Consider the following 912,598-nt stretch of genomic DNA (forward strand, 5'->3'; position numbering starts at 1 on the left):
CCGGTGGACATGCGATGACCGCGCCGGCCCTGCGGATTGCGGTCCTTGTGCCGTGCTTCAACGAGGAAGCCGCGGTCGCCACCGTCGTGTCCGACTTCCGCAAGGCGCTGCCGACCGCCGAGATATTTGTCTACGACAATAATTCCAAAGACCGCACCGTCGAAGTCGCGCGCGCGGCCGGCGCCAAGGTGCGCAGCGAGCGCCGCCAGGGCAAGGGCCACGTGGTGCGGCGCATGTTCGCCGACGTCGATGCCGACATCTATGTGCTGGTCGACGGCGACGCGACCTATGACGCACCGAGCGCGCCGCGCATGATCGACAGGCTGATCAACGAGCACCTCGACATGGTGGTCGGCTTTCGCATCGACCAGTCGGTCGCCGCCTATCGGCCCGGCCACCGCACCGGCAACTGGATGCTGACGACCTTCCTCTCGGCGGTGTTCGGCGAGGCGTTCAAGGACATCCTTTCCGGCTACCGCGTGTTCTCGCGCCGCTTCGTCAAATCCTTTCCCGTGCTGTCAGACGGTTTCGAGATCGAGACCGAACTCAGCGTGCACGCACTCGAACTGGCGCTGCCGGTGACGGAAGTCGAGACGCCTTATTATGCGCGGCCCGAGGGCTCGTTCAGCAAGCTCAATACCTGGCGCGACGGTTTCAAGATTCTCGGTACCATCCTCAAGCTGTATCGCTCGGAAAAGCCGCTGCGGTTCTTCACCGTCATCGGCATGTTCCTGATGCTGGTCTCGCTCGGTCTCGCGATCCCCGTGATCGTCACCTATGTGGAGCAAGGCCTGGTGCCACGGCTGCCGACCGCGGTGCTGTCGATGGGCCTGATGATCGTGGCGGTGCTGTCGGTCTCTTCGGGGCTGGTGCTGGATACCGTAACGCGCGGCCGCCGCGAGATGAAGCTGCTGGCCTACCTGTCCCAGCCGGCCGTCAAAACGGATTAAGGCAATACCGGGATTGCCGTTTCCGGCGATGGACCACGCCGCCGCCAGATGCTATCTCGCGCCCCATCATGAGCGAACTCGACGTCACCATTCTTGCCGAAACCCCTAAAGACGCCCAGGCGATCGAACGCCTGCACGAGCGCACCTTCGGTCCCGGCCGTTTCGTTCTGAGCGCCTACCGCCTGCGCGAGCATGTCGATCACCTGCTCGACCTCTCGTTCACGGCGCGGATCGGCACGTTGCTGGTCGGCTCGGTGCGGCAGTTGCCGATCTGCATCGGCGATACGCCGGCCCTGATGCTCGGGCCGTTGACGGTCGAGCCGCCGTTCCGCAGCCGCGGCGTCGGCCGCATGCTGCTCGACCGCTCGCTGCACGATGCCAGGGCCAAGGGCCATCGCCTCGTCATCCTGGTCGGCGACGAACCCTATTACAGCCGCGTCGGCTTCAAGGCCGTTCCGAAGGGGCGGGCGACCATGCCGGGTCCGGTCGATTACAGCCGGCTCCTGGTCGTGGAATTGGTCGAGGGCGCTTTCGAGGGCGTCTCCGGCGATATCCGGCCGGACTGGAGCAAGGCACGGTAGGCGCTGCGCATGGGCGCCGCCGACCTACTCGCTGTGTCTGCGTCCGCGAGACAGTTTCCTTCTCACGCCGGTCGTCTCTCCGGCAGGCCGGGTACCTCCCGAGGCCTGCTGCAACTCGTGGCGGAATTCGTCGCGCTTTTCGTGGATCGACGCGACCACCAGCCCCATCGCGACGCCGAGGCCGATCAGGGCTGCTTCCGATAACAGCAGGCTGGCCTCGATGGTCTCGGGCACCGCATCGGTAACGCCGATCTGATAAAGATGTCGCGCATGATCGGCGTCGCGGGCGCGCGACACGACCGGCATGTCCTGCCTGAGCGCACGAACCTGGGCTACGATTTCATCGATGCCCTTGGCCCCGCTGATGGTGACGATCACCGCCGCAGCCTCCATGAGGCCGCAGCTCTTCAAAAACTCCGGATTGGTCGCTTCCCCATAATAGACGGTGCGTCCCTGCCGGCGCTGCTCCGGCACGGCTGCGGCGTCATTGTCGACGGCAATGTATCGCAACTGGTGCCGATCGAGCATCGAGCAGACCACTTGCCCGACGCGGCCGTGCCCGACGACGATGGCATGGCCGGTGCTCGCGCTCGGTACAACGCTAAGCTCGGGGTCAAGCGGCTTGTCTTCCCGCACCATTGGCGCCAAGCGCCGCGCGACATGGGAAAGCGCGGGAATAAGCATCATGGTCAGCGACGTCAGCGCAACGGTGAAGCTCGACACCTTGGCATCGATCAGGCCGAGCGTTGTCGCCATGCCGATGCCGACGAAGGCAAACTCGCCACCCGGGCCGAGCAGCAGTCCGGTTTCGATGGAAGCGCGCCAGGAAACGCGAAACAGCCGGGCGAGCGCGATGAGGATGATCGCTTTCATGGCGACGAGCCCGATCGCGCCTCCGAGCAGCCAAACGGGATCGCGGGCAAGCTCACGGAAATCGATGTTCATCCCGACCGTAAAGAAGAACAGGCCGAGCAGGAGACCCTTGAAAGGATCGATGGCGGTCTCGATCGCCTTGCGGAATTCGGTTTCGGCCAGCAGCAGTCCGGCGACGAAGGCGCCAAGCGCCATGGAGAAGCCGGCCACGGCGGCGGCCACCCCGGTGGCGACGATCACGAACAGCGTGGTGGCCACGAACAGGTCGCTCATGCCCGCGGACGCGACCAGACGGAACAGCGGCCGCATCACCACCCGGCCGACGACGACGATGACGCCAAGCGCGATGGCGGCGTTGGCGAGCGCCAGTAGGAGAGCGCCGGCGACCGAACCGGACCCGCCGGCGCCGTAAATGGAGATGAACAGCAGCAACGGCGCCACCGCCAGATCCTGCGCCAGCAGAACCGCGAAACTAGCGCGGCCCGCGGTCGTGTTCAGCCGACCCTGCCTCGAAAGCACCTCGACCACGATGGCGGTCGACGACAGCGCCAGGCAGGCACCGATGATGAGCGACACCGGCGGCTTGCCGCCCGCCAGCGTCACGACGGCAGCGATTGCGGCTGCGGAGAGCGCGATCTGCAGGCTGCCCAATCCAAAAACCAGGCGCCGCATCGTCTTCAGCCGTTCATAGGATAGCTCCATGCCGATCAGGAACAGCAGGAACACGATGCCGAGTTCGGCAATGCCCGCGACGTTCTTGGCATCAACGACGCTGAACCAGTACAGCAGCGGGAACTGGCCGATGAACGAGCCAAGTCCCAGCGGACCGAGGACGGCGCCCGCTACCAGATAGCCAAGGACGGGATTGAAGCCGAACCGGTGCACCAGCGGAATGATGATGCCCGCCGTGCCGAGCAGGACAAGGACGTCGCTGTAGACGGGAATATTGATCGGCGAAGCCATCTATCCGGGTTCGTCAGCTCGCGTCGGGCAGGGAATATCCTGAACGGTGCGATATCCGAATCTGGCATCGACCCGTCATCCTGCCGACGTTAGCCGGTACCACCGGCTAACGCCACCCATCCACGCCTGCTTTAGAACTTCAGGTTGGCAAACGCCCGCACGCCAATGCCCGGCAGCAGGATCTCATCCTTGTTGAAGGACGCCGAGTTGCGGATGTTCTCGTTCAAGAGGTTGTTGCCGAGTAGCCCGACCGTCATTTCCCGCGCGCCGAACCAGGTGGGATCGAGCTTGGTTCTGTAGCTGACCTCCGCCTTCAGCAGATTATAACCGGCCGTCGGCGTCTCGCCGATCGGCGCGATGTCGTTCTGCGCGAACGCGTGCAGCAGGTTGATCCGCGTCAGCCAGTTGGCGTCGCGCCAGAACAGTCCGCCGCCGGCGCGCACCGGCGGGATCCGCGGCACGTTGGTGCCGTCATTGAAGGTCGCGCGCACGACGTCGAACTGGTTCTCGATGCCCCAGATGCCGCCGTTGAGGGTGCCGACGTCCAACTGGCTCTGGAACTCGGCGCCACGGAAGGTGGCGTCGCGTTGCGAGTAGATCGCCTGGTTCAGCTCGAGCGGGAAAGCCGGATCGGCGGGACCGACGCAGGCAACTTCCTCGCAGGTGTTGCCGGTGAGGCGGCGGTAAATGAAGCCATTGAACTTGGTGTAGTAGGCGGTTGCCTCGAACCGGAAGGGGCCGGTGGCGCGTCGCAGCCCGATCTCGATCGACTTGGCCGTCTCCAGGCTCAGATTGGGATTGCCGATGTCGAAGGTGACGGTTGCTTCATGCACCCCGCGCGAAAACAGTTCCGCCGGTTTGGGCGCCCGCTCGACATACTGAGCGGTGATGCTCGCAACCATTTCGCCTGGAAGGTCCTGGAGCAGTCCGATGCTCGCGCTCTTCGGCGTGAAGGTGAGATTGCGGGCTGTCAGCGGACCGATATCGGCGGGATTGGCATTGAGGTCGAACAACTCCGGAATGAATGCCGGCGTCGTTCCGCTCAGGTTGACATGCTCGATCCGGCCGGCGATCTGTGCCCTGGTCGTCTGGGTGAATTTGAGTTCGTTGAAGACGTAGCCGGCGACCCGGGTATTCTTGTTGGCGTCAAACAACCCGTTCAGCGGGCTGCCCGGATCGTCCGGGCTCGGCGCTGTCAGCTTCTGATGTCCGGCCTGCAGGCCGAAGGCGGTCGTGACGGCGGCAAAGCGCGCGTTGAACGGCGACATCTGCACCTCGACGCGCCCTTCCTGTTCCTTATTGGTAAAGCTCTGCCGTACGCCAAGGGATGCGAGGTCGGTGGGATCGGCGAGCGCGATCTCGCTGTGCTTGTAGTCGGTGGCGCCTGCCCAGAACCTGATGGCGTCGATCGCCGCCGCGTCCGGCCGGTATTCGCCTTTGGCGGTGAATTTGGTTTGGCGCGCGTCGATCCGGGACAGGTGATCGGACGGTTCGATGCCGGGAATGCGGTACACCGAATCGTTTTGCGCGATTGCGGCGCCGATGAATCCGCCGTGGAAGATGTAGGAGCCGCCGATCGATGCACCGGTCGACTGCATCGCCGAGTTCGGTTGCCGGCCGTTGACCGGGCGGGTTTGGTCGAACAGATACGGATAGCTCGGAATGCTGTAATCGCTGGCCTTGCGGCCATAGGCGTCGGCGTGCACAGCGAAATTGCCACCGCCGGCATCGATCAGGATGCCGCCATCGACCCCGCGGTCGACGGAACTGACGGCCGTTCGGGTTTCGACCGTGACGCAGGAAGGTGATCCGACGTTGGCGAGCGGCGCCTTCGCCGGCAGTCCGTAGCTCTGGAACGGGGTGGCCGCACAGGAGGGCAGGGCGTCCGGGATCCGGTTGTTGGTCGCGCTGACGACGCCGCCGATCGATGTCGATCCGTAGCGCAATGCCGCCGGACCACGGATGACTTCGACCTGGTTTATCGCCAGCGGATCGATCGGCACGAAATGATCTTCGCCGAGGTCGGAGGCGCCGCCGGCGTTGATGCCGTTCTCGAGGATGCCGACGCGATTGACGTCGAGGCCCCGGATGATCGGCCGGCTCGCCGCGCCCGGCGCGAAGGTGGAGCCGGTAATGCCGGGCTTCGAGAACAGGAGATCGCCAAGCTGGGCGGTGCCTTGGCGGCGGATCTCCTCGTTGGGCACCACGGTGACCGTGGCGAACTGATCGGTCACGACAGGCAGAATGCCCTGTTGAGGCGCGGCGGCGACCGGTGCGGCTGGCGGCTCCGGAGCGCGTTCGCGGTTCTGGCCGGGGGCCGCACGGGTAACGCGCGCCGGCGTTTGCGGGGGCGCTGGCTTGCGCCGCACGATCGGGCTCGGCGCCGTCACGGTGATTTCAGGCAGGGGCGTCGCCGCCGCATTCTGCGCCGCTGCTCCGTCGGCCATCGCGCACAGCAATAGCCCGCTTGCTCCACCGAGATGGAACGCTCGCTTCTTCAAAAATGTCATTGTCCCGATCCTGATTCCGTCGATGGGCGACGGATCGATTCCGATTTTCCCTCGGTGGGTCAGCCGCGTGGCGCGGCGCGCCCCTTGAGGCGTGTGTCAATCAATCGAGGTCAGGAGGTGGGTGGTGCGCGGGACTGGAATGCGGAATGGAGCGAGCCGAGATGCGCGAACCCGGCGTCGGTGCTCACGTGCAGGAGTTGGACCGCCTGCGGCAGTTCCAGCAGCGGCGGCGTGGCAAACACGAAGGTGTTCGCCAGCGAGAGAACGGCGCACATCGCGCAGTCGGAGCCGTGCCGGTCGGTATCCGGGGCGGGGGGCTGCTGCTGCGCGACTTCGGAGGGAACCTCTGCGGCCGTCAGCGTTGCAGCAATGTCGTCGCCCGCGTCGTTCAGCGCGGCCTGGACAGCCGGCGCAGCGTGGGCGATCTCCCCGTGGAAATGTCCGAACGACAACGCAAACTGGATCGCGAGCGCAAACAGCGCCAGCCGCGAGCCAGATTTGATGTTCGACCGAAACCACTTCATGCCGACAGGCGCCCCACATCGAAGGGCCGGAAGCCCTTCCGACCCCTTCGATGTTATAAAATAACATCAGGCATCGCCGGACCGGTCAACCTGGGCCAGTCTGCGTGGCGGCACAATCTGAACAGCCTGTGTGATTAGGGCAACGGTGGACACCTTCAGGCGGCGAGCGCGCGGTGCGTCAGCGCTCCCTTGCTCGGTCAAACGAATGCGCTTGGATGCTGTCTCGTCTGGCTGGCGGACGACACCGCGGGGGGACCGATAAGGGCCATCATCCCGGTTGGTCTGACGCCGATTTTCCTGGTTGACAGCCCTTCGACTTCGAATGTTATGTTATAATATAACATTTCGGAGCCCCCTCATGCCCCGCCACTCCCCAGTGGGACTCCGTCAACTCAACAGGCTCTTCGATCTCCATGCAAAAACTCCCCGTCACCGTCTTGTCCGGCTTCCTCGGGGCTGGAAAGACCACTTTGCTGAACCACGTGCTGAACAACCGCCAGGGCCTGAAGGTGGCGGTGATCGTGAACGACATGAGCGAGGTGAACATCGACGCCGACCTGGTGCGAGACGGCGGGGCGAACCTCTCAAGGACTGACGAAAAGCTGGTCGAAATGACCAACGGCTGCATCTGCTGCACGCTGCGCGACGATTTGTTGAAGGAAGTCCGCGCGCTCGCCGAGAGCGAGCGGTTCGACTACCTCCTGATTGAATCGACCGGTATTTCGGAGCCGCTTCCGGTCGCCGCGACGTTCGATTTCCGCACGGAAGAAGGCGACAGCCTCTCCGACGTGGCGGTGCTCGACACCATGGTGACGGTGGTCGACGCCGTAAACCTGCTGCGCGACTACGCCTCGTCCGATTTCATCAGGGATCGCGGCGAGTCCCTCGGTGCCGACGACAAGCGGACGATCGTGGATCTGCTGGTGGAGCAGATCGAATTCGCCGACGTCATTGTCTTGAACAAGATCAACGACACGGCCCCCGGCCAGCTGGACGCGGCGCGCAAGATCATCCGCGCGCTCAACCCGGTCGCCGATGTCGTTGAGACTGATTTCGCCAAGGCTCCCTTCGAGCGTATCCTTGACACCGGCCGCTTCGACTTCGCCCGGGCGCAGCAGCATCCGCTCTGGTTCAAGGAACTGTACGGTTTCGGCGATCACACGCCGGAGACCGAGCAGTATGGTGTCGGCAGTTTCGTCTACCGTGCGCGCCGACCGTTCGAGCCGGCGAAATTCCATCAGTTCCTGCGGGAAAGCTGGCCCGGCGTGATCCGTGCGAAAGGGCATTTCTGGATCGCCACGCGTCCACAATGGCTCGGCGAACTGAGCCAGGCGGGCGCCATCGTCCGTACCGAAGGTCTGGGGTTCTGGTGGGCCAACGTGCCTTCTGAACGCTGGCCGGACGATCCGGTCTGGCGGAAATCGCTGAAGAAGAACTGGAACGAACTTTATGGCGATCGCCGACAGGAGATCGTCTTCATCGGCACCGATATGGACGAGGACGCCATCAAGGCGCGCCTCGATGCATGTCTCGTCTCGGGCAAGCCGGGAATGCACGTCAAGGAATGGGCCGGGCTTGCCGACCCGTTTCCAAGATGGCTTCGCGCCGACGAGGCGGCCTAGACTTCCTCGCGGAAGGCGCAACGATCGACGCGGACCTTAGCGCCCCTCGCGCAGCCAGGTCGCCGCGAACGCGCCGAGCAACAGCAACAGCCCGACCAAGCCGGCGAACATCGGCAGCACGCCGACGCCCTTCACCACGCTGGCGTCGCGCATCTTCACGCCCATCCAGCCGTCGCCGTGGAAAATGCCGGAGGCGCGCACCGGCACCACGCGGGGCAGGTCGACGCTGGTGCCGTCGACCACGCGGCGGGCATCGCCGCCGGTCGCCTGCGCCAGCGGCTTCAGCAGCTCGGTGGTGGAGGTGACTTCGGAAAATTCCCGGGGATTGGTCGGTCCGACATTGATCAGCGCCTTCAGCGCGCCGTCGGTGGCCTGCCATAGCCCGAGTTCGTTGGCGGGAAGGGTGGAGCGCCAGGTGCCGGGCTCGCTAGCGGTCAGCTCAAGCTCCTTGGTAGCACCGCTCGGCGATGTCACCGTCACCGGCGGCACGTTGTCGGCCATAGTCTGGCGCAGCACCACGAGGTCCTTGCCCTGGATCTGCAGGCGCAGTGCTTCCTCGTCGAGCTCCGGCTGCTTCATCAGCCAGTGCGAGGTCCGCCGCAACAGGTCCAGATGCGGTCCGCCGCCCTCAAAGCCGCGCGCCCACAGCCAGATGTGGTCCGACAGCAGCAGCGCGACGCGGCCTTCGCCGAAGCGCGACAGCAGCAGCAGCGGCTTGCCGTCGGCGCCCGTCATCACGGGCGCGCCGATCGCGTTGCGCGTATCGACCGTGCGGAAGAACCGGCTCCAGCGCGGCGGCTCGCTGGCGGAGCCTTCGAGGCCGCGCGTCACCGGATGACGTTTACCGGCGTCGCTGATGTGCGCGTAGAACGGCTTTTCGGTGACGCCGACCGGTTCGGCCGGCAGCACCGTGTCGAGCGGTGTGCGCCAGATGCTGGTGGTGGAGGCGTAATCGGGGCCGGCCGATACCAGCACCGCGCCGCCGCCGCGGACATAGCGCGCGATGTTGTCGAAATAGGCGATCGGCAGCACGCCCTGGCGGGCGTAGCGGTCGAAGATGATCAGCTGGAATTCGTTGATCTTCTGCTGGAATAGTTCGCGCGTCGGAAACGCGATCAGCGACAATTCGTTGATCGGTGTGCCGTCCTGTTTCTCCGGCGGGCGCAAAATCGTGAAGTGCACGAGGTCGATGCTGGCGTCGGACTTCAACAGGTTGCGCCACGTGCGTTCACCGGAATGCGGCTCGCCGGACACCAGCAGCACGCGCAGCTTGTCGCGCACGCCTTCGATGGCAACGACAGCGCGGTTGTTGACCAGCGTCAGCTCGTTCTCGAGCGGCGAGGCCTCGATCTCGACGATATTTGCCCCGGCATGCTTGATATCGACCTCGACATTGGAGGTCTGTCCGCTGACGAGATTTCGCTCGCTGATCACCTCGCCGTCGCGGCGGATCACGATCCTGGCGCGCTGGCCGGAGACTCCCTGGTCGTCGAGCCGGTAGGTGATGGTCTGCGGCTGCCCCACGATGCCGAAGCGCGGCGCCGCCGTGATCGCGATGCGGCGGTCGCGCTCGTCCTTGCGCCCGGTGACGAGCGCATGCACCGGCGCCTGGAAACCGAGGGCGGCAGCGTTGGCGGGAATGTCGTGCACCCGGCCGTCGGTGATCAGGAACGCACCGGCCACGCGTTCGACCGGGACGTCCGACAGCGCCGAGGACAGCGCGCCGAACAGCTTCGTGCCGTCGGTTTCGCCGTCGGCCTGCCCGGCCTCGACGACGCGCACTTCCAGTCCCTTGATTTTCTTCAACGTGTCGACCAGCGCTTCCTGCGCCTTCGCCGCCTCCTGATTGCGTGTGCCGAAATTCTGGCTCGGGCTCTTGTCGATCACGACGGCGGCGACCGAGGACAGCGGTTCGCGGTCCTCGCGGGTGAAGGAGGGATTGGCGAGCGCGAGCAAAATCAAAGCCAGCGCGGCGACGCGCACGGCGGCCCCGCGCGCCCGTCCGAACAGCAGCACCGCCGCGATAACGACGATCGCGGCCAGCGCGATCCACAGCACGATGGTCGGGACGAGAGGGGTGAACGCGATGCCGTACTGCATGGCCTATTGCCCCAACCGTTCGATCAACGCCGGCGCGTGCACCTGGTCGGCCTTGTAGTTGCCGGTGAGCGTGTACATCACGATGTTGACGCCGGAGCGGAAGGCGAATTCGCGCTGGCGCGGTTCACCCGGCGTCAGCGGCAGCATCGGCTGCCCGTCCGGGCGGTGCGCCCAGGCGCCGGCCAGATCGTTCGAGGTGATGATGAGGGGCGAGACACCGTCACCGCCGCGCGCCGGGCGTGAGGCCGCATCGTCGTCCTCCTCGCGCGGCAGGGTTTCCACCCAGGTCTGGCCCGAGGTGAAGCGGCCGGGGAAGTCGCGCAGCAAATAAAACGTCTTGGTCAGCACGTGCTCGCGCGGCACCGGTTCCAGCTCGGGCACGTCGAGCGACGAAAGAATTTGCCGCAGCGTCTGCATGCCGGGCGTCTGTGCCGCGCCGTTTTCCCCGGGCGGCGCTTCGACCGCGTCGCGGGTGTCGAACAGCACGGTGCCGCCCTGTTTCATGTAGGCTTCGATCCGGTTGATGGCATCCTGCGGCGGTTTCGGCGCACCCGGCACCACCGGCCAGTAGATCAGCGGGAAGAACGCCAGTTCGTCGCGCGCGGGGTCGATACCGACGGGATCGCCGGCCTCCAATGCCGTGCGCTGCGCCAGGAACAGCGTCAGTCCGGCCATGCCGGCCTTGACGATGGAATCGACGTCGGCATTTCCGGTGACGACATAGGCGAGCCGCGTCTGCGAAACCGCCTTGATGGCGAACTCGTCGTTGCCTTGCTTGCCCTGATTATTGCCTTGCGCGCGCGCCGGCCAGGGCGTTATTGCGCCGGCCGCCAGAATCATGGCCAGCAGAACGGCCGCTGTCGCCGCGCGCCGTCGCCACAAGGCGGCCAGCCCAGCGCCCAGCACCGCGACCACGATCGCATCGAGCAGGAACAGCACCAGCGACGACGACAGCAGGATGCCGCGCAGATCGCGCGGTTCCGCATTCGTATAGGTGGCGCGCTGCGCGCGCAGCGCGGACGTCTCAAGTGGCGCGATGCGGTCGGCGGCGGCCAGCGTGTTGACCGCGATCGGGCCATCGGCCGGGCCGTAGAAGCCCGGCGGATGATCCAGCGTGGCGCGGTCGCGGTAGTCCGCCGGCATCGGCTTGGCGGTCGAGGGCGGCGGTCCGAACGCGCCAAAGCCGTCGAGGGTGCGCAGCGGCGCCACGGTCTCGACATTGGTGGTTTCGCTGGCGACGCCCGCGCCGGGCTTCGACGTATAGCCGGACATGTCGACGATCCGCCGTAGCATCTCGACGAAACTGCCGGACATCGGCAGGTCGGACCAGCGTGAGTCGGCGCCGACGTGGAACAGGCTGACGATGCCCTTGCCGCGATGCTCGCCGGTCACCAAGGGCGTGCCGTCTTCCAGCGAGGCCCAGGTCTTGGTGGCGAGTACCGCGTCCGGCTCGGCCAGCACCTGCCGGTTCACGGTGATGTCTTTCGGCACCGCGAGGCCCGCGAACGGACCGTCGGCGGCGAACGAAGCCAGGTGCTGTGGTTTTTCCCAGGTCAGGCTGCCGCCCAGGATGCGTCCGCCGCGGCGCAGCTTCACCGGCACCAAGTCGTCGTCGGCCTGCGCCAGCCGGGGACCGGCGAAACGCACCAGCACGCCGCCCTGTTCGATCCATGCGTTCAGCCGCTCGCGGATTTCCGGCGACAGCGTGCCGACATCGGCGAGCACGATCATCGGCAAACGTTGATCGAGGAACTGCGCAATCACCTGTTGCGCCGCGCCGCGGTCGCCGAGCCGGACGTCCGCGAATGGCGCCAGCGCGCGGGTCAGATAGAAGGTGGATGCCAGTAGCGGCTGGGCCGTGTCGCTGGTTGCACCGGTGACGACGCCCACCGCGCGCCGCCGCCATCGCTTGTCGAGCAGTTGCACCGCGCCGGCCGAGCGTTCGCCCGCGATTTCCAGCCGCGAGATGTCGTTGCGCAGTTCGACCGGCAGATCGAATGCCGCTTCGGCTTCGCGATCCTGCATGCCGAACGCGTAGCGTGCCTCGCCGATCGGCGCGCCCTTGGCGTCGATGGCGCGGACCACGCCGGCGGCGACGCCGGTGGTGGCGCGCAGTACCTTGACCGTCATCTTGGCCGCGGCGTTTTCGGCGGCGACCAGCGCCTGTGTTGGAACCGCGCCGCCTTCGAACAGCGTCAGCTTGCGCTCGCCGATGGTCTTGGCGAGAGTCTCGACGAATTCAGCGCCGCGCCCGGTATCGACGCCGTCCGACAGCCACGCGATCTCGGCATCGCCGGTGCTTTTCAGGAAGCGGTCGAGGGCAGCGAGCGTGTCGACGCGATCAACTGACCAGGGTTTTGGCGAGATCTGGCGCAGTGCCACCCGCGCGGTGCCGGCCGGCATCAGCGTGATGTCGCGCGTGGTCTCGGACAACGGAACCAGCGCGACGCCGCGGCGGTCGTTGTCCGCGTTGGCGATCAGCTCATCCGCGGCCTTGACCCGCGTGTCCCAGCTTGCCGCGGCACTCCAGCCGTCGTCGAGCAGGATCACCAACGGCGCATTGCTGCCGCCGACCCCGGTCTGCGGATTCCAGATCGGGCCCGCGGCGGCGAGGATGACGAGTGCGGCGGCGGCCAGCCGCAGCAGCGTCAGCCACCACGGCGTGCGCGACGGGGTTTCTTCCTTGGGGCGGATGTCGAACAGCAGCCGCGTCGGCGGGAACTCGATCCGCCGCGGCCGCGGCGGCATCACGCGCAGCAGCCACCACAGCACCGGCAAGCTCAGCAGGCCCAGAAGCAGCAGCGGTTGCGCGAAGGTGAGGGGGATCCCTGCGATCATGCGCTGCGCCCCGCCTTGACGGTCGAGCCGCCCGGGCCGCCCTTGGCCGCCATCATGCCCGAATGCAGGAACAGCAGCAGTTCGGCCGCCGAACGGCTGGTGGTGTGGGTCGAAAACAGCCAGTTGAGCTTGTTGGTTTCGCTGCGGATCTCGTCGCGATGCAGGGCGACCCGCGCGACATAGTCGCTGGCCCAGCTCTCGGCACGGCCGGCGGTGACGACGCCAAAGCCTTCCGGCTCGACAAATTCGACGCGGCCCGCATAGGGAAAGGTTTCTTCGGCGGGGTCGACGACCTGGATCAGCGAGCCATGGGCGCCGGAGGCCGAAAGCCCCGCGAGCATCAGCCTGATCTCGCTCATCGGCGACCACAGATCGGACAGCACGACGATTTCGGCCAGCGCCGACGGCACGAACGACGGCGGCAGGCTCGCGCGCGCCGCGTCGTCATGCAGCAGCGCCTGCGCCATCTTGTCGATCACGTTGCGGTTGGCGGTCGGGTTCATCAGGCCGGGAATGCCGACGCGTTCTCCGCCCGACACCAGCAGCTCGGCGAGCGCGAACGTCACGATCAGCCCGCGCTCCAGCTTGGAGTCGCGCGCGCCCTTGGAGGCGAACGCCATCGACAGCGAACGGTCGGGCCACAGCCACACGGTATGGGCGGCCTCCCACTCCTGTTCGCGGACATAGAGATGATCGTCGCGCGCCGAGCGGCGCCAGTCGACATTCTGCGACGGCTCGCCGGACACGAAGCGGCGATATTGCCAGAAGCTCTCGCCGGCCCCGGCGCGGCGCCGGCCATGCAGGCCATGGATGACGTTGGCGGCGATACGGCGGGCTTCGAGCACGAGACGAGGAAGCGAAGCGGCGAGCGTTCGGCTTTCGCCATCGGCACGTCGGATTGCTAGAATCTCCCTGGTCTCGTGGCTGGTCTCTGCGGCCATCAACCGATCCGCGTCTTCAATTGCTTGATCACGTCGGGAATGGTGCGACCTTCCGCGCGCGCCGAGAAGGTCAGCGCCATGCGGTGCTTGAGAATGGGTTCGGCGAGATCGAGCACGTCGTCGATCGAGGGCGCGAGGCGGCCGTCGAGCAGCGCGCGGGCGCGCACCGCCAGCATCAGCGACTGGCTGGCGCGGGGACCCGGTCCCCAGGCGATCAGCTTGTCGCCGCCATCGGGATCGGGGCGCGCGGCGCGCACCAGCGACAGGATCGCCTCGACGACGCTATCGCCGACCGGCAGCCGCCGCACCAGTCGCTGCGCCGCGATCAGGATTTCAGCGTTCATCGACGCCTTGGCGAGCGTCTCTTCGGCGCCGGTGGTCTCGAACAGGATGCGGCGTTCAGCGTCCCGATCGGGATAGTCGACGTCGATCTCCATCAGGAAGCGGTCGAGCTGCGCTTCGGGCAGCGGGTAGGTGCCTTCCTGCTCCAACGGGTTCTGCGTGGCGAGCACGTGGAACGGTTTCGGCAGGTCATGCCGCGCGCCTGCAACGGTGATGTGCTGTTCCTGCATGGCTTGCAGCAGCGCCGACTGGGTGCGCGGGCTGGCGCGGTTGATTTCGTCGGCCATCAGCAATTGCGCGAACACCGGGCCTGCGATGAAGCGGAACGACCGCTTGCCCGAATTGCTTTCGTCCAGCACCTCGGCGCCCAGAATGTCCGACGGCATCAGGTCCGGCGTGAACTGGATGCGCTTGGCGTCAAGCCCGAGCGTGACACCGAGCGTTTCGACCAACTTGGTCTTGGCGAGGCCGGGAACCCCGATCAGCAGCGCATGGCCGCCGGACAGGATCGTCACCAGGGTATTTTCAATCACCCGGTCCTGGCCGAAGATGACGGTGGAGATCGCTTCCTTTGCGGCGCGAATCTGGCCGGCGACCTGTTCGGCTGAACGAACGATCGCGTCCTCGAGTTTCTCGACACCGTCTGCGCTCGCCATCTGCTTCTCCTTGACCGCTCCATGACACCGCCGGTTGCGTCGTCATGCCAAGATCCTAGTGCTAAACCAGCCTCATGCTAAACCTGTGCAAAGGCCATGTATTCGTTGAATTAAACTATCCCCACATTATCGGCATTTCGGGGTATGAACGGCATCACGTTATGGCGACTTGATCCGCAATAATACGGAACAAATCGTCAGGAACACGTAGCGCGAGACTTGCACCAATCGTGCCAGATCGAGCCGCTGAGAGTCAGGGCAAACAATGGCGAAGCAAGGGCGAACCAGCAGCCAAGGTCTCGAAGGACTAACCGTCGCAGCACGGGAGGCCTCCGACGCTACGCCGGCCGGAAAAGGTCTGCCTCCCGTCCATCTGTGGAATCCACCGTTCTGCGGCGACCTCGACATGCGAATCGCCAGCGACGGCACCTGGTTCTATCTGGGTACGCCGATCGGTCGGCCGGCGCTGGTGCGGCTGTTCTCGACCATCCTCAAGCGCGAGGACGGCAAGCACTTTCTCGTGACCCCGGTCGAGAAGGTTGGCATTCGCGTCGACGACGCGCCGTTCCTCGCGGTCGAGATGCAAAAGGAGGCCGGCGATGGCGGTCGGCTCTTGCGCTTTCGCACCAATGTCGACGATTGGGTGCCGTGCGATGCCGGACACCGCCTGCGATTCGAGATGGCCGCCGATGGCGGGCTGACGCCTTACCTTCACGTTCGTGCCGATCTGTGGGCGAAGGTGACCCGCGCGCTCTATTACGATCTGGTTGACATGGGGGAAGAGCGGGTGGTCGATGGTCAGGCGATGTTCGGCATCGAGTCCGGCGGCGAGTTCTTTGCGATGGCGGATGCGAAGCAGGTGAGGGACGCAGTTTGAACGAGCCGATATTGAAAAAGATGGAGGCGGCTCCGATCAGCGCGACGGAGTTTTTCACGCGCAGCCAGGCGCGACTGAGTTTCGACGTGCCGCCTGGCCTGGTCGATCCCAATATCATTCCGAGAACCGGCGACTCCGGTAACGACCGCATGCTCGAGATCGTGGCGCAGGAGCAGCCAGTGCGACCGGCGGCGGTGCTGATCCCGGTGGTCGATCATCCCGAGCCGACCGTGTTGCTGACGCAGCGCTCGCCGCATCTGTCGAGCCACGCCGGCCAGATTTCCTTTCCCGGCGGCAAGATCGACGCAACCGATACTTCGCCGCTCGACGCGGCCCTTCGAGAGGCGGAGGAGGAAGTCGGCCTCAAGCGCGACTTCATCGAGCCGATCGGCTATCTCGATCTCTATGGCACCGCCTTCGGGTTTCGAATCCTGCCGACGGTGGCGCGGGTCAAGCCCGGCTTTGAGCTGACGATCAACGAGGGCGAGGTGGTCGACGCCTTCGAGGTGCCGCTGTCGTTCCTGATGAACCCGGAAAACCACCAGATCCATTCCAAGGAATTCCGCGGCATGGAGCGATCCTATTACGCCATGCCGTTCGCCGAGCGTTATATCTGGGGAGCGACGGCAGGTATCCTGCGCGTGCTGTATGAGCGGATTTATCTCGCATGATCCGTCCAGTTCTGACCGAAATCGGAATCTTCCTGATTCCGTTCGCAGCTTATGCGGTGTTTCTTCTCGCCACCCGCTCCGGCGTGCTGACGGCGTCGTCCTGGCCGGCGCATCTCGTCGCCAAGCTGGTGCTGGGATCGCTGCTGCTGGTCGTCATCAGCTTCGTCTTTCTCGCGCAATTTTCCGGCGCGCCGCCGGATTCGACCTACATTCCGGCGCATATCGAGAACGGCAGGCTGGTCGACGGAGTAGAGAAATGAGCGAGGCGCGCGTGCTGTCGGACGCGCCCTGGCTCAGTTCCGGTCCGGCCGCGCGCGTGCTCGCCCTGCTCAACGGCGATGGGGAGGAAGCCCGCGTCATCGGCGGCGCGGTGCGCAACGCGCTGCTGCATGTTCCCCTGGGCGACATCGACATCGCGACCACCGCGCTGCCCGACGAGGTCGTTCGCCGCGCCAGGGCGGCCGGCATCAAATGCGTACCGACCGGCATCGACCACGGTACGGTCACGCTGGTCGTCGAATCCCACCCGTTCGAGGTCACGACCCTGCGCGAGGATACCGAGACCTTCGGCCGCAAGGCTAAGGTGGCGTTCGGGCGCGACTGGGTGCGCGACGCGGAGCGGCGCGACTTCACCATCAATGGACTGTCGATCGATGCTGGCGGCGTCGTGCACGACCATGTCGGCGGACTCGCCGATATCGCGGCCAGGCGCGTGCGCTTCATCGGCGACCCCGGCCAGCGCATCGCCGAGGACTGTCTGCGCATCCTGCGCTTCTTCCGCATGCACGCCGCCTACGGCGAGGGTGAGCCCGACCGTGCCGGATACCTCGCCTGCATCGCCGGACGCGCCGGATTGTCGAGCCTTTCCGCCGAGCGCGTGCGCATGGAAATGCTGAAGTTGCTGGTTGCCGAGCGTGCCGCGGTTTCGGTGCAGGCGATGGCGGATGCCGGATTGCTGCAGTCGATCATCGGCGGCGTTGCGTATACCGGCGTGTTCACGGCGATGGTCGCGGTCGAACATGCGCTGACGCTGCCACCGAACGCGGTGCGGCGGCTCGCCGCGCTCGCCGTTGCCGTTACCGAGGACGCCAAGCGTGTTTCGGTGCGGCTTCGGCTTTCCAACGCGGAAACCAAGGCGCTGGACTCCATGGGCCATCGCTGGTGGCGGTTCGCCGGCAAGGACGAGGCCCGCGCGCGGCGGCTGCTCTATCGCTTGGGCGAGGATCCCTACCGCGACCGCCTGATGCTGGCATGGGCGCGGGCAGGGGGCACAGGCAACGGCGCCGTCCAATGGCGCGACCTCGCCACGCTGCCGCAGCGCTGGAGCGCGCCTAAATTTCCGCTGCGGGCGGCCGATTTCATTTCCCGCGGCATTGCCGAGGGGCCCGCGCTCGGCCATGTGCTGACGCTCGCCGAAGACGCCTGGATGGCCGCGGGTTTTCCGCTCGAAGCATCCGCGATTGCCTCAATCGCTGACCAGGCCGCCGCCCGCTTCACCCGCGATCATCGGCTGTGAACCTGCTGTCGGGTTTTGCCGACCTCTCGCTGATCCTCGATGCCGCCGTGATCGTCGGCGGCGCGTCATGATATCAGTGGCGCTGCGGCATTGATTTCGGGCGCAGAACGGGGTGAGGCCGGGTCCCATCCTACTTTGCATGGGGTTGTTTTACAGGTTTTTATCCACAGGGCTCAGCAACTCGGTCAGCGAGCGGATGATGCGGTCGGGCTTCACCGGGGAGTCCGCGGGCAAGCCGTCGCCATGGACGTCGATCCAGATCGCGTAGATGCCGAGCCGCTGCGGCGCCACGACCTCCCATTCCAGATTGTCGCCGATCATCCAGGTCTCGGAGGCGGTGACGCCGAGTGCCTGCATGGCGTGCAGATAGGCGCGCTCTTCCGGCTTGCCGAAGCCGTGCTCGCCCTCGATCTGGATGTGATCGAAACGGTCCGACAGCGCAAAGCGTTCGATCTTGGCGCGCTGCGAGCCCGCCGCGCCGTTGGTCACCAGCGCCAGCTTGACGCCGCGCGCCTTCAACTCGTCGATCGCGTCATGCGCGCCCGGAAACACGAACATTTCCTCTTCGCGGTAGGCCGTGAAGCGGTTGGCGAGCCGCACCGCGAGATCCTCTGATAACGCATGGCCGTCAGCGGCCAGCACGGCAAATCCGCCGGCGACGGTCAAGCGCCGCGCCTCGTCCAGCTTCATCCGCCATTCGGCGCCGGCGACCGACCAGAATTTGCGCGCCGAATCCAGCACTGCGGCCGCGACCTGCTGCGATGTGAACGGTCCGAACTCGGCGGCGAATTCCGCGGCGACGTTGTGCCAGGCGATCTCGGGACGGCCATAGGCCGACAGGATGGTGTCATCCATGTCGATGAGCATGGCACGGGGCAGTTGGGTCATCGTTTCGCGGCCATTTTGCTTTCAGCGCCGAGGCCAGCGAATATTCGCGGCCGATCGCCGCGAATATCAGATACTTTGCATGGGGTCCAATGCCCCGAAGGGCGTCGCCGGGCCTTAGGATGCGGGGCGACGCCGGAAATCACTCAGGACTTCTTCTTCTTGCCGTGGTCCTCGTCTTCTTCCTCTTCGTCGTCTTCATCTTCGTCTTCATCGTCCTCATCTTCCTCGTCGTCGTCCAGATCGAGTTCGGCGCTTTCGAGCACCACCAGTGGCAGCGTCTCGCGGAAGAGATCGCCTTCATTGCCCATCCAGACGCACACCGCCTTGCCGTCGTTGACTTCCTCCACGCAAAGCGGATGGCCGCCCGACTTCAGCATGACGACATCCCCAGGCTTCAAATCCATAGATCAGCTCCTTGACTACATGACACCGGTCCCAACCTAGCGACCGGTCATGACAACTGATCATGCGATCATGGCCACTTTACCTGCGGCGGCATCGACGAGAGGATCGAATCCACATTGCCGCCGGTTTTCAGCCCGAAGATTGTTCCGCGGTCATACAGCAGGTTGAATTCGACATAGCGCCCGCGCCGGATCAGTTGTTCCTCGCGGTCGGCGTCGGTCCAGGGAAGCGCAAAATTGCGCCGGACCAGCTCAGGATAGATTTTCAGGAAGGCCCGGCCGACATCCTGGGTGAAGGCGAGGTCTGCGTCCCAGTCGCCGGAATCGTGCCAGTCGTAGAAGATGCCGCCGATGCCGCGGGCTTCCTTGCGATGCGGCAGGTAAAAATATTCGTCGCACCACTTTTTGTACTTGTCGTAGTCGGCAACGCCGTTCGATCCGGTGCAGGCTTCCTTCATCGCCTGATGGAAGGCCAGCGTGTCCGGGTCCTCCTGGGTGCGACGCCGGTCCAGCACCGGCGTCAGGTCGGCACCGCCGCCGAACCATGCCTTGGTGGTGACAACGAAACGGGTGTTCATGTGCACGGCCGGCACGTGCGGGTTATGCATGTGCGCGATCAGCGAGATGCCCGACGCCCAGAAACGGGGATCGTCGGCCGCGCCCGGAATCTGCGCCCGGAATTCAGGCGCGAACTCGCCATGCACCGTGGAACAGTGCACGCCGACCTTCTCGAACAGCCGCCCGTGCATCATCGACATCACGCCGCCGCCGCCGGGCTTGCCGGTATGGTCGGTGCGTTCCCAGGGCGTGCGCACGAAGCGTCCGGCATCCCCCGGATAGAGCGCAGCCGGCGCATCGTCCTCCAGCCGCTCGAACGCAGCGCAGATGTCGTTGCGTAACGTTTCGAACCAGGCGCGTGCGCGCATCTTGCGGTCGTCGATCAGCGGCATGTCCATGGGGAATTCCCTTTCTCCCCGTCATTGCGAGGAGCGAAGCGACGAAGCAATCCATTTTTCCGCTTTGTGACGCGATGGATTGCTTCGCTTCGCTCGCAATGACGATCTACCCCTGCGGCCCGAAGTATGTGCAGCTCTCGCCGCAACTGTCCCTGAATACGCTGACGCGCGTGATCTTGCCGGCGTGCTGGACCCGCTCCCAGATGAACCGCGAAATGTTTTCCAGCGTCGGCGTGCCCAGCGCCTCGACCTTGTTGAGCAGCTTGTGGTCGAGCGTCAAGCGGACCTCTTCCATGCTGCGCTGGAGCAGGCCGAGATCGATCACCATGCCGGTTTGCGGATCGGGCGTGCCGCGCACGCTCACCTCGGCGCGAAACGAGTGGCCGTGGATTTCCTCGCTGGCCGCGCCGAAGGTCGTCCCTTTCAGCGAATGGGCGGCCTCGAAGCGAAACGATTTCGTCAGTTCCCACATCTTGAGTTTCTGGTTCCTATCTGATGCCGAGCGTCTTGTGTGTCTGCAGGCTGAGCCGCCATTGCGGATGGCGCAGGCAGTAGTCGACCGTGCGGGCGGTGTTTTCGATCGCGTCGGGCCCGTCCATCGGCTGCAGCGAAAACCGTTCGAAATCGAGCCCCGCGAAATCTTCCGGTACCGCTCCCGCCTGCGGATAGACCAGCTTCAACTCGTGGCCTCGGCGCACCACAAGCCCCGCGCCGGCTTTCGGGCTGACACAGACCCAGTCCATTCCGGCGGGCGGTTCGATCGTGCCATTTGTCTCGATGCCGATGGCAAAGCCGCGCGCATGCAGCGCGTCGATGAAGGGGGCATCAACCTGCAGCAGCGGTTCGCCGCCGGTCAGGACCACATAGCGGTTTGTGTTGTCGCCGGTCCATTGCCCGGCGATCACGTCGGCGAGTTCGTCGGCCGTGGCGTAGCGGCCGCCGAGCGTGCCGTCGGTGCCGACAAAGTCGGTATCGCAGAACCGGCAGGTGGCGGTCGCGCGATCCTGTTCGCGGCCGCTCCACAGGTTGCAGCCTGAAAAACGGCAAAACACCGCCGCGCGGCCGGCATGCGCGCCTTCGCCCTGCAAGGTCAGGAAGATCTCTTTGACCGCGTAGCTCACACCTTCTCCGTGAAACCGGTGCCGCCCGCCCCTGGGCGTTCCGTCTGCCGCAGCGCCTCGCCCAATGCCATGGCGGCTGCCATGGCCACATTGAGCGAGCGCAAATCCGGTCTGATCGGGATCGCCACCCGGGCGTCCGCCGCGGCGGCGACCTCGTCGGTTACCCCGGCGGATTCCCGCCCGAACAGCAGGATATCGTCCTGCCGGTAGCTGAAATCCAGATAGGAATCAGCCCCCTTGGTGGTGAACAGCACCAGCCGGAATCCGGCCTCGTTACGCCATTGTTCGAATTTTGACCATGAGTCGTGCCGGGTGAGGGCGACGTGATCGAGATAATCCATTCCCGCCCGACGGAAATGCCGATCCGAGATCGGAAATCCAGCCGGCTCGATGATATGGGCCGCCGCGCCCAAGCAAGCGCAGAGGCGCAGAATCGTCCCGGTGTTCTGGGGGATGTCGGGCTGGAACAGGGCGATGTGCATGGTGTCGGGCTGCGGAAAAGCGGGCGGCATGTATGGATTAAATCACGGCGCGGTACGGATTTAGTGCATTGCACGTTTGCCAGCCGATAGCGGGCTTGCGCTCTTACGGCAAGGGTGCCAATAGAACGATTCTGGACTGCTAGTTCCGCCGGGATTTGGGGGAAGGAACAGCGGTTTTTCTGCCGCCGCGGGGGCCGCGGGCGCCGGCAGCCACTTCAGGCCGCGTGTTCAACGTGTCCGGGGCGGTTGCGCCGGCTGCAGACAAGAAAGGGCTTGGAATCGTGACGACAGCGTCTTCGGCGGACCATCCGACACGCCGTGATTTCCTCTATGTTGCAACGGGATCCGTCGCCGCCGTCGGTGCGGCCTTCACGGTGTGGCCGCTGGTTTCCCAGATGAATCCGGACGCCTCGACGATCGCGGCCGGTGCGCCGATCGAGGTCGACCTGACGCCGATCGCCGAGGGGCAGGACATCAAGGTGTTCTGGCGCGGCAAGCCGATCTACATCAGCCACCGTACTAAGAAGCAGATCGAAGCGGCCCAGAACGTTGCGCTTGCGAGCCTGCCCGATCCGCAGCCCGACTCGGCGCGCGTCAAGGCGGGGCATGACCAATGGCTGGTCGTGATTGGTATCTGCACCCACCTCGGCTGTATCCCGATCGCCCATGAGGGCGCCTACGATGGCTTCTTCTGCCCTTGCCACGGCTCGGTCTACGACACCTCGGGCCGCATCCGTCAGGGACCTGCGCCGACCAATCTGCCGGTGCCGCCCTACACATTCGTTTCCGACACCAAAATCCAGATCGGCTAACGGCCCGGGCGCCAGCCCGGGATCCCTTAATCCGTCGCGTCGTTTACTTCCTCAGGATCGCATCAATGAGCGGACCATCCGATTTCCAGCCGACCAATCCCGCCTTGAAGTGGATCGAACGGCGCCTCCCGATTATGGGACTCATGCATTCCTCGTTCGTGGCGTACCCGACGCCGCGTAACCTGAACTACTTTTGGACCTTCGGCGCCATCCTCTCGATGATGCTGGGCGTGCAGATCCTGACCGGCGTGATCCTGGCGATGCACTACACGCCGCACGCCGATCTCGCCTTCAAGTCGGTCGAACTGATCGTCCGCGACGTCAACTACGGCTGGCTGCTGCGCAACATCCACGCCTGCGGCGCTTCGATGTTCTTCTTCGCCGTCTACATCCACATGTTCCGCGGACTCTATTACGGGTCGTACAAGGAGCCGCGCGAAGTGCTGTGGATCCTCGGCGTCATCATCTATCTCTTGATGATGGCGACCGGCTTCATGGGCTACGTGCTGCCGTGGGGCCAGATGAGCTTCTGGGGCGCCACCGTCATCACCAACCTGTTCTCGGCCGTGCCGTATTTCGGCGAGAGCATCGTGACGCTGCTGTGGGGCGGCTATTCGGTCGGTAATCCGACGCTGAACCGCTTTTTCTCGCTGCACTTTCTGCTGCCGTTCGTGATCGCCGGCGTGGTCGTGCTGCACGTCTGGGCGCTGCATGTCGCGGGCCAGAACAATCCGGCCGGCGTCGAGCCGAAGACCGCAAAGGACACCGTGCCTTTCACGCCGTATGCAACCATGAAGGATGCGTTCGGCGTCTCCTGCTTCCTGCTGTTCTTCGCCTGGTTCATTTTCTACATGCCGAACTATCTCGGCGATCCCGAGAACTACATCCCGGCCAACCCCGCTGTTACGCCCGCGCACATCGTGCCGGAATGGTATTACCTGCCGTTCTACGCGATCCTGCGTTCGATCCCGAACAAGCTTGCCGGCGTCGTCGCAATGTTCGGCGCGATCGTCGTCCTGGCGTTCCTGCCCTGGCTCGACAGCGCGAAGACGCGTTCGTCGAAGTACCGTCCGCTGGCCAAGCAGTTCTTCTGGATGTTCGTCGTGGTCTGCATCGGGCTCGGCTATCTCGGCGCCCAGCCGCCGGAAGGCATCTATGTGATCGTCGGCCGAATCCTCACGTTCCTCTACTTTGCGTACTTCCTCATCCTGCTGCCGGTGCTCTCCCGAATCGAGAAGCCGCGTCCGGTGCCGAATTCGATCGCCGACGACGTGCTGGCCAAGTCGGGCGGCAAGGCTGCGACGATGGTGTCGAGCGTGATTGCGCTGATGGTCGCCGGCGGCTTGCTGCTGGGCGGCGCCGAGAGCGCGCGCGCGGCGGAAGGCGGACCCAAGCCGCCCGGCGAGAAGTGGTCATTTGCAGGCCCCTTCGGCAAGTTCGACCGCGGCGCATTGCAGCGCGGCCTGAAGGTCTACAAGGAGGTCTGCGCGTCCTGTCACGGCCTGTCGTTCGTCGCCTTCCGCAATCTCGCCGAACCTGGCGGCCCCGGTTACTCGGTCGCCCAGGCCGCGGCCTTTGCCTCCGAATACAAGGTCAAGGACGGCCCGAACGACGCCGGTGATATGTTCGAGCGGCCGGGCCGGCCCGCTGACTATTTCCCGTCGCCGTTCCCGAACGAGCAGGCGGCGCGCGCGGCCAATGGCGGCGCCTATCCGCCGGATCTGTCGCTGATCAACAAGGCGCGCAGCTACGGCCGCGGCTTCCCGATGTTTCTGATCGACTTCTTCACGCAGTATCAGGAACAGGGCCCGGACTACGTGGCTGCGCTGCTGCAGGGCTATGAGGACAACGCGCCAGCCGGCTTTACGCTGCCGGAGGGCTCCTACTACAACAAGTATTTCCCCGGCCACGCCATCAAGATGCCGAAGCCGCTGAGCGACGGGCAGGTGACCTACGACGACGGTTCGCCGGCGACGGTGGCGCAATATGCCAAGGACGTCACCACGTTCCTGATGTGGACGGCGGAACCGCACATGGAGGCGCGCAAGGCGCTCGGCCTGCAGGTGTTCGTGTTCCTGATCCTGCTCACCATCCTGCTGTATTTCACCAAGAAGAAGGTCTGGGCCAACGCCCACTGATCACCTCTTGGTCGCACGTTTCGGAAAAGCCCCTGCGGGGGCTTTTTTGTTGCCCTGACCCGACATGCGCGCACGTATCGAGCGATTGCTTCCGAAACGCGCTGCGGACAAAATGCCAGCCAATCAGCCAGAAATCATACGGAGGAACCTCATGGGTACCAGCATCACCTTCAAGCGGCCGGACGGCAAGGATGCGGCCGGCTATCTCGCCAACGCCGCGCGCGGCAATGCGCCGGGCGTGGTCGTGATCCAGGAATGGTGGGGCCTGCAGGACCAGATCAAGGGCCTGTGCGACCGCTTCGCGGTGGCCGGCTTCGATGCGCTGGCGCCCGATCTCTACAAGGGCACGGTGGTGCCGTATCACGACACGGACGCGGCCGGCAAAGAGATGAACTCGCTGGATTTCATGGACGCCACCACGCAGACCGTGCGCGGCGCCGTGCAATACCTGTCGCGTAACGGCGCCAAGGTCGGGCTGACCGGCTTCTGCCTCGGCGGTGCGGTGACCATCATCGGCGCGGCCAAAATTCCGGAACTTGCCGCCGGCGTTGTGTTCTACGGCATTCCACCGGAGCAGGCGGCCAAGCCCGCGGACGTGATGATTCCGTTGCAGGCGCACTTCGCCAACAAGGACGACTGGTGCACGCCGCAGGTGGTCGACGCCTTCGAAAAGGGCATGAAGGCCGCCGGCAAGTCGCTCGAGATATTTCGCTATGACGCCGAGCACGCCTTCGTCAACGAGCAGCGGATGTCCGTGCACGACCGCCAGGCCGCCGAACTGGCCTGGGGCAGGGCGACGGATTTTTTCAAGAAGCATCTGGGCTGAACAGTCGTACTTGTTCGTCATTGCGAGCGAAGCGAAGCAATCCACCTTTCTTTGTGACGAGGTATGGATTGCTTCGTCGCCTCCGCCTTCGCTCTTCGAGCTACGGCGGACAAGTCGCTCCTCGCAATGACGACGGCGGGCTATGGTAGGTAAAATGAAAATCTTCTGCACGGGCGCGTCGGGCTATATCGGCGGATCGGTAGCGGCGCATCTCATCGCCGCCGGGCATCAGGTGAGCGGTTTGGTGCGCTCGCCAGACAAGGCCGAGGCGGTTCGTGCCCGCGGCATCGAGCCGGTGATGGGCACGCTCGATGACAGCGCCGTCCTCGCGCAGGCGGCGCGCACCGCCGACATCGTCGTCAATGCCGCGAGCGCCGACCACAAGGGCGCCGTCACAGCACTGCTCGACGCTCTTGCCGGCAGCGGAAAACTGTTCGTCCACACCTCGGGCTCCAGCATCGTCGGCACGCGCGCCAAGGGTGGGCGCTCCGATGCGGTGTTCGACGAGGACACGCCGATCACGCCGTCACCGGCGCGCGCGGCGCGGGTCGCGCTCAACGAGTTCATTCTCGCCTATCGCGACAAGGGCTGCCGCCCGGCCATCGTCTGTCCGAGCCTGATCTACGGCGACGGACTTGGGGCCAACCCCAACAGCGTGCAGATCCCGTTGCTAATCAAGCTCGCCAAAAAGCGCGGCAACGCGGCGCACGCCGGGCCCGGCGAGAACGTCTGGTCCAACGTGCACATCGACGACCTCGTGACGCTCTACGCGCTGGCGATCGAGAAGGCCCCGGCCGGCAGCTTCTATTTCGCCGAGAACGGCGAACTCTCGATGCGCGACGCCTGCGTCGCCATCAACCGCATGCTGGGTTTCGCGGGACCGCCCGCCGCGATGTCCATGACCGAAGCCGCCGCCGAATGGGGCGAGGGCACTACGGAAGACACCATGGCTTCCAACAGCCGCGTCCGCGCCAGACGCGCGCGGCAGCTTGGCTGGAAGCCGAACGCACGTGGGCTGATCGAGGAGATCGAGCAGGGGTGTTATCGTGAGATGCTTCGCTTTTGGCGGCCTCAATCGTGACGAGATAATTTGGCGGCGCTGTTCACATATCCGGTGGATCATCTTGGTCGTGAGTTCATCGGAGCGCATCTCGTCTGACACTAACGCCTGCGACTTGCTGAGATTGCGAGAATACGAAAGGATGCGCGTAGTGGTTGATATGCGAGACTCAAATGTTACGTCGCAAGATTCGGGATCTATTTTTGGGGGAGCTGATAACGCTCTATTTGAGGAGCGTTTGGCGGACACGACTCGATCTCAAAATCGTTCCAGATGGCATACAGGACGCGGCGAACTATGTTTGGCCGTGCATCTTCGCAACGTGGCATGGCCAAAACTACATGCTACCTTTTTTTCGAAGGGATGGAGATGATATCGATATATTAGTTTCTCGTCACAAGGACGGGGAGCTTATGGTTCGAGCTCTATCTCGATTCGGATTTGGCATTATACGTGGCTCTGGAAACAGACGCTGGGATCGTCGCGGCGGCACTGGCGCGGCTAGGGCCTTGCTTGGTTCACTAAGTCACGGTAGATCAGTAGCATTGACCGCGGACGTACCTACGATCAGGCGCAAAGCTGGGCCCGGGATAATCAAGCTCGCATTTCAATCCGGCCGACCAATTGTGCCTATGGCTGTCGCAACAAGCCGGCGTCGCATTCTGCCAAAGACATGGGATTTAACATCGCTTCCGTGTTTTTTCAGCAAAGTGGTGTTTGTGGTTGGTTTGCCGATCTATGTTACGTCGGACGGTTCCGCAGATGGCTGGGCAGCAAAGCGGGACGAACTTGAGCGCGAGTTGGACAAACTGAACTCGCAAGCAATCAAAATCGCAACGGCATACCGGAGGCAAATAGCCGAAGCATGAAGAACGAGTAGGCTGTCTCAGCGAGCCATACAGACCTGCCCTGAAATTGAAAATCACTTTCTCCGTCGATCTGACACGTTAGCGCAGCATCATCTACTCGATCTCAACTACCGCCTTTACTACCTCTCTTACGTCTTCAACAAAGTGCACCGTTGCATCTTGGAGGTATTGAGGGCGCAATTCCATGAAAGTTCGAGCTGATCTAATGTCACCGCCGTTCTTAGAGAGGTCATCAAGAAACTGATGTACATCAGTTTCAAGGTCGACTCGCTGTTCCTTCCATATATCCATTACCCTAACGATTTTTTGAGCTGCATCGGAAGTTAGTATCAATTTGCGCTCTGTCACATACGAAAGCAGGAAGCCATAGAGCTTCTGTTTGAAATCAAGGTCTACGATGTAATCTTCGAGATATGGAACCAGCGTTACTCCCTCTAGCCCGCGAGGATTTTGTGTTTCGAGCGCGTGTCCAATCTTTCTGGCCAATTCTCTTTCCAAGCCATCTGACGAGGGAACACGAGACTTCAGAACTTCGCGAAACTGAAGCCGCAGCTTCCGACGATTTTCATTTCGATATACGATAATGCATCCGATTAGGCCTGCGAAGACAGCTAACGTCGCGATGACGAACTCGAAATAATCCATCTGATTTCCGCTCATGGCAACGTTTTACGCGTTCTGGGCTGTGGCAGTTTTGCCCGCTTCGCCCGTGCGGCTCGACACTCATCAGAAACAAAACAGTGTTGTTGGAGATACGAAAAGATGCAGGTGCCAATCATGGAAGCGAGAGCAATATAGAAAAGCAATCGTGGTTTGTGCGCATTCTGAGGGGCATACGCCGCCTTAAAGTATTGCTGGACGCATATCATGGCCAAAGCGATGACAGCAAAGGAGGTAAGGAATGTCCATCTGCCGACACCGTTCCAACCATCAAGCCTGGTGAAGGAAAGTATTGTATTGGAAAATGCTGCAATTGCGATTACGAGACCGGCAAGTGCAAGGTCCGGAATTCCAAAATAGAAAGCGTCCAATTCGAAATTATCAGACAGATGCCAAAACACTGCCCAAAAATAGGGTAGTAGAGCGACAGCAGCTGAAGACCAAAATGCTCGCAATCTTTCACGTCTTAATTCGTCTTCTGTCATCGGTGGAAACGAAAATTGAATTAGATCAGGACCCATGGAGGCATCTCCTGAATGCAATCAAGGGTAGTTAATATAATTTGATGTAAACCTACAAGCGGAAAGAATGAGGAAGTGTTGCGATGCGGCGTTTGGGAGCGGCTGGCTTCATCGCAAATAGTATGGATAACGTGTTCGGGTCAGCATAAGTGCTGTGTCAGAGCAGGCCGCTCACCCTCCACGCACCCCATCCCACCACGCGCACGTCCCCGACATCAGCTTGTAATTCCCCTCCATCACCTGCACCGGCGCGCGCAGGCCTGACGCCGCGGCGCGCATCCGCATTTCGCGGGCGACGACGCGATCTTCCGGCGGCAGCCAGACGCGTTCGTGGCCCCACAGGCTTGGGCCGTCATGCATTTCGACCGGCTGCCAGGTCGCGGGATCGATCTCGCGGCCGCCCCAGCCGCACTCGATCATGAAGGACGACGGCGTCTTGGCGTAGAACGAGGTCATGAAATCGTTGGTGTGGCGGCCGAGCGTGACGCCGACGCGGCCTTCCTCCATCTGCGCGATGTCGTAGCACTGTCCGACATCGTCGAGCGAGAACAGCTCCACCATCAGGTGGTGCATGCCGTTCTTGCCGGTCTCGATCAGCGCGAGGCTGTGATGCCGCGCATTGACGTGGAAGAAATAGGCGCGGAACGGTTTTGTGATGTAGTCGGACAGCCCAAAGCCGAGCACGTCGACATAGAACGCCATCATCGGCTCGATGTTCTCGACCGTCAGCACGGCGTGTCCGAGCCCGAGCGGGCCGGTGCGGAAACCAGAGATCGATCGTCCCGGCGTGAACGGCGTGTCATCGATCTCGGCGCCGTAAAACGCCTCCAGCCGGTTGCCGGCCGGGTCGTGAAACGAGATCAGGCCGCGGACGCGCCTTGCATCGGCCAGCGTCTGCGGCTCCGCGGTAACCGCGACGCCGGCCTGTTCCAGCCGCGCCGCCAGCGCATCCAGCGCCGCAGCGTCGGCGACTTCCCAGCCGAAAAAGCGCGTACCGTTACCCAAAGCGCGGTCGATCACGATGCGCTGCTTGCGGTCGTCCATCCGGAACGCCAGCAGCGAATTGCCGCGCTCGACCGCCTGCAGCCCGACCAGCCCGGTCCCGAACTGCCGCCAATCCTCGAGGTTGTCGGCGCCGAAACCGGCATATCCCAGACCCAGTACTGCCATCGCCTGCCTCCTTCGATCTGCAATCTTCGCGCATGGGGAGCGCCGCTGCTTGCCCAAATCCTACGCAAGTTTTCAACTTTCCGACACCCCGGGAAACAGCCCGGACGGGGGATTCCGGTCGTTCCGCTCCCTTGACATCACCGGCTCCGGATGGTGTCTAGGCTGCCATGAACACCGTTTGCAGCCCCTCCCGACTGTGGTGGCGCACCTCTTAAACGAGGTGGCCGGTGCGATTTCATTTTTCAATCGTCGAAGGTCGCCATCGCAGTGCGACGGTTTCCTTCGTTTGTCCTGTGTGGCGCTCCCTGGCGAAGTTTCGTAAGAGGATCACATGAACAGGACCGCCTTCTCCCTGCCCGAGCACAGCGAATACCGCACCGGCGGCGGCCTCGCCATCTCGCGCGCCGTCGAGCAGTTCACCGGCGACGCCAAGCGCCTTGACGATTTGATCGAACTGCTGGACCGCCGCCGCGGCGTGGTGCTGTCGTCCGGCACCACCGTGCCGGGCCGCTACGAGAGCTTTGACCTCGGCTTTGCCGATCCGCCGCTGGTGCTGGAAACCGCCGGCGCGAATTTTTCGATCTCGGCGCTGAATGCGCGCGGCGAGGTGCTGATCGCTTTCCTCGGCGACGTGCTGCGCGAGCCCTGCGTCGTCATGTCGGAGAAAAGCCCGACGCGGCTGGCAGGCCATATCATTCGCGGCGAAGCTCCGGTCGAGGAAGACCAGCGCACCCGCCGCGCCAGCGTGATGTCGCTGGTGCGCGATCTCGTCGCCGCGTTGTCCGCCAATGACGATCCGCTGCTCGGCCTGTTCGGCGCCTTTGCCTACGACCTCGTGTTTCAGATCGAGGACCTCGTGCAGAAGCGCGCCCGCGAGAGCGACCAGCGCGACATCGTGCTGTACGTGCCCGATCGCCTGCTGGCCTATGACCGCGCCACCGGCCGCGGCGTGGTGCTGAGCTACGATTTTTCCTGGAAGGGAAACTCCACCAAATGCTTGCCGCGCGACACCGCCGAGAGCGTCTACGCCAGGACGCCGCGGCAGGGATTTGCCGATCATGGCCCCGGCGAATATCAGGCCACCGTCGAGGTGGCGCGCGCGGCGTTCGCGCGCGGCGATTTGTTCGAGGCGGTGCCCGGGCAATTGTTCGCCGAACCCTGCGAGCGTTCGCCGGCGGAAGTGTTCCAGCGGCTGTGTCGCATCAACCCGTCGCCGTATGGCGCGCTGATGAATCTCGGCGACGGCGAGTTTCTGGTCTCGGCCTCACCGGAAATGTTCGTGCGCTCCGACGGCAGGCGGGTCGAGACCTGCCCGATCTCCGGCACGATCGCCCGCGGTGTCGATGCGATCGGCGATGCCGAGCAGATCCGGCAATTGCTGAACTCGGAAAAGGACGAGTTCGAACTCAACATGTGCACCGACGTCGACCGCAACGACAAGGCACGCGTCTGCGTGCCCGGCACGATCAAGGTGCTGGCGCGGCGGCAGATCGAGACCTATTCAAAGCTGTTCCATACCGTCGATCATGTCGAAGGCATGCTGCGTCCAGGCTTCGATGCGCTCGACGCCTTCCTGACCCATGCCTGGGCGGTCACCGTGACCGGTGCGCCGAAACTGTGGGCGATGCAGTTCGTCGAGGACAATGAACGCTCGTCGCGGCGCTGGTATGCCGGCGCGATCGGGGCGGTGAATTTCGACGGCAGCATCAATACCGGGCTCACCATCCGCACCATCCGCATGAAGGATGGCCTGGCCGAAGTACGCGTCGGCGCCACCTGTCTGTTCGACTCGGATCCCGCGGCGGAAGACCGCGAGTGCCAGGTCAAGGCGGCGGCGCTGTTCCAGGCGCTGCGCGGCGATGCGCCGAAGCCGCTGTCGGCATTTGCGCCCGATGCCACCGGCTCCGGCCGCAAGGTGCTCTTGATCGACCACGACGACAGTTTTGTGCACATGCTGGCGGACTATTTCCGCCAGGTCGGCGCCACCGTCACCGTGGTACGGCATGTGCATGCGCAGGAGATGCTGAAGAAGAACTGGGACCTGCTGGTGCTGTCGCCGGGTCCGGGCCGGCCGGAGGATTTTGCGATTTCAAAAACTATCGCTACCGCGCTCGAACGAAAGCTGCCGATCTTCGGCGTCTGCCTCGGCGTGCAGGCGATCGGCGAATATTTCGGCGGCCAGCTTGGCCAGCTCACGCATCCGGCGCACGGGCGGCCGTCGCGGGTTCAGGTGCGCGGCGGGCGGCTGATGCAGAATTTGCCGAACGAGATCGTGATCGGCCGCTACCATTCCCTCTTCGTCGAGCGCGACAGCGTGCCTGATGTCCTCGAGGTCACCGCGACCACCGAGGACGGCGTGGCGATGGCGATCGAACACAAGACCCTGCCGGTCGGCGGCGTACAGTTTCACCCGGAATCGCTGATGTCGCTCGGCGGCGAGGTGGGATTGCGCATCGTCGAGAATGCGTTCCGGCTGAACGTGCGCGCCAATTGAGGATTGCGAGATACCGATGACATTCGATCTGAAGGCCACCGTCCGCACCATTCCGGACTATCCGAAAAAGGGCATCCTGTTCCGCGACATCACGACCTTGCTCGCAGACGCGCGCGCCTTCCGCCGCGCGGTCGACGAACTGGTGCAGCCCTGGGCCGGGTTGAAGATCGACAAGGTCGCCGGCATCGAGGCGCGCGGTTTCATCCTCGGCGGCGCGGTGGCGCATCAGGTCTCCGCCGGCTTCGTGCCGATCCGCAAGAAGGGCAAGCTGCCGCACACCACGGTCCGCATCGCCTATTCGCTGGAATACGGCCTCGATGAAATGGAAATGCATGTCGATGCGATCCAGCCCGGCGAGCGCGTCATCCTGGTCGACGATCTCATCGCCACCGGCGGCACTGCGGAAGGCGCGGTCAAGTTGCTGCGCCAGATCGGCGCCAACGTCGTCGCGGCCTGCTTCATCATCGACCTGCCGGACCTCGGCGGCGCCGACAAACTGCGCGCGATGGAAGTGCCGGTGCGCACGTTGATGGCGTTCGAGGGGCATTGAGCGGCTGCGCTCTTGTCCTCCCCCCTCAAGGGGCGGCTGAAGCAAGCGCGCGGTTGATGAATGGATCACTACACCGCCTCAGCATTCAATTTTGCCCGCCAATACACCGCGCGCTCCTTCAACAGCGCATCGCGGATATAGGCCGTCGTTTCCTCTTCCAGCCGCTCGCATTCCCCGAACTTAAGGCCATCCGGCCCGTGCGCAGTCCATGCCGCCTGCAGGGTGCGGCAGGTGTGGCTGCCCTGGCGCAGCGTGAACCAGATCCGGTTCTGGATCTTCTCGAGATTGGGGGTCTGGCCGACCCAGGCCTGGGAAGAGGCTTTGCAGCGGACGACGAAAACCCCTGCGAAGGTTTTCTGTTCCTTGTAGGCGGCAATCGCCGCTTTTCGGTCGGATGTCACGGGAGGCCTCGCCGGGTTGCGATCAGGCAGCGGCGATACCAAACCACACGCACGGCGTCAATATTATCCGGGTAATATTGTCTGCGATCGCTTATGGCCGATCGGCCAGCAAGCTGAACTCCAGCTCGCGAAAGGCGGTGTAGTTCTTGCGGATCCACTGGTGCAGTTCGGTCGATGAATCCCGCTCATTGCGCAAATAGTCGGTGAAGGAGAACGGCAGCCGGTCGACATAGGTCTTCAGGAACGAAGGCAGCGCCGTTATTCGCAGCACCCGCCCCAGGGCCATATCCTCGGGCAGTTCGCCCCGCACGATATATTCATTATCGATCGTGATCAGCGATTTCAGCGGGAGCTGCTCCCGCAGCATCGGATAGGCGCGCGCCGAGACGCGGTCGATATCGGCCACGAACAGGACGATCGGGGCGACGTGGCGCCGTGACGCCTCTTTCAGGAACCCGATCTGGCTGGTCATCTTGAAGAACTCGTCGAAGGCGTGAAAGCCGAGGTCGACCACCTTGGCGACGCCGTCATGGACGATCAGCCGGTCCATCAGCGCCATCTTGCCAAACGTGTCCATGATGTCGGCGGTCTCGGTCACCCGCGGCAGGTATTCGAGCAGCGACGGTTCCTTCAAATTGATGTCAAACGCGGAAACCGAGCCGTCCTTCAGCAGCAGGAATTCGCTCAGCAGGCGCGCGAGCAGCGTCTTGCCGACCATGGGCCGGGGCGAGCAGACTATATAGACGGGCGTGGCACTCATCGCCCGCTATATCAGAGGAAATTTTCTGCACTTCCAGCCCCCATTGTTGCGGGGCTGGGACTATTTTTCGCCGCCGCGAACGCCGGGCTTGGCGCCGACCAGGTCGGTCAGCTTGATGCGGTCGAACTCGCTCCAGACGTTGGCGAGCCAGTGCCGGACATAGCCGCGCAGCACGAACGAATAGTTCGCGGCCTCGTCGTCCTTGCCCTTGTTGGCGACGAATTTCAGGAACGGCACCGAGGAGACCTCGACCTGCTCATAGGCCATTTCGTTGAGTTTTGGGATGACGAGGTCGGTGGCATCCTTGATACGGTGAAAATAGGAGTTGTAGGTCGCCTGGTCCCACTGGAAGAACTGGGTGTCGTTGATGAAGTTCTTCACCAGGAAGTACTTGGCGCCCTGCATGAAGCCCGCGGTCTCGGCGATTTCGTCCAGCGAGGCGATCGAGGGGCCCAGTATATGGAATACGGCGAAAGTGATCTGCCCCGCCTTGGCCGCATCGAGAAAGCCGATGTCGCGCAATGAGGCCAGCGCCGGCGACAGCAGTCCGGCGCGGACGTCGATCACGGTGACCGAGGGGCTGGCCGCGTTCAGCGTATCGAAGATCTTCATCTGGTCCGCGGTCGTCGTCATGTCGACGATCTCGGTGATGTCCGGGTGAAAGCGCTTCAGCGTGCCGCGCGGCGATTCGGTGTCGAACGCCCGTGTCGGCACGTTGTTGGCGCTGAAGTAATCCAGCAGCGTTCGCGACACGGTGGTCTTGCCAACCCCGCCCTTGTCCGCGCCCACCACAATCACGACTGGCTTTGCCATGGAATTCCTTTGAACCGCGTCTTCCGGCCATCAAAACGGCCGGCAGGACTCATTGCCTGCTTTGGGCGCGAACATGGCAGAAACAGGGGATAATTCAATTCCTTAGACCGTCGCCGCCATGATTCATACGGAATTCGTTAATCCGCAAGGTTATTGGCGGCGGTCAGGCATGCCTGCCCCAAGGGCCTTTGGAAGGGCCTTTGGAAAGGCCTTGGGCCGTGGCTTGCGCCGGATCGGCACCGGTGCCTGGGATGCCAGCGGGTTCGCCGGGGTCACTCCATGGTCCGCGGGCCGGCGGTTGTTCAGTGGGCGCTTCCGCGAGCTCCGCGGAACCATCAGCGGTATCGGCCGGGAGGGCCAGCGGTCCGGGGTCATGGCCGCCGGCAAACTGCACCAGCGCCTTGACGCGGGCGTCGACCGACGGATGGGTCGCGAACAGGTCGGCAAATCCCTCGCGCGGATTGTCGATGCAGAGTTCCATGACCGCGGACGTCGCACCGGGAAGCTCGCCGCGGTTCTCGATCTTGCGCAGCGCCGTGATCATGGCGTCGGGATTCTTGGTCAGTTCGACCGAGCCGGCATCGGCCAGCAATTCGCGCGACCGCGACAGCGCCAGCTTGACGACCTGCGACAGCAGCCAGGCCAGCAGGATCAGCGCCACCGCGATGATGATCGCGATGATCGCCCCGCCGCCGCCCTTGCTGTCCCGGTCGGAGGACGAGGATGACGAGCGCGAGGACGATCCGCCGCCACCGGACGAATTCCACGACATATTGGTGAACATGCGGAAGAACAATTCGCCGAAAAAACCGACCACGCCGGCGATGATCACCGCGACCACCATCAGCTGCACGTCGCCGTTGCGGATGTGCGTCAGCTCGTGACCGAGCACGGCCTCGATCTCGGGATCGTCGAGTGCCCGCAAAAGGCCCGTCGTCACCGTGATGGAATATTGCTGGCGGTTGAGGCCGCTCGCGAATGCGTTCAGCGCCGGGCTGTCCATTACTTTGAGTTTCGGCATCGGGATGCCGCGCGAGATGCAGAGGTTTTCCAGCAGGTTATAGAGCCGCGGCTCCTGCTGCCGCGTCACGCTCTCGCCGCCGGTCACCGCGTCGATCATGTTCTGGTGGAAGAAATAGGCGATCACGATCCACACCGCGGCGGCGATGGTGGCCCAAGGAAACGCCGCGATCAGGTCGCGCTTGGCGCTCGTCAGGTAGAAATTGACAGATCTGCCGCCGTGCAAAAACACCTCGGCGACCAGCGCGCCGGCGAACACCAGAACATAGATCAGCAGAAACAGCCCGCCGAGCAGCAGCATCGAACGCGTCTTGTTCGATGCGATGTGCGTGTAGAGACCGTATGCGGCCATGACGGGCGGCTCTGCCGAATCTTCGACGCGTCAGAACTTCACGCTCGGCACGGTTTCGACTTCGGCGCGGCTGGCGCCGAGGTCGAAGAATTCCTTATGGGTGAAGCCGAACATGCCGGCGAACAGCGCGGCGGGCAGCTGCTGGATGCCGGTGTTGTATTCCTGGACGGCGTTGTTGAAGAAGCGCCGGCTGGCCGCGATCTTGTTTTCGAGATCGGAGAGTTCGCCGGCGAGTTGCTGGAAGTTGGCGTTGGCCTTGAGGTCCGGATAGGCCTCCGACAGCGCGATCAGCCGCCCGAGCGCGCCGGAGAGCTGGTTCTCGGCGGCGCCGACCTGCGCCGGCCCCTGCGCCGACATCGCGGAATTACGTGCCTTGATGACGTCGTCGAGCGTGCCGCGCTCATGGCTGGCGTAACCCTTCACGGTCTCGACCAAATTCGGGATCAGATCGTGGCGCTGCTTGAGTTGCACGTCGATGTCGGCAAACGCCTGGCTGACGCGCTGGCTGAGCGCGACCAGACGGTTATACGCGCCGAACGCGAACAGCACGATGATGACGATGACGCCGAGAACGATCCAGCCGGTCGACATGACGGACAACTCCTGAAGGGGGACGGAAAGGCAGGGAAACCAGACAAAAAGCAGGCAGGCGGAGCCCGCCCGCGATGTGGAGCCTGGCGTTAGTCGGAAGTAGGGCGGGATAAGTTCATCCGTTCTTGTCCCGCACGCGCAGCGGCGCTTCCTGCACCGCATCGCCCCACCGCCAGCGCCGGGCGGCGGCATAATCCGCTTTGGCGCGGCGCGGCACCTTCGTGATCGCGACGCCCTCCGGCATGCAGAGTTTTGCCGCTATTTCAACCTTGCTCACAGCCGGCTGCGCCAGCACCCGCGACGGGTGTGCGCCGACCGCTGCGCGCGTCAGTGCCACATAGCAGAACCTTTCGTCCTCGAACGGCAACTCTGCGCCCTTGACCTGCTTGTGCGCGCGCGAGCGCTGCAGACGTTGCGAAAAATGGCACCAGTCGGGCGGCTGCAGCGGGCATTTGCCGTCATGCGGGCAGGGCGCGGCGACATGGGCGCCCTTCGCGATCAACTGCTCACGGAGCGCGATGATGCGCCCATAGCCCGCCGGCGTGCCGGGCTCGACCACGAGCAGCGTGTCGCGGGTCTTCTGCCACATCAGTTCGGTGAGCGCGCGTCGCTCGCCGTCGCCGATCTCGCCGATCATGTAGCTCGCCACCACGAGGTCCGCCGCATCCGCTTTCGCCAGTGCCGCGCGGGCTTCTCCGCGTTCGTAGCCGACGTGGCGCAGCCGAAAGCTGTCGGCGACGAGGCCGAGGGCCAGCGTCCGCAAGGCGTCGTTGGCATCGAGCAGCGCAAAATCCTGTAGCGTAGGAAAAGCTTCGGCCGCCGCCCAAGTGGCCGTGCCCGGTCCGGCGCCGACGTCGAGCAAACTTTTCGGCGCAAACTGCGGCCTGATCTCGATCGTCGCGTTCAGGCTCGCCGTGACCGCGGCGTAGGTCGCGGGCATCCGCGCCAGCGCGTAGGCCAGCGCATCGGTTTCCGACCGGATGCCGCCGGAGCCACCGCCGTCGCGATAGGTCTTCGAGATCGACGCGGAGCGGCCGGCGGCGTCAGTGCGCGAAAAACCGCGCAGCTTGCCGTCGAGCGCGGCTTTCAGTTCGGCGGGGAGGTCGGGTGAGGTCATGGTGTGCCTCGAACCCTCTCCCCTTGTGGGAGAGGGTGGATCAATCGCGCAAAGCGCGATTGAGACGGGTGAGGGGTTCTCTCCGCGAGCACCCTAGCCGAAAGAACCCCTCATCCGGCGCTTCGCGCCACCTTCTCCCACAAGGGGAGAAGGAAGAAAAATCACGCCACGTTCTGATCCAGAATCTTCACCGCGTCGTCGAGGCCGACCGAGACCAGTTGCGAGACGCCGCGCTCGGCCATGGTGACGCCGAACAGCCGGTTCATCCGCGCCATCGTGATCGGGTTGTGGGTGATGATGATGAAGCGGGTTTCGGTCGACGAGGTCATCTCGTGCAGCAGGTTGCAGAACCGTTCCACGTTGTGGTCGTCGAGCGGCGCGTCGACCTCGTCCAGCACGCAGATCGGCGACGGGTTGGTGAGGAACACCGCAAAGATCAGCGCCAGCGCCGTCAGCGCCTGCTCGCCGCCTGACAGCAGCGACAGCGTCTGCGGCTTCTTGCCCGGCGGCTTGGCGATGATTTCGAGGCCGGCTTCCAGCGGATCGTCGCTCTCGATCAGGTGCAACGCCGCTTCACCGCCGCCGAACAGTTCGACGAACAGCCGCTTGAAGTGGTCGTTGACGGTCTCGAACGAGGTCAGCAGTCGCTCGCGGGCCTCCTTGTTGAGGCTCTGGATGCCCTGGCGCAGCCGCTTGATGGCTTCGACCAGGTCGTCGCGCTCGGTGGTCAGCGCGGTGTGCTGGGTTTCGACCTCGCGCAGTTCTTCCTCGGCGCGCAAATTGACGGCGCCGAGACGCTCGCGGTCGCGGCGCAGCTTTTCCAGGTTTTCCTCGATCTCGTTGAGCGGCGGCAGTTCGGCGCCCGGTTCGATCTCGGCGAGGGCTCCGACCGCTTGCGGCTCGACTTCGAGCATGTCGTGGATTTCGCGCTCGATGTCGGCCAGCCGGCGCCTGGTGCCTTCCATGCGCTCCTCGGCGCGGGCGCAGGCCTCGCGGGCGGAGGAGAGCGCTTCGAGCGAGGCCTTGGCCTCGCGGTCGGTCTCCGCCATCATGCTCTCGGCGGCGGCCAGTGCGTCGGCGGCAACGCGGCGGGCGCTTTCGGCCGATTCGATCTCGTTGATCAGCGACCGGCGCTTTTCGGCGAACAGCGCCGGCGCATCTTCCAGGTCGGCCCGCTCGGCCGTCACTTCGGTGATGCGCGCCTCGACGGTCGCGACCTGGGACGCCGCGCTCTCCCTTCGGTTCTGCCATTCGGTGCGTTCGGACGTGATCGCCTGCACGCGCCGGTCGGCCAGTTCCGCCTCGCGCGCCAGCGCCTGGGCTTCGGCCCGCACCTGGGCTGCGAAGCGGCGGTGGCCGTCGATCTCGGTGCGGACGGTCGAGAGTTTTGCCTCGGTCTCGTCGGTCGGCGCGAGTTCGGTCAGCGCGGCTTCGGCGCTCTCATGCGCGGCTTCGGCTTCGCTGCGATCGGCGGCGAGGCGGCTACGGGCTTCGGTCAGCGCGGATTTACGCGCGGCGTGGCGGCTGATCTCGCGCTCGGTCGTGGCATGGCGCTCGCGGGCGGCATCGGCCTCGCGCTGCGCCGCGCGCCAGGCTTCGCGGGCGGCGGATTCAGCTGCGGAAGCCATCTTCAGTTCGGCCTCGGCGTCTTCCAGCGCCCGGCGCTTGGCCGTCGCCTCCACGCGGGCCTGCTCCAGCTCCTGTTCGATGTCGACGAGGCGCGCGCGTTCGGCAAGCCGCCGTGCGGCGCCGGTCGGCGCATGCGCGGAGGCGACAAAACCGTCCCAGCGCCAGACGTCGCCTTCCAGCGACACCAGCCGCTGCCCGGTCTTCAATTGCGACACCAGTTCGGCGCCGCGCTCCTTCGCCACCACGCCGATCTGGGCCAGGCGGCGCGCCAGTTCGGGCGGCGCCTCGACATGGGCGGCGAGCGGATCGACGCCGGCCGGCAGTGTCGGATCCTCAAAACTGGCGCCGGCATTGGTCCAGCGCATCGGCGCGGACGGATCGATCGGTGCGTCGAGGTCGTCGCCGAGCACGGCGCCGATCGCCTTCTCATAGCCCTTGGCGACCGTGACGCCGTCGATGATCGGCGGCCACAGGTTCTTGGTTTCGGAGTTGACGAGTTTTGAGATGGTGCGCGCTTCGGTCTCCAGCCGCTGCACCCGCTTGTCGGCTTCGGTGAGCGGAGATCGGGAGGCTTCCAGCTTTTGCCGCGCGGCGACATGGCCGGTCTCGGCGGCCTGGGCGGCGGCCTCGGAGGCGGCCAGCGTTTCCTGCGCGGTCTCCATGGTGGCGGCGAGCGTGTCGAGGTCGCCGAGATGGCCGGTTTCCTCGCTCAGCTTCTGCTCGTCGGCCTGCACCTTGGCAATTTCCTGGTCGAGCCGGGCGAGGCGGTCGCGGTGGGTGCGGACGCCGCCTGCGAGCTGGGTGCGCTTCGCGGTGAGTTCGGCCAGCGCCGCGGTCAGTTCGCCGAACAGGCGCTCGGCCGCAGCCAGCGTCGCTTCCGCTTCCGACACGCGTTCATCCATGCCGGAGCGCTTTTCGACGCGCGACTTGATCTCTTCCTTTAATTCGGCGTCCTCGGTGTCGAGCCGCTGCAGCGCCACTTCGGCATCGGAGGCCTGCTGCTGCTCGCGCGCGATGTCGCCGGCGAACTGCTGCAGCCGCCGGTCGAGCTCGGCGACGCGCTCTTTGGCGCGCGCTTCCTCGCGGTCGAGCTGTTCGCGGGCGTTGGTCAGCCGCTGCAGACCGGCCGCGGCGCGGGCCTCGCCCTCGCGCAGCGCCGGCAGCTCGGAGGCGCGGATCGCCTGGATGCGCGCCGCCTCGGCCTGCTCGCGGGTGCGCTCGGCCATTTCGCGGACGTTGATGTCGTGGGTATGCCCGGCCTCGGCGACGTCGGCATTGGCGCCCAGCCAGCGCAGATGGAACAGCGTGGCTTCGGCCTTGCGCACCTTGGCGGCGACTTCGCGGAAGCGAATGGCCTGGCGCGCCTGCTTCTTCAACCCTTCCATCTGGCCGGACAATTGCCCGATCACGTCCTCGACGCGGGTGAGGTTGGTTTCCGCCGCCCGCAGCCGCAGTTCGGCTTCGTGGCGGCGGGCATGCAGACCGGCGACGCCGGCGGCGTCTTCCAGCACGCGGCGGCGCTGTTCAGGCTTCGCCTGGATGATCTCGCCGATCTTGCCCTGGTGGACCAGCGCCGGGGATCGCGCGCCGGTGGCGGCATCCGCAAACAGGATCTGCACGTCGCGGGCGCGCACGTCGCGGCCGTTGATGCGGTAGACCGAGCCGGCCTCGCGCTCGATCCGGCGGGAGATTTCCAGCACCTGGGCGTCATTGACGGCGGCCGGCGCCGAGCGATCGGAATTGTCGATCGTCATGGTCACTTCGGCGTGGTTGCGCGCCGGACGGTTGCCGGAACCGGCGAAGATCACCGCGTCCATGTCGGCGGCGCGCAGCGATTTGTGCGATGTTTCGCCCATCGCCCAGCGCAGCGCCTCGACCAGGTTCGACTTGCCGCAACCGTTCGGCCCGACGACGCCGGTAAGGCCGGGTTCGATCATGAAATCAGTGGCTTCAACGAACGACTTGAAACCGTGGAGGCGGAGGCGCGTGAGCTTCATGGAACACAGATCTCTGTTGGCCGGGCGCGAATCTTCCAGCCGCGACAATACCATGGAAGGCAGTGCCGGTACGGATGGACAGCCCCTTTGCGGCTCTAAACGAGCGGCGACAATGGCGAGGCCGGGGCCGGAGGGCAACGGGCCGAACCGGCTTTTCCCAAGGGATTTGAGGCGCTTGTGCGGCGTCTTTTGCTGGACTTATCGGCTCGAATGAATCCGCGAGGCGCCGAATCAGCTCTTCAGCATCGAATTGATGCGCTTGGCGAACTCTTCAAAGCTCTGCTCGCCCTTGAGCATCTCGCCGTTGACGAAGAAGGTCGGGGTCGACTGCACCTTCAGCACCTCGGCGGCGTATTTCTGATCGGCGGCGATCTTGTCGAGCAGGGCCTGGTCCTTCAGGCAGTCCTCGACCTGGGTCTGGGTGAGGCCGGCCTGCTTGCCGATCCGGGTCAGCGTCTCGGTGGTGTTCTTCGTCACCCAGGCTTCCTGCTGCTTGAACAAGAGGTCGATGACCGCGAAATATTTCGGGGCGTCGTCCTTGGCGATGCAGCGCGCCAGCATCGAGCCCGCCGCGGCCTTGATGTCGAGCGGGAATTCGCGGAACACGAAACGGATCTTGCCGGTGTCGATGAATTCCGTCTTGATCTTCGGAAACACCTTTTCGGTGAACGCCGCGCAGTGCGGGCAGGTCATCGAGGCGAATTCGGTGACGGTGACGGTCGCGTTCGCCGGCCCGATCGCCATGTCGGGCAGCGACACCGGCTTCGCCACGTCGGTGGCGGACTGCGCCAAGGCGTCCGCGATCAGCCGCAGCGGCGACAAGCCGGCGAGCAGACCGAGCCCGGTCAGCGAGAGAGCGGCGGTGAGTGCGCGGCGGGTGATCATCAAGGTCTGCTCCCGAATGGCGCGTTCACGCCCGAAAGAGAAGTGTCGAAACACGCCTTCGCTAGCTTGAAACGCCGGATGAGGCAATGGCCGCTTGCGGCGGGCGTGCGGCGCAAAAGGCTCAATTTCGCTTGATCGCGGCGCCGAGCCGGGCCAGCGCGGCGCGCAGTTCCTCGTCCTCGACCGCCGACAGCGTTTCGGCAACTTTTGCCACGGCCTTGGGGTCCGGCGCGCGGCCGCGCACGGGCGCCTTGCGGCGCGACAACGGCGCCTGCCGCAGCGCCAGCCGCCCGACCGCGCTCCAGCCGAAGAAGCGGTTGACCCGCTGCAAAATGACGTCGGAGGAGTGCTGGATCTCCAGCGCCGCCGGCCCCTCTACCCGCAGGATCAGCGTCGCCGGCTCCTGCGGCTGTCCTTGCACCGGCCGCGGCCATTGCATCTTCAGCGGCTCGGAATGGCGCGCGATCTCGGCCCCCGCGATGTCGGCCCAGCGCGTCACCAACTCGCGCGCTGCAAAGCCCTGCTTGGCGTAGGCCTCGGAGAACACGTCGTTGAGCAGGACGGACAGCGGTTTTGCCGAGATGCGGCCGGGTTTTGCCATGGTATGTCTTATACCCTTAGCTGCGGCCCGGGTCACGCCGCGCGCGGCCGTATCGTCTTCAGGTCCCGGTCGATCTCGCGCCGCCGCTGCATCAAGTCGTAGTCCATTTGCAGGCCCAGGAAGAAGCCCTCGGAAAGACCGAAATAGCGCGCCAGCCGGAGGTCGGTATCGGCCGTGATGTCCCGCTTGCCCAGGACGATTTCGTTGATGCGGCGCGGGGGCACATGAACGGCCCGCGCCAGCCCGTTCTGGCTCAGCCCCATCGGCTTGAGGAACTCCTCGAGCAGGATCTCGCCGGGATGCGGGTTGAATTTGGCCATGGCGTGTTTGTAGCACGTCGCAGTTGATCACAGAAGCCGACTGATGCCATCGCTGCATCTCAAGCTCCTCTGGAGAAATTCTCCACGTCCGTCTGAAGGACTTCTTCAAGCATCTCACCTCGATTTGTCCAATGTCGGCGACATGGCTGTGAACCCACTCACGAGCCTTCGCTCCGCCCGCTGACAGTTTGCCTGCGTGCGAAACATCGAATGACGGCAGCCCGCCGCTGACAACACAGGAGACGGATCCATGACCGCAAACAACTCGACGGCCACGCAGGTCAAGAACGGCGTCAACGTAGAGGCCCTGCTCGGCGCGCGCGAAGCGCTGGAGAAGGCGCCGGAGGCCGCGCAGTTCAAATGGCGCGCCAGTTGCGAATGGTTGAACGGCACGCACAGCCGCTCCACGATCGGAAAATTCTTCGGGCTCGGCGCCGAACAGTCGCGCGACACGACGTTCACCGTCGAGGCGGACCATCCCAAGGTTTTTGCGTCCGAGGACCATGCGCCGACGCCGGTCGAACTGGTTCTGTCCGGCCTGGCGAGCTGCCTGACCGCCGGCGTTGCCGCGATCGCCCAGCGCCGCGGCATCCAGCTTCATTCGGTCAAGGCGACGCTCGAGGCCGACATGGACATTCAAGGCATTCTCGGCATCGACGATGACGTGCGCAACGGTTTTGGCGCCATCCGCGTCCACTTCGACATCCGTGCCGATGCCGACGAAGACGACATCAAGGCGTTGGTGGCGCAATCGCAGAAGCGCTCCGCGGTCTTCGACATCATCACCAATCCGACTGCCGTCTTCGTCACGGTCAACTGATCGCGAGCGGGAGCGAGTGTCGTGAGATCAGCGACCGCGATCATCATCGGTGCCGGCCATTCCGGCCTCGCCATGAGCTGGCATCTGACAGCCCGTTCGATCGACCATGTGGTCCTCGAACGCGGCGAGATCGCCCATTCATGGCGAACGGAGCGGTGGGACTCGCTACGCCTGCTGACGCCGAACTGGCAAAGCCGGCTGCCGGGCCATGGCTATGCCGGCGCGGACCGGGACGGCTTCATGACCATGCCGGAGGTCGTGCACTTCCTGCAGCGCTATGCCGAAGTTTCGCGCGCACCCGTCATACCGGGTGTGCGCGTTACACGGGTGAGGCAGGATGCGGAGGGCTACGAACTCTCGACCAGCCAGGGTGGATGGCGCTGCCGCCAACTGGTGATCGCGAGCGGGGCGTGCAATCTCGCTTCGGTCCCGTCGCTGAGCGCCGGCCTGCCCACCAAAGTGGCCAGCCTGACGCCCATGCAGTACCGGCGTCCCGACCTGTTGCCGGATGGCGGGGTCATGATCGTGGGCGCCTCCGCGAGCGGCGTCCAGCTCGCCCGTGAGATCCAGGCCGCCGGTCGTCGCGTCGTGCTTTCCGTGGGCGAGCATGTCCGGATGCCGCGAACCTATCGTGGCCGGGACATCCAATGGTGGATGGATGCCATCGGTGCGATGGATCTCCGATACGACGCCGCGGAGAACATCGAGAGGGCGCGGCGGCTGCCGTCGCCGCAACTCGTCGGAACGCCCGAGCGCGCGACGGTCGACCTCAACAGCCTGCGTCAGGCCGGCGTCGAACTCGTGGGCCGGCTCGCCGGGCTTCGTGATGGCAAGGCGCAATTCTCCGGCTCGCTGGCCAATGTCTGTGCTCTGGCCGACCTGAAGATGAACCGATTGCTGGCCGCCATCGATGCGTGGGTGACCGCAAGCGGACTCGAACAACGGTTCGCGGCCCCCCATCGCCCCGCACCGACCGTGGTGGGCGCCGGGACGAAGCTGAGCCTGGACCTGATCGCGGAAGGCATCGCCACGGTGATCTGGGCGACCGGTTATCGGCCGGATTATTCCTGGCTCGACGTGCCGGTGCTCGACCGCCACGGACGTATCAGGCACGACGGCGGCGTTGTGGCCGCCCCAGGTCTGTACGTGATGGGCCTGCCGTTCATGCGCCGGCGCAAATCATCCTTCATCGACGGCGCCGCGGGGGACGCCGCGGACCTCGCGGCGCATCTGCACCAGAGCCTTGATCGTGCTGCGGCGTGAAAGGCCAAGGCGATGACGCAAATCATCGGTGCACAGCATAAAGCGGTGCGCGGGATCGGCGCATGGGTGGCCGGTCATCGTGGCACGCTGGTCGTCGTTGCCGCGACCCTTGTCGTCGCCATGGGATTCGGCGGGCTGGGATTGATCACGGTGTTCATGGGGCCGATGGAGGCCGAACTCGGTTGGTCACGGTCGGACACCAGCCTGGCCTATGCCTTCTCCACGGCGGGAATGGCGATCGGGGGCTTGTGGTGGGGACGGCTGTCCGATCGCGTGGACGTGCGGCTGCTGCTCGCGATGGGTGCCGCCGGCATGGTCGGATCGTTGCTGGCGATGTCCGCGCTGCGTTCGCTGCCGCTGTTTTACCTCGCTCACCTGGTCTACGGGGGGCTGGGCTTTTCCGTGCTGTACGCACCTCTGGTGTCGACGAGCGGGGAGTGGTTTCCGGAGCGGCGCGGGCTGGTGATGGGCATCGTCACCGCGGGCGGTGCCGCCGGGCAGGGCCTGTTGCCGTTCTTCGCCAGCCTCGCCATCAAGGCGTTCGGCTGGCGATGGGCGTTTGTCGAAGTCGGCTGCGCGATGCTGGTCGCGCTCGCGCTCACCTTGCCGTGGCTGCGATGGCCGCAGGGGTTTCGGCCGCCCGCAGGCATCGTCGCCGATGCGCCCGCCACGTCGCGGGCCGAAACCACCACGGTGGCGATGCTGGCGGCCGCCGCCTTCTTTTGCTGCATGTGCATGGGCGTGCCGGTGGTGCACCTGGCGGGCTTTGTCAGCGCGGTCTGCGGCTCGGTGAGCGCCGGCGCTACCAGCATGGTCGTCGCGATGATGTCGGGCGCGGTCGGCCGCGTCTTTTTCGGTTCGATTGCCGACCGGATCGGCGCTCTGAAGGCCTATGCTGCCGCATCGTTTGTGCAGACTATCTGCGTGGTGGCCTTTCCGGCGCTCCAGGAAGGATGGTCCCTGATGGCGCTTTCGGCTCTGTTCGGACTGGGTTTTGCCGGCAACATGACGTGCCTGTCGCTGTGCGTGCGCGACGCCGTCCCGGCCAGCCGGTTTGGCGGGGCGATCGGGGTGGTCATGATGGTCGCGTGGGCGGGAATGGCGGCCGGCGGTTATGCCGGTGGCGTGCTCTTCGACCTGTCGCTGAGCTACACGCCGTCGTTTGTGGTGGCAGGCGCGGCCGGTGTGCTGAACCTTGCGGTTCTGGCGGCCCTTCAGCGTTTGAGGGGCGCCGATCGCCGGTCGGCGGAACCCGATGGATACGTCGCAGGAAATGGCCTCGTGCGATAGACGGCGCTCCATCTTCCAGGCTTGGCAATTGCGGTCTTCCAATCCTAAAATGGCGCATGCACTCCATCGTCGCGACACAGAAGCCGGCCGCCGCCGACGGCGCCCCGCGCCCCGCGCTGCTGCTCGACTGGTACGACCGCCATCGCCGAAGCCTGCCGTGGCGGCCGCCGGCGGGCGAGCGGGCCGATCCTTACCGGGTCTGGCTCTCCGAGATCATGCTGCAGCAGACCGGCGTCAAAACGGTCGGGCCGTATTTCCTGAAATTTCTGGCGCGCTGGCCGGATGTCACAGCGCTCGGCCGCGCCTCGCAGGATGACGTGCTGCGGATGTGGGCCGGGCTCGGCTATTATTCGCGGGCGCGCAATCTGCATGCCTGCGCGGTCGCCGTGCTGCGCGACCATGGCGGGGTGTTTCCCGATACCGAGGAAGGCCTGCGCCAACTGCCGGGGATCGGCCCCTACACGGCGGCCGCCATCGGCGCGATCGCGTTCGATCTCAGGACCATGCCGGTCGACGGCAATATCGAGCGCGTGACGTCGCGGCTCTACGCAGTCGAGGAGCCGCTGCCGCAGGCCAAGCCGCGGATCCAGGAACTCGCCGCGACGCTGCTGGGCGAGTCTCGCGCCGGCGACAGTGCGCAGGCCTTGATGGACCTCGGCTCCTCGATCTGCACGCCGAAGAAGCCGGCCTGCGCGCTGTGTCCGCTGAACGAGGACTGCGCGGCGCGGGCACGCGGCGATCAGGAGACGTTTCCGCGCAAGGCGCCGAAAAAGACCGGCGCGCTGCGCCGCGGCGCGGCCTTCATCGTCACGCGCGGCGACGAACTGCTGGTTCGCACGCGCCCCGAAAAGGGCCTGCTTGGCGGCATGACTGAAGTGCCGGGTTCGGACTGGGTTTCGCGACAGGAAGACAAGGCGGCGCTAAGCCAGGCGCCCGTGCTGAAGAACGTAACGCGCTGGCACCGCAAGGCGGGCGTCGTCACCCACGTGTTCACGCATTTTCCGCTCGAACTCGTGGTCTATACGGCAAGCGTGCCTGCGCGCACGCGGGCGCCGGAGGGCATGCGCTGGGTGCCGGTGGCGACGCTGGCCGACGAGGCGCTGCCGAATGTGATGCGCAAGGCGATCGCGCACGGGCTCGGGGAATGAGCTATGGCCCCTGCCGGCCCGCCGCCCGCGGCGCTTACCGCGCGAACTGCACGATCGGCGGCTTGGCGTTGAGCCCTTCGACCTGGAAGCCGGCGACGCGCTTGTAGTTGGTGGCGATGTCTTCCAGCTCCTTGAGCGACAGCACGTCGGTGACGACGTCGTAGCCGTCGGGCGCGCGTTCCTCGACCATCTGCATGACCTGCTCGGGCCCGTTGCGGCGGTTGAGCATCACGAGGTCCGTGGTGGCAGGCCGCCGCTCGGCTTCATAGGCGAGCAGGGCGGCGTTGGTCGCCCCCTTTGCCAAAATTTCGCGGGTGATGACGCGCGCATCCAGAATGGCCTGCGAGGCGCCGTTGGAGCCGATCGGGTACATCGGGTGCGCGGCGTCGCCCATCAGCGTGACGCGGCCGAACGTCCATTGCGGGATCGGATCGCGGTCGACCAGCGGGTATTCGTAGGCGTGCGAACAATTCTCGATCAGGCCGGGCACGTCGAGCCAGTCGAATTTCCAGTCCTTGAACCAGGGCAGGAACTCTTCGAGCTTTGCGGAGCGGTTATAATCCTCGCGCCGCCATTGATAGGTCGGCGGCATGTGCCGCTCGGCCACCCAGTTGATCCTGAACTTGCCGGCGCTGTCGGCCTGTTTGGAAATCGGGTAGCAGACGAATTTCAAGATCTCGTGGCCGGCCATGATCATGGTGCGGCCGGACAGGAAGGCGTCGCTGTCGGTGACGCCGCGCCAGAGAATCCGCCCGTTCCAGATCGGTGGGCCTTCTTTCGGATAGAGCTTTTCGCGCACCGCCGAATGAATGCCGTCGGCCGCGATCAACAGCGCACCGTCGTGGGCGTCTTGCGATTTTCCGGTCGCCTTGTCGATGAATTCGGCGCGCACGCCGTTCTCCGTCTCGCTCCAGCCGGTGAGATGGTGGCTGGTGAGAATGTTCTCGCGTCCCAGCCGTTCGATCGCGGCGTCGAGCAGGATCTGCTGCAGCGTCCCGCGATGGATCGAGAATTGCGGCCATTTGTAGCCAGCCTCGATGCCGCGTGGCTCGCTCCAGATCGGCTTGCCGTGCTTGGAGAAATAGGCGAGTTCCTTGGTGCGGACGCCGTGCGCATCGAGTGCGTCATGCAGGCCGAGCTCGATCAGTTCGCGCACCGCATGCGGCAGCACGTTGATGCCGACGCCGAGCGGCCGCAGCTCGGGCACGCTTTCGAACACCCGGACCGGTACGCCGATCTGGTGCAGGCTGAGGGCCAGCGTCAGCCCGCCGATACCGCCACCCGCGATGAGAACCGTCATGTTACGCCCCTGTTACTTCCCGCGCGTCATGGCACGAGAGGCGGCAAGGGGGCAACTGCGAAGGCGGCGGGAATTGCGTCGGCAGTTGTGCCGGCCTGGTACGCTGCAACGCTGCGGAGATGGACGTCGGACAGACGGGCGGCTAACCTCCGGTTCCCACCGAAAGGATCGCCATGTTCAAGCTTTATTACGCCCCCGGCACGATTGCGCTGGCTTCGCTGATTGCCCTGGAAGAGGCCGGCGCCGCTTACACGGCGGAGCGGCTCGATTTCAAGAACAGCCAGCAGACCACCCCGGAATATCTGGCGATCAATCCGAAGGGGCGGGTGCCGGCGCTGGTGACCGATCGCGGCACCCTGACCGAGACGCCGGCGATCCTCGGCTACATCGCGCAGGGTTTTCCTCAGGCCAGGCTGATGCCGGAAGAACCGTTTGCGGCGGCGCAGGCGCAGTCCTTCAACAGCTATCTCTGCTCCACGGTACACATCAATCATGCGCACAAGATGCGCGGCTATCGCTGGGCGGTCGAGGAGTCCTCGTTCGCCGACATGAAGCGCAAGGTGCCCGAAACGATGGCCGCTTGCTTTGCGCTGATCGAGCGCGAGATGCTGAAGGGGCCGTGGGTGATGGGCGAGCAATACACGATCTGCGATCCCTATCTCTACGCCATCGAGCTCTGGCTCGATGGCGACGGCGTCGATCTCAAGACGCTGCCCAAGGTGGCGGCGCACCACCAGCGGATGTTGGAGCGGCCCGCTGTGCAAAAGGTGCTGGCTGAAGTGAAGCGTTGACATCGCAGAGATTGAGAACCGTAGCCCGCATGAGCGCAGCGATATGCGGGACCGGCGTCCGCGGCATCCCGCATATCGCTGCGCTCATGCGGGCTACATCTCCTTCTCACGCTCTACGATTTTGATTTCCCCCGCTCCATCTCGCGGCCGATGCCGAGCATGATGTTGCGCAGCCAGATCGAGCCCGGGTCCATCTGGGCGCGGGTCGGGTAGAACAGATACTGCTCGTCGACCCCGGGATCGAGCGGCGGCGCGATCGTCGTCAGCGACAATTGTTTCGACAGCGCCGCGATCAGGCGGCGCGGCACGAAGGCGACGAGGTCGGTGCGCGCGGTCACGTGCAGCGCCTCGATATAGCCGGGAACGACCAGCGCGATCCGCCGCTCGATGCCCGCAGGCCGCAGCCACATGTCGATCAAATCCTCGCTCTGTCCGCGGATCACCACCGCGACATGGCGCGCCTCGAGAAAGGCCTCGATCCGTCTCAACCCTGCGCCGGCCGGGTGACCCTGCCGGACCGCCAGCGCATCGCGGTCGGTGTAAAGCCGCTGCCGGTGAAAGCCGGTAAAGGCGTTGCCGATCGAGATCACCATGTCGATGGTGCGGGCGAATTCCGCCGTGAAGATCGCGGGCCCCCGCCACGGCACCACGTCGATCCGGACGTTCGGCGCCAGTCTTGTGATCTTTTCCATCAGCCGCGGCATCAGCAATTCGACCGCGAGATCCGGCATCATCAGCCGAAACTGGCGTTCGCTGCTGGCGGCGTCGAAATCGTCGGGGATGAACAGCGATCGCACCTGGTCGAGCGTTTGCGCCAGCGGCGCGCGCAAGGCCTGCGCCCGCGGTGTCAGCTCCATCCGCGCCCCGGTCCGCACCAGCAGGGGATCGCCGACTAGGTCGCGCAGCCGCTGCAGGGCGTGGCTCGTCGCCGGCTGGGACAGCCCGATCCGCACCGCGGCGCGGCTGACGTTGGCTTCGCGCAGCAGGGCGTCGAGCGCGACCAAGAGGTTGAGATCGAGCGAATTCAAATTCATGCAGTGAATATATATCATATTCACTATCGATTGGAAGAATGACAGGCGGCGCGCGATGGTCCCGGCATCATCACAGGAGAAGCCGCCATGAGCGCAGCCGCGAACAAGAAACTGGTTCAGCAGGTCTATACGGATTCCGCCAACCGCAGCGGGACAACGTTCCTCGACAACCTCGCCGAGGACGCCACCTGGGTCGTCACCGGGCAATATTCCTGGTCGCACGAATTCAAGGGCCGTGACGCCATCAACAACGGCCTGATGGGTCATTTCCGCTCGTTCTTCGCCGCGCGGCCGCGCACCGTGGCGTTCAACTTCATCGCGGAAGGCGACTACGTCGTCGTCGAGGCGCGCGGCGACAATGTCACGAAGTCAGGCGAGCGCTATGACAACCAGTATTGCATGGTCTGGCGGATCGAGGACGGCAGGATCAAGCAGATCAAGGAATATTGCGATTCCGCGCTGGTCGAGCGCGTGCTGGGGAAGTTTCCCGAAGAGCGGAAGATGACGGCGGCGGTTTGAGACGTTCTCAGACAGAAGCCCACATGAGCGAAGCGACATGCGGGGTCGGTGGTCCCGCATGTCGCTCCGCTCATGCGGGCCACGATAAAACGCAAACTTCACCCGCCCCTCAAGGGCGGGTGAAGCAGATTCAGGCCGCCTTGATGCCGAGATGCTTGAACATGTTGCTGCGGGCTTCGTCGTCCATCTCGGCCTTGAATTTGAAATTGTCCTTCAGCGCGATCGCCTTGGCCGCCGCCGGACGGGCCGAAACCTCGTCGACCAGTCGCTTGACGTTGGGATATTTCGCGACCGCTTCCTCGCCCATCACGAACGCGGCCATCCGTGCCCAACCCCACAAGGCCATGTCGACGATGGTGTAGGTGTCGCCCACCATGTATTTGCGGCCGGCGAGGTGGTCGTTGAGCACCGCGTAATGGCGATGCGCCTCGAACTGGTAGCGGTTATGCGCATAGTCGTGATTCTGGTCCTTTGGCGCAAAGTGCTTGAAGTGCACCGCCTGTCCGGAATACGGGCCGATGCCCGTTGCCACGAACATCAGCCAGGACAGCATCTGCGCGCGATTTTGCGGCGTGTTGGCCGGCAGGAACTTGCCGGTCTTTTCGGCGAGGTAGAGCAGGATGGCGTTGCTGTCGAAAACCTTGACGCCGTCATCGTCGATCGCCGGCACCTTGGCGTTCGGATTGACGGCGAGATATTCCGGCTTGAACTGGTCGCCCTTGCGGGTGTCGACGGCGACCGGCTCATAGGCGATGCCGGCTTCCTCGAGGAAGAGGGCGACCTTGGTCGGGTTGGGCGAACCGTTGAAATAGAATTTGAGCATGTCTGGATTTCTCCCCCATGGGCTGCTTGCAGGACAGCTTCGCGCGGCGGGCGGCGTCATTGCCGCCCCATGGAACGTCCATGCTCAAATTTTGCGGGTTGCGCAAGCGACCAGTGTGTGACCGGGCCGGTGTCCGGGTGGCCGAGACCAGCGACGCCGGCTGTTACGACAGCGCCAGCCCGCCGATGCCGGTGACCGCAAGGCCGATTCCAGCGGCGATCATGATAGCCGCAAAACGCCTTTCCGAACGCAGTGCCGTCCGCTGCCCATTGCGTTCTGTTCCCCGGGCATAACCATGGACGATGATCTGCTCGCTGAAGGTGCCGTTGGCGTCGAGAATATCGGTGAGGCCGGCGCTGGCCACCAGAATGCCGAGGATGATCAGTCCGGCCGGACCGAGCAGGCTCAACAGCAGCATGGGAAACAGGCCGATCAGGAAGATCGGGAGCAGCGGCAGCACAATGAACGACTCGGAGCTTCGCGTGCGCATGGCGGTGACCTCAGGGGAACGCGGAGTAGAAGTATGCCTGAAAATCGGGGCGACAAGGCGGAAAAGCCAACCGTGCAACTCGCAGGGCTCCCATGCTGGTTGCCCGCCGAGGTTGCAGAGACAATAGGCACCGCCACATTTTGCGTCAGTTGACCTGCCCCTAATAGGCAGGTGCAGTGCTCAGGTGCGCTCGCTGACCGGCGCGGATGTACGACAGGCGGCGCCCGCAAGGGAAGTCAAGTTGCGATTGCCGCAACTCGGAGGAGCCATGCAGCGAGTCTCGGGCGTCCCTGGGTGGGTCGTCGCAGGAATATTGATGGCGGCATTGAATGTGCCGGTGTCCGCCCCCGGTCAGCAGGCGGCAGCCCGGCCGCCCTTGGCGGTGCCTGGTGCCTTGGCGCCGGATTCGCCGCCACGCGCAAGTTCGACGCTGGAGCGCTATTTCGCGAGTCTGCACCAGGATTTCGTCCAGCTCGACGCCGATCTCGACGGAATGATCACGCAGCGCGATGTCGATCTTCACGTCCTGATGGAGACCGTCGTTTCGCGCACTTTCGCTCTGCAGTTTGTTATGGGCTACGATCTCGATGGAGATGGCGCGGTGACGGAAGACGAAATCCGTCGGGCCATGAAATACCGGCTGAGATCGGCGCCGAACGATCCGGAAGCAAAGATCAGCGATACCGTTCGATCGACGATGGCGCTGGATACCGACGGCGACGGCAAGGTCAGCGCCTCCGAAGCGGGTAAGTTCACATACCCTGATATGAAGAGAGATTTGGGGTTTCCCGAACTGCCAGCGTGTGCGCGCCGAATATTAATGCTGGAATCCCGCACGAAGGGAGAAATCGCATGGAGCGATTACGAGGCCGCGGGCGAAAAACTTTTCCGCAGGATCGACACCGACAAGGACGGCAAGATCTCGCGGAGGGAACTCGACGATTGTCGCGGTGGGCCTTAGCCCGCCGCCATCTCGGAACGGATTTCCGCCGCAGTCGCCGGTCAGGGCGTGGCGCTCTCGTTCCGGACGAATGGCAGCAGTGGAGGCGCCGTTAGAATGGCGCTGGTGTCGAGCCGCATTGTGCCGCCGCTCTTGAAGCCTGCGCCGGACGATCCCTTACATGGTGGCACCGATCTGCGCCTTGCCAATTTGTCGGCTAGGTCGATGTCGCCTTCAGAATCGTAGATGGCGTCGTCCGGCTTTATGCCGAGAATGTCCGCGAAGGCGTCGGAGTGCGCGCGGTGATAGATCCCGCCTCCGGTCCCCGCGAATTGGACGCGGCTGGCTTCGACGCCGGCAATTCCGGTCTGGCTGTCTTCCAGCACGGTCAACCGCTCGATGCAGGATGCCGCGCCGGTGAAGACGAACACGCGCGGATCCTGATTGCGCAGCACGATATCGAGCGCGCCGAAATCTTCGGGGACTCGGATTTCGACCGCCCGCGCCGGCCGGGGCAACAGCACCTTTGTCTCCCGGCCGCCGTTGAAGTCGACAATGAACACCCGTCGCGCCGGATTGTCGGTGCTGCGCCAGATCGGCTTGACATTGTCGGCACAGACTTGAAGCCATTGGCCGGCAAAGCCGAGATTCGCGCATTTGTCCGCCGGGATGGTGCTGTTGGCACAGCCCTCCATCAGCGCCTCGCGGTACCGCAGCAACCGCGTCACCTTTTCACACCAGTGCGTCCCCTTCCTGACAGTCATGTTGGTCGATGTCGCGGGCGTGGACGCCAGGCGTTTCATGGTGGTGCGAAATGCCGGATCGGGCGGGGCGGCTGCGATCAGGTCGAGCGCGCGCCTTGTATCCTCGGGCCGGCCCGTCGTGCTGAGGCCCTCGACCATCTCGCGCAGGGCTTCGATGTTCAGGGCGAATGGCGGTATGATGGCGAGTTCGTCGATGCCAAGGGCAGAGAGGACAAACGCGCCCGGTTCGGGGGCGGCAACGTCCGGGCCGCTCACAACGGCACGCCGCGGGGTTGGCCGCGGAACCAGGGACGGACCGACCAGCCAGTGGAAACGCATTTCAGGAAAGGCGACGAATTCATCGTAGGCGACAAGCTGTTCAGTATCGCCGGCGCGCAGTGCCAGCTCATACGTCCAGACTGCCTCGGTTTTATAATCCTTCCGATTTGTCGTCCACGAATGCGGCGCGACTCCGGCCTGCGTGTACAGGATCAAGCCGTCGCTGGGTGCGCTTTCGACGGGAACGGCGGTCGCGCAACTTCGCCATCCCGTCGGCACGATCATTTCGTCGCGCTCGCTACGGTCTTTCGCACAAGTGTCACGAGGGCCAACTTCCATCCGCCAGATTTTCTGAGGCCGGGAATTCGAACCCTTGACGGCGTAGACGTCGAACAGCCCGGTCTCGGCGAGGAAATACACGAACGGTTCCAGCCGGTTGCCCGGGCTGCGGACGATCAGAACGCGAGGGCGGTCAGCCGCAGTGACTTTCACGCGCGGCCATGATGCAATTTCCGTCGTTCGGTTTGCCACGGTCTGTTTGGTTTGCAGCCATTGGGCGCCATAATAGCCCGGCATCAATAGCCCACCCGCCAGCAGCAACCATCCGGACGGTTCGTTACGGACGAGCTTCCGACATCCGAAAATGAAGGCGACTAGGCTTAGCGCGCAGAGGAGCAGCCAGCGCACCAAGACAAACAAGATCATTTCAAAGGTAATGGGCATGGCGGAGCTAGCCTAACAAACGCCGTTGAAGTTTCACGGCGTGTCCAGGCAATGACGCAACTTAGGGTAAATAAAGTTGCAAGCCGCGGCCTTCAGCCCGCCGCCATCTCCGAACGGATTTCCGCCCGCAATTCGTCGATCAGCTTGAGGCCGTTCTTGGTCTCGACATGCCAGAACGTCCAGCCGTTGCAGGCGGGCGCGCCCTGGGCCACCGCGCCGATGCGGTGGATCGAGCCGACCTTGTCGCCGAGCATGATGGCGCCGTCGGCGCGAACCAGCGCGCCGTGGCGCTTCTTGGAATCGACCAGTTTGGTGCCGGGCGGGATCATGCCGCGCTCGATCAGTTCGGAGAACGCCACGCGGGGCGCTTCGCGCGCGGTCATGAACGGCGCCAGCGTCGCCTCGGGCAGCGGTTCCACCGCGGCGATGCGCGCTTCCGCCGCAGCCGCATAGGTCCTGTCGCGCTCGAAGCCGATGTAGCGGCGGCCGAGACGTTTTGCCACGGCCCCGGTGGTGCCGGTGCCGTTGAAGGGATCGATCACGAGATCGCCGGGTTTCGACGACGACAGCAGCACGCGCGCCAAAAGGCCTTCGGGCTTCTGGGTCGGGTGCACTTTCTTGCCGTCCTCGCCCTTGAGGCGCTCTTCGCCGGTGCAAAGCGGGATCAGCCAGTCGGAACGCGCCTGCACGTCCTCGTTGGCGGCCTTCAGGGCTTCGTAATTGAACGTGTATCCCTTGGCCTTCTCGTCGCGCGCCGCCCAGATCATGGTTTCATGGGCATTGGTGAAGCGGCGGCCGCGGAAATTCGGCATCGGATTGGTCTTGCGCCAGACGATGTCGTTGAGGACCCAGAAGCCGAGGTCCTGCATGATCGAACCGACGCGGAAAATATTGTGGTAGGAGCCGATCACCCACAACGTCGCCGACGGTTTCATGATGCGGCGGCAGGCGAGCAGCCAGGCGCGGGTGAAATCGTCATAGGCGGCGAAGGATGAGAACTTGTCCCAGTCGTTATTGACGGCATCGACATGGGATTCGTCGGGGCGTTTCAGTTCGCCCTTCAGCTGCAGGTTATACGGCGGATCTGCAAACACCAGATCGACCGAACCGGCCGGAAGCTTCGACATCTCGGCGACGCAATCGCCAATGACGATGCGAGCGTTCGACTCGGATTCAAATTTAGTGCGGGGCGCCCTTACGGACGCCCCGCGACGCGACACTACCATGACTCAATTACTCTGACTCAGGCGACGCTGTCGGCGACGCGGGACTAAAACAACCGACTGCCCGTACAGTGAATGGGCAAAGTAAAAATCGACTTAATCGGTAGAGTTGCTGAGAAGAGATTGCCGAGGAAACGTCGAAAGGTGTCCGCTCTAGGCAAATATTGCCGGGCAGGATATTGATTAATGGAATGGAAATTTTACGTGATTGCTGCGTTGGGTATTTGAGCCAACAGCCCGGGGACGAGGACACACCGCCATGCGCTACGATGATTTCCGCCGCAGCGACAGTATCGATGACCGTCGCGACGATAGCGGTGGTGGCGGAGGCGGCGGATTTGGCCTGCCGATGGGTGGCGGCGGGCTCGGCATCGGCACCATCATCGTGCTTGGCCTCGTCGGCTATGCCTTCGGCATCGATCCGCGCATCTTGATCGGCGGCGCCGAAATTCTCACCGGCGGCAACCAGGCGCCGAGCTACCAGACCGATCGCCGCTCGGGGCCGGCCAAGACCGGCGCGCCGAAAGATGAAGTCGGCAGCATGATTGCGGGTATCCTCGGCGAGATCGACGATCGCTGGAGCGAGATCTTTCAGGCAAGCGGCCAGAATTACACCGGGCCGCGCATCGTGCTGTTTCGCAACGCCACCAATGGCGGCCGTTGCGGCATGGCGCAGTCGGCGATGGGGCCGTTCTATTGCCCGCCGGACAAGCAGATCTTTCTCGACACCGCTTTCTTCCGTGAAGTCGAAACGCGCTTCAAGGGGTGTTCGGGCAGTTCCTGCAAGTTCACGACGGCCTACATCATCGCGCATGAGGCGGGGCACCACATCCAGAACTTGCTCGGCATCCTGCCCCGCGTGCAGCGGCTGCAGCAGCAGGCGGGCAGCAAGGCGGAAGCCAATGCGCTGCAGGTCAAGGTCGAGTTGCAGGCTGATTGTCTTTCCGGCGTCTGGGTCAACCGCGAAGAGAAGAAGCGTCCGGGCTTCGTCGAAGAGGGAGACATCGATGCGGCGTTGCGGACGGCGACCGCGATCGGTGACGATACGTTGCAGCGTCAGTCGACGGGCAGGGTGGTGCCGGACAGTTTTACGCACGGCTCTGCGGCACAGCGCAAGCAGTGGTTCATGACCGGCTACAAGCAGGGTACGGTGCAGGCCTGCAACACGTTTGCGCAAGGCGCGCTATAGCTGGGTGGAGAAGTAATGATCGTCATGGCCGGGCAAAAGCGCGAAGCGCGTCTTTTCGCCAGACATTCCGGCTATCCACGTCTTTACTTGAATGAGAGATTGAAGACGTGGATGCCCGGGACAGGCCCGGGCATGACGAGAAGAAGAAAGTCATGTCGTCCATCGATGAATCCAAACAATTCGTGCCGCTGAACATCGCGGTGCTCACCGTCTCCGACACCCGCTCGCTGGCCGATGACAAGTCCGGCACCACGCTGGCGGACCGACTGAGTGCGGCCGGTCACCACCTGGCCGCGCGCGAAATCGTCACCGACGACGTCGAGGCCATCCGCGCCGTCGTCAGGCGCTGGATCGCGGATGAGGGGGTTGATGCCATCATCACCACCGGCGGCACCGGCTTCACCGGACGCGACGTGACGCCGGAGGCGATCGAGCCCCTGTTCGAAAAGCGGATGGACGGATTTTCGATCGCCTTCCACATGCTGAGCCATGCCAAGATCGGCACCTCGACGGTGCAGAGCCGCGCTACCGCAGGTGTCGCGGGCGCGACCTTCATCTTCTGCCTGCCGGGATCCCCGGGCGCCTGCAAGGATGCTTGGGATGGTATCCTCAACGCCCAGCTCGACTACCGCACGCGGCCCTGCAATTTCGTCGAGATCATGCCGCGGCTCGATGAGCATCTGCGGCGGCCTAAAGCCCAAGGCGCCTCAGCCTGACCAGCCGCGCGGCGATCGTGCCGCGCCGGCTTCACAACTCGAGTTCCCAGGTTTCGCCGATCAGGTCCTGGCCAAAACTGCGGTGCGGCTCGGTGGCGACCTGCCGGAAGCCCGCTTTCTGATAGATGCTGCGCGCGGCGAGCAGGATGCTCTGGGTCCACAGCGTGATCTTGCGATAGCCGCAGGCTCTTGCGAACGCGATGCATTCTCCGACCAGCCGGTGGCCGAGCCGCTGGCCGCGTCCGGCCGGGTCGATCAGCAGCAACCGCAGTTTTGCGACGTCGTCGCTGTGCCGCACCAGAAAGATCGAGCCGACCTGCGTCCCGTCGATCTCGGCGATCCAGCAGCGCTCGCGCGACGCGTCGAACGAGGCGAGGAATTTTGCCGTGATCTCGGCAACCAGCCCCTCGAACGAGGAATCGAAACCGTATTCTCGGGCGTAAAGCGCGCCGTGGCTCTGCACCACCCATCCCATGTCGCCGGGGCGCGGCTCGCGCAGCACAGCAGTCCGTGCCACGGCACCGCCATCGAGCAGCCGCCGGATGTCGGCCATGGAATCGATCAGCCGCGCCTTGCCGCCGGGCGGCAGCCCTTCCAGCATCGCCGCGATATGATCATTCGTGCTGCGGTCGAGTTTTGCGAAGGCTTGCCGTCCCTTGGCGGTCAAAGCGAGGCGGTACTGCCGGCGGTCGGTCGGCAGCGGTTCGCGGCTGATGAAGCCGGCTTCATCAAAACCCTGCACGATGCGGCTGAGATAGCCGGCATCGAGCCCCAGTTCGGCACCGATTTCCTTGGCCGAGAGGTTTTCGCGATGGGCGAGTTCGTAGAGGACCCGCGCTTCGCTCAGCGAGAACGGGCCTTCCAGAAGCTGCTGATCGAGCACGCCGAGCCTGCGGGTGTAGAAACGGTTGAAGGCGCGGACGGCCGCGATATCAGGTTTGGGATCTGAATCGGACATGGCGCTTCCTCAATATTTATATTTGCCATTCTCAAAGATATAGTTGCTTTTGGCAAGTATTATCTCATGGAAGGCAATTTGCGAAGCGCGCCAAGGCCTTCGCTACTGTGCATGGGGTTGTTTTCGATGTTTTGGTTGGGGCCTGCGGCGCCCTTAGGCGACGACCATGATCCGGCTGCGCAACTGCGTGCGCGCCGAACGGCCGAGCTGGCGCAGCAGCCGCGTCTCGGAGCGTCGCGAATCCGGCCGGTAGCCGCCGAGCCGTTCATAATGATCGCGGGCGATCAGCAGCCCCTGTTCCGCCGACGGTCCGGCAATCATGCGGGCCACGAACTTGATGCCGTCGCGCAGCCGCGTGTCGGAATAGGGTGAGCGGGCGTAGCGGAAGACGCCGGCGCGCGGCCGGCCGCTGTTCGATACATTCTGGATAAACTGCGTGGTCTCCTCGATCCAGCCATGGTCGAGCACCGCGCCGGCGTGCAGGAACATCAGCCAGGGCGAGCGCGCCGCCCGCGCGCCGGTGGCCAGCGCCGCGGCGCGTGTGCCGTCGAAGGCCAGGAAGCGGCAGCCGGCGACGTCGGCCACGCGTTCGATCACGCCATTGCCGGCCCGGTCCACCAACAGCACCTCGCGGATGATCCCGGCTGCCGCTCCCGGCACCAGCGCCGCCAGCGTCGCGACCGCGGGCTGCTCGACACCTTCGGTTGGAATGATCACGCTCAACATGAATAAGGCTTCGGTGGCTCAAAGGATGTAAAACGCTGCACCGTTATCACCTTGTCACATTTAAAGCAGCGGTCGCGCCTGCGGTTTTTTGCGGCACATGATGAAAGCACCGTTCTGACCATTGCGCGCCGTGCGCCAGTTGCCGAAGATGTTCTTGATTTGTTCCTTTGGCGTGCTATGTTGGCTTCATGAGCCGAGCATCCTCCCATGCCCTCAAGCCCCCGCCGGTCACGGCGCCCTCCGAACCGGCGGGGGCGACACCTTTTCCCGAACTTGCCGTCGCCATTGAAGGCAAACGAAAGCGCGGCCGCGGCGCGCAATCCAACGCCAGCGGCCGGTTCGAGGCCGAGGCGCGGGTCGCCTTCGACGACGGCTGGCAGAGCCTGGACGACCTGCCGCCGTTCAAAACCACCGTGTCGCTCGACACCTCGCGCAAGGTCATCACCCGCAACGACTCGCCCGACATCGGCTTCGATCGTTCGATCAATCCCTATCGCGGCTGTGAGCACGGTTGCGTCTACTGTTTCGCGCGGCCGACGCACGCGTTTCTCGGATTGTCGCCCGGGCTCGATTTTGAAACCAAGCTGCAGATCAAGCCGGACGCGCCGGAACTGCTGGAGAAGGAACTGGCCGCCTCCGGCTACGAGCCGCGGATGATCGCGATCGGCACCAACACCGATCCCTACCAGCCGATCGAGCGCGAGCACAAAATCATGCGGGGGATTCTCGAGGTGCTGGAGCGGGCCGGCCATCCGGTCGGCATTGTCACCAAATCGGCGCTGGTGACCCGCGACATCGATATCCTGGCGCGGATGGCAAAGCGGAATCTGGCCAAGGTCGCCATCTCAGTGACGACGCTCGATCCCAAGCTCGCACGCACCATGGAGCCGCGCGCCTCGACGCCGTCCAAGCGGCTGGAGGCGTTGAAGCAGTTGTCGGAAGCCGGAATTCCCGCGACGGTCATGGTCGCGCCGGTGATTCCCGCGCTGAACGATTCCGAGATCGAGCGCATCCTCGATGCCGCCGCCCATGCTGGCGTCAAGGAGGCCAGCTATGTGCTGCTGCGGCTGCCGCTGGAAGTGCGCGACCTGTTTCGCGAGTGGCTGATGGCGAACTATCCCGACCGCTACCGCCACGTCTTCACCCTGATCCGCGACATGCGCGGTGGTCGCGACTACGATTCGCAATGGGGCACGCGCATGAAGGGCACCGGCCCGATGGCCTGGATGATCGGCCGCCGATTCGAGATCGCCTGCGAAAGGCTCGGTCTCAATAAGCGCCGCCTGAAGCTGACGACCGATCATTTCGTCAAGCCGAAGCGCAGCGGACAGCAACTGAGTTTGTTTTAGGGCCGAGCGCCGCCGGATTGAATAGCGGGAATTGCGACAGGTTTCCGGTTGCGCCCGGCCGCGCGCTTTCGCACGATCCCGCCCATGATTCGGGACAAGTCCGCCAACAAGAAAGCCGGCAAGGCGCCGGCCAGGCCGCCCAAGGGCATCATCGCGGTTGCGCCGCCGAGCTTTCGTCGCGAGCGGGCGCTGATCAAGCGCGGCGTATGGCCGGTGGCCGGTTGCGACGAGGCCGGGCGCGGTCCGTTGGCGGGTCCGGTGGTGGCCGCCGCCGTCGTGCTCGATCCAAAACGGATCCCGAAAGGCATCGACGATTCCAAGCGGCTGACGGCCGAGCGCCGCGAGGAATTGTTCGAGGAGATCTGCGCGACGTCGTCCTTTGCGGTCGCCTTTGCCTCGCCGGCGCGGATCGATCGCGACAATATTCTGCGTGCTTCGCTGTGGGCGCTGGCGCGCGCGGTTCGCGCGTTGCCTGAGATGCCGCAGCATGTCTTCGTCGACGGCCGCGACAAGATCGACGCGCCCTGCGACTGCGATGCCGTGATCGGCGGCGACGGCATCGTGATGTCGATTGCGGCGGCCTCGATCATCGCAAAAGTGACGCGCGACCGCTTGATGAGCGCGTTGGCGCTGGATTGCCCGGGCTACGGTTTTGAAAGCCACAAGGGCTACGCCGTTCCGGAACATCGCGAGGCGCTGGACCGCCTGGGTCCGAGCATGTACCACCGCCGGTTTTTCGCGCCGGTCGTGGCGGCGCGGCGAAAGCATTATCCCGAGACGGTGGCAGAGACGGTCGAACCCGATCTCTTTACCGTCGATAGCGAAATCAATTCAGGCATTCCGGCCACAATCTGAGGCGGTTGCCTCGGCGGCGCGTGCGCTCTATCAAACGTCGTTGGGGACAGGGCTGCTCGGCCCGGCATTCGGACGTTTCATGCGCTTCACCTCGCTGGTTGTCGAACTGATCCGCGCGCGGCCGCGGTTGGTGGTCTGGATTGTCGTGCTGATCCAGGCCGCGTTGTGGCTGGTCCTGCCGATGCTGCTCTACCGCAGCCCGCCCGGCGACGTGGCGACCGTGCTGGCCTACGGCCGGGAGTATCAGGTCGGCACCTGGTTCGGTCCACCGCTAGCGTACTGGCTTGCCGACATCGCCTTCCGCTCCGCCGGCAACACCATGTTCGGCGTCTATCTGCTGGCGCAGGTCTGCGCGGTGGCCACCTTCTGGATCTATTATCAACTGGCGCGCGCGATCGTCGGCGGGCAGCAGGCGGTGCTGGCCGTGCTGCTCTCGATGACGGTGGTGGCGTTCAGTTCGCCCGGCGTCGAGTTCGGCCCGCTGGTGCTGGCGCGCCCGCTTTGGGCGCTGCTGTTGCTGCATTCCTGGCAATTGATCGGACAGCATCGCCGCAACGCGTGGTTCGCCTGGTCGATCGAGGCGGGGCTGTTGCTGCTGACGACATCGGCGGCGCCGCTGTTGCTGCTGCTGCTCGCCGGATTTGCTGCCGCCACAGAGCGCGGACGCCGCGTGCTGACGTCGCTCGATCCGTTATATGCGTTGCTCGTGATCGTCGTTCTGGTGCTGCCCTATCTGATCTGGCTCATCCGCGCCGACGCGTTCGCGATGCCGGCATGGCCCGCGATATCCGATCTCGGCGCGCGCGCCACGCAATGGGGCTGGCTGCTGGGCGGTCTCGTGCTGGCGGCATCCGCCATCCTGCTGCTGGCGCTGCTCAACGCCGGCTGGTTCGCTCGCAGCGCTTCGGACGCGCCGATCATCTACCGCCCGCCGGTCGATCCGCTGGCGCGCGACTTCGTCTATTTCTTCGCGCTGGTTCCAGCTGTACTCGGAAGTCTCATCTCGGGCATTTTCAACTTCGACCGCATCGTGGGCGGGGCGGGCGTCGCCTTGCTGATGACGGGACTGGCCGTGGTGGTCGCGACCGGCGACCTGATCTATCTGCGGCGTCAGCGCCTGCTCAGGACGGTATGGGCGGCGGCAGTGGTCGCGCCTGCGGTGGTGACCGTTGCGGCGATCGTGTTCCTGCCCTGGACCGGATCGAACGAAGTGGCCACTTCGCTGCCGGCGAAATCGATCGCGCAATTCTTCGGCGAGAGCTACGAGCGCCGCACCAATCAGCGGCTGCGCGCGGTGGCCGGCGATCCGCAACTGGCAAGTTTCGTCGCGATGAGCCGCGGGCGACCGCATCTGTTGCTCGACGCCACCCCGGAACGGACGCCGTGGCTGTCGGTCGCGAAATTCAACGAGACCGGCGGCGTGGTGGTTTGGCGCGCCTCCGACACATCTGGCGCGCCGCCGCCCGAAATCGTGCAGCGCTTCCCGGGCCTCGTGCCGGAAGTGCCGCGCGCCTTCGAGTGGCTGATCAACGGCCGCCAGCCGCTGCTGCGCATCGGCTGGGCCATCGTGCGGCCGAAGGCGCCTTAGCCGAATTTCGAGGTTGCTACGAAGCCGTCTGCTCCAGCGCCTTCGCGATCGCGCGCAGGTCCTGCCACGTCATCCGCTTGTACGATGGCGACCGCAGCAGATACGCCGGATGGAACGTCGCGATGGCGCGAATGGTGCGGGTGCCGGTGTCGTAGTCGAACCATTTGCCGCGCGTCTTCATGATGCCGTCGCGGGTCGACAGCAGGGTTTGGGTCGAGGGATTGCCGAGCGTCACCAGCACGTCCGGATTCACGAGTTCGATCTGCCGCTGGATGAACGGCAGGCAGATCTGCGTCTCCTGCGGCGTCGGCGTGCGGTTGCCGGGCGGCCGCCACGGAATCACGTTGGCGATGTAGGCTTTGCTGCGGTCGAGGCCGATGGCGGCGATCATGCGGTCGAGCAGCTTGCCGGAACGTCCGACAAAGGGCAGCCCCTCGATGTCCTCGTCGCGCCCCGGCGCTTCGCCGACGAACATGATGCGGGCCTGTGGATTGCCGTCGGAAAACACAAGACGCGTCGCCGTGTTCTTCAGCGCGCAACCATCGAATTGTTCCAGCAGCGCGCGCAGTTCTTCCAGTGTCGGCGCCGTTCGCGCCGCCTCACGCGCCATCGCGATGGCGGCTTCCGGCGGCGGCGCTATTTCGCTCCGCGGAACTGCCGGCGCCGCGGTGGGAGCTTCCCGCAGCTGGCGGGGTGGCGCCGTGTCGCGGACCGGAGCGGGGATTGCCGGAGCATCGGGTTCGCTCAGCCGATCGGCCGGCTCTTCGGCCAATGCGCAATCGACCCCGGCCTCCAGATAAAAAGCCAGTAATTGCCTGACATTAGGTGCGGGCTCGCCGATCAAATCCATTATGCCAATCTAATATGGATCGCGCCGGCTTGAAACGGTCGCGCATCGCATTTCCATGGTTGTCCTCTCGCTAAAAATCGGAAACAACGAGCCTTTAGAGCCGTTCTCAATCGGGCTGAGATCACATCATGAGTGCAGAAGAACTTCCTCCCCGCGAATCCATGGAATTCGATGTCGTGATCGTCGGCGCCGGGCCGTCCGGCCTGGCTGCGGCGATCCGGCTGAAGCAGCTCAATGCCGATCTCAGCATCGTCGTGGTGGAGAAGGGTTCCGAGGTCGGCGCGCATATTCTTTCGGGCGCGGTGATCGATCCGGTTTCGCTCGACCAGTTGATCCCGGATTGGCGTGACGACGCCGATTGCCCGCTGAAGACCCAGGTCAAGGATGACCGCTTCTACTGGACCACGGCGACCAGCGCGATCCGGCTGCCGAACTTCGCGATGCCGCCGCTGATGGACAACCATCATTGCTATATCGGCTCGCTTGGCGATGTCTGCCGCTGGCTGGGGCCGAAGGCAGAGGCGCTCGGCGTCGAAATCTACCCGGGTTTTGCCGCCGCTGAAGTGCTGTACGACGACAGCGGTGCGGTCCGCGGCATCGCGACCGGCGACATGGGCGTCGGCAGGGACGGCAAGCCGAAGGATTCCTTCACCCGTGGCATGGAACTGCTCGGCAAATACACGCTGTTCGCCGAAGGCGCGCGCGGCAGCCTGAGCAAGCAGCTGATCGCGAAATACTCCCTCGATGCCAAGAGTGAGCCATCAAAGTTCGGCATCGGCCTGAAGGAAGTGTGGGAGATCGATCCCGCCAAGCACCAGAAGGGCCTGATCCAGCATTCGTTCGGGTGGCCGCTGAACAATTCGACCGGCGGCGGCTCGTTCCTCTACCATTACGACGACAACAAGGTAGCGGTCGGTTTCGTCGTGCATCTCAACTACGACGATCCGTACCTGTCGCCGTTCGATGAATTCCAGCGCTTCAAGACCCATCCGTCCATTCGCACCGTGTTCGAAGGCGGCAAGCGGATTTCCTATGGCGCGCGCGCGATTACCGAGGGCGGCTATCAGTCGGTGCCGCGCCTGAGTTTCCCGGGCGGCGCGCTGATCGGCTGCGCGGCGGGTTTCGTCAACGTGCCGCGCATCAAGGGCGTGCACAACGCGATGGGCAGCGGCATGCTGGCGGCCGAACATGTCGCGACCGCGCTCGGCGCCGGCCGCGCCAATGACGAACTGAGCGAATACGAGGACGCCTGGCGGGATTCCGCCGTGGGCAAAGACCTGCATCGGGTCCGCAACGTCAAGCCGCTGTGGTCGAAGTTCGGCACCATCATCGGCGTGGCGCTCGGCGGCTTCGACATGTGGTGCAATACGCTAGGTTTCTCGCTGTTCGGTACGCAGTCCCACGCCAAGCCCGACCGCAAGACGCTTGATGCGGCAAAGACGCACACGCCGATCGCCTATCCCAAGCCGGACGGCAAGCTGACCTTCGACAAGCTGTCCTCGGTGTTCCTCTCCAACACCAACCATGAGGAGGACCAGCCGATCCATCTCAAGGTCGCCGATATGAACCTGCAGAAGACGTCCGAGCACGACGTCTATGCCGGCCCGTCCAACCGCTATTGCCCGGCCGGCGTCTATGAATGGGTCGAGGAAGCCACAGGCCCGCGCTTCCAGATCAACGCCCAGAACTGCGTCCACTGCAAGACCTGCGACGTGAAGGACCCGAACGGCAATATCACCTGGGTTCCACCGGAGGGCGGCGGCGGCCCCAACTATCAGGGGATGTGAGAGGCGGCCGGATTGACCACGATTGCGTGAGGTGGAGGAGGGCGATACCTCCTCTGGCCACGATACGGCCATAGTAAAAGCGTTTCCGGGTTGTGCTGGCTAAATCGGAGCCCCCAAGGGCCCTAATCTGCCAATCGATTCGCCAACCCCTATCCTTGCGGTTGAGGGCCAAAAGCGGCATTGTCGCTGCCCGAGATGCGCCGCTTGGGTTTGCATTCGAGACCGATCGTAACGATCCCGCTATACATCTTGGAGCTAGGCGAACCGTGATGCTTTCCACTCGCATGAATCGTTGGGCCTTCGCCGCAATCACCCTCACCGCACTGGCCGCGTCCCCTGCGGTTTTGGCCCAGACCCCCGACCACACCGGCGACAATGCCGCGCAATTCCCCAGTAAGGCCGACCTGAAATCGTTGACGACGTCGGGCAGCTATCTGGCCGCACGCCACGCCAGCGTCGAACGCGACGCGGCGGCGGCTGCGGCGTTCTATCGCTCCGCGCTGCGCACCGATCCGAAGAACAACGAACTTCTGGACCGTGCGTTCATCTCCTCGCTGGCGGATGGCGATATCGACGAAGCGGTCAAGCTCGCCGATCGCATCCTGACCATGGACAAAGCCAACCGCGTCGCGCGGCTGGTGGTGGGGGTTCGCGACCTCAAGCAGAAGAAATATCCGACCGCGCAGCTCAACATCAACCAGTCGATCCGCGGGCCGATCACTGACCTGGTGGCGACGCTGCTGTCGGGCTGGGCGAGCTACGGAGCGGGCGACGCCAAGGCGGCTGTCGCTACCATCGACAAGCTGACCGGGCCTGAATGGTATCCGATCTTCAAGGATCTCCACACCGGCATGATCCTCGAGACGTCGGGCAAGGAAAAGGAAGCCGGCACGCGGTTCGAGCGCGCCCACAAGCTCGACGATTCGATGCTGCGCGTCTCCGACGCCTATGCGCGCTGGTTGTCGCGCAACAAGGACGGCGCGGCGGCGACCGGCATTTACGAAGCGTTCGACAAGAAGTTGCCGCGGCATCCGTTGGTGCTGGAGGGGCTGCGCGACACCAGGGCCGGCAAGAAACTGCCGCCGCTGGTCGATTCCGCGCAGGCTGGCGCGGCCGAGGCGCTGTACGGCATCGGCGCCACGCTGACCCGCCGCGGCGGCGAGGATCTGGCGCTGGTCTATCTGCAACTGGCGCTCTATCTGCAGCCCAATCATCCGCTGGCGCTGCTGTCGCTCGCCGACCTCTATGAATCGGTCAAGAAGCCGCAGATGGCGATCAAGGTCTATGAGCGCATGCCGGCCAGTTCGCCGCTCAAGCGCAACGCGCAGATCCAGCTTGCCACCAATCTCGACGCCGCCGACCGCAGCGACGAGGCGATCAAGATCCTGAAGGGCGTCACCGCCGAAGCGCCGAAGGATATCGAGGCGATCATGGCGCTCGGCAATATCGAGCGCGGCCGCAAGAAGTTCAGCGATTGCGCTACCACCTACACGCAGGCGATCGAAGCGAATCCCGGCGTCACCGACAAGAACACCTGGGTCACCTATTATTATCGCGGCATTTGCCTCGAACGTTCCAAGCAGTGGAGCAAGGCCGAGGTCGACATGCGCAAGGCGCTGGAACTGCAGCCCGAGCAGCCGCATGTGCTGAACTATCTCGGCTATTCCTGGATCGACCAGGGCGTCAACCTCGACGAAGGCATGAAGATGATCCGCCGCGCGGTCGATCAGCGCCCCGACGATGGCTACATCGTGGACTCGCTGGGCTGGGCGTTCTACCGGATCGGCAACTTCGAGGACGCAGTAAAGAATCTCGAGCGCGCGATCGATCTCAAGCCCGAAGACCCCACCATCAACGACCATCTCGGCGACGCCTATTGGCGCGTCGGGCGGACGCTGGAAGCCAAATTCCAGTGGGCTCACGCCCGTGACCTGAAGCCCGAGCCGGAGGAATTGCCGAAGATCGAAGCCAAGATCGCCAACGGCCTGCCAGAAGATACCTCCTCCGCGGCTTCCGCCGACAAGAAGAAAGAAGACGGCAAGGGTGGCTGAGGTTCGGGCTGGCTGAGGCTGGGAATGCAGGGGCTGTTCGGCAATGCCGGTATTGAGTGATGAAGCTCGCGCCAAGGTCAATTTGACCTTGCGCGTCAATGGCCGGCGCACCGACGGCTATCATGATCTCGAAAGCGTGGTGGCGTTCGCCGACTGCGCCGACCGGCTGACGCTGACGCCGGGTTCCGATCTCGATCTGAAGATGCTGGGGCCGCTGGCTGATGCTTGCGGCGATACGTCCGACAATCTGGTGCTCAAGGCCGCGCGTCTGTTGGCCGAGCGCGTGCCCGGCATGAAAGCCGGCAGCTTCACGCTCGACAAGGCCTTGCCGGTCGCGGCCGGGATCGGCGGCGGTTCGGCCGACGCCGCGGCGGCGTTGCGGCTGCTCGCGCAGTTGAACGGGCTGGCGCTCGACGATGTCAGCATCATCGAGGTGGCGAAACTGACCGGTGCCGACGTTCCGGTGTGCGTCAACTCGCACAGCTGCGTCATGACCGGCGTCGGCGAAGCGCTGCAACCGCTCACCTTGCCGAAAATGCCCTGCGTGATGGTCAACCCGGGCGTACCCGTCGCGACCAAGGACGTCTTTGCCGCACTGGGCCTGCGTAACGGCGAATTGCGCGTCGGTGTCACCGACGTGCTGTTACAGGACCGCTGGCCCGACGGGCAGGCATCGCTCGAGGACTGGGTGGAGGCGCTCGCCGCCAGCTCCAACGATCTGGAAACGCCGGCCCTGCGCGTCCAGCCAGTGATCGGCGAGGTCATCGCCGCGCTCAACGCCACCAACGGCGCCTGGCTGGCGCGGATGTCCGGATCGGGCGCGACCTGTTTTGCGATCTATGAGAACACCGCCGAGGCGGGCCGAGCGGCGGCAAAACTCCGGCGCGATCACCCCCGATGGTGGGTCCATGCGGGGACTTTGAGCTGAAGCTTTTGTGGGATGGGTTGAGCTCTTCGCGAAACCCATCATCGCTCCGCACAAGGATTCGATGGGTTTCGGGAAGAGCTCAACCCGTCCTACAAACCGTGCGCTTCAATGCGACCTTGCCAGACAGAACGCCACGACCTGTTCCAGCGCGGTCTTCATCGGCGAAGACGGGAACAGCGCCAGTGCGTCGACGGCCATCGCGCCGTAATGCTGGGCGCGGCTGATCGTGTCTTCGAGCGCGCGGTGCTTGGTCATCAACCCGATGGCGTGATCGAGGTCGCTGTCGCCGATCTCGCCGCGCTCCAGCGCCTTGACCCAGAATTTTCGCTCAGAGTCATTGCCGCGGCGGAACGCCAGCACCACCGGCAGCGTGATCTTGCCCTCGCGGAAATCGTCGCCGATGTTCTTGCCGAGTTTGGCGGCCTTGCCACCATAATCCAGCACGTCGTCGACGAGCTGGAACGCGATGCCGAGATTCATGCCGACCGAGCGGCACGCGGTCTGCTCGGCCTTCGGCCGGTTGGCGATCACGGGTCCGACCTCGCAGGCCGCGGCGAACAGCTCGGCGGTCTTGCCGCGGATGACGGCGAGGTATTCGTCCTCGGTGGTCGCGGTGTTCTTGGCCGCCGCAAGCTGCATCACTTCGCCTTCGGCGATGGTGGCGGCCGCGGAGGAGAGGATATCGAGCGCGCGCAGCGAGCCGACCTCGACCATCATGCGAAACGCCTGGCCGAGCAGAAAGTCGCCGACCAGCACGCTGGCCTCGTTGCCCCACAGCATCCGCGCCGACAGCTTGCCGCGGCGCAGTTCGCTCTCATCGACCACGTCGTCATGCAGCAGCGTCGCCGTATGCATGAATTCGACGGAAGCCGCGAGCTTGATATGGCCGTCGCCGGAATAGCCGGTGAGGTTGGCCATCGCCAGCGTCAGCATCGGGCGCAGACGCTTGCCGCCCGACGAGATCAGGTGGTTGGCGACTTCCGGGATCATGGTGACTTCCGACCCCGTCCGCGACAGGATCGTGGCGTTGACCCGCTCCATGTCCGCGGCGACGAGCCCGACCAGCGCATCAATCGAGGCGTTCGACGGGCTTTCGAAGGGTACAATAACCGCCACACGGGTCTCCAATTTTGGTCAATTCGCAGTATCCTTGTTCTACAATAGAAAGTGCAGACTAAGGCGGCAAGGGCAGGTAGCGGGGTTGACAGGCCCGGTGCGGTTGCCGCACCCGAACCGGACAGGAGCGTGACTTGCGGGAATTGGTCAGGACCAACGATATCGTGCTGGTTTCCGCGGTCGGCGCGCTGCTCGACGGCGCCAATATCCATCACCTGGTGCTCGACCAGAACATGAGCGTCATCGAAGGGTCGCTCGGCATCCTGCCGCGCCGTATCCTGGTTCATGACGACGACAGTCGCGCGGCGCGGCAGTTGCTGGCCGATGCAGGGCTGGCCCACGAATTGCGGCCCGATGAGTGATCCCGTCCTCGAACTCACCGAGGACGCGTTTCTCGGCGGGCAATTGCGCGTGCGGCAATTCAAATCGGGGCATCGCGCCGGGCATGATGCGGTGCTGCTGGCGGCGGCGACCGCGGCCCGCCCGGGCGACCGCGTGGCCGATCTCGGCGCCGGCGCCGGTATCGCCGGCCTGGCGGTTGCGAGGCGTGTGGCCGCCATCGATCTGGTGCTGGTCGAGATCGATGCGCCACTGGCGAACCTCGCACGCGCCAATGCGGGGGCGAACGCGATTCACGCCGACGTGATCGTACTCGATGTGGAGGCGGATGCCGCAGCCTTCGCCGCGGCGGGGCTTGGTCCCGACAGCGTCGATGGGGTGCTGATGAACCCGCCGTTCAACGATCCGGCGCGGCATCGCGCCTCGCCAGACGTCGCGCGCGGGACCGCGCACATGGCGACCGAGACGACGCTGGCAAAATGGATTCGCGCGGCGCGGCGCATGCTCAGATCCAAGGGGGTGCTGACCCTGATCTGGCGCGCCGATGGCGTAGCCGAGGTGCTGGCCGCGCTCGATCACGGTTTCGGGAGCCTGCATATCCTGCCGGTCCACGGCGATGCGCAACGTCCCGCCAACCGTATCCTGGTGCGCGCCACCAAGGGTGGGCGGTCGCCGACACAAATCCATCCCGCCCTGCTGCTCAATGATGAGTCAGGTGCGCCGAATAAAAGGGTGCAGGAGATTTTGGCCGGGAACGGAAGCTTGCCGCTCGCAAAGCCCTAGAAAGACGGCTCGTGCGGCAAGTTCCAGTCGCAAGATGTCCATGCCGGGGACGCTACTGCGGAAGCGTCTCTGACTGTTGTTTGGGCGCGGAAGTGAAGTGAATCGCCGCCAGAAGGCTGCCGATGAGCATTATCAGCAGATAGATTTTCATGTCAGTCTCCGCTGCGCCATTGCAGCCGTAACGTCTGCGATGCAAAAGGCGTTCCTGCCCTTTGCAATGACAGTGGCGTGATAAAGAATGGTTAATCCGAGGTAACGGTATGAGTGAACAATTAAGTGATCGAGCAGCTTTGCCGAACCTCTTCGACCGGATGAAGCAACTCATTCCGGCAAAATTCCGGCGGAACGCCGCAGTCGTGCCGGTGGTGCGGCTGTCCGGTGTCATCGGTGCGGTGACGCCGCTGCGACCGGGTCTGACGCTGGCCGGCATCGCCAAGACACTCGAACGTGCCTTCGCCACACGGCATGCCAAGGCGGTGGCACTGGTGATCAATTCGCCCGGCGGCTCGCCGGTGCAATCGCGGCAGATCTATCTGCGGATCAGGCAGCTGGCTGAAGAAAAGAAACTGCCGGTGCTGGTGTTCGTGGAGGACGTGGCGGCGTCCGGCGGCTACATGATCGCCTGCGCCGGCGACGAAATTTTTTGTGATCCGTCCTCGATCCTGGGGTCGATCGGCGTGGTTGGCGGCAGCTTCGGCTTTGTCGAGCTGATCAAGCGGATCGGCGTCGAGCGGCGGCTTTATACGGCGGGCGAGCACAAGGCGACGCTGGATCCGTTCCTGCCCGAAGATCCCGACGACGTGGCGCGTTTGAAGGCGCTTCAGCGCGAGATCCACGCCATCTTCATCGCGCTGGTCAAGAACAGCCGCGGCGCTCGCCTCAAGGGAAAAGAAGACGATTTGTTCACCGGCGAGTACTGGGCGGGGGAGAGGTCGGTGTCGCTCGGCCTTGCGGACAAGATCGGTGACATCCGCTCGACGCTGCGCGAGCGATATGGTGAGAAGGTGCTGACCCCCGTCATCGCCCCCGCTAGCGGGATGCTCTCCGGGCTGCTGGGCCGCCGGTCACCGGGGGCGGGCGCGCTGGCTGCCCTCGACGGGTTCGGGGGCTTGCCGGACGACTTGATTTCGGCGCTGGAAACACGGGCGATTTGGGCCAAATTCGGGTTCTAGAGCCCGCGGGCTCTAGATTCCTTGTTTGACGCGTTTTCTTGATGCGAACCGGTACCCACTTCGCTCGAAAACGCTACAGCAAATCAAGAACTGGTCAGCCGGCCGCGCCATTTAGTCCCAAAAGCGGAATTGCGGCGCAGCCCGGCTTGGGCGAGAATGCGCGTCATTGGGGGCTGAACGTGAACGACAAGGATCGACCGATGCCGCCGCTGATCGCATTCGCGGGAGCCCTGGGCGGGCTAGCCGTGTTCCGATGGGCCTACAAGACCGCTGTCCGCATCAATGCGGAATTGGAAGAGGCGCGCCTGGCGCGCGTCGCCGAGGTCCAGACAGGCGAGATTCCGACGCTACGCCGTGACCCGGTCACCGGGGCGTATCGCCCGGGCTAGAACAAGCCGTTTAGCAACCCATTCGGGCGGTGCCATGCCACCGGCACCGCCTTGATTCCCTGCCCACGCGCCGATACGGTCCCGCGCTCTTAAATCCCCCTCGCGAGACCGATTCTGCCGATGGACGCTCTTCCTGCCCACATGCGCCCGGAACGTTCGTTCCAGGGTTTTATCCTGGCTTTGCAACGGTTCTGGGCGGAGCAGGGCTGTGTGATCCTGCAGCCCTACGACATGGAAATGGGCGCCGGCACCTTCCATCCTGCGACGACGCTGCGGGCGCTCGGCCCCAAGCGCTGGAACGCGGCCTACGTGCAGCCTTCGCGGCGGCCCAAGGACGGACGCTACGGCGAGAACCCCAACCGGCTGCAGCACTATTACCAGTTCCAGGTGATCATGAAGCCGTCGCCGCCGAACCTTCAGGACCTGTACCTGAAGTCGCTGGCCGCGATCGGCATCGATTCCAGCCTGCACGACATCCGCTTCGTCGAGGACGATTGGGAAAGCCCGACGCTCGGCGCGTGGGGGCTCGGCTGGGAATGCTGGTGCGACGGCATGGAAGTCAGCCAGTTCACCTATTTCCAGCAGGTCGCGGGCGTCGAATGCGCGCCGGTCGCCGGCGAACTCACCTATGGGCTCGAGCGTCTGGCGATGTATGTGCAGGGCGTCGACCGCGTCTACGATCTCAATTTCAACGGCCGCGACGGCGCCGACAAGGTCACCTATGGCGACGTGTTCCTGCAGGCCGAGCAGGAATATTCGAGGCATAATTTCGAACACTCCGATTCCGACATGCTGTTCAAGCAGTTCGTGATGGCGGAAGAGGCCTGCAAGAAATATCTCGAAGCCGGCTGGAAGGATGGCAAGCATGAGGCGCACCTGATGGCGCTGCCTGCCTACGACCAGTGCATCAAGGCCAGCCACGTCTTCAACCTGCTCGATGCCCGCGGCGTGATCTCGGTCACCGAAAGACAAAGCTACATCGGGCGCGTCCGCGAACTGGCAAAGGCCTGCGGCGATGCCTGGGTTCACACCGAAGCGGGCAGGGCGGTCTGATGCCTGATCTTCTGTTAGAGCTGTTCTCCGAAGAAATCCCCGCGCGCATGCAGGCCAAGGCGGCGGACGATCTGCGCCGCATGGTCACCGACAAGCTCGTGGCCGAAGGCCTGGTCTATGAGGGCGCAAAAGCGTTCGCGACGCCGCGGCGGCTGGCGCTCACCGTTCACGGCATTCCGGCGCGGCAGCCTGATCTCAAGACCGAACGTCGCGGGCCGAAAATGGGCGCGCCCGATGCGGCCGTGCAAGGATTCCTGAAGGCGACTGGCCTCAAATCGCTCGATGAAGCCAAGATTCAAAAAGACCCGAAGGGCGATTTCTACATCGCCCTGATCGAAAAGCCCGGCAGCGCCGCGGTCGACGTGATCGCCGAGTTGTTGCCGGTCATTATCCGCACTTTCCCCTGGCCGAAATCGATGCGCTGGGGCGAGCGTTCGGCCAAGTCCGGCTCGTTGTCCTGGGTGCGGCCCTTGCATTCGATCATCGCGACTTTCGGCATCGAGACCGAAGAGCCAGATGTCGTGAAATTTTCCGTCGATGGCATCGAGGCCGGGCAAACCACCTACGGCCACCGCTTCATGGCGCCGGCGGCGATCTCCGTGCGCCGGTTCGAGGATTACGAGGCCAAGCTGAAGGCCGCCAAGGTCGTGCTCGACCCCCAGGCGCGCAAGGACATCATCCTCGCCGACGCCAAGCAATTGGCGTTCGCGCAAGGCTTTGAGCTGGTCGAGGACCAGGTTCTGCTGGACGAGGTCGCCGGCCTCGTCGAGTGGCCGGTCGCGCTGATGGGATCGTTCGACGCGGAATATCTTTCGATCCCGGACGAGGTGATTCGCGCCACCATTAGAAACAATCAAAAGTGTTTTGTGGTGCGCGACCCCAAGACCGGAAAGCTTGCCAACAAGTTCATCCTCACCGCCAATATTGAGGCGACCGATGGCGGCAAGGTGATCGTGGCCGGCAACGAGCGCGTGATCCGCGCCCGACTGTCGGACGCAAAATTTTTCTATGAGACCGACCTGAAGACGAAGCTGGAAGCGCGGCTGCCGAAATTCGAGCAGATCGTGTTTCACGAAAAGCTCGGTACCCAGGCCGAACGGATCATGCGCATCGAGCGGCTGGCGGCCGAGATCGCGCCCTTGGTCGGCGCCGATGTCGAAAAGGCCAAACGCGCCGCGCATCTGGCGAAAGCCGATCTCGTCACCGAAGTGGTCGGCGAATTCCCCGAATTGCAGGGCCTGATGGGGAAATATTACGCGCTGGCGCAGCATGAAGACGCCTCCGTCGCCGCCGCGAGCGAAGAGCATTACAAGCCGCAAGGGCCCGCCGATCGCGTGCCGACCGATCCGGTGAGCGTCGCGGTCGCGCTGGCCGACAAGATCGATACGCTGGTGGGCTTCTGGGCGATCGATGAGAAGCCGACGGGGAGCAAAGATCCGTATGCGCTACGGCGTGCGGCGCTGGGGGTCATCAGGCTGATCGTCGAGAATACGCTCCGGCTGCCAATTCTGAACGTCGCGAAGTCAGCCATGGCTGGCTTGTCCACAAAGGGCGACGTTCAGAAATTGCCGTTCGATCTTCTCGCCTTCTTCGCCGACCGCCTGAAGGTGCAACTCCGCGACCAGGGCGCGCGTCACGATCTCGTGGATGCGGTGTTTTCACTTGGCGGCCAGGATGATCTGCTGTTGGTTGTGCGCCGCGTCGAAGCGCTCGGCAAGTTCCTCGATATGGATGACGGCAAGAACCTGCTTGCAGGGACCAAGCGGGCGAGTAACATCCTCTCGATCGAGGAGAAGAAGGACAAGCGCACGTTCGACAGCGCGCCGGATGCCGGGCTCTACAAGTTGCCGGAGGAGAAGGCGCTGGCTGCCGCGATCGATCAGGTCAAGCAGGAGGCGGCTGCCGCCGTACGACAGGAAGACTTCGCTACGGCGATGAGTGCGATGGCAAAGCTGCGTCCGGCGGTCGATGCGTTCTTCGACAAGGTCAAGGTTAATGACGATGAACCCGGCGTGCGCGAGAACCGACTAAAGCTCCTGAATGAGATTCGCGCGGCGACCCGCGCGGTGGCGGATTTTTCGAAGATCGAAGGCTAGAACATGGACCCTCAGACGCTCGCCGCTTACGACCAGGGTGCGGCGGCGTTCGCGAAGGACTGGCTCGGTCAGCCGTCGCCCGTCGACCTGCAGGAAATCGTCGAACGGTTTTTTGTGCGTGGCGGCAATTCGGCCGATATCGGTTGCGGCTGCGGCCGCGAGGTGGCCTGGCTGCACGCGAACGGTTTTTCGGCGGTCGGATTTGATGCTTCCGAAGGCCTGCTCAGCGAGGCGCGCCGGCGCTACCCGTCGCTGAAGTTTGCGCAGGCCGAATTGCCGGAGCTTGCCGATGTCGGCACCTTCGATAACGTGTTGTGCGAAACCGTGATCATGCATCTCGACCACGAGCAGATCGCGGCGTCGGTCCGCCGCCTGCTCGATATCGTCAAGCCGAGCGGCATCCTCTATCTGAGCTGGCGCGTCACCGAGGGCGCCGATGAACGCGACGCGCAGGGACGGCTCTACGCCGCATTCGATCCGGCAGAGGTGCTGGCGGAATTGAAGGGCACCACGGTGCTGCTCGACGAAGAGGCGGTCAGCGCCTCGTCGGGAAAGAAGATCCACCGGATGGTGGTGAAGAAGCCGGGACTGGAAATCAGGGAATAAACAAGACCCCGCCCGGAGGGGACGCCGGGCGGGGCTTGAGGTCCGGTCGTATCTCGCGCACATCCGCTTGCGCGGCGCCCGGACCAATCGTTCAGGCTACTGAGGTCGTTTAATCGACCACCTGAACGATCCGACGGGAGCGCGGTTCGACCAATATCGTCCGGCCATTCACCACCGTGTAGCGATAGGGCGTCGCGCCGTAGGTCTGGGGTACGTCGTAATAGGTCACGCCGGCATCCGGCAGCACGCCGCCGACCACCACGCGCTCGGAAATGGTGAAGTTCGGGACGCGCTCACGCACGATGTATTCCCGAAAAGCCGGCCGCTGATCGGCGGCGATGCCTTCATGCTCGCCGACGACGACGGCGTTGCCGCCGGCAACACCGGTGGTGATCGTCGTTTGCGCCTGAGCCGCGATCGGGGCAGCCAGCGCGCCGGCGACCGCTGCGATGGCAAGTAGTTTGTTCCGCATGTTGAACTCCTTGGCGAGAAGAGAGGCGCCGGCGCTCGCCAGCACGTAGATGCGGAGGCAATTCATCGCCGGCGGCTTCGTTCCGGAAAAGCCCGGCCTCATACGCGGCAATTCCGGGGAATTATTGCGGAAGCATGGAACCCGTAAAAGCGGGAAGCGTCTTGCTATTCCAAGCCCGCGCCAGCGGCTAAGTTGCGGCCCTCGATTCGATCCCCTTCACCAGTCGGAGTTCTCAATGACCATCACCGCTGCGCATATTTCCCCGATCGTCGCCCTGATCGCGGGAGTCCTGATCCTGATCATGCCGCGGTTTTTGAGTTTCATCGTCGCCATCTACTTGATCGTCGTCGGGTTGGCCGGCCTCGGCGTGTTCAAGATGTTGAAGTTCTAAAGCGGGACAGGGGGCTTTCGCGGCTTGCGCGGAACCCCTCAAAATGGTGTAAGGCGCGCAATCTTCTCACCTTTTTCAGATAGCTGGAATCCATGGCCAAAGCCGTCGCGAAGTCCAAGAAGGCTGCAGCGAAAGCCGCAGTGAAATCCGCAGCGAAATCAAAGCCATCGGCCCGATCCAAGGCGGTTACCGCGGCCCCTTCCGCCCGCAAGGCGCTGAAGAAGGCTCCGGCCAAGCCGACGCCCAAGCCGGCACCCAAGGCCGTGGCCAAGAAGGCCCCGGTCCGCAAGCCGGAGGTCGAGACGGTAAAGGCCGGCAAGTGGGTCTATACGTTCGGGGACGGCAAGGCCGAGGGCAAAGCGGGCCTGCGCGATCTGCTGGGCGGCAAGGGCGCCAACCTCGCCGAAATGGCCAATCTGGGCCTGCCTGTGCCTCCGGGCTTCACGATTCCGACCTCGGTCTGCACATACTTCTATGCGCATGAGAAAACCTATCCGACCGCGCTGAAGGCGCAGGTCGAGAAGGCGCTCGACTATGTCGGCAAGCTGGCCGGCAAGGCGTTCGGCGATTCCAAAAATCCGCTGCTGGTCTCGGTTCGCTCCGGCGGCCGCGCCTCGATGCCGGGCATGATGGACACCGTGCTCAATCTCGGCCTCAACGACAAAACCGTCGAAGCGCTGGCCGAGCTCTCCGGCGACCGCCGTTTCGCCTATGACAGCTATCGCCGCTTCATTACGATGTATTCGGACGTGGTGCTCGGATTCGAGCACCATCACTTCGAGGACATCCTCGACACCTTCAAGGATGGCCAGGGCTATACGCTCGACACCGACTTGACCGGCGACGACTGGGTCGAACTGGTCGGCAAGTACAAGGAAGCCGTGTCGCGCGAGACCGGCAAGGATTTTCCGCAGGATCCGCACGAGCAGTTGTGGGGCGCGATCGGTGCGGTGTTCTCATCCTGGATGAATGCGCGTGCGGTGACCTACCGCCGCCTGCACGACATCCCGGAATCCTGGGGCACCGCCGTCAACGTGCAGGCCATGGTGTTCGGCAACATGGGCGAAACCTCGGCAACCGGCGTGGCGTTCACCCGCAATCCCTCCACCGGCGAGAGCAAGCTCTACGGCGAATTCCTGATCAACGCGCAGGGCGAGGACGTGGTGGCGGGCATTCGCACGCCGCAGGACATCACCGAGGAAGCGCGCCAGGAATCCGGCTCCGACAAGGCCTCGATGGAAAGCGCGATGCCCGAGGCATTCAACGAGCTGACGCGCATCTATACGATGCTCGAAAAGCACTACCGCGACATGCAGGACATGGAGTTCACGGTCGAGCAGGGCAAGCTGTGGATGCTGCAGACCCGCGGCGGCAAGCGCACGGCAAAAGCCGCGCTGCGCATCGCGGTCGAACTCGCCAATGAAGGCCTGATCTCGAAGAAAGACGCCGTGATGCGGATCGATCCGGCTTCACTGGATCAATTGCTGCATCCGACCATCGACCCCGCCGCCAAGCGCGACGTGATCGCGACCGGCCTGCCGGCCTCGCCCGGTGCCGCATCGGGCGAGATCGTGTTCTCGTCGGATGAAGCCGCCAAGCTGCAGGCCGATGGCCGTGCCGTCATTCTGGTGCGGATCGAAACCAGCCCGGAAGACATTCACGGCATGCATGCCGCCGAAGGCATTTTGACCACCCGCGGCGGCATGACCTCGCACGCCGCCGTGGTGGCGCGCGGTATGGGCAAGCCCTGCGTCTCCGGCTGCGGCGCCATTCGCGTCGACTACGGCCGCGGCACCATGAGCATCGGTTCGCGCACCTTCAAGACCGGCGACGTCATCACCATCGACGGTTCGCTCGGCCAGGTGCTGGCCGGCCGGATGCCGATGATCGAGCCGAAGCTGTCGGGCGAGTTCGGCACGCTGATGGGGTGGGCCGACGAGGTCCGCAAGCTCGGCGTCCGCGTCAACGGCGACACGCCCGACGATGCCCGCACCGCGGTCAAGTTCGGAGCCGAGGGCATCGGGCTGTGCCGCACCGAGCACATGTTCTTCGAGGAAACCCGCATCCGAACCGTGCGCGAAATGATCCTGTCCGAAGATGAGCAGTCGCGCCGCGCGGCGCTGTCGAAACTGCTGCCGATGCAGCGCGCCGACTTCGTCGAGCTGTTCGAGATCATGAAGGGCCTGCCGGTCACCATCCGCCTGCTCGATCCGCCGCTGCACGAGTTCCTGCCGCACACCCAGGCCGAGATCGAGGAAGTCGCGCGCGCGATGAACACCGATCCGCGCAAGCTTGCCGATCGCGCCCGCGACCTCGCCGAATTCAACCCGATGCTCGGCTTCCGCGGCTGCCGCCTCGCCATTGCCTATCCCGAGATCGCCGAGATGCAGGCGCGCGCGATCTTCGAGGCGGCGGTCGAAGCCGAGAAGCGCACCGGCAAGGCCGTCGGCCTCGAAGTGATGGTGCCGCTGATCGCGACCAAGGCGGAGTTCGACCTGGTGAAGGCCCGCATCGACGCCACAGCGCAGTCGGTGATGAAGGAAACCGGCAAGAAGCTGGCCTATCAGGTCGGCACCATGATCGAACTGCCGCGCGCCTGCCTGATGGCCGGCGACATCGCAGAGACCGCCGAGTTCTTCTCGTTCGGCACCAACGACCTGACGCAGACGACCTACGGCATCAGCCGCGACGATGCGGCAAGTTTCCTCGGCACCTATGTCAGCAAGGGAATCTTGGCAATCGATCCGTTCATCTCGGTCGACCGTGACGGCGTCGGCGAACTCGTGAAGATCGGCGTCGAGCGCGGCCGCAAGACCCGGCCTGATCTCAAGGTCGGTATCTGCGGCGAGCATGGCGGTGATCCCGCGTCGGTGGCGTTCTGCCACGAGATCGGGCTCGATTACGTTTCGTGCTCGCCGTACCGCGTGCCGATCGCGCGTCTCGCGGCAGCGCAAGCCTCGCTCGGAAAGAAGATCGAGAATCAGGCGTAGGTTTGAGCGCTCGCGATCCATGGATACGAGGATGCCCGGGCTTGCCCCGGGCATTTTCTTTTTTGGCCACCGCAAGAGCGAAGTTGACGATGGAGCGAGCCCGACGCAATCGCGGTTCCGGTGGTCCGACGATCAGAAATATTCTTCACCATTCTCGTTGACGGGATATTTACCACTTTGATCGCGTGCCTGTTTACCAACACTTCTCATGCGATCCGCGATCACTGCACGATCGCTTGCGTGTAACACGCAGGCCACGCCGATTAACTCCCCGGCAACCTAAATTCGATACCAACAAAATAGATCGAATTGCACGGATGTACTGAGGTTCGATCGTGTAAGCGTTGCGTGAGCGTACAATGTTTGTGTTGCGTAACCAGCCGAAGGGCGCGCGGTTCGCGCTCTTCGGCATCGGTCTTTGCGTCTTCGCATTGATGCCGACCGAGATCGGATATCAGGATATCGCTTCGCTGCTGGCGCGCCAGCCCGGCGTCGCCGAGCGCTGGCATAAGCGGGTGTTCGCCTCGGCCGGAACCATCCAGGTCGCAACTTACTCTTTCGGCCGCCCGATCGGGACGTCCTCGCCGCAGACCGCGACCTACCGCCTCGCCAGCCTCGACAATCAGGGCATCGACATCACGGGATCGGTGACGCGCAATCCGCTGATCGCCGCGCCACCGCGTTATCACGCCGCAGATTTTCCCAAGGTCGACCGCACACTGAAGGGCGACCGCCTAGTCGTGTCGCCGCCCTCGACGGAAACCGCTGTTCCCATCGGACGACCGCCGACGACCGAGGATCCCGCAACGTCGAATTCGTCGGTCAAGGGCGCCAAGACCGCCGAACAGGCGCCCGCCGACGCGCGTGCGCCGCTTGATCCCGAATTGCAGGCCGCACTGAGCGCGCCGCCCCTCGAGCAATTCGATGCGTCGCAAGGAACCAGGCCGCAGGATGTTCTCAAAACCGCGCCGGAGACGCGTGAGGCCGCCGAAAAGCCCGCGCCGCAGCGCGACGGCCTTTCCTTCAAGACCTCGAGTTTGTTTTTTGGTTCGTCACTCGGTTCGCCGGAGAACATCGAGCGCTGGCAGCCGGGCGAAGAGCCCGTCATCGTGATGCCGGACACGGCACCCGATCCCGAGATGAAGGTGATGGCCTCGCTGCCGGTCGATGCCGACGCTCCGGTGCGGGCCGGCGAGATGGGCGAGAGCGTCGCGCCGAAGGGCGAGGTCAATTCCGACAACCAGCGCGCCAAGACGCCCGCCGAGCGTCTCGGCCTGTTCGACGACAGATCGCGCGCCAAGTCGGAGAAGTGCCTGGCCGAAGCCGTCTATTTCGAAGCCCGCGGCGAGGCGGTGCGGGGCCAGATGGCGGTGGCGCAGGTGGTGCTGAACCGCGCCTTCTCCGGCAAATATCCGGAAACCGTGTGCGGCGTGGTCTACCAGAACAAGCATCGCCATCTGGCCTGCCAGTTCACCTTCGCCTGCGACAACAACAAGGACGTCATTCGCGAACCCGAGATGTGGGAGCGCGCGCGCAAGATCGCGAAGGCGATGCTCGACGGCCAGATCTGGCTGCCGGAAGTCGACAAGTCGACGCACTACCACGCCTATTGGGTGCGGCCGTCCTGGGTCAATGAAATGAAGCGGATGTACAAGACCGGCGTGCACACCTTTTACCGGCCGCGCGCCTGGGGTAACGGCAGCGACGCCCCGAGCTGGGGCACCGCCGCCGAGACCGCTGCGGTCTCCGCCAAACTCGCCGAAGCCGCGCAGAGCTCGGCCGAGCAGGTGAGCGCGAAAAGGTAACGGCGTCGGTCACTGCTCTCCGCTCTCTCCGTCATTCCGGGGCGCGCCCCTTGGCGCGAGCCCGGAATCCATCTCTCCACGTCACTGGCGGCCCGATGGATTCCGGGTTCTCGCTGCGCGAGCCCCGGAATGACCGGTGGGTGGAACGTCGCGACAGTTGCCACTCTCGTCATTCCGGGCGCGCCCCTTGGCACGAGCCCGGAATCCACCTCCCAACGTCATCTGCGGCCCGATGGATTCCGGGTTCTCGCTACGCGAGCCCCGGAATGACGGGGAGGGTCGTCGAGCGCAAGTGCCAATCCCTTCGCAGATTGCCCTCATTGCCCTCGCTGATTTTGCAAGGCTGCCTTGCAGTGAAAAATAATTCCACCACGGCTCTTGGGCTTTTCATGCAATTGCATTAACTCACCGTAACATTTTGCTCGGTCGACTCCGGGCGCCGATCGATTTGGGGGAAAACCATGGCGGCAACGAGCGGCGACATCAGCCCAACTTCCGGACCGGGCCTTACCTGGCGAACACCGCTGGTGATCATCATCTGCGGTTGCCTGATTGCGCTGCTGAGCTTCGGGCCGCGCTCGACCCTCGGCTTCTTCGTCCAGCCGATGAGCCGCGAATTCGCCTGGGGCCGCGACGTGTTCGGTCTCGCGCTGGCGCTACAGAATCTGCTGTGGGGGCTCGGCCAGCCGGTGGCCGGCGCCATCGCCGACCGCTTCGGCATTTTGCGCGTGATGATCGTCGGCGCGCTGCTCTATGCCGGTGGTCTCTTCCTGATGCGCTATTCCACCACGCCGCTGTCGCTCGATCTCGGCGCGGGCGTGCTGATCGGATTCGGCCTGTCAGGCTGTTCGTTCAACCTGGTGCTGTCGGCGTTCAGCAAGCTGCTGCCGCCGGAGAAGCGCGGCCTTGCGCTCGGCGCCGGCACTGCGGCCGGCTCGTTCGGACAGTTTCTGTTCGCGCCGTTCGGAGTCGCGATGATCGACAATTTCGGCTGGCAGGCCGCGCTCACCGTGTTTGCCTTGCTGATGCTGTTGATCGTGCCGTTGTCGCTGGCGATCGCGACGCCGTCATCGACGGCGCCGGCCGCGAACGCGCCTGCCGCAGACCAACAGTCGTTCAAAACGGCGCTGGCGGAGGCGTTCGGTCATCGCTCCTATGTGCTGCTGGTGGCGGGCTTCTTCACCTGCGGTTTCCAGCTCGCGTTCATCACCGTGCATCTGCCGGCCTATCTCGCCGATCGCGGCGTTACGGCACAGACCGGCGGCTGGGTCGTCGCCGCCATCGGACTGTTCAACATCATCGGCTCGCTTAGCGTCGGCGTGCTGCAGAACAAGTTTCCCAAGCGCTATATCCTGTCGGCGCTGTATCTGACCCGCGCGCTGTCGATCCTGGCGTTTATCTCGTTTCCGATCACCACCTTCTCGGCGATTGTGTTCGGCGCGGTCACAGGCCTCTCCTGGCTATCGACGGTGCCGCCGACCTCGGCGCTGGTGGCGTTGATGTTCGGCACCCGCTGGTTCGCCACGTTGTACGGCTTCGCCTTCGTCAGCCATCAGGTCGGCGGCTTCCTCGGCGTCTGGCTTGGCGGCGTGGTGTTCGAGCAGTTCGGCTCCTATACGCCGATCTGGTGGCTCTCCATCATGTTCGGCGTGCTGTCGGCGCTGATCAACCTGCCGATCGTCGAGCAGCCGGTCGCGCGCCCGGTTGCGCAACCCGCCTGATGCGGTAAACACTTTCCGGATAACAGTCCGGGGAGTTTGCCGTGGGAACGTTCAAGGCGATCAGGATCGACAAGGCGGAGAAGGGCACCACCGCCGCGCTGACGCAATTCGACGAAGCCGAGCTGATGGAGGGCGACGTCACCGTCGCCGTCGAATGGTCGACGTTGAACTACAAGGATGGCCTGGCCGTCACCGGCAAGGCTCCGGTGGTGCGGCGTTTCCCGATGATCGCCGGCATCGATTTCGCCGGCACCGTCAAAGAGTCCTCGCATCCGGACTGGAAGGCCGGCGACAAGGTCGTCTGCAACGGCTGGGGCATGGGCGAAACCCATCTCGGGGCCTATGCGGAAAAAGCGCGCGTCAAGGGCGACTGGCTGGTGCGGCTGCCCGACAACATCTCGACCCGTGAGGCGATGGCGATCGGCACCGCCGGATATACCGCGATGCTGTCGGTGCTGGCGCTGGAAAAGCACGGCCTGACGCCCGCGAGCGGCCCTGTGGTGGTTACCGGCGCCGCCGGCGGCGTCGGTTCGGTGGCCACTGCCGTGCTCTCGAAACTCGGCTATCACGTCATTGCATCCACCGGGCGGATGTCGGAGGCGGACTATCTGAAGGGCCTCGGCGCTGCCGAGGTCATCGACCGCGCCGAGCTCGCAGGGCCCGCCAAGCCGCTTGCTAAAGAGCGCTGGGCGGGTGGCGTCGACAGCGTCGGGTCGACCACGCTCGCGAATCTGCTGTCGATGACGAAATATGGCGGGGCGATCGCCGCCTGCGGCCTGGCCGCCGGCATGGATCTGCCGTCCTCGGTCGCCCCTTTTATTTTGCGCGGGGTGTGCCTTCTGGGCATCGATTCCGTGATGTGTCCTTTGGCCCAGCGAAAGCTTGCCTGGAACCGGCTTGCCAGCGATCTGGATAGAGGTAAACTAGCTGAAATCACTCAGGAAATTAACCTTGATCAGGTTGTCGGCGCCGGCGCGCAGATTTTGGCTGGTCAGGTTCGCGGTCGAATCGTGGTAAAAATTCTCTAACGGCGTTCAGACTTTACCAACCAACCTGCTCCAATGTTGCCACGGTTGGTATGGTAAGCACGGGGTAAAGGCGGGCGCCCGCGCTCTTTAGTAAGTTGGAGTAGCTGCATGCTTGCGCGTTTGATTTTGGGGGCCTTCACGGCAGCCGCGATGATCGTTCCTGCAATGGCCGGGAGCATGAATGCCGACGAGGCGCGCAGGTTCGTGAACGGCAAGGTTTTCGCCTTCACCTGCTTTGACGGCACCCGCGGCGCTGGTCGCATCCTCGACGATCTCGGTGCCACCGGTTCGATCCAGTTCAGCGGCTCGGGCCCGATCCGTCATGTGCGGCTGCCCGGCAATACGCTGCAGATCCGCGGTCAGTCCGTTTGCGCCTCGATCAAGGGCCTGCCGTTCGAACCGTGCTTCAATCTCGACAAGCGTGACGACCGCTCGTTCCGCGGCTCCGTCTCGGGCATGGGCTTCGCCTATTGCGATTTCCGCCATCAGGGCGCGTCGCAGATGCTGATGGCGCGCTCGGTGGCGCGGCCGCGCTCGCTGCATCGCCAGGAGCCGGCACGTACGGCGTCCGACGTGCGAGCCGAAGTCGCGGCGCGGGTCGAAGTCCCCGCCGTCGATAGCGCCAAGCTCGAGCCGGTGAAATCCGCGCCGAAGGCCGAGCAGTCAGAGCCGGCGAAGGCCGAGGGTGCGGCAGAGTTGCGCCGCTCGACGGATTGAACGACATCGGTGGGCTAGCCTGCTCGCCGGCGATTGCTGATGCCCCTGACATGAATCCGCGCGCGGCTCACCGGTCGCGGCAATGGCGTTGCACCATTTTCCTTGTCCGGTCACGCCCGGCCGTAGTGATACGGCCTGCCTCGTTCACATCCCGGTAGCTAGTCTCATTCCATTGGTGCCGACAGAAGACCGGGAGGCGGTCCAACCGATGAGTAGCAATCATGCCGCTGTATTTTTTTCGGATCAGCCACGGCCGGTATGCCGGGGCATCCGATCAGGGCGCTGAATTCGAAAGCCGCGAGGCGGCCTGGTCCGAGATGACCAAGGTCTGCGGCAATCTGCTCGGCAGTCTTGCGCGAAGCCTGAAACAGAACGCCGAATGGCAGATGGAATTGCTGGACGAAGCCAGGAGGCCGGTTTTCCGCATTCGTCTTGTCGCCGAATCCGTCGGCTAGCCAAGCCAGCACGCATTCCGTCCGTAGTTGTACGGGGCGCAGTATTAACGGTCGTTTGCAACCTGCTGCTTACGGTTACCGAGTATTCCCGGCGCGTCAACGATGACGGTGATCCAGATCGGTCGGCGGCGCCATACTCCAATATTTGAGAGAACTCGCCATGTCCGCACTTTCGATCCGCGCCAAGGTCATCGCCGTGATAGCATTCCTGCTGATCGCGATGTCGGGCATGGGCCTGCTCGCGATCCGCAGCATGCAGGCAATCAACGCCCATACGGTGGAAATCGCCTCCAGCTGGCTTCCGAGCGTCCGGGTGCTCGGCGATCTGCGCACGGACATCAATCTGTTCCGCATCGCGCTGCGCGCCCATGTGATGGCGGAAACGCTCGAGGCGAAGGCCGCCAACGACAAGCGGCTGGCGGGCATCCTCGAAAGGATCGCGAAGGATCGCAAGGCTTACGAACAGCTGATCAACTCTGCCGAAGAGCGCTCCATCTATCAGAACTGGTCGACCGCCTGGGACAAATATATCGCCGGCGTTCAGGACGTCATCGTGCTGTCGCGCGGCAGCATCGGGCGAATTCCGACCGAAGCGAGCGAAGCCATCTCCAAAAAGGTCGCGGTCATCGCCGCCGAATCCGATGCCATCCTCGAGAAGGGAATCAATCTCAACAATGCGGGCGCCGAAACCGCGACGCGGCAGGCGGCCGAGGGCTACAATTCTGCATTCTGGCTGGTGCTGAGCATTGTCGCTGCGTGCGTCATCGGCGGCATCGGCGTCGGGATCTATCTGGTGCGCGACCTCTCCAACGGCATTGCTGCCATCGTCAAGCCGATGCAGGCTTTGGGAAGCGGCGACCTTTCCGCCGAAGTGACGCGCCGCGGCGAGAAGACCGAAATCGGCGCCATGGCGGATGCCTTGCAGGTGTTCAAGGATGCGCTGATCGCCAAGAAGGCTGCCGATGAGGCTGCCGCCGTTGATGCGGAAGCCAAGATCGAGCGCGGCCGCCGGGTCGATGGCATTACGCGCGACTTCGAAGCTATGATTGGCGAGATCGTCGAAACCGTGTCGTCGGCCTCGACCGAACTGGAGGCTTCTGCGGGCACGCTGACCGCGACGGCCGAGCGCGCGCAGGAACTGACCACCACCGTCGCCTCGGCCTCGGAAGAAGCTTCGACCAATGTGCAGTCGGTCGCTTCCGCGACAGAGGAGATGGCATCCTCCGTCAACGAGATCAGCCGGCAGGTGCAGGAATCCGCGCGGATGGCCAGCGAGGCCGTGGAGCAGGCCTCGCGGACCAACGATCGGGTCGGCGAATTGTCGAAAGCCGCTGCCCGCATCGGCGACGTGATCGAACTCATCAACAACATCGCGGGCCAGACCAATTTGCTGGCACTCAACGCCACCATCGAGGCGGCGCGTGCCGGTGAGGCCGGCCGCGGCTTCGCGGTCGTTGCCTCGGAAGTGAAGGCGCTGGCGGAACAGACCGCCAAGGCCACCGGCGAGATCGGGCAACAGATCACTGGCATCCAGGCTGCGACCCAGGACTCGGTCGGCGCCATCCAGGAAATCTCCGGCACCATCGGAAAGCTTGCCGAGATTTCCTCCGCGATTGCCGCCGCCGTGGAAGAACAGGGCGCGGCGACGCAGGAAATCTCCCGCAACGTGCAGCAGGCCGCGCAGGGCACGCAGATGGTCTCCGCCAACATCACCGACGTGCAGCGCGGCGCGACCGAAACTGAGACGGCTTCATCCCATGTCCTTTCGGCAGCGCAGTCTCTGTCGAGCGACAGCAACCGTCTCAAGAACGAGGTCGCCAAATTCCTCGAGTCGGTGCGCGCCGCCTGAGTGCTTAGCCTCCCGCGGGCGCGGCCGGCGCAGCCGCCGCCTGCCTGCGGAACAGGATGCGCTGGTACAGCCAGCCGATCGCCACCAGCACCAGGCCGAGGCCCATGAACGACAGCGCGCGATAGACGCCCGTGAGTGTCGACATGTCGATCAGGAAGGCTTTCAGGATCGTCAGTGCGATCACGACCGCTGACGCCAGCCGGGCGCGCTGCGAGTTGAACAGAATGCCGACGCCGAGCAGGACGACACCGAACGCCAGATACGCAATCGAGTAGGTGTATTGCTCCGCGCCGGTGGTCGGCCCGCGCGCAATGACCGGGCCGTGATACAATCGCCTGATCTCGAATGTCACGTAGGCGAGCGCGAGGACGAGCGCCGCCGCCGCGATCGTATTGGCGTAGGCGACCGGGCGGCGTCCGGCGACGGCATAGGACAACAGCAGCGCCAGCACGGCCGGCAGGGCATAGCCGAGCAGCAGCAAATTGATGACGAGGCCTCCGATATCGATCCATCGCAGCATCGGGTTTTCCAGCAGCAGCAGCCCGGCCACCGTCGCGAGGCCGGCAAAGGCCGTCAGCAGGATCGCGCCGGCATTGTGAATCACGCTGCCGGTGCGGATGCGCAGGCGTTCCAGTCCGATCGCCATGGCGAGCGTGGCGCAGACCTGCAGCGCCACCTCGGTCAAGTCGGCGCTGGCGCGATAGACGTCGCCCTGGTTGACGGCGTGCCGGATTTCCATGAACGCCAGCAGCACCGTGAACAGGATCGCGGCGGCCTCCACCGTCCGCAGCGGCGCGTCGTCGCCGCCGCGGCGCAGCAGGATGCTGCCGCCCCAGAACGCCGCCGCCGGAATGCCGTAGCCCCACAACAGCCAGTTGAAGATCGGCGTGGCGCCGACGGCGTCACCTGCGATGCGCGGCTCGTAGCCGATGCGCAGCACCACGATGCCGGCGAGCACGGAAGCGAGCACGCGCAGGAAAGCGATCGGCCGCTGCGTCGATATCCAGGCGGTGCCCGCCGACATCAGCGCCAGCGCGATCGTCAGCCAGCCCTTTTCCAGCGCGAAGGTCAGCGCCAGCGCCAATGCTGCGAGCGTGCCGGTCGCAAACAGCGCGATCGACGCCTGCAGCCCCGGACGGTCCTCGCGTTTCGACAGGATCTCGGTTGCGGCGGCGAAGGCTGCGGCGAGCACGACCGCGACGATGGCGAACGGAATCGAGCGGTCGAGATGCGCGATGCGGGCATAGAGCGCGACCAGCAGCGCCAACGGCGTGAACACGCCTGCAGCCGACCAGATCACCGGAATGACCGGGCCCGCGAAGCGGCCTTGCGCCAAAAATCCGGCCATGCCGAAGCCTGCGGCGAAGATCGCGGCCGATATCAGATGCAGCGAAACCGATCCATCGGTGGCGTTCGGTCCGATGCCTTGCAGCGGGCCGCCGGGCAGCACCAGCATGTCCGGATTGGCGCGCACGGCCCATTCGGCGAACACCACAAAGACGAGCGCCGCGGCGGCCCCGACCGCGCCGGCAGCGGCATCGCTGCGCCAGGCGACCACGAGGCTGCCGGCCACCAGCAGGCCGAACACGATCATCGCGGTGTCGGCATGAAAACTGTTGAGCACGATCAGGGTCGCGCCAAGCAGATAAGCGGCAAGCGAGCCCGACGAGACCGGCTCGATCTCGCCTTCGTCGGCGGGCGGGCCGAACATGAAGCCGCATACCACCAGCAGCGCCGCGAGAATGAATCCGGCCAGCACGTGGAACGCGTGCGGGGCCACCATCGACGGGCCGCATTGCAGGCACGGGAAGGTCCACAGCAGCGCAAAGGCGATCGTTGTGACCGCGAGCCAGCGCCACAGCCTGATGCGTGCCAGACCAAAGGCGGCCGCGGTGACGATCGCAAGATAGATGTAGAGCGCCCAGAAGTCCGGCTTGCCGGACGAGACCAGGACCGGGGTTGCGAACGCGCCGACGACGCCGAGACCGGCCAGCGCCGGCCCATGCAGCAGCGCAGCGGCCAGCGTGCCCATCGCCACCAGGCCGAGCAATACGAATGCGGTCGCCGGCACCAGAAAACCGTACAGCGCATAGGCCGCATAGACCGTCGCAAACGCGACCGCCGTTCCGGCCGCGGTCAGGATGGCGGGGATATTGGCGATCGGCGTCGCTTCAATGGTGGAGATGCTCTCCTTGCGGCGAGTCCATTCGCCTGCCAGCAGCAACGCGAGCGCGAACACGCCGCCAAGCATCACGCGTACGCCGGGGCCGATCAGGCCCGCCTCGATCGAATAGCGCACCATGAAGAAGCCGCCGAGCGCCAGCGTCAGCCCGCCGACCCACACCACCCAGCGCGTGCCGATGGTTTCCTCAAAACCGCGTTCGCGCGCCGGTACGGGGGGTGGTGGCGGCGACACCGGGTCTTCCGCGGCCTGTCCGGAAGTCTCGGGCGCCGCAACAGGTGCGACCGGCTCTGCGTCGGGAATGATCGGCGGCGGTGTCGGTATGGCCGTGGTCGAGGCCGGCGGTAGGGTCCGTTCGAACGCTTCGAACGGCGTCAGCGGGGGAGGCATGGCCGCAGCCGCGGTCGCCGGTGCGGCCTGGAACGCCTCCAGGCGCTTGCGCAACTCCGTCACCTCGTTCATGGCCTTTCGCGCGACGACCAGGGCAACGATCGCGATCGCGATCGCGAAGAAAACGAAGGGGTCTTCGAACATCTGGCCTCCAGGCGGGCGCATCAAAGCGGCAACCGGCCACGTCCGCAGCCCGGTTGCAATCCTCTGTGCAGGTTTGTGCGCTAAAAGTTCAAATCAGGCCCGCGAGGTCAATGTCGCGGGCGTTGCAGAAATGTGTATGGCATTTTCGTGCCATGCTTTCAGGTGCTTACGGCCGCTACTCCAGATCGAGCTGGAACGGCCGGCCTTCGATCGTCATGGTGCCGGGGCCCATTTCGTCCAGCGCCCGCAGCATCCGTCCCTCGCGCCCCAGCGCCTTGTCGGCAAGGCTCACGATCAGCCGGTTGGGAGATGCGATCGGCGAGCGGGCGCGGATCTGCCGGGCGATTTCGATCTCGTCGCGGTGCGGGTTGAGCAGGCAGGCGGCGGCAAAGGCGCTCGCGGTCGAGCGGCTGATCCCGGCATAGCAGTGCACCACCATTGGTGCGCTGCGGTCCCAGCCGCGGACGAAATTCAGCACCCGCTCGATATGATGATCGGCAGGTGCCGTGAAGCCGTCCATCTGCTCGGTGATGTCGTCCATCGACACCCTCAGGTGATTGGCTTCGAGCACTGAAACCGGGCGCTGCACCTGATCGACATTCGCCATCACGGTAAGGATGTGGCTGGCGCCGGTAACCCTGACGGTCTCGGGAAGTGCGGCGAGCGAACAGACGTGAAGCATGATGATCCTTCGAAGCGTTTCCCGGGAAGGCGCTGATTGATCGCGATTATAGGCCCGCCATCGAGGCGGCGAAAGCAGGTTCGCGCCAGCCGATCAACCGAGCAATAGCTTGAATCGCGCCAAAAACTGCTTTTCGGCGCGGGCCGCGGTCCACGGCGTCAGATAATCGCGCACCGTGGGTTCGGGCAGGCCCGGGTCGCGGCCGAACAGGCGCCTGGCTTCGGATTCCGAAAATCCGGCAAGATGAGTGGCTTCGAGATAGGCCGCGCCGCGATCTGCCGCCTTGATCGCCTTGGTGATGTCGTCCGCCAGAACCGGCGGCAGGCCGAAGCGGATATGGATCGCCGCCAGCAGGCGCTTTTCCACCACCTTGTAGTCGCCGCCGAGCACTGCCTTGAACGGCGAGATCATGTCGCCGATGACGTATTCCGGCGCGTCGTGCAGCAGTGCCCCGAGACGAAAGCGGACGTCGACGCGCGGCATCTGCTCGCGCATCACGGTTTCCACCAGCAGCGTGTGCTGCGCCACGGAGAAGATATGCGCGCCGCTGGTCTGTCCGTTCCAGCGCGCCACGCGCGCCAGGCCATGGGCGATGTCGGCGATCTCGATATCGAGCGGCGAGGGGTCGAGCAAATCGAGCCGCCGCCCCGACAGCATCCGCTGCCAGGCGCGGTCCGCGCCGTGGGACGATTTGCTTGCCGCTTTCCGTGCCGTCATTTGGCTTTGAGGCGCGGCTTGCGAAGTTTGCCGCTGCAACTCTCGTGGCAGAAGCAGGTCACCAGATGGTCGTTGACCATGCCCGTGGCCTGCATGAAGGCGTAGACGATGGTCGGGCCGACGAACTTGAATCCGCGCGCGCCGAGCTCCTTTGAAATCTTGATCGAGACCGGCGTCGAAGCCGGCACGCTGGCCGTGGTCTTGAACTGGTTGACCTTTGGCTTTCCGTCGACGAAGTCCCAAAGAAACTGAGAGAAACCAGGACCTTCCTCCATGATCTTGAGATAGCCCTTGGCGCTGTTGACGGCGCCTTCGATCTTGGAACGGTTGCGCACGATGCCGGCGTCGTTCATCAGCGCATGGACTTTTTTCTCGCTGTAGCGGGCGATCTTCTCCGGCTGAAAATCGTCGAAGGCTTTGCGAAAATTGTCGCGCTTGCGCAGGATCGTGATCCACGACAATCCGGCCTGGAAGCCGTCGAGGATCAGCTTCTCAAACAGCGCCCGATCGTCATATTCCGGCACGCCCCATTCGGTGTCGTGGTAGGCCATGTAGAACGGGTCTTCGCCGGGCCATGGGCACCGCATCTTGCCGTCGGGGTGCAGGCGCGCGGATTTGCTCATTGAAATTCGCTCATCGGAACCGGCTCATGCGACGGTCTGCTTCGGTGGCGTCCGAACCTCGTTCGGGTCCGCCAGATGCATCGCAAGGCCGCCTGCCGTCAACGCCAAACCGGCGTCGAGGGCGTCGGCGACGCGATCGATGCGGACCAGCGCGAGCCCCCTGCCGCCGGCGGTCGACCCCATGGTGCCGACCTGCTTGTCGCCGGCCTGAACCGGGATGCCGGTTTCCGGCGAGAAGTCGTCCAGCACCACCCGCACGATCCGTGTGCGCGCGGTGCCGCGATGCTGCATCCGCGACACCACTTCCTGGCCGACATAGCAACCCTTGTCGAAGTCCACGCCGTGCAGGCGGTCCATGTTGGCTTCATGCGGAAACGCATCGCTGTACATGAAATCGAGCCCGCCGCGCGGCACGCCGGTGGCGATGCGGTGCGCTTCGTAGGCGTCGCTCTCCACCAGTTCGGCGCCGATCAAATCGGCCACCTTGTGCGTAAGATCCTCGGGCGCGAGGATACGCCAGCCCAACGCCTCGTGGCGCGGATCGGCAAAGGCGAGATCCGGCTTCACCGCCGGTTCGCCGTCCCATACCGCCACCACACCCATATCGGCGGAGATGTTCTCCACCGCGACCTTGGCGCGCAGCTTGTAGAAACCGAGCTTGTCGGCAAGGCTCTGTGCCAGCGGGAGCGGCGCATCGATCAGGAAACCGCCGCCATGGCCAGCGGGGGCTTCGGTGATCAGAAAGTCCACCGTGATCTTGCCCTGCGGCGTCAGCAGTGCGCCGAACCGGCCAAGGCCTGGCTGCAGCAGCGTGACGTCTGTGGTGATGAGGCCGTTGAGGAAGTCGCGGGCATCCTCTCCGCTGACCTTGATCACGCCCCGGTCTGGAAGAAATGCAGCTTTCATCGACAAAATAGGCCCCTTTTGGCGTTTTCCTGAAGTTCCTGGGGAAACGCAGGTGACAGGTACCCCATACGAAGTTAAGGCGCTAATGTGCGGCCAACAAGCCCCGCGACAGCCCTGAAGCCGCCGCTCAAGGAGCGATGAATCAGCGATGAATCAACGATTCGATACCATTCTAAAATCCGGCACCGTGGTCAATCAGGACGGCGAGGGCGTCCGCGACATCGGCATCTCCAATGGCCGGATCGCCGCGGTCGGCGGGCTCGGTCAGGCCTCCGCCGGCGAGACCATCGACTGCAAGGGTCTGCATATTCTGCCCGGCGTGATCGACACGCAGGTGCATTTCCGCGAGCCCGGCCTGACGCAAAAGGAAGACCTCGAGACCGGCTCGCGCAGCGCCGTGATGGGCGGCGTCACCGCCGTGTTCGAGATGCCGAACACCAACCCGCTGACGATCACGGAGGAGACGTTCACCGCCAAGATCAAGGCCGGCCGCCATCGCATGCATTGCGATTTCGCGTTCTTCATCGGCGGCACGCGCGAGAACGTTCAGGATCTGCCTGAACTCGAACGCGCGCCGGGCTGCGCCGGCGTGAAAGTGTTCATCGGTTCATCCACGGGGTCGCTGCTGGTCGAGGACGACGAAAGCCTGCGCCGCATCTTCCAGGTGATCCGCCGCCGCGCCGCCTTTCATGCCGAGGACGAATACCGTCTCAACGAACGCAAATCGCACCGGATCGAGGGCGACCCGCGCTCGCATCCGGTGTGGCGCGACGAAGACACCGCGCTGATCGCGACGCAGCGGCTGGTCAAGCTGGCCCGCGAGACCGGCAAGCGCATCCATGTGCTGCACATCACGACCAAGCAGGAGATCGAATACCTGCGCGATCACAAGGACGTCGCGTCCTGCGAGGCGACGCCGCATCACCTGACGCTGGTCGCGCCCGAATGCTACGAACGGCTCGGCACGCTGGCGCAGATGAACCCGCCGGTGCGCTCGGCCGATCACCGGGCGGGCATCTGGTACGGCATCGAGCAGGGCATCATCGACGTGCTCGGCTCCGACCACGCGCCGCATACGCTGGAGGAAAAGGCCAAGACCTATCCGGCCTCGCCCTCGGGGATGACCGGCGTGCAGACGCTGGTGCCGCTGATGCTCGATCACGTCAACGCCGGGCGGCTGTCGCTGGCGCGCTTCGTCGATCTCACCTCTGCCGGCCCGGCGCGGCTCTATAACATCGCCTGCAAGGGCCGCATCGCCGCGGGCTACGACGCCGACTTGACCATCGTTGACCTCAAGCGCAGCGAGACCATCACCAACCAATGGGTGGCCTCGAAGGCGGGCTGGACGCCCTACGACGGCGTGCGCGTCACCGGCTGGCCGGTCGGCACCTTCGTGCGCGGCCGCCGCGTGATGTGGCAGGGTGAGGTGATGACGCCGTCGACCGGCGAGCCGGTGCGGTTTCTGGAGACGATGAAGGCGTAGGGCTACTGGTTCTGCCCCACGCGACTGTCGTCACCCGCCCGGCGAGTGACCCAGTATTCCAGAGACGACAGTGATTGAACCGAGAGGCCGCGGCGTACTGAGTCGCACGGTCAAGCCGGGCGATGACAGCTTGGGGGATGACGCGAGCTACTACTGCTTCGCCAGCTTCAACGAAAACTCGCCGTTGCGAATGCGCGCGGAAAGACCTTCCGCGAATTTCGCCACCGCGTCCTCGCCATAGGTCGAGACCAGTTCGGCCAGTGCGGTGAACAGGCTCGCCTGCGCCAGGCAATCGCCATCGACGCCCTCGTGGCGGGCGTCGGCCCAGGCTTCGCTCAGGTAACTCAGTGCGGTCTGCTTCTGGTCGAGGTCGGGAAGCGGGTCGCGGGCGATCGGCGAAGGGGCTGGGCGGCTCATGAAACTCAACGAAATTGGCGCGCGAACCGGGGCGGAACGCGCTTTAGCGCGACAAGCTCTAGCATGCGGCGCGGACCCGCCTAGGCCACATCTTTAAAAAGGGTTAACGCGCTGCCCGAATTTCAGGCGGCCAGTGCCGGCTCGGCCATTTCAGGAGACGCAGCCCAAAATCGCGGCCGGAGTCGCGCAGACATGCTGCGCGCCGGCTTCCAGCAACTCGTCCCGGCTGCCGTAGCCGTACAGCACGCCGATGCGCTGCATGCCGTTGTTTTTCGCGCCGACCATGTCGTGGCTGCGGTCGCCGATCATCAGGGTCTTGGCCGGATCGACGGCGGCTTGCTTCAGTGCGTATTCGAGCAGATGCGTTTTCTCGACGCGCGTCCCGTCGAGTTCGGCGCCGAAAACGTGCTCGAAGTGACCGCGCAGGCCGAAATGATCGATGATGCGGTCGGCAAAAACATGCGCCTTGCTGGTGGCGACGAACAGCCGGTGACCGGACGAGCGGAGCGTGGTCAGCACCTCGCCAATGCCGTCGTAGACGCGGTTTTCATAAAGGCCGATGTCGGAAAACCGCTCCCGATACAGCGTCACCGCACGGTCGGCGGCCGGCTCGCCGAGCATCTTCACAAAGCTCGAGCGCAGCGGCGGGCCGATGCACCAGGTCAGTTCTTCCTCGCTCGGGATGGTCTGGTGATCGAGTCGTTGCAGCGCATACTGGATCGAACGAGTGATGCCCGGCTTGGGGTCGGTAAGCGTCCCATCGAGGTCGAAATAGATCGCGTCCAAAGCCATTGCCCTAGTTTGCGTAGCGCGCGGTCAGGTCACGCGAGATCTTAGACCCTTCCTCGATATAGCGGCGGATCGCGACCGACGCCGCAGGCGTGCAGGTGCGGTAGGTTTGTTGAAAACCGTTATAGCCGCGGTTGAAGCCCGCGATCATGCGGGTGCGGCGGTCGCCGGAGGGGGTTTCGGCGTCGATCAGCGCCTGCATTTCGTTGCGCCATTTCGCGCCTTCGTTGGAACCGCAGATGCCGCGGAGATAGTGCAGGGTGCCAAGGATCTCAGCCAGCCGCTGCAGGTCGCCGTCGAACGGCGCGGCGGCATCCTGGGCCCGGGCGGGGGCCAGATGGCAGGCCGAAAGCAGGATGAGGGCGGCGAGGGCAGACTTCAGCATTTGAGGCCGATATGCCCCCTCCATACGCCCGAGGCAAGGTGCGTGGTCCGATACTGGCCGTCTAAACCAGCTTCCGAGCGGCTTCGATGACCTCCATGAGACCGCCGGTGACCTTGAGGTCGCCGAGTTCATGTGGTGCCAGCCATTTGAAATCGTCATGCTCGTCGTTCAGGACCGGTTCCGCGGCCGTCCAGCGCGCCGCGAATGACATGATCACATAGTGCCCGTCGCCGCCGGTGGCCGGCAGCACCTCCCGCCAGCCGGCCAGCCCCAGAATCTCGATTCTCAGGCCGGTTTCCTCGTCGACCTCGCGGTGGAGCGCCGATTGCAGCGATTCGCCGAATTCGACGCGGCCGCCGGGAAAGGAATAAAAGCCCTTGCCGGGCGAGCGGGCGCGGCGGACCAGCAACACCTTGCCGTCACGGAAGATCGCGCCGCTGACGGCGAGCTGGGGGCGGGTCGGCGGTGCAGGGAAGGACAAGGGAAAATCCGGTAAGCGGGAGCCTTGCCGGGATGATGCCCGATCGGTTCGCGCAGGTCTAATCCCGCAGCTAGCTCGACATGGCGGCTTCGACGTCGCCCTCGACGCTACCCTCGACGCTGCCGTTGATGACACCACCGGCCAGCGCCACCAGCGGCTTGACCCAGGCGGTGGCCTGCTCGGCCAGCGTGGCGCGGGTCTTGTCCTGCTGCGCCTCGCGCATGGCGTTGCCGACCGCCGTCAGGATCGAGGTCATGGTGGCCGTCAGGTTGTCGAAATTGGCGCGGATTTTCGGATCGGCGCACTCATAGGCCTCGATCGCGAGGTCGCGGGCCTTGAAGTTGGAGGCCCAGAAATGCTCGGCGTAGGACAGCGGGGTCCAGGTGAGGAAATCCTCCGCGCATTCCGGCATGTCCGGAACCATTTCGAGCAGCATGATGGCTTCGTTGAAATGATTCAGGTAGTCGGTGGCGAGCCCGGTGCGGGGATTGATGTTGGCCGCGCGCAATTGCTCCGCACGCGCCTCGTCAATGCGGCCGGTCGACGGTGGTATGGATTGATCGGATCGCACTTGTGTGGCGGCCATGGAGGTCATCCGTCTCACTGTTAGCACGTGGGGTTAACACTGGTTGAACGGAAGCTTATCTAGGCCAGATAATGTGCGGACGTTTTGTAATTACCTCACCGCCTGAAGCGCTACGGCAAATATTCGGCTACCGCGAGCAGCCGAATTTCCCGCCGCGGTATAATGTTGCGCCGACGCAGCCCGTGCCGGTCGTCATTCTGGAAAATGGCGGGCGTCATTTCCGGCTGATGCGGTGGGGACTGATTCCATCTTGGGTGAAGGAACCCCGTAGTTTTACGCTCCTGATCAATGCGCGTTCAGAGACGATCCGCGAAAAGCCGGCGTTCAAGAACGCCATCAGGCGACGGCGCTGCCTGATACCGGCGGACGGCTATTACGAATGGCAGGACGCCGGCGGACGAAAGCGGCCGTTCTTCATTCACCGTCGCGACGGCCGCCCGGTGGGCTTTGCCGCGCTGGCGGAAACCTGGATGGGGCCGAACGGCGAGGAAACCGACAGTGTTGCCATCATCACCGCGGCGGCCAGCCGCGACCTCGCCATGCTGCACCACCGCGTGCCGGTGACGATTGCGCCCGAGGAATTCGAGCGCTGGCTCGACGTCCGCCTCGATAACGCCGACGACATCATGCCGCTGTTGCGCGGACCGGCCGAGGGCGAGTTCGCCTGGCACGAGATTTCCACACGCGTCAACCGCGTCGTCAATGACGACGCGCAACTCCTGCTGCCGATCACCGACGAAGAGCGCGCGGCGGAGGAGCCGAAGCCGGCGAAGAAAGCCGCGCCGCGCAAGGCAACGGCGTCGGAGGATGACGGGCAGGGCTCGTTGTTTTGAGGATCCACGATGTAGATTTGTAGATTCCATGGGGCGGTGAGCGTGGCCTTTCCGATAGGTTTGGGTTTGCACACTCGAACCATCGGAGAAGTCAGATGCAAGCATCGACCGCAGTCACGCCCACCGCGGACCATATTGGCACAATTTTCGTTTCGATCGAACTAAGTCAGAAGACCTGGCTGGTGACGCTGCACAGCCCGGTTCGTGACCGGATCTCCCGCCACAAGCTCGAGGGAGGCAATCAGGTCGAGTTGCTTGCCCTGATCGAGAAGATCAGGGCGCGGGCGGCCGAGAAGCTGGGGTCTGTGCCGCGCGTCGTGAGCTGCTACGAGGCCGGCTATGATGGCTTTTGGCTGCACCGGCTGCTGCTGACGGCAGGCATCACGAACTACGTCTTTGATCCCGCCAGCATTGCCGTGGACCAGCGGTCGCGGCGGGCGAAGACGGACCGGATCGACGGCGAGTTGATGCTGCGGACCTTGATGGCCTATCTGCGGGGCGAGCCACGGGTGGTCCGCATCGTCCGCGTCCCGAGCGTGGAAGCCGAGGATGCCCGGCGTGCGAGCCGGGAGCGGGATCGTCTGGTCAAGGAACAGACGGCCCATACCAACCGGATCAAGGCGCTGATGCGTCTGTCGGGCATGGCGGTCGGCAACCCGCGCCGACGGGACTGGCTCAGCTTTCTGGAGCAGCAGCGGGATTGGGAGGGGCAGCCGTTGCCGCCTCATTCGTTGGCCGAAGTGAAGCGCGAACACGCGCGCCTGACCATGGTACGCGAGCAGATTGCGGCGTTGGAACAGGTACAGACTGCACAGGCCTGTCCCGTTCCTCCTCCGATGGCGGAGCGGCGATCAAGCCTGCAGCGGCTCAAGGCGCTCGGCCCGGCCTTCACCGCGACGCTGGTGAACGAACTGTTCTACAAGGACTTCCGCAACCGGCGCGAGGTCGCCAGCTACTGCGGATTGGTGCCGAGCCCCTGGAAGAGCGGCGGCATCGACCGCGAGCAAGGCATCAGCAAGGCTGGCAACCCGCGGGCGCGCAACAAGGCGATCGAGCTGGCCTGGCTGTGGCTTCGCCATCAGTCGGACAGCGCGCTCAGCCGCTGGTTCCGCACCCGCACCGCCAATGCCGGCAAGCGCGCCAAACGCGTCGCCATCGTCGCCCTGGCGCGCAAGCTGATCGTGGCGCTGTGGCGCTACCTCACCACGGGCCTCATTCCGGAGCAGGCAATCATGAAGGCATAAACCAACACCTCGCCGCGCCCGTGCGGGGATGGATGATGACCGTGCCATCCTAGGGCTTCAAACGTCGTTTTGTAGATGGGTCTCATCCTAGCCAGGCTTCCTTGCCGCAAGCATGCGGAAGGTGGGTCCGGATCTAACGATCCGACCGGATATGAGGTGATGCAGTGAGCTGCAGAAATCTTCGGAAGCCAATCCTCGCCCGGAGCCCGGTCGGCGCGCTGCGCTACGCATGGCTCCACGCGCCGCCCTACCACCGTCAAACCCCTAACCCAAACCAGGAGAACAGCCTTGACTCTCAAATCCCCATATGAGGGTGGGCAAAGCGCAGCGTGCCCACCATTGCTCAGCTTGCTCGTTGGTAGATGGTGGGCACGTCGCTTCGCTCCTTTGCCCACCCTACGGAATCTTCACCGAAAGACATGCAGCGCGGCGTGTTGCAGCAGCATGATGGTCTTCGCATCGACGATGCGGCCATCGGATATCATCGCCAGCGCAGTTTCGATCGACAGCTCCAGCACCTCGATGTCCTCGCCTTCCTCGGCGAGGCCGCCGCCGCTGCCGACGCGCATCGCGGGCTCGTACTCGGCGACGAAAAAATGCAGCTTCTCAGTGACGGCGCCGGGGCTCATGAAAGCCTCGAACACTTTTCGCACGTCGTGCAGCCGGTAGCCGATTTCCTCTTCCGCTTCGGCGCGAATCCGCTTCTCGGGTGTTTCGTCGTCGAGCATGCCGGCGGCGGCCTCGATCAGCAGATCGTCATGGCCGGCGAGGAAGGCCGGCAGGCGGAACTGCCGCGTCAGCACGACGGTACGGCCGGCGAGATTGTACGGCAGCAGCGCCGCGGCATGGCCGCGGTCGAACACTTCGCGCTTCTGGGTCTGCCATTCGCCGTCGCTGCGCCGATAGTCGAACACGACCTCGTTCAACTGGTAGTGCCGGTCGGAGAGCACGGTGGTGTTCGTGATGCGGACGCGATCGGAGATGCTCATCGAATACCCTTCGCCGTCACGGCGTCGGCTCGCGGCCATCGAGCCATTTGGCGAACACGATCGTCTGGGCTTCGGCGTAGCCGATCGACTGGTAGAACGCGCCGGCGTGAGCGTTCTCGCGCCGGACCAGTAATTGCAGCTTGGCGATGCCGGCCGCGCGCAGCCAATCCTCGGCTGCGTTCATGATGGCGCGGCCAAAACCTTTCCCGCGACGATCGGGATCGGTGGCGACATAATAGACCCAGCCGCGATGGCCGTCATGGCCGACCATCACGGTCGCGACGATCGTATCGGCGTCGCGGCCGACCAGGATCGTGGAGTTCGGCCGGCGGCGGGCGAGTGCAATATCGCTCGCCGGATCGTTCCACGGCCGCGTCAGGCCGCAGGCCTGCCATAACGCGATCACATCGGCCACATCCGCTTCCGCGATCTCGGCTATGGCGAGGGCCGGGATCGTCTTCGCCGCCGATGCCGTCACAGCACCTTGCCCGGGTTCATGATCCCTGCCGGATCGAGCATCGCCTTGATGCCGCGCATCAGTTCGATCGCGACCTTGTCTTTCACGTCGGGCAGTTCGTCGCGCTTGAGCACGCCGATGCCGTGCTCGGCTGAAATCGAACCGCCCAGCCGCAACACGATCGCGAATACCACCTCGTTGACCTCGTGCCAGCGCGACATGAAATCGGCGGTGTTGCCGCCGACCGGCTGGCTGACGTTGTAATGAATGTTGCCGTCGCCGAGATGGCCGAACGGAACCGGCCGCGAACCCGGGATCAGCTTCACCACCGCCGCGTTGGCTTCCGCGATGAACTCCGGCACCGCGGCGACCGGCACCGAGATGTCGTGCTTGATTGATCCGCCTTCCGGCTTCTGCGCCGCCGACATTTCGTCGCGCAATTTCCAGAAGCCGGCGCGCTGCGAAAGGTTCGCTGCGATCACGGCGTCGTCGACGATGCCTTCCTCCATGCCCTTGGCGAGAATCGATTCCAGCGCGGCGCGGGCGTCGTCGCGCGACGACGACAATTCCATCAGCACGTACCAGGGATGCTTGGTCGTCAGCGGATCGCGGATGTCGATGCCGTGGCGCAGGCTGAAATCGACGGCGATGTCGGCCAGCAGTTCGAAGCTGGTCAGGCTGCCGGCCGCCTCGTTCTGCGAGATCGACAGCAGTTTCAGCGCCTCCGCCGGCGATTTGAGGCCGACATAGGCGGTCTCCACCGCGCGCGGTTTTGGAAACAGTTTCAGCGTCGCCGCCGTGATGATGCCGAGCGTGCCTTCGGCGCCGATGAAGAGGTTGCGCAGGTCGTAGCCGGTATTGTCCTTTTTCAGCTTCGACAATCCGTTCAGGATGCGGCCGTCCGCCAGCACCACTTCCAGCCCGAGCGCCATTTCGCGCGCGACGCCGTAGGCCACGGCCGCGGTGCCGCCGGCATTGGTGGAGAGATTGCCGCCGATGGTGCAGCTTCCTTCCGCGCCGAGCGACAGCGGAAACAGCCGGTCGACCTCGGCCGCGCGCGCTTGCGCGATCTGCAGCACCACGCCGGCCTCGCAGGTCATGGTGTTGGAAGCCGCATCGATCTCGCGGATCTTGTCGAGCCGCCGCAGCGAGACGACCACCTCGCCATGATGCGGTGTTTGCCCGCCGACCAGGCCGGTGTTGCCGCCCTGCGGCACCAGCGCGATTCGGTTTGCGCTGGCGAGCTTGCATATCTCGGAGACTTCGGCGGTCGATCCCGGCCGCAATACCAGCGGCGACCGGCCGTGGAACAGGTCGCGTTCCTCGGTCACGTAGGGCGCGATATCGGCGGCATCGGTCACCGCATATTTGTCGCCGACGATGGCGCGAAACTTTGCGATCAGATCGGCGGGAAGCGGGGGCAGGGAGGCCGGTTTGGCGCCTTGGATATTCATTTTCTTCTCTTTCGTTCCCGCCCGCTCATTCGCGCTCCACGGCGGCGCGGCGTAGCCGGTCGTTGATGGCTTCACCCAGACCTTCGCCCGGAACGGGCATCACCGCGATGGCGTTCACACCCTTGCCGTCGAGCGCCCGAAGATGGCCGAACAAATTGGCGGCGGCCTCGTCGAGATCGCCACGCTCCGACAGATTCATCACCGCAGCGGCGGCGTCAATTCCCGAAATTGCTCCGAGGCCAAAGGCGAGCAATGCCTCGCCGGGCTCGACCCGTTCCGCGTTGAGGCGCACACGGGCGCGTGGCGCATAGTGCGAAGCCAGCATGCCGGGCGCCAGCGGTTGGCCACCGCCGCCGTCGGCCTCGGCGGGTGCTTGCCGCAGCGCGCGGCCGAGCACGCGCTCGATCTCCGCGCGCGGCAGGCCGCCGGGCCGCAGCAGCATCGGCGCGCCGAAGCAGCCGACGATGGTGGATTCGACGCCGACGGCGACCGGCCCGCCATCGACGATCAGGTCGATCCGCCCCGCAAGGTCGCTCTCGACATGGGCTGCCGTGGTCGGCGAGACGTGGCCCGAAAGATTGGCCGACGGCGCCACCACGGGGCCGCCGAAGGCGCGCAAAATCTCGCGCGCCACCGGATGCGCGGGGATCCGGATCGCGACAGTGTCGAGGCCGGCGGTGGCGAGGTCGGCGACCGCGCAATCCTCCGCCTTCGGCAGCACCAGCGTCAGCGGACCCGGCCAGAACGCCTCGGCGAGCGCAGTCGCCGCCGCGTCGAAGCGGGCGATCCTGCGGGCCGCCGTGAGGTCGCCGACATGGGCGATCAGCGGATTGAAGGCCGGCCGGCCCTTGGCGCGGTAGATGCCGGTGACCGCCGCCGGATTGGCCGCGTCGGCGCCGAGGCCATAGACGGTCTCGGTCGGGAACGCGACCAGCCCGCCCGCCGCCAGCACCCGCGCTGCCGCCGCCACGGCAGCCTCGCCAGCGGGCAAAATCCGGGTTTTCGGGCCGACATTCACTGTGATTAATTTCCTCAAATCGGCTGCTTGCGGTGACCGACACCCAAGGCTATAAGCCGCGTTCCAAGTCGGAGTGTGGCTCAGCCCGGTAGAGCACTGCGTTCGGGACGCAGGGGTCGCAGGTTCGAATCCTGCCACTCCGACCATGAATTTCCTGCGCTTTTCGTCTTCTTTCACGATAGGCGGCCAAGTCAACCCCGCGATCAACCCCAGATACGATGTTCTTGCTTTTGGTCGTGATGGCGGCGGCCGCCTCGCGCGAGAACGCGGGGTGGTGGTGGCCACAGGCATCAGGCAACACCTCGACCGGCATCTCAAGAAAAATGACTGAGGCAGGTTCCTGACGAATCAGCGCCTGACCGTCCGCCTTGCCGCCCGTTTCTTGGGTGGCGGTGACGGCCTCGCACCGGCCGGTGCCGCCTTGGTCTTCGGCTGGATCCGCAGCCCGTCGATGAACACATCGAGCAGCCGCAGGGCCGTCGCCTGCCAGCCGGGCTGATCGTGCACGTAGCACATGCCGATGAGCGCCCGCAGCAGGTCCTCCGGGCTGATATCGGCGCGGATCTCGCGGGCGGCGACCGCGCGGTCGAGCAACAGGCCGACGGCCTTGGTCAGCCGATCGAGCGAAAACGCGTACAATTCGGACTGGTTCTGCACGGCGAGCGCCAGCGCCGCCAGCATGCCCTTCTTGGTGGCGACGAATTCGACATTGGAATGCAGCCAGCGGCGCAGCGCCTGCACCGGATCCTTTGCTGCCTTCAGCTGCTCCGCCAGATCGCCGAGCTGCTCCACCTCGCGCCGGTACACCGCCTCGAACAATGCCTCGCGGGTCGGGAAGTGCCGGTAGAGCGTACCAATGCCGACACCGGCGCGTTTTGCCACGGCTTCGAGGCTCGCGTCCGATCCGCCGGCGCTGAACACGGCCTTTGCCGCCTCGAGCACGCGCTCGCGATTGCGCACGGCGTCGGCGCGGGGCTTCCTGACGTTGTCGGCCTGATCGTCCATGTCCCGCAATGTAGATCACGATCCGGTTAGATTGAACCCGCTCATGGCTGCATCGCGTTGTTTGCACATGCCGTTTTGACGGATTCTGAAATCTTTTGGGCGCCCCTTGTTAAACGGAGGATGCCTCCGTATATCCGCCCCACTGCCGGCTCGGCATGTCGTCGAGCCGCGTGAGATCGATGGCGGCCACTGCGGTGGCGCGCTGCGATCACCCATGACCCTATCTGACCGGAGCCTGCATGACTCACTCCATCAGCCTCACCGTGAACGGTGCGCGGCGCGAGATCGAATTGAACGATCCGCGCGTCACGCTGCTCGATCTCCTGCGTGAGCGCCTGCAACTCACCGGAACCAAGAAAGGATGCGACCGCGGCCAATGCGGCGCCTGCACCATTCTCGTCGATGGCAAGCGGATCAACGCCTGCCTCGCGCTTGCGATCAGCCATGACGGCGCCGAGATCGTCACCATCGAAGGCATCGCGCGCGGCGACCAGCTGCATCCCGTGCAGGCCGCCTTCATCGCCTGTGATGGCTTCCAGTGCGGTTTCTGCACGCCGGGCCAGATCATGAGCGCGATCGGCCTGATGTGCGAAGGGCAGGCCGGGTGCGATCCGGAACGGATTCGCGAAGGCATGAGCGGCAATCTCTGCCGCTGCGGCGCCTATGCCGGCATCGTCGACGCCGTGCTGGAAGCGCAGGCCAGCCAGACCAACGACAACCAGAGGCGCTCCGCATGAAGATGTTCGATTACGTGAGGTCCGCAACGCTGGCGGAGGCTATTGCGGCCGCCGCCCAGCCGGGCGCAGCCTATCTCGCCGCCGGCACCAATCTGCTCGACCTGATGAAGGGCGGCGTCAGCCGGCCGGATCGTCTGGTTGACATCACCCATCTTCCTGGGCTCGACCGCGTCGAGCATTTGCCCGACGGCGGTGTCCGCATCGGCGCGCTGGTCGGCAATGCGGGGCTTGCGCACGACACCGATTTCGCAAAAGCCTATCCGGCGGTGGCCGAAGCCCTGCTGTCGGGAGCCTCCGCGCAGTTGCGCAATGCGGCGACCGTCGGCGGCAATCTGCTGCAGCGGACGCGCTGTGCCTATTTCTATGATACCGCCAGCCGCTGCAACAAGCGCGAAACGGGCAGCGGCTGCGATGCGCGCGGTGGCGAAAATCGCCTGCACGCGGTGCTCGGCTGGAGCGAGAGCTGTATCGCCACGCATCCGTCAGATTTTGGCGTGCCGCTGGTTGCGCTCGATGCCGTCGTCGAGATCGAAGGCAGAAGCGGCCGTCGCGAGCTGCCGCTTGAGGAACTGCACCGCCTGCCGGGCGATACGCCGGAGCGGGATACGGTGCTCGAGCCCGGTGATCTGATCGTGGCGGTGCGGCTGCCGCCGGCGGCGCGGAGCTTCGCCGCGCATGCGCGCTATATCAAGGTGCGCGAGCGCACCTCCTATGCGTTCGCCATGGTGTCGGCCGCGGCGGCGCTGCAGATCGACAACGGCAGCATCGTTGAAGCGCGGCTGGCGCTTGGCGGTGTCGCCGCAAAGCCATGGCGCGCCCGCGCGGCGGAGCAGGTGCTGAAAGGCGCCGCGCCCGAGGCGGCGAATTTCCGCGAGGCCGCGCAGGCGGCGCTCGCCGATGCGAATCCGTCCGGCGACAATGCCTTCAAGATCGAGCTGGCGCGCCGCGTGATTGCGCGCGCGCTGAGCCTTGCCGCAACCGGGACGCCCGCGCGCATGCCCGCGCTGCCGGCGTCGCCCTTCGCATCCCAATCCGGAGTCTTGCATGCTTGAGATCAATCCGACCCAGACGCCTGCCCACATGCGGCATGGTTCGAGCATCGGCCAGCCGCTGACGCGCCGTGACGGCATTTTGAAAGTGAAGGGACTGGCTGCTTACGCCGCCGATCACCATCCGCCGGGCATGCTGTTCGCGGTGACTGCCGTCGCCAGCATCGCGCGGGGCCGCGTGACGTCGCTCGATGTGGCGGCGGCGAAGGCGCATCCGGGCGTGGTCGACGTCATGACGACCGCACACAAGCCGCCGCTTGCGATCGATCCCGACATCAAGACCAATCCGTTCGTGTTCCGGATGGAGGTGTTGCAGAGCGACGAGGTGCGCTATGCCAACCAGCCCATCGCGGTGGTGATCGCCGAGACGCTGGAGGCTGCCACCGAAGGCGCGGCCTTGCTGGCGCCGCGCTACGCAACGCTTCCGGCCCGCGTCGGCCTTGACGCCGGGGAGACTTTCGTGCCGCCGGTCGTCGGCGTCGGCAGTCCGACGGAGAATGTACACGGCGATATCGAAGCCGGCCTTGCCGCGGCCGCGAAGACCGTCGAGGCGGTCTATGAGACGCCGCCGCAATATCACAACGCGATGGAGCCGCACGCGATCGTCGCGGCCTGGGACGGCGACAAGCTCACGATCGACACGCCGAGCCAGGCCATGGTGATGGCGCGCGCGCGGGTCGCCGAACTGTTCGGCATCGCGCCGGAGAATATCCTGATCCGCAGCCCGTTCCTCGGCGGCGGCTTCGGCTCGAAAGGATTTTTGACCGGCCCGCAGATCCTCGGCGTGATGGCGGCGAGGCTGGTCGGCAAGCCGGTCAAGCTCGTGCTTCGGCGCGAGCAGATGTACGGCCCGGTCGGCCATCGCGCGCCGACGCGGCAACGGCTGCGGATGGGTGTCGACGTTGACGGTCGTCTCACTGCAATCGACCACCATGCCAGGACGGTATCGAGCAGCTATGATGACTTTTATGAGCCTGCGGCTGGCGCCTCGCACACCCTCTACGCCAGCCCTGCGATCCGCACCACGCATGACGCCGTCCGCGTCGATACCGGCACGCCGTTGTTCATGCGCGCGCCGGGCGAGGCGACCGGATCGATCGCGCTGGAGAGCATGCTCGACGAGATGGCCCTGGCTTGCGGCGTCGATCCACTCGCATTCCGCCTGAAGAATTATGCCGAAGTCGAGCCGATCACCGCCAAGCCGTTCTCGTCGAAGGCGCTGCGTCTCTGTTACGAGCAGGGCGCGGCGCGCTTTGGCTGGGCCAATCGTCCGCTTGCGCCCCGGCAAATGCGCGATGATGACGGGCTTCTGATCGGCTGGGGCCTCGGCACCGCAACATTTCCGGCGATGATGTTCCAGGCCGAGGCGCGCGCGGCGATCCGCCGCGACGGCACCGGCGTGATGGAGAGCGGCGCGCATGACATGGGGCAGGGGGCCTGGACGGCGCTCGCCCAGATCGCGGCCGACGGTCTCGGCCTCGATCTCGACCGCGTCGATTTCAGGTCGGGCACATCCGATCTTCCGGATGCCGGCATCGCCGGCGGTTCCGCGCACACCGCCACTGCGGGCAACGCGATCCACAATGCCGGTGCGGCTGTGATCGCAAAGCTCGCCGATCTTGCAACCAGTGACGAGCGCTCACCGCTGTTCGGCGCCGGCAATGCCGGCGTGATCGCGCGCGACGGAAAACTTGTCCGCCGCGACGATGAGAGCCGCAGCGAGTCCTATCCCGACATTCTCGCGCGAGCCGGCCTCGCCGAGATCGAGGCGCGCGGCACGGGGGTGCCGAATCCCGCGGCGCAGGCGGAGTATGCGATGCATGCCCACGGCGCGGTCTTTGCCGAGGTCAAGGTCGATCCCGAGCTTGGTCAGATCCGCGTCACCCGCATGGTCGGTGCCTTCGCAGCGGGACGGATCATCAATCCGCAACTGGTGCGGAGCCAGCTCTACGGCGGCATGATCTGGGGCATGTCGTTTGCGCTGCATGAGGAAGCCATCACCGACCGTCGCAGCGGCAGGATCATGAATGCCAATCTCGGCGAGTACCACATCCCGGTGAATGCGGACGTGCCCAGCCTCGACGTGCTGACGGTAGAGGAGCATGATCCCCACGTTAACGCGCTCGGCATCAAGGGCGTCGGCGAGATCGGCATCACCGGCAGCGCCGGCGCGGTGGCGAATGCCGTCTGGCACGCGACCGGCGTGCGAGTCCGCCGCTTCCCGGTTCGGATCGAAGAACTGCTGACGCCGCTGTAGCGACAGAACTGCACTCTCGCTCCCGCTTGCGGGGGCGAGGGCGGTTCGAACTTGCGGCGTTGTGAGGCATGGAACGCGTGCTGGCGCGCGATATCAGGCGCTATCGCGTCTCAGAATATAGACGTCCATGATCCAGCCGATCCTCTCGCGCGCCTGACCACGGGCCTCGAGGATTCGTGGGGCTGTCTCCAGGAGAGGACCAGAAAGCGTCATCTCTTCCGCCATACCGACATAGGCCCCCCACCAGATCGTAATGCCTGCGGGGTCCAGGTGCTGGAATGCACAATCGCCATCGAGCATCACCACCAACGTATCGACGCTGGCGGGCCAGCCGGTGTCGCGCAATGCGCGGCCGGTTGTGACGAGAAACGGCGCGCCGATATCGGTGAGGGGGATCGCATGGGACGCGGCCAGGGCATGGATCGAGGTGATGCCTGGAATCACCCGGACGCTCGGTGCGGGCTGCAAGCGCGAGGCAATGCGCAGCGTGCTGTCGTAGAGCGTCGGATCGCCCCAAACCAGCAACGCCACCGACCCGTCGCCGGAGACCTCGGATCGAATGGTATCGGACCAGACCTCGGCAATGGCGTCGTGCCAGTCATCGACGCCGCAGCGATAATCCGCGTTGGTCCGATCACGAAGCGGCAGGTCGAATTCCACGATCCGCGTGGCGGGATTTGTCACGACTTCGGCGCAGATCGAACGGCGGAGGTTGGCGAGATCAGCCTTGTCCGCGCCCTTGCGCGGAATCAGAACGAGGTCGGCGGAATTGAGCGCCCGGATCGCTTGCAGCGTCAGATGCTCGGGGTTGCCGGTGCCGATGCCCACCAGAAGGAGCTCGATCATCTGCCTCCAATTGAAGACGCGGCCGACATCGCGGCCGCGCTCCGGTTCTCACGATGCAGATCAGGCCGCGTGATAAAGCCGTTGCGTCACCAGTGGCGAGCCGCGCAGTGCATGCAGCGACTTGGCGGCGGCGAGGATCGCAAGATCGGCCAGCGGCTCGATCAGAACGACCGCCATGTAGGCTGCGCCAAAACCTGCGACCGAGGACAGGTTCGCAGCCGTGAGACCGGCGCCATAGATCGCCCAGAACGCCACCCAGGCCACGACGCCGCCTTGATAAGCGGTCGAGAGCGTCAGCGCCTGGCTGTATTTCAGGTCGATATAGGCGGTGCCGGGCGCAATCACGCGGCCGGCCAGCGCGTGAATCGCGAACAGCGGAACCAGCAGCGTCGTGACGTTCATGCCATATTGCGGCAGGTCGGTCGGCGAGAAGAACAAGCCCTGGATCAGCAGGCCCAGCGCCAGCCCGATCGCCGAAGGCGCAGCGCCCAGGATCAGGAACAATGTCGAGCCCAGAATAAAGTGCACTTCGGATACGCCGACCGGAAAATGCGGCATCACTTCGAAGAAGATGAAAACGCAGACGGTTGCGACCGCGCTGCGCAGGAGCAGCGACACCGGGCCCTTTTCGCCGATGGACCGGACGACGGCTCTCAGGGCAACGGCGCCTGCCGCTGCGGCCGTCGCGTAACTCAGTACGATCTTGCTGCTGTCGACGAGACCGGGTTCGATATGCATGAAGTCCTCCGTGCCGTCTTCCCCGACGGCAGTTGGTTAAGCGAGGTAGTTCGGGTGCAACGTGCACCTGACGGCAGGTCTCCTGACTTGCGGGTTGTCGCCGCTCCGGACCTTCCCAGCCCGAGATGGACCAGTGGCATTTCCCGGGGCGGCTCGCCGCTTACAGTTGCGGGGGCAGTCGCGGATTTGGCGCCTGATGGCTGCGCCTCACCGCATTCCCTCTTGTCGCCTCGGCGTTTCGGCCGAGATGAACCGTCGTCGCTAGCGTTGTCACCGGCCTCCGGCCAAGTCAAGGGCGGCCCGCTGCTAGTGCGCCGTACAGGATCACGGCGGGGGCGCTGCTGCTCTCGGTCGCCATCAGGTCGGCCAGTTTGGTCACCGTCGTGCGCGTCAGTTGCTGGTCGGGATGGCTGACAGATTCGGCCAGCATGGCCGGCGTGTTTCCCGGCAAACCCGCCGCGATCAGCCGTCGCGCAAGTTCAGGAAAGGTGCGCTTGCCCATGAAGACGGCGGTTGTGGCCGACGGATCCGCCAGCGCCGCAAAATCCAGTTCTTCGGGAAGTGCACCTGTCACGTCATGGCCGGTCACGAATTGCACGCGCCGCGACAACAGCCGCCGGGTCAGCGGCATGCCGGCCGCGGCCGCCGCGGCACAGGCCGAGGTGACGCCGGGAATGATTTCATAGCCGATGCCGGCCACCGACAGCGCCTCGATTTCCTCTTCCAAGCGGCCGAAAACTCCAGCGTCACCGGACTTCAACCGCACCACCTTCGCATGCGTCTTCGCATAATCGACCAGGAGGCGGCTGACATGCTGCTGGCGCGGCGAGACGCGGCCGGCGCGCTTGCCGACGCTCACCAGATCGGCCCCGGTGCGGACATGGGCGAGAATGGGGCCGGATGAGAGGTCGTCGAACAGCACGGCGTCGGCGGCCTGCAACCGCGCCACCGCCTTCAGCGTCAGAAGTTCGGGATCGCCGGGACCGGACGAGACAAACGAGACAAAGCCGGTCATGTCGCCTCCGCGATCAGATGAAAGAACGAACCGGTGGCGCGGCCGCCGCCGTCGAAATTCCTGGTTGATCCGGTTTCCGGCACGGCGGCGCCGGAGGCATCGACGACCTGCGCGAGCGGCGCGTCGTTATGTTCGAGGATGCTGGCATAGTGGAATTCATGCCCGCGCAACCGGGCGCCGGCGCCGTAACCGGGAATCGGCGAGGCCAATCGCGCGAGGCGATAGCCGAGATGCATGCGCCGCTTCTCGAACGAGGTGGTGAGCTTGAAAAGTCCTGCCATTTCGTGCCGCACGCCCGAGGCGTCGATCAGGCCTTCGCCCATCGCCATGTAGCCCCCGCATTCGCCATGCACCGGCCGGGTCTCGGCGAAATTCTGGAGTTCCGAACGGAATCGGGAAGCGGCGGCCAGTCGTCCGGCGTGTAACTCCGGATAGCCGCCCGGTAGCCAGCAGGCATCGGCCGATGCGTCCGGCGCTTGGTCCGCCAACGGCGAGAACGGCAGAATTTCCGCGCCCGCCGCGCGCCATCCCGCCAGCAAATGCGGGTAGATGAAGGAGAACGCGGTGTCGCGCGCGAGCGCGATCCGGTTGCCCGGCGGAGAGATGTCTTGGAGTCCGACGGAGTTCGCCGTTGGCGTCTGCGCCGCGATCGCGCGCAGCGCCGCCAGGTCCACATGCGCGGCGATGAAATCGGCCATCTCGGTCAACGTCTGCGCAAGGCGAGGTTGCTCCTCGGCCTGCACGAGGCCGAGGTGGCGCTCAGGCAACGCCACCGATGGCCGCCGCGGCAACGCGCCGAGCACGCGGATGCCGGCTGCTTCCATGCCGGCGCGCGCCAGCGCCTCGTGGCGCGGGCTCGCCACGCGATTGAGCACGACCCCCGCGAGCGCGACGTCTCTTCGCAGCGTCGCAAAGCCGAGCGCGACCGCCGCCGCCGATTGTGCCTGGCCGGACACGTCGAGCACCAGTACCACGGGCCAGCCCGCCAGCGCTGCGATGTCGGCGCTGGCGCCGGTTCCGGTCTCGCCGCGCGACGCTACGCCGTCGAACAGTCCCATCGAGCCCTCGGCCAGCACCAGGTCGGCGCCGTCCGCCGCCTGCATCGAGGCGAAAAGCTGCGCCGGCTGCATCGCCCAGCTGTCGAGGTTGAGCGAAGCGCGCCCGGACGCCGCGGCATGGAACGCCGGGTCGATGTAGTCGGGGCCGCACTTGAACGGCTGCACGGAAATTCCCTGCGCGCGAAACGCCGCCAGCAGGCCCAGCATCAAGGTGGTCTTGCCCGTCCCCGACGCGGGCGCGGAAATGACGAGGCCAGGCGGGATCACGCGCCCTCCGGAAAACGTGGATCGATGCCGACGGGACGAAAGCGGCGGTCGTAGTCGCCGGCATAAAGCCGGCTTTCGTCGAAATCCTGCGCGCCGATGGCGCGCCCAACCAGAATCAGCGCGGTGCGCTCCATGATGCCGGCCACGGCAGCGTCGAGTGTTGCGAGCGTTGCGATGACGATGCGCTGGTCGGGCCAGCTCGCGCGCCAGACGACGGCGACGGGACAGTCGGCGCCGTAATGCGGCGTGAGTTCTGAAACGACCTTGTCCAGCACGTGCACGGACAGATGGATCGCCAGCGTCGCGCCGGTGGCGGCAAAGGCCGCGAGGGTTTCGCGCTCCGGCACCGCCGAGGCGCGGCCCGAGGTGCGCGTCAGCACCACCGACTGCGCCACGCCGGGCAACGTGAGTTCGGCGCCGAGGGCCGCGGCCGCTGCGGCAAAGGACGGCACCCCGGGCGTGACGTCATAGGGAATGTTCAGCGCGCGCAGCCGGCGCAACTGCTCGCCCATTGCCGACCAGACCGACAAATCGCCGGAATGCAGCCGCGCCACGTCATGCCCCGCGGCGTGGGCGGCTGCGATCTCCGCGATGATCGTGTCGAGCGACATCGGCGCGGTGTCGACGATCTTGGCGCCGGCCGGGCAGTGGCTCAGCAGCGCCTTCGGCACCAGCGATCCGGCAAAAAGGCACACCGGCGACGACGCAATCAGGTCGCGGCCGCGCAGCGTGATGAGATCAGGCGCACCGGGACCGGCGCCGATGAAATGCACCGTCATGGACCGTCTCCTTCCGCGATCGCCGCCGTCGCCATCCCGTCGGCCGACACGGCGCGGGGGCCGAGCAGCCGTGCCGCGGGCCCGGCGGCTGCCAGCGCGGCGGCCTCGGCAAGGCTGCCGATGCCGAAACGGGCGGCGACCCGCTCCGACCAGGTTTCGGTTTCAACCGCTGCCAGCGCGCCCGGTGCGATCGCCCGGATCGGCAGGCGCAATTCCGCGGCGAGCGCGACCAGAGCCTTCGCTTCAGCTTTACCGGCGGCGGTAGCCAGCGCGATCACGCCGTCGGCCCCGCCGGCCGATGTCAGCGCGCTGCGCAGCGAGTCGATACCGGCCGCTTCACGAAAACCGATGCCGGCAACTTTCATCGCACCACGCTCCACTGCACCAGCGGACGCGAGGGTACCCAGCCGCGCATGTTTCCCAAGGGGCGTGCCTGCGCCAGCTCGATGCGTAGCAGTTCGCCGCCGTGACGGCTTTGCCCTGCCAGCAGCAGCGCTTCGGTTTCCAGCGTCACTGCGTTGATCACCAGCCGCGTTCCCACAGGGATCATCGCCCACAGCGCATCGAACAGCGCCTGCGCGTGGCCGCCGCCGACGAAGACCGCATTCGGCGGCGGCAGTTGTGCGAGGGCTACCGGAGCCTTGCCTTCCACAACGGTGAGGGCATGCGCGACGCCGAACGCTGCCGCATTGGTTCGAATGTTGGCAGCGCGATCGGATCGCGTCTCGATCGCAAACGCACGGCCGCCGGCGAGGCACCATTCCACCGAGATCGATCCGGATCCCGCGCCGATGTCCCACAAGATTTCGCCCGGCCGCGGCGCCAGCGCCGACAGCGTCAGCGCCCGCGTCGGCCGCCTGGTGATCTGCCCATCATGGACGAAGGCATCGTCCGGCAACCCGGATGTTCGCGGCAGCCCCGCGGCGCCTGCCGCCGACATCGCGACCGCGACCGGGGCGGCGACCTCGGCGAACGCATAGTCCGCAGCCCGTATCGTACGAATTCGTTCGCCGGGGCCGCCCAGCGATTCCATCACGCACAGCGATGAAGCGCCAAATCCTTGCTTGGTCAGCCATGCCGCCAGATCGCGGGCTGCGTGGCCGTCACGGAGCAGACAGATCGCCCGACGCGACGGCGCCATATACGGCAGCAATGTTTCGAACGGTGCGGCGTGGAGGCCGAGGCAGGCGACGTCTTCGAGCCGCCAGCCCAGCCTTGCTGCGGCGAGCGAAAAGGTGGAAGCCGCGGGAAAGGCGATCCATTCGCCGGGCGCCAGGTGCGCGGCGAGGCTGCCGCCCGCACCGTACCAGAACGGATCGCCCGACGCCAGGACGGCGACCTTTCGGCCACGGCATTCCAGCACCGGGTCGACCGAAAACGGGACGGGCCAAGGGCGGCTGCGCGCCTCGACCTCGGCAAGTCGGAGGTGGCGCGGCCCGCCAAAGACGACCTCCGCTTTCGCCAGCGCATCTCGACTTGATGGCGACAAACCCGTAAGGCCATCCTCGCCGATGCCGATGATCGAAAGCCAGGGGGCGGCCGCCGAGCGAACCGGGGAGTCAGACATGATGCGCGTCCTTCTCCTCGGCGGCACGACGGAAGCCAGCCTGATCGGCCGCGAGCTTGCGACGGCCGGCATTGCGGGCGTCTACTCCTATGCCGGTCGGACCGCGACGCCGGTGGCGCAACCCTTGCGGACGCGGGTCGGCGGCTTTGGCGGCGTCGACGGGCTCGCCGAATATCTGCGGCACGAAGAGATTACCCACGTGATCGACGCGACGCATCCGTTCGCCGGCCAGATCAGCCGAAACGCCGTCGATGCTTGCGCGAAAACCAACACGCCGTTGATTGCATATCTGCGCGAGCCATGGGTGGAAGGACCCGGCGACAAATGGCAGCGTGTCGCGACGCTCGCGGACGCGGCGGCCGCATTGCCGGATCATCCCGCGCGAATTTTCCTCGCCATCGGCAGGCAACATCTCGCGCCGTTCGCGGCGCAGCCGCGGCACTTCTATTTGCTGCGGCTGGTCGATGCGCCCGTGGCACTGCCGCTGCCGGACGCCGAGATCGTGCTGGCGCGCGGGCCATTCACGATCGAGGGCGATCTTGCGCTGCTGCGCGATCATCGCATCACGCATATCGTCGCCAGAAATGCCGGCGGCGAAGGGGCAAAAGCCAAGCTCGATGCCGCGCGAATGCTCGGGCTGCCGGTCATCATGATTGACCGGCCCGGCCTGCCAGCGCGCAGGACGGCGCAGAACGTAGGCGAGATCATGCGCTGGCTCACTCAATCGGCGTGCCTCGGCGTGTAGATGTAACGTCCGACGCGGCGGGTCGCGGAATTGCCGAGCAGCACGACGGTGCGCATGTCGGCCATTTCCGCCTGCGCTTCGGCCAGCGTCACCGTCTCGATGCGTTCCTCGGGCGTCGTCACGGCGTGCGCAAAGGTGATCAGCCGACCGGAACCGCAGGCCTCGCGCAGGATCTCTAGCGTGCGAGCGAATTGATGCGGGCGTGCGGCCGAGCGCGGATTGTAGAACGCCATCGCAAAGTCGGCTTCCGCGGCGAGCCGAAGCCGCCGCTCCACCAGCGCCCAGGGTTTGAGATTGTCGCTTAAGTTGATCGCACAAAAATCATGGCCGAGCGGTGCGCCGGCGCGGGCGGCGGCGGCCAGCATCGCGGTGATGCCGGGCAGCACGCGAATGTCGAGATGGTGCAACGCGGGCAATTTTTCCAGCGCTTCGAACACGGCTGACGCCATCGCGAACACGCCGGGGTCGCCTGAAGATACGATCACCACGCGCCGCCCGGCGGCGGCCAGCTCAAGCGCGTCGTTCGCCCGTTGCAACTCGGCGCGGTTGTCGGAGGTGTGCAACGTCAGGCCCTCGCGCGGCGCCACGCGTGCGACATAGGGAATATAGCCGACGACGTCGGTTGCAGCGGCCAACGCCGCGGCGACCTCCGGGGTCATGAGCGCGGAATCCCCGGGGCCGAGGCCCGCGACCACCAGCGAGCCGGTCATTCCTCCAGCTCCGGGCGGCGGCCGTGGCCGTGGACCAGGATGGTTGCGAAGTAGGGGCATTCGCCGGTTTCGCTTTCGGCGAGCCGCATCACGCGCTGGCCCGGCATGGTGCCGCGCTCGACCAGCCACGCGTCATCAAGCCTGCCTGCGCGCTCGAGCGCGCGGCGCACTTTCGGCAGATGGCGCCCGGTCTTCATCACGACCAGCGCGTCGGCACTTTGCATGTGGCGCAGCAGGTCATCTTCCGGCAGCGTGCCCATCAGCACGGCAAGGACATCGTCGCCCCAGGTGATCGGAATTCCGGTTGCGTTCCAGCAGCCGGTCATGCCGTTGATGCCAGGCACGATCTCGGTCTCGACGCGGCCTTGCAGCCGGGTTTGCAGATGCATGAACGAGCCGTAGAACAGCGGGTCACCCTCGCAGAGCACGACGACATCGTTCGTCGTGGCGAGATCCGCAAGCCGGCCCGCCCAGTCGTCGTAGAATGATGCCAGCAACTGATTGTATTCGGCGCTGCCGAACGGCAGTTCGGTCGTGACCGGATACTCCATCGGATATTCCCTCACCTCCGGCGCCAGCATGCCCTCGACGATGCGGCGCGCCTGACCGCGCCGGCCGGCCTTGCGGAAATACGCGACATGGCGAGCGGCGCGGATCAGCCGGTCTGACCGGACGCTGATCAGGTCGGGATCGCCGGGGCCAAGGCCGGTGCAGATGATCTTGCCCAAGATCTATTCCTTCCGGCTGGCGAGCGCGTTGACGGCGGCGACGGTGATCGCGGACCCGCCGAGCCGACCCGCGACAATCAGCGATGGCGCCGGCGGCGCATCGATCAACGCCGCCTTCGATTCAGCGGCGCCGACGAAGCCCACCGGGCAGCCAATGATCGCTGCCGGGCGCGGGCAGGTGCCGTCTTCCAGCATGTTGAGCAAGTGAAACAAGGCGGTCGGCGCGTTGCCGATCGCGACGATGGCGCCCTTTAGATGCGGCCGCCACAGTTCGATCGCCGCAGCCGAGCGCGTATTGCCGAGCTTGAGCGCCAATTCGGGCACGGCAGCATCATGCAGCGTGCAAATCACTTCGTTGTTGGCCGGCAGCCGCGGGCGTGTGATGCCCTCGCTCACCATGCGCGCGTCGCACAGGATCGGCGCGCCGGCTTCCAGTGCCGCGCGTGCTGCCAATGCCATGCCGGGTGAAAAGCGGACGTGCTGCTCCAGCCCGACCATCCCGGCGGCATGGATCATGCGAACCACCACGATTTCTTCTTCCGCGGTGAAGCGGCCGAGATCGGCTTCCGCCCGGATCGTGGCGAAGGATTTGCGGTAGATCGCGGCGCCGTCGGTTTCATAGGCGTGCGGCATCACAGCGCCTCGCGCAGGATGGCGGGGTGGGCGGCGAGACGCTCGGCCGTCATTCCCCGGTGCAATGGCAGGTCCCGCGCGTGGCCATCGCGGATCAGGTCAAAACCTTCGGCGTGCGCCGTCAGCGTGAAGGCCGCGGGGCGTGGATGTGCGCAGCCCTTCGCGCAGCCAGATACGTGGAGGATCGCGCCATCGGGCAGATGAGGCGCCAGCGCGCTTGCCAGCGCGCGGGTCGGCTGGGCGGCCTGCAGGCATCCGGGTGCACCGGTGCAGGCCATCACGCGCAGCATCGGATCGTGCGGGCGCGTGATCAGGCCGGGCAGATCGGGCATGGCGCCGATATCTTCGATCAACAGCATCCGCCACGGCGTCACGCGCAGCGCGCCATGTTCCGAAAGCGCGTCGAGCAGCTCGGCCGGCACCTGGCCGAACGCGAAACCGACCATCACGCCTTGGGCGACTGGACCCGGCTCGGGAGAGAACGATGCCGCCGATGGGGCAGGGACTTCGCTGAAGATTTCCGGCAGCGCTGCGCCGCGCGCCAGATGCGCCGCCATTCGGCCGCGCTCGCCGGCAACCCCACCCGATCGTATAAACCAGTCGGCCAGCGCCAGCATGGTGCTGACAGCGTTTGCCGCCGATACGCGCGCAGCCTTCGCGGCGCCATCGGCGCGGCAGATCAATCCGCCATTGGCGTCGCGCTCGAGCCGGATGTCAGCCGACACGTGAGTCAGAACCGGCCGCGGTCCGCAATCGACGGCAAAGCCGAATTTGGCCGGCAGCTGCGGGGTGTCCGGTGCGGTCAGTGATTTCGCCAGTGCCGTCGCCAGTTCGACGCTGCCGTCGTTCGCCGACCAGAACGGCGACAGCACGATGTTGCGGCGTTCCTCGGCCTCGGGGTTGTCGTCGATCAGCCCCAAGGCATCGAGGCCCTCGATCAGCGGCACATGGCTCCGTTCGGTGACGCCACGCAGGTGAATGTTCGCGCGCGAGGAGAGATCGATCACGCCATTGCCGTGGGTGCGCGCGAGGCGTGCGATCTCGCGGGCCTGCTGCGGGGTCAGTCGCCCGCCGGGCGGACGCACGCGAATAACCCAGCCGTCGCCCGACGGCATCGGGCGCAACGCGCCTGGACACCAGCCCTGGATGACGGGTTCAGCCATCGGCGGCTCCCAATTGCATCGCAATCGAGTTGCGCCGGGTCGACCACAGGCCGGCTTCACGCAGCGCGGCGAACCGCGCGCGCATCGCAGCGAGCGCCGCCGGATTCGCGCGCGCCATGAAATCCACCAGGTCAGACCGGCCCAGGGTCGCGTCGTAATAGAGGTCGAACAGATGGTGGGGGACGTCGCGGGTCAGGTGCGCGAAGGCGGCGAGGTTATCGAGCGTCATGGTGAGTTCGGCGGCGCCGCGAAAGCCGTGACGCATCATGCCGCTGGCCCAGGCCGGATTGGCGGCGCGGGCGCGGACTACGCGGGCGATTTCTTCCGGCAGGGTACGCGATCGCGGCGCATCGGGCCGCGTCGTGTCGAGGTGATAGAGTGGGGGGGCTTTGCCGCCCAGCCGCGCGACGGCGGCGGCAAAGCCGCCTTCATGGGTTGCGTAGTCGGATGCCAGCAGCAGATCGCTCTCGGCGAGATCCTGCACATGGGCAAAGCCATCGGCCGCGAGCACGCGGGTTTCCAGCGCGGCGCGATCCCGGTGACTGTTTCCCTGCGCGTCGATCGCCCATTCCGATCCGGCGAGCCAGGCTTCGCCCAGCGTGGCGCGGCCCTCGGCGCTGTAGTCTTCAAGTGCGGCGCCCATAGCCAGACCGTAAAGTCCGGGTCGTGGCCCGAACACGCGCGGCGACAGCGTCGCATAGGGATTGCCGTCGTCGGGTTCGCCGTCGCCAGCCAGCGCCATGGCGCCGGCCTCGAACAATTGCGGCAGATTTGGAAACACGTCGCGAAACAGGCCGGATACCCGCAACGTCACGTCGATGCGCGGCCGTCCCAGCAATGCCATCGGCACCACCTCGATGCCGCTGACCCGTTCGGACCTGGCGTCCCAGCGCGGCGCGAGACCGGCCAGATGCAGCGCCATCGCAAATTCCTCGCCCGCGGTCCGCATCGTCGCCGAACCCCAGAGATCGATCACCAGCGATCGCGGCCAGTCGCCATGATCCTGCAAATGACGGCGCAGCAATTCCTCGGCGAGTTTGACGCCTTGCGCATGGGCCGAGCGCGACGGCACCGCGCGCGGATCCACCGAGAACATGTTGCGTCCGGTCGGCAGCACGTCCGATCGGCCACGCGCCGGTGAACCGGACGGTCCCGCGGCGACCAGCCGCCCGGCGAGTGCTGTGAGCAGGCCTTCGCGCTCGCCGGCGCCTTGCCCGTAGACATGAAGGCCATCGCCGAACTGGCTCGCCTTGATGTCGCATACAAAGCGGTCGATCCGCGTGATCGCTTCGGCCGCCGTTGAGGTCCCGGTGAGACCAAGGTCCCGCTCGACGCCCGCGGATTGCGCCTCGGCGCGGATCGTGGCGGCCAGCCGGACGCGGCGCGCGGGGTCCAGTCCATCCGCCGTCGAATACTCGTCGAGCAATTGCTCCAGCCGCAGCAGGCCTGCAGGGATCGCACTGGCGATTTGCGGCGGCGGCAGATGTCCCAACGTCACGGCGCCGATCCGGCGTTTGGCCTGCGCGGATTCGCCGGGGTCGTTGACGATGAAGGGGTAGATCACCGGCAGTCCTGCCGTCAGCGCTTCCGGCCAGCAGTTTTCCGACAGGGCGACCGATTTTCCCGGCAGCCATTCCAGCGTGCCATGCGCCCCGATATGCACCAGCGCGTCGACCTGTTGCGCGCGCAGCCAGAGATAAAAAGCGACATAGCCATGCGGCGGCGTGCGCGCGAGGTCATGGTAGTCGGCATCACGCGACGACACGTCGCCGCGTTCGGGCTGCAGTGCAACCAGCGCATGGCCGCGATGGAGCGCGGCGAAATGGAATGCGCCGTCGCGCACCGAGGGATCGGCTTCCGGCTCGCCCCAGGCGGCGGCCAGCGCGGTTTGCAACGGCTCGGGAAGGCGGGCAAGCGCGGTGCGATACGCATCCACCGGCCAGGCCCGCATTTGCGATGACAGTTCCGACGTCAGCGGCAGGCCTTCGCTGACCGAATAACCGTCGCTGGCGAGATCGGACAAAATTGATTCAGCCGAAGCCAGCGCATCGAGCCCTACCGCGTGCGCCATCTGGTCCGCACGTCCGGGATAGGTCGAGAGCACGAGCGCCAGCTTGCGTGACGGCGCCGGCGTCGAAGCCAGCCGATGCCAGCCGGCCACGCGATCGGCGACCGCTTCGATACGCGCGCTGTCGGCGCGATGGACGAAGCGGGAATACTGCAGATCCGCATCGCGCTTGCCCGGCGATTTGAAGCTGGTGACGCCGGCAAAGATGCGCCCGTCGAGTTCTGGCAGCACCACATGCATGGCAAGGTCGGCGGCAGACAATCCGCGCTCCGATGCAGCCCAGTCGCGTTTGCGCGCCGTCGACAGCGCGACCTGAAACACCGGGCAGCCTGATACATCGAGCGGCGATGTGCCGTCATTGCCGCGCGCGGAGAAGGCGGTGGCGTTGACGATGGCGGCGGGGGCCCGTTTGCGAAGCGCGTCGCGTGTCCATTCGCTGGCGCCGGGCGCTTTCAGCGAGGGCACGAACAGTCCGATCGCCCCGAACCCGCGCGACTGGAACGCGTCGATCAGCGCATCGACCGGTCCGGTATCGGCCGCGGTCAGATAGGAACGATAGAAGGTTACGACGATCAGCGCGCCGCCGGATGACGCCGGTTCGGTGACGACACCACGTGCGGGATCGTACCAGCCGTAATCGGGAATGATTTTTTCGCCTTGCACCGGACCGGCATAGAGCCCGGCGGCCAGCGCCAATTGTGCGAGAGCAGCCTGCGCCGCCACCGCGCCGCCGGCATCGCAAAGCGCGGAAAGCCGCCGCAAGGTCGAGACCGGCAGGGTCGAGAATGCGTCGAGCCGGATGTCTTCACGCCCGTCGCCCGGCAGCACCGCGAGGGCGATGCCCCGCTGTCGCGCGAGATCGCCCACCTGGTTGAGGCCGTAGGGCCAGTAGCTTTCGCCGCCGATCAGGCGGATCAGGATCCCCCTGGCGTCTGAAAGCGTCGCGTCAATGTAAGTGTCGACCGACATCGGATGGCGCAGCGCGACCAGATTGGCCAGTCGTAGCGTCGGCAATGTGCCGTTGGCGCGATGCCAGCCGGCCGCGAACGCGCCGAGATCGCTGTCGGAAAACGACAAAGCGACCAGATCCGCAGGCGTCTGCCCGAGATCGTAGGCGGTCGCCGTCTCGTCGAGCGCGCAACTGTCGCGGTAGCCGCCATGCATGCCCGGTCAGACCCCCAGCGTTGCCTCGATGGCAGCGCGATCGATGTGGCGGCGTTCGGCAATGACGACGAGTTGCGACGTCCGGGGCGTGTCGCCCCACGGCCGATCGAACTGGCTGCGCACCCGTTCGCCGACGGCCTGCACCAGCAGCCGCATCGGCTTGCCCTTGACGGCGACATAGCCCTTCACGCGCAAAATATTCTGTTCGCGCGCGAGCCGGCGGATGGATTCGGCCAGCACGTCCGGATCAACCGTCTCCGGCAGGCTGACCGAGACGCTGTCGAAATCATCATGCTCGTGATCGTCCTCGCCGTCGTGATGCGAGGGGCGGGCGGCGATATCGTTTTCGGCGGCGCTGTTGAGACCGAGGATGATTCGGGGATCGATGATGCCATCCGTCATCGCCAGCATCGGCACTGCGCGCGGCGATTCCGCCGAGATGATCGAACGCGCGGCGGCCAGACCGGCGTCGCCGGCGAGATCGGCCTTCGACAACAGCACGATGTCGGCGCAGGCCACCTGGTCCTCGAACACTTCCGACAGCGGCGTCTCATGGTCGATGCTGTCGTCGGAAGCGCGCTGCGCGGCGATCGCATCGGGGTCGGGCGCAAAGCGTCCTGCCGCCACCGCTTCGGCATCGGCGAGCGTGATCACGCCGTCGACCGTGATGCGCGAGCGGATCGCGGGCCAGTCGAACGCCTTCAACAGCGGTTTTGGCAGCGCCAGTCCGGAGGTCTCGATCAGGATGTGATCGGGCCGCTGCGGCATCGCCATCAGCGCCTCGATCGTCGGGATGAAATCGTCGGCCACCGTGCAGCAGATACAGCCGTTGGCGAGCTCGACGATATTCTCGACCGGGCAGTTTTCGTCGGCGCAGGATTTCAGGATATCGCCGTCGACGCCGAGCGTGCCGAACTCGTTGACGAGAATCGCCAGCCGCTTGCCGCCGGGATTACGCATCAGATGACGGATCAGCGTGGTTTTTCCGGAACCGAGAAAACCGGTGATCACGGTGACGGGTGTTTTGGCGAGATCGTTCATGCCAGCACCATCGGCGGAATGCGGGCAAGGCTTTGTTTGCGGAAGATTGTCGGGCGTTCGCGCCAGGGCACGAGGCCGTCGGGCGCGTTCGCATAGGCGGCGGCGCCGGACAGAATTTCGGGTGCGTCGTTTTCCGACAGCCTGCCGTAGACGTAGGACCAGCGGCCCGGCGCGCTCAGTGCAACCGAGCATCCCTGCGAGCAGGCGGAAAGACATTCCACCGGCACGATCTGCACCGCCTCGGGCGCGCCGGCCGCTATCAGCGCGGCGTGCAGCCGTGCGCCCGGACAGGCCGCGCCATCGGGCACCGTTTCTCCGGCTTTGCAGGTGATGCAGACATGCAGCGAAACGCTCATCATCTTGTCCCATGCTTTCATACGAAAGGGCAGGACAGGAGGCGGCGCGACCGAATGAACGGATAGCGCATCCAACCGGCCGCGGAACACCCCGTCCGCCCGTTCAGTCAGTGCGCTGGCAGGTCTCCCGGCTTGCGGATTCAGGGTTTCCCCAACGGTCACTCCACCTTCCCAGCGTTATCGCCAGTGGCCTGGAGTGACCTAATCCGGTCACGGTCGCGGGGGCGGCTGCGCTTCGGGGTTTCCCCTATCGCATTCCCTCTTCGCCTGTCATAGACAGGAACCAACGCTGCTTCACATGCGGAATAATCAGCTTCCTTGTCAAGCAACAGAATGTGCCATGACCCAAGACGCCGAGCAGACCGAAGACGACCGCCATGCCGCCAGAATGGCCAAGAAGAAGGTCGCGCGTGACAAGATCATGGCCACCAAGCAGGGCGAGAAGGGCCTGATCATCGTCCATACCGGCGCCGGCAAGGGCAAGTCGTCTTCCGGTTTCGGCATGATCCTGCGGTGCATCGCCCATGGCATGCCCTCGGCCGTGGTGCAGTTCATCAAGGGCGCCTGGGACACCGGCGAGCGCCGTCTGATCGACGGCCATTTCGCTCAGCTTTGCCAGTTCTACGCCATGGGCGAAGGCTTTACCTGGGAAACCCAGGATCGCGCCCGCGACATTGCCGCCGCCCGGGCCGGTTGGGAGAAGGCCAAGGAACTGATCCGAAACCCGGACATTCGGCTGGTGCTGCTCGACGAAATCAACATCGCGCTGCGCTACGACTATCTCGACGTCGCAGAGATCGTGACCTTTTTGCAGGAAGAGAAGCCGCCGCTCACACACGTGGTTTTGACCGGCCGCAATGCCAAGGAAGAACTCATGGGGATTGCCGACCTCGTCACCGAGATGACGCTGGTCAAGCATCCGTTCCGGTCCGGCATCAAGGCCCAGCCGGGCGTCGAGTTCTGATCCCATGCGCGCGCTGATGATCCAGGGCGCGGGCTCCAATGTGGGCAAGTCGCTGCTGGTGGCAGGGCTGTGCCGCGCCGCGAGAATACGCGGTCTCAAGGTCGCGCCCTTCAAGCCGCAGAACATGTCCAACAACGCGGCGGTCACGGCGGACGGCGGCGAGATCGGGCGCGCGCAGGCGCTGCAGGCGCTGGCCTGCGGGATCGAGCCGCACACCGACATGAATCCGATCCTGCTCAAGCCGGAAAGCGAGATGGGCTCGCAGGTGATCGTGCAGGGACGCCGGCTGACGGCGGTGCGGGCGCGCGAATATTCGGCGCTGAAGCCGAAACTCATGGCGCCGGTGCTGGAAAGTTTTGATCGCCTGAAGCGCGCTGTCGATCTTGTCATCGTCGAGGGCGCCGGAAGTCCGGCTGAAGTCAACCTGCGTCCCCGCGACATCGCCAATATGGGTTTTGCGCGGGCGGCCAACGTGCCCGTGGTGCTGGCGGGCGATATCGAGCGGGGCGGGGTGATCGCGCAGATCGTCGGGACGCAAGTGGTGATCGATCCCGCGGATGCTGCGATGATCGAGGGATTCGTGATCAACAAGTTCCGCGGCGATGTCAGATTGTTCGACGATGGCTACACGTTCATCGCCGAGCGAACCAGATGGCGTGGGTTCGGCGTGCTGCCGTTCTTTCCGGACGCGGCGCGGCTGCCGGCGGAGGACGCGCTCGATCTGCCGCGCGGCGGCGGCGCCGGCGGCTTTCGCGTCGCCGCGCTGCAGTTTTCCCGGATCGCCAATTTCGACGATCTCGATCCGCTGTCGCAGGAACCCGGCGTCAGCCTCACCATGGTGCGCCAGGGCGAAGCGATTCCCGGCGATACCGATCTGGTGATTTTGCCGGGATCGAAATCAACCCGCGGCGATCTGGATTTTCTGCGCGCGCAGGGTTGGGACATCGATCTTGCCGCACATGTCCGCCGCGGCGGTCATGTGCTCGGCATCTGCGGCGGCTATCAGATGCTGGGCCAAACCATCAGCGACCCCGACGGAATCGAGGGCCCGGCCGGCGACACCGTCGGTCTCGGCCTGCTGAAGGTCGACACCGTCATGACCGCGGACAAGCGCCTGACACGTACCGAAGCCACGCACGCGGCATCCGGCGCGCCGATCAGGGGATACGAGATCCACATCGGCCAGACATCAGGCGAAGCGCGCGCGCGTCCATTTGCGCATGTGGCAGGCGAACCTGAAGGCGCGGTCTCGGCCAACGGCCGTGTGATGGGCAGCTACCTCCACGGCATGTTCTCCGGCGACAGCTTTCGCCAGGCGTTTCTCAAGCAACTCGGCGCGGCGCCATCCGCCACATCCTACGCCGCCGGTGTCGAGGAAACGCTGGATCGGCTGGCCGGGCATCTCGAGGCGCATCTGGACGTCGACGGCTTGCTGGGTGTGGCTCGCTGACGAGTTGCCGTGGCTTGCGGCGATTGGGATCGGTTCACCTGCACAGCGTTGCGGATGGCGTTCAATTCACCGCACGTCCCATTCGGTCGGAAAATTCTCCTGCCAGCCGGCGCGATGCAGCAGCGGCGTATCATCCATGAACGCGGCATGACCCAAACACAGATAAGCCGATAGTTCCCAGCCCTCCGGCACGTCGAGCAGGCGCTCGATCGCGCGGGGATCGAGGATCGAGACCATGCCGACGCCGATATTTTCGGCGCGCGCTGCGAGCCAGAGCGTGTGGATTGCCATCGCCGTCGACTGCCGCAGCGTTTCCGGCTGCGTGCGGCGGCCGAGGCCGTGGCCCTCGGCCGGATCGATCAGCGTAAACACGGCAAGCTGTACCGGCGCGGCGTCGAGGCCGGCGAGTTTCAAGCGCAGATATTCCCGGTGCTGTTCGTCCTTGTAGTCGGTGGCGGCTGCGGCATTGCAGAGATTGAAATTGGCGCGCACGCCGGCGCGCAAGGCGGGATCGTTGATGCGGACGACACGCCACGGTCTGGCGTTTCCGACCGACGGCGCGCAGTCCATGGCGTGACGCAGCCGATCGAGCACGTCTTCATCAATCGGTGTGGTCCGGAAATGACGCACGTCGCGGCGCCAGCGGAAAATCCGCGCCAATGTCTCCGAGTCGGCTGTGGTGAACTCCATCGGTTCAGTCCCGCAACGCCGCAGCCAGCCGATCCCATTCCGTCGGTTGCCCGGGCAGGCCAAGCCTGAGCCAGCGATCGGAATAAGGGAACATGCGCGTCCAGATTTGGTGTTGGGCCAATTTTTCTCGCGCGGCCAATGCGTTTGGCGTGTCGTATAGCCGGAACAGGTCGGTTCCTCCCACACATTTCCAGTTGGCTGATTGCGCGAGGCGATCGAGGTGCGCGGCATCGGCGCGCAGCCGCGCCACGGTGGCCTCGGCCCAGGAACGATCCGACAATGCCGCCGTGCCGACGGCGATGGCCGGGCCGGACACCGGCCACGGGCCGGCTATTTCGGCAAGCGCAGCGACGTCGGTTTTCGAACCGAGGATGAACCCCAGTCGCACGCCGGCGAGGCCGTAGAACTTTCCGAACGAGCGCAGCACGACCAGCCGCCCTTGTCCGGCCCTGGGAGCCAGCGAAAGATCGGGCCAGGCGTCGGCGAAGCTCTCGTCGACCACCAGCCTTTCGACTCGCGTCGTCAATCGCAGCAGATCTTCCGGCGCATGCTTGCGACCATCGGGATTGTTGGGGTTGACCACAACCGCGAGATCGGCGCCTTCGAGTGCGGCAAGCGTCGCCACCTCGTCGACCTGCCAGCCGGCGTTGCGAAACGCGGCGCTGTGTTCGTTGTAAGTGGGGGTCAGGATGCGCGCGCGTGCCGGCGCAGAAAGTCGCGGGATCATCTGGATCGCCGCCTGCGCGCCGGCGACCGCGAGGATCGGCGCTTGCGACTGATAGGCCCCACCGGCGGCCGTCAGCAGACGCGCCGTCGCCGCAACGGTCGGGAGCGCGGTCCACACCTCCTGCGGCAACGACGGCAGCGGATAGGGCACGCGATTGATGCCGGTGGACAGGTCGATCCAGTCCGTACCGCCGACGCGCGCCTGCGCCGTGTCGATATCGCCGCCGTGGTCGCGAATTTGGTCCTCCTGTCGGGTCGTCAGAGCAGCGCGAGAAGCGCAAGCCCCGCGGCCAGCACAAGCATGGCCCGGCGATAAAGCGCAAGGGCGCGGTTCAAATCTGCGGCTGAAGGATCGGGGGCTTCGCCGTTCAGCCAGGGTTCCTGCGCGAGCTGACCTCCGTAGATGCGGGGGCCGGACAGCCGAACACCGAGTGCACCGGCCATCGCGGCTTCCGGCCAGCCGGCGTTGGGTGAACGGTGATGGTGCGCATCGCGCCACATTGTCGCCAGCGCCAGGCGAGGGCGAACGGAAACGATCGCGAACAACAACCCCGTCAGCCGCGCCGGAATCAGGTTCGCGACATCATCGATACGCGCCGCCGCCCAGCCGAAAGCTTCATGCCTTGGGGTGCGATGGCCGATCATGGAGTCCAGCGTGTTGATCGCCTTGTAGGCCGCAATGCCCGGAAGACCGAGGATTGCGCCCCAGAACAGCGGTGCCACGATTCCATCGGAGGTGTTTTCGGCGAGGCTCTCGGTCGCAGCCCTCGCGATGCCGGCCGCATCGAGCTGCGACGGATCGCGTCCGACGATCATGGCGACCGCCTGTCGTGCCGCCGGCAGATCGCCCGACATCAACGGCCGCGCCACGGCATCGACATGGTCGTGCATCGAGCGCGCGGCGACAAGCGGCCAGGCCAAAATTGCGGTGAGGACCAAGCCCGGCCATCCGCCGGGCAACATGGCCGCACAGGCCCAGCCCACGCCCGCCGCAAGCGTGATGATGGCAATTGCCACACCGATTCCAGCGCCGCGCCGCATGGCGGCGGTGCCGTCCGCGCGGTTGAAGGTCTGGTCCAGCACGGCCGTCAGCGCCCCGATCCATGTGACGGGATGCCCGATCCGGGCGTGGATCGCCGATGGCCAGCCGAGGACTGCGTCGGTCGCCAATGCGAGCAGCATGATGCCGGCTCCGCCCATTGTTTTACGCATCTCCGTTGCAGCTATCGGGTTTATTGGCGAAGCGACGCCTGCTGACAAGCCCACGCGATCGAACACGCATCCGGTGCAGTCTCGCGTTGGATGCGCGCGCAGATACGATTGACTCCGCGGATCAACTGTTCTTAGTCTCGCCGCGACGGTTCCCCTTCGGGGATCAAAAGGGAATGCGGTGAGGGCAGTTCTTTGAACAACGGTTCTTTGAACGAGGTCTCGATTCCGCGGCTGCCCCCGCAACTGTAAGCGGCGAGCCTTTCGTCAATTGCCACTGGGATCAAACCCGGGAAGGCGACGGAAGGCAGCGACCCGCGAGCCAGGAGACCTGCCGCCGGTCGTGGTCACACGCGAGCACATTGGGCGGGGTGTCCTGATGGTAGCCGAACCTTGGCCCGGCAAGCGGGCTGCGGGGAGACTTCGTTCGCGGTGACGTGCCACGTTAGCCGCGAGTCGAACTATGAACTCCGTCTCCCGCCGTGCGTCGCAACGCACCTTTTTTTTGTATTCTATTGCTCTCTCCTCCATTCTCTGGCCGCTCGACGCGTGGACGCAGAGCACGCCGCAAGCGAGCCGGACGCTCGATCCGGTCGTCGTGACGACGCCGACGCGCACGGTCACCGCGCACCAGTCCAGCAGCAGCGCGAGTGCCGGCCGTTCAACCCGTGGCGGCAGGAAGCGCACGGCGGCGGCGACACCATCGACAATTGTTCCGACCGCACCGGCCGCGCCCCCGCTGACGTTGAACCAGACGGCAGGCAGCGGCAGCCGTCTCAACCTGACGCGGCTGCAGACGCCGGCCAGCGTTGAAATCATCAACGCCGAGACCATGGCCGAACGCGGCCAGCACAGCGTGATCGCCGCCGTCACCCAGAACGCGACCGGCTTCACCGCCAGTCCCGCGCCCGGCAATGGCGGGCTCTCCTTCAACACCCGCGGCTTCACCGGCAATTCGACGGTGATGACGCTCTACGACGGCACGCGGCTTTATGTCGGCGCGGGCACCCTGACGTTCCCGTTCGACACCTGGTCGGCGCAACGCATCGAAGTGCTGCGCGGGCCGGCGTCGGTGATGTACGGCGAGGGGGCCGTCGGGGGCGCGATCAATGTGATCTCGAAGATGCCACTCACCGTCCAGCGCAACGAGGCGGAAGTGTCTGTCGACAGCAACATGACCAAACGACTCGCGGTCGACAGCGGCGGCCCGATCAACAAGGACGTCGCCTATCGCGTGACCGCCATCGGCAACATGTCGGATGGTTGGGTCGATCGCGACAAGACGTCCAACGCTGCGGTCTCTGCCGCGGTTCGCGTGCAGGCCTCGGAGACGCTGGCATGGACGCTGTCCACCGATTACGGCGATCGCAGTCCGTCGCGCTATTTCGGCACGCCGTTGATCAACGGGCGGCTCGACGAGTCCCTGCGGTTCAAGAACTACAATGTCGGCGACAGCAGCATCCGCTACCGCGACAGCTGGAATCAGCTGAAGACAGAATGGCAGGTCAGCGACAGCATCACGGTCCACAATGCGCTGTACTACCTGAACAGCCAGCGTCACTGGCGCAATGTCGAAAGCTACGCCTGGAACAAGACCACGGGCCTGATCGACCGCAGTTCCTATATCGAGATATTTCACAACCAGCAGCAGATCGGCAACCGGATGGACGCGACCTTTCGCGGCCATGTGCTGGGGATGAAGAACGAGTTCGTTGCAGGTTTCGACGTCAACCGGATCGATTTCACCCACACGAACAACTCGCCCTATAGCGGCGCCTCGTCGGTCAATCCCTATTCGTTCGATCCCGGCGTGTTTCTGAGCCCGATCCCCACCGTCCCGTCCTTCAGCACCGTCACCAGCCAGTATGCCGTGTTCGCCGAGGACCGGCTGTCGGTGACCGATCAGCTATCGCTGGTCTTCGGCGTGCGCCAGGACCAGCCGGTCGTCAACCGCACCGACCTGATCACGCCGGCAAACGGTTTTGAAAAGTCGTTCTCGGCGACGAGCTGGCGCGCCGGCGCGGTGTATAATCTGGTCAAGGATATCGCGCTGTACGGACAATATTCGACGGCGGTCGATCCGGTCGGCAGTCTGATCACGCTGGCGACCACGCAGAAGGATTTTCAGCTATCCACCGGCAAGCAGGCCGAGGTCGGGATCAAGCAATCGTTCTGGCAGGGCCGCGGCGAGTGGACGTTCGCTGGCTATCACATCGTGAAGAACAACCTGCTGGCACGCGATCCCAGCAATCCGGCGTTGACCCAGCAGATCGGCCAGCAATCGTCGCGCGGCGTCGAAGCGTCGATCGGGCTGGTGCTCGATCATGGCTGGCGCATCGACGCCAACACGGCCTGGCTGCGCGCAAAATACGATGACTTCGTCCAGTCGGTGAATGGCGCTGCCGTCAATTTCGCCGGCAACGTTCCCGTCAATGTCCCGCAGCAGGTATCGAATGTTTGGCTGACCTGGGCATTCGCGCCGCAATGGTCCGTCAATGGCGGCGTTCAGATCGTCGGCCGAACCTTCGCCGACAACGCCAACACGCTGGCGCGTCCAGCCTATACCGTGGTCAATGGCGGGTTGCAGTGGAAGCCGGATGCGAAGACCACCATGGCCCTGCGGGTCTACAACCTGTTCGACACGGTCTATGCCACATCCGGCAACACCACGCAGTGGCTGCTGGGCATGCCGCGCACGGCCGAGCTCTCTCTCAACGTCAGGTTCTGACGATGCGGCGGACCATGCGACGGGCGCGGCGATGGCTCTATGTCGTCCATCGCTGGATCGGCATCGGCACCTGCGTGCTGTTTGCGATATGGTTCCTCTCCGGCCTCGTCATGATGTATGTGGCGTTTCCGCAGTTCACCGATGCCGAGCGCTGGGCGGCACTGCCGCCGATCGCATGGGACAAGATGCAACTGACCCCGAATCGGGCGATGGAAGTCGCAGGCTTCACGCACTATCCACGTGATCTGCGGCTCGCGATGCTGAACGACGAGCCGGTATACCGGTTGCTCGGCTGGGATGGCGCGCGCAAGACCGTATCGGCGGCCGATGGCCGCGTCATCGACCGCATCACGCCCGAGCAGGCGGTGGCGGCCGCCCGGCTTTATCCCAACGCCGTGAATCCTGAGATCATCGAGACGGTGGAGCGCGATCAATGGAGCGTCACCGCGCGCTTCGACCCGTTGCGGCCGCTCTACCTGATTTCGCTCGCAGACCCCGGCGGGACGCAACTCTACGTCTCCTCGCGCACCGGCGAGATCGCGCTCGACACCACGCGGACGGAGCGGATCTGGAACTGGCTCGGATCGATCCCGCATTGGATCTATCCGACGATCCTGCGCAAGGACGGCGCGACCTGGCGACAGGTGGTGCTTTGGATTTCCGGCATCTGCATGGTGGCGGCCGTCACCGGGTTCTGGGTCGGCATTTTGCGGCTGCGGTTGCGTCGCCGCTACCGAGGCGGTGCGGTCACGCCGTATCGTGGCTGGATGGCCTGGCATCACATTGCCGGACTGATCGGCGGTGTCTTCGTCGTGACCTGGATGTTCAGCGGCTGGCTGTCGCTCAATCCCGGCGATTTCCTTGCCGGGCGCGGAATGGCGCGCGAGATGGCGGTGCGCTATGGCGGCAGCGAGGCTCCGCACATGCCTGCCGGGTTTCTGTCAGGGCCGAAGCCGGACGGACCTGCCGCCGTCGAGGCTCGTTTCGTCTGGCTCGGAGGCAAGCCGCTCGTGGCACTGACCGGCCGCGACGGCGGACGTTGCACGCTCGATCCGGAAACGGGCATCGTAACTCAGGTGCCGGAAGAACGGATTTTCGAAGCCGCGCGGCGACTAATGCCAGACGATATCATGACGATGCGGCTGCGGCTGGACCAGCCCGACGCCTACTGGTATTCGCACCACCAGCAACGGCAGCTGCCGGTGCTGCGGGCGGGTTTTGACGACGCCGCGCACAGCTGGTTTCATATTGATCCCGTGACCGGCGATATTCTGGGGCGCACCGACGACAGCCGCCGGACCTACCGCTGGCTGTTCAATGCGCTGCACAGTCTTGATTTCGCGCTGCTGCTTGGCTACCGCCCGGCATGGGATGCCGTGGTGTGGTTGCTTTCGCTGCTGGGATTGATCGTCTCGCTGAGTGGCGTTGTGATCGGCTGGCGGCGTCTGCAGCGATAGGATCACCCGTCAGGCGGCTGTTGTCTTTCAGGCGTCAATGGTTTCTGCTTCGAGAAGAACAAGAGGGGCCATGGGCAGAACAGTTCTCGTGACGGGCGGCGCGCGTTCGGGCAAGAGCGCGATCGCCGAGGCGCGCGCACTCAGCTTTGCACCCCGCGCTATCTACATCGCCACGGCCGAGGCGCGCGATGGCGAAATGGCGGCACGGATCGCGGCGCATCAGGCGCGGCGCGGAGACAACTGGCGCACCCATGCCGAGCCGCTCGATCTGACCGGCGCGCTGGCGGTAACCGACGGGCAGGGGCCGCGCCTGGTCGATTGCCTGACGTTGTGGCTGACCAACGTGATGCTGGGCGGCCACGACTGGCAGGCCGCCGGCCGCGCGCTGGTTGCAGCGCTTCCCGCGCAGACCGATCCGGTGATCCTGGTCACCAACGAGGTCGGCGCCGGCATCGTGCCGGAGAATGCGTTGGCGCGAGAATTTCGCGACGCCGCGGGTATTCTCAACCAGTGGATCGCCGCCGTGGCCGACGAAGTGACGCTGGCGGTGGCAGGGCTTCCTCTAAAGGTGAAATGAACCCCATGTGCCTCTCATCCGACCCGTTCTGGAAAACGCCGTCCATTCAACCGCCGGGCCAAACGCTTGAGGCTTCCTTGCGCGCGCGTATCGAACGCAAGGCCAAACCGCCGGGTTCCCGCGGCTCATGGCGGTGGCCTGGCGTTTTTCCGATGCATGCCATCGCGGCACTTGTGGCTGTGCCCCTGACCATGGCGCCCGCATCGGCGCAGGTCGCCCCGCTTGAGGCCGAACTGCGCGCCTATGGCGGGCTGCATGCCGCCGCGGCCCGGGGCGATGTCGCCGATATCGAAGCGCGGATCGCGGTCGGCGACAACAAGGAGGCGGTTGATGCGCGTCGTCGCACGCCCCTGCATGTCGCGGTCTACCAAAAGCGGCACGAAGCGGCGCGCGCGCTGATGCGGCTCGGCGCCGATCCGAACCAGCTCGAAATCGACCGCTATGACATCATCACCATCGCCGCGGTCGCCAATGACGTGCCGATGCTCAAGATCGCGCTGGAAGGCGGCGGTAACCCGAAGGCGGTCACCAGCGTCTACGATGGCACGGCGCTGATCGCGGCGGCGCATCTCGGCCACGCCGAGATCGTGCGGACGCTGATCGCCGCCGGTGCGCCGCTCGATCACGTCAACAATCTGAAATGGACCGCGCTGATCGAATCGATCGTGCTCGGCGACGGCGGCGGCAACCACACCGAAACCCTGCGTGCGCTGGTCGAGGCCGGCGCCAACGTCAATATTCCCGATGGCAACGGCGCGACGCCGCTCGCGCTCGCGCGCAGCCGCGGCTACCGCGACATGGTTGCGATCCTGGAGAAGGCCGGGGCCAAGTAGCGGCGAGATCAGAGGCGTGCAGCGCCGTCGGCATCGCCGGTGCAAAACCTGTTCGCTGCGCGCGGCGCTTCTTCCATTAGCGCTTCCTCTGCGATCTGGACTTCGAACCAGCCCAGCTCGGCCAGTTCGCGGGCCTTCTTTTCGGCGGCCTCGCGGCTTGTTCGCTTCAGGACGATGCGGCTGGTGCCGTCGCGGGCAAAAATCGAATAGGGCATTCGAAATTCCTATTCTTGCAATGAAAGCGGGAGAAAGAGGCCGCAGGCATTTTCGCACCGCGGCCTCTTAGGGATCAACTGGTTGGTTATGAAACGTCCGATCCGCCGGCAATGCGAAGATACTGCGCCACGCGGCCGGGATACTGGAGTCATAATTTCTGTTCCAGCGCAGGAACAGCGACAGTGTTGCGGCCGAGAGACATTTTTCCAGTTCGCTGCGATGCCTTGTTGAGATCGGAACACAGTGGTGACGCGCCCGCTAGCTTTATCGCGCGAGCCGCGCCAGTCCGTTCCAGTCGAAGGTAATCCCATGCCCGGGCCGCAGCGGCGCCAGCGCCATGCCCTGATCGAGCACGAGCGGGTGCTCGATATAGCGATCCAGCCCAAAGCCGTGCGCCTCGAGGTAGGAACGGTTGGAGCAGGCAGCGAGCAGGTGAACCGTGATGTCGTGCGCGCCGTGGCTGGTGACCGGCAGGTTGAAGGCTTCGGCGAGCCGCGCGACCTTCATGAAGCCGGTGACGCCGCCGCAATCGGTAACGTCGGGCTCCGGATAGGACACCGCGCCGGCCGCGATGTAGTTCTTGAATTCCCACAGCGTGCGTAAATTCTCACCGGCCGCGATCGGCACGCCGCCGGCCGCCATGATGCGGACATGGCCGGCGATGTCGTCGGGAATGATCGGCTCTTCCAGCCAGGTGAGGTCGAACGGCTGCAGGGCGCGCGCGGCGCGGATGGCTTCCTCGACCGTCCATTTCATGTTGGCATCGGCCATCAGCGGAAAGCCGTCGCCGAGATGTTTCCGCATCGCCTGCACCCGCGCGACGTCGGCGGCGAGATCCGGCCGGCCCACCTTCATCTTGATGGCGCGAAAGCCCTTGGCGAGATTGTCGTCGGTTTGCCTCAGCAATGCCTCGACGGAAAGATCGAGGTCGATGCCGCCGGCATAGCAGGGTACGCGGGCGTTGAAGCCGCCGAGCAGACGAAACAGCGGGAGATTGGCGCGCCGCGCCTTCAGGTCCCACAAGGCGATATCGAGCGCCGAGAGCGCCAGCACCGGCGGCCCGCCGCGCCCGCCATAATGCAGGGCCCACCACACATGGTTCCAGATCGCCTCGGTGTCGTCGGCCTCCCGGCCTTCGATCAGCTCGGGGATCTCGCGCCGGAGGATATCGGCGATCGCACCGCCATTGCGGCCCACGGTGTAGGTGTAGCCGGTGCCTTCCGCCCCGTCGGCATCGCGAATGCGGCATGTCACCAGTTCAAAGGCCGCGATTTCGCCATGCGTGCTGTCGGAGAGGGTGACTGTCAGCGGGATGCGAAAAAGCCCGCTCTCGACTGTCTTGATCGTCGCCATTGATTTCCACCCGAATTTTCTTGGCGCGCAGATTAGGGCTCCCGGTCGGCCGGGGAAAGGCCATCGCCCGCGGGGCAGCCGGTCAGATTCCGGCCGTCAATCCCAACCGGCCGATGCCCGGAAGTTTCAGCGCGGGGCGACGAATGTCGAGCCCCAGCACCGCGCCCAGGAAATTGATCTCCAGGCCTTCGACCCATCCGATGGTAAGGCCGAGGTAGCCTCCCGCAGAAGCGTAGGCGCCGGTGCCTGACGGCGTCAGGCCGAACCACTCGCCGCGATAGGGAAAGTCCTTGCCGATCGCGGTCGGCGGCAGCACGGTCTTGAGTTCGGGAACCGCATCCAGCACGGCCTGCACAAACGTATTGGAGTTCGGCCCCGGCCACGCGTTGTAGTCGCCGTAGGCGCGGAACTTGTAGTTCTCGACGACATGGCGGATCTTTGGAATCAGACGGTTCGCTTCCGGACCGTCGACGGCGGCGATGGTCTCGGGGACGGCGCCAAACCAGCGCGCGTCGGCTGCAAACCCATTGGTGCGAATGGGTTCGCCCCAGGCGGTATAATCATAACGCGTATACGTCGAAGCGTTGGCTTCCTTGACGACGATCCAGGTGTGGATGGCGAATATCGCCTTCCATCGCACCGTGCGCGCGCCGTACACCCGGATGATCGCCTCTGTATGCTGCGACGGCAGCGGCAACAGGCCCGCGCTGGAACGGTCGGCCGTCTGCCAGTTGCCCCGGGATTCCCCCAGCCAGTAGCGCCCAGCGGACAGGCCGATCGGGAAAAGCATCAATGCCAGGAAGATCGCAGCGGATTTCAGCAAGGGCCAAACGCATGAATGAGGTATGACAGTGCTGATATAGGCCGCGTCGTCGCCGGCGCCAGAGCCGGACTGTCGCCTTGTTGCCGCCCCATAGCGCCGCGATAGCAGGCCGCGTGATGGCGTATCGGAGCGACGGCAAAATGCGGGTATTTCGGCGGGTATTTGCGGTGGGGCTCATCGTGACGACCCTGCTTGCGAGCGTCGCTACGTCTCTCGGGCAGTCCAATTCGCAGGACATGCTGACGCTGATGCGCCGCATCACGGGGCTGGCGCAGGAGGGGCGCTACGGCGAAGCCGTCGGCCTGGCGCGCAAGCTGGCGACGGATGCCGAGCGCGCATCCGGTCCGCAATCGCCCTTGACGGCCATGACCCTCATCGTCCTTGGCCAGGCGCTGCAGGCCCAGGGCGAAGCCACTGAAGCCGAAAAGGTTCTGCGACGGGCGCTTGCGATCCGCGAGAAGACGCTCGGCGCCGATCACCCCGACGTTGCCGCTGTTCTCGCCACGCTCGGCCAGATCGCGCTCGGCCAGAACCGGTTGAAGGACGCCGAACGCGATATGCTGCGCGCGATCGCCATCGATGAAAAAGCCCTCGGTCCCGACCACCTGACCACGGCGCTGGCGCGCATGCCGCTCGGCAATCTCCGTCACCGCCAGCTGCGGGAGGAAGAGGCGCTCGACATCTACAGCCGCGCGCTGGACGCTTTCAGGAAGTCGCCGGGGCAGGCGGATATGATGATCCCGGTCGCCCTCAGCAACATCGCGGAGATCCACCGGACGCAAGGCCGGCTGCAACTCGCCGAGGAGCGGTTTCTGGAAGCGCTCGGCCTGCAGGAAAAACAACATGGCCGCGACAGCGTCTATGTCGCGGCCACGCTGAACAATCTTGGAGAACTGCGACGCCAGCAGGGGAAGCTGCAGGAGGCCGAGCAGTTGTCGCGGCGCACGCTGGCCATCCGGGAAAAAGCGCTTGGACCCGATCATGCCGATGTCGCCGCCAGCCTCAACAACCTCGCGCTCGTGTTCACGCGCCAAGGCCGGATCACGGAAGCCGAAGGCCTGCTGCTTCGCGCGCTGACGATCCAGGAAAAGGCATTCGGGCCGGATCACCCGAATATCGCGATCGCCCTGAACAATCTCGCCGACGCAAGTGCTCGCGCGGACCGCAAGAAGGAAGCGGAGGCGCTGTTTCGCAAATCGCTGGCCATTCGCGAAAAAAGCCTCGGTCCGAACCACCTCGATGTCGCGGTCTCGCTCGACAATCTCGTGGTGTTGATCGGCGACGATAACCGCGCCAGCGAAGCGGAAAGCCTGGCGCGCCGCTCGCTGGCCATCCGCGAGCAGGCGCTCGGCAAGCTTCACCCGATGGTGGCGAGCAGCCTCAATAATCTGGCCGTTGTGCTGGACAGCACCGGGAGGGCCGGCGAAGCCGAACCGTTGCTGAAACGCGCATTGGAGGTTCGCCTGAGCGCGCTTGGCGAAGCGCATCCGGACGTCGCCAACAGCTTGAATAATCTCGGCGCCCACTATCTGGATTCGAAGGAATGGCAGCCGGCGTATGATGCGTTCGTCCGGGCGTCGGCCATTCTGCTCGGCCGCGGCAGCGCGGAGGCCGGCGAGGGACAGTCGGCCGATCTCAAGGCCTACGGCGCGACCAACCCATTCCCGGGATCGATCGTCGCTGCCTTTCAGCTCGCGGAGTCCGATAGCCGGAATGCCGCTGCGTTGCGGGCGCGCGCGTTCGAGGCCGCGCAATGGACCGGCGACGAACAGGCGGCAAAGGCGATAGCGGGGATGTCGGCGCGGGTTGCTGCCGGTAGCGGCGATCTGCCGGCGCGCGTTCGCGCGCGGCAGGATCTTGGCGAGCAGGCGCTGGCCGTCGACAAGCAACTCATCGCTTTGATGTCGCAGTCGAATGCCGCGCGCAATCCGCCCACGGAGCAGGCGCTTCGGACAAAGGCGTCCGATATCGCAAACCGGATCGGCGAGCTCGATCGTTCGATCGCGACGCAATTTCCCGACTATGCCGGGCTCGTCACCAGGAACCCGGTTTCGATTGAAGAGGCTCAGAAGCGGCTAGGCCCGAATGAGGCGCTGCTGCTGTTTACGACGACGGCGCGCTTCACCTTTGTCTGGACGATCACGCGCACTGACGTCCGCTGGCACGCCGCACCGATCGGCGCCAAGCAACTGGCGGAGACGGTCAACATTCTGCGCTGCGGCCTCGATGGGGAGGCGTGGTTGGACCGGGATCGCGCCTGCGCCGAAAAACTCGGCCGCGACCGTGCGCCTTCCGGCGCCGATCCATTGCCGTTCGATCTGGAGCGGGCGTCCGGCCTCTATCAGGCGCTGCTCGCGCCGGTCGAGAAGGAGATCGACGGCAAGGAATTGATCCTCGTCCCATCGGGCCCGCTGGCCACGCTGCCGTTCCAGGTTCTGCTGACTGAAAAGCCTGCGCCAGAGGGCGATCTCACCAAGGCGCCGTGGCTGGTCAAACGTTTTGCGACGACCGTGCTGCCATCGGTTTCCAGCCTCAAGGCGCTGCGTCAGGTCGCACAGCGCAGCAAGGCGCCGAAGCCGTTCGCAGGCTTTGGCAATCCGCTGTTGAGCGGAAATGCCAAAAGCACGTTCGATACCGAGCGCGCTGCGCAGGCCCGGCTTCGTCAGAGCTGTGGTGGAAGTGCGGAGCCGCGAATGAGCGAAGTTGTCCAGCGCGGGCGGCGTTCGATCGAGAGGCTTACGGGCGGCACCGCCGATATCGAGCAGCTCAAGCATCTCGCGCCATTGCCTGAAACCGCCCTCGAATTGTGCATGGTCTCTAATAGTTTTACGCCAGCCAGGGGCGATGTCTATCTCGGCAAGGACGCGAGCGAAACCACCATCAAATCGCTGAGCGACAGCGGCCGTCTCAATCAATACCGCATGCTTCATTTTGCGACGCATGGGGCGCTGTCGGGGCAGGTGCGCGGCTCGATCGAGCCTGGGCTGGTGATGACGCCGCCGGCCGCCGCTACGCCCGCCGATGACGGCTATCTCTCTTCATCTGAGATTTCGCAGCTCAAGCTCAATGCCGACTGGGTGGTGCTGTCGGCCTGCAACACGGCCGGCGGCGATGCGGCGAACTCCGAAGCCTTTTCCGGCCTCGCACGGGCGTTCTTCTATGCCGGTTCGCGCGCGCTGCTGGTGTCGCATTGGCCGGTCAATTCGGACGCCGCGGTCTACATTACTACCGGGGCCATCGGCGCCATGGCGTCACAATCCGGTATCGGTCCGGCCGAGGCGCTGCGCCGCTCGATCGCGGCGCTTGCGGCCAAGGGGGGCGCGAACGCCCATCCCAGCGCCTGGGCGCCGTTCGTGCTGGTCGGAAACGGCAGCCCGTCCTGATGACAATTTGAGCGATGGGTTGCTGCCATTGACGCCGCCGGGCAGGGATACAACATAACCCTGTACCGTCGGTTGAGAGTATGATCCGGAAAAGTGGAGCCCGGTTTTCCGAAAAGATCAGGCTCAAACAAAGACATGAGATCATGATGTGATGTCGTCAAATCGCGTCATGATCGAGGTCACGGCCCAGGAGCTTCAAGAATGGATGCGCCCACCCTCGATGCCGACGCTGCGCATCGTGACAACGACCTCGTGCACTGGCTGACCAATGGCACGCGCGACGAGCGTTTCATCGACAATATCTTCGCCGAACTGTGCATCCGGCTGCAGCAGGCGGGTATCCCCATCAAGCGGGCGTCGCTTCATCTGTTGATCCATCACCCGCAATGGCTCGGCGCGAGGATCTTGTGGGAGGACGGGATGCGCGAGGCCGAGATCGCGCGGGTCGACTACGACGTCGGGGAGCGCTCCGAATATATCGGCAGTCCAGCCAACGAGATTCATGAGGGCGCGACCGAGGTGCGCGAGAATCTCGAACGCGATCCTGCGACGGGCCGCAAGCACGCGGTGTTTGACGAGATGCGGGCGAAGGGCCTGACCGACTACGTGGCTTGGCCGCTGTACCACACCCTCGGCAAGCGTCATCTCGTCACCTTCGCGACCGACCGGCCCGGCGGTTTCGAGGAGGAGCATATCGCCACGCTGTCAAACCTGTTGCCGGTTCTCGCGCTGGTCAGCGAAATCCGCATGAAGAACCGGTTGGCGCGAACGCTGCTCGAAACCTATGTCGGCTCCCATGCCAGCGAACTTATCCTGGCCGGCGCCACCCGGCGCGGCAGCGGCACGACGGTGCGCGCCGCCATCATGATCTGTGACCTGCGCGGCTTCACCGCGATTTCCGACAACTGGCCGCGCGACGACGTCATCGATCTCCTCAACGGCTATTTCGATGCGATGTCGGAGCCGATCGCGCGGCACGGCGGCGAAATCCTGAAATTCATTGGCGACGGCCTGCTCGCGATTTTTCCGCTCAGCGAACCGCAGGCTTGTGCGAACCTGCTGCGTGCCGTGACGGAGGCCCGTCAGGCCATGACGGCGCTGAACGAAAGCAACGGCGACACCGGCCGCGCACCGCTGAATTACGGCATCGGCGTCCATGTCGGCGACGTCATGTACGGCAATATCGGATCGCGCGCCCGGCTCGATTTCACGGTGATCGGTCCAGCCGTCAACATGGCGTCGCGCCTCGAGGCGCTCACCAAGCAGTTGGGAAAACCGGTGCTGCTGTCCCGCGCCTTCGCCGACTCCGTCGGCAGCGAGTTTGCGCTCGAGCGCGTCGGCGAATATCCGGTCCGCGGCTTCAACGATCCGATCGAGCTGTTCGCCTATAACGGCTGAAAATCTCAGGCGCTCCGCTCGGGAAGATCGCCGAGCAGATTAGACAGCTTGACGGCGAGCTTGCGAAGCCTCGCGTTTTCTTCGAGCAGCACCGGAATGTTGTCGGCTGCCTGCGGCGCTTCGTCGTCGCGAAGTCCGTCGACTTCGTCGAGCAGGGGCGACAGGGCAATGAGAAGTTCGTCGACCGGCGGCGGCGCCAGGATGGTTTCGCGCGCGCTGTTGTCTTCACGCAGCTGCACGACGTTGTCTGCCTGTTCGACATTACGATGCGTATCACGGCGGGCCTGGCTGTCGTGCGGCTTGTATTCGATACTCATGACACATTCCTGTTCACAAGGTGGCCCGGGCGTTGGTTCGGAGAACATTCCTCCATTGAGTCGACGGCAAATTTGCGTCGGAAAAGAAACCGAGGTGAGGCTCGGCCAAAAGGTCACACACCGCGGGAGTCACACGGCAGATCGAATTGGGCCAAATTTTTGACGTATCGCGAACCATTCTGGCGTCCGCGCGGCTGGGGAGCGTGCAAAGTTATTTAGGGGCGTATCGATGACGGATTTCCTGACCAATGCGGATCATTGGCGCAAGCGCGCAGAACAGACGCGGGCATTAGCCGCGAATGCCGTCAAGGACCAGGGGCGGCTGCTCAAGGTGGCGGAAGAGTACGACCGGCTGGCCGCGCACGCCGAACAGCGGCGGATGGCCGCGGTACCGGCCCGCTCCTACGCGCCGGCAAGCGCTGGCGAGTAGATTCTTCGCCACAGAAGCCGTCGACAAACCGGTGTGTTCCGCGCCAATCGTGGCGCGGTCATGCCGTCATGGGCCCAGCGATGCGCCGCCAACCCCAGATGTGTGACCCGTAAAACACAACCCCGAGGCAACGTTCAAAGCATTGTGATCATGCGATTGCCTGTGAATCAACGAATCGCCTAGACCGTTGGCGGGGCTGGGAAGCGGAGAGTGAGTATGAGAGTCGCTTCCTTAGAAAGTGTACTGACGGCGGCTACGCTGGTACTGGCCATCGTCATCGTTCTGTGGGGAATCAAGATTTTCCACGGTGTGTGAGCAGGACGAGCTGCGTCGAGCAGAGACCTCCGTTCAAGAAGGGGCTCGCGACAAAGGCATCACTTCCGCGGCGGCGGAGGCCTTTTCATTTTCAGTTACCGACGCATCGTTCGCCGGAGGCTTTGGCCTTTTCGGCGCGTACCGAGTTTGGTTTACGGCCTGCCGTCAGTTCGGCGCAGGCCGCAAGAGGCATTGGTTTCAGATCCGGCATGCACGTTGGCTATTATTTGATGATCGCAGCGCTCCTTCTCATGGGGCTTGAGGTTCTTTACGCACTTTACCAGCTGGCCACGTTTCTCTAGCGCCCTCGCTGGAATCGTAACCGGGTCTAGATTGTTGTTTTGACGCGTTTTCCTGACGCGAAGGGACGCCTGCTCAGCGGCACGCTTCACTCGAAAGCGCCACAAAGCGCACGCGCGGGCTGTGGCGCCGATCAAGGATTTCTCAAGGTTTGCCGCAATCACGCCGCTTTGGCGCCGGGGTCGCTGCCGCACGCTTCCAATTTTAGTCGCAAAATTGCCCGCCGACTCACCCCATTCTCCGCGCGCGACAACGCGACTGGGGGCTCGTTACGCATTTCAAAATTGGAGTATCATCATGCGAGTAGACCATCCGCAGCTAAATAAGCGAGACCGACGCGCAGAACCCTCATTTTGGGTACAGGAACCGACCGACGACGCTTTTTCACTGCTTGAGAATGCCCTGCGGGGCGACGAGCCCGCCCTTCGCCGCCACGAACCGACCGACGAAGCCCACTCGCTGATCGAAGAGAACGCCCGGCTCCGGGAGCTGCTGTCCCAGCTCTCTGACATCATTCGCAAAAACGGCGTTCACGCGAGATAATGCGACGATCCAATTTCGGCCCCGCCCCGGCAAGAACGGTTTAACCGCAGCCGCGGCGGGGCCGCCGTATTTGATGCCTTATTTCACGACGCCGTGTCGCCCGGCATGCGGCGATGGTCTACGCGGAATGTGCCGCGTTTCACGCCAGATGACACGCCACGAAATGTCCGTCGCTGCCTTGTTTCAACTCGGGCGCGGTTTCACGGCAGCGCGGCTCGGCGATCGGGCAGCGGGTGTGGAAGTGACAGCCGCGCGGCGGGTTCATCGGGCTCGGCACGTCGCCCTGCAGGCGGATACGCTTGCGCTTCGCCCTCGGGTCCGGCACCGGCACGGCCGATAGCAGCGCCTGGGTGTAGGGATGCTGCGGGCGACGATACAGGTCGCTCGCGCTGGCGAGTTCGACGATGCGCCCGAGATACATCACCGCCACGCGGTCGGAGATATGCTCGACCACCGAGAGGTCGTGGGCGACGAACAGATAGGTCAGGTTCAGTTCGGCCTGCAAATCTTCCAGCAGATTGATGACCTGCGCCTGGATCGACACGTCGAGCGCGGAGACCGGCTCGTCGCACACGATGAATTTCGGTTCCACCGCGAGCGCGCGCGCGATCACGATGCGCTGGCGTTGGCCGCCCGAGAACTCATGCGGATAGCGGCGCATGTGCTCGGCCTTGAGCCCGACCTTGACCAGCAGGCTCGCCACGCGATCATCGCGCTCGCTTGCTGAAGAAGTGAGCGCGTGGATGGTAAAGGCTTCGCCGAGGATCGCGCCGACGGTCATGCGCGGATTGAGCGAGGCGAACGGGTCCTGAAACACGATCTGCATGTCGCGCCGCATGGCGCGCAGGTCGCCGCCGGACAGGCCAAGCATGTCGCGGCCGTCAAACATGATCTCGCCGTCGCTGGGTTCGACCAGCCGCAGCACGCAGCGCGCCGTGGTGGACTTTCCGCATCCGGACTCGCCGACCAGCCCGAGCGTCTCGCCGCGATCGACCGCAAACGACACGCCGTCGACGGCGTGCACGCGTCCGACCTCGCGTGACAGCAAGCCGCCCTTGACGGCAAAATGCTTCTTCAGCCCGGTAACCTTCAGCAGGGGTTCGCTCATGCGTGCGCTCCCTGCGTCTCGCCGAGGTGGCAGGCCATGCGATGGCCCGGTGCGACCTCGCGCAGCAGCGGTTCTTCTTCCGCGCAGCGCGCGAAGGCAAATCGGCAGCGCGGCGCGAAGCGGCAGCCGGGCGCGGGGTTGATCAGGATCGGCACCGAGCCGCCGATCGCTTCCAGCCGGGTCTTCTGCGCGCTGTCGAGGTCGATGCGCGGGATCGAACGGATCAGGCCCTGCGTGTAAGGATGGCTCGGGTTTGCGAACAGGCTGTCGACATCGGCCTCTTCGACCACCTTGCCGGCATACATGACGACGACGCGCTGCGCGGTCTCCGCCACCACGCCCATCGCATGCGTGATCAGCATCACCGCCATGCCGAAGCGATCCTTCATGTCCTGCAAGAGATCGAGGATCTGCGCCTGGATGGTGACGTCGAGCGCGGTGGTCGGTTCGTCGGCGATCACGAGCTTTGGCTTGCAGGCCAGCGCCATCGCGATCATGACGCGCTGGCGCATGCCGCCGGAGAACTGGTGTGGATAATCGTGCACGCGGCCGGCGGCATTCGGAATCTGCACCAGCTTGAACATCTCCACGGTGCGGGCAAGTGCCTCCTTGTGCGAGAGGCCCTCATGGCGACGCAGGACTTCGGCGACCTGCTCGCCGACCGAAAGCACCGGGTTGAGCGACGTCATCGGCTCCTGGAAAATGAACCCGATCTGCTTGGCCCTGATATCGTCCAGTTCGTGGCTGCTGAGCGGCACCAGGTCGCGGCCCTCGAACAGGATTTCGCCTGCGACGATGCGGCCGGGCGGCATCGCGATCAGTTTCAGGATCGACATCGCCGTGACGGTCTTGCCGCAGCCGGATTCCCCGACCACGCACAGCGTCTCGCCCTTGTTGAGCGAGATATCGACGCCGTCGACCGCCTGCAGCATGCCGTCGTCGGTGGAGAAGTGGGTCTTCAGGCCCTTGATCTCGAGCAGCGGCGCCATATCAGATCACCCGCCGCGCATCGAGCGCGTCGCGCATGCCGTCGCCGATGAAATTGATGGCGACGACGGCGACGAAGATCGCGCCGCCCGGAAAAAGCGCCCAATGCGCGGCGATGTCGAGAAAGTCCTTGGCGTCGAACAACAGCCGGCCCCAGGTCGGGGTGTCGGGCGGGAAGCCGAGGCCGAGGAACGACAGGGTCGACTCCGCGATGATGGCAGCCGCGACGTCGATGGTGCCGGCGATGATCACCGGCCCCAGCGCGTTGGGCAGGATATGGCGCACCACCTGCCGCAGCGGACTGGCGCCGAGCGCGCGGGCGGCCTCGACAAATTCCTTTTCGCGCAGCGAGAGGAATTGGGCACGCACCAGGCGAGCCACCGGCATCCAGCGCAGGCCGCCGATCACGAGCACGATCAGGATGAAGATGCCGCCCTCGGGCCCGAACACCGCCTTCAGCCCGTCGCGAAACAGGTAGATCAGCAGCAGCAGCAGCGGCAGTTGCGGCAGCGAGAGGAACAGATCGGTCAGCCACATCAGGCCATGCCCGAGCGCGCCGCGCGACATGCCGGCGAGCGCACCGATCAGCGTGCCGATGATGACGGCGACGGCCATCGCGGCGAGGCCAACCGCGAGCGAGATGCGCCCGCCATAGATCATGCGGGCGAGGATGTCCTGGCCGAGATCGTCGGTGCCGAAGGGGTGGGCCAGCGAGGGGCCTTCGAGGCGGGCGTTGAAGTCGATGTCATTGATGCTGACGCGCCAGACGAAGGGGCCGAACACGACGGCCAGCATCAGGACCAGCAGCAGCACCGCGCTGACCACGGCCATCTTATGCCGGCGATAGCGCCGCCAGGTCTCGCGCCAGGGCGACCAGGCCGGCCGCCGCTCAGCGGAGGGAGATGCGAGGGTCAAGCCAGCCATAAAGTACATCCGCGATGAGATTGAAAAGCACGACGAGACAGGCGAAGACGAAAGTCACCGCCATCACCACCGGCGTGTCGTTGGAGAGGATGGAGGAGATCAAGAGCGAGCCGATGCCCGGAATGCGGAAGATCTGCTCGGTGACGATGGCGCCGCCGAACACCGCCGGCATCTGCAGCGCCACCAGCGTGACCACCGGGATCAGCGCGTTGCGCATCGCATGCTTGATGATCACCCGGGGCTGCCCGAGGCCTTTGGCGCGGGCCGTGGTGACGTAATCCAGACGGATCACGTCCAGCATCGCCGAACGCACGAAGCGGGTCATTGAGGCCGCCTGAAACAAACCGAGCACCATCACCGGCATGATGGCCTGCCGAACCTGTTCGACCACCCAGCGGAATCCGGTCGCCTTGATGTCTGACGTGTAGACGAACGGCAGCCAGTCGAGCGTGATCGAAAACAGCAAAATGAACAGCAGGCCGGTGAAGAAGGTCGGCAGCGAAAAGCCGATGAAGGCGAGCGTGTTGGCGACCTGGTCGAAGATCGAGTAGGGCCGGGTCGCGGCGAAGACGCCGACCGGGATCGCGATGCACAGCGCCAATATTTGCGCCGAGCCGATGATATAGAGCGTCGCCGGCAGGCGCTGCAGGATCAGCGTGTCGACGTTCATCCGGCTGACAAAGGAAAATCCCCAGTCGCCGTGCAGCATGGCCGTGATCCAGTGCAGGTAACGCAGGTAGATCGGGTCGTCGAGGCCGAACTTGGCGCGAAGCGAGGCGGCGACTTCGGGCGGCACGTTCGGATTGGTCGCGAGTTCGCTGAAGGGATCGCCGGGCGCCAGCGCCAGCACGATGAACAGCACCAGCGAGATGCCGAGCAGGCTCGGCACCGCGATCAGCAGACGACGCAGCACATACTGGCTCATGAGGGAAAAATCCCGTCAGCGATCAGCCCGTCGCCTCCCGGTACCAGTCGAACAGATTGTCGGTCTCGTTGGCCCAGCCGCTGACTACCGGACGCAAGGTGTTGGCGCAGGCTTCCACTTTCAGGCGGTGCATCACCGGGATGAAGACGACATCCTGCATCATGATTTCGTTGGCCTTGATGTAGAGCGCGGCCCGCTTGACCGCATCCGTTTCGCCCTCGGCCGCATCGACCGCCGCGTCGAAATCCTTGTTGACCCAGCGCGGGAAATTGACGCCCTGCCATTTGTTCTCTTTCGTAGCGACATTTCGCGAATGAAAGCGGCGCATCAGTTGGGAAGGATCCGGCTGACTCATCGGGATCTGGAACATTTCGAGGTCGGCGTAGAATTTGGCGTAGGTGTCGGGGTTGGCGACATCGGAGGAGAAGAACACCGAAGCGACCACCGATTTCAGCTCGACATCGATGCCGGCCTTCTGGCAGGCCTGCTTGACGATGGCCTGGGTCTTCTGCCGCGGGCCGTTGATCGCGGTCTGGTACAGCAGCTTCAGCTTCTTGCCGTCCTTTTCGCGGATGCCGTCCGCCCCCGCTTTCCAGCCTGCATCCTCGAGCAGCTTGGACGCCTTCTCGACGCTGAATTCCCAAGTGGTGTTTTTGGAAACAAACTTCTCAGGGCCGTTGAGGAAGTTGGACGTGACGCGTCCGGCGCGGCCGTAGATCACCTTCTTGACGGCCTCGCGGTCGACCAGCATGGCGAGCGCCTTGCGCACCGCCGGGTCGGACAGCAGCGGATGCTTGGTCTTGATCGAGGAGCGTTCGCCGTCGATCTCGGTATTGGGATCGGTGAAGTTCAGCGCGATGAATTCGGTGTCGCCGCCGACGGCATAGATGGTCTTGCCCTTGCCGCCCTTTTCCAGCCGCAGCAGGATGTCGTCCTCGACCTGGATGTTCCAGCCGAAATCATATTCGCCGGTCTGGATGACGGCGCGCGCGGCCGAAACCGCGTCGCCGCCGCCCTTCATCTCGAGCGTGTCGAAATAGGGGCGGTTCGGCATGTGGTAGTCGGGATTGAGCTCGCCGCGGATGATGTCGCCCGGCTTGAACTCGACGAATTTGTAAGGGCCGGTGCCGACGGGCGCGAGGTTGTTCGGCGCCTCACGGGACTTGGCGCCCTTGTATTCCGCGAACAGATGTTTCGGGATGATGCTGCCGGGCGCGCCGACAAAGGCGTCGGCCCAGAACGGCGTCGGCTTCGTGAAGGTGATCTTGACCGTGAGGTCGTCGATCTTCTCGACGGTGATGTTGCGGTGGACGCCGATGGTCACGGTCGCGGTGGCGGGATCGCGGGCGTATTCCCAGTTGAACACCACGTCATCTGCGTTGAACGGTTTGCCGTCGTGCCATTTGACGCCGGGCTTGAGCTTCCACGTCACGGACATGCCATCGGCGGCCAGGCCACCGTTCTGCAGCGAGGGAATCTCGGCGGCCAGAACCAGCTTCATATTGCCGTCCGGATCCCAGCAGGCGAGCGGCTCGTAGAACAGGCGCGAGCCGTCCTGGTCCTTGGTGCCGGTGGCAAAATGCGGGTTGAGCAGCGTCGGTCCCTGCCACCACAACAGTTTCAGCGCGCCGCCGCCGCCGCGCTTGGTCGGCTTGTAGGCCGAGGGGCTCTCAGCCATGGCGACGCCACCGACCGCCAGAATCTGCGTCGCCATCGGCGCGGTGAGACCGAACGCCAGCATCCGTTGAACGAAGCCGCGACGGTCCATGCGGCCGTCCTTCACCTCGTCGATCATGGTTCGCAGTTCGTGGTCCAGCATCGTCGTCCCCATTTGTTCTGGTGTTTGTGATGCGCCGCCGGGCGGCAGCATGGGTATGTTTCTTCGGTAAGATGGCACACCAAATACCCCGGAGGTCAACGTCTGGCTGTTGGCATCCGGTGGTACGGGGGTGGGTTTTGATTTTTTCTTGGGCAGAAAGTGGCGGCGGCGCTTATCGCTTCGGCAATGCAGCGGTTCCGACGCGGCAAAACCGCGCGGAATCGCACTTTGCACTGCAAAAAATTTCGTCAGGCGGCCGGGTCGTCCTGGATCAGATCCGCGACATGTCCAGCGGCGGCGCGACGCCATCCGGGAGCGGACTAATATAAGGTGTCCGGCTGGTGCGCTTCTTGAGGTCGGCCTGGGCGGCGGCGATCAGCTCCGGTTCGGTCAGCGCCCGGACGCCGAGGCCGGCCATCGCCTTCGCCGCCTGCACCATGGCCTTGTGGGCGTGCGGGCTCTTGCCCTGCGCCACCACCTGCCAGGTGTGAAAGGGCGTGCCGATCGCAACTGTCGGGGCATGGACCTGTACGGTCGGCACCACCCAGCTGACGTCGCCGACGTCGGTCGAGCCGATCTGCGGGTTGCGCTTGGCATCGAGCGGCACGATGAAATCGGCCAGCGGCCGGTCGGTCGGGTCCATGCCGATCGAATAGTAGACGGTCTCGATATCCTTGTCGGTCAGCGTGGACTGGATCTGCTTTGCGAAATCCTTGTCGGTGTCGTCGAAATGCGGCGGGCCGAGGTCTTCCATGATGCCGTGCAGCGCCTGCTCGAGCGGCGTGTTCGGCAGGATGTTGGAGACGGCGGAAATGATCTTCATCTCCACGCTCGTTTCGGTCATCAGCGCCGCGCCCTGCGCGATCTTGTGGACGCGCCCCACCAGCTCGTTCATGCCGGGCAGGTCACGGGCGCGGATCGAATAGCGCACCCGCGCATGGGCCTGCACCACGTTGGGGGCGATGCCGCCGGCGTCGAGCAGGGCGTAATGGACGCGGGCGTCGCTCGGCATGTGTTCGCGCATGTAGTTGACGCCGACATTCATCAGCTCCACCGCATCCAGCGCGCTGCGGCCGAGATGCGGCGAGGCGGCGGCGTGCGAGGTGCGTCCGGTAAAGATGAAGTCGGCGCGCGTGTTGGCGAGCGACGGCGTCACCACGACTTCCCAGAAACTCGACGGGTGCCAGGTGATCGCGATGTCGGCATCTTCGAAGGCGCCCGATCGCACCATGAAGGCCTTTGCCGCGCCGCCTTCTTCCGCGGGGCAGCCGTAATAGCGCACGCGGCCGGGCATCTTGTGTTCGGCGAGCCAGTCCTTCACGGCGGTGGCCGCCAGCAGCGCAGCCGAGCCGAGCAGATTGTGGCCGCAGCCATGGCCGTGGCCGCCGGCTTCCAGCGGGCGAGGCTCGGCGACGCCGGCCTCTTGGCTGAGACCGGGCAGCGCGTCATATTCGCCGAGGAAGGCGATCACGGGCCCGCCTTCGCCCCATTCGCCCATCAGCGCGGTGGGGATGCCTGCAACCTGCTCGGTGATGCGGAAACCCTGATGCTGCAACTCGGCCAGATGTTCGGCGCAGGAGCGCGCCTCGGTATAGCAGACCTCGGGCATCGCCCAGACCCGGTCGGCCAGTTCGACGAAGCGCGGCTTGATCGTATCGATGCCACGCCAGATGTTGCTGCGGTTATCCATCTTCCGGTTTCCAGTTTTTCAAACGCGAAGGGGCGCAATTGTTATCAGCTTCGCCAAATGGTGCCAGCGCGGACGAGGCGATCTGCCATGCCGGTCATGGCTTGAAGCCATGCGGCTGGAACAACCGGCCTTTCTCCACCACCAGCACCACGCCGAGCGCGGCCAGCGAGCAGAGCAGAAAACCGGTGGCGAACGGCACCAGCGTGCCGTCGAAATCCTGGCCGATGGTGGCGCCGATGCCTATCCCGAGCAGCGTGGTGATCGAGCCGTACAGCGAGGCGGCGGTGCCGGCGATATGGCCCTGCGGCTCCATCGCGAGTGCGGTAAAGTTCGAGATCATCAGCCCGAAGGCGAACATCAACAATACCGACAGCACCATGAATAGCGGCAGCGGCAGCACCTGCAGCCTCGCCGCCGCCAGCATGATCGCCGCGATGACCACGTAGCCGATCAGCGCGGTATGGGAGATCACGCGCATGCCGAGGCGGCCGACGAGCCGGGAATTCACGAAGCCCGCGATGGCGGTGCCGACGGCGACGCCGGCAAACGCGAGCGGAAAATAGTGCCCGAGCTGATAGATGCCGTTGAACACCTGCTGTGCGATGAAGATGTAGGCAAACAGCGAGCCCAGCACGCCGCCGGCCACCAGCGCGTAGCCCAGCGTCTGGCGGTGCGTTATGGTCTGGCGAAACGCATCCAGCACCTGGCCGGCGGCAAGCGACCGGCGATTGGCCGGCGCCAGCGTCTCCGGCATGCGCAGCGCACTCCAGATCAGCGTCACCACGCCATACAGCATCAGCACGACGAAAATGCCGCGCCACTGCGCCAGCAGCAGCACGGCCTGGCCGAACGCGGGTGCGACGATCGGCACCGCAATGAAGATCATCATCGCCAGCGAGATCACGCTCGCCATGCGCCGCCCGGCATAGCAGTCGCGCACGATCGAGGTGGCGATCACCCGCGTGGCCGAGGTGCAGACGCCCTGCAGGGCGCGGGCCAGCAGCAGCGTCTCGAAGGAGGGCGCGGCGATCGCGAGCAGGCTGGCGATGCAATAGACGGTCATGCCGCCGAGCAGGATCGGCCGCCGCCCGAACCGGTCGGACAGCGGGCCCATCACGAACTGGCCGAGGCCGAAGCCGACCAGGAAGATCGACAACACCATCTGCGGCCGGTTGGCGGACGTGACGTCGAAGGCGGCCGCGATGTTCGGCAGCGCCGGCAGCATGATGTCCATCGCAAGCGGATTGAGCGCCATGATGGACGCAATCACGATCACGAATTCGGTGAAGCTCATCGGGCGGTGGCCGGAAGCGGCCACGGCGTTGGCGCCGGTATCGGACAAACTGAAAACCCTCTTGTGGGGAGTACCTTATCGATCTTATTGCATCGCACAATCCGCTTTTTGGGAATGGCTGCCCGTCCGCGAGCGGGTCCTGGAACGCCTTACGCAGGCTCGGAGCCAAAGCCGTTGTTCTGATCGGCCGCTTGCTCTATCCCCTAATCGTCAGGCAGCGCACTGCCTTCGAATGGAGCTATCGTGTCGGGACAGATCTTGAAGATCGGCACGCGCAAGAGCGCGATGGCGCTGGCGCAGACCGAAGCGATCGCGCGGATGCTGCGCGCGGCCGATGGCGCGCTCGATGTCGAGATCGTCAAGTTCGAAACCCGCGGCGACCAGGACCAGACCAGCAAGCTGCTGCGCCATGGCGGCAAGGGCGGCGCCTTCGTTGCCGAAATCCGCGAAGCGATGCGCCGCGGCGAATTGCAGGCGGCGATGCATTCGCTGAAGGACGTGCCCGGCAACGAGGAGACGCCCGGCCTGATCCTCGCGGCATTGCTGCCGCGCGACGCCGCCAACGACGCGCTGGTGCTGCGGCCCGGCGTTTCGCTCGACCAGTTTCGGGCTTCCAGGGGCAAGGGTTTCAAGATCGGCACCAACGCGGTGCGCCGCGCCGCCTATCTGCGTCGGCTGTTTCCCGATGCTGAGGTGATCCACTTCCGCGGTGCAGCCGACACGCGCGTGGCAAAACTCGATCGCGGCGACAAGCAGCGGCTGCCCGGCGGCGGCGAGGTGGGGCCGGCGGATGCGCTGGTGATGGCGCGCTCGGGGCTTGAGCGGATCGGGATGGCGTCACGCATCGTCCATGATTTTTCAGTGCGCGAAATGCTGCCGGCGGTGGGGCAGGGCATCGTCGCGGTGGAATGCGTCGAGAACGACTGGCTGACGCGTGCGCGGCTGGCGAAGATCGACGATGCGTCGTCGCGGCTTTGCGCCGAGGCCGAGCGCGAGGTGCTGTGGGTGCTGAACGGCCACTGCAACTCCCCGATCGCCGGCCACGCGACGCTCTCAGGCAACGAGATGGCGCTGACCGCCTCGGTGCTCGACGAAGCCGGTGGCGGTTTCATCGAGGTATCGCGGCAGGGCGCGGCGGATCGTCCGCGCGAACTGGGCCGTGCGGTGGGGCTGGAGTTGCTCGACAAAGGAGCGGCGGAGATTATTGCGCGGACGCGGCCGGACGAGCATTAGCGTCACTAGTTCGCGTTCGCGCTCAGCTCCGAAATGCGCCGGTCGGCGCGGCGCAGCCGCCGGCAGAGTTCGCGGTTGATGTTCTGCAGCACCAGCACATAGGCGTGGATGTCGGACTTGTAGCAGTCGTAGAGGCATCGGGCCGTGAGTTCGTACAATACGGTGTCGCTCTCCGCGACCACTGTGGCCGAGCGGTTCTGCATTTCGATCAGGGTCATCTCACCGAAGAAATCGCCGGGTCCGAGATCCGTCATCCGGATCGAGCGCCCGGATTCGCCGAGCTTGCTCACGACGAGCTGGCCTGCATGGACAACGAACATCGAGCGTCCCGCTTCGCCTTCGGCGACGATGGTCGTGCCGGCGTCAAAGCGCCGTTCCACCAGCATCGAGACCAGCAGATCGAGGCTGGCGTCCGACAGGCCGCCGAAGAACGGCGTGGCTAGCAAAAATGCTTTCAGATCGGGTGAGCTGACAGCCATCGAGGCAATATACCCTCGCTTCCGGCCGCGGCAAGTTCGGAACTCTGGTTGCCACTCAGTCGATGGACCCGTGATATCCACGGAGCTGAGACGTGTTCACTGCAAAATGTCATGTTTCAGGTGCGTGACGTGACGCCGAATCAGGCCGCCAGGTCCTGCAACAGCAGCGACGAGCCGCGAATCAGTACCTTGCGTCCCTTCGCGGTGATGGCGGGCATGTCGTCGTGGACCACGGCTAATCCGAGCGCGACCAGGCCGTCGATCGCAAAGCGGCCCAGCCGCGGCAGTTTGGCTGCCGGCGTCCGCAACGCTTTCAATGCTTCCCACTGGGATGGCGTCAGGTCGTAGTCGAATTCTTCGTTCATGGTGCCTCGGCATTCTTGCGGCACGTGCCACACTTCTGGTGGCGCGTGATATCGGCCGCACGTGAAATTCGTGCGACCGTAACGAGTCGGTATCGCGACGCGCGACGATGCGCAGTCACATCATCGTGTGTCTTGAATCGATTGAATGTGTCGAATCGCACAGTTGGCCGATTAAAAACGCCGGCACAAGCTTGCGTGAGCACGGGCCTTATAAAGGCCGCCCAACCGCCGAGAGGGTTAAAAGCAAGCGACTAATCGAAGGTAAAGATCGGGGGTCGTAGAAACACGTGTTCCCGACCCATCCCACGTTCTCATCCCCGCCTTACGCTCGCGCCGCCGTCCACCGGCAGCGTCACGCCGGTGATGAAACTTGCTTCATCTGACGCCAAAAACAACGCCGCATTGGCGACGTCCCAGCCGGTGCCCATCTTCTTGCGTAGCGGCACTTTGGCGTCGCGCTCGGCCTCGACTTCGGCGCGGCTCTTCTTGAACTCGCGCGCCCGGGTGTCGACCGCCATCGGGGTGTTCATCAGGCCAGGCAGGATGACGTTGGCGCGGATGCCGTATTGCGCGTTCTGGTAGGCGAGCTGTTCGGTGAAGGCGATCATCGCCGACTTGGTCGCCTTGTAAGCCACATAGGGATAGGTGGTGATCGCGGCCATCGAGGAGATGTTGATGATCGCGCCGCTGCCTTGTGCCCGCATGACCGGGATGACGTGCTTGGCCGCCAGCACGCAGCTCTTTAAGTTGATCGCCACGCAGCGGTCGAAGGCTTCCTCCGTGATATCGAGCAGTTCGGCATCGCCGCCGGACAGGCTGACGCCGACATTATTATGCAGGATGTCGATGCGGCCCCAGCGGCCTTTCGCATCCTCGACCATCGCCTTCAGCTCGGCATTTTTGGTGACGTCGGCCTTGAATGCCGCTGCGGTGCCGTCCTTGGCGGCGATCAAATCGACCGTCTCCTGGGCGGAGGCCAGATTGTGATCGACGCACAGCACTTTGGCGCCTTCGCGCGCAAAGGTCAGCGCAGTGGCGCGGCCGTTGCCGATGCCCTCGCCGGGGCTTTGTCCGGCGCCGACGACGATGGCGACACGATCTTTCAGGCGCATTTCATTCCACTCCCGGGATCGGGTACTGCTGCAGTACCTCTTTGTAATAGGGTTCGTTGTCCATTTTCATCGTCGCCAGCACGCGGACGACGGCGCAGTAGAAGGCGATGGTGAGCACCAGGTCGACCATCAGCTCGTCGGAAAGTTCCTGCTTGATCTCGGCGAAGGTCGCCTCCGACATCGCAAGCTCCCGCACCATCTCGCGGGCGCCGCGCAGGATCGCCTTCGCCAGCGGCTCGAGCGTCGAGGGCTTGCCCTCGGTCTCGGCCATCATCCCCTCAATATCCTCGTCGGTGACGCCGAACTCCCGGCCGATCTTCACATGGTGGGTGAACTCGTATTCGGATTTTTCCATCCAGCCGACCTGGAGGATGGCGAGCTCCCGCAAGCGCGGGTCGAGCTTGCTCTGGAAGCGGATGTAGCCGCCGATGCCGTTGAAGGCGCGCGCCATGTCGGGCGAGTTCACCAGGAGCTTGTGCAAATTGGTGTTGCGCTTGAGCATGTCGCGGTATTCGGGGGCGACCTGATCGGCTTCGAGATAGGGCAGGCGGGCCATTTTCTTGTTGTCCTTGTTGGCGATAGCGCATGAAGTTTAGCTAGCCGTAGAGCGCCTTATGCTCCTGCTCGTAATTGGCGTAGGAGTCCTTCAGGCTGGCCATGTTGAGCAGCATGGTTGCGACCGGCGTGTCGTCCTTTGCGAATACCGTCGTGCGCATCCACGCGCTTTCGGTACGGCGGCTGCCGCTCAGCGACACGACCTCGCGCTCGGTGGTGTAGGTTTCGCCCGGGAACAGCGGCCCGCGCAGCAGGCGGATTTCCTGATCGGCGAACAGCCCGACCGCCGGTCCGCGGATCGGCAGCCTGTCCTCGCGCGCGCGGTATTGAAACAGCACGCTCAGCATCTCCATCGGGATGATCGCGCGGCCCCAGGGGTTCAGCTCCTGCGAATAATACGCCGAGGGCTCGGTAATGACCTTCAGCTTCTCGGCCAGCGAAAACGGGTAGAGATCGCCCATGTGCTGGTCGAAATCCATTTTCACCGTCTGGCGCGGCGTCTTCATGCCGACCTTGAGGTCGGCGAGAATGACGGGGTCGGTGAGCGGCTTCAATTCGCCGAGCCGTCGGCTCAACGCAGTTTCCGTGACGTCGCCGACGGAAGCCGTGCCGCGCAAAATCTCGGTGCCGTCGCGCCTGGTCATGCCGATCGCGCAAATCCTCTCGCCCGGCTTCGGCAATTCGAACCAGGCCTGCACCTCCTCGCCCTCGAAAACGGGGTTGCGGTAGTGCGCCGAGAGGCATCCGGTCTCGAACCAGGCCCGGCCCCAGATCCGCTCGCCCAGCGGGGCGAACTGGCTGAAATGGGTCGGGCCTTCGATGGTGCCGCCCTGAAAGCCGAGCTTTTGCGCCGTCGCATCGTCGTGGATCGAGGCGTGGGAGTCGTAGACCTGCGCGTGCAGCATCTGCTTCGGGCTACGCCACGGGCCCACCAGCAAATTGTCGCGCTCCGATAGCTCGGTCGTGAACGCCGGCTCCGTCATCCCTGGTGTCTCCCTTTGCAACGCAGCGTTTCAAAGAAGACGGAATTCGGCAAGAGCGATCCACAGGGGAGGAGTTATGTCCTGCCGCCATGAATTCGCGCTGGGCACGCATGGCAAAACCGGTGCATTCTGGTCACAATTAGACCGGTTCAAATCACCGGCGGAATATGCGACGGGGAGCGGATTAATGGCGTTGATGGAAGTTGGGCTGGACGACAAATATCGTCTGGATGCGAAACGCATATTCCTCTCCGGTACGCAGGCGCTGGTCCGATTGCCCATGTTGCAGCGCGAACGCGACCGTGCCGCGGGGCTCAACACCGCAGGTTTCATCTCCGGCTACCGCGGCTCGCCGCTCGGCATGTACGACCACGCGCTGTGGCGCGCCAAAAGCTTCCTCAAGCAGCACGACATCGAGTTCGCGCCCGGCCTCAACGAGGATCTGGCTGCGACCGCCGTGTGGGGCAGCCAGCAGGTCGGCATGTTTCCCGGCGCCAAGGTCGATGGCGTGTTCGGCATCTGGTACGGCAAGGGCCCCGGCGTCGACCGCTCCCTCGACGCGCTCAAGCACGCCAACTCGGCCGGCACCTCGCCGAATGGCGGCGTCATCGCGCTGGCCGGCGACGACCATGGCTGCCAGTCCTCGACGCTGGCGCACCAGAGCGAGCAGGTGTTCGCCGCCGCCTTGATGCCGGTGGTCAACCCGGCGACGCTGCAGGATTATCTCGATCTCGGCATTCTGGGTTTTGCGTTGTCGCGCTACGCGAGCTGCTGGGTCGGCTTCAAGGCGATTTCCGAAACCGTGGAAAGCTCGGCCTCGATCGTCAGCGATCCCGATCGCATCAAAATCGTCATACCCGGCGATTTCGAGATGCCGCCGGGGGGGCTGTCGATCCGCTGGCCGGATCCGCCGATGGAGGCCGAGCGGCGGCTGCACGGGCCGAAGATGCAGGCGGTGGCGGCATTCGCGCGCGCCAACCGTTTTGACCGCATCGTGCTGGATTCGAAGCCGGCGCGGCTCGGCATCATGGCGACCGGAAAAGCCTATCTCGATCTTCGGCAGGCGCTGGTCGACCTCGGCATTACCGATGCCGAGGCGCAGGCGCTGGGACTGCGCATCTACAAGGTCGCGCTGACCTGGCCGCTGGAGGAGTCCGGGGCAAAAGCGTTCGCCGAAGGCCTGCAGGACGTGCTGGTGGTCGAGGAGAAGCGCGGCTTCATCGAGGACCAGCTGCTGCGCATACTCTACAATGTCGATGCCTCGCGGCGGCCCTCGGTGGTCGGCAAGCGCGACGAGACCGGCGCCATGCTGCTGCCGAGCGAGGGCGAACTGACGCCCACGATGGTCGCGGCGGCCGTGGTGGCGCGGCTGCGCCGGCTCGGCCATCGCAGCCCGGCGCTGGAGCAGAGGCTGGCCAAACTCGAGGCGTTCGACCGGCCGGCGGAGGGCACGGCCGCCGCCAAACTGCAGCGCACGCCGTATTTCTGCTCGGGCTGCCCGCACAACACTTCGACCAAGATTCCCGAGGGCAGCCGAGCCATGGCCGGCATCGGCTGCCATGGCATGGCGCTGTCGGTGCCGAACCGCCGGACGCAAACCATCTCGCACATGGGCGCCGAGGGCGTCAGCTGGATCGGGCAGGCGCCGTTCACCAGTGAAGCCCACGTGTTCCAGAATCTGGGCGATGGCACCTACACCCATTCCGGCCTGCTCGCGATCCGCGCCGCGGCGGCCTCCGGCGTCAGCATCACCTACAAGATCCTTTATAATGACGCGGTGGCGATGACCGGCGGCCAGCCGGCCGAGGGCGGCCTGACGGTATCGCAGATCGCGCACCAGGTTTCAGCGGAAGGCGCCAAACGCCTCGTCATCGTCTCCGACGAGCCGGAGAAATATCCCAGCAATTACTTCCCTTCAGGGGTAACCGTTCATCATCGCCGCGAACTCGACGCGGTGCAGCGGGAGCTGCGCGAGGTCAAGGGCCTCACGGTGCTGATCTACGACCAGACCTGCGCCGCGGAGAAGCGCCGCCGCCGCAAGCGCGGGCTGTTTCCGGATCCGGACAAGCGCATCTTCATCAACGAGCGCGTCTGCGAGGGCTGCGGCGACTGCTCGGTGGTGTCCAACTGCGTTTCGGTACAGCCGCTGGAGACCGAGTTCGGTCGCAAGCGGCGGATCGACCAGTCGAACTGCAACAAGGACTTTTCCTGCATTGAGGGCTTTTGCCCGAGCTTTGTCAGCGTGCATGGCGCCAAGCTGCGCAAGGCCGATCGCGCGGCCGCCGATCCAAAGGCGCTGTTCGCCGACCTGCCGATGCCGGCCATCCCGGCACTCGACGGCGCCTACAACATCCTCGTCACCGGGATCGGTGGCACCGGCGTCATCACCATCGGCGCGCTGCTCGGCATGGCCGCCCATGTCGACGGCCGGGCCTGCTCGACGCTGGACTTCACGGGCCTGTCGCAGAAGAACGGCGCGGTCATGAGCCATGTCCGCATCGCGCCCTCGTCGGATGATCTCGCCAATGTCCGCATCGGACCCGGCAGCGCCAATCTCATCCTCGGCTGCGACATCGTCGTGGCCACCAGCGTCACGGCGCTGAGCCGGGCCGAACGCGGCGTGACCCGCGCCGTCGTCAATGCCGACCTGCTGCCGACCGCGAGCTTCGTGATCGATCCGGACATCGATTTCCAGGCCGGCACGATGCGGGACGCGCTCAACGAGGCGGTCAGCGCCACCGATCTCGATATCCTCGACGCCAACGGGCTCGCCACCGCGCTGATGGGCGACAGCATCGCCACCAACTCGTTCATGCTCGGTTTTGCGTTCCAGCGCGGTGCGATCCCGCTGTCGCTGGAGGCGATCATGAAGGCGATCGAGCTCAATGGCGCGGCCATCGAAATGAACAAGCTCGCCTTCTCCTGGGGCCGGCTCGCCGCTCACGACCTGCAGCGCGTCGTCACGGCGGCCCGCTTCAAGAACTCGGGAGCGGCGCCGGCCAAGCGGACGCTCGACGAGAGCATCGCGTTCCGTTCCAAATTCTTGACCGACTATCAGGACGAGGCCTATTCCAAGCGTTACCTGGCCGAAGTCGAGCGCGTTCGCGTGGCGGAAGCCAAGGGGTCGCCGGGGTCCCATGAGCTCACCGAGGCCTTTGCAAAAGGCCTGTTCAAGCTGATGGCCTACAAGGACGAATATGAAGTCGCCCGGCTTTATTCGGACGGGGAGTTCGGCAAGGCGCTGAAGGAACAGTTCGACGGTGACCCGAACGTCAAGGTCAGCCTCGCGCCGCCGCTGTTGGCGAAGCGGGACAAGGTGACCGGCCATTTGCGCAAGCGCGAGTTCGGCCCCTGGATCTTTCGCGCCTTCGAACTGCTGACGCGACTCAAGTTCCTGCGTGGAACGGCGTTCGATCCGTTCGGCTACACGGCCGAGCGGCGGATGGAGCGCGCGTTGCCGGGCGAATATGGCGCCATGATCTTTCGCCATCTCGATCGGGCGAAGCCGCAGGACTGGCCGCGGCTGGTGGCGCTGGCGAAATCAGCGGAACTGGTGCGCGGCTACGGCCACATCAAGGACGTCAACGTCGCCAAATTCCGCGCCGAATGCGCACGGCTGGAAGCATCGATCGGCCAGCCGGTGGCGCAGGCGGCTGAATAGGTCGTGTTCACTCGGCTTGGAAGTTTTCCACAGCCGGGGCTCACCCTTCGCTAACCTTGCGGCAGGGAATGGCTGGAATTATCCGGCCGGCTTCCTACATGATGGCCGGGCATTCATCTTTCAGTTGATTTCAGGAGGCCGACGATGGGCCTGAAAAACGCTATTTCTGCAGCGCTTTGCACAGGGCTCCTGATATCGGGCGGCGCCGCGCTGGCGGATGAATATCGCGCCAGCCAGTTCCTCGGCCTCGATCTGTCCCAGGCCGTGCTCTCACCTAAACGGCTCGGCCCGGAGACGCAGTTCGCGCCCGTGCGCATCGAGGCGCGGAGCGACAGCCGGCCGGTGAAGACGGAACGCGTGGTGGTGGCGAAGGAAGCCGCGCCCCAGCCGCAGACCGCGGAGGAGCGTGTCGAGAAACCGCGCGCCGCAAAACCGCGTGTCGCCGCCCGCACCAGGCTGGCGCGACCCCGCAGCAACCCGCTCGACGCCCAGGCACGCGACACACGGATCCAGACCTGGCCGTGTAAGTCGGGTGCCATCTGCGGCTGGCAACGGTGATCTCGATTGACGACCTCCTGCGAGTGCGCCCTCTACGTCGACGAGAGATTTTGTAGGTACTAAAATACCCTTTTTGCACTTTTTGGTTGCCCCTGTTGCGGTTCCACTACAGCGCCCTTCCGGGAACTCGGGCATTGTGTGTCGGAACATGGCTGAATTCTTGAAGGGCGGGGCAAGATGAAGACAATCGCAGCTGCGGCATCGATTTTCCTGGCGGGCTCACTCGGCGCCTTCGCGGCGGACATGCCGGCCCGCTACACCAAGGCCCCTGCGGCAGCGGCGGTGTACAACTGGACCGGCTTCTACGTCGGCGGCAATGTCGGATACGGCTGGGGCCGTTCGGATCTGCGCACGACGCTTGACCAAAACAGCAGCTGGGCGGGCGAAGGCGCCGCGTTCCAGAATCAATTCATCGCCATCAGCAACAACCGGCTCGATCCGGCCGGCGTCGTCGGCGGTCTGCAGGCTGGCTATAATTGGCAGAACGGGGCCGGGGTTTTCGGCATCGAGGCCGACATCAATGGCTCGGATCTCAGGCAGCGCGTGGTGTATACGGCCGCCAATCCGCCCACCACCCGCACGTTCAACGAAAGCATCAAGAACGACTGGTTCATGACCGTGCGTGGACGCGCCGGTGTGGCGTTCAATACGACGCTGCTCTACGCCACCGGCGGTCTTGCGGTCGGCAACGTCAGTGGAAGCTGGGATCTGACCTCGGCAAACGGTTATGCGAAGACCGGCTCGGCCAACGAGACCCGAGTTGGATGGACGGTCGGCGCGGGTGTCGAGCATGCGTTCGCGCCAAGATGGACGGTCAAGCTCGAATATCTCTACACCGATCTCGGCTCGATCAACTATACGTCGGCTTACGTGCCCGGCAGCACCTTCGCGCCTCCGGGCGCCAACTATGTCGAACGCATTTCCCAGGACTTCACCTTCCATACCGTCAGGGCCGGTGTGAACTACAGGTTCTGAGGTTCGGGCGACGCGCACCAAGCGGCACTCCAGCCGCGCCAAATGCCTGCACGGCGATGATGCGCTCGCGCGTCATCCACCTGTCGTAAAACCTTCGGCCTACATTCAAATTGCTCGGGCACACCGTCGTCATGATTCGACGAGGGTGCTTCGATGCCGATTGCGATACGCGGCGGTCAGGCTGTTAACCGGCGCCAATGGCTGGTCCGCTCCGCCGCGACGTGCGCGGTCGCCGGTCTTGGCAGCCTCGCCAGACCCTACCTCAGCCGCGCCGCCGATCGTCCGCTGATCACGAGCGGCATCCAGTCCGGCGACGTTTCGGCCGACTCCGCCGTGATCTGGGCCCGCGCCGACCGCGCCGCGCGCATGCAGGTCGAGTGTTCGGCCGACGAAGCTTTCAAGACGATTATTGGCTCGGCAACCGGCGACGCCCTGCCGAACAGCGACTTCACCGCAAAAGTTATGCTTCACGATCTGCCGGCCGGGCAGGACATCTTCTATCGCGTGCGGTTCGAAAGTGGCGACGGCATCGCCGGCGAGATCCAGCGCGGCCATTTCCGCACCGCGCCCAGTGCGCGCGGCAACCTGTCCTTCGCCTGGTCGGGCGATACCGCGGGGCAGGGCTGGGGCATCGACGAAAATCGTGGCGGGATGCGGACTTACCGCACCATGCTCGACAACCGTCCTGACTTCTTCATCCATTGCGGCGACCACATCTATGCGGATTGTCCGGTGGAGCGGGAATTGAAGCTGCCCAATGGCGAGGTTTGGCGGAACATCATCACCGAAGAGAAATCGGTGGAAGCGCACACCCTCAACCAGTTCCGCGGCAACTACAAATACAACTGGCTCGACCGAAATTTCCGCGCCTTCCATGCCGCCGTGCCGATGTTCGCGCAATGGGACGATCACGAGGTCACCAACGACTGGGCGCCGGGCGGCACCGCCGACGAAACCGGCTATGCCGAGGACGGCAGCTCGCTGCTGGTGGCGCGGGCGCGCCGCGCGTTCCACGAATTCATGCCGATGCGCGCGGTGCCCGCCCGGGACGGCCGGATCTATCGCAAGATCGCCTACGGCCCGCTGCTCGACATCTTCATGCTGGACATGCGCAGCTACCGCGATTCCAGCTTCAACAAGCGCGACGACCACAGCGAGGCCTGCATCCTCGGTGCGGCGCAACTGGCCTGGCTTAAGCGCGAACTGGTGGCGTCCGATGCGACCTGGAAGGTGATCGCCGCCGACATGCCGATCGGCCTGTTCAGCGAGGACGGCATTGCGCTCGGCGACGGCCCGCCGGAGCGGCGCGAGCATGAGATCGCCGATCTATTGTCGTTCATGAAACGCGCCGGCATCCGCAACACGGTGTGGCTGACCGCCGACATGCACTACACGGCGGCGCACCATTACGATCCGAACCGCGCGGCCTTCCAGGATTTCGAACCGTTCTGGGAATTCGTCAGTGGCCCCCTGCATGCGGGCACCTGGGCGCCGGCCCCGCTCGACAATACGTTCGGGCCAAAGGCGATGTTCCAGAAGGGCTGCGACGGCGAAAACCTCGCGCCCTGTTACGGCATGCAGTTCTTCGGCCGCGTCGACATCGACGGCAGGACCGAAGTGATGACCGTGACGCTGAAGGACGTCGACAACCGCGACCTCTGGTCGGTCGATATCGAGCCGCGCCAGGATGCGCGGCCCGGCCGGATCATGGCGCAGCATATCTGAGAGGGGCAGAATCCGCAGATATTGTAGCCCACATGAGCTCTTGCGATATGCGGGTCGGTGAAAGAGCGGCCCCCGCATGTCGCAAACGCTCATGCGGGCTACATCAGCGCCGAACCGCAGGGTGGCTTCAGGACCTCGCCACGAGATAACCGATCGCCACTATCAGCACAGAAATCGTCAAGACCACGCCGAGTACGGCGGCGATGATCGCCGGCAGTTGGTGGGCATCCAGCCATCGTTGCAAAGCCTTGACCATCGCTCCCCCTGACCTGATGCTGACTAAGCCGCAGCTTGTACGCAGAGCATTTCAATAGCGATCAATTTCGCCCAGTGAAATAGCCGGCGCATGGGTCTTTCGTCGCGGGCCTGCTGCGCCGGAACGCCCGCACGGCCTTGCCGAAGCACGGCCGTTGTGCAAATCCCGGTCCGGGCCGGCTTGCGGGTCATTCTTTTCCGCTCGCCGGAATTCGGGTTTCCACTACACACCGGCGCGGCGCCAGTCCATACTGGATCGCATCCAAGGGAGGTCTTTCAAAATGCGTGAAGCTGTTATCGTTTCCTATGCACGTACCGGGCTGGCGAAGTCCGGCCGCGGCGGATTCAACATCACTCCGCCGATGTCGTTGGCGAGCCACGCCATCAAGCACGCCGTGGAGCGCGCGGGCGTCGACAAGGACTATGTCGAGGATTGCTATCTAGGCAACTGCGCGCATGGCGCCCCGAACATCGGCCGCCAGGCCGCGCTGCTCGCCGGCCTGCCGAAGTCGACCGGCGGCGTGTCGGTGAACCGCTTCTGCTCGTCGGGCCTGCAGACCATCGCGATGGCCGCCAACTCGATCCGCTCTGATGGTGCCGACTGCATCGTCGCCGGCGGCGTCGAGAGCATCTCGATCCCGGGCGGCGGTTCGCCGAAGGAATCGATCGATCCTGAACTGCTCAAGGTCGCGCCCGATATCTTCATGGCGATGATCGACACCGCCGATATCGTCGCCGAGCGCTACAAGGTCAGCCGCGAATACCAGGACGAATACTCGCTGGAATCGCAGCGCCGCATGGCGGCCGCCCAGCAGGCCAACAAGTTCAAGGACGAAATCGTCCCGATGAAGACCAAGATGAAGGTGGTCGACAAGGCGACGAAAGCGGAGAGCATCGTCGACTACGTGGTCGACCGCGACGAGTGCAACCGCCCCGAGACGACGCTTGAAGGCCTGGCCAAGCTCGAGCCGGTCAAGGGCGCCGGCAAATACGTCACCGCCGGTAACGCCAGCCAGCTCTCGGACGGCGCCGCTGCCGTGGTGCTGATGGAAGCCAAGGACGCCGAGAAGCGTGGCCTCAACCCGATGGGCCGCTTCGTGGCCTGGGCCGCCGCTGGCTGCGAGCCGGACGAGATGGGCATCGGCCCGATCTACGCCGTGCCGAAGCTGTTGAAGCGCCACGGCCTGAAGATCGACGACATCGATCTCTGGGAACTCAACGAAGCCTTTGCCAGCCAGTGTCTCTATTCGCGCGACAAGCTCGGGATCGATCCGGAGAAGTACAATGTCAACGGCGGCTCGATTGCCATCGGCCATCCCTTCGGCATGACCGGCGCGCGTCTCACCGGCCACATCCTGCAGGAAGGCCGCCGGCGCAAGGCCAAGTGGGGCGTCGTCACGATGTGCATCGGCGGCGGCCAGGGCGGCGCGGGCCTGTTCGAGATCTACAGCTGACGTCCGCGCCTCTCGCGCTACGTCGACGGCAACAAGACAAAGAAAATGGCTCCGCGAGGAGCCATTTTCCGTTGAGGCGTGATGTCTCAGTAGCGGCGCTTCTTGATGATCACGACCTTGTTGCGATGGCCATGGCCGCGGTGCCATCCGCGATGCGATCGGTAGTGGGCACGCGCGCCGTGATGGTGGTGGTGACCCGCATGATGACCGCCGCGTTTGATCACGACGGTTTGCGCGTCCGCGACCGACGGGGCCGCGAAGATGAGCGCGCCGAGTGCGACGATAGCCAATGCAAACTTCTTCATTCCATTCTCCTCAAATGACCGAGAATGAAACATCACATCGCCGCGAACGTTCCCCCGGGATTTGAAGAGAATTCTGAACGCCTGTTCAGATGCGTCCGACGCGCGGAGGCCATTCGACCTTCGGATTGTTCTTGCCGGGTGGCTCGACGACGCCAGCTTCCCACGATCGGTTGAGCCCTTCGCGAAACCCATCACCGCGGTGCAAGAACTTGATGGGTTTCGCGAATGGCTTAACCCATCCTGTACCTTTCTGGCGTTCGGCCCACCAAACGCCGGCTGCTCTCGCGTGGGCCGCTGCACCCTCTGCTTGCGCAACGCCCGAACCCGGCGCATCATTGCCGCATAAAAAATCATATCGGGGGGAGTGTTGCGATGACCGGGTTTTCACGCCGTGATTTTCTGCTGGCAACGGGGTCGGCGGCCGTGGCCGCCGCATCCGGCCCGGCCCATGCCGCGATGGGGCCGAACGACAAGTTCGACCTCGTCATCAAGGGCGGCGACGTGCTGGACCCGAGCCAGCAGCTTAGGGGCAAACGCGACATCGGCATCCGCTGGGGCGTGATCGAGGCCGTCGAGAGCGAGATCCCGGCCGCCCGGGCCGCGAAAAGCATCGACGCATCCGGCAAGCTGGTCACCCCGGGCCTGATCGACCTGCACTCGCACGTCTACCCCTATGGCTCGGCGATCGGCATTCCCGCCGACGAACTGGTGCAGGCGCAGGCCACCACCACCGTGGTGTCGGCGGGCGATGCCGGCGTCAACAACATTGCGGCGCTGCGCCGCTATATCGTAGCGCAATCGCGAGCGCGGATTTACGCCTTCATCCACATCGCCAACAATGGGCTGTCGGGCTTCCCGGTCGCCGAGCTCTACAATATCGACTACGCGCAGATGGACGCCTGCGCGATGGCGCTGGCGGAAAACCCGGATTTCCTGCTCGGCGTCAAGGTTCGGATGTCGGAGAACGTCATCGCCAAGCATGGGCTAGAGCCGTTGAAGCGCGCCATCAAGGCCTGCGAAATGTGCGGCTGGCCGGCCAAGATGATGGTGCATATCGGCGGCGTCGAGACCAAGGAGTTGATGTCGGAAATTCTCGATTTGCTGCGGCCGGGCGACGTGCTGACGCACGCCTATTCCGGCGCGCCCAACATCGCCGGCGTCTTCACCAACATCGTGCAGGACGGCAAGCTGCTGCCGGCGGCGCTGTCCGCCAAGCAGCGCGGCGTGATGTTCGATGTCGGCCACGGCGGGGGCAGTTTTGATTTCACGGTGGCGGAAGTGGCGATCGCCGGCGGCTGCGGGCCGGATACGATTTCCTCCGACATCCACGTCTTCTCCGGCAATTCGCCGGGCATGCCGTATCTGCCGAACGTGATGAGCAAGTTCATCCCGCTCGGATATACGGTGGAGCAGGTGGTCGCGATGGCAACCTCCGCGCCGGCAAAAATCATCAACCGCGTGCCGAAAGTCGGCACGCTGCAGATCGGCGCGCCCGGCGACGTCGCGATCATGGAATTGGTCGAGGGCCAGACCTCGTTCGTCGACACCCGCAACAACAGGCGCGAGGGCAAGCTGCTGCTCAAGCCTGTTCAGACCGTGATCAACGGGGTGCCATTCGGCCGGCCATATCAGGCGCCGTTCGCGGTGCGGTGAAGGGGAAATTTGATCCCGGCCAAGCCGGGATCAAAAGCGCCCCATCCAGATGGTTCTGTCAGAGGCGTCATCGTCGAGTTTTACGCGTCCATACCCTCGCCTTGACCAAAACCGGATGGCGCGTGTATTCGCGCTGTTGATGCCGACATGCGTCGCCCCGACTCCCTGTTGTGAGGCGAGAGCCATCCATTCCGAGAAAAGCATCGTTCCCACGCCGCGTTCCTGAATTCTATCCAACAGATTCAGATGTAGATGAGCAGGATAGAGCTCGACAACCTGTTCAGGGGCACGTTGCGGGTGATGGATCGCGTATGCGCGGCGCTGGTCCGCTGACCATTCGCTCGCAGGTCTCGAAGCAGGATCGGCGTACTGCCGGCGAAGCCTCGGCCACCATTCAGCCTCGAGCCTCGTCTGCCAATTCGCGGTGTTCGGCGTACCAACGGCGAACCCGGCGACGCCCTCGTCGTCTTCAACGACAAGCGCCAGCCGCGGTTCGAGAAGGGCATAAGGTGCGGAATAGATGTGACCGATCAGCTTGCGATCCTCATAGAGGTGAGAAGCGTCCCTGCCTTCGTGGCCGGTTGCAAGGGAGATCGCATAAAGCGCTTCAAGGTCGGCAGGTCTAAAGGTTCTGATGACGAGCACAGAACTTCTCCGCTCCGCGAAACTTTGAGACCGAATAGCATGCGCGAACAGGATTTGCGACGGGCGGCCACTTGCAGACGCGACTTTCGGTTCTTCGCCGCAAGCAGCATGACAACGGGACGAGACCCGGCGCGCGGCTACACCCGGGTCCGGACCATCGGAAGAAGCCGCAGGAAGCTGACGGCGCTTCCGAGCGCGCCAAGCGCCGCGCCGATCCAGATCGCGGCCCAGATGCCATGGTCGGGCGAGAATGACAGGCAGACGGCAACGATGGCTGCGCCGACCGACTGGCCGAACAGGCGCGAAGCCGCAAGGATGCCGCTGGCGCCACCGCTTCTGTCCGCTGGCGCGCTACTCATGATCGCCTTCATGTTGGGCGTTTGAAAGAATCCGAAGCCGATGCCGCACAGGATCAGGCGCCAGCCGATTTCGACCGGAGACGGTGACGCCGGCAGGAATGCCAGCGCGGCGATGCCGATCCCGACGAGAAGAAGTCCACCGCCGCCCAGCAATCCCGGCTGAACGCGATCGCCGAGCGGTGCGGCGATCAGCGTCATGACGGCCAGGGTCACCGGCCAGGGCGTGATCAGATATCCGGCTTCGATCTGGCTGTAGCCGAACTTGAACTGAAAGAGGAACGGCAGCATGACGAAGATCAGTCCCTGAATGGCGAAGGCGCAGATCGACGTCGCCGACGATAGCGCGAACAGGGGAATGCGAAACAGGTCGATCGCCAGAATGGGGGCGGCGTGTCCCGCTTCGCGCCGGTGCAGGCCGTAGCCGCAAGCGGCGGCCAGGGCGAGGGCGAGTACGATCGGAGGCCAACTGGCGCGATGCGCAATGCCCGCAATGCCGAACATCAGGCCGGCGAACATGCCGGCGCAGAAAAGCGCCGACAGGCGGTCGAAGTGACGGACGTTGCGCGGCGTTGGCGGCAAGTCGCGGCTGGCGAAGGCAAACGACAGAAGCGCGAGAGGGACGTTCATCAGGAACAGCCAGCGCCAGTTCGAGACGGAAAGGATGGCGGACGCTGCCGTGGGACCGACTGAAAAGGCGATTCCGACAACCAACGCGTAGACGCCGAGCCCGCGCCCCAAACGCGTTGGCGGGTAGAGGGTGCGTATCAGCGCCGGCGTGGTCGCGGAGACGGCGGCGGTGCCGGCGCCGAGCAGGGCCCGTGACAGGGCGATCGTGAACAGTGAGTTGGATAGGCCGGCCGCAAGGGAGCCGATAGCGAAGGCGATCAGCCCGCCGAAAAAGATGCGGCGATGGCCGTAAATCTCGCCAAGCGCCGCAAGCGGCAAGAGCGCTGCGACCACCGCGAGGTAATAGACGTTGATGATCCAGATCGTGCCGGCGGGGCTGGCGCCAATCCCGACCGCGATGGCCGGCAGGGCGGTGCTGGTCAGCGAAATATCGAGGGTGACGATCGCGACGCCCATTTGTACCGCCAGGACGGCGGGCAGCGAAATTTTGGTCGGTGTCATGGTGCCTGTGATCACAAAGCTCCGCGTCAGCTTACGCCAAGAAATGGTTTTGGTGCGGGCCGCGAAGCGGAGGCAACAATGATTGCGGGCTCGTCAAGACCGGGCGTCACATCCTTGCTCAGAATAAAATCATGACTTTGGGTGGTGGATACATGTAGTCTAATCGACAGGCCTAGTCGTCGCGCAGGTACATCCAACGAGGTGCCGCATGCGATTCTTGCTCGCGCTATCGATCACGCTGTTGGTGTTCGGTTCGGCTTTGGCTGGTCCAATGCCATCAGACAAGGCCGAGGCCATCCGGGCCATCGGGCCGGTCATCAATCCGACTGAAACGGCCAAGCTGTATGCGCCGCTGCACGCGAAGGAACCTTATGACAACGTGACGGTGGTGCGGGATCTCAAATATGGCCCGCATCAGCGAAACCTCATCGACGTCTTTCATGCAGCTGCCCCGCCGAGTCGACCGGTTTTGATCTTTGTGCATGGCGGTGGATATCAGAGAGGCGACAGGCGGATCGGCACAGGACCATACCATGACAATCTGATGTTATGGGCATCGAAGAACGGCTTTGTCGGTGTGAACATGACCTATCGTCTGGCGCCGGACCACAGCTGGCCGGCCGCGGCTGACGACGTGGCGGCCGCAGTCGCATGGACGAGGGAGAAGATTCGGGACTTCGGGGGCGATCCCGACCGGATTTTTCTGATGGGACATTCGGCGGGGGCGGCGCACGTCGGCAGCTATATTGCGCGCACGGCCACGCCTGCAATTGTCGGCGCGATCCTCGTATCGGGAACTTTCGACCTTCGTCCCCAAATTGAGGTCGCCGGGCAAAAATCCTACTTCGGTGACAATACCGAATTGTGGCCGGAACGCTCATCCATCAAGGGACTGGCAGACTCGTCGCTGCCCTTACTGGTCGCGCATGCGGAAATAGACGTTCCCTATTACATCGACCAGGCGGAAACCTTGAAGGCCGCGCGATGCGCCAGGCAGAACTGTCCGGCCTTCGTGGTCCTGAAAGACCACAGCCACATGTCGGAAATCTACTCGGTGAACACCGGTGACACGACGCTGACCGATGAGGTACTTGCGTTCGTAGCAAAGGTGACGCCACGGAAGTAGACATGCTTCATGGTCTTTGCCAGCGCCAGCTTAGCAGCGATCAACACGGGACCATGGGATCGATGCGGCGAACGCAGTCAGCTTCAATCCATATGGAGTGCATGTAGCTCGCTTCACCGACGGCTTCACCGACGTGCAATTCCAGAAATCCGCATTCGTTGATGCCCTCGACAGGAAAGACGCGACCCACGCAAGCTTCGAACAGCGCCTGTGTCCCCATTCCGGACGGGAGCGATGCAGGCACCGCAACCACCTCGACCGGGTCTCCAATCTTCATGGCGTGGCTTACCTTTGTGGCTTCCTGGCAGGCGCTGTGAGGAACCTGCCGCTTCGCCCGCATATCCCCGATAATATCGGCAACTACCGCGCCCATCACCAGCGCACCGCCGGCGAGCACGCGCAGCGTGGGAACGTCACCAAATCCCACCCAGATCCAGAACGGCATCAGCGGCGTCTCCAACGTCGAGATCAGCGCCGCCTGGCCTGATAGCAGCAGACGCGAGCCGAGGAAGAACAGGGTGAGGCCGAGCGCCACCTGGAAGCAGCCGAACATCGCGAGAATCAGCAGGTCGAAACCGCTGACCGCCGTGATTCCGTGGGCGAAGGGAAGGCTGATGGCGCTGCCCAAAAAATTCGATAGCGCGGCGGCGGCGATCATCGGAGTGTTGCGGTGCCGCCGCACCGTGACGGTCATGGCCGCGATCGCCAGCGCCATGAAGCAGGCGAGGGCAACGCCTAAAATGTCGGCGCCGCCGCGGGCGCCGCCGACGATGATGACGACGCCGACAAGTGCTGCCACGCTCGCCAGCATGGTTCGCCGGTGGGGAATCTCCTTCAGCCATATCCAGGCCAGCGCTGCCGCGAGGAACGGGCCGGTCGCGATGATGATCGCGACATTCGAGACGTCGGTGAGCTGCAGCGCGGGGATGAAGGCGATCATCGCCAGCGTCGAGAACGACGCCACCAGCCAGCCGTTGACGTCGAACCGGATCAGATCCCGCAGGCTGGCGCGGCCCTGTAAAAACACCATCAGGCCCGTGATCATGATTCCGGCGAACAGCCCGCGCCAGAACAGGATGGTACAGGAATCGTAAGCGAGCAGCCGCGTGAAGAACGGCGCGGTGCTCCAGAACACGGCGGCGGCGACGACCAGCGCAATGCCGAGACGATGCTGGGAGCGCGCCTCGGTCATCTCGTGCTCACGCGGAAACGAGGCCGACGTTCTTGCCGAGCAGCTTGGCCACGAGAGACGCGGGATCGTCGGGGATGGCATCGCCGCGCCAGGCCACGTGCTGGTCCGTTCGCGCCACGACGAGCTTGCGGGCGCCGGGCGGCTGGGCCTCAGCGGCGGCGACGTCGACCACCGCGAACGGCACGCCGCTGGCGGTCATCGCCTCCGCCAGCGGGGCGATCGAGACGTCCGGATCGTAGCGCAGCAGGGTGTAGCCCGGCCCGAGCGCATCATAGACCGGCCGACCGTCGGCGAGCTTTGCGAACGGCAGCCGGCAGCCTGGCGTCGACGACGGCGTGAAATCCGCCATCGTAAAACCCGGCTGCGCGGCGCCGTCATAGGCAATGATCGGGGAGCGGTCGTAGAAGTAACCGAAGTTGAGGCCGGCGCAGCAATATTGCTGCACGTTCAGATCATAGGCGGCCTGTCCCACCTGCTGCCGCACGGCGTCGCCTTCGGGCCCCGGCTGCTCGATCGCCTCGGGAACGGTACGGCGCTGGCTCAGCACCTTGCCCGCCATGTCCATCGCAAAGCGCGACACCTGCTCGGTGATCGGCAGCCGCTCGGCTTCATAGGCATCGAGGATCTTGATATCGGCCCATCCTTGCAGATGGGCGGACAACAGCCAGGCGAGGTTGGTGGCGTCGGCAATGCCGGCATTCATGCCGTAGCCGGCATAGGGCATCCACAGATGCGCGGCGTCGCCGCAGATGAAGGCGCGGCCCTTGCGAAACCGGTCGGCGACCAGCCGGCGGCCGACCCAGTCTTCCTCGCTGAGGATCTCGTAATCGAAATCGGGGCCGACGCCGAGGATGGCGCGGATCGAGGCGTCGCGGTCGACGGACTCGAAGGTCTCGTCTTCCTTGTTGAGGTGATTGTGGATCAGCCAGTTCTCGCGGCCGTCGATTGCCACCATCGTGCCGCAGCGCCGCGGGTTGAGCGACAGCGTCATCCACGCCGGCCTCTCCATCATGGCGAGCAACGCGGGGGCGCGAATATAGGTCGACTGCACGCGCTGGATGATCGGCGTCCCCTGCAGATTGGCGTCGATCGCCTTGCGCACCAGCGAACGTGCCCCGTCGCAGCCGACGATGAAGTCGGCGCGGATCTGCGACGTCGTATGGCTGTCGAGGTTGCGGATGGTGGCAAGGATGCCGTCAGCATCTTCGCGGAACTCCTCGAACGCGGTGCGGTTCAGGATCTGCAGCCCGTCGATGGCGGCGGCGTGCGCGAACAGCACCGGTTCCATGTAGATCTGGTTGATGCGGTGCGGCGGCTCGGCCGTCGGCCAATCGGTGTCCGGGCCGTCGACGGCGGTGTAGCGATCGCGGCGGCATGGAATCGGAATGCGCGAGAGCTCGATGCCGGTTGCGGTGGTGCGATAGGAGCAATCGTTCGGATAGTCGGCGGGCAGCCCGGCGTCGCGCAATTTTTGCGCGAGGCCTAGCCGGCGGAAAATCTCCATCGAGCGTGCCGAGACGTGGTTGCATTTCACGCTCGGCGGTCGCCGGGGGCGCGGGTTTCCACCACGGTGACGGATATTCCCCGCGAGGCAAGGTCCATCGCGAGCGTCAGGCCGACCGGACCGGCCCCCACCACCAGAACACGGGTCTTCACCTGATCGCTCGCGGCCTTGTCGCTTGCCGCGCTGGGACGATCATGCATAACTGACAGTCACAAAAAAAATCATTGGGGGGAGACCTGCATGTTTCCGTCGGTCTGGCGAGCCTTGGCCGGGGCCCTTGTTGCTTCGTTGTCGTTCTCGGCGGTCGACACAGCAAACGCATATCCCGATCAACCAATCAAGATCATCGTGACGTTTCCGCCCGGCGGGAGCGCCGATATCGTGATCCGCGCGTTGCAGCCCGTGGTATCGGAAACGCTGCGCCAGCCGATCGTCATCGAGAACAGGGCGGGTGCGGGCGGCAATATCGGGATCGGGGCCGTGGCGCAGGCCGCGCCCGACGGCTACACGCTCGGCGTCGCCGCGGCCGGCGTGCTGACCGTCAATCCCCACCTCAATCGCGCGGCGATGGCGTTCGATCCGGTCAAGGACCTGGCGCCGGTGACGATGCTGGCCGAGATTCCGTTCGTGCTGGTGGCGTCGCAGCAGTCGGGCATTGCGTCGGTCGCGGACCTGATTGCAAAAGCCAAGGCGCAACCGCAGGGCCTGTCGATCGGGCATGGCGGCAACGGCACCGCGATGCACCTGACATCGGCCCTGTTCAATCAAAGGGCGGGTGTCGGACTTCAACTGATCGCCTATCGCGGCACCGCGCCGGCCGCCGTCGACGTTCTCGCCGGCCACATCCCGTTCGCCGTGCTGGATATCCCGGCGTCCAAGCAATTGATCAGCGACGGCAAGTTGAAGGCGCTCGGCGTCTCCGCCGCCAAGCGCGTGGTGTTCCTGCCCGACGTTCCTGCGCTGGCGGAGCAGGGCCTCAAGGAATTCGAATCGGTCGGCTGGTTCGGCCTGGTCGTGCCCGCAGGCACACCGCCCGACATCATCGCCACGTTGAACGCGGCCTTCGTGAAGGCGTTGAGCGATCCGGCCGCGATCGAAAAAATACGGCTGCTCGGCGCCGAACCGTCGCCGTCGTCGCCGGAGGGCTTTGCCAAATTCATCCAGAGCGAAAGCGCAAAATGGGGCAAGCTGATCGCCGAGACCGGGATCAAGGCCGAATAAGGTCCATGTTCCGGGAAAGCCTCTAGCAAGGCCATTTGATCCCGGTCAATGACGCCGTCCTTTCGCTTCGCGATCATCGCGGACGAGAGGATTGAGCGTGCCACACAGCGAAACCTTGTCCGATTCCCAAGCGCGTTCACGCCGTCCGGCGGGCCCGGTCCTGCGCGACGCGGACGGAAGGCTGCCTCATGAGAGCGAGTTCCTGAGGCAACTCGGCATCCGCGTCCGCGAAATGCGCGCCTGCCGTGGCATGTCGCGCCGCGAACTCGCCCGCCTGTCCGGGCTTTCCGAACGCTTCGTGGCGCAGATCGAGGCCGGCAAGGGCAACGTTTCGATCGTGCGGCTGTTGCGCATCGCGATGGTGTTTCGCGGCGAGGCACCGGCTGCCTGACCGGCCGCGGAGGGAGCTGTGCCATGGGAGAGCTTGTTCTGGCGGCCAAGGTCAGCCATGTGCCATCCCTGATGCTGTCGGAAGTTGCGGGCAGCCCGCTGAAGGCCGCCCGTGAAGGCGCCGTGCAGGCGCTGCGCGAACTTGGTCGTCGTGCCCGGGAACGCCGGGTCTCGACCTTCGTGGTGTTCGACACCCACTGGCTCTCCAATTTCGGCTACCACATCAACGCCAATCCGCATCATCGCGGGGCCTTCACCAGCCATGAAGCCCCGCAGATGATTCAGGATCTGCGTTACGACTTGCCGGGCGACCCCGCGCTTGCCGAAGCCATTGCCGGGGAAGCGGCAGGCGCGGGGCTTGGCGTCATGGCGCACAGGGTCGCGAGCCTCGGGCTCGAATACGGCACCATCGTGCCGATGCATTACATGAACGAAGACGGCTGGGCCAAGGTGGTCTCGGTCGCAACCCCGCTGTTCACGTCGCTGGAGGAGAGCCGCATCCTGGGCGAGGCGACGCGCCGGGCCGTTGCGCGTTCAGGCGAACGGGTGGCGATCCTCGCCAGCGGATCGCTGTCGCACCGGCTGTGGCCCAACAAGCAGCTCGGGCCGGAGGCGTGGACTTCGGTCGCCAGCGAATTCAACCGCCAGGTCGATCTGCGCGTGCTCGAGCTCTGGCAGCAGCGCCGCTACCGCGAATTCGTCGCCATGCTTCCGGACTATGCGGTCAAATGCAACGGCGAGGGCGGCATGGCCGATACCGTCATGCTGTTCGCAGCGCTCGGCTGGGACGACTTCAACGGCGCAGCCGAGCAGCTCTGCGACTACTTTCCGTCCAGCGGCAGCGGCCAGGTCAATGTCGAGTTTCACGTCGGCGGGTGACCTGAAATCCCGAGGTCACCCGGCCCCGCGGCCTCACGCCTTGCCGCGCTTCTCCACGTTCGCAATCCGCTCCGGCACGCCGAACTCCTTGCGGCAGACTTCGGCGAGCAGGGCGACGCCCTCGCGGATCTGCTCATGCGAGGGGCTGGCAAAGCACAGCCGCAGGCGGCTGCCGGAGTAAGCCTTGTCGGTGGACCATTCCGGCCCGGGATTGATCGCGACGCCGGCGGCGAGTGCGGCCTGATAGAGTTTCAGCGTGTCGACATTGTCCGGCAGCTTCACCCACAGGAAGATGCCGCCCTTGGGATCCTCGAATTCGGCGGCCGTGCCGAACTGCTCGTTGAGCGCTTCCATCAGCGTGTCGAGCTTGGCGCGCAGGCCTCGCGTCAGCTTCGGCACATGGGTGGCAAAATGCGGCGCGCAATACTCCGCCAGCACCATCTGTTCCAACGCGCCGCTCCCCGCATCGGTCTTCAGCGCCAGCATCCGCGACATCATTTCCCAGGGGGCGACGATGAAGCCGACGCGCAGCGCCGGCGCAATCGATTTCGAGAACGAGCCGATATGGATGACGCCGCCATGCGGGCTCATGGCGTAGATCGCAGGCGGGCGCTCGCCTTTCCAGATCAAATCGGCATAGCAATCGTCCTCGAAAATCGGCACGCCGTATTCTTTCGACAGCTTCAGCATCTCCGCGCGCCGCGTTTCCGGCATGATCGACCCGGTGGGGTTCTGCACGGTGGGGATGGTGTAGATGTATTTCGGCGTGATGCCGCGGCTCTTGTGCTCGGCGAGAACAGCCGCCAGCGCGTCCATCCGCATGCCGTCGTCATCGAGGGGAATGCCGACCGCCTTGACGCCGAGCCGCGTCAGCCGGTTCAGCGCGCCCTGGTAGGTCTCCTGTTCGACCAGCACGGTGTCGCCGCGCGCCAGCAGCGTCTGGTTGATGAGATCGAGCGCCTGCAGCGAGCCCGAGACGATCATGATGTCGTCGGCGCCGCAGGAGATCCCGGCGTCGCGCTTGAGTTTGGTGGCGAGGAATTCGCGCAAGGGACGATAGCCCTGCGGGCCGCTGGCGAGGCCGTAGGTCGCGAGCGTCCTGCCCTCGCGCTTCAGCACGGCGTTGACCGCCTCGATCAGGCCGTCGACCGGAACCTGGTCGGGATCGTTGTTGCCGCCGACAAAGCTGTATTTGGCAAGCCCGGTCCACCGCGCGGCCGGGGCCGGCAATCCGGCGGGCAGCAACGGTGCAAAATCGAAGGGGGTTGCGGTGGACATGGACATTCACTCCCGTTTTGTTTTTCGTTGAGAAGGCCGCGGGCCTTCCTGTCGTGGTGCGGTCTAGTTCTTGATAACCCGGATCGGCCGCCCCTGGCTGATGAAGGCATAATGCCCGGGGCCGACGCTGCCGACCATCAGTGCCTCGACGGCGGGTTCCGCGATCTCGCCGGCGGCCGCCCAGTCGATCACGAAATTGGCCCCTGTGCCGCCGCGCACGTCGCTCGCTGGAATGAAGACCTCGATGGTTGCAAAGGGTTTCAGCGCCACCGGCGATTTGAGGTAGCTTTCCACCATCTTGCCTGATGTGTCGAAATAGGCGACCCGCTTCAGCACCAGCGGCCGGGTCTCGGACGCGTTGTGGACGCTCAACGTCACCGAGAAGTCCGCCCGCAGCTTGCCCTGGCTCATCAAGACGCTGGAATAGACCGGCACGTAGAACGCGCCGGACACCGCGAGGGTTTCCGTTGGGACCGCGGTGAGGGAGGCGGCGAAATTCTGTTCGACGGTCCCGCCCTGCGCGTGGGCGGCGGGGCTCGAAAGGATCGACAGCACGGCCAGAATCGCTACAAAGGCCCCCAATCCAAAAGCCCCTGATCTATGGCTGTGACACATTGCTTGTTTGACCCCCGTAGCTGGACCTCTAGGCTGGGGCAGGGGCAGAAACGGACCTATGCACGAACTTATTCGCGATATCACGCTCTGTATCCTGTTCGCCTGGGTGCTCGGCCTGCTGGCGCATTTCTCCCGGCAGCCGCTGATCCTGGCCTACCTTATCGCCGGGTTCTTCATTGGTCCATTCGGCATGGGCTGGGTCAAGTCCCAGGAGTCGATCAACGTCATCTCCGAACTCGGCCTGATCTTCATGCTGTTCATGATCGGGCTGGAGATCGACCTCAAGAAGATCGTGCGCGCCGGCAAGGTCATCCTGTTCGCCGCCGGCGGGCAGTTGATCGGCGGCGTCGTGCTCGGGCTGCTCTTCTTCATCGCCATCGGGATGTCGATGGGCGGCGGCAAGTTCGACGCGCTGTATCTCTGCGTCGCCTGCGCGCTGTCGAGCACGGTGATCATCGTAAAAGTGCTGTACGAGAAGCGCGAGCTCGACACGCTGCCCGGGCGCATCACGCTCGGCGTGCTGGTGCTGCAGGACATCTTTGCCATCCTGTTCCTGGCGGTGCAGCCGAGCCTCGATAACCTGCAAGTGAGCGTGATCCTGCTCTCGATCGCGCGGGTCGGCGCGCTGGTGGCGACCGCCCTCATCCTGAGCCGCTACGTGCTGCCCTGGCTGTTCCACCAGATCGCGCGCCGGCCGGAACTGATTTTGCTGGGGGCACTGGCCTGGTGCTTTTTGATCGGCGAGATCGCCGAGCGGCTGCATCTGTCGCGCGAGATGGGCTCGCTGGTGGCCGGCGTGTCGCTGTCGACCTTCCCCTATGCGCTCGACGTCACCGCCAAGGTGACGACGCTGCGGGATTTCTTCATCACGCTGTTCTTCGTCTCGCTCGGCATGACGATCCCGATTCCGAACGGGTCGGTGATCGGGCTGGCGCTGATGATCGCAGCCTTCACGGTGGTCAGCCGCGTGGTGACCACGTTCACGCCGCTTTATCTGATGAAGCAGGGGCTGCGCGCCAGTCTGCTGCCGGCGATCAACCTGGCGCAGATTTCGGAGTTCTCGCTGGTCGTGATCCAGACCGGCGTAGCCGCGCACCATATCAGCGCCGAAACCTCGAGTGCTGCGTCATTCGCCTTCGTGGTGCTGGCGGTGCTGAGCACCTTCATCATGGGCCGCAGCGACCAGGTCACCCGCGCCTTGATCGGCCCCTTGAAGCGGATCGGCCTGCGCGATCTCGACCAGACCCAGGACGCCGAGGGTCACGAGGGAGGGCACGGCGAGGCGCGGCGCATCGTCATCCTCGGCTTCTTCCGCGCCGCCAGCGCGCTGTTGAGCGAGATCGAGCGCCGCCGGCCGGACGTGCTCGAACAGATCACCGTGATCGACTTCAACCCGCTGGTGTTCCGCACGCTCACCGACCGCGGCATGCACGTGGTCTATGGCGACATCAGCAATGTCGACACGCTGGTGCATGCCGGCGTCGGCAAGTCCGAACTGATCATCCTCAGCATCCCGGATTCGCTGCTGAAGGGCGCCGACAACGAAAAGCTGGTCCGCCACGTCCGTTCGCTCAACCCGACCGCTAAGATCGTCGCCACCGCGGAAATTCTGGCCAATGTCGGCGACCTCTACGAAGCCGGCGCCGACTACGTCACCGTCACACGCCTCAGCGACGCCGAAGAACTCTACAAGGTGATCGAGGCCGCCCAGGCCGGGCTGCTCGGAGACAAGCGCGCCGAAACCGACGCGCTTCTCAGCGAGCGCCGCGAGGTGCTGCCGTAGGGCCTTAGGCTATCATCTGCACCTGCTGGTTTGAGGTGCACGATCGATCCTCGAATGCCGTCATGTCCGGGCTTGTCCCGGGCATCGACTGCTTAAAGGATCGCGGCCAGGAAGGACGTGGATGGCCGGGACCTGCGGATTGGCGCTGGCGCAGTCGATTGAGTCCGGCTAATGCACTGCTGTAGACAGCGAGATGTTGGGAAAATGGCCGATACCATCCAGGAAGTTCTGCAAGCCTTTGCCCGGGGTGAAATGGTCGTCGTCACCGATGACGATGATCGGGAGGGCGAGGGCGATCTGATCGTCGCGGCGTCGTTCTGCACGGCGGAGAAGATGGCGTTCATCATCCGCCACACCTCCGGCATCGTCTGCGCGCCGATCACCACCGACGACGCCCGCCGGCTGCGGCTCGATCCGATGGTGGCGCATAACGAGTCCAACCATACGACGGCCTTCACGGTCTCGATCGACTACAAGCCCGACGGCGGCACCGGCATTTCGGCGGAGGAGCGCGCCTCCTGCTGCCGCGCGCTCGCCAATCCCAACGCCGGCGCCAATGATTTCGCCCGGCCCGGGCACATCTTTCCGCTGATCGCCCGCGACGGCGGCGTGTTGCTGCGTTCCGGCCATACCGAGGCGGCGGTCGATCTGTGCAAGCTGTCGGGGCTGCCGCCGGTCGGCGTCATCTCCGAATTGATGAACGACGACGGCACCGTGATGAAGGGCGAGCAGGTCGCGCGGTTCGCCGCTACCCACAAGCTCAAGCACGTCACGATCGCTGACATGATCGCTTATCGCCAGGCGCGCGAAAAGCTGATCGAGCGGGTCGCGACCTTTACCACCGACAGCCCGATCGGCCCGCTGCAGGGCTATGCCTATCGTTCGCCATTCGACGAGATCGCGCATGCCGCTTTCGTCTATGGTGACATCGGCGACGGCAAGAATGTGCTGACGCGGCTGCACAAGCCGAACATCGTCAAGGACATTTTCACCGGCCCGGCGCGCATGCAGGTCGTGCTGAGCCATTTCCAGAAGGCCGGCCGCGGCGTGCTGGTCTATCTGCGCGACGGCGCGGCCGGGGTTCCGGTCCAGCCGGTCGGCGAACAGAAGTCAGCGGAGGCCGATCGCAACCGGCAATGGCGCGAAGTCGGCGTCGGCGCGCAGATCCTGCGCGATCTCGGCATCACCTCGATCGTCAACCTCACATCCTCGGTGCACGACTACAAGGGATTGTCCGGTTTCGGCATCGAGATCGTCTCCAACGAAAAGCTGGATTGATGAGGTTGTCGTTCCAGGATGGTGCGAACGCCGCAGCGGGGAATGGCACCGCGAAAGATTTGCGCTTCTGCCGATAGCGCACTATTTTGGCCACCGACAATTTCCACGAGGACAGTGAAAGGAATCTTCATGAGCGTACGCCCACAAGCCAAGGACAAGCCGGCGGCGGCGGCGTTCCAGTGGGACGATCCGTTCCTGCTTGACGAGCAGCTCACCGAAGACGAGCGCATGATCCGCGACACCGCGCGCGCCTATGCGCAGGACAAGCTGCTGCCGCGCGTGATCAAGGCCTATCTCGAAGAAAAGACCGACCGCGAAATCTTCAACGAGATGGGCGAACTCGGCCTGATCGGCGTCACGCTGCCGGAGGAATATGGCTGCGCCAATGCCAGCTACGTCGCCTACGGCCTGGTGGCGCGCGAGATCGAGCGGGTCGATTCAGGCTATCGCTCGATGAACTCGGTGCAGTCGTCGCTGGTGATGTATCCGATCTATGCCTATGGCGACGAGAACCAGCGCAAGAAATACCTGCCCAAGCTCGCCACCGGCGAGTGGGTCGGCTGCTTCGGCCTGACCGAACCGGATGCCGGCTCCGATCCCAATGGCATGAAGACCCGCGCCGAGAAGGTCGCCGACGGCTACAAGCTGACCGGCAGCAAGATGTGGATTTCCAATGCGCCGATCGCCGACGTCTTCGTGGTCTGGGCAAAATCCGCCGCGCATGACAACCAGATCCGCGGTTTCATTCTCGAAAAGGGCATGAAGGGCCTGTCGGCGCCGAAGATCGGCGGCAAGCTGTCGTTGCGCGCTTCCGTCACCGGCGAGATCGTGATGGACGGCGTGGTGGTGCCGGAGGAGGCGCTGCTGCCCAACGTATCCGGCCTGAAGGGCCCGTTCGGCTGCCTCAACCGCGCCCGCTACGGCATTTCCTGGGGCGTGATGGGCGCCGCGGAAGATTGCATGCACCGCGCCCGGCAATACACCCTCGACCGCAAGCAGTTCGGCCGGCCGCTGGCGGCGACGCAACTGGTGCAGAAGAAACTCGCCGACATGGAGACCGAAATCGCGCTCGGTCTGCAGGGCTCGTTGCGCGTCGGTCGCCTGATGGACGAGGGTAAGATGGCCCCCGAAATGATCTCGGTCATGAAGCGCAACAATTGCGGCAAGGCGCTCGACATCGCCCGCGTGTCGCGCGACATGCACGGCGGCAACGGCATCCAGATCGAATACCATGTGATGCGCCACACCGCGAATTTGGAAACCGTGAACACCTATGAAGGCACCCACGACGTTCACGCCCTGATTTTGGGCCGGGCGATCACGGGTATTCAGGCGTTTTCGTAGGGAGGCAATGCCGTCGCGTTCGGCGTGACATAACCCCAGTTTTCGTCATGGCCGGGCTTGTCCCGGCCATCCACGTCTTGGGGCTCGCAAGAAAGACGTGGATGCCCGGGACAAGCCCGGGCATGACGACATCAACGAGAAACCGCAAAACCGGACATCCCATGGCCGACAACGAAGACATCCCGTTCAACCGCGATTTCCTGCTCAAGCCCGGTGTCGTCGATGAAGTCCGCCCCGGCGTGCGGCGCGTCCTGTGCAACAATCCGAGCCCGTTCACCTTCACCGGCACGGTCAGCTACATCGTAGGCCAGGGCAACGTCGCGATCATCGATCCCGGGCCCGACGACGAGGCGCACGCCAAGGCGCTGCTCGAGGCGGTGCGCGGCGAGACCGTGACGCATATCCTGGTCACCCATACCCACCGCGACCACTCGCCGAACACCGCGCGGATCAAGGCCGCCACCGGCGCGCCGGTTTACGCCGAGGGCCCGCATCGCGCCTCCCGGCCGCGCTTCGAGAGCGAAAAGCACAATCCGGAATCCGGCGCCGACCGCGACTTCAGGCCCGATATCGAAGTGAAGAACGGCGACGTCATCGAAGGGCAGGGCTTTGCACTGGAGGCGGTCGCGACCCCAGGCCACACCGCCAACCACCTGGCGTTCGCCTGGGGCGAGCGGAAGATCAACTTCGTCGGCGATCACGTGATGGGCTGGTCGACCTCGATCGTGGCGCCGCCGGATGGATCGATGATCGACTACATGGCCTCGCTCGACCGGCTGGAGGCCCGCGCTGAAGATCTGTACTTCTCAGGCCATGGCCCGGAAATTCCGGATGCTCAGCGTTATGTCCGCTTCCTTGCCCGGCACCGCAGGGCGCGCGAAGCCTCCATCCTGCACCGCCTTGCCAAGGGCGAAGCCGATATTCCCACGATGGTGCGCGCGATCTATATCGGCCTCGACCCGCGGCTGACCGGCGCGGCCGGCTATTCCGTACTGGCGCATCTGGAAGATCTGGTCGCGCGCGGCATCGTGGCGACGGAGGGCGATCCGGTGATCGGGGGAACGTATCGGATGGTGTAAAGGCGAATGGCGAATAGGGAGTAGCGAATAGGGCAAGGCTGCTTTGATACTACTCGCTACTCGCCCTCTCACTTCTTCGTGCTTTTCGCCTGCGCTTTCGCCGGCGTCTGCGGCTTCTTCTGCGCCGGCTTGGCGTTGTCGACCGCTGAATTGATGTCCTCGATCAGCTTGGTGACGCGGGCGGCGTTGCTGCCGAGGTCGCTTTCGAAATAGCGCGAGGAAGAGCGGATATCGACGCGGGATTCCTCGCCGTCGGGGGTGATGCGGATCGAGATGTCCTCGCGGAATCCCATGATCGGCGTCCGCGCCACCGCCTCGATGCGGCCGATACGGCGCGGCGGTTGCGGCGGCCGCTCGTCGATGACGAGCCATTTGCGCTTGGTGACAAGCGCCAGTGTCACCTCATAGGCCCGCTGCGGCGGCGCTTCGAGTTCCACCGTCTCAATATCGGGATAGGCGATGCGCTGTTGCTCGGCCGAATACAGCCCGGCATACACTGCAGAGTTGGTGCCCTCGCCGCTGCGCAACCGCGCCAGCGCCTCGAAACGCGGCGGATCGATCGGATCGGTGGTGATGTCGTAGATTTTCGGCAGCTTGCGGTATTGCAGGGCGAGGTAGGCGGGGTAGGCGAGCAGCACCGCGTTTATCAGGAACGCCAGCAGGATCCGCCCCATGCCGCGTGAGCCGTTCTGCCAGATCGCGGCAAAGGCGGCGAGGCCGACCAGCATCGACAGCACGGCGCAGCCGAGTGCGCCGAAAAAGGTCGCCAGCGCCGGTTTCATCTCCAGGAAGCCGAAGCGGACGATCAGGATCGAGACCACCACCGCGACCACGGCAAAAATGGCAAGGTTGCGCGACCAGGTGGCGAGGCTGGACACGGGCTCCGACTGGTAGGGAGCGGAAAACCTTCGGGCCATCGCACAATCTGCCGGGTTGGAGTCGGTCTGACCGGGCGGACGGCCGGGCTGCCACTCCAACGCTTGAGATCACGGCAAGGCGCGAATTTCAAGGTTTTGCACGCGACTATCCGGCGAACGGTGCGCTTCCGGCAACCTTCCCGGTTAACCATCCCTGTAAATTGATTATTAGTTGTAGATTGAAGTTGTTCCAACTTTCGTCTAGCTGTTGCCGCCGCGTTGTCGTATTTGCCGCTAGATGGGACTGTCCTGCACGGACACGGCGTGCTGCAACCAACAGGGAAACGGCGGGTGGTAGCCGGAAGCGCTGCAGAATGATCTCGACTTCCGGCCCTTGGTGTCGGCGGAGTGCAAGAGCGCGGTTGCGCTTCTCCGAAATTCAAGGGATCATATGGCGCCAACGGCATACGTCCGCGGGGTGACGGAAAGCCCCATCAGGGCGAGTGTTCAGTAATGAGTGATGCAAAGCACGAAAAACAGCTCGGCCCGAACGATCCCGAATATTACGCGCCGCGCGAATTGAGGGATCGGTTGAGCGGCGAAAAGCCGAGTCCGACGTTGGCGCCCAACGACGGTTGGCGACCGCGTGCGACGACCGAAGGGCCGCCCTTGCAGCCGCTCAGCAAACCTGCGCGCCGTCAGGATTCCGAAATTTTCACGAAGGCCGTCGCCCAGGCGATGCAGGAGGCCAGAGACATGGCGCCGGTCGAGGCGCCGTCCGTGCTTCGCGACCTGTCCGGGCGCCGCGCCTTGTTTCAGCAGATTATCCGCTTCTCGATCGCGGTGGCGATTGCGGCAACCATCGCCACGCTTCTCGTGATGGCCATTCCATCTTCGCAACGTTCGCCGGGGCAGGACAGCGCATCGCTGACCGCCGCCTGGCAGTCGGTAAAATCCTCAGTCGCCCCGGCGCCGCAACCGGCGCCCCCGCCGCGGCGCACCGCGACGCTGGCGGTGCAGGACGGCAGCGGCTTCACCAACGATCCGGTGCCGCTCGGCATCCATGTCGGCGCGCCGCCGCCCGACGCCTTCGTATCGATCAGCGGACTGACGGCCGGTTCACGCTTGACGTCGGGCCGGCGTGTCGGCGGCGGCGAGTGGCGCGTGTCGGCGACGGAGATTTCCGGCGTCTCGGTCATTCCGCCCGAGGGCTTCACCGGCCAGATGCTGGTGACGGCGGAATTGCGCGACGCGACCGGCGCGGCGATCACCGGGAGTTCGACACGGTTGACTTGGCAGGCTGCGCCCAATGTCGCACCCAGCCTTGCCACGGTCGCGCCAAGGGCGGTCATGCCGGCGCCGGCGCCAGCCGTCGCGGCGCCGCCCGTTGTCGCGCCGCCGCCGGTGGCAGCCGTGCCGCCGGTCGCTGTGGCGGCCGCCGTGCCAGCAGCGATCCCCGCACAGCCGCAGTCCGATACCGTGCGCAGCCTCGATCCGCGGGAAATCGCCGCCCTGATCAGAAGGGGACAGGATCTGCTCGCCAGCGGTGACGTGCAGTCGGCGCGGTTGTTGCTGATGCGCGGCGCCGAGGCGCGGGATGGGCGCGCGGCGCTGTTGGTCGGCACCACCTACGATCCGGCGCTGCTTCGCCAGATCGGCGCCGATGGACCGTTGGCCGACCCCGCGCAGGCCCGCATCTGGTATCAGAGGGCCAAGGAGTGGGGCGAACCCGACGCCCAGCGCAAGCTGGAGGCGCTGGCCCTTTCACGCTGATTTCAACGGGCGCCTCGCAGGCGCCCGTCATTTTTTTAAGCCCGGAGTATTTCCAAATTTTTTTAAGTACGGAGTATTTCCATGACGATGCGATTCGCCACCCGTATGGCGTTCCGCTGCGCGTTGGTGCTGTTGTGCGCGACGCCGGCTTTTGCCCAGGGTAACCCGCAGGGCAACTCGCAAGGCACCCCGAAGAGCACCAGGGGCGAGATCGATCCGGCCACGGTGAGCGACGGGCTGAAGGCCATCTTCAGCTATTCCACCGGCAACAAGACCACGCGCGATAAGCTCAACGCCAACACCATCACCGTCATGACGGGCACGATCGGCGGCACCTACGTGCAGTTCGGGGCCGACCTCGCCTCGGTGCTCGACGAAGGCGACCAGATCCGCGTGCTGCCGATCGTCGGCCGCGGCTCGGTGCAGAGCATCGCCGATATTCTTTTCCTCAAGGGCGTCGATCTCGGCATCATGCGGGCCGACACGCTCGATTACCTGGAACGGAAGGGCTACACCGGCAACATCCGCGGCCAGTTCGCCTATATCACCAAGCTCTACAACGAGGAGATGCACGTCGTCGCGAAGACGTCGATCAAGAGCCTTGCCGACCTGAACGGCAAGCGCGTCGCGGTCGACCTGCCGAACGGCGGAACGTTCGTTACCGCGATCACGATCTTCGAGCGGCTGGGCATCAAGCCGTCCTACGCCTTCATCGAGCAGCGCGTCGCCTATGAGAAGCTCAAGAGCGGCGAGCTGGATGCGGTGGTAGCGGTGCAGGGAAGCCCTTCCAAGGCCGTCAGCATGGTGAAGGGGGACAATCTGCACCTGGTGCCGATCCCCTTCAGCGGGCCGCTGCAGGGCGACTACCTGCCGTCCGAGCTCCGGGCGGAAGACTATCCCTCGCTGATCCCGCCCGGCGGCCGTATCGACACCGTCTCGGTGCCTGCGATCCTCGCCGCCTACAACTGGTCGCCGAAGAGCGAGCGCTACGGCAAGGTCGAGCATTTCGTGAAGATATTCTTCGACCGCCTGAAATCGCTGCAGCAGCCGCCGTTCCATCCGAAATGGAAGGAAGTGGTACTGAGCGCGCCGCTGAAGGGATGGACGCGCTTTCCGGCCGCGCAGGAATGGCTCGACCGCAACGCCACCGTCGCCTCCGACACCCGCCAGCGTTTCGAGCAGTTCATGGGCGCGCAGGCCCGCGAAACCGGCGGCCAGGACATCCGGGCCGAGGACGACACGGCGCTCTATCAGCAGTTCCTGAAGTGGAAGGAAAGCCAGCCGGGTGGCCGGCGGTAGGCTTGATGCGATCCATCCGGGGTCGTGACGGCGATCCGATTTCTACTTTGCATGGGGTTGTTTTCGATATTTTGTTTTTGGACGTGAAAAAGGCCGCCTCCCTCGCCCGGAAGGCGGCCTTTTTTGATCGGGTGCGGGCCTGGGCTCAGGCGGCGGCGTTCGGGAAGCGGTAGCTCTTGAACTGCTCGCGCAGGGCCGTTTTCAGGATCTTGCCGGTCGCGGTGTGGGGGATGCCGTCGACGAAGGCGACGTCGTCGGGCATCCACCATTTGGCGATCTTGCCGTCCATGAATTTCAGGATGTCCTCGCGGCTCGCCTTCTGGTCCTGCTTGAGCTGGATGATCAGCAGCGGCCGCTCGTCCCATTTCGGATGATAGACGCCGATCACGGCGGCTTCGGCGACCGCGGGGTGGCCGACGGCGAGGTTTTCCAGGTCGATCGACGAAATCCACTCGCCGCCCGACTTGATGACGTCCTTGGAGCGGTCGGTGATCCGCATGTAGCCGTGGGCATCGATGGTCGCGACGTCGCCGGTGTCGAAGAAGCCTTCATCGTCGAGGATGTTGCTGTCGACCTTGAAATAGGCTTTCGCGACCGCCGGGCCGGCGACCTTGAGGCGGCCAAAAGTCTTGCCGTCCCACGGCAGCTCCTTGCCGGAATCGTCGGTGATCTTCATCTCCACGCCGAACGGCGGATAGCCCTGGGTCTGCAGGATGTCGAGCCGTTCCTCGCCGGTGAGTTCGGCGAACGGCGGCTTCAGCGCCGCGACGGTACCGATCGGGCTCATCTCGGTCATGCCCCAGGCGTGGCGCACGCGAATGCCCATGTCGACGAACGACTTGATCATCGAGCGCGGCATTGCCGAGCCGCCGCACACCACGCTTTTCAGGTGCGGCAGCTTCAGATTGCCTGCTGACATGTGGTTGAGCAGCATCAGCCACACGGTCGGCACGCCGGCCGTATGCGTGACCTTCTCGGTGTCGAGCAGTTCATAGACCGAGGCGCCGTCGAGCTTGGCGCCGGGCATCACGAGCTTGGTGCCCATCGAGGGCGCGGAGAAGGCGATGCCCCAGCTGTTGGCATGGAACAATGGCACCACCGGCAGCATTGTCTCGGACGCGCTGGTACCGAGCGCGTCGACATTGTTGGCCATCAGGCCGTGCAGCACGTTGGAGCGGTGCGAATACAATACGCCCTTTGGATCGCCTGTCGTGCCCGATGTGTAGCACATCGCGGCCGCGGTGTTTTCGTCGAAGTCCTTCCACTTGAATTTGCCGTCGGCCTCCGCGATCCAGTCCTCATAGGCGACCGCGTTCTTCAGCGTGGTCTGCGGCATGTGGGCCTTGTCGGTCAGCACGATGTAGCGCTCGACGCTGGGCAGGCTGGCGGCGATCTTTTCCAGGATCGGCAGGAAGGTGATGTCGGTCATCACGATGCGGTCCTGCGCATGATTGATGATCCAGGCGATCTGGTCGGGGAACAGCCGCGGGTTCACCGTGTGGCAGATCGCGCCGATCCCCATGATGCCGTACCAGGCTTCGAGGTGGCGCCAGGTGTTCCAGGCAATTGTGGCGACGCGGTCGCCGAGCTTGATGCCTTCGCGATCCAGCCGTTGCGATACTTTCAGCGCGCGTGCATGAATTTCGGCGTAATTGGTGCGATGAATGGGGCCTTCAACGGAGCGCGTGACGACCTCTTGCGTGCCGTGATACTTCGCCGCGTGTTCGATAATCCGGTGGCACAGCAAAGGCCAGTCTTGCATCAATCCGAGCATACGCACTTCCCTCCGATAGCTTGTTTCGTTATCGCGCAACCCGCCGATGGTACGGGCGGATCGGGCGTTGGGTTTATGGAATTGACATGAACTCTAGCGCGCAGAACGCAAGCCGAAAATGGGCTTATAGTGCGTTTCGCCGCACCGAAGCGGCAATGGTTACCGCTGTCGCGATGGCGCTGCTGCTTGGCATGCCAGGCGACCTGGCGATGGCGGAGAAGGCGTCCCGGGCCCCCTGGGACGATTTGCTGAAGGTCGGGTCGCCGCGCGAGCGGGGCACGGCTCGGCATGCGACGGTGCCGCTGCCAAAACCGCGCCCGGCCGAGGCCCCGTCCGCCGAGCGCGATGAGCCGGACAAGGAGGAGCAGGCGAACGGCAAGCCCGAGAAGGCCGCGCCCGCGCCGCCCGAACCATCGGCCTGTCGGCTGGCGCTGACTGAGGCCATCGCGATTGCACCCAGTATCCCCGACATCAAGGGCGAGGGCGGCTGTGGCGGCGAGGATCTGGTGCGCCTGGAGGCGATCGTGCTGCCGGACAAGCGGCGGGTTTCGGTGAAGCCGGCGGCCATCCTGCGCTGCAAGATGGCGTCCGCGCTGGCCGAGTGGATCCGCGGCGATATCGCGCCGCTGGCCGAGCGGCTCGGCAGCACCGTCTCCGATCTCGACAATTTCGACTCGTTCGAGTGCCGCGGCCGCAACCGCATCGTCGGGGCCAAACTGTCGGAACACGGCCGCGCCAATGCGCTGGACGTTCGCGCCATCAAGTTCGCCGACGGCAGCCTTGTCTCGCTGACCGACCGCACCGTGCCGCGCGGCATTCGCGAGAGCGTGCTGCGTTCGGCCTGCACCCGGTTCTCGACGGTGCTGGGCCCGGGTTCGGATGGCTACCACGAGGACCACATCCATCTCGACCTGACGGAACGGCGCAGCAACTACCGGATCTGCCAGTGGGACGTCTGGGACGCGATGCCGCAGAAACCGCCGTTCCTGCCGGCGGAACGGCCCGACGAAGCGCCGCCGCGCGAAATCGCCGCCAAGCCGGACGATGCCGGGCAGAACGCGAAGCCGGATGCCGAACCGGAGGCCGGGAAAGCGAACCTCGAGACGACGGAAGAGGCCGAGCCGCCGAAAGAGGAAAAACCCGAAAAGAAAAAGCGCCGGCAAAACCGGCGCTGATCTTATTCCGTAGCGTAACCGGCGGCGGTTACTGCGGCGTCGGGCCGCTTTGTCCGCCGCCCTGCAGCGCCATCTTGGAATTGTACGGCGAGTCGCCCTGCTTGGGTTCGAGCACCACGACTACGGTGCCCTGCTTGACGCGGCCGTAGAGGTCTATGACGTCCTCGTTGGTCATGCGGATGCAGCCCGACGAGATCGAGGCGCCGATATATTCCGGCTGGTTGGTGCCGTGGATGCGAAACAGGGTGTCCTTGTTGCCCTGGTACAAATAGAGCGCACGGGCGCCGAGCGGGTTGTCGACGCCGCCGGGCACCGAGGCCGGCAGGCCTTCGATACGCTTGTGAATATCGGCGGTGGGCGTCCATTTCGGCCACTCGGCCATGTTTCCGACCTTGGCGATGCCGGAAAACGCCAGGGCTTCCTCGCCGACGGTGACGCCGTAACGGATCGCCTTGCCGCCGTCCTGCACCAGATAGAGGTAGTGGTTGTCGGAATCGACGACGATGGTGCCGGGCTGTTCCTTGCGGTGGTAATCGACGATGGCGCGGCGGAACGGCTCGGCGGGCTTCACGGCGGCGTAGCGCGCCTTGGCGAGCTGGGCCTTGTCGTTCGGCTTGAGGTTGGCTTCAGGGGCGGCCTGATAGGTCGTTGCCGGCATGCAACCGGACAACGCAAAACCGGCGGCGAGCAGCCCCAGGATGACTTTCAGCGACGACATGGCACACTTCCAATCGAAAATCTGGCGTTCACGCAACAATGTTGCGTCATAAACGCGACGATTCCATTAAGCGCAGTATCCGCAAAAACCGCCGATCATGCCAGCATTTGCACGCCTGTTTCGCGCTGCGGAAGTGTAGCTGTGGCTTTTATGCCGCAAATTTTGCGACTTAGGGTTGATTCATGGGCGGGCAATACGCCAAGGCCGAAATGCAGCCGTTTGGCAGCCGCTCCGCAGCCACAAATGTGGATGGCGCAGTAGCGGGCCGGTCATGAAGCGCTTGCCAGAATCGGGTTTAGTGCCGCTGGTGCTACCGACGTTTTCAAGCGGGGCGGCAACCTTTTGGCGCCCGAATGGGCCCGCCGAGACCGGTCGTCGCCTTTAGTTCCGGAGTTGCCCATGTTTTCGGTTTTTGTTCCTTCCGAATCTGCCCTCAAGAAGCTTCCAGCCACGGATCCGGCGGGGCTTCCGGACAACGCAGTCTGGATAGACCTGCTGAACCCGACGCTGGATGAGGATCGCGCGGTGGAGCGGCTGGCCGGCATCGCGGTGCCGACCCGGGAGGACATGCAGGAAATCGAGATTTCCAGCCGGCTCTATATCGAGAACAGCGCCCGCTACATGACGGCGACGCTGATGTGCCAATCCGACACCGACATGCCCAAGACCACGCCCGTCACCTTCATCCTGGCCGGCCACCGCCTGGTCACGGTGCGCTACGACGAGCCAAAGCCGTTTGCCCTTGTCGAGCACAAGCTGGCGCGCTCGTGCATGCCCGGGATATCGGGCGAAATGGTGCTGATGGAACTGCTGGACGCGGTGATCGATCGCTGCGCCGACATCCTGGAGCGCGCCGGCGCCGAGGTCGATCAGGTCTCCCACGACATCTTCGAACCGGAAAGCGCGCGCCATGGCCAAGCCAAGCGCTATTCCCAGATCCTGATCTCGATCGGGCGGAAGGGCGACCTGGTGTCGAAGATCCGCGAAAGTCTGGTCTCGATCGGTCGCGTCGTCACCTTCCTGTCGGCGGTGGTGGAAGGCGTCAAATGGTCCAAGGACATGCGCGAGCAGCTCAAGACCATGCAGCGCGACGTGGGCTCTCTGACCGACCACGCCTCCTATCTCTCCAACAAGATCACCTTCACGCTGGATGCGATGCTCGGCGTCGTCAATCTCGAGCAGAACAACATCATCAAGCTGTTCTCGGTGATGGCCGTTGTCCTGATGCCGCCGACACTGATCGCATCGATCTACGGCATGAATTTCAAGATGATGCCGGAGCTCGAATGGGCGCACGGTTATCCGATGGCGCTCGGCATGATGCTGCTGGCAGCCGTGCTGCCTTATTTCCTCTTCAAGTGGAAGAAGTGGCTGTAAGACAGCTGCGCCGTTGCGGTTTCGACGCGACAAGATCGACTCAACTTCACCGCTAAAATTTGAGCGGTGCGCTGAACGAATGGTCGAAACTTCTCTGCGATAGATTGTTCTCAGGCCGCGAGGAACCCATGGTTGAGAAACTCATAATGTCGCCACGCAACGTCATCGATCTTGCAAGCTATCAGCAGGTTCGCGGCGCAGGCGCGGCGCAGGCGTTCTCGGCGCGGCTGTGCCGGCACTGCGGTGCCGCGCTGGCGGACGGCGAGAACGAGGACGAGTGTTCGAGCACGTTCAATCTCGATGCGGCGTCAATTCTGCGCGCGAAGCAACGGAAATTTTACGCCGAGTGAACGTGCCTTCACCATCACAGACCTCATCCCCGGAAGCGCGCTCTTGCGCGTCTCGGAGGATGGGCCACGCGGTGCATGGTTCGAGACGGCGGTGGCGCGCCGCCTCACCATGAGGGTTTGATGGTGGCGATCGCGCCGCTTGCCGACTAAACGTGCTGGCCGCCGTTGATGTGAATCTCGGCGCCGTTCACGTACGAACTGGTTTCCGTGCACAGCACGTAGATGATCTTCGCCACCTCGTCCGGCGTGCCGAGCCGGTGCATCGGAATCTGCTGCTCGACGATCTTCTCGGTGCCGGGAGAGAGGATCGAAGTGTCGATCTCGCCCGGTGCGATCGAATTGACGCGAACGCCGACGCGGCCGAAGTCGGATGCCATTTCCCGGGTGAGCGACGCAAGCGCGGCCTTCGAGGTCGCGTAGGCCGCGCCCGCGAAGGGGTGGACGCGCGAGCCTGCGATCGAGGTGACGTTCACCACCGCGCCCTTGGCCTGTTTCAGTTCCTCGATCAGGCCGCGCGCGATCATGACCGGCGCGAAAAAGTTGACGTGGAAGACATGACTCCAGGTTTCGATGTCGGTGTCCATTGTGCCGAGCCGGCCGCCGTCCGGCGCCTTCGGCGAGATCGCGGCGTTGTTGACCAGCGCATGCAGTTCGTCGTTTTCCAGCCGTTTGCGGATCTCCGAAATCGCGCGCACGGTGTCGTCGTGGTTGCCGAGGTCGACCTCGATGTGATCCTCAGGTCCCGCGCCCCACGGGCAGACTTCCGGAAAGGCATGCCGCGAACAGGTGATGACGCGCCAGCCGGCGGAGGAAAACCGGATCGCAGTGGCGTGGCCGATGCCACGGCTGGCGCCGGTCAGGAGCAGCGTGCGCCGCGGCGCATTGGATGAAGCAGGCATACAGGTCTCTCGGTTTTCGTCATGGCCGGGCTCGTCCCGGGCATCCACGTCTTGGTTCGTTGTGCGGAAAGGAAGTCGTGGATGGCCGGGTCAAGCCCGGCCATGACGATCCAATCAGGGATAGAGCCGCACCTTGCTCCACGCCTGAGCCGGCACATCGCGGCGAAATTCGATGCGGTCGTGCAGGCGGAACGGGCGGTCGTGCCAGAATTCGAAACGCTGCGGCGCGATACGCCAGCCGCTCCAGCCTTCCGGGCGCGGCACGTCGCCGATCACGTGCCTGGCGGCGACCAGCGCGATCGCCTGTTCGAAGGCAAACCGGCTCTCCAGCGGCTGTGACTGTTTGCTGGCCCAGGCGCCGATCTGCGCCTGCTTCGGCCGCGTGGCGAAATAGGCGTCGGCTTCCTCTGATGTCACCGGCGACACGTTGCCACGAATTCGGACCTGACGGCGCAGCGACTTCCAGTGAAATAGTAAAGCCGCCTTAGGATTTGCGGCAAGTTCGCGGCCTTTCTGGCTGGCGACGTGGCTATAGAACACGAAACCATCCGCTTCATAGCCCTTCATCAGCACCATCCGGACGTCCGGGAGGCCGTCCGGGTCGACGGTGGCCAGCGCCATCGCGTTCGGATCGTTCGGTTCGGACTTCACGGCTTCCGCAAACCACTCGGCGAACAGCGCAAACGGTTCCTCGGCCGCAGTAAAATCACCCGATGTTAACGGTGCCGGGTGTTTGATGGAGATCGTGTCCGTCATCTCAGGAGCCTCGTTTGCGTACCCTCGCGTCACAGAACGCGCTGCAGCCCGGTTTCGGGCTCGCCCTATATAGGGTATGGGGACGCGTTGGCCTATCGGCGATCGCGCCGGGCGGCGCGGCGATGACGTTGATTTTGATAGGTCTCAGCTCGGGCGGTTGCAGCCTGGCGCGTCCGGATGCCTACGCCAAGATGCAGCCCGCCGACGTCACCGGTTCGCTGGCCAGGCAGGCCGCCACCGCGCCGGTGCCGACCGAGAGCGATCTGGCCTTTGCGCGCACCGCGGCCTCCGATGTGCTGACCAAGGGCGACAAGGATTCGAGCCAGCCATGGGAAAATCCGGAGACCGGCGCGCGCGGTTCGGTGACGCCGCTGTCCCGGGCCTATTCGGCGGAAGACGGGCGCACCTGCCGGGATTTCCTGGCGAGCTACGTCAACGGCCGCGCGGAGAGCTGGCTGCAGGGCGCAGCGTGCAAGGCGGGTCATGGCCGCTGGGAAATCCAGACGATCAAGCCCTGGACCCGCGGATAAAGACTCAAAAAGGTTTTAAGAAAGGCGTCGAGGTAGTTGCAAAAATGCAACTGGCTCCCCAGATGAAGCCAAAGCGGGCAAATTGCCCTAAGCTCAACAATCGAATTCCCGTGAAGGAGAACTGACGGATGCGCGACCCCTATGAGGTCTTGGGGGTGCCGCGGGGCGCCAGCGCTGCGGCAATCAAGAGTGCCTATCGCAAGCTCGCCAAGAAGCATCATCCCGACAGCAACAACAACGATCCGAAAGCCGCGGAACGTTTTTCCGAGATCAATTCCGCCAACGAGATCATCGGCGACGAGGATAAGCGCAAACAATTCGACCGCGGCGAGATCGACGCGGAGGGCAAGCCGCGCTTCCAGGGTTTCCCCGGCGGCGACCCGCGCGGTCGCGCGGGTGGACCGGGCGGATTCGAGTCGTACGGCTTCCGCACCGGCGGCGCGGGCGGTGCGGGCTTTGAGGAAATCCTCAACAGCATGTTCGGCGGCGCAGCCCGGGGCGGACGTCCGGGCGGAGGCCGGACCTTTGAGTTCGACACCGGCGGGATCGGCCTCGATCTCGACCTGAACGTCGCCATGACGGTATCGCTGGAGGAGGCAGTCAAGGGCGGCGAGAAGCGGGTCCGGCTGCCGAACGGCAAGGAGCTCAACGTCAAGATTCCGGCGGGCGTGGTCGGCGGCCAGCAGATCCGGCTGAAGGGGCAGGGCGAAAGCGCGCCGGGCCACCGGCCGGGCGATCTTCTGATCACGGTCAGCATCGCGCCGCATCCCTTCTTCAAGATCGACGGCAGCGACCTGCGGCTCGATCTGCCGATTTCGCTGTATGAGGCGGTGCTGGGCGGCAAGGTCCGGGTGCCGACGCTCGGCAGCGCGGTGGAACTGTCGATCCCGAAAAACACCTCGAGCGGCCGCACCTTTCGGCTCAAGGGCAAAGGCTTGCCCAAGGCTGGCGGGATCGGCGACTTGTTCGTCATTACCCGAATTATTCTCCCCGATGGGAACGACGCCGAGCTTGAGGCATTGATGGAAAAGTGGCGCAGCGGCCACCCATATAACCCGCGCAGCGATTTCGGCTGAACCTCGATGATTCGGTCGTGATTCGCGGCGCGAAAAGGCCTGTCTAACGCTCTACGGCCGCTAGAAACTCTTCCCGAAATGAATCGGTCTTCTTCCTGGAAACAAAAGGTTTTCTGGAAAAGGGGCGGCCTCGAAAGGGGGACCAGCGCGGTACCAAACCCCGATCGAGGCCGCTTGCGCCGATCGGCGGATCGAGCGCTGCTCATTTTCGCGTGATCACCCGGTGCTTTAATGAGACGGACCAGTGTTTTGATTCCAGATTTTCGATGTCAGAATTGGGACAAGAAGGGCTGGCGTTGCCTGGCCGCCACGTTCTGGCCGGAAGTCCGGATGGTTGGGCGCAATCCGGCAACACTTGATCCGGTCGCGCTGATCCAACGTTTATCGACGTATCACCCGGCTCCGGATTTCAGCCCTTTTTGTCCATCTGGTCGTAGACCGCCTGGGCGATCTGGGTCAGCCGACCCCGGTCCGCGCTGGTGGACACCACGGCATAAACGACGCCGTTATCAGCCCAGAACAGCGTGCTCTCGTTGCCTTCCTTCGCGAATCGCATCTGCGTCGCCTCGGCGTCCGATTTTGCGGTGTAGATCGTGAAGCGTTCGCCGGAGGCGCTCTCATACATCATGAAGGATGCCGGCCCTCCGGAGCCCGGCAACAGCCGCCCGCCGACCAGCTTCAACCCGGCATCTGCCAATTCCGGCGCGCGCACGACCCAGCCGCAGCGCTTGGTCAGCCATTGTTGCAAGTGATTGCGTTCACTACCCGGCACCTCGACAGGATGGCGCACTTCCACCACGTATAGCCGGTGCGCTTCGATCGCGTGCACCGTGAGGTTTTGGAACGGGGAGGGTCCTGCCGTTGCGCCGCGCGCCATCCAACCGAGGCCGCCGCCCATGATGAATGCCGCCAGCGTAGCCGCGACCGCGCCATATACCCATTTGCGCGGCTGCCGCACCAGCCGCTCGATTTCGAGCCGCTTCGGCACGGCCTCGTCGAGCACCGAGTCGTATCTGGCATGCAGCGCTTCGGCCATCGCGCGCCACGACTGCACCCGCGCGTCGTCGTCGGGATGCGAGGCAAGCCACGCCTCGACATCGCCGCGGCGTTCCGCCGGCAGCTCATTGTCGACGTAAGCGTGCAACTCGTCTTCGGTGACGGGAATGTGGGGATCGGTCATTGTCGTCGTCTCTGTCCATTCCAGATCTGTCTGTTCCAAGTCTGTCGGTGCATCGCGCTCGTCATTCGCATCTTCATTTCACCCGCCGCAGCGCCGTGCGTTCGCCCTCGAGCGAAGCCTTGACGTGCGCGCGTGCGCGGGCAAGCCTGGACATTACGGTTCCGATCGGAACGCCCTGGATGTCGGCGACTTCGCGGTAGCTCAGCCCTTCCAGCATCACGAGCAGCAGCACCGAACGCTGTTCTTCCACCAGTGTCGCCAGCGCGCGGGCGATATCGCGGCCTTCGGCCTCGGTGCCGCTGGCGTCGGGATTGTTGTCGAGCAGCGGCATGAACTGCGGCCGCCGCGCCAGCGACCGCCGCCGGTTCTTGTTCAGATTGGTCAGGATCGTATAGAGCCAGCTCCTGACGTCGCCGCCGAGAAACAGCTTTTCCGAACGCAGCGCGCGCACCAGCGTGTCTTGAACCAGATCGTCGGCGATGTCGGCGTCGCGCGCGAGCGCCCGTGCATAGCGGCGCAGCGCCGGTATCATGGCTTCGACACTTTGACGAAACGCGCTCATCGGCACCCTGTGGCAAAGGTTGCAAGAGTTATGAGGGCGCGAACGCCTTACGTATCATAACACCCAATCGGAGCATCTATTCCAGCCATGGAAGCAATCGGAAACAGCGTTAACCGGGCGGCGGATTTTGGCTCGACCGCGTGGAAGTGCTGGTGTACCTCCAACGCCGATGAAGTTGGGAATAGTCTGACCGTCGATGTCTGCGCCCGTGATCTACTACATCCGCCATGGCGAGACGTCATGGAATGCGCAGGGCAGGCTGCAAGGCACGCAGGATATTGCGCTGAACGATCTAGGCCGCCGGCAGGCCGCGCATGCGGGCGATGTCCTCGCCGATCTGCTCAAGCGCGATGGCCGCGACAAGGCTACGCTGCCGTTCGTCGCAAGCCCGCTGCAGCGGGCACGGGCCACGATGGAATTGGTGCGCGGCGCGCTGAAACTGCCGGTGGCAGCCTATGGCCTCGACGATCGGCTGCGCGAGATCGGTTACGGCGTCTGGGAGGGCTCGACGCTGGCCGAGATGCAGGCGGCTGACCCTGTCCTGTATGCCAAGCGGCTGACCGCGAAATGGACGATGGCGCCGGAAGGCGGCGAGACCTATGCCGACGTGCAGCAGCGCATGCGCGACTGGTATGATTCCGTCAGTCACGACACGGTCGCCGTAGCCCATGGCGGCACCGCGCGGGCGCTGATGGTGGCGCTCGGCATCGAGACGCCCGCCAGCGCCGCCGACCTGCCGATCGAGCAGGGCGCGGTTTACGTGTTCGGGGACGGCAGGCTGAAGAAGTATAGTTAAAGGCACCGGTGGCAGGGGCTGTCATTCCGGGGCTATGCGCAGCATAGAACCCGGAATCTCGGGATTCCCCGGTGCAATTGCACCCCCGAGGTTCGGTCCTGCGGACCGCCGGGGCCTGACGGCCTCCAGGTTTGACCGCTGCGCGACGCCGCGTTACGACACGCCATGTCCCACAACACCTTCGGCCACCTGTTCCGCGTCACCACCTTCGGCGAAAGCCACGGGGTCGCGATCGGCTGCGTGGTTGATGGCTGCCCGCCGCTGATCCCGCTGACTGCGGAAGACATCCAGCACGATCTCGACCGCCGCCGTCCCGGCCAGTCGCGCTTCACCACCCAGCGCCAGGAACCGGATGCGGTAAAAATCCTGTCCGGCGTGATGGCGCATCCCGAAACCGGCGCGCAGGTGACGACGGGCACGCCGATTGCGCTTCTGATCGAGAACACCGACCAGCGCTCCAAGGACTATTCGGAAATCAAGGACAAGTTTCGCCCGGGCCACGCCGACTTCACCTATGAGGCCAAATATGGCCTGCGCGATTACCGCGGCGGCGGACGTTCCTCGGCGCGCGAGACGGCCACGCGCGTCGCGGCCGGCGCCATCGCGCGAAAAATCCTGCCCGAGGTAAAGGTGCGCGGCGCGCTGGTGCAGATGGGCCCGCACAAGATCGATCGCGCGAAGTGGGACTGGGACGAGATCGCGCGCAATCCGTTCTTCTGTCCGGACAAGGACAAGGCCGCGTTCTTCGAGCAGTATCTCGACGGCATCCGCAAGAGCGGCTCCTCGATCGGCGCCGTGATTGAAGTGGTCGCCGAAGGCGTGCCGCCCGGCCTCGGCGCGCCGATCTACGCCAAGCTCGACGGCGAGTTGGCGGCGGCGATGATGAGCATCAATGCCGTGAAAGGCGTCGAGATCGGCGCAGGCTTCGGTGCCGCCGAATTGTCCGGCGAGGAAAACGCCGACGAGATGCGTACCGGCAACAACGGCACGCGGTTTTTGTCCAACAACGCCGGCGGCGTGCTCGGCGGCATCTCCACCGGCCAGCCGGTGGTGGTGCGCTTTGCGGTGAAGCCGACCTCGTCGATCCTGTCGCCGCGCCAGACGGTGGACCGATCCGGCGCCGACACCGACATCATGACCAAAGGCCGCCACGACCCCTGCGTCGGCATCCGCGCGGTACCGGTCGGCGAGGCGATGATGGCCTGCGTGCTGGCCGATCATCTCCTGCGCCATCGCGGGCAGGTTGGCGGGTAATTCCGTCCCCTGTCACGTCTGCATCGCGTCCGCGATCTTCTCCGCCGTCATCAGCACCGGGAAGTTGGTGTTGGCGCACGGCACCACGGGGAAGATCGAGGCGTCGACGACGCGCAAGCCCTGCACGCCCTTGACTCGCCCTTGCGTATCGACGACCGCCATCGGATCGTCGGCGCGCCCCATCCGGCATGAGCACGAGGCGTGCCATACGCCGATCGCGGCCTTGCGCACGAAGGCTTCGAGCGCGTCGTCGTCGGTCATGACCTGCTCGAACGTAAAACCTTCCACGACGAAATTGTCGATCATGTAGTGGCGCAGCGCCGCAGGCCCGTCCATCAGCCTGGCGGCGATGGCGGTGAGGATCTTGTTCTTGGTATTGACCACGCCGATCTTGCGCACCCGGTCGGAATAGGCCGCCGGGAACGGCTTGTCGGTCACCGCCTTGAGCGGTGCGCTCATCTGCAGGCCCGCCATCTTGCGAAAGCCGCTCATCAGCCGGTCGAGATCGCGTTTGTCGGACAGCAGGTTGAACTCGACGATCGGCTCTTCGCGCGGGTCGCGCGAGGCGAGCTTGACCTGGCCGGTCTCCGAATAGGTCTTGTTGACGAAGGTGAGCAGCGAGCCGATCTGCTCGCCGACCGCATGCCAGGCCGATTTGGTAATGACGACGACGAACATGTCGCCGGCGGGGATACCCGGAAGCCCCGAGGAGTAGCGCAGTCCCATCTGCATATGGCGCCTGGTGTGTTCGTTCATGCGCGCGCCGCGACGGACATAGGAGGACAGCGAGATCGAGGGATGGTCCATCAGGCGCTGGCCGACGCCGGCGAGGCCCGCCAGTACCGGGATCCCTAAGTCGCGGAGATGGCCGACGGGGCCGATGCCCGCGCGCAGCAAATGCGCGGGCGAATGGATGGCCCCGGACGAGAGGATGATCTCGCGCCCTCTGAATTCCTGCTCGCGGCCATCAACCAGCGCCTTGACGCCGACGCATTGCGTGCCCTCGAACAGCAGCTCCTTCACCTGCGTGTTGGTCGAAATCGTCAAATTGGCGCGCTGGCGCGTCGCGCGGTCGAGATAGCCCATCGCGGCCGAGACGCGCTGCTCGTCCTGGTTGGAATGCGTCACCGGAAAATAGCCGTCGACGAATTCGCCGTTCTGATCGGGCAGGAACTTGAAGCCGGCCAGCTTGCAGGCCTCCGCCATCGCCTGGCTGTGTTTTGTCCAGTGTTCCTGCGGAATCCGGCGCACGGGGATGCGGCCTTCCTTGCCGTGATAGGGCCCGTCGAAATCGAGGTCGCGCTCGACCTTCTTGAAGAAAGGCAGCACGTCGTCCCAGCTCCAGCCGGCGGCGCCGCGCGATTCCCACTCGTTGTAATCCGTCGGCGCGCCGCGGTTGGCCATCTGGCCGTTGATCGAGGACCCGCCACCCAGCACGCGCGCCTGCTCGTACTTGCGCAAGGGCGGCCTGGCTTCGTCCGGATTGTTGTGGCTGACGACCTGGGTGGTGACCTTGAGTTCGGTCCAGTGGAAGCGCGGATCGAAATACGCCGTTCCCGGATAGCTGTCGCGGATCTCTGTGGGTTCGTTGCCTGGCGGTGTGTCCTGGCCGGCTTCGCAGAGCAGGACTTTATTGGCGCTTTTGGCGGAGAGACGGTGGGCCATGACGGAGCCGGCCGACCCGCCGCCGACGATGATGTAGTCGTACACTGTGACGTTTCCTCTTGCTTTTGTATCGTTACGCTAGCGCAGCTCCGCGGTCAGGTCACGCCACCTGTCGTGGTAGCGTGCGCTTGACCTTTCATGGGGTTGCACGGCAAATACCGGCGTCATGGATGCATCGAAACTGCGGGCGCTGACCGACTGGCTGATCGACGGCGGCAGATCCGCGGCCAGCCCGAGCCGGTTCATGGCGGAATGCTGCGAACGGATGGTCGCGGCCGGCCTGCCGCTCTGGCGTATCGGCGTTTTCGTCCGCACGCTGCATCCCGAGATCTACGGGCGCAATTTTATCTGGAAGCCGGGCGCCGAAGTCCAGATCGGCTCGGTGGACTACCACATCCTGGAGTCGCCGGATTTTCTCACCAGTCCGCTGAAGATCGCCTTCGAGCAGGGCCTGGAGGTCCGCGCCCGGACCGGCGACCCGCAAAACGGCCGCTTTCCGATCGTCGATGAGCTTCGCGCCGAAGGCGTGACCGACTATATCGCGTTGCCGCTGCCCTTCATCGCCGGCACGATCAATGCCTCGAGCTGGACCACCAGGCAGCCCGGCGGGTTCACCGATGATCAACTGGCGGCGCTGCGGAGCCTGGTCAGGCCGCTGGCGCGGGTGATCGAGATCATCAGCCTGAACCGGATGGCCGCCAGCCTTCTGGATACCTATGTCGGCAACAGCGCCGGCGAGCGCATCATGGGCGGGCAGATCAGGCGCGGCCACACCGAGACGATGAATGCCGCGATCTGGCTGTCCGATTTGCGCGGCTTCACCGCGTTGTCCGACCGGCTGCCGGCCGAGACCATCGTCGACATTCTGAACCACTATTTCGATTGCCAGGTCACCGCGATCAAGAAGCATGGCGGCGAGGTCTTGAAATATATGGGCGACGGGCTGCTCGCGGTGTTTCCGATCGACGAATATGTCGGCGATGAGCGGCAAGTCTGCTCGCATGTGCTCGAGGCCGCCCATGAATCCCGCGCCAGCGTCGCCGATCTGCAATACCCGATCGGCGACGCCGTCGAACGGTTCCGCTTCGGCGTTGCCCTGCATGTCGGGCGGATTCTCTACGGCAATATCGGCGGCGGCAACCGGCTCGACTTCACCTGCATCGGGCCTTCGGTGAATCTCGCGGCGCGGCTGGAGAAGATCGCGAGCCGGCTCGGCCGCACGGTCGTGGCGTCGGAAGGCTTTGCCGGCATCTGCGGCGGCGGCTGGAGCGATCTCGGCGAGTTTCCTGTCGCCGGCTTTTCAAAGGCGGCGAGGGTCTACGGCCTGGCCGACGAAAAATCGGCGGCTTGAAGCCTCGCGCAGCGGGATCAAGCGGAGCGCAATCCGGGCACGGGAAAACTATTCCTCCGGCTCGGTCGTGAACAGCAGCGGGTAGCCCTTGGCGCGACCGGCGTCGGTCGCGCGGGTCGCTTTGGTCTCGGCGACGTCCTTGGTGAACACGGCGACGACGCAGACGCCGCGGCGATGCGCCGTGATCATCACCTTGTGGGCCTGGTCCTCGGTCATGCGGAATTCGGCCTTCAGCACCGTGACCACGAATTCGCGCGGCGTGAAATCGTCATTGACCAGGATGACCTTGTGCAGGCGCGGCCGCTCGACCTTGGTCGCGACCTTGGTTTTCGGCTTGGTGGTGGTATCGGCCATTGACTGTCCCGAAGCGAGCGAACTCCGACGGGTGCAGCGCTCAATTGGCGCGGCAATCCGTCAGTCGCTGCGCCATGCTCTGATCGCCGCGGCCGACGGCCGCCTCGATCAGTTTACAGGCTCCGGCCCGGTCCTGAAACTGGGCGTTTGCTGAGAGTTTGAGCGCAATCAGCGCCGCCATCGCGCCGGGCTCGTCGAGTTCCACGGCCTGCACGGCGTCGTACAGCACGCGCTTGGGGCCGTTCACGCGCATGTCGGGAAATTCCGCGAGCAGCCGCACCACAAGCAGGCGGGCGTCGAGATCCCAGGCGCTGGCGCGGTCGATCTGGGTTACCGCCTTCTGAACGTCGCGCGGCACCAGCTTTCCTTCGAGGGTGAGCCGGCCGAGCATGCCCTCGGCCATCCAGCTGTCGGACGTACCTTTCAACAGCGACAGCGCGCGCTTCGGATCGGCCGGGCCGCCTTCGCCGGCGATCAGCATTTCGGCCAGCGGAACGATGGCGCCGCCGGGATCGGAGCGGCGGGCCTCTTCGAGCAGGGTGCGGGCGCGTACCGGATCGTCTTTCCGGATTGCCAGCGCCAATACCCGCCTCGCGCCGAACTGGTATGGCTGCCCCGGCGCATTCAATCCTTCCAGAACGCCGAGGCCACGGGTCCGCTCGTCCGGCTTGTCCGACGCGGCCAGCAGGCGGCCTAGCGTCAGCATGCTGCCTTTGCTGGCGTCTTTCGCGACGACACGTTCGGACCAGATTCGCGCGGCCGCGGGATCGCGCTTGAGGATGTCTCCGTCCTCAAGCTGGCGGATCAGCATCTGCATGGCGAAGAGGTGGCCGAGTTCGGCCGCCTTGCGCAGCGCCTGGCCCGCCTCGTCGCGCGTGACCAGTGGCACATGGTCGAGGTCGCCGCGCTCCCACGACCTGTGGTGTTCGTAGATCTGATGATAAGCCTCGGCGCTGCCCTGTGCCGCGGCCTCGCGCAGCAGGGTGATCGCTTCCGTCTTCTGCGCATGGGGCAGGTTGCGCGCGTAGGCGGTCTTGAGGTCGGCGTTCCCAGGGTCAGCCTCGAACGCCATTTTGCAGCTTTCGCGCCGCATGTCCCACCGGCGGCGCCTTGCGTCGTCGTCGATATGCTCCCTCGGCTCCTTGAATAGTTGCCCGCATAATTCGACGGCATTCTCCGCCGTCAGAACGGGCAATGGCTTGGTGGCCTCGGAAAGCGCAGTGGCGGACTGCGTCGGAAGCCACAATGCCACCACGAAGCCGAAGGCGAGCAGGCCGGTCGCGAGGACGACTGCGCGCATCAGCGGCGGCAGACCATCATTCGCGGGAATTTTTTCAGGCACAACCATGTTCGAACGAATGCGACCCTCGTGGCCGTCGACGGTCATTTGTCGCGCCGCGCACCGCAACCGTTCAATCTGAACCCGGTACCGGCGTGGAACCCTCCGGCCTGTGGACGGAGCACGCTCCTAACCCGAATGTGAAGCGCAGACGATTTCATCGCTTTGCGGCAACCATTTTGCATGTCACCATCACTGACGTTCGACGGGAGGGCCGCATGCGCTGGTATGTCTCGATCGGGATCGTGCTTGTAACCGGAGTGCTCGCCGGCGGCGATGTGGCGAGTGTTGCCGCGCCGAACCGGCCGGGCCAGCAGATGAGCGCCGATGGCCGCCATGCTGCGGCGAGGGACGCCGACCCCACGGTGGATGTCGAACTCGTGCTGGCCGTGGATGTTTCCTATTCGATGGATCTCGACGAACTGGCGCTGCAGCGGGAAGGTTATGCGCAGGCGATCGTTTCCAAGGAGTTTCTGCAGGCGTTGAAGAACGGTCCGCACGGCAGGATCGCGATCACCTATTTCGAATGGGCGGCCTCCACCGACCAGAAGATCGTCATCCCCTGGCGCGTGATTGACGGGCCGGAGACGGCCGATGCCGTCGCCAATGAGATCGCCAGGACGCCGATCCGGCGCGCCTCGCGCACCTCGATCTCGGGGGCGATCAACTTCGCCATGCCGCTGTTCGATGAGAACCCGCACCGTGGCATCCGGCGGGTGATCGATATTTCCGGCGACGGCCCCAACAACAACGGCGCACCGGTCGTCATCGCGCGCGATGCCGCAGTGGAGAAGGGCGTCATCATCAACGGCCTGCCGATCATGGTCAAGGAGCCGTCCTATTCCACGATGGATATCGACAATCTCGATCTCTATTACGAGGACTGCGTGATCGGCGGCCCCGGCTCGTTCGTCGTGACCATCAAGGAACGCGACAAGTTCAAGGAAGCGATCCGCACCAAGCTGCTGCTCGAGATCGCCGGCCGTACCCCCGAGCGCCCGGTCGTTCCCGCCGCCGGCCGCGAGTCGCGCGTCAACTGCATGATCGGCGAGAAGATCTGGCAGGACCGGTGGGGAAGGTAAACCTCTTCGCCCGCCCTTTGAGGGGGCGGGTGAAGGACTTCGCTCATCGCCTGAACCGCGCTACCAGTTCCACATGCGGCGTGTGGCGGAACTGGTCGACGGGCGTCACCCCGTCGATCTTGTAGCCGCCGCCCATCAATATCTTCGCATCGCGCGCGAATGTCGTGACGTTGCAGGACACCGCGACCACCACAGGCACCTTGCTCGCCGCCAGCTGCGTCGCCTGCGCCTGTGCGCCCTGCCGCGGGGGATCGAACACGACCGTGTCGTAGTCGCGCAATTCCTGCGGCATCAGCGGGCGGCGAAACAGGTCGCGCGGCTCGGCGTGGACCGGCTTTAATCCTGGCGTGGTGGTCGCAGCCTTCTGCAGGGCGGTGACCGCACCGGCGTCGCTGTCGAAGGCGTTGACCTTTGCTTTCGCCGCCAGCCGCAACGCGAAGGGGCCGACGCCGCAGAACAGGTCGGCAATCTGTTTGGCGCGCTTGCAATGTTCCGAGACCAGCGCCGCCAACGTTTCCTCGCCGGCGACCGTGGCCTGCAGGAACGAGCCGGGCGGCAGCGTGACTTTTGCGGTGCCCATGGCGACGACCGGCGGGGTTCGCATCAAGACCAGTTCGCCATGGCGCGTCAGCCGCGCCAGCCTGTGCTGTTCGGCGATGTGCGACAGCCGCGTGATCAGGGCGGTCGACAACGGCCCGGATCCACGTACATCGATGTCCAGTCCGCTATCGGTTGCCGTGACCTGGATGTCCAGCGGCTTGCCGATCGAAATCAGCGGCTCGGCGAGCGCCCAGGCCACCTCGATCGCACCATTCAGATGTGGGTCGAGGATCGGGCAGCGGTCGATCGGAACGATGTCGTGGGCTCCTGCCGCCGCATAGCCGACCTTGAGCACCTCGTGCGTGCCCATCCGCGCGTGCAGCGTGATGCGCCTTCGGCCTGCGCCATGGGCATCGACGAGCGGCGCGACGTCGCAATCAATGCCCGCCTGCGCCAGCGTCGCCACCACCAGATCGCGTTTCCAGGCGGCGTAGGGGACGGCGTCCCAATGCTGGATCGCGCAGCCGCCGCAGACGCCGAAATGCGGGCAGAACGGCGCGATCCGCTCTGCGCTTGCGACCTCGACCTTGAGCAATCGCCGGCGGTCGGGATGACGACCCGGGACCGGGCCGGCCTCGATCGTTTCGCCGGCCAGCGTATACGGCACATAGAGGTTGCCGCCATCAGCGAGAACAACGCCGTCGCCGTGGTGGCCGACATGGTCGATCGCGAGGTGCTCAATTTCAGCCACGGCGCGCGCCCATGAAGAACTCGATATTGCCGTCGCCGCCGGTGATCGGCGATGGAAACACCTGGATATCGGTGCAGCCGAGCGAGGCCGCGAAGGCCTGGACGTCGTCGCAGATCTCCTGATGCACCATCGCGTTGCGGATGATGCCGTGCTTGGAATGCTTTCGTTCCGCCTCGAACTGCGGCTTGATCAGCGCGAGCAGATGCATCGGCGCGGCGGCCAGCGACAGCGCCACCGGCAGTACGGCCTTCAGGGAAATGAAGCTAACGTCGATGACGACGATATCGGGGCGGGCAGGCAGCCGCTTGCCCTCGAAGTTGCGGATATCGGTTTCCTCCATCGACACGATTCGCGGATGATCGTGCAGCGAGGCATGCAACTGGCTGCGTCCGACATCGACGGCGAACACCAGGCTCGCGCCGTTCTGCAGCAGCACCTCGGTGAAGCCACCGGTGGAGGCGCCGACGTCGAGGCAGACATGGCCTTCGATCTCGATCGGATACAGCTCCAGCGCGCCGGCGAGCTTGACGCCGCCGCGCGAGACATAGGGGTGCGCCGGCTGCGCCGACAGTTCGGCATCGGCGGCGATCATCTCGGAGGGTTTCAATACGGGACGGCCGCCGGCAATCACGCCGCCGGCATCGATCGCCGCGCGGGCGCGGGCGCGGCTTTCGAACAGGCCGCGCTCGACCAGCAGCACGTCCGCGCGCTTGCGGGCCATCGTCTTGCTGTCGCTGTCGTGGTTCAAGGTCAGTCCGATTTGCCAGTGGCGCGATCCGCCGCGAGCGCGACGCAGGCCTCGAACGAGGCGAGATCGTGCCAGATATCAGTAGGCCGCTGCCGCGGCATCACCAGTTCAGCACCATGCAGTTCGAGGCTGTGGATCATCATGAGATTATCAGTCAGGCCAAAATTCTCCACCGCCAGTCCTTCACCATCGATCAAATGGCCGGTAGCGGCTTTCGTTACCGCAAAGGACCGCGCGACTCTTTCGGTGTAGAGGGCCGGGTCGTTGCTATAGGCGAAGCAGAGCTTGCCGCGGCCGGCCATGTAGCCGAGTTCATAGACGGTGCCTGCGTCGGCACTGGGGCCGCGAAACGGCGTCAGGTTGGCGATGATCGCATCCGCCGAATCCATCATCGCCTCATTGCCCTTGAAGATCGCGAGCGAGGCATCGGGGGAAGTGAGGTCGATCGCGTTATCGAGCGGGTAGAGACCGATCAGTCCGTGGCGTTCGCAGATCGCGGCCTTGCGGCGGCCGATTTCGACGGCATCCGGCAGGAATACATCGGGACCTGCCAGATAGATCTTCATGGGATGACCGGCGAAAGGGCCTGCGCTTCGGTTCCGAGGGTGTCGGAACCGAAGCGACTTGAGCCTCAGGCGAGCTTGACCGACTCGGTCTTGTAGTCCTTGCCGAGCGCATCGAACACCTTGGCGACGATGCCCTTGGCGTCGAGTCCGGCGCGGGCATACATCGCGCTCGGCGAGTCGTGGTCGAGGAACTCGTCCGGCAGGATCATCGCGCGCATGCGCAGCCCGCCGTCGAGCATGCCATTGTCGGACAGCGTCTGCATGACGTGCGAGCCGAAGCCGCCGATCGATCCTTCCTCGATGGTCAGCAGCACCTCGTGATCGCGCGCCAGCTTGAGGAGGAGATCGACGTCGAGCGGCTTCATGAAGCGCGCATCGGCGATCGTGGTGGAAAGGCCGTGGGCGGCGAGTTCGTCGGCGGCCTTTTCGCATTCGGCCAGACGCGTGCCGAAGGAGAACAGGGCGACCTTGTTGCCCTGGCGGATGATGCGGCCCTTGCCGATCTCGAGAGGGATGCCGACCTCGGGCATTTCGACGCCGCGGCCTTCGCCGCGCGGATAGCGCACCGCGCTCGGACGGTCGTTGATCGCGACCTGCGTGGCTACCATGTGCACCAGCTCGGCCTCGTCGGACGCCGCCATGATGACGAAATTCGGCAGGCAGCCGAGATAGGCGTTGTCGAACGAACCGGCATGCGTCGCGCCGTCGGCGCCGACGAGGCCGGCGCGGTCGATGGCGAAACGCACCGGCAGGCTCTGGATCGCGACGTCATGGACCACCTGGTCGTAGCCGCGCTGCAGGAAGGTCGAGTAGATCGCGCAGAACGGCTTGTAGCCTTCGGTGGCGAGACCGGCGGCGAACGTCACCGCGTGCTGTTCGGCAATGCCGACGTCGAAGGTGCGGTCGGGGAACGCCTTGTTGAAGATGTCGACGCCGGTGCCCGACGGCATCGCCGCGGTGATGGCGACGATCTTGTCGTCCTTCTCGGCTTCCTTGACCAGGCTCTGGCCGAACACGTTCTGATAGGCCGGCGCATTCGGCTTGGCCTTGGCCTGTGTTCCGGTGGCGACGTCGAACTTGACGACGGCGTGGTATTTGTCGGCGGAAGCTTCCGCCGGGCCGTAGCCCTTGCCCTTCTGGGTGACGACGTGGACCAGGATCGGGCCGGTCTCCATGTCGCGGACATTCTTCAGCACCGGAAGCAGATGGTCGAGGTTGTGGCCGTCGATCGGACCGACGTAATAGAAGCCGAGTTCTTCGAACAGCGTGCCGCCGTCCATCATGAAACCGCGGGAATATTCCTCGACGCGGTTGGCGCGGTTGGCGAGGATCTTTGGCAGGCGCTTGTTGATCTGCTTCGCCGCATCGCGCAGCGTGCGGTAGGTTTTGCCGGAGTAGAGGCGGGACAGGTACGCGCTCATCGCGCCGACCGGCGGCGCAATCGACATGTCGTTGTCGTTGAGGATCACGATCAGGCGCGAGTTCATGGCGCCGGCATTGTTCATGGCCTCATAGGCCATGCCTGCCGACATCGAACCGTCACCGATCACGGCGATGATGTTGTTCTTTCCACCCGAGAGGTCGCGGGCTACCGCCATGCCGAGGCCGGCGGAGATCGAGGTCGAGGAATGCGCGGCGCCGAACGGATCGTAATCGCTCTCCGTGCGCTTGGTGAAGCCGGAGAGGCCCCCGGCGGTGCGCAGGGTGCGGATGCGGTCGCGGCGGCCGGTCAGGATCTTGTGCGGGTAGGCCTGGTGACCGACGTCCCAGATCAGGCGGTCTCGCGGCGTGTCGAAGATGTAATGGATCGCGGTGGTCAGTTCCACGACGCCGAGGCCGGCGCCGAAGTGACCGCCGGTTACCGACACGGCGTCGATGGTTTCCTGGCGAAGTTCGTCCGCGACCTGACGTACCTGCTCGACCTTGAGCTTGCGCAGATCATCGGGCGTGCGGATCGTATCGAGAAGCGGCGTCTTACTGAATGTGGTCACTGCGATATTCCAATTTTTCATGTCAGGGCGAAACAACCTGACGCGAGACGGGAAGCGCGTTAACCGCGCCGCGAAAATCCAGATCCACCTGCCACCCAGGCAGGCCGGCACCTGATTTGAAGCCTAGATGCACTCCGGCTTAAACCATGTGATATGCATCACTTTAGTAGCTTCGAAACCCTTCCCGGTTCAGTTTCTTTAGCTATTTGAAGCGCTTGCTATTGTCGAAAGCCGCCAAGCAGGCTGCTCTCCCCAGCCCATAGAAACCCAGCTTTACACCAAAGCAGCCGCCAAAGCCAACCCGGGGCACCGATTCGGTTCCATGGGGAAATTGGAAAAAGTGCCGATATTTCAACCGATACGGCGGGCGGTTGGTTCCAATTTGGTTAAATCGGCGGCATTTTTCGCCGCAGCCGTGGCCGACTCGATACTTTTCCATGCCCGTTCGCGGGCACTGGAATCCCCGGTTGCGACATCAAGCGCGGCGTCGGGGAGAGCCATGCGGGCACTGAGCGGGACCGGTCCGCACACAATCATGAAGAAGTCGTAGGCGTTGGGCCGTTCGTTGGCCATCACGAACTGGAAATGCACGCGGAAGAACTGCCAGCGGAATTTCTCGTAATGTTCGGGCCGGATCACGTCGCGGAATCGTACCGGCACGATGGTTGGATTGCGCCTGGCAGCGCCGACGTCGATGCCGTGGCTCGCGATCGGATCGAACTGGTAGAAATTCATCACGTCCTTGCGGGCCTGGCAGTCGATCCAGTCGATCGAGGGCTCGACCGCCAGCATGCGCAGATGCTCGCGAAACTCCTTCGACGCAGCGTGATAGCCGACGATCGGGAAATTGCCGCCGATCGTCAGCAGCACGATCCGCGGGCCGTGGCGACCGAGCGCGGGATCGAGCTTCAGCGCGCGCGCCAGCATTTCCGTGGACAAGAACGACCCGGAGCTATGGCCGACGATGACGATCTCTTCGGCGTCGGTGCTTTTGGCCGTCTTGACCAGATGCTGCGCGAAACGGTCGATGCGCTGGTCCCAGTCGGGGCGCTCGCGGTGCGAGAACTCCCAAGTCCAGATCGTATCGCTCAGGAGATAGAGCACGTAGGTGGCGTTTTCGGTGTATTTCAGCACGATGCCGAGCAGGGCCACGAACAGCGCGACAGCAATGGCGATGCTGAAGACGTTGGGAATGCCGAGCGCATTCAACCCCTTCTCGAACACGAAGGCTGTGGCACCGGCCCCGGCAGCCTCCAGCAACAGCATCAAGTGCGGATAGGTGATGAAGGTCGCAAACCGCCAGTTGGCCTTTCCGAAGCGGCCGATCGTGCCCGAGAACACCAGGCGCCAATAGATCCATACCGCGTTGAGCACCGTGCGCCAGGTCGGCGACGCCAGATCCTGCTGGATGAAGTCCTCGAATCGGAGGAAATCGTACGCGGTGCGGGTCTGCCAGTCGTCCGCCTTGGTATCGATGGTCCAGGAAGCAATCTCGTCGTCGGGGGCGACCTTGGGGCGGCTGATGGTGGCCTGAAGCTGGTACAGCCGGCCGAACTTGCGCAGTTCAGTTCGGAACATGCGGTAATATTGCGCCAATCCGCGCGGATCGTAGCCCTGAATATAGATGATATGGCGGTGCTGGACGCGCACGTAAGTCCCCGAATTCTGGGCCGACTATAACAGGCTGGGCAGGGCGCCAACAAAAAATCGAGAACGAAATCGGTTCGCCCGGCTCTTCGGCCCGTTGGGTCCACCGATTTGCCTGTCTCGGGTGAGTCGGGTGCGACCGACATTCCACCCCTCGGTATCACTGCACGTCGAGCGGCTCGGTTCCGGTGACGTGGCCTGTGGCGTCGGTGGTGATCTTGTCGACGCGGGCTTCGGCCTGCCGCAAGAGTTCTTCGCAGCGCCGCTTCAGCGCCTCGCCGCGCTCATAGATCGTGACCGATTCCTCGAGCGGCACCTTGCCGTCCTCGAGCCGCTTCACGATCGATTCGAGCTCCTCGATCGCGCGCTCAAAGGAGAGTTTCTTGACGTCGCCTTGGGTATTTTCGGCCATATCGGGTTCCCGGATGCGCCCCTAAGGGCGCAGAATCAAACGACATTTTGTGGGGCTAGTGTGGCGGGGATTCAGGCGCCCATCAACGTGGTGACGTGCGCGGCAACCGATTCCTTCAGCCCCTGCAGGTCGTAGCCGCCCTCCAGCACCGAGACAACCCGTCCACCTGCGCTGGTCTCGGCCTGGTCCATCAGCTTGCGCGTCACCCAGGCGAAATCCTCAGCCTTGAGATTGAGGGAGGCGAGGGGGTCGCGGTAATGCGCGTCGAAGCCGGCGGAGATGATGACCAGCTCCGGCGCGAACTTCTGCAATTGCGGCAGGATCAGGTTGTCGAATGCGGCGCGGAATTTGGCGCCGCCGTCCTCGGACGCCATCGGCGCATTGACGATGGTGTCGTGCTCGCCGCGCTCGCCGCTGGCGCCGGTGCCGGGAAAGAGCGGCATCTGGTGTGTCGAGCAGTACATCACGGTCGGATCGTGCCAGAAGATATCCTGCGTGCCGTTGCCGTGATGGACGTCGAAATCGATGATCGCCGCGCGGCCGATGCCGTATTTGCGCTGGGCGTGTCGGGCGGCGATCGCGACATTGTCGAAGAAGCAGAAGCCCATCGGCTTCGACACCTCCGCATGGTGACCGGGCGGCCGCACTGCGACGAACGCATTCTGGTGCGCACCCGACATCACGGCATCGGTCGCCGCCACCGCGCCACCGACGCCACGCATCACCGCTTCCCAGGTGCCCGGCGACATCGAGGTGTCGCCGTCGATGTAGATCATACCGCTCTGCGGGGCGATATGGCGGAGCTCGCCGACATAATGCTCGCCATGGCACAGCGTGACGGAATCGAGGCTGCCCTCCGGCGCCTCGCCGCGGGTCAGCGGCTTGAAGCGGTCTTCGCCCAGCACCTCGGCCACCGCGCGCAGCCGATCGGGGCGCTCGGGATGCCCGGGAGGCGTGACATGGTCGAGACAGGCGGTATGCGTCAGAAGCAGCGTCATGCAAAATCCTGGCATTGAGGCGCGCCGGCAGGGAGAAGCTAATCTAGGCGCTTAGTGGCCGCTCGGAAAGGCCCACAGCGTCAAGCTCAGTTGACCCGGATAATGCGCTCGGCGGCTCCCGGGCTGACCGGGCTGTTTGCCCCAAAATAGACATGCAGCGCGTCGACGTCGTAGACGCCGATCCGCGGCGCAGTTCCCTGGGTGAGCACGGTAAAGCCGTCGCCGCCGACGAACAGGAAATTGTTGATGGTGACGCGATAGTGCGCGGCAGGGTCGATCGGCTGGCCGTTCAGCGACATCCGCTCGGCGATGACGCGTTCGCCGTCGGGCTTCGATCCGTCCCACACATAACTGAAGCCCTTCGACACCTGCAGGATCCTTGGCCGCTTCGGATCGAGCCATTGCTGCTCCAGCATGTCCTTGATCTGTTTTCCGCTCAGCGTGATCGTCACCAGCTGGTTGCGGAACGGCTGGCTGGCGAACAGGTCGCCATAGGTCACCGCGCCGTCCTCCCGGCGAGTGACGTCGGCGCGCACGCCGCCCGGATTGGTGAAGGCGATCACCGCGCCGCCTTTGGCCTCGGCGCTGGTCGCTGCGAGCTGCGCGTCGGCGATGATATCGCCGAGCGAGCTTTCGCCCGCAAGGTTCGGCATGCGCGATAGTGTCGCCGTGATTGCGCCCGCCGGGCGGTTGGCGATCGGCGCGGCGAGCCGGTCGTAGGACTCGATCAGCGCGGTCTGCGCGGCGTCCTTCGCCAACGTTGCGGTACGAACGATGTTGTTGTCCGCCTTGGCGCTGACGATGTCGCGCGTGACGGGATCGAGCTTGAGATCGATCGCGGTGACGAGCGTGCCGTATTTGTCGCCCGAGGTCACGAGACGACCGTCGATCTCGCAGACATAGGCGCGATGGGTGTGGCCGGTCACCACGACGTCCACGGCGCGATCGAAATTTTTCACGATATCGACGATCGGCCCCGAAATGCCGGGGCAGTCATTGTAGTCCCCGGGCGAGAAGCCGCCCTCATGGATCAGAACGACGATGGCCTCGACGCCGCGGGCTTTCAGTTCCGGGATCAAGGCATTCACCGTGTCGGCTTCGTCGCGGAATTCGAGGCCGGCGATTCCGACCGGCGAGACGAGGTTCGGTGTGCCCTTCAAGGTCAGGCCGATGAAGCCGACCGGGATGCCGTCGAACTCACGGATCTCGTAAGGCGGAAACACGGTCTTGCCGCTGCCTTTCTCGAACGTGGAGGCAGCCAGATAGCGGAATTTTGCGCCGATGAAGGGGTGAGGGCCCTGACAATGATCAACCGGATGGCAGCCGCCGTTCTGCATGCGCAGGAGCTCATCCTTGCCCTCGTCGAATTCGTGGTTGCCGACGGCCGAGATGTTCAGGCCCATCATCGACAGCGCCTCGATCGTCGGCTCGTCATGGAACATCGCCGAGAGAAACGGGCTGGCGCCGATCAGGTCGCCGGCCGCGACGAAGATCGTATTCTTGTGTCCCTCGCGAAGCTGGCCGACCAGCGTCGCCATGTGCTCGGCGCCGCCGGCAGGGACGGTGATCTTTTTGGCTTTGTCTTCGGGATCGGTGATCGCGATCCCGCCCGGCGGCGGGCGCAGGTAACCGTGGAAATCGTTGATCGCGAGCATGCGCAGGTCGACGGGTGAGGGCGTCTGCGCGCGCGATGACGCGGCGAACGCCAGCACGATCGCCAGCGCTACAAAAACAGAACGAAAGGGGATGCTCATGGTTTTGATTTCGCAGCCAGGTGTTTCAACGTCATTGCGAGGAGCGCAGCGACGACGCAATCCATTTCTTGATGCGGCGCGATGGATTGCTTTACTGCGCTCGCAATGACGGCGGTTAGTATCGTACTATCGTAGCCCGCATGAGCGCAGCGACATGCGGGACCGGCGGAGTTGAAAACCCCGGATGTCGCTGCGCTCATCCGGGCTACTTAACGGCAAGTCGTTGATATTTGATGCCTGCCATCACAGGTAATCCACTGTTTGTCCCTGTTCGGCATATCCATAGATGCGGAATCCATCGTCGGTTTCCTCTCCGGGTAGATGAATTCTCTTTATCGCGATCCTGATGCGTTCTCGATGCTCAAGATCGTCAGCGAAGATGTCGACCTGAATGATGTCCTCATATCCGCCGTTTCGAAAATGATAATACCATTCGCGATCAGGAGCCGAGCGATAACCATTTTGGCAAAGTGTACTCCAGCGCGGCGCGGGGTCGGTATTGTACATCGCGAGCCGCAGTTCGTTCCACTTCGTGTCGTTCATTACCGGGTGATGCACGGCACTCACTCGTTCCAGGTATGGTAGCCCGCATGAGCGCAGCGATGCGGGACTGGCGGGAGTTGAAAACCCGGGTCGCTGCGCTGATCCGGGCTACGCTTGCTCTCATGACGGTGACATAGCAGCTTGACGGTTTCGCGTCATTGCCTGCGACAAACGCGAAGCGGTTTGTGCAAGAGAGCGGCGGCTTCGTAGGGTAGGCAAAGCCACCGGGTCGCGCTAATGCGCGCCCGATGACACGCTCCGCGTGCCCACCAACAGGCGGCAACGGGGCCGCTGGCCAATCATCCGGCCACATCCTACATGATCAGGCAAGAGACGAAACTGTCGCGCCCACCGGGGCGACCACGAGGATAACGCAATGCAGCTAGGCGGAATTCATCATCTGACCGCGGTCTCGGCAAGACCGCGGGACAATCTGGCTTTCTATACCGGCCTGCTCGGCATGCGGCTGGTCAAGAAGACCGTGAACCAGGACGACGTCAGCGCCTATCATCTGTTCTATGCCGACGGCAAAGCCAATCCCGGCACCGATCTCACCTTCTTCGATTTCCCGGCGGCGCCGGAGCAGCGCGGCACCAATTCGATCTCGCGCACGGGCCTGCGCGTCGCGGGCGAGAAGTCGCTGGGCTACTGGCGGGATCGCCTGAAAAAGGCCGGCATCGCGGCCCGCGATGTCGTCGAGGTCGATGGCCGCCTCACGCTGCCGTTCGAGGACGGCGAGGGGCAGCGGCTGGTGCTGGTCGACGATGGGGCTGTGGGCACGGCCTCGCCATGGGAGCGCAGCCCCGTTCCGGTGGAGCACCAGATCCGCGGGCTCGGCCCGATCGTGCTGACCGTGCACGATCTGTCGCGCACCGCCGCCGTGCTGACCGAGGTGATGAACATGCGCCGCGTGCGCGACTATGCCGCCCATGGCGCGCAGATTCATGTATTCGCAATGGGTGAGGCGGGGGCGGAAAGCCATCCCGCGGCCGAACTGCACGTGCTCGAAGACAAGGAGTCGCCCGTCGCGCGGCAGGGCGCCGGCGGCGTCCATCACGTCGCATTTCGCACACCCGATGAAGCGCAGTATCACGCCTGGACGCAGCGCCTGAACGAGTTGCGCGTGCCGAACAGCGGCGAGGTCGACCGCTTCTATTTCCGCAGCCTGTATTTCCGCGAACCCAACGGCATTCTGTTCGAGATCGCCACCGACGGCCCCGGCTTCGCGACCGACGAACCGATGGAAACGCTGGGCGAAAAACTGGCGCTGCCGCCGTTCCTCGAGCCGCGCCGGGCGGCGATCGAGGCAGGGCTCAAGCCGATTGGGTAGGTTTAGATGACCGCAGCCGTTGCCCTCCCGGAACCTGACGCCGTGAACTTCGTAACGGACGGCGCGGTGCGTGTCCACGCAGCGCTCGACGCGTCGGATTTGCGCAGGCTCGAGGATGCAGTCGCGAATCTGCCGCCGGATCAAGCCGGCATCAGGCTGCACGGGATTCCTGCGCTTCAGCCGTTTCTTGCCGCATCAGGAGCGATCTCGAAGGTGGCGGCCTCGGCCCTTGGCGAAGCCGCCCGACCGGTCAGGGCCATCCTCTTCGACAAGACTGCTTCCACAAACTGGGGACTTCCCTGGCATCAGGATCGAACGATCGTGGTCACCCGGCGGGTAGAGGTCGAGGGTTTCGGCCCGTGGACCGTCAAAAGCGGCCTGCTTCACGTGGCGCCGCCGTTTGATCTGCTGGCCCGCATGGTGACGCTTCGCGTTCATTTAGATGCGGTGCCGGAGACCAACGCGCCGCTCCTGATCGCACCGGGATCGCATCGGCTTGGACAAATTCCGGAAGGCGAGGTGAAATCGGTTGTTCAACGATGCGGGACCGCTACTTGCCTTGCTGATGCCGGAGACATCTGGCTTTACTCGACGCCGATTCTTCACTGCTCCGAGGCCGCCCGCGATGCGTCTCACCGGCGCGTTCTGCAAGTCGACTTCGCCGCCTGCGATCTGCCGGGCGGGCTGACGTGGCTCGGCGTGTGAAGCCGTAGATTCGCAGGACGGGTAGGGCGCAGCGAAACCCGTCAGCCCTTGCACGGGGGAAGAAGGTGCCGTTCGCGCTCCACCCCTCAAACCGATCGGCAACCGCCTGCAATCGATCGCGATCCTGTTCGGGACTACGACGCGGAAGCGATTCGCCCCGGCGCTGCCCGGCCGAACTGGCGAAGGTGCCCGGCGGGACGGGGAGCGAGCGGCCGGCCGTGCCTGCTGCTCCCCTTGTTCAGTTCGCGCAGATCCATCGGTTCAACGCGGATGTTGAAGAGCTCGTCGCGTGAGCGAGGCCGAGCGGCACCGAGCGCAATCCGGGTCGCGTGCAGGGCCCAACCGATGGCGCGGCGGTTCTCGTCGCTGTCGATCCCCGCTATCGCGCACGTTCGCGAAAGTGCGATCAGCGCATGGCCCGCCTGGGCGACGTTGAAGCCGAGAAGCCTCATCAGGATACGGACGGACGGCTCGCTTTCGCCGATCGCAAGCAGGCGTGTGCCGAGATTATAGAACGCAGCCAGCGCCCCGCGAAGGTTGCGCACGGCCTGCTCATGCTCGTGGATAGCCTGCGAAGTGGTCGCCAGTTCCCTTGGCCTGGGTAGCGCGAACTTCCGGAAGAGCATCGTCCGCTCGAGCGCCATGCGCCGAAGACGCAGCGCGCTTCGTATCGGTTGGCCGATTTGGTCGACGAAAAAGTGGCCCAGGAAGACGCTGGCAAACGCCGCCAATGGGTAGACATACCAATGCATGCCGCGCCCTGATCCAATCCGGGGTTTCAGCTTCAGATTTGCAATGTGGCTTGCCGGCCCAATCAACCCTAACAGTTCGTTAGCCTCAAGTGGAATCGCAGTTTCGCCGTCTGTGGGCCGCAAATGTAGTTAACGGCGGTAACTGACCGATGCGGGTTTCTTCGTGCCTGGAGCGCAATCGTGGTTACGGCGATGGGCGCCTCGACCGCTCCGATCTACAAATGCTTGCCCGCGTTGACCGCGAACTGCGCTTCGAACGCCCGCCTGTAGGCGGGACGCGCTTCGCCGCGAGCGAGATAGGCGGCAAGGTTCGGATACTTCTCCAGCAGGCCCGACGATCGTATCCGCAGCAGCACCGACGCCATCATCAAGTCGCCCGCGCTGAACGCGCCATCGAGCCAGTCGGCGTTGCCGAGGTGAGCGGAAAGCTGGCCGAGCCGCACCGCGATGCGATCCTCGATCAGCGACAGCAGTTCCGCACGCCAGGGTTTGCCGCCTTCCAGAAAGATGGCGGCTTCCCGCTCCAACTCCGGCGGCTCCACCGTGTTGAGTGCGGCAAACATCCATGCGATCGCGCGCGCCCGGGCATTGTCGTCGGCCGGCAGCAGCCCCGCATGGTGGGTGGCGATGTGGAGCACGATCGCGCCGGTCTCGAACAGCACGAGATCGCCTTCCTGATAGGTCGGGATCTGTCCGAACGGATGCAGCGCCAGATGCGCGGCTTGCTTCATCGCGTCGAACGATACGAGCCGGACCTGGTAGGCAAGACCTGCTTCCTCGAGCGCCCAGCGCACGCGCGTATCCCGCGCCAATCCCTTGCCGCCGTCGGGCGATTTTTCAAAGGCGGTGATGGTGATGGTCATCGTGCCTCTCCTCTCTCACCGAGATCATCGGCTGAGAGACGGGCAGGCTGCAAGGCGCCTCGCAACGAGATTTTTTATACTGGCCTGGGAACTTCGACCGGAACTGCACGACGCTACAACCGCGTGATCTTCACGCCGGCAACGGTCAAATGAAAGAGATCGACTCCGGCGGGCGGCGCCTTACGCTTCGCTTTTGGGCGTGTATTTTCCGAGCACGCATTTGTAGCGCTGCAGGCGCCATTCGCGATACGGGCCCTTGGCGAGCCAGTCGGCGATTCCGATCTGCGCGTTGACGGCGCAGGCGCTCATGGTGATGCCGGACTGGTCGCTGGTGGTGACGACCTTTTCGAGACAAAGCTGGCTGTTGCAGAGAACAGCGACGAGTGTGACGAGCATGGCGACCTTCGTTGATAAGGAAATCCAATTCGTTCAGCCAATGCAGGGTTTATGCCAACATCGGTAACCGCCGTTTTTTTGGACGCCCCTTACGCAAACTGCCTTGCGCGCATGCAATCGCTTCCATCTCCGTGCATTTGCGTCTGGCGATGCCAGTGAGTGCACACTGCTTTGAGAGTAGGGGTGGGAACGGATGATTCGCAAAGCGTAGTACTACGGGAGCGTGCTGGAATGGCTACCACTGTCTTAACACTGTCACAGGGCCTGTAAGCCAAATCGCGCACCTCGATAGACCGCAAGCAATCCATCGCAGCTTTCAACCGGCTGGTTGATGGGGCTGATCCGCCTTCGCTCGGGGCGTGGCGCAGCGCCCCACCCATATTTCGAGCGGTTCCCGCTCATCCCGGAACGCATTCCGGGCTCAATCGTGGCATCGCGATGCGCGGGTTGCGCCTTTCGCGTTCATGACGGTTCCCTTCCTCGTGCAGGATGAGGCATTCGTGCAACAACGTCGTTCGATCTTTCGCAAGGCGCATCGTTGGGCAACGAGAAGCAAGCGCATGGCGGTATAATCGCATCGACGAATCCGAAGAGGAGTTTTCGATGTCTAAGTTTGCGATTGGCGAGCAGGTCGAAAATGTTGCCAACGGCCGCGAGTCGGGCACGATTGTTGCCGTGTTTCCGACCGTAGACGGAAGCTTTCGATATGCTGTCGACACTGAAGGCTACGGCGCGCTGCAGTTCTTCGCAGAAGAGAAGTTGGCTCCCGCTTTGACGAGCGAGGGGGTCACATGAATGGCCGAGCAACCAAGCAGGCGACATCCGCCGCCGCGCTGCCGGAGGACAGCAGCGATGCCGTGCGCATCAGGCATCAGCTAGACGCCTGGGCGAATGCCGCACATCGCACGCCTAGGCTGGTGACGATGGGGGGCGATGAGCCTGACGCCGGACCACCCGGCAAGACGCCGCCGGCTGCGAAGAAGCGCACCCGGTCTGCCGCGGCGGCGGCACGCCCCAAGGCACCCCGGGCGACCAAGGCCGCAGAGGCCAAGATCGCTGACGCCAAGATCGCCGACGTCATGACTACGGACGTCACGGCAACGGATGTCGCCGTACCGGAGGCTGACAAGGCAAATCTCGAGCCGCAACCGCCGATCGCGCCGCTGGAGCCAGAAGCGGCTATTGCAGCGCCGGCAATGCCGGAGCCAGTCACCGCCGTGCCGGACCGCGCCCTCGCCAGCCGCGCCTTTGCGCTCGTGGCCGCCCTCGCGCTGGCGGCGGTAGCTGCCTATTTTTCGGTCGCGGGCATGGCCGAGATATTTCCCGGCGATCCCGTCGCGGTGATGGTGCTTGCCGGCACCATGGAGGCCGGCAAGCTCGTGATCGCGGGATGGCTGGCCGCGCATTGGCGGCGGACCAACTGGAAAATGCGTACGGTCCTGGTGACGCTGGTCGCCGGCCTCGCGCTGATCAACGCCGCCGGCGTGTTCGGCAAGCTGGTCGAGGCACATGTCAGCGTGGCGGCGACGTCGCGTTCCGGCGTCACCGAGCGCATCGAGGCGCTCGACGCGCGCGTCAAGGCGCAATCGGCCGTGGTTGCCGACCTCGACAGCCGCATTGCGCAGATCGATCGGGCGGTGGACGAATCGACGCGGCTCGGCCGGGTAACACGGGCGATCAACATCGCCACGCAACAGCGCGTGACGCGCGATGGGCTGGATTCACAGCGGCAGGCCGCTACGGCGACGCTAGTCGGCCTGCAGGCACAGCGCGCGGCGCTGACCGGCGAGCGTTCGCGTATCGAAGCGTCCGCGGGGCCGATCCAATACCTGGCCATGATGGCCGGCGTGTCGTCCGAGGTCGCAGTTCGCTGGCTGATCTTGCTGATGGTGCTCTGCTGCGATCCGGCGGCGATCGCCCTGACGGTCGCAGCGGCTGGCGTGCGGGCTCGCGACTCCAGATGAGCGCTTGCTGATGGCTGCGTTAACGACGGATCAATCGTCGGACCGCACGCCATCAGCAACGACTTTGCTGAATCCGTCATTCGGTGTATAAACGTTTCCCATGAGTTGGGATGCGAAAGACGTAGCACTGCTCAAAGAGCTCTGGGCCGCCGGACATAGCGCCGGTGAGATCGCAGGCAGGCTTGGCTACAGCCGCAATGCCGTGAGCGCCAAGCTGAAGCGGATGGGCCACAAGCGTGGTCACAAGCCGCCAACCGCCAACCCCAGGATCGTAGCCGTGCGAACGAGGAAGCAGGCGTTGGCTGCAGCCTGCGCCCGGCCGGTGGATCGGGTGGTGTCGAGGTCGAAGAAGCCGAACAAAGCCGCGGCGAAGTCGGCACCGGCACCGGCCAGAGAACTCACCAAGCGCGAGCTTTACGCCATGCTGGCTAATGCGGTCAGGAACACCGCTTGAGGTGTCTCGCGGGCCGGCGCCGATGAAACATTGATCTGCTGCTGACGGGAGCGGAGACGGCGCGAATTTTCAGGCCTTCAGAGAGGCGCGCCGTTACCGGCTACATCGTCCGGCCTTTCGACAGTTTTGCGGTCTTGGACAGTTTTGCGGTCTTGGCCGGCTTCGCCTTTGCCTTGCTGCGGTCGTCCCGCGTGGCGACCCGGACGACCTTCTTCTTGGTCGCGGCTTCCGCCTCCTGCGTCTTCGCGCTGCCGCGGCGGGAGACGTATTCCTGGCCGTCGATCGGCCCTACATGCGGCGGATCACGATGGAGATAGGGGCGGCCGATGCCAAAATCCTTGCCGCGCTCGTCGACCCACTTCCAGAGCTTGTCGGTCGAAACCCATCGCTGGGCACGGCTGTTGCCCTTCACGCTGACGATGTCAGCCGCAAGCCCCTTGCCATAGCCGCCACGCAGGCTGCCGCCATGGTAGGAGCGATTACCCGCGGCCTTCAGGCCGGTGGCGATCCCTTGGCGATAGTCGTCACGGAACGCGCTGGTGATGCCCGGCTGCAGTCCGGCCTGTTCGGCGGCGTAGAGCATATAGAAGAGCTTCAGCTTGAAGCCCCGGTCCATGCCGCCGATGACATAGTCCATCATCGACATGCCGACCCGGTCCGCTGCCTTCGGGTCCTTCCACGCGAACTCCTCATCGACGCGCTTGGTGAAAGTCCTGGTAACGGTCACCATCTTGCCCTTGCGCTTGATCTGCACCTTCCGCCGTTCGTGCACCTTGATGGCGTCGATCTTCGGCGCGCGCTCGTACAGCGCCCACAGATAGCGGTCGATGCAGGTTTCCGCGACCAGGCATTCCTCGTTGATTTCGAGGGTGCCGATTGTTTGCGGGGCGTTGTCGAGATCGAGTTCGGGGTCAGGCGTGTTGATGGTTGCGACTTCGACAGATGGGGCATCGGCCGGCACCGCCTGGGCGGAATCGGTCAGCGCAATCTCGAACAGCGATATCGGCTCATAGCGATACGCGTCCGCTGCCGCCGTGAACGCCTTGTCCAGCCGAGATAGGGCGGCGGGCGCGATATCGACGTCGCCAATGGAAGCACTCGCCAGCGCGATGACCTGCGAAATCTTCGTGCGCTCCGCGCGCGCGTGAGCAGACGAATCGTGGCGTTCCACGATCGGCTTCGCTGCGGCGTTCTCGGTCGAGGCCGTGCGGGTGTTTCCGCTCAAGGCCGAACCGAGGCCGGACCAGGCGAGCGCGCAGCTTGCGAGCGCCACGCCAGCCAGTGCGTTGATGCGGCGCTGCGCCTTCGTTTCCAATCGCCATGGGTCCATGATCCGGCCTCCCAAGGCTCCGCATGAGCCTGAATCCAATAGCCAAGCACGCGACAGCGCGCATTGTTCGGATTGCGGATTGAATGCGCAACGTTTGGAGGCTGCCGCGTCAGCCCTTTTTCGAGGGGTGTTGCCTCAATGCCACGCGCTGCAGCATGGAACTCGCTGTTCCATTTTGTGATGTGCGGTATTGGCTTCTTTGCGGGTGACCTGGAACCTACTTCCGGAGATCCTTGAATGCGTCATCGAGACGATCGAGCGCCTCGTTGAGAATCGGACGCGGCGTGGCGAAGTTGAAGCGAAGCCAGGTTGCGCCGCCGGGCCCGAATTGCTCACCAGGGCTGACGTAGATGCGCGCCCGGTCCTTAATTCTTGCCGCGACGTTTTCGGCCGGCAAGCCGGTGCCGGAAAAATCGACCCAGGCCAGATAGGTTGCATCGAGCCGCATGGACCGAGCGCCTGGTGCTGCGCGTTCGATCCGGGTGCTGAAGATATCGTGGCTGCCGGTGAGATAGGCTAGCAGCGCATCGAGCCAGGCGTCGCCGGTTCGCCACGCCGCTTCGGTGGCGATCATGCCGAAAGCGTTATAGGAGGAGAGGCCGCTCGCCGCGATCCGCGCGTCGATTTTCTGTTTCAACAGCGGATTCGACGTGAAGCATGCGCCGACATGCGCGCCGGCGAGATTGAAGGTTTTTGTAGCGGCGACGCAGGTGATCAGGCGATCGGCGATCTCGGGCGCGGCCGACAGTGTCGGCGTATGTTTTGCGCCTCCCAGCAGCAGGTCGCAGTGGATTTCGTCGGACACCAGGATCAGGTTGCGTTCTGCGCAGAACGTGGCGAGCGCGCGGATCTCCTCGACCGACCACACGGTCCCTCCCGGATTGTGCGGGCTGCAGAAGAACACGATTTTTGTGCGCGGTGTGAGTTGCGTGGCAAGCGCATCGAGGTCCATCATGTAACGGCCCTGACGCAGCGACAGTTGCGCGTCCAGAATGCGCCGTTCATTGGCTAGAATGATCTTTCGGAACGCGTGATAGGCCGGCGGGAAGACTACGACCTCATCGCCGGGCTCGGTGACGGCTTGAAGGATCAGGCCCAGTGCCGAGACCACGCCGGGCGTGGGGCTCACCCAGGCCGGGTCGATCGACAGGCCGTGCCGGCGCGCCATCCATCCGGCGAGTGCGTTCGCCCAGCTTCCGGTATCGGCGTAATAGCCGTGGACGGCACGGGTAACGAGGGCGGTCAGTTCTTCCGTGACGCCAGGAGGGGCCGCGAAATCCATGTCGGCGACCCACATCGGGATCGCATCCGCTGCCGTTATCCCTGAAAGCTTGGCCATCATGTCCCACTTCGACGCGTGCGTGCCGCGGCGGTCAATTACGCGATCGAAATCAAACATCGGGACAGTGGCTCCTGTAGTAGTGGGGGGCGTTTCAGGGCGGGTTGGATAAGCTCAGGACAGCACGAAACGCACTATCCCAGCAATACGTGGTCCGCCCCGTTCACGGCTTCCGCGCCGTCGGTCACCGTCTTCTCCAGCGATCCCGCCTGCACCGAAATGTTTTCGGCAAAGAACCGCGCCACCGCCACGTAGCGCTGTGAGTCGCCGCCGTCGCCATGGTTCTTGGCGGCCAGCGCTTCGCCGGCCAGCATGCAGCCGCCGAGCGTCGCGCCGAACAGCCGCAAATAGGGTGTGGCGCCCGCAAGCGCGTCGTTCGGAGCAGAGGTCACGCGCTCCAGCAGCCATTTGCTGGCGCGCTCCAGCGAGCCCAGCGCGTCGCGCAATTTGGCGCCTGTCATGCCGAATGCCGGATCATTAGAGGCTTCGACCTGCTTGACGATGCCGCCGAGTTCGTCGAGCAGGGCCCAGACCGAAGCGCCGCCATTCGCCGCGAGTTTGCGCGTCACGAGGTCGATCGACTGGATGCCGTTGGTGCCCTCATAGATTGTGGTGATGCGCGCGTCACGGTAATGCTGCGCGGCGCCGGTCTCCTCGATGAAGCCCATGCCGCCGTGAACCTGCACGCCGAGATAGCTCACCTCGTTGCCGATATCGGTGGAGAATGCCTTTGCGATCGGCGTCAGCAGCGCGCCGCGCGCGGCGGCGTCGGCGCGCACCTTCGGATCCTTGGCGCGCACGGAGACGTCGAGCGCGACGGCCGTGGCGTAGCAGATCGAGCGCGCGGCGGCCGTCATGCTGCGCATCTGCAGCAGCATGCGCTTGACGTCGGGATGCACGATGATGGGATCGAGCCCGTCGCCCCTTTTGCCGAGGGCGCGGCCCTGGCGTCGCTCCTGGGCGAAGGCCAGCGCCTGCTGGTAGGCGCGGTCGGCGATGCCGACGCCTTCGAGGCCGACGCCGAGGCGGGCCTGGTTCATCATCGTGAACATGCATTGCATGCCGCGATTTTCCTCGCCGATCAGGTAGCCGATCGCGCCGCCCTTGTCGCCCATGGTCATGGTGCAGGTGGGGGAGGCGTGCATGCCGAGCTTGTGCTCGACGCCGGAGGGATGGATGTCGTTGCGCGCGCCGAGCGAGCCGTCGGCATTGACCAGGAATTTCGGAATGAGAAAGAGCGAGATGCCCTTGGTGCCCGCAGGCGCGTCGGGCAGGCGGGCCAGCACGAAATGCACGATGTTATCGGTCATGTCGTGGTCGCCATAGGTGATGAAGATTTTTGTGCCCGTGATGCGATAGGTGCCATCTTCCGCGCGCTCGGCGCGGGTGCGTAGCGCGCCCACATCGGAGCCCGCCTGCGGCTCCGTCAGCTGCATGGTGCCCGTCCATTCGCCGGAGACCAGCTTTTCCAGGTAGATCTTCTTCAGTTCCTCGCTGCCATGGGCATCGAGCGCCTCGATGGCGGAAAGCGTCAGCAGCGGGCAGAGGCCGAACGCGATGTTCGAGGCGCTCCAGATTTCGGTGCAGGCGGCGTTGATCGCCATCGGGAGGCCCTGGCCGCCGAAGCCTTCCGGGCCCGACACCGCGTTCCACCCGGCGGCGATCCAGCGCTGATAGGCGTCCGGCCAGCCCGGCGCGGTCGTCACCTTGTTGTCTTCGAGCTTGATGCCGTGCTCGTCGCCGACACGATTGAGCGGGGCCAGCACGTCGCCGGCGAATTTGCCGGCTTCCTCCAGCACGGCCGCGGTGATGTCGCCGTCGAAATCGCCATAATGACCGGCCTTCACGGCCGCCTGCAGCCCGGCGCCGTGGTTGAGTGCGAGCAGGATGTCGGAAATCGGCGCGCGGTAAGTCATGACGAAATCTCGCTTTGACGGGGACGGGGCGGTCCGTATTCCCACGAAACCGGAGCTGCCTCAACACTCTCTTGGGCGCTACGGGCGCCCGCGCCCGCGGGCAAACGGGGCCGGAAGCCGCGCGCCAGCGCGCGTATAATAAGGTGTCACACCTTGGACCCGGATTTCGGACGAAATTTCCGGTTTCCAGCCAGTTGAAATGGCCTGTTACCCTCTATAGACCGGGCACTGTCCGAACCGGTTCGCAAGGGCGCGTCGCGCGCGTCCCGGTTCAGCCTGTTGGGGCGTAGCCAAGCGGTAAGGCAGCGGATTTTGATTCCGCCATTCGGAGGTTCGATCCCTCCCGCCCCAGCCAGTTCAACCTCATGGATTTGCTAGAGAAAACGGTTTGTGCTCGTGCGTTTTTGAGCGCATTTGGAAATTTATTCGCCCCGTCATTTGGAAATTCTGTGCTGCTTTCGTTTTCCGCCGAAGATGACCAGGATGCGGCGCCGGTTGCGCGAGTCTCGGCGCTCGGTCGCCCGGCTGGTCTGATGGTGATTTCTGATCGGGGTAGTGCGAGCGCCCCAGCACGCGATCGGTGCGCGTTGGCGCGATGGTTTCCAGCGATCGCGCAAATGATGCGGTTGGGCTGGTACCGCGCCGTGCATGTCAAGAATATCGACATGCAAAGAATGCGCACGTTGTTGACCAACCGGAAGCTGCTCAAGCGCAAACTGATTGATCTCGAGAACCATGTTCGCAGCGCGGGCTTGCCAAACTCGATGAGCGAGGGGGCTTTGCTGAGTGCCGGTATCGCTGGCGATCGAACTTCGGCGACGCTCGCAGCGCTCGATCTCGGATTCTTTCCCGGCCAGATGCCACGCGCACGATAGGATGCTGTCATGGCCTTGTTCGACATGGCGATGCAGCCGTTGCGATACGACGGCATAGTTTATTTCGGCATGCGCGAGTTGATATCAGGGCAATCTTGGAAGAGTACCTCTCTCGCTACCACTCTATCCCACACTCGTATGACCCGGTTGGGGTAAGCGGTTTCGCCCAGCAGGGCATTTAGCCGACCTGCTATTCCGACAGATACGCCGCCTGGGCGCTCTGGGTCGCGGAACACGGTGACCGTTTCGACCAAATCTCTGATGGCTTCGCGGCCTCTGCATCGCCGGCTTTGGCACCTTTGGCTAACGCCTTCTCAAGACGTTCCAGTTGCTCTTCATATCGCTTGAGGATGGTCGGGTGCAGCGCGACGTCTTTCGGCGCCGGCGGTTCATGCGTTAGCTCTTCAGGGATTCGAGTTCGCTCAGCGGCCAAGGCCGTAGAATGCGGACCGAGTACGGCCGGATCGCCATGCCCTTTTGCGATCGCATTTACCGGCCTGTCGAGCACCATTCCTGCCAGTGCTGGCGCTGTCGCTCACCGCGCAAGACGGCCGGCTGGGGGACTTTTCTGCTTGTCGTCACGACGGCAGCGGTTGTCCTCGCAGTGACGCTGATCTTTCTGGGATAACCCTTGTTCGCCTCACTCGTCTGTAAGGCTTCCCGACAAGCGGGGCTGATGTGAGCCGGCTGGGACACCGAGAGTTGCCCAGCCGGATCCGCCGGCATCGGCGGGAAGGGTTTCCCGCAGCGCTTGATTCCGGAAAATATGCGCTTTCGCGATCATGTTGGCGCTCACAGGCGCCGTCAGGAACAGGAACAGCGTGATCAGGACTTCGTGGATGCCGGCGGCCTCATGCAGGAGGACGAAATAGAGGATCGATGCAATGAGCAACGAGCCAACGCCGAGTGTCGTCGCCTTGGTCGGGCCATGGAGCCGCCGCATGGTATCCGGCAGCTTGGCGAGCCCCCAGGACCCGGTAAACAGGAATACGCCCCCGATCACGATGAAGAAAGCGCTCGCTGATTCCGCAAATACTTCCATCGCTGTCACTCGATCACGTTGCCGCGCAGCAGAAACTTGCAGAACGCGACGGTCGAGACGAAGCCGACCATGGCGAACAGCAGTGCAGCTTCGAAATACATCGTGGTTCCGAACATGATCCCGGCCAAAACAATGAGGCCGATTGCGTTGATCACCATCGTATCGAGCGCAAGAATGCGGTCGGGCGCGTCCGGCCCTGCAATCAGGCGGTAGACATTCAGCACCAGGGATACCGAAATGGCGATCAGCGTGAAGCTGCAAGCGGCGGCGATCATGCGAATATCCTCATCAGGCGGCGCTCATATCGAGATTTGATGGTGGCTACGGTCCCGGCGGGGTCCGACGTTTCAAGGCAGTGAACCAGCAGCGATCGCCGGTCGGCGCTGAGGTCGGCGCTCAACGTCCCCGGCGTCATTGTTATGGTCCCGGCCAGTGTTGCGATTGCCTCAGGGCTTTCCAGCGCGAGGGGCACGATGACGAATTGCGATCGCAAACTGTCGCCGCGACGAAACAGCACGAGGTAGGCGACTTGCACATTGGAGACGATAATGTCCCAGAGGACGACAGCGAGATAATCGACGATCGCCAGCGGGTTGCGGACTTTCAACCGCTCCGGCCAGTAGGGGCTGGTAAAACTGGCGATGACGAACCCGATCAGCATTCCGGAGATGACGGCTTGCCAGGAGAAGTCGTTGACCAGCAGCACCCACACCAGCGTAAGGACGCCGATCAGAAACGGATGGAGCAGCAGCACGCGCATGGCCTATTCTCCCGTGTGGTTGGCGGCCGCTATGGGCCGCAATACCGCGGCGATGTAGCGGTGCGGCGACAGCAACTGCTCCGCGGTGGCGGTCATGTCGGCCATCACCGGGCCGGCGAACACGCTCAACGCCGTAACCGTCGCGATCATGGCGCCGATCACGAAGATGGGCATGATCGGAACAGCCCGCGGCGTTGACGTCTCGGTCGCCGGGGAACGGTTCCAGAATATCTGCATGCCGGTGCGCGCGAAACCGAGGATCAGCAGCAGGCTGGTGATCAGGATTGCCGGCCATACGGTAGCGGCGATGAAGGCCTCACGCGCGGCATCGAGGATCAGGAGCTTGCCGAAGAACCCCGCGAGCGGCGGCATGCCGATCGTGGCAATCGCAAGCAGGAAGAAAAATCCGGCAAAGACGTTTGCGTATTGCGGAAACCATGCGAACGCCGCGCGACTGCCTTTCTCGGGCGCGAGAAGGCCGCCAAGCAGAAACAGTCCCGCACTGGCGACGGTGCTCTGCACGGCGTAATAAAGCGCGGCCGCAAGACCGGCGCTGCCCAGGCCAACGGCGATCAGCAGCGTTCCCATCGAAGCGATCAGCGAGTAGCAGACCAGGTCAAGCACGCGACGGCTTGCGAGCACGCCGATGGTGCCGAGAGCGAGGGTCAGTATCCCCGCCGGCAGAACCCAAGGTGTCGCGACATCGGCGAGCGGGCCGGCGCCGGCGCCGAAGATCAGCGTGTAGACACGGATGATGGAATAGATCCCCACCTTGCTCATGATGGCGAACAGCGCGGCGGCGGGCGGCGACGTGGAGCCATAGGCCGGCGGCAACCACCAGTGCAGCGGCACCATCGCGGACTTGATCGAAAACACGGTCAGCAGCAGCAGGGCGCCGGCCGTGAGCAGCGCCTGATTGCCGGTTGCGACCTGCGGCACCTTCTCGGCGAGGTCCGCCATGTTGAGCGTGCCGGTGACCGAATAGATCGTTCCCACGGCAAACAGGAAAACCGTGGAACCGATCAGGTTGATCGCAATGTAGTGGAAGCCGGCCTTCATCCGATGGGCACCGCCGCCATGCAGCATCAAGCCATAGGAGGCAATCAGCAGCACTTCGAAGAAGACGAAAAGGTTGAACAGGTCGCCGGTGAGAAAAGCGCCGTTGATGCCGAGCAACTGAAACTGGAACAGGGCGTGGAAATGGCGTCCACGCTTGTCCCACTCGTCGATGGCGGCGAGCACGACACCGAAGGCGAGCAGCCCGGCGAGCAGCAGCATCGTGGCGGCCAGCCGGTCCAGGACCAGAACGATGCCGAACGGCGCAGGCCAGTTACCGAGCAGATAGATGCGCGGCTCGCCGTCGCCGGCGACGATATAGAATCCGATCACGACAACCAGCTGAATGGCGGTTGCCGCGACCGACACGATGCGTTGGGAGAACAGGCTGCGACGCATGACCAGCACCAGCAGCGCCGCCGTCATGGCCGGCACGACCAGGGGTACGATGAGCCAGGGATTGGTCATCACAGCACCTCGTCGCGAAGGATGTCCGGCGACTTCTCGTCGGTTCGGACGTCGAGCGACACGCCATCGTCGCCGGTTTCGAGAAAGGCGCGCAGTGACAACACGACGATCAGGGCTGTCATGCCAAAGGTGATCACGATGGCGGTCAGGACGAGCGCCTGCGGCAACGGATCGGCGTATCCGCCGGCATAGACGCCGACGATCGGCGGCCGGTCGATGGTGAGCCGGCCCATCACGAACAGGAACACGTTCACCGCATAGGACAGGAAGCAGAGGCCGATCACCACCGGAAAGGTTCGCCGCAGCAGAATGAGATACAGGCCGGCCGCCGTCAGCGCACCGATCCCGCTCGCCAGCAGAAATTCCATACTCATCAAACGCGCGCCTCCGCCCGGTTTGACGCTTCCTCGGCGCGCTCCTCCACCCGAGACAGGGTCGCAAGCGACAGGAGGCAGGTGCCTACCACCGTGAAGAAAACGCCGACGTCGAATGCCATCGCGGAGGCCAGCTCCACTTCGCCGAATATCGGCAGATGGAAGTATCCGAACGTGCTGGTGAGGAAAGGGCGATCGAAGAGAAGCGAGGCAATGCCGGTTGCGCCGGCGATCATCACGCCGCCGCCGATCATCGCATGGGCGTCGAACCGGGCGCGGCGATGCGCCCATGTGTAGCCGCTCGCCATATATTGCACGAGGAAGGCGACCGCGACGATGAGGCCGGCAATGAATCCGCCCCCCGGCATGTTGTGTCCCCGCAGGAGAATGTAAATTCCGACCATCAGCGAGAGCGGAAGCAGGACGCGGGCGACCACCGCGAGCATCAGCGGATGCGGATCGCGCGACTGCGGATCGAAACGCACGCGCGCAAGGCGGCGTCCGGCAGCGCCATGCATGGCCGAGTCGAGCAGGGCGAAAATCGCCAGCGCAGCGATCGCCAGCACGATGATTTCACCGAACGTATCGTAACCGCGGAAGTCGACCAGTATCACATTGACCACATTGGTGCCGCCACCGCCCGGTTTCGACTGTTCGATGTGATAGCCGGAAATCGTCTCGAAGCTGCGGGTCATTGCGGCATAGGCAAGGGCGCCGATGCCGAGCCCACCAAGTATCGCCAGCCCGCCGGCACCGAGCTTGTTCCGCAGCGGCATCTCATCGGGTGTTGTGCGCGGCAACAGGTTGATCGCGAGCAGCAGCAGGATGGTGGTCACCACCTCGACCGCGATCTGGGTGAGGGCAAGATCCGGCGCGGAGAATTGCAGGAATGCGAGCGATACCACGAGTCCGACAATGCTGGTGACGATCAACGCGGTCAGCCGGTCGTAGTGCCGCCTGATGATCAGACCACAGGCGACCAGCAAGACAAGCCAAGCGGTCACGGCCGGCAGTGTCGCCGCCAGCGTCACGCGATCCCCCGCGAGCGGAGCGCGGGCTGCGGCCAGGTATCCGGTCAGCGCCAGCACGCCGATTGTCCCGACGATGACGCCGAGATAGCGCGGCAGACTTCCATTGTCGATGCGGCCGAGGATAATGCGCGACGCCCGGATCATTCCCGCCACCGATGCGATGAACATGGTCATCGCCTCCGGCCGGGGTATCGCCAGTCGTGCACGATTGGCGGCGGGGTAGACCCCCAGCATGGCGAGGCCGCCGACAAGGGCGATCACGCTCATGCCCAACGCCGGTGTCAGGCCGTGCCACAAGGCCAGATGATAGCCGGGCAGGGCGCCGCCCGTCGCCGCCCGCGCGGTCTGCTCGACAATCGATCCGGCGAATGTCGCCGGCATCACGCCGATGGCGATCACCGGAACGATCAGCACGGCGACCGGCAGCCACATGCCGAACGGCGGGTCGTGGGGACGGTGTGGATAGTCGTCGCGCTTTGGGCCGAGAAAGACGCAGAAAACGAGCCGGGCGGAATAAGCCGCCGACAGCAGGGCTCCGGCGGTGGCGAACAGCGGAACGAGCCAGGTCTGGCCGGCGATGACCGTGTGCGCGGCCTCCTCCAGCATCATCTCCTTCGAGAGGAATCCGTTCAGCAGGGGCAATCCGGCCATCGACGCCGCGGCGAGGATGGCGAGCCCCGAGGTGATCGGCATGAGGTGGCGCAAGCCGCCGAGCCTGCGTATGTCGCGCGTGCCGGCTTCATGATCGACGATACCGGCGGACATGAACAATGCCGCCTTGAATGTTGCGTGATTGAGGATGTGGAAGATGGCTGCGACCAGTGCCATGCGGGTGCCGAAGCCGAGCAGCATCGTCAGCAGGCCGAGATGGCTCACGGTAGAGAAGGCGAGCAGCGCCTTGAGGTCATCCTTGAACAGCGCGATCCACGCCGCGATGACCATGGTGACGAGGCCGGTCAGCGAAACGATCAGGAACCACTCCTGCGTGCCGGACAGGACCGGCCAAAGACGGGCGAGCAGGAAGATGCCGGCCTTCACCATCGTTGCCGAATGCAGATAGGCGGACACCGGCGTCGGAGCGGCCATGGCATGCGGCAACCAGAAGTGAAAAGGAAACTGCGCGGACTTGGTGAATGCGCCCAGCAGGATCAGCAGCAGCATCGGCAGATAGAGCGAGGAGGCCCTGATCGTCTCGCCGCGCGTCAAAATGTCGCTCAATTGAAAGCTGCCGGCACTATGGCCAAGCAGCAGCATCCCGCCCATCAGCGCCAGCCCGCCGCTTCCGGTGACCAGCAATGCCATGAGCGCCCCCGTGCGCGAGGCGGGCAGGTGATACCAATAACCGATCAACAGGAATGACGTGAGGCTGGTCAGTTCCCAGAACACCACCAGGAGCAGGATATTGTCGCTCAGAACAATACCGACCATTGAGCCCTGAAAGAGCAGCAGATAGCAGAAGAAACGCCCCATGGGATCGCTGCGATCCAGATAGAAGCGCGCATACAGGATGATCAGAAGGCCGATCGCCAGGATCAGCGTCGCAAAGAACAGCCCGAGTCCATCAACGAAAAACGACAGCGAGAGGCCCAGCTGTGGCAGCCATGGGACGTCGGTTCGGGGAATGCCGCCTGAATAGACCGTCGAAGCCTCGGTGAGAAGAATGAGGAGTGCGAGTCCGGTGACGGCGGCTGCCGTTGCCGTGCAGACATTCCGTCCGGCCCGTATGGCGAGCGGTGGAACCATCGCGCCGAAAAACGGGAGAAGGATGACAAGCGCAAGCTTCATTCACGACACGCATGTTGGCTTGAGGGAGTGCGAGGATGCTCGTTGGACATCCTTCTCAGCAGATTATGCTACTCAAAGCCAGTACCAACGGGTCATGGAGCCGCAGCGAATGCCTGAGTGAAGATAATCCGTTGGCCCGACCCGTTGAGCTGCGATTTCGGTTCCGCGCGACAGCTACAGGTTCGACGGTTCGCTACGGTTGGCGGCCGGTTACTCCATCCATGGGCGCTGAACACTCGACTACTTTCGCCGTTGCTTTAACAGACCTTGCAGTATTCGATCCGCAGATTTGCCGAACGGCGGGCGAAGCAGACTTGTCAAAGACAGGCGCGACTGGACGAAAACGGTTCTCTCGTTCGAGAACGCCCGAAAGCCAGCCTCGCCGTGGTATCGACCCGAGCCGGACTGTCCGACGCCCCCGAAGGGCAACTGAGGGACGGCTGCATGGACGACTGTATCGTTGACGGATATGGCCCCGGACGCCGTCGAAGCGGCCATCTTTTCGAAAGATTCACCGATGTCGCCGAACCAGTAGATGGCGAGCGGCTCAGGCAGATTGCGGACGATGCGGAGCGCTTCGTCAAGACTTTCGTATCCCAAGACAGGAAGCAGCGGGCCAAAAATTTCCTCCCGCATGATCACGGAATCTAAAGTGGGATTGATAACCAAAGCGGGCCGGTAACGGGGCGCCGAAACGGGCCAAGGCAAGAGCGGCTCGATCACATGGTCGGCTTCGAGAGACCGCAGCCTGGCAATGGCACCGTCCGTCAGGATGGCGGAGTAGTCCCTCGTCTCACGGCCGGGGTGCAGTTTTTGTGCCGCATCGCGGGCGAGAGATACGAACTCGACCATCCGTTCCGCCGGCACGAGAACGTAATCCGGCGCAACGCAGGTCTGCCCACCGTTCAGAAGCTTTCCGGACACGATCCTGGTTACAGCGAGATTCAAATCGGCACTTCGGTCCACGACGACAGGGCTCTTTCCGCCAAGTTCCAAAACGACCGGCGTCAGATTGGTCGCTGCGGCGGCGGCAATCTCCACGCCGACGGAGTGCGAACCGGTAAACAGAATCATGTCCAAGGGAAGCCGCGCGATCCGCGCCGCGACGGCGGCATCACCCGTAAAGACCCGAACGATCGTCGGATCGATTGTTTTGGAAATATGGTCTTCCAGCAATTCGGCCGTGCGGGGAGTGCGTTCCGAAGGCTTCACGATGGCTCTGCAACCGGCGGAAATCGCGCTGACCAAGGGAAGAAGGACAAGCTGAACCGGATAATTGCTCGGGCCGATGATGCCGGCGACGCCCCGGGGCTGACGAACGACTTGGGCCTTCGCCGGCCAAAAAGGCCAGGTCAGGCCGATCCGTTCGGGCCGGGTCCACTTTGGGAGCTTTCGGATCGCCAGGTCGATCGCGGACACCACGACCGATATCTCGGTGAGCAATGTCTCATGGCGCGACCGATAGCGGAAGTCGGCTGAAACGGCCGTTGCGTAGGCTTCGGCCCTGTCCAGCAGCGACGAGCGCAACGTTCCGAGGATTTCCATCCGATCGGCGATCGTCAGTCCGCCCGAAATCCTATGCGCGGCCTTCAGCGATTCGTAGCCGTCTTCTACCGATGTGGACCGATGAGAAGCGTCCATAAAGATCTCACATCCGCGGTCGGTAGACACGGCCGCGCCAAACGACGGTTCGGCCCGCCAGGTAACCCACTAAAGCATTCCACTGTATCGCGAGCGTCGCAAGAACGCCCAACGGCATCACGATCACCGCAGACGCAGGCTCTTCGCATTTGATGGCCTGCATCATTCTGGAGAAGATCAACAGCACCACGGAAATCAACAAGAACCGGGCGCCCCAATCAGCCGGCGCCAGCCAGGCGAAGGGAGCCAACACGAAAGGCGCTACGAGACCGCCACCGAGCAGCAGCGTCCAGACGGGAAGGGCGACCGGCCTGGCCATACCTTCGGTGGCGTTCTTTCCGAAGCCCAGCCACAGATCCCGGGCGTTCGAATACATGCGGCAACTCGCGATCCCGGTCGCGTCGACGAGATCGGTGGGAAAGCCATTTCGCCGGAAGTTTGCCGCCAGCCTCATGCCGTCATGCATCGCGTTCGCGATGCCGGCATGGCCTCCCGCGGCCAGATAGGACGACCTGCGCACCATGATCAACTGACCGCACGCGGCGGCAAGCGAGGGGTCGGTGCTCCGCCGCCTCATGAGGGCCACCGGCAGGTAGAAATAGATCAAGGTGTTGATCATGGGAATAACGGCCAGATCGGCAAACGTTCTGATTTCCTGCCGGGGTACGCCGCTGACGAAATCCATCGTTTGCCGAGGAATAAGGCGCGATACGGCGTCTGGTGCGAGCCGGACGTCGCTATCCAGAAAAAGCATGAAGGGGCGCGCGGTCATGGTCGACAGCACGTGACAGGCGTGCGTCTTTCCCTTCCACCCGGTAGGCAAAGCAGGGGCACGCTCAAGACGCAATCTCGGGTCGCTCTCAGCGATTTTCAGGACTATCTCGGCTGTCGCGTCGGTGGACCCATCATCCAGGACGATGACTTCGACGTCCACATCTTTGCTCGCGAGCGCCGCTTCGACGCAAGCGCGGATCGTTGCTTCCTCGTTACGGGCGGGAATCAGTATCGCGACTTCAGGCGTGCCGCTGCCCTTGGCCGGCGGTCGAACGAGGATGAAGTTGAATAGCCCCATCAGCGCCGGAAGCAGGGTAAGCATCGCTACGATGGCGAATAGGATCGTCATGCCGAGCCCGGGTCATGTCCCGGCCGAAAGTCCCGGCCGCGTGCGAACGCCAGCAGTCGTCGCCATGCATCGTAGACTGCGTTGATCTGGCTTCTACCCTCGATCAGAGTCTCAAACTGCGAATGATCACGACCGATCGAGCCGGCACGAAGCTCGTTCATGGTTTGGTCAAGGCGCTCCTCGAGAAGCGCCAGCCGTTGCTGTTTCGAAAGAGCGGCGATCGAGCTTGCCGATATCGGCTGGCCAAAGGAAATAAGCAGCTCAGGTTGCTTTTCAATCCAGAACGTCGTTTCGACGGCGAGGGGGAGGAAGATCACGTCGGGCGCCAAATCCGCCAGGTGCGCAAGTCCAGGGCTCAGTTGCAGAGGCCGTTCTCGAACATCGGCAAACCGGCCTTGCGCCGCGACGAACATCATTGACCCTGGATCTCGAAGAACGGTTCTGCTCGTTTCGATGAAGTCGACCGCACCTTGCGACGAGTCGCGAGCCACGCCGAAAGCGCCCAACCGCGCGAGAATCGCGTACTGTTCCAGCATCTTCGCATCTATCGGAGCGAAGGCTCTGAAGTTTTCGAACAGTCGACGCGCGAGTACGACGTAAAGCACGCCATCCCACCATGATGGGTGGTTCGCGTAGACGACGAGCCTGGTCGCCGCGACTTGAGGCAAGTTGCCGGCGCGTAAAACGCGCAGCGCATGGAAATCCCGCTTGAGCGTGCGTTCGAAAATGTAGCCGAAGAAGGCAAGCGCGGTTTTGGAACGCCGGGCGACGACGTGATTGGCCTCATCTCGAGCCGCCAGTCTTCTGGCACTTTCACGACGCAAGCTTTTCTTTCCTCATATCGGCGTCGAGCGCATCAGCGGCAATCCAGCCCGACATCATGACCATCGGCATCCCTGGCCCGGGATGCGCCGCTCCGCCAGCGAGGTAAAGTCCCTCGATATGCCTGCTTCTGTTTCCCGGCTTGAACGCACCGGTGAACTTTCCGTGGCTCGCCAGTCCGTAGATAGCTCCGTTCAGCACCTTGTAGCGATCATGTATGTCCTGCGGCGTCAGGTGGCGTTCGAATACGATCCTGTCTTCAAGGTCCGGCAGAAGCGCCGTACGCTTCAATTTGTCGATGATCTTTTGCCGATAGGCGGGAAACATCTTCGACCAATCGTGATGATCGCGAAGATAGGGCGTGTGAACCAGAACATACAGGGCTTCGCCTCCCTCCGGAGCGACCGAGGGGTCGCTTCCAGACGGCGCGGCCAGGTAGCAAGTCGGGTCGGGAGCCGGCTCGCCACGACGGTAGATCCAATCGAACTCCTCTTCGGCGTCATCCGAAAAGATGAAGTCGTGATGCAGCAAGTGCTCGTAACGCTTGGACAGTCCCAGATAGAGCACGACGCCGGAACAGGCCGGTTCGAAGCCGGCTTTGCGATAGTGAGCACCGGCACTGCCGCCCACGAGTTCGGAATAGGTGCGCATCGAGTCCATGTTGGAGATAACAGCCGAGGCGAGGATCTTTCGACCATCGAGGAGCTCCACACCGACTGCTTTTCCCTCATCGATGATGAGCTTCTTGACTTCTGTCCGGTCGCGGTACACGGCGCCGTGTCTTTCGCCGAGAGCCTTTAGCGCTTCGGCGACAGCCCTCGTGCCCCCGATCGGATACCACACGCCGCCGCTTGTCTGCATGTGGGCGATCGAACACAACACTGCCGGCGAAAGGAACGGGGAAGACCCGACGTACTGGGTGAAGTGGTCCAGCATTTGCGCGACCCGCTCATCCGGCACCATCCCCCGGATCGTGCCGGCTACCGAGCGCCCCATGCGCAGCGAGAGCACGTCTCGAAATGTCGCAGGATTCATGTTCTCCTTGATGTTCATCGTATCGCGGATGTCCTCGATCGATTTCCAGAAGAAGAACCGTTCCGAAATGTCATGAAGATGGGCCGAAGTCCGAAGGAACTTGCGGTAACCGTCCGCCATTCCGGTGCGACCGGAAAATCGTTCCGCCGAATTCGCCATCGTCTCCGTGTCTTCGACCAGATCGATGCTCTCGCCGGAGCCGAAGAAGCAGCGCCATTGCGGGTCCAAACGCTTGAGTTCCAGTCGGTCCTCCAAGCGCTCTCCTGCTTCCGCGAATATCCGCCTGAGCACCGCAGGAACGGTCAGGATCGTCGGACCCATGTCGAAGCGGAAGCCCGCTTCCTGCAGTACCGCGGCCTTGCCACCGAGCCAGTCGTTCTTTTCCAACAAAGTCACCGCGTACCCGCGCGTGGCCGCTACTGCGGCCGCCGCCAGACCGCCGAGTCCGCTGCCGATGACCAGGACCGACTTGTCGCCGAGCTGAGTGGTCGTGTTCAGTGTCATGGTGTAACCTCGCGGCTTGCGGTCACGGCAGCCTGAGCGGATATTGCATCGGCGCTTCCCGCCGTTCGCGATCTTTTCCATCTCGAGAGGACCAGATCGGACGTGATGCGCGCACCCTCGTAAATCACCGGCAAGCCCGACCCCGGATGGGTGCCACCACCAACGAGGTACACACCCTCGACGTCCTCCATTTCATTGTGCGGACGGAAATACAGCATCTGATCGAGCCCGTGGGCGAGGTTGAATGTGGCTCCGCGGAAAATGGACAATTGGTCGCGCCAGTCGTCGGGCGTAAACATGCGCTCGCTCCTGATGCGGCTGCGCAAATCGGTCAGACCGAAAGCCTCCAACCTTTGCAGGACGAGTTCGCGGAACGGGCCGGCTTCCTTCTGCCAATCGACCTTGCCGCAATGCCCGACTGGAGCCAACACATACAATGAGGAATTTCCGTTAGGAGCGAATGTCGGATCGGTCCGCGATGGATTGGCGACGTAGATCGATGGCCGTGTCGGTACGATGTCGGCCGCTTCGATTTCGGCGATGTTCTCTTCGTAGCAATCCGAAAGGAAGATGTTGTGATGGTCGATGTCGTAGGAGCCTTCGATGCCGAGATAAAGCATGAACGTCGAGCAGGAATACTTCATGCCGTCAATACGGCGATCCGACCATTTGCGCCTCAGTGGGGCCGGAATCAGAGTGGTCGCGGCTTGCGCAAAATCCGCGTTGATGATGCACGCGTCCACGGGATGGCGTCCCGAAGCCGACGTCACGCCGACCGCGCGCTTACCCTCGAACTCGATGCTTCGGACAGGATCGGCCAGACGGATTTCCGCCCCCAAGTCGCGCGCAGCGCGGGCCATGCCTTCGCTTACCGCACCGCAGCCGCCAACAGGATGCCAGATCCCGAATTCAAATTCGAGAAAAGATAGAAACGTAAACAAGTTCGGGCATCGGAAAGGCGACATCCCCAGATATTTCGTCTGGAACGAGAAGGCGAGGCGAACCCGCGGATCACTGAAATACCGCTTAAGCTCCTCGTCAACGGATGTCATGGGAACGATATGGCGTAGCGCACTCAACACACTCGGAGCCAGATAATCGAGCAAACTCAGAAAAGGGCGCTCGAGCACCGGCGTGAAGTCTGCAAGCTTACGTCGATTCTTTTCGATGAATGCGCGGATCCGCTTCGCGTCATCCTTGTTCAACTTCGCGATTTCGGCTTCCAGCTTGTCCAGTTGGCCCGAGACCCGGACTTCCGGACCGCCCTCGAATATCAACCGATAGCCGGGCTCTATCCTTTTCAGTTCGACGTAATCCTGAAGCCTCAAGCCGCAGCGTTCGAAGACGCGCTCCAGGATCTGCGGGTAGAGAAAGAAGGTGGGTCCCAGGTCGAACGGAAACTCGTCGACCGAGATTGTCTTGGTCCTGCCACCGACAATGGCGTCTTTCTCGAAAACCGTGACTTTGGCACCGGTTGCCGCCAGCAACATGGCAGCCGCCAAGCCGCCCGGCCCCGCTCCGACAATCGCTGCGGATCTGCCGACCGCTTCCCTGATCATGAACCCCCGCTGGCCTGCCAATATCGACCGGCCTGCTGGAAATCCTTCCAAAGGCCGTGTTAGTAACGATGGAAACAGAGGTCTGGATCATGCGCTTTGGTAAGAATTTTCGGTCGGGCCTTCTTGCAAGCCCTTTGGTGTTTTGGATCGCCTGTGCGAATGCCGGTTCCGTTACGGTGACCGTGTCGGGCGTGGTTCCCAACGGCACCATGATCATGGCGGCGGTCTGTACTACCGAGCTTGAGCCGTCCTCGTGCGGAACGGGTGAGCGCAAGGCCGCGGCGTCCTCGACGTTGCGGTTTGTGTTCGAGGGCCTTGCCCCCGGGAAATACGCCATCGCAGCGTATCAGGACCTCAATGGGAACGGGAACCTGGACAGGTCCAAACTCGGACTTCCGCTCGAGCCATTTGGTTTCAGCAACGAGGCAGGCCGCAGCGCACGTCCGTCATTCAACGCTGCGTCGTTTTCGCTGGGCGAGGGACGCAAGGAGATAAACGTCAGGCTGCGGCCCATATCGCGTCAAAACGCCCCGGCGGATTGACGACGGCGAGCGATGTCGAAGGCGATGGCGAGGACCATGCCGACGGCGCCGCCGATCAGCAGAACCGTCCAGCAAACTGCCAATTGAAGCGAAGACGCGCCCAGCCGGGTCGAGGTTTCCATCGCCTCGATCATCCAGGCGTTCGGCGTCGCCCAGCCGGCGGTCTGTAGCCAAGGAGGCATCAGGTAGCGTGGAACCATGCTGCCGCCGAGCGCCGACACCAGCAGGACGACGAAGGTCGTCGCGTTTTCGGCTTGCTTTCGGGTTCTGCATGCCGAGACCAGGGCCAAGCCGATCGCCGCCGCAGCGCCCGCGCAGACGAAGGCGGAAATAAGCCAAACTTGCAGGCGCGACGGATCAAACGATGCGCCAAACACCAAAAGTGCCGACACGTAAACGAGGCAGGTCTGCACCACGCCCTGCGCGGCAAGAAACGCCCATTTTCCCAGCATCAGCTTCGTCGTACCGATACGGTCCGGTCGAAGGCGTTCGGCAAGACCGCCGCTGCGCTCGTCAATCAGCATCAAGGCGGCGTGGGCGGAGGAGAAAAGCATGAACACCGCCACCACCGCCCCCGCATAATACAGGACGTTTGCATTACCTCCCACGACGGAAGCGCTTTGGCGTTCGATCACGTTCGCGAAGGAGAAGCCACTACCGGCCTTTTCGGCCGCCTGCTTTTCGAAAGCCTCGTTGAGAAAGTCGCGTTCGTCCTTGCCGATGGCCCCCGAAGCCTCGACGTCAGCCAGAATGCGGGACAAAACGACGTCCGGAAGGCCTTGGTTCAGATATCTCTGGATTTGCCCGATGGCGATGGAAGCTGCGAGCGGACGCGTAGCGCTTTCTACCACGACTATCGGCGTCGGTGCTTCGCCCGGCCGGGCCCGCAGGTCGGACTGGACGATGATGCCGACGTCCACCGCGCCACGTCCGACGGCGTCCATCAACGAACGGCCGTCGCTTCCGTCGTACGCGACCATGCGCATTTCGGGGGCGTCGTTCAGCGCGTTCAGAAGCCGCTTCGTCGTTTCCGTGCGCGCAATGTCGACGATCCCGACCTTCAGCTTCAATTCTTTGCCTGTGGCTCCGGCGAATATCATCGCGAGTACGAGAAAAAGCACGGCCGGAAGCACGAACGTCATGAACATGGCCGCGCGATCCCGCAGCGTCGCCAGACCCATTACCCAAGCGGCAGCCAGCATCATGGTTCGTTACGTCCCTGGGACATGCTTACGATATACATCTCTCAAGGAGGGCGAACGGATACGAATTTCACGTTCAGTGAGCCGTAGTTCCTTCAAAAGCGCCCCCAGTCGATCGACAAGATTGGTCTCCACCCGCGTATGCATCGTCCACAGGTTTCCAGAAGATTGTGCGAGTCCGGATGACTCCAACGAACGGCGCTGCGCGGGATCAGGTTGTGCGGCCAAATCAACTTCGACAAATTTTTCTGAAGCAAACGCGTGCTCGACTGCTTCATCCAGCGGAGCGTCGACGATCAGACGGCCTCCGACCAATAGTCCGATCCGGTCGGCGATGGCCTCGCCGAATTCGAAATCGTGCGTCACGACGATAGAGCCCGTTCCGGTCGCTCGCAACTGCATCAGCAGCCCAATCAAGGCCTCCCGGCCAACCGCGTCGAGACCGGCGCTCGGCTCATCGAGAGCAAGCATGGCAGGGCTTTTCATGAGAGAAACCGCAATATCCACTCGTCTTCTGAAACCGCCGGACAAGCGGTCAACCCGTGTATCGGAGATTTCAGAGCAACCAATCGACTTTAAGACATCCGTCGCTCGTCGGCCGGCGAGATCACGCGCCAATCCGGCCATCATGGCCAAAGCGATGCAATTTTCGCGGGCCGTCATGAACGGGTAAAGCGCCGTTTCCTGAGGAACCAGTTCGACGTTTGGTCCGACCTCCCTTCCGTCCGCGTTCAGAATTTTGCCCGTCCGAGGCGCCAATTTTCCCGTCAGCACGCGCAATAACGACGACTTTCCAGCGGCGTTTGGACCTAAAAGAACATATATCTCGCCGCATCTAATCCCGAGGTTGACTTCGCGAATGACAACAGACGGCCCGTAGCCTGCAGATACGCCACTCAGCCTTAACAGTGAGCGATCAGGTCTAGATTCCACTGACTCGGTCCGCACGACTATTTGTCTCCAAGCTGATTTGTGTCCGAGTAATGGTCAAACGATTCAACGATGGAGGGGCCGTTTTGGATCACTCGATATCTTCGCCACAGCTTATTTGATGGCTAATGGCTGACACCTGTCCCTATAGGACGCTCCTCCGGAGCGTCGTTGGCGATCAAGCGACCCGCTTTATGATCCAGTCGCCACAGAAGCGCGTTATGCACGTAATTGGACGGCCGCCAACGAACAATATACAGAGGATATCGTGCAGACTTGTTGCCCGAAGTGCAAAACAATCGTGAGGACGACCGACGGAAAGTCTTGGACCATCATGAACCAGAGCTGCTCAGATCTGGCAGGAACTCCAGAAAGTCATCGGCCCGAATACTGCCCGACGCTTGCGTACGTTTTCCAAGCCGATGTCGAGCTACCCGGCCTAAAAAGAGCCGCTCGCAAATCTGACTCGGAGCTAACTAGGTCGTTACTCATGAATCGATAGGTTCACGGGGGCTCGTTAGATCTCCACTTTTCCTTATCGCTCGCCTGCCAGAGCAGGATGGTGTTGCTTTAGATGCTCACCTATAATGAGCAGATGAAAATGCTGGTGTTTGGTTTCGGCTATACGGCGTCGCATATCTCGTCGCTTCTACGGCGCAAAGGATACGAGGTTGTCGCAACCGTTCGCACGCGTGCTAAGGCCGACGATCTGGATCAAGCGGGCGTCAAAGCGCGGGTATATTCTTCCGACCATGCAGATGCGCAAATTCTGGAGGATATCAGGTCGAGCGACGCTATCCTGATCTCGGTACCGCCGAATGAACATGGCGATCCGGTTCTCAGGTCGTTCGCGGGCCAAATCGCCCAGGTACAGAATCTGCGCTGGCTGGGCTATCTTTCCACGGTCGGAGTCTATGGCGACCACGCCGGCAATTGGGTCGACGAGAAGACGCCGACCACGACCGAGAACGGCCGCCTGCGAGACCGGATCACCGCCGAGAAAGAGTGGCTCGCCTTGGGCGCTCACGTCTTTCGGCTTTCAGGCATTTACGGTCCTGGGCGAAACCAGCTCGTTCAACTGGCAGCAGGAACGGCGCGCCGCATCGTGAAGCCCAACCAGGTATTCAACCGCATTCATGTCGCGGATATCGCTTCCGTTATCGAAGCCTCGCTGACGAAGTCGCGGCCGGGCGGCATCTATAACGTCACCGACAACGAGCCGGCTCCGCCACAGGTTGTCGTGGAATTCGCGGCGAGGCTATGCGGACTGGCACCTCCTCCGGAAATTCCCTTTGAAAGTGCCGAACTCTCGCCGATGGCGCGCAGCTTCTACAGCCACAACCGGCGAGTTCGAAATGACTTCATTCGCGAAGAGCTTGGCGTCACCCTTAGCTACCCATCTTATCGCGAAGGGCTAGCAGCACTAAGAGCAGAAGGAGAGGGGCCAAGCGGACAAGTTCGGCCAGAATAATGTACCCCAGATTTAAAGGGCGCATCGAAGCGGGCCCGAAGGGGCCGCCAAGCGGCCCAACCGCTAGGCGAAAGGCAAGCGCCGGGCCATCCGCCATGGTCCCCCTAGATACTCCCAAAGCAGCAGACCCGTGACGGCGCCAGCGCTTTCTTCGAAGCCGTTCTCTATCGTTCGGTAGAGTTCCTTTGCAGCTTCAGCCGGAACCCTGTTTTGGATCGTCACGTGCGGCCGCCAGCCTTGGCTGTCTTGTTTGGAAAATTCGCCGCTCATGGCTTGGCGTGCCGCGGTCCGCAGCCGCCCAAGCTCGGGCGACTGGATCCGGATCGAGACGCCCGAGCCCAGCAGGATGGGCGTACTCAGCAGGATGGGTACTGGTCCGTCTGGCAACTCACAATCGTCCAGTCGGGCCGTCTGCGCCGGCGACAGCTGGTGAAACATCGTAAGGTGCGCCGGCAGCAGGTTCCGCTCCGGAGGAAAGTGTTGCTGCCGTAGCGTGTCGAGCCAGGTAAAACTCTCGGGATCTAGTTCAGCCGTCAGAATGTAAGTCGTTTCCACGAGGATGTCTCAGATTGGCGGGTCGAATTGCGGATCTTCCCCATCGACTACCAGCGGCGAAGAGAGGGATACACCTAGAAGCCGGAGCGGCTTTCGCGCCGGCATCTCGCTATTTGGCACCGATATCGCCAGCCCTTCGTGGTCGCCCCGGCGAGTGACCGGGGCGGGACCGACTTGCCGCGCGTGATCATCTCGAAGTCGTCAAATTTTCTCTCCAGCATGACGGTCCTGCCTCGCGAACCCTGAATTTGGAGCGCCGCCAAACATTGTCGATCAGCGGTTCAGCCGGCTCGAGGCTCGGGTTCATCAGGACGAGCTTGGAAATTGATCTCTGATCGCTGCCTCACGGCTCTACCTTCACGCCTTTCCAAAACGCTACGCGGCCGGCAATGTTTTTCGCCGCCGGTTTCGGATCGGCATAGTACCAGGCTGCATCCCGATTCCGTTCGCCATCGACGACCACGCTGTAATACTGCGCAACGCCCTTCCACGGACAACTCGATTTATGATCGCTCGGCTCGATAAAATCGCTTCGGACATCCTCTATCGGGAAATAGTGATTGCCTTCCACGATCTCGGTTCGATTGGATTCGGCGATGACTTTTCCGTTCCATAGGGCTTTGACCACTTGTCGCTCCACATTTTAATCGGTTTTATGATCAGGACGATCCGGGGACCATCTCTATGATCCTCCGCGAGTAAAGCGGCCGAACAGACTGGATAAGATCGGTCGCACTGGCAGAAATAAACGGTAGGCGATCTCGAGCATCATCATAATTCCGGGCAGCGCCGCCAGGCGCGCCGCCCACTTCCACCTCGGCAAAGTGCTCCAAACAGCCACAAAGGCCGCCGCTCCCGACAACAACAATCCATCATGGCCGCGAACGTGAAACCGCTTCATCGCTTGCTCTTTGGTCAGATCCCCGGCGAGCTTCTCCTCGGATATCGACACATCACGGAAGCAGATGTTGTCGGCGCCGGTCTGCTTGCGATAGTGATTGATCTCGGCCTGGCAGAGCGGACACCCTCCATCGTAGTACACGGTCAAAGATTGTGTTTCAGATTGCACGCAAAGCCTCAATTCGACCGGATGCCAGCCCGCTCGCGGCGAGTTCGCCAGATCGGGTTCAAGATCGGGAAGCCGCGTAAGCGGGTGTATCCCTCATTGAATACGCTCCGGCCGTCGGTTTGGATCACCCGCTCCAGAACATAGCAGCTTTGATTTGAAATGATTTGTCGATCGTGGGCCTGCCAAAACGATCGACGCCAGATCTGACCGCCGATCCGTCGAAAGCGAGGGTCGCTCACCAACTCTTGAAGTTAACCCCACTGCAAGGATAGTTCGTCGCTGGATGGCCTGTGACCGTCCCGAACGACTTCCTGGTTTGCTTTTAAGGAGGTTTGTGCGCTAACGGTGCCGATGTCCCAGAATCCAGATACCGGTTTTCCCCAGGGCGGTATTGCCGTTGTGTTTGGCGCGAGCGGCGGAATCGGAAGCGCTTTGGTCGAACGGCTGCAGGCAGGCCAAAAATTCAGGCACGTGGTCGGTTTTAGCCGGGTCAGCACGCCGGCGATAGATCTTCTGAGTGAGGCGACCCTCAAGGAAGCCGCTTACTCTGCCGCATCGAAAGGCGAGATAAGGCTTGTCTTGGATGCGACCGGCTTTCTGCACGACGATGTGCATCGACCGGAGAAGAGCTGGCGGGAGCTCCAGCCTGCCCAGATGGCCCGGTCCTTTGCATTGAATGCAATTGGCCCTGCGGTGATCATGAAACACGTGCTCCCGCTATTGCCGCGCAACGGCAAGTCGGTGTTCGCGACCTTGTCGGCCAAGCTCGGTAGTATCGGCGAGAACAAGATGGGAGGCTGGTATAGCTATCGGGCCTCGAAGGCTGCGCTGAACCAGTTGGTCCGAACGGCTGCGGTCGAACTCGGCCGTCGCCATCCCGACTCGATCTGCGTGGCGCTTCATCCGGGCACCGTCGACACCGGGCTGACGTCTCCCTTCAACACGGCCGGCCTTGACGTCCAATCTCCGTATGCCGCAGCTGACCGACTTCTAGCGGTCATTGATTGCCTGGGCCGCGGGGACTCCGGCTGCTTCCTGGATTACCGCGGAGAGCGCATTCCTTGGTGAGGTAGTAGTGACGCCCGGGCTACAAAATTTCATTAGGATTGATCCAAGTTCGATCCTGCTTCGTATCTCTCACAAGAATCACGCGAAGGAATGGGCATCCGACGCCAATCCGCTTGTCCATTTTATCGCGCGCGCAGCGTGTGATGCTCGGGTGCGTCGGTCTTTTAAGGCATGGACCATCCCGCATTTGATGGGCGGACATTGTGAATTCATACGAGGCGGCTCAATCGGATGCTTCGAACGTACCCTCGGCCGCTGCCTGGCTGGGGGGCTTCGGCGTTATACCATTCATTGTCCTTTCGCTTGCGAAGACGTTCGCAAGCGATGTTCTGAATGCGCGATTGTCATTCGCGCTGTTGGCATATGGCGCAATAATCCTGTCATTCCTGGGTGGCATTCACTGGGGCCTTGCGATCGCGTCTCCCCAAATCGATAACACCCTGTGGCGCCGGATGACCTTGAGTATTCTGCCTTCGCTCGTGGCCTGGGTGGCGCTAGTAACGCCGTCAAGCGCCGGCTTCCTTATCCTTGCGGGCGCACTTGTCGCGATGCTGTTGGTGGACATCCAGGCGTCCCGTGTGCGGGAAGCCCCGGCTTGGTATCCGAAGCTCAGATGGCCGCTGTCATGTGGCGCAGTCGCATCACTTATCCTGGGGATGTTTTCGTAGTACCGCTGGGAAATACGGACGTCATTTGGCTTTGAATAGACGTTGATCGCCGTGGCGGTCCCCCTCAGCGAGGGCAACGATCATTAGCGAGGAATCGGTCGCTTTCTTGGTAGCGGAACGCGCGCCGTAAAAATCAGCTGATCGGTGCTGGCCGACGCTTGCGCGAGCGGTGCTCGCCTGAGAATTTCCTGGGCGACTTCCAGGTAGGCTATTGCTGCTTTTTCATTTTCAATGAGATGTTTTCCGGCGGCTTTGGAATTCGCTGAGTCAGGACTACTCAAAGAGAGGCGGCTGGCATACGGCTGGTGATCGACTGCGATGGAAGCCATCGGCGGGCCAAGCAAATAGGTGATGCATCCGGCCACGGCGGCGGAGGTCAAAATTGCCGAAATAACAAGGTGCCAGCCGATCATCTGTCGGGCTTCGAGCTCAATTTTAAGGATTGCAGCTTTTTCCCGGCGTTCGTCGTTGCCAGGAAACATCAACAAAAGCCGAATCAGCACGCCGTACTCGAATCTCTTTGACTGTGCAGCACGCACCGGCTTTTTACTAGGCCATTGCTTTGAGCTCACATTTCAACGCCCGGGCTGACCCATGCTTTTTGAAGTGGTCGCAGCGCTTCTTGTCGTACTCAGCCTGGGCATTTTGGTCGCCCATGCGCTCGACGCGTATCGGTCATGAGACGAAATGGAGTTTCCGCGCTCGGCCTGACGCTCAACTACACTTCCGTAGTTCTACGTATAAGCCGTTTCGCCAAGTGGATTGCAGTAGCAGGCCTCTGCCCTCTGCTGCGGCGGGCCTCCTAGCTGAACGTGTTCGTTTTCGCGCATCCCTATTACGTCGGCGCCAAGGCGGGACTCGAAAATTACTACCTTACCAAGCTGATCGGCAATCCACTCGACACCACCGTGATGCTCGCCAACCTGATGTTTCCGGACGGCTCGACGAATTGCCGGACCTGAAGATCGTGATGGCGCATGGCGGTGGCTTCATTCCCTACCAGATCGGGCGGCTGGTTCACGGGCATTCGGTGCGCAGCGAGGCCAATGGCATGAGCAAATCCTCTCCGAAGGACCTGCTGAAGCGTATCTATTTCGATAGCCTCGTTTTCGATCCCCAGGCGCTGCGCTATCCGATCGATCTCGTCGGCGCCGATCATGTCTGCATTGGGACCGATGCGGCGGCCTGGTGTCGCGCGGCGGCGAACGCCCGATCGTGCATGCGGACCCCTTGCGTAACGGCAGGCCGTTCGGCTCCGCGGGCTGATCGAATAATTGTCCGACCGTCAGGCCCAACGCTCACTGCTTTCGACAGAGCGTCCGACGGTGCTACGAGCGTCGGATAACTTCGTTGGCTCCAACAATCAGATTGTGTTGCGAGCTAACGACCAAGTCGGAGATGAGTAAATTGATATCGCTATAGTTTGCCGGTGCACCTACGCTAGCGCGCACGTCCAGCAGCGCGCGGCGGATCCAGGTCTTTATGGTGCTGACCGGCACGCCGTACTGTTCGGAAAGCCGATGTCGGCTTTCCCCATGGATGTATGCCGCAATCACGAGTTGGCGCCGTAGGGGCCCCAGTGCTTGCAAGGCGAAACAAATGCTACGCTGTAGTCTGATAGTCTCGCTTTCGCTTTCCCGGATTTCGATGGTCTCGAGCGCCGTGGGGCTGTCAGCGGGGAAATTCAACATTGCCGAATGGTCGGAATGAATCTCGCGCGCCGGCTTTCGCGCGACATCGATCGCGAGATTCTTGGCGATCGTTGTCATCCAGTTCATGGGCGAACCGAGCGATGAACGGTATGCAGCGGCGTTCAGCCAGATGCGAACATAGGCTTCCTGAAGTATTTCTTCCGCCAGGTGCCTGCGCTTGACGATCAGCAGCACCGTGGAAAACAGCTTGCGCTTGGTCGCAGAGTAAAGTTTTTCAAAGGCGGCTTCGTCCTTCCGGGACATCCGCAGCAGGAGCAGTTGGAGTTGGGTTGGATGGGATCGTGCTGCGAGCATACCGTCTGTTCGCTTTCGTCGTCGTTCGGTGCATCTGCGAAAATGGGCGCGATCGGCTGACGCTAGGCTCTCCGATGTTGCCCGGACTGTCAATCAAAGTTTACACAAAGTAATTGTGACACTTTACGTTTACGGCCAACTCAGGAAATATTCCGACAATCAATCACTTGTATCGATTGATGGCGCCGTGCCGACGTCGAATGGCTTCCCAGGAACAAAGAGGTCGTGTCCAGATTGTCATGCGAGTTGGACAACCTGGAGGATCAGATGCAAGGCGACAACCCAATCAGCTGGCTGATGTTTTTCACCCTGGCGGCAACGACGTTCGGCATTGCCGGCTCGTTCATCTACTTTCTGCGTTCCCGCACCAACAGGGAGATCGCTTCCGAAGCCCTTGAAGGAAACGGTTCACGTGTTGGAGCGACACCGAATGGTGCTGGCCCCGAACTGATCGCAGTTACGGTCGTTGCGCTTGCCGTGATGGGACTGTTGACGACGGGCTATGCCCGGAAGTCGACCGTGGAGACGGCTGCTGTACCGACACCGGTCGGTCAGACGACGGGAATGTCGCAGGGTATGGCGCAGCCGGCTGGTTCATCCAATCAGCCCAAACTCTACCAGCCGGCCAATCCCGCGCCGGACACCCGCTCACCACCGACGTCATCCGATACTGGCGTTGGCAATCAAAACGGCTCCACCGGCGAGCCAAAGTAAGACATCTCTCGCCACGACTTGATCGTTACAGAGATCGCACAACGTCGCAGCGCGGACCGCAGAGGCCCATATCACCTTGGATGGAACTCTGCGGTTTACCATCCACGCGTTCTGGCGCCGCCCTTGAACGGCCCAACGATGTGCGAGCTGATCCATCCGCCGTAGAAATCGCCTTCCTGCGGTTGCACGCGTTCGTCATCCACCCAGCACTGATCGACGCGGGACGCATAGAACGCCAAATAGCCAGCGATGTCGGCGAATGCCGCGGATGGCGTCGGGTAGCTCCACGCCGCATTTTCGGCCACCCGGCCGTCGACGTCGAGCGACCAGTATCTCGCGTGCCCCTTGAATTCGCACCACGAACCTCCGGGCGCGCCCTGCAGATACTGCTGCGCGATATCGTCGGGCGGAATGTAGTAGACCGGCGGATGGCTGGTCTCCAGCACCCGATAGCCGGACGTCGTGTCGGCGATCGTTTGATCGCAAAAGATCACGCGCAGGCGCGCGCCGACTTTCTCCAGTCGCGGCGGGCGGGGGTAATCCCAGACCGATTCCTGCCCGGGCGCCGGTTCGGTGCGCTTGTGCTCCAACATATCCGCAAGCTCCGCTATTTCACCGCACGATCATTGGAAACGTCACGCCGATCCCCCATGCGAAGACGGCGGCGTTAGCGAGCGCGCCCGGCAGCGGGTGGCGCGTCGCCGCGTAACTCCATCGGCTTATCAACCCGAACGCCATGAACAGGAGCAGGATCGCGGGCACGATGATGACAAGGAAGAAAAGCTTCATTGGATTGAGCGCTACGGCAATCGCGAGCGACAGAAGGAAGCAGAATTTTGTCGCGGTATATGCGCCGCGCCGGGCGTGCTTGCCGCGTGTCAGCCATTCGTCGGCCACGAAGTAGGGGAGGGTGCCGCAGGCGATCGCGGCGATGAGAGGAAGCCGAGCGGGAATCGGTAGAAACGAAAAGACATAGGTGTCGATGATGAAACCAAAAGCGACGATGTTGTAGGCGGAAACTGCGACTGCTGCGATCGCGATGCGTTTCCAGGATACTGGCATCGCACCGGGCGATAGATCACTGTGCAAATACAATAGTGCTATGCCCGTCAGTACGCCATACAGCAGAAAGTGAAGTGTGAGATAGTCACCGAGCAGGATCGACAGGAAGTCCGTCGGCATTTTCCAGAGCATCAGCGGCGTCAGCAGCGCTGGCGTGACCGCAGCGATCAGAAGCGGTTTCCAGCCGAGACCGGCGCCGGCGGGCATCGGGCTCGCGGCTGGCAACAGTGACGACAGCGGCCAAGCCAATGTGATCATGCCGAGAAACACCAGCGCCAGCCAGCGCCCTCGGTTGTCGATAAAGCCTTCGCCTTGCTTGCCCAGCGCGGCATTGAGCCAGCGCAGCGTCTCTACCATGGTATCATGGCTGTAGAGCACGCCGATATGCTCGACGCCGCGCGCCAGCGCCAGTTTTCGTGCCGTGCCATCTAGAAAGTCACCATACGTCTCGCCGGCGCTGGCCGTTCCGCCGGCGGTGAGATTGACGATGCGCAGGCCTTCATTGCGGAGCATCGCAGGTTCGAGTGCGCCGACGACAACGAGCAGATTGCGGGGGCTGGTCGCGGTCACCACCGGCGAAAACACAGATACTGCGACCGTTGCCGCGACATCCGGATTCGCCTGCGCAAATCGTACGACAATGTCGGAAGCCATCGAATGCCCGAGTGCCGCAAGGCGGCCATCGCTCCCCGGTAGCTTTCGGGCCGCCGCCGCGACATCGGTCAATTCTGCCAGCAATGCGGCGGTGATCGTCTTGCCTTCCGTCACGTCGCCGCGCATTGGAGTCGGGTTACGGCCGTGACCGAGAAAATCGAACGTCAAGGCCATGTAGCCATTGCGCGCCAGCGTTTCCGCGAACGGCTGCATCAATTGCTGCGATCCGGCAAAGCCGTGCGCGATCAAGACAACGGGAGCGGGGGCTGTGGATTGCGGCCTGAATATCGTTACCGGGGTTTCGCCGACGGTATTCCGTGTTACGCTTAGGCCGGCGGTGCCCAGATGTAACTGGTACAGCCCGATCAAGATCGCCGTTGCTGCAACCAGTCCGATGAAGAGCTTCATCAGGTCTCACCGGCAATGTGCTTCTTGCGGATGCTGCGGACCGTCCACCATATCGAAAGCGCTGCGATCGGAACGAATAGGGCGGTCGCGACGCTGGGCTCGACCTGAAGTCGGCCGCTGTCGTACGCCGCCTTGGCGAGATATCCGAACAGGCTGACTACGTAATAGGTGATCGCCGCCACCGAGAGTCCTTCGACCGTTGTCTGCAGGCGCAGCTGCATCCGCGTCCGTGCATTCATCGACTTCAAGAGTTCCTGGTTTTGCTGCTCCAGCTCGACGTCGACGCGGGTGCGCAGCAGATTGGCGGCGCGTGCGAGCTTGAGCGAGAGGCTGGATTGGCGCGCCTCGGTGGTGACGCAGGTGCGTAACGCCGGCTTCATCCGGCGGGCAAGAAATGATGACCAGGTCGGTAGGCCAGCGACTTTTCGTTCGCCGATGGTCTGAAGCCGTTGCGCGACGATTTCTTCGTAGGCCCGGCTGGCGCCGAAGCGAAATACGCTGGCCGCTGCGCCGGCCTCCACCTCGGCGGCCAACGCGGTCAATTCATCTAGCAGTTTGTGATTGGCGGCGAGATCGCCGGCCTGGCGCATCTGTTCGGTGACCTCGACGAGACGCCGCTCCGAGGCCGCGATCGAGGGCGATAGCCGCTGCGCTTCGGGCAGGCCGAGCAGGGCCAGCGTGCGATAGGTCTCAAGCTCGATGACCCGCTGAACCAGTGCGCCGGCGCGTTCCGGCGACATCGTGCGGTTGGCGACCAGGATACGGACAAAGCCGGAAGGCCCGGGCCGAAAGTCCGTTGCGTAGATCGCGGCACCATCGGAGTTCTCGGCAACAGCAAGGCTGGCGCTGTCGAACAGGCGGTCCGGCGCCGTGCGCTTCGGGTCCTCCGCGAGCAGATGAAGATCGATTGCCACCAACAAAGGCCCGGGCTGTGGCACCAGCCGCATGGGCAACGCCAACGCCGCCGCATCTGGATGGAATGGCATGGCGGTCGGATCGGCCGGGATTTCCCAGGTGTAGGTGGTAAACTCGGAATGCTGCTCCCATCGCAACACCGTGGTGCCGAACGGGACGCGATAATGTTTTTCGGCAGGTGACGGTGCCTGGAGGCCTCGTGATGTGCAGAATGCGTTCAGGTTGGCGCGGTCGTGCTGGGCCCGTGTCCCGGACGTATCGAAGGCAAAATGCACAATTCGCGACGGCACCGAAATCGGCGTGAACGGTCGGGCATGAACTTCACCAAGCACGGCGGCGCGCAGCGGATGTGGCGTCAGCCGAACAGCCTCACCATCACCTATCAAGACATCCGAGCTCATCGCGATTTTGACCACTGGAAGAATGAAGGAAACTGTTTCGAGGCATCGTCGGTTACGATTACCACTCCTCCGAGCCCCGTCGAAGCCAAAACCAGCCTGGCATGATCCTGCAAAAAAATCCCGTCGGCCGTGAAACGTTTTGAACTTCGCGCGTATATTAATTGCCGCAGTCCATGCCTGCTGCTGCGTTTGCACCGCACGCGCGTTCGTTTGCATTCCGGCGCTGGCTGGTCTTAATCTCGGCCTGCTTCGTGGATCGGAGCGCGATTGCGGAACGGAGTCGGGTGGTGGCAGTCTCAATGCGGACAGGCACGCGCAGGAGCACCATGGTCAGCGCGCGCACCAGGCACGGGCCATGAAGGGGTAGCATGGCAACCGCCTTTCCATTTTCAGCCATCGTCGGCCAGGATGAGATGAAACTTGCCCTGCTGGTTGCCGCGGTCGATCCCAAGGTCGGCGGCGTGCTGGCCTTTGGAGATCGCGGTTCGGGAAAATCCACGGCGGTGCGCGCGCTGGCGGCATTGCTGCCCAAGATGAAGATCGTAACCGGCTGCCGCTACAATTGCGATCCAGATCTACCGACGGATTTTTGCGAAGAATGCCGGGCCCGTGCTGCCAAGGGCGCGCTGAAATCGACGCAAGTGCCGGTGCCGGTTGTCGACCTGCCGCTTGGCGCGACCGAGGACCGCGTTGTCGGCGCGCTCGATCTGGAACGGGCGCTGGCGCATGGGGAGAAGGCATTCGAGCCGGGATTGCTGGCCCGCGCGCACCGCGGGTTCCTGTACATCGATGAAGCCAACCTGCTGGAAGATCATCTGGTCGATCTTCTGCTCGATGTGGCTGCGTCCGGCGAAAACATCGTCGAGCGCGAAGGCCTGAGTATCCGGCATCCGGCGCGTTTCGTGCTGGTCGGCACCGGCAATCCCGAGGAAGGGGAATTGCGCCCGCAACTGCTGGACCGCTTCGGCATGTCGGTCGAGGTGAAGACGCCGAACGACCTTCCCAGCCGCATCGAGGTGGTACGTCGCCGCGACGAATTCGAAAGCGATACCGCCGCGTTCACCGCGAGGTGGGCCAAGGAAGAGACGAAGCTGCGCAAGCGGATCACGTCGGCGCGCGAGCGCCTGCCGCTGGTCGCCGTACCAGACGCATCGCTGGAGCGTGCAGCCAGGCTTTGCATGGCCCTCGGTACTGACGGTCTGCGCGGGGAATTGACGCTGATGCGTGCCGCGCGCGCGCTGGCGGCACTCGAAGGCAAACAGGCCGTCGGCGACGAGCATTTGCGTCGCGTCGCGCCGGCGGCCTTGCGTCACCGCCTACGGCGCAATCCGCTCGATGATGCCGGTTCCAGCGTGCGGGTCGACCGCGCCATCGCGGAAGTCTTGGGATGACCGCCGCGCCCGCCTGGTCCGATGCGGTGACCGCGGCGCAATTGTTCGCGATCGATCCGGTCGGCATCGGCGGCGTTCTGGTGCGATCGCGCGCCGGTCCGGTTCGAGACCGCTGGATGACGATCTTGCGCGCGGCATTGCCGACCGCCCGGCTGCTGAAACATCTACCGCTGCATATTGCCGATGGACGCCTGCTCGGCGGCCTGGACCTCCATGCGACGTTGCTGGCGGGGCGTCCCGTTGCCGAACGCGGGCTGCTCGCGGAGGCGGATGGCGGCGTCCTCATGGTAGCCATGGCGGAACGGCTGCCGTCCGCCGCGGCGGTGCATATCACCGCAGCGATGGATGCACGGGAGACGATCGTGGAACGCGACGGGCTTTCGTTGCGGATGCCCGCTCGATTCGGCGTGATTGCGCTGGACGAGGGGCTCGACGACGAATTTGCGCCGGGATCGCTCGGCGACCGCCTCGGATTTCATATCGACCTGAACGACATTCCGATCCGGGAGGCCGATGATTTCGCAATCGATCGCGGGGACATCCTGGCGGCTGTCGATCGGCTGTCGCTGTTGAAGACCAGCGCAGAACAGGTCGAGGCGATGTGCAACGCGGCTGCCGCGCTCGGAATCGCCTCGCTCCGCGCGCCGATGCTGGCGCTACGCGCGGCCTGCGCGAGTGCTGCGCTCTCTGCGCATGATGCCGTGGATCAGGAGGATATTGCGCGTGCGGCGCGGCTGGTGCTGGCGCCGCGCGCGCTGGTGTTTCCGCAGGAACAGGCGCCAGATCCGGAGCAACCGCCCGAGCAGCGACCGTCGGAGTCCGCCGATGACGACAAGGCTGATACGGACAATCCCGATATTGACCGGGCTCTCGATGAAGTCATCCTTGCCGCGGTCCAGGCCGCGCTTCCGCCCGATGTGCTTGCAGCGTTGGGTGGGTCTTCGATGCAACCGCGCGGTCGCTCGCAAGGCAAAGCCGGCGCGCTGCAGAAATCCAGCAAACGCGGCCGCCCCGCCGGTGTGTCGCGCGGCGAGTTGCGGGGCGGCGCCAAGCTCAATGTCATCGAGACCTTGCGCGCTGCGACGCCATGGCAGCCGTTACGGCGACGCGAGGCTGCCGCATCTGGCGAGCGATCCTGGCCCCGCATTCTGATCCGAAAGGATGACTTCCGCATTTCTCGGTTCAGGCAGCGTACCGAGACCACCACGATTTTCGTGGTCGACGCGTCCGGTTCCGCGGCGTTGCACCGGCTGGCGGAGGCCAAGGGTGCGGTCGAGCTATTGCTGGCGGATTGCTACATCCGGCGCGACCAGGTGGCGCTGATCGCGTTTCGCGGCAGCGCCGCCGAATTGCTGTTGCCGCCGACCCGTTCGCTGGCGCGCGCCAAGCGTAGTCTCGCGGGGTTGCCCGGCGGCGGCGGTACACCGCTTGCGGCGGGGTTGGATGCGGCATTCGCGCTGTCGGACTCCATCCGGCGCAAAGGACAGACGCCGACAGTCATCGTCTTGACCGATGGGCGCGCCAACATCGCCCGCGACGGCGGGCAGGGACGGCCAAAAGCGGAGGAAGACGCGATCAGCGCCGCCCGGCAACTGCGTGCAGCCGGTATTGCCGCCGTGCTGGTCGATACGTCGCCCCGGCCGGGTATTTCCGGAGAAACCTTCGCCCGCGAAATGGGCGCGCGCTATCTGCCGCTGCCGCATGCCGACGCCACCACATTGTCCAAAGCAGTTCTGGCAAGCGTAGGCTAACGCTATCCCGGATGCGCTCGCACGCGTTTCACCATCTGCTCGACATGCGCGATCGTGATCGCCGCGTCGAAGTTGAACAAGTATGGTTGTCAGTCCTGACACACTGCTGATAGGGTCTTGGCGACGGCGAGATGCGGCCTGGTCCAAACAAGGAGATGTGCGATGAGCGCAGCCGCCCCCGCGATCAGTCCGGCAGTCCTGCGCGGCGCGGATGATTTACCTGCGCCGGTGTCCGGCCAGCGCCATGAAATTGGCAGCGCTGTTGGCCGGCTCACCTATTATTCGGCGGGTCCGGATATCCCGGGCAAGTTTCCGCCGCTGCTCCTGATTCACAGCATCAATGCCGCCGGCTCCGCTTACGAAATCAAGCCGCTCTACGAGCATTATCGTCGCAGCCGGACTGTCTATGCGCTGGAACTTCCGGGATTCGGACACTCGCAGCGGGGCGCGCGCGAATACTCGGTACGAATGATGACCGATGCAGTCTTGATTGCGGTCAGGGAAATCCAGGAAGTTCACGGCCGCGGCCCGATCGACGCCTTGGCCGTGTCGCTGTCGTGCGAGTTTCTCGCCCGGGCGGTGACCGAGACGCCACTCGCCTTCCGAAGCGCGGCACTCGTCAGTCCCACCGGCTTCCGAAGCCGCGACAAGGATAGCAGATGGAGGAACGGCACACGGGGGATGCCGTGGCTGCATGGGTTCTTTGAGTTCCCATTGTGGAGCGAAGGCCTGTTCCGGCTGCTCACCAGCCGCACCATCATTCGCTATTTCCTGAATAAGACCTGGGGGTCGCGCAATATCGACGAAGGCCTGCTGGAATATGACTACCTGACCACGCACCAGCCAGGCGCCCAACACGCGCCGTATTACTTCGTGTCCGGATTTCTGTTCAGCGAGGACATCACCCGAATCTATCACTCGCTGACACTGCCGGTGTGGATGAGCCACGGCGTTCGCGGCGATTTTGTCGACTATTCCAACAAGGTCCAGGTCGAAGGCCGCGCCAACTGGACCATCCGGGTATTCCAAACCGGCGCGATGCCGCATTTCGAAGCCGAGGCCGAGTTCATCACGGCCTATGATGCTTTCCTTGCCGGCGTGCCGTCGGCGTCGCCGGCATAAAGCGTCACTGTGTCCGGCCTCGTCTGGAGCAAGGATGGTGCGGACTGGCCCAACCGGGATTTCAGCAGCTTTGTCGAAGCCGCCGGAATCCGTTGGCATGTGCAAAGAATGGGTGAGGGGCCACCGCTGCTGTTGATTCATGGCACCGGCGCCGCGACCCATTCCTGGCGCGGGTTGCTGCCGCTGCTGGCGGAACATTTCTCGGTTGTTGCGCCGGATCTTCCCGGACACGGCTTTACGCAATCGCCGCCGGCGGACCGGTTGTCGCTCCCGGGCATGGCGACGGACCTCGGCGGGTTGCTCCGCAAGCTGGAAGTGAGGCCGGAGGTTGCGGTCGGTCATTCCGCGGGGGCCGCGATCCTGGCGCGCATGTGTCTCGCCGGCCGCATGTCGCCGCGCTTGCTGGTCGCCTTGAACGGAGCCTTCATGCCGTTCGGCGGCGTCGCCACCCATTTTTTCTCGCCGCTGGCGAAGTTGCTCGTGGTGAATCCGCTGGTGCCGCGCGTGTTCGCCTGGCAGGCATCCCATGCCGGGGCAGTCGAGCGGTTGATTGCCAATACCGGTTCGACGATCGATCAAGAGGGGGTTGCGCTCTATCGCAAGCTCGTTCGCAATCCCACGCATGTCGCCGCCGCACTGCGGATGATGGCGAACTGGAAACTCGAGCCGCTATTGCACGATCTGCCGCGTCTCGCGCCGGCGCTGGTGCTGGTGACTGCGGTGAACGACCGATCGATATCGCCTGTCGTCGCGCAGCAGGTTCGCGAGATTCTTCCCAACGCAGTGATCGAGCGATTGCCCGGCCTCGGCCATCTCGCGCACGAGGAGCAGCCGCAACTGATCGCAGATCTCGTCGAGAGATACGCGCGCGCGACTGCTGCCGAACAGGTGCGGCAATAATGTAAATGAGAGTGTACAATTATAGGCTAGGAAACTGTCAAGAAATAATTACAGTGGGCCTATGCTGGATTCAACATACGCCCGACCGCCGCGCCAAGTTCCTCTGCATCGCCCGCCGCATGCGGTGGTGATCGGCAGCGGCTTCGGCGGTTTGGCCGCGGCTATCAGGCTTGGTGCGAAAGGCTACCGGGTCACCGTCCTGGAAAAGCTCGATGCGCCCGGCGGCCGCGCCTACGTCTACCGGCAGGACGGCTTCACCTTCGATGCAGGGCCGACCATCGTCACCGCACCGTTTCTGTTCGAGGAATTGTGGAAGCTGTGCGGACGAAAAATGTCCGACGACGTGACGCTGGTGCCGGTGTCGCCATTTTATCGAATCCGCTTTCAGGACGCGTCGCATTTCGACTATTCCGGCGACCGGGATGCGATGCGTCGCGAAATCGCGCGGTTCTCCCCCGGCGATGTCGAAGGCTACGACGCCTACATGAAGGCCAGCGAGGAGATCTTCAAGGTCGGCTTCGAGCGGCTCGGCGACGTGCCGTTCAGCCAATGGACCGATATGGTCAAAATCGCGCCTGAGATGATCCGGCTATCGAGCTATCGGAGCGTCTTCAGCCTGGTGTCGAAATTCTTTCGCGATACCCGGCTGCGGATCGTGTTCAGCTTCCATCCACTCCTGATCGGCGGCAATCCCTTCACGGCGAGTTCGATCTATTGCTTGATCGCATTTCTGGAGCGGCGCTGGGGCGTGCACTTCGCGCTTGGCGGAACCGGGCGGCTGGTCGAAGGTCTGGTCAAGCTGATCGAGGGGCAGGGTGGCAGGCTCCGTTGCAATCGGGAGGTCTGCGAGATCATGGTGCAGAACGGCACCGCGCGGGGCGTGCGCCTCGCTTCTGGCGAAATCATCGACGCCGATCTCGTGGTGTCCAACGCGGACTCCGCATGGACCTACCGGCATCTGCTGCCGTCGTCCGCACGTTCGCGCTGGACCGACCGGCGTATCGAGCGCGCAAGCTATTCGATGAGTCTGTTCGTCTGGTACTTCGGCACGCGCCGCAAGTACAACGACGTGCCGCACCACACCATTCTGCTCGGCCCGCGCTACAAGCGACTGTTGACCGACATTTTCGAGCGCAAGGTCCTCGCCGATGATTTCAGCCTGTATCTGCATCGGCCGACGGCAACGGATACCTCGCTCGCTCCCGAGGGCAGCGACGCGTTCTATGTGCTGTCGCCGGTTCCGCATCTGCAGAGCGGCACGGACTGGAGTGAAGCGGCCGAGCGGTACCGTAGCGCGATTGCACACGAACTTTCCAGCACCATGCTGCCCGACCTGGAAAACCAGATCGTCAGTTCGCGCATGTTGACGCCGCAGGACTTTCAGGACCGATTGTGCTCGTTCCGCGGCGCCGCCTTCGGGCTGGAGCCAATCCTGACGCAGAGCGCTTGGTTTCGTCCGCACAACAAAAGCGAAGATATCGCAAACCTGTATCTGGTAGGCGCCGGCACCCATCCCGGCGCGGGCCTGCCCGGCGTGCTCTCTTCCGCGCGCGTTCTCGATTCCCTTGTCCCCGACGCCCAGATTTTACAGCGCCTAGACCCGGTGACCGCATGACCAATTCGCTCGATTCCGCCGACATGGCCGCGTGCCACGCATTGCTCAAGGGTGGTTCGCGGACGTTTCATGCGGCCTCGAAGGTGTTGCCCCGAAGGGTCAGCGATCCCGCCATTGCGCTCTATGCGTTTTGTCGGCTGGCGGATGATGCGGTCGATCTCGGCGACGAACGCATGACCGCCGTCGAGCGACTGAAGGAACGGCTCGATCGCGCCTATGGCGGCCAGCCGATGGATTTTGCCGGCGATCGCGCATTCGCCGACGTCGTTGCGCGATTTTCGATCCCGCGTGAAATACCGGAAGCGCTGCTCGAGGGATTGGCGTGGGACGCCGAGGGGCGCCGTTACGAGACGCTGCCGGAGCTATTCGCCTATGCCGCACGCGTCGCTGGCACGGTCGGGGCCATGATGACACTGGTGATGGGTCAGCGTACGCCTGAAATTGTCGCACGGGCCTGCGACCTGGGTGTCGCCATGCAGTTGACTAATATCGCCCGCGACGTCGGGGAGGATGCGCGCGCCGGCCGGCTCTATCTGCCGCTGGCGTGGTTGCGGGACGCCGGCATCGATCCCGAAGCCTGGCTGGCCAGGCCTGAGTTTACCGGCGAAATCTCGGCTATCGTTCAGCGATTGCTCGATACCGCCGATGCCCTTTATGGCCGCGCCACGCTTGGCATCAGGAACCTGCCGCGGACCTGTCGGCCCGGCATCTATGCCGCGCGGGCGCTCTACGCGGAGATTGGCCGGGAGCTCGAGCGCGGTGGGCTCGATTCGGTTTCACGGCGCGCCGTGGTCTCGACCGATCGCAAGCTCAAGGTGCTGTTGCGGACGCTTTTGTTGTTCAGGACCGAATGGGCACCGGCAAGGAAGCTTGCGCCAATGGCTCAACTTGATGAGACGCGCTTCCTGATCGAGGCCGTGGCGATGACGCCGCTGCGCCATCACACGCCGGAGGTCAAATCGAAGCCGATCGAGGACCGGGTGGTCTGGGTCATCGATCTGTTCGCCCGACTGGAGCAGCGGGACCGGTTGCAGCGTGCGGCGTCCGTCCGATAGGTGACGATGGCGATGTCCGACTCGGTCACGATCGGCGATGACACCAATGCCCTCGCGGAAAGTCACCGCGCGCGGGCGAAGCTCTGGTTCGAGTCCCTGCGTGACCGGATCTGTGCCGAGGTCGAGGCGCTGGAGCGCGAGGCGCCGGCCGAACTGTTTCCTGGGGCACCGGCTGCGTTCGTTTACAAGCCGTGGACGCGCGCCACCGGCAGCGGTGGCGGGACCGGCGGCTTCCTCAGTGGAGGCAGGCTGTTTGAGAAGATCGGCATTCACACCTCCTCGGCCAACGGGAAGCTGACGCCGGAGATGGCCAAAACGTTGCCCGGCGACGGCGTGCAACTTGATTACGTCTCCACCAGCATCAGCCTGATCATGCATCCACGCAGTCCGCGGGTGCCGACGGTCCACATGAACACGCGGTTCCTCTCGACTGCGCAGGGCTGGTTTGGCGGTGGCGCCGATCTCACGCCGATGCTGCCGGAGCAGCGTACCGAGAATGCGCCGGACACCATGACGTTTCACGACGCCATGAAGCGCGCCTGCGATGCCCATGACCCCACCTATTACGGCAAGTTCAAACCGTGGGCAGATACCTACTTCTTCCTTCCGCATCGCGGCCAGGCGCGCGGCGTCGGCGGAATCTTTTACGATCATCTCAATACGGGCGATTTCGAGAAGGACTTTGCTTTCACGCGCGACGTCGGCCTCGCATTGCTGGACGTATATCCGCGGATCGTGCGGAAGCGGATGATGGAGCCGTGGACGGAGGCCGAACGGGCGCAGCAACTCGCCTGCCGCGGGCTCTATGTCGAGTTCAATCTGCTTTACGACCGCGGAACGATGTTCGGGCTTCAGACCGGAGGCAACATCGAAACCATCCTGAGTTCGATGCCGCCGGTGGTCACTTGGACATAGAATTCCAGGTGCGGGAGAGGGCACGCCATGGACGACTATCTCGGATTTATCGAGTTTTTCGTCGTGGCAATGTTCGTCATGGCCTGGGGTGTGCTTGAACTGGTCGGAAAGCGGCTCGACAAGAAGAAGGAAGCCGAGCGGGCAAAGCAGGAAAATGCCACCCCGCCATCCTAGAGCGTTTTCAAGCGAAGTGGAAACCGGTTCGCGGGAAGAAAACGCGTCAGGACACGAATCTGGAGCCCGTGCCGATTCAATCGAAAAGGGGCTCCAGAGCGCGCCTTGCTATCGCAGCGCCCGTGGCATCCGGAACGGCAGCATCGCCTGCACAATCGGCATCGTGAAGCGATCGAGCGACAGGCTTTCGTGCATCAACATCACGGGTTCATCCAGCAGCCTGGCGGAAATGACCGACCGCGCATAGAACGGCGCGTCTTCCAGCGTTCTTAGAACGCTCGGGGCATCCTCGCTGCGGACCTCGCGCCCGACCCGCCAGCCCGTGCGGTTGAGCGTCTGAAGGACCGGCGGTTCAAACGTCTGCATGCGGCCTTGCGGATCGAAGGTCATCGCGAGATCGATACGTCGGCCGTCTCGCTGTCGCGCCTCGTACAGGATAGCCGCACCATCACGCGTCGCGCCGCGAGACCACTGCCAGTCGGAAAACCCGCTTTCGAGCGGCGCATCACCCCGGTTCATATCGAGATAGCCGTCGCCCTGCCAGCGCAGATGCGGTTGCTCGAGTTCGACGTGCACCCGTGCGCAGGGCGCAATCGGCCACCAGCAATGATGGCCGCTCTCGTTCAGCGTAAATTCCTGCTGTGTGATGGCGGTGGGAACGACGCGTATGGTGCCACGCAAGCGCCGCGGGATCGGAACCGCAATCTCGTCGATGCGAATGACCAAAGAGTTGCCGTCCCATGAAAGACTGCTCGGACCCAGGGTGAACTTGTTGGAAGCGCGCGAGACGGCGTCACGCGGCCGCTCGGTCATCGCCCATCGATTGCCGCTCTTGGAGTACACCGCAACATTGATGGCGCAATGGTTCAGCGGATCAGCCGGGCAGTTGCGCCGCGCAAAGGCGTAATAGGGTGAGAACACGCTGCCGATGAACGCGATGATGGTGATGCCATTTTGTCCGTCGTCGCTCAGCGCATCGACATACCACCACGCATAGCCGTTCGGCGGAACGATTTTGGAGAAGTCAGGTCCGCGAGCAGGCTGGCTGCAGCCGACCGGCCCGCCAACGCCGCCATCGGCACTCCCGGACCGGGATGCGTGCTGCCTCCCGCCAGATAGAGTCCCGGGATCTTTGTCCGGACTCCCGGCCGCTGGAAGGAGGCGGTCCATCCGTGCGAGTTGCGGCCGTACAGGGCGCCGCCCGTCGCCGGGAACATCCGGTTGAAATCCGCGGGCGTCGTCACCTGCATCGCGTTCGCCGGCTGCCGGATCTGAAGGCCGCATCGCCCCAGCAAGCCAAATGTCCGCTGCGCGCATTGTTCTACCTCCGCTGCATTGTAAGTATGCCGGTCGCCATTGGCAGGTGCGTTGACGAGGATCAGCAGTCTTTCCGCACCGGTCGCGATGGTGTCCTCGTCGTCGCGATCCTGCGCGCAGACATAGACCGTAGGTTCATTTGGCGGGACGCCACGCGCAAAAATGTCGTCGAACTCGGCGGCATAATCGCCCGAGAAGAAGACGTTATGCCGGCGCAGCGGGAAGCCGCCCGTCTCGGCGAGCAGGCTCCAAGTCATGGCGGACAGCGAGCGGGCAGGGGATGGGACTGCCACGGCTGCATGGCGGACCGGCACGCCGAACAGCCCGGTGGCAACGGCGCCGACATCCGCATTCAGGATGACGGCATCCGCCGCAATGCGTTCGCCGCTAGCAAGCCTCACACCATTGACGCGTCCGCAGGAGATAAGAACTTCGTTGACCTCCTGGCCCAGGCGAATCGTTGCGCCCAACGACGTTGCGCCATCCGCCAGTGCTTTCGCCAGCGCGTGCATGCCACCATCGATGCTCCAGACGCCTTCGCGCTCGACATGCGCCACCAGCATCAAGGTCGCGGGCGCCAGATAGGGGGATGACCCGCAATAGGTGGCGTAGCGCCCGAACAGTTGCTGCAGTCGTGGATCGGCAAAGTACCGCCCGAGCGCCGACCACATCGAGGAGAACGGCTTGATGTGCGGCAGTCGCAGCAATCCGCGAAAGCCGTCGGCGCCGATCAGTCCGCCCATGCTTGGCTGTGCGGCGCGCAGGAACGGCTTTTCGAGAATGTCATAGATGCGTTTGGTGTCCCGGCAGAATGCGCGATAGCCATCCGCTTCGACGGCCCCTGCAAAATCCCCGATCGCGTCGATGGTTCGTTCTTCACTGGCAAACAAATCCAGCCGGGTGTGCTCGTCCCAGGCGTGCCTGGCCAGAACGTCCAGCGGGCGGAGGCAAACTTGATCGGCGAAGTTCTTGCCGGCTGCGGCGAACAGCTCTTCGAACACCCAGCGCATCGTGAACACGGTCGGGCCGCTGTCGATCAGTGAAGGGCCAATCGCGACTTGCCGCATCTTGCCGCCGAACGACGTGCTGCGTTCGACAACCGTGACGTCGAGCCCGCGCGCTGCGAGTGCGAACGCGGAAACCAGACCCGCCACGCCCGCACCGACGATAACGACACGATCTTTGGGCATGCTCACGCCGGGTCCGCGTTGCTGATTGACAAGTGTCCATATTTATTTACAGTTGGAGTGACAAGTCAAATTGACTATTCCTTTGTGTCCAGCACAGGAGCCTGCGATGAGCGTCAGCAACAGGATCGAACAGGCCCTCAACGACGCAATCGGCCGGGCGGAGGTTCCGGGTTGTCCCCCGCGGCTCGCGGCGGCGATGCGGTATGCAGTATTTCCCGGCGGCGCGCGGGTCCGGCCCCGGCTTTGTCACAGTGTTGCGGCGGCTTGCGGCGAAGATCATCCGGCCGCGACGGAAGCCGCGGGGGCTGCGCTCGAGCTGCTGCATTGCGCCTCGCTCGTACATGATGATCTGCCGTGCTTCGACGCTGCCGAGACGCGTCGCGGTCGTCCATCGGTTCACAAGGCCTTTGGCGAACCGCTGGCGGTCCTCACGGGCGATGCGCTGATCGTTCTCGCGTTCCAGACGCTGGCGCGTGTTAACTGCGCACCGGAGCGGCTGGCGCCCCTGACCTTGACGATCGCCCAATCGGTCGGCGTGCCCTCGGGTATCGTCGCGGGCCAGGCTTGGGAGTGCGAATCGCAGATCGATCTCGTGCGCTATCACCGCTCCAAGACCGGCGCACTGTTCGCGGCCGCGACCGTGGCCGGCGCCGCATCTGCCGGCGCCGACGCCGAGCCGTGGCGGATGGTTGGTGAGAAGCTTGGCGAAGCCTATCAGGTCGCTGACGACATTCGCGATGCTGCCTCCGATGAAGTGGAGATCGGCAAGCCGGTCGGCCGCGATCTCGTGCTGGGGCGTCCGAGCGCGGTGATCGAGCTCGGCCTCGATGGCGCGCTCTACAGGTTGCATGACCTGGTGCGTGGCGCCATCGATGCGATGCCGCCGTGCCCCAATGGCGCCGAACTCCGCTCGCTGATGCTCTCTGAGGCCAAGCGTCTGGTGCCGGCCAAGCTTGCGCAGTTTGCTGCGTAGTCGGCATGGCGACGATCGCGCATCGCGGGGTCGCCGATGAAGGGACAGATGCCCGACGCGGGGAGGAGGCCGAGCGGCCGGCGGCGCCCGAAGCACAAGCTGCCCCGCGGTTGTCCCTGCAGGACAGGCTGCTTGGTCTGCGTGACAGGATTCTTGCCAATCAGGGTTTCCAGCGGTTTGCAGGCACTTTCGCGCTGACGCGGCCGATCGCACGGCGGCGCGCCAGCGCCCTCTTCGATCTTTGCGCCGGCTTCGTGTATTCGCAAATCCTGCTCGCCTGTGTCCGCTTGAAACTGTTTGATCACCTGTCGGGCGGGCCGCTAAGCGCTGCGGAATTGTCGTCACGGCTGCCGCTGCCTTCAGATGCGACCGTGCTGCTGCTTGACGCCGCAGTGTCGCTGCAACTGCTGCAGCGCCGCAGTGATGCCCGCTATGGCCTAGGTTCACTTGGCGCGGCCTTGCTCGGCAATCCAGGCGTCATCGCGATGATAGAACATCATGCGATGCTGTATGGCGACCTGAAAGATCCCGTCGCGCTGCTTCGTGGCGATGTCGGGGCGGGTCAGCTTGCGGCTTACTGGCCTTATGCCGGCAACCGGAAGGCCGCCAATCTTTCGCATCAAGCAGTCGCGCCTTACACCGCGCTGATGGCGGCGTCGCAGCCGATGATTTCGCAGCAGGTGCTGTCGGCCTATTCGTTTCGCGGACACCGCTGCCTGCTCGATATCGGTGGCGGCGATGGCTCCTTCATTGCCGAGGTCGCGGCGCAAACGCCAAAACTGCGCTGCGTGCTGTTCGATTTGCCGGCGGTTGCCGATCAGGCGAGCGAGCGGTTTCGTTCCGTTGGACTGTCCTCGCGCGCGGTTGCGATCGGCGGCAGTTTCCTGACCGATCGACTGCCCGAGGGGGCCGACATCGTGTCCCTGGTTCGGGTAATCCACGACCACGACGATGCAGATGTCATGACTTTGCTTCGGGCGATCCGCCGCACCTTGCCGGTCGACGGAACATTGCTGATTGCCGAGCCGCTGTCGGGCGTCCGCGGCGCCGAGCCGATCGGCGACGCCTATTTCGCTTTCTATTTGCTGGCGATGGGCAGCGGCCGGCCCCGAACCTTTGCGCGATTGCAGGAAATGCTCGCCGAGTCCGGCTTTGCCGATATCGCGTTGCGGCCGGCGGCGATGCCGATGCTGGCCAATGTCATCACGGCCAGAGCGCGTCAAGAAATCTGTTAATCCAACTTGACAGATCAGTCTGTCAGGATAGCATGACAGTCGAGAAGTAATTTCAGCTTCCCGTCGAAGATCGGAGTGGCGATGGATACCATCGCGGTGGTCCTGAGGCAGCCGGAGCAGATCGAGCTTGACCGGCTTGCTTTGACTCCCCCGACCCCCGACGACGTGGTCGTCGATGTCGATTGGAGCGGCGTCAGCACCGGGACTGAAAGGTTGCTGTGGTCGGGACGGATGCCTCCGTTTCCGGGAATGGGATACCCGCTGGTGCCCGGCTACGAGTCGGTGGGCCACGTGATCGAAGCCGGATCCGCCACCGATCTGCGCTCCGGCCAGCAGGTTTTCGTCCCCGGTGCGAAATGTTTTGGCGAGGTCCGTGGACTATTCGGCGCCTCGGCCTCGCGCCTCGTGGTACCGGCAAAGCGTGTGGTGCCGCTCGATGAGAGTCTCGGCGAGCGCGGAATTCTGTTGGCGCTGGCGGCGACGGCCTACCACGCCATCGCGGCGCGCGGCGCGTCGGCGCCGGACTGCATTGTCGGTCACGGCGTGCTGGGTCGGCTGCTGGCGCGCATCTCGATCGCGATGCGAAACGATCCACCGACCGTATGGGAGAAGAATCCGGCGCGTGCCGGTGGCGCCATCAATTACGGCGTCATCGATCCCGAGCATGACGTACGGCGCGACTACAAGAGCATCTACGACGTCAGCGGCGATGCCGGCCTTCTCGACTCGCTGATCGGCAGAATAGCGCCGGGCGGCGAGATCGTACTGGCGGGCTTCTACAGCGAGAGACTGTCCTTTTCGTTCCCGCCCGCGTTCATGCGAGAGGCACGGATTCGCGTTGCCGCCGAATGGCAACCGTCCGACCTCGTTGCGATCAAGGCATTGATAGGGTCCGGACGACTTTCGTTCGAAGGGCTGATTACACACCACCACGACGCCCGGGATGCCTCGAACGCCTATCGCATCGCGTTCGAAGACTCGGCGTGTCTGAAAATGGTCCTGAACTGGAGTTCGCTCTCATGAATGTCGTGCCTCAAATCAGCATGAAGGACGCTCTGCGTGCAGAGGCGGCGATTGAACCGGATGTACCGGTGACGACGCCAGTCACCAAAGAAACCCAGATCATCGCGATCTATGGCAAGGGCGGCATCGGCAAAAGTTTTACGCTCGCCAACCTGTCTTACATGATGGCGCAGCAGGGCAAGAAGGTGTTGTTGATCGGTTGCGATCCCAAGAGCGACACCACGTCGCTGCTGTTTGGCGGGCGCGCCTGCCCGACCATCATCGAAACCTCGTCCAGGAAGAAACTCGCCGGCGAGGAAGTGAAGATCGGTGACGTCTGCTTCAAGCGCGACGGCGTGTTCGCCATGGAGCTTGGCGGCCCTGAAGTCGGCCGCGGCTGCGGTGGCCGTGGCATCATTCACGGCTTCGAGCTCTTGGAAAAACTTGGCTTCCACGAATGGGGGTTCGACTACGTCCTGCTGGATTTCCTGGGTGATGTGGTCTGCGGCGGTTTCGGCCTGCCGATTGCGCGCGACATGTGCCAGAAGGTCATCGTCGTCGGTTCGAACGATCTGCAGTCGCTTTACGTGGCCAACAATGTCTGCTCGGCGGTGGAATATTTCCGCAAGCTCGGCGGCAATGTCGGCGTTGCTGGCATGGTCATCAACAAGGACGACGGCACCGGCGAGGCGGCGGCGTTCGCGCAGGCTGTCGGCATTCCCGTTCTCGCGGCAATCCCGGCCGACGACGACATCCGCAAGAAGAGCGCCAACTACGAGATCATCGGCCTGCCGGGCGGGCAGTGGAGTTCGCTGTTCGAGGAGCTCGCGAAGAATGTCGGCCTCGCGCCGCCGGTCCGACCGGCGCCGCTGACGCAGGATGGCCTGCTCGGCCTGTTCAAGGGTGAAGTGGTCGGTCGTGGCGTCGTGCTGGATCCCGCAACCATGGAAGACATGTGCGGCAAATCCGTCATCAGCAAGCCGTCCCTCGAAGTCGTCTACGACGCAGCGTGAGAGCAGTCATGATGCGGAGCGCGACATGAACGTCATCCTGCCCCGATATGCCGGCGCGATAGCTGAGTCTGTCGTGGGCGATCCTGTCGAGGTCAACGTCGCCGCGGACGCCACCGCGACGGATGATGTTGTCGCTTCTCCCGCGATCAACGTCGCGGCGACGAAGGCCGACGGGCTGGGCTGTCATGCCGGTGCTGCTGAACTGAAGACAGCCGCCAGCGCAGCGGGAAAGAGCGAGATTCTCGATCGCTACGCGGCGGATTATCCCAAAGGACCGCACGACCAGCCGCAAAGCATGTGTCCGGCGTTCGGTTCGCTGCGGGTTGGCCTGCGCATGCGCCGCACCGCGACGATCCTCTCGGGCTCGGCCTGCTGCGTGTATGGCCTGACGTTCACTTCGCATTTCTACGGCGCACGGCGCACCGTGGGTTACGTCCCCTTCAACTCGGAAACGCTGGTCACCGGTAAGCTGTTCGAGGACATCCGCGAAGCCGTCTTCAAGCTGGCGGACCCTGCGCTCTATGACACCATCATCATCACCAATCTCTGTGTGCCGACGGCTTCCGGCGTGCCGCTCGATCTGTTGCCCAATGAGATCAACGGCGTGCGGATCATTGGGATCGATGTGCCGGGCTTCGGTGTGCCGACCCATGCCGAAGCCAAGGACGTGCTTGCGGCAGCGATGCTCGAATATGCCCGCAAGGAAGTCGAGCAGGGTCCGGTGCAGGCGCCCCGCGGCGGCAAGAGCGATCGGCCAACGGTTGCACTCGTAGGCGAGATGTTCCCCGCCGATCCCGTCGGCATCGGCATGATGCTGGAGCCGCTGGGCCTGGCCGCCGGGCCCGTGGTGCCGACGCGCGAGTGGCGTGAGTTGTATGCGGCGCTGGATTGTTCGGTGGTCGCCGCGATCCATCCTTTCTACACCGCGAGCTTCCGCCAGTTCGATCTGGCCGGTCGCAAGATCATAGGCTCCGCGCCGGTCGGCCATGACGGCACGGAGGCATGGCTCGAAGCGATTGGTACCGCCTGCAACATCGCCCGCGACAAGATCGACGCCGCCAAGAACCGTTTCCTGCCGATGATCAAGGCGGCCCTGGCGGCGAAGCCGGTCAATGCCCGTATCACGGTCTCCGGCTATGAAGGCTCCGAGCTGCTGGTGGCGCGGCTGCTGATCGAGAGCGGCGCTCACGTGCCGTATGTCGGCACGGCGTGCCCGAGAACGCAATGGTCGGCCCCGGATCGGGAATGGCTGGAAGCCAGGGGCACGCGCGTCCAGTACCGCGCATCGCTGGAGATGGATCTGGCCGCGGTCGGCGAGTTCAAGCCGGATCTTGCGATCGGCACCACGCCCGTCGTGCAGAAAGCCAAGCAGCTCGCGATTCCGGCGCTCTATTTCACCAATCTGATTTCGGCGCGGCCGCTGTTCGGCGTCGCCGGCGCCGGATCGCTAGCGCAGGTCGTCAACGCCGCGCTCGCCAATCAACACCGCTTCGACGAGATGAAAGAGTTTTTCGGCGACGTTGGCGAAGGCCACGCCGCGGGTGTCTGGGAAGACACGCCAAGGGAAAACGTCGCCTTCCGGGAGAAATACAGAAAGCAGATCGAAGCCCAGGCCAGGAAACGCAAAGCCGAGGAGATGATCTGATGCTGGTCCTCGACCATGATCGCGCGGGTGGCTATTGGGGCGCGGTCTATGCCTTCACCGCCGTCAAGGGCATGCAGGTCATCATCGACGGCCCGGTCGGCTGCGAGAATCTGCCGGTCACCTCGGTGCTGCATTATACCGACGCGTTGCCGCCGCATGAATTGCCGATCGTGGTCACCGGTCTCGGCGAGGAAGAACTCGGCCAGACCGGAACCGAAGGCGCCATGAAGCGCGCGCACCGCGTGCTCGACCCGTATCTGCCCGCGGTCGTGGTCACCGGATCGATCGCCGAGATGATCGGCGGCGGCGTCACGCCGGAGGGCACCAATATCAAGCGCTTCCTGCCGCGCACCATCGACGAGGACCAGTGGCAGAGCGCCGATCGCGCCATCGTCTGGCTGTGGAAGGAATACGGCGTCAAGAAGATCCCGGAGCGAAAGCCGCGCGCCGAGGGCGTCAAGCCGCGGGTCAATATCATCGGGCCGATCTACGGCACGTTCAACATGCCGTCCGACCTTGCCGAGATTCGACGGCTGATCGAGGGGATCGGTGCCGAAATCAACATGGTGTTTCCGCTGGGCAGCCACCTTGCGGATATCCCAAAGCTCATCAATGCCGACGTCAACGTCTGCATGTACCGGGAATTCGGCCGGATGCTGTGCGAGGCGCTGGAGCGGCCGTACCTGCAGGCGCCGATCGGCCTGCATTCGACCACCAAATTCCTGCGCAAGCTCGGCGAACTGCTGGGTCTCGACCCCGAGCCGTTCATCGAGCGCGAAAAGCACACCACGATCAAGCCGCTGTGGGACCTCTGGCGCTCGGTCACCCAGGATTTCTTCGGCACGGCGAGCTTCGCCATCGTTGCCAACGAGACATATGCGCGTGGCGTCAGAAATTTCCTCGAAACCGAGATGGGGCTGCCCTGCACGTTCGCCTTTGCGCGCAAGGCGGGCGTCAAGCCTGACAATGATGCGGTGCGATCTGCGGTGCGCGAGAAGCCGCCACTCATCCTTTTCGGCAGCTACAACGAGCGCATGTATCTCGCCGAAAGCGGCGGGCGGGCGATCTATGTGCCGGCATCATTCCCCGGCGCGGTGATCCGCCGCCATACCGGCACGCCCTTCATGGGGTATTCCGGCGCGACCTATCTCGTTCAGGAAGTCTGCAACGCGCTGTTCGATGCGCTGTTCAACATTCTTCCGCTGGCAGCCGATCTCGATCGGGTCGATCCAACTCCGGCGCGGCTGCACGAGGAGATTCTCTGGAGCGACGAGGCAAAGGCGCTGCTCGACGAGGTGCTCGAGGCGCATCCCGTTCTGGTGCGCATCTCCGCAGCCAAGCGCCTGCGCGATGCCGCAGAGAGCGGTGCGCGTCGGGCAGGCGAAGACCGGGTTACCACGGAAATAGTGGCGAAAGCGCGCGCCGCATTGATGGATGGACAACCCGCATGAGAATGATCGAGGCCAATCTCTTTCCAGCGATCCCCTATTTGCACGTGCAGCAGCACGATCGGGAGGTGACGTCGATGTCCGATTATGTCCACACGGGCCGTCGCTCGAGAATGTTAGCCGAGCACCGGACCATCGAGTACCGGTTGATTTTCGGCGCCTGCTTCCTGTTTTCGCTTGGCGGGGCGATCTTCAAGCGGCTGACGCCGCGGCGCAAGGGCACAGCCTCCGGCGAAGCCCGCGTTGGAAATTCGATTCTCAAGGAAGCCAGCAGCGCCGCCAGCGTTTGGGTGGCTTCGTCGTTCATGGGTTTGTAGTCCGGTTTCGTCCGGCGATGCCGGACGGAAAGCTGCCGTATCTCAGACGATCCGGCATTCGCTGTCGCCCACGCTCGGGCGGCGAACGGCCGCAAGGCCATTACTAGGAGGATACCAAATGAAGGACGGTTCCATATCGGGGCTATCCGAAGCTGAAGCCAAGGAATTCCACACGATATTCATGACGAGTTTCTTTCTCTTCACGGCTGTCGCGGTGGTTGCCCACATCCTCGCCTGGATGTGGCGTCCCTGGTTGCCGGGCCCCGGCGGCTACAAGACGGCGATGGATAGCATCCAGCACTTCGCCAGCGTCTCCCTCTCGTACCTGACATAAGGAGAGGCAACATGTGGCGAATTTGGCTTCTGTTCGATCCGCGGCGTGCACTGGTCGCGCTCTTCACGTTCCTGTTCGGACTGGCGATCGTGATCCACTTCATCCTGCTGTCGACCGACCGGTTCAACTGGTTGGAAGGGCCCCGCAAGGCCAAGGCGGCAGAGATCACTCTGCCGTACACACCACCAAGCATGCCGTCCTGATGGCATGAAGAAATGCGTACCGGAACGGACGAGGCAGGAACGAACAGCCAGTCTCGTCCGCTTCCGGTAGCGACCCGAGATGATGGCTAGGCTGGTTTTCGCACGCGGAGGAACGAACGATGGCAATGCTCAGCTTTGAAAGAAAATACCGCGTTCGCGGCGGAACGCTGATCGGCGGCGACCTGTTCGATTTCTGGGTCGGCCCGTTCTACGTCGGGTTCTTCGGCGTGACGACCCTATTCTTCTCATTCGTCGGCATCGCGATGATCCTCTGGAGCGCCGCGCTCGGCCCGACCTGGAACCTCTGGCAGATCAGCATCAATCCGCCGGATGTAAAATACGGATTATCATTCGCTCCGCTGCAGGAAGGCGGCATCTGGCAGATCGTCACTATCTGCGCGACCGGCGCCTTTGTCTCGTGGGCGCTTCGCGAGGTCGAGATCTGCCGGAAACTCGGGATTGGCTATCACGTGCCGTTCGCTTTCGGCTTTGCCATCTTAGCCTATGTCACGTTGGTCGTGGTCCGGCCGGTGCTGATGGGATCGTGGAGCTACGGGTTTCCTTACGGCATCATCACTCATCTCGATTGGGTGTCGAACACCGGCTACCAGTACGGCAACTTTCATTACAATCCCGCGCACATGATCGCCATCACGTTCTTCTTCACGACGTGCCTGGCGCTGGCCCTGCACGGCGGCCTCATCCTGTCATCGACCAATCCCGACAAGGGAGAAGCGGTTAAGACGCCCGAGCATGAGAATACCATTTTCCGCGACCTGATCGGCTACTCCGTCGGCACTCTCGGAATTCACCGCGTCGGTCTGTTCATCGCGCTATCCGCCGTGTTCTTCAGCGCGGTCTGCATGGTGATCAGCGGGCCGCTATGGGCGGAAGGCGAGGCTTGGTCGGAATGGTGGAACTGGTGGCGCAATCTTCCGATCTGGTCCTCCAATTAACTCCGGTTATCAGAAAGAGTCGTGAGCCATGGCCCAATATCAAAACTTCTTCACGCAGGTGCAGGTGCGCAGCACCATCTATCCCGGGATTCCGATTCAACCGGGCATATGGGTTCGAACCAGCGAGGGCCAGTTCAACTACTGGCTCGGAAAGATCGGCGATGCCCAGGTCGGCCCGTTCTATCTCGGCTTCCTCGGATTGGCGTCGATCGCATGCGGCATCGTCGCGATCGAGATCATCGGCCTCAATATGCTGGCGTCGGTGAACTGGAATCCGATCGAGTTCGTCCGGCAATTGCCCTGGCTGTCGCTCGATCCGCCAAAGCCTGAATATGGCATCAGTTTCCCGCCGCTGCAGGAGGGCGGCTGGTGGCTGATGGCCGGGTTCTTCCTGACCACCTCGATCCTGCTGTGGTGGGCGCGGACATACCGCAGGGCCCGGGCGCTTGGCATGGGGACGCATGTGGCGTGGGCGTTCGCCTCGGCGATCTGGCTCTATCTGGTCCTGGGCTTCATCCGCCCGCTGTTGATGGGGCAATTCAGCGAAGCCGTTCCGTTCGGAATTTTTCCACATCTCGACTGGACCAACAACTTCTCCATCACCCACGGAAACCTGTTCTACAATCCGTTCCACATGCTCTCGATCGCATTCCTCTACGGCTCGGCGCTGCTATTCGCGATGCACGGCGCCACGATCCTGGCCGTCAGCCGCTATGGCGGCGAGCGCGAGATCGAGCAGATCGTCGATCGCGGCACGGCACTGGAACGGGCCGCGTTGTTCTGGCGCTGGACCATGGGGTTCAACGCAACGGCAGAATCGATTCATCGCTGGGCCTGGTGGTTTGCTGTCCTATGCCCGCTAACCGGCGGCATCGGCATCCTTTTGTCCGGTACGGTCGTCGACAACTGGTTTGACTGGGGCGTCAAGCACGGTCTGGCGATGCCGCGATAGCACGACAAGCCAACGTTCAGACGCGCGCCGGCTCGGCGCGCGCAAGCTTCCATCGTCTTGCCGGCTCAGCAAACCTATTTGTGTCCGGGTAAAGCGGCGGACTGCCATGTCAAACTCGGTGCGTCCGCTAACAAGCATAGCCGGGTTGGAGGAACGCTGAGGTGAAGGATCACTGGTTGGTGGAGGATATTTGCCCTGGTGCAAGTGTTCAAATCTCCGAAGGAGTCGCTGGGGGACCTCGGCGCATTGTCGGTCGCAAACCTGATTGCGGCTGCGACCGACGTGGCTGTCGTCGTCGACAGCCACGGAGTCATTCGCGATGTCGCCTTCAACAGGGACGAGCTGTCGCTCGAACTGGACGCGCAGGGCAGGTGGATGGGCTCAAAGCTCTCGGAGACAGTGACTTTGGAGACGCGTGGGAAGGTCGGAGAGCTGCTGCACGAGGCGGCCATACGGAAAGCGTCGAGCTGGCGCCAGGTCAATCATCCGTCGGCCGGTGGGGACGACATCCCCGTGCTTTATTCAGCCATCAACATCGGACGAAAGGACCGCTTCGTCGTGGTGGGGCGCGACCTTCGCCCGCTGGCGGCAATGCAGCAGCGGCTGATCAACGCGCAGCAATCGATGGAACGCGACTATGCCAAGTTGCGGCATGCCGAAACCCGCTATCGGCTGCTGTTCCAGGTCTCGTCGGAAGCGGTCATGGTCGTTGACGCCGCCAGCAGCAGGATCGTCGATGCCAACCCGGCCACGCTTGTGCTGTTCGACGAGAGCGCCCCGGAGCTGCTGAAATCGGAGCTTTCCGGCCATTTCGACCCAACGGGCGCAGAGCAGGTTCGAACCCTTCTCGGGGATGTCCGCGCCACGGGTCGCGACGGCAGCACCCGTGTTCATCTCGCGAAGGGGAACCGGGAATGCATCGTCACCGCATCGCTGTTTAGGCAGGAACACGCGTCGCTGTTTCTGGTTCGCTTATCTTCGGGTGCGACGCCGCCGGAAGACGGCGCTCTCAGGGCGACATCGATGCTGCTGCAATATTTCGATGCTGCACCGGATGGGTTGGTCATCACGGAGTTCGACGGCCGTATTGTCAGGGCGAACCCGGCCTTTGTTGAAATGGCGCAGCTCGGCAACACGGAGCAGGCACGCGGTGAGCTGCTTGATCGCTGGCTCGGCCGAGCCGGGGTCGATTTCGGCGTCGCATTCGCCAATCTGCGCCAAAACCGTTCGATCAAGTTGTTTTCGACCGCGCTGCGTGGCGAGTATGGGGCGACCGCGGATGTCGAAGTCTCTGCGGTTTTACTCGCCGACAGCTCCCAAAAGCAAGGGTTCGGCTTCGCCATCAGAAATGTAGAGAAGCGATTGTCGGCGTCATCGTCTTCGGTGCGAGAGCTGCCGCGCTCGGTCGCGCAACTCACCGAATTGATCGGCCGGGTTCCGCTGCGCGATCTGGTGCGCGAGGCCACCGACGTGATTGAGAAACTGTCGATCGAGGCCGCGCTGGAACTGACCGGCGACAATCGCGCGTCGGCAGCAGAAATGCTCGGCCTCAGCCGGCAGAGCCTTTACGTCAAACTGCGTCGGTTCGGGCTCGCCGAGCATGCCGCGGATGGGGAGAGCGATGATGAATAGCGCCGTCGCCGAGCGTCCGTCGCCGTTGGTTGTTCTGGAGCTGTTGAAGCCGATCACCTGGTTTCCGCCGATGTGGGCGTTGGGGTGCGGCGTCGTTTCGTCCGGCGTTTCGCCCGGACAGCGCTGGCCGTTGATCGCGGCTGCTGTCTTGCTTGCGGGGCCGATGGTGTGCGGTACCAGCCAGGCCGTGAACGACTGGTATGATCGGCATGTCGATGCCATCAACGAGCCAAATCGCCCGATTCCGTCGGGGCGCATTCCGGGACGCTGGGGACTCTATATCGCAATCGTCTGGACGGCCCTGTCGTTGCTGTTGGCGACGACCCTCGGCACCTGGGGATTTGTCGCGGCCATCGTCGGCCTGGTGCTGGCATGGGCCTACAGCGCGCCGCCGATCCGGCTGAAGCAGAACGGTTGGTGGGGCAACGCCGCTTGCGGGCTCTGTTATGAAGGCTTGCCCTGGTTCACCGGCGCCGCCGTGATGGGCGCTTCGATGCCGGACTGGCGCATCGTCGTGATCGCGCTGCTCTACAGCATCGGCGCCCACGGCATCATGACGCTGAATGATTTCAAGTCGGTCGAAGGCGACCGGCGGATGGGGATCGATTCGCTCCCGGTGCTGCTTGGTGTCGGCCGTGCCGCACGGTTTGCCTGCCTGGTGATGGCGGTGCCGCAGGTTGCTGTCGTCGGGCTGCTCCTGGCATGGCAGCTGCCGCTCTACGCGGCGGCCGTCGGCGCCTTGCTGATCGGACAATTGTTCCTGATGGCCCATTTCCTGAAAAGCCCTCGCGAGCGGGCGCCCTGGTACAACGGGACCGGAATCAGTTGTTACGTGACCGGCATGCTCATCAGCGCGTTTGCGCTGGCAGCGATCCAGGCGGGGTAGGTCAACATGAACAATCCCGTTCTCTCCTGGTTTGGTATCGTTCGCCTTGGCCTCGTTCAGACCGGGCTCGGCGCCATCGTCGTTCTGACCACTTCGACGCTCAACAGGGTGATGGTGGTCGAACTCGCGATGCCTGCGATCCTGCCCGGCGCGCTGGTCGCCATTCATTATGCGCTTCAGGTGTTGCGCCCCGCCTGGGGCCATGGCTCAGATCTCGGCGCGCGACGGACGCCATGGATCGTCGGCGGCATGGCCGTTCTCGCAACCGGCGGCTTGATGGCCGCGGTGGCTACGGCGTGGATGACCACGCATCCGCTATTCGGGATCGCGCTTGCGGTGGCCGCATTCGGTCTGATCGGTGTCGGTGTCGGTGCTGCAGGTACGTCGCTGCTGGTGCTGCTCGCCAAGCGCACCGACGACAATCGCCGCGCGGCGGCGGCGACGATCGTCTGGGTCATGATGATCGCCGGCTTCATTGTGACGACCGGTGTCGCCGGTCATTTGCTTGATCCGTTCTCGCCTGCGAGGCTCATCGCCGTCTCTGGATCGGTATCTGTCGCGGCGATGGTTCTCACGCTGGTTGGTGTCTGGGGCGTCGAAGGAAATGCGGTAGCCGCGGCTCAACCTCGACTGATGGACCTGCCACGCCGGTCCTCATTCCGCGAAGCGTTTATCGAAGTCTGGACCGAACCGAAGTCGCGGCGGTTTGCGATCTTTGTCTTTGTCTCGATGCTGGCTTACAGCGCGCAGGATCTGATCCTCGAGCCGTTCGCCGGTGCGGTATTTGGCTTCACGCCAGGCGAGACGACGAAACTTTCGGGCATTCAGCATGGCGGAACGCTGATCGGCATGGCGCTGGTGCCGCTGGTCGGCGCCATTTATCCCCGTGCTCGCGGAAATCTGCAGGTCTGGACCGTCGGCGGTTGTCTTGCCTCCGCGATCGCGCTGCTGTGCCTCACCGCTGCCGCCCTTATCGGGCCAGCCTGGCCGATTCGCGAGAATGTCTTCATGCTTGGCGTGACCAATGGTGCCTACGCGGTCGCGGCGATCGGCTCGATGATGGCGCTGGTGGGAGCGGGCGGCGAGAAGCGCGAAGGCGTGCGCATGGGCCTTTGGGGCGCTGCCCAGGCCTTTGCGTTCGGAATCGGCGGCTTTCTCGGGACGCTCGCCAGCGACATCGCGCGCTATCTGCTGACCTCGCCGACGCTGTCCTACGCCGTGGTCTTTGCATCTGAAGCCGGGATGTTCGTCGTTTCGGCATGCATGGCGGTTTGGATTCATCGGGCGCCGGCAAGAAGCGCGATGCGACAAGGTTCGGCTGGCGACATGCGTGCAGCAGCCATCGCGGGAGGAGCGAGATGATGAGTATTTCGGAGATCTTCGATGTGGTGGTTGTGGGCGGGGGTCCGTCGGGCGCAACAGCGGCGCACGACCTTGCCAACCTCGGGCGGACCGTCTTGCTGCTCGACCGCGCCGGGCGCATCAAGCCGTGCGGCGGCGCTATTCCGCCACGGTTGATCCGCGATTTCGATATTCCCGACCATCTGCTGGTCGCCCGCGTCAATTCGGCGCGAATGGTTTCGCCGTCGAACAAGCAGGTGGACATGCCGATCGACGGCGGCTTTGTCGGCATGGTCGATCGCGATGAATTCGACGAATGGTTGCGCGAGCGTGCCGCGGCGGCCGGCGCCAAGCGACGAACCGGTCTGTTCAAGCGTTTCGAACGCGACGAAGCCGGCAAGACCATCGTGTATTACGAGGAACGTGCGGCCGACGGCTCGATGGTTGAAAAAGCCGTTCGCGCTCGTGCGTTGATTGGCGCGGATGGAGCCTTGTCGGCTGTGGCGCGGCAATGCCTGCCCGGCGCCGATCGGTTGCCGTATGTCTTCGCCTATCATGAGATTGTTCGGTCGCCGCCGGCGGGATCGAGCTTCGACGGCACGCGTTGCGATGTCTATTACCGCGGTTCGGTATCGCCGGATTTCTACGGCTGGGTATTCCCCCATGGCGACACCGTCAGCGTCGGTACCGGCTCCGCGCGCAAGGGATTTTCGCTACGCGATTCCGTCGGCGGTTTGCGGGACGCTGCAGGCCTTGAAAACGCCGAAACCATCCGCCGCGAGGGCGCACCGATTCCACTGCATCCGTTGCCGCGGTGGGACGACGGTCACAGCGTTCTGCTGGCCGGCGATGCCGCGGGTGTGGTGGCGCCGGCTTCAGGCGAGGGCATCTACTATGCCATGATCGGCGGTCGGTTGTCGGCGGAAGCGGTCGATCAGTTCCTGGAGACCGGCGACGCAAAGGCGCTTCGCGTCGCGCGAAAGCGCTTCATGCGCATGCACGGCGTCGTATTCTGGATCCTCGGCGTGATGCAGTGGTATTGGTATTCCAACGACCGCCGCCGCGAGCGCTTCGTCAGCATTTGCCGCGACCGTGACGTGCAGAAGCTGACCTGGGATGCCTACATGAACAAGGAACTGGTCCGCGCCAAGCCTGTCGCCCATGTCAGGATCTTCTTCAAGAACCTTGCCCACATGACCGGACTGGCGTCTGCGTAATGGTCCCGCGTGCCAGTTTCTGGAAGCCCGTGCTGGTTGCAGCCTCGGTCGCAATCTTCATCGCGGTGCTTGGCGGAACGCTGACAGACACAGGCCCATGGTATCAAGACCTCCGCAAGCCCCCGTGGCAACCGCCGGACTGGCTGTTCGGTCCGGCATGGACGGTAATCTTTGCGCTGGCGACAGCGTCCGCAGTTTATGCTTGGCGCAATGCGGATAGCCGCGCGCAACGCGAACGGGTGATTGCCCTCTTTGCCCTGAACGGGTTTCTCAACGTGCTCTGGAGCACGTTGTTTTTTGCGCTGAAACGGCCGGACTGGGCGTTGATCGAGGTCGGGCTTCTCTGGCTGTCGATCCTTCTGCCGATCATCGTGTTCTGGCGCTTTGCCAGGCCAGCCAGCCTCTATCTGGTGCCATATCTGTTGTGGGTGTCGTTCGCCGCGTTCCTCAATCTGACGGTCGTCCGTCTCAACGCGCCGTTCGCGTAACGGGTGAGGGCGGGTTGTCTGTAACGGGTGGCCATGTGATCCTCGGGCATGGCTGACCTGTTTGCGAGTGGACGCCTCGTTGATCTCATCCTGGTGCTGGTCGTGCTCGAGGCCGCGGTCCTGCTGTTGTATTGGGCTCGCGTCCGGCGGGGCATCGCGCCGCTGGACCTGCTCCCCAATCTATGCGCGGGCGCGTTTCTTCTGCTGGCGCTGCGCGTAACGCTTGCCGGCGGCGGCTGGATGATGGCCAGCCTTTGCCTTTCGGCCGCCGGATTGGCGCATCTAACCGACGTCTACCGCCGGTGGCTAAAATAGCCGGTCGGGCAGCCTCATGCCCGCAGCTATTTCTTGTCGGAAAATTTGTCGATGTAGGCGATCACGTCCTTGCGCTGCTGTTCGTCCGCGAGTTTGAACGCCATCTTGGTCGAACCGGTCGCCAGATCCGCCTTGCCCTTCTCAGTCAGGAACTTCTTCAGGAAGCCGTTGGGATCCGGCAGATACTGCATGATCAGTTCGTTGGTCCAGACCAGCCCGTTCTCACCCGCCGCCTTGTTGAGCGGGGAATAGGCGAACCCGGGTGCAGTGCCGGATTGCCTGCCGATAATCCCGGTCAGCGCAGGTCCAACCAGATTCTTGGCGTCGGGACCGATGCGATGACAGGTCATGCACTGCTTGAACACCTGCTCTCCCTTGGTAGCGTCCTGCGCGGACGCCGTACCGATTGGAAGGGCTACGGCTGCCGCGATCATGGCTACGACGGTAAGTTTGACCTGCACATTTCTCTCCCTGAGCCTTTTGTTGGAATTTCCTTGTTAAGATATCCTTACATTCAGAAAGATCAAATGATGTTGACACCCCCTGACAGTGTTTTGAGCGAAATCAAACAGATTTGCAGTGCCATGTGCTAGGGTGGATATGATGGCCGGAAAGCCGTAGGATGGGTCCCCACAGTGGTGTAAAGAATATTTTACACCTAAAGCCTTCAAAATTAAGGAGTTTCTTGACTCTGAAGCGAGATTCTGTGCATCCCTAGAGAGCCAGCGCTTCGTTCGTGCCGCCAGTGTCAGGTGAAATTGGCACATCATGTGCTTTGGTTTGACTGTCGTTGCTTGGACCGCTGTTCCCGCTTCGCTAGAAAATGATCGGCAGATAAAGATCATGGCCGCACTACCGACCGTACAGCCAGACATTACGCTTCTGCTGGACATGGAAGGCGTTATCCGGGAGGCGACACTGTCGCCATCGATGAGCAGCGAGAGCGTCGATGGCTGGCTGGGTCGTCCGTGGGTCGAAGTCGCCGGCGAAATGGGCGGCGACAAGGTCAAGCGCATGGTCGACGACGCCCGCGTCAGCGGGATCTCGGCTTTCCGCCAGATCAACCAGCGCTTTCCGAGCGGTCTCGAAATTCCGATGGAATACACGACGGTCCTGCTGGGCGGTCGTGCTGGCATGCTCGCGATCGGAAAGAATCTGCAGGCGGTCGCCGAGTTGCAGTCGCGGTTGATCGCGGCACAGCAGACGATGGAGCGCGACTACTGGAAGCTCCGCGAAATCGAGACGCGTTATCGGCTGGTGTTCGATGCCTCGAACGAAGCCGTCATGATCGTATCGGCGGCCAATCTGCGGATCGTCGAAGCCAACCGCACCGCCGTCGAGGCGCTGAATTCCTCGCGCCGCCGTAATGAAGATCTGGCCGGCCGTGAATTGCTGCATGACGTGGCGGCGGAGGACCGCGACGCGGTTCGCGAGATGCTGGCGCGTATTCGCGAGCGCGGCAAGGCATTGAGTATTCTCGTTCATCTCGGGGCCGAAGCAAGGCCATGGATGTTGCGCGGATCGCTGATGGCCGCGGAGCCGGGCCATGTATTTCTGCTGCAATTCACCCCGGCAAACAGCCCGTCCGCACCGGTGGAAAAGGGTGGGCATTCAACCGTCGAGGAGTTGATCGATCATCTGCCCGACGGTTTCGTCGCGCTCGATGATGCCGGCATTATTCGTCACGCCAACCAGGCGTTTCTCGATCTGGTGCAACTCGGCTCAAAGGGATCTGCGCTCGGGGAGTCGCTCGGACGCTGGCTCTGGCAGCCGGGCGCGGATCTGAGTGCGCTGCTTTCCAATATCCAGCGGCACAAGACGGTCCGGCTGTTCACCACATCGATCCGCGGCGAGCTCGGGACGGAGACCGAAGTCGAGATTTCGGCCGGCTCCGGGGAAGAACTGGGCGAGATCGGCGTGTTGCTTCGCAACGTGTCCCGTCGCCTGCCGTCGGGCAACGAGAGCGACTTCCTGCGCACGGCGCTGGGCTCGATGAGCGAACAGATCGGAAAATCGTCGCTGCGCAGTCTGGTCAAGAACACCGTCAGTATCGTCGAACAGCACTATGTGAAGCAGGCGCTGGAGCTTGCGGGCGGGAACCGGACAGCGACGGCTGAACTACTGGGATTGAGCCGGCAGAGCCTTTATGCCAAGCTCAATCGTTACGGCCTCGAAGACAAGGGGTCGGACGCTGAGGAAACCCCAGAGGCCTGAATTGGCGCTGCATTCGCTCGCTACCCCCGCGTTCGGAACGGCCGATCTTTCGAACTGCGAACGGGAGGAGATTCATCTCGCGGGCTCGATTCAGCCCCACGGCGCCTTGTTGGTCGTCAGTGAACCCGATCATCGTGTCATCCAGGCCAGCGCCAACGCGGCCGAATTTCTCAATCTGAAGCAGGTCATCGGCGTGTCGCTCGCCGACCTCGATGGCGATCTGCTGGTTTGCATCCTTCCCCATCTCGACCCGACGTCGCAGGGAATGCCGATCGCGGTGCGTTGCCGGATCGGAAGTCCCAGCGCGCAGTTCGATGGCCTGCTGCATCGGCCGCCCGCCGGAGGGCTGGTGATCGAACTGGAGCGCGCGGGGCCATCGGTCGATCTATCCCGGCAGATTGCGAACGCGCTTGAGAAAATCCGTACGGCATCGTCGCTTCGCGGGCTGTGCGAAGAAGCGGCAACCCTGTTTCAGGACCGTACCGGCTACGACCGGGTCATGGTCTATCGGTTCGACGACGAAGGGCACGGCGAGGTGTTCTCGGAGCGCCGTAAGCCCGAGCTCGAGGCGTATTTGGGCAATCGCTATCCTGCGACCGATATCCCGCAGATGGCGCGGCGGCTCTACGAACGTACGCGAGTACGGGTGCTGGTCGATGTGAACTACGAGCCCGTTCCGCTGCAGCCGAGGTTGTCGCCGATAACGGGGCAGGATCTCGACATGTCTCTCTGTTTCCTGCGCAGCATGTCGCCAATTCATCTGCAGTACCTGAAAAACATGGGCGTGGGCGCCACCCTGGTCATCTCGCTTGTGGTCGGCGGAAAGTTGTGGGGCCTCGTCGCCTGCCACCATTACGAACCGCGCTTTATCCATTTCGAATTGCGGGCGGTTTGCGAGCTGCTTGCTGAAGCGATCGCGACACGCATCGCGGCGCTCGAAAGCTTTGCGCAGAGTCAGTCCGAAATCTTCGTGCAGCGGCTCGAGCAGCGAATGATCGAGGCGATGTCACGCGAAGGCGACTGGCGGGGGGCAATCTTCGATAGCTCGCAATCTATTCTTCAGCCGCTGGGGGCGAGCGGAAGTGCCTTGATCTACGAGGGCCAGATCATCTCGACCGGAGAAGTCCCGGGAACGCAGGAGATCAGGGAAATCGGAGCCTGGCTGGACACGCGCCGCGATCTGTCCGTGGTGGCGACGGCCTCGCTCGGACTGGATCTTCCCCAGTTCGCCGGGATCACCAAGGTCGCGAGCGGGATCGCGGTGACGCCGATTTCCAGCAATCCGGGCGAGTATCTGATCTGGTTTCGTCCGGAGCGCATCCGCACTGTGACCTGGGGCGGCGATCCGCTCAAGCCGTTCGTGATCGGTGACAACCCTTCCGATCTGTCGCCGCGACGATCTTTTGCGCAATGGCATCAGCAGGTGGAGGGCACGTCCGAGCCGTGGACGCCGGCCGATATTGCCGCGGCTCGCCTGATCGGCCAGTCGGTGGCCGATATCGTGCTGCAATTCCGGGCGGTCCGCACGCTCATCGCCCAGGATCAGCTCGAACAGTTCAGTCGCCATGTGCGGGTATCCGAGCAACCGGTGATCATCGCCGATATCGACGGCAAGATCCTGCTGATGAACGAGGCATTCAAGGCGTTGCTGCCGCCGGATCATGGCGGGGTCGATCGCCTGCACGGACTAGCTGGGGCATTTCAGCAATCGGAGCGGTTTCTCGAGTATGTGGCGGACCTGATTGGCCATCATCGGGCATGGCGCGGCGAATTGCTGCTGCGCAGCGAAGGCAACCGGGAAAAGCCGCTGATGGTAAGGGCCGATCCGGTGCAGCCATCGCGGGACCGGGTGCTCGGATTCGTACTGATCTTTTCCGACATCACCGATCGCAAGGCCGCCGAGATCGCGCGCAGCCGTTTCCAGGAAGGCATCATCCAGAGCAATCGGATCAACAGCGTCCGGCTCGATTCCAAGACCGATCTCGTCTACCAGAACCTGTTGTCCTCGGTGATCGAGAATGCCCAGCTCGCGGCGCTCGAGATCACCTACGGCGTGGAGACAAGCCGCATTGCCGAAATGCTCGAGAGCGTCCGCAATTCGACACTGCGTACCGCGGAAGTGCTGGAGCATTTGATCTGGCATGCGTCGCGGACGTCGGGTGCAAACAAGCCGGATAGATAGCTGCCAGCTGCTCAAGGCGCCTTATGGCCCTGTCACTGCCGCGATCGGGCCCGACGACAACATGGCCTTGACGGCGCACGACACGTCGATATTGAGCGAGAATGCAATCGCACCCTCTTCGATCACCATCTGCGCGTCGGCAGCCAGGGTTCCGGCGTGATCGAGCGCCTGACGATAGTCAGCCTTGAGGGCTTCCAGGTCCGGAAAACGCGAAAAATCATAGAACGAGAGTTCCGAAGGCTTAAGGTCCAGCGAACGGGTCAGCAACCGTTGCAAAATCTGGCCGCCACTGAGGTCGCCGAGATAGCGGGTGTAGGCATGTGCGATCAACCGCATGCCGTCACCCTCGGCCGCCTTGACGATTCGTCTGGCGTAAAAGTCTCCTGCGGAAAGCAGGGGAATGCCTTGGCTCCAATGAGCGCCGCACAGCGCCACCAGGTCGGCTTCGATCGCCGCGGCGCGATCCAGCCTGTAGTCGACGAGCCTGCCGAGGGCAGGGGAGCCGCGGTGACGCGCGAGGCCTTGCTCCATCGCCTGATAGGCCGGAAGCAGATTGCGCAACAGGAGAACATACCCCTCGCGGGTGGCTTCACCCCGCAACAAATCGCGCACAATGCCGGTTCGTTCGGCTTCGACATGGAGTGTCTTGGTACGGAGATAAAGCGCGGTGACGATGGGCGGCGAGGGGATGTCCGCCGTCGCAACTGTCATCCCCTTGGTCCCCACGGTCGGCTTCGAAGGAAAGCTTCGTCGCGTCAACTTGCGCCGCCCTTGCGTTCCAAGGTCAGTCACTTCTGGCTCTTCATCTGTTCGATCAGTCCATGGGCCTGTTGCGGCGCCGTGGACGCATCTGCCGACATCATATCCGCTCCCATCGAGGCTACAAGGTCGGGATGGGCGATGACCATCGGCCCACCGATGATGATGCCGACGTGCCGGTTGCGTGAGTCGCGTCGGATGTCGTGGATATCCTTTTTCAGTTCGTCGAGCCGGCGGTCGCTGCTGACGGAGAAGCCAACGATGTCGAACCAGTGGTTCTGCACAAGGGATGTAAGTTCCTGGTGCGACGAGAAGGGTCCGGTGCACAAATTCCAGCCGGCGCGCCGGAAGAATTCAGCCACCATCGATAGTCCAAAGCTGTGCTGTTCGCCCGGAATAATTGTCAGAAGCACGGATTCGCCAGCGTGAAACGCGTTTGACTCGTCGGTGAAGCGGTCGCCGAGGCGGCGCATGATGAGCTGAAGCCGGCCGACGCCCAGCGTCACGTTCGCGAAATCTGCCGCGTCCGATTCCCAGAGCGTGCCGAGTTGCCGCGCCGCGGGCGCCAGCAGTTCGAGAAAGATCGACTCGACCGAAATGCCCTTTGCCAACAAGGCGTCGACATGGGCGGACGCGGCACCATCATCGTTCCCGAGGGTCATCGCGGCGAACTGCTCGATGGCGGTCGGAAGCCGTTCGGCCGCCTCTGCACTCTTTGGTGCCGGCGCACGGCGAAGTGCGAGGACGATCTTCGGAACGATCTGGGTCTTGATGGTCTGGACCACGTGGATCGGCTGCAGTGTCGGCCGAAACCGCCAGATCGGTGCCGGAATTCGTTGTCGAAGGGATTTGGGATGACGCGTCGGGGCGGTGTCGGTAGCGCTGCCGGCTGAGAAGGATTGCTCGTTCACATCGGTCATTTTTGACTCCCCCCGAACATTAAGTCTCCGCTCCGCAAAACCGTCAAGTTTAATTTACGTATGGTTTAGTTGACAGTTCTCGGAACGAAGTTTAGCCTTCTTGTCATCAAGTCCGCACATAGGGAGTGGCGCGGTGCAGCTTCGAGCAGCTTCAAAGCAGGAATTTCCCCAATACGGCGAACGATCGCCGGCAGATGCTCGCGTTTCCCAATCGGTATCGCATCACCGTGATGGGAAGCTGTCAAACAATCTTTACAGTTTGGTTGAGGAAACCGTCGCTGCGCCTGCGAACGAAATTTCGAAGGCTGTCACCGGCAAATTCCCGGTCCGCTCGTCTGCACAACCACTTAAGGCGCTGTACACGCCCGAGCAGCGAATTCGCCGCGACGCAACAAAGTGGACCTTGGTGCAGGGAATTTTGGCGCCGGTCCAGTTCGTCGTCTTCCTGGTGAGCACGGCGCTTGTGATCCGTTATCTCGCCACGGGCGACGGATTCGGCGTCGCGACGGCCTCGGTCGTGCTCAAGACTCTGTTGCTTTACGCGATCATGATCACCGGCTCGATCTGGGAGCGGGAAGTCTTTGGCTGCTACCTGTTTGCGCCGGCATTCTTCTGGGAAGACGTTTTCAGCTTCCTCGTGCTGGCGCTGCACACGGCTTATTTGGTGGCGCTGTTCGCAGGGATTGGCGATCCGCGCCAGCAGATGTTGTTGGCGCTGGCGGCCTACGCGACCTACTTCATCAACGCCACGCAATTCGTATTGAAGCTGCGCGCCGCGCGCCGCGATGAGCGGCTGGCGTTGGCAGATGCTCCCTCCATTTCCGGGAGCGCGGCATGAACGCGCATGTGCATGGATGTGCGGCGGACAGCGAAGTCGCGTCCCATCCGGTTCGCCGCGAGAGCGGCCAGCGCGAAGTGTTCTGCGGGTTGACCGGCATCGTCTGGCTGCATCGCAAGATCCAGGACGCCTTCTTCCTGGTGGTGGGCTCGCGCACCTGCGCACATCTGATCCAGTCCGCGGCCGGCGTGATGATCTTCGCTGAGCCGCGCTTCGCGACCGCGATCATGGAAGAAAAGGATCTTGCCGGGCTCACCGACGCCAATGATGAACTCGACAGGATCGTGACGCAGTTGATTGCGCGAAGGCCTGACATCCGCCTGTTGTTTCTGGTCGGTTCATGTCCCTCCGAGGTGATCAAGCTCGATCTGTCGCGCGCCGCGTTGCGGCTGTCGCAGAAATTCTCGCCGGCGGTGCGCATTCTCAATTACTCGGGCAGCGGAATCGAGACAACATTCACGCAAGGCGAGGATGCCTGTCTCGCCTCGCTCGTTCCGGCGCTCCCCCCGAGCGGAACGGGCGAGGATCGGTTGGTTATCGTGGGATCACTGGCCGATGTGGTCGAGGATCAGTTCGTCCGGTTGTTCGAAGCGCTTGGCATCGGTCAGGTGCAGTTCCTGCCGCCGCGCAAGTCCACCGCACTTCCTGCCGTGGGGCCGAACACCAAGTTCCTCCTGGCGCAACCATTTCTCGCCGATACCGCGCGCGCCCTGGAAGACCGTGGCGCCCAGCGATTGGCCGCGCCATTTCCGTTGGGCGTCGAGGGCACCACCGCATGGCTTTGCGCGGCGACCGATACCTTCGGCGTCGATCCGGTGCTGTTCGAGACGGTGACGCATCCCTATCGCGCGCGGGCGGAACGGGCGCTGATGCGCTATCGGGATCAATTGGCAGGGCGTCGCGTTTTCCTGTTTCCGGACTCCCAACTCGAAATTCCGCTGGCGCGATTCCTGTCGCGCGAATTGTCGATGCAGTTGGTCGAGGTGGGTACACCCTACCTGCATCGCGAGCATCTTGCCGAAGAACTCAAGCTGCTGCCGGTCGGCGTTGCACTGACCGAAGGGCAGGACGTCGACCTGCAACTCGATCGGTGTCGTTCGGCGCGCCCCGATCTCGTCGTGTGCGGCCTCGGGCTCGCCAATCCGCTGGAGGCCGAAGGCCTGACCACCAAGTGGTCGATCGAACTCGTGTTCACGCCGATCCAGGGCTACGAGCAGGCCGCCGATCTCGCGGAACTGTTTGCACGCCCGCTCGTGCGCCGCGCGAAACTGGTGGCCTGACCATGCAGCTGACGGTGTGGACATATGAAGGACCTCCCCATGTCGGCGCAATGCGCGTCGCCACGGGTATGGAAGGGCTGCACTACGTCCTTCACGCGCCGCAGGGCGACACCTATGCGGATCTGCTGTTCACGATGATCGAACGCCGCGACCGGCGTCCGCCCGTGACCTATACGACATTCTCGGCGCGGGATCTCGGCGGCGACACCGCTGAGCTGTTCAAGACCGCGGCCCGGAACGCCTATGACCGGTTCCAGCCGCAGGCGATGATCGTCGGCGCCTCCTGTACGGGATCGCTGATCCAGGACGACCCCGGCGGTCTGGCGCGCGCGCTCGATCTTCCCATTCCGATCGTGGCCGTTGATCTTCCCGCGTATCAGCGCAAGGAAAATTGGGGCGCGGCCGAGACGTTCTATCAGCTCGTGCGTGCGCTGGCCGGGCCTTCGGCGCCAGCCCCAGGCACAAGGCGCGCCGAGCGAGCCACGGGCGCGCGACCCTGTTGCAATTTACTGGGTCCCACCGCGCTCGGTTTCCGTCACCGCGACGATATCGCCGAGATCACCCTGCTGCTGGCAAAACTCGGCATCGATGTGAATGTTACGGCTCCGATGGGGGCTACGCCCGCGGACATCGCGAGGCTCGGCGACGCCGACTTCAACGTGGTGCTCTACCCCGAGATAGCCGGGCAGGCGGCGTCCTGGCTACAACGCACGTTCGGTCAGCCGTTTACCAAGGCGATTCCGATTGGCGTATCGGCGACCCGCGAGTTTGTCGAAGAGGTGGCAAGGCTTGCCGGGGTCGATGCATCAGGTGTGCTCGCGACTTGCTCGACGCGGTTGCCCTGGTACTCGCGCTCGGTCGATTCGACCTATCTCACCGGCAAGCGCGTTTTCATCTTTGGCGATGCCACCCATGCCGTGGCCGCCGCCCGCATCGCCTCCGACGAACTCGGCTTCAAGGTCGTCGGGCTCGGCACCTACAGCCGCGAATTCGGCCGTGAAATCCGCGAGGCCGCAAAGCGCTACGACGTCGAGCCGCTGATCACCGACGATTACCTCGAGGTGGAGGCCAAGGTCGCGGAGCTGCAGCCCGAACTGGTGCTGGGCACGCAGATGGAGCGTCATATCGCCAAGCGCCTCGGGGTGCCCTGCGCGGTGATCTCGGCCCCGGTGCATGTGCAGGATTTTCCGGCCCGCTACGCTCCGCAAATGGGTTTCGAGGGCGCCAACGTGATCTTCGACACCTGGGTGCATCCACTGATGATGGGCCTGGAAGAGCATCTGCTGGCGATGTTCAAGGATGATTTTGAATTCGCGGATGGGGCCGTGCCGTCGCATCTGGGGGCGGGGCACGCCGCGCCGGCGGATGAGGCGCAAGCCGCGCCCGTTGCAGCTGCTGCCATGGTTTCCGACATCGCCGTGATCTGGGCGGCGGACGCGGAGAAAGAGCTTCGCAAAATTCCATTCTTCGTTCGCGGCAAGGCGCGCCGCAACACCGAACGCTTCGCCAATGAAAACGGGTTGGCCACCATAACCATTGAGACGCTTTACGATGCCAAAGCGCACTACGCCCGCTGACACGACGCCGATCAGGGTCGTCATCGTGACCATGGATGGTCATCTGTCCCGCGCGGCTTCGCGGGCGCAAGCGCGCTTGAAGGGAAATTTTCCTGGGTTGTCGCTCGTCGTTCATTCTGCGGACGAATGGGGCACCGACGACGTGGCGCTCGACCGCTGCAGGGACGACATCGCCCGCGGCGACATCGTCATCGCCACGATGCTGTTCCTCGACGATCACGTTCGCGCCGTGATGCCTGCGCTGGCCGCTCGCCGCGACCATTGCGACGCCATGGTCTGCTGCATGTCGGCGGCCGAGGTCGTGAAGCTGACGCGGGTCGGCAAGTTCGACATGAGCGGGGAGGCGCTGGGCGCCATTGCCTGGCTGAAGAAGCTGCGCGGCAATCGCAAGGGTAGCCCCGGCGGCAAGGGCGAAATGAAGATGCTGCGGCAGTTGCCAAAACTGCTGCGCTTCATTCCCGGCACCGCGCAGGACATGCGGGCCTACTTCCTGACCTTGCAATACTGGCTGGCGGGGTCCGAGCAGAACATCGCCAACATGATCCGCCTGCTGGTGGACCGATACGCCGATGGCCCGCGCCGCCGCCTGCGTGGGGCCGTCAAGGCCGAGCCTCCGGTCGACTACGCCGATATCGGTGTTTACCATCCGCGCCTCAAAGGCCGCATTGCCGAGACAGCCGATTGCTTGCCGGACGTGCCGGGTGAACGCGGCACCGTCGGTATCCTCCTGCTGCGTTCGTATCTGCTGGCCGGAAATTCCGGTCATTATGACGGCGTGATCTCGGCGTTCGAGGCGAAAGGGCTGCGGGTGATCCCGGCTTTCGCCAGCGGCCTCGATCAGCGGCCGGCGATCGAACGCTTTTTCATGAAGGACGGCCGCAGCGCGGTCGATGCGGTGGTTTCGCTGACCGGCTTCTCTCTGGTCGGCGGCCCCGCCTACAATGATTCCAAAGCGGCCGAGGAAATTCTCGCCAAGCTGGACGTGCCCTATCTGTCGGCACACCCCGTGGAATTCCAGACGCTCGAACAATGGGGCGCTTCGGATCGCGGCCTGATGCCGGTGGAGAGCACCATCATGGTGGCGATCCCGGAACTCGATGGCGCCGCGGGTCCGATGGTCTATGGCGGTCGCTCCGACGGGGCAGGCATGCCGTGCACGGGGTGCGACCGTTCGTGCACGTTCTCCCGCTCCGAGGTCGCCGGCGAAATGCAAGTCTGCAGTGAGCGCGCGGAGATGCTGGCCTCGCGCACCGCGCGCCTGGTCGCCATGCGCCGCGCCGAGCGGCGGGATCGCAAGGTCGCGATCGTTCTGTTCAATTTTCCGCCGAATGCTGGCAATACCGGCACCGCCGCCTTCCTGTCGGTCTTCGAATCCCTGCATCGCACCCTCTCCGCGATGAAACGGGAGGGCTATCAGGTCGATCTGCCTGCTGATGTCGACGCGCTGCGCGAGCGGATCGTGGTGGGCAACGCGGCCCGCTTCGGCGCCGATGCCAATGTCCACACCCGAATCCCGGCCGGCGATCACGTCCGCGGCGAAAAATGGCTGCGCCAGATCGAGGCGCAATGGGGACCCGCGCCGGGCAAGCAGCAGAGCGACGGCAGCTCGATCTTCGTGCTCGGTGAGCGCTTCGGCAATGTCTTCGTCGGCGTCCAGCCTGCCTTTGGCTACGAAGGCGATCCGATGCGGCTGCTGTTCGAGAAGGGTTTTGCGCCGACGCATGCCTTCTCGGCATTCTATCGCTGGATGCGTGAGGATTTTGGCGCCGATGCTGTGCTGCATTTCGGCACCCATGGCGCCCTCGAATTCATGCCCGGCAAGCAGACTGGACTGTCCGCTGCGTGCTGGCCCGACCGCATGATCGGCGATCTGCCCAATCTTTATTTGTATGCCTCGAACAATCCCTCCGAAGGCACCATTGCAAAACGGCGGTCGGCGGCGACGTTGATCAGCTATCTCACCCCGCCGGTCGCCCATGCCGGGCTCTACAAGGGTCTGGTCGAGCTGAAAGCATCGATCGAGCGCTGGCGCGGCCTGCCGCCGGACGGTGATGTCGAGCGCGTTGGCCTGGCGACGCTGATTCAGGCGCAGGCCAGCACGTTGGAGCTAGCGGTGGCGGACCCCATCTGGGCTGATCCCGCGCGCGAGATCGGCAAGCTGTCGGCGGCGGTGCTGGAGCTTGAATATACGCTGATCCCGCATGGTCTCCATGTGGTCGGCGAGGCCCCGTCGGCGGAGCAACGCGTCGAGATGCTGCAGGCGGTTGCGGACGCATCGCACGGTGCTCGTCCCGACAAATCGATCCTCGAGGCGCTGGTGAGGGGCGAAACACCCGAAGCGTTGGCCGCCAAGGAGGAAGTATCGCTTCCGCTCTACAAGGAGCTCGCGGGCATCGATCGTATCCTGCAGCAGGATCACGAGATCCCAAGCATCCTGCATGCGCTTGACGGCAAGTTCGTCCGTCCCGCGCCGGGTGGGGATCTCTTGCGGACGCCGGCGATCCTGCCGACCGGCCGCAACCTCCATGGATTCGATCCGTTCCGCATTCCCAGCACCTTTGCGGTTCAGGACGGCGCGCAGCAGGCGCAGCGGTTGATCGACAAGCACGTCGGCGAAGGACACGGAATACCGGAGTCGGTGGCGATCGTGCTGTGGGGCACCGACAATCTCAAGAACGAGGGCGCGCCGATTGGCCAAGCCCTTGCGCTGCTCGGCGCCAGGCCCCGCTTCGACGGCTACGGCCGTTTGACCGGCGCGGAACTGCTGCCGCTCGAGCAGCTTAACCGGCCGCGGATTGACGTGATCGTCACCATGTCCGGTATCTTCCGCGACCTGCTGCCGCTTCAGATCAAACTGCTGGCCGAAGCCTGCTTCCTGGCGGCTTCCGCGGATGAACCTGTTGAACGGAACTTCGTTCGCAAGCACGCGCTCGCTTTCCAGGCCGCGAACAATTGCGACCTCGAAATCGCATCGTTGCGTGTGTTCGGCAACGCCGACGGCGCCTACGGCTCCAACGTCAACCATCTGGTCGAGAACGGCCGCTGGGAAGACGAGGACGAACTTGCGGAAACCTATACGCGCCGCAAGAGCTTTGCTTACGGCCTCAAGGGCCAGCCCGTGCAGCAGACGGCGTTACTGAAGAACGCGCTCGCCACCGTCGATCTCGCCTACCAGAACCTCGACTCGGTCGAACTCGGCGTCACCACCGTCGATCATTATTTCGATACGCTCGGCGGCATCAGCCGCGCTGTTCGCATGGCCAAGGGCGGCCAGTCGGCGCCGGTCTATATCGGCGACCAGACCCGTGGCGCCGGCACCGTCCGCACTTTGTCCGAGCAGGTATCGCTGGAAACCCGTACCCGGATGCTCAATCCGAAATGGTACGAGGGCATGCTCAAGCACGGTTACGAGGGCGTGCGCCAGATCGAAGAGCACGTCACCAACACCATGGGCTGGTCGGCGACGACGGGCGAGGTGGCGCCCTGGGTATACCGGCAGCTCACCGAGACGTTCATGCTCGATCCTGCGATGCGCGAGCGGCTGGCATCGCTCAATCCGGTGGCTTCGGCCAAGGTCGCGAACCGGCTGATCGAGGCGCACGAACGCAAATACTGGTCGCCCGATCCGGAAATGCTCGATGTCCTGCGCAGGGCAGGCGAAGAGCTCGAAGACCGCCTCGAAGGCGTGGGAGTTGCCGCATGAACATCCAGAGTCCTCCATCTGCGCTCGAAGGACATTTGAAGCTGAAAAGTCTCTCGCGTTGCGGCGACGGCGAAGGCAGCGTCCAGGTCCAGCTCGATCCCAAGGTCAAGATCGGCACCGCAAAAGTATTCTCGGTCTACGGCAAGGGCGGCATCGGCAAGAGCACGACGTCGTCGAACCTGTCGGTCGCCTTCTCGAAGCTCGGCAAGCGCGTGCTGCAGATCGGCTGCGATCCCAAGCATGACTCGACCTTCACGCTGACCAAGCGCCTGGTCCCGACCGTCATCGACGTGCTCGAATCGGTGAACTTCCATGCCGAGGAACTGCGGCCGGAAGATTTCGTGTTCGAGGGCTACAACGGCGTGATGTGCCTCGAGGCCGGGGGCCCGCCTGCTGGGACCGGCTGCGGCGGCTACGTCGTCGGACAGACGGTGAAGCTGCTCAAGGAGCATCACCTGCTCGAAGATACCGACGTGGTGATCTTCGATGTGCTCGGCGACGTCGTTTGCGGCGGCTTTGCCGCACCCTTGCAGCATTCGGACCGGGCGCTGATCGTCGCGGCCAATGATTTCGACTCGATCTTCGCGATGAACCGCATCGTCGCGGCCATCGAAGCCAAATCGAAGAATTACGGCGTGCGGCTCGGCGGCGTGATCGCCAACCGCAGCAAGGATACCGACCAGATCGACCGCTACAACGAGCAGGCCGGGTTGAGGCGGGTCGCGCATTTCCCCGACCTCGATGTCATCCGCAAAAGTCGCCTGAAGAAATCGACGCTGTTCGAGATGGACGAGACGCCGGAATTGAAGGCGGTGACGGACGAATATATGCGGCTCGCTGCCGAGCTGTGGGCAGGGACCATCGAGCCGCTGCCGGGAAAATCGCTGAAGGATCGTGAAATCTTCGATCTGTTGGGGTTCGACTGATGACCATCGCAACCTATCTCGAACGGCGCGGCGAGCTTAAAACCTATTTCGACCGTACGGCGGTCGATGCCTGGGCCAAGCTGACCTCGGACGCGCCCGTCGGTCGCATCAGGGCGACGGTGCGCGCCGGGCGCGACGAGATGCGCAACACGCTGCTGTCGTGGCTGCCCCAGAACATGAGCGGTGCGCGGATGCTCGATGCCGGATGCGGCACCGGCGCGCTGTCGATCGAAGTAGCGCGGCGCGGTGCGCGCGTGGTCGCGATCGACCTGTCGCCGACGCTGGTTTCGGTCGCGCGGGAGCGCCTTCCGTCGGATCTGGATGCCTCAGCGATCGACTTCAAGTCCGGCGACATGCTCGATCCAAAGCTGGGAAAATTCGATTTCGTGGTGGCGATGGACTCGCTGATCCATTACCGGCCGGCGGATACGTGCCGGATCATGGCGGAGCTGGCCGGGCGCACCAATGATGCGCTGCTGATGACGTTTGCCCCGAAAACTCCGGCTCTGGCGCTCATGCACGCCGCCGGCCGGCTTTTTCCGCGCGGCGATCGGGCGCCCGCGATCGAACCTGTCGCCGAACAGAAATTGCGGCGGCTGCTGATGGCCGATGAGGGGCTGGAGCGCTGGCAGATCGGCCGCAGTCACCGTGTCGCCAGCGGTTTCTACACGTCGCAGGCATTGGAGATGATTCCCCGATGACCCGGATTTCGACGACATTGGCAAAGGGCTGGATGCGTCTCGGAACGCGTTTCCTTCCCTTTGCGGACGCCGCCACCAACGAGCTCCCGCTCGGACGGTTGCTGCGGCTGTCGTTGTTCCAGGTCTCGACCGGCATCTCCATCGTGCTGCTCAACGGAACGCTCAACCGCGTGATGATCGTTGAACTCGGCGTATCGACTTTGCTGGTTTCGCTGATGGTGTCGATCCCGTTGGTGTTCGCGCCGTTCCGCGTGCTGATCGGATTCAAGTCCGACCAACATCGCTCGGTGTTGGGCTGGCGGCGCGTTCCCTATATCTGGATGGGAACGCTGCTGCAGTTCGGCGGTTTTGCGATCCTGCCGTTCGCGCTGTTGGTATTGTCCGGCACCGGCGAATACCCGGCCGTCTACGGACAATTCGGGGCGGCGCTGGCGTTCCTGCTGGTCGGCGCGGGCATGCATACGATCCAGACGGCTGGTCTGGCGCTGGCCACCGATATTGCGCCGGAGGACGCGCGGCCGCGCGTGGTCGCGTTCCTCTATGTGATGCTGTTGATCGGAATGGTGGGCAGTGCGCTGATCTTCAGCGAACTGCTGCGCAATTTCGACGAAATCCGGCTGATACAGATCATCCAGGGCGTCGCGGTCACGCAGATGCTGCTCAACATCGCAGCGCTCTGGAAACAGGAGGCGCGTAATCCCTCGCTGACCTCGGCGGCGCGCGAGCGGCCACAGTTCCAACAATCCTGGGCCAGATTCCGCAAATCCGGCGGATCGGTTCGTGTCCTCGTCGCGCTGGCGCTGGGGACTTCGGCGTTCTCGATGCAGGACATTCTGCTGGAGCCGTATGGCGCCGAAATCCTGAAACTCAGCGTCGGCCAGACCACCGCGCTCACGGCCTTCTTCGCGCTTGGGACACTCGCGGGCTTCGGGCTGGCGGCGAGGACGCTCGGACGCAACGCCGATCCTTATCGGATTGCGGGATTCGGCGCGGTCGCCGGCATCTTCGCTTTCGCAGCGGTCATCTTCGCGGCACCCTTGGGCTCGGTGCTGCTGTTCCGGATCGGCACCGGCCTGATCGGGTTTGGCGGCGGGCTATTCGCGGCGGGGACACTGACCGCGGCGATGGCGCTGGCGCGCGACGGCGAGAGTGGATTGGCGCTTGGCACATGGGGCGCCGTGCAGGCGACCGCGGCCGGCGGGGGCATTGCGCTGGGCGGCGGCGTACGAGACGCCGTGTCGTCGCTGGCGTCGAGCGGCGCGCTCGGCCGAGCGCTGACCGATCCGTCGACGGGATACAGCGTCGTCTACCACATCGAGATTGCTCTGCTGTTCGCCACGCTGGTTGCGATCGGCCCGCTCGTGCGCACGGCACGAACGCGCTTTCCGCAACCGTCGTCAAAGTTCGGTCTCGCTGAATTTCCTAGTTAGCCAACTAGAGGGAGGTTTCTCATGCAATCCGGCGCCTATCTGGACCTGGCACAGGTCACGCTCTACGTCTTCTGGATTTTCTTTGCCGGCCTGATCTTCTACCTTCGCCGCGAAGACAAGCGCGAAGGCTATCCGCTCGACTCCGACGGAATCGGCCGCGGCGTGGTTCAGGGCTTCCCGAGGATGCCCGAGCCCAAGAGTTACCTGCTGCGGACCGGTCATGTCGCGACGCTCCCGAACCACAAGAACGACCGCCGCGACGTGGCCCTGGCGCCGATCGCGGTGTGGCCGGGCGCGCCGGCGGAGCCCACCGGCAATCCAATGCTCGACGGTGTTGGGCCCGGCTCCTATGCCGACCGCGAGGACATTCCCGAACTCACCATGGAAGACATCCCCTGCATCGTTCCGCTGCGGCTGGCCGAAGGCACGTATCTGGAACCGCGCGATCCCGATCCACGTGGCATGCAGGTGCTTGGTGCGGACAGTGAGGTGGGCGGGGTGGTCACCGACGTCTGGGTCGACCGCGCCGAGGCCCTGATCCGCTATCTCGAAGTCGAGGTCACGACACCTCAAGGTGCACGGCGTGTGCTGCTGCCGCAGCCGTTCGCCAAGATCGATCGCAATCGCCGCCGGGTCCGGGTCGACGCCATTCTCGGCAGCCAGTTCGCCGCCGTGCCGGCCACCAAGAGTCTCGATCAGGTGACCAAGCTCGAGGAAGACAAGATTGTTGGCTATTACGGCGCCGGCACCCTCTACGCGACACCGGCACGACAGGAGCCGCTGCTGTGAAACAGGACCATCAGCAGTTCAGGAATGCGCCGTTTAAGGAACTGCCGGCGCCATTGCCCGCCGGCGAGCGCGTCATCTGGCAGGGCAAGCCCACCTTCAAGGGACTGGCGCTGCGGTCGTTCCACATCCGCGAGGTGGCCATCTATTTTGGCCTGCTGGTGGCATGGCGACTGTGGTCGAACTGGTCGCACGGCGTGCCGCCGGCTGATACCGCGATCTCCGCGCTATGGCTGGTCGTTCCGGCCACGAGCGCCATCGCGGTGCTTGCGGCTCTGGCGTGGCTGTTTCGGCGCGCGGCCTGCTACACCATCACCAGCAAGCGGGTGCTGTTCCAGTTCGGCGTCGCGCTGCCGATGACGATGAACATCCCGCTCTCCAGGATCGCGAACGCGGCCCTGAAAAGCTACCGCGACGGCAGCGGCGACATCCCGCTGCGGGTTTCGGATGACAAGCGCGTCTCGTACCTGCTGCTTTGGCCGCACATCCGTCCGTGGGGGCTGCGGGCGCCGGAGCCGATGTTGAGTTCGATACCGGATGCAGCAGGCGTCGCAGCGAAGCTGGCGGAAGCGCTGGCGGGACAACCACTCCCGTCCGCGATCTCGCTGACGCAATCCGGCGCATCCGGTTTCGAACCCGATGCCCTCCCGCATTCCACCGTGGCAGCCTGAAACGGAGACAACGCATGAGCCAGGCCATTCACGAGCCGGTCGTTCCCAAAGGTGGCGTCCTAGCCGCGGCGGCGCTGATCCTGTTCGCCCTTGCATCCGTCACGACCGTGCGGTTGAGCGGCGTCGGCGAAGTTCGCATGACGCTGCCGGCGGCCCTCGAAAGCCGCGACTTGCGGTTCGAGGACGGCAAGAACGGCGCGGTGCTGGTGTACGACGCCAGTAACGGGCAACTCGTCGACACCCTGGCGCCCGGCAGCAACGGCTTCATCCGCGTGGTGCTGCGCGGGCTGGCGCGGGAGCGCAAGCTCGGCGACATCGGCTCGCAGCCGCCGTTCCGGCTGACCCGGTTCGTCAACGGCCAGATTACGCTGACCGACACCTCGAGCGGCAAGCAGATCGATCTCGATGCCTTTGGCTCGGCCAATACCGAGGCCTTTGCGCGGTTGATGAAACTGCGGGGGGGCGCGACATGACCATGACCTGGACCGGTTCGCGCAAATCGTTCGACGTGCCCTGCACGGTCGAGATCGAGCAAACCTCGGAGACATTGCACGCCCATGTCATTCTCGATGGCGACATCGACATCAAGCCGGGCGATCAAGTCAGGGTGCATGACGCGCCGACCGGTGTCGAATTCGGCCAGCGCCTCGTCGTGCGCCGCACCGCCACGGTGGTCCGCGGCGGCTGGCTCGACAGGCTGCGCGCGCGGATCGAAGGCTATCTCGAATTGACCGAACTCTACGAAGTCAGCTTCTCGGACGGGAGGGCATCATGATCCCCATGGAAGGCGGAACACAAGGCAGCCTGCACACGCGCCCGGCGATCAAGGGCAGCAACGAAAGCCTCGAAAAGGCGCGCGAGGATACAATCCTCAGCCCGCGCTTCTACACCACCGATTTCGAGGCGATGGATCGCCTCGATGTCAGCCTGGTGCGATCCGAATGGAACGCGGTCATCAGGGAACTGCGCGCGGATCACAACAAGGCGCATTTCGTCAAGACGGACGAATTCAAGAACGATCTTGAGTCGCTGCCGCCCGAGTTGCGCAAGGAGTTCAAGGATTTCCTGGTCAGCTCGCTCACCGCCGAATTCTCCGGCTGCGTGCTCTATGCGGAGATCAAGAAGCGGATCAAGAACAAGGATATCCAGGAGCTGTTCAGCTTCATGAGCCGCGACGAGGCCCGCCATGCCGGCTTCATCAACGAGATTCTGAAGGATCACGGCATTGGCGTCGACCTGAGCTTTCTGACCAAGGTGAAGAAGTATACTTACTTCCGGCCCAAGTTCATTTTCTACGCGACGTATCTTTCGGAGAAGATCGGCTACGCCCGCTACATCACCATCTACCGGCAGATGGAGCGGCATCCCGAGCGCCAGTTCCATCCGATCTTCCGCTGGTTCGAACTGTGGTGCAATGACGAGTTCCGCCACGGCGAGGCCTTTGCGCTTCTGATGCGTGCCGATCCCTCGCTGCTGCGCGGGGTCAACAAGCTGTGGATCCGGTTTTTCCTGCTGGCGGTATTCGCCACCATGTATGTGCGCGATCATATGCGGCCGGCGTTCCACGAGGCGCTGGGGATGCACCCGACCGACTACGACATGCGGGTATTCCGCATCACGTCGGAAATTTCCAAGCAGGTATTTCCGGTGACGCTGAATCTCGACGATCCGCGCTTCCTCGCCGGTCTCGAACGCTTGCGGCTGATTTCCGAGGCGATCGCCGATGCGCGCGAGAAGGGCGGCCTGTTGTCGAAGGTGAAGCGCGCGGTTCTGGCGGGCAGGGCGGCGCTGACATTCGCGAGGCTGTTCCTGTTGCCGGTGAAGCCGAATGCGCTGCCGCGCGAAATCTGCTTGCAACCGGCATGGTGAGGAGAGGGCGTTGATAGCGTCATACACGGTCCCACCCATCTATGCTGCGTTCGTATGGTGGTTCAGCACCGGGGCCGTGCTTTTGCTGGTGGGGCGTTCGGGACGCTTTGAAGGGCTGCGGGCGTTGCTGGCAGCAGGGCTGCTCGCCGGATCGCTTGGCGGCCTGGCGCTGACGGCCGGCGATACCAGCATTGGCGGCGCCTATACCGCCTTCACCTGCACCATCCTGCTGTGGGGCGCGCAGGAGATCGCCTTTCTCGCAGGCTGGCTGACGGGGCCGCGGCCGTTGGCCTGTCCGGCTGGCGTGACCGGCTGGAAGCGGCTGAGCTACGCCTTGCAGGCCATCCTGTATCATGAGTTCGCGCTGCTGGCCTGCGGTGCCGCGGTCGCCGCACTGACCTGGAGCGGGCCCAACCAGGTCGGGCTCTGGACCTTCGCGGCGCTCTGGGTGCTCCGGCAGAGCGCCAAGATCAACCTCTTCCTCGGCGTTCCCGTCACCAATGACGAACTCATGCCGGATGCCGTGCGATTCCTGAAGAGCTTCTTCGCCCGCAAGCCGGTCAGTGCCTTCTTTCCGGCCTCTGTTACGCTTGCGACCGCCGTTCTCGTCATCCTGATCCAGCGCATCGTCGAAGTGGCGGCAACGCCGTTCGATATCGTTGGACTGACGCTGGTTTCCACCCTGTTTGCGCTCGGCGTTGTCGAGCATTGGTTCATGCTGCTGCCGCTGCCGGCGATCACGCTGTGGGGCTGGGGCATACGCTCAGGTTTGCCGCCGGAGGACACCACCATGGAACAGGAACGCGACACCAAGATCACCAATGCTCCACCCAATCTCGTCGTGCTTGCGAACGTGCGCCCCGACGCGGCGCCTCCGAGACCGGCGCAAGCGGCCTGCGCACGTCAGCGGCTGGAGGACCAGTTCCGTCAGAGTTTCCGTGAGCAACACGCAAGGGATGGCCTGACGACGGCTCTCAACATCAGTACCGAGCCGGCGGCAACGATCAATGGGAGGACGCCATGAACTACGAAGCCTATTTTCGCCGGCAACTTGAAGGTCTTCATCGCGAAGGACGCTATCGCGTGTTCGCCGATCTGGAGCGCAAGGCGGGTGCTTTTCCCCGCGCCAGGCATCACCACCCCGATGGCGCCGGCGAGGTCACCGTGTGGTGTTCGAACGACTATCTCGGCATGGGCCAGCATCCGCAGGTGCTGAAAGCGATGCACGAGGCGCTCGACAGTTGCGGCGCCGGCGCCGGCGGCACCCGCAACATCGCCGGGACCAATCACTATCACGTGCTGCTGGAGCAGGAACTCGCCAGCCTGCACGGCAAGGAAGCCGCGCTGTTGTTCACCTCAGGCTACGTCTCCAACATGGCTGCGATCAGCACGCTGGCGTCGCGGATGCCGGGCTGCACGATCCTGTCGGATGAACTCAACCATGCCTCGATGATCGAGGGCATCAGGCACAGCCGCAGCCCGACGCGCATCTTCGCCCATAACGATCCGCGCGACCTCGAGCGAAAGCTGAGCGATCTCGACCCGCATGCTCCGAAGCTGGTGGCGTTCGAGTCCGTCTATTCGATGGATGGCGACATCGCGCCGATCGCCGAGCTGTGCGACGTCGCCGACGCCCACAACGCCATGACCTATCTCGACGAGGTGCACGGCGTCGGTCTCTATGGCCCGAACGGCGGCGGCATTGCCGACCGGGAGGGGGTGAGCCATCGCCTGACCGTGATCGAAGGCACGCTGGCGAAGGCGTTCGGGGTCATTGGGGGCTATGTCGCGGCATCGAGCACGATCTGCGATTTCATCCGCAGTTTCGCCTCCGGTTTCATCTTCACCACCTCGCTGCCACCAGCGGTCGCCGCGGGGGCGCTGACCAGTATCCGGCATCTGAAGGCGAGCTCGGCCGAACGTGAACGGCACCAGGATCGCGTGGCGCGGCTGCGGCGGCGGCTCGACGAGAGCGGCGTCGCGCATCTGGATAATCCGAGCCACATCGTCCCGGTGATGGTCTGCGACCCGGTGCTGTGCAAGCAGATCAGCGATGTCCTGATCGACCGCTACGGCATCTATGTGCAGCCAATCAACTATCCGACCGTGCCGCGCGGCACCGAGCGGCTGCGGATCACCCCGTCGCCGCATCACACCGATGCGGATATCGAGCATCTGGTGCAGGCTTTGGTCGAGATCTGGGCCGAGGTCGGACTGGCCAAAGCGGCTTGAGAATGCCGTTTGAGCCTTGGCGGCGCGGCCGCGCCTTCAGCGCTTTCCGCGCGCCGATGGGCGGGTGAGCCGGACCCTGCCGCGGGTTCGCGGCAGGAACTGCGCACCGCGTGCGCCAAGGAAGTCCAGCATCGCTCGCGCCGGTGGCAGCAGGATCTTGTCCTTGCGGGAAAGCACGAACCATTGCCGGACCACGGGAAGTCCGACCACATCGAGCGTCACCAGCCGTCGCTCGTCGAGTTCGGTGGCCACCGTATGCGCGGAAATGAACGCGATCCCAAGGCCGGCGATCACCGCCTGCTTGATGGTTTCGTTGCTGCTCATCGCCATGCCGATCCTGGGGCGGAGGCGCGCCGTTTCGAACAATTGCTCCATCAGGCCGCGCGTGCCCGACCCTGGCTCGCGCATCAGGAAGGTCTCTTCAGCCAGGTCGGCGAGCGCAATGCGGGATTTTCGCGCCAGGCGATGGCCGGTCGGCGCGATGATGACGTGGGGATGATCGCCGATCAGGCGAACGTCCATATCGATGTCGGCCGGTGGGCGGCCCATGATCGCGAAATCGAGGTCGTATCCGCGCAGCGCGGTGCCGATCTCCTGCCGGTTGCCGATCGAAAGCGTGACATTGACATTCGGGTGCAGCCTGGAAAATCCGGAGATCATGAACGGCACGAAGTATTTCGCGGTGCTGACGGCGCCGATCGAAATGCGCCCGGCGGTCTTGCCCGCCATCATCTCCAGCGAGGTCTCGCAGTCCGTAATCGCCGCCTCGATGCGTTCGGAAAGCGCCAGCACCTCGCGCCCCGCATCGGTCAGAAGCATTCCGTCGCCGGTGCGCTGAATCAGCGGCAAGCCCGCCAGGCCCTGCAAATTGCGGATCTGCAGCGTGACGGCCGGCTGCGTCAGATGCAGCCGCTTGGCGGCCGCGGTTACCGATCGGTCGCTGTGAACGGCCGCCAGCGCGCGAAGCTGGCGAATGGTCAGTTCTCTCAGAAACCGGCTTGCCATCGGCGCTACCTTTATAAGGAAAACTTTGCCTGAACCAAAGATAAGAAAATTTCCCTAATTTGGCAAACTGCGATGAGATACGGCGCGGACTGCCAGCCGGCAAGAAGCGTTGCAATGCCCCGAGAGAGGGCGCGGACAGGGGAGCGGCCATGGACGAACGCGTGACGTTGCGTTCGCATCTCGATCGTTCGGTGCAGGACACGCCGAACGGCCCCGCAGTCGCCGCCGTGATCGAGGCGTTGGCGACGGCGTCGATCGGCCTTGCCGACCTGATCGCCGATGGGCCGCTGGCCGGCATCACCGGACGGCATAGCGGGATCAATCCCGACGGCGATCTGCAGAAGGATATCGACGTTGCCGCCGACGAGATGATGCGCCATGCGCTAGGTACCGCGCCGGTTGCCGCCGTGCTGTCCGAGGAAGCGGAACTGCCCGAGGTTTTCGACGCCGCCGCGCCGCTGTGTGTTGCGATCGATCCGCTCGACGGATCGGCCAATCTCGAAAACAATATCTCGGTCGGGACGATCTTTTCGATCCGGCCGAGCGGCCACGACATCGTATCCACCTTCTTCGAACCCGGCACGGCGCAATGCGCCGCGGGGTTTGTGGTGTACGGGCCGCAGACCACGCTGGTGCTGGCGCTGAACGGGAGCGTCGACATCTTCATTCTCGATCGGCGCGTCCGGGAATTTCTGATGACCGCGCGCGGTGTCAGGATCGCGCCGGATACGCCGGAGTTCGCGATCAATGCATCGAACAGGCGGCACTGGCACGGCCCGGTTCGCGCCTATATCGACGAATGCCTTGCAGGCACCAACGGCAACGGTGGCGCCGACTTCAACATGCGCTGGATCGGCTCGCTCGTCGCGGAATCACTGCGCATTCTCGTCCGTGGCGGCGTTTTTCTTTACCCGGCCGATGCCCGACCCGGATATCGCGAGGGACGGTTGCGGCTGCTCTACGAAGCTCATCCGATGGCGCTGGTGATGGAATGGGCGGGCGGGTCCGCAACCACCGGGCGCCGGCGGATCTTGGAAATGTCGGCAAGGACCCCGCACCAGCGCGTGCCGTTGATCATGGGGTCGGCATATGGCGTTCGCGATGTCGCGGCAATCCATGAAGGCATCGAGCCAATGTTCGACAACAGCGATGCGCCGTTGTTCGCGCGGCGCGGCCTGTTTCGCTGAAGGGATCGCACCAATGTCCCGCAGCTATCCCATCATATCGATCACCGGCTCCTCCGGAGCCGGCACGACGTCGGTAAAGAAGACGTTCGAGAACATTTTCCGCCGCGAAAAGGTCGCGGCGGCCTACGTCGAGGGCGATGCCTTCCATCGCTACAACCGCGCCGAGATGCGCACGAAAATGGCCGAGGAGGCCGTGCGCGGCAACAGGCACTTCAGCCATTTCAGTCCCGAAACCAATCTGTTCGAAGCGCTCGAGAAACTGTTTCGGGACTACGGCGAATCCGGCACCGGCACCACGCGACACTACGTTCACGACGACCAGGAAGCCAAATTGTACGGCGCCGATCCCGGGACTTTCACCGAATGGACCTCGTTGCCGGAGAAATCCGATCTGCTGTTCTACGAGGGCCTGCATGGTGCTGTCGTGACCGAAAAAGTGAATATTGCGCAGCATGCCGACCTCAAGATCGGCGTCGTCCCGGTCATCAATCTGGAGTGGATTCAGAAGCTGCATCGCGACCGCAGCGACCGTGGCTACACCGCGGAAGCCGTTACCGATACGATCCTGCGGCGGATGCCGGACTACGTGCACTACATCTGTCCGCAATTCGCCGAGACAGACATCAACTTCCAGCGCGTGCCGACGGTCGATACCTCGAATCCATTCATCGCGCGCTGGATTCCGACGCCGGACGAATCGATGGTGGTGATCCGGCTGAAGAATCCGCGCGGGATCGACTTCCCATATTTGCTGTCGATGATTCCGAACAGCTTCATGTCACGCGCCAATTCGATCGTGATTCACGGATCGAAGCTCGATCTGGCGATGCAACTCATTCTCACCCCGCTGATCCTGCAACTGATGGAACGCAAGAGGCGCACGGTATGACCGCTCCAGCTCTCGCCTGCATTGCCGGCCGCACGGGTGTTTCGCATGCAGAAATGGCCAATGCGATCCGATTTCTGGCGATCGACGCCGTGGAGAAAGCCAAATCCGGACATCCGGGAATGCCGATGGGCATGGCCGATGTCGCCACCGTGCTGTTCTCGCGCTTCCTCAAATTCGATCCCGCCGACCCGGCATGGCCCGATCGCGATCGTTTCGTGCTGTCGGCCGGTCACGGCTCGATGCTGCTCTACGCGTTGCTGTACCTGACGGGTTACGAAGGTTTGACGTTGGAGGAGATCAAGTCCTTCAGGCAGTGGGGATCGAAAACCCCGGGGCATCCCGAATACGGCCATACGCCGGGCGTCGAGACGACCACCGGGCCGTTGGGGCAGGGGCTCGCTACCGCCGTCGGCATGGCGCTGGCCGAGCGATTGATGAATGCGAGGTTCGGCAACGATTTCGTCGATCACTACACGTATGTGATCGCAGGTGACGGCTGCCTGATGGAAGGCCTGAGTCACGAGGCGATCTCGTTGGCCGGGCATCTCGGTCTCAATCGCCTGATCGTCCTGTTTGATGATAACGAAATTTCGATCGATGGTGCAACCTCGCTGTCGTGTTCGGATGACCAACTCGCGCGCTTCAAGGCCTCGGGGTGGTCGGCGAGCCGGATCGATGGCCACGATCCCGAAGCGATCGCAGCTGCGATCGAGCAGGCGCGACGCAGCGACCGGCCGTCATTGATCGTCTGCCGCACGATGATCGGTTTCGGAGCGCCGAACCGTCAGGGCAGCGAGAAGGCCCATGGAGCGCCGCTCGGTGCCGATGAAGTAACCAAGACCCGTGCCGCGCTGGACTGGTCCTACGAGCCGTTCCGGATTCCGGAGTCCGTTCTCAAGCAATGGCGCAAGATCGGTGAGCGCGGGCATGCGGTCCGCCGAAGCTGGGTCGAGCGAGCCAGGCAATTAAATCCGGCCGCACGTTCGCCGTTCCACGATGCGCTGAACCGAAACCTGCCTTTCGGCTATGCCGAGGCCATGACCGATATCCGCGATCGCTTTGCGGCCGACAAGCCCAGTATCGCGACGCGGCAGGCGTCTCAGCTGGTGATCGACACGATTGCCGAGGTCTTGCCAAACTTACTGGGGGGCTCGGCCGATCTTACGCATTCCAACCTGACGCGCGCCAAGACTCACCGGCCGGTGAATGCCGCGGCCTTTGACGGCAGCTACATCCATTACGGCGTACGCGAGCACGCCATGGCTGCCGCGATGAACGGTATCGCGCTGCATGGCGGCTTTATCCCCTACGGTGGTACATTTCTAGCCTTCGCAGATTACAGCCGGCCCGCGATCAGGCTGGCGGCGCTGATGGGCATCCGCGTCGTCCATGTGATGACACATGATTCCATCGGACTGGGCGAGGACGGCCCAACCCATCAGCCGGTCGAGCATCTGGCGTCGCTGCGGGCCATTCCCAATTTGCTGGTGTTTCGTCCCGGTGACGCCGTCGAAACCGCAGAAGCCTGGGACTGCGCGCTGCGGGCACAGGCAAGCCCGTCGGTGCTGTGCCTGTCGCGACAGGCGATGCCGACGTTTCGTGAAAGTGGCGGCATCATCAATTTGGTGGCGCTGGGGGCGTACGTGATCGTCGAGCCGGAGGGCGGTCGCGACGTCACCCTGATGGCTACGGGCTCGGAAGTGTCGATAGCGCTCAAGGCGGCAAAGCTGCTTGAGAGCGCCGGCGTCCGCGCCGCGGTCGTTTCGGCGCCGTGCTTCGATCTGTTTCGTCAGCAGTCGCGGGAATACCGGGCCAGCGTGCTCGGACGGGTTCCACGGATAGGCGTCGAGGCCGCGGTCGAGGGCGAATGGGCGCGCTGGCTTGGCGACAGCGGCGAATTCGTCGGCATGACCGGCTTCGGCGCATCCGCCCCGGCCGAAGTGTTGTACCGCGAATTCGGCATCACCGAGGAGGCCGTCGCGAGGGCCGCGATGAATTGCCTGGTTCGATCGAAGGTAGCGGCAATTCATTCATGATGTCCCCGTGGAATTGAGAGGAACCGCGATGCCACGAATTACCCTGAGGCAGTTGCTGGATCACGCCGCCGAGCATGGCTACGGCGTGCCGGCCTTCAACATCAACAACATGGAGCAGGGGCTGGCGATCATGGAGGCGGCGGCCGCCGTCGATGCGCCGGTCATCATTCAGGCCTCGCGCGGCGCGCGCGCCTATGCCAACGACATCATGCTGTCGAAGATGATCGATGCGCTGGAGCAAATGTACCCGCAGATTCCGCTCTGCATGCATCAGGACCACGGCAACGAGGAGGCAACCTGCGCCACCGCGCTCCAGCACGGTTTCACCTCGGTCATGATGGATGGCTCGCTGAAGGCGGACGCCAAGACGGCCGCGGACTATGACTACAATGTCGACATCACCAGGCGTGTGGTCGAGATGGCGCACTGGATCGGCGCCTCGGTGGAAGGTGAACTCGGCGTGCTCGGATCGCTTGAGCACGGGGGCGGAGAACAGGAGGACGGCCACGGCGTCGAAGGCAAGGTCAGCCATGATCAGTTGCTGACCGATCCGGACCAGGCCGTAGACTTCGTTCGGGCCACCAAGGTCGACGCGCTGGCGATCGCGATGGGCACCTCGCACGGTGCCTACAAGTTCTCACGTAAGCCCGATGGCGACATTCTCGCCATGAAGGTGGTCGAGGAAATCCATCGCCGGTTGCCGAACACGCATCTGGTGATGCACGGGTCATCCTCGGTACCGCAGGCGCTACAGGATTTGTTCAATCAGTCCGGCGGCGAGATGCCGCAGACCTGGGGGGTGCCGGTCGAGGAGATCGCGCGCGGCATCCGGCACGGCGTTCGCAAGGTCAATATCGACACTGATTGCCGGCTGGCGATGACCGCGGCGTTCCGCAAGGTCGCAAGCCAGACCAAGAGCGAATTCGATCCGCGCAAGTTCCTCAAGCCCGCGATGGATGCGATGCGCGATCTGTGCCGCGAACGCTTTGAGCAGTTCGGCACCGCAGGCCATGCCGCGAAGATCAAGGTGCTCCCGCTGTCGGAGATGGCCAAACGCTATCGCACAGGGGCACTCGATCCAGGTATCGGCGACATCGCCGTAGCCGCCGAATAGCCAACGTTCATTTTCCGGGTAGGCCGGTCAACGCTCAAGGAGATTGCCATGAATGAACAATCGATGACCGTCCGCGGCAAGGACCGCTACAAGTCCGGCGTGATGGAATACAAGAAGATGGGCTATTGGGAGCCGGACTACGAACCCAAGGACACCGATATCATCGCGCTGTTCCGTGTCACGCCGCAGGACGGTGTCGATCCGATCGAGGCGTCGGCCGCCGTGGCCGGCGAATCCTCGACCGCCACATGGACTGTGGTGTGGACCGATCGTCTGACGGCCGCGGAAAAGTACCGCGCCAAATGCTATCGCGTCGATCCCGTGCCAAATTCGCCGGGGCAGTATTTTGCCTATATCGCCTACGACCTCGACCTGTTCGAACCGGGCTCGATCGCCAACCTCACGGCCTCGATCATCGGCAACGTGTTCGGCTTCAAGCCGCTGAAGGCGCTGCGGCTGGAAGACATGCGGCTACCCATTGCCTATGTGAAGACCTTCCAGGGTCCCGCGACCGGCATCGTGGTGGAGCGCGAACGGCTCGACAAGTTCGGCCGGCCGCTGCTCGGCGCCACCGTGAAACCGAAGCTCGGCCTGTCCGGCCGCAATTATGGCCGCGTTGTCTACGAAGCGCTGAAGGGCGGGCTCGATTTCTGCAAGGACGACGAAAACATCAACTCCCAGCCCTTCATGCATTGGCGCGATCGCTTTCTCTATTGCATGGAGGCGGTCAACCGCGCGCAGGCGGCGACCGGCGAGGTGAAGGGCACGTATCTCAACGTCACCGCCGCGACGATGGAAGACATGTATGAGCGCGCCGATTTCGCCAGGGAGCTCGGCTCGGTCATCATCATGATCGATCTGGTGATCGGCTACACGGCGATCCAGTCGATGGCAAAGTGGGCGCGCCGCAACGACATGATCCTGCATCTGCATCGCGCCGGACACTCTACATATACGCGGCAGCGGCTGCATGGCGTCTCGTTTCGCGTCATCGCCAAGTGGATGCGCCTCGCCGGCGTCGACCACATCCATGCCGGGACCGTCGTCGGCAAGCTCGAAGGCGATCCTGCGACGACCCGCGGCTATTACGACATCTGCCGTCAGGACTTCAATCCGATGAAACTCGAGCATGGTGTGTTCTTCGACCAGCCGTGGGCGAGCCTCAACCAGATGATGCCGGTGGCGTCGGGCGGCATTCATGCCGGTCAGATGCATCAACTGCTCGACCATCTCGGCGAGGACGTCGTGCTGCAATTCGGCGGCGGAACGATCGGTCATCCCAAGGGCATCCAGGCCGGGGCCACCGCAAACCGCGTCGCGCTCGAGGCCATGATCCTGGCGCGCAACGAGGGGCGCGATTACGTCCACGAGGGTCCGGAAATTCTCGCCAAGGCCGCCCAAACCTGCACGCCGCTGCGCGACGCGCTGGAGGTCTGGAAGGACATCACCTTCAATTACGAGTCCACGGACTCGCCCGATTTCGTTCCGACCGCCACGCCGGCGATGTGAGGAGAAGCAACATGCGAGTCACCCAGGGATGTTTTTCGTTTCTCCCCGATCTCACCGACGAGCAGATCACGGCGCAGGTGCAGTACTGCCTCAACAACGGCTGGGCCGTGAACCTCGAGTTCACCGACGATCCTCACCCGCGAAACACCTATTGGGAGATGTGGGGACTGCCGATGTTCGATCTTCGCGATGCCGCAGGCGTGCTGATGGAGCTGAACGAGTGCCGCAAGGTGTACGGTGACCGCTACATCCGAATGTCTGCGTTCGATTCCAGCCATGGCTGGGAGTCGGTTCGATTGTCCTTCATCGTCAACCGGCCGAAGGACGAACCCGGCTTCCGGCTCGAACGGCATGAGGTCGGCGGCCGCAACATCCGCTACACCACGAAATCCTACGCGGCCGATCGTCCCGAGGGCGGACGCTACGGTGGCAAATGAGCGCGGTAGCGGCATCGGCTGCGGCGGCTGAGACGCCGCCACCTGAACAGGTGGACCTGCGCCGCGAATTCAACGAGGTCGGCATCGGCGAGGTGCTCGATCAGCTCGATCGTGAGCTGATCGGCCTGAAACCGGTCAAGACCCGCATCCGCGAAATCGCCTCGCTGCTGTTGATCGAGCGCATTCGCAAGCGCATGAACCTGACGTCCGATGTCCCGACGTTGCATATGTCCTTTACCGGCAATCCCGGTACGGGAAAGACCACTGTCGCGTTGCGGATGGCCAACATTCTCCACAAGCTCGGCTTCGTGCGCCGTGGCCATGTCGTTTCGGTGACCCGCGATGAACTGGTTGGGCAGTATATCGGTCACACCGCGCCCAAGACGAAAGAGATCCTGAAGAAGGCAATGGGCGGCGTGCTTTTCATCGATGAGGCATACTACCTGTATCGGCCGGACAACGAACGCGACTACGGCCAGGAAGCCATCGAGATCTTGCTACAGGTGATGGAATCGCAGCGCGAGGACCTGGTGGTGATTCTCGCCGGGTACGGCGACCGCATGGACAAGTTCTTCAGCAGCAATCCGGGCTTCCGCTCCCGCATCGCCCACCACATCGATTTTCCGGATTATGCCGAGGAGGAACTGCTGGCTATCGCGGAGCTGATGCTGCGAGACATGAACTACAGATTCAGTCCTGACGCGCGCGACGCCTTCATTCGCTACATCGCGCTGCGCAAGACCCAGCCGCTGTTCTCGAACGCGCGCTCGATCCGCAACGCACTCGACCGCATGCGGCTGCGCCAGGCCAACCGCCTCGTCGCCGATCTCGATCGCGAGCTGACAGCGGACGATATCATGTCGTTGGAGGCGTCGGATGTGCTGGCCAGCAGGGTGTTCTCGAAATAATGAACTGCACGGATTCACCGAACGTGATATTGTTTGCTGTCCATGAACGAACCAGCATTAGAAAGCGATGAAAAGCGTTCTCAGAAGGTTGCGAACACCATCGAGTCGTCCGTAGGCGGCGGTAGCGTCGATGTCGCCCTGCCGACAGACCGCACGACAATGCAGCATTGCACAGAATGGCTGAAGCGGCAGGGGGCGACCGACACTTCCTATGCGTTCGTGCCGCATAACTCTGCCAAGTACGGCGCGCGGCCGGCGGAGCAAAGCTCCTGGTGGATCGACTATGGCAATTTCCAACGGGGCGTCGGCGCACTCGGCGGAGGCAATGTCGACATCAACGCCGGCGGCGATCTCGATAATCTGACGGTTGCGATGCCGACCAACGGCCGCGTGCGCGGCGGACGAACCGTCGCGGAACAGAAGACCCTTGAAGTGCGCAATGGCGGCGCCCTGACGGTCGAGGCGGGCGGTGCCGTCCGTGCCGGCTACTATTATCTCGGGCGCGGCGCGGGTACGATCGAGGCCGGTGAATTCGCGGTTGGGCGCGAGGTGAGGGTGACGAGCGGGTCGCAGGTCACGACCTATCCGATTGCGCCGATCCTCTCGCTGGGGGATGCCACGCTGGACGTGCGTACGGCCGGCGATCTGCGGTTGCAGACATTCCTCGACCCGCTGCTCGTCAGCAGCGGCGATCCCTACGCTCCCAACTTCATAAGCAGCCACACCGAGCGCACCGCGCTCAGCCCTCGCCTCGACAGGCGGCGACGTCATTCTGGTCAGTCAGGTCACTTACCTGTCGAAGGATGCGGATCTAACATCAGGCAATTCTACGGGCGCTGCTATCCGTTTTATCAATAGCTTCGCCGGTAACGTCTACCCGTCGAAGCTGCGCATCGCCGCGCTCAACGGCTCGGTGATGAACGAGACCCATTACAGCAGCGCGACAGGCTCGATGGTGACGCTCTACACGATGCCGAGCATGAACCCGGAACTGCGGATCGTCGCGGCCAAGGGCGTCTTGCCCGGCTCGATTGTCATGAGCCGCGCCAATCCGGCGATGATCCCGTCGCCATTCGAGCCGATCGCAGGAACGCAAACGATGCCCGTCAATATCGGCGAGCAGAGCGCTGGGGTTCTGGGCGGGCTTTTGACGAACAACATGACCGTGCCTGCCTCCAACATCGCAGGGCACGCGCTGCACCTCTACAACCTGCGCAATCCGGCGCATCTGCCAAACGTGAACGACGAAGAGCCGAGCCGCATCTACGCCCTGAACGGCTCGATTACCGGCTCGGTCGTGCGTTCGTCCGGCTCATTCATCACGTCCAGCATCACGGCCAACGAGCCGACCTGGTTCCGGGCCGGGACGGATATCCGCAACATCGATTACGCGCTGCGCAACATCCGTCCGACCGACGTCTCGGTGATCGAGGCCGGTAACGACATCATCGGCGGACCAGTTCAGGGCTCCGTCACCGTGCAAGGCCCGGGCGCGCTGCTCGTCAGCCCGCCGATACTGTCCCTCATGAGCGTCGGCAATCGGACCTTTGATGCGAACAACTGTCCGGTGGACTATTCGCAGGTCAACGGTCTGCCGAGCCAGAACGCAGCGATCACCGTGATGGCGGGGTTGAAGGGCAAGCAGCCATCCTATGAGGCCTTCCTCGCGGGCTATCTCGATCCGGCGAATGTCGGCTCGATGCCGGACTATCTCGTCCTTACGCCCGCCGAAGCCGCCCTGCCGGATCCAGCGACGCTCATACCGGGGGTCAAGATGACCTCGGTGATCGGCGATTCCGCTGTGCCGCTGTGCCGCTGTACCTGGCGAATGAATACCGGTTGGTCAAAGGTGGCTATGACGAGGTCAAGTTGGTGTCCTTTGTGGCGTGCTAGACCGGCCACACATTGACGGCGGACAAGGCCCTCGAAGCCTACAGGCAGCTGCGGGCGGAGAGGCAGCAAGCTTTCCTGTTCGCCGGGACTTGGAAGATGACGCGAACAGGCGTCGCGGCCTTCATCGCCGACGTTACCGGCGCGGCGCTGTCGCCACTCGATGCCTGGTCCCGGTTCCAGACGCTCACGCAACGCACGCAGGGGTCCTTCACGCAAGAGCGCTTCCTGCGCCAGGTCTATATGCAGGAGTTGCGCGAGGCGGGGGCCGACCAGAACGAGCCCGGCGTCAATGGCCTTCCGCGCAACGGTGGCTACAACCGTGGCTATGCGGCGATCGACAGCCTGTTCCCCGGCAAGGACTGGAAGGGCGACGTGACGATCGGCAACGCGCTGTTCCGCACCATGGCCGGCGGCGATATCGAGGTGCTGACGCCGGGTGGCGGCCTGCAGGTGGCGGCGTTGAGCATCGACCCTCATCCAGGTTACGGTCTGGTCACGCTCGGCTATGGCAACATCAACATCTTCGCTCGTAACAACGTCGTCTGAGCCGCTCGCGCATCCTGACATTCGCCGGCGGTGATGAGACGATCTGGTCGACGCTGGGCGACATCGATGCCGGGCGCGGCGCCAAGACGACCCGCGTGGTGTCGGCGCCGGAGATTCAGACCGACGGCGACACAGTGACGAAAGTGCTGGAGAAAGCCGACATATCCGGCAGCGGCATCGGCACCATCGTCGGCTTTGCCGGCGTCGAGGAGGGCGACGTCAACCTGATCGCGCCGCAGGGCACGGTGAACGCGGGCGATGCCGGCGTGCGGGTCAGCGGCAATCTCAATATTGCGGCGCTCTTCGTGCTGAACGCCAACAATTTCCAGTTCTCCGGTGAAGTCAAAGGTCTACCGCCGAAGGAGAGCTCGCTGACGGCCCTGAAAATCGATACCGGCGATGCAAGCCAGAAAGCCGCAACCGATGCGGCAAAGGACGCAACGCAATCCGGTAAATCCCAGCAGGCCTTGATCATCATCGTCGAGGTACTCGGCTTCGGCAGTGGCGACTCACCGGTCAATCAAGAAGAGCCACAGCCGCGCCGTGGCGGTGTGAATGAGCAACGGAGTCAAAATCCGGAGAGCGCCTACCAGGTTATCGGCGCCGGCCAAATGACGGCGGAGGAGGCGAGGCAGGTCATCGCCGAGCGCCGCGGCGGTGCCGGCCAGCAGTGAATGGCGCAAGGACAGCGTGGATGGGGCTCGACTGCCACGGATGAGAGCGATCTCACGCTCGTTCCGTCGCAACCGCGCGCCATCAATGACGGCGCGCAGCTCGCGCATCCAGCACGCTTTTCTGCTAACGCTCAAGTAATCGACCGACGAGAAGCGATGGCGATCAGCGGTCGATCCCGTGGAGAGGTCTGCTGGCTGGCCGCTAGTCTGGTTCAGTTGTCTTCAGGAGCTGCGCGACTTCCATCAGCTTTCGGCGCAGGCGTTCGTCGGCGATACCGAAGTAGAGTTCGAGGAGCTGACGCGACTCCCGCTTGGTGACGAGTTCACTCCAATCTGCAGTCTCCAAGGCTTGCTTCGACAAGGCTTGCTTCGACAGGGCCTGCTTGGATGAGGCTTGCTTCGATTCGGCGGATGGCCGCCTCTTGCCTTCCAGCTCGTCGAAGAACCACGTGATCGGGACTGCGAGTTGCGTGGCGATTCCGTAGAGCCTTGATGCGCTGATCCTGGTTTCGCCGGCCTCGTATTTTTGAATGAGCTGAGACGTCAGGCCGATGCGCCGCGCCAGGTCGTCCTGGCTCAGGCCGAGCAGGTTGCGCCTGAGACGCAACCGCTTTCCCACATGCTCATCGACATGCGTCGGCTTCTTCGAAGAAACACGCATTTTATCGCCACGCCTGGCCGGCGCACGGGGTTTCGATTTCTTCTCGGAAGGCTCAGAAGGCATCAATCACCTTGGTTGAATTCCAGTTCGGTACAATCAACTGTTTGGATGAAAATGGCATATCAACTCATGGACGGCAATATCAACTACAATTATGTCATGCAGGTTACAAGTGTGCGGATTATTACGCTCAATCACACGATGTGATAGCAGCGGAACATATACTCCATGCGTGAACCTCTTCCGAGTTCGGGACGCCTGCCTGCCCACCTCAAGGTCAAGCACGGTCCCGTGGACCTGCTTGGACGGTTCTTTCTGTGGGCCGACACTGCCGCGAGGGATCGTGGGGTTACATTGTCATTTGGCACGTTGCAGGAACTGATCGACGCCAACAGGAGTAACTCCGATAGCTGGCGTCCACTCGTTCCCATATTTGACGAGAAGCTGGGCGGCGTTACGCCGGAAACGGCGTTCGTCCTGATCGGCCGGAACAAGCTTGGGGAGATCGTGGCAACGCAAGCGGCGCGGTTCTATGACTGGCCGTCGACCTGTCTTAAGGAAGAGGCCAGTTCGATGCGGATGTTCTACGCCGATCCTGAAGCCGCGCTCGCGCGGGGAGATCGTTGCGAAGTCGCCACACCGGTTGCCGAAACAATTACCGGGCGCGTCGTCTATTCCGGCGGCGTCTGGTTTCGGCCTGATTTCAGAGGTAGGGATCTGGCAACGATCCTGCCGCGAATTTCCCGCGCATACGCGTTCACACGCTGGAATAGCAATTTCACGATCGGCGTGATGGCCGATGCCGTCGTCGCGGGCGGCGTGGCAGAACGGGTCGGATACGCCAATCTCGTGCATAGCTGCATCGAGCTTGTGGCGTCGCCGCTCGGCCAGATTCGTCTCGCGCTGGGCTGGATGCAACCTGACGAACTCCTCGCAGATCTCGCTGCGATAATGGATCGCGCCAACGTGCCGGTCGCCGGAGCTGGCCGCATTGCTGAAAACGTCCCTCACTGATGCCGCCAGAAGCCCGGCGTGAACAACCCGATGTCACATCGAAAGTTCTTCGATAGCCAGGCGATCCGAGGCGAATTTCTGTTCCCTGAAGTCAATGACCGAGGCGCCAAGAAAGCAGGCTCCTCCGTGCTTCTTGCATGTGAACGGCACGATAAGACGCCGATAGCGAAGGTGGATCCGATCGTTCCGGTGTGGCCGTCTGATTGTGGCGTCCACCTCATCCAGGCGCGGTTGCCATGTCTCCGCGACACGGCGGTAAATTCCTTGCACCCATAGGCCGTAATCGTAGTCCGGTGTTTCTTCGATCGGCAGGCCTCGCGCGTTCTTCTGCCAGGTCTCGCCGAAGATCTCGAAGCCGGAGCCGACATCGGTAATGGTCAGGCGCTCGTTCACGGGCTCGACGAGTATGAAGCGGGCGCGCAGCGACTCGGGCAGCAAGCTGGCCAGCGTCGTTGAATCGTAGGCCTGCCTCGAATCGATCCATCGCGCAAATAGCGACGAAAGCGCCTCGTCGGAGTTCGCATGCATGTCGAGCGGCTGCTCTATGCTTGTGAGCACCGGGAAAATCGGCTGATAGTTCGTGGTAACCTGCTCGGCAATGTAGGCGATCGTCTGCGCCAGACTCGGAAACATTTTCTCGGCAAACTGGTCCGGGTGGGAAATCACCGTGCGTTCGATCCCCATGTCAGCGAGGAAATAAAGGGCGGCGGCGACGCTTGCCTGCGAAGCCGTTTCGGGCTGAAACCGGATGCGCGCAGCGTTGGGTGCGATTTTCGTTACAGCCACGAAGCCGAGATTTCCGATCAGATAGGTCAGGGAATCGAAGTCGGGAATTGAGCAGTGTAACAGGCTTCGCAGGACCGGGGATCGCGCGTCCCATGCGTGACCGCGGTCGTCCATAACGATAGTTTGCATGCGACCCCTCACAGTCAACCCGGAGCAAAGTCGTCCATCAAGCGTTTATTGTTTGGCAGAGTAGCGTCATCTTAGCCACACTTGCTCGACGGCACATCAAAATTCCATCGACGACTGACTTCACGCTCTGGTGACGGCGTTTCCGCTGTCGCGTTAGGCCGCCGCAGCCGATGCATTCTTCGAATGCGAGAGATGGAAAACGAATCCCTCACTGGTTGTGCAAGAATTAATAAAAAAGTCGATGCGCGGCGGAAGGTCCGCATCTCAACGCCTCCTTGTTGAAATCAACCAAAGTTAGATATTTTCGTATGCCAACTAGAATTAGATATTGACGTCATGTAGCGATTTATGACAACTTTTGGTGGTTGCCAACGCTGTTGATGCGGACAGAAACTCGAGGAGTTGGGCATGCAATCGCCAGAACAATCAGTCGTCGTCAAAGAACGATCTCACCACGCCGCTTCGCGCGCAGTGGACAAGCTGCGTAATCAGATAGCCTGCAATCACGATCTCGCTTTCCTGATGGAAGCCCACGACGGTCTGTCGGGCGCCATCGCCGAGCGGGCCGGGTTCAAGGGGCTCTGGGCGTCCGGCCTTTCCATTTCTTGTTCGCTCGGCTACCGCGACGCCAATGAAGCCTCCTGGACCGAACTCGTCGATGTCGTCGAGCGCATGGTGGACTCGACCGATCTTCCGGTGCTTGTCGACGGCGATAGCGGCTTCGGCAATTTCAACAATGCACGCCTTCTCGCGCGCAAGCTGCAGCAGCGGGGCGCTGCAGGTGTCGCACTGGAAGACAAGGGTTTTCCCAAGATGAATTCGTTCGTCGGCGATCGGCATCCGTTGGCCGATACCGACGAATTCTCCGGCCGGCTGCGTGCCGTAAAAGACACGGTCGGCGATGATCTGTTGCTCATCGCGCGGATCGAGGCGCTGATCGCCGGCCACGGAATGGACGAGGCGCTCGCGCGCGCCCATGCCTATGCCGATGCAGGAGCCGACGCCATCCTGATCCATTCGCGCAAGAGCGTGGCGGACGAAATTCTCGATTTCGCCGCCGCCTGGCAGAACCGGCTTCCTGTCGTGATCGTCCCCACCAAATACTATCGAACGCCCGTTTCCGCCTATCGCGAAGCCGGTATCTCGACAGTGATCTGGGCCAACCATTCGATGCGCGCGGCCATCGCCGGGATGAGTGACATTTGCGGCCGCATTCTTGCCGAGGAAAGCATCGCCGGCATCGAAGGTGACGTCGCTACGCTCGACGAAGTGTTTGGGCTGTTGCGGTACGGTGAACTCGCTGCCGCGGAGGAGCGATACTTGCCGACGCACAATGGAAATGGTCACGCGAAGGCGTGATCGTCACGCCCTCCATACAAGAGCATCCCGATAGAAACGTTCCCAACCAGGAGATCATGCCATGCTTCAATCGACACTCGCTGCGTCAATCCCAAATCAGCTGCCTGAACCCGACATCGCGCAGGTGATCCGATGGCGCGATAGTTCCTATGCGGCCGACCTTTATATCGCGGCGGTCTCGTGGCTTGATCTATTCACCTATCTCGATGCGACCCCTACCACCGAAGCAGAGCTGCGCCTGCATTTTCAGATCAAGGAGCGGCCGACACGAACGATGATCAGGCTCTTCGAGTCCTGGGGGCTGCTCGCCAACGTCGATGGCAAGCTTCTCGTTACGGCGTCCGCGCGGCGGTACCTGAGCCGCAGCTCGAGCGAGAACGTTTCCTCCTACATTGCCACCATGAAGTACAAATCGTCGGTCCGGGAGATCTACGACGTATTGCGCAAAGGGGCGCCTGACACGTGGCACGTCGAGCGTGGCGACACGACCAACTGGGACGCGCTCATGCAAACGGACGATTTCGCCGATCTGAATACGCAAGGCATGGAGGAGCGCGGGCGGATTTTTGCTCCCGATCTGGCGCGCCTGCTCGATTGCGCGCATGACACGGCCGTTCTGGATGTGGGGGGTGGATCCGGGGTCTATTCAGCGCACCTGATCAACCGGTATCCCAATCTGTCGGCGACGATATTCGAGCGTCCCCCGGTCGACCAACTTGCCATGCAATGCCTTGCCGAACGTAAGCTGACCGAGCCGAGAGCGCGGGTGATTGCCGGGGATATGTTTGTCGATCCGTTTCCGCAGACCGCTTCTCTTCACCTCTATTCGCATGTCCTTCACAATTGGGGACCGGAAAAGGTGCAGCTGTTGCTGGAAAAATCCTATCAAAGTTTGCTGCCCGGCGGCCGGGTGGCGGTTTACAGCTGCCACCCCGACGACCGCGGCGGGCGTTCTGCACCGGTCGCGGAGGCGGAATATTCGGTGCTGCTGACGACCGGCTATGAGGGCTGCTGCTACAGTTTCGAAGACATGCGCTCCCTGATGGAAGGCGCGGGCTTTGCACACGTCGACTATCGCAAGTCGATCTGCAACCGGAGCCTCATCACGGCGCGAAAGCTCGCCGGCAACCCCAACTGAACGAGAACTACATACAGGCAGCATCGCTGGTCGAAAGCGTCCTGCCCGATCCTGCTGCCGTCGATGCCGACGGCAGCAAACGCTGCGCCTTGTCTGGCGCTGGAAGCACAATATTGCCTTCGGGGAGAAGCTGAAATGACCATGTCGACATCGACACTCCTGAGTCTTCTGAAACAGCAGAAATATGGTTTTTTTTCCGGGGTGCCTTGCTCAAATTTCGCCGATCTTTTCCAGCAGGTATCCTTGGACAACGATATCGCATCGGTCCCGGCGGCGAGCGAGGGCAGCGCGTTGTCATTCGCCGTCGGCGCGGCACTGGCGGGACGACGAAGCGTCGTGGCCCTGCAGAATTCCGGGCTGGGAAACATCATCAATCCGCTGACATCGCTGGTCCAGATCAACTGTATTCCGACGCTGCTTCTGATTTCCGTGCGGGGACATACCGACGAAGCCGAGGACGAGCCGCAGCATCGCATCATGGGTGCAAATACCCATGCATTGCTCGATCAATTGGCAATTCCGTGGAGCGAGTTCGACGGGACGCCGCAGGGGTTCATGGCGGCCCTCCTGAAGGCCGAAGAGGCATTCGGGCGATCGGTCTCGTTTGCGGTCCTGGTCCGGAAAGGTCAGCTGTCGGCGGGCCTCGGCGTCGTTGGCGACCGCGAACTGCAAGTGGACGGCTATCCACTCAGCGTCGGAAGTGCTCTGGAGATCGTTAGCGAAGCCCTGCGAACTAGCGATCTCGTTGTTTCAACGACCGGGTTCATTTCCCGCGAGCTATTTCGCGTGAGCGACCGTCCGGAGAATTTCTACATGCAGGGATCGTTGGGCCATTGCAGCGCGGTCGCTGCAGGCGTCGCGCTCGCGCATCCATCGCGCCGCGTGGTTGCGCTGGATGGCGACGGCGCCGTGCTGATGCATATGGGCGTGTTGTCCACAATCGGCTACGCTGCTCCCCGGAATTTCCTGCATATCGTGCTCGATAACGAAGGTTACGTTTCAACCGGGAAGCAGGAATCCACCTCGGTGACCTCGTCGCTGGAAGCCGTTGCCGCAGCCTGTGGATACCGCGCGGTCAGCCGGTGCGTAACCAAAGCCGAATTGGATGACGCTGTTGCGCGAAGCTTGGCGAGCGAAGGGCCGCACTTCCTGTTGTGCAAGGTCAATCAATCCCATTCGCGTTCGCTTCCCCGGGTTACGTCCCAGCATACCCCAGAGGAGAACAAGCGCGCGTTCCAGATCGCAGTAAGCCGGCCCTCGGGCGGCGATCTGCAGGCGGTGCCGGCAGGAGCGGTCCGGTGAAGACGTCAGCGGTCAATGTGATCGGGCTTCTTTGCCTTTCGTTCGTCGTCGTCATCTGGGGCACAAATTGGCTTGTGATCAAGGATGCCCTGCATTCTTCGCCGCCGCTGTTGTTTACCGGCATCCGTTTGCTGGGCGGCGCCATCGCGATCGGAGCTGCGCGGCTGTGCCTTGGATACCGGCTCCGGCTCGGTTGTGACGGGAAGGGCAGGCTGGTTGCGGTGGGTCTACTGCAGATGGCTGGAGGCCTCGGCCTTAGCCTGGCGGGCTTGCAGTATCTCGACGTGGGCACCAGCGCCCTGATTTTCTATACGATGCCGCTGTGGCTCGTTGTGATTGAATGGGCGATCGACCGGCAGAAGCAATCGCTGCTCGATGTTATCGCGCTGACCTGTGGCATGCTTGGTCTCGGGCTGCTGGCCTCGGGTGCTGCGCCGGTGGCGACATCCCATGGGATCCTGGGCGTCGCATTGCTTTCGATGGCGGCGTTCAGCTGGGCGCTCGGAACATGGGTCCACAAACGCGCTCCCGGCGACGGCGACGTGTGGAGCCGGACCATCTTTCAGTTGGCGACCTCGGGCGTCGTCGTCATCGTTGCTTCGCTGCTGCTGGAACGTCGGCTTGAGTGGACGCAATTGCCAATTCTGGCCTGGCCTATTGCATTCAACTGCATCGTAGCGACTGGGTTGGCGTTCGTCGCCTGGTATCGCGCGCTCAGTTCCGTTTCCACGCAGATCGCATCCCAGAGCCTCGTGCTGATCCCGGTCGTCGCACTGGTTGCGGCCGCCGTGTTGCAACAGCAGGCTCCAACGGCCCGCGTCTTGCTCGCCTGTGTCCTCATCATCGTCGGTGTCACCATCGCGATCTGGCATGCTGGCCAAAGGACCCGATCGCTGTGAGTGTCTGCGCGCCCGGAAACCTGAGATCGGAACAGAACACTGCGTGGAGCCCGGCGATGCTGGATTCGACCCCTCCATTTCATCCAATGAAGATCGCTGGAGCGGATGTCTTTGCGGATTCGAGGATCGACGTTCGCAATCCGTTTACTGGTGAGGTCATCGCCGCAGTGCCGCAGGCGCGTCCCGATCAAGTTCGGCGCGCCTTCGCGATCGCCCGGGGATTTCGTTCCAGGCTCACAAGGCGTGAACGGGCGCGGATCCTGTTCGCTACAGCCCAGGCAATCGAAGCAAACCGGGATCAGCTCGCGCATCTCATCACGTCGGAGAGCGGGCTATGCCTGAAAGACTCGCTGCATGAAACGGCGCGGGCCAGGGATGTCTGGTCATTCGCATCGCAGGCCGTGCTCCAGGACGATGGTGCGATGTACGCGGGCGATATCGGGGGGAGCGCGCAGAGCAGGCGCATCTTCGCAACCAGGACGCCGCTCCTTGGCGTCATTTCGGCGATTACCCCCTTCAATCATCCCCTGAACCTCGTCAGCCACAAGCTCGCTCCGGCGATTGCGACAAACAACAGGGTCGTGCTTAAGCCGGCCGAGGCGACCCCTTTGACCGCGCTTGCGCTTGCCGAACTGCTTTATGAGGCGGGACTGCCGCCGGAAATGTTGTCGGTGGTCACTGGTGAACCGCGTTCGCTCGGAGACGCGATGATCAATGACCCGGACATCGACCTGGTGACGTTTACGGGATCGGTGGGTGCCGGAAAGAAGATTGCCGAGCGGGTGGGATACAGAAGGCTGGTGCTCGAGCTTGGCGGGAATGATCCCCTGATCGTCATGGGCGACGCCGATCTCGACCGCGCAGCCCGATTGGCGGTGCAGGGCGCGACGAAAAATTCCGGACAACGCTGTACCGCCGTCAAGCGGGTTTTGGTCATCGAGGATGTCGCCGATCGCTTTGCCGAAGCGACTCTCTCTCTGATGAAGCGTCTCAAGACCGGAGATCCGATGGATCCCGACACGGATGTGGGGACGGTTATCAACGCGAGGGCGGCGTCGACCATTGCCGGACGCGTCAAAGCCGCAATTGAAGGCGGCGCCCGCCTGCTGCTCGGCAATACGCCCAAAGGCGCGCTTTACCCGCCAACGATGCTCGACCATGTTGCGGCCGATTGCGAGCTGGTGCGTGAAGAGACCTTTGGTCCTGTCCTGCCGATCATTCGCTGCCCGGATGACGTCGAACAGATTATCTCCATGGCGAATTCGACGGCCTTCGGTCTCTCGGCCGGATTGTGCACCAACAGACTCGACACCATCACCCGCTTTGTCGATGGCCTCGACGTCGGCTGCGTCAATGTGTGGGAGGTTCCGGGATATCGGACCGAGCTGACGCCGTTCGGCGGCATCAAGGATTCCGGCCTCGGCCACAAAGAGGGCGTGCTGGAGGCCATGAAGTGCTTCACCAATATCAAAACCTATTCGCTGCCGTCGTGAAGCAAACCTCAATCCAGCAGTTTGGATGCGGCCGCTTCATCGGTGACCAGCACTTGGGCAAATCCAGCCAACAGGCCGGCGCGAATAATCGGAACCTTGTGCTCGCCGCCGGCGGCGAGAATCCGATGTCTGATCTGAAGCACGTGGTCGATCGGCGGATGGATCGTCCGCTGCACCAGCGGATGGTGAAGCGGCTTGCCTGACGAATCGAGGTAGTGACCGCAAATATCCCCGACCGCGCCGGCTTTCAGCAGCGAGGTCCAGCTTTCGCGGGAAATGACGTCGTATTCGAGCGCCTTTGATTGTTCGGAGAGGTCGATCGCGCTCAACAAGGCGACGTCGAGGGAGGGCACCATGGCGAGCACCGATCGAACCGGCTCGCTCGCGATCAGGATATCCCTCAGCTCGGCAGTCTCGGCGTACATCGGCGCGGTCAGATAATAGCATCGCGCGCCGAGCGCCCGGGCAATCATGGTTGCATTGTCATACGGATTGATCGGCGCGCTTTCGGCCAGCCCTCCGGTCAACAGCACCACGCGGGTGCCGTCGCCAGATCGCTGCGGCAGGTTTTGAGCCGCGGCATTGATGGTGCCGCCCCAGGTGATTCCCAGTGAACCCGACGGCGGAAGGCACTCGGCGACGTATCGTGCGGCGGCGGCGCCGATGAAAGAACGCACCTCGGTGCTGCCCATCGGGACCGGGACCACGATCGCGTGACGCAGACTAAATTTGTGGATGAGCGCTTCTTCAAGCTCGGTGCGTTGGCCCGCCGGATCGGCAATCGTGATTTGAACGAAGCCGCTTTCCCGGGCGTCACCGAGGATCCGGTTGACGCGCTTGCGGGTCATCTTCAGCCGCTGCGCGATCGCATCCTGCGTTTGGCCCTCTCTGAAATAGTACCAGCAGATTTTGGCCACCAAGGCGGCGTCGGCCCGGCCATCGCCGGTTTCGCCTTCGTTTAGTGCCATTTGCGGGCCTCGAATCAGCACACCCGATCCTCCGATCAGCTTCAGGAATGCGCTGTTTGCCCGTTTCCAGGTCCGAATGGCAAATCTTCATGCTTGTCCACAAGCGTCCAAATGTACCTTCGATGTCACAAATGTGTTACGTGGTGCCTCTATCAGTCCGCCGAGCTTGGAAACAGGAGAAAACCCGTGCGTCGGCTGATCATCGCGTCACTACTGCTATGCGGAGGGGCAACGCCCTCCCTCGCGCAATTTTCCGACAACAAGATCATCATCGGTGTGATGGGCGATCAAAGCGGCGTTGTCGCCGATGTCGGCGGGCCCGGATCGATCCTGGCGGCCCGGATGGCGGTCGAGGATTCGGGCGGAAACGCCAGCGGCGTCCCCATCGAGATCATCACGGCCGACCATCAGAACAAGCCCGACGTGGCGTCGGCGATTGCCCGTGAATGGTTCGACCGGCGCGGCGTCGACGTTATCGCCGACCTGCCGCATTCCGGCGTGGTCTTCGGGTTGATGGCGATTGCCAACGAGAAAAAGCGTTCCCTGATGATATCGGGCGCCGCCAGCGTGGAGATCACCGGGGGGCGCTGCTCGCCGTTTGCCACTCACTGGACGGATGACACCTACGCGCTGGCGCGCGGGACCGGTGTCGCCCTGATGCAGCAGGACCTGAAGTCCTGGTATTTTCTCACGGCTGACTATGCTTTCGGCCACGATCTCGAAAAGGACGCCGCGCGCGTCGTCGAGGAACGTGGAGGCAAGGTAGCCGGAAGCGCCCGCCACCCGTTGAGCACGGCCGATTTCTCCGCACTGCTGCTGCGCGCGAAATCCTCGCAGGCGCAGGTCGTTGCACTGGCGAGTGCCGGTGCCGACACTGTCAACGCCATCAAGCAGGCCGGCCAGTTCGGGATCATGCGCGGCGGCCAGCGCGTCGCGGCGCTCCACGCCTTCGTTACCGACATCAATAGCGTTGGCCTTGAAGCGGCGCAGGGCCTGATCATCACCACCGGCTTCTACTGGAACGATACCGATGGGACTCGTTCCTTCGCAGAGCGCTTTTTCAAGGCCCATGGCCGCATGCCTACCCGTGAGCAGGCCGGCGTCTATACCAGCGTGCGGCACTACATCAAGGCTGCCGGTGCAGCGAAGACTGACGATGCAGCTGTCGTGAACACGGAGATGCGAAAGCTGCCCGTCGATAAATTCGGCCGGCAGGTCCGTATCCAGGAAAACGGCCGTGTCATCTACGATCTCGGTGTCTATCGGGTGAAGCCCCCGGCCGAGAGCAAGGCGCCGTGGGACTATTACGAGCGCATCGCCACGGTCCAGGCTGACACCGCCTTTCGCTCGCTCGATACCGCGGGCTGCGCCGCTCCGGGCGTTCGATGACAATGCTTCTTCTTGATCGTCCAGGGCGGGCGGCCGCGCCGATTGCTTCGGCCGCTCGAAAATACGACGTCGCAACATCGCTGCTGACCGCCCGTGACCTGAAGGTTCGCTTCGGTGATTTCGAGGCGCTTCGCGGCGTCTCGATTGATCTCGACGCCAGGTCGATCCATGCGGTGATCGGGCCGAACGGGGCCGGCAAGACCACGCTATTCAACGTGATCAGCGGCTTTACAAAGCCAACCGCCGGCCATGTTCGTCTCAACGGTGCGGATGTGACCGGGGCGGCACCGAACCGCCTTGCACGGCTCGGACTCGCCCGCTCGTTTCAGATATGCTCGATTTTCCCGAATCTCTCCGTTGCCGATAATGTCCGCACCGCACTGGCGCTGGACGTGCGCGGCCTGCAGCTGCTGCGCGGCCGTTCGCGGCGGGACGAAACCGAAGCAAGGGTCCGGCACCTTCTCGATCAAGGCGGGCTGACGGACGAGAGCGAACGGCGGGCCGCCGATCTGTCCTATGGTCGCCGGCGACTGCTTGAGATCGTTACGACGATCGCGATCGCGCCGAAATTCCTGCTGCTCGACGAGCCGACCGCGGGTCTGGCCCGCGAAGACATCGCACCCGTCGCAGCCCTGATCAAGACGGTTGCTGCTGGCTGTGGCGTCCTTCTCGTCGAGCACAATCTGCAGGTCGTGAAAAGCCTGGCGGCGAAGGTCACGGTGCTCGCGGAAGGCTCGGTCCTCTGCGAGGGCAGCTATGACGGAGTCGCGCGCGACCCGCGCGTGATCAGCGCCTATATCGGGGCCGAGCGTGGTGCCTGATGCGATTTCGCTGCGCCTCTCGCATGTCCAGGCGTGGTATGGCGACTCCCAGGCGCTGTTCGGCGTCAGCTTCGCGGTGCGAAGGGGCGAGGTGACCTGTCTGGTCGGTCGCAATGGCGCCGGCAAGACCACCGTGCTTCGCGCCATCATGGGTCTGCTGCCGCGACAAACCGGCAGCATTGTCCTGTCCGGGCGCGAAGCCAGCGGCATGCGCCCTTATGAGCGCACCCGGTTCGGCATCGGCTATTGTCCCGAGGAGCGGGCGATCTTCTCCAGCCTGACCGTGGAGGAGAATCTTGCGCTTCCTCCGGCCGTTTGCGCCGCGGGCATGGCCAGGGCCGATATCTTCACGCTGTTCCCCAATCTTCGTACCAGGGGACGCCACTACGGCGACCAGCTCAGCGGCGGCGAGCAGCAAATGCTCGCCATCGCCCGGATCCTGCGCACGGGCGCGCAGACGCTTCTTCTGGACGAACCCACCGAGGGGTTGGCACCGGTGGTCGTCAGGCAGATCGAGCAGGTGCTGATCGAACTCAAGCGCCGCGGCTACACGATCCTGCTTGTGGAACAGAATCTCGACTTCGTCCTGCATCTCGCAGACCGGGTGGTGGCGATCGAAAACGGTGCTGTTGTGGACGACCTCCAAACCCGCGGCGACGAGCACGTCAAGGCTCGGCTTCTCGAACGTATGGCGCTGTGATTCCCGCATGATGGACCTCATCCTCGGCTACCTGACGATAGGCCTCGTCAACGGCTCGTTCTACGCGCTGCTCAGTCTCGGACTGGCGCTGATCTTCGGCCTTCTCAACATCCTCAACATGACGCATGGCGTGCTCTACATGATGGGCGCCTTTGCTGCATGGGCCGGTTCGCGATACCTCGGATTGGGCTATTTCGGAGGGCTGGTTTTTGCGCCGGTCTGCGTAGCTCTTTTCGGCATGATGCTCGAACGCTTGTTGTTGCGTCGAACCTACGGCCTCGATCCGCTGTACGGATTCATGCTGACGTTCGGCGCGGCGATGGTCGTTCAGGGAGGTTTCCAGGCCTATTTCGGTTCGACCGGACTACCCTACGCCGCGCCGGATTGGCTATCCGGCGGGCTGGATCTTGGCTTCCTGTATTTTCCGGCCTATCGGCTTTGGGTCGTCGCCGTAGCGCTGGTCGTATGCGTGATCGTATGGATCGCGATTGCGCGCACGCGGCTTGGCTCGGTCCTGCGCGCCTCGTCCGAAAATGCAGCAACGGCTGAGGCGCTCGGCGTCGGCGTGCCTCATGTTTTCGCTGCCACTTTTGCCCTCGGCGCCGCCTTGGCGGGATTGGCAGGCGCGCTGGCGGCGCCGATCTACCAGGTCTCACCGCTGATGGGCTCGGACATCCTGCTCGTCGTGTTTGCAATCATCGTCATCGGCGGCATGGGTTCGATCGGCGGAACCATCGTCTCGAGCTACGCGCTCGCGATGATCGAAAGCCTGACGCAAGCGCTGGTCCCGCAGGCGGCAAGCTTCATCGTCTTCGCCTTCATGTGCCTCGTGCTGTTGCTGCGGCCGCAGGGGTTGTTTGGCATTTCGGTGGTCCGATCCCATGAATTCCTGGCGGCGCGGCTGCCATGGATCGAGCCCGCAGATAAGGCAACCGCCGCCAAACGCCTGACCGGCATGGTGCCGGTGCTGGCCGCCGTCGTCGCGCTATTCGCGCTGCCGATGCTGCTTTATCCCGTCTATCTGATGAAGATCTTCTGCTTCACCATCTTCGCCGCTTCATTCAATTTCCTGCTGGGCTATGCCGGCATCATGTCCTTTGGTCAGGCGGCGCTATTCGGCACGGCGGCCTATTTCACAGCGCATGCGGCAAGGGAGTGGGCGTTGCCGCCGGAAGCCGCGATCGGCGTCGGGATAGCGGCGGCGCTCGTTCTGGGGCTCGTCATGGGCATCTTTGCGATCAGGCGCCGGGGCATCTATCAGGCGATGATCACGCTGGCGATCGCGCAGATGGTCTATTTCGTCTATGTGCAGGCCAGCTTCACCCATGGCGAGGATGGCATTCAGTCAGTTCCCCGCGGCATGTTGCTGGGGTTGATTGACCTTCGCAACGACACCAACGTTTACTGGCTCTGCGCCGCAGCCATGCTCGGCGTGCTGTTCGGCCTTCGCCGTCTGATCAATTCCCCGTTCGGGATGATGCTGATCGCGATTCGCGATAATGAACGCCGGGCCCTGTCGCTGGGGCACAATGTCGACGCCTACAAGCTCGCTGCATTCGGCGTCGCGGCGCTCTGCGCCGGCGTCGCCGGCGCCATGAGTGCCGTCGTGTTCCAGTTGGCCACCTTGTCCGGCGTGCATTGGCATCTTTCAGGCGAAGCCGTGCTGATGGCGTTGATCGGTGGCATCGGCACATTTGCCGGGCCGCTCGTCGGCGCCACCGTGCTGGTGACGATGCAGCATTTTCTGTCGCCCTTCGGTGCCTGGATCGTGGCAATTCAGGGCGTCGTCTTTGTTCTTTGCGTCCTGCTGTTTCGCGATGGCTTGTTGCCGCATGCCCAGGCGCTCGCCGCAAGCCTTCGCAGTTGCGTAACGCGCAGGCCCGCGCGGACCACGGAGGCCGTCTCCCCATGAACGTGATATCAGGTGCCCTGGAGCTTGCTCTGTACAGCAAGCCATTGACCGAATTGCCGGCCCGCACCATCGTCAGGGCGATCCGCGATCGTCGGCTGACGGCGGCATCGGTGATGGAAGCCTGCCTGGAGCGCATTGCCGCGCGCGAACCCGAGGTGAAGGCCTGGAGTTTCCTCGATGCCGATCTGGCGCGCGAACGCGCGTGGCAGGCGGACAAGTGGCAGGCCGCGGGATTTCCACTCACCCCGCTGCATGGCTTGCCGGTCGGCGTAAAGGACGTGTTCGATACCAGCGACATGCCGTCCGAATACGGCAGCGCAAGTTTGCGTGGACGCAGGCCAACCGAAGACGCTGATGCGGTAAGCGTGCTGCTCGGAGCCGGGGCGCTCATCATCGGCAAGACCAGCACGTCCGAATTCGGGATGTATCATCCCAGTCCGACCCATAACCCTTTGGACCTGTCGCGCTCGCCCGGCGTGTCGTCGGCGGGATCTGCGGCGGCGGTGGTCGACAACATGGTTCCGCTAGCGCTCGGCACGCAGCACACGGCATCCACGACGCTGCCGGCGTCCTTCTGCGGCGCGTTTGCGTTCAAACCATCGTTCGGCTTCACGAGCATGCGGGGATCCAATGTGCTCGTGCCGCGCATGGCGCATATCGGCCTGTTGGCCCGGTCGGTCGATGACCTCGCGCTGTTTGCCGGAGCCTTCGATGGTCGGCTCGGCGAGCTCGAGGCAATCCCGCATCCGCCGAGGCTCGGTCTGGTCTGCGGGCCGGGCTGGGAGATGGCAAGTGATGCTGCACGGGAGGCCCTCGATCGCCTGGTTGCCGGATTGCCTGCGACAGTGGCCGCCGTCGAACTGCCTTCTGACTTCGACAGGGCGATCGAGATCGTGCACGGCCTTCTGAACGCACATCTGGCGTATCGCTTCGGCCTCTCGCCGCCGGAAACGTTCCGCAATTTCTGCGCGCCGCTGCAGCAAGGCATCATCGCCGGCCGCGAATTGAGCGCTATGGATTATCTCAAACTCGAGGCTATGGCCGACCGCCTATCGGCTCACGCTGCGCGGTTGTTTCTCGATCATGATGTCTTGATCACGCTCTCCGCGCCGGGGGAAGCCACACGTCTTGAAGACGGCCCGGGCTCGGGCGTCATGTCCATGCCCTGGAGCCTGTGCGGACTGCCGACCATGTCGCTGCCGCTGCTGCGCGGCGCGAACGGCCTGCCGATCGGCGTTCAACTCATTGGCCGGCGGGGCGGCGACCGCAACCTCCTGCGCGTAGCGGCGTGGTTTACCGATGCAACAATAATCCTCAAACATGTGTCTTCCCATGAACAAGCTTGATCGAACATTGACCGATGCTGCGTCCCGTCGCGCGGAGGAACCCCTCGTAAGCGTCAACGGACGCACCTATGCGTGGCCAAAACATCCGACCGTGGTCATCTGTTTCGACGGCTGCGATCCCGCCTATCTCGAGGCTGCCAGCGCGGTCGGGGCAATTCCTGCCATCGACCGGATGCGGCGCGAGGGCTTTGCCGCCTCCGCGCTCGCAGCCATGCCGACATTCACCAACCCCAATAATGTGTCCATCGTCTGCGGTGTATCGCCCGCGGTTCACGGTGTCTCCGGCAATTTCTATCTCGACCGTGACACGGGTGCGGAAATCATGATGGTGGATGCCACCCCGGTGCGCGCACCGACCATTCTGTCGGCATTTTCGCAAGGGGGGGCCAGGGTCGCCGCCGTCACCGCAAAGGACAAGCTGCGCAAGGCGCTGGGGCAGGGACTCGACGGCATCGCTTTCTCTGCCGAGAAGGCCGATGAGGCGACCGACGCGGAGAACGGAATTTCCGAGATCGGGGCGTTGGTAGGACGGGGAGCACCGGATCAGTATTCCGCGGATCTTTCCTTGTTCGTGCTCGATTCCGGAATTCGCCTGCTCGAAACCTGCCGGCCGGATCTCATGTATCTGTCGCTTTCCGATTATGTGCAGCACAAGCATGCACCCGCTGCGCCCGAAGCGATCGCGTTCATGCGCGCGGTGGATGAACGGCTGGCAAGGATGATCGCGCTCGGCGCCCGCCTCGGAATTGTTGCCGACCATGGCATGAGCGACATGGCCCAACCGGACGGGGAGCCGAACGTCGTCTATCTCGGCGACCTGCTCGATGCGGCTTTCGGTCCGGGCGCTGCCCGCGTGATCTGCCCGATCACCGATCCCTTCGTACGCCACCATGGCGCCCTGGGCGGCTTTGTTCGTGTTCACCTGCAGCAAACGGAGCCATCTGTCGCGGAGGTGTTGCAGTTCATTCAGAAGATCCCGGGAGTCGGGATGGCGGCAACTCGCGAGGAAGCCTGCCTGCGTTTCGAACTGCCTGAAGATCGCGAAGGTGACATCGCCGTGGTGGCGCGATCGGGCGTCGCCCTCGGCGCCCATGCGAGCGACCACGATATCTCGCAGCTATCGGGAGAGCGGCTGCGCTCTCACGGCGGGTTCGCCGAGCAGGTGGTGCCGTTCATCCTCTCGCACCCGCTCAAGGCCGGACGGGTTGAAGGCGGGGCAGGAAGGCCGCTCCGCAACTACGATATTTTTTCGGTCCTGCTCAATGAAGTGAAAGCCTGACCATGCCTCGTGCTATACTTGTCATCCTCGATGGTCTGCGCCGTGATCTCGTCACGCCGGAGACCACGCCCCGTCTTGCCGCCTTTGCCGCGCGCTCCGAACAGTTCGCTGCCCATCGCACGGTGTTTCCCTCCTGCACGCGGGTGGTCTCGGCGAGCTTGGCGACCGGTTGTTATCCGGCGCGCCACGGCCTGCAAGGCAATACGATGGCGCTCATGGAAGACGGGCGCCTGGTTCGCCACGATGCAGGCCGTCCCGATTTCCTTCAGCATAAGCGGCGCGTCACCGGTCGCTCGCTGGCCGTGCCGACCCTGGCGGAGCGGTTGACGGGTAGCGGCGGCGCCATCATCTTCAGCAACGTTTCGCCGGGAGCGGCCTACGCGCACGATCCGGACGGGTTTGGTCGGGTCTATCATCGTGCAGGATCATTCGGCCGCGACCGGGTGCCGCTTCCCGAGGACGAGCAACTTCGCGTCACGCTGGATGTCGAAGGCGACCGGGCGATGACCGAGCGCTTCATCCGCGAAGCAATACTGCCCGAGGCCAATCCGCCTGCGCTTGCGGTCCTGTGGCTGGGCGAGCCGGACGCCACGCAGCACGCCTTGCCCATGGGCTCGCCAGGTCATCTTGCGGTGTTGGCGGAGGCCGACGGCAATGCCGGACGCGTCATGGATGCCGTAGGGACGCTCGACGACAAGGACGATGTTCTGCTGCTGATAGGATCGGATCATGGCCACCAGACGGTTACCGGCGTCGTCGACATCGATGAAGAACTCGTCGCCGCCGGATTGAAGGAAAGCCTCGAATCGACCGACGTGGTTGTCGCCTCGAACGGCACTTCGGCCTTGCTGTACGTCCATCCTGACTTCGGTGCCCGTACGTCGCTGGTCGGCGACTTCCTGGCCAATCAGGCATGGGCGGAGACCGTCTTTGACGGTAGCGGGCTGGCGTCGGTCGGGCAAAGGCGGGACCACGGCCTCGCTTTCGCGGTCTCGATGCGCGCGAGCAACGAACCCAACGCCTACGGCGTGGTCGGTACCAGCCTCGTCGCGGAGCGCGCCGGCAACAAGGCGGATGTTCTTGGTAGCGGCCAGCACGGTGGCCTGGGTGCAGGGGAGCAGTCGCCCTTCCTGATGATCGACGGTGCGGGCTTTTGCCCTGGCGCTGCGAGGCAGGAGCCCTCCTGCATCACTGACATTGCGCCGACCATTCTCGCGCATCTCGGGCTTCCCGCGTCCGGAATGGATGGGCGTCCGCTGCAGGCCGCGCCGGGAGGCCGCAATGGCTGAGATCGAACTGCGCCGCATCGAGAAGAGCTACGGCGAAACCGCCGTTGTGAGGGACGTGTCGCTGAGCATTCGCAGCGGCGAGTTTCTGACCCTGGTCGGCCCCTCCGGATGCGGAAAGTCGACCTTGTTGCGGATCATTGCCGGGCTTGAGGCGCAGGATAGCGGCGAGGTCGTGGTGGCTGGCCGCTGCGTGGACGACAAGCGTCCCAAGGAGCGCGATGTCGCCATGGTGTTCCAGTCTTATGCGCTCTATCCGCATCTGAGCGTGTTCGACAATCTGGCTTTGCCACTGCGGACGCGGCGTCTGAGCTTTGCGCAACGGCTGCCATTTGTCGGCCGCGCATTGCCGGGACGCAACGGCGTGGAAACGACGATCCGCGCTGAGGTCGAGCAGGCAGCTTCCATGCTCGACATCGCCCATCTGCTACACCGCAAGCCGGGCCAGCTATCCGGCGGCCAGCGCCAGCGTGTCGCGCTGGGCCGCGCGATGGTGCGGCATCCCGCGGTGTTTTTGATGGACGAGCCGCTGTCCAACCTCGACGCCAAGTTGCGGGTGCAGATGCGCGCCGAAATCACCGCACTGCATCGCCGTCTGGGCGTGACCTTCGTCTACGTCACCCACGATCAGGCGGAGGCGATGACGATGTCGGACCGCGTCGCCGTGATGACATCGGGCGAACTGCTTCAGGTCGACAAGCCGGAGCAGCTCTATCGCGACCCACAGGAACTCCGGGTAGCCGAGATGATCGGCAGCCCGAAGATCAATGTGGTCTCTTGCGCCGATTGGACCTCTCTCGGTGCGTCACTTCCGCCAGGTGTTCATGACGACACGGCGCACCTTGCGTTTCGTCCAGAGGCCATCGGGATAACCGCACCCGGGGATCGAAGGCTCAATGGCGTCGTCGCCAGCATCGAGAATCTCGGCTCAGATATATTTGTGAACGTGGCGCTTGGCGATGACCGCGGCACCGTCGTCGTGCGCACCCACCCGGAGTGGCCGCGTCCCGAACCGGGCCGTCCGGTCGGCCTTCAACTCGAGCCGGCGTGCTTGCTGCAATTCGACAGCGCCGGGATGCGACTGCGCCGGGCCGAGCAGGTGGAGGCCGCGGCGTGACAACTCTCGATCGGGGTTGCGCACGCAGCATCGTTGCGAAACCCGGCTTTGCCAGGCAATCGGGCGAGCATGGCGTTGGCTGGCTCGCCGTATCGCCCGCATTGCTGCTCCTGATCGGCTTGCTGTTCGGCCCGGTGGCGGCCGTGGTGCTTTTTTCCCTGACGGACTGGCAACTGGGGTCATCTACCTTCAATTTCATCGGTATCGCGAATTTCAGGACGCTGTTCGCGGATCCCATTTTCTGGAAGGCATTGACCAATACGCTGGTTTACGCGGCCATCGTGGTGCCGGGCACGGTGCTGCTCGGCCTTATGGTGGCCCTGCTCATTGAAGCCAGTCCCGGCCTGCGTGGCTTCTACCGCGCCGCGCACTTCCTTCCCGTGATGTCGACGATGTCGGCCATGGCGATCGTATGGGGCTCCATGCTGCATCCGACCATCGGCCTCGTGAACCGCGCTCTGGGCGCGATTGGGATATCGGGAGTGAATTGGCTCCGCGACGAGCGTACGGCGTTACTCGCCTTGGCTCTTATCGGCATATGGCAAGGCCTCGGCTTTGCGATGGTGCTGTTCGTATCCGGCCTCAAGGCCGTTCCGCAGCAACTCTACGACGCAGCCGCCGTCGACGGCGCCGACGGCATTCTGGACCGCCTACGCTTCGTGACGCTGCCGATGCTGGGACCGATCACGATGTTCGTCGTCATCCTGACGGCGAAACGATCCTTCGAGGTATTCGACAGCGTTCGCGTCCTGACCCAGGGCGGGCCGAACTACGCATCCGATGTGCTGCTGCATCGGCTCTACACCGAGAGCTTCGATTTCCTGCGCATGGGGTATGGCGCGGCGCTTACCGTGGTCTATCTCGCCATCATCGTGCTGCTCACGCTGACACAGGCGAGACTCCTCGAGCGGCGGGTTCATTATTCATGATCGCCCGCGTTCGATATCGGCGATTTGCCGGCCGGGCCGCCCGGCATGCCGTTCTGATGCTCACCGCGGCGTTTGCGCTGCTGCCGTTCGTCTGGATGGTGAGCCTCTCGCTCAAACCGCCGGAAGAGATATTCCAGCCTGATTTCCATCTTTGGCCGACGGCCTTTCACGGTATCGAGAACTACCGCACCGCGTTGACGGCGGCGCCGATGTTCCGCTTCCTGCTGAACGGGCTGCTCGTGTGCGCGGCGATCTTTGCGCTGCAGCTGCTGGTCTGCATTCCGTGTGCCTATGCGCTCGCGAAGCTGCGCTTTCACGGCAGGGACACGTTGTTCTCGGCGGTGCTTATCGCGCTGCTGCTGCCGGCCCAGGCGCTCGCCATTCCGCACTTCGTTTTGCTGCACCTGTTCGGGCTTCTGGACACCTACGCCGCGCTGATCCTGCCGTGGGCGATCTCTACTTTCGGCGTCTTCCTGCTGCGCCAGTTCTTTCGATCCATACCCGACGAGATCATTCATGCAGCCCGGCTCGACGGACTTGGCGAGTTCGAGATCATCTGGCGCATCATGATCCCCATGACGGTCCCGGCGTTAGCCGCCTTTGGCATCTTCTCGGTCGTAGCCCATTGGAACGACCTGTTCTGGCCGCTAATCGCGGTGCGCAGCGCGGAGATTTCGACGCCTGCGCTCGGCATCCTGTTGTTCCGCGACGATGAGGCCGGGCAGTTCCTCGGGCCGCTGATGGCCGGTGCCGTGATCATCGTGGCTCCGCTCCTTCTCGCATTCCTGATCGCGCAGCGCCGGTTCATTGACGGCCTCGCCGTAACGACCATTAAGTAACCCAAAATGGAGATCGTCCGTGCTTGATCAAATCATATCGCGGCTGGGTTTGGCGCTTGCCGGCGCTGCCCTGATGGCCATCAGCGTGACCACCGCGCGCGCGGAAGTCACGCTCGACGTGCTCTACACCACTCCAGGTACCTTCAATGCGCTGCATCAGGAATTGGCCAGGCGCTTCACCGAAGCGAACCCGGAAATCAAGGTGAAATTCCGCAATCCGGCCGCGAGCTACGAGGAAGCCGCGCAGCAGATCCTGCGCGACCAGATCACCGGCCGCTTGCCCGATGTGGCGTTCAATGGGATCAACCAGATCGGCCTGTTCGTTGATCGAGGACTGGGTGCGCCGCTGGATGGGTTTGTCGCCAGAGATGGCGGGCTCGCCGAACTCGGCTATTACCCGACGCTTGCAGAACTCGGAAAGCACAAGGGCAAGCTCTACGGGCTGCCATTCGCCGTCTCGACCCCGGTGCTCTACGTCAATGCCGATCTGCTGGCCAAAGCCGGCAGCGATGTATCCGCTCTTCCGAAAACGTGGCCAGAGCTGCTGGCTCTCGGTAAGAACGTCGAGGTGAAGGCGGGCACCGGCACGACCGGCCTCTACTATCAGTGGGAGCAAACCGGAAACTGGCTGTTTCAGTCGCTGGTGACAAGCAAGGGCGGCCGTATTCTCAAGCCTGACGGGTGCAGCATCGCCTTCGACGACGCAAACGGCATGTGGGCGCTGAAGACGCTGGAAGGCTTTGGCAAGTCGGGCATGCCGAATCTCGGCCTCGGTCAAGCCCGGCAGTCATTCGTCGCCGGCAATATTGCGATCCTGGCGGACTCTACGTCCTATGTGGCGGCAGCCGAGCGGCAGATCGGCGGCCGATTCCAGTTCAAGACCGTTGCCTTTCCGCTTGCCGCCACCGAAGGGCGTCTTCCCGCAGGAGGCAATGTCGCCATGGTCTTCTCGAAGGATGCCGAACGCCAAAGGGCTGCCTGGCAATATGTAAAGTTCGTCACCGGGCCGGTCGGCCAGACCGCGATGGTCAATTTGACCGGATATATGCCCGGCAACGAGATCGCCGTGAAGACGCCGGACCTGCTGGGCGCCTTCTATGCAAAGGCCCCGAACCATGTGACCAGCATCCAGCAACTGCCGGTGCTGACGGAATGGACATCCTTTCCGGGCGACAATTCGCTGAAGATTATCGAGGTGATAAAGCACCACGTCGAAGGCCTGGTGACGGGCAAGCGTACGGCGGAGCAGGTCATGCCCGAGGTGGTTCGAGATGTCTCCAGCCTTCTTCCAAAGTGCGGTGGCTGACGCATTCTCCAGCCAGGAGGGTGCCGCTTCGCCTCGAGAAACGGCCTCAGACGACAATATGGAGCGCTGTTCCGATTCAGTCGGACGGAAAGGGCGCCAGTCAGCCCAGGTTTGCCCCCGCGAAAGCCTGATAGGCGCGCCGTTGGGACCAGTGTCTTCCAGGCGCGAACTCCGTGCTGATGGCCCAGCGAGGAATCAGATTTCTGGACCTTTCATCATCGCTACTTGGACAGGCCTGGTTTCGGACTGGCCACTGAGGAGCAGAACGAGCCCAGCAGTGACGATTGCGATGCCGATCCACTCGATGCCTGCTGGAATCTCCCCAAGTACCGGTATCGCCAACAGCGTTGCGCTTGCCGGTACCGCCGCAGCCAGCCCAGCCGAGGGCGTCGGCCCGAGAACCCTCGCAGAGATCGAGAACAGGATGACCGCCAGGAAACCGGGTCCCAAGCCCTGGAAGGCGGCCTGAAGCAGCACCGTGGACCATGCCGCATCGTGGATGGTGGAGGGGAGAAAGAAAAACCAGATCGGCAGGAAAAGGATTGCGTTCGGAAGGCTGACCATGGCCAGAGCCTGGCGCGGTTCGACTTGCCAGTGCTTCACGCCCAGAAAATAAATCGAAAGCACAGCCGATGCCGCGAGGAAGAGCGCGATGGCCGTCACCACGCTGCTGCCGCCTGTGCGCAGGCCCGGAAGGCCGATCAGAACCGCGCCGACCACGAGGGTGAGAACGGCCATGAGTTGCCGCCGGGACGGAATCTGCCGCGCGAAAAAGAAGCCCATCAGGATGGTGAAAATGGGTAGCGTACCGTTAGCGAACACTCCCCCGTAGGCGGCCGACGAATTCTTCAATCCGAAATACATCAAAACGCTATATAGCGCGCCGGGGCCAAAGACCGACATTGACAGCGTTGCGTGCAGCGGCAGATGGCGCGGCCACCAGGCCATCGCGAACGGAACAATCAGGGTGCCGGCGACCATGAATCGAAGGGCCGTCACATCGAAGGGGGTCAGGCCGGATTGCACGCCGGCCCTCGAGAAGACAAGAAAGCCCGACCAGATGCAGAAAACGCCGGCTGCGCTCAGCAGCCCCAGGATCCGCTCGTTGGATTTGGTCGCAAGAGTCAAGGCGGTGTCCAACTTCCCGGGATTTGCCCGTGCATCTCGGCTCAATTATCGGCTGGAAGAGCGTCGCAAGGCAAATCCGGAATTGATATCGGGAAGCCCCATACTCCTGCCGGGGGCGTCGTGCGCCCGCGCCGGGTTGCTACGCCGGTGGACGCGTCTGCCGCGAACGCAGCAGCCGTACGTGCGGCGCTCTGCGACTGATCGAGCTATCGGGGCACAAGCACAAGAGCGAGACCCGGGAACAGCAACAGGATCAGAACGGCCAGCATATACACGCCGACGAAGGGCATTACGCCGCTGAAAACGTCCGTGATGGGCCCGGGCGTGCGGCGCATACCCTGCAGGACATACATGACGGTCCCGTCCGGCGGGCTGATCATGGCGATCTCGATCAGCATGGTAACGATGACGCCGAACCAGATCGGGTCATAGCCGAGGCTCTTCACCACCGGAAACACCACCGGAATCGTCGTGATGATCATGGAGAAACCCTCCATGAAGGTGCCCAGCGCGAGATAGAACCCGATGATGACCAGCATGATCGCCCAGGCCGGCAGCGGCAGCACGCTGACAATTTCCGCCAGCGATTGCGGCACCCGCAATTGCGTCATGATGAAGTTCAGCATGTAGGCGCCGAACAGGATCAGGCCGAGCATCGAGGTATTGCGCGCGGTCGCTTCTGCCGACTCGTTCAGCAGCTTGAAACTGAGTTTGCGGGCGATGAATGCAAACACGAGCGACGCGACCACGCCGAGCGCGGCGGCTTCGGTCGGCGTCGCGATTCCGCCATAGATCGTCCCGAGCACGATCAGGATCAATAGCGCCGTCGGCATGAGGTCGATGATGCTTCGCCATCGTTCCTGCGCGGTAATCGGTGGCAGCGTTTCGTTGGTCGGCGTACGCAGGCCGTGGATGACGATGACGACAAAGAACAGCGCGCAGACGAGCACACTTGGCACGATCGCGGCGATATACATCTTGCCGACCGACGTCTCTGTCATTAGCCCGTAGACGATGAAAGTGATGCCGGGCGGTATCAAGTTGCCCAGCGCGCCGCCGGCGGCCAGCGATCCCAAAACCATGCGCTGGCTGTAGGCCTTTTTCTCGAAGTAGGGCAAGGCGACCGAGCCCATGGTGGCCGCCGTTGCCACGCTCGACCCCGAAATCGCGGAGAACACCGCGCAGGCTGCGATGTTCGTATGCAACAGACCGCCCGGCCAGCGGCGCATCCAGACATTGAGCGCGCGATAGAGTTGTTCTGACAGACCCGATCGCAACAGGATCTCGCCCATCAGCAGGAACAGCGGTACGGCCACCAGCACGAAGCTCGATGACGGCGCCCAGATCACCTGGCCCAGGAACAGCCAGAACGGCCGGTCGGAGAACATGAACCCGGACAGCAACGCCAGCGCGCCAAGCACCACCGAGATATACACGCCCGATCCGAAGAACACGAGGAACAGGCCGACCAGCATCATGATCTCGCCGATCGGAAGCGCCGCCGCGCCCTGGCTGGCCGCAAAAATGGCGAGGCCGAGCATGACGAGCAGGAAGATGATGGCAATCACGGTTACGCGTCCCTTCCATCGGCGCTTCGGGCAGGGGCTAGGCCGACCGCCTCCAGCGCTTCCTGCGTCTCTTCCTGATATCCGCGGGGCCCCAACAGCTTGTCGATCTCGGCGGCGTCGCCAGCAATCAACAGACACACGATTTCCAGCAGCAGCACGACCGCAAACACCGCAAGCATCGTGACGCCGATCGCCCACAGGCCCTGCGGCAGGACGAGCGGTATTGCCAGCGCACTGGTGTCCTTGGCGTTGAACAGCATGCTTTCGCCGACAAGCTGCCATGCGCACCAAGCGAGAAACAGCGACAAGGCGGTCAAAAGCACCAGGGCGAATGCGTGAAGATACTGACGAATGCCGATCGGCAGGCGATTGACCAGCACGTCGATCCGAATGTGGGAGCGCGTCGCCAGCGCATGGGCGAGCCCCCAGGCCAGGCCGAACGCCAGCATGTAGCTGGTGATCTCGGTGGTGGCGCTTGAGGAGAAGCCGCCGAAGTTTCGGCAAATGACATCGATGGTGATGAACGCAGCGCAGAAGATGAAATTCCAGCCCGCCACGTAGTTCATTAACGCCGCGATTGCGGTCGCGGCTTTTCGTAGGGTGCGTGGAATTTCCATTCCACGCGTGGCTATGCGGGATCCACGTTCGTTCGCGGCATCTGTCATCGCATCGGGTTCTCCGCCTTTGCTGGTCGTCAGTTCGCGGTGAGTTTCACTCCCGTAATCGGTGCGATGACGTCATTGTAGATCGTGCCGCAGCGCGCGCCGCAGCGTTTCACCCATCCGGGGATGACGGTGATTTCCACGATCTTCTTCAAGGTCGCCTTGTCTTCCTCGGTCGCCTCCACGACCTTCATCGCCTTTTCCTTGACGAGCGTATGGATCTTGCAGCCTTCCGCCTTTCCGGCGTTGCAGTCGAGCCCGTCCTGGGTGGCCTCGGCGCCGAGCTTCCACTGCGCCGTCTCAACCTCCTTCATCGTTGCGGAGATCATGTCACGTGTCGGCTGGTCGAGCTTGTTCCACCAGTTCGTATTGACATAGTAGGCCGCCACCGCCCATCCGACCGACAGGTTGTAGATGCTGGTCGTCACCTCGTACCACTTCGCCGCATTGCCCGAACCAGTACCTGTCACGGCGCAATCGGCGACACCGCGTTCGAGCGCGCTGTAGACTTCGGGGAAACCGATCGATACCGGCTGGGCGCCGACGGCGGTAACGACGTCATTGAGCGAGGCGCCGAAGGTCCGGATCTTTCGGCCCTTGAGATCGGCAAGGCTGGAGACCGGCTGGCGGCACCAGAACACTTGCGCCGGGAAAGGATATATCGCGACGATCTGGCTGCCGAACTTTTCCAGTTCCTTGTTGGCCAGGGGGACGAGTGCGATCGCGGCTTTTCGCGCCTGTTCGATGTCGGGGTGCAGGCCGGCGAGATCGACGCCGTCGAGGAACGGCACGTCGCCGGAAACGGTCGAGAGCGGCGCCGCGCCGATGTCGACTTGCCCGGCGCGGATGAGACGCAGCACTTCGGGGCCATTGAGCCCCATCTCCGGCCAGGCCGAAAGCTTGACGTCGATCTGCCCGTTCGATTTGGCCTTCAGTCCGTCGCGCAGCAGCGGCTGATCGACTTTGGTGAACTGCGGCTGTGTACCGAAGGGCTGGGTCACGATCGTGATCGTCATCTTCTGTTGCGCGTCGGCGGTTGCGACCGTCCCAAGCCAGCACGCAGCAATGGCTGTTAGCACCCGATGGCATGGCGTCATCACAAACATCTCCTCTGATCCCGGGACGGGCTTTGCGTGAGCTTCTGCGTGAGTTTGTTGCAATATTCGCACCAACCGGCCACCGGCTTCCTCTCGCGCTGCGAGGGCCAGTCATGCACGCGCTAATGCTCGCAAACTGGGCAATGAGCCCGGCAGAACGCCTTGATCACGTGCTGGCGTCGCGATCCGATCTGTGTAGGATCGCAGATGCAGTCTACGGTCTATCGGGATTGGGGAAGTTCTAGTGGCGTTGATCGAAGTGGCGCCGGTCAGGATCGGTGTCGATATCGGCGGCACATTCACTGACCTGCAGATTTATGATGCCCGCACGGGCGCGATCGTCAGCTACAAGACGCCGACGACGCCGGAGGATCCTTCCATCGGTCTGATGACCGGAATCAAGGAGGCGGCGGCCCGCTACAATTTCACGCTTCCCGATGTGGGCTTCCTGCTTCACGGAACGACGATCGCCACTAATGCGATCCTGGAACGCAAGCTCCCCAAGTCGGTGCTCGTGACCACGGCCGGTTTTGAGGATGTGCTCGAGATCGGCCGCCACGTCCGGCGCGAAGTCTATGCCCTCAGTCCGCAGCAACCGCCGACGCTCATCCCGCGCGACTGTCGCGTCGGCGTCGCCGAAAGAATATTGGCGAATGGCCGTGTCGAGGTGCCGCTGACGCCTGAGGCGCTGGAAAATCTCGCTGCCGCGATCGACAGGATCGACCCGGTCAGCGTCGCCGTCTGTCTGATGAATTCCTACCTCAACCCGCAGCACGAACAGGCGATCGCCGAATATCTTGCTAATACGAGGCCCGCGCTGAAAGTGTCCTGCGCGAGCGCTTTGAGCGCGGAGATCCGCGAATACGAGCGCACCTCGACCACCGTGCTCAACGCGGTTCTGATCCCGGTCATTGCGGGATATCTCGACAAGCTCTCGCACCGCATGGAGACGGAAGGTTTCCGGCCGCGGTTGCTGCTGGTGCAATCGAATGGCGGTGTTTGCGCCGCCAGGACCGCGGCGCTGGAGCCGGTACGGCTGCTGCTCTCGGGGCCGTCGGGCGGCAGCGCGGCCTGTGCGCTGCTGAGCAAGGTCCTTGGCGAGGACAATCTGATTGGCGTCGACATGGGCGGCACCAGTTTCGACGTTTCGGTCGTGCGCAACGGCCGCGTCAATGTCGTGATGCAGGGCGAGGTTGACCGCATGCCGGTCCGCATTCCCATGGTCGAAATCCGCGCCATCGGCGCCGGTGGCGGCTCGCTCGCAAAAGTGCAGCGGGGCCAGCGGCTGACGGTCGGGCCTGAGAGCGCCGGCTCCACTCCGGGCCCCGCCTGCTATGGTCGCGGCGGGACCGGGGCGACGGTGACGGATGCGAATGTCACGCTCGGCCGCATCGACGGCGAGAAGTTTTTGGGCGGCGGGATGCGCCTCGACGGTAAGGCGGCACGCGGCGTGATCGATGCCGAGGTCGCCGGGCCCCTCAGTCTCGCGACCGAGCCCGCGGCGGAGGGGTTGCTCGCCGTGGTCAATGCCAATCTCGGCGCCGCGATCCGCTTGTCGCTGTTCGAGAAGGGCGTCGATCCCCGCGAATTCACCATGATCGCGTTCGGCGGCGCCGCCGGTCTGCACGCGCTCGAGGTGGCTGACGAAACGGGGATCCGGCGCGTCGTATTCCCGGAGAACGCCAGCACGCTTTCGGCTTACGGCATTCTTCATTCGGACCTGACTCATGACCTCGTCCGCTCGCGCGTGCTCGATGCGACGGCTGAAAAGCTCGGCGCGATCACGCCGCTGCTCGAAAGCCTTGTTGCCGATGCGCGGACGAGGCTCGATGCCGACGCGATCCCCGAGAACGACCGTCACATCGAACTCTCGGCCGACATGCACTACAAGGGGCAGGCGTTCGAGCTGACGGTACCGCTGCGCTCCCTCGAGCTCGACGAGGCGGCGCTGGCTTTGCTGATCTCCGATTTTCACGATCTTCATCGTCAATATTTCTCCTATTCGAATCCGGGCTCGCCCGTCGAGATCGTGTCGCTGCGCGCGTCGGCGATTGGGCGCTTGCCCAAGCCTGTTGCGAAGGGAGCGGATGCGCGCGACGGCGGCAAGCCGGTTGGCAAGCGACGGATCTGGCTTTCCGGAGGTTGGCGGGATGTCGCAGTGTGGAATCGCGCCGACGTGTTTCTGGGTGCGGCAATCGAAGGGCCGGCCGTTATCGAGGAGGCCTATACCAGCGTGCTCCTCATGGAGGGATGGAGTTGCCAGCGTGACAAGAGCGGCCACCTCGTGGCGAGGAGGCAAGGATGAGCGTGAGCGCAGACGTCGATATTTCACCGATCGAACTCGAGATCATATACAACGCCCTGACCGCCGCTGCGGCGGAGATGGATGTTACCATCTGGCGCACTAGCCGCTCGACCATCGTTCGGGAGTTGCTCGACTACTCGACCGCGATCTTCGATCGCGATGGATGGAACGTGGCGCAGGCGGCGCGCATTCCGAGCCATCTGAATTCGATGAGCTACTTCCTCACCGAGATCCTGGCCCGTCACATTCCACCCGAGAACTGGGGACCTGGCGACGTCGTCATTTCGAACGATCCGTACTGCGGCGGCCAGCATCTGCCCGATATCGTCGCCTACAAGGCAGTGTTTCGCAACGGCCGGCGCATCGGGTTCGTCGGCGCGTTGTGTCATCATCTCGACGTCGGCGGTTCCTCGCCGGGCAGTTACGGCTCGAGCGCGACGGAGATCTTTCAGGAAGGCTTGCGAATTCCGCCGGTGAAGATCGTCGAAGACGGCAAGCTCAATGAGCCGATCCGGGCCATCATCCTGCAGAATGTTCGTCAGCCGGACATCCTGTGGGGCGACCTGCAGTCGCAACTCGCCTCGCTTGACATCGGCGCGGCAAGCCTCGAGCGGCTTGCCGCAAAGCTCGGAGAGGTGCGTTTCGAAACAGCCACCCGCCAGTTGCTCGATCGCTCCGAAGCGGCCATGCGGGCCGTGATCGGCCGCATTCCCGACGGCACCTACGAATTCGAGGATCATGTCGACGACGACGGGATTTCGGATACGCCGATCCGTATTCATGCGAGGCTGACGGTCGCAGGCGACGAACTCACGGTCGATCTCTCCGGCTGCAGTCCGCAGGTGATGGGTCCGAGCAACGCGACGCTGTCGTCGACCTGCTCGACGGTGTTTTATGCGCTGATCGCCTCGGCCGACGTGCCCATCGCGGCGAATGCGGGATGCTATCGTCCGGTCAAGATCGTTGCGCCGCCTGGCCTGTGCGTGAGCGCGGCCGTGCCGGCGCCTGTCGTGCATCGGATCGCCATCGGTCACCGCCTGGCTACGGTGCTGTTCGGCGCACTGCATCAGGCGGTGCCGGAACGCATGCCGGCGGCCTATTATGCGGTGTCCTATGTCGTGACGCTACAGACCATCGACCCGGAGCTTGGCCGCCGCGTTCTCGTCGAGATCGAGGTGGGCGGGATCGGCGCGCTGCCGGTTTCCGACGGCGCGTCGGCGTTGTCGTTTGGCATGCATAACAACTCGAACATTCCGATGGAGATGATCGAAAGCGACATGCCGGTGACGTTCATGGGCTATGGATTGCTGACCGACACTGGTGGTCCCGGCCAATGGCGCGGAGGGCTCGGCCTGTGGCGCGAATGGCGGATCGATTGCCTGATGGCGCAGCTTTCGACCAATCTCGATCGTTTCAAGTTTCGTCCGTTTGGACTGGCGGGCGGCGGGTCCGCGGCGCCAAGCGCGCTGTATCTGATCCGCGACGGCCAGAGGCAGGTGTTGCGCTCAAAAGTCACCAACATGATGGTGAAGCGCGGGGACATCATCCGGCTCGAAACGTCCGGCGGCGGCGGCTTTGGTGAACCACGTTTGCGGGCGCGGGAGCTTGTCGAGCGCGACATCAGGCTCGGCTATGTCAGCGCTGCGGCCGCAAGGGAGAGTTACGGGCAGGGCGGCTGAGTAGTCGACATGCAGCCCGTACGGATCGAGGCGCTTGTCGACAAATGTCCCAAGCCGCGGTATCTCCGCGTTAATTCCCGCGCGTAGTCAATTGCACACGCGGGATATGAAGATCGCCCGCCGTTCAAGTGAACAAGATGCGGACAGTCACCGCTCAGCATCTGTGCAAATTCACATTAGAGCGCCTTATTCTTTCAATGAGAACTTCTCATTTCTTGCCGGCTCCCCTCGCTGTTAGCGTTCCTGCCAATTGAGATGAACGCAACCGCCATCGGATTGTTTGCAGGGGAGTTGGATATGGGCAGGGATACCGACAAATCAGGCAAGAGAAGCGTTGCGAAAGGGCATCTGCCCTCTCGCCGACAGGTGCTGAAGGGAGCCGCGGCGGTCGCCGGGGCTGCCGCCGGTTCGAGTGTGATCGGTGCGCCCGTGATCTGGGCGCAGGAGATCAAGGACATTGAGCTTCGGCATGTCGGCGTATCCTATTCCGTGGTGAAGGCGATCGGCGACCAGGCTGCCAAGGATCTCGGCTTCAAGGTCACGATGCAGAACCTCGACACGTCTGCCGCGATCAATCGCTTCATCACCCAGCCGAACAGCGTAGATATCCCGGATCTCGAGGGCTGGCAGGCAAAACTCGCCGCCAAGCGCGGCGTCATCCAGGGCATCAACATCAAGAAGGTCAAGGAGTTCGACAACTTCCTGCCGATCTTCACCAAGGGCGAGCTCGACGGGCACAAGATTCCGCGTCAGGGCATCTCGCCCTATGAAGCGATGTACATCAAGGACGCGAATGCGACCGATCTGCATGATGGCGTCACCGATTGGGCGACATTCTTGCCACAAGTCTACAACGCCGATTCGATCGGCTACCGGCCCGATCTGGTCGATCATCCCGTCACCGAATGGAAGGATCTGCTCAATCCCAAATACAAGGGCAAGGCTGCGATCCTCGACGTGCCGGCGATCGGTATCATGGATGCTGCGCTCTGCTTCGAGAGCGCCGACCTGATCAAGTACGGCAACAAAGGCAACATGACCACGAAGGAGATCGACTTCACCATCGAGAAGCTGATCGAGCTCAAGAAGTCAGGTCACTTCCGCGCCACCTGGACCACCTTCGATCAGTCGGTGCAGTTGATGGCGGCGGGCGAGGTCGTGATCCAGTCGATGTGGTCGCCGGCCGTCGCAGCCGTGCGCGTCAAGCAGATCCCGTGCGTCTATGCGCCCGTCAACAAGAAGGGTGACAAGGAAGGTTATCGCGGCTGGTGCAACGGCCTCGGCCTGATGAAGCATCTCAGCGGCAAGAAGCTGGATGCGGCCTACGAATACATCAACTGGTACTATTCGGGATGGCAGGGGGCCTTTGTCAGCCGCTACGGCTATTACAGCCCGGTTCCGTCGACGGCGAAGAAGCAGATGACGCCGACCGAATGGGCGTTCTGGTACGAAGGCAAGCCGGCGCCGGAAGAGATCAAGGACCCGTACGGCGTTCCGATGGAAAAGGCCGGCACCGTCCGCGACGGCGGCTCCTTCCTGGAGCGCGTCAAGAACATCTCGTGCTGGAACACGCTGATGGACGAGGCCGCCTACATGAACAAGCGCTGGAACGACTTCAAGGTCGCCTGATGCTTGCGTAGCGCAAGCCCGGGACGCTCGCCGTCCCGGGCGCTTCATTCGATGATTTGGCGTGCGTGGATTTGAAAAGCGGATGGAAAGCAAAGCCAAGGGAGGCGGGAGCAACGCAGGTTGGCTGCTGATCCTCCCCCTCATCCTCATTCTGGTGCCGTTCTTTATCGTGCCGATCATCGGCGTGGTCGCCGCCAGTTTCGTGCAGAGCGACGGCTTCGGCGGTATCATTCCGAGTTTCACGCTCGAGAATTACAAGGGGGTCTTCACCTCCGGGCTGACCTACCAGCTGTATTGGGCGACCTTGAAATTCTCGGTGTTTGCCTGGTTCTTTTCGCTGCTGATCGGGTTCTGGATCGCCTATTTCCTCGTGTTCCATGTTCGTAACCCGCTGCTGGCGCTCGGGCTTTTCCTGATCTGCACGGTGCCGTTCTGGACCTCGAACATCATCCGCATGATTTCGTGGATACCGCTGCTCGGCAAAGAAGGGCTGATCAACAGCGCGCTGCTCAAGACCCATGTCATCGACCAGCCGCTCGAGGTGCTGCTGTTCTCGGGCCTCGCGGTCGTGATCGCCTATGTCCACCAGCTGACGATCTTCATGATCGTGCCGATCTTCAATTCGATGGCCCGGATCGACAAGCGCACCATCGAGGCGGCGCGTGACGCCGGTGCCTCGCGCTTCGAGATCGTTCGCTTCATCGTATTGCCGCTTTGCAAGACCGGCATTGCCCTCGGGTCGATCTTTGTCGTCTCGATCGTGATGGGTGATTTCTTTGTCGTGAAGGTGATGTCCGGCGGCGGCTCGGCCTCGGTGGTCGGGGCGTTCTATGAAGACATCGGCGTGCTGCAGTATCCGACTGCGGCCGCCAGCGCCACCATCCTGACGGTCATCGTGTTGCTGCTCGTCGTGGCGATCCTGCGCACCGTCGACATTCGCAAGGAGCTGACGCGGTGACCGACGATCCGACCGCTGACGCCGACCTGGGGACGAAACGGCCTCGGCGTGCGTTGGCGCCGAGCCGGGGCGGCCGTCCCTGGACGTTCTACGTGCTGGCGACGCTGTTCACCCTGTACGTCATTGCGCTCTATGGACCGATGGTCTGCATCTATATCCTGTCGTTTCAGGATGTGCGCGGCGGCCTGGTGTTTCCGATGCGGGGAACATCGCTGCACTGGTTCGTCGATCTCTTCACCCAGGTGCGCACCGGCGACGTCAAGGGCGCGTTCAGCCGCTCGATCCGGCTTGCGGTCGTCGTGACCGTCATCACCGTCGTGGTTTCCTTCATGTCGGGCCTCGCGTTCCGCAAGCGCTTCGCGGGCGACAGCGTGGTGTTCTATCTGATGATCGGCAGCCTGGTCGCGCCCGGCCTGGTGCTCGGCATCGGCGTCGGCCTGATCTGCAATGTGCTCGGCATCGAGACCAACTGGTACTCTACCGCGCTCGGCGCGCAATTGTCCTGGACGCTGCCGTTCGGCGTGCTGGTGATGTTCGCCGTGATGTCTCGCCTCAACAACGCCTGGGAAGAGGCGGCACGGGATCTCGGCGCCAGCGCCTGGCAAACGACATTCCTCGTGATCATCCCGATTCTGGCGCCGGGCCTTGTCGCGGTCGCCCTGTTCGGTTTCACGCTGTCCTACGACGAATTCACCCGCAGCCTGCTGACCGCAGGGTCGCTCAACACGCTTCCGCTTGAAATCTGGAGCATGACGCTGAACGTGACCTCGCCGTCGCTATATGCGCTCGGCACGGTAACGACCCTGATTTCGTTCGCCATCATCGGCATCTGCCTCGGCACCATCGCCCGAATCCAGAAACGGCGCGCGGTCGGGCCGGCGGCACACTAGGGAATCAACCGGGCTATGGATGTCGAGAACGGAAGCATCGAGCTGGCGGGCATCGTCAAAAGCTATGACGGCGCCACCCGGGTCGTTGACGGCGTCAATTTGAGGATTCCCGACCGTGCCTATTGCTGCTTCCTCGGCCCGTCAGGCTGCGGCAAGACGACGATCCTGCGCATGATCGCGGGTCATGAGGACCCGACCCATGGCGAGATACTGATCGGTGGCAAGGACGTCGTTGGCCTTGCGCCCGTCGAGCGGCGCACTGCGATGATGTTTCAGTCCTACGCGCTGTTTCCCCATCTGAACGTCCGCGAGAACATCGCTTTCGCCTTGCGCGTGCGCGGCGTAGGATCGCAAGAGCGGCGCAAGGCGGCCGATGCCATGATCGAAAAGGTCAGGTTGACGGAGTTGGCCGACCGGTTGCCGGCGCAGCTTTCGGGCGGCCAGCAGCAGCGCGTCGCACTGGCGCGAGCCGCTATCACCGGCCCGAAGGTGTTGTTGCTGGATGAGCCGCTGTCGGCGCTCGACGAGCAATTGAGGGTGCAGATGCGGCAGGAACTCAGCCGTATGCAGCGTGATCTCGGGATCACCTTCATTCACGTGACTCACACCCAACTCGAGGCGATCGCGATCGCCGACATCGTCGTGGTGATGGAAAAGGGCAAGATCAAGCAGGCCGGCCCGGCCCGCGACGTCTATGACCGCCCGCAGGACCGCTACGTCGCCGAGTTTCTTGGCGGTCAGAACGTGCTCACGGGGCGGATCGAGCGGATCGAAGGCAATCGTGCGATCATCGCGTCGCCGGAGATGCGCGACGTCGTGGTGCCGCTCGGCGTCCGCCGGACGGTATCGGCCGGGGATCGCGTGGATTTTGCGGTACGTCGCGACGACGTCGACCTGACGAGGCCCGAGAGAAGTACCGACGGAGAACGCGCCAAGGTTCCGAGCCGGGTTCGCGCCATCGAATACCAGGGCAACTTCGTCAAGGTCATCCTGGACAAGATCGGCGACGATGAACTGATCGCCTATGTGCCGGACCGTGTGTTCTATCGTGACCCATTCTCTGTCGGAGACGTGGTGATCGCCGGATGGGAAACGGACAAGACCAGGATGCTCGCTTGAAACAGGCGGCCGATCGAACGATGCAACAGGAGGGACGCGCATGAATGTCGAGATGACGGTCAACGGGAAGACAGTGAAGGCGGATACTTCGCCGTCACTGCTGCTGTCCGATTTTCTTCGCGAGAATCTCAATCTTACCGGCACCCATGTCGGCTGCGACACCTCGCAATGCGGCGCCTGTGTGGTCCATATCGACGGCGTCTCGATGAAGAGCTGCACGCTGCTGGCGGTCACTGTTGACGGCAAGTCGGTCACGACCATCGAAGGTCTCGCTAGGACCGCCAATGCCGATCTGCATCCAATGCAGCTGGCTTTCCATCACAATCACGGTTTGCAGTGCGGATTCTGCACCCCCGGCATGATCATGAGCGCGGTCGATTTCGCCAAGCGGACACCGAACCCGACGGAGGGCGATGTTCGGCACTGGCTCGAAGGCAATATCTGCCGTTGCACCGGCTACCAGAACATCGTCGCGGCTGTGCTCGCCGGCGCCGCCGCCATGCAAGCTCAGGCAGGAGGCTGACCATGAATGTTCATACAGGCATAGGCGCCTCGATCCTGCGCAAGGAAGACCGCCGGTTCATCACCGGCAAGGGCAACTACGTCGCCGACATCAAGCGGCCGGATATGGTGATGGGCGTATTCCTGCGCTCGCCGCACGCGCACGCGCTGATCAAGGGCATTGATATCAAGGTTGCCGCCGCACTGCCCGGCGTCGCCGCAATCTTCACAGGCGCGGATCTCGCCGCGGACAAGGTCGGCGGTCTGCCCTGCGCGTGGGGCGTCAGCAATGCCGACGGCAAGCCGATGAAGGAGCCGCCGCGTTCGGCGATGGCGGTCGACAAGGTGCGATGCGTCGGCGACGCGGTGGCGTTCGTGATCGCCGACACGGTCGAACAGGCGCGCGAAGCCGCGGACGCGATCGAGGTCGACTACGAGGTGCTGCCGGCCGTGGTCGGCGTGCTCGACGCCATACGCCCCGGCGCTGCCGCCGTGTTCGACGATATCCCCGACAATACCTGCTTCGACTGGGAGTGCGGCGACGCCAAGGCGACGGCGGCGGCGTTCAAGAATGCGGCGCATGTCGCCAAGATCAGCCTGGTGAACAATCGCCTGGTCGGCAATCCGATGGAGCCGCGCGCGGCAGTGGCCGAATACGATGCCGGCCGCGACCATTACACGATGTGGACCACGAGCCAGTTTCCGCATGTGGTGAAGGTGCTGATGGGCAACTTCGTGCTGAACATCCCGCAGCACAAATTGCGCATCGTGGCGCCCGACGTCGGCGGCGGCTTTGGCGTGAAGCAATTCCTGTACGCCGAGGAAATCATCACCACCTGGGCCTCGCGCAAGGTGGGTCGTCCGGTGAAATGGGTCAACGAACGCAGCGAGGGCTTCCTGTCGGACGCCCATGGGCGCGATCATGTCAGCGAAGCGGAACTGGCGCTCGACGAAACCGGCAAGTTTCTCGGCCTGAAGGTACGCACCGTCGCCAACATGGGCGGCTATTTGTCGACGTTCGGCCCGAACATCCCGACCAACCTCTACGGATTGCTGCTGGCCGGTGTCTACACCACGCCTGCGATCCATTGTGAAGTCAAAGGCGTGTTCACCAACACCGTGCCGGTCGATGCCTATCGCGGTGCGGGCCGTCCCGAGGCGACCTTCCTGCTCGAGCGTCTCGTCGACGTCGCGGCCAGCGAGATGAAGATCGACAAGGCTGAAATCCGGCGCAAGAACATGATCGACGCGTCTCAGTACCCCTATCAGACGCCGGTGATCGTGAAATACGACAGCGGTGACCCTAAGGCCTGCCTCGAAAAGGCGCTCGAGGATTCCGACTGGGGCGGCTTTGCCAAACGCAAGGAAGAATCCAAGGCGCGCGGCAAGCTGCGCGGCATCGGTCTGTGCACCTACGTGGAAGCGTGCGGCCTGGCCCCGTCACGTATTGTCCAGTCGCTCGGTGCCCGCGCCGGCATCTTCGAAAGCGCCACGGTGCGGGTCCATGTCACCGGCGACGTTACGGTGCTGATCGGAACCCACAATCACGGTCAGGGTCACGAGACCACCTTTGCGCAGATCGTTTCGGAAAAATTGTCCATTCCGGCCGACAAGATCGAGATCGTGTTCGGCGACACAGACAGGGTGCAGTTCGGATTGGGCACTTATGGCTCGAGATCGTTGGCGGTGGGTGGCACGGCGCTCGCCAAGGCCACCGACAAGATCATCGCCAAGGGGGCCAAGATTGCCGCGCATATGCTCGAGGCGGGCGAGGGCGACATCGTCTTCGAGAACGGATCGTTCGCCGTCCAGGGTACCGACCGTTCGAAATCGTTCGGCGACGTGGTCGGCGCGGCTTACGGCCTGGTGAATTTCCCGGTCGATGTGCTGGAGCCGGGGATGGAAGCCCAGGCATTCTATGATCCGGTGAACTTCACCTATCCCGGTGGTGCCCACATTGCCGAGGTCGAGATTGATCCGGAATGCGGCTCGGTCGATCTGGTATCCTATATCGCGGTGGATGATATCGGCACGGTGATCAACCCGATGATCGTGGCGGGGCAATTGCACGGCGGCATCGCGCAGGGGGTCGGTCAGGCGCTGTTCGAGAACTGCGTCTATGACGAGACATCCGGCCAGATGCTCTCGGCGTCGTTCATGGACTATTGCATGCCGCGCGCCGACAACATGCCCAACATGGAAATCGTCACGCTGTCGACGCTGTGTACGCATACGAGCTTCGGCGTCAAAGGCTGCGGCGAAGTCGGCACCATCGGGTCGCCTGCGACTGTGATCAATGCCGTGGTCGATGCGCTGTCGCATCTCGGCGTCAGTCATGTCGACATGCCGGCCACGCCAAGCCGGATCTGGCGCATCATCCACAATAGCGCCAATCAGCTGCGCGCAGCGGAATAGGAGCCGGCGATGAAGGACTTTTCGTACTACAAGCCATCCACCGTCTCCGAGGCCGTCGCCCTGCTGGCGGCGAGCGGTGAGAACCGCCCCCTTTCCGGCGGCATGACGCTGCTGCCGACCATGAAGATGCGGCTCGCGTCGCCGACGGCGATCGTCGATCTGGCTGCGCTGCCCGGACTGACCGGGATCACGGTCGGCGGCGGCAGCGTGACCATCGGGGCGATGACGACGCATGCCGAGGTCGCGGCGTCGGCGGAGATCAAGGCTGCAATCCCCGCGCTTGCCGCGCTCGCCGGCCTGATCGGCGATCCTCAGGTTCGGCATCGCGGCACCATCGGCGGATCGATGGCCAACGCCGACCCTTCAGCAGACTATCCGGCCGCGGCGGTGGGACTCGGCGCGACGATCGTCACGGATCGTCGCGAGATTGCCGCCGACGGCTTTTTCACGGCGATGTTTCAGACGGCGCTCGAACCCGACGAGATCATCCTGGCTGTCCGATTTCCGATTCCCGATGCGGCCGGCTATGCCAAGTTCAAGAGCCAGGCATCGCGCTACGCGCTGGTTGGCGTCTTCGTGGCGCGGTTCGGCGGCGCCGTACGCGTCGCGATTACCGGGGCCGGGCCGGTGGTCTTTCGATCCGGGGATATCGAGGATGCGCTGGCGGCCAATTTTTCACCCGATGCTCTGGCGCGGATTTCGATCGCGCCCTCGGGGTTGAATTCCGACATCCATGCCGACAGCGAGTATCGCGCCCATCTGGTGGTGGTGATGGCGCGCCGAGCTGTCGGGCAGGCACTGGGCCACAAGCCGGTATGACGCGGTAACGGGCGGGATGGTGCACAACGAGGCGGCAGGCGGAGATGGTGCTTTATTCGGCCGCCGCCGGAAGCGCGGGCCGCGTCGCGGCTTTTGCCGTTTCTGCGGCGAACTCAAGGCGGCTGGAGTCCGAACCTAGATAGCTCTCGAGATAATTATACAGCGCATCGATGGCCGCGAGGTTGCGGCCTGCTGCCCGGTACAGCAGCAGATCGACCGGTGGCAAGGCGGGAAACCCCTCATTTGCGCCGATTTCGCGCAGGCCGGGGGTCAATGCGCTACGGCCGAGCACGGTCACTGCCATGCCTGCGAGCGCGGCCGCCTGCAATCCGACGGCGCTGGCGCTGACACAGGTGATCTTCCAGTTGCGCCCGATCCGCTCCAGCTTGTCGATCGCATGTTCCCGGTAGATGTTGCCGGCCGGCAGCAATGCCAACGGCACCGGATCGACCCAATGCGCGTCGGAATCAGCGCCGACCATCCAGATCAACTGCTCCTGGCCGACCACTTTGCCGCCGGAGAAGCCCTCCATCTTGGTGACCAGTGCAAGATCGATCTCGCCGCGACGGACCAGTCCCACCAGCGGCGTCGACAATTCGCAGCGCAGCTCGACCTGCACTTTTGGAAACGCCTTGCGAAATCGGCTTAGAATCGCCGGCAAAACGAAGGCGGCGTAGAGATCCGGCGTGCCCAGGACCACCGTCCCCTCGACATCCGCCGCGGCCAGCCGTTGCAGCATCTCGTCGTGGAGCCGGAGTATGGATTTTGCGTAGGAAAGCACGAGGTCGCCGTCGTCGGTGAGAAGCTGGCGGCGGCCTTCGTGGCGCAACAGCGTCGTGTCGATCAGTTCTTCCAGCCGCTGCAACTGCAGCGTGATCGCGGGCTGGGTTCGCCCAAGCTGCCGGGCGGTAACGGTGATGCTGCCGGTCTGAACCACCGACACGAATGACCTCAGCATACGAATATCGAGGCTTATCAATGGCATATCCAAGCGCCTCCCTAGCTGGAGGCAATGCAGTTCTTGTGCCATTGGAATCAGGTCGCGGCGTTCGGGTGCCGGCGTGGATAGAAACCCTCAGTCCGCGCGATACACGTCGAGGGGAATCCCTTCCATCCGCGCCTTGATCTGTAGCGATGTGTACAGCGAAAAATGTCGCGCCTGCTGCAGATTGCCGCCCTGGAACCAGAGCGCTTCCTGCTTCGTCGGCTTCCACATGTTGCGCAACTCGCCTTCCCAGGGCCCGGGGTCCTTTGCGGTATCGGAGCCGAGGCCCCAGCACAGACCGACCTTTTCGGCGACATCAGGCGAGATCAACTGCGCCGCCCAGTCGTTCATCGGTCCGTAGCCCGTCGCATAGACGATGAGGTCCGCGGGCAGGGTGGTGCCGTCGGCCATGACTACGGAGTCTTCAGTGAGATGACTGATCTGCACGCCGGACTTTAGCTTGATGTGGCCCTCGATGATCAGGTCGGAGGCGCCGACATCGATGTAGTAGCCGGCCCCGCGCCGCGCATACATCAAACCGATGCCGCTTTCGTCTTCGCCGAACGTCAGCATGAACCCTGTCGCGCGGAGCCGCTCGTAGAACGCGGCGTCCTCCTGCCTGATGCGATCGAATACAGCTTTCGCGAATTGTGGGAGGATGCGGTAGGGGATCGAGGCTGCGATCAGGTCCGCGCGGTCGGCGTCGATGCCGGCAGCCAACGCCGCTTCCGAATACAGCGGCCTTCCGTGACGCTCCAGCGCTTCGGCCTTCACCACCAGTGTCGGCGAACGCTGGATCATCGTCACGTCAGCGCCGTGCTCCCAGAGATCAGCCGCGATGTCGTGCGCGGAATTGTTGGCGCCGATGACGACGCATCGCTTGCCGGCATAGGGCGCACCGTCCCGATGCTCGCTCGAATGATGCGCCATGCCACGGAAGCGATTTTGCCCCTCGAATACCGGCCGGTTCGGAACTCCCGACATGCCGGTGGCCAGAACCAGTTGCGAGGGATTCAGCGTGATGGTCTGGCCTTCGCGTTCGACCTCGACGGTCCAGCGCTTTGAGGCGTCGTCGAATGCAGCCCGCTTGCAGGTCGTCGCGCTCCAGATGTCCAGCTCCATGATGGAGGCGTAGGCTTCCAGCCAGTCGCCCATCTTGTCCTTGGGCGTGTAGATCGGCCAGTGTTCCGGAAACGGCAGATACGGCATGTGGTCGTACCAGACGGGATCGTGCAGGCAGAGCGACTTGTAGCGCCGTCGCCAGCCGTCGCCCGGCCGCTGCAAAGCGTCGACGATCAAGGTCGGCACGTTCAACTGCTTCAATCGTGCCGCCAGCGCGAGGCCGCCCTGGCCGCCGCCGACGATCAGGCAATAGGGCTGCCGTGACACGCCGAGTTCGGCCTTCTCATCGTTGCGTCCGTCAAGCCAGCTTCGCCGTCCTCCTTTCACGACGTTGTGCGTGGTGCCGGCGATCCGTGTCGGCCCGCGCTTCGGCTCGTAGCCCTTCAATTCGCGCAGCGTGGTGAAGAACGTCCAGCAGCGTCCATCCTTCAGTCGCAAATGACCTTTGCCGCGCCCGACCGCGGTCTCGAAGCTGAACCAGGCGCCGGCGGTGTCGCCCGGCTGATCGACCTGCTCGATATGCCATTTGTCCGGCCTCACGTCGTCCAGACGCTCCGACAGCATATTCCAGATGCGCTCGCGGCCTTCCAGCGTGACGATATTCCAGGTGAAGGCCAGAAAATCCCGCCAGTAGCATTCATCCGCGAACAGCGCCTGAAGCCGGGCCTTGTCGCGCGCGGCAAGCGCCGCGTGGAAATCCGCGAGCCAGAGCGCGGTTTGTTGATCTGACGGCATGACCTGCTTCACTTTCTCAACTGGAATATATGATATATGACAAAACGAAAGGCCGCGACAAGTGTCGTGCGCCGCGACCGCGTATTGAGTAGACAACGATTGTTATCGCGCGGGCTTCGGGCCCGCTCAACCACCGGCTCGCGCGGGGCGACGGCAGCATTCGGGATCGGCAGATGGCTTTGAAGGGTTTTGTTTCGAGCAGTCGCGAGAATCTGGCGTCGCGTACCTATGGCCAGCTGCGCGAGGCCTTGATGGCCGGTCGGTTCTGGCCCGGCCAGCGCTTGCGCATCCGGGAGCTTTCCGAGGCGATGGGCGTGAGCGATACGCCGGTGCGCGAAGCCATCATGCAGCTGGTTCGCGAGGGCGGGCTCGAGATGCGCTCGGGGCAGTCCATCACCGTGACGCGGCTGTCGTTGACGCGCTACCGCGAACTGCGCGAGATCCGCCTGCTGCTCGAGGGACTGGCGACGGAAAAAGCCGTGCCGCTGTTGACCAGCGCCGACCTCAAACAGCTCAAAAAACTGCATGATGCGCTGGTCAAGGCCGAAAAGGATGGCGACTCCGAGTCCGCCACGCTGACCAATTTCAATTTCCATTTTCTGATCTATCGCGCCTCGCAAGCCGAGGATCTGGTCTCCATCCTGGAAACGATCTGGCTTCGCAACGGCCCCCTGCTGAAATTCCTCTATCCGCACGCCCGACCGACCTATCCGGGGCGTCATCAGCATCTGGTGCTGATGGACGCGCTGCAGGAGCGCAATGCCGTCGCGGCGCGCCAGGCGATCCAGGATGACATTCTCGAAGGCGGCGCGCTGCTCGTAAAATTGCTGTTGCAGATCGAGAAGGGGCAGGCCGTCGTCAAGGAGGATGCCGACGGCAACATGCGCCTGGAATTTCTGACGACGGCGGCAGGATAGGGGCCATGCAGGGCCGCCTTGCCGGCATTCGCTGATTTCCGGTGACATTCATGATATATGATATATCCTGGTAGCTGATACCGGCTTTTGGCTGGGGCGTGGATCCCCTTCGCCGTGAAAGCCGGAATGTGTCGCAAGGATTCGCTGCAAGCCTTATTCCGGGATAACGTCATGACCACAGGCACCATTGATCCAGCCTCGAAGACCTATCTGCCGGACCTTAACAGCGCGGCGATGGTGCCCGGACTGTCCGGCAAGGTCGACCTGCGACGCGATAGCTGGGGTATCCCGCATGTCCGCGCGGCCTCACATCTCGATGCCTTCACCGGGCTCGGCTTTGCCCATGCGCAGGACCGGCTCTGGCAGATGGAAGCGCTGTTGCGCCGTGGCACCGGGCGCTACGCGCAATGGGTTGGAAAATCGGCGTTGGCCGGCGATGTGCTGGCCCGGCAGCTCGACACCGCGGGCGCCTCGCAACGCGATTTCGCGCTGCTCCACAACGACACCCGGGCGATGCTCGAAGCCTATGCGCGCGGCGTCAACGCCTTTATCGGGCAGGGCGCATGGCCGGCGGAATACGCCATTCTCGGCACCAGGCCGGCAGCCTGGGAGCCTTGGCATTCGATCGCAGTGATGCGCCAGATCGGATTCCTGATGGGGTCGGTGTGGTGGAAGCTGTGGCGCGCGGCAGCGCTGCCCATCGTCGGCGCAGAGCAGGTATCGAAGCTGCGTTTCGATGATGGCGGCGACGATATGCTGTGCATTCCGCCGGGCGCCGAGGGCACGCGCTATCTCGCAGCACTCGCCGATCTGAAGCCGGGTCTCGAAGCGCTGCTCGGCAGCCAGGACCAACAGGAAGCCGAAGTCGCCGGCGGCAGCAACAACTGGGCGCTCGGACCGCAGCGAACCGCAACGGGGCGGCCGCTGCTGGCCGGCGACCCGCACCGCGTCCTGGAAATGCCGAGCATGTACGCGCAGGCCCATCTCGCCTGCGACGATTTTGACGTCATCGGTCTCACTGTTCCCGGCGCGCCCGGGTTTCCGAATTTCGGTCATAACGGCAAGGTGGCGTGGTGCGTCACCCACGCCTTCGTCGACATTCATGACCTCTATATCGAGCGCTTCGACGCAGCGGTCGAGAACACCAGCTTCAAGGGCGGCTGGAAGCCGGTCAAACACCGCGCGGAAACCATTGCGGTGCGCGGCGAAAATGCAGTCAGCATCGACGTCGTCGAAACCATGCACGGTCCGGTCATCGCGGGCGATCCCGCTGGTGGCACTGGCCTCGTGCTGCGCTCGATGCAGTTCGCCGAGCCGGACACGTCGTTCGACTGCACGCTGCCGGTGTTGCGGTCCTCAACGGTCGAGGAATTGTACGATGCCGGCCGCGAATGGGGCCTGATGGATCACAACCTCGTCGCCGTCGATACGACCGGCCGTATCGGCAACCGCGTGCGCGCAAAGGTGCCGGTCCGCCCGCGCTCCAATGGCTGGCTGCCGGTGCCGGGCTGGACCGGCGAGCATGAATGGAGCGGCCTGATCCCGTTCGAGAAAATGCCGTGCACCATCGATCCAGCCGAGCAGGCCATCGTCACCGCCAACAACCGCGTGATGGAAAACGGCGAAATCTATTTTGGCACCGACAGCATGCCGCCGCATCGCGCGCGCCGCATCTGGCAGCGCCTCGCCAGACTGTCGAAGGCGACGGTGGAGGACATGGCGTCGATCCACCGCGATACCGTCAGCGTTATCGCGCTCGAATTCCGCGACCGGATTCGCCATGTTGCGGTTGATGGCGCGGCCGCGACGTTGCGCGACCGCATCGTCGACTGGAACGGCGACATGAATGCGGGGTCCAAGGCAGCGGTTGCCTATGTCGCGTTGCGCACCGCGCTGACCAAGCTTGTTGCGGACAAGAGCGGCGTGCGTGCGGTGGCCGACAGTCCCTACACCAAAATTCCGCCCGGCATTTTCGGCGAGAGCCAGATCTGGTGGACAGTACCGCAACTGCTGCGCGCCGGCGACACCGCCTTGGTGGCGGGTGCCACCTGGGACGAATTGCTCGCGCAGGCGCTGGCCGAGGCCGCCAGGGATTGTCCGTCGGAAGACTGGGCCACCGTGCACCGGCCAGTCCTGCGCCATCCGCTATCGTCGGCCTTTCCGGAGTATGCACCGCTGCTCGACAAGCCTTGCGGACCGCTCGGTGGCGACAATGATACGCCGTTCGCCACCGGCTACATCGCGCGGCTCGGCATGCGCGCCACCTATGCCGCCCTGTCGCGCTACGTGTTCGACGTCGGCGCCTGGGAGAATTGCCAGTGGATCGTGTTTCACGGCGCGTCCGGCCACACCGGCAGCCCGACCTATGACAACCAGAATGCGACCTGGGCCGCCGGCAAGATGGTGCCGATGCTGTATGCGTGGGACAAGATCGAGGCTTCCACCACTTCGCATCAGCAGTTGCTGCCGTCGTGATCGCGGCGGAAGGCCGCGAAGTCGGCGCTTGTTATCCATAATATATCATATATCCTTCGCACCAAGCGGCCCTTGAACGGGAGAGTTGATGACCACTGTGCTTGGCCCCATCGATCAAAGCCTGCGTGATCGCGCCAATCTGGTCGTGCCCGGCGGCATGTATGGCCACATGCGGGCCGGCGGCCTGCCTGAGGGATATCCGCAGTTCTTCGAGCGCGGCCAAGGGTGTCACGTCTGGGATGTCGACGGGCGCAAATATCTCGACTTCATGTGCAGCTGGGGACCTGTCGTGCTCGGCCATCGCCATCCCGCCGTCGACGCGGCGGCGCGGCGGCAGATGGAGCAGGGCGACTGTCTGAACGGCCCCTCCGAACGCATGGTCGAACTGGCCGAGCGCCTCGTCGGCCTGGTGACACATGCCGACTGGGCGCTGTTCTCCAAGAACGGCACCGATGCGACCACGACCTGCGTGACGCTGGCGCGGGGCGCCACCGGCAAGCGCAAGGTGCTGCTGGCGAATGGCGCCTATCACGGCGCTGTTCCGTGGTGCTCGCCGTATCCCTATGGCGTGATGTCCGAGGATCGCGCGCATATCCTGTATTTCGATTACAATGATGTCGCGAGCCTTGAAGCCGCCGTGGATCGCGCCGGCAACGACCTGGCGGCGATCGTCGTGTCGGCGTTCCGCCATGACTATGGCAAGCACCAGGAATTACCGGACCCGGCGTTCGCGGCGCGTGCCCGCGCGCTGTGCGACGCCAATGATGCTGCGCTAATTCTCGATGACGTCCGCGCCGGCTTTCGGCTCACGCTGCATGGCAGCTGGGACCAGATCGGTGTGCAGCCCGACCTCAGCGCCTGGAGCAAGGCCATCGCCAACGGTTACGCGCTGGCGGCCGTGATGGGCAACAACCGGTTTCGCGATGCCGCGGCGCAGCTTTACGCCACCGGCTCGTTCTGGTGCGGCGCGACCTCCATGGCGGCCGCGCTTGCGACCATTGACGTGCTGCAGGCCGAGAACGGCCCGGAGCAGATGCGGCGGATGGGCCAGCGGCTGCGCGACGGCATCGCCGAGCAGGCGCGGCGCTATAACCTCGGTGTGCGGCAAAGCGGCCCGCCGCAGATGCCCACGATCCTGTTTGAGGATGACGCTGACTATGCCCGCGGCTCGCGCTTCGTGCAGGAGACATTGAGCCGCGGCGTCTACATGCATCCAAAACACAACATGTTTCTCTCCCTCGCCCACACCGCGGCCGATATCGATTTCGCGCTTTCGGTGACGGACGAGGCTTTCAAGATTGTTGCGAGGCTTTGACATTCAGGCGCCGCGCTTATTTGGCGGCGAACCAGTAGGAGTACAGCGAATGAGCCGGTGCGTTGCAAGACGGGGCGTTGTCCTGGCGCTGAGCCTGATCATCGGATTGTCATTCGCCGCAAACGGCAGCGTTGAGGCGCAGCAGCCCAGGAAGGGTGGCACGCTGGTCTATGCCAGCGTGTCCGGGCCGGGCACGCTCGATCCCTACATGGCATCGAGCGCCGTCGAACTCGAGGTGATCCACAATCTGTTCGAAAGCCTCGTCACGCTCGACGCCAGGAACGCCACCCGTCCGATGCTGGCGGCGAAGGCCGCAGCTTCGGAGGATTTCAAGACCTATACGTTCGAGCTGCGCAAGGGCGTCAAATTCCACAACGGCCAGGAAATGACGTCGGCTGACGTCAAGGCCTCGTTCGAGCGCTACCGGCGCATCAGCCCCGCCGCCAAGAATTATGAAGCAATCGATCATTTCGAGACGCCAGATCCCTACAGCTTCGTCATCGCGCTCAAAGAGCCCAATGTCGTGCTGCTCGACACCCTGAAGTCGCCGATCTATCCGCTGATGATCCTGCCGGCGTCACAGAAGGACAAGCCGGCCCGCGATATCGAGGTGATCGGCACCGGCCCCTACAAATTCGGCGAATGGGTCAAGGACAGCCATCTCGTCATCGTCAGGTTCGACGATTACGTGGCCGATACCGGCGCGCCGGGCCGCGACGGCTATGGCGGCCGTAAAACCGTGTATCTCGACGCCGTCCGCTATCGCTTCATGCCGGAGGCGACGACCCGGATCGCGGCGCTGCAGAACGGCGAGGCACAGCTGATTTCCTCCATTCCCAGCGAGCTCAGCGCCCGCGTCACCCAGCGCAAGGACCTTGCCATCCGTGAAGTGTTTCCGGTGCTCGGCAGCTACATCATCGTCAATTCGCAGAAGGGGCTGACCGCCAATGTGCTGATCCGGCAGGCCATCGCCGCGGCGATCAACGTCGATGAGATCATCGAAGGTGCCGGTGGCCTCAACAAACGTAATCCGTGGATGTCGTTTCCCGGCACGCCGTATTATCTCGGCGAGACCGCGCCGACGCCCTGGTACGACATCAAGGATCCGGCCAGGGCCAAGGAACTCCTGAAGCAGGCCGGCTACAAGAACGAGAAGATTATCATTGAGACCAACAGCAATTATCAGTGGATGCGCTCCACCATGCTGATCGTCGCCGAGCAGCTCAAGGCGGCCGGCATGGCCGTCGATGTCCAGATCACCGACTGGACCACCAACGCAGCGCATATGCAGCAAGGCACCGGCGACTGGAACCTTTCCACGACCGCATTCGGGCCCGATCACATTCTGGGGCCGCAGCAGTGGCGGCCGATGATCTACACTTTCCCGCACATCGTCGGAAACGAGGCGCTCGACAAGGCCTACGGCGAGTTCTTCGTAGCCCCAACGCTGGAGGCGCGCCGGGCCAGCTGGCTCAAGATCCAGAAGGAAGTGCTCGGCGGCGCCTATCTGATCAAGATAGCCGACACCGGCCGGCTCAGCGGCTATTCCAAGAAGCTTCAGGGCCAGAACGACTATGCCGGCGTGCTGCAGCTGTGGGACTTGTGGCTTGAGTGATCGACACATTGCCGTGCAGAGGAGGCAGCTCTGATACGCATCGTGGCCGTGAAGTTCCTGCAGGCGGTGCCGGTGGTCGTGATCATCTCGATCTTGGCATTCCTGCTGCTCAGCCTGCTGCCTGGCGATCCGGCCGTCATCATCGCCGGCGAGCAGGCATCGCCCGCCGCGATCGAACAGGTGCGCAAGCAGCTCGGCCTGGATCGTCCGTTTCTCGAACAGCTCACGATCTGGCTGCTCAATCTGGCGCAGGGCAATTTCGGCTCGTCGCTGATCCTGCACCAGAGCGTGCTTTCGGCGGTGGTGGAACGGCTGCCGGTGACGCTGTCGCTTGCCGCGCTGTCGATCTCCTTCACGATACCCGTCGGCGTGCTGCTGGGATCGGTCGCCGCCTATTTCCGGCGAACCTGGATCGACTCACTTGTCATGACGACGGCGCTGCTCGGGGTGTCGATCCCGGCATTCTGGATCGCCATCCTCGGCGTGATCCTGTTCAGCGTGCAGCTCGGCTGGGTGCCGTCGAGCGGCTTTGTGCCGATTTCGCAAGGCGCCGGGCCGTGGTTCGCCTCGATCGCGCTGCCGGCGCTGATCCTGTCGCTGTTCCAGATCGGCTTCCTGTCCCGCATGACCCGCTCGGCGATGCTCGACGTGCTCGGCCAGGATTACATCCGGACCGCGCGCGCCAAGGGCCTCAGCGAGTGGCGGACCGTCGGCAAGCACGCCCTGCGCAACGCGCTGATCCTGATCATCACCGCGACAGGCATTTTGCTGAGCGCCGCGATCGGCGGCTCTGTGATCATCGAGCAGGTGTTCGCGTTGCCCGGGATTGGGCGCATGGTGGTGCAGGCGATCCTGGCGCGCGATTATCCGCTGGTGCAGGGGACGATGCTGATCCTCGGCTTCACCTTCGTGATGATCAACCTGACCGTCGATATCCTTTACACCCTGGCCGATCCGCGGGTGCGTCATGACTGATGTCGGACTGGGATCGCTGGCGACGGCTTCTGCGATCGTGGCTCCGCGCGGCCACAATACGCTGCGCCGCCTGTTGCGCCATCGCTCCTTCATGATCGGCTTCTCGGTGATCCTGCTGTTGACGCTGGCCGCCGTGCTGGCGCCGCTGATCTCGCCGGTCGATCCCTCCGCAATGCGGGTACGCTTGCGTTTCCGGCCGCCGTCGTCGCAATTTTTCTTCGGCACCGACATGTTCGGCCGCGACATTTTTACCCGCGTGCTCTACGGCGCACGGGTATCGCTGTTCGTCGGCATCTCGGTCTGCGTGATCTCCGGACTGTGTAGCGCCATCATCGGCGTGATCGCCGCGCAATTTCGCAGGCTCGACGGCGCGATCATGCGGCTGATGGACGCGCTGATGTCATTTCCTGCCATCCTGCTCGCGCTGGGCATCGCCGCCGCGCTGGGGCCCCGCGTGTCCAGCGTCATCATTGCGCTGACGGTTGCTTACATCCCCGCAGGCGTCCGCATCGTCCGCGCGGCGGCGCTGACGGTGCGTGAGATGGATTTCGTGCATGCCGCGCAGGTTTCGGGCGCGTCCTCGCTGCGGATCGTGGTGCGGCACATCCTGCCGAATTGTTTTGCTCCGCTGCTGGTGCATCTGACCTTCATCTTTGCCTATGCGATGCTGGCGGAAGCGGCGCTCAGCTTTCTCGGCGTCGGCATTCAGCCTCCGATCGCGAGCTGGGGCAATATCATCGCCGAGGGCCGCGACTACGCCACGGAAGCCTGGTGGGTGATGTTGTTTCCGGGCGTCGCCATCAGCCTTGCCGCATTGAGCCTCAATCTGCTCGGCGACGCGCTGGGCGACCTGCTCGACCCGCGCCAGAAGGGGGGCGATTGATGTTGACCGCGCCGCTTCTCGCTATCAGCAATTTGACCGTTCAGTTCCGCGTGGATAGCGGCTGGGTGACGGCGATCGATGATGTCTCGCTGGACGTGGATGCAGGCGATTGTGTCGGCGTTGTCGGCGAATCCGGCAGCGGCAAGAGTGTCACGGCGCTCTCGATTCTGGGACTGCACGCGCGCGCCACCACGCGGATATCGAGCGGGACGATCCTGTATCAGGGGCAGGACCTGCTGCGTGCGCGCGCGTCGGCGATGCGGCGGATTCGCGGCAGCGAGATCGCCATGATCTTCCAGGACCCGATGTCGTCGCTCAATCCGGTGCTGACCATCGCCGACCAGATTTCGGAGACGTTGCGCCAGCACCAGGGCCTCACAGGAGAGGCCGCGCGAAAACGTGTGGTCGAATTGCTCGGCCTGGTGCGGATTCCCGACGCCTCGCGCCGCGCCGACGACTATCCGCATCGGCTGTCCGGCGGCATGCGGCAGCGGGTGATGATCGCGATGGCGATCGCCTGCAAGCCGCGGCTCTTGATTGCCGACGAGCCGACCACCGCGCTCGACGTCACCATTCAGGCGCAGATCCTCGAACTGCTGCGCGACCTCCGCAAGGAGCTGAGCATGTCCGTCATGCTGATCTCCCACGATCTCGGTGTGATCGCCGAATTCGCCCAGCGCGTCGTCGTGATGTATGCCGGTCGGGTGGTCGAGGATGCGCCGGTGGCGCAGCTGTTCCGGCGCCCTGTGCATCCGTACACCATGGGGCTGATATCAGCGGTGCCGAAGCTGGACAGCGATGCGCCGCGGCTTGCCACCATTCCCGGCCGAATCCCGTCGCCGCAGGAGGTCATCCCGGGCTGCCGATTCAGCCCGCGCTGCGCGCTGGTGCAGGACAGCTGCCTGGACCAGCAACCATCGATGCAACTGGCCGGCGATCGCCAGTCGGCCCGCTGTCCGCCGCGTCTTCTCGCACTGGGCGCGCGCCATGGTTGACCAGCCCCAGCCCATCGTCGAAGTCCGCGACCTCTGCAAGACCTTCGCCGTCAAGCATGCCGGCGGCGTCTCGACGCTTCACGCCCTGAGCGGCGTCAATTTCGATATCATGCGCGGCGAAACGCTGGGGTTGGTCGGCGAGTCCGGTTCGGGAAAGACAACGGCAGGACGGATTCTGGTCGGGTTGATCCCGGCGACAAGCGGGGCGGTCAGCCTGTTCGGTCACAGCATCACCGGACCGGATGGCAAAGCTCAACTCGCTTCCGTGCGGTCGCGGCTGCAGTTCGTGTTTCAGGATCCTTATGCGTCGCTCAACCCTCGAATGCGGATCGGCAACGCCATAGCCGAGCCGCTCGACATCGCCGGCACGCATTCGCGCAAGGATCGCAACGATCGGGTCGCGGAATTGCTCGAACTGGTGGGGCTGCCGAGGAACAGCGTCGAGCGTTATCCGCATGAATTCTCCGGTGGCCAGCGGCAGCGTATCGTGATTGCGCGGGCGCTAGCGCTTAATCCGGATTTCGTCGTGTGCGACGAGCCGGTATCGGCACTGGACGTCTCGATGCAGGCGCAGATCGTCAATCTGCTGCTCGACCTGCAGGACCGGATCGGGCTGAGCTATCTGTTCATCGCGCACGACCTGGCGGTGGTGCGCGCGGTCTCAACCCGCGTGGCCGTGATGTATGCCGGCGCCATCGTCGAGACAGCGCCGAAGTCACAGATCTATTCCGACCCGCAGCATCCTTACTCGAGGGCCCTGCTCGATGCCGTGCCGCGCGCCGATCCGGATTTTGTTCGTCATTCCGTCGTGGCGGGCGAAGTGCCGAGCCTGCTCGATCCGCCGCGGGGCTGCCGTTTCCACCCGCGCTGCGCGTTCGCGATGGACCGATGCCGGGTTGATGTGCCGGAGCTGAAAGCGTCCGGCACGGATCGCCAGGTCGCCTGTCATCTATTCGCGGGGTAAAGAAGCCAATTATCGCAAAACCGTTCGAAACCCTCCACCGTGTTGCGCGTACCACTACGGGTAGCCGCGAACCGGAAGTATTCGAGCGTGAACAAAGCGTCCAACGTCGATCGCTTGCGCGACAAGATCAGAACCCTTCGTGGGAAAGCCGGCGAACTTCCCGACGGCGACGAGCGGGACGACCTGCTGCGCAAGGCAGAAGAGGACGAAATTTCACTGCGCTTGATCGAGTGGATCACTTCCCCGGGGGAAATTTCTCCCCCTGAAGGCCTTATTCCCATCAAAAAACATCGGCTGCGCCGGGAGTAAGCTGGCTCACTCGTTCATGACGGAACGAATACAGTTGCGCAGTTCGTCGACCGCCGTGGCAATGCGATGCGCGCCGGCCGCCATCAATCGATCCGTTTCGTGGTAACCCCAGGCGACGCCGATCGAACGGAGGCCGGCGGCCCGCGCCATCTCCATGTCAAACGTCGTGTCGCCGATGAAGATCGTATCGCTGGGCGTTGCCCCGATCGCCGCCATCGCCTGGAGGAGCATGCCGGGGTGCGGCTTTGAGGGCGCCGTGTCGGCGGCCTGAATAGTTCGAAAATGGCCATCCCATCGCAGCTCTTCCAGAGCAGGAGCCACTGTGTCGGTCCTGTGTCCGGTCGCAAGACCCAAAACGGTATCCGGACTGGAACTCAGCTCGAGTAAGAGATCGCCTACGCCATCGAACGGCCGTTCGGCAAAGCCAGCGTCGGCTCGCAATCGCGGCAGCAGCAGATCGTAGGCCCTGACCATCTCTGATATCGGCGCCGTCGGGCCGGCCAGCTCCGTCAGGATGACGTTAAGTGATTTCCCGACCAGCGCCAGACTGGTGGCCGGCGGCGGGGCGGGCAACTGGAATTCGGCAAAGACGATACGATGGCTCTCCAGGATGAGGGAGCGGCTGTCGACCAACGTGCCGTCGAAATCAAAGATGATCAGCTTCAAGGGTTCTCTCGGCGTGATGTTATCGGTGCAGGCACGAATATATCCGTACCAGTTCGCGCGCCTGCACCGGAACGGCAAGCGCGGAATCCCTGCTTTTCGTTGCTGTCTCGCACGATAGCCAGAAGTAATTCCCGGCGGGATCGATGACGAGCCGGTTCGGCGCGAAGTTTGAAAGAATGATCGATAGATAAGGAACGGTCGAAAACCACGACAGCGCGGCGAGCGCTGGCCGGATCCGTTCGGCCGAGACGAAACGAGGATCGCCGAGCCTGGGATCAGATTGATCGCTCATCGCCAGACCGGCCACGGCATCGCGATAATCGACCCAGGAGGCGACGAACTTCCCGGTCTCAACCAGATGAATCGTGGTCACCACCATAAACATCGAGGCGAGGGCGCATAACGCACGCTCACGTCGCGAGATCAGGCTGTGCCCAAGGCTCGCCAGCTCAAGGTCAATTTCTTCCCTGATCATGGCGGTGATTGCCGCCATAGCGCCGAGCAGCGGAATGGCAAGGACCAGCGCGGTTCGCAGATAATAGCGGCTGTCCGCATGCAGCGAATGATCAAAATGCAGCCAGTAGATGGTCAGTGCCCCGAGCAGGAGCCCAAGCGCGACAATGCACGCCTGTCGTGGAAGCCATTTTGAGATAAGCATGAAGCTCGCGCCGTAGGCGATCACAGCTGCCAGCAGGACCAGAACGATCCTCACCTCGAAAATCGCGGGATCGAAGAAATTCAGGGCGGCCCGCAGGAATGCGTCGGCGTAATAGTCATCGGGAGGAGCGAAAATCTTCGCCGCCGCAGCCAGTGCCACGATGACCATCAGGCTGGCGACCGCGCGAACAAAAGCTGCACTCCGTAACCCGCGCAGCGCCAGCGTAGCCGTAATGGTCGCGAGCAACACCAGGCCTCCTTCGTGGGTGAAGGCCAGCAGGAGCGATGTAGCAAATACCAGCAAGGCACCGGCGACGGTCGGCTTCGCATAATGGCTCAGCGCCAGCGCCGGCCAGAATATCGCGTGCGCGAGCCACATTTCTGTTGGAAAGCCGAAGATCAGCGGGCAGAGCAGGGCTGTCGATCCGCACGCATAGACAAAGATGATGCGGCCGGGGGAACGGTCGGCCGCGTAAGTTGCAGCCAACCCGATCAATGGCGAGATATAGAACAGAAGACCGTATGCGATGATTCCGGCCGAGGGATTGCCCGTCATCCAAACGAGCGCCTCCGCCGGCAGCAGCGTCAACAGGAACACCGACATTCGGCCGGAGACATTGTGCCAATGAAAGGCCCAGACATCCCGGACTGCGACCGCGTACGAAAACATCGCGCCGTCGCCATAGAGCTGGAGCCGGAACAGCAGCGCGGCGACAGGAAACGCTACGGCCCAGCCGAGGCCTCCGCCAATGACCAGAAGCCGGAACGAATGGTCATCGAGACGCAGCGCCTGGTCGGCCATCTCAATGACTCTTCATACCGGGCGTGATGCCGTTCAGCATCGGCGGAGAGATCGCAGTTTCATGACGTCTCGCCTGCAGGAGATTTCAGGGTGGCGAATTTATGTCCGGAGCGTGCGGCCTTCGTCGTCAGATAGTGCCTGTTGTGGGAATTCACCGCCGTTTCCAGCGGAACGCGGGCGAGGATTTCGATACCGCCTTTCTTGAGACCATCGAGTTTTGCCGGATTGTTGGTCATCAGGAGGATCCGGGTGCATTCGAGGGTTCGGAGCATCGTCGCAGCGATCTGGTAGTTGCGCTCATCGTCTTCGAAACCCAGCATCGTGTTGGCGTCGCGCGTATCGAGTCCGGTGTCCTGCAATCGATAGGCCCGCATCTTGTTCGCAAGACCGATGCCGCGCCCTTCCTGGGCGAGGTACAGGACGATGCCGCCACCGAGGCTCTCCAGTCGTGTCAGCGCGAGCCGGAGCTGGTCGCCACAGTCGCACCGCTGCGAGCCGAACACGTCGCCCGTCAGGCATGCCGAATGCAGACGAACCGGGACCGGTTCGGCGAAGTCAGGCTTGCCGACGATGATGGCGACCTGGTCGATACCGAGCGCGTCGCGGAACACGACAAAGCGGGCCGCCGAGCCCGACACAAGGGGAATCGTGGCGTCGCTCGCAACCACTAATGCGTCCCCGTGACGTGCCGCGAAGCGATCGACCGCGTCGGCTTCGACGCTGACTATCGTTCGCGTCACTTGTTCGGGAACGGTTTTCAGATTGGCCGCCACAACCGCCGGCAGGCCGCGGCTGAGCTTGACGAGCCGGATCGCTGCCCGAGCGGCACGGCCGGCGGCCACGGCTTTCAGGGCAGCGTGGGTCTTGCGGTCGTCACCGGCGGCGGCAAGTGCGAAGATTTCGCTCGCACGGGTCTCTGCGGAGAGCGGCAATGCGATCGGAGCGGCTGCCTCAATTCCGATGGCGCACGCCCGCTGCTGTGTTAGTATCAGGTGCAGAGCGTTCGGGCCGCACAGCCCTGCAAATTCGCGCAGCCGCTGGTCGTCGAGGTCCTCCACCGGCAAAGCGAACAGGATCTCACCGGGGGCGTCGAAGCGAACCGGTCTCCGCGTGTGGAGTTCGTTAAGGGCACGGCTGACCGCGAGGTATTCCTCGTTGCCGAACAACGCGGAACTTGCTTGGGAATGCGCGGCGCTCATTTACAGGATTCTCCAATACCGGGCGCGTTCGTGGAACACCGAAGGTCCGCAATCATTCCGTCATAAATCATATGGATTTTTAGGATCGAGTGACCGATAGTGGCATCAATAACGTGCGAGAACCGTATTTTGAATCCTGCTGTACAGCTTGGCAATTTCCTCACCTGTGAATTTGCGTCTTCCGATGAGTGGGAGAGCTTTGTCGATCGTTTTCGTAAAGGACAGCAACCTCTGCCGCAAGCCTGGGCCGATCTATTCGGCCCGTTGTGCGGCGGGATGGTGGACGATCTCGTGGTCATCGGGCAGATCGGCCAGTCGCTCGACGGCCGGGTCGCGACCGCGACGGGTCATTCGAAATACATCAACTGCCCGGCCGGCATTGAGCATCTGCACCGGCTGCGTGCGCTGGTCGACGTCGTCGTCGTCGGCGTTGGAACGGCGCTGGCCGACGATCCGCAACTGACAGTCAGGCAAGTCGCCGGCCCACAGCCCGCGCGTGCCGTGATCGATCCGAAGGGGCGCCTGGGAGCGGATGCAAAGCTGTTCGCCGACGATGGTGTTCGCCGCCTGCTGATCACGGTGGAAGGCTCCGCGGCTGCGCCGCCGCCGGGGGTCGAGGTCATCATTTTGACCGAAGAAGACGGAAACTTTGCACCTTCCGCCATCGTCGCGGCGCTGGCCCGCGCGGGGATGCGCCGGATTCTGGTCGAGGGCGGCGCCGATACCGTGTCCCGCTTTATCGCGGCGCGATGTCTCGATCGGTTGCACGTCACCGTCGCGCCCGTCATGCTTGGCGCAGGAGGTCCCGGTATCGCGCTGCCGCCACTCGATCGGGCCGATGAGGCCCGCCGTATGCAGGTCCGCGTGCACAAGATCGAGGACGATGTTTTGTTCGATTGTGATCTGTCCGATCAGCGGATCGTCATCGGCACTGCAAAAAAGTCGACATGACCGACGCGCATCGTTGAAGCGCTCAAATCGACGTTCTCGTTACGTCTAGCCAGCCAATCGTCAATGTCGCGATGCGGCAGCGCTTCGATCTCTCTTGCGGCTTGAGCCCATCCGGACAGCAATGCGCGCTGCATCTCGTGATCGGCCGTTCCGATCTGCCAATCCGAGCGGCCCTGGATGACCGAATAGCCGGCCGCCTCGAACCTGGAAATGGCCGCGGCGGCGGCCGAGGGGCCGAGCGCTGGTCCAAAGCCCTTGTCGGTACGCTGGTGCGCATTGACCGCCGAAATGATGATTTCGTCGAGCGGGTCGGATGGGAAGAAGTCGGTGCGTCCGTCGTAAGTCAAGGCTGCGTAAAACGGCAGCGCGCGCGAGGCGATGTGGCGGACAAGGCGATCCAACCATGTTTCGGAGACCAGATCGAGCAGTGCAGAGGTCGTCACCAGGTGCTTTGTGCTGTCGAGCACCGCTTCGAAATTGCCGCCAAGATCGAGCGACACGGCATTCAGCCTGACATCGCTGTCGTCATTTCCGCCGCATGCCAACGCCAGCAGATGTGGATCGTTGTCGACGAGATCCCAGTGCTGTCGTGCCTGCAGATGCGGGCCAATGGCACGGACGGTAGAGCCTGCACCGCAGGCCAGATCGACCACGTTGAGGGAGTCGCGCGACCTGAACCGATCGGCCACCGCGCCGAGCACCACCGGATTGCGCGCCCGCAGATCATGACTTTCCCGCAAGGCCAGCCATTCGGGAGAGAAGCCGCTCATGACAGTTTCTCCAGTGCGGCGGCGAAGATCGCCGCGGACTGCCGCCAGGTGGGTAACGTCCCCGCCGATGCCCACGCGCCGTCCGCGAACCTCCGCCGCAACTCGGCGTCAGCGATCAATTGACGCAGGGCCGCGCTCAGTTCAGCTGCGTCTCCGGGGGAAACCAGCAGGCCCGCCGCTGGCGGGACCGTATCGGGAATGGCTCCAGCCTTGGTCCCGATCACGGGCAAGCCGCGAGACAGTGCCTCGCTGTAAGCCATGCCATATCCCTCGAAACGGGAAGCGAGGACGAACACGTCCGCCTCGTCATAGAGCGCCGTGAGGCGTTCGGAGGACACCTCGCCAACCACCGCGATGCGGCCCGAAAGCCCATATTCCGATATGCAGGCCAAAAGCCGTGCCGCTTCGCTCGGATCGCGGGTGAGATCGCCGGCAATCGTCAGCCGCCACGGAAGTTCAGCCAATGTCGCCAGCGCGGCAACGAGCACGTCGAATCCTTTCCGGGGCGTGACGGCGCCGACGGCGAGCAAATGCGGCGTGCCGTCCCGGCTTCCCCGCGCGCGCGGCGCCGGATCGCTGCCGGGCCTGGCGACGGTGATGCGCCCGGCCGGTACTTCATAACCAGAAGCGACGAGTTTTGCCGTCGCAGGGCTGGTCACCACGACTGCGCGCACCGACGCGAGCGCTGCCCGCTCGCTGCGATGCAAGGCGTCGGCGCGTTCGGCCGACAGCCCCCATTCCAGCGCGAGCGGATGATGCACCAGCCCGAGCAACGGATGGCGGCCTGCAACGTCCGCCGCGACATCCGGCAACACTCCCAAAGCCAGGCCGTCGATCACGATCGGCTGGCCGTCAGGTATCTTCAGCAGGAGCGATCGCGCAGCGGATCGCGTTGCCTCGTCAGGCGAAGGAAATCCGTCGCCGATGTCGAGGCATTCGACGTCCCAGCCCAGTTGCCGGAGTTCGGCCATGATCCTCTTGTCATACGCATAGCCGCCGGTCGGCGTATCGAGGCTGCCCGGCACCGCGAAGACGACGCGCTTCACCACAAGGGCGCTTCGTACTGTGCGCGCGCGACGTGCGATTCGGACAGCGTGATGCGCAGCGCCTTGAGTTCGCGGCCGGGACGGCCAAGTTCGCCGGCGCGCGCGGGCTTCGCCAGGCCGTCGAAGATGTATTTGGACAGGAATTCCGTCGTCGTGTTCTTGCCCTTGAATTCCGGCACTTCGTCGAGATTTTGATAATTGAGCGGCCCAAGCACCGCCTTGAGCGCCTCATGCGCGCGGCCGATATCGATCACGATCGCATTGTCGTCGAGGGTCTCGGCGATGAAGGCGGCATCGATCACGAATGTGGCGCCATGCATCTTCTGTGCGGGTCCAAAGACGGCGCCCTTGAAGGAATGGGCGATCATGATGTGATCGCGAACTTCTACGGTGAACACGGCGGCTCCTTAAGGGTAGGTGATGGGTTGGCAGAGTACACCGCTGCCGGCCTCGAGAACATTCGGCAAGCGCGCGGGCAGATCGCGAAAGGCAACAGGGGGCGCCAGCAAGGCATCGAGCCTGGGATCGCCCAGCAGCGCGATTGCGGCGGCAAGCCGGCGGCCGTATGTCCAGCGCGGACGATGCGATGGCGCGATGCGTCCGACCTGGCTCGATATCAGCCGAAGCCGGCGGCTGTGGAACGGCCCGCCAAGCATTGCCGTCACCGGCGCATCGCCATACCAGCTCATTTCCAACACCGTCGCTTCGTCGCCGGCCAGTTCGAGCGCCGTCCGCAATCCATCGGGCGATCCGCTGGCGTGAACGACGAGATCGCAGTCGGCTTTGGCGTTTGCGGGCTCTGCAAAGCCAACCCCGAGTTGGCCTGCTAATTCCGCCCGGCTGCCGTTGATGTCGATGAGCGTGACATCCGTTCCGGGAATCCGCCCGCACAGATAGGCGACGAGGGCGCCGACCACGCCGGCTCCGACCACCGCGATGCGGTCGGCCGGACCTGGCGCGGCGTCCCACACGCCGTTCAGCGCCGTTTCCATGTTGGCCGCCAGCACCGCACGCAATGGCGGAACAGCCTCCGGGAGCACAACGACCGCGTCGGAAGGGATGTTGAACGCGGTCTGGTGCGGATGGAGCGCAAAGACGGTCTTGCCGCGCAAGACATCGCTGCCGTTCTCGATCTGTCCGACCGCGGCGTAGCCATATTTGACCGGAAACGGGAAATCGCCGGCCATGAACGGCGCGCGCATCCGCTGGAATTCGCCCGGGGGGATGCGGCCGTCAAAGACCAGCGATTCCGTGCCGCGGCTGATGGCGCTGAAAAGGGCTTTTACACGCACTTCGCCGGCACCGGGCGGCGGGGTCAGTTCCTCGCGGAGTTCGACCTGTCTGGGACCACGATACCACAAAGCCGAGGTCGTCGTAGCGCCGGCGCTGACAGCCATTTTCTTCGATCTCGGACTGGAATTCATGACGGCAGGACGTGTTATAGACAATACTCTGCACCGCCCGTGGGCGAATGAGAAGCCGTAACCTGATCTGCTGCCGGTAGCCCGCCCCGCCATGATTCAAGCCAACGCCGCCGACAACAGAATGTTCGCCAGGCGGGCGGTTTTTGCCGCCCTGTTCTCGATTACCATCGCTGCATCGCTATGGCTTGCTGCGGTCGCCTTGGCGCCCGGTGGATTTGGCGTCCTTGATCTTGCCGCGCTTGTCCTGTTTGCCATCACCTTGCCCTGGATGGCCGCCGGGTTCGCGAATGCCGTGATCGGTTTCATCATCATGCGCTTTTCCGCCGATCCGGTCGCGGCAGTTCTGCCTGCGGCCGGAATGATCGGCGATGAACAGCCCGTGACGGCGTCGACGGCCATCCTGCTGTGTATGCGCAACGAATTGCCGCGGCGTATCATCCGCAATCTCGAGACGATGCTCGAGGGACTCCACGATTCCGGCTATGGAGAGCAGTTCCATCTCTACCTCCTCAGCGATACCAGCGATGCCCATCTTGCGGCGAGCGAAGAGGCGCTGTTTTCGGAGCTGATTGGGCGCTGGCGCGACCGGATCGCGATCGACTACCGCCGCCGCACGGTGAATACCGGCTTCAAGGCCGGCAATGTCCGCGAGTTTTGCGAACGCTGGGGCAGCCGCCACGAATTCGCCGTCACGCTCGATGCTGACAGTTTTATGTCGGCGGACGCCATCATCCGCCTGGTGCGGATCATGCAGGTCGATCCCAGGCTCGGCATTTTGCAGGGCCTGATCGTGGGGCTGCCGTCGACGAGCCTGTTCGCCCGAATCTTCCAGTTCGGCATGCGGCTCGGCATGCGCTCCTACACCATCGGAAGCGCGTGGTGGCAGTCCGATTGCGGGCCCTATTGGGGACACAACGCCATCCTGCGGCTCGAGCCGTTCATGAAGCACTGCCAGCTCCCGGTGCTGTCCGGGAGCGGCGAGGCGGAGCGGCATATCCTCAGCCACGACCAGATCGAGGCCGCGCTGATGCGCGCGGCAGGCTATCATGTGCGCGTCCTGCCGCGCGAGGATCTCGGCTGGGAGGAAAATCCGCCGACGCTGCTGGAGTTCATGCGCCGCGACCTGCGCTGGTGCCAGGGCAACATGCAGTACTGGCGGTTTCTGTTGCTGCCAACACTCCGGCCGGTTAGCCGCTATCAGCTCGTGCTCGCGATCCTGATGTTCATCGGTTCGCCGGCCTGGATCGGCTTGCTGGTCCTCGCCACGATCGCGCTCGCAACGAGTGATGATCCCGCCACGATCATGCGCGCCGATGCCGGCGGCGCGTTGCTGATCTGGGTGCTCGTGATGTGGTTCTCGCCGAAGATTGCGGGCGCGCTCGACGTCCTGCTGGCGCGGCAGGAGCGGCGCGCGTTCGGCGGCGCGGGCAGATTCTCCGTCAACTTCGTCATCGAGACGATCTACTCCATCATCCTGTGCCCGATCCTCTGGATCAGTCACACGATCTTTCTGTTCGGACTGCTGTTCAATCGCGAGATTGGCTGGATGGGCCAGGTTCGTGACGATCATGCGGTGCCGTTACCCCTGGCATTGCAGGATCTCTGGCCGCAGACATTGGTCGGATGCGCATCGCTCGGCCTTGTACTCGCGAATCAGCCATGGGCGCTGCCGTACGTTCTGCTGCTTGCCGGCGGCCCGGCTTTGTCGGTCCCCTTCGCGATGGTGACCGCCTGGCCTGCGATCGGCGAACTGGCCGCGCGTGTCGGCATCGGCCGGATTCCGGAGGAGACGGTCACACCTGAGGATCTGCTTGAACTGGCGTTGCCCGCGATCAAGTCGGAGAGCCCGCCGCCTCTGACCAACTCGGTCTAGCCGATGTTCGGCGCCATCAGGACCGCGCGAGCCACCTTCCGGTCATTTCGCATTTATTACGGAGACCGGAAGCGGGCAGCGGCGATGGACCGGTTCTATCGCCAGTTCGTCCGCCCCGGCGATCTCGTATTCGACGTCGGCGCACATGTCGGCGATCGCGTTGCCTCGTTCCAGCGGATCGGCGCGCGCGTCCTCGCGGTTGAGCCGCAGCCGGCCATGGTGCGGGCGCTCCGGCTGCTCTATGGCCGCAGCAGATCGGTGACCATCGAGGCGCTGGCGGTGGGCCGTGAGCCGGGCAGGGCGCGCATGCTGATCAACGTCGATAACCCGACGGTGTCGTCGATTTCTCCGGCTTTCGTCAAAGCCGCCGATGGCGCGCCGGGCTGGGAAACCCAGCGCTGGAGCGAGACCGCGGAGATCGAAGTCACCACGCTGGATGCCTTGGTCGCCGGGCATGGCGTTCCCGCCTTCATCAAGCTCGACGTGGAAGGCTTTGAGGCGGAGGCCTTGTCGGGCCTGTCGCAGCCAGTGCCTGCGCTGTCGTTTGAATTCACCACCATCCAGCGCGACGTCGGGCTTGCCTGCATCGAGCGATGTGCGGCATTGGGCTACGCGCGTTTCAACGCGGCGCTTGGCGAGAGCCAGGCGCTGATCGGCGACTGGATGAGTGCGCCGGACGTCGCCCGTTGGCTGACTGAGCTGCCGCAGACGGCGAATTCCGGAGACATCTATGCCGTCGCGGACTGAACGACCATCGCTACAGCCCCGCGCTGTGATGATCTCCGTCGCCGTGCTGCTCGCCGCGGGCTTCGGCCTGACGCTGCTGATCTTCTATCCCGGTGTCATGACTTACGACGCCAAGTTCGTGTACGAGGACATCGCCAAGGGCACGATGGGCGACTGGCAGTCGCCGGTCATGGTCTGGCTGTGGGGCGTGATCGATCCGATCGCTCCCGGTCCCGGCAGCATGTTCCTTCTCATTGCGACGACCTACTGGGCGGGCTTTGGCATGCTGTCGCTCGCGCTCGCTTCCCGCGGCAAGACCGTCGCGCTGCTGCTGCCGCTGCTGGCGATGACGCCGCCGGCTCTTGCCTTTGCCGGCATCATCTGGCGGGACGTTCTGCTGGCGACGTGCTGGCTGCTCGCCGCAACAGTCGCCTTCGCGGTATCTGAACGCCAGTCCCCGATCAGGCCGGCCGGGCAAGGGCTGGCGCTGGTGTTGTTGATATCAGGGGTGCTGCTGAGGCCGAACGCGCTGCTGGCTGCGCCGATCCTCGCGGCCTACATCGTCTGGCTGTCGCGTGTGTCACTGCGCAGGACTGCCATCCTCTATGTCCCCGCCATGATTGGCCTGTTCGGTACCGTGCAACTTGCCTACTACGGCATGCTGGACGCCAAGCGACAGCATCCGCTGCAAACGATCATGATCTTCGATCTCGGCGGTATCAGCCACTTTGCGAAGCAGAACCAGTTCCCCGTCGCGTGGAGCGAGTCCGAGAGCGCGATGCTGCTCAACGGCTGCTATCAGCCGACGATGTGGGATATTTATTGGCGGCTCAAGCCGTGTGATTTCGTCATGCGCAAGGTCGAGCGCGAAACGGGCTTGTTCGGCACACCGGCGATACCGAGCGCTTGGCTAACGGCGGTGCTCCATCATCCGGTCGCCTACCTGCAGCATCGCTCGGCCTTCATGTGGAACTTTCTCGCCGCCGACAATCTGGGAATGTGGACGGCCGACGTTGAACACCCGATGGAGAGGGTCTACGCCGATCGCGCGGCCTTTAACGCCCTGGTCGCGGCGCACGATGCCATCAAGCCGACGCCCTTTCTCCGCGCGGGATTCTGGCTTCTGGCCTGTATCGTCATCTGTGGCTGGAGCTGGAGGCGAAGCGGCCCGCGCGAAGCGTCCTTTGCGCTGGCCGTCTGCGGTTCGGCGACGGTCTATGTCGCGAGCTTCTATGCCCTCGGCGTGGCGTCCGACTTCCGCTATGGCTATTGGGCGGTGCTGGCCGCGATCGCGGGCGGCATCGTCGCGTCGTCCGGCGAAGCGAGGACAAACGAGCCAGAGGGTTAAAGCCGCCTATTTCTTCGGTTCAGCCGACGCGCTCCAGGCCTTGTAGTCGCCGTCGGAAACGTCAGACAGTTTCTTGACGAACGCCGCGATCGACCAGATCTCATCGTCCTTGGCGCCGGCCTGCTCAAAGCTCGGCATTCCCGTCATGTTGATGCCGTTCTTGATCACCCAGAACAGTTGCGCGGGCGAAAGATCCCCCGCGACCTTCTTCAGGTCCGGCGGGTAGGGATGCAGCCCTTCCGAATATTTTTGCCACATGACGCCCGGCGCGCCGTGGCAGTTCGCGCAGCCGAAACTGGCGTAAGCCTTGGCGCCGGCCTGGACCATGGCGGCGTCGCCAAATGACGCCGGTGGGCTGTCATTGGCGTGGCGATTGATCGACGCGGTCCGCACCCGCGTCAGGGCCCATGTGACGGCGGCCGGGTCTTCGTTGGTTCCCGCCACACTGTAGTACCCGCCGAAGAAGAAAACCCCCATTCCGATGCCGGCCACGATCGCCAGGGCACCGATTGCCGCAAGGAAACGCATGCAAGTCTCCGCTCGTGTTTGGCGCCCGAAGCCTAATGGTGGCCCAGTTCGGGAATAACCAACCGCTCGAAAGGTTGCATAGGATAGGATGACACAAGCAAATTTTACCCGGCGCTTTGCGATCGAACTTCAATGATGGACGATACCAAGGGCGATAATCATCAGGTGCGCGGAACCGGGGTCGTGCGCATGCTCAGCATGCTCCGTTACAGCAGGGCCGCGGCATTCTGCCTCGTGCTGTCGCTGCATGCGGGCGCGGTGATCCTCATGCTCATGACCGAAATCAGCATCTTGGGCATGGCCGTTTTCCTCATCGTCTGGACCATGCTCAACGGCTTTTGGCTGATGCTGCTGCGACGGCCGGTCGTGGCGGCGCTGATCTCGCTCGAAGTCCTGATCGTGCTGACACTGCTGTCGCGCTTCAAGTTCGACAAACTCTGGATGACGATCGACTTCCTCGATGTGATGATCGTGGATCGCGACACGACGGCATTTTTGTTCGAGGTGTTTCCCGCTCTGCGCTGGTGGATTGTTCTCGCGGCGATAGCGACGGCCGTTGCTATTGTCATTGGCTGGCGGCTCGACCGGCATCGCGTGAGTCTCCAGCCCGGTCTTGCCGCGTTCGCTGTATCGAGCGCGATGCTGGTTGCGGTGTCGCTGTTCTGGCCGACCGGCCTCAACGAAGATTTCGAGGGCCGAAGCTACGTCTCGAAATTTGCCCGCACAGGCGTAGAGACGATTCACGAACTCTCTTTGCGCGGATATCTTGCGGCGGCTGCGCGCGCGAGCGAGCAGGTGCTGCCAGACGAGTCCGCCTGTCAGCCGGCACGCAAGCCCCCACACATCATTCTGCTGCATGATGAATCCAGTTTTGACATCACCATCGCGACCGGCGTCAACGTGCCGGCCGGGTATCAGGAACATTTCCGCTCTTTCGACGGCAGGATGCGCAAGCTTCTCGTGGAGGGTGTCGGAGGACCGAGCTGGTTTACCGAATTCAACGTGCTTACAGGCCTCTCGGTTCGATCATTCGGCCGGTTTGCGACAGCTGTCACGCGGATGGCCCCCGGGCACGTCTATCGAGGTTTGCCCCGCGTACTGCAGCAATGCGGATATGAGACTTTTAGTCTCTACCCGTTCTACGGTTCGTTTCTGGGCTCCCGCGCGTTTCAGACGACAACCGGCATCGCGCACTATCTCGACATGAAGGATCTGGGGACGCGCGCCTTCGAGGCCGACAGTTTCTACTATGATCGTGCAATCGATCTTGTCAGGCGGGCGCGCGGCGAGGCGCCGCTGTTTCTGTATGTGTATACGGTGGCCAATCATTTTCCGTGGGACGAGCGGCTGCGCGCCAACCTCACGCCGGATTGGCACGACCTCGGCAACGCGCCCGACGTGGAAGAGTATGTCCGTCGGCAGGCGATATCAGCGGAGGAATATCGGGCCTTCCTGAAAAGGCTTGCGCTGGAATTTCCAGCAGAAGCCTTCCTCATCCTCCGCTACGGCGATCATCAGCCTCAGTTCGGCCCGCGCCTGATCGATCCGTCGCTCGGCAAGGCAGAACTTGCGAAGCGAGCGAAGGCTCTGGATCAGCGCTATCTGACGACATACTATGCGCTCGACACGGTGAACTTTACGCCGGTCGATATCGGGCCGGCGCTCGATCTGCTTGATGCGCCGTACCTGCCCTTGGTCGCGCTGCAGGCGGCTGGAATTCCGCTTCGCGCAGATTTCGCGGAACAGAAGGTGATCCTGCAACGGTGCGGCGGGCTGTTTTACGGTTGTGAAGGAGGGGAACAGGCCCGCCGCCTGAACCGGCTTTTGATCGATGCCGGACTGATCAAGGGGCTGTAAGGGAGCCTGTGCTTACGGGCGCCTGCAACGCGGAAACACCGGCAAAGAACAAAGCCGCTCCATCATCGCTCCTTGCGGAAATAGGCTTCCATTCGCTGGGTTGAAAAAGCAAATCGCTTCCATTGCTCCGGCGGCCGGAAACGACGACATTTGTCCTGCAAGTCAACAGATTGGCCGCGCAATGGACCGCTTGAGATACGAGCCGTTTGGCGAGCGCCTGGCGCCCGAAGGGGACGCGGGACCGCGCTCCCGCACGTCAAGATATCTGTTGTGGACCGGCACGGGCCTGTTCTGGTCGCTGGTGGCGGCCATTGTGCTCGCCCGCGCGGCCTTCTTCGAGCCGGGCGTCTTTGACGAGTTCACCCGCGTCGCGTCGCTCGTCAAGGCAGCGATCTTTTAGGCCAACTCCGCAACGCGCTTGTCCTGCCAGATCAGCCGCTCGAACGCGGTGGCCGCTGGAATCTCCATTCGGCCCGGCGCCGTCAATTGCCACAGCGTGCGTTCGATCTGCAGGTCGCGGATCGGCACCACCTTGAGCCGGCCGAGCGTCACTTGATCGGCAATCGTGGCGCTGGAGACGATCGCGACGCCGAGGCCGGCGGCTACCGCCTGCTTGATCGCCTCGGTGCTGCCGATTTCCAGCGTGCGATGGGGTTCGATGCCTGCGGCAAGCAGCGCCTGCGCCACCACCTCGCGCGATCCTGACCCGGGCTCGCGCACGATCAGGACCTCATCGCACAGCGCCGCGCTTGTGATCCCGCGCTCCGCCGCCGCAAACCGATGCTGCGGATCGACGATCAGGCTCATCGCGTCGGCTCGCCAGGCATGACTTTCGAGTTCGTCGTCCTCGACCGGTCCCTCGACCAGTGCGACCTCGATATCATGCGCCAGCATCAGGTCGGCGATGTCCCTGGTGTTGGCGATGACGAGGTGGAGGTCGATCCCGGGATAGTTTCGATGAAACGTCCCGAGATAGTCCGATATCATGTAGGTCGCGATCGTGGTGGATGCGCCGATGCGCAGCGATCCGCTGTCGAGACTGCGCAAGGACAATAACTCGTCCTCCGCCGCGCGCTCCGCTGCGAACAGCGTCTCTGCGTGCCGCACCAGCGCTTTTCCCTCTCGCGTCGGGCGCACGCCTTTCGGCGACCGGTCGAGCAGGCGGCAGCCGACCTGAAGCTCGAAATCCCGGACCCCCTTGGAGATCGCGGGCTGGCTGATATGGAGCGCCTCGGCTGCGCGCGAAAAGCTCCCGGTTCTCACCACGGTCGTGAACAGGCGCAGCAGATGCAGGTTTAAGGACATAACTTCCCTTTATCGGGCCAGATCGAAAACATATTACCTAACTATCGCGTTATGGCGCATAAATCGTTCTATCTGCAGGGGGATTTTGTGCCGTCAGACGAAGAATCTTCCGCATCCGGCCGCGGACGGGCGCCTTGGGCGGCCCGTCTCGCGTCGCTCATTCCCGGAGTCCTGCTCTGCATCATGGTCGCCGGCGTCTCGGCCGGCTTCGAAGCCGCGGAACGGCGTCTGTTTGAACACCCCTATGTGGAAGCGCTGGTGCTGGCGATCCTGCTCGGCATGGCCGTGCGCAGCTTCTGGAATCCCCCCGAGCGCTGGCAGGCCGGCATCGCCTTCAGTGCCAAGCAACTGCTTGAAGTCGCAGTGATGCTGCTCGGGGCATCGATCAGCTTTGCCGCGGTCGCGGCGTCCGGCGCGGCCCTGCTTGGCGCGATTGCCGCGACCGTCATCGCAACCCTGGCACTCAGCTTCGGCATCAGCCGCATGCTCGGCCTGCCGACACGGCTGTCGATCCTGATCGCCTGCGGCAACTCCATCTGCGGCAATTCGGCGATTGCCGCGGTAGCACCTGTCATCGGCGCCAGCCGCGATGAAATCGCGTCCTCGATCTCGTTTACGGCGATTCTCGGCGTGGTGATGGTGCTGGGGTTGCCGCTGCTCATCCCGCTGTTGCAGCTGTCCGCGACGCAATACGGCATTCTTGCGGGACTAACCGTCTACGCCGTCCCGCAGGTGCTTGCCGCCACCGTGCCGGCGGGATTGGTGAGTACGCAGATCGGCACGCTGGTGAAACTGATGCGCGTATTGATGCTGGGGCCGATCGTGGTGGGATTTTCCCTCTTGGCCCCGCGCCTGAATGGAGGCGCGCGGGGCACGCAAACGGCCGGTTTCTTCCGGCTCGTGCCATGGTTCATCCTCGGCTTTCTCGCGCTTTCAGCGCTGCGCTCGCTCGAGGTCGTGCCGGTCACGGTTGTCGGCCCGCTGACGGAAATCACCGGCTTTCTCACGGTGGTGTCGATGGCGGCGCTGGGGCTTGGCGTCGACGTGCGGGTTCTCGCCAATGTCGGCGGCAGGGTGACTGCGGCCGTGACGTTGTCGCTGATGCTCCTGCTTGCGATCAGCATTGGCCTGATACACCTGTTCCATTGACGTCGGCGGATCACCGGACGACTTGGTCATTCCAGCTTGAAGCCGATCCGCCTCACGTAGGCGCCGAAATCCGCGCGCTCCGGCTGCGCATATTGCCGCGCCTTGTCCTCCGACCAGCCATAGGTTTCAGACAGGCCGAATTGTTTGACACCGCGTTGCGCCGCATAGGGCTGCGCTTCTTCGCGGCGCCTGTCATAGGCCGCGATGGCCTCATCGAGGCCGTCTTCCTGAAAGGCGTTTCGATGCACCGTCACCGACAGCGGCAGTCGCATGCTGATTGTCGGCGCCTCGGCCGGATATCCCACGGCGAGGCCGGCGACCGGGAAAACATAATCGGGCAGTTTCAGGAGTTGTGACAACTTGGCGGAATGATTGCGCACCGCGCTGATCGGACAGACCCCGAGACCTTCAGCCTCGGCAGCGATCACGAACGCGGACAGGGCGATCCCCGCATCGACGGCGGGGTTGAAGAAGGCGTCGAGGTGATCGTTAACGAAAGGTCTTTCGCGCAATGCGTGGATTCGGCGTTGCCTTCGATTGTTGCCGCAGAAGATGAGGAGGCTCGGAATGTCCGTCGTCCACTTCTGGCCCAGCGGCCCGTCCGCCAGCATCGCGCCGATCTCAGACTTGAGGCCGGGTGCGTCGACAATGATGATGTCGCGCTGTTGCAGGTCGCTCTTGGTCGGGGCGCTCAGCGCCAGCGCACATAGCCGCCGCAGGGTCGGATATGGAACGGCATCTGGCCGGAATTTTCGTACCGAGCCGCGCGCCGCCAGTTGCTTCAGGACGGACGGACCATCGTCGCCAAATTCCACATCCGCGGCATCGGGGCCGAAGCGATCGACAAACGGGGTTCTTGAATCGGACATCTCGAAAGTCTCCAGGGCGTTGCTGCTTCATGTCAGGTTCGCGCAAACAAGCAAAGCTGGGAAGGGGTATGCTGCGCCGCAGACCTTGCAAAATATTCGGTTGCGTTTTGGTGCGCTTCGGAGCCGAATGATCGAAAACCACGATGCGTCCGTCGGGAGGATAATTCCATGGATATGAACCTGTCGCCCGAGCAACAGAAGCTCCGCAGCGCCGCGCGCGAACTTGCTGAATCCCAATTCGCTGCCAAAGCCGCCGAGATCGACCGCACCGAAGCCTATCCTTTCGACAACGTCGCGGCGCTGAAGGCCGCGGGCTTCATGGGGTACACGATCCCGACATCCTATGGCGGCAGGGGAGGAAGCTATTTCGAGGCTGCCCTGATCATCGAGGAAATGGCGCGGGTATGCGGCGCAACGGGACGCATCACCGTCGAGGCCAACATGGGCGCGATCTCCGCGGTCATGCAGTACGGCACCGAGAAGCAGAAGCGGCTCGGTGCCGAACTCGTGCTTTCCGGAGACAAGCCTGCGATCTGCATCACCGAGCCGGAAGCGGGATCGGCGGCGACCGAGATGACGACGCGCGCCGACAAGCACGGCAACACCTATGTCATCCGCGGCAGGAAGCACTGGATCACGGGCGGCGGGGTCTCAAAACTCCATCTGATCTTCGCCCGCGTCTTCGACGAGCGCGGCCACGAGCAAGGGATCGGCGGCTTCCTCGCGGTCCGGGGTGCGCCCGGTCTGGTGATCGGAAAGCGCGAGCCTGCCATGGGCCTGCGCGGCATTCCCGAGACCGAGATCATCTTCGAGAACCTGGAAATATCAGAGGACATGCTGGTGCTGCCGCCGCGCGGCTTGCGGCGCGGTTTTGCCGACCTGATCGACGCCTATAACAGCCAGCGGGTGGGTGCCGGAACGGTCGCGCTCGGGCTGGCGCAGGGCGCTTACGAAAAGGCCCTGGCCTTCGTGAAGGAGCGAAAGCAGTTCGGGCGGCCGATCGCCGAATTCCAGGGCCTGCAATGGATGCTGGCCGACATGGCGGTGGCGCTCAACGCCGCGCGGCTGTCACTGCATCAAGCCGCGCTCAGCGCCAATCCGTTTCCGGATCCGCTTTTGGCGGCGCAGGCCAAGATCATCGCGTCCGAAACCGCCAACACGGTCACCAACCAGGCGCTCCAGCTGTTCGGCGCCAGGGGTTACTCGCGGGATTACCCGCTCGAACGCATGGTCCGGGATGCCCGCATGTTCACGATTGCCGGCGGTACGGCACAGGTGCTGCGGACATTGGTGGCGTCGAGAATTCTCGACACCAAGATTCCGCAGACCCGCAACGGGTACATGGAGGCGGTCCAGGCGCCGTTGCTCGCGGCAAAGTAGCTTTGCCGCGGATCACACCGCGCGGCTATGCGTGGCGGTGGAATGCGCGAGATGGGCATCGAATGCCGATGCGACACTGCGCACCAGGAATTCCGCGCCGTCGCGGATCGAAAGCCGGTCTTCGATCAGTGTCACCGCGCCGTCGGCGATCAGGCTGTCGATCCGCGTCCGGTCGACGATCGCGGAACGATGGTCCCGGCCGTGGGCGCGCGAAACCCCGGGCAGGTCGACAGCCAGATCGCACATGATCCGCTCGATGATATCGGCACGGAAGCGGTCCTCCGTCGTGAAGGCATATCCCTTGGCGGTGGCGAGCCGGTCCTCGGCGATGCGCGTGAGATAATCGCGCGTCGAAACCACGTTTTGCACGAATCCCTGCGGCATGCGGCCGATGGCGCTGGCGCCGAGGCCAATCAGCGCGTCGGCGGAATCGTCGGTATAGCCCTGAAAGTTACGCTTCAGCCGGCCGTCCTGCCGCGCAATCGCGAGGCTATCGCCGGGCAGAGCGAAATGATCGAGGCCGATGCGGACGTAGCCGGCGTCCACCAGGGCTTCTGCGATGGTCTCGGACTGCCGATGCCGCTCGATGCTGTGGGGCAGGGCGTCCTCGGTGATCTTGCGTTGGTGCTTCTTGAACGAGGGAACGTGGGCATAGCCGAACACCGAAAAGCGGTCCGGCCGGAGTTCGACGCATTTGGCGACGGTGTCGAGGCACGACTCCACCGTCTGCAGTGGCAGCCCGTAGAGCAGGTCGAAATTGATCCGGTTGACGCCCGCCCGGCGCAAACGTTCGACCGAAAGCGCGGTCTGTTCAAAACTCTGCATCCGGTTGATGGCGCGCTGCACGGCCGGGTCGAAACTCTGGATGCCCAGGCTGGCGCGGTTGACGCCGCAATAGCCGAGCGCGTCGACCATCGGCTCCGTCAGCGTCCGCGGGTCGATCTCGACCGCGATTTCAGCATCGGGAATGACGAAGAACGAATAGCGCAGCGCGCCGACGAGGTCGACGAACGTCTCGGGTAGCATGACCGTCGGCGTCCCGCCGCCGAAGTGGACGTGAGAAACCGGCAGGCGCTGGCCAATCGTCTCGGCGACAAGACGTGCTTCGGTACGCAGGCCCGCCGCGTAGGTCGCGATCGGATCGTCGCGCTTGGTGATCGAGGTATGACATCCGCAGTACCAGCACATCGACCGGCAGAACGGCACGTGCAAATAGATCGAGGCCGGCTGTTGTTTGGGCACCGCCTTCAGCCACTTCCGATACTGCTCTTCGCCGATGGCAGGCGAAAAATGCGGGGCCGTGGGATAGCTGGTATAGCGCGGCAGCCTGTCCTGCCCGTAGGATTGCGCCAGGTCCGATCGCATCTGCTGTTCTCCTTCCACCTCCCGATTCAATACCGGACCCGGACGAAGGGAACTTTGAGCTGGCTCAACCCGCCGGTAATCGCCGGCGCGGCTAGCTCCGCCGCAGCAGGTTTGTCACGTTCCGGAGGGCGGATGTAGCGACCGATCGGGCGGGGTCGGCGACGAGCCTGAAGCCCAGATTGGCCGGGGGGATGCCGGCCGCGCAGCCGCCGGAGCGCGGGTCGCGGATGAAGTCGGTCATGTAGGCACGGTGAGCGCCCTCCACGACGCGGACGCCGCAATTGGTGTTGGTGATCTGTTCGCGCTTGCCGTCGAGCGAAACGCGCAGGAAGCAGCTGTTCGTCCACTCCCAGACGTTGCCGGCGAGGTCATCCAGTCCGTTGCTGTTGGTGCCGAAGGTACCGCCGGGCTGGGCGGCAACCGCGGCCGGCCGGGAGCGAGCGGATTCGACCTCGTAGCGGGCGATCCAGGCCTGCGCCGGATCGGAGGGGTCGACGAGCGGCAGCGCCTCGTCACGCGCCTTTTCAGCCGCCGCAAATATCCACTCCTCGTCGGTCGGCAGGCGATAGGCAATGCCCGTTTTACGCGACTGCCACGCAGCATAGGCCGTGGCATCGTGCCAACTGACGCCGACGATGGGAACGTTCTGTGGGCCTGCGGCAGCCGCGACACGCGGGCAGGCGCCCTCGTCGATGCAGCGGACGTATTCGGCGGCCGTGACCTGCCGCTTCATGACGAGGACATCGCCTGGAAGGCGCAGGTTGCGCAGCGGGCCTTCGACGGGTCGGCCATCTCGCGAGAAATCACCGGCGGTCCGATAGCTGAAGGAAGAGGACGCGCGGAGCAAGGCTCCATCCTGGTCGCGGGGAGGTGTGGGCGCCAGCGCTGTCGCCAGGATCGGGGCGGCGAGCGCGCCCGCGAGCATCGCGATCTTGATTTTTATCAGGACGAGCACGGCTTGCCTCCTCTCGGTGCGACGGCCCACCGGGATAAACCGTGGGCCGTCCTTTTTGCTCCACCTAGCGGGTGATGACCGCCGGTGGAACGGCGCCGACCTTATCAGGCGGGATCGGGCCGGGAGGGGTGACCTGTTTCATCAGATCGTCGTTCCACTTGCCCTCTACCTTGATGTGGGCGGCGGCGCCCAGCTCGAGCGCCTCGATCAGGTTGTGGTTGACGTAGGCGTAGATGCCGGGTTCGCGGAAAGTGTAGAGGGCCGCACCGGCCGAACCGCCGCGAATGAACCAGGTCTCAAGGTCTTTCTGCGGCGGGTTGCTGAACTTGCCGGCCTCCCAAACGTAGTCGCCGTGCCCGCCGATCAGATGGGGCCGGGTGTCGCGGTTGGCCTGCGAATGCACCAGCATCACGGTCTCGCCGACCTTCGCGGTCATCGCGTTCTTGCCGGTGAGCGATCCGACGCTTCCGTTGAACACCACGTGCGTGGGAATCAGCTTGCGCATGACCTCGGTCGTGTCGGCAAAGGATTCGCCGACGGTTTCATAGGTCTTGTACTTGCCGTTCTCGTCCTTCGGCACATAAAGGTCGTTCTCGCCGATGTAGTAGATCTTGTCGTAGTGCAGCGCCTTGCCTTCGGCATCCTTCAGGCCATCGCGCGGCAATACCATCACGGTGCCGTGCATGCCGGAGACGACGTGCCAGGCGATCATGCCCTCCGGCGCGCAGTGATAGACGAAGACGCCGGGCCGCGTGGCTTTCCAGCGCAGCACAACCTGTTCGCCGGGATTGACGTGGGTCAACGCGCCGCCACCGAGCGCGCCGGTCGCCGAATGCAGGTCGATGTTGTGCGGCATGCTGTTGGTCGCGGGGTTCACCAGCGTGAGCTCCATGTAGTCGCCCTCGTGGACTACCATCATCGGACCAGGCATCGATCCATCGAACGTCATCGCATGGAATTTCGTGCCCGCCGCATCGATGACGACTTCCTTCTCCTGGATCGTCAATTTGAATTCGACGATCTTCGGGCCGGACTTGGCCGCCTGCTCGTGGGCATGGACGAAGGGCGGGGCGACCAGTTCGACTTTCTGGCGCGGCAGTTTCAGATCGTCCGCTGCTCCCGCTACCGCCGGTGCGTTCATCATCAGCGCCGCGACGGCGGCACCCATTAAAGCAGTCCTTCTCGTCAGCATGATGCGCTCCATCGCTTCTTGTTTACCAATTCGATGGAGCAAGAATGCGCGATGTGGCGGCAAATCTCTTTGCGCTGGAACAAGGAAGGGCGCGTTATCAATCAGGCGGAGAGGTTCGGTAGTTTGCGCGAGCGCAAAGACAGGGCGAAGGCATTGGCCTGGGGTGTCTACTTGCGTGCCTTCGCGGCTTCGCCTTCGGCGAGATCATAAAGCCGGTGCGCGTCGCGCAGCACGATTCGCTGCCGGCCTCCTTCCACCAGTCCCTGCTGCTCCCACGCGCTGAGAATCCGGCTGACGGTATGCAATGTCGTTCCCGTCATCTCGGCGACGTCCTGCCGGCTGATCGGAAAATCGATCTCGACGCCGGCATCGACTTTCTTGCCGGCCTGCTTGGCCAGTCGCAGCAACGCATGCGCCACGCGTTGCTCGACCTGTTCGTTCGACATCTCCAGCACGCGGGCCTGGGTGTCTTGCAGGCGGCTGCCGACGGTATGGAGCGCGCTCGAGGCCAGCGTCGGATATTTGGCGATCAGGCGATTCCAGGAAGACGACGGCCAAGCCAGTGCGACGCTATCGACGGCGGCGACTGCTGTTGCCGGATAATGCGCCAGGTTCATCGCTGGCGCGACGCCGAACAGTTCGCCGGCCGAAACGTAGCGGACCACGGATTGCTGCCCCTGCGACGTGGTCTTCTCGACGCGAAGATGGCCGTGCAGCAGAAGATAGAAGCGGTCGGCTTCCATGCCCTGATCGAAGACCGCGGTGCCCTTCGGGTATCGAATCGAGCGCGCTTCCCGCAAGAGTTCGTCCTGTTCGGCCGGCGCAAGGCCAGCGAACATCGGCAGGTTTGCGACCAACGAACGGTCGACCGCGGCCATCGATACACCCCGTTCCAATCTGCGGCGGATGATATCCGCGGCCGAAGCGGCCCTCAACGACCGTCCGGGACATCTCTTAGCCCAGATTTCTGGCGCGAGGTTGCGCTGGCGCAATACTTGACAGGATCGCCGGCGCCTTCGGTTCGCAGGTCGGCAAGGCCAAGCAGGTCGATGTTGTTCCGCATAATGCGGGTGCCAGGCAGGGCGATCATTGTTTCGGATCAAACACGCCGCCGAACCATGGTGCAGTTTGCGCCCCGACAAAGAGCGGCGGACGGATCGGCCTAGGATTGCGACGAATGAACGAGGATCGCTCATGGCGACGATGCAGAAATTGAGGGCCTATCGGGGACCGGCGCTGTTCTCCCACGGTTTTCGGCCGTTCTTCCTGTTCGGCGCCGTCTATGCCGGCGCCATGGTTCCGCTGTGGCTTGCGACATTCGCCGGCGATGTCTCGCTGCCGACCGCCTTCACGCCGCGAGACTGGCACGCGCACGAAATGCTGTTCGGCTATGTAGCCGCGGTGATCGCCGGCTTTCTTCTGACGGCGGTGCCGAACTGGACCGGCCGGCTTCCGATCCAGGGCGGCCCGCTCGCGGTCCTGTTCGCCGCCTGGCTTGCCGGGAGACTGGCCGTCACGTTCTCCGGCTCGATCGGCTGGCAGCTCGCGCTGGCGATCGACGCCGCCTTTCTGTTGCTGCTGACCGCCGCGGCCGCGCGCGAAATCGTCGCCGGGCGCAAGTGGAACAACCTGACAGTGGTCGGCATCATCTCGCTGCTCGCCGCCACCAACATCGCGTTTCATGTCGAGGCGCATTTTGGCGGTGCGGACTATTCCACGCGTCTTGGCGTCGGCCTCGTGGTCACGCTGGTTTGTCTGATCGGCGGACGGATCGTGCCGAGCTTTACGCGAAACTGGCTGGCGCGCCGCGAACCTGGACGGCTGCCCGTTCCGTTCAACCGCTTCGATGCGGTCGCGATGGTCGCGGGCGTCTGCGCCATGATCGCATGGGCGATCGCGCCTTCAGGCCGTTGGGTCGCGGGCGCGCTTGGTGTTGGCGGTCTGCTCCATCTCGTCCGTCTGGCGCGCTGGGCCGGTTATCGGACCATGTCCGACCGGCTCGTGCTGATCCTTCATGTGGCGTACGCCTTCGTGCCGGCCGGCTTCCTGCTGGCGGCGCTGTCGGCGCTGGACCTTGTCGCCCCGAGCGCGGGGATCCATGCCTGGACCGGCGGCGCGGTCGGTTCGATGACGATCGCCGTAATGACCCGCGCCACGCTAGGCCACAGCGGCCAGGCGCTCTCGGCGTCCATAGCCACGCAACTTGTCTACGCATCCATCGTCGTCGCCGCGCTGGCGCGGGTCTGCGCGGCGCTGGAGCCGGCTCATTCGATCCCGCTGCTGACGATCGCAGGCGCCGCATGGACGGGGGCGTTTCTGGGTTTCGCGCTCCTCTACGCGCCGCTGCTGTGCGGCGCGCGCAAGGTCTAAGGGGGCAGAATGATCGGCGCCAGCATATCGCGATGGACGATGAGCTACTTCGCGGCGGCGCTCGCGTGGTTGTTCGTCGCGCTGGCGCTGATGGTGGCGGGCCTCGGTTATCCGGTGGCGCATCTCGCTTCGCCAGATACGCTCGTGGTGGTCCACGTGGTCTGCATCGGCTGGCTCAGCATCGCGATGTGCGGCGCGCTGTTCCAGTTCGTACCGGTGCTGGTGGCAAAGCCGCTGTTTGCGGAGCAGTGGGCCCTGCCGGCGCTCGGCCTCTTGACCGCCGGGCTCGTCGCACTGCTCGCGGGCTTTCTCGGGTTGGGCGGCCGGCTTCCCGCCTGGCTCTGGCTGCTTCCGCTGGGCGCGGTGCTGCTCGTCGCCGGATTCGGGCTGGTCGTCGTCGATCTCGGCCTGACGGCATGGCTGCGGCCAGCGGGCCCGGTCCGCTTCGTCCTGGCAGGGCTTGCCTCGCTGTGCGCCACCGTAGCCTTCGGTGCGATATTTGCGTTGGCGCATGCGGGGTGGGGAGGATCGATCGGCGAAAAGCTCTTGGCGTCCGGCGTGCCGCTGCACGCGATCGCCGGGCTCGGCGGCTGGCTTACCTTGACGGCGATGGGGGTGAGCTACCGGCTGCTGTCCATGTTCATGCTCTCGCCCGATGTCGACGATCGCAAGAGCAACATGACATTGGTGGCCGGCGCGCTCGCCATTGCGGTTGCGGTCGCCGGCGGCGTGTTCGCGATCTGGCTGACGGCCGGATTGAACGTCGTGTTGCCGGTCACGGGCGCTTTCGGCCTGGCGGCGATCGCTCTCTACGGACGCGACGTGATCGAGATCTTCGGCACCCGCCAGCGGCGGCAGCTCGAGCTCAACACGCGGATGGCGGTGCTGTCCTTTGCCAGCCTCGCAGGCGCGGCGCTGCTCGGCTTGGCGCTGATCCTGACCGGCGATTTCGTCGACCATCTCGGCGCCTTCGCCTTTCTCGCCATCTTCGGCTGGCTGTCGGGCCTCGTGCTCGCGCAACTTTACAAGATCGTGGCATTCCTGACCTGGCTCGAAACCTATGGTCCCGTGATGGGGCGGGTTCCGACTCCTCGCGTTCAGGATCTCGTTTCCGAGACGCGGGCATCGAAGTGGTTCGTGATCTACCACGTCGCCGTCTGGTTCGGCACGGTGACGTTGCTGGCTGGCCATCCCTCGGCATTCCGCGCGGCCGCGGCGATGATGGTCGTCGGCCTCGTCGGCATCGCGCGGGAAGTGATCCGTATCAGGCGTCTTGCAGATGTCGCGCGCCCGCTGCGCTTTCCGGACGGCGCATGCGCGCCGCATCTGCTGTGTGCCAGGAACTGAACGTGAAGCGGAAGGAAAAGGAATGACCGAATACATCGATGTCGACGTGCGTCCCATCCTGCGCGCAGGTGGCGAGCCGTTCTCGGTCATCATGGCTGCGCTCGCACGGCTCGAAGCCGGGCAGGGGCTTCGGCTCTACGTCCCCTTCAAGCCCGTTCCGCTGTTCGCCGTCATGGCGGATAGGGGATTTGCACATTCCGAGCAGGCGCTCGATGCCGGGGAATGGGAGGTGCTGTTCACCCCGACGGGAGCAAAACCGACTGCATCTGCCCCCGGCAAGGCGGCGTTCGACGCCTGGCCGGAACCGAGCGTCAGGCTCGACAACCGCGACCTCGATCCTCCGGAGCCGATGGTGCGCATTCTCGGCGCCGCCGAAAAACTGGCGCCGGGCGCAACCCTGTCGGCCCTGCTGCGACGCGAGCCCGTCTTCCTGTTTCCGCAACTGGAAAAACGCGGCTATCGTTGGCTCGGCGGCTTCTCGCCGGACGGGGCCACTTACGAACTGACCGTCAGGGCGCCGTCATGACGGACACGCTCGTCGACCGCATCCGGAATGCGCTGCGCGTCGTGATCGATCCCGAGCTTGGTCACAACATCGTCGATCTCGGCTTCGTCTATCATATCTCGGTCGATGCTGGCGCCGCACGCATCATCATGACCGCGACCACCCCGGGATGCCCGGCCATCCGCTTCCTCAAGGAGGGCGTCGCGAATGCCGCGGCGCGGGTGCCGGGCGTCCGTGACGTCGACGTCGTGATGACGTTCGATCCGCCCTGGGCGCCGGCGCGCATCGAGCCGATCGTGCGGGCTTCGCTCGGCTTCGCCGCCGTCAACTAGCAGGCTGTATGGCTGGCCCGCTGAACACGGCGTGCGGTCGCCTTTGCGCGAGTGCACCGGCAAGCGTATAAGCTATCCCATTCGCCGGGCGTCCGGCCATTTCACGAGATCGTGCATGAAGCTTCGCCAGGTTCTGTTCTTGTGTACGGGAAATTACTATCGAAGCCGCTTCGCGGAAGAGATGTTCAATCACGAAGCGCGCATTGCAGGGCTGAACTGGCGGGCGTCTTCACGGGGTCTCGCCACGGAGCCATCGCCTGATAACGTCGGTGCGATCTCGACATTTGCGCTCCAGGCACTGAACGACCGCAGCATCTCGCCAGCCGAGCGGTTTCCGGTCGTCTGCACGATCGACGATCTGGAGGCGGCCGATCGCGTCATTGCACTGAAGGAGGCCGAGCATCGCCTCTTTCTCGCGCAGAGGTTTCCAGAGTGGGAGAACAGAACGTCATATTGGCATGTCGACGACATCGATGTGGCCGAGCCGGCCGATGCGATCGCAAAGATCGATCAGCTCGTCCGTGAACTGATCAAAGACTGTCAGGACGACAATCGGTAAAGCAGGTCGGCTGAGCTCGCCGGGCTTGGGGCTGGAACCTATTCGCGCGCGAGCTGTTCTCAATGATTAGCGCGAGGAGACCCCCCGACCATGCGTATCGTGACATCTGCGGCATTGCTGAGCCTGCTTCTGATCTCAAACGTCTCGGCCCAAACTGTTGCGGCCCCTCCGTCCGATGCAAGGGTTTCCGCCGGCGGCGTCGCGCCCGAGCCCGGCAGCCCATTGAACCCGCAATCTTACGGTGGGGTGGCCAAAGAAGCCGCTGACGGCTCGACCAAAATGGTGCCTGCCGTGCCATGCAGCACCGCGGCTCGTGAGACCGACGGGACCAGCACCTGCATCGGCCTCAGCGGTCCGGCGCATCGCAGCCGCGGACCCGACGCGCCCTCGGACACGACCGTCGGGCGAGCGCGCTGAGTTTGGCCTGCCGCGCGAACGCTCAGCCTTCGCGGGCAGTTGCATCGTCCTTTCGAAGAACGATCGCCGGCATCTGCCCGTAGCGTCCGCAGTAAGATGGCGCGATCTGTTGCAGCGCGTAGACACCTTCGAGGAAGAGCTTCCCGGTCCAGCGATCGCTGACATAGGAGCGCATGAAGGGATTGCCGATCACGCGAAATGGCTCGATCTGATAGCGAAACGGCCAGTCCTGCGTCTCGAACCATTGCAGCGAATGCGGAAAATGGCTCGGCGTCGAGACGACAGCAGACGGCTTGTCACTTTCATCGGGTTTGATTCGCCCGGCAAACATTCGGACCAACCGCTCCAGACGCCATTGCAGCGGCGTATCGCGCCACCAGTACACGATGACGGCAACCCCGCCGGGCTTCAGAACGCGCCAGAGTTCCTTGAAGACGGCGGCCTGCTGGTCCGCCGGGATCTGGTAAATCACGTGGTTGCAGGTGACGGCATCGACGGATCCTGTCTGGATCGGCAGGCTTGTGAGGTCCGCCTGAAGATACACCCCGCGCGTCCCCAGCTTGCTGCGCGCCACCCGCAGCGCATCGGCGGAGAGGTCGACACAGACTCGCTGGTCGAAATGCGTACCGAATTCCAGATATTCATCGTGCGCGATCGGTCCGCTACCCGCGTCGAGGAGAAAGCGTCCGCCGTGGCGGAAGTGGGTGTTGAGCCTTCGGATGCATTTGCGGGAGAAAGCGAGCGGTACCTTCCGTGTGTCCATGAACGCGCGGGTGTCGCCAAACAGGCCGTCGGCGGCGCGCTTCCAGCCTTCCTTTTCATAGAAGCTGCGCGTTTGGCTTGGGTTCGATTGGTCGTCCAGGAAATGTGCGATATCGTCGATCACGGGATAGGACGAAGCCCCGTCCGCCGAGATGAGTTGCGCGCCGTCCCATTTCAGGGTGGACTTGGTCTGAGGACAGCGCAGGATTTCTATTGGAAACGGCAATCGTTTCTCCGGTGCGCGCCGCTTCTTGAGAGAAGCGCGCGGCGAATTCCTTCTGGTCAATGTCGCTTCAGCAAATATATGAATTCGTTTCAGTTTTTGAGGTTCGAGTCAAACGCGAGGCCCTGAGATTGATGTGCGATCTCGTGAGGCATTAAGACGCATCTATCCGTTATTAACGACGCTGCAATTTCTTTGTTCCGATAGGGCCACCAGCCACTTCCGCACGGGTTGTTCGAGCATTCGCCACGAGGCGAGAGCTAGCACGATGGTCGCAGCAAGGTCGGCCAGCATGGTCCATGAGCGGTGAGAATGGACCGGGTAACCGAGATCATTTGCCAATTCCGACAGATTGATCAACGGATGAAAAAGGTATGCGGCATAGCTGATGATGCCCAATTGCCGGATGGGATAAAGATCAAGAAGCCTGGTGAAGCGCCCATTCTGCAGTTGATAGATTTGCACCAGCAGCAGCCCGTTGAGCACGCACGTCGATCGCGCGAAGTGAATCCAGGCCGCGGTCGAACTGAACAACACGGGCATCGCGAGGATGAGCGCCAGCGTGACCACGAGAGGTCCGTCTCCTCTCAGGAGCCGGGGCAGGGGGCGGTCTGCCCACAGCCCGGCCAGACCGCCGATGGCCATCAAGCCGAAGTTGACGAGGGAGTCGGTGTCGAATCTCGCGTCTGAAGCCCCCGTGAACAGCAAGTAGGCATGTGCCGCCAGACTGGCGCCGATGATCGACAAGCATACGACATGCAATCGGCGCAGCGGGCAGACCAGCGCGAGCGGAGCAAACAGAAGATAGAATTGCTCCTCGACGGCCAGACTCCACAAGTGTCCCAGCCGCGTCTCCCAGCCATGCAGCCCGATATAGATATTCGACAAGTATAGCCAGTTGGACAACTGGCGCGCGGCGCTGCCGGTTTCGACCAGATTCCAGAGGCCCGCCACCGTCACGACGGCGAGGAACACGTAGTATACCGGAAAAATTCGCGCGGTTCGCCTGGCGTAAAACCGGGCGAGGCTGGAGCGGAAACTGCTTTCCCCGGCGTCGATTCCTCCGCGCGCGTCAGCCAATATCCGCGTGATCAGGAAGCCGCTGAGCACGAAGAATATCCAGACGCCGGCCGTCCCGTATCGATCGCGGACCGGCGAGGGAGCTTTGTGGCTGATGAAGACGAGCAGAAACGCCAGAGCCCTGAGGCCATCGAAACCGCGGATGCGAGCGCTTTTCACCGCGTACGGAACTGTACTGCTCGACAAGTCCTAGTTCCGCAACTGAGTATCAGCCAGGCGAAATTCCTTCTGCAATTGTTTAACGGTGCGGGAGAGTGTCTCTTCGACGATCCGCCTGTCGGCCTTTCCAAATTTCACGCCGCGAACGCCCCAGTTCGGATCGCGGTATTGTTTCGGCTTCTTGTGATGAACGATCACCCCGACAAAGCTGCCACATCCCGGCGCCGTCTTTCTGATCGTCTCGGTGATCGTCAATTCCAGTTCTGCAGAGGTGATCTGCGCGCGCTGGTCCCTGCGCCACCACGTTTTCTTGGAAAGCTCTGCCTCCTGCGAGGGGACAGTTTCGAGGGCGATTTGTGCGGGAGCTTTGGAGGGGCTGGGCTCGGTGCTGGGCTTGGGGCTTGCCTTGAGAGAGGCCGTGTAACGCGTGAGCTTGCGCAGCCTCCTCCATACCTTCGCGGCAGTGAACAGGGCGTTTCGTGATGCAACCGAAACGGCACTGTGACCAGCGGCGTCCTTGGTCACGTCATGCAAAATGAGCGAAAGCAACCCGGCCCAACACGCTGCAATCAAAATCCAGACTAACATTGCACCACCGCAGGTGGAGAAAAACATCGGCAATGGCTGATGTTTCCGTAACCTGACGACACGCGCAAGCGATTTTTGCCGTATCGCGGACCGGTCAGGTTAACCATTTCGCGAGCTGTTCCGGAGCGAAGTGGCTGTGTTCGAACTCATGCTCCCGGGCGGGGCAATCCGGACCGTCGTTCCCCGGCGCCCGATCGATCTTAACTGCGTTCGGATACTCCCGTTGCATACGCCCCCTGGCGCGCTAGAAGTGGCTGATTGGAAGATAGTCATATTGCGAACGCTCGCCCTTTGCCTCTGCAGGGGAACTTTTGGGAGTTTCCATTGGTAGAGAAAAGCATGGGGGCGCGCGCGGTGTCGCTGCCGCGTTCGCGGGACGGCTGGTACCTGCCCATCGGGCTTTCGCTGATGGCGCTCGGAATTGCCCTGATGGGGCGGAAAATCTATCTGGACCCGACCTGGCCGGTGGGGACCGACATCTCCGTCTACCTTTCAGCGCTCAAGAATATCGCGGCTGGATTGCATCCATACGGCGATGTACATGCGCATCCGTTCGCTTATCCACCCTTGTTTGCCGAGCTTCTTACGCTGCTGTTTCCGTTCTTCTCCGACGGAAAATGGTGGGCGGTGTGGTCGGCACTCACATTCGTTCAGCTCATCGCAACCCTCATCATCATGATGCGAGGTTTTGGCGAGAAGCTGTCCTGGGGTGCCGTCGCGCTGATTTGCGGCGTGATCTCGGTCAGTCATCTCACGCGGAGCGAGGTGTTTCACGGCCAGGCGGACTTCACCATCTTGCTTCTCCTCGTTCTCGGCCTGCGCTTCTCCACCTCGCAGCGGCCGTTTGCCACCGCCGTCGCGTGGTCGATCATGATGAACATCAAGCCGTTCCTCGGCATCGTGGTTGTCCATCAGCTGGTGACGCGCAGATACAAGGAAGCGGTGTATACGCTGATCGCGGGCGGCTCGATCTTCGCGCTCAGTTTCGCTCTGTTCGGCACCGAGGCGATCGATGCATTCCTGAAGTGGCGCGCGAGCGCCGCATGGTACACATCGGTTCCGGAGATTGCGCGGTTCGACAATCAGGCCTTCTATGCGTTCTTTGCGCGAGTTTGCAACGCGACCGAGTACGGCGTTCCCCTCGCCAATTGCCAGGGCGCGGTGCCGTTTCTTATGATCCCGGTTTTTGCCGTGGCATTGGTAGCGCTCGTTCTCACCGCCCGATCGGTGATCATGCTGTCGCGTGCAAATTGCCTCAAGCCGGTACATGAGATGCTGGCAGCCGGCATCGTGATCGCCGCGATCATGGCGTGCGGTCCGACATACTATGGCAACTACATCTATCTGCTACTTCCCGGGGCGCTGGGCGCGTACTTGATGGCGTCGAATGGCCGGGATCGAGCGGGATGGCTTGTCGCAACCGCGATCTGGTGTGTGGCGCTCTATTCGCTGGCGCTCCCGATCAGCATCCGTCTGACAGACACCTACCGCTGGTCGCAGCTGCACGGCCTCGGTCATCTGGCGGGCATTCAAAACGGAACCGTCGCCATGATTTGTGCCGTCGTTTCGAGCGCTTTGCTCTACAGGTCCGCCAGCCGCCAAGCCCGGCGCGGCGTCGCGACGGGCTAGGTTCTCGCGTGCGGGGGCAGGGCGATAGTCCTCTGCTGGCGCATCCTGATGGCCTCAAATGGCCCTGAAATGGCTTCCGGAAGTTGTGGGGACGGTTTTGCTTACAAGTGGCGGGCTCGCCGCCCGAGACCCTCGGCGGGCGCCGCCGCTTGTTCAAGCCGATTTTGGTATTTAGATACCATCGCTGGACTTGTCTGAACAGAGCGGGCGGCGGGCCGATGCTTCGAAGTGGGCGATCGGAACGCTGCGGCGAAGGGGGCGGCACGGACGAACCGGCATTTACGTCAACCCCAGCCCGGTCGCGGGGGGCACCTTCCGTTCCTTGATCACGTCGGGTGGGTGGGCTACGATTTTATCAGTTTAGTTCCTGTGTTCGCTTGGCAAAACCGTTTTGCGTTTCTCAGATTTTGCAGGCGCGAGGTTGTTGATGGCGTCGGAATCGGAAAATTCGGTGAGTGTGGAACTTGGTGAGTTGCTTAAGCTGCTCAATGCGCTTGATGCGCAAGACAGCCGTCCACTCGAGAACTTCGCGACACTGGAACGTCTTCTCGCTGCAGGAAAGGCCGGTTCCGCCGATCCGTCTTCCGATCATCATCAGTTCGATGACGATCAATCCGGTGTCGAAACTCAATCCCGTATCGAACCAGACGTCGATGGCGGGATCCCATATGCGGGCGAACCGTCCTCCAGCGAGGCGCTGATTGCACAACGCCCGGAGCAGCGAGAAGACGAAAGGCCCGAAGCCGAGATTGAAAACAGGCTTGCGGTGCACATTATCCAAGGCTTGCGTAAGAGCATAATGGATCGGACTTCCTAGGCGGGTCGTCCGAGTGGAATCTGGTTTTCCCTCGCGACAAGCGCGGAGATCATGCTCAAACACAAGATGCGATCATGACGCGAAGTGCATCACGATTTAAAATGAAAGTCGCTGGCCGTCTGTGAAGTCGTCACCCGCGCGCCGACCCCGGGCTACTTTTCCTTCCGGAGCAGACACGTCACGCGTCCCATCGTCGCCACGCGCTGCTGCCCGGCAACCGGAACCTCCATTTCGGCTTTGATGGCATCAGCCGCCTTCTTGCAAAGGTGCTCGGATGCGAAGGAATCGATGAGCAGAGTGTTGGGCGGAGTCGGGCTTCCTGACACCACCCATTGCAAGGAAACGAAGAGAACCCATTCCATTCAGCGCTCCACATCCGGTGCTGGCCGCAGGTTAAGAGAGAGGGGCAGGCAGGTCCTCGCACGGGACTTAAAGTCGCGACAGGAACCGGTCGCGTCGGCCTCGCGATCCTGCTAATCTTGTGAACCTGACCTTGGGGTTATCATGAAAACAACTATTGTCATTTTATTCCTGCTGGCCGGCGCCGGCTCGGCGCTGGGCCAATCCGGCGTTTCCACCCAACGAGACATGTACGGCAATCTGGTTCGCGACGGTGGCAGCTATTCGTCTCGTGGCGTCAACCAGGGACCGCAAAACATTGGTCAGGTGAGAAGCATGCCGACGCAACCTGCGACCGCAAACGTCGGCAGAGTCAGAGCACAGGGCAAATAGCGTCGTCGTTGGTCCTTGAACGCCCGGGACGACGTCTCACCACCACCAGATCATCTCTCGCTCGGGCGCTCCGCAGACGATGGACTTGCGACGTTTCGGCCCCTGCGGCGTGTCGACAACGATCGTCTTGATGCAGCCGGGGTGGACAGCCAGGTCATAATGGAACGGCACATCGGCAAACTGACCACGCAACGGGCACAGATAAGCGAGATCCGGGCCGCAACGTGTGAGCGGGTATTGCCGACCCTGGGCCGGGGCGGGGGCAAATGCGCCCGCGAGCATTAAGGCGATTCCGGCGAGCGCGATCCTGGTTGCGTGCGGCATACCCTGTCCTTCTCCAAAAACGACGACTATTCTATCCGTGAATACAATAGACTGTAACTGAAGTTCTCGCCAAGCGGTTGAGGCAACCGAATGGAGCGGCTTCCCCAACAGCCTCCGTTCGCCTGTATCGGTCAAACAATACGCGGGCAATTTCGGGAACGGCTCTGTTGCTGAAGTAATTGCATTTGTTATTGTTTTTCGCGAAGGGCAGTTATGCGGTCATGACGGGCGAGCTCCCGAAGGTCGAGCAGGACCAGGCGCCTGTGCCCTATGCGCAGGAGATCGAATACGCCCTGACGCTGCAGCGAATGATCAATGCGGTGAATCAGGATCCCGCACAGATGCGAATGGCGATCTACGGTCTCGCCCGCGCCCGCATGGATGCCGATACGGCGCGGCTCGATACGTCCGAGCGCGAGCGCCTTCTGAATTCGCTCGAAACAGCCATAACGGGCGTCGAGAACTTCTCGCAGCGCCGCGGCGGCATCGAAAGGCTTTCACCACCATCCCCGGATTTCGACACAGGCCAGCCGCGCCACGGTCCCACGGCCGTGTCCCGCTTCGAACCGATCGATGCCAGATCGCGGGATTTTCTCGTTCCGAACGAGGCCTACCCGACCTCCGAGATTCAAGTTGTTGAGGTTCGCAGTTCCTCCCGGGTGCCCCTGGTTCTGTCCACGGTTGCGGTCCTGTTCACAGGCGCCGCGCTTGGCCTGAGCTATTACCACGAGCCGCTCGCTCGGCTGTCTGGACAGGCTGGACTTTCCGCGAGGCCCGGCGAGGTGCGCGATGTTGCGCCGCCCCCGGCGAGCGAAGCGCCGGCCCCCGCAGCACCCAAGCCCCCCGGTCTGCCGAAGCCAGGCAATTACGGTGTCTACGCCCTCAATGGCGACACGCTGAGTGAGCTTTCGCTGGTGATGGAGCGGGCACCGGATAAGCGGATTGCGATGTCGACGCCGATCGGCGAGCCGAGTCGCACCAGGATCGCCGACGGCAGGGTCAGATTTATTCTGTTCAGGCGTGACCTCGTCGGCAATGCGCCCGAACGAATCGATGTCAGGGTCGTCGCCCGCGTCGTCCGCGCTTTGAAATTCGATTCGAAGGGCAAGCCGAATTTCACATCGGTTCCGGACTCGTGGAACATTCGCAACATCTCGCACGAGTTGAGGGTGCGCCCCGTTCCGGAAAATCCCGAGATGCTGCTCGTTCAGTCCGAGAATCCTGATTTCGAACTGTCTCCCGGGCGCTACGTTCTCGTGTTGAAAGACCAGCCTTATGATTTCACGGTGGAAGGTAAAATAACCGACGCGGCGCAATGTCTCGAGCGGACGGATGCGATGAACGGCTCGTTCTATTCGGAGTGCCAAAAGCCCTGATCTCTCGGCGAATCAGAGCGTGGACCACAGTCTATTTCTCGAGAAATACGTACGCGCCGCCACCCCTGCGAAGTAGCCGACCTGCAGGAGGGCTTCTCCGGTCATGATGTTCAGGAGCGTGCCAAAAAAGCCGAAGCCCGCGTCGATCGAATAAACGATTGCCGCGATCAAAACCAGTCCCACCAGTAGCATCAGTGCTCTGAAACGGAGCGTCAGCCCAACCACAAATCCCACTACGCAGAGACCGACGGCGGTATATCCAAGCATACCGGTGTCCTCTTCTCGACAGGTCGCTATTTTCGGGTCGCCGCGCGGAAGAAACGCCTAAAACTGTTCCCGCGAGTATCTTTTGCTCGCCTTCGTGCTCAAAACGCAGACCCAACAACACAACGAATCAGCAGGTAGAATCGATCATGCCACGTTTGCAAAATCGGCTGCCACATTGCATCGGGCATTTGCCGGCCCGCTCGATCCCGGACTGAAGGCGGCTCGGACTTGCGATCCGGCAAGGTTATTGGCGGCGAAAAAATGTCGCCCATACTTCGAAGAACATGTGTTTACCCAAGGGCGAACACGTGAAACTGAACCAGTTCATGGGGCTAAATTTTGCGCTTGGAGCCCTGTGGCTCAATTGCAACGGGTGTTGCAAAACGCCTGTTGGCAGGCCGTTGACCTCTTTGATGCAGGGAGGTCGCGCTATAGGGTTCCTGCGGATAGGGATGCGATTGCCGTTTCCGGCCGATTGGTGTCGGAAAAGCCGCCAACGGCGGCTCGAAGATTGCACAATAAAAGGCCGGATTAGAGCATCATGACTACCGCGAATTTTGTTGAAGCGCTGGTCCGGTCCGCCGATCGCAGGCGATTCCTTCCGGCCACGCCGTCCGGCCGTTTGTCGTTTAGGGCGCTCCGTTCCGGCCTTGCCGTCATGGCCATTGGAGCCTTGTTGTCGGCCTGCGCGGCGTTGCCCGCCACCGGGCCCAAGAGCGACGCTATTCAAGCCTCTGCAACTGCAGGTTTGAGGTCGACCACCGCTTTGCCTTATGCACTGGTCGACGTCAGCGCGGATACGATCGGCTTCTTGTCCCAACCGAATCTGATCACCTTCCAGGGCCAATTTCCCGACAAGCGGCCCAAGCCGGAGCAGGTCGCTGGTGTTGGTGACGTGTTGAACGTCTCGATCTTCGAAGCCGCTCCCGGCGGTCTCTTCACGCCGGCGACCGCCGCAGGCGCGCGTCCCGGCAACTTCGTCGATCTGCCGGCGCAAGCGATTGATCAGAAGGGCAACATCTACGTTCCCTATGCCGGCGAGATTCCGTCTGCCGGTCGTACGCTGCCGGACATTCAGCAGGCTATCGTGGCGAGGCTGCGCAATCGCGCCATCGAGCCTCAGGTCGTCGTCAGCCTGAACCAGCAGCACTCCAGCGTGGTCAGCGTTCTGGGCGACGTCAACACGCCCGGCGTGCTTGCGCTCAACAGCGTTGGCGAGCGACTGCTCGCGCTCGTGGCGCGCGCCGGCGGTCCGAAATACGAAGCGATCGAAAGCTACGTGACGCTGCAACGCGACGGCCGGAAGGTGAAGGTGAACCTCGCCCGCGTCGTGCACGATCCGCGCGAGAATATCTTCATCCGGCCGAACGACGTCATTTTCCTTACCCGAGAATCGCCGTCATTCACGGCGCTCGGAGCGCTGAACCAGAACGTCTTCGGCTTCAACTCGGAAATCCCGTTCGACACCGAGACCTTGACGCTGGCGCAGGCCATCGGAAAGGCGGGCGGATTGAACGACAACCAGTCCGATCCGGCCGAGGTGTTCGTCTATCGCTATCAGAGCAGGGATCTCCTGCAGAAGATGGGCGTCGACACCACCAGGTTCACCTACGATCGGATACCGACGATCTATCACATCAATCTGCGCGATCCCTCGGGCTACCTGCTGGCGGCCGGCTTCCAGATGCAGACCAAGGACGTGATGTTCGTGGCCAACGCCAAGGTGGTCGACTACTACAAGCTCCTGACGCTGATCAACAATACCGCGTCGACGGTAGGGAATACTGCGGCTACGGCCACCGCCGTGAATACGGCCGTCAAGACGAGGTGGTAGGCACAGGTCCTACCGCGCAAGCGGCGTGATGACGCGCATCCAGCGATTTGCGGGTGCGACTGAGAGGCTCAGGTCGATCCAGCTGTGGGCAACCGCCTCCGTGCTGGCCTTGGCGCCGTTGTTCTTCGGCTCGGTCGATCAATTCTGGGTTTCAGTCTGGATCGTCGTGCTGTCGATCACGACGATCCTCGGTGTGTCCGTCTCCCTCAATATTGTTCAGGCCCGGATCGTGTGGGCCTTCTTGAGCGTATGCCTGCTCTACGCAATCGTTGCGGCGATCCAGGTCGTTCCGCAGTCGCTTGCGAGCCTGGACGATCCGATCTGGCAGCGGGCAAACGGCGTCCTTGGCACGCATGTAGCGCCCCGAATCTCCAGCACGGCCGAAATTCCGTCCTTGGCGATCGGGCATTTCCTGCTGACGGTAACGGCTTTCCTGAGCGGCTTTTTCGTGGGTACCTCCCAACGCGGCGTCAGCCGCGTCATTTTCGCGGCCAGAACGGCCATACTGATCTATGCGCTGTATGGTTTGGCGGCGCTGGCTATCACGCCGAACCTGCTGTTGTGGGCCCCCAAGGTCGCGTATCGCGGCAGCCTCACCGGGACCTTCGTCAACAAGAACACCGCTGCAGCCTTCTTCGGCTGCGGGGCGATTCTCTGGTCGTGCTGGACTTACTCGGCCCTGCAATCGATCGAGAAGTCTTCATTTCGGGTATTGCTGCTCAACTCGCTCAATGAGCGGGCCGCGATCAGCCTCATACTCCGGGCGTCCGCCGCGCTTACCTGTTTCTTTGCGCTGCTGCTGACCAACTCGCGCGGAGGCTTGATCTCGTCGTCGGTTGGTTTGCTGGTTGCGCTGGGCGTTCTGGAGATCAACAGGTTCAGGCGCCGAACCGGCTACGCAATTGTCCTGGGCATCGGCGCGCTGATTGCCGTTGCGCTCTGGCTCACGCAAATGGGCCGGATCGCAAGCGAAGGTGTCATCGACGACGGACGATGGCAGGTCTACGGACTTGTGGCCGAAGCGATCGGACGCCGACCCTGGCTTGGCACCGGGGCGGGCAGCTTCGAAATACTGTTTCCGTCGCTTCGCACCGCGGATCTCAGTAGCTGGGGTGTTTGGGATTACGCACATTCCACGATCTTGGAGATCGCCCTCGAGATGGGGCTCCCGGTTGCGGGAATCGTCGCGCTGGCCGCGCTGGCTTCGATTTTCGTTTTGGTGCGACGCGCGCCCAAGGCGGATCAGCGCCATCGGGTATCGCTTGCCGCGATCACCGGCATCGCCGTGTTGACGTACCTTCATTCGTTGATCGACTTTTCCCTCCAGATACCGGGCTACTCCATTCCCTTTGGTATTCTGATTGGCTGCGGTTTGGCAGATGCCGCGGCTGATCGTTCCAGCCGCAGGAGAAAGCCGTCCGCAGCAGCGGGGCAGGATGGCTCAACGGCCGTCGAGGCGGCAGGTGAGCTGAGCGCGAAAGTGTGAGTCTATCCAGCGCGCCAGAGCGCTATCTATCAGCCGAGCGGATCTTCCGATCGACCTGCGACAGCACCAGCGTACGCGGCATGATCTCGAACCAATATCGGGCGTCGCTGCTCGACTGTATTTTCACCCACTGATATTTGGTGAACTGCCACGGCACGATCGTCTCGGAGAGATTGTCGAGCACCAGATTGCCCTTGTTCGTGGCGACGACCAGGACGAGGTGGCCGATGCCCGACGAGGTTTTCACGACGGCCAACCGCACCGCTTTGGTCGGAAAGCCCTTCTGCACCAGTTCGTGACGCTTGGTTACGGCGTAGTCATTGCAGTCGCCGGAGACGGGAGAAATCGTCCACCCTCCGTCGGCAATTGCGTCGTTCTTGGCTACGGGCATGATCGATAGGTTCACGTCGCGATTGACGCGATGCATCGTTTCGAGGGTCTCTGCCGTGAGTTCGACCGTCGTAATCTCGGTCGGGTCCGACTTGCAGTCGGCCGGGTAACGCAGACAAAACCGTACGTGCTGAAACGGCGAAAGCGTCGGCGATGCCTCGGTAATCGGCATCACGACGCTGGTTTCGATCAGCGAACGGCCTTGTGCAGGGGCGAGCAAGAGCAGCAAGACGATCGAGGAAAGCGAAATTGCGGAAGCGCTTCGCGCCATGATACAGCCACCCCAGAAAATGATGGTGCTGCACGGCGCCCCATCGACCGGTGAAGTGTGTCATCACGAGGTTAAGTCTTCATTCCCACGCAAAGTTAACGGCTATTTACGTTCTTTCGTAAAATGAACCCTGGAGCGACGGCGGAGTCATCTTGCGCCTGCGCCCAGCGGGCACGCTCTTCGACAGATCGCCGATAACGGCATCTTGCTCGCGATCGGCGCGGCGCACAAGGCGTTGCGTTGCCGTCCAAGCCGCGGCGGTGAGGCTCTAGAATGCCGACCAGAGATGTTTGACGGAGCCGGCCAGCGATCGCAAGAACCCGATCACCTCCCATTCCGGCAGGCCGAACCAGACGGCCATCACGGGACACGATCAACGCGATGAGAAGCCCGATTCGGCCTTGCTGATGACCGTTCATTGGCTCGACCAGTCATGATGCTTCAAAATGCATCATGATCTAGCCGCCGTCACCTAGCCTAGCAATCTCAAGCCCGGAGGAGCGTAAACGACATCGGTCGCTTCACGGGTAAATGCCTGGGAGCCATTGGCTGGATCGCCATGGTTGCTTCCGCCGAGGGGATCCGAGCCCGCGCGGCATCGTTGCACTGGTTAAAAAGCCGTCTCGGACAACAACGAAGGCACTGTCACGATGAGGATCTTGACGTCGAGAGCAATCGACCAGTTCTGTGCGTAAAATGCATCGCAGGCCACGCGCTTGTCATATGTCGTCGTGCTTCGGCCGCTGACCTGCCACAAGCCGGTGATACCGGGTCGGCAAGCGAGATAAGCACCCACTGAGGCTGCATAACGCTCCAGCTCTTCGTCCGTGATCGGGCGCGGTCCTACGATGCTCATGTCGCCCTTGAGGACGTTGAACAACTGCGGCAGCTCGTCCAGGCTGGACTTGCGAAGGATGGCGCCGATGGGGGTGATGCGAGGGTCCCGCCGCAGCTTCCGGGTTTCGGCCCACTCTCTGGCCGCCGCAGGATCGGACTCAAGCAGATGATGGAGGCGCTCCGGCGCATCGACCAGCATCGTGCGGAATTTCAGGCAATCGAAGTGCTTGTTGTTGAAGCCGACTCTGCGATGACGAAACAGCGCAGGCCCTGGCGACGTCATGACCGTCAGAAGGTAGCATATCACCAGCAGCGGAGCGAGGAGGATGATTCCCGACAATGCCAACACGATGTCGACAATCCGCTTTGGCATATATCCAATAGGCTCGGACCGATCCCTTCGCGCGATCTCGAACTCATTGAGGTCAGCCAGCCCGCCCATCTCGGTACTCCAAAAACTAACATTTAAAATGCGCCCGGCTTTTTCTTTTTTTTATTCCGCGGGATTTTTATTCTTCTTTAACCCACTTTATGGAGGAGCCGCGATCAAGGCAAGCTCGGTTTTTTGAAAAGCGCTCGTTAAGCTGAATTTCATGTGGTTAGGCGGCGGTTTGTAAGGTTTGGGAATATCGGCGCGCCGTTAACGCTAACGCCGTCGGCGCTCGTAGAGCGCCGGCGGCGCTAGCGAGAAAACCCGACTAAGCCATTTAATGTATTGAAGTTTAAACAGGCGCGCGGGGCGCGACTTTGTCCGCGGGCGCAAATCCCGCCGCGTCGATTCTATTTCGAGCCTTGCACAGCGACGAAATCGCCGGGCTGACGGTACTCCTCGTTACCCACAAACATTTCGAAGCCGCGATCGGTTGCCACGATATCCCCTTGGCGCAAGGTGGGGTCGCGCCTGGCGCGGTCGATCGCTTCCTTCTTCAGATCGTCCGCCGAGAAAGAGTCTGCCTTCCGGCTGCGCGCGGTTGCGACGAAGTCATCGGTCCGACGACGCGCCTGGTCTACCCGCTGGCGCCACTCTTCTTGCGAGAGGTTCGAGTCAGCCGACTCCTGTGCCGGGCAACGGGCAGGGGCTGCGAGAAGGCAGATGAGAAGCAGAGCTGCGACAGGAGCATTCATCGTTCGCCACCATGACAGGCCAAGTCGCCCGCCCCATCGGAGCCAGCAATAGACGCACCGGATTGACCAGGCAAGACCGGGAAAATTATGAAAATTTCTTCAGGGCGGCCGCGAAGGCTTCTTTTTCCTTGGCGCTGAGCTGATCGATGCTGGCTTGCAGTAAGGTTCGCACGGCCGGCGGCGCGCTGAGATAGGCGCGCACCGGCATTTCCGTAAAACGCTTGCGCACCAGATGTTGAAACTCCGCCAGGATGCGCTCTCGCAACGGTTCCGGGGCGGACAGGATCACCGGGACCGCGGCGGTCAAACGGCGGCCGGCGATCCATGCTTCGTACGGCGAGGTCTCGTAGGACATGTTCAAGAGATCGAACGCGTTCTCGTCGACCTGTCCGCGACCTGTGTGCAGGCCAAACAGCACCAGCCAGACAAGCGAATCGCGCGGGTTGCAGCTGAGCGCCTGCCGGGCGCGGTCTTCGAGCGAGCGGCCACGCCGGTCAAATTCCTGAACGGCGCCCGATTGCAGGGCGGCATACGCCAGCGGAATTTCCAGCAGCAGGAGCGCGCGCTGGGCATGCACGTCGCAGCCGCGCAGGTGCTGCGCCGCTATTCCATCCAGCGTGGCGGCCGAGGTCGCCGGGCTGAACGTTTCGAATTTCAGGAGGTGGGTCCCGATATCCCGAAACATGTCGGAGGCCGCGCCACGCTTGGCGTTCAGACCTGCCCAGGCCAGCCCCGCGCAGCTGACGACGACGATCAGGCCGATGCGGGCGAGCTTGCCGAAAAAGGGTTCGGGCTTCGAGCGTGTTGGGACGCGAAGGCTAGAGCCCGGCATGGCCGACCGGATCACACCGTTTCGCTGTGCGGCTTCTCGTCGCTGTAGTAGCCGTAGCTGCGATCCGAATAGCCCTCGAAGCGCCGCATGACAGCTTCGTCCGCCTTGTTGAGAACGGCGCCGAGCAGACGCTCCGACACGATCGACGAGGTGCCGATGGCCTTGACCACTTCGTCGGTGGAAGTTGCGCCCCATTCGACGACCAGCAGGAACGCCTCGAACAGGTGCGCGGTGGCCTTGACGTCCACGACCGGCAGGATGGGCGGCAGGTCGATCAGGACATAGTCATAAGAGCTCTTCGCCGACTTCAACAGCGCCTTCATCGCCGGCGAACTCAGGATATCCGAGCTGTTGGACGGCTTGATGCGCGTTGCCGACGGCAGGAAATCGAACTTGTGTTTCGAGTCGGTGATGACCAGGTCGTCAAACGGCGTCTGATTGGCCACCACGTCGAGCAGGCCCGGCGCATCCGCGTAGCCGAGCATCTTGCTCAAGGACGGATTTCGCAGGTCGGCGTCGATCAGCAGCGTACGATTGCCGCTCCGTGCCAGGAAATCGGCGAGGCTTGCGGCAACCGTCGTCTTTCCTTCGCCGGGAAGCGCCGAGATCATGCCGACGATCTTGCCGCCCTTGGGATGCAGATCGACGGCCACCTTCAGGTAGCGCAACGCTTCGGCGGTCGCAGAGAAGGGGGGCGCTCCCGAAATCTGCCGGAACGCGGCAGCGCTGGCTATGGATGCGCCCTTTCCGAGCTGCGGCCGCTTCTTGGAAAGCGCCGGGAAGACGGCCAGGCAGCTGGTCCCAAGCAGCTCTTCCAGCTGCGCACGGGTGTGAATCTGCCGGCTCATCCGTTCACGGGCGATCGCCAGCGCAATACCCAGGCTCAGACCGCAGAGCGTAGACAGCGCCAGGGTGAAGCTCTTCTTGGGCGAACTCGCCCCGGAGGGCGCCGAGGCGTAGGTGACGACGCGCGCCTCGGTGGACGGGAACGACTGCTGCTGGACCGACTGGGTGAACCGCGACAGGAACGTTTCATAGATGTTGCGGTAGGTGTTCGATGCCGTTTCGAGTTCGCGCAACCGCACCTGCGACTGCCGCGTCGAACCGGACTGCTGGAACACTTCGTTCATGCGCCGTTCGATCGCTTCTTCCTGCGCCTTCGCAATCTGGACCTCGCTCTTGTAGCTTTCGGCGATGCGGGTGATTTCGTCCCAGATCGCGCGCTGCAGGGCGGCCATTTCGGCTCGGAGATTTCGGGCGGCCTGGTGATCCGCCCCGTAACGGGCGCGCCACTCCGACTCCTTGTTCTGGTCCTCGAGGAATTGCTGGCGAAGTTTTGTGATGACCGGATTGCTCAGCGCGTCGGTAACGACCGGGTCGGGGATGTTGAGGCTTTCCTTGCTGGGATCCGGCCGCAAGGCGAGCACGTGGGTAATACGATCCAGCTTGGCCTTGGCCTGGCTGGTTTCCGCCCGCGCCTTGGCCAACGCTATGCCGAGCTGATCCAGTTCCACTTCACTGGCCAGTTTGCCGTCGACGCCGATGATGATGCCGTTCTGCGATTTGAAGTCCTGCACTTCCTTGAAGGCGTCGCTGGCCTGTTTGCGCAGTTCGCCGATCCGCTGCTCGAGCCAGATGCTGGCGCGGCGGGTGGCTTCGAACTTCGCCTCCAACTGATCCTCGATATAGGCATCGGCGAAGGCGTTGGCGATTCTCGCGGCCTTCTGGGGGTCGAGGGAGGTGTAGGAAATCTGCTCGATGTAGCTGCGCCCGAGGCGGGTGACCCTCAGGTTGGCCCTGAGCTGGGCAATCACACCGCGCAAGATTTCCTCGCTCGAAGGCTCAGGGGTCGGAGCGGCTGACCAGATCAACGAAAAGATGCGCTGTTTGAGGCTCTCGCCGGAGCCGACGAATTCGGGATCTGAAACCAGCTGCAGCCGCTTGGCGACGACGCCCGCGACCTTTTCCGACTTGGTCGTTTCGATTTCACTTTCGACCGACGCATCCTCGACGATGCGGTTCTCCGTCGCGAGCTCCGACTGCGAGAAGCTCACCCGCTTGGTATCGATGATCATGTCGGTCTGGGCGGTATACTTGCGCGGCGTGAGCGCGAGGTAGGCTATTCCCATGATGACGGCCAGAGCCGTGACCAGCGCGACCAGCCGCCATTGCCGGGTTACAAAATCGCGAATCTGCAGGAGCGAAAGCCCCGCGGCATGGGGCGGGGCAATCGAGGCGGCATAACGCGGAAATTGGCCAGACACGTTCATCGGTGGTCCTTGAACTCGATCCGCGATACTTAACGTGTCGGACTGACCGGATCAGCCGCAGTCGTGGTGCCGGCGTCAGGTGTATCCGCCGTGATGATGATGGTGCCCGACGTGATCTGGACCACGGCCGACCTGCCGCCACCGCCCGGATTGAATGTCCTGCTCGCGGCCCTGTTCGGATTGACGATGACGACGCTGCCCGCGTTGCCGGTGGCCGTATTCGCCGCCGCGATGGTGGCCGACGTCGACATGTCGCCCGCCACTGCGGCAAAAGAAGACTGGAACTGGCTGTTCTCGAAGCTCGCCACGGCCTGCTGGATCTGCAGCGCGGCCTGTTGGTCGATGGTGCTGCACGCGACGGCGGCCTGAGCGAGGCCGGCGGCAATCGCCGTACGGAAGCGGGGTGTCGTGCCCTGAGCCAGATTGACCAGGTCGGGCGCTAGGTCCGCAGACGTTCCTGCGAGTTCGCGCACGCGGGCCTCGATCGCGCGGGTATCGGAGTTCGGCGCGACAAGCGCACCCGGATTTGCCTTGAATTCCGCAATCGACTCGGGCGTGGCCGGCGGAGCAACGCAGGGCGCGGCCCATGCAAAGCTGACGCAAGACGCCAGGACAATCTGCGAGAACAGGACCTTCGCTACACAACCATGACGCATTTTACACCCCAGCCTGAACAGCCATTAATATTCTAGAGAAATCCATCTCTTAGGGTATCGCATGGCCGTAATAGGTTCAACTGAACAGGATTGGTAAGGTTGACGGTTAAGTCCTTGTCCGAGTGATAACCTAAGTCAATCGATTGAAAATGCTTGGATTTACGGTCGAGCATTAAATATCTGTCGAATTTGTCGTTATCTTCTCGGCGAATGCGACCGGATGGCACAGGTTCTAAGGCAGGTCATGTCTATATGTGCTTGGTAACTTTCCCATTTATCCTCACGAAGGTGCGTTAGGAATGCGAGCCTCCCTGGAGGGCGCCGAACAACTGATGGTACAGGGGCGTCGTCCTTTGCTACCGGCCGGAGTGCGGATCTACGCGTTCGGGGACGTCCACGGGCGGCTCGACCTGCTCGATGAACTGCTGGGCAAGGTCGACGCCGATCTGGCCGGCCATCCCGTGGCCAGGGCCATTTTCGTGTTTCTTGGCGACTACATCGACCGCGGCAATCATTCGCGCGAGACGATCGATCGATTGATCGAACGCCACGAGATGGGCGAGCATGTTTTCCTGAAAGGAAACCATGAGCAGATCGCGCTCAAATGTTTGAGCGATCCCGGCCTGTTCGATCGATGGCTGCGTCTCGGCGGGACCGAAACGCTGGCCTCCTATGGGATCGAAGTGGGCAGCAAGATCAGAATCGCCGAATTACAGGCCGCTTTTCACAGGGCGTTGCCGCAAACCCACATCAAGTTCTTCCGCGCCCTGCGGCCGTCATTTGAATGTGGAGATTTTTTCTTCGCCCATGCCGGCGTAAAGCCGCGCGTCGCGCTGGCGCGCCAGGCGGAAAAGGACCTGCTTTGGATTCGCGAGGCATTTCTGACGTCGAACGCGGATTTCGGCAAGACGATCATCCATGGTCATACGCCCGGTTACGAAATCGAGGTTAGGCCAAACCGCATCAATATCGACACAGGCGCCTATGCAACGGGCAGATTGACGTGCCTCGTGATGGAAGGCTCGTCACTGTCTTTCATCGATACGCTGCCGTCCTGATCCGATCGGAAGCCCACATCGCCTCAGCCGGAATCCTTCGGGCGAAAGCAGGAAACGGTCCTCGCGGAATTCCTGGCAGGACCGTGCCGCTTGTTCCTGTCGCCTGTTTTACGCCGGCGTTTCCATTAGCGTTAACAAACTAAAGGTATCGAACGCGTGCGGCATCTATTCTATTTCTCGGTGGCTCACCACAACGGCGACGTGGCGACCCACAGCGCATTGATTCGACACGCATTACATTTTTCAAATGGGGCAGATTCCTGAAGATCGCCTACCTCGTTCACGATCTTTCGGACCCTGCCGTTCACCGACGCGTCAGGATGCTGAAGGCTGGCGGCGCGCAGGTCAAAATTGCCGGGTTTACCCGGGTTGCCGTGCCGCCGACGCACATTGAAGGATGCGAGGCCGCAAGCCTCGGCCGGACCAAGGACGGGCATCTGCTGGCGCGGGTAGGGTCGGTCGCGATGGCGGCGGCGCGGCTGAAGCGGCTGGGAGACGTCCTGGATGGCTGTCAGGTGGTGCTGGCGAGAAATCTCGAAATGCTGTTGTTGGCGAGCATGGCGCGGAAGCGATATGCCGCGAATGCCGCGCTGGTGTTCGAATGTCTCGACATTCATCGTCTGCTGTTGCGCGACAACTTGCCGGGCCGTCTTTTGCGCGCGATGGAAAGCAGCCTCGTCAACGGCGTTGATCTGATCGTGACGAGTTCGCCTCGCTTCGTCTCCGAATATTTCAAGCCGCGCAATCTGGCCGCGCCAATCAGGATCATCGAGAACAAGGTTCTGCTTCCGGATTTCGGCAACGTCGATCCCGAGCGGTCCGCGCGCCGAAACGGCCCGCCCTGGAAAATCGGCTGGTTCGGAATGCTGAGGTGCCAGCGAAGCTTTGACATCCTGGCCTCGGTGGCCCGCCAGTGCGGCGGCAACCTGGAAGTCGTGATCGCCGGTCGTCCTTCCCCGAACGAGTTTCCCGACTTCGAGGGGCTCGTGGCCCGCGCGCCCCACGTCACCTTTGCCGGGCCGTATCGTTTCGACGAGTTGCCTGCACTCTATCACCGTGTGCATTTTTGCTGGGCCGTCGACTATTTCGAAAAAGGTTTGAACTCGTCGTGGCTGCTGCCCAACCGGATCTACGAGAGCGCGTTTTTTGGCGCCGTGCCGATTGCGGCTGAAGGCGTCGAAACCGCACGCTGGCTGGCGGACAAGCATATCGGCCTCACCTTGAACGGCGATCCCGAAGCGGCGCTCCGCGCCATTGTCACGTCCATGACCAGTGAATATCATCAACAATTGTCCGACGCGCTGAAGAGTATCCCGACGGCAGAACTGGCTGACACGGCGAGCAGTTGTCGTCAGTTGATCGAAGATCTCGCGAAGCTCAACATCTCCAGCCGACAGAGACCGTGACACATGCCGATCGCTTCTGAGGAACTCGCGAGCTTGCCGTCGTCTGCCGTCGTCGTCATTCCTTGTCTGAACGAGGAAGATTACATTCAAGGCGTGTTGGATCATTTCGCGGGGGAGCCCGAGCATATTGTTCGAAAGATCGTGGTTGCGGATGGCGGAAGCGCCGATCGAACGATTGAAATTGTCGAGGCGTGTTCCCGGCGCGATGGCCGGATCGTTCTCCTCAACAATGTCAGGCGGATTCAGAGCAGCGGGATCAACAGGGCTGTCGAGCAGTATGGCGATCTGGCTCCGTTCATCATCCGGGTCGATGCGCATGCCGATTATCCCGCAGGCTTTTGTGGAACATTGCTCGCTGCCCAGCAGATGACTGGCGCCGACTCGGTCGTTGTCAGCATGACCGCCAGGGGCGTGTCGTGTTTCCAGAAGGCCGCGGCCGCGGCGCAGAATTCCAGGCTGGGCAACGGAGGCTCGGCGCACCGCAGGTCCGCGGAAGGGCGGTTTGTGGATCATGGCCATCACGCCCTGATGAAGGTGAATGCCTTTCGCTCCGTTGGAGGGTACGACGAAGCCTTCTCGCATAACGAGGATGCCGAGCTCGACTTCCGGCTGACCGCGGCCGGATATCGCATCTATCTGTGTCCTGGCGCCGACATCGGCTATTACCCGAGGACGAGCCTTGCCGCTCTGTTTCGCCAATATCGAAATTTTGGCAGGGGGCGGGCCATGACCATTCTGAAGCACCGGATGAAACCCAAGCTGCGGCAGGCGATTCCCGTGATGGTCGGCCCGGCCGTTGCGCTTTCGGCTATGGGTTTTGTCGCACCGGTGCTTGCGATCCCCGCCGGGCTGTGGGCTGCCGCCAGTTTGTTCTATGGCGTGCTTCTGGGCTTCAGCAACAAGGATGGGTGTGAATGCGGCTCAGGGGTGGCCGCAATGGCCATGCATCTCGGGTTTTCGGTCGGGTTTATTTCCCACCTCGTCACTCGAAAAACTGCCGGCGCTCCTTCGGCACGACGCAGCGCGCACGCTGACATAGGCTGAAATGGACGCGGCATGGCCGAGGTGAAAAGCGGCGGAGAGGCGATCGTCGAAGTCAGCGTGATTATCGCAAATCACAACGGCGAGAAGTTCATCGCCGATGCTGTTCGCTCCGCATGCCGTCAAACGCTTCGCAACATCGAGATCATCGTTTCGGACGACGCGTCGACGGACACCAGCGTCAAAATCGTTGAAGGCCTGATGGCCGAGGATTGCCGCATTCGTCTCGTCAGGTCGGATGTCAACGGCGGGCCGGCGGCGGCGCGCAATCGGGCGCTCGATATTGCTCGAGGTGAGTGGATCAGCATCCTCGACGGCGACGACCTGATGCACCCGGGACGGCTTCAATCGATCATCGATCAAGCCAGCAAGAGTGGAGCGGACATCGCAGCCGACGACCTGCTTCTGTTCGACGCCGGCCGGCAGGCATCTCCGCAGACGTTGTTCTCGGGGCGGTGGGCCAAAAGCCCGCAATGGGTCTCACCCGAAGAATATGTGCGGACCAACAATCCATACGGCACGGGACCGGCACTGGGTTATCTCAAACCGGTAATCCGAAGCTCGGTCATCGCGCAGCACAAGCTCCGCTATGACGAGCGGCTGACCATCGCGGAAGACTACGACTTCATTTTTCGCTTGCTGATGGCCGGAGCGAAATTTCTCACGCTGCCGCAGATCGGCTATTTCTATCGCAGGCACAGCGGATCGGTATCGCACCGCCTGAGTTCCGACGCCCTGCAGCGGATCGCGGACGCCGAAGCGGGCTGGGAAAAGCGATGGCCGCAAGCCTCGTTGCAGGGCGCGCTTCGCGCCCGGGAGCGCTCCATCCGGCGGGCGATCACGTTCGACAGGCTGGTCTTGCAGATCAAGGCCGGGCAGATGGCGGCCGCGGTGCGGACCGCAATGGCCGATCCCGCGGCCGCATTGCTGCTCCATATGCCGGCCTGGCAGTTCATCAAGAGGCTGGGTCGAACGCGCGACAAAACGACGAGCGAAGGCCGCCGCCAAATCTGCATCCTCACCCGTCAACGCATCGTTGGGCGGACCAACGGAAGCTCCCGCTACCTGCTGGATATCGCCGCCTATCTGGCAGAGCAGGGGGCCGGCGTGCACCTCGTTGTTCCCTCACCAATCACCATGGGCCGATTGCCGTTCCTGAAGCTTTCCGATGACATGGCGTTCTTCAGCTCAATCAGGTTTCGCGGCACGGTTCGTGTCGGCCGCTACATCGTCGCCTGCGATCCCCGGATCGGGGTGAAAAGCGCGCTGGGGGTCGTGGATCGGCTGTTGTATCGCAAAGGCGTGACGGCGCGCCTCATGTTCAGCCCGGCGCCCTACGCGATTTCACAGCCGCTAACCCGGAAAGACCAGCTGTTCATCGCGCAGGCCGCACCGTCCGTCGGCGACGTGCTGATCGCGGACTATTGCTTCCTGACCGACGCGTTTCCTTACGCCCTGAGGCCGGACGCGCGGCGACTGGTGATCATGCATGATCTGTTTTCGAGCCGCTCGTCCCAGTTCGACAGCCTGAATGCATCCGACTCGGTTGCATCGATTTTGCTGGCCGAGGAAGTGCAGATGCTGGCCGCAGCCGATACCATCGTGGCCATCCAGCGCGATGAGGCGGAGGTGCTCCGGGGAAAATTGCCTGGGCATGAAATCTTGGTCGCCCCGATCGCAGCGCTGCCGGTGAAGCAGCCCCAGCCCGGCGGCGCCGATACGGTGCTATTCGTCGGCAGCTCGGCAGCGCCAAATGTTGACGGCATAAAATGGTTCATCGACGCCTGCTGGCCGTCCATCCGCCAGCAGCGGCCCGACGCAGCGCTCAATATTGCCGGCAGTGTTTGCAGCGGGCTGGCGCGGGTGCCTGACGGGGTGAGGCTGCTGAACGTCGTGGACGATCTGGACGATCTCTATGCGGAGGCCGCGGTCGTCATTTCGCCGCTGCGGGCCGGATCGGGCCTGAAGATCAAATTGATCGAAGCCCTGTCAAAGGGAAAGGCGGTCGTTGCGACGACGACGACGTTGCAAGGCGTCGCTGATATCATGAACGGTTGCGCGGCGATCAGTGACAACGCGCCTGACTTCGCCGCTGACGTCGTCAAGTTGCTGGCGGATGACAAGTTGCGGTCGGAACTGGGTGCCAGAGGACTTTCAGTCATTTCAAGACATTTTGCGCCGGACAGCGCCTACGGCGGCATTTCAGCCGCCGCCGGACAAATCGCCGGTCCAGGGATTGAGTTCCATGCTTCGCGGGTATGAAGTGCGCCGGCATGGTTTCAGTCTGGTGCGGGAGTAAATTGATGCGAAAGGCGATCCGGGCGCTCGCGCTCTTGGCGGTGGTCACGGCATTTTCACAGATGCCGGTTTGTTATGATGCCCGCGCTGAACAAATGGCGATCGAGACGCTCTCCAGCGCGCAGAAGGATTTCGTCTTCGAGGTGCGCAAGGGGCAGAGCAGCAGGCTCCTCAAGGGTTTTGACGCGCGTGCCGGCCAGAAAATCCGTCTCGTCGGATTTGGCGCGCTCAGCCTCGATCAACTTCGGGCCGAACTCAAGATCGAGGCTGGAGGTGCATTGCTGGATATCGGCAATGGGCAGCAACTTACGATCGCCGGAGCCAACGCGGATGTTGTTTCCGCGATCCAGATCCAGCTCGACCGGTCGCAATATTCGCAGACCTTCGCCGATGATTTCGATGCGCTCAGCCTGGACCTCGAAGACGGGCAGTCGAAGGGCGTGTGGCGAACCAATTTTGGCTACGGCGGCGTTCACAGCCGAACGTTGCCCAATAACGGCGAACTGCAGGTCTACAGCGATCGCCAGTTTGCCGGAACAGGCACGAAGAGCCTGAATATCGATCCGTTCAGGCTCGCGGACGGCAAGCTCGAAATCGTCGCGGAGCCGCTGAAAGAGGATTTGCGCCAGTTTACCTGGGGCCGCTCCTATACCTCAGGCCTGCTGACCACCAAGGCCTCGTTTTCGCAGAGGTACGGGTTGTTCGAGATCAGGGCAAAGATGCCCAAGGGCAAAGGCCTCTGGCCCGCGTTCTGGCTGTTGCCGGAGAACCGCGCCTGGCCGCCGGAAATCGACGTCCTGGAGGTTCTCGGCGACAATACGAAGAAGCTCTATGTCGCCTGGCATAGCAATGTGGGCGACAAGCACACCGGTGAGGCAAAGCCGATCGACGTCCCCGATATGTCGGAGGATTTCCATACCTATTCCGTGGTGTGGGAGAAGGATACGCTTTTATGGTACTTCGACGACGTGCAGGTCGCGAGTAAATCCACTCCTGAAGACTTTCATCTGCCGATGTACATGCTGATCAACCTCGCGGTGGGAGGCAACTGGCCCGGCTCGCCGGACAAGACGACGCCATTTCCAGCCAAGTACACCATCGATTGGGTCCGGGCCTATGCACGAAAAGACGCCAAGTAAAGCCTGCGTGGATGTGCTGATCGCGGTCTGGAACGACGCACGCACGATCGAAAGGGCGGTGCGTTCGGCGTTATCCGACACCCTCGTCAACCATGTCATCGTGATCGACGATGGCTCGACGGACGACACGGCCTCGGTCGTCGGTTCGATGCAGGATCAGGCTGGAGGCCGGCTGATCTTTCGCCGGTTGGAGCAGAATGGCGGGCCGGCCGTGGCGCGCAACCGCGGGCTGGATTCGTCGACGGCACCCTGGGTCGCCATCCTCGATGGCGACGACTATTTTCTGCCCAACCGGATGCAGGCGCTGCTGGATGCTTCGGAAGGGGCCGATTTCGTTGCCGACGATCAGGTTCAGATCAAGGAAGACGGCGGCGACACCGAATTCCTGATCGGGCACAGCGCCACGATGACCGTCGACCTGGCGACGTTCGTGACCGAAAATCTCAGTAAGGGGCCACGGCCGCGCAAGGAGTACGGCTTCCTCAAGCCGATCATGCGCAGGTCATTCCTGGACTCGCACCAGTTGCGCTATGACGAACGTCTGCGCCTGGGAGAAGACTTTGCGCTCTATACCAGGGCGCTGGCCGCGGGCGCGGTTTTCAGGGTTATTCCCGAGCGGACCTATGCGTCGATCGTTCGGTCCGGCTCGATCAGCGGTCATCACTCGAAGGCGGACTTGGAGCGCCTGCGCGAGAGCAGCAGGTCCTTGGGGGAGTTGCCGCGCCTCACTGAGCGGGAGAAGGCGCTGCTTCGGATGCACTATGAAGCCATCGATGCCCGCATCCAGTGGCTCAATGTCATCGACGCGGTGAAATGCCGGAGCATCGCGGACTTCCTGCCGCCGTTCTTCGTCAGATGGACGACGTCGGTCTATCTCGCAGCCCGGCTCTGGGAGCAGGTCGTTCTGCGCAGCAGGAAATCGCTGGGGCTCGCCGGCAGTCAGCCGCATTGACGGCGTTTCCCCGGCGTGCTGCTCGCTCAACGTGCTTGAGGGAAGGATTCTGCCTGAGCCAAAGGGCCGGATCGTGCGCGATCGGCGTAGTAATATGCCGATATGAAAATGAGCGATGTCAGGTTGAACTGGTTGAACAGTTCGACCTCACCGATGGTTCGCAGCAGGATCAGCGTGACGAACCCGACGAAGTAGCAGCTCTCCGGTCCGGGGTCGCGAAGCGCCCATCTCCAGACGTTAAAAACCACGATGATCACCGTCATGGCGGCGATGAATATTCCGATCAGTCCCAGTTGGACGCCGACTTCCAGCCAGAGATCGTGAAAATGAAATCCGGCGTGACCATGGATGAAGAACATTTCCCAGAAGCGTATCGCTTCCGGGTTGCCTGCCACCCAGAACGCCTGAAGTCCGACGCCGCCCCAGGGGTAATCTGAAATGATACCGGCGGCGCGCGACCAAAGCACCGTGCGTCCGGTGAGGCTGCTATCCTTGCCGATCGACGACAGGAACGTGTCGAACAAATGGTCGATCGACAGGAACGCGATGCCCAGCGTGACCAGCGCGGCAACGATGCCGAGCCAGAGCAGAACTACGCGCGCCTGGGCTTGCAGCCCGCGCGACAGGAAGACCGCAATGGAGCCGCCAACTGCCATAAAGCCGGTCAGCAGGGCTCCCTCCGAGCGCGCCGAAAGCAGCATGTAGGGGGCGCTCAGCAGGGCCGCGAGCGCAATGGCTCTGGCGTATTTCGGCTGGTTGCGGTCGAGCAGCACCCATACGCTGGACAGCATCGCCATCGCCAGTTGAAGCCCGAGACTGTTCTTGGCGCCGAAGATGCCGGGTATGAACAAGCTCGCAACGATCGAGGAAAGTTGCGCGTACATCAGCCCGGCGATGAACGTCCGGGCAGGGAGTCCCTGCGCGAACATGATCGCGGCGAGTACGGTGATCCCGATCTGAGGCGCCGCGCGCGCCGATACCATCGGCTCCAGCGACCACAGGACGGAGAGTGCCCCGAACACCACCATCGCCCAGGGAACGAAATTCCAGGTGATCGCCGCAACGACGCGGCGCGGGAAGAGGGCGCAGTGAGCCAGAACGGTTCCCAGGAAGATAATCGCGGGTATCGTGGGTACGGATTGAATGAACGCAAGCGACACGGCGCAGCCGAGCCACAACAACCACGTGGCGTTGTGCCCCCAGCTGGCTTCGTGCGGGCTTGAGTCGATGGTCGCAGAGATCATGGTCCGAGGATCTCGGTCATTGTCATAGCGAACGGTTTCGGCGCTTGGCGGTTCATTTCCAGATGCTCAGTGGATGACGGATCGCAGGTCCGTGCGTCCGGATCAAGTATTCGACCGGTCTCTTTGGCCGAGAAGCCGCCGATTCTCCATTCCTCATCAGCGACCGTCAAGAGAGGAAAGCCACCGGTGCCGCTTCCATCACCGCTTGCGCCAGACCAAAAGACCGGACATCGCATAGTTCCACACCACGCCCATCAGCGCGCCGGCGGCGCCAGCCACCCACCAGGTCGGCTCGTGGTCGTAGACCGCGAACGCGACGCCCACATTGGCAAGCAGGCCGACGCTGCACACGAAGTAAAAGGCCAAAAGTCCGCGGAGAACCGCAAAACCTTTCAGCCGCTGATCGCGATAGGTGAGAAAATTGTTCAGGATGAAGTTCGTGGTCATGGCGACGAACGCGCCGCAGGCTTGCGCTTCCGCAAAGGGCAGGTTCAACAGTTTGAGCGTGACAAACAGCGTGGCGAGGTGAACGGCAAGGCCGGTCGAACCGACCAGGGCGAACAGGAGGAAGCGCAGCGATACCGCGTCATTGGTCAGCTTCGCCAGCACCAGCCCGAGGAAATCGAGCGCCACCATGGAATCGAGCTTGCTCTCGCCATGCAGGCGCGAGCCGAAGCGGTAGGGTATTTCCACGGTACGAAGCACGCCGCGGGCGGTGGCGATGATATCGAGCAGGATCTTGAAACCTTGGGTCGAGAGCTGGGGCGCCAGCTCTTCGAAGCGGTCGCGGCGCATCATGAAGAAGCCGCTCATCGGATCGGAGACGCTGACCTGCAGCAGGCGCCTGGCGATCCCGGTTGCAAGCAGGCTGAAGCCGGCGCGCTGCTTGTCGAAACTATCCGCGCTGCCGCCCTCGACATAGCGGCTGCCGACGGCAAGTTCGGCCTGTCCGTCTCTCAGCGCGGCGAGCATCTTCGGCAGTTGCGTCTCGTCATGCTGCAGGTCCGCATCCATCACGGCCACGAAGGGTGAGCTCGATGCCAGGATGCCTTCGATGCAGGCCCCTGACAGCCCGCGGCGGCCGATCCGCCTGATGCCGCGGACCCGCGCATCCCTTGCGGCGAGATCGCGCACGACGTCAGAGGTGCCATCCGGCGAATTGTCGTCGACGAATATGACTTCCCAATCAATGCCGGTCAGCGCGTGCCCGAGCTTGTCGAACAGTTTGGTGACGTTCACGCGTTCGTTGAACGTGGGCACGATGACCGAAAGCAAAGGGATGTACGGCGCGGCTTCGGTGCGCGCCTTGAAATCAATCTGGGGAGCTGAAATGCTGTATTCGTTCATTGAATCGAGAATATTCGAGAGCGGCACGGCGGGCCAGCCTCGTCCAATTTCAGAGTTAAATGTCAACTCGCGTTAATGCTGGCGCGAGCGATCGCAAGCAGTCGTTAACCCTCATATCGGGGAAGAGTGATGAAGCGGGCCTGCGTCACGGCTTGCCGGCGTGCTTCGCTTCCAGGATGGCAGTCGTTCCGAAGCCATTGCGTCAATGAGGGCGAGCGGTTGCGGGGTATCTTCTGTTTCACCTCGTCCATCCCGATCGGGGCGCCCCGTTCCTGGAGATCAGCCTGCGAAGCGCGAATTTGCCGCGCAGCGATCGGGCTTTTTTGCTGGTCAACACGCTCGGGAACGTTAGGCTTAATATGAGGCGGTTGACGGGACGACGAAGTATTTAGGCGCTTTTCTGGCTAAGACATAATTCACTTATCATCGGGGTCGATTGCGACGATCATGCTCCGTCGCCGGCCAGGATGTGACGGTTGGTTAAAGGAACAATGGGAATTGCAGATCGGCTCAGGCCGCGTGAACGGCTCGCCAAGGCGCGGATGTACTGCGAGAGGCAGTTGATTGCATCGTTCGGTGCCCATCACGCGAAGCCGAACGGCCGCCTGCTTTGCTATCACTCGGTCGGACAGCCGGATCTCGGCGTCAACGATTGCTCGCCGGCGCGGTTTCGTCGGCATATCGAACTCGCTAAGCAGCTTGGATTTCGATTCGTGCCTGCGTCCCGGATTGCGGGCGGGGAGGGAACGTCCCGCGATCTTGCTGTTACTTTCGACGACGGCTGGAAGAGCGTCCTCACCGTGGCCGCGCCGATTCTTGCAGAGCACGACATTCCGTCCACCTTGTTCGTTGCAACCGGCCTGATCGAGAGTTCTTCAGAATGGCATCGGCCACGCATGCTAGACTGGGAAGAGCTCGCCCGGCTTCCGGCAATGGGTATCGAGATTGGCAGCCATTCCATCACGCATCCGGACTTCGGGAAAATCGACACGCCCAAGGCGGTCGAGGAGTTGAACGGGTCGCGCGAGGTGCTGAAATCGCGGCTCGGGATTAACCCTGATTGCTTCGCCATTCCGCTCGGGCAGTCGAGGAACTGGACCGCCGACGCTCACGCCGCCGCCGGCGAAGCCGGCTACAAATACGTATACGCCCAGGCGGAAAATACCCGGCCGCCCGGTACCATCGCGCGGACGTTCGTTACCTGGATGGACGACGATCGGATCTTTACCGCATTATTAAACGGGGCTTTCGATAACTGGGAGGAGTGGTATTAAGTCTCGTCATGACAGAAGCAAAGCGGGTCTCGGTGGTGGTCCCCACCCGCGACCGCCCGGAACTGCTGCGGGAAGGCCTCAAGAGCATTCGTGCTCTCGAGAATAGCGGCTTGCGCTTCGAGATCATCGTCGGAGACAACGGAACGTTGCCGGCCACGCGCGAGGCTGCGGAAGCATTCGGCGCCGTTTACCTGCATACAGCCACGTCCGGAGCCGCCGCCGCCCGCAACATTGCCATGGCCGCCGCGACGTCCGATTACATCGCCTTCCTGGACGATGACGACGTCTGGACCTCACATCATATCCATGGCCACCTTGCCGTGCTGGATGCCAGTCCGGATCTGGACATGGTGCTGGGCCAGATCGTCAACACCGATCCGCAACGTCGTCCGATCTTCGGTCCCTGGCCGGAGCATTTGCCTGCGGAGAGAAATGACCTTCTCAGGTTCATGATGAGCGGATACTTCCCGCAAATCGGCGCCACGGTGGTGCGGGCCCGGGTTCGCGAGACCGTCGGGTTTTTCAACGAGGATTTCATCGGCAGCCAGGATTGGGACTGGCAATTGAGGATCGCCCGCAAGCACGGCGTCGGATTCGTCAGGCAGCCATGCGTCCTGTTTTCCCAGCGGGAGACCGGTTCGTACGATAGCCTGCAGCTGCGACGTGCACGGTTCACCAGGCGGGTTTTCTGGAAGAACGCCCTTCCCGAATGGCGCGTGTGGGCTTCGCCCATCGCCTTTGCGAAATCGTATTTCGGCGTGACCGCTCACTATTTCTTCTACTTCTCGGAGACCGCGCTCGACCACGCCAACAAGGGCGAACGCCTGGCTGCGATCTGTGCCATCTGGCGCGCGTTCCTGCTGTTTCCGTCGCGCGCGCTGCGGAAGCTGCTCTCGGATAGCCCGTTGAGGGACGCCCTGGCCGTTACGTTGGGGCGCACGAAGGCCGGCAGGTCGTGAACAGGCACGAATCCAATCGCCGAATTCTGAACACCGATCATCTCAACCGGGATATCGGCCAGCGTGCCGCACGCGGGAGCATCATCGCGGTCGCGGCGCAGCCGATCCGGATGCTGATCCAGTTCTTCATCACCGCGGTCATGGCGCGCCTGCTCGAGCCGGACGCGTTCGGCCTCGTGGCGATGGCGGCGGCGGTGACCGGCTTCGTCGCGCTGTTCTCCGAACTGGGCCTGACGTCCGCGACGGTCCAGCGTGGCCAGATCGACCAGGACATGGTGAGCGGGCTGTTTTTCATAGGCTTTGGAATCAGCCTCGTGCTGGTGCCGATCGTCTGCGCCTTCGCGCCGATAGCGGTCTGGTTCTTCAACGATTCGCGCGTCTCCGGGCTGATCATGGTGATGTCGCTGTCGTTCCCGCTCGCAGCACTCGGCTCGCAGCACACCGCGCTGTTGCTGCGTTCGATGCGCTGGATGACGCTGCAATGGACCGGGCTCGTGGGGCATGCGGCGGGCGGGGTGGCCGGGATCCTCGTGGCGTGGAAGACGGACCTTGGCTATTGGTCGCTCGCGGTCACGGCCCTCGTCGCACAGATCGTCACGCTGGCGCTGATCTGGACGACGTGTCCGTGGCGGCCCAGCCTGGTTTCCGACTGGCGCGGTGCGCGGAGCGGTCTCCACTTCGGCGCCTATCTGGCCGGCTTCAGCGTCGTCAACTTCTTTCACCGGCAACTGGACAACATCATCGTCGGCTGGCGGTTTGGCGCCACCGAGCTCGGCTTCTACTCGCGCGGCTATCAGTTGATGCTGCTGCCGCTCAACCTTTTCAACGGGCCGCTCAGTGCGGCGATCGAGCCGTCGTTGAGCCGGTTGCAGAATGAGCCGGAGCGTTGGCGCCAGGCGTTTCTGGATGCCCTGGGGCTACTGATGTTCCTCGGCGCCGGAACGGCGGCTTGCCTGATCGCGGTCTCCGATCCCTTGATCGCCATCGTTTACGGTCCGGGCTGGGATAAAGCCGCCACCATCTTCCAATGGCTGGCGGTATCGCTGTTTGCCGGGATACCGATGAACGCTTCGGGATGGATCTATATTTCCCTCGGGAAAACCCGCCGGATGTTCATCTGGAGTCTGATCTTCGTACCCATCGTCGGTCTGGGCTTTCTGCTGGCTATTCCGTATGGCGTGGTCGGAATAGCGGCCTCCTATGCCATCACGATGAATTTGCTGCTGCTCCCTTGCTTTGCGTTCGCAACCAGGGGGAGTCCGGTGAGCTTCATCGACGCCATCAAGGTCATCCTGCCGTTGGCCGCGTGCGGCGTGGTTGCCGCCATGGCCGGCGTTTCCGTATCAGATCCCGCCCGCCACCACTTCGTGCAACTGCTGCTGGGAAGCCTGGTTTCGGGGAGCGTTTTCGTGGTGCTGGCAGGCTGCGTGATCATGAAGGCCAACGTCTATCGCGAAATCCGCAGCCGCATCGTGGTGCTGTCGCGTGGTCTCGCGGCGGAGCTGAAATCGAGATCGATCCCGCTGCTCGCGCGCCTGCGAGCAAACAGGAAGTGAACGTCATGGCTTGATGGTGCGCTTCAGCCATTCAGGCAGCAGGAGCCGAAGCGTCGGGGCCCAACCGGCAACTTCGTCCTCCCTGCGCATCCGCCGCAACTGCGCGATGCGTTGACGAAGGGGCAGGGCGCCCATGTAGATCATCTTGATCTCAGGCAGATTCGGCTCGGCGCCGACGATCTCTTGATGGATATCGTCAGGTGAGCCAAGGCCGGGCCGCTCCACGAAGTTCGGGGCAGCCGCGCGGCTCGGTCGTGCCGGAAGGCTTTTGACGCGCTCGAGCGCGGCCTCGAGGCTTGAACACCATCCCGGGGGGACGTGAAGCCGCTCGATCGCCTCACGCGTAGCTTCACCCTTCTCGGCGCGAAAAGCTTCATCGACGACCAGCCGCTCGAGCATCGCGTCGTATTCGTCGGCCGTCCTGGCGACCAGGCTCGTCCCGACAAGGCCGACGTGGTTGATGCCGAAGATCCTGGCCGCGTCCGGCAAGGTGAAGATGGTGACGGCCGGCAAGCCATATCCTGCCGCCTCCATCATCGAGGTGGACGAAACGAACGGATACGAGTCGACATAGATATCCGCAGCTTCGAAATAGCGCTTGGGATCAGGTACCTCGGACAGGCCCGTGATGCGGCCGCCGACGCGGGCCTTGGCGGCTTTCCAGTCGTCTGGCTCGCCGGAGCCGACCACGACCAGTTGCGCTTGAGGGCACTTTTCCAGCAGCTTGACGTGGCGGTCGGCGAAGCTCAGCCCGTCGATGGACCGGTACTTCGGCCTTCGCGCGACGGAAAGCAGCAGAACCGAATCCGGTTGCAGACCGAGAGCCGCCTTGGCCTCGGCGCGGGACTGCACGCGCGTCGTCGGCGCCACGATCGTCGGCAGCAGGAAATTGCGCTCGACCTCGACCCCGCGGCGGGCGATCGAGATATCGGTGGCGGCGTCGCGGAGGTTGAGGACGAGATCGGCAACGCTGGTGCCGAGCCAGAACAAATGATCGGCGTGATTGAGGAACAGCACCGGCGGCAGCCCGCTCTCGTCGGCGAACGCCAGCACCGGTATGACGTCCTCGCAGTGGATGTGCAGGATGATCACGTCATGGCCGATCCCGATCTGCCGCAGTTTTCGAACCCAGTCGAACCGGCTGCCGATGGACCGGTTGAGCTGGTAAAGCTCGCCGCCGCTGCGCTTGATCGCGTCCGTGAGATGTTCGGGGACCTCGCCGCGGTGCTGGGTGAGCACCAGCGAACTGGTTCGTTCGCTGTCCGCGTCCATCCAGCGGCTGATCATGCGCGTCAGGCCGCCGACGGAGGAGAGCTCGCTCCCGACATGGAGCACCTTCTTGAACGCGCCTGTTCTGCTCCGCTTCGCGGTCTTGTCGCCCGGGGCGATCTGGCGGCCGATCGCGTTCAGGATCGCTTCGAGGCGGGGACTGTTGAATATTCCGCAATGGGTATGCGTGGCGATCGTGGAGGCGATGGCGGCATAAAACGCCGCCATTTCCAGCTCACCTTTGGCGTAGGCGCTGGCCGCGCGGTCGACCTCGGCCTCGAACCGGGCAAAGTTCGACAAGATTCGCTCCGAGGCGGACGGCGTGATTGCCGCGCCATCGGCGTCCGGTTCAGCATTCCTCACATGGCTCGTCATCGATTATCCAGGTCACTTATCCAAGTCACTACTGGGCCGCGACCGCACCGATCTGCGCGAGAACCGCGGATTTGAGCTCCTTCACCACCGTGTCCTGCTCCTGCTCGGTCATCTGGGGATAGAGCGGGAGGATGACGCAATGATCCTGCGCGGCCTCGGAATGCTTCAGCGATGCGTGGCGGCTTCCCGCATAACAGGCTTCGCGATGCGCGCACATGATGCCGCGACGGGTGGCGATCTTGGCGTCCAGCATGGCCTGCATCACCGCGCGCTGGTCGAGGCGGTCGGGCAGCTTGACGCTGTAGCTCTGGAAATTGCTGCGTGCCCACTCCGGCTCGTACGGCGTGACGATGCCGAGATTATCCTGCAGCAGCTTGGTATAGCGCGCCGCCAGGCGCCGGCGGGCGGCGATGATCTCCGGCATCCGCTTCAGCTGCTCGCGTCCCACGGCCGCCTGGATGTCGGTCATGCGATAATTGTAGCCGACTTCGGGGTGGCTCTCGAAGATCACCTGCGGGGAGGCGTGCCGCACCGTGTCCGGAACGCTCATGCCGTGCTGCCGCAACAGCCGGAACCGGGCATCCCATTTCGGGTTGTCGGTCGTCAACATGCCGCCGTCGCCCGTGCTCATCACCTTCCGGGGATGGAAGGAGAAGCACACGATGTCGCCGATCGGCCGGCCGATCTTCTGCCATTGCCCGTTGATCGAGATCTCGCTGCCGATCGCGCAGGCGGCGTCCTCGACGACGCGAAGATCGTGCTTGCGCGCTATTTCCATCACCGAATTCATGTCGCACGGCATGCCCATCTGGTGCACGACCAGGATCGCGCGCGTGCGGGGCGTGATCGCCGCCTCGATGGCGGCGGGATCGATGTTGTAGGTCGCCGGGTCGACGTCGACGAATACAGGCACCGCATCGCAGTACCTGATGACATTCGCGGTGGCGATATAGGAATGGCTGACCGTGATCACTTCATCGTTCGGCTTGATGCCGATCGCCATCAGCGCCAGATGAAGCGCGGTGGTGCAGTTCGAAGCGGCGCAGGCATGTTTGGCGCCGACGAACTCGGCGAATTCCCGCTCGAAGGCCGCCACTTCCGGACCCTGCGTGATCCAGCCGCTGAGGATGACGCGGGCAGCCGCGTCGGCCTCCCGCTGGTCCATGACCGGTTTGATGATCGGGATCATTGGATGTTGTGCCTGTTCTCACGCCACCATGCGACCAGACGCTGCAACCCTTCCTGCAAGTCGACCGTCGCCTTGAAACCGAGCATGTCCTCGGCCTTGGCGATATCGGCAAGCCGGCGCGAAACCGGGTTGACCTTGCGTTCGGGGCCGTATTCCGGCGCCAGATTGGACCCCATCACGCGAAGCAATGCCGCGGCAAGTTCGTTGAGGCTGGTCTCGGTGCCGCTCGCGACGTTGAAGACCTCGTCGCTGATGTCGGACTGCAGCGCCAACACATTGGCGCGTGCGATGTCATCGATGTAGACGAAGTCCATCGTCGTGCTGCCGTCACCCAGGATCAGCGGCGGCTCGCCCGATGCGATCCGGTCCATCCAGCGGATCAGGACCTCGGTGTATTTGCCGTGCAGGTCCATCCGGGGGCCGTACACGTTGAAATAACGCAGCGCGACGTAGGGCAGGCCGTACATGTCGTTGAAGGAGCGCAGCAGCCCTTCCAGCATGATCTTGCTGGCGCCGTACCAGGTCCGGTTGTTGTAGGGGTGATGGTCTTCCGCCGTCGGGAACGTATCTGCCAGCCCGTAGATCGAGGCGGAGGAGGCGGTCACGACTTTCTTGACGTTGGCGGCCTGCGCGGCTTCGAGCACGTTGTAGCTGCCGACGCACATCACTTCGAGCGCTTCGCGAGGCTCGGCGGCGCAGGCGGTGATGCGCAGCGTGGCCATGTGGATGACGGCATCCATGCCCTGCGTCACCTCGTTGAGACGCTTGATGTCCCGGATGTCGCCCTCCACCAGTTCGACGCGTGGATCGCGCAGCGCCGCCTCGACGTTCGAGGTCGAACCGCGAACCAGATTGTCGAAGATGACGATCTTGGCGGGGTCGTGTTCGCGCAGCAAAAGGTCGATGGTCGTCGATCCGATCAGACCGCATCCACCGGTGACGAGTATTTTTGAGTCACGGATTTTCATGATCCGCTTGTCTCCAAATTAGCGCGTGGGAACCAACTGCTTTGCCGTTTCCAGCACCGCGGCGACGACTTCATCTTGCTGAACCGTGTTGAGTTCAGGATACATCGGCAGCGAAAGAACCTCATCGGAGGCTTTTTCCGAATGCGGGAAATCGCCGCGTTTCCACCTTGCGTCCGAATAGGCCTGCTGCAGGTGAACCGGGATCGGGTAGTGGATGCCGGTCTGGACGCCCTTGGCCGTCAGTTCCTGCTGCCATCGCGCCCGTTCCGGGCTGCGGACCGCATAGACGTGATAGACGTGGCGGCAGCCTTCGGACTGCCGGGGCGTTTGGATCCCACTGCCGGCAAAGGCCTTGTCGTAATAGCGGGCCGCGGCCCGGCGGGCTTCGGTCCACGCCTCGATGTGGCGCATCTTGACGCGCAGCACGGCGCCCTGGATACCCTCCATGCGGAAGTTATAGCCCTTCATCACGTGATGATATTTCTGCTCCGCGCCCCAGTCCCGCAGCATCCGGATGCGCTTGGCGTAATCGGGATTGTCCGTCGTCACCATGCCGGCTTCGCCATAGGCGCCGAGGTTCTTGCCGGGATAGAAACTGAAGCACGCCATGTCGCCGAGGCTGCCGACGCGACGACCCTTGTATTCGGCGCCGTGCGCCTGGGCCGCATCCTCGATCACGATCAAGCCGCGCCGCCGCGCGATCTCGACGATGGGATCCATGTCGGCCGGCTGGCCGTACAGATGAACCGGAATGATAGCACGGGTTTTCGAAGTGATCGCCGCTTCGATCTTGGCCGGGTCCATGTTGAACGTCTGCGGGTCGATGTCCACGTAGACCGGCGTGGCGCCGGTGTAGTGGATCGCCGCGGCAGTCGCCACGAACGTGAAGGGGACGGTGATGACCTCGTCACCCGGGCCGATGCCCGCCGCCAGCAGAGCGAGATGCAGGGCGCTGGTGCCCGAGTTGACGCCCATCGCTTCCCTGGCGCCGCCATACGCTGCGAATTCCTTCTCGAGCGCCGCAACCTCGCTGCCCAACGTAAACTGGCAGCTGTCGAGGACGCCCTGAATGGCGACGGCAATCTCGTCTTTGATGCTGGCGTACTGCGCCTTCAGATCAACGAACGGAATCACTGAAATTTTCCCTTGCGCTGGATGTGGACGGTTTCGCCGCGACCCCGCATCGAGCTGGTGGCGGCTTCCACCAGTTCGACGACGCGAAGCCCCATGTGACCGTCGGTCATCGGAGGTTGAGATTTTTCGATGCAGTCGACGAAATGTTCGACGGCGACGCGAAGCGCTTCACCTTCGTTGAGCTTTGGCGCCCACATGTCCCCGGTACGATAGCCGACCCGCATTTCGTAGATCTTCTTGGGGTCGTCGGTGAAACTGACCCCCTTGTCGTAGACCTTGATCTTTTCGCTCGGCTCGAGGTCGTCGTACGTGATCATCTTGTTGCTTCCGCCCAGCAAGATCTGCCGCACCTTTACCGGTGCCAGCCAGCTGACGTTGATGTGGGCAATCGTGCCGCTGTCATAGAACATCGTGATGTAGGCCAGGTTCTCCGGCGTTCCCGGGAAGTGATTGATGCCGGCGGCAGACACGGCGTTGGGATGTTCCTTCAACAGATGATCCAGAATCGAGAAGTCATGGACTCCCAGATCCGCGATGACATTTACGTCGTGCTGAAACAGACCAAGGTTCACCCGGCTGCTGTCGTAATACAGGATTTTTCCGAGTTCGCCGCTGGACACGATCTCCTGCATCTTGCGAACGGCGCCGGTGTAAACAAAGGTATGATCCACGAAAAGGATCAGCTTGCGCTTCTCCGCCTCCTCCAGGAGCTGGCGCGCCTGCAACGACGTTTCCGTCATCGGCTTTTCGAGCCAGAGATGCTTGCCGGCCTTCAGCACCGCCATGCCCAGTTCGAAATGGGTGCTGACCGGCGTGGCGATGGCGATCGCATCGATCGAGGGATCGCGGATCAGGTCCTGATAGTCGGCGGTGGTCGTCACCGCGGGAAAGCGGCGCTGGACCAGCGCAAGTTTTTCAGGGGATGAATCTGCGACCGCGGTGAGCTTGACGCGGGAGACCTCCGCAAGATTTCGAACGAGGTTGGGACCCCAATATCCGTAACCGATAACGCCTACGTTGATCACTAGCTTCTGAGCCTCTCGTAGCCGAGCTGATTTAAAGAATGCGTTTCTGTAAATTGTCTTCGTCGCTGGATCGGCAGGTCGATAATATCCCCAGCCGGTGAATTGTCATTTCTCCGCTAGGATGCGTTTGCCTTGGCGGAGTCCGCGCCGTGCCGCGTGTCTCCGACGATTTTAGCAGGCACGCCGGCCACGATCGCGTAATCGGGCACGTCCTTGGTCACGACGGCGCCGGCGCCGACCAGCGCCGATGCGCCGATCGTCAGGCCCGGCAGAATCGTGGCGTTCGAGCCGATCGAGGCGCCGCGCTTCACTTTGGTGAATTCGAGCTTCCAGTCTTCTTCGGTCATGGGAGAGCCGTCCGGATTGGTCGCCCGCGGCAATCGATCGTTGGTGAACATCACGCCGTGGCCAATGAAGACTTCGTCTTCAATAACGACTCCCTCGCAGATAAAACTGTGGGATGAGATCTTGCAGCGCGCGCCGATCGAGGCGTTTTTCTGGATTTCCACAAAGGACCCGACACGGCTGTCGTCCCCAATCGAGCAACCGTAAAGATTCACTTGATCCGGATGATAGATCTTGACGTTGGTTCCCAGTTTACTGGTGTCTGATATTGGCATACGAATTTTCTTTCTGACCGGGACGAGATGCGTGCCCGGAGCACCAAAGCTCGGCAAGTGATAGCATTTATCTCAAGTGCCGTAAGCCCGACCCCTGGTGAAATATCGTTTTCGAGCGGTCTAGTTCTTCCGAAGGTTAAGGTCGCGCAAGCTCCGCTTTCGCCAGTTGCTGTCGAAGCTTGCTGGTGAAACGCGGCCCGTTATCGTTAACGGTGGACACCACCACATTCTCCCGGCAACGCCGCTGCATTAACCAGGAATTTGTGTATGACTGATGCCCGGTTGGCGCGGACAACGCGAGCCAGCCGGTGAACCCGACAGATGTATGCGCAGGCCACGAGCAGCCTGCGCCAAGTCTACCGGCATACTTGATGATATTAATCTCACTTCGATCGTTGCCCGCTCTGTCCCCGAGTTGTCGTCAATGAACAAGCTATCGGCGAGTCTCCGCAGCATTTCTCCGTCGCTGTGGCAGTACCTGAAGTACAAGCAGTATATGTGGTCGAAGGACTCCGAGCGCGAGATCCATTTCGTCGAGAGATACATCAGCGCCGATCGGGCCGCGGTCGACATCGGTGTTCACCTCGGGTTTTATACGCGGCACTTCACCAGGTTTGCGAAGTCGGTCATTGGCTTCGAAGCCAATCCGGCCAGCGCAAGGTTTGCCCAAAGCGTCTTCGGAAATTCCGTCCGAATAGAATGGAGCGCGCTATCTTCCGACTCGGGTTCTGCGACATTACGAATACCGGTCACGATGGGAGACGTTGCGGCGTTGGGCACCATTTCCGACGTGAACGCGCTTGGCGGGCATGAATTCACCGAAGTCGTTGTCCCCAAGAAGCGATTGGACGACTTCGATCTGCCGCCGATCGGATTCATCAAGATCGACGTCGAAGGCCATGAAGAGTCGGTACTCCATGGCGCCGAGGGGATTGTCGAGCGGGATCGCCCGAATTTCATGATCGAGATCGAGGAACGCCATAACCCCGGCGCGATTGAACGCACCGCTGCGTGGTTCAAAGACAAGGGCTACAAGGGACAGTACTTCGACGGCGCCGAGATGCGCCCGATCGATGGATTCCGCCATGCTGAGCTGCAGTCGGGCAAACCCGGGCAGCCCTACATCAATAACTTCTTTTTCGTGCCTTGAGCGGATTCGTCATGTTCGCGGGAAGGAACGGGAATGCCAACAGGCGTTGTTAGGGTGTTTCATCGCTCCAAAGGGTATGGCTTCATTCGTTCCGAAACGGGCGGGGAAGACATTTTCGTTCATCGCAGGGCGCTCGAGGCTGCCGGCATCAATTACCTGCGAAAAGGCCACAGGGTCAGCTTCGATCAGGCCAATGATTTGGGCAGGCCGTTTGCGACCAATCTGCGACTGGAAACAAAGCGGCAGGTCAACGGAGCTTCGGTTGGCTTGCAGGATGCGGAGATCGAGCATGCCGAACTGGTTGTCGAACAGCCAGACAAGCCCGTTCGAAAGCCGATCGCGCGCGTGGAGCTTGAGCAATCGCTGGCGGATGCGGTTCGCAGCGTCGCTCCCGAATGCCAGGCCCTTGTCGGGGTGATCATCGAACGCGTGGTTTCTAAAGCGCCGGACGGGTCCAATTGGGCGGTGAAAGGCGTGCGGTACGGCCGGGCCGATCGCGACCGATGCGAAGCCGCGTTGGGTGTGTGCCTTCGTGAAAAGCAACTCGAATACGTGCTGTCGGACGAGCCCGACGTGAGCTAGTGGGCAAGATCGGCGCAACAAGGGAGCGCACCGTGTCGGCGCAGCAGGTCGTGGGGGTCTATCGCTGTCGTTGCAGCCGGTATCTGCGAACCGTTTGCGCGCCAGAAGTCCCCACGCAATTCACGACATAGTGACGTCAGGCCTTGACCTCGGAGCCGCTGATGCTGCGACTAAGTAGAAGGGGACGCCGTTTGGCATCTCACTTGCTTTGATAGCTTTGGGTTGGGCAGGCAATTTCAATATGACACGGCGACATATCATTTTAGGTCGGGACAAGGGACATCTTGAAGCAGAACGGGACAGGTGGCTCTCCGAGCACCCTGATTTCGAGTTGCTTCGGGAGCATCCGCCAAAAACCGAACACGGCTTGCTCGCCCGGATTGGCGGAAATGTTCCGCAGGTTTCGATTGAGCTCGAATATACCTATCGTCCGCGAGTGGTTTGATTCAGCGCTATTTAATTTCAGCGGCCGGGATTTTATTTCAGCGGCGGTGTAGCCGGTAGAAGAAGGTAGCCATCAAGGCTGCACCCAATACCGCTGCCCCCAATAGCGCATTCATACGAATGTCTTCGCCCAACAGGCCGGCATAGTCATGCAGGGCATAGCGAAGCATGGCCGCAACCAGGATCGCGGCCAAGACAATCCAGAGCACACTTCGTAGCCGAAAATCTCTCGGATCCGGCATGGAACGTTCCCCAAAAAACAAACGTTAACATCCGCTTGGCGGGTTCACAACCCTTCGCCGAGGGAGCCGTAACCCTTTGTTAATTCTTGCTGAAATAGGATTGGTTTTCACTGCGTCGCACCATCTTGCGTTGCAAGAAGGGAACAGGGGCACATGATGTTGCTGAGTGTGGCCTGCCTGACCGGCCTGTTTTTCGGCCTCCGCTACAAGTTCGTAGCCCTCATTCCCCTGACCGCTGCGGTCGTGCTGGCGCGGGTTGTCGTGGGGTCGTTTGAAGGGCAGGCGGCATTATCGATTACGCTGGACGCTATCTTGTTGGCATTCGTCCTTCAGGCCGGCTACGTGATCGGCGTGATCTGCTGTGATCTTTTCAGCCAGCTCCCGTCTCGTTCGATGGCGGCGCCTTCCAAGCGAGGCTAGGGACCCGCGCCGACCCGCGGCCCGGCTTGCACGCGGAAGCAATTTCGGCATGCGAACGGTCGGCACTCTCTGATTTTTCTGTTTTCACGCCTTTTGGTCAGGCCGGCTGGCTCTGGCCTCGTTCCAGTTGCGGATCGATTGGTCGCAAGCCGCGGACATCCCGGCGGGCGCGGAGGCGACGCGAACGGGCGCGAATTCGAAGCGCGAACTCGGCCTCCCGAACCGCCATGCGGAGTTGCAGGACCTCCGCATAAGTTTTTGCAATTTCGACGGGAATCAACCTGACCTCAACCAGCATTCTAACTTGAACCACAACCCCGATGGTCAAACCGGGTCACGGCGTAATGGTTCAACCTGCAACGACAGGCGGGGGCAACGCCATACAAAGGGGCTTGATTGGTCCGTCAGTCCTTGCCGTGCCAATGCACGGGCAAGCCGCCATGGCCGAGTCGCACCAATGGTGGCGCGCGGCCCGGATCGGTCGCACGGCTCAGCGCTCGTCAGCTCGACGGCGGCTGTTCATCCGCCGTGCTGGCCGGTTCCAAAGCGGACATTGCGGCGGCCTTCAGGCGCACCGGATCGCGCTCGCCATCGCCGGCCACTTTCAACAGCATGGCCGCGACCGAGCGAAGCTGCTCCTCGGTTGCCGGTGCGCCCGAGGAGGCCTCGGCGCTTTCCAGCGCCATCGACAGCAGTTCGATCGTTTGCTGGCTGAACGAAGGACCGCCGAACCGGCCATGGTCCAGATCCTCGATCATCCGCCGTGCTTTCAGCCGCAGCGAGGCTCGCTCGGCCTCGAGGCCTGTTGCGGAATTCGGTGCAGTTTCAGGCGACGCCTCGCGCTTGGGCTCGGGCGCAGCATCCCCGCCCGCTTGCATGCGCTTTTCAGGCACAAGCAGTTCAAGCGCAAATTTCAAGGTATCCCGAAATCTCATCTTGATGCTGCCCGGTTGTCACCTCGGCATATGCAGCGAGCCCAAGCGCTCGCATGGTCGCCATTATTACAAAAAAAATCCGAATCGTTTAACAATCCAGCCTTCCGGTTTTTCGAAAAAATGCAACGTTGTTGCCCGGGGCGGCCGTTTGTTTGGCTGTATTAAGACTTCCGCCGACGATCCCGGCGGCCTGCCGGTGCTGTGCAGCACCCGGCCCGCGCAAGGAGACGAGAGATGGCCCTCGCTTTCAAGGTTCGCTCCGCGGAGCGCGATGCGCAGACCGACAGCGAACGACTCGGCGCGATTTCGGCCGCCGTCGACGCCGCTGTCGCTGCGATTTGTAAGGAACGCGACGCGCTGCGTGCGCGGGTCGATGCGGCGCGCGACCAGGCGTCCTTTGCCACCGGCACCGATTACGATGAATATTTGACGCGCGAAGCCAAGGATGCCGCAAGGATCAAGTCATACGAGCAGCAAATGACGAGCGGCGAACAACGCACGCAGGAACTCGAGCGTCAGCTCGCCGGACTTTCCGCCATTCAGGAAGTTTTCGGCCGACATTTCGCCGGCAAGGTGCGGTAGGAACCGTCTGCCGCCGGAACCGGCAAATGAATTGTTAATTCCTGTTCAAAACCCGGAACTATGCCTGCTCCGATTGCCGGATGTTCAACCGCGATCGCAGGTGCAAATAGGCCGGCCGGGTGGTCAGCCCCAGGAAATAGCCGACCTGAACGGCGACGATGGGAAGGAACACGGCGGCCATGCTGCTCAGCAAGCCATGGCCGTTGGACCAGGAAGTTAAGACGTAGGCGCCGGCGCCCAGCACCGACAGCGGCAGCAGCGCCAGAATATTGAAGTGAAGGCCCACAAAGATGCCGGCGCCGCAGGCAATGAGAGGCAGCATGTGTTACGCACTCCACGATTATTTATAAAGGTGCATTCAAAGTTGATTAAATGTTGCCTCGCATTCCCCCCGAGGATATGGTCGCCGGCATTAACGGCGAGTTACATAAGCCTGTGAAGGTTTCTCGGATTTGCGGCCTCTAGCCAGTGGTTCAGGCGGTTGGCACTGCGCGGGCATTTTTTCATGTCGATTGGAGCGGATATTGGCGACGAGGTAAGCCCGATCGATAAGTCCGCCCCCGGTCCCGCTCGTTTCTCCAGCAACGCCGTTCCCTATCTCCTGTCGACTGCAGATGCCTTTGTGATTCTGCTGTCGAGTATCGTTGGCGGCATCGGCTACCAGCTGTCCGCCGGCTATCCTGCGCCGAACATTCTCCCGTATTGCGCCGTCGGGTTGCTGGCCAGCTTCATTCATATCCTGCGCATGAGCGGCAGCGGCTATTACGATTTCCCGGACAGCGCCAAGCCGCGCGTCGAGATCGCGGAAATACTGATCTGCTGGTTTACGACGGGGCTGCTGCTCGCGTTCTTTGCGTTTCTGCTCAAGATCGGCGTCGACTATTCGCGCGGCGCCTTCGTGGTGTTCTATTTCGTTGCGCCCGTGGGCCTGCTCGCCGTCAGGAAAGGCGCCAAGCTGGCGCTGGCGGCGGCCGTTTCGCGCGGTGTGATCGGCCGGCGGGACATCGTGCTGATCGGCGATGCCGGTGAGATCGCCGCGATGGAGCCGCGCGACCTGCTGGTCTTCTTCGGCACGTCCGAAGTCACCCGGTTCATTCTCGGCACGGAAGACGATCCCGCAAAACGCGATGCGACCGACGTCAACGTCATCAACTCCGCCGCCAACTTCGTCAGGCGCAACAATTGCCGGGAAGTTCTGCTGGCGATGCCCTGGGAGGATGCGCCCCGGCTGGAGTTCATCCGCGAGCACGTCAAGTCGCTTCCGGTCGCGGTGCGGCTGTTACCCGACGTCAGGGTCCGGACGTTGTCGAATTATGCTTCGTCGGCGCGCCAGCGCGTCCTCGCCATCGAAATCCAGCGCGCGCCGCTCAGTGCCGCGGAACGTTTCGTCAAGCGCGTGATGGACCTCGTCATCGCGAGTGTGGCGCTGGTGTTCTTCCTGCCGATCATGGCGCTCACGGCGATCGCCATCAAGCTCGACAGCCGCGGCCCGGTCATCTTCCGCCAGTTCCGAAAAGGATTTAATGGCAAGCAGTTCATGATGTTCAAATTCCGCACCATGACCGTGCAGGAAAACGGGGCCGCCGTGGTGCAGGCCACCCGGGACGATCCGCGGGTGACATCGATCGGGCGGCTGTTGCGCTCGGCAAGCATCGATGAACTGCCGCAGCTGTTCAACGTTCTCAAGGGCGATATGTCCCTGATCGGTCCACGCCCGCATGCGCTGGCCCATGACCATTATTTCGAGACGGTGCTGAGCGCCTACGCTTTCCGGCATCACGTCAAGCCCGGCATGACGGGGTGGGCGCAATGCAACGGCGCGCGCGGGGGGACGCCGACGATCGAGCACATCTCCGAGCGCGTGAAGCTCGACCTCTGGTACATCAACAACTGGAGTCTGTGGCTCGACATCCACATCCTGATCAAGACCTTTTTCGAGGTGCTTCGTAAGCGCAACGCTTACTGAACGTGCCGAAGCTGCGATCGGCTAGATGATCGACATCATTCAATCCTTGGTTGCGAAGAATCGCCCTATTTGCGGGGACCGGCGCTCGACGGCTTCGGCGAACTCCCGCAATTTACCGTGCTGATCACGATTTGAGAGATATTTGAAAGACTTAGGTTTTTCGCTCCGCAAAACGTTTGTTTGCGGAGATCTGTTGCCGAATTTACTATTTTGCTGGAAAGGGCCGTTACTGGACTTATAGTTTGTTACGAATCGCGGTGGTCAAAGACGGGATGAACAAGAAGCCCAATTTCGATGGAATGTCGGTCGACGAGTTATGGCAGCTCCACGAGGAGCTCAGTCAGGTCTTGTCGGTTCGGCTGACATCGGAAAAGCGAGAACTTGAAAAGCGCTTGGCGCAGCTTCGGCGCGAGAAAGAGATGCGCCAGTCCGAAGCCGCGGATGCCCGAAGCGCCCCGCGCGAGCGCCGGAAGTACCCGCGAGTTTTCCCGAAATACCAGAATCCCGATGAGCCGTCCGAAACCTGGTCGGGCCGCGGCAAGCAGCCCCGCTGGTTGACCGCAGCCCTCAAGACCGGTCACAAGATCGAGGAATTCGTGATTGGCAAGCCGGACGCCGGCAGCGACAATCCTCGCCGCCGCCGCGCCTAGGCGTGCTTCTGCCGCCGCCAACGCTCAGCAATCGGAGATATCGATGAAACTCGCGCTCTGTGCAGTATGGTCCCTGCTGCTGATCGGCTCCGCCGCTGCGGGTCAAACCAATTTCTCGGCCGGCAAGTTGCGGCTGGCGGATGCGGCCAGCGACGCCTGTCTGGCCAGCTGCGCCAGCCAGAACGATTCCTGCAAGCGCGTCTGTCCGACCACGCTCGGCGCTCCCTGCCAGAGCGCATGCGACAGCCAGGCGCAGACCTGCCGGCAGGGCTGCCGGAAATAACGGCGATCGCGTCTGCTGCAAGGACGTATTCGCGATTATCTCGCACGCTGCCGGTAAAACGCAGCTTCGGCATCCCAGGCCGCTGTTTCGCTCCAGCCCAGATCCGCTCCGTCGACCCTGTCGGTGTTGATGCGGACCATCGGCTCGCCGAATTCCTCCTGCTGCAGCAAATTGACGGGGCAGGCGACGGCGAGGCGGGACGACATTTCAGTGGCGAAGCGTTGCGCGAACGCGCCCTGGCTCTCGACATAGAAGCTCGGATTGAGTTTTGCGATGCCGTTCTGCGCGGGCACGCGCTCGGCAAAGGCCGCATAGGCCTTCGCCAGCAGGTCGACATGAATATTGTCGCGTACGTAGAGCGGGGTCCGCACCGCCGGGACCTCGCCCTTGAACCACGAACGGATCAGATAGTTGCAGAACCGCGGCTCCTCGAACGGCCCGATCGGGTTTGCGATGACGAACTTCCCGAGGTTGAAATGCATGGTTTCGCTGAGGAAGCGATAATGCTGCCAGGTGAGGCCCTTCGACAATCCATAGGGTGAAAAGGCCCTGAGCGGCGCATCGCCCGCGCCTTCGTCCTGTTCGAACACCGAGCCGGTGAGGACGACGCCCTTCAGGCCATTGGCCAGCATCTTCCTCAGCACCGCGACGAGGTTTTTCGTGTTGTCGGCGACGGCGCCGATGACGTCGAAGTCCGGGCTGCGGTAGTCGCCGGTCTGCGCCGCATGCTGGCACAGCAAATCCCATGAGCCCGTCCCCGCGAGATCGAGAAAACGGTCCGAGCCGAACGGGCAATCCTCGACGACTTCGGCCACGCGGCGAAGTTCGGTCACGCGCTCGCCGCGCAGGCCCGAATATTCGCGGCCCCTGAGCGGGGCAACGACCGCATGGCCGTTCGCGGCAAGGCTGCGCGCGAACCACAGACCGGTAAACGAGCTGCCGCCGGTCAGAAGGATTCTCACGTCAGCCCCCGCAAGCGCTCGATGCCGTGGAACTCAGGATCGAAATCCGGCCAACCGGCGTCCTTGGGCGAAACCTCGGCGGGCTGCCGCGGCCACTCGATGCCGAAGCGTGGATCATCATAGCGCAGGCCGCGCTCCTGTTCGGGCGCGTAGAACGCATTCACCAGGTAGAACGCCTCGGTGTCGTCGGCGAGCGTCATGATGCCGTGCGCAAACCCCTGCGGCACGAAAATCATCCGGCGGTTTTCGGCGGTGAGTTCGACGCCGAACCATTTGCCGAACGTCGGCGAATCCGGTCGCAGGTCGACGATCGCGTCATAGAGGGCGCCGCGGATACAGCGCACCACCTTGATCTCGGCGGCCGGCGCCAGCTGATAGTGCATGCCGCGCAGGGTGCCGGCTTTTGCACTGAGCGAGTTGTTGATCTGGACGACCGACATCGGCACGCCGGCCGCCTCGAATTCCTTCTGGCAGAAGAAGCGCGCGAAAAACCCGCGGTCGTCGCCGCGCTTTTCGAGTTCGATCGTGTAGGCGCCATGCAGCGGCGTCGGATGAAACTTCACGATGTCGGCCTTTCGAAGCTTACTGCCAGCGAAGGTCGGACGACAGCCGGCCGACCGCAATGTGATCCTTGAGCGTCTTGAGCCGCATCAGCGAAGAGGTGCGAAATCCCTTGTCCGAAAATCCCATGCCCCTCAGTCCGGCCGAGAGGTTGCGCACGGACTGGGCGAGCGGCACGGCGGGAAGATGCGCGGGCGCCAGTTCGGCAAACAGCGAGAAATCGACCTGATAGGAACGCAGGTCCGGCGGTGCGGCGGTATTGATGCTGACCTTGGTGCCGGGCAGTTCGTCGGCGACGACGCTGGCCAGATCGCGGACCTGATAATTGCCCTGGTTGCTGCCGGCGTTCACCACGAGAACCCGTCCGCCCTGTGCGGCGTCGCGTCCGATCGCCCATTCGATCGCCCGCGCCATGTCGGCCACGTCGATCAGCGGCCGCCACGGCGTGCCGTCGCTGAGCACGGTAATCTCGCCGGTGGCGAGCGCGCCCGCGACGAAGTCGTTCAGGACGAGGTCGAGCCGCAGCCGGTCCGACATGCCGCACGCGGTGGCAAACCTCAGGCAGGTGACCGTCATTTCGCCGGCGTTGCTGGCACGCAGCGCGTTTTCCATCGCGACCTTGGAGCGCGCATAGGCGGTGAGGGGATTGAGCGTATCGCTCTCGCGCTTGGGGCGGCCTTCGGCGGCGCCGTAGATGCTGCAGCTGGAAGCGAACACGAAACGGCCGACGCCGCGCTGCTCCGCCATCTGCGCCAGCGCCACGCTGGCCTTTTCGTTGATCGCCTCGGTGACGCCTTCGAATTCCTTGCCCATCGGGTCGTTGGAGATCGCCGCCAGATGGACGACGACATCGACGCCGTCGAGCAGCTCCGGCGGGAAGTCCCTGATGTCGCCGAAATGCACGCGATCGAGCAGCGACTCCGGCATTCTGGCCGCGCCGGTCAGATTGTGGGCAAAGAAGGCGGTATCGAAGCCGATCAATTCTGCGTCGGGAAATTTCTGCCGCAGGTGGCGCGTGAGGATCGGGCCGACATAACCCATCGAACCCGTAATGAGAATGCGCATAGAGTCTTTCTTCGTTACCATTTTTTCCAGGGGGCCTTGTTGGTCGACCACAGATCTTCCAGATACCGCTTGTCGCGCAGCGTATCCATCGGGTGCCAGAAGCCGTCATGGAGGAACACGCTGAGCTGGCCGTCGGTTGCCAGCTTGGTCATCGGCTCCTTTTCCCAGACGGTCGCGTCGCCCTCGATGTAGTCGCCGACCTTGGGCGACAGCACGAAGAAGCCGCCGTTGATCCAGTTGCCGTCGCCGCGCGGCTTTTCCTGAAAGCCGGTGACGCGGCTGCCCTGGTGGTTGATGGCGCCGAAGCGGCCGGGGGGCTGTGTGCCGGTCACGGTAGCCAGCCGCCCTTCGCGGCGATGGAAGGCGATGCTTTCGGTGATGTCGATATCGCCGACGCCGTCGCCATAGGTCAGGCAGAAGGCGTCGTCATCGCCGATATAGGGCAGGATTCGCTTGATGCGGCCGCCGATCATGGTGTCTTCGCCGGTGTCGATCAGCGTCACCCGCCACGGCTCGGCGTGCTTCTCCAGCACCTCCATCCGGTTTTCGCGGAGGTCGAACGTAACGTTCGACTGATGCAGGAAATAGTTCGAAAAATATTCCTTGATCACGTAGCCCTTGTAGCCGAGGCAAATGATGAAGTCGTTGATGCCGTGGCTGGAGTACATCTTCATGATGTGCCAGAGGATCGGCTTGCCGCCGATCTCGATCATCGGCTTGGGACGAACGTCGGTTTCCTCGGCAAACCGGGTTCCAAGGCCGCCGGCCAGCAATACTGCGCGCATTAATTCGCCATTCAATGAGATTAATAACTTTCCGGGCATTTCCTACATGAAATGTCGCCGCCGCGCGAGGCCGCGACGTCATTTCGTGACGAAATGACGGCTTGATTTCTCCGGCCGTTTTGGGGTTCCCACTTGAGGATCGGCGCACGAACGGCGACGGCGGTCCGCTTTCGTGCGCGCGTTGAGGTTGCGCGGACCGGTAAGGTTGACGGGTTAGCTTAATGCACGGCTTTGATTGAGCCGGGCAGGGCCGAAGCTATGATGTCGCATGAAGCGAAATCGCCCGCATCGAAAGGTTGTGATCAAGCGCAGGTTGCGGCTTCAGCCTGAAGACCTCGCACGACGATATCGCGAGGTCTGCGAGCTCCGGCGCAGGCTCGAGGTTGTCGCAGCCGAAGCGGCTTCCCTTCGTCCCCGAAAAATTGAGGTCTGAGCGCGTCGTCGCATCCATCGGCGCGCCGTATATTTAATGCCGGAGTTGAGTGCGATGCGCCGTCATAACCTGTCTCAAGTCACATCGCTCAATCCGGAGCGGACATGGGCGGACACCTGGCATCTCTGGACGGTCATGATGCCGAGGCGTTCGATCACGGGCCGGCTGCTATGGGGCAAGGTGTGGCGCCGGCACGACGGCCGACGCTGGATCTACAAAAAGTTCGTCGAGTATGAGTCCGACGACCCTGGCTAGTGATTGATGGCCTGAGCCGCCTTGCTGGACGTACCACTGCGCCGTTCCGAGCGAAACGCCAGCGCGACGCCGATGGCGAGGACGGTCAGGGTCGCCAGCAGGCTCGCCGGCGCGGTGCAGTTGATGCACGTCCCGACGATCGAGAATGTCTCCCCCGCGGGAGCCGAAACGAGGTTCATCATACGCTTGCCCTGACCTTTCAGGCCCGGGTGTGGGCCGGAATTAATATAGCAGCCTCTCCAGATCCGGCCAACTCGCGCATCGGCCTGGATCGGGCTTATCCCGGCGATACCGGGGGCCAAATTGACGGTCCGAACGGTCCTGTCGCCTTTGCGCTCCTTCCCGCCGCAAGCTCTTGCCGTGACATCCGATTTGGCGCCCGCCGGCAAACCGGGCCGATTTACTGTCGATTAACTATGATGTTTTACCAATTATTTACGCGCCAAAAGCCGTCGACGGCGCGAAGTTGTTGGGGGTTTTCCGTTGTTGCCTTCTCGTAGCCTTGCCACGAGATTAGCCGCCTGTGGGGCGGCTATGCTCGTTGTGTCGGGCTGCACCACCACTCCCATCGCAACGCCTTTGACCACGGCGTCGCGGCCCAGGCTGGCTGCTGGACAGCCGGTCTCGCTCGAGCAGACCTATGCCTATGACGGCGGCCCCACGGGCGCCGTGCCGCTGCCGTCGCCGTCATCGCCCGCGGTGGCCGTCATGGATGGCGGCAATGGCAGCATGATCGGCGGGACGTCGCAGCGGAAGGTCGCCGGCGGCGACGGCAGCGTGGTTCTCAATCTGGCGAGCGTTCCACTCCAGCAGGCCGCCAAGACCGTTCTCGGCGACATGATCGGCGTGAACTACGTCGTCGATCCGCGCGTCGACGGCGTGATTTCCGTGCAGACGACGCGTCCGGTCAGCAAGGCCGAGGCGCTGGAGATGTTCCAGACCGCGCTGAAGCCGATCGGCGCGGTGCTGGTGCAGAACCGCGGCACCTACCAGATTGCGCCGGCCGACCAGTCCGCCACCGGCGTGATCGCGACCGGCAATGGCCCGGCCGAAAGCGCCATGGCCGGCAACGGCATTCGCGTGGTCTCCCTGAAATATGTTTCCGCGACCGAAGTCGCGCGCGTGCTGGAGCCGATGGTGCCGAAAGGCGCGATCGTGCAGGCCGACGACGCCCGCAACATTCTCGCGCTCAAGGGCTCGCCGGCCGAGATCGAAGGCATTCTGGATTCGATTTCGGTGTTCGACGTCGACGTCATGAAGGGCATGTCGTTCGCCGTGGTCCCGGTGAAGACCGCGCAGCCGGAAAAGATGGTCGATGAATTGAAGGCGATCTTCGCTTCGGAAAAGGAAGGACCGCTGAAGGGCCGCGTCAGGTTCATCGCCAACACCAGGCTCAGCGCGATCCTGGTCGTGACGTCGCAGCCGAGCTATCTGCCGCGTGCGCAGACCTGGATCAGGCGGCTCGACGCCAAGGCGGTCGGCTCCGAGCGGCAGCTTCACGTCTATCAGGTGCAGAACCGGCCCGTGGCCGAACTGGCCAGCGTGCTGCAGTCGATGTTCTCGAATGAAATGAAGGTAGTGAAGCAGCCGACGCGCAGCGTTTCGCCGCGATCGCGGCAGGCGGGCTTCTCGGCAAGCACGGCGAGACCGCTTGGCTCGGCGGGCGCGACGCCGGATATCGATCAGGGCGGCGCACCCGGGCTCCGTGGCGGCGTCGGCATCGGCGCCGGCAACGATCTGCAAAGCCTGCAGCGTGCGTTGAACAACGAGCCGGACGCGCTGACGCCGGATGCGATCGACCCGGCCTCGTCGTCCTCGCCGTCGAACACGGCGGGCGGCGAACCGCCGCTCAAGATCGTGGCCGACGAAACCAAGAACTCGCTGCTCATCATGGCCAATGACCGGGACTACGAGCGCGTGCTTCGCGTCATCCAGGGCCTCGATGTCGTCGCCAGCCAGGTCCTGATCGAAGCGGTCATTGCGGAAGTCACGCTCAACGACAACCTGCAATATGGCGTGCAGTGGGCCTTGCAGAAGGACCGCACGCCGACCGCCTCGTTCACCAACGCCCTGAAGGGCGGCGTCGGGCAGGTTTTCCCGGGCTTCAATTATGCGGTCAACGCGGCAAGCATCGCCGCGACGCTCAGCGCACTGAATGCATTGACGCGCGTCAACGTCATCTCGACGCCTTCGCTGATGGTGCTGGACAACAAGACGGCGAGGCTGCAGATCGGCGACCAGGTGCCGATCACCACGCAGACCGCGACCAGCGTGGTGACGGCGCAAACCGCCATCGTCAATTCGATCACCATGCAGGACACCGGCGTGATCCTGTCGGTGACGCCGCGCATCAACGAAAGCGGCCGGGTGCAGCTCGAGATCGAGCAGGAGGTCAGCGCCGTGGCGAAGACCACGTCGTCGGGAATCGATTCGCCGACGATCCAGCAGCGGCGCGTGAAGACCACCGTCGTCGTCAATGACGGCGAGGTACTGGCGCTCGGCGGCATGATCCAGGAGCAGGCCGACAAGACCAGCAACCAGATTCCGTTGCTCGGCGACATCCCCGGGCTCGGTGCCGCGTTCTCCAACCGCGAAGACAAGGTCAAGAAGACCGAGCTCGTCATCCTGATCACGCCGAAGGTGGTCCGCGACGGCACCGAAAGCCGCCTCGTGACGGAAGAGTACCGGCGCAAGATGCATGTCTACATGCCGCACACGACCTCGCGCGAGCGGTCGCCGGCCAATACCGCGCAACGGATGATTTCCCAGTGAAACGCCGAGCCATCCGTTGGAGAAATCTCTGGCTGGTGCCGGCCATCGCCGGTTCGCTGGCGGGCTGCGTGACCTATGCCGGCCCGGTCGAGCCGCCGCCGCCCTATGCGATCCTGCCGGTCGATGAATCCATGAACTGCAACGGCATTGCCGCGTCCTTCCGCTACGCGGCGCGGCGCGCCGCCCGGCTGGAATACTGGCTGGCGGTGGGGCCGCTGTCGGGCTACGGCTACGAACGCTATCCGCTCGATGCGCCCAAGCAGCTGATCGACGAGCGCAGGCGGCTCGACGCGCTGTCCGATCTGCAGCGCACCAAGGGCTGCACCGTGTTCGAGCCGGGTCCCGCCGTCGTCGAGGAACGGATGAAGCTGGAAAGCTCGGTCCGCCCGCCGCCTCCGCCGGAGGCCGCCGTGCCGCCGATGCCGCCGCCGGTCGTGCTGAATTCGAAGGGGTAGGGCGTTGCCATGAACGGAACGGCGCAACGTGCGTGCGAAGCCTCCTCCGAGGTCCAAGGTCGGAGGCCGTAACCGTTCCCTATGCCTTCTTCTCCAGCTCGAACACCAGCGAGTGCTTCTTCGGATCGCGGAACAGGAAGGTAACGTTCTTCTTGACGGCGGGATCCTTCTTCAACTCGGCGATGGCCTCCTTTAGCGTCTTCACCGTGGTCTTGCCGATCTTCGGCAGCTTGCCCTTCGCGTCCTTCTCGTAGAGCATCGCGCCATTGGTGAAGGCCATGGTGAACTTGCGGTCCTTCTTCGCTTCGGCGGCGTACAGGGCCAGCACCGGCGGATCGGGGTTCTGGTCCTTGCCGTTGGCGGAGAACACATAGGTGTCGGCGGTCACCGCCGCGACGAATTCTTTCGGGTTGTTGCCGATCGCACCGTGATGCGGCACCTTCAGGATGTCGACGTGCAGCTTGCCGCCCTTCGCCTCCTTGGTCTTGATCAGCCCGGACAGCACGTGATCTCCGCGCTGGTCGCCGGTCAGCAGGATCTTGCGGCCGAACACCTCGATCAGCATCACGATCGAGGAGAGGTTCGCCACCGCCTGATCGGGCTTGAACTTCACCTCGCCGCCGGTCGCCGACGGTTCGGGCGCGGCTTTTTTCGTCGCTTTCTTCTTCTTCTTGACGTCGGCGAGCCAGTCCTTCTTGAGCTTCTCCAGCGCTTTCTTGTCCGGATTGGTGATCGTCACCGTCGCGGGTGCAAAACCCTTCGGCAACTGGCCGACAGCCACGAGTTGCCCCGGCGCACCCTTGTTGATGGTGGCCCCCGATGCCTTCGCGAATGCGGTGACATGTTCGCCTTGCGACACCGACAGCGACTCGACCACCGCATCGTCGATGCTGACGCCATCCATCAGCTTCGAGAAGGAGTTGAACCACAGCGTCTTGGCTTCCACCTTGTCGCCGTCATCGGCGCACTGGCCATCGCCCGAAAGGCAGCCATACAGCCGCTCGATGCCGGCGATGTGGTCGTCGTCGATGTGCGTGCACATCACAAGGTCGAGCGCCAGCGTCGGCTGGCCGGAACGAATGTCCTCGCTCTTCGGCTTTGCGTCGCGCTCGGCCTTGATCTCCAGCAGGCGGGGAATGACGCGGTCCTCATAGGGAACGTATTTCTCACCGTCCTCGTTGTTGGCGGATTTCGGACCGGCATCGACCAGGATGATCCGCTGAAAGCCACTGTTGCCCTGGTAGCGGACGAGAATGGAGTCGCCATGCGCCGCGTCGATCGCTTCGAAAATCACCATGTGTCACCCCCGTTTGATGCCGTGACCTGCCGTCAGAGTGATTGCAGCGCTCGCAACGCATCCACGAGCCCCGCGCCCTGGAAGCTGCGCTCGCGGCCGAGATCGGTCGCCGTCCGTATCAGCACCTCCTTGATCCGCTTCGGGTGGCCGATGAGTTCGCGATGACGCGCCATCAGCAGCGCGCAGACGCCGGACACGTGCGGAGCCGCCATCGAGGTGCCGTCCTTGACCAGCATCGTGTTTCCCGGTGCGGTCGAGCGGATCTTCTCGCCCGGCGCCACCAGGTCCGGTTTCATGCGCCCGTCGCCGGTCGGGCCGCGGCTGGAGAAATAGCTCACGCCATAGGTGTGCGGGTCGTTGCGATGGGTGGCGCCCACGGTGATCACATCCTCAGCATTGCCGGGATCGGTGATGCTGATGGCACGGTAGCCGGTGCCGAGCGTTTCCTTCTTCTCCTTCTTGTCGAAGCCCGAATTGCCGGCTGCCGCCACCACCACAGTTCCGTTGGCGGACAGGCGGTTGCAGGCCTCGCAGATCGGCGTGCGGCCGCAGGCATGCGCGTCCACTACATGCGCGGTCGCCAGCGACAGGTTCACGCCATGGATGACCGGGCGTTCGGGGTCGCGATTGATCCACGAGATATAGTCGATCGCGGCAAGGATGGTGAATTCGTCATTCTCCGCGTCATCGTCGAACACCCGCAGGTCATAGAGCTGGATGTCAGGGCACACGCCCACGAACGGCGTCGTGTCGCCGGGAACACCCTTCGGCAGGTCGCCACCGAGAAGGCCCGCGACGTGGGTGCCGTGCGGATCCTTGGGCGCCTTGGCGTCGGTCGGCTTGAGGCGGATCAACGGCTCGATCAGCGTCCAGTCGAGCTCGCGTCCGTTGACGTTGCGGCGGCGAAGCGAATCCAGCGTCGTCTGGATGCGGAGGATCTTCTGCTGACGCGACAGGTCGCTCTCCCACGGGATTTTCGCGATCAGTGCGGCCGCGTCGAAGTCCTCGGCCAACAGATCGCGCAGGCGCGTGAAATCGAGCGTGCGGATGACCCGGCTCTTCATGCTTTCGGGCGCTCCGGGCTTGGGCAGGAAGGCGTCATGCGTTGCGTCGATGCCGGTGTCCACTACGGCCCAGGTCAGGTCCCTGGTGCTGATTGAAAACAGGGTGATAGCGGCGTCGGCCTTCACGGTCTGGCTCGAGAGTCGCGCCGGTGACTTCAGCGTTCCGTGCAAGGATACGTTCGCCGGCGGAGCGGCTTGTGCGCGAACCACCCGGTTGCGATGAATGGCCCAGATCAGGCTTTGCGCCTTCAGGGCGACGGCATCGCTCGGCGTTCGGTGGACTGCCGCGCGTTTGCCGATCCTGGACCAGAAGGTGCGCCGCGCCAGCGCGCTGTAGCTCTTCCAGAGCGGATTGAGCTTGGCGATGGTGGCGTCCGGCGTTGCCACCTCGCGCTGTCGCCTGTCATCGGGGTCCTCGTCGTCAACCTCCGATGCCGGTGCCAGCAGGGCGACAATGTCACGAATCTTGTCGTTCGCGTTTGCGGCCTCTCTGACGTCGCCGATGTAACTGGTCACGGCGCTGAGCGCGACGAAGCGTAGATACTCGGTATCGTCGAATTCCAGCAATGCGTCTTTGACGCTCTTCTTCTGTTTTGTGAGCAGCATGTCTCCGAGCCTGGTCGGATCGCGATATTTCTCGTCGACACAGGTCCACCAATAGGTCTTCGGGATCAGATAAGTGAGCATCTCCTCGAAGGTGACGTCGATCGCCACCGCGCGGGTGGTCGCGGCCACCCGGTGCGGGCGCAGCAGCCTTTCCGATGCGTCGCGGCTTTTCAGCGGCTCCTGACCCCGCGGGCGGTTGAGGATCGACCTGCGGATGCCTTCGGCGAGCAAGCCGCCGCCCCCCGCAGGCGTGCCGTCCTCGGCGGAGGTATCCTTCGGCACAACCAGCAGCGATACTCTGGTCTTCTCGAGGTCGCCGCGGCCCGCAAGCTTCAGGAAGCGGATCCAGACGTCGGGTTGAACCGGGCTGTCCTGGGTGAAGCGCCCCATGCCGAACGTCTCGAACACGAGTCGGCGAATTTCGTCGTCGGTCAGGAACTGATCGTTGGGCAAAGGCATGTCGCAGCCCGTATGAAAAAATCAACTGACGGCGAGTGGACCAGTCCGCTCGCCAAATAATGCGGCAATGAGACAACACTTGCCATAATTATGCAACTGATGATTGAATGAAAAGGATGGCCAGTCCGCAGCGACGCTTGCCCGGCGACGACGCTATCCAGGGACACGCCCGTGCGCGTTCCGACGACGTTGTCTCCGGGGGCGAGGGTGGTGCAGGGGCCGGACGGTCGAAACGGGGCATCGTATGTTGGGTGCATTACGACTCGGGCAGGCTGCGATCTGCGTGCTAATCTTGCTGGCGTTCGTCGTGGCGCCGGCGCATTCGCAGGAGAACAAGCCGGTGGACGTCGCGCCCGGCGGTGTCGTCATCCTCAAGCGCGAACTCGCGGGAAGCGTCACAAATGAAACCGCGGCGCGCGGGGGGATCGTCACCAAGACGTCGTCCGGTGCGCCGCCGCAAACGACGCTGATCTACATGCCACCAGCCGGCGCGCGAGAACTGGACGATATCGTCACCTACACGCTGAATGGCGTGGCGCAACCTCAGATCACGGTCAACGTGCGCCCGCTGGCGCCGACGCTCGATAGTGGGAAGCTTTACGACGCCTCGTTCAAGGCCCTGTTCGTGTTGTTCGTCTTGGCCGTGCTGGTTGAAAGCGGGTTGGCGCTGCTGTTTCGCTGGCGGCCGTTCCTCGACTACTTCGACTCCCGCAGCATGAATGCGCTGGTGGCGTTCCTGTTCTCGCTTCTGCTGGTACGGCTCTTCAATCTCGACATCTCCAGCCAGCTGATCAGCGTTTACACCGACAGCTCCTATACCTTCGACAGTTGGAAGGGTTGGCCCGGATCCCTCCTTACGGCGATGATAATCGCCGGCGGCAGCGCGGGCGTGAACCGGATCTTCCAGAATTTCGGCTTTCGTCCGACCAGTTCGCAGGAACAGCCGAAAAAGCCGGAGCTGGTCAAGACCGAGGCTTGGATCGCCGTTACGCTCTTGCGCGATAAGTCCAAGGGCAGCGTCGTCGTGCTAATCAACGATCAGGCCGTCGGAGCAATTTCCGGTTCGTCTCCCCGATATCGCTTTCTGCAGTACTTCGTCCGCAACAAGGGCAGGTTTCCGCAAACGGGCGGCTACTCGGTTCTCGCGGGCGCAGAGCATGAGATAACCGTCGAGGACGCCAACAATAAGCAGTTGAGCGCCAAGTGGGGGCCCTACAAGGTCGGCTCGCGCGCTATCATCGATGTCGAGTTGACGCTTTGAAATTCCCGCCCGTTACGTTGCTTTGGTCACGTCAGCGAATAGAGCTGTTACACATGGCCGGTCGACGAAGCCCTGTCGGCCTAACCCGAACGGACGTCCTGTACGCATCGCGCCACTGGGTTTCGCGTTGAGGTAAAAAAATACCTTCGACCTGTATATTCCGGCGTCCGCGACGGCCCCATCCTCATATGGGAATTTGAGAGTCAAGGCTGTTCTCCTGGTTTGGGTTAGGGGTTTGACGGTGGTAGGGCGGCGCGTGGAGCCATGCGTAGCGCAGCGCGCCGACCGGGCTCCGGGCGAGGATTGGCTTCCGAAGATTTCTGCAGCTCACTGCATCACCTCATATCCGGTCGGATCGTTAGATCCGGACCCACCTTCCGCATGCTTGCGGCAAGGAAGCCTGGCTAGGATGAGACCCATCTACAAAACGACGTTTGAAGCCCTAGATGGCACGGTCATCATCCATCCCCGCACGGGCGCGGCGAGGTGTTGGTTTATGCCTTCATGATTGCCTGCTCCGGAATGAGGCCCGTGGTGAGGTAGCGCCACAGCGCCACGATCAGCTTGCGCGCCAGGGCGACGATGGCGACGCGTTTGGCGCGCTTGCCGGCATTGGCGGTGCGGGTGCGGAACCAGCGGCTGAGCGCGCTGTCCGACTGATGGCGAAGCCACAGCCAGGCCAGCTCGATCGCCTTGTTGCGCGCCCGCGGGTTGCCAGCCTTGCTGATGCCTTGCTCGCGGTCGATGCCGCCGCTCTTCCAGGGGCTCGGCACCAATCCGCAGTAGCTGGCGACCTCGCGCCGGTTGCGGAAGTCCTTGTAGAACAGTTCGTTCACCAGCGTCGCGGTGAAGGCCGGGCCGAGCGCCTTGAGCCGCTGCAGGCTTGATCGCCGCTCCGCCATCGGAGGAGGAACGGGACAGGCCTGTGCAGTCTGTACCTGTTCCAACGCCGCAATCTGCTCGCGTACCATGGTCAGGCGCGCGTGTTCGCGCTTCACTTCGGCCAACGAATGAGGCGGCAACGGCTGCCCCTCCCAATCCCGCTGCTGCTCCAGAAAGCTGAGCCAGTCCCGTCGGCGCGGGTTGCCGACCGCCATGCCCGACAGACGCATCAGCGCCTTGATCCGGTTGGTATGGGCCGTCTGTTCCTTGACCAGACGATCCCGCTCCCGGCTCGCACGCCGGGCATCCTCGGCTTCCACGCTCGGGACGCGGACGATGCGGACCACCCGTGGCTCGCCCCGCAGATAGGCCATCAAGGTCCGCAGCATCAACTCGCCGTCGATCCGGTCCGTCTTCGCCCGCCGCGACCGCTGGTCCACGGCAATGCTGGCGGGATCAAAGACGTAGTTCGTGATGCCTGCCGTCAGCAGCAGCCGGTGCAGCCAAAAGCCATCATAGCCGTCCTCGTAGCAGCTCACGACGCGCGGCACAGACCCCAGCTTCTCGGCCGCCCGCGCCCTGATCTTCTCGATCAGGGCAAGCAACTCGACCTGATTGCCTCCCTCGAGCTTGTGGCGGGAGATCCGGTCACGAACCGGGCTGTGCAGCGTCACCAGCCAGGTCTTCTGACTTAGTTCGATCGAAACGAAAATTGTGCCAATATGGTCCGCGGTGGGCGTGACTGCGGTCGATGCTTGCATCTGACTTCTCCGATGGTTCGAGTGTGCAAACCCAAACCTATCGGAAAGGCCACGCTCACCGCCCCATGGAATCTACTTTGCATGGGGTTGTTTTCGATATTTGTGTCGGAAGCAATATCAGCTTGCCGCCGCTTGGCGAACCTGCAGGCAGGCGCGCAGCGCCGCTCGGGGCGGGTCCTGCCGCAGGCCCGATGGATCGATATCCCCGCGCCGCCACTCGCGAATGACGTAGGGCAGCCCGTTGCCGCCCTCCAGCGAGACCAGTGCCTCGCGGATGAAGCGCGTGCCGTCCGGGCTATCGATATCGGCGCGGATCGTCATGCTGCCGCCTGCGGGCACGCCCCGCTTGGTGGCGTTCGGCTTCGGCTCGAAATTGAGCAGCCGGCGCATGGAAGGAGAGGCGGCTTCCATGTCGGGCTCCGGCTTCCCGGATCGAACCGTGACGTGGCGAAGCGCCGCCCGGAACAGCCGCGGCGGCATGCCGTCGACCTGGTCCAGTTCCATGATGGTGGTGAAGCGTGCTGCGGCGGCCGGTGTGCCTTGTGTCTTCGGTTTGCGGAAGTCGACGATCTGCGCGGCGAGGCGGGTGCCTTGCGACGGATCGCCGGCGAGCGCGGTGAACAGGCGTGTCAGCGCGGCCGGGCTCGCCGTGTTGAGGTCGACCTTGCCGGTCTCTTCCTCGACCGTGATGGTGGCGCGTTCGCCGCCGGGCAGGCGGCAGCGCAACGGGAAGTTAACGGCCTGTTCGGGCGTCGCGGTCAGCGCCGCCGATATCGCCAGGTTGACGGCGCTCTCCGCCGCCATTTCGGCCGCGGTCACGGAGGCATAGTTGGACGAGGTCTTGGTGCGGTAGCGCGCGCCGACGATGACGGCCATGCCAAGCAGCGTAATCAGGCCCAGGGTCCAGATTACGGCGACCAGCGCGAAGCCTGACTGGCGGTTGTCGGCGCCGGGCAGGGGCGCTCCGTCCGGCCGGTCAACGGCTGGACACCGGTCCGTTCGTGCCTTTGGCCGCTGTGCCACGTCGATATGCCTTCCCGGCGTCCTTGGCGGATGTTTACGCGGCAATGGCAAACAAAGCGTCAAAGCTTTGGTTAATAAAATCCTCCTAAGATTGCGCCGACGCAGATCCCGCGAAACCATCGAGCGCGCGAATGGCATTCGATATCCAGCAATTGTTGCGCCCGGCCGCGCCGCAAGGAGCGACGTTGCCGAAGCCGAGCGATGCCGGCTTCGCGCAGGCGTTTTCGGACCTGCTGCTCGGCAAGGATCTGATTGATCCGGCCGCGATCGGCCGGGCCCGGCGCGCGGCTGACGCGGCCTCCGAGCGTTTCGATCTCGTGCTGGTCAAGCTCGGCCTGATTTCCGAGGCTGACCTCTGTTTGGCTTACGCCACCTATTGCGGCCTGCCGCCGATCGAGGCGGCGGATTTGCCCGCGCGCCCTGTGCTGGCGGACCGCTTGCAGCTTTCCTTCCTCAAGACCAACCGGATCCTGCCGATCTCGTTTGACGGCAGGCGCCTCGTGATCGCGACCGCCGATCCTTTCGCCGACGAGCCTGCGAAGGCCATCAGCTACATGCTCGACGTCCGCGTCGACCTTGCCGTGATCGCGCCGGCGGAAATCGAGCGGGCGTTGCGCACGCTGTATCAGGACGCGGTGTCCGAGCCGCAATCCGAGGAATCCGACAGTCTCGCGCTCGCGGGCAGTGACGCCAGCGAGTTCGACGTCGAACGGTTGCGCGACATCGCCAACGAAGCCCCCGTCATCCGGCTGGTGAATCAGATCATCTCAAGGGCCGTCGAGCGTGGCGCATCCGACGTGCATATCGAACCCGGCCGCGATGCGGTCGCGGTTCGCTACCGCATCGACGGTTTCTTGCAGCAGGAACGGCTGGTGCCCGCGACGCTGCGGGCGGCGCTGACGACGCGCATGAAGATCATGGCCAAGCTCGACATTGCCGAGCGGCGGTTGCCGCAGGACGGCCGCATCAAGACCGTGGTTCGCGGCGTCGAGATCGATATCCGCGTCTCCACGCTGCCGACGGTGTTCGGCGAAAGCGTCGTGTTGCGAATTCTCGACCGCACGCGCGTCGAACTCGACTTCACCAAACTGGGTCTCGACGGGGGGACGCAAGCAAGCCTGCAGCGGCTGATGGCGCTTCCGAACGGCATCATTCTGGTCACCGGCCCGACCGGCAGCGGCAAGACCACGACGCTCTACACGGCCTTGAAGGACCTCAACCGGCCCGAACTGAAACTGTTCACCGTCGAAGACCCGATCGAGTATCAGCTCTCCGGGATCAACCAGATCCAGGTCCAGCCGCAGATCGGCCTCGACTTTCCGATGGCGCTGCGATCGATCCTGCGCCAGGACCCTGACATCGTCATGATCGGCGAAATCCGCGACCTGGAGACCGCGCGGATCGCGATCCAGGCGGCGCTGACCGGCCATCTGGTGTTCTCGACCCTGCATACCAACAGCGCGATTGCCGCGATCACGCGCCTGATCGACATCGGGCTGGAACGCTACCTGCTCGCATCCACGATCGCGGGCGTGATGGCGCAGCGCCTGGTCAGAAAGCTGTGCTCCGTATGCGCGCGACCGCACAGCGCCGGCGAGCGCGCCCATGGCAAGCTCAAGATGGCGATCGCGGGCCATCCTGCGATCGACTGGTCGAATAGCCGCGGGCCGGTCGGCTGCGAAGCCTGCGGCCATACCGGCTATAGCGGCCGCACCACGATCTCTGAATTGCTGGTTGTCGACGACGATATCCGCGAAACGATCGGCCGACGAAGCCAGGACCAGCGTGCGATCGAGCAGATCGCGCGCCAGTCAGGCTTCCACACGCTGTACGAGGATGGCCTGCTCAAGGTCGGGGCCGGCGAGACGTCGCTCGACGAAGTCCTTCGCGTCACCCGCGCGTCCTGAAGGGAGCACGGTCCTTGGCAGTTTTTCAATACAAGGCCTACACGGCGCGCGGCGCGGTTACCGCGGGAACGATCGTTGCCGAAGGTCTCGAGGCCGCGATCGACGCGCTCTACGGTTCGGGGCTGACGCCGTTCGAGACGTATGGCGTGGCCGACCCGGTGACCGTGCGGTCGGGCCAGGAATTGGCCTCGCCGCGGCAAGCCGAGACGTCGATCTGGAAGCGCGAGCTCGTTCAATCGAGCCGCTTCAGCCTGAAGGAGCTGACGGCCTTCACGGTCGAACTGGCGTCGCTGACCAATTCCGGGCTGACGCTCGATGCCGCCTTCCGGATCATCGCAGGACCGGGCGCATCGGCCAAAACCGTTCGCCTTGCCGAAGGACTTCTCAAGGACGTGCTGGCCGGGTTGCAGCTCTCCGAGGCGATGGCGCAGCGCGCCGACGTGTTTCCGTCGGACTACCGGGCGATCCTGGCCGCCGGCGAGGCCGGAGGCGTTACCGGGCAGGTGCTGACCCAGATTGCCGAATTGCTCGGACGCCGGCTCGAGATCCGCAACAAGATCGCGTCGGCGCTCGTCTACCCGATGATCCTGATCGCGATGTCGCTGGTCTCGGTCGTCGTCATCGTGTTCGTGCTGATACCCAGCATTTCGCCGATCTTCGTCGATGCCGGCCTTCCGCTTCCAGGCATTCTGCATTTCTTCGAGGAAGTTCAGGAAAACTGGCTGATGGTGCTGCTGGCCACAGGTCTTTGCGGCGCTGCCGGCTTTGCACTGTGGGGCAAGGCCAGGCAAAATTTGGACGTCATGCTGGGCGCCGACCGCCTGAAATGCGCGTTGCCGGTGATCGGTCCGCTGATTCGAAACCGCGAGGCCGGCGGTTTTGCGCGGGCGCTCGGCACGCTGCTGGTGGCCAGGGTGCCCTTGATGTCGGCGATGCAGACCGCGCGCGCGCTGGTTACCAACCGCTATTTGAATGCGCTCTATGAGCGCGCCATCAGGCGGGTTCCGGAAGGCACGCCGCTGCATCGCGCGTTCGACGGCGACGGCCTGTTGCCGCCGGCATCGCTGCGCCTCGTCGCGGTCGGAGAAGAGTCCGGCCAGCTCGGTCCAAAACTCATCCAGGTCGCCGGCGTGATCGAGGCCGATTTGCAGCGGCGCATTGAGCGGATGGTCGGCCTGTTGACGCCGGCCCTGACGCTCGTCATCGGCGGCAGCATCGGCGGGCTCATCATGCATGTGATGAGCGCGGTGCTGTCGATCAACAATCTCGCCTTCCAATGAAGTGCCCCGCACGATCGTCGGCCGGGTTCACGCTGGCCGAATTGCTGGTCGTCATCGGCATCATCGCGCTGGTTCTGGCGGGCACGCTGTCGGCCAAACCGAAGGCGGTCGCCACGCGCGTCGCCGTCACGGCCCGATCCGTCGCCGCAACGCTTCAACTGGCTCGCGCACAGGCGATGTCGAGCAACGCCGAAACGCTGTTCCGGATCGACCTGGAGAAAGGCCGCTTCGGCCTGCCGAATGCCATGCACGCGCTGCCGCGCGGAATGGTCGCCGCGGTGGTGGTCGCCGAGACCGAGCGCGCCGGCGACCGCGGTGGCATCCGATTTTACCCCGACGGCCAGTCCTCCGGCGGCGAGATCGCCCTGATGCTGGAAGGACGGTCGGCGCGCATCGCGGTCAACTGGCTGACCGGCGAACCGCGGCTCATGCCATGAGGCGTGTGCGATCCAGGCGAGGGTCAATCCGGCGCGGCGAGCGCGGATTCGCGCTGATCGAAATCCTGGTCGCCTTCGTCATTCTGGCGCTGGGACTCGGCGCGATACTGACCGGCGTGGTGGTCGCGATGCGTTCTGACGCGCGCACCCAGATCAGTCGTACCGCGCTCAGGGTCGCGCACTCGCGCCTGGAGGCCGCCGGCATCACCGAGGCGCTCGCGCCGGGCACTCGCGAAGGCGTCATCGCGAACAAGTTCCGCTGGCGGCAGACCGTCACCGAACTTCGTCCCGCCACCGACGCGCGCGGGCCGCAAGGCGTCGCCCGGCCGGCCCCGGCCGGCAACGCGTTGCGGTCGTACTGGGTTGAAGTCGCGGTTGAGGCGCCGGACGGCACCGCCACGAGGCTCGCGGCGTTGAAGCTTGCGCCGGAGGCCAAGCCATGACGCGCATGGTTCGCAGCCGGCTGATCGCACGCGTCGCCGCTCGCCGGAGCGGCGAGCAGGGGCTGACGATGATCGAGCTGCTGCTGTCGCTTGCGATCCTCGCGATCCTCACCGGTTTTCTTGCCGGCGGATTAGCGATGGCCCGGCAAGCGTTTGCCACCGATCGCGCAGGTGAGATTGCAGGCGAGACAAGTGCTGCGATCCAGACCGTCGCAGCCCTGGTGGGATCGGCACTCCCGGTTCGACCGGAGACGTCAGGCCCAAAGGACGCCACGCGCACAAAGGAGCCGAGCGGATTCGACGGTCGCAGCGAGGCGGTCGCCTTCGTGGGCCTGAGCGAGGGACGGTCGCTGCGCGGCGGGCCGCACAGGATCGTGCTGCGGCGGAGCGGCAGCGACCTCGTCGCCGATTTTACCCCGTTCGACCGGGCGCGCGCGAAGGACAGTCCGGAGCCGGACGCCACCCGGGTCGTGGTGCTCAGCGGCGTCCGCGACATCCGCATCGGATATTTCGGCACCCTCGATCCCAAGGTGAAACCGGCCTGGCGCGCCGACTGGCCTCGCGCCGAGCGGCTGCCGGACCTGGTTTCGATCCGGATCGAATTCGAGGACGCGCGGCGCAACGAGCCCGCCGCCATCGTGGCGTTGCGCCAGGGCTGAGGCGCGGTTCCGGAGATGGAAATATCGTGCTGAAATCCAACGATGAAATGCAATTGAAGCAGGCTCTCAAGTGCGCCGGAAACGTCACGCCGCCGGCCTGCGGCCGCTCGTTACCCTTCGTAAAGAATTAGTAAATAGGCTCTCCCGCATTCGAATCGATTGCCGCGATCCGAGAAGTGACGATCATGCCTGTCGCCGACCTGCCAGCCCGTGCCGGTGGCCTCCACGTCCTCACGGCGTGGGGCAGGGACTTTGCGCGATGGTGGCTGTCGGGCTTGCGCGACGCCGCGCCGGCGCGCTGGCGCGAATGGGCCGAGGGCGAGGCACGGCCGCAGGTGACGCTCTGGGGAGACGGCGACTGCGTCGTTTGCCGCCTGGTGTCCGCCAAGGGCCCGACGGAAACCCGGTTTGCGTTGCCGCTCTTCAACGCCGCCACGCTCGATTTATGGCTCGTCATGCAGGGCGTGACGCGGGAGGCGACCACCATCGCACCCGTGATTTCGCGCGAGTTGTTCTTCCTGCGCGAGTTGAGTGTGCCCAAGGCGGCCTTCGGCGCGCTGCCCAAAATTCTCGACCAGGAGATCGTGCGGCGAACGCCATTCCAGCTTTCGGAGATATGGCACGCAGCGACCTCTGTTGGGCCGGAATCAGGCGGCGTCGTGCCGATGTGCCACTGGATCGTCCGGCGCGATCGAGTCGAGGCGGCGCTGTCGGGGCTCGGTCTGGCGTCGCAGGATGTCGACTGTCTGGCGGTCGCGGATGCCGGCGGCGAAGCCGTTCCTGTCATCGCCTTCCGCGCCGTCAGCGACGAGGACCCGGCGTGGGCGCTGCGGGCGGTCCGGCTGCTGGCAGCTGCCGCGCTCGGCGCCGTGCTGCTGGGCCTCGTCGTCTTCGAATGGCGCCAGGCCGGCGTTGCCGCCGCGCTGGAGACGGCCGTTGCCGAGGCCCGGCAGGCCGCTCAAAGCGGCCGGGATGGCCTTGATCCCGCGGCGCGCCTGTTCGCGATGAAGGCTGACGTTGGCGTTTTGGCCGTGTGGGATGAACTGTCGCGGATATTGCCCGAGCATACCTTTCTGACCGAGACCCGCATCGCCGACGGCGCCGTGACAATATCGGGTTTTTCGGCGGATGCCGCGCGGCTCGTTCGCGTCATCGACCAGTCGCCGCTGTTTTCGGGTGCTTCGCTGACATCCGCGATCACGCCGGACGCGAACGAGCGCAAGGATCGCTTCAGCATGGTGTTCAGGCTGCGTGGCGCGCGCACGACGCCCGCACGCTCCCGGGTCGCGCCATGATCCAGAATCTGAAACTGGCGCGCGGAACGCCGTTCATGGCCTTCAACGCCGCCGCCCTGTTCTTTGTCGTCGTCTTCTTTCTGGCGCCGATCATGGGGCACTTTGCCGATCGGGGAGAAGAGATTTCGGACCATGCGGCGCAGCTCGCGCATTTCCACAACGTCGCGCGCGCGGCCAAGAAGTCGGTCGGCAGCGCCGGGAAATCCGGCGATCCCTTCCTGCCCGGCAACGAAGAACGCGTCGCCAGCGCCGATCTGCAGGCCAGCCTGAAGTCGATGGCGACGAATGCCGGCGTCAATCTGCTCGCGATCCGGGGCTTGCAGGGCGGGCGATCCCAGCCGTTGCACATGGTCGCCGTGAGCATGGAGCTGGAAGGGCCGCTAAAGGCGGTGCGCGACATGATCTCGACGATCGAGAACCAGACGCCGCTGCTGTTTGTCCCGACCGTCGCGTTCCGAAGCCTGGCGGATGGTGACGACAGTGCGATCCGCGCGGAACTCAGGGTCCAGGGCGCCATCCGCGGCGGTGCGCAGTCCGGGCGCGAGCAGGCGATGGATGGTCAACAAGCGAGGCCCGGATCGGCCCCGGCAGGGCGGGCGCCATGACCTCCCTGGCGCAAATAGTTCAGCTTCGGCTGTCGGGCCTCGCAGGTTCGCCGCGGCAATTCGCAGCCGCCGGGCTTGCCGCCATGCTCGGCCGGAGCGATCTGCCGGGTCGGAGCGAGCTGACTTCGCTGCGGCCTGCAACGCGGGTTCTCATCGTGGGACTGGCGGGCTGGATCGCGCTGGCCGGCGCGATGACGCTGGGCGCGGTGATTTCGCTTGAGGTTTCCACGGTGACCGCCCCGGCCAGGTTCGGCACGAGCGGAGCGGCGGCCAAGAGCTCAGGCGCACGCGCAGCCGCAGGCTATGAGAACATCGTGCAACGCCCGCTGTTTTCGCGGAACCGGCAGGTCGTCGTCGCGCCCGAACCGGTCGCGCTGGCGCCACCTCCGCCGGTGGTGGCAACGCTGGACCCGGGCATGACCCTCAAAGGGGTGTTCATGAGCGAGGGGGTAGCGAAGGCGTTCCTGATCACGGCGCAAAGCCCGCTGGGCAGCTGGGTGGAACTCAACGGTCAGGTCGGCGGCTGGCGCGTTACCGCGGTGACCCCCGATCACGTCATGCTGGAGGGGCAGGGCGAGAAGCTCACGCTGCCGCTGCACGCGAGCGGGAGATGATACGCGCGCTGCGCAGGACCGGTGACCGCACCGGTCGTTTTCTGAGCGAAGCGCTGACCGGACGACCGGCCGGGCGGCCGTATGTGGTCGTGGCATGGGGCCTGGTCGCCGGCGCGATCTGGTTCGCCATCGGTCTCGCGGACGACCCCGGCTGGCCGCTGCCCGCACTCGCGGCCTGCTACCTCGGCGTTTGGCTGGCCGCTGTTTGCGCTATTGACGCCCGCTACGGGATCATTCCGGACAGCATGGTGCTGGCGCTGGCCGCCGGCGGCGCGTTGTACGCCTGGCTGTGGGGGACGGGAGATTTTTGGTGGCGCGGGCTGGAGGCAGCCTTGATCTTTGCCGCCGTGTCGCTGTTCCGTGCCATCTATCGCTGGCTGCGCGGCCATGACGGCCTGGGTTTTGGCGACGTCAAGTTCGTGGCGGCGGGCACGCTTTGGGTCGGGGCGGACGGTATTCCGGCCGTGCTGTTGATCGCGGTGGTGTCAGCCCTGGTCAGCTTGCTGATCCTGCGCGCGCAGGGGCATGAACTGCACGGCAAGCAGGCGATCTCGTTCGGGCCGCATCTGGCGATCGGACTGTGGTGGGTGTGGGTCTTGGGACCGCAGCCGATCTAAACTTGGCGGCGCTTGGGGACGTGTCGCACGGGCACGCAAAAAAGCCGCCCGAAGGCGGCCTTTCGCTTCCACCGACCTGGATGACTTCACGCGGTGATCGCGGCCGGTCGTGATTTCCGGCGATAAGCCATGAAGCCTATGCCGGCGAAGCCAAGGATCAGCATCGCCCAGGTCGACGGCTCGGGAATGGCATTGACCTGGATCGAGACGCCGCCCAGGAGCGCGTCTTCCGAACTGAAAAGCTTCAGGTCGAAGGTGTAGATGCCGGACACATTGGGGTTGAAATTGATCGGGCCGCCCAGAAAAGCAAAGCCCAGGTTTTCGCTGTTCTGATCGAATGACCCACCGGTTGGCTTATTGTCCGATATTTGCGTCGGATCGAACGCCAAGCTCCCCCCGGGACCGGTAATCGTCAGTAGCGAATAAGTATCCTCGTACGAGCCTGGATTCACCGAGAACTCGAAATTCCACAGTGCCCTGCCGGGCGGCGTGCTGCCCGTTGGTGCAAAATAAACATTTCCTGTCGGCGTGATCGGTCCGACAAATCGAATCGAGGCACGCAAGCCAAGTTCGACCCCATTGGCGCCGGTGTCGACGGCAAAATGGCCGTTGCTGGTGCCGGCCCCTTGGTACCATCCCGACGCCAGGCTCTGATCGAACGTGACGACGGCCGCCGCTGGACTGACAAGAGAAGTCAATGCAAGCGCGGCTCCGAGACCAATCAAACCAAACGATAAAATCCGCATATTTCATCCCCAGAATCAATTTGGTTGAATTCTCAATAGAGTCATTATTTCCGGTTTAGTCAATCTGCGGTTGGGAATAACCGTTCTTTGCACGCGATATTATTTGGGATCGTCCTGGGCAGGTCCGCCGCGCGAACGGCGATTTTGCTCCGCGCCCGGCCAGATTAAATCCGGCGCGTTATTTTCAGGATGGCTTGTCCTTTGCCGACCGTAACCACTGGACCGCCTTCGCAATGGCGATGCCGGCTGCGCCACCCGCCATTTTCTCCAGCGCATCGATCCAGGTGCCGTGACGATCGGGCGTCATGGTCTGCATGATCTCCAGCATGGCGGCAGCACCCAGGACGATGATGCAAACGAGAATCGGGCGTTTCGGATAAGCAATGCCGAACAGGGCACCAAGGAAAGCAAACGCGATGATGTGCTCGAAATGGGCATAGGTCTGCATTGCCGGCCGCATCAGATATGGGGCGAGCTTGAAGTAGATTGCATAGACAAACCCGACATGCGTCAGCGTGGCATAGGCGATCGCGATGACCGCGACCCACGCCGCTACGACGGCGATGCGGTTGGGGCGTCTCTTCACTTTGAGGTTTTGCATTGGTCCGGAACTTCTTTCCAGGCACAGAATTCTCAACCTTACCTCGTCCGGGCAAGGCCAAGGCATTTCCCGCCCACGGGCCGCAGTAAACTTTGCGCTAAGGGAAACGATCGATTGCGGGTCGGTCGCTTAGTCGGAGTCCAACGGATTTTCACTAGAATTGCCCGAAGATGAATTGACGATACGGGTGGCCCAGTGTTTACGGAACGGCGAAAGAGCGAACGTCGCTCCTGTCACGGAGCGGCAAAGATTCAGTTGGGCGCCGGCTCGCTGCCGCGCGATTGCACGATCACGGATATCTCCGAGGGCGGTGTCCGGGTGATCGTCGAGAATCTCGACGTGCCCGCGGAGTTTACGCTGATCCTTTCGACAGGCCGTCCCCGGCTGTGCCGACTGGCCTGGCGCATCGGATGCGAATTCGGTGCTCAGTTTGTCGACCACATGGCCTCCACGCCGTCTCGAGATTCCGCTCCGCAGGGCAGTGCGAGGACACCGGAATATGCGTAAGGCGTATTCAGTCCTGTTGGCGCTCTCCCTGAGTTTCACGATCGTTCCGGATATCGTGGCCGCCGGCAGCACGCCTGTCATCGACCCGGGATTTCGCGGGATTGGCTATCCGGGCGGATATGGCTATGCACGTCTGTACGGTCATCCATTCGACGATGGTTACGACCATCCGTTCGGCTACGGAGAGTATGCGCAGTACGGTCCATGGGTCTATCCCGGCGATGCTGCCTGCTATGCTTTGCGCCGGGTGTGGACCGGCAGGGGCTGGCGGCAAAGAGCCGTTCGGATCTGCATTCCGTAACGCGGCGAATCCGAGAATGGCCTATTTGGATGTTGGCGGCGCCGCGGCGGCGTCCTTGCGCCACGGCCAGGTCGAAAGGATACGCTCGGCGTCGGCTTCGAGAAGTTTTCGTTTGGCGATGACTTCTTCCTTGACGAGCCGAAGGTCTTCGTCCTGATAGAAGAAATTGGCGCAGCGCGAATTGTAATCGGTGGCGAGCGCGTTATAGGCCCTGACATCTTCGGGCGCCCGGACCCGCTGCTTGACCACACGCAGTCGTTCTTCCTGAAAATGACAGTAGCGAACATATTCGCGCGTAAAGCGTTGGCCATTGCCTGCCGGGGGAAGCAGTTCGGGCTCCGCGTTTGCTTGCGGCGGATTCGATGCCGAGGCGACGAAGGATGCCGCTTTGGGACCGAAAGTCCAATATGCGCCCAGAAGCCCGAGCACAGCGAGCAGCGCCGCAGCCGCCGCTGTGGCCTTTTTCAAATGGCGAAAACCGCGGCTTCCTGCGGACGCCGTCAGATGCGGGTTCGGATCGACTTCGGTTGAAGCGTCGCGCTGTATTTTGCGAACGATTTCTCCGATCTTGGTGAGCCGCGCGGATGTGTCCGGAATCGACTGAAAAGCGTCGAGTGCGGGATCCAGAACCTGTTGAACCGCGAGATACTGGCGCTGGTTGATCAATGCGCCAAGCAGGCCAAATACGCGATCAGGGACGACGTTCATCTCCGGCGGACTAGAGCCCTGATGCGCGTCGAGCAGCAACATTGGCTGGCAAAGCGAAGCCCATCGCTGCAGCGCGGCCGCCAACCCCTCGATCGAGGTCGCATCGGTCGGTCGCTGGTCCATCGTTTGGCAGGCCTGGTCGACCTGCTGTTCGGCCCTGGAGCGCATCTCTTCGACGGCGCGCCGGTAGGCTGCCAGCAGGACGCCAAGCGTTCGAATGAGCGGTGGATCGCGGGTTGCGAGAATCGCGCGGGTCGCCCCCGCCAGCGGTTCCGCAGCGCTTTCGACCGGATCGTAGGCGTCGATGACGGCAACGCAATGGGCGTGAAGCAGATCGTCCAAGCCCTGCTCTACGCTTGCCACGGGGAGCGGGGGCCAACTGGCCCGACGCCGGAGCAACTGCAGAGACTGTTGGATTTCCGCGGCGTCGATGCAGGTGTGCGCGTCAATCAAGGCAAGCAGTAATTCGCCGGAGGCGCCGCGTCGCGCCGCGTAGCGCGCAATGAAATTGGCCATCGGAAGCGGCGCGAACTGCTCTGACGTCTGCGATATCTCTTCGTCGGAGGCGCTAGCAGGAAGTTCGGCGTAAAACAGATCGACGTGCTCCGGCGTGCTGCCGAAGGGATAGGCGAGCTCGCAAGGCAGGCGGCGCACCGGGTCGAGAAGACTGGCATGGGCTTCCGCCAGGGTTGTCTCCGGCGCTAAACCCCTTTGTCGTGCCAGCGTCAGAGCGGCCTCGATTTCCCAGGAGGTTGCGCCGGGATCGATTCGCAGGAAGCGAAAGGGATGGGTCGACGGACCGGATGCGGAGAGCGGGGATTGATTGGCTGAATCGGTGGCCATATCCGGATTACTCGACCTGTCTTTCGGGCACACGGTCCCAGGCTTCGATCAAATCCTTCGTCGGGGGCTATGAATAACCCTGAAGCGGGGTTTGCAAATCATGAGGTCAAGGCCGGATTCTTGACGTCGGTCACCTTGAAACCCTTGAGAAATACGCTGTGCCGGATTGAATCGGAAAGGTGCTGTGGCGGTGTGGTGTCGTCCTTTCCGGTCAGTAGAATCCGTAACCTCCACAGCGACAGGCCTGCGATTCTGGCCATGTCGACCATGGCGGCGTAGAGCGCGCCATGGTTCTTCAGAAAGTGACGCCTGCGCGCTTCCAGCAGGTAGGGCGGCAAGCGCTTGGGCTTGCTGTTCACGCCGGTCGATTGGCCGACGAGGTGGACCACGCGGCTCGCCGGAATGTACCAGCTCGGCCAACCCCGCTTCTTGGCATTGAGGCAGTAATCGATGTCGTCGAAATAGGTGAAAAAGCCCTCGTCGAGCAATCCCGTCGCTTCCATCGCTTCGCGCCGGATGATCATGCTGGCGCCGGCAACCCAATCGGTCTCGAAAGCATGATCGACGACGGGGGGAGCCACCACCCAGCGACTGAGCAGCTTGCTGACCAATCCGAGTTTCAGGCTGCCCTCGAACTCGCTCAGCGGTGACTGAAAGCGGAACGCGGATCGCTGCGGCGTTCCGTCGGGATCCTCGAGGCGACTGCCGCCGATGCCGACTTCTGGATTGTTGTCCATGAAGTCGACCAGCGCCTTGAATGCGTTCGGCCGCACGATCGTATCGGAATTGAGCAGCAGGAAATAGTCGGGCTTGTCCGCCGATTGCAGGGCGGGCCGCAGGACCGCATTGTTGCCGCCGGTGAATCCCAGATTTACGTGGAGCGCCGTCAGCGTGCACCAGCCTGCCCAGCCATTGTCGTCGATGGCGCGTTGAATCCGTTCGGCGGAGCCATCGCCGGACCCGTTTTCGCAGATCGCGACATGCATGCCGGGGACGCTCGCGATCTCGTTCGCGACTGAATGCAGGCAGTCGATCGCCAGCTGGGTGACGCGATAGTTGACGATGACGACGAGCAATTTCACGCGGGCAGACCGGGTTGCTTTGACGGCAAGCTTTATTATTGCCGAGCAGAAAAGGAAAGGCCGCCTCGAGGCGGCCTATCAGCTACGATTGGTTTGGAGCGTAAGCCTAGCAAAAGGCGGGCTTCGACTTTCGACGATACGCCAGCAAACCGATTCCAGCAAAGCCCAGCAGCATCATCGCCCAGGTCGTGGGTTCCGGAACAGCGGTGACAGTGAAATTCACCACGAGATCGTCGTAGTCGCCGTCCGCTTGCCTGCCGCCATCGTCGAAAGCGATGATGCCGGAAGTGCCGCTCAGCGCACCCAGTTTGTTGTCCTTGTCGTAGAACGAAATGAAGAAATTCGGCACGCTGCCGGTCGGCGCTGATGGATTGGAGCCGTTGGTCACCGACGGAGAGTTTTGATTGGCACCGAACGCGAAATTGAGCAGGCCTGCCAATGCAATGGTTTCGCTGGCCTTATCATCGTATTCACTTCCACCAATCCCGGTCGTGAACGTGAGGTTGCCGAGAACGAAGAACGTGTTGGTATCGCCGGCCTCGGCGCCACGATAGGCGTATTCGACCTTCACCGGGCCATTGGCGAACAGTTGAGCGCCGAAGTAGCCGAACACGCTTCCGATGACTTCGTTCTGGGATGCGGAGCCGTCCGAGGGCAGAGACCCCGTGGTGCCGCCAACCGCTGTGACGATGGAAGCCTTGGCCGGTCCCATGAGGGCGATCACCGCGGCCACGGCGAAGCCGATCCGTCTTAGCATTCCGTACTGGCCGACCATGAACGCCACTCCTGACGCAACAACGCTGAAGACGCCGCTGACCGAATAAGTTAAACGCCAATTAAAGCAATGGATATTCGCTCGTCAACGAAGAAATGTGGTTAATTAACCGATCTCAGGTTGATGGGGGATGGGTTTTTTTGCATCCGGCGCATCCGGTCGATCAGCAGATAAATCACCGGTGTCGTATAAAGCGTCAGGATCTGTGACACAAACAGCCCGCCGATGATGGTGATGCCGAGCGGCCGGCGCAGTTCAGTTCCCGGGCCGGTGGCGAGGACGAGCGGAATGCCGGCAAACAGCGCCGCCATGGTCGTCATCAAGATCGGGCGGAAGCGGGCGCGGCAGGCCTCGAAGATCGCGTCCGCCGACGACAGGCCGCGATGGCGCTCGGCATCAAGCGCGAAATCGACCATCATGATGCCGTTCTTCTTGACGATGCCGATCAACAGGATGATGCCGACAAACGCGATCACGGTCAGCGGCGTACTGGTCACCTGCAGTGCCAGCAGGGCGCCGAGCCCGGCCGACGGCAGGGTTGAGATGATCGTGATCGGGTGCGCGAGACTCTCATAGAGTACCCCGAGCACGATATACATCGCCACCAGCGCGCCCAGGATCAGCAGCGGCTGCCGTCCGCTGGTCTTGTTGAAATCGCCGGCATTGCCGTCAAAACTGCCGCGGATGCCTTCCGGCATGTGCAGTTCCTCGACCGCGCGCTGGATGCGCGAGATTGCGCGTTCCAGGGGGACATCGGGAACGAGGTTGAACGACACCGTTACCGATGGGATCGACTGGGTGTGGTTGATCGCCAGCGATGCCAGGCCGCGGTCGTAGCGCGCGACGGCGGAGAGCGGCACCTGCGTATCGTTGGCGCCGGCGACAAAGATGCGTTCCAGGTTGGAGGGATCGGCCTGGAACTTGGGGTCGATCTCCAGCACCACCATGTACTGGTTGCGCTGGGTGTAGACGATCGAGATCTGCCGCTGCGCGAAGGCGTTGTTCAGGGCGTCATCGATGTCCTTGACGCGGACGCCGAGCGTGGCGGCGGCAGTGCGGTCGATCGTCAGCGCAAGCTGCAGCCCGGCGGCATCGCGGTCGGTGGAAATGTCGGTAATGCCCTCGACCGTCTCCATGCGCTTGGCGACGATGGGGGCCCACTTCCTGAGCAGGTCGATGTCGACGCTGGAAACCGTGTACTGATAGTCCGAGCTGCTTTGACGTCCGCCGGCCCGAACGTCCTGCGCCGCAAACATATAGAGCCGTACGCCCGGCATGGTTTCCAGCTTCTTGCGCAGGCGGTCGATGACGAGCTGGGTGCTCAGCCCCGCGCGCGCCGCGGGCGGCTTGAGGCTGATGAAGAACAACCCGCGATTCGCCGTCATGGTGCCGAGGATCGATCCGACCCCCGCGACCGCGTCGTCCGCTTCGACGACGTCCGCGAGCTGCTGCTGAAACCTGATCATGGACTGGAACGAGGTGTCGGACGAACTTTGCGAGGCGCCGACGATGAGGCCGCTGTCGTCGATCGGGAAATAGCCTTTCGGGATATTGATGTAGAGCGTCACCGTCAGCGCGATGGTGGCAAAGAACACCAGCAGCGTCAGGTACGGAAAGCCCAGCACGCCGCGCAGCGTCCAGGCGTAGAGGTCGACGATGCGCGACAGCGTGCCCTCGACCACGCGGTCCAACCAGGTCGCGCGGTCCGAGGTGGCTTGCTTGATGTAGTGCGCGCAGATCATCGGCGTAACGGTGAGCGAGACCACCGTCGACACCAGGATGGCGAAGGTCAGCGTCAGCGAGAACTCGCGCAGCAGGCGCCCGACGATGCCGTCCATGAAGATCAGCGGCGTGAACGCCGCGATCAGGGACAGGCTGATCGACAGCACCGTGAAGCCGATCTGCCTGGCGCCCTCCAGCGCGGCCGGGTAGGGCGCCATGCCCTGTTCGAGTTTGCGGTGCATGTTCTCGATCATGACGATGGCGTCGTCGACCACGAAGCCAACCGAGATCGCCAGCGCCATCAGCGACAGATTGTCGATCGAGAAGCCGGCCAGCCACATCCCGGCACAGGTGCCGGCCAGCGCCAGCGGCACCGAGACGCCGGCCGCGATGGTCGGCGTCAGCCGCCGCAGGAACAAGAACACCACCAGCATGACCAGGAAGGCGGTCGCCAGCAGCGTATACTGCATGTCGAGCACGCTGGCCCGGATGGTGTTGGTGCGGTCGACCAGCGTCGAAATCTCGAGCCCGGCCGGCAGCCAGCGGCTGAGCTGAGGCAGCAGGGCTTTCACGCGATCGACGGTGTCGATCACGTTGGCGTCGCCCTGCTTGGTGATCTGGATCAGCACCGCGGGCTGCTTGTTGAACCAGGCGATCGAACGGCTGTTGCGGACGGAATCCTCGACCTCGGCGACATCGGCGAGGCGGACGAAATTGCCGCTCGAGCTCTTGATGATGATGTCGCGGAATTCGGCCGCGCTGCGCATCTGCTTGTTGGTCGAGATCGTCTCGCTCTGGCGGCCGCTGTTGAAGATGCCGACCGGCCCCAGCGGATTGGCGCTGACGATGGCGAGCCGCACGTCGTCGGTGGCGATCCCGGCGTTCGACAGCGCGACCGGGTTGAGCGCGATCCGCACCGCCGGCTGGTCGGCGCCGGAGACGGTGACCTCGCCGACACCCGGCACCTGCGAGATGCGCTGGGCGATCACGGTATCGGCGGCGTCATACATCGCGCTGGTCGTCAGCGTCTTGGAGGTCAGCGCCAGCACGAACATCGGTGTCGACGAGGGGTTGGCCTTGCGGAAGCGCGGCAGCGACGGCAGGTCGGTCGGCAGGTCGACCAGCGAGGCGTTGATCGCGGCCTGCACGTCACGCGCCGCGCGGTCGATGTTGCGCCCGATCGCGAACTGCAGGTGAATGCTGGTCGAGCCGAGCGAACTGGTTGAGGTGATCTGCTCGATGCCGGCGATCTGTCCGAGCCGCCGCTCCAGCGGCGCGGCAACCGTTGCCGCCATCACGGCGGGATCCGCGCCCGGGCGGTTGGCGAACACCCGGATCATCGGAAAATCGACATTGGGCACCGCCGACACCGGCAGGAACGCATAGGCGACGATGCCGACCAGGAACAGCCCGACCGCCAGCAGCGTGGTGCCGACCGGCCGGCGGATGAAGGGCTCGGAGATCGAGGCCACGGCTGCTTCCCTGGTGCGTCAGTCCAGGGGGAGATTACACCGGCTGGAGGAATGCGCCTAAAGCCGGGCACCTGCGGCGGATCGGAGCAGAGGCGGCCGGATAGGTGTCGTTCAGATGGTCCGCAGCAGGGGTATCGTCCGCAGCCGCTCCGCGATGGCGGGGTCCGGCGTCAGGACGATCCATCCCGACCTTGCCCCGGTTTCCTGCTCTGATGGCGTCGCGGGATAGAAGGCGTGGTAGGCGGGCAAGTTCGATCTTTCGACGTAATCCAGCGTCAGGGCCCGGTCTGGCCCGTAATCATCATAATGATAGCCGTTATCGTCGCGAACCTGGAAGTCGTCGATCACGATCACCGAATTGGGGTGATGGGTGAAGATGATCTGCAACTCCTCGCGCAACGGCAGACTGTTTTCCCAATGCGCGTCCAGATAGAACAGCACGCGATCGTTGATGTTGGCGTCCGCGAGTCGACTTCTTAGGAAGGGGACTGAGGAACCCAGGTGAATCGCGACGTTGGGGAACCTGGACAATCTCGCCTTGGAGAACGCAAAGACGCGTTCATCGGTCTCGACGGTTTCCACCGGCAGTCCGAACTGGGCGAACCATTCGGTGGTCGTGCCGCGGTATGTTCCGGTCTCGATGATGCGGGCGATTTCCGCGGCGAAAATCATCTGCCGCACCGCTTCGAGCCGTGAGGTCTGCCCGTTCATCGCAAAGCCCCATGGATAGAATTTGCGATGGTCGCGGGATTTGTGATCGGCGATCCCGATCAGTGTCCGTATGTTCTTGCGAAGGTTTTGCATTCGATCAGGCCCCGTTGCGGACGGCATTGCACGAATCGGCGGATTTGCCCACCCGGCCGGCGCCTTTACGGCGGATCGTTTAAATCGAGCAATATATGGCGCGCGCGGCGGCTTCGATATTCGAATTAAATGATGGTTTGATTCGGCCCGGTGCACGGCTTCTGCGCGAATCACCCGGGATCGAACGGCGCGTGCGAGCCTTGTTGCAGGCTTTGCAACTTCGATGCGCAACCGACGGCTGAACGGCTTTACGCCGGTTTTTCAAGGGATTTCAGTGTCTGCACGGCAACGGGCAGTGATTTAAGTTGGTTCCGTGGCAATTATTTGTTGACCTTTCGGCGGATGTGGCGATATCTCGGTAAATATCAGATTAAGCGGCACGCACAGGGGATTCTATGATGTTGAAGAAGGTTTTGGGGATCGTCGTATCCGCAGTCATTTTGTCATCCAGCGCCGCAAGCGCCGCGATCATCACCAACGGCGGTTTCGAAACGGGGAACTTCTCCGGCTGGACGGTCAACACCGGCGCCCCCACACCGTACAATCAGGTTGTGATTGGCTACAATCAGCCCACTGGCTATCCGACGGGCGCCTTCGGCGAGCCGATTCCGCCGGCCCCCGGCGGCGGCAATTACGGTGCCTACTTCGTGTCGGACACGAGCGTCCAGTCGATTTCGCAGTCGATCAGCCTGCTCGCCGGCACGAGCTACTATGTGAGCTTCGATATCTACTCACCGAAGAATGGACAGAACAACCCGTTCGACGCCCTGCTTCAATCGTCGACCGACGGCAACCTCTCGCCGATCTTCACCGCCAAGACCCTTGGTACGGGCTGGGTGCACTACTCCGCCGAATTCGTTGCCAGCGCGGGGCCGTACGCGTTCAGCCTCAACTACACCCCGCTCGGCACCACGGGTGCGGATTTCGTGGTCGACAACATCAACGTCGCGGCCGTTCCCGAGCCTGCAACCTGGGCGATGATGATCCTGGGCTTCGCCGGCATCGGCTTCGTGGCCTATCGCCGCAGGTCGGCGCCGACGGCTTTCCGTTTGGCTTGATCGCTCGCTCCCTCCAATGTCGCATAGGCCGCCGCAAGGCGGCCTATTTTTTTGGCGCGGGGTGTTCAGCGTGCAGGCACGACGCTCCGATCGGCCGGACTGTGCGGGCAGAGCTGCGCTCGCATGCCTTGCCGATGCAGCGCAATGCTCGCTGCCGTTGCTGGTAGTGTGGGCGCGGCGAATACGGCGTGGATAGTGCGGATGGCGCCTGCAAAGTCGATGGCCGGAGCGTGCGTCGTTGGCGTTGTCCGGAACGCCGGCGCCTTCGAAAATGCGTGCTCCGGCAAAGGGTTGGCGCCCGAGGACGGGACGGAGCGGCGGCCTCCGGAGGCTGTCAAACGTCGCCGATGGCTTGATGGAATGAACGCAATTCGCCGCCGCCGGTTTACCTCAATTTGACGCTCGTCCGATGTGTGCCATGGCGTGAAACCTTTTGGTGACCGTGATCCCCGAGGGTCATGCGCAACAATCCGCAAGCGAAACCAACGCGGGGGGCATCACAATGGTTAAGGCGATCGAAAGTGGACAGGCGAAGCAAGGCGGCAGCGGCCGGATGGCGCGCCATCGCAGGCGAAAGGACGCCGGCTATACGCTGCTCGAACTGCTGGTCGTGATGGGCATCCTGGCGGTGCTGACCGCGATCGCGACGCCGCAGCTGATGGGTTATTTCGGCAAGGCCAAGACCCAGTCGGTGCAACTCCAGATCGAGAATATCGGCACCGCGCTGGAACTCTATTACATGGAGAACGGCAACTACCCGAGCGCGAGCGCGGGCCTGAAGGCGCTGGTCGAGGCGTCGCCGGAGGCGCCGCGCTGGAACGGCCCTTACCTGAAGAAGGCGAAGAACCTGCTCGATCCCTGGGGCCGGCCGTACCAGTACGCCATCGCCGAGGGCCAGTACGAGGTCTATTCGCTCGGCCCCACCGGCAAGGCCAGATCGGCGAGCGCGGGCCCCGGCATTCCCGGGCAGATGACAGCCGAATTAAATGGTTCCCGATAAGTGACGGACTAGCGCCGATGACGCGGCCCGCGGTAAAATGACGGCGGTCGCGTGATCAATCGTGTTCGAATTCAAACCCAACCGATGATTGGACCTGACTGATGGCGACAATGGACCGTAGAACATTTCTGCAAGGCGTCAGCGTCGCGTCCCTGACATCGATGCTGCCGGCTGCCGCGATGGCCGGCCCGGTGCCGCTGGCGGCGCCGAGTGTTGCTTCGACCACTCCGTCGCTCCGATCAGTTATCAACATCGGGTTCGTTTCTGGGGGCGGCAACGAATATCGCTTCATCGATCATTTCCTGCTCGCCGAACAGTTCGGTCCTTTTGGCACCGCGTGGAGCACCGGCACCCCCTGGACCCAATCTGTCGGACCCAATGGCTATCCCAACGTCAGCCTCACGGTTGCCGACAACAGGCCGTTTGGTGGTGGGGTTCGGATTCCGGCCTCCTTTCAATACGGACAGCCTGGAAGCGGCCAGTTCTACGTGCTTCGCTGGAAGGGCAACGGCGAGGTCCGATTGATGCTGCAATCCGGCTCCTGGACCTACGACGCCGGCAAGAGCAAGAACGCGACGCCAGTATCGTCGGATCGCTGGAGAACGACGTCAGGTGCCGATAGCTATGTTGTGCTGAGTTTCACCGGTCCCGCGCAGCTGTTTCCATTAATGGTTCTGTCGACCGACCCGGGCAAAACGGGAGCGCGGCTTTCGAATTTGCAGTTTTATCGCCTTGAGGACGAAGCCGATCTGTTGTCCGGCAAGATCTTCCGCACGCCCTACAAGCGCTCCCTCGTCGACCTGTGTCCCAGCGCCATACGTTTCATGGACTGGGTTGGCGGCAACAACAGCAAGCTGACCAGATTTGAAAGCCGCACCCGTCCGGATTATGCAGTCTACGGAGGCGCCAGCAACTGGGTGGCATCGCCGCCATATGGCGAGACGACCGGAACCAACCAATACGCGCTTGCGGCCGTTGCCGGCACGCCTTCGGCGCCGTTGCAAGGCGAGATTGTCACCTGTCGCATCGGGTCCGGGATGGTTCGATCCGGGTCCAAGAACATTACATCAGTAAGCAACTCCAAACCTGGTCGTGTCACGGCGCCCGCCCACGGCTTCGCCAACGGCGACGTGGTCGTCCATCAATTCGCCGCCGGAGTCATGCCGAAGCTGCATCTTCTGCCCTGCACAGTCACTGTGATCGATGCAGACAACTATTTGATCGGCGTCGATACGACGACCTTCGGATCGTTTTCGGGATCGGCCAAGGCAAACCAGTTTATCACGTTGAACGTCGGCGGCCGGGGTGCCTATCCCGTGACGTTCCCGATCCCGACGGCATTCGCATCGAACTTCGGCAATGCCTATTTGGCCAAGGGCGATTACAAGACGTTCCTGTTCGACAAGACCATCGCTGCACAGAGCGACGGCGCGGGAAACCTGATTTATGGCGCGTGGATATTCAACGATTTGGGCGCCAATAACGGTCACGCAGGCGGCGTGCCGCTGGAGATCTGCACGGCGCTCGTCAACGAGGTGAACGCGATGAAGCCGGCCCGCCCGGTCGGCATGTGGATGAACATCCCGCATCTCGGCCTCTGCTCGATGGATCCGGATTACTCGGTGCAGTCGAGCTGGGGAATTCAGGCTGTCAATACGGTGTTGAATGGCGCCAATGGTTACCCGGGATTGGCTTCTCCGGCACAATTACTGATCGAATACAGCAATGAGACCTGGAATTCCGGGGGATCGGGGTTCTCGCAGACCTACTATCTGGCCTATCGCGGCTACCTGCGTTGGCCGACCTCGGGACAAGCGGACTACGCGAGCATGTCGGCATTCCGCTCGATGATCAATGTCGAGGATATAAAGAAGTCGGCCTACAACAATCCCAGGCTACGGTTTGTCCTTGCAGGGCAAGGGACGCTCGGCGTCTCTGGACTAAATCAGATACGAATCGACGGTTCAAGCCATTGTCTTAAAGATGCACTCAACGTCTGGGGCCCGACGATCTCTCCAATGGCCCACCACGACTATTTCGCATTCGCAGGGTATTTTCTGCCGTCCACCGCGTTCGATTCTGCAAACCTGTCGGATCTAACTGCCAAGTGGGTTGCGGCCAAAGGTAATTCGGCTGCGCAGGAGGCAATCTGTGCAACGTATGTGAACGGAATCGTCAGTCCCGCGTTAGGCGGGAACGAAACGGTAGACCGATATCGTTTGGCACTATTGCCGTCGTATGTTTCAAAGATGAAGACCATCGGGAAGTCCGTCATCATGTACGAAGGCGGATGGGATCGCGATATTCAGCCCATCAGCGCTGGGGGCCAAGTAACTGGTACTTTACCGTACGCGAGTGGGGCAATAGACGGCAGCAGCAATATCATTTCGGAAGTGAAAGCGGCCTATGCTGCGGCACTCCAGCCAGGCTGCTTTGTGGTTGGATATGGCATTCCGCCAGACACAACGGTTATCTCGATCTCAGGATCGTCTATTGTGCTTTCAAATAGGACGACGCAAAAGCTTCCGATCGCTCAGTTCATCGCCTTTGCGCCGCAGCAGATGTTCTTGCTGGCGGTGAAACGCAGTCAGGCTTGGGCGACGGCAATGCTGTCCTGCCTGAACCAGTTCGGGGGAGGTTCAGGTATGCCCGCGGAATATGTGCAGAGCGGATTGCGCTGGGGGCACTGCTTTCCAAGTTCCTATGGACTCGGGAACAGTGAGTGGAGCGACCTCGACCTGTCGTGGCAACAGCAAGCCTCACGAAACAAAGCCTTAATTTGAGTCTGCCTGCAACACCGTTAGGCTCTCCCACGTCGATCTGTAGTGAGGAGCACGTGATGTCTCTCGATACTGCACCATTGCTGACGCAGTGGTTCCCTGCACCGCATTATTTCTTAGGATGCAAACAGAGACGGTGAGATAAAAGCCACATCGAAGCGCCGAATGCGCGGGCCGCGCGAAAGCGGGTCTTCCGATTGGTCGTAGAATCCGAAAAGCCGGTATCCGTGACGGTGCAGATGATCGGATAGCGCGTCCAGTGCCGTGTGGTAACTGCTGTCTGGATCGAGTGCAACCTCTGCCTTGACTATCCCGATCGAATGCGACGACAACATTCTTACGGCTCCTGCAAGGACTGAAATTTCATATCCCTCGGTATCGATCTTCATAATATCGATGGCATCTAGGGAGTTGTTCGTGCAGAAGCCGTCGACTGTGTCTATCTGGACTTCTTCGTGATAAGGCAGCAACTGGTTCGATGATATTCTAGCCATCGATGGATGCACCGGATCCATCGCCAAACTTAGTTTTCCAGGCTTCTCGCCTAAGCCAAGGTGCAACATCTTTACGCGAGAAGCGCCGACAAGATTGGCTTTCATCTTCTCAAAATTCGAAGAGCTCGGCTCAAATGCATAGATTGTTGATCGCGGAAACTGGTCGAAAAATTCGAGTGCGGTAATGCCGATGTGTGCCCCGACGTCAAAGATGACCTGAGCATCCATTCCGAGGCGAGATCTCACATCATCAATGAAACTTGCGCCAATCGAACTGACTGCGCGCCGTCTCGCGTTTCTAACCGCCCGGCCGATCGCTGAACGGGTTTCCGCAGGTATAAGGTATCTAATTAATTTCACGTTTCATCCGGCCGGTGGTCTGGTCACTTATGAAATTGCTTGTAGGCGCCGCTTAAGCGCAACTGCTAAAAGCTCAGCTGGACGAGAGTATTGATTTGTTTGGCTCATTATCAATCCTATTCCATAGGTCCTTCTATGGAAATCCTTTTGCAATCGCGGCTTGATACGCCAGCTCGATCTTTCCTGCGTTCAGCATTGGATCTAAGCGCTTGACGCTAGAATCTTTGGCTGCCGAGCCAAGTCGAGAAAGCAGTTCGTGTTGCGTCAACAGCCGTTCGCAGCCTTCTGCGAGTGAGGCAACGTCCTCTGATTTGAACAGGAGGCCGGTCACGTTGTCTGAGATCAATTCAGGAATCCCACCCGTTGATGACGCGATGATTGGGCATCCCAAAATCATTGCTTCTGCGACAGCATAAGAGAACATTTCGAATCGAGACGCCACAATCGTGAACAGATGTTGCTTTCTTAGACGGATCAATTCTTCTGAATTGACCAAGCCGAGGTAGTCTATCCTTGAGCGGCTTTCCGGGAGATACTTTTCTACAAACTGTTCGAAGGAATGAGAGACTTCTCCATCTGCGATCTTCCTTTCCGGGCCGACAAATGTCAGACGGAGCCTTGGGTGCTTCCTCGCCAGTCTTTGAAACGCTTTGAGTACCAAATCTGCCCCTTTTAAAAGATCGAAACGCCCGACGAATAGGATGCGGTCCTTGTCGCAAGCCGAAAGACACCATTCTGATCCGTCAGGGAGTGATCCCACGGGATTTGGTATCACTCTCGCGTCGTTGAGTGCCATTCCATAGTGGCGTCGGACGCCATCTAACCCGGCCATCGAGGGAGAGGTGACGACGGACGCTTGAGAAATGCCCAAACCTTCACGCTGGACTCGGCTGTCAAAACTGGCGTGCGACTTCGCGTCAAAAGTGCCCGTCAAAAACCACGGGCCGTGCAGCCGCACGACAACAGGAACAATGCGCGCGGATGAAAGAGCTGCACTCCAGCCAAACGACTCTTCTATCTCCAGAACATCGATGCCAACATCGCTCTTGAGCTTCTGGAGCGCCGCTATCAATCTGTACTCGGTCAGATCGTTTTGAGCATGGCTGCGAAGTTTCGATCGGATCTGCCAGAATAGTCCTGGACTGAACTCCGATAGATTAACGGTGTAGCGATCATCTGTCGGGCCGCTTATTTGGTGCGTGAGAACGTACACCTCGTGACCAAGTTGCCGTAAGGCGGGCGCGATTTGAGATGCGTAAGTAATGATGCCGTTGGCAGCGCCACCTTGAGGCCGTGAGGGAACAAAAAGGGCGATTTTCATTGGCTTTCAGAACAACAGCAGTTGTCGCAGATCAGGCAGCGTATAAGGGCCAATAAGGTACGTGGCGATTTTGCCTGCCGCAAGTCCCAAGATTAGCGCAGGGAGCCACCTCAATTCTTTATAGGCGATGATCCATCGCTTTTGGTAGCCGAGGACTAGAATGGCAATCGACGGAATGGCCTTGCTAGCAACTCCTCCGAATATCGCGCCAATAGGTCCAGTCAGCCAGTATCCAATCATCATACAAACAACCAGTGAAGCTGCCTGCAACACGGAAATCCAGGCCACTACATGCGCTTCGCCGATCGCAGCAAACGCTCCTCTTATGAGCAGAAATGGATAGAGGACCAAGCTTATGCTCAAAGCGCGCAGCATCTGGCTCGCATCGTGATAGCGCGAGTCGTACAGGAAGTGGATGATGAGATCTGCCGCAGCAAAGAGAAACCCGCCTGATGCTGCCGAAGTTATTTCGATTGGAAATCGGAAGCGATAGTAGCGATCCGAGACATTCGCAGGCTCTTTCCGTGCCACTTCGCCTAGCACCGGCAATGCCATCATGCCGTTGAGCCGCTCAAGCAGGTTCTCGATGGCATCCTTCAACGTTCTTGCCACGTAGTAGAGTCCTAGCATGGGGCCAGGAAGCAGAATGCCCAAAATGATGAAATCGCTTTGCGTTCCAATGAAGGTTGCAAAGGATGAAACATTGATCCATTTGCCGAAAGAGACAATCTCATTGACGTGATCACTCTCGTAGGAGAGCCGCATTCGTGGTCCAGGTATGATCGAATGTGAGAGAATGACCCTGAGGACTCCTGCTAGTAAAGTTCCGCCCACGATAGCCCACACGCTGGGGTTGAAGTATGCCCAGGTAATCATCACTGGGATCGGCGCCAGCTTCGAGGTCAGGTCAAGAATAAAGATTGGCCGGAAGTTGAGGCGACGGACGCTGAGCGATATCGATGCAGATTCAATCCCGTTGAGGACGATCCCGAAACCCAGAACGATGGTAATGATCGAGAACTGGGAGCCAGCGTAGACACTTTCCTGTGGTAAGAACTGTCGTACGCTTGGAAAGATCAGCACTGAGCAGATTGCTATCAATACGATCCAGAGTACCCCGCCACGAACGGCTTGAAACGTCCATGTGGAACGAAGGAAATGTTCGTCCTCTCCCCGTGGGCTTCGTATGATGACCGCTCTGACGCCAAAATCACTGACGAGCTGCAGGCCGACAATCAGCGCCGTGGCGGCGGCGACCGTTCCAAAGGCTTCTGGAACGAGGAGTCGCGTCATGATCAGACTGGATAGAAATCTCGTTGTTATTTCGGCCGCGTAGGACGCTAAGGTCCATGTGCCGGCGCGAATGACCCGTTCGCGGAGCGTCATTTCGTCAGCGTCGTCTGGTTGGCTTGCGTCATGAGTAGCGCGGCTTATTTTTCCGACATGTCCGGTGAATCTCGTAGCGAACGTATTCCGCCTGCGGCGGCAAGGTCGTTACCAAATTGCGGACGAATTGATGTTTGGTGTCGTGAACCGTTTGATGAATTCCGTACAAAACTTGGACGGCCGGTACCTCGCTCTGATAAGCCTAGAAGCGCTCCCGCCATCAGCCAAGTGAGAGGTAGGAGGCCCGCATTAGGTAGCAGATCGACAACGTTGATTGCCAGAAGTAGCGTGAGTGTTGCAATGTAGAGCTGAACGTTTGGTTCTGCCGTTTTGTAAGTCCGCGCGCTACGGAGAACGCACAGACTGAGCAAGCCAAATTCGGCGAGAAATCCTACAAATCCGAACTGTCCGAGATCGATGATCCAACGACCGTCGGTAACGCTGAGATCCTTTCCGGTTTCTGGATCGTAAATGCGGCTTCGTCCAAACCGTCCCCAGCCGAACATCGGTCGTTCGAGCGCACGCGCAAGCAACTGGTCTTCATTGTCCAATCTGAACTGCAGCGAGTCTGCGCGCTCTGTGTCGATAGAACGAGCGAGTTGTACGATCGCAGTCGTCGGCATCAAGCCAAGAAATCGCAACATCGGGTATCCCAGAGAAATCACAACCAGGATGCAGGCCACCGTCATCAATGTTCTCGAGCGAGCAAAAAGGATCAAGATGGATCCAAAGCTAGCGTAGATGAGCGCGCCGAGACTCTTGCAGACAAGCAACACGGCCCCGAGGTAGATCGTCACTACCGACCAGGGTGGCGTCGCGGGATTGCGCGTTCGCCAAAGTGCTGCTGCGGATAGCAAACTCGCCATCAGAAAGAACGCCGCAAGGAGACCGTGCCCCATGAAGGCCATCGGACGGAATCCACCTTCCCTCAATGTCTGTACGAATTCCGACGGGTAATACCCGTAAACCCAGAAATGCAATTGTGGGCTGAACCGTATCTCGAAAAGAAGAAGAAGCGAATAAAGCCCGCCTGACACAGCGAGTGCCTGAAGCATAGCGTGCAGGTCGTCTTCCGATCTTAGAAATTTTCGACCTAAGAAAAACGGAATCAGAAAAACTAGCGCTGCCTGGGCAGCGGAAAGGGCATCGTAGAGACCCACCCCGGGTAAGAATCGATATCCGATGATGATATTGTCGCCGTTAAATTGGGACGTAACCACCGGCCCCAAAACGTACATTAGGAGGAAAATCTCGACCAAACCAAACCTTGTTGGTGTCGATGTCCGCTTCTTGGGCGGAAAAAAGATGCATGCGGCGAGCGCGCTAAAGCCGACGATCGATGGCTTGTCGATCGCGGGAATCATGGAGAGCTTGATTCCAGTTCCCGCCGGGAGAAAGAGTTGGCCGGAAATCACGCTCCATATCAATCCGCGACCAAGAGTCTTGGATCGAGCAACGATGACAAGCGTGATAATTGGCCAAGACAACAGCGCGATGAGCGCGGCGAGGCTCTGTGGTCCATCCAGTTGCAAGTAAGATCCTCAATAAGCCATCTTCCAAAGTGACTCCGGGCACCGCTCTCTGTTATCGTCTGACTTAATACAAGATTGCTCGTCTCTTGAAATCATCAGCCCGTCTCTGTCGAGCGACCCTAAGCATTCTCTTGTATAGTCGGTCCGGCAAAGAAGCGTTTGCTGTAAGCGGAATGTATTTTTCGATCAGCTCTCGGCGATCGTTAGGCAGCTTCGCGAGGTACGTTTTTGCCCAATGCAGTCCTTCACGGTAGAAGGAGTGGTGGTAATGCAGAATCTTCACTTCTGACATGGGAAGGATGTCTGCGTTGTCTTTGGAGAGCGTGTTGATGTTGAAGTTCAGTCTGGGGTCGAACTGAGAATGCCGTAGGCCAAGCTTCTGGACAGCGAGAGAGATGGAAACTTGATCCTGATGATAAACCCCCGCCTCTCGCGATCCTATGCTGTTTGTGAGCAGTTTCCTAATTATATCGTAGTGAACGGAGCCGAGCCTTGTCTCCGTGGCATAGGAATAGATCCCGGTCTGCCAGTAGGCTCGGATACGTCGTCCCTCTGGGAACGAATTGATCTCTGGAAAGCTACCGAAGTCGATTCCGATCAGATCACATAGCTTCAGCCAGTAGGGTGCGTTCTTGTCTGATCCGTCTGACCCAAGGTATCCCTCGCCAGCACGGGCAATGAACTGGGTGCCTTGAGCTGGACAGAGGTCGTCGAGCGACTGCAGCACCACCATGTCGCCATCCATCCAGGTAATATTAGATGTGGACACGCGACCTTCGAGTTGCGACATGACGCAGCTTTTGTTGGCGTTATTCCACCAGGCGAGTTCCAAATTGAAACGGCCGTCAATAAACTCGACCTGAAGGCGTTTGAACTCTTGCAAGGTTCGAGAGGCGATCTTCGGTCCTCGTCGGGGCTTCACAGCGATGATATCCGTTTTGGCATACGGTCCGCCAAAGGCACGAATAGATTCGGCGAGCATCAAGACTTCCGCTTCCAGCGGTCCGGATTCGACGCACGTCACGATTGTAGTATTTGTCATTCTTGTTGCTATCTTTTCGTGAGAAACGATTCAATCTAGGGAAATTGCTTAGACAGGAACACACTGCTCCAATCGTTGATATGCCTGCGGTCGCGAAAAAGCTTCGAGAGCATTCGGTCGACCGCAGCAGGATAGCTGAAGGATCGGTCGAAGAATTGACCGGAGAGAGCGTCGGTCGCGGATCGCAGTTGTTCGTACCGGGACGAATCGGTCGCAAGCCGTCCAAGCTGCTCCGCATAGCTATCCCTGTTGTTCGTCTCGGCCTCCGCGATTGCTGGGCCTAGCACGTCCAGTGCATTGGTGACCCGGCTGGCAACGATAGGAAGCCGGGTGATGACGGCCTCTGCGCAGACCTGTGGCATTCCTTCCGGGAACGCGCCCGTCGTAGGCACGATAACCGCGTGACAGGACGAATATAATTTCAGTAGCTCCTCGCGCTTCAGGTGGCCGTGCGTGATGATTCTGCTTTCCAGCCCTTTCCGGCGGATCATGTCGCGCAACAGAGCGAGTGCTGGCCCTTCGCCGCAGACATGGAAGATGATTGGAGTTGAGCATTTGGTTGCCAGGATTTCCGATATCTCAACGAGGTCGAGCACTCCCTTGCTGACCTCGGCGCGGCCGACGAACGCAACCTGGAACGGTCCACCTTGGTATCCCGGTGCAACGAAGAATCCGTCGCGGTTGAACTGGCATCGATACTGGAAGAACGGAATTCGCTGACGCGCTTCGGAAAGAACCTGCCTTTCGCACTCCGGAGACACGCCGATCGCGCCGGCGGCGAACCATCGAAAAAACTGTGCGTTGAGCCACCGAACGACGCGGCCCGACAGCCCGGTTGGCGGAAAGCCCTGCGGCCAAAGGACGTTGTGCAGGTTTACGACCACCGGAATGCCGATCAGCCTGAAGATTGACAGAGCAAAGTAGTGCGATGTGCTGGAATCGATGAACGCGACGTCGGCGCGAAAGCGCCGCGCGCGGTAGGCCAGGTAGAGGGCGTATCGAAGTTGGAGCAGGTGGAAGCCGAGTCCGGAATGCGGGCTTTGCCGGTTCGATTTTTGCCGGTTCTCGGCCTGGATCGGTCCATCCTGAACGGTGTCGGCGCGCGGGTGGGAAGAGATGGCGAGCAGGGGGGTCGCCACAGCTTTGCAGTAGTTGAATAGCTGCTCGGAGAAGGCGAGGCTCGTCGTCGCTGCGGCCCCCCGGAGCAGGCTTTCGCGATGCGCTCCGACGATGTCGCCTGGTCCCAAGGCCGCGAAAATTCGGACTGGCCGGAGATTACTTTGCTGTCGTTGCAAGATCAAAACCCGCGATCGTTATGTTAAAAGTTGCCTTCCAGGCGGATGCGCCCCTTCATGGTCTCGTGCTGGCGGGCTCGGACCTCTCATTTGTACTCGATGATTTTCGTTTTCATTCCCGTGCGTGCATCGACTGCAAATTTCATCTGCCCGAAGGCCTCGGCAAACCGTGCCAGCACCTCAAAGAACGCGAGCTTCACCCGGTCACTTCCCGCGCCCGGCTGCCGCGGGATACGGCGCAGCAGCTGCACCGGATAGATCAGCAATATTGCAAGACCGGGCGGACCTAACAACACGGTGCCGGCGCAAGCGAGCAGGGGAATTCCAATGCCCCAGATCAGCGCCCGCCGGCTCTCCCAAACCCACAGCCGTTCCGGCGGTGCGCCATGGACATGGCGCCCCATCGCAAAGGCGTAGCCGCTGCGAACGTTGCGGCGCCACCATTGGCCGAGCCGCGTCATCGCGGCGTCATGCAGCGTCATTTCCTCATCGATCCGCCAGATCGACCATCCGGCCGCGCGCAGCCGCACGCACAGTTCCGGTTCTTCGCCGGCGATGAAGTCCTCGCGGTAGCCGCCGACGCCATGCAGCGCGGCGGCCCGCATCATCACGTCGCCGCCGCAGGACCGTACTGGCCCGGGCGGTACATTCCATTCCGCATCGCAGATCCGATTGTAAATCGAGTGCTCGGGATGACGCTCGCGCCGCCGGCCGAAAGTGGCGCAAGCCTCGGGGTGTCGATCGAGGAACGCCATGGCACGCCCGGGCCAGTGCCGCATCAGTTCGCAATCGCCGTCGACAAATTGCACGTACGCCAGATCGGGCCGCAGTTCCATCAGCCGGCGAAAGCCGGCATTGCGTGCCCGCGCGGCGGTGAAGCCGTTCTTCAGGTCCAGTTCGACGACGTCGACACCGCGGCTCTTCGCCCAGGCGACCGAGCCGTCGGTCGAGCCGGAATCGACATACACGATGGCGTCGGCGCCCGGCGCGGAGGTCAGGCATTGCTGGAGGCGCTCGCCTTCATTGCGGCCGATCGCCACCACGCCGTAAGGGGAGGGCGTTTCAGCCGGCGTCACGGGTGGGACCTGCTTCCGATGGCTGGCGGCGCGGCTTGACGATGGCGGGCACGCCGATCGCGATGCTGTTTTCCGGAACATCCTCGATCACGACCGCGTTGGCGCCGATGATCGAATTGTCGCCGATCCGGATCGGACCCAGCACCTTGGCGCCCGCACCGATGTCGACATTGTTTCCGATCACGGGCGCGGCCGGCTCCTCGACCCGCCGCAGCCCGACGACCACGCCGTTGCGGATCCGGCAATTGTCGCCGAAGCGGGCATAGCCGCTGACGATGATGCCGCCGAAATGATCGATGACGAAGTTGCGGCCCACGGTCGCTTCGCAGGGCAGCTCGATGCCGGTGACGATCTGAATGATCTTGTAGAGCACCTTGTAGATCAGCGACAACAGCTTCCGCAGCAGGGCCGGGCGCACGCCGTAGCGCCAGCGGCCGAACCGATAGATCACCATGGCCCAAAAGCCCTGCGCGCCGGCGTCGCGGCCATGGGCGTTGAAATCGGCTCGGATATTTTCAAACATTTCGATGCGGTTCCGCCGGCCGGCTTCCGGCTGTGGGTTTGCTGTGCTGGTTCAATGCGGCCCGCCGCTGATCAGCCCATGGCGCCAGAGTTCGTCGCGCGTCGATCGGATGGCGGAAATAAACGGCAGGCGTCCGAACCCGGTGGGCTTTCCGAGCGAACTTTCAGAACCGCGCTGGATCGATAGCCGGGGAGACGATATCAGGAATTTGAGGTCCGGGTTTTGTTGTCGAAACAACGTGAACGCTCCGTCGATATACATCCTGCCGCCCAGCGGGTGTCCGGCCGGCCGCTCGGTTACGGACTCGAGAAATCGCGCGAGCCTGGCAATGGCTCTGACCCTCACGGCGTAACAGTGAGCCCAGTAGAATGCACCTGAATAGGCGACAAAGCCATTCTCGGCGGGCGGAGGATGCCGCAGGGAATGGCCAAGATAGAGGATGTCCCAGTCGAGCGTCCGGATGGTCTCGGCGATTTCGGATCCGCGGGAGCCGATCGCCGTTCTGAAGATGGCGTCATCTTCCAGCACCAGGACCGATTCCAGGCCGTCGGCTTCCGCCCTGCGAATGATATCGAGATGGCTGAGGAAGTTTCCGTAGACGCCCCGCGACGGAAATCCGTTGGCATCCTCCGGCTTCGGTGCGTCCGGAATATTGGCCCGCTCGATCGGAAAGCCAAATCGTGACAGTTCCTGGCGGAGAGACTCATACCTGTCGCGGCGTTCTGCCAGGTGAATGATCTCGACGCGGCTGAAGGCTTCAAAGATCGATTTGGCCATGATCAGGCGCTGCTCCCCGTCGCGAGATTGGTTGCGGATCTGGCCCAGGCCGGATGCGCTCCGCGTCGGTTGAACAATTTATAGTTGTACTTCATGTTTATGCAACCGAATACCAATAAACGTCCCACGAAACGAGAAATTCATCAACCCGCCGAACGACTTCACCCCCGTCACCCCGTTCGGCTGTCCGGCCGCGCGGTGAATGCCCGTCGCCACCCCATACGCCGCGACGTCGGCAATCACCACCGCGTTCGCCCCGATCCGCGCATGCGCCCCGATCCGGACCGGCCCCAGGATTTTGGCCCCGGCGCCGATATCGACGTGCCCGCCAATCTCCGGAACCCCGCCATGGCCGCGGCTGCCAAGGGTGACCTGGTGGAAAATCAGGCAATTCACCCCGATCCTGGCGTCCGGATGAATGACGATGCCGTTGGGGTGGGGAACCAGCAGCCCGCCGCCGATCTGACAGGTCAACGGGATCTCCGCCCCCGTCACCACGCTCCAGAAGCGATGGCGCAGCGCGATGAACTTGCAGCACAGCGTCCCCAAGACGCCGCCACGCGCCCGCCAGACCTGGTAGCGGCGAACCGTCCGCAACAGCTTGCGGCCCGGATCCCAGAATTGCCGGGGGCGTTCCCGACTCCAGTCGGGAACCTCGGCGCTGATCTGTCCGATAGCCTGATCCACTACGCATTCCCTGTCCCGGAACGAACCCCAATAGCGGAGGGCCGGGTTCGTGGGAAGAAGGCCTGCAATTAATCACGTATATTAAATCGATTTCGCCAACCGGGATTTCGTAGTAGATCGCTTACCTCTCGCTAATCATTCGGCGGGGATCGCCCGTGGTGTCCGGGGGCGGAACGTCGAAGTTCGTGGGGCTTTCATGTTGAAGACGTTGCGTGCTCCGCCGGCCTCGTCCGACTTCGCCGGACCAACCGCCGACCCGCGATCGGAATGCGTCACTTCGGCTGACCTTTCCCGCAACGTCTATGGCCTGCTCGGCATTCCCGTGGACGCGCTCGATTTTCCCTCGCTGCTACAGGCGATGGAACTCGCGAGGAATGCCGGCGCGCCGTTCCTGATTTCGACGCCCAACGTCAATTTCCTCGTCAGGAGCCAGATCAGCGGCCCGTTCCGGGAATCCATGTTGCAGAGCGATCTGTGCCTCGCCGACGGCATGCCGCTGATCTGGCTCGCCAAGCTGCTGCGCATTCCGATCCGTGAAAGAATCGCCGGCAGCGACCTGTTTGGCCGGCTCAAATCGGCCAATGCGGCCGGCAGCCGGCTGCGGGTGTTCCTGCTGGGTGGCGCCGAAGGGCTGGCGGCGGCGGTTGGCGCCAAGCTGAACGCCGAAAGGAGCGGGCTGGAATGCGTTGGCGAACTCAATCCGGGTTTTGGCACCATTGAAGAAATGAGTTCGCCCGACATTATCGATCAAATAAATGCGAGTGGCGCGGATTTAATCGCGGTATTTTTCGGCGCGGAGAAGGCGCAGGCCTGGTTGCTGCGCAACCACTGGCAGCTGCGCCCGCCTATTCGTGCCCAGTTCGGGGCCACCATCAATTTCGAGGCCGGGACCGTCCGGCGCGCGCCGCCGATGCTCCGCAGCACCGGGTTTGAATGGCTGTGGCGTATCAAGGAAGAGCCCTATCTCTGGCGTCGCTATTGGAGCGACGGCAAGGCCTTGCTCGCACTGCTGGCGACTTCCGTGCTGCCGTTAATGCTGAGCGCGCGCGGTCTGCGAAGCCTGCAAGAACTCTCGATCGTACGACGCGAAGATCACGCTTCCGTGACGATCGCCCTGGTCGGGGCCGCGGTGGCCACGCATGCCGACGGCGCGATCGAACAACTTCGGGACGCGCTGGATAGCGACAAAAGGTTGATCATCGACGTTTCCAATACGCAGTACATCGATGCGAGGTTTTTCGGCTTGTTCCTGATGGTGCGAAAGCAATTGGCCGGTCGTGGACAGGAACTGCTCTTTACCGGCGCGACCGCCCGTCTGCGGCGGATATTCCGCCTCAACAGATTTGAATTCCTCCTGTCACCTGAAGTGTGATAGCGGAGAAAATACCATCATTACCCGGCCGAGGTCGGCCGTGCGACATTCATTCAGGGTCAAATATGAAGCAGCCAGCCGGTCAGATTTCGCACGTTCGCCGCGGACATGTTCGCCGCGGACTTGCGCTCCTGTTCGTGATGTTTGTCGCGGGTTGCGGATCCCCGGAGGAGCGCGCGCAAGGTTACTATGAGAGCGGAATGGCTCTTATCGAAAAGAAGGACGACCTCGAGGCGCGCAAGGAGTTGCTCAAGGCCGTGAAGTACAAGAGCGACAAAGTCGAAGTCTGGCGGGCGCTCGCCGGGATCGATGAACGAACCAAGGCAACGTCGCTTTTCCTGGATTTGCGTCGCATCGTCGAACTGGATCCTAACGATCTGAATGCGCGATTGAAACTTGCGCGAATGATGGTCGGCGGTGGGGCCGCCGAGGCCGCGCTTCGCGTTGTCGATGCCGCGAACGAGGGCGACAAGCCGAACGCGGAGCTTCATGCGCTGCGGGCCATCATTCTGCTGCGAACAAACGACAATGCCGGGGCGGTCCGCGAAGCGCAGCGCGCCTATGAGATCGATGCGACCAACGTCGACGCGATCTCGTTGCTTGCCTCGAAAAAGGTTGCCGATGGCGATCTGGATGGCGCCTTGAAACTTCTGGATACGGTGCCAGCCGCGTCCAGGGATGAAACGCGCATTACGTTGCAGAAGATCGATGCGTATACGCGCAAGAAGGACCTGGCGAAGGCCGAAGAACTGTTGCGCAAGCTGATCGAGCAAAATCCTCAGGAAGGAGCATACCGCGCCCAGCTCCTGCAGCTTCTCCTCGGACAACGGAAGTTCGTCGAGGCCGAGAAGGAATTTCGGGCGAGGGCCGAAGCCAACCCGGCTGACAGCAAGATCGGTCTCGACCTGGTTCGTTTCCTGATTGCCACGAAGGGGGCTGATGCCGGCAGGGCCGAGTTGGAAGCGCGGATCAAGGCCGGCGGCAATGATTTCGACTACCAGATCGCGTTGGCCGAGCTGGATGTTGGGCAGAACCGGGCGGGCGCCGCCGTGCAGGCTCTGCAGAAGTTGATCGAAACTGCTGCCACCCCCGACAAGAAGCTCGCCGCCCAGGTCAAGCTTGCGGAGGTCCATATCGCAAAGAATGACAGGGCGGCTGCCGAGCCCTTGATCGCGGATGTACTCTCGAAAGACCGCCGAAACAGCGGCGCACTGCGGCTGCGCGCCGCCCTGAGCGTGGATAAAGGGCAGTTCGACAGCGCCATTTCCGATTTGCGTGAGGCGCTCAATGACCAGCCGAAGTCAGTTGAATTGCTGTCGCTGATGGCAGTGGCGTATGAACGCAGCGGAAAGGCCGAGTTGGCCGACCGTCAATACGCCGATGCGTTGAAATCATCCAACGCTAATCCCGATGTCGTTCTCCGATACGTCGCGTTCTTGCAGCGCAAGGGCGAGTTGGCTCGTGCCGAAGAGATTCTGACGGATGCGGCCAATCGCAATTCCGGCAATCTCCAGATCTGGTCGTCGCTTGCGCAGATCAAGTTGAGCCGGCAGAACTGGTCGGGCGCCCTGGCGATCGCGGACGCGATCGGGCGGGTCGATCAGGGCCGGGTGGTTGCGGAGCAGATTCGCGCCGCAGCGCTCGCCGGCCAGAACAAGATCGACGAAAGCGTCGCGGCGCTGGAGGCCGCGCACAAGGCGGGGCCCGACGCACCGCAGCCTGCGCTTGCGCTTGCCTCGGCCTATTTGAAGCAGGGCAAGCCGGACAAGGCATCAGCCCTGCTGCAGACTATCAGCGACAAATTCCCGTCCAATGCGCAGCTTCTGGTTTTTCTTGGACAGGCCAAATTGGCGGAAAAGAAAAACGATGAGGCGTTGCGGAGCTTCAAGAAGGCCGTCGAGCAGCAACCCAAGGAGCCGGCGGGTTACAATGCGCTGAACGAATTTTACGTGCAGAGCAAGAATTACGATGCGGCCGACAAGATACTGAAGGCCGGACTTGCGGAGTTGCCGGGCAATGTAGCGTTTCGTCTCTCGCTGGCCGGCCTGCAGATCACGCGGGGAAATAACGACGCGGCAATATCCCAGTACGAAGCCATTCTGCAGGACCAGCCGAATTCCCTCGTTGCGATCAACAATCTCGTCAGCTTGCTATTGGATAACCGGAGCGACAAGCCGAGCTTGGAGCGTGCGTTCGAACTGTCAGACAAGCTCAAGGGCTCCAACGTACCGCAGTTTCAGGATACGTTGGGATGGGCTCAGTACAAGCGTGGCGATGTCAAGGGAGCGATCACCACGCTCGAGGCGGCTGCGGCGGCGATGGCGAGCCTCTCGGCGGTTCACTATCACCTCGGCATGAGCTACGCGGCTGACGGACAAACCCAAAAGGCGGCGGAGCGCTTCAAGACCGCATTTTCGCTGGAGCCGGAAGGAACGCCGCTCAAGAACAGCATTCGTTCCGTGATGAAATGAAGCGCGAGTTTTCGTCTCCAGGCGAAGGCCCAGGCTTTTGCCTGGCGATGCTGCTCAATCGATGACTGAACCAGCCTGACGACGTGGGGAAAGTCCCTACCTGTGCTAATTCCCCGACGGCAGCACCGTCCAGTTGTGCGTGGCGACGAACATCAGGCTGTGGGAGTCCGCGGGGCCGGTACCGGAAACGGTTGGTGTGCCAGTAACCGGATCAATGATCGTGGCGCCTCCGGTGCTCGCAAACCGATGCAGGTATCGGTAGGTGAGCGACGTCAGCCATTCGCGGGTCAGATTGTAGCTATAGGTCGCCGACGCCGAAGCGAAATCCGTCGTTGTGCTCGAGATCTGCCGGTTGGCGCTCGTCGAGAAGGAAAGTGTGGAGCGGGAGTTGAGGTTGTGGATGAGCGATGCCGTGATCGAATCCCGCTTAAACAAAGAGCCGACAATGCTCGGTCCAACCGATTTGCTGACGGTGAGGGACAACGTCGTGCTTTTCAGCATGCGATAAGTCAGGACGGCGTCGCCAATCCAGTCGGCTGCTGTGCTTGACACGGGTATGGCGGATGTCACGCCTCCGAATGTAGAACTCGAAACCCCTCGATCCGTCACGATATAGACCGCGCCCGCGTTGGCGCGAAAGGAAAGCAGCGGCGACAAAGTGGCGTCGAACCCGGCCTGCTCGCGAAAAATCTGCACCTGCGTGTTGAACGTGTTGCCGTATTCGAGCAGTTGATATTCGGAGGACAGGTTGATCGCTGTCACCGAATTCAGCGAACGCCGCCAATTGCCTCGTGCAAGTGTATCCGTAAACGGCAAGCCGCCGCTCGACGGCTCGTAGGTGGTGCGGGTGGACGTGGCCAACAGCGAGACCGTATCGATAGCGGTGATCGAACGGTCGATTCCGCCCGATGCGGTAAGCCGATTGATAAAGCCCGAGACTGGTAAGGTAACGCCGAGTTCGTTGAGCAGTGCGAGCGAGGTGCTCTGTTGTCGCCAACTCGCCTCGACATACTCCCTGTCGAATTTGTTCTTTTCCTGAACCTCGTACCGCGTCTTGAATCCATAGTTCAAGAATTCCGACGCGGTTCCGGCGGCGCCCGGACCCCAATATTTTCTGTAGGTGCCGTCGGCGACGACATTGAACTTACTGGTCGGCGTGCGCGCCTGTGCGTCCGCATTGAGTGTCGTGTACGATCCCACCGAACCCGCAGGCGAGTTGCGCAGGTATTGGTTGCTGTTCAGTTCGACGGTTTCGGTCTCGCTGGCCTTTATCGACCAGTCAAACGCAAAGGCCACGGACGGCGCCATGGCAAAGCACACCGAGACTGCTACGGCAGCTCTCTTCACGTTGCTTCTCGCCCCGCCGTCAGACCTCACTCAAACAAACGCCGTTCCGGAACCATAATCACATCGCCGGCCCGCAGGGTGATGTTACCCTCCAGGTCGTTACCGGCTTCGTAAGCGCGGTAGTTGAACATGAAAATCGTCTCATCGCCGCCGGGGCCCTTTCGCCGCACCTGGATACGGTTCTTCGCGGCAAAAGGTCCGATGCCGCCAGCAAGGGCGATCGCCTGCATCAAGGTCGTTTTCTGCCTGACGACATAGGAGCCCGGCTTCACGATCTCACCGGTGATGAAAATCTTCGGCTTGAGGTCGTCCTCGGGAATCTCCTTGGGAGCGGCCAGGACAGCAACCGTAACGTCCAGATTATCGTCCTTGTAGTTGTTCTTCAGCCTGCTCTTGAGAATATTCTCAAGAGCCAGTGGGGTCAGCCCTCGTGCCCGGATATGGCCTGCCAAAGGAAACGCGATCTCGCCCGAGGGGTCGACGACCACCGTCCGGTCAAGCTTGGGATCCTGCAGGACCGAAATGCTCAGGCTGTCGCCCGATTTCAAAGGCTGCGCTTTTGCCACCCCCGGGGCCAGAAAGGCCACGCACAGCAGTGCCAGCAAGATTCGCATGTCCATATCCCCTTAAAGCCCGCAAACGAAACACATTTAAGCCAGCATGTGGGGATTTTTTCCCACCCATGCAGCCATCATTTAGCCATGGGGGAAGCTAATTGAATACAAGGGCTTAGGGAACCCGCGAGAATTTTTTAACGGGAAAAATACTATACTGTTGCTTATCCGCAATAACATCCCGAACGATGCCGTCCGAAATCACCCGTTGGTCGTTCGCAAAGCCATAAACCAGCGCAGTATCGCACAGGACGTTAATCATTCGCGGGATTCCGCCGCTCGCGGACGAGATCAGCGCGCAGGCTTCCTGGGTGAACAGGGGGCGGCGGGCACCCACTGCCTGAAGCCTGAACGCGATATAGTTGGCCACTTCGCGGTCATCGAGCGGGCGAAGGTGGAAGTCGGAAGAGATTCGCTGCGCGAACTGGTGCAGGCCAGGCTCCAGCAACAGATCGCGGAGCTGCGGCTGTCCAACCAGAATCAGCTGCAGGATCTGGAACTTGTCCGCGTTAATGTTTGAAATCATGCGCAAATGTTCGAGCGCTGCCGGCTCCAGATTCTGCGCCTCGTCGATGATGAGTATGGTTCGTCTTCCATTGGCGAATTGACCATATAGAAAATCTTGCAACTTCTTGAAAAGAATAGGATAGTCCCCGTCGAACGATTGGCCGAGCGACATCAGGATCCACTGCAGCAATTCCTGCCGGCCCTGCGGGGAATTCGAGATCAGGCCGATGGTGATCGCCGGGCTGACCTTCTTGAGCAGATGCCGTACCAGGGTGGTCTTGCCGGAGCCTATTTCACCTGTAATGACGGTGAAGCCGGCGTTGTTCATGACGCCGAACTCCAGCATCGTGAACGCCATCGAATGCATTTTGCCCCAGTAGATCAGGTCGGGGTCGGGGAGTATTGAAAAAGGTTTCTCCCGCAGCTGATAAAATGCCTCGTACATTGAACTTCCTTAGCCCGGCTACAGACGCTTATAGCGTACTTCGAAGGATTGACCCGCTTCCCTCAACGCATTTCTTTGATCTACGTAAATTCGACAAGGCAGTTGCCGGCGGAACCTCGATTAAGATTGAAGTTTGAAAGGCCAGACCTGACCAACTATTCATTAAATCCCGGCAAGATCGATGCTAGATTGCAGACGGTAGCAAGGCGCCACCGCTCATTTCGCAGTACAATCAGCCTAGCAGGCTCGCGAACATACGCTCGGACGATACATGCTGCAAAAGGTTGAATTTGAGGACGATTTCCAGCCTCTGCAAGAGGACCGCAGCTATCTGTTGCAGCCTGCTTTCTATTGGGAAGTGATCCAGCGGCGCTGGGTCTATTTCATGTTGCCTTTCGTCACGATCCTTGCCGCGGGCGCCGCGGCGGCTGTGCTGTGGCCTCCGACCTATCTTTCCGAGGGGCGGATCCTTGTTCAATCGCAGCAGATACCGTCCGAACTGGTGCGGCCCACGGTCACCAGCGCTGCGCAGGAGCGTATTCAAGTCATCCAGCAGCGGACGATGACGCGGGACAATCTGATCGCGATCGCCGACAAGTTCAGATTGTTCCCGGACAAGCGTACGTTGATGTCGCCGACCGAGATCGTTGCGGAGGTCAAGAAGCACACCAAAATCGCTCCGGTCGACCTTCAAATCGACTTCAAGCAGCGGACGCGCGCTGAGAATCCCACCATCGTCTTTTCGGTCGGGTTCGAATACAGCAATGCTGCAATTGCCGCTCAGGTCGCCAACGAGTTGATGACGCGGATCCTGAACGAGGATCTTCGCGATCGGACCAGCCGTGCCACTGACACGACGAAGTTCCTGGGGCGGGAAGTACAGAGACTGCAGGCCGAGAACTCCGCGCTCGATGCGAAGATCGCACAACTGCGTATCACACAAGGCAGGCCGGCGTCGTCGAACGGCGCTGACCAGTCGACGTCGACGCTTACCCAGCTCAAGTCCGAACTGATCCAGAAGGGCGCGCTCTACTCGGAGCGGCATCCTTTGATCCAGTCGCTGAAGAAGCAGATCGAAGCGTTGGAGAAGGTCGCGGCTGCGCCGGTCGCCACCAATGACGCCGCGACCGTTGCCAGCCTCGAGGTGATGGTCGCCCAACAAGAGAGTCTGCAAAAGAGCCTCGACGCTGCGTCAGCCAAATTGGCGGCGGCACGGCTTGGCGAAAATCTTGAAAAGGACCAGCAGTCGGAGAAACTCGAGATCATCGAGCAGCCGACGGCTCCTCAAGATCCGGTCAAGCCCAACCGGCTGAAAGTCCTTGCGATGGCTTTCGCCGCCGCGCTCTTTGGCGGCGCGGGGCTGGCAGTGCTGATGGAACTGTTGGACAAGGGAATCCGCCGGAGCAACGATCTATTGTCTGTTGTCGACGGCCAGTTGATCATTTCAATCCCCTACATCAGCACAGCTGCTGAAACGCGGACGAGGAGGCGACGGATACTGGTCGGTCTGGGGGCCATCGCGCTGGTTGCGGTGGGACTGCTGGTGGTCGTCTACCTTTTCCTTCCACCACTTGACCTGATGATCGCCAAGGCCAAGGTGGGGCTGTTTCGATGATTCGCGGAGACGCGCAGTGGATCCCATAAAGCAGGCTGTCGAACTCGCGCGGGCGGCGGAGGGAGTTCACCGCCCGGCGACGTTGGGCGGTTCTCCGCTGGCCGCCGAAGGACCATCGCAGCGCTCAGCCGAATCGCCGTTCCAGGAAGTCCGCCTCAGGCCAGACCATCTCGAAGCCCATCGAATCGTTGCTCATGGCACATCAAGTCCGAACGGGCGCTACTACGACATGCTGCGCACCCAGGTGCTGCAGGAGATGGACAAAAAGAGCTGGCAGTTTCTGGCCGTGACTTCGCCGACCGCGGGGTGCGGAAAAACGGTGACTTCCTGCAATCTCGCGCTGAGCATTTCCCGTCTGCCGCAGCGGTCGGTCCTGTTGGTGGATCTTGATTTGCGCAGGCCCACGGTCGGAAAATACCTGGGCCTCGGCGACAATGGTGGCGTCCTCAGCGTGCTGGAAGGACGGGCCCCACTTTCTTCCGCGGTTGTGCAGGCCAACATCGGCCCGAATGGCATTCTGGTGCTGCCCGGATCGGTCTCGGCTAACTCCTCGGAATGGATGGCCTCTCAGACGATGGGGGCGCTGCTCCAGACCATCAAGCGGGACTTCCGGTCGCGCATCGTCATCTTTGACCTTCCGCCGATGCTGCTCGGCGACGACGTGATTTCAATCTTGCCCCGGATCGACGCGACCTTGCTCGTCGCCGGCATCGGCAGCACATCCGTGGCCGACGTCAAGGAGTGCCAGAAGCACCTTCGGCGCAGTCCGGTGGTGCGTGTCGTCGTCAACAAGGCCACCGAGAGCGTCGGATCGTATTACGGCTACTATTAGCAGCCTCTAAAAGCGCCGATCTGCCGGCAGGAACGCTGCGATTTCCGCCGCCGGCACGAAATATTTTGCAATGTCGCGGGTTTCCGATTTTCCGGTATCGGGGCGGGTTTGCGACTGCGATATCTTTCGGCTCATTATTCCCAGGAGACATTTGCGTTTGACATCAAAAACCCCCGATCCGGAATTGCCCGTGCGGGCTACGTCGGCGATCACCGTACTGAACTTGTTGCGGGTTCCTGCCGGGAGTCGATCGGGCGCCAGGATGTGGGAGCGCACCGCAGACCCCGGCACAATGGTCACGACCTCCTGTCCCGGTCTGGGCGGCTCGGTGCAGATCGAGTTTCGGCGAAGGCGCAAGCGTACCGGAAGAAGCGTTTCCTCAACGGATAGCAGGGTGAGATCGGTTCCCTCCAAACTGCCTTCCTTGACGACATGCGTGGGGTATTCGAATCCCGCAATTGCGATCTTCGGTCGTGTCAGCCAGGTGCGGCCTGCGACGTGCGCTGCCGTAATGAAGAGGCCTTTTCCGAGATAAATGCCGGATCCGGGTCCCCAGCTCTGCATTGGCGTTTGATGGATGCTCACCGCATAGGGCAGCAGCGTGTCGTCAGCGCTTTGTGCGCAAGCCGGCTGCCACATTATCGCCAGAGCAAGCGCAACCCTAAAGGCGGGCGTCCGTACCGAATTCGTAACAAATCGGGCCAATGCCAACATCACCTGCCGGTTTGCAAGCTCGTCTGCCAGCTTCAACCCGCGCCGGTAAAGAATTTGAGCTCCTGCGGCGGGATGGCGGCGAGCAGATCACGGATGAATTGATCCTGCAGCTTGAACGATACGTCCTTCGGCAGACCGACGGTGGAGACCCGGATCAGCGCGCCGTCGGGAATGATCCCGCGCAGGCCATATTTCAGCCGGCTGAGCTGATGATCGACGACGCCATTGGCGATGTCGTTACCGATCCGCAGCCAGTAGGTGACCGGCTCGAAGCGCGACTCTCTCGCCGCAATCAATCTGGTCATCTTGATGGGCTGGGAGCCGTTGCGATAATTGATCGCGGCTTCGGCCTTGTCCGAGATCCGGAAGCCGTTGGCTGTGTAGCAGATCTCCGGGCGGTGTGATTTCAGCCGATAGTTCTGCACCGGACCGTAGGCGACCATCAGCATGACGATGTTGCCGTGTCCGTCGGAATAACCCCGGCCGACCTCCTGGCTGTAGATCTTTCCGGCGAACGGATCGGGCTGGACATACGCATCCGGATCGGCCGGCCGAACCGGGCTGATTTCGGGAACCAGCGTCCATGTTCCGAACTGCCGGGGAATGACGGTTTCAAGACTGGGGGAAGCCGCGGTGCGGGCCATCAACTGACGGGGCGCCAATACGGTCGCGAGCACGGCGCACCCAACGATGGCGATGCATGCCAATATGATATGAATTCGAGGGTATTTCACTGAGGCCACGCACAATCTGCGAGAGTTAATTGCATCGGCTGTTTCAAGCAGGATATACGTCCAACGGGCTGTTTGCAGTCAAAAGATAGAGATAATTGGCGGCCTTGCAAAATTAACATAAATAGCGGAAATGACAGTAAAAAAGCGGGTTGGCAGCTCGACCCGGACCGGCCGGCCGGCTAGGCATTTCGGGCAGCAAGGCGCGGCCAGCCCGTTGTATACGCTTCTCAGCCCATTGGATGCACGGAGTTCCCAGATGAAGGGTATGTCCATCAAGATCATCCGGCTTGCTCTTCTGCTGGCTTGCGGTGGGGTCGCCTTGGCGGGGTGCGGGAAGAAAGAGCAGGCGGCGGCCACCAAAGGGCAGGTCGTTGCGCGTGTCGGCGATGAAGTCGTGACCATCCAGGATCTCGAGAACGAATTTCGGTGGGCGAACGTGACGCCCGACAAGCAGAAGGATCCCGAAATCGTCAAGCGCGTGCTGGGCGACTTGGTCGTGCGCAAGTATCTGCTCCGCCAGGCCATGGCGGCGAAGCTCGATCGTGAGCCGGGCGTGCTGCTGGACATCCTGAGGTCGCGCGAACAGATTCTCGAGAACGCCTATCTGCAACGAACGGCGGCGGCCAAGGCGCCGGGCAAGGCAGACGTCGACAAGTACATGGCCAACAACCCTGCGAAATTCGCCGCGGGAAAACTGCTCAGCGTCGAACAGATCGCATTCCCGTTCGGGCCGACGACCCAGTCCTTCATCGAAGCCAACAAGGACGCGAAGTCGCTCGACGAAATCGACCAGAAGCTCACCGAGGCTGGTATCCCTCATGGCCGGCAAATGGGCGCACTGAACAGCGGCGATTTGCCGCCGGAGTTTTACGGCTTGATCGAAGCCAAGAAGGTGGACGACGTGTTCTTCGTGCGATCTGGTCCGAACGGCGTGTTCTTCAAGGTCAAGGGTGAAGAGCGGCGTCCGCTCGAAGGCGAGGCTGCGGCCAACCTGGCCCGGCAGTTGATGCGCGCGGACGCGATCAAGGCCGAGCAGGGGCTTGCGGCCTATTCTGCAAGCCTCGAAGCGAAGTACGAAGGCGACTACGCCAAGATCATGCAGCCGGGAGACGGCAAGAAAAACTGAGCGCAGGCCGCGCTGCCGCAACAAGGTTTCTCAAGCCATATCGACATGAAATGACGACGCTTTTTGATGTGTTGACCGTTACCTGCTTTGTTGCGCTGGTGATCGCGTTTTTCCTGTTCACCGCGCGCGACAATCGAACCTTGCTGCACTTCATGCTGGCCGCCATCGTATTCGCCGTCGCCAACCAGGTCGGCAACGCCGGGTCGTTCTACCTAGCGCTGATCCTGATACTCGCTGGCGCCGGTTACGCGGTTTTGATGGCGCGGCGATGAATGGCTTGTTCCATTCGATGCTATCGGTAAGCTGGGATTGTAACCTGTTGGTTTTTGAATGACATATTCGCAAGCAATGCCATCGGCGAAGGCGGGTTTCCTCGTCCCTTTTCTGTGGCCGGCGCTGCTTGGCGCCTCGGTCATCGCTGCCTACGCCCAGACCGTACTCGGTCTCATCGATGGGCCCTGGCAGACCGAACAGGAAGGGCACGGTCCGCTCATCATCGCGGCCTCGCTCTGGCTGACCTGGCAATCGCGCGAAAAATTGCGGGCCGTCGAAATTTCTCCGGCTCCCATCATGGGATGGATCGCTCTCCTCGGCGGCCTGGTCATCCTCTATCTGGCCAGGATCCAGCAGGGGCTGGTCACCTTCGAAACGTTTTCCGTGATCCCCGTCATCATCGGATGTGTGCTGATCTCGGCCGGTTGGCCGACGTTGCGCGTCCTCGCGTTTCCGATCGGTTTCCTGATCTTTGCCGTGCCGATGCCAGACTGGCTGGTCGATGCCCTCACGGTCCCGCTGAAGGTATTCATTTCGAACGTCGTGACCAATGTGCTCTATGCGACGGGTTATCCGGTTGCCCAGAACGGCGTCATGATCATGATCGGAACCTATCAGCTCCTGGTAAAGGACGCCTGTTCCGGAATGAATTCGATTTTTGCATTGTCCGCGATCGGCGTTTTCTACGCCTATGCGTTTCGTTGGCAGGAGAAAATCCGCAGCCTCTTGCTCCTCGCGGCGATCATACCGATCACGATCATCGCTAATTTCTTTCGCGTCTTCGCGTTGGTCCTGATCGCCTATTACCTCGGGCCGGACATGCTCGATGGCATTCTGCACGACCTGACCGGCATCGGCCTTTTCGTGGTCGCGGTTGTTCTGATGTTCCTGTTTGATGTCTTTCTGGGCCTTTGTTTTGCGCTGGTGCGCCGTGTCCGAAAGCCCGCAGCGCCGGCGACGGCGGCCTGAGAATTTTTCGGGAGTCCTGTGGCGGGGCGCTTAGCGGTGCAGCCCGTCCGGCAAGCGATTGGACCAAGCCGAAATAAATGCCGGCGGTGCGGCAAAGTAATCCCAATTATGACTTAATTTCTTTTCGGTAGCCGCACGTTTCCGCTAATATCGCAACAGCGAATCAGTGCCGCGTTCGTTCTTCACACAATAAAAATCGGAACCCTTCATGTTTATGAAGACGAGCGCTGCTGCGTTGGCGGTGACACTCTTGGTTGCTGGCGCTGGGAACGCGGGCGCTGCCGCGGTTTTCTACACGGACTTTACTTCGTGGAACGGAGCGGTGTCGGGCTTCACAAGCCTTGCAATTCCTGAACCGGTGCCAAACGTCGTCGACCCGGATAGTCCGCCTAATCTAATATCTGGATTCCAGTACTTCGGAACGGGAAACGCTTCGGTCAACTACGGTGGGGTGACTTTTTCAACCTCAGCCCTGCTAGGCGACGGTAACTTCTTCAACGTTGGGCCAACCTATTCAGGATCCAATGGTCCGTTGCCGGTTTTGTCTTCGCAGGGCCAGAGCACAGACTTGTTGGCGAATATCCTGATTACGCTCGCGGCCCCGGTGAAGAGCTTCGCGTTGAATTTCGATACGTTCTTCGGATCCAACGTAACGTTCACGCTCTCCAATGGCGAGACGTCAACGCTCGGTAGCGGGGCAAATGCGTATGATCTGAAGGGCTTTTTTGGCGTCGTCGACAACAATCCGTTCAATACGATTTTGCTGACATCGTCAGATACTGCGTTGAACATCAACGAACTCAAATTCGGCGCGTCGGTGTCTGCCATCCCGGAGCCCGCAACATGGGTCATGCTGGTGCTTGGCTTCTTCGGAATTGGCGTTTACGGCGCTCGATGGTCAGCGCGCCGCGTCGCAGCCGCCTGAACGCGCGCGATACTGCCGGCGTCGCGCTAGAAACAGCGCCGTCCCCGACTGTCGTGCATCACATAGTCCGTTCCGGGCGGCGGATAGTGCAGCTGCCCGCACGCGCCGGAATTGACCGGATAACCGATGATGTCGAGCTTACGGTCCAGCCTGTTCGGCGAGGCGGTCTGGTCGCTGCTGCCGCGTCCGTAATACTGCCCGCTGTATTGTCCGCTGAACCGCCCGCCATACTGGCCTGCGTACTGTCCGCCGTATCGGCCGCTGTACTGCATGTTGACCTGGCTGACGGCCGGCTCAATCGCGCCGATAGCGATCACAGCGGCTAGTAGAGAAGTCGATGTCCTCATCTGGACTCCTTGAAGCATGAGGTCTGGCGCAGCCGGGCTGCCGGCCGATCTAACTACCCGGCCTGGCTTCAATCAGCGCAGCGAGTTTAGCCGCTTCCTTGTTCGCATCATGACGTTGCAAAACACGTTGGCGGGCATCCTCGCCCATTCGTGTGATGGCAGCCGGCGCAGCGCCGAGACATTCCGCCATCGCCGCGGCCAAACCCTCGACGTCGCCGGCGGCAACCAGCCAGCCGTGCTTGCCATGTTCGACCAGTTCGGGGATGCCGGCGACGAATGTCGTAATGACGGGCCGGCGCAGCGCCATGGCTTCCATGAGGACGACCGGAAGTCCCTCGGCGAAGCTCGGCAATACCAGCGCCCGCGCGGCGAGGAGTTCGTTGCGAACCTCGTCGCTGCTGATCCAGCCGGTTATTCGCACGACGGCCGCGAGGCCGTATTTTGCGATGAGCGTCTCGATCTCGCCGCGCATTTCGCCATCGCCGGCGAGCACCAGCTCGAACGTTATCCCGCGCTCGGTCAGCAGCCGGGCCGCCTCGATCAGGAGCAGCTGCCCCTTCTGTTCACAAAGCCGGCCCACGCAAACCAGTCGTCGTTGATCACCCGCGGTGATTTCAGCGCCGGGTTCATGGAAGGCCGGCTCAAGCCCGCAATGCACCACGGCAATCTTGGGCCAATGAACGTGCGAGACATAGCGATAGAGCTGGCTCCGACCGAATGAACTGACGGCGACGACGAAGCGCGCGCGCCGAATTTTTTCCGGCAAGGCGATGAACTTCGGCTTGTCGAATTCTTCAGGGCCGTGCGCGGTAAAGCTCCAGGGCGGCCCGCCCAATTCGCCGACCAGCATCGCGACTTCGGCAGAGTTGGTTCCGAAATGAGCGTGCAGGTGCTGCACCTTTTCGTGGCGCAGCCACAGGGCCACCTGGCAGGCTTCAAGGAGATAAATCAAATGAACGGGGAGGGGGCGTTCAGCGCCCCGGCCAACCCCCAACGTCAGGACAATCGCGCGATACAGGCCGGCGGGATTGCTTGCCAGAATGCGCAGGAACGCGACGAGGAGCGGCGTGGCGCCGCCGCGCAGAACGTAGCGCGTCCGCGTCTGCTCCAGCCGATCTTCCGTGCCGCGCGGCACGTCCGTCCACCCGCGCACCGATATGCGCAGGATCTCGTGCCCCAGGCGCTCGAGCGCCAGGATTTCGCGCCGAATGAAGCTGTGGCTGATCGCCGGATAGTGGTTAACCAGATAGGCGATCTTCATAAAGCGTGCCGTGCCTGACTTACATCCGGAAGCAGGCCAAGATGCATTCGGCCCTTTGTTCCATTTCATCGTGCCGAAATATAGTGGTAATCAACGGGGAAACGCGATATTCCTGCCCGGCCTTCATCGCATTTTTGCAAGAGCGTTAAGTCGAACGTTTCGAGATCGGTATTTGTGAAATGTTGATCTTGGTCGCGATGGCCGGGTTGCTCAGTGTTCCCGTAGCGGTCCTCTTGGTTGAAGTCATTGCGGCGCTCAAGGCGCCGAGGTTGCAGCCTTTCGAGATCCAGGAATCCGAAGTCCAGGAATCGAACGCCGGGAAGCAGGTCGTGGTCATCGTTCCCGCGCACAATGAGAGCTCAGGGCTCGTTCCGACGCTGCAGGATATCAAGGCGCAACTGGGGGTCCGGGACCGCCTGATCGTCGTGGCCGACAATTGTACCGACGATACCCCAGCGGTGGCGGCCGCATCGGGCGCCGAGGTTATCGCGCGCGACGACCCCGAAAGAATAGGCAAGGGGTTCGCGATGGGGTGGGGCATAACCCATCTCAGGCAGGATCCGCCGGACTTCGTTCTTTTCGTCGATGCCGATTGCAGGCTCGGCGATGACTTCATCGGAAGACTGAAGCAGGTCTGTCAGGGGCTTCAACGGCCGGTACAGGCGCTGTTCGTGATGCAAAGCCCCGATGATTCGCCCGTCAATCACAGCTTCGCCGAGTTTGCCTGGCTTCTCAAAAACCAGGTCCGCCCTCTCGGACTGAGAAACCTTCATTGTCCTGTCCAGTTGATGGGGACAGGCATGATGTTTCCCTGGAATGCGATCAATTCCGTTTCGCTGGAGAGCAGTCATCTCGTGGAGGATTTGAAACTGGGGCTCGATCTGGCGGCAGCAGGCCAGCCTCCCTACTTTTTTCCGTTCGTGAAAGTGACCAGCGTATTCCCGACGAGCGCCAAGGGGACAGAGAGTCAGCGTTTGCGCTGGGTGCAAGGTCATCTCGCGACCATCGGCAAATTTGTTCCGCGACTGCTCGCCACAGGTTTGATGCGCCGTGACGTGAACGTCGTCGTGCTGGCGCTCGATCTGCTGGTGCCGCCGCTCTCCCTTCTCGCGCTTTTGATCGTCGCAACGTTGGCCCTGACGTCGCTGGTTGCGCTGCTTGGCGGGCCCTGGCTGCCCAGCCTGATCGCAGGCGGTAACCTCGTCGGATTCATTTTATGTATCCTTCTGGCCTGGTCTAGATTTGGACGGCAGGTTTTTCCCGCACGGGAGGTATTATCGGCTGGATCATTTGCTCTGAGGAAAATTGGTCTTTACCGCCGGATGCTGACGGGCGGAGCGGCGTCGCAATGGATCCGGACCGACCGGTCAACGCCCAACTAGCGATCTGGCGACGCGTTTTTGCGCGACGGCCTGAGATGAGTCACGCAAGCGTTATCGAACTCCCATAAGAAGCATGCCGACCAAGGTCAGTCGGGTGGTCCGGCCAAATTGTCCTGGTTGGCTGGCACATCGCTTGCTTGATTTTTTCAGGCAGTAGGAAGGGGCTACCTATGAAAGCGCGGAGCCGCATTACCACCGATATTCTGCCGAAACCGAAGAAGGCGAAGAAGGCGAAGAAGCCGAAAAAGGTTTTGAAGAAGGCCGCCGTTGCAAGCATTGCGGAACAGTATCTGGAATTGCGACGCCTCCGCGAGCGTCTGTCCGAGGCGGAAGCGCGTCAAAGTTTGCAATGACTGCAATGACAAAGTTCGGTTATGAGCTGGCTTCTCCGCTCTATCTGACGGCAATCGGCATCACGATGGTCGGTTGCCTGTGGGCGATCTTTGTCGGCGTGGAGTGGCTGCTCGGGGCTTAGCGACGATGCCGCGCTGATGTCGTCAGCGTGAATGCCCTATCCAATTGATCCCCTAGCCGCTGATCGGCGACGTCACAATTTCAGCCGAGCCCACGACGCGGACGGGAGAAAATCAGATTTTTCGACGTCGGCTTCGTTGCCGACCGCTGCAGCCCGGGGCGGTGCTTCGGCCGGCCTGCGGTGGCACGCGCAATTAACCTAGGCCTCGACCGCGACTCGCGGCGTATGGGGTTCTGCAACACCGGGAACTCGGATTAAATAATAATTTCTCCGTCCACATTTAAAATATTGAAATTGGTTGACTCGCTAAAGGTCGGCCACTACGTTGGCCTAATCTTAAAAACCAGTAAATTTTGGAGGGCCATGGTTATGAAGCGAGCGAGCGCATTGTTTGGATTGGCAGCCGCTGCTGCGATTTTGGCTTCGACTGGCGCAAGCGCAGCTGTGGTGAACGTGACCGTGGGCGGCAACACCGTCGTCGGTGCAGGTCAGTTCTCTTCCTTGGCTGCAACCACCTACGATTTCAATGCCGGCCCATCGCCGTTCACCAATACCACCCCTGTTGGGAACCTGCTTTATACGGGTTCCACCTCCGGACAAAACGCCAATCCGTTTGGCGACGATACCCAATATGTTTCTGTCGGCACGAGCGCTACGCCGCAAAGTGCGACCCTCCTGGTTTCGAGCTTTGCCAACTACGTCGGTCTTTATTGGGGATCGATCGATACCTACAACAACATTCTGATTACGTACGCGGACAGCACTTTTGACAGTGTCAATTCGAATCTGTACGGCCTCTTGACCCCGTCCAATGGCGATCAGGGCCTGAACGGCAGCAAGTACGTCAACATCTTCACGGATAAGGCTATCGCAAGCATCACCTTCTCATCGACGAACAAGGCATTCGAGTTCGACAACGTCTCGATCGCTGCGGTTCCCGAGCCCTCGACCTGGGCGATGATGATCCTGGGCTTTCTCGGTGTCGGCTTCGTTGCCTACCGCCGCAAATCAGGAATGGTTTTGCGAGTCGCCTGATCTCGGATTGGCATGACAGAGTTTGGAAAAGCCGCCATTAAGGCGGCTTTTTTGTTAAGATGCAGCTGTCGTATCCTCCTGCATCAGAATGCCATGTGGAAAGCCGTCTTCCTGTTATGCGCCTCGATTCCAAGCACCCCGGCTCACGCCGAGGAGCGCGGCCGCATCAGGCGACCGCCGCCCTCCCAGGCTGAAGCCGAACGTCTTGCGTCCGAAATGGCCTTGAACGACGGCTTGCTCGAAAGGGGCGACATCGTGGTCACCGATCGGGGGTTCTTCGTCTTCCGCGGTCTCGCCCCGGATGGATCAACCGGCGAGTTCACGCAGGTGCCTAATCCGGTCATTCCCACCAAGCCAGCACGGTAACAATCCGCTCTTCCGTGGGCTGAGGTCGAAGGCGTAGTGCTCCTTGTTAAATCTTGCGTAAGAACAAGGCTCCGCTAAAGCAAAAAGGGCCAACCGAAACAGGTGGCCCTTCGCGAAGTCACGAGCATTGACTGCTATCGTCAGTTCGCCGCGAGAGCGCGTTGCGTGCGGCGCCGCCGATGAACCAGGAAGCCGAGCCCGGCAAATCCCAGAATCATCATGGCCCAGGTCGAAGGTTCGGGAACTGGCGAACTCATGGTAAGCGTGCCCGTCAGCGGATCGATGTCCCTTGGATTTAAAACCGAGGTCGTGAGCAGGACGTCATGGATATCGAGGTTGAAAGTACCGCCGCCGAAATTGAAATCCTGCGGGTTGAAATCAATATAAACCAGCCCGCCTATCGCGGTGATGACGCCGGTAACCAGTGCGATTGGGTTAATCGTGGTCGAGATAGGGGAGCCGAAGCTCACCTCCAGCTTCAACGTGTCGCCCAGAAAAGCGTACGGGTTGAACAGGCCGGTGTTGCGCAACGAGAAGCTTCCCAATGAAATTTCGGTCGCCACATTCGGGGCCGGCAGCGAGAATTGCGCATTATCCAGGCCCGTAAACTTCAGATTGTGGCTGGTCGACGTGAGCGCCGGGGTACAGGATGCCCCGAAACACCCGTTGGTGTCATAGTCCACAAGGGCTGCATGTGATGCCGTGGAACCCATGATCAACGCGAAAGCGGCAGCGTGCAGGATCGGAATTAATTTCATCTATCCCCCGAAAATCCAATAAAAAGAGCCGCGTCGAATCACGCTCACCCTCGCCATTTTTAAATAGTACTCGGTTTGACGCGAGGTCAATGCACGCAGGCGCGCCTCCCTCCGTCTTCTCTCGAAGTGTGGTTTAGTTGCCATAAGAACGGAACTGGTGTGATGTCGCTTCATACCCAAAGCGGCGTCTGCGGCGGGATATCGTCGTCATTCATGGTCATTGCGGCCAGATGCTACAACACTTTCTAATGAAATTAAATGTCGCTTGAAATTTAATTTTCGCTGCTATTATTGTGTCGCGCGATCAGCGTTGATGCATGGAATTCTCGATCGTGGAAAACCCTGGCTTGCGCAGAACGCGCTCTTGTCAGGTTCGTTCTGGCCGGAGCATGCATGTGCGGATCGTTAGACCTGCTGCGACGGTTAGGGTTAAATACGCTCCATCGTTGCGCTATCGGCAGGATCTAGAATTTATGCGTTCGCGAGGTGGCCCAAGCCTCGTGAGGGAGGCCTTTCGAGATATGTTTTCAATCGTTCATTGTTCAATTTTTGAAGTTCGGAACATGAGTATTGAGACGAATATCGCCTCGATGGAGGGGCAAACTTTCAAGCCGACCTGCGGGCAATGCGGCAGTTTGACTGTTGCGTTGCCGGTCGAAGCCAGCCCCGATCCGTGTTCCATCCTGAAGTGTGGTCGGTGCGGATCGCCACGAGGAACCTTGCAATCCTTACGCGACACGTCCGTCCAGGGCGGACCGATATTGGGGGTCGCCTAATTCTGTCGGCCGGTGCCAACACCGCCTGATACTTCTTGGGTCTGAACCGGAGTGGACTGGGCAGTAGAACTTGTTGTCGAGCCCAAAAAACGCATGCAGAAGGCCTAGTCAGCATCCAACCGCGCAGGTAGGATTCGGGTGCGGTATTTTGAGCTTTATCCAAGCGATCTCGTCCAGGCGACATTTGCGCCGCACGAGGGGGAGAAGAGATATGCGATCGATCTACGCGTCCGTACTGACGGTCGGCCTCCTGATTGCTTCCCAAGCCGGTGCAGCGCCGCTGCTAAGTCATAGTCAGCCGGTCCCGGATTCGGTTGTTACAGCCGCGAAGGTCATTTGCGACGAGGCGGGCAATTGCTACCGGCCGCATCGGCGGCGACCCGTCGCCCGCTGGGTCTATGGCGACAACAATTTCAACGGTCCGTATGTCGGACCCGGCAATTATGGCAACCCGCGGTATCGTTACAGCTGGTGGCCCTGGTACTGATTCGTGAGCCGGCCCCAACGTCGCGCCGGCCTGTCGAGGCATCTCCGAGACGTTTCCCCGCTCCATGCACGAACTCAGCGCAACGCGTGTTGCGTTTGACGCGGCACGCTCTTGCGGATGCTGTCTTAGTCGTCTGGTGATTGAATGGCGTTACGCGGTCCATCACTGACCTCCAGCGCAGTCGTTCCAAAAAATCCTCGCGAGACCGGCTGAGCATCAATACGGGGCGTAGGTGCACCACCAGCGGCGGCAAACAGCTAAAGCCCATGACGCGCTGTCAAAGATGATCAGTCGCGCGGAGAAATCACAAGCTCAAGGAACGCCATTCTTTCCAGAGCCACAGGATTTCTTTCACCTTCCTGGGCAGAGCGAAGAATGGTTTCAGCTATCGACTGAACATGAGCCGAATTGACCGGATGAGGAAGCCGACGATGTCATCGAGTGGCAACTCCCGGCCAACGACAGCGCGCACCAGTTGGAGGCTGTTTCGCTCCGAAAAGATGAGCAACGCCCGTCCCGAGAACGCCCCGGCGAAGTCTTGCCGGACGGCGACCAACCTCGGATTGTCCGGCTTGGCTACCAGTAGGGCTGCTGCGGCGCTGGTCAGGATTTCGACGGACGGAACTGACAGCAGGACTCGTTTTGAACCATCTGAGGTAGGCTGTTGGTGGCTTTTGCCATTGCAATATTCGACAGTTCGGCCAGCGCATCCCGCTCAAGCTCGCTAAGGGGTACAAACGGATCGGACGGCATCTAATCTGGTCCAACTATTGCCCGGACGGTGAAGCGATCGCCTAAAGCCTTTTTAGTACGACAGCTGTGCCCTCGACGCCGCTTTCCCAATTTGGGACCCGCGCGACGGGCGTCGTTTTGCCTTGTATCGGCATATGAAGAGTGCGTAGTTTAGCGGTCAAATATTTCCATTTTCATGCCAAATCCACTGGCAAACCCAACAGGTTCCGATGCGGAAAAGGTCTGCCACGACCGGACACCCCAAGGCACGTTCCCGGCAGGCGAGCGAGAGGGAAAGAGCACCGTCATCGGGAGCCGGGGTGCTCGACGGGGGCGAGCCAGTCGTCTCCAAAAATCTCGCGGCCAGTGGCCCGAGAACCCTGATGAAGACTTCCGAACTAGGGGCAGGCAAGCGGGATGCGCGTCGCCTCGTGCCGCAGTCAGCTTCGAAACCAACAGCGCCTTCGATGCGCCGCGGCAAGCCCGCGCCAACCAAGATATCGGGCAACCGGCAACAGAAAATCGAAGAGCGGATCGCTGCAGCAACGGAGGAACTCGCGGCGGGACTGACCGAGGCAGCCTCGGCCGCCGAGGAGCTGCGCCGTTCGATGGAGCAGATCGCCAGCGGCGCGGAGGAAGCTGCCAGTGCGGCCCAGGAAACCCTGGCGGTGGCCACCAACACGGCAGCGACGCTCGTTCAAGCGCGCAATCGCGCCGAAGGGGCGCGTCGGCGAACCGAGGCTGTCGAATCGCTGCTGCTCGAGACGTCGAGCCAGATTGGAACGTGGGCCGGCAATATCAAGCACAATGGAGAGCGTCAGGCCGGCACCGTGGACATCATGGCGCAGCTAAGCAGCCAGGCGGCGAGCATCGGCGATGTCACCAAGACCGTCAGTCACGTTTCCGATCAGACCAACTTGCTCGCGCTGAATGCCGCGATCGAGGCTGCGCGTGCCGGCGACCATGGTCGCGGTTTTGCGGTCGTCGCCGACGAAGTCCGCGCACTGGCAGAAACCTCGGAAAAGAGCGCGCAGGACGTGCAAAGCCTCGCGGCGCAAATCGAATCGCAAGTAGGGTCGATGGCGTCGATCATCAAGACGGCGGCTGCGGCAGCAACCGGGGAGGCGCAAAAGAGCCAGACCGTGATTCTGGCCCTGGGCGAGCTTCGCAGGGAAGTCGGCGCTTTGGCCGAAGGCAGCCAATCCATTGCCGTGGCGACACTGGAAGCTGAATCGGCCGCTCGCGAAGCGCAGAAGGGCGCAGAGATTATCTCTGCTGCCGCCGAAGAACAGGCTGCCGCGGCGGCGGAAGCGCTCCGCAGCGTCGAGCAGCAGGCTGGCGTACTCGACGAGAGCCAGGTCGCATCCCGTTCCCTGTCCGTGCTTGCGACCGACCTCAAGATGTCTTCGACCAGCGCCGATCAGCTTGCCTCGGCGGCCGAGCAGCTTTCCACCGCCGTTCAGGAAATGTCGGGATCGGCCGCCCAGATCATGACAGCGGTCGATCAGATCAGCCGCGGAGCGCAACAGCAGGCCGCGGCCACCGAGCAAGCCAGTGCTGCGATGAGCCAGGTCGAAAAGACCGCCCTGTCGTTCCGCGAGAGTGCAGTCGCATCAATGGAGCGCACGCAGCGGATGGACGCCATGCTCGGCGAATGCCGCCTGCACATCGCCGACTTGTCGCAAGGTGTCGCGCGATCGATCGATACGACGCGTCAGAGCCTCGATATGATTGCCGGACTTGAAAACATGAGTGCTGCTATCGACAAGATTGTTGATGGGATCAGCATGGTTTCGATCCAGACCAACATGTTGGCTGTCAACGGCTCGGTGGAAGCCGCGCGAGCTGGTGAGTTCGGCAAGGGGTTTGCCGTCGTATCAAAGGACATCCGCAGCCTCGCGCGCGACTCCAGTGAGAACGCCGCGCGCATCAAGGAAACGGTTCGCGCGATCCAGGGCCAGGTCGCGGCTGTGCGTCGCGAGTTGGAGCGCGTGATCGGTAGCGCCGAGACGGAAAACCAGAAGGCCGATGCGGTGCTCGCCGGCTTCGAGATCGTGCAAAAGGACGTCGCCCAGATTGCCGCCGGCAACGAGCAGATCGGGACCAGCGCCGAGGCCATCCTCGCTTCGATGAAGGACGTCGGTCAAAGTGCGCGCCAGGTCGCCTCGGTGGCCGAGGAAGCCGCCGGCGCGTCAGCGCAGGCCGCCGCCGCTGCCAAACAGCAGGCGAGGGGAACGGAAGATCTCGCTGCGGCTATCGAGGAGATCGCCTCGCTCGCCCAAACCATTCAGCTTCGCAATGGCTAGCAGACGGGAACAGACCCGGAAGAAGGCCGATCTGTCGACCGACAGTACCACGTTCGTCACGCCGAATGCTGACGCGCTACTCGAAGATCTCCTCGTGTTCCAGCTTGCGGGGGAGCTCTTTGGTCTGCGCCTTGACGTCGTTGCAGAAATTATCCGGCCACCGGTTCTTGCCCATATGCCCCTCGTGCCGCCGAGCCTGCTCGGACTGGCCAATCTTCGCGGCGTGGTGCTGCCGGTGGTGAGCGTGCGCGCTCTGCGGAAACTGCCGGACATCGCAGCCGACAAATCGACGCGCGTGATCGTCGTGCGCGGCGATAACCCGGTCGGGTTTGTCGTTGACGGCATCCAAGGTCTGTCGGCCGTTGCCACGGAGCGCCTTGAACGGGACCCTCCGGGCGTTCATCCCGATAGTTCCGTCGTGCTGGACGGTGCCATCAAAGGCGCTGAAGGCCAGAGCCCGATAAAACTGCTGGATCCCGCGCGTGTTTTGCAAGGACAGTTTGTTCGGCTCGGTGTTTCTTCGACGCCGGCCGAAGTCCAGAGTGCGCTCGCCAAAAGTCCGTCAACCGGGACGCCAGCAAAGGCGCTGATCTCGCTATTGAGTTTCTGCCTCGGTGACCAGGAATATGCGTTGCCGATCGACCGCGTGCGGGAGATCATTCCGCTGCCGGCTCACATCTCGGAATTGCCTCGTCCGGAAACCGCCGTGCTGGGGGTGGTGACGCTGCGGGACAGCCTGCTGCCGCTGGTGTCGCTGCGGACATTGCTGGGCCTGCCGATCGGCGATCAACAGGGGCCGCGCGGCAAGGTCGTGGTCATGTCGATCGGCGAAGGCATGGTCGGAATTGTGATTGATGCAACGCGCGAAATTCTTCGGCTCGATCCCGACCTGATCGATCCGGCGCCGACGTTGCTGACCCGCGGGGACGGGGATGCGGAGATTACGTCGATTTGTCGGCTCGACGGCGGACGTCGATTGGTCGCGTTGCTGTCGCCGGACCGGTTGTTTCGGTCGGAGCTTGTTCAGCGTATCCTGAGCGAGCAGGGGGCCAGTGATCCCGGGTTGCAACCGGAAACGGACACTATGGCAGACGAGCAATTCATCATCTTCCGGCTGGGCGATCAGGACTACGGCATTCCCATTGCCGCGGTAAGCGAGATCGCCCGCCCGCCCGAGCAGATCACCCGGTTGCCGAAATCTCCCGCGTTCATCGACGGGGTGATGAACTTGCGCGGCAGCGTCGTGCCGATCGTGGATCTGCGGCGTCGTTTTGATTTGAACAATAGGGAGCAGCTCGGTTCCTGTCGCATTCTGATAGTGGCGATCGGCGGGGTGACCGCGGGATTCCTTGTCGACAGCGTCTTTAAGATTTTGAAAGTACCGAGCGACGCCATTTGCCCGGCGCCAGAACTTTCGCCCGAGCAGATGCGGTTGATCTCGCGCCTGGTCAATCTTGAGGCCAGCGGGCAATTGATCCTGCTGGTCGATCCCGCACAGTTGCTCGATCAGGTCGAGGCCGACCTTCTGGCGGAGTTCGCCCATTCCAAGCTCGATGCACCCGCGACGGTTCCGTGATCCGGCTCCTGATCGCTGACGACTCGGCCCTGATGCGGAAGCTGCTCGAAGGCATCTTCGCCGCAGAAGGTGATTTCGACATCCGCACGGCGCGTGACGGCAACGAAGCCCTCGAACTTGTTCGCACTTTCGATCCGCAGGTCGTGACGCTCGATGTGCAGATGCCCGGCATGGACGGCTTGACGTGCCTTAGCCGTATCATGATCGAGGCGCCGCGGCCGGTCGTGATGATTTCCTCGCTGACAGCGGACGGCGCGGAAGCGACGCTAGAAGCGATCGAACTCGGCGCGGTCGATTTCATCGCCAAGCCGGGCGGCGCGGTTTCACTGGAAATCGATCGCTTGCGACCCCTGCTGGTGGAAAAAGTACGCGCCGCATCCAGCGCCCGGATCCGGCGCACCCTGCGGCTGACTGAACGCGTTCGTCATCAAATGAGCGGTTCCGGGCTGGCCTCGCGTCCCCCCGCCAGCCGCGCCTTGTCACCATCGAGCGCGAAGACCACGAAAGCCGCGATGAAACGCGGGAGTGCAGTGCCCCCTGGACTCGTGCTGGTTGGTACCTCGACCGGCGGCCCGGCGGCGCTCGATACCGTGCTGCCGCAACTGCCGGCGGACTTCCCTTGGCCGGTTCTCGTCGCCCAGCATTTGCCTGCGAGTTTTACCGGTCCCTTTGCCAGACGACTTGACCGGGAATGCCATCTCGACGTCGTCGAGGTCAACAAGCCGATGCCCCTGAGGCCCGGTACCATCTACATCGGAAAGGGCGATGCCGACGTCATGGTCGCGCCTCGGGTGTCCGGCGTCATCGCGATGCCGGTGCCGGCCAAGGCCAGCTATGTATGGCATCCGAGCGTGGAACGCATGGTGGCCAGTGCGCTTGATCATCTCGAAGCCTCTCGCCTGGTCGGGGTCATGATGACCGGAATGGGCAATGATGGCGCCGAGGCGATGAAACGCCTGCGGATGACCGGAGGGCGTACCATCGCTGAAGCCGAGTCGAGCGCCATCGTCTGGGGCATGCCGGGTGAACTGGTAAAGAACGGTGGTGCCGAAAAGGTGCGACCGCTGGAAGACATTGCCGAAACGATCATTGAAATGGTGAATTCCTGTGCCGCTGATTAGAGGCAAAAACAGCGGAGCAAGCAGCGAGAGTTCTGGCTCGCCGCAGGCCGCGTTGGACAGTCCGGATGCGGATAGCCGCTGGATGGCGGCTCGGGCGTTCGCGGGGCAGGCCGACGCGGTGCCGGCGCTGGCCGCGGCTCTCGCCCGAGAGCCCATCCCGCGCGTGCGCGAAGCCATCATGACCGCGCTGATCCGCATCGGCAATCCCGCTAGCATCGATGTCCTGTTGCCATACCTGCGGTCGCAGGACGCGGGGGTGCGGGCGGCGGCGATCGAGGCGTTGCAGGCGTTGCCCGAAGCTATCGCTCCGTTCATGCCACCATTATTGAGCGACGGCGATTCCGATGTGCGCCTGCTTGCAACCGAACTCGCGCGCAACATGGAGGCCTCCCAGGCCACCCGCCTGCTTTGCGAATTGATCGAGCATGAGCCCCACCCCAACGTCTGCGCGGCCGCGATTGATGTCCTGACCGAGGTTGGAACACTGGAAGCGCTTCCGACGCTGGAGCGGTGTGCGGCGCGCTTTGCTGCGACGCCTTTTCTGCCGTTCGCGATTTCGGTGGCGATGAGCCGCATATCGGGCGAAAAGAGCTAGTCCCGATGGACGATTCAAAGGGAGGATCGTCGCGCGCTGTCCATATTTCGTCGGAACAAGTCCAGCGCTTCTGCGAATTCCTCTACCGTCGTACCGGCATGTCGTTCGCCGAGAGCAAGCGATATTTCATCGATCGGCGCCTTGAGGACCGCATCGCAGCAACCGGCTCATCGTCGTTTCAGGAATATTTCTCGTTGCTGAGAACCGATGCCGATCAGGAGATCGAGCATCTGATCAATTCCTTCACAGTGAACGAAACCTATTTCTACCGCGAAGAACACCAGCTTCGCTGTATGACCGCGAGCCTGCTGGACGACATTGTCAGCCGAAGGGAGCCAGGGGCCACGTTACGGATCTGGTCGATCCCGTGTTCGACGGGGGAGGAACCTTATTCCATCGCACTCTGGCTGATGGAAAACTGGCCGCAGGTGGACAACTACAATATCGAGATCGTCGGGTCGGATATCGATACCCGTGCGCTCAGGGCTGCCGCTGAAGGTATATATGGCGATCGCGCGCTGATGCGGTTATCCCGTGACATCATCGGGCGCTATTTCACGTCGGTTACCGGCGGCAACCATCAGATTGACGAGGGGCTGAGGAACTCCATCGAGTTCACGCAGGCCAATCTGATCGATACCAAGGACATGATGCAGTATCGCGATTTCGATCTCATCTTCTGCCGCAACGTTCTGATATATTTCGACGACGCGTCGCGCCGGCTCGCTGCTGAGAATCTCTATGACTGCTTGCGGCCGGGCGGCTACATCTGTCTCGGTCATTCGGAGAGCATGAGCCGGATCTCCCCGCTGTTTCGCGTATCCCGTTTTCCCGACGCAATCGTCTATCAAAGGCCGGAGGCAGATCATGGCTGACACGGCAACACCGGCCAAAGCGAAGGTTCTGGTGGTCGATGATTCCTCGCTGGTACGGCTGTACTATAGGTCTGCGCTGGAGATCGCGGGCTTCGAAGTCAAGCAGGCGATCAATGGCATCGAGGCGATGGAGAAGGTGTTGTCAGAACCATTCGATCTGGTGATCGTCGACGTCAATATGCCACGCATGGACGGCTTCACGTTCTTGCGGTCGCTGCGATCCGCCGCCACGGCTGACGTAGCAACGCTGCCGGCGTTGATGATTTCGACCGAGTCGGGAGAGCAGGACATCGCGGAAGCCAGACTTGCGGGTGCGAATTTCTACCTCGTGAAGCCGGTAGCGGAGACCGAACTGGTCCGGCATGTGCGTGCTCTGACGGGAGACGCGCGGTGAGCGCCCTGGAGGACCAATTCATCGCCGAAGCGCGCGAGCTTATCGGGCAGGCGACGGATAATCTTATCGCGCTGGAGCGCGACGGCATGTCGCCCGACCGGATCGATAGCGTTTTTCGTGCGTTTCACACGCTCAAGGGATCCGCTGGCGTCGTCGAGCTACCGGCCATGAGCCTTGTGCTCCATGCCGCCGAGGATCTGCTGGACAACGTGCGGCATGGCACGCTCGCAGCCGGGGCTGAGATGGTCGATGCGGCGCTCGCCTGCCTCGATCAGGTATCGCGCTGGGTAGACAACTTTGAAGCCGCCGGAGCTTTGCCGTCACAGGCTGGCGAAGACAGCCGCGCGATGGCGCAACGATTGCGGTCGTTTCTGCCACGAAGTGGTGATCAGCCAACGTCCCCAGCATCAGATTCTCCGAAGGAAAAAGAGCAGGGGTCGCTGCCTGAATGGGTCTCGCGCATGATTGCAGCGGAGCGCGATACGACCTCATCGCTAATGCCGAAGGGCCCAATGGCAGCCACGGCTATCTCATATGAACCTTTTGTTGGCTGCTTTTACAATGGCGATGATCCGGTGCAGCTGATGAGGCAGGTGCCAGGCCTGCTGGCGCTGCAGATCGAGCCGCGCGAACCTTTCGGCCCGCTTGCGGACATCGACCCCTATGCCTGCAATCTGCGCTTGCGTGCCGTTTCGAGCGGCAGCCGAGATGAAATCGCCGCACTGTTTCGGCTGGTGCCGGATCAGGTTGAGATCATCAGCATTCCGTCAGAAGCGCTTCCTGCAGCAGAGGTGCCCCCCGGATCCGGCCACCAACCGCTGATCTGCAAAGTCATCGAGGCGCAGTGCGACCTGCTGCGCATACCCGATCGCGCAGACGAATTGGCGGGATGCATGGGTGCGGCGGCGCGTGTGGCTGAAAATGCCCTGCGCCACGGCCGGCGGCCGGATTTAGCCGACACCGTCAAGCATGCCGGCGCTCTGGCGTTGGCGCAGCGGGATGCCGGACCTTTGTTGTCTGCGCTTGAAAAGGCAGTTGCCGCCTTTGCCTCTACCCCATCGACGATGGCGGTCGACGGCGGAACCCAGGCAGCATCCGAAAGACCGGCCGATCGCGTGCTCCGCGTCAGCGAGGCGAAAATCGAGGCCCTCGTCAATTTGGCGGGTGAACTCGTGGTGGCAAGAAACGCGCTGTCTTATTCGGTCGGCCAAGCCGAGCGGGAGCTCGATAGCGGCGAAGTCGCCAGGTCCATCCAGCGCGACCGTGACGCGATCGATCGTCTGGTGACTGAGCTGCATGGCTCGGTCCTGCAGTTGCGGATGGTGCCTTTCTCCCAATTGTTTGGATCTTTTCCTCGGCTGGTGCGCGATCTCGCCAGGCAACTCGACAAGAAGGTTGCTCTTGTTACGAGTGGTGAGACCACGGAGGCCGACAAGACTATTATCGATCGTCTTTTCGAACCCATGGTGCATCTGGTGCGCAATGCCCTCGATCACGGTATCGAAGACCCCGGGCAACGGCGCGCGGCGGGGAAATCAGAGGCTGCGAAAATCTCGATTTCAGCATCCCGGAGCGGAGACCGCCTGCTGGTGGAGGTCGCGGACGACGGCCGCGGTATCGATCCCTCGGTGGTGCGGCGGAAGGCGTCCGAAAGGCAGATATTGCCGCCCGATCAACTGGCCGACCTGACCGACGAAGCGGCCGTCGATCTGGTTTTCTCGGCCGGATTTTCGACCGCATCAACCGTATCGGATATTTCGGGCCGGGGCTTCGGAATGGATGTGGTCCGCACCGCGATTGAACAGATCGGAGGCAGGGTTTCGCTGCAGAGCAAAGTCGGTATCGGCACCACGGTTCGGCTTGAGCTGCCAATGACGATTGCGATGTCCCGGATCATGGTGGTTGAGTCCGGCGGACAGTCGTTCGGCATTGCCATGGAAGCGGTGTCCGAAACGGTGCGCGTGGCGCCCGACCGGGTAAACACGATCAAGAACAACGACGCATTCGTCTTGCGGGATCGCGTGGTGCCCATCATTTCTCTGGCCGAGCTGATGAAATTGCCCGGACGAAAGCGGGACGCCGCCGAGCCGAGACTTTTGGTGGTCATGGAGGCCGCTGGCAGGATGGCAGCTCTCGAGATCGATGCGGTCCGTGACCGGCTGGACGTCGTGCTCAAGCCGATGCAGGGGCTGCTGGCCGGGGCGCGCGGCTATGCCGGGACGACGCTACTCGGTAATGGGCAGGTTCTGCTGGTGCTGGACGTAAAGGAGATTTTGCCTTGACCATCCGCCGTGGCGACGATGATATCGTCATCCTCGAAGGCGTGTGCGCCGTGGAGGATGCCGAGACAATGTTGCAGATGCTCCAGGCAACGCCAGACGCGTTGGTCAATTGGACACAATGTCGCCAACTCCATACGGCCGTTCTCCAGGTCATCATGGCCTCGGGCAGTGCGCCGATTGGGCCTTGCGCTGACGTCTGGGTACAGCAATGGCTGGCGCCAAAACTGCCCCAAAAAGGGACGGCAGGATAAAAATCCGAGGGGCCTGCTTTATTGGAACCATTCGCCCGATCCGGCCATTTACCCCCTTGCGGCAGAAGGTTAGAGCTATGGGATACCGCCTTTAACCCGGGACCCGACAGGTCTGACGTTTAGCCATAGAAATCTGGAAAATGCACAAAGTCTTGATTGTTGATGACAGCAAGCTTGCCCGCATGGTGATGGCGAGCGCATTCCGTCGTATCCGGCCGGACTGGACGCTGGTCGAAACCAGCAATGCCGATGAGGCGCTGGCCGCTGTTTCCGGAGACGCCGTTGACGTTGCCCTGATCGATTTCAACATGCCGGGGATCGATGGCCTGGAGCTTGTTGCAAATATCCGCAAAACCCATCCAAACATGCCGGTCGCCGTCGTCTCGGCGAACGTCCAGAATGAAATCATAGGACGCGCGCGGGAATTGAATGCGGGCTTTATTCCAAAGCCCTTGACCGACGAAAGCCTCGCCGCGTTTCTCTCCGGCGCCGCGCTTCGGCTCAAGAAATCTCCGACATGACCGAAGACGCGAGCCAACTCACCGAAATCGAACAGGATGCGCTGGCTGAAATCGCCAATATGGGGGTCAGCCGCGCCGCGAGCAGTCTCCGCCTCCTGGTTGGGGAGGAGATCCTGCTTTCGGTGCCTTCCGTCAAGATCGTAACGCGCCAGGCGGCGTCGAAACTGGTCGAGCGCGAGAACGCGAAGAAACTCGTGGCCGTGCAGCAGACTTTCGAAGGGCCGTTTGCCGGCAAGGCGCTTTTGATCTTTCCGGAGGCGCAAAGTCTGGAGCTGGTTCGCTCGATCGTCGGCGACCAGCATACGTTGGAGGATGTGATCGATCTGGAGCAAGAGGCGCTCGCTGAAACCGGTAATATCATTTTGAACGGATGCCTCGCGACGATCGCGAATGTCTTGAACCGGACGATGCGGATGTCGCTGCCCTCCATCGTTCGAGGTGACGGAGCGACCTTGTTCGAGGTGCAAGCGCCGGCGTCGGGAGAACAGTTCGTGCTATTTCTCTATATCGATTTTAACATCAAGGCGCGGAATGTGCGCGGCTTTATTGCTCTTCTTTTGGATCTGCATTCCATCGCCGCGCTAAAGACGATCGTGAACGACTTTATCGAGGCCATTGAAAAGCAACCATCCGGTCATGCTGGATAACCTGTCCGATCCTGTATTCAGTCTCGTTTTCGACACCGTCGACATTGGTCTCGTCGTGGTCGACATCGACGGATGCGTTTTCGGCTGGAATGCCTGGATGGCCCGCGTCACGCGACGGCCCTCGCAGGAAGTGATCGGGAAATCGCTGTATGACATCTTTCCTGATGTACGTAACACCCGCTTGCCCGGCGTCATTGAGGATGCATTTCAGGTAGGAAGCTCCAGCATCCTGACCCACACGCTGAATGCGTTGCTGCCCTTGCAAGGCGAAGGCGGGGAGCCGATCCTTCATAATATCGTCGTGCGTCCTGTATTCTCAGAGCGTGCAAATTACTGCCTCTTGCAGATTACTGACGTCACGGTAGCCGTCACACGGGAGCGGGTGCTGCGGGAGCGTCAGAACGCCCGGTACCACGCGATCGTCGATTCAGCGCCTGACGCGATCATCACGATCGACGACAACCGCGTCATTCAGTGGGTCAACGGCGCAGTCGACCATGTTCTGGGGTATGGACACGCCGAGTTGCTCGGGAAACCGCTCGACATTCTGTTGCAGACGGGCAATCAGTTGGCTTCCGTGCTCGCAAAAAGTTCGGTCGATGAGAAAAGCGATGCTGCCATATCGGTTATCGGCCGGTACAAGAACGGTAAATTTGGAAACTTCGAGATATCGCTTGGACACTGGCGGGCAGACCAACGTGATTTCGTAACAACGATCTGGCGCGACGTCACGGAACGGGCGGCAGCCGATGCCGCCCTGCGCGATGCACGCGACGCCTTGCAACGAAGTCACGATGAACTGGAAAGCCGGGTCGAGGAGCGGACACGCGAGCGCGAGATCGCGCTGAGGCAGCTTCATGAATCCCAGAAGATGGAGAGCATTGGACAATTGACAGGCGGGGTCGCGCACGACTTCAACAACCTGCTGGCTGTCATATTGGGAAGCCTGAGCCTGCTGAAGAAAGCAGTTCCGGAAGAGCCGCGGATATCGCGACTGCTGGATCGGGCCATCCAGGGCGCCGAGCGCGGTGCTACCCTGACCACGCGACTGCTGGCGTTTGCGCGACGGCAGGAACTGAAAGTCGAATTCGTCACTCTCCAGAGACTGATCCCAGAAATGCTGGACTTCCTGCGGCATTCCGTTGGTCCAAACATCGAGATTCGCGCGGAAGTGTCACCGGAGGTGGGCGCCATTGAGGTTGATGCAAACCAACTCGAACTGGCTTTGATCAATCTTGCCGTTAATGCGCGGGACGCGATGCCGCAGGGAGGCTCCCTGACGATTGCTTGCCACAACGAGGCAAGCGGGAAGAGTATCGGGTTATCAAGGGATCCCTTCGTCTGCATCACCGTTACCGACACTGGTGAAGGCATGAGCGAAGCCACGCTGGCCCGCGCCCAGGAGCCGTTCTTTACGACAAAAGGCATCGGCAAAGGCACCGGCCTTGGGCTTTCGATGGTCCATGGATTTACCGCGCAATCCGGCGGGACGATGCGTATCAAAAGTCAGCCGGGGAAAGGGACGTCGGTCACGATATGGCTGCCGCAAGCAAAGGAGGGCAGCAGGGTGGCGGAGGTGGACATACCACTCGCGCAACCGAAAGAAGCGCGCAGCCTCCGGGTGCTGCTGGTCGATGACGACATCCTGGTGAGCATGGGGGCGGCCGACATGCTGCTCGATCTCGGTCACAGCGTGACGGAAGCTCAATCGGGACTACAAGCACTCAAATTGCTGGAAAGCGACGCTCCGTTCGACGTCGTCGTTACTGACTACGCCATGCCGGGGATGAACGGTTTCGAACTCGCCCAGCGGATCAAGGCGCGCAACCCCAAACTACCTATCATTCTCGCTACCGGATACGCGGAACTGCCGCCCGAACGGTCGATTGAGTTCGTGCATTTGTCCAAACCCTACACGTCAAAAGACTTGGCAGCCGCGCTGGAGAAGGCGGCGACATAACCGAGAGGTGCGACGGCGGCGAGTCGTTTCGACGAGCCGCCCCGGTTGCCAGCACTACTCTCATGCTGCAAGTCGGATAGGTTCACATGCCGTGAGCCGGATCTTGCCGGCGGGTGTGAACCGGAAATGCGTCCTCACGGGGCGGCCGTCGTAATCGCGATAGTCGAGCAAAACGCCGCCCCCTTCCGGCATCAATGCGTCGATTGCGAATGCCTCGCTCCCGGCTGTGGCGAGCCGTGGCCGCCAGTAAAGCTCCACTTCGGAACGGCCAGTGAAGTTGCCGCCTTCACAACATTCGACGGTAGCTTCTTCATCGTAGAGGTCGAGCAGCTCTTCCAATCGGCGTTGCTTGCAGGCGTCTATCCAATCAACAATGATACCGATCGCGTCAAACCGACCATTTGCATTCACCATACGTTGTCCTCCCAGGGCGCTGCTAGTAATGGCAACGGGATGAACGCGTTGTGAACCGGATGTTCAGAGACGGTTGATGTTGCGAGTTTCGAAACTGGAACAGCTTCGGAAGAAGGCAGTGCTCCGGTGGCGTACGTTGTGGGCGACGTCTCGCGCGATGTTCGTCTTGTCGCTGTGGCCATCGGAGATGGGCGCGCAGGCGGCGGTAGCGATCAACAAGTATTTTCTGCGCCGCGAGGGATTTTGCGATTGAAGCTTCTCAGCTCCTGAGATTGCCCACGAGTTCTTTGCCGCCTGCGCAACGTTATCCAGTCCATGATGCATACGCTGCGGGTCACCTTGAGTTGATTGGCCCGACACCTTCGTGTCACAGGCATCGGCTACACGGCTGAGGCAGCCTAAAGGACCCCAAGATGCCGCATATCACCCCAACCCTCGCACCCGAACTAGTCACCACTATGCGTTGGGCTTTGGATGCGGCCTCTGACCGCGTACCAATGAACTCACGCACGCCTGCGACCAAGGCCAAGATGGCTCAGCGTATCGTCAGGTCGGCGCGCGAAGGCATCACGGACGCACACCAGCTCGTGGCGGCGGCGGTAACTGAGGGCGAAGTGCCAGCGCTTTAGCCCGCACGTTCGTGTTCTCGGCAAAGTTCAGTTCGGCTCGCAGGTGTCGATTGGTGCCACGTGGCAGCTAGTCGGCTACTTGCCCCTAGAGCGCGTTTTCTGAGCCAATCCCCGTTCATTGCCAGAGATCAATGATCCATCTTGTCCCAAGGGCAGACCGTCGCGGCTGAAGTCGCCAGCGAGATCACCGAGTGAGCTGGGCTCAGTCGCAAAAAAGCTGCCGCGACCGGAGAAAAGGAACCCCCACGTCTACGTTCAGATCGATCCGTCCGCGGCAGCCGCACAAAGTTGTCGACTTCCGATCTTGACAGGTAGAGGGTCATTTCTCACCACTCGGATCGGCTTTGCATGACCACCCCCTGGTGGCAGACATGTGTTATCTATCAAATCTACCCGCGGTCTTTTCAGGACACCAACGACGACGGCATCGGTGACCTCAGAGGCATTGCGCGGCGGCTCGATTATCTTGTCGGCCTTGGCGTCGATGCGATCTGGATATCTCCGATTTACCCGTCGCCGATGGTCGATTTTGGCTATGACATTGCCGATTATTGCGACGTCGATCCGCGCTTTGGTGACCTGGCAGATTTCGACGACCTGCTTATTCAGGCCCATCGGCGCGGCCTGAAGGTCCTGCTCGACTTTGTGCCCAACCACTCTTCCGACCAGCATCCATGGTTCGCCGAGAGCCGTGCTTCGCGCGAAAGCCAAAAGAGGGACTGGTACATCTGGCGCGATCCCGCGCCTGGCGGTGGTCCGCCGAATAACTGGATCAGCGATTTCGGTGGCTCAGCGTGGCAATGGGACGAGGCCACCGGACAATATTACTATCACGCTTTCCTGAGGGAGCAGCCGGATCTCAACTGGCGTCATCCGGCCGTGCGGGCGGCGATGTATGACGTAATGCGTTTCTGGTTCGATCGCGGCGTCGATGGTTTCCGCATCGACGTGCTGTGGCACATGGTAAAGGCGGCGGACTTCCCTGACAATCCGCCCAACCCGGCCTATCGTCTCGGCATGGGCGAGATGCATCGCCTGCTTCAACGCCATTCGACAGACCAGCCGGAGGTGCACGAGATCGCCGCCGAGATGCGTGAAATTGCCGACTCTTATGGCGCCAAAGGACAGGGCGCGCGGGTTCTGATTGGCGAGATCTACCTGCCGGTCGATCGGCTGATGCATTATTACGGCGGTGAACGCGCGGAGATGCATCTGCCATTCAATTTCCAGCTGATCGATACGCCATGGGAGGCGCGCGTCCTGGCGGCTGCCATCGCCAACTATGAGGCGGTGCTACCGCCGGGGGCATGGCCAAACTGGGTACTCGGCAACCATGACCGGCCACGCGTTGCCGCCAGGCTCGGGCAGGCTCAGGCCCGCATCGCGGCGGTGTTGTTGCTGACGCTCCGCGGCACGCCCACGCTCTATTATGGCGACGAACTGGGTTTGACCGATGTCGTGATCGTATCTTCGGACGTGCGTGACCCGCGCGAGTTGCGTGAGCCCGGGCTGGCGTTGGGCCGCGATCCCGTGCGCACGCCGATGCCGTGGGATGTCAGCGAAAATGCCGGTTTCAGCGCGGTCAGGCCGTGGCTGCCGCTCCATGCCGACTGGTCAACGCGCAACGTGACACGGATGGCCGAAGACCCTCAATCCATCCTGGCACTTTATCGTCGCTTGCTTGCGCTCCGGCGCAAATACCTGGCCTTGTCGATCGGGGGTTTTGTTCTGTTGGATGTCCAAGACGACATACTTGTTTACGAGCGCCGGCACGCGGCGGAGCGGTTGGTGGTGGCCCTCAACCTTGGAGAACGGCCACACCGGCTTCAATTGCCGGAATGGGCGCGCGACAGCCGGTTGCTGCTGTCCACTGCCGAGGATGCAGCGCTGGCCGAAGACGGCGCCCTCCTGCTAGGGTCAAATGAAGCTGTCGTGCTCGAAGCCCGCTGCGGAGAAGGATGATCCCTTGCGCATCGCCATGCTGGCGCCGATCTCCTGGCGTACGCCTCCGCGCCATTACGGCCCCTGGGAGCAGGTGACGAGTCTCCTGACCGAGGCCTTGGTCGCGCGCGGCGTCGACGTCACCTTGTTCGCTACAATGGATAGCCGGACGGCCGGCAAGCTCGATGCCATCTGCCCGGCGCCATACTCCGAGGATCCCGCGATCGACGCAAAAGTGTGGGAGATGCTCCACGTCGCCCATGTCTTCGAGCAGGCCGGCAAGTTTGACCTCATTCATAACCAGGCCGATTTCGTACCGCTGGCCTTTTCGCGGTTGGTCGGAACCCCTGTCGTGACGACGATCCACGGCTTCTCTTCGGTGCGCATTCTTCCCGCCTACAAGGCCTATGAAAATCGCGTCCACTACGTTGCAATCAGCGAGGCTGATCGCCATCCGGACTTGCGCTATGCTGCAACGATCCACCACGGTATTCCGCTCGAGGACTTTCCGTTCGACCCGCAGGGCAGCGAGGATCTGCTTTTCTTCGGCCGCATTCATCCAGACAAGGGGGCGGCCGAAGCGATCACGGCCGCACATCGATCGGGGCGGAGATTGATCATGGCCGGCATCGTCCAGGACCAGAACTATCACAATGAGCAGGTAGCGCCCGCCCTCGGCGACGGAGCCGTGGTGTATCTTGGCCCGGTTGGCGGGGCTGAGCGCGGAAAGACCCTGGGCGCCGCACGCGCGCTGCTCCACCTGATCAATTTCGACGAGCCGTTCGGTCTATCGGTGGTGGAAGCGCTGGCCTGCGGAACTCCCGTCATCGCCTGTAACCGGGGATCAATGCCCGAGTTGATAGAGGATGGAGTGACCGGATTTCTGGTGGACAGCCCTGATGCGGCAGTCGATGCGATCAATCGCATCGACGAAATCGATCGCGCGGCTTGCCGTGCGGCGGTATCGGCACGCTTCACGGTAGATCGCATGGCCGATCGATATTTGGCCTTGTACCAATCAATCCTCAGTTAAAAGACAGACGCTTGAAAGAAACCGACGTGCGGGTCGATTAAAACCGTGCCCAAGCGCGGAGGCGTTGATCTGGTTTCGGCTCTCGATCCCCGCTATTGGCGCAAAGAAGTCAATGAGGGATGCCGATGGGCTGGGAAACTTTTGCGCCAGTCCCCAAGTCAAGCGTGTTCAGTGACAAAATGCGTGCGACGACGGGCGTCGGCAGCATAGGCGACCAGGCTTTCGTGGCGGGAGGGCATGAACGCCGTTCAAAAACATTTGAATATATGTGTGTATGACGCAAGTCAGCCGTGCAGAGGTTGATTTGGATCAAGACCACGGCACGGCGGGGCCCACATTGTTCGTCGAGGGCGCGCCGTGAATCTGGAAACACTGGTCGATCTTGCGGGTGGAGCCGTCTTGCTTTCTGCGGGCGGGCTGTTGATTGGAATGGCCTTCGGAGGATTTGCTCAGGTGAGCAAATTCTGTCTGCGTTCTGCGGTGATCGAATTTTCGCAAGGCGCGCTCGGTTCGAAGGTGGCGATCTGGCTGTTGACCTTTGCTGCCGCCGTCGCGACAGCCCAGGCGCTCATCGCGTTCGGCTTGCTCGATGTTTCGGAAGCCAGGCAGCTTGCCGCGCGCGGCAGCCTGTCCGGCAGTATCATTGGCGGCTTGATGTTTGGCGCTGGAATGATCCTGGCCCGCGGTTGTGCGAGCCGGCTTCTGGTTCTGTCGGCGACTGGAAATCTGCGTGCGCTAATATCCGGTCTCGTGCTGACCGTCGTGGCACAAGCCTCATTGCGTGGCGTTCTGTCACCTGCAAGGGAAATGCTTTCGGAATTGTGGACGGTGCAAGGAGGCTCATCGCGCAATCTGCTGTCGTTGGTGAGCGCCGGACCTCAGCTGGGGCTGTGGCTTGGTCTGTTGTGGCTTGCTTGCGGGCTCGTGCTCGCGCGGCGGGCCCGCATCGGCTATCGCATCGGAGCAAGCGCCATCGGCGTTGGATTGATGGTCGCTGCAGGCTGGCAGTTTACCTATGTCGTATCGCAGTTTTCGTTTTCACCCGTCCAGGTCAAGAGTATCAGCTTCACTGGCCCGTCGGCGGACGCGCTGATGGGCTTGATAAATTCCACATCTGTGCCGTTGGGGTTCGACACCGGCCTGGTACCTGGCGTGTTTGCGGGCTCGCTGCTTGCCGCATTGATGACGGGGGACTGGAAGGTGCAGGGATTTCAAGACGGTCCCGGCATGTGGCGCTATCTGATCGGGGCGACGTTGATGGGCTTTGGCGGCATGCTTGCCGGCGGCTGCGCCGTCGGCGCCGGCGTGACAGGAGGGGCCATCTTTGCCTTGACGGCCTGGATAGCGCTCGCCGCCATGTGGGCCGGGGCTATCGCGACACATCTCGTCCTCGACGGGAAGGTCGCCCGTTCGGAGCTGGCCGGACCGTCGGTCGATAGCGGATCAACGGCCACTGAAATGGATGACCGTCAACGATCGTTCTTGCTGCGCAGACAAGCTTAGCTCCATTGAATGGTGGTGCTTGCGCAATCGTCGACAGGAAGGGCGATGACCCTTCGTAAGCCGGGAACAGCCGCGGGGAATATCTGTCCGTGCTCAGCCGGTTGGCCAGCGGACTATTTATAGTTGAAGTGGCGAGCGAGGTGAAGGCGCTCGCGACGCAGACGGCAAAGGCCACAGACGAGATTGGCCAGCAGGTCTCCGTCATTCAGCAGGAGACAAGGCAGGCGGTCGATGCCATCCAGGTCATCTGCGCCACGATCTCGGAGGTCAGCGAGATCTCCGCTTCGATCGCGAATTCCGTCTCAGAGCAAGGTTCGGCAACGCAGGAGATCGCTCGCAGCGTACAGCGGCGGCGGCAGGCACCGACCGGGTGACCAATGATATTTCGGCGGGTGACCGCGGCCGTATCCGATGCCGGTACCGCAGCCAAACAGGTCGTGATGTCGGCAGAGCAGGTCGCGAACCAGGCGGAGGTGCTGCGTCGCAAGGTCCGCCAGTTCTTGATGACGATCCGGGCCGCATGACAAGGCGGCCGTGACGCCGTCACTCCAATGGCTGCTTTCGGCTGCGCAGGCTGGCCCAACGGCGTTGGATGATCTCGCTCACGGAATCATCGACCAGCAGGGCGATGCCCAATCGTGAACCCAGAACCATGCCGCCGACGGCGAAGGGCCATGACAGCGCCAGCATCGAACCGGCGGTGATGCCCTGACCGATAGTGCAGCCGCCGGCCAGGATGCCGCCAATTCCCATCAATGCCGCGCCCACCAGATGGCGCCGCATCTCGTGATCGTCATCGAATGCCTCCCATCGCAGCTCGGCGGATCGCCACGCCGCCAGCCACGAACCGGCCACGACACCGAATACGCTGCCGACGCCGAAATCGGCGAAGCTCGAAGCGTTCAGCACGCCCGCATACAGCGCCTTGCCGATGGTGGAGACGAAGGTCAGGCTTTGCGGTCGTATCGCAACGTCAAACTCATCCCCCAATGAATTCGTGACGACCCAGCCCGCGACCACCAGGACGCCGAGCGCGATGCCCGCGGACAGCAACCGCGGCGCACGCCGCAATCGCGGATCTCCGAGCGCAATCAGGCAAAGCCCTGCGCCCACCGCGATGGCGAGACCGGGGCGGACGTCGAAGCCAAACGCGTGCGAGGTGAGCGAGGCCATGTCGGACGCGATACCATCGGGCATTCCGATCGAAAGACGCTCCAGCGCATCGATGCGGACGCTGGCCAGGACGCCGCGCAGCGCCGCATAGGCGGTCGCGCCCAGGACCAGGATCACGATCAGACTGCGCAGGTCACCGGTGCCGAGACGAACCAGCGAGCCAAATCCGCAGGTGCCAACCATGGCCATGCCGATCCCGAAGAACAGGCTACCAAGCAGGATGGCAACGATCGGCAGGCTCGGCAAGGTATAGGTTGTCAGCTCGGGGCGAAGGACGCCGCTGATGACCAGCGATTGCGTCCCGAGGATTGCAATGCCGAGTGCCAGACCGAAAATCCGGAGGCGTCGGCTGTCGCCGCCCATCAGTGCATCCTCGATGGCGCCAAACGAACAAAGTCTGGCATGGCGGACGGCGAAGCCGGCGGCTGCGCCGATGGCAAAGCCGCCAAGCCCCGGCATCCACGCCGCCAGGCTTTGCATGGGTTCTCCCTGAATTCTGGTTGCTCGTTCGGCCAGTTATGTTTTCTGGTCCGCTGTGACCGGCGCGCAGAAGATATTGTAGATGACAGAAATCACCTGGCGCACATCATCATTGGCCAAGCTGTAGTAGATGGTCTTGCCGTCGCGTCGGGTATCGACCATGCCGTCATAGCGAAGCCGCGCGAGTTGTTGGGACACCGCCGACTGCCGCAATGACAGAATGTTCTCCAGTTCCGTGACCGATCGTTCACGCTCCGCAAGCAGGCACAGCAGCAGCAGGCGATTCTCGTGGGATACCGCCTTGAGGAAATTGCTGGCCTTGCGCGCCTTGCGCATCAACTGATCGAGCTCGGGCGAATACTCCGCGCCATCGCGCAGTTCGGTTTCAAGTTCGGTCGAGAGGATCGAGGACATTGCGATCAGATTCTTTCAAAATGCGAAACCAGAACGGTCAGGTCCGGTTCGTGCCCGGACGGGGCGTTGTAATCTTGCCAGCAAGGGCACCGAGCAAACCCCAGAATGCATCGTCGTTGATATAGCCGGTGATGCGACCGATTTCCCGGCCGTTGTCCACGACGACGAAAGTCGGCGTGAAGCGCACCGGCGATGCGAGGGTAATCCCGCCGGCAGCCTGGGTATCCACGTTGACGCGGCGTAGCGGAAGCACTCTGGCTTCGGCGGTCTTGTCGTAAACGGGACCGATCTCGCGGTCCCAGCGTTGGCACCAGACGCAGCCATCGCGCTCAAACATCAGAAGTTCGGAAGCCTGCGCCGCGACCGGCCAAAGCGGGGCCGACACCAGCAGAATCAGGGCGAGCAGCGATGTTTGTTGAAGCTTCCCCAAGGACATGCCATACATATATACGAATTCGCATGTGTCTACCAGAGCCGGAAGCGCCGTGATTTCCAATATTTCACTGATGGGGGCGCTGGGGGCGGGACTGCTGTCTTTCCTGTCGCCGTGCGTTCTGCCCCTGGTGCCGCCCTACCTGTGCTTCCTGGCAGGCGTGAGCCTTGAGGATCTCAAGCAGGAAGATTCACCGCGCGCTTTCCGTCCGAATTGGCATGTGGTCGCGCTGTCGTGTGCCTTCGTGCTTGGCTTCTCCACTGTGTTTGTTGCGCTTGGCGCGTCGGCGTCGCTGATCGGCAGGACGGTGAGCGAACATTTCGACACGCTAGGCATGATCGCCGGCGTGGTGATCGTGATCCTCGGCCTGCACTTCCTCGGCCTGTTCAGGATCGGTGTGCTGTTTCGCGAGCTCCGCTTTCAGAGCGTCACCAGGCCGGCAGGCTATTTCGGCGCTTACCTGGTCGGCCTCGCCTTTGCGTTTGGGTGGACGCCTTGCGCGGGTCCTGTATTGGCGGCGATCCTGATCGTGGCAGGTGGCGAGGCGTCGGCCGCTCGCGGCACGTTGCTGCTCGGTACCTATGCGCTCGGCATCGGCATCCCCTTTTTGCTGGCGTCGCTGTTCTCGGGGCAGTTCATCAGATTGGTGGGGCGCATGCGCAACTACATGGGCGGGATCGAGAAGATCATCGGGGCCGGACTGGTCCTGACCGGGGTTCTGTTCCTGACAGGTGGCATGCCGCGTATCGCCGGCTGGTTGTTGGAGACTTTTCCAGCATTCGGCGCGGTTGGATGAAGGGGAGGCACCCATGCTGACAAGACGACAAGCCGTCGCTGCCGTTGGCCTCAGTGCGTTAGGTCTTCGTGCCTCGCCGGCAGCTGCCAAGCCAACGCTCGGTGAGGACGGGCTGTACCAGATGGACTGGTATCTGGAGAGCTTCCTCGATCTGCCCGAGGATCTTGCCGGCGCAACCGCAAAGGGCAAGCGGTTCGCGATCCTGTGGGGGCTCAAGGGATGTCCCGCCTGCAAGCGGATGCACGAGGTGCATTTGCTGGACCCTCGAATCGAGGCCTATATCCGCGACAATTTCGAGATACTGCACCTCAACCATATCGGTGCGCGCACGGTGACCGATTTCGACGGGCGAAAGCTCGGCGAGAAGGCGTTCGGCGAGAGCTATGCTGTACGCTTCACGCCGACGATCCAGTTCTTCCCCGAGAATACCACGGGCCTCGCGTCGTTGGGCGGGCAGGCGAGGGAAGTCGCGCGCATGCCGGGCCTGCTTGAGCCGACCGCGTTTCTGGCAATGTTTCGCTACGTGCGCGAGAAAGGCTACGAGACGACGCCGTTTCCTGAGTGGCTGAAGAAGCAGGTTTGAGGCAGGGCGCTGGATCGGGGATTTTCTAGAAATCCAGCTTGTCGCGAATGGCCGCGATGCCGGCCTTGGCGCAGGCTTCGTCGGCATCACCGCCGGGTGCCCCGGAGACGCCGATGGCGCCGACCATTGAACCGGCCGCTTCAACTACATTGCCGCCGCCGACGATCACGACCCCCGGCAGGTTGCGGATGCCGGCCTGCGGCATTCCCGGCTGGGTGATGGAGATCAGCTCCATCGTGTTGGTGCGGAAGCTTGCAGCTGTCCAGGCTTTGCCGGCAGCGGTGGCCGGCGTATGTGGGCCGGCCAGACGATCGCGCAGCACCACCTGGGTGATGCCGAAGCGATCGACCACCGCGACGGCGACCTGAAATCCGAGCTTTCGGCATTCGGCGAGCGATGCGCGGCCAAGATCGAGCGCCAGCTCCGGGCTCAGCGATTTGTAGGTGATGATCGAGTCCTGCGCGCGGACCGGAGTCGAGAGCAGGACTCCGGCTGCTAGCGCAGCCAGCACTGCGCGAGAGGCCCGGCCTCGCGCAACCGAGGCTTCAATTTTGCAGCGCCTGATTACCTTACGCATTTTCATGTCAGCCTATTTGTTGACCGGCGATTCCGGATCGAACAGAAACGCCACGATATCCTTGATCTGCTGCTCGCTCAGGACCTTGTTGGCGCCGAACCGCGGCATGTTCGAACATGCCACGACGGCCTGCGAGTCGTAGATTTTTGCGAAAGCGTTCTTGGCTTCCGCCGGATCGAACTTTCGGTCCTTGCCGTAGGACGTCAGGCTGGGGCCAAGCGTGCCGTAGCTTACCTCGGCTTTTTCCATCTGGTGGCAGGCGTAGCAATTCCCGCCGCTGATGGTCTTGTCATCATCGGAGAATTGGCCGCCGCGGCCGTTATTGGCGATCTTCTGGCCTTCTTTCCAGTTGCCAAGCCATTTGCCGTCAGCCGGGAACACCACCTTCGCCAGTTCGCGCGCGACGATCTTGTCGGCCTCGGCGGAGGGGACGTCGTTGCGGTAGAGATTGCAGGTCGCGAGCGTGTCGTCAGGCTTGATGCGCGACTGCCATTCCGGCGGAGCCTTTCCAAACGTCGCTTGCAGATACGTCTCGACCAGGGCGGGGTCGACCTTCGTCGTTGTGGCCTGGGCGTTTGCCGTCAACGGAAAGCCCGCGATGACGCCGGCGGTCAGGACGAACGCGGCAAATCTTGAAGTCGTGTGCATGATGCGTCCCCCTTCAGCGCTTGATCGACGGGACTGCGATCTCGCCGCCCATCGCCTGTTTCTGCAGAAAAACGGTGAGCGCCGTGATGGTGTCGGAACCATATTCCGGGACAGGCCAGCGCTGCTGCCGATAGCAGTCCCACAGCCGGTGCTGCATGGTGCGCAGCGCACCCTGCGAAACGCGATAGGTCGGCCACGTTCCCATGGTTTCCTGCGGCTGCTTGCCGGGCTTTGAAAAATCCGGAAGTCCCTGCAGCCGGATGCGCTTGCCCTCGTCGGCGTGACAGGTGGCGCAAGAGAAATCCATCACGCCGCCGCGCCGGTAGAACAGTGCCTCGCCGACCGCGGCCATTTCCTGTTCCTTGGGATGCTTGAGCTGGACGTCGATCTTCATGCCGCTGGACTTGTTGGCGATGAAGGCCACGAGGTCTTCCATGTCGGAGGCTTTGCCCGGGCCGGAAAAGCGGCGGGCGACGACGTCCTTGGTGTCCAGGCCCTGGACGTTCTGCATGCACCACAGAAGCCGCTGCTCAAGGTCCATGACCCTGCCGGAATCTGCAAAAAAGCGCGGCAATTGGGCGAACGCGCCTTCGAGCTTGCCCGCGCCGAGCCCGAGATCGCAGCCTTCGAGCGAGACATTCTTGCTGCCACGCTTCTCGCCCCACAGAATTTCGCCGCGGTCGACCGCGAGAAATCCAGGATTTGAGAACGGGTCGGAGATCATCGCGCGATAGCGCTCGATTTCCTTCTCGCTGGCGTCTTGGGCGCGGGCGGCAATGTTCAATGGTAAGAGCAGGATAACGGCTGCGGCAGCCGCGGCTTTGGCCAGTCTCATTTATTCGGTTCTCCCTCCACAAGACCGTCTTTGCGGTCCTTAAAGCGTCACCGGGATCAATCCGGCATCTTTACATTCAAAAAAAACAATATAATGATATTTGCAGATGATGATAGATCAAACCTGAAGACGTCAAGATATACTTATCGACAGGGATGCGTAAGAAATCCCGCGGGAGGACGTAGAATGAAACTGAAAGCAGTCGCAAAGACCCGCCGTGAAGCACTGGCGCTTGCGGGTATCGCCGGACTGGCCGCGTTGATCGCGCCCAGAATCTCGCTGGCCGACGAGCAGGCCGTTGCCGCCGAAATCAAAAAGCTCTACGGCGACAAGAAGATCGAGAGCGGCAAGATCAAGCTCGACGTGCCGGAAATCGCCGAGAACGGCCTTGTGGTGCCGGTGACCGTCGATGTCGAAAGCCCCATGACCGAGCAGGATTACGTCAAGGCGGTTCATATCTTCGCGGACGGCAATCCGCTTCCCGGGATCGTCAGCTACAAGTTCACGCCGGCCTGCGGAAAAGCATCCGCCTCGACGCGCATGCGCCTCGCGCAGACCCAGAACATCGTCTGCATCGCGGAGATGTCGAACGGCAATCTTCACATGGCCAAGGCCAGTGTGAAGGTCACGATCGGCGGCTGCGGCGGCTGATCGGAACAGCCTTCGACAAGAAACAACAGGCGAGGAATTTTCAAATGGCCAACACACCCACCCCGCGCGTTCGCCTTCCAGCCCAGGCGAAGTCCGGCGAACTGATCGAGATCAAGACTCTCATTTCACACGAGATGGAGTCGGGGCAGCGCAAGGATGCCGCAGGAAAGATCATTCCGCGCAAGATCATCAACAAGTTCATCGCTGCGTTCAACGGCAAGGTCGTGTTCGAAGCTGAATGGAATCCGGCTATCTCCGCTAATCCCTATCAGTCCTTTTTCTACAAGGCGGTCGAAAGCGGTGAGTTCACCTTCACTTGGAAGGATGACGACGGCTCGGACTATGTCGCAAAGAACAAGCTGACGGTGGCTTGAGAATGCACGGCGCGGGCCACCATAGGCTTCGCAAGCGCTGACATTTCCGAAAAGACGCCCCTTCGTTGCGAAGGGGATCGAAAGGCAGATCGATGATCTCGAGGCGGGAGTTCCTGCAGGCGACGGCGGCTGCGTCGGCGCTGACGGTCGGAAGCGGCATGGGCGGGCTTGGGCGCGTCGCGGCCCAGCAGCGCCTGACCCAGGCCGACATCACGCGCTTCGATCCGCTCGGCACGGTTACCATTCTGCACGTGACCGATATTCACGCACAACTGATGCCGCTGTATTTCCGCGAGCCATCGGTCAATCTCGGCGTCGGCGAGGTCAAGGGATTGCCGCCGCATATCTCGGACGCCGAGTTTCGGAAATACTTCAACATCGCAACTGGATCCGCAGACGCATTCGCGCTGACGTCGGATGATTTCGTTTCGCTCGCCCGCAACTACGGGCGCATGGGCGGCATGGATCGCATCGCTACGCTGACAGGTGCCGTGCGCGCCGAACGCGGCGATGATAAGGTGCTGTTGCTCGATGGCGGTGACACCTGGCAGGGAAGCTGGACTTCCTTGCAGACCAAGGCCCAGGACATGGTTGATGTCATGTCGGCGCTGAAGGTCGATGCGATGGTCGGCCATTGGGAATTCACCTACGGCGCCGAGCGCGTCAAGGAGATCACAGACAAGGCGCCGTTTGCGTTTCTGGCGCAAAACGTCCGCGACAATGAGTGGCAGGAGCCGGTTTTTGAACCGCGAAAGATGTTCGAGCGCGGCGGCGCGAAGATCGCCGTGATCGGTCAGGCGTTGCCGCGCACCGCGGTGGCCAATCCGCGGTGGATGTTTCCAAAGTGGGAGTTTGGCATCCGCGAGGAGGACATGCAGAAGCAGGTCGACGAATCCCGCGCCGAGGGCGCGTCGATCGTCGTGCTGCTGTCGCATAATGGCTTCGACGTCGATCGAAAGCTCGCGAGCCGCGTCAAGGGCCTCGACGTCATCTTGACCGCCCATACCCATGACGCGATGCCGGGGCTGATCCGCGTCGGCGACACGGCGCTGGTGGCCTCGGGTTCACACGGCAAGTTCGTCTCGCGCCTCGATATCGAGGTAAAGGACAAAAAGGTGTCCGGCATCCGGTTCAAGCTGATGCCGGTGTTCTCGGACGCGATCAAACCCGATCCGGGCATGGCAGCGCTGATCGAAAAGGTGAGGTCCCCGTTTGCAAAGGATCTGGCGCGAACGATCGGCAAGACTGAATCGCTGCTTTACCGCCGCGGCAATTTCAACGGCACGTTTGATGACCTGATCTGCAACGCCATGCTGTCCGAACGGGACGCCGAGATCGCGCTGTCGCCAGGATTCCGTTGGGGCGGAACGCTGATTCCCGGCGACGCGATTACCTGGGAGCACGTCACCAATGCGACCGCGATCACCTACCCAAACTGTTATCGCAACCAGATGACCGGCGCGCAGTTGAAGGAAGTTCTCGAAGACATCGCCGACAATATCTTCCATCGCGATCCCTATTTCCAGGGCGGTGGCGACATGGTCCGGATCGGCGGAATGGGCTACGCCATCGATGTCTCCAAGCCGATGGGATCGCGAATCTCGGACCTGACGCACCTGAAATCGGGCAAGCCGATCGAGGCCGCCAAGACCTATACCGTCTCGGGCTGGGCCAGCATCAACGAGAACACGCAAGGTCCGCCAATCTGGGATGTCGTCGCGGCCCATGTCGCCAAGCTTGGCGCCGTGACCGTTCAGCCGAATACCGCGGTGAAGGTCACGGGAGCCTGACGATGGCGGTCAGCGCAGTCAATCGCGATGAACATATTCACGTATTAAGATAAACAGGAGGGATGCCGCATGAGTGATAGATCATCGGCGGATATTCTCGATCGTCGCCGCTTCCTCGGCGGGGCAGGTCTTGCAGGAGCCAGCGTTGCGCTCGGCGCAATGCCTTCAGTTGCAGGCGAAACCGCCAAACCCGATCCACTGATCACCGAGGTACAGGATTGGTCGCGCTATCTTGGCGACGGCGTCGACAAGCGACCCTATGGTTCGCCGTCCAAGTTCGAAAAGAACGTGGTCCGGCGCGACGTACCGTGGCTGACGGCTTCGGCCGAATCGTCGGTCAATTTCACGCCGTTGCATGAGCTGGACGGGATCATCACGCCGTCGGGATTGTGCTTTGAGCGTCACCATAGCGGTATCGCCGAGATCAATCCGGCGGATCACCGTCTGATGATCAACGGTCTTGTCGACAAGCCGCTGGTGTTCACGATGGAGGATATCAAGCGGATGCCACGCGTGAACAGGATTCACTTCCTGGAATGCGCGGCGAATTCCGGCATGGAATGGCGCGGCGCCCAGCTCAACGGCTGCCAGTTCACCCACGGCATGATTCACAACGTCCTCTATACCGGCGTGCCGCTCAGGGTGCTGCTCGAGGAGGCAGGCCTCAAACCGAGCGCGAAATGGCTGATGCTCGAAGGCGCCGATGCGGCCGGCATGAACCGTTCGCTGCCGATCAAGAAAGCCATGGACGACGTCGTTCTGGCGTTCGCGATGAACGGCGAAGCGCTGCGTCCCGAACAGGGCTATCCCTTGCGCGCCGTAATTCCGGGCTGGGAAGGCAATCTCTGGGTGAAATGGCTGCGCCGCATCGAGGCGGGCGACCAGCCATGGCAGACTCGCGAGGAAACTTCGAAATATACCGATCTGCTGGCCGACGGCCGCTCGCGCAAACATACCTTCGTCATGGACGCAAAGTCCGTGGTGACGAATCCGTCGCCGCAAGCGCCGCTGCGGCAGAAGGGTCGCAACGTCCTCAGCGGTGTTGCTTGGTCCGGCCGCGGCACCGTCAAGCGGGTGGACGTGTCCTTGGACGGCGGACGAAACTGGCAGACCGCACGTATCGACGGGCCGGTCTTGGATAAATCGATGGTGCGCTTCTACGTCGATTTCGACTGGAACGGTCAGGAACTGATGATCCAGTCGAGGGCAATGGATTCGACCGGCTATGTGCAGCCGTCGAAAGAAGAGTTGCGCAAGGTCAGGGGCGTCAATTCGATCTATCACAATAACGGTATCCAGACCTGGCTGGTACGTTCGGGCGGGGAGACTGAAAATGTCGAGATTGGCTGATGCCGCTTTCCTCGTCGTCCTCTGCAGTTTCGCAAGCGGTGTGCTGATGGCGGAAGGATCGGCCCAGCAGGTTGCTGGGCGTGAGCCGGCCAAAGTTGCAACCCAACTTGGTCTTGGGCGACCTGCGCTACCGGAGGAGATCAAGGCCTGGGATATCGACGTTCGACCCGATGGCAGGGGCCTTCCGGTCGGAAAGGGAACAGCAAAGCAAGGCGATGAGATCTTTCAGGCGCAATGTGCTTCCTGTCACGGCGAATTCGGGCAGGGCGTCGGGCGCTGGCCTGTGCTGGCCGGTGGCGCCGGCACTCTGAAGGCGGACCGGCCGGACAAGACGGTCGGATCATTCTGGCCGGATCTATCGACGGTGTTCGACTATATCCAGCGCGCGATGCCCTACGGCAATGCGCGGTCGCTTTCAAGTGACGAGATCTATGCCTTGACCGCCTATATCCTGACGATGAACGACGTCATCAAGGATGAAAATTTCGAACTCAACGAAAAGAATTTTGCCTCGATCAAGATGCCGAATGCCGCGGCGTTCTATGATGATGATCGCGAGATCGCGGAGAAGCAGTTCTGGAACAAGGAGCCGTGCATGAAAAACTGCCGGCCGGCGTCGCCTAAGGTAACTGGTCGGGCGATTTCGGTGGACGTGACGCCCGACAGCAAGGCCGGACCGAAGGTGGATTGACGCATTGTGGTTGTCCGCCGGTGGCCACTCTTCCAACCGGCTCGGCGCGGTCGATCAAGGCAAGCGCAGGACATAGCCCGGGATCAGTAGCGCACCGAAATCACATTGGTGGTATGAAGCACCGGTTCGCAGATCAGGATCGGCCCGTAACGATAGACGTGCCGTCGGAAGAACGGCTCCCAGTTCGGGGCCGGATAGATGGCAGTCGGACGCGGGCCGGGCTCGCTGCAGGCGCCCACATTCACCGCATACGCGCCGCCAGCATGCCGCAGATGCCGGGCTTCCGCGGAGCTGGTGGCGGTTACTGCGGTCGCGCCCAGAATGAGAGAGGCAGTCAAAATCGGCTTGATGCGTTTCATGAATCTCGATCCCCAGATCGGCTGATAGTGCAGGAATACCAGGTAACACGTCAACTGCGGTTCGTCGGATAACGCTTCACGACGCGGTGCGGGTAAGCCGCCCCGGGCACGACGGTTGAGCACCGGATATTATGCCGTTAGAAGTGGAAGCTGCGCAGTTGCCCCACCAATTTGCCGTGTTGAGACCATCATTACGCCATGAGTGCGCCCGGAACAAACGATTTAAGCGACAAAGTATTTTAACCGGTTGAGTTGTTGCGATGAGACACTTGTGGGCGGTTCTTCTCATTTCGGCTGCGACGCTACCGGTCTGGTTGGGCATGACCGGCACCGTGGTTGCCCAGTCGGCGGACTCCCAGCCTCGTGCTGTCGATGACGGACCGCCCCCCGGCGCCTGTACTCCGATCGGTGTGACCGCTTCCGGCGATATTGTTTTCCCGATGACCTGCAGGGATTTCATCGAGCGGCACAAGGCTGCCGACCGTGCCGCCAGTGCGGCAGAGACGAAGGCGGCCGCACCCGAAGCCAGCAAGGTTCCTGACGCGACCGAGACGGCCAAGGCGCCCGCTTCACCGGAAGCCGGCAAGGCCAAAATCGCAGCCGAGTCCAGCAAGGCTCTCACCACTGGGGAAGCCAGCAGGGCTTCAGCCGCGGCCGATGTCGGCGCGCCGACCGCCGTTGAGGCAAGCAAGGCACCAACAGCGCCCGATTCCGGTCAAGCAGAAGAGAAAGACACCAAGCTCGCTCCGGTAAAAGCTGCGGGGGATGAATCAGACCGGCCCGCAATCAAGCAGGCCGCAGTTGCGCCGCCCGAGAGCGCCGATCCCGTCAAGTCCTCGGCCGACCCCGCTACCACGGCGGCATTGGATAAACGCGCCAAGGGTCGAAACCGCGTCGCCGGTGCGCCTAATTGTACCAGATTCCGAACCTACAACGCCGCGAGCGGAACCTATCGCGATTTCAACGGACAGCGCCGGCCGTGCCCCTGAGCGGTTGATCCCCCATCTCGCGTGGCGCTTCCTTTTTCTTTTCGGACCTCGTGCCCAGCGTTTGACGCCACCAGCGTGAAATGCTGCAATGCAGCCATTGCAGTGCAGGCGTGATGATGACCGAGATTGTAGATCGCATTTTGAGCGCGTCCGGGCACAGGGATTTGGACGCGCAATCTCGGGCAAAGATCATACGCTATTTGGAAACGCTGAGGTCGGCGGGGAATCGCGACGAACAACAGTTGACGGTCTTTGGTCTCGCGTATCTCGATCAGCTCTTCAATCCAGATCCGCGCTATAGCGGCTGCTAGCCTACGTAAATGAGTGGCGTTGACGCGCGATCGTCAACTTCTGACTTGAAGAGCAAAGGTCGAGCCGCTTAGCTCCTCGCTCTCTTCCCCGTGGGAGCTGCGCATGACCGCTGACATCAATCCCTATCGCATTTCGATCGGCGACGACGTGCTCGACGATCTCAAATCGCGGCTGCGCAACACGCGCTGGCCGGAAGCCGAACTGGTTGGGGACTGGAGCCAGGGCGCACCGCTGAAATGGATCCAGGACATTTGCCGCTATTGGGCGGAAGAATACGACTGGCGGGCGCGCGAGGCGCGGCTCAATCGATTCGCGCAGTTCACCACCGAGATCGACGGGCTCGACATGCATTTCCTGCACGTCCGCTCGAAGCATCCGAACGCGATGCCGCTGATCATCACGCATGGTTGGCCGGGTTCGGTGGTCGAGTTTCACAAGGTGATCGAGCCTTTGACTGATCCGACGGCGCATGGCGGCAACGCGGCCGATGCGTTTCACGTGGTCTGCCCGTCGCTGCCGGGCTTTGGCTTCTCCGCGAAACCGAAGACGACCGGCTGGGGCGTCGAGCGTATCGCGTCAAGCTGGATGGTCTTGATGGATCGCCTCGGCTATCCGCGCTATGGCGCGCAGGGCGGCGATTGGGGATCGGCGGTCACTACCGCGATCGGTGTGCTGGATGCCCAACATTGTGCCGGGATTCACATCACGCTGGCGATGTCGGCGCGACCCAATGTCCAAGGGCAGCCGACAGCGGAGGAGGCGCGGGCGCTGCAGGGAATCGAGCATTATGCCGAATGGGATTCCGGCTATTCCAAGCAGCAATCCACCCGGCCGCAAACGCTCGGATATGCGCTGACTGATTCGCCGAGCGGGCAGGCGGCGTGGATTCTGGAAAAATTCTGGGCGTGGACCGATTGCGATGGGCATCCGGAAAACATCCTGGGTCGCGACGAGCTGCTCGACAACGTCATGCTCTATTGGGTGACGGCAACCGCCGCCTCGTCGGCCCGCCTGTACTGGGAAAGCTTTGGACCCAAGCGGCGGACGCCGTTCGAGGTAAAGATACCGACCGGCGTCGCCGTCTTCCCCAAGGAGATCGTTACGCCCGTGCGGAAATGGATGGAAGCGAGCTACACGAATATCCGGCACTGGCGCGAAATGCCGAAGGGCGGTCACTTCGCGGCTTTCGAACAGCCGGACCTGTTCGTCCAGGAAGTGCGCGAGTTCTTCCGGACGCTGCGCTAGCCGCCTGTTTCCTGATCAGCTGGATCGAAAGTAGCCTAATTTTCGCGCATAGCGCTTGCGTCCCAAGCGCGAGAAGCACCGGTAAGGGCCTGTTCGGGCGGCATGTTTGTTGCATTTCTCAGATTCAAAAGAGGAGTGCTTGATGACATCTGCGATCCGCCGACGTGAATTCATTGCCGGGCTTGGTGCCGGTATCGGGGCTGGATTGTTCGCCAGTCCGGCCATCGTTCGGGCTCAGGAAACGATTGTCATCCGGGCCGGTGCGCTGAAGTTGATCCACTCGATTGCTCCCTATTTCTACGACCAGTTCGTGCCGGCGGGCTACAAGATCGAGGTGCTGCCGTTCGAAACGCCGACCGAGTGCAAGAACGCCGTCGTGACCAAGTCAGTCGATTTCGGCGCGTTCGGCATCGCCGCGGCACTGCTCGGCGCCGCGGCCGGTGAACCGGTCGTGGTCATCGCCTCGACCTGCAACCGTGGCATGGCGATTATCGCCAAGAAGGATGCAGGGATCGCCGCGATCAAGGATCTCAAAGGCAAGCGGGTCGCGGTGTTCCCGGGAACGACACAAGAGGTGTTCTTCCTGGAGCGGCTGCGCATGGAAGGCATGACGATCAAGGATGTCGAGCCGGTGCGCGTTTCCTTCAGCGAAATGCACATCGCACTGTCCCGCGGCGACATCGATGCGTATGTCGGCGCCGAGCCCGGCCCCGGCGTGTCGCTGTCGAGCGGCGTCGGTTCGCTGGTCGAATATCCCTATTCGACGGCGATGGGATCGCTGAACATGGTGTTCGGCACGCATCGCGACGTGATTGCACAGAAGCCTGGCCTTGTCCGCGCGATGCTCGGTATCCATCAGAGAGCGACCGATTTTGCGGCGACCAACAAGGACGCCATGGTCGCAATGGCATCCAGCAAGCTCGGCCAGAAAAAGGAGGCGATCGAGGCTTCGGTGCCGAATGTCGAACTGACGTGGAAGCTCGAAGCCAAGCAGATCGAGCAATCGAAAATCTACGCCGACCATATGCTGGCGCTGAAGCAGATCAAGCGCCTGCCGGATTTTGCGACCTTCATCGACACGAGTTTCGTCGATGCGGTGAAGCCGACCTGACCGTGACCACGCTCGCGGCCGATAGCGAAGATAGCGCGGTCGGCGCACGCAAGGCGTCCTGGGTCACTACATGGTGGCCGCGCCTGCGGCCCTTGCTGCTGGCAATTGCGTTTCCTGCCGCCATGCTGGCGATCTGGCATTTTGCGACGGTCAATCGCCCCGGGAGCCTGATTCCGCCACCGTACGAAGTCTGGCTCGAACTCTGGGATCTCGCGTTCGGCGGGATCAATGACGACGCCTACAGCAAGACCTTGCATATTCATTTGCTCGCCTCCGTCAGCCGCGTCTATGGAGGGTTTGCGCTGGCGCTGATGGTCGCGCTACCGCTCGGGATGCTGATCGGGCGCGTACCGCTGGTCCGGCAGCTGCTTGATCCGACCATCCAGATCTTGCGGCCGGTGCCGGTGACGGCCTGGCTGCCGCTGGCGATGATCATCTTCGGCCTTGGTCCTCGCTCGGCGTTCTTTCTGGTGTTCCTTGGCGCGTTCTATCCGATCCTGGTCAACACCATTTTCGGCGTGCGTTCGGTCGAGCCGCGGCTGTTCGAGGCGGCATCGATGCTCGGCTGCACGGAGTCAGCGCAGTTTTTTCGCGTCGTGCTGCCCGCGGCGCTGCCTTCGATCTTCACCGGCATGCGGCTTGGACTGGGTTTTGCGTGGGTCGTGATCGTCGTCGGCGAGATGACCGGCGTGCAGACGGGACTGGGCGCGATCATCATGGAAGCGCGCCAGCTCTCGCGCACCGAGATCGTGATTTCGGGCATGATCGTCATCGGTGCGTTCGGTTTCCTGTCCGACCAACTGGTGATGCTGATTGGGCGGCGCCTTCTGGCATGGAGTCCATCGCATGGCTGAAGCCCCGATCCCGATCCTCGAGATGAGGAACGTCGGCAAGACCTACGCGCAGAGCGGCCGCGCGATCGAGGCGCTGCGCGGCGCCAATCTGCGCGTGAAGAAAGGCGAGTTCATCTGCCTGATCGGCGCTTCGGGCTGCGGAAAATCCACGCTGTTGCGGATGGCGGCGGGGTTCGAGGCGGCCACGCATGGCGATAATCTCATGTGGGGAATGCCGATATCTGGGCCGGGCCCGAGCCGCGGCATGGTGTTTCAGGACTACGGGCTGTTTCCGTGGCTCAACGTCCGGGACAATGTCGGCTTCGGCCCGAAGTCGAGGGGGCGCACCAGGGCCGAAATTCGCGAGACGACCGACCGGTTCATTGAACTCGTCGGATTGCAGAATTTTGCCGATGTCTATCCGCACCAGCTCTCCGGCGGCATGAAGCAGCGCGTCGCGATCGCGCGCGTGCTTGCCAACGACGCCGAGGTCGTGCTGATGGACGAACCGTTCGGTGCGCTGGATGCCATGACGCGTGAGCGCCTGCAGGACGAACTGGTCGATATCTGGTCGCGAACCGGCCTGACTGTCATCTTCGTCACCCACTCGATCGAGGAGGCGATCTTCCTGGCCGATCGGGTCGTGGTGATGTCGCCGGGGCCCGGCCGTATCGATAACGAATACCGGATCGACCTGTCGCGGCCGCGCGATATCGCAAGCCCGGAATTCAACGAATGGCGACGGCTGCTTTCGTCGCAACTGCATAGTCACCACGGGCGCAAGACCGGCTGATCCGCCGGCGGTGCTTCGGATATCAGGCGAGAACGGCCTTGAGCAAGGCGTTGTCGATCACCGGCAGCACGGCGAAGGCGGCGCCTGCGATGAAGTGATGCGCTGTCAGTTCCGGTAAGAGGGATCGGCGCGGTCGAGTTTGCGCAGCAGCGCCGGCCAGGCGAGGTCGCCGTTGCGGGCGCTGCGGCCTGGTTTCGGCTGCATGCGTTGATATGTATCTTCGAGGATGTCTTGCGGCGGATAGATCAGCTTGGTGTTGCAGGACAGTGCCATGACCTGCACCTGGCAGGCGCGCTCGAGCCGGAACAGCACGTTGAACGCCGCCGGCACCGTGCGGCCGACGACGAGCAGGCCGTGGTTGCGAAGGATCATCGCTTCATGGTCGCCGAGGTCTTTCACCAACCGCTCGCGCTCGTCGACATTGTCGGCGATGCCTTCGAAATCGTGGTAGGCGATATGGAAAAACCGCATCGAGGTTTGCGCCAACGGGAGCAGGCCGCATTCCATCGCCGATACGGCCATGCCGGCCGGCGTGTGCGTATGCGCGACGCAGTCCATGTCGTGCTTGGCCATGTGGATCGCGCTGTGAATGACGAAGCCGGCGACGTTGACGTCATAGTCCGACGCGTTGAACAGCGTGTTGCCGTCGACATCGATCTTGATCAAGCTGGAAGCGTCGATCTCCTCGTAGAGCATCCCGTAGGGATTGATCAGGAACTGGTCGGTCGTTCCCGGCACCCGGCAGGAGATGTGGTTGGCGACCATCTCGGTCATGCCGTACATTGCCGTGAGACGGTAGCAGGCCGCGAGATCGACCCGCGCCCGCCATTCTTCCGGGCTGACCTGTTCGCGGACCGATTTGACGGCCTTGACGGCAGGCGAACTGACGGGCGGATTCATGGCGTTTCTCCACGGTTGGATTATTGGCCGGGACGGGGCCGGATCATTGGTCGGCAGGATAGCGGCAAAATTCGCTGCACGGCAAGGCAAGCACCGCCGGCGTTATTGCAGGTCTGGCGGCTCAAATTCGAATGCGCCGCCGATCCCGACGATGCGCTGGCGCTGCTTTTCGGAAGCGGAAATCGAAATGATCACGGTGGAGACGCCGAAGCGGCTGCTTACGTTTGTCTGAGCAGCTGCGGCGATTGCCGCGGGCCCTGCGTCAATCGCCCTGGCTGCCGTGCCGACGCATGTCTTCGATCCAGCGCGCGCGTTTCTTGTCGTCGGCAAAGGTGAGGCCGTATAGGCTTTCACGGACCGGTTTGATTCCGGCGAAGCTCAGCATGCTGCGCTCGAAGCTGCGCACCCCGAAGGCGCCGAAGTACCAGCGATAGAGCATCACCGGCATCCCCATGGTCACCACGACGCGAGCCGAACGACCGGCGAGCAGGCGTTTCGGAAACCGCTTTTCCCGGTACTCCATGGTGAAGCCTGGCCGAAAGATATGCTCGAGAAAGCCCTTGAACAGCGCCGGCATGGTTCCGTGCCAGAGCGGAAAGAGAAATACCCAGTGCTCCGCCCATCGCATGTCATCGCGGGGCTGCACCAGGCTCGGCGGCAACTCGCCGGTCTCGAAATCCGACTGCGTGCGCAGGAAGGTGAAATCCAGCTTTGCTGCCTCGATGCGTCGTACTTCATGTCCCGCCGAAGTCGCGGCTTCAGCGTAGGCCTCAGCCATCGCGTTCAACAGGTGATGGCCGGCCGCATCCGGATGGCCCTGGATGATTGCAATTCGCTTCGTCATGTGTCGTCCGGGTTCAGGCAGGGTGACAGGCCCACTCGTGCAACGTAACGAATGAATGCCGCCGTTGATGCAAGACTACTGCGAAGTATGCGCAGTAATTACGTTTCGGACTTTGACAGGGGTCAAAAGGCGGTCGTTTGCTCCGCGGCACGGCTACAAAGCTGCTCCGTCATTGAACAGTCAGCACGCCTTGTGACGGCTGCCGAGCGCCGTTGCGATCGACGCTGGATTCCTGATGCGCTCGATCGGCGTGTCGATACGATCCGCCCAGAACAACCATCCGAGCTCGACGCCGTGAGCTTGCTCGAACCTCGCGCGGTGTTTTGGTCCTCAACAACGAATGGGCCCCGGTGCATGAAAGCATCGCGGGGCCCTACATCTTCGTTATAGGCGAAGGAGGTCTGGCAAAAACCAGTATGGTCTCAGGATCCGACAGCGCGTGGCCTTTGCGCTCCAGTCCCGCTCTATGTTCGAATTGTTGAAAGCGCGATGAGGTCAGCAGCTGCTTACGACCTCGACCGCACCCGGACCCTGCGATGAGCAAGGTCACCAGTCTGATCCGGTGGCGTCATGCTCCTCCTCAAGAGGTTGGCCGACGGACTTTCGTCCGCACCTGCTGCGTGCCGCCTTGATCGTATGATCGGGGGCGTCAATGCCTGCGAAGCAGGGAGCCGAAGCTCCGTGACTCCATCAGGTGCAGCGTGCAAATGCTGCGGCAGATACAGGCCGGTGTCAAGCTTTCCCGATGGCAGTAGTACTACGACGGTTCCGGGGAACCAATGTCAGGCCACCGTCTGGCGGTAATCGCGCAAATCGGGATCGTGGGTCATCGCCCAGTAATCCACGAATCGCCACGGCATCGCCGAGAATACGCGGCCCAGCCCGTTGCGGTAGTAGGTTGTCATACCGGGATGCGTCCAGATCAGTTGTTGATGCTCGGCATCCACTTTACGAATGTACTCATCGTGGGCTTCCGGGCGAACGTCGATGACTGCGATATCACGCTCCATCATTTCGACGAGGCAGGCCGAGATGTAACGGCTCTGGCATTCGGATTGAAAGATCACGCTGCCGCCATGCGCGGGGCCTGAATTGGGACCGAGCATCACGAAGAAATTCGGGAAGTCCGGCACGGTGAGGCCGAGATAGGCCGTCGGGTTATCATTGGCCCACGCCGCCTTGAGATTCTTTCCATTACGCCCGCTGATGTTGAGGCGCGCGGCCATCTCGGTGACCTTGAAGCCGGTGGAGACCACGATCGCATCGGCCGGTCGCAGCGTGCCGTCCGAGGTCACAATGCCGTCCTTTGCGAAATGGTCGATCCTGTCCGTGACCAGTTCGACATTCGGCTTCGTCAGTGTCTTGAACCAGTTGTTGTCCAGCAGGATGCGCTTGCCGTAGGGCGGATAGGTCGGCACGCATTTTTCGATCAGGTCGGGGCGGTCTTTCAATTCGGACTGGATGAAGTTCGTCAGCTCTTCGCGATGCCGGTCATTGCCCTTGTTGACCGCGCGATCGGGGTGCGGCCATGCCGGGTCCTTGCGCAGGAACGGCAGCAGGCCATCGCCGTAGCGCCAGAACATGTTGAAGCGATACCACTGCACATAAAATGGCAGATGCGCGAGCAGCCATTGCGCCCCCTCGGTGATCGGATCGGAGTAGCCCGCCACGGGGCGCGCCCACTGCGCGGTGCGCTGATAGACGGTGACCGACGCGACGCGGTCCGCGATCGACGGCACCAGTTGCATCGCGGTCGCGCCGGTGCCGATGACGGCAACATGCTTGCCGTCGAGATTGATGTCGTCTGACCACAGCGCCGAGTGCAGTGTCAGGCCTTTGTAATCTTCCTCGCCCTTGAAGTGCGCGGGAGCGGGATCGTTGAGTTGGCCAATGGCGCTGACCAGCGTGGTCGACTCAAACGTCTCCTCGCCATCGGGGGTCTTCAAGGTCGATATCCAGCGCCGCTTGTTCTCATCCCAGCGCGACGATGTCAGTTCGGTATTGAGGCGGAGATGCGCTCGGATATCGTATTCGAGCGCAACCTTCTTGAGATAATCCAGCAGTTCCTGACGCTGGGCGAAATAGCGTGTCCATGGATTGCGCGCGCCGAACGAGAAGGAATAGGAATGGTTCGGGGTATCGACGCCGCATCCGGGGTAGCGGTTCATATACCAGGTGCCGCCGAGTTCGGCGTTCTTTTCGACGATGGTGTAGGGGATGCCGAGGCGGCCGAGGGTTACGCCCAGCGCGATGGCGCAGACGCCGGCGCCGACGATCAGCACGTGCTGATGCGCAAGCTTATCGGCCTCTGGCGGCTTGCTCCAACGCGTTTCGCGGGGCACGAAGCCCATCTCCTCGCGCATCAACGGCGCGTATTCCGGCGCGACGTTCTCGCCGAGCGTCGCGCGCATCATCCTCAGCATCATATCGTTGCCGGGGTCGGTGATGACCGGCTTTGGCTTCCCGCTGGCGAACAGTTTCAGCACGGCGGCGCGGATTTCGGCCTGGATTTCCGGCGGCACGCCGGCTTGCGGATCCGGGATCAGGCGGATATCCCGCTTCGGCTTGTAAGGCGCTTCCAGCCAGCGTTCGTCGCCGGTCATATGGACCAGCACCATCAGCAGCACGCGTATGTCGCCCTCGGCGATCGCGGACGACAGGTCGAGTTTCTTGCGCGGCACTTCGATGTTCATCCCGATGTCCTCGCTACACGCCGGGTGCTTCGCGCAGGCCGCCATAGGCGGCCCAGGTGGTGCCCGCGATATATCCGGCGTCTACCGGGAGGTTGATCCCGGTCACACCGCTGCTCATCGGCGACAGCAGCCACGCGATCGCCTGCGCGACCTCGATCGGCTCCACCAGCCGGTTCATGGCGGTCGGGCTTTCGAGCAACTTCCTGTTCAACGCACCTGACGCAATGCCGGCCTCCAGCATCGCGGTGCGCGTGAAGCCGGGCGAAACCGCGTTGACGCGGACGCCAGTGCGGCCCCATTCGGCGGCCAGCGTCTGGGTGATCTGGATGACGCCAGCCTTTGCGGCGGTGTAGGCGTGGATGGGCCCCGACGTCATGCCGGCGACGGAGGCGACATTGACGATCGCGCCGTGTCGGCGTTCGGCCATTTTCACGCCGACGGTGCGCGCGACCAGGAAGGTCCCGCGGAGGTCGATGTTGACCTCGCGATCCCACTGATCCATCCGCACGCGCTCGATGGGATGCATCTTGCCGAAGACGCCGGCGGCGTTGACCAGGTCGGTGATCGGGCCGTGCACAGCCTCGATGTCGGCGACGCCGTTGACGACGGCGCTTTCATTGGCGACATCTAGTGGGGCGGGCCACAAGATGGCCTGAGTGCCGGTCAACGGCTCCGGTGCGATGTCCGCTATCACGACGCGTTGGCCCCGTCCGGCGAGAAGCGTCGCGGTAGCAGCGCCAATGCCACGGCTGCCGCCGGTGACGAGAACAATACCCTCAGCGGTCATGGCTGTTTCCTTTCAGGAATGAACAGCCCGCGCGAGACGAGCTACCGGTTTGCGTTTCCATTCCCCATCCCTGAAATCCTCCCGACTACACTCCGCGGCAGCGAGGCGATGATCAAGGCTTATCTCGCCCTGCCGCGGCAGCCAATAGCACCGTCACGGTTCTGGCCGAGCAGAGCATGCATTTTTGCCTTGGCCTTGCGAGCCACGCGACGGTTATCGACAAGGGCCAGATCGTCTACACATCCGGGATCGAAGAGCTGAAAGCCAGCGAAAACATTCGTCAGCGCCGTCTCGCGCTGTAGCTTTCGGCCCGATCCGGGAGAAGACATGGCTATCGCACCCAAGCTATCGCCAACGCATGAGGCGCCGTATCGCGGCCTGCGCGTGCTGGATTTCGGGCAGGGCATCGCCTCGCCCTATTGCGCTATGCTGCTCGCCGTGTACGGGGCTGACGTCGTCAAGATCGAGCCGCCTGAGGGGGACTGGTCGCGTTTTCTCGGCACGACCTATGGCAACCATACCACGCTGTCGGCGGTCTATAACCGCGGCAAGCGCAGTCTCTGCCTCGACATGAAGCACAAGGACGGGATCGCCATCGCCCGGCGGCTGGCGCGGGAGTGCGATGTCCTGATCGAAGGTTTTCGGCCCGGCGTGGCTGCGCGGCTCGGTATTGGCTACGAGGAACTGTCGCGCGAAAATCCCGCCCTGATCTATCTGTCAGTCAGCGCGTTCGGGCAGAGCGGGCCCTATTCAAAACGGCCGGGCTCGGACTCGGTAGCGCAAGCCTTCTCCGGATTTGTCTCGATCAATGTCGGCAATGACGGCACCCCGCATCGGGCCGGCACCACAATCTCCGACGTCGTCACCGGGGTCTATGCCTTCCAGGCCATTGCAACGACGCTGTTCGCACGTGCAACCGTCGGCACCGGGCGCTGGATCGACGTCAATCTCTGCCAGTCGACGTCGGCGTTGCTTGGCCACAAGGTGGCCGAGCACATCCTCGAGGGGGGCGCGCCGCGCGCCCTCAATGTGCCGGCGGGCTCGTACCAGACGGCCGACGGCTGGATGATGGTCACGCTGGTGAACGAGCCGCAATACAAGCGACTATGTGCCGCGATCGGCCGTGACGATCTCGCCAGTGACCCGCGTTTTGCGGATTTTGCACGACGGGCAGACGCGGTGGATGCGCTGATCCCGCAGTTGCGCGAGGTGTTCCTGACACGGCCGACGGATGCCTGGCTCGCCCGTCTGCATGCCGCCGATCTCATTGCAGAACGGATTCTCAATTCCGGAGAATGGCTGCGCAATGCCCATGTCGAAGCGACACGGGCGGCGGTGTGCCAGCAGACGCCGGGGGTGGGGCCGGTATACTCCCCGAGAACGCCCGGCATTGCGAGCTTCTCGGAGGATGATCTGAGCCCGGCGCCCGACATCGGGCAGGACAGTTACGAGGTGCTGCTACAGGCAGGCTTCGAGCGCGGCGCCGTCGACAATCTGGTCAAGGCCGGCGCGGTGCGACAGGCCAAGGGAGAGAGCAGGGGAGACACGGCATGAGTATCGATCTCGTTCGCTATTCCGTTTCGGACAACATTGCCGAGATCATGCTGGACCGCTCACCGGTCAATGCGCTCAGCATGGACCTGATCGATGCGCTGCTGGCGGCGCTAGCGAAGGCCAGGGATGACGAGGCTGTGCGCGCCGTCATCATCGGCAGCGCCCACAAGGTGTTTTGCGCCGGGCTCGATCTGGACATCGTCAGAGGCAAGCCGGGGATCGAGACCAAGAAGTTTCTCGAGCAATTGTATTTCGCGCTTAACGATACCCAGTATCGCATGGGCAAGCCGACCATCGCCGCGGTCGACGGCGCGGTGCGGGCCGGCGGCATGACGATTGCGATCTCCTGCGACATGATCATCGCCGGTGATGCCTGCACCTTTGGCTATCCGGAAATCGATGTCGGGCTGATCCCGGCCATTCATTTCGTGCAATTGCCGAGGCTAGTCGGCAAGCACCAGGCGTTCGGGCCGCTATTCCTGGGTGAACCGTTCGATGCCGCGACCGCCTTTCGCATGGGCCTGCTCAGCGAAATTGTGCCGAAGGGCACGGCGCTCGATCGGGCGCGGGAAATCGCGAGGAAGCTTGCCGCCAAGTCCTCCATCGTGATGAAGATCGGACGCGACGCCTTCATGCGCGCGGTCGATGCCGACTTCCGCCGGTCGGTCGAAAATGCCGCCGAGAGTTTTGCGCTTGTTGCGACGACGGAAGATTGTCAGGAAGGCCTGAATGCGTTCGTTGAAAAGCGGACACCAAACTACAGGGGACGCTGATGGCGGGATTGTACTTCGAGGAATTCGAGGTCGGCCGGGAATTTCACCATGAATTTTCCAGGACCGTGACCGAGATGGACAACACCATGTTCAGCCTGCTGACCATGAACCCGCAGCCGTTGCATATCGATGCACATTTCGCCGAGAATACCGAGTTCGGCCAGCGGCTGTTCAACAGTCTCTATACGCTCGGTATCATGATCGGCATGAGCGTTTACGATACCACGCTCGGCACCACGATCGGCAATCTGGGCATGACCGATGTGAAATTCCCAAAACCGGTGTTTCACGGCGATACGCTGAAAGCGCACACCAAGATCATCTCCAAGCGCGCCAGCAAGTCGCGGCCGACCCAGGGCATTGTTGAGTTCGAGCACACGATGACCAATCAGCGCGGCGAAGTGGTAGCAAGCTGCCGCCGGACCGGGTTGATGCACTGCAAGCCAAAGGCGTGACGCCATGAGATCGTTCCTTTTCGTGCCCGGCGACAGCCAGCGCAAGTTCGAAAACGCCAAGAAGACCGCAGCCGACGCGCTGATCCTCGACCTTGAGGACTCGATCGCGCCGGATGAAAAGGTCGGCGCGCGGCGCACGGTTCGCGAAATGCTCGACGCAAGGAATCCGAGCCAGAAGTATTACATTCGCGTCAACGCGCTAGATACGGATATGACGCTCGGCGACCTCGCGGCCGTCATGCCGGGCCGGCCCGATGGGATCGTGCTGCCGAAATGCGCCGGCGCCGCCGATGTGAACAAGCTTTCGCTGTATCTCGATGCCTTCGAGGCGGCTGCCGGGATTGAGCACGGCGCGACACGCATCGTGACGGTGGCGACGGAGACCGCGAGGGCCGTCCTCAAGCTGCTCGATTTCGAAAACATGAGCCCGCGGCTCTGGGGCATGATGTGGGGCGCCGAGGACCTCGCGGCCTCGCTCGGTGCATCGCGAAACCGGACGGGCGGGCGCTACCACGGTCCGTTCCTGCTGGCGCGCGATCTCTGCCTGATCAGCGCCGCGGCAGCCGGCGTGGTCGCCATCGACACCATCGCCACGGACATCAACGATCTCGACGGACTCCGGGAAGAGGCGATCGCCGCGCGGCAGGATGGTTTCCTCGCCAAGGCGGTGATCCATCCCAAGCACGTCGACGTCGTCAACGCCGCCTTCATGCCGACGGACGAGGAAATCGCCTGGTCGGAAAAAGTGGTCAAGGCCTTCAACGACAATCCGACATCCGGCGTCGTGAAGATCGACGGCAAGATGATCGACAAGCCGCATTTGCGTGCGGCGGAGAAGATTTTGGCGCTGCGAGGGCGGTAGAGGGCCGGCGGTTCCGGACTGGATTGACTTTGTAGCTGGGTCGGCTGCAAATACCGGGGAACATCAGGTTTTGAGGAAGGTACCATGGTTGACGCGCTGATTATCGATGCATGCAGGACCCCACGCGGTATCGGCAAGGCCGGCAAGGGTGCCTTGTCGGGTATTCATCCGCAGCAGCTCGGTGCTGCGGTGTTGCGCGCGCTGGCCGAGCGCACCGGTATCAATACCGCTGACGTCGATGACATTGTCTGGGGTACCAGCTCGCAACGCGCCCAGCAGAGCGGCGATCTCGGGCGGATGTCGGCGCTCGACGCCGGCTATGACGTTCGAGCCAGTGCGGTGACGCTGGACCGGTTTTGCGGGTCCGGCATCACAAGCGTCAACATGGCGGCAAACTCGATCATGGCGGGCTCCGAGGATCTTGTGATTGCCGGCGGCACCGAGATGATGTCGATGGATGGGCGCCGCGGGGAGGGGCCGTTCATGATGGATAACGGCAATCTTCGCCTGCGTGCAAAACATCCGCAATCGCATCAAGGCGTCTGCGCCGATGCGGTGGCGACGCTGGAAGGCATTACGCGACAGGATGTCGATCAACTCGGCCTCGAAAGCCAGAGGCGTGCGGCGGCGGCGATCAAGGGCGGACATTTCGACAAGAGCCTCGTGCCTGTTTATCGCGAGGATGGCAGCCTTGCGCTGGATAGGGAGGAATATCCACGGCCGCAGACGACCATGGAAGGACTGGCCGGATTGAAGGCGGCTTTCCCGGCAATCGCGGACTATGCGCTCGACGACCAGGGCACGACCTACCGAAAGCTCATCCTGGACAAGTATCCTGATCTCGACATCAACTTCGTGCACCATGCCGGTAATTCGTCCGGCGTGGTCGACGGGTCTGCCGCGATTCTGCTGGCGTCTCCAAGTTACGCAAAGGCCCATGGGCTGAAGCCGCGCGCCCGCGTGGTTGCGATGGCGAATATGGGGGACTCACCGACCCTGATGCTGAACGCACCGGTGCCGGCCGCCCGCAAGGTGCTGGCCAAGGCGGGGCTCACGCTCGATGATATCGATCTGTTCGAGATCAACGAGGCATTTGCGGTCGTCGCCGAAAAATTCATCCGCGATCTCAAGCTCGACCGCGACAAGGTCAACGTCAATGGCGGCTCGATCGCGCTTGGCCATCCGATCGGGGCGACGGGCTCGATCCTGATCGGGACCGTGCTGGACGAACTGGAGCGCCGCGATCTCAAACGTGGACTGGTAACGATGTGCGCCGCTGGCGGCATGGCGCCGGCTATTATCATCGAGCGCGTCTGACGGCGCGGTCGTCAGGCCGCCGGGAACTGCAATTCGAACATTATGCCTTCGTTGGTCGGCACGAGCCGAATTGATCCGCCGTGACTCGTCATCACGGCCTGGACAATGGAGAGGCCCATGCCCGTGCCGCCGGTGTCGCGGCGCGTGGTGAAGAACGCATCGAAGATCTTTTCCCGGTTCGGTGCGGATATCGGATCACCGTCATTGGTGACGGTCATCTTGATGGAAGTGTCTGCCGCAACGGCTTCGAGCCGCACGCTTTTTGCGTTATGGCGAATGGCGTTGTCAGTCAGGTGCGACAAGACGATCAGGGCCTTTTCACCGGACATGCCGATCGAGCGATCGAGGCACCCCGTCGCATCTATAGTCCTCGTCGGAAAGCGGCTCTTCAGCCCGCCTATCACCTGCGACAGTTCGGTATGTTCGTTCTGCGGTGCGGTTTCTGCGCGTGCCAGCTCCCGCAACCGCTGGGTCATCGCTTCCAGGCGTCCGGTGTCACCCAGAATGTTCGAGATGAAATTCTTTTGCTCCATCCGGGTGAGCGTGTCCGATTTGCTTTGCAAAGAGTCCAGCAACAGTTCAGCCGCGCCCTTGATCGATGTCAGCGGCGACTTCAGTTCATGGGTAAGGTGCGAGGAGAAGGTAGCGATGTAATCGGACCGACGCGACAGTTGTTCCGCCATATCGAGGAAGCTGTGCGACAACAGGGCCAGCTCGCGTGTCCCGTAGTGGGCAAGCGGGCGAAACGCGTCACGGTCGCCACGGCTGATGCGGGCGGCGCGATCGACCAGCTCGCGCATCGGTCGCGTGATGGTTCGAGAAAAAACCAGACCGATGACGATGGTGGCGAAAACGACGGCCAGCGCCGCCAGGATGAACTTGCCGCGCTCCTGATAGAGATGATCGAAGATGTTGCTTGGCGTTCTCGAGGTGTAGATGACGCCGCCGACGCGGTTGTTGACGATCACCGGCATCGCCGAAAATACGTGGACGCCAACGCCGCGGCTGATCGAATAGATCGGCGGCGGCGGCTTGTCCGGCTTTCGAATTCGCAGGACCGCCCGATATTGACCTCGCAGCGCCGTCGCTACTTCCTCGATGTGAGCGAGCGACTGGCCGACTTCGTCGCGGCCGGCAATCACGACGCCGCGGGAATCAAGGATGCGGAAGCCGGCCAGCGTGACTTTCTGCGTGTCCAGGATGATCGGCATCAGCCGGGTGCCGATCTCTGCGTAGGCGGACGAGGCGGGTGCATTCGCGGGAAGGGCGTTCGGACGCCGACGTAGCAGGTCTCCGCCGGCGGCAAGATCGAGCGCGGGCCGGATCGGTGTCAACTGGTCGTCGCGATCCGGGCGCGCCTCGGGCGGAATTTCAACGCCGAGGACGAGGCCGTCGCCGAGGCGGGCTTCTACTTCCCGCGCATAGACCGCAGCCAGCACCCGGCTTTGCGCGATCAGTTCGGCCTGGGTCTGGTGAATGAGCTGATTGTCGTAGAGGCGAAAGAAGAACAGTCCGACCAGTGGCAGTGTCGCCGCGGTGGCCAGCGCGGTGAAAATGACCTGTCCAACGGATGGTCGCCACTTTTCGCCCGGACGTCGTATCATGCCAGCGGCTCGCATCGGCCAAGCTTGAAGCCGACGCCGTGAATGGTTTCGATGACATTGTCGCAATTCGCGGCAGACAGCTTTGCCCGGATATTGCGAATGTGGCTGTCGATCGTGCGATCCGACACCTGGATGTTGAGCTGATAGGCGGCGTTCATGATCTGCTCCCGGCTGAAGACGAGCGTCGGCCGCGTCAGAAATGCCCGCAGGATTCCGAATTCGATGGCGGTGAAACGAAGTGGGGTGCCGGCAAACTCGGCGGTATGCTGCTCGGGATCGAGCGACAGCTTGCCTTGCGAGAGCGCGGCCTGGGCTGATCTTCCATTCGTTACGCGCGCGGCTGTGCGGCGCAGGATGACGTTGACGCGGGCGACGAGTTCGCGCGGACTGAAGGGTTTTGTGACGTAATCGTCGCCGCCGATTTCGAGGCCCAGCACGCGATCGATCTCATCGTCGCGCGCAGAGAGGAACAGAATCGGCACGTCCGAGGACTTTCTGATTTCGCGGCAGACGTCGAGGCCGTCGAATTCCGGCATGCCGATATCCAGAATGATCAGATCCGGCCGGTCGGCGGCGAACCGCGTCAATGCTTCCTTGCCGTCGCGCGCTTCGAAGACGGTCATACCGGCCTTCTTCAGCGCAACCCGGATGACCTCGCGGATGTGCAGGTCGTCGTCAACGATCAGAATACGGTGCGTCAAACGTCTCTCCTGGCGCTACTGGCGGTGGTCGATCTAGCCTGCGGACGTAGTTTTCGGTTGGGCACCCAGGGCGCGCTGGAGGCGCCAGCTCCGAAAACCCCAGGCGCGCCATGAAGCCATCTGCTTCACTTGTTGTTCTACAAGGCAACCACGGCGGGAAACAAGGGCAGGATCGAAGCCACGAAGGACAATCGCCCGGTCTATGGCTGGCAGCGCCTGCGGGCCGAGCGAAAATAGATAGTTCAAATCGATCCATACACCTTTGCCGTTGGCCTCGCGGCTGTGGCTGACGTTGTAGTCGGCGATGATGGCGGCGAAATTGACCAGCGAGCAGACGTAAAGCGTTGCCGTCAAGGTCAGAAGATTGGCGCGGATCAGCCAGTCATTCGAACGATTCAGAGCGATGCGGGCAACGATGAGCAGCAGCCCCAACACGACCAGCACCATCCAGACGAAAGCGGCAATGCGCCACCAGGTCAGCAGGTAGGTTTGAACATAGAGATCGAGCCGCAGAATGGATGACACCACGAGCAATACATTCTGTGCGACCCATACATAGACCAGCGGTCTGATCACCCTGGATCGTTCGGCTGGTCCGCCCGGCCTCATGGCGGCCAGAACAAAACCTGCAGCGAGGAGCGCCGTGATGATGAGGGGATAGGCGCCGCGGTGCGCATCGGTCGCATAGCTGATATCGGGAGGAAGCTCCGTGTTGCCCCAGAGATAGATGATCTCCAGGACGGTTTGAACCGCAAACAGAAGATTGAACAGCACCAACGAACGCAGGATCGCGGCTACACCGAAGAAGCCTGCCTGGCGGATCGCCGTCTCCGGCTCCTGCGTGCGCGCGTCCGCGGAGTTCATCAAAGCCCCGGCCAGCGCGGTCATATCAACGAGGGTCCTGTCTATCGAACGCTCGGGCTTGCTGCGCCATTGAATATGGATGAAGGGCCAGGCCACGGACAACGCCGCTACCCAAAACAACGATCGACTTAGACTGAGATGAGAGCTTGCATCATCGGGAGTGACAAGCCGGATCCATTTCTCGATCAGCGGATTGGCCGACGCGAACAGGAAAGTGAAGACGCAACCGAGAACGAGTGGGACGATCCATATCGCGATGGTTGCTGCCGCCGCCGATCGATCGAACATGGCCGGGACGTCCCGTAAGAACCTGAACGGGCCGAATACGTAGAGGTCGCGAAGCGCCAACGCGCGTTGTCCGAGCGTTTCAAATGGACGGTTGCCCGCAACTTGGAGGCATATTCCAAACGTCATTATGATGAAGAGCAGCGAGCTGAAATTGAGTTCTTCGATAGCTGGCATCAACCCGAGCAACAAGAGGATGCCGACCGGCAACGCCTGTCTGTTCCGAAACGTAGCGAAATTGACGAGCAGGGAGCCACTGGCCAACGCGAGTGAAAAGATAACTGCGGAGATTCCAATTGATTCGCCGTAGAATAACCAGTCGGCGAGTGCCGCGAGTGCGATCACTATCGCCGGCTTGATCGGCATAGCGCTTTGCTGAACAGTGCTGGCGTCCGAAGCAGGCGTGATGAGGTCGGCCATCCTTGTGTCACCTGTCGGGAGAGAAAAATGGCGAACCAGATTCGCCGAGGGATATTCGCAGAGCCACCAACCGTCGTTAGCCAGCCGTGTAGGAATAGTCATTCGATAACCACTGCTGATTTGCAGGACGGACTATCGGGTGTTGTCGTGCATTTGCGTGGAGCATGTCTGCAAGAGTTCAGTATTTTTATGCAGTTTCCGTGCAGTCGCGCTTATGCGCTCGCACCAGCTCGGCAAGTTTGATACGGGCAATCGTCTCGCTCGATTTCCCCGCACATGCGGCTTTCCATGGTCATGCAAATCCTCAAGCGCCTCGGTTTCATCCTGGTCTGGCTCGCTGGGGCCGCCTTCGTTTTCGCTGCAGCCAACAAGAACAACCCCTATCTGATTTCTCTGCGTGGGCCGGGTAACGTCGTTCTTGTCGCTGCGAGCATCATTGCCGTGGTCATTCTCATCCGCCGCGGCCACTGGAAGGGAGGTGTTGCGGGGAGGGCGCTGATCCTGTTGTGGTGCCTGCCATCCCCGATGATGCTTGGTGCGCATGCGGTGTTTGAGTGGCGCAAGCACAGTGTCCTGCAGACCGACACCACGCAGGCGCGGTGGCTTGGGCCGCATTTCGTGGTCGGATACTCTTCATTTTCCGAGGTAGCGGTTCTGGCCGAGAAAGGCCTGATTGGTGGCGTCTACATCACCAAACACAACATCGCGCGATCGTCGCCGGCGGGGTTGAAAGAAGAGCTCTCGGCGCTGCAGGAAATGCGACGGACGGCCGGCCTGGCGCCGCTGATCGTCGCGGCCGACCAGGAAGGCGGCATTGTTTCGCATCTGGCGCCGCCCTTGACCAGGCTGCCGGCGCTGTCGACCCTCGCTGGCCTGATGCCGGATGCGCGCGCCGAAAAGGCAGCTGCGTTCGGACATACGCATGGAAAGGAACTGGCCGCGCTCGGTGTCAACCTCAACCTGGCGCCGGTGCTTGACTTGCGACCCGAACCGAGGCGTAACCGGTTCGACTTCAACACGCTGATCGGGCAACGCGCCATTTCCGATGATCCGCTTGTCGTCGCCGACATCGCGCGGGCCTATGTGAGCGGGCTCGAGGCCTCAGGTGTCGGCGCGGCGGTCAAGCACTTTCCAGGGCTCGGGCGGGTAAGAACCGACACCCATCATTTCAGTGCCGCTCTCGACACGCCAGCGGACGAGCTTGAGGGGGCCGACTGGATACCCTTCAGAAAAGTACTCGCTGGTTCCAATGCACAGCTGATGATCGGTCATGTGACGCTCACATCCGTCGATCCCGATCGTCCGGCGTCGCACTCCAAAAGGGTCGTCGACGGCATTGTTCGCAAGAAATGGAATTATCAAGGCATCGTCATGACCGACGATCTTGTGATGGGTGCGATCTATCAACGCAATGTCTGTAACGCCGTGATTGAGGCGCTAAATGCCGGTGTCGATTTGCTGCTGGTCGCTTTCGACGGCGCGCAGTTCTATCGCATATTTGCTTGCGCAGCCGCGGCGGCGTCAGAAGGAAGGCTCGACGCGGCCATGTTGCGTAGCAGTGAGGTACGTTTGAAGGCGAGGTTTCCCGTGGACTGATGGCCACGTGCCTGGGTGTGATTGTCGTGAGCTATTTGGCGAACCGGCGCTCCTCGGGCAGGGCTGTTATTAGTTGGGATCGAAATGCGGGCTTGTGATCCTGTCGTTTCGACCACGCTACGTAATAGGCGACGCCAGTCATGAGCAAAACCCCGCCGAAGCTGACCAGGACCTGCATGGCAAGTGTGTCCGGGCCATTGATCAGAACAAGATGCGCGGCGAACGAGAGAAACACGCCGGCGCAGAAGGCCGCCAGCCATTCATGGCCGCATTTGATGACCGGTTGCAACGCCGGCCATCGAAAGCCAAACCAATTCCGTGGGACCATATGGGTGAACAAGAAAGCCAACGCGAGAAAGTGAAGCACCCGGAGTGGGGCGAGGTTTTCCCTGTCATTGGGACCGACAATATCGCGCAGGAGGTCCGGGACGAGGGCTGCTTGCGGAAATTTGCCCGCCACCGTCACTGCCAGGGCGAGCGACAGGTAGAGCCACGCCGCTGCGCGCAGCGCTGCGAATGTCTGAAGCTTGTCTACGACGCGCGTGAGATGAGGGCGGCTCAACGCAAGCCAGGCGCCGAGCACAAACAGGAGCTGCCAGCAGAACGGGTTGAGATACCAGTGGCCATCAGGAAACGCTGACAGGTTCCAGTCGAACTGGCGGGCCGCGAAGTAAAGACCGATCGAAGCTGCCATGGTTACATTTGGCCGGCGAACCATGCCGAGTAGGACGAACGGAAAGACCGCCATCAGCACGATAAACAATTGCAGCACATCGAGGTTCAGCGGCTTGGCCCGAAGCAGAAGGCCGTGAATCAGCGTCCGGATCGTGTGATCGACTATACCCGTGACATTGAATTCGCTGATCAGCGCAGGCGCGGCGGACTGGCGGGCGACATAACCGATCAGATTTATATAGATTACGAATAGAACGATATAGGCGGCGTAAATCTGCCATAATCGCCTGAAGATCCGCGTTGCCGTCACGATGAAGCCGCGCTCGAGCATCATCCTTCCATAAAGGATGGCGGCTGTGTAACCGCCGACGAACATGAACAGGTCGATAGCCCCGCTGAACCCGAAATTGCGCATGGTCAGCAGGCTGACTGCATTATGCGGCACGTGATCGAGGAATAGAAACCAGGTTGCGATACCGAGCAGGAGGTACAGTCGGAGATCGCCGTCGCGCGCAGCGATCTCATTCTTCATTGATGAATGCATTACGAGTTTAATTGCTTTGCAAGTCGGAGGTATCGAACCGCGAATCTAGCGCGATGGTCCGCTCGGCCGGAATAGACTCTACGTGAAGAACAATTAAGTAATCTCTTGGCGGTTAAAGCCCGCCCTGCAATCACAATGTTTTGAGGGAATAGGGCCGAATGTGATCAAGCGCGTTCGTGCTTGCGAAGATCGCGAATGTGATCGAACTGGTCGGCTTGTAGATCTAGGCCCGCGGCGGCGACCTCGGGCAGGGCCGCCTCGCCGAGAATTTCGGCCGTTATATCTTCGACCGAGCAACCCGCGATTTCATGGATGAAGCTGATGTTCTTATACTCACCCGACGCGATTCGGGAGATCACTTCGCGCCTTGTGACTTCAGGGTCCACGATGGCCTCGCGACCGCGGCGGCCATAGTCGATCATCACGACGAAATACTGCATGCTAGCAATCTGGCCCCTTATCGCGCAATTGGCAGCGCCCTGATAGCGATTATTTCTGAAAAACAGAAATTAGTCAACCAATGATTCGGAAAAACAGAATTTGTTGGGTGAAGGGCCCCCGCAAAATCGATCGATCCGGACATGGCTACCTTTCCGGCGCGCGGCCGCCGCCCGACCTCGTCGCCCTGCGGGCCCGGGCCGCCGCCTTGTTACGCAATCGCTCGATCTGGCCCCTCGGCAGGGTGACGCAGATTTCTCCGATCCACTCTAGCTTGACGCCGGTGATCGGCTTGGCGTTGAAGCTCGTGAGGTTGACCGAGGTCGGAGATTTACCCCGTTCGATCGTCTTCAGGTAGCGTTCGCCGGTCTTCAAGCGCACAGCGGCTTCCTCGCCATAAAAGCTCGATAGCGGATGGCGTTGCTCGCGATAGACCACGATAATATCGCCATTCTCATATTTCGGCAGCATGGAATCGCCGGATACCTCAAAGGCGATCGTTTCCTCCGCGATCGGAAAGGGCAGTTCGACCTCTCCGAGGCCTTCCGGCGGCACCTGTTCGTGTTCGGGCTCGATCGAGGCGCCGGCGCCGACGCGCCCCATGATCGGCACCGAGTTCAGTTCCAGATATTCGATGATCGGCGCGATCTCGGACGCCTTGATCAGGCGTATTCCGGACAGGATCTCGGATACCGCCCCGGCACGGACGCCCATCGCCGTCGCCAGCCCACCTTTGGTCTTGCCCGGCTTCTCCAGCCCCCGTTCGATCAATCTGATGTCGAGCATACTCAAACCTTTCCGAATCGCATGAACAGGATAGCAGTTCCGATTATCCGAAATCAACCTTGACTTTTATTTCGGAATATCCGAAACTGGAGATCGGCGTCGGGCGGCGTTGACATGAGCAAGGAGAACAAATGGAACAGTCTAACTGGGCGCCCGAGCATTCGGACGCGCTGCGGGAGCTTATTGCCAAGGGGATGAGCTTTGCCGAGGCGGCGCGGACCATCAACTCGCGATTCCATACATCTTACACCCGCAGCGCGGCGCTCGGACGCGCCCGGCGCCTGGGACTGGGCGCGGACGATCGACAGCAGCCGTCGATGCCGACGAGGCCAGCTGAGCTGCACCAGATCGCCGAGCGCCGTTCCCTCAATTCCATGCCGGTCGGGCTTCTCTGGCCGATCCCGGTATTCAAGGATGTCGTTCCAGTCAAATTGCGTTGCGTCGACATCGAACCACGGCATCTCTCCCTGAGCGAACTGGAGCGCGGCGATTGCCGCTACCCGTATGGCGGCGATGAAGAGAACGAGGCGATCACCTTCTGCGGGCATCCGCGGCGCCCGGGTTCAAGTTATTGCAGCCCGCATTTTCATTTGAGCCGTGATCCGATCGAGCCTGACGGACGTCATTTCACGGCTGCTCGCGGAGACGAGACAGAGAAGACCACCGTCAACTGCGAGGCCGACAGGCTGAGGCGGCTGCCGCGGCGGCATCGGATCGCGCATCTGCGTGCGCTGATCGGGCTCCAACCGGAGGGGAGCGGCCGTCGAGACGATTTATCGGGATTGCTGCGTGACGAGATGGCGGGCGCATCGATCGACTAAGTTTCCGCTTGGAATCGAATTCAGCTGTTTGAAGGAGCTCATCAGATGCCGAGAGCAAAACGTCGGAAGCCGCACAATCCCGCATTGGCGCGCGATCGGAGATGCCACGATTTGTTACGCCACGCCGAAGTCGCAACCGTCGAAGTGGACAATCCGCTGGCGCTTGATCCGGGCGAGAAGATCGTTGCCCTGCGTTCAGTTCGCAACGATCCGCTGGCCCGCCTGCACTCGCACCGCCAGATCGATGAAGCGCAGTATCAGGCCGGGCGGGCGTTCCAGAGTGACTGGGAAAAGGCCGAGCGCGGACCGCGCGCGGTCGACCCGGCCCGGGAATATGTCGATGGTGGGCAGAGCCGCGAGCCGATCACCGAGGGGCAGCGCAAGGCCGTGTTACGGTTGAACCGCGTCGAACGAGAGCTCGGCGCTGACGGCTCGGCGCTGGTGCACGACGTATTGGTGCAGGGAATGACCATGGAGCAGGTGGGGCAGCGGAGGGGCCTGTGCAGCAAACGCTGGAGCGATTATTTTTCGAGGCGCTTCCGCGAATGCCTGGACCGGTTGGCGATATTGTACGGTTTTGCGACGGGGCAGCCCGTCATTGTCAAAACCTTCTCGCGGTGAACCGCAGAGGCCCCCGACAGCCTCCCGGCCTCGTCAACGCGACTCATTTCAGTCCAGCCCGGCGAAAGCCCTCGAGATAGTGCTCGCGATCTTCATCGTGCTTCCATGGTAGTTGCGTCGCGATCCAGGCGAGCGAGATGTTCGGCTGGGTTCGACGTAACTCGTCAAGCGCGCTCCTGGCCAGGTCGGTCTGACCAGACATGCCGGCAGCGACTGTCAGCACCCGATAGGCGCCGGTGAGGTCGCCACGTTGGCGGGTCGCTTCTCGCGCCAGTGCTATCGCCTCCTGATAGTTCCTTCCGATGAACTGCGCGTACGCGGCAACGCCGTAGTAGATCGCGGATGAGGGGTCGCGCGGGCTCTGGCGGATCGCGCGCTGAGTTGTTGCAAAGGCATCCAGCCAGCGGCTGCCATAGCAAAGCGCCAGCGCATAGTACCCCTGTGCGAGCGAGAAGTTCGGGTTGAGCTGCAGCGCCAGTTCGAACTCAGCCAACGCACGATCGAGCCGGCGCGTGGCGAAATACACGCTAGCCAAAGCGGTGTGGGCCCAGGCGTCGTCGTTGTCGGCGGCAATCGCCGCCAGTGCCGCCTGCTCGGCGACGGGCGCCGCGGTTGCAATATCGGTCCAGCCCAGATGCACGCCAAACATCTGGTTGGTCGCGAACAGGGCCAGCGCCTGGCCGTAGTTCGGATCAATCGCAATAGCGCGTTCGAGCAACGCCTGTGCGGTAAGGCTATCGGTCCGAGTCACTCGCCAGTGATGCGACAGCGCCCGCATCACCAGATCCCAGGCGTCCACGCTGTTGGGAGGCTTGCGGCGGCTGCGGAAGTTCTCGGCAGCGTAAATCTGCGGCTCGATGGCCGCGACGATGGCGTCGGTGATTTCGTCCTGCACGGCAAATACGTCGGTCAACCTGCGGTCGTAGTGCTCTGCCCAGATGTGGCTGCCAGTCGCGGTGTCGTTGAGCTGGGCGGTGATGCGGACGCGATCGCCGCTTCTTCTCACGCTGCCTTCGACCACGTACCGCACCCCGAGTTCGGCAGAAACCTGCCGCATATGCACCGCCTTGCCCTTATAGGTAAATGACGAGTTGCGGGCGATCACGAAGAACCAGCGCAGCTTCGACAACGCGGTGATGATGTCTTCGCTGATGCCGTCGGAGAAATACTCCTGTTCGCGGTCGTCGCTCATATTGTCGAAAGGCAATACGGCGATTGCGGGCCGGTCAGGCAGCGCCAGCGCCGAATGCGGCTGCTCGGCCTCGACCAAGGGACTGGCCTGCGTATCGTATGGCGCGTTGACGGCGCCAACAAAGCGAATTCCCTTGCGTGGGATGGTGCGGATGAGGCGCTGCTCCTTGCCGCTGTCGCCGACCGCGTTTCGCGCGGCGTTGATCCGGCTGTCAAGCGTCGAATCCGAGACGATCCGGCCACCCCATACCAGCGCAATCAGGTCGTCCCGTGTGAGCACGCGATCGCGGTGTTTCAGCAGGTGAACCAGCAAATCGAATACCTGCGGCTGCACGGCGACCAGATCGCCGTCACGGCGCAGCTCGCGACGATCGGTGTCGAGGATGTGTCTATCGAAGTTGAATTTCACTTGTCCCATCGCATATTTTCTCAAGAAATAATCAAGTTCGCCTCATGAAGAGATCAAGCGTCAGGCAAAGACCTGTCGCCATTCTACGTGCACCTCTGCCAAACCGGGAGTTGCACTTCCATTTCCGGTAGCGGAGCTAGTTCATGACTGAAATCCATGTCATCGGCCCGGCGATGCCGGACCGTCGGTTGCCAAGATTCACCTCATTTCTTTTTGGTGGTGTGGTCTATCTCACATTTCTGTTCACGATTCTGTACGCCGTCGGGTTCGTATCGGGTCTTGTTGTCCCGAAGTCGATCGATACCGGCGCGGAATCGGGAATGATCGAGGCAATCGTCGTCAATCTCGTGCTAATGTCGTTACTTGCGATCGAACATAGCGCGATGACACAGAAGTCGTTCAGACACTGGTGGCCGCGATTTATTCCAGGGTTCGCTGCGCGCGGCACCCATGTGCTGTGCGCAAGTCTGTCGCTGGTTCTGCTGTTTTGGCAATGGCGGCCGATGCCGGCGGTCATCTGGCACATCCATGATCCGGAAATGGCGATGTTGATCGCAACACTATCCTTCGTCGCTTGGGTTGCCGTCTTCACGAGCGCGGTTCTGATCGAACAATCCAAACTGTTTGAGCTTCATCATGTCCCCAGTCACCGCGCGGACCGACAAATGCCGGCGGCCGCTTTCCGAGCGACGGGCCACTACCGGCTTTTCCGCCAGCCGATCTATCCAGGTTTTTTGATCGCGCTCTGGGCGGCCCCGATGATGAGCGTCGGGCGTCTGCTGCTCGCAACAATGGCAACGGTCTACGTCTTCATCGCCATCATGCTGGAAGACCGTGACGTCATGAACTCGTTCGATGAGGGGTAGCGCCATTATCGGGAGCGCGTCTTGCCGGCCCGACGGCGTAAGCCAGACTGATCACTTCTGAATTGTCTGAAAGGAGATAGAAGAGCGATGAAACATACTGGAAGCTGTTTTTGTGGAGCGGTCGAGGTTCAGGTCACCGGTGCGCCGGAAGGAATGGGTTATTGCCATTGCCGCTCTTGCCGCTCCTGGTCGGGCGGACCGGTGAACGCGTTCACCCTGTGGAAGCCGGATGCGGTGCGGATCACTGCAGGAGCGCAGCATGTAGCGACGTTCGAGAAGACGCCGATGAGCCAGCGCAAATACTGTGCGGAGTGCGGCGGACACCTGATGACTAATCATCCGACGCTTGGGCTGGTCGACGTCTTTGCCGCAACCCTGCCGACGCTTTCCTTTACACCGGGCGTGCACGTCAACTACTCCGAGACGGTGCTGCCGATGCGCGACGGGTTGCCCAAACTGAAGGATTTCCCTGCCGAGCTTGGCGGTTCGGGCGAGATGATCGCCGAGTAGGTCAGGGGCCTCCCGAAAGAGGGGGGCGGGACGCGCATTTCGCGGTGTTTGCTATCGATCAAACGTTGCTCGCCTCGTTGACAGACCGAGACGAGTGGCGTCCCTTTGGGTGTGGCCTTGCACCAGATTTTGGAGGTAAGGACCTGTCCGGTGCCAATCGCGCCGTCCTGAGAGCTATGTCGGCGGCAGGTCCCGCCCTGCAAAATCGGGGTTTGGCGTCACCCCTATGGTTCCGGTAAGAAGGCCTTGAACTCGCGGCGAAAATCCATCGTTTCGCCGGGTAGAATAACAAGGGGAAATGCCGGAGATGACCGCCAAGCCGCAATTGCCGGAGCGAACGCCGCGCGCAAGGGGAGAGCCGACTGCCCTAGATGGTCTGCTGGTTGTCGATTTCACCCGCGTCGTCGCCGGCCCGGCCTGCACGCAGACGCTGGCGGATTTCGGCGCCGAAGTGATCAAGATCGAAAACCCCGACGGGGGCGACGATACCCGTCACTACGAGCATGCGGAAATCGGCGGCGAGAGCGCAGCTTTCCTCAGCCTCAATCGCAACAAGCGTGGCATGGCGCTCGATTTCACCAATCCGGCGGCGCTTGAAGTCGCGCGCGAACTGATCGCGAAAGCAGATGTCGTGGTGGAGAATTTCTCCGGCGGCGTGATGAAGAAATACGGTCTAGACTACGCTTCGGTCGCGGCGACTAATCCGCGGCTGATCTATTGCTCGATCTCTGCCTATGGCCGCAAGGGTGAGTTCGCCTTGCGTCCCGGGTTTGATCCGATCACGCAGGCCGAAAGCGGCTTCATGTCGCTGAACGGATTCCCGGACGGCGAGCCGGTGCGAACCGGTCCGCCGATCGTTGACTTGGCGACGGGCATGTCGGCGTGCAACGCGATCCTGCTGGCGCTGATCGCCCGCGACCGGCTCGGCCGCGGCCAGCAGGTCGAGGTAGCGCTGATCGATACCGCCGTAGCGATGACCGCATTCTACGGTATGGCCTATCTGGTCAGCGGCGTGAATCCTGGCCGCTTCGGAAATTCGCCGAATGGTTCGCCCACCGTAGGGCTTTATCAGGCTTCCGACGGACCGCTTTACATGGCCTGCGCCAATGACCGCCTGTATCGCCGGCTGGTGACCGACGTGCTCGACCGGCCTGACCTGGTCACGGATCCCGAATTTGCGCATCGAAAAAATCGAACGGCCAACAAGGAAAAGTTGCGCGCCATCATCGCGGGTATCTTTGCCAGCAACAGCCTCGAGCATTGGATGGCCAAGATGAAGAAGGCCAACATACCGGTCGGCCATCTGCGCACGGTCGAGGAAGGTTTCAATGCGCCCGAAGTGCGCGGTCGCCATCGTCTGAGCCAGATTCCGCACCCCACTGCAGGCGCCGTCCCCAATATCGAAACACCGCTGCATATGAGCTTGACGCCGACCATCGATCCGGTGGCGGCGCCGCTGCTCGGCCAACATACCAGCGAGGTGCTCCGAAAGACCCTCGGCTACGACGAGCGTCGTATCGCAGATCTGGCCGAGGCGGGTGCTTTCGGAAGGCCTGGCAATACGGCTTGAGCGGCACCGGGCGGGTTCGATTGGGTTTGCAAACGAATGGCATTCCCGCGTTTGCGCGAGGCTTAACGTTTTCAAAGCGGTAGCTTTTTCCGTTTGTCTACGGTTAAGGTGCCGGCAAAAGGGGAGAGAAGCACCATGAACGACGGGACGCCCGGCCGGCAGGCGAGGAATGTCGAACTCGGCGCCAGCGGCGAAGAATTCCAGAACCTTCATGAATTTGTCCGAAAGGCCCGCGCGCGGCTCAACCAGAACGCATGGGACTATGTCGTCGGCGCCGCGGAAACCGAGACCACCATGCGCCGTAACCGCATGGCGCTCGACGAGATTGCGTTCCGGCCACGGGTACTGCGGAACGTCGCGAAGGTCGACGCCTCGACCGAGGTATTCGGCCGCCGTTTGCGCCTGCCGGTCATGATTGCGCCAGTCGGCGCGCTCGAGATTTTCGATCCGGACTCAGGCGCCGCCGTCGCGCGCGGTGCGGCACAGTTCGGCGCAGCTCACATGCTGAGCTCGGTATCTGAGCCGGGGCTCGAGGCCACGGCCAAGGCGGCGCCCGATGCGCTGCGTATCTACCAGCTCTATGTCCGCGGTGACGACGCTTTTGTCGAAGACACGGTCAGCCGCTCGATCGATAACGGCTATACCGCCTTTTGCCTCACGGTCGATACCGCGCACTACAGTCGCCGCGAGCGGGATATCGCCAAGCGGTATGTCCGAGAAAGCCGCATCCGGGCCACCGGCGGCGACTTCCAGAAGGGGCTGGATTGGCGGACAGTAAAACTGATCAAGGACAAGTATAAAATTCCGTTGGTGATCAAAGGAATTGCGACCGCGGAAGATGCTGCCATCGCGCTCGATCATGGCGTGGACTGGATCTATGTGTCGAACCATGGCGGACGTCAGCTCGATCATGGCCGCGGCTCGATGCATGTGCTGCCGGAAATCGTCGACGCCGTGGCCGGCCGCGCCAGGATCATGGTCGACGGTTCCTTTTGCCGTGGCACCGACATCGTGAAGGCGATCGCTTCGGGGGCCGATATGGTCGGCATCGGCCGCCTGCAATGCTGGGCGCTTGCTGCCGGGGGCGAAGCCGGCATCGTGCGAATGCTGGAGCTGTTGGAAGACGAGGTCATCCGCTGTCTCGGGCTGCTCGGCGTCACCCGTTTTGCCGAGCTCGACAAGTCCTATCTGCACGCGGCGACCGCGACCAACCTTCCCAGCGTGTTCAGCGCATTCCCGCTGCTGGATATCGAGCCCTATCGCTATTAAGAAAGGCGCTCGACCGGTTTTCGCTCGAAGCCTGCGCTGGCATTCCCCGAATTGGCGCTCGTCCAGGAACCCGACGGGCGCCTCCTTCTTATCAGCGGCGCCAAGGACAGCGCGCCGCCAACACGAGAGCAGTCTCTCATGGGCAAGTAGTCGCAAGCGGATGGCAGAAGATCCTTTCGCCCCGTTCAGTCTCGAGAAGGCGATCAGCCTTCGCTGGACGTTGCGCGATATTCAAGCTCGCCGGCTCAAAATGTCGCCGGTCAGCGATGAAGATTTGAGGACGTTGAAGGACCTCGGCCTGCTCGAAGCCCGCGACGAAGGACTCGTGCTCACTCAGGCCGGGATCGCGATGTTGAACGGCGCATAGTCAGCGCGCCTTCAGAAAACTCTCGCCGGACTCGCAAGGCGCGCAGCGATAGGTCAACACGTCATAATTTTGATCGCGGGGCTCGATCGTTGCCAGGCGCATCTGTGCGCCGCATTTCATGCAAGGCATTTCTATGCTGGTTTGAAAACGTGTACAGGTCGGTGTCGGTCGAAACGCTTGCAGCATCCTATCCCCTTGTCCCGAAGAGAGACTAAAACCAGAGACGCAACGCCACCGACAATCGATCTCAATCGCGAATCACTATGCCACACCGCCGCCACGATTGGAATCAGTTCCGCGCCTGGAGCTACGGCGCACCGATAAGAAATTATTCCTCTTGCGCTGGTTGAGATCGGGTCGTTGTCCGACGACGGCCGCGATCGAAGTTCGTTGGGTTCGGCTCAATCCGGCGCAGACGCAGCCGGAAATTGTGCTAATCTGCTGCCGTGGATATTGGAGAGGCGACCATGACGGAACCGAAACTCGAAGTCCCGGCCGAACTGCGGGAATTGGCGGAGAAAACCATCGATCAGGCAGAAAAGGCGTTCGGCATGTTCTTCGATGCCGCAGGAAAATCCATGACGTCGATGCCCGGCGCGGGAACGGAAATTTCGAAGCAGGCGCTGTCGTTCACCGAGCAAAACATGAAGGCTGCGTTCGAGCATGCCCGCAAGCTGGTGCACGCGACCGACCTTCAGGAAGCGATGCAGATCCAGTCGGAATTCCTGCGCAGCCAGTTCACCAATGCCGGCGAGCACATGCGTCAGATTACCGGCGGCGTCATGTCCGCCGCAAAAGATTCGACCAAAGGCAAGCTTTGAAGGCTCGTTAGCAGCAGCGTCCGATTGCACCCCGAGCAGGACAGCGACGAACAGGCTGCTGCGGGGTGCTGCGCGGGTAATCGCGCTAACGCTCATGGTGGAAAGGGGCATCCCCGACTGCTCCGGCGCTCGGCGTTGTTAGAGACCCGGCGGGCCGACATTACGCTGTCGGATGTTTTGTCCAGAACGCTACCGCAGTGGGCCGACTGCTGGGAACTTTCCTGGCTGCAGAACTTTAGTTTCGAGGTAAGATCAACGTGGATTACTTGGTATGGCGAAGGATTTGGCAAGAGATCGAGCGGGTCGGACTGGTGGCACGCCGCTGAAAGTTGCGATCGCGGTGGCCGTTCTGGGCGTTATGGGCATGCTGATCGTCGACCATGGGCCATGGAACAAGCCGAAGATGCAGCCGGCGTCAATGGCCAGTTACGGTTCGACCGGCGAAGCTGCGCGGGCGGCCGGCGCCAAGGTCTTGCCGACCGAACCCAAGCTGCAGGTGGAGCCCGAGCCGCCCATGCCGAAGCCCGTTCATTCCGTTAATCCGGCTCCGCAGTGAGGGCGAGCTTGACGTGTCGGGCAAATCAGTTGCACATTGATGTTATCGTAGAAATCGCTGCCCGCGCCGCAAAACGGTTGCGGGCGTTTTAGTTTTAAGGGCTGGTTTTAGTTCGCGAGGTTGTTCACTCGCGATTTCAGTTTCCCGAAACCGCCTCATCGAATTTCTGCAATTTTTGCGAACTCGAAAACAGTTTGACATGTCGGGCAAATCACCGGCATAAGGCCATCATCGCAAAAACTGCAAGGCCCGCACGGAGAAATCCGCGGCGGGCTTTTTGTTTTGAAATTCTCGAATCGGACGGCGGCCGCCGATCGACGCCGCAACTCCCAACGCCTCCCGCCCGGGGCGTCGCGAGCGCGCTGCCGTCCGAGCTTTTTCTCACACAATTGGCCGGCGCGCGCGAACGCGCCGGCTTGCGGCGCGGATCGTCATCGCCGCACGCGGCCCCGACGGGATAAGGTTCGCGCCCCAAATGATCCGCGCCCGCATCGCGCGATCATGCCGCACATTTTATTTTGCGAGATGCCGATGACCGCTTACCTGATATCGCTCGCGCTCATCGGTCTCGTCGTCATCGCAGTATCCGAGGAGGTCTCGTGAGCGCCGAAATCATTCAGTTCATCCCGCGTCCCGGACGCGACGACGCACCAACGGATTTTCCAACGATTGCTTTCCGCTATGCAACTCGGGATACCGTAGTCGTTCATGCGGATATCGCCTCAAACCCCGTTGCTGAAACGGATGGGCAGGAATCCTAGCGTGGCCAAAGCTCTCGCCGAAATTCGCTCTCTCGCACGCAGCCACACACGCACTGCAATCCGAGTTCTTGTCGGCATCATGCGATGCAAGGACGCCACGCCTGCCGCCCGCGTCTCGGCCGCCAACGCCATCCTCGATCGCGGCTGGGGCAAGGCCACGCAGCCGTTCGAAAACGGCAGCGCTGGTCCGCTTGAGCTGGTCCATCGGATCGAGCGGGTGATTGTTCATCCGGAGGACATAAGGAGCCAGGTTGAGATGGAAATGCCTGTCGCTTCCGAAGATGATCGCTGAATAGGAATAGGTCATTGGCCATCCTGAAAATTCCGACAGCGAAGGTGTTCGAGCCGCTGCTTGCGCCTGGTCGTTACAAGGGGGTTTACGGCGGCCGCGGTTCTGGTAAATCGCATTTCTTCGGTGAGATGCTGGTCGAGACCTGCCAGGCCGAGCGCGGCACGCTGGCGGTCTGTATCCGCGAGGCGCAGCGGACGCTGGCGCAATCCTCGAAGCGGCTGATCGAGAGCAAGATCGCCTCGCTCGGCGTCGGCCGCGGCTTCAAGCTGTTCAACGACAAGATCGAAACGCCTGGAGACGGGCTGATCATCTTTCGGGGAATGCAGGATGACGCCGGAAAGTACCGGCTGATGATGAAGGCCAGGGATCTTGCGGCGGCAAAGCCGCTACCGCCTGTGGTGCGGCCCGGTGTTGCGCGCTCGCAAGCGGAACGGCAGCATGCGGACTTGCGAACGCTCAGCGCCAAACTTTCGAGCTCGGGCGATATCAAGGATGCGGTTGCGCTCTATAACGCACGGAAATCTGGCAGACGCTGAGAACGTTGCTTGGATAAAGGAGGCAGCAGACCTGCACAAAAAATCCTGCAAATCTCCATAGAAGGTCTGGACGTTGTTCACGCATAATCCCAGCGACATCAGCAAAGTTGATGTTTCCGGGACCGAGGGCCAGCATGAAGAAAATCATTCGCGCGAAAAATATATTTATTGCTCTGGCCCTTTTGCTGGTCTTCTGGATGACTCAATTCGCCTATCGCACGAACAATTTTTGCGAGCCGGGAGATCATCCCATTCAGTCAGAGGCGGACGCGATTGCCGTCGCAAAAAGGAAGATCGTCAAACATAGCTTCTTTAGTTCGGATAGCTTCGGTAGCGCCCCGGATTTTATTGACGCCGTCGAGCGAACGGAAAATTGCTGTCGAGCAATTCGGTCTCGAAACATTCTGGGTTTGACTTTTTTGGGATGTCTATCTGAGAGCTAGAATAAGGCCCAGCGCCAGTCTGTATCCGGGGATGCCAACCGACTTTCTCAGCCATAGTGCCCTCGTCGCGATGTCGAACTGCGGTTTGATTTCCACTTCACATTCTTACAAAGATGCAAACTAAGGTAAAACGTTATGGCCGGAAATGAAGCCAAGCTGAAAAATGGTGGTCGATGGACTGCGCAACAGTTTCTTGATCACTATTTCAAACCAACTGCGTCGGGCACCCCGGTTCCGGTTGCTGGGCGGCCCGCGCCGGTCGCGGTGAACATGCCGTGGTACATGAGCGAAGGGCCGGGAAGATATTATCATCCAGGCATGTTTCCTATCATCAATAATTTCGTTGAGCGCCGGAGTCTTGCTTCAGGGAGGTATGATCTTTGGGAATTGGCGCCGTTGCACGAACGCGACCCCTCGGTCAAAGCAGGAATTACTCATTATTTCACCGATACCGGCTCTGAAGACTACAAGACTCGCGCGCTGGTGTTCGGTGACGAGAGCGCCAGAATCCCTGGTCACGTCGTCGTTAGTCCAACTGGAACCAAGACATTCGAGCGAGTGGAAATCAGGCCGGCCGAGCTTTACTGCTGATCCGCCTCCCGCAATCACAGAGCATCTTCAATATGTGGATCAAACGAGTGTTGCTCAGGCTTCGGCCTGCAGCGCCAGCGCGGTACCACCGGTCGGTCCCCCTCAGAATGCAAATCCGCCGCCAAGCGACATAGCCGGTTGGATAGCTTCGATGGCAGGTGTCGATCCCACAAACCCGACGCAGCCGCAACAAAGCGCGGTGTGGGCGTCAGGCGGCAATCCGATATCGCAAAAGCTGCTGCTGCCGTGGGTCTTCGTCGGTCCGCGGTAGTCGCGACAGTCCTTTGCTTCGCGGTCAAATATCTTCCCGCGCTCGCTGCGCAGCAGTTGTCCGCGCGGTTTTACGGCTGCATCCGTCGGCCGCCGTCTTTCAAATTCATGCGCTGCCATCCTGAAGACTGGTAGCGCGATTCTCGAGGAGCTTCATCAATGCCGGACGATCGCGACTTTATCGAGCGTGCCAACACTGTGGCTGAAAAACTCCATGGCGCGCCGATGACGACTGAGGAGATTGCCGCCAACTTCGCACTATTTGGGTTGCAGAAGCGCGTGGCAGCCCTCGAGCAGTTCGACGGCGAGCTGCGCGGCGATATTGATTCCAGTCCGCATGCCCTGCGCCGGCGCGTGCAATTGATGTCGTTGCGCAAGAAGATGGGCGGCCTCCACGAGGCGCTGCGCAAGGCCAGGCGTTAGCCCGCTCGCATGCGTTCGACGAAAAACCCCGTCCTCGTCGCACTGGCGCAGGCGCGGATGCGCGCTGCGCCGATGTTCGTGCGATGGTGCGAGCTGAACGGCCTGTCGCCATGTCCCGCGGCGCCGGCGCATGTCGTGCGCTTCGTCGCGGACTGCGCGCCGCTCGGCATCGAGCTGCTCTGGCCGGCGATCCAGGACATATCGAGGCTCCATGCCTCGGTCGGCCTCGCCGATCCGACCCTCGGCGGCCTAGTGGCTGAAGCGATCGCGGATCTCGCTGGAATAGATCCGCCGCGCTCCTGGCCGGGCGATCACAAGCAGCGCTTCAAATCGCTGCCCTATGACCTCCAGGTTTATGTCGCGAGCCACGAGGCACAGCGAGAAAAGGCGCTACGGCGGGCGCAGAACGAGGCGGCCAACGCGAGGCGGGAGTTGGCAGCATACCCGAAAAGTGACGCCCGTCCGAATGAGGAAAGCAAATCAGATGAAAATACCGCGCACACCAACTCTTGAAGAGCGCATCAGAATGGTCAGGGCCGATATCGATGCAATCATCGACGCGCGGGTTCATGCAGTGGCGAAGGAAAGTCCCGGCGTTCCATCCGGCGTCGTCCGCAATCTCCTGACGGCGCGGGCACCAGCCTGTCCCTGTGCGCAGTACCTCGGGCTGAACACCAAGGCATAGTCGGCGGCTGGCCGGAACCGGAGGATTCTAAAATGACTCTCTATAAGTGGTCACAAACGGCGGCGAGCAATGCGACAGCAGACTCATCGATCAACTGGCAGGAGGGCCAGGCGCCGTCCAGCGTGAACGATTCGGGGCGCGCAATGATGGCCTCAATCGCCAAGCACCGCGACGATATTGCGGGCGCGATCGTCACGGGCGGGACCGCGACCGCGTACACGGTCACGTCCTACGAGGCGTTCGATGCGCTCGTCCGTCTCAACGGACAGATCATCGCGTTCACGCCGCACGCGACGAATGGTGGAGCAACGACACTGAACGTGGACTCCCTCGGAGCCAAGCCGTTGCGATCAGCGCCGTCGACGGAACTGCTCGCCGGGACACTGATTCAAGGGACGCCGTATCTGGCGCTCTATGACCAGTCCGACGCAGCGTTCTATCTACACGGGTTCTATGGCAACCCATACAATGTGCCGCTCGCAGCCGGAATCGACTATTGGGGACCAACAACGCCGAATAGTGCATTCGCGTTTCCGACAGGGCAAGCGATTTCGCGCACGGCCTACGGCGCATTGTTTGCGTTGATTGGAACTACTTATGGGACCGGAGATGGTTCGACTACATTCAATCTGCCGGACAAGACTGGTCGGGTGTCTGCAATGAGAGAGAGTTCAGCAGTGCGGCTGACGTCAAGCCACTTCGGCGAAAATTCAAGTAGTCTTGGTGCTGTCGGCGGCTCGGAAGGCCATACGCTGACCGCCGCGCAGCTTGCATCGCACTCACACGCCAATACGCTGACGGACCCGGGACACGCTCATCTCTCGAATTTTGTTTTGGGCGGCTCGACTGGCGGCGCGGGCACGGGTACGGCGGTGAACATTAGCAGCTCCACGGCTGGAAATATCTTTTCGAGTACAACTGGAATCGCGATCACCAACGCTTCGGCCGGCAACGGAAACCCACACAATAATGTCCAGCCAACAATTGTGTGCAACTACATCATTCGCATTATCTAGTGCAGCTTCCGAACAGAGTTTCGACAGGGCCGACGCACAGATCTGGCGTAATGCGCGGCATCCATAACATCATTGCCGCGCACATCAGCACTACTAGCACCAGCAGTCTGTAATCGCTCTTGCTCATTTCAAGAGCCTATCACCTGATCCCCTAGAGGAGCCAACCCTTGATAGAAACGAACGCGCTTACGGCGGCGAATGCGAGGCGCTGGCAAAATGCCAAGCTGACTCGAAATTGCGCGCGGGTTGCCCGCCACTTAGTCACCCAAAATGCCAAGGCCAGATACCGGGCCGTCTCCACCAAAACCGGCGTGCCATGGGCCGTGATTGCCGTCATCCACCAACGCGAGTGCTCGCAGGATTGGACCGGATCGCTGGCGCAAGGCGATCCCTGGAACAGGGTATCCGTACATGTCCCTGCTGGCCGGGGCCCATTTCGATCCTGGGAAGAAGCCGCGATAGACGCGCTCGTAAACTGCGCCCCGTACGCTGCGCGCAACAAGGACTGGAGCATCGGCGGGACGCTGACGATGCTCGAGCAGTATAACGGGCTTGGCTATGCCGCGCGCGGGAGACCGTCGCCTTACATCTGGTCCGGCACGGATCAGTACAGGTCAGGAAAGTATGTACGCGACGGGGTCTACGATCCCGACGTCGTCGATAGCCAGCCTGGTTGCGCTGGCCTGCTGATGGCGATGATGGCGCTGGATCCCACCATCACGTTCACCGGTGCAACGATCGCGCCACCCATTTCGGTCAAGCCGACACCGGCCGCAAAGCCTGCGGCACCATCCATTGCCAATCCGGCGAAAGGCTCCATCGGCGCGTTCATAGCCAACATCTTAAACGCCGTTTTCAGGAGAAAATCATGATCATCGCATGGAATGAGGTCAAGGCTTGGTTCAAGGACTCAGTGACGATCCTCTGGGCACGTCTCCAGTATGTTGTCGGCATCGTCGGTGCAGGCCTGATCGGGGCGTTCTCGGGATACGACTTCACGCAGCTGTCAAGCATGGATGTCAAGTCGGCGTTCAAGATGCTGGCCTTTGCAGCGTTGGCCGGCGTGATTACCGAAATATGCCGCCGCCGGACGCTCTGACATGAAGACCGCTGCTGCCCTGCTGATGCGGACGGCCGTGCTTGCCGGCGCATGCGTGATCTGGACGGCGAGCCGGCTCGAACTGGTCCGTACCGGAGTGTTCGGTGCCGAAGCGCTGGCGGCCTTATTCGCGGCGTGAATGACGCTGGAGATGCGCAAATGTGGATGACCATCATCAGTTTCATCGGCGGTCCCGTCATTAAGGGACTAATCGATGGCTACAAAGCCAAACTGGCAGCCGGCAACACGTCGGAAAAGATCGCGAGCGAAACGGCATCCGCCGAGATTGCGGCGCAGGTCTCCGAAGTCAGCGCTATCATGCAGTATCGGATTGCAGAGATCGGTCACTGGTATGAGCCGGACAAGCTCATGGGATATTTCGTGGCGGTCTATTTTGGCAAGTTGCTGATCTGGGACAAGGTGCTTGGCCTCGGCACAACCGATCCGCTCGCGGGCTTCGCGGCGATCACGTCGAACCTCGTCGTATCGTTCTATTTCGCCAAGCGCGGTTTTGAGAATGTCGCACGGATCATCAAGCGATGACAGAAGAGCAGGCGGCGGACGTCAGGGCCATCGTTGTCGAGACATTGGCCGAACAGCAGAGGATCCGTCATGACGATATCGATGCCGTGGTTCTCAAGGCGGTTGCGACGACACTGACGTCTTTCGGAATCGAAGAGGAAGATCGGAAAGAACTTCGCGCCGACTTTCAGCACTTGCGACGCTGGCGCCGAAGCGTCGAGCAAGCGCAGAGCTATACGTTCAAGGCGGTCATCACGGTGATCGTAACCGGTTTCGTCGGGGCCGTATGGCTCGGCATCAAGGCGACGCTGGGTCGATGATCCATGGCGCGAAGAATGCAGATGGCAAACAAGAAGCCCAACCCAGCAGCTTATCGAATTCGCGAGGTTGACGGGAATGACGACGATATTGCAGACGCGTTATCGGAGCTTCATGAGCTGACGTTCCTCGGCGCGGCCCCTGTTCCCGAATTTGATCAAGGGCATTGGTGGATTGCCTCTCGCGAAACCACCCCGGTCGCCTTTGCCGGCATCGTTCCTTCCACTCATTTTGCCAATGCGGGCTATTTTTGTCGCGTTGGCGTGCTGGGGCAGCATTGCGGTCACGGGCTTCAATTGCGCATGATGCGGGTCATTGAGGCTCGTGCTCGCCTGAACGGATGGTGTTCGATCATCTCGGATACCACGGACAATATGCACTCGGCCAACAACTTCATTCGCGCGGGCTATCACTTGTTCAGCCCGATCAATCCCTGGGCTTGGCCGAATACGCTTTATTGGCGCAAAGACATGAAATAGCGCGTTATCCGACGGGCACCGGTGAATCGCCTAACCGCCCGTTGGCTGCGAAGCCGCCGTGTTTTCTGTTTGGGGGGCCGGTTTCCTGCCGAGTAGCCATGCTTCCCACGCGCCTTGATCATTGCCGGTCAGCCGGTAGACTGGCAAAGCTTGGACGGCGCGAAACGAACGGGGCAGGCGAGGAAACATATGGCTGGAGGCGGCGGGAAGCCGGGGGCTGGTTCGTCCGCGGGGCCGGGCACGGACAGCTATGCCGCCATGGTTGAGCGCGCCAAGGGCCTGATTCCGGAGTTGCGTGACCGTGCTCCAAGGACGGAAGAGCTTCGACGCTTGCCGCCGGAGACCGAGCGTGCTTTGCATGAGTCCGGCCTTTTCCGGATCGTCCAACCTAGGCGCGTCGGAGGTAGCGAGCTCGATTATGTCGCCTTGGTCGATTGCGCCGATGCGCTAGGCCAGGCTGACGCTTCTGTTGCGTGGAATTTTGCCAATCTTGCCAGCCACCACTGGATGCTGGGAATGTTTGACCGCCACGCCCAGGATGCCGTCTGGAACGCAAATGCCGACGCGTTGATCGCATCGTCCTTCATCTTTCCGGCCGGCCGGGCAAGAAAGGCGGATGGTGGATATGTCTTGCGCGGTCACTGGCCGTTCTCTTCCGGTGTCGAGTCCTGCGAATGGAATATGCTCGCCGGCGTCGTATCGTCGGATGACGAAGCTGACGGCATCGAGTACCGGATATTCCTGCTCAACAGGAGCGATTACCGGATCAACGACACCTGGAATGCGACGGGATTGTGCGGTACCGGATCTAACGACGTGTGGGTCGAAGATACCTTTGTTGCAGAAAAAATGACCGTTTCTGTCAGCGAACTGACGGGGGGGCCGACGCCGGGAAGCGAGGTCAACCCGAATGCGCTGTACGCGCTGCCGGTATTTTCCCTCTTTCCCTATGTATTGTCGGGCGTCGGGTTAGGTAATGCGCAAGCTTGTCTGAACGACTACGTCGAGTTCGCGCGGCATCGGGCCTCAACCTATAATCGTGCAAAGGTGAGCGACCTGCAGACCACCCAGATCAAGATCGCGGAGGCTTCCGCCAAGATCGATGCAGCACGCCTCGTCATGCGCACGAACTGCATCGAAGCCATGGACGATGCAAGGCGTGGCCGCGTTCCCGACCTTGCGGGCAAGACGAAGTTGCGGCGGGACGGGGCCTTTTCGGTAAATCTTTGCACCGAAGCGGTATCGCTGTTGTTCGCAGCAAGCGGCGCGCGCAGCCTGTTCACGTCAGGCGCGCTGCAGCGGCAGTTCCGCGATGCCCACGCCGTGAATTCGCACCTCGCCTTCAATTTCGATGCGGCGGGAACCAACTACGGACGCGTCGCGCTCGACCTGCCGTCCGAAAATCTGACGCTCTGAGGATTGGCGGATGTCCGACGCACCAAAACATCCGGCCGACCCGGCCAATGAGTTTGCCAGCGACAATTCGACGATCGACCCGCGCGACTTTCGCAACGCGCTGGGAACGTTTGCCACGGGCGTCACCATCGTCACGGCAATGTCGGCAGACGGCAGGCCCTACGGCGTGACCTGCAACTCCTTTGCCTCGGTGTCGCTGAACCCGCCATTGGTCTTGTGGAGCCTCGGGATGTTCTCGCAGGGGCTCACGACCTTTCAGAATGCCAGCCACTTCACTGTCAATGTCCTTGGGGCGTCCCAGCAAGCTCTGGCCTCGCAATTTGCAAAATCGTCGGATGACAAGTTCGCCGGCGTAAGCTGGACGCCGGGACTCGGCAACGCGCCGGTGTTGGCGGATAGCGTGGCGAGCTTCCAGTGCCGAGCAGCCAATCGCTATTATGGCGGCGATCACATCATCTTCCTCGGCGCTGTCGAAGCTTATGTCTATAATCGGCAGGAACCTTTGCTGTTCGCGCGGGGCGGCTTTGGCCGATTTGTCGCCGCAGAAGACAAAGGATCCTGATATGCACATCGCCCAAGCTTGCAAGCGATGCTGCGATTGCGCCGCAACTTCAGCTCTTTGACATCTCCGCGCGATACCAGTCACCGATCTCGCTCGCGGTCATGAGTGCGACGCCATCATGACCGAGCACGTAGTCGAGCAGCGCTTCCAGATACTTGATGCGATGTGGCACGCCCGTGATGTAGGGATGGACCGATATCGCCATGATCCGCGCGTTCGATGCCCCCTCCAGATATAGCCGGTCGAACTGATCGGTGCAACGTTGCAGGAATTGCTCGGAAGGCAGGTGCTGCAGTGCGTGGATGACGATATCGTTGGTTTCGACCGAATAGGGGATTGTGGTGATGGTTCCGTGCGGTGTCGCAATGTCCTGCGGCAGATCGTCGATCACCCAGTCGGCGACATATTCGATGCCGTTGAGGCGGAGCAGATCAAGAGTTTCGTCGGTCTCGGTGAGGCCAGGACTTTCCCACGACCGCGGCGGTTTTCCTATGAATTCCGATATCGTCTCGACAGAGCGCTTGATGGCATCCGCCTGGTTCTCGACCTTGTGCATCGGCCCTTGCACGAAGCCGTGGCCCATGAACTCGAACCCGGCTTCGCGTGCTGCCGACGCCACGCGCGGATAGGTGTTGCAGACGTTGGCGTTGATCGCCAGGGTCACCGGCATCTTGCGATCGGTCAACGCCTTGAATTGCCGCCAGAAGCCGGCGCGCATTCCGTATTCGTGCCATGACCAGTTAGGCACGTCGGGCAAGAGGGGTTGCCCCATCGGTGGGCTCAGCACCGTGCGTGGCATAGCATGTTCGATCCGCCATTCCTCGACATTGAGGATGACCCATACGGCGAGCTTCTTGCCGCCCGGGAGTGTCAGCTTCGGCCGGTCGACCTGTGCCAGATAGGGGATGCGATCGCTCAGTATCACGGTGGGCTTTCCTGTCCAGATGGGTTATTCGACGGCCTTGGCAGTGCTGCATGACCGCGTGTTCACGCGGGGCATCACTTTCTCGGCCGTCAGGATCATGGACCGGCGTCCGAGTTCGCGATCCTTCCAATCCTTGCCGGCGTAGAGCAGCGTGCCGAACGGACCGGTTTCTTCCTGAAACGCCAGCAGTTGATCGGCGACGCTCTCGGGCGTGCCGTGAATGATCAGCTTTTCGCAGATCGATTCCAGCGTTACCTCGTCGTCCGGCTGATCGCGCCGCGTCTTGAACAATTCGATACGGCCGCTTCGCTTCAGCTTGGTGAATAGCGAGCGATAGTAATAAACATAAGGTCCGTTTGGGTCGGTGGCGTACGCCTTTGCTGTTGCCGCGTCCTTGGCGACGAATATGCTCTTGGCGACACGCCAGTTTGCCGTGTCCGCCGACCTGCCGGCACGCTCGCATCCCTCGACATATTTTGGCCAGTGGCTCTTCACCCACGCCGGCATCAGGAAGTTTGCCGAGATTGGGTCCCAGCCGCGCGCGGCGGCCTCCGTCACGCCTTTGGAAAACGGCGCCACTGCGGTGACCACGATCGGGGGATGTGGCCGTTGCAGGGGCTTCGGAACAAAACCCTGGCCGATGTCTTCCATCAGGGTTTTCTGAACCGATATGTTCCAGAACTGGCCCTGCAGATTATAGGGCGGCTCGTTAGCCCAGATATGAAGCACCTGATTTATGGCTTCCAGGAACATCGCATTCCTGTCCGCATCGAGATTGCCGAACACTTCCGCATCCGACAGCAGGCCACCGGGGCTGATTCCGAAAATGAGCCGCCCGTCGAGCATGTGATCGAGCATCGCTATTGCGGCTGCGACCGCCGCCGGGTGAGCGTTCGGCATGTTGACGGTACCAGTGCCAAGCTTGATCTGCTTGGTTGCCGCCGCGAGCCAGGCGACGAAAGCGATGCAGGAAGTGATATTTTCCGCCCTGTCGGTGACGTGCTCGCCCACATAGGCTTCCGTGAAGCCGAGTTCATCAGCCAGCAGAAAAGCCTCCCGATCCTCCTTGAGCGAAAGCCGCCAATCCTTGTTGAGGGGATGGATCGGCATCGTAAAGAATCCAAGATTCATAGTCTGCTCTTCCCACAGGCGGCTTTGGTTGGCCCCGAACGTGCGTCGTTCAATGCATGAAAAAAAGCTCAAAGTCGATAAGATCCACCCGATAACAAACTTGACCTTTGTCGATCCCGACCCTCTAATCCAGCAAAACTGCGGATATTTGGCCGGGGAGGTCACGCCGAAATGAAAGCCTCGGCTTTCGCCTACGCCCGCGCAACCAGCGTCGCAAACGCGCTGGAATTGCTGACAGCGCATGGAGACAAGGCCAGGGTGCTGTCGGGTGGCCAGAGCCTTCTGCCGGCGATGAATCTGCGTTTGATATCCCCTGAACTCATTATCGACATTGGCGAGTTGGCCGAGTTGCGCGGGGTGGCGGTGAAGGAAGGGGTCCTCACCATCGGCGCGCTGACGCGTCACGTCGATCTCCTGAAATCTTCGGAAATTGCAGCCCATGCTCCCTTGCTGACCGAAGCGGTCGCCCATGTCGCGCATCCAGCGATCCGCAACCGCGGCACCATCGGGGGAAGCCTGGCGCACGCTGACCCAGCTTCCGAACTGCCGGCCTGCATGCTTACGCTTGAGGCTATTCTCATCGCTCGCGGGCCGGGTGGCGAGCGGCGGATTCCGGCGGCCAAGTTCTTCACGGGAATCTATGAAACAGCGCTTGGACCGCAGGAATTGTTGGTCGCAATTGAGCTGCCGGTGAGTCCAGGAAGTGCGACGCACTTCTTTCATGAGTTTGCCCGCCGACATGGCGACTACGCGATTGTCGGTCTCGCGGCGCAGGCCGTCGTCAGGGACGGGCGGTTCGCCGATCTTCGCCTTGGTTTCTTTGCGGTCGGCGATCGGCCATTGCTGGCTGGCGCTGCCGGCAAGCTGGTCGATGTTGCCATTACGTCTGGGGTACTGTCTGGGGCGTTATCCGCATTGGATGAAGAGCTCGATCCCCTGGAGGATCAACAGGCGACGCCCGCGATGCGCCGGCATCTGGCGAAGGTCCTGTTGGCGCGTTGCGTATCCGCGCTGCTTGGTCGCCCCGATCTTCTTTCGGGAGCAACAGCGTGACGACTGCGGTTGCAATCTCGTTTGTCGTCAATGGCGAGCACATTGAAGCGAGTGTACTGCCGCGTCTGAACCTGGCGGATTTTCTCCGTGAGTATCTTAAGTTGACCGGTACGCATGTCGGTTGCGAACACGGGGTGTGTGGCGCATGCACGGTCCGCGTCAATGGCGATATCGTCCGTTCCTGCCTGCTGCTTGCGGTACAGGCGCACAATGCGACGGTTGAGACGATCGAGGGGGTCTCCGACAGCGGCGAGATTGCCGATTTGCAGTCTGCATTCCGGGACCGTAACGCGCTGCAATGCGGCTTCTGTACGCCAGGAATGCTGATGGCGGCACAGGATCTGTTGAAGCAATCGCTGAGTCCGAACCGACAACAGATCCGCGAACATCTTTCCGGCAACTATTGCCGCTGTACCGGCTATCAGGCCATCGTGGATGCCATCGAGACCACAGTGCGGACGCGCGCCGGACGCTTGCCATGACATCGGCCCAGGAGAATCCTGAAACGCTTTCTGCGCTGGATCGTCCGAATTCCTATATCGGCAAAACTGTGCCGCGGCCGAACCTCGACAGGCTAATGCAGGGGCGGGGGCTGTATGTTAGCGACATTGAGCTGCCGCGCATGGCACATGTCGTATTCCTGCGCTCGCCGCATGCGCACGCGAAGATCAAGGGCATCGACGCTTCGGCGGCGAAGCAGATGCAGGGCGTGATCGCTGTCGTTTCGGGGGAAGAACTCTCGAAAATCATCACGCCGTGGGTTGGCGTGCTCTCGCATTTGAAGGGTCTCAAATCTGCACCGCAAAGTGCCTTAGCGGTCGATCGCGTGTGCTGGCAAGGCGAAGCGGTCGCGGCTGTGGTGGCGAGCAGTCGCGCTCAGGCCGAGGATGCTGCCGAGCTCGTCGAGGTTGAATATGAAGAACTCGACGCAGTTACGGACATGCGCACTGCGCTCGATTCAGCAACAGTTGTGATCCATCCGTCTCTCTGCGATAATTTGGCTTTTGAGCGCAATCACGATGCCGGCGCCGTCGATCAGGCCTTTGCGGAAGCGGATGAGGTGGTGGAGGCAGATTTTGTTTTCGGACGACACACCGGCGTGACGCTCGAGCCACGTTCCGTGGTGGCCGATTGGAACGCCACAGAATCAAGGCTGACCATCTATCAGGGTACGCAAGCGCCGCATATGGTGCAGAACATTGCGGCGCTTCATCTTGGTTTGACGGAATCGCAGGTTCGCGTGGTCTGCAAGGATGTCGGCGGTTCTTTCGGCATCAAGGTTCACATCTATGCCGACGAGATGGCGACTTATGCGCTGTCCAAGCTGTTGCGGCGTCCGGTTAAATTCGTCGCCGACCGCGTCGAGAGCTTCAATACCGACATCCATGCCCGCGACCACCGCTGCAAAGGAAAGATCGGCGTCAGGCGTGACGGCACCATCACCGCATTCGAGATCGACGATCTTACGGGTATCGGGCCCTATTCGATGTACCCACGCACCAGCGCAATCGAGGCCAACCAGGTCGTCAATCTCGTCGGCGGCCCGTATCTGACCAAAAATTATCGTGCCCGGGCCCGCGTCGTGTTCCAGAACAAGAACGTGACGTGCCAGTACCGCGCCGTTGGCCATCCGATCGCCTGCTCGGTGACGGAAGGCCTGGTTGACCTGGCGGCCATGAAGATCGGCATGGACCCGGTCGAGATCCGCCGCCGCAATCTGATTGCCGATGACGCTTATCCCTGTGCTTCGCCGTCGGGCCTGCGCTTTGAGCAATTGTCGCACCATGCGGCGCTCGCCAAACTCATTAGAATGATGGACTACGAAGCGTTGCGCGCCGATCAGGCGGCCTTGCGGGCCAAGAACATCCATCGCGGCATCGGCATCGCCAGCTTCATCGAGGTTACCAATCCCAGCGCGGCGTTTTATGGCGTTGGCGGCGCGAAGATATCCTCGCAGGATGGCGTTGCGGTGCGGCTCGACGCGCAAGGCTCAGTGATTTGCCAAACAAGCATCACCGAACAGGGACAGGGATCGGAATCGCTCACCGCGCAGATCGTCGGGAGCGTGCTTGGTGTCTCGATGGATCGCGTCCGCGTGATCCTGGGCGATACTGATAATACGCCGTATGGCGGCGGCACCTGGGCCTCGCGGGGCGCCGGCATCGGTGGCGAGGCCGCGCTTCAAGCTGCCAAAGCACTGCGCAAGAACATCCTCGACGTCGCGGCCGCTGTTCTGCAATCGACGCCAGGGGAACTCGACATTGTCAACAATGGCATCGTTAGTGCCGTCGATGGTACACCGCGGATCGATTTGAACGAGCTGGCGCGCATCGTCTATTTTCGTCCCGATACGCTGCCGCCGGGCATTCAGCCCGAGTTCATGGCTACCAGGCACTTTGTCCCGCGCGAATACCCCTTTGCCTTCACCAATGGCGTTCAGGCCTCCTGGCTGGAGGTCGATACCGATACGGGCTTTGTGAAGCTGCTGAAGCATTGGGTCGTAGAGGATTGCGGCACCATCATCAATCCTCAACTGGTCGACGAACAGATCAGGGGAGGCGTGGTGCAGGGCCTTGGGGCCGCGCTGTTCGAGAAATGCGTGTATGACGAACGCGGCCAACTTACCAACGCCAATTTGGCCGATTATCTGGTTCCGATGTCCGGGGAGATGCCCGACATCGATGTCGGACATGTGGTTTCGCCGACGCTGGAATCGGAACTGGGCGCGAAGGGCGCGGGCGAGGCCGGCACGGCTGGTGCGGCAGCGGCCGTGACCAATGCGGTCAATGACGCGCTCCGGCCGTTTGGGACGGTCATCACGGAAATCCCATTGACGCCGCAGGTCATCCTGGCCGCTCTGGGGCGGATATAGTGCGACGGCAACCAGATTGATCAGGAATAACGAGGAGTCATATGGACCAAGCCCAGCGCGCGATGCAGACCGAATCCAACGAAGTCCTCTATGAGGTAGCCGATCATATCGCGGTCATCACGCTCAACGCTCCCGAGCGCATGAACACGATTTCAGGGCCGATGCTGAACGATCTCACGCGGCTGCTGATCAGGGCCAACGAGGATCGCGACGTTCGCTGCGTCATCCTCACAGGCAATGGGCGCGCCTTCTGCGCAGGTCTGGATTTGCGCAAGGAGCGCAGCGGTGACGGTCTCAGTTCGGCTTCGTCAGCGACTTCGCTGGACCTGCGCAACACGCCGCCGACCGTTCTGCAGGCCATGGACAAGCCGACGATTTGCGCCGTGAATGGCGGAGCCGCCGGCTACGGCATGGATACGGCGCTCGGTTGCGATATTCGCATCATGGCAGAATCAGCCAAGCTGGCGGCGGCTTTCGTCAAGCGCGGCGTGGTGCCGGAGTCCGGCGGCACCTGGTTTCTGCCGCGCATGATCGGCTGGGCCAAGGCATCCGAACTGATTTTCACCGGCCGCACGCTCTCGGCGCGAGAATCTCTCGAATGGGGTCTTGCCAACGAGGTGGTGCCGGACGCCGGCCTGATGGGCCGGGCGCGCGAGGTGGCGCGGGAGATCGCGGTCAATGCCCCCTTGGCGGTGCAGGCCGCCAAGCGCATGATGCGAATGGGACTCAACGAAACATTTCCCGATCACGTGCACCACGTCTATCTGCAGCTGCTGCCGCTGTTCAAGACCCAGGACATGCACGAAGGCATCAAGGCATTCATGGAAAAACGGGAGCCGAAGTTCGAAGGGCGCTGATGGCCGTTCGCACTACTCAGCGGCCACATCCGAAATCGCGCTTGCTTGCCGGTTGGTAACCACCACCTTGATCGCATCCTCGATGCGCTCGCGGGCGTAATGTAGCGCCGTCGGCAGGTCGGCCAACGAAAACGTGTGGTATGGATTTTCGTGGCGTCGAAGCGCTTCTCGGCCATCAGCGCCATGGCACGGCGGGTAGCGCTGCGGCCTTCGCCCCGAATTCCGTAGACGTAGATATTGTTCTTCACGAGATGCGCGAGATCCATCGTGACCGGATCGTGCGGAAACGCGGCGAGGCAGATCTTTCCCCCGCGACTGGTCATGAGAATGGCCTGATCGATCGTAGCTTCGGAGCCGGCGCACTCGACCACATAGTCTGCGCCGATGCCTCCCGTGAGCTGCTTTACGACCTCAACGGCATCCTCGTCGTTGATATTGATGACGCGATCGGCGCCGAGTTGCCGGCCGATCGCCAGTCTTCCGTTGCGTGTCCCGGTCAGGATGACCGGCCTGGCGCCGAGCGCCTTGGCAACGGCCACCGCGAGTAGCCCGATCGGCCCAGGTCCGATCACCACAACGCTCTCGCCGGCAACCAATCCCCCCCAACTCTGTCAATCCATACATTGAGGTCCCCGCGGTGACGACCAACGTCGCCTCGGCGTCGCTCATGGTGTCGGGCACCCGCGCGAGCGTGTTGATATGATTCACGGCGTATTCGGCAAATCCGCCGTCGGTCGTAAATCCGTTTGCGCGATGGCCCTTCTCCGGCTTCCCGTAGTTCAGGCATGACGTGTACATGCCTTGGCGGCAGCGCTTGCACTGTCCGCAGCCGGCGTGGATCTCCACGCTGATCCTCTCCCCAATGCTGAATTCGTCGACCTCGGGCCCGACGGCTGCGACCGTGCCCATACATTCGTGGCCCGGCGTGAAATTCCTGTTGAAGGGGAGGCCGGCCTCAATGCTGGCCGGCGATCCCGAATGAATGATTTCGAGATCGGTGGCACAGATCGCAACCGCGTCGATCCGTATCAGCACTTCCGCGCGTGAAGGGATAGGCATCGGCTTCTCGCACAGCAAGAGCTGGTCCGGATCACCGGGTACCCAGGCCGTCATCCGGTCGGGAAGCGGGAGGTCGGGCGAGGTCCTGACACCTGGAGGTTGGTACATGGTTCTCTCCTCTTGCGCTGGATGCTAGCCGAAAATCGCGATCCGGTGAAACTGCCGGATGTGGCCAGCCTGACGTCGGTCAGGTTTGCTGCACAGCAAAACGCTCTGTCGCAAAACCTTCATACGCGGCCTATACTTGCACACCGGTTGGCGATGAGATCGTCGATTGCCGCCTAAGCCGGAGCACCCCATGAAGACCATCCGTTTTGTATTTGCCTTGCTTGTGGTGTCGTTGATCGCGCCCTGGCAGTCCGCCAAAGCGGCTGACGTCATCTGTTACAATTGCCCGCCGGAATGGGCGGATTGGGCGTCGATGCTCAAGGCGATCAAGGCCGATCTCAACTACGACATTCCGCACGACAACAAGAACTCGGGCCAGGCGCTGGCGCAGATCCTAGCCGAGAAAAGCAATCCGGTCGGCGATATCGGCTATTTCGGCGTGACCTTTGGCATGAAGGCCAAAGCGCAGGATGCGCTTGAGCCCTACAAGCCGGCGAAGTGGGACCAGGTCCCCGCCGGTCTGAAGGATGCCGACGGCTACTGGACCACGATTCACTCCGGTACGCTCGGACTGTTCGTCAACAAGGACGCGCTCGGCGGTAAACCGGTGCCGGCCTGCTGGAAGGACCTGCTGAAGCCCGACTACAAGGGGATGGTCGGTTACCTGGACCCATCCTCGGCGGCGGTCGGTTATGTCGGCGCCGTAGCGATCAACCTCGCGCTCGGCGGCTCCCAAGCAAACTTCGACCCCGCGATCAATTTCTTCAAGGACCTCCGCAAGAACGATCCGATCGTTCCCAAGCAGACGTCCTATGCCCGCGTCGTCTCCGGCGAGATGCCAATCCTGCTGGATTACGACTTCAACGCCTATCGTGCAAAATACTCGGAAAAGGGAAGTTTTGAATTCGTGATCCCCTGCGAGGGATCGGTGGTGTTTCCCTACGTCGTCGGCCTCGTCAAGAACGCGCCCGACAAGGACAAGGCCAAGAAGGTGCTGGACTATCTGCTTTCGGACAAGGGGCAGGCGATCTGGACCAACGCCTATCTCCGCCCGGCGCGCCCGATCGATCTGCCGGAGACTGTGAAGAAGAAATTCCTGCCCGACAGCGACTATGCGCGCGCAAAGAACGTCGACTGGGGACAGATGGAAAACGTGCAAAAAGGCTTTGTCGATCGCTATCTCGCCGAGGTGCGCTGAGGCAATATGGCGTACGTACAGAGCGTTTTCGAGCGAAGTGGTTCCCGGTTCGCGTGAAGAAAATCCGTCAGATCAACAGAGCTGCGTTTTTAGTTTGTTAAAGCGCAGCTCCGGGGCGCCATCTTCTGATGTCACACAGGTCGTTCGTCTGGTTATGCCTGCTGCCGCTTGCAGTAGTGACGGCGGCATTTTTCCTGTTGCCGATGGTGCGGCTCGTTGTGACCGGAGCGGAGGGACCGCAGGGCTTGGCGGGCTATCTGGCAATCCTGATCGAGCCGCGCTATCGCGCGACCCTCATCAACACCGTGCTGCTCGCAGCCGCGACCACTATCGTGACGCTCATTGTGGCGACGATCGCCGGCATGTTCCTGCAGCGGCATCGGTTCCCTGGCCGCGCCGTCCTGATTGCGATGCTGACTTTCCCACTGGCATTTCCCGGTGTCGTGGTCGGGTTCATGATCATTCTGCTGGCCGGGCGACAGGGCCTGATCGGCGATTTCTCCAACCGGCTGTTCGGCGAGAAGCTGGTCTTTGCCTATTCGATCTACGGCCTGTTTCTCGGCTATCTCTATTTCTCCATCCCGCGCGTCATCCTCACTATCATGGCCGCGGTGCAGAAGCTCGATGTCGGCCTAGAAGAAGCCGCGCGCTCGCTCGGGGCGGGCCCGTGGGCAGTGCAGCGCGATGTCGTGCTGCCGGCACTGGCGCCGGCGTTTGTTGCCTCCGGCGCGATCGCGTTCGCGACCGCGATGGGGGCGTTCGGCACCGCGTTTACGCTGGCGACGAACATCGATGTGCTGCCGATGCTGATCTATACCGAGTTCACGCTGGCAGCGAATTTCTCGATCTCGGCGGCGCTGTCGGTCGGGCTCGGTATCATCACCTGGTTCATCCTTGCGCTTGCCCGCTCCTTCAGCGGAAGCGCCGTCGCCGCGGCCGGATGAGGCCATGCGCGATCGCCTGATCTTCACCAGCCAGTTCATCTTCACCCTGCTCGTCGCCGGATTTCTGGTGGTGCCTGCGATCCTGTCGATCTCTGCCGGCGTCACGGTGAACTACTTTCGCGGCATCCAGTCCGGCATCACCCTGCAATGGGTCGTGCAGGTGTGGCAGCTCTATGCCGGTACCATCCTGCTGTCGTTCGTCGTCGCTTTTGCGACGCTCGCGGTAACACTCGTTGTCGGTGTGCCGGCCGCTTATGCCTTGCACGTGCGGGGCGGCCGCTTTTCGCGGATCGTCGAGGAGATCATCACTCTGCCCCTGGCGGTTCCTGGCCTCGCCATTGCGCTGGCGTTGCTCCTGACTTACGGCGGTTTCGGTGATTTTCGCCGCTCCTGGTTATTCATCCTCGTCGGCCATGTCATCTTCACCATGCCCTTCATGGTGCGATCGGTCATGGCCGTGTTCGCGACCGTTGACATCAAGACGCTGGACGAGGGCGCGGCGTCGCTCGGCGCATCGCCGTGGCGGCGTTTTCGCGATGTGATCGTGCCCAACGCGCTGCCCGGCATTTTGGCGGGCAGCCTGATGGTGGTGACGCTGTCGCTCGGTGAATTCAACCTGACCTGGATGCTGCACACGCCATTGACCAAGACGTTGCCGATCGGCCTCGCCGATAGTTATGCCTCGATGCGCCTGGAGGTGGCCTCGGCCTATACGTTGATCTTCTTCGTGATGATCATTCCGCTGCTGGTTGCCATGCAATTGTTTGCCGAGAAGGGACAGAAGAGATGAATGCACAGGCCGGACACGGCGCATCGGTGCATATCGAGGCCTGCGGCAAGACCTTTGCGGACGGAACGCGCGCGCTCGAACCAGCAACGCTGGACATCGCCCGCGGCGAGACGCTGGTGCTGCTTGGCCCCTCCGGCTGCGGCAAGACCACCATGCTGCGCATCATCGCGGGGCTCGAGTTGCCGGACGCCGGTGGCAAGGTGCTTTTCGACGGCAAGGACATGACGGCGGTGCCGATCGAGCGTCGCAACGTCGGCATGGTGTTCCAGTCCTACGCGCTTTTTCCCAACATGACCGTCTCGGACAATATCGGCTATGGCCTGAAGATACGTGGGATGCCGGCGAAGGAGCGGGCGGCGCGCGTCGCCGAACTGGTGGCGCTGACCAATATCTCAGGTCTTGAAAATCGCCGCATCGACCAGCTGTCGGGCGGCCAGCGGCAGCGCGTCGCGCTCGCCCGCGCGGTTGCGATCCGGCCAGGCATCCTGCTCCTCGATGAGCCGCTGACCGCGCTCGACGCCGCGCTGCGTGACCGTCTGCGCGGCGAACTGAACCGCCTGCTGCGTGCGCTGGGCATCACCACGATTTACGTCACCCACGATCAGTCCGAGGCCATGGAGCTCGGCGATCGTGTGGTCGTCATGCAGAAGGGGGCGATTGCCCAGATCGGCACGCCGCGCGAGATCTATTTTACACCGCGAAATCGCTTCGTGGCCGAATTCATTGGCGCTGCGAATATCGTCGAGGCCCCTGTCGAGGGCGGCAACCTGGTGTTGCCGGGCGGGCGGCAGCCGATTCACGGCGATATGGACATGCCGGCCGCGGTTGCGATGATCCGCCCCGAAACCATCCGCGTGACGGCGTCCGAAAATGCGCCGCTTTCGGGCATCATCGACAGCGTCAGCTTCGTTGGTGACAGGCAACGGCTGGTCGTCAATGGTGCGTCCAACAAGTTGCTCACCATCGATGCGCCGAATACGGTTCACGTCACGCCCGGGGAACGGATCGGATTGTCAATTTCGCCGGACGCCATACGCTTGTTGCCGCCCGAGAACTGAGAAGGTCGATGTCGCCAAAACCAGTCCATATTGCCCAGATTTCCGATCTGCACATCAAGCCGCCGGGATCGCTTGCCTATGGCAGGGTCGATACCGCCAAGGCGCTGGAACGCTGCGTTGCGGCGCTGAACGAATTCGATCCTACGCCGGATTTCGTGGTGATATCGGGCGATCTGGCGGACACGCCGACGTCAGAGGAATATCAATACCTCATGCGGCTGCTGGCGCCACTCAAGCTTCCGTTTGCCGGTATCCCCGGCAATCACGACTCGCGCGAGCTGATGCGGGCCGCGTTTCCCTCCGCTTGCTATGCTTTTGCATTTGGGGCGCTCAACCAGAGAGTCGAGGTCGCCGGCCTCGATCTGCTGTTGCTGGATTCAAGCGTCTACCGCAACCCGCACGGTGAGCTCGACGGGCCGACGCTGCAGTGGCTCGACGAGACGCTGGCTGCATCGCCGGACCGCCCGGCGCTCTTGTTCTTGCATCATCCGCCATTCAAGGCGGGGATCTGGCACATGGATCGGCAGAATCTCCTCAACGCAGCGGACCTCGCGCCCATCGTGCGCCGCCATCCCCGCGTGCAATTGATCGCGACGGGGCACATCCATCGCGCCACCCTGACGATGTTTGCGGGCGTGCCGACGACAATCTGCCCGGCTCCGAACCATGCCGTCGATCTCGACCTCGTCGAACGGCTTCCGCCTTCCTTCAGGATCGAGCCGCCCGCCTTCCACCTCCACGCCTGGTTTCCGGGCGAGGGATATGGCACCGTCGTAACCCATCAGGTGCCCATCGGGAGTTTTGACGGCCCGCATCCGTTTTTCGCGGCTGATGGAAAGCTGTTGTGAGATGAAGGCAAGCCCCCTCGTGTCCCGGACGCGCTGAGCGCTCCGATCTGTCGCCAATGTCTTCGAGATTTTGTGTTCAGGCCCTGCGGAGCGGGGGCGAAAAGGCCACTTCGGCTGCGTCCCGGTCGAGATTCGGCGGGCCGCATTGCCATCCGGGGCGCGGAAGGGCAATCATTCCCCAAATGATTGCGGCCCAAGGGAGAAACTCCAAATGCGAATGCTTTATTGGCTGTTTCCGGCGCTCGCGCTGCTCTCGAGCTACCCGGCGGTCGCACAAGGGACCTATGCGGACCGGCCGATCAAGATGATCGTGCCGCTGGCAGCGGCGAGCGCCGTCGATGTCGCGGCGCGGATCGTTACCCAGAAAATGGCTGACAATATGGGTCAGCAATTCGTGATTCTGAACCAGCCCGGCGCGTCGGGGATGATCGGGGCGGAGGCCGTCGCCCGCGCCGAACCGGACGGCTATACGATCGGCGGGTTCAACGACAGCATCATGACAATGGTGCCCAACCTTCAGTCTAGAATGCGCTGGGACATTCTAAAGGACTTCGAGCCGGTGTCGCTGGTGGCGACGGTGGAGTGGGGGCTGATTGTCAACAATCAGAGCAGCTTCAGGAGCGCGGCGGACCTGATCGCGGCCGCCAAGGCGGCGCCCGGCAAGATAGACTACGGCTCGGGGGGGCCGGGAAGCCCGCAGCATCTGGCGATGGCGATGTTCGCGTCCGCTGCCGGCATCTCGCTGACGCACGTGCCCTACAAGGGCGCCACGCAGGCTGCCACGGACATCGCCTCCGGCCAGATCCCCGTCGGCTTCCAGGGTCTCGGGACGGTGGCTGCAATGGTGCGCGGCGGCCAGCTGAGGCTGATCGGTGTAACCACCGAAAAGAGGTTGCCGCAATTCCCAGATGTGCCGACGGTCTCGGAGTCCGGTCTGCCCGGCTTCTTCTTCAACTCATGGTTCGCAATTCTGGCGCCGGCCGGCACCCCGAAGCACATCATTGTCCGCCTGAATGCCGAGGCGGTGAAGGCGGTCGGCGATCCCGAGGTGCGGCGCAAGCTTGAAGAGCTGGGCTTTGCGGTGCGCGGCAGTTCAGCAGAAGATCTGCGCGCCATGACGCGCGATCAACTCGCCAAATACGAGCGCGTGATCCGGGAAACGGGCATCGCCAAGGAGTAGCCGCAGGGCGCATGGCGTCGCCGATCGGCATCGTGATCGGGGCTCGCTGTCCCCCCCGGGTGGGCACGCGTCGCGCCGCAGACCACCTCCAGCGCCCTGACCGCCGCGGAAGCGGGGCTGATCTGCATTCGCCAGTTGCATGACATGCCGTTTGGTATGAGAAACTTGGTTGTGCTTAGATGAGTTGCCTTCCGATTCCCCTCACTCAGAGACCACGCCGACGCATGGCCTGCCTTAGCACGCCCACAATCCTCGACAGACGACGTAAAGGCTTGTTCGTCCATGAACTTTCGCTAGTCTGAATAAGTGGATGGAGGAAGCCGAGGGTGTCTTGCCAGGTCTGTTCGTCGACGCTGAGAGCTGGCGACCTGTTCTGCTCTGCATGCGGCGCGGTTGTCCCCAACAATCCGTCTAGACCGCCCGTATCTGAAGCGCGGGGCCGTATTGCGGGCGAGCGGAAATTCCTTACCGTGCTCTGCTCCGACCTGCAGCGCTCGACCGATCTGATTTCGGACCTCGATCCCGAAGAAGCGATCTCGCGGCTCGAGCCGGCCCTGATCGCGATGCGGACCGCCGTTCGCCGCAACCGCGGGATCGTCAGCAAGGAGGGCGGTGACGGACTGATTGCGCTGTTTGGCGCTCCGCACGCGGACGACAACCACGCCGTGATGGCCTGTCACGCGGCCATAGAGGTCGTGAGGCGGATCAAGCTGCTGGAAGATCCACGTCTTCACGTCCGGATCGGTCTTCACTCCGGCTATGTTGTCGCGCATGTCATCGAAGCCGATTTCTCTTCCATCTATGAAGCAGGCGGACCGGCGGTCCACCTGGTAAAGCGGATCGAAAGCGCGGCGCAGGCCGGACAGATCCTGGCATCGGAGTCGAGCCAGACACTGGCGACCGGAATCGTAACGTTTAATCCCTTGCCGCCGAAACGGTTGGAGGGATTCCCCGCCCCGGTGCCCTGTTACGAGGTCGTCGGAATCAGTGGGATGAGCCGCTGGCGCGCCCGCTCGATGGCCGGTCTTTCGTCCTTTGTCGGCCGCAACGAGCAGATTTCGCAGTTGGAGCGCGCGGCGCAGGCCATCGGCCCTTCCGGGAAGATCGCCGCCGTGGTGGGAACGGCCGGAATAGGAAAATCCCGTGTGGTCCATGAACTCGTGGACACCCTCCGGCAACGTGACTGGCAAGTCATCGAGGCCGAGTGCAATCCGCTCGAACAGTCGGTCCCGTATGCGTTGGTGAAAAGGCTTGTTCAAAACGCGCTCCAGGCGGGCGGTCTTCCCCTCGCGGACTACCTCGAGCCCGTCAGCGAATCCACGCTGGCACACAGCGAACTTTGGCCCGTGGCACTGAATTCCGTTCTCGACCAACTGGTCGGGGATCCGCGCTGGCGCGACCTCGAGCCGTTGCTGCGACGGCGCGTCATCATCGATGCTGTTCGCAATGTGCTGGATCGGTTGGTCTCGTCGCGGCCTACGGTGTTGTTGCTGGAGGATTTGCACTGGATCGATGGCCAGAGCGAGACGGTCATCGAAGCGCTGATGTCGCTTGCGGCTAGCCGGCCGCTGCTGGTGCTGCTGACCTGGCGGACCGAGTATACGCCGAACTGGCTTGAGGATCTCGATGTATTGCGAATCTGGCTTCGGTCGCTCGACGCGGCCGCGGCCAATGCACTGCTCGACAGCCTGCTCGGCACGGCTGCCGGTATCGATGCGCTCAAGGCCCGTATCCTCCGACATACCGGACAAATCCCGCTCTTTATCGAGGAGGTCGTCCGGCAGCTCATCGATCGCCGCGCCACCGGCGGCGCCGACGTATCTTGGGACATGCTCGAAATCCCTCCCACCGTTCAGGGCGTGATCGCGTCGCGCATCGATCGTTTGCCGAAAGAAGACAAGGCGCTGCTGCAGCTTGCGTCTGTTCTCGGGCCAAGGATATCGCCAAGCCTGCTTGCTGCGGTGACGGGGATGCCGGTGGCGCAGCTGCAAAGCCGGCTCTGGTCGCTGGAGATCCTCGATTTTCTCGAGGAGGCCCGCTCGGTCGCATCGGTCGAGTATGTCTTTGCCCATGATCTCATTCGCGAGGTTGCCTACGAGTCGATCCTCCGCTCACAGCGGGAAGTGCTGCACCGCCGGATTCTGACGGCTCTGGAAATGACATCAGTCGGGCGGGAGGAAGATGTCGCGGAAGCGCTTTGCCATCATGCGGTCAAGGCCCAGGACTGGGCAAAGGCCGACCGCTATGCCCATCTCGCCGCGAGGAAGGCATTTGCGAGATCGGCGTTCCGGGACGCCACGGAATATTTCAAGATTGCGATGGACGCGGTGGACAAGCAGCCGGAATCGACGGCGCGCGAGCAACGGGCGATCGACCTTCGCATCGAAGCGCGGCTGGCGTTCGTGTCGTTCGGAAGCATCGAGGAATGGTTTGGTCTCGGTCAGGACGGCGAGGCGCGCTCCAAACAGATCGGCGATGAGGGCAGGCGGCTTGCTTCAATCGCGATGCGGGCGGCGGCGCTCAATTTCTACGGAACGCCCTATGAAGCGATCGCGGTGGCGGAAGAAGCGGTTGCCCTGGCCAACCGGTTGCATGACGGGCGCTGGCTCGGCTTTGTCGAATACGGCCTTGGCCAGTCCTATTTTCTCGCCGGGCGATTTCGGGACGCAGGGCGGCATCTCGCCAAGGCGGTCGCGCTGCTCACGAGCGCGCCGGAAAACGTTCCGCCGGGAACGACGGGATCCAGCCTCCTGGTGCTCTGCTACATGATGAGCGCCATGGTTCATGCCTGGATGGGCGAATTCGATCAGGCCGAGCGCTTCTCCGAGGAAGCGGGCATCCTGGCCGAAACGACCGACCGTTCCTACGATACGATCGCTGCAGACTATGGCCGCGGCATCGTGCAGATGTTGCGCGGCGATCTTGACGAGGCCGAGGCTGCTCTCGATCAGGCGTTTCGCGTTTCGCGCGAAAGCGAGGCGCGCCTGTTTCGGCCTCTGATCATGAGTGCGCTTGGAAACGTCTACTCGCAGCAGGAGCGCGCCGAACTCGCGACCGAGATCCTGCTGCAGGCCAAGGACGAGGCCGACAAGATTGGTCATGAAACCAGCAAGGTGGCGGTCCCGGCCTATCTCGGCGCGGCCTATGGTCAGCTTGGCGATGTCCAGCACGGGCTGGCGCTCCTGCGTGCCTGCCAGGCCAGCGCGAGACAGAAGGGGTATGCGGGCATCGAGGCGCTCGCGATGAGCGCCGAGGCAAATATTCTTGCGACCCAGGGAGGACACATGCTGGAAGAGGCGATGGCCTCCCTGCAGCGGACCATCGAATTCACGGCAAGGCTCGAAGCCTTGCCGCTGCTGGGTGCGGCCAAGGGAGTGCGGGCCCGGCTGCTGGCGGCCTCGGGGCGAACGGACGAGGCGAGGGAGGAGCTGATCCAGGCCATCACACTGTTCGACCAATCAAAAATGACTGTACATCTCCAGCGTGCTAAAGCGGACCTCTCCAAGTTTTCCGATATTTGACATAATATGGCCACGTTATGGCCACAGGCGATTAGCGCCGTTATTCAGGGGGAAGCAGGAAATGGGCGGATTAAGTTATAGTGGAAAATTTGAAGAGCGCATCAATGAGTTGTATAGCGCGAAGAATATCGGCAAAACCGCAAAGAAATTCAAAGAGTACGAGAAGAAGAACGGCCCTTATGCGTTCGGGAAGTTCACGAAGGTTCTGGTGCCGAAGAAGGAAGACTGGGCTGACGAATCGGGCTCTACCGGCGGCCACGACCGGTGGGAAAAGCACTCCGGCGCCATTCCCAAGGCGATCCGCGACAAGATCACCGAGGTCATTTCAACCAACCTGAGGTCGGCCAAGCCGATGCCGCTGGTGCTGAAGGTCGGCGAGAACGTCGATGGGACGCATGATCTCAAGGTTCGGCTCTTTGCCCATAACGGCCAGATGCATATTGGACTCCACATGCTTTGTCCGAATTCGTCGCTGAAATAACTTTCCGGCGACGCAAATCAGATTGGCCGGCAGGATCTCCAGATCGTGCGGGCTTTTCTCTGTCGGCCGGCCATCGGGTTTCGGCAGGACGGAGAGGCCCGATTCTGCCCTTATGGCAGGCAATGGCGCTTTTTTCCGCCGTCAATTCGACGTGCCCGGTGCTTTCCGGTTGAAAAGCCGTTCCGCGTTGACTACGCAAGGGCTTGGAGTCCCGCGTTCCCTGGAGTTTGACTGGCGTGCCCCAACAAAGGACGGGTGATTCTCAGGGGTTCTCGAGCAGCAAGCTGTCGGTCTTGCGCAAGCATCCGATTTTTGCCGATCTTGAGCCGGAGGCTTTCGAGCAGCTCTGCCGCTACGCCAAGCACTCCACCCTGAAACGGGGAACCACGCTGTTCTCCAAGGGTGATCCCGGCAACAGCCTGTACGCGGTGATCTCAGGCACGGTGAAGATGAGTATTTCATCACCGGACGGCCGCAATGCGATCCTCAATATCGTTGGCCCCGGGGAGATCTTCGGCGAGATTGCGCTGCTCGATGGACAGCCCCGCTCGACCGACGCCATCGCCAACAGCACGTGCGAACTCTTCGTCATCGACCGGCGCGAATTCATCCCCTTTGTGAGGGCCCAGCCGGCGCTGGCCATGAAATTCATCGAGCTGCTTTGCGAGCGGTTGCGATCAACCAGCGATCAGGTCGAACAGATCATCCTCCAGAATCTGCCGGGACGGCTGGCCAGTGCGCTGCTTCGCCTGTCGGAAAAGCACAGCTCTGAGCTGCAGGGCCGGACCATCGCGATCACGCAGCAGGAGATCAGCGAGATGGTCGGCATGACCCGCGAGAGCATCAACAAGCAATTGCGCGCCTGGGCCGGCCGCGATTTGGTGCGCCTCGAGCACGGTGCGATCGTCGTGCTGAATGCCGAGGTGCTTCGTGATATGGCCGAGGCGGGGTCCGGTCACGACGGCGAATGACCGGCAGGCGCGCCAAAGCCAGGACGGGCCGGGATCACGGACCGGCGGGCACGGGATTGGCGCCACGTTCGATCGTGAATTCCATGTCGATCAGGCCCCGCGAGTGATTCAGGTCCGATTGCGACATCAGCAAGGTTAGATCCTTGCCCTTGAGGGATGCCAGCACCTCGGACAGCCGTTCCGACAGCGCCGGTGCGATGCCTTCGAACGGCTCGTCGAGCAGCAGGCATTTGGTGCCGACGGCCAGCGCGCGACCGAGCGCGACCAGCTTTTGCTGTCCGCCGCTCAGCAACAACGCCTTGCGCTGGCGCATCTCGGTCAGTTCGCCGATCATCTCATAGACAAACTCGAGCCGGGCCTTGCGGTCGAGATGTTTTGCGACCCATAGCGGCAGCATGATATTCTCCTCGACCGTCAGCTGGGGCACCAGGCAGCGGTCTTCCGGCATGTAGCCGATGCCGAGTGCGGCGCGCGCATGGCGCGGACGGGACGCCAGGTCGCTGCCTTCGAACTGCACCTTGCCCTTGACTGGCGTGAGATGTCCCATGATCGAACGCATCAGCGTGGTCTTGCCCGCGCCGTTGCGCCCGACCAGGCTGACCATGGCGCCCTTTGCGATGTGCATCGTGAAGCCGCGCAACGCCGGCATCGACTGGATTTCGACGACGAGATTGTCGATCGCGAGTAACGGCGCCGCATCGGTCATCGCGCGCCTCCGGTGACGTAGCGGCGGACTTCCTGATTGTTCAGGACGTCGGCAGGTACCCCATCGGCCAATATTCGTCCCTGGTAGAATGCCACGACGCGATCGGCGTAGCGGCTGACGATTTCCATGTCGTGCTCGACGAAGACGATGGTCGCAGCGTCAGGTGCGACGGCGTGGATTACGCGATCCATGGTTCTGAATTTTTCTTCGGCCGACACGCCGGAGGTCGGCTCGTCGAGCAACAACAGTTTTGGACGGCGCACCAGCGCCATGGCGATGTCGATCAGCTTGCGGACGCCGCCCGCAAGCTCCGAGATCGGGCGGTCGGCCTGATCGGCAAGGCCGAAGCGTTCCAGCAACTCGACTGCGGTGCCGCGACGGCCCTGAGCCTCCGCCGGCGCCCGAAGCGACATTCGTGTGCCGGTGCCGGAAATCGCCACGGCGAGATTTTCGGCGGCGGTGAGTTCGACGAACAGCTGTGGAATCTGGAACGAGCGCGAGATGCCCAGCCGGGCGGTACTTCGCGGCGAACGCCGGCCGATGTCGACTCCATCGAGCAGGATGGTGCCCTTGTCGGGCTTGAGATAGCCGGTCACCATGTTGACGAAGGTGGTCTTGCCGGCGCCGTTGGCGCCGATCAGGCTGATCTTCTGACCCGCCGGAATATCAATTGTGAGCGCATCGGCGGCCACCACCGCGCCGAAGCGTTTCTCAAGTTTGCGTACGGAAAGAACCGGGTTCACGACGCGGCTCCTCCGGCGGGGGAAACGTCAGCCGCGACGCGCCGCTTCCGACGATCCTTGATCCAGAGCGAGCCGATGCCGCGCGGCAGAAACAGGATGACGCCCAGCAGGAATATGCCGAGCACCAGCTGCCAGGTGTTGGGCAGATAGAGATTGGAAAACGAGCGGACCAGCTCCAGCGCCATGGAGGCGACGAAGACGGCGGCGACGCTCTGGTTGCCGGCCAGCACCGCCACGAAGACGAATTCGCCCGATGTTGTCCAGTAGGCAAATTGCGGATCGATATGCCGCTGCGCCATCAGGGCAAACGCGCCGCTGGCGCCGGCAAAGACCGCGGCGATCGCGAAGTTGATCGATATGATCCGGTTGGCCGAGAGGCCGAGATATTCGACGCGCAGGTTGTTTTCGCGCACCGCCAAACTGGCCAGGCCGAATTCGGACCGGAACAGGATGGTCGCAGCGATGCCGGCAAATCCGGTCACGATGACCGAGACGGCATACAGCATGAAGTCGGCCTCGCGCGGATCGGTGAAGCTCATGCCGAACAGGCTTGGCCGTCCGACGTTGAACCCGTCGGAGCCGCCCAGCGCAGTCGTTTTCACCAGTACGCCGTAAAACACCATCGACAGCGCCAATGTCAGCATGCCGAAGAAAATCCCGCTGTAGCGCGCGATCAACGGCCCGATGACGAGGCCGAGCAGGCCGCCGCAGGCGGCGCCGACGATCACCTGCGCCACGGCATCGGTGAGACCCCAGGCGTTGGCGATCAGCGCCACGCCATAGCCGCCAGCCGCGAAGAACAGGCCCTGGCCAAACGAGACGTTGCCGGTGCGCGCCAGCACGACGATGCCGAGCGAGATCAGCGCATTGGAAGCGGCCACCGTCGCCAGCGACAGGGTCCAGGTCGGCAGTACGCGTCCGAACAGCGTCACCGCGACGACCAGCGCGATCATGATCAGGGGATGCAGATCTTTCCTTGTCAAAGGTCTTTCCTCATCAGATCCGCCTTGCCATCTCGCGCTTGAACAGGCCCTCGGGGCGGAACATCAGCACTGCCGCCATGATCAGATAGATCATGAACAGCTCGGCCTGCGGCATCAGGTGCACCGACGCCGCGCGCGCCAGCCCGACCAGAAGGGCGCCGACCGCCGCGCCCTCGACGCTGCCCAGCCCTCCGATCACGACGATCGCAAAACTCAGGATGATGACGTCGGAGCTCAGCCCCGGCTGCATCGATATTTTCGGCGCGGTCAGGGCGCCGGCGAGGGCGGCGAGCAGCACCCCGAACGCGAAGGCAATCGCGTAGACGCGGTTGACGCGTACGCCCATGCTGACACTCATTTCCTCGTTATGGATGACGGCGAGCACGATCTTGCCGATCACGGTGCGATTAAGGCCGAACCAGATCGCGAAGCCGATCGCGGCCGAGATCGGTATCAGCACCAGGTCGTAACCGACATAGTAGAGCCCGGCGAATTCGAGATTGCCGAACAGCTCATAGGGCTGCGTCGCATAGATTGGATTGACGCCCCAGATCAGCTTGGTGACGTCCTCCATGATCAGGAATACGGCGTAGGTCACCAGCAGCAGCACCACTTCGTCGCGGCCGTAGAACATCTTCAGGAGGCCGCGCTCCAGCAACCATCCGACCGCGGATGCGATCAGCGCCACCGCGAGCAGCATCGCGACGAAGCCGACGCTTGGGGGGAGGCCGCGCGCGGCGATCATGGTCACGACGGTCGCCGCGATATACGCGCCCAGCGCATAAAAGCTGCCATGGGCGATGTTGAGGATCTTCAAGACGCCAAACACCAGCGTGAGCCCGAGGGCGACGACAAACAGCCACGACGCCTGGATCAGGCCGTCGAGAACGATCGTCAAAAAGAAATTCATGGCGGCGGCGTCACGCAGGTCGTCGGTGGACAGAAAAAGGCGGCGCGAATCCGGTCACGCGCCGCCATGGGTTCGTCAGATGCCCATGCCTAGTCGCACTTGGCGCCCTGCATGCCGCCCTTGATCCAGTCGATCGCCTTCACGCCCGGCGGCGGGTTGACGCATTCGGCGGCAAAATACTGGATGTCGACGAGGTCGACCCGCTTCAGGTCCGGATTGTACTTGGTGCGGCTGAAGGCGATCGGCTGAATCGCCTGATGGCCGTCGGCGAGCTTCATCTGGATCAGGCCGCCGGGCGACGGCCACTCCAGCCCGGTCATGGCCGCGACCATTTCATCGGTCGACGGCTTCTTGCCGCCGTTCTTGGCCATGGCCTTCTCGACCGCGGCCTTCAATCCGAGGATGGACTGCGTCGCGCGGTAGGCGGCCTGAACCGGATAGACGCCGTTGGCGGCTTCGTACCCCTTGAACAGCCAGTCGTTCAGCGGCGATTTCTGCGACATCAGGCCGTAGGCGCCGCGGGCGCCGATGATGGTGCCGTCGGGCATCTTGTCGCCGAGCGGCGGCAGCACGTGATCAGCGGCGCTGAATACGAGCTGGCTGCGCTTCGGCAAGCCACGGGGCGCCGATTGCAGGACGAAAGCCTGCAAATCGCCGCCCCACAGGCTGGAATAGACCACGTCGGAGCCGGCCCCCACCAGCGCGGAAATTTCGGTGCCGTATTGGCCAGCGCCGAATTTCGGCAGCAGGTCCGTCTGCAGCTTGACGCCGGGATAAAGCTGTTCGGCGGCGGCGATGAAGTCGGCCCGGCTGTCCTGGCCCCAGGCGTAATCCTGGTTGATCGCCGAAAGCGTCGTCATCTTGATGTTCTTGGCCTTCATGTACCGGATGAGGCCGACATTATCCATCGTGGCATGGGCGGCGGTGCGGAACACGTAGTTGTATTTGGCGTCCTCGAAAATGCGCGGTGTGCCGCAATCCATCAGCACCAGCATCTTCTTCAGTTCTTCCGCGATCGGTGCGACGGCAAGGCAGTCGCCGGAGCCGATATAGCCGAGCACGACATCGACATTGTCGCGCTGGTAGAGATTGCGCAGTTCCTGCACCTGCTTAGTGGCGCCGCCGTTCTCATCGATGATGACCGGCTCGACCTTGATGCCGCCGAAGCCGACCTTCTCATAGGGCGCGGGGGCGGCACCCTTGTTCAACTGATCGATGACGAACTGCGCGCCGTTGCGCGCGGGGACGCCAAAGCTGTCCGCCGCCGGGCCGGAAAGAAAGGTCACGATGCCGAGCTTGAAAGTTTCCTGTGCAGCTGCCGGAGCCACCAGCGCGAACGATGCCGCGACGGATGCAAGAATGGCAGCACGGTTAGCCCGCCGAAAACGGTTCATGATTTCCTCCCTCCGATGCCGGCGGTTGTTCCCGCCCGATTATCCGCGCCGCTTTTAGCCAGCGTCGGCCTCACTGACCAGAGCTTAGGGAAGCTTTGACGGCCCGTCCATACGCGGGCCTGGGAGGGGAAGGGGCGTGGCAGCGGCGTGATGCCGCTCCACTCACATGTCGAACACGGCAACCGCGCGGATCGGCGAGGCCGTCCCGCCGCGCCACTTCATCGGCAGGCCGATGAAGGTGAACGGGCCGCTTCCAAGCAGCGCTTCGAGATTGCACAGGCTCTCGATATGGGTGATGTCGAGGTCGAGACAGGCCTTGTGCACGAGGGCATTGACCTTGCCTTCCGGTCCCGGCCGCATCGAATCGATGCCGAAATGCACGACGCCCTGCTGCGCCAGCCATTCGGTGCCAGCGACGTTCACGCCGGAATTGTCGCTCGAATATTCCTTGCGGGGGAATGTTCGCTCATGGTGACCGGTACATAGCAGGACGGTGCCACCCTTCGGCACCGGCGTACCGGCCTTTGCCGCCGCCGCTTCCAGATCGGCAGGCCCAATCTCGGCGCGCGGCGCAATATGGCGCAGATCGATGCAGATGCCCGGCACGATGCATTTTTCCAGCGGATACTGGTCAATCGAAATGCCGCCCGGTCCGAAATGCCGGGGCGCGTCGATATGGGTGCCGGCATGGTCCACCATGGAGATGAACATCGATGCCAGCCCGTGCACATTGCCGGACTCGGCAAAGGATTCTTCGTGGGTCTTCCAGACCCCATGCATGACCGGCGGGTGGCCGGGATAGCTCGGGGTGCGGTGATAGAGCTCTCTCGAGAGGTCGACGATCTTCACGCGGTATCTCCTCCGCCCGCGAAAGGCGGCGCCTTTGCTAGAACCCGAATGCCCTCGGCAGCGCGAGCGACAGCCACGGCACATAGGTCACGATCATCAGCACCGTAAACATCACGTAATAGAATGGCCAGATGCCGCGCATCACTTCGTCGACCGACACCTTGCCGATGGCGCAGCCGACGAACAGCGTGGTTCCGACCGGCGGCGTCAACAGGCCGATGCCGAGATTGAGCAGCATGACGATGCCGAAATGTACGGGATCGATGCCAAAGCTCTTTACGACGGGCAGCAGGATCGGCGTGCAGATCAGCAACAGAGGCGCGAGATCGAGCGCGGTTCCCAGCACCAGCAGCATGATGTTCAGCCACATCAGCAGCACGTATTTGTTGCTGGAGATGGCGACAAAGAACTCGGTCATCTTGGCCGGCATCTGCATCAGCGCGGCGACATAACCGAAGCACGATGCGGTGGCGACCAGCGTCAGCACCATCGCCACCGTCTGCAGCGTCTTGTAGACGAGCAGTGGCAATTCGGACCATTTGTAGTCGCGATAGATGAACATGGTGACGAAGAACGCCCAGACGCACGCGACGGCGCCGGCCTCGATCGGCGTGAACACGCCGGTGAGGATGCCGCCGAGCACGATCACCAGCGTCACGATCCCCCATACGGCGTCGCCGAGCATCTTGACCGCCTGTTTGATCGGGACCGGTTCGCCCTTGGGGTGCTTGTCGCGATAGGCGTAGAACAGGCAGAGCAGCATCAGCGAGAAGCCCAGCAGCAACCCGGGAACCACGCCGGCCAGGAACAGGCTCGTGATCGAGACCACGCCGCCGGTCGCCAGCGAATAGATCACCGAGTTGTGGCTCGGCGGAATGATGATCGCCTGCAGCGAGGCGCTGATCGTCACGTTGGTTGCGAACACCCGCGGATAACCTTTTTCGGCCATCTGGGGAATCATCACCGAGCCGATCGCGGAGGTGTCCGCAACCGACGATCCGGAGATGCCGCTCATGATCGTGGTCGCGAGAATGTTGACCTGCGAGAGGCCGCCGCGCATGCGCGTGAAGCCGACGACGACGGCGGCAAAATCGACCAGTCGCCGCGCCATGCCGCCTTCGGCCATGATGGCGCCGGCCAGCACGAAGAACGGGATGGTCAGCATCGAGACCTTGCCGACGCCGCTGGCGAATTGCTGCATCACCGCGCCGACCGGCAGGTCGATCCACAGTGCGCCGACCAGCGCGGACAGTGCCAGCGCATAGGCGATCGGCATACCGATCGCAAAGAACAAGCACATGCTGAGAAGCAGGACCGCAATATCCATGGCTGTTTACTCGACCGGTACGTGGGCGTCTGCGCCGTCACGCGGCGGCGGACCGATGGTCAGGCGTTCGACGACGAACAGCAGCATCATGGCGCCGCTGATCACGATGGGCAGGTAAGTGATGCCGACCGACAGCCACGGAAATTCGTCGACCGAATTGTCCCAGGTGGTGTGAACCAGCCGCATGCCCCAAACCACCATGAAGATCGCGATCACGCCCATCAACACTTCGCTTAGGAAGAGGGAGGCGCGGCGCAGGGGCGGCGGCAGCAGGTCGGTACCGACCGTCATGTTCATGTGGATGCGCTGACGATAGCAGTTGGCCGAGCCGATGAAGGTGATGGCCACAGTCAACAGCACGGCCATCGGCTCTGGCCATGACGATGCGCTATTCAGGACATAGCGGGTATAGACGGCCCACGGAATCACCGCCGAGACCAGCACCAGCGCCACGCAGGCGATCCCGGCGCCGGTCCAGTAGACCGCATCGTTCACACGCCGGAAAATTCCGGCCGCAGAATTGGACATTTTGACCTCAGGAAATGCGCTTCAATCGCCTCGGCAGGCGCGGATGCGGGTGCCCGGAACGGAGTCCGGCCACCCGCTGAGTTGGCGCGCGGCGCGCTAGTTCACCGCCTCGATGCGCTTGACCATCGCGGCATATTTCGCGCCGTATTTGTCCCAGACCGGCTTGACGGCTTCCTGGAACGGCTTCTTGTCGATCTCGGTGATGATCTCGGTGCCGGAGGCCTTCATCTTCTCGATCGCGGCGTTCTCCGCCTCGTACCAGAGCACGCGCTGCTCCTGCTGGGCCTCCTTGGCCACTTTCTTGACCAGCGTCTGATCGTCCGGCGTCAACTTTTGCCAGGAGATGCGCGAAAACACGAGCAGCTCCGGAATGATCAGGTGCTCGGTCATCGTAAAGTACTTGGCGACCTGGTTGTGGTTCTGCGCGACGAACGACGGTGGATTGTTCTCGGCGCCGTCGACCACGCCGGTCTGCATCGAGCTGAACACCTGGTCGAAGCCCAGCGCGACACCATTGCCGCCCAGCGCGTTCATGGTGTCGACGAACAGCGGATTACCCATCATGCGGACCTTGAGGCCCTTGAGGTCGGCGATGGTCCGGATCGGCCGCTTGTTGTTGTAGACGTTGCGCGAGCCTGCGTTCATCCAGCACAGCGCGATCAGGCCGGTCTTTTCGGTGTTGGAGATCTTGGCCAGCAGCTCGTCGCCGATCTCGCCGTCGATCACCTTCTCCATGTGTTTTGAGTTGCGGAACACGAACGGCATGTTGAAGACATTGACGTCGTCGACGACCGGGCCGACCGCGCCGACCGAAATGCGCGCGATCTGCAGCGCGCCGAGCTGGGCCTGCTCGATCATCTCCTTTTCGCCGCCGAGCTGCATCGACGGGAACATCTGGATCGTCAGCCGGCCGTTGGTGGCGGCTTCCAGCTTCTTGCCCATGCGGACGACGGCCTCGACCGTCGGATAGCCCAGCGGATGAACGTCGGAAGCCTTCAGCACCATTTTCGTCTGCGCAAGGGCGGATGACAGTGGCGCTGTGGTCGCCATCGTGGCGCCAAGCCCGGCGCTCAACTTGATGAAGTCGCGGCGTTTCATGGTATTCCCTCCCAAGGTTGTTTATCGTTTTATGGACTTCCGAACTCTAGTCTCGCTCTTCGAAGTACTCCGGATTGATGTGCTGCGTTGCCGAGATGTTTTCGAGCAGGCTCGCGAGATGGATCTCCATCGCCCGCCTTGCGCCTTCCGCGTCATGTGCCTCGATCGCGTCGAGCACGGCCGCGTGCTCGACGATCACTTTTGCGATTCGCCCGCGTTGGGGCAAGGTGAGCCGGCGATAGCGGTCGACATGGACTTTTACCTGCTGGATATATTTCCAGATGCCCGGATAGCCGGCGACCTCAGCGACTTCAGCATGAAACGCCTCGTCGGCCTGATGGAACGCGTCGCTGTCGCCGGCCACACTGGCCTCGCGCTGGCGTTCCAGGATCGACTGCAGCGACAATATCTGGCTCGACGTCGCGCGTTCGGCGGCGAGCCGCGCCGTGGTCTCCTCCAGCGCCTTGCGGATGATGATGGCCTCGGGCAGCGCCGCCACCGGAATACGCGCGACGAAGATGCCGGACTGCGGATAGATCTCCAGCAGGCCTTCATCCGATAATTTGAGAATGGCCTCGCGCACGGGCGTGCGGCTCACGCCGTAGGCGAGGGCGATCGTCGCTTCCGAGATCGCCTCGCCGGGGCGGCGCTGCAGCGACACCAGTTCGCTGCGAAGATCGGAATAGATTCTTGACGCCGTCGTCGCCGTGCGCGGCCTGCCGTTGCGGCGCGGGCCGGCGGCCATTCGGCGAACCTTCGGTTCGGCCTTCTTCGATGCGCGGACAGGCATGACGTTTCCCCGATTGATATATTAGTATATGAATCTGTCTTGGCAATCGGAAATCAACCCGTGCGAGTGGATTGCGCCGCGCGCGCGGCGGTTCATCCAATCGTTGGAGTCTGCGTCGGCCTAGTGGCCGCTGACGAAGCCGGCGCGCCTGCGCTGTTGCTGCTGTCCCGCGCCGGTCAGCAAGGCGATCAGATCCCGCGCCTGCTGCGGATGGGCGGCGGCGGCCGCGACGCCTGCCGTGTAGGTGGTTGCGAGTTCGCAACCCGGAGGCAGAGCACCGGAAAGGGTCACGGCGGCGGTGGAGATGATTTCGGTCGATTGCGTGCACCCGATCGGACGCTGCGCCTTGGATGCGGCCAGTTCGCGCATCGCGGTCGCGCCGTTCGGAAAGATCCTGAGGCGGTCGGCGACCTCGTCGGCGATGCCGAGCTGTTGCAGGACATTGGCAACATGAATTCCGGCGGTCGATGCCTTGGTGTCCGGCACAAAGATCGCATCGGATTCCAGCAACGTCCGGCGCAAGTCGTCGGCATCCTTGACGTTGGCTTGGGGATCGCCGGTGCGGACGGCGAGCGCGGTTTCGACCAAGCCGATATCGGCAATCGTTGCGGCGACGATCAGCTTCTCCTCCGCCAGTCTGGCGAGAAGCGCTGCGGTCAGGATGACGAGGTCCGACGGCGTGCCCTTGCGCAATCTGTCGGCCATGATGCCGACCGCGCCGAATTCGCCCGCAATTTCGAAGCCGGTCTGGGCCTTGAAATCAAGTGCAAGGCTTCCGACCAGCCCCTGCGCCGCGCCCCCGCTCAGGATCTTCAGCGTATTCATCACGTCGCTTCCATTGCGGCGATGATCCTGTCGCGCGTGATCGGCAGGTCGCGCACCCGCACGCCGAGCGCGTCGAACACCGCATTGGCAATGGCCGCCGTCACCGGGCCATGGGCAGCCTCGCCGGCGCCGACCGGGTCGACGTCGCTCCGCTGGATCACCTCGACCTCCACGTCAGGCACTTCACTGAAGCGCAGGATCGGATATTCCGCCCAGCTCGTGCTGGTGATGCGCTGCCGGTCGAAGCGGACGCGTTCCTTCAGTACCCAGCTCGTGGCCTGAATGGCGCCGCCCTCGATCTGGTTGATGACGCCGTCGGGGTTGATGGCTTCGCCGACATCGACGGCCAGCGTCAATTTCCTGACCGCAATCTCGTCGATGCCCTCGATTTCCGCGATTGCAGCGCAATAGGCGCCGGTGTTCTTGTAGCGGCCAAAGCCGATGCCATGACCGATGCCGGGTTGCCTGTCGGGCTTCCACTTCGCGCGGGCGGCAACGGCGCGGATCACGTCCTTGGCGCGCTCATCGCGCAAGTGACGCAGCCGGAACGCGACCGGATCCTCGCCGCGCTCGGCCGCGATTTCGTCGAGGATGGATTCGATCGCGAACACATTGCCCTGACCGCCGAGCGTTCGCAGCGCCGAGGTGCGGATCGGCATGGTGGTCAGGCGATGGCTCTCGATGCGCCAGGACGGAAGATCATAGAGCGGGATCGCGTTGCGGTCGCTGCCGCCGCCATTGGACTGCGGTGGATTGATCGAGACCATGCGCGGAAACGGGTTCGCAAGCTCGTATCCCGCCAGTAATGCGGGTTGCGCCGCGCGTCCCGGCCGCGCCACATGGCCGTTGCCCCAGATCGAATGCCGCCAGTCGACGATTTCGCCCTGCGCATCGAGATCGACCTCGATCTCGATCGCCATCGCCGCTCCGAACGGTGCATCCGACATTTCGCCCTGACGCGACCACTGTACCCGCACCGGCCGGCCGCCAGCACTTCTCGCGAGCAGCACGGCGTCGAGCGCGACATCGTCGGCGGCGTTATGACCATAGCAGCCGGCTCCCTCCATATGCTCGACCGTGATATTTTCGACCGGCCGTTTGAGAACCAGCGCCAGATCGGCGCGCAGCAAGTAGACGCCCTGGCTATGGGTCCAGACACGGACGTGGTCACCGTCCCATTGCGCCATGGCGCAGGACGGAGCGATTGAGGCGTGGGCGATGTAGGGTCGGGTGTATTGCCGCCGGATGGTCCGCGCGGCCGCGCCTGAAGAGGCGGCCGTCTTCTTGTCGATGATCGTCGATTCCGCTGGCTGGGTTTTCAGGAACGAGGCCAGGTCATTTTCGTCGGGCAGGGGCTCGCCTGCGGACCATGATGCGCCCTTGCGCAAGGCGGCGAGCGCCGCCTCTGCGCCATGTTCGGTCTCGCTGACGACACCGGAAAAATTGCCGTCGCGCACGATCGCGACGAGACCGGGCACTGCGCGGGCACCATCCTCCTTCAACCCGACAAGCTTCGCGCACGCGTTCTCCGGCCGCAGCACCCGGCCATGCAGCATTCCCGCCAAGGCCTGATCATGGATAAAGCGCGGCCGGCCCAACACCTTGTCGGGAATATCGATCCGTTGAACCGAATGGCCGGCCAGCGCCCGGCGCGATGCGGTCTTCGGCGTAACGCCCGGCGTGGCGTCGCGATCGAGCGAGACGTCGTCGGCCAGTTCCCAATAGCTGGTCCTGACATTGCCGGGCCCCGAAATTGTGCCGTCCTCGATGTCGAGCGCATCGGCCTCGACGCCGAGCCGTTCCGCGGCCTGTCGAAGAAATATCCGGCGAACCTCGGCGCAGGCGTGGCGCATTGCGCGGCCCGACTGCTGGATGGAAAGGCTGCCGGAGGTGACGCCCTCGTTGGGGCTGCTGGCCGTCGACGCGCGGACCATCTGCACGCGCGAGAGGTCGATGTCGAGTTCGTCGGCGGCGATTTGCGCCAGTGCCGTCACGATGCCTTGCCCGATCTCCACCTTGCCGGGCGAAACCGTCACCTGGCCGGTGCTGGAGAATTTCAGCCACGACGACAGTTTTGGGTTCGCCGCGAGGCTGACCGGCAGTGCGGGCGAGGGAGTGGATGCTTGCTGGCTCATCGCGCCGCCATTTCTTCCGCCGCGCGCAGCACCGCGCGCACCATGCGGTTTTGCGAGCCGCAGCGGCAGAGGTTGCGATCGAGCGCTTCCTTTACGTCCCGACTGGTCGGCGACGGATTTTGCTTCAACAGCGCCGCCGCGCTCATCAGGATGCCGGAGACGCAATAGCCGCATTGCATCGCCTGTTCGGCGATGAAGGCGCGTTGCAGCGGATGCGGCTGCTCGTCTGTTCCCAGCCCTTCGAGCGTGGTGACATCCTTGTCCGCCACCGACCATAGCGGCGTGTCGCAGGCGGATACGGCGTGGTCGCCGAGGATGACATTGCAGGCGCCGCACTCGCCGGCGCCGCAGCCGAAATGCGGTCCGGTCACGCCAAGTTGTCCGCGCAGAACGTCCAGCAATGACCGGTCGGGATCGGCGTCAATCTCGGTCTCGGCGCCGTTGAGGCGAAATCGAACGCTGGGCATCGTGGGCGAACCTTTTTCAACGTTTCTTATTGCGGCGGCTTGTCGAACTTCTTCACCACTTCCGCCCACTTCACTATATCGCCGCGCAGGAATTTGTCGAACTCCTCGGGGCTCATCGACATCGGCACGGCGCCCTGCTGGGTCCAGAGCTTGACAACATCGGGCCGCTTCACCGCGGCGTTCACCGCCGCATTGAGCTTGTCGATGACCGGCTTCGGCGTGCCCGCGGGCGCCATCAGGCCGAGCCAGATGGTGGCCTCATAGCCGGGAACGCCGGCTTCGATCGCGGTTGGGGTATTAGGCAGCACGGTCGAGCGCGTCTGGCCCGTCGTCGCCAGCGCGCGCACTTGATTCTCGGCGACGTTGGGCGCCATCGCCGTCACCGCGTCGATCATCATCTGCACCTGGCCGCCGATTACGCCGCTGCGGGCCTCGCCGCTGTTGCGGTAGGGCACGTGCAGGACGTCGATTCCGGCCATGGCTTTGAACAGCTCGCCCGCCATGTGATACGGCGTGCCCTGGCCGGATGACGCATAGTTCAGTTTCCCGGGCTGCGATTTGGCCAGCGCGATGAACTCCTGCAGCGTCTTGGCTTGCACGGAGGGATGAAGGACGATGACGAGGTCGGAAGAGTTGACTGGCGCGATCGGCGCAAGATCGCGCATCAGTTCATACTTGCGCTGCGGAACCAGTGATTCATTCGCGGTCTGGGTATTCGACATCATCAGCAGCGTATAGCCGTCCGGCGGCGACTTCACGACTTCCTGCGTGCCGATGACGCCGCCGGCACCGGTGCGGTTCTCGATCACGAAGGGCTGACCAAAGCTTTCCTGCAGCATGCTCCCGATCTGGCGGGCGGTGACGTCGGCAGGCCCGCCGGCGCCGAAGGGAACGATTACCTTCACCGGCCGCGACGGATAATCCTGCGCCTGTGCTCCGGGCAACGTTGTGGTGAACAGCGCGGCAGCCAGCGCCAGTGCGATCCTTGCGGCCGTCATTTATCCATCCCCCGACGTTTATTTTATTCCTTGCTGCAAGTTTAGCTGCAATGGGAACGGGCTGTCGACGAAAGACTGGCTGCGCGCCCCCGGAATAAAAGATAGTCTCGGGTGTAACGGACCGAGCAGGAGCGAGCCCATCGAGAAGGCTCGACCAACGACAACTGGGAGCGCCCATGAAGAAATCGATCTCGCGCCGCCATCTGCTTCAGGGCACCGGCGCTGTTCTCGCAAGCGCAGCATTTTCCACGCGTGTGATGGCGGCGGCGCCGCCGCCGGAGGCCGTGACCCCGGCCTTGATCGAGGCAGCAAAGAAAGAAGGCAAGGTCATCTATTACACCTCGACCGATTTGCCGGTCGCGGAAAAGCTGGCCAAGGCGTTTGAGGCGAAATATCCGGGCATTTCGGTCCGCGTCGAGCGCACCGGCGCCGAGCGCGTGTTCCAGCGCATCGGGCAGGAATATGCCAGCAACATCCGCGCTGTCGACGTGGTCAATTCGTCCGATGCCGCGCATTTCATCGTCTGGAAGCGCGACGGCGTTCTGGCGACTTACGTGCCGGAGGAGGTCGCAAAATTCTATCCGGACGAGCACAAGGACCCGGACGGCCAGTTCGCGAGCTTTCGCGTGTGGCTCAGCATCATTGCCTACAACACTAATCTGGTGAAGGCGGAGGATGCGCCGAAGAGCTTTGCCGAACTGCTCGACCCCAAATGGAAGGGCAAGATCGTCAAGGCGCATCCGGGCTATAGCGGCACCATCATGACCGCAACCTACCAGATGCAGCGTGATCTCGGCTGGACGTTCTTCGAGCAACTCGCCAAGCAGAACATCATGCAGGTGCAGTCATCGGCCGATCCGCCGAAAAAGCTCGACCTCGGCGAACGCGCGCTGATGGCTGACGGCAACGAATACAACATTTTCCAGCTGAAGGAGGCAGGCCGCCCGGTCGAGCCGATCTACGCCACGGAAGGCTCGCCGCTGATCATCGGACCGAACGGCGTCTTCAAGGAAGCGCCTAATCCGAACGCGGCCAGGCTGTTCCAGTCGTTCAGCCTCAGCCGGGAGGCGCAGCAGCTGATCGTCGACGTCGGCGGCCTGCGCTCGGTGCATTCTCAGGCGGTCGAAAAAGCGGGGCGCAAGTCGCTCAAGGACATCAAGACCATGAAGGACGATGCCGCGGCGGTGGAAAAGGAGAGCGAAGCGATCAAGGCACGCTACACAAAGATCTTCCGCATTTGACCGATATGGCCTCGGGACTGCCTGAGACTTCGGTCGCCGAAGCGCTGGCCGAAAGGATTGTCGCACTGCACGCTGGTGCCTTGCCGGCGGCAACCAGGCGCAAATGCGAGGATCTGCTGATCGACGTGGTCGGCCTGTGCGTCACCGCGCGCAACGAGGACTATGTCGGAAGTGCGCTCGCGGGCTGCGACGATGACGGCCCCTGCACGGCGATCGGGCACAAGCGCACGCTGAATGCGGCGGGCGCCGCCTTCGTCAACGGCACGGCCGCGCACGGCGAGGATTTCGACGACACGTTCGAGGGCGGCCCGGTCCATGCCGGTGCCGTGATCGTGCCGGCGGTGCTCGCCGCCTGCGAGCGGCATAATCCGGATGGCCGCGTGGCGCTGACCGGGGTTGCCGTCGGCACGGAGGTGCTGTGCCGGTTGAGCCTCGTGGTGCCGAAGGCGGTCCACAAGGCGGGCTTCCACCCGACCGCGATCTTCGGCGCGATGGGCGCCGCCGCCGGTGTCGGCGCGGCGCTCGGTCTCAATGCCAGGCAGATCGTCGATGCGCTCGGCATCGCCGGCAGCATGGCCGGCGGCATCATCGAGTATCTCGCAGAGGGGGCCTGGACCAAGCGGATGCATGCCGGATGGGCGGCGCAATCTGGCATCCGCGCAGCACTGCTGGCGCGGGAAGGGTTCGTTGGCCCCCGCACGGTGTTCGAGGGCGTGCATGGATTGTTTCACGGCTTTGCGCATACGACCAAGGGCGATTACGGCGCGCTGACCGGCGATTTCGGCACGCGCTGGGTCACCGACACGCTGGCGTTCAAGCCCTATCCATGCGGGACGATGGCGCAGCCCTATATCGATTGCGCGCGCCGGCTGGCCGCGCGCGGCATCAAGCCCGAGGACGTCACCGAGATCATCTGCGAGGTGGCGGAGGGAACGGTGCACCGGCTATGGGAGCCGCTCGCCGACAAGCAGCGTCCGCGCAACGGCTATGCCGCCAAGTTTGCCGTGCCTTATCTGCTGGCCACCGGCTTCGTGCACGGCGGCGTCGGGCTCGGCGCGTTCACGGAAAGCGCGGTCCGAGACGAGCGCGTGCTGGCGCTCGCGGCAAAAGTGAAATTCGTGATAGATCCGGACAATCCCTATCCGAACAATTACACTGGCCACATCCGCGCCACGCTGTGCGATGGCAGCGTGGTGGAAGAGCGCCAGCCCTATCTGCGCGGCGGCGCGCAGGAGCCGTTGACGCGGCAGGACGTGACCGACAAGTTCTTGCTCAACGCCGCACATGGCGGCTGGAGCACGGTGCAGAGCGACGCAGCGCTGAAACGCTTGGCGGAGCTGTATAATGGCCGCATCGATCTCTCTTCACTGCGTGGGTAAAGCGTCATGACCAAAGAACTCGCAGGCAAAGTCGCCATCGTCACGGGCGCTGGTCGCAATATCGGCCGCGCCATCGCGCTGACGCTGGCGGAGGGCGGGGCGTCCATCGTGGTGAACGCGCGCAGCAACTACGCCGAGGCGGAAGCCGTGGCGCGAGAGATCGAGACAGCCGGCGGCAAGGCGCTTGTCCATATCGGAGACGTCGCCGATGCCGTCGCGGTGCAGGCCATGGCGGATGCGGCGGTCAAACGATTCGGGCGTATCGATATCCTCGTCAATAACGCGGCGCTGCGGCGCGAGAAGCCGTTCGCCGAGATGAGCTATGCGGCGTGGCGGGAAATTCTCGACGTCACGCTCGATGGCACGTTCCTCTGCGTAAAGGCTTGCCTGCCGGCGCTGCGGCAGTCGGGCGCGGGAACCATCGTCAACATCGGGGGCCTGAGCGCGCATACCGGTGCCAAGAACCGCGCGCATGTCGTGACCGCGAAGGCGGGCATCATCGGCCTGACCCGGGCGCTGGCCCATGATCTGGCCGACGACGGCATCACCGCGAACTGCGTGGTTCCCGGGCTGATCGGCACGCCACGACCCAAGGACAAGCCGGAGCCGGCGCATCACCTGACCCATCATACGATCACCGGCAACCGGGGCAGGCCGGAAGACGTCGCTGCAACCGTGCGTTTTCTGTGCGGGCCCGGTGCACGCTACATCAACGGGCAGGCCATCCACGCCAATGGCGGGGCCTATTTGGGCGTCTGATGCATGGCTAACGGCTAGTTTTGCAGGTGGACTGCCGGGAAAACCCTCTCGGCGGTCGCGCGTTTTAATGTTACCAAAAACGCATGAACCAGCATGCCAAGGTCGATATCCGCCACTCCACCTGTCCGCATGATTGCCCGTCGGCCTGCGCGCTCGACATCGAGGTGATCGACGGCCGTTCGATCGGCCGGGTCCGCGGCTCCAAGCTGCAGACCTATACCGCCGGTGTCGTCTGCGCCAAGGTCGCGCGCTACGCCGAACGGATTCATCACCCTGACCGGCTGCTCCATCCGATGCGCCGTACCGGCCCCAAGGGCTCCGGCCAGTTTGCGCGGATTTCCTGGGACGAGGCGCTGGACGAAATCGCCGCGCGGTTCGACCAGGCCGAGCGCGAATTCGGGGCTCAATCGGTATGGCCCTATTATTACGCCGGCACCATGGGGCTCGTGATGCGCGACGGCATCAATCGCCTTGCCCATGTGAAAAAATATTCGCGCTTCTACTCGACCATCTGCGCCAACATCGCCCGCGTCGGTTTCTCCATCGGCACCGGCAAGATTGCCGGCGTCGATCCGCGCGAAATGGGTGTCTCCGATCTCGTCGTGATCTGGGGCACCAATCCGGTCAACACCCAGGTCAACGTGATGACCCACGCCTCGCGCGCCCGCAAGGAGCGCGGCGCAAAGATCGCGGCGGTCGATATCTACAATAACGACACCATGAAGCAGGCCGACATCAAGATATTGCTCCGGCCGGGCACCGACGGCGCCTTCGCCTGCGGCGTCATGAACGTGCTGTTCCGCGAGGGTTACGCGGACCGCGCCTATATGGACCGCTACACCGATTGCCCCGACGAGCTGGAAGCGCATCTGGCGACGCGTACGCCGGAATGGGCCTCCAACATCTCCGGCGTGCCGGTGCAGGAAATCGAGGCGTTCGCGCGCGTCGTCGGCCAGACCAAACGTTCGTTCTTCCGTCTTGGCTATGGCTTTACCCGCAGCCGCAACGGTGCGGCGCAGATGCATGCCGCGCTGTGCATCCCCGCGGTAACGGGGGCTTGGCAATATGAAGGCGGCGGCGCCTTCTTCAACAATGCCGGGATCTGGAAGTTCGATGAATCCATTATCGAGGGCCACGATGCGATCGACCGCACGACGCGCTGGCTCGATCAGTCGCAGATCGGCCGCATCCTGACCGGCAACGCCGAGGCCCTGAAGGGTGGACCGCCGGTCAAGGCGATGCTGATCCAGAACACCAACCCGGTGACGGTGGCGCCCGAACAGGCGCTGGTGAGAGAAGGCTTTGCGCGTGAGGACCTGTTCATGGCGGTGCATGAGCAGTTCATGACGGAAACGGCCGCGATGGCCGATATCGTGCTCCCCGCCACCATGTTCATGGAGCATGACGACCTCTATTACGGCGGCGGTCAGCAGCATATCTCGGTCGGCGCCAAGCTGATTGATCCGCCCGGCGAGTGCCGTTCCAACCACGAGGTACTGCAAGGCCTCGGCCGCCGCCTCAACGCCGTGCATCCGGGATTCGAGATGTCGCCGCGTGAACTGATCGATGCGACGCTGAAGAAGAGCGGTCACGGCGACATCGAAACGCTCGAAGCCGATCTCTGGCGCGACATCCAGCCGGATTTCCGCACCTCGCATTATCTCGACGGCTTTGCGCATGCCGACAAGAAATTCCACTTCAAGGCCGACTGGGCCAACCCGCCGTTCGGCAATCCGGGCCTCGGCCCCTGGACGCAGTTGCCCGGGCTGCCCGATCACTGGGCGGTCATCGAGGAGGCGGATGAGCAGCATCCGTTCCGCCTCGCCACCTCGCCATCGCGCAGCTATCTCAACAGCAGCTTCAACGAGACGCCGGGCTCGCAGGCCCGCGAGGGCGCGCCCACGGTGATGATCCATCCGGATGACGCCGCAGGCCTGTCGATCGCCGATGGCGACGCCGTGACGCTCGGCAATGTCAGGGGCGAAACCACGCTGACCGCAAAATTGTTCGACGGCCTGCGCCGCGGCGTGCTGATCGCCGAGTCCATCCATCCGAACAAGGCCCATATCGGCGGCCGCGGCATCAACATGCTGACGGGGGCGGAAACCGTGGCACCCGTCGGCGGCGCGGCTTTCCACGACAACAAGGTCTGGGTCAAAAAGGCGACGCCAGCGACTGCGCGCAAGAGCTAGACCGGGCTTGCAGTCCACGGTCATCCTGCCGCAAATGCTGGCCAGCATTTGGCAAACGGATGAGCGGGACAATGACCGACACGAGCAGCGTGATCAACGAGAAGCGCGGGCAGGCGTTCTGGATTACCATCAACCGGCCCGACAAGCGCAACGCCATCAACGCGGACGTGGTGGCCGGCATCGTGCGCGGCTACCGCGAGGCGCATGACGACAAGGATGTCCGTGTCATCGTCCTTACGGGGGCGGGCGACAAGGCGTTCTGTGCCGGCGCCGACCTGCAGAACAGCGGCGCCGCCTTCGCGATGGATTTTTCCCGGCCGAATGTCGACTACGCGGACCTGCTGCGGCTGTCGCAGAACGCCACCAAGCCGGCGATCGCGCGGGTGGGCGGCGTCTGCATGGCGGGCGGCATGGGCCTGCTGTGCATGACCGACATGGCGGTGGCTGCCGATCATGTCATCTTCGGGCTGCCCGAGGTGAAGGTCGGCGTGTTCCCGATGCAGGTGCTGAGCCTGCTGCAGTCGATCGCCCCAAGACGCCTGATCAGCGAGTGGTCGTTGACCGGCGAGCCGTTCGACGCGCACATCGCCAAGGAAGCCGGTCTCCTGAACTACGTGGTGCCGGAGGCCGAACTCGACGCCAAGGTCGACTGGCTGGTCAGCCGCATCGTCGACAAGTCGCCGACCGCGATTCGGCGCGGCAAATATGCGATGCGCGCCATCGCGTCGATGTCGTTCGACGAGAGCATCGCCTATACCGAAAGCCAGATCGCGCTGCTGGCGATGACGGAAGACGCCAAGGAGGGCCTCAAGGCCTTCGGGGAGAAGCGCAAGCCGTCATGGCCGGGCAAATAGCGGCTGTATTTCATATTGGGATGGGCCTTGAGAAGGCTCGTTCTTCTTGTGGGTGCTCGCGACCGGTCGCGGTGATCGCAACGTATTGCTTGCCATCGTGCTCTTAGCTCACGACTCTCGCCTGGCCGCCGGCCTGCAGGCGGTGTTGCCAGAGCAGCCGTTCGGGCGCGGTCTCGTAGCGCGGATCAAGTTTTTTGAAGCATGCGACCTCTTCAGTGCTCTCGAGAGCTCGGGGCGGCTGCTTCCAAGTATCTGTTGGACGATAGCTTCGGCTGCCGGTGTTCCAACACATCGATTCTGGATTGATTTGTGGACATGGTGTCGCACCTGTCGTCCCGCGTGCCGTGGCCGGGCACCGCGGCATAGGCTGGGTCACCTTTCGCGCAATAGTGTTGGAACCGAAGCGGGCAGTTCAGGTTGCTTGCTATAACGCGCGTGCCTCCCGCGTACGCTGTCCCGCCGCGCGCGCATTTCCGTTTGTTCGCTGGTCAGGTCGGGTCCGGTAGCCTGAAGGTCGTTGGTGCATATGAAATCAGCCGGTTATGTTCTTGCCCTGATCGTTGCACTTGCCCTCGCTGCCGCAACCTATTTCCATTTCGGTGAGCCGCAACAAGTCGCCCAAAAGACCGCAGCCCCGCCGATCGATGTCGGGGTGATCACGTTGCGTCGGGCAGACGTGCCCTTGCCGCTGACAAATGCCGGACGCGTTGCGGGATTTCGCAATGTCGAGGTGCGGGCGCAAGTCGGCGGCATTATCCTGAAGCGGGAATTCGTCGAAGGCGCCACCGTGAAGCAGGGCGACGTGCTGTTCCGGATTGATCCGCGCAGCTACCAAGCGGCCCTCGATCGTGCCGATGCGCAGGCGTTGCAGGCGCGCGCGACACTGGTGCAGGCCGAAGAAAACTTCGCGCGTGTCGAGCAATTGTCGCAGCGGCAGGTCGCCACGGTCAAGCAGCTCGAGGACGCCCGTGCCGCGCGCGATCTCGCCCGCGCCGCGCTGCAAAGCGCACAGGCCGACATCGAGACCGCCAAACTCAATATCGAATTCACCACGGTGACGGCGCCGGTGTCCGGGCCAACCAGCCTGGCATCGCCGCCGGAAGGCGCGCTGGCGCAGGCGCAGCAGACCGTGCTGACCACAATAACCCAGCTCGATCCTGCCTATGTGAATTTCTCGCTCAGCGAATCCGAATTCTTGCAGCTGCGCGGCATCAACCGGGCGCGCGACCAGCCGCTGAAGCGCTCCGATATCGACGTGATGCTGCAACTCGGCAATGGGTCGATCTATCCGGTAGAAGGCCAGATCAACGAGGCGGCCTCGGTTGTTGATCCGCGCACCGGAACGCTGCAGATCCGCGTGATCTTTCCCAATCCCGACGGCGCGCTGCTGCCGAACCAGTTCGTCCGGGTGAGGCTGAGCGGCGTGGTGCTCCAGGGCGTGGTCGTGGTGCCCGAACAGGCGGTGTCGCAGGGTCCGCAGGGCGCCTTTGTTTACGTGATGAATGCTGGCGGCGATGGCGTGATGTCGCGGCCGATCAAGCTCGACCGCAAGGTCGAGGGCGGCTGGGCGGTGAAGGAGGGCCTCGACGACGGCGAGAAACTCGTGGTCGACGGCTTGCTGCGGATACATCCCGGCGCGAAGGTGAATCCGGTGCCCGCAAAGCCCGGCGGCGAAGCCAATGGAACGGCCCGGGCGGAAGCCGAATCGGCGGCGGCCGCTCCGTCCCGTCGGGCCGAGTAAATGTTCTCGCGCTTTTTCATCGATCGGCCAGTGTTCTCCGCCGTCATCTCGATCGGCATTGTCCTCGTCGGACTGATCGCGATGCGCGTGTTGCCGGTTGCGCAGTATCCGGCGATCATTCCGCCGGAGGTCCGGATCAGCGCCAACTATCCCGGAGCCTCCGCCGAGACCATCGCGGAGACGGTGGCCGCTCCACTCGAACAGCAGATCAACGGCGTCGAGAACATGCTCTATATGCGCTCGACCTCGACAGGTTCGGGCACGATGTCGATCTCGGTGACCTTTGCGATCGGTACCGATCCGGATCAGAACACGATCAACGTCAACAACCGGGTGCAGCGCGCCACCCCGCTGCTGCCGGCCGAAGTGGCGCGGCAAGGCGTCGTGGTGCAGAAACGTTCAAGCGACATCCTCCAGGTGCTGACGATGTCGTCACCGGGCGAACGCCACGATACCATCTTCATTGGTAACTATGCGCTGATCAACATCATCGATGAATTGCGCCGCACACCCGGCGTCGGCGATGCGTCGCTGTTTGGCGCTTCCGACTATTCGATGCGGATCTGGCTGCGTCCCGACAAGCTGGCCCAGTTCAACCTGACGCCGGGCGACATCGCCGCGGCGATCCGCGAGCAGAACGCCCAGTTCGCCGCCGGCCGGTTCGGCGAGGAGCCGCAGAAGGATCCCAACGCCTTCACCTATTCGGTGACGACCCAAGGGCGGTTCGCCGATCCGCGCGAATTCGAAAACATCATCATTCGCTCCGATGAATTCGGCGGCGCACTGCGCGTCAAGGATGTTGCCCGTGTCGAGCTTGGCGCCTTGAATTACGGCTTTGCGGCAACCTATAACGGCGCGCCGACAGTGCCGATTGGTGTCTATCTGCAGCCCGGAGCCAACGCGCTGGAGGTCTCGGCCAACGTCCTGGCGACGATGGACAGGCTGCAGGCCCGTTTCCCGGAGGGGCTTGAATATCGCAATCCGTTCAACACCACACGCTTCGTCGAGGCGTCGATTGAGCGGGTGATCAGAACCTTCGTCGAGGCGATCATTCTGGTCGTCGCGGTGGTTTTCCTGTTCATGCAGAATTTGCGGGCAACACTGATCCCGGTGATCGCGGTGCCAGTGTCGTTGATCGGCACCTTCGCCGGGATGCACGCGCTAGGCTTCTCGATCAATCTGCTGACGCTGTTCGGGCTGGTGCTGTCGATCGGCATCGTCGTCGATGACGCCATCGTCGTGCTGGAGAACATCGAGCGCATCATGCGCACCGAGAAGAAATCGCCGCGCGACGCCTCGATCAAGGCGATGAACGAAGTCAGCGGGCCGGTGGTGGCGACCTCGCTGTCGCTGTGCGCGGTATTCATTCCGGTCTCCTTTCTCGGCGGGCTCGCCGGCGAACTTTATCGGCAGTTCGCGGTGACCATCGCGGTGTCGGTGGTGATTTCCAGTATCGTGGCGCTCACCCTGACGCCGGCTCTGGCGACCCTGATCCTCAAGCCGCAGCACCAGGAGCCGGCGCGGCCGTTCCGGATATTCAACCGCTGGTTCGACTGGTTGACCGACAAATACGGCGCCGTGGTCGCGTTTTTCATGCGGCGGGTGCTGACGTCGCTGGCCGTCTTCGGGGTGATGATCGCCATCACGGCCGCGCTGTTCAACACCGTGCCGGGCAGTCTGGTCCCGGAGGAGGACCAGGGTCGCGTGCTGATGGTGACCTCGCTGCCGCCGGCCGCGTCGCTCAGCCGGACTCGCGAGATCGCGGATATCACCGCGAACGCCATCAAGGAAATGCCCGAAGTACTGGGCGTGGTGACCATGTCAGGCTTCGACGTGCTGTCGAGCGCGCAGAAAACCAATGCCGGGGTCTCGTTCATCACCCTGAAAGACTGGGCGGAGCGCACCGCGCCGGGCTCGGATGCGCGGCAGTTCGCCCCGACGCTGAGCCGGCTCAATGGCAAGTTTCGCGACGGTGTCGTCGTTGGATTCAATCCGCCCGCGATCCAGGGCATCAGCACCACCGGCGGCTTCGAACTGTATTTGCAGAACCGCACCGGCGTGTCGTTGCAGGAACTGTCGGACGCCGCCAACCGTGTGGTCGCAGCGGCCGCCACCCGCCCGGAACTGGCCGGCGTACGCTCGCAATTCTCTACCTCGGTCCCGCAGTATCGGATCGAGGTCGATCGCGACAAGGCAAAGACGCTGGGGGTGCCGATCAACAGCATTTTCGAGACCATGCAGAGCGGCTTCGGCAGCCTCTACGTCAACGATTTCACGTTGTTTGGGCGCACCTACCGCGTCAGCCTGTCGTCGGAATCCGAGTTCCGCAGCGAACCGGGCGACCTGCGATTCATCTACGCCCGCTCGGAATCCGGCGCGATGATCCCGCTGGACGCGTTGGTCGCGGCGAAGCGGGTGCTCGGCCCGGATGCCGTCGATCGCTTCAACATTTTCCCGTCAGCGAAGATTCTCGGCAGCCCGGCGCCCGGATTTTCCTCGGGGCAGTCGCTAGCCGCGATGCGGGAGGTGGTTACCAATACGCTGGGCTCGGGCTATTCGATCGGCTGGACCGGTTCGGCCTATCAGGAAATCTCCACCGCGGGCACCGGCTATCAGGGATTCCTGTTCGGCCTGCTCATGGTGTTCTTGATCCTGGCGGCGCAATACGAGCGCTGGTCGCTGCCACTGGCGGTGCTGACGGCCGTGCCATTCGCGCTGTTCGGTGCCATCGTCGCGATCTGGCTGCGTGGTCTGGAGAACGACATCTACTTCCAGATCGGGCTGGTGACGCTGATCGGCCTGTCCGCCAAGAATGCGATCCTCATCGTGGAGTTCGCGGCGCGGCGGCACCGCGAGGGGCTGCCGGTGGTCGATGCCGCGCTGGAGGCCGCGCGACTGCGGTTCCGGCCCATTATCATGACGTCGCTGACCTTTATACTCGGTGTGATGCCGCTGGCGATCGCGAGCGGCGCCGGTTCCGCCAGCCAGCACTCGATCGGCACCGGCGTGGTCGGCGGCATGATCGCCGCCACCGTACTCGCCATTGTCTTCGTACCGCTGTTCTTCCGGCTGCTGACCTGGAGCAAGCCGAAGGCAGAACTGGTTGCGCAACCACCGGCGCCTGTCTTCCCAAGCTCTGCAGGAACCACGCGGACGCCACCGAATTAGCTGCGAGGCGTCATCCCGCGCAAACTATACCGGCCGGAGACGTTACTTTCGCCGCCGCATTGGCAGTTGTTGTTTGCGCCCGAACAGCAAGGAAATGCGATGCCGTGCGTAGATGTCCCCACCGCCGGGCAATGGGCCAGTGGCAGCGAGCCTGCGCTACCGGATCTGAGACCCGGCGTGTGCTGACCGCCGGGTCCACTTCGCTGGACAACGCAGATCTAGCCCGCACTAGCCTTCAGTCCCGCCGCCTCGATCCCCGCGACGGCGCAGATCTCGTCATTGTCGGAGGTGTCGCCGCTGACGCCGACCGCGCCGAGCAGGCCGCCATCGCCCTGGATCAGCACGCCGCCGGGCACCGGCACCAGCCGTCCCTGCGCCATCGTGTTCACCGCGCTGACGAAATAGGCCTGCTCCTGCGCGCGCTGGAACAAGGCCCGCGATCCCATGCCCATCGCGAGTGCGCCATAGGCCTTGCCGTGCGCGATCTCGGCCCGCATCAGGCTGGTGCCGTCCTGCGCCGCGGTGACCTTCACACAGCCGCGGGCATCCAGAATGGTGATGACCAGCGGCTTCAATTTCTTCTCCACGCCCGTGGCTAGCGCGGCATCGAGAATCTTGCGGGCGATGTCGAGGGTGAGTTCAGCCATGATGGTTTCCTTATGTGACAGGTGAGCGGTTTGAATTCGTTGTTGTGCGGTCGAGGCTCATCGCCAGCACGCGCGCGACGTGAAGGGCGGGACGTTCGCTGCCGTCCTTGATCTGGTGCCGGCAGGAGGTGCCGTCGGCCACGATCAGCGTGGTCGCATCAGCGCGGCGCACGGCCGGCAGCAGCGACAGTTCGGCCATTTCCATCGACGCCTGATAGGTGTCGGCGCCGTAGCCGAACGCGCCGGCCATGCCGCAGCAACTGGATTCGATGGTCTCGATGTCGAGCCCGGGAACGAGGCGCAGCACCTTCTCGACCGGCTTGAACGCCCCGAACGATTTCTGGTGACAGTGGCCGTGAACCAGCGCCTTGCCCGGCATGGCGCCGAGCGGCAGCTTCAGGCGGCCGGCCTCCGCCTCGCGCACCAGAAACTCCTCGAACAGCAAGGCGTGGGCGCTGACGCTTCTGGCCTCGTCGTCCGAACGCAGCGAGAGCATTTCGTCGCGCAGCGTCAGCAGACAGCTCGGCTCGAGCCCCACGATCGGCACGCCACGCGCCGCGAATGGCCCGTATGTCGTGACCAGACGGTCCAGTTCGCTCCGCGCCTGCGCGACGAGGCCTGCGGAGAGGAATGTCCGCCCGCAGCACAGCGGACGGCCGCTGTCCGCCGGGCGCGGGATATGGACGCGGTAGCCACCTTCGACCAATACCCGCAGGGCGGCGTCGAGGTTTTCGCGCTCATAGACGCGGTTGAACGTATCGGCGAACAGCACGACCTCATGGCCATCCGCGGGACCGAACACCTCGGCGTCGGCCTTGAACACATCGCGGCGAAAGGCGGGCAAAGCGCGCTTGGCGCTGATGCCGGCGAATTTCTCCAACAGCGCGCGTAAAAACCGACTGTTATTGCGCCAGTTGGCGAGCGGGGCAACGCGGGAGGCAAGATTCGCATAGCGCGGCAGGTAGCCCACCAGCCGATCGCGCAGCGAAAGGCCATGCTTCTCCGCACGGGCGGCCAGCACCTCGATCTTCATCCTGGCCATGTCGACGCCGGTGGGGCATTCATGGCGGCAGGCCTTGCAGGAGACGCAGAGTTTGAGCGTGTCCATCATCTCATCCGAGGCCAGCGCGTCCGGCCCCAGCTGGCCGGATATCGCCAGCCGCAGCGTGTTGGCGCGGCCCCGCGTGACGTCCTTTTCGTTGCGGGTCGCGCGATAGGACGGGCACATCACGCCGCCCTCGAGCTTGCGGCAGGCGCCGTTGTTGTTGCACATCTCGACCGCGCCCTGAAAGCCGCCGCCAGCGCCGGGATAGGCCGACCAGTCGAGCACGGTCTTCAACTCGCCGATGCGGTAATCCGGCCGATAGCGAAACAGCGAGCGGTCGTCCATTTTCGGCGGATCGACGATCTTGCCGGGGTTGAGCAGGTTGTCCGGATCGAAGCGGCGTTTGACCTCGCGGAAATCGGCGACGATGCGCGTGCCGAACATCGCCTCGTGAAATTCGGAGCGAACCAGCCCGTCGCCATGCTCGCCGGAGTGCGAGCCCTTGTATTCGCGCACCATCTCGAAGGTTTCTTCGGCGATGGCGCGCATCGCCTTGACGTCCTTTTCGAGCTTCAGATTGAGCACCGGGCGCACGTGCAGGCAGCCTTCCGAGGCATGCGCATACATGGTGCCGCGGGTGCCGTGTTTGGCGAACACGGCGTTGAGCCGCTCGGTGTAATCGGCGAGATGCGGCAGCGGCACCGCGCAGTCCTCGACAAAGGAGACCGGCTTGCCCTCCTGCTTCATCGACATCATGATGTTGAGGCCGGAAGTTCGAAAATCCGCAATCGCCGTCTGCCTCGCGGGTTCGACGACGTCGACCACGCCGCCCCATTTGCGCGGCGGCTGGTTCCAGCCGAAACCGAGGTCCGACATCAGTTCGGAAAGCCGCTTCAGCTTTTGAAGATTGTCCGCCTGGTCCGCTTCCGCAAATTCCACGATCAGCAGCGCATCCGGATCGCCGCGCACGGTCGATTCGATCACCGGCCTGAACATCGCGATATCGCGGCCGAGCGCGATCATGGTGCGGTCGACCAGTTCGACCGCGATCGGCCGCAGCTTCACCAGATGCTGCGCCGCATCCATCGCTTCGTAAAAGCTGCCGAAATGACAGACGCCGAGCACCTTGTTGCGGATAACCGGCCACAGCTTGAGTTCGACCTGTGTGGTGAAGGCCAGCGTTCCCTCGGAGCCGACCAGCAGATGCGCGAGGTTGTTCGGCGCATTGCGCGGCACCAGCGCATCGAGATTATAGCCGCCGACACGGCGCTGCACCTTTGGAAACCGCTGCGATATTTCGGCGGCCTCGCGCTTGCCGAGGTCGAGCATGTCCCGGAACAGCGCAAGCCCGCTCTGGGGCGAATTCACCTGCGCCAGATCGCACGGCACCTCGCCGAAATGCAGCAGCGAACCGTCGGCCAGCGCCGCGTCCATCGACAGCGTGTTGTCGCGCATGGTGCCATAGCGCAGCGAACGGCCGCCGCAAGAATTGTTGCCGGCCATGCCGCCGATGGTGGCGCGCGAGGCGGTGGAGACGTCGACCGGAAACCACAGCCCGTGCTTTTTGAGCTGGCGGTTGAGGTCGTCGAGCACGATGCCCGGCTCGACCACGCAGGTCCGGCCTTCGACATCGAGCGAGAGCAGGCGGTTCAGGTGTTTGGAGAAATCGACGACCAATCCCTCGTTGACCGTCTGGCCGCATTGCGAGGTCCCGCCGCCGCGCGGCGTGACGATCAGGCCTTCGTCTTTGGCGATCGAAAGCACCCGCAGCGCCTCGTCCATGGTCCGGGGAACCACCACGCCAAGGGGGACGATCTGGTAGAACGAGGCGTCGGTCGCGTAGCGGCCGCGGTTGAAGGCGTCGAAGAAAACATCGCCCGTGGTCTCCCGGGCGAGGCGCGCGGCGAGCCGGCTGTTTTCGGCCGAATTTTGTGATTTTTCGGCCCTCGGTGCCGCCATTATCCAGCTCTCTTGAATGTCCAGCCGTGTCTTGCCTGCCGGTATCCGGCTTGGCAAGGCGAAGCCTGCTTCTTATGCATTGACGGCCCTCGCCGGGCGGGGGACAAGCCGGACAAATAGTGATATTCGAGCGGCTCGCGAAGCCAAGACGCCACAAGCCAAGACCAGGCCAAGACAAGCTCAAGACCGGGAAGGACGCCCATGACCGTGCATACTGGAAGGCATTTTCTGCAGATTCCGGGACCGACCAACGTGCCGGACCGGGTGCTGCGCGCCATGGACATGCCGACCATGGACCATCGCGGTCCGGAATTCGCCGAGATCGGCCACGCCGTGCTGGCGGCCATGCAGCGGGTGTTTCGCACCAAGCAGCCGGTGATCATCTACCCGTCGTCCGGTACCGGCGCCTGGGAGGCCGCCCTCGTCAACACGTTGCAGCCCGGCGACAAGGTGCTGATGGCGGAGACTGGCCAGTTCGCCGTGCTGTGGCGCGGCATCGCCGAGAAGTTCAAGCTCGATGTCGATTTCCTGCCGGGCGACTGGCGTCATGGTGCCGACCTCGAGCAGATCGAGGCAAAACTGTCGGCCGACAAGGCGCACAAGATCAAGGCCGTCTGCGTGGTCCACAACGAGACCTCGACCGGCTGCGTCACCCATCCGCAGGATGTCCGCAAGCTTCTCGACCGGGTCAACCATCCCGCGCTGCTGATGGTCGACACCATCTCCGGTCTTGGATCGCTGGAATATGAGCACGATGCCTGGGGCATCGACGTGTCGGTCGCCGGATCGCAGAAGGGCCTGATGTTGCCGCCGGGTCTCGGCTTCAATGCCGTCTCGGAAAAGGCGCTGGCCGTCGCGAAGGCGAACCCTGCCATGCGCTCTTATTGGGACTGGCAGGAAGTCATCGCCATCAACAAGGCGGGCACCTGGCCCTACACGCCGGCGACGAACCTGCTGTTCGGCCTGCGCGAGGCGGTCAAGATGCTTGAGGAAGAAGGGCTGGAGAACGTCTTCGCCCGCCACAAGCGCCACAGCGCCGCGACGCGTGCGGCCGCCAAGGTGTGGGGCCTCGAAACGCAGTGCCAGGAGCAGGGCGCACACTCGCCCGCGCTGACCGGCGTCGTCATGCCGGAAGGGCATGACGCCGACAATTTCCGCAAGGTCGTGCTGGAAAACTTCGACATGTCGCTCGGCACCGGCCTCAACAAGATCAAGGGCAAGGTGTTCCGGATCGGCCATATCGGCCACTTCAACGATCTGATGATGATGGGCACGCTGTCGGGCGTCGAGATGGGTCTCGATCTCGCCAAGGTGCCGCATCGCGGCGGTGGCGTGCTGGCGGCAATGGAAGTGCTCAAGGGACGTGAACCGCAGGCGATGCCGAAGGCCGCCGTCGCCTGAGATCGTCTGACCGAAACAACAACAGAGAGAGCTGCGATGAACGCACCGGTAGCTGCGACCGAAGACCTGATCTATTCCGTCGAGGACGGCATTGCCCGGCTGACGTTCAACCGGCCGCAGGCGCGTAATGCGCTGACCTTTGCCATGTACGAGCAGATGGCCGCGATCTGCGAGACCGTCAACAACGATCGCTCGATCAAGGCGATGATCCTGACCGGCGCCGGCGACAAGGCGTTCGCCTCGGGCACCGACATCTCGCAGTTCCGCGCCTTCAAGACCGCGCAGGATGCGCTAGACTACGAAGCGCGCATCGATCGCGTGCTCGGCGCGCTGGAATCGTGCCGGGTACCGGTCATCGCGGCGATTGCCGGCGCCTGCACCGGCGGCGGGGCGGGTATTGCTGCCTGCTGCGACATCCGTATCGGCACGGAGTCCACGCGGATCGGATTTCCGATCGCACGGACGCTGGGCAATTGCCTGTCGATGTCGAACATCTCGCGTCTGGTTTCGCTGGTCGGCCCGGCGCGGACCAAGGACCTGATCTTCAAGGCGCGGCTGGTCGAGGCGCCGGAAGCGCTGGCGCTAGGCCTGCTCAACGAGGTGGTGCCTGACGTGGAGACCCTGCAGCGACGCGCCGACGAAACCGCCAAACTCGTTGCCGGCCATGCGCCGATCACGCTCGAAGTCACCAAGGAAGCGGTGCGCCGCATTCGTCGGACGCTGTCGCGCGACGAGGGCGAAGACCTGATCCTGCGCGCCTACATGAGCGACGATTTCCGCGAGGGGATGGACGCGTTCCTCAACAAGCGCCCGCCGAACTTCAAGGGCAAGTAGTCCGAACATCCAGGCCAGTCTACGCTTGCCGTTGGCTATGGCCTGGCGGCTTTCCTTGCCAACTCCATACCTAGATCGAGGGCCGCGATACCGATGCGATCCGAAGGAGTAGCCAGGCAGCGTTGATCCATCCAGCTAACAATCGCATCAAAGTCGCCGCCGCCAACGATGTCCCGCTCGCCGCTGATGTTCAGGCCGCTGATAAATCCAACCAGCCAGGATTCGAAGCTACCTTTGACGACCGCGTTCTTTTTTCGATTGGTCCACGCCGTACAGCTTTGAGAGCCGGCGCCGATGATTGACGAACCGGCGTCCGCGATGGTGGACAGACAAATCAGCACCAGACCAATCGCGAACGCTTTCATGCCGCCTCCAGGCGCGGTCATCTCTGATCGCGACGCATAATGACGGCTACGGTTTCTTGAGACAAAGGCCGATCGCCGGGCTTGTACCGCACTTTGCGCCGTCGGGTGCGCCGCCGGAGGGACAAAATACCGACACCAGGATTTCACTGGCTTCGCAACTGACCGGTCCATCGGCCTGGACGGACCTGACGACGGTTCCGGCCGCCCCCGGATCGCCCTTTGCACCGGGCGCTCCCTGCGGTCCCTGAGGCCCCTGCGGGCCCTGCTGCCCTTGGGCCCCTTGCTGACCCTGTGGCCCAGGCACACCCTGCAGGCCTTGCGCTCCCTGCGGACCCGCGGGACCTTGAGCGCCGGTTTCCCCCTTCGGCCCTGGATCTCTCCCGCAGCCAGCAAGCATCACCGCCGTGCCCAATGCGACGGCCACCAAAAGCGCTCTCATTCCCGTTTCTCCTCTTCGTTGCCTCACGTGCACATTAAAGGGGGGACACCCGCAGGCAAGCAACTGAAAAGCCGGTCGCCCGAAGCCACCCTTCATTTTCTTCAGTTTCGCATCAGTGCTATCTAGTGCGAAGGTTATAGGCCTTGGGTTGCAACGCAGCTTGAACTGGGGCCGGATCGCCCGCAAAATGCAGCAACAGGCCTGATCTGATTTTATCCAGGCCCTACAATATACATAGGGATGAAACGCGTGGGACAGATGCTGAAGGCTGCGGCCGCCTTGACGGCCATGATCGCAACCGCTCCGGCGCTGGCCGCCTGGGAGCCTACCAAGCCGGTCGAAATCGTGGTTGCCGCCGGCGCGGGCGGCGCGTCCGACCAGATGGCGCGCATGATGCAAGCCGCCATCCAGAAGAATAATCTGATGAAGCAGCCTATGGTGGTGTCGCTGAAGGGCGGGGCCTCGGGCGCCGAGGCGCTGATGTACATGAAATCCAGCGACGGCGACGCCAACAAGGTGCTGATCGCCTATTCGCTGATCTACATGCTGCCGCTGTCGGCCAAGATCCCGTTCAACTGGCGTGAGCTGACGCCGGTGTCGGTCGTTGCGATGGATCAATTCGTGCTGTGGGACAACGCCGATGGGCCGAAGACGGTGAAGGACTTCATCGCCGCCGCCAAGGCCGCAGGCTCGCCGTTCAAGATGGGCGGCACCGGCTCCAAGCGCGAGGACCATGTACTCACGGTGTTCATGGAACAGAAGACCGGCGCGAAATTCTCTTATCTGCCGTACAAGTCCGGCGGCGAGGCGGCGACGCAACTGGTCGGCAAGCACACCGAAGCCAACGTCAATAACCCGTCCGAAAATCTCGAGGTCTGGCGCGCTGGTCAGGTGCGCGCGCTCTGCGTGTTCGACAAGGAGCGCATTTCCTACAAGACCAAGGTCACGGAGACGCAATCCTGGAACGACATACCGACCTGTAAGGAGGAGGGACTCGACGTCCAGTACCTGATGCTGCGCGCGATGTTCCTGCCCGGCAAGGTGACGCCGGAACAGCAGGCGTTCTATGTCGACCTGTTCCAGAAGGTGACGCAGACGACGGAATACAAGGACTACATGGAGAAGCAGGCGCTGAAGCCGATTTTCCTTACCGGCAAGGACATGCTGAAATTCCTGGAAGAGGACGACAAGCTCAACGCCGCGTTGATGAACGAGGCGGGCTTCGTCGCGAAATAACGTCTTCACTCGTCCGCGTGGCCATACCCGGCCATGCGGACGCGGACTTTCTCGATTTCCTCCTTTGGCAGCAATGGCGGCGTGCCGATCTGCAGGCAGCCGTGATATTGCCGCGCCAGCGCTTCCACCTCGACGGCGAGCCACATCGCCTTGGCGAGCGACGGTCCCGCTGCAATCATGCCGTGATGCGCCAGCAGGCACGCCAGCCGTCCCTCCAGCGCGCGAACGGCGTGCTCGGAAAGCTCCTGGGTGCCGAAGGTTGCATAGGGCGCGCAGCGGATGCTGTCGCCCCCGGCGACGGCGACCATGTAGTGCACCGGCGGAATTTCCATGCCCATGATCGCCAGCATGGTCGAGTAGGGCGGATGCGCGTGCACGATCGCGTTCACCTCCGGCCGGGCCTTGAGGATGTCGCGGTGAAACCGCCATTCGCTCGACGGCCGCTGGGCGGGATCGTGGTTGCCGTCGAGATGCATGTAGACGATCTGCTCGGGCTTCATCGCCTCGTAGGGCGTGCTGGTCGGCGTGATCAGCATGCCGTCGCCATGGCGCAGGCTGATATTGCCTGACGTGCCCTGGTTGATGCCCGATGCGTTCATGCGCAGGCAGGCATCGATGATCGATTGACGTTTTTCCCGGTCCCTGGAAGCAGGCATGCCAAACCCTCTTGAAGCCGGCTGACAATGCTTGATTATGGCGCCGCAGTATAGTCGAACATGCTGGTAAGGAAGCCGAGTTGGGAGAAGTCATGACGCGTGCCGTGCTTGGCATCATCGGCGGATCCGGCATCTATGATTTGCCGGGGCTGCAGGATGTCCGCGAGGAAACCATCGCCAGTCCGTGGGGCGAGCCGTCCGCGGCGCTGACGCGCGGCGAGATCGATGGGCTGCCGATCGTGTTCTTGCCAAGGCACGGTAAGGGTCATGTACTGTCGCCTTCCGACATCAACTATCGCGCCAATATCGACGTGCTGAAGCGGGCAGGGGTCACCGATCTGGTTTCGCTCTCCGCCTGCGGCTCGTTCCGCGAGGACCTGCCGCCCGGAACGTTTGTGCTCGTCGATCAGTTCGTCGACCGCACCTGCAAGCGCGAGAGTTCGTTTTTCGGCAAAGGCTGCGTCGCCCACGTCTCGATGGCGCACCCGGTGTCGCCGCGGCTGCACGTGCATCTCGCAGCCGCCGCGAAGGCCGAAAGCATCGCAGCCGTGCAGGGCGGCACGTATGTCTGCATGGAAGGCCCGCAATTCTCGACGCTGGCCGAGAGTCTGATGTACAAGGCCCAGGGTTTTTCGGTGATCGGCATGACCAACATGCCCGAAGCGAAACTCGCCCGCGAGGCGGAGATCTGCTACGCCAGCGTGGCGATGGTCACCGACTTCGATTGCTGGCATCCCGATCACGACGCCGTCACCGTGCAGGACATCATTCGCGTGCTGAACTCCAATGCCGGCAAGGCCAAGGCGCTCGTGGCACGGCTCGCTCGGGATTTTCCGCGTGAGCATGAGCTGTGCCCGATCGGATCGGACAGGGCGCTCGACAGCGCGTTGATCACGGCGCCGGAAGCGCGCGATCCGCAGTTGCTGAAGAATCTCGACGCCGTGGCCGGGCGGGTGTTGCGGTCATGAAGGTCGACGGCCGGCATTTCCGCAGCATCTGGTTGGCGCAAGACGGCTGGTCGGTGGGTGCGATCGACCAGCGGCGCCTGCCGCATGAATTCGTGATTGCCCGCCTGGAGACCGCCGACGCGGCAGCGGACGCGATCCGCAGCATGCTCGTGCGGGGAGCGCCCTTGATCGGCGCGACGGCCGCCTACGGCATGGCGTTGGCGGTGCGGGATGATCGTTCCGATGCCGGTATCGATCGTGCCTACGAGCTTCTGATCGAGACGCGGCCGACGGCGATCAACCTGAAATGGGCGCTCGATGTCATGAAGCGCGTGCTCAGGCCGGCGGCGCCTTCCGAGCGCGTGCCAATAGCCTATGCCCGCGCCGCCGAGATCGCCGAGGAGGATGTCACGATCAACGAGGCGATCGGCCGGCATGGCCTGGCGCTGATCGAACAGATCGCGGCGACGAAGAAGCCCGGCGAGCCGGTCAATGTCCTGACCCATTGCAACGCCGGCTGGCTCGCGACGGTGGATTGGGGCACGGCGACGGCGCCGATCTATCTGGCCCACGAGCGCGGCCTGAAGGTTCATGTCTGGGTCGACGAAACCCGGCCACGCAATCAAGGCGCTTCGCTCACGGCCTGGGAACTCGGCCACCACGGGGTGCCGCATACGGTGATCCCGGACAATACCGGCGGCCATCTGATGCAGCACCGGATGGTCGATCTCGCCATCGTCGGCACCGACCGGGTGACCGCCAATGGCGATGTCTGCAACAAGATCGGCACCTATCTGAAAGCGCTCGCCGCGCACGACAATGACGTGCCGTTCTATGTTGCACTGCCGTCGCCGACCATCGACTTCAGTATCGATGATGGCATCAGTCAGATTCCGATCGAGCAGCGCAGCGCCGACGAGGTGACGACCATGACCGGCCGCACCGCCGATGGCCGCGTCGAAACCGTGCGCGTGGTTCCCGACGGTTCGCCGGTGGCCAATTACGCTTTCGACGTCACGCCGGCGCGGCTCGTCACGGGCTTGATCACCGAGCGCGGCCTGCTGCGCCCCGATCGTGCTGCACTTGCGAGCGCCTTCCCGGAACGCAGCGCGGGACATTGACGTCTGGCATACCAGCGTCGTAATCCCTCTCGGATCGCTGCACCCGGAAGCTCGCATGTCCAACACCGATATCGAGATCGTCGTCGAAGATCCGACTGCGCCGGAGGCGGATTCGCCTGCGGTGACCAGCGTCCGCGCGGTCGACGTGATCGTCTCACTCCTGCTGCTCGCGCTGGCGTCCACGCTCGGCTACGACAACTGGCGCACCGGCGCGGGGTGGGAATCGACCGGCCCGCAGGCCGGTTATTTTCCGTTCTATCTCTCGGTCATTCTCGCCGGCGCCAGCCTCTATGGGCTGGTTGCGGCTTTCCTGTCGCGCAAGGAGGCGACCGAGGTCTTCGTGACCCGCGCGCAGCTTCGCCGCGTGCTGGCGGTATTCGTGCCGACGCTGCTGTTTTGCCTCGCCATGCAGTTTCTCGGGCTCTATGTCGCGAGCTTCCTGCTGATCGCCGGCTTCATGCGGGTCGTCGGCAAGATCGCGCTGTGGAAATCGCTGCTCACCGCCTTCGTATTCACCGCCGTGATGTTCGTGACTTTCGACGTCGCCTTTGACGTCATCATGCCAAAGGGCCCGCTCGAAGCGGCGCTCGGCCGCTAGTCAAGGTTCGTATGACTTCTTCCGTTGCGAGCGCAGCGAAGCAGTCGATGGTGCCACAAGGGAAGTGTGGATTGCTTCGTCGCTTCGTTCCTCGCAATGACGAAATACCTGGGATGGTCTGATGGAAGCGCTTGGCCTCTTGATGCACGGTTTTGCCGTGCTGCTGACGTGGAAGACGCTGCTCTTGATGATGCTCGGGCTCGTGCTCGGCATCTTTGTCGGCGTGCTGCCCGGCCTCGGCGGTCCCAACGGCGTCGCGATCCTGCTGCCGCTGACCTTCACGATGGACCCGACTTCGGCGATCGTGATGCTGTCCTGCATTTATTGGGGCGCGCTGTTCGGCGGCGCCATCACCTCGATCCTGTTCAACATCCCCGGCGAAGCGTGGTCGGTGGCGACGACGTTCGACGGCTATCCGATGGCGCAGCAGGGCAAAGCGGCGGAAGCGCTGACCGCGGCGTTCACCTCCTCATTCATCGGCTCGCTGGTCGCTGTCATGCTGATCACCTTCCTGGCGCCGATGATCTCGTCCTTCGCGTTGAAATTCGGACCGCCGGAATTCTTCTCGGTATATCTGCTGACGTTCTGTTCCTTTGTCGGCCTCGGCCGTGAAGCCAAGCACAAGACGGTCATTTCGATGTCGCTCGGCCTGTTGCTCGCCGGCATCGGCATGGACACCGTGTCCGGCCAGTTGCGCATGACTTTCGGTTCGTCGGAACTGCTGCGCGGCGTCAACTTCCTCGTCGCCGTCATTGGCCTGTTCGGTATCAGCGAAATTCTGCTGACCATGGAGGAGCGGCTGGCGCTGCGGGGGCATGCCGCCGGCATTTCACTGCGCGTGGTGCTGTCGGTCTGGAAAGACCTGCCGAAATACTGGGTGACGCTGTTCCGTTCCTCTTTCATCGGCTGCTGGCTCGGCATCACGCCGGGCGGCGCGATCGCCGCGTCCTTCATGGGCTACAATCTCGCCAAACGTTTCTCCAAGGACCCGGACAGTTTTGGCAAGGGCCGCATCGAGGGCGTGTTCGCGCCGGAGACGGCGGCACATGCCTCCGGCACCGCAGCGCTGCTGCCGATGCTGGCGCTCGGCATTCCCGGCTCCGGCACCGCGGCGATCCTGCTCGGCGGGTTGATGGTGTGGGGCCTCAACCCCGGGCCGCTGCTGTTCGTCGAGCACAAGGACTTCGTCTGGGGCCTGATCGCGTCGATGTATCTCGGCAACGTCGTCGGCCTCGTGCTGGTGCTGACGACGGTGCCGATCTTTGCTTCCATCCTGCGGGTGCCGTTCGCGGCGGTGGCGCCGATGATCGTGGTGTCCTGCGCGATCGGCGCCTATGCGATCCAGAACGCGATGTTCGACATCTGGCTGATGCTGGGCTTTGGCGTGGTCGGTTACGTCTTCAAGAAGATCGGCATTCCGCTGGCGCCGTTCACGCTGGCGCTGGTGCTCGGCAACCGCGCCGAGGATGCGTTCCGCCTGTCGATGATCGGCTCCGGCGGCGACCTGAAGGTGTTCTGGTCGAACGGACTGGTCGGCTCGATCACGACGCTGGCGATCGTGCTGCTGTTCTGGCCCGTGATCGACAAGGCGTTCGGCAGCGTGTCGCGCATGCTACGGCCGGCGCGGGCGTAGCGTTTCATCATTGCCTTCACCGGTCTACATCTTGTGTCTAAGAATCGAGCAGGCCCCATTTCTACTTTGCATGGGGTTGTTTTCGCACTTTTGCCCCGTCGGGAGTAGCTTGCATCAATGATGCAGTGCGGCGCGCGTCGTGATCGCGGTCTGCGCGAGGTCAGCGGGCCGGACGCGCGTTCCTTTACTTTGGTCCGCTGCTGATGGCGGCGGGAAGTGACGAAGGCAGCTTGCCTGCGGCTTGCAGCGCGGCCTGCATGGCGACGATATAGCCGTAAGGACCCAGCCCCGCGATCACGCCTTTCACAGCGGCCGACAGCTTGGAGTGCCGATGCAGTTCGTCGCGGGCGTGGATGTTAGAGATGTGCACCTCGTAGATCGGGCCATCAAAAATCTTCATCGCATCGTAGATCGCAATCGAGGTGAAGGAGTAGGCGGCGGGATTGATGATGAGGGCGTCCGCCGAGCTGCGGGCGGACTGGATCAGGTCGACCAGCTCGCCTTCGTGGTTGGACTGGTGAAACGCCAGTTGCGCGCCGGTGAAGGCGGCGAATTCCTCGCAGGACGCCTTGATGGCGTCGAGCGTGGTCGAGCCGTAGATATGCGGCTCGCGGACACCGAGCATGTTCAGGTTCGGGCCGTTGAGGATCATGATGCGCATGGATTGCCTTTCACGGGTGATGCCGGAATAGTGTAGCCGATCGCGGACGCAGGTCAGCCGCTCGCCGGCACCACCGGCGTAGTAGGCTGATCTACCCTGCCGGTCACACCACCTTGCGTTGACGCAATTCCGCGATCTCGTCCTTGCCGAAGCCGAACTCGGTCAGCACCTCCTCGGTCTGCTCGCCGAATTCCGGCGGCCGTGCTGCCATCCTGCTCGGCGTGCGCGAGAGCGTCACCGGTTGGCCGACGAGCTGGATATGGCGGTTCTCGTCGTTCGGCACGTGCTGGGCGATGCCGAGATGCTTGACCTGGGCGTCCTCGAACATCTGGTCGATCGAATAGATCGGGCCGCAGGGCACGCCAGCGTCGTTCAGTTCCTTGACCCAGGTTTCCGTCGATTTCTTCTCGGTGAGCTTGCCGATCAAGGCATTGAGCGCGTCACGGTTCTTCGACCGCGCCGGTGCTGTGGCGTAATCGGGGTTGGTGACCAGTTCGGGCGCGCCGATCGCCTGTGCGCAGCGCTCCCAGATCCGTCCGCCCGTGGTGGCGATGTTGATGTAGCCGTCGGAGGTCTTGAACACGCCCGTTGGAATCGAGGTCGGATGGTTGTTGCCGGCCTGCTGGGCGACGTCCTTCTCCATCAGCCAGCGCGAGGCCTGGAAATCCAGCATGAAAATCTGCGCCTGCAGCAGCGAGGTCTGCACCCACTGACCCTGGCCGGAAACGTCCCGCTCCAGCAGTGCGGTGAGGATGCCAATGGCACAGAACAAGCCGGCGGTGAGGTCGGCGACGGGGATGCCGACCCGCATCGGGCCCTCGCCGGGTGCGCCGGTGATCGACATCAGCCCGCCCATGCCCTGCGCGATCTGATCGAAGCCCGGCCGCTTGTGATAGGGCCCGTCCTGGCCGAAGCCGGAGATGCTGCCATAGACGATGCGGGGGTTGATCTGGCGCAGGCTCTCATAGTCGATGCCGAGCTTGGCCTTCACGTCGGGACGAAAATTCTCGACCACGACGTCGGCCTGCTCGGCGAGCCGCTTGAACACTTCGAGGCCCTTGGGGTCCTTCAGATTCAGCGTCATGGCCCGCTTGTTGCGGTGCAAATTCTGGAAATCCGAGCCCTGCCGCGGGCCGCCCGGCTGCTCGCCGCCGCCATCCTCCAGCAGCGCGTCGATCTTGACGACATTGGCGCCCCAATCCGCCAGTTGGCGGACGCAGGTCGGCCCGGAGCGGACGCGGGTAAGATCGAGCACGGTGAAACGGGAAAGGGCCTGCGAAGCACGGGGGAAAGGCATTGAGAAACCTTCTTCTTTTGGATTTCGCGGGGGGGCGGGCGGACCCGTTTGGCTTAAACAATCTGGCGCCGATTTCCAACTGCTTGTTCACCATCCGCGGGACGGCCATGCCGGCAGGGCAAGGCGAGGTTTTGGCTGCGGACGCCGCTGCAACGCTGGGAAGCCCCGCAAAACCACGGACCGCCGGGGGCGCCTTTCGCAGTAAAACATCGCAAAGCGCGCGCACGCCAAAATCCGGCTGGTAAACAAGCGTTAACGAGGCGAATCTAGCCTCCGGATGCGCTGCGATTCCCCTGCAACCCGGCGACCTGCCGAGGGGCCTGATCGATGAAAAAGAACGGCCTGCTTTCCGAGGACATCTGGTTGTTCCAGGCGCCTGATGCCGGGATGGGCGCGCCCGCGCCTGACGCGGTGCATGATACGATGTTTCGGGATGAGGGCGAGCCTTTCCCGTTGGCGGATGCCAGCGGCGGTTTGGTTGATGTGATGGTCTCGGCCTCCAAGCCGGTCGTGTCGATCGCGACGCTTGCCGACTACCTCGTCAACGGCTTTTGGGTTTACAACAGCACGCCGGCCCATCACTTTTCTTCGAATACCATCACCTACAACATCACCGGGCTGAATGCGGCGGAGCAGTTCCTCGCGCAGACGGCGATGCAGGCATGGTCCGAGGTCGCCAACATCAGCTTCGTCCAGACCTCCGGCGCTGCAAACATCACCTTCACCCACAATGGTACGATGCAGGCCTATACCAGCGGCGCCTGGTACGGGAACGGCGCGATCGCCTATCAGACCATCAACATCAGCACCGACTGGGTCACCACCGACGGCGGCGCGAACGACAACAAGACCGGCATCGATAGCTATGCCTACCAGACCTACGTCCACGAAATCGGACATGCGCTGGGGCTGGGCCATCAGGGGCCTTATAATGGCAGCGCGTCGTATTCGACCGACGCGATCTATGCCAACGACACCTGGCAATATTCCATCATGTCGTATTTCTCGGAGCAGAATTATTCCGGGAGTTCATACCGCTACGTGGTCACGCCGCAGATGGCGGACATCTACGCCGTGGGGTTGATGTACGGCGCGGCCACCTCGACGCGAACCGGCGACACCGTCTACGGTTTCAACAGCAATGCCGGCGCGGTGTTCAATTTCGCCGCCTACAGCCCGGCGCCGGCGCTGACGATCTATGACAGCGGCGGCAACGACACGCTCGATTGCTCCGGCTATTCCGCGGCGCAGACCATCGACCTGAACGCGGGTGCGTTTTCCTCGGTCGGCGGCCTGACCAACAATATCGGGTTGGCGCTCAACGCGGTGATCGAGAAGGCCATCGGCGGCAGCGGCAACGACCACCTCATCGCAAGCAACACCGGCTCTACGCTTTCAGGCGGCGGCGGCGCCGATACGCTGACGGGCGGCGCCGGAAACGATACGTTGATTGGTGGCGCCGGCGTCGACAACATGACCGGCGGCAGCAGCGGCGATACCTTCGTGTTCCTGCTCGGCAACAGTTCGGCCGCAAGCGGCCAGCGCGACCGCATTACCGACTTCGTATCCGGTACAGACCACATCGACCTCAGCGGGTTCGATGCGATCAGCAGCAGCGGCAGCTACGATCAGTTCAAGTTCATCGCCACCGCCGCCTTCCACGGCGCGGCCGGCGAACTCAACTATTTCTATAACAGCTCGACCGGCGTCACCACGTTGCAGGGCGATACCAACGGCGACGGGGTCGCCGATTTCGGGATCGATCTAACCGGCAATGTTGCGATCAGCCTGACCGATCTGATCGGGGTGTACTCGACGCCGGTGGTGATCGAGTCCTTTGGCGATACCAGCCTTACCGTGATCGGCAACAACTACGCTTTGAACCCGGCCGGTGGCGGAACCGGCCCGTTACTGAAATACGGCTCGGCGGTGACCGTGGGACAATACGGTGCCTGGACGTTCATTGGGGCGGAAGAGATATCTGGCGGGTATGAAGTTGCGTTGCATCTGCCCGGCTCAGATCAGTACACGGTCTGGAATACCGACATCAACGGCAATGTGGTTTCCAACGGTACCGGGGGAATCGTATCGGGTGCCAGCACAGCACTGAGATCACTGGAGCCGAGCTTCCAGCAGGATCTGAATGGAGATGGCGTCATTGGCGTTCCCGCCGCCGTCGTGGTCGAGGCCTACGGAAACACCAGCCTCGCGGTGGTTGGAAACAACTATGCCCTGAATCCGTCGGGCGGCGGCACGGGACCCTTGTTGAAGTACGGTTCGGTGATCACCGTCGGTCAATACGGCAGCTGGACCTTCATTGGGGCAGAACAGATTTCTGGGGGGTATGAGGTTGCTTTGCATCTGCCCGGTTCAGATCAGTACACGGTCTGGAATACCGATACGAACGGCAATGTGGTTTCCAACGGTACGGGGGGTATCGTATCGGGAGCCAGCAATGCGCTGAAATCACTGGAGCCGAGCTTTCAGCAGGATCTGAACGGAGATGGCGTCATTGGCGTTGCCTCCTCCATTGCGGTGATCGAGTCATACGGGAACACCAGCCTCGCCGTGGTTGGAAACAACTATGCCCTGAATCCGTCCGGGGGAGGCAACGGGCCGCTGTTGAAGTACGGTTCAGTGATCACCGTGGGTCAATACGGCGCCTGGACCTTCATTGGGGCGGAACAGATATCTGGCGGTTATGAGGTCGCTTTGCATTTGCCAGGCTCGGACCAGTACACGGTCTGGAATACCGACATCAACGGCAATGTGGTCTCCAACGGGACCGGCGGTATCGTATCGGGAGCCAGCGCTGCATTGAAATCGTTGGAGCCGAGCTTCCAGCAGGACCTGAATGGGGATGGCTTCATTGGTGCCGGTTCTGCCAGCGTGGCGATCGAGTCCTATGGAAATACCAGCTTGACGGTAGTTGGAAACAACTACGCCCTCAATCCGAGTGGGGGTGGTATAGGGCCCCTGCTGAAGTATGGTTCTGTGATCACGGTGGGTCAATATGGCGACTGGACCTTCATTGGAGCGGAGCAGATATCAGGAGGGTACCAAGTCGCTCTGCATTTGCTCGGTTCAAATCAGTATACGGTCTGGAACACCGACGCGGATGGTAATGTTGTTTCCAACGCCACCGGGGGCATAGTATCGGGGTCCAGCAATGCGCTGAAATCGCTGGAGCCGACTTTCCAACAGGACCTGAATGGAGATGGAGCTATCGCGGCGAATTTGCTCGGATACCAAACCGCGCAGCAAGCGCTACAGGACGCCTTCGTTTTCGACCGGTTCGGCGCGCCGACGGACGGTCCTGATTTCGGTTCACCAGCGGGAGGCGGAGATAAGTTAATCGTCTACGCTCTTGATGGTGCAAAGGCGCTCGAAGCTGAGGCCATGGGTGCGATCGTTGGTCAGCTACACCAACCACATTCGGATTTTGCAACATCGCATTCGATCGAAAGTTTGGATTCTGCACTTGTCCAAGTGGATTGGCGTGTATTTGACTACTTCATTGTGCAATGAACGTGTCGTAACTGAACGGCTTTTCCCCCGGGGGCATCAAGGATCGTTAGTTCGCATCTGTAATTGATCAATAGCACCGCGGTCTGTCGATTTCTCTCCAGCCAGCAAATCTCCTCAGGGTTGCAAGATCGCTACAATCTGGATTTTAAAACTGCTGTGGTGGGATTTGCCGCTTTCGCAGTCGCCCAGTCGCGGGGCCCTACACTCCGTGATGCCGTGGTAGTCGAACTCACCAAATGGTCTCTTGCCCGAACGGTGCTTTCGCTTTTGGCCGCCCTTCCAAGCTGACGTGGTTGACACCGACAGCGTGAACACGGCAAAGCGACGATGCGTCGTCAGCACTTCGCAGGGCTCGTTAACCCGTGCGTCAAAGTCTTTCCGATCACGGGTCGTCGCGCCATGGCGAATCTCTAGTTTGGGGTTTGTCCGTTGAATTTGCGGTGTTAGAGGTCAGCTCCATGCTCAGTCTCGACAGATCAAAAAATGATACTTCCGTAACGCTCGATTTGCTCCGAGCGATCGCCGCGCAAATGGTCTGCGTAGGTCACGCCTTAAATTTCTTCATGGGAAACTGGCCGAGCAGCTTGCCCTATATGCAGAACGTCGGGGTTCTTCTGTTTTTCATTTTGTCAGGCTTTCTAATAATGCATACGCTGATTAAACGATCCGAACGCTCAGACTATGGTTTCACTCAATTTCTCATCGACCGCTTCGCCAGGATCTACTCTGGACTGATCCCCGCGCTCGTTTTGATTATCGCGATCGATTGGATTGTGATTCATCTTACTGCCGATCCGCACGTTGTTCGATACTTCAACTTGAAGACTCTCGTCGCGAATCTATTCATGTTGGAGAGCTATCGCGGTGCTTTCGAGAACAACTTGCGATGGTCTGCATTTGGATCGGCTTCGCCGTTGTGGACGCTTGCAATAGAATGGCACATCTACATGTTCGTTGGTGCTGTCTTCTTCATGTTGAAGGCCCCGCGCTCATTTCTTCACATGTTACCGATCGCCCTGTTCTTCGGGCAGACCTCATTGCACTTCCTGAGCGGATCGTATCAGCCGGATGGCGTCGGCCGAGGCCTGTTCTCTCTCTGGCTGGGCGGAGCAGCCTTATATTTTGTGACCAGAAATTCCTCGATCCCGAGGTGGCCGGCTATAGCGATGGCTATCTCAGGACTTGCGATATTCGTTGCAACCCATCCAGCCCACGCTGAATACAACCTTGCCGGCTATCCGCTGCTGCTCATCGCGGTGATTGGCGTTATCGCTGCAACGCAAACCAGCCATCTGTCGAAGGGCTTCCGCATGACAAGAGCGATCAGCTTCTTCGCGGATTACTCGTTTACACTTTACCTGATCCACCATACCTTGATGTATGCAATGTGGGTCATCTGGCCGGATCGAGGCGTTCTGATGTTTGGGCTAGCCGTGACGATCTCGAATCTGTTCGCAATCGGATTGGCAGCGATAGGTGAAAAGCATCATCATCGAGTTGCGTTATTTCTATCGAACCGTCGCCCGCTCTGAGAGTATCCTAAATAGAGCAGGTGTTCCGCTTCGTGTTCGACCGGCCGAAAGTAATAGCGTCGAATTCCATCGGTACGTGGCGTTGCCACTCTCAAAAGCCGGAGAAGCGCCTTCGTGCTACATCTAACGCGGGCTAACCGACGGTAGGGATGTTAAGATCCGGTTCGATCTTCCCTCACACTGTTCTCATCTGTAAGGCGATCCGAGTGCCTCGGATGTGTTACGGCAATTTCTTTCCCCACCCTCCCACTGTTCGCTTCCGCACCCTCGACATCCTCCTGCCGGACTGATAGCCCGGCTGCGATGCCTTTGTGAGGTCTGGCCTTGATCGATGAGCCCGTTGAGGTGCGCGGTAAAGCGGTGGCTTCGTCGAGTGCTCCGGTGCCCGGCCGGGCAGGACGGCTGTTTGCCGGGTGGTCCGCCAACCTGGTCCAGATGGTGCTGGGAATAACCCAGCAGGTCGCGCTGATCCCGGTGTTCCTGCACTATTGGACGGGCGACATTCTGGCGGCATGGTTTGCCATCTATGCCATCGGCAATCTCGCTTTCATCGCCGATGCCGGCTTGCAGTTCCGTGCGATCAACCGGTTTCTGCAATTCAAGTCTGGCATCGACAGCGACGGCCGCACTGCGCGATTTTACGGTGCGATGCTGCGGATTTATCTCGGGCTTGTGGCGGCGTTGACATTACCGCTGTTGCTGGCGTCGGCTTTGCTGGCGCCATCCACGGCGTTCGGATTTGCCTCGGTTGCGCATTTCGATGCGGCATTCGTCGTCATGGCTGCCGGAATGCTGTGGACGGTGCCGTCCAATCTCGTTGCGGCGTTGTATCGTGCGCGAGGACGCTATGGCCGCGCGGTGAAGGTTCAGAATGCCGCCGTTCTTGCCGGGCAATTCGGCCAATTGGCCGCCATTGTCACGACCGGCAGCTTGTTGGCCGTCGCCCTGGCTTACGCCGCCGCGCAGGTCGTTGCCACGATCTGGCTATTGACGATCGACGCTCCGCGATTGTTTCCATATTTGCGCACGGAACGCGTGGCGCTTTCATGGCGCTGTATTGCCGGTCAGTTTCGCAAGGCCGTGCCATTTGCGGTGGCCGGCGCCGCCGACCTTGCCTTGCTCAATCTGCCGGTTCTTTTGGTCAGCGCATTTGTGTCCGACCGAGTCGCCGTCGCGCAGTGGGGGCTTACCCGCGTGGTCGCCGGCTTGCTGCGTGTTCTCTGCGTTCAGACGACCCTGCCTCTGGCCGCCGAACTGGGCCACGATCACGCCATGGGTGATACGCAACGGCTGCAAAGCCTGTACGCCCGCGGATCGATGCTGGTGACGCTGCTGGCGAGCGTCGTGGTGTCCGGCCTGTTGCCGTTCTGGCCGGATTTTTTCGCGCTCTGGACCCACGGTATCGTTCCCTACGATCCGGTGCTGACGGTGACGTTGCTGCTCGGCACGGCCGCCGCCGCCCCCTCGATCCTGGCGCTGAATTACGCCAATTACAGCAATCGCGGCGATCTTCTGGTCCGGGCCAAGGGACTGCAACTCGTCGTTTTCCTGATCCTGGCGGCTGCCCTGACACCCTCGATGGGATTGATCGGGGCGGCGATTGCCGTCATCGCCAGCGAACTCTTGATTCAGTTCGGCATGCTGGGACGGATCATCCTGCAAAAGACGCTGCAGCACCCGCTGCGGCATGTATGTCTTCTGGCAGCGGTGATGATTGGCGTGACGCTCGCGGGCTGGGCGCTGGGATTGGTGATCCGCCTGACTGTTCCGCTGGCGGCACCGGCGCGTTTTTTCGCCGAATGCGCGCTATGGTTGCTTTTCGTCGCAGTGGCCGCCAGTCCGCTGGCGATCGAAAGCGTTCGGGCGCGATTATCCGCGGCGATTCCGCACTAGGGACTTTCCGTTGCGATTGAATCGCTAGCGTGGCATCCCCGCCTGCCGGATCAGATATTGCCCGTAGCCGGTGTTCTTCAACGGCTCGGCCAGGCGCAGCAATTGTTCGGCGTCGATGAAGCCCTGGCTGAACGCGACCTCTTCGGGGCAGGCGATCTTCAGGCCCTGGCGCTTCTCCACGATGTGGATGAACTGCGAGGCCTCAAGCAGCGATTCGTGGGTACCGGCGTCCAGCCAAGCATAGCCGCGGCCGAAACGCTCCGCGTGGAGCTCGCCGTGCTCGAGATACCACTGGTTGACATCGGTGATCTCGAGTTCGCCGCGCGGCGAGGGCTTCATCTCCCGAACGACGTCGACGACCCGTTCGTCATAGAAATAAAGACCAGTCACGGCGTAGTTCGATTTCGGCGCCTTTGGCTTTTCGACGATCCGCAGCGGTCGATGCGAGGCGTCGAATTCGATGACGCCATAGCGTTCGGGGTCGTCGACCCAGCACGCGAACACCGTGGCGCCGTGGTCCTGCCGTGCGGAACTGCGCAGCAGCGCCCGCAGATTGTCGCCATAGAAGATGTTGTCGCCCAGGATCAGCGCAGAGCATCCGCCGGCGAGAAAATCCCGCCCGAGCAGGAACGCTTCCGCGATTCCGCCGGGACGATCCTGGATCGCAAAGGAGAGTTCGATCCCCCATTGCCGGCCGTCGCCGAGCAGGCGCTTGAACTGGTCGATCTCTTCCGGCGTGGTGATGATCAGGATTTCGCGCAGGCCTGCCATCATCAGCGTGGTGAGCGAGTAATAGATCAGCGGCTTGTCGTAGACGGGCAGCAGCTGTTTCGAGGTCGCGAGCGTCAGCGGATAAAGCCGCGTGCCGCGGCCGCCTGCCAGAATGATGCCTTTGCGGTCCATGCCACCCGTGCTCACGTCGCCGTCTTCCAAATGCCGGCGGGGTGCCTCGTTAGATCTGCGGGCACCCCGAACAGTCCTTACGGCATGCTCAGTTCGTGCCGGCCGACCACCATCCAGTGCACCTCGTCAGGGCCGTCGGCGAATCGGAGGTGACGGACGTCCTGGTACATTTCGCCGAGCTGGCTCCATTGCGAAATGCCGGTGGCGCCGTGCATCTGGATCGCCTGGTCGATGATCTTGCAGGTACGCTCCGGCACCATGGCCTTCACCATGCTGACCCAGATCCGCGCTTCCTTGTTGCCGAGCACGTCCATCGCTTTCGCCGCCTTGAGCACCATCAGCCGCATCGCCTCGATCTCGCAGCGCGCCTGCGCGATGATCTGCAAATTGCCGCCGAGATGGGCGATCTTCTTGCCGAAGGCTTCGCGGGTCAGACCGCGCGACACCATCAGGTCGAGCGCCTTTTCCGCCTTGCCGATGGTGCGCATGCAGTGATGGATGCGGCCCGGTCCGAGGCGGACCTGCGAGATTTCAAAGCCGCGGCCCTCGCCGAGCAGAATGTTCTCCTTCGGCACCCGGCAATTGTTGAAGCGCAGGTGCATGTGGCCGCGCGGCGCGTGATCATGGCCGAATACGTGCATCGGCCCGAGGATTTCGACGCCGGGGGTGTCGATCGGCACCAGGATCTGCGACTGCTGCTTGCTCGGCGGCGCGTCCGGATTGGTCTTCACCATCACGATCATGATCTTGCAGCGCGGATCGCCGGCGCCGGAGATGTAATATTTCTCGCCGTTGATCACCCATTCGTCGCCGACCAGTTTTGCGGTTGTCGAGATGTTCTTGGCGTCCGAGGAGGCGACGTTGGGCTCCGTCATCGCGTAAGCCGAGCGGATCTCGCCGGCGAGCAGCGGCTTCAGCCACTTCTCCTTCTGTTCCTTGGTGCCGACGCGCTCCAGCACCTCCATGTTGCCGGTATCCGGCGCCGAGCAGTTCATGGTCTCCGAGGCCATCGGATTTTTCGCGAGCTCGACCGCGATATAAGCGTAGTCCAGATTCTTCAGGCCCTGGCCGGTCTCGTCGTCAGGCAGGAAGAAGTTCCACAGGCCTTCTTCCTTGGCCTTGTCCTTGGCTTTCTGCAGCACCGCGAGCTGTTCCGGCGTGAAGCTCCAGCGGTCCTTCTTGGCTTCGCCGAGCCGCATGAATTCGACCGACATCGGGTCGACGGTCTCGCGGATGAACTTCTTGACGTGCTCGTACAGCGGACGAACCTCGTCCGACATCCTGAGATCGTTGAGTTCTTCGCCCGGATTGAGATTGTAGGTTGTGGTTCGCGGGATATAGGCGTGTTTCATGGATTATTCCTCCCATTTGCGCAGGATTCATCAGCCTGCGGGCGCGCGCTCAGGCTCGTTGGCGGGCAATGTAGACGCGGGGCAGGGGCTTGTACAAGCGCGGGAAAGCGCCGCCATTTTCCGTCGCACGGCAGGATCAATGCGCCTGCGGGATCGACTACCGCCCCGTTAGTCTCGTTTTCGCCGGGCCTTCTGCTCGAAGGCGCTCAGCACGGCAAGCGTCATCGCGGTGATGCCGGTTTCGATGGTCGGCTTCGGTACCGGGGCGAACAGCGGCGAATGATTGGCGGGGATTGGCGGACCGCCGTTGCGGGCTGCGTCGATACGTTCCTGGTCGTAGACGCCGATGTTGAACATCATCGACGGCACGCCGGCGCCGGCGAATTCGGAGAAATCCTCGCTGGCGGTCCCCGGCGGCGATACCCTGAACTTGTCGCCGAATGCCGCCTTCAAAACCTCAGCCGTGGCGGCGACCACATCCGGATCGTTCATGACCGGCTTGGTGCCCTCGGGCATCTTGATGTCGGGCGCGGGCGCCCCTGACATGGCGGCCGCGGCCTTCGCCGTCCGTTCGATCCCGGCATGCAATTTGGCACGAACCTCGGGCTTGTAGGATCGGATGGTGCCGGAGAGCTGTACGGAGTCGGGGATGATATTTCCAACCGTGCCGCCGTGAATGGCACCGATCGTCACGACGCCGAATTCGGTCGGATCTTTTTCGCGGCTGATCACGCTCTGTACGTCGACAATGAACCGCGCCGCGATCGCCACGGGGTCGACAGCCGTGTGCGGCGCCGAGCCGTGCCCGCCGCGGCCGTAGAACGTGATCTCGAGGCCGTCGGCGGCTGACGTGCCGACCCCGCTGCGATAGAAGATCGTGCCATGGGCGAACGGGCCGTCGTGCAGCGCCAGCGCGATGTCGGGCTTTGGAAAGCGCGTGAACAGGCCGGCCGCCAGCATCGCCCTCGCACCCGCCACGATCTCTTCCGCCGGCTGGGCAATGAACATCAGCGTGCCCCGCCAGCGCTCTTTCAGGCCGAGCAGCGTCTTGGCGGTTCCGACCCAGCTCGTCATGTGGATGTCGTGGCCGCAGCTATGGGCGACGAACACCTCCCGCCCGCTCCAGGTGGCCTTGTCGCGGCTCGCATAATCGAGGCCGGTCTTTTCTTCCATCGGCAGGCCGTCGAGTTCGGTGCGCACCATGACGGTGGGGCCGTCGCCATTCCTGTAGATGGCGACCAGTCCGGTCCGGCCAACATTCTCGGTGACGTCGAATCCGAGCGCGCGCATCTCCGCGGCCAGTCTCGCGGCAGTCTTTACTTCCTGAAATGCGAGTTCGGGATGGGCGTGCAATTCCTTGTAGAGCGCGTCGAGCTTTGGATAATCGCTAGCGATCGACGTCTCGATCGCTTTCTTGAGAAGAATGGCGTCGAGTTCGGCATTGGCCGGCAGCAGGGTGGCTGCGTAAAATGCGGCGGCCGCCGCGAGGGATTTGACGCGTGCATGCATGCTGTGCTCCCTCTATTGGTGCGTAGGGTGGGTCAGGCGTAAGCCGTAACCCACCATCGCGCGAGAAAAGGAGGGGGGTACGCTTCGCTAGCCCACCCCACGATTCCACGATCTTTACGCCGGTATCCGGTGCATTGCGCAGATCTTGTTCCCGTCGGGATCGCGCAAATACGCCAGATAGAGTTTGCCGGCTGCGCCTTCGCGAATGCCGGGCGGGTCTTCGCAGGACGTCGCGCCATTGGCGATGCCGGCCGCGTGCCAGGCATCGGCCTGCTCAGGCGAGTTGGCCAGGAAACCAATGGTGCCCCCGTTTGCAGGCGTCGCTGGCTCGCCGTTGATCGGCTTCGACACCGAGAATGTGCCGGTCTTGGTGAAGTAGAAAATGCGGTGGCGGTCCACCTTGGCCGGCCGGACATCGAGCGTGCCGAGCAGCGCGTCGTAGAACGCCTTGGCCTTTTCCAGGTCGTTGGTGCCGATCATGACATGCGAAAACATCAGTGAATTCCTCCCAGGTTTTTCCAACGAACAGACGCGATTGGCTCGCGCTTCGCAGGCCGGAACGCCGCTGCGCTGCTCGTTGTCCGCAATGTAGACGGCGGCGTTGGCGTTGTACAAGCAGCGATGAAGCAACCGCTGGAATTCCCAGGAACCGCCGGCCGCCTGCAGATTACGGTTCGGTAATCCTCCACCGTGGCGGCGGTTTCCTCCGGCAAACGCGACGCCTCGACGCATCCCGGCATCTTGAAGCCCGGCCAAGGGAATTCCTACCTGTGGGATGCCAGCCCCGGCATTCGGCCGCGGGCGGAGGGAGACGACAATGAGCTACTTCAAGACTGCCATTCTACTGGCTGGTCTTACCGGCCTCTTCATGGGCGTCGGCTATTTGATTGGCGGCGCCACCGGCGCCGTGATCGCGCTCGCGATTGCGGCTGCGACCAACCTGTTCGCCTACTGGAATTCGGATCGCATGGTGCTGTCGATGTATGGCGCGCATGAGGTCGACCGCAACAGCGCGCCCGATCTCGTCCATCTCGTAGCCGAGCTGGCGGGGCGCGCCGGCCTGCCGATGCCGCGCGTGTTCATCATGGACGAGGCGCAACCCAACGCGTTCGCCACCGGCCGCAACCCGCAGAACGCGGCGGTCGCGGTGACCACCGGCCTGATGCAGCAACTCAGCCGCGAGGAACTCGCCGGCGTGATTGCGCACGAACTCGCGCACATCAAGAACCACGACACGTTGCTGATGACCATCACCGCGACGATCGCCGGCGCCATCTCGATGCTGGCGCAGTTCGGCATGTTCTTCGGCGGCAATCGTGACAACAACAACGGCCCTGGCGTCATCGGCTCGATCGCCATGATGATCCTGGCCCCGCTCGGCGCCATGCTGGTACAGATGGCGATCAGCCGGACCCGCGAATACGCCGCCGACGATCTCGGCGCGCGCATCTGCGGCCAGCCGATGTGGTTGGCGTCGGCGCTGAGCAAGATCGCCAATGCTGCGCATGTGGTGCCGAATCCGGAAGCGGAGCGGAATCCGGCCACCGCCCATATGTTCATTATCAACCCGCTGTCGGGTCACGGTATGGACAACCTGTTCACCACGCACCCCTCGACCGAGAACCGCATCGCCGCGCTCCAGCAGCTCGCGGCCCATATCGGCGCGCAGGGCGGAACGCTGTCGGTCAACAGCCGCGGCAACTACCCGCGCCGCAGCCCGTGGGGCCGGACTTCACCCTCGCGCGGACCATGGGGATAAGCGACAGAGCAAATACCCGCCGCCATCTACGCGGCGGCGGGCTGGCGCGAGCCCTGACGCAGGAACTGCGACATCAACCCGTGTGCTCTTCCCGCTCGTGAATGATGTTTGCCCGCCCGACCAGGAGATTGTCGACAAGACCTATCCGGCTGGCGTCCTTGCCGGCGTAGGGCATCGAATGCAGCACATAGCGCATCGCGTTCAGCCGGGCCCGCTTCTTGTCGTCGGACTTGATGACGATCCAGGGGCAGTCGGCCGTATCGGTATGGAAGAACATCGACTCCTTGGCCTTGGTATAGTCCTCCCATTTGTCGAGCGAGGCGAGATCGATGGGGGACAGCTTCCATTGCTTGAGCGGATGTCCCTCACGCTCCTTGAAGCGTCGCCGCTGTTCTTCCCGGCTGACGGAGAACCAGAACTTGATCATGTGAATGCCGCTGCGGACGAGGTTGCGCTCGAATTCCGGAACCTGGCGCAGAAATTCGTCGTATTCACCCTGGCCGCAGAACCCCATCACACGTTCGACGCCGGCGCGATTGTACCAGCTGCGGTCGAACAGGACGATTTCGCCGGCCGTGGGCAGGTGCTGAATGTAACGCTGGAAATACCACTGGCCACGCTCGACCTCGCTCGGCTTTTCAAGCGCGACAACGCGGGCGCCGCGTGGATTGAGATGCTCCATGAAGCGTTTGATCGTGCCGCCTTTTCCCGCCGCATCGCGTCCCTCGAACAGCAGAACGATTCTCTGGCGGGTGTCCTTCATCCAGTTCTGCATCTTCAGCAGTTCGGTTTGCAGGACGAATTTCTGCTCCTCGTAGTCCTTGCGCAGCATGCGCGCCGCATAGGGATAGGTGCCAGACCGCCAGTCCTCTGAAAGCTGGTCGGGAGGATGTTTCAGCATCTTCGCCTTTTTGCCGGTCAAAAGCTGCCGCAGGCGGCGCGCGTCGTCGGGAGCGGCGCCGTCCAGCATGGCGATCACCGGCTCGCTGCTGGCGTTCAGCGCCGGCGGGCCGTTCAGGATGGTTTCGAAGGCCGCCAGTTCGGTTTCGATCGCCCCTTCGGACGATTGCTCCACCAAAGACCGCTCGACCGGATTGAGACTGACCCCGCTCCGGACTGCTGATTTGCCTGACCGGGTTTTCTTACCAGACCGGGTTTTCCGCCTCGCAGATTTCACCATTGGATCGCCTCCTTGAAGAAATATAGAGATGGCTGGTTGCAATCTGTGTTGACCTACATCAAACGGAGGCGCTCCCTGGTCTGCTGCGCCCGGCGCGACGGACGAAACGGACTGTAGTTCTCGACCAACCTCAAAACGCCGTGTACCCGCCGTCGATCACGAAGCAGTCCGCGGTATGATATGATGACGCCTTGCTCATGATGTAGACCGCAATACCGCCGAAATCGCTGGGCTCGCCAAAGCGGCGCACCGGGATGCGCGGCATCACGTTGGCGACGAATTTCTCGTTGCCCATGATGCCGGCGGTCATGTCGCTCTTGATCCAGCCGGGCAGGATCGCATTTGCGGTCACGCCGTAGCGCGCCAGTTCGACGGCAAGCGCGCGGCACAGCGCGTTCAGCGCGGCTTTCGTGCCGGCGTAGTGCTCGTTGCGCGCGGTGCCGAACAGCGACGCCAGGCTGGAAGTCGCGACCAGCCGGCCGAACTTGTCGCCGGCTTCCGCACGTTCGGTCATGTGGCGAGCAGCCGCCTGGAATACATGGAAGACGCCGTCGAGATTGGTCGCGAACATTTTTCGCCATTCCTCCTCGGTGCGGTCGATGAAGGCCCGCCGGCCGCCGCCGCCGATGCCCGCATTGGCGAAGCAGCCGTCGACCCGGCCGAACGTGTCGAGCGTGGCCTTCATCGCGGTCTTGACGGAGGCGGGATCAGCGACGTCGCAGATCTGCGTATGAACCTTGCCGGGGCCGGCCGACATGGTCGCCGCCGCGCTCTTGTTCTTGTCGGCGTTGCGGCCCCAGATCGAGACGTTGCAACCCTGCGCATTCAGCGCCTGCGCGATGCCGAGGCCGATGCCGCCATTGCCGCCGGTGATGACCGCCGTGCGGCCGGTGAGGTCGAAGATGCTCATTCGGTGTTTCCATTTGTCGTGGGGCGCGATAAGTCGTGCGCCCGGTGGCGGGCAGATGTCCTGCGGTAAGCATGGACAAGCACGTCAGGAAAATCAAATATGGGCACGGATATCGGCTCTTCCGCGCAGCGAAATAGCGCGTAAACACAAGTCATGAGGAAACCATGCAGTTCAAGCACGTCACGCTCGATTTCGATGGCCCGGTCGCCATTCTCAAGCTCGACCATCAGGAGGTCATGAACGCGGTCTCGATGGACATGCTGGGCGGTCTCGGCGAGGCGCTCGATGCGATCGACGACAAGCGGGACGAGGTGCGCTGCCTGGTGCTGACCGGTGCGGGACGCGCATTCTGTACCGGCGCCAACCTGCAGGGTCGCAACAAGCCCGGCAAGAGCAACGCCGGCTCATCGCTGGAGATCGGTTTTCATCCGTTCCTGCGCCGGCTGCGCCGGCTGCATTGTCCGATCGTGTCGGCGGTCAATGGTCCCGCCGCCGGCGCCGGGATGAGTTTTGCATTGATGGGCGACATGATCGTATGCGCGCGCTCGTCCTATTTCCTGCAGGCGTTCCGCCGCATCGGCCTGGTGCCGGATTGCGGCTCGACCTGGCTGTTGCCGCGCATGATCGGCAAGGCGCGTTCGGTCGAATTGTCCTTGATGGGCGAGCGGCTGCCGGCCGAGAAGGCGCTGGAATGGGGCCTCGTCAACCGCGTCTATGACGATGCGGTGTTGATGGAAGAGGCGATGAAGCTCGCGCATGATCTGGCCAACGGGCCGACGATCGCGCTGTCGCTGATCCGGAAACTGTATTGGGACAGCCCGGAAAATTCCTTCGAGGACCAGCTCAACCTCGAATATGAATCGCAGCGCATCGCCGGCGCAGCAGAAGACTTCAAGGAAGGCGTCGCCGCGTTCCTCGAAAAGCGCCCCGCCAAGTTCAAGGGCAAATGATCGAGGACCAACTCGGACGCTGTGTCGCCTCCTGGTACAGGGGAGCGACCGGCGTGACCGGCGCGGCAAAGCTTTCGGGCGGCGCCAGCCAGGAGACCTGGACGTTCGACATCGTTCATCCGGACGGCAATATCGGTGCGATCCTGCGCCGGGCGCCGCCCGGCTATGGCGCGTCGCCGGGACGGGCCGCCGGGCTCGATGCGGAAGCGACGCTGATGCAGCTCGCGTATGATGCCGGCCTGCCGTCGCCACGGGTGATGCATGTGCTCACGCCTGCGGACGAGCTCGGCACCGGCTTCATCATGCAGCGTATCGAGGGCGAGACCATCGCGCGCAAGATTTTGCGCGACGAACAGTTCGCCGCTGCGCGGCCGATCCTGGCGCGGCAGCTGGGCAGGGTGATCGCCGGCATTCACAGCCTGCCGGCCGAGAAATTGCCGAAGTTGCGGGAGATGAGCGCGACAAAGGAAATCGCCGACCTCGAACGCGAGTACCGCAGTTTTGGCTGGCCGCGCCCGGTGTTCGAACTGGCGCTGCGCTGGCTGCGCGCGCGCGATCCCGGACCGTCGAAAGAGGTGACGCTGGTGCATGGCGATTTCCGCCACGGCAACCTCATCATCGGTCCCGACGGCGTGCGCGCGGTGCTGGACTGGGAGCTCGCGCATTTCGGCGACCCGATGGAGGATCTCGGCTGGATCTGCGTCAACTCCTGGCGCTTTGGCGAGATCGACAAGCCGGTCGGTGGTTTCGGCGCGCGCGAGGACCTGTTCGCCGGCTATGAGGAAACCGGCCGCAAGGTCGACGCGGATCGCGTGATGTTCTGGGAAGTGATGGGCACGCTGCGCTGGGGCATCATGTGCTGCGGCATGATGCAGCGTTTTCGCAAAGGCCCCGACCATTCGATGGAACGCGCCATGATCGGCCGGCGCTCGTCGGAGACGGAAATCGATTTGCTGAGGCTGCTGGCTCCGAGAGTTGGGTAAAGATGCAGGACGAACCGACACCCACCGAACTGATCAAGGCGGTCGCGGACTTCCTTCGCACCGAGATCACGCCTCAGATCAAGGGCCACAACGCCTTCAAGCTCCGCGTCGGAATCAACGCACTCGACCTCGTGACGCGGCAATTGACGCTGGCGGAGGAGAGCGATGCGGCGGAGGCGGGGAGGCTGAAGCAGTTGCTCGGCGCGGACGGCTCGCTTGTCGAACTGAACCGCGCGCTGTCGGAAAAGATTGCCAAGGGCGAGGTCGATCTGCAGACGCCGGGACTTGCCGAACATCTGTGGCAGACGACGATGGACAAGCTCGCCGTCGATCAGCCGAACTACGGGTCGTACAGGCGGGAGCTGGGGAAGAAGTAGCCCACTCCGCCGTCATGGCCGGGACAAGCCCGGCCATGGCGAAAAAGGGTCGTTACTTCCCCAGCCATTTCGGCGCACGCTTCTCCGAAAACGCCTTCGGCCCCTCGATGTAGTCCTGCGAGGCCGCCATGGCTTTCACCGCCGGGTACTCGCGCTGTTCCGCGATCGCCTGTTCCAGCGAGACCTCGAGCCCCCGCTGGATCGCCTGCTTGGAGGCGCGGATCGACATCGGCGAGTTCTTGGCAATCGTCTCCGCCCAGCGTTCCGCCGCGGCCAGCGCTTCGCCGGCGGGAACCACCTCATTCACGAAACCGAGTTCGAGGCCTTCCTTGGCCGAGACGTGGCGGGCGGTGAGGATCATACCCATGGCGCGCTTCAGGCCAATCTGTCGCGGCAGGCGGTGCACGCCGCCGGCGAGCGCCGCGAGGCCGACGCGGGGTTCGGGCAGGGCGAAGGTGGCGTTTTCCGAGGCGATGATGAGATCGCAGGCCAGCGCGATTTCGAAGCCGCCGCCCATCGCGACGCCGTTGACGGCGGCGATGATCGGCTTGTCGCAGTCGAACCGCGAGGTGAGGCCGGCAAAGCCGCCCTTGTCCCAGCCGCGTTTTCCCCCGGCCGCCTGCCATTTCAGGTCATTGCCGGCGCAGAACGCCTTGTCGCCGGCGCCAGTGACGATCGCCACCCACTGTTCGGGATCGGCGGAGAAATCGTCGAATACCTTGTTGAGTTCGAAATGCGCGTCGATATGCAGCGCGTTGTAGACTTCGGGCCGCGACAGCGTGACGATCGTGATCGGTCCCTTGCGCGTCACCTTTGAGAATTTCAGGTCCATGTTTGCTCCCGTCTGGATTTTCTGCGGCGGAGAATATGATCGCGATACTACCGCGCGCCCGCTGTCCCATGCCATCCAATTACGCAAGGCGCCCGCGCGTGCCAAGGCCGATTCCGTTGCTTGACTTGGACGTGGTCTTGCAACCTAAATCGATCCGAGCATCAGCGCCTTGTAGCGCCTAAACGCAAATCAAAACAGACGACAATTCCGGGAGAAACCACCTTGGATTTCAACCTGCCGGCCGACCTCACGGCCTATCTCGACGAACTCGACGGCTTCATCGCGCGCGAGATCAAGCCACTGGAAGAAGCCGACGACAACATCCGCTTCTTCGACCATCGCCGCGAATGGGCACGCACCGATTTCGAGAACGGCGGCCTGCCGCGGCATGAGTGGGAAGCGCTGCTGCGCAAGGCCAAGAACCTTGCGGACGACGCCGGCCATCTGCGCTTTGCGATTCCGAAGCGGTACGGCGGCAAGGACGGCTCCAATCTCTGGATGGCGGTGATCCGCGAGCACTTTGCATCCAAGGGCCTCGGCCTGCACAACGACCTCCAGAACGAGCATTCGATCGTCGGCAATCTGCCGATCGTGACCATGCTCGACCGCTACGGCACCGACGAGCAGAAGGCGATGATCGACGGTTCGATCCGCGGAAAATACCGCATCACGTTCGGCCTGACCGAGCCTAACCACGGCTCCGATGCGACCCATATGGAGACGCGGGCGGTTGAGGCGGCTCGGGACAACGTCAAGGGCTGGATCATCAACGGCGAGAAGATGTGGACGACCGGCATGCACGTCGCGACCCATTGCGCGCTGTTTGCCCGCACGTCGGGCAATGACGGCGACGCCCGCGGCATCACCTGCTTCCTGGTGCCGGCCAAGAGTCTTGGCGTGAAGGTCGAGGAATACATGTGGACCTTCAACATGCCGACGGACCATCCGCGCGTCAGTTTTACCGATGTGTTCGTGCCCGAGGACGCGCTCTTCGGCGAGGTCGGCCGCGGCCTGTCGCTGGCACAATGCTTCGTGCACGAGAACCGCATCCGCCAGGCGGCGAGTTCCCTGGGGGCGGCGGTCTATTGCATCAACGAAAGCGTCAAATACGCGCGCGAGCGAAAGCCGTTCGGCAAGGCGCTGGCCGAGAACCAGGCCATCCAGTGGCCGCTGGTGGAGCTTGCGACACAGGCCGAGATGCTCCGGCTGTTGATCCGCAAGACCGCGTGGGAGATGGACCAGCTGACGCAGGCGCAGGTCGAGCACACGCTCTCCGACCGGGTGTCGATGTGCAACTTCTGGGCAAACCGCCTGTGCTGCGAAGCCGCCGACCGCGCCATGCAGGTGCATGGCGGCATGGGCTATTCACGCCACAAGCCGTTCGAACACATCTACCGTCACCACCGCCGCTACCGCATTACGGAGGGCAGCGAGGAAATCCAGAAGCGCAAGGTCGCGGGATTCCTGTTCGGGTACATGGGGGCGGGGAAGCATTAGGGAGAGACGCGCGCAGCCCTCTCACCACGTCGTCCCTGCGAACGCAGGGACCCATAACAACAGGACGCGGGTTGAGGCACCAGACGAAGATAACTAATACTTCCCGTATCACTAACGGCACGGCGTATGGGTCCCTGCGTTCGCAGGGACGACGGTGGGGGTGAAAGGTCGCTCCCAAACCTTACGAACGAGTTCAATTCACCTGGCGATCTTTCCCCGCCCAATAGGGCTCGCGCAGATTCCGTCGCAGAATCTTCCCCGACGGGTTGCGCGGCAAGGCCTCCAGAAAGTCGACCGATTTCGGTGTCTTGAATCCGGCGATGCGCTCACGCGTAAAATTGATGATGTCGGTGGCAGTCGCGTGCTTGCCGGGCTTCATCACGACGATCGCCTTCACCGCTTCGCCCCATTTGTCGTCGGGGATGCCGATCACGGCGGCTTCGGCCACATCCGGGTGATCGCACAGTGCGCTCTCGACTTCGGCCGGATAGATGTTCTCGCCGCCGGAGATGATCATGTCCTTGATGCGGTCGTGGATGTAGAGGTAGCCGTCCTCGTCCATGTAGCCGGCATCGCCGGTGCGCAGCCAGCCGTCGGCGCCGAGCGTTTTGGCGGTGGCTTCGGGCAAGTTCCAGTAGCCAGCCATGTTGGAGCCGGAGCGGGTCGCGATCTCGCCGACCTCGCGCGGCGGCAAAGGTTCGCCGTCAGGATCGAGAATCGCAAGCTCGATGCCCGGCAGCGCCTTGCCGGCGGAGCGCATGCGCTCGAGCCCCTCAACGTGGTCCTCGGGCGGCAAAGCGACGATGGTGCCTGTCGTTTCGGTCATGCCGTACATCTGCACGAAGCCGCACTTGAACACCTCGATGCATTCCTTCAGCAGGGCTGCGGGGATCGGCGAGGCGCCGTAGAGCATGTATTTCAGTCGAGAAAAATCCACCTGCCGCGCCCGGGGCTGACGCACCACGAACTGCATCGCGGCGGGCACCATAAAAAGCTTGGTGATGCCGGACTGCTCAAAGAAATCCAAAACCTTGGTCGGGTCGAACTCGCGCGCAATCACGCCTTTGGCGCCGTGGTAGAGCCCCATCACGCCCCAGCCGGAGCCGCCGATGTGGAAGATCGGCATCGCCACCAGCGAGACGTCATCGGTCGACCATCTGTTCCAGTCGGGCTTCTCGGCCTCGCTGCCGGTCTGCACCAGATTGAGGAAGTTGGCGTGCGACAGCATCGCGCCCTTGGGCTTGCCTGTCGTGCCCGAGGTATAGAGCTGGATCGCGATGTCCCTTGGGCTGATCGGCACCTTCGGATCGTCGCTGCTCGCAGCATCCCGCCACGCCGTAAAGTCCTGCCATTCCGGCGCGCCGCCCTCGGTGGTGATGACGTGGCGCACGTCAGGCAATTGCGGCTTGATGCTGCGGACCTGGGTGATGAATTCGGGACCTACGAACAGCACCGGCGCCTTGCAGTCGCCGACGATGAAGGCGACCTCCGGCCCGGCAAGACGCCAGTTCACCGGCGCTATCACCACATTGGCCTTCATCGCACCCATCAACAGTTCGAAATAGATGTCGCTGTTCTTGCCGAGATAGGCGATGCGCTCGCCGGGCTTGACGTCGAGCGCTACAAGCGCGTTCGCAACGCGGTTGGTCTTGACGTCGAACTCGGCAAAGCTGGTCTGGCGCCCCTCGAATTCATAGGCCAGCGCATTGCCACGTGTCTTGGCGCGCTCGCGCACCATGTCGGCGAGGTTTGCCGGTTGTTGCGAAGTGGACATGTCTCTCCCGCAGTGTCTTGTTTTGGTTGCGCGGAGTTTGGGGTCATCCGGCAACAAAGACAATACAGGATAGTGATTGCAACGTTTCACTGTCGTCCCTGCGAACGCAAGGACCCATACGCCGCAGCCCATCGGTGACACGATGGCGCTAAGGACCTTCCGACCCATTTCTGCCGGTGGCTATGGGTTCCTGCTTTCGCAGGAACGACAGCGGAGATTTTCGCAGGGACGACAACCCAGACAGCTATCCCCGTGCCGCGCGGTCCTTCTCGTTCTGCGCCTTGATGGAGTCGCGCGCCTGGTTCCAGTCGGCGTCGCTCCAGTCGCGCAGCTGATAGAAATTGCCGCCCATCGCCAGCGCCTGCGCGCCGTCCATGGCGATGGTTTCGCCGTTGATCCAGTCGCAGCCGCCGGAAATCAAAAACACCGCGAGGTTCTGCAGCTCCTCCATGGTGCCGACCCGGCCCATCGGGTTCATCGCCTTGGTTCGCGCGCCGGCTTCGTCACCGGGCTTGATCCGCTTGCTCATGCCTTCGGTCGGGATTTCGCCGGGCGCAATGGTGTTGAGACGGATGCCGTGTTTGCCCCACTCGACCGCGAGCGACATGGTCATGGCGTGGATTGCCGATTTGCTCATCGCCGACGGCACCACATAGGGCGATCCGTTACGCACCCAGGTCACGGTGATCGACACCACGTTGCCGGGCAGCTTGGCGGCGATCCAGCGCCGGCCCACCGCATGCGTGACGTAGAACGTGCCGTGCATCACGATGTTGGCGACGGCATCGAAGCCGCGCGGCGAAAGCTCTTCCGAACGCGAGATGAAATTGCCGGCGGCGTTGTTGATGAGGTCTGTGAGGGGGCCGGAGGTCCAGATCGCCTCGATCATCTCGTCGACCGCCATCGCGTTGCGGATGTCGACGCCATGGCTGACCACGCGTCCGCCATACTCGCCCATCAGTTCGGTCGCGGTCTCGTCGCAGACGATCTTGCGGCGGCCGCAGATATGAACCTCGGCGCCCAGTTGCAGAAACCGCGCCGCCATGGACTTCCCGAGGCCGGTGCCGCCACCGGTTACGAGGATGCGCCGCCCGGCGAGAAGCTGATCGTTGAACATCGTTTCCACCCCGGCAAATGTCTGTTAATTGGTCGATTGACTAAAACCGGACTAGGCCGTTCTGTAAAGCGTCAAGAGATGAAAGGGTGGAGGAATTCTCATGGAGCAACGCGTTTCGATCTCGATTTCGGACGGCATCGCCGATGTCCGGCTGGTGCGGGCCGACAAGATGAACGCGCTCGATGCGGCGATGTTTGAGGCGCTGGTGGCCGCGACCGAGCGGCTCGCCAATGAAAAAGGCGTCCGGGTCGTGGTTTTGTCCGGGGAGGGACGGGCATTCTGCGCTGGACTCGACATGGGGCGCTTCGCCGCCATGAAGGAGAACGGCGGTAATGGGGTCGCCGGCGGCGAGAAGCGCGACCTCACTGCACGCACGCATGGGTTGGCGAACTTCCCGCAACAGGCGGTGTGGGGCTGGCGGCAACTTCCGGTGCCGGTGATCGCCGCGATCCAGGGCGTCGCGTTCGGGGGCGGGTTCCAACTCGCGCTTGGCGCCGACATGCGCTTTCTGACGCCTGACGCGCGGATGTCGATCATGGAAATCAAATGGGGGCTGGTGCCCGACATGGCGGGCACGCCGATCCTCGCGAGTCTCGTGCGCGACGATATTTTGCGCGAGCTGACCTATACCGGGCGCATCTTCTCCGCCCAGGAAGCCATGAGCTACGGTCTTGCGACGCGGATCTGCGACGATCCGCGCGCTGCGGCCTTCGAGGTCGCGCGCGAAATCGCCGGCAAGAGCCCGGATGCGATCCGCGCCGCCAAGCGAATGCTGAACCAGCTGTCCGTCGACCCGGCCCCCGCTCTGCTGGCTGAATCCGTCGAGCAACAGAAATTGCTCGGCAGTCCCAACCAGACCGAGGCCGTGCGCGCCAACATGGAAAAACGCGCGCCGCGGTTTGCGGAGGCTTAACCACATTCCATCATGGCCGGGCTTGCCCCGGCCATCGACGTCTTCTTGTCCTGCAACGGAAGTAAGACGTGGACCATCAGAATATCTGGCACGAAGACGCGTGTTGCGCTTCGGCCCTATGATCACGACCGCAAGAACGTCTCTCAGTGAAGAAGAACAAGGCAATGACCGAAAACTCCTCCCTTTTCCTAGGCATCATCAGTGGCCCGCGCCGGCGCGGCCACGATGAAGTCGCCGATCGCTCTGAACGTATCGCCAGCGGTCTGCAGAAACTCGGCGTGAAACAGGGCGACAGCGTCGCGATGCTGATGCGCAACGACATCGCGTTCATCGAGGCGGCCTATGCCGCGATGCGGCTTGGCGCCTATGGCGTGCCTGTGAACTGGCACTTCAAGCCGGAAGAGATCAATTATGTGCTGAAGGATTCAGGCACCTCGGTGCTGATGGCGCATGCCGACATGCTGCATCAGCTGCGCGAGGCGATTCCGCAAGGCGTCACCGCGCTCAGCGTGCCGACGCCGCCGGAAATCCTGGCCAATTACAAGATAAATCCCGATCATCTCGCGACGCCGGATTTCGCCATCGATTTCGAATCCTGGCTGCAGCAGCACCCGCGCTATGACGGGCCGGCGGTGCCACAGCCGCAGAACATGATCTACACCTCGGGCACCACGGGCCATCCCAAGGGCGTGCGCCGCTTTGCCCCGACGCCGGAGCAGACCGCGAACGGCGAGCGCATGCGCGCGATGATCTACGGCCTCAAACCGGGCGCCCGCGCACTGCTGCCGGGGCCGCTCTATCATTCCGCGCCGAACGCGTTCGGGCTGCGCGCAGGCCGTCTCGGCGGCGCGCTGGCGATCATGCCGCGTTTCGAGGCGGAAGAATTCCTGCGGGTGGTCGAGAGCGAGAAGATCGATACCATCTTCATGGTGCCGACCATGTTCATTCGGCTGATGAAGCTGCCGGAGGAGATCCGCAGGAAATACGACATGTCGTCGTTGCGCCACATCATCCATGCCGCCGCGCCGTGTCCCGCCGACGTCAAGCGCGCGATGATCGAATGGTGGGGGCCGATCATTTACGAATTCTACGGTTCAACTGAATCCGGCGCGGTCACCTTTGCCACTTCCGAGGACGCGCTGAAGAAGCCCGGTACCGTCGGCAAGATTTCGCCGGGCACGGAGCTGCGCTTCATCGGCGACGATGGACGGGAGCTGCCGCAGGGCGAGATCGGCGAAATCTATTCGCGCATATCGGGCAGTCCCGATTTCACCTATCAGAACAAGCCGGAAAAGCGCACCGAGATCGATCGCGACGGCTTCATCACCTCGGGCGACGTCGGCTATATCGACGCCGACGGCTATGTCTTCATTTGCGACCGCAAGCGCGACATGGTGATTTCGGGCGGCGTCAACATCTATCCGGCCGAGATCGAAGCCGCGTTGCATGCGCTGCCGGGCGTGCATGATTGCGCGGTGTTCGGCATTCCCGATGCGGAGTTCGGCGAAGCGCTGATGGCGGTGGTGGAGCCGCAACCCGGCATCACGCTGGACCTCGCTTCGATCCGCGGCCAGCTCAAGGTCTCGCTGGCCGATTACAAGGTGCCCAAGCACATCGAAATCCAGACCAACCTGCCGCGCGAGGATTCCGGTAAAATCTTCAAGCGCCGCCTGCGCGATCCCTATTGGGAGAAGGCGGGGCGGAAAATTTAGGGCGAACAGAACATCAGCGTCGTCATGCCCGGGCTTGTCCCGGGCATCCACGTCTTTTGGCACCGAGCAGGAAGACGTGGATGGCCGGGTCAAGCCCGGCCACGACGGGGTGAATACAAGCCTCCATCTTTATCTTGCACCGCGACAAAAAACTTGCACACTCGGAATGGCTGGGCAGTTTCTGAGGTAGCGAGCCATGTCTTTACAGACGATGCCATCCCAGACCACCCCTTCCGAGACCGAAACCCGGTCAAATCGCGTCGAAGACGCGGAAGATGCCAGGCTGAGGACCGATATCCGACTGCTCGGGCGGATTCTTGGCGATACCGTCCGAGATCAGGAAGGCGCGGAGGTGTTCGACCTGGTCGAGCGCATCCGCCAGACCTCGATCCGGTTCCATCGCGACGAGGACAAGCTGGCGCGCCGGGAGCTGGAGGCCATGCTCGACGGCATGTCGACCGCCGACACGGTCCGGATCGTCCGCGCCTTCAGCTATTTCTCGCATCTCGCCAACATCGCCGAAGACCAGAACAACATCCGCCAGATGCGCGGGTGGGGTGTCGGTGGCGGACCGCGAACGGGCGCGCTTGCGCAGACATTGTCTCACGCCAAGGCGGCCGGCTTCAGCGCCGCCGATCTGCTGCGGTTCTTCGCGGACGCGCAGGTCAGTCCGGTGCTGACGGCCCACCCAACCGAAGTCCGCCGCAAGAGCACGATGGACCGCGAGATGGAAGTCGCGGCGCTGCTCGACCGGCGGGAACGCATGAGGATGACGCCGGAGGAAGCCGACGCCAGCGACGAGCAATTGCGCCGCGCCGTGCTGACGCTGTGGCAGACCAACCTGTTGCGCCGGACCAAGCTGACGGTGCTCGACGAGGTCGAGAATGGCCTGTCGTTCTACGACTACACGTTCCTGCACGAAGTGCCCCGGCTGCATTGCGCGCTGGAGGACCAGCTGAACCAGGAAGAGGGGACGTCCGGCGAACTGGCGTCCTTCCTGACCATGGGTAGCTGGATCGGCGGCGATCGCGACGGCAACCCGTTCGTGACAGCCGATGTCATGCGCGGCACGCTGCACCTGCAGTCGAGCCGGGTAATGAACTTCTATCTTGAGGAGCTGCATGCCCTCGGATCGGAGCTGTCGCTGGCGGCGCATCTTGCCGACGTCTCCGACGAACTGCGCGAACTTGCAGCGCGCTCGCCGGACACCTCGCCGCACCGCAGCGGCGAACCGTATCGGCTGGTGGTATCCGGCATCTATGCCCGGCTCACGGCCACCGCGCTGCGACTGGAAGTCGAAACCACCCGCCGGCCGGTCGGTGAGGCCGCGCCTTATGCCAGCGTCAAGGAATTCAAGGCCGAGCTGGATGTGCTCGACCGCTCGTTGATCGCGAACAATTCCGGCGTGATCGCGCGCGGGCGGCTGCGGCTGTTGCGCCGCGCCGCGGATTGCTTCGGCTTCCATCTCGCCCGGCTCGACATCCGGCAGAATTCGGCTGTGCATGAGCGCACGGTCGCCGAACTGTTCGACGCGGCGATCCCGGGCATGTCCTATCTGGCGCTCGGCGAGGATGCCCGCGTCAACCTGCTGCTGGGCGAGCTGCGCAGCGCCAGGCCGCTCAGCTCGGCCTTCATCAAGTACAGCGAGGAGACGCTCGGCGAACTGGCGCTGTTCCGCGCTGCCGCCGAGGCCCATGCCAAATTCGGCGCCGACGTGATCTCCCAATGCATCATCTCGATGTGCAAGGGCATGTCCGACATGCTGGAGGTCGCAGTGCTGCTGAAGGAGGTCGGCCTCGTCAATCCGTCCGGCCGCAGCGCGATCAACATCGTGCCGCTGTTCGAGACCATCGAGGATCTGCAGGCGTCGGCCGGCATCATGGACCGGATGCTGTCGCTGCACGACTACCGCAAGCTGGTGGACAGTCTCGGCAGCGTGCAGGAAGTGATGCTGGGCTATTCCGACAGCAACAAGGACGGCGGCTTCGTTACCTCGGGCTGGGAGCTCTACAAGGCCGAGATTGGCCTTGTCGAGGTGTTCGAGCGCCATCATGTGCGCTTGCGGCTGTTCCACGGCCGCGGCGGATCGGTCGGCCGCGGCGGCGGGCCGAGCTATGACGCCATCATCGCGCAGCCTGGCGGCGCGGTAAACGGTCAGATCCGCATCACCGAACAGGGCGAGATCATCTCCAGCAAATATTCCAACGCCGAAGTTGGCCGCAACAACCTGGAGATCCTGGCGGCCGCCACCCTGGAAGCCAGCCTGCTGCATCCCCGCCAGAGCGCTCCGCGCAAGGAATATCTGACCGCGATGGATCAGTTGTCGGCGCTGGCATTCAAGGCCTATCGCGGGCTGGTCTACGAGACCGAGGGCTTTGCCGATTATTTCTGGGGGTCGACCGTCATCAACGAGATCGCGACGCTGAACATCGGCAGCCGCCCGGCCTCGCGCAAGAAAACCCGCGAGATCGAGGACCTGCGTGCGATTCCGTGGGTGTTCAGCTGGGCGCAATGCCGGCTGATGCTGCCGGGATGGTATGGCTTCGGTTCGGCGGTGGACGCATGGATCGCGGAGCATCCGGAGCAGGGCATGCCGTTCCTGCAGGAGCTCTATCGCGAATGGCCTTTCTTCCGCATGCTGTTGTCGAACATGGACATGGTGCTGGCCAAGAGCTCGATCGCGATCGCCTCGCGCTACGCCGAACTGGTGCCCGACGTGAAACTGCGCGAGAGCATCTTTGGGCGCATCCGCCGCGAATGGCACTTATCGATCGAGACGCTGCTCGACATCATGGGTCACGAGCGGCTGCTGCAGGGCAATACACTGCTGGATCGTTCCATCCGCAACCGCTTCCCCTATCTCGATCCGCTCAACCACGTGCAGGTGGAATTGTTGAAGGAGCACCGCGCGCAGAACCCGGACGAACAGGTGCTGCGCGGGATTCAGATCACCATCAACGGGATTTCGGCGGGGTTGCGGAACAGCGGGTGAGGGGGCGCGGACGCCTCACCCCGTCATTGTGAGGAGCGAAGCGGCGAAGTAATCCATGCATCCGAGGATGCCGAGAGATGGATTGCTTCGCTACGCTCGCAATGACGGTGGAGACTGGCTCCTGCCATCTCCACTCGCGACGACGGGGAGTGCGCGCGCCTCAGATCGGATCCCAGGGGAAGATGTCGGCGGAGCGATCGAGCTTGTAGAACGATCCCTTAAGCGCCGGCATGCCGTGCTCGGCGATGGTCTGCGGCGTCCAGCCTTCGCTGCGCTGCACCGAGCGGATCGGCCGGTTCTGGCTGAACAGGAATATCTCGTTCATCCGCACGCCGAAGATCTGCCCGGTGACGTCCTTGGCGGCATCGGACATCAGATAGGCGCAGATCGGCGCGATCTTCTCCGGGCCCATCTGCTTGATCTTCTCGACGCGCGCCTTCTCGGCCTCGGTCTCGGTCGGGATGGTGCCGATCATGCGGGTCCAGGCGAATGGCGAGACGCAGTTCGAGCGCACGTTGAAGCGGCCCATGTCGAGCGCGATCGACTTGGACAGGCCGACGATGCCGAGCTTGGCGGCGGCGTAATTGGCCTGGCCGAAATTGCCGATCAGGCCCGAGGTCGAGGTGAAGTGCACGAAGGAGCCGCTCTCCTGTTCGCGGTAGATCCGGGCCGCTGCGTGGGAAACATAGAACGAGCCCATCAGGTGAACCTTGATGACGGCCTCGAAGGCCTCCACGCTCATCTTGTGGAAGATCATGTCGCGCAAAATGCCGGCATTGTTGACCACGCCGTCGAGCCGGCCGAAATGGTCGGTCGCCGTCTTGACGATCTTGCTCGCGGGGATCGCTTCCGCCACCGACTCGAAGTTGGCGACCGCGGTACCGCCCCGCTTCTTGATCTCCTCGACCACTTCCTCGGCGGGGGCTGCGCTCGAGCCGGCGCCGTCGGCGGCGCCACCGGGATCGTTGACCACGACCTTGGCGCCTTCGGCGGCGCAGAGCAGCGCGATTTCACGGCCGATGCCGCGGCCTGCGCCGGTGACGATGATGACCTTGTCTTGCAGTGATTTTGCCATGATTTTTTTCCGTCCTGTTTTGGTGGCCGACGCAGACCTCTGCTCGTCATGCGCGGGCTTGACCCGCGCATCCATCCTTTCAGAAGAGGATGGATTGCCGGGTCAAGCCCGGCAATGACGGATTGAGGACAGCGCTTGGGCCAGCCATTTCCTAGCGTTCGTTCGTAAAGATAATCGTGCCCGACGCTGCGAACATGCCGCCGACGCCGTGGCAGACCGAAATCTTCGCGTCCTTGACCTGCGCCGGCGCGATGCCGCGCATCTGCCGCACGCTTTCCTGCAGCGCGTACATGCCGTACATGCCCGAATGCATGTAGCTGAGGCCGCCGCCATTGGTATTGAGCGGCAGCTTGCCGCCGGGGCGCGTGTTGCCATCGGCGATGAATTTTCCGGTCTCTTCGTGCGGCATGAAGCCGAGATCGCCAAGGCCATAGAGCGGCAGATGCGCAAAGGCGTCGTAGATCATCAAATGATCGACGTCCTTGTGGGTGATGCCGGCTTCCTTGAAGGCGAGGGGGCCTGCGACCTTGAAGGCGCGCGAGGAGTTGAAGGTTTCCATCTGGCTGACCATCGGCGTTTCCACGCTCTCGCCGGTGCCAAGGACATAGACCGGCTTGTTCGGAAAGTCCTTGGCGCGGTCGGCCGAGGTCAAGATCAGCGCGCCGCCGCCGTCGGTGACGAGGCAGCATTGCAGGATGCGGAACGGATAGGCGATCATCCGCGAGTTCAGCACGTCCTCGACGGTGATCGGCGCCTTCATGGTGGCGCGCGGATTCTTCGCGGCCCATTCGCGCTGCACTACGGCGACCATGGCGATCTGCTCATGGGTGATGCCGTAGGTCTTCATGTAGCGCAGCACGGGAATCGGGAACATGCTCGGTGGGCCGTAGACGCCGAAGGGGGCTTCGAACTGGCCATTGAGGCTGTCTGCCGGCGTGGAGCGCGGCAGCTTGCCGATCATCGACTTGCCACTCTCGGCATGGGTGATCAGCACGGTCTTGCAAAGCCCGGCCTCGATCGCGGCCGCCGCGTGGCGGACATGCAGCATGAACGAGCAGCCGCCGACGGAGGTGCCGTCGACCCAGGTCGGCGTGATGCCGAGGTAATGGGCTATCTGCTGCGGAGTTTCCACGGCGGTGGCGATGCCGTCGATGTCGGACAGTTTCAGTCCGGCATCGGCGATGGCGTTGAGCGCCGCATCCGCGTGGAGCTGGATCTGCGACATGTTCGGGATGACGCCGAGTTCGGTGGTCTCGGCTGCGCCGACGACGGCGACTGCGTTTCTGCGCATGGTGCTCAGCCCTTCGCCGGACGGAACAGGGGAAGGGTGATCTTGTCGTCGAGTTTTTCGAACGCGACTTCGAGCTTCATGTCGAGCTCCAGCGCCTCCGGCGTCTGCGGGCAGTCGATGATGTTGCTCATCATCCGCGGGCCCTCGTCGAGTTCGACGACCGCGATTGCGTAAGGCGGTGTGAAGCCGGGCGCCGCCGGGCGGTGATTGATGACGTAGCTGTAGAGCGTGCCCTTGCCGCTGGCCTTGAAGACCGAGACCTTGCGCGAGCCGCAGGAGGGGCAGAACGGGCGCGGCGGAAAATAGACATTGGCGCAGGCGTCGCAGCGCTGCAGGCGCAACTCGCCGGCCTGCGTGCCCTCCCAGAAATGCTGGGTTTCAGGCGTGGGTTTTGGTTTTGCGCGCGCGGGCTCCGCCATATCGGCTGTTCTCCTTCGGGATACGGGCGTCCACCCGCTTGTTGCGGTCTTGATGCGACATTGACTGATCTCCGTCAACGGTCCCAGCAGCGGCGCTGCCGCATGGCCGCATTCCCTGCGCGTGACAGCGCTTGTATGCCAGGGCGGCATCGGAGATAGTCCGCTCCACGGTAAAATCGCATAGAGAGCCATCAGGAACGTCATGCCGAACCATCCGACACTTGCCAGCTTGGCCGCCGATCTGGACACAGGCCGCACCACCGCGCGCAAACTCGTTGAGGATTGTCTTGCACGGATTGCCGACCCCGCCGGCGAGGGCGCGCGGACCTTCATTCAGGTCGACAAGGATGCGGCGCTTGCCTCCGCCGACGCGATGGATCATCTGCGCAAGGCCAACGCCGCGCCGTCGCGCTATGCCGGCATTCCGGTCTCGATCAAGGATCTTTATGATATCAGGGGACAGGTGACCCGCGCCGGCTCCCGCGCGCTGGAGGATTCCGCGCCGGCGGAGGCCGATGCGCCTGTCGTGGCGCGGCTGCGCCGGGCCGGCTTCATCGTCATCGGCCGCACCAACATGACTGAATTCGCCTATTCCGGCATCGGCATCAATCCGCATTTCGGCACACCGAAAAGCGCCTGGAATCGCAGTGTCGGTCACGTGCCCGGCGGCTCGTCCTCGGGCGCGGCGGTTTCGATCGCCGATCGCATGGCCTACGGCGCGCTCGGCACCGATACGGGCGGCTCCTGCCGAATTCCAGCCGCCTATAACGGCATCGTCGGCTACAAGCCGACGCAACGCCGCGTGCCGCTCGACGGCGGCGTGCCGCTGTCGTTCTCGCTCGACAGTTTTGGCCCGCTGGCGCGCAGCGTCGATTGCTGCGCGGTATTGGATGCCGTGCTTGCCGATGAAGACGTGCAGCCGTTGCAGCCGCGCCCGGTCAAGGGCATGCGGCTGGCGGTGCCGACCACGATCGCGCTCGACGACCTCGACGAGGAAGTCGCCAGCACGTTCGAGCGCACGCTGGCGAATTTATCGCGGAAGGGCGCTTCGATCGAGCGGATCGAAGTGCCGGAGTTTCACGATGTCGGCGTCATGAACAGCAAGGGCGGTTTTGCCGCGGCGGAAAGCTACGCCTGGCACCGCTATCTGATCGTCAGCCATGGTGATGTCTACGATCCCCGGGTTCGCGTCCGTATTCTGCGCGGCGAGGGCATCAGTGCCGCCGATTACATCGATATCCTCAATGCGCGCCGCTCGTTCATTGCGCGAACTGAACAGCGGATCGCCCCCTATGACGCGCTGGTGCTGCCGACCACCGCGAACACGCCGCCCGTCATCGCCGACCTCGCCGATGACCAGGCCTTTACCACGCAGAATTTGCGAGCGCTGCGCAACTGTACGCTGATCAACGTGCTCGACGGCTGCGCCATCTCGCTGCCGGCGCATCGCGAAGGCGAGGTGCCGGTCGGGCTGATGCTGGCCGGCGCGGGCGGATCGGACCGCCGTATCTTCGAACTGGCTGCCGGAATGGAGAATGTCATCCGTGTATGATCTGACCTTCAACGTCGAGGACAAGGGCGCCTTGACGCCGCTGACGCTTGCGATCGATCAGGCCGTCATCGCCGGCTGGACCGGCCGTGATCCGGTGGCGCGCGACAAGCACATCGCCGAGCTCGAAGCGATCGGTATCGCGCGGCCCGTCACGACACCGATCTACTACCGCTGCTCGGTGCGGCGCATCACGCTGGAGGATCGCATCGAGGTTTCGGGTGGCGACTCCAGCGGCGAGGTCGAGTTCGTGCTGATCGGCTGGCAGGGCCGCATCTTCGTCGGCTGTGGCTCCGACCATACCGACCGCAAGGTGGAGAGCTACAGCGTCACCGTATCGAAACAGATGTGCGACAAGCCGATGGCTTCGGTGCTGTGGGAGCTGGAGGATGTCATCGCGCACTGGGACAAGCTGATCCTGCGTTCCTGGGCCGTCATCGACGGCGCGCGGGTGCTGTATCAGGAGGGCACGCTCGACGCGATGCTACCGGTGAAGGACCTCATCGAGCGCGGTTTTGGAGCTAAGGGCCTGCCCGACGGCTGCGCGATGTTCGGCGGCACCTTTGCCGCCAAGGGCGGAATCCGCCCCGCCAGCCGGTTCGAGTTCGAACTGGAGGACCCCGTGCTGAAGCGGAAGATCAGCCACGGGTATGATGTGATTACGATGCCGGTGCGGGGATAAATTGACGCTTCACCGATTGATCGGTGTGTTCTGGCCGTCGATCGGCTTGTTGTTGGCCGGCGGCGGATGGGCCTTGGCCGCTACGGCCTGCGCCTCGCTGATGACCTCAGCCTTTAGCATGCGATCGATGACGAGGTCTCTGGTTGACCCGTCATAACCTTGGCTCCGGTGGGGCCGTCTGGCACGGACCAACATGAATGCGATTTCGTGGACATCGAGTTCCGCGAGCGGCTTGCCGAAATACGCTTCCGCGGCCATGACAACACCATTGGCATTCCGGCCGAAATATGTGCCGTTCAGGTAGATTTCGAGAATGCGGTCTCTCGACAATGCGCGTTCGACACGCCCCATGAAAACCCAATTTCCAATATGCCAGTCGATCCCCTTGCAACATTGGGGACTCAATGCTTTCAGGCAGTATCGGGTGACCGACAACGAGATATTTGACCCTGTCGGCCTGCGATTGGAGATCGCGGCAAGCGCGAATTGCATTAGGGGGCCGGCTGACGGCGGCGCGTAGAAATCGGGATCCTCAAACGCAACGACCGCCTTGCGTACCAAGGGCGGAATATCGGCGAGTCGAACGAACGCGCCGCGACCGCCAGCCGCGCAGACGTGATCTGTCGATGAGAGCGCCGAGAGTGTACTCTCGGTGGGGAGGCCGATACCGTATTGATAGTGCCAGACCAGCCAGCCTGTGAGCCATAGCAACGCCACGCCTGCCAGTGAGAGCAGGGCCAAGAGGGACTTGCCGAAGATCATAAGCGCCTTGCGCATGGGACCCGGGGTACGGTGCTTGGCCGCATATTGCCGGCAAATAGTGCCGAGAGTTAGCCGGTTCCAGTAGCAGATCTTGCGGAAATCGGGTGGTGGATGTGGCCCGGAATTGCGAAACAGTCGGTCATTCCAGGCCCGCCGCTTCGAGCCGTCCCGGAATAACGAATTCCGGAGACCGACATGCCCAAGGCCAACTTCGCGACCATCGACGCAGATCCCGTCAGCATCGCCACCCGCGTCGATGCCATCGACTGGAAGCAGGCGACTGCCGACCTCGACGCGCAAGGCTGCGCCGTCCTGAAGGGACTGTTGACGCTGGAAGAATGCGCCGCGGTAGCCGCGCTCTATCCGGATGACAAGAATTTCCGAAGTAAGGTCGTGATGGGCCGCCACGGCTTCGGCCGTGGTGAATACAAGTATTTCGCCTATCCGCTTCCCGACCTGATCGCGCAACTGCGCCCCGAGCTTTACGCACGGCTTTGTGCCGTCGCCAACCGTTGGAACGAGACGATGGGGATCGACATCCGCTACCCTGATAGCCACAAGGCGTTTCTGAAACGCTGCCACGATGCCGGGCAGACGCGGCCGACACCGCTGCTGCTGCAATATGGCGAGGGTGACTACAACTGCCTGCATCAGGATCTCTATGGCGAGCATGTGTTTCCGCTGCAGGTCGCGATCCTGCTGTCGCAGCCGGGGCGCGATTTCGAAGGCGGCGAGTTCGTGCTGACGGAGCAGCGCCCGCGGATGCAGTCGCGGCCCGAGGTGGTTCCGCTCCGGCAGGGTGACGCGGTCGCGTTTGCTGTGCATCACCGGCCGGTGCAGGGGACGCGCGGACCTTATCGGGTTAATCTGCGCCATGGCGTCAGCCGGATCCGCTCCGGCCACCGCCACACGGTCGGCGTGATCTTCCACGATGCCAAATGAGTGCGGACGAAGTTGACTGCAGATTTGTTTGAGGCCATTCCGGATGTGCGCCCGTTACGCGAGGTGATGGCGGACGGCGCAGTATTGCTGCGTGGCTTCGCACAGGATTTTGAGAACGAATTAATCCCGGCGCTCCGCGAGATCATCGCGCAAGCACCGTTCCGGCGCATGTTCACGCCCGGCGGTCACCAGATGTCGGTCGCCATGACCAATTGCGGCAGCGCCGGCTGGGTCACCGACCACAGTGGCTATCGCTATGACAGCATTGATCCCGATTCAGGCAAACCCTGGCCGGCTATGCCGCCGGCCTTTCGCGAGCTTGCCGCGCAGGCGGCCGTCGCCGGCAGCTTTGCAAACTTCGCCCCCGATGCCTGCCTGATCAATCGCTACGTGCCCGGCGCGCGGATGTCGCTGCACCAGGACAGGGACGAGCAGGATTTTGCCGCGCCGATCGTGTCGGTGTCGCTCGGTCTGCCCGCGGTCTTCATGTTCGGCGGCCCAAAGCGTGCCGACAAGCCGCGCCGCTACCGGCTGGAGCACGGTGACGTCGTGGTGTGGGGCGGGCCGTCGCGGTTGTTCTTCCACGGCGTGGCGCCGCTCGCCGACGGCGAACATGTTTCGATGGGCCGCCAGCGCATCAACCTGACTTTTCGCAAGGCGCAGTGATCCTCCCTCTCTATTTGTGGGAGAAGGAAAGAGGGCGTTCCATGGCGGGTTCCCATGGTTTATGTTCATACCAGGGGCCGACATGACTGCATCCGAAGCAACGTCCGACACCAGCACGACCGGCGCCGGCGTCTATCTCGCCATCCTGCAACTGGTGTTCACGCTGGGCTGGACCACTTACGTTATCTATCTGCCGAAACTGTGCGCCGATGTCGGGATCGAACCGGCATATGTCATCCTCATCCTGATGTTGGATCAGGCGATCTTCACCATCGCGGACACTGCGATGGGCATTGCTGCGGACCGGATCGCCCCGTTTGTCGGCAAGCTTGGCGTTTTTGTGGGCGCGTTCACCGCAATCTCCTGTGCGGCGTTCATCGCGCTGCCGTTCGTGGCCGGCACCGGGCCCGGCGCGCAGGTCTGGTTCATCGGGCTGGCCCTGATCTGGGTCGTGACGTCGTCGGCGTTGCGCGCGCCGCCGCTGACGTTGCTGGGCAAATACGCCGCACGGCCGGCGATTCCGTTTCTCTCGGCGCTGGCGATGGTTGGCTACGGCCTCGCGGGGGCGGTGTCACCCTATCTTGGCGTGGTGCTGCGCAATCACGACCCGCGACTGCCGTTCGTGATCTCGGGACTGGTGCTGCTGACTGTGACGCTTGCGTTGTCGAAGGTCGAAGGCAGCCTGGCGCGGTCAACGCCGGTTGATAAAAAGTCGGCTGCGCCGGCAAAACCGCTCGGCCAGGTGCCGATGTTCTTCATCGCCTTGATGGTCATTCTGTCGCTCGGTTATCAGCTGCATTTTTCGCTCAACAGCACGCCGTTCTTCCTGCGTTTCGCCAAACCGGACGAGTTGCAATGGCTGATGCCGGTGTTCTGGATCGGCTTCAACATCGCGATGTTTCCGGCCAGCGTTATCGTCAAGCATCGGGGCGGGCTGATCGTGATGGGCGTCGCCGGACTTCTCGGGGCGCTGGCCGTGTTGGGTGCGGAGATGGCCGGCAACCTGAACATGCTGATCGCAGCGCAGTTCGTTGCGGGCGCTGCCTGGGGCTGCATGCTGATGGCCGCGGTTTCGGCTGCGCTCGCCATCGGGGAGACCGGCGCCGAGGGCAAGGTGGTGGGGCTGGTATTTTCAGCGCTGGCGCTTGCGACCTTTGCGCGGATGGCGGCGGTCGCCGGCGGCCTGCAGAAGCTGCCGGAATACGCGCCGCTGCTACATTGGGCGCCGGTGGCATGCTGGTCGGTCGCCGGTGCGGGCCTGCTGGTGATTGCAGCCTCGCGGGTGCAGAGGACTTTGGTGAGGCAGGTTTAGATATTCTTCGCCGGATGGATGAACGCCCACGGGCTCACTTCCGAATCCGTCGGCACTTCCACGGAGATCACATACGGTCCGCCGTCGGCCAGCGCCTTTTCCAGTGCGGCCTTGAACTGGTCCGGCGCGGTGACGCGCGCCGCTCCGACGCCGAAGGATTCCGCAAGTTTCACGAAGTCCGGATTGACGAGATCCGACGCCACCACGCGGCCGTCAAAACGCTCGCGCTGGTCGCGGCGCACATTGCCATAGGCGTTGTTGTTGAACACCAGCGTGACCACGCCGATCTTGAACTGCGCGGCGGTCGACAGTTCCTGCACCGCGAACATAAAGCCGCCGTCGCCGGTGATGGCGACCACCGGCTTGTCCGGATTGGCGACCTTGGCGCCGAGCGCGGTCGGGAAACCGGAGCCGAGCGTGCCCTGATAGCCGGACGTGATGAAGGTACGCGGTTCGTAGACCGGAAAGCCGTACCAGGAGGCGAAGCCGACCTGCGACAATTCGTCGGTGACGATCGCATTGGCCGGCAGCACCTCGCGCAGGATGTTCAGATACGCCATCTGCGGCTGCACCTTCTGGATCTCCTCAAGCGCCGCCGCGGTCGCCTCGCGGATTTCACCGCGCCGGCTGCTGCTCTTGCTGTAACCAACCTTTTTCACGGCGGTGACCAGGTCAGCCGTGCCGGCCTTGGCGTCAGCGACGATGGCGGCATCAGCCGGCACCCGGCGCATTTCGACGGGATCGATATCGATGCGAACGGATTTCAGCCCCTTCGGTTGATACGGCCAGCGGAAGCCGGAGGCCGGAAGCTCTGCGCGGGTGCCGATCGCGATCATCAGGTCGGTAGCCGGCCAAAGCTTGTAGGCCGCCGCCATGGTCAGCCCAAGCTCGTGCGCATTGGAGACGATGCCGCGGCCGCTGCGAAATGCCACCACGGGCGCGTCGATCATCTCGGCGAGTTCGAGGATTTCCTCGCCGGCATGCAGTGCGCCGCTGCCGACAAAGATCATCGGCCGCTTCGCATTCTTGGTCAGCGTAGCGGCGGCCTTGATCCGGTCGGGGTCGGGCTGCGGGGCGGGGAAGGGATCGAACACCTCGGAGGCGCCGACCTGCGAGCGCTGGGTAAAGACATCCCAGGGCATTTCCAGCGATGCGGGACCTCGACGGCCCGACAGCATTTCCTGAAACGCGCGCGAGACCAGCGAGGGGGCCGCGCCGGGATATTCGATGCGGTCGGCCCATTTGACGAATGTGCGGAGGGTGGCCAACTGGTCCGGCATCTCGTGCAGATGGCCGCGGCCCTTGCCGAGAAAATTCGTCGGCACCTGGCCGGTGAGGCACAGTACCGGCTCGTTGCACCCAAAGGCGGTCAGCAGCGCAGCGCTGGCGTTGAGCACGCCGGGACCGGGCACCACGCTGAATACGCCGGGCTTGCCTGAGGAACGCGCATAGCCAAACGCCATGTAGCCACAGGCCTGCTCGTGGCGTGCACCGATCACTTTCAGCTGCGCCTGATGAAAGGCGTCGAACAGGCCGTAAACTTGCGCGCCCGGCAGGCCGAACACGGTGTCGACGCCATGCGCGACGAGGCCATTGACGATTGCTTCGCCGCCGGAAGTTGAGGTCATTGCTTTTCCACTCGCTTGCAGAATTGATCAGGCTTCGTCGGCAACGCCGTTCTTCAGCACCCCGACACCGTCGGCTTCAACCTCAATGATGTCGCCGGGCTTGAGATAGCGCGGCGGATCGAACCTTGCACCGGCGCCGGTCGGCGTGCCCGTCACGATGACGTCACCGGGCACCAGCGTCGTGAAGGTCGAGAGATAGTTGATGAGGTAGCGGAAGCCGAAGATCAACCGCCCGGTGCGGTCGTCCTGCCGCGTCTCGCCATTGACCCGCGTGGTAAGGCGAATGTCGGCGATCTGGCCTTCATCGGTGTAGGGTACGATCCAGGGGCCGAGGCTGCCGGTGGAGTCAAAGTTCTTGCCCTGCGTGACGTTGAACTTGGCGTGGCGCACCCAGTCGCGGATCGTGCCTTCGTTGCACAGCGTGATCGCAGCGATGTGATCCAGCGCATCGCTTTCCTTAATATGCCGCCCCGCCTTGCCGATGACCAGCACCAGCTCGCCCTCGTAGTCGAGCTGCACCGAGGCGCGCGGGCGGATCAGCGGCGCGTTGTGGCCGACAAAGGAGCGCGGCGTGCGCATGAACATGCTCGGATATTTCGGTGCGTCCTGGCCGTCCTTGTATTCGGCATTGCGGTCGGGGTAGTTGACGCCGATGCAGATGATCTTTTCCGGGGCGGGGATCGGTGGCTGCCAGGCGATCGAATCGAGCGCATGGTCCGGCGAAAGCCGCGCGCCTTCTTCGGCGAGTTTCATCAAAGCCCCGGCGGCGATGACTTCGCGCAGTGTCGGGTAGTCCTTGGCAAAACGCGCGGACAGATCGACGATGCCGGCATCGGTCACGGCGCCGTATTTTGGCGAGCCGCTGACGGTGAAGGTGGCGAGACGGGGAGTGGCCATTTGTTCTGTCCGTCAGTCTGCAATCGTGACATCGGCGATAAAGGCCGGCTCGCGCACGGCCTGGCCTGTGAATGGCGTTCCCTCTTCGAACCAGGAGCGCGGCGCGGGTGCGCCCCACAGCGTCTGCCGGCGCGGGTCCTTCAGCGACCAGCGCAACGGTTCGTGGTCGTGATCGCCCGTAAAATAGTCGCTGGTGTAGAGCTCTAGGCGATGGCCGTCGGGATCCCGGACATAGAGAAAGAAAGCGTTCGAGATGCCGTGGCGGCCGGGGCCGCGCTCGATGTTCTTCAGGTAACCGCTGGAAGCCATGACGTCGCAGAGATGCAGGACGTTCATCGCGGTCGGCACCCAATAGGCAAAATGGTGCAAGCGGGGGCCGCGGCCGTTGGTGATGGCAAAGTCGTGCACATTGCCCTTGCGGTGCATCCAGGCCGCGGCGATCCGTCCGTTCGGACCGTCTTCCTCGCCATACTCGGTCAGGCGGAAGCCGAGCCGGGCGTAGAAGTCGATCGTGTTCTGCACCTCGGGCGAAAAGACGTTGAAATGGTCGAGCCGTTGCGGATGGCAGCCTTTATATAGATCGTAGCGTCGCAAGAGATGCGGACGCTTCTCCATTGTCGCATAGAGCTCGAGCTGGAATCCGGCCGGATCGGTGAATTGCAGCGTACGGCCCTGAAACGGCTGATCGGCAAAGGCGTAGGTGATGCCGTTCTCGGAAAGGAAGCTCGCCGCGTTGTCGAGATCGCCGTCATTGCCGACCTTGAATCCGAGCCGGCTGCAGGCGGCCACGGGCGCCTTTCGCAGCACCAGCGAGTGATGCTGATGTTCCTCGCTGCCGCGCAGGTACACGGTCTTGTCGTCGGCGTCCTCGACATGCAAGCCGACGGTGGTTTCGTAGAACGCGCGGCTCTTGCCGAGGTCGACGACATCGAGCACGGCGTGGCTGCAGCGGATGATGTTGAAGGGGGGATCGAAGATGTGTGTCGGAACGGGCATGTGGTTTCCTCACTCTCGCTCGTCATTCCGGGGCAGCCCGCAGGGCTGAACCCGGAATCCATTTTCCCGGCAGGCTTGGATTCTCTGATGTGCAATTGCACATCATAGTTCGGCGCTGCGCGCCGCCCCGGAATAACGGACGTTGTTAAATTCCCAGTTTCTGAATCTTGTGCGTCCCGCGCGCGAGCGAGACGTGCTTGGTTTCCATGTAGAAGTCGAACGAGTAGTCGCCGCCGTCGCGGCCGATGCCGGACGATTTCATGCCGCCGAACGGCGTCGGCAGATGGCGGACGTTTTCGGAGTTAAGCCAGATCATGCCGGCCTCCAGCGCATCGGCGACGCGCAGCGCGCGGCCCATGTCGCCGGTCCAGACATAGCCGGTGAGGCCGTATTGCACGCCGTTGGCAATCTCGATGGCATCTTTTTCGTCCTTGAACGGGATCACGGTCAGGAACGGGCCGAACACTTCCTCCTGCGCCACCCGCATTTTGGCCGTTGCGCCGGTCACCAGCGTCGGCTGCACGTAATGCCCGCCGCCCGGACCATCGTGCCGCTTGCCGCCGACTGCAATGGTGGCGCCGTCCTTTTGGGCGATATCAAAGTAGCTGCAGACTTTGGCCAGATGCCGTTCATGGATCAGCGGCCCGATTTCGGTGGCGGGGTCGAGGGGGTGCCCGACCTTCAACGCTTTCACCCGCGCCGTGAGCTTGTCGATGAACTTGTCGGCGATGCCTTGCTGAACCAGCAGCCGGCTTGACGACGTGCAGCGCTCGCCATTGAGCGAGTAGATCATGAACACGACGGCATCCAGCGCACGGTCGAGATCGGCGTCGTCGAACACGATCACGGGGTTCTTGCCGCCGAGTTCGAAATGGACGCGCTTCAGGGTAGGGGCGCCCTGCGCCATGATCGCCGAACCCGTCGCGCTCTCGCCGACAAAGCCGATCGCCTTGATCGCGGGATGCTCGGTCAGCGCCTTGCCGGCCTCCTCGCCCATGCCATGGACGGTGTTGAGAACGCCGTCGGGCAGGCCGGCCTGCTTTGCCAATCTCGCCAACAGGTCGGCGGTGACGGGTGACCATTCGGCCGGCTTGTGCACGACGGTGCAGCCGGCAGCCAGCGCCGGGGCGATCTTCCAGGTCGACAGCATGAACGGCGTGTTCCACGGCGTGATGACGCCGACCGGGCCGATCGGCACCCGGGTCGAGATATTCCAATGCTCTTCGCTCGGCGTGTTGAGCCCGTCTCTTGCCTCAGCGCATTTGTCGGCGAAGAAACGGAAGTTCTCCGCCGCCCGGATCGCGGCCTTGGCCATGAAGCGGTGCGCCTGGCCGGTGTCGATGCATTCGAGTACCGCGATGTCGTCGGCGTTGTCCTCGATCGCATCGGCCACGCGATGCAACAGTTTCTTCCGCGCTGCCGGCGGCATGTCGCGCCAGGACTTGAAGGCGGCAGCGGCCGCCGTCGCCGCGCGGTCGATGTCTTCGGCATTGCCGCGCGCGACGGTCGCCAGCACCGATCCGTCGACGGGCGAGGCGGTCTCGAATGTCTGGCCCGTAGAAGACGGGACGGCCTTGCCGTTAATCAGATGGCTGATGCCTTCACTCTTTAAATTGGCGAGCAGGGGGGCGGCGCGGTCGCGGTTGGCCTGAAAGCCGTCCTTGGGCGTTCCTTTATCCATTGTGAGCCTCCACTTTCAGAGCTTCGTGGATGTTGTTGCGTTTCCAGCTGGTTTCCTTGTCGTTGATCTGCATGTCGAACGAGAGCGCGAACTTTTCCTTGGCAAACACCGGATCGAGGTGGGCCGACAGCGCCTTGAAGATATGCTCGCCGGCCTTCTTGCGGGTAGCAAGGTCGCGGCCTTCGCCGAGCCGCAGCACCATGGCGAGAAAGGACAGGCTCTTCTGGCCGTCGGCAATCGCGTAGTGCTCGCATCTGACGGCGCGGACTCGGATACCTCCAAGCGGAAAGATACCGGTGTCGACGGCCGACTTGCGAACCAGTTCCACCACCGCGCCCATGTCGACATGGCGATCGAGATTGCCTGAATATTCAATGGTGAAGTGCGGCATGGGGCGATGGCTCCAAGTTAAAGCATCAGGCGAAGTAACAGCTCACCGAACCGTAGGGGCCATAGTCCGCCTGGATCGTGTCGCCCTTGCGGGTTTCGATCGGGCGGATGAACGAGCCGGCCAGCACCACCTGTCCGGCTTCCAGCGCCAATCCATTGGGCGCAATCTTGTTGGCGAGCCAGGCCACCGAGGTGGCGGGATGGTTGAGGACGCCGGCCGCCAGGCCGGTCTCTTCGAGCTGTCCGTTGCGGAAACACAGCGCGCCGATCCAGCGCAAATCGGCGTCCATCGGCCGGATCGGGCGGCCGCCCAGCACGATGCCGGCATTGGCGGCATTATCCGCGATGGTGTCGAAAATCGTTCGCGTCGCCTTGGTCTGCGGATCGATCCGCTCGACCCGTGTGTCGAGGATCTCCAGCGCGGGCACCACGAAGTCGGTCGCGTTGAGCACGTCGAAGATCGTGCAGTCCGGTCCCACAAGGCGCGACTTCATCACAAAGGCGAGTTCGGCCTCGACGCGGGTGGCGATGAAGCGGTCCGACGGCACCAGCCCGCCGTCGGCAAAGAACATGTCATCGAGCAGGATGCCTGAATCCGGCTCGTCGATGTTGAGCGCACTCTGCATCGCCTTCGAAGTCAGGCCGATCTTGTGGCCTCTGACGACGCGCCCCTGGCCGACCTTCATCTCGACCCAGGCCTTTTGAATGGCGTAGGAATCCTCGATCGTGATGGCGGGATGTTCGAGCGAAAGCTGCCGGATCTGTTGGCGGGTCTTCTCGGCCTGATCGAGCCGCTCGGCGGCGCTTCGGATATCGTCTTTGGAAAGGGCCATGGCGTCCGGCTGCTTCAGCAATCATCGTGGGTGAAAATCTGCTTAACATGTTAAATTGTATGCTGCAAAGTCATTTGATGCTTGTTGCGGCGCAAAACTTTAATCTTTTCGAAAGCGCTCATTCTCTGATGGCGGACGATTGAAGATGGCAGACAAGAAATCGTCGAACGGATCGCGTTCGGAGCCGGGGGGAGCGCCCGAACCGCGCCGCGCGCCGATGCGTGAGTTCTCCCGTTCGCTGCCGATGTCGTTGCTGCGCGCCCGCGAAGCGGTCATGCGGCAGTTCCGTCCGTCCTTGCGCAGCCACGGCCTGACCGAACAGCAATGGCGAATTCTTCGGGCACTGACGGCGGTCGACACCATTGAGGTGACTGAACTCGCGCGTGTCGCCTTTTTGCTGGGGCCGAGCTTGTCGCGAATCTTGCGCGACCTCGAGGCGCGCGACCTGATCGAACGCCGGACCGCCGAGGCCGACCTGCGCCGCGGCGTGGTGTCGATCTCCCCCAAGGGGTTGAAACTGATCGAGGCCGTCGCGCCGAATTCGGAAGCGATTTATGCGGAGATCACCCAGCGTTACGGCGCCCGCAAGCTTAGCGAGCTGCAGGACATGCTCGGTGAACTCGAGCGTAGCCTGGCCGCGATGGACGTGGCGGGCGAGGGCGACGCCGGGGCAGATGAGTAATCACAAATCTGCATGATGCTACCGGCCGTGCGCATAACGGCCGCGCAAATGATTGCAATCATTTGTCTAATGGTGGACACGCGAGCGAATTTTCGGTCAAAGTACTGATCAAGCCGGTCATGAAAACCGGTGCGGGAGTGTTGGGGTTCGCCGCTGACGGTCGGTGCGCCCCGTTGCAAGGACAGGCTGAAATCCGGACATGGTCACCATCAAAGCCAACCATCTGATTGATTTCGTCGCCGAGGTCTTTTCGCATTCGGAATCCTCGCCCGAGGAAGCCAGGCGGATCGCGACCTATCTCACGACCGCCAATCTCACCGGCCATGACAGCCACGGGGTGATCCGGGTTCCGGTCTATGTACGCTGGAAGAAGACAGGCAACGTCATTCCCAACCAGACCCCCGAGATCGTCGTCGATACGCCGTCGCTCGCTGTCGTGGACGGCAAGTTCGGCTATGGCCAGACCGTGACGCCGTTCGCGGTGCGGACCGGCATCGAGAAGTGCAAGAAGGCGGGGCTGTCGGCCGTCGCGCTGCGCAACGCCGGGCATATCGGCCGCGTCGGCGACTGGGCCGAAATGGCCGCCGCCGAAGGGCTGGTGTCGGTGCATTTCGTCAACGCCGCCGGCTCGCTGCTGGTGGCGCCGTTCGGCGGCGTGCAGAAGCGGCTCTCGACCGCGCCCTATTGCGTCGGCATTCCGCGCCAGGGGCAGGATCCGATCGTGCTCGATTTCGCCACTTCGGTCGTCGCCGAAGGCAAGGTGCTGGTGGCGAGCCGCGGCGGCAAGAAGCTGCCGAAGGGCGCGCTGGTCGATGCCGACGGTACGCTGAGCGAAGAACCGACCGTCCTCTATGGTCCTCACACCAAGGACGGGCCGCGCGATCACACCGCGGGAACGGGCGCGATCCGCGCCTTCGGCGAGCATAAGGGCTCGGGGCTGGCCTTCATCTGCGAACTGCTTGGCGGCGCGCTGACCGGCACCGGCGCGACGTCGGGCGACCGGCAGTTTGCCAACGGCATGCTCGCCTTCTATGTCGACCCCAAGGTGATCGACACGACCGGCTATTTCGACGGCGAAATCTCGCGCTATACCGACTTCATCCGCCAGACCAAGCCGATTGCCGGCGTCGAGAGCGTGCTCGTCCCTGGCGATCCCGAACGCAAGACCCGCGCCGAGCGCACCAAGAACGGTGTCCCGCTGCCCGACGACACCTGGGCAGCGATCGTCAATACCGCCCGCGAGGTCGGCGTCAGCGAGGCCAGCATCCAGCGGGCCGCCAGCTGATCAACTCCGTGAACTCCAACAATCGCAACGATCACAAAGGGAAAGCGATCAATGACAACCAACAACGTCAAGAAAGTATGGGCCTCGGGCAAGGCCGTGGTGAATGCGTGGCTCGCGATCCCGTCGGGTTTCTCCGCCGAAGTGATCGCGCAATGCGGCTTTGACAGCGTCACCGTCGACATGCAGCACGGCGTGCAGGACTATCTCTCGATGGTCCAGTGCTTCCAGGCGATGAACGGCCACCCGGTCACCCCCATGGTCCGCGTGCCCTGGAACGAGCCCGGCATCATCGGCAAGGTGCTCGACGGCGGCGCCTATGGCGTGATCTGCCCGATGATCAACACCCCGAAGGAAGCCAAGGACCTCGTCCAGTTCGCCAAATATCCGCCGAAGGGAACCCGTTCAAACGGCCCGATCCGCGCCGGCATGTACGGCACTGCGGGTTCGTACCAGCAGACCGCCAATGACGAGATCGTGCTGCTGCCGATGATGGAGACCAAGACCGCGATCGAGAACATGGAATCGATCCTCGACGTCGAGGGCATCGACGGCGTCTATGTCGGCCCGTCCGATCTCCGCTTCTCCTACGGCCTGACGCCGAAACTCGACGGCGATGAGCCGGAAATCCTCAAGATCTACGAGAAGATCATCAAGGAGTGCGGCAAGCGCAACCTTAATCCGGGCATTCACTGTTCCGGCGCGGAAGGCGCTGCGCGCGCCATCAACATGGGCTTCAAGCTGGTGACGCTGTCGAACGAAGTCGGCCTGATGTCGGCCTACGCCCGGATGCAGGTGAACCAGACCCGCAAGGATGCTGGCGGAAAAGCCTGAGCGCGTGAATAGCGAGTAGCGAATAGGGTGGCGAGTAGCGACTGGATCAATACCATTCGCTACTCGCCATTCGCCTTCAAGGAGATACTCCCATGACCACCCCGGCCCCCGTTATTCGCCTGCATCCCGACGATGGGGTGCTGATCGCGCGCTCGAGCCTGCCGCCCGGCATGGCGGTGGCCGACGGGGTCACCACGACCGAGCGGATTCCGGCGGGGCATAAGGTAGCGATCAAGCCGATCGCGGTGGGCGAACCGGTGCGCCGCTATGGCCAGATTATAGGCTTCGCCACCACGCCGATTTCGCCGGGCCAGCACGTACACACGCAAAACTGCGGCATGGGGGATTTCGCCAAGGACTATGCCTATGGCGTCGACGTCAAGCCGGTGCCGAATTTCGATCTGCCCGCGACCTTCGAGGGCATCCGCCGCGCCGACGGCCGGGTGGCGACGCGCAACTATATCGGCATTCTGACTTCGGTGAACTGCAGCGCCCATGTCGCCGGCATCGTCGCCGACATGTTCAAGAAGAATCCCTTTACCGGCGATAATCCGCTCGCCGATTTCCCGAATGTCGATGGTGTGGTGGCGCTGACCCACAAGACCGGCTGCGGCATGACGCAGGACGAACCGCTGGCGCTGCTGCGACGGACGCTCGGCGGCTACGCGCGGCATGCGAATTTCTCGGCCGTGGTCGTGCTGGGGCTGGGCTGCGAGGTCAACCAGATCGGCGGCCTGATGCAGGAACAGAAGCTGGCCGGCCGCCTGCGCGCGATGGATATCCAGGAAGTCGGCGGCACCCGCAAGACGGTGGAAGCCGGCATCGCCTTCGTCAAGGAGGCATTGACCGACGCCAACAAGGTCAGGCGCGAGCCGGTTCCGGCCAGCGAATTGACGGTGGCGCTGCAATGCGGCGGTTCCGACGGCTATTCCGGCGTATCGGCCAATCCGGCACTTGGTGCTGCGAGCGATTTGCTGGTCGCCCATGGCGGCACCGTGATCCTCTCGGAAACGCCGGAAACCTACGGCGCCGAACATCTCCTGACCCGCCGCGCGGTCAGCCGCGAAGTCGGCGAAAAGCTCGTCGGCCTGATGCGCTGGTGGGAGGAGTATACCAAGCGCGAAGGCGCCGAGATGAACGCCAATCCGAGCCCCGGCAACAAGGCCGGCGGCCTCACCACGATCCTTGAGAAATCGCTGGGCGCGATGGCCAAGGCCGGCAGCACCAATCTGGTAGATGTGCTGAACTACGCCGAGCCCATTACCAAGAAGGGTTTTGTCTTCATGGACACGCCCGGCTACGACCCTGTCGCGGCGACTGGGCAGGTGGCGGGCGGTGCCAATCTCGTCTGCTTTACCACCGGCCGCGGCAGCGTATTTGGCTGCAAGCCGGCCCCGTCGATCAAGCTCGCCACCAACACGCCGATGTACCAGCGTATGGAAGACGACATGGACGTCAATTGCGGCACCATCCTCGACGGCCAGGAAACCGTGCAGCAATGCGGCCAGCGCATCTTCGAGCTGATGCTGAAGACCGCATCGGGCCAGCCGACCAAGAGCGAGAGTTTTGATTTCGGCGGCGCGGAGTTCGCGCCTTGGGTGCTCGGCGCTACGATGTAGCCGCCACCGTTGCTGCGTCGTCGGCTCGCGCGCAGGCCGCATTGATCTGGATCAAATCCCGCGCAACTACGGGATGCGGTCAATCTGCATGGCTAACTCACGGATGGTTAAGGACTGTTCCAGTAGGAACGGCGGATGCGGGCACTGACGCCGACGCAGCGCGAGGATTAAGCTGGACATGTTGCCCAAGGTGCGGCCCACCGGCGTGGAAGCTCTGCTCGGCGAAGAAGAACTGATCGTGTCGAAGACCGATCCCAAGGGCCGCATTAGCTACGCCAACGATATCTTCCTTCGCATGGCGAAGTATTCCTACACGGAACTGATCGGCGCGCCGCACAGCTTGATCCGGCATCCCGACATGCCGCGCTGCGTCTTCAATCTCTTGTGGGACACACTGCAGTCCAAACGCGAGATATTCGCCTATGTCGTCAACCTGGCGAAGGATGGCAGCCACTATTGGGTATTCGCGCACGTCACGCCGACCTTCGACCAGCACGGCAATATCGTCGGCTATCATTCGAACCGCCGCAAACCCGACCGTGCGCCGATCGAATGCATCAAGCCGATCTACAAGGCGCTGCGCGAGGAAGAGGGACGGCACGCCAACGCCAAGGAAGGGATGCGCGCCGGTTCTGAAATGATGCACGGTCTGCTCAAGCAAAAGGGGCTTGCCTACGATGAATTCGTGCTCTCTCTCTAGAGCGCAAGCCGCAGTTGGCCTCGCATGCCTGCTCGCGATTGCAGAACTGGCGCTGCTCCTGGCCGCCGACCGGTTTACCGCGGTGCCCGCAACGCTGTCGGGTGCCGTCGCGCTGCTGCTCGGATACAGTATACTGATCCAGCGCCGAGGATTGACCGTGATCAGGGAAGCCGCCGAGGTCTGCCGAAAGGCGGCGGCCGGCGATCTTGAGGCCCGTATTCTCGGCGAGCGTCAGCCGGGCCGGCTCGGGGCGATGCAGAAGTCGGTCAACGACATGCTCGACATCACCGATGCTTTTGTCCGCGAGGCCTCCGCATCGATGGAGTACGCCAGCCGGGGCAAGCATTTCCGCAAGATCCTCGTGCGAGGATTGCCGGGGTCATTCCGCCATTCGGCGGCGACCATCAATTCGGGCACCGACAGTTTGGGTCGGCGCGTGGTCGAGATCGCCGATCTTTCGAAACAGTTTGGCACGCATCTGGACGAGATCGCCGGCGGCCTGGGCGCCGCTGCGACCGATCTCGAGGCCGATGCCGGTCAGGTGGCGGCGGCGGCGGAAAAGACCAGCCGCGAGACGGCGGGCGTAATCACCGCGTCGAGTAACGCGTCGACCAATGTCGCGACGGTTGCCGGCGCTGCCGAGCAGCTTGCCTCCTCGATCGCGGAGATCGGCCGCCAGGTCGCATCGTCCTCGGAAAGCACCAGCCGCGCGGTCAGCGAAGCCAACCGGGCCGGCAGCGAAATTCGCAGCCTTGCCGGCGCGGCGGCACGGATCGGCGATGTGGTCAGCCTGATCAGCGAGATCGCAGCACAGACCAATCTGCTTGCGCTCAATGCCACCATCGAGTCGGCGCGGGCCGGAGAGGCCGGCCGCGGCTTCTCCGTGGTGGCGTCCGAGGTCAAGAGCCTTGCCAATCAGACCGCGAAGGCGACCGAGGAAATCAGCGCCAAGGTCGCCGAGATGCAGCAGTCGACGACGGCCTCGGTGGCCGCCGTGGAGGCGATTACGCAGACTATTGCCGGGATCGACAAGATCACTGCGACGATCGCGTCGGCGGTCGACCAGCAGGGAATGGCAACGCGCGAAATCGCGCACAATGTGCAGCAGGCGTCCGCCGGCACCTCGCAGGTTTCGGCCAACGTCTCCGGTATCAGCGAGGCCGCAGCCGATACCGGCCGGGTGGCGTCGCGCGTGAACCGCGCTTCGGAGCGCGTTCATGGCGAAGTGGAGACACTCCGGCGCGAAGTTTCCGGGTTCCTGCAGCGGCTCACCTCCGCGGCGTAGGGGAGGACCAGGATAACCGCCCGCCTTCTCTTCGGGCATCCCATGCCCGTTGTTAGTGCTTGATCCCGTCCGGGAGCGGTGTTCTGCTCAAAAAAGCCGCTGGAGTCTCCGGTCCGTGTCGATCTTCGTCGCACTACACCACGTCACGCACTACAAATACGACCGACCGATCGATCTCGGCCCGCAAACCGTTCGCCTGCGCCCGGCGCCGCATACGCGCACGCCGATCCTGAGCTATTCGCTCAAGGTCACGCCAACCAATCACTTTGTGAACTGGCAGCAGGATCCGCAGGGCAACTGGCTGGCGCGCTTCGTATTTCCGGAGAAGGCGACCGAACTCAAGATCGAAGTCGACTTCACCGCGCAGATGACGGTCGTCAATCCGTTTGACTTCTTCGTGGAAGGCTATGCCACCAGTTTTCCGTTTGAATATAGCGACGATCTCAAGACCGAGCTTGCACCTTATCTCGCCACCGCGGAGCAGGGGCCGCTGTTCGCAGCGTACCTGCAGGAGATTCCGCGCGAGGCCGACAGCACCGTCAATTTCCTGGTCGACCTCAACGCGCAGCTTCAAAAGAAGATCAGCTACGTTATCCGGATGGAGCCGGGCATCCAGACACCGGAAGAGACGCTGGCCGCCGGCTCCGGGTCGTGCCGCGACTCGGCGTGGCTGTTGATCCATGTCTTCCGCCATCTGGGCCTCGCGGCGCGCTTCGTCTCCGGCTATCTCATCCAGTTGCGTCCCGACATCGATCCGGTCGAAGGCCCGCGCGAGGTCGAGAGCGATTTCACCGATCTGCATGCCTGGGCCGAGGTTTATCTGCCCGGCGCAGGCTGGATCGGGTTCGACGTTACCTCGGGCATGTTGACGGGCGAGGGGCACATCCCCGTTGCGGCCACGCCGCATTACCGTTCGGCGGCGCCTATCTCCGGCAGTGCCGGTTTCGCTAATGTCGAATTCGGCTTCGAGATGAGCGTCAAGCGCATCCGCGAGGCGCCGCGGATCACGCGGCCGTTCTCCGACGATTCCTGGGCGCGGCTCGATGCGCTCGGCGAGCGGGTCGATGCCGATCTCAGGCGTGACGACGTACGGCTGATGATGGGCGGCGAGCCGACGTTCGTCTCCATCGACGACCTGGAATCGCCGGAATGGAACATTGCCGCCGTCGGGCCGACCAAGCAGGCGCTGGCCGACGAGCTGATCCGAAAGCTGCAAGCCCGTTTTGCGCCGGGCGGGCTGCTACATTACGGGCAGGGCAAATGGTATCCCGGCGAAAGCCTGCCGCGCTGGGCCTTTGGATTGTTCTGGCGCAAGGACGGCGTTCCGATCTGGAAGAATGCCGGGCTGATCGCCGGTATCGACGATCCGCGCAAGGCGTCGATCGACGACGGCAGGCGATTGATCGAAGGTGTCGCGAAGCGGCTCGGTCTCGATGCCGGGTATGTGTTGCCGGCCCATGAAGATCCCGTGCACTGGTTGCAGAAGGAAGATTCCTTGCCAGTGAACGTCCACCCGACAGATTCCAGGCTGGCGGATGCGGAAGAGCGCGCGCGGATGGCGCGCGTCTTCAACACCGGGCTCAACCAGATCAGCGGCTTCGTGCTGCCGGTCCAGAATGCGGGCGACGACGGCCCGGGCTGGATCAGCGAACACTGGCGGTTGCGGCGCGGCCATCTGTTCCTGATACCGGGCGACTCGCCGCTTGGGCTGCGACTGCCGATGTCGTCGCTAATGAGCATCCCTCCCGAAGAATATCCCTACATCGTTGAAGATGATCCGATGAATCCGCGAAACGAATTCGTGGACAAGGGAGAGGGGACCGTGCCCACGAAGCCAGCCAGGAAGCGTAAGCCGACGCCGGTGCGCACGGCCATCGCCATCGAGTTGCGCGACGGCAAGCTGTGCGTCTTCATGCCGCCGGTCGAGAAGGTCGAGCACTATCTCGAACTGATCGCGGCGGTGGAGGCGGTCGCCGAGCAGATGCAGACCGCGGTTCAGATCGAAGGCTATGGACCGCCGTACGACCCGCGCATCGAGGTGATCAAGGTGACGCCCGATCCCGGCGTCATCGAGATCAACGTGCAGCCGGCGCAGAGCTGGCGCGACGCCGTCGACATCACCTTCGGCCTGTATGAGGACGCCGCAAAAGTCCGGCTCGGCGCCAACCGCTTTCTGGTCGACGGCCGTCACACCGGCACCGGCGGGGGCAATCATGTCGTGGTCGGCGGCTCGACGCCGCAGGATTCGCCGTTCCTGCGCCGCCCCGATCTTTTGAAAAGCCTTGTGTTGTACTGGCAGCGCCATCCGTCGCTGTCCTACCTGTTCTCTGGCATGTTCATCGGTCCGACCAGCCAGGCGCCGCGCATCGACGAAGCGCGCCATGACGGACTCTATGAGCTGGAGATCGCGCTGGCCCACGTGCCGCCGCCGGATGTCGAGGCGCCGCTGTGGCTGGTCGACCGATTGTTCCGGCATATCCTGGTCGATATCACCGGTAACACCCATCGCGCCGAAATCTGTATCGACAAGCTCTATTCGCCCGACGGGCCGACCGGCCGGCTTGGGCTGGTCGAATTCCGTGCGCTCGAAATGCCGCCCGATCCCAGGATGTCGCTGGCGCAGCAATTGCTGATCCGCGCGCTGATCGCAAAGCTGTGGCGCGAACCCCAGCAAGGCAGGTTCGTGCGCTGGGGCACGGCGCTGCACGATCGCTTCATGCTGCCGCATTTTCTCTGGGAGGATTTTCAGGGCGTGCTCGGTGAGCTCCGGCACTCCGGCTACGAATTCTCGCCGGAATGGTATTCGGCCCAGCTCGAGTTTCGCTTCCCGGTGTTCGGTCGCGTCCACCATGGCGGCGTGGGGCTCGAATTGCGGCAGGCGCTGGAGCCGTGGCATGTGCTCGGCGAGGAGGGCTCGGCCGGCGGCACCGTGCGCTATGTCGACAGCTCGGTGGAGCGGCTGCAGGTCAAGGCCGAGGGTTTTGTCGAAGGCCGGCATGTCGTGACTTGTAACGGCAGGCGGATGCCGATGACCCCGACGGGGCGATCGGCGGAGGCGGTGGCCGCCGTCCGCTTCAAGGCCTGGCAGCCGGCCTCGGGGCTGCATCCGACCATTCCGGTTCACGCACCGCTGACATTTGATTTAATTGATACCTGGAACGGCCGTTCCCTCGGCGGCTGCGTCTACCATGTCGCCCATCCCGGCGGGCGCAGCTACGAGACCAAGCCGGTCAATTCCTATGAGGCGGAAGCAAGGCGCCTGGCTCGCTTTCAGGACCACGGCCACACCCCCGGCAAAATCGACCCGCCGCCCGAAGAACGCACAAATGAATTCCCCTTGACGCTCGACTTGAGGACGTCGCTCCTGATCTAATCGGGGACGTGACCGTCTTTAGGGAATCGTAATGGCAAGCCAGGGCAGCAATCAGGAAAGCAAGGCCCGTCCGGGCCAGCGCCGGATCGCGCAATGGACCCGCGATTATGCGCGGCTGCCCGGCATCCCCGACGAATATATTGGCGAGGACGGTGCCCCCCGCGCGGTGTGGAGCCGCTTCTTCGAGGCTTTTGCTGCCCTTTCGCCCGCCGATATCGAGCGGCGTTTCGCCTCCGCCGACAGACATCTGCGTGAGGCCGGCGTCACCTATCGCGCGCCCGGCGAGACCGCCGACCGGCTCTGGCCGCTCAGCCATCTGCCGCTCATCATCGACGAGGCCGATTGGCTGCAACTGAGCGCGGGCATCGCCCAGCGCGCCCAGCTGTTCGAAATGGTGCTGCGCGATCTCTATGGCGAGGGGCGGCTGGTCACTGAAGGTGCGGTGCCGGCGGCCGCGATTGCTGGCAGCAACGAATATCTGCGCGCGGTCTGCGGCGTCAAACCGCCCGGCGGCCGCCATCTCCACCTCTACGCGGCCGATGTCGGCCGCGGCCCGGACGGGCGCTGGTGGGTGTTGAACGACCGCACGCAGGCGCCGTCCGGGGCGGGTTACGCGCTGGAAAACCGCCTGGTGTTGTCGCGCGCCTTTTCCAACCTCTACAAGTCGATGAATGTCGAGCGGGTGGCGCCGTTTTTCGAGGCGTTTCGCGATTCATTGCGCGCCAGCGCCGATCGCGACGAGCCGCGGATCGGGTTGCTGACGCCGGGCGCCTTCAGCGAAACCTATTTCGAGCACGCCACGCTGGCGCGCTATCTCGGATTCCTCCTGGTCGAGGGCGACGACCTCGCCGTCAGCGGCGACCGCATCCATATCCGCACCGTCGCGGGATTGAAGCGGCTCGACGTGCTGTTGCGCCGCGTCGATTCCAATTTCCTCGATCCCCTGGAGCTCGATGCGTCGTCGCATCTCGGCGTGCCCGGCCTGATCGACGTGCTGCGCAAGAACGGCGTCGTCGTCGCCAATATGCCGGGCTCCGGCGTATTGGAGGCGAGGGCGCTGCTCGGGTTCCTGCCGAGCCTGTGCCGGCGGCTGCTCGGTGAGAATTTGATCATGCCGCACATCGCGACCTGGTGGTGCGGCCAGAAAGCCGCGCGCGAGCAAGTGCTGTCGCGGCTCGAAGATTTTGCGATCGAGGGGGCTTACGGCCGGTCCGTTCCGGGCTTTTTCGGCAACGGTCCCGTGCTCGCCGCCGAATTGTCGCCGGCCGAGCGCGACCGGCTCAGAAGTGCGATCACCGATCGTGGCATCGATTATGTCGGCCAGGAACTGGTGCGGCTGTCGACGACACCGGTGTGGGAGCAGGGCCGGATCACACCGCGCCCGTTCGTGCTGCGGGTGTTTGCCGCGGCGACGCCCCATGGCTGGACCATCCTGCCCGGCGGCTTCTGCCGGATTGCCGAACAGCCCGATGCCCGTGCGGTCTCAATGGGCGATGGTGCGCGGTCGGCGGATGTCTGGATCGTTTCCGACAAGGCGGTGTCGGCGTCGACGCTGCTGCCGGCCGCCGAAGCCGTGCGTATCCGGCGTATCGCCGGCGTGGTTCCGAGCCGCGCCGCGGATAATCTGTTCTGGCTCGGCCGCTATCTCGAACGCGCCGAGGCGACGCTGCGACTGATCCGCGCGCTCGGCGCGCCGATGCGCGATCCCGCCAAGGGATCGCCAACCGCTCTGCCATCGGTCGAACGCATCCAGCGGTTGCTGGTGACCTGGGGCGCCGCCTCGCAGGCGACGCGGACGAATCCCGCAAGGGTCGTCGCCGAGGCACTGCAGAGTCCCGAAAAGTTCGGCTCGGCGCTGTCACTGGCAAAATCGGCGCAGCGCACCGCGAGTTCGCTGCGCGAACGGCTTTCGCCCGACGCCTGGCAGATCATCACCGAGATGGTGGACCGTCTTGCCTTGCAGGTTGACGACGACGACAGCGTCGTCAGCGCCGCCGAACTGACGCTGCAGGAACTGGCAAGCCTCGCGGGTCTCGCGCAGGAAAACATGAATCGCGCCGCCGGCTGGCGCTTCCTCGACATGGGCCGTCGCGCCGAACGCGCCATCAATACTGCGCGTTTCGCGCGGCAATTCGCCTATGACGAGGCCGGCGACGAAGACCTCGATGTGCTGCTGACGCTGGTGGATTGCCAGATCACCTACCGTTCGCGTTATCTGGTCGGGCCGGCGCTGGCGCCGGTGCGGGATCTGGCGGTGCTCGATCCCTATAATCCGCGCTCGGTCGCGTTCCAGGTCGCGATGTTGAACGATCATGTTGCCGCGCTCCCGAGCCTGAAGGAGCACGGCCTGATCGAGCGGCCGCAGCGCTTGGCGGTGGCCTTGCAAGCGACGTTGACGACAGCTGAGGCCGCAACGCTTGATGTCAAAAGCCTGTTCGCGCTGGAGCAGGATCTGCTCAATCTCGCCGACGCCATCGGGCTGCATTATTTCCCGCACGGGCCCAATGCGAGCCGGCCGGAGAAACTCACGGGCCTCGCGTGATCTACGACATCCGTCACGTCACCACCTATGGGTACGAAAGCCCGGTGAGTTTTGCGCGCTGCTCGCTGCGGCTGGAGCCTAAGTCGGGCGACGGGCAGCTACTGATTTCCCATACGGTGGAGATCCGGCCGCGGCCCGCGGACCGAACTGTAAGGCGCGACTTTTTCGGTACCCACACCGAAAGCATCCTGATCGAGACCGCGCATCGCAATCTGCGGATCGATTCGCGCTCGCGCGTTTCGGTATCGCGCACAGCGCCCGAACGCGCAGCGCCCGGCCCGTCATGGGAGGATATCCGCGACGCGGCGTTCGAGGCCGCGAGCCTCGGCCCGGAGTCGCCGGTCGGATACGTGTTCGCCAGCGCGCTGGTGCCGGTGCAGCCGCCGGTCACCGCCTATGCCATGGCGAGTTTCCCGCCTGGCGGCGGCATTGTCGCGGGCGCTGCCGATCTGATGCGGCGGATCCGCAACGATTTCAAATACGACCCCAAGGCCACGGTGATCTCGACGCCGCTCAAGGAGGTGTTCGAGAAGCGCCACGGCGTCTGCCAGGATTTTGCCCATGTGATGATTGCAGGTCTGCGCGGGCTGGGTCTGCCGGCCGCCTATGTCAGCGGCTATTTGCGCACGATTCCGCCGCCGGGAAAGCCGCGCCTGCAGGGCGCTGACGCCACCCATGCCTGGGTGTCGGTCTGGTGCGGCGACGGACTAGGTTGGGTCGGGTTCGATCCGACCAACGACATCATGATCGAGAACGATCACATCGTGCTGGCGACCGGGCGCGATTTCTCCGACGTATCGCCGGTCGACGGCATCATCGTCGGGTCGCGCAAGCAGAAGCTCGGCGTGGCGGTGGACGTAGTGGTGGTGGGGTAGAATTTTACCTCGGGACGTCCCAGGAATTGGCTGCCCGGCCGGTCAGGTCGTTCCGTTCTCAGTTGCACTACGGATCAGCACTTTAACGGAAGGTTTGTTCTTTTGTTGCCATCCTGACGTGCGCGGACTCGCGTCTGCAAGTTCAACCCAGCCAGTCGGGAGACAATCGTGAACAATTGGTCAACAAAGCCGTTCATTTCTGCCGTGGCAGCCATGCTCGCCTTGGGTGGCGCCGCCAACGCCAATGGTGGAGCAACCAAGGACGAAGCCGTCGCAATGGTCAAGCAGGCCGTTGCCTTCATCAAGGAGCAGGGAGCTGAAAAGGCGTATCCCGAGCTTACCAACAAGGCGGGCAAGTTCCGTGATCGCGATCTCTACGTCGTCGTCTACCAGCTTGACGGCAAGGTGCTGGCGCACGGCTCGAACGAAAAGTTCGTCGGCAAGGACCTGATCGACGCGCAGGATGTCGACGGCAAGCTTTACGTCAAGGAACGCGTTGAAATGGCGGCCAAGCAGCCATCGTTCTGGCAGGACTATAAGTTCGTCAATCCGGTGAGCAAGAAAGTCGAGCCGAAAGAGATGTACTGCGAGAAGGTGGACAACACCGCTGTCTGCGCGGGCGTCTACAAGCTCTGACCCCGCATAAGTTGCATTGTGGTGCGGCTATCGCCGCCTTGAAGGGGTGATATGCTCGGCTGGATCAAGAACATTGGCCTTTCGTGGAAAGTCCAGCTCGCCCCGGCTTTTCTGGTCGTCGTGCTGATCGGACTAGGCGCCTACGCGTTGCAAACGTTGCGGTCGAATCAGGCCGCCGTTGACGCGCTGGTGTCCGGTCCGGTGCGGCAATCGGAACTGGCCAATGAACTCACCACGACGGTGTGGACGGCGCATGCCAGGCTGTATCGCCTTGCGGCCACCGCGGCCAACGAAAAGGATGAGAAGAAAGTAGCCGCGATGGCCAAGGAGGCTGCCGCGGCGGCCGGCAAGATTTCCGAGGCGCTGAAGGCTGTTGAAGGTTTGAAGGGCGGGTTCAGCCCGGAGACCTTCGAGAAGCTGAAAGCCGCTGTTGCCGGCTATCTCAAGCAATCGAAAAACGCGATCGAGATGGCCGACGGCGACGCGGGATCCGCGCTGATGTTCATCAAGGGCGCGGAACGAAGCTTTGCCGTCATCGAAAAGCTGGCGGATGACCTGATCACGCATAGCAGCGAGAGCAAGGACCAGGAGATTGCGCGCGCCGGGATCAAGCTCGAACAACAGCAAATGACGCTGATGATCGTTCTGCTGGCCGTTGCGCTCGCCGGAATCGCCGTTTCGTTCCTGATCGGTCGCAGTATTTCCCGTCCCGTCGTGGCGATGTCGACGGCGATGCGTGAGCTTGCCGCCGGGAATTTTGAGGTTCAGCTTCCCGGCCTCGAACGTCGTGATGAAGTCGGCCAGATGGCCCGTGCGACCGAGGAATTCAAGGTCCAGGCTATCGCCAAGGCCGAGCGGGAGACTGCGGAACGCGAGGAAAAGACCCGCGAACTGGCGGTCGCCCGCCGCACCGAATTGCATAACCTGGCCGAAAGCTTCGAGACGGCCGTCGGCAATATCGTTGAAAACGTAGGGTCCGCCTCCGCAGAACTGGAAAACTCCGCGGCTGTCCTGACCAACAGCAGTTCGGCAACCCAGGAACTTTCCACGGTCGTCGCCGCGGCTTCGGAGGAGACCTCCACCAACGTGCAAACGGTCGCCTCTGCCGCGGAGGAGATGGCCAGTTCCGTCAACGAAATCGGCCGGCAGGTCGCAAACTCCAACAGGATCGCCAACGAAGCGGTCGTTCAGGCGCAAAAGACCGACGCCCGGATTGCGGAGCTGTCGGATGCGGCGAACCGTATCGGAGACGTAACCAAATTGATTACCACGATCGCGGAGCAGACCAACTTGCTGGCGCTCAACGCGACCATCGAAGCCGCCCGCGCCGGCGACGCCGGCCGCGGCTTTGCCGTGGTGGCCCAGGAGGTCAAAGCGCTCGCGACGCAAACCGCCAAGGCGACCAGCGAGATTTCCACCCAGATCGCCGGCATGCAGGCGGCGACGCAGGATTCGGTGTTTGCCATCAAAGAGATCAGCGGCACCATCGGCAAGGTTTCGGAGATTGCAGCTGCGATCGCAGCCGCCGTCGAAGAGCAGGGCGCGGCAACCCAGGAAATTGCGCGCAACGTGCAGCAGGCGGCGCAGGGCTCTACCCAGGTGGCAAACAGCATCGCCGACGTCAATCGCGGTGCCAATGAAATCGGCGCGGCATCGTCGCAGGTCCTCACCAATGCGCAGCTGCTTTCCAGCGAAAACAAGCGTCTCAAGGCTGAGGTCGGCAAGTTCCTCGCCACTGTCCGTTGTGCATAGGCCGCAAGCCCAAAAATCGGGATCGGTGGCTTGATCCACGTCCACTTTGCGGCGTCCTGCACGAGCCGGAGATGCTCTCCACTCAGGTTTCGGTCCGTCGCGGCCGCTCGGCCGAGTCGGCGCGCAGGTTGCGGAAGAATGGCTTGACCTCGCGCGACAGCGTCGCTCCGAAGCGAAGGCGAAGCGTCATCGGCCATGTTCAAATTATGCCAACTGTGATCGAAAATGTCTCAATGGAAGAAAATTCAGAATATGCAACTTATAGGAATTTTATAATCGTTTCAGGTAGATGTGAGGTTTTTCAGCGCTAACGTCGGAGGATTTTGCTATTCCATGGACGGTGTGATTCCAGCGCAAATCTAGAGGTCGTCAAGATTTCCGGTCAAAGGCCGGGTACGATCCGACTGCGATGATACTATCGCCATGCCATGGACACGGAATTGGGGCAGGAGCGGTCATGGTCTATCGCCGAGTTATCGATACCACCTCCTACACCTTCAATGATTTGCGCGACCTGCTCGCCAAGGCGACCCCGCCGCGCTCCGGCGACCGTCTCGCCGGCGTTGCGGCCGACAGCGCCGCGCAGATGATCGCGGCGCGGATGGCGTTGGCTGACCTCCCGCTCAAGCAGTTTCTCAATGAAGCCGTTGTCCCCTACGAGGACGACGAGGTCACACGCCTGATCCTCGACAGCCACGACGCGCCGAGCTTCGCGGCGGTTTCGTCGCTGACCGTCGGCAGCTTTCGCGACTGGCTGCTGTCAGACGCCGCAACCGGCGAAACGCTGGCGCAGGTTTCGCGCGGGATCACGCCGGAAATGGCGGCCGGTGTTTCAAAACTGATGCGAAATCAGGATCTGATCCTGGTCGCCAAGAAGTGCGCGACGATGTCGGCGTTCCGTAACACCATCGGATTGAAGGGGCGGATGAGCGTGCGGCTGCAGCCCAACCATCCGTTCGACGACTCGAAGGGCATTACCGCCTCGATCCTCGACGGCCTGCTGTTGGGATCGGGCGACGCGTGCATCGGGATCAATCCGGCGAGCGACGATCCGGCCGTGATCGGTGAACTGTTGCGGCTACTCGACGGCATCATTGCGCGGCTGCAGATTCCGACGCAGGGCTGCGTGCTGACCCACGTCACCACGACGCTCGGCTTGATCGGGCAGGGCGCCCCGGTCGATCTGGTATTCCAGTCGATCGCGGGAACGGAGGCCGCCAACCGCAGTTTCGGCGTCAACCTCGCGCTGTTGCGCGAGGCGCGCGAGGCCGGGCTGTCGCTTCGCCGCGGCACGGTCGGCGACAACGTGATGTATTTCGAAACCGGGCAGGGCTCCGCGCTTTCGGCCAACGCCCATCACAGTGTCGACCAGCAGACCTGCGAGGCGCGGGCCTATGCAGTGGCGCGCGCGTTCGATCCGTTGCTGGTCAACAGCGTGGTAGGTTTCATCGGTCCGGAATATCTTTATGACGGCAAGGAAATCATCCGCGCCGGTCTCGAAGATCACTTTTGCGGGAAGTTGCTCGGCCTGCCGCTCGGCGTCGACGTCTGCTATACCAATCATGCCGAAGCCGATCAGGACGACATGGACAATCTGCTGACGCTGCTGGCTGCCGCCGGCGTCACCTTCATCATGGGCGTGCCGGGCGCCGATGACGTGATGTTGAACTACCAGTCGACTTCGTTCCACGATGCGTTGTATATCCGCGACCTCTTCGGCCTGCAGCGGGCGCCGGAGTTCGACGACTGGCTGGTGCGCTCCGGCCTCGCGGATGGCGATTTTCGGCTTGTGAGCAATGCGGGTCTGCTGCCCGATTTTGCCGCGCGCTTGATGGCCTGACCGCGCCTGAAGGTGGCCCCGCGAAGCGGAACTTTTTGCGCAACCATTGAACCCACAACGAGTTGAAGCTGACTGCCACAATGTTGAAGAACTTCTGGCCCAGCCTGCAATGTCATGCTTAAATACCTGCCAGCGTTGAGGAAATTTGATGAGAGCTGAAGGCATCGAAACGGTACGGCGTATCCTGTGCGTGTTCCCCCGCTATACGTCCTCTTTCGGTACATTCGAGCACGCCTATCCCCTGACCGACGGCGTGCAGGCGTTCATGCCGCCGCAGGGCCTTTTGCTGATCGCGGCCTATCTCCCGGAGAACTGGCCGGTCCGCTTCATCGACGAGAACATTCGCCCCGCCACCAGGGATGACTTCGAATGGGCGGAAGCCGTGTTCGTCAGCGGCATGCACATCCAGCGCCAGCAGATGAACGACATCTGCCGCCGCGCGCATGCCTTCGACCTCGCGGTGGCTATCGGCGGGCCGTCGGTGAGCGCATGTCCGGATTACTATCCGTCGTTCGACTATCTGCATGTCGGCGAACTCGGCGACGCCACCAATGAATTGATTGCGCGACTGGCGCACGACCCGTCGCGCCCCGAGCAGCAGGTGGTCTTGAAGACCAACGACCGCCTGCCGATGACCGAGTTTCCGATTCCGGCTTACGAGCTGGCGGAGGTCAAGAAATACTTCCTCGGCAGCATCCAGTATTCGAGCGGCTGCCCCTATCAGTGCGAATTCTGCGACATCCCTGGTCTGTATGGCCGTAACCCGCGGCTTAAGTCACCGGAGCAGATCATCGCCGAACTCGACAAATTGCGCGAATGCGGTGTCACGGGCTCGGTCTATTTCGTCGACGACAATTTCATCGGCAACCGCAAGGCGGCGCTGGATCTGTTGCCGCATCTCGTCGAATGGCAGAAGCGGACCGGCTACGTGATGCGGCTGGCCTGCGAGGCGACGCTGAACATTGCCAAGCGGCCCGAGATTCTGGAGAAGATGCGCGAGGCGTTCTTCGTCACGGTGTTTTGCGGCATCGAGACGCCCGATCCCGACGCGCTGAAGGCGATGCAGAAGGACCACAACATGATGGTCCCGATCCTCGAAGGTATTCGCACCATCAACTCCTACGGCATGGAAGTCGTGTCTGGCATCATCATGGGGCTCGACACCGACAAGCCGGAAACCGGCGATGCGCTGCTGCAATTCGTCGAGGAGACGCAGATCCCGCTGCTCACGATCAATTTGCTGCAGGCGCTGCCGCAGACGCCGCTATGGGACCGGCTGGAGAAGGAAGGCCGGCTGGTCAATGACGACGACGGCCGCGACTCCAATGTGAAGTTTCTGCTGCCCTACGATCAGGTGGTCAATTCCTGGCGCAGATGCATGGAAGTCGCCTATCAGCCGGAAAAGCTGTTCGCGCGCTACCAGTACCAGTGCGACTACACCTATGCGCAGCGGATCAAGGTGCCGGTCACGCCGGAGCAGAAGAGCTGGGCCAATATCAAGCGCGGCCTGATTTTGCTACGTAACATCTTCTGGAAAGTCGGCGTGCTCGGCGACTACAGAAGAGTTTTCTGGAAATTCGCGCTCGGCCGGCTGCGTCGCGGCGACATCGAGGGCCTGATCGGCCCGGCGCTGATCGCCCATCACCTGATCATGTTCGCGCGCGCCGCGTCAGTCGGTCAGCAGAACGCGTCGAACTATTCGATCCGGCTGCGCGAAGCCTCGGTCCCTGCCGAGTAAAAGCCCATGAAAACGCCGGCGCCGCCGTCCCGCCCGCTCGAAGCCTTGCGGGAGCTGACGCCGGCGCGCGTCGGGCTCGGTCGCTCCGGCGCGAGTATGCCGACCGATGCGTTGCTTGCTTTCACGCTCGACCACGCCCGCGCACGCGACGCCGTTCACACCGCTTTCGATTCCCGACATCTGGTTGCCGGATTGGCCGGCCTTGGCCTGCAGGCCGGGGAGGTTTTCAGCCAGGCGCGCGATCGACGCGACTATCTGCGCCGTCCCGATCTCGGACGCATGCTCGATGCGGAGTCAAGGCGCGCGCTGGATCGGCAACGCGGCGTCGCCAGCGACCTGGTGATCGTCATCGGCGACGGGCTCTCGCCGGCGGCCGTCAACGTCCACGCCGTCGAATTGGTTCGCCACCTCGCGCCGCGCCTGACGGAGGCGGGAATCTCGTTGGGCGACGTGGTGATCGCATCGGGCGCGCGTGTTGCGCTGGGCGACGAGATCGGGGCCGTGCTCGGCGCGCGGATGGTGGTGATGCTGATCGGTGAGCGGCCCGGCCTGTCGGCGCCCGACAGCCTCGGCGCCTATCTCACTTTTGCGCCGCGCATCGGCCTCACCGATGAGAAGCGCAATTGCGTCTCGAACATCCACGGCGCCGGCCTGAGCTACGATGAGGCCGCCTTCAAGATCGCGTGGCTGGTGCGCGAGGGCATCGCGCGCGGGATCACCGGCGTGGCGTTGAAGGACGAAAGCGGAACCGCGCTGATCGCTGCCAGACCGATCGATTGAACCGGTGACGGATCGACAGGCGGCCGCTTCGCCGTTGTGAGCCAACTCACGCCTGATATAAGCGAACGAGCAGCGGGCAGAGACAGCGATGGCGAACACGGGGGCATCACCGACGGCCGCAAGCACGCCTGCGATCGGTGACGCATTCCGGTTCGATGTCAACGCGCTGCGTGCGCTCTCGGTGGTTGCTGTCGTCGGCTTTCACTTCCAGATACCAGGATTTGCCGGGGGCTTTGTCGGCGTCGATGTCTTCCTGGTGATCACCGGCTACCTGATGACGGCGAAGGTGCTGAACGAATTGAAGCTCGGCCGGTTTTCGCCGTGGGCCTTCTGGATGATGCGGATGCGCAGGATCTATCCTGCGCTTGCGGCACTCACCATTGCATCCGTCGTTGCCGGCTGGTTCGTGACCTTGCCGGCCGAGTATTCGCGGCATTTGTTGCAAGCGTTGTCGGCGCTGGCCTTCCTGTCGAACTTCGCCTTCAAGAGCGATAGCGGCTATTTCGCCATGGCGGCCCAGACCAAACCACTGCTGCACACATGGTCGTTGTCGCTGGAGTGGCAGTTTTATTTCTTCATGCCACTGATCGTTGGCCTGGTGTGGCGACTTTCCTTGCGCGCCATGTCAGGGATCGATGCGATCATCGTCGCGCTGCGGGTTTTCGCGGTCCTGTCGTTGGCGTGGTGTCTGTGGGCAAGCCAGCAAGATGCGACGGGATCATCCTTCTTCTCCCTGCAGGCGAGAGCGTGGGAGCCGCTGGCGGGCGGATTGATCGCTGCTGCAGAGATCCGGCGGCGATCCGAGGGGATGGCCGAACCCTCCTGGCTGCAATCACCGACCGTTGCTGTCGCAGGCTGGCTGCTGGTCGCCGGCTGCGTCGTCTATCCCTTGCCCGAAGCGCGATGGCCCGGCGTGCTCACGATCCTGCCGGTCCTGGGCTCGGCCATGATCATAGCCGCGCGACAGGCAAGCCGTGAAGGCGGCCTGCTGGGCGTGCCCGCGATCCAGCGCGTGGGCGACTGGTCCTACTCGATTTATCTTTGGCACTGGCCGGTCTGGGTCTTTGCCTTGAGCTTTCTGTCCCTGCGCGGGTATGGCGTGGGCGCCGCACAGAAGACGTTGATGGTGCTGCTTTCGCTGGCGCTCGGCGCGATTTCCTACCGCTACGTCGAACAGCCATTCAGAATTCGCCGGGATTTCTGGACGCCGCGCAGGCTGCTGGGTGGCTCGGCCGTCGCATTCGCGTCGCTGGCGGCCTTCGTGTCGCTGACTTTTCTCAACAAGGGGTTTCCGGGCAGGCTGCCGGAATATCTGTTGCCTGCCGAACTCGCGCGAAGAACCAGCACGCCGCGGGACGAGTGTTTCCGAAACGCGAACTCTACCAAGAAGGCGACGGAGACCTATTGCAGCTTCGGCAGCGAGCAGGCGACCCAAGGGCTTTCCGCCATCCTGTGGGGCGATTCGTTTGCCAACCAGTATCTCGATCCGGTTTCCGCAGCGGCGCACGCCCATCGGATACATGGCCTGATCGCGACCCAGAACGCGTGCAGGGCGTTTATCGACGATGCCGCGGGAAACGCCCGCGATGAGCGGCCGTGCCGGGAATTCAACCGCAGCACGCTCGACTTCGTGCTGGGGCCGACCGGGCCGCGCATCGTCGTGCTCGGAAGCAATTGGACGAATGCGCTCGAGATCTCCGTTCTTGTCGACAGCCTGCTGTCCGCGGGCAAGACCGTCGTGCTCATCATGCCGTTGTTGAACATTGGCTTCGACCTGCCGCAGCGGTGGATCGAAAATCAGATCCGCGCGGGCAGGGCTATTGAGGAGTGGAAGGTCGAGGCCAGCCCCGCGCTTGCCATGCGCGCCTTGCGGGATGAGATTGCGCACGTCCTTGATCGTTACCGGGGTAATCCGCGTCTCGTGGTGGTCGACCCGCAATCTGTTGTCTGCGAGCAGGACCATTGCTATCTGGTGCGTAACGGTCAGGCCAATTTCCGCGACACCGCGCATATTTCGAACGTCAATGCCAGCCAGTATCGCGGCCTGTTCGATGCGGCGTTCAAGGCGGTGCTGCTCGCCGGAACGGCAGTGGAGGCGAAAAAGGACTGATCGCCGCATCGCGTCGGACGCAGCAGCCGTTTCCCGAAGATTTGACTGAAATTGGTTGTGCCGCGCCGTTGTGGCAGGTGCTGGCTGTGTCCACCGGAACGCGCTCAGCCGGGGCTCGTGGGTGTGGCAAATCCGAGACTTGACGCCTTTTCGTCCCCTTGGTGTCGATTTGCCTCCCTGGGCGCGCTTGCCGGATGGGGTTCGGCCCTGTAAAACGGCGCCGATTAATTTACCGCGTGATTTCAATGGCTAGCGCCGATCGGACAAGGCTGTCAAAGCCGCATTAGCGCCACCAAACTGCATAAAACCAAGCTGCGCGAACAGGCCGACGTGAGAACTGGACAGGGTATGCTCGACAAGAATTCCGAAAGCCGCGTCCACGTCGAAGCCATCGAGGAGCCGCCGCCGCCCGGCAAGAGCATCGCCTTTGGGCTCGAGCGCATGGGGCTGGTCGCGGTCAAGGCGCCGATCCTCTCGATGATCGTTCTGGCCGTGCTGATCGTGGCTGCGATCTTCGGGATCTACCGGATCAAGATCGACGACTCGCTGAGCCAGCTGTTCCGCTCCGATTCCAAGGACTACAAGCAGTACGAGGCCGTTACAAAACGCTTCCCTGCGACCGAGTTCGACGTGCTGGTCGTGGTCGAGGGCAAGACGCTGATGGCCCGCGAGAACCTCGAAAAGATCCGCGACATGGTCACCGACCTGCAACTGGTCGAGGGCGTGCGCGGTCTGGTGTCGCTGTTTTCGGCGCGCCAGGCACCGGAGCCCGGCAAGCTGCCGGCGGCGCTGTTCCCGCCCGAACTCCCGCAAGGCGAGGCCTACGCCAAGTTCATCGAGACCGTCAAAGCCAACGAGATCATCAGAGGCAAGCTGCTGTCGGAGGACGGCACGCTGGCGTTGATCGTGCTGTCGCTTGAGCCGAAAGTCGTTTCCTCGAACGATCTCGGCAAGGTCGTCGGCGAAATGCGCAAGATCATGGCCGATGATCTTGCCGGCAGCGGTCTTAACGCCCAGCTCTCCGGCGTCCCCGTGATGCAGCTCGAGATCCGCAATGCGGTCAAGCGCGACGGGCTGACCTACAACGTCCTCGGCATCCTGGCCGGCTGCATCATCGCCATCATTTTCTTCCGCAAGATATCGTTCATGGTCGTTGCGGCCTTTCCGCCGATCATTGCGATCCTGCTCGCGCTCGGCGGTCTCGGCTGGGCCGGTTTCAATCTCAACATGTTCCTGAACGTGATGACGCCGCTCATCATGGTCATCAGCTTCTCGGACTCGATGCAGCTCACCTTCGCTGCGCGCGACCGCCTGATCGCGGGCCAGGACAAGTTCACCGCCTTCACCAATGCGGTGCTGGTGGTCGGACCGGCCTGCGTGCTGACCCATGGCACGGCCGGTATTTCGTTCATCGCCCTGCAATTCTCCGATTCCGAACTGATCCGCAAATTCGGCGAGGCGGGCCTTGCGGCCACCATCATCGCGCTGGTCGCGGTGCTGTCGCTGGTGCCGGTGTTCGGCGTGCTGTTCGTCCGAAACGAAAAGGTATTTGCAGTAAAGTTCCAGAGCGCGGATGCCGGCGTGCAGGCGCTGCGCAATTTCTGCTACTGGATCGCGGTGCGCATGGTCAGCCGCCCCGGGTTGTTCAGTCTGCTCGCGCTGCTGCTCGTCGCCGGCCTCGGCTTCATCTACGCCACGCTGGAGCCTCGCTACCGGCTCGCCGATCAGGTGCCGGACAAGCGGCAGGCGGTAGCGGCATCGAGCCGCCTCGACGCCAAGCTCACCGGCGCCAATCCGATCGACGTCCTGATCGAATTCCCTAAGGGCACCTCGCTCTATGCGCCGGATACCTTGAAAATCATCGCTGAGGTCCATGCGATGGTTGAAAAATCCGCTGGTGTCGGCAACGTCTGGTCGCTCGAAACCCTGCGCCGCTGGCTCGCCGAGAAAGCCGGCAGCAGCGACGTCGAAACGCTGAAGCAATATGTCAGCGTCATCCCGGAGCATCTGGTTCGCCGCTTCATCTCGGCCGATCAGGATGCGGTAGTGGTTTCGGGGCGCGTTCCCGATCTCGATTCCAGTGAAATCCTTCCCGTGATCGACAAGCTCGACAAGTCGCTCGACAAGGTGAGGGCCGAGCATCCCGGTTTCGAGATCGCGGTCACCGGACTGTCGGCGATCGCCGCGCGCAACAGCGCCAACATGATCCAGAAACTCAATCACGGCCTGACGATCGAATTCCTGCTGGTGGCGGTCTTTATCGGCCTGGCGTTCCGCTCGGTCGTCGTGATGCTCTCCTGCATCCTGCCCGGCATCTTTCCCGTCGTGGCATCGGGCACGGTGCTGTGGATCATGGGCGAGGGGCTGCAATTCGCCAGCGTGGTCGCGCTAACGGTGTCGTTCGGCTTAGGGCTAAGCGCCACCATCCACTTCCTCAACCGGTTGCGGCTGGAGAACAAGCCCGGGATCGGCTCGGCGCTCGCGGTCGAGCGCGCCACCGTGCTGGTCGGCCCGGCGCTGATCCTGACCACGGTGGTGCTGGCCTGCGGCCTCGTCGTCACCGTATTCTCCGACCTGCCGTCGCTGCGGCTGTTCGGGTGGCTCAGCGCGTTCTCGATGATCATGGCGCTGGTCGCGGATCTCTTCATCCTGCGGCCGACCTCGATGTTCCTGATCAACCTGTCGGAAAAGATTCGCGGCGTCAGTCACGTCAAGCCTGTGGAATAGCTGCGGCACTGAAAACAAGGGCTGCCGGGCAACGGCAGCCGAAGAGGGGCTGAGGAATGACGTCTGCAGGATCAGCTGTTCGCCCTGCGGCGGATGTCGCCGCCTACCGCGCCATCGAACACATCTATCACGCCTATCTCACCGGGCTCATCCTGATGCTGGCGTCGCGGGCCGGTGCACCGCGCGCCGCTGACGTGGTATTTCGCACTTTTCGCCGACAGCAATTGGCGCGCTTTCTGCCCGGACTGAGGAAGCTCGGGCTCGACCAGCTTCCGCATGCGGTGGCGTGCGCCCAATATCACTATCTGTCGAACCAGGTCGGCGGCGTGAAGGTCGAGTATGTCTACGAGAGCGACACCAAGGCCTGGGTGCGCTACCCGCCGCCGCGCTGGATCTGGTCGGGTACGGCGATCTGCGGCATCCCGTCGGAAGTATCGCGCGCGATGCTGCGCGGATGGCACGCCAACAACGGCGTCTTGCTGGGCAATCCGAGGCTCGGATTCGTCTGCACCGGGCAGACCGTGGACGGTCAGCCGGGACTGGAGGGCTACTACAAGGAGTGGGATCGCGATCTCGCGCCCGAGGAGCGGCTGCAGTTTTCTCCCGGCGAGCGCTGCCCGCCATTCCGCGCCGATCTCACGCCGCGCCTGCCCGACACCACCTGGCCGGAAGAACGGCTGCAGAAAGTGCTGCGCAACTATGCGATGGAGTACGTCACCTCTATCGTGCCGGAAACCATCACCGTACTCGGGCCGGAAGAGGGCGGCCATCTCGCCGGCGCTGCGGCGCGGCTCGTCGGGATGCATACGTTCGACGATGTGGCGCGGCTGCTGGGCGGCGTGGAAGCGGGTGCGGCGGGTTTTGCCAAAGCCTTTGCCCGGTTGGCCCGCGGTCAGGACGACGATGCTGAGCTACAATTGGAAGATTCGAATGCGACCGTGCGCCAGACGTCATGGCGCCTGATGGCGGAACGGCAGGCGCTGTCGCCTGCGGTATTCGATGCCTGGAACGAGTTGTGGGTGGGGGCGGCACTGGCGCATGATCGCTTCATGCGCATCGACGTCACCGAACGTCGCGATCGCGGCGACGCCTGCTGGCGCTGGAAATTCGTTTGATTCAAAGGCAGCGCCGGGGTGCTGCCTTTTGCATGCTTTCGAAAGACCGGCAATCAGGTCTTGGTCATCGTGATCTTGACGCCACGAATCTCGCCCTTGGAGTCGATCTGCACGGACTGCTTGTTGCCGTTGGTCTTCAAATTCAGGTTGGCCGCAAACCCGGAGGCCTCGACGAACACTTCGATCTGGCCGCCGCCAGCGGTGCCCTGCAGATTGCCAAAGATATTGCGGCTCTTTTCGCTCCAGTTGCCCGAAATCCGCTCGCCCTGGCTGGTGACGTCGCTGGAGAGATCGAACTTGTAGCTGTCGCTGGCGCAGTGCAAGTTCTGCCTCAGGCCGAGCCCGCTGGCGTTGACCTTGTAGTCTGCCTTGCAGCGGATGTTCTCGGTGGTGCCGTTGGAAAGCGCGACCGTCCCGGTACCGCTCCAGTTTCCGTCAAAGCCGGCGAAAGGGCCTCCCGCCTGGGCATGGCTTGAAGAGGCCGACAACATGAGCGCGGCACCGATGCCAGCCACTGCGAGAGCCTGACCGAACAAGCTGGAACCAAACAGTTTCATCGTGAGTCTTCCCCTGAAATGGACGCCGCTTCTGCAAGATACGTCTCGTCGCATCGAAGATTTAGTGCGTCCGCAGTATCTTAGGTTCAAATGACGGAACGCTGTTTTCGGCGATAGCGGCAGGATAGGAGGCCGCGGGGGCCAAAGATGAATCAACCGTAAACACCAGTCCCGTGGCGCAGCATCTAGCTATGCGCCGCATCGTCCGCAACAGCCAATTGCTTTCGCGGGTGTGACAAAAATACACGTTAAATATCAGTCGGTTATTTAACGTGCTGAGATCGTCGTAAATTTGGCCGCAATTGCCATGCTTGTCCTCAAGGCGTCGCTGCGTTACGCGGTGCCGGCTCATCCAAACAAGTCCGTTCCGGCGATGCCGACGTGCAGTCGGGAACATGATTTCTTGCCGCTGAAATGAAGGAATACGATGCGTAAATTTCTCCTTGCACTCACCCTGTTGTCGCTCGCGGCCACGAGCGAGGCCTTCGCTCAGCAGCAATCACGCGGCGGAACGGCGGAAGAGCAGAAGGCTTGTTCCCGCGACGTCCAGAAGTTCTGCCGTCCGGTCATTGACCAGGGCGACTTCACGATCCTGGCCTGCCTCAAGGAGAACCGCGCCAAGATCAGCACGGCCTGCGATCAGGTTCTGAAGAACAACGGGCAATAAGACAGGGCTTACGCCCGTTAACGCCCGCGAAAGAGCCGTTTTCGGCTCTATGACGCGCGTCACAGGCGGGGCTAATCAGCCCATATAGCATTGGTTTTGGCGGCGTATTCCCCTATATGGGGCACGCGATTTCCTCGCGTCCGCCGAGCATTGGCGCATGCCGCCAAATACCGATGAGTGAAGCCAGTTCCTGATGACCAGCGCGAGCGACCTGCGATCCGGAAAGACCCATCGCGACGAGAATTTTCCTGTCGCGTCATGGATCATCCATCCGCGTCACCGGGCATTGATCCTGAGCTACTATAATTTTGTCCGGACGGCCGACGACATCGCGGATCACGCGACGCTGAGTGCGGACGAGAAACTGCGATATCTCGACCTGCTTGAGGCAGAATTGCTGGGCAAGGGCGACACGCAGAAGGAGGCCGTCAACCTGCGGCACGCGCTGGCCGAGCGCGCGATGGCGCCGCGCCACGCGCTCGACGTGCTGATCGCGTTCCGGATGGACGTCACCAAGTTGCGCTACGAGAACTGGGACGACGTCATTCACTATTGCCGCTATTCGGCCATGCCGGTCGGCCGCTTCATGCTCGACGTTCACGGCGAGAGCACCTCGACCTGGGCTGCATCGGATGCGCTGTGCGCGGGGTTGCAGATCAACAACCACCTGCAGGATTGCGCCAAGGACTACAAAAATCTCAACCGTGTCTACCTGCCGCGCGATGCGCTGGCCGCCAGCGGTGCCACCGTCGAGATGCTGGGCGAGGCGAAGTCGCAGCCGGCGCTGTTGCAGTGCCTGCAGACGCTCGCGGTGCGGACCGAAACGCTGCTCGGTGAGGGCAAGCCGCTGAGCGCCGAGATCAGGGATTTCCGGCTCGGGCTGGAGGTGGCCGTGATCCAGGCGTTTGCGGAAAGGATCGTCGGCATGCTGAAGGTGCGTGATCCGCTCAGCGAGCGCGTGCACCTGAGCAAGCCCGAACTGCTCGCACAGAGCATCGGCGGCATGATCAGCGAAATGATCCGGCGTGCCGCGGGACGGCATCCCCTGGTAAAACCGGCGGCCGGCGCATGACGATGCAGACGGCGGCAGCCGACGCAGATTACGGCACTACCGCCTCCGGCAGTTCGTTCTATGCCGCGATGCGCATCCTGCCGCGCAGCCAGCGCGAGGCGATGTTTCAGATCTACAGCTTCTGCCGGCAGGTCGATGACATCGCCGACTCCGACGGGCCGCGGCCCGAGCGGCTGGCGGCGCTGCAGCAATGGCGCGACGACATCGATGCGCTATATCACGGAAGTCCCCCGCCGCGCGTGCAGGATTACGCCGCCTCGGTGAAACGCTTCGGCCTCAAGCGCGAGGATTTTCTCGCCATCGTCGATGGCATGGAGATGGACGTGCCGCAGGATATCCGTGCGCCGGACTTTGCAACCCTTGATCTTTATTGCGATCGCGTCGCCAGCGCCGTCGGGCGCCTCTCGGTGCGGGTGTTCGGCCTGCCCGAAGACGACGGCATCCAGCTCGCCCACCATCTCGGCCGCGCGCTGCAATTGACCAATATCCTGCGCGACATCGACGAGGACGCCACCCTCGGCCGGCTGTATCTGCCGCGCGAGAGCCTGCTGCTCGCCGGCATCACCTCCGACGATCCCAACCGGGTGACCGCCGATCGCGCGCTGCCGAAAGTTTGCCTGCCGCTCGCCGAGCGTGCAAAAAAGCATTTTGAAAAAGCCGACGAGATCATGAAGCGTAATTCGCGGCGCAAGGTGCGCGCCCCGCGGATCATGTCGAGATATTACCGCGCGATCCTGGACCTGCTACTGGCGAGGGGCTTTGCCGCGCCGCGTGAGCCGGTCCGCGTCCACAAATGGGCGAAGATCGGCATCCTTCTCCGTTACGCGATCATCTGATGCAGAAAAACGCTCATATCATTGGCGCCGGCGTCTCCGGCCTCTCCGCGGCCGTCCGGCTGGCCAGCGCCAATTATAAGGTGCACGTCCACGAGGCCACGCAGCAGGCCGGCGGCCGCTGCCGGTCCTATTTCGACGCCGCCACCAACCTCACCATCGACAACGGCAACCATCTGCTGCTGTCGGGCAACCGTCATGCGCTGGCCTATGCCAGGTCGATCGGCACCGAGGCGGGGCTGGTCGGGCCGAAGTCGGCGCAATTTCCGTTCGTCGACATCACGACCGGCCAGCGCTGGCAGCTCGATCTCGGCGACGGCAAATTGCCGATCTGGGTGTTCGACGAGGCGCGGCGCGTCCCCGATACCGGGCTGCGCGATTATCTGGCATTGGCGCCTCTTGTCTGGGCAGGCACCGGCAAGCTGGTCGGCGACACGATTCCCTGCAAGGGAACGCTGTACGACCGGCTGGTGCAGCCGCTGCTGCTGGCCGCCCTCAACGTCGATCCGCCCGAGGGGTCGGCGGGTCTCGCCGGCGCGATCGTGCGCGAAACGCTGCTGGCCGGCGGTCAGGCCTGCCGGCCGCTGATTGCGCGCGACGGCCTGAGCGCGGTTCTGGTCGAACCAGCGATCAAGCTGTTGCAGGACAAGGGCGCGTCGATCCAGTTCGGCCACGAGTTGCGCGAATTCGCAATGACCGGCGACCATGTAGGTGAACTGAAATTCGGCACCGACACGATCGCGCTCGGCTCCAGCGACGTCGTGGTGCTGGCGGTGCCGCCGCGCCCCGCAGCGGCACTGTTGCCGGGCCTGAAGACGCCGTCGAAATTCCGCGCCATCGTCAACGCGCATTTTCGCTTCGATCCGCCGCGCGATGCCGCGCCGATCCTTGGCGTGGTCGGGGGCCTCGTCGAGTGGCTGTTCGCGTTTCCGCAGCGGCTGTCGGTCACCATCAGCAATGGCGACCGGCTCGTCGATCAGCCGCGCGAAGAACTCGCGCTGGCGATCTGGCGGGATGTCTGCAAGGCGGGCGGCCTGCCGGGAGAACCCGCATTGCCGCCGTGGCAGATCGTACGCGAGCGCCGCGCGACGTTTGAGGCGACGCCGGAGCAGAACGCGCTGCGCCCGGGGCCGGTGACGTCGTTCAAAAACCTGTTTCTCGCCGGCGACTGGACTGATACCGGGTTGCCGGCAACCATCGAAGGATCGATCCGGTCGGGCGACCGCGCCGCCGATCTGGTTCTGGCGAGGCCTTGAGGCCTGATCGGACGTTTCCGTGACCGGGTTCACAGAACCGGGCCGCGATTAGAGGGATGTCTAGCGCATGCTTTCCGTAGACAAAAAAATTGCAGTCGCACCCGCCGCGGCAGTCGACCCTGTCGCGCTGGAAAAGAGCATCTCGTCGGCAACCGAGGCGCTGCTCGGCTACCGGCAATCCGACGGACACTTTGTGTTCGAGCTGGAGGCCGACAGCACGATTCCGTCCGAATACGTTTTGCTGCGTCACTATCTCGCCGAGCCCGTCGACGGCGAACTCGAAGCCAAGATCGCCAACTATCTGCGCCGCACGCAGGGCAGTCACGGTGGCTGGCCGCTGGTGCAGGACGGCCCCTTCGACATCAGCGCCAGCGTCAAATCCTATTTTGCGCTGAAGATGATCGGCGACTCTGTTGATGCCCCGCACATGGTGCGCGCGCGCGAGGCGATCCACAGCCACGGCGGCGCTGCCCGCGTCAACGTCTTTACGCGGTTTCTGCTCGCATTTTATGGCGTGCTGACCTGGCGCGCGGTGCCGGTGCTGCCGGTCGAGATCATGCTGCTGCCGATGTGGTCGCCGTTCCACCTGAACAAGATTTCCTACTGGGCGCGTACCACGATCGTGCCGTTGATGGTGATGGCGGCGTTGAAGCCACAGGCGAAAAATCCGAAGGGCGTCGGCATCGACGAACTGTTCCTGCAAGATCCCAAGTCGGTCGGATTGACGCCGAAGGCGCCGCATCAAAGCTGGGGCTGGTTCACGCTGTTCAGCGCGCTCGACAAGATCCTGCGCGTCGTCGAGCCGCTGTTTCCGAACAAGCTGCGGCAGCGTGCGATCGATGCGGCCCTTGCCTTCACGGAGGAGCGGCTGAACGGCGAGGACGGCATGGGCGCAATCTATCCGCCGATGGCCAACATCGTCATGATGTACGAGGCGCTCGGCAAGGGACCCGATTTTCCGCCGCGCGCGGTGACCCGCAGGGGCATCGACAAGCTGCTGGTGATCGGCGAGCAGGAGGCCTATTGCCAGCCTTGCGTCTCGCCGGTGTGGGACACGGCATTGACCTGCCACGCGCTGACGGAAGCCGGCGGCGAGGAGAGCCTCAAGAAGATGAAGCAGGGGCTCGACTGGTTGAAGCCGCGGCAGGTGCTCGATCTCAAGGGCGACTGGGCGGTTAAGGCTCCCGACGTCCGCCCTGGCGGCTGGGCGTTTCAGTACAATAACGCGCACTATCCCGATCTCGACGACACCGCCGTCGTCGTGATGGCGATGGATCGGGCGCGCCGCGCATCGGGCAACAACGAGTACGACGAGGCGATCGCTCGTGGCCGCGAGTGGATCGAGGGCCTGCAGAGTCGCGACGGTGGCTGGGCTGCCTTCGACGTCAACAACCTCGAATACTATCTGAACAACATCCCGTTCTCGGACCACGGCGCGCTGCTCGATCCGCCGACCGAGGACGTCACCGCGCGCTGCATCTCAATGCTGGCGCAGCTTGGCGAGACCGCCGAGACCAGCAAGGCGGTTGCGGACGGGATCGGCTATTTGCGCCGCACCCAGCTCGCGGAGGGGTCGTGGTACGGCCGCTGGGGCTTGAACTACATCTACGGCACCTGGTCGGTGCTGTGCGCACTGAATGCCGCGGGGATTGATCACCAGGATCCAATGATCCGCAAGGCGGCGGATTGGCTGGTATCGATTCAGAACAGCGACGGCGGCTGGGGTGAGGACGCCGTCAGCTATCGTCTCGATTACAAGGGATTCGAGGACGCGCCATCGACCGCCTCGCAAACGGCATGGGCCTTGCTTGGATTGATGGCGGCCGGTGAAGTCGATAGTCCGGCCGTAGTGCGCGGCGTGGAGTACCTAAAAGCCACACAAACCGAGAAAGGGCTGTGGGACGAGGCCCGTTACACGGCTACAGGCTTTCCGCGGGTGTTTTATTTGCGTTATCATGGCTACGCAAAGTTCTTTCCGCTCTGGGCGCTGGCGCGGTACCGGAATTTGAGTAGCACCAATAGCAGGGTGGTAGGGGTCGGGATGTGACTTTGGGGGCGGGGGCCGCCGCGATCGTGGACAGTTCGATTGATCGCAATTCGAATGATCCGCGTCCGGTTTTGATCGTTACCGGATTGGTGCAGGAGGCCCGGATTGCCGCTGGCCCCGGCATGATCGTCATATGCAGTTCGAGCGATCCGCAGCAGCTGCGCTCATTGCTGGCAACGTTGGATTCTACCACTTTCAGGGGGGTCATCTCGTTCGGCGTCGCTGGCGGGCTCGACCCCTCGCTCAAGTCGGGCGACGTGGTCGTGGCGACCGAGGTATTGGCCGGTGATACCCGTTTTCTGGCTGGCCTGGCGTTGAACGAAGAACTGATTGCCCGCGCGGCGCTGCGTCGCCGGCGAGTGGTCCGCGGCGGCTTGGCCGGCGTGGAACGCGTGATCGCGGCGACCGCCTGCAAGGCCGCATTGCATTCGGAGACAGGTGCGGCCGCGGTCGATATGGAAAGTCATATTGCCGCTGCCTATGCCGCCGAGGCCGGCCTGCCGTTCGCAGCGCTGCGCGTGATCTCCGATCCCGCCACCCGGGCGCTTCCAGCGCTAGCCAAGAGCGCCATCAAGCCGAACGGCGACATCGATCTCGGCAAGGTGCTGCGCGGGTTGGCGCGCAATCCCACCACGCTGCGGGCACTGGTTTCTACCGGGCTCGACTTTAATCGCGCGCTGCGCTCCCTGCGCGGCTGCCGCGGCTTCCTGCACGGCGAAGAAGGGCTCGCCACCGCGGCGACCTGATTCCCGCGTCGGCTTCCGAATTCGGATTGGCTTCAGCCCGCCCGAATCGGAGTGCTGGTTGGCGGCCTCGCGCTGAAGGCGTGCATAGGCCGATGACATTTTTCATCCCATCGCCCCGCTAATCGTCGAACTTCGTCGGCCGCCGTAGAAATTCGCCGGAACTTGACAGGGCGCGGTATTCGACAGAAAATGAACTATGATCCTGCATTCATGAATTAAGGTTCATTATGGCAATCGCCGCGGTTCGCCTCAATCAGCTCGTGGAAACGAAGGCGCGCATCCTGGATGCCGCCAAGGACGCCGTGGCGCTAAGCGGGTGGAAGGATGCCCAGATCGCCCTGATTGCTGCACGGGCAGGGGTGGCTACGGGCAGCGTGTACCGCTACTTCGACTCGAAGGCGGACCTGTACGCACAAGTGCTTGGCCTGGTCTCCGAGCGCGAGGTGGCCGTGGTCGCCGCGATCGCCGAGGCGGAGGGGTCTGCGTCGCAATGTCTGGTGGATGCGATCTACACCTTCTCGATGCGGGCGATGCGCGGCCGCCGCCTGGCCTACGCGCTGATCGCCGAGCCGTGCGAGCCGGAGATCGACGCGGCGCGCCTGAAATACCGGGCAGCGCTTGCCGATCAGATCGCCAGGCTGGTCCGGCGCGGCATCGCCAACGGCGAATTCGTCGAGATCGACACGAATGTCGCGGCTTCCTGCGTGACCGGCGCCTTCATGGAAGCCCTGGTCGGTCCCCTGGCGCCGGAAGCGGCCCCTGATTCCGATGCGGCAAAGCGAATCGCGCAAGCGATCGCAGGACTTTCCGCGCGCATGTTGTTTCGCAGCGCTACGCCCGAACTGATGCTCGTATCGAAAGTCTCCGCATGAACGCTCGCCTTCAGCCGGTTGCATTCACGAGCACGGAAACAGGCCGGTTTGCGACCCACGAAGTTTGCAATCAGGCGCGGCCGTCGTTCGGCTTCAACGCGTTCGACGGCGATCAGGCGTTGAGCGGCCTGGTCGCCAAGATCGCGCCATGGGCAACGGACAGGCTCTCGGTGCTCGGCGCCCACGTCGGCTGCGAATCCGTGCAGGAGGCCGCGCGACTGGCCAACGAGCACGAACCAAAACTGCTGACCCATGATCGGTATGGCAACCGGAATGATTGGGTCGAGTTTCATCCGGCCTGGCATCAATTGATGGCACTCGCGTTCCGGAGCGAGGTCCATAGTCTGGCCTGGTCGACGCGCGAGCCAAACGGACATTTCGCGCGCGCAGGCCTGAGCTATCTCTGGAATCAGATCGAGAACGGCGTCGGTTGTCCGACCGGGATGGCTTACGCTGCGATTGCCGGATTTTCCGGTAAGCCGCAATTTGCGACGTGGCGCGAGCGAACGCTGGCGGCGGATTACGACTCGCGGCGTCTTCCGATTGAGGCCAAGCGTGCGGCAGTCATCGGCTATGCGATGACCGAGAAGCAGGGCGGCTCCGATCTGCGCGAAACCCAGACCACCGCACGCTTCATCGAAAGCGGTGCGCACGGCGAGATCTATGCGATCACCGGCCACAAATGGTTTTTCTCGGTGCCGGTCGTCGACGGGTTCTACACGCTGGCGCGGACTAAATCCGGCGTCAGTTGCCTGTTCGTGCCGCGCCTGCTGCCGGATGGCAGCGCCAACCGCATCTTCATTCAACGTTTGAAGGACGAGTGCGGCAACCGTTCGAACGCTTCGAGCGAGATCGAGTACCACGACACCTGGTCGATCCTCGTTGGTGAAGAGGGACGCGGCATCAGGGAAATCCTGTCGCACGCTCACCTGACGCGACTGGATTTTGCGGTCGGCTCCGCTGGGCTGATGCGGCAGGCCTTGAGTCTGGCATTGAACCATGCGCAAACCCGAACGGCGTTCGGCAAGCCGATGTCCGAACTTCCGATGCAGCGCAATGTGCTTGCCGACCTCGCGCTTGAGAGTGAGGCGACGATGCTCGGCGCGCTGCGGATCGCACGGGCCACCGACGGCATGGCGACCAGCGAGCACGAACGGCTGCTGGCGCGGGTCGCGACACCCGTGATGAAGTTCTGGAATTGCCAGCGCGCGCCGGCTTTCACCTACGAGTGCCTGCAGGTGCACGGCGGCAATGGTTTCATCATGGAAAATGCGATCGCGCGCCTTTACCGCGAGGCGCCGCTGAATTCGATCTGGGAAGGCACCTCGAACATGATGTGCATGGACGTTCTGCGCGCCATGCAACGGGATGCACGCTGTCGAGACGCCTTCATCTACGAGTTGCAGATAAGCAGAGGCCTCAACCGGAATTACGACAGAAGCGCGGACGAACTTGCCGATCGGTTGCGGGCACAATATCCCGACGATGGGCATGCGAGAGCACTTGTCACCCGGATGGCACATGCGTTGCAGGCTGCCGAGATGTTGCAGCATGGCGATGCCGATGCTGCTGATTTGTTCGTGCGATCCAGGCTGGGCATGGACGGGACGCACGTCTTCGGCGCGCTTCCATCGTCGGAAAGCCTTGCGCGGATCGTGGAGCGTGCCACCGTCATTCAGCATTAAGGGGCCGCGGTCGCGGCGAGAAAAATGCCTCAAACCGAAATTCGCCTCGTCAACGACATCCGCGCTGCCGTGGGGGAAGAAGAGTGGGCAGCGCGGGTTGATCTCGCGGCGTGCTATCGCCTGGTGGCGCTCTATGGAATGACCGACCTGATCTACAACCACATCAGTGCGCAGGTCCCCGGGCATGACGACCAGTATCTGATCAATCCGTACGGCATGCTGTACGAGGAAATCACCGCTTCGAGCCTCGTCAAGATCGATATCGAGGGGCGAACCCTGCTGCAGCCTGACCACGGCTACAATGTCAACGTGGCCGGCTTCTACCTGCATGCCCCGATCCACCGCGCGCGGCCGGATGTGAAATGCGTCCTCCATACCCACACCAGGGCAGGCACGGCCGTCAGCACGCTTGCCGAAGGGCTGCTTCCGCTGTCCCAAACGGCGATGCGGTTTCACGGCCGGATCGGCTACCACGACTTCGAGGGACCGGCGATCGATCGGAACGAATGCGACCGTGTCGTCGCCGATCTCGGCCGGAACGACGTACTGATCCTGCGTAACCATGGCCTGCTGGTTTGCGGCAATACGGTCCCGCAGGCGTTCAATGCCATCTATTGGCTGGAACAGGCCTGCCGGATCCAGATCGACGCACTCGGCTGCGGAAGGCCGCTGCACGCGCCGACCGAATTGGCGATCGGCAACACGGTGACCTGCTTCGCCGGCACTGAGATCACGCTGGACAATGAGCGGGATACCAATCCGGTAATGAACCAAGCGGCGCAGAATCTGCAGGCCGGCTACGGCCTGCTGGAATGGCCGGCGCTGCGGCGAAGGCTCGACCGCATCGATGCGAGCTATGCGCAATGAGCACGGCGCTAGCAGCGTGGAAAATCGGCTTCATCGGCGCTGGCCGCGTTGCGCAAACGCTGGCATCGGCGTTTGACCGCGCGGGTCTGAATGTCGCGGCCTTCTATAATCGCGGCCCCGATGCGGGGCGGCTGCTGGGATCGCGGGTTCCGTCGGCCCGGCCGATGACGCATTCGCAAGGGGTCGTGGACATCTGCGACCTGGTGTTCCTGACGGTCAGCGATGACGCGATCCTGGCGGTCTGCCGCGATTTGCGCTGGGAGCCGCGTCATCGCGTCGTCCATTGCAGCGGAGCGACCGAACTGGCGGCGCTGGATCACGCGAAATCTGTAGGTGCGCTGATTGGCGGATTTCATCCGATGCAGATGTTTGCCAATCCAGACGTAGCGCTCGAAGGCCTGCGCGGATGCACCGTCGGCATCGAAGCCGAACCTGATTTCAGGTGCGACCTGGAACTGCTCGCGACCAGCATCGGGTGCGAACCGCTGGCGCTGCCGGCTGGCGTGCGGCCGCTTTATCACGCCTCGGCCTACTATGTCGGTCCGTTCCTGATCGCGCTGCTCAAGGAGGGCGTCGAACTCTGGAAGAGTTTTGGCGTCAGCGAGGCGGACGCGCTGCGCGCCATGACGCCGCTGCTGCGGGGAACGGTTGCGGCCGTTCTCGACGGGGGACTGGCCAACGGCATGGGCGGGTGCGTGGCGCGCGGGGACGTCGGAACGATCCTCAAGCATCTCGAAGCATTGGACGCGCGCTTTCCTGCTTCAGGTGCGTTGTATCGCGAACTGGCGCTTCGCAATGTTCCTCTCGGGGTCGAGCGCGGCACGCTCAGCGCCGGGCGCGCAGCGGAGATTGAAAATCTGCTTCTGCGAACCCAGGGGCGAACTGGCGATCGTGCCGTGACGGTTTGAGAGATTGCAAAAGAAAGAGCCCCGGCTCACCTGAACCGGGGCTCGCAATCTTTCGCCTCATTCCACCTCAAGCGGCAGTGGAAGCCTTTTCTTTCTCCTGCTGCTTCTGCTTGGCGGCGGCAGCTGCTGCTTCGTCCTTACGAATCTCGGACAACCGCTTCTGCACCTCCGACGAGAAGATGTACTGCGCCGGACGCTGCTTGGAGAGATCGATCTCGGGCGCCATCGGGCCGGTGGTGCGAACGCCCTTCAGCGCCACCCACATTGCCTTCAGCGGGTTGGTCAGCGCGGCGTTGGCCGCGGTCGGCTCGTAGCCGCAATGGGCCATACAGTCGGCGCACTTTTCGTACTTGCCGGTGCCGTAGGTGTCCCAGTCCGTGGTTTCCATCAGCTCCTTGAAGGTCTTGGTGTAGCCTTCGCCGAGCAGGTAGCAGGGCTTTTGCCAGCCGAAGATGTTGCGGGCGGGCATGCCCCAGGGCGTGCACTCATAGTTCTGGTTGCCGGCCAGGAAGTCGAGGAACAAGCCGGAATGCATGAAGTTCCACTTCTTGCCCTTGCCGAGCGCGAACACGTCGCGGAACAGCTTCTTGGTCTTGGTGCGGTTGAGGAAGTGTTCCTGGTCGGGCGCGCGCTCATAGGCATAGCCAGGCGACATCGAGACGCCGACACCGAGTTCGGTGGTGAAGTCGAGGAATTTCGCGATCTCTTCCGCCGGATGGCCGTCGAAGATCGTGGCGTTGACATTGACGGTGAAGCCGCGCGCCTTCGCGGCCTTGATCGCAGAAACGGCGCGGTCGAAAACGCCTTTTTGCGACACCGCTTTGTCGTGGTGGTCCTTCAAGCCGTCGAGATGCACCGAAAAGAACAAGTAGGGCGACGGCTCGAACAGATCGAGCTTCTTTTCCAGAAGCAGCGCGTTGGTGCAGAGCGAAACGAATTTCTTGCGCTCCACCAGTCCACGTACGATCTCGCCGATCTCCTTGTGGATCAGGGGTTCGCCGCCGGGGATCGCCACCATCGGCGCACCGCATTCATCGGCCGCATCCCAGCATTCCTGCGCCGTCATCCGGCGGTTGAGGATCGCATCGGGGTAGTCGATCTTGCCGCAGCCGACGCAGGCGAGGTTACAACGGAACAACGGCTCCAGCATCAACACGAGCGGATATCGTTTCCGGCCAAGCAGCTTCTGCTTGATGAGATAGCCGCCGATACGCATTTCCTTGAAGAACGGTATTGCCATTTGGGAGATTTTCTTTCTGGACTTGGGTCAGGGCCCGGAGGCCCAGACTGAGTTCGTGACTTTAAAATCCTGAAGTAGATCAGACCGCAGTCAGTTCGGCGGGAAGCCGAAACTCGATGTTTTCCTCCCGGCCGGGAAGCACCGATACCTTGACGGGTCCGATACGCCTCAATGCCTCGATCACGTCGTCGACCAAAACTTCGGGCGCCGATGCGCCCGCCGTTATGCCGACCGCCTTTGCATCCTTGAGCCAATCGGGGTTCAATTCGCTCCCGTCGGCAATGAGATAACTCGCGACGCCGACCTCGGTGCCGATTTCGCGGAGCCTGTTTGAGTTGGAACTATTGGCGGCCCCCACCACCAAAATGACGTCCACCAGCTTGCTAAGGTCCCTTACCGCAGATTGGCGGTTCTGTGTCGCATAGCAGATATCCCGGATGTCGGGGCCTTGAATATCTGTAAATTTGGCTTGAAGAGCCGCTATTATGTCTTTTGTGTCATCCACGCTGAGGGTGGTCTGGGTAATATAGGCCACCGGGGCGTCGGTCGGTAGGGTCAGTGCAGCCACATCGTCGACGTTCTGCACGAGCAGGACCGGCCCCGGAACCTGGCCCATGGTTCCCTCGACCTCGGGATGGCCGGCATGGCCGATCAGTACCAGGGTACGGCCCTTGGACATATACCGCTTGCCCTGGTTGTGGACCTTGGTGACCAGGGGGCAGGTGGCATTGAGGACCGGCAGGCCGCGGGCGGCGGCCTCTTCCTCGACGCTGCGGGCCACGCCATGGGCGCTGAAGACGGTTACCGCCAGCGGCGGAACCTCCGACAGGTCCTCGACGAAGATCGCGCCCTTGGCTTTGAGGCTTTCGACCACGTACTTGTTATGCACGATCTCGTGCCGGACATAGACCGGCGGACCGTACTTTTCGAGCGCACGCTCTACGATTTCGATGGCACGCACGACACCCGCACAAAATCCGCGGGGCTGCGCTAGATACACTTCCATGGGACGTCCATTACGCTTGTTGCACCAGGTACAGAATTCGCAAGTTCACCCAAAAGTCTCCGTGCAGCCGGTCACATCCGGATTTTGCAAAATCCGCACCATGACCGGAACCCACTGGTAGTCCCCACCCAAGTAGATGGAAGCGCAGGACTATGTGTCAAAAAATGTGCGGCTGGAAAAGGTGCATCGTGTGATGGTTACCGCGAAGAGGGTAATTTAATACCATTAACGCTTTCTTCAGGCGGTGTGTGGCTCACCGGTTCGTCACTTTGTTGTCCGTCCGGACGGGGTATACCGCCCTCCAAACACCCTGTCCGTCCCGGTCGGCTCCACGAGCAGGACTCAACCCGTTCGGCAGCCGACCAAAACAACATTAGATCGGCTCTGGGAACTCAGCTAGACAGCGGACGTTTTCGCCCAGCTCTCCTTAGAGAATTAGAAAGAAACGAAGTGCTGACCAGTCTTGTCGTCGCCATTGTCAGATCCTGTACGCGGTTTGCCACTCTCGTCGTCATCGTTTCGCTGCTTCTGGCGGTCGGAGCGAGTTTCTATACTGCCCAGCATTTCGCCATCAATACTGACATCAACACGCTGATTTCGCCCGATCTTGACTGGCGAAAGCGCGACAATCAGTTCGAACGCGCGTTTGACCGCGAAAAGCTGATCCTGGCCGTGGTCGAGGCGCCGACACCCGAGCTTGCCAGCGCCGCGAGCAAGGCGCTGGCTGCGAAACTGGCCGGTGACGCGAATTTCGAGTCCGTGCAGCCGCTGGGCTCCGGCGATTTCTTCGAAAAGAACGGACTCTTGTTCCTGCCGGTAGAGGAAGTCGGCAAGGTTGCCGGCCAGCTCGAAGCCGCCGCGCCGCTGATCGAAATCATGGCGGGCGATCCATCGATCCGCGGCCTGACCGGCGCGCTTGAAACCGGGCTTGCCGGCGTCAAGCGCGGACAGGTCAAGCTCGACAATGCCGAGCGGCCGTTCAACCTGATCAGCCAGACCGTCGAGGATGTCCTGAACAAGGGGACGGCCACGTTCTCCTGGCGTGAGCTCGTCAGCGAAACGCCACTGACGGATGCCGACCGCCGCACCTTTATAGAATTCAAGCCGAAGCTCGACTATCAGGCGCTGGAGCCCGGCAAGGACGCCACCGACGCAATCCGGAAAGCGGCGACCGATCTCGACTTTGCCGGCAAATACAATGCGCGGGTGCGGTTGACCGGGCCGGTTCCGATCGCGAATGAAGAGTATGCGACCGTGCAGGATGGCGCGATCCTCAACGGCGTCGTGACCGTCATCATCGTGCTTGCGATCCTCTGGATGGCGCTGCATTCCGGGAAGATCATCTTTGCGGTATTCGTGAACCTGTTCATCGGGCTCGCGCTCACGACCGCGGTCGGCCTGATGATGGTGGGATCGCTGAACCTGCTGTCGATCGCGTTTGCCGTGCTGTTCGTCGGCCTCGGCGTCGATTTCGGCATCCAGTTCAGTGTCCGCTACCGTTCCGAGCGCTTCAAGAATGACAATCTGGCGCTCGCGCTGGAGAGCGCGGCGAGCCGTTCGGCGGTTCCGCTGTCGCTCGCCGCGATGGCGACCGCCGCCGGCTTCCTGTGCTTCTTGCCGACCGATTACAAGGGCATTTCCGAACTCGGCAAGATTGCCGGCGCCGGCATGTTGATCGCGTTCCTGACCAGCATCACGGCGCTGCCGGCCATGCTGAAGCTGCTCAATCCGCCCGGCGAAAATGAACCGGTCGGCTATGCGTTTCTGGCGCCGGTGGACGATTTCCTCGAAAGGCATCGCGTCATCATCGTGGTGGGTACACTGCTGCTCGTCGTCGCCGGGCTGCCGCTGCTGTATTTCATGAAGTTCGACTTCAACCCGATCAACCTTCGCAATCCCAACGCCGAGTCGATCGCGACCTTCCTCGACCTGCGCAAGGACCCCAATACCGGCGCCAACGCCATCAACGTGATGACCACGTCGGAAGAGGAGGCGAAGAAGATCGAGGCGAAGCTGGAAAAGCTGCCGGAAGTCCTGCGCGTGATGTCGATCGATAGCTTTGTGCCAGAGGACCAACCGGCAAAGCTGCAGTTGATCGCGAAGGCAGCAAAGGTGGTCGGGCCTGCGCTCAATCCCGATTCGGTCGACGCAGCGCCGACCGACGAGGAGAATGTCGCGGCGCTGAAAAGCTCGGTCGATGGCCTGCGCAGGGCCGCCGGCGACGGCAAGGGGCCGGGTGCGGTGGCCTCGCGGCGGCTGGCGGACGCCCTCGACAAATTGGCGGGCAGTAATCAGGCGACGCGCGACAAGGCGCAGAACATTTTCGTTGCCCCGCTCAAGATCACGTTCGATCAGCTCAAGAACACGATGCAGGCCGGTCCGGTCACGCTCAATTCGCTGCCGCCGGAACTGCTGAACAGCTGGAAATCCAAGGATGGCCTGATCCGCGTCGAGGCGTTGCCGAAGGGCGATCCCAACGACAATGACAACCTTCGCCGCTTTGCCGATGCGGTTTTGGTGGCCGAGCCGAATGCGATTGGCGGGCCGGTGTCGATCCTCAAATCGGGCGACACCATCGTGAAGGCCTTTATTCACGCCGGCATCTGGGCGTTGCTGGTGATCAGCCTGTTGCTCTGGCTGGCGCTGCGGCGGGTAACCGACGTGTTGATGACGATGGTGCCGCTGCTGGTTGCCGGCGCAGTGACGCTCGAGCTCTGCGTGCTGATCGGGTTGCCGCTCAACTTCGCCAACATCGTCGCGATGCCGCTGCTGCTCGGCGTCGGCGTCGCCTTCAAGATCTATTACGTCACGGCCTGGCGCGAAGGCAGAAAGAATCTACTGCAGTCGAGCCTGACGCGCGCGATCTTTTTCTCGGCGCTGACGACCGCGACCGCGTTCGGAAGCCTGTGGCTGTCCAGCCATCCCGGCACCGCCAGCATGGGCAAACTGCTGGCGCTATCGTTCGTGATCACGCTGGCTGCGGTGCTGCTGTTCCAGCCGGCGCTAATGGGCAAACCGCGCGATGTCGGGGAGTAGGCAGATATCGCCGATGTCGGCGGGCTGAGCCGGTTGGGCAGCCGCCTGCTTCTGAGCGGGCGCGGCCTTCGGCGCGGGTGCGGAACTTGAGGGTGTGGGACTTGCAGGCGCCGGATTGGCTGCACCCGTGGTCTTCGGTGCGACCGGCGCGGGCGCAGGAGGCGCCGCAGTTTTGGGCGCGGCGCCGGGCGGGCCCTTCGGCGCTCCCTTGGCCATGCTGTTGGCGGGGCTCGAGGGAATCGGCGGTCCAACGCGCGTCCAGGTTTCACCGCCACACAAGAACCCGAGCACGCAGCCCTGAATCTCGAGTTGGTCGGTGCCGACCGGCTTGATCGTCGAGCTGTAGAGCTGTCCGTCCTTGGCGTTGTAGACTTGGCCTTCCCAGGAATCGACGCCGGCCTTCTTCTTCATGTCGATCAGGATCGGCATGCCGAGCGTCGGCCGGCTCTGCTTGGCGGCGTCCGGGTTGTTCTTGTCCTTGCCGCCCGGTGTCTTTTCCCAAGCAACCACGCCCCACATATTGCCGCTACATTGGGCGACGCGAATGTTGGCAACGCCATCGGCTACTTTCCAGTCACCGGTGGGGTCGGCAGCGAGCGCAGCGTTAACACCTGTGGCTAAAAAAACTCCCGAATAAACTATTGTACGCGCGATAGTTTTTGGGCAGTGCAACATGGTTCAAACCTATGTTTAAGTAGATGATCCAAAGCGGGGTCAAAACGCCGCATTGAGTGTTTTCAGTTGACGAAGCAGTCATCAACCGACGTATGTAACCGATGCCAAGTTCATATCTAGACGTTTCCGGGCTGTTTGTTGAGCGGCAAGCGCAGCGCAGTTCCATGCATGCACGCCACCTCAACGAGCAACTCGTCCGTGTGCTGAAAACCATCGGCTACGATGTTGGGTTTCAGAGGGGTCAAGGTCAATACCTGTTCGATCGGGACGACGCCCGCTATCTCGATCTACTGAGCGGATTTGGCGTTTTTGCGATTGGCCGCAATCATCCGGCGCTGCGCGAGGCGCTTAAAAGCGTGCTCGACAGCGATTTTCCCAATTTGGTTCAACTTGACGTGTCCACGCTCGCCGGCGTGTTGGCGGAACGCCTGCTGGAACATGTGCCATATCTGGACAAGGTGTTCTTTGCCAATTCCGGCGCGGAAACCGTCGAGGCTGCGATCAAGTTCGCGCGCGGCGCGACCGGTCGCCCCGGCATCGTCTCCTGCTCGCATTCGTTCCATGGTCTATCATATGGCGCACTTTCGCTGATGGACGATGCGAACTTCCGCAGCGGGTTCGAGCCGCTGCTGCCGGGATGCACGCAAATCCCGTTCAACGATCTCGCAGCCCTCGAGCAGGCGTTGTCGTCGCGTCAGGTCGCGGCCTTTATCGTCGAACCGATCCAGGGCAAGGGCGTCAACATGCCCACCGATGAATTTCTGCCGGGCGCCGCCGCGCTGTGCAAGAAATACGGCTCTATCTTCATTGCCGACGAAATCCAGACCGGCATCGGCCGCACCGGAAAATTTCTCGCCGTCGAGCACTGGAATGTCGAACCCGACATGGTGCTGTTGGCGAAGGCGCTGTCGGGCGGTCATGTTCCGGTGGGCGCGCTGCTGACGCGCAAAAGTATCTTCGACAAGATATTCAACCAGATGGATCGCGCGGTCGTGCACGGCTCGACCTTTGCGAAAAACGATCTGGCAATGGCCGCGGGCATCGCCACGCTTGATGTCATCAAGCAGGAGCGACTGGTCGAGCAGGCAGCGCGGCGAGGCGCCGAGCTTCGTCTCGCGTTGACGCGGATGGTGCCCGGCTATGAATTGCTGAAGGAAGTGCGCGGCAAGGGACTGATGATCGGCATCGAGTTCGGTCCGCCCAAATCGCTGAAGCTGAAGGCGTCGTGGAATCTGCTGGAGACCGCGAACAAGGGCCTGTTTTGCCAGCTCATCACCGTGCCGCTGTTCAAGGAGCACAAGATCCTGACGCAGGTGTCCGGTCACGCCAGTCACACCATCAAGCTGCTGCCGCCGCTCGTGATCACGGAAGAAGACTGCAGCTGGATCGAAAAGTCGTTCGACGACGTGATCGCCGCCAGCCACAAGGTCCCCGGCGCGATCTGGTCGCTCGGCAAGACGCTGGTCGACAACGCGGTGCGCAAGTCGGCGTAGGGCGCGCGCGACAGTAGGACGCAATAGCGAGACCATTGCGTTGCAGTCGCCAAATCTCCAAAGTTGTCGAGCGGGCAGGGCTGCATCGATCGGAGGAGAACATGGTCAACGTCACCGGCGGCTGTCACTGCGGCGCTGTCCGCTACGAGATCGCGGGCGAGCCGATCGTTCACGCGCTATGTCACTGCACCGATTGCCGCCGCCACGCCGGTGCGCCGATGGTCGGCTGGACCATGGTTCCGCAGGACGCGCTCAAGGTGACCAAGGGGTCACCGAAGGTCTATCAATCCTCCGAACACGGCCGGCGGCAGTTTTGCGCCGACTGCGGCACCGGACTGTTCTACATCAATGAGAACGTGCTGCCCGGTATCGTCGATATCCAGAGCGGCACCTACGATAATCCCGATGCCGTTCCGGCGACGGTCCATATCCAGACTGCAGAGCGGTTGCGCTGGATGGAACATGCCCACGAACTGCCGAGCTTCGAGCGCTACCCGCCGCAGGCCTAGCACGTGCAATTCGGTGATATAGAAGGCTAACCTCGCGCGAGGGCAAATGCCATCCATAACGTATTGCGACGACGGGATGATGGCCTATCGGTCGGCGAGAAAGATATATCAGCCGGGCGATGGCATCGTGTTCGATGCGGGATATCGGCTCGCGCACCTGCCTCTCGTCAATGCCGCACACCCCGCCGTCATCAGCGAGGCAGAAGATCGCGACTATCGTAACGGCGTCTACGAGAAGACGCGCTATGCGCTGGTGATGCCAATTTCGGCAGACGCTTTTCTCGCATCCGATAAAGCTCAGGCGCTCGAGCTCGCGATGAAGTCCGCGGGCTTCGCGCCAAAGATTTCGTGGGAAATGGGCGAGCGCCGCCGGGAGCGATTGCATGCAACGCTTGCAGGCGTTCCGGAGAGTGATCTCGATCGTTGCGTTGCGGAGGTTCAAGCGCTGCTGGATCAGCTCGGCCCGATATCCGTTCGCCTGAAAGAGCCCTTTCAGGGCACCCGGAACACTGGTCGTATCTATTTCCCCGTCTACCCGCAGAATATTCTGGGCGAAGATCCATTCGCGCTGGTGCAAAAAGCCGTCGGCGCGGTTCCGACAAAGCTCTACCTCGTCGGATATTATCATTTGCGCAGCGAACTCGATCCGATCGAAACCAGAGAACTGGTTGAACTGCTCGATCAGTGGCGGGAGCGGATTGTCGTCACGACGACCATTCCTTTCCTGGAATTGTATGCCACCAACGATGACCTCGCGCTTTCGGCGCGCGTCCATGCGAGGATGTCGGTCGGAGGGCGCTGACAAGAAAGCCGGATGATTGGCGCCGGATGGATCTAGCGGTCTCTTGCCGCGAATATTCGCAAGGCATCCAGCAGGAGTTCTGGATCCTCCTGCCCGACGCAGTGACCGACCCCTTCGAACGTCCATTGGCTCGCCGTCGGAAGCAGCGCCGCGGCACGTGATGCCATCTCTTTATAGATGGGCCAGGATTTTTCCGTGATCGCAATGCGAACCGGGCAGGCGATCTCGGATAGCCCGGCAAACGGGTTGCCGCGCGCATCGCCGCTGTAGACCTGCTCCATGGCTTCGAAGATCGGACGTAGCATCGCCGATTCCATTTCCGGTGTGCAGCGCAGTCGCACGCGGCCGTCTTGTTGCACGGCGAAACCGTTCTGGATGTAGGCCTTGAGTGACGATGTGGTCCAGTCCGCAAACGCCGGTGCAGCCTGGTAGCGCTGGAAGACGGTTTCCGCGTTCTCGAACTCGGGCTGGCGCCGCAGCACGCTTTGTACCGCGCCGGTGGCGAAATCGCTCAATCCGCCGGCACGGGCCGCGCGTGGATCCATCACGGTCGGTTCGACCACGAACAGGCGGGAGAAGCGTCCGGGGCGGAGCTTCGCGGCGAGCAGCAGGTCGGTCGCACCGGCGCTGTGTCCGATGCCGTAGATGTCGGAAAGACCGAGCGCCTCAACCGCGATGCAAACGTCCTCGGCGAAATCCAGGAAGTGGTAGCGATCGGCGGCCGGCTTGTGGCTCTCGCCGTGGCCGCGGCGATCGAATGCATAGACGGTATAGTCGGACGCAAGTAGGCGGCCGATGTCATCCCAGACCTCGGCGACGAAGCCGGTGCCGTGCATCAGAAGTGCAGGCGGCTTGCGCGAATCTTCCTCGCCCCATCGTGCGAGTGCAATCCGTTGGCCGTCAGGTCCGATCGAGAAGCGCTGCGGGTTCGTCAAGCGCGCGCATCCTCGAGGATCATCGTCGCCCCTTTTTCCGCGATCATCGCCGTCGGCGTGTTGGTATTGCCCGACGTAATCGTCGGCATCACCGAGGCGTCGACGACACGCAGGCCGCCGATGCCGTAGAATTTCAGGCGCTCATCCACGACAGCCATCGGATCGCCCGCCGTTCCCATCTTCGCCGTCCCCACGGGATGGAAGATCGTGGTGCCGATATCGCCGGCCGCTTGCGCCAGCGACGCATCGTCGTCGCCGACGGCGGGACCGGGCAGATATTCCTGCGGATGATAGCGCTCCAGCCGCTTCTGCTTCATCAGTTTCCGCGTGGTGCGGATGGCATCGGCCGCCACCTGGCGGTCGTCGTCGGTCGAGAGGTAATTCGGCGCGATCGACGGCGCCTCGTCCGGTTTTGCGGAGCGGATGCGCACGGTGCCGCGCGAGGTCGGCTGCAGATTGCAGGCGCTGACGGTGATGGCGGGAAAACGATGCAGGGGATCGCCGAACTTATCCAGCGACAGCGGCTGGACGTGGAACTGGATATTGGCGCGCTCGCGGCGTGGATCGGAGCGGGTGAAAATGCCGAGCTGCGATGGCGCCATGGTCAGCGGGCCACGGCGGCGGAAGGCGTAGTCGAGCCCCATCAGGCCGCGCCGGAGCAGGTTATAATAGGTCTCGTTCAACGTGCGCACGCCAGAAACCTGGTAGATCGCACGCTGCTGCAGATGGTCCTGCAGATTGCGGCCGACGCCTGGTTTGTCGAGCACGACATCGATGCCCAGCGGCGACAGCCAGTCAGCAGGCCCGATGCCGGTCCGGTGCAGCACCTGGGTCGAGCCGATCGATCCGGCGCACAGAAGGACTTCGCCTCTGGTGCGCGCCTCGACCGCCTCGCCATCTTGCATGAAGCGCACGCCGACGGCGCGGCCGTTCTCGACCATCAGCCGGTCGACCAGCACGTTCTTTTCCAGTCGCAGATTGCCACGGTTCAGCACCGGCTTGAGGAAGCCGCGCGCCGACGACCAGCGGCGGCCGCGCTTCTGGTTGACGTGGAAATAGCTGGTGCCTTCATTGTTGCCGGTGTTGAAATCGGGAATGCGCTTGATGCCCATTTCCTCGGCGGCGTCGCCGACGGCGTCGAGGATGTCCCAGGACAGCCGTGGCGCTTCGATCCGCCAGCCCCCGCCGGCACCGTGATGTTCGCTCTCGCCCAGGAAATGATCTTCCAGCCGTCGGAACAGCGGCAGTACATCGTCGTAACCCCAGCCGGTCAAGCCAAGCTGGCGCCAGTGATCGTAATCGGCGGCCTGACCCCGCATCGAGATCATGGCGTTGATGGCGGAACACCCGCCGATCACCTTGCCGCGTGGGTAGGCCAGTGACCGACCGTTGAGCCCGGGCTCCGCTTCGGTCCTGAACATCCAGTCCGAACGTGGATTGCCGATCGCGAAGAGGTAGCCGACCGGGATATGAAACCAGATCCAGTTGTCGTTGCCGCCGGCTTCCAGCAGCAGCACGCGTTTTTTCGGATCGGCCGACAGCCGGTTGGCCATGATGCAACCGGCGGTACCCGCGCCGACCACGATATAGTCGAAATCGCCTTCGAGCCTTTGCGGCATCTTTGGTTTCCACCCCACCTAATTCCGGCTTTCAATACTTGGCTGGCCGGGACCCGTCTACGCCGAGGCTTCGCTGGGCAGACAAGCCCGGCCATGACAGCCGGAATGGGCGGCGTTCCCGGTGGCGGCTGGGTGGACCGCCCTTTGCATGCTACAGGGACAGAAGCGTCCAACCCGGAAGTCCTCGATGCCCATCGTCAACCGTGTCGCCGAGTTTCAACCCGATATCCAGGCCTGGCGCCGGGATATCCATGAACACCCGGAGCTGCTCTACGACGTTCACCGCACTGCGGCATTGGTGGCGGACCGGCTGCGAGAATTCGGCTGCGACGAGGTGATCACCGGCATCGGCCGTACCGGTGTCGTCGGTGTTATCAAAGGCAACCGGCCCACCGGCGGAGGCGACGTGAAGGTCATCGGGCTGCGGGCGGATATGGACGCGCTGCCGATCGAGGAGGCGACCGATCTGTCCTACGCTTCCAAGACCAAGGGCCTGATGCACGCCTGTGGTCATGACGGCCACACCGCCATGCTGCTGGGGGCGGCACGCTATCTCGCCGAGACCCGCAATTTCGCAGGCAAAGCCGTCGTGATCTTCCAGCCGGCCGAGGAGGGGGGCGCCGGAGCGGTGGCGATGATCGAGGACGGTCTGATGGACCGTTTCGGCATCGAGCAGGTTTACGGCATGCATAACGGTCCGGGCATTCCGGTCGGTTCTTTCGCCCTTCGGCCCGGTCCGATCATGGCCGGCGGCGATGCGGTCTCAATCGAGATCGAGGGGCTTGGCGGGCACGCCGCGCAGCCGCACAAGAGTATCGATTCCGTTCTCGTCGGCGCGCAGTTGATCACGGCGCTGCAATCGATCGTGTCGCGCAGCGTCGATCCGCTGGAATCGGCGGTCATTTCCATCTGCGAGTTTCACGCCGGCAATGCCCGCAACGTGATCCCGCACACCGCCACGCTGGCCGGCACGGTTCGCACCCTGGATGGCGAGGTGCGGAACATGGTGGAGCGGCGGGTCCGCGATGTGGTCGCGGGTGTCGCGCAGGCCACGGGTGCCAAAATCGATTTGACCTACAAACGCGGCTACCCGGTCACGGTCAATCATGCCGGGCAGACCGAGGTCGCGACACGGGCCGCCCGCGACATCGCCGGCAATGCCAACGTGCAGGAGATGGCGCCGCTGATGGCCGGCGAGGATTTCGCCTACATGCTGGAGCAACGGCCGGGCGCGCTGATCTTTTGCGGCAATGGCGACAGCGCAGGGCTGCATCACCCTGCTTACAATTTCAACGACGAGGCGCTGGTCTACGGCACCTCGTACTGGATCAGGCTGGTCGAGAACACGCTGGCCGCATGAGGCCGATCGTCGGGTCTTCCACCCGGACCGGTCAAGCGCTCGGGTGGATGGCGGCCCTGCGGCAGAGGGTTGGGTGGACCGGCCCTTGCATGCTACAGAGGCTTAGCATTCCAACCGTTTGAGGTCAGAATTCCCATGCCCATCGTCAACCGCGTCGCCGATCTGCAACCCGATATTCAGGCCTGGCGCCGCGATATCCATGAAAACCCCGAACTGCTCTATGAGGTCCATCGCACCGCGGCATTCGTGGCCGATCGCCTGCGCGAATTCGGCTGCGACGAGGTCGCTACCGGGCTCGGCAAGACCGGCGTCGTCGGCGTCATCAAGGGCAAGCAGCCCGGCAAGGGCGAGATCAAGGTGATCGGGCTTCGCGCCGACATGGATGCGCTGCCGATCGAGGAAGCCACCAATCTGCCCCATGCCTCCAAGACCCCGGGCCTGATGCATGCCTGCGGCCATGACGGCCACACCGCGATGCTGTTGGGTGCAGCGCGGTATCTCGCCGAGACCCGGAATTTCGCCGGCGATGCGGTCGTGATCTTCCAGCCGGCCGAGGAGGGCGGGGCAGGCGCCGACGCCATGATCAAGGACGGGCTGATGGACCGCTTCGGCATCGAGCAGGTCTATGGCATGCATAACGGCCCGGGGATTCCGGTTGGCTCTTTTGCCATCCGCTCCGGCCCTGTCATGGCCGCGACCGACTCGATCGACATCAGGATTGAAGGGCTCGGCGGCCACGCCGCGCGTCCCAACAAGTGCATCGATTCCGTCCTTGTCGGCTCGCAATTGATCACCGCGCTGCAGTCGATCGTCTCGCGAACCATCGATCCACTGGACTCTGCCGTGATCTCGATCTGCGAGTTCCATGCCGGTAATGCCCGCAACGTGATCCCGCAGACCGCCGAACTGCGCGGCACGGTGCGGACGCTGACCCCGGAAGTCCGCGAACTGGTCGAGAAGCGGGTTCGCGAGGTGTGCGAGGGCGTCGCCAAGATGACCGGCGCCAAGGTCGATCTGGTCTACGAGCGCGGCTATCCCGTGACCAAGAACCATGCCGACCAGACCGACTTCGCCACGCAGGTGGCCAAGGAAGTAGCCGGTGCCCAGAACGTCCATGACATGCCGCCGCTGATGGGCGCAGAAGATTTCGCATACATGCTGGAAGCGCGGCCGGGCGCCTTCATCTTTTGCGGCAATGGCGACAGCGCAGGCCTCCATCACCCCGCCTATGATTTCAACGACGAGGCGATCGTCTACGGCACCTCGTACTGGATCAAGCTGGTCGAGAACAAGCTGGCCGCGGCGTAAGGCGCGCCGCAGGTTCTTCACATCTGAGTTTGAGGATATATCAAGGAAGGCCCGTATCTTCAGTACGGGCCTTCTTTTTTGCCGTTGAAGTCGGATATGAAGATGACACGCGCGTTGTTCGCGTCTCGGGCGTGATCCCGTTGGCGGTCTGGATGGATCGGTTGTGCCCGGCGGATGTAATGGCGAGGGGCTGCGACGCTACAAGACGAGCGGCAGAGTGGGTCGCGCGCTGCACGGCACCGGGGCTGAAGGGGGACCGCGCAGCGCGTCGACCATATGGAGCGTCATGGCGTGACCAGACGTTCCACATTGCCTTGAGAATGCGATTATGATTTCTGTCAATTAATGGTTGTGAAAGGAATTGTCAACTTTGCCGTTATATTTCATCAGAAATTGCGCCTGACAAATTGGCGCAGCTCAGGCCGCATCTGCTGATTTTCGCAGCAGGTCGGCGGCGATTCTGAGATCCTGCACGAAGCGCTCGTATTCGTGGGCCTTGGCTTCGGCATCGGGCAAGCGCAACAGGTAGGACGGATGCACCGTCACCAGCGCCCGGGTTCCATCATCGAGATGGATCAGGCTGCCGCGATTTTTGTTGATTGGCGTGATTTTCCCCAGAACGCTTTGCGCTGCGGTGGCGCCCATCGCCACCACCAGTTCGGGCTTGATTGCGGTGAGTTCGCGCACGTACCATGGCCGGCACGCCCTGATTTCCGCCGTGTTCGGCTTCTGGTGCAGGCGGATTTTTCCGCGTGGCACGAACTTGAAATGCTTCACCGCATTGGTGACGTAGACGGTGCGGCGGTCGATCCCGGCTTCTTGCAGCGCACGATCCAGCATTTGCCCGGCGGGCCCGACGAACGGTTTTCCGGCGAGGTCTTCCTTGTCGCCCGGCTGCTCGCCCACCAGCATGATCCGTGCAGTGGGCGGGCCTTCGCCGAATACGGTCTGGGTGGCATCCTTGTAGAGGGGACAGGCGCGGCAATCGGCGGCTTCCTCGCGCAACGTTTCGATGTCGTCGCCGTCGTGCTTGGGAGGCATATCGTTTCCCTCGTCGTTTCCTTTGGACAGATCCAGTCGCTTCTGCGCCTTATGCGGCTCGGTCGCCGCATTGGTGATCATTGCGCTTGTGCTACGTGCCGCGCCTTCGATCAGGGGTTTAATCAACGAGGCCTCCGGCAGGTTCCTCCAATACTTCTTCGGCATCTCGTTGCGCATCGCCTTAACCTTCAGCCGGGCCGGGTTGAAGATCGAGGCGTAGTAGCTGCGCCAGGTTTCTTCCAGTCGGTCGGCGGTGGGCGCTTCCGACTTGGCGACACCCGGTGTGATCGAGACCGCATGGCCGTCCCAATGCGCGCAGAGATCCGGCGTCAGGATCGACCAGGGCATATCGGCGAACCGTCGCGCGAAGAACGGCGCGGCGAGTTCGACGATATGGTGCTCCGGTTCGAACCAGGCGACGTAGTGCGATTTGTGCTCGCGGCCGATTTCGCGGAAGCGGACGAAGGCGTGCATCTTGTGCTCGTCGCGGCGCACGGCCTTTGCCATTGCGGCAATCTCTGCGACATCGGGATCGGTCGCGATATCGAGCAAATCATGGTTGCTGCGCAGCCGCCACAGCAGCCGGTATAGCAGGGCGAACCGTTGCGGATTTCGATGCAGGATCGCTATCTTCGCTAGTTCAACGAATCTGGACGATACATTGAAGGTGCCATGGGGCGGCTCGAGCGGCAGCGCCGTCGGCGCAAACAGTTCGGGCGCATTGCCGGCGATGGTCCAGCTTACGTCTGAGGGTTTTACGTCGTTCAGCGCCAGCGCGCGTGCCGCCTTTCGCCAGCCGTGGAAATCTGTTTCGTGGTCGAGGGGGATGATGTGCATCTAATTACTTTCCGCATACCCCGCTGTCATTGCGAGAGCGACGAAGCAATCCATGCCTCCGCGTATACCGCGCGATGGATTGCTTCGCTGCGCTCGCAATGACGGCTGTGATACTCAAAACCCAAATCCCAATTGCGTTGCTTTCGGCTTGAATCTTTCCGCCAAACCAGCACCATCGAGCAGATGCAGCGACGGCCGGTGGTCGCTGAGCACGATGAATGGCAGCGCCTTCTTTTGCGGAATATGCAGCCGCGCCAGATCGGCGACCCGGATCGAGGTCAGGCGGCGCGTGGCGATGATGCGGTCGACCGCCTTGGTGCCGAACCCCGGCACCCGCAACAGATCTTCGCGACTGGCGGTGGCGACATCGAGCGGAAAGCGGTCGCGGTGGCGCAGCGCCCAGGCCAGCTTGGGGTCGATGTCGAGCGACAGCATGCCTTTGGTCTCATCCACGATCTCGTCGGCGTCGAAACCGTAAAACCGCATCAGCCAGTCGGCCTGGTAGAGCCGGTGCTCGCGAATGAGCGGCGGCGAAACCAGCGGCAGCGCGCGGCTGGCATCGGGGATCGGGCTGAAGGCCGAATAATACACGCGCTTGAGCCGGTAGGAGCCGTAGAGATTGGCGCTGGTGTCGAGGATGGTCTTGTCGCTGGCCGCATCCGCGCCGATGATCATCTGTGTGCTCTGGCCGGCAGGCGCGAACCGCGGCGGCTTTGTCTTCGTCGCGGTCCTGACGTTCTCTTTGGTTTCGTCGAGCTTCAGGCGCAGACGGCCCATGGTGCGGCGGATCGCGCGCACGTCCTTTTCCGGCGCGAATTTGGCCAGGCTGTTTTCTTCCGGCATTTCGATGTTGATGGAAAGTCGGTCGGCATATTTACCGGCTTCCGCGATCAGCGCGTCGTCGGCCTCAGGGATGGTCTTGAGGTGGATGTAGCCGCGGAAGCGATGCTCCTCGCGCAATTTTCGTGCGACGCTTACCACCTGCTCCATGGTGTAATCGGCGCTGCGGATGATGCCGGAGGAGAGAAACAATCCCTCGATGTAGTTGCGGCGATAGAAGTCGATCGTCAGCTGCACCACCTCGTCGACCGTGAAGCGCGCGCGCGGTACGTTCGAGGACGTACGGTTGACGCAATATAAGCAATCGTAATTGCAGGCGTTGGTGAGCAGCACTTTCAGCAGCGAGATGCAGCGGCCATCCGGCGCGTAGGAATGGCAGATGCCCATGCCCGGCGCGGTCGAGCCGAGGCCCTTGCCGTCGCTGGAATCCCGCTTCTCGGTGCCCGAGGAGGCGCAGGAAGCGTCGTATTTCGCGGCATCCGCCAGGATCTCCAGCTTGCGTTGCACATCCATTATTGAATCCCTTTGATTCCATTCACGAATCGACCAGCCGTCGATCTCGATTGACTCTGCCGGGCCGGTTAGCTTTATATTAGAACATATCATGAACAAATGAGCCAGCCGCGGGTTCATTCGGGAAGAAGCGGTAACGGCAAAATTTTCTGAAGGAGCGGGGCATGAGCACCGCACGCACACGCACGCTTGCGAATTTGCGCGGGCGCATCGAACGGATCGGTACACATGGCGAGACGGGCGACCTCAACAAGGTCGCGCTGGGCCATGCGGCCGCGGATTCCGTGCTGCAGGGTGGGCTCGCGGTCGCCGCGGTGCATGAAGTGTTCGCCGAGGGCCATCAGAGCGCGACGGCCACGGGTTTTATTGCGGGACTGGCGGGAAGGGTGTCGCCGCGCCGGCCGCTGGTCTGGGTGCGGCAGGATTTTTCGGAAATCGAATCCGGTGCGCTGTCGATGCAGGGGCTATGCGAACTCGGCCTCGATCCGCGGCTGCTGGTGACCGTGCGCGCGCCCGACACCGACGCCGCGTTGCGCACCGCCGCCGACGCGCTGGCCTGCGATGCGCTCGGCGCGGTCGTACTGGAGGTCTGGGGCGTGGCGCGTCAGCTTGATCTCGTCGCCAGCCGAAAACTCACGCTGGTCGCGGCCGCCTCCGGCGTCACCGCGCTGCTGTTGCGGATGGCAGCAGAGCCGCGGCCCTCGACCGCGGAAACCAGATGGATCGTGCGCGCGGCGCATTCGCCGCCGTCGGCGCCATGGACCGCCTGGGGCGCGCCGGTGTTCGACGCGCAACTGGTTCGTCACCGTCATGGCCCGGTCGGCCGCTGGATCATGGAATGGAATTGCGATGAGTGCCTCTTCAGCGAACCGGCGGCGCATCCTCAGCCTCTGGCTGCCACGCCTGCCCATCGACCGCATCAAGCGCAAGCTTTCGGCCACCAGCGACGCGCTGGATAAAGCTCCCTCCGTGGTCGTCGCTAAACAGCACAACGCCATTGTGATCCATGCCCTCGACGATCTCGCCGTGCATGCCGGCCTCTCGATCGGCCTGCCGCTCGCCAATGCCCGCGCCATCTGTCCCGAACTCACGGTGTTCGACGCCGATGAAGCCGCCGACCGCAAGACGCTGGATGACATCGCCGACTGGTGCGACCGCTTTACCCCGCTGGTGGCGCTCGATCCGCCGTATGGGCTCTATCTCGACATCACCGGCTGTGCCCATCTGTTCGGCGGCGAACGCGCGCTGCTGCAGATCGTCTGCGGCGCGCTCAGCCGCCGCGGCTTTGCCGTCAGTGCTGCGATCGCGAGCACCTCAGTCTGCGCCCGCACGCTGACACGACAGGCTTCCGGAAAGATCATTGCAGAAGGCGAGGAGGCCGCGGCTGTTGCGCCGCTGCCGGTCTCCGCGCTCGGCGCAGGCGAGGCCATCACCATCGGCCTGCGCCGTGCGGGATTGAAGACCATCGGCGATGTTGCCACACGCGCGCCGCACGAAATCACGGCCCGGTTCGGCGCCCATTTCACGGCGCTATTGGCGCAGGCACTGGGCGAGGGCGATGCGCCGATCAGCCCGCGAAAGCCGCTGCCGGATTACATCGTCGAAAAGCGCTTTCCCGAGCCTGTCGCCACCGACACCGTGATCGCGCTGAACCTGTCCGCGCTCGCCGCCATGCTGGTCGCGGCGATGGACAAACAGGGCAAGGGCGCGCGGCGGCTGGACGCCAGCTTCTTCCGCACCGACGGTGCGGTGCGCACGATCTCGGTCGAGACCGGCCGTCCGGTGACAAAGCCGGAGGTGATCGACCGCCTGTTCCGCGAGCGGCTCGATGCGCTCAACGATCCGCTCGACCCAGGCTTCGGTTTCGATTTGATCAGGCTTTCTGCCGGCCGCACCGAGATCGTGGTGCAGCAGCAGCGCGACCTCGACGCCAACGTGCACGACAATGACGAGCTTTCCGCGCTGATCGACCGCATCGCCGCGCGGATCGGCGGCAAGCGCGTCGTCGTGCATCTGCCGCAGGAGACCCACATCCCCGAACGCGCGGTGATGGCCGTCGCCGCCCAGCATCATCTGGCGATCGCCGTGCAGGCGGCGTGGCCGGAGCGCATCGAGAGCGAGCCGCCGCTGCGGCCGTTGCGGCTGTTCGATCGGCCGGAACCGATCAACGTGCCGTTTGCCACCGTGCCAGACGGTCCGCCGCATCAGTTCACCTGGCGCCGCGTGACGCATGCGGTGGTGCGGGTGGAGGGGCCCGAACGCGTCGCGATGGAATGGTGGAAGCAGAACGGCGACGCCCCGACGCGGGACTATTTCCGGATCGAGGACGAGGCTGGATTGCGTTTCTGGATCTTTCGCGATGGGCTCTATGAACAGGCGGATGGGCAGGGCGAGCCCGCGCCGGTCCGCTGGTTCGTGCACGGACTGTTCGCATGAACGGCCCCGCGAACATTCCCTTCTATGCCGAAATCGGCATCACCAGCAATTTCTCCTTCCTGCGCGGCGGCTCCGATCCGCGCGCCTATGTCCATCAGGCCAACGAACTCGGCATTCCCGCGATCGGCATCGCCGACCATAACACGCTGGCCGGCGTGGTCCGCGCCTGGAAGGAACTGGACAACCCTGAGGTCACCAACAAACCCAAATTTTTGGTCGGCGCACGCATCGTCTTCATCGACGGCACGCCCGATATTCTGGTCTATCCGCGCGACCGCGCAGCCTACGGCCGGCTCTGCCAGTTGCTGACTCGCGGCAAGCGCGGCGACGGCATCACGCGGATCGAGAAGGGCGATTGCCATCTGCGCTTCGACGATCTGATGGATTTTGCCGAGGGGCAGCTTGTGGTGGTGGTGCTGCCGCATCGTTTCGATGCGGCGAGCGCACAGAAAATTCTGCTACGCCTGAAGGACAGTGGCGCCGATAACGTCTGGCTTGCCGCGAGCCTGCTCTATCGCGGCGACGACAAGCGCCGGCTGGCGCGGCTGCATCGTCTGGCGGTTGCCGTCAAAGTGCCGCTGCTGGCGACCAACGAGGTGCTGTATCACCATCCCGCCCGCCGCCGGTTGCAGGACGTGCTGACCTGCATCCGCGAGAAGACCACCATCGACGCCGTCGGCCGGCGGCTGGAGGCCAATGCCGAGCGTTACCTGAAGCCGCCGCGAGAAATGGCGCGGCTGTTCCGCGACCTGCCCGAGGCGATCGCGGAAACCATGCGCTTTGCGGGACGCATTTCGTTTTCGCTCGACCAGCTCAAATACCAATATCCCGACGAGCCGGTGCCGCCGGGCAAGACCGCGCAGGAGCACCTGGAAGACCTGACCTGGGCCGGTGTCAAAACCTATTTCGACGACGATATCGACGACAAGCTGCGCGCCACCCTGCGCAAGGAACTCGACCTGATCGCTGAGCTCAATTACGCGCATTATTTCCTGACCGTGCACGACATCGTGCAGTACGCGCGAAGCCAGAACATTTTGTGCCAGGGCCGCGGTTCGGCGGCGAACTCGGCCGTCTGCTACGTGCTTGGCGTCACCTCGGTCGATCCGACCAAGGTCGATCTGCTGTTCGAGCGCTTCATCTCCAAGGAACGGCTGGAGCCGCCCGACATCGACGTCGATTTCGAACATTCGCGGCGGGAAGAGGTGATGCAATATGTGTATCGCCGCTACGGCCGCCACCGTGCCGCGATCATCGCCACCGTCATCCATTATCGTCCGCGCAGCGCGATCCGCGACGTCGGCAAGGCGCTCGGGCTGACGGAGGACGTCACGGCGGCGCTGGCCGACACCGTGTGGGGAAGCTGGGGCAAGGGCCTCAACGAGATGCAGATCCGGCAGGCCGGGCTCGATCCCCAGAATGCGATGGTGGAACTCGCGGTCGAGCTTGCCACCGAACTGATCGAATTTCCCCGCCATCTGTCGCAGCATGTCGGCGGCTACGTGCTGACGCAGGACCGGCTCGACACCTATGTGCCGATCGGCAACGCCGCGATGGACGACCGCACCTTCATCGAATGGGACAAGGACGACGTCGACGCGCTTCATATGATGAAGGTCGACGTGCTGGCGCTGGGCATGCTGACCTGCATCCGCAAATGTTTTGACCTGATTGCCGACCACAAGGGCGAGCGCTGGGAACTCGCCAGCGTCGAGCAGGACGACAAGAATGTGTACGACATGCTGTGCCGCGGCGAATCGCTCGGCGTGTTCCAGGTCGAGAGCCGCGCCCAGATGAACATGCTGCCGCGCCTGAAGCCGCGCACCTTCTACGACCTCGTCATTGAAGTGGCGATCGTGCGTCCCGGTCCGATCCAGGGCGATATGGTGCACCCGTATCTGCGTCGGCGAAACAAGATCGAGCAGGTGAGCTATCCGTCGCCGGCGCCCGAGCACGGCGAACCGGATGAGCTTTACAAGGTGCTGCACAAGACGCTTGGCGTGCCGCTGTTCCAGGAACAGGCGATGCGGATCGCAATCGAAGCCGCAAAGTTCACCTCCGAGGAGGCCAACGGCCTGCGCCGCGCGATGGCGACGTTTCGCAATGTCGGCACCATCGGCAAGTTCGAAGAGAAGATGATCGGCAACATGATCGCGCGCGGCTACGATCCGGAATTTGCCAAGAATTGCTTTGACCAGATCAAGGGGTTTGGCAGTTACGGTTTTCCGGAAAGCCACGCCGCGAGTTTTGCCCAGTTGGTCTATATCTCCTCATGGCTGAAGCATTATCATCCCGATGCCTTCTGCTGCGGCCTGCTGAATTCGCAGCCGATGGGCTTTTATGCCCCGGCGCAGATCGTCGGCGACGCCCGCGCCAACGGCGTCGAGGTGCGCGAGGTCGATGTATCCTTCAGTTTTGCGCAGAACACGCTGGAGGAGGGGGCGGTGAAATATTGCGCGGTGCGTTTGGGTTTCCGCCAGATCGACGGATTCAGTTGGGTCGATGAGGATGAGGAAAGGTTGAAAAGAAGCCAGCTGTCATTCCGGGGCGCGCCTCTTGGCGCGAACCCGGAATCCATGTGGCCGCATCCGCGTGGAGAAATGGATTCCGGGTTCTCGCTGCGCGAGCCCCGGAATGACGATGGAGCGAAAGACTGGGCCGACCGCATCATCGCCGCCCGCAAACGCCGGCCCTTCACCTCGCTCGAGGAATTCGCCCGCGACACCGCGCTGCCGAAGCGCGCGCTGATCCTCTTGGCCGACGCCGACGCCTTTCGCTCCGTCGGGCTCGATCGACGCGCCGCGTTATGGGCGGTGCGGCGGCTGCCCGACGATGTACCGCTGCCGCTGTTTCAGGCCGCGATCGCCCGCGAGCTGCCCGACGAGAACGCAAAGCCGCTGCCGGAGATGCCGCTGCCCGAGCAGGTGGTCGCCGACTATCAGACGGTCCGCCTGTCGCTGAAGGGGCACCCGATGGAGTTTTTGCGCGAGAGATTCACCAGCGAACGCATCGTCGCTTGCCGCCACGTCAATCCGCGGCATGACAAGCGCCGCGTCCGCTGCGCCGGCGTGGTGCTGGTGCGTCAGCGCCCGGGCAGCGCCAAGGGCGTCGTCTTCATGACGCTGGAGGACGAAACCGGCATCGCCAATATCGTGGTGTGGCCCAAGGTGATGGAGCAGTACCGCAAGGAGGTGATGGGCGCCCGCCTGATCCTGGTCGAGGGCTATATCCAGAGCAGTCCGGAAGGGGTGACGCATCTGGTGGCGCAGCGGATGGTCGACCGCTCCCACGATCTGGTCGGCCTCGCCAACGATACGCCAGGCCGCAAACATGCCGTGCCGGCCGGCGCCGCGCTGATCGAGCCGCTCAACGACGACCGCCGCGCACACCCCGATGCGCCGGCCCAGAAAATCCGCCACCCGCGCAACGTCCGCATCCTGCCGCCGTCGCGGGATTTTCACTGACAGGGCTACCTATCGATCAACCGAGCGTCAGAGACGCAATGTCTTCAGGGGCTCGCGACCTTGTCCGAACGGAAATAGACGTCGGCCTTCATGCCGATCGTCAGATCCCCGGCACCCGTCAATCCGATCGTGACCCTGATGACGTCGAGTTCGGCCTGGTTGCGCGATCCCGGCGGATCGAGCCGACCGGGCTCGACCAGTGGGGCAATCGATTGGACACTGCCTTCGAACTCGCGATCGGGAAATGCAGCCGCCCGTACCGTCACCGCCTGTCCAGTCCTGACCGATCCGAGGTCGCGTTCGTCCAGTTCCGCGCGCACACACAGCGCCGAGAGGTCGGCGAGTTGCAGCGGCGGCTGCGGCGAACCCGGCGACACCACTTCACCCACACGTACGTTGACCTGCAGCACGGTGCCGTCGATCGGCGCGCGCACCGTCATTTTGTCGAGCACGGATCGCGCGACCGCGGACTCCGACCGGGCGATGCTGAGCTGGCCTTCCAGCGACGTCGGCAGGGCGCCGTCATCCTCGGCGGTGCGAAGCTCGTCCTGCCGTGTCGAGAGTTCATTCTGCGCCCGTGTGAACGCCAGACGGGCCGCGGTCAGGTCGGCCTCCGATCCGCCGCCGGCCCGCCGCCTTGCAGCCGATCGGTCAACGGCCGCTCGTGCGTCATAGAGCGTCCGTTCGGCTTCGGCCACGGCATCCAGCGCCTTGCGCCGCGTCTTGGCGCTGCCGGTCGCCGACTTCTCGTCCCGGGCCCGCTCACGCAACCCCACCTGCGTCTCTGCCGCCGCCAGCCGCGCCCGCAGCTCCTCGTCCGCGAGTTGGAGCAGCGGTTCGCCGGCAAACACCTTGTCGTTGGTCTTGACCAGCACCTTCTGCACCACCCCGACCACCGCTGTTGCGACCTTGATCTGGCCGGAGCAGGCCTCGATGCGCCCGGGCGCAACCGCCTGCCAGCGCTTTTCCGGCGGGGCATCGGTTGACGCGCCCCACCTGGCTGGCCCGCCGGGGCCGATCGCCGTGATCGCGTACAGGGCCCCGGCGCCCGCAATCAGGGCCGTTAGGGCGACCAGGGCGGTCCGGCGCTTCGACATGACTAGTGGTTCTCCAGCGTTTGGCGAATGCCGCCGCGTTCCTCGGCACTGATCCGGCCGTCCTCGATATGAACGACCCGGTCCGCAAATGGCAACAGACGCGGATCGTGGGTCACAATCAGCACGGCGTGTCCCCGTTCCCTGGCGATTTCGGCAAGCAGCTTCATGACCGCCTGGCCGTTGGCGCCATCGAGTGCGGCCGTCGGCTCGTCCGCCAGGATAATGGACGGGTTTCCGACGATGGCGCGCGCAATCGCGACCCGCTGCTGTTCGCCGCCGCTGAGTTCGCGCGGATAGGCCTTTATCTTGTGGGCCAGGCCGACCTTTGCCAGTGCTTCGCGCGACCGGACCTTGGCCGCCCTCGAAGGCTCGCCACGGACATCGAGCGCGAGCCTCACATTGTCGGTCGTGGACAGCGTCGGAAACAGGTGAAACGACTGGAAAACGAAACCGATATGGTCGCGCCTGAGCCGCGCCAGTTCCTCGGGATCGAGACCGGCGGTCGAGTGCTGGCCGACGCGAACCGTTCCCTCCGTCGGCGTCAACATGCATCCGAGAATGGACAGCAGCGTGGTCTTGCCGCTCCCGGACGGTCCCATCAGCAGCGTGAGTTCGCCGCCGTTGAGCGCCAGGCTCACGCCCTTGAGCGCCGCCACCTTGCCGGCGCCGCTGCCAAGCTCCTTCGTCAGGTTGACCGCCTCGAGCAATGGTTCGGTCATCGCGTGAACACCACGGCGGGTTCGATGCGGGTGACCTGAACGATCGCCGCGATCGAAGACCCGATGCACATGAAGAGAGTCAAAACGAACAGCCCGGCCATCAGTTCGGGCGTGATGAGGATCGGCAATGCCGTCCCCGCGGTCAGCCGCACGACGGCGTCGCCGGCCAGCGCGGCGAGCGCGAAGCCGATGACGGCGCTCAGCACCGCCTGCCAGATGATCACGTTGTAGATATACCGCCGCGAGGAGCCGATCGCCCGCAGGGTGGCGAATTCGTTCAGGTGCTCCTTCGTGCTGGCATAAAGCGTCTGGGCGACCACGACGGTGCCGACGATCACGCCGAGCAGGGCGCCCGCAAACAGCGCGGCACCGGCGCCGGTCCCGAACAGCCAGAACGTGCGGCTGCGTTCGCGAAACTCGGCCGGGGTGAGGACTTCCACATTATCGATGTTCGACATCAGTTGCTGGCGAACGGCGCCGCGATCGGCATCGGCGGCCAGGCGAACAATAATGTAGGTCGCCTTTCCGGAGGGCACTCCCGTGTAGGTCCGTGCCCGCTCGACGTCCATGAACACAAACGGCGTCGTGGTGAACGACCTGATACCGTTGGTGACGGCCGCCACCTGCACCGGTTGCTGACGGATCTCGGCGGTCGCGCCGATCCCGGAGATGCCAAGGCGATCGAAATAGGTGCGGTCGACCGCCACCGCCCTGGCGCTTGCCAGCGCCTCGATCCGGCCTTCCACCAGGTCCCACGGCTGCAGCCCGCCCGCCCGCAGGTCAGAACCGATGACGAATACCGGCGTCATCGCCCCGCTCGGCATGCGCCAATCGGCAAATCCGATCACGACGGGAATGGCGTCCGCCACGCCGTTGATGGCAAGCGCGCGATAGCGCTCGCGCGTGTTTAGCAGGGACGGGTCCTCGAAGGCCTTGGTTCCGCGCGGCATGACCCAGAGATCGGCGGACGAATGGTCGATCATCGTCGTCACCATGCGCCCGAAGCCGAAATAGAGGCCCATCTGGATGGTGACGAGAACGATCGAAAACACGATCCCGATCACGGTGGCAACGAAACGCAGCCGGTCATGAAACAGGTTCCGAAAAGCGATGGTGAAAACCAATGGCATGCTAGCGGGGGCCGATTGCTTTCTGTCGCATGTCAGTCTGGGTTTCGGTGATCTGAAACGCCAGCCATTATTGGCGGGCGCCATCCAAAGGAGCGAGATCGATGGCGCAAGGCGAGCCAGGGAGGATGGGATGGAACGCCAGCACTCCGCCCGCAATTCGCCGTCAACGTGACGATTTGGTGGCGCATCCTGCACTATAGTTCGCGGTGCCGACTGGCAGCGGTTGCACTGCAGCGCTGGCGACAAGGCGGAAATCCAGACAGAGAATCCGTCGCGGACAATCGATGAGGTTCAGTCCGACTTGCCGCCGACCTCGTCCTTCGTGACGTCGGCTTCTTCCTTCATCAACGTGAGCAGCTTGAGCGTCAGGAACGTAAACACTGCCACCGTCACCGCGACATCATAGCTGCCGAGCCCGACTGAAACGCCGATTGCGCCGGTGGCCCACAGGCTTGCGGCTGTGGCCGTACCTTGCACGGTGTTGCCCTGCTTGAGGATCGCGCCGCCGCCGATGAAGCCGATCCCCGTGATCAGGCCCTCAACGACCTTTGCCAGTCCGTCGGGCGAATGCACCAGCAGCCCCTCGCTGGCCTGGATGAACCCGCAGCTTGCCATCGCGACCAGCGGAAAAGTCCGCAAGCCCGCACTGCGCGCCCGCTTCTCGCGGTCCCATCCGATCGGAACGGCGAGTGCGAACGCCGCGGCCAGTGCCAGGAAATGAGCGCCAATCTGAAATCTGTCCAAAACCCGTCCTTCCGAAACCAGCGCAGCCGCCAGTCGGTTAAGCCGGCAGGCAACGCGGTAAGCGGCGTAAGGTTTCAGCGCACGCTGAGATTACCGCTGGATGGCGCTGACTGGCGCGGCGGTCGTCGTGCCGACGATTGCAGCGCTGGTGCGATACGGCGGGAGATGATGCTCAAGCGAGTAGACGACACACAGCGCCAGGCTCGACCAGACCGCCAGGCTGAAATACAGCGCCATCCAGGCCATTTCTTCCTTCCATTCGGCAATGTCGTGCGTCACGATCCAGCGCGTCCGGACATCGCGCAGCCCTTCGCGCGGCGTCAGGCGTTTGTCGCCGTCCGCATCTCCGGTTCGCCAGCGCTTGAGGTACATCGGCACGTCGATCGTCATGAGAAACGCCAGATAGGCGGCGATGCCGGCGATCGAGATCGCCAGTACCAGCCGGGCCACCCCGTGGAATTCCGGCACGAGCCGGCACAGCGCGACGCCGATGGCGAAGAAGGCCACCGCCCACAGCGAATTTTCGATCGCGTTGCCGAGATAGTTGCGGGTCAGCACCGCATACCACGACAGGCATTCCGCGATCAGGATCAGCGGGACGATTGCCCAAGCCACGTTCACGACCGTTTCTGCCCCTGTCATGCTGCCGATCTGGTGCAGGAGAATGGCCCATTGCGCCACAAAAGCGATCTCGGCGACGGTCGCCACCGACCGTCCGACCATGACGCTCGACAGCCAGGTGTCGAACAGGCAGATCCGCTGCACATCCGCGCGCGGCAGAAACGAGCGGAACGCGCATCCGAATACATAGGCCGCGCAGAACAGCAGCATCATTCCGACGTCGGACGCATTGCCCGTGGCGCCGGCCGACGGAAAGGGAAGCTCGCGATACAGCACGAACCAGACCGCGATATTGACGCCGCTCACCAGCGTCAGCAGGCCCCACCACCGGGCCACGGGATTAGACCAGGCCAGCGAACCTGACCGCGCCTGCCATTCCAAACTCATTATTCACTCCGCCGTAATCGAATTGACATTTATATGTAATAATACTGTCACGGATGGCGGCAGGTCACGACAAAAATGCGTGTGGGGCGGCGGGCTAATCGGGCTGGGTCTTGGCGATTCGCGAGGATCGTCAACGCCGCGGCGGCGAGAACGGCGCGATCATCGTGTTATGGAAGGCCGCGACCTGGCGTATCTAACGCCAGCGCGGACAGCGAACCGGTCAAAGGTGATCGGCCCGATTCCCGGGCTCGACTACCTGATCTTCCTTTTCGCACACAAGAACGTCGGGAGGTTGTCGAGGGTCAGCGCCGTCTTCGACTATGGCCAAAGTCGGTGCTGCTGCGCGGCGGGATGAAACGATCGCAGCGAGGCGACGATTGACCTCGTCGCACAGGCGCTGTCGCAAATCTCGGGGCGAGCGTTTTTTCAGGGCGTGAATTTGACGCCGTAGGTCTTGCCCCGGCGCCAGACCACTTCGCACGACTGGCGCGTCGTATGCTCGGGCACCAGCGCCAGCTGAAAGCCGTCTCTGACGTCCAGCGGCACGTCGGTCACGACCTTGGCGCCGCCCGGCGAGACATCCATGATGAAGCATTCAATCTTGGTCGCCCCGTCGTCGACGGTCATCCAGGTCGGCCGCTTGCGCAGTTCGCGTCGTGGCTCGCGCTTCACCTTTAGTCGTTGATCGTCGACAATCATGCTAGCCATCCGTTTGCAACCCAGTCGGCTGGGTGTTGGGCAGGCGGCAGCGTGAGGGAAATGTGGTAAATTTCCCTTAGTTTATAGTTTCAAATTTATCGGTTTGCTTCGCTGGTTATTGGGCGGTCTCCGCGACCGCAGAACATCAGGCCGAAGAGCATGGTCCTGTCGGCGCCTACGTCGTCGCGCTGGATTCACCGCCGTTCATGCTTCCTCCGTCATTCCAGGGCGCGCGCAGCGCGAGCTATGATGTGCAAATGCACATCTGAGAGATCCATCGAGCCGCATCTTAGCCGTGAAATGGATTCCGGGTTCAGCCCTGCGGACTACCCCGGAATGACGGCTGGAATGGTCGAAGGTTCGGATGGGTCTGACGCTTGCGCCCTTTGTCCGCCCTGCAAAGGGACCTCAGAAATTCACACGGTTCGAGATCGCACCGTCGACGACGAGGTTCGAGCCCGTCGTGAAGGAGGAGGCCGGGCTCGCCAGAAACACCGCCGCATTGGCCACTTCCTGCGGCGTCGCCATGCGGCCGGTCGGGTTGCGCGCCAGAGCATCCTGGTAACGCTTCGGCATGTTCTGCTCGACCGTGTTCCAGATGCCGCCCTTGAAATACACAGTGCCCGGCGACACGACGTTGACGCGGATTTTCTTGCCCGCGTATTGCCGCGCCAATCCCTTGGCCATGTGGATCAGCGCCGCCTTGATCGGGCCGTACGAACTGGCGATGTCGGCCTGCGCTGCCGATATCGACGAGATGATGATGAAGGCCGCGTCGCCGGTCTTCTCGCCGCTGGCCTCGAGCAGCGGCCGTGCCGCCTCGAACGCATTCACGGCGCCGAGCACGTCGAGCCGGAAATTCTGCTCCCAGGAAGCGGGATCGCCGCCTTGCGCCATGGCCCCTGCGTTGGAGAACAGCATGTCGACGCTGCCGAGTTCCCGGGCCGCATCGACGATCCACGCCTTCAAAGCGGCTGCGTCGGTGATATCCACGGCCGCGCCGGTCGCCTTCACCCCCAACGCCTGCAGTTCTGTGACGGTGCCGGCGACCTGATCGGCGTTGCGGGCGCACACGGCAACGCCCGCGCCTTCGGCCGCCAGCGTATCGGCGATTGCCCGCCCGATGCCGCGCGTGCCGCCCAGCACCACGGCGTTTCTGCCCTTCAACCCCAAATCCATTTTGGTTTCCTTTGTTGCAATCCATACAGTGTAGCGGTGAAGGCAACCCGGGAGAAAGCTCAAATAGTGGCTCGGACGGTGAAGGCGGCAGCAGCGCACCTCTCCGCGCGGAGTGGTACGGATTGCTTTGCTTCGCTCTGGCAAGGACGGGTAAAGATCATCGAAAGAACGCCAGGTAAGAGGCCGCCGATGCAAAGTCCCCGCGAAATTCTGTTCGACATCTGGACCTCTGCCGGCGGTGGGCCCTCCGCACTCGATGCGCTGACGCTGACTGGCGATGAACCGCAACTGCCGTCCTCGTTCCGCGTCGCCGCCGCCGCGCAGGTCGGTGTCGCCGCGACCGGGCTCGCCGCGGCGGAGATCTGGAAAATGCGCAGCGGCGAGGCGCAGGAAGTTGCGGTCGACATGCGCCATGCCGTGGTCGAATGCCGGAGCGAGCGCTATCTGCGTCTCGACGGCAAGCCGCCGCCGCCGGCCTGGGATGCGATCGCCGGAATCTACAGGACGCGCGACGGTGGTTTTGTGCGGCTCCACACTAATTTCCCGCATCACCGCGACGCCGTCTGCAAGGTGCTGGACTGCAGGCCGGAACGCGACGCGGTGCAGGCTGCGCTCATGCAATGGGACGGCGAGGCGTTCGAGACCGCGGCCTATGCCGGCGGCGCTGTCGTGGCCTTCATGCGCTCGCACGAGCAATGGTCGACGACGTCCCAAGCCCGTGCGCTCGCCGGATTGCCGCTGATCTCGATCACGAAAATTGGCGACGCCGCGCCGAAGCCATGGCCCAAAGGCGACCGGCCGCTGGCCGGCATCCGCGTGCTCGATCTGTCGCGGGTGATCGCGGGCCCGGTGGCGGGCCGGACGCTTGCCGCGCATGGCGCCGACGTGCTGCTGATCTCGAGCCCCGAACTGCCGGCGATCCCGTGGCTCTCCATCGATACCGGCCGCGGCAAGCTGACGAGTTTCGTCGAACTGAAGAACGAGCAGGGGCGGGCGACCTTGCGCGGTCTGCTGGCGCAGGCGGATATTTTTTCGCAGGGTTACCGGCCGCGCGCGATTGCCGGCCTCGGGTTCTCGCCGGAGGACGCCGCACGCATCAATCCTGGAATCATTTATGTCACGTTATCGGCCTATGGTGCCGCAGGTCCCTGGGCCGAGCGGCGCGGCTTCGACTCGCTGGTCCAGACCGCGACTGGCTTCAACCATGCCGAGGGGCAGGCTGCCGGTGTCGATGGACCGAAGGAATTGCCGGCGCAGATGCTTGACCACGCCACCGGATATTTCATGGCGTTCGGCGCCATGATGGCCAAGGCGCGCCAGGCGCGTGAGGGCGGAAGCTGGCATGTCGAGGTATCGTTGGCGCAGACCGGGCGGTGGTTATGGAATCTCGGCCGGGTTGCCGATGGACTTGCGGCCGATGAGCTGAAGGAGGACGGGGTGCAGCCTTTCATGGAGGAGATCGACTCAGGCTTTGGTGCACTGCGGTCGGTCCGCCACTCGGCGCGGCTGTCGAAAACACCGGCATACTGGGCTCGTCCGGCGATGTCGCTGGGCAGCCATCCGCCGCAATGGCCGCCGCGCGAATAGGTATTTTTCCCAGGCGCTTTGGCAGCCTCTCCAATCTTTGCCCTCGCCGCCAATGGGATTTGCATTTTCGGGGTTGTGCGGGACGCCAATTCGGCACTATTAGCGCAAGGTGAGACAAATTGTCGCTATTGTCGCTGGGTCCGGATTGCATGTTGAACGAATTGTTGAAGCAATTGCAAATAGTTAGTCGGCAGCGATGGACCGTGGCCGGTGCGCTCGTCGTGCTGGTCGGCGCGGCCGTCTACGGTTTCGTCCCCTTTGGGAGCGCCAAGCGGGGGCATTCGGAAGTCTCCAGTCAGTCGCGCAAGGGATTGAGCCGATACACGCCCAGCCCCGCCGAATGGGCCAGCCTCTCCATTCAACCGGTCGCCGAACGCGGCTTCCGCGCCGAACACGTTACCGAAGGCAAGATCGCGATCGATGAGGACCGCTCGACGCCGGTGTTCTCGCCCTATGCCGGCCGCGTCACCCGGCTTCTGGCGCGGCCGGGCGACAGCGTCGTCAAGGGCCAGCCGCTGTTCGTGATCGAGGCGGCCGATAACGTTCAGGCGCAGAACGATTTCGTCGCCGCGATGAGCGTCATGAACAAGGCGAAGTCCGCGCTCGATCTGGCGCAGTTGCAGGGAGCGCGGGCCAAGGATCTGTTCGAGGGCAAGGCCGTTCCGCTGAAGGATTACCAGCAGAGCCAGGCGACCCTGATCCAGGCCGAAAACGACATGCGCTCGTCGCAGACAGCGATGGAAGCGGCGCGCAACAAATTGCGCATCCTCGGTCTCACCGATGAGGACATCGCGACCTTCCAGGAAAAGCGCCGCATCAATCCGGAGACTACCATCTTCGCACCGATCGCCGGCACCGTGGTCCAGCGCAAGATCGGTCCCGGCCAGTATGTCGGCGCCGGCGCCAGCGACCCCGTCTATGTGATCGGCGATCTCTCCACCGTGTGGATGATGGCCTTCGTTCGCGAGAGCGACAGCGCGAGCGTCGCGGTCGGGCAGGAGGTGACGTTCAACGTGCTGGCGCTGCCGGGCCGCCCGCTGTCGGCACGGCTCAACTATGTCGGCACCGCCATCGATCCGGCGACGCGGCGGCTATTGGCCCGCGCCACCATCGACAACAAGGACTTCATGCTGAAGCCGGAGATGTTCGCCAATGTCACGATCTATTCGGCGGGCGACCATCCGGCGGTCGGCGTGCCGAAGCAGGCCTTGATCTATGAAGGCGATCAGGTGCGGGTCTGGGTCGCGCATCCGGACAAGACGATCGAACTACGTCAGATCAAGCCTGGCCTCACCAATGGCGACCTCGTCGAGGTGATCGGTAACCTGAAGCCAGGCGAGCAGATCGTCACCAAGGGCGCGCTGTTCATCGACCGCGCCGCCTCCGGCAGCTGACCCCTCATTGAAAGCTTCGATCTGAATGGATCGCCTGGTCGCCTTCGCCGTCAGCCGCCGCTATTTGATGGTGGGCATGTTCATCACCGTGCTGGCCGGTGGCCTGATCGCGTTCAGGCAGCTCAACATCGAGGCCTATCCCGACCCGACCCCGCCGATGGTCGACATCGTGACGCAAAGTCCGGGCCTGTCGTCGGAAGAGATCGAGCGCTACATCACGATCCCGATCGAGACCCAGGTCGCCGGCATCAAGAACTTGCGCACCATCCGAACCATCTCGCTGTACGGCTTGTCCGACGTCAAGCTGCAGTTCTCGTTCGACTACACCTATGAGGAGGCGCTGCAGCAGGTCTTGAACCGCCTGTCGCAGCTCGCGCCGTTGCCGGGCAACGCGCAGCCGACCATCTCGCCGCTCAGTCCGACCGGCGAGATTTTTCGTTACCGCCTGACGGGCCCGCCGAACTACAGCGTGCTCGACCTCAAGACGTTGCAGGACTGGGTGTTGCAGCGCCGTTTCCGCGCCGTGCCCGGTGTCGTCGACGTCACCGGCTGGGGCGGCAAGACCAAGACCTACGAGTTGCAGGTCGACTTCAACAGACTGGTCGCCAACAGCCTGACGCTGCCGCAGGTGTTGCAGGCGGTTTCCAACGCCAACATCAATGTCGGCGGCAACACGGTCAATATCGGCGCGCAATCCGCCGTGGTCCGCGGCGTCGGCCTGATCCGCTCGATCGACGACCTCAACAACACCATGGTGTCGCAGTCCGGCGGCAACCCGGTGCTGGTCCGCGACATCGCGCAGGTCACAATCGGCGAAAAGCCGCGGCTCGGCATCGCCGGCCTCGACCAGGACGACGACATCGTGCAGGGCATCGTGCTGATGCGCCGCGGCGAACAGAGCTCACCGACCATCGCCCGGGTCGAAAAGCTCGTTCACGAGATCAACACTTCTTCGATCCTGCCACCTGGCGTCAAGATCGAGCGGATCTACGACCGCAAGGACCTGATCGACGTCACCACCCATACGGTGCTGCACAACATGGTGGTCGGGATCATCCTGATCGTGCTGCTGCAGTGGATATTCCTTGGCGATCTCCGCAGCGCGCTGATCGTTGGCGCTACGATTCCGTTCGCACTGTTTTTCGCCGTCATCATCCTGGTGCTGCGCGGCGAATCCGCCAATCTGCTGTCGGTCGGCGCGATCGATTTCGGCCTGATCGTCGATGCCACCGTGATCATGGTGGAGGCGATCTTCCGGCGGTTGACGCAGACCACGGCGCCGTCGGCTGCCGAGCAGAGCCACATCTCCTTCGAGACCACGATGGGGATGAAGAGCCACGCCATTCTGTCGGCTGCCGCTGACGTGTCGCGTTCGATCTTCTTCGCCGCCGCCATCATCATCGCCGCCTTCCTGCCGCTGTTCACGTTGAGCGGCGTCGAAGGCAACATCTTCGGGCCGATGGCGCGGACCTATGCCTACGCGCTGGCGGGTGGCCTGCTGGCGACGTTCACCGTGACGCCGGCGCTGAGCGCGATCATCCTGCCGTCGCATCTGCATGAAGCCGAGACCTGGGTCGTGAAGCAGCTCGACCGGGTCTATCTGCCGGTGCTGCACTGGGCCATCGCCAACCGGAAGATCGTGCTGTCAGGTGCGGTCGTCCTCGTCGTGACGACGATCGTGCTGGCGCGATTCCTCGGGCTGGAATTCCTGCCCAAGCTGGAAGAAGGTAATTTGTGGATCCGCGCTACGCTGCCGCCGACCATCTCGCTGCAGGAGGGCAACGCCTATGTCAACGAGATGCGCCGGATGATCCGCGCGCGTCCCGAGGTGGAATCGGTGGTGTCGCAACACGGCCGCCCCGACGACGGCACCGACGCCGCAGGCCTTTTCAACGCCGAATTCTTCGCGCCATTGAAGCCCAACAGCCAATGGCCCGCCACCCGCGACAAGGACGAATTGACCGCGCAGTTGCTGGCGCAGCTGCAGGAAAAATTCCCCGGCGTCGAGTTCAACTTCTCGCAATATCTGCAGGACAACGTCTCGGAGGCGGTGTCGGGCGTCAAGGGCGAGAACTCGATCAAGCTCTACGGCAACGACCTGCAGGCGCTGACCGACACCGCCAACAAGATTAAATCCGTGCTCGCGACCGTGCAGGGCGTCACGGATCTTGCGGTGTTCACCTCGCTCGGCCAGCCGACCATCCAGATCGATGTCGACCGCGCGCGTGCGGCACGCTACGGCCTGTCGCCCGGCGACATTAACGCCACCATCAAGGTCGCGGTCGGCGGCGATGCCGCCGGCGATCTTTACGAGCCCGGCAGCGACCGGCATTTCTCGATCATCGTCAGGCTAGCGCCCGAATACCGCAAGAGCGCGGAGGCGATTCATAATTTGCGGATTGGCGTCGCCGGGCAGGGGGGCGCGATCGCGCAGATCCCGCTCAGCGAAGTCGCCTCGATCAATCTGATCTCGGGCGCCGCCTACATCTATCGCGAAGGACAGGAACGGTATCTGCCGATCAAGTTCTCGGTCCGAAACCGCGACCTCGGCAGCGCCATTAAGGAGGCGCAGGATAAGGTCGCGGCCCAGGTCCAGCTTCCGCCTGGATCGCGGGTCGAGTGGGTTGGCGAATTCGGCAATCTGCAGGACGCCATCAAGCGGCTGTCGATCGTGGTGCCGATCAGCCTCGCCTTGATCGGCGTGCTGCTGTTTTTCAATTTCGGTTCGATGGTCGACACGCTTCTGGCCATGAGCGTGATCCCGATGGCGATCTTCGGCGGCGTGCTCGGACTGTTCATCTTCGATATTCCGTTTAGCGTATCGGCGGCGATCGGCTTCATCGCGCTGTTCGGCATCGCCGTGATGGACGGCATCATCATCCTGTCGCAATACAACCAGCTCATCGACGAGGGGTTTGAGCGGGTCCACGCGGTGATCCGCGCCGGCGAACTGCAATTGCGGCCGGTGCTTATGACCTGCGTGGTGGCGGGCGTGGGCCTGCTCCCCGCCGCGGTGTCTGAGGGGATCGGTTCGCAGGTGCAAAAGCCGCTGGCGGTCGTGGTCGTCACCGGCATGATGCTGGCCCCGATCGTTATCCTGGTGACGCTGCCTGTGCTCATTTCGGTGTTTTCGCGCCGGGCGCGCTGATTGCGGCTCTTTTGAGCATGATCCTTCGGAAAACCGGCCCCCAGTTTTCCGGATGATGCATGGGCGCATGCCCATGTTTCCTGCCCACACGGTTTGTGGTTGACGCGATCCGGCGGCCGTCCCTTGATACCGATAGGGACAACCGCAGGAGAAAACCATGCGGATCGAGGGAAGCCAGGAATTGACGGGCCCGCAGAACGGCCATGCGCAGCCGTCCAAATCGGGGCCGACGGCCGAGCAGATCCTCGGGGAAATTCGCGACTATTGCCGCCAGACCCGAACCGCCGAGTCGACCTTTGGTCGGCTGGTGGTCAACGACGGCAAGCTGGTGTCGCGGCTGCGCGACGGTGCCCGGATCACCACCGGTACGCTCGACAAGGTTCGCGCCTATCTCGCCGAACACTTGCCTTCCGCGCCGGCCACGGCAGGCCAGCCGTCACCGGCTGCAAGGCCGCTGAACGCCGCGGTTGCCGCCAACGCCGTGGCGCCTTCGGGTTTTCGCTTCTTCGATAACCGGCAAAAATACCTGCTGTTCGTCTCGACCTGCAGCGAGAAGACCGAGGTCGGCCACCGCATTTCACTCGAACTCGGCAATCTGCAGCCGGCGCCGCCGGCGCTGCGGATCTTCGATGCCGGGGTCGGCGACGGCACCGTGCTGTCGCGGGTGATGCGCGCGGTGCATGCGCGGTTTCCGACCATGCCGCTTTATGTTGTGGCCAAGGAGATCAGCTACGAAGACGTCCGACTGACGCTGGAGAAGATGGCCGACCGCCTGTTCGAGCATCCCGCCACCGTGCTGGTCGTGACCAATCTCTATTACGCCGAGGCGCCGTGGCTGACGCCGCGCTCGGTGACGTCGGCGCAGGGCCTGATCTGGAAGGACGTCACGCTGACCGGCAACACTGCGCATGGTTTTGCCGAGCAGATCGGCGAGCTCGAAGGCTTTCTTGCCGAGAACTGGCGCGCCGGCATCAGCCCGACCACGGGCAATCCGGTCTATCAGCGGCCTGTCATCCTGACGCTGCGGCGCGAGGATCATTCGTTCCTCCTCGACCCGATCATGCCGCGGCCCGGCCGGGTGACAGCGGATTACGATTTGGTCATCGCCTCGCAGCCTTATCGCGCCCGCGCCAGCGTGGAATTCAAGGCTTCTAAGATTGTTACGCCGCTGGTGAGGTCACTGAGGCCGGGCGGGCGGCTGGTCGGCATTCATTCGCACGGCAAGGACCCGGGCATCGAAATCATCGACCAGGTCTGGCCGGGCGACGATCCTTTCAAGACCGACCGTTACGCCATCCTGCGCCAGGTCAAGCACGAGCTCGGCTCGGCTGCCCGGCACTACAATTTCAACGCCTCCTCCGACGCGCGCTCGATCTTCCGCTATCGGATGCACACGCTGCCGGACGAAGTCAGCGGGCCGATCGGCACCTCGACGCTGTTCGCAGCCTGGAACGCCGCGATCTATGTCGCGCAGATCGAGGACAACCGCCTGTCGGAAGTGGTCCGCGACGGCCGCTACCTCGAAGCCACCGACCGCGTATTGAAGAAGCACGGCGGCCTCTGGTTCAACGACGAAACCTACGTGATCTCGCGCCGCCGTGCGCCGGCTTGATTGGGAGGCACCCGTGACCATTGCGGAGCATGCGTCTGGATTGACGGAGATGCTGTCTTCGGCTTCCGTCGAAGTCTCCTCGCGCGGGCATCAGCTGACGGACCTGCGCAACAATTTCGCAGCCGGCATCGACGTCACCATCACGTACCTGCCTGGCGATAATTATCGCCGCAATGTTGCAACGGCTGCCATGCTCCGCCGCGCCGGCTTCAATCCGGTGCCGCATATCGCAGCGCGCGAGATGCCCTCGCGGGAAGCGCTCGATGACTTCCTGGCTCGCGCACGGGGCGAAGCCGATGTCACGCGCATTCTCCTGATCGCGGGCGATGTCGCCGCGGCGAGAGGGCCGTTCAAATCGGCGGCCGATGTCCGCGCCAGCGGACTGATCGAGGCGCAAGGGATTGCCTCCGTCAGCGTGGCCGGTCATCCCGAAGGCCATCCATTCCTCAAGCCGCCCGATGCGCTGAATGCGCTCGGCAGCTGGCGCGACTGGGGACGGCAGACCGGGATACGCGTCGACGCCCTCACGCAATTCTGCTTCGAGAGCGGTCCGATCCTGCAATGGATGGCCGACCTTGACCGCGTCGGCATTGATCTCCCCGTCATCGTCGGTCTGGCCGGCCCGGCCACGCCGGCGACCTTGACAAGGTTCGCGCTCCGCTGCGGCATCGGCACTTCCATGCGCGCGCTGCGGGCCCAGATCGGCCGGTTTGGACGGCTGTTGACGGATACCGGTCCCGACGAAGTCGTCAGGGGATTGCGCTCTGCGCCGGCGGCCGCAACGGCATCGATCGCCGGCTTTCACCTGTTCCCGTTCGGCGGCCTGCGCAAGGCCGGAGACTTGCTACGCCAATACCACTGCGACCCGTCCAGCGTCGAGCGGGGGGCGATGTCGGGCGTTGGGTTTCAGAACCCTTAAGAGCGGTGACCATCCTTGATCGCGGCGATCAGCGCCGGGTCGGTGCGCGCCAGCCGCGCGCCCTACGCTTGCCGGGCGCGATAGCGGCAGCAGCATACTGTGTCGCGTCGGTATTGGCGTTCGCGCTGGATAATAGTCTGACTGTTGTCCGGACAGTCGCGTTGACCGTCGATTTGAGCGTTCCTCGCTGGCGACGGCATTGCTTCGCACGCGGCGCGGCCGGCAGACCGCCGGTAGAAGTAAGGCGCGGGAAGGGCGGCATCCTCCGGATACATTGCCCCGTCGGTTCGCTGACGCAGCCGGTCTATCGAACCGGAAGGTGCTGCGATTTGACTAATCATCCGTCGGCTCGGAATATCCCGTAGTCCTCTGGAATCACTTCATGCGAAAATTTTCACAACAATTCAAAACCGGCGTGTCCGTTGCCGCCGTGGTCGTGGTGCTGCTGGGGGTCTACAGCTATCGCAAGCTGCAGGCGCTGGCGGCCGATCCCACCGGGGAAAAAGATTGCGGGCCGGCGGTCGGCGGCGGCGAGCCGGCGAAGCTCGATCTGGAGCGGATCAAGGCGATCGCGCCGCTGAAGGATGTGAAATGGTCGCAGCTTGGCGGCAGCATCAATGATGCGAGCTGCCTCAACAGGACCGAAATCTATGGTGTGGTCGACGTGCGCAGCGTCGACGATATCGCCAGGACGCTGACCTTTGCGCGCGACAACAAGCTCTCGGTGACGACATCAGGCGTGCGCCACAGCATGGGCGGGCATGCCTTCCGCAAGGGCGGCATCGTGCTCGACATGCGCGGCTTCAACAAGATCGTGCTGAATGAGAGCGCGCGTTCTGTCACGGTGCAGCCGGGCGCGACCTGGCACGACATCCAGAACGTGCTGCACCCGCGCTTTGCGGTCCGCGCCATGCAGTCGACCGATATCTTTACGGTCGGCGGCTCGATCTCGGTTAATGCCCACGGCATGGACCATCAGGCCGGCGCGCTCGCCAAGTCGATCAAGTCGATGAAGGTAATGCTGGCGGATGGCTCATTGAAGACGGTATCGGCGACCGAGAATCCCGACCTGTTCAATCTCGTGGTCGGCGGTTACGGCCTGTTCGGCGTGATCATCGAGGCCGAACTCGATATCGCGGACAATCTGGTCTACCAGACCGGCCGGCGCGTGATGGACTACAAGGAATTCCCCGCGCTGTTCGCCGGCGAGATCGAGAAGAACGCCGATATCGGCCTGATGTACGGCCATCTCTCCACCGCGCCGAGCTCGTTCCTGAAGGAATTGCTGCTCTATACCTACACCAAAGTGGACGGCAGCGACTTCAAGCGACAGCCGCTCGGCGAGGTGTCCGGCGTCAAGCTGCGCCGGTTGACCGTCAATCTCTCCAAGCAGGGCGCGCTGTTCCAGGAGATGAAGTGGTTGTCGGAAAAGCACATCGAGCACCGCATGGAAAACTGCACGGTGACACGCGCACAGGCGATCGGATCGGCGGAGGCCTGCCTCGTCAACCGCAACGACCCGATGCACGATTCCGTGCCTTACCTGCGCAACGCGCTGCCTGACGACACCGACATCCTGCACGAATACTTCATTCCGCGCAGCCAGTTCGTATCGTTCGTCGACGGCATGCGCAAGGTGCTGACCGACAACAAGACCAATCTGCTGAACGCCTCGGTGCGCGTCGTGCATCAGGAAAACAATTTTTTGACCTACTCGCCGGAGCCGGCATTCTCGCTGGTGCTCTACATCAACCAGACCACGGACGATGAAGGCAACCGGCGGATGAAGAAGGCGACCGAGGACCTGATCGACCTCACCATCGCGCACAAGGGAAGGTTTTTCCTGCCGTATCAGCTCTATTATTCGAAGGATCAGTTGCAGCGGTCCTACCCGCAGATCAACGACTTCTTCGCGGCGAAGCGGAAGTATGATCCGGGTGAGCTGTTCACCAACACGTTTTATCAGAAGTATGCGTCGTAGACCTCATCGTGATTGCCAGGAGCGAAGCGACGACGCAATCCAGCTCTTACTTAGCTCAAAGATGGATTGCTGCGCTTCGCCCGCAAGGACGGTGATAGGCCGCTGCAGCCGCCGGCCTGTTCGGCGTCCAGGACCAGCAGCGCGCCCGCTGCATAGAGGCGGGCGACAAAGCCGGCGTCATCGGAACGCGCGATGGTGACGTAGTCGTTCGAGGCAAGGATGCGGCCGTTGGCTCGGGTGATCGCGGCTAGCGCTTGTGACTGTGGACCGATAACGGCCATCGATTTGCCGGGAGCGGATCCAAAAGTCAGCGCAACGACAACAGCAAGCCAGCCCAAGACGACAAGAGCAGTCGCGCCGGTGATGCGGCCCAGCGGCAATGTCCGGTTCTGCTGCTGAGGCCCCTCAGTAATCATAGAAATGCTCGATGCTTGCGCCTTTGGTCTTGAGGTCGCGGTTGATGTCGACAAGTTGGCCGACCCTCGCTTTCAGGCCCGCGCGACGAAATCCGGGCCGGGCATCCAGCTCAAGCGAAAACAGTTCAGTCGTACCCTTGATGTCGAGTTTCGCGGCATCGGGGGCAATCACGGTGATGAGCATGTCGTGATTGCCGGCGATCTCCGCAAGTCTGATGCCCTGATCCAGCAGGCCCTGCAGGATTTCGCCGAACGCCTTGTAGCGCGGTGCCTGCACCAGCTGCCATTGCGCATCGAGCGCACGGATCGGTTTGATGCGCGGTTCCTTGGCCAGGGCCTGGGGCGATGCTGCGACCACGAACATGATATCGCGCGGCTCGTTGTCGCCGCCGGCATCAAGCGCCTTCTGGATCAGCGAGGCGTAGCCGATCTTGACGAAATAATCCGCGCCGAGCGCAAAATGGCGCTCCCAGCTGCGCAACGGGCTCGGCGTCGGCGCCGAGATCGCCATCAGGCCGTCGAGCTTTTCGCGGAACGGATATTTGTACCATGGGACGGTGTAGAGGAAGGCGGCGTAATCTTGCAGCACGGCGCGGCCGAACTCGTCCTGCGGGGTCAGCTTGTCGCCCCTGATCCACTCGAACGCGCGACCAACGGTGTTCTCGTAGAATCCCTTGACGGCGTATTCGACGGAATAGCTGATGCCGATGATGTAGATCATCGTCTTCACTTCGGTCAGCGATTCACCCGTCGCGGGCACCGCGCGGTTGATGGTGCAGAAACTCCGCCAGAACCCGAAGATGTGACCGAGATAGCCGAACTGGCTTTCGCTGGCGCGATCGAGGAAGCGGCCGAAGTCCTCGAAGGAATAGACGATGTACCATTCGGGGAAGGTGAAGAAGGTATTGTTCAGCTTGCGCCGGTAGCCGGGCTCGTCGATCGCCGGCAGGGTTACCGCCGATGCATTGGTCGATGCGACGGCGGAGGAGGGGCGGCACGTGCCCTCAATGTAGACGAGCGGCAAAAACACCGTCAGCGCGATCAGGATCGCGATGACAGCCAGGAAGCGGCGTAACCACTTAAGCATGCGCAACCGACCGCGTCCGCGGCGCCAGCCCATAGCCGATCAGGATCGCCACGCCGCCGAGGCCGAGATGCGGCGCATTGGCGAAGAACCGCGTCGCGAGCGGCAAATCGAGGACGCCGTTGATCAAGATGCCGAAATCGAGATAGCCGCTGCCGGTCAGCAGGCCGAGCACGCCATCGGCAAAGTAGAACGCACCGAACAGTCGGAAGAACAATTCCGAGGCGCGGCGCGAGGTGATCGCCGCGGCTGCCGCCCACAGCGCCGAAACCAGATGCAGCCCGTCGGCGTACCAGGTGCGGCGGAACAGGCCGAAGATCATGTCGTTGGCGTCGATGAAAGCCGGGATATAGCCGGTGAGGATCACGAAGCCGAGCAGGGCGGCATAGCCCCAGGCGCATAGTCTGATGATGTCCATGATGTCTCCGGCGGCGATCTTCGGGGCATGTCGAATCTCGGGCTATTTTAAAGTTTTCCGAGGGTCTTGAGCAGGGCGTCGTTGAACATGGCGGGGTCTTCGATCTGCGGAATGTGGCCAAGTCCGGGCAGCAGGGTCAGGTTGGTTTGCGGTGGCAGCAGTGACCGCAGGTCAAGGGCCTGCTCAACGGGCGTGATCGTGTCCTTGTCGCCCCACAGGATGGCGACGGGGATTTGCAGCTTCGCATAGGCGGTACGGTCCGCGCTCGTCGCACCCGTGTCGGCGCCGAGAAAATAATACAGCCAGTCGGCGATGTCGCTCGTGCTGTCGCGCTGCGTCAGCGGCCGTTGCAGGATTGCGACATACTCCGGCAGCGCGCGCTCCTTCTTCGCGATCATCGATTTGAGCAGTGGTTCTGTCGCCACCGGATTGGTGATGGTCAGCGACACCAGAATTTCGCGGATCCATTGCGGCCGGATCACCCAGGGTGCGTCCGATGGCGCGGCCATCAATCCGAGCGCCGCGTCGACCAGCACCAGCGCGCGCGCCCGGTCCGGATAGCGCATCGCGAGTTCAGTCGCCGCACCGGCGCCGAAGGAATGACCGACGATGATGGCGGGCGGCGCCTTCAGCGCGCCCAGCACATCGCTGATCCGGTCCGCCTGATCCTGTCGGGTGTAACGGCCGGGGCGGTCGGAAAATCCAAACGGCGGTAGATCGAGCGCGATGACATGAAATCCGGCCGCTGCGAGTGCGTCGCTGGTGTGCCGCCACAGTTCGCTCCACGCCGCCGTGCCGTGAAACAGCACCACGGGAACGCCATCCGCCGGACCCTTCTCCTGCACGAACACGCCGCCGGAGCGCGTCGGCACCAGCTGGCCGGTGCGCGGCGCCAGTTGGGGGCGTGTGGCGGTTTCGCGTATCGACGCGGCGATGCGGAACGAGGCGATCACGAGGATCAAGGCCAGCAGCAAGACCAGCAGGCCGTTGCCCGACCAGCGCAGAAGTTTCGTCACCACGGGGCCTCGTAAAATCGATCGAAACGGGGGCGGAAACGGAAACTGCATGAGGCAAGCAAGATTGCTTGGCGACAGAATACACCCGTCATGATCAGTGTCCGGTTAACACGCTTGCCGTCATTCCGGGATGGTCCGAAGGACCAGACCCGGAATCCATCTACCGGCATAACGTGCCGTCACGATGGATTCCGGGTTCGATGCTTCGCATCGCCCCGGAATGACGCGTGCCGTTTACTGCCCTGACGGCGTCCGCAGGCCGTGCCAGGCATCGCGCACCTGGTGATAGTGCACCTCCGGCAGATAATCCGGCGTGTTGAGGCCGAGGTTCTTGACGTCGAGCCGGCCGATCGCGCTGAGCAGGGTGTACGACGCGATCACGCGATCGCGCTGCGCGCCGATCAGCCGGGCCTTGGCCAGTATCAAATCCTGCTGCGCGTTCAGCACGTCGACGGTGGTGCGCTGGCCGCCGGCAGCCTCCCGCTGTACGCCCTGCAGGGCAACGGTGGCGGCGCGGACCTCGGCCTCGGACGCAGTGACCGCAACCTTGGCGCCTTCATTGGCGACCCAGGCACCGACCGCCGCGGTGCGGGCCTGGTTGCGGTACTGGTCGAGCACCAGCCGGCTCTGGCTGGCGATTTCCTTGGCCTGTCGGGTCTGTGAGGCGGCCAGGCCGCCATCATAGATCGGCTGGTTCAACTGGGTGGTCACCGAGGCCTGGTCGGTACCAAACGTGCCGAGCGTCGGATCCGACTGCCGGGCGCGGCTGGCGCTGCCCTGCAGCGTGATCGTCGGCAACAGGCTGCCTTCGGCGACGCGGATCGTGGTGGTGGCGACATCGAAGTCGTAGCTCGCCGCCATGACAGCCGGATGCTGGCGGAAGGCAAGCCCGGTGGCGTCATCGCGGCTGCGCGGCGCCAGGCGGTCCACGGTATCCGCGGGGCGGAGCAGGGTGGGTGCGTTGCCGATCACCTGGGTATAGGTCGCCTGGCTGACCGCAAGGTTTACCTCGGCGGCGTTCAGATCGGCGCGGCCGCGGGCGAGGCGCGCCTCGGCCTGCGCGGTATCGGTCGGCGTGACGTCGCCGGCATTGAGGCGCTTCTGGGTGATGCCGAGCGTTTCCTGCAGGAAGGCGACGTTGGCGCGCTGCGCTTCGACCAGAGACTGGTTGGCGAGCACATTGGTGTAGACGGTGACGGCATCGAGCAGCACGCCCTGGCCGACATTGCGTAGCGCCTCGCGGCCGGACTGCACCTGCAGTTCCGCAACGCGAACGCTGTTGGCGGTCCTGAACCCGTTGAACAGCGTCTGGGTCACGGTCACGCCAACGGTCCAGGGTTTCAGGTTCGCAGACTGGATCGTGTTGTCCGGGAGCAGGTTCCGTACCGCCTGGAAACCGGCGGACAGCGTCGCGATGATTTGCGGCCTATACCCTGAAAGGGCCTGCGGCACGTTCTCGTCGGTGGCGCGCTGGCGAGCACGTTCGGCGTTGAGCGCCGGATTGGTCTGGTAGGCCTTGGTCAGCGCCTCGGGGAGGCTTTCGCCATGTGCGGCCGGTGACGCCAACGCAAAGTACGCCGCTGCAAGGCAAACGCCCGATCGAAGCAACCGCCATTTAACGAGGCCAACCCTCGCGGCACGCCTAGCCATTTGATCCCGTAGCCAACACAAGAACGTGATAACCCTGCTTCGAGCCATCGCACTCTATCTGCTTGTTTGAACATGACCTTCAGGGAACGCCGGTCACCCGTCGTTCCAGATCATGTATGGTTTGCCCGCCCCGCCGACATCCTCGGCTCGTCTAGCTGTTTAGGCGGCGTCGCCGCTACAGGCAAACTGCCGCGCGACATCAGTACACTGATTCAGTGAATTCAGCGCTTGGCTGTTGCGGGTTCGTCACAGGCGAATTTCAACGGTAACATGCGCTACGCTTCACTGGCTGGCGTCCGATTCGGGGCGGTTGGCTCTCCAGGTTTGCCCCGGGTCCGCAACTGATGCCAAAGCTGTTTTCCGATCCCGAAGCGATCGCGGAGGATATCATCCGCGATGTTGGAACCAACCTCGTGGTGGGCCTGCCGCTCGGTCTCGGCAAGGCTAATCATGTCGTCAACGCGCTGTACGCACGCGCCGCTGCCGAACCATCGATCAAGCTCACCTTGTTCTCGGCGCTGACGCTGGAAAAGCCCCGGCCGTCAAGTTTGCTCGAACGGCGCTTTATCGGCCCGGTGATCGACCGCCTGTTCGGCGGCTATCCGGATCTTGCCTATGCCGGCGCGCTGCATGCCGGCAAGTTGCCGCCCAACGTCGAGGTGATCGAGTTCTTCTTTCTCGCCGGTAAATGGCTGCGCGTGCCGCCTGCGCAGCAGCATTACATCTCCGCGAACTATACCCATGCCTCGGCCTACCTGCTGTCGCGCGGGCTGAACGTGGTCACCCAACTGGTCGCGAAACGTGTCGTGGATGGCGAGACGCGTTACAGCCTGAGCTGCAACACCGACACCTCGCTCGACATCCTGCGCGCACGGCGCGAGGGCCGGGCATCGTTCAGGCTGATCGGCCAGGTCAATTCCGAACTGCCCTTCATGCCGGGCGCCGGCGATCTGCCGGCGGATGAGTTTTCGGCGGTGCTCGATAGTCCTGCGACCGACTTCCCGCTTTTCGCACCGCCGGCCGAGCCCGTGAGCGACACCAAATACGCGATCGGACTTCATGCGGCCAGCCTGGTGCCTGACGGCGGCACCTTGCAGATCGGCATCGGGCAGGTCGGCGATGCGCTGGCGCAGGGCTTGATCGTTCGTCACCGCGACAACGCGCAGTTCCACGCCATCATGAAGCGGCTTGCGCCGGGAACAGAGCCCGCTGAGGGCGGGCCGTTTTCGAAAGGGCTTTATGGGGTCAGCGAAATGCTGATCGAGGCATTTCTCGGCCTGATCGACGCCGGCATTCTCAAGCGCGAGGTCGATGGTGCGACGCTGCACGGCGCGTTCTTCCTTGGGCCCAAATCGTTCTACCGCGCGCTGCGCGAGATGCCGGCCGAGCAACTCGCGCGCATCCAGATGATGCCGGTCTCCTTTACCAACCAGCTCTATGGCGACGAGCATGCCAAGCGTCACGCCCGCCTCGATGCGCGCTTTGTCAACACCGCGATGATGGCGACGCTGATGGGGGCCGCCGTTTCTGACGGGCTTGAGGACGGCCAGGTCATCAGCGGCGTCGGCGGCCAGTACAATTTCGTTGCCCAGGCGTTCGAGCTTGAAGGCGCGCGCTCGATCCTCGCGCTGGAATCGACACGGCAGGCGGGCCGCAAGACGCTCTCCAACATGCGCTGGAACTACGGCCACCAGACCATTCCGCGGCACCTGCGCGATGCGTTCATTACCGAATACGGCGTTGCCGACGTCAGGGGTAAATCGGACGCCGAGACCATCGCTGCGATGCTGGCGATCACGGATTCCCGCTTCCAGGATGAACTGGCCAAGGTCGCCAAGGATGCCGGCAAGCTGCCGAAGGGTTTTGATATTCCGCGCAGCCATCGCGAGAACTATCCGGAGCGGATTGCAATGGCCTTGAAGCCCGCGCGCGAGGCCGGGCTGCTGCCCATATTTCCGTTCGGCAGCGACTTCGACGCCGTCGAGCAGCGGCTGATCCCGGCGCTGCAGCTTTTGCGCGAAGCGCAGCGCACGCCGCTCAATTTGCCCGGCTTGCTGTGGCAGGGCATGACGCAGCCGCCGGACGGCGCGAATCTCGAATGCCTGGCGCGGCTGGGTCTCGACACGCCGACAACGTTTGCCGAACGCGCCTATCGCGCGCTGGTCAATGCGGCGTTGGCGCGGAGTGGCGGAAAATAGTCTCTGGTCGTCCCTGCGAACGCAGGGACCCATAACGACCGGGCGTGGTTGTGTATCGCGATATATCCTCCACCGTCGCTTCAACATGACCGCCGCGGCGTATGGGTCCCTGCGTTCGCAGGGACGACGTGGGGAGGGAGCGGGGGTCGGCTACCTGTTCTTGTTCACTGGCTTTCGCTTCTCGATGAACGCCGCCATGCCCTCGGCGCGGTCTTCCAGCGCGAAGGTCGAGTGGAACAGATTGCGCTCGACATTCATGCCTTCCGACAGCGGTGTTTCGAACGCGCGGTTGATGGCTTCCTTGGCCATGGCCGCCGCGGGACGCGACATCGAGGCGATCTTTTCCGCCGCCGCCATCGACTCTTCCATCAGCCTGTCCGCCGGCACGACGCGGCTCACGAGGCCGGACCGTTCGGCTTCCGCCGCATCCATCATCCGGCCGGTGAGGCAAAGATCCATCGCCTTGGATTTGCCGATCGCGCGCGTCAACCGCTGCGTGCCGCCGATGCCCGGGATGGTGCCGAGCGTGATTTCCGGCTGGCCGAATTTGGCAGTGTCGGAGGCGATGATGATGTCGCACATCATGGCAAGCTCGCAGCCGCCGCCGAGCGCATAGCCGCTGACGGCGGCGATGGTGGGCTTGCGGCAGGTCGCAACGCGGCCGCCGCCGATCGCGGCAAAATCGCTTGCGAACATGTCGATGAAGCTCTTCGGCCGCATCTCCTTGATATCGGCGCCGGCGGCGAACGCCTTCTCACTGCCGGTGATCAGGATGCAGCCGATATTGTCGTCGGCCTCGAGGCCATCGACGGCCGCCGCGATTTCGCGAAACACGCCGAAAGACAGCGCATTGAGCATTTTCGGCCGATTCAGCGTGATGATGCCGACCGCGCCTTTGCTCTCGACAATGATGTGTTCGAACGTCGCCATGATCCACCCCGCGCTACGATTTGGCAGGCAATGTGCCCGCTGCCGGGGTGGGCATCAAGTGGGGCCGGACGGGGCATGCCCACGTCCGGAAATCGTTGCTAGGCCATGAACATGCGCGCGGCCGATGCCACGGTGAGCAATGCGCCGATGGCGATAAATATCTTTCCGATCATGGACGTCTTGTCCAGCGTCGAACTGTCGTTGCTCGCCGCCTGGGCATCCGGCGACGCTCTGGAGGTCGAGGCCAGAACAACCCCCTGCGTGGTCGCCGTAACCGGCTGTTCGGTAGGGGTCAATGAGCGGTCGAAGGTGTTGGGCTGGTCGGCGGCAACCGCGCCGGGCTCGGCCGGCGTCTCGGTCTCAGTCGACTTGTCAGCGGTGGCCTGCAGGGCGGTATTGGCTTTTTCGGACGTGGCCGCCGACATGCTCCTCGCGCTGTCGGGCGGCGCGTCGGCTGCCGTCATCTGCGCGTTGGCGACCCCATCGGCCGCTGCCGCGGACAATGGTCCGGCAAAGCTCATCAAAAGCCCTGCCGCAAAAATCAAGGCCGCGCTGGCTTTGACCGTCATGTTAAATCTCCCCTTAGCCACTGCCCAGTGCCGAAATGAGACCCTGCCGATGTCCACAGCGCGGCAGAAAAAGGGAATCTTCGGGTAGCAGCGGGCAAAACCGAGGCAATCTCGTTCGCGCCGGGTGTGGGTTCCGGAGTAGGGATGCGAGCCCGCGGAATCGATGTTATGAGCCTGCCATCTGTACAATCGGCCGTTTCGATTCCTCTTCGAAACGAAGCCGTCCGCGACTGGCACCGACGACTTCATCACGAATTCGTGATCAGTTGACGATAGTGTAACAATTTAAAGGGCCGGCCGAACTTCAGGGGTAGGAGCGCTGTGCGCGAACGGAATGACGAATGGACCGACCTGATGCGGTCGGCCATTGCAGGCGACAGTGCGGCGTATCATCGCCTGCTCAAGGCCGTCACGCCGGTGCTCCGCGCCGCGGCGCGTCGCGGCCTGGCGCGAGCCGGGCAACCGGTCGATCAGTCCGAGGATATTGTGCAGGATATTTTGCTGGCGGTCCATCTGAAGCGGCACACCTGGGACGTCAGTGCCCCGTTTGCCCCGTGGCTGTTTGCGATCGCCCGCAACAAGCTGATCGACGCGTTGCGCCGCCGCGGCCGGCGCGTCTTCGTGGACATCGACGATTTCGCCGAGAAGCTGCCGGGCGAAGTGCCGGCCGAGATCGCCCCGGCAAGCGAGGTCGCCGCCCAGCTTCAGACGTTGCCGGCGCGGCAGCGCGACGTGCTGCAATCGATCGCGGTCGAAAGCGCGTCGATCAAGGATACGGCCGCGAAATTTTCCATGAGCGAGGGTGCGGTGCGGGTGGCGCTGCACCGCGGGCTTGCCAGCCTGACGGCGAAGCTACGGGAACGGTGAGATGGATACCGATCAACTCATTCGAACGCTGGCAGCCGACAACCCGCACCGGACGCGGCCGGTCGGCTTTGCGCTGATGCTGGCGCTGCTGGCCGCGGCGCCGGTGTCGCTGTTGATGTTCTTCACCGAGCTCGGCATCCGGCCCGACGTGATGGTCGCGATGCGCAACCCGTTCTTCGACCTGAAATTCGCGGTGACGCTGGCGCTGGCGATTGCGGCGATCGCCGTCAGCCTGCATCTGTCGCGGCCCGAGGCCTCGCTGCGCGGATTCGGCTGGCTCTTGCTGGCGCCGGTCGGGATTTTGACCGCAGCGATCGGCGGCGAGATGATGATGCCGCAGCGCCTGCCGATGATGACGCGGCTGGTCGGCAAGAATTCATGGGTTTGCATGGCCGCGATCCCGCTGCTGTCGCTGCCGCTACTGGCCGGCGCGCTGATCGGGCTGCGCCGTGGTGCGCCGGCGCGGCCGGCGGTCGCCGGCGCCGTCGCGGGAATGTTGTCGGCGGGACTGGCGGCGACGCTCTACGCCTCGCACTGCACGGACGATTCGCCGTTGTTCGTGGCGTTCTGGTACACGATCGCGACCGCGCTCGTGAGTGCGGTCGGCGCGCTCGCGGGAGCGAAGCTGCTCAGATACTAGGTACCGGCGTGCCGGGCGCGTTCTGCTGCATGCGATGGAACCGCAGCACCTGATGGGCCGTCGAAGGCCGCAGCCGCTCGTAGGTGTCCTGGCAGGCGGATAGGTCGGTGGGTTCTTCCGCGCCCGACAGCTTGTCTCGCATCTTGATGATGGTCCTGACCGTCGGCCACGACAGCCCAGCGACCTTCGCCAAGATCATCACGCCTTCGGTCCGGCTCTCGATCATCATGTTCTCGGCGATCGCCACCGGCACGTTGGCCAGTGCGGCGATCGAGGCGTTGGCCTCGTCGAATTTCCCTGCTGCGGCGAACGACGCCAGTTCGGGTTCGTCGAGCCTCCCGTCCTCATGCAGCGACTTGATCAGAGCGTGCGCAATCTCGGTATTCTTGGTGATCGTCGAGGTCGCCGAACGCGCGCGGCGCGTCGCCTCCTTGACCACGTTCGGCACCGCGGCCGCTTGCTGCGGGTTGGCGGCTTCCAGCCGCTGGCGCACCGTGTTCGAGGCTTTGGCCAGAAGCCTCAAGTAGAGGTGGCGTGGCATGGACGGGCGGAGGCCGATGCTGGCGGCGAGATCGTCGTCGCCTTCGGCGCGGTCGACGAGACGGGTGAAACCGTTCTCGGTGAATTCAGCGCCCGGATTGTTCACGGTCGACTGCACCACCTCGTCGTTGCCGCGCTGGACCAGCACGTCGGTCACCGCGCCGCTCAGGACCTTTCGGGTCGAAATCGCCATCAGATGCGCCTGGCTCTTGCTGCGCGCATTTTCGATCAGGGTCTTGTCGTCGAGCCGCGTCGATTGCGACAGCACCGGGCCGGCCACTTCGATGACGTCATCGAAGGCCAGCGCCCGGATGGTGAGCGGCGGCGCGGTGTCGATCGGAGCCAGGCGATTGGAGAGCAGCATCCTGGCCGAGGTTTCGATGTGATCGATCATGAACTGGAAGACGTCGTCGAACACCCCGACCTGTTCGTTCGAATAGTCGCCTGCGCCGTTGATGAAGAGGTCGGTTACCCGGCGCAGGGTCTCCACCCGGCGCGCGACGGTGCCGTGCGCAAGCGTGGACTGCAACTCGTCGAGCAGGGTTGCGGGGGAGGCAGACTTGGCGGATCTGGAAATCATGACTCTGTCCTGGAACAAAATCGGCGGCGGTTTCTCCGCCGTCGGAGCTGAAATATATCGGATCAGGCGCAGTTGATGCGGTTGCGTCCCTGTGCCTTGGCTGCATAAAGTGCGCTATCGGCGCGCGCGAGAAATAGGTCTGAGCTCTCGTTCGGTTTCAATGTTGCAACGCCCGCTGACATCGTCACCCTCATACCGGTCGAGAACGCGCTCCAGTCGAGATCGGCGATGATCGCGCGCAGCCGATCGAGCGCGCGCATGGCCTGGTCGGCGTCCATGTCGGGCAGCACCAGCAGAAATTCCTCGCCGCCATAGCGGCCGAACCGGTCGACGCTGCGGATGTTGGCGAACATGGTGATCGAGAATGTCCGCAGCACCTCGTCGCCGGTCGGATGGCCGTAGGCGTCGTTGATGCGCTTGAACCAGTCGAGGTCGATCAGCGCGATGGAGCAGGGCGACCCGGTGCGGGCGGCCCGCGCAATCTCTTCCTCCAGCATCCGCATGATGCAGCGCCGGTTGGACGCGCCCGTCAATTCGTCGAGTTCGGCCAACTCCTCTATCCGCTTGTACGCCGCCTTCAGTTCGAAGCTGCGGTCGTAGAGCATCTTGCGCATGGAGCTGCCGTACAGTCCCACGAAGGCGCACTGTCCGATCGTAAGGACGAACGAAAGCATGGCTGCGACGCGTTCGGTCTGGGTGGTGATCGGCAGGCCGATCGGTGTGCTGGCAAACAGGAAGATTGGTGCCAGGCCAATTATGGTGAGCGTCCAGGACACGATCGCCTGCCGCGACGTCATTCGTAGCCCGCCGAATCCGAAGATCAGGAACACCACACTCAGGAAGACAAATCCGATTCCCGGCTCGGCGAGCAGGAAACAGAGCTGGAGGGCGACGTGGCCGGCTATCTGGAAACTTGTCAGGTAATGGTCGCGGAAGCGGTCGTTGAAGCCGGCTTCCGACATGACGACAAAGATACCGACCAGCCCGACGCCGAAAATGAAATATGCCGCCGGGATGATCAGCGGGATGGTGCCTGCGTAGCAGTAGGCCAGCAGCACGAAAGTGATCAATGCGTAGCTGACGGCCTCGACACCGAGCATGTGGCGGCGCTGGCCGACACGGCGTTTCAAGACGTCCGGCGGCAGTATCGGCGCGGCCGATCTATGGGGGCTTTGCCCCTGAAGCAATGAAGCCGCGATGCTCATGTCTCGTCGCTGTTGAAGGTGCTGGACGAAACTTTAGGCAATAAAGCCTTTAGGTTTGGTATCTTTTGACCTCGAATCGGGTGCGTCAAAACCCGGCCATTGCACTGTTTTCGCAACGGAAATCTGCTGTTTTCCGATAGTGCGGGACCTGCTTCTGTGTGAGAAGCCCGGTTGGCAGGCGGGTGCTGCCCTGCCCGCAAAGCCTTGCTAAGGTTCCGGGGTGGCACGTCTTTAGGAAAGTGTTTCCCTATTATGGTACCAACTCGGGATTTCAGCTCATCTTCGTCGGGAAAGTGGCTCGGCTGTGTCCGTCTGTGCGATAGATCACATATGTTGTCCGGGCATTGCCGCAATGTGAAGAATCTCACCGTTCACATCGAACCGCCGGCCCGTCCCGTCAGACCTACTTTGCGAGACGGCCATTGAACGCGACACAGGCGGCTTCAGACGAAATTCTGATCGCTCGGATCGCCCAAGGCGACCGGCTCGCCATGCAGGTGCTTTACGGAAGGCATCATGTCAGGGTGTTCCGTTTCGGGCTTCGGCTCGTAAGGGATGAGCAGATTGCGGAAGACCTCATCAGCGAGGTTTTTCTCGATGTGTGGCGTCAGGCCGGCAAGTTCGAAGGCCGATCCGCCGTTACCACCTGGCTCCTGGCGATTACGCGGTTCAAGGCGCTTTCGGCACTTCGGCGCCGCAAGGACGTTGGACTGGACGACGAGACTGCGAACGCGATCGAGGATACTTCCGACGATCCGGAAGTGGTGGTGCAGAAGAAGGATACGGGTGAAACGTTGCGCAAGTGCCTGACGGCGCTTTCGTCAGATCATCGGGAGATCGTCGATCTCGTCTACTACCACGAGAAGTCCGTGGAAGAGGTGGCCGAAATCGTCGGTATTCCGGAGAACACCGTTAAGACGCGCCTGTTTTATGCGCGCAAGAAATTGGCCGAGTTGCTCAAGGCAGCCGGCGTAGAGCGAGGTTGGCCATGATGGCGGCGAGCAAGAAAATGCTGGATGAAGAGCCCAGCGAAATCGAGATGCTGCTGCCGTTCCATGCGGCCGGCACCTTGAGCGCGCGCGATGCACGCCGCGTCGAGGAGGCTCTTTCCAGCGATCCCGCACTGGCGCGGCAATACGCCGTCATCCGCGAGGAATATGCCGAGACGATCAGCCTCAACGAGAGCCTCGGTGCGCCGTCCGCGCGCGCCATGCAGAAGCTGTTTGCCGCGATCGACGCCGAGCCCGCGCGCAAGCCGTCGGCGTCGATCCGTCTGTCCGCCCGGGTGTCGGAGTTTTTCGCAAGGCTGTCGCCGCGTACGCTGGCCTGGTCGGCGAGCCTCGGCGCCATCGCGCTGCTGCTGCAGGCCGGCGTGATCGGCGCTGTGCTGATGAAGAACCAGAACGCTTCGTTCGAGACCGCTTCGCTGAGCCTGAACGAGCCATCGTCCGGGCCTATTACCCGCGATCTCGGTGGCAGTGCCGCGCCGACGCGTGCGCTGGTGCGGTTTGCGCCGGAAGCGCGTATTTCCGACATCACGGCGTTGCTCGATACTTACCAGGCCTCGATCGTCGACGGCGCCAAGGGCGGCATGTTCCGCCTGCAGTTCGGCAACCGGGCCCTGAGCAAGGACGAGGCGGCCAACCTGCTCGCCAGGCTGGGGCGCGAGAAGATTGTCAGCCTCGCGGTGGCCACGCCTTAAGGCGCGCGACCGGCGTCCCGGGAGGGCCGAAGTCCATGGTTCACGATGGCCTTAACTGGCTGACGAAGGTGCGCCGCACGGCATTGATCCTTTCGGCGTCGCTTGTGCCACTGATCGCTTTCGTCGCCTCGGAGGGCCGTGCGCAAAGCGTGATGCGCACGCCCAATCTCAATGTCGGCTCCCGGGTGCCCACCATCAATCCGGTGGCGCCACGAACCACCCCGAACATCGCAGCCCGGCCGGACTTCGGCGTCATGGCGCGGCCGCACTCGGATCTCGGTGGGCGCTCGACACTGTCTGCGGGTCGATTCCCGACCAATTCCAGATCGACCTGCCAGGGCGCTGGCGGCGGCGCGGACGGCGAATGCCTGGCGACATCGGCTGACAGCGGCAAGGGTGGTTCCGGCAAGACTCTGGCGAGGAAGGGAAAGGGCGGGTCGGAAAAGGGCAGTCCGCAGGCCGCGTTCAATCTGCGTTCCGTTCCTAACGAACTCGTTGCGGAAATCGACGGCGCCTTGTCCACCGCCGAGGCTGATGAACTGGCACGGCGTCACGGCCTGGAGCGCATCGCCTCGCAAAATTTTCCGCTGATCGGCGGCACCATCGGCCTGTTCCGCATCGTCGACCGGAGGCCGGTGGACGTGGTGCGCCGCGAACTCGCCGCCGACGGCAGCGTGCGTTCGGTACAGCTCAATCTCCTTCACTTCCTGCAGCAGACGAAGAAACCCGCGATGGAGGGCGATGCCGCGCAATATGCCGTCGCCCAGCTCAGGCTGCCGCAGGCGCATGCGTTCGTCCGCGGCATGAACGTGACGATCGCGGTGATCGATTCCGGGATCGATGCCAGACATCCCGAACTCGCCAATTCCGTCGCCGACAGTTTCGACGCGCTCGGCAGCAGCGAAGGTCCGCATATCCATGGAACCGGGATTGCCGGCGCGATCGTGGCGCACGGCAGGTTGATGGGTAGCGCGCCGGAGGCGCGGCTGCTCGCGATCCGCGCCTTCGGCAAGGGATCGAAGGGCCCGGAGAGCACGTCCTATGTGATCCTGAGAGGATTGAACTACGTCGCCGAGCACGGCGCACAGATCATCAATATGAGCTTTGCCGGTCCGAAGGACCCGCTGATCGAGCGCGGCATCGCGGCGACCGCTGCCCGTGGCATCCTGATGGTGGCTGCGGCCGGCAATGCCGGGGCGAAATCGCCGCCGCTCTATCCCGCCGCCTATCCGAATGTGATCGCGGTAAGCGGAACCGATGCGCAGGAAAGACTTTTTTCGGCCTCGAACCGGGGCAGCCACATCGCGGTCGCCGCACCCGGCGCGGATATCTTCCTGCCCGCGCCGGACGAAAAATATCAGATCACATCGGGCACCTCGTTCTCGGCCGCCTATGTCAGCGGCGTCGCGGCGCTGATGCTGGAGCGTAATCCGGCATTGAAGCCGTCCGATGTTCGCGCAATCCTGACGAAGACCGCCCGCGATCTCGGTGTGCCTGGTCGTGACGATCAGTTTGGCGCAGGGGAGGCCGACGCCTTTGCCGCGGTTACCGCCGCAGCCGCAGCGCTGGCGGTTCCGCTGGCCTCGACCGGCAAGCCTGCGGGAGAAAAGACGCCGGCGCTCGATCCGTCCGCGGATAACGCTTCCGTGAGCCGGGCGCTGAATGACTCTCCGCCATCGATGGCAGCGGAAAAATCGGCGGCAAACGCTGCGAAATAGCCTGCTGCGCGGTCATTTTCCGGTAATGGCTCCGGATCATAGGGTAAAAAAATCGCCGGCCGCTTTGAACGTTCGGCGATGGGGCTGCGACTTATTGATGTGGGAGCGGTAATCCCTCCCCATCGGCTATATTAGGCGCGAGCGCCCATCCACCCCAAGCGCCCATATGGCTTGACCCGTCCGGTTGTCCCCCCGGACGGGTCTTTCATTTTCCCAACGAATACCGAACGTGTGGTCGCGCGCAACGCGCGTGAACACTCCGCCTCGCTTTCCGTCGCCGATGCGGCGTACAATTTTATCGTGCGTTTATCGGTGTAGACAACGCATGGTGCGTGACGCGATCATGCCGCACACCCTTCGAATGTGGATAGCTGTGCCAATACCCGTAATTGTGCGGGCACCTTTTGTTGTTCCGTGCTTCCGTAGTTTTCGCGCACTAGACAACGAAAAAGTTTTCCACAGAATATCCCAGTACTCTCCAAACTGATTCGTCGCTGGTTGCGTCTGCGTCCGTCTCTCTCTTACGGGCTAATTTATGGCACACCCTGCAGACGTCGCGCGCGGCCGCAACATCGTTGCGCGCTGGTGCAACCTGGCCGAGCGACGGTTGGAACACCTCACCGAACTGTTTGAGAGCGGGCGCTGGCGCCGATATCACAGCGAGCGCGAATTTCTCGAAAACATCCAGGAAGCCAAGGTTGCCGTGGAAACCTGGCGCGATCTGCTGAGCCGCGAAGCCGCGCTCGACAACACGGCGATCGACCTGACCTGGCTCGGCCGCCGCCGAACCACCCCGCTGCCGTTGACACCGCTGCCGCGCGATCAGGGACTTCATCAGCCGATTGTGCAGCTTAAGCCGAAACCGGCGCCTGCCGTCGTCGCGGCCGCGGTCGCCGCAACGCCTGTTGTCACACCGCCTGTCGTCGCGGCGCCCGTGATCGCGGCGACGCCGTTCCGCGAGGTGCCCGCCGACGTCCTGGTCGCACTGGAAAGCCAGCTCGTGGCCGCGGACGAGGCACGTTCCGCGCCGGATGGGCTGGGGCTCGATGAAATGCAGTTCCCCGCGCTCGATCTCGACGCCATGAAGGATCGGTATCCGCTGCTGCGCAACGCGCTGTAACTCGGCGCGTGCTACCGCCGCACCGCATTGCCGCCGACCACCACCTGCGCGTAACGCTGCGCGCCTTCGGCCGACAGATCGGTCGTGATGGTGCGGGCGTGATCGAGGCCGACCACGGCGCCGCGCGGGGTTCCTGAAATCATGTTGTTGTTGACCAGCGCCGTGCCGGCGCCCGGCAGCACCGAGACCCCGACGCCGACGAAGGCGTTGCGGATGACGTTGCCCGTGATGGCGACGTCGCGGAGATATTTGCCCCAGCCGGCGATGATCCCGAACGAGGGGGCGTTTTCGACCACGTTGCCGGTCACCGATGAGTCCGCCTCGACATAGATGCCGATCCCGGCGTCGTCGTCCGGCGCGGTGCCGATCGGCCGTTTTGGCAGGAGATTGCGAATGATGTTGCCCTGGACGACGGCGATGCGCCCGCCCTCGTTGAAGTTGCACACGGAGACGCCGACCGCGGCCCCGTCCACCGTATTGTTGGCGATCACGGCGGCCTCGAAGGCGAACTCCGAATAGAGCGCGACCTCGCGGACATTGCTGACGCTGTTGTCGGTGATGTGGATGTTCGATGCCGAATTGCCGCGCACCGCGGAGTAGTCGCAATTCTTGATCCGATTGCCGCGCACGATCACATTGCCGGCGCGAAACGCGTTGATGGCGTTGCCGTATTGCCCGGAGCCGCCGGGGCCGGCCTTGATGTCCTCGATGCGGTTGTCGAGGACGAGCGTGCCGTCGTCGCCGATCGAGGTGCGCAGGATCTCGATGCCGTTGTCGTTGGTGCCACTGATGGTGTTGCGCGAGACGATCAGGCCCTTTGCGTCGAAGGAAACGACGGCGGTGGTCGCGATCCTGGTAAAGATGTTGCCGGAGACGTCGCCCGAAACCTGCTCCAGCCAGATGCCGTTGCCGCCGCTATCCGATAGTTCGCAGTCGACGATGCGGACATCGCGTCCGCCGAGGCAATGTACCAGTCCGCGCCGCTCGGGCAGCGGAATTTTGCCGCCGTCGAGACTGATGCCGGTCAGGCCGATGCTGTTGCCGCCTTCGCTCTGCAGCATTGAAGCCCCACCACTGAAGACCAGCTTCGTTGCGCCCCGCACGCCAACCAGTTGCGTACCGCTTTGCAGGCGAAGCAAGCCGGTGCGATAGACCCCTGGCGGCAGCGCCAGCGGCACTTGCGCGCGGGCGGCCTCGTCGATCGCGCGCTGCAGCTTTGCGGTCTGGTCGTCGGGGCTGCCGGGACGCACGCCATATTGCGAGACGTCGCGCCCGAGCGTGGCGGTCAGGGGCGCGGCACGCGCAGCGTCGGGCGACATCGCCAGCGCGCCGGCGACCCCGGCGGCGGATCCTCCAATGAGACGGCGGCGGTTCATGTCCATGCGGAACAGGTATCGCGAAAACGCGGACAAGCATGGTGAAGACGGCAACGGACCGCGGCGATTGTTAGGGGTAGGGTTAATGTTGGGTAGGCCTACGCAGACCGTCGCGCCAGCCTCACCATTTCCAGCAACATGGCCTCGCCGGCATCGACCAGTTCGTCCAGCGTGATCCGCGAAAATCCCCTGCGCTGGACGGCGCCGCCGCGTGCCAGGGGCGGGATGTGGATGAAGGCGGCGAGGCGCGGGCCGTTGGCTGTCTCGACGGCCTCGATCGCGCGCCAGCTCAGATAGTTGCAGAGATAGCTTCCGGCATCGCGCGAGGCGCGGGCGTCGATCCCGGTGGTCCGGGCGGCGCGCAGCAGCTTTGCGGTGTGCGGGCCGAACCTCCGCGCGCCGGCGCCGTCGGCGATCGATCCCTTACGCGACCGGGTTTGCGCGGCGTCGGGCCACAGCATGGTGACGGCATTGCGGGCGCGGGTCTCGATCCGGAGAAATCCGGTGCGGCCGGCGAGACCGAACATCAGCAGCGCGTGCGGCTTGTGTTGTGCCAACGCGATCGGCAATTCCCGATCGACCGCCGTGTAGGTCACGGGAAAGATATGACTGGAGAGTTCGACATCGCTGAAGGCGGGGCGCCGCAGCTGCGTCAGCCGCGCCACCAGCGGCTGCGTCGGGTTGTACGGCGCGCCGGGAAACGGGCCGAAGCCGGTGACGAGAATGCGAAGCTTTTCGCTCACCGCAGCCACTCCGCGATCTGCTCGGCGGCGACCGCGGGTGCGATTCGGCCGTCGGCCACCTCGGCCTCGGTCTTCTTCACCCTGGCGCGAACCGCCGGATCGGCGCGCAAACGGGCCATCATCCGCTGTTCCAGCATCGACCACATCCATTTTACCTGCTGCTCGCGCCGCCTTGCTGCGAACTCGCCCGAGGCGTTCATGGCGGTGCGGTGATCGAGGATCTTCTGCCACAGCGCATCCATCCCGGTGCCGGTCAGCGCCGAATAGGTTAGCACCGGCGGATGCCAGTGCTCGGAGCGGGGGCTCAGAATATGCAGCGCGCCGCGATATTCGGCCGCCGCCAGGTTGGCGCGCTTGATGTTGTCGCCGTCGGCCTTGTTGATGGCGATCATGTCGGCGAGTTCGACCAGGCCCTTCTTGATGCCCTGCAATTCGTCGCCGGCGCCGGGCAGCATCAAGGCAAGAAAGAAATCGGTCATGTCGCAGACCGCGGTCTCGGACTGGCCGATGCCGACGGTTTCCACCAGCACCACGTCGAAGCCGGCCGCCTCGCACAGCAGCATCGCCTCGCGGGTCTTGGCGGCGACGCCGCCGAGCGTGCCTGACGAGGGCGAGGGCCGGATGAAGGCGGCGTCCGAATTCGAAAGCCGCGCCATCCGCGTCTTGTCGCCGAGGATCGAGCCGCCGGTGCGGGCCGAGGAGGGGTCCACCGCCAGCACCGCGACCTTGTGGCCGCGCCCGATCAGGAACATGCCGAGTTCATCGATGGTGGTGGATTTGCCGACCCCGGGCGAACCGGTGATGCCGACGCGGATCGCCTTGCCGGTGTCCGCCAGCAGCGCCTGCACCAGATCACGCGCCGCCGCCTGGTGATCGCCGCGCCGGCTCTCGACCAGCGTGATCGCGCGCGCCAGCGCCGCGCGCTGGCCGGAACGGAGGTCGTCGGCGAGTTTCCCGATATCGGGGGACGGATTCTTCGGCAGGGTCATGGCTTGGTTTACAACGCCCACGCCATGCAGGCGAGGGGGCCCTGCGCGTCCCTCAGCGCGCCGATGCGCCCGCGGGCGCCGTTCCCCTGGCCTTCCGCCATACCCAGATCAGCAACGGCCAGATCAGCGCACCGATCGCCATGGCGGCGAGGATCGCGGCGATCGGCCGCTCGAAGAACGGAAATATGCTGCCGTCGGACTTGATCAGCGACGTGACGAAGCTCTGCTCGATCATGGTGCCCATCACGATGCCGAGCACCATCGCGGCGACCGGATAGCCGTTTTCTTCCATGACGTAGCCGATGATCCCGAAGGTCGCGACGGTGACGACGCCGAACATGTTGTTGCCGATGGCAAAGGAACCGACCGCGCAGCACAGCATGATGACCGGCATGATGCTGGAGCGTGGCGCGCGCAGCACGTGGCTCGCCAGCCGGATCATGATGATTCCCAGCGGAATCATGATGATGTTGGCGATGATGAACATCAGATAGATCGCGTACATGCTCGACGCTTTTTCGGTGAATAGCGTCGGGCCGGGGTTCAGGCCCTTCATGTAAAGCACGCCGATCGCGATGGCCGCGATGGTGTCGCCGGGAATGCCGAACAGCAGCGACGGCACCCATCCCGAGGCGATGCTGGCGTTGTTGCTGGCGCCGGCCTCGACCAGGCCCTCGACATGGCCGGTGCCGAATTTTTCCGGCTCCTTGGAAAAGCGCTTGGACATCGCGTAGCTGACCCAGGCCGCCATGTCGGCGCCAGCGCCCGGCAAGACGCCGATGATGATGCCGATGATATTTCCGCGCGTCATCTGCCAGTGATACTTCTTGGTCAGCCGCCACTGGCCCGCCATGATGCTCCCGAATTTGCGCTTCGGGATCGGCGGCGGCTCCGGCGTCAGCATCGCGCGCATCACCTGTGCCACGGCGAAAACGCCGACCAGCGCCGGGATCGGTTCGATGCCGCCGAACAGGTCGGTGATGCCGAACGTGAAGCGCGGCACGCCGCCGGGATTTTCGATGCCGATGCAGGCGACCAGCAGTCCGATGAACATGCTGGCGATGGCCTTCACCGGCGAGGAGCGGGCGACCAGCGTGGCGCACATCAGGCCGAGCAGCGCCAGCCAGAAATATTCGAACGTCGAGAACGACAGCGCGATTTCGGCTAGCGGCGGCGCCAGGATCATCAGCGACAGCGTGCCGGCGATGCCGCCCACGGCGGAGAACCAGACGCCCGCGCCGAGCGCCAGTTCCGCCTCGCCCTTGCGCGTCATCGCATAGGCCTCGTCGGCGTAGGCCGCCGAAGCCGGGGTGCCGGGAATCCGCAGCAGCGCGCCGGGGATGTCGCCGGAGAAAATCGCCATCGTGGACGCCGCGACGATGGTCGCGATCGCCGCGATCGGCGACAGATAGAAGGTGACGGGGACCAGCAGCGCGGTCGCCATGGTCGCGGACAGGCCGGGGAGCGAGCCGATCACAAGGCCATACACCGAGGCCGCGAACATCGCGATGATGACTTCCCAGGTGGAAATGAGCGCGAACGCGTCAATCAGGGTTTTGAGCATCGGTCACCAATCACCAACTACCAGGGCATCGGCAGCAGCCCGATGGGCAGCGGCACGCGCAGCAGTTTCGAGAAAATCAGATGGACGCCGATCGGCGCCAGCACGGCGAGCGGCAGCGACAGCTTCCAGCGGGCGCCGAGCGCGGTCGAGGTCACGAATACGATCAGCGCGGCCGTGATGATGAAGCCGAGCCGGTCGGCGACCGCCACATAGAACAGCAGTAGCGCCGGCGGCAGCAGCGCGCGAAGCCCGTAGAACCGGCCGGGCGGCGCCGGCTTGGGCTGGTCGCCCTCGACCGGGATCAGCTCTTCTTCCTCTTCGAAGGAGTGCCCGATCCCGAATGCGATGGCGAGCCCGCATAATGCGAGCCCCGTTCCGATCACCAGCGGAAACACGTTGGGCCCGACCGGCTGCCCCGGCACCGGCGGCAGCTGCCAGCCGCCATAGGCCGCAGCCGCGCCGAGGCCAACGAGAAACAATCCCGTGACGCGATCGGGAAGACGCATGGACGAACTCCGCGGATTGACGATGAAGCGCGATCAGGCCTTCGAGAGGCCGGCGGCTTTCATCGCCACACCCATCTGGGCGTCGCCCTTGTCCATGAATCCGGCGAATTCGGTCGCGTCACCCCAGACGGTACCAAAACCGCGGTTGCTCATGAACTCCTTGAATTCCTTGGAGTCGTAAACCTTCTTCAGCGCCGCGGTGAGCTTGGTCGCGACGTCGGCCGGCAGGCCTTTCGGGCCGGCGATGCCGCGCCACGCCCCGGTCGAATAGTCGATGCCCATGGCTTCCTTCAGCGTCGGCACGTCGGGGAAGGCGGGATTTCGGGCCTTGGCCATCACGGCGAGGCTGCGCGCCTTGCCGGCCTCGATGATCGCGCGCGCTTCCGGCACCGAGCAGGTGGTGAGGTCGAGGCCGCCGGCAGCGAGATCCTGCATCGCGGGCGCGGCGCCGTTCGACGGCACCCAGGCAACATGATTTGGCGCCAGGCCCATCGCCTGCATCCAGCCCACCAGCGCCAGATGCCAGATGCCGCCCTGGCCGGTGCCGGAGGCCTTGAACTTGCCGGCGGGTGCTGCCTTGATGGCGTCGGCGAGTTCCTTGACGGTCTTGTAGGGCGATCCCGAACTGACCTGGATGCCGGGCGGATCCTCGTTCATCAGCGCCAGCGGCGTGTAGCTCTTGGGTGCCAGTTCCGTGAGCCCCTGCCAGTGCATCATCGAGATTTCCACCGTCAGCATGCCGATGGTGTAGCCGTCGGGCGCCGCGGTGGCGATGGCGGAATGGCCGACCACGCCGGAGCCGCCGGTGCGGTTGACGACGTTGAACGGCTGGCCGAGGTCTTTCTCCAGCAGGGCTGCTACGATGCGCGCGGTGGCATCTGTGCCGCCGCCGGCGCCCCACGGCACGATCACGGTCACCGGACGCGCCGGATAGGCCTGCGCGAAGGCCGGCTTGAGGCCGAAACCGGCGACAGCCGCCGCAGCCGCTGATGAAGCCGCAAACGCACGGCGCGTGATCTTTCTGGACATCGCGATCCTCCCCTGCGGCGCCCGTGAGTCCGGGCGCTCTTGTCATGTCCCGCATTGTAGGCGGCTTTGCGCCGCGCTCGCAAGCCGTTGGCCGATCGAACGGTTTCATGGCAGACGGGGCATCTCGCCACATCCGGAAATCGGGTGGCGGCGGTCGGACCACCCGAAATAGGCAGTCATATGCGGCTCAGTCATTGAGCCGCGATCATTGCGGCCGGTCTTCGTCGTGCTTCGGCCGCGCTCCGCCGAAAATCCTGACGCCTTCGGGGGTCAGGTACGGCCGCAAGGTCTCCCACGGCACGAAGGCGACATAGGCGCCCTCGGCGTAGGAGCCGACCGCGTAAGGCGAGTAGTGAAAGGTCAGGCCGGAGCTCTTGCCTTTCACGGTCGATGGCGCCAGCGACACCGGCCCGATCTTGAGCAGCTTTGGCTCGATGGCTTCGATGGCGCTGACATCGAAGTCTTCCAGCCCGCGCTGCTTCTTTTCGGTCTTGAGCGAGGCCACGACGCCTAGCCGCATCGCCTTCAGCGTCTGACCGCTGTCGTCCGTTTCGGTGAAGAACGGTCGGATGCTGATGCGTTTGCCGGCGGTTTTGTCCCACAGGATCGTGTCCGTCGAACTGTTGGGATGCGCGCCGCCGGTGTTTTCGTAATCGTTCCTGACGATGCTGACATAGCGGCCATCGACCACCGAGCGCGTCTCGTATTTTCGCTCCATGGTCCAGGGACCGTTGGGGAACAGTTCCGGATTGCTCTCGTGATCCTTGTCGGCTTCGGCGCGGTTTTTCTCCGCCCACTTCCTGCCCTCGGCCACGCTGTTCGCGGCAAGCGCAGGGTCGGCCTTGATCTTCGCGTCGAGGAAAACGCTGGCTTCGAGCGCTTTGGTCTTGATGGAAATGTCCGGTTTGGGTTCGGCGGCGAGGGCGACGCCCAGCGCCGCCATGCACGCGACGGCGCCGGCCAGAACGACGGTTCTAGAAAGTCTAAGCGATGTCATGCCGCGCACGGGCAATCCTTTGCGAGACGCTCGACGATGAACTACTCCGCCGCCTCGCTATGCCCCAACCGCGCGTTGAGCTTGTGGATCAGCTCTTCGGCGGCATCCGAGATCACGGTGCCGGGCGGGAAGATCGCTTCGGCGCCGGCCTTGTACAGCGCGTCATAATCCTGCGGCGGTACCACGCCGCCGATGATGATCATGATGTCCTCGCGGCCGTGCTTCTTCAGCGCGGCCTTGAGTTCGGGCACGGCCGTAAGGTGCGCCGCCGCCAGCGACGAGACGCCGAGGATATGCACGTCGTTCTCGACCGCCTGCCGCGCCGCCTCGTCGGCGGTGGCGAACAGCGGCCCGATATCGACGTCGAAGCCGACATCGGCAAAGGCCGACGCGATCACCTTCTGGCCGCGGTCGTGGCCGTCCTGGCCGATTTTGGCGACGAGGATACGGGGGCGGCGGCCCTCGGCCGTCTCGAACGCATCGATCAGTTCCTGCACCTTCTCGACCCGGTTGGACATGGCGGACGCCTCCCGCTTGTAGACGCCGGTGATGGATTTGATTTCGGCGCGGTGCCGCCCGAACACCTTTTCCATCGCGTCCGAAATTTCCCCGACGGTGGCCTTGGCGCGCGCGGCGTCGATGGCGAGCGCGAGCAGATTGCCGTTGCCTTCGCCGGCGCTGCGCGTCAGCGCGGCGAGCGCCGCATCGACGTCCTTCTGGTCGCGCTCGGAGCGCAGCCGCTTCAGCTTGTCGATCTGCAGCCGCCGCACGGTGGAATTTTCCACCTTGAGCACGTCGATTGGGGCCTCGTTGACCGGCTTGTATTTGTTGACGCCGATCACCGCCTGCCGTCCGGCGTCGATCCGCGCCTGTGTCTTGGCGGACGCTTCCTCGATCCGCAATTTCGGCACGCCCGCCTCGATCGCCTTGGCCATGCCGCCGAGCGCCTCGACCTCCTGGATGTGGCCCCACGCCTTGGCCGCGAGATCGCGCGTCAGCCGTTCGACATAGTAGGAGCCGCCCCAGGGATCGATGATGCGGTTGGTGCCGCTTTCCTGCTGCAGGAACAGCTGCGTGTTACGCGCGATCCGGGCCGAAAAGTCCGTCGGCAGCGCCAGCGCCTCGTCGAGCGCGTTGGTGTGCAGCGACTGCGTATGGCCTTGGGTCGCCGCCATCGCCTCGATGGTGGTGCGCATCACGTTGTTGAAGACGTCCTGCGCGGTCAGCGACCAGCCGGAGGTCTGGCAGTGCGTGCGCAGCGACAGCGAGCGCGGATCCTTCGGGTTGAACGGCTTCAGCAGCTTGGCCCACAACAGCCGCGCCGCGCGCATTTTGGCGACTTCCATGAAGAAGTTCATGCCGATCGCCCAGAAGAACGACAGCCGCGGCGCGAAACGATCGACATCGAGGCCGGCGGCGAGACCAGCGCGTAGATATTCGACGCCGTCGGCCAGCGTATAGGCGAGCTCGAGATCCTGCGTCGCGCCGGCTTCCTGCATGTGATAGCCGGAGATGGAGATGGAGTTGTACTTCGGCATTTTTTGCGAAGTATACGCAAAGATGTCGGAGATGATCCGCATCGAGGGCGTCGGCGGATAGATGTAGGTGTTGCGCACCATGAACTCTTTCAGAATATCGTTCTGAATGGTGCCCGACAATTTCTCCGGCGGAACGCCCTGTTCCTCGGCCGCCGCGACGAACAGCGCCAGGATCGGCAGCACCGCGCCGTTCATGGTCATCGACACGCTCATCTGGTCGAGCGGAATCCCCGAGAACAGCGTGCGCATGTCGTAGATGGAATCGATGGCGACGCCCGCCATGCCGACGTCGCCGGTGACGCGCGGATGATCCGAGTCGTAGCCGCGATGGGTGGCGAGGTCGAACGCGACCGACAGACCTTTTTGTCCGGCGGCAAGGTTGCGGCGGTAGAACGCGTTGGAATCTTCCGCCGTGGAGAAGCCGGCATACTGCCGGATGGTCCAGGGCTGGTTGACATACATGGTCGGGTAGGGGCCGCGCAGATACGGCGCGATGCCCGGCCACGTCTCCAGGAAGTCGATGCCTTCGAGATCGGCCTCGCTATAGCCAGGCTTGACCGGGATGCCCTCGGGTGTCAGCCACGGCTCGGCGTTGCCGGCTGGCTGCGCGGGCGCGACGGATTCAAAGGCGATATCTGCAAAATTAGGTATGCGGCTCATGGTATCCATCATAGCATAAGTGAGCGTCGGGGGCGTCGCCCCTAATCATGGTCCGGATGCTGGTGGCTGTTGATCGTCGCCATCTTCTCCGGCCCGTAATTCTGCATGGTCGTCTGGCTCGGCAGGTTGGCGATGCCGACCACCCAGCCGAGCCGGGATTCGGTGCCATATTGCCGCGTCGGCACCACCCGGTCGGGGCGGTCGAACGCGCCGGTCATGATCTCGATCCGGGGGCCGCCGATCCGGCGGTAGCTCAAGGGCGTGCCGCAGGCGGCGCAGAAATCACGCTCGGCGATCGACGACGATTTGAACGAGGCCGGCGTGCCGCGGGTCCAGGCGAAATCCTCGTGTTCGATGTCGGCGAGGGAGGCAAAGGGCGCGCCCGAGGCCTTCTGGCACATCCGGCAATGGCAGATGCTGATCTTGGCGGGCGCCTTCGACATTGCAAAGCGGATGGCGCCGCACTGGCAGCCGCCGGTCAGGACGGCCCTGTTGTTTTCAGTCATGCTTGCTCCATCCGCTGCCAGGTTTCCCGCAGCATCGCCAGCGCGTCGCCACCGGCATAGATGAAATCATTGACGCCGGCTTCGCGCAGCGCGGCCTCCTGTTCGCCGGGCCGCCCTGCCAGATAGATATGCTTGGCGCCTCCGGCGTGAAGGGCCTTGGCGGCGGCTACCGCGTGTTCCGCATAGGCCTTATCGGAGGAACACAGGCAGGCAATCGCGGCGCCGGACGCCTTGAAAGCCGTGGCCAGTGCTGTCGGGTCGGCAAATCCTTCGGTGTCGATCGCCTCGATGCCGCCAGTTTCGAAAAAACTCTTGGCGAATGTCGCGCGCGCGGTGAAGTCGGCCGCCGTGCCGAGATTGGCGAGGAAGATTATTGGCCGCGCGCCGGAGGCCTTCCGTTTTTCGTCCGACTTGTCGCGCAGCGCCTCGAACGGTGCCGCCAGCCGCATCGGCGCCAGCGCATCGAATTTGTGTTTTGCCTCGCCATAGGGCGGCAACACGATCGGCCTGGCATCCAGAACGGCGGCCTCGGCCTCATGCAGGTTCGGGAATTCGCTTGCCCCGGTCAGCACGTCACGCCGCCTGGCGATATTGAGTTCGCGCGCGGCGCGGGTGGCGGCGACCTTGCGCTGGATCAGGTTCTGTTCCAGCGCCGCAAAAATGCCGCCGGCCTTTTCGATCTCCTGGAACAGCGACCATGCGGAGTCGCAAAGCTGTCTCGTGAGGGTTTCGATGCCGCCGGCGCCGGCCGCGGGATCGCTCACCTTGGCGAGGTTGGACTCTTCCAGCAGCACCAGCTGCGTGTTGCGCGCGGCACGCCGCGCGAACGGATCGGGCAGTCCCAGGGCGAGCGTATGCGGCAATACGGTGATGGCGTTGGCGCCGGCGAGGCCCGCGGAGAAGGTGGCCATCGTCGCGCGAAGCATGTTCACATAGGCATCGCGCTGCGTCAGCATGCGCCATGCAGTATCCGCCGCGACGAACAGCGGTTTTGGCGACAATCCGCAAGCCTGCTCGATCCGCGCCCACAACAGCCGCAGCGCGCGGAATTTCGCCAGCGTCAGAAACTGATCCGCATCCGCGCTGAGCCGCGCATAGACCATGCCTTGCGCATCTTCGAGCGCAACGCCGGCCTGTTCGATCGCGCGCAGATAGGCGACACCGCACGCCAGCACGAACGCCAGTTCCTGCACCTCCGATCCGCCGGCATCATGGATCACCCGTCCATCGGCGGCGGCGAGGGGGCTTTTGAACCCCATCGCGGCAAGGCCTTTGACTGCGTCGGTGATGGCGGGCACGATCTCGTCCCAGCTGTAGGGGCTGGAGCCCCACACCGCACAAGACCCCAGCGGGTCGAGCCCGAAGCGGATGTCGCAGGCCGCGGGATCGAGGCCCTTGCCCTTGATGTATTCGGCGAGGTGCATGGCGGCCATTCGCGATTGCGGGCCGATCTGAAGTTCGATGCCGATGCCGGCGTCGAGATGGATCCCGTCAAGGACCTGTGCGACGGCCTCCGCAGAAGGATCCAGCCCAAAGCCATGGGCGCCATTGCCGCCGGCGAATACGAGCGTCAGCCCGGTCGCGCCGTTCTCGAGGTCGTGCAGCGCCTGGGCGTTGGCCGCTTTCGCATCCGGATGGTCGACCCGCTGCATGATCTGCCAGGGTGCCGCCGCGGCACGGCCGGCGACCGGCGCGGCGCCCTTGGCGCGGCGGTAGATCGGATCGATTTTCAGCCCGTCGGCTGTCTTGCTGACCAGTTTTTCGAATGGCGCACCCTTCAGCACCCCGTCGACCAGCTTGCGCCAGTCCTCAAAGGTCGCCTGTGGAAACTCCGCCGCCAATGTCAGTTCGTCAGTCTTGGTCATCCCGCCCATTATTCCCTGGCCGTCGCTTGATTTGGCCGGAAATTGCCACGCCGCGCCCGCCAAGCCAAACGGTTGTTTTGGGTCCTTTGGGGCTTAATCGAGGTCAGGCAGCCGCTGGATCCCCTCGGTCGAAAGCTGTGCCAGCGCATCCGAGACGCGGCGTCCCGCAATGATACGGTCGGGCACGATCTCGGCCAGCGGCACCAGCACGAAAGCGCGCTCGAAAGTCCGCGGATGCGGCAGCGTCAGTTCCGGCTTGTCGAGCTTGACGTCGTCGTAGGCGATCAGGTCGAGGTCGAGGGTGCGCGGACCCCAGCGGGTCTCACGGGCGCGGTCGCGGCCGAACTTTTTCTCGATCTTGTGCAGCGTAAACAGCAGCGCATGTGGATCAAGGCTGGTTTCGATCTCGATGCAAGCATTGATGAAGGGCGCCTGATGCATCTCGCCCCAGGGCGGGGTGGTGTAGTCGGAGGAGCGCGCGAGCAGGGCGGCCTGCGTCATGCCGCAGATATTGGCGATGGCCTTTTGGAATGTCGCGCGGACATCGCCGACATTGCCGCCGAGCGCGATCAGCACGTCAGCCATGTCAGGGGGATGACCGCTTGCGGAACAGCACTACGCCGACGTCCTCGAAGATCGCGGCGATCGGCGCATGCGGCTTGTGCACGGTCACTTTCACCGCATCGATACGCGCGAAGGCTGCGAATATCGCATCGGCCACCGCGCCGGCGGCGCGCTCCAGCAGCTTGTAATTGGTGTTCTTGAACGCCGCCGTCGCGGTCGCCACCACGCTGGCATAGGATACGGTGTCGGCGAGATGATCGGTGTTCGCCGCTTGCGAGAGATCGGCCGACAGTTCGAGGTCGATGACGAAGCGCTGTCCGACTTCGGTCTCGTGTTCCATCACGCCGTGGCGGGCATGGATGACGACGCCGGTGATGAAGATCGTATCGCTCATCCCTGTTCCCTGATTGCGGCGGTGACGCGCAGCGCCTGGACGGTTTCGGCGACGTCATGTGCGCGGATGATCCGCGCGCCGTTTTCGGCCGCCAGCAGATGCGCGGCAATCGAGCCGCCGAGCCGCTGATGCGGCTCCGACGGCGTCACCGTGCTGATGAAGCGTTTTCGCGAGGCGCCGACCAGCAGTGGAAGTCCAAACGACTGCAACTCGGCCAGCCGCGCCAGCGCGATCATGCTCTGCTCGGGGGTCTTTCCGAAGCCGATGCCGGGATCGAGTACGATCTTGTCGGTTGAAATGCCGGCGCGCGCGGCGATGTCGAGCGAGGCTGCAAAGAAATTGGCGATGTCCTGCATGATGTCGATGGCGGGATCCGCGCTGTCGCGGTTATGCATGATGATGACGGGTACACCGCGTTCGGCGACGACTCCGGCCATGCCGGCATCGCGCTGCAGGCCCCAGACATCGTTGGCGATGGCCGCGCCCTGATCGAGCGCCCAGGCGACGACGGCGGATTTCATGCTGTCGATCGATACGGGAACGCCCAGCGCGACGACACCGGGCAGCACCGGTTGCAGGCGCCGCAGTTCTTCTTCCGCCGAGATCGGTTCCGACCCGTAGGGCCGGGTGGATTCCGCGCCGATGTCGATGATGTCGGCGCCCTCGGCCACCATCCGCCGGGCCTGGGCCAGTGCGGACTCGGGGGCAGCGAATTGCCCGCCGTCCGAGAATGAATCGGGCGTCACATTCAGCACGCCCATGACGGCCGGAGTGGGCTTCGAGAGCAGCGCAGGCAGCACCGCATGACCGGCCGGACCGGTGGCGGCGGTAGGGCTTGGCTGGGCTGCGATCATGCGGTCGCTTTGCGCGGTCCGCAGCGGTTAGTCAAGGCGTGAGCAGCGGCTCCTGTCGGCTGGCCTGACCGTCTCAGTAGCTGATTTTTGGCGACAGCTTGCGCGCCTGTTCGATCAGTTGCTCGACCGATCTCTCGGAGGGCAGGACCCTAACCAATTTTCGCTTGGTGTTCACGTCCTTCATGTTCTGGGCCAGCCGCGCCGGGTTGCGCAGGGCGAGTTCACGCACCGTGGTGACACCCGCGGCACGCACCAGGCCGACCTTGGCCTTGCCCATTCCGGGAATGCGCATGTAGTCGGAGAAATTGGCCCATTCGAGCAGTTGCTGTTCGCTGATGCCGGTCTTTGCCGCGAGCGCCTTGCGTCCTTTCACCGTGCGGGCGGCCTCCAGCAGTGCGTCAGTGGTGCGAATGCCCAAAGATTTCAGTTTCGAGGCAGAGTAGGCGCTCAAGCCTTCGATCGCGGAAAGGGGATAAGTCATGATGCTCGATTAAACAGGAATGTGCTGGTGCCGAACGTGCGCGCGAATTGTTTGCTATGCGAACTGGCTGAGGCCCGGCGTCCCCGAGATGATTTCGCCCATTTGATCCGCTCCGATTTTGTCCCGACCGAACCTGAAAAGTTCACGCGCCACGCCTTGAATTTCGTTCACGCCGAGGCCGAGCGCCATCAGCCTGGTGCCGACCGCCATCACGCCTCCGCCCATCAGCCGCGAGAAGCCGCCATTGCTGCTCGAAGCTGCAATCGCAGCTTCCGCACCCGGAATTTGATCAATCAGAGCCTGAACCTTGTCGGAAGGCCCCTCGTTGCGGAGGAAACCCAGAACGATGCCGATGGTTTTTTCAGCGACAGCGCTATCGATGCCGGCCTTGGAGGCCAGCCGTCCAATCAGTTCGTCCATATTGTGCCCCGTCCCCAACCGGTTTACCCGGGTCGTCTCCTTCTGCATTGATCTTGAGCGCCTGCGATCTGAAATACAAGCGATCCACGCCCGTCGAGGCGATTTTGATTCGAGATCGCGTCGCAAGTGTTGCAGCAATGCAAGAGTGAATACCGATTTCTCATCGCATTATTGCGCTGCGTTCCCGGTTTCTTCGCGAACCGTCGGAATAAAGTATGAGAACAAACAAATGATGAAGCGGGCTGACGCACGCGTTCCCGCCGTCAACGGTTTCAATCCGAAGGCAGGATACGATATGATGGCCCTGCGCGATGCATGCGAAGAGGCGATGCGATGGTGAACTCTGATAAGACGGCCGATACCGACGAGAAGATTTTCATCGGCAAGGGCGAAGAGACGGCGTGGCTGACGCTTGCGCTCGCCAATCGGCACGGCCTCGTCACGGGTGCTACCGGAACCGGCAAGACGGTGTCGCTGCAGGTCATGGCGGAGGGTTTTGCCCGCGCTGGTGTTCCGGTATTCGCCGCCGATATCAAGGGCGACTTGTCCGGGATCTCCGAAGTCGGCGAGGGCAAGGATTTCATCCTCAAGCGCGCCAAGGAGATGGGCCTCGATTTCCAGCCCGATCAGTTCTCGACGGTATTTTGGGATGTATTCGGCGAGCAGGGGCATCCCGTGCGCGCCACCGTCACCGAGATGGGACCGCTGCTGCTGTCGCGCATGCTCGACCTCAACGACGTGCAGGAAGGCGTTCTCAACGTTGCATTCCGCGTGGCGGATGAAAACGGCCTGCCGTTGCTCGATTTGAAGGATCTGCGTTCGCTGCTGGACGCGATCGCGCCGGTTGCCAAGAAGGCGGCGAGTGCGGACGATGATCCCGACGACAATGAGGAGTTGAAGGCCGCGCTGCGGAAGGCCGCGCAGAGCTACGGCAACGTCAGCAAGGCGACGGTCGGAACCATTCAGCGCCAATTGCTGGTGCTGGAAAACCAGGGCGCCACGAAATTCTTCGGCGAGCCGGCGCTGGTGCTGAAGGATTTCATCAAGACCGACCGCGACGGCCGCGGCGTGGTCAACATCCTGGTCGCCGACAGGCTGATGCAGAGTCCGAGACTCTACGCCACCTTCCTGTTGTGGATGCTGTCGGAATTGTTCGAGGAATTGCCGGAAGCCGGCGACCTGGCGAAGCCGAAACTGGTGTTCTTCTTCGACGAAGCGCATCTGTTGTTCGACGATGCGCCGGATGCGCTGATGGACAAGATCGAGCAGGTGGTGCGCCTGATCCGCTCCAAGGGCGTCGGCGTCTACTTCGTCACGCAGAATCCGATCGACGTGCCGGACAAGGTGCTGGCCCAGCTGGGCGGTCGCGTGCAGCACGCGCTGCGCGCCTTTACGCCGCGCGACCAGAAAGCGGTGAAAGCGGCGGCGCAAACGTTCCGGCCGAATCCGAAACTCGATACCGCCCGCGTCATCATGGAACTCGGCAAGGGCGAGGCGCTGGTGTCGTTCCTCGAAGGCGGCGGCACGCCGACCGTGGTCGAGCGCGTCATGATCCGGCCGCCGACCGCGCGGATCGGGCCGATCTCGCCGGAAGAGCGCAAGGCCATCATGAGCAAGAGCCCGGTCAAGGGCAGATACGACACCGCGATCGACGCCGAATCCGCCTATGAGATGTTGCAGAAGCGCGTGGCCGACACGGCGGCGCCTGCGGATGGTCAGGGCAGTGGCGGCGTTCTCGGCCAGCTCGGTTCGATCGTCGGCACGATTTTCGGCACCAACACCAAGCGCGGCAGGCTGACGACCGGCCAGGTGATTGCACGCGACGTCACCCGTTCGGTCACGAACAAGGTCATCGGCGGTGTCGCTGCCGATCTCGGCAAGGCCGTCGGCGGCTCGCTCGGTGGTTCGATCGGACGTTCGCTGGTGCGCGGTGCGCTTGGCGGCTTGCTGCGGCGGTAACGCTGCGATGTTTCTCTGACTTCCGGAACGATCGCGTGCTGAGATATCCGTCGCTGCGCAGGCCGCTCGATCTCCTGTTCCTGGTCTGCTGCATCGCCTTGACCGCCGATGTTCTGGTCCCGGAAATCTGGGGCAGCGGCAAGACCAAGGATTATCCATTGTGGTTCTGGGCCGGGCAGCAGGTGCTGCACGGCAAGAATCTCTACCCCGACAATCCCGCCACCTATTTCGACTTCATCTATCCGCCGATTTCGGCTGTGCTGCTCGCGCTCCCCAGTTGGTTCGGCAAGATCCCGCTTTATCTGTGCCTGTGCTTGCTCAACGTCGTCGCGTGGTGGATGACGGCACAGTTCTCGCACGCGATGGCGGGATCGGGCCGCAAGCCCGGACCGTGGCTGGAAGCGCTGCCGGGGCTGGTCACTGTCACGTTCGTGTTCGACATGTTCGATCTGGGCCAGCCAAATCTCGTGCTGCTGGCGCTGATGCTCTACGGATTTTGGCTGCTGCGCGACCAGCGCGGCTGGATGGCGGGAAGCATGTTCGCGCTCGCCACCGCCATCAAGGTGTTTCCGGTGGCGGTGTTGCCCTATCTGCTGTGGCGCCGACAATGGGCGGCGGTCGCGAGCATGCTGGTGATGACAGGCATGTTCCTGTTCGTCCTGCCGGCGCCGTTCCGCGGCTTCCAGCACAACGCCGCGGAATTGAAGACCTGGTATCAGGGCATGGTCGGATCGAGTTCGGAGCAGGGGTTCGGGCAGCGCGCCGAGCAGAACTGGTCGTGGGTCAACCAGTCGCTTATCGCGATGACGCACCGGCTGACGCGGCCGGTGAACTACAATCAGGACAATCCGTCAAAACCCGCGCGGACGATGAACATCGCCGACGTCGACTTCAAGACCGCGAACTGGATCGTGCTGGCGGTCGCGCTCGCGATCGGCCTCGGCTATCTGGCGGTGATGCCACCGGCCTCGCGCCGCACCGAACGCTCGGATGCCGAGGAGATCGCCATCCTGTTCTGCCTGATCACGGTGGCCTCGCCTTTGGCGCGCCAATACTACTTCCTGTGGCTGTTCTTTCCGATCACCGTTCTGGCGCATCGCGCCGCCTATGATCCGCGTCCGGCCGTCAGGGCCGGCACATGGGCATTGCTTGCCGCGGCGGGCGGCCTGTTGTTGCTGTCGCTTCCGGCGTTTCCGAACGACCTGCAGGCGTACGGCAATAATCTCGTCAGCACCGCGCTGCTCGCGGTCGGGCTGGGCTGGCACATATTGCATCCGCCCACCGCCGATGTCGCCTTGCCTGGGGACGCCGGCGAGCTACAACGTCATACAGACAACAAGGCCCACAGCCAGGGATGATCCAGCCATGTCCAAAGCAAATGTGCAGCCGGTCCTCGATCATATCGACGCCGATTTCGACAACAGCCTGGAGCGGCTGTTTGCGCTGCTGCGGATCAAGTCGATCTCGGCTGACCCGGCCTTCGCCGCCGATTGCAAGGCGGCGGCCGATCATCTGGCCAAGGATATCGCGACGCTCGGCTTCAAGGCCGAGGTGAGGCCGACCGCAGGGCATCCGGCGATCGTCGCCAAGAGCAATGACAAGGCGAATGGCGGCAGCGACCCCCGGCCGCATGTTTTATTCTATGGCCATTACGATGTGCAGCCGGTCGATCCGCTCAATCTGTGGCACCGGCCGCCGTTCGAGCCGGTCGTCACCGATCACGCCGACGGCCGCAAAATCATCGTGGCGCGCGGTGCCGAGGACGACAAGGGGCAGTTGATGACCTTCGTCGAGGCTTGCCGCGCCTGGAAGAAGGTCACGGGATCGCTGCCGGTCGATGTCACCATTCTGATCGAAGGCGAAGAGGAAGTCGGTTCGAAGAATTTCGTGCCGTTCATGGAAGCCATCAAGGACGAACTGAAGGCCGATTTCGCGATGGTCTGCGACACCGGCATGTGGGATCCGAACACGCCCGCCATCACCACCTCGCTGCGCGGCCTGGTGTATGACGAGGTCACCATCAAGGCCGCCAACCGCGATTTGCATTCCGGCGTTTTCGGCGGCGGCGCGCGAAACCCGATCCGCGTGCTGACCAACATCCTCGGCGGCCTGTTCGACGACAACGGCACCATCACCATTCCCGGGTTCTACGATGGCGTGAAGGACCTGCCGCCGGATATCCTGGCGCAGTGGAAGGCCCTGAACCTCTCGCCGGAGTCATTCCTGAAGCCGATCGGTCTCTCGATCCCCGCCGGCGAAAAGGATCGCCTGTTGATCGAGCAGGTGTCATCGCGTCCGACCTGCGACATCAACGGCATTTTCGGCGGCTATACCGGCGAGGGCTCCAAAACCGTGATCCCCGCGGAAGCTTCCGCAAAGGTCTCGTTCCGTCTGGTCGAAGGCCAGGACCCGCAGAAGATCAAGCAGGCGTTTCGCGACTACGTCACCGCGCGGCTTCCAGGCGACTGCAAGGCGGTCTTCACCGAGCACTCCAGCGGTGCGGCGATCGCGCTCGACTGGAACATGAAGCCGCTGGCTGCTGCAAAACGTGCGCTCACCGAGGAGTGGGGCAAGGAGGCGCTCTTGGTCGGCTCCGGCGCCTCGATCCCGATCGTCGCGGATTTCAAGCGCACGCTCGGCCTCGACAGCCTCCTGATCGGCTTCGGTCTCGACGACGACAACATCCATTCGCCGAACGAGAAGTACGACCTCAAGAGCTTCCACAAGGGCATCCGCTCCTGGGCGCGGATTCTGGGCGCGCTGGCCGAGGCGCCGCGCTAAGCGCGGTGCGATGAGCGGGCATTGGATCTGGAAGGCGGCCATCGCGGGTTTCTGCGGTAGCGCCGCCCATACGCTATTGATGTACCTGAAATCGCGGGCCGGCCTGCTGCCTGCGTTTCAGCCCTATGAGAACCTTCAGGCCTCACTCGCCCACGTCACAGGAACAAGCGTTCACCCGATCATCCCATGGGTGCTGTCGTTCCTGAACGGTTCGACGGTTTTCGGCTTCTGCTTCGGGCGGTTTTACGGTTCGCTGCCAGGCGCGAGCGGCGCGGCAAAGGGCGTGGCATTCGGCGTCTTGGGTTGGGCGGTGATGGGGATGGTATTCTTCCCTTTGTTGAAACTGGGACCGTTTGCCCTCCATCTCGGCCTCGGTATCTGGCCAGCCCTGTTTTCGCTTGCGATGCTGCTGACCTACAGCGTCATGCTCGGCCTTGTTTACGCAGCCCTCGACCCGCAACGCGAGACTGGATCGACCAGCCCCTGACCAAACAAAAACGCCGCCCGGAATTGGGCGGCGTTTGGATTCGGTCGTGTAGAGGTCGTTGGCGGCTATCTTACACGGAAACCTCGAAACTTCAATTTTTGTAACTGGGATCGAGCCGATCGAGTTTGCGCAACAGCGGCGGCCACACCAGATTCGTGGAGCGCATCTCCGCGCGGTCGGGATTGGCGAACAGCTGTTCGTTCTTGTCGATCACGGCCTGTTCGACCGGGTAGGCGGTCGGGCCCAGCATGCGGGTGCGGACCTGCATCGTGCAGGCGCGTTCCAGGTGATACATGCGCTCGAAGGCGGAGGCGACCGAACGGCCGACCGTCAGCGTGCCGTGATTGCGCAGCAGCATGTGGTTCTTGTTGCCGAGATCCCGTTGCAGCCGCGGCCGTTCGTCGTGGTCCAGCGCCACGCCCTCATAGTCGTGATAGGCGAGGTCGTGGGTGACGAACTGCGCGGTCTGGTTCATCGGCAGCAGGCCTTCCATGCAGCTCGCCACCGCCGTTCCATCAGGCGTATGCAGATGCAGCACGCAGCCGGCGTCTTCGCGCACCTCGTGGATCGCGGAATGGATGGTGAAGCCCGCCGGGTTGATGCTGTAGTCGCTCTCGCTGAGCTGGTTGCCGTGCAGATCGACCTTCACCAGGCTCGACGCCGTGATTTCCTCGAACATCAGGCCATAGGGATTGATCAGGAAGTGATGGTCGGGCCCCGGCACGCGCGCCGAAATGTGGGTGTCGACCAGATCGTCCCAGCCATACAGTGCCACGAGGCGATAGCAGGCGGCGAGGTTGACGCGCTGGTTCCACTCGGCGTCCGTCATGCCGGACGAGACTTCCTTCAGGCGAGCTTCGGCTGGCGACATGGCGCGCTTCTCCGGTGAAGATTTTCCGAAAGCAAGCCTAAGCCCGCGGCGGACGGGCAGCAAGGCACGCATCCTGCGTGGCAGTCATGCGGCGATTTGCCGTTACGGCGCCGGAATGGCCAGCAGCGTCGGGATCGGGCGTCCACGAATGTCATAGACGCGCGCGAACACGACGTCGTCGCGCTTGATTTCCACGATGACGGGCGCGGTCAGGCCCTTGCAGTAGAACTCGCCCAGCGTCATGGCAAAGTCCGCGGACTGGCTGTCCCAGCCGATCGTGTAGTCGGGGCCGAGCGCGACCTGGGCCGGGCGTTGCGGGCCGCATACCGCGACCTTCCATTTGCGCCCCTGCGGGGGGGACTCCTGCCGTTCGACCAGCTCTTCGCGCAGGCCGTCGGATGCCTGCTTCAGCGCAAGTCCCCAGTAATCCAGCATGAACAGACTGTCGGCGCCGCGAACGGTGCCGACAAGGTGGTTGAAGTGCGTATATTCGTACGGATGCAGGCGGATCATCTCGCTGAGCGGCAGCAGCAGGCCGAACGTGAACACGGCAAGTGCCGCCGGTTGCCAGCGGCGGTGATGGTTCTTCAGCCAGTTCATGCCCCAGGCGAACGATACGCCGGCCAGCACCGCCATCGGCGGGATCACGAACACGAAATGCCGGATGCCGTTGTAGAGCGCCGGCCGCTTCACCATCGCGATCACCAGCGGCAGGCTGGCCGCCAGCGTCAGCATCAGGAAGATGGTCTTGCGGCGGCCCGCAACATCCGTGCGCGACAGCGACATGAAGGTGCCGACGACGCCGGCGATCAGCAGCGCGAGCAATATTTCAGGAAGCTGCAGCGCGAACAGCGTCGGCAGATAGGACCACGGCATGTCGGGCACCGAGACCAGCGCGCCGTCGAACATTTCCTTCCAGGGCTTTTCGAAGAAGTGCGAGAAATAGGTCAGCGCCTTGAAGGGATGGTCGGCTTCCATGATCGACCACGGCCACATCAGGCCCATGATCAGATATCCGAGCACGAGGCCGGGCACGAGCACATACAGGACGTGCGCGAAGCGGCGGACCGCTTCGCGCACGCCATGCATGCGAACGTCCTCGATCAACAGCGGCGCGAAGCCGACCAGCGCATAGATCAAAGCCAGTCCGCCGAGTATCCGGCAGCCGATGGCGAGACCGGCGCCGAGGCCGACAATCAGGATGGTTCGCGGCGAGGGTGCGGGATATTCATCGGCGAGGCGCACCAGGCCCAGCATCAGGATCATCATCGAGACGGCAAACGGCGCGTCCTTCGGGTTCATGAACATGTGCCCGTAGAAGGTCGGGCACAGCGCCAGCAACAGGAGTGCAGCGAGCCCGGCAAGCGGGCCGCCGACGCGCCGCGCCAGTCGCCAGGTCACGGCAAGTCCGATCAGCCCGACGATGGCGCCGAGCAGCCGGCGCGTTTCGAACAATTCCAGCGGGATGACCTTGTGCAGCAGCGCGGCCGCCATATCGAAGCCGCCGCCATACATGTAAAGATTGGCGAACGACAGCGCGCCGGTGTCCTTGAAGCCGGAACCGTACATTCGCAGCAGCAGGTCGGCATATTCGGCGTGCGTGTAGTCGTCCCAGCCCAGTCCATAGTCGCGGAAGGTCAGGCCCGCGACGATCGCGACGATCGATAGCGCCAGCATCGCGAGGTCGTCGCAAGTCCGCTCCACCGAGCGCCGTGCAGGCGTGTCGAGTGCAGAAGTCGTGATGGATGACATGACGATTGGTAACCCAGCCCCTATGGCTCAGCCTGAATAGTCTTGAGCCTCATTCCCCGGGTACCCATATAACGCAGTTCCATTACCAAGTAATTGGGAATTGTGGCTTAAATCCCTGATGCAATGCAACAAAAGCGGCAGCAATTGGTAGGTGGTAGGAATACGGAAGATCGGCTGAACGGTGGCTGAACGACCGAGCGCGCTCGCTGGTTGCAAATCCTGTAATGTGGCGGTGCTATTGCGGAACCCGGATGCAATTGCCGGTTGGCGGTGTGTTCAATATGACGGTATCGTGGCGTGGGGCGGCTGGCGATTGTTTTGGGCGCGGCTGAGGGGTTGGTTCGATGGCATTTCTTGTGTTGGTCGCCGGGATCGGCCTTGTGGTGGCGGGCCTGCTGGCGATCGGCTTTGGGATTCCGATCAAGGAATTCAGCACCGGCAACACGCTGATCATGGCCGGCGTGGTCGGTGTCTGTACCGGCGTGATCATGCTGGGCCTCTGGGTGGCCGTCCGGGAATTGAAGACTATCGCGCGGCGGCTGGCCACCGGCTTGCCTGAAACGCGTGAGGAGGCGGTCGATCGGCCGGCGCCTCCTGCTGCTGCGGTGCGGGAGGCAAGCCCCGCTATCGGCGGCTTCCCGGCAGCCGAACCGATCGGAGATTCCGGAGCCTTCTCGTCACCGCCGGCCTTCTCCTCAGCGCCGCCGCCCCCGCCGTGGCAGAACGAGGAGGTGCTGCGCGATCATCCGATTCCGGAGCCGCTGCATCCCGAGCCGCCACCGCCGGTTGCAAAGCCGAAGCGCAATTTGATGTTTTCGTCGACATCGCGAAAAGAGCGCGAACGTCCCCAGCCTCGATCCGGCGAGGCGTTGCCGCCGGATCCCATGTCGTCGAACCTGCGTTCCAGGCCGCCCGCCGTGCCGCCGGTGGAGACGGCCGAGCCGCCGTCGGTTCCGTTCGACGATGCCTGGCCGCGGGCGGATCGCGCCAAGGCCGCCGAGATGTTGCCGCACCGGCGCAGCAGCCGCGTGCCTCCGACGCTTGCCGAAGCCAATGCGGGCCCGGCGCCTGTCCGCGACGCGCCCGAGGTAACCGTGCTGAAATCGGGCATTGTCGATGGCATGGCCTATTCGCTTTATTCCGACGGTTCGATCGAGGCCGAAATGCCGGAAGGCCTGATGCGCTTTGCTTCGATCGACGAGCTGCGGGTGCATCTCGATCAGCGGTCGTAGCGGGTTTTCCAGCCTGCCGCGGAGCTGATCCGGGGCGGGGTAACGCTTCGCGCCGAGACAACGTGCCCAATGAACGTCTGGAGCCGTGTTCCGATCCAATCGGCGCGGAAAACGCTGCTGACGGCAATACTTTCCGCCAGGCTGGCTGCGGAAAATAAAGCGCCGCCGTTCTTGTCAATTTCCCGATACTTCGTTCATATTCGCCAAGTTGTAAGCAGACCTGCCGATGTATAGACGCAGTCGGATACTTGTCCGGATTGCAGGTCCGACAGATGCATTCGTCACCCCAGAAGGTTGAGCCATGACCGATAACGCCGGCAAGACGCCCGTCGAACTCACCGCCAATATCGTCTCGGCCTATCTCAGCAACAATCCGACCCAGGCTTCGGAAATCCCGAACCTGATCAGCCAGGTTCATGCCGCGCTGATGCGGGTGTCAAGCGGCCGGCCCGAGACGCCGCTGGAGCCGGCCAAACCCGCCGTGTCGGTGAAGAAGTCGATGACCCCGGAATATCTGGTCTGCCTCGAGGACGGCAAGCGCTTCAAATCGCTGAAGCGCCATCTGCGGACGCAGTACAACATGACGCCGGAGCAATATCGCGACAAATGGGGCCTGCCGCCGGATTACCCGATGGTGGCGCCGAACTACGCGGTGGCGCGCTCGCAGCTCGCCAAGAAAATGGGCCTCGGCCAGCAAGCGCGGAAGCGAAAGTAAGCCGCCGACAGTTTGCAATGACAGCGGTTACGACGCCGCGGCCAGCGCCTCGCGCGCATCGGCGCGAATGCGCTCGACCATGGAGCGGAGGCCATTGGAGCGCTGCGGCGTCAGGTGGTCGCGAAAGCCGAATTCGTCGAATACCGCGAGCGCGTCCGTCGTCAGGATTTGCTGCGGCGTGCGGTCGGAATAGAGCGTCAGCAGGATCGCGATCAGGCCGCGCACGATGTGGGCGTCGCTGTCACCGAGATATTTCAGCCGCGGTTCGCCGTCGCTGTTGCGGTCGATCTGCCTCGACAGCCAGACCTGGCTGACGCAGCCATTGACCTTGTTCTCTGCGGAATGCTCGGCCTCGGGCATCGGCGCGAGCGTGCGGCCGAGTTCGATGACGTACCGGTAGCGGTCGTCCCATTCTTCCAGCAGCTCGAAATTGTCCCTGATCTCGTCGATGGTCATCGTGGCCCGCGTCCAATCCCAAAGCGCTTATATAGGATGTGCCCCGGCCGAAAGCGACGGAATTGGATCCGGTTCCGCGCCTAATTTGAAGCCGGCCGCGGCAGGTGCCATTCAATCGCCATATCTTCCTCCGTCAGCGCGGCGGCGCCGAAGGAAGCGGCTGCAACGGCAGACTCGGGGTCGATTGAACCGGTGTGGTCGGGCTTTTTCCCGGGCACGCTGGGTTGGACGCCGGGTTGTTCGGGCTTCTTGTCGGTGATGATCTTGTAGATCTTGCGGGCGCCATCCTGGGCGCGCTGGCCGATCGCCGTCGCGGCCTGGCCGCCGACCTCGCAGGCCGCCGGCTGCCGCTTGCAGAACTGGCCCATGTCGGAAGCTGCGGCGCTCGCCGCGGATATGGCTTCGCTTGCACCGATCTGCGGCGCCTTTTCGGATTCAGGCGTCGGATCCCTCGGCAACAGCACGAGCACGAGCCCGAGCCAGAATGCCATACGAAACAGAAAAAACATGTCGCGACCCCGGTCGTCTCTTTTCGTTGCGGGGCGGTTTGAGCCCGCCCGCTTTATTCCTGACTAACAGTTGTCGATAAATCGAAAGTGTTTGTATTGAGGTAAAATCGCCGGAAATTTTCCGAGAGCTCGAATGGTTTGATTCGGCGTAAATTTTCGATTGACGACCATAGTGACGCAGAAGCTTGCGACCATCGTCGCATCCATCATTTCGAAACCATAGATCGGCACGGGTCTAAACCAGTCGTTCACCATCCGCGCCGAATGAGCGTCATGCGGGGGCGTGAAACCCCGGCGAATGGCCGGTGTTCGCCGGCCATCCACCGCGCCTTAGTGTTCGCTTAAGTTCGCTCTGACACGGTGGCCTTAAGGATAATGGGGGCGTTCCGGCGCGTCTGTCTGACGAACAAGCCGAAGCGCGAAAGCAGTGATTGTTTTGAGTATCATCCGCGATTGTTTCGATGCGTTGCTGCATCCCTCGGCACGATATGATGCGCTGATGCGCGCGCGCCATCGTGCATTCATGGCGCCGCGGCTGGTTGGCAGCCTGGTGGCGCTCGCGGCTTTTCCGATTTACCTGGCGATGCGCGGAGCGCCCACCGGCATCGAGGTCGCGGCCTTTGCCTGGCTGATCGCTCCCATTCTCTTGTCCTGGTTCCTGTCGCGCACCGGCCGTTACGAAGGCGCGCATATTCTTTCCGCGCTGGCGCTGGCGGTGCTCGTGATGATGGTTGCCGTCACCACCGGCGGTATCGAGTCATTTGCCGCGGTCTGGCTCATCGTCGTTCCCCTGGAAGCGGCGCTGTCGGCCTCGCGCCGCGTCGTCGTGTTCGCTTCGACGCTTGCACTGTCATGCGCGGCCGTGTTGATCGCGCTCGGGCACTTTCAGTTCCTGCCGGCGTCGGAGTCGAACGTGGCGCTGCACAGCGTGTTGATGGCAGCCGGCGTGGCGTCCGCTACGCTCTATGCGTCGGGACTGGCCATCAGCGCCGAGTCGCTGGCGCGGACTTCCGTGTCGCTGCTTTATCTCGAGGAAGACCGTTATCGCCTGCTCGCGGGAAACATGAGCGACGTGATCTCGCGTCACAACCGCAACGGCGCCGTGGAGTTCATTTCACCGGCGGCGGAAGCCATGCTCGGCACGCCGGGCGCACGGCTCACTGGCCACGGCCTGTTCGACCGCGTTCATGTCGCCGATCGGCCGGCCTATCTCACGGCGCTGTCGGATGCCGCGCGCGGCAGCGAGCAGCGCGTCGAATTCCGGCTGCGCCGGGACGCGGTTCGCGGCCAGAACATTTCCGCCGACTTCATCTGGGTCGAGATGCGTTGCCGTCCGCTGGAGCAGGCGTCAAGCGAGGCCGATGTCGTTGCCGTGATGCGCGACGTCACCGACCGCAAGCTCCAGGAGCAGGCGCTCGAACTGGCGCGCACCGCCGCCGAGCAGGCGGACGCATCCAAGACCCGCTTCCTGGCCACCATGAGCCACGAACTGCGCACGCCGTTGAACGCCATCATCGGCTTCTCCGAGATGATCGTGCACGAAGAAGCGATGATGCTCGACGCCGCGCGCCGCAAGGAATACGCGCAACTGATCAACGATTCCGGCCAGCATCTGTTGTCTGTCGTCAACGGCATCCTCGACATCTCCAAGATGGAAACCGGCAATTTCGAAATCGCGCCGGAGCCGTTCGCGCCGCGCACGGCGCTGTTGCACTGCTGCAATCTGCTGGCGCTGAAGGCGCGCGACAACGGCGTCGATCTGATCACGCGCGCGGCGGAAGATTTGCCCGTGATGAACGGCGATCCGCGCGCGTTCAAGCAGATCGCGCTCAATCTCGTCGCCAACGCCATCAAGTTCACCGAGCGCGGCGGCAGCGTCACGGTTTCCGCCACCGTCGAGGGACCGCGGCTGATGCTCGTCGTCACCGACACCGGGATCGGGATCGACGCCGAGGATCTCACGCGGATCGGCGATCCGTTCTTCCAGGCCGGCAAGACCTATCAGCGCAAGCACGAAGGCACCGGCCTCGGCCTGTCGATCGTGAAGGGCCTGGTCGGATTGCACGATGGCGAGATGAGCGTGCGGAGCACAGTCGGCGAGGGAACTACGGTCACGGTTGCCTTGCCGCTTGACTTTACGCCGTCGCTGGCTTCTTCAAACAACGTGGCAACCTTGAAGCCGGCGCCGCGCGCCGGATCGCAGGATCAAGTCCATCAGGTGAAGAAGAGTGCCTAGGCGTATCGACGACGATGAGGAACCACCGCGACGGCGCCGTCGCGGCGCCAAGGCGGCTGCGATCGAGGTGGAGCGGGAGCGCGGCCTGATGGTGCGCATGTTCCTGCACAGCCCGAAAGACATGGTTGCGGGCCTGCTGGCAGCCGCTGCGATTTGCGCCATCGTCGCCAATGCGTTGTTTCTGCAGGCCGGACGCCATCCTTCGCCGATGTTCGGTTCCGTGGTGACGCTGCCGGCGCAAACTGCCGCCGTGAGCCCGCTGCCGCGCCCGCGGCCGGTCGAACTCGTTACTGAGCCGCCTGTAATCGGACCGGTGGAGGCGAGGGGCGTCGATCCCAAGGGCGATTCCAAAAACGCGGATCCCAGAAGCCCCGGTTCACAAGCGGCTCTGTCCGCCAGTGCGGCGCGGCCGGCTGCGCCGGTTCCGGCTAACGCGCAAAGCGCCGGCGCGCGCCGCGTGGCGGCGGTGCAGCGTGCGCTCACGCAATACGGCTACGGCCAATTGAAGCCGACCGGCGCGGTCGGTTCGGACACCCAGGCCGCGATTACGAAATTCGAGCGCGACCGCAAGCTCCCGGTGACCGGCCAGATGTCCGACCGGCTGGTCAAGGAACTCACGGCGATGATCGGCCACCCGATCGATTAGGCGATGGCGTTCGCCCGGTCCGGTGCATGGCACGGAACAGTCTTGGCGCGACGCCAAATCGCCTTTCAAAAGCATTGTTGAGCCGGATCGGGGTCAGCCCGACCTTCGCAGCGACACCCTTGAGCGGCAAGTCGCCGTCTACGAGCGTGCGTGCGGCTTCCAGGCGGAGCGCTTCGACGAAATGCGCCGGCGAACTGCCGGTGGCAGCGAGAAAGCGTCGATAGAAATTGCGCTCGCCGAGGCCCGCGCGCGCGGCAAGGGTCGGCACATCCAGCGGCCGATCGAGATTGTTCTGCATCCAGTCGATCAGGTCCGCGAACGGGCTCTCGGCCTGGATGCGGGCATTCAACAGCGGACTGAACTGCGACTGATAGCCCGGCCGCCGCGCATAGAGCACCAGGCGCCGGGCAACGGCATTGGCGACCTCGGCCCCGCAATCGGCTTCGACCATCGCAAGCGCCATGTCGATTCCCGTGGTGACACCGGCGGAGGTCCAGATCTTGCCGTCGACGACGTACAGGGCTTCGGGATCTACCGTAATGCCGGGATACAGCGCCGTCAGCGCGTTACACGCCTCCCAGTGTGTTGCCACCCGCCGCCCGTTGATCAATCCCAGCGCGGCCAGAACGAATGTGCCTGAACATACCGAGCCGACGCGTCTTGCATGTGCAGCCCGGCGCGGAACCCAGCGGCGAACCGCCGTATTGGCAATGACGGCGCGCAGCGCGGCCTCTTCCGCGCCGGCGATCAGCAATGTGTCGATCTTGCCATCAGGCAGGCGTGCGATTGCGCGGGTCTGCACCGCAAGGCCGCAATCGCTTGCGACTGCGCCGCCCGCGGGGGACAGCACCTCGACCCTGTAGGCGTTGCGTTTGAGCGCGTGGTTGGCGGCGGCGAACACGGCGACAGGGCCGGTCACGTCCAGAAGCTGGAAGCCGTCATAGGCGAGCAGGGCCATGGTCAGCGATTTCGGCATTGTCAGAAAATAGCAGTTCATTGTCATTCCTGACAAGACGATCCGCGGATAGCCTGGGCTCAATGCTCACTTGCCGATTTCCCTGCCTTGGAGAGACGACGATGCGGCTTTCGATCCTGATCTATGACGGGCTGACGACCCTCGATGCCGTCGGCGGCTATGAGATCCTCGCCCGGCTTCCCGGTATGGAGACGGAGTTCGTCGCGTCGCGTCGCGGCGTCATTGCCGCCGACACGCGATGTCTCGGCCTGGCGGCTTTTCGCGAATTTTCGGAAGTGACGGCCACGGACATCCTGTACGTTCCCGGCGGTCCGGGCGCGTTCGCACTCGAGACGGACGAAATCTTTCTCGATACGATCCGCCGGCTCGACAAGACCTCGACCTGGACGGTCGGCATCTGCAATGGCGTCGGTCTGCTTGCCGCAGCCGGACTGCTCAAGGGCCTGAAGGCAACCACCAACTGGTTCTATCAGGATCGGCTGAGAGCCTATGGGACGGAGTTCGTCGCCGAGCGCTATCACCGCGACGGCAAGTACGTGACAGGTGCAGGCGTTTCCGCGAGTATCGATGCAGGTCTGTTTCTGGCGTGGTTGATCGCCGGCGAGCAGGTCGCGAAGACGCTGCAGCTCGGCATCGAGTATTATCCAGCGCCGCCGTTTCCGGAACGGCGTCCGCAGGACGTGGCCGTCGAAATCCAGGATCGGATCCGTCGTTTCGAATCTGAAGGCGGCAAGAAGCAGATGGCCCAGGTGCCGGTTTTCAAGGACATGTTCCAGCTCGCGCAGCGAGGTGAATGAAGGCTCGGCAGCCTGGTCGAAACGGAATTGGGGCGCCGAAGCGACCGGTGGTGACAGGGGCTCGCCGATGATTGACGCAGGTTCGGTGTGCATTGTCGCGGCTACGGCGGCGGCGCTGTTTCTCAAAGGTCTGATTCTGTCGTATATTCAGGTCGCGGCGCGCTATCGAGCCCGCAGTTTCAGCCGGCCTGAGGATGCGAGGCTGCTGGGACTCGCGCCGCAGAGTGAACCGGATTTGGCTGTTCGCGCTGCCGGCGCTCTGCGCAACGAAGGCGAGAATGCGCCGTATTTTCTGGCCCTGGCGGTGATCCATGCGCTGATCGGCGGCCCGCCGGTTCCGCTGCTTGGTGTCTCGTCCCTCTATGTGATGGCGCGGCTGTTCCAGGGTTATGCCCAGGTCAGGGCGCTTCAGCCCCAGCGAATGATCGGCTATCTGACAGGGGTGCTCGCGACCCTGTGTCTTGCGGTGCTCATTGCATTGCGGATGGCGGTCTGAATCCGGCCGGCTTTCGCGCCGGCACCTCTAGCCTCGCCTGTGACGCTGGCCTATCGTCAATCCCATGCGATTGAAATCAAGCATCTGGGTCGCCGCCTACCTGCGCCGCTGCCAGACCGAGGGCGTCTTCGGCGCCGTGCGCAAGCGCGGGGCGGAGGAGGCGGGGGCGGTGTTCGTCAAGGTGGCGCTGCTCGACGGCAGCGCCATCCTTTTTGCTCCCGCGCCGCAGACCGTCTATGACGACAGCCGTCCGGCCGAGCGCTTCTTTGTCCCGACTTCGCCGCAGCCGATACCCGAATCATCCGTGGAAGAACGTCTCGCCAAGGAACTGCGGTTCGATCCCGACGCCTGGATCGTCGAGACCGAGGACCGGGCCGGGCGGCATTTTCTGGATCTGGCGAAGGCCTGACTTAACGCTTCGAGCCGTCGGTGCCGGTGCGCACCGTCGGCGCGCTTCCCGGCTGCACGGTGGGGCGGCCCTGAACGGCCGCCGCGCGCGCGCGATGGCGTTCGTCGTCATAGAGGCCGGCGCGGTATTTGGCGCGGGTGACCGCCATGGTCGAGCCGCGCCACGCCGCCAGCATCACCAGCGCGGATCGCTCGCTCAGGCGGTCGTACAGCCGCGACAGCCGATAAACATTGTGTACGGATGAGCCGAACTCGGGATTGAGGAACAGCAGCACGCGCTGGAAGATCGCGCTCGGCATGTCGAGCGCCCGCGCCGCGCAGGCGAGCGGCTCACCGCCGGGGTCGTGCACGACCTGTTCGGCGATCCGCTGGGTCAGGATCAGGGCCTCGCCCAGTTCAAGCGCGAAATTGGCGGTGTCCTCGGCGAACGCCGCCATCTCCAGGATATGAAGCGCGCGTGCGGCGCGGGCGGCGGGAATGCGCGGCGAGGCTTTCAGCGGCGTATTCTCGAGGTTGTGCAGGATCAGTGCGCGCTCGCTGGCCGCCGCCGCGAAGAACATGTCGCTGAGTTCGGCGGCATCGTTGGGCCGCATCGCCAGCGTGGACGCCAGGCGCAACTGGGCCTCTGTTGGCACCTTGACCGCCGGTTCGCTGGCGGGGGCGGTCGCAATCGCCGCCGCAACCGGCAGGATGTCGCCGAGGGACGCGCGCCGTAGCCCGAGCTTGTCCATGATCTCGGGTGGCGTTGCCGGATAGATTGCCAGCCGCGCCCGCACCGCGGCGCGGGTCGCGTCGTCGACCTGGTCGATCAGGCGGGACGTCAGTTCGACGAAATGCCGTTCCTCGTCGGCGGAGTGCGCGTCGGTCTGGACATAAAGGTCGGTCAGCACGCGCAGCAAGGTGGGCCTGATGTCGACGCCCTCGCGGCGCGAGAGCGACATCAGCCCGTCGAATCCTGGAAACACTGCAGCTGCGGTCATGTCAGGTGTACGCGACTTTGGAAAATCCCTGAGGTCAGCCTACGCACGGCCCTTTAAGACTTGGTTAAGCAAAACGCTTCGTGAAGAAATCCGGTAAAATGCCCGGTTTTTGCGTGCAGCGGGCGGGCCGGCTGTCTCCCCCGTAACTGTACCACCCGCGCAAATTAAGATGCCGTTAACCACGTTCTGTTCTGAATATCGGCGTGTCGGCGGCCAGAGCGTGTTCGTGCGGCAGTGAGAGAGAACGGATTATGGGCACCATCATTGAATTTCCGGCGGATGCGGCTTCGCGGCGGCCGGGCCCAACCATGGATGGCGCTTCACGCGATGGCCTGGGAACCGTGTTGATCCTTCCCGTTGTCCGCATCGAACGTCCCGCCGGCGAAACCGGCGACGGGCGCGGACCGGAAGAGGGGGCCGCACCCGGTCGCCGTCGGCGTCGGCGCCCCTGAACCGCGGAATTTTGCAGATGCCGGGGCCGTGCCTCCCGATCCGGACCGTATGGCTTCGGTCGCTCCCGGCCCTGATGCTGCTGGCTGCGGCGCTCGGCGGCTGCAGCGGCGGCGATTTCGGCCGCACCCGCGGCGACATGCGCAACGACGACATGCACCGCTGGCTCGGCGCCGAGGTGACGGGAAGCGTCGGCTTCAAGCCCTCGCATTTTCAGCTCACCGAAAACGAGCGCCAGCTCCGCGATCTCGCCTATCCCCTGATCGAACCGCCGCATTCGCGCCCCGCCTGGAAGAGCGTGTTCGGCGATTACCAGCCGCTGCCCTCGCCATGGCGGCAGAAGGTGGTGTTTGACCGCACTTTGTACGGGCGCACGCTGATCGACGAGCCGCACCGCTCGCACACCTCGCGCTATCAGCAACTGATCCAGGACGTCCGCAACGACATCACGCGGTTCGAGCCGTTCTTCGCTTCCGCCATGCACGTCATCGAACTCGACCGCAAGCGCAGCGCCAGCATGAAGATGGTGTCGGAACTGTCGCCGCGCGAACGAGACGATGCGATCGCCCGGATGGAAGAGAACACCCTGATCGTGCAATGGGTGCAGCAATGCCTGGAGCGGCGGATCTCATCCTATCGCTGGGCGCTGGAGCGGCTGGTGATCCAGGCCCCCGACAACATCGCCGCCGACGCCGACCGCCTGATCGGCGAACTAGCCGCCCAAACCGCCAATCCGCCGGTTGCCGCCCAGCCGGTGATCGGGCGGGCGGTGACGGTGAAGGGCTGATTCTCGAACGGGCCGATCAGGCGCACGGATTGCGGTGAGGGGCCTTTCACGCCAGTTCGGCCGAGCCGCCGGGTGCCGACAGCAAAAATCCAACAAGCAAAAGGGGCAGCGCCCCGACTCTCGACCCCAGATGCGCCGTCCCGATATTGGAAAGCGCCCGTACCATATCGACGGCCAAAACAACGAACGGCTGAGCTGTTGCCCGCTGTTCTCCTCGCCCACGGGCGCAATTAGCCATAGCTCGCTTTGGTTGTGCAGGCAGTTTTGCTTCGCGCGATCGCTGTATCCCGCTGCAGCCCGTCTTCAGCGCTTGCCCTTCGCTGCGGGCGCAGGCGCAGGCGCCGGTGCGGCCGGTTCGGGCTGCTTGGCCGCCACCGGTTCGGTCTCGATCATGCATTTCGAGGCGGCCAGCGAAGCTTGCGCCTGCGGCATCAGGCCGGGCTCGGGCGCCAGCGCCTTCAGCACGATCAGGCCGGTCGTCGTCGGGGAGTCGATGATCAGCCGGTCGGCGGCGGTGACTTCCTCGTCCTCCGGCAGTTCGGAATGCTGCGCTTCCGTCATCAGGTCGAGTTCGATCACCTTGCGGCCGGCGGAGCGGTCGTTGATGGCGTAATAGGCGACCTCGTTGCGGGTGTAGAACGACACCGACGTATAGGCCTGGCTGACCGGCACCGTCAGCTTGAGCGGACCGGCCGAGAGATCGTAGCGGCAGACCGCGACCGCGAATGCCGGGTCCATGAACGGCATCGGCGCGTTGTTCGGCTCGGCGAGGGGTAGCGCCGTGACGGCGTTCTCCTTCGTCATCGGCGTCAGCCGCGAATAGGCGTCCTGGGTGGCGATGCGCGGCAGCGCCAGCACGCTGACGAGATGCACCACGCCGCCCAGCAGCACGCCCGCGAGGATGGTGAGGGCGAGGCGGATCATGGGCAGCCCACCGTCGTGATCGATGGCATCGGCGCGTCGCGCTGGGTCCGCGTCGCCACGCCCACCGGCGTATCGTAGAGCCGCAGCATCAGCGCGTAGCGCTCGATGCCGCCGGTCGGCAGCCAGTTGCCGGCCCGCGACCGCGCCGCCACGCGGATCTCGAATGCGCCGTCGGAGCCGCGGACGATCTCCTGGCTGGTGAAGCCGTAACGCTGCAGCGAATTGGCGACCAGGTGGCCCTTGCGGTCGAACAGGGTCAGCGTCCAGAACCGCGCCGCCGGCGTCACGCCGCTGACGACCACGTCGCAGCGCCCGTCGAGCGGCTTGTTCTTGTCGTCAGTGGTCGCCGAGAAGGCGATGCCGTCGCCGGTGCCGATCGGCAATTCGCCGCTGCGGGCGATCGCGGCGCGCGAATAGGGATCGATATCGGAACTGCCGCTCTTGGGCCGCGCGGTCCAGGCGCCGATCGTCAGCGTGCCGAGATCGGTGCCGCGCGTCGACGTCAGGTAGGTCGAGCCGAGGCCGACGGCCGTGGCGAGCGCCAACGCCAGCAAGGTGATGAAGATCAGCCGCACAGCGCAAAGCTCCGAAACGTCACGGCGTCAGACCCCGGTCGAACCGGCTTCATTCAAAACCTGAAGCGGGACTTTTCGGTCGCGCCTACCGTCGTCGACGCCTCGCATCCGCTCCGAGGATACTCGATCAAGGTTCTGCCGGTTCATGGTTTTCAATTCTTCCGCTGCGCCGGTGCGGGTGCGTCGCCGGCGGCCGCGACATAGTTCTCCGGGAAGGCCAGCGCGCCCGACGTGACCGGCTTGCCGGATTGCTTCGGATCGATGGACGAGGTCTTGCCCGCGGTCTTGCCGGCCTCGTCGAGCAACCGCTCGACGCGCACCAGGATGTCCGCGCCGCGCCGGGTCAATACCGGCGGCGGACCGGCCTTGGTCTCCAGCACCCGCGCCGCGCCATTGGCTGCAACGCTGCCGGGCAGGGCGGGCGGCGGCAATTTCGGCCCCATGCCGACGCCGGGAATTTCCTTCACCTCGACGCCCTGGTGGGCGACCACCATGATGTCGTGCCAGGTTTGCGCGGGCAGCGAGCCGCCGGTCATGCGGTTGGTCGGCGAGTAGTCGTCATTGCCGTACCAGACCGCGCAGGAGAAGTTGCCGGTGTAGCCGACGAACCAGGCGTCGCGGTAGGCGTTGGTGGTGCCGGTCTTGCCGGCGGCCGGAATGCCGTCCAGCGCCGCGCGGCGCGCGGTGCCTTCCGTGACGACGTGGCTCATCATTTCCGCCATGTCGGCGGCGACGGAGGCGGGGATGGCCTGTACCGGCTTCTTGCCGTCGCGATCGAAGCGCCAGACCAGGTCGCCGGTGCCGGTGCGCACTTCCAGCACGGCGTGCGGTTTCGCCGACTTGCCCTTGTTCGGGAAGGTGGCATAGGCGACGGCGTGTTCGAGCACGGTGACTTCGTCGGAGCCGATCGGCATCGACGGCGTGTCGGGCAGCGGCGCGGTCAGGCCGAACTTGCGCGCGACCTCGGTGATCTTGGCGCGGCCGGCCTTGGCCGGGTTCGGCGACTTGCCGCCAAGCGCGATCGAAAGTTTCACGGGCACGACGTTGATCGAGCGGGTGATCGCCTGGGTCAGCGTCACCGAGCCGGAATAGGAGTGGCCATAGTTCTGCGGGCACCAGTTGCCGATGCAGACCGGGCCGTCGACCACGATGGAGGACGGCTTGTAACCGTTCAGCAGCGCGGTCGTGTAGACGTAGGGCTTGAACGAGGAGCCCGGCTGCCGGTAGGCGTCGGTCGCCCGGTTGAACTGGCTGGAGCCGTAGTCGCGGCCGCCGACCATGGCGCGAACGCCGCCGTCGAGGTCGGACACCACGACGGAAGCCTGCGTCGCGTGATAGTCGCGGCCGAACTGGCGAAGCTGGTTTTCGACCGCTTCCTCGGCGGCGCGCTGCACCGTCATGTCGATCGCGGTGCGCACCACAAAGACGCGCTCGGTGTAGGATTTCGGAAACGTGTCGACCAGCTTGCGCATCTCGTCGAAGGCGTAGTCGAGATAGTAGTTCGGCGAGTTCTCGTCGCGGCGGTCGACGGCGATGGCCGGATTGCGGCGGGCGCCGAACACCTGGCCCTCGGTCATGAAGCCGGCATCGACGAGATTGTCGAGCACCACGTTGGCGCGGGCGCGGGCGGCCGGCAGGTTGATGTGGGGCGCGTATTTCGTCGGCGCCTTGAACAGCCCGGCCAGCATCGCGGACTCGGCGAGCGTGACGTCGCGCGCCGACTTGTTGAAGTAGAAATGCGCCGCACCGTCGACGCCGAAGGTGCCGCCGCCCATATAGGCGCGGTCGAGATAGAGTTTTAGGATCTCGTTCTTGGTGAGCCGCGTTTCCAGCCAGATCGCAAGGAACGCTTCCTTCACTTTGCGCTCGATGGTGCGCTCGTTGTTGAGGAACAGGTTCTTGGCGAGCTGCTGGCTGATCGACGAACCACCCTGGCGCACGCCGCCGGCCTGCGCGTTGGTGACGAGCGCGCGCGCGGTGCCGGCGATGTCGATGCCGAAATGGTCGTAGAAGCGGCGGTCCTCGGTGGCCAGCGTCGCCTTGATCAGATTGTCCGGAAAGTCTTCCAGCGGGATCGAGTCGTTGTGCTTGATGCCGCGGCTGCCGATCGGATTGCCGTAGCGGTCGAGGAACGACACGGCGAGGTCGGACTTTTTCAGCCAGTCGTCATCGGCGGTTTCGCGAAACGCCGGCACCGCCAGCGCCAGCATCAGGATCAGTCCGCCGAGGCCGATCGTGGCGGCTTCCGACATTGGTTCGATGAAGACCCAGCGCTTCCAGCGGCCGACATAGAAGCGGTCCATGAAGGTGGAGTAGCGCTCGTAGAGCTCGCGCAGGCCCTTGCCCGACGAAAACAGCGTGGAGTCGATGCGCGCGTCCAGATCCAGAAAGAAGTTCCGGATCTTCTGCTTCCACGCGGGAGGTAGGATCTGGCGCACCGGGACCTGCAGTCGGTTCGAACGCTCGCACGCCCGCCCTGGGCGCTGTCGGAACGTCATGGTTCGATGTTGCGGCAAACCCAAGGCGCTTTTAGGACGCTTGGGGACTCACATTTGTTGTATCCGAGCGGGGGTCATAAACCAATGCTCCCGCTCACCATTTTGATCGTCGGCCCTAACGCGTTCCCCGCCTTTTTACGCCGGCATTCAGCCCGCTTGCGCGCCAGTTGCCCGACCCCCTAGAAGGGCTGCAGCCGAAACCCTGCGGGAAACCATACCAATTCATGTCCCCACCGCCCAAACGCGCTTCCGGCCAGGAGGGATTCTTCTGGAAAACCAAGGTGTTGGAAGAAATGTCCAGCGCCGAATGGGAGAGCCTGTGCGATGGCTGCGCGCGATGCTGCCTGGAAAAGCTGGAAGACGAGGATACCGGCAAGATCTACTTCACCCATGTCTCCTGCAAACTGCTCGATTCCGGCCTGTGCGCCTGCAAGGATTACCCGAACCGCTCCGACAAGGTTCCCGATTGCGTCCGCCTGACGCCTGAGAACGTTCGTACCCTGAACTGGCTGCCGCCGAGCTGCGGCTACAAACTGGTCGCCGAGGGGCGCGATCTCTATTGGTGGCATCCGCTGATCTCAGGCGATCCCAATACCGTGCATGAAGCCGGGGTTTCGGTGCGCGGCCGGGTGCAGGGCACCGAGGAGGAGATCGCCGATGAGGATCTTGAGGACCACATCGTGCAATGGCCGGCGCTGTTGCCGAAGCGCGCGCGGCTGAAAAAGCGGCCGAAGACCTGAAAAATCGCTGAACGTCTGGCTCCGTTCAATTGCGAGAACGCGACGGCCCTCTCGCGGGAGGCACCTATGCGCTCAGGCGTCTGCCGCGAAGGCGATTCGGGCTTTATTGTGCAGTGCATAAGGCGATTCCATCTCGGCGGCCTTGGCCGCGTAGAAAACATTGCGTCCGACATGAACCAGCACCAGCGGCAGGGCCATGAGCCCGCCGACCAGACGACGTTGCCGGACGATATTGGCCGCGAGCTCGCGCACATCACGACCGAGGTCATCGATGTCAGCGACGCGCCGCCGCTCGCGCCGCCGGCGCCGCTGAGCCCGGACGAGGTCCGCACCATCCTGATGAGCCTGCTGCTGACGATGTTCCTGGCCGCGCTGGACCAGACCATCGTGGCGACCGCGCTTCCGACCATCGGCCGCCAGTTCAACGACGTCAGCAACCTTTCCTGGGTCATCACGTCCTATTTGCTGGCGTCGACCGCGGTCGCGCCGGTGTTCGGTACGCTCAGCGACATCTATGGCCGCCGCGTCATGATCACGGTTTCGCTGGTGCTGTTTACGGCCGGTTCGATCCTCTGCGCGGTGGCGCCGAACATGACGGTGCTGATCATCGCTCGCGGCCTGCAGGGGCTCGGCGGCGGCGGCATCATGCCGGTGGTGCAGACCGTGATCTCCGACGTGGTCTCACCGCGCGAGCGCGGCAGGTATCAGGCCTATTTCAGCGGCGTCTGGATGGCGGCGGGCCTGCTGGGTCCGGTGCTCGGCGGCGTGTTCGCCGAACATCTGCACTGGTCGATGATCTTCTGGATCAACGTGCCGCTCGCCATCGGCGCGCTGTTTTTGCTGCTGCCCAAGATGGCGAAGATCCCGGTGTTCCACCGCCGGCGCAAGGTCGACTGGCTCGGCGGCGTGCTGTTGATGGCGTCGGCGGTCGCGGTCATGCTGGTGTTGAGCTGGGGCGGCAACCGCTACGCCTGGCTGTCGCCGGCGATCATGGCGATGATCGGCGGGGCCGTCGCGCTGGCGCTTGCCTTCGTCTGGCACGCGCGCCACGCCGACGAGCCGTTTTTGCCGCTGCCGCTGCTGGGCGGCACGGTGGTGCCTTACGCCATGGCGGCCGGCGGCTGCGCGCTGGGCGCCATCACCGCACTCACCGTGCACTTGCCGCTCTATTACGAGGTCGTCTATCATCTGACGGCGAGCGAGGCGGGGCTTGCGCTGATCCCGCTCGCGGCGATTTCCACCTGCGGCGCGGCGATCGCCGGACGGACCATGGCGCGCGCCAAGCACTACAAGCGTGTCGCCATCGCCGGCACGTCCGCGGCGACGGTCTTCGGCCTGGTGCTGAGCGTGACGACGCTGCCATTGTGGGGCCTGCTGGTCGTCCTCTCGCTGTTCGCGCTCGGGCTCGGCACCACATTCCCGGTCAGCGTGGTTTCGCTGCAGAATTCCGTGGGCCGCGCGCAGATCGGTACCGTGACCGGCGCGATGAATTTCTTTCGCGCGCTGATGTCGTCGTTCATGGTCGCCGCCTTCAGCGCGATCCTGCTGATGCAGCTCGGGCCCGGCATCTCGCTCGGCGAGCATCGCGGACCGGCGAATGCGATACCCGTCGCCGACATGATCACCGCGTTCCATTACGTGTTCGGCGCCGCCACCGCGCTGTTGGCCTGTGCCTCGCTGTGCATCATCCTGATGGAGGAACGGCCGCTGGCTGGTCCGTCGACGCCGGCCGAGTTGGCGGAGTAGGGCACGGCTCTAGGACGCGTTGGTGAGGAAGCGCGTGATCGCGTCGCCCAATCGCGCACTCTCCAGCGGTTCGGAGAGCGAGGCTTCCGCCGCTGCCACCACGCTATCAGGCGCATCGCCCCTGCTGCGCACCATCTCGCAGCAGGCCAGCGCGAAGCCTGTGGTGAATTCCGGATGCGCCTGCACCGAGAGCGTGGTGTCGCCCGCGTAGAGCAATCCGGCATGCGGCGTGAAATCCGAGGACAGGATCGTTTGGGCGCCAGCAGGCGGCGTGACGACCTGATCCTGATGCGAGCAGGCGAGGGCGATACGCGTGCCCTCGATCACCCCGTTGTTTGGCGCGATGTCGTAGACGTGCCGGCCGAGGCCAAAGCCTTTCTCCGACTTCCGCGCGATGCCGCCCAGCGCCTGCGCGATCAATTGATGGCCGAAGCAGACGCCGACCATCGGCACCTTGCTCTGGTGGGCAGCGCGCACGAACGCCTCGAGCGGCGCGATCCAGTCGAACCCGTCATAGACGCCGGCCGGCGATCCCGTGATGAGGATGGCTTCCAGCCCCGCGATATCCGGAAGCGGGTCGCCGGAGGAAATGCTGACGATGTCGAACGTCACGGAAGTGTCGGCAGCGGCGATCATCCGCTCGAACATCTGCGGATAGGATCCGTGCCGTTCGCGGTTCTTGGGACTGACGATCCCTGTTTCGATGATCGTAACGCGCGGCATCGATGACAGCCGATTGGTTGAACCTCAGGTCCCGGGCCTCGAAACTTCTGTCTCCTTGCTGGTGATGAATTCCAGCAGCACCGGGATGCCTTCCTTGGTCTTCGCAATGCCGCGCTGGATGGCGGGAATGATGTCTTCGGGCTTCGTCACCCGCTCGCCATAACCGCCGAAGGCGCGCGCCATCGCGGCGTAGTCGCCGGAGATGTCGGTCGAGCGGTATTTTTCGGTCGAGATCGGCATCACCTTCAATTCGATCGCCATCGAGAAATTGTTCAACAGGATCGACATGATCGGGATGCGCTCGCGCACCGCGGTCTCGAAATCCATGCCCGTAAAGCCGATCGCGGCGTCGCCCCAGACATTGATGCAGAGCTTGTCGGGCTTTGCGAGTTTGGCGCCCATTGCAAGCCCGAGGCCGTAGCCGAGCTGTGTGGTCTTGCCCCAGCCGATATAGGACAGCGGCTCGACCGATTTCCAGAACGGAGACAGCTGGTCGCGCGGGCTGCCGGCATCGTGGGTGATGATGGTGTTGTTGATGTCGACGGTGTGCTGCAGGTCCCACAGCACACGGTAGGGATTCAGCGGCGCGTCGTTATGCGTTAGCTTCGGCATCCATTTTGCCAGCCATTCCTTGTGCGAGGCGGCGATCTCGGCGGCCACTGCCGTCGCGTCGCGATCCGATTTGACGACCTTGCCGATCTCTTCCAGCAGCGCGTCGAGTACCAGCCCGGCATCGCCGACCAGGCCGATGTTGGCCTCGACATCCTTGTTGAGGTGGTTGGGATCGAGTGTCGAATGGATGATGGTCTTGCCCTTCGGCATGGCGATGCCGAACGACGTCTCGGTGAAGGAGCAGCCGATGCCGAAGATGACATCGGCCTCGCCGAGGAATTTCGGCACCGCGCGCGGCACGGCGAGGCCGCCCGATCCCAGCGACAACGGATGCGTCTCGGGGAAAGACGACTTTCCGCCAAGGCTGGTCGTGACGGGGATGGCGAGCCGTTCGGCCAGCCGCCTCAGCTGCGGCCACGCTTTGGCGTAATGCACGCCCTGGCCCGCATAGATCACCGGGCGCTTGGCGCCGACCAACAGGGCCGCAGCTTCCTTTACGTGAACCGGGTCGGCGCCGTAGCGGGTGCGCAGCACCGGCGTGTAGTTCAAGGGCTCCGGCACTTCCTCGTTCCACATGTCGGCCGGGATCTCGACGATGACCGGCCCGCCGCGGCCGTTCTTCAGCTTGGTAAAGGCGCGGCGAAAGATGTTGCAGACCTCGGCGGCAATGTTGATCGGCTCGGACGATTTTGAAAACGCCTTCATCGCCTGGCTGGAATTGAAGTTCGGGTCGATATTCGCGAGCCGGCGCGCATAGCCCATCGGCAGCACCAGCACGGGCACGGATTCGCCGTAACACTGCGCCACGCCGCCCATCGCGTTTTCGGCGCCGGGGCCGTGCTGCATGCAGAACGCGCCGATCGATTGCCCCGAAGTCACGCGCGAGATTGCGTCCGCCATATGCACGCCGATGCGTTCCTGGCGCACCATCACCGGGCGGATGTCGGCAGCGGCGGCATATTCGATGAGGTGGTTGACCGGATAGCCGCAGAGGATCTCGATGCCCTCCCGCTTCATGATTTCCGCGATGGCGGCGCCGAGCTTCATGAAGGTCTCCCCTGAATTGCAACTGCCGGTTCAGTCCGGCCGATTTGTAAGAGTTGGAGCAGTATTTCAGGGCGAGGTAAAGCCGGGCGCGGAAGTGCTGATATGCGTTTTTCCGGCTGAAGGCCCGTCCGGTAGAACCACGGGAGCTCTGCGGGTGAAGAATTTTCTTGCCGCACCAGCTCCAACCGGAGACGAAATTGGACGATTTTCATCGTCCCAAATCCTGCCGCGTTGCGAAAACATCACAGCAGCGGTCCAAGTAAGGCAGCATCACACCGTTGTCATTCTCCATAAGGAAATCCGGGTTACGAGTTCCCGCATGAAGCTGCGAGAATCGCAGAGTAGGAGACTAAAAGATGATTTCGGCGCGAACATTCATTCTCGGCTCGGCGGCAGCCTTGATGGCCGTCAGCGGAGCCCAGGCGGCAGACTTGCCGGTCAAGGCCAAGGCGGTTGAATATGTGAGGGTCTGCTCGCTCTACGGCGCCGGCTTCTTCTACATCCCGGGCACCGACACTTGTATCAAGCTCGGCGGCTATCTGCGCGTCGACACCACTTTCAACGGTAGCGCCCACGGTACGCCGGCCTGGAGCGGCGATCTCGGCCAGCACAATCGTTATGCCGATTACTTCGTTTCCCGCTCGCGCATGGCGCTGACAGTCGATACCCGTACCGCGACGGAATACGGCGTGGTCCGCACCTTCGGTCAGGGCGACTTCCAGTTCAACAATGTCGGCGGCGGCAGCGCCAATCCGAGCGGGGCGTTCAGCGCCAACTCGCTGAGCACGGCGGGCGGCGGCTACGTCGCGGTCGAGTTTGTCTTCATCCAGTTCGCCGGCTTCACCTTCGGCAAGTCCGCCTCGGCTTACGCGACGCCGTGGCAGGGCGCGCCGGGCAACATCAATTCCGCTTTGCTCGGCGGTCATACCACCGACACCGGCGTCAACAACATCCAGTACACCGCCCAGTTCGGTAACGGTGTTTCGGGTACGATCGGTCTTGACGATCCGACCGTCTGGGGCCGTACCTCTGTCTACAATCTGAGCATCCCGTCGGCGATCGGCGCCAACGGCACCGGCTCGAACGCCTATGCCGGCACCCACGTGCCCGATATCGTCGCCAACATCCGGGTCGATCAGGCCTGGGGCCTGTTCCAGTTGTCGGCCGCTGCGCATGAGGTCAACGGCTCGTACAACACGCTCGGCGCGAGCGCCGTCCCCAACGCGCTTTCCGAAATCAGCGGCCACCCCGAGTCCAAGTGGGGCGGTGCGGTGATGGCTGCGTTGCAGATCAAGAACCTGCCGACCGGCGCCGGCGACGACATCAAGATCGACGCGTCCTACGCCAAGGGCGCCACCAAGTACGTGATCTCGACGAGCGGCAGCTCGCCGAGCTTTGCGATGTTCGGCGACAGCGGCTTCGGCTACCAGAGCGTCGGCTTCGGTGCGACCACCGACGGCGTCTATTTCCCGGGTGCGGCCGGGACGGGCGGTATTGCTCTGACCACAGCCTGGGGTGTCCGCGGCGCGTTCAACCACAATTGGAATCCGAACTGGTCGACCAGCCTGTTCGGCAGCTACTCCGCGGTCAGGTATGACGGCGGCGCCAACGACAACCTGCTCGGCAACGGAACGAGAACTGCCAAGGGTGCTTACTGCGCCGCCTTCGCCGCCAGCCATTCCGGGCAGGCATTGAACGGCAACAATGCAGGCAACTACACCTGCAACCCCGACTTCAACGTCTCGCAACTCGGCATCATCACGCGCTGGACCCCGGTCAAGAACCTGACGTTCTCGGGCGAAGTCCAGTGGTTCCATCTCGATCAGAAAATGTCGGGTTCGTCGGTGTTCACCGCGAGCGCGCCGAAGCCGAACGCGCTTTATGAGTTCAAGGATCAGAACACCGTCCTGCTCCAGGTCCGCGCCCAGCGCAACTTCTGAGAACGACTTTGGGACCGGGCCTCAGGCCCGGTCTCCCTTCAATCCGCGGCGTGGCAAGGCTGACTACCTTGCCACGCCGCGTCGTTTGATCCCCGTGGCCGCAGGCCCGGGCGGACCGCGGATCGATAGGTAAATGTTCCTGATCCCGCGATGAAGAGCCCGGCTTTTTTCTTCCGCCTTAATCGACCGTTCATGCTGTTCGTGAAGAGCTCTTCAACTGTTCCCGCCTAGGGTCTAACGGGTAGGGCGCTGGAGAAATCCGTAGCGTCGACAGGAGTTTCTTATGCGTCGATTACTGGCACGATTTGTCGTCGATGAACGTGGCGCTACCGCCATCGAGTATGCCCTCATTGCAGGCGGCATCAGCATCGTGATCATCACCGCCGTCACCGGCGTCGGCTCCGCGGTCAGCACCAAATTCGTGCAGGTCAGCGACTCGATCAAATAGCCGGAATTTGACCGACCGTGCCATTCGGCCATCGCTGTTCAGGCCCCTCGCAAACAGGGGCGGGGTCGGCGTTTGAAACCGCCTCAGTCAGGCCTGTTTCGGGTCTGTATCGGGCGCCCGCACGGTCGCGATCCGCGCCAACATCGGCCAGCCGCCGCCCTCCGGCGCGTTGATCAGGTTTCGATCGCGGTCTGCCAGTACGCTTGATGCTGCACGTCTTCCGATAGCGGCTTGCCTGATCATCCGGCCTTCTTGGCGCGAGCTGCGGATCGCGCCGGCTTCTCGGCCTTCTTCGGCGCTTCCTTTGGAGCTTCCTTGGCAGTTTCCTTGGCTGCGCGTTTGCCGCCGCCGCTGATCGGCAGCAGCATCTCGCGCTGGCCGGCGGCGGCCTTCTTCGGCTTCTTGCCCTTGGCCTTGGTGGGCGCGGGGGCGGCCTTTTTCTCGCCGGCAAGGCTGCGCTTGAGCGCGTCCATCAGGTTGATGACATTGCCGGTGGTCTTCGGCGCCGCCTTCGTCTTGGTGCTCAGCCCGTTTCGCTTCTGGTTGATCAGATCGATCAGCGCCTGCTCGTATCGGTCCTCGAACTGCTCGGGCTCGAACGAGGCGGACTTCTGCTCGACGATATGCTTTGCGAGATCAAGCATATCCTTGGTGATCTTCACATCCTGGATGTCTTCAAAATATTCCGTCTCGCTGCGCACCTCGTAAGGATAGCGAAGGAGCGTTCCCATCAGTCCCTTGTCGAGCGGCTCCAGCGCGATGATGTGCTCGCGATTGGTCAGCACCACACGCCCGATCGCGACCTTGTCCATGCTGCGGATGGTTTCACGGATCACCGCGAAGGCGTCATGGCCGACCTTGCCGTCCGGCACGAGGTAATAGGGGCGGATCACGTAGCGGCTGTCGATGTCGGCCCTCGGCACGAACTCGTCGATCTCGATGGTGCGGGTCGACTCCAGCGCGAGTTCGTCAAGTTCGTCCTTCGTCACCTCGATATAGGTGTCGGTGTCGACCTTGTAGCCCTTCATGATGTCGTCGTTGGCGACTTCCTCGCCGGTGTCGGCGTCGACCTTGGCGTATTTGATGCGGTGGCCGGTCTTGCGGTTGATCTGGTTGAACGAAACCTTCTCGCTATCCGACGTCGCCGGATAGAGGGCGACCGGACAGGTCACGAGGGAAAGACGCAGAAAACCCTTCCAATTGGCGCGGGGGGCCATGGGCTACTCCGAAAATACGCGACAGACGAACGGGAACGATACCATCGGATGCCCGCGCCTCAAACATGGTCGGCGGGAAAATGCGGAAACGGCGTTAACCCGCCCGCATGAGGGCCGCCTGCGACCTTTTGGCGGCCGTAACCGCGCGACGTAACCGTGTGACATGGCCCGGCAGGAACATCACTTCCGATCATGCGTTGCTCTCACCGGCGGTGTCGACACATTCGCTGGTAATGCAGGCGCTTACGCAAGAGGTTCTCATGGCAACGCAACGACATAGTCAGATCATCGAAACCCCGACCGAGGCCCGCCAGGCCGAACCCGGCCCCTCCGTGCTCGCGCTCTTGACCGTATCTACTGGACTTGCCGGTCTGATACTGGGCATCGTCTGGTTCGCGTTCTTCCGTACCTGAAGGTGTAATATTTTAGTTGTTCTACCTCTACGGTTAGAGGCGACGCGGCTCTGAGCCGCGGGCAGTCCTACTTTGCATGGGGTTGTTTTAGAGATTTTGTGCTTGGCCCGTTCCTCCCGCATCGGTATCGCTGCAGCTGGGCTGCCTTGCCGCCAACACATCTCATAACGAAAAAGTAACATGGCACCGTACGTCCCGTTCATGGCCCGTTCACGCCGGGTGGCCTCATGTTGAGATCTGCTATGGTAGAGCTCATTTTTGGAGGCCAGCTTGCGCCTGCTCGTTGTTGAGGATGACCCGGACCTGAACCGTCAGTTGACGACGGCGTTGACGGATGCCGGCTATGTGGTCGACCGCGCGTTTGATGGCGAAGAGGGACATTACCTCGGCGAAAGCGAACCCTACGACGCCGTTGTGCTCGATATCGGGTTGCCCAAGATGGACGGCATCTCGGTCCTCGAGGCTTGGCGCCGCGGCGGCAGAGCGATGCCGGTTCTGATCCTCACCGCGCGCGACCGCTGGAGCGACAAGGTGCAGGGCTTCGATGCCGGTGCCGACGATTACGTCGCAAAGCCGTTTCATCTGGAAGAGGTGCTGGCGCGCATCCGCGCGCTGCTGCGCCGCTCCGCCGGCCACGCCCAGTCGGAACTGACCTGCGGCCCCGTGTCTCTGGACACGCGCACCAACAAGGTCACGGTGTCGGGCAATACGGTCAAGATGACCTCGCACGAGTATCGGCTGCTTCAGTATCTCATGCACCATACCGGCCGCGTGGTGTCGCGCACCGAACTGGTCGAACACCTCTACGATCAGGACTTCGACCGCGACTCCAACACCATCGAAGTATTCGTCGGCCGCATCCGCAAGAAGCTCGACGTCGATATCATCCAGACCGTGCGCGGGCTCGGCTATCTGCTGACGCCGCCGCCGTCGACCGGTAACTGATGAGCCTTGCTCTTTTATTCGAGCATGATCTTATCCGAAGGCCAGTCTCTCTCCGCAAATTCGGAGCCTGGGGATACGCTTTTCGGGATCTTGCTCTGATGCGCGGAAGTTCGCTCGCCACGCGGTTGTTCCTGTCGGCGACCGCGTGGGTGGTCGTGATTTTGGTGATCACCGGCGTTATTTTGTCGTCGGTCTATCGCAACGCCACCGAGCGCGCCTTCGATCGCCGGCTCAACCTCTATCTCCGCACCCTGATCGCCGAAGTCGCGACGCCGGACGAGCCGCCCGACCACCAGTTTCAGTCGCTCGGCGAGCCCTTGTTCGAACTGCCGCTGTCCGGCTGGTACTGGCAGATTGTCCGCACCGACGAGAAGGCCGAAACGCGGGCGTCGCGGTCGCTGTGGGACAAGAAGCTGCCGAAGCTCGATGAGATCGGCGCGGAACTGACCGCCGCCGGCGTTCGCCTCGGCTATGTCGACGGGCCCGAGGGGCAGTCGCTGCGGGTGGTCGAGCGGCCGGTCGACCTCGGCGCCGACGGCAAATTCCTGGTCAGCGTGGCTGGCGACGCGGCGGAGATTTTCGACGAGATCCGCGCCTTCGACTATTACCTCGGCGGCACTTTTGCAGCGCTGGGCATCGTGCTGCTGCTGACCACGATCTTCCAGGTGAGGTTCGGCCTGGCGCCGCTGAAGCGGATTTCGGAATCGATCGCCGACATCCGCTCCGGCCGCGCCGAACGGCTGGAGGGCGAATTTCCGGTCGAGATCGCGCCGCTGGCGCGCGAGACCAACGCGCTGATCGACGCCAATCGCGAGATCGTCGAGCGCGCGCGCACCCATGTCGGCAATCTCGCCCACGCCATCAAGACGCCGCTCTCCGTGATCGTCAACGAGGCTGCCGCCCACGCGGTGGATCCCTTTGCCAGCAAGGTGTTGGAGCAGGCGGATGTGATGCGGGATCAAGTGGCCCATCATCTGGAACGGGCGCGCATCGCCGCGCGCGTCACCATCGTCGGTACCGTCACCGAGGTCGCCCCCGCCATCGAGGCGCTGCGGCGGACCATGGAGAAGATCCACCGGGATCGCGACATCATGATCGCGGTGAAGGCCGATCCCCTGGCGAAATTCCGCGGCGAGCGCCAGGACCTCGAGGAGATGGCCGGAAATCTGGTTGACAACGCCTGCAAATGGGCCGCCACCCAGGTCCTGATCGAGGTGAGGGTGGAGCCGCCGTCGGAGCCCCGCGCAGGCCCGTGGCTGCGGATCATCGTCGACGACGACGGCCGCGGCCTGTCCGCCGCCGAGCGCGCGCAGGTGTCGCGGCGCGGCCAGCGGCTCGACGAGTCGAAGCCGGGGTCCGGGCTCGGGCTTTCCATCGTGGTTGATCTGGCCGCGCTCTATGGCGGCAGCCTTGTCCTGGGCGACGCCCCGATCGGCGGGTTGCGGGCGGAACTGGTGCTGCCGGGAGTCTGAACGTCTGGTCTGGCGGCGAAGACGATTACTTTGGGTTGCCGGGTTTGGAACCGGCAATGCCCGGGTGGATTTGGTTATTACTAAACGGGTTCTTAACGCGCGCACTTCTAAGATCGCGGGCGGGCGCTTTGCCCGTCCCATGACACGCATATCCACGCCAGGCGAATGAGCCAGACATCGACCGAGCGGCTGAGGGATTATCTCGCCCAGCTCCCGCCCCAATCGCAGGCGCTGCTGATGCGGGAGTTCGAGCGCGCCATCGAGCGCGGCGAGGACACGGTCGTCGCCAATTTCGTGCTCGAGCAGCTTCGCAAGGTTGTGCGCGGAACCGAGGAAGACGACGAGGTGCGGCCGCGGACCGACGATCCGGCGCGATTGCTGTACGCGCCGCTCGAACCGTTTCTGGTCGAGGGTAATTTTCCGGTCAGGGTCGGGCAGATCCGACGCACGTCGCTGCTTCCGATCTGGCAATGGCTGGAGCGCGAAGGGGCGTCTGAAGCCGTGCGCGCGTTCGAATCCGGGCTCGCCGCGATCAGGCAGAGTGGCTCCACCGCCGGCCTCGAAAGCGCCACCCGCAAATTCCAGCTCGCCGCGGCCGATGCGATCGTCAATGTCGCCACACCCGTCGCGGGCGACGACAGGCAGCGGTCGCTTTCCCGGATCGGTCCGCCCAACATCGTCGAGGACCTGCTCTCGGTCGGCGGTGTGCTGCGGGCGCGCGAGACGCTGGATACGCTCGGCACTCGGATGCCGAGCCAGATGCGCGTGTTCGCCGAATCCCAGATCGCCTCGGTGAGTGCGGCGCTCAACGTTCCGACGCTGCAAACCCCTCAATTGCTGCCGTTCGCGCTGTCGCTCATCATGCAGCGGCTGGCGCAGCCGTGGCAGATCATCCGCCTGGCGGTCAAGATGGCGGCCTCCGACGACGAGTTGCGCGTGGCCGCCACGCCCTACGGCATCGCCGTCACGATCGCGCTGCACGACCTGTCGTTCCTGACGGCCTGCGTGCGCACGGACATCCGGCGCGGCCATTTCGACAATGTCGGCGAGCCGCTGAAGATCCTGCACGACGGGGTGCGCGGGCTGCGCACCGAACTGGACCTGCGCAACGATTCCGCATGGGGCCGTCAATTGACCGCGATCCGCGCCGAAATTTCCAATGCGCTGAGGTCGGAGATCGAAAGCGTGCCCGGCCGGGTTCGCCGCATCCTGCGCCAGCGCCCCGACAAGGATATCGCTTCCTCGCCGAAGATCGACGCTTCAGAGGTCGAAGAGATCGCGGCCCTGATCGATTTCGTGGCGGTGTGCCGCACCTATGCCAGCGAACTCGCCATCAACGAGGTCACGTTGCGGACCTACTCCGACCTGCAGCATTATGTCGAACGCTCCACCGAGAGCCTGGTGCAGGCGCTGCGGGGCGGCGACCCCCAGGCGCGCGCGTTCCGCCAGATGCAGGCCAAAGCCGCGATCCGGTTCTGCGAAATCCTGTTCGGCCACGACTATGCGTCGCTGATGAGCCGGGCAGCCGAAAATGCCGTCACCGGTGAGCGCAAAGCGACCAAGGCCGGGTAGGACGGGATTCCCCTGAATTCCTGCCGGGCGGGCTGAATAGGCTGGTTTTTCTACCGCAATTGTCAATTGCCGGGCTTGCCGCCGGTGGTGTAAAGCGGCGCATCGGCGCTTTACAAAAGGGCGTCGCCTCGCCCGGGAACTGCTTGATGACGCTGTGGTTTGTGTTCGCGCTGATGACGGTCGCGGCGATCTTTGCCGTGCTCTGGCCGCTAAGCCGGAGAGCCTCCGCGTCGGCCGGCGGCAGCGAGGCAGCCGTCTACAAGGATCAGCTTGCCGAGATCGAGCGCGATGTTGCCGCGGGCCTGATCGGCGTCTCCGAGGCCGAGGCCGCGCGCGTCGAAATCAGCCGCCGCCTGCTGGCTGCGGATAGTCAGCCTGAGTTTCCGGTGCGATCGAGTCTCGCGCTGCGCCGAGGTTCCGCCGTGGTGGCGCTGGTGGGTTTGCCGGTCGCGGCCGTGATGTTCTACCTCGCGTTCGGATCACCGTGGCTCGGCGATTTTCCGCTGGCCTCCCGCGCCCGCACCGCTGACGTCAACCAGCCGCTGGAAAACATGGTGGCGCAGGTCGTGGCTCATCTGGAAAAGAACCCGGCTGACGCCCGCGGCTGGACCGTGCTGGCGCCGGTACTGGCGCGTCTCGGCCGGTACGATGACGCAGTCGGGGCCTATCGCAACGTCATCACCTATGCCGGCGACAACGCCGAGCGCCGCGCCGATCTCGGTGAAGCGCTTTCGCTGGTGGCGGGCGGCGTCGTCACGGCGGAGGCCAAGGCCGAGTTCGAACGCGCGGTCGCGCAGGACGCCGACGAGCCCAGGGCCAACTATTTCCTCGGGCTCGCGGCCGAACAGGATGGCCGCCGGGCCGACGCCGCCGCGATCTGGCGCGCGCTGCTCGCCAAGGCGCCGGCGGACGCGTCGTGGCGGCCGCTGGTTCAGGACGCCCTGACCAGGGTCGGTGGCTCCGCCGCGCCGCCGCTGTCCACTGAAGCGATGGCCGCCGCCAAGGACATGAGCGATCCCGATCGTAGCGCGATGATCAGCAGCATGGTCGATCGTCTCGCGGCGCGGCTGAAACAGAATGGCGACGATGTCGAGGGATGGCTGCGGCTGATGCGCGCCTATATGGTGATGGGCCAGCGCGACAAGGCGGCCAGCGCGCTGACCGACGCGCGGCAGGCCGTCGCGGCCGACGCCGAACGCTTGCGCCAGCTCAATGAGGGCGCAAAGAGTCTCGGGCTAGATGGGTAGTGCATGAGGCCGAAAAGTGTGAACCGGTTTTCGGACAACATCATGCGCAAGAGCGGCCGACGAATGTCGGAACCTGAAGGCGGGAACTGAGGTTAGAAATGACGCGCAAGCAACGGCGTTTGACCATGATCGGCGGTTCGCTCGCTGTGCTCGCCATCGCCGCGGCGCTGGTCCTCAACGCCATGCGCGGTTCCATCGTGTTCTTTTCCACGCCGACGATGGCGGCCGAGAAGCAGATCCCGGCCGGCAAGCGGTTCCGTCTCGGCGGCCTGGTGCAGCCGGGCTCGCTGGTGAAGGGCGACAACCTCGCCGTCAATTTCAGCATCGCCGACGGCGCCGCCACGCTGCCGGTCGCCTACAAGGGATTGCTGCCGGACCTGTTCCGCGAAGGGCAGGGCGTCGTCGCCGAGGGTGCGCTGGATGCGTCCGGCGTGTTCAAGGCCGACACGGTGCTGGCCAAGCATGACGAGACCTACATGCCCAAGGATGTCGCCGACGCCCTGAAGAAGCAGGGTCATTGGAAGGACGATTACGGCGCCAAGCCCGGCGCTGCAACCTCGGCCGGGCCGACGCAGGGAGCTGCCAAGTGATCGCGGAAGCCGGCCATTACGCGCTGGTGCTGGCGCTCGCGCTGGCGCTGATCCAGTCCACGGTGCCGTTGCTCGGTGCGCGCTGGGGCGATCATGCGCTGATGAATGTCGCGCGCTCCACCGCGCTGGCGCAATTGCTGTTCGTGGCGTTGTCGTTCGCGGCGCTGACGATGCTGTACGTGACGTCGGACTTCTCCGTCGTCAACGTGTTCGAGAACTCGCACTCGACGAAGCCGCTGCTCTACAAGATCACCGGCGTGTGGGGCAATCACGAGGGCTCGATGCTGCTGTGGGTGTCGATCCTGGCGCTGTTCGGCGGACTGGTCGCCGCGTTCGGCAACAATCTGCCGCTGTCGCTGCGCGCGCATGTGCTGGCGGTGCAGGGCTGGATCGCGGCGACGTTCTATCTGTTCATCCTGGTCACCTCGAATCCGTTCCTGCGAATCGCAAATCCGCCGATCGAGGGCCGCGACCTCAACCCGGTGCTGCAGGATATCGGCCTCGCCGTGCATCCGCCGATGCTCTATCTCGGCTATGTCGGGTTCTCGATCTCGTTCTCGTTCGCGGTGGCCGCGCTGATCGAAGGCCGCATCGATGCCGCCTGGGCGCGCTGGGTGCGGCCGTGGACGCTGGTGGCGTGGATCTTCCTCACGCTCGGCATCGCGATGGGATCGTACTGGGCCTATTACGAGCTCGGCTGGGGCGGCTGGTGGTTCTGGGACCCGGTCGAGAACGCCTCGCTGATGCCGTGGCTTTCCGGCACCGCGTTGCTGCATTCGGCGGTCGTGATGGAAAAGCGCAACGCGCTGAAGGTCTGGACCATTCTTCTTTCGATCCTGACCTTCTCGCTGTCGCTGCTCGGCACCTTCCTGGTGCGCTCGGGCGTGCTGACCTCGGTGCATTCGTTCGCGACCGACCCGACGCGCGGCGTGTTCATCCTGCTGATCCTCTGCCTGTTCATCGGCGGCAGCTTGTCGCTGTTCGCCGGGCGGGCATCGTCGCTGAAGCAAGGCGGACTGTTCGCGCCGATCTCGCGCGAGGGCGCGCTGGTGCTCAACAACCTGTTTCTGACCGTGGCTTGCGCCACGGTGTTTGTCGGAACGCTGTATCCGATGGCGTACGAAGTCCTGACCGCCGACAAGATCTCTGTCGGCGCTCCCTATTTCAACCTTACCTTCGGTCCGCTGTGGATGGCGCTGATGCTCGCGGTGCCGTTTGGACCTCTCTTGGCGTGGAAGCGCGGGGACCTGGCCGCCGCGGCGCAGCGGCTGATGGCGGCGGGCATCGTGTCGCTGATCGCCGTCGCCGTGCTGTGGGCGTGGATCCGGGGCGGCGCCACCTTCGCGCCGCTGGCAATCGGACTCGCCATCTTCGTCATCGCCGGCGCCTTGACCGATCTTGTCGAACGCACCGCGCTGTTTCGTGCGCCGCTCGCGACCGCGCTTGCCCGCGCCCGCGGATTGCCGCGCGCGACCTGGGGTGCTGCGTTCGCCCATGCCGGCATCGGCATCGCCCTGATCGGGATCGTCTGCGAAACCACCTGGAACAGCGAATATATCGGTTCGATGAAGCCGAACGAGACTGCGAACGTCGCCGGTTATCAGTTGAAGCTCGACGGCGTCACGCAGCGGCAGGGACCGAATTTCCGCGAGATGATCGCGCAGTTCACCGTCACGCGCGACGGCGAGACGCTGCGCGTGATGACGCCCTCGAAGCGCAATTTCGCCACACGGGGATCGTCGACCACGGAGGCGGCGCTGCTGACCCGCGGCGCCAGCCAGCTTTACGTTTCGCTCGGCGACACCAATGCCGATGGCGCCATCGCCGTGCGCATCTATCACAAGCCGATGGTGCTCATGATCTGGTGGGGCCCGGTGCTGATGGCGTTCGGCGGGCTGCTGTCGCTGTCGGACCGGCGGCTGCGCGTCGGCGCGCCGAAGCCCGCCAAGCCGGCCCGCGCCTTGCAGCCGGCGGAGTAGGCCATTGCGGAAACTCATCGCCTTTCTATTCGTCGCCGTCGTGCTGGTCGGAGGCGCTCCCGCCCACGCGGTGCAACCCGACGAGATCATGTCGGACCCCGCCAAGGAAGCCCGCGCGCGCGACCTGTCGCGCGAGTTGCGCTGCATGGTGTGCCAGAACCAGTCGATCGATGATTCCGACGCGCCGCTGGCGCGCGACCTGCGGCTCTTGGTGCGCGAGCGCATCGCGACCGGCGACAGCGACGGCCAGGTGATCGATTTCCTGGTGGCGCGCTATGGCGAGTTCGTGCTGCTGAAGCCGCGCTTCACGCCGCACACGCTGCTGCTGTGGCTGCTGCCCCCGCTGGCGTTGATCGGCGGCGGTGTGGCGCTGTGGCTCTACAGCCGCCGCCGCCCGAACGCCGGCGCCGCGGCCGATCCCGCGCTCTTGCACCTGACGGCAGAGGAGGAGGCGAGGCTGGAGCGCCTGCTCGCGGCCGATACGCCGGACAAGAAGGCCTGAGTCGCCGTTACAAGCGGAAGGGTTTCCGCTAAGATTTTCCCTGTTCAAAACAGCATCAGGGGGAATACGAAATGGCCTTCTCACTCTACGACGCCAGCGTGGCGAATTACCTGCAGACCCTCGGCGCGGTCGGCGGCTTCCTCGATCGCGGCCTGGCGCATTTTCGCGACAACAACATCGACCCTGAAGCGATCGTCGAGGCACGCCTGACGCCAGACATGCTGCCGCTGCGCTTCCAGATCATCTCCGTCGCCCAGCATTCCCGAGGCGCCATCGAGGCTGCGCAGAGCGGAGAATTTCGTCCGCCAGCGTCCAAGACGCCGTACGACTACGCCGGATTGCAGGCGCTGGTGGCGCAGACCCGCGAAGCCCTGGAGGCGTGGACGCCCGACGCCGTCAACGCGCTCGGCGGCCGCGATGTCGTCTTCCTTCTCGGCGACCATAAGCTGCCCTTCACGACCGAAGGGTTTTTGATGTCATTCTCGCTGCCCAATTTCTATTTCCACGCCACCACCGCCTACGACATCCTGCGCACCAACGGCGTGCCGCTCGGCAAGCGCGATTTCATGGGCCGGATGAAGATGAAGAAGGGCTGAAAGTTTCGCAGGCGGCGCAGCTCGCCATCGTTGCGTCGCAGAGCGTAGATCGCGCGAGCAGCGAGCGTTTCGCAACGCTGCCATGCGGGTGCCGAAAGCGTGAGTGCCGGTTGAGCTATCTAACACTTCTTTTCGGACTCGCGGGAATTGATCGTGAATACTACGTACGATTGTGTGTAGGGTTGATAGCCTTGGCCGATCTGAGATTTTCGGTGCGGGCGCCACATGGTGGCGAACGAAATCTGAATGAAATTGTATCAACGGAACTTAAGACGAGTTTGGCTGCAACGTTGAGAAATTCCAGACCCTCGCCGTCGCGAATGTTTGATGAGCGATTTTGTCTTGCGCAACATAAGGTCGCATGAAAGGTTGAAGCAACCTTACGTAATGATCAATCCAGATCTACGTTTGTTCGATCTTGCTGCAAGAATCGGTAAGCGAATTTGCCGAGGTTGGTATGGACTGCAAGAGAATCGAGCCTGCTCTTGATGCGATTGCGCATGCACATGAGTCAAACGAACTTCTGAAAGTGATGAAGGAATTGCGGCAGATCTACGGTCTTTCGCACTTGGCTTACGCCGGATTGCAGATGCCGGACCTGGCCGACAGTGCGCCGCATTTTATCCTGACGTATCCGGACGAGTGGATGGAACGTTATTGGAAGGAGGAATTTTTTCGTATCGATCCTGTATGTGCGGCGAGCAAGACGGGCTTTTTGCCGATCGACTGGAGCACGCTCGGCCTTCAGTCGCCTGATGCCCGCTATTTTTTCTCTGAAGCCTCAAAATATGGAGTTGGGGAACCCGGAATGTCGTTCCCGATGCGCGGCCCCGACGGAGACGCTGGCGCGTTTTCATTTACAGTAAACGTGAAGCCGGAGGAATGGAGCGCGTTCAAGAGCAAGAACCAATTCGAGATTGCGTTCGTCGGGCTCCATTTTCATGACCGTGTCGTCCGGATTTGGTCCGATGAGCACGGGCTCAGGGTGAGGCCTTCGCTGACGGCGCGAGAGCGCCAATGTCTGCAGGGGGTAGCCGAGGGTGATCCACCGAAGAAGATCGCGACCACGCTCAAGCTGTCGGAAGCTGCGGTGCGTCTCTACTTGAAACGCGCGCGTGCCAGATTGGGCGCCGTCAATCTCATCCAAGCGGTGATCATTGCATTACGCGCCAATCTGATCACTGTTCGCTAGCGGTACGTCAGGCGCTATCGATTTTGATATATTGCGGCACCGTTGATTGTCGGCGACAGTAGCCCTCGCGAGGAGATGCGCAACGTCATTTGCTTGCGCGTGGCCGCGGCTGGGAATGACGGCGTGGTATCGACATGCATTTGCCGCGGCAATCGAATGCCGGATTGAAGCTTGGGTTCGCCGTCTGGAGTGCCGCCATCTTTTCAGGAATGGCGAACCTGCTCGGGCTGACGGGTCCGATATTCATGCTTGAAATCTACGACCGGGTCATTCCCAGCCGTAGCATTTCGACGCTGAGTGCTCTGCTCGTCCTTGCCGCCGGCCTCTATGCGTTTTCCGGTTTCTTTGACGTGTTGCGCTTTCGCGTGATGGCGCGGATCGCGTCAAGCGTGGATGCCAGCCTGTCAGCCCGCGTCTTCGCGATCATAGCCAAGGCGCCGCTCAAGGGGCAGGTCGAGGGCGATGCATTGCGCCCGGCCCGCGATCTCGATCAGGTGCGAGGCTTCCTGACGAGCCAGGGACCTTCGGCACTGTTTGATCTGCCCTGGACGCCGCTCTACATCGCCGTCTGTTTTCTATTGCATCCGTTGGTGGGATGGTTCGTCGTTGCGGGAACTGTCGTTCTCGCCGGGCTGACAGTCGTCACGGATATCCGGACCCGTCGGCTGCTCAAGGAGGCGAGCGCCGCGCAAGCCGCCAGGAACAAGTTTGGCGAGGCCGCGAACCGCGACGCGGAGGCGTTCGCGGCGATGGGTTTGACGTCGAGAGCGTCGGTTCATTGGGAGCAGGCGCACGGCGAATATACTCGCCTTCAGCGCGCAGCAGGCGATATCGGGGGAACGTTGTCGGGCGTATCGAAGGCGTTTCGCTATCTTCTGCAATCGGCCGCCCTCGGCCTTGGGGCCTATCTCGTGATCTATGACGAGATGAGCGCAGGTATGATCGTTGCGGGATCGATCATCGTCGCGAAGGCGCTCGCGCCTGCCGAGCATGTGATCGGAAACTGGCGCGGCATGCTGGGCGCCCGCGAGGCCTGGAAGCGCCTCGGCGAGCTGATGGCGCATTTTCCGGTGGAGGGCGAGCGCACGGCCATCCCATCGCCGTCGCGTTCGCTTGCTGTCGAGGGTGTCTACATAGCGCCTCCGTCCGATCCCCGTAGGCTCACGGTGCAGAATGTGACGTTCGCGCTGAAAGGGGGCAGTGTCCTCGGCGTTCTCGGTCCGAGCGGCTCGGGCAAATCCTCTCTCATTCGCGGGCTCGTCGGCGTCTGGCCCCTCATACGTGGCTCCGTTCGTCTCGATAACGCGACGCTCGACCAATGGACGCCGGAAGAGCGTGGCCGCTTTGTCGGCTACATGCCGCAAGCCGTCGAGTTGTTTCCCGGCACCATTGCGGAGAACATCGCGCGGCTCGATCCATCCGCGGACGACGACGGGATTGTCGCAGCGGCACTGGCGGCGGGCGTTCACGATATGATTGTCCAGCTTCCGGATGGATATGAGACGCGCGTCGGTGAAAGGGGGCTCGGCCTTTCGGCAGGACAGCGCCAGCGGATCGCGCTGGCGCGCGCACTCTACTGCAATCCATTCATGGTCGTTCTGGATGAGCCGAATTCCAACCTAGACACGGAGGGGGAGCGGGCCCTGACGCAAGCCATCAAGGGTGTTCGGACGAGGGGCGGTATCGTCATCGTGGTGGCGCATCGCGCCGGTATTCTGGCGTCGCTCGATTTTGTTCTTGCGATGGACGCCGGCATGGTCCGCTCCTTCGGGCCGCGCGATGCCGTCCTGAAGCAGGGCCAAAGGGCGACCGTCGTTCCGCCGCTGAAAGTGATCGAAGGCGAGGCGGTCGCGCATGAAGCCTGATGACCAGGGAGTGATCAGGCACTCGCTCCGCCTTCACGTGCTGGCGGGTATTGCCGCCATCCTGATGCTGGTGTTCGGCGTCGGCGGTTGGGCCGCGACCACGGAATTGTCCGGGGCTGTCATCGCGCCGGGCAATGTCATCGTGGAGGGCAGCGTGAAGCAGGTTCAGCATCCGATCGGCGGCGTGGTCGCTGAACTGCTGGTTCGCGAGGGCCAGATTGTCGAGGCCGGTGACGTGCTGGTACGGCTGGACGCCACCATCACGCGGGCAAACCTCGCGATCGTCACCAAGAATCTCAACGAATTGTTTGCGCGCCAGGCCCGGCTCGAGGCCGAACGGGACGGTATAGCCGACGTCGCAACGCCCGCCGAACTCGCGGCGCGGCTGGATGCCGCCGCCGTCCGCAACGTCATGGAGCGGGAACGCCGGCTGTTTGCGCACCGCCGCGAGGCACGCGAGGGTCAGAGAGGGCAATTGCGCGAACGGATCGCGCAATTGAACGAAAAGATCCGGGGGCAGGCCGCGCAGCAGGAAGCCAAGAGCGAGGAAATCGACCTGATCGAGAAGGAACTGGTCGGCGTTCGAAGTCTCTTCGACAAAGGCCTCGTCCCGATCGACCGCGTCAACAATCTTGCGCGCGCGGCGGCCCGTCTCAACGGCGAACGTGGCGCGCTCATTGCTGCGACCGCGGAGGTGCGCGGACACATTACGGAAGTCGAACTGCAGCTTCTGCAGGTTGATCAAACGCTGCGCAGCGAGGTCGCAACCGAACTTCGTGACGTGAACGTGAGACAGGGCGAACTGCTGGAGCGCGAAGTGACGGCAAGGGATCAACTCGGTCGCATTGAGTTGCGAGCGCCGATACGAGGTCTGATTCATCAGCTCGCGATCCACACCATCGGCGGGGTAATCTCGCCGGCGGAGGCGCTGATGCGGATCGTTCCCCAGGGGACTGATCTGACCGTCGAGGCACGCGTCGCCGCAAAGGACATCGATCAGGTCGCGCTTCAGCAAAGCGCAATACTTCGGCTGACCGCCTTCAATCGAAACACCACGCCGCAACTAGGCGGCACGGTGACGCGCATCTCGGGCGACGTGGTGAAGGATGACAGCGGCGCGACTTACTATCGCGTCGGCATTGCCATCGGCCCGGACGAGCTTGCCAGGCTCGGCAAGATGACGCTCATCCCCGGCATGCCGGCGGAATGCTACATCCTCACCGGCGATCGCACGGTCTTGTCGTACTTCGCGAAGCCGCTGCGTGACCACACGCACCGCATTTTCCGGGAAGACTGAATTTCCGACGGGCGTGGTGATGTCTACGTGTAGATCACGTGACGATATGCGCATGCATCACGCGCGTGCGCTTGAAAACGATTAATCTCAACCGGAAATACCGACTATCGAAATTGATATAGCGTTTATCGAGATCGATATATTGAGCGAAAGTGAGAAGCGTAATCCCATGGTGATGCCGACGAGAGCGGCGACAAACATGGGAGACGACAATGCCAAATTTCGATGGGACGGATGGCCAAGACATTTTCACTGGCGACTTCACGGGTGAACTGATCCGCGGCTTTGGCGGAAACGATTTCTTGAGCGGTGGCGGCGGCGACGACCAAATTGATGGCGGCGACGGCAACGACTTCCTCAATGGTGACGACGGTTGGGACGTCATCGATGGTGGCTTTGGTGGTGACCATATCTCCGGCGGAACCGGGAACGATCAGCTCGACGGCGGACCGGGCTTCGATGTCGATGACATTCACGGCGACGCCGGCAACGACACAATCTGGGGCGGGGACGGCGGCGACATTCTAGACGGTGGTGCCGACGTCGATACCATCATGGGCGAAGGTGGCAACGATCTCATCCTTGGCGGGACTGAAGGCGACTTTCTCTACGGCCAGGAGGGCGCCGATACACTTCTCGGTGAAAGCGGCGCGGACCACCTGGAAGGCGGTATCGGCAATGACACTTTGTCCGGCGGTTCTGAAGGGGACGAGCTTCTCGGTGATGCTGGAGACGACCATTTGAATGGTGATGGGGGCAACGACATTATTCTGGGGGGAGACAATGTCGACACGATCGATGGTGGTGACGGAGACGATATTCTCCTCGGAGAGAACGGTGACGACACGATCAATGGCGGCGAAGGATATGATCAAATCAGCGGGGGAGATGGCATCGATACCATTACCGACCTTCTCGGTACTCGCGGCTTTGTGAATGGTGGAACGGGCAACGACGACATCACGGTGGCAACTGCGCTCAACGAGGTTTATGGCGGTGTGGGCAACGACACCATCAGGTTGAACGGCGGTAATAATCTGGTCGATGCGGGTACCGACAATGATGTCATTATCGACAACACGAATGGCGTCGTCGCAATCGAGGGTGGTCTCGGCAATGATACGTTCGTTCACAACAACAGTGGCGTAACGAGCATCTCGGATGCGGGCGGATTGGATGTGCTGATCTTCAACGTCGCCGATGTCACCACGCTTCAGTTCTTCCAGTCAGGGAATGACTTGATCATAGCGGATGCGCTCGACACCAATTTCCAGAACTACGTTGATGTGGTCGGCTTCTTCGATCCAGCCAACGCGGATACGTTGGAATTCGTGTTTGACGTCAACGGCAACGGCATCCAGATCAGCTAAAGCTGCTGGGAATAGAAGTGGCGCAGGACGATAATCTCCTGCGCCGTTTTTGCGATCCGATGCTGTTATTGATCGGTCAGTGCGTCGCGCTTGGCGATCAGGTCAGCACGAGAGACGCTGGGGTATTCGATCTTGCTGGACCAATGCAGTATCGATTCATTGAAGGCCTGATAGCCTCGTTGCTTCTGTTCCTCGGAGGTGGGCACGCCACCCTCATGCACCCAACCCGTCCCATCCTTCAGGAAGGTGTAGATTTTTCCATCGTCACCGAAAGAGTAAGTGTCGGCGCCGCCGATCTTGGATCGATCGATACCGCGCGGCGCAACTTTCCTCATAATCTCGCTTATCTCGGCTTCCGACAGTTGCACCTCCGGCACCGGCGTCGTGTTTAGCCATTTGACGGCAGATTCCCGCAGAGTCTTGATCGTGGACGCCAAGGATTTGTTTGTCTCTTCCTGCCAGTCGAGCCTGTTGAGCTGATAGTTGATTTTCATCAGTTCTACCCGGCGATCCATGTCTTGCATCTGTGCCTGGAAGCGATCCTCGCTCGCTAGCGACCAAACATCCGTGGCTTGCTGCGCAGCGCTGGGGTCTTGCTTGAGCGCGGCCCTCAGGCGATCCAGCGCGTCCTGCGACAACGACACCTGCGTGGCCGGGCCACGGTCGCTGTCATCAGGCGTCGCGTTCGATGCGAGCTGTTTGGAATTTTCGTCCCCGTCGAGAGCCGTAAAGACGGTGAGAGGATTCAACGTGGCGGCTTGGCTGGAAACGGTGCTGACCATGGTTTTCTTCCTGATCCTTGTCGTTGACGGCGATGATTGGAGCTCGCGTTCAGCGACTCGCAACCTCGCTTTCGTTATTCGTTCATAGGTTGTGTCATAGACTTGTTTAACGTAAGATTTATCGGAAGCTGCTTCGACGGCTACGAATTCGATATATTAACGGCAGGTTAATAAGGTGAGCGGCTGCTGCGGGCAGCTTGCCAGCGAGCTATTCCACGCTCGACACCAACTTCGAGAATTTCGTGGACGTGGTCGGCTTCTTCGATCCAGCCAATGCGGACACGCTCGAGTATGTGTTCGAGGTCAACGGCAACGGCATCCAGATCAGCTAAATTGTTACGCCTAAGAAAACAGCGCAGGAGGAGGCCTCCTGCGCTGTTCCTCTTGAGAGGCGGTCGCTGCTATTGGCCGATCAGCGCGTTGAGCTGCGCGGTGAGGGTTGCTCGCGCGGCGCTGGTGTCCTGAATTCTGGTGGACTGGTATGCCATCGACTTGTTTGCTTCCTGAACGACGTACTCTTTCTGCTCTTCGGATGTCGGCACACCGGCCTCATGCACCCAGGCCGTTCCATCCTTTCTGAAGGTGTAGATTTTTCCGTCATCACCGAAAGAGTAGTTGTCAGCACCGCCGATCTTGGATGAATCAATGCCGCGCGGTGCCACCTTCTTGAGGATGGCCACGATCTGCGCCTCGGTAAGCTGGACGGCAGGCACCGGCGCCGTGTTTTGCCATTTTTCAAGATCATCTTTCTGGAATTTGAGTGAGGCCGTAAATGACTTGTTTATTGCGTCCTGATGATCGAGCATTTTGAACTGAAAGTTGATTTTGGCCAATTCCGCCCGCCGACGCACGTCCTGTATGTTTGCCTGGAAACGGTCCTCGCTTGCTTGCGACAAGGCAACCGCGGCTTGCCGCGGAGCGTCGGGCCGGTCTTGCTTGAGCGCGGCCTTCAGACGATCAAGTGCGTCCGGCGATAACGACACTTGCGTGGCGGGGCCACGGTCGCTGTCGTCAGTCGTCGCGTTCGGGGTGGGCTGTTTGGAGCCGTCGTCCCCGTCGAGAGCCGGATAGGCGAGGGGGTTCAACGTGGCGGCTTGGCTGGAAACGGCGCTGACCATGGTTTTCTTCCTGATCCTTGTCGCGTTGACGGCGATGATTGGAGTTCGCATTCAGCGACCCGCAACCTCGCTCTCCTTGTTCGTTCAGAGGTTGTGCCATGGATTTGTTTAACGTAAGATTTATGGAATCCCCGACTGTCAGCCTTGGGCCTAATGCAGCGAGCAGCCGTTTTGCCCCTCGGAAGCCGCTTTTCGGACAGCGCTAAGCCATTGATTGCCTGCGCTATTCCGCCGCAGTTACAAAACCCGCCCATTACAAAAGTTTAATTCCCCAGCCAGCGCGCGGTAAGGCTGAAAACCCCATGTTCAGTCCCGTCAGGTGTTCAGCCCCGCACCGTCGAGTTCATCCGCCGTTCAGATGCCCCTGGAGATCTTAGCAACATGACCGAACGTCCCGTCGATCTTTCCAAGTTTCCGTCCACCGCGCGCCGCTCGCTGTTTTCCGCGCGCAAGTTCGCGCTGATGGCGTCCGTCGTCGCCGGCCTCGGCGCCGCCGTCTACGGCTTCGCGCCGCAGCAGGCCGACATCTTCACCAGCGCGGCGCACGCGCAGGTCAACACCGAGGTCCGCAAGGTCGAGCGGCCGATCGGTTTCGCCGACATTGTCGAGCGCGTGAAGCCGTCGGTGATCTCGGTCAAGATCAACATCGCCGAGAAGGCCTCGAAGGGCGACGACAGCGCCAACAAGGACGACGACTCGCCGTTCCAGCCGGGCTCGCCGATGGAGCGCTTCTTCCGCCGCTTCGGCGGTCCGGATGGCTTGCCGCCCGGCATGCGCGGCGGACCGCGTGGCGGACGTGGCCCGGTAACGGGGCAGGGTTCCGGCTTCTTCATCTCGGCTGACGGCTTTGCCGTGACCAACAACCACGTGGTCGACGGCGCCGACAAGGTCGAAGTCACCATGGACGACGGCAAGACCTACACCGCGAAGGTTATCGGCACCGATCCGCGCACGGATCTGGCGCTGATCAAGGTCGCCGGCCGCACCGACTTCCCGTTCGCCAAACTGTCGGACAGCAAGCCGCGGATCGGCGACTGGGTGCTGGCGGTCGGTAACCCGTTCGGCCTCGGCGGAACCGTGACCGCCGGCATCGTCTCGGCCTCCGGCCGCGACATCGGCAACGGCCCCTATGACGACTTCATCCAGATCGACGCGCCCGTGAACAAGGGCAACTCCGGCGGTCCGGCGTTCGATACCAACGGAGAAGTGATGGGCGTCAACACCGCGATCTATTCGCCGTCCGGCGGCAGCGTCGGCATCGCGTTCTCGATTCCCGCTTCCACGGTCAAGAACGTGATCGCGCAGCTCCGCGACAAGGGCACCGTCAGCCGCGGCTGGATCGGCGTCCAGATCCAGCCGGTGACCTCCGACATCGCCGACAGCCTCGGCATGAAGAAGGCGGAAGGCGCGCTGGTGGCGGAACCGCAGGCCAATGGCCCGGCGGCCAAGGCCGGCATCCAGTCGGGTGACGTCATCACCGCCGTCAACGGCGAGCCGGTCAAGGATGCCAAGGAACTGGCCCGCACCATCGGCGGTCTGGCGCCCGGCAACGCCGTGAAGCTCAACGTGCTGCAGAAGGGCCAGGACAAGGTCGTCAACCTGACGCTCGGCCAGTTGCCGAACACGATCGAGGCCAAGGCCGACACCGACAAGGACGACAAGGGCGGCCTGAGCAAGGGAACCGGCGTGCCGAAGCTCGGCCTTACCGTGGCCCCCGCCAACAGCGTGGCCGGCGCCGGCAGGGAAGGCGTCGTGGTCACCGAGGTCGACCCGAAGAGTGCTGCGGCCGAGCGTGGCTTCAAGGAAGGCGACGTCATCCTCGAAGTCGGCGGCAAGAGCGTCGCCAGCGCCGGCGAGGTACGCGAGGCAATCGATGCCGCGCGCACCGACAACAAGAACAGCGTTCTCATGCGCGTGAAGAGCGGCGGTTCGTCGCGCTTCGTCGCGGTCCCGCTGGCGAAAGGCTAAACGAGGACTAGATATCAGATGGAGGGTTTCGCCGGCATTCGTCGCCCCCGCCGACGGCTCCTTCCGGGGAGCGGGTGCAAAACTCGCTCCCGCCAGGTACCTTCTATCGGAACACGCCCCCCTCCGTCGGAAGGTCCAAAGGGCGGTGAGGTCCCCCAGCTTCACCGCCCGCTTTTTTCACTTGATCGAGAGAACGGCCGGTCGCCTTGCATGTGCAGGGCGGTCGCGCCATGGTGAGAGAAAGCCCATTCCTGTGACCGCAACCGCTCCGCAAATGCGCCTGCTGATCATCGAAGACGATCGCGAGTCCGCCGACTATCTGGTCAAGGCGTTCCGTGAAGTCGGCCACGTCGCCGATCTCGCCAGCGATGGCGAGGAGGGCCTGTCGATGGCCGACGGCGGCGATTACGACGTGCTGGTGGTGGACCGCATGCTGCCCAAGCGCGACGGCCTGTCGGTGATCGGCGCCCTACGCGACAAGGGCAACCGCACGCCGGTGCTGATCCTCTCCGCGCTCGGCCAGGTCGATGACCGCATCAAGGGCCTCCGCGCCGGCGGCGACGACTATCTGCCGAAGCCTTATTCATTCGCCGAGTTGCAGGCGCGCGTCGAGGTGCTGTCGCGCCGCAATGTCGGCCCCGCCGAAGAGACCACCTACCGCGTCGGCGACCTCGAACTCGATCGGCTCTCGCACCGCGTCGCCCGCGGCAAGGACGAACTGACGCTGCAGCCGCGCGAGTTTCGCCTGCTGGAATATCTGATGAAGCATGCCGGCCAGGTGGTGACCCGCACCATGCTTCTGGAAAACGTCTGGGATTATCATTTCGATCCGCAAACTAACGTCATCGACGTGCATATTTCGCGGCTGCGCTCCAAGATCGACAAGGGTTTTGAACGGCCCTTGCTGCATACGATCCGCGGCGCCGGATACATGATCCGTGACGGCCTTCGGTAAACTGGTCCGCACCACGGCGTTTCGGCTGACGCTGGTCTATCTGTTTTTGTTTGCGCTGTTTGCGGCGTCGCTGCTCGGTTATTTCGCCTGGAATACCCGGCGGCTGATCAACGAGCAGATCACCGCCACGGTGACCACCGAAACCGCCGAGATCGTCGACATCTATACACGCCGCGGCTTGCGCCTGCTCGTCCCCACGATTGAGAACCGCACGCTGCGGCCGGGCGCCAATCTCTATCTCGTCACCACGCCCGAGGGCAAAGCCATCGCCGGCAATGTCGATGCGCTGGCGCCGGGGGTGATGGCCTCGACCGGCTGGTCGGAAACCCGCTATCGCCGGCTCGACGAGCGCGACACGGCGGAGCATCGTGCGCTGGTGCATGTCACCGAACTCACCAACGGTTTCCGCCTCCTGGTCGGCCGCGACCTCGAGGAGCGGCGGCGTCTGTTCGGCATCGTCGCCAAAGCCGCGCAATGGTCCCTGCTTGTTGTTATCGTGCTCGGTATCGGCGGCGGCATCTTCGTGTCGCGGCGGGTACTGCGCCGGATCGACGCGATGACCGGCACCACCCAGCGCATCATGGCCGGCGACCTCTCCGGACGCCTTCCGGTCGGGCGATCGGGCGACGAACTCGATCGTCTCGCTGGGAATCTCAACGCGATGCTGGAGCGCATCGAGGCGCTGATGACAGGGCTGAAGGAAGTCTCCGACAACATCGCCCATGACCTGAAGACGCCGCTGACGCGGATGCGCAACCGCGCCGAGGAGGCGCTGGCGCGTTCCGGAAGCGAGGCCGACTATCGCGCCGCGCTGGAACGCACCATCGAGGAATCCGACGGCCTGATCCGCACGTTCAATGCGCTGCTGATGATCGCGCGTGCCGAGTCGGGCCAGGCGCGCGGCAACATGGACGACTTCGACGCCGCCGACGTCGCCCGGGGCATTCACGAATTGTACGAGCCACTCGCCGAGGACGACGGCATGACCCTGCGGGTCAAGGCCGCGACCGCGCGGCTGCACGGCAACCGCGAACTGATCAGTCAGGCGCTCGCCAATCTGGTCGAGAACGCCATCAAATACGGCAAGCCGTCGCCGGTGGTGCAGCCGCTGGATTCCGCCGTCGCCGCGCGGAACAGGGAGATCCTCATCGAGGCGCGCCGCGAGAACGACCATGTGCTGCTCAGCGTCACCGACCACGGGCCGGGTATTCCCGAAGCCGACCGCAAGCACGCGGTGGAGCGGTTCGTGCGGCTGGAAGCCAGCCGGACGCTGCCGGGTTCCGGGCTTGGCCTGAGCCTGGCGTCGGCGGTCGCCACCCTGCACGGGGGTGAACTCAGGCTCGGCGACTCCCATCCCGGCCTGACCGCGACGCTCGTCATACCGGCCCGATCCGCCGCGGGCGACAGGCTTGCGGCCCAAACGCAGGATGTGCCACAGAAGGTGGCATGAACGCCTCCGCCCTGGCCGCGCGGTTCGTGAGCGGGCCGCATGTCACTGCCAGCAGCACCGCCGAACAACGCTTGAACGACTGGCTCGCCGAACTGGAGCCGCAGCAGGCGGCCGAGATCGGCGCATGGCTGAATCCTCCGGCCGCCCGCGCCATCCTGCTCGGTATCGCCGAGTTCTCGCCGTACCTGTTCGACCTGGTCCGCGCCGATGCCGCGCGGCTGATCCGTCTTTTGGCCTGCGACCCGGAAGCGCATCTTACCGCGCTGATCGAGAATACCTCGCGCGATGTGCTCGCCGCTGCGAGCGATGCCGACGTGATGCAGTTGCTTCGTCGCATGAAGTCGGAGGCCGCGCTCATGATCGCGCTGTGCGACATCGGCGGGGTCTGGCCGGTGATGCGGGTGACGGCGGCGCTGACCGATCTGGCGGTCAATTCGGTCCAGGCGGCGCTGCGCTTCCTGCTCCGGCAGGAGGCCGTGCGCGGCCGCATGACCGCCGCCGATCCGGACCGGCCGGAGGAAGGCTGCGGGCTGATCGTGCTCGCGATGGGTAAGATGGGCGCGGGCGAACTGAATTATTCCAGCGACATCGACCTGATCGTGTTCTTCGATCCGGCCGCGACCTCGCTTGCGGCCGACATCGAACCGGCGCCGTTCTTCGTGCGCGTGACGCAGGCGCTCGCCCGCCTGCTGCAGCAACGCTCCGGCGAGGGCTACGTGTTCCGGGTCGATCTGCGGCTGCGACCAGATCCGGCCTCGACGCAAGTGGCGATCTCGACCGACGCGGCGCTGCATTATTACGAGCGGGAAGGGCGGACCTGGGAGCGCGCGGCGATGATCAAGGCCCGGGTTTGCGCCGGCGACGCCAGGGCGGGCGCGGCGCTGGTCGCGGAACTTGCACCGTTCGTCTGGCGCAAGCACCTGGATTTCGCAGCACTCGCCGATGTCCACGACATGAAGCGGCAGATGCAGACCTATCGCGGCCAGAGCGAAATCGCGGTCGAGGGGCACAACGTCAAGGTCGGCCGCGGCGGCATCCGCGAGATCGAGTTCTTCGCGCAGACCCAGCAGCTCATTGCCGGCGGCCGTCACCCGGAATTGCGCGTGCGCCCGACGCTGCAGGCGTTGCAGGTGCTGGCCGCCAGCAACTGGATCACGCTTCAGGCCTGCGAGGAGCTGACGGTGGCCTACGAGTTCCTGCGCCGCGTCGAGCACCGGCTGCAGATGATTGCGGACGAGCAGACGCACGCGTTGCCGGACGACGCCGAGGCCGTCGAGCGCTTTGCCAACTTCTTCGGCTATGAGAGCCGGGCGGCCTTCGCAAAGGATCTGCTCGGCCACCTCAACATCGTGCAGGGGCATTACGGAAAACTGTTCGAGGGCGATCCGACCGGCACGGTGAAGCTGCCGGAGGTCAATTACGCCGCAGGCCCTGAGGATCCCCGCCTACTCGACCATCTGGCGAATCTCGGCTTCAAGAAGCCGGTCGCGGTCGCCGGCACGGTGCAGCTCTGGATGGAGGGAAACTACCGCGGGTTACGCAACGAAGCCACAAAAGCCGCCTTCATCGAATTCGTGCCCGGGCTGATCCACGGGCTGGCGCATGCCGAGGATCCGGATGACGCTGTCATCGCGTTCGACCGTTTTCTCGGCGCCTTGCAGCGTGGCGGCCGGCTGATCTCGTTGCTGAGAGAGAACCGGGATCTGGTGGCGCTGGTGGCGCTGATCCTGGGTGCCGCGCCGCGGCTCGGCGACATGCTGGCGCGCCAGCCGCAGATCATGGACGGCCTGATCGATCCGCGTTTCTTCGGCGCGATGCCGGACCAGAAGGAACTCTCGGCGCGGCTGGCGGGGACGCTGAAGGACGCTGCCTCCTACGAAGACTTCCTCGACCGGCTGCGGCTGTTCGGACAGGAGAGCCTGTTCCTGATCGGCACGCGCATTCTCTCCGGCACGGTTTCCGCCCAGCAGGCCAGCGTTGCCTTTGCCGACGTGGCCGAGGGCATCGTGAACACCGTGCATGGCCTGGTGACGGATCAGTTCGCCGGCCAATACGGCCGCATCCGGGGGCAGGAAACCGCGATCCTCGCGATGGGCAGGCTCGGCAGCCGCGAGATGACGGCATCCTCCGACCTCGACCTGATCCTGCTGTATGATTTCGATTCCGATCATCCCGATTCCGACGGCGAGCGCTCGCTGCACGGTGCGCAATATTTCGCGCGGCTGACCCAGCGGCTGATCTCGGCGTTCACCACGCGGACCAATTATGGCGTGCTCTATGACGTAGACATGCGCCTGCGGCCTTCGGGCCGCGCCGGGCCGCTGGCCTCGCGGATCGATTCCTATGCCGACTATCAGGAACGCGAAGCCTGGACCTGGGAGCACATGGCGCTGACGCGGGCGCGGGTGATTTCGGCTTCACCGGCGTTTCGCGAGAAGATCGAGCGCATCATCCGCGCCGTGCTGACGCGGCCGCGCGACGCCGCCTCCACCGCCGGCGACGTCGCCGACATGCGCCGGGCGATCGCGCAGGAGAAGGGCGAGGACGACATCTGGGACCTCAAGCTCGCCGCCGGCGGCCTGGTCGATATCGATTTCATCGCGCAATATCTGCAGCTGGTGCATGCTTCGGAAAAACCCGAAATCCTCAGCGTCTCCACGCTGCAGGTGCTCGACAACGCCGCGCGCCTCGGCGTGCTGCGGCAGTCCGACGCCGAGATCTTGCGCTCGGCGACCCGGCTCTATCACGACCTGACGCAGATCATCCGGCTCTGCGTCACCGACAAGTTCAACCCGGAGACCTCGGGAGATAACCTGTTGCATGTGATGGCACGCGCCGGCGACACGCCGGATTTCTCGACGCTGGAAGCGCGCGTGCGCGAGACGCAAAGCGAGGTGAGGCGGGTGTTTCTGGCGCTGATGGGCGGCGGCTAGAGTCTTTTCCGTTCCGATTGAATCGGAACGGGGCTCTAGATTCTTGTTTTGACGCGTTTTCTTTACGCGAACCGGTTTCCACTTCGCTGGAAAACGCTCTATGACGTTTACAACGCCCGGGCCGCATTGCCCTTGAACAGGATCGGGCCGGTCGGGCGCCCGATCGGTGAGCCGCCTTCCGGCTCGAGCGTGATCTCGAACAGCTGGTTTTGCACGGTCTCCGGCAGCGATTCCAGATTCAGCTGCAGCGTGCGCGACTGGCCGGTGAGTCCGATCGATTTCGGACCGACAGCGCGGTCCCACAGCGTCCAGACCTGCAGCGTGCGGCCGGCGGGAACCTCGATCGGGCGTATCGGAATCAGCTCGACCCGGCCGTTCGAAAATGCGTTGACGATGGCGCCGGCCTCCTTGGTGGTGTCGTTCACCAGCACGGCGACGTAGACCGGCTTGCTCTGCGCCAGCGCAATCAGGTCGTTGCGAAGGTGGCGCGACGTCGTCACCGCGCCGATCATGATCACCGCAAACAGCAGCGCGGCAAGGCTGCCGCCGATGCCGGCGACGCGCCAGAACTTGATGTCGTGCCAAAGCGTGGCGCCACGCAGCGCGGCTCGCGCGGCGGGCAGGGTAGCGTCAACCGGCGCGTTCTTGGTGGCGTCCGCGATTCGCTGCCAGAGCGCCGGGCTCGGTGGAGTTTCCTCGGCCGTGAGATCGAGGTCCGCAAGCCGCGCCCGCCAGGCGCTGACGGCGTGCGCAAACGTCTGATCGGTCGCAAGGCGCTGTTCGGCGGCAGCGTGTTCCGCGCCGTCCAGGAGGCCCATCACGTAATCGCCGGCCATGGCGTTATCGAGGTCGTGCGGGCTCATCCCATGCACTCCTGCAACGCAAACAGGCTGCGCCGTACCCAACTCTTGACCGTGCCGAGCGGCACCTTGAGCCGTCCTGCCAATTCGCCGTGACTCATGCCGTGCACATAGGCCAGCACCACGACGTCGCGGCGCGGGCGGTCGATCTGTTCCAGACACCGGCGCAGCGCACTGGTCTCCGGCAACCGCGACAAGGTGGCCTCGCAGTCGACGTCCTGAACGTTGTCATCGGACGCCTCATAGCGATGCTCGTCGCGATGAATGCTGAGCGCGCGGTTGCGCACCACCGCATAGAGCCAGCCGCGCGCGCTGCCGCGGCGCGAATCGAACCCGGCTGCGCCACGCCAGATCCGGATAAAGGCGTCGTGCACCGCCTCCTCCGCGAGATCCTGCCGGAACAGGATGCGGCGGGCGATGCCGACCATGCGCGAGGCCTCGCTGTCATAGATCACGCGCAGGGCCGTACGGTCGCCGGCCGCGCAACGCGCCAGCGCCGCGGCAAGCTGCGCCTCCCGCTCCCGATCGAGCAGGTCGGGAGCCCGCAGGCTCGCGGTGATGGTGCCATTTCCGGTCATTTCTATGCCTTTGCATAGCTGTTCTACCTTGAGATGCGGCATTTGGATGCATTGGCCAAAAATTATTTTTGGGTTGCTGCATCCGTTTTGCCGCGCCGCCGGTACCCGCTGTGTTGATCCCGAGAGGATCATCGGAACACAGGGAGCTTTACGATGAATTTTCGCTCAATTTTCGCCGCCTCGGCCGCATTGTTGCTGTCCTCCGCGGCTGCCAACGCCGCGCAGGTCGCCGCCCTGATCGGCGGCGACACCATTGCGATGGTCGATACCGCGCAAAAGAAGGCGACCGGGTCGGTCAAGGTGACCGGGATTTCCGGCGCGCTGGTCGGCATCGACGTCCGTCCGGCCGACGGCATGCTCTATGGACTGGTCGACGATGGCACCATTGTGACCATCGCGGCGGACGGCAAGGCCACGATGAAGTCGAAGCTCGATACCATGCTGGCCAAGGGCGTCGCCGCGACGGTCGATTTCAACCCGGTGGCGGACCGCCTGCGCGTGATGGGCGCGGACGGGATGAACCTGCGCGCCAATGTCGATGACGGCAAGGTGACCAAGGACGGCGACCACAAATATGCCGACGGCGACATGCACAAGGGCGAGAAGCCGAACATCGTTGCCGGCGCCTACATCAATTCGGTGAAGGGTGCCAAGGAAACCGCGCTGTTCAACATCGACGGCACCATCGGCGGATTGATCAAGCAGGCGCCGCCGAACGACGGCGTGCTCGCGGCGATCGGCAAGCTCGGCATCAAGGCGGACAGCGTCGCGTTCGACATCTCGTCGGACGGCGCCGGCAAGAACGAAGCCTGGCTGATGGCAGGCGACACCCTCTACAGCGTCGATCTCGCCACCGGGAAGGCGACCGAGGCCGCCAAGATCGCCGGCGTCAGCGGCAAGGTCAAGGACATCGCGATCATGGGAATGTAAGGGATTCCCAAAGCAAGTCACACGGGTTGGCAAAGCCGCTCACCTTTCCCTCGCCCCGCTGTTGCGGGGCGGGGTTGGGTGAGGGCGCTCGTCCGCCACCTGCGATTTCAGGTCGACGATTCGCGAACCTCTATGCCGCCAGAAACGGTATCTCGATCGCCAGTGTATAACCGTTGACCATCAGCAGGCCGCCAACGGCACCGATGATGCCGCCGAAGATCGCAAGCCAGGGCAGCGTCGCGACGATCGAAACCGAGATCAGCACGATGGCAATCTGCAGCAGAGCTTCGGCATAGTCGAAGTAGGGATCCTGCTTCAGCGCATAGTCGCGCTTGCTCTCGTAATCCTTGGCTCGCGCAATCAATTCCTTCTTGCCCTCCTGCGTCTCGGGCTCGGACTCATAGCGTGCGGCCGTCTTGCGGTAGGCGTCCGCCTTTGCCTTCAGGGCCGCCCTAGCCTCGGCGTTGAGGCTTCCGTCCTGCAGGAACGCCAGCTCGATCGCGTCGGCCGCGAGGTTGTAGTCGGTCTGGCGGATGTTCTTGGCCTGGTAGAAAGCATACTGGTTCGCGGCATAGATGTTGTTGTTGGTCGCCTCCTTGCCGGCGTTGGCACCACCAAGCCCGGTGATGGCCAGCAACATTGCCAGAATGGCAATGCCGACCGCCGCCCGCTGCTTGAAGCGGTCGTTTTGCTTGTCCTGGTCCATCATCTCGGCGGCGTCTTCGGCTTTCATCGATCGGCTCCTCTCCTCACTCCAAATTAGCTGGAACGATAAACAACGGCGTTATGTCACCATCGCGACCAGCGAGCATCCTTATTTGTTCCACGGAATGCGGCAGGCGACGATCGGTCGCGCGAGGGGATCGGCGATTGCCAGCGGCGATCAAGGTTTATCCAACGTCCTGATGCTTCGGTTGAAGCACGCACAGCGATGCGCCCGCCAGGAGCTGTCCCGACGGGCGCGCAGGCCGGATATTTAGTCCACTTTAGAAAATGCGCGGCACCAGCATCGCCACTTTTTGGCGATAGCTTCGGTATTGATCGCCGAACATCGCCATCAGATCGCGCTCTTCGAGGTAGATGCCGACGAAGATGTAGGCCGTCGTCACCGCGGCGAACAGCAGATGGCCCAGCGTCATGATCGGCGTGCACCAGAAGGCGATGATGAAGCCGAGGTAGATCGGGTGGCGGATCATGCGATAGAGGCCGGGCGTCTTGAACTTCATCGGTTCGGTCACGCGCCCCGCAAAGTGCGAGATCACCTGGGTCAATCCGAACAGCTCGAAATGGCTGATCAGGAAGGTGCTGTAGAGCACGATGAGCCAGCCGAGCAAGCCAAAGGCAGTCACGACGCCGGCGAGAATGGGAGCTTCGATGTTCCAGACCACCGTCGGCATCGGCTGCCACTGCCAGTACAGCAGTATCAGCGAGAGGCTGGCCAGCAGCACATAGGTCGAGCGTTCGATCGCCGGCGAGGCAAAGCGCGTGAACAACTGCTTAAAGCCCCGGCGCGCCATGCCGCTGTGCTGCACGGCGAAGATCGCCATCACCACCAGGTTGATCAGCAGCGCCGTGGAGAGCGGGGCCGAAGGTCCGCTGCCTGTGGCCTTGTCGACGGTCTTGGGCACGACGGATCCTGAGACGAAACCGACCGCGTAAAGAAACGTCCCGAGGAAAATGAGATAGGCGAGACCTCCGTAGCACAAGGTGAACATCCGCGTTGCCATTGAGGCGACGGCGGGGCGTGTTGTATTCGGGTCGGTATGCGTCATAATCGACATCTAAAATCTCCTTGGTTTTCAATGTGGGCGTCGGGCAATGGTCTAGTTCAAGGACTGCTTGCGGCGTCGGCGCTGGCGAACCCGCGCGGCTCTCTCGAGGGCGTCATCGATCGGGCCGCGGTAGATGCGCTCGTTGTCCAGTTTCCGACCGCTGGCCCGGTGCGACGCGAGCAGCGCTGCCTGCCGTTGGCGGTAGGCGCTGGCGGCGGCCATCCAGCCGCTGAGAATTCGCTTCAGGCGCGTGGGCCGGACGCGGGGGCTGGCGACGGTGCAGGTCCCGATCCTCGCGCGAGGGTGCATGGCGCTCTCGTGCGGCAACACGCCTTCTGGCGAAAAATCCGCCTTGGTGGGATTGAGCAACGAGCCGGTCATGGTCATCTCCGATTGAGCGGTAGTTGACCGGTCTGTAGATCGAGCTGGGCGTTCTCGCTTGACGGATTTCTTGAGAAGGCCTTTGTTTTTCCTCCGGAAGCGGCTGGTTTTACTTAGCTTGTAGCGTGACCCGCCCGGTGGGGGCTGGCCTCGTGTTGGAACCGCGACAGTGGTATTAAAATACCAATTTTCTGAGTTCGAGATCGACCTTGGCCAGCAGGAGCTGCGCCGGCTGGGGGAGGCGGTTCATATCGAGCCGCAGGTGTTCGATCTCATTGTTCATCTGGTTCGCAACCACGAGCGGATCGTCAGCAAGGACGAACTGATCGAGACGATCTGGAATGGCCGGATCATTTCGGAGGCGGCGCTCTCCAGCCGCATCAATGGCGCCCGGCGCGCGCTTGGCGACAACGGCAACGACCAGGCCATGATCCGGACATTGCACAAACGGGGTTTTCGCTTCGTCGGCGATGTCAGGGCCATCGACGCACCGGTGACGGATGCGGAGCCGGCCCGGCCTGTCCCGGATAGTCCGAACGGCGGTCCGGGTCACGTTTCGGTTTCCTCCGAAGTGGCGCGTCTTGATGACGTCGTCTCGGAATCCGTCAAGGCGGAGGCTATCACGCGATCGTCTATCGCCGTCATTCCATTTGGAAACATGTCGGACGATCCCGAGAACGACTATTTCAGCTACGGGCTGACCGAGGACATCATTCGTCTTATCGCCCGCAACCGGTGGCTTTCGGTCATTTCGCGGCACTCGACGATTGCGTTCCAGGGGCGCGTGGTGGATGCGCGCGAAATCGGCGAGCTGCTCGGCGTCAGGTATGTGATGGTCGGCAGCGTTCGCAAGAATCGCGATGCCGTGCGGATCACGGCGGAACTGGTCCGCGCGGCGGACGGAAAGCAGTTGTGGGCCGACAAATACGACCTGCAGCTCGAGTATATTTTCGACATCCAGGAGGAGATGGCACGGCAGATCGCCGCTACCATCGAGCCCGAACTGTCGAAGGTCGAGCAGCAACTCGCTGCCCGCAAGGCGCCGGAGAGCCTTGACGCCTGGGATTGCTATCAGCGCGGCCTGTGGAATCTCTGGCGCTTCACCTCACCGGGCTTCGACTCGGCCGAAACCTATTTCCAGCGGGCGATTGACGCTGATCCGAATTTTGCGCGCGGCCATGGCGCGCTCAGCTATGTCAACCTGCAGCGCGCATTCATCGACGAGCCCGCTGATCGTGCCGCGCGGCTCGAAACCGCGCTACGCCAGGCGCGTCATGCGGTGGCGCTCGACGAACTCGATTGTTTCTGCCACTGCGCGCTCGGACGCGTTTTGTGCGTGACTCATCAGAACGAAGAGGCGCTGGCGACGCTCGACGTGTCCCTCGATCTCAACCCAAGCTTTGCACAGGCCTATTTCGCGCAGGGCTTCAATATGCTCTGGCACGGGCGGGAACTCGAAGCCGAGACGCTGCTCGACCGGGCGATCATGCTGAGCCCGCGCGACAGTCATATTTCCGCGTTTCACCACGTCCGCTCCTGGACGCATTTTTCGCTGGGCGAATACGATATCGCGGTCGAATTCGCGAGGAGGGCGACGCGGCAGCCTAACGCCACCTATCAGGCTTTTGCCACGCTTGCTGCGTCTCTCGGCCATCTCGGGGACCGGGCGCAGGCGGAAACGGTGGCCGCGGAAGTTCTGCAGCGCAAGCCGAACTACAACATCGAAACGGCGCAGCAGGAGTTCTTCTTCTGCAACGATACGGACTTCATCAAACGGTTCGTCGACGGATTGCGCATCGCCGGCGTTGCCGGAGGTTAGCTACGGCTGCGGGCCGGACAGGTTCAACTCGCGCTCGGCCCGGAAAACGTTGCTGTGCAGGTTGGCGATCCATTGCCGCCCGCTGGAGGTGACGTTGAGATAGCGTATCGCGGTCTGGATCTGGGGCGCGACGTTGTTCCAGTAGAACTGCGGATATCTGTAGACGACGTCGGCCGGCGTCTCGTAGCCGAGGGTCTTGTTCATGCCGACTTCCTCGAACTCGTAAAACAGCGCGTTCGCTTTCTTCAAATAGTTGGGGTCGCCGAGTTGCCCGATCAGATCCGCCGCGCGCAGCAGCAGGCCTTCTTCTTCTGTCAGTTCGTCGTTTGACGACGAGGCGACATAGGGAAATCGGGTGTACTCGATGGCCCGGGCGATCCGGCTCGCATCGACTTCTTCGGCGGTGTCGAGCCGCTCGAACACGAACAGCTTTGAGCGGTCGACATGGTAGGCCGCCAGCGAAGCATCGGATGAACCGCGCGCCAAGCGGATGGTGCGGCCGGTGAGATCGGCGACATAGGAATCCCCGTCGTCTCCCTGAACAATGCCTCGAACGTATCCGATGTCGTGGGCGAGGCACGCCAGGATGAAATTGGCGTAGTCGTCTGCTGTCGTGTGCCGCAGCATGGCCCGGCCCATCAGGATGTCATGTCCGGCCAGGGTCACGAGCATGGTGTGTTCGATGTTGTGATACAGCGCATCGCTGTTGCCGATGCATTCCAGTGTGAGCCGGGCGGCATAGGGAAGAAATTCGGCCAGCCGGGCGTGGGAGGAACCAAACCTGCTTCTGGTATCTGACGCCAGGAACGTTCCCAACGCCTGCGCGACCAGTTCCGGTATCGTGATCATGGGGCCTCCCAACGCGATTGCGCGACGCCACCGGCTTTTTGTAACGGCACCGCAGGATAGCATGGCGTTGCGGTCTTGGGGCGCCGATAAGACAGGGAAATGAGGTGATACGCGAAATCAATTGTTCCTAAATGCGGCTCGCCGGCCGCTGCTTTTGGCGTGCCGATGGCCGTCGGTCCGTGCTATTTCTGGCCGTCGGACGACCTCCTTTTTCAACACACTTTCCGGACCATCTCCTTGATCGACAAGCTTGAACTTCTGCTGGCGCTCGCCAAGGAGCGGCATTTCGGACGGGCTGCGGAGGCCTGCGGCGTCACCCAGCCGACCATGTCAACGAGCCTCAAGCAGCTCGAGGAAATTCTTGGCGTGATGCTGGTGCAGCGCGGCTCGCGCTTCCAGGGTTTTACGCCGGAGGGCGAGCGCACGCTGGACTGGGCGCGGCGCATCGTCGGCGACGCCCGCGCGATGCGCCAGGAGATCAACAGCCTCAAGGACAAGCTGTCGGGCGAGATCCGGATCGCTGCGATCCCCACCGTGCTCGGCATGGTGGCATCGCTGACGACGCCGTTTCGCGCGCGCTATCCGGAGGTGAGCTTTCGGGTGCAGTCCTGCACCTCGGCGGACGTGCTGGGCCTTCTGGAAAATCTCGAGGTCGACGCCGGGCTGACCTATATCGAGAACGAGCCGATCGGCAAGGTTCGCACCATCCCCCTTTACAATGAGAGCTATCGCCTGCTGACGGCGCCCGACGCCATGTTCGGCGACCGCAAGCAGGTTACCTGGAAGGAAGTCGGCCAGGTGCCGCTGTGCCTTTTGACGCCGGACATGCAGAACCGCCGCATCATCGACCGCGCGTTGCGCTCGGTCGGCGCGGAAGCCACGCCGTCTCTGACGTCGAATTCGCTGCTGGTACTCTATACCCACGTCAAGACCGGGCGCTGGGCGAGCGTGATGCCGGCGAAGCTGGCGGAAACCCTGGGGCTGTCCGATTCCATCCGCAGCATTCCGATCGTCGATCCCGTGGTCGACTACAGCGTCGGCCTGGTGATCCCGCAGCGTGATCCGATGACGCCGCTGATCGCGGCGCTGGTGCAGGTCGCCCGCGAAGTCGCGCCGACGCTGGAAGATCGAGGCGGCGTCCGATAGCTTGCGCGCGTCAGGCGGCGACCTGGCTCTTGAGTGCGGCCGAACGCGCGTCGCGGGGGAGTGTGATGCGGACCACGGTGCCGGTGCCGAGCTTGGAGCGCAGCCGCATCGTTCCGCCATGCAGGCTGGTCAGCGAGCGGGCGATGGCCAGGCCCAGCCCCGAGCCCTGGTAGGTCTTGGTGAGCTGGCTCTCGACCTGCTCGAACGGATTGCCGAGCCGCCGCAGCGAGGCCGGCGCGATGCCGATGCCGGTATCGGCGATCATCAGCACGATCGAGTTCGGCAGCACGTGGCTGCGCACGGTGATCCGGCCTTGGTCGGGGGTGAACTTGACGGCGTTGGACAGCAGGTTGACGAAGATCTGCTTGACGGCGCGACGGTCGGCGGTCAGCGAAATGGTGTTTTCAATATCGGCGTCGAGTGTCAGGTGCTTGTCATCGGCGCGCCCGGAGACGACGCGCACCGATTCCGCCAGGATCTTCGACAGGTCGAGCTGTTCCTTGTCGAGCTTCATCCGGCCGGCCTCGATCTTCGACATGTCGAGGATGTCGTTGATGACTTCGAGCAGGTATTTTCCCGATGTCAGGATGTCGTGACAGTACTCCTGATACTTGTCGGAGCCGAGCACGCCGAACATGCCGCTGCCCATGATTTCGGAGAAGCCGATGATGGCGTTCAGCGGCGTGCGCAGTTCGTGGCTCATATTGGCGAGGAACTTGGATTTCGCCTGGTTGGCTTCCTCGGCGCGGTTCTTTTCCTGCGAGTATTTTTCGGCAAGGTCGGCGAGCTCGGCCTGCGAGCGCTTCAGGTCGAGCACGTTGGCGCGCAGGCGGGCGTCGTTCTCAATGAGTTTCTGCTCGTGTTCCTTGATTCGGGTGATGTCGGTGCCGACCGAGACGTAGCCGCCGTCCTTGGTACGGCGTTCGGAGATGTGCAGCCAGCTGCCGTCGTCGAGCTGCGCCTCGAAGGTGCGGGCGCCCGGCGCGTGCACGCCGGTCTCCTGCAGACGGGTGCGCACCTCCGGCATGGTGCCGACCTCGATCACCGTTTCATAGGAAGTGCCGGGGGTCACGGCCGTGTCCGGGAGCTTGTGCAGACGCTGGAAATGCGAGTTGCAGAGCACCAGGCGATCTTCGGCGTCCCACAGCACGAAGGCTTCCGGGATGGTCTCGATCGCATCGCGCAGCCGCAGGTCGGCTTCCACGGTCTTTTCGGCGAGGCTCTTTTGCTCGGTGATGTCGACGGCGATGCCGATCAGGTGCAGCGCATTGTCGCCCGTGGCAAGGCTGAGTTCGCAGCGTACCCTGAGCCAGATCCAGTGGCCGTCGGTGTGCTGCATCCGGAAGGTCTGGTCGATGTGATCGAGCTGGCCGGCGGTCATCTGGTCGGCGATCGCGAACAGGTCGATGTCGTCGGATTTCACCAGCGCGTTGACTTCGCCGAAGGTGAGGAGGTCGTTGCGGGAATCCAGGCCGAGCATTGTGAACATCGACGCCGACCAGAAGATCCTTCCGCGCGAGAGGTCCCAGTCCCACAGGCCGCAGCGGCCGCGGTTGAGCGCGGTATCGATCCGGCCGCGCACCGCGTCGTTGATGAGGTCGCCTTCGCGGGCGCGGGTCGACTGCCAGTGGAAAGCGAAGCCGAGGATCAGCACCACGAAGCCCGTGGTGGCGGACAATGTCACCGACAACGCGGCGTCCGAACCCCACAGCGGCTCATTCTTCTCCTGGATGACGATGACCTGTCCCGGCAGCGACTTGACCAGCCGCGAGATCGCCATCGCGCCATTGCCGTTCGGCAGCGGCATGTCGCTGACGACGCCTTGCTGGCCGGGGGAGGTGAGCAACTGCGCTGCGCTGATGATGTCGAGGACGCGATCACCGTCGCCAAGGCCGCCTTCGACCGGGACGCGGGCCATGATCCGGTGATCGGCGCCGGTGATGATGATGTGGCGGCCGCTGGCGACGCCCCAGGCGGGGATCAGGTCGGGCAGCAGGCTCTGCAGCCGCTCGATGTTGGCGGCGCGATCCTGCCGGATCGAACCGAGGCGGTCCAGGCGCTCGGCGAGCAGGTCGGTGAGCGCGGAGAGGTCGCGCTTCATGGCGGCGCGCTTCTGCCTGCTCTGGTCGATCACCTGCACGAATGCGCCGAGACAGATGGTGATGAGGAAGGCAATGATGAGCGTCGGTACGGCGCGACGAAGCGCCGGCTCTGCGGTGAGCAGCCGGTGATAGGCAGGTTTTGCGATCGACTGAGCCAATCCCTTGATCGAGTCGGATTGGACACATGCGTTCGCGGCATGCGCACGCGCCATGCTTTAGACCCCCGCCGAAGGCTCTTTTGCACCTTGTCCGGAAGGAACCCCGCGTCATTCCGAATCAACCCGATTTGAATCCAGTTTTCCCGAGCTGTCGAGAGTCAACAATTCGTTAACTCGAAATAAATGTTGTCCAACGCGAATTAACCGCGTCGCCGGTGAGTCCGAAACGAGAACGCGCTGCAGATATTCGAACAGCTGCAGCGAAAGTTCCGTTCTCGGCGATCATGCCGCGATGGACAGAAGCGTTCCGACCGCGACGGATATCGCAGCAGGGCTGTGAAGGTGCCAACCATAAGAATCAACCATCGGCTCGCGCGGTCCCCTTGCTGATGCCGCTTCGACCGATTTGAGCTTGATCACGCGTTGATCATGGGTGCAGCTTAGCGCGTGGCGGCTCGGCGTGGCTGATGACGCGTTTGATGGTCGGAAACGCACGGCGCAGCGCGCGCTCGATCTCGTCGACGTTCTCGTGCACCTTGATGACGCTCATCGACGGCGCGGCGCGGCAATGGAAATTGACGATTTCGCCGGCGTCGGTGTCGCGCACCCGGACGTTATGGATGTCATGGATGGCGCCATCGGCGGCGAAGCGCGCCAGCGCCGCCTTGATGGTCTCGACGCGTTCGGGAGCGGCATCGCTGCCCTGCGGCAATTCGGGCTCGAGCGGTTCGATATGGGTGTCGACCTCGACATCCTCGCCAAAATCCTCCCGGATGCTGCGCTCGAGTTCATGGGCGATGTCGTGCGCGGCGGACAGCTGCATGTCGCCGTCGACTTCGAGGTCGATGGAGACCGTCAACCGGCCGCCGAGATCGTGTACGGTGACATGGTGGACGGCGAGGCCGGAATTGCGGGCGATGACCATGATGCGCTCGCGGACGCTCTCATTGTCGCGGGCGACAGGCACGGGCGTGAAGGTGAGGTCGGCGTCGCCCAGCACCTTGCCGACCGCCTCTTGCGCGGTGTTCTTGATCGCCTCGACGCGGTCGATCGGATAGGTGCGCGGCACGTTGGCGATGGCGTCGATGAAATAGGTCGCCCCGACCATGCGGGCGCGTAGGCGCTCGACGCCGACCACGCCTGGCACCGCCGCTATTGCGGCGGCGGCCTTCTCCGCCACGCCCTCCGGCGCGCGGTCGAGCAGCGTTTCGATGGTGGAGCGCCCGAGCCGCAGGCCGAGGATCGAGATCATCACGGCGACCGCGATGGCGGCGACCGAATCGCCCCAGGGATAGCCGAGCCCGGTCAGCGCCAGCCCGATGATGACGGCGGTCGAGCCGAGCACATCGGAAGCAAAGTGCAGGGCGTCGGCCGCCAGTGCCTGGCTGCGGGTCTCGCGCGCCGTGCGATGCAGGGCGCGTGCGCGCCAGAAATTCACCACGATGTCGACCGCCAGCACCACGAAGGCAATCGCCGAGAATGTCGGCGGCGGGGCGCCCTCGCTCAGCCGGCTCCAGGATTCGACCAGGATGCCGCCGGCCAGCACGTAGAGCAGGGCGATGACGAACAGCGCTGACAGGCTCTCGAACTTGCCGTGGCCGTAATGATGTTCCTCGTCGGCCGGTGCATCCGACACCCGCACCACCAGCCAGGTGATGATGGTGGCGATCACGTCGACCGAGGAGTGCAGGGCTTCCGAGATCAGCGCGAGCGAGCCGATCGCAATGCCGACGGCGAATTTGGCTACCGCCATGGCCGCGCTGGCGAAGATCGAGATCGCGGCGACGTTGGTCTTGATGGAGGAGGTGCTGGTCATGGGCGGCGGTGTAGCAGGGGGGTGCTAAAGATCAAAGCCGCAGATGGGAGGCGCAATTGCTATTCATTTGCAGGAGCGAGGGTGTTCCTATTTCAGAAGACATCAATGCGTGCGGTGGCCGCCCCACAACATGCCGTCGTACCTCGCGAAGGCGGGGTATCCGGTACGCCGCGGCCTATCGGTTCAATCACTGTCGCCTCTGGAATACTGGATCACCCGCCTGCACGGGTGACGACGGCCGGGTGCTTGCCGCACCCGCGGTCTCGTGTGCATAAAAGACTCTTGTGTCGCTCGCGGTTGCTGCCGCGGAACCTATCTGTTCCGCTTGCCCGACGACCCATTTCCCCTCACGCCAGAATCGATTTCACCAACTCCCGCTCTTCGAGAATGAACTCGAAGAACGCCGCAATACGCGGCACCCGCCGCAAATCGGGATGCGTCAGCAGCCGCCAGCTTCGCGACAGTTCCGGAATGGGGCCTAGTACGCGCACGAGATCCGGTTCTGCGTCGCCGAGCGAGGCGGGTAGCGGCCCCACGCCTATTCCCGACTTCACCGCGTAGATGAGGCCCAGCACGCTGTTGGTGCGCGCCGACATCTTGACGTCGGGGGCCACGTGCTGGAGCCATATCGATGCTCGGTGCATGCTGAGCGTTTCGTCGAAGCCGACGAGCTGATGGGTCGGCAAGTCGTCCACCTTCCCGGGCTTTCCATTCTGCTCGACGTAGCCGCGGCTGGCATAGACGGCCCAGATCGAATCCGCGACCTTGCGGCCGACGAGTTCGTCGTCGGTATCGCCGGAGCGGAAGGCGACGTCGGCATCGCCTTTCGACAGATCGAGGTAGCGGTCGCTGGTAACAAATTCGATCCGAAGTTTGGGGTGGCGGGCCTGGAAGCGATCGATGAGCGTAGACTTGGTCATGCGGCCGATGATCGGTTCGGGGCAGGTGACCCGGATCACACCGGTGAGGTCATGTGCCTCGTCGGAGACGCGACGCTCGAAGTCGAAAACCGTCGCTTCGATGCGCTCGGCGTAGGGTATCAAGTCCTTGCCGAATTTGGTCAGGCGGTAGCCTGATGGATGACGCTTGACCAGCGGTTGCCGGATCGCGCGTTCGAGTTCGGTCAATCGCCTTTGCACCGTCGACTGACTGAGCCCCAGGGCTTTTCCGGCCGCGATGGTGCTGCCATGCCGGGCAACGGCCAAAAGATACTTCAGATCGTTCCAGTCGAACATCGGGCGATTATGCACTTCTGGGGCGGGGTACCGCAATCCTGCGGCTTACGGCTGCCGGCACGGTCATCTAGGTTTTGCGGCCTTGATGGAGCGACCCGTTTGAGGAGATCGAAATGAAAAGCCGGGTGTGGCCGCTGATAGCGGGGTTGATCGCGATATACGTCGGCGCGTCGGTTGCGATCGCGCAGCCGGTCGGCGCCGAATGCGCGCAATCCGTCAAGATCATCGTATCGTACCCGCCTGGATCCCCGGATGATGTGATCGCAAGGATCCTTGCGCAGAAACTGTCCGAGACCGGTGGCCGTTTCCATGTCGAGAACATGCCCGGAGCGGCCGGGGCGATCGGCACTGCGGCCGCGGCCAGAGCGTCGCCGGACGGCTGCACGATGGTCATCGTCAACCAAAACTTTGTCGTGCAATCCGCGATCGGCGAAAAACTGTCTTACGACGTTCCTGAAAGCTTTGCGCCGGTCGCGCTGCTGTTGGCGGCGCCGGAAACCATTTTGGTCAACCCGTCGGTGCCTGCGACCACTATGCGGGAGCTTGCTGCGCTGGTGAGGGCAAACCCGGGCAAGTATAATTATGCCTCGCCGGGTTTTGGTTCGTCGCCGCATTTGGCCAGCGAACGGCTGTTCAAGCATTCGCTCGGGCTCGAAATCGTACACGTGCCGTTCCAGGGCGGGCCTCCCGCCGTTGCCTCGACCGTCGCCGGTCACACCCAGATTTTGCATCTCACCCTTCCGGTGGTCGCCACGCTGGTGCGCGACGGCAAGCTTCGGCTGTTGGCCATCGCGGATACAAAGCGGGCGCCGGAATTTCCCGACGTTCCAACGCTCGGCGAAGCGGGCATTGCAAACCACGATGTCGGGTTTTGGGACGGCATCATGCTTCCCAAGGGAACGCCTGACGACATCGTTGAACGAAGGTATCGGCAGGTCAGCGAGATCATGGCGTTGCCCGAGGTGAAGGATCGGTTGGGGGCGCTGGGATACACGCTGGTCAATGGCCCGCGGGCACAGTTCGCGGCGCACCTGCAGAGCGAGTTGGTCAAGTGGAAAGCCATCGTCCGCGACGGCAGGATCAAAGTCGAATGAGGTGCCTGCGATGAAAGTCGGATCTACCGTGGTTAGCGATCCCGCCACTGCGGCGGTGCGAGCGCAATGGAATCGGACGGCCAAGGGCTGGCATGACTCCGGCACCGTTATTCGGCCGTGGCTGCACCAGGCGACACAGGCCATGCTCGGAATGGCCGCCGTCACAGCCAGCTCGCATGTCCTGGACGTGGCCGCCGGCGCGGGGGACCAGACCCTTGATATCGCCGAGCGGGTAGGGCCTGGCGGCTATGTGCTGGCCACGGATCTCTCGCCCGACATTCTGCAATTCGCAGCGGAGCGGGCGGCCGCGGCGGGTCATCGCCATGTCGAGACCCGCGTGTCGGACGGACAAAAACTGCAGATCGAAGACGCGCGGTTTGACGTCGTCGTCTGCCGGCTCGGCCTGATGTTTTTCGGCGATCCGCTGCAGGGCCTGCGTGAAATGGTTCGCGTGCTCAAACCGGGCGGCACGGTCTGCACGATGGTGTTCGGGACACCGCAGGCCAATCCGTGCGTGGCAACGTTGATGTCGACGGCGCTGCGGCATGCCGGCGTGCCGCCGCCCGACCCCTATCAGTCCGGCGGATTGCTCAGTCTCGGCAAGCCCGGACTGATTGATGAATTATTCAAAGAGGCGGGATTTCTCGAAGTCGCGACGACGAAGGTCGCGGCGCCCTTCAAGCTGCCGACCGTGAAGGACTATATGAATTTCGTTCGGACTTCGGCGGGCCCCGTCATCCAGATCGTGAAGTGCATGGATCCCGCGACGGCCGAAGCGGCGTGGGCCGACATGGAAAACGCCCTCTGCCGGTATCAGCGACCGGACGGATGGGAAGGTCCCAATGAGTTGTTGTTGACGGCGGCACGGAGGCCGTAGAGCCCCAGCGGGGTTGCGCGCCGTAGAATGCATTGCAGCACAGCGCCCGCGCCCTCTGGACACGCGCCCGTCGCACTGGCCAAAATCGTCGACAAAGAGAACAGCGGAGGCGACGATGATTATCGATTCCCAGGTCCATGCCTATGAGGCGAACACCCCGAAACGGCCGTGGCACACGGTGCCGAACTGGCCGGATCACGTCACCGGCGACGAGATGGTGGCGGCGATGGACAGAGTGGGCGTTGACGGCGCGATCTTCATCTCGGCGTTCTCACTGTACCGTTACGATGCCAGCTATGCCGTGGAGGTGCAGCGGGCGCATCCCGGCCGGCTCGCCATCGTCAAGCCGCTCGATCCGGACGATCCCGGCGTCGCCGACGTCGTCGCGGAATGGAAGAAGACGCCGGGCGCGGTCGGTGTCCGCGTCATGCTGCGGAAGGAGGAGAAGCGCGCGGCTGACGATCCCGGCCTCGACCGGATCGCGCGTGCGGCCGTGCGCTACGATTTTCCGCTCAACATCCTGTGCTGGGACAATCTGGACGCCGGTATTGCGCTGATCGACCGGAATCCCGACACGCGGTTCATCATCGACCATCTCGGCATCCTACAGCCGCGCGTGCCGCCGGCGCCCGCCCAACCCTGGGCGAGCCTTCCAAAGGTGCTCGACCTCGCCAAACGTCCGAATTGCGTGATCAAGGTCAGCGGCGCCTGCACGTTGTCGCGCGAGCCGTATCCTTTTCTCGACATCTGGGATCCGCTCGCGCGCGTGTTCGACGCCTGGGGTTTTGAGCGCTGTCTGTGGGGCACGGACTGGACGCGGGCGTTCGCCGTCGTCAATTATGAACAGGCGGTCGAGCCGTTCCTCAAGACCAGCCGCCTGAGTGACGGCGAACGGGCCATGCTGATGGGCGGGGCCTGCGCCAAGGCCTATGGCTGGTCGCCCAAGAGGGATTAGCAGAACGTTAGGCAGCAGCGCGGATTGGCCGCGCGGCGTTCATGACTCGTACTTTCCCGTCCTTGACGCCACCGCGGATCGTGTCCATATGCAGATATCGACACTTGGCCGAACGGCTGGGCTGCTTTGTGTTGCCCACCTATCGGCGCGCAGGCTTCAGACCCTTCTTCCAGCATCGATCAACGGACGACGGCCCCGATTCCTCAGGTCCGCGATCTCACGTTGCACCGTCAGAAGGGGTTTTCTTTGCAAAGCACAGCTGGCCAGCGGCCCTACACGCCAGATGAGGGCTCCGGCCTCACTCCGTCGCCTGAAATCGGCGACGACGTCCTCAACGCCCGGCGCTGGCAGCGCATCCTGAGCGGCTACACCACGCCCAGCCGGCTGCGCAGCATTGCCGAGATTGCGATCACGGCTTTGCCGCTCATCGTGCTGTGGGCCGCGGCCTGGTTCGCGTTTCATCTCGGCCATGCCTGGGCTTCGTTGCTGATCGCGATCCCGGCCGCCGGCTTTCTCGTCCGCCTGTTCATGATCCAGCACGACTGTGGCCACGGCACCTTTTTTTCCGGCCGGCTGGCCAATGACTGGGTCGGCCGCGTCCTCGGCGTGCTCACGCTGACGCCCTATGACTGCTGGCGCCACACGCATGCGATTCATCACGCCACCACTGGTAATCTCGATCGCCGCGGCATCGGCGATCTCGATACGTTGACAGTCCGCGAATATCGCGCTCTGCCGGTATGGGGCCGCCTGAAATACCGGCTTTACCGCCACCCGCTGATCATGTTCGGCGTCGGGCCGGCCTATCTGTTCCTTCTGCAACAGCGGATGCCGCCAGCCGCCCTGATGCGCAAAGGGTGGCAGCCCTGGGCCAGCACGATGATGACGAATCTCGCGATCGCCGCCATCGTCGCCACGCTCACCTGGTTCATCGGCATCAAGGCGTTTCTGCTCGTGCACCTTCCGATCACGCTGCTGGCCGGCACCGCGGGCGTATGGCTGTTCTACGTCCAGCACCAGTTCGAGCACACGGTGTGGGATCGCAACGGGGGCTGGAGCCTGCAACAGGCCGCGCTGCACGGCAGTTCGCACTACGACCTGCCGGCGTGGTTGCGCTGGTTCACCGCCAATATCGGCATTCACCACGTGCATCACCTCAGTAGCCGTATTCCCTATTACCGGCTGTCGCGCGTGCTGAGTGACCACCCCGAACTGCGCGACGTCGGCCGCATCACGCTGCTGCAGAGTTTTCAGTGCGTGCGCCTGGTTTTGTGGGACGAGACGCAACGCCGCCTGGTGTCGTTCCGGGAGATATGAGCGGGATGCAGCGTAGCCGGCGGGTTACGCTGCGCTGATCCGCCCCGCAGCCGACTGTTGCCGCGCGCTCAATATCACGGTTGAGTCGCGGCCATTCGACATCGCATAATCTTCCGGATCATCCGGAGGAACAGCGATGGAAATGCGGGTCTTTGGCCGCACGAAAATGCAGATCTCGGTGCTGGGCTTTGGCTGCGGCGCGGTGGGTGGATTGATGGTGCGCGGCGATGCCGCCGACCAGGAGCGCACCGTTGCGCGCGCGATCGCGGCGGGCGTCAATTATTTCGACACGGCGGTTCAGTACGGGCACGGGCAGTCGGAAAGCAATCTCGGCCGCATCCTGCAGGCGCTGAAGCCGGCCAATGTCGTCGTCGGCACCAAGGTCCGCGTGCCGCCGGGCGAGTTTGGCCGCATCGACGATGCCGTCAAAACATCGCTCGAAGGCAGCCTGGCGCGGCTGCGCCGCGAGCGGGTCGATATCTTTCACCTGCACAATCCGATTACCGAAAGCGGCGGCGGATCGTCGCTCAGTGTCCGGCAGGTGCTCGACGAGGTCGCTCCTGCGTTCGAGCGGCAACGCCAGCAGGGCAAGATCCGCTTTCTGGGGCTGACGGCGGTCGGTGATACGGCGGCGCTGCATCAGGTGATCGAGGCGCGCGTCTTCGACAGCGCACAGGTCGTCTACAACATGCTCAATCCGTCAGCGGCGGTCGAATTGCCGACGGGCTATCCGGCGCAGGATTATGCACGGCTGTTCGATGCAACTGCGGCCGCCGGTGTCGGCGTTATCCGCATTCGGGTACTGGCCGGCGGCGCGCTATCGGGCTCGGCCGAGCGTCATCCGATCGCGAGCCCTGCGCCCGAGCCGATCGGTTCAGCGATGCACTACGGTGCCGATATCGATCGTGCGCGTCGCCTGATGCCGCTGGTGGAGGAGGGATTCGCCGCCAGCCTGATCGAAGCGGCAACGCGGTTTGCGCTGTCGCATCCGGCAATGGGCACGATTTTGGTCGGCATGGCGACGCCGCAGCAGTTCGAGGACGCGCTGGCGGCCGTGGAAAAAGGCCCGCTGCCGCAAGCCGCGCTCGACCTTCTGGCGGCGCTGCGGCAGGGATTTTCAGGCGAGCCGCGCTGAGCAGGGGCGCGCATTATTGCGTGCGGGGTGGAACTTATTGGGCGGCTGGGCGGTTGCCGCGTGAGGGGGCCGCCACGAATGAAACCGATCAAACCGTCACCGAACCAGTCACTGCTCGGCGCTGCCATGGCGTTGCGGCGCTCGACCATCCGCGAGGGCAAGCCGTTTCCGCTCGGGGCGACATGGGACGGCCTCGGCGTCAACTTCGCGCTGTTCTCGGCGCACGCCACGAAAGTCGAGCTCTGCATTTTCGATGACGCCGGCGAGTACGAGATCGAGCGCTTCGACCTGCCGGAGTACACCGACGAAGTCTGGCACGGCTACCTCCCGACCGCGCGGCCCGGCACCGTCTACGGCTATCGAGTGCACGGGTCGTACGAGCCCGACGCAGGCCATCGATTCAATCCGAACAAGCTGTTGATCGATCCGTATGCAAAACAGCTCGTCGGCGAATTGAAGTGGGCGCCGGAGCTGTTCGGTTATCAGCTCGATCATCCTGACAAGGATAAATCGTTCGATGGCCGCGACAGCGCGCCTTACATGCTCAAGTGCCGCGTGATCGATCCGGCGTTCACTTGGGGGCCGTCGCGCAAACCCGAGACGTCGTGGGCGCGCACGATCATCTACGAGATGCACGTCAAGGGCTTTACCCAGCGTCACCCGCTGATTCCGGAATCCGACCGAGGCACCTTCGCAGGCCTTTCCCATGCCGCGATCCCGGCCTATCTGCGCTCGCTCGGCGTCACCAGCGTCGAGCTGTTGCCGATCCATTCCTTCGTCGACGACAGCTATCTCGTCGACAAGGGCCTGCGAAACTACTGGGGTTACAATTCGATCGGCTTCTTTGCGCCGGAGACGCGCTATCTGCGCACCGACGGAGCCAGCGAATTCAAGACCATGATCAATCAGTTTCACGCCCATGGTCTCGAGGTGATCCTGGACGTTGTGTACAACCATACCGCCGAGGGCAACGAACTGGGCCCTACGCTGTCGTTCAAGGGGATCGACAACGCGAGCTATTACCGGCTGCTGCCGGATCAGCGCCGCTACTACATCAACGACACCGGTACCGGAAATACCGTCAACCTCTCGCATCCGCGCGTGCTGCAGATGGTGGCCGATTCGCTCCGCTATTGGGCGACCGAAATGCGGGTCGACGGATTCCGATTCGATCTCGCCACCATTCTCGCGCGCGAACCCTACGGCTTCGATGAAGGCGGCGGCTTTCTCGATGCCTGCCGGCAGGACCCGGTGCTGTCAGGCGTCAAGCTGATTGCCGAGCCCTGGGACATCGGGCCGGGCGGTTACCAGGTCGGCCAGTTTCCGCCGGGATGGGCGGAATGGAATGACAAGTTTCGCGATACGGTGCGCAGCTACTGGAAGGGCGATGCCGGGCTGTTACCCGACCTGGCGAAGCGCATTTCGGGATCGGGCGATCTCTTCAACAAGCGCGGCCGCAAACCGTGGGCCAGCATCAACTTCGTCACCGCCCATGACGGTTTCAATCTCAACGACCTCGTATCCTACAACGACAAGCACAACGAGGCGAACGGCGAAGACAACCGCGACGGCCATTCCAACAACCATTCCTGGAATCACGGCGTGGAGGGTCCGACCGACGATCCTGATATCCTGGAGCTGCGCGAGCGGCAGAAGCGGAACTTGCTGGCCACCGTGCTGCTCTCGCACGGCACGCCCATGCTGCTGGCGGGCGACGAGTTCGGCCACACGCAGAATGGCAACAACAATGCGTATGCGCAGGACAACGATATCAACTGGCCGAACTGGCTCGGGATACCGCCGAGCGGCCGGGCGCTGCGGGAATTCACCCGCCGCCTGATCGCGACCCGCAAGGCGTTTCCCATCCTGTATCGCAGCCGCTTTCTGGTCGGATCGCGCAACGAGGAACTCGACGTCACCGACGTTACATGGCTCACCCCGGCGGCCACTGAAATGACAACCGAGCAATGGCAAGACGGCAACGCCCGCTGCTTCGGCATGCTGCTCGACGGCCGTGCGCAGGAAAGCGGCATCCAGCGGCGCGGATCGGACGCGACGTTGCTGATCGTCTTTAACGCCCACCACGATGTCGTCCCGTTCACGCTGCCCGAGGTGGCCGAAGGCCGGCGCTGGGTCGGCCTGATCGACACGGCCCAGCCGGAGGCGCCGCCTGCCACGCATTCCTTCGGTCATGTCTACGATGTCACCGGCCGCTCGCTTTGCGCCTTCGCGCTCGAGGGCGCGGTAACAAGCGATCTGCGGCAGGGCGTCGGGTCTATTCTCGACGTAACAGAGCGGCCGCTGGAATAGGCGGATTACACCCGGCTAACGCGCCTGCGAACTGTAAGCTGGTCCGCGTTGCGCACCTACAGCGCCACCACGATCTTGCCGAGGTGCTGGTTGGCTTCCATGTGCTCGAACGCTGCTCCGATCTCGGCGAACGGGTAGACCTTGTCGATCGGCAACTGCAGTTTTCGCGATTCCACTGCGGCCCAGATGTCTTTGCGGACCTCGTCAAAGATCTCGCGGACTTCCTCGATGGTACGGGTTCGGAAGGTGACGCCGATATAGTTGATGCGGCGCGCGGCGTGCAGGTCGAAATTGAAGTCGCCATGGGTGCCGCCGAGCCGGCCGACATTGACGATGCGGCCCTTGACCTTGGTGGCTTTCAGATTCTGGTTTGCGACCGGGCCCGAGACCTGATCGACGATCAGATCGACGCCTTCGCCGCCGGTGGCCTGCAGCACCTGGTTGACCCAGCCGGGGTCCTTGGAGTCGATCGCGAGATCCGCACCGAATTCCTTAAGCCGGCTGCGGCGCATCGCGTCGGTGGACGAGCCGACCACGAGCTTGGCGCCCTTGAATTTTGCGATCTGCATCGCCATCAGCCCGACGCCGGAGCTGGCGCCCTGGATCAGCACGGTCTGGCCTTTCTGAAGGGCGCCTGCCGTAACGACCGCGTTGTGCATGGTGGCGAGTGCGACGGGGAGGGTGGCCGCTTCCTCAAAATTCATGTTCGATGGGGCGCGGAACAGCCGGCCGTGGTCGGCCAGCGTGTATTCGGCGAACGCCGAACCGCCCGAGCCCATGATCTTGTCGCCGACCTTGACGCCTTTGGCGTCGGGTCCGAGCTCGGCGACTTCGCCCGCCCATTCCATGCCGAGCACGGTGCCGACGCCGCCGGCCGCGCCGTGCACATGGCCCTTGGTCATGCCGAGGTCGGCGCGGTTGAGGCCGCAGGCATGGACCTTGACCAGCACCTGCGTGCCCTTTGGCGAGGGCTTTGCGACGTCGGTGATTTCGGGGCCGTTGGCGCCGTAGACATAGGCTTTCATGGGCTCTTCTCTTTATTGGAGGCGCAGGCCGCCTGTTCGGCGGCCCGTCTTGTTTCTCGCGTCAATCCGCTTATTCCGCGGCCTGGCGCTGCGCACCCGACACCATGCCCTCGAGCCGGCTGCGGATAATCGCTTCCGCGTCGCGCATGATGCGGGAGACCAGTTCGGCGCAGGTCGGAATGTCGTGGATCAGGCCCTGGACCTGGCCGGCCGACCAGATGCCCTCGTCGGCATCGCCGGTCGCATACACCATCTTGCCGCGGGCGCCGGCGACGAGTTCGCGCACGTCCTCGAATTTTGCGCCTTCCTTCTCCATCGCGACCACCTTGCTCGAGATCGCGTTCTTGGCGACGCGCGAGGTGTTGCGCATGGTGCGGAAAATCAGTTCGGTCTCGCGCTCGTCATTGGCGACGATGCGTTCCTTGACGAGCTGGTGGATCGGGCTCTCCCTGGTGCACATGAAGCGCGTGCCCATGTTGATGCCTTCGGCGCCGAGTGCCAGCGCAGCAACAAGCCCGCGGCCGTCGGCGAAGCCTCCCGAGGCGATCATCGGAATCTTGATCTTGTCGGCGGCGGCCGGGATCAGGATCAGGCCGGGCGTGTCGTCCTCGCCGGGATGGCCGGCGCATTCAAAACCGTCGATCGAGATGGCGTCGACGCCCATCCGCTCCGCCGACAGGCCATGGCGAACGCTGGTGCATTTGTGGATGATCTTGACGCCGTGCTTCTTGAACTCGTCGACATGCTCCTGCGGCTTGTTGCCGGCGGTTTCCACGATCTTGATGCCGGCCTCGATGATGGCCTGGCGATACTCGGCGTAAGGCGGGGGCTTGATCGCGGGCAGGATGGTGAGATTGACCCCAAACGGCTTGTCGGTCATCTCGCGGCAGCGCGCGATTTCCTTGGTGAGATCCTCCGGTGTCGGTTGGGTCAGCGCGGTGATCAGCCCGAGCGCACCGGCGTTGGAGACGGCGGCGACGAGTTCGGCGCGTCCCACCCATTGCATGCCGCCCTGGACGATCGGGTGTTCAACGCCAACAAGCTCGGTGAATCGCGTCTTCATGTCTGCCCTCTGGTTTCCATGAGCATTTTCCGGCTGGAGAATGCTCTTTCCTGTCATTTTTGACGGCGGGATCGTCCGGACGTCATTTTGTGAGATTTCGTAGGGCAGGATGCCGTCACCCCCCGCAAAAGTCTACCGGGGCGGAACGGGCCTCAGGGCAACGCCAGCATGCAAAAGCGCGGCTTGTTCCGCAGTGCGAACAGTCCCGCCAAGGGGCCAGCGGTTGCGTTGCCGATTTGATCCGCGGATATTCGTTCGACGTTCTAGGTAGTGCCACGAGGGGACAAGGCGACCGATGCGACATTTGCGGCTAGCGATCTTTGTCGTCCTCGTGGTCAGTGCGGGCTTTGCGACAGGCCTGCTCAACCCGCCAGGAGGTTGGTATGCCGCGCTCGCCAAGCCGTGGTTCAGTCCGCCAAACTGGGTCTTTGGCCCGGTCTGGTCCATCGTCTATCTGCTTGTGGCCATCGCGGGCTGGCGAACCTGGGAACGTGACCGCCATTCGATGGCGATGACGCTGTGGTGGGCGCAGATGGCGCTCAACTTGCTGTGGTCCCCGGTCTTCTTTACCGCGCACTGGCCGGGCGTGGCGCTTGTCGTAATATTGTCGCTTCTCGCCGCGATCTTGGCCTTCGTCGCAAGGCAGTGGCCCGATGACAGGATTTCGGCCGGACTTTTTATCCCGTACGCCGCCTGGGTCGTCTTTGCATCCGCGCTTAATTTCGCAATCGTTCGCCTCAACTAGCAGCAAGCATGGAAAACCCGATCAGCTCGCCGCCTGGGCCTCGAATGCCGCGCAGTCATTTCGCACCGTTTCCAGCGTTCGCCGCAGCCAGGTCTTGATGGTGCCGACTGGCACGCCAAAACGTTTCGACAATGATTGCCGGCTTTCGCCGTCGATATAGGCGAGCGACAGCAGCGTCTGGCGGTCATGCGGAAGCTGGCGGATTGCGGTCGCGGCGATCGGCCGGGCGCGGTCGTAGTCGAAATCGTCGCCGCCGTCCGGCACTGGTTCCGGCATCGACAAGGCGAGGTCCAGATCGGTGGTCGGCAGCGTCTTGAGGCGGAGCGCATCGATTGCGGTGTTGCGGGCGATCACGGACATCCAGCTGATCGGGGAGGATCGATCCGGATCGAAGTTATGAGCGCTCCGCCAGATTTTTAGGTACGCATCCTGAAGGATGTCCTCGATATCGGCGCCGCGAGAGTGAACAACGGATATCGTCTTGCGCATCTTCCGGCTGGTCAGCGCGTAGAGTTCGGAGAAAGCGGCGTCTTCGCCCTCGGCGGCGCGGGCGATCAGTGCGGAGAGATGGTCCCTGCTTTCTGCGGTCGATGCTGTTCCGATTTTCATCCGATGGTCCCGGGTTGAAGCGTGCTCCCGGGTAGAAACGATTCCATCGGGCGGCTGGATCACCGGAACGGATTGGACGGGATCATTTGTCTCAGAGCCGAACGAAGGGACCAATGAGGCGGCCGAAGAAGCCGTTGATCCGGAGATCGCCGGTCATGGCCACCAGGCAGAGGCAGGGCTCGCCTTCGCCGACGGTCGGCTGGTGATCGAGCGTATCGTCGCCAAAATCGAAATCGCCCGGGCCGAACCGGCCGCCCTCGTGGCTGAAGCTGCCCCGCAGGACGCAGGTCAGTTCCGTCCCTGTATGGGTATGCTCGAGCATATGCGTGCCAGGGTCCGACCGGAGCAGGAACGCGCGCGAGCTTGACCGGCCCGGCAATTCGATCGGCCGCATGCTGACGCCCGGGGCGACCCAGCGGCGCCGTCCGATGCGGTAATGCCTCAGCACTTTTGGCAGATCGTCATCCGTGGAGCGGTCGGCAAGCGCATGGGAATGGGACGGCGATTGGCCAGCCTTGTCCATGACGGCCTCGAACGCGCCGGCCTTCATTGCGGCAGGTTCGGTGGCCTCGAGCGCCGATCCGCCGACACCTTCGATCGCACGCACCAGCCGCCGGCATGCCGGACAGCCCGACACATGGACGGCGACGGCGAGATGTTCGCCGGGATCGAGGGTCCCGGCGGAAAAACCTGCCAGCAATTCCGCAGGAGGATGATGCATCACACTCATTTCGTTTCGTCCAACATGGCTCGCAGCCGGTTCATCGCCAATCTGATCCTGGATTTCACCGTCCCCAGAGGTATCCCGAGCGCACCGGCGATTTCCGGATGTGGGCGCTCCTCGATGAACGACAGCCGGATCGCCATGGATTGCTCCTCGGAGAGGCTCGACAGCGCCCGCGCGATGCGGCCGGCCTCGTCATTGCGAGCCATGACGTCATCGGCCGGCTCGGCCGGATCGACGAGGTAATCGAGTTCGGCGTCCAGATCGACAGTGCCCGTGCGGGCCGCCCGCCGTACCGCGTCGATCCGGAGGTTTCGGGCAATCGTGTAGATCCAGGCGGCAGCGCCCGCGGAGACTGGATCGAACTGCACAGCCTTCCGCCATACCGCAAGCAGGGTTTCCTGCGCGATTTCCTCCGCATCGTCGCTGCTGGCGCCGGTCTTCAGCATCAAACCCTTCACGCGCGGGGCAAAATGCTCGAACAGGCGCTGGAACGCCTCGCGGTCACCGTCAGCGACGCGCCCGATCAGGGTCGCCCACTCCACCGTCAGTCTGGGCCTTTCGTTGCATGGTCGCCAACCCGTCCGGAATGGTACCGTCGGGCGCGGCGTTCTTGACAGCATTCGGATCGTTTGGAAACCACGAGACATTGCGCCGCTCAAGGGGAACTTGTCGTAGGTAAACGAGCGGGACCGGCGTTTGGATCACTCGATTTGCGGGGCGGGGCGGCGCCGCCACAACATCCCTTAAGACCTACGCCACGGCGATCCGAGTACCTCGCATCGCGCCGGCCATGTAGCCCTCATTGAGTTTCTGGTCGACGATCTGGACCGTACGGTCGATTTCGGCATTGGGGATGCCAAGTTGATGGGAAATCAGTTTCACCAGCAGGTCCACGCGCTCGATGGCAGGTGAACCACCGGCGACCGCCCGGGCCGCTGACGACGGTTTCAAAAGGCTTTCCGCGGCCTTGGCGTATTTCTCGAAAGGCACTTGATCGGCGGGATCGGCGCCCAGGCGGTGGGCGATTCGGTCGACATGGTCATAGATCGACTGCGAGAGACTGATATCGCCGTGCACCGCGTCGCGGATCGATCGCGGATCCTGCGGCGTGAAACAGCGGTAGTTGCCGGTCAGCAGCATCGACCATTTCGCCAGAGGGACGAACATCGAATCGAATAGCTTGAGTTTTACCGGAACATCCTGGCCATCCAGCCGCACCGCATCAATGTCAGCTTCCAGCTCCCGAAGCAGCAGATTGTGCTGGTCATCCGCAAATGACGCTGCCTTGAAGTTTGTCGGCAGGCCGACATGAAGGACATTCGCCGCATCCTCCGGAGGACGGAAGGCCTGCGGATCCGGGGAGCAGAGCGACATCAGGCCCGGTTCAAACCGATCCCATACCGCAGCGTTGGTATAGGCCATCTCCAGCTCCATTTCCGCAAGCGCCGGGATGCGCTTGAGATACGGCAGAGGGGGCATGTTCATGATTGAAAGGCAAGGCAGGCGCGCTTCTGCAATATTGATCATCAGAAGCCGCATCGTGCGTGCGGCGTATTGCGGCTCCTGCATCGCAAGGCCGACCAGATCATAGCGGGAAGGATCGACGTCGCCGGGCTCGACCGCGTCGAGGACACCAGGCAGGTCGCGTGAGAGGATCGGCCGGTGCGCGGCTTCGTCGCGCAGCTTGATGCGGACTTCCGTGCCGTCACGGTTGATGAGTTCGGCCGTTTGTTTTCGGCAAACCAGGGTCACGTTGTGACCCGCCATCAGGAGCTTTGTTGCGAGCAGCGAGCCGTACGAGGCCCCGAGGATCAGGATATTACGCGCCATGCGTCCTCGCAAAGATGATGTTTTCCGGCACGCCGAAATGTCGGCGCAGGTTTGGGAGCGCCTGTTTTGCGACAGGAGGTGAGCCCGGTTTTGCGGTGGGATGTCGTCCTTCCCGGGGAGAGCGCCCCGGGGTAGGAAGGCGGAGTTCAGCCGGTCGCGGCGAGCTGGAACGGCGTGGCTTCGTCATCGAACGCGGTCGAGATGTCGCGAATGCTGACGACGCCGATCAGGCTGTAATTGTCGATCACGGGCACGTGGCGGATGTGATGCTTGCTCATGAGGTGACGGACGTGCTCGAGCGTATCCGTCGGCGTGCAGCAGACGAGTTGCTGTACGGAGATGAATTGCGACACGCGCATGTTGATGCCGGCGGCGCCGTGCTCGGCGACCGCGCGCACGACATCGCGTTCGGTGAACATGCCGACCGCGGTGTTGCCCTCGGTGCGAACGACATCCTTCACCACCAGCGCGCTGATATTGCTGGAGCGCATCAGTTGCGCGGCAATCGCGACTGTTTCGTTCATGCGGACCGTTGCGACACGGGCGGTCTTCTTGCGCAGGATATCTCCGACTTGCATGGCAACCTCCTTGATGAACTATAGACGAAGTCTGGTATACATAATGCCAATTGTCAACACGCGTGGTAATGGAAATCTGACGTCGAGCTAACGATAAACAGGCAGTCTTACTGACGTTTTCCGTCCGGTGACGGGGCCGGCGCAGAACAGATTGTGTCTCTGCTCCGGTCCATATGCCTTCAGGTATACCAGAGGCGGTCCGGGCAAAAGAAACGCGCCCATCCCGGAGGATGAGCGCGCCTATTTGGAGATAACCGATCCGTTGGATCAGGCCGCTATCTGCGATCTGGCGACGACGGATTTGCGCCACGGCTTGAGCACGGCGATCGCGAGCACGGAGGCCAGGATGTTTGCACCGGCAGCGACGATGAACACGTTGTCCCAGGTGCCTGAAGACTGCTGCATGTAGTTCGCCACCGGCACCAGCAGCGCCGCGGTGCCCTTTGCCGTGTAGAGCAGGCCGGCATTGGTGGTCGCGAACTTCGAACCGAAGGTATCGGTGCAGGTCGACGGGAACAGCGAGTAGATCTCACCCCAGGCAAAGAACACGAAGCCCGACAGCAGCACGAACCAGACCGGATCGTGACCGAGCATGTAGAGGCCCCAGATGCCGATGCCTTCCATGCCGAATGCAATGAACATGGTGTTCTCACGCCCGATCATGTCCGAGATCCAGCCGAAGAAGGGGCGGGTCAGGCCATTGAGCACGCGGTCGATCGTGGCCGCGAACGTTACGGCCGTCATCGTCACCGCCATCAGCGTGACCGGCACACTGTCGACCTTCCAGTCGACGGCGATCGGCTTGAGGTTGGCGGTGACCATCAATCCGCCGGCGCCGACGATCACGAACATGAAATACATCAGCCAGAAGATCGGCTGACGGATCACCTCGGTCGGCTGATAATTGCGCCTTGTCTGGATGACGTTGGCGTTCTGCGTCACAGCAGGCACTTGTCCGGCCTTCGGCGAGAACAGGAAGAAGGCGAGGATCACGATGATGATGCCTTGGCCAAGTCCGAAATACAGGAAAGTGGTCTGGAAGCCGGAGTCCTTGATCATCGCCTGGATCGGCGCGACCGTCAGCGCCGATCCAGCGCCGAAGCCGGCGGCGGTGATGCCGGCGGCGAGGCCTCGCTTATCGGGAAACCATTTCAGCGCGTTGCCGACACAGGTGCCGTACACGCCCCCGGCGCCGATGCCGGCGACGATCATGCCGAGATAGTAGCCATTGAGCGTGGTTGCCTGCGCGTTGATCGCCCAACCGATCGCGCACAGCACGCCGCCGACCAGGACGACGATTCGCGGACCGTATTTGTCAACGAACCAACCTTCGACCGGCACCAGCCAGGTCTCGAACAGCACGAAAAGGGTGAATGCCCACTGGATCGAAGCGCGATCCCATCCGAACTTTTTCTGGATGTCCGGAACGAAGAAAGTCCAGCCATATTGGTAGTTCGCAATCATCACCATCGCGAGCACGCCGATGGTCAATTGGGTCCAGCGATACGCGTCACTGACCCGAGCCGCCTCAACGGGGGCTGCTCCTTGAACTGTATCCGTCATCTTCCCTCCATAGGCTGTTTCTATTTTACGACAGCTCGATGCGAGAGATTGGTATATGTTATGCCAGTAGACAAGAGAAATCTTGTCAGAATGTCGCAGTTTCTTTTGCGTCGGTGATTGCTGCATTCGCGAACGAAAAAAGGCGGGGCATCGAATGCCCCGCCTCGCCACATCAGGATTTTATTGGTTCTTGTAGGCTTATGCCGGCTTGTGAACCTCGCCGCGCAGCCGGGTGTAGCCCTGCTGAATCAGCGACCAGAACAGCGCGACCAAACCGAGCGCCATGATGGTGCTGACCAGCGTGTTGGAGAAGAAGATGCCGAGCGATCCCTGAGATCCCAGCAGCGATTGCCTGAAGGCTTCTTCGGCCTTGTCGCCGAGCACAATCGCAAGCACCAGCGGCGCGAGCGGATAGTTGCACTTCTTGAGCAGGTAGCCGATCACGCCGAACACCAGCATCAGCACCACGTCGAACGTCGAACTGTGGACTGAATAGGCGCCGATCGCGCAGAGCACCAGGATGAGCGGCGCGATGATGCTGAAGGGCACGCGCAGGATGGCGGCGAACACTGGCACACACGTCAGGACGACGATCAGGCCGACGATATTGCCGAGATACATCGAGGCGATCAGGCCCCAGACGAATTCCTTCTGTTCGACGAACAGCATCGGCCCAGGCTGCAGGCCCCAGATCAGTAGGCCGCCGAGCAGCACGGCCGCCGTCGGCGACCCCGGCACGCCGAGCGAAAGCATCGGCAGCAGGGCTGCAGTGCCCGCGGCATGCGCCGCGGTCTCCGGCGCAACCACGCCTTCGATTTCGCCCTTGCCGAAATTGCTGCCGCGCTTTGAGACGCGCTTGGCGATGCCGTAGCTCATGAACGAGGCGGGGGTCGCACCGGCCGGCGTGACGCCCATCCAGCAGCCGATCAGGCAGGAGCGCACTGAGGTAACCCAGTAGGACGGCAATTCTTTCCAGGTCTGGATCACCACGCGCAGGTTGATCTTGGCGTTGCCGCCGCGGAAGGCCAGTCCTTCCTCCATCGTCAGCAGGATCTCGCCGATGCCGAACAGCCCGATGACGGCGATGAGGAAGTCGAAGCCGTTGAGCAGATGGGTGATGCCGAAGGTCAGCCGCAACTGTCCGGTGATGGAATCGAGGCCGACCGCAGCCAGCGCAAAGCCGATCATCATGGCCGCGATGGTCTTGAACGGCGGCTCCTTGCTGAGGCCGACGAAACTGCAGAACGCCAAGAAATAAACCGCGAATTTTTCGGCGGGCCCGAATTGCAGGGCGAAGCTTGCGACCAGCGGCGCCACCAGCGTGATCATTACGACGGCGAACAGCGCGCCGACAAAGGAGGAGGTGAACGCCGCGGTCAGGGCTTCGCCGGCCTTGCCCTGCTGCGCCATTGGATAGCCGTCGAAGGTCGTCGCCACCGACCATGGCTCGCCCGGGATGTTGAACAAGATCGAGGTGATCGCCCCACCGAACAACGCGCCCCAGTAGATGCAGGAAAGCATGATGATGGCCGAGGTCGGCGGCATGCTGAAGGTCAACGGCAGCAGGATCGCAACGCCGTTAGCGCCGCCGAGGCCCGGCAGCACGCCGATCAGCACGCCCAGCACGATGCCGAGGACCATGACCATGATATTGAAGGGTTGCAGCGCTACCGCAAAGCCGTGAAACAGATTGACGAGTTCTTCCATCGTGATTCCTGCCGCTGCGCGTAGTTAGAGACCGAGCCATTCTTCGACCGGCCCCTTCGGGAGCGGAACCAAGAACCAGCGTTCGAAAATGAAATAGGTAATGATGGGCATGCCGAGCGAGACGGCCAGCACCGTCAGCCACGGGTATTTGCCCAGCCATCGCATGAACCAGGCGATGAAGACCATCGAGGCGATGTAGAGGCCGGTGAACGGCATCGCGCCGACATAGATCGCGGTCGGAATCACGACGCTCATGACCTGGCGGAGTTGTCCCCATTCCGCGAACAGCCCGTCATCGCCGTCGCGCAACCCGTTCCACAGGTTGATCGCACTTGAGGCTACGATGAAGATCCCGATGTAGAAGGGGAAGAAGCCGGCGCGCGGACCTTCCGCGCCCCAGTTGACGCCCGCCTTCAGGCTGCCGGCGATCACGATCGCGCCGAACAGGGCGATGAGAAGGGTGACACCTGCCTCCACGAGCTTGTGGGCGGGGCCTGCGTTGCTTGAACCTGTTGTCATCGAAACTCCATGCGAAGCCGGGCCTCGGCCTGCAAGGCCCGGCGTCGGTGCTGCGGTCCGTCGTGGCTCAATCGTTCGGTCAGTTTCCCGCCGAAGCGAGGAAGCCGGCGTCCTTCATCAGCGTCTCGTGACGCTTTTCCTCGCCCTCGACCCATTTGGCGTAATCCGCCCCGGTCAGGAACGTGGTGTTGAACGCGCCGCTTTTCATGAAGTCCTGCCACTCGGGCGTGGCGCGGACCTTCTTGAAGAGATCGATGTAATATTCGACCTGGTCCTTGGTTGCCTTCGGCGCCATGAAGATGCCGCGCAGCATCAGGTATTCCATGTCGAGGCCCTGCGACTTGCAGGTCGGAATATCCTTCCAGCTCTTGCCGTCCGCGACCTGCTCGTCGTAGCTCATCGGCTGGGCATCGAACACGCAGAGCGGACGCAGCTTGCCGCCGCGCCATTGGGCGACAGCCTCGATCGGGTTGTTGACGGTGGAATCGACGTGGTTGCCGACCAGCTGAACGGCGACTTCGCCGCCGCCCTTATAGGGGATGTAGGTGAACTTGCTGCCGGTGGTCTTCTCGACCGCGACCGTGATGATCTGGTCTTCCTGCTTCGAGCCGGTGCCGCCCATCTTGATGGAGCCCGCGGGCGCTGCCTTCACCGCTTCGATGTATTCCTTGGCGGTCTTGTAAGGCTTGTCGGCATTCACCCACAGCACGAATTCGTCGAGCGCCAGCATGGCCACCGGCGTCAGATCCTTCCAATTGAAGGGGATGCCCGTCGCCAGCGGGGTGGTGAAGAGGTTGGATAGTGTGATGATGATCTTGTGCGGGTTGTTGGCTGATCCTTTGACGTCGAGAAAGCCTTCGCCGCCGGCGCCGCCCGATTTGTTGATGACAACCATAGGCTGTTTCATCAAATTGTGCTTGGTGACGATGCCTTGAATCGTTCGCGCCATCTGATCGGCGCCGCCGCCGGTGCCGGCGGGCACGATGAATTCGACGGGCCGCACCGGTTCCCATGCCGCGAACACGGGTAGTGTTCCGATGGCGAACAGCGCAGCTAGTGCCCCCAATGCGGTATGTGCAGCATGTTTCATGTATCTCACTCCCATCCAGTTATCGTTATGCCGGTCTGTCGCCGGCTTGGTTCATTGCAAGCGCCCACGTAGGCCTTCTCGCATTCATGACCGTCTCACTGCAATGGTTCCATTGCTGCAACCGATGCAAGCTTGAATTGTACGGGAGACTTGGCCGAGCGACATCCGCTCCTTTCGGCCAAAGGGGGAGTTGTGGAAAAGGGGAAGCGGCGCGCGAAATCGCCGGCGCTTGTGGCCCCATCGCCCTGGCTGTCCTTGTGGACTGCACGGCCTACCTCCCAAAGCGCTGCCATTTACCGAGCGCCGTTGGAAGGCATCTTTGTATGCGATATGCCAGGACGCAACGGGGATAATGCTTCCAATCGCCCTCCCGGCTGATTTGTCGCAGCCCTTGCTAAATGTACGCGGCAAGTTGCACAAAAAATGGCCCCGGAGGTCCGGGGCCATGGATGGTCCATTCATTCAGGCCAAGCGATTGGTCCGGTCGGACACGACCGCGAAAGCCTGTATTTTAAGGCTTAAAGACCGAAATAGGGCAGGTCGCCGTTGCGGACGGCGATGCGGCTGCTGGCGGTGAGCAGGCGGTCGATCACGGCCATCAGGCGGCCGAACAGGGTGCTGGAGGGCAAGAGGCCGATCGATGCAGTCTTGGACATGTGGGTCCCCTTTTCGTGGTGCGGAGCAGCGCCGCTTCATGATCTAAGGACATTTATGTATGCCAGATGCCAGAAAACAACGGGCTTGTTTGCATAGCAGCAAGCGAAAGGGTGCATTGCAACATTAGGTGGATGTGGCATTCCACGCCGGGCATCCCAGACGGCAAAAAGGCCGCCGGAAGCCGGCGGCCTTTGTATTCAGGGTACAAGCAGGCTTATTCGGCCGCCTGCTTCCGTGGCGGGTCGAGCGCGCCGGAATCGTGGATTTCGGCGACCTGGTGATCGCTGAAGCCGAGTACCTGGCGCAGGATCTCGTCGGTGTGCTCGCCGAGCAGCGGGGAGCGTGTCACCTCGCTGGGAGAGTCCGACAGCTTGATCGGGTTGCCGACCGAGATGTACTTGCCGCGGGTCGGATGATCGACCTCGACTACGGTGCCGGTGGCGCGCAGCGACTGGTCTTCGGCGATCTCCTTCATCGACAGGATCGGGCCGCAGGGGATGTCGTCCTTGTTGAGGATTTCCATCGCCTCGAATTTTGTCTTCGTCATGGTCCACTGTTCGATGCGCGCGAAAATCTCGTTCAGCCGCGACAGCCGGGCCGGCGGCTTGGCGTAGTTCGCATCGGTCTTCCAGGTCGGCTCGCCGATCACGTCGCAGATCTTCTCCCACACCGGCGCCTGGGTGATGAAGTAGATGTAGGCGTTGGGATCGGTTTCCCAGCCTTTGCATTTGAGGATGCGGCCGGGCTGGCCGCCGCCGGAATCGTTGCCGGCGCGCGGCACGGCATCGCCGAACGGAATGCCTTCGCCGAACTGGCTGTATTCCTTCAGCGGACCATGGGCGAGGCGCTGCTGGTCGCGCAGTTTTACGCGGGCGAGGTTCAGAACGCCGTCCTGCATCGCGGCGGTGACCTTTTGGCCCTTGCCGGTGACGGTGCGCTGATAAAGCGCGGTGACGATGCCAAGCGCCAGATGCAATCCGGTGCCGCTGTCGCCGATCTGCGCACCGGTGACGAGCGGCAGCCCATCGCGGAAACCGGTGGTCGAGGCTGCACCGCCGGTGCACTGGGCGACGTTCTCATACACCTTGCAGTCCTCGTACGGCCCGGGGCCAAAACCCTTGATCGAGGCCACGATCATCTTGGGGTTGATGCTCTGGATCTTCTCCCAGGGAAAACCCATGCGGTCGAGCACGCCGGGGCCGAAATTTTCCACCAGCACGTCGCAAGTCTTGATCAGTGCGGTGAGGACTTCCTTGCCCTTCGGGTTCTTGGTGTCGAGCGTGATCGAGCGCTTGTTGTGGTTCAGCATGGTGAAATACAGGCTGTCCACATTCGGAATGTCCTGCAGCTGGCCGCGCGTGATGTCGCCGACGCCGGGACGCTCGACCTTGATCACGTCGGCGCCAAACCAGGCCAGCAATTGCGTGCAGGTCGGTCCCGACTGGACGTGGGTGAAATCGAGAATGCGAACGCCCTTGAGCGCCTTTGTCATCGTGTTGCTCCGTACTGTGTCTATCTGCCTGTGCAGGATGAAATGGGTTGAAGTCGGTTATTTCTTTTTTTGCAGGACGCTTTGCGGGTTGAGGTTGCCGATGCGGCCGCTCTCGGAGCCGGCCGCCGGATCGATCACGGCGTTGATCAGCGTCGGCTTGCCGGAATCCATCGCGGCGTTGACAGCGCGCTTGAGCTCATCGGGCGAGGTGGCGTTGACGCCCACGCCGCCGAAGGCTTCCATCATCTTGTCGTAGCGCGAGCCCTTGACGAACACGGTGGTTGCCGGATCCGAACTCGCGCCATTGACGTCGGTGCCGCGGTAGATGCCGTCATTGTTGAAGATGACGATGCAGACCGGCAGCTGATAGCGGCAGATGGTCTCGACTTCCATGCCCGAAAAGCCGAAGGCCGAGTCGCCTTCGACCGCCAGCACCGGATGGCCGGTTTCGACAGCGGCCGCAATCGAATAGCCCATGCCGATGCCCATCACGCCCCAGGTGCCGACGTCGATGCGCTTGCGCGGCTTGTACATGTCGATGACGCCGCGGGCGAGGTCGAGCGTGTTGGCGCCTTCGTTGACGAAGATCGCGTCCGGCCGCTCCTTGACGATGGTACGCAGCACGCCGAGCGCGCCGTGATAATCCATCGGCGAGGCGTTGCTCATCAGCTTCGGCGCCATCTTGGCGACGTTCTCGTCGCGCTTCTTGGACACCGTGGCGAGCCATTCGGCCGGCGCGGACTGCCAGTTGCCACCCATGCCCGCGAGCAACGCGGAGACGCAGGAGCCGATATCGCCGACGACGGGAGCGACGATCTCGACGTTGGAATCCATCTCCTTCGGCTCGATGTCGATCTGGATGAATTTCTTCGGGGCATCGCCCCAGGTCTTGCCCTTGCCATGCGACAGCAGCCAGTTGAGGCGGGCGCCGATCAGCATGACAACGTCCGCGTCCTTCAGCACGGTGGAGCGAGCCGCACCTGCCGATTGCGCATGGGTGTCCGGCAGCAAGCCCTTGGCCATGCTCATTTGCAGGAACGGCGCGCCGGTCTTTTCGACGAAAGCTCGGATATCGTCGTCGGCCTGCGCGTAGGCCGCGCCTTTGCCGAGAATGATGAGAGGTTTCTTGGCCCCCTTGAACACGTCGAGCGCGCGCTTGACGGCGGACGGGGCGGGGATCTGGGCGGGTGCGGCGTCGATCACTTTCACCAGCGACTTCGCGCCGGCGGCCGCATCCATCACCTGGCCGAACAGCTTGGCGGGCAGATCGAGATAGACGCCGCCCGGACGACCCGAGACGGCGGCGCGGATGGCGCGGGCCAGGCCGATGCCGATGTCGGCGGCATGCAGCACGCGGAAAGCCGCCTTGCAGAGCGGCTTTGCGATCGCGAGCTGGTCCATCTCTTCATAGTCGCCCTGCTGCAGGTCGACGATTTCGCGTTCGGAGGAGCCCGAGATCAGGATCATCGGGAAGCAGTTGGTGGTGGCGTGGGCCAGCGCGGTGAGGCCGTTGAGGAAGCCGGGCGCGGAGACGGTGAGGCAGACGCCGGGCTTCTTGGTCAGATAGCCGGCGATCGAGGCGGCATAGCCGGCGTTCTGCTCGTGGCGGAACGACAGCACGCGAATGCCCGCAGCCTGCATCATGCGGCCAAGGTCCGTAATCGGGATGCCCGGCACACCATAGATGGTGTTGATGCCGTTGAGCTTGAGGGCGTCGATGACGAGATGAAAGCCATCCGTCAGCTCCTGCTCGGTGCCCGGTGCTTCGGACTTGGTCGCGGTATTCAGCATGGGCTTCATCTCCCTGGTCATTGTATCGGACGATTTTTCGTCGTCTTCTGTTGCAAGGTCTGGTCTTAAGTAAAGAGTTCCTGGCCGTGCGCCTCGACATAGGAGGCAAGGCCAAGCGTGTGGTCGCGTGCGCGCTTTTCGGCGAGTTCGGTGTCGCGGGCTTCCAGCGCCTCGATGATCGCCAGATGCTCGGGCAGGGAGGTCGCGGTACGATCCTTCCGACCGATGGTGAGTTGTCGATAACCGCGCACGTGCAAAAGGATGTCGTTGGTCATGTCGACCAGAACAGGCGATTCCGACAGCGAGATCAGCGCCTGATGGAAGGCGATATTGGCCTTGGAGTATTCCTCGACATGGTCCTGCGGCAGACGGTCCTTGCCAAAATCCTTGAAGAAGTCGCGCAGCGCCGTGATGTCCTTTTTGCGCGCGGTGGTGGTGATCAGGCGCGCGGCCATGCTCTCGAGCGCGGCCCAGGCGCGGATCATGTCTACGATCTCGGTCTTGGTGCGGCGGACCACGACGATGCCGCGGCGCGGCACGGTCTTGACGAAACCATCCTGTTCCAGCATCGCGATGGCTTCGCGAATGGGCGTGCGGCTGACGCCGAGGCGTTCGGAGAGGGCGCGCTCGTCCAGCATCACCTGCTCGGGCGTCGCATAGATGTCCATCTTGAGAATGGCTTCCTTCAAGGCCTCATAGGCCTTGTTCTTGAAGCTCGTCTCAGGAGCAATCCGGACGATCGCGATATCTGCCTCAGCCATGACTGGCGGCGCCTTGGGTTGTTTGCGTGCGGGCACGACTCGTCTCCTCCCTGTTTTGGAGACGTCTTCTTAGCAGAAGAAATGCTCGAATATTTTTGGCATACCAAATACCAGAATGTCAAGTTGCCTGCGTTTTCGCGGTTTCTGCGCGATAGTTTAGCTTGACAATCTGAACTCTGGCATACCAAATGCCATAAAACTAGCCCCAGGAGGAAGCCAATGTCAAATTCTGCAGATGCGGCCCGCAAGGTCGCCGAGCCTAGCGCCAAAGAGGCTGTCCGCCGGGTGCTCGATACGGTGAAGGCCGACAAGCGCACCAGCCTTACCGCGCCGGAAGGCAAGCTGGTATGCGATGCCTACGGCATTCCGGTTCCGAAAGAGGGCGTAGCGAAATCCGCCGCCGAGGCCGCCAAGCTTGCATCGGGCATGGGTTTCCCGGTCGTGATGAAGATCGTGTCGCCGGACATTTTGCACAAGACAGAAGCTGGCGGCGTCGTGGTCGGGCTCAAGACCTCCGATGAGGCTGAGAAGGCCTATGACACCATTCTCGCCAACGCCAAGAAATACAAGTCCGACGCCAAGATCGAGGGCGTTCAGGTCCAGCAGATGCTGGCCGGCGGCACCGAGGTCATCGTCGGCTCCATCACCGACGGCTCATTCGGCAAGCTGGTGGCGTTCGGCCTCGGCGGCGTGCTGGTCGAGATCCTGAAGGATATCACCTTCCGTCTCGCGCCCGCCACCAAGGACGATGCCCTGTCGATGCTCGACGGCATCCAGGCCCATGACATGCTCAAGGGCGTGCGTGGCGGCGATCCGGTTTCCCGCGATGCATTGGCCGACGTCATTGTCAAAGTGTCGCAGCTCGTCAGCGACTTTCCCGAAATCGTCGAGCTCGATCTCAACCCGGTGTTCGCCACCAAGAACGACGCGATCGCCGCCGACGTGCGCATCGTCGTCGATTTCGATTACAAGCCGCGCCCCGCGCCCCGCCCGACCGAAGAGATCGTCACGGCGATGAGCCGCATCATGCAGCCCAAAGCGGTTGCGGTGATCGGCGCCTCCGCCGAGGACGGCAAGATCGGCAACTCGGTGATGAAGAACCTGATCAACGGCGGATATAAGGGTGACATCTATCCTATCCATCCGAAGGCCGCCGAGATCCTCGGTTACAAGGCCTACAAGAGCGTCAAGGACGTGCCCGGCGTGATCGACACGGCGGTGTTTGCGATTCCCGCAAAATTCGTGGCCGGTGCGCTCACCGAATGCGGCGAAAAGAAAATTCCGGGCGCCGTGCTGATCCCGTCGGGCTTTGCAGAAGCCGGGGCGCCCGAATTGCAGGACGAGATCGTCGAGATCGGAAAGAAATACAACGTTCGCCTGATGGGGCCGAATATCTACGGCTTCTATTATACTTGGGCGAACCTCTGCGCCACGTTCTGCACGGCCTACGACGTCAAGGGCCATGCGGCACTGTCGTCGCAATCCGGCGGCATCGGCATGGCGATCATCGGCTTCTCGCGCTCGGCGAAGATGGGCGTGTCGGCGATCGTCGGTCTCGGCAACAAGTCGGATATCGACGAGGACGATCTGCTGGCGTTCTTCGAGCAGGATCCCAACACCAATTTGATCGCGCAGCACTGCGAAGATTTGAAGGACGGCCGCGCCTTTGCGGAAGCCGCCAAGCGCGTCTCCAGGAAGAAGCCGGTGGTGGTGCTGAAGGCGGGACGGACCTCTGCCGGCGCCAAGGCGGCCTCGTCGCATACCGGCGCGCTCGCCGGTAACGACAAGATCTACGAGGACGTATTCAAGCAGTCGGGCGTGATCCGCGCCCGCAGCTTGCGGCAATTGCTCGAATTCGCGCGCGGCATGCCGGTACTGCCGACGCCGAAGGGCGAGAACGTGCTGATCATCACCGGCGCCGGCGGTTCGGGCGTGTTGCTGTCGGATAGCTGCGTCGACAACGGCCTGTCGCTGATGGCGATGCCGCCGGATCTCGACGCAGCGTTCCGCAAGTTCATCCCGCCGTTTGGCGCGGCTGGCAACCCCGTCGACATCACCGGCGGCGAGCCGCCGATCACCTACATCAACACCGTGAAGCTCGGCCTGTCGGATGAGCGGATCCACTCGCTGATCCTCGGCTACTGGCACACCATCGTCACGCCGCCGATGGTGTTCGCCCGCAACATGGTCGAGGTGAAGCACGAGATGGAGGCGAAAGGTTTTGTGAAGCCGATCGTGGCGTCGCTCGCCGGCGACGTCGAGGTTGAGGAGGCCGCCGAATATCTCTATCAGAACGGCATTCCGGCCTATGCGTACTCAACCGAACTGCCGGTCGAGGTGCTGGGCGCCAAGTACAAATGGGCGCGCGGCGCGGGGCTCCTCTGAGTCTGGCTTGCTGACCTCGCCCCGCTTGCGGGGAGAGGTCGGATCGCATCGCAGATGCGATCCGGGTGAGGGGACTCTCCGCGAGTCCGTCTCCTGCCGTATTCGCTGAAGCAGCCCCTCACCCTGACCCTCTCCCCGTAAAGAACGGGGAGAGGGAAATTGCCGGCTACTGCTTTGTCTAACTGACGGATGCAGGTCGCGATGAAAAAAGACGTGATCCGGCGCAAGGCCATCGAGCCCAAACCCAGTTCGGACCATGAGCCCGACGTGCGCGACAGCGGCGTGCAGTCGGTCGATCGCGCGCTCTCGATCATCGAGACGCTGGCGGAGGACGATGAAGGCTATCGCCTGAGCGATCTGGCCATCCGCACCGGGCTGTCCACCTCGACGGTGCATCGCTTGCTGGGCACGCTGGAGAACCGCCGCTTCGTGCAGTTCGACCGCACCGAATCGAAATGGCACGTCGGCGCACGCGCCTTCACGGTGGGGGCGACATTCGCCCGCCGCCGCAATTTCTCGGCGCAGGCGGTGCCTTATCTCCGCAAGCTGCGCGACCTGACGCGCGAGACCGCCAATCTCGCCGTCGTCGATGACGAGTTCATCGTCGTGCTGACGCGGATGGAAAGCCGCGAGATCATGCGATCGTTGACCAAGGTCGGCGGCCGCGTCGCCATGGTGGCCTCCGGCGTCGGCAAGGCGGTGCTCGCGACCTATTCCAACGCGGATGTCAGCGCCATCATCTATCGTCACGGCATGCCGCGGATGACCGAAAAATCCATCGTGCGGCCTGGCGACCTGTTCAAGGAACTGGAAAAGATCCGCCGTCAGGGCTTTGCTGTTGACGACGAGGAGGCCTGCATGGGCCTGCGCTGCATCGCCGCTGTGGTCTACAACGACTGCGCCGAGCCGCTGGCGGCGATTTCCATATCGGGCATGACGAGCCGCCTGACAGACGATCGCCTGCCGCAGCTCGGGCAGACCGTCCGGGAAGTGGCGGCGGAATTGACGGTGGAACTTGGCGGCGTGATGCCGGCGGCCAGCGGTCATTGAACCTTGCCGTCGGCGGTTCGGCATGTTGCTGGCCGGATCGCCCCGAACTAGTGTCGTTCCATGGAAGACACAGTTACCGAGGCGGTCAGGAAGCAGTACGAGGCCTACAGCTATCCGCCGCCAATCGAAGACGCCGCAGCATTTTTGAAGCAATGGGGGCCGCTGACCTGCGACCCCCGCTTTGCTGGAATCCAGTTATGGCCGGAGGGGCGGCCCCGGCAGGAGCTGCGCATCTTGTGCGCCGGTTGCGGCTCCTCACAGGCGCCGCTAATCGCTCTCAACAACCCGGACTGTTCGGTCACCGGTATCGATCTTTCCGATACGAGCCTGGCGCATTCGAACCGTCTTCGTGACCGGCACGGCCTCAAAAACCTCGAACTTCGGCAGATGAGTCTGCTGGACGTCCGCCAGTTGAACCGCAGCTTCGACCTGATCTTGTGTACCGGCGTTCTGCATCACCTTCCCAATCCCGACGCCGGGTTGAAGGCGCTCGCCGACGTGCTGGAACCCTCGGGCAGCATGGGGCTCATGTTGTATGGAAGGGCCGCGCGTGCCGGCGTCTATCAGGTGCAGGATATCTTGCGGCGGCTCGGCGCCGGTCCGGATGCCGAGGGCCTCAGCATGGCCCGTGAGCTTTTGAAGTTCGTGCCGTCGCATCACTATCTGTTCGAGCCTAACGGCAAGCTCCCCATAGACCTTGCACAGGACGCCGGGGTCGTCGACATGCTGCTCCATCCCCAGGACCGCGCCTATTCGGTACCGGAGATCATGGAGCTCGTCGCAGCCGCAGGTTTGATCTTCTTCGGCTGGAACGACAACGCCGACTATTGCGCGGACCGGTTTCTCTCCGGAGAGATGCTGGAACGGGTATTGGCGCTTCCGCCTGCGGAGCAGTGGGCGGTTGTCGAGAACTTAACCTTGATGAATGCGAGGCACGATTTTTTCGTCAGGAAGCCGCACAGCGCGCGTTTCCTCGTCCGTTTCGATACCGATGATCATCTGTCCTATATTCCGCACGTCCGATCCGGCGTCAAACTGGCCGGCGACGCCAATGCGCTGGTGCTGACCCGCGCGACGCCGCAGGGAACGGTCGTCACGCCGATATCGCGAGCGGAAGCCCTGATGCTGGAGCAGATCGACAGCCGCAAGAGCATCTCTGATATCCTGTCCCACGCCATGTTCGCGCAATCAGATCCAGCACAGAGAACGAATTTCGCCCGCGCGGTCTGCGAACGGATGTGGCGATCGGGGCATCTGCTGTTTGCCAGGGCGACGCGGCAACCTGTAGACTGACGAAACCATAGGCTGCCTGAGCGCCGTTGCTCTCCTTCAGTGCTGCCCGGCTTTCCAGTCGCGCTTGATCTTCTTGGCGAGCGACCATTTGTGCACTTCGGTCGGGCCGTCATAGATGCGGAAGGCACGGATCTCGCGAAACGCCTGTTCGACGATCGTCTCGGTCGAGACGCCGGTGCCGCCCATCACCTGCACGCAGCGATCGGCTACCCGCATCAAGGCTTCCGACACCGCCACCTTGGCCATCGAGCTCTCGGCCGTGCCGAGCGAGCCGGTGTCGAGCACGCCGGCGCACCAGTCGATCATCAGTTCCGACTGTTTCAGATCGATCAGGTTTTCCGCCAGCATGAAGCCGACGCCTTCGTGATCGACCAGCGGCTTTCCGAACGCGTGGCGGCGGCAGGCGTAATCTGTGGCGATCTCGTTGGCGCGGATGGCGAGGCCGAGCCAGCGCATGCAGTGCGACAGCCGCGCCGGGCTGAGGCGGATTTGCGCGTATTTGAAACCATCGCCGGCGGCGCCGAGCATCTGGTCGGCGGAGACGCGAAGGTTGTCGATCTCGATCTCGGCATGCCCGCCCGGCATTGAACTGTCGATCGTATCCAGCACGCGCAGCGTCTTGATTGCGGGGTCCGGCAGGTCGACCAGGAACAGGCAGGCACCATCGTCCGACTTCGCCATCACGATGCCGACCTTGGCGCCCTCGGCACCCGTGATGAACTTCTTGCGCCCGTTGATCACCCAGTGATTGCCGTCGAGCCGGCACTTGGTCTGCATCATCGAGGGATCGGAGCCGGCGCCGCCTTCGTCGGCCGGTTCGGTCATGAAAAACGCCGAACGTGCCTTGCCGGAAACCAGCGGATCCAGGAAGCGCGTCTTCTGTTCGCGGCTTCCGACCTTGCCGAGCAGGTACATGTTGCCCTCGTCGGGCGCCATGGTGTTGCAGGCCAACGGGCCCAGCGGCGAAAGCCCGGTCTTGATCAGGGCGATCGCTGTCTCACGCTGCGTGAAATGCGATCCATCGGGCAGAATGTGCGGCGTGAGTACACCGGCCTTGCGTGCCTTGTCGCGCAGCTCCTGCACCAGCTCGTCGCTCGGGCCATGCGAGCCACACCGCGGATCCTTCTCGTAGGGGATCACTTCGGTGCGGATGAATGCCTCGATCTTTGCGGCGATGGCGTCGGCTCGTGCAGTCATGAATACGGATACTCCGGTCGGATTCCGCCTCGGCGGGTCCTGTTGTTTCGATCATGCGCGCGCGATCGCGGCGCGCCGAGGTGCCGCCACCCGGGACGGCGTTGGTCATATAGGCGCATGGATCGGACATGGGCAACAGCGCAGTTGACGGCAGGCCTTACAACTGCGGCGATTGATTTCGAGCTCTTACCAAGCGACAGTATGGATATGGAAATGCGAAGTGCGGACTGGAAGGGGCGTTCCTGGATTCCCTGTTGTTGGGCTATCTCGATATTTGCTTGTTCGCGGCTGGTGGTGGCACTCGGACTGGTATTCTCTCAAAAATATCTGACCAGCTCGATCGAGCGCTGGTCTGCGGGACCGCTCTGGTACCACCAATTGCTGCAATGGGACTCGGAATGGTATTTCAAGATCGTCACGGACGGCTATCAGTATAACGGCGATCCGACGATCCAACAAAACATCGTTTTTTACCCGCTGTTTCCGATGCTCGCACGGGCCTTGGCGGCAATTGGTCTTGCGCCTGCGGATGCAATGCTGTTGGTGTCGAACCTTGCGGGATTGCTCGCGATCGTCATGCTTTTCAAGCTGGTTCGCGAGGAATTTGATGATCAACTCGCTCTCGCCACCATCGCGCTGCTCAGCTTTTTTCCTGCTTCGGTCCTGCTGTCGGCTGGGTATACCGAGCCCCTGGCACTGCTGCTCATCGTCTCTTTTTTTCTCGCCGTGCAACGAAAATACTACGTGTCGGCGGCACTGCTTGCGGGTTTGGCAATCTCGACCCGATCAACGGGCATTGTCCTTTTACCTGTCCTTCTTTGGGAGATGTGGCTCAATCGCCATCAGAAGCCGTTTCTTCCTGCTCTCTTGCCATGCGTCGTTCTTGCGACATCCGGCATCTGGCTATTCATGATCTATCTCTGGAGCGCTTTCGGAAATCCGTTTGCTCTTGCGGATGGGCAGACGGCCTTTCATGAAGGCACGACGCTAACGACGAGATTGATTGCGGCACTGAAGCTCGAGCCTTTCACGCGAATGATGCTCAATGACTGGAATCCGTGGGGGCAGGCCAGCTGGTTCACGTTGTTGTTCATCGTCCTGATTGTTCTGGGCTGGTCTCGGCTGCGCTCAAGCTGGACACTGTTCGCCATGGCTGTGCTGTTGTTGCCATATCTGACTCTCAGCGGTGGGCCAGCAGGCTTTGTTTCGATGAGCCGGTTTAATCTCGTTTCATTTCCCCTGTTCGTGGTGTTGGCTCATTTCGGATTGCGAGCGAAGTGGCTTTTGACGGGAGTTATAGGTCTTTTCAGTGCGTTGTTGTTTATGAACACCGCCCTGTTTGCCCGAAGAATCTGGATCGGTTGATCGCGATAAGACGTTGGCGAAGTCAGCATTGGGCCCTTCCACCTGCTCGCCAGACGGGTGTAGTCTGTTGCCGCAGGGCGTTCAGATGGATTGCAAATCCGCAACGTAGCGCACTGTGGAGGAAGCATCATGGAATTTTCCCGCCGTGCATTCTTGCATCTGGCCGTGGGCGCCGCCGCGTTGCCGGCCGTGCCCCGCCTTTCATGGGCGCAAGCCTATCCGTCCCGGCCGGTGCGCATCGTCGTCGGCTTTGCCGCGGGCGGGGCCACCGACATCCAGGCGCGGCTGATGGGGCAGTGGCTGTCCGATCGTCTCGGCCAGCAGTTCATCGTCGAGAACCGCGCCGGCGCCAGCGGCAACATCGGGACCGAGGCGGTCGCCAAGGCCGCGCCGGACGGTTACACGCTGCTGCAGATCGTCACCCCGCATGCGATCAACGCTGCGCTCTACAGCAATCTCAATTTCGACTTCATGCGGGACATCGCGCCGGTAATCTGCGCAGCACGGCTGGCCTACGTGGTCGTGGTGCATCCGTCCGTCCCGGCCAAGACGATTCCTGAATTCATTGCCTACGCCAAGGCCAACCCGGGCAAGATCAATTACGGCTCGGCCGGCCCCGGCACGCCGCAGAACATCGCCTGCGAACTCTTCAAGATGATGGCGGGCGTCGACCTGGTCCACGTTCCGTATCGCGGCGGCGCGCCCGCGGCCACCGATCTGGTCGCCGGTCACCTGCAGGTGATTTTCGCGCCGGTGTCGGAATCGATCCAGCATATCCAGGCCGGCAAGCTGCGCGCGCTGGCGGTGACCACTGCGGCCAGGCTGGACGTGCTGCCGGATGTGCCGACGGTGGCGGAGTTCGTGCCCGGTTACGAGGCCAGCGGGTTTGCGGGTATCGGCGCGCCCAGGGACACCCCAGCCGAAATCATCGACAGACTGAACATGGAGCTCAACGCCGGGCTTGCCGACAGCAAGGTCAGGGCCCGGATCGTCGAACTGGGCGGCACGGTGGCGGGCGGCACGCCTGCGCAATTCGCGAAGATCATCTCGGAGGCCACCGAAAAGTGGGCGAAGGTGATCAAGTTCGCCGGCATCAAGGCCGAGTAGTATCCGTTTATGAACAGGCGCGATCGTGTCGCGCCTGATAGAAGAAAATGCAAAGGAAGAGCCATGGGCCGAAAAATCGTGATCGTCGGAGCGGGCGCCGTCGGCGGCTATGCCGGTTCGCATATGGTGCAGGCGGGCGAAGACGTCACTTTCATCGATCCCTGGCCCGAACATGTCGAGCATATGCGCAAGCAAGGGCTGCGCGTCACGCACGCGATGGACGTTCCGGAATCCTCGGTTCCAGTGCGCGCGCTGCACGTCACGGACGCGCAGCAGCTCGCCAAGGAGAAGCCGGTCGACATCGCCTTTGTCTGCATGAAGTCCTACGATACGGCGTGGGCCACCATGCTGATCCAGCAATATCTGGCGCCGGACGGCTATGTCGTCTCGCTGCAGAACTGCATGAACGAGGAGACGATTGCCGGCATCGTCGGCTGGGGCAAGACGCTGGGCTGCATCGCCAGCAGCATCACGGTGAACCTGCCCGAGCCGGGCCACATTCATCGCGGCGCTGGCAAGGGCGGGGCGGCGCATACGGTGTTTCGCGCCGGCGAGGTGCATGGCCGCATCACGTCGCGGGCGAGGGAGGTCTGCCGGCTGGTGGGTTATTCCGACAGCGCCAAGGTGACGGACAATCTCTGGGGCGAGCGCTGGTCAAAACTGGTCGCCAACGTCATGGGGAACGGGCTCTCCGCCTGCACCGGTTTGCCGGGCGGAGAAATGTTGCAGAGCGAGCCGCTGCGCCGTTTTTCCACGCGGCTCGGCAGCGAGGCGATCCGCGTCGGCCAGGCGCAGGGCTATCAGCTCGAAGAAATCCTGCATCTGCCGCCGGACACGATCGCGCGCGCCGGGGAGGGCGATGAGGCGGCGCTGCGCGTCTGCGACGAGCAACGCTTCAAGGACGGCAAGCGGACGTCAGGCGCGCAGCGCCCCTCGATGGGCCAGGATATGCAGAAGGGACGGCGCACCGAGATCGAATTCCTCAACGGCCTGGTGGTGCGCGAGGGCGAGAAGCTCGGCCTGTCGTGCCCCGCCAACGCGGCGCTGACCGATATCGTCAAGCGCGTGGAGCGCGGCGAGCTGAAGCCGGATCCCCGGCACATTACGGAACTGCGGCTGAACTGAGGTAGCGTAGATACCTGCATATCGCTCCGCTCATGCGTGTTACGTACACGAACGCCAGTCTGGGACCTTAACCGTTGCCATGCGCCAGCCCATTTCCCAGAAATCGGCTTCGAGCCGTGTGGCTTCCTTGAAGATCGCAACCAACTCCGCCTCGCGGGCCGGCGTGGCGTAGCGGCCGGCGAGTTGCTCCAGATGCGCCTGGGCCTTCGCCGCGACGTCCTGATAGGCCTCCCCGGAATACTCGGCGATCCAGACGCTATAGGGATTTGTGGAAGCGAGCGCATTGGGTCGCGCGGCGAGCCGAGTCGCGATCTCGGCGTAGCCGATGACACAAGGGGCGAGCGCCACCTTGAGCGCCAGCAGGTCGCCGCGCATCCCCGCGTCGAGCACGTAGCGGGTATAGGCGAGCATTTCCGACGCCGGAGCGGCGTGTTCGAGATCGTCCGCCGACAGGCCCCAGCCCGCGCAGAGCTTGACGTGCAGGTTCATCTCGACGTCGAGAATGGTTGAAATGCCGGCTGCCGCTTCGCGCATGTCGGCGAGATCAGGCGACTTGTAGACCGCGAGGGCATAGGCGCGGGCGAACTCGATGAGGAACAGATAGTCCTGGACGAGGTAGTGACGGAACGCCGCCTGCGACAGCGAACCGTCCGCCATGCCGTCGGTGAATGGATGTTCGGTATAGGCGCGCCACTCGGCTGGTGCCGCCGTCTTCAGTCGCTCGAAGAAACTCATGATTGTTCGCCGGCCTTTCGTTCCAGGGAGTGTCTTGGGGACTATACCGGCAATTTCCGCTTCCGGTGTGCCCGACCCTTGATGGCGGACGCCTCGCTATGCCCAGCGATCACCCGTACGCCCTCGTCGATCCGGGCAATAATGTTGTCAGGCGTGCAGAGAAGGCTCTTGAACATCTCTGCGCCTGCTTCACGTGGCCAGGATCCAAAAGTTTCACGGTGTCGCCGATCCAACCGACTGATTCGGCGTGCTTTTCTGTCGATCATGCCACATCGCGGGAAACAAATTCAGCTTCGTTGAGATCGTCTGTCATTGCCGTGATCATCATGTCGAGCAAATAGCGAGGCACGACATGGCGAAGATGCGAGCGATCGATGCGGCCGTACGGATCCTGGAAAAGGAAGGCGTCACCATCGCCTTCGGTGTACCGGGAGCTGCGATCAACCCGCTGTATTCCGCGCTGAAGAAGCGCGGCTCGATCGGCCACATTCTGGCGCGGCATGTCGAGGGCGCTTCGCATATGGCTGAGGGCTATACTCGCGCCAAGGCCGGTAATATCGGCGTTTGCATCGGCACCTCAGGTCCGGCGGGCACCGACATGATCACGGGGCTCTATTCGGCGATCGCGGACTCGATCCCGATCCTGTGCATCACAGGCCAAGCGCCGCGCGCACGTCTCTACAAGGAAGATTTTCAGGCCATCGATATCGAATCCATCGCCAGGCCCGTGACGAAATGGGCGGTCACGGTGCGCGAGCCGGCGCTGGTGCCGCGCGTGTTCAGCCAGGCTTTTCACGTCATGCGATCCGGCCGGCCCGGTCCGGTACTGATCGACCTGCCGCTCGACGTGCAGTTGGCCGAGATCGAGTTCGACGACGAGACCTATGAGCCGCTGCCGGTTTACAAGCCGGCGGCCACGCGGAAGCAGATCGAGAAGGCGCTTGACATGCTCAACGCGGCGGAGCGGCCGCTGATTGTCGCCGGCGGCGGCGTCATCAGCGCCGATGCGTCGGAGTTGCTGGTGCAGTTTGCCGAGGCCGTCAACGTGCCCGTGGTGCCGACGCTGATGGGGTGGGGCACCATTCCCGACGATCACGTGCTGATGGCAGGCATGGTCGGCCTGCAGACCAGCCACCGTTACGGCAATGCGACCATGCTGCAATCCGACTTCGTGCTGGGGATCGGCAACCGCTGGGCCAACCGCCACACCGGCTCAGTCGAGACCTATACCAAAGGGCGCACCTTCGTGCATGTCGATATCGAGCCGACGCAGATCGGCCGCGTCTTCAATCCCGACTTTGGGATCGTGTCCGACGCCAGGGCGGCGCTGGAGCTGTTCGTCACGGTCGCCAAGGAGTGGCGCAAGGCCGGCAAACTCAGGGAGCGGCAAGCGTGGCCGGCGGCGTGCCAGGACCGCAAGCGCACGATGCTGCGCAAGAGTCATTTCAAGGACATTCCGATCAAGCCGCAGCGCGTCTACGAGGAGATGAGCAAGGCGTTCGGACGCGACACCTGTTACGTCAGCGTGATCGGATTGTCGCAGATCGCCGGCGCGCAGTTTCTGGGCGTCTACGGTCCGCGCAACTGGATCAATGCCGGGCAGGCCGGTCCGCTCGGCTGGACATTGCCGGCCGCGCTCGGTGTGCGGGCGGCCGATCCGGGCCGCAACATCGTAGCATTGTCGGGCGATTATGATTTCCAGTTCCTGATCGAGGAACTGGCGGTCGGTGCGCAGTTCAAGCTGCCCTACATCCACGTCGTCGTGAACAACTCCTATCTCGGGCTGATCCGCCAGGCGCAGCGCGGTTTTGACATGGACTACCATGTCCAGTTGTCGTTCGAGAATATCAATGCGCCCGAGCTCGGGGCCTATGGCGTCGACCACGTTGCGGTCGCCGAAGGTCTCGGCTGCAAGGCGATCCGCGTCACCGATCCGAACCATGCGCAGGCGGCGTTCGCCACCGCGCGGGAATGGATGGCGGAGTTCAAGGTGCCCGTCGTCGTCGAGTTCATTCTCGAACGCGTCACTAACATCGCGATGGGCACCGAGATCGATAACATCGTCGAATTCGAGGAGGTGCTTGACCTGCCGCTGGACGACGCGCCGGCCAGATCGGCCGCGCCGCAGTCCGGCAAGCTGCTGCCGGCGTAAATCACGGAGACTAGATCGTGCCTAAATTTGCCGCCAATCTTACCATGCTATTCGGCGAAGTGCCGTTCCTCGATCGCTTCGCGGCTGCCAAGGCTGCGGGGTTCAGCGGGGTCGAATACCTGTTCCCGTATGAGTTCGACAAGGCCGATCTGCGCGAGCAGATGCACCAGCACGGGCTGACGCAAGTGCTGCATAATCTGCCCGCGGGCGACTGGGCGGCAGGTGAGCGCGGCATTGCCGTTCTGCCCGACAGGGTCGACGAGTTTCGCGACGGCGTCGCGCTCGCCGTCGATTATGCCAAGGCGCTGGATTGCCGTAAGCTCAACTGCCTCGTCGGCATCGCGCCTGACGGCGCGGACGCAAGCGATCTCAACGAGGTATTGGTCGGCAACCTGCGCTTCGCCGCGGACGCGCTCGCCAGGGCGGGGATCAAGCTTCTGATCGAGCCAATCAACACGATCGATATTCCCGGCTTCTTCCTCAACAAGACGGCGCAGGCGTTACAACTCATCGCGGATGTGCGCTCAAGCAATGTGTTTGTGCAGTATGACATCTACCACATGCAAGTGATGGAGGGCGACATCGCGCGCTCGCTGCAAAAACACCTCTCCCGCATCGCCCATGTCCAGCTTGCAGACAATCCCGGCCGCAACGAGCCGGGCACCGGCGAAATCAACTATCCCTTCCTGTTCCGCCATCTCGACGCTATTGGTTATCGTGGCTGGGTCGGCTGCGAATACAAGCCGAGGACGACGACGGTCGAAGGCCTCGGTTGGCATGCCGCACTGACGGCCGATACCTGAACAAGAAACGACAAAGGGGAGTTGAAATGATCGATATCGGTTTTATCGGCCTCGGCACCATGGGCCGCCCGATGGCTGGCCATCTTCAGGCTGCCGGCCACCGCCTGTTTCTGCACGACGTTGTGCCCGTTGCGCCGGAGCTGGTCGCCGAGGGCGGCGTACCCTGCAAATCCGGCAAGGAAGTCGCCGAGAAGTCGGACGTCGTTATCATCATGGTGCCGGATACGCCGCATGTCGAAGCGGTGCTGTTCGCGCAGGATGGTGTCGCGGCCGGGCTCTCGAAGGGACAGATCGTCGTCGACATGAGTTCGATCTCGCCGCTCGCCACCAAGGAGTTTGCCAAGAAGGTGGAAGCGCTCGGCGCCGACTATCTCGATGCGCCGGTTTCGGGCGGCGAGGTCGGGGCCAAGGCGGCGAGCCTGACCATCATGGTGGGCGGACCGGAGCGCGCGTTCAACACCATGAAGCCGGTGTTCGACAAGATGGGCAAGAACGTCACGCTCGTCGGCGCCAACGGCGACGGGCAGACCACCAAGGTCGCCAATCAGATCATCGTGGCGCTGACGATAGAGGCGGTCGGCGAGGCGCTGCTGTTCGCGTCGAAGGCCGGCGCCGATCCGGCGCTGGTGCGGCAGGCGCTGATGGGCGGCTTTGCATCGTCGCGGATTCTCGAAGTGCACGGCGAGCGCATGATCAAGCGCAATTTCGAGCCGGGCTTTCGGATCGAGCTGCATCAGAAGGATCTCAATCTGGCGCTGGAGGGCGCGCGGGCGCTCGGGCTTTCGCTGCCGAGCACGGCGTTGGCCCAGCAGCTATTCAGCTCCTGCACCGCCCATGGCGGCAAGGCGTGGGATCATTCGGGCATGGTACGCGCGCTGGAGATGATGGCGGATCATCAGGTCGCAAAAGGCTGATTGCTTCTACTTTACTCGAACTGGAACTCCCTGTGACTGGAACCGCGCCGAATTCTAGGCGCGGCCTTTTTGTTACGGATCGGGAGGGGAACCTCTTCGGTTTCTCGTAGTTGAAACGCATCGTCAAATCACTGGAGGGTGCGATGAACAAACGTTTGGCTGTTTCACTGGTGGCTGCTTCGCTGCTGATTCCGGGCGCAGCTTTTGCCCAATCGACCACCGCGCAGGGCGCCGCGGATGGCGCGGCTGCGGGTGGCCAGGTCGGCGGCCCGATCGGCGCCATGGTCGGCGGTACCGTGGGTGCTGCGGTGGGCGCGGCCGTGGAAATCCCGAACGCCGTGATCACCGGTTTGCCACGCGAACGGTCGGTTGTGGTTCAGGAGCGCGTCATCGTCGGCGAACCGCTGCCGACGACCGTCGAACTGCGCCCCGTACCGCAGTACACCGAGTATCGCTACGCGGTGGTCAACGACCGCCGGGTGATCGTCGATCCGCGCACGCGCCGCGTTGTCAAGATCATCGATTAACGAAGATCGACTAACGCAGATCGCGTTTCTGAAATCGATCCTCGCGGGTATCCTCCCGCGAGGATTTTTTCGTGGCGGGACTTATGCTGCCGATCGCCGTGTTCGGCCGATCACCCAGTCGATGGCCAAAGCGCCGACGAGCCCCACGCAGGCCGCCAGCGCATCAACCACAAAGTCGCTCAGCCGTGCATGCCGGCCCGGCGCCAGAAACTGCAGCACTTCAACCAAGCCGGTATAGACGATGACGAGAACGGCGGTGAGCCGCGGCGCGCGCGCATAGGCCAGTCCGAAAGCCAGCCCCAGCAGCACGAAGGCGAACGCATGCTCGCCGTTTTGTCCGAGGTTCGAATGCGGCCGTTGTGTCGCCGGGCCGAGCGTCGCATAGGCGATTGCCGCTGCGAGGCCCCAGGCGAATAGTCGAAGGATGATGGTCATCGCGCTGCCATAGCATAATTCAGCGCCGGTTGGCTCATGCACGGGACGAGGCGTCAACCGTGGTTAATTCGCGTTCTAGAGAGGTTCCCTCACGCCGATACCGTGCATAAAGCGCTCCCGGATCTGCACGGGATCGCGGCGGGTGGTGCCTGTGCCCGGCTTGTCGTCGATGCGGACGCCGATCAGCGTCGGGCCCGCGGCCGACATCGAGGCTTCGATCAGGCGCTCGAAGTCGTCTTCGTCCGCCGCCCAGCTCGAATTGGTCAGCCCGCTTGCGACCGCGATGGCGACGATATCGGCCACGGCGGCGCCCGGCGTCGGTTGCGCGCCGGTGATCTGATAGATGCCGTTGTCCATCACGACCAACGTGAGGTTTTTCGGCTTGAGCGTCGCAATCGTCGAGAGCGCGCCCAGTTGCATCAACAGCGAGCCATCGCCTTCCAGCGCGAAGACCCGCCGGTCCGGCTGCGCCAGCGCCACGCCGAGCGCGATCGGGAAGGCGAGGCCCATGCTGCCGAGCATATAAAAGTTCTGCGGCCGGTGGCCGGCGGCCCACAGGTCGAAATTGGTGTTGCCGATGCCGCCGATCACGGCTTCCTCGTGCTTCAACTTTGCCACCAGCCGCGAGGTGAGATCGAAGCGGTTCATGACCTTGGTGTTGCGGGCGGGATTGCTGCTCATGGGATCGCTCACTTGTCGAACACTTTGCCGCCGGTCAGGAGCGGCGAGAGGATCAGCGCCACCGGCGCCTGCGTGGCGACGGCCTGCTTGATGGAGCGGTCGACGATGAACTCGAACTCGTCGATCCGCGTCGCGGTATGGTGCTCCATCGCGAGCGAATCCAGCACCGGGCGCATGGTGCGGCACACCAGCGATTGGCCGTAGTTGAATTCGCCGAGCGTGCCGCGCTCGGACACGAACATGATCAACGGGATCTGGTAGGGGACCGCCAGAGAAGCCAGCACGTTGGCCAGCGTGGCAAACCCTGATGTCTGCATCAGCACGGCGCTGCGCATGCCGCCCATCCAGGCGCCGGAGACGATGCCGACCGCTTCCTCCTCGCGCGTGGTAGCAAAGGTTGTAAAGAAGGGATCGGCGTGCAGGTTTTTGATCAGCGGCGTGAGCACGCGATCGGGCACGTAGGGGACGAGGCGGATATCATTGCGCTTGAGCGTTTGCAGCACGATGGCGTGCCAGCTCTTCTCGGGCGAGGTTTTTTCCTCCGCGACCGCCATTTTTGTCTCCTTGTACCCGCGACGATCTTTCGTCCGCGCCCATCCCTGGAGCGGCGAAACTTGACGCCATCGGCGGGATTGTCAACATGTCCGAAACGTATCCTGCCCCGCGCCCGTGCCGCTACAGGGCGGATACGACGATGTGAGATAAACAAGAAAAGATATCAAGAGAGGAAGCCATGGACAGGTGGTTTCCGGATCGCTGGCGAAAGCCGATCCGGCGCAGATGTATCGGGCGGCGACTGGCCGCACCCGCGCGTCGAGGGAGAAATGCCCGACGCCGGTCATCTGCTCGAGTTGTTTCAGGCCTGGACCCCTGATAAGGCCACGCAGCAGCGCATCCTCGTCGACAATCCCGCCAAGCTCCACGGTTTCCCGAACTGAAAGTTCGCCCAAGAAAGTTGCAAGGACAATGACCGTCAACAACAAGCGCGTGTTCTACGTCAAATACCTCGCCCACGAGATCTATGTCGACATTCTCAAGAAGCGCGCCGACGTGCGGCTCGACCGGCTGGAGAACGACAGCCCCGATGCCGTCGCAGCACCCATCCTGGCCGAGGCGCATGCCTACCAGGTCGGGGCGGCACGCGACGAGATCGCGCCGCACTTCCATGTTCACGCGGATCTGCTGAAGCGGGCACCGAACCTTTTGATCGTGTCCTCGAACGGCGCGGGCTTCGATCCCGTCGACGTCGATGCGTGCACGGCGGCGGGCGTGGTCGTCGTCAATCAATCCGGCGGCAACGCCAATTCGGTCGCCGAGCATGCGCTCGGGATGATGCTGACGCTGTCCAAGCGCATTTTGGAGGCCGACCGCGCGCTGCGCCGCGAGGCGAATGTCAACCGCAACGCGCTGATCGGCAATGAAGTCCAGGGCAAGACGGTCGGCATCGTCGGCATCGGCAATGTCGGTCGTCGCATCGCCGAGCTCTGCAGCGGGCTGCTGCACATGAAGGTCATCGCCTACGATCCTTATCTGAGCGCGGAAGAGATCGCTGCCCGCGGCGCCGAGAAGGTCGAGCTTCACGACCTGATGCGCCGTGCGGATTTCGTTTCGATCTCGTGTCCGCTGTCCAAGGACAACCGCCGCATGATCGGCGCCCGCGAATTTGCGCTGATGCAGCCGCACGCGTTCTTCGTCACCACGGCGCGCGGGTTCATTCACGACGAGGAGGCGCTGTACGAGGTGCTGCGCGACAAGCGGATCGCCGGCGCCGGCCTCGACGTCTGGGACAAGGAGCCGCCGCCGCCGGAGCATCCGCTGCTGCAGTTCGACAATGTGCTGGCGAGCCCGCACACCGCAGGCGTCACCAAGGAGGCGCGGATCAACATGGGCAAGATCGCCGCCGAACAGATGCTCGATGCGCTGGACGGCAAGCGCCCGCCGCGCATCGTCAATCCCGAGGTGTGGCCGGCCTATGTGAAGCGTTTTGAGCGGACGTTTGGATTTACGCCGAAATAAGAAGCGATCCCATGACGGCCGAACCGGCAGACCTCTTTTACGAGTCGCAAGGGCTGCGGCTGCACTATGTCGACTGGGGCAACGAAGCCGCGCCGCCGCTGGTCTTGGTCCATGGCGGGCTCGATCATTGCCGTAACTGGGATGCAATCGCGCAAGCATTGCAGCCGCATTTTCATGTCGTGGCGCCAGACTTGCGCGGACATGGCGATTCCGAATGGGCGAAGGGAAGCAGCTACAGCCTCGCCGATCATGTCTACGATCTCTCCAGGCTGATCCGCCATGCCAAGCTGAAGGATCCCGCCATTGCCGGTCACTCAATGGGCGGGATGATTTCGTTGGCCTATGCCGGGACCTATCCGGCGCAGGTGTCGCGCCTCGGCGTGCTGGACGGTATCTTTCTGGCAGGCTCCCGGCGCACGCCGATTCACGAGCAGATGTCGCGATGGATCGACCAGCTCGACCGTATCGGCGAGCGCGAGGCCAGCACGTTCCGGACCATCGAGGAGGCGTCGCAGCGGCTTTCGACGCGCAACAAGCGTTTGACTCCGGCGCTGGCGTTGCATCTGGCCCGCCACGGCCTGCGGCAGGACACCGACGGCCTGTATCGCTGGAAGTTCGATCATCATCTGCGGGCGAGGGCGCCGTATCGGCTGTTGCCGGACGACTATACCGGCTTGTGGTCGCGGATTACTTGCCCAACCCTGTTGATGTGGGGTGACGAAAGCTACCTTCCCGATCCCGAAGCCGCCGGCCTGCTGGCGCATTTCAGGCAGGCCAAAATGCAAAAAATTGCAGGCGCGGGTCATTGGCTCCATCATGACCGTCTCGATGTGGTCCTCGCGTCGCTGCGGCGGTTTCTCGATGCGCCTCAGCCTGCTCAAGCACGGTGAAGTGAAGATGTCCGACAAGATGCGTTATGTCCGCCCGCTCAGTCCGGAATCCGCAGGCGAAGCGCCAGGCCGGGGCCGTCTTGAGGGCCGCCGCATTCTGGTGGTCGGCGGTGGACAGCGGACGTTCGACGCCGCTACCGATCCGGTCGGCAACGGCCGGGCGATGTCGCTGCTGTTCGCCCGCGAAGGCGCCCATGTCGCGGTCGCCGACGTCAACCGTGCCAGCGCCGATGACACCGTGCAGCGCGTGTTGGCCGAGCAAGGCCGCGCGTTCTCGATCCAGGCCGATATCGCGCGTGAAGACGACGTGATCAGGATGATCGACGAGGCGATCGATGGTCTCGGCGGCCTTGACGGCATGGTGCTCAATGTCGGCATCGGAGTCGGCGCGCTCGGGCTCGACGGCGTGACCCTCAAGGAATGGAACGATACGTTCGCGGTCAATTTGACCGGGCCGATGCTGTGCTGCCGCAAGGCGCTGAGGCACATTGCTGACGGCTCCTCGATCGTGTTCATCTCCTCGATCGCAGCACTTCGTTCCGGTTCGCGGCTGATCGCCTATGACGCGTCGAAGGCGGCGCTCGGCGGCCTGATGCGCAATGTCGCGAAAGAGGGCGCCAGGCGCGGCATTCGCGCCAACATCATCTATCCGGGCCTGGTCGATACGCCGCTCGGCCGCCACACCAGCGCCGGCCGGCCATCGCGGAGCGCGGCGGGCGTACCGTTCGGCCGGATGGCGACGGGCTGGGAAATTGCCTACGCGGCGCTGTTTTTCATTTCCGACGAGAGCGTTTACGTCAACGCGCAGGCGCTGGCGGTCGACAGCGGAATCACCGGGCTATAGGGGCGGGAATCCGGAGAGAAAATCTCATTCGCCGCCGGGCTGATCGCGGCAATAAATTCACTGCCGATCGGCCTTCCGACAAAGCGTGTATTGCTATTTTCCCAGGGATATCGACTACTTAGCCTGACAAGACCATCTTCCCTATGCGCCTTGCCCCCCGGCGCAGATGGAAGACGAAGACATGCGACAGGTTCGTTCCTTGCTGAGCAACGCGTCCTCCCGTATCGGGCGCCGGCTGGCCCAGATCGTGGCCATCGCCGCTGCCAGCCTGCCGTCCGCCGGCGCCTAAGGGCCGCGCCCTCTTACGTTCCCGACATCCCGTTTACATCCGCCAGTGCCTGATCGAGGGTTTCGATGAGCATTTCGGCATGTTTGGCGCCAAACGCCAGCGGCGGCCGGATCTTGAGCACGTTGGCGTGCGGGCCGGCGGAACTGATCAGCACGTGCCGTTCACGCAGCAGGTTCACGATCCGCGCGGCCTCCGCTGTGGCAGGCGCGCCCGTCGGGCCACCGTGCCGCAGTTCGACGCCGACGAATAGTCCGGCTCCGCGCACTTCGGCAATCAACGCGTGCCGTGCCTGCAGCTCCATGAGCAGCCTGGTCAGATAACCCCCGGTGCGTTGCGCGTTCTGTACCAGCGCTTCGGCCTCGATCACGTCGAGCACCGCAATACCGGCGGCGGCAGAAACCGGATTGCCGCCAAAGGTGTTGAAGTAGCGCGACCGTCGTCCAAACTCCGCGAGCAGCTCGGGGCGCGCCGCCATCCCGGCGACGGGATGGCCGTTGCCCATCGGCTTGCCCATGGTGACGAGATCGGGGACGAGGCCGTGGCGGGCAAAGCCCCACATCCCTCCGCCGCAGCGGCCGAAGCCGGGTTGCACCTCGTCGGCGATGAAAAGCGCGCCCTCGGCCCGGACGGCTTCGACCGCCGGGCGCAGAAAGCCGGGGGGATCGGCGAACACGCCGTCGCTGGAGAAAATCGTATCGACCAGAAGCGCCGCGGGGCGGATGCCGTGCTTCTTCATATCGGCCAGTGCATCGCTGACGTGACCGGCAAAGATTTGGCCGGCGTTCGAGGCCGAACCCGGCGCCGGCACCAGTCGCACGTGACTTCCTTCCGGAAGCGGCAGCCCGAGCGCGGGAGAGAGCTCAGCCAGCGCGCTGGTGACGCCATGATAGGCGTTCGCGGTGACGATGAAGCCGGTGCCGCCGGTGCAGGTTCGCGCGACGCGCAAGGCGAGGTCGTTGGCCTCGCTGCCGGTGCACGTGAACATGACGTGACCGATCTCGGGCGGAAACGTCGCGAGCAGTTTTTCCGCGAAATCGAGCACGGTCTCGTGCAAATAGCGCGTGTGCGTGTTGAGCACCGCGGCCTGCCGCGCAATCGCCTGCACGACACGCGGGTGGCAGTGCCCGACCGATGCAACGTTGTTGTAGGCGTCCAGATAGCGATCACCGGCGGTGTCGTAGAGCCAGACGCCTTCGCCGCGGATGAACTGGACCGGCTGGTCGTAGAACAGCCGATACGCCGGGCCGAGCAGCCGGCTTCGCCGCGCGATCATGTCTCGGGTCGAAAGGGCCTCATCGGCGGCGGACATCTCTCTACTCCACATCGCAGGCGCGTTGAATCTGAAGTATGGCCTGGTCTCGGGACAGCGCCGCCATGCGCTGCAGCCGCGCCCAGGCCGCAGCATTATTGCGCAGAATGTAATTCCGGTTAGCAGGATAGCGGGCTGCGCGCCAACTGCTGATCACGATCGTCATGGCCATCCGCGTGGCGATCAGGTCGAACAGCGCGCCGAATTCAGCGGGCTCCAGCGGCAGCTCGGCATGGTAGGCCGCGATCATCTCGCAGGCCGGCGCCAGCGGATCGTCGCTGTCGGCCACCTGATACGCCGCCGTGATCGCGAGGTCGTTGACCCGCGCGGTGCAGGTGAGGTCGCCGAAATCGATGATTCCGGCAACGCCGGCCTGGGTTTCGGGGTCGACGACGACGTTATGCGGGTTGAGGTCGTTATGGACGGGCTGGTTCGGCAATTGCGGAAGTATCGGCAGGGCGCGGGTTTCGAAGCCGTCGAGAATGTCCTCAACCAGACCGCGCCGATCGCCGGGGACGGCGTCGATCAGCGGCCGCAGTTCGGTTGCGTGCTGAAGGTCCCACAGCAATTTGTGATTGGCGCCGCAATGGCTGAAGTCACTGAGGCCCCGCGTAAGCCGTGCGGCGCACCGGCCGAGATCACGCCGCAGCGCCGCAGACCCTGTGGCTGCATGCATCGGGGTTCCCTCGAGATACGACAACAGGCGCACGACCCGCGTCGAGCCGTCGTCGAACGTCAGATCGAGCTCGGTCATGCCGTTCCGTGCCGGAAAGATGCGCGGGACCGGCAGGCCGGGGTCCGCAGCAGCGAGATGGAGCAGCGCCTCCGTCTGCAAATTGGTCACCGCGCGGTCTTCCGCGGGATTGGCAATCTTCAGGACATACGCGTGCCCGCTCAGCGAGCGCAGCCGAAAGTTCTGATCGCGCTCGCTGTCGAGCCGGTGTACGGCGGCGGTCAGGCCGTAGTGCTCCGCCGCCAGTCTCTGGGCCAGCGTTTCCGGGACGGCAGATGCGGCGCGCAAGGTATCGATCGGGTGATCGGCAATCGTCGCAGGCGACCCGTCCGGCGCTGGAATTTCCATTGACGTCGCTCAGTAGCCGCGTTCGCGGTCGATGGAGTGCGGCGGGCGCCGGCCGGCGCGTATCGCTTCCGCGGTCGCGCGAAACGTCGCCCCGATCGCTTCCACGCTGACTTCACAGGCATCATGAGGCGTGACGACGATGTTGGGGTGCCGCCAGAACGGGTGCCGCGGCGGCAATGGCTCGGTTGCGAACACATCGAGCGCCGCGCCGGCAAGCTGGCCGTCCCCCAGCGCCGCGAGCAGATCGGCTTCGACCAGATGCTCGCCGCGGCCGACCTGGATCAGGTAGCCGCCACGACAGATACGCGCGAACGTGTTGCGGTTGAGGATGCCTTTGGTCTCCGGCGTGAGCGGCAGCAGGTTCACGAGAATCTCGGTCTGGCCAAGCATGGCCTCAAGACCGGCAGCGCCATGAAAGCCGCGCACGCCTTGTGGCGTCGGCTTTTCGGTTCGGCTCCACGCCATGACCGGAAAGCCGAGTAGTGCGAGATCGGCAGCGACCCTGCGGCCGATTTCGCCAAACCCTAGAATTCCGACCGGCACGTCCTGCGCCCGGCGCGGGCCGAGACGCTGCCAGCGCTCCTCGCGCTGCTGCGCCTGATAGGTCGCAAAGCGCCGCTGATGGCCGATGACGTGCCAGGCGACGAAGCCGGACATCATCTGGGCCTGCGCGGGGTCGACGACGCGGATCACTTCGACATCGGGACGCAGGCTGGGGCACGCCAGGATGTTGTCGACGCCGGCGCCGATCGAGCAGACCGCCTGCAGATTGGGATAGCGTTCGAAAGCGTCATCCGGCGGATGCCAGGCCACCGCCAGCCGAACATCCGATGCCGGCCCCTCATGCGGATGGCTGACGATCTCGATGCGGTCGGCGGCGCGCATGAAGTGCGGGCCGAGATAGCCGCGGAGATCGAGGCTCTTGCTAACCAGGACGCAGCGCATCGTTCGTAATCCGGTTCATGCCGCCTTGGACGATGACGTCTGGCCGGGCACGGCGGAAAGCAGTTCGCGCGTGTAGGCGTGCTCGGGGGCGGCAAACAGCAGCGATGCGGATTTGAGTTCGACGATCGCGCCGTGCTGCATCACCGCGATGCGATCGCAGATCTGCGCGGCGACGCGCAGGTCATGGGTGATAAACAGCATCGACAAGCCCAGCCGGGCCTTCAGGTCTTCCAGCAGGTGCAGCACCTGTGCCTGCACCGAGACGTCGAGCGCGGAGACCGCCTCGTCGGCGACCAGGATTTCCGGGTCGAGGGCCAGCGCCCGCGCAATGCCGATGCGCTGCCGTTGGCCGCCGGAGAATTCATGCGGAAAGCGTTCCATCGCGCTGGCGTTGAGGCCGACCAGGCCGAGCAGTTCGCCGGCTCGCTTGCGCGCTGCTGCCGGGTCGGCGCCATGCGCGATCGGTCCGTCAGTGATAATGTTGCCGACCTTCCGGCGCGGGTTGAGGGAGGCAAACGGATCCTGAAACACCATCTGGATGCGGCGGCGCTGCTCGCGCAGCGCCTTTCCCTTGATCCGGGTGAGATCGACGTCACCGATACGGACGGTGCCGGCGTCGGGTTCGATCAGCCGCATCACGAGGCGTGCGACAGACGATTTTCCGGAGCCGGATTCGCCGACCAGACCAAGCGTCTCGCCGCGAAAAATATCAAAACTGACGTCTCTGGCCGCCTGTACGCGCCGTTCGGCGCGGAACCAGCCGCCGCCGCTGACATAGGTCTTGCCGAGGCCGATCACCTCCACGGCCTTGCTGCGGTCGACCAACGGTGCGCGCGGTGGCGGCTGCAGCGTCGGAACCGCGGCCAGCAAGGCGCGGGTATAGGGATGCTGGGCGCGCTGCAGCACGTCGTCGGCGGTGCCCTGTTCGACCACCTTGCCGTGCTGGAGCACGACCACGCGATCGGCGATTTCGGCGACGACGCCGAAATCATGGGTGATGAACATCACGGCCATGTTGCGGCGACGCTGCAGGTCTCGGATCAGCTTGAGGATCTGCGCCTGCGTCGTGACATCGAGCGCCGTTGTCGGTTCGTCGGCCACCAGCACGGCCGGTTCGAGTGCCAGCGCCATGGCAATCATCGCGCGCTGGCGCTGGCCGCCGGACAATTGATGGGGGTAGGCACGAACGATCCGCTCGGGGTCGGGCAGGCCGACTTCACCGATCAAGGCGAGCGCCTTTTGGCGGCGTGCCTTCGGCGTCAAGAGATCATGCGCCTCGAACATCTCTGCGATCTGGTCACCGATCCGCATCAGCGGATTAAGAGCCGTCATCGGCTCCTGGAACACCATGGCGATGCGGCGGCCCCGCAGCGCGAACCATTCCGTCGGGCCGAGCGACACCAAATTGTTGCCCTCGAACAGGATCTCGCCGGCCTCGGCCGTCACCGTTTCCGGCAGCAGACCCATCAGCGCGTGCGCGCACATCGACTTGCCGGAGCCGGATTCGCCGACCACGCAGAGGATTTTGCCGCCCGTGAGTTCGAACGAAACGTCGTCCACGGCATAGGGGCGATCACCCCCGGGCGGCAGCGCCAGTTTCAGGTTCCTGATGACGACGCTCATGCTCAGCGTCCCCCCTTGGCGAGGCGGGGGTTGAGCGCGTCGTTGAGACCTTCACCGATCAGGTTCAGCGCCAGCACCGAGACCAGAATGGCGATGCCGGGGAATACCGTGATCCACCAGGCCTGGCGGATCACGGTGCGGCCGGCACCGACCATGTAGCCCCATGACATCAGATTGGGATCGCCGAGCCCGAGAAAGGAGAGCGAGGATTCCAGCAGGATTGCGGTAGCCACCATCAGCGACGCCAGCACGATGACCGGCGACAGCGCGTTCGGCAGGATCTCGCGCCAGATGATCCACCAGTTGGTCTGGCCGGTCACGACCGCCGCCTGGACATATTCGCGCGTGCGCAGCGACAATACCTCGCCGCGCACCAGCCGCGCCACCGGGGGCCAGCTGACGATGGCGATGGCGGTCACGATCGAGACGATGGAGGGCTGCATGATCGCGACCAGCACGATTGCAAGCGCAAAGCTCGGCACGGTCTGAAAAAATTCCGTGAAGCGCATCAGGGCATCGTCGATCTTGCCGCCGAAATATCCGGCCGCAGCGCCGAGCGGGATGCCGACCGCCAGCGCGGCCACCGTCGAGATCAGGCCGACCAGCAGCGAGACGCGGGCGCCGTAGATGATGCCAGCCATCACGTCGCGGCCGAGCGCGTCGGTGCCAAGCGGCAGATGGGCAAGCGTGAACGGCGGCAGGAACGGCCGCTGCACCATGCGCCAGGGCGAGGTCGGAAACAGCAACGGACCAACCAGCGCAACCGCAATCGCAATGGTCAGGATCGCGACGCCGATCAGTCCGCCGGGATTGCGCAGCAGCATTCGCCAGACTTGCCTCATGACGCGAACTCGATGCGCGGATCGACGGAGCGGTAGACCAGGTCCGTGATCAGGTTGAAGGCCAGCACCATCGCCGAGCAGACGACGAAGACGCCGAGCAGCAGATTGTAGTCGCGCTGCAGCAGCGCTTCGTACATCAGGCGGCCGATACCCGGCCATGCGAACACGGTCTCGGTCAGAACCGCGCCGCCGACCAGCGTGCCGGCCTGCAGACCCGCCAAGGTAACCACCGGCAACAGCGCGTTGCGCAGCACGTGCCGGCGCTGGATCACGCTGTTGGACAGCCCTTTGGCGCGCGCGGTCTTGACGAAATCGAGCCGGTTGACCTCGAGCATCGAGGCGCGCGTCATGCGCGCATAGGTCGCCATGAAGAACAGGCCGATGGTCGTCGCCGGCAGCACGAGGTGGGCGGCGACGTCCAGCACGTGGGCGAGCCCGGTATAGTTCGCGCCGACCGTCTCGTAGCCGAAGCTTGGCAGCCAATCCATCGCGACCGAAAACAGCAGGATCGCCATCAGCGCAACCCAGAACAGCGGGGTGGCGTAGAAGATCAGTGCCAGCACCGTGATGGTGGTATCGGCCCAGGTGCCGGCAAACCGCGCCGCCAGCGCCCCGAACAGGATGCCGAACAGAAGCGAAATCGCGAACGCGGTTCCGGTCAGCAACAGCGTCGCCGGCAGGCGTTGCAGGATCAGGGTTGCGACCGGCATCTGCTGGCGAAACGAGAATCCGAGATCGAGGCTGAGGATGCCTTTGACATAGAGAAACAGCTGCACCGGCAGCGGCTGGTCGAGGCCGAACTTCTCGCGGAGTTGTGCCAGGAAAATCTGATCGCCTGCGCCGGCTTCACCCGCCATCACCAGCGCCGGATCGCCCGGCGCCAACCGGATCAGGAAGAAGTTAAGGACGATGAGCGCGAGAAGCACGACGAT

At 63.0% G+C, this 912,598-nt stretch carries 846 protein-coding genes, 2 tRNA genes, 5 pseudogenes and 3 riboswitches (1 of these 856 running past the window's edge); of the genes and pseudogenes, 474 read left to right on the top strand and 379 right to left on the bottom strand.

Annotated elements, in window-relative coordinates:
- Positions 1 to 14: 14 nt before the first annotated feature.
- The gene (locus QUH67_RS08560) at positions 15 to 950 is read left to right on the top strand and encodes a glycosyltransferase family 2 protein (protein ID WP_300946240.1); all 936 of its coding nucleotides are present in this window, start codon (positions 15 to 17) and stop codon (positions 948 to 950) included.
- Positions 951 to 1,018: 68 nt separating this feature from the next.
- The gene (locus QUH67_RS08565; RefSeq protein WP_300946241.1) at positions 1,019 to 1,531 is read left to right on the top strand and encodes a GNAT family N-acetyltransferase; all 513 of its coding nucleotides are present in this window, start codon (positions 1,019 to 1,021) and stop codon (positions 1,529 to 1,531) included.
- A gap of 24 nt (positions 1,532 to 1,555) precedes the next feature.
- Here the strand turns inward: QUH67_RS08565 and QUH67_RS08570 are convergent, their stop codons facing one another.
- From QUH67_RS08570 to QUH67_RS08580, 3 genes are all read right to left on the bottom strand, one after another.
- Positions 1,556 to 3,367, bottom strand: a complete 1,812-nt coding sequence (locus QUH67_RS08570; protein WP_300946242.1) for a cation:proton antiporter domain-containing protein — start codon at positions 3,365 to 3,367, stop codon at positions 1,556 to 1,558.
- A gap of 131 nt (positions 3,368 to 3,498) precedes the next feature.
- Complete coding sequence (locus tag QUH67_RS08575) at positions 3,499 to 5,877, bottom strand: TonB-dependent receptor (RefSeq protein ID WP_300946243.1); 2,379 nt, start codon at positions 5,875 to 5,877, stop codon at positions 3,499 to 3,501.
- 110 nt (positions 5,878 to 5,987) lie between these two features.
- Entirely contained in the window at positions 5,988 to 6,401 is a 414-nt protein-coding gene (locus QUH67_RS08580; protein ID WP_300946244.1) for a DUF2946 family protein, read from the bottom strand.
- A 413-nt stretch (positions 6,402 to 6,814) separates the two neighbouring features.
- On the opposite strand from QUH67_RS08580, the gene zigA reads away from it, so the two are divergent.
- Positions 6,815 to 8,023 carry a zinc metallochaperone GTPase ZigA gene (zigA, locus tag QUH67_RS08585; protein ID WP_300946245.1) on the top strand — a complete coding sequence of 403 codons (1,209 nt, stop codon included), beginning with the start codon at positions 6,815 to 6,817 and terminating at the stop codon, positions 8,021 to 8,023.
- 36 nt (positions 8,024 to 8,059) lie between these two features.
- On the opposite strand, the gene QUH67_RS08590 is transcribed toward zigA, so the two are convergent.
- Genes QUH67_RS08590 through QUH67_RS08605 form a run of 4 tightly spaced genes read right to left on the bottom strand, consistent with a single transcriptional unit; the run spans position 8,060 to position 14,900 of the window.
- Positions 8,060 to 10,123, bottom strand: a complete 2,064-nt coding sequence (locus QUH67_RS08590) for a hypothetical protein (protein ID WP_300946246.1) — start codon at positions 10,121 to 10,123, stop codon at positions 8,060 to 8,062.
- 3 nt (positions 10,124 to 10,126) lie between these two features.
- A complete protein-coding gene (locus tag QUH67_RS08595; protein WP_300947976.1) occupies positions 10,127 to 12,958 on the bottom strand; it encodes a DUF4159 domain-containing protein in 2,832 nt (943 codons plus the stop codon).
- A complete protein-coding gene (locus QUH67_RS08600; RefSeq protein ID WP_300946247.1) occupies positions 12,958 to 13,902 on the bottom strand; it encodes a DUF58 domain-containing protein in 945 nt (314 codons plus the stop codon). The genes QUH67_RS08595 and QUH67_RS08600 overlap by 1 nt, the downstream gene beginning before the upstream one ends.
- The gene (locus QUH67_RS08605) at positions 13,902 to 14,900 is read right to left on the bottom strand and encodes an AAA family ATPase (RefSeq protein ID WP_300946248.1); all 999 of its coding nucleotides are present in this window, start codon (positions 14,898 to 14,900) and stop codon (positions 13,902 to 13,904) included. The genes QUH67_RS08600 and QUH67_RS08605 overlap by 1 nt, the downstream gene beginning before the upstream one ends.
- 265 nt (positions 14,901 to 15,165) lie before the next feature.
- Between QUH67_RS08605 and QUH67_RS08610 the strand changes: the two genes are divergently transcribed.
- From QUH67_RS08610 to QUH67_RS08625, 4 genes are read left to right on the top strand one after another with little or no spacing between them, the layout of a single operon-like run.
- Complete coding sequence (locus QUH67_RS08610; protein ID WP_300946249.1) at positions 15,166 to 15,777, top strand: DUF1285 domain-containing protein; 612 nt, start codon at positions 15,166 to 15,168, stop codon at positions 15,775 to 15,777.
- Between the two features lie 20 nt (positions 15,778 to 15,797).
- Entirely contained in the window at positions 15,798 to 16,448 is a 651-nt protein-coding gene (locus QUH67_RS08615) for a CoA pyrophosphatase (protein ID WP_407080447.1), read from the top strand.
- The gene (locus QUH67_RS08620; RefSeq protein WP_300946252.1) at positions 16,445 to 16,708 is read left to right on the top strand and encodes a DUF6111 family protein; all 264 of its coding nucleotides are present in this window, start codon (positions 16,445 to 16,447) and stop codon (positions 16,706 to 16,708) included. The genes QUH67_RS08615 and QUH67_RS08620 overlap by 4 nt, the downstream gene beginning before the upstream one ends.
- Positions 16,705 to 17,964 (top strand): CCA tRNA nucleotidyltransferase, encoded by a 1,260-nt coding sequence (locus tag QUH67_RS08625; RefSeq protein ID WP_300946253.1) that lies wholly within the window; start codon positions 16,705 to 16,707, stop codon positions 17,962 to 17,964. The genes QUH67_RS08620 and QUH67_RS08625 overlap by 4 nt, the downstream gene beginning before the upstream one ends.
- 150 nt (positions 17,965 to 18,114) lie before the next feature.
- Here QUH67_RS08625 and QUH67_RS08630 read toward each other — a convergent pair whose 3' ends face one another.
- The 6 genes from QUH67_RS08630 to QUH67_RS08655 all read right to left on the bottom strand — a co-directional run bounded on the left by QUH67_RS08630 (position 18,115) and on the right by QUH67_RS08655 (position 21,815).
- Positions 18,115 to 18,852 carry an HAD family hydrolase gene (locus QUH67_RS08630; RefSeq protein ID WP_300946254.1) on the bottom strand — a complete coding sequence of 246 codons (738 nt, stop codon included), beginning with the start codon at positions 18,850 to 18,852 and terminating at the stop codon, positions 18,115 to 18,117.
- A gap of 143 nt (positions 18,853 to 18,995) precedes the next feature.
- Positions 18,996 to 19,229, bottom strand: coding sequence for a DUF2158 domain-containing protein (locus QUH67_RS08635; RefSeq protein WP_300946255.1), 234 nt, complete (start codon positions 19,227 to 19,229; stop codon positions 18,996 to 18,998).
- A 95-nt stretch (positions 19,230 to 19,324) separates the two neighbouring features.
- Positions 19,325 to 20,212, bottom strand: a complete 888-nt coding sequence (gene hemF / locus QUH67_RS08640) for an oxygen-dependent coproporphyrinogen oxidase (RefSeq protein WP_300946256.1) — start codon at positions 20,210 to 20,212, stop codon at positions 19,325 to 19,327.
- A 106-nt stretch (positions 20,213 to 20,318) separates the two neighbouring features.
- Positions 20,319 to 20,684, bottom strand: a complete 366-nt coding sequence (locus QUH67_RS08645; RefSeq protein WP_300946257.1) for a 6-carboxytetrahydropterin synthase — start codon at positions 20,682 to 20,684, stop codon at positions 20,319 to 20,321.
- A 16-nt stretch (positions 20,685 to 20,700) separates the two neighbouring features.
- Positions 20,701 to 21,333 (bottom strand): 7-carboxy-7-deazaguanine synthase, encoded by a 633-nt coding sequence (gene queE, locus QUH67_RS08650; RefSeq protein ID WP_300946258.1) that lies wholly within the window; start codon positions 21,331 to 21,333, stop codon positions 20,701 to 20,703.
- Positions 21,330 to 21,815, bottom strand: coding sequence for a tRNA (cytidine(34)-2'-O)-methyltransferase (locus QUH67_RS08655; protein ID WP_300946259.1), 486 nt, complete (start codon positions 21,813 to 21,815; stop codon positions 21,330 to 21,332). Before QUH67_RS08655 ends, queE begins: the two co-directional genes overlap by 4 nt.
- A 281-nt stretch (positions 21,816 to 22,096) precedes the next feature.
- Here QUH67_RS08655 and petA point away from each other — a divergent pair, with 281 nt between their 5' ends.
- The 5 genes from petA to QUH67_RS34925 all read left to right on the top strand — a co-directional run bounded on the left by petA (position 22,097) and on the right by QUH67_RS34925 (position 27,520).
- The gene (gene petA, locus QUH67_RS08660) at positions 22,097 to 22,627 is read left to right on the top strand and encodes a ubiquinol-cytochrome c reductase iron-sulfur subunit (RefSeq protein WP_300946260.1); all 531 of its coding nucleotides are present in this window, start codon (positions 22,097 to 22,099) and stop codon (positions 22,625 to 22,627) included.
- 65 nt (positions 22,628 to 22,692) lie between these two features.
- Complete coding sequence (locus tag QUH67_RS08665) at positions 22,693 to 24,765, top strand: cytochrome c1 (protein ID WP_300946261.1); 2,073 nt, start codon at positions 22,693 to 22,695, stop codon at positions 24,763 to 24,765.
- A gap of 151 nt (positions 24,766 to 24,916) precedes the next feature.
- Positions 24,917 to 25,591: a dienelactone hydrolase family protein gene (locus tag QUH67_RS08670; RefSeq protein ID WP_300946262.1), complete on the top strand. Its 675-nt coding sequence runs from the start codon at positions 24,917 to 24,919 to the stop codon at positions 25,589 to 25,591.
- Positions 25,592 to 25,745: 154 nt separating this feature from the next.
- Positions 25,746 to 26,672 carry an NAD-dependent epimerase/dehydratase family protein gene (locus QUH67_RS08675; RefSeq protein WP_300946263.1) on the top strand — a complete coding sequence of 309 codons (927 nt, stop codon included), beginning with the start codon at positions 25,746 to 25,748 and terminating at the stop codon, positions 26,670 to 26,672.
- Positions 26,673 to 26,992: 320 nt separating this feature from the next.
- Positions 26,993 to 27,520 (top strand): lysophospholipid acyltransferase family protein, encoded by a 528-nt coding sequence (locus QUH67_RS34925; RefSeq protein WP_407080448.1) that lies wholly within the window; start codon positions 26,993 to 26,995, stop codon positions 27,518 to 27,520.
- Positions 27,521 to 27,613: 93 nt separating this feature from the next.
- Here QUH67_RS34925 and QUH67_RS08680 read toward each other — a convergent pair whose 3' ends face one another.
- The 3 genes from QUH67_RS08680 to QUH67_RS08690 all read right to left on the bottom strand — a co-directional run bounded on the left by QUH67_RS08680 (position 27,614) and on the right by QUH67_RS08690 (position 29,871).
- The gene (locus QUH67_RS08680; RefSeq protein WP_300946264.1) at positions 27,614 to 28,165 is read right to left on the bottom strand and encodes a hypothetical protein; all 552 of its coding nucleotides are present in this window, start codon (positions 28,163 to 28,165) and stop codon (positions 27,614 to 27,616) included.
- Between the two features lie 11 nt (positions 28,166 to 28,176).
- Complete coding sequence (locus QUH67_RS08685) at positions 28,177 to 28,701, bottom strand: hypothetical protein (RefSeq protein ID WP_300946265.1); 525 nt, start codon at positions 28,699 to 28,701, stop codon at positions 28,177 to 28,179.
- Between the two features lie 171 nt (positions 28,702 to 28,872).
- Positions 28,873 to 29,871 carry a VOC family protein gene (locus QUH67_RS08690; protein ID WP_300946266.1) on the bottom strand — a complete coding sequence of 333 codons (999 nt, stop codon included), beginning with the start codon at positions 29,869 to 29,871 and terminating at the stop codon, positions 28,873 to 28,875.
- Between the two features lie 331 nt (positions 29,872 to 30,202).
- Here QUH67_RS08690 and QUH67_RS08695 point away from each other — a divergent pair, with 331 nt between their 5' ends.
- Positions 30,203 to 32,365: an anthranilate synthase component I gene (locus tag QUH67_RS08695; RefSeq protein WP_300946267.1), complete on the top strand. Its 2,163-nt coding sequence runs from the start codon at positions 30,203 to 30,205 to the stop codon at positions 32,363 to 32,365.
- A 16-nt stretch (positions 32,366 to 32,381) separates the two neighbouring features.
- Positions 32,382 to 32,915: an adenine phosphoribosyltransferase gene (locus QUH67_RS08700; protein ID WP_300946268.1), complete on the top strand. Its 534-nt coding sequence runs from the start codon at positions 32,382 to 32,384 to the stop codon at positions 32,913 to 32,915.
- Between the two features lie 68 nt (positions 32,916 to 32,983).
- On the opposite strand, the gene QUH67_RS08705 is transcribed toward QUH67_RS08700, so the two are convergent.
- The 10 genes from QUH67_RS08705 to QUH67_RS08750 form a co-directional block, all read right to left on the bottom strand.
- Positions 32,984 to 33,316 carry a GIY-YIG nuclease family protein gene (locus QUH67_RS08705; protein ID WP_300946269.1) on the bottom strand — a complete coding sequence of 111 codons (333 nt, stop codon included), beginning with the start codon at positions 33,314 to 33,316 and terminating at the stop codon, positions 32,984 to 32,986.
- A 91-nt stretch (positions 33,317 to 33,407) separates the two neighbouring features.
- Positions 33,408 to 34,076: a P-loop NTPase family protein gene (locus tag QUH67_RS08710; RefSeq protein WP_300946270.1), complete on the bottom strand. Its 669-nt coding sequence runs from the start codon at positions 34,074 to 34,076 to the stop codon at positions 33,408 to 33,410.
- A gap of 60 nt (positions 34,077 to 34,136) precedes the next feature.
- A complete protein-coding gene (locus tag QUH67_RS08715) occupies positions 34,137 to 34,889 on the bottom strand; it encodes a P-loop NTPase family protein (protein ID WP_300946271.1) in 753 nt (250 codons plus the stop codon).
- Positions 34,890 to 35,052: 163 nt separating this feature from the next.
- Positions 35,053 to 36,261: a M48 family metallopeptidase gene (locus QUH67_RS08720; RefSeq protein WP_300946272.1), complete on the bottom strand. Its 1,209-nt coding sequence runs from the start codon at positions 36,259 to 36,261 to the stop codon at positions 35,053 to 35,055.
- A gap of 30 nt (positions 36,262 to 36,291) precedes the next feature.
- Complete coding sequence (locus tag QUH67_RS08725; protein ID WP_300946273.1) at positions 36,292 to 36,852, bottom strand: LemA family protein; 561 nt, start codon at positions 36,850 to 36,852, stop codon at positions 36,292 to 36,294.
- 115 nt (positions 36,853 to 36,967) lie between these two features.
- Positions 36,968 to 37,969 (bottom strand): small ribosomal subunit Rsm22 family protein, encoded by a 1,002-nt coding sequence (locus QUH67_RS08730; protein WP_300946274.1) that lies wholly within the window; start codon positions 37,967 to 37,969, stop codon positions 36,968 to 36,970.
- A gap of 161 nt (positions 37,970 to 38,130) precedes the next feature.
- Entirely contained in the window at positions 38,131 to 41,595 is a 3,465-nt protein-coding gene (smc, locus tag QUH67_RS08735) for a chromosome segregation protein SMC (RefSeq protein ID WP_300946275.1), read from the bottom strand.
- Positions 41,596 to 41,826: 231 nt separating this feature from the next.
- Entirely contained in the window at positions 41,827 to 42,483 is a 657-nt protein-coding gene (locus QUH67_RS08740; protein ID WP_300946276.1) for a DsbA family protein, read from the bottom strand.
- A gap of 118 nt (positions 42,484 to 42,601) precedes the next feature.
- Complete coding sequence (locus QUH67_RS08745) at positions 42,602 to 43,081, bottom strand: DUF721 domain-containing protein (protein ID WP_300946277.1); 480 nt, start codon at positions 43,079 to 43,081, stop codon at positions 42,602 to 42,604.
- A gap of 32 nt (positions 43,082 to 43,113) precedes the next feature.
- Positions 43,114 to 43,401 (bottom strand): HigA family addiction module antitoxin, encoded by a 288-nt coding sequence (locus QUH67_RS08750; RefSeq protein WP_300946278.1) that lies wholly within the window; start codon positions 43,399 to 43,401, stop codon positions 43,114 to 43,116.
- 250 nt (positions 43,402 to 43,651) lie between these two features.
- Between QUH67_RS08750 and QUH67_RS08755 the strand changes: the two genes are divergently transcribed.
- Genes QUH67_RS08755 through mutY form a run of 4 tightly spaced genes read left to right on the top strand, consistent with a single transcriptional unit; the run spans position 43,652 to position 47,922 of the window.
- The gene (locus QUH67_RS08755; RefSeq protein ID WP_300946279.1) at positions 43,652 to 44,221 is read left to right on the top strand and encodes an OsmC family protein; all 570 of its coding nucleotides are present in this window, start codon (positions 43,652 to 43,654) and stop codon (positions 44,219 to 44,221) included.
- Between the two features lie 21 nt (positions 44,222 to 44,242).
- Complete coding sequence (locus QUH67_RS08760; RefSeq protein ID WP_300946280.1) at positions 44,243 to 45,484, top strand: NAD(P)-binding domain-containing protein; 1,242 nt, start codon at positions 44,243 to 44,245, stop codon at positions 45,482 to 45,484.
- A gap of 12 nt (positions 45,485 to 45,496) precedes the next feature.
- On the top strand, positions 45,497 to 46,774 hold the full coding sequence (locus QUH67_RS08765) for an MFS transporter (protein ID WP_300946281.1): 1,278 nt from the start codon (positions 45,497 to 45,499) through the stop codon (positions 46,772 to 46,774).
- A gap of 56 nt (positions 46,775 to 46,830) precedes the next feature.
- Positions 46,831 to 47,922, top strand: coding sequence for an A/G-specific adenine glycosylase (mutY, locus tag QUH67_RS08770; protein WP_300946282.1), 1,092 nt, complete (start codon positions 46,831 to 46,833; stop codon positions 47,920 to 47,922).
- A 34-nt stretch (positions 47,923 to 47,956) separates the two neighbouring features.
- Here the strand turns inward: mutY and QUH67_RS08775 are convergent, their stop codons facing one another.
- Positions 47,957 to 49,222: a flavin-dependent oxidoreductase gene (locus QUH67_RS08775; RefSeq protein ID WP_300946283.1), complete on the bottom strand. Its 1,266-nt coding sequence runs from the start codon at positions 49,220 to 49,222 to the stop codon at positions 47,957 to 47,959.
- 173 nt (positions 49,223 to 49,395) lie between these two features.
- On the opposite strand from QUH67_RS08775, the gene QUH67_RS08780 reads away from it, so the two are divergent.
- On the top strand, positions 49,396 to 50,013 hold the full coding sequence (locus QUH67_RS08780; RefSeq protein ID WP_300946284.1) for a glutathione S-transferase family protein: 618 nt from the start codon (positions 49,396 to 49,398) through the stop codon (positions 50,011 to 50,013).
- 113 nt (positions 50,014 to 50,126) lie between these two features.
- Here the strand turns inward: QUH67_RS08780 and QUH67_RS08785 are convergent, their stop codons facing one another.
- On the bottom strand, positions 50,127 to 51,047 hold the full coding sequence (locus tag QUH67_RS08785; RefSeq protein WP_300946285.1) for a LysR family transcriptional regulator: 921 nt from the start codon (positions 51,045 to 51,047) through the stop codon (positions 50,127 to 50,129).
- 87 nt (positions 51,048 to 51,134) lie between these two features.
- Between QUH67_RS08785 and QUH67_RS08790 the strand changes: the two genes are divergently transcribed.
- On the top strand, positions 51,135 to 51,566 hold the full coding sequence (locus QUH67_RS08790; RefSeq protein WP_300946286.1) for a nuclear transport factor 2 family protein: 432 nt from the start codon (positions 51,135 to 51,137) through the stop codon (positions 51,564 to 51,566).
- A 130-nt stretch (positions 51,567 to 51,696) separates the two neighbouring features.
- Here the strand turns inward: QUH67_RS08790 and QUH67_RS08795 are convergent, their stop codons facing one another.
- Positions 51,697 to 52,389 (bottom strand): glutathione S-transferase family protein, encoded by a 693-nt coding sequence (locus QUH67_RS08795; protein WP_300946287.1) that lies wholly within the window; start codon positions 52,387 to 52,389, stop codon positions 51,697 to 51,699.
- Between the two features lie 163 nt (positions 52,390 to 52,552).
- Positions 52,553 to 52,879, bottom strand: coding sequence for a hypothetical protein (locus tag QUH67_RS08800; RefSeq protein WP_300946288.1), 327 nt, complete (start codon positions 52,877 to 52,879; stop codon positions 52,553 to 52,555).
- Positions 52,880 to 53,063: 184 nt separating this feature from the next.
- Here QUH67_RS08800 and QUH67_RS08805 point away from each other — a divergent pair, with 184 nt between their 5' ends.
- The gene (locus QUH67_RS08805) at positions 53,064 to 53,840 is read left to right on the top strand and encodes an EF-hand domain-containing protein (RefSeq protein ID WP_300946289.1); all 777 of its coding nucleotides are present in this window, start codon (positions 53,064 to 53,066) and stop codon (positions 53,838 to 53,840) included.
- 41 nt (positions 53,841 to 53,881) lie between these two features.
- Here QUH67_RS08805 and QUH67_RS08810 read toward each other — a convergent pair whose 3' ends face one another.
- On the bottom strand, positions 53,882 to 55,261 hold the full coding sequence (locus QUH67_RS08810; RefSeq protein WP_300946290.1) for a hypothetical protein: 1,380 nt from the start codon (positions 55,259 to 55,261) through the stop codon (positions 53,882 to 53,884).
- Between the two features lie 395 nt (positions 55,262 to 55,656).
- Positions 55,657 to 56,790, bottom strand: a complete 1,134-nt coding sequence (locus QUH67_RS08815; protein WP_300946291.1) for a site-specific DNA-methyltransferase — start codon at positions 56,788 to 56,790, stop codon at positions 55,657 to 55,659.
- A 256-nt stretch (positions 56,791 to 57,046) separates the two neighbouring features.
- Here QUH67_RS08815 and ypfJ point away from each other — a divergent pair, with 256 nt between their 5' ends.
- The gene (gene ypfJ / locus QUH67_RS08820) at positions 57,047 to 57,976 is read left to right on the top strand and encodes a KPN_02809 family neutral zinc metallopeptidase (RefSeq protein ID WP_300946292.1); all 930 of its coding nucleotides are present in this window, start codon (positions 57,047 to 57,049) and stop codon (positions 57,974 to 57,976) included.
- 152 nt (positions 57,977 to 58,128) lie between these two features.
- Positions 58,129 to 58,692, top strand: coding sequence for a molybdenum cofactor biosynthesis protein B (moaB, locus tag QUH67_RS08825; RefSeq protein WP_300946293.1), 564 nt, complete (start codon positions 58,129 to 58,131; stop codon positions 58,690 to 58,692).
- Positions 58,693 to 58,723: 31 nt separating this feature from the next.
- Here moaB and QUH67_RS08830 read toward each other — a convergent pair whose 3' ends face one another.
- Both QUH67_RS08830 and QUH67_RS08835 read right to left on the bottom strand, forming a co-directional pair.
- Positions 58,724 to 59,650 carry a bifunctional helix-turn-helix transcriptional regulator/GNAT family N-acetyltransferase gene (locus QUH67_RS08830; RefSeq protein WP_300946294.1) on the bottom strand — a complete coding sequence of 309 codons (927 nt, stop codon included), beginning with the start codon at positions 59,648 to 59,650 and terminating at the stop codon, positions 58,724 to 58,726.
- Between the two features lie 153 nt (positions 59,651 to 59,803).
- On the bottom strand, positions 59,804 to 60,376 hold the full coding sequence (locus QUH67_RS08835; protein WP_300946295.1) for a glycosyltransferase family protein: 573 nt from the start codon (positions 60,374 to 60,376) through the stop codon (positions 59,804 to 59,806).
- 188 nt (positions 60,377 to 60,564) lie between these two features.
- Between QUH67_RS08835 and QUH67_RS08840 the strand changes: the two genes are divergently transcribed.
- The 3 genes from QUH67_RS08840 to QUH67_RS08850 all read left to right on the top strand — a co-directional run bounded on the left by QUH67_RS08840 (position 60,565) and on the right by QUH67_RS08850 (position 64,168).
- Positions 60,565 to 61,725 carry a PA0069 family radical SAM protein gene (locus QUH67_RS08840; RefSeq protein WP_300946296.1) on the top strand — a complete coding sequence of 387 codons (1,161 nt, stop codon included), beginning with the start codon at positions 60,565 to 60,567 and terminating at the stop codon, positions 61,723 to 61,725.
- Positions 61,726 to 61,809: 84 nt separating this feature from the next.
- Positions 61,810 to 62,580, top strand: coding sequence for a ribonuclease HII (locus QUH67_RS08845; protein ID WP_300946297.1), 771 nt, complete (start codon positions 61,810 to 61,812; stop codon positions 62,578 to 62,580).
- 79 nt (positions 62,581 to 62,659) lie between these two features.
- Complete coding sequence (locus QUH67_RS08850) at positions 62,660 to 64,168, top strand: glycosyltransferase family 39 protein (protein WP_300946298.1); 1,509 nt, start codon at positions 62,660 to 62,662, stop codon at positions 64,166 to 64,168.
- Positions 64,169 to 64,184: 16 nt separating this feature from the next.
- On the opposite strand, the gene QUH67_RS08855 is transcribed toward QUH67_RS08850, so the two are convergent.
- Positions 64,185 to 65,012 (bottom strand): uracil-DNA glycosylase, encoded by an 828-nt coding sequence (locus QUH67_RS08855; protein WP_300947977.1) that lies wholly within the window; start codon positions 65,010 to 65,012, stop codon positions 64,185 to 64,187.
- A gap of 134 nt (positions 65,013 to 65,146) precedes the next feature.
- Between QUH67_RS08855 and QUH67_RS08860 the strand changes: the two genes are divergently transcribed.
- The 3 genes from QUH67_RS08860 (at position 65,147) to QUH67_RS08870 (ending at position 69,784) form a co-directional block, all read left to right on the top strand.
- Positions 65,147 to 66,805 (top strand): electron transfer flavoprotein-ubiquinone oxidoreductase, encoded by a 1,659-nt coding sequence (locus tag QUH67_RS08860; protein WP_300946299.1) that lies wholly within the window; start codon positions 65,147 to 65,149, stop codon positions 66,803 to 66,805.
- Between the two features lie 269 nt (positions 66,806 to 67,074).
- The gene (locus QUH67_RS08865) at positions 67,075 to 68,856 is read left to right on the top strand and encodes a tetratricopeptide repeat protein (protein ID WP_300947978.1); all 1,782 of its coding nucleotides are present in this window, start codon (positions 67,075 to 67,077) and stop codon (positions 68,854 to 68,856) included.
- Positions 68,857 to 68,899: 43 nt separating this feature from the next.
- Positions 68,900 to 69,784, top strand: coding sequence for a 4-(cytidine 5'-diphospho)-2-C-methyl-D-erythritol kinase (locus QUH67_RS08870; protein WP_300946300.1), 885 nt, complete (start codon positions 68,900 to 68,902; stop codon positions 69,782 to 69,784).
- Between the two features lie 105 nt (positions 69,785 to 69,889).
- Here QUH67_RS08870 and QUH67_RS08875 read toward each other — a convergent pair whose 3' ends face one another.
- The gene (locus QUH67_RS08875; RefSeq protein WP_300946301.1) at positions 69,890 to 70,900 is read right to left on the bottom strand and encodes a polyprenyl synthetase family protein; all 1,011 of its coding nucleotides are present in this window, start codon (positions 70,898 to 70,900) and stop codon (positions 69,890 to 69,892) included.
- 134 nt (positions 70,901 to 71,034) lie between these two features.
- On the opposite strand from QUH67_RS08875, the gene QUH67_RS08880 reads away from it, so the two are divergent.
- The 7 genes from QUH67_RS08880 to QUH67_RS08910 all read left to right on the top strand — a co-directional run bounded on the left by QUH67_RS08880 (position 71,035) and on the right by QUH67_RS08910 (position 77,338).
- Complete coding sequence (locus QUH67_RS08880; RefSeq protein WP_300946302.1) at positions 71,035 to 71,262, top strand: putative signal transducing protein; 228 nt, start codon at positions 71,035 to 71,037, stop codon at positions 71,260 to 71,262.
- Positions 71,255 to 72,022 carry a tRNA1(Val) (adenine(37)-N6)-methyltransferase gene (locus tag QUH67_RS08885; RefSeq protein WP_300946303.1) on the top strand — a complete coding sequence of 256 codons (768 nt, stop codon included), beginning with the start codon at positions 71,255 to 71,257 and terminating at the stop codon, positions 72,020 to 72,022. Before QUH67_RS08880 ends, QUH67_RS08885 begins: the two co-directional genes overlap by 8 nt.
- Positions 72,023 to 72,282: 260 nt before the next feature.
- Positions 72,283 to 73,194, top strand: a complete 912-nt coding sequence (locus QUH67_RS08890) for a S49 family peptidase (protein ID WP_300946304.1) — start codon at positions 72,283 to 72,285, stop codon at positions 73,192 to 73,194.
- 200 nt (positions 73,195 to 73,394) lie between these two features.
- Positions 73,395 to 73,583, top strand: a complete 189-nt coding sequence (locus QUH67_RS08895; RefSeq protein ID WP_300947979.1) for a hypothetical protein — start codon at positions 73,395 to 73,397, stop codon at positions 73,581 to 73,583.
- A 120-nt stretch (positions 73,584 to 73,703) separates the two neighbouring features.
- A complete protein-coding gene (locus QUH67_RS08900; RefSeq protein ID WP_300946305.1) occupies positions 73,704 to 74,636 on the top strand; it encodes a glycine--tRNA ligase subunit alpha in 933 nt (310 codons plus the stop codon).
- The gene (glyS, locus tag QUH67_RS08905) at positions 74,636 to 76,732 is read left to right on the top strand and encodes a glycine--tRNA ligase subunit beta (protein WP_300946306.1); all 2,097 of its coding nucleotides are present in this window, start codon (positions 74,636 to 74,638) and stop codon (positions 76,730 to 76,732) included. The genes QUH67_RS08900 and glyS overlap by 1 nt, the downstream gene beginning before the upstream one ends.
- A 3-nt stretch (positions 76,733 to 76,735) precedes the next feature.
- A complete protein-coding gene (locus QUH67_RS08910; RefSeq protein WP_300946307.1) occupies positions 76,736 to 77,338 on the top strand; it encodes a class I SAM-dependent methyltransferase in 603 nt (200 codons plus the stop codon).
- A gap of 109 nt (positions 77,339 to 77,447) precedes the next feature.
- On the opposite strand, the gene QUH67_RS08915 is transcribed toward QUH67_RS08910, so the two are convergent.
- Complete coding sequence (locus QUH67_RS08915; protein ID WP_300947980.1) at positions 77,448 to 77,810, bottom strand: DUF1236 domain-containing protein; 363 nt, start codon at positions 77,808 to 77,810, stop codon at positions 77,448 to 77,450.
- Positions 77,811 to 78,045: 235 nt separating this feature from the next.
- On the opposite strand from QUH67_RS08915, the gene QUH67_RS08920 reads away from it, so the two are divergent.
- The 8 genes from QUH67_RS08920 to QUH67_RS08955 all read left to right on the top strand — a co-directional run bounded on the left by QUH67_RS08920 (position 78,046) and on the right by QUH67_RS08955 (position 88,766).
- Positions 78,046 to 78,201, top strand: a complete 156-nt coding sequence (locus QUH67_RS08920; protein ID WP_300946308.1) for a DUF3096 domain-containing protein — start codon at positions 78,046 to 78,048, stop codon at positions 78,199 to 78,201.
- 92 nt (positions 78,202 to 78,293) lie between these two features.
- Entirely contained in the window at positions 78,294 to 81,191 is a 2,898-nt protein-coding gene (gene ppdK, locus QUH67_RS08925) for a pyruvate, phosphate dikinase (RefSeq protein WP_300946309.1), read from the top strand.
- 359 nt (positions 81,192 to 81,550) lie between these two features.
- Positions 81,551 to 82,996 carry a cell wall hydrolase gene (locus QUH67_RS08930; protein ID WP_300946310.1) on the top strand — a complete coding sequence of 482 codons (1,446 nt, stop codon included), beginning with the start codon at positions 81,551 to 81,553 and terminating at the stop codon, positions 82,994 to 82,996.
- Positions 82,997 to 83,457: 461 nt separating this feature from the next.
- Positions 83,458 to 84,717, top strand: a complete 1,260-nt coding sequence (locus QUH67_RS08935) for an MFS transporter (protein WP_300946311.1) — start codon at positions 83,458 to 83,460, stop codon at positions 84,715 to 84,717.
- A 41-nt stretch (positions 84,718 to 84,758) separates the two neighbouring features.
- A complete protein-coding gene (gene acuI / locus QUH67_RS08940; protein WP_300946312.1) occupies positions 84,759 to 85,745 on the top strand; it encodes an acrylyl-CoA reductase (NADPH) in 987 nt (328 codons plus the stop codon).
- Positions 85,746 to 85,853: 108 nt separating this feature from the next.
- Entirely contained in the window at positions 85,854 to 86,462 is a 609-nt protein-coding gene (locus QUH67_RS08945) for a hypothetical protein (protein ID WP_300946313.1), read from the top strand.
- Positions 86,463 to 86,683: 221 nt separating this feature from the next.
- Positions 86,684 to 86,917 (top strand): DUF6894 family protein, encoded by a 234-nt coding sequence (locus tag QUH67_RS08950; protein WP_300946314.1) that lies wholly within the window; start codon positions 86,684 to 86,686, stop codon positions 86,915 to 86,917.
- Between the two features lie 160 nt (positions 86,918 to 87,077).
- Entirely contained in the window at positions 87,078 to 88,766 is a 1,689-nt protein-coding gene (locus tag QUH67_RS08955; RefSeq protein WP_300946315.1) for a methyl-accepting chemotaxis protein, read from the top strand.
- Positions 88,767 to 88,770: 4 nt separating this feature from the next.
- On the opposite strand, the gene QUH67_RS08960 is transcribed toward QUH67_RS08955, so the two are convergent.
- The 5 genes from QUH67_RS08960 to ygfZ form a co-directional block, all read right to left on the bottom strand.
- Positions 88,771 to 91,482: a DUF2339 domain-containing protein gene (locus QUH67_RS08960; RefSeq protein ID WP_300946316.1), complete on the bottom strand. Its 2,712-nt coding sequence runs from the start codon at positions 91,480 to 91,482 to the stop codon at positions 88,771 to 88,773.
- A 175-nt stretch (positions 91,483 to 91,657) separates the two neighbouring features.
- The gene (locus tag QUH67_RS08965; protein ID WP_300946317.1) at positions 91,658 to 92,164 is read right to left on the bottom strand and encodes a tyrosine phosphatase family protein; all 507 of its coding nucleotides are present in this window, start codon (positions 92,162 to 92,164) and stop codon (positions 91,658 to 91,660) included.
- Between the two features lie 93 nt (positions 92,165 to 92,257).
- On the bottom strand, positions 92,258 to 92,881 hold the full coding sequence (locus QUH67_RS08970) for an HD family hydrolase (RefSeq protein ID WP_300946318.1): 624 nt from the start codon (positions 92,879 to 92,881) through the stop codon (positions 92,258 to 92,260).
- Entirely contained in the window at positions 92,878 to 93,504 is a 627-nt protein-coding gene (locus QUH67_RS08975; protein WP_300946319.1) for a DNA-3-methyladenine glycosylase I, read from the bottom strand. The genes QUH67_RS08970 and QUH67_RS08975 overlap by 4 nt, the downstream gene beginning before the upstream one ends.
- Positions 93,505 to 93,528: 24 nt before the next feature.
- Positions 93,529 to 94,410 carry a CAF17-like 4Fe-4S cluster assembly/insertion protein YgfZ gene (gene ygfZ / locus QUH67_RS08980; protein ID WP_300946320.1) on the bottom strand — a complete coding sequence of 294 codons (882 nt, stop codon included), beginning with the start codon at positions 94,408 to 94,410 and terminating at the stop codon, positions 93,529 to 93,531.
- A gap of 148 nt (positions 94,411 to 94,558) precedes the next feature.
- Here ygfZ and QUH67_RS08985 point away from each other — a divergent pair, with 148 nt between their 5' ends.
- Positions 94,559 to 95,893 carry a dihydroorotase gene (locus tag QUH67_RS08985; protein ID WP_300946321.1) on the top strand — a complete coding sequence of 445 codons (1,335 nt, stop codon included), beginning with the start codon at positions 94,559 to 94,561 and terminating at the stop codon, positions 95,891 to 95,893.
- 150 nt (positions 95,894 to 96,043) lie between these two features.
- Here the strand turns inward: QUH67_RS08985 and QUH67_RS08990 are convergent, their stop codons facing one another.
- The 5 genes from QUH67_RS08990 to QUH67_RS09010 form a co-directional block, all read right to left on the bottom strand.
- On the bottom strand, positions 96,044 to 96,310 hold the full coding sequence (locus QUH67_RS08990) for a hypothetical protein (RefSeq protein WP_300946322.1): 267 nt from the start codon (positions 96,308 to 96,310) through the stop codon (positions 96,044 to 96,046).
- A gap of 150 nt (positions 96,311 to 96,460) precedes the next feature.
- Positions 96,461 to 97,102 (bottom strand): HAD family hydrolase, encoded by a 642-nt coding sequence (locus tag QUH67_RS08995; protein WP_407080416.1) that lies wholly within the window; start codon positions 97,100 to 97,102, stop codon positions 96,461 to 96,463.
- A 4-nt stretch (positions 97,103 to 97,106) separates the two neighbouring features.
- Complete coding sequence (locus QUH67_RS09000; RefSeq protein WP_300946323.1) at positions 97,107 to 97,484, bottom strand: TIGR02301 family protein; 378 nt, start codon at positions 97,482 to 97,484, stop codon at positions 97,107 to 97,109.
- 61 nt (positions 97,485 to 97,545) lie between these two features.
- Entirely contained in the window at positions 97,546 to 97,965 is a 420-nt protein-coding gene (locus QUH67_RS09005; protein WP_300946324.1) for an NUDIX hydrolase, read from the bottom strand.
- 70 nt (positions 97,966 to 98,035) lie between these two features.
- Positions 98,036 to 98,560 (bottom strand): hypothetical protein, encoded by a 525-nt coding sequence (locus tag QUH67_RS09010; RefSeq protein WP_407080417.1) that lies wholly within the window; start codon positions 98,558 to 98,560, stop codon positions 98,036 to 98,038.
- A 62-nt stretch (positions 98,561 to 98,622) separates the two neighbouring features.
- Between QUH67_RS09010 and QUH67_RS09015 the strand changes: the two genes are divergently transcribed.
- Entirely contained in the window at positions 98,623 to 99,384 is a 762-nt protein-coding gene (locus QUH67_RS09015; protein ID WP_300946326.1) for an SOS response-associated peptidase, read from the top strand.
- Positions 99,385 to 99,479: 95 nt separating this feature from the next.
- Entirely contained in the window at positions 99,480 to 100,628 is a 1,149-nt protein-coding gene (locus QUH67_RS09020; RefSeq protein ID WP_300943181.1) for an IS110 family RNA-guided transposase, read from the top strand.
- Between the two features lie 407 nt (positions 100,629 to 101,035).
- On the opposite strand, the gene QUH67_RS09025 is transcribed toward QUH67_RS09020, so the two are convergent.
- From QUH67_RS09025 to QUH67_RS09040, 4 genes are read right to left on the bottom strand one after another with little or no spacing between them, the layout of a single operon-like run.
- On the bottom strand, positions 101,036 to 101,617 hold the full coding sequence (locus tag QUH67_RS09025; RefSeq protein WP_300946327.1) for an NUDIX domain-containing protein: 582 nt from the start codon (positions 101,615 to 101,617) through the stop codon (positions 101,036 to 101,038).
- Between the two features lie 16 nt (positions 101,618 to 101,633).
- On the bottom strand, positions 101,634 to 102,071 hold the full coding sequence (locus tag QUH67_RS09030; RefSeq protein WP_300947982.1) for a GNAT family acetyltransferase: 438 nt from the start codon (positions 102,069 to 102,071) through the stop codon (positions 101,634 to 101,636).
- A gap of 20 nt (positions 102,072 to 102,091) precedes the next feature.
- The gene (locus QUH67_RS09035) at positions 102,092 to 103,528 is read right to left on the bottom strand and encodes an FAD-binding oxidoreductase (protein WP_300946328.1); all 1,437 of its coding nucleotides are present in this window, start codon (positions 103,526 to 103,528) and stop codon (positions 102,092 to 102,094) included.
- A 25-nt stretch (positions 103,529 to 103,553) separates the two neighbouring features.
- On the bottom strand, positions 103,554 to 104,498 hold the full coding sequence (locus QUH67_RS09040) for an L-threonylcarbamoyladenylate synthase (RefSeq protein ID WP_300946329.1): 945 nt from the start codon (positions 104,496 to 104,498) through the stop codon (positions 103,554 to 103,556).
- Between the two features lie 117 nt (positions 104,499 to 104,615).
- Between QUH67_RS09040 and QUH67_RS09045 the strand changes: the two genes are divergently transcribed.
- Positions 104,616 to 104,692, top strand: a tRNA-Pro gene (locus QUH67_RS09045).
- Positions 104,692 to 104,877 carry a hypothetical protein gene (locus QUH67_RS09050; RefSeq protein ID WP_300946330.1) on the top strand — a complete coding sequence of 62 codons (186 nt, stop codon included), beginning with the start codon at positions 104,692 to 104,694 and terminating at the stop codon, positions 104,875 to 104,877. The genes QUH67_RS09045 and QUH67_RS09050 overlap by 1 nt, the downstream gene beginning before the upstream one ends.
- 17 nt (positions 104,878 to 104,894) lie before the next feature.
- On the opposite strand, the gene QUH67_RS09055 is transcribed toward QUH67_RS09050, so the two are convergent.
- Positions 104,895 to 105,551 carry a TetR/AcrR family transcriptional regulator gene (locus QUH67_RS09055; RefSeq protein WP_300946331.1) on the bottom strand — a complete coding sequence of 219 codons (657 nt, stop codon included), beginning with the start codon at positions 105,549 to 105,551 and terminating at the stop codon, positions 104,895 to 104,897.
- Positions 105,552 to 105,790: 239 nt separating this feature from the next.
- Between QUH67_RS09055 and QUH67_RS09060 the strand changes: the two genes are divergently transcribed.
- From QUH67_RS09060 to QUH67_RS09070, 3 genes are read left to right on the top strand one after another with little or no spacing between them, the layout of a single operon-like run.
- A complete protein-coding gene (locus QUH67_RS09060; RefSeq protein WP_300946332.1) occupies positions 105,791 to 106,288 on the top strand; it encodes a (2Fe-2S)-binding protein in 498 nt (165 codons plus the stop codon).
- The gene (locus QUH67_RS09065) at positions 106,285 to 107,340 is read left to right on the top strand and encodes an FAD binding domain-containing protein (protein ID WP_300946333.1); all 1,056 of its coding nucleotides are present in this window, start codon (positions 106,285 to 106,287) and stop codon (positions 107,338 to 107,340) included. Before QUH67_RS09060 ends, QUH67_RS09065 begins: the two co-directional genes overlap by 4 nt.
- Positions 107,333 to 109,594, top strand: coding sequence for a xanthine dehydrogenase family protein molybdopterin-binding subunit (locus QUH67_RS09070; protein ID WP_300946334.1), 2,262 nt, complete (start codon positions 107,333 to 107,335; stop codon positions 109,592 to 109,594). Before QUH67_RS09065 ends, QUH67_RS09070 begins: the two co-directional genes overlap by 8 nt.
- A gap of 93 nt (positions 109,595 to 109,687) precedes the next feature.
- Here QUH67_RS09070 and cobF read toward each other — a convergent pair whose 3' ends face one another.
- The 7 genes from cobF to cbiE all read right to left on the bottom strand — a co-directional run bounded on the left by cobF (position 109,688) and on the right by cbiE (position 115,864).
- Positions 109,688 to 110,440 (bottom strand): precorrin-6A synthase (deacetylating), encoded by a 753-nt coding sequence (gene cobF, locus QUH67_RS09075; protein WP_300946335.1) that lies wholly within the window; start codon positions 110,438 to 110,440, stop codon positions 109,688 to 109,690.
- Between the two features lie 60 nt (positions 110,441 to 110,500).
- Entirely contained in the window at positions 110,501 to 111,178 is a 678-nt protein-coding gene (locus QUH67_RS09080; protein ID WP_300946336.1) for an energy-coupling factor ABC transporter permease, read from the bottom strand.
- Positions 111,179 to 111,233: 55 nt separating this feature from the next.
- Positions 111,234 to 111,449: riboswitch (cobalamin riboswitch) on the bottom strand.
- A gap of 18 nt (positions 111,450 to 111,467) precedes the next feature.
- On the bottom strand, positions 111,468 to 112,193 hold the full coding sequence (gene cobA / locus QUH67_RS09085; RefSeq protein WP_300946337.1) for a uroporphyrinogen-III C-methyltransferase: 726 nt from the start codon (positions 112,191 to 112,193) through the stop codon (positions 111,468 to 111,470).
- Entirely contained in the window at positions 112,190 to 113,515 is a 1,326-nt protein-coding gene (locus tag QUH67_RS09090; protein ID WP_300947983.1) for a cobyrinate a,c-diamide synthase, read from the bottom strand. Before QUH67_RS09090 ends, cobA begins: the two co-directional genes overlap by 4 nt.
- Positions 113,515 to 114,297: a precorrin-4 C(11)-methyltransferase gene (gene cobM / locus QUH67_RS09095; RefSeq protein ID WP_300946338.1), complete on the bottom strand. Its 783-nt coding sequence runs from the start codon at positions 114,295 to 114,297 to the stop codon at positions 113,515 to 113,517. The genes QUH67_RS09090 and cobM overlap by 1 nt, the downstream gene beginning before the upstream one ends.
- Positions 114,294 to 114,662 carry a cobalamin biosynthesis protein gene (locus QUH67_RS09100; RefSeq protein WP_300946339.1) on the bottom strand — a complete coding sequence of 123 codons (369 nt, stop codon included), beginning with the start codon at positions 114,660 to 114,662 and terminating at the stop codon, positions 114,294 to 114,296. Before QUH67_RS09100 ends, cobM begins: the two co-directional genes overlap by 4 nt.
- Positions 114,659 to 115,864: a precorrin-6y C5,15-methyltransferase (decarboxylating) subunit CbiE gene (cbiE, locus tag QUH67_RS09105; RefSeq protein WP_300946340.1), complete on the bottom strand. Its 1,206-nt coding sequence runs from the start codon at positions 115,862 to 115,864 to the stop codon at positions 114,659 to 114,661. The genes QUH67_RS09100 and cbiE overlap by 4 nt, the downstream gene beginning before the upstream one ends.
- Here cbiE and QUH67_RS09110 point away from each other — a divergent pair.
- Positions 115,863 to 116,609, top strand: coding sequence for a cobalt-precorrin-6A reductase (locus tag QUH67_RS09110; RefSeq protein WP_300946341.1), 747 nt, complete (start codon positions 115,863 to 115,865; stop codon positions 116,607 to 116,609). The genes cbiE and QUH67_RS09110 overlap by 2 nt on opposite strands.
- Here QUH67_RS09110 and cobJ read toward each other — a convergent pair.
- The 7 genes from cobJ to QUH67_RS09145 are packed head-to-tail and all read right to left on the bottom strand — an operon-like array spanning position 116,585 to position 124,472.
- Positions 116,585 to 117,319: a precorrin-3B C(17)-methyltransferase gene (gene cobJ / locus QUH67_RS09115; RefSeq protein WP_300946342.1), complete on the bottom strand. Its 735-nt coding sequence runs from the start codon at positions 117,317 to 117,319 to the stop codon at positions 116,585 to 116,587. The two genes, QUH67_RS09110 and cobJ, sit on opposite strands and share 25 nt — an antisense overlap.
- Positions 117,316 to 118,047 carry a precorrin-2 C(20)-methyltransferase gene (locus tag QUH67_RS09120; protein ID WP_300946343.1) on the bottom strand — a complete coding sequence of 244 codons (732 nt, stop codon included), beginning with the start codon at positions 118,045 to 118,047 and terminating at the stop codon, positions 117,316 to 117,318. The genes cobJ and QUH67_RS09120 overlap by 4 nt, the downstream gene beginning before the upstream one ends.
- Positions 118,048 to 118,050: 3 nt before the next feature.
- Positions 118,051 to 118,680: a precorrin-8X methylmutase gene (locus tag QUH67_RS09125; RefSeq protein WP_300946345.1), complete on the bottom strand. Its 630-nt coding sequence runs from the start codon at positions 118,678 to 118,680 to the stop codon at positions 118,051 to 118,053.
- Positions 118,680 to 119,843 carry a precorrin-3B synthase gene (gene cobG / locus QUH67_RS09130; RefSeq protein ID WP_300946346.1) on the bottom strand — a complete coding sequence of 388 codons (1,164 nt, stop codon included), beginning with the start codon at positions 119,841 to 119,843 and terminating at the stop codon, positions 118,680 to 118,682. Before cobG ends, QUH67_RS09125 begins: the two co-directional genes overlap by 1 nt.
- On the bottom strand, positions 119,836 to 123,075 hold the full coding sequence (gene cobN, locus QUH67_RS09135) for a cobaltochelatase subunit CobN (RefSeq protein WP_300946347.1): 3,240 nt from the start codon (positions 123,073 to 123,075) through the stop codon (positions 119,836 to 119,838). The genes cobG and cobN overlap by 8 nt, the downstream gene beginning before the upstream one ends.
- 6 nt (positions 123,076 to 123,081) lie before the next feature.
- Positions 123,082 to 124,116 carry a cobalamin biosynthesis protein CobW gene (gene cobW, locus QUH67_RS09140; protein WP_300946348.1) on the bottom strand — a complete coding sequence of 345 codons (1,035 nt, stop codon included), beginning with the start codon at positions 124,114 to 124,116 and terminating at the stop codon, positions 123,082 to 123,084.
- Positions 124,113 to 124,472 carry a DUF1636 domain-containing protein gene (locus QUH67_RS09145; protein ID WP_300946349.1) on the bottom strand — a complete coding sequence of 120 codons (360 nt, stop codon included), beginning with the start codon at positions 124,470 to 124,472 and terminating at the stop codon, positions 124,113 to 124,115. The genes cobW and QUH67_RS09145 overlap by 4 nt, the downstream gene beginning before the upstream one ends.
- Before the next feature lie 100 nt (positions 124,473 to 124,572).
- Positions 124,573 to 124,775, bottom strand: a riboswitch (cobalamin riboswitch).
- A gap of 37 nt (positions 124,776 to 124,812) precedes the next feature.
- Between QUH67_RS09145 and cobO the strand changes: the two genes are divergently transcribed.
- A complete protein-coding gene (gene cobO, locus QUH67_RS09150) occupies positions 124,813 to 125,436 on the top strand; it encodes a cob(I)yrinic acid a,c-diamide adenosyltransferase (protein WP_300946350.1) in 624 nt (207 codons plus the stop codon).
- Positions 125,437 to 125,440: 4 nt separating this feature from the next.
- A complete protein-coding gene (locus tag QUH67_RS09155) occupies positions 125,441 to 126,886 on the top strand; it encodes a cobyric acid synthase (RefSeq protein ID WP_300946351.1) in 1,446 nt (481 codons plus the stop codon).
- Positions 126,887 to 126,952: 66 nt separating this feature from the next.
- Here QUH67_RS09155 and bluB read toward each other — a convergent pair whose 3' ends face one another.
- From bluB to cbiB, 3 genes are read right to left on the bottom strand one after another with little or no spacing between them, the layout of a single operon-like run.
- A complete protein-coding gene (gene bluB / locus QUH67_RS09160) occupies positions 126,953 to 127,576 on the bottom strand; it encodes a 5,6-dimethylbenzimidazole synthase (protein ID WP_300946352.1) in 624 nt (207 codons plus the stop codon).
- A 4-nt stretch (positions 127,577 to 127,580) separates the two neighbouring features.
- Complete coding sequence (gene cobD / locus QUH67_RS09165) at positions 127,581 to 128,540, bottom strand: threonine-phosphate decarboxylase CobD (protein WP_300947984.1); 960 nt, start codon at positions 128,538 to 128,540, stop codon at positions 127,581 to 127,583.
- A gap of 20 nt (positions 128,541 to 128,560) precedes the next feature.
- Positions 128,561 to 129,484 (bottom strand): adenosylcobinamide-phosphate synthase CbiB, encoded by a 924-nt coding sequence (gene cbiB, locus QUH67_RS09170; protein ID WP_300946353.1) that lies wholly within the window; start codon positions 129,482 to 129,484, stop codon positions 128,561 to 128,563.
- A 159-nt stretch (positions 129,485 to 129,643) separates the two neighbouring features.
- Positions 129,644 to 129,864, top strand: a riboswitch (cobalamin riboswitch).
- 110 nt (positions 129,865 to 129,974) lie between these two features.
- Between cbiB and QUH67_RS09175 the strand changes: the two genes are divergently transcribed.
- The 4 genes from QUH67_RS09175 (at position 129,975) to QUH67_RS09190 (ending at position 135,106) form a co-directional block, all read left to right on the top strand.
- Positions 129,975 to 132,239 carry a TonB-dependent receptor gene (locus QUH67_RS09175; RefSeq protein ID WP_407080418.1) on the top strand — a complete coding sequence of 755 codons (2,265 nt, stop codon included), beginning with the start codon at positions 129,975 to 129,977 and terminating at the stop codon, positions 132,237 to 132,239.
- Positions 132,240 to 132,241: 2 nt separating this feature from the next.
- A complete protein-coding gene (locus QUH67_RS09180; RefSeq protein WP_300946355.1) occupies positions 132,242 to 133,696 on the top strand; it encodes a PepSY domain-containing protein in 1,455 nt (484 codons plus the stop codon).
- A gap of 70 nt (positions 133,697 to 133,766) precedes the next feature.
- Complete coding sequence (gene cobU / locus QUH67_RS09185; protein WP_300946356.1) at positions 133,767 to 134,273, top strand: bifunctional adenosylcobinamide kinase/adenosylcobinamide-phosphate guanylyltransferase; 507 nt, start codon at positions 133,767 to 133,769, stop codon at positions 134,271 to 134,273.
- A 152-nt stretch (positions 134,274 to 134,425) separates the two neighbouring features.
- On the top strand, positions 134,426 to 135,106 hold the full coding sequence (locus QUH67_RS09190; protein WP_300946357.1) for an ankyrin repeat domain-containing protein: 681 nt from the start codon (positions 134,426 to 134,428) through the stop codon (positions 135,104 to 135,106).
- An 8-nt stretch (positions 135,107 to 135,114) separates the two neighbouring features.
- Here the strand turns inward: QUH67_RS09190 and QUH67_RS09195 are convergent, their stop codons facing one another.
- From QUH67_RS09195 to QUH67_RS09205, 3 genes are all read right to left on the bottom strand, one after another.
- A complete protein-coding gene (locus QUH67_RS09195) occupies positions 135,115 to 135,321 on the bottom strand; it encodes a hypothetical protein (RefSeq protein ID WP_300946358.1) in 207 nt (68 codons plus the stop codon).
- A gap of 265 nt (positions 135,322 to 135,586) precedes the next feature.
- Positions 135,587 to 136,675: a mandelate racemase/muconate lactonizing enzyme family protein gene (locus QUH67_RS09200; RefSeq protein ID WP_300946359.1), complete on the bottom strand. Its 1,089-nt coding sequence runs from the start codon at positions 136,673 to 136,675 to the stop codon at positions 135,587 to 135,589.
- 82 nt (positions 136,676 to 136,757) lie between these two features.
- Positions 136,758 to 137,465 (bottom strand): DUF3750 domain-containing protein, encoded by a 708-nt coding sequence (locus tag QUH67_RS09205; RefSeq protein ID WP_300947985.1) that lies wholly within the window; start codon positions 137,463 to 137,465, stop codon positions 136,758 to 136,760.
- Positions 137,466 to 137,677: 212 nt separating this feature from the next.
- On the opposite strand from QUH67_RS09205, the gene QUH67_RS09210 reads away from it, so the two are divergent.
- Entirely contained in the window at positions 137,678 to 140,881 is a 3,204-nt protein-coding gene (locus QUH67_RS09210) for a CHAT domain-containing protein (protein ID WP_300946360.1), read from the top strand.
- 201 nt (positions 140,882 to 141,082) lie between these two features.
- The gene (locus QUH67_RS09215; protein WP_300946361.1) at positions 141,083 to 142,279 is read left to right on the top strand and encodes an adenylate/guanylate cyclase domain-containing protein; all 1,197 of its coding nucleotides are present in this window, start codon (positions 141,083 to 141,085) and stop codon (positions 142,277 to 142,279) included.
- A 5-nt stretch (positions 142,280 to 142,284) separates the two neighbouring features.
- Here the strand turns inward: QUH67_RS09215 and QUH67_RS09220 are convergent, their stop codons facing one another.
- Complete coding sequence (locus QUH67_RS09220) at positions 142,285 to 142,596, bottom strand: hypothetical protein (RefSeq protein ID WP_300946362.1); 312 nt, start codon at positions 142,594 to 142,596, stop codon at positions 142,285 to 142,287.
- Between the two features lie 229 nt (positions 142,597 to 142,825).
- On the opposite strand from QUH67_RS09220, the gene QUH67_RS09225 reads away from it, so the two are divergent.
- Together QUH67_RS09225 and QUH67_RS09230 are read left to right on the top strand one after the other, a co-directional pair.
- Positions 142,826 to 143,026, top strand: a complete 201-nt coding sequence (locus QUH67_RS09225) for a hypothetical protein (RefSeq protein ID WP_300946363.1) — start codon at positions 142,826 to 142,828, stop codon at positions 143,024 to 143,026.
- 912 nt (positions 143,027 to 143,938) lie between these two features.
- On the top strand, positions 143,939 to 144,184 hold the full coding sequence (locus QUH67_RS09230; protein ID WP_300946364.1) for a hypothetical protein: 246 nt from the start codon (positions 143,939 to 143,941) through the stop codon (positions 144,182 to 144,184).
- 139 nt (positions 144,185 to 144,323) lie between these two features.
- Here the strand turns inward: QUH67_RS09230 and QUH67_RS09235 are convergent, their stop codons facing one another.
- The 7 genes from QUH67_RS09235 to QUH67_RS09265 form a co-directional block, all read right to left on the bottom strand.
- The gene (locus QUH67_RS09235; RefSeq protein WP_300946365.1) at positions 144,324 to 145,292 is read right to left on the bottom strand and encodes an ABC transporter ATP-binding protein; all 969 of its coding nucleotides are present in this window, start codon (positions 145,290 to 145,292) and stop codon (positions 144,324 to 144,326) included.
- Positions 145,289 to 146,281, bottom strand: coding sequence for an ABC transporter ATP-binding protein (locus QUH67_RS09240; RefSeq protein WP_300946366.1), 993 nt, complete (start codon positions 146,279 to 146,281; stop codon positions 145,289 to 145,291). Before QUH67_RS09240 ends, QUH67_RS09235 begins: the two co-directional genes overlap by 4 nt.
- A gap of 1 nt (position 146,282) precedes the next feature.
- The gene (locus tag QUH67_RS09245) at positions 146,283 to 147,203 is read right to left on the bottom strand and encodes an ABC transporter permease (RefSeq protein WP_300946367.1); all 921 of its coding nucleotides are present in this window, start codon (positions 147,201 to 147,203) and stop codon (positions 146,283 to 146,285) included.
- Positions 147,169 to 148,128 carry an ABC transporter permease gene (locus tag QUH67_RS09250; RefSeq protein ID WP_300946368.1) on the bottom strand — a complete coding sequence of 320 codons (960 nt, stop codon included), beginning with the start codon at positions 148,126 to 148,128 and terminating at the stop codon, positions 147,169 to 147,171. Before QUH67_RS09250 ends, QUH67_RS09245 begins: the two co-directional genes overlap by 35 nt.
- Positions 148,129 to 148,150: 22 nt before the next feature.
- Entirely contained in the window at positions 148,151 to 149,947 is a 1,797-nt protein-coding gene (locus QUH67_RS09255; protein ID WP_300946369.1) for a peptide ABC transporter substrate-binding protein, read from the bottom strand.
- A 271-nt stretch (positions 149,948 to 150,218) separates the two neighbouring features.
- Positions 150,219 to 151,637, bottom strand: a complete 1,419-nt coding sequence (locus QUH67_RS09260) for a M20 family metallopeptidase (RefSeq protein ID WP_300946370.1) — start codon at positions 151,635 to 151,637, stop codon at positions 150,219 to 150,221.
- A 94-nt stretch (positions 151,638 to 151,731) separates the two neighbouring features.
- Entirely contained in the window at positions 151,732 to 152,931 is a 1,200-nt protein-coding gene (locus QUH67_RS09265) for a multidrug effflux MFS transporter (RefSeq protein ID WP_407080449.1), read from the bottom strand.
- 258 nt (positions 152,932 to 153,189) lie between these two features.
- On the opposite strand from QUH67_RS09265, the gene hemC reads away from it, so the two are divergent.
- Positions 153,190 to 154,164, top strand: a complete 975-nt coding sequence (gene hemC / locus QUH67_RS09270) for a hydroxymethylbilane synthase (protein WP_300947986.1) — start codon at positions 153,190 to 153,192, stop codon at positions 154,162 to 154,164.
- A 5-nt stretch (positions 154,165 to 154,169) separates the two neighbouring features.
- Here hemC and QUH67_RS09275 read toward each other — a convergent pair whose 3' ends face one another.
- From QUH67_RS09275 to QUH67_RS09295, 5 genes are all read right to left on the bottom strand, one after another.
- The gene (locus QUH67_RS09275) at positions 154,170 to 154,643 is read right to left on the bottom strand and encodes a cyclic nucleotide-binding domain-containing protein (protein WP_300946372.1); all 474 of its coding nucleotides are present in this window, start codon (positions 154,641 to 154,643) and stop codon (positions 154,170 to 154,172) included.
- Between the two features lie 140 nt (positions 154,644 to 154,783).
- On the bottom strand, positions 154,784 to 155,008 hold the full coding sequence (locus QUH67_RS09280) for a hypothetical protein (RefSeq protein ID WP_300946373.1): 225 nt from the start codon (positions 155,006 to 155,008) through the stop codon (positions 154,784 to 154,786).
- Positions 155,009 to 155,319: 311 nt separating this feature from the next.
- Positions 155,320 to 156,120 carry an SDR family NAD(P)-dependent oxidoreductase gene (locus tag QUH67_RS09285; protein ID WP_300946374.1) on the bottom strand — a complete coding sequence of 267 codons (801 nt, stop codon included), beginning with the start codon at positions 156,118 to 156,120 and terminating at the stop codon, positions 155,320 to 155,322.
- A 1-nt stretch (position 156,121) separates the two neighbouring features.
- The gene (locus QUH67_RS09290) at positions 156,122 to 156,676 is read right to left on the bottom strand and encodes a carboxymuconolactone decarboxylase family protein (RefSeq protein WP_300946375.1); all 555 of its coding nucleotides are present in this window, start codon (positions 156,674 to 156,676) and stop codon (positions 156,122 to 156,124) included.
- Positions 156,677 to 156,716: 40 nt separating this feature from the next.
- Positions 156,717 to 157,658 carry a hotdog family protein gene (locus QUH67_RS09295; protein ID WP_300946376.1) on the bottom strand — a complete coding sequence of 314 codons (942 nt, stop codon included), beginning with the start codon at positions 157,656 to 157,658 and terminating at the stop codon, positions 156,717 to 156,719.
- A gap of 187 nt (positions 157,659 to 157,845) precedes the next feature.
- Between QUH67_RS09295 and QUH67_RS09300 the strand changes: the two genes are divergently transcribed.
- The 4 genes from QUH67_RS09300 (at position 157,846) to QUH67_RS09315 (ending at position 164,577) form a co-directional block, all read left to right on the top strand.
- Positions 157,846 to 161,319 carry an indolepyruvate ferredoxin oxidoreductase family protein gene (locus QUH67_RS09300; RefSeq protein ID WP_300946377.1) on the top strand — a complete coding sequence of 1,158 codons (3,474 nt, stop codon included), beginning with the start codon at positions 157,846 to 157,848 and terminating at the stop codon, positions 161,317 to 161,319.
- A gap of 144 nt (positions 161,320 to 161,463) precedes the next feature.
- Positions 161,464 to 161,877 carry a hypothetical protein gene (locus tag QUH67_RS09305; protein ID WP_300946378.1) on the top strand — a complete coding sequence of 138 codons (414 nt, stop codon included), beginning with the start codon at positions 161,464 to 161,466 and terminating at the stop codon, positions 161,875 to 161,877.
- A 177-nt stretch (positions 161,878 to 162,054) separates the two neighbouring features.
- Positions 162,055 to 162,852 (top strand): outer membrane protein, encoded by a 798-nt coding sequence (locus QUH67_RS09310; protein ID WP_300946379.1) that lies wholly within the window; start codon positions 162,055 to 162,057, stop codon positions 162,850 to 162,852.
- 153 nt (positions 162,853 to 163,005) lie between these two features.
- Positions 163,006 to 164,577 carry an alkaline phosphatase D family protein gene (locus QUH67_RS09315; RefSeq protein ID WP_300946380.1) on the top strand — a complete coding sequence of 524 codons (1,572 nt, stop codon included), beginning with the start codon at positions 163,006 to 163,008 and terminating at the stop codon, positions 164,575 to 164,577.
- 127 nt (positions 164,578 to 164,704) lie between these two features.
- Here QUH67_RS09315 and QUH67_RS09320 read toward each other — a convergent pair whose 3' ends face one another.
- Positions 164,705 to 164,833, bottom strand: coding sequence for a hypothetical protein (locus tag QUH67_RS09320; protein WP_300946381.1), 129 nt, complete (start codon positions 164,831 to 164,833; stop codon positions 164,705 to 164,707).
- 280 nt (positions 164,834 to 165,113) lie between these two features.
- On the opposite strand from QUH67_RS09320, the gene QUH67_RS09325 reads away from it, so the two are divergent.
- Positions 165,114 to 166,286, top strand: coding sequence for a thiolase family protein (locus QUH67_RS09325; RefSeq protein ID WP_300946382.1), 1,173 nt, complete (start codon positions 165,114 to 165,116; stop codon positions 166,284 to 166,286).
- Between the two features lie 86 nt (positions 166,287 to 166,372).
- Here QUH67_RS09325 and QUH67_RS09330 read toward each other — a convergent pair whose 3' ends face one another.
- Complete coding sequence (locus QUH67_RS09330) at positions 166,373 to 166,591, bottom strand: hypothetical protein (RefSeq protein WP_300946383.1); 219 nt, start codon at positions 166,589 to 166,591, stop codon at positions 166,373 to 166,375.
- Between the two features lie 372 nt (positions 166,592 to 166,963).
- On the opposite strand from QUH67_RS09330, the gene QUH67_RS09335 reads away from it, so the two are divergent.
- Positions 166,964 to 168,244, top strand: coding sequence for an amidohydrolase/deacetylase family metallohydrolase (locus tag QUH67_RS09335; RefSeq protein WP_300946384.1), 1,281 nt, complete (start codon positions 166,964 to 166,966; stop codon positions 168,242 to 168,244).
- 30 nt (positions 168,245 to 168,274) lie between these two features.
- On the opposite strand, the gene QUH67_RS09340 is transcribed toward QUH67_RS09335, so the two are convergent.
- Positions 168,275 to 168,889, bottom strand: coding sequence for a GNAT family N-acetyltransferase (locus QUH67_RS09340; protein WP_300946385.1), 615 nt, complete (start codon positions 168,887 to 168,889; stop codon positions 168,275 to 168,277).
- Between the two features lie 137 nt (positions 168,890 to 169,026).
- Positions 169,027 to 170,376: an MFS transporter gene (locus tag QUH67_RS09345; RefSeq protein ID WP_300946386.1), complete on the bottom strand. Its 1,350-nt coding sequence runs from the start codon at positions 170,374 to 170,376 to the stop codon at positions 169,027 to 169,029.
- Between the two features lie 208 nt (positions 170,377 to 170,584).
- Between QUH67_RS09345 and QUH67_RS09350 the strand changes: the two genes are divergently transcribed.
- Positions 170,585 to 171,502, top strand: coding sequence for an alpha/beta hydrolase (locus QUH67_RS09350; protein WP_300946387.1), 918 nt, complete (start codon positions 170,585 to 170,587; stop codon positions 171,500 to 171,502).
- A gap of 40 nt (positions 171,503 to 171,542) precedes the next feature.
- Here QUH67_RS09350 and QUH67_RS09355 read toward each other — a convergent pair whose 3' ends face one another.
- Genes QUH67_RS09355 through QUH67_RS34840 form a run of 3 tightly spaced genes read right to left on the bottom strand, consistent with a single transcriptional unit; the run spans position 171,543 to position 174,398 of the window.
- Complete coding sequence (locus QUH67_RS09355) at positions 171,543 to 172,694, bottom strand: DMT family transporter (protein WP_300946388.1); 1,152 nt, start codon at positions 172,692 to 172,694, stop codon at positions 171,543 to 171,545.
- Positions 172,695 to 172,701: 7 nt separating this feature from the next.
- Positions 172,702 to 174,198 carry an FAD-dependent monooxygenase gene (locus QUH67_RS09360; protein WP_320416126.1) on the bottom strand — a complete coding sequence of 499 codons (1,497 nt, stop codon included), beginning with the start codon at positions 174,196 to 174,198 and terminating at the stop codon, positions 172,702 to 172,704.
- Between the two features lie 26 nt (positions 174,199 to 174,224).
- Positions 174,225 to 174,398 (bottom strand): FAD-dependent oxidoreductase, encoded by a 174-nt coding sequence (locus tag QUH67_RS34840; protein WP_320416127.1) that lies wholly within the window; start codon positions 174,396 to 174,398, stop codon positions 174,225 to 174,227.
- 148 nt (positions 174,399 to 174,546) lie between these two features.
- Between QUH67_RS34840 and QUH67_RS09365 the strand changes: the two genes are divergently transcribed.
- From QUH67_RS09365 to hpaD (QUH67_RS09375), 3 genes are all read left to right on the top strand, one after another.
- The gene (locus QUH67_RS09365) at positions 174,547 to 175,419 is read left to right on the top strand and encodes a Bug family tripartite tricarboxylate transporter substrate binding protein (protein ID WP_300946389.1); all 873 of its coding nucleotides are present in this window, start codon (positions 174,547 to 174,549) and stop codon (positions 175,417 to 175,419) included.
- A 97-nt stretch (positions 175,420 to 175,516) separates the two neighbouring features.
- Entirely contained in the window at positions 175,517 to 175,810 is a 294-nt protein-coding gene (locus QUH67_RS34930; RefSeq protein ID WP_407080419.1) for a helix-turn-helix domain-containing protein, read from the top strand.
- A 23-nt stretch (positions 175,811 to 175,833) separates the two neighbouring features.
- On the top strand, positions 175,834 to 176,688 hold the full coding sequence (gene hpaD, locus QUH67_RS09375; RefSeq protein WP_300946390.1) for a 3,4-dihydroxyphenylacetate 2,3-dioxygenase: 855 nt from the start codon (positions 175,834 to 175,836) through the stop codon (positions 176,686 to 176,688).
- Positions 176,689 to 176,721: 33 nt separating this feature from the next.
- On the opposite strand, the gene QUH67_RS09380 is transcribed toward hpaD (QUH67_RS09375), so the two are convergent.
- Together QUH67_RS09380 and QUH67_RS09385 are read right to left on the bottom strand one after the other, a co-directional pair.
- Positions 176,722 to 177,966 (bottom strand): aminotransferase-like domain-containing protein, encoded by a 1,245-nt coding sequence (locus QUH67_RS09380; protein WP_300946391.1) that lies wholly within the window; start codon positions 177,964 to 177,966, stop codon positions 176,722 to 176,724.
- A gap of 63 nt (positions 177,967 to 178,029) precedes the next feature.
- Entirely contained in the window at positions 178,030 to 178,527 is a 498-nt protein-coding gene (locus tag QUH67_RS09385; protein WP_407080450.1) for a DUF3124 domain-containing protein, read from the bottom strand.
- Between the two features lie 112 nt (positions 178,528 to 178,639).
- On the opposite strand from QUH67_RS09385, the gene QUH67_RS09390 reads away from it, so the two are divergent.
- From QUH67_RS09390 to QUH67_RS09405, 4 genes are all read left to right on the top strand, one after another.
- The gene (locus QUH67_RS09390; RefSeq protein ID WP_300946393.1) at positions 178,640 to 180,364 is read left to right on the top strand and encodes a cation:proton antiporter; all 1,725 of its coding nucleotides are present in this window, start codon (positions 178,640 to 178,642) and stop codon (positions 180,362 to 180,364) included.
- A gap of 204 nt (positions 180,365 to 180,568) precedes the next feature.
- Positions 180,569 to 181,642 (top strand): 3,4-dihydroxy-2-butanone-4-phosphate synthase, encoded by a 1,074-nt coding sequence (gene ribB / locus QUH67_RS09395; protein ID WP_300946394.1) that lies wholly within the window; start codon positions 180,569 to 180,571, stop codon positions 181,640 to 181,642.
- Positions 181,643 to 181,771: 129 nt separating this feature from the next.
- Complete coding sequence (locus QUH67_RS09400; protein ID WP_300946395.1) at positions 181,772 to 182,986, top strand: acyl-CoA dehydrogenase; 1,215 nt, start codon at positions 181,772 to 181,774, stop codon at positions 182,984 to 182,986.
- A 161-nt stretch (positions 182,987 to 183,147) separates the two neighbouring features.
- Positions 183,148 to 184,065: an MBL fold metallo-hydrolase gene (locus QUH67_RS09405; protein WP_300946396.1), complete on the top strand. Its 918-nt coding sequence runs from the start codon at positions 183,148 to 183,150 to the stop codon at positions 184,063 to 184,065.
- A 68-nt stretch (positions 184,066 to 184,133) separates the two neighbouring features.
- On the opposite strand, the gene QUH67_RS09410 is transcribed toward QUH67_RS09405, so the two are convergent.
- Positions 184,134 to 184,982: a DUF1499 domain-containing protein gene (locus QUH67_RS09410; protein WP_300946397.1), complete on the bottom strand. Its 849-nt coding sequence runs from the start codon at positions 184,980 to 184,982 to the stop codon at positions 184,134 to 184,136.
- A gap of 453 nt (positions 184,983 to 185,435) precedes the next feature.
- On the opposite strand from QUH67_RS09410, the gene QUH67_RS09415 reads away from it, so the two are divergent.
- Positions 185,436 to 186,695, top strand: a complete 1,260-nt coding sequence (locus QUH67_RS09415; protein ID WP_300946398.1) for an SEL1-like repeat protein — start codon at positions 185,436 to 185,438, stop codon at positions 186,693 to 186,695.
- An 87-nt stretch (positions 186,696 to 186,782) separates the two neighbouring features.
- Positions 186,783 to 187,994, top strand: coding sequence for a TAXI family TRAP transporter solute-binding subunit (locus tag QUH67_RS09420; protein ID WP_407080451.1), 1,212 nt, complete (start codon positions 186,783 to 186,785; stop codon positions 187,992 to 187,994).
- A gap of 145 nt (positions 187,995 to 188,139) precedes the next feature.
- Here the strand turns inward: QUH67_RS09420 and QUH67_RS09425 are convergent, their stop codons facing one another.
- Positions 188,140 to 189,768 carry a fatty-acid--CoA ligase gene (locus tag QUH67_RS09425; RefSeq protein ID WP_300946400.1) on the bottom strand — a complete coding sequence of 543 codons (1,629 nt, stop codon included), beginning with the start codon at positions 189,766 to 189,768 and terminating at the stop codon, positions 188,140 to 188,142.
- Positions 189,769 to 189,854: 86 nt separating this feature from the next.
- Between QUH67_RS09425 and QUH67_RS09430 the strand changes: the two genes are divergently transcribed.
- Positions 189,855 to 190,943: an extensin family protein gene (locus QUH67_RS09430; RefSeq protein ID WP_300946401.1), complete on the top strand. Its 1,089-nt coding sequence runs from the start codon at positions 189,855 to 189,857 to the stop codon at positions 190,941 to 190,943.
- 28 nt (positions 190,944 to 190,971) lie between these two features.
- Here QUH67_RS09430 and QUH67_RS09435 read toward each other — a convergent pair whose 3' ends face one another.
- Positions 190,972 to 191,661, bottom strand: a complete 690-nt coding sequence (locus tag QUH67_RS09435) for a L,D-transpeptidase (protein WP_300946402.1) — start codon at positions 191,659 to 191,661, stop codon at positions 190,972 to 190,974.
- 399 nt (positions 191,662 to 192,060) lie between these two features.
- Here QUH67_RS09435 and QUH67_RS09440 point away from each other — a divergent pair, with 399 nt between their 5' ends.
- Both QUH67_RS09440 and QUH67_RS09445 read left to right on the top strand, forming a co-directional pair.
- Positions 192,061 to 193,038, top strand: coding sequence for a magnesium transporter CorA family protein (locus QUH67_RS09440; RefSeq protein ID WP_300946403.1), 978 nt, complete (start codon positions 192,061 to 192,063; stop codon positions 193,036 to 193,038).
- A 128-nt stretch (positions 193,039 to 193,166) separates the two neighbouring features.
- Complete coding sequence (locus QUH67_RS09445) at positions 193,167 to 193,388, top strand: hypothetical protein (protein ID WP_300946404.1); 222 nt, start codon at positions 193,167 to 193,169, stop codon at positions 193,386 to 193,388.
- A 146-nt stretch (positions 193,389 to 193,534) separates the two neighbouring features.
- Here the strand turns inward: QUH67_RS09445 and QUH67_RS09450 are convergent, their stop codons facing one another.
- Positions 193,535 to 194,287: an SDR family NAD(P)-dependent oxidoreductase gene (locus QUH67_RS09450; RefSeq protein ID WP_300946405.1), complete on the bottom strand. Its 753-nt coding sequence runs from the start codon at positions 194,285 to 194,287 to the stop codon at positions 193,535 to 193,537.
- 114 nt (positions 194,288 to 194,401) lie between these two features.
- On the bottom strand, positions 194,402 to 195,043 hold the full coding sequence (gene pdxH, locus QUH67_RS09455; protein WP_300946406.1) for a pyridoxamine 5'-phosphate oxidase: 642 nt from the start codon (positions 195,041 to 195,043) through the stop codon (positions 194,402 to 194,404).
- 14 nt (positions 195,044 to 195,057) lie between these two features.
- On the opposite strand from pdxH, the gene QUH67_RS09460 reads away from it, so the two are divergent.
- A complete protein-coding gene (locus QUH67_RS09460) occupies positions 195,058 to 195,573 on the top strand; it encodes an RT0821/Lpp0805 family surface protein (RefSeq protein WP_300946407.1) in 516 nt (171 codons plus the stop codon).
- A 128-nt stretch (positions 195,574 to 195,701) separates the two neighbouring features.
- The gene (locus tag QUH67_RS09465; protein WP_300946408.1) at positions 195,702 to 196,649 is read left to right on the top strand and encodes a J domain-containing protein; all 948 of its coding nucleotides are present in this window, start codon (positions 195,702 to 195,704) and stop codon (positions 196,647 to 196,649) included.
- Between the two features lie 409 nt (positions 196,650 to 197,058).
- Here QUH67_RS09465 and QUH67_RS09470 read toward each other — a convergent pair whose 3' ends face one another.
- Positions 197,059 to 197,829, bottom strand: coding sequence for an anti-sigma factor family protein (locus QUH67_RS09470; RefSeq protein ID WP_300946409.1), 771 nt, complete (start codon positions 197,827 to 197,829; stop codon positions 197,059 to 197,061).
- Positions 197,830 to 197,902: 73 nt separating this feature from the next.
- Entirely contained in the window at positions 197,903 to 198,391 is a 489-nt protein-coding gene (locus QUH67_RS09475) for an RNA polymerase sigma factor (RefSeq protein WP_300946410.1), read from the bottom strand.
- 196 nt (positions 198,392 to 198,587) lie between these two features.
- On the opposite strand from QUH67_RS09475, the gene QUH67_RS09480 reads away from it, so the two are divergent.
- Positions 198,588 to 199,187, top strand: coding sequence for a histidine phosphatase family protein (locus tag QUH67_RS09480; protein ID WP_300946411.1), 600 nt, complete (start codon positions 198,588 to 198,590; stop codon positions 199,185 to 199,187).
- Between the two features lie 165 nt (positions 199,188 to 199,352).
- The gene (gene aroC, locus QUH67_RS09485; protein ID WP_300946412.1) at positions 199,353 to 200,441 is read left to right on the top strand and encodes a chorismate synthase; all 1,089 of its coding nucleotides are present in this window, start codon (positions 199,353 to 199,355) and stop codon (positions 200,439 to 200,441) included.
- Between the two features lie 12 nt (positions 200,442 to 200,453).
- Here the strand turns inward: aroC and QUH67_RS09490 are convergent, their stop codons facing one another.
- Positions 200,454 to 202,151 (bottom strand): GMC family oxidoreductase, encoded by a 1,698-nt coding sequence (locus tag QUH67_RS09490; RefSeq protein WP_300946413.1) that lies wholly within the window; start codon positions 202,149 to 202,151, stop codon positions 200,454 to 200,456.
- A 121-nt stretch (positions 202,152 to 202,272) separates the two neighbouring features.
- On the opposite strand from QUH67_RS09490, the gene QUH67_RS09495 reads away from it, so the two are divergent.
- A complete protein-coding gene (locus QUH67_RS09495; protein WP_300946414.1) occupies positions 202,273 to 203,457 on the top strand; it encodes an adenylate/guanylate cyclase domain-containing protein in 1,185 nt (394 codons plus the stop codon).
- A gap of 48 nt (positions 203,458 to 203,505) precedes the next feature.
- On the opposite strand, the gene clpS is transcribed toward QUH67_RS09495, so the two are convergent.
- Together clpS and QUH67_RS09505 are read right to left on the bottom strand one after the other, a co-directional pair.
- Entirely contained in the window at positions 203,506 to 203,811 is a 306-nt protein-coding gene (gene clpS / locus QUH67_RS09500; protein ID WP_300946415.1) for an ATP-dependent Clp protease adapter ClpS, read from the bottom strand.
- Between the two features lie 40 nt (positions 203,812 to 203,851).
- A complete protein-coding gene (locus QUH67_RS09505) occupies positions 203,852 to 205,198 on the bottom strand; it encodes a tetratricopeptide repeat protein (protein ID WP_300946416.1) in 1,347 nt (448 codons plus the stop codon).
- A gap of 170 nt (positions 205,199 to 205,368) precedes the next feature.
- On the opposite strand from QUH67_RS09505, the gene QUH67_RS09510 reads away from it, so the two are divergent.
- Positions 205,369 to 206,232, top strand: a complete 864-nt coding sequence (locus QUH67_RS09510) for a DUF1194 domain-containing protein (RefSeq protein ID WP_300946417.1) — start codon at positions 205,369 to 205,371, stop codon at positions 206,230 to 206,232.
- A 43-nt stretch (positions 206,233 to 206,275) separates the two neighbouring features.
- Here the strand turns inward: QUH67_RS09510 and QUH67_RS09515 are convergent, their stop codons facing one another.
- The 9 genes from QUH67_RS09515 to QUH67_RS09555 form a co-directional block, all read right to left on the bottom strand.
- Positions 206,276 to 207,523: a class I SAM-dependent RNA methyltransferase gene (locus QUH67_RS09515; protein ID WP_300946418.1), complete on the bottom strand. Its 1,248-nt coding sequence runs from the start codon at positions 207,521 to 207,523 to the stop codon at positions 206,276 to 206,278.
- Positions 207,516 to 208,244 (bottom strand): TlyA family RNA methyltransferase, encoded by a 729-nt coding sequence (locus tag QUH67_RS09520; RefSeq protein ID WP_300947987.1) that lies wholly within the window; start codon positions 208,242 to 208,244, stop codon positions 207,516 to 207,518. Before QUH67_RS09520 ends, QUH67_RS09515 begins: the two co-directional genes overlap by 8 nt.
- Before the next feature lie 29 nt (positions 208,245 to 208,273).
- Positions 208,274 to 208,837, bottom strand: a complete 564-nt coding sequence (locus QUH67_RS09525; RefSeq protein ID WP_300946419.1) for a nucleoside 2-deoxyribosyltransferase — start codon at positions 208,835 to 208,837, stop codon at positions 208,274 to 208,276.
- 65 nt (positions 208,838 to 208,902) lie between these two features.
- Entirely contained in the window at positions 208,903 to 210,849 is a 1,947-nt protein-coding gene (gene dxs, locus QUH67_RS09530; RefSeq protein WP_300946420.1) for a 1-deoxy-D-xylulose-5-phosphate synthase, read from the bottom strand.
- Positions 210,850 to 211,179: 330 nt separating this feature from the next.
- Complete coding sequence (locus tag QUH67_RS09535; RefSeq protein ID WP_300946421.1) at positions 211,180 to 212,478, bottom strand: hypothetical protein; 1,299 nt, start codon at positions 212,476 to 212,478, stop codon at positions 211,180 to 211,182.
- Positions 212,479 to 212,635: 157 nt separating this feature from the next.
- A complete protein-coding gene (locus QUH67_RS09540; protein WP_300946422.1) occupies positions 212,636 to 212,887 on the bottom strand; it encodes an exodeoxyribonuclease VII small subunit in 252 nt (83 codons plus the stop codon).
- 71 nt (positions 212,888 to 212,958) lie between these two features.
- Complete coding sequence (locus tag QUH67_RS09545) at positions 212,959 to 213,885, bottom strand: histone deacetylase family protein (protein ID WP_300946423.1); 927 nt, start codon at positions 213,883 to 213,885, stop codon at positions 212,959 to 212,961.
- 86 nt (positions 213,886 to 213,971) lie between these two features.
- Positions 213,972 to 215,639 carry a bifunctional metallophosphatase/5'-nucleotidase gene (locus QUH67_RS09550; RefSeq protein ID WP_300946424.1) on the bottom strand — a complete coding sequence of 556 codons (1,668 nt, stop codon included), beginning with the start codon at positions 215,637 to 215,639 and terminating at the stop codon, positions 213,972 to 213,974.
- A 243-nt stretch (positions 215,640 to 215,882) separates the two neighbouring features.
- Positions 215,883 to 216,182 carry a DUF6678 family protein gene (locus QUH67_RS09555; RefSeq protein ID WP_300946425.1) on the bottom strand — a complete coding sequence of 100 codons (300 nt, stop codon included), beginning with the start codon at positions 216,180 to 216,182 and terminating at the stop codon, positions 215,883 to 215,885.
- Positions 216,183 to 216,558: 376 nt separating this feature from the next.
- On the opposite strand from QUH67_RS09555, the gene QUH67_RS09560 reads away from it, so the two are divergent.
- Together QUH67_RS09560 and QUH67_RS09565 are read left to right on the top strand one after the other, a co-directional pair.
- On the top strand, positions 216,559 to 217,512 hold the full coding sequence (locus QUH67_RS09560; protein WP_300946426.1) for a ring-cleaving dioxygenase: 954 nt from the start codon (positions 216,559 to 216,561) through the stop codon (positions 217,510 to 217,512).
- Between the two features lie 6 nt (positions 217,513 to 217,518).
- Positions 217,519 to 218,217 (top strand): phytanoyl-CoA dioxygenase family protein, encoded by a 699-nt coding sequence (locus tag QUH67_RS09565; protein ID WP_300946427.1) that lies wholly within the window; start codon positions 217,519 to 217,521, stop codon positions 218,215 to 218,217.
- A 134-nt stretch (positions 218,218 to 218,351) separates the two neighbouring features.
- Here QUH67_RS09565 and QUH67_RS09570 read toward each other — a convergent pair whose 3' ends face one another.
- The 3 genes from QUH67_RS09570 to QUH67_RS09580 all read right to left on the bottom strand — a co-directional run bounded on the left by QUH67_RS09570 (position 218,352) and on the right by QUH67_RS09580 (position 220,228).
- A complete protein-coding gene (locus QUH67_RS09570) occupies positions 218,352 to 218,969 on the bottom strand; it encodes a hypothetical protein (protein WP_300946428.1) in 618 nt (205 codons plus the stop codon).
- Positions 218,970 to 219,184: 215 nt separating this feature from the next.
- Positions 219,185 to 219,832: a glutathione S-transferase family protein gene (locus QUH67_RS09575; protein WP_300946429.1), complete on the bottom strand. Its 648-nt coding sequence runs from the start codon at positions 219,830 to 219,832 to the stop codon at positions 219,185 to 219,187.
- A gap of 180 nt (positions 219,833 to 220,012) precedes the next feature.
- Positions 220,013 to 220,228, bottom strand: a complete 216-nt coding sequence (locus QUH67_RS09580) for a hypothetical protein (protein WP_300946430.1) — start codon at positions 220,226 to 220,228, stop codon at positions 220,013 to 220,015.
- 603 nt (positions 220,229 to 220,831) lie between these two features.
- On the opposite strand from QUH67_RS09580, the gene QUH67_RS09585 reads away from it, so the two are divergent.
- The 3 genes from QUH67_RS09585 to QUH67_RS09595 all read left to right on the top strand — a co-directional run bounded on the left by QUH67_RS09585 (position 220,832) and on the right by QUH67_RS09595 (position 222,646).
- Entirely contained in the window at positions 220,832 to 221,023 is a 192-nt protein-coding gene (locus QUH67_RS09585; protein ID WP_300946431.1) for a hypothetical protein, read from the top strand.
- Positions 221,020 to 222,192 (top strand): hypothetical protein, encoded by a 1,173-nt coding sequence (locus QUH67_RS09590; RefSeq protein ID WP_300946432.1) that lies wholly within the window; start codon positions 221,020 to 221,022, stop codon positions 222,190 to 222,192. The genes QUH67_RS09585 and QUH67_RS09590 overlap by 4 nt, the downstream gene beginning before the upstream one ends.
- Before the next feature lie 100 nt (positions 222,193 to 222,292).
- A complete protein-coding gene (locus QUH67_RS09595) occupies positions 222,293 to 222,646 on the top strand; it encodes a GcrA family cell cycle regulator (RefSeq protein ID WP_300946433.1) in 354 nt (117 codons plus the stop codon).
- 100 nt (positions 222,647 to 222,746) lie between these two features.
- Here the strand turns inward: QUH67_RS09595 and QUH67_RS09600 are convergent, their stop codons facing one another.
- The 3 genes from QUH67_RS09600 to QUH67_RS09610 all read right to left on the bottom strand — a co-directional run bounded on the left by QUH67_RS09600 (position 222,747) and on the right by QUH67_RS09610 (position 227,231).
- Positions 222,747 to 223,976 (bottom strand): peptidase M15, encoded by a 1,230-nt coding sequence (locus QUH67_RS09600; protein WP_300946434.1) that lies wholly within the window; start codon positions 223,974 to 223,976, stop codon positions 222,747 to 222,749.
- A 217-nt stretch (positions 223,977 to 224,193) separates the two neighbouring features.
- Positions 224,194 to 225,375, bottom strand: coding sequence for a MalY/PatB family protein (locus QUH67_RS09605; RefSeq protein WP_300946435.1), 1,182 nt, complete (start codon positions 225,373 to 225,375; stop codon positions 224,194 to 224,196).
- A gap of 74 nt (positions 225,376 to 225,449) precedes the next feature.
- Entirely contained in the window at positions 225,450 to 227,231 is a 1,782-nt protein-coding gene (locus tag QUH67_RS09610) for an acyl-CoA dehydrogenase (protein WP_300946436.1), read from the bottom strand.
- Between the two features lie 280 nt (positions 227,232 to 227,511).
- On the opposite strand from QUH67_RS09610, the gene QUH67_RS09615 reads away from it, so the two are divergent.
- Together QUH67_RS09615 and QUH67_RS09620 are read left to right on the top strand one after the other, a co-directional pair.
- A tRNA-Gln gene (locus QUH67_RS09615) sits at positions 227,512 to 227,586 on the top strand.
- Between the two features lie 94 nt (positions 227,587 to 227,680).
- Positions 227,681 to 228,106 (top strand): hypothetical protein, encoded by a 426-nt coding sequence (locus QUH67_RS09620; RefSeq protein ID WP_300946437.1) that lies wholly within the window; start codon positions 227,681 to 227,683, stop codon positions 228,104 to 228,106.
- Positions 228,107 to 228,296: 190 nt separating this feature from the next.
- On the opposite strand, the gene QUH67_RS09625 is transcribed toward QUH67_RS09620, so the two are convergent.
- The 12 genes from QUH67_RS09625 to crtI form a co-directional block, all read right to left on the bottom strand.
- Positions 228,297 to 228,617, bottom strand: coding sequence for a hypothetical protein (locus tag QUH67_RS09625; protein ID WP_300946438.1), 321 nt, complete (start codon positions 228,615 to 228,617; stop codon positions 228,297 to 228,299).
- A 129-nt stretch (positions 228,618 to 228,746) separates the two neighbouring features.
- Positions 228,747 to 229,148 (bottom strand): Na+/H+ antiporter subunit G, encoded by a 402-nt coding sequence (locus QUH67_RS09630; protein ID WP_300946439.1) that lies wholly within the window; start codon positions 229,146 to 229,148, stop codon positions 228,747 to 228,749.
- Between the two features lie 5 nt (positions 229,149 to 229,153).
- Entirely contained in the window at positions 229,154 to 229,423 is a 270-nt protein-coding gene (locus tag QUH67_RS09635) for a K+/H+ antiporter subunit F (RefSeq protein ID WP_300946440.1), read from the bottom strand.
- Positions 229,420 to 229,908 carry a Na+/H+ antiporter subunit E gene (locus tag QUH67_RS09640; protein ID WP_300946441.1) on the bottom strand — a complete coding sequence of 163 codons (489 nt, stop codon included), beginning with the start codon at positions 229,906 to 229,908 and terminating at the stop codon, positions 229,420 to 229,422. Before QUH67_RS09640 ends, QUH67_RS09635 begins: the two co-directional genes overlap by 4 nt.
- 3 nt (positions 229,909 to 229,911) lie before the next feature.
- On the bottom strand, positions 229,912 to 231,432 hold the full coding sequence (locus tag QUH67_RS09645) for a monovalent cation/H+ antiporter subunit D (RefSeq protein ID WP_300946442.1): 1,521 nt from the start codon (positions 231,430 to 231,432) through the stop codon (positions 229,912 to 229,914).
- Complete coding sequence (locus QUH67_RS09650; protein WP_300947988.1) at positions 231,432 to 231,800, bottom strand: Na+/H+ antiporter subunit C; 369 nt, start codon at positions 231,798 to 231,800, stop codon at positions 231,432 to 231,434. The genes QUH67_RS09645 and QUH67_RS09650 overlap by 1 nt, the downstream gene beginning before the upstream one ends.
- A gap of 5 nt (positions 231,801 to 231,805) precedes the next feature.
- Complete coding sequence (locus QUH67_RS09655) at positions 231,806 to 234,622, bottom strand: monovalent cation/H+ antiporter subunit A (protein ID WP_300946443.1); 2,817 nt, start codon at positions 234,620 to 234,622, stop codon at positions 231,806 to 231,808.
- A 240-nt stretch (positions 234,623 to 234,862) separates the two neighbouring features.
- Positions 234,863 to 236,263, bottom strand: coding sequence for an aldehyde dehydrogenase family protein (locus tag QUH67_RS09660; protein ID WP_300946444.1), 1,401 nt, complete (start codon positions 236,261 to 236,263; stop codon positions 234,863 to 234,865).
- 7 nt (positions 236,264 to 236,270) lie between these two features.
- Positions 236,271 to 237,386, bottom strand: coding sequence for a glycosyltransferase (locus tag QUH67_RS09665; RefSeq protein WP_300946445.1), 1,116 nt, complete (start codon positions 237,384 to 237,386; stop codon positions 236,271 to 236,273).
- Positions 237,383 to 238,210 (bottom strand): lysophospholipid acyltransferase family protein, encoded by an 828-nt coding sequence (locus tag QUH67_RS09670; RefSeq protein ID WP_300946446.1) that lies wholly within the window; start codon positions 238,208 to 238,210, stop codon positions 237,383 to 237,385. Before QUH67_RS09670 ends, QUH67_RS09665 begins: the two co-directional genes overlap by 4 nt.
- Positions 238,200 to 239,747, bottom strand: a complete 1,548-nt coding sequence (locus QUH67_RS09675) for a phytoene desaturase family protein (protein WP_300946447.1) — start codon at positions 239,745 to 239,747, stop codon at positions 238,200 to 238,202. Before QUH67_RS09675 ends, QUH67_RS09670 begins: the two co-directional genes overlap by 11 nt.
- A complete protein-coding gene (crtI, locus tag QUH67_RS09680; RefSeq protein ID WP_300946448.1) occupies positions 239,744 to 241,306 on the bottom strand; it encodes a phytoene desaturase family protein in 1,563 nt (520 codons plus the stop codon). The genes QUH67_RS09675 and crtI overlap by 4 nt, the downstream gene beginning before the upstream one ends.
- Positions 241,307 to 241,374: 68 nt before the next feature.
- On the opposite strand from crtI, the gene QUH67_RS09685 reads away from it, so the two are divergent.
- A complete protein-coding gene (locus tag QUH67_RS09685) occupies positions 241,375 to 241,848 on the top strand; it encodes a DUF2141 domain-containing protein (RefSeq protein ID WP_300946449.1) in 474 nt (157 codons plus the stop codon).
- Here QUH67_RS09685 and QUH67_RS09690 read toward each other — a convergent pair.
- The gene (locus tag QUH67_RS09690) at positions 241,827 to 243,053 is read right to left on the bottom strand and encodes an ABC transporter permease (RefSeq protein WP_300946450.1); all 1,227 of its coding nucleotides are present in this window, start codon (positions 243,051 to 243,053) and stop codon (positions 241,827 to 241,829) included. The genes QUH67_RS09685 and QUH67_RS09690 overlap by 22 nt on opposite strands.
- 6 nt (positions 243,054 to 243,059) lie before the next feature.
- Positions 243,060 to 243,998, bottom strand: a complete 939-nt coding sequence (locus QUH67_RS09695) for an ABC transporter ATP-binding protein (protein ID WP_320416128.1) — start codon at positions 243,996 to 243,998, stop codon at positions 243,060 to 243,062.
- 577 nt (positions 243,999 to 244,575) lie between these two features.
- On the opposite strand from QUH67_RS09695, the gene QUH67_RS09700 reads away from it, so the two are divergent.
- Complete coding sequence (locus QUH67_RS09700) at positions 244,576 to 245,451, top strand: SDR family oxidoreductase (protein ID WP_300947990.1); 876 nt, start codon at positions 244,576 to 244,578, stop codon at positions 245,449 to 245,451.
- 63 nt (positions 245,452 to 245,514) lie between these two features.
- Here the strand turns inward: QUH67_RS09700 and QUH67_RS09705 are convergent, their stop codons facing one another.
- From QUH67_RS09705 to QUH67_RS09715, 3 genes are all read right to left on the bottom strand, one after another.
- The gene (locus QUH67_RS09705) at positions 245,515 to 246,006 is read right to left on the bottom strand and encodes a 2'-5' RNA ligase family protein (protein WP_300946451.1); all 492 of its coding nucleotides are present in this window, start codon (positions 246,004 to 246,006) and stop codon (positions 245,515 to 245,517) included.
- Positions 246,007 to 246,349: 343 nt separating this feature from the next.
- A complete protein-coding gene (locus QUH67_RS09710) occupies positions 246,350 to 246,634 on the bottom strand; it encodes a DUF427 domain-containing protein (protein ID WP_300946452.1) in 285 nt (94 codons plus the stop codon).
- A gap of 54 nt (positions 246,635 to 246,688) precedes the next feature.
- Complete coding sequence (locus QUH67_RS09715) at positions 246,689 to 247,075, bottom strand: thiol-disulfide oxidoreductase DCC family protein (protein WP_300946453.1); 387 nt, start codon at positions 247,073 to 247,075, stop codon at positions 246,689 to 246,691.
- 351 nt (positions 247,076 to 247,426) lie between these two features.
- Between QUH67_RS09715 and QUH67_RS09720 the strand changes: the two genes are divergently transcribed.
- Complete coding sequence (locus QUH67_RS09720; protein ID WP_300946454.1) at positions 247,427 to 248,143, top strand: SDR family NAD(P)-dependent oxidoreductase; 717 nt, start codon at positions 247,427 to 247,429, stop codon at positions 248,141 to 248,143.
- Positions 248,144 to 248,346: 203 nt separating this feature from the next.
- On the top strand, positions 248,347 to 248,811 hold the full coding sequence (locus QUH67_RS34935; protein WP_407080420.1) for a DUF3429 domain-containing protein: 465 nt from the start codon (positions 248,347 to 248,349) through the stop codon (positions 248,809 to 248,811).
- Between the two features lie 83 nt (positions 248,812 to 248,894).
- On the opposite strand, the gene QUH67_RS09725 is transcribed toward QUH67_RS34935, so the two are convergent.
- Entirely contained in the window at positions 248,895 to 249,383 is a 489-nt protein-coding gene (locus tag QUH67_RS09725) for a hypothetical protein (RefSeq protein WP_300946455.1), read from the bottom strand.
- A 240-nt stretch (positions 249,384 to 249,623) separates the two neighbouring features.
- Here QUH67_RS09725 and QUH67_RS09730 point away from each other — a divergent pair, with 240 nt between their 5' ends.
- Complete coding sequence (locus tag QUH67_RS09730) at positions 249,624 to 249,773, top strand: hypothetical protein (RefSeq protein ID WP_300946456.1); 150 nt, start codon at positions 249,624 to 249,626, stop codon at positions 249,771 to 249,773.
- An 8-nt stretch (positions 249,774 to 249,781) separates the two neighbouring features.
- Positions 249,782 to 250,156 carry an amidohydrolase family protein gene (locus QUH67_RS09735; protein ID WP_300947991.1) on the top strand — a complete coding sequence of 125 codons (375 nt, stop codon included), beginning with the start codon at positions 249,782 to 249,784 and terminating at the stop codon, positions 250,154 to 250,156.
- Here QUH67_RS09735 and QUH67_RS09740 read toward each other — a convergent pair.
- Entirely contained in the window at positions 250,140 to 250,817 is a 678-nt protein-coding gene (locus QUH67_RS09740) for a sigma-70 family RNA polymerase sigma factor (RefSeq protein WP_300946457.1), read from the bottom strand. The two genes, QUH67_RS09735 and QUH67_RS09740, sit on opposite strands and share 17 nt — an antisense overlap.
- 267 nt (positions 250,818 to 251,084) lie before the next feature.
- Between QUH67_RS09740 and QUH67_RS09745 the strand changes: the two genes are divergently transcribed.
- The gene (locus QUH67_RS09745) at positions 251,085 to 251,531 is read left to right on the top strand and encodes a hypothetical protein (protein WP_300946458.1); all 447 of its coding nucleotides are present in this window, start codon (positions 251,085 to 251,087) and stop codon (positions 251,529 to 251,531) included.
- A 95-nt stretch (positions 251,532 to 251,626) separates the two neighbouring features.
- Here the strand turns inward: QUH67_RS09745 and QUH67_RS09750 are convergent, their stop codons facing one another.
- From QUH67_RS09750 to QUH67_RS09760, 3 genes are read right to left on the bottom strand one after another with little or no spacing between them, the layout of a single operon-like run.
- Complete coding sequence (locus QUH67_RS09750) at positions 251,627 to 252,124, bottom strand: DUF427 domain-containing protein (protein ID WP_300946459.1); 498 nt, start codon at positions 252,122 to 252,124, stop codon at positions 251,627 to 251,629.
- Positions 252,125 to 252,143: 19 nt separating this feature from the next.
- Complete coding sequence (locus QUH67_RS09755; protein ID WP_300946460.1) at positions 252,144 to 253,655, bottom strand: dienelactone hydrolase family protein; 1,512 nt, start codon at positions 253,653 to 253,655, stop codon at positions 252,144 to 252,146.
- Positions 253,655 to 254,971, bottom strand: coding sequence for a DUF3422 family protein (locus QUH67_RS09760; protein WP_300946461.1), 1,317 nt, complete (start codon positions 254,969 to 254,971; stop codon positions 253,655 to 253,657). Before QUH67_RS09760 ends, QUH67_RS09755 begins: the two co-directional genes overlap by 1 nt.
- Between QUH67_RS09760 and QUH67_RS09765 the strand changes: the two genes are divergently transcribed.
- From QUH67_RS09765 to QUH67_RS09805, 9 genes are all read left to right on the top strand, one after another.
- Entirely contained in the window at positions 254,885 to 255,076 is a 192-nt protein-coding gene (locus QUH67_RS09765; RefSeq protein ID WP_300948322.1) for a hypothetical protein, read from the top strand. The two genes, QUH67_RS09760 and QUH67_RS09765, sit on opposite strands and share 87 nt — an antisense overlap.
- A 263-nt stretch (positions 255,077 to 255,339) precedes the next feature.
- Entirely contained in the window at positions 255,340 to 256,362 is a 1,023-nt protein-coding gene (bchI, locus tag QUH67_RS09770; RefSeq protein WP_300946462.1) for a magnesium chelatase ATPase subunit I, read from the top strand.
- A complete protein-coding gene (locus tag QUH67_RS09775; RefSeq protein ID WP_300946463.1) occupies positions 256,359 to 258,113 on the top strand; it encodes a magnesium chelatase subunit D in 1,755 nt (584 codons plus the stop codon). Before bchI ends, QUH67_RS09775 begins: the two co-directional genes overlap by 4 nt.
- 162 nt (positions 258,114 to 258,275) lie before the next feature.
- Entirely contained in the window at positions 258,276 to 259,235 is a 960-nt protein-coding gene (locus QUH67_RS09780; RefSeq protein ID WP_300946464.1) for an alpha/beta fold hydrolase, read from the top strand.
- Positions 259,236 to 259,244: 9 nt separating this feature from the next.
- Entirely contained in the window at positions 259,245 to 260,135 is an 891-nt protein-coding gene (gene bchO, locus QUH67_RS09785) for an alpha/beta fold hydrolase BchO (protein WP_300946465.1), read from the top strand.
- Positions 260,136 to 260,196: 61 nt separating this feature from the next.
- A complete protein-coding gene (locus QUH67_RS09790) occupies positions 260,197 to 261,750 on the top strand; it encodes a phytoene desaturase (RefSeq protein ID WP_300946466.1) in 1,554 nt (517 codons plus the stop codon).
- Entirely contained in the window at positions 261,747 to 262,805 is a 1,059-nt protein-coding gene (locus QUH67_RS09795; protein WP_300946467.1) for a phytoene/squalene synthase family protein, read from the top strand. The genes QUH67_RS09790 and QUH67_RS09795 overlap by 4 nt, the downstream gene beginning before the upstream one ends.
- Before the next feature lie 12 nt (positions 262,806 to 262,817).
- A complete protein-coding gene (gene hemF, locus QUH67_RS09800) occupies positions 262,818 to 263,720 on the top strand; it encodes an oxygen-dependent coproporphyrinogen oxidase (RefSeq protein WP_300946468.1) in 903 nt (300 codons plus the stop codon).
- A 27-nt stretch (positions 263,721 to 263,747) separates the two neighbouring features.
- Complete coding sequence (locus QUH67_RS09805) at positions 263,748 to 263,894, top strand: hypothetical protein (RefSeq protein ID WP_300946469.1); 147 nt, start codon at positions 263,748 to 263,750, stop codon at positions 263,892 to 263,894.
- A gap of 108 nt (positions 263,895 to 264,002) precedes the next feature.
- Here the strand turns inward: QUH67_RS09805 and QUH67_RS09810 are convergent, their stop codons facing one another.
- Complete coding sequence (locus QUH67_RS09810) at positions 264,003 to 264,908, bottom strand: carotenoid 1,2-hydratase (protein ID WP_300947992.1); 906 nt, start codon at positions 264,906 to 264,908, stop codon at positions 264,003 to 264,005.
- Complete coding sequence (crtD, locus tag QUH67_RS09815) at positions 264,863 to 266,401, bottom strand: 1-hydroxycarotenoid 3,4-desaturase CrtD (RefSeq protein ID WP_300946470.1); 1,539 nt, start codon at positions 266,399 to 266,401, stop codon at positions 264,863 to 264,865. Before crtD ends, QUH67_RS09810 begins: the two co-directional genes overlap by 46 nt.
- 106 nt (positions 266,402 to 266,507) lie before the next feature.
- Between crtD and QUH67_RS09820 the strand changes: the two genes are divergently transcribed.
- From QUH67_RS09820 to QUH67_RS09900, 17 genes are all read left to right on the top strand, one after another.
- Positions 266,508 to 267,374 carry a polyprenyl synthetase family protein gene (locus QUH67_RS09820; RefSeq protein ID WP_300946471.1) on the top strand — a complete coding sequence of 289 codons (867 nt, stop codon included), beginning with the start codon at positions 266,508 to 266,510 and terminating at the stop codon, positions 267,372 to 267,374.
- Positions 267,375 to 267,490: 116 nt separating this feature from the next.
- The gene (locus QUH67_RS09825; RefSeq protein ID WP_300947993.1) at positions 267,491 to 268,609 is read left to right on the top strand and encodes a methyltransferase; all 1,119 of its coding nucleotides are present in this window, start codon (positions 267,491 to 267,493) and stop codon (positions 268,607 to 268,609) included.
- Between the two features lie 81 nt (positions 268,610 to 268,690).
- Entirely contained in the window at positions 268,691 to 269,632 is a 942-nt protein-coding gene (gene bchC, locus QUH67_RS09830) for a chlorophyll synthesis pathway protein BchC (RefSeq protein ID WP_300946472.1), read from the top strand.
- Positions 269,629 to 270,624 carry a chlorophyllide a reductase iron protein subunit X gene (locus QUH67_RS09835; protein ID WP_300946473.1) on the top strand — a complete coding sequence of 332 codons (996 nt, stop codon included), beginning with the start codon at positions 269,629 to 269,631 and terminating at the stop codon, positions 270,622 to 270,624. The genes bchC and QUH67_RS09835 overlap by 4 nt, the downstream gene beginning before the upstream one ends.
- Before the next feature lie 25 nt (positions 270,625 to 270,649).
- Positions 270,650 to 272,269, top strand: a complete 1,620-nt coding sequence (gene bchY, locus QUH67_RS09840) for a chlorophyllide a reductase subunit Y (protein WP_300946474.1) — start codon at positions 270,650 to 270,652, stop codon at positions 272,267 to 272,269.
- Positions 272,269 to 273,720: a chlorophyllide a reductase subunit Z gene (gene bchZ / locus QUH67_RS09845; RefSeq protein WP_300946475.1), complete on the top strand. Its 1,452-nt coding sequence runs from the start codon at positions 272,269 to 272,271 to the stop codon at positions 273,718 to 273,720. Before bchY ends, bchZ begins: the two co-directional genes overlap by 1 nt.
- A 2-nt stretch (positions 273,721 to 273,722) precedes the next feature.
- Entirely contained in the window at positions 273,723 to 274,034 is a 312-nt protein-coding gene (locus tag QUH67_RS09850) for a hypothetical protein (RefSeq protein ID WP_300946476.1), read from the top strand.
- Positions 274,035 to 274,152: 118 nt separating this feature from the next.
- Positions 274,153 to 274,368 (top strand): light-harvesting antenna LH1, beta subunit, encoded by a 216-nt coding sequence (pufB, locus tag QUH67_RS09855; RefSeq protein WP_300946477.1) that lies wholly within the window; start codon positions 274,153 to 274,155, stop codon positions 274,366 to 274,368.
- Between the two features lie 11 nt (positions 274,369 to 274,379).
- Complete coding sequence (pufA, locus tag QUH67_RS09860; RefSeq protein WP_300946478.1) at positions 274,380 to 274,571, top strand: light-harvesting antenna LH1, alpha subunit; 192 nt, start codon at positions 274,380 to 274,382, stop codon at positions 274,569 to 274,571.
- Between the two features lie 119 nt (positions 274,572 to 274,690).
- The gene (pufL, locus tag QUH67_RS09865; protein WP_300946479.1) at positions 274,691 to 275,527 is read left to right on the top strand and encodes a photosynthetic reaction center subunit L; all 837 of its coding nucleotides are present in this window, start codon (positions 274,691 to 274,693) and stop codon (positions 275,525 to 275,527) included.
- A gap of 28 nt (positions 275,528 to 275,555) precedes the next feature.
- Positions 275,556 to 276,479 carry a photosynthetic reaction center subunit M gene (pufM, locus tag QUH67_RS09870; RefSeq protein ID WP_300946480.1) on the top strand — a complete coding sequence of 308 codons (924 nt, stop codon included), beginning with the start codon at positions 275,556 to 275,558 and terminating at the stop codon, positions 276,477 to 276,479.
- 198 nt (positions 276,480 to 276,677) lie between these two features.
- Entirely contained in the window at positions 276,678 to 278,111 is a 1,434-nt protein-coding gene (gene ppsR / locus QUH67_RS09875) for a transcriptional regulator PpsR (protein ID WP_300946481.1), read from the top strand.
- Positions 278,104 to 278,997, top strand: coding sequence for a chlorophyll synthase ChlG (chlG, locus tag QUH67_RS09880; protein WP_300946482.1), 894 nt, complete (start codon positions 278,104 to 278,106; stop codon positions 278,995 to 278,997). Before ppsR (QUH67_RS09875) ends, chlG begins: the two co-directional genes overlap by 8 nt.
- Positions 278,998 to 279,003: 6 nt before the next feature.
- Positions 279,004 to 280,359: a BCD family MFS transporter gene (locus tag QUH67_RS09885; protein WP_300946483.1), complete on the top strand. Its 1,356-nt coding sequence runs from the start codon at positions 279,004 to 279,006 to the stop codon at positions 280,357 to 280,359.
- Positions 280,356 to 281,555: a geranylgeranyl diphosphate reductase gene (locus QUH67_RS09890; RefSeq protein WP_300946484.1), complete on the top strand. Its 1,200-nt coding sequence runs from the start codon at positions 280,356 to 280,358 to the stop codon at positions 281,553 to 281,555. Before QUH67_RS09885 ends, QUH67_RS09890 begins: the two co-directional genes overlap by 4 nt.
- Entirely contained in the window at positions 281,555 to 282,043 is a 489-nt protein-coding gene (locus QUH67_RS09895) for a TspO/MBR family protein (protein ID WP_300946485.1), read from the top strand. The genes QUH67_RS09890 and QUH67_RS09895 overlap by 1 nt, the downstream gene beginning before the upstream one ends.
- Before the next feature lie 48 nt (positions 282,044 to 282,091).
- Entirely contained in the window at positions 282,092 to 282,358 is a 267-nt protein-coding gene (locus QUH67_RS09900) for a hypothetical protein (RefSeq protein WP_300946486.1), read from the top strand.
- A 26-nt stretch (positions 282,359 to 282,384) separates the two neighbouring features.
- Here QUH67_RS09900 and QUH67_RS09905 read toward each other — a convergent pair whose 3' ends face one another.
- Positions 282,385 to 282,792, bottom strand: coding sequence for a c-type cytochrome (locus QUH67_RS09905; protein ID WP_300947994.1), 408 nt, complete (start codon positions 282,790 to 282,792; stop codon positions 282,385 to 282,387).
- Between the two features lie 409 nt (positions 282,793 to 283,201).
- Here QUH67_RS09905 and ppsR (QUH67_RS09910) point away from each other — a divergent pair, with 409 nt between their 5' ends.
- Positions 283,202 to 284,572 (top strand): transcriptional regulator PpsR, encoded by a 1,371-nt coding sequence (ppsR, locus tag QUH67_RS09910; RefSeq protein WP_300946487.1) that lies wholly within the window; start codon positions 283,202 to 283,204, stop codon positions 284,570 to 284,572.
- Between the two features lies 1 nt (position 284,573).
- A complete protein-coding gene (locus QUH67_RS09915; RefSeq protein WP_300946488.1) occupies positions 284,574 to 286,754 on the top strand; it encodes a GAF domain-containing protein in 2,181 nt (726 codons plus the stop codon).
- A gap of 21 nt (positions 286,755 to 286,775) precedes the next feature.
- On the opposite strand, the gene QUH67_RS09920 is transcribed toward QUH67_RS09915, so the two are convergent.
- Both QUH67_RS09920 and QUH67_RS09925 read right to left on the bottom strand, forming a co-directional pair.
- On the bottom strand, positions 286,776 to 287,480 hold the full coding sequence (locus QUH67_RS09920; protein ID WP_320416129.1) for a biliverdin-producing heme oxygenase: 705 nt from the start codon (positions 287,478 to 287,480) through the stop codon (positions 286,776 to 286,778).
- 62 nt (positions 287,481 to 287,542) lie between these two features.
- Complete coding sequence (locus tag QUH67_RS09925; protein ID WP_300946489.1) at positions 287,543 to 288,433, bottom strand: cobalamin B12-binding domain-containing protein; 891 nt, start codon at positions 288,431 to 288,433, stop codon at positions 287,543 to 287,545.
- Positions 288,434 to 288,728: 295 nt separating this feature from the next.
- On the opposite strand from QUH67_RS09925, the gene bchF reads away from it, so the two are divergent.
- From bchF to hemA, 14 genes are read left to right on the top strand one after another with little or no spacing between them, the layout of a single operon-like run.
- Positions 288,729 to 289,271, top strand: coding sequence for a 2-vinyl bacteriochlorophyllide hydratase (gene bchF, locus QUH67_RS09930; protein WP_300947996.1), 543 nt, complete (start codon positions 288,729 to 288,731; stop codon positions 289,269 to 289,271).
- Positions 289,268 to 290,551, top strand: a complete 1,284-nt coding sequence (locus QUH67_RS09935; RefSeq protein ID WP_300946490.1) for a ferredoxin:protochlorophyllide reductase (ATP-dependent) subunit N — start codon at positions 289,268 to 289,270, stop codon at positions 290,549 to 290,551. Before bchF ends, QUH67_RS09935 begins: the two co-directional genes overlap by 4 nt.
- A 2-nt stretch (positions 290,552 to 290,553) precedes the next feature.
- The gene (gene bchB, locus QUH67_RS09940) at positions 290,554 to 292,128 is read left to right on the top strand and encodes a ferredoxin:protochlorophyllide reductase (ATP-dependent) subunit B (RefSeq protein WP_300946491.1); all 1,575 of its coding nucleotides are present in this window, start codon (positions 290,554 to 290,556) and stop codon (positions 292,126 to 292,128) included.
- Complete coding sequence (locus QUH67_RS09945) at positions 292,103 to 295,831, top strand: magnesium chelatase subunit H (protein ID WP_300946492.1); 3,729 nt, start codon at positions 292,103 to 292,105, stop codon at positions 295,829 to 295,831. The genes bchB and QUH67_RS09945 overlap by 26 nt, the downstream gene beginning before the upstream one ends.
- On the top strand, positions 295,828 to 296,757 hold the full coding sequence (gene bchL / locus QUH67_RS09950) for a ferredoxin:protochlorophyllide reductase (ATP-dependent) iron-sulfur ATP-binding protein (protein ID WP_300946493.1): 930 nt from the start codon (positions 295,828 to 295,830) through the stop codon (positions 296,755 to 296,757). The genes QUH67_RS09945 and bchL overlap by 4 nt, the downstream gene beginning before the upstream one ends.
- Positions 296,757 to 297,458 carry a magnesium protoporphyrin IX methyltransferase gene (gene bchM / locus QUH67_RS09955; RefSeq protein ID WP_300946494.1) on the top strand — a complete coding sequence of 234 codons (702 nt, stop codon included), beginning with the start codon at positions 296,757 to 296,759 and terminating at the stop codon, positions 297,456 to 297,458. Before bchL ends, bchM begins: the two co-directional genes overlap by 1 nt.
- Positions 297,455 to 298,888, top strand: a complete 1,434-nt coding sequence (locus tag QUH67_RS09960; RefSeq protein ID WP_300946495.1) for an MFS transporter — start codon at positions 297,455 to 297,457, stop codon at positions 298,886 to 298,888. Before bchM ends, QUH67_RS09960 begins: the two co-directional genes overlap by 4 nt.
- A gap of 21 nt (positions 298,889 to 298,909) precedes the next feature.
- Positions 298,910 to 299,677 carry a photosynthetic reaction center subunit H gene (gene puhA / locus QUH67_RS09965; protein ID WP_300946496.1) on the top strand — a complete coding sequence of 256 codons (768 nt, stop codon included), beginning with the start codon at positions 298,910 to 298,912 and terminating at the stop codon, positions 299,675 to 299,677.
- A complete protein-coding gene (puhB, locus tag QUH67_RS09970; protein WP_300946497.1) occupies positions 299,674 to 300,345 on the top strand; it encodes a photosynthetic complex putative assembly protein PuhB in 672 nt (223 codons plus the stop codon). The genes puhA and puhB overlap by 4 nt, the downstream gene beginning before the upstream one ends.
- A 14-nt stretch (positions 300,346 to 300,359) precedes the next feature.
- Positions 300,360 to 300,818: a photosynthetic complex assembly protein PuhC gene (gene puhC / locus QUH67_RS09975; protein WP_300946498.1), complete on the top strand. Its 459-nt coding sequence runs from the start codon at positions 300,360 to 300,362 to the stop codon at positions 300,816 to 300,818.
- The gene (locus QUH67_RS09980; protein ID WP_407080421.1) at positions 300,815 to 301,120 is read left to right on the top strand and encodes a hypothetical protein; all 306 of its coding nucleotides are present in this window, start codon (positions 300,815 to 300,817) and stop codon (positions 301,118 to 301,120) included. Before puhC ends, QUH67_RS09980 begins: the two co-directional genes overlap by 4 nt.
- Complete coding sequence (gene acsF / locus QUH67_RS09985; RefSeq protein WP_300946499.1) at positions 301,117 to 302,214, top strand: magnesium-protoporphyrin IX monomethyl ester (oxidative) cyclase; 1,098 nt, start codon at positions 301,117 to 301,119, stop codon at positions 302,212 to 302,214. Before QUH67_RS09980 ends, acsF begins: the two co-directional genes overlap by 4 nt.
- A gap of 13 nt (positions 302,215 to 302,227) precedes the next feature.
- Positions 302,228 to 303,238, top strand: coding sequence for a putative photosynthetic complex assembly protein PuhE (gene puhE / locus QUH67_RS09990; protein WP_300947998.1), 1,011 nt, complete (start codon positions 302,228 to 302,230; stop codon positions 303,236 to 303,238).
- A complete protein-coding gene (gene hemA, locus QUH67_RS09995; RefSeq protein ID WP_300946500.1) occupies positions 303,235 to 304,446 on the top strand; it encodes a 5-aminolevulinate synthase in 1,212 nt (403 codons plus the stop codon). The genes puhE and hemA overlap by 4 nt, the downstream gene beginning before the upstream one ends.
- 36 nt (positions 304,447 to 304,482) lie before the next feature.
- Here hemA and QUH67_RS10000 read toward each other — a convergent pair whose 3' ends face one another.
- Positions 304,483 to 305,451 (bottom strand): LysR family transcriptional regulator, encoded by a 969-nt coding sequence (locus tag QUH67_RS10000; protein WP_300946501.1) that lies wholly within the window; start codon positions 305,449 to 305,451, stop codon positions 304,483 to 304,485.
- A 149-nt stretch (positions 305,452 to 305,600) separates the two neighbouring features.
- On the opposite strand from QUH67_RS10000, the gene QUH67_RS10005 reads away from it, so the two are divergent.
- The 11 genes from QUH67_RS10005 to QUH67_RS10055 all read left to right on the top strand — a co-directional run bounded on the left by QUH67_RS10005 (position 305,601) and on the right by QUH67_RS10055 (position 316,644).
- A complete protein-coding gene (locus tag QUH67_RS10005; protein WP_300946502.1) occupies positions 305,601 to 306,638 on the top strand; it encodes a class 1 fructose-bisphosphatase in 1,038 nt (345 codons plus the stop codon).
- 13 nt (positions 306,639 to 306,651) lie between these two features.
- Entirely contained in the window at positions 306,652 to 307,527 is an 876-nt protein-coding gene (locus QUH67_RS10010; RefSeq protein WP_300946503.1) for a phosphoribulokinase, read from the top strand.
- Positions 307,524 to 309,563, top strand: a complete 2,040-nt coding sequence (gene tkt, locus QUH67_RS10015; RefSeq protein WP_300946504.1) for a transketolase — start codon at positions 307,524 to 307,526, stop codon at positions 309,561 to 309,563. Before QUH67_RS10010 ends, tkt begins: the two co-directional genes overlap by 4 nt.
- Before the next feature lie 28 nt (positions 309,564 to 309,591).
- Positions 309,592 to 310,677 carry a class II fructose-bisphosphate aldolase gene (gene fba / locus QUH67_RS10020; protein WP_300946505.1) on the top strand — a complete coding sequence of 362 codons (1,086 nt, stop codon included), beginning with the start codon at positions 309,592 to 309,594 and terminating at the stop codon, positions 310,675 to 310,677.
- A 48-nt stretch (positions 310,678 to 310,725) separates the two neighbouring features.
- The gene (locus QUH67_RS10025; RefSeq protein WP_300946506.1) at positions 310,726 to 312,186 is read left to right on the top strand and encodes a form I ribulose bisphosphate carboxylase large subunit; all 1,461 of its coding nucleotides are present in this window, start codon (positions 310,726 to 310,728) and stop codon (positions 312,184 to 312,186) included.
- A gap of 11 nt (positions 312,187 to 312,197) precedes the next feature.
- Complete coding sequence (locus QUH67_RS10030; RefSeq protein WP_300946507.1) at positions 312,198 to 312,623, top strand: ribulose bisphosphate carboxylase small subunit; 426 nt, start codon at positions 312,198 to 312,200, stop codon at positions 312,621 to 312,623.
- Positions 312,620 to 313,531, top strand: a complete 912-nt coding sequence (cbbX, locus tag QUH67_RS10035) for a CbbX protein (protein ID WP_300946508.1) — start codon at positions 312,620 to 312,622, stop codon at positions 313,529 to 313,531. The genes QUH67_RS10030 and cbbX overlap by 4 nt, the downstream gene beginning before the upstream one ends.
- Before the next feature lie 42 nt (positions 313,532 to 313,573).
- A complete protein-coding gene (locus QUH67_RS10040) occupies positions 313,574 to 314,389 on the top strand; it encodes a hypothetical protein (RefSeq protein ID WP_300946509.1) in 816 nt (271 codons plus the stop codon).
- Positions 314,390 to 314,567: 178 nt separating this feature from the next.
- Positions 314,568 to 315,440, top strand: coding sequence for a hypothetical protein (locus tag QUH67_RS10045; RefSeq protein ID WP_300946510.1), 873 nt, complete (start codon positions 314,568 to 314,570; stop codon positions 315,438 to 315,440).
- An 80-nt stretch (positions 315,441 to 315,520) separates the two neighbouring features.
- On the top strand, positions 315,521 to 315,970 hold the full coding sequence (locus tag QUH67_RS10050; RefSeq protein WP_300946511.1) for a hypothetical protein: 450 nt from the start codon (positions 315,521 to 315,523) through the stop codon (positions 315,968 to 315,970).
- Between the two features lie 14 nt (positions 315,971 to 315,984).
- Complete coding sequence (locus tag QUH67_RS10055; RefSeq protein WP_300947999.1) at positions 315,985 to 316,644, top strand: filamentous haemagglutinin family protein; 660 nt, start codon at positions 315,985 to 315,987, stop codon at positions 316,642 to 316,644.
- A gap of 202 nt (positions 316,645 to 316,846) precedes the next feature.
- Here the strand turns inward: QUH67_RS10055 and QUH67_RS10060 are convergent, their stop codons facing one another.
- On the bottom strand, positions 316,847 to 317,305 hold the full coding sequence (locus QUH67_RS10060; protein ID WP_300946512.1) for a helix-turn-helix domain-containing protein: 459 nt from the start codon (positions 317,303 to 317,305) through the stop codon (positions 316,847 to 316,849).
- A 228-nt stretch (positions 317,306 to 317,533) separates the two neighbouring features.
- On the opposite strand from QUH67_RS10060, the gene QUH67_RS10065 reads away from it, so the two are divergent.
- Positions 317,534 to 318,319: a hypothetical protein gene (locus QUH67_RS10065; RefSeq protein WP_300946513.1), complete on the top strand. Its 786-nt coding sequence runs from the start codon at positions 317,534 to 317,536 to the stop codon at positions 318,317 to 318,319.
- A gap of 33 nt (positions 318,320 to 318,352) precedes the next feature.
- On the opposite strand, the gene QUH67_RS10070 is transcribed toward QUH67_RS10065, so the two are convergent.
- Positions 318,353 to 319,234, bottom strand: a complete 882-nt coding sequence (locus QUH67_RS10070) for a hypothetical protein (protein ID WP_300946514.1) — start codon at positions 319,232 to 319,234, stop codon at positions 318,353 to 318,355.
- 408 nt (positions 319,235 to 319,642) lie between these two features.
- Between QUH67_RS10070 and aepX the strand changes: the two genes are divergently transcribed.
- From aepX to phnY, 5 genes are all read left to right on the top strand, one after another.
- Positions 319,643 to 320,593: a phosphoenolpyruvate mutase gene (gene aepX, locus QUH67_RS10075; protein WP_300946515.1), complete on the top strand. Its 951-nt coding sequence runs from the start codon at positions 319,643 to 319,645 to the stop codon at positions 320,591 to 320,593.
- 61 nt (positions 320,594 to 320,654) lie between these two features.
- On the top strand, positions 320,655 to 321,731 hold the full coding sequence (locus tag QUH67_RS10080) for a methyltransferase (protein WP_300946516.1): 1,077 nt from the start codon (positions 320,655 to 320,657) through the stop codon (positions 321,729 to 321,731).
- Between the two features lie 135 nt (positions 321,732 to 321,866).
- On the top strand, positions 321,867 to 323,033 hold the full coding sequence (aepY, locus tag QUH67_RS10085; protein ID WP_300946517.1) for a phosphonopyruvate decarboxylase: 1,167 nt from the start codon (positions 321,867 to 321,869) through the stop codon (positions 323,031 to 323,033).
- Positions 323,030 to 323,932, top strand: coding sequence for a DMT family transporter (locus QUH67_RS10090; protein ID WP_300946518.1), 903 nt, complete (start codon positions 323,030 to 323,032; stop codon positions 323,930 to 323,932). The genes aepY and QUH67_RS10090 overlap by 4 nt, the downstream gene beginning before the upstream one ends.
- Before the next feature lie 56 nt (positions 323,933 to 323,988).
- Positions 323,989 to 325,425, top strand: a complete 1,437-nt coding sequence (gene phnY, locus QUH67_RS10095) for a phosphonoacetaldehyde dehydrogenase (RefSeq protein ID WP_300946519.1) — start codon at positions 323,989 to 323,991, stop codon at positions 325,423 to 325,425.
- An 8-nt stretch (positions 325,426 to 325,433) separates the two neighbouring features.
- On the opposite strand, the gene QUH67_RS10100 is transcribed toward phnY, so the two are convergent.
- A complete protein-coding gene (locus QUH67_RS10100) occupies positions 325,434 to 326,393 on the bottom strand; it encodes a sugar-binding transcriptional regulator (RefSeq protein ID WP_300946520.1) in 960 nt (319 codons plus the stop codon).
- Between the two features lie 186 nt (positions 326,394 to 326,579).
- Here QUH67_RS10100 and QUH67_RS10105 point away from each other — a divergent pair, with 186 nt between their 5' ends.
- The 12 genes and pseudogenes from QUH67_RS10105 (at position 326,580) to QUH67_RS10155 (ending at position 339,317) form a co-directional block, all read left to right on the top strand.
- Positions 326,580 to 327,782 (top strand): ABC transporter substrate-binding protein, encoded by a 1,203-nt coding sequence (locus tag QUH67_RS10105; protein ID WP_300946521.1) that lies wholly within the window; start codon positions 326,580 to 326,582, stop codon positions 327,780 to 327,782.
- Positions 327,779 to 328,603 carry an ABC transporter ATP-binding protein gene (locus QUH67_RS10110; protein ID WP_300946522.1) on the top strand — a complete coding sequence of 275 codons (825 nt, stop codon included), beginning with the start codon at positions 327,779 to 327,781 and terminating at the stop codon, positions 328,601 to 328,603. The genes QUH67_RS10105 and QUH67_RS10110 overlap by 4 nt, the downstream gene beginning before the upstream one ends.
- The gene (locus tag QUH67_RS10115) at positions 328,596 to 329,303 is read left to right on the top strand and encodes an ABC transporter ATP-binding protein (RefSeq protein WP_300946523.1); all 708 of its coding nucleotides are present in this window, start codon (positions 328,596 to 328,598) and stop codon (positions 329,301 to 329,303) included. The genes QUH67_RS10110 and QUH67_RS10115 overlap by 8 nt, the downstream gene beginning before the upstream one ends.
- A 10-nt stretch (positions 329,304 to 329,313) precedes the next feature.
- Positions 329,314 to 330,165, top strand: a pseudogene (locus tag QUH67_RS34845) (branched-chain amino acid ABC transporter permease); the annotation flags it as partial.
- A 162-nt stretch (positions 330,166 to 330,327) separates the two neighbouring features.
- A complete protein-coding gene (locus QUH67_RS34850) occupies positions 330,328 to 331,215 on the top strand; it encodes a branched-chain amino acid ABC transporter permease (protein WP_320416151.1) in 888 nt (295 codons plus the stop codon).
- Positions 331,212 to 332,561 (top strand): amidase, encoded by a 1,350-nt coding sequence (locus QUH67_RS10125; protein WP_300946525.1) that lies wholly within the window; start codon positions 331,212 to 331,214, stop codon positions 332,559 to 332,561. The genes QUH67_RS34850 and QUH67_RS10125 overlap by 4 nt, the downstream gene beginning before the upstream one ends.
- Positions 332,548 to 333,840, top strand: a complete 1,293-nt coding sequence (gene phnA, locus QUH67_RS10130) for a phosphonoacetate hydrolase (protein ID WP_300946526.1) — start codon at positions 332,548 to 332,550, stop codon at positions 333,838 to 333,840. Before QUH67_RS10125 ends, phnA begins: the two co-directional genes overlap by 14 nt.
- A gap of 2 nt (positions 333,841 to 333,842) precedes the next feature.
- Positions 333,843 to 335,129 (top strand): alkaline phosphatase family protein, encoded by a 1,287-nt coding sequence (locus QUH67_RS10135; RefSeq protein WP_300946527.1) that lies wholly within the window; start codon positions 333,843 to 333,845, stop codon positions 335,127 to 335,129.
- On the top strand, positions 335,122 to 336,243 hold the full coding sequence (locus QUH67_RS10140) for an ABC transporter ATP-binding protein (RefSeq protein WP_300946528.1): 1,122 nt from the start codon (positions 335,122 to 335,124) through the stop codon (positions 336,241 to 336,243). Before QUH67_RS10135 ends, QUH67_RS10140 begins: the two co-directional genes overlap by 8 nt.
- Positions 336,240 to 337,172 carry a carbohydrate ABC transporter permease gene (locus QUH67_RS10145; RefSeq protein WP_300946529.1) on the top strand — a complete coding sequence of 311 codons (933 nt, stop codon included), beginning with the start codon at positions 336,240 to 336,242 and terminating at the stop codon, positions 337,170 to 337,172. The genes QUH67_RS10140 and QUH67_RS10145 overlap by 4 nt, the downstream gene beginning before the upstream one ends.
- Positions 337,173 to 337,381: 209 nt before the next feature.
- Complete coding sequence (locus tag QUH67_RS10150; RefSeq protein ID WP_320416130.1) at positions 337,382 to 338,011, top strand: carbohydrate ABC transporter permease; 630 nt, start codon at positions 337,382 to 337,384, stop codon at positions 338,009 to 338,011.
- Positions 338,012 to 338,030: 19 nt separating this feature from the next.
- Entirely contained in the window at positions 338,031 to 339,317 is a 1,287-nt protein-coding gene (locus QUH67_RS10155) for an ABC transporter substrate-binding protein (protein WP_300946531.1), read from the top strand.
- A 195-nt stretch (positions 339,318 to 339,512) separates the two neighbouring features.
- On the opposite strand, the gene QUH67_RS10160 is transcribed toward QUH67_RS10155, so the two are convergent.
- From QUH67_RS10160 to QUH67_RS10175, 4 genes are all read right to left on the bottom strand, one after another.
- Positions 339,513 to 340,445: a DMT family transporter gene (locus QUH67_RS10160; protein WP_300946532.1), complete on the bottom strand. Its 933-nt coding sequence runs from the start codon at positions 340,443 to 340,445 to the stop codon at positions 339,513 to 339,515.
- 206 nt (positions 340,446 to 340,651) lie between these two features.
- Positions 340,652 to 342,013 (bottom strand): TRAP transporter large permease, encoded by a 1,362-nt coding sequence (locus tag QUH67_RS10165; protein ID WP_300946533.1) that lies wholly within the window; start codon positions 342,011 to 342,013, stop codon positions 340,652 to 340,654.
- Between the two features lie 2 nt (positions 342,014 to 342,015).
- Positions 342,016 to 342,579: a TRAP transporter small permease gene (locus QUH67_RS10170; protein ID WP_300946534.1), complete on the bottom strand. Its 564-nt coding sequence runs from the start codon at positions 342,577 to 342,579 to the stop codon at positions 342,016 to 342,018.
- A gap of 128 nt (positions 342,580 to 342,707) precedes the next feature.
- Entirely contained in the window at positions 342,708 to 343,691 is a 984-nt protein-coding gene (locus tag QUH67_RS10175; RefSeq protein WP_300946536.1) for a TRAP transporter substrate-binding protein, read from the bottom strand.
- A 325-nt stretch (positions 343,692 to 344,016) separates the two neighbouring features.
- On the opposite strand from QUH67_RS10175, the gene QUH67_RS10180 reads away from it, so the two are divergent.
- The 9 genes from QUH67_RS10180 to QUH67_RS10220 all read left to right on the top strand — a co-directional run bounded on the left by QUH67_RS10180 (position 344,017) and on the right by QUH67_RS10220 (position 356,087).
- Positions 344,017 to 346,077: a hydantoinase/oxoprolinase family protein gene (locus QUH67_RS10180; protein WP_300946537.1), complete on the top strand. Its 2,061-nt coding sequence runs from the start codon at positions 344,017 to 344,019 to the stop codon at positions 346,075 to 346,077.
- The gene (locus tag QUH67_RS10185) at positions 346,074 to 347,756 is read left to right on the top strand and encodes a hydantoinase B/oxoprolinase family protein (protein ID WP_300946538.1); all 1,683 of its coding nucleotides are present in this window, start codon (positions 346,074 to 346,076) and stop codon (positions 347,754 to 347,756) included. The genes QUH67_RS10180 and QUH67_RS10185 overlap by 4 nt, the downstream gene beginning before the upstream one ends.
- Before the next feature lie 297 nt (positions 347,757 to 348,053).
- Complete coding sequence (locus QUH67_RS10190; RefSeq protein WP_300946539.1) at positions 348,054 to 349,385, top strand: ABC transporter substrate-binding protein; 1,332 nt, start codon at positions 348,054 to 348,056, stop codon at positions 349,383 to 349,385.
- A gap of 82 nt (positions 349,386 to 349,467) precedes the next feature.
- On the top strand, positions 349,468 to 350,343 hold the full coding sequence (locus QUH67_RS10195; RefSeq protein WP_300946540.1) for an ABC transporter permease: 876 nt from the start codon (positions 349,468 to 349,470) through the stop codon (positions 350,341 to 350,343).
- A gap of 26 nt (positions 350,344 to 350,369) precedes the next feature.
- Complete coding sequence (locus QUH67_RS10200) at positions 350,370 to 351,233, top strand: ABC transporter permease (RefSeq protein ID WP_300948000.1); 864 nt, start codon at positions 350,370 to 350,372, stop codon at positions 351,231 to 351,233.
- 15 nt (positions 351,234 to 351,248) lie between these two features.
- A complete protein-coding gene (locus QUH67_RS10205) occupies positions 351,249 to 352,352 on the top strand; it encodes an ABC transporter ATP-binding protein (RefSeq protein ID WP_300946541.1) in 1,104 nt (367 codons plus the stop codon).
- Positions 352,353 to 352,392: 40 nt separating this feature from the next.
- Entirely contained in the window at positions 352,393 to 352,875 is a 483-nt protein-coding gene (locus QUH67_RS10210) for a (2Fe-2S)-binding protein (RefSeq protein WP_300946542.1), read from the top strand.
- 2 nt (positions 352,876 to 352,877) lie between these two features.
- Entirely contained in the window at positions 352,878 to 355,268 is a 2,391-nt protein-coding gene (locus QUH67_RS10215; RefSeq protein ID WP_300946543.1) for a xanthine dehydrogenase family protein molybdopterin-binding subunit, read from the top strand.
- Between the two features lie 9 nt (positions 355,269 to 355,277).
- Positions 355,278 to 356,087 (top strand): FAD binding domain-containing protein, encoded by an 810-nt coding sequence (locus QUH67_RS10220; RefSeq protein WP_300946544.1) that lies wholly within the window; start codon positions 355,278 to 355,280, stop codon positions 356,085 to 356,087.
- 52 nt (positions 356,088 to 356,139) lie between these two features.
- Here QUH67_RS10220 and QUH67_RS10225 read toward each other — a convergent pair whose 3' ends face one another.
- Positions 356,140 to 357,045 (bottom strand): LysR substrate-binding domain-containing protein, encoded by a 906-nt coding sequence (locus QUH67_RS10225; protein ID WP_300946545.1) that lies wholly within the window; start codon positions 357,043 to 357,045, stop codon positions 356,140 to 356,142.
- A 117-nt stretch (positions 357,046 to 357,162) separates the two neighbouring features.
- On the bottom strand, positions 357,163 to 358,929 hold the full coding sequence (locus tag QUH67_RS10230) for an NAD(P)/FAD-dependent oxidoreductase (protein WP_300946546.1): 1,767 nt from the start codon (positions 358,927 to 358,929) through the stop codon (positions 357,163 to 357,165).
- Positions 358,930 to 359,102: 173 nt separating this feature from the next.
- On the opposite strand from QUH67_RS10230, the gene QUH67_RS10235 reads away from it, so the two are divergent.
- From QUH67_RS10235 to QUH67_RS10275, 9 genes are all read left to right on the top strand, one after another.
- Positions 359,103 to 359,846, top strand: coding sequence for a GntR family transcriptional regulator (locus QUH67_RS10235; protein WP_300946547.1), 744 nt, complete (start codon positions 359,103 to 359,105; stop codon positions 359,844 to 359,846).
- 171 nt (positions 359,847 to 360,017) lie between these two features.
- Positions 360,018 to 362,321, top strand: coding sequence for a penicillin acylase family protein (locus QUH67_RS10240; protein ID WP_300946549.1), 2,304 nt, complete (start codon positions 360,018 to 360,020; stop codon positions 362,319 to 362,321).
- Between the two features lie 88 nt (positions 362,322 to 362,409).
- Positions 362,410 to 363,636, top strand: a complete 1,227-nt coding sequence (locus QUH67_RS10245) for an aminotransferase class III-fold pyridoxal phosphate-dependent enzyme (protein ID WP_300946551.1) — start codon at positions 362,410 to 362,412, stop codon at positions 363,634 to 363,636.
- A gap of 49 nt (positions 363,637 to 363,685) precedes the next feature.
- The gene (locus QUH67_RS10250) at positions 363,686 to 365,251 is read left to right on the top strand and encodes an ABC transporter substrate-binding protein (protein ID WP_300946552.1); all 1,566 of its coding nucleotides are present in this window, start codon (positions 363,686 to 363,688) and stop codon (positions 365,249 to 365,251) included.
- Between the two features lie 30 nt (positions 365,252 to 365,281).
- Positions 365,282 to 366,226, top strand: coding sequence for an ABC transporter permease (locus QUH67_RS10255; RefSeq protein ID WP_407080452.1), 945 nt, complete (start codon positions 365,282 to 365,284; stop codon positions 366,224 to 366,226).
- A complete protein-coding gene (locus QUH67_RS10260) occupies positions 366,219 to 367,109 on the top strand; it encodes an ABC transporter permease (protein ID WP_300946554.1) in 891 nt (296 codons plus the stop codon). Before QUH67_RS10255 ends, QUH67_RS10260 begins: the two co-directional genes overlap by 8 nt.
- Entirely contained in the window at positions 367,109 to 368,104 is a 996-nt protein-coding gene (locus QUH67_RS10265) for an ABC transporter ATP-binding protein (protein WP_300946555.1), read from the top strand. Before QUH67_RS10260 ends, QUH67_RS10265 begins: the two co-directional genes overlap by 1 nt.
- The gene (locus QUH67_RS10270; RefSeq protein WP_320416131.1) at positions 368,097 to 369,068 is read left to right on the top strand and encodes an ABC transporter ATP-binding protein; all 972 of its coding nucleotides are present in this window, start codon (positions 368,097 to 368,099) and stop codon (positions 369,066 to 369,068) included. The genes QUH67_RS10265 and QUH67_RS10270 overlap by 8 nt, the downstream gene beginning before the upstream one ends.
- Before the next feature lie 87 nt (positions 369,069 to 369,155).
- Positions 369,156 to 369,377, top strand: coding sequence for a hypothetical protein (locus QUH67_RS10275; RefSeq protein WP_300946556.1), 222 nt, complete (start codon positions 369,156 to 369,158; stop codon positions 369,375 to 369,377).
- Between the two features lie 6 nt (positions 369,378 to 369,383).
- Here QUH67_RS10275 and QUH67_RS10280 read toward each other — a convergent pair whose 3' ends face one another.
- Genes QUH67_RS10280 through QUH67_RS10290 form a run of 3 tightly spaced genes read right to left on the bottom strand, consistent with a single transcriptional unit; the run spans position 369,384 to position 372,701 of the window.
- Positions 369,384 to 370,043 (bottom strand): HAD family hydrolase, encoded by a 660-nt coding sequence (locus QUH67_RS10280; protein ID WP_300946557.1) that lies wholly within the window; start codon positions 370,041 to 370,043, stop codon positions 369,384 to 369,386.
- A gap of 19 nt (positions 370,044 to 370,062) precedes the next feature.
- Complete coding sequence (locus tag QUH67_RS10285) at positions 370,063 to 371,502, bottom strand: hypothetical protein (RefSeq protein WP_300946558.1); 1,440 nt, start codon at positions 371,500 to 371,502, stop codon at positions 370,063 to 370,065.
- Between the two features lie 59 nt (positions 371,503 to 371,561).
- Positions 371,562 to 372,701, bottom strand: coding sequence for a GTP cyclohydrolase II (locus tag QUH67_RS10290; RefSeq protein WP_300946559.1), 1,140 nt, complete (start codon positions 372,699 to 372,701; stop codon positions 371,562 to 371,564).
- 129 nt (positions 372,702 to 372,830) lie between these two features.
- Between QUH67_RS10290 and QUH67_RS10295 the strand changes: the two genes are divergently transcribed.
- Complete coding sequence (locus QUH67_RS10295) at positions 372,831 to 373,652, top strand: RibD family protein (RefSeq protein ID WP_300946560.1); 822 nt, start codon at positions 372,831 to 372,833, stop codon at positions 373,650 to 373,652.
- Here QUH67_RS10295 and QUH67_RS10300 read toward each other — a convergent pair.
- Genes QUH67_RS10300 through QUH67_RS10315 form a run of 4 tightly spaced genes read right to left on the bottom strand, consistent with a single transcriptional unit; the run spans position 373,613 to position 376,865 of the window.
- Entirely contained in the window at positions 373,613 to 374,497 is an 885-nt protein-coding gene (locus tag QUH67_RS10300) for a hypothetical protein (RefSeq protein WP_300946561.1), read from the bottom strand. The genes QUH67_RS10295 and QUH67_RS10300 overlap by 40 nt on opposite strands.
- Positions 374,419 to 375,468 (bottom strand): glycosyltransferase family 4 protein, encoded by a 1,050-nt coding sequence (locus QUH67_RS10305; RefSeq protein WP_300946563.1) that lies wholly within the window; start codon positions 375,466 to 375,468, stop codon positions 374,419 to 374,421. Before QUH67_RS10305 ends, QUH67_RS10300 begins: the two co-directional genes overlap by 79 nt.
- A complete protein-coding gene (locus tag QUH67_RS10310; protein WP_300946564.1) occupies positions 375,465 to 375,866 on the bottom strand; it encodes a 6-pyruvoyl trahydropterin synthase family protein in 402 nt (133 codons plus the stop codon). The genes QUH67_RS10305 and QUH67_RS10310 overlap by 4 nt, the downstream gene beginning before the upstream one ends.
- 9 nt (positions 375,867 to 375,875) lie before the next feature.
- Positions 375,876 to 376,865: a zinc-dependent alcohol dehydrogenase gene (locus tag QUH67_RS10315; RefSeq protein WP_300946565.1), complete on the bottom strand. Its 990-nt coding sequence runs from the start codon at positions 376,863 to 376,865 to the stop codon at positions 375,876 to 375,878.
- 118 nt (positions 376,866 to 376,983) lie between these two features.
- Between QUH67_RS10315 and mdoH the strand changes: the two genes are divergently transcribed.
- The 3 genes from mdoH (at position 376,984) to QUH67_RS10330 (ending at position 380,839) form a co-directional block, all read left to right on the top strand.
- Entirely contained in the window at positions 376,984 to 378,765 is a 1,782-nt protein-coding gene (mdoH, locus tag QUH67_RS10320; protein ID WP_300946566.1) for a glucans biosynthesis glucosyltransferase MdoH, read from the top strand.
- 84 nt (positions 378,766 to 378,849) lie between these two features.
- Positions 378,850 to 379,512, top strand: a complete 663-nt coding sequence (locus tag QUH67_RS10325) for an FkbM family methyltransferase (RefSeq protein ID WP_300946567.1) — start codon at positions 378,850 to 378,852, stop codon at positions 379,510 to 379,512.
- Positions 379,496 to 380,839, top strand: coding sequence for a hypothetical protein (locus QUH67_RS10330; protein WP_300946568.1), 1,344 nt, complete (start codon positions 379,496 to 379,498; stop codon positions 380,837 to 380,839). Before QUH67_RS10325 ends, QUH67_RS10330 begins: the two co-directional genes overlap by 17 nt.
- A 6-nt stretch (positions 380,840 to 380,845) precedes the next feature.
- On the opposite strand, the gene QUH67_RS10335 is transcribed toward QUH67_RS10330, so the two are convergent.
- On the bottom strand, positions 380,846 to 381,367 hold the full coding sequence (locus QUH67_RS10335) for a c-type cytochrome (RefSeq protein WP_300946569.1): 522 nt from the start codon (positions 381,365 to 381,367) through the stop codon (positions 380,846 to 380,848).
- Between the two features lie 132 nt (positions 381,368 to 381,499).
- Between QUH67_RS10335 and QUH67_RS10340 the strand changes: the two genes are divergently transcribed.
- A complete protein-coding gene (locus QUH67_RS10340) occupies positions 381,500 to 383,224 on the top strand; it encodes a sulfatase-like hydrolase/transferase (protein WP_300946570.1) in 1,725 nt (574 codons plus the stop codon).
- 100 nt (positions 383,225 to 383,324) lie between these two features.
- Positions 383,325 to 383,624: a hypothetical protein gene (locus QUH67_RS10345; protein ID WP_300946571.1), complete on the top strand. Its 300-nt coding sequence runs from the start codon at positions 383,325 to 383,327 to the stop codon at positions 383,622 to 383,624.
- On the opposite strand, the gene QUH67_RS10350 is transcribed toward QUH67_RS10345, so the two are convergent.
- A complete protein-coding gene (locus QUH67_RS10350) occupies positions 383,621 to 384,529 on the bottom strand; it encodes a LysR family transcriptional regulator (RefSeq protein WP_300946572.1) in 909 nt (302 codons plus the stop codon). The genes QUH67_RS10345 and QUH67_RS10350 overlap by 4 nt on opposite strands.
- Before the next feature lie 51 nt (positions 384,530 to 384,580).
- On the opposite strand from QUH67_RS10350, the gene QUH67_RS10355 reads away from it, so the two are divergent.
- Positions 384,581 to 385,678: a YeiH family protein gene (locus QUH67_RS10355; RefSeq protein ID WP_300946573.1), complete on the top strand. Its 1,098-nt coding sequence runs from the start codon at positions 384,581 to 384,583 to the stop codon at positions 385,676 to 385,678.
- A 26-nt stretch (positions 385,679 to 385,704) separates the two neighbouring features.
- Here the strand turns inward: QUH67_RS10355 and QUH67_RS10360 are convergent, their stop codons facing one another.
- Entirely contained in the window at positions 385,705 to 386,547 is an 843-nt protein-coding gene (locus QUH67_RS10360) for a nitroreductase family protein (RefSeq protein WP_300946574.1), read from the bottom strand.
- 168 nt (positions 386,548 to 386,715) lie between these two features.
- Between QUH67_RS10360 and acdA the strand changes: the two genes are divergently transcribed.
- A complete protein-coding gene (gene acdA, locus QUH67_RS10365) occupies positions 386,716 to 387,927 on the top strand; it encodes a 3-sulfinopropanoyl-CoA desulfinase (RefSeq protein ID WP_300946575.1) in 1,212 nt (403 codons plus the stop codon).
- A gap of 12 nt (positions 387,928 to 387,939) precedes the next feature.
- On the opposite strand, the gene hemN is transcribed toward acdA, so the two are convergent.
- From hemN to QUH67_RS10385, 4 genes are all read right to left on the bottom strand, one after another.
- Entirely contained in the window at positions 387,940 to 389,292 is a 1,353-nt protein-coding gene (gene hemN / locus QUH67_RS10370; RefSeq protein ID WP_300946576.1) for an oxygen-independent coproporphyrinogen III oxidase, read from the bottom strand.
- 91 nt (positions 389,293 to 389,383) lie between these two features.
- Positions 389,384 to 390,247 (bottom strand): SUMF1/EgtB/PvdO family nonheme iron enzyme, encoded by an 864-nt coding sequence (locus tag QUH67_RS10375; RefSeq protein WP_300946577.1) that lies wholly within the window; start codon positions 390,245 to 390,247, stop codon positions 389,384 to 389,386.
- 64 nt (positions 390,248 to 390,311) lie between these two features.
- Complete coding sequence (gene nirK, locus QUH67_RS10380) at positions 390,312 to 391,439, bottom strand: copper-containing nitrite reductase (protein ID WP_300946578.1); 1,128 nt, start codon at positions 391,437 to 391,439, stop codon at positions 390,312 to 390,314.
- Between the two features lie 167 nt (positions 391,440 to 391,606).
- Positions 391,607 to 392,317, bottom strand: coding sequence for a Crp/Fnr family transcriptional regulator (locus QUH67_RS10385; RefSeq protein ID WP_300946579.1), 711 nt, complete (start codon positions 392,315 to 392,317; stop codon positions 391,607 to 391,609).
- A gap of 316 nt (positions 392,318 to 392,633) precedes the next feature.
- Between QUH67_RS10385 and QUH67_RS10390 the strand changes: the two genes are divergently transcribed.
- The 6 genes from QUH67_RS10390 to QUH67_RS10415 all read left to right on the top strand — a co-directional run bounded on the left by QUH67_RS10390 (position 392,634) and on the right by QUH67_RS10415 (position 396,969).
- Positions 392,634 to 393,809 carry an NnrS family protein gene (locus tag QUH67_RS10390; RefSeq protein WP_300946580.1) on the top strand — a complete coding sequence of 392 codons (1,176 nt, stop codon included), beginning with the start codon at positions 392,634 to 392,636 and terminating at the stop codon, positions 393,807 to 393,809.
- A 39-nt stretch (positions 393,810 to 393,848) separates the two neighbouring features.
- Positions 393,849 to 395,156, top strand: a complete 1,308-nt coding sequence (locus QUH67_RS10395) for a hypothetical protein (protein WP_300946581.1) — start codon at positions 393,849 to 393,851, stop codon at positions 395,154 to 395,156.
- A gap of 22 nt (positions 395,157 to 395,178) precedes the next feature.
- Complete coding sequence (locus QUH67_RS10400; RefSeq protein ID WP_300946582.1) at positions 395,179 to 395,682, top strand: DUF2249 domain-containing protein; 504 nt, start codon at positions 395,179 to 395,181, stop codon at positions 395,680 to 395,682.
- Positions 395,679 to 395,993 carry a metal-sulfur cluster assembly factor gene (locus tag QUH67_RS10405; RefSeq protein WP_300946583.1) on the top strand — a complete coding sequence of 105 codons (315 nt, stop codon included), beginning with the start codon at positions 395,679 to 395,681 and terminating at the stop codon, positions 395,991 to 395,993. Before QUH67_RS10400 ends, QUH67_RS10405 begins: the two co-directional genes overlap by 4 nt.
- Positions 395,994 to 396,108: 115 nt before the next feature.
- Positions 396,109 to 396,552 (top strand): low molecular weight phosphatase family protein, encoded by a 444-nt coding sequence (locus tag QUH67_RS10410; protein ID WP_300946584.1) that lies wholly within the window; start codon positions 396,109 to 396,111, stop codon positions 396,550 to 396,552.
- A 90-nt stretch (positions 396,553 to 396,642) separates the two neighbouring features.
- Positions 396,643 to 396,969, top strand: a complete 327-nt coding sequence (locus QUH67_RS10415; RefSeq protein ID WP_300946585.1) for a hypothetical protein — start codon at positions 396,643 to 396,645, stop codon at positions 396,967 to 396,969.
- Positions 396,970 to 396,991: 22 nt separating this feature from the next.
- On the opposite strand, the gene QUH67_RS10420 is transcribed toward QUH67_RS10415, so the two are convergent.
- The 3 genes from QUH67_RS10420 to QUH67_RS10430 all read right to left on the bottom strand — a co-directional run bounded on the left by QUH67_RS10420 (position 396,992) and on the right by QUH67_RS10430 (position 399,814).
- Complete coding sequence (locus tag QUH67_RS10420) at positions 396,992 to 397,957, bottom strand: class I SAM-dependent methyltransferase (RefSeq protein WP_300946586.1); 966 nt, start codon at positions 397,955 to 397,957, stop codon at positions 396,992 to 396,994.
- 162 nt (positions 397,958 to 398,119) lie between these two features.
- On the bottom strand, positions 398,120 to 399,220 hold the full coding sequence (locus QUH67_RS10425; protein WP_300946587.1) for an acyltransferase family protein: 1,101 nt from the start codon (positions 399,218 to 399,220) through the stop codon (positions 398,120 to 398,122).
- A 3-nt stretch (positions 399,221 to 399,223) separates the two neighbouring features.
- Positions 399,224 to 399,814: a hypothetical protein gene (locus tag QUH67_RS10430; protein WP_300946588.1), complete on the bottom strand. Its 591-nt coding sequence runs from the start codon at positions 399,812 to 399,814 to the stop codon at positions 399,224 to 399,226.
- Between the two features lie 225 nt (positions 399,815 to 400,039).
- Between QUH67_RS10430 and QUH67_RS10435 the strand changes: the two genes are divergently transcribed.
- Both QUH67_RS10435 and QUH67_RS10440 read left to right on the top strand, forming a co-directional pair.
- Positions 400,040 to 401,410, top strand: coding sequence for a glycosyltransferase family 87 protein (locus QUH67_RS10435; protein ID WP_300946589.1), 1,371 nt, complete (start codon positions 400,040 to 400,042; stop codon positions 401,408 to 401,410).
- Positions 401,411 to 401,837: 427 nt separating this feature from the next.
- On the top strand, positions 401,838 to 402,227 hold the full coding sequence (locus tag QUH67_RS10440; protein ID WP_300946590.1) for a hypothetical protein: 390 nt from the start codon (positions 401,838 to 401,840) through the stop codon (positions 402,225 to 402,227).
- A gap of 152 nt (positions 402,228 to 402,379) precedes the next feature.
- On the opposite strand, the gene QUH67_RS10445 is transcribed toward QUH67_RS10440, so the two are convergent.
- Positions 402,380 to 402,589, bottom strand: a complete 210-nt coding sequence (locus QUH67_RS10445; protein ID WP_300946591.1) for a hypothetical protein — start codon at positions 402,587 to 402,589, stop codon at positions 402,380 to 402,382.
- Between the two features lie 142 nt (positions 402,590 to 402,731).
- Between QUH67_RS10445 and QUH67_RS10450 the strand changes: the two genes are divergently transcribed.
- Positions 402,732 to 402,959, top strand: a complete 228-nt coding sequence (locus QUH67_RS10450; protein WP_300946592.1) for a hypothetical protein — start codon at positions 402,732 to 402,734, stop codon at positions 402,957 to 402,959.
- Between the two features lie 36 nt (positions 402,960 to 402,995).
- Here the strand turns inward: QUH67_RS10450 and QUH67_RS10455 are convergent, their stop codons facing one another.
- Entirely contained in the window at positions 402,996 to 403,283 is a 288-nt protein-coding gene (locus QUH67_RS10455; RefSeq protein ID WP_300946593.1) for a hypothetical protein, read from the bottom strand.
- A 377-nt stretch (positions 403,284 to 403,660) separates the two neighbouring features.
- Here QUH67_RS10455 and QUH67_RS10460 point away from each other — a divergent pair, with 377 nt between their 5' ends.
- A complete protein-coding gene (locus tag QUH67_RS10460; protein WP_300946594.1) occupies positions 403,661 to 404,659 on the top strand; it encodes a hypothetical protein in 999 nt (332 codons plus the stop codon).
- A gap of 12 nt (positions 404,660 to 404,671) precedes the next feature.
- Here QUH67_RS10460 and QUH67_RS10465 read toward each other — a convergent pair whose 3' ends face one another.
- Positions 404,672 to 404,926 carry a hypothetical protein gene (locus tag QUH67_RS10465; protein ID WP_300946595.1) on the bottom strand — a complete coding sequence of 85 codons (255 nt, stop codon included), beginning with the start codon at positions 404,924 to 404,926 and terminating at the stop codon, positions 404,672 to 404,674.
- An 811-nt stretch (positions 404,927 to 405,737) separates the two neighbouring features.
- Here QUH67_RS10465 and QUH67_RS10470 point away from each other — a divergent pair.
- Positions 405,738 to 406,760, top strand: a complete 1,023-nt coding sequence (locus QUH67_RS10470; protein WP_300946596.1) for a polysaccharide biosynthesis/export family protein — start codon at positions 405,738 to 405,740, stop codon at positions 406,758 to 406,760.
- 28 nt (positions 406,761 to 406,788) lie between these two features.
- Positions 406,789 to 408,246 (top strand): O-antigen ligase family protein, encoded by a 1,458-nt coding sequence (locus QUH67_RS10475; RefSeq protein WP_300946597.1) that lies wholly within the window; start codon positions 406,789 to 406,791, stop codon positions 408,244 to 408,246.
- Between the two features lie 22 nt (positions 408,247 to 408,268).
- Here QUH67_RS10475 and QUH67_RS10480 read toward each other — a convergent pair whose 3' ends face one another.
- The 6 genes from QUH67_RS10480 to QUH67_RS10505 all read right to left on the bottom strand — a co-directional run bounded on the left by QUH67_RS10480 (position 408,269) and on the right by QUH67_RS10505 (position 414,627).
- Positions 408,269 to 408,907, bottom strand: coding sequence for a transglutaminase-like cysteine peptidase (locus QUH67_RS10480; protein WP_300946598.1), 639 nt, complete (start codon positions 408,905 to 408,907; stop codon positions 408,269 to 408,271).
- 610 nt (positions 408,908 to 409,517) lie between these two features.
- Positions 409,518 to 410,186, bottom strand: a complete 669-nt coding sequence (locus tag QUH67_RS10485; RefSeq protein WP_300946599.1) for a sugar transferase — start codon at positions 410,184 to 410,186, stop codon at positions 409,518 to 409,520.
- Positions 410,187 to 410,524: 338 nt separating this feature from the next.
- Positions 410,525 to 410,869 (bottom strand): hypothetical protein, encoded by a 345-nt coding sequence (locus tag QUH67_RS10490; protein ID WP_300946600.1) that lies wholly within the window; start codon positions 410,867 to 410,869, stop codon positions 410,525 to 410,527.
- A gap of 85 nt (positions 410,870 to 410,954) precedes the next feature.
- Positions 410,955 to 411,701, bottom strand: coding sequence for a hypothetical protein (locus QUH67_RS10495; protein WP_300946601.1), 747 nt, complete (start codon positions 411,699 to 411,701; stop codon positions 410,955 to 410,957).
- Between the two features lie 11 nt (positions 411,702 to 411,712).
- Positions 411,713 to 413,971 (bottom strand): polysaccharide biosynthesis tyrosine autokinase, encoded by a 2,259-nt coding sequence (locus QUH67_RS10500; RefSeq protein ID WP_300946602.1) that lies wholly within the window; start codon positions 413,969 to 413,971, stop codon positions 411,713 to 411,715.
- Positions 413,972 to 414,000: 29 nt separating this feature from the next.
- A complete protein-coding gene (locus QUH67_RS10505) occupies positions 414,001 to 414,627 on the bottom strand; it encodes a hypothetical protein (protein WP_300946603.1) in 627 nt (208 codons plus the stop codon).
- A gap of 254 nt (positions 414,628 to 414,881) precedes the next feature.
- Between QUH67_RS10505 and QUH67_RS10510 the strand changes: the two genes are divergently transcribed.
- Positions 414,882 to 415,685: a metallophosphoesterase family protein gene (locus QUH67_RS10510; RefSeq protein ID WP_320416132.1), complete on the top strand. Its 804-nt coding sequence runs from the start codon at positions 414,882 to 414,884 to the stop codon at positions 415,683 to 415,685.
- Between the two features lie 185 nt (positions 415,686 to 415,870).
- Here QUH67_RS10510 and QUH67_RS10515 read toward each other — a convergent pair whose 3' ends face one another.
- Complete coding sequence (locus QUH67_RS10515; protein ID WP_300946604.1) at positions 415,871 to 416,302, bottom strand: hypothetical protein; 432 nt, start codon at positions 416,300 to 416,302, stop codon at positions 415,871 to 415,873.
- 36 nt (positions 416,303 to 416,338) lie between these two features.
- Here QUH67_RS10515 and QUH67_RS10520 point away from each other — a divergent pair, with 36 nt between their 5' ends.
- From QUH67_RS10520 to QUH67_RS10540, 5 genes are read left to right on the top strand one after another with little or no spacing between them, the layout of a single operon-like run.
- On the top strand, positions 416,339 to 417,091 hold the full coding sequence (locus QUH67_RS10520; protein WP_300946605.1) for a glycosyltransferase family protein: 753 nt from the start codon (positions 416,339 to 416,341) through the stop codon (positions 417,089 to 417,091).
- Between the two features lie 3 nt (positions 417,092 to 417,094).
- The gene (locus tag QUH67_RS10525) at positions 417,095 to 418,135 is read left to right on the top strand and encodes a glycosyltransferase family 2 protein (RefSeq protein WP_300946606.1); all 1,041 of its coding nucleotides are present in this window, start codon (positions 417,095 to 417,097) and stop codon (positions 418,133 to 418,135) included.
- 12 nt (positions 418,136 to 418,147) lie between these two features.
- The gene (locus tag QUH67_RS10530) at positions 418,148 to 420,394 is read left to right on the top strand and encodes a glycosyltransferase (protein ID WP_300946607.1); all 2,247 of its coding nucleotides are present in this window, start codon (positions 418,148 to 418,150) and stop codon (positions 420,392 to 420,394) included.
- A 41-nt stretch (positions 420,395 to 420,435) separates the two neighbouring features.
- Entirely contained in the window at positions 420,436 to 421,569 is a 1,134-nt protein-coding gene (locus tag QUH67_RS10535) for a glycoside hydrolase family 16 protein (RefSeq protein ID WP_300946608.1), read from the top strand.
- Positions 421,570 to 421,582: 13 nt separating this feature from the next.
- A complete protein-coding gene (locus QUH67_RS10540) occupies positions 421,583 to 422,521 on the top strand; it encodes a glycosyltransferase family 2 protein (RefSeq protein WP_300946609.1) in 939 nt (312 codons plus the stop codon).
- 26 nt (positions 422,522 to 422,547) lie between these two features.
- Here QUH67_RS10540 and QUH67_RS10545 read toward each other — a convergent pair whose 3' ends face one another.
- Together QUH67_RS10545 and QUH67_RS10550 are read right to left on the bottom strand one after the other, a co-directional pair.
- Positions 422,548 to 423,765: an O-antigen ligase family protein gene (locus QUH67_RS10545; RefSeq protein WP_300946610.1), complete on the bottom strand. Its 1,218-nt coding sequence runs from the start codon at positions 423,763 to 423,765 to the stop codon at positions 422,548 to 422,550.
- 198 nt (positions 423,766 to 423,963) lie between these two features.
- Entirely contained in the window at positions 423,964 to 425,112 is a 1,149-nt protein-coding gene (locus QUH67_RS10550) for a glycosyltransferase family 2 protein (protein ID WP_300946611.1), read from the bottom strand.
- A gap of 491 nt (positions 425,113 to 425,603) precedes the next feature.
- Here QUH67_RS10550 and QUH67_RS10555 point away from each other — a divergent pair, with 491 nt between their 5' ends.
- The 3 genes from QUH67_RS10555 to QUH67_RS10565 are packed head-to-tail and all read left to right on the top strand — an operon-like array spanning position 425,604 to position 428,901.
- Complete coding sequence (locus tag QUH67_RS10555; RefSeq protein WP_300946612.1) at positions 425,604 to 426,386, top strand: polysaccharide deacetylase family protein; 783 nt, start codon at positions 425,604 to 425,606, stop codon at positions 426,384 to 426,386.
- 32 nt (positions 426,387 to 426,418) lie between these two features.
- On the top strand, positions 426,419 to 427,345 hold the full coding sequence (locus tag QUH67_RS10560; RefSeq protein ID WP_300946613.1) for a glycosyltransferase family 2 protein: 927 nt from the start codon (positions 426,419 to 426,421) through the stop codon (positions 427,343 to 427,345).
- Positions 427,342 to 428,901 carry a lipopolysaccharide biosynthesis protein gene (locus QUH67_RS10565; protein WP_300946614.1) on the top strand — a complete coding sequence of 520 codons (1,560 nt, stop codon included), beginning with the start codon at positions 427,342 to 427,344 and terminating at the stop codon, positions 428,899 to 428,901. The genes QUH67_RS10560 and QUH67_RS10565 overlap by 4 nt, the downstream gene beginning before the upstream one ends.
- Before the next feature lie 3 nt (positions 428,902 to 428,904).
- On the opposite strand, the gene QUH67_RS10570 is transcribed toward QUH67_RS10565, so the two are convergent.
- The 6 genes from QUH67_RS10570 to QUH67_RS10595 form a co-directional block, all read right to left on the bottom strand.
- A complete protein-coding gene (locus QUH67_RS10570; RefSeq protein WP_300946615.1) occupies positions 428,905 to 430,470 on the bottom strand; it encodes a glycosyltransferase in 1,566 nt (521 codons plus the stop codon).
- A 103-nt stretch (positions 430,471 to 430,573) separates the two neighbouring features.
- On the bottom strand, positions 430,574 to 431,734 hold the full coding sequence (locus QUH67_RS10575) for a DegT/DnrJ/EryC1/StrS family aminotransferase (protein ID WP_300946616.1): 1,161 nt from the start codon (positions 431,732 to 431,734) through the stop codon (positions 430,574 to 430,576).
- Positions 431,731 to 432,696, bottom strand: coding sequence for an NAD-dependent epimerase/dehydratase family protein (locus QUH67_RS10580; RefSeq protein WP_300948002.1), 966 nt, complete (start codon positions 432,694 to 432,696; stop codon positions 431,731 to 431,733). The genes QUH67_RS10575 and QUH67_RS10580 overlap by 4 nt, the downstream gene beginning before the upstream one ends.
- A gap of 24 nt (positions 432,697 to 432,720) precedes the next feature.
- Entirely contained in the window at positions 432,721 to 433,836 is a 1,116-nt protein-coding gene (locus QUH67_RS10585; protein ID WP_300946617.1) for a DegT/DnrJ/EryC1/StrS family aminotransferase, read from the bottom strand.
- Entirely contained in the window at positions 433,833 to 434,861 is a 1,029-nt protein-coding gene (locus QUH67_RS10590) for a Gfo/Idh/MocA family protein (protein WP_300946618.1), read from the bottom strand. Before QUH67_RS10590 ends, QUH67_RS10585 begins: the two co-directional genes overlap by 4 nt.
- 116 nt (positions 434,862 to 434,977) lie before the next feature.
- Positions 434,978 to 435,481 carry an acyltransferase gene (locus tag QUH67_RS10595; RefSeq protein ID WP_300948003.1) on the bottom strand — a complete coding sequence of 168 codons (504 nt, stop codon included), beginning with the start codon at positions 435,479 to 435,481 and terminating at the stop codon, positions 434,978 to 434,980.
- Positions 435,482 to 435,905: 424 nt separating this feature from the next.
- Between QUH67_RS10595 and QUH67_RS10600 the strand changes: the two genes are divergently transcribed.
- Together QUH67_RS10600 and QUH67_RS10605 are read left to right on the top strand one after the other, a co-directional pair.
- Complete coding sequence (locus QUH67_RS10600; protein WP_300946619.1) at positions 435,906 to 436,631, top strand: FkbM family methyltransferase; 726 nt, start codon at positions 435,906 to 435,908, stop codon at positions 436,629 to 436,631.
- Positions 436,632 to 436,664: 33 nt separating this feature from the next.
- On the top strand, positions 436,665 to 437,213 hold the full coding sequence (locus QUH67_RS10605) for a cold shock domain-containing protein (RefSeq protein ID WP_300946620.1): 549 nt from the start codon (positions 436,665 to 436,667) through the stop codon (positions 437,211 to 437,213).
- 482 nt (positions 437,214 to 437,695) lie between these two features.
- Here QUH67_RS10605 and QUH67_RS10610 read toward each other — a convergent pair whose 3' ends face one another.
- Entirely contained in the window at positions 437,696 to 437,899 is a 204-nt protein-coding gene (locus tag QUH67_RS10610) for a hypothetical protein (RefSeq protein WP_300946621.1), read from the bottom strand.
- A gap of 153 nt (positions 437,900 to 438,052) precedes the next feature.
- Here QUH67_RS10610 and QUH67_RS10615 point away from each other — a divergent pair, with 153 nt between their 5' ends.
- Entirely contained in the window at positions 438,053 to 438,319 is a 267-nt protein-coding gene (locus QUH67_RS10615) for a hypothetical protein (RefSeq protein ID WP_300946623.1), read from the top strand.
- A gap of 500 nt (positions 438,320 to 438,819) precedes the next feature.
- Here the strand turns inward: QUH67_RS10615 and QUH67_RS10620 are convergent, their stop codons facing one another.
- Positions 438,820 to 439,212, bottom strand: coding sequence for a hypothetical protein (locus QUH67_RS10620; protein ID WP_300946624.1), 393 nt, complete (start codon positions 439,210 to 439,212; stop codon positions 438,820 to 438,822).
- 276 nt (positions 439,213 to 439,488) lie between these two features.
- Between QUH67_RS10620 and QUH67_RS10625 the strand changes: the two genes are divergently transcribed.
- On the top strand, positions 439,489 to 439,836 hold the full coding sequence (locus tag QUH67_RS10625; RefSeq protein ID WP_300946625.1) for a hypothetical protein: 348 nt from the start codon (positions 439,489 to 439,491) through the stop codon (positions 439,834 to 439,836).
- A gap of 58 nt (positions 439,837 to 439,894) precedes the next feature.
- On the opposite strand, the gene QUH67_RS10630 is transcribed toward QUH67_RS10625, so the two are convergent.
- A complete protein-coding gene (locus QUH67_RS10630; RefSeq protein ID WP_300946626.1) occupies positions 439,895 to 440,158 on the bottom strand; it encodes a hypothetical protein in 264 nt (87 codons plus the stop codon).
- Positions 440,159 to 440,341: 183 nt separating this feature from the next.
- On the opposite strand from QUH67_RS10630, the gene QUH67_RS10635 reads away from it, so the two are divergent.
- The 3 genes from QUH67_RS10635 (at position 440,342) to QUH67_RS10645 (ending at position 442,735) form a co-directional block, all read left to right on the top strand.
- The gene (locus QUH67_RS10635; protein WP_300946628.1) at positions 440,342 to 441,802 is read left to right on the top strand and encodes an undecaprenyl-phosphate glucose phosphotransferase; all 1,461 of its coding nucleotides are present in this window, start codon (positions 440,342 to 440,344) and stop codon (positions 441,800 to 441,802) included.
- A 272-nt stretch (positions 441,803 to 442,074) separates the two neighbouring features.
- Entirely contained in the window at positions 442,075 to 442,452 is a 378-nt protein-coding gene (locus tag QUH67_RS10640) for an H-NS histone family protein (RefSeq protein ID WP_300948004.1), read from the top strand.
- Between the two features lie 43 nt (positions 442,453 to 442,495).
- Positions 442,496 to 442,735 (top strand): hypothetical protein, encoded by a 240-nt coding sequence (locus QUH67_RS10645; RefSeq protein WP_300946629.1) that lies wholly within the window; start codon positions 442,496 to 442,498, stop codon positions 442,733 to 442,735.
- 35 nt (positions 442,736 to 442,770) lie between these two features.
- On the opposite strand, the gene QUH67_RS10650 is transcribed toward QUH67_RS10645, so the two are convergent.
- Genes QUH67_RS10650 through rfbF form a run of 4 tightly spaced genes read right to left on the bottom strand, consistent with a single transcriptional unit; the run spans position 442,771 to position 446,108 of the window.
- Positions 442,771 to 443,697 (bottom strand): NAD-dependent epimerase/dehydratase family protein, encoded by a 927-nt coding sequence (locus QUH67_RS10650; RefSeq protein WP_300946630.1) that lies wholly within the window; start codon positions 443,695 to 443,697, stop codon positions 442,771 to 442,773.
- The gene (gene rfbC / locus QUH67_RS10655) at positions 443,694 to 444,260 is read right to left on the bottom strand and encodes a dTDP-4-dehydrorhamnose 3,5-epimerase (RefSeq protein WP_300946631.1); all 567 of its coding nucleotides are present in this window, start codon (positions 444,258 to 444,260) and stop codon (positions 443,694 to 443,696) included. The genes QUH67_RS10650 and rfbC overlap by 4 nt, the downstream gene beginning before the upstream one ends.
- A 19-nt stretch (positions 444,261 to 444,279) precedes the next feature.
- Positions 444,280 to 445,323, bottom strand: coding sequence for an NAD-dependent epimerase/dehydratase family protein (locus QUH67_RS10660; RefSeq protein ID WP_300946633.1), 1,044 nt, complete (start codon positions 445,321 to 445,323; stop codon positions 444,280 to 444,282).
- 14 nt (positions 445,324 to 445,337) lie between these two features.
- On the bottom strand, positions 445,338 to 446,108 hold the full coding sequence (gene rfbF, locus QUH67_RS10665; RefSeq protein ID WP_300946634.1) for a glucose-1-phosphate cytidylyltransferase: 771 nt from the start codon (positions 446,106 to 446,108) through the stop codon (positions 445,338 to 445,340).
- 487 nt (positions 446,109 to 446,595) lie between these two features.
- On the opposite strand from rfbF, the gene QUH67_RS10670 reads away from it, so the two are divergent.
- Complete coding sequence (locus tag QUH67_RS10670) at positions 446,596 to 446,796, top strand: hypothetical protein (RefSeq protein ID WP_300946635.1); 201 nt, start codon at positions 446,596 to 446,598, stop codon at positions 446,794 to 446,796.
- On the opposite strand, the gene QUH67_RS10675 is transcribed toward QUH67_RS10670, so the two are convergent.
- Positions 446,793 to 446,978, bottom strand: a complete 186-nt coding sequence (locus QUH67_RS10675) for a hypothetical protein (protein ID WP_300946636.1) — start codon at positions 446,976 to 446,978, stop codon at positions 446,793 to 446,795. The two genes, QUH67_RS10670 and QUH67_RS10675, sit on opposite strands and share 4 nt — an antisense overlap.
- 352 nt (positions 446,979 to 447,330) lie before the next feature.
- Between QUH67_RS10675 and gspD the strand changes: the two genes are divergently transcribed.
- On the top strand, positions 447,331 to 449,568 hold the full coding sequence (gene gspD, locus QUH67_RS10680; RefSeq protein ID WP_300946637.1) for a type II secretion system secretin GspD: 2,238 nt from the start codon (positions 447,331 to 447,333) through the stop codon (positions 449,566 to 449,568).
- The gene (locus QUH67_RS10685) at positions 449,565 to 450,023 is read left to right on the top strand and encodes a hypothetical protein (protein WP_300946638.1); all 459 of its coding nucleotides are present in this window, start codon (positions 449,565 to 449,567) and stop codon (positions 450,021 to 450,023) included. The genes gspD and QUH67_RS10685 overlap by 4 nt, the downstream gene beginning before the upstream one ends.
- Positions 450,024 to 450,102: 79 nt before the next feature.
- Here the strand turns inward: QUH67_RS10685 and QUH67_RS10690 are convergent, their stop codons facing one another.
- Together QUH67_RS10690 and QUH67_RS10695 are read right to left on the bottom strand one after the other, a co-directional pair.
- Positions 450,103 to 451,320 carry a ComEC/Rec2 family competence protein gene (locus QUH67_RS10690; RefSeq protein ID WP_300946639.1) on the bottom strand — a complete coding sequence of 406 codons (1,218 nt, stop codon included), beginning with the start codon at positions 451,318 to 451,320 and terminating at the stop codon, positions 450,103 to 450,105.
- Positions 451,321 to 451,352: 32 nt separating this feature from the next.
- Positions 451,353 to 453,449: a S8 family peptidase gene (locus tag QUH67_RS10695; RefSeq protein WP_300946640.1), complete on the bottom strand. Its 2,097-nt coding sequence runs from the start codon at positions 453,447 to 453,449 to the stop codon at positions 451,353 to 451,355.
- A gap of 103 nt (positions 453,450 to 453,552) precedes the next feature.
- Here QUH67_RS10695 and QUH67_RS10700 point away from each other — a divergent pair, with 103 nt between their 5' ends.
- Positions 453,553 to 454,710, top strand: a complete 1,158-nt coding sequence (locus QUH67_RS10700) for a hypothetical protein (protein ID WP_300946641.1) — start codon at positions 453,553 to 453,555, stop codon at positions 454,708 to 454,710.
- Positions 454,711 to 455,204: 494 nt separating this feature from the next.
- Here the strand turns inward: QUH67_RS10700 and QUH67_RS10705 are convergent, their stop codons facing one another.
- Both QUH67_RS10705 and QUH67_RS10710 read right to left on the bottom strand, forming a co-directional pair.
- Complete coding sequence (locus QUH67_RS10705) at positions 455,205 to 456,353, bottom strand: IS110 family RNA-guided transposase (protein WP_300946642.1); 1,149 nt, start codon at positions 456,351 to 456,353, stop codon at positions 455,205 to 455,207.
- 117 nt (positions 456,354 to 456,470) lie between these two features.
- A complete protein-coding gene (locus QUH67_RS10710; protein ID WP_300946643.1) occupies positions 456,471 to 457,376 on the bottom strand; it encodes a type II secretion system protein GspK in 906 nt (301 codons plus the stop codon).
- 131 nt (positions 457,377 to 457,507) lie between these two features.
- Here QUH67_RS10710 and QUH67_RS10715 point away from each other — a divergent pair, with 131 nt between their 5' ends.
- The 9 genes from QUH67_RS10715 to QUH67_RS10755 all read left to right on the top strand — a co-directional run bounded on the left by QUH67_RS10715 (position 457,508) and on the right by QUH67_RS10755 (position 465,233).
- Positions 457,508 to 459,283: a GspE/PulE family protein gene (locus tag QUH67_RS10715; RefSeq protein WP_300946644.1), complete on the top strand. Its 1,776-nt coding sequence runs from the start codon at positions 457,508 to 457,510 to the stop codon at positions 459,281 to 459,283.
- Positions 459,284 to 459,297: 14 nt separating this feature from the next.
- A complete protein-coding gene (locus QUH67_RS10720) occupies positions 459,298 to 460,563 on the top strand; it encodes a type II secretion system F family protein (protein WP_300946645.1) in 1,266 nt (421 codons plus the stop codon).
- Entirely contained in the window at positions 460,560 to 461,000 is a 441-nt protein-coding gene (locus tag QUH67_RS10725) for a GspH/FimT family pseudopilin (RefSeq protein WP_300946646.1), read from the top strand. The genes QUH67_RS10720 and QUH67_RS10725 overlap by 4 nt, the downstream gene beginning before the upstream one ends.
- Positions 460,997 to 461,443: a type IV pilus modification PilV family protein gene (locus QUH67_RS10730; RefSeq protein WP_300946647.1), complete on the top strand. Its 447-nt coding sequence runs from the start codon at positions 460,997 to 460,999 to the stop codon at positions 461,441 to 461,443. The genes QUH67_RS10725 and QUH67_RS10730 overlap by 4 nt, the downstream gene beginning before the upstream one ends.
- Positions 461,440 to 462,102: a prepilin-type N-terminal cleavage/methylation domain-containing protein gene (locus tag QUH67_RS10735; protein ID WP_300946649.1), complete on the top strand. Its 663-nt coding sequence runs from the start codon at positions 461,440 to 461,442 to the stop codon at positions 462,100 to 462,102. The genes QUH67_RS10730 and QUH67_RS10735 overlap by 4 nt, the downstream gene beginning before the upstream one ends.
- A 185-nt stretch (positions 462,103 to 462,287) precedes the next feature.
- A complete protein-coding gene (locus QUH67_RS10740; protein ID WP_300946650.1) occupies positions 462,288 to 463,397 on the top strand; it encodes a PilN domain-containing protein in 1,110 nt (369 codons plus the stop codon).
- A complete protein-coding gene (gspM, locus tag QUH67_RS10745; protein WP_300946651.1) occupies positions 463,394 to 464,002 on the top strand; it encodes a type II secretion system protein GspM in 609 nt (202 codons plus the stop codon). The genes QUH67_RS10740 and gspM overlap by 4 nt, the downstream gene beginning before the upstream one ends.
- A complete protein-coding gene (locus tag QUH67_RS10750) occupies positions 463,999 to 464,616 on the top strand; it encodes a hypothetical protein (protein ID WP_300946652.1) in 618 nt (205 codons plus the stop codon). The genes gspM and QUH67_RS10750 overlap by 4 nt, the downstream gene beginning before the upstream one ends.
- Positions 464,613 to 465,233 (top strand): prepilin peptidase, encoded by a 621-nt coding sequence (locus QUH67_RS10755; protein ID WP_300946653.1) that lies wholly within the window; start codon positions 464,613 to 464,615, stop codon positions 465,231 to 465,233. Before QUH67_RS10750 ends, QUH67_RS10755 begins: the two co-directional genes overlap by 4 nt.
- 86 nt (positions 465,234 to 465,319) lie before the next feature.
- Here QUH67_RS10755 and QUH67_RS10760 read toward each other — a convergent pair whose 3' ends face one another.
- Both QUH67_RS10760 and QUH67_RS10765 read right to left on the bottom strand, forming a co-directional pair.
- On the bottom strand, positions 465,320 to 465,979 hold the full coding sequence (locus QUH67_RS10760) for a PEPxxWA-CTERM sorting domain-containing protein (RefSeq protein ID WP_300946654.1): 660 nt from the start codon (positions 465,977 to 465,979) through the stop codon (positions 465,320 to 465,322).
- A 184-nt stretch (positions 465,980 to 466,163) separates the two neighbouring features.
- Positions 466,164 to 466,580, bottom strand: a complete 417-nt coding sequence (locus QUH67_RS10765) for a VanZ family protein (protein WP_300946655.1) — start codon at positions 466,578 to 466,580, stop codon at positions 466,164 to 466,166.
- A gap of 195 nt (positions 466,581 to 466,775) precedes the next feature.
- Here QUH67_RS10765 and QUH67_RS10770 point away from each other — a divergent pair.
- Together QUH67_RS10770 and QUH67_RS10775 are read left to right on the top strand one after the other, a co-directional pair.
- A pseudogene (locus QUH67_RS10770) lies at positions 466,776 to 467,018 on the top strand (PilZ domain-containing protein); the annotation flags it as partial.
- A gap of 61 nt (positions 467,019 to 467,079) precedes the next feature.
- Positions 467,080 to 467,388, top strand: coding sequence for a hypothetical protein (locus QUH67_RS10775; protein ID WP_300946657.1), 309 nt, complete (start codon positions 467,080 to 467,082; stop codon positions 467,386 to 467,388).
- Positions 467,389 to 467,409: 21 nt separating this feature from the next.
- Here the strand turns inward: QUH67_RS10775 and QUH67_RS10780 are convergent, their stop codons facing one another.
- From QUH67_RS10780 to QUH67_RS10800, 5 genes are all read right to left on the bottom strand, one after another.
- A complete protein-coding gene (locus tag QUH67_RS10780) occupies positions 467,410 to 468,972 on the bottom strand; it encodes a hypothetical protein (RefSeq protein ID WP_300946658.1) in 1,563 nt (520 codons plus the stop codon).
- A 65-nt stretch (positions 468,973 to 469,037) separates the two neighbouring features.
- A complete protein-coding gene (locus tag QUH67_RS10785) occupies positions 469,038 to 470,021 on the bottom strand; it encodes a glycosyltransferase family 2 protein (protein ID WP_300946659.1) in 984 nt (327 codons plus the stop codon).
- A 106-nt stretch (positions 470,022 to 470,127) separates the two neighbouring features.
- Positions 470,128 to 470,796, bottom strand: coding sequence for a PEPxxWA-CTERM sorting domain-containing protein (locus QUH67_RS10790; RefSeq protein WP_300946660.1), 669 nt, complete (start codon positions 470,794 to 470,796; stop codon positions 470,128 to 470,130).
- Positions 470,797 to 470,897: 101 nt separating this feature from the next.
- On the bottom strand, positions 470,898 to 473,990 hold the full coding sequence (locus QUH67_RS10795) for an efflux RND transporter permease subunit (protein ID WP_300946661.1): 3,093 nt from the start codon (positions 473,988 to 473,990) through the stop codon (positions 470,898 to 470,900).
- Between the two features lie 111 nt (positions 473,991 to 474,101).
- Entirely contained in the window at positions 474,102 to 475,025 is a 924-nt protein-coding gene (locus QUH67_RS10800) for an O-methyltransferase (protein ID WP_300946662.1), read from the bottom strand.
- A gap of 164 nt (positions 475,026 to 475,189) precedes the next feature.
- Between QUH67_RS10800 and QUH67_RS10805 the strand changes: the two genes are divergently transcribed.
- From QUH67_RS10805 to QUH67_RS10815, 3 genes are all read left to right on the top strand, one after another.
- Positions 475,190 to 475,852: a PEPxxWA-CTERM sorting domain-containing protein gene (locus QUH67_RS10805; RefSeq protein WP_300946663.1), complete on the top strand. Its 663-nt coding sequence runs from the start codon at positions 475,190 to 475,192 to the stop codon at positions 475,850 to 475,852.
- 502 nt (positions 475,853 to 476,354) lie between these two features.
- Positions 476,355 to 476,852, top strand: a complete 498-nt coding sequence (gspG, locus tag QUH67_RS10810) for a type II secretion system major pseudopilin GspG (RefSeq protein ID WP_300946664.1) — start codon at positions 476,355 to 476,357, stop codon at positions 476,850 to 476,852.
- Positions 476,853 to 476,953: 101 nt separating this feature from the next.
- A complete protein-coding gene (locus QUH67_RS10815; protein WP_300946665.1) occupies positions 476,954 to 479,635 on the top strand; it encodes a hypothetical protein in 2,682 nt (893 codons plus the stop codon).
- Between the two features lie 113 nt (positions 479,636 to 479,748).
- Here the strand turns inward: QUH67_RS10815 and QUH67_RS10820 are convergent, their stop codons facing one another.
- The 10 genes from QUH67_RS10820 to QUH67_RS10865 all read right to left on the bottom strand — a co-directional run bounded on the left by QUH67_RS10820 (position 479,749) and on the right by QUH67_RS10865 (position 490,125).
- The gene (locus QUH67_RS10820; RefSeq protein ID WP_300946666.1) at positions 479,749 to 480,354 is read right to left on the bottom strand and encodes an FkbM family methyltransferase; all 606 of its coding nucleotides are present in this window, start codon (positions 480,352 to 480,354) and stop codon (positions 479,749 to 479,751) included.
- A gap of 265 nt (positions 480,355 to 480,619) precedes the next feature.
- Complete coding sequence (locus tag QUH67_RS10825) at positions 480,620 to 481,807, bottom strand: glycosyltransferase family 4 protein (protein WP_300946667.1); 1,188 nt, start codon at positions 481,805 to 481,807, stop codon at positions 480,620 to 480,622.
- A gap of 6 nt (positions 481,808 to 481,813) precedes the next feature.
- Entirely contained in the window at positions 481,814 to 483,193 is a 1,380-nt protein-coding gene (locus QUH67_RS10830) for an oligosaccharide flippase family protein (protein WP_300946668.1), read from the bottom strand.
- Between the two features lie 44 nt (positions 483,194 to 483,237).
- Positions 483,238 to 484,725 carry a hypothetical protein gene (locus tag QUH67_RS10835; RefSeq protein WP_300946669.1) on the bottom strand — a complete coding sequence of 496 codons (1,488 nt, stop codon included), beginning with the start codon at positions 484,723 to 484,725 and terminating at the stop codon, positions 483,238 to 483,240.
- 64 nt (positions 484,726 to 484,789) lie between these two features.
- Complete coding sequence (locus QUH67_RS10840; RefSeq protein ID WP_300946670.1) at positions 484,790 to 485,767, bottom strand: hypothetical protein; 978 nt, start codon at positions 485,765 to 485,767, stop codon at positions 484,790 to 484,792.
- Between the two features lie 35 nt (positions 485,768 to 485,802).
- Positions 485,803 to 487,014, bottom strand: a complete 1,212-nt coding sequence (locus tag QUH67_RS10845; protein ID WP_300946671.1) for a glycosyltransferase family 4 protein — start codon at positions 487,012 to 487,014, stop codon at positions 485,803 to 485,805.
- A gap of 134 nt (positions 487,015 to 487,148) precedes the next feature.
- The gene (locus tag QUH67_RS10850; RefSeq protein WP_300946672.1) at positions 487,149 to 488,138 is read right to left on the bottom strand and encodes a glycosyltransferase family 2 protein; all 990 of its coding nucleotides are present in this window, start codon (positions 488,136 to 488,138) and stop codon (positions 487,149 to 487,151) included.
- Complete coding sequence (locus tag QUH67_RS10855) at positions 488,125 to 488,661, bottom strand: serine O-acetyltransferase (protein WP_300946673.1); 537 nt, start codon at positions 488,659 to 488,661, stop codon at positions 488,125 to 488,127. Before QUH67_RS10855 ends, QUH67_RS10850 begins: the two co-directional genes overlap by 14 nt.
- Before the next feature lie 51 nt (positions 488,662 to 488,712).
- Complete coding sequence (locus QUH67_RS10860) at positions 488,713 to 489,438, bottom strand: glycosyltransferase family 25 protein (protein ID WP_300946674.1); 726 nt, start codon at positions 489,436 to 489,438, stop codon at positions 488,713 to 488,715.
- 78 nt (positions 489,439 to 489,516) lie between these two features.
- Positions 489,517 to 490,125, bottom strand: coding sequence for a serine acetyltransferase (locus QUH67_RS10865; protein WP_300946675.1), 609 nt, complete (start codon positions 490,123 to 490,125; stop codon positions 489,517 to 489,519).
- A 460-nt stretch (positions 490,126 to 490,585) separates the two neighbouring features.
- Between QUH67_RS10865 and QUH67_RS10870 the strand changes: the two genes are divergently transcribed.
- Both QUH67_RS10870 and QUH67_RS10875 read left to right on the top strand, forming a co-directional pair.
- Positions 490,586 to 491,497 (top strand): WecB/TagA/CpsF family glycosyltransferase, encoded by a 912-nt coding sequence (locus QUH67_RS10870; RefSeq protein ID WP_300946677.1) that lies wholly within the window; start codon positions 490,586 to 490,588, stop codon positions 491,495 to 491,497.
- Positions 491,498 to 491,697: 200 nt separating this feature from the next.
- Complete coding sequence (locus tag QUH67_RS10875) at positions 491,698 to 493,968, top strand: tetratricopeptide repeat protein (RefSeq protein WP_300946678.1); 2,271 nt, start codon at positions 491,698 to 491,700, stop codon at positions 493,966 to 493,968.
- Positions 493,969 to 494,073: 105 nt separating this feature from the next.
- Here the strand turns inward: QUH67_RS10875 and QUH67_RS10880 are convergent, their stop codons facing one another.
- From QUH67_RS10880 to QUH67_RS10890, 3 genes are all read right to left on the bottom strand, one after another.
- Positions 494,074 to 495,315, bottom strand: a complete 1,242-nt coding sequence (locus QUH67_RS10880) for a porin family protein (RefSeq protein ID WP_300946679.1) — start codon at positions 495,313 to 495,315, stop codon at positions 494,074 to 494,076.
- A 26-nt stretch (positions 495,316 to 495,341) separates the two neighbouring features.
- Positions 495,342 to 495,929, bottom strand: coding sequence for a polysaccharide biosynthesis/export family protein (locus QUH67_RS10885; RefSeq protein ID WP_300946681.1), 588 nt, complete (start codon positions 495,927 to 495,929; stop codon positions 495,342 to 495,344).
- A 115-nt stretch (positions 495,930 to 496,044) separates the two neighbouring features.
- Positions 496,045 to 496,881 carry an ExeA family protein gene (locus QUH67_RS10890; protein WP_300946682.1) on the bottom strand — a complete coding sequence of 279 codons (837 nt, stop codon included), beginning with the start codon at positions 496,879 to 496,881 and terminating at the stop codon, positions 496,045 to 496,047.
- A gap of 271 nt (positions 496,882 to 497,152) precedes the next feature.
- Here QUH67_RS10890 and QUH67_RS10895 point away from each other — a divergent pair, with 271 nt between their 5' ends.
- Together QUH67_RS10895 and QUH67_RS10900 are read left to right on the top strand one after the other, a co-directional pair.
- Complete coding sequence (locus tag QUH67_RS10895; protein ID WP_300946683.1) at positions 497,153 to 498,496, top strand: GumC domain-containing protein; 1,344 nt, start codon at positions 497,153 to 497,155, stop codon at positions 498,494 to 498,496.
- Positions 498,497 to 498,512: 16 nt separating this feature from the next.
- The gene (locus tag QUH67_RS10900) at positions 498,513 to 499,328 is read left to right on the top strand and encodes a CpsD/CapB family tyrosine-protein kinase (protein WP_300946684.1); all 816 of its coding nucleotides are present in this window, start codon (positions 498,513 to 498,515) and stop codon (positions 499,326 to 499,328) included.
- A gap of 6 nt (positions 499,329 to 499,334) precedes the next feature.
- Here QUH67_RS10900 and QUH67_RS10905 read toward each other — a convergent pair whose 3' ends face one another.
- Positions 499,335 to 500,078 (bottom strand): S1 family peptidase, encoded by a 744-nt coding sequence (locus tag QUH67_RS10905; RefSeq protein WP_300946685.1) that lies wholly within the window; start codon positions 500,076 to 500,078, stop codon positions 499,335 to 499,337.
- On the bottom strand, positions 500,075 to 500,785 hold the full coding sequence (epsI, locus tag QUH67_RS10910; protein ID WP_320416133.1) for an exosortase-associated protein EpsI, V-type: 711 nt from the start codon (positions 500,783 to 500,785) through the stop codon (positions 500,075 to 500,077). Before epsI ends, QUH67_RS10905 begins: the two co-directional genes overlap by 4 nt.
- Before the next feature lie 247 nt (positions 500,786 to 501,032).
- Here epsI and QUH67_RS10915 point away from each other — a divergent pair, with 247 nt between their 5' ends.
- The 4 genes from QUH67_RS10915 (at position 501,033) to QUH67_RS10930 (ending at position 504,069) form a co-directional block, all read left to right on the top strand.
- Positions 501,033 to 501,902 (top strand): hypothetical protein, encoded by an 870-nt coding sequence (locus tag QUH67_RS10915; RefSeq protein WP_300946686.1) that lies wholly within the window; start codon positions 501,033 to 501,035, stop codon positions 501,900 to 501,902.
- Between the two features lie 50 nt (positions 501,903 to 501,952).
- A complete protein-coding gene (locus tag QUH67_RS10920; RefSeq protein ID WP_300946687.1) occupies positions 501,953 to 502,174 on the top strand; it encodes an XrtV sorting system accessory protein in 222 nt (73 codons plus the stop codon).
- A gap of 58 nt (positions 502,175 to 502,232) precedes the next feature.
- Positions 502,233 to 503,144, top strand: coding sequence for an exosortase V (gene xrtV, locus QUH67_RS10925; RefSeq protein WP_300946688.1), 912 nt, complete (start codon positions 502,233 to 502,235; stop codon positions 503,142 to 503,144).
- Between the two features lie 208 nt (positions 503,145 to 503,352).
- Positions 503,353 to 504,069, top strand: a complete 717-nt coding sequence (locus QUH67_RS10930; protein ID WP_300946689.1) for a hypothetical protein — start codon at positions 503,353 to 503,355, stop codon at positions 504,067 to 504,069.
- Between the two features lie 26 nt (positions 504,070 to 504,095).
- Here the strand turns inward: QUH67_RS10930 and QUH67_RS10935 are convergent, their stop codons facing one another.
- On the bottom strand, positions 504,096 to 504,416 hold the full coding sequence (locus QUH67_RS10935; protein ID WP_300946690.1) for a hypothetical protein: 321 nt from the start codon (positions 504,414 to 504,416) through the stop codon (positions 504,096 to 504,098).
- 49 nt (positions 504,417 to 504,465) lie between these two features.
- The gene (locus QUH67_RS10940; RefSeq protein WP_300946691.1) at positions 504,466 to 505,677 is read right to left on the bottom strand and encodes a glycosyltransferase; all 1,212 of its coding nucleotides are present in this window, start codon (positions 505,675 to 505,677) and stop codon (positions 504,466 to 504,468) included.
- A gap of 179 nt (positions 505,678 to 505,856) precedes the next feature.
- On the opposite strand from QUH67_RS10940, the gene QUH67_RS10945 reads away from it, so the two are divergent.
- From QUH67_RS10945 to QUH67_RS10965, 5 genes are all read left to right on the top strand, one after another.
- Entirely contained in the window at positions 505,857 to 507,059 is a 1,203-nt protein-coding gene (locus QUH67_RS10945) for a glycosyltransferase family 2 protein (RefSeq protein WP_300946692.1), read from the top strand.
- Between the two features lie 137 nt (positions 507,060 to 507,196).
- Positions 507,197 to 507,412 (top strand): hypothetical protein, encoded by a 216-nt coding sequence (locus QUH67_RS10950; protein WP_300946693.1) that lies wholly within the window; start codon positions 507,197 to 507,199, stop codon positions 507,410 to 507,412.
- Complete coding sequence (locus tag QUH67_RS10955) at positions 507,409 to 507,534, top strand: hypothetical protein (protein ID WP_300946694.1); 126 nt, start codon at positions 507,409 to 507,411, stop codon at positions 507,532 to 507,534. The genes QUH67_RS10950 and QUH67_RS10955 overlap by 4 nt, the downstream gene beginning before the upstream one ends.
- Positions 507,535 to 507,903: 369 nt before the next feature.
- Positions 507,904 to 508,569, top strand: coding sequence for an Npun_F0296 family exosortase-dependent surface protein (locus QUH67_RS10960; protein ID WP_300946695.1), 666 nt, complete (start codon positions 507,904 to 507,906; stop codon positions 508,567 to 508,569).
- Between the two features lie 93 nt (positions 508,570 to 508,662).
- A complete protein-coding gene (locus QUH67_RS10965; RefSeq protein ID WP_300946696.1) occupies positions 508,663 to 508,935 on the top strand; it encodes a hypothetical protein in 273 nt (90 codons plus the stop codon).
- A gap of 140 nt (positions 508,936 to 509,075) precedes the next feature.
- On the opposite strand, the pseudogene QUH67_RS34940 reads toward QUH67_RS10965, so the two are convergent.
- Positions 509,076 to 509,189 (bottom strand): annotated as a pseudogene (locus QUH67_RS34940) (PEPxxWA-CTERM sorting domain-containing protein); the annotation flags it as partial.
- Between the two features lie 1,491 nt (positions 509,190 to 510,680).
- Here QUH67_RS34940 and QUH67_RS10975 point away from each other — a divergent pair.
- From QUH67_RS10975 to QUH67_RS11030, 12 genes are all read left to right on the top strand, one after another.
- Positions 510,681 to 510,956 carry a hypothetical protein gene (locus QUH67_RS10975; RefSeq protein ID WP_300946698.1) on the top strand — a complete coding sequence of 92 codons (276 nt, stop codon included), beginning with the start codon at positions 510,681 to 510,683 and terminating at the stop codon, positions 510,954 to 510,956.
- A gap of 1,052 nt (positions 510,957 to 512,008) precedes the next feature.
- Positions 512,009 to 513,994 carry a methyl-accepting chemotaxis protein gene (locus tag QUH67_RS10980; protein ID WP_300946699.1) on the top strand — a complete coding sequence of 662 codons (1,986 nt, stop codon included), beginning with the start codon at positions 512,009 to 512,011 and terminating at the stop codon, positions 513,992 to 513,994.
- Positions 513,987 to 515,570: a chemotaxis protein CheW gene (locus QUH67_RS10985; protein ID WP_300946700.1), complete on the top strand. Its 1,584-nt coding sequence runs from the start codon at positions 513,987 to 513,989 to the stop codon at positions 515,568 to 515,570. The genes QUH67_RS10980 and QUH67_RS10985 overlap by 8 nt, the downstream gene beginning before the upstream one ends.
- Positions 515,567 to 516,691 (top strand): chemotaxis-specific protein-glutamate methyltransferase CheB, encoded by a 1,125-nt coding sequence (gene cheB, locus QUH67_RS10990; protein ID WP_300946701.1) that lies wholly within the window; start codon positions 515,567 to 515,569, stop codon positions 516,689 to 516,691. Before QUH67_RS10985 ends, cheB begins: the two co-directional genes overlap by 4 nt.
- Complete coding sequence (locus tag QUH67_RS10995) at positions 516,678 to 517,286, top strand: HEAT repeat domain-containing protein (protein ID WP_300946702.1); 609 nt, start codon at positions 516,678 to 516,680, stop codon at positions 517,284 to 517,286. Before cheB ends, QUH67_RS10995 begins: the two co-directional genes overlap by 14 nt.
- Positions 517,287 to 517,291: 5 nt before the next feature.
- On the top strand, positions 517,292 to 518,161 hold the full coding sequence (locus tag QUH67_RS11000; protein ID WP_300946703.1) for a CheR family methyltransferase: 870 nt from the start codon (positions 517,292 to 517,294) through the stop codon (positions 518,159 to 518,161).
- The gene (locus tag QUH67_RS11005; RefSeq protein WP_300946704.1) at positions 518,154 to 518,555 is read left to right on the top strand and encodes a response regulator transcription factor; all 402 of its coding nucleotides are present in this window, start codon (positions 518,154 to 518,156) and stop codon (positions 518,553 to 518,555) included. The genes QUH67_RS11000 and QUH67_RS11005 overlap by 8 nt, the downstream gene beginning before the upstream one ends.
- Positions 518,552 to 520,837: a chemotaxis protein CheA gene (locus tag QUH67_RS11010; protein ID WP_300946705.1), complete on the top strand. Its 2,286-nt coding sequence runs from the start codon at positions 518,552 to 518,554 to the stop codon at positions 520,835 to 520,837. The genes QUH67_RS11005 and QUH67_RS11010 overlap by 4 nt, the downstream gene beginning before the upstream one ends.
- The gene (locus tag QUH67_RS11015; protein ID WP_300946706.1) at positions 520,834 to 521,088 is read left to right on the top strand and encodes a hypothetical protein; all 255 of its coding nucleotides are present in this window, start codon (positions 520,834 to 520,836) and stop codon (positions 521,086 to 521,088) included. The genes QUH67_RS11010 and QUH67_RS11015 overlap by 4 nt, the downstream gene beginning before the upstream one ends.
- Before the next feature lie 140 nt (positions 521,089 to 521,228).
- Positions 521,229 to 521,609, top strand: a complete 381-nt coding sequence (locus tag QUH67_RS11020) for a response regulator transcription factor (protein WP_300946707.1) — start codon at positions 521,229 to 521,231, stop codon at positions 521,607 to 521,609.
- Positions 521,606 to 522,256, top strand: a complete 651-nt coding sequence (locus tag QUH67_RS11025) for a chemotaxis protein CheX (protein ID WP_300946708.1) — start codon at positions 521,606 to 521,608, stop codon at positions 522,254 to 522,256. The genes QUH67_RS11020 and QUH67_RS11025 overlap by 4 nt, the downstream gene beginning before the upstream one ends.
- Entirely contained in the window at positions 522,246 to 524,216 is a 1,971-nt protein-coding gene (locus tag QUH67_RS11030) for a PAS domain S-box protein (RefSeq protein ID WP_300946709.1), read from the top strand. Before QUH67_RS11025 ends, QUH67_RS11030 begins: the two co-directional genes overlap by 11 nt.
- Positions 524,217 to 524,276: 60 nt before the next feature.
- Here QUH67_RS11030 and QUH67_RS11035 read toward each other — a convergent pair whose 3' ends face one another.
- Complete coding sequence (locus tag QUH67_RS11035) at positions 524,277 to 524,630, bottom strand: nuclear transport factor 2 family protein (RefSeq protein WP_300946710.1); 354 nt, start codon at positions 524,628 to 524,630, stop codon at positions 524,277 to 524,279.
- A 118-nt stretch (positions 524,631 to 524,748) separates the two neighbouring features.
- Here QUH67_RS11035 and QUH67_RS11040 point away from each other — a divergent pair, with 118 nt between their 5' ends.
- From QUH67_RS11040 to QUH67_RS11070, 6 genes are all read left to right on the top strand, one after another.
- A complete protein-coding gene (locus QUH67_RS11040; protein WP_300946711.1) occupies positions 524,749 to 524,883 on the top strand; it encodes a hypothetical protein in 135 nt (44 codons plus the stop codon).
- A 724-nt stretch (positions 524,884 to 525,607) separates the two neighbouring features.
- The gene (locus tag QUH67_RS11050; RefSeq protein WP_300946713.1) at positions 525,608 to 527,221 is read left to right on the top strand and encodes an alpha-amylase family glycosyl hydrolase; all 1,614 of its coding nucleotides are present in this window, start codon (positions 525,608 to 525,610) and stop codon (positions 527,219 to 527,221) included.
- 4 nt (positions 527,222 to 527,225) lie between these two features.
- Positions 527,226 to 528,233, top strand: coding sequence for a glycosyltransferase family 4 protein (locus QUH67_RS11055; protein ID WP_300946714.1), 1,008 nt, complete (start codon positions 527,226 to 527,228; stop codon positions 528,231 to 528,233).
- Between the two features lie 357 nt (positions 528,234 to 528,590).
- Positions 528,591 to 529,736, top strand: a complete 1,146-nt coding sequence (locus tag QUH67_RS11060; protein ID WP_300946715.1) for a YeeE/YedE family protein — start codon at positions 528,591 to 528,593, stop codon at positions 529,734 to 529,736.
- A 140-nt stretch (positions 529,737 to 529,876) separates the two neighbouring features.
- Positions 529,877 to 530,110 (top strand): hypothetical protein, encoded by a 234-nt coding sequence (locus tag QUH67_RS11065; protein ID WP_300946716.1) that lies wholly within the window; start codon positions 529,877 to 529,879, stop codon positions 530,108 to 530,110.
- Between the two features lie 18 nt (positions 530,111 to 530,128).
- Positions 530,129 to 530,260 (top strand): hypothetical protein, encoded by a 132-nt coding sequence (locus tag QUH67_RS11070; protein WP_300946717.1) that lies wholly within the window; start codon positions 530,129 to 530,131, stop codon positions 530,258 to 530,260.
- Between the two features lie 19 nt (positions 530,261 to 530,279).
- Here QUH67_RS11070 and QUH67_RS11075 read toward each other — a convergent pair whose 3' ends face one another.
- The 3 genes from QUH67_RS11075 to QUH67_RS11085 are packed head-to-tail and all read right to left on the bottom strand — an operon-like array spanning position 530,280 to position 532,248.
- Entirely contained in the window at positions 530,280 to 531,389 is a 1,110-nt protein-coding gene (locus tag QUH67_RS11075; protein WP_300946718.1) for a YeeE/YedE family protein, read from the bottom strand.
- Positions 531,390 to 531,425: 36 nt separating this feature from the next.
- Complete coding sequence (locus tag QUH67_RS11080; RefSeq protein WP_300946719.1) at positions 531,426 to 531,803, bottom strand: ArsR/SmtB family transcription factor; 378 nt, start codon at positions 531,801 to 531,803, stop codon at positions 531,426 to 531,428.
- Positions 531,804 to 531,840: 37 nt separating this feature from the next.
- Positions 531,841 to 532,248: a thioredoxin fold domain-containing protein gene (locus QUH67_RS11085; RefSeq protein WP_300946720.1), complete on the bottom strand. Its 408-nt coding sequence runs from the start codon at positions 532,246 to 532,248 to the stop codon at positions 531,841 to 531,843.
- A 40-nt stretch (positions 532,249 to 532,288) separates the two neighbouring features.
- On the opposite strand from QUH67_RS11085, the gene QUH67_RS11090 reads away from it, so the two are divergent.
- Positions 532,289 to 533,032: a cytochrome c biogenesis CcdA family protein gene (locus QUH67_RS11090; RefSeq protein ID WP_300946721.1), complete on the top strand. Its 744-nt coding sequence runs from the start codon at positions 532,289 to 532,291 to the stop codon at positions 533,030 to 533,032.
- Between the two features lie 13 nt (positions 533,033 to 533,045).
- The gene (locus QUH67_RS11095) at positions 533,046 to 533,615 is read left to right on the top strand and encodes a SoxW family protein (RefSeq protein WP_300946722.1); all 570 of its coding nucleotides are present in this window, start codon (positions 533,046 to 533,048) and stop codon (positions 533,613 to 533,615) included.
- A gap of 25 nt (positions 533,616 to 533,640) precedes the next feature.
- Here the strand turns inward: QUH67_RS11095 and QUH67_RS11100 are convergent, their stop codons facing one another.
- From QUH67_RS11100 to soxA, 3 genes are all read right to left on the bottom strand, one after another.
- The gene (locus QUH67_RS11100) at positions 533,641 to 534,126 is read right to left on the bottom strand and encodes a GlcG/HbpS family heme-binding protein (protein ID WP_300946723.1); all 486 of its coding nucleotides are present in this window, start codon (positions 534,124 to 534,126) and stop codon (positions 533,641 to 533,643) included.
- Between the two features lie 78 nt (positions 534,127 to 534,204).
- Positions 534,205 to 534,840, bottom strand: coding sequence for a sulfur oxidation c-type cytochrome SoxX (gene soxX / locus QUH67_RS11105; RefSeq protein WP_300946724.1), 636 nt, complete (start codon positions 534,838 to 534,840; stop codon positions 534,205 to 534,207).
- 13 nt (positions 534,841 to 534,853) lie between these two features.
- Positions 534,854 to 535,675 carry a sulfur oxidation c-type cytochrome SoxA gene (gene soxA, locus QUH67_RS11110; protein ID WP_300946725.1) on the bottom strand — a complete coding sequence of 274 codons (822 nt, stop codon included), beginning with the start codon at positions 535,673 to 535,675 and terminating at the stop codon, positions 534,854 to 534,856.
- Between the two features lie 186 nt (positions 535,676 to 535,861).
- Here soxA and soxY point away from each other — a divergent pair, with 186 nt between their 5' ends.
- The 5 genes from soxY to QUH67_RS11135 all read left to right on the top strand — a co-directional run bounded on the left by soxY (position 535,862) and on the right by QUH67_RS11135 (position 540,531).
- A complete protein-coding gene (gene soxY / locus QUH67_RS11115) occupies positions 535,862 to 536,326 on the top strand; it encodes a thiosulfate oxidation carrier protein SoxY (protein WP_300946726.1) in 465 nt (154 codons plus the stop codon).
- Positions 536,327 to 536,370: 44 nt separating this feature from the next.
- Complete coding sequence (soxZ, locus tag QUH67_RS11120; RefSeq protein WP_300946727.1) at positions 536,371 to 536,700, top strand: thiosulfate oxidation carrier complex protein SoxZ; 330 nt, start codon at positions 536,371 to 536,373, stop codon at positions 536,698 to 536,700.
- Between the two features lie 92 nt (positions 536,701 to 536,792).
- Positions 536,793 to 538,490: a thiosulfohydrolase SoxB gene (gene soxB / locus QUH67_RS11125; protein WP_300946728.1), complete on the top strand. Its 1,698-nt coding sequence runs from the start codon at positions 536,793 to 536,795 to the stop codon at positions 538,488 to 538,490.
- Positions 538,491 to 538,559: 69 nt separating this feature from the next.
- Positions 538,560 to 539,840: a sulfite dehydrogenase gene (gene soxC / locus QUH67_RS11130; RefSeq protein ID WP_300946729.1), complete on the top strand. Its 1,281-nt coding sequence runs from the start codon at positions 538,560 to 538,562 to the stop codon at positions 539,838 to 539,840.
- A 46-nt stretch (positions 539,841 to 539,886) separates the two neighbouring features.
- Positions 539,887 to 540,531 carry a c-type cytochrome gene (locus QUH67_RS11135; protein WP_407080453.1) on the top strand — a complete coding sequence of 215 codons (645 nt, stop codon included), beginning with the start codon at positions 539,887 to 539,889 and terminating at the stop codon, positions 540,529 to 540,531.
- Between the two features lie 83 nt (positions 540,532 to 540,614).
- On the opposite strand, the gene QUH67_RS11140 is transcribed toward QUH67_RS11135, so the two are convergent.
- A complete protein-coding gene (locus QUH67_RS11140; protein ID WP_300946731.1) occupies positions 540,615 to 540,890 on the bottom strand; it encodes a hypothetical protein in 276 nt (91 codons plus the stop codon).
- Positions 540,891 to 541,210: 320 nt separating this feature from the next.
- Here QUH67_RS11140 and QUH67_RS11145 point away from each other — a divergent pair, with 320 nt between their 5' ends.
- From QUH67_RS11145 to QUH67_RS11165, 5 genes are all read left to right on the top strand, one after another.
- The gene (locus tag QUH67_RS11145) at positions 541,211 to 541,879 is read left to right on the top strand and encodes a BA14K family protein (protein ID WP_300946732.1); all 669 of its coding nucleotides are present in this window, start codon (positions 541,211 to 541,213) and stop codon (positions 541,877 to 541,879) included.
- A gap of 414 nt (positions 541,880 to 542,293) precedes the next feature.
- Positions 542,294 to 543,436 carry an epoxide hydrolase family protein gene (locus QUH67_RS11150; protein ID WP_300946733.1) on the top strand — a complete coding sequence of 381 codons (1,143 nt, stop codon included), beginning with the start codon at positions 542,294 to 542,296 and terminating at the stop codon, positions 543,434 to 543,436.
- Positions 543,437 to 543,578: 142 nt separating this feature from the next.
- Positions 543,579 to 544,547 (top strand): ABC transporter substrate-binding protein, encoded by a 969-nt coding sequence (locus QUH67_RS11155; RefSeq protein ID WP_300946734.1) that lies wholly within the window; start codon positions 543,579 to 543,581, stop codon positions 544,545 to 544,547.
- Positions 544,548 to 544,630: 83 nt separating this feature from the next.
- A complete protein-coding gene (locus QUH67_RS11160; RefSeq protein ID WP_300948006.1) occupies positions 544,631 to 545,401 on the top strand; it encodes an ABC transporter permease in 771 nt (256 codons plus the stop codon).
- Positions 545,394 to 546,173, top strand: a complete 780-nt coding sequence (locus QUH67_RS11165) for an ABC transporter ATP-binding protein (RefSeq protein WP_300946735.1) — start codon at positions 545,394 to 545,396, stop codon at positions 546,171 to 546,173. Before QUH67_RS11160 ends, QUH67_RS11165 begins: the two co-directional genes overlap by 8 nt.
- A 105-nt stretch (positions 546,174 to 546,278) precedes the next feature.
- Here QUH67_RS11165 and QUH67_RS11170 read toward each other — a convergent pair whose 3' ends face one another.
- The 4 genes from QUH67_RS11170 to QUH67_RS11185 form a co-directional block, all read right to left on the bottom strand.
- Positions 546,279 to 547,073 carry a class II aldolase/adducin family protein gene (locus QUH67_RS11170; protein ID WP_300946736.1) on the bottom strand — a complete coding sequence of 265 codons (795 nt, stop codon included), beginning with the start codon at positions 547,071 to 547,073 and terminating at the stop codon, positions 546,279 to 546,281.
- Positions 547,074 to 547,335: 262 nt separating this feature from the next.
- Complete coding sequence (locus tag QUH67_RS11175) at positions 547,336 to 547,917, bottom strand: NAD(P)H-dependent oxidoreductase (protein WP_300946737.1); 582 nt, start codon at positions 547,915 to 547,917, stop codon at positions 547,336 to 547,338.
- Between the two features lie 782 nt (positions 547,918 to 548,699).
- Positions 548,700 to 550,610, bottom strand: a complete 1,911-nt coding sequence (locus QUH67_RS11180; RefSeq protein WP_300946738.1) for a flavin-containing monooxygenase — start codon at positions 550,608 to 550,610, stop codon at positions 548,700 to 548,702.
- Between the two features lie 13 nt (positions 550,611 to 550,623).
- Positions 550,624 to 551,397: an SDR family NAD(P)-dependent oxidoreductase gene (locus tag QUH67_RS11185; protein WP_300946739.1), complete on the bottom strand. Its 774-nt coding sequence runs from the start codon at positions 551,395 to 551,397 to the stop codon at positions 550,624 to 550,626.
- Positions 551,398 to 551,573: 176 nt separating this feature from the next.
- On the opposite strand from QUH67_RS11185, the gene QUH67_RS11190 reads away from it, so the two are divergent.
- The 6 genes from QUH67_RS11190 to QUH67_RS11215 all read left to right on the top strand — a co-directional run bounded on the left by QUH67_RS11190 (position 551,574) and on the right by QUH67_RS11215 (position 556,358).
- A complete protein-coding gene (locus tag QUH67_RS11190) occupies positions 551,574 to 551,699 on the top strand; it encodes a hypothetical protein (RefSeq protein WP_300946740.1) in 126 nt (41 codons plus the stop codon).
- Between the two features lie 25 nt (positions 551,700 to 551,724).
- Positions 551,725 to 552,951 carry a CaiB/BaiF CoA transferase family protein gene (locus tag QUH67_RS11195; RefSeq protein ID WP_300946741.1) on the top strand — a complete coding sequence of 409 codons (1,227 nt, stop codon included), beginning with the start codon at positions 551,725 to 551,727 and terminating at the stop codon, positions 552,949 to 552,951.
- The gene (locus tag QUH67_RS11200) at positions 552,948 to 553,724 is read left to right on the top strand and encodes an enoyl-CoA hydratase/isomerase family protein (RefSeq protein WP_300946742.1); all 777 of its coding nucleotides are present in this window, start codon (positions 552,948 to 552,950) and stop codon (positions 553,722 to 553,724) included. Before QUH67_RS11195 ends, QUH67_RS11200 begins: the two co-directional genes overlap by 4 nt.
- Positions 553,724 to 554,179, top strand: a complete 456-nt coding sequence (locus tag QUH67_RS11205) for a MaoC family dehydratase (protein ID WP_300946743.1) — start codon at positions 553,724 to 553,726, stop codon at positions 554,177 to 554,179. The genes QUH67_RS11200 and QUH67_RS11205 overlap by 1 nt, the downstream gene beginning before the upstream one ends.
- 4 nt (positions 554,180 to 554,183) lie before the next feature.
- A complete protein-coding gene (locus QUH67_RS11210; RefSeq protein WP_300946744.1) occupies positions 554,184 to 555,041 on the top strand; it encodes an HpcH/HpaI aldolase/citrate lyase family protein in 858 nt (285 codons plus the stop codon).
- 84 nt (positions 555,042 to 555,125) lie between these two features.
- Positions 555,126 to 556,358 (top strand): acetyl-CoA C-acetyltransferase, encoded by a 1,233-nt coding sequence (locus QUH67_RS11215; RefSeq protein WP_300946745.1) that lies wholly within the window; start codon positions 555,126 to 555,128, stop codon positions 556,356 to 556,358.
- Between the two features lie 11 nt (positions 556,359 to 556,369).
- On the opposite strand, the gene QUH67_RS11220 is transcribed toward QUH67_RS11215, so the two are convergent.
- The 3 genes from QUH67_RS11220 to QUH67_RS11230 are packed head-to-tail and all read right to left on the bottom strand — an operon-like array spanning position 556,370 to position 560,232.
- Entirely contained in the window at positions 556,370 to 557,962 is a 1,593-nt protein-coding gene (locus tag QUH67_RS11220) for an ATP-binding protein (RefSeq protein WP_300946746.1), read from the bottom strand.
- The gene (locus QUH67_RS11225; RefSeq protein ID WP_300946747.1) at positions 557,959 to 558,663 is read right to left on the bottom strand and encodes a response regulator transcription factor; all 705 of its coding nucleotides are present in this window, start codon (positions 558,661 to 558,663) and stop codon (positions 557,959 to 557,961) included. Before QUH67_RS11225 ends, QUH67_RS11220 begins: the two co-directional genes overlap by 4 nt.
- Before the next feature lie 33 nt (positions 558,664 to 558,696).
- Positions 558,697 to 560,232, bottom strand: a complete 1,536-nt coding sequence (locus QUH67_RS11230; RefSeq protein ID WP_300946749.1) for a DUF4153 domain-containing protein — start codon at positions 560,230 to 560,232, stop codon at positions 558,697 to 558,699.
- A 294-nt stretch (positions 560,233 to 560,526) separates the two neighbouring features.
- Between QUH67_RS11230 and QUH67_RS11235 the strand changes: the two genes are divergently transcribed.
- Positions 560,527 to 561,828 (top strand): glycoside hydrolase family 3 N-terminal domain-containing protein, encoded by a 1,302-nt coding sequence (locus QUH67_RS11235; RefSeq protein WP_300948007.1) that lies wholly within the window; start codon positions 560,527 to 560,529, stop codon positions 561,826 to 561,828.
- Positions 561,829 to 561,859: 31 nt separating this feature from the next.
- Here the strand turns inward: QUH67_RS11235 and QUH67_RS11240 are convergent, their stop codons facing one another.
- The 3 genes from QUH67_RS11240 to QUH67_RS11250 all read right to left on the bottom strand — a co-directional run bounded on the left by QUH67_RS11240 (position 561,860) and on the right by QUH67_RS11250 (position 564,271).
- On the bottom strand, positions 561,860 to 563,047 hold the full coding sequence (locus tag QUH67_RS11240) for an OpgC domain-containing protein (protein WP_300946750.1): 1,188 nt from the start codon (positions 563,045 to 563,047) through the stop codon (positions 561,860 to 561,862).
- Between the two features lie 164 nt (positions 563,048 to 563,211).
- Positions 563,212 to 563,487 (bottom strand): hypothetical protein, encoded by a 276-nt coding sequence (locus tag QUH67_RS11245; RefSeq protein WP_300946751.1) that lies wholly within the window; start codon positions 563,485 to 563,487, stop codon positions 563,212 to 563,214.
- 145 nt (positions 563,488 to 563,632) lie between these two features.
- Complete coding sequence (locus QUH67_RS11250; RefSeq protein WP_300946752.1) at positions 563,633 to 564,271, bottom strand: S24 family peptidase; 639 nt, start codon at positions 564,269 to 564,271, stop codon at positions 563,633 to 563,635.
- 131 nt (positions 564,272 to 564,402) lie between these two features.
- On the opposite strand from QUH67_RS11250, the gene QUH67_RS11255 reads away from it, so the two are divergent.
- Together QUH67_RS11255 and QUH67_RS11260 are read left to right on the top strand one after the other, a co-directional pair.
- On the top strand, positions 564,403 to 565,092 hold the full coding sequence (locus QUH67_RS11255) for a GcrA family cell cycle regulator (protein WP_300946753.1): 690 nt from the start codon (positions 564,403 to 564,405) through the stop codon (positions 565,090 to 565,092).
- 45 nt (positions 565,093 to 565,137) lie between these two features.
- Positions 565,138 to 565,713 carry a DUF6456 domain-containing protein gene (locus tag QUH67_RS11260; protein WP_300946754.1) on the top strand — a complete coding sequence of 192 codons (576 nt, stop codon included), beginning with the start codon at positions 565,138 to 565,140 and terminating at the stop codon, positions 565,711 to 565,713.
- A 43-nt stretch (positions 565,714 to 565,756) separates the two neighbouring features.
- Here the strand turns inward: QUH67_RS11260 and QUH67_RS11265 are convergent, their stop codons facing one another.
- The gene (locus tag QUH67_RS11265) at positions 565,757 to 567,322 is read right to left on the bottom strand and encodes a winged helix-turn-helix domain-containing protein (RefSeq protein ID WP_407080422.1); all 1,566 of its coding nucleotides are present in this window, start codon (positions 567,320 to 567,322) and stop codon (positions 565,757 to 565,759) included.
- A 134-nt stretch (positions 567,323 to 567,456) separates the two neighbouring features.
- On the opposite strand from QUH67_RS11265, the gene QUH67_RS11270 reads away from it, so the two are divergent.
- The 24 genes and pseudogenes from QUH67_RS11270 to QUH67_RS11385 all read left to right on the top strand — a co-directional run bounded on the left by QUH67_RS11270 (position 567,457) and on the right by QUH67_RS11385 (position 582,685).
- Complete coding sequence (locus tag QUH67_RS11270; protein WP_300946755.1) at positions 567,457 to 568,179, top strand: isoprenylcysteine carboxylmethyltransferase family protein; 723 nt, start codon at positions 567,457 to 567,459, stop codon at positions 568,177 to 568,179.
- An 87-nt stretch (positions 568,180 to 568,266) separates the two neighbouring features.
- Positions 568,267 to 568,689 carry a GFA family protein gene (locus QUH67_RS11275; RefSeq protein WP_300946756.1) on the top strand — a complete coding sequence of 141 codons (423 nt, stop codon included), beginning with the start codon at positions 568,267 to 568,269 and terminating at the stop codon, positions 568,687 to 568,689.
- A 307-nt stretch (positions 568,690 to 568,996) separates the two neighbouring features.
- The gene (locus QUH67_RS11280) at positions 568,997 to 570,259 is read left to right on the top strand and encodes a CaiB/BaiF CoA transferase family protein (RefSeq protein WP_300946757.1); all 1,263 of its coding nucleotides are present in this window, start codon (positions 568,997 to 568,999) and stop codon (positions 570,257 to 570,259) included.
- A gap of 135 nt (positions 570,260 to 570,394) precedes the next feature.
- A complete protein-coding gene (locus tag QUH67_RS11285; protein ID WP_300946758.1) occupies positions 570,395 to 571,528 on the top strand; it encodes an alpha-hydroxy acid oxidase in 1,134 nt (377 codons plus the stop codon).
- Between the two features lie 160 nt (positions 571,529 to 571,688).
- On the top strand, positions 571,689 to 571,895 hold the full coding sequence (locus QUH67_RS11290; protein ID WP_300946759.1) for a hypothetical protein: 207 nt from the start codon (positions 571,689 to 571,691) through the stop codon (positions 571,893 to 571,895).
- Between the two features lie 467 nt (positions 571,896 to 572,362).
- Positions 572,363 to 572,716, top strand: a complete 354-nt coding sequence (locus tag QUH67_RS11295) for a phasin (protein WP_300946760.1) — start codon at positions 572,363 to 572,365, stop codon at positions 572,714 to 572,716.
- A 364-nt stretch (positions 572,717 to 573,080) separates the two neighbouring features.
- Entirely contained in the window at positions 573,081 to 573,272 is a 192-nt protein-coding gene (locus QUH67_RS11300; RefSeq protein WP_320416134.1) for a hypothetical protein, read from the top strand.
- A gap of 599 nt (positions 573,273 to 573,871) precedes the next feature.
- Complete coding sequence (locus QUH67_RS11305; RefSeq protein ID WP_300946762.1) at positions 573,872 to 574,033, top strand: hypothetical protein; 162 nt, start codon at positions 573,872 to 573,874, stop codon at positions 574,031 to 574,033.
- Complete coding sequence (locus QUH67_RS11310) at positions 574,017 to 574,325, top strand: hypothetical protein (RefSeq protein ID WP_407080454.1); 309 nt, start codon at positions 574,017 to 574,019, stop codon at positions 574,323 to 574,325. Before QUH67_RS11305 ends, QUH67_RS11310 begins: the two co-directional genes overlap by 17 nt.
- A gap of 14 nt (positions 574,326 to 574,339) precedes the next feature.
- A pseudogene (locus QUH67_RS34855) lies at positions 574,340 to 574,654 on the top strand (phage terminase large subunit); the annotation flags it as partial.
- Positions 574,655 to 574,995: 341 nt separating this feature from the next.
- The gene (locus tag QUH67_RS11320; protein ID WP_300946765.1) at positions 574,996 to 575,304 is read left to right on the top strand and encodes a hypothetical protein; all 309 of its coding nucleotides are present in this window, start codon (positions 574,996 to 574,998) and stop codon (positions 575,302 to 575,304) included.
- 135 nt (positions 575,305 to 575,439) lie between these two features.
- Positions 575,440 to 575,895, top strand: coding sequence for a hypothetical protein (locus tag QUH67_RS11325; protein WP_300946766.1), 456 nt, complete (start codon positions 575,440 to 575,442; stop codon positions 575,893 to 575,895).
- Positions 575,896 to 576,324: 429 nt separating this feature from the next.
- Entirely contained in the window at positions 576,325 to 576,588 is a 264-nt protein-coding gene (locus QUH67_RS11330) for a hypothetical protein (protein WP_300946767.1), read from the top strand.
- Between the two features lie 9 nt (positions 576,589 to 576,597).
- A complete protein-coding gene (locus QUH67_RS11335) occupies positions 576,598 to 577,101 on the top strand; it encodes a hypothetical protein (RefSeq protein WP_300946768.1) in 504 nt (167 codons plus the stop codon).
- A gap of 13 nt (positions 577,102 to 577,114) precedes the next feature.
- Entirely contained in the window at positions 577,115 to 577,273 is a 159-nt protein-coding gene (locus QUH67_RS11340; protein ID WP_300946769.1) for a hypothetical protein, read from the top strand.
- A 32-nt stretch (positions 577,274 to 577,305) separates the two neighbouring features.
- Positions 577,306 to 578,289: a phage tail protein gene (locus QUH67_RS11345; RefSeq protein WP_300946770.1), complete on the top strand. Its 984-nt coding sequence runs from the start codon at positions 577,306 to 577,308 to the stop codon at positions 578,287 to 578,289.
- A gap of 167 nt (positions 578,290 to 578,456) precedes the next feature.
- Positions 578,457 to 579,161, top strand: a complete 705-nt coding sequence (locus tag QUH67_RS11350; RefSeq protein WP_300946771.1) for a hypothetical protein — start codon at positions 578,457 to 578,459, stop codon at positions 579,159 to 579,161.
- Positions 579,158 to 579,388 (top strand): hypothetical protein, encoded by a 231-nt coding sequence (locus QUH67_RS11355; protein WP_300946772.1) that lies wholly within the window; start codon positions 579,158 to 579,160, stop codon positions 579,386 to 579,388. The genes QUH67_RS11350 and QUH67_RS11355 overlap by 4 nt, the downstream gene beginning before the upstream one ends.
- A 1-nt stretch (position 579,389) precedes the next feature.
- Positions 579,390 to 579,527, top strand: a complete 138-nt coding sequence (locus QUH67_RS11360; protein ID WP_300946773.1) for a hypothetical protein — start codon at positions 579,390 to 579,392, stop codon at positions 579,525 to 579,527.
- Between the two features lie 20 nt (positions 579,528 to 579,547).
- Positions 579,548 to 579,931: a hypothetical protein gene (locus QUH67_RS11365; protein WP_300946774.1), complete on the top strand. Its 384-nt coding sequence runs from the start codon at positions 579,548 to 579,550 to the stop codon at positions 579,929 to 579,931.
- Positions 579,928 to 580,230, top strand: a complete 303-nt coding sequence (locus QUH67_RS11370) for a hypothetical protein (protein ID WP_300946775.1) — start codon at positions 579,928 to 579,930, stop codon at positions 580,228 to 580,230. The genes QUH67_RS11365 and QUH67_RS11370 overlap by 4 nt, the downstream gene beginning before the upstream one ends.
- A gap of 21 nt (positions 580,231 to 580,251) precedes the next feature.
- The gene (locus tag QUH67_RS11375) at positions 580,252 to 580,707 is read left to right on the top strand and encodes a GNAT family N-acetyltransferase (RefSeq protein ID WP_300946776.1); all 456 of its coding nucleotides are present in this window, start codon (positions 580,252 to 580,254) and stop codon (positions 580,705 to 580,707) included.
- Positions 580,708 to 580,896: 189 nt separating this feature from the next.
- On the top strand, positions 580,897 to 582,123 hold the full coding sequence (locus QUH67_RS11380) for an acyl-CoA dehydrogenase family protein (RefSeq protein WP_300948009.1): 1,227 nt from the start codon (positions 580,897 to 580,899) through the stop codon (positions 582,121 to 582,123).
- A gap of 10 nt (positions 582,124 to 582,133) precedes the next feature.
- On the top strand, positions 582,134 to 582,685 hold the full coding sequence (locus QUH67_RS11385; RefSeq protein ID WP_300946777.1) for a flavin reductase family protein: 552 nt from the start codon (positions 582,134 to 582,136) through the stop codon (positions 582,683 to 582,685).
- Between the two features lie 49 nt (positions 582,686 to 582,734).
- On the opposite strand, the gene QUH67_RS11390 is transcribed toward QUH67_RS11385, so the two are convergent.
- The gene (locus QUH67_RS11390) at positions 582,735 to 583,610 is read right to left on the bottom strand and encodes a polysaccharide deacetylase family protein (protein ID WP_300946778.1); all 876 of its coding nucleotides are present in this window, start codon (positions 583,608 to 583,610) and stop codon (positions 582,735 to 582,737) included.
- Between the two features lie 24 nt (positions 583,611 to 583,634).
- A complete protein-coding gene (locus QUH67_RS11395; RefSeq protein WP_300946779.1) occupies positions 583,635 to 584,741 on the bottom strand; it encodes an LLM class flavin-dependent oxidoreductase in 1,107 nt (368 codons plus the stop codon).
- Positions 584,742 to 584,912: 171 nt separating this feature from the next.
- Here QUH67_RS11395 and QUH67_RS11400 point away from each other — a divergent pair, with 171 nt between their 5' ends.
- From QUH67_RS11400 to QUH67_RS11415, 4 genes are read left to right on the top strand one after another with little or no spacing between them, the layout of a single operon-like run.
- Positions 584,913 to 585,794 carry an FAD binding domain-containing protein gene (locus QUH67_RS11400; RefSeq protein WP_300946780.1) on the top strand — a complete coding sequence of 294 codons (882 nt, stop codon included), beginning with the start codon at positions 584,913 to 584,915 and terminating at the stop codon, positions 585,792 to 585,794.
- Entirely contained in the window at positions 585,791 to 586,276 is a 486-nt protein-coding gene (locus tag QUH67_RS11405) for a (2Fe-2S)-binding protein (protein ID WP_300946781.1), read from the top strand. The genes QUH67_RS11400 and QUH67_RS11405 overlap by 4 nt, the downstream gene beginning before the upstream one ends.
- The gene (locus QUH67_RS11410) at positions 586,273 to 588,666 is read left to right on the top strand and encodes a xanthine dehydrogenase family protein molybdopterin-binding subunit (RefSeq protein WP_300946782.1); all 2,394 of its coding nucleotides are present in this window, start codon (positions 586,273 to 586,275) and stop codon (positions 588,664 to 588,666) included. The genes QUH67_RS11405 and QUH67_RS11410 overlap by 4 nt, the downstream gene beginning before the upstream one ends.
- Positions 588,667 to 588,707: 41 nt before the next feature.
- Positions 588,708 to 589,523 carry an enoyl-CoA hydratase/isomerase family protein gene (locus QUH67_RS11415; RefSeq protein ID WP_300946783.1) on the top strand — a complete coding sequence of 272 codons (816 nt, stop codon included), beginning with the start codon at positions 588,708 to 588,710 and terminating at the stop codon, positions 589,521 to 589,523.
- Here the strand turns inward: QUH67_RS11415 and QUH67_RS11420 are convergent.
- Both QUH67_RS11420 and QUH67_RS11425 read right to left on the bottom strand, forming a co-directional pair.
- Positions 589,427 to 590,026, bottom strand: coding sequence for a zinc-binding dehydrogenase (locus tag QUH67_RS11420; RefSeq protein WP_300948010.1), 600 nt, complete (start codon positions 590,024 to 590,026; stop codon positions 589,427 to 589,429). The two genes, QUH67_RS11415 and QUH67_RS11420, sit on opposite strands and share 97 nt — an antisense overlap.
- Complete coding sequence (locus tag QUH67_RS11425; RefSeq protein ID WP_320416135.1) at positions 589,935 to 590,690, bottom strand: alcohol dehydrogenase catalytic domain-containing protein; 756 nt, start codon at positions 590,688 to 590,690, stop codon at positions 589,935 to 589,937. The genes QUH67_RS11420 and QUH67_RS11425 overlap by 92 nt, the downstream gene beginning before the upstream one ends.
- Before the next feature lie 190 nt (positions 590,691 to 590,880).
- Between QUH67_RS11425 and QUH67_RS11430 the strand changes: the two genes are divergently transcribed.
- The 9 genes from QUH67_RS11430 (at position 590,881) to QUH67_RS11470 (ending at position 601,681) form a co-directional block, all read left to right on the top strand.
- Positions 590,881 to 591,888 carry an ABC transporter substrate-binding protein gene (locus QUH67_RS11430; protein WP_300946785.1) on the top strand — a complete coding sequence of 336 codons (1,008 nt, stop codon included), beginning with the start codon at positions 590,881 to 590,883 and terminating at the stop codon, positions 591,886 to 591,888.
- A gap of 128 nt (positions 591,889 to 592,016) precedes the next feature.
- Entirely contained in the window at positions 592,017 to 592,832 is an 816-nt protein-coding gene (locus tag QUH67_RS11435) for an ABC transporter permease (protein WP_300946786.1), read from the top strand.
- 4 nt (positions 592,833 to 592,836) lie between these two features.
- Entirely contained in the window at positions 592,837 to 593,622 is a 786-nt protein-coding gene (locus tag QUH67_RS11440; protein WP_300946787.1) for an ABC transporter permease, read from the top strand.
- Positions 593,619 to 594,680, top strand: coding sequence for an ABC transporter ATP-binding protein (locus QUH67_RS11445; protein WP_300946788.1), 1,062 nt, complete (start codon positions 593,619 to 593,621; stop codon positions 594,678 to 594,680). Before QUH67_RS11440 ends, QUH67_RS11445 begins: the two co-directional genes overlap by 4 nt.
- Positions 594,681 to 594,688: 8 nt before the next feature.
- Positions 594,689 to 595,528 (top strand): phosphodiesterase, encoded by an 840-nt coding sequence (locus QUH67_RS11450; RefSeq protein WP_300946789.1) that lies wholly within the window; start codon positions 594,689 to 594,691, stop codon positions 595,526 to 595,528.
- 304 nt (positions 595,529 to 595,832) lie between these two features.
- Positions 595,833 to 596,708, top strand: a complete 876-nt coding sequence (locus tag QUH67_RS11455; protein ID WP_300946790.1) for a Bug family tripartite tricarboxylate transporter substrate binding protein — start codon at positions 595,833 to 595,835, stop codon at positions 596,706 to 596,708.
- A 470-nt stretch (positions 596,709 to 597,178) separates the two neighbouring features.
- Entirely contained in the window at positions 597,179 to 600,229 is a 3,051-nt protein-coding gene (locus tag QUH67_RS11460; protein ID WP_300946791.1) for an ATP-binding protein, read from the top strand.
- A 61-nt stretch (positions 600,230 to 600,290) separates the two neighbouring features.
- Positions 600,291 to 600,710, top strand: a complete 420-nt coding sequence (locus tag QUH67_RS11465) for a hypothetical protein (RefSeq protein ID WP_300946792.1) — start codon at positions 600,291 to 600,293, stop codon at positions 600,708 to 600,710.
- Between the two features lie 236 nt (positions 600,711 to 600,946).
- Positions 600,947 to 601,681, top strand: a complete 735-nt coding sequence (locus tag QUH67_RS11470; protein WP_300948011.1) for a Crp/Fnr family transcriptional regulator — start codon at positions 600,947 to 600,949, stop codon at positions 601,679 to 601,681.
- 34 nt (positions 601,682 to 601,715) lie between these two features.
- Here the strand turns inward: QUH67_RS11470 and QUH67_RS11475 are convergent, their stop codons facing one another.
- The 14 genes from QUH67_RS11475 to QUH67_RS11540 form a co-directional block, all read right to left on the bottom strand.
- Entirely contained in the window at positions 601,716 to 602,387 is a 672-nt protein-coding gene (locus QUH67_RS11475) for an ATP-binding cassette domain-containing protein (protein WP_300946793.1), read from the bottom strand.
- Positions 602,384 to 603,130 carry an ABC transporter ATP-binding protein gene (locus QUH67_RS11480; protein WP_300946794.1) on the bottom strand — a complete coding sequence of 249 codons (747 nt, stop codon included), beginning with the start codon at positions 603,128 to 603,130 and terminating at the stop codon, positions 602,384 to 602,386. The genes QUH67_RS11475 and QUH67_RS11480 overlap by 4 nt, the downstream gene beginning before the upstream one ends.
- A complete protein-coding gene (locus tag QUH67_RS11485) occupies positions 603,127 to 604,113 on the bottom strand; it encodes a branched-chain amino acid ABC transporter permease (protein WP_300946795.1) in 987 nt (328 codons plus the stop codon). The genes QUH67_RS11480 and QUH67_RS11485 overlap by 4 nt, the downstream gene beginning before the upstream one ends.
- 13 nt (positions 604,114 to 604,126) lie before the next feature.
- Positions 604,127 to 605,023 carry a branched-chain amino acid ABC transporter permease gene (locus QUH67_RS11490; protein ID WP_300946796.1) on the bottom strand — a complete coding sequence of 299 codons (897 nt, stop codon included), beginning with the start codon at positions 605,021 to 605,023 and terminating at the stop codon, positions 604,127 to 604,129.
- Positions 605,024 to 605,112: 89 nt separating this feature from the next.
- Entirely contained in the window at positions 605,113 to 606,417 is a 1,305-nt protein-coding gene (locus QUH67_RS11495; protein WP_300946797.1) for an ABC transporter substrate-binding protein, read from the bottom strand.
- Between the two features lie 162 nt (positions 606,418 to 606,579).
- Positions 606,580 to 607,266 carry a cyclase family protein gene (locus QUH67_RS11500; RefSeq protein ID WP_300946798.1) on the bottom strand — a complete coding sequence of 229 codons (687 nt, stop codon included), beginning with the start codon at positions 607,264 to 607,266 and terminating at the stop codon, positions 606,580 to 606,582.
- Positions 607,267 to 607,303: 37 nt separating this feature from the next.
- Complete coding sequence (locus QUH67_RS11505) at positions 607,304 to 608,593, bottom strand: TRAP transporter large permease (protein ID WP_300946799.1); 1,290 nt, start codon at positions 608,591 to 608,593, stop codon at positions 607,304 to 607,306.
- 6 nt (positions 608,594 to 608,599) lie between these two features.
- Complete coding sequence (locus QUH67_RS11510; RefSeq protein ID WP_300946800.1) at positions 608,600 to 609,121, bottom strand: TRAP transporter small permease; 522 nt, start codon at positions 609,119 to 609,121, stop codon at positions 608,600 to 608,602.
- A gap of 96 nt (positions 609,122 to 609,217) precedes the next feature.
- The gene (dctP, locus tag QUH67_RS11515) at positions 609,218 to 610,219 is read right to left on the bottom strand and encodes a TRAP transporter substrate-binding protein DctP (protein WP_300946801.1); all 1,002 of its coding nucleotides are present in this window, start codon (positions 610,217 to 610,219) and stop codon (positions 609,218 to 609,220) included.
- 46 nt (positions 610,220 to 610,265) lie between these two features.
- Positions 610,266 to 611,009 carry a GntR family transcriptional regulator gene (locus QUH67_RS11520; RefSeq protein ID WP_300946802.1) on the bottom strand — a complete coding sequence of 248 codons (744 nt, stop codon included), beginning with the start codon at positions 611,007 to 611,009 and terminating at the stop codon, positions 610,266 to 610,268.
- Positions 611,010 to 611,129: 120 nt separating this feature from the next.
- On the bottom strand, positions 611,130 to 611,834 hold the full coding sequence (locus QUH67_RS11525) for a substrate-binding domain-containing protein (protein WP_300946803.1): 705 nt from the start codon (positions 611,832 to 611,834) through the stop codon (positions 611,130 to 611,132).
- A complete protein-coding gene (locus QUH67_RS11530; protein WP_300946804.1) occupies positions 611,834 to 613,969 on the bottom strand; it encodes a xanthine dehydrogenase family protein molybdopterin-binding subunit in 2,136 nt (711 codons plus the stop codon). Before QUH67_RS11530 ends, QUH67_RS11525 begins: the two co-directional genes overlap by 1 nt.
- Positions 613,966 to 614,436 carry a (2Fe-2S)-binding protein gene (locus QUH67_RS11535; RefSeq protein WP_300946805.1) on the bottom strand — a complete coding sequence of 157 codons (471 nt, stop codon included), beginning with the start codon at positions 614,434 to 614,436 and terminating at the stop codon, positions 613,966 to 613,968. Before QUH67_RS11535 ends, QUH67_RS11530 begins: the two co-directional genes overlap by 4 nt.
- A 26-nt stretch (positions 614,437 to 614,462) precedes the next feature.
- Positions 614,463 to 615,434 (bottom strand): tripartite tricarboxylate transporter substrate binding protein, encoded by a 972-nt coding sequence (locus QUH67_RS11540; protein ID WP_300946806.1) that lies wholly within the window; start codon positions 615,432 to 615,434, stop codon positions 614,463 to 614,465.
- Between the two features lie 176 nt (positions 615,435 to 615,610).
- Here QUH67_RS11540 and QUH67_RS11545 point away from each other — a divergent pair, with 176 nt between their 5' ends.
- The 7 genes from QUH67_RS11545 to QUH67_RS11575 all read left to right on the top strand — a co-directional run bounded on the left by QUH67_RS11545 (position 615,611) and on the right by QUH67_RS11575 (position 626,768).
- Positions 615,611 to 616,675: an ABC transporter substrate-binding protein gene (locus QUH67_RS11545; protein WP_300946807.1), complete on the top strand. Its 1,065-nt coding sequence runs from the start codon at positions 615,611 to 615,613 to the stop codon at positions 616,673 to 616,675.
- A gap of 5 nt (positions 616,676 to 616,680) precedes the next feature.
- Entirely contained in the window at positions 616,681 to 618,054 is a 1,374-nt protein-coding gene (locus tag QUH67_RS11550; protein ID WP_300948012.1) for an MmgE/PrpD family protein, read from the top strand.
- Positions 618,055 to 618,060: 6 nt separating this feature from the next.
- Entirely contained in the window at positions 618,061 to 618,813 is a 753-nt protein-coding gene (locus tag QUH67_RS11555; protein WP_300946808.1) for an SDR family NAD(P)-dependent oxidoreductase, read from the top strand.
- Positions 618,814 to 618,896: 83 nt separating this feature from the next.
- The gene (locus QUH67_RS11560) at positions 618,897 to 621,005 is read left to right on the top strand and encodes a molybdopterin oxidoreductase family protein (protein WP_300946809.1); all 2,109 of its coding nucleotides are present in this window, start codon (positions 618,897 to 618,899) and stop codon (positions 621,003 to 621,005) included.
- Positions 621,006 to 621,076: 71 nt separating this feature from the next.
- Entirely contained in the window at positions 621,077 to 621,859 is a 783-nt protein-coding gene (locus QUH67_RS11565; protein WP_300946810.1) for an enoyl-CoA hydratase/isomerase family protein, read from the top strand.
- 526 nt (positions 621,860 to 622,385) lie between these two features.
- Complete coding sequence (locus QUH67_RS11570) at positions 622,386 to 623,600, top strand: efflux RND transporter periplasmic adaptor subunit (RefSeq protein WP_300946811.1); 1,215 nt, start codon at positions 622,386 to 622,388, stop codon at positions 623,598 to 623,600.
- Complete coding sequence (locus QUH67_RS11575; protein WP_300946812.1) at positions 623,601 to 626,768, top strand: efflux RND transporter permease subunit; 3,168 nt, start codon at positions 623,601 to 623,603, stop codon at positions 626,766 to 626,768.
- 218 nt (positions 626,769 to 626,986) lie between these two features.
- On the opposite strand, the gene QUH67_RS11580 is transcribed toward QUH67_RS11575, so the two are convergent.
- Together QUH67_RS11580 and QUH67_RS11585 are read right to left on the bottom strand one after the other, a co-directional pair.
- A complete protein-coding gene (locus QUH67_RS11580) occupies positions 626,987 to 627,415 on the bottom strand; it encodes a GlcG/HbpS family heme-binding protein (RefSeq protein ID WP_300946813.1) in 429 nt (142 codons plus the stop codon).
- A gap of 10 nt (positions 627,416 to 627,425) precedes the next feature.
- Entirely contained in the window at positions 627,426 to 630,419 is a 2,994-nt protein-coding gene (locus tag QUH67_RS11585; RefSeq protein ID WP_300946814.1) for an FAD-binding and (Fe-S)-binding domain-containing protein, read from the bottom strand.
- Between the two features lie 201 nt (positions 630,420 to 630,620).
- On the opposite strand from QUH67_RS11585, the gene QUH67_RS11590 reads away from it, so the two are divergent.
- Positions 630,621 to 631,820, top strand: coding sequence for a pyridoxal-phosphate-dependent aminotransferase family protein (locus QUH67_RS11590; protein ID WP_300946815.1), 1,200 nt, complete (start codon positions 630,621 to 630,623; stop codon positions 631,818 to 631,820).
- A 36-nt stretch (positions 631,821 to 631,856) separates the two neighbouring features.
- Positions 631,857 to 632,654 carry an enoyl-CoA hydratase/isomerase family protein gene (locus QUH67_RS11595; protein WP_300946816.1) on the top strand — a complete coding sequence of 266 codons (798 nt, stop codon included), beginning with the start codon at positions 631,857 to 631,859 and terminating at the stop codon, positions 632,652 to 632,654.
- A 35-nt stretch (positions 632,655 to 632,689) separates the two neighbouring features.
- Here QUH67_RS11595 and QUH67_RS11600 read toward each other — a convergent pair whose 3' ends face one another.
- Positions 632,690 to 633,019, bottom strand: a complete 330-nt coding sequence (locus QUH67_RS11600; RefSeq protein WP_300946817.1) for a hypothetical protein — start codon at positions 633,017 to 633,019, stop codon at positions 632,690 to 632,692.
- A gap of 697 nt (positions 633,020 to 633,716) precedes the next feature.
- Between QUH67_RS11600 and QUH67_RS11605 the strand changes: the two genes are divergently transcribed.
- On the top strand, positions 633,717 to 634,694 hold the full coding sequence (locus tag QUH67_RS11605) for a Bug family tripartite tricarboxylate transporter substrate binding protein (protein WP_407080455.1): 978 nt from the start codon (positions 633,717 to 633,719) through the stop codon (positions 634,692 to 634,694).
- A 5-nt stretch (positions 634,695 to 634,699) separates the two neighbouring features.
- Here the strand turns inward: QUH67_RS11605 and QUH67_RS11610 are convergent, their stop codons facing one another.
- Positions 634,700 to 635,350 carry a class II aldolase/adducin family protein gene (locus tag QUH67_RS11610; protein ID WP_300946819.1) on the bottom strand — a complete coding sequence of 217 codons (651 nt, stop codon included), beginning with the start codon at positions 635,348 to 635,350 and terminating at the stop codon, positions 634,700 to 634,702.
- Between the two features lie 92 nt (positions 635,351 to 635,442).
- Between QUH67_RS11610 and QUH67_RS11615 the strand changes: the two genes are divergently transcribed.
- The 4 genes from QUH67_RS11615 (at position 635,443) to QUH67_RS11630 (ending at position 639,649) form a co-directional block, all read left to right on the top strand.
- A complete protein-coding gene (locus QUH67_RS11615) occupies positions 635,443 to 636,318 on the top strand; it encodes an S-methyl-5'-thioadenosine phosphorylase (RefSeq protein ID WP_300946820.1) in 876 nt (291 codons plus the stop codon).
- Complete coding sequence (mtnA, locus tag QUH67_RS11620; RefSeq protein WP_300946821.1) at positions 636,315 to 637,418, top strand: S-methyl-5-thioribose-1-phosphate isomerase; 1,104 nt, start codon at positions 636,315 to 636,317, stop codon at positions 637,416 to 637,418. The genes QUH67_RS11615 and mtnA overlap by 4 nt, the downstream gene beginning before the upstream one ends.
- Positions 637,419 to 637,473: 55 nt before the next feature.
- Complete coding sequence (locus QUH67_RS11625; protein WP_300946822.1) at positions 637,474 to 638,016, top strand: tripartite tricarboxylate transporter TctB family protein; 543 nt, start codon at positions 637,474 to 637,476, stop codon at positions 638,014 to 638,016.
- A gap of 121 nt (positions 638,017 to 638,137) precedes the next feature.
- Complete coding sequence (locus QUH67_RS11630; protein WP_300946823.1) at positions 638,138 to 639,649, top strand: tripartite tricarboxylate transporter permease; 1,512 nt, start codon at positions 638,138 to 638,140, stop codon at positions 639,647 to 639,649.
- Between the two features lie 184 nt (positions 639,650 to 639,833).
- Here the strand turns inward: QUH67_RS11630 and aroQ are convergent, their stop codons facing one another.
- Both aroQ and QUH67_RS11640 read right to left on the bottom strand, forming a co-directional pair.
- Positions 639,834 to 640,310: a type II 3-dehydroquinate dehydratase gene (aroQ, locus tag QUH67_RS11635; RefSeq protein WP_300946824.1), complete on the bottom strand. Its 477-nt coding sequence runs from the start codon at positions 640,308 to 640,310 to the stop codon at positions 639,834 to 639,836.
- A gap of 103 nt (positions 640,311 to 640,413) precedes the next feature.
- Positions 640,414 to 641,607, bottom strand: a complete 1,194-nt coding sequence (locus tag QUH67_RS11640) for a CaiB/BaiF CoA transferase family protein (protein WP_300946825.1) — start codon at positions 641,605 to 641,607, stop codon at positions 640,414 to 640,416.
- 327 nt (positions 641,608 to 641,934) lie between these two features.
- Here QUH67_RS11640 and QUH67_RS11645 point away from each other — a divergent pair, with 327 nt between their 5' ends.
- From QUH67_RS11645 to QUH67_RS11655, 3 genes are all read left to right on the top strand, one after another.
- Positions 641,935 to 645,135, top strand: coding sequence for a M10 family metallopeptidase C-terminal domain-containing protein (locus QUH67_RS11645; RefSeq protein ID WP_300946826.1), 3,201 nt, complete (start codon positions 641,935 to 641,937; stop codon positions 645,133 to 645,135).
- A 458-nt stretch (positions 645,136 to 645,593) separates the two neighbouring features.
- Positions 645,594 to 646,667: an acyltransferase family protein gene (locus tag QUH67_RS11650; RefSeq protein WP_300946827.1), complete on the top strand. Its 1,074-nt coding sequence runs from the start codon at positions 645,594 to 645,596 to the stop codon at positions 646,665 to 646,667.
- Positions 646,668 to 646,991: 324 nt separating this feature from the next.
- Positions 646,992 to 648,560 (top strand): lipopolysaccharide biosynthesis protein, encoded by a 1,569-nt coding sequence (locus QUH67_RS11655; protein WP_300946828.1) that lies wholly within the window; start codon positions 646,992 to 646,994, stop codon positions 648,558 to 648,560.
- 24 nt (positions 648,561 to 648,584) lie between these two features.
- On the opposite strand, the gene rfbA is transcribed toward QUH67_RS11655, so the two are convergent.
- The 4 genes from rfbA to QUH67_RS11675 form a co-directional block, all read right to left on the bottom strand.
- Entirely contained in the window at positions 648,585 to 649,463 is an 879-nt protein-coding gene (rfbA, locus tag QUH67_RS11660) for a glucose-1-phosphate thymidylyltransferase RfbA (RefSeq protein WP_300948013.1), read from the bottom strand.
- Positions 649,464 to 649,540: 77 nt separating this feature from the next.
- Positions 649,541 to 650,815, bottom strand: coding sequence for an acyl-CoA dehydrogenase family protein (locus QUH67_RS11665; protein WP_300946829.1), 1,275 nt, complete (start codon positions 650,813 to 650,815; stop codon positions 649,541 to 649,543).
- 168 nt (positions 650,816 to 650,983) lie between these two features.
- Complete coding sequence (locus QUH67_RS11670; RefSeq protein WP_300946830.1) at positions 650,984 to 652,324, bottom strand: amidohydrolase; 1,341 nt, start codon at positions 652,322 to 652,324, stop codon at positions 650,984 to 650,986.
- A gap of 114 nt (positions 652,325 to 652,438) precedes the next feature.
- On the bottom strand, positions 652,439 to 652,819 hold the full coding sequence (locus QUH67_RS11675) for a VOC family protein (protein WP_300946831.1): 381 nt from the start codon (positions 652,817 to 652,819) through the stop codon (positions 652,439 to 652,441).
- Positions 652,820 to 653,141: 322 nt separating this feature from the next.
- On the opposite strand from QUH67_RS11675, the gene htpX reads away from it, so the two are divergent.
- Complete coding sequence (gene htpX, locus QUH67_RS11680) at positions 653,142 to 654,083, top strand: zinc metalloprotease HtpX (RefSeq protein ID WP_300946832.1); 942 nt, start codon at positions 653,142 to 653,144, stop codon at positions 654,081 to 654,083.
- Positions 654,084 to 654,156: 73 nt separating this feature from the next.
- Here the strand turns inward: htpX and ppk2 are convergent, their stop codons facing one another.
- Both ppk2 and QUH67_RS11690 read right to left on the bottom strand, forming a co-directional pair.
- Positions 654,157 to 655,263, bottom strand: coding sequence for a polyphosphate kinase 2 (gene ppk2 / locus QUH67_RS11685; protein WP_300946833.1), 1,107 nt, complete (start codon positions 655,261 to 655,263; stop codon positions 654,157 to 654,159).
- A gap of 130 nt (positions 655,264 to 655,393) precedes the next feature.
- Positions 655,394 to 656,173 carry an SDR family NAD(P)-dependent oxidoreductase gene (locus tag QUH67_RS11690; protein WP_300946834.1) on the bottom strand — a complete coding sequence of 260 codons (780 nt, stop codon included), beginning with the start codon at positions 656,171 to 656,173 and terminating at the stop codon, positions 655,394 to 655,396.
- Between the two features lie 164 nt (positions 656,174 to 656,337).
- Here QUH67_RS11690 and QUH67_RS11695 point away from each other — a divergent pair, with 164 nt between their 5' ends.
- The 3 genes from QUH67_RS11695 to QUH67_RS11705 are packed head-to-tail and all read left to right on the top strand — an operon-like array spanning position 656,338 to position 658,483.
- The gene (locus tag QUH67_RS11695; RefSeq protein WP_300946835.1) at positions 656,338 to 657,123 is read left to right on the top strand and encodes an enoyl-CoA hydratase/isomerase; all 786 of its coding nucleotides are present in this window, start codon (positions 656,338 to 656,340) and stop codon (positions 657,121 to 657,123) included.
- Complete coding sequence (locus tag QUH67_RS11700; RefSeq protein WP_300946836.1) at positions 657,120 to 658,106, top strand: phosphotransferase family protein; 987 nt, start codon at positions 657,120 to 657,122, stop codon at positions 658,104 to 658,106. Before QUH67_RS11695 ends, QUH67_RS11700 begins: the two co-directional genes overlap by 4 nt.
- 2 nt (positions 658,107 to 658,108) lie before the next feature.
- Positions 658,109 to 658,483, top strand: a complete 375-nt coding sequence (locus QUH67_RS11705; RefSeq protein WP_300946837.1) for a DUF6285 domain-containing protein — start codon at positions 658,109 to 658,111, stop codon at positions 658,481 to 658,483.
- Between the two features lie 52 nt (positions 658,484 to 658,535).
- Here the strand turns inward: QUH67_RS11705 and QUH67_RS11710 are convergent, their stop codons facing one another.
- Positions 658,536 to 659,315, bottom strand: coding sequence for an enoyl-CoA hydratase-related protein (locus QUH67_RS11710; RefSeq protein ID WP_300946838.1), 780 nt, complete (start codon positions 659,313 to 659,315; stop codon positions 658,536 to 658,538).
- 222 nt (positions 659,316 to 659,537) lie between these two features.
- On the opposite strand from QUH67_RS11710, the gene QUH67_RS11715 reads away from it, so the two are divergent.
- Positions 659,538 to 660,812, top strand: a complete 1,275-nt coding sequence (locus QUH67_RS11715) for an acyl-CoA dehydrogenase family protein (protein WP_300946839.1) — start codon at positions 659,538 to 659,540, stop codon at positions 660,810 to 660,812.
- 193 nt (positions 660,813 to 661,005) lie between these two features.
- Here the strand turns inward: QUH67_RS11715 and QUH67_RS11720 are convergent, their stop codons facing one another.
- Together QUH67_RS11720 and QUH67_RS11725 are read right to left on the bottom strand one after the other, a co-directional pair.
- Positions 661,006 to 662,586 (bottom strand): fatty acid--CoA ligase, encoded by a 1,581-nt coding sequence (locus QUH67_RS11720; RefSeq protein WP_300946840.1) that lies wholly within the window; start codon positions 662,584 to 662,586, stop codon positions 661,006 to 661,008.
- Between the two features lie 244 nt (positions 662,587 to 662,830).
- Positions 662,831 to 663,703, bottom strand: coding sequence for an SDR family oxidoreductase (locus QUH67_RS11725; protein WP_300946841.1), 873 nt, complete (start codon positions 663,701 to 663,703; stop codon positions 662,831 to 662,833).
- Positions 663,704 to 663,803: 100 nt separating this feature from the next.
- On the opposite strand from QUH67_RS11725, the gene QUH67_RS11730 reads away from it, so the two are divergent.
- The 3 genes from QUH67_RS11730 to ppc all read left to right on the top strand — a co-directional run bounded on the left by QUH67_RS11730 (position 663,804) and on the right by ppc (position 669,320).
- Positions 663,804 to 664,616 (top strand): crotonase/enoyl-CoA hydratase family protein, encoded by an 813-nt coding sequence (locus QUH67_RS11730; RefSeq protein ID WP_300946842.1) that lies wholly within the window; start codon positions 663,804 to 663,806, stop codon positions 664,614 to 664,616.
- A 164-nt stretch (positions 664,617 to 664,780) separates the two neighbouring features.
- Positions 664,781 to 666,328, top strand: coding sequence for an acyl-CoA synthetase (locus QUH67_RS11735; RefSeq protein ID WP_300946843.1), 1,548 nt, complete (start codon positions 664,781 to 664,783; stop codon positions 666,326 to 666,328).
- A gap of 196 nt (positions 666,329 to 666,524) precedes the next feature.
- Complete coding sequence (gene ppc / locus QUH67_RS11740; RefSeq protein ID WP_300946844.1) at positions 666,525 to 669,320, top strand: phosphoenolpyruvate carboxylase; 2,796 nt, start codon at positions 666,525 to 666,527, stop codon at positions 669,318 to 669,320.
- 160 nt (positions 669,321 to 669,480) lie between these two features.
- On the opposite strand, the gene QUH67_RS11745 is transcribed toward ppc, so the two are convergent.
- The 3 genes from QUH67_RS11745 to QUH67_RS11755 all read right to left on the bottom strand — a co-directional run bounded on the left by QUH67_RS11745 (position 669,481) and on the right by QUH67_RS11755 (position 672,105).
- Positions 669,481 to 670,395 (bottom strand): SDR family oxidoreductase, encoded by a 915-nt coding sequence (locus tag QUH67_RS11745; protein WP_300946845.1) that lies wholly within the window; start codon positions 670,393 to 670,395, stop codon positions 669,481 to 669,483.
- Positions 670,396 to 670,546: 151 nt separating this feature from the next.
- Positions 670,547 to 671,686, bottom strand: coding sequence for a thiolase C-terminal domain-containing protein (locus tag QUH67_RS11750; RefSeq protein ID WP_300946846.1), 1,140 nt, complete (start codon positions 671,684 to 671,686; stop codon positions 670,547 to 670,549).
- A 5-nt stretch (positions 671,687 to 671,691) separates the two neighbouring features.
- Positions 671,692 to 672,105: a Zn-ribbon domain-containing OB-fold protein gene (locus tag QUH67_RS11755; RefSeq protein ID WP_300946847.1), complete on the bottom strand. Its 414-nt coding sequence runs from the start codon at positions 672,103 to 672,105 to the stop codon at positions 671,692 to 671,694.
- Between the two features lie 202 nt (positions 672,106 to 672,307).
- Here QUH67_RS11755 and QUH67_RS11760 point away from each other — a divergent pair, with 202 nt between their 5' ends.
- Positions 672,308 to 673,657 (top strand): amidase, encoded by a 1,350-nt coding sequence (locus tag QUH67_RS11760; protein WP_300946848.1) that lies wholly within the window; start codon positions 672,308 to 672,310, stop codon positions 673,655 to 673,657.
- Complete coding sequence (locus tag QUH67_RS11765) at positions 673,650 to 674,336, top strand: DUF2848 domain-containing protein (RefSeq protein WP_300948014.1); 687 nt, start codon at positions 673,650 to 673,652, stop codon at positions 674,334 to 674,336. Before QUH67_RS11760 ends, QUH67_RS11765 begins: the two co-directional genes overlap by 8 nt.
- A gap of 9 nt (positions 674,337 to 674,345) precedes the next feature.
- On the opposite strand, the gene QUH67_RS11770 is transcribed toward QUH67_RS11765, so the two are convergent.
- Positions 674,346 to 675,113 carry a transglycosylase domain-containing protein gene (locus QUH67_RS11770; RefSeq protein WP_300946849.1) on the bottom strand — a complete coding sequence of 256 codons (768 nt, stop codon included), beginning with the start codon at positions 675,111 to 675,113 and terminating at the stop codon, positions 674,346 to 674,348.
- Between the two features lie 180 nt (positions 675,114 to 675,293).
- Here QUH67_RS11770 and QUH67_RS11775 point away from each other — a divergent pair, with 180 nt between their 5' ends.
- The 3 genes from QUH67_RS11775 (at position 675,294) to QUH67_RS11785 (ending at position 678,018) form a co-directional block, all read left to right on the top strand.
- A complete protein-coding gene (locus QUH67_RS11775; protein ID WP_300946850.1) occupies positions 675,294 to 676,040 on the top strand; it encodes a 2OG-Fe(II) oxygenase in 747 nt (248 codons plus the stop codon).
- 12 nt (positions 676,041 to 676,052) lie between these two features.
- Positions 676,053 to 676,706: a DNA oxidative demethylase AlkB gene (gene alkB, locus QUH67_RS11780; RefSeq protein ID WP_300946851.1), complete on the top strand. Its 654-nt coding sequence runs from the start codon at positions 676,053 to 676,055 to the stop codon at positions 676,704 to 676,706.
- An 82-nt stretch (positions 676,707 to 676,788) separates the two neighbouring features.
- The gene (locus QUH67_RS11785) at positions 676,789 to 678,018 is read left to right on the top strand and encodes an MFS transporter (protein ID WP_300946852.1); all 1,230 of its coding nucleotides are present in this window, start codon (positions 676,789 to 676,791) and stop codon (positions 678,016 to 678,018) included.
- Here QUH67_RS11785 and QUH67_RS11790 read toward each other — a convergent pair.
- The 6 genes from QUH67_RS11790 to hpaH form a co-directional block, all read right to left on the bottom strand.
- Positions 678,015 to 679,646, bottom strand: a complete 1,632-nt coding sequence (locus QUH67_RS11790) for a thiamine pyrophosphate-dependent enzyme (RefSeq protein WP_300946853.1) — start codon at positions 679,644 to 679,646, stop codon at positions 678,015 to 678,017. The genes QUH67_RS11785 and QUH67_RS11790 overlap by 4 nt on opposite strands.
- A gap of 27 nt (positions 679,647 to 679,673) precedes the next feature.
- Positions 679,674 to 680,543: a fumarylacetoacetate hydrolase family protein gene (locus QUH67_RS11795; RefSeq protein WP_300946854.1), complete on the bottom strand. Its 870-nt coding sequence runs from the start codon at positions 680,541 to 680,543 to the stop codon at positions 679,674 to 679,676.
- Positions 680,544 to 680,555: 12 nt separating this feature from the next.
- Positions 680,556 to 681,539, bottom strand: coding sequence for a 3,4-dihydroxyphenylacetate 2,3-dioxygenase (gene hpaD, locus QUH67_RS11800; protein WP_300946855.1), 984 nt, complete (start codon positions 681,537 to 681,539; stop codon positions 680,556 to 680,558).
- A 145-nt stretch (positions 681,540 to 681,684) separates the two neighbouring features.
- The gene (gene hpaE / locus QUH67_RS11805) at positions 681,685 to 683,220 is read right to left on the bottom strand and encodes a 5-carboxymethyl-2-hydroxymuconate semialdehyde dehydrogenase (protein ID WP_300946856.1); all 1,536 of its coding nucleotides are present in this window, start codon (positions 683,218 to 683,220) and stop codon (positions 681,685 to 681,687) included.
- Complete coding sequence (locus tag QUH67_RS11810) at positions 683,213 to 683,611, bottom strand: 5-carboxymethyl-2-hydroxymuconate Delta-isomerase (protein WP_300946857.1); 399 nt, start codon at positions 683,609 to 683,611, stop codon at positions 683,213 to 683,215. The genes hpaE and QUH67_RS11810 overlap by 8 nt, the downstream gene beginning before the upstream one ends.
- A gap of 25 nt (positions 683,612 to 683,636) precedes the next feature.
- Complete coding sequence (gene hpaH, locus QUH67_RS11815; RefSeq protein ID WP_300946858.1) at positions 683,637 to 684,443, bottom strand: 2-oxo-hept-4-ene-1,7-dioate hydratase; 807 nt, start codon at positions 684,441 to 684,443, stop codon at positions 683,637 to 683,639.
- 145 nt (positions 684,444 to 684,588) lie between these two features.
- Here hpaH and hpaR point away from each other — a divergent pair, with 145 nt between their 5' ends.
- The 17 genes from hpaR to QUH67_RS11900 all read left to right on the top strand — a co-directional run bounded on the left by hpaR (position 684,589) and on the right by QUH67_RS11900 (position 710,333).
- Entirely contained in the window at positions 684,589 to 685,125 is a 537-nt protein-coding gene (hpaR, locus tag QUH67_RS11820; protein WP_300946859.1) for a homoprotocatechuate degradation operon regulator HpaR, read from the top strand.
- A 199-nt stretch (positions 685,126 to 685,324) separates the two neighbouring features.
- Positions 685,325 to 686,410, top strand: a complete 1,086-nt coding sequence (locus tag QUH67_RS11825) for a malate/lactate/ureidoglycolate dehydrogenase (protein ID WP_300946861.1) — start codon at positions 685,325 to 685,327, stop codon at positions 686,408 to 686,410.
- Between the two features lie 51 nt (positions 686,411 to 686,461).
- Positions 686,462 to 687,241, top strand: coding sequence for an HpcH/HpaI aldolase family protein (locus QUH67_RS11830; protein WP_300946862.1), 780 nt, complete (start codon positions 686,462 to 686,464; stop codon positions 687,239 to 687,241).
- 92 nt (positions 687,242 to 687,333) lie between these two features.
- Positions 687,334 to 688,860: a UxaA family hydrolase gene (locus QUH67_RS11835; protein ID WP_300946863.1), complete on the top strand. Its 1,527-nt coding sequence runs from the start codon at positions 687,334 to 687,336 to the stop codon at positions 688,858 to 688,860.
- A 178-nt stretch (positions 688,861 to 689,038) separates the two neighbouring features.
- Positions 689,039 to 689,560: a PAS domain-containing protein gene (locus tag QUH67_RS11840; protein WP_300946864.1), complete on the top strand. Its 522-nt coding sequence runs from the start codon at positions 689,039 to 689,041 to the stop codon at positions 689,558 to 689,560.
- Complete coding sequence (locus QUH67_RS11845) at positions 689,538 to 690,845, top strand: methyl-accepting chemotaxis protein (protein ID WP_300946865.1); 1,308 nt, start codon at positions 689,538 to 689,540, stop codon at positions 690,843 to 690,845. Before QUH67_RS11840 ends, QUH67_RS11845 begins: the two co-directional genes overlap by 23 nt.
- A 115-nt stretch (positions 690,846 to 690,960) precedes the next feature.
- Positions 690,961 to 694,218 carry a transglutaminase family protein gene (locus tag QUH67_RS11850; protein WP_300946866.1) on the top strand — a complete coding sequence of 1,086 codons (3,258 nt, stop codon included), beginning with the start codon at positions 690,961 to 690,963 and terminating at the stop codon, positions 694,216 to 694,218.
- A 31-nt stretch (positions 694,219 to 694,249) separates the two neighbouring features.
- Positions 694,250 to 696,760, top strand: coding sequence for a circularly permuted type 2 ATP-grasp protein (locus tag QUH67_RS11855; RefSeq protein ID WP_300946867.1), 2,511 nt, complete (start codon positions 694,250 to 694,252; stop codon positions 696,758 to 696,760).
- Positions 696,757 to 697,635 (top strand): transglutaminase family protein, encoded by an 879-nt coding sequence (locus tag QUH67_RS11860; protein ID WP_300946868.1) that lies wholly within the window; start codon positions 696,757 to 696,759, stop codon positions 697,633 to 697,635. The genes QUH67_RS11855 and QUH67_RS11860 overlap by 4 nt, the downstream gene beginning before the upstream one ends.
- A gap of 213 nt (positions 697,636 to 697,848) precedes the next feature.
- Positions 697,849 to 698,271 (top strand): cache domain-containing protein, encoded by a 423-nt coding sequence (locus QUH67_RS11865; RefSeq protein ID WP_300948015.1) that lies wholly within the window; start codon positions 697,849 to 697,851, stop codon positions 698,269 to 698,271.
- Positions 698,272 to 698,322: 51 nt separating this feature from the next.
- Positions 698,323 to 700,023 carry a methyl-accepting chemotaxis protein gene (locus QUH67_RS11870; RefSeq protein WP_300946869.1) on the top strand — a complete coding sequence of 567 codons (1,701 nt, stop codon included), beginning with the start codon at positions 698,323 to 698,325 and terminating at the stop codon, positions 700,021 to 700,023.
- Between the two features lie 457 nt (positions 700,024 to 700,480).
- On the top strand, positions 700,481 to 701,863 hold the full coding sequence (locus tag QUH67_RS11875; RefSeq protein WP_300946870.1) for an ethanolamine ammonia-lyase subunit EutB: 1,383 nt from the start codon (positions 700,481 to 700,483) through the stop codon (positions 701,861 to 701,863).
- Between the two features lie 148 nt (positions 701,864 to 702,011).
- Positions 702,012 to 703,601 carry a B12-binding domain-containing radical SAM protein gene (locus QUH67_RS11880; protein WP_300946871.1) on the top strand — a complete coding sequence of 530 codons (1,590 nt, stop codon included), beginning with the start codon at positions 702,012 to 702,014 and terminating at the stop codon, positions 703,599 to 703,601.
- A 6-nt stretch (positions 703,602 to 703,607) separates the two neighbouring features.
- On the top strand, positions 703,608 to 704,381 hold the full coding sequence (gene eutC / locus QUH67_RS11885) for an ethanolamine ammonia-lyase subunit EutC (protein ID WP_300946872.1): 774 nt from the start codon (positions 703,608 to 703,610) through the stop codon (positions 704,379 to 704,381).
- A gap of 88 nt (positions 704,382 to 704,469) precedes the next feature.
- Positions 704,470 to 706,491 carry an acyltransferase family protein gene (locus QUH67_RS11890; RefSeq protein WP_300946873.1) on the top strand — a complete coding sequence of 674 codons (2,022 nt, stop codon included), beginning with the start codon at positions 704,470 to 704,472 and terminating at the stop codon, positions 706,489 to 706,491.
- A gap of 348 nt (positions 706,492 to 706,839) precedes the next feature.
- Positions 706,840 to 709,218: an efflux RND transporter permease subunit gene (locus QUH67_RS11895; RefSeq protein WP_300946874.1), complete on the top strand. Its 2,379-nt coding sequence runs from the start codon at positions 706,840 to 706,842 to the stop codon at positions 709,216 to 709,218.
- 56 nt (positions 709,219 to 709,274) lie between these two features.
- The gene (locus tag QUH67_RS11900) at positions 709,275 to 710,333 is read left to right on the top strand and encodes a hypothetical protein (RefSeq protein WP_300946875.1); all 1,059 of its coding nucleotides are present in this window, start codon (positions 709,275 to 709,277) and stop codon (positions 710,331 to 710,333) included.
- Positions 710,334 to 710,386: 53 nt separating this feature from the next.
- On the opposite strand, the gene QUH67_RS11905 is transcribed toward QUH67_RS11900, so the two are convergent.
- Positions 710,387 to 710,890 (bottom strand): hypothetical protein, encoded by a 504-nt coding sequence (locus QUH67_RS11905; RefSeq protein ID WP_300946876.1) that lies wholly within the window; start codon positions 710,888 to 710,890, stop codon positions 710,387 to 710,389.
- Positions 710,891 to 711,317: 427 nt separating this feature from the next.
- Here QUH67_RS11905 and QUH67_RS11910 point away from each other — a divergent pair, with 427 nt between their 5' ends.
- From QUH67_RS11910 to QUH67_RS11955, 10 genes are all read left to right on the top strand, one after another.
- Positions 711,318 to 711,557, top strand: a complete 240-nt coding sequence (locus QUH67_RS11910; protein ID WP_300946877.1) for a hypothetical protein — start codon at positions 711,318 to 711,320, stop codon at positions 711,555 to 711,557.
- A 193-nt stretch (positions 711,558 to 711,750) separates the two neighbouring features.
- Positions 711,751 to 712,629, top strand: a complete 879-nt coding sequence (gene hpnC, locus QUH67_RS11915; protein WP_300946878.1) for a squalene synthase HpnC — start codon at positions 711,751 to 711,753, stop codon at positions 712,627 to 712,629.
- Positions 712,626 to 713,465, top strand: coding sequence for a presqualene diphosphate synthase HpnD (gene hpnD, locus QUH67_RS11920; protein ID WP_300946879.1), 840 nt, complete (start codon positions 712,626 to 712,628; stop codon positions 713,463 to 713,465). Before hpnC ends, hpnD begins: the two co-directional genes overlap by 4 nt.
- Positions 713,465 to 714,718, top strand: a complete 1,254-nt coding sequence (gene hpnE, locus QUH67_RS11925; protein WP_300946880.1) for a hydroxysqualene dehydroxylase HpnE — start codon at positions 713,465 to 713,467, stop codon at positions 714,716 to 714,718. The genes hpnD and hpnE overlap by 1 nt, the downstream gene beginning before the upstream one ends.
- 67 nt (positions 714,719 to 714,785) lie before the next feature.
- On the top strand, positions 714,786 to 716,765 hold the full coding sequence (gene shc, locus QUH67_RS11930; RefSeq protein ID WP_300946881.1) for a squalene--hopene cyclase: 1,980 nt from the start codon (positions 714,786 to 714,788) through the stop codon (positions 716,763 to 716,765).
- Complete coding sequence (locus QUH67_RS11935) at positions 716,762 to 717,511, top strand: phosphorylase (RefSeq protein WP_407080423.1); 750 nt, start codon at positions 716,762 to 716,764, stop codon at positions 717,509 to 717,511. The genes shc and QUH67_RS11935 overlap by 4 nt, the downstream gene beginning before the upstream one ends.
- A 227-nt stretch (positions 717,512 to 717,738) precedes the next feature.
- Positions 717,739 to 718,383: a TetR/AcrR family transcriptional regulator gene (locus QUH67_RS11940; RefSeq protein ID WP_300946883.1), complete on the top strand. Its 645-nt coding sequence runs from the start codon at positions 717,739 to 717,741 to the stop codon at positions 718,381 to 718,383.
- Positions 718,380 to 720,068: an acyl-CoA dehydrogenase family protein gene (locus QUH67_RS11945; protein WP_300946884.1), complete on the top strand. Its 1,689-nt coding sequence runs from the start codon at positions 718,380 to 718,382 to the stop codon at positions 720,066 to 720,068. Before QUH67_RS11940 ends, QUH67_RS11945 begins: the two co-directional genes overlap by 4 nt.
- A gap of 24 nt (positions 720,069 to 720,092) precedes the next feature.
- Positions 720,093 to 720,935 carry a class II aldolase/adducin family protein gene (locus tag QUH67_RS11950; protein ID WP_300946885.1) on the top strand — a complete coding sequence of 281 codons (843 nt, stop codon included), beginning with the start codon at positions 720,093 to 720,095 and terminating at the stop codon, positions 720,933 to 720,935.
- Positions 720,932 to 721,843 (top strand): Rossmann-like and DUF2520 domain-containing protein, encoded by a 912-nt coding sequence (locus tag QUH67_RS11955; RefSeq protein WP_300946886.1) that lies wholly within the window; start codon positions 720,932 to 720,934, stop codon positions 721,841 to 721,843. The genes QUH67_RS11950 and QUH67_RS11955 overlap by 4 nt, the downstream gene beginning before the upstream one ends.
- A 67-nt stretch (positions 721,844 to 721,910) precedes the next feature.
- Here the strand turns inward: QUH67_RS11955 and hpnH are convergent, their stop codons facing one another.
- Positions 721,911 to 723,083 (bottom strand): adenosyl-hopene transferase HpnH, encoded by a 1,173-nt coding sequence (hpnH, locus tag QUH67_RS11960; protein WP_300946887.1) that lies wholly within the window; start codon positions 723,081 to 723,083, stop codon positions 721,911 to 721,913.
- A gap of 79 nt (positions 723,084 to 723,162) precedes the next feature.
- Positions 723,163 to 724,089: a 4-hydroxy-3-methylbut-2-enyl diphosphate reductase gene (gene ispH / locus QUH67_RS11965; protein ID WP_300946888.1), complete on the bottom strand. Its 927-nt coding sequence runs from the start codon at positions 724,087 to 724,089 to the stop codon at positions 723,163 to 723,165.
- A 450-nt stretch (positions 724,090 to 724,539) separates the two neighbouring features.
- On the opposite strand from ispH, the gene hpnN reads away from it, so the two are divergent.
- The gene (hpnN, locus tag QUH67_RS11970) at positions 724,540 to 727,125 is read left to right on the top strand and encodes a hopanoid transporter HpnN (RefSeq protein ID WP_300946889.1); all 2,586 of its coding nucleotides are present in this window, start codon (positions 724,540 to 724,542) and stop codon (positions 727,123 to 727,125) included.
- On the opposite strand, the gene QUH67_RS11975 is transcribed toward hpnN, so the two are convergent.
- A complete protein-coding gene (locus QUH67_RS11975) occupies positions 727,093 to 727,800 on the bottom strand; it encodes a DUF2147 domain-containing protein (RefSeq protein WP_300946890.1) in 708 nt (235 codons plus the stop codon). The genes hpnN and QUH67_RS11975 overlap by 33 nt on opposite strands.
- A 101-nt stretch (positions 727,801 to 727,901) precedes the next feature.
- Between QUH67_RS11975 and hpnO the strand changes: the two genes are divergently transcribed.
- From hpnO to QUH67_RS11990, 3 genes are all read left to right on the top strand, one after another.
- Entirely contained in the window at positions 727,902 to 729,293 is a 1,392-nt protein-coding gene (gene hpnO / locus QUH67_RS11980) for an aminobacteriohopanetriol synthase HpnO (RefSeq protein ID WP_300946891.1), read from the top strand.
- Between the two features lie 101 nt (positions 729,294 to 729,394).
- Entirely contained in the window at positions 729,395 to 729,802 is a 408-nt protein-coding gene (locus tag QUH67_RS11985) for a GFA family protein (RefSeq protein WP_300946892.1), read from the top strand.
- A gap of 76 nt (positions 729,803 to 729,878) precedes the next feature.
- Positions 729,879 to 730,604, top strand: a complete 726-nt coding sequence (locus QUH67_RS11990) for a hypothetical protein (protein WP_300946893.1) — start codon at positions 729,879 to 729,881, stop codon at positions 730,602 to 730,604.
- A 32-nt stretch (positions 730,605 to 730,636) separates the two neighbouring features.
- On the opposite strand, the gene QUH67_RS11995 is transcribed toward QUH67_RS11990, so the two are convergent.
- On the bottom strand, positions 730,637 to 731,539 hold the full coding sequence (locus QUH67_RS11995) for an alpha/beta fold hydrolase (RefSeq protein WP_300946894.1): 903 nt from the start codon (positions 731,537 to 731,539) through the stop codon (positions 730,637 to 730,639).
- Positions 731,536 to 733,158 (bottom strand): GMC family oxidoreductase, encoded by a 1,623-nt coding sequence (locus QUH67_RS12000; protein WP_300946895.1) that lies wholly within the window; start codon positions 733,156 to 733,158, stop codon positions 731,536 to 731,538. The genes QUH67_RS11995 and QUH67_RS12000 overlap by 4 nt, the downstream gene beginning before the upstream one ends.
- Positions 733,159 to 733,345: 187 nt before the next feature.
- Between QUH67_RS12000 and QUH67_RS12005 the strand changes: the two genes are divergently transcribed.
- Both QUH67_RS12005 and QUH67_RS12010 read left to right on the top strand, forming a co-directional pair.
- On the top strand, positions 733,346 to 734,518 hold the full coding sequence (locus QUH67_RS12005) for a M20 aminoacylase family protein (RefSeq protein ID WP_300946896.1): 1,173 nt from the start codon (positions 733,346 to 733,348) through the stop codon (positions 734,516 to 734,518).
- Positions 734,519 to 734,653: 135 nt separating this feature from the next.
- Positions 734,654 to 735,826, top strand: coding sequence for a M20 aminoacylase family protein (locus QUH67_RS12010; protein WP_300946897.1), 1,173 nt, complete (start codon positions 734,654 to 734,656; stop codon positions 735,824 to 735,826).
- A 417-nt stretch (positions 735,827 to 736,243) separates the two neighbouring features.
- Here QUH67_RS12010 and QUH67_RS12015 read toward each other — a convergent pair whose 3' ends face one another.
- Positions 736,244 to 737,704, bottom strand: a complete 1,461-nt coding sequence (locus QUH67_RS12015; RefSeq protein ID WP_300946898.1) for a UdgX family uracil-DNA binding protein — start codon at positions 737,702 to 737,704, stop codon at positions 736,244 to 736,246.
- 114 nt (positions 737,705 to 737,818) lie between these two features.
- Positions 737,819 to 739,057: a putative DNA modification/repair radical SAM protein gene (locus tag QUH67_RS12020; protein WP_300946899.1), complete on the bottom strand. Its 1,239-nt coding sequence runs from the start codon at positions 739,055 to 739,057 to the stop codon at positions 737,819 to 737,821.
- Positions 739,058 to 739,221: 164 nt separating this feature from the next.
- Here QUH67_RS12020 and QUH67_RS12025 point away from each other — a divergent pair, with 164 nt between their 5' ends.
- Genes QUH67_RS12025 through QUH67_RS12035 form a run of 3 tightly spaced genes read left to right on the top strand, consistent with a single transcriptional unit; the run spans position 739,222 to position 744,957 of the window.
- On the top strand, positions 739,222 to 740,016 hold the full coding sequence (locus QUH67_RS12025; RefSeq protein ID WP_300946900.1) for an ImuA family protein: 795 nt from the start codon (positions 739,222 to 739,224) through the stop codon (positions 740,014 to 740,016).
- Positions 739,907 to 741,493, top strand: a complete 1,587-nt coding sequence (locus QUH67_RS12030; protein ID WP_300946901.1) for a Y-family DNA polymerase — start codon at positions 739,907 to 739,909, stop codon at positions 741,491 to 741,493. Before QUH67_RS12025 ends, QUH67_RS12030 begins: the two co-directional genes overlap by 110 nt.
- Positions 741,490 to 744,957, top strand: a complete 3,468-nt coding sequence (locus QUH67_RS12035) for an error-prone DNA polymerase (protein WP_300946902.1) — start codon at positions 741,490 to 741,492, stop codon at positions 744,955 to 744,957. The genes QUH67_RS12030 and QUH67_RS12035 overlap by 4 nt, the downstream gene beginning before the upstream one ends.
- A gap of 44 nt (positions 744,958 to 745,001) precedes the next feature.
- Here the strand turns inward: QUH67_RS12035 and QUH67_RS12040 are convergent, their stop codons facing one another.
- From QUH67_RS12040 to QUH67_RS12070, 7 genes are all read right to left on the bottom strand, one after another.
- Entirely contained in the window at positions 745,002 to 746,054 is a 1,053-nt protein-coding gene (locus tag QUH67_RS12040; RefSeq protein WP_300946903.1) for an HlyD family secretion protein, read from the bottom strand.
- Positions 746,055 to 746,056: 2 nt separating this feature from the next.
- Positions 746,057 to 746,773, bottom strand: coding sequence for an ABC transporter ATP-binding protein (locus QUH67_RS12045; protein WP_300946904.1), 717 nt, complete (start codon positions 746,771 to 746,773; stop codon positions 746,057 to 746,059).
- The gene (locus tag QUH67_RS12050) at positions 746,770 to 747,903 is read right to left on the bottom strand and encodes an ABC transporter permease (RefSeq protein WP_300946905.1); all 1,134 of its coding nucleotides are present in this window, start codon (positions 747,901 to 747,903) and stop codon (positions 746,770 to 746,772) included. The genes QUH67_RS12045 and QUH67_RS12050 overlap by 4 nt, the downstream gene beginning before the upstream one ends.
- Positions 747,904 to 748,194: 291 nt before the next feature.
- Entirely contained in the window at positions 748,195 to 748,647 is a 453-nt protein-coding gene (locus QUH67_RS12055; RefSeq protein WP_300946906.1) for an MgtC/SapB family protein, read from the bottom strand.
- A 90-nt stretch (positions 748,648 to 748,737) separates the two neighbouring features.
- Entirely contained in the window at positions 748,738 to 749,655 is a 918-nt protein-coding gene (locus QUH67_RS12060) for a hypothetical protein (RefSeq protein WP_300946907.1), read from the bottom strand.
- Positions 749,656 to 750,081: 426 nt separating this feature from the next.
- On the bottom strand, positions 750,082 to 750,354 hold the full coding sequence (locus QUH67_RS12065; RefSeq protein ID WP_300946908.1) for a PilZ domain-containing protein: 273 nt from the start codon (positions 750,352 to 750,354) through the stop codon (positions 750,082 to 750,084).
- A 408-nt stretch (positions 750,355 to 750,762) separates the two neighbouring features.
- On the bottom strand, positions 750,763 to 751,533 hold the full coding sequence (locus QUH67_RS12070; protein WP_300946909.1) for an SDR family NAD(P)-dependent oxidoreductase: 771 nt from the start codon (positions 751,531 to 751,533) through the stop codon (positions 750,763 to 750,765).
- A 189-nt stretch (positions 751,534 to 751,722) separates the two neighbouring features.
- Here QUH67_RS12070 and QUH67_RS12075 point away from each other — a divergent pair, with 189 nt between their 5' ends.
- The 6 genes from QUH67_RS12075 to QUH67_RS12100 all read left to right on the top strand — a co-directional run bounded on the left by QUH67_RS12075 (position 751,723) and on the right by QUH67_RS12100 (position 762,174).
- Positions 751,723 to 753,120, top strand: coding sequence for a CoA transferase (locus tag QUH67_RS12075; RefSeq protein WP_300946910.1), 1,398 nt, complete (start codon positions 751,723 to 751,725; stop codon positions 753,118 to 753,120).
- A 149-nt stretch (positions 753,121 to 753,269) separates the two neighbouring features.
- Positions 753,270 to 754,514, top strand: coding sequence for an efflux RND transporter periplasmic adaptor subunit (locus QUH67_RS12080; RefSeq protein ID WP_300946911.1), 1,245 nt, complete (start codon positions 753,270 to 753,272; stop codon positions 754,512 to 754,514).
- A gap of 25 nt (positions 754,515 to 754,539) precedes the next feature.
- Positions 754,540 to 757,662, top strand: coding sequence for an efflux RND transporter permease subunit (locus QUH67_RS12085; RefSeq protein WP_300946912.1), 3,123 nt, complete (start codon positions 754,540 to 754,542; stop codon positions 757,660 to 757,662).
- 157 nt (positions 757,663 to 757,819) lie between these two features.
- The gene (locus QUH67_RS12090) at positions 757,820 to 759,274 is read left to right on the top strand and encodes a hypothetical protein (RefSeq protein ID WP_300946913.1); all 1,455 of its coding nucleotides are present in this window, start codon (positions 757,820 to 757,822) and stop codon (positions 759,272 to 759,274) included.
- A gap of 13 nt (positions 759,275 to 759,287) precedes the next feature.
- Positions 759,288 to 760,193: a methylenetetrahydrofolate reductase gene (locus tag QUH67_RS12095; protein ID WP_300946914.1), complete on the top strand. Its 906-nt coding sequence runs from the start codon at positions 759,288 to 759,290 to the stop codon at positions 760,191 to 760,193.
- Positions 760,194 to 760,575: 382 nt separating this feature from the next.
- Entirely contained in the window at positions 760,576 to 762,174 is a 1,599-nt protein-coding gene (locus QUH67_RS12100) for an FAD-binding oxidoreductase (RefSeq protein WP_300946915.1), read from the top strand.
- Positions 762,175 to 762,224: 50 nt separating this feature from the next.
- On the opposite strand, the gene QUH67_RS12105 is transcribed toward QUH67_RS12100, so the two are convergent.
- From QUH67_RS12105 to QUH67_RS12125, 5 genes are all read right to left on the bottom strand, one after another.
- Positions 762,225 to 762,554 (bottom strand): hypothetical protein, encoded by a 330-nt coding sequence (locus QUH67_RS12105; protein ID WP_300946916.1) that lies wholly within the window; start codon positions 762,552 to 762,554, stop codon positions 762,225 to 762,227.
- A 25-nt stretch (positions 762,555 to 762,579) separates the two neighbouring features.
- Positions 762,580 to 763,677, bottom strand: coding sequence for a hypothetical protein (locus QUH67_RS12110; RefSeq protein WP_300946917.1), 1,098 nt, complete (start codon positions 763,675 to 763,677; stop codon positions 762,580 to 762,582).
- Entirely contained in the window at positions 763,670 to 764,092 is a 423-nt protein-coding gene (locus QUH67_RS12115; RefSeq protein WP_300946918.1) for a hypothetical protein, read from the bottom strand. The genes QUH67_RS12110 and QUH67_RS12115 overlap by 8 nt, the downstream gene beginning before the upstream one ends.
- Before the next feature lie 47 nt (positions 764,093 to 764,139).
- On the bottom strand, positions 764,140 to 765,108 hold the full coding sequence (locus tag QUH67_RS12120) for an alpha/beta fold hydrolase (RefSeq protein WP_300946919.1): 969 nt from the start codon (positions 765,106 to 765,108) through the stop codon (positions 764,140 to 764,142).
- Between the two features lie 234 nt (positions 765,109 to 765,342).
- On the bottom strand, positions 765,343 to 766,758 hold the full coding sequence (locus QUH67_RS12125) for a TolC family outer membrane protein (protein ID WP_300946920.1): 1,416 nt from the start codon (positions 766,756 to 766,758) through the stop codon (positions 765,343 to 765,345).
- A 344-nt stretch (positions 766,759 to 767,102) separates the two neighbouring features.
- On the opposite strand from QUH67_RS12125, the gene QUH67_RS12130 reads away from it, so the two are divergent.
- Positions 767,103 to 768,956 (top strand): acetyl-CoA hydrolase/transferase C-terminal domain-containing protein, encoded by a 1,854-nt coding sequence (locus QUH67_RS12130; protein ID WP_300946921.1) that lies wholly within the window; start codon positions 767,103 to 767,105, stop codon positions 768,954 to 768,956.
- Positions 768,957 to 769,106: 150 nt separating this feature from the next.
- On the opposite strand, the gene QUH67_RS12135 is transcribed toward QUH67_RS12130, so the two are convergent.
- Positions 769,107 to 769,886, bottom strand: coding sequence for an enoyl-CoA hydratase (locus QUH67_RS12135; protein WP_300946922.1), 780 nt, complete (start codon positions 769,884 to 769,886; stop codon positions 769,107 to 769,109).
- A gap of 98 nt (positions 769,887 to 769,984) precedes the next feature.
- Positions 769,985 to 770,455, bottom strand: coding sequence for a hypothetical protein (locus tag QUH67_RS12140; RefSeq protein WP_300946923.1), 471 nt, complete (start codon positions 770,453 to 770,455; stop codon positions 769,985 to 769,987).
- A 321-nt stretch (positions 770,456 to 770,776) separates the two neighbouring features.
- Between QUH67_RS12140 and QUH67_RS12145 the strand changes: the two genes are divergently transcribed.
- Complete coding sequence (locus QUH67_RS12145; RefSeq protein ID WP_300946924.1) at positions 770,777 to 771,322, top strand: sigma-70 family RNA polymerase sigma factor; 546 nt, start codon at positions 770,777 to 770,779, stop codon at positions 771,320 to 771,322.
- 1 nt (position 771,323) lies between these two features.
- A complete protein-coding gene (locus QUH67_RS12150; RefSeq protein WP_300946925.1) occupies positions 771,324 to 771,962 on the top strand; it encodes a DUF1109 domain-containing protein in 639 nt (212 codons plus the stop codon).
- On the opposite strand, the gene QUH67_RS12155 is transcribed toward QUH67_RS12150, so the two are convergent.
- Both QUH67_RS12155 and QUH67_RS12160 read right to left on the bottom strand, forming a co-directional pair.
- A complete protein-coding gene (locus QUH67_RS12155; RefSeq protein WP_300946926.1) occupies positions 771,952 to 773,082 on the bottom strand; it encodes a DUF2336 domain-containing protein in 1,131 nt (376 codons plus the stop codon). The two genes, QUH67_RS12150 and QUH67_RS12155, sit on opposite strands and share 11 nt — an antisense overlap.
- Before the next feature lie 62 nt (positions 773,083 to 773,144).
- A complete protein-coding gene (locus tag QUH67_RS12160; protein WP_407080424.1) occupies positions 773,145 to 774,287 on the bottom strand; it encodes a GGDEF domain-containing protein in 1,143 nt (380 codons plus the stop codon).
- Positions 774,288 to 774,709: 422 nt separating this feature from the next.
- Between QUH67_RS12160 and QUH67_RS12165 the strand changes: the two genes are divergently transcribed.
- The 4 genes from QUH67_RS12165 to QUH67_RS12180 all read left to right on the top strand — a co-directional run bounded on the left by QUH67_RS12165 (position 774,710) and on the right by QUH67_RS12180 (position 778,827).
- Positions 774,710 to 775,279 (top strand): sigma-70 family RNA polymerase sigma factor, encoded by a 570-nt coding sequence (locus tag QUH67_RS12165; RefSeq protein WP_300946927.1) that lies wholly within the window; start codon positions 774,710 to 774,712, stop codon positions 775,277 to 775,279.
- On the top strand, positions 775,276 to 775,989 hold the full coding sequence (locus tag QUH67_RS12170; protein WP_300946928.1) for a hypothetical protein: 714 nt from the start codon (positions 775,276 to 775,278) through the stop codon (positions 775,987 to 775,989). Before QUH67_RS12165 ends, QUH67_RS12170 begins: the two co-directional genes overlap by 4 nt.
- Positions 775,990 to 776,024: 35 nt before the next feature.
- Positions 776,025 to 777,707 (top strand): S8 family serine peptidase, encoded by a 1,683-nt coding sequence (locus tag QUH67_RS12175; protein WP_407080425.1) that lies wholly within the window; start codon positions 776,025 to 776,027, stop codon positions 777,705 to 777,707.
- Positions 777,708 to 778,242: 535 nt separating this feature from the next.
- Positions 778,243 to 778,827: a TIGR03809 family protein gene (locus QUH67_RS12180; protein WP_300946929.1), complete on the top strand. Its 585-nt coding sequence runs from the start codon at positions 778,243 to 778,245 to the stop codon at positions 778,825 to 778,827.
- An 11-nt stretch (positions 778,828 to 778,838) separates the two neighbouring features.
- Here the strand turns inward: QUH67_RS12180 and QUH67_RS12185 are convergent, their stop codons facing one another.
- From QUH67_RS12185 to QUH67_RS12255, 15 genes are all read right to left on the bottom strand, one after another.
- On the bottom strand, positions 778,839 to 780,209 hold the full coding sequence (locus tag QUH67_RS12185) for a TIGR03808 family TAT-translocated repetitive protein (RefSeq protein ID WP_300946930.1): 1,371 nt from the start codon (positions 780,207 to 780,209) through the stop codon (positions 778,839 to 778,841).
- 92 nt (positions 780,210 to 780,301) lie between these two features.
- A complete protein-coding gene (locus tag QUH67_RS12190) occupies positions 780,302 to 780,946 on the bottom strand; it encodes a pyroglutamyl-peptidase I (RefSeq protein WP_300946931.1) in 645 nt (214 codons plus the stop codon).
- Positions 780,943 to 781,935 carry a methylmalonyl Co-A mutase-associated GTPase MeaB gene (gene meaB, locus QUH67_RS12195; protein ID WP_300946932.1) on the bottom strand — a complete coding sequence of 331 codons (993 nt, stop codon included), beginning with the start codon at positions 781,933 to 781,935 and terminating at the stop codon, positions 780,943 to 780,945. Before meaB ends, QUH67_RS12190 begins: the two co-directional genes overlap by 4 nt.
- Before the next feature lie 52 nt (positions 781,936 to 781,987).
- The gene (locus QUH67_RS12200; protein WP_300946933.1) at positions 781,988 to 783,499 is read right to left on the bottom strand and encodes a tripartite tricarboxylate transporter permease; all 1,512 of its coding nucleotides are present in this window, start codon (positions 783,497 to 783,499) and stop codon (positions 781,988 to 781,990) included.
- A gap of 17 nt (positions 783,500 to 783,516) precedes the next feature.
- Entirely contained in the window at positions 783,517 to 784,005 is a 489-nt protein-coding gene (locus QUH67_RS12205; RefSeq protein ID WP_300946934.1) for a tripartite tricarboxylate transporter TctB family protein, read from the bottom strand.
- 33 nt (positions 784,006 to 784,038) lie between these two features.
- Positions 784,039 to 785,034 (bottom strand): tripartite tricarboxylate transporter substrate binding protein, encoded by a 996-nt coding sequence (locus QUH67_RS12210; protein WP_300946935.1) that lies wholly within the window; start codon positions 785,032 to 785,034, stop codon positions 784,039 to 784,041.
- A gap of 205 nt (positions 785,035 to 785,239) precedes the next feature.
- On the bottom strand, positions 785,240 to 786,031 hold the full coding sequence (locus tag QUH67_RS12215; RefSeq protein ID WP_300946936.1) for a DUF3298 and DUF4163 domain-containing protein: 792 nt from the start codon (positions 786,029 to 786,031) through the stop codon (positions 785,240 to 785,242).
- 41 nt (positions 786,032 to 786,072) lie between these two features.
- Positions 786,073 to 788,229, bottom strand: coding sequence for a methylmalonyl-CoA mutase (gene scpA, locus QUH67_RS12220; protein ID WP_300946937.1), 2,157 nt, complete (start codon positions 788,227 to 788,229; stop codon positions 786,073 to 786,075).
- A gap of 41 nt (positions 788,230 to 788,270) precedes the next feature.
- Entirely contained in the window at positions 788,271 to 788,735 is a 465-nt protein-coding gene (locus tag QUH67_RS12225; RefSeq protein WP_300946938.1) for a GFA family protein, read from the bottom strand.
- Positions 788,732 to 790,600 carry a methylmalonyl-CoA mutase family protein gene (locus QUH67_RS12230; RefSeq protein WP_300946939.1) on the bottom strand — a complete coding sequence of 623 codons (1,869 nt, stop codon included), beginning with the start codon at positions 790,598 to 790,600 and terminating at the stop codon, positions 788,732 to 788,734. The genes QUH67_RS12225 and QUH67_RS12230 overlap by 4 nt, the downstream gene beginning before the upstream one ends.
- A 93-nt stretch (positions 790,601 to 790,693) precedes the next feature.
- Positions 790,694 to 791,185, bottom strand: coding sequence for a 2-amino-4-hydroxy-6-hydroxymethyldihydropteridine diphosphokinase (gene folK, locus QUH67_RS12235; protein ID WP_300946940.1), 492 nt, complete (start codon positions 791,183 to 791,185; stop codon positions 790,694 to 790,696).
- 1 nt (position 791,186) lies between these two features.
- Positions 791,187 to 791,558: a dihydroneopterin aldolase gene (gene folB, locus QUH67_RS12240; RefSeq protein ID WP_300946941.1), complete on the bottom strand. Its 372-nt coding sequence runs from the start codon at positions 791,556 to 791,558 to the stop codon at positions 791,187 to 791,189.
- The gene (folP, locus tag QUH67_RS12245) at positions 791,555 to 792,412 is read right to left on the bottom strand and encodes a dihydropteroate synthase (protein ID WP_300946942.1); all 858 of its coding nucleotides are present in this window, start codon (positions 792,410 to 792,412) and stop codon (positions 791,555 to 791,557) included. Before folP ends, folB begins: the two co-directional genes overlap by 4 nt.
- 73 nt (positions 792,413 to 792,485) lie before the next feature.
- Positions 792,486 to 792,893, bottom strand: a complete 408-nt coding sequence (locus tag QUH67_RS12250) for a DUF4332 domain-containing protein (RefSeq protein ID WP_300946943.1) — start codon at positions 792,891 to 792,893, stop codon at positions 792,486 to 792,488.
- Between the two features lie 54 nt (positions 792,894 to 792,947).
- Positions 792,948 to 793,313 carry a DUF2267 domain-containing protein gene (locus QUH67_RS12255; RefSeq protein ID WP_300948018.1) on the bottom strand — a complete coding sequence of 122 codons (366 nt, stop codon included), beginning with the start codon at positions 793,311 to 793,313 and terminating at the stop codon, positions 792,948 to 792,950.
- A 333-nt stretch (positions 793,314 to 793,646) separates the two neighbouring features.
- Here QUH67_RS12255 and QUH67_RS12260 point away from each other — a divergent pair, with 333 nt between their 5' ends.
- From QUH67_RS12260 to QUH67_RS12275, 4 genes are read left to right on the top strand one after another with little or no spacing between them, the layout of a single operon-like run.
- Positions 793,647 to 795,272, top strand: a complete 1,626-nt coding sequence (locus tag QUH67_RS12260) for a helicase HerA-like domain-containing protein (RefSeq protein ID WP_300946944.1) — start codon at positions 793,647 to 793,649, stop codon at positions 795,270 to 795,272.
- Positions 795,273 to 795,307: 35 nt separating this feature from the next.
- A complete protein-coding gene (locus QUH67_RS12265; RefSeq protein ID WP_300946945.1) occupies positions 795,308 to 796,630 on the top strand; it encodes a glycosyltransferase family 87 protein in 1,323 nt (440 codons plus the stop codon).
- Between the two features lie 7 nt (positions 796,631 to 796,637).
- On the top strand, positions 796,638 to 798,053 hold the full coding sequence (locus QUH67_RS12270; RefSeq protein ID WP_300946947.1) for a M20/M25/M40 family metallo-hydrolase: 1,416 nt from the start codon (positions 796,638 to 796,640) through the stop codon (positions 798,051 to 798,053).
- A gap of 10 nt (positions 798,054 to 798,063) precedes the next feature.
- Positions 798,064 to 798,540: a DUF6789 family protein gene (locus QUH67_RS12275; protein WP_300946949.1), complete on the top strand. Its 477-nt coding sequence runs from the start codon at positions 798,064 to 798,066 to the stop codon at positions 798,538 to 798,540.
- A gap of 91 nt (positions 798,541 to 798,631) precedes the next feature.
- Here the strand turns inward: QUH67_RS12275 and QUH67_RS12280 are convergent, their stop codons facing one another.
- Positions 798,632 to 799,411 (bottom strand): class II aldolase/adducin family protein, encoded by a 780-nt coding sequence (locus tag QUH67_RS12280; RefSeq protein ID WP_300946951.1) that lies wholly within the window; start codon positions 799,409 to 799,411, stop codon positions 798,632 to 798,634.
- 102 nt (positions 799,412 to 799,513) lie between these two features.
- Positions 799,514 to 801,163 (bottom strand): glycosyltransferase family 39 protein, encoded by a 1,650-nt coding sequence (locus QUH67_RS12285; protein ID WP_300946953.1) that lies wholly within the window; start codon positions 801,161 to 801,163, stop codon positions 799,514 to 799,516.
- A gap of 344 nt (positions 801,164 to 801,507) precedes the next feature.
- Here QUH67_RS12285 and QUH67_RS12290 point away from each other — a divergent pair, with 344 nt between their 5' ends.
- Positions 801,508 to 802,395 carry a DUF308 domain-containing protein gene (locus tag QUH67_RS12290; protein WP_300946955.1) on the top strand — a complete coding sequence of 296 codons (888 nt, stop codon included), beginning with the start codon at positions 801,508 to 801,510 and terminating at the stop codon, positions 802,393 to 802,395.
- 301 nt (positions 802,396 to 802,696) lie between these two features.
- Positions 802,697 to 803,110, top strand: a complete 414-nt coding sequence (locus QUH67_RS12295) for a MucR family transcriptional regulator (RefSeq protein WP_300946957.1) — start codon at positions 802,697 to 802,699, stop codon at positions 803,108 to 803,110.
- A 27-nt stretch (positions 803,111 to 803,137) separates the two neighbouring features.
- Here QUH67_RS12295 and QUH67_RS12300 read toward each other — a convergent pair whose 3' ends face one another.
- Both QUH67_RS12300 and QUH67_RS12305 read right to left on the bottom strand, forming a co-directional pair.
- Complete coding sequence (locus QUH67_RS12300; RefSeq protein ID WP_300946959.1) at positions 803,138 to 803,566, bottom strand: SufE family protein; 429 nt, start codon at positions 803,564 to 803,566, stop codon at positions 803,138 to 803,140.
- 80 nt (positions 803,567 to 803,646) lie between these two features.
- On the bottom strand, positions 803,647 to 804,075 hold the full coding sequence (locus tag QUH67_RS12305) for a DUF5330 domain-containing protein (RefSeq protein WP_300946960.1): 429 nt from the start codon (positions 804,073 to 804,075) through the stop codon (positions 803,647 to 803,649).
- A 436-nt stretch (positions 804,076 to 804,511) separates the two neighbouring features.
- Between QUH67_RS12305 and QUH67_RS12310 the strand changes: the two genes are divergently transcribed.
- Both QUH67_RS12310 and QUH67_RS12315 read left to right on the top strand, forming a co-directional pair.
- A complete protein-coding gene (locus QUH67_RS12310; protein WP_455423968.1) occupies positions 804,512 to 806,311 on the top strand; it encodes an ATP-binding protein in 1,800 nt (599 codons plus the stop codon).
- A complete protein-coding gene (locus tag QUH67_RS12315; RefSeq protein WP_300946962.1) occupies positions 806,304 to 806,957 on the top strand; it encodes a peptidoglycan-binding domain-containing protein in 654 nt (217 codons plus the stop codon). Before QUH67_RS12310 ends, QUH67_RS12315 begins: the two co-directional genes overlap by 8 nt.
- Here QUH67_RS12315 and QUH67_RS12320 read toward each other — a convergent pair.
- Entirely contained in the window at positions 806,926 to 807,954 is a 1,029-nt protein-coding gene (locus tag QUH67_RS12320) for a GlxA family transcriptional regulator (protein ID WP_300946963.1), read from the bottom strand. The genes QUH67_RS12315 and QUH67_RS12320 overlap by 32 nt on opposite strands.
- A gap of 80 nt (positions 807,955 to 808,034) precedes the next feature.
- Here QUH67_RS12320 and QUH67_RS12325 point away from each other — a divergent pair, with 80 nt between their 5' ends.
- From QUH67_RS12325 to QUH67_RS12335, 3 genes are all read left to right on the top strand, one after another.
- On the top strand, positions 808,035 to 808,730 hold the full coding sequence (locus QUH67_RS12325) for a DJ-1/PfpI family protein (protein ID WP_300946964.1): 696 nt from the start codon (positions 808,035 to 808,037) through the stop codon (positions 808,728 to 808,730).
- A gap of 67 nt (positions 808,731 to 808,797) precedes the next feature.
- A complete protein-coding gene (locus QUH67_RS12330; protein WP_300946965.1) occupies positions 808,798 to 809,226 on the top strand; it encodes an MAPEG family protein in 429 nt (142 codons plus the stop codon).
- A gap of 64 nt (positions 809,227 to 809,290) precedes the next feature.
- Positions 809,291 to 809,635: a DUF1491 family protein gene (locus tag QUH67_RS12335; protein ID WP_300946966.1), complete on the top strand. Its 345-nt coding sequence runs from the start codon at positions 809,291 to 809,293 to the stop codon at positions 809,633 to 809,635.
- A 1-nt stretch (position 809,636) separates the two neighbouring features.
- On the opposite strand, the gene QUH67_RS12340 is transcribed toward QUH67_RS12335, so the two are convergent.
- Positions 809,637 to 810,614, bottom strand: a complete 978-nt coding sequence (locus QUH67_RS12340) for a DUF2336 domain-containing protein (protein WP_300946967.1) — start codon at positions 810,612 to 810,614, stop codon at positions 809,637 to 809,639.
- Positions 810,615 to 810,865: 251 nt separating this feature from the next.
- Between QUH67_RS12340 and QUH67_RS12345 the strand changes: the two genes are divergently transcribed.
- On the top strand, positions 810,866 to 811,066 hold the full coding sequence (locus tag QUH67_RS12345) for a hypothetical protein (protein ID WP_300946968.1): 201 nt from the start codon (positions 810,866 to 810,868) through the stop codon (positions 811,064 to 811,066).
- Positions 811,067 to 811,140: 74 nt separating this feature from the next.
- Positions 811,141 to 811,851: a hypothetical protein gene (locus QUH67_RS12350; protein WP_407080456.1), complete on the top strand. Its 711-nt coding sequence runs from the start codon at positions 811,141 to 811,143 to the stop codon at positions 811,849 to 811,851.
- Between the two features lie 303 nt (positions 811,852 to 812,154).
- On the opposite strand, the gene QUH67_RS12355 is transcribed toward QUH67_RS12350, so the two are convergent.
- From QUH67_RS12355 to QUH67_RS12365, 3 genes are all read right to left on the bottom strand, one after another.
- Positions 812,155 to 812,775: a DUF1254 domain-containing protein gene (locus QUH67_RS12355; protein WP_300946970.1), complete on the bottom strand. Its 621-nt coding sequence runs from the start codon at positions 812,773 to 812,775 to the stop codon at positions 812,155 to 812,157.
- A complete protein-coding gene (locus QUH67_RS12360; RefSeq protein ID WP_300946971.1) occupies positions 812,772 to 813,350 on the bottom strand; it encodes a DUF1214 domain-containing protein in 579 nt (192 codons plus the stop codon). The genes QUH67_RS12355 and QUH67_RS12360 overlap by 4 nt, the downstream gene beginning before the upstream one ends.
- Positions 813,351 to 813,502: 152 nt before the next feature.
- Complete coding sequence (locus QUH67_RS12365; RefSeq protein ID WP_300946972.1) at positions 813,503 to 815,788, bottom strand: transglycosylase domain-containing protein; 2,286 nt, start codon at positions 815,786 to 815,788, stop codon at positions 813,503 to 813,505.
- Positions 815,789 to 816,072: 284 nt separating this feature from the next.
- On the opposite strand from QUH67_RS12365, the gene QUH67_RS12370 reads away from it, so the two are divergent.
- A complete protein-coding gene (locus QUH67_RS12370) occupies positions 816,073 to 816,588 on the top strand; it encodes a YcgN family cysteine cluster protein (protein WP_300946973.1) in 516 nt (171 codons plus the stop codon).
- A gap of 72 nt (positions 816,589 to 816,660) precedes the next feature.
- Here QUH67_RS12370 and QUH67_RS12375 read toward each other — a convergent pair whose 3' ends face one another.
- Positions 816,661 to 816,786, bottom strand: coding sequence for a hypothetical protein (locus QUH67_RS12375; protein WP_300946974.1), 126 nt, complete (start codon positions 816,784 to 816,786; stop codon positions 816,661 to 816,663).
- Between QUH67_RS12375 and QUH67_RS12380 the strand changes: the two genes are divergently transcribed.
- Positions 816,760 to 818,334, top strand: a complete 1,575-nt coding sequence (locus tag QUH67_RS12380) for an MDR family MFS transporter (RefSeq protein WP_300946975.1) — start codon at positions 816,760 to 816,762, stop codon at positions 818,332 to 818,334. The genes QUH67_RS12375 and QUH67_RS12380 overlap by 27 nt on opposite strands.
- A 9-nt stretch (positions 818,335 to 818,343) precedes the next feature.
- On the opposite strand, the gene QUH67_RS12385 is transcribed toward QUH67_RS12380, so the two are convergent.
- A complete protein-coding gene (locus QUH67_RS12385; RefSeq protein WP_300946976.1) occupies positions 818,344 to 819,057 on the bottom strand; it encodes a type 1 glutamine amidotransferase in 714 nt (237 codons plus the stop codon).
- Between the two features lie 24 nt (positions 819,058 to 819,081).
- A complete protein-coding gene (locus QUH67_RS12390) occupies positions 819,082 to 820,716 on the bottom strand; it encodes a thiamine pyrophosphate-requiring protein (RefSeq protein WP_300946977.1) in 1,635 nt (544 codons plus the stop codon).
- Between the two features lie 356 nt (positions 820,717 to 821,072).
- Between QUH67_RS12390 and QUH67_RS12395 the strand changes: the two genes are divergently transcribed.
- Both QUH67_RS12395 and QUH67_RS12400 read left to right on the top strand, forming a co-directional pair.
- The gene (locus tag QUH67_RS12395; RefSeq protein WP_300946978.1) at positions 821,073 to 822,656 is read left to right on the top strand and encodes a porin; all 1,584 of its coding nucleotides are present in this window, start codon (positions 821,073 to 821,075) and stop codon (positions 822,654 to 822,656) included.
- 283 nt (positions 822,657 to 822,939) lie between these two features.
- Entirely contained in the window at positions 822,940 to 823,104 is a 165-nt protein-coding gene (locus tag QUH67_RS12400; protein WP_300946979.1) for a Flp family type IVb pilin, read from the top strand.
- Between the two features lie 239 nt (positions 823,105 to 823,343).
- On the opposite strand, the gene ku is transcribed toward QUH67_RS12400, so the two are convergent.
- Entirely contained in the window at positions 823,344 to 824,321 is a 978-nt protein-coding gene (gene ku, locus QUH67_RS12405; protein ID WP_300946980.1) for a non-homologous end joining protein Ku, read from the bottom strand.
- Positions 824,322 to 824,581: 260 nt separating this feature from the next.
- Here ku and QUH67_RS12410 point away from each other — a divergent pair, with 260 nt between their 5' ends.
- From QUH67_RS12410 to QUH67_RS12470, 13 genes are all read left to right on the top strand, one after another.
- Positions 824,582 to 824,734, top strand: a complete 153-nt coding sequence (locus QUH67_RS12410) for a hypothetical protein (protein WP_300946981.1) — start codon at positions 824,582 to 824,584, stop codon at positions 824,732 to 824,734.
- 270 nt (positions 824,735 to 825,004) lie between these two features.
- Complete coding sequence (locus QUH67_RS12415; protein WP_300946982.1) at positions 825,005 to 825,679, top strand: response regulator transcription factor; 675 nt, start codon at positions 825,005 to 825,007, stop codon at positions 825,677 to 825,679.
- Between the two features lie 98 nt (positions 825,680 to 825,777).
- On the top strand, positions 825,778 to 827,151 hold the full coding sequence (locus QUH67_RS12420) for a sensor histidine kinase (protein ID WP_300946983.1): 1,374 nt from the start codon (positions 825,778 to 825,780) through the stop codon (positions 827,149 to 827,151).
- A 165-nt stretch (positions 827,152 to 827,316) separates the two neighbouring features.
- The gene (locus QUH67_RS12425) at positions 827,317 to 828,723 is read left to right on the top strand and encodes a hypothetical protein (RefSeq protein WP_300946984.1); all 1,407 of its coding nucleotides are present in this window, start codon (positions 827,317 to 827,319) and stop codon (positions 828,721 to 828,723) included.
- A 146-nt stretch (positions 828,724 to 828,869) separates the two neighbouring features.
- The gene (ccmI, locus tag QUH67_RS12430; RefSeq protein WP_300946985.1) at positions 828,870 to 829,970 is read left to right on the top strand and encodes a c-type cytochrome biogenesis protein CcmI; all 1,101 of its coding nucleotides are present in this window, start codon (positions 828,870 to 828,872) and stop codon (positions 829,968 to 829,970) included.
- A 98-nt stretch (positions 829,971 to 830,068) separates the two neighbouring features.
- Positions 830,069 to 830,560: a cytochrome c maturation protein CcmE gene (gene ccmE, locus QUH67_RS12435; protein ID WP_300946986.1), complete on the top strand. Its 492-nt coding sequence runs from the start codon at positions 830,069 to 830,071 to the stop codon at positions 830,558 to 830,560.
- On the top strand, positions 830,557 to 832,539 hold the full coding sequence (locus QUH67_RS12440; protein WP_300946987.1) for a heme lyase CcmF/NrfE family subunit: 1,983 nt from the start codon (positions 830,557 to 830,559) through the stop codon (positions 832,537 to 832,539). The genes ccmE and QUH67_RS12440 overlap by 4 nt, the downstream gene beginning before the upstream one ends.
- A 4-nt stretch (positions 832,540 to 832,543) precedes the next feature.
- Positions 832,544 to 833,041, top strand: coding sequence for a cytochrome c-type biogenesis protein (locus QUH67_RS12445; protein ID WP_300946988.1), 498 nt, complete (start codon positions 832,544 to 832,546; stop codon positions 833,039 to 833,041).
- A gap of 71 nt (positions 833,042 to 833,112) precedes the next feature.
- Entirely contained in the window at positions 833,113 to 833,637 is a 525-nt protein-coding gene (locus QUH67_RS12450) for a DUF1993 domain-containing protein (RefSeq protein ID WP_300946989.1), read from the top strand.
- Between the two features lie 418 nt (positions 833,638 to 834,055).
- Positions 834,056 to 834,829, top strand: coding sequence for a helix-turn-helix transcriptional regulator (locus QUH67_RS12455; RefSeq protein WP_300946990.1), 774 nt, complete (start codon positions 834,056 to 834,058; stop codon positions 834,827 to 834,829).
- A 164-nt stretch (positions 834,830 to 834,993) separates the two neighbouring features.
- Entirely contained in the window at positions 834,994 to 836,694 is a 1,701-nt protein-coding gene (locus tag QUH67_RS12460) for a type I secretion system permease/ATPase (RefSeq protein WP_300946991.1), read from the top strand.
- On the top strand, positions 836,684 to 837,991 hold the full coding sequence (locus QUH67_RS12465; protein WP_300946992.1) for an HlyD family type I secretion periplasmic adaptor subunit: 1,308 nt from the start codon (positions 836,684 to 836,686) through the stop codon (positions 837,989 to 837,991). Before QUH67_RS12460 ends, QUH67_RS12465 begins: the two co-directional genes overlap by 11 nt.
- 212 nt (positions 837,992 to 838,203) lie before the next feature.
- A complete protein-coding gene (locus tag QUH67_RS12470; RefSeq protein WP_300946993.1) occupies positions 838,204 to 839,361 on the top strand; it encodes a calcium-binding protein in 1,158 nt (385 codons plus the stop codon).
- A gap of 65 nt (positions 839,362 to 839,426) precedes the next feature.
- On the opposite strand, the gene QUH67_RS12475 is transcribed toward QUH67_RS12470, so the two are convergent.
- Complete coding sequence (locus QUH67_RS12475; protein ID WP_300946994.1) at positions 839,427 to 840,143, bottom strand: hypothetical protein; 717 nt, start codon at positions 840,141 to 840,143, stop codon at positions 839,427 to 839,429.
- 197 nt (positions 840,144 to 840,340) lie between these two features.
- Here QUH67_RS12475 and QUH67_RS12480 point away from each other — a divergent pair, with 197 nt between their 5' ends.
- On the top strand, positions 840,341 to 840,475 hold the full coding sequence (locus tag QUH67_RS12480; RefSeq protein WP_300946995.1) for a hypothetical protein: 135 nt from the start codon (positions 840,341 to 840,343) through the stop codon (positions 840,473 to 840,475).
- A 69-nt stretch (positions 840,476 to 840,544) separates the two neighbouring features.
- Here QUH67_RS12480 and QUH67_RS12485 read toward each other — a convergent pair whose 3' ends face one another.
- Entirely contained in the window at positions 840,545 to 841,261 is a 717-nt protein-coding gene (locus QUH67_RS12485) for a hypothetical protein (protein WP_300946996.1), read from the bottom strand.
- A 381-nt stretch (positions 841,262 to 841,642) separates the two neighbouring features.
- Between QUH67_RS12485 and QUH67_RS12490 the strand changes: the two genes are divergently transcribed.
- The 4 genes from QUH67_RS12490 (at position 841,643) to QUH67_RS12505 (ending at position 848,567) form a co-directional block, all read left to right on the top strand.
- Complete coding sequence (locus tag QUH67_RS12490) at positions 841,643 to 843,229, top strand: Do family serine endopeptidase (RefSeq protein ID WP_300946997.1); 1,587 nt, start codon at positions 841,643 to 841,645, stop codon at positions 843,227 to 843,229.
- A 274-nt stretch (positions 843,230 to 843,503) separates the two neighbouring features.
- Positions 843,504 to 844,184 carry a response regulator transcription factor gene (locus tag QUH67_RS12495; protein WP_300948019.1) on the top strand — a complete coding sequence of 227 codons (681 nt, stop codon included), beginning with the start codon at positions 843,504 to 843,506 and terminating at the stop codon, positions 844,182 to 844,184.
- The gene (locus tag QUH67_RS12500) at positions 844,168 to 845,634 is read left to right on the top strand and encodes a sensor histidine kinase (RefSeq protein WP_300946998.1); all 1,467 of its coding nucleotides are present in this window, start codon (positions 844,168 to 844,170) and stop codon (positions 845,632 to 845,634) included. The genes QUH67_RS12495 and QUH67_RS12500 overlap by 17 nt, the downstream gene beginning before the upstream one ends.
- The gene (locus tag QUH67_RS12505) at positions 845,631 to 848,567 is read left to right on the top strand and encodes a bifunctional [glutamine synthetase] adenylyltransferase/[glutamine synthetase]-adenylyl-L-tyrosine phosphorylase (RefSeq protein ID WP_300946999.1); all 2,937 of its coding nucleotides are present in this window, start codon (positions 845,631 to 845,633) and stop codon (positions 848,565 to 848,567) included. Before QUH67_RS12500 ends, QUH67_RS12505 begins: the two co-directional genes overlap by 4 nt.
- A gap of 107 nt (positions 848,568 to 848,674) precedes the next feature.
- Here QUH67_RS12505 and QUH67_RS12510 read toward each other — a convergent pair whose 3' ends face one another.
- A complete protein-coding gene (locus QUH67_RS12510) occupies positions 848,675 to 849,430 on the bottom strand; it encodes an anti-sigma factor (RefSeq protein WP_300947000.1) in 756 nt (251 codons plus the stop codon).
- On the bottom strand, positions 849,427 to 850,005 hold the full coding sequence (locus tag QUH67_RS12515; RefSeq protein ID WP_300947001.1) for a sigma-70 family RNA polymerase sigma factor: 579 nt from the start codon (positions 850,003 to 850,005) through the stop codon (positions 849,427 to 849,429). Before QUH67_RS12515 ends, QUH67_RS12510 begins: the two co-directional genes overlap by 4 nt.
- Positions 850,006 to 850,158: 153 nt before the next feature.
- On the opposite strand from QUH67_RS12515, the gene QUH67_RS12520 reads away from it, so the two are divergent.
- Complete coding sequence (locus QUH67_RS12520; RefSeq protein WP_300947002.1) at positions 850,159 to 850,935, top strand: DUF4394 domain-containing protein; 777 nt, start codon at positions 850,159 to 850,161, stop codon at positions 850,933 to 850,935.
- Between the two features lie 130 nt (positions 850,936 to 851,065).
- Here the strand turns inward: QUH67_RS12520 and QUH67_RS12525 are convergent, their stop codons facing one another.
- The 3 genes from QUH67_RS12525 to QUH67_RS12535 all read right to left on the bottom strand — a co-directional run bounded on the left by QUH67_RS12525 (position 851,066) and on the right by QUH67_RS12535 (position 853,088).
- Positions 851,066 to 851,668 carry a DUF4337 domain-containing protein gene (locus QUH67_RS12525; RefSeq protein WP_300947003.1) on the bottom strand — a complete coding sequence of 201 codons (603 nt, stop codon included), beginning with the start codon at positions 851,666 to 851,668 and terminating at the stop codon, positions 851,066 to 851,068.
- Positions 851,669 to 851,921: 253 nt separating this feature from the next.
- A complete protein-coding gene (gene mddA / locus QUH67_RS12530; protein ID WP_320416137.1) occupies positions 851,922 to 852,716 on the bottom strand; it encodes a methanethiol S-methyltransferase in 795 nt (264 codons plus the stop codon).
- 42 nt (positions 852,717 to 852,758) lie between these two features.
- Entirely contained in the window at positions 852,759 to 853,088 is a 330-nt protein-coding gene (locus QUH67_RS12535; protein WP_300947004.1) for a hypothetical protein, read from the bottom strand.
- Positions 853,089 to 853,257: 169 nt separating this feature from the next.
- Here QUH67_RS12535 and QUH67_RS12540 point away from each other — a divergent pair, with 169 nt between their 5' ends.
- Positions 853,258 to 854,907, top strand: a complete 1,650-nt coding sequence (locus QUH67_RS12540) for a winged helix-turn-helix domain-containing tetratricopeptide repeat protein (RefSeq protein WP_300947005.1) — start codon at positions 853,258 to 853,260, stop codon at positions 854,905 to 854,907.
- Here the strand turns inward: QUH67_RS12540 and QUH67_RS12545 are convergent, their stop codons facing one another.
- Positions 854,908 to 855,756 (bottom strand): metal-dependent phosphohydrolase, encoded by an 849-nt coding sequence (locus QUH67_RS12545; RefSeq protein WP_300947006.1) that lies wholly within the window; start codon positions 855,754 to 855,756, stop codon positions 854,908 to 854,910. It lies immediately after the preceding gene.
- A 237-nt stretch (positions 855,757 to 855,993) separates the two neighbouring features.
- Between QUH67_RS12545 and QUH67_RS12550 the strand changes: the two genes are divergently transcribed.
- Positions 855,994 to 856,902 carry a LysR family transcriptional regulator gene (locus QUH67_RS12550; protein WP_300947007.1) on the top strand — a complete coding sequence of 303 codons (909 nt, stop codon included), beginning with the start codon at positions 855,994 to 855,996 and terminating at the stop codon, positions 856,900 to 856,902.
- Between the two features lie 10 nt (positions 856,903 to 856,912).
- On the opposite strand, the gene QUH67_RS12555 is transcribed toward QUH67_RS12550, so the two are convergent.
- From QUH67_RS12555 to QUH67_RS12565, 3 genes are all read right to left on the bottom strand, one after another.
- On the bottom strand, positions 856,913 to 859,216 hold the full coding sequence (locus QUH67_RS12555; RefSeq protein WP_300947008.1) for a PAS domain-containing sensor histidine kinase: 2,304 nt from the start codon (positions 859,214 to 859,216) through the stop codon (positions 856,913 to 856,915).
- Between the two features lie 373 nt (positions 859,217 to 859,589).
- The gene (locus QUH67_RS12560; protein ID WP_300947009.1) at positions 859,590 to 860,978 is read right to left on the bottom strand and encodes a cation diffusion facilitator family transporter; all 1,389 of its coding nucleotides are present in this window, start codon (positions 860,976 to 860,978) and stop codon (positions 859,590 to 859,592) included.
- Positions 860,979 to 861,325: 347 nt separating this feature from the next.
- Positions 861,326 to 862,213 carry a LysR family transcriptional regulator gene (locus QUH67_RS12565; RefSeq protein WP_300947010.1) on the bottom strand — a complete coding sequence of 296 codons (888 nt, stop codon included), beginning with the start codon at positions 862,211 to 862,213 and terminating at the stop codon, positions 861,326 to 861,328.
- Positions 862,214 to 862,326: 113 nt separating this feature from the next.
- Here QUH67_RS12565 and QUH67_RS12570 point away from each other — a divergent pair, with 113 nt between their 5' ends.
- The 6 genes from QUH67_RS12570 (at position 862,327) to glgX (ending at position 869,901) form a co-directional block, all read left to right on the top strand.
- Entirely contained in the window at positions 862,327 to 863,307 is a 981-nt protein-coding gene (locus QUH67_RS12570; protein ID WP_300947011.1) for a tripartite tricarboxylate transporter substrate-binding protein, read from the top strand.
- A gap of 10 nt (positions 863,308 to 863,317) precedes the next feature.
- Positions 863,318 to 864,184 carry a class I SAM-dependent methyltransferase gene (locus QUH67_RS12575; protein WP_300947012.1) on the top strand — a complete coding sequence of 289 codons (867 nt, stop codon included), beginning with the start codon at positions 863,318 to 863,320 and terminating at the stop codon, positions 864,182 to 864,184.
- A gap of 115 nt (positions 864,185 to 864,299) precedes the next feature.
- Positions 864,300 to 865,139, top strand: a complete 840-nt coding sequence (locus tag QUH67_RS12580; RefSeq protein ID WP_300947013.1) for an amidohydrolase family protein — start codon at positions 864,300 to 864,302, stop codon at positions 865,137 to 865,139.
- A 315-nt stretch (positions 865,140 to 865,454) separates the two neighbouring features.
- Positions 865,455 to 866,456: a fatty acid desaturase gene (locus tag QUH67_RS12585; protein ID WP_300948021.1), complete on the top strand. Its 1,002-nt coding sequence runs from the start codon at positions 865,455 to 865,457 to the stop codon at positions 866,454 to 866,456.
- A 136-nt stretch (positions 866,457 to 866,592) separates the two neighbouring features.
- Positions 866,593 to 867,591: an aldo/keto reductase gene (locus QUH67_RS12590; RefSeq protein WP_300947014.1), complete on the top strand. Its 999-nt coding sequence runs from the start codon at positions 866,593 to 866,595 to the stop codon at positions 867,589 to 867,591.
- A 78-nt stretch (positions 867,592 to 867,669) separates the two neighbouring features.
- Positions 867,670 to 869,901, top strand: coding sequence for a glycogen debranching protein GlgX (glgX, locus tag QUH67_RS12595; protein ID WP_300947015.1), 2,232 nt, complete (start codon positions 867,670 to 867,672; stop codon positions 869,899 to 869,901).
- A 56-nt stretch (positions 869,902 to 869,957) separates the two neighbouring features.
- On the opposite strand, the gene QUH67_RS12600 is transcribed toward glgX, so the two are convergent.
- Positions 869,958 to 870,926: a zinc-binding dehydrogenase gene (locus QUH67_RS12600; RefSeq protein WP_300947016.1), complete on the bottom strand. Its 969-nt coding sequence runs from the start codon at positions 870,924 to 870,926 to the stop codon at positions 869,958 to 869,960.
- Positions 870,927 to 870,996: 70 nt separating this feature from the next.
- Positions 870,997 to 871,989 carry an NAD(P)H-dependent flavin oxidoreductase gene (locus QUH67_RS12605; protein WP_300947017.1) on the bottom strand — a complete coding sequence of 331 codons (993 nt, stop codon included), beginning with the start codon at positions 871,987 to 871,989 and terminating at the stop codon, positions 870,997 to 870,999.
- 331 nt (positions 871,990 to 872,320) lie between these two features.
- On the opposite strand from QUH67_RS12605, the gene QUH67_RS12610 reads away from it, so the two are divergent.
- Entirely contained in the window at positions 872,321 to 872,734 is a 414-nt protein-coding gene (locus QUH67_RS12610) for a TspO/MBR family protein (RefSeq protein WP_300947018.1), read from the top strand.
- Positions 872,735 to 872,755: 21 nt separating this feature from the next.
- Here QUH67_RS12610 and QUH67_RS12615 read toward each other — a convergent pair whose 3' ends face one another.
- The 13 genes from QUH67_RS12615 to QUH67_RS12675 all read right to left on the bottom strand — a co-directional run bounded on the left by QUH67_RS12615 (position 872,756) and on the right by QUH67_RS12675 (position 886,058).
- Complete coding sequence (locus QUH67_RS12615) at positions 872,756 to 873,343, bottom strand: sigma-70 family RNA polymerase sigma factor (protein ID WP_300947019.1); 588 nt, start codon at positions 873,341 to 873,343, stop codon at positions 872,756 to 872,758.
- Between the two features lie 91 nt (positions 873,344 to 873,434).
- Positions 873,435 to 874,073, bottom strand: a complete 639-nt coding sequence (locus QUH67_RS12620) for a ChrR family anti-sigma-E factor (protein ID WP_300947020.1) — start codon at positions 874,071 to 874,073, stop codon at positions 873,435 to 873,437.
- On the bottom strand, positions 874,070 to 874,612 hold the full coding sequence (locus QUH67_RS12625; RefSeq protein ID WP_300947021.1) for a sigma-70 family RNA polymerase sigma factor: 543 nt from the start codon (positions 874,610 to 874,612) through the stop codon (positions 874,070 to 874,072). Before QUH67_RS12625 ends, QUH67_RS12620 begins: the two co-directional genes overlap by 4 nt.
- A 208-nt stretch (positions 874,613 to 874,820) precedes the next feature.
- The gene (locus QUH67_RS12630) at positions 874,821 to 875,900 is read right to left on the bottom strand and encodes a ketopantoate reductase family protein (RefSeq protein ID WP_300947022.1); all 1,080 of its coding nucleotides are present in this window, start codon (positions 875,898 to 875,900) and stop codon (positions 874,821 to 874,823) included.
- Positions 875,901 to 876,046: 146 nt separating this feature from the next.
- Entirely contained in the window at positions 876,047 to 876,478 is a 432-nt protein-coding gene (locus QUH67_RS12635) for a CBS domain-containing protein (RefSeq protein ID WP_300947023.1), read from the bottom strand.
- Between the two features lie 267 nt (positions 876,479 to 876,745).
- Entirely contained in the window at positions 876,746 to 878,041 is a 1,296-nt protein-coding gene (gene oxlT, locus QUH67_RS12640; RefSeq protein ID WP_300947024.1) for an oxalate/formate MFS antiporter, read from the bottom strand.
- A gap of 198 nt (positions 878,042 to 878,239) precedes the next feature.
- Entirely contained in the window at positions 878,240 to 879,748 is a 1,509-nt protein-coding gene (locus tag QUH67_RS12645; RefSeq protein WP_300947025.1) for a tripartite tricarboxylate transporter permease, read from the bottom strand.
- Between the two features lie 24 nt (positions 879,749 to 879,772).
- The gene (locus QUH67_RS12650; protein WP_300947026.1) at positions 879,773 to 880,267 is read right to left on the bottom strand and encodes a tripartite tricarboxylate transporter TctB family protein; all 495 of its coding nucleotides are present in this window, start codon (positions 880,265 to 880,267) and stop codon (positions 879,773 to 879,775) included.
- A 79-nt stretch (positions 880,268 to 880,346) separates the two neighbouring features.
- Complete coding sequence (locus QUH67_RS12655) at positions 880,347 to 881,357, bottom strand: Bug family tripartite tricarboxylate transporter substrate binding protein (protein WP_300947027.1); 1,011 nt, start codon at positions 881,355 to 881,357, stop codon at positions 880,347 to 880,349.
- Between the two features lie 518 nt (positions 881,358 to 881,875).
- Positions 881,876 to 882,013, bottom strand: a complete 138-nt coding sequence (locus QUH67_RS12660) for a hypothetical protein (RefSeq protein WP_300947028.1) — start codon at positions 882,011 to 882,013, stop codon at positions 881,876 to 881,878.
- Between the two features lie 215 nt (positions 882,014 to 882,228).
- A complete protein-coding gene (frc, locus tag QUH67_RS12665; protein WP_300947029.1) occupies positions 882,229 to 883,506 on the bottom strand; it encodes a formyl-CoA transferase in 1,278 nt (425 codons plus the stop codon).
- Positions 883,507 to 883,563: 57 nt separating this feature from the next.
- Positions 883,564 to 885,297, bottom strand: coding sequence for an oxalyl-CoA decarboxylase (gene oxc / locus QUH67_RS12670; protein WP_300947030.1), 1,734 nt, complete (start codon positions 885,295 to 885,297; stop codon positions 883,564 to 883,566).
- Between the two features lie 65 nt (positions 885,298 to 885,362).
- Positions 885,363 to 886,058, bottom strand: a complete 696-nt coding sequence (locus QUH67_RS12675; protein ID WP_300947031.1) for a GntR family transcriptional regulator — start codon at positions 886,056 to 886,058, stop codon at positions 885,363 to 885,365.
- 219 nt (positions 886,059 to 886,277) lie between these two features.
- On the opposite strand from QUH67_RS12675, the gene QUH67_RS12680 reads away from it, so the two are divergent.
- The 4 genes and pseudogenes from QUH67_RS12680 to QUH67_RS12690 all read left to right on the top strand — a co-directional run bounded on the left by QUH67_RS12680 (position 886,278) and on the right by QUH67_RS12690 (position 890,786).
- Positions 886,278 to 888,443 carry an acetate--CoA ligase family protein gene (locus tag QUH67_RS12680; RefSeq protein ID WP_300947032.1) on the top strand — a complete coding sequence of 722 codons (2,166 nt, stop codon included), beginning with the start codon at positions 886,278 to 886,280 and terminating at the stop codon, positions 888,441 to 888,443.
- Positions 888,444 to 888,644: 201 nt separating this feature from the next.
- Complete coding sequence (locus QUH67_RS12685; protein ID WP_300947033.1) at positions 888,645 to 889,493, top strand: IclR family transcriptional regulator; 849 nt, start codon at positions 888,645 to 888,647, stop codon at positions 889,491 to 889,493.
- Positions 889,494 to 889,553: 60 nt separating this feature from the next.
- Positions 889,554 to 889,973: pseudogene (locus QUH67_RS34945) on the top strand (class I SAM-dependent methyltransferase); the annotation flags it as partial.
- Positions 889,974 to 890,786, top strand: coding sequence for a hypothetical protein (locus QUH67_RS12690; RefSeq protein ID WP_407080506.1), 813 nt, complete (start codon positions 889,974 to 889,976; stop codon positions 890,784 to 890,786).
- Positions 890,787 to 890,822: 36 nt separating this feature from the next.
- Here the strand turns inward: QUH67_RS12690 and QUH67_RS12695 are convergent, their stop codons facing one another.
- On the bottom strand, positions 890,823 to 891,983 hold the full coding sequence (locus tag QUH67_RS12695; protein WP_300947035.1) for an acyl-CoA dehydrogenase family protein: 1,161 nt from the start codon (positions 891,981 to 891,983) through the stop codon (positions 890,823 to 890,825).
- Positions 891,984 to 892,100: 117 nt separating this feature from the next.
- On the opposite strand from QUH67_RS12695, the gene QUH67_RS12700 reads away from it, so the two are divergent.
- The 3 genes from QUH67_RS12700 to QUH67_RS12710 all read left to right on the top strand — a co-directional run bounded on the left by QUH67_RS12700 (position 892,101) and on the right by QUH67_RS12710 (position 895,580).
- A complete protein-coding gene (locus tag QUH67_RS12700; protein WP_300947036.1) occupies positions 892,101 to 893,348 on the top strand; it encodes a mannosyltransferase family protein in 1,248 nt (415 codons plus the stop codon).
- A 129-nt stretch (positions 893,349 to 893,477) separates the two neighbouring features.
- Positions 893,478 to 894,455 (top strand): Bug family tripartite tricarboxylate transporter substrate binding protein, encoded by a 978-nt coding sequence (locus QUH67_RS12705; protein WP_300947037.1) that lies wholly within the window; start codon positions 893,478 to 893,480, stop codon positions 894,453 to 894,455.
- Between the two features lie 63 nt (positions 894,456 to 894,518).
- Positions 894,519 to 895,580 (top strand): ketopantoate reductase family protein, encoded by a 1,062-nt coding sequence (locus QUH67_RS12710; RefSeq protein ID WP_300947038.1) that lies wholly within the window; start codon positions 894,519 to 894,521, stop codon positions 895,578 to 895,580.
- Between the two features lie 39 nt (positions 895,581 to 895,619).
- Here the strand turns inward: QUH67_RS12710 and tenA are convergent, their stop codons facing one another.
- Positions 895,620 to 896,315: a thiaminase II gene (tenA, locus tag QUH67_RS12715; protein WP_300947039.1), complete on the bottom strand. Its 696-nt coding sequence runs from the start codon at positions 896,313 to 896,315 to the stop codon at positions 895,620 to 895,622.
- 352 nt (positions 896,316 to 896,667) lie between these two features.
- Between tenA and gcl the strand changes: the two genes are divergently transcribed.
- The 4 genes from gcl to QUH67_RS12735 all read left to right on the top strand — a co-directional run bounded on the left by gcl (position 896,668) and on the right by QUH67_RS12735 (position 900,711).
- Positions 896,668 to 898,467, top strand: coding sequence for a glyoxylate carboligase (gene gcl / locus QUH67_RS12720; protein ID WP_300947040.1), 1,800 nt, complete (start codon positions 896,668 to 896,670; stop codon positions 898,465 to 898,467).
- A 17-nt stretch (positions 898,468 to 898,484) separates the two neighbouring features.
- A complete protein-coding gene (hyi, locus tag QUH67_RS12725; RefSeq protein ID WP_300947041.1) occupies positions 898,485 to 899,270 on the top strand; it encodes a hydroxypyruvate isomerase in 786 nt (261 codons plus the stop codon).
- Entirely contained in the window at positions 899,267 to 900,184 is a 918-nt protein-coding gene (locus QUH67_RS12730; protein WP_300948022.1) for a 2-hydroxy-3-oxopropionate reductase, read from the top strand. Before hyi ends, QUH67_RS12730 begins: the two co-directional genes overlap by 4 nt.
- Before the next feature lie 143 nt (positions 900,185 to 900,327).
- Complete coding sequence (locus QUH67_RS12735) at positions 900,328 to 900,711, top strand: DUF1236 domain-containing protein (protein ID WP_300948023.1); 384 nt, start codon at positions 900,328 to 900,330, stop codon at positions 900,709 to 900,711.
- Positions 900,712 to 900,792: 81 nt separating this feature from the next.
- Here QUH67_RS12735 and QUH67_RS12740 read toward each other — a convergent pair whose 3' ends face one another.
- The 3 genes from QUH67_RS12740 to QUH67_RS12750 all read right to left on the bottom strand — a co-directional run bounded on the left by QUH67_RS12740 (position 900,793) and on the right by QUH67_RS12750 (position 902,381).
- A complete protein-coding gene (locus tag QUH67_RS12740) occupies positions 900,793 to 901,146 on the bottom strand; it encodes a VanZ family protein (RefSeq protein WP_300947042.1) in 354 nt (117 codons plus the stop codon).
- A gap of 75 nt (positions 901,147 to 901,221) precedes the next feature.
- Complete coding sequence (locus tag QUH67_RS12745) at positions 901,222 to 901,827, bottom strand: thiamine pyrophosphate-dependent enzyme (protein ID WP_300947043.1); 606 nt, start codon at positions 901,825 to 901,827, stop codon at positions 901,222 to 901,224.
- 8 nt (positions 901,828 to 901,835) lie between these two features.
- Entirely contained in the window at positions 901,836 to 902,381 is a 546-nt protein-coding gene (locus tag QUH67_RS12750; protein WP_300947044.1) for a thiamine pyrophosphate-binding protein, read from the bottom strand.
- Between QUH67_RS12750 and QUH67_RS34950 the strand changes: the two genes are divergently transcribed.
- From QUH67_RS34950 to QUH67_RS12765, 4 genes are read left to right on the top strand one after another with little or no spacing between them, the layout of a single operon-like run.
- The gene (locus QUH67_RS34950) at positions 902,337 to 902,765 is read left to right on the top strand and encodes an amidohydrolase family protein (protein WP_407080426.1); all 429 of its coding nucleotides are present in this window, start codon (positions 902,337 to 902,339) and stop codon (positions 902,763 to 902,765) included. The two genes, QUH67_RS12750 and QUH67_RS34950, sit on opposite strands and share 45 nt — an antisense overlap.
- Positions 902,766 to 902,793: 28 nt before the next feature.
- Positions 902,794 to 903,843: a hydroxyacid dehydrogenase gene (locus QUH67_RS12755; RefSeq protein ID WP_300947045.1), complete on the top strand. Its 1,050-nt coding sequence runs from the start codon at positions 902,794 to 902,796 to the stop codon at positions 903,841 to 903,843.
- A gap of 11 nt (positions 903,844 to 903,854) precedes the next feature.
- Entirely contained in the window at positions 903,855 to 904,733 is an 879-nt protein-coding gene (locus tag QUH67_RS12760) for an alpha/beta fold hydrolase (protein ID WP_300947046.1), read from the top strand.
- A 7-nt stretch (positions 904,734 to 904,740) separates the two neighbouring features.
- Complete coding sequence (locus QUH67_RS12765; RefSeq protein WP_300948024.1) at positions 904,741 to 905,577, top strand: SDR family NAD(P)-dependent oxidoreductase; 837 nt, start codon at positions 904,741 to 904,743, stop codon at positions 905,575 to 905,577.
- 302 nt (positions 905,578 to 905,879) lie between these two features.
- On the opposite strand, the gene QUH67_RS12770 is transcribed toward QUH67_RS12765, so the two are convergent.
- The 6 genes in view from QUH67_RS12770 to QUH67_RS12795 are tightly spaced (at most 15 nt apart) and all read right to left on the bottom strand, a layout consistent with a single transcriptional unit that may run on beyond the window.
- Positions 905,880 to 907,175: an aspartate aminotransferase family protein gene (locus tag QUH67_RS12770; protein ID WP_300947047.1), complete on the bottom strand. Its 1,296-nt coding sequence runs from the start codon at positions 907,173 to 907,175 to the stop codon at positions 905,880 to 905,882.
- 4 nt (positions 907,176 to 907,179) lie between these two features.
- On the bottom strand, positions 907,180 to 908,256 hold the full coding sequence (locus QUH67_RS12775) for a phosphotransferase (protein WP_300947048.1): 1,077 nt from the start codon (positions 908,254 to 908,256) through the stop codon (positions 907,180 to 907,182).
- 9 nt (positions 908,257 to 908,265) lie between these two features.
- Positions 908,266 to 909,201 (bottom strand): 2-hydroxyacid dehydrogenase, encoded by a 936-nt coding sequence (locus QUH67_RS12780; RefSeq protein WP_300947049.1) that lies wholly within the window; start codon positions 909,199 to 909,201, stop codon positions 908,266 to 908,268.
- A gap of 15 nt (positions 909,202 to 909,216) precedes the next feature.
- Positions 909,217 to 910,824, bottom strand: coding sequence for an ABC transporter ATP-binding protein (locus QUH67_RS12785; protein ID WP_300947050.1), 1,608 nt, complete (start codon positions 910,822 to 910,824; stop codon positions 909,217 to 909,219).
- 2 nt (positions 910,825 to 910,826) lie between these two features.
- Entirely contained in the window at positions 910,827 to 911,666 is an 840-nt protein-coding gene (locus QUH67_RS12790) for an ABC transporter permease (RefSeq protein WP_300947051.1), read from the bottom strand.
- Positions 911,663 to 912,598: the 3' portion of an ABC transporter permease gene (locus tag QUH67_RS12795; RefSeq protein WP_300947052.1), read on the bottom strand. The gene runs 36 nt beyond the window's last position; only the last 936 of its 972 coding nucleotides appear in the window; the start codon falls outside the window, past its right edge; it ends in the stop codon at positions 911,663 to 911,665. Before QUH67_RS12795 ends, QUH67_RS12790 begins: the two co-directional genes overlap by 4 nt.

The sequence above is a fragment of the Bradyrhizobium roseum genome, from assembly GCF_030413175.1.
GTDB classification, from domain to species: domain Bacteria; phylum Pseudomonadota; class Alphaproteobacteria; order Rhizobiales; family Xanthobacteraceae; genus Bradyrhizobium; species Bradyrhizobium roseum.

Bases quoted from the DNA above. Each gene is read 5' to 3' on its own strand.
- QUH67_RS08560 (WP_300946240.1), top strand. From the start codon at position 15: ATGACCGCGCCGGCCCTGCGGATTGCGGTCCTTGTGCCGTGCTTCAAC.
- QUH67_RS08565 (WP_300946241.1), top strand. From the start codon at position 1,019: ATGAGCGAACTCGACGTCACCATTCTTGCCGAAACCCCTAAAGACGCC.
- QUH67_RS08570 (WP_300946242.1), bottom strand. From the start codon at position 3,367: ATGGCTTCGCCGATCAATATTCCCGTCTACAGCGACGTCCTTGTCCTG.
- QUH67_RS08575 (WP_300946243.1), bottom strand. From the start codon at position 5,877: ATGACATTTTTGAAGAAGCGAGCGTTCCATCTCGGTGGAGCAAGCGGG.
- QUH67_RS08580 (WP_300946244.1), bottom strand. From the start codon at position 6,401: ATGAAGTGGTTTCGGTCGAACATCAAATCTGGCTCGCGGCTGGCGCTG.
- zigA (WP_300946245.1), top strand. From the start codon at position 6,815: ATGCAAAAACTCCCCGTCACCGTCTTGTCCGGCTTCCTCGGGGCTGGA.
- QUH67_RS08590 (WP_300946246.1), bottom strand. From the start codon at position 10,123: ATGCAGTACGGCATCGCGTTCACCCCTCTCGTCCCGACCATCGTGCTG.
- QUH67_RS08600 (WP_300946247.1), bottom strand. From the start codon at position 13,902: ATGGCCGCAGAGACCAGCCACGAGACCAGGGAGATTCTAGCAATCCGA.
- QUH67_RS08605 (WP_300946248.1), bottom strand. From the start codon at position 14,900: ATGGCGAGCGCAGACGGTGTCGAGAAACTCGAGGACGCGATCGTTCGT.
- QUH67_RS08610 (WP_300946249.1), top strand. From the start codon at position 15,166: ATGGCGAAGCAAGGGCGAACCAGCAGCCAAGGTCTCGAAGGACTAACC.
- QUH67_RS08615 (WP_407080447.1), top strand. From the start codon at position 15,798: ATGGAGGCGGCTCCGATCAGCGCGACGGAGTTTTTCACGCGCAGCCAG.
- QUH67_RS08620 (WP_300946252.1), top strand. From the start codon at position 16,445: ATGATCCGTCCAGTTCTGACCGAAATCGGAATCTTCCTGATTCCGTTC.
- QUH67_RS08625 (WP_300946253.1), top strand. From the start codon at position 16,705: ATGAGCGAGGCGCGCGTGCTGTCGGACGCGCCCTGGCTCAGTTCCGGT.
- QUH67_RS08630 (WP_300946254.1), bottom strand. From the start codon at position 18,852: ATGACCCAACTGCCCCGTGCCATGCTCATCGACATGGATGACACCATC.
- QUH67_RS08635 (WP_300946255.1), bottom strand. From the start codon at position 19,229: ATGCTGAAGTCGGGCGGCCATCCGCTTTGCGTGGAGGAAGTCAACGAC.
- hemF (WP_300946256.1), bottom strand. From the start codon at position 20,212: ATGGACATGCCGCTGATCGACGACCGCAAGATGCGCGCACGCGCCTGG.
- QUH67_RS08645 (WP_300946257.1), bottom strand. From the start codon at position 20,684: ATGTGGGAACTGACGAAATCGTTTCGCTTCGAGGCCGCCCATTCGCTG.
- QUH67_RS08655 (WP_300946259.1), bottom strand. From the start codon at position 21,815: ATGCACATCGCCCTGTTCCAGCCCGACATCCCCCAGAACACCGGGACG.
- QUH67_RS08665 (WP_300946261.1), top strand. From the start codon at position 22,693: ATGAGCGGACCATCCGATTTCCAGCCGACCAATCCCGCCTTGAAGTGG.
- QUH67_RS08670 (WP_300946262.1), top strand. From the start codon at position 24,917: ATGGGTACCAGCATCACCTTCAAGCGGCCGGACGGCAAGGATGCGGCC.
- QUH67_RS08675 (WP_300946263.1), top strand. From the start codon at position 25,746: ATGAAAATCTTCTGCACGGGCGCGTCGGGCTATATCGGCGGATCGGTA.
- QUH67_RS34925 (WP_407080448.1), top strand. From the start codon at position 26,993: ATGCTACCTTTTTTTCGAAGGGATGGAGATGATATCGATATATTAGTT.
- QUH67_RS08680 (WP_300946264.1), bottom strand. From the start codon at position 28,165: ATGGATTATTTCGAGTTCGTCATCGCGACGTTAGCTGTCTTCGCAGGC.
- QUH67_RS08685 (WP_300946265.1), bottom strand. From the start codon at position 28,701: ATGGGTCCTGATCTAATTCAATTTTCGTTTCCACCGATGACAGAAGAC.
- QUH67_RS08690 (WP_300946266.1), bottom strand. From the start codon at position 29,871: ATGGCAGTACTGGGTCTGGGATATGCCGGTTTCGGCGCCGACAACCTC.
- QUH67_RS08695 (WP_300946267.1), top strand. From the start codon at position 30,203: ATGAACAGGACCGCCTTCTCCCTGCCCGAGCACAGCGAATACCGCACC.
- QUH67_RS08700 (WP_300946268.1), top strand. From the start codon at position 32,382: ATGACATTCGATCTGAAGGCCACCGTCCGCACCATTCCGGACTATCCG.
- QUH67_RS08710 (WP_300946270.1), bottom strand. From the start codon at position 34,076: ATGAGTGCCACGCCCGTCTATATAGTCTGCTCGCCCCGGCCCATGGTC.
- QUH67_RS08715 (WP_300946271.1), bottom strand. From the start codon at position 34,889: ATGGCAAAGCCAGTCGTGATTGTGGTGGGCGCGGACAAGGGCGGGGTT.
- QUH67_RS08720 (WP_300946272.1), bottom strand. From the start codon at position 36,261: ATGGCCGCATACGGTCTCTACACGCACATCGCATCGAACAAGACGCGT.
- QUH67_RS08725 (WP_300946273.1), bottom strand. From the start codon at position 36,852: ATGTCGACCGGCTGGATCGTTCTCGGCGTCATCGTCATCATCGTGCTG.
- QUH67_RS08730 (WP_300946274.1), bottom strand. From the start codon at position 37,969: ATGACCTCACCCGACCTCCCCGCCGAACTGAAAGCCGCGCTCGACGGC.
- smc (WP_300946275.1), bottom strand. From the start codon at position 41,595: ATGAAGCTCACGCGCCTCCGCCTCCACGGTTTCAAGTCGTTCGTTGAA.
- QUH67_RS08745 (WP_300946277.1), bottom strand. From the start codon at position 43,081: ATGGCAAAACCCGGCCGCATCTCGGCAAAACCGCTGTCCGTCCTGCTC.
- QUH67_RS08750 (WP_300946278.1), bottom strand. From the start codon at position 43,401: ATGGCCAAATTCAACCCGCATCCCGGCGAGATCCTGCTCGAGGAGTTC.
- QUH67_RS08755 (WP_300946279.1), top strand. From the start codon at position 43,652: ATGACCGCAAACAACTCGACGGCCACGCAGGTCAAGAACGGCGTCAAC.
- QUH67_RS08765 (WP_300946281.1), top strand. From the start codon at position 45,497: ATGACGCAAATCATCGGTGCACAGCATAAAGCGGTGCGCGGGATCGGC.
- mutY (WP_300946282.1), top strand. From the start codon at position 46,831: ATGCACTCCATCGTCGCGACACAGAAGCCGGCCGCCGCCGACGGCGCC.
- QUH67_RS08775 (WP_300946283.1), bottom strand. From the start codon at position 49,222: ATGACGGTTCTCATCGCGGGTGGCGGTATCGGCGGGCTGACGCTGGCC.
- QUH67_RS08780 (WP_300946284.1), top strand. From the start codon at position 49,396: ATGTTCAAGCTTTATTACGCCCCCGGCACGATTGCGCTGGCTTCGCTG.
- QUH67_RS08785 (WP_300946285.1), bottom strand. From the start codon at position 51,047: ATGAATTTGAATTCGCTCGATCTCAACCTCTTGGTCGCGCTCGACGCC.
- QUH67_RS08790 (WP_300946286.1), top strand. From the start codon at position 51,135: ATGAGCGCAGCCGCGAACAAGAAACTGGTTCAGCAGGTCTATACGGAT.
- QUH67_RS08795 (WP_300946287.1), bottom strand. From the start codon at position 52,389: ATGCTCAAATTCTATTTCAACGGTTCGCCCAACCCGACCAAGGTCGCC.
- QUH67_RS08800 (WP_300946288.1), bottom strand. From the start codon at position 52,879: ATGCGCACGCGAAGCTCCGAGTCGTTCATTGTGCTGCCGCTGCTCCCG.
- QUH67_RS08815 (WP_300946291.1), bottom strand. From the start codon at position 56,790: ATGGTAGTGTCGCGTCGCGGGGCGTCCGTAAGGGCGCCCCGCACTAAA.
- ypfJ (WP_300946292.1), top strand. From the start codon at position 57,047: ATGCGCTACGATGATTTCCGCCGCAGCGACAGTATCGATGACCGTCGC.
- moaB (WP_300946293.1), top strand. From the start codon at position 58,129: ATGTCGTCCATCGATGAATCCAAACAATTCGTGCCGCTGAACATCGCG.
- QUH67_RS08830 (WP_300946294.1), bottom strand. From the start codon at position 59,650: ATGTCCGATTCAGATCCCAAACCTGATATCGCGGCCGTCCGCGCCTTC.
- QUH67_RS08835 (WP_300946295.1), bottom strand. From the start codon at position 60,376: ATGTTGAGCGTGATCATTCCAACCGAAGGTGTCGAGCAGCCCGCGGTC.
- QUH67_RS08840 (WP_300946296.1), top strand. From the start codon at position 60,565: ATGAGCCGAGCATCCTCCCATGCCCTCAAGCCCCCGCCGGTCACGGCG.
- QUH67_RS08845 (WP_300946297.1), top strand. From the start codon at position 61,810: ATGATTCGGGACAAGTCCGCCAACAAGAAAGCCGGCAAGGCGCCGGCC.
- QUH67_RS08850 (WP_300946298.1), top strand. From the start codon at position 62,660: ATGCGCTTCACCTCGCTGGTTGTCGAACTGATCCGCGCGCGGCCGCGG.
- QUH67_RS08860 (WP_300946299.1), top strand. From the start codon at position 65,147: ATGAGTGCAGAAGAACTTCCTCCCCGCGAATCCATGGAATTCGATGTC.
- QUH67_RS08865 (WP_300947978.1), top strand. From the start codon at position 67,075: ATGCTTTCCACTCGCATGAATCGTTGGGCCTTCGCCGCAATCACCCTC.
- QUH67_RS08870 (WP_300946300.1), top strand. From the start codon at position 68,900: ATGCCGGTATTGAGTGATGAAGCTCGCGCCAAGGTCAATTTGACCTTG.
- QUH67_RS08885 (WP_300946303.1), top strand. From the start codon at position 71,255: ATGAGTGATCCCGTCCTCGAACTCACCGAGGACGCGTTTCTCGGCGGG.
- QUH67_RS08890 (WP_300946304.1), top strand. From the start codon at position 72,283: ATGAGTGAACAATTAAGTGATCGAGCAGCTTTGCCGAACCTCTTCGAC.
- QUH67_RS08895 (WP_300947979.1), top strand. From the start codon at position 73,395: ATGCCGCCGCTGATCGCATTCGCGGGAGCCCTGGGCGGGCTAGCCGTG.
- QUH67_RS08900 (WP_300946305.1), top strand. From the start codon at position 73,704: ATGGACGCTCTTCCTGCCCACATGCGCCCGGAACGTTCGTTCCAGGGT.
- glyS (WP_300946306.1), top strand. From the start codon at position 74,636: ATGCCTGATCTTCTGTTAGAGCTGTTCTCCGAAGAAATCCCCGCGCGC.
- QUH67_RS08910 (WP_300946307.1), top strand. From the start codon at position 76,736: ATGGACCCTCAGACGCTCGCCGCTTACGACCAGGGTGCGGCGGCGTTC.
- QUH67_RS08915 (WP_300947980.1), bottom strand. From the start codon at position 77,810: ATGCGGAACAAACTACTTGCCATCGCAGCGGTCGCCGGCGCGCTGGCT.
- QUH67_RS08920 (WP_300946308.1), top strand. From the start codon at position 78,046: ATGACCATCACCGCTGCGCATATTTCCCCGATCGTCGCCCTGATCGCG.
- ppdK (WP_300946309.1), top strand. From the start codon at position 78,294: ATGGCCAAAGCCGTCGCGAAGTCCAAGAAGGCTGCAGCGAAAGCCGCA.
- QUH67_RS08930 (WP_300946310.1), top strand. From the start codon at position 81,551: ATGTTTGTGTTGCGTAACCAGCCGAAGGGCGCGCGGTTCGCGCTCTTC.
- QUH67_RS08935 (WP_300946311.1), top strand. From the start codon at position 83,458: ATGGCGGCAACGAGCGGCGACATCAGCCCAACTTCCGGACCGGGCCTT.
- QUH67_RS08945 (WP_300946313.1), top strand. From the start codon at position 85,854: ATGCTTGCGCGTTTGATTTTGGGGGCCTTCACGGCAGCCGCGATGATC.
- QUH67_RS08950 (WP_300946314.1), top strand. From the start codon at position 86,684: ATGCCGCTGTATTTTTTTCGGATCAGCCACGGCCGGTATGCCGGGGCA.
- QUH67_RS08955 (WP_300946315.1), top strand. From the start codon at position 87,078: ATGTCCGCACTTTCGATCCGCGCCAAGGTCATCGCCGTGATAGCATTC.
- QUH67_RS08960 (WP_300946316.1), bottom strand. From the start codon at position 91,482: ATGTTCGAAGACCCCTTCGTTTTCTTCGCGATCGCGATCGCGATCGTT.
- QUH67_RS08965 (WP_300946317.1), bottom strand. From the start codon at position 92,164: ATGCTTCACGTCTGTTCGCTCGCCGCACTTCCCGAGACCGTCAGGGTT.
- QUH67_RS08970 (WP_300946318.1), bottom strand. From the start codon at position 92,881: ATGACGGCACGGAAAGCGGCAAGCAAATCGTCCCACGGCGCGGACCGC.
- QUH67_RS08975 (WP_300946319.1), bottom strand. From the start codon at position 93,504: ATGAGCAAATCCGCGCGCCTGCACCCCGACGGCAAGATGCGGTGCCCA.
- ygfZ (WP_300946320.1), bottom strand. From the start codon at position 94,410: ATGAAAGCTGCATTTCTTCCAGACCGGGGCGTGATCAAGGTCAGCGGA.
- QUH67_RS08985 (WP_300946321.1), top strand. From the start codon at position 94,559: ATGAATCAACGATTCGATACCATTCTAAAATCCGGCACCGTGGTCAAT.
- QUH67_RS08990 (WP_300946322.1), bottom strand. From the start codon at position 96,310: ATGAGCCGCCCAGCCCCTTCGCCGATCGCCCGCGACCCGCTTCCCGAC.
- QUH67_RS08995 (WP_407080416.1), bottom strand. From the start codon at position 97,102: ATGGCTTTGGACGCGATCTATTTCGACCTCGATGGGACGCTTACCGAC.
- QUH67_RS09000 (WP_300946323.1), bottom strand. From the start codon at position 97,484: ATGCTGAAGTCTGCCCTCGCCGCCCTCATCCTGCTTTCGGCCTGCCAT.
- QUH67_RS09010 (WP_407080417.1), bottom strand. From the start codon at position 98,560: ATGACCTCCATGGCCGCCACACAAGTGCGATCCGATCAATCCATACCA.
- QUH67_RS09015 (WP_300946326.1), top strand. From the start codon at position 98,623: ATGTGCGGACGTTTTGTAATTACCTCACCGCCTGAAGCGCTACGGCAA.
- QUH67_RS09020 (WP_300943181.1), top strand. From the start codon at position 99,480: ATGCAAGCATCGACCGCAGTCACGCCCACCGCGGACCATATTGGCACA.
- QUH67_RS09025 (WP_300946327.1), bottom strand. From the start codon at position 101,617: ATGAGCATCTCCGATCGCGTCCGCATCACGAACACCACCGTGCTCTCC.
- QUH67_RS09035 (WP_300946328.1), bottom strand. From the start codon at position 103,528: ATGAATATCCAAGGCGCCAAACCGGCCTCCCTGCCCCCGCTTCCCGCC.
- QUH67_RS09050 (WP_300946330.1), top strand. From the start codon at position 104,692: ATGAATTTCCTGCGCTTTTCGTCTTCTTTCACGATAGGCGGCCAAGTC.
- QUH67_RS09055 (WP_300946331.1), bottom strand. From the start codon at position 105,551: ATGGACGATCAGGCCGACAACGTCAGGAAGCCCCGCGCCGACGCCGTG.
- QUH67_RS09060 (WP_300946332.1), top strand. From the start codon at position 105,791: ATGACTCACTCCATCAGCCTCACCGTGAACGGTGCGCGGCGCGAGATC.
- QUH67_RS09065 (WP_300946333.1), top strand. From the start codon at position 106,285: ATGAAGATGTTCGATTACGTGAGGTCCGCAACGCTGGCGGAGGCTATT.
- QUH67_RS09070 (WP_300946334.1), top strand. From the start codon at position 107,333: ATGCTTGAGATCAATCCGACCCAGACGCCTGCCCACATGCGGCATGGT.
- cobF (WP_300946335.1), bottom strand. From the start codon at position 110,440: ATGATCGAGCTCCTTCTGGTGGGCATCGGCACCGGCAACCCCGAGCAT.
- QUH67_RS09080 (WP_300946336.1), bottom strand. From the start codon at position 111,178: ATGCATATCGAACCCGGTCTCGTCGACAGCAGCAAGATCGTACTGAGT.
- cobA (WP_300946337.1), bottom strand. From the start codon at position 112,193: ATGACCGGCTTTGTCTCGTTTGTCTCGTCCGGTCCCGGCGATCCCGAA.
- cobM (WP_300946338.1), bottom strand. From the start codon at position 114,297: ATGACGGTGCATTTCATCGGCGCCGGTCCCGGTGCGCCTGATCTCATC.
- QUH67_RS09100 (WP_300946339.1), bottom strand. From the start codon at position 114,662: ATGAAAGTTGCCGGCATCGGTTTTCGTGAAGCGGCCGGTATCGACTCG.
- QUH67_RS09110 (WP_300946341.1), top strand. From the start codon at position 115,863: ATGATGCGCGTCCTTCTCCTCGGCGGCACGACGGAAGCCAGCCTGATC.
- cbiE (WP_300946340.1), bottom strand. From the start codon at position 115,864: ATGTCTGACTCCCCGGTTCGCTCGGCGGCCGCCCCCTGGCTTTCGATC.
- cobJ (WP_300946342.1), bottom strand. From the start codon at position 117,319: ATGACCGGCTCGCTGGTGGTCGCGGGCCTCGGCCCCGGGGATTCCGCG.
- QUH67_RS09125 (WP_300946345.1), bottom strand. From the start codon at position 118,680: ATGCCGCACGCCTATGAAACCGACGGCGCCGCGATCTACCGCAAATCC.
- cobG (WP_300946346.1), bottom strand. From the start codon at position 119,843: ATGGCTGAACCCGTCATCCAGGGCTGGTGTCCAGGCGCGTTGCGCCCG.
- cobN (WP_300946347.1), bottom strand. From the start codon at position 123,075: ATGCATGGCGGCTACCGCGACAGTTGCGCGCTCGACGAGACGGCGACC.
- cobW (WP_300946348.1), bottom strand. From the start codon at position 124,116: ATGAACGATCTCGCCAAAACACCCGTCACCGTGATCACCGGTTTTCTC.
- QUH67_RS09145 (WP_300946349.1), bottom strand. From the start codon at position 124,472: ATGAGCGTTTCGCTGCATGTCTGCATCACCTGCAAAGCCGGAGAAACG.
- cobO (WP_300946350.1), top strand. From the start codon at position 124,813: ATGACCCAAGACGCCGAGCAGACCGAAGACGACCGCCATGCCGCCAGA.
- QUH67_RS09155 (WP_300946351.1), top strand. From the start codon at position 125,441: ATGCGCGCGCTGATGATCCAGGGCGCGGGCTCCAATGTGGGCAAGTCG.
- bluB (WP_300946352.1), bottom strand. From the start codon at position 127,576: ATGGAGTTCACCACAGCCGACTCGGAGACATTGGCGCGGATTTTCCGC.
- cbiB (WP_300946353.1), bottom strand. From the start codon at position 129,484: ATGCTGCTCGCATTGGCGACCGACGCAGTCCTCGGCTGGCCATCGGCG.
- QUH67_RS09175 (WP_407080418.1), top strand. From the start codon at position 129,975: ATGAACTCCGTCTCCCGCCGTGCGTCGCAACGCACCTTTTTTTTGTAT.
- QUH67_RS09180 (WP_300946355.1), top strand. From the start codon at position 132,242: ATGCGGCGGACCATGCGACGGGCGCGGCGATGGCTCTATGTCGTCCAT.
- cobU (WP_300946356.1), top strand. From the start codon at position 133,767: ATGGGCAGAACAGTTCTCGTGACGGGCGGCGCGCGTTCGGGCAAGAGC.
- QUH67_RS09190 (WP_300946357.1), top strand. From the start codon at position 134,426: ATGCATGCCATCGCGGCACTTGTGGCTGTGCCCCTGACCATGGCGCCC.
- QUH67_RS09195 (WP_300946358.1), bottom strand. From the start codon at position 135,321: ATGCCCTATTCGATTTTTGCCCGCGACGGCACCAGCCGCATCGTCCTG.
- QUH67_RS09200 (WP_300946359.1), bottom strand. From the start codon at position 136,675: ATGGCGACGATCAAGACAGTCGAGAGCGGGCTTTTTCGCATCCCGCTG.
- QUH67_RS09205 (WP_300947985.1), bottom strand. From the start codon at position 137,465: ATGCTTTTCCCGATCGGCCTGTCCGCTGGGCGCTACTGGCTGGGGGAA.
- QUH67_RS09215 (WP_300946361.1), top strand. From the start codon at position 141,083: ATGGATGCGCCCACCCTCGATGCCGACGCTGCGCATCGTGACAACGAC.
- QUH67_RS09220 (WP_300946362.1), bottom strand. From the start codon at position 142,596: ATGAGTATCGAATACAAGCCGCACGACAGCCAGGCCCGCCGTGATACG.
- QUH67_RS09225 (WP_300946363.1), top strand. From the start codon at position 142,826: ATGACGGATTTCCTGACCAATGCGGATCATTGGCGCAAGCGCGCAGAA.
- QUH67_RS09230 (WP_300946364.1), top strand. From the start codon at position 143,939: ATGCGAGTAGACCATCCGCAGCTAAATAAGCGAGACCGACGCGCAGAA.
- QUH67_RS09235 (WP_300946365.1), bottom strand. From the start codon at position 145,292: ATGAGCGAACCCCTGCTGAAGGTTACCGGGCTGAAGAAGCATTTTGCC.
- QUH67_RS09240 (WP_300946366.1), bottom strand. From the start codon at position 146,281: ATGGCGCCGCTGCTCGAGATCAAGGGCCTGAAGACCCACTTCTCCACC.
- QUH67_RS09245 (WP_300946367.1), bottom strand. From the start codon at position 147,203: ATGGCTGGCTTGACCCTCGCATCTCCCTCCGCTGAGCGGCGGCCGGCC.
- QUH67_RS09250 (WP_300946368.1), bottom strand. From the start codon at position 148,128: ATGAGCCAGTATGTGCTGCGTCGTCTGCTGATCGCGGTGCCGAGCCTG.
- QUH67_RS09255 (WP_300946369.1), bottom strand. From the start codon at position 149,947: ATGCTGGACCACGAACTGCGAACCATGATCGACGAGGTGAAGGACGGC.
- QUH67_RS09260 (WP_300946370.1), bottom strand. From the start codon at position 151,637: ATGGATAACCGCAGCAACATCTGGCGTGGCATCGATACGATCAAGCCG.
- QUH67_RS09265 (WP_407080449.1), bottom strand. From the start codon at position 152,931: ATGAGCTTCACCGAATTCGTGATCGTGATTGCGTCCATCATGGCGCTC.
- QUH67_RS09275 (WP_300946372.1), bottom strand. From the start codon at position 154,643: ATGGCTGTCAGCTCACCCGATCTGAAAGCATTTTTGCTAGCCACGCCG.
- QUH67_RS09280 (WP_300946373.1), bottom strand. From the start codon at position 155,008: ATGAACGAAGAATTCGACTACGACCTGACGCCATCCCAGTGGGAAGCA.
- QUH67_RS09285 (WP_300946374.1), bottom strand. From the start codon at position 156,120: ATGCGCCTGAAAGATCGTGTCGCCATCGTCGTCGGCGCCGGACAAAGC.
- QUH67_RS09290 (WP_300946375.1), bottom strand. From the start codon at position 156,676: ATGGCCCGCCTGCCCTATCTCGAAGCCGATCAGGTCGCCCCCGAATAC.
- QUH67_RS09295 (WP_300946376.1), bottom strand. From the start codon at position 157,658: ATGACGGAGCCGGCGTTCACGACCGAGCTATCGGAGCGCGACAATTTG.
- QUH67_RS09300 (WP_300946377.1), top strand. From the start codon at position 157,846: ATGGCGTTGATGGAAGTTGGGCTGGACGACAAATATCGTCTGGATGCG.
- QUH67_RS09305 (WP_300946378.1), top strand. From the start codon at position 161,464: ATGGGCCTGAAAAACGCTATTTCTGCAGCGCTTTGCACAGGGCTCCTG.
- QUH67_RS09310 (WP_300946379.1), top strand. From the start codon at position 162,055: ATGAAGACAATCGCAGCTGCGGCATCGATTTTCCTGGCGGGCTCACTC.
- QUH67_RS09315 (WP_300946380.1), top strand. From the start codon at position 163,006: ATGCCGATTGCGATACGCGGCGGTCAGGCTGTTAACCGGCGCCAATGG.
- QUH67_RS09320 (WP_300946381.1), bottom strand. From the start codon at position 164,833: ATGGTCAAGGCTTTGCAACGATGGCTGGATGCCCACCAACTGCCGGCG.
- QUH67_RS09325 (WP_300946382.1), top strand. From the start codon at position 165,114: ATGCGTGAAGCTGTTATCGTTTCCTATGCACGTACCGGGCTGGCGAAG.
- QUH67_RS09330 (WP_300946383.1), bottom strand. From the start codon at position 166,591: ATGAAGAAGTTTGCATTGGCTATCGTCGCACTCGGCGCGCTCATCTTC.
- QUH67_RS09335 (WP_300946384.1), top strand. From the start codon at position 166,964: ATGACCGGGTTTTCACGCCGTGATTTTCTGCTGGCAACGGGGTCGGCG.
- QUH67_RS09345 (WP_300946386.1), bottom strand. From the start codon at position 170,376: ATGACACCGACCAAAATTTCGCTGCCCGCCGTCCTGGCGGTACAAATG.
- QUH67_RS09350 (WP_300946387.1), top strand. From the start codon at position 170,585: ATGCGATTCTTGCTCGCGCTATCGATCACGCTGTTGGTGTTCGGTTCG.
- QUH67_RS09355 (WP_300946388.1), bottom strand. From the start codon at position 172,694: ATGACCGAGGCGCGCTCCCAGCATCGTCTCGGCATTGCGCTGGTCGTC.
- QUH67_RS09360 (WP_320416126.1), bottom strand. From the start codon at position 174,198: ATGGAGATTTTCCGCCGGCTAGGCCTCGCGCAAAAATTGCGCGACGCC.
- QUH67_RS34840 (WP_320416127.1), bottom strand. From the start codon at position 174,398: ATGCATGATCGTCCCAGCGCGGCAAGCGACAAGGCCGCGAGCGATCAG.
- hpaD (WP_300946390.1), top strand. From the start codon at position 175,834: ATGGGAGAGCTTGTTCTGGCGGCCAAGGTCAGCCATGTGCCATCCCTG.
- QUH67_RS09380 (WP_300946391.1), bottom strand. From the start codon at position 177,966: ATGTCCACCGCAACCCCCTTCGATTTTGCACCGTTGCTGCCCGCCGGA.
- QUH67_RS09390 (WP_300946393.1), top strand. From the start codon at position 178,640: ATGCACGAACTTATTCGCGATATCACGCTCTGTATCCTGTTCGCCTGG.
- ribB (WP_300946394.1), top strand. From the start codon at position 180,569: ATGGCCGATACCATCCAGGAAGTTCTGCAAGCCTTTGCCCGGGGTGAA.
- QUH67_RS09400 (WP_300946395.1), top strand. From the start codon at position 181,772: ATGAGCGTACGCCCACAAGCCAAGGACAAGCCGGCGGCGGCGGCGTTC.
- QUH67_RS09405 (WP_300946396.1), top strand. From the start codon at position 183,148: ATGGCCGACAACGAAGACATCCCGTTCAACCGCGATTTCCTGCTCAAG.
- QUH67_RS09410 (WP_300946397.1), bottom strand. From the start codon at position 184,982: ATGGCCCGAAGGTTTTCCGCTCCCTACCAGTCGGAGCCCGTGTCCAGC.
- QUH67_RS09415 (WP_300946398.1), top strand. From the start codon at position 185,436: ATGAGTGATGCAAAGCACGAAAAACAGCTCGGCCCGAACGATCCCGAA.
- QUH67_RS09420 (WP_407080451.1), top strand. From the start codon at position 186,783: ATGCGATTCGCCACCCGTATGGCGTTCCGCTGCGCGTTGGTGCTGTTG.
- QUH67_RS09425 (WP_300946400.1), bottom strand. From the start codon at position 189,768: ATGCTCGGATTGATGCAAGACTGGCCTTTGCTGTGCCACCGGATTATC.
- QUH67_RS09430 (WP_300946401.1), top strand. From the start codon at position 189,855: ATGAACTCTAGCGCGCAGAACGCAAGCCGAAAATGGGCTTATAGTGCG.
- QUH67_RS09435 (WP_300946402.1), bottom strand. From the start codon at position 191,661: ATGTCGTCGCTGAAAGTCATCCTGGGGCTGCTCGCCGCCGGTTTTGCG.
- QUH67_RS09440 (WP_300946403.1), top strand. From the start codon at position 192,061: ATGTTTTCGGTTTTTGTTCCTTCCGAATCTGCCCTCAAGAAGCTTCCA.
- QUH67_RS09445 (WP_300946404.1), top strand. From the start codon at position 193,167: ATGGTTGAGAAACTCATAATGTCGCCACGCAACGTCATCGATCTTGCA.
- QUH67_RS09450 (WP_300946405.1), bottom strand. From the start codon at position 194,287: ATGCCTGCTTCATCCAATGCGCCGCGGCGCACGCTGCTCCTGACCGGC.
- pdxH (WP_300946406.1), bottom strand. From the start codon at position 195,043: ATGACGGACACGATCTCCATCAAACACCCGGCACCGTTAACATCGGGT.
- QUH67_RS09465 (WP_300946408.1), top strand. From the start codon at position 195,702: ATGCGCGACCCCTATGAGGTCTTGGGGGTGCCGCGGGGCGCCAGCGCT.
- QUH67_RS09470 (WP_300946409.1), bottom strand. From the start codon at position 197,829: ATGACCGATCCCCACATTCCCGTCACCGAAGACGAGTTGCACGCTTAC.
- QUH67_RS09475 (WP_300946410.1), bottom strand. From the start codon at position 198,391: ATGAGCGCGTTTCGTCAAAGTGTCGAAGCCATGATACCGGCGCTGCGC.
- QUH67_RS09480 (WP_300946411.1), top strand. From the start codon at position 198,588: ATGTCTGCGCCCGTGATCTACTACATCCGCCATGGCGAGACGTCATGG.
- aroC (WP_300946412.1), top strand. From the start codon at position 199,353: ATGTCCCACAACACCTTCGGCCACCTGTTCCGCGTCACCACCTTCGGC.
- QUH67_RS09495 (WP_300946414.1), top strand. From the start codon at position 202,273: ATGGATGCATCGAAACTGCGGGCGCTGACCGACTGGCTGATCGACGGC.
- clpS (WP_300946415.1), bottom strand. From the start codon at position 203,811: ATGGCCGATACCACCACCAAGCCGAAAACCAAGGTCGCGACCAAGGTC.
- QUH67_RS09505 (WP_300946416.1), bottom strand. From the start codon at position 205,198: ATGACCGTCGACGGCCACGAGGGTCGCATTCGTTCGAACATGGTTGTG.
- QUH67_RS09510 (WP_300946417.1), top strand. From the start codon at position 205,369: ATGCGCTGGTATGTCTCGATCGGGATCGTGCTTGTAACCGGAGTGCTC.
- QUH67_RS09520 (WP_300947987.1), bottom strand. From the start codon at position 208,244: ATGGCCCGCAAGCGCGCGGACGTGCTGCTGGTCGAGCGCGGCCTGTTC.
- QUH67_RS09525 (WP_300946419.1), bottom strand. From the start codon at position 208,837: ATGAAGATCTATCTGGCAGGTCCCGATGTATTCCTGCCGGATGCCGTC.
- dxs (WP_300946420.1), bottom strand. From the start codon at position 210,849: ATGAAAAATTGGAATATCGCAGTGACCACATTCAGTAAGACGCCGCTT.
- QUH67_RS09540 (WP_300946422.1), bottom strand. From the start codon at position 212,887: ATGGCCGAAAATACCCAAGGCGACGTCAAGAAACTCTCCTTTGAGCGC.
- QUH67_RS09545 (WP_300946423.1), bottom strand. From the start codon at position 213,885: ATGACGCTGCTTCTGACGCATACCGCCTGTCTCGACCATGTCACGCCT.
- QUH67_RS09550 (WP_300946424.1), bottom strand. From the start codon at position 215,639: ATGAGCATCCCCTTTCGTTCTGTTTTTGTAGCGCTGGCGATCGTGCTG.
- QUH67_RS09555 (WP_300946425.1), bottom strand. From the start codon at position 216,182: ATGAACGACACGAAGTGGAACGAACTGCGGCTCGCGATGTACAATACC.
- QUH67_RS09560 (WP_300946426.1), top strand. From the start codon at position 216,559: ATGCAGCTAGGCGGAATTCATCATCTGACCGCGGTCTCGGCAAGACCG.
- QUH67_RS09565 (WP_300946427.1), top strand. From the start codon at position 217,519: ATGACCGCAGCCGTTGCCCTCCCGGAACCTGACGCCGTGAACTTCGTA.
- QUH67_RS09570 (WP_300946428.1), bottom strand. From the start codon at position 218,969: ATGCATTGGTATGTCTACCCATTGGCGGCGTTTGCCAGCGTCTTCCTG.
- QUH67_RS09575 (WP_300946429.1), bottom strand. From the start codon at position 219,832: ATGACCATCACCATCACCGCCTTTGAAAAATCGCCCGACGGCGGCAAG.
- QUH67_RS09580 (WP_300946430.1), bottom strand. From the start codon at position 220,228: ATGCTCGTCACACTCGTCGCTGTTCTCTGCAACAGCCAGCTTTGTCTC.
- QUH67_RS09585 (WP_300946431.1), top strand. From the start codon at position 220,832: ATGTCTAAGTTTGCGATTGGCGAGCAGGTCGAAAATGTTGCCAACGGC.
- QUH67_RS09590 (WP_300946432.1), top strand. From the start codon at position 221,020: ATGAATGGCCGAGCAACCAAGCAGGCGACATCCGCCGCCGCGCTGCCG.
- QUH67_RS09595 (WP_300946433.1), top strand. From the start codon at position 222,293: ATGAGTTGGGATGCGAAAGACGTAGCACTGCTCAAAGAGCTCTGGGCC.
- QUH67_RS09600 (WP_300946434.1), bottom strand. From the start codon at position 223,976: ATGGACCCATGGCGATTGGAAACGAAGGCGCAGCGCCGCATCAACGCA.
- QUH67_RS09605 (WP_300946435.1), bottom strand. From the start codon at position 225,375: ATGTTTGATTTCGATCGCGTAATTGACCGCCGCGGCACGCACGCGTCG.
- QUH67_RS09610 (WP_300946436.1), bottom strand. From the start codon at position 227,231: ATGACTTACCGCGCGCCGATTTCCGACATCCTGCTCGCACTCAACCAC.
- QUH67_RS09625 (WP_300946438.1), bottom strand. From the start codon at position 228,617: ATGGTGCTCGACAGGCCGGTAAATGCGATCGCAAAAGGGCATGGCGAT.
- QUH67_RS09630 (WP_300946439.1), bottom strand. From the start codon at position 229,148: ATGGAAGTATTTGCGGAATCAGCGAGCGCTTTCTTCATCGTGATCGGG.
- QUH67_RS09635 (WP_300946440.1), bottom strand. From the start codon at position 229,423: ATGATCGCCGCCGCTTGCAGCTTCACGCTGATCGCCATTTCGGTATCC.
- QUH67_RS09640 (WP_300946441.1), bottom strand. From the start codon at position 229,908: ATGCGCGTGCTGCTGCTCCATCCGTTTCTGATCGGCGTCCTTACGCTG.
- QUH67_RS09645 (WP_300946442.1), bottom strand. From the start codon at position 231,432: ATGACCAATCCCTGGCTCATCGTACCCCTGGTCGTGCCGGCCATGACG.
- QUH67_RS09650 (WP_300947988.1), bottom strand. From the start codon at position 231,800: ATGGAATTTCTGCTGGCGAGCGGGATCGGTGCGCTGACGGCGGCCGGC.
- QUH67_RS09655 (WP_300946443.1), bottom strand. From the start codon at position 234,622: ATGAAGCTTGCGCTTGTCATCCTTCTCCCGTTTTTCGGCGCGATGGTT.
- QUH67_RS09660 (WP_300946444.1), bottom strand. From the start codon at position 236,263: ATGGACGCTTCTCATCGGTCCACATCGGTAGAAGACGGCTACGAATCG.
- QUH67_RS09665 (WP_300946445.1), bottom strand. From the start codon at position 237,386: ATGACGATCCTATTCGCCATCGTAGCGATGCTTACCCTGCTTCCGGCG.
- QUH67_RS09675 (WP_300946447.1), bottom strand. From the start codon at position 239,747: ATGACACTGAACACGACCACTCAGCTCGGCGACAAGTCGGTCCTGGTC.
- crtI (WP_300946448.1), bottom strand. From the start codon at position 241,306: ATGATCAGGGAAGCGGTCGGCAGATCCGCAGCGATTGTCGGAGCGGGG.
- QUH67_RS09685 (WP_300946449.1), top strand. From the start codon at position 241,375: ATGGAAACAGAGGTCTGGATCATGCGCTTTGGTAAGAATTTTCGGTCG.
- QUH67_RS09690 (WP_300946450.1), bottom strand. From the start codon at position 243,053: ATGATGCTGGCTGCCGCTTGGGTAATGGGTCTGGCGACGCTGCGGGAT.
- QUH67_RS09700 (WP_300947990.1), top strand. From the start codon at position 244,576: ATGAAAATGCTGGTGTTTGGTTTCGGCTATACGGCGTCGCATATCTCG.
- QUH67_RS09720 (WP_300946454.1), top strand. From the start codon at position 247,427: ATGTCCCAGAATCCAGATACCGGTTTTCCCCAGGGCGGTATTGCCGTT.
- QUH67_RS09735 (WP_300947991.1), top strand. From the start codon at position 249,782: ATGGCGCATGGCGGTGGCTTCATTCCCTACCAGATCGGGCGGCTGGTT.
- QUH67_RS09740 (WP_300946457.1), bottom strand. From the start codon at position 250,817: ATGCTCGCAGCACGATCCCATCCAACCCAACTCCAACTGCTCCTGCTG.
- QUH67_RS09745 (WP_300946458.1), top strand. From the start codon at position 251,085: ATGCAAGGCGACAACCCAATCAGCTGGCTGATGTTTTTCACCCTGGCG.
- QUH67_RS09750 (WP_300946459.1), bottom strand. From the start codon at position 252,124: ATGTTGGAGCACAAGCGCACCGAACCGGCGCCCGGGCAGGAATCGGTC.
- QUH67_RS09755 (WP_300946460.1), bottom strand. From the start codon at position 253,655: ATGAAGCTCTTCATCGGACTGGTTGCAGCAACGGCGATCTTGATCGGG.
- QUH67_RS09765 (WP_300948322.1), top strand. From the start codon at position 254,885: ATGAACTTCACCAAGCACGGCGGCGCGCAGCGGATGTGGCGTCAGCCG.
- QUH67_RS09760 (WP_300946461.1), bottom strand. From the start codon at position 254,971: ATGAGCTCGGATGTCTTGATAGGTGATGGTGAGGCTGTTCGGCTGACG.
- bchI (WP_300946462.1), top strand. From the start codon at position 255,340: ATGGCAACCGCCTTTCCATTTTCAGCCATCGTCGGCCAGGATGAGATG.
- QUH67_RS09775 (WP_300946463.1), top strand. From the start codon at position 256,359: ATGACCGCCGCGCCCGCCTGGTCCGATGCGGTGACCGCGGCGCAATTG.
- QUH67_RS09780 (WP_300946464.1), top strand. From the start codon at position 258,276: ATGAGCGCAGCCGCCCCCGCGATCAGTCCGGCAGTCCTGCGCGGCGCG.
- QUH67_RS09790 (WP_300946466.1), top strand. From the start codon at position 260,197: ATGCTGGATTCAACATACGCCCGACCGCCGCGCCAAGTTCCTCTGCAT.
- QUH67_RS09795 (WP_300946467.1), top strand. From the start codon at position 261,747: ATGACCAATTCGCTCGATTCCGCCGACATGGCCGCGTGCCACGCATTG.
- hemF (WP_300946468.1), top strand. From the start codon at position 262,818: ATGTCCGACTCGGTCACGATCGGCGATGACACCAATGCCCTCGCGGAA.
- QUH67_RS09805 (WP_300946469.1), top strand. From the start codon at position 263,748: ATGGACGACTATCTCGGATTTATCGAGTTTTTCGTCGTGGCAATGTTC.
- crtD (WP_300946470.1), bottom strand. From the start codon at position 266,401: ATGCCCAAAGATCGTGTCGTTATCGTCGGTGCGGGCGTGGCGGGTCTG.
- QUH67_RS09820 (WP_300946471.1), top strand. From the start codon at position 266,508: ATGAGCGTCAGCAACAGGATCGAACAGGCCCTCAACGACGCAATCGGC.
- bchC (WP_300946472.1), top strand. From the start codon at position 268,691: ATGGATACCATCGCGGTGGTCCTGAGGCAGCCGGAGCAGATCGAGCTT.
- QUH67_RS09835 (WP_300946473.1), top strand. From the start codon at position 269,629: ATGAATGTCGTGCCTCAAATCAGCATGAAGGACGCTCTGCGTGCAGAG.
- bchY (WP_300946474.1), top strand. From the start codon at position 270,650: ATGAACGTCATCCTGCCCCGATATGCCGGCGCGATAGCTGAGTCTGTC.
- bchZ (WP_300946475.1), top strand. From the start codon at position 272,269: ATGCTGGTCCTCGACCATGATCGCGCGGGTGGCTATTGGGGCGCGGTC.
- QUH67_RS09850 (WP_300946476.1), top strand. From the start codon at position 273,723: ATGATCGAGGCCAATCTCTTTCCAGCGATCCCCTATTTGCACGTGCAG.
- pufB (WP_300946477.1), top strand. From the start codon at position 274,153: ATGAAGGACGGTTCCATATCGGGGCTATCCGAAGCTGAAGCCAAGGAA.
- pufA (WP_300946478.1), top strand. From the start codon at position 274,380: ATGTGGCGAATTTGGCTTCTGTTCGATCCGCGGCGTGCACTGGTCGCG.
- pufL (WP_300946479.1), top strand. From the start codon at position 274,691: ATGGCAATGCTCAGCTTTGAAAGAAAATACCGCGTTCGCGGCGGAACG.
- pufM (WP_300946480.1), top strand. From the start codon at position 275,556: ATGGCCCAATATCAAAACTTCTTCACGCAGGTGCAGGTGCGCAGCACC.
- chlG (WP_300946482.1), top strand. From the start codon at position 278,104: ATGAATAGCGCCGTCGCCGAGCGTCCGTCGCCGTTGGTTGTTCTGGAG.
- QUH67_RS09885 (WP_300946483.1), top strand. From the start codon at position 279,004: ATGAACAATCCCGTTCTCTCCTGGTTTGGTATCGTTCGCCTTGGCCTC.
- QUH67_RS09890 (WP_300946484.1), top strand. From the start codon at position 280,356: ATGATGAGTATTTCGGAGATCTTCGATGTGGTGGTTGTGGGCGGGGGT.
- QUH67_RS09895 (WP_300946485.1), top strand. From the start codon at position 281,555: ATGGTCCCGCGTGCCAGTTTCTGGAAGCCCGTGCTGGTTGCAGCCTCG.
- QUH67_RS09900 (WP_300946486.1), top strand. From the start codon at position 282,092: ATGGCTGACCTGTTTGCGAGTGGACGCCTCGTTGATCTCATCCTGGTG.
- QUH67_RS09905 (WP_300947994.1), bottom strand. From the start codon at position 282,792: ATGATCGCGGCAGCCGTAGCCCTTCCAATCGGTACGGCGTCCGCGCAG.
- ppsR (WP_300946487.1), top strand. From the start codon at position 283,202: ATGGCCGCACTACCGACCGTACAGCCAGACATTACGCTTCTGCTGGAC.
- QUH67_RS09925 (WP_300946489.1), bottom strand. From the start codon at position 288,433: ATGACCGATGTGAACGAGCAATCCTTCTCAGCCGGCAGCGCTACCGAC.
- QUH67_RS09935 (WP_300946490.1), top strand. From the start codon at position 289,268: ATGAACGCGCATGTGCATGGATGTGCGGCGGACAGCGAAGTCGCGTCC.
- bchB (WP_300946491.1), top strand. From the start codon at position 290,554: ATGCAGCTGACGGTGTGGACATATGAAGGACCTCCCCATGTCGGCGCA.
- QUH67_RS09945 (WP_300946492.1), top strand. From the start codon at position 292,103: ATGCCAAAGCGCACTACGCCCGCTGACACGACGCCGATCAGGGTCGTC.
- bchL (WP_300946493.1), top strand. From the start codon at position 295,828: ATGAACATCCAGAGTCCTCCATCTGCGCTCGAAGGACATTTGAAGCTG.
- bchM (WP_300946494.1), top strand. From the start codon at position 296,757: ATGACCATCGCAACCTATCTCGAACGGCGCGGCGAGCTTAAAACCTAT.
- QUH67_RS09960 (WP_300946495.1), top strand. From the start codon at position 297,455: ATGACCCGGATTTCGACGACATTGGCAAAGGGCTGGATGCGTCTCGGA.
- puhA (WP_300946496.1), top strand. From the start codon at position 298,910: ATGCAATCCGGCGCCTATCTGGACCTGGCACAGGTCACGCTCTACGTC.
- puhC (WP_300946498.1), top strand. From the start codon at position 300,360: ATGAGCCAGGCCATTCACGAGCCGGTCGTTCCCAAAGGTGGCGTCCTA.
- QUH67_RS09980 (WP_407080421.1), top strand. From the start codon at position 300,815: ATGACCATGACCTGGACCGGTTCGCGCAAATCGTTCGACGTGCCCTGC.
- acsF (WP_300946499.1), top strand. From the start codon at position 301,117: ATGATCCCCATGGAAGGCGGAACACAAGGCAGCCTGCACACGCGCCCG.
- hemA (WP_300946500.1), top strand. From the start codon at position 303,235: ATGAACTACGAAGCCTATTTTCGCCGGCAACTTGAAGGTCTTCATCGC.
- QUH67_RS10000 (WP_300946501.1), bottom strand. From the start codon at position 305,451: ATGGCAAGCCGGTTTCTGAGAGAACTGACCATTCGCCAGCTTCGCGCG.
- QUH67_RS10005 (WP_300946502.1), top strand. From the start codon at position 305,601: ATGGACGAACGCGTGACGTTGCGTTCGCATCTCGATCGTTCGGTGCAG.
- QUH67_RS10010 (WP_300946503.1), top strand. From the start codon at position 306,652: ATGTCCCGCAGCTATCCCATCATATCGATCACCGGCTCCTCCGGAGCC.
- tkt (WP_300946504.1), top strand. From the start codon at position 307,524: ATGACCGCTCCAGCTCTCGCCTGCATTGCCGGCCGCACGGGTGTTTCG.
- fba (WP_300946505.1), top strand. From the start codon at position 309,592: ATGCCACGAATTACCCTGAGGCAGTTGCTGGATCACGCCGCCGAGCAT.
- QUH67_RS10025 (WP_300946506.1), top strand. From the start codon at position 310,726: ATGAATGAACAATCGATGACCGTCCGCGGCAAGGACCGCTACAAGTCC.
- QUH67_RS10030 (WP_300946507.1), top strand. From the start codon at position 312,198: ATGCGAGTCACCCAGGGATGTTTTTCGTTTCTCCCCGATCTCACCGAC.
- cbbX (WP_300946508.1), top strand. From the start codon at position 312,620: ATGAGCGCGGTAGCGGCATCGGCTGCGGCGGCTGAGACGCCGCCACCT.
- QUH67_RS10040 (WP_300946509.1), top strand. From the start codon at position 313,574: ATGAACGAACCAGCATTAGAAAGCGATGAAAAGCGTTCTCAGAAGGTT.
- QUH67_RS10045 (WP_300946510.1), top strand. From the start codon at position 314,568: ATGAGCCGCGCCAATCCGGCGATGATCCCGTCGCCATTCGAGCCGATC.
- QUH67_RS10050 (WP_300946511.1), top strand. From the start codon at position 315,521: ATGACGCGAACAGGCGTCGCGGCCTTCATCGCCGACGTTACCGGCGCG.
- QUH67_RS10060 (WP_300946512.1), bottom strand. From the start codon at position 317,305: ATGCGTGTTTCTTCGAAGAAGCCGACGCATGTCGATGAGCATGTGGGA.
- QUH67_RS10065 (WP_300946513.1), top strand. From the start codon at position 317,534: ATGCGTGAACCTCTTCCGAGTTCGGGACGCCTGCCTGCCCACCTCAAG.
- QUH67_RS10070 (WP_300946514.1), bottom strand. From the start codon at position 319,234: ATGCAAACTATCGTTATGGACGACCGCGGTCACGCATGGGACGCGCGA.
- aepX (WP_300946515.1), top strand. From the start codon at position 319,643: ATGCAATCGCCAGAACAATCAGTCGTCGTCAAAGAACGATCTCACCAC.
- QUH67_RS10080 (WP_300946516.1), top strand. From the start codon at position 320,655: ATGCTTCAATCGACACTCGCTGCGTCAATCCCAAATCAGCTGCCTGAA.
- aepY (WP_300946517.1), top strand. From the start codon at position 321,867: ATGACCATGTCGACATCGACACTCCTGAGTCTTCTGAAACAGCAGAAA.
- phnY (WP_300946519.1), top strand. From the start codon at position 323,989: ATGCTGGATTCGACCCCTCCATTTCATCCAATGAAGATCGCTGGAGCG.
- QUH67_RS10100 (WP_300946520.1), bottom strand. From the start codon at position 326,393: ATGGCACTAAACGAAGGCGAAACCGGCGATGGCCGGGCCGACGCCGCC.
- QUH67_RS10110 (WP_300946522.1), top strand. From the start codon at position 327,779: ATGACAATGCTTCTTCTTGATCGTCCAGGGCGGGCGGCCGCGCCGATT.
- QUH67_RS34850 (WP_320416151.1), top strand. From the start codon at position 330,328: ATGAAGATCTTCTGCTTCACCATCTTCGCCGCTTCATTCAATTTCCTG.
- QUH67_RS10125 (WP_300946525.1), top strand. From the start codon at position 331,212: ATGAACGTGATATCAGGTGCCCTGGAGCTTGCTCTGTACAGCAAGCCA.
- phnA (WP_300946526.1), top strand. From the start codon at position 332,548: ATGAACAAGCTTGATCGAACATTGACCGATGCTGCGTCCCGTCGCGCG.
- QUH67_RS10135 (WP_300946527.1), top strand. From the start codon at position 333,843: ATGCCTCGTGCTATACTTGTCATCCTCGATGGTCTGCGCCGTGATCTC.
- QUH67_RS10140 (WP_300946528.1), top strand. From the start codon at position 335,122: ATGGCTGAGATCGAACTGCGCCGCATCGAGAAGAGCTACGGCGAAACC.
- QUH67_RS10150 (WP_320416130.1), top strand. From the start codon at position 337,382: ATGTTCCGCTTCCTGCTGAACGGGCTGCTCGTGTGCGCGGCGATCTTT.
- QUH67_RS10170 (WP_300946534.1), bottom strand. From the start codon at position 342,579: ATGAACTACGTGGCGGGCTGGAATTTCATCTTCTGCGCTGCGTTCATC.
- QUH67_RS10175 (WP_300946536.1), bottom strand. From the start codon at position 343,691: ATGACGATCACGATCGTGACCCAGCCCTTCGGTACACAGCCGCAGTTC.
- QUH67_RS10185 (WP_300946538.1), top strand. From the start codon at position 346,074: ATGAGCGTGAGCGCAGACGTCGATATTTCACCGATCGAACTCGAGATC.
- QUH67_RS10190 (WP_300946539.1), top strand. From the start codon at position 348,054: ATGGGCAGGGATACCGACAAATCAGGCAAGAGAAGCGTTGCGAAAGGG.
- QUH67_RS10195 (WP_300946540.1), top strand. From the start codon at position 349,468: ATGGAAAGCAAAGCCAAGGGAGGCGGGAGCAACGCAGGTTGGCTGCTG.
- QUH67_RS10205 (WP_300946541.1), top strand. From the start codon at position 351,249: ATGGATGTCGAGAACGGAAGCATCGAGCTGGCGGGCATCGTCAAAAGC.
- QUH67_RS10210 (WP_300946542.1), top strand. From the start codon at position 352,393: ATGAATGTCGAGATGACGGTCAACGGGAAGACAGTGAAGGCGGATACT.
- QUH67_RS10215 (WP_300946543.1), top strand. From the start codon at position 352,878: ATGAATGTTCATACAGGCATAGGCGCCTCGATCCTGCGCAAGGAAGAC.
- QUH67_RS10220 (WP_300946544.1), top strand. From the start codon at position 355,278: ATGAAGGACTTTTCGTACTACAAGCCATCCACCGTCTCCGAGGCCGTC.
- QUH67_RS10225 (WP_300946545.1), bottom strand. From the start codon at position 357,045: ATGCTGAGGTCATTCGTGTCGGTGGTTCAGACCGGCAGCATCACCGTT.
- QUH67_RS10230 (WP_300946546.1), bottom strand. From the start codon at position 358,929: ATGCCGTCAGATCAACAAACCGCGCTCTGGCTCGCGGATTTCCACGCG.
- QUH67_RS10235 (WP_300946547.1), top strand. From the start codon at position 359,103: ATGGCTTTGAAGGGTTTTGTTTCGAGCAGTCGCGAGAATCTGGCGTCG.
- QUH67_RS10240 (WP_300946549.1), top strand. From the start codon at position 360,018: ATGACCACAGGCACCATTGATCCAGCCTCGAAGACCTATCTGCCGGAC.
- QUH67_RS10245 (WP_300946551.1), top strand. From the start codon at position 362,410: ATGACCACTGTGCTTGGCCCCATCGATCAAAGCCTGCGTGATCGCGCC.
- QUH67_RS10250 (WP_300946552.1), top strand. From the start codon at position 363,686: ATGAGCCGGTGCGTTGCAAGACGGGGCGTTGTCCTGGCGCTGAGCCTG.
- QUH67_RS10260 (WP_300946554.1), top strand. From the start codon at position 366,219: ATGACTGATGTCGGACTGGGATCGCTGGCGACGGCTTCTGCGATCGTG.
- QUH67_RS10265 (WP_300946555.1), top strand. From the start codon at position 367,109: ATGTTGACCGCGCCGCTTCTCGCTATCAGCAATTTGACCGTTCAGTTC.
- QUH67_RS10270 (WP_320416131.1), top strand. From the start codon at position 368,097: ATGGTTGACCAGCCCCAGCCCATCGTCGAAGTCCGCGACCTCTGCAAG.
- QUH67_RS10285 (WP_300946558.1), bottom strand. From the start codon at position 371,502: ATGGCCGACCAGGCGCTGCGTCTCGATGACCATTCGTTCCGGCTTCTG.
- QUH67_RS10290 (WP_300946559.1), bottom strand. From the start codon at position 372,701: ATGAGCGCCGCGCATTCCCAAGCAAGTTCCGCGTTGTTCGGCAACGAG.
- QUH67_RS10315 (WP_300946565.1), bottom strand. From the start codon at position 376,865: ATGGCTGTCAGCGCCGGCGCTACGACGACCTCGGCTTTGTGGTATCGT.
- mdoH (WP_300946566.1), top strand. From the start codon at position 376,984: ATGATTCAAGCCAACGCCGCCGACAACAGAATGTTCGCCAGGCGGGCG.
- QUH67_RS10325 (WP_300946567.1), top strand. From the start codon at position 378,850: ATGGACCGGTTCTATCGCCAGTTCGTCCGCCCCGGCGATCTCGTATTC.
- QUH67_RS10330 (WP_300946568.1), top strand. From the start codon at position 379,496: ATGCCGTCGCGGACTGAACGACCATCGCTACAGCCCCGCGCTGTGATG.
- QUH67_RS10335 (WP_300946569.1), bottom strand. From the start codon at position 381,367: ATGCGTTTCCTTGCGGCAATCGGTGCCCTGGCGATCGTGGCCGGCATC.
- QUH67_RS10340 (WP_300946570.1), top strand. From the start codon at position 381,500: ATGATGGACGATACCAAGGGCGATAATCATCAGGTGCGCGGAACCGGG.
- QUH67_RS10350 (WP_300946572.1), bottom strand. From the start codon at position 384,529: ATGTCCTTAAACCTGCATCTGCTGCGCCTGTTCACGACCGTGGTGAGA.
- QUH67_RS10355 (WP_300946573.1), top strand. From the start codon at position 384,581: ATGGCGCATAAATCGTTCTATCTGCAGGGGGATTTTGTGCCGTCAGAC.
- QUH67_RS10360 (WP_300946574.1), bottom strand. From the start codon at position 386,547: ATGTCCGATTCAAGAACCCCGTTTGTCGATCGCTTCGGCCCCGATGCC.
- acdA (WP_300946575.1), top strand. From the start codon at position 386,716: ATGGATATGAACCTGTCGCCCGAGCAACAGAAGCTCCGCAGCGCCGCG.
- hemN (WP_300946576.1), bottom strand. From the start codon at position 389,292: ATGCGATCGGACCTGGCGCAATCCTACGGGCAGGACAGGCTGCCGCGC.
- nirK (WP_300946578.1), bottom strand. From the start codon at position 391,439: ATGCTGACGAGAAGGACTGCTTTAATGGGTGCCGCCGTCGCGGCGCTG.
- QUH67_RS10385 (WP_300946579.1), bottom strand. From the start codon at position 392,317: ATGGCCGCGGTCGACCGTTCGTTGGTCGCAAACCTGCCGATGTTCGCT.
- QUH67_RS10390 (WP_300946580.1), top strand. From the start codon at position 392,634: ATGGCGACGATGCAGAAATTGAGGGCCTATCGGGGACCGGCGCTGTTC.
- QUH67_RS10395 (WP_300946581.1), top strand. From the start codon at position 393,849: ATGAGCTACTTCGCGGCGGCGCTCGCGTGGTTGTTCGTCGCGCTGGCG.
- QUH67_RS10400 (WP_300946582.1), top strand. From the start codon at position 395,179: ATGACCGAATACATCGATGTCGACGTGCGTCCCATCCTGCGCGCAGGT.
- QUH67_RS10405 (WP_300946583.1), top strand. From the start codon at position 395,679: ATGACGGACACGCTCGTCGACCGCATCCGGAATGCGCTGCGCGTCGTG.
- QUH67_RS10410 (WP_300946584.1), top strand. From the start codon at position 396,109: ATGAAGCTTCGCCAGGTTCTGTTCTTGTGTACGGGAAATTACTATCGA.
- QUH67_RS10415 (WP_300946585.1), top strand. From the start codon at position 396,643: ATGCGTATCGTGACATCTGCGGCATTGCTGAGCCTGCTTCTGATCTCA.
- QUH67_RS10440 (WP_300946590.1), top strand. From the start codon at position 401,838: ATGGCGTCGGAATCGGAAAATTCGGTGAGTGTGGAACTTGGTGAGTTG.
- QUH67_RS10445 (WP_300946591.1), bottom strand. From the start codon at position 402,589: ATGGAATGGGTTCTCTTCGTTTCCTTGCAATGGGTGGTGTCAGGAAGC.
- QUH67_RS10450 (WP_300946592.1), top strand. From the start codon at position 402,732: ATGAAAACAACTATTGTCATTTTATTCCTGCTGGCCGGCGCCGGCTCG.
- QUH67_RS10455 (WP_300946593.1), bottom strand. From the start codon at position 403,283: ATGCCGCACGCAACCAGGATCGCGCTCGCCGGAATCGCCTTAATGCTC.
- QUH67_RS10460 (WP_300946594.1), top strand. From the start codon at position 403,661: ATGGATGCCGATACGGCGCGGCTCGATACGTCCGAGCGCGAGCGCCTT.
- QUH67_RS10465 (WP_300946595.1), bottom strand. From the start codon at position 404,926: ATGCTTGGATATACCGCCGTCGGTCTCTGCGTAGTGGGATTTGTGGTT.
- QUH67_RS10475 (WP_300946597.1), top strand. From the start codon at position 406,789: ATGACGCGCATCCAGCGATTTGCGGGTGCGACTGAGAGGCTCAGGTCG.
- QUH67_RS10480 (WP_300946598.1), bottom strand. From the start codon at position 408,907: ATGGCGCGAAGCGCTTCCGCAATTTCGCTTTCCTCGATCGTCTTGCTG.
- QUH67_RS10485 (WP_300946599.1), bottom strand. From the start codon at position 410,186: ATGGGCGGGCTGGCTGACCTCAATGAGTTCGAGATCGCGCGAAGGGAT.
- QUH67_RS10490 (WP_300946600.1), bottom strand. From the start codon at position 410,869: ATGAATGCTCCTGTCGCAGCTCTGCTTCTCATCTGCCTTCTCGCAGCC.
- QUH67_RS10495 (WP_300946601.1), bottom strand. From the start codon at position 411,701: ATGCCGGGCTCTAGCCTTCGCGTCCCAACACGCTCGAAGCCCGAACCC.
- QUH67_RS10500 (WP_300946602.1), bottom strand. From the start codon at position 413,971: ATGAACGTGTCTGGCCAATTTCCGCGTTATGCCGCCTCGATTGCCCCG.
- QUH67_RS10505 (WP_300946603.1), bottom strand. From the start codon at position 414,627: ATGCGTCATGGTTGTGTAGCGAAGGTCCTGTTCTCGCAGATTGTCCTG.
- QUH67_RS10515 (WP_300946604.1), bottom strand. From the start codon at position 416,302: ATGAATGTCGAGACATTCGAACACCAGCGCGGCATTCGCGGCATATCG.
- QUH67_RS10525 (WP_300946606.1), top strand. From the start codon at position 417,095: ATGCCGATCGCTTCTGAGGAACTCGCGAGCTTGCCGTCGTCTGCCGTC.
- QUH67_RS10530 (WP_300946607.1), top strand. From the start codon at position 418,148: ATGGCCGAGGTGAAAAGCGGCGGAGAGGCGATCGTCGAAGTCAGCGTG.
- QUH67_RS10535 (WP_300946608.1), top strand. From the start codon at position 420,436: ATGCGAAAGGCGATCCGGGCGCTCGCGCTCTTGGCGGTGGTCACGGCA.
- QUH67_RS10545 (WP_300946610.1), bottom strand. From the start codon at position 423,765: ATGATCTCTGCGACCATCGACTCAAGCCCGCACGAAGCCAGCTGGGGG.
- QUH67_RS10550 (WP_300946611.1), bottom strand. From the start codon at position 425,112: ATGAACGAATACAGCATTTCAGCTCCCCAGATTGATTTCAAGGCGCGC.
- QUH67_RS10555 (WP_300946612.1), top strand. From the start codon at position 425,604: ATGGGAATTGCAGATCGGCTCAGGCCGCGTGAACGGCTCGCCAAGGCG.
- QUH67_RS10575 (WP_300946616.1), bottom strand. From the start codon at position 431,734: ATGATCCCGATCATCAAACCGGTCATGGACCAGCGGGAGGCCGACGCG.
- QUH67_RS10595 (WP_300948003.1), bottom strand. From the start codon at position 435,481: ATGCCAATATCAGACACCAGTAAACTGGGAACCAACGTCAAGATCTAT.
- QUH67_RS10600 (WP_300946619.1), top strand. From the start codon at position 435,906: ATGAACAAGCTATCGGCGAGTCTCCGCAGCATTTCTCCGTCGCTGTGG.
- QUH67_RS10605 (WP_300946620.1), top strand. From the start codon at position 436,665: ATGCCAACAGGCGTTGTTAGGGTGTTTCATCGCTCCAAAGGGTATGGC.
- QUH67_RS10610 (WP_300946621.1), bottom strand. From the start codon at position 437,899: ATGCCGGATCCGAGAGATTTTCGGCTACGAAGTGTGCTCTGGATTGTC.
- QUH67_RS10615 (WP_300946623.1), top strand. From the start codon at position 438,053: ATGATGTTGCTGAGTGTGGCCTGCCTGACCGGCCTGTTTTTCGGCCTC.
- QUH67_RS10625 (WP_300946625.1), top strand. From the start codon at position 439,489: ATGGCCCTCGCTTTCAAGGTTCGCTCCGCGGAGCGCGATGCGCAGACC.
- QUH67_RS10630 (WP_300946626.1), bottom strand. From the start codon at position 440,158: ATGCTGCCTCTCATTGCCTGCGGCGCCGGCATCTTTGTGGGCCTTCAC.
- QUH67_RS10635 (WP_300946628.1), top strand. From the start codon at position 440,342: ATGTCGATTGGAGCGGATATTGGCGACGAGGTAAGCCCGATCGATAAG.
- QUH67_RS10640 (WP_300948004.1), top strand. From the start codon at position 442,075: ATGAACAAGAAGCCCAATTTCGATGGAATGTCGGTCGACGAGTTATGG.
- QUH67_RS10645 (WP_300946629.1), top strand. From the start codon at position 442,496: ATGAAACTCGCGCTCTGTGCAGTATGGTCCCTGCTGCTGATCGGCTCC.
- QUH67_RS10660 (WP_300946633.1), bottom strand. From the start codon at position 445,323: ATGCGCATTCTCATTACGGGTTCGATGGGTTATGTCGGCCCGATCCTC.
- rfbF (WP_300946634.1), bottom strand. From the start codon at position 446,108: ATGCGCGCAGTATTGCTGGCCGGCGGCCTTGGAACCCGGTTTGCCGAG.
- QUH67_RS10670 (WP_300946635.1), top strand. From the start codon at position 446,596: ATGCGCCGTCATAACCTGTCTCAAGTCACATCGCTCAATCCGGAGCGG.
- QUH67_RS10675 (WP_300946636.1), bottom strand. From the start codon at position 446,978: ATGATGAACCTCGTTTCGGCTCCCGCGGGGGAGACATTCTCGATCGTC.
- gspD (WP_300946637.1), top strand. From the start codon at position 447,331: ATGCTCGTTGTGTCGGGCTGCACCACCACTCCCATCGCAACGCCTTTG.
- QUH67_RS10690 (WP_300946639.1), bottom strand. From the start codon at position 451,320: ATGGTGATTTTCGAAGCGATCGACGCGGCGCATGGCGACTCCATTCTC.
- QUH67_RS10695 (WP_300946640.1), bottom strand. From the start codon at position 453,449: ATGCCTTTGCCCAACGATCAGTTCCTGACCGACGACGAAATTCGCCGA.
- QUH67_RS10705 (WP_300946642.1), bottom strand. From the start codon at position 456,353: ATGCAAGCATCGACCGCAGTCACGCCCACCGCGGACCATATTGGCACA.
- QUH67_RS10715 (WP_300946644.1), top strand. From the start codon at position 457,508: ATGGCATTCGATATCCAGCAATTGTTGCGCCCGGCCGCGCCGCAAGGA.
- QUH67_RS10725 (WP_300946646.1), top strand. From the start codon at position 460,560: ATGAAGTGCCCCGCACGATCGTCGGCCGGGTTCACGCTGGCCGAATTG.
- QUH67_RS10730 (WP_300946647.1), top strand. From the start codon at position 460,997: ATGAGGCGTGTGCGATCCAGGCGAGGGTCAATCCGGCGCGGCGAGCGC.
- QUH67_RS10735 (WP_300946649.1), top strand. From the start codon at position 461,440: ATGACGCGCATGGTTCGCAGCCGGCTGATCGCACGCGTCGCCGCTCGC.
- QUH67_RS10740 (WP_300946650.1), top strand. From the start codon at position 462,288: ATGCCTGTCGCCGACCTGCCAGCCCGTGCCGGTGGCCTCCACGTCCTC.
- gspM (WP_300946651.1), top strand. From the start codon at position 463,394: ATGATCCAGAATCTGAAACTGGCGCGCGGAACGCCGTTCATGGCCTTC.
- QUH67_RS10750 (WP_300946652.1), top strand. From the start codon at position 463,999: ATGACCTCCCTGGCGCAAATAGTTCAGCTTCGGCTGTCGGGCCTCGCA.
- QUH67_RS10755 (WP_300946653.1), top strand. From the start codon at position 464,613: ATGATACGCGCGCTGCGCAGGACCGGTGACCGCACCGGTCGTTTTCTG.
- QUH67_RS10760 (WP_300946654.1), bottom strand. From the start codon at position 465,979: ATGCGGATTTTATCGTTTGGTTTGATTGGTCTCGGAGCCGCGCTTGCA.
- QUH67_RS10765 (WP_300946655.1), bottom strand. From the start codon at position 466,580: ATGCAAAACCTCAAAGTGAAGAGACGCCCCAACCGCATCGCCGTCGTA.
- QUH67_RS10775 (WP_300946657.1), top strand. From the start codon at position 467,080: ATGCGTAAGGCGTATTCAGTCCTGTTGGCGCTCTCCCTGAGTTTCACG.
- QUH67_RS10790 (WP_300946660.1), bottom strand. From the start codon at position 470,796: ATGGTCGGCCAGTACGGAATGCTAAGACGGATCGGCTTCGCCGTGGCC.
- QUH67_RS10805 (WP_300946663.1), top strand. From the start codon at position 475,190: ATGATGTTGAAGAAGGTTTTGGGGATCGTCGTATCCGCAGTCATTTTG.
- gspG (WP_300946664.1), top strand. From the start codon at position 476,355: ATGGTTAAGGCGATCGAAAGTGGACAGGCGAAGCAAGGCGGCAGCGGC.
- QUH67_RS10815 (WP_300946665.1), top strand. From the start codon at position 476,954: ATGGCGACAATGGACCGTAGAACATTTCTGCAAGGCGTCAGCGTCGCG.
- QUH67_RS10820 (WP_300946666.1), bottom strand. From the start codon at position 480,354: ATGGATGCTCAGGTCATCTTTGACGTCGGGGCACACATCGGCATTACC.
- QUH67_RS10825 (WP_300946667.1), bottom strand. From the start codon at position 481,807: ATGAAAATCGCCCTTTTTGTTCCCTCACGGCCTCAAGGTGGCGCTGCC.
- QUH67_RS10830 (WP_300946668.1), bottom strand. From the start codon at position 483,193: ATGACGCTCCGCGAACGGGTCATTCGCGCCGGCACATGGACCTTAGCG.
- QUH67_RS10840 (WP_300946670.1), bottom strand. From the start codon at position 485,767: ATGACAAATACTACAATCGTGACGTGCGTCGAATCCGGACCGCTGGAA.
- QUH67_RS10855 (WP_300946673.1), bottom strand. From the start codon at position 488,661: ATGTTTGAAAATATCCGAGCCGATTTCAACGCCCATGGCCGCGACGCC.
- QUH67_RS10860 (WP_300946674.1), bottom strand. From the start codon at position 489,438: ATGGCCAAATCGATCTTTGAAGCCTTCAGCCGCGTCGAGATCATTCAC.
- QUH67_RS10875 (WP_300946678.1), top strand. From the start codon at position 491,698: ATGGCTCTTATCGAAAAGAAGGACGACCTCGAGGCGCGCAAGGAGTTG.
- QUH67_RS10885 (WP_300946681.1), bottom strand. From the start codon at position 495,929: ATGCGAATCTTGCTGGCACTGCTGTGCGTGGCCTTTCTGGCCCCGGGG.
- QUH67_RS10890 (WP_300946682.1), bottom strand. From the start codon at position 496,881: ATGTACGAGGCATTTTATCAGCTGCGGGAGAAACCTTTTTCAATACTC.
- QUH67_RS10895 (WP_300946683.1), top strand. From the start codon at position 497,153: ATGCTGCAAAAGGTTGAATTTGAGGACGATTTCCAGCCTCTGCAAGAG.
- QUH67_RS10915 (WP_300946686.1), top strand. From the start codon at position 501,033: ATGAAGGGTATGTCCATCAAGATCATCCGGCTTGCTCTTCTGCTGGCT.
- QUH67_RS10920 (WP_300946687.1), top strand. From the start codon at position 501,953: ATGACGACGCTTTTTGATGTGTTGACCGTTACCTGCTTTGTTGCGCTG.
- xrtV (WP_300946688.1), top strand. From the start codon at position 502,233: ATGACATATTCGCAAGCAATGCCATCGGCGAAGGCGGGTTTCCTCGTC.
- QUH67_RS10930 (WP_300946689.1), top strand. From the start codon at position 503,353: ATGTTTATGAAGACGAGCGCTGCTGCGTTGGCGGTGACACTCTTGGTT.
- QUH67_RS10935 (WP_300946690.1), bottom strand. From the start codon at position 504,416: ATGAGGACATCGACTTCTCTACTAGCCGCTGTGATCGCTATCGGCGCG.
- QUH67_RS10940 (WP_300946691.1), bottom strand. From the start codon at position 505,677: ATGAAGATCGCCTATCTGGTTAACCACTATCCGGCGATCAGCCACAGC.
- QUH67_RS10945 (WP_300946692.1), top strand. From the start codon at position 505,857: ATGTTGATCTTGGTCGCGATGGCCGGGTTGCTCAGTGTTCCCGTAGCG.
- QUH67_RS10955 (WP_300946694.1), top strand. From the start codon at position 507,409: ATGACTGCAATGACAAAGTTCGGTTATGAGCTGGCTTCTCCGCTCTAT.
- QUH67_RS10960 (WP_300946695.1), top strand. From the start codon at position 507,904: ATGAAGCGAGCGAGCGCATTGTTTGGATTGGCAGCCGCTGCTGCGATT.
- QUH67_RS10965 (WP_300946696.1), top strand. From the start codon at position 508,663: ATGTGGAAAGCCGTCTTCCTGTTATGCGCCTCGATTCCAAGCACCCCG.
- QUH67_RS10975 (WP_300946698.1), top strand. From the start codon at position 510,681: ATGCGATCGATCTACGCGTCCGTACTGACGGTCGGCCTCCTGATTGCT.
- QUH67_RS10985 (WP_300946700.1), top strand. From the start codon at position 513,987: ATGGCTAGCAGACGGGAACAGACCCGGAAGAAGGCCGATCTGTCGACC.
- QUH67_RS11000 (WP_300946703.1), top strand. From the start codon at position 517,292: ATGGACGATTCAAAGGGAGGATCGTCGCGCGCTGTCCATATTTCGTCG.
- QUH67_RS11005 (WP_300946704.1), top strand. From the start codon at position 518,154: ATGGCTGACACGGCAACACCGGCCAAAGCGAAGGTTCTGGTGGTCGAT.
- QUH67_RS11020 (WP_300946707.1), top strand. From the start codon at position 521,229: ATGCACAAAGTCTTGATTGTTGATGACAGCAAGCTTGCCCGCATGGTG.
- QUH67_RS11025 (WP_300946708.1), top strand. From the start codon at position 521,606: ATGACCGAAGACGCGAGCCAACTCACCGAAATCGAACAGGATGCGCTG.
- QUH67_RS11030 (WP_300946709.1), top strand. From the start codon at position 522,246: ATGCTGGATAACCTGTCCGATCCTGTATTCAGTCTCGTTTTCGACACC.
- QUH67_RS11035 (WP_300946710.1), bottom strand. From the start codon at position 524,630: ATGGTGAATGCAAATGGTCGGTTTGACGCGATCGGTATCATTGTTGAT.
- QUH67_RS11050 (WP_300946713.1), top strand. From the start codon at position 525,608: ATGACCACCCCCTGGTGGCAGACATGTGTTATCTATCAAATCTACCCG.
- QUH67_RS11075 (WP_300946718.1), bottom strand. From the start codon at position 531,389: ATGCAAAGCCTGGCGGCGTGGATGCCGGGGCTTGGCGGCTTTGCCATC.
- QUH67_RS11080 (WP_300946719.1), bottom strand. From the start codon at position 531,803: ATGTCCTCGATCCTCTCGACCGAACTTGAAACCGAACTGCGCGATGGC.
- QUH67_RS11085 (WP_300946720.1), bottom strand. From the start codon at position 532,248: ATGTATGGCATGTCCTTGGGGAAGCTTCAACAAACATCGCTGCTCGCC.
- QUH67_RS11095 (WP_300946722.1), top strand. From the start codon at position 533,046: ATGCTGACAAGACGACAAGCCGTCGCTGCCGTTGGCCTCAGTGCGTTA.
- soxX (WP_300946724.1), bottom strand. From the start codon at position 534,840: ATGCACACGACTTCAAGATTTGCCGCGTTCGTCCTGACCGCCGGCGTC.
- soxA (WP_300946725.1), bottom strand. From the start codon at position 535,675: ATGAGACTGGCCAAAGCCGCGGCTGCCGCAGCCGTTATCCTGCTCTTA.
- soxY (WP_300946726.1), top strand. From the start codon at position 535,862: ATGAAACTGAAAGCAGTCGCAAAGACCCGCCGTGAAGCACTGGCGCTT.
- soxZ (WP_300946727.1), top strand. From the start codon at position 536,371: ATGGCCAACACACCCACCCCGCGCGTTCGCCTTCCAGCCCAGGCGAAG.
- soxB (WP_300946728.1), top strand. From the start codon at position 536,793: ATGATCTCGAGGCGGGAGTTCCTGCAGGCGACGGCGGCTGCGTCGGCG.
- soxC (WP_300946729.1), top strand. From the start codon at position 538,560: ATGAGTGATAGATCATCGGCGGATATTCTCGATCGTCGCCGCTTCCTC.
- QUH67_RS11135 (WP_407080453.1), top strand. From the start codon at position 539,887: ATGGCGGAAGGATCGGCCCAGCAGGTTGCTGGGCGTGAGCCGGCCAAA.
- QUH67_RS11140 (WP_300946731.1), bottom strand. From the start codon at position 540,890: ATGAAACGCATCAAGCCGATTTTGACTGCCTCTCTCATTCTGGGCGCG.
- QUH67_RS11145 (WP_300946732.1), top strand. From the start codon at position 541,211: ATGACCGGCACCGTGGTTGCCCAGTCGGCGGACTCCCAGCCTCGTGCT.
- QUH67_RS11150 (WP_300946733.1), top strand. From the start codon at position 542,294: ATGACCGCTGACATCAATCCCTATCGCATTTCGATCGGCGACGACGTG.
- QUH67_RS11155 (WP_300946734.1), top strand. From the start codon at position 543,579: ATGACATCTGCGATCCGCCGACGTGAATTCATTGCCGGGCTTGGTGCC.
- QUH67_RS11165 (WP_300946735.1), top strand. From the start codon at position 545,394: ATGGCTGAAGCCCCGATCCCGATCCTCGAGATGAGGAACGTCGGCAAG.
- QUH67_RS11170 (WP_300946736.1), bottom strand. From the start codon at position 547,073: ATGAATCCGCCCGTCAGTTCGCCTGCCGTCAAGGCCGTCAAATCGGTC.
- QUH67_RS11175 (WP_300946737.1), bottom strand. From the start codon at position 547,917: ATGACGAAGCGAATTGCAATCATCCAGGGCCATCCGGATGCGGCCGGC.
- QUH67_RS11180 (WP_300946738.1), bottom strand. From the start codon at position 550,610: ATGAACATCGAAGTGCCGCGCAAGAAACTCGACCTGTCGTCCGCGATC.
- QUH67_RS11185 (WP_300946739.1), bottom strand. From the start codon at position 551,397: ATGACCGCTGAGGGTATTGTTCTCGTCACCGGCGGCAGCCGTGGCATT.
- QUH67_RS11190 (WP_300946740.1), top strand. From the start codon at position 551,574: ATGCATTTTTGCCTTGGCCTTGCGAGCCACGCGACGGTTATCGACAAG.
- QUH67_RS11195 (WP_300946741.1), top strand. From the start codon at position 551,725: ATGGCTATCGCACCCAAGCTATCGCCAACGCATGAGGCGCCGTATCGC.
- QUH67_RS11200 (WP_300946742.1), top strand. From the start codon at position 552,948: ATGAGTATCGATCTCGTTCGCTATTCCGTTTCGGACAACATTGCCGAG.
- QUH67_RS11205 (WP_300946743.1), top strand. From the start codon at position 553,724: ATGGCGGGATTGTACTTCGAGGAATTCGAGGTCGGCCGGGAATTTCAC.
- QUH67_RS11210 (WP_300946744.1), top strand. From the start codon at position 554,184: ATGAGATCGTTCCTTTTCGTGCCCGGCGACAGCCAGCGCAAGTTCGAA.
- QUH67_RS11215 (WP_300946745.1), top strand. From the start codon at position 555,126: ATGGTTGACGCGCTGATTATCGATGCATGCAGGACCCCACGCGGTATC.
- QUH67_RS11220 (WP_300946746.1), bottom strand. From the start codon at position 557,962: ATGATACGACGTCCGGGCGAAAAGTGGCGACCATCCGTTGGACAGGTC.
- QUH67_RS11230 (WP_300946749.1), bottom strand. From the start codon at position 560,232: ATGGCCGACCTCATCACGCCTGCTTCGGACGCCAGCACTGTTCAGCAA.
- QUH67_RS11235 (WP_300948007.1), top strand. From the start codon at position 560,527: ATGCAAATCCTCAAGCGCCTCGGTTTCATCCTGGTCTGGCTCGCTGGG.
- QUH67_RS11240 (WP_300946750.1), bottom strand. From the start codon at position 563,047: ATGCATTCATCAATGAAGAATGAGATCGCTGCGCGCGACGGCGATCTC.
- QUH67_RS11245 (WP_300946751.1), bottom strand. From the start codon at position 563,487: ATGCAGTATTTCGTCGTGATGATCGACTATGGCCGCCGCGGTCGCGAG.
- QUH67_RS11250 (WP_300946752.1), bottom strand. From the start codon at position 564,271: ATGCTCGACATCAGATTGATCGAACGGGGGCTGGAGAAGCCGGGCAAG.
- QUH67_RS11255 (WP_300946753.1), top strand. From the start codon at position 564,403: ATGGAACAGTCTAACTGGGCGCCCGAGCATTCGGACGCGCTGCGGGAG.
- QUH67_RS11260 (WP_300946754.1), top strand. From the start codon at position 565,138: ATGCCGAGAGCAAAACGTCGGAAGCCGCACAATCCCGCATTGGCGCGC.
- QUH67_RS11265 (WP_407080422.1), bottom strand. From the start codon at position 567,322: ATGGGACAAGTGAAATTCAACTTCGATAGACACATCCTCGACACCGAT.
- QUH67_RS11270 (WP_300946755.1), top strand. From the start codon at position 567,457: ATGACTGAAATCCATGTCATCGGCCCGGCGATGCCGGACCGTCGGTTG.
- QUH67_RS11275 (WP_300946756.1), top strand. From the start codon at position 568,267: ATGAAACATACTGGAAGCTGTTTTTGTGGAGCGGTCGAGGTTCAGGTC.
- QUH67_RS11280 (WP_300946757.1), top strand. From the start codon at position 568,997: ATGACCGCCAAGCCGCAATTGCCGGAGCGAACGCCGCGCGCAAGGGGA.
- QUH67_RS11285 (WP_300946758.1), top strand. From the start codon at position 570,395: ATGAACGACGGGACGCCCGGCCGGCAGGCGAGGAATGTCGAACTCGGC.
- QUH67_RS11290 (WP_300946759.1), top strand. From the start codon at position 571,689: ATGGCAGAAGATCCTTTCGCCCCGTTCAGTCTCGAGAAGGCGATCAGC.
- QUH67_RS11295 (WP_300946760.1), top strand. From the start codon at position 572,363: ATGACGGAACCGAAACTCGAAGTCCCGGCCGAACTGCGGGAATTGGCG.
- QUH67_RS11300 (WP_320416134.1), top strand. From the start codon at position 573,081: ATGCTGATCGTCGACCATGGGCCATGGAACAAGCCGAAGATGCAGCCG.
- QUH67_RS11310 (WP_407080454.1), top strand. From the start codon at position 574,017: ATGGGCAGGAATCCTAGCGTGGCCAAAGCTCTCGCCGAAATTCGCTCT.
- QUH67_RS11320 (WP_300946765.1), top strand. From the start codon at position 574,996: ATGAAGAAAATCATTCGCGCGAAAAATATATTTATTGCTCTGGCCCTT.
- QUH67_RS11325 (WP_300946766.1), top strand. From the start codon at position 575,440: ATGGCCGGAAATGAAGCCAAGCTGAAAAATGGTGGTCGATGGACTGCG.
- QUH67_RS11330 (WP_300946767.1), top strand. From the start codon at position 576,325: ATGCCGGACGATCGCGACTTTATCGAGCGTGCCAACACTGTGGCTGAA.
- QUH67_RS11335 (WP_300946768.1), top strand. From the start codon at position 576,598: ATGCGTTCGACGAAAAACCCCGTCCTCGTCGCACTGGCGCAGGCGCGG.
- QUH67_RS11340 (WP_300946769.1), top strand. From the start codon at position 577,115: ATGGTCAGGGCCGATATCGATGCAATCATCGACGCGCGGGTTCATGCA.
- QUH67_RS11345 (WP_300946770.1), top strand. From the start codon at position 577,306: ATGACTCTCTATAAGTGGTCACAAACGGCGGCGAGCAATGCGACAGCA.
- QUH67_RS11355 (WP_300946772.1), top strand. From the start codon at position 579,158: ATGATCATCGCATGGAATGAGGTCAAGGCTTGGTTCAAGGACTCAGTG.
- QUH67_RS11360 (WP_300946773.1), top strand. From the start codon at position 579,390: ATGAAGACCGCTGCTGCCCTGCTGATGCGGACGGCCGTGCTTGCCGGC.
- QUH67_RS11365 (WP_300946774.1), top strand. From the start codon at position 579,548: ATGTGGATGACCATCATCAGTTTCATCGGCGGTCCCGTCATTAAGGGA.
- QUH67_RS11370 (WP_300946775.1), top strand. From the start codon at position 579,928: ATGACAGAAGAGCAGGCGGCGGACGTCAGGGCCATCGTTGTCGAGACA.
- QUH67_RS11375 (WP_300946776.1), top strand. From the start codon at position 580,252: ATGGCAAACAAGAAGCCCAACCCAGCAGCTTATCGAATTCGCGAGGTT.
- QUH67_RS11380 (WP_300948009.1), top strand. From the start codon at position 580,897: ATGGCTGGAGGCGGCGGGAAGCCGGGGGCTGGTTCGTCCGCGGGGCCG.
- QUH67_RS11385 (WP_300946777.1), top strand. From the start codon at position 582,134: ATGTCCGACGCACCAAAACATCCGGCCGACCCGGCCAATGAGTTTGCC.
- QUH67_RS11395 (WP_300946779.1), bottom strand. From the start codon at position 584,741: ATGAATCTTGGATTCTTTACGATGCCGATCCATCCCCTCAACAAGGAT.
- QUH67_RS11400 (WP_300946780.1), top strand. From the start codon at position 584,913: ATGAAAGCCTCGGCTTTCGCCTACGCCCGCGCAACCAGCGTCGCAAAC.
- QUH67_RS11410 (WP_300946782.1), top strand. From the start codon at position 586,273: ATGACATCGGCCCAGGAGAATCCTGAAACGCTTTCTGCGCTGGATCGT.
- QUH67_RS11415 (WP_300946783.1), top strand. From the start codon at position 588,708: ATGGACCAAGCCCAGCGCGCGATGCAGACCGAATCCAACGAAGTCCTC.
- QUH67_RS11425 (WP_320416135.1), bottom strand. From the start codon at position 590,690: ATGTACCAACCTCCAGGTGTCAGGACCTCGCCCGACCTCCCGCTTCCC.
- QUH67_RS11430 (WP_300946785.1), top strand. From the start codon at position 590,881: ATGAAGACCATCCGTTTTGTATTTGCCTTGCTTGTGGTGTCGTTGATC.
- QUH67_RS11435 (WP_300946786.1), top strand. From the start codon at position 592,017: ATGTCACACAGGTCGTTCGTCTGGTTATGCCTGCTGCCGCTTGCAGTA.
- QUH67_RS11440 (WP_300946787.1), top strand. From the start codon at position 592,837: ATGCGCGATCGCCTGATCTTCACCAGCCAGTTCATCTTCACCCTGCTC.
- QUH67_RS11445 (WP_300946788.1), top strand. From the start codon at position 593,619: ATGAATGCACAGGCCGGACACGGCGCATCGGTGCATATCGAGGCCTGC.
- QUH67_RS11450 (WP_300946789.1), top strand. From the start codon at position 594,689: ATGTCGCCAAAACCAGTCCATATTGCCCAGATTTCCGATCTGCACATC.
- QUH67_RS11455 (WP_300946790.1), top strand. From the start codon at position 595,833: ATGATCGTGCCGCTGGCAGCGGCGAGCGCCGTCGATGTCGCGGCGCGG.
- QUH67_RS11465 (WP_300946792.1), top strand. From the start codon at position 600,291: ATGGGCGGATTAAGTTATAGTGGAAAATTTGAAGAGCGCATCAATGAG.
- QUH67_RS11475 (WP_300946793.1), bottom strand. From the start codon at position 602,387: ATGACCGATGCGGCGCCGTTACTCGCGATCGACAATCTCGTCGTCGAA.
- QUH67_RS11490 (WP_300946796.1), bottom strand. From the start codon at position 605,023: ATGAATTTCTTTTTGACGATCGTTCTCGACGGCCTGATCCAGGCGTCG.
- QUH67_RS11495 (WP_300946797.1), bottom strand. From the start codon at position 606,417: ATGAACCGTTTTCGGCGGGCTAACCGTGCTGCCATTCTTGCATCCGTC.
- QUH67_RS11505 (WP_300946799.1), bottom strand. From the start codon at position 608,593: ATGGATATTGCGGTCCTGCTTCTCAGCATGTGCTTGTTCTTTGCGATC.
- QUH67_RS11510 (WP_300946800.1), bottom strand. From the start codon at position 609,121: ATGTCCAATTCTGCGGCCGGAATTTTCCGGCGTGTGAACGATGCGGTC.
- dctP (WP_300946801.1), bottom strand. From the start codon at position 610,219: ATGAAACGCCGCGACTTCATCAAGTTGAGCGCCGGGCTTGGCGCCACG.
- QUH67_RS11520 (WP_300946802.1), bottom strand. From the start codon at position 611,009: ATGCCTGTCCGCGCATCGAAGAAGGCCGAACCGAAGGTTCGCCGAATG.
- QUH67_RS11525 (WP_300946803.1), bottom strand. From the start codon at position 611,834: ATGAATACGCTGAAGATCCTGAGCGGGGGCGCGGCGCAGGGGCTGGTC.
- QUH67_RS11530 (WP_300946804.1), bottom strand. From the start codon at position 613,969: ATGAGCCAGCAAGCATCCACTCCCTCGCCCGCACTGCCGGTCAGCCTC.
- QUH67_RS11535 (WP_300946805.1), bottom strand. From the start codon at position 614,436: ATGCCCAGCGTTCGATTTCGCCTCAACGGCGCCGAGACCGAGATTGAC.
- QUH67_RS11540 (WP_300946806.1), bottom strand. From the start codon at position 615,434: ATGACGGCCGCAAGGATCGCACTGGCGCTGGCTGCCGCGCTGTTCACC.
- QUH67_RS11545 (WP_300946807.1), top strand. From the start codon at position 615,611: ATGAAGAAATCGATCTCGCGCCGCCATCTGCTTCAGGGCACCGGCGCT.
- QUH67_RS11550 (WP_300948012.1), top strand. From the start codon at position 616,681: ATGGCCTCGGGACTGCCTGAGACTTCGGTCGCCGAAGCGCTGGCCGAA.
- QUH67_RS11555 (WP_300946808.1), top strand. From the start codon at position 618,061: ATGACCAAAGAACTCGCAGGCAAAGTCGCCATCGTCACGGGCGCTGGT.
- QUH67_RS11560 (WP_300946809.1), top strand. From the start codon at position 618,897: ATGAACCAGCATGCCAAGGTCGATATCCGCCACTCCACCTGTCCGCAT.
- QUH67_RS11565 (WP_300946810.1), top strand. From the start codon at position 621,077: ATGACCGACACGAGCAGCGTGATCAACGAGAAGCGCGGGCAGGCGTTC.
- QUH67_RS11570 (WP_300946811.1), top strand. From the start codon at position 622,386: ATGAAATCAGCCGGTTATGTTCTTGCCCTGATCGTTGCACTTGCCCTC.
- QUH67_RS11575 (WP_300946812.1), top strand. From the start codon at position 623,601: ATGTTCTCGCGCTTTTTCATCGATCGGCCAGTGTTCTCCGCCGTCATC.
- QUH67_RS11580 (WP_300946813.1), bottom strand. From the start codon at position 627,415: ATGGCTGAACTCACCCTCGACATCGCCCGCAAGATTCTCGATGCCGCG.
- QUH67_RS11585 (WP_300946814.1), bottom strand. From the start codon at position 630,419: ATGGCGGCACCGAGGGCCGAAAAATCACAAAATTCGGCCGAAAACAGC.
- QUH67_RS11590 (WP_300946815.1), top strand. From the start codon at position 630,621: ATGACCGTGCATACTGGAAGGCATTTTCTGCAGATTCCGGGACCGACC.
- QUH67_RS11595 (WP_300946816.1), top strand. From the start codon at position 631,857: ATGAACGCACCGGTAGCTGCGACCGAAGACCTGATCTATTCCGTCGAG.
- QUH67_RS11600 (WP_300946817.1), bottom strand. From the start codon at position 633,019: ATGAAAGCGTTCGCGATTGGTCTGGTGCTGATTTGTCTGTCCACCATC.
- QUH67_RS11605 (WP_407080455.1), top strand. From the start codon at position 633,717: ATGCTGAAGGCTGCGGCCGCCTTGACGGCCATGATCGCAACCGCTCCG.
- QUH67_RS11610 (WP_300946819.1), bottom strand. From the start codon at position 635,350: ATGCCTGCTTCCAGGGACCGGGAAAAACGTCAATCGATCATCGATGCC.
- QUH67_RS11615 (WP_300946820.1), top strand. From the start codon at position 635,443: ATGACGCGTGCCGTGCTTGGCATCATCGGCGGATCCGGCATCTATGAT.
- mtnA (WP_300946821.1), top strand. From the start codon at position 636,315: ATGAAGGTCGACGGCCGGCATTTCCGCAGCATCTGGTTGGCGCAAGAC.
- QUH67_RS11625 (WP_300946822.1), top strand. From the start codon at position 637,474: ATGTCCAACACCGATATCGAGATCGTCGTCGAAGATCCGACTGCGCCG.
- QUH67_RS11630 (WP_300946823.1), top strand. From the start codon at position 638,138: ATGGAAGCGCTTGGCCTCTTGATGCACGGTTTTGCCGTGCTGCTGACG.
- aroQ (WP_300946824.1), bottom strand. From the start codon at position 640,310: ATGCGCATCATGATCCTCAACGGCCCGAACCTGAACATGCTCGGTGTC.
- QUH67_RS11640 (WP_300946825.1), bottom strand. From the start codon at position 641,607: ATGCCTTTCCCCCGTGCTTCGCAGGCCCTTTCCCGTTTCACCGTGCTC.
- QUH67_RS11645 (WP_300946826.1), top strand. From the start codon at position 641,935: ATGAAAAAGAACGGCCTGCTTTCCGAGGACATCTGGTTGTTCCAGGCG.
- QUH67_RS11650 (WP_300946827.1), top strand. From the start codon at position 645,594: ATGCTCAGTCTCGACAGATCAAAAAATGATACTTCCGTAACGCTCGAT.
- rfbA (WP_300948013.1), bottom strand. From the start codon at position 649,463: ATGGACCGCAAAGGCATCATTCTGGCAGGCGGCCGCGGCACGCGGCTT.
- QUH67_RS11665 (WP_300946829.1), bottom strand. From the start codon at position 650,815: ATGAAACACGCCTATATCCCGCGAACCACAACCTACAATCTCAATCCG.
- QUH67_RS11670 (WP_300946830.1), bottom strand. From the start codon at position 652,324: ATGCATGCACGCGTCAAATCCCTCGCGGCGGCCGCCGCATTTTACGCA.
- QUH67_RS11675 (WP_300946831.1), bottom strand. From the start codon at position 652,819: ATGTTTTCGCATGTCATGATCGGCACCAACGACCTGGAAAAGGCCAAG.
- htpX (WP_300946832.1), top strand. From the start codon at position 653,142: ATGAGCTACTTCAAGACTGCCATTCTACTGGCTGGTCTTACCGGCCTC.
- ppk2 (WP_300946833.1), bottom strand. From the start codon at position 655,263: ATGGTGAAATCTGCGAGGCGGAAAACCCGGTCTGGTAAGAAAACCCGG.
- QUH67_RS11690 (WP_300946834.1), bottom strand. From the start codon at position 656,173: ATGAGCATCTTCGACCTCACCGGCCGCACGGCGGTCATCACCGGCGGC.
- QUH67_RS11695 (WP_300946835.1), top strand. From the start codon at position 656,338: ATGCAGTTCAAGCACGTCACGCTCGATTTCGATGGCCCGGTCGCCATT.
- QUH67_RS11700 (WP_300946836.1), top strand. From the start codon at position 657,120: ATGATCGAGGACCAACTCGGACGCTGTGTCGCCTCCTGGTACAGGGGA.
- QUH67_RS11705 (WP_300946837.1), top strand. From the start codon at position 658,109: ATGCAGGACGAACCGACACCCACCGAACTGATCAAGGCGGTCGCGGAC.
- QUH67_RS11710 (WP_300946838.1), bottom strand. From the start codon at position 659,315: ATGGACCTGAAATTCTCAAAGGTGACGCGCAAGGGACCGATCACGATC.
- QUH67_RS11720 (WP_300946840.1), bottom strand. From the start codon at position 662,586: ATGTCCACTTCGCAACAACCGGCAAACCTCGCCGACATGGTGCGCGAG.
- QUH67_RS11725 (WP_300946841.1), bottom strand. From the start codon at position 663,703: ATGTTCAACGATCAGCTTCTCGCCGGGCGGCGCATCCTCGTAACCGGT.
- QUH67_RS11730 (WP_300946842.1), top strand. From the start codon at position 663,804: ATGGAGCAACGCGTTTCGATCTCGATTTCGGACGGCATCGCCGATGTC.
- QUH67_RS11735 (WP_300946843.1), top strand. From the start codon at position 664,781: ATGACCGAAAACTCCTCCCTTTTCCTAGGCATCATCAGTGGCCCGCGC.
- ppc (WP_300946844.1), top strand. From the start codon at position 666,525: ATGTCTTTACAGACGATGCCATCCCAGACCACCCCTTCCGAGACCGAA.
- QUH67_RS11745 (WP_300946845.1), bottom strand. From the start codon at position 670,395: ATGGCAAAATCACTGCAAGACAAGGTCATCATCGTCACCGGCGCAGGC.
- QUH67_RS11750 (WP_300946846.1), bottom strand. From the start codon at position 671,686: ATGCGCAGAAACGCAGTCGCCGTCGTCGGCGCAGCCGAGACCACCGAA.
- QUH67_RS11755 (WP_300946847.1), bottom strand. From the start codon at position 672,105: ATGGCGGAGCCCGCGCGCGCAAAACCAAAACCCACGCCTGAAACCCAG.
- QUH67_RS11760 (WP_300946848.1), top strand. From the start codon at position 672,308: ATGCCGAACCATCCGACACTTGCCAGCTTGGCCGCCGATCTGGACACA.
- QUH67_RS11770 (WP_300946849.1), bottom strand. From the start codon at position 675,113: ATGCGCAAGGCGCTTATGATCTTCGGCAAGTCCCTCTTGGCCCTGCTC.
- QUH67_RS11775 (WP_300946850.1), top strand. From the start codon at position 675,294: ATGCCCAAGGCCAACTTCGCGACCATCGACGCAGATCCCGTCAGCATC.
- QUH67_RS11785 (WP_300946852.1), top strand. From the start codon at position 676,789: ATGACTGCATCCGAAGCAACGTCCGACACCAGCACGACCGGCGCCGGC.
- QUH67_RS11790 (WP_300946853.1), bottom strand. From the start codon at position 679,646: ATGACCTCAACTTCCGGCGGCGAAGCAATCGTCAATGGCCTCGTCGCG.
- QUH67_RS11795 (WP_300946854.1), bottom strand. From the start codon at position 680,543: ATGGCCACTCCCCGTCTCGCCACCTTCACCGTCAGCGGCTCGCCAAAA.
- hpaD (WP_300946855.1), bottom strand. From the start codon at position 681,539: ATGCCCGTTCCGACACACATCTTCGATCCCCCCTTCAACATCATCCGC.
- hpaE (WP_300946856.1), bottom strand. From the start codon at position 683,220: ATGGATAAAGGAACGCCCAAGGACGGCTTTCAGGCCAACCGCGACCGC.
- QUH67_RS11810 (WP_300946857.1), bottom strand. From the start codon at position 683,611: ATGCCGCACTTCACCATTGAATATTCAGGCAATCTCGATCGCCATGTC.
- hpaH (WP_300946858.1), bottom strand. From the start codon at position 684,443: ATGGCCCTTTCCAAAGACGATATCCGAAGCGCCGCCGAGCGGCTCGAT.
- hpaR (WP_300946859.1), top strand. From the start codon at position 684,589: ATGGCAGACAAGAAATCGTCGAACGGATCGCGTTCGGAGCCGGGGGGA.
- QUH67_RS11825 (WP_300946861.1), top strand. From the start codon at position 685,325: ATGGTCACCATCAAAGCCAACCATCTGATTGATTTCGTCGCCGAGGTC.
- QUH67_RS11830 (WP_300946862.1), top strand. From the start codon at position 686,462: ATGACAACCAACAACGTCAAGAAAGTATGGGCCTCGGGCAAGGCCGTG.
- QUH67_RS11835 (WP_300946863.1), top strand. From the start codon at position 687,334: ATGACCACCCCGGCCCCCGTTATTCGCCTGCATCCCGACGATGGGGTG.
- QUH67_RS11840 (WP_300946864.1), top strand. From the start codon at position 689,039: ATGTTGCCCAAGGTGCGGCCCACCGGCGTGGAAGCTCTGCTCGGCGAA.
- QUH67_RS11845 (WP_300946865.1), top strand. From the start codon at position 689,538: ATGAATTCGTGCTCTCTCTCTAGAGCGCAAGCCGCAGTTGGCCTCGCA.
- QUH67_RS11855 (WP_300946867.1), top strand. From the start codon at position 694,250: ATGGCAAGCCAGGGCAGCAATCAGGAAAGCAAGGCCCGTCCGGGCCAG.
- QUH67_RS11865 (WP_300948015.1), top strand. From the start codon at position 697,849: ATGCTCGCCTTGGGTGGCGCCGCCAACGCCAATGGTGGAGCAACCAAG.
- QUH67_RS11870 (WP_300946869.1), top strand. From the start codon at position 698,323: ATGCTCGGCTGGATCAAGAACATTGGCCTTTCGTGGAAAGTCCAGCTC.
- QUH67_RS11875 (WP_300946870.1), top strand. From the start codon at position 700,481: ATGGTCTATCGCCGAGTTATCGATACCACCTCCTACACCTTCAATGAT.
- QUH67_RS11880 (WP_300946871.1), top strand. From the start codon at position 702,012: ATGAGAGCTGAAGGCATCGAAACGGTACGGCGTATCCTGTGCGTGTTC.
- eutC (WP_300946872.1), top strand. From the start codon at position 703,608: ATGAAAACGCCGGCGCCGCCGTCCCGCCCGCTCGAAGCCTTGCGGGAG.
- QUH67_RS11890 (WP_300946873.1), top strand. From the start codon at position 704,470: ATGGCGAACACGGGGGCATCACCGACGGCCGCAAGCACGCCTGCGATC.
- QUH67_RS11895 (WP_300946874.1), top strand. From the start codon at position 706,840: ATGCTCGACAAGAATTCCGAAAGCCGCGTCCACGTCGAAGCCATCGAG.
- QUH67_RS11900 (WP_300946875.1), top strand. From the start codon at position 709,275: ATGACGTCTGCAGGATCAGCTGTTCGCCCTGCGGCGGATGTCGCCGCC.
- QUH67_RS11905 (WP_300946876.1), bottom strand. From the start codon at position 710,890: ATGAAACTGTTTGGTTCCAGCTTGTTCGGTCAGGCTCTCGCAGTGGCT.
- QUH67_RS11910 (WP_300946877.1), top strand. From the start codon at position 711,318: ATGCGTAAATTTCTCCTTGCACTCACCCTGTTGTCGCTCGCGGCCACG.
- hpnC (WP_300946878.1), top strand. From the start codon at position 711,751: ATGACCAGCGCGAGCGACCTGCGATCCGGAAAGACCCATCGCGACGAG.
- hpnD (WP_300946879.1), top strand. From the start codon at position 712,626: ATGACGATGCAGACGGCGGCAGCCGACGCAGATTACGGCACTACCGCC.
- hpnE (WP_300946880.1), top strand. From the start codon at position 713,465: ATGCAGAAAAACGCTCATATCATTGGCGCCGGCGTCTCCGGCCTCTCC.
- shc (WP_300946881.1), top strand. From the start codon at position 714,786: ATGCTTTCCGTAGACAAAAAAATTGCAGTCGCACCCGCCGCGGCAGTC.
- QUH67_RS11940 (WP_300946883.1), top strand. From the start codon at position 717,739: ATGGCAATCGCCGCGGTTCGCCTCAATCAGCTCGTGGAAACGAAGGCG.
- QUH67_RS11945 (WP_300946884.1), top strand. From the start codon at position 718,380: ATGAACGCTCGCCTTCAGCCGGTTGCATTCACGAGCACGGAAACAGGC.
- QUH67_RS11950 (WP_300946885.1), top strand. From the start codon at position 720,093: ATGCCTCAAACCGAAATTCGCCTCGTCAACGACATCCGCGCTGCCGTG.
- QUH67_RS11955 (WP_300946886.1), top strand. From the start codon at position 720,932: ATGAGCACGGCGCTAGCAGCGTGGAAAATCGGCTTCATCGGCGCTGGC.
- hpnH (WP_300946887.1), bottom strand. From the start codon at position 723,083: ATGGCAATACCGTTCTTCAAGGAAATGCGTATCGGCGGCTATCTCATC.
- ispH (WP_300946888.1), bottom strand. From the start codon at position 724,089: ATGGAAGTGTATCTAGCGCAGCCCCGCGGATTTTGTGCGGGTGTCGTG.
- QUH67_RS11975 (WP_300946890.1), bottom strand. From the start codon at position 727,800: ATGTTGCACTGCCCAAAAACTATCGCGCGTACAATAGTTTATTCGGGA.
- hpnO (WP_300946891.1), top strand. From the start codon at position 727,902: ATGCCAAGTTCATATCTAGACGTTTCCGGGCTGTTTGTTGAGCGGCAA.
- QUH67_RS11985 (WP_300946892.1), top strand. From the start codon at position 729,395: ATGGTCAACGTCACCGGCGGCTGTCACTGCGGCGCTGTCCGCTACGAG.
- QUH67_RS11990 (WP_300946893.1), top strand. From the start codon at position 729,879: ATGATGGCCTATCGGTCGGCGAGAAAGATATATCAGCCGGGCGATGGC.
- QUH67_RS12000 (WP_300946895.1), bottom strand. From the start codon at position 733,158: ATGCCGCAAAGGCTCGAAGGCGATTTCGACTATATCGTGGTCGGCGCG.
- QUH67_RS12005 (WP_300946896.1), top strand. From the start codon at position 733,346: ATGCCCATCGTCAACCGTGTCGCCGAGTTTCAACCCGATATCCAGGCC.
- QUH67_RS12010 (WP_300946897.1), top strand. From the start codon at position 734,654: ATGCCCATCGTCAACCGCGTCGCCGATCTGCAACCCGATATTCAGGCC.
- QUH67_RS12015 (WP_300946898.1), bottom strand. From the start codon at position 737,704: ATGCACATCATCCCCCTCGACCACGAAACAGATTTCCACGGCTGGCGA.
- QUH67_RS12020 (WP_300946899.1), bottom strand. From the start codon at position 739,057: ATGGATGTGCAACGCAAGCTGGAGATCCTGGCGGATGCCGCGAAATAC.
- QUH67_RS12025 (WP_300946900.1), top strand. From the start codon at position 739,222: ATGAGCACCGCACGCACACGCACGCTTGCGAATTTGCGCGGGCGCATC.
- QUH67_RS12030 (WP_300946901.1), top strand. From the start codon at position 739,907: ATGAGTGCCTCTTCAGCGAACCGGCGGCGCATCCTCAGCCTCTGGCTG.
- QUH67_RS12035 (WP_300946902.1), top strand. From the start codon at position 741,490: ATGAACGGCCCCGCGAACATTCCCTTCTATGCCGAAATCGGCATCACC.
- QUH67_RS12040 (WP_300946903.1), bottom strand. From the start codon at position 746,054: ATGTCGAAGCGCCGGACCGCCCTGGTCGCCCTAACGGCCCTGATTGCG.
- QUH67_RS12045 (WP_300946904.1), bottom strand. From the start codon at position 746,773: ATGACCGAACCATTGCTCGAGGCGGTCAACCTGACGAAGGAGCTTGGC.
- QUH67_RS12050 (WP_300946905.1), bottom strand. From the start codon at position 747,903: ATGCCATTGGTTTTCACCATCGCTTTTCGGAACCTGTTTCATGACCGG.
- QUH67_RS12060 (WP_300946907.1), bottom strand. From the start codon at position 749,655: ATGAGTTTGGAATGGCAGGCGCGGTCAGGTTCGCTGGCCTGGTCTAAT.
- QUH67_RS12065 (WP_300946908.1), bottom strand. From the start codon at position 750,354: ATGATTGTCGACGATCAACGACTAAAGGTGAAGCGCGAGCCACGACGC.
- QUH67_RS12070 (WP_300946909.1), bottom strand. From the start codon at position 751,533: ATGGATTTGGGGTTGAAGGGCAGAAACGCCGTGGTGCTGGGCGGCACG.
- QUH67_RS12075 (WP_300946910.1), top strand. From the start codon at position 751,723: ATGCAAAGTCCCCGCGAAATTCTGTTCGACATCTGGACCTCTGCCGGC.
- QUH67_RS12080 (WP_300946911.1), top strand. From the start codon at position 753,270: ATGTTGAACGAATTGTTGAAGCAATTGCAAATAGTTAGTCGGCAGCGA.
- QUH67_RS12085 (WP_300946912.1), top strand. From the start codon at position 754,540: ATGGATCGCCTGGTCGCCTTCGCCGTCAGCCGCCGCTATTTGATGGTG.
- QUH67_RS12090 (WP_300946913.1), top strand. From the start codon at position 757,820: ATGCGGATCGAGGGAAGCCAGGAATTGACGGGCCCGCAGAACGGCCAT.
- QUH67_RS12100 (WP_300946915.1), top strand. From the start codon at position 760,576: ATGCGAAAATTTTCACAACAATTCAAAACCGGCGTGTCCGTTGCCGCC.
- QUH67_RS12110 (WP_300946917.1), bottom strand. From the start codon at position 763,677: ATGCTTAAGTGGTTACGCCGCTTCCTGGCTGTCATCGCGATCCTGATC.
- QUH67_RS12115 (WP_300946918.1), bottom strand. From the start codon at position 764,092: ATGGACATCATCAGACTATGCGCCTGGGGCTATGCCGCCCTGCTCGGC.
- QUH67_RS12125 (WP_300946920.1), bottom strand. From the start codon at position 766,758: ATGGCTAGGCGTGCCGCGAGGGTTGGCCTCGTTAAATGGCGGTTGCTT.
- QUH67_RS12130 (WP_300946921.1), top strand. From the start codon at position 767,103: ATGCCAAAGCTGTTTTCCGATCCCGAAGCGATCGCGGAGGATATCATC.
- QUH67_RS12135 (WP_300946922.1), bottom strand. From the start codon at position 769,886: ATGGCGACGTTCGAACACATCATTGTCGAGAGCAAAGGCGCGGTCGGC.
- QUH67_RS12140 (WP_300946923.1), bottom strand. From the start codon at position 770,455: ATGACGGTCAAAGCCAGCGCGGCCTTGATTTTTGCGGCAGGGCTTTTG.
- QUH67_RS12150 (WP_300946925.1), top strand. From the start codon at position 771,324: ATGGATACCGATCAACTCATTCGAACGCTGGCAGCCGACAACCCGCAC.
- QUH67_RS12155 (WP_300946926.1), bottom strand. From the start codon at position 773,082: ATGATTTCCAGATCCGCCAAGTCTGCCTCCCCCGCAACCCTGCTCGAC.
- QUH67_RS12160 (WP_407080424.1), bottom strand. From the start codon at position 774,287: ATGAGCATCGCGGCTTCATTGCTTCAGGGGCAAAGCCCCCATAGATCG.
- QUH67_RS12170 (WP_300946928.1), top strand. From the start codon at position 775,276: ATGATGGCGGCGAGCAAGAAAATGCTGGATGAAGAGCCCAGCGAAATC.
- QUH67_RS12175 (WP_407080425.1), top strand. From the start codon at position 776,025: ATGGTTCACGATGGCCTTAACTGGCTGACGAAGGTGCGCCGCACGGCA.
- QUH67_RS12180 (WP_300946929.1), top strand. From the start codon at position 778,243: ATGGCACACCCTGCAGACGTCGCGCGCGGCCGCAACATCGTTGCGCGC.
- QUH67_RS12185 (WP_300946930.1), bottom strand. From the start codon at position 780,209: ATGGACATGAACCGCCGCCGTCTCATTGGAGGATCCGCCGCCGGGGTC.
- meaB (WP_300946932.1), bottom strand. From the start codon at position 781,935: ATGACCCTGCCGAAGAATCCGTCCCCCGATATCGGGAAACTCGCCGAC.
- QUH67_RS12200 (WP_300946933.1), bottom strand. From the start codon at position 783,499: ATGCTCAAAACCCTGATTGACGCGTTCGCGCTCATTTCCACCTGGGAA.
- QUH67_RS12205 (WP_300946934.1), bottom strand. From the start codon at position 784,005: ATGCGTCTTCCCGATCGCGTCACGGGATTGTTTCTCGTTGGCCTCGGC.
- QUH67_RS12210 (WP_300946935.1), bottom strand. From the start codon at position 785,034: ATGTCCAGAAAGATCACGCGCCGTGCGTTTGCGGCTTCATCAGCGGCT.
- QUH67_RS12215 (WP_300946936.1), bottom strand. From the start codon at position 786,031: ATGACATCGCTTAGACTTTCTAGAACCGTCGTTCTGGCCGGCGCCGTC.
- scpA (WP_300946937.1), bottom strand. From the start codon at position 788,229: ATGAGCCGCATACCTAATTTTGCAGATATCGCCTTTGAATCCGTCGCG.
- QUH67_RS12225 (WP_300946938.1), bottom strand. From the start codon at position 788,735: ATGACTGAAAACAACAGGGCCGTCCTGACCGGCGGCTGCCAGTGCGGC.
- QUH67_RS12230 (WP_300946939.1), bottom strand. From the start codon at position 790,600: ATGACCAAGACTGACGAACTGACATTGGCGGCGGAGTTTCCACAGGCG.
- folK (WP_300946940.1), bottom strand. From the start codon at position 791,185: ATGGCTGACGTGCTGATCGCGCTCGGCGGCAATGTCGGCGATGTCCGC.
- folB (WP_300946941.1), bottom strand. From the start codon at position 791,558: ATGAGCGATACGATCTTCATCACCGGCGTCGTCATCCATGCCCGCCAC.
- folP (WP_300946942.1), bottom strand. From the start codon at position 792,412: ATGATCGCAGCCCAGCCAAGCCCTACCGCCGCCACCGGTCCGGCCGGT.
- QUH67_RS12250 (WP_300946943.1), bottom strand. From the start codon at position 792,893: ATGACTTATCCCCTTTCCGCGATCGAAGGCTTGAGCGCCTACTCTGCC.
- QUH67_RS12255 (WP_300948018.1), bottom strand. From the start codon at position 793,313: ATGGACGAACTGATTGGACGGCTGGCCTCCAAGGCCGGCATCGATAGC.
- QUH67_RS12260 (WP_300946944.1), top strand. From the start codon at position 793,647: ATGGTGAACTCTGATAAGACGGCCGATACCGACGAGAAGATTTTCATC.
- QUH67_RS12270 (WP_300946947.1), top strand. From the start codon at position 796,638: ATGTCCAAAGCAAATGTGCAGCCGGTCCTCGATCATATCGACGCCGAT.
- QUH67_RS12275 (WP_300946949.1), top strand. From the start codon at position 798,064: ATGAGCGGGCATTGGATCTGGAAGGCGGCCATCGCGGGTTTCTGCGGT.
- QUH67_RS12280 (WP_300946951.1), bottom strand. From the start codon at position 799,411: ATGTCGCCAGCCGAAGCTCGCCTGAAGGAAGTCTCGTCCGGCATGACG.
- QUH67_RS12285 (WP_300946953.1), bottom strand. From the start codon at position 801,163: ATGTCATCCATCACGACTTCTGCACTCGACACGCCTGCACGGCGCTCG.
- QUH67_RS12290 (WP_300946955.1), top strand. From the start codon at position 801,508: ATGGCATTTCTTGTGTTGGTCGCCGGGATCGGCCTTGTGGTGGCGGGC.
- QUH67_RS12295 (WP_300946957.1), top strand. From the start codon at position 802,697: ATGACCGATAACGCCGGCAAGACGCCCGTCGAACTCACCGCCAATATC.
- QUH67_RS12300 (WP_300946959.1), bottom strand. From the start codon at position 803,566: ATGACCATCGACGAGATCAGGGACAATTTCGAGCTGCTGGAAGAATGG.
- QUH67_RS12305 (WP_300946960.1), bottom strand. From the start codon at position 804,075: ATGTTTTTTCTGTTTCGTATGGCATTCTGGCTCGGGCTCGTGCTCGTG.
- QUH67_RS12320 (WP_300946963.1), bottom strand. From the start codon at position 807,954: ATGAACTGCTATTTTCTGACAATGCCGAAATCGCTGACCATGGCCCTG.
- QUH67_RS12325 (WP_300946964.1), top strand. From the start codon at position 808,035: ATGCGGCTTTCGATCCTGATCTATGACGGGCTGACGACCCTCGATGCC.
- QUH67_RS12330 (WP_300946965.1), top strand. From the start codon at position 808,798: ATGATTGACGCAGGTTCGGTGTGCATTGTCGCGGCTACGGCGGCGGCG.
- QUH67_RS12335 (WP_300946966.1), top strand. From the start codon at position 809,291: ATGCGATTGAAATCAAGCATCTGGGTCGCCGCCTACCTGCGCCGCTGC.
- QUH67_RS12340 (WP_300946967.1), bottom strand. From the start codon at position 810,614: ATGACCGCAGCTGCAGTGTTTCCAGGATTCGACGGGCTGATGTCGCTC.
- QUH67_RS12345 (WP_300946968.1), top strand. From the start codon at position 810,866: ATGGGCACCATCATTGAATTTCCGGCGGATGCGGCTTCGCGGCGGCCG.
- QUH67_RS12350 (WP_407080456.1), top strand. From the start codon at position 811,141: ATGCTGCTGGCTGCGGCGCTCGGCGGCTGCAGCGGCGGCGATTTCGGC.
- QUH67_RS12355 (WP_300946970.1), bottom strand. From the start codon at position 812,775: ATGATCCGCCTCGCCCTCACCATCCTCGCGGGCGTGCTGCTGGGCGGC.
- QUH67_RS12370 (WP_300946973.1), top strand. From the start codon at position 816,073: ATGTCCCCACCGCCCAAACGCGCTTCCGGCCAGGAGGGATTCTTCTGG.
- QUH67_RS12380 (WP_300946975.1), top strand. From the start codon at position 816,760: ATGAACCAGCACCAGCGGCAGGGCCATGAGCCCGCCGACCAGACGACG.
- QUH67_RS12375 (WP_300946974.1), bottom strand. From the start codon at position 816,786: ATGGCCCTGCCGCTGGTGCTGGTTCATGTCGGACGCAATGTTTTCTAC.
- QUH67_RS12385 (WP_300946976.1), bottom strand. From the start codon at position 819,057: ATGCCGCGCGTTACGATCATCGAAACAGGGATCGTCAGTCCCAAGAAC.
- QUH67_RS12390 (WP_300946977.1), bottom strand. From the start codon at position 820,716: ATGAAGCTCGGCGCCGCCATCGCGGAAATCATGAAGCGGGAGGGCATC.
- QUH67_RS12395 (WP_300946978.1), top strand. From the start codon at position 821,073: ATGATTTCGGCGCGAACATTCATTCTCGGCTCGGCGGCAGCCTTGATG.
- QUH67_RS12400 (WP_300946979.1), top strand. From the start codon at position 822,940: ATGCGTCGATTACTGGCACGATTTGTCGTCGATGAACGTGGCGCTACC.
- ku (WP_300946980.1), bottom strand. From the start codon at position 824,321: ATGGCCCCCCGCGCCAATTGGAAGGGTTTTCTGCGTCTTTCCCTCGTG.
- QUH67_RS12410 (WP_300946981.1), top strand. From the start codon at position 824,582: ATGGCAACGCAACGACATAGTCAGATCATCGAAACCCCGACCGAGGCC.
- QUH67_RS12420 (WP_300946983.1), top strand. From the start codon at position 825,778: ATGCGCGGAAGTTCGCTCGCCACGCGGTTGTTCCTGTCGGCGACCGCG.
- QUH67_RS12425 (WP_300946984.1), top strand. From the start codon at position 827,317: ATGAGCCAGACATCGACCGAGCGGCTGAGGGATTATCTCGCCCAGCTC.
- ccmI (WP_300946985.1), top strand. From the start codon at position 828,870: ATGACGCTGTGGTTTGTGTTCGCGCTGATGACGGTCGCGGCGATCTTT.
- ccmE (WP_300946986.1), top strand. From the start codon at position 830,069: ATGACGCGCAAGCAACGGCGTTTGACCATGATCGGCGGTTCGCTCGCT.
- QUH67_RS12450 (WP_300946989.1), top strand. From the start codon at position 833,113: ATGGCCTTCTCACTCTACGACGCCAGCGTGGCGAATTACCTGCAGACC.
- QUH67_RS12465 (WP_300946992.1), top strand. From the start codon at position 836,684: ATGAAGCCTGATGACCAGGGAGTGATCAGGCACTCGCTCCGCCTTCAC.
- QUH67_RS12470 (WP_300946993.1), top strand. From the start codon at position 838,204: ATGCCAAATTTCGATGGGACGGATGGCCAAGACATTTTCACTGGCGAC.
- QUH67_RS12475 (WP_300946994.1), bottom strand. From the start codon at position 840,143: ATGGTCAGCACCGTTTCCAGCCAAGCCGCCACGTTGAATCCTCTCACC.
- QUH67_RS12485 (WP_300946996.1), bottom strand. From the start codon at position 841,261: ATGGTCAGCGCCGTTTCCAGCCAAGCCGCCACGTTGAACCCCCTCGCC.
- QUH67_RS12490 (WP_300946997.1), top strand. From the start codon at position 841,643: ATGACCGAACGTCCCGTCGATCTTTCCAAGTTTCCGTCCACCGCGCGC.
- QUH67_RS12495 (WP_300948019.1), top strand. From the start codon at position 843,504: ATGCGCCTGCTGATCATCGAAGACGATCGCGAGTCCGCCGACTATCTG.
- QUH67_RS12505 (WP_300946999.1), top strand. From the start codon at position 845,631: ATGAACGCCTCCGCCCTGGCCGCGCGGTTCGTGAGCGGGCCGCATGTC.
- QUH67_RS12510 (WP_300947000.1), bottom strand. From the start codon at position 849,430: ATGAGCCCGCACGACCTCGATAACGCCATGGCCGGCGATTACGTGATG.
- QUH67_RS12515 (WP_300947001.1), bottom strand. From the start codon at position 850,005: ATGACCGGAAATGGCACCATCACCGCGAGCCTGCGGGCTCCCGACCTG.
- QUH67_RS12520 (WP_300947002.1), top strand. From the start codon at position 850,159: ATGAATTTTCGCTCAATTTTCGCCGCCTCGGCCGCATTGTTGCTGTCC.
- QUH67_RS12525 (WP_300947003.1), bottom strand. From the start codon at position 851,668: ATGAAAGCCGAAGACGCCGCCGAGATGATGGACCAGGACAAGCAAAAC.
- mddA (WP_320416137.1), bottom strand. From the start codon at position 852,716: ATGTCGATTATGACGCATACCGACCCGAATACAACACGCCCCGCCGTC.
- QUH67_RS12535 (WP_300947004.1), bottom strand. From the start codon at position 853,088: ATGACCGGCTCGTTGCTCAATCCCACCAAGGCGGATTTTTCGCCAGAA.
- QUH67_RS12545 (WP_300947006.1), bottom strand. From the start codon at position 855,756: ATGATCACGATACCGGAACTGGTCGCGCAGGCGTTGGGAACGTTCCTG.
- QUH67_RS12555 (WP_300947008.1), bottom strand. From the start codon at position 859,216: ATGGCGCGTGCGCATGCCGCGAACGCATGTGTCCAATCCGACTCGATC.
- QUH67_RS12560 (WP_300947009.1), bottom strand. From the start codon at position 860,978: ATGACCAGCACCTCCTCCATCAAGACCAACGTCGCCGCGATCTCGATC.
- QUH67_RS12565 (WP_300947010.1), bottom strand. From the start codon at position 862,213: ATGTTCGACTGGAACGATCTGAAGTATCTTTTGGCCGTTGCCCGGCAT.
- QUH67_RS12570 (WP_300947011.1), top strand. From the start codon at position 862,327: ATGAAAAGCCGGGTGTGGCCGCTGATAGCGGGGTTGATCGCGATATAC.
- QUH67_RS12575 (WP_300947012.1), top strand. From the start codon at position 863,318: ATGAAAGTCGGATCTACCGTGGTTAGCGATCCCGCCACTGCGGCGGTG.
- QUH67_RS12580 (WP_300947013.1), top strand. From the start codon at position 864,300: ATGATTATCGATTCCCAGGTCCATGCCTATGAGGCGAACACCCCGAAA.
- QUH67_RS12590 (WP_300947014.1), top strand. From the start codon at position 866,593: ATGGAAATGCGGGTCTTTGGCCGCACGAAAATGCAGATCTCGGTGCTG.
- glgX (WP_300947015.1), top strand. From the start codon at position 867,670: ATGAAACCGATCAAACCGTCACCGAACCAGTCACTGCTCGGCGCTGCC.
- QUH67_RS12600 (WP_300947016.1), bottom strand. From the start codon at position 870,926: ATGAAAGCCTATGTCTACGGCGCCAACGGCCCCGAAATCACCGACGTC.
- QUH67_RS12605 (WP_300947017.1), bottom strand. From the start codon at position 871,989: ATGAAGACGCGATTCACCGAGCTTGTTGGCGTTGAACACCCGATCGTC.
- QUH67_RS12615 (WP_300947019.1), bottom strand. From the start codon at position 873,343: ATGAAAATCGGAACAGCATCGACCGCAGAAAGCAGGGACCATCTCTCC.
- QUH67_RS12620 (WP_300947020.1), bottom strand. From the start codon at position 874,073: ATGAGTGTGATGCATCATCCTCCTGCGGAATTGCTGGCAGGTTTTTCC.
- QUH67_RS12630 (WP_300947022.1), bottom strand. From the start codon at position 875,900: ATGGCGCGTAATATCCTGATCCTCGGGGCCTCGTACGGCTCGCTGCTC.
- QUH67_RS12635 (WP_300947023.1), bottom strand. From the start codon at position 876,478: ATGCAAGTCGGAGATATCCTGCGCAAGAAGACCGCCCGTGTCGCAACG.
- oxlT (WP_300947024.1), bottom strand. From the start codon at position 878,041: ATGACGGATACAGTTCAAGGAGCAGCCCCCGTTGAGGCGGCTCGGGTC.
- QUH67_RS12645 (WP_300947025.1), bottom strand. From the start codon at position 879,748: ATGGAAGAACTCGTCAATCTGTTTCACGGCTTTGCGGTAGCGCTGCAA.
- QUH67_RS12650 (WP_300947026.1), bottom strand. From the start codon at position 880,267: ATGACAACAGGTTCAAGCAACGCAGGCCCCGCCCACAAGCTCGTGGAG.
- QUH67_RS12655 (WP_300947027.1), bottom strand. From the start codon at position 881,357: ATGAAACATGCTGCACATACCGCATTGGGGGCACTAGCTGCGCTGTTC.
- QUH67_RS12660 (WP_300947028.1), bottom strand. From the start codon at position 882,013: ATGTCCAAGACTGCATCGATCGGCCTCTTGCCCTCCAGCACCCTGTTC.
- frc (WP_300947029.1), bottom strand. From the start codon at position 883,506: ATGACAAAGGCGCTCAAGGGCGTTCGCATTCTCGATTTCACCCACGTC.
- oxc (WP_300947030.1), bottom strand. From the start codon at position 885,297: ATGCTGAATACCGCGACCAAGTCCGAAGCACCGGGCACCGAGCAGGAG.
- QUH67_RS12675 (WP_300947031.1), bottom strand. From the start codon at position 886,058: ATGGCTGAGGCAGATATCGCGATCGTCCGGATTGCTCCTGAGACGAGC.
- QUH67_RS12680 (WP_300947032.1), top strand. From the start codon at position 886,278: ATGTCAAATTCTGCAGATGCGGCCCGCAAGGTCGCCGAGCCTAGCGCC.
- QUH67_RS12685 (WP_300947033.1), top strand. From the start codon at position 888,645: ATGAAAAAAGACGTGATCCGGCGCAAGGCCATCGAGCCCAAACCCAGT.
- QUH67_RS12695 (WP_300947035.1), bottom strand. From the start codon at position 891,983: ATGACTGCACGAGCCGACGCCATCGCCGCAAAGATCGAGGCATTCATC.
- QUH67_RS12700 (WP_300947036.1), top strand. From the start codon at position 892,101: ATGGATCGGACATGGGCAACAGCGCAGTTGACGGCAGGCCTTACAACT.
- QUH67_RS12705 (WP_300947037.1), top strand. From the start codon at position 893,478: ATGGAATTTTCCCGCCGTGCATTCTTGCATCTGGCCGTGGGCGCCGCC.
- QUH67_RS12710 (WP_300947038.1), top strand. From the start codon at position 894,519: ATGGGCCGAAAAATCGTGATCGTCGGAGCGGGCGCCGTCGGCGGCTAT.
- tenA (WP_300947039.1), bottom strand. From the start codon at position 896,315: ATGAGTTTCTTCGAGCGACTGAAGACGGCGGCACCAGCCGAGTGGCGC.
- gcl (WP_300947040.1), top strand. From the start codon at position 896,668: ATGGCGAAGATGCGAGCGATCGATGCGGCCGTACGGATCCTGGAAAAG.
- QUH67_RS12735 (WP_300948023.1), top strand. From the start codon at position 900,328: ATGAACAAACGTTTGGCTGTTTCACTGGTGGCTGCTTCGCTGCTGATT.
- QUH67_RS12740 (WP_300947042.1), bottom strand. From the start codon at position 901,146: ATGACCATCATCCTTCGACTATTCGCCTGGGGCCTCGCAGCGGCAATC.
- QUH67_RS12745 (WP_300947043.1), bottom strand. From the start codon at position 901,827: ATGAGCAGCAATCCCGCCCGCAACACCAAGGTCATGAACCGCTTCGAT.
- QUH67_RS12750 (WP_300947044.1), bottom strand. From the start codon at position 902,381: ATGGCGGTCGCGGAGGAAAAAACCTCGCCCGAGAAGAGCTGGCACGCC.
- QUH67_RS12755 (WP_300947045.1), top strand. From the start codon at position 902,794: ATGACCGTCAACAACAAGCGCGTGTTCTACGTCAAATACCTCGCCCAC.
- QUH67_RS12760 (WP_300947046.1), top strand. From the start codon at position 903,855: ATGACGGCCGAACCGGCAGACCTCTTTTACGAGTCGCAAGGGCTGCGG.
- QUH67_RS12765 (WP_300948024.1), top strand. From the start codon at position 904,741: ATGTCCGACAAGATGCGTTATGTCCGCCCGCTCAGTCCGGAATCCGCA.
- QUH67_RS12770 (WP_300947047.1), bottom strand. From the start codon at position 907,175: ATGTCCGCCGCCGATGAGGCCCTTTCGACCCGAGACATGATCGCGCGG.
- QUH67_RS12775 (WP_300947048.1), bottom strand. From the start codon at position 908,256: ATGGAAATTCCAGCGCCGGACGGGTCGCCTGCGACGATTGCCGATCAC.
- QUH67_RS12780 (WP_300947049.1), bottom strand. From the start codon at position 909,201: ATGCGCTGCGTCCTGGTTAGCAAGAGCCTCGATCTCCGCGGCTATCTC.
- QUH67_RS12785 (WP_300947050.1), bottom strand. From the start codon at position 910,824: ATGAGCGTCGTCATCAGGAACCTGAAACTGGCGCTGCCGCCCGGGGGT.
- QUH67_RS12790 (WP_300947051.1), bottom strand. From the start codon at position 911,666: ATGAGGCAAGTCTGGCGAATGCTGCTGCGCAATCCCGGCGGACTGATC.